This is a genomic window from Chlamydia pneumoniae TW-183 (assembly GCF_000007205.1).
In the GTDB taxonomy this organism is placed as follows: Bacteria; Chlamydiota; Chlamydiia; order Chlamydiales; family Chlamydiaceae; genus Chlamydia; species Chlamydia pneumoniae.
This window is the reverse complement of record NC_005043.1, coordinates 1-922,746: the sequence shown is the minus strand read 5'-3', so window position 1 is coordinate 922,746 and position 922,746 is coordinate 1. Positions and strand designations below refer to the sequence as shown.

Here is a 922,746-nt window from a genome sequence, read left to right as displayed (position 1 = left end):
TTCGGAGTGATAAATACAAACATCTCCGTGAGACTGTCTGATGTGGAACTCATTCCAAATAACTTCCCTATACCAGGAATGTCTCCAAGGAAAGGAATGCCATCATGAGAATCTGACATCTGTTTGCAACGCAAACCTCCAATAATCACAGTCTCTCCGTCAGCAATGCGCACCTTATTAGTAATATTACGCCTTGTAACATCAGGACGATCATCATGATTTTTTCCCGTAGTATCAAAGGTGATGTCTGTCTCTAAAGTAATGTAACTTTTTCCGTCTTCCTCTCCCACATTAATTACGGGGAGCATTTTTATCATGATACCGTACTGCGCACGATTGTATTGCGCTTTATCTTTATCTGAAGACACCGCTATTGACATTTCATCAACAACAGCAATCCGTGCTGGGGTTTGGTTCATAGTAACTACAGAAGGACTCGCATTAATCCGAACGTCCTCTTGAGCCATTAAAAATTGATAGGCGAGATCATAACCAGGAACTATCGAAGATCCCGTACTTCCTTTAAATAAAAATTCTAGTATGCCAGTACCCCCGGCCCAAGACACAGAAGGACTGCACCCTTTTTTACAAACTTCCTCACCAAGACGTAGAAGATTTAACCCAGATTTCTGCTCATGTGCCAATTTTCTTTCAAATAACAGCACCTCGATACGGACCATCTTTTTAGGGACATCTAGTTTCTTAAGTAGCATCTGAATACGTGGAAGAACTTCTTTCTCAACCACCATAATCAGAGTTCCTGTCTTAGAATCCGCGATGAAGTTTCCGTACTTCACTGAGCCATCTTTCGCAGAAGAACTTACTGTAGTATCAATTTGGATCGAGGCATTTAATTGCGACCCACATCCATCTGCAGCTCCGACACTCGCCTTATTCTCGCCAGAGAAGACATCATGGACTTGGGAAAGCAATGCCGCCAACTCTTGGGGATCGGAGTGCTTGACGTTATACCAAAATACTGTTTTATCCGTAGGGTTCTCAATCCCTTCTTCAAGCTCTCGAATGAGAGTCAGCGCTTGCTGCACTAACGCCGCGGTTCCACTTAAAAACAACGAACGCCCTTGATACTGTAAAGGAACTACACGAAGGCCTAAAGATTCTTCACTAACATCTTTAGTCAGATCCTCACGAAATGCTGCGTTGAGAATGGAAATCATCTCCCCTGGATCGATCTTAGTTAAGGGAATCACCCGATACTCTTGACGTATGCTCTCCGACTGCACAAAATTATAAATCTTCAGAAGCTCGCCGACTTCCCCCGCAGAACCAAAAATCCACACACGTCCTGCAATCACATCTACATGCGTTGTTTCAGGGTTAATGAACTTTTTTAAGACATGTTGATTGGTATGCGCATCTACGTTCGAATTCAATACAAAACCAATATAGGCTGTTTCTGGGAGCGCCTCTAAATCTTTTCTGGAGGAAAAAACTCCAGCAACACTGCAGCCCTCCTTACGCATCATATAAAGTTCCTTAATCCAAGAATTGACCTGACGCACGCCAATACCTAAGCGAGATAGGATCTGAGTGAGACAGTCTTCGAAAGACTCTTTAGGAACTACAAATTTCGATAAGGTTGCGATTTTAATCGCTCCGATTTCTTGAGGAATCAAATAAATAGAGTCTTCGGTTCCGTAATCGGTAACAAGATTGTAAATCGTAGTCTCTGGGTGATTCCAGAGGGCGTAGTCCTCGAGATTGCCCCCTTTCTCACGAATTTCTGCAGCCCAAAGCTCCTCGATCTCTCGAAGATAGCCTCGCACCTCACCAATCCGTCGAATTAAGTCCTTCCACAGAGCTTCATCCTCAGTTCCAGAAGCGCGTAGCTTTCGTGCTTCCTCATACAACTTGCTCAGCTGAAGGCTATACTCCCTCATATTGGCATTAAACGAAGCCATCCCCTCATAATCGTCTGCTCCTCTCCCCGAGTGCTCTAAAGAAGCCATCTTCTCGGCTATCGTTAAAGCCACTCCAGAAGAACAACAGAGCATTCCGGATAGGGCAACTAAATGCAGTAAAGAATTACGGAAAAAAACCATCTATGATCCCCCACGATTGGTCGCCCCTGGATGTGCTGCTGCGCTACGTGTGTTTGAAGACACTTCTTGAGAAGCCACAGCAGGCTCAAATCCTTGTTTTAACGGTAAACTGATTGTCTCTACGAGAGTTCGCTGTGCATTAAACATATGCCCTCGCAAGACAAACCCTCGAAGATCCTTTTCTAACTTTTCAAAGACCAAAAGAGGTCCTGTTACCTTTCCTGTAACGTAATCTTGAATCTGGTCTGCCCTTGAAAGTTTCTCCCAACCCTTAGCAGTTCTTAGTATCCAATCGTCGGGAGAAAGAATCAGCCTTTGTCCCCCTACCAAAACGATAGGCTTTGACCATGAGCGCATCCCAGTGAACTCGATTTCACGTATCACTTCGTTAATTTCGATAGGAGAAGGCACCCCTTTCACAAGACTTATCGTCTGACGTTGCGTACCCCCGACATTCCATAGATCCGCAATCATGACCTTATCGTCGATCCTCTTCACCTCAAAAAGAGGCGCTCGCGAGCTCGCTCCTTGAAACTCTCCGCAGGTCTGCCAGCAGTTGCCATCCCAAAGGAGAACATCTCCAACAGCAAGGTACCGACTATAATTCTCCTCATCAGAGGAAACAAAATCGACACGTTCTTTTGTCGCCTTATCCGCGTACTCAGCTCCCCCATGCATCAAGAGAAACTTATCCACACCGATACGACGTATCTTTTGTTTTACAGGAAAGCTTGCATCTACTCTAAATCCCGCAATCTCCCAGCAATCTAGTTTATTAGCTGGAGGGTTTAAAAATAAGGTTTCACAATCTCGCGGCTTCGAAATTAACTCCTTATGTAAACCTTGGAGGCGCACCTTAACTTCTACTCTACCATCCACGCTCACAGAAAAGCACTCAATCCACAACTCTGTGGGTACCCCTTTAGGGCTGAATGAATACACAGGGCCTCGAGAAGAGTTGGTGACGTTCAAATAGACTCTCTCCTTAAGAGCCGCGATGTAGCACTCTTTTGAAGAGGCTAGTTGTAGCGAAAACTTCCCACCACAAGCGTCTGGTCTATCGTTACTGCCCAGAAAAAGCAGCTCTTTCCTTAAATCAGGCAATCTCTCTTCTAGATCTGGAAAATTTAAAGCACAGGCTCCGCCCAGGAGGCTCTCTGCCTGAGGAAACGCTCGAATCCCCCCTAAGCTTTCCTCGGCACTCAAAGAAATCCTATATAAATCTGTTACATAGTTCGGTGAATAACACAGCATCCAAAGCAGAGCGATGAAACTCACAAAACTATAACCTATCGAAAGAAGCTGGTACATAGTGAGGGGCAGGTTAAAAATAAAGTTATAAGATAACTTAAAAAACAAAAAAAATCAATTTATAAAAACAAATTAAATTCAATTTAAATTTAAAAACTAAATCCAATTTAATTTATAAACAAACTAACTCTGAGATTACAGGACGTGCAGTCAAACTAAAATTTTTATTTTTATCTATACATAGGGTGTCCTCGATGCGAATCCCACCAATCCCAGGAAAATAGACCCCTGGCTCCACAGTAATGGTCATGCCAGATTCCAGTTTCACCTGACTTCCCCGCGGAGAACAAGGGTACTCATGAATATGTCTCCCCACCCCGTGTCCTATTCCATGGATAAAATAAGTATCCAGGTGATGCTCTCGCAGTACACGCACAGCTTCTGCATCAATGTCTCCCCAAAGCACTCCTTCTTTGCAAAGAGCCATGGCGCGCTTTTGAGCTTCCACAACCACAGGATAGCTTTCCAAAAGCTTAGGATGCGGAGTTCCCAATGCCGTCATCCGGGTCATATCAGAACAATACCCGTTCAGAAGAACTCCAATATCAATAAGAACAATATCTCCTTTCTTTAAAGGACGGTCTGTAGGGATCGAGTGTGGAAACGCTGAATGCTCTCCAAAAGCAATAATGGGAGGAAAAGAAGGTCCTTCGGCTCCTGCCTCAGCCCAGAAAGCTCGCAGCTGTCTCACGACCTCTTTCTCTGTGATTCCCTCTCGAAGTAACGTCAATACGTAATCATATCCTGCGGATCCCAAAGCTGCAGCTTCTTGCATGCGTCTAATTTCTTCTTCAGATTTTATACTACGAATTTTCTCTGTGAAGCACTCTAAAGGCTCCCAAAGACAGGGAAGTACTTGCCTCTGTGCAAACTTGTGATACACTGTTGAGGCACTATCAAATCCTATTTTCTGATACCTCTGTTTTTGTACGTAGAGCGATAAGTCTGCAACAACATCCTGAGTGAGAAAAGTCAAAGGCACACGTTGGATATGAGAATAGAGGTCCTTATCCATTCTGTAGACAAAGAACATCACTTCTTGCTGCCCTATCAATAAGATCCCTGCAATCGCTTCATCATGCAGGAAATAAGCAAGATCTTCGCTTTTTTCCACAAGAATAGCATCAAGATTATGTTCTGAGAGGGCTCTTTGAGCACGTAAAATACGATCGTGTGACATATGATTATCCTTCCATAAAATCAGAGTCTAAAATTAACCGACGAATTCGTGCACCGTCAAATCCTTTTTCAGGTTTCCCTACACTCCAAAGCAATTTGAGCCAGGAAACATCAAAAACATGCTGATGTTTAGAAAACGTTGCCTGCGTCAAAGTTTCTTTCATCAATGCTGTTAAAGCCTCTGAGTTTATATCAGTAGAGCCCCTTGCTGCCAATAGCAATAACCATTCTTTTAGCTCTTCTTCACCAATGACAGTGGGGGTACTTTCAATAGAGAAAACACAAGGTCCTACCTGTGATATTTCTATTCCTAAGTCGCATAACGTTCTTCCGTGATGAGAGAAGAAAAAAGCCTCCTCAGGAGTCACCTGAAGGCGTAGAGGAATCAGTAATGCTTGTGATTGATACATGCGAGAATTCTCTTGCATCAAAGACAGAAAAAACAGGTGCTTTCGCGCTGCAGCTGTAAAAATAATGTGCACACCCTCAAGATCCTCAGCCAGGACCACACGACCTAAAGAAGTTAAAAAACGAACGTCGCTAGAATATATCCAATCCATTTGGGACTTAGGTCCTCTAGATGTATATTCTTGTTTCTCTAAGGAAACATCTTCTGAACTATATGCAAAAAGATTTTGATCAAACTCTACACTCTCTTCTTCTTGCACATCGCTTGTTTCCAACATACGAAACATGGGTAAGGGCACCGAATCAGATTCTTCTATTTCTTGATGCGTACGACATAAGATGCCAGGAGGACATGCTAGAGTCTCTACGATAGCTTCTTTGATACAATCTCCAACAAGTTCTTCCTTAAGAATTCGAGCCTCTATTTTTTGTGGGTGGACATTAAAATCACACCATGACGAAGGAAGATAGAGCTTCAGCACAAAAACAGGATACCTGTGTAGAGGCAGAAGCAAGGCATAGGCGTCCCCAACCTTCTTAGAAATAAATAAAGACTCTATAGGGCGATCGTTAATAAAGATTTTCTGTCCTTGACGTGTGGGACGGTGGAAGCTGGGAGACCCTAACACCCCTACAATACGGACACCATTTGCCTCTTTATCTATGGTGAGGGCATCCTGCATGAAGTGGTCTCCCATCACATAGGCGACTCTTTCTTGAAATCCTTGCTGCTTAGCAATCTGAATTTCATGATGTCCCTCGCTAATCCAGGACCACCCTATGTTTGCTGTGGATAAAATCCGATTTTCTATCAGCTTGCGAATCCCTAAGCGATCCGATTGCATGCTCTTTTGGAATCCACGACGCACAGGAACATTATAAAACAGGGAGTTCACAATCACTGTGGTTCCTAGTTGCCGAGCACAGGGCTCACAAGAAACGATGTCTCCCCCATGAATTACGGTACGTACACCCTCGTCCCCCTCAATGGAAGATTGTATTTCCATTTTAGAAATCGAGGCAATGGAGGGTAGAGCCTCGCCTCGAAAGCCAAAGCTATTTAAAGAAAAAATATCAGAGAATTCTCTTATTTTTGAAGTGGCGTGACGTTGGAGGGCAATGGGGATGTCTTCGGCTCTGAAGCCACAACCATTATCTCTGATAATGATTGCGCCTTGTCCCCCTCCTAAAGTTTCGATTTCTATTTCATCGGCGCCAGCATCTAAGGAATTCTCAATCAGTTCTTTAACAACAGAAACGGAGTTTTCAATGACCTCACCAGCAGCAATTTGATTGATGGTCAGGGGATCAAGTAACTGAATAGGCCTTCTTGTAGACATAGGTGCCTTCGTTAAATTTCCGAGCCAGCAAATTAAAATACCCTAAAGCTAATGTCAAGAAAGCTTCCGTCTAATTTCCATTTTTCCTTAAAAATGAACGGGTTAGAAAAAGATTAATTAAAATAATAAAAATATTATTATCAATAGGCTTGTTTTTAGAAAAAGATTAATTTTAAAATTGATTCATAAATACAAAATAATTTTATTTTAGGAATTAGATCGATGAGCAAGCCCTCTCCTCGTAATGCCAATCAACCTCAAAAACCTTCAGCCTCTTTCAATAAAAAAACGCGAAGCCGTCTAGCAGAGCTGGCTGCTCAAAAGAAAGCAAAGGCTGATGACTTAGAACAAGTCCATCCCGTACCTACGGAAGAAGAAATTAAAAAAGCTTTAGGCAATATCTTCGAAGGTCTTAGCAATGGACTAGACCTACAACAGATTCTAGGTCTCTCGGACTATCTCTTAGAGGAGATCTATACTGTAGCTTATACATTCTATTCTCAAGGGAAGTACAACGAAGCTGTAGGACTCTTCCAGTTATTGGCAGCAGCACAACCTCAGAACTACAAGTATATGTTAGGGTTAAGCTCCTGCTACCACCAATTGCATTTATATAATGAAGCGGCTTTTGGATTTTTCCTTGCTTTCGATGCTCAACCTGACAACCCAATTCCTCCTTACTACATTGCTGATAGCTTATTGAAGCTACAGCAACCCGAAGAATCTAACAATTTCTTAGACGTCACCATGGATATCTGTGGGAATAACCCAGAATTCAAAATCTTAAAAGAACGTTGCCAAATTATGAAACAGTCTATTGAGAAGCAGATGGCTGGAGAAACTAAGAAAGCACCGACAAAAAAACCTGCGGGAAAAAGCAAAACAACTACAAATAAGAAAAGCGGAAAGAAACGTTAGTAAGATTCTAAGGAGAAATCATGAATAAAAAGCCCAAGAAAACAAAAAAGGCAGTTCAGTCTAAGGCAGCTCCTGTAAAGCGCGTACCAGAAGAATCTCAAGAAGCTGCTATCCAGCAGTTAGAACTTGCGGTATCTGATCTATATAAAGAGCTTCCCTTAGCTCAGACATTTGCCAGTCTTACTGACAAGAATCAGATTAATAGCATCATCGCGGCTCTTTCTGGAACTCTAGAATCTTTACATCTCGAAGAGTTAACTCAAGGATTATTCCCTTCTGCCCAAGAAGATGCCAACTTCGCAAAGGAGTTATCTTCAGTAGTACACGGATTAAAAAACCTAACCACTGTAGTTAATAAACAAATGGTTAAAGGCGCTGAGTAAAGCCCTTTGCAGAATCAAACCCCTTAGGATACAAACATGTCTATTTCATCTTCTTCAGGACCTGACAATCAAAAAAATATCATGTCTCAAGTTCTGACATCGACACCCCAGGGCGTGCCCCAACAAGATAAGCTGTCTGGCAACGAAACGAAGCAAATACAGCAAACACGTCAGGGTAAAAACACTGAGATGGAAAGCGATGCCACTATTGCTGGTGCTTCTGGAAAAGACAAAACTTCCTCGACTACAAAAACAGAAACAGCTCCACAACAGGGAGTTGCTGCTGGGAAAGAATCCTCAGAAAGTCAAAAGGCAGGTGCTGATACTGGAGTATCAGGAGCGGCTGCTACTACAGCATCAAATACTGCAACAAAAATTGCTATGCAGACCTCTATTGAAGAGGCGAGCAAAAGTATGGAGTCTACCTTAGAGTCACTTCAAAGCCTCAGTGCCGCGCAAATGAAAGAAGTCGAAGCGGTTGTTGTTGCTGCCCTCTCAGGGAAAAGTTCGGGTTCCGCAAAATTGGAAACACCTGAGCTCCCCAAGCCCGGGGTGACACCAAGATCAGAGGTTATCGAAATCGGACTCGCGCTTGCTAAAGCAATTCAGACATTGGGAGAAGCCACAAAATCTGCCTTATCTAACTATGCAAGTACACAAGCACAAGCAGACCAAACAAATAAACTAGGTCTAGAAAAGCAAGCGATAAAAATCGATAAAGAACGAGAAGAATACCAAGAGATGAAGGCTGCCGAACAGAAGTCTAAAGATCTCGAAGGAACAATGGATACTGTCAATACTGTGATGATCGCGGTTTCTGTTGCCATTACAGTTATTTCTATTGTTGCTGCTATTTTTACATGCGGAGCTGGACTCGCTGGACTCGCTGCGGGAGCTGCTGTAGGTGCAGCGGCAGCTGGAGGTGCAGCAGGAGCTGCTGCCGCAACCACGGTAGCAACACAAATTACAGTTCAAGCTGTTGTCCAAGCGGTGAAACAAGCTGTTATCACAGCTGTCAGACAAGCGATCACCGCGGCTATAAAAGCGGCTGTCAAATCTGGAATAAAAGCATTTATCAAAACTTTAGTCAAAGCGATTGCCAAAGCCATTTCTAAAGGAATCTCTAAGGTTTTCGCTAAGGGAACTCAAATGATTGCGAAGAACTTCCCCAAGCTCTCGAAAGTCATCTCGTCTCTTACCAGTAAATGGGTCACGGTTGGGGTTGGGGTTGTAGTTGCGGCGCCTGCTCTCGGTAAAGGGATTATGCAAATGCAGCTCTCGGAGATGCAACAAAACGTCGCTCAATTTCAGAAAGAAGTCGGAAAACTGCAGGCTGCGGCTGATATGATTTCTATGTTCACTCAATTTTGGCAACAGGCAAGTAAAATTGCCTCAAAACAAACAGGCGAGTCTAATGAAATGACTCAAAAAGCTACCAAGCTGGGCGCTCAAATCCTTAAAGCGTATGCCGCAATCAGCGGAGCCATCGCTGGCGCAGCATAAAACCAATAATTTTTAAAGGAGCATGTATTGCTATGACATCAGGAGTTAGTGGAAGTTCAAGTCAGGATCCCACATTGGCTGCGCAATTGGCACAATCCTCTCAAAAAGCAGGAAATGCTCAGAGCGGTCACGATACTAAGAATGTAACAAAGCAAGGGGCTCAAGCAGAAGTCGCTGCTGGAGGCTTTGAGGATCTCATTCAAGACGCTTCAGCGCAAAGTACAGGAAAAAAAGAAGCTACATCTTCAACTACTAAAAGTAGTAAGGGAGAAAAAAGCGAAAAATCTGGGAAATCTAAATCCTCAACTTCGGTAGCAAGCGCAAGTGAAACTGCAACGGCACAAGCCGTACAAGGTCCTAAGGGATTAAGACAAAATAATTATGACTCACCCAGCCTTCCTACTCCTGAGGCACAGACCATCAATGGTATTGTACTTAAAAAAGGCATGGGTACGTTAGCACTCCTCGGTTTAGTTATGACCTTGATGGCCAATGCTGCCGGAGAGTCTTGGAAAGCTTCATTCCAATCACAAAACCAAGCGATCCGGTCACAAGTCGAATCCGCTCCTGCTATTGGAGAAGCTATTAAAAGGCAAGCGAACCATCAAGCATCAGCTACAGAAGCACAGGCAAAACAGTCCTTGATTAGTGGTATTGTAAACATTGTAGGATTTACAGTTTCTGTAGGAGCGGGTATTTTCTCTGCTGCAAAAGGAGCTACCTCGGCTTTAAAATCTGCTTCCTTTGCCAAAGAAACAGGTGCCTCAGCTGCTGGAGGTGCTGCTTCCAAAGCTTTAACTTCTGCAAGTTCTTCTGTTCAACAGACTATGGCTTCGACTGCCAAGGCGGCAACAACAGCAGCGAGTTCTGCGGGATCAGCAGCCACCAAAGCTGCAGCGAACCTAACCGATGATATGGCCGCAGCAGCTTCAAAAATGGCCTCTGATGGAGCTTCGAAAGCTTCAGGAGGACTCTTTGGCGAAGTCTTAAATAAACCTAACTGGTCTGAAAAAGTCTCCAGAGGTATGAACGTAGTGAAAACTCAGGGAGCGCGTGTTGCATCATTTGCAGGAAATGCTCTTTCTTCCTCTATGCAAATGAGTCAATTAATGCATGGACTCACAGCGGCTGTTGAAGGTCTTTCTGCGGGGCAGACAGGAATAGAAGTCGCCCATCATCAGCGGTTAGCAGGACAAGCAGAGGCTCAAGCAGAAGTCTTGAAACAAATGTCTTCGGTTTATGGTCAGCAAGCAGGACAAGCAGGACAATTACAAGAGCAAGCTATGCAATCATTTAATACTGCCTTACAAACACTACAAAATATTGCGGACTCTCAAACACAAACAACATCTGCTATCTTTAATTAATCACAATTAGAGATCTGATCAAAAAAAGCTCGGTTTGATACCGAGCTTTTTCATGTAAAGCGGCTTTACTTTAAGAAACAATGTAGCCCTGTCGGAACTCTTCATGGTAGATGAGACGACAGCCCGCCACCATGAAGGCTACAGCTAACACCAAGCCCAAGGAGACTCCCTTCTCCCCAAGCAATATCCAACCATAAAAGCCTGAATAAAGTGGCATGACAAGGCTACAAAATGAAAGGAAAGTGGAAGAATACTTTCTTAATAATTTGGCGTACAGGTTGTAGCAAATCAAATTAGAAATTACCACTAGAGCCAAAGTCGCGTATAGAAACTGCGATATATCTTGCACTGGTAAAGGACGCCAGGGTTCCACGACTGCAGAGTGCATGATTGATAGCATTCCGGCTATTAACATCGCGTATGCATTAATTGCTGTGACCGATAACGTAGACTGCTTTTCGATTTGTCTAAGAAGAGTCCAGCCAAAAGAAGCTAAACTTGCTGCCCCCAAGATTAGAAGCTCAGGAAGACCTATTTGCCAGGTCCAAGGCTGAGAATCGTCTCCTCCCCCACCAAAGGTTAAGTAACAAATATAGCTCACCAAGCCTAGGGATAATCCTAAAACCTTTTTGAGAGTCACTTTCTCTTTCAGCTGAATATAGGAAAAAAGTGCTGACATTAGAGGAGAGAGTCCATAAATAAAGCATGTCTTAGATGAACTTAGACTTTGTAATCCTATGAACTCAAAAATATTGGTAAGATAGAAACCTGTTAAAGCTAACAGGACGATATATAAGAATATTTTCTTCGATATACCAACAAAACCGCCTCGAAACCATGCAGCAAGAGCCAAGATCGCACCAGCGATTACCATGCGAGCTCCTGTAGCAAATATCGGAGCTGAAGCATTCATAACTAGTTTGCTAAGAGCGAAGGAAGAAGACCAAATAAATGCCGTAAGAAAAACTAGAAAAAGCGACATATGCAAACCAGTTTGTAATGTTTATTAAGCAGATAGTATAAAAGATGTTTTTATTAGTTCCAATCTAAATCTCCTGGCGCTTTGGAACTTGTATTAAAAAATAAAAGTTTTTTTATAAAAAAAAGCTTCTTGCTTTGATCAAAAAAAACACTAAAATGCTAACAACGAAAGTCCCCCTAACATGGAGGCGTGGAACAAGATGATTCAAGTAACTTGTGATCAAAAAAATTATGAAGTACTCGAAGGTACTACAGCAGCGGAACTCGCTAAACAATTAAAAAATTCTCATCAATTCATTGGTGTTCTCATTAACGAACGCCCTAGAGATCTTTCCACCCACCTAAACGAAGGCGACACCTTAGTATTTCTGACTTCCGAAGATCCCGAAGGACGAGAAATTTTTCTTCATACTTCTGCCCATCTTCTAGCCCAAGCCGTATTGCGTTTATGGCCTGATGCAATTCCTACAATCGGCCCTGTCATCGACCATGGCTTTTACTATGATTTTGCCAATCTTTCCATTAGCGAAAGTGATTTCCCGTTAATTGAAGATACAGTAAAACAAATTGTTGATGAAAAGCTTGCGATTTCTCGCTTTACTTATGGCGATAAGCAACAAGCTTTAGCACAATTCCCACAGAATCCATTTAAGACAGAGTTGATTCGTGAGCTTCCTGAAAATGAAGAAATTTCTGCCTATAGCCAAGGGGAGTTTTTTGATCTTTGCCGAGGTCCTCACCTTCCCTCTACAGCTCATGTAAAAGCGTTTAAAGTCTTACGCACATCTGCAGCTTATTGGCGAGGGGATCCTTCTCGAGAATCTTTAGTACGTATTTACGGAACTTCGTTTCCTACATCTAAGGAACTTCGAGCACATTTAGAGCAAATTGAGGAAGCAAAAAAACGGGACCACCGTGTTTTGGGGGCCAAGTTAGATCTATTTTCTCAGCAAGAAAGTTCTCCTGGAATGCCCTTCTTCCATCCTCGCGGTATGATTGTTTGGGATGCATTGATTCGTTATTGGAAGCAGCTGCACACAGCTGCGGGTTATAAGGAAATCCTAACGCCACAGTTGATGAATCGTCAGTTATGGGAAGTTTCAGGCCACTGGGACAATTATAAAGCAAACATGTACACACTGCAAATCGACGATGAAGATTATGCCATTAAGCCCATGAACTGCCCAGGATGCATGCTCTATTATAAAACCCGCTTGCATAGTTATAAGGAGTTCCCTCTACGTGTAGCAGAAGTTGGTCATGTCCATCGTCAAGAAGCTTCGGGAGCCCTTTCAGGGTTAATGCGTGTCCGTGCGTTCCACCAAGATGATGCTCATGTATTTCTTACTCCAGAGCAAGTCGAAGAGGAAACTTTGAATATTCTTCAGTTAGTTTCTACACTGTACGGTACATTTGGATTAGAGTATCACCTGGAACTCTCCACACGTCCAGAAAAAGATACGATTGGGGATGATTCTCTATGGGAGCTAGCAACAGATGCCTTAAATCGAGCATTAGTTCAGTCCGGGACACCCTTCATTGTTCGTCCAGGAGAAGGTGCTTTTTACGGTCCTAAAATTGATATCCATGTTAAAGATGCGATTCAAAGAACATGGCAATGTGGAACCATCCAGTTAGACATGTTCCTTCCAGAGCGTTTCGAATTAGAATACACCACAGCTCAAGGAACTAAGAGTGTTCCTGTGATGTTACATCGGGCTCTTTTTGGTTCTATAGAACGCTTTTTAGGAATTCTGATTGAGAACTTCAAAGGAAGATTCCCCTTATGGTTAAGTCCTGAGCAAGTGCGTATCATCACAGTTGCTGATCGCCATATTCCTAGAGCGAAAGAGCTCGAGGAAGCGTGGAAACGTTTAGGCTTAGTCGTCACCTTAGACGATTCTAGTGAGTCTGTAAGTAAAAAGATTCGCAATGCCCAAAACATGCAGGTCAATTACATGATCACTCTTGGAGATCATGAAATTAATGAAAATGTACTCGCAGTACGCACCCGAGATAACCGAGTGATTAATGATGTCTCTGTAGAGAGATTCTTAAACACTATACTTGAAGAAAAGAACTCTTTAAGTTTAACTGCATTATTGTAGTTGCTAAGGATTTTTGAGGATACGCATCAAGAATGAAGACCATCGCTGTAAACAGCTTTAAAGGTGGAACAGCAAAAACATCAACAACCCTTCATCTTGGTGCGGCTCTTGCCCAGTACCATCAAGCCAGGGTATTGCTTATTGATTTTGACGCTCAAGCAAATCTCACCTCTGGATTAGGCTTAGATCCTGATTGCTATGACAGCCTTGCTGTTGTGTTACAAGGCGAAAAAGAAATTCAAGAAGTCATCCGACCCATCCAAGACACTCAGCTGGATTTAATTCCTGCTGACACCTGGTTAGAGCGTATTGAAGTGTCAGGAAATCTTGCTGCGGATCGCTATTCTCATGAAAGACTGAAATATGTACTTGGTTCTGTCCAAGACAAGTACGACTATGTGATTATTGATACTCCTCCTTCACTTTGTTGGCTTACAGAATCTGCCCTAATTGCTGCTGATTATGCGCTTATTTGCGCTACCCCAGAATTTTATAGTGTCAAAGGTCTAGAACGTCTGGCTGGTTTCATCCAAGGAATTTCAGCACGACATCCCCTAACGATTTTAGGAGTTGCCTTATCCTTTTGGAATTGCAGAGGGAAAAACAATTCCGCATTTGCTGAGCTGATTCACAAAACTTTCCCCGGGAAGTTATTGAATACGAAAATACGTAGAGACATCACTGTTTCAGAAGCTGCGATTCATGGCAAACCTGTCTTTGCTACATCTCCCAGTGCACGTGCCTCTGAAGATTATTTCAACCTCACTAAAGAATTGCTAATTTTATTAAGAGATATTTAGCTCTATGGGGAATCTAAAAACGCTCTTAGAAAGTCGCTTCAAAAAGAATACTCCCACTAAAATGGAAGCGCTTGCCCGTAAACGCATGGAAGGAGATCCCTCTCCTCTTGCCGTTCGCCTTTCCAATCCTACGCTTTCCTCTAAAGAAAAAGAGCAACTCCGTCATCTGCTTCAGCACTACAACTTTCGAGAACAGATTGAAGAACCTGATCTTACCCAGCTCTGTACTCTTTCTGCTGAAGTGAAGCAAATCCATCATCAATCTGTCCTTTTACATGGGGAGCGCATCACAAAAGTCCGTGATTTACTGAAAAGCTATCGTGAAGGTGCTTTTTCTTCTTGGCTTCTCTTAACCTATGGGAATAGACAAACCCCCTATAATTTTTTAGTTTACTACGAACTCTTTACCCTTCTTCCTGAACCTTTAAAAATAGAGATGGAAAAGATGCCTAGACAAGCTGTCTATACTTTAGCATCTCGTCAAGGGCCCCAAGAAAAAAAAGAAGAGATTATCCGAAACTACCGAGGGGAAAGAAAAAGCGAGCTTTTAGATCGCATTCGCAAAGAGTTCCCCTTAGTTGAGACAGATTGTAGAAAAACATCACCAGTAAAGCAGGCTCTTGCTATGCTTACCAAAGGCTCTCAAATACTAACTAAGTGTACGAGTCTCTCTTCTGATGAGCAGATCATTTTGGAAAAATTGATAAAAAAACTAGAAAAAGTTAAAAGTAACCTCTTTCCCGATACAAAGGTATGATTTATGGCAGCAAAGACAAAAACATTAGAGCTTGAAGACAACGTTTTTCTCCTTCTTGAAGGAAATTTAAAAAGAATTTTTGCTACTCCTATTGGTTACACAACCTTTCGAGAATTTCAAAATGTCGTTTTCAACTGTGCCAATGGTCAGCAAGAGATTGCAAATTTCTTTTTCGAGATGTTAATTAATGGCAAGTTAACACAAGAACTTGCTCCTCAGCAAAAGCAAGCTGCGCATAGTTTAATTGCCGAATTTATGATGCCTATTCGTGTCGCTAAAGACATCCATGAACGCGGGGAATTTATTAATTTCATCACTTCAGATATGCTTACCCAACAAGAGCGTTGTATTTTCTTAAATCGATTAGCTCGTGTCGATGGTCAAGAGTTCTTATTGATGACTGATGTGCAGAATACCTGCCACTTGATTCGTCATTTACTAGCAAGACTTTTAGAAGCACAAAAGAATCCTGTTGGAGAGAAAAATCTTCAGGAAATTCAAGAAGAAATTACATCATTAAAAAATCACTTTGATGAGCTAACTAAAGCACTTCAATAGCGGACGTCATGAATAAAAAAAAGCGCGTACTTACCGGGGATCGTCCCACAGGGAAACTCCATTTAGGGCATTGGGTTGGTTCTATAAAAAACCGATTAGAACTTCAAAATAGCCCTGAGTACGATTGCTTTTTTATTATTGCCGATCTCCACACCCTAACTACAAAAATCCGCAAGGAAGAGGTTTTAGATGTAGATAACCACATCTATGAAGTTCTTGCTGATTGGCTAAGTGTAGGGATTGATCCAACGAAATCTATAATTTACCTACAATCTGCGATCCCTGAGATCTACGAGTTACATCTCCTATTTTCGATGCTCATCTCAATCAATAGAGTGATGGGCATTCCCAGCCTCAAAGATATGGCCCGAAATGCCTCAATCGAGGAGGGAAGTCTTTCTTATGGTCTTATTGGGTACCCTATTTTACAAAGTGCGGATATTCTTCTAGCGAAAGCACAGTTTGTCCCTGTAGGGAAAGACAATGAAGCGCATGTGGAGCTCACCCGGGATATCGCTAGAAATTTCAACCGTCTGTATGGGCAGGTATTTCCAGAGCCCGAGGTACTACAAGGCGAGCTTACCTCTCTTGTAGGAATTGACGGGCAAGGGAAAATGAGTAAGTCCGCGAACAACGCGATCTATCTTTCCGATAGCGACGCTACAATTACTGAGAAAGTCCGTAAGATGTACACGGATCCCAACCGGATTCGAGCAACCACACCAGGTCGAGTTGAAGGAAATCCCCTCTTTATTTATCATGACATCTTCAATCCCCATAAAGATGAGGTTGAAGAGTTTAAAGCACGCTATCGTCAAGGTTGCATTAAAGACATCGAAGTAAAAGCACGCCTTGCTGAAGAGCTGATTCACTTTTTAAAACCCATAAAAGAAAGACGCTCAGAATTTCTATCCAAGCCTCTGGCATTACAAAACGTCTTAGAGGATGGCACGCATAAAATGCGTGAAGTAGCCAAAGTCACTATGGAAGAAGTTCATGACAAATTTGGGTTTAGCCATAAATGGCGCTCATTGCTTAAATAATTTTTACTATGACATTCCAACTTCATGCTCCTTTTGCTCCTTGCGGCGACCAGCCAGAGGCGATTGCTCGGCTGTCTGCGGGTGTGCGTAATCAGGTAAAATCACAAGTACTTCTTGGAACTACAGGTTCTGGGAAGACATTCACTATTGCGAATGTTGTTGCCAACGTAAATCTCCCTACCCTGGTTTTAGCCCATAACAAAACGCTAGCTGCTCAGCTGTATCAAGAATTTCGTGAATTTTTCCCTAATAATGCCGTTGAGTATTTCATCTCTTACTACGATTACTATCAACCTGAGGCCTATATTGCCCGTAGTGATACCTATATAGAAAAAAGCCTCCTTATCAATGATGAAATCGATAAGTTACGTTTATCAGCAACACGGTCTATTTTAGAGCGCCGAGACACTTTAATCGTTTCCTCAGTATCTTGCATTTATGGTATTGGTTCTCCTGAAAACTATACATCCATGGCGTTAGTCTTAGAGGTAGGGAAAGAGTACCCTAGGAATATCCTGACAGCTCAGCTTGTTAAAATGCACTATCAAGCATCTCCCATCCCACAGAGAAGTGCATTTCGAGAGCGTGGGAGTGTAATCGATATTTTCCCTGCATACGAAAGTGAACTTGCCCTAAGATTAGAATTTCTAAATGACACCCTTACCTCCATAGAATACAGCGATCCCCTCACTATGATTCCCAAGGAAAGTGTCCCTTCGGCTACTTTATATCCTGGATCTCATTACGTCATTCCTGAGGCAATTCGCGAGCAAGCGATCCGAACCATTCAGGAAGAGTTAGAAGAGCGCATGGCCTTTTTTGACGACCGTCCTATAGAAAAGGACCGCATTTTCCATCGTACGACTCATGACATTGAGATGATCAAGGAAATCGGATTCTGCAAGGGCATAGAAAACTATTCACGGCATTTTACAGGGGCGCCCCCAGGAGCACCGCCTACGTGCCTCTTAGATTATTTTCCTGAGGACTTTCTCCTTATTATCGATGAGTCTCATCAAACACTACCTCAAATACGTGCTATGTATCGTGGAGACCAATCTCGGAAGCAATCTTTAGTAGAATATGGATTCCGTCTCCCCTCAGCCTTCGATAACCGCCCGCTAACCTATGAAGAAGCCCAGAAGTACTTTCGTAAAGTCATCTATGTCTCTGCAACACCAGGTGATACGGAAGTCCAAGAGAGCTCAGGTCATATTGTACAACAAATCATCCGCCCGACGGGGATCCCCGATCCTATGCCTGAAATCCGTCCTGCTACAGGACAAGTGGATGATCTTCTTGAAGAAATTCGTTTGCGGCTGTCTCAGAAACATGAAAAAATCCTAGTGATTTCTATAACAAAGAAACTTGCCGAAGATATGGCGGGTTTTCTTTCAGAATTAGAGATCCCTGCGGCATACTTGCATTCTGGAATAGAAACTGCAGAACGCACGCAAATCCTTACAGACCTACGCTCGGGCGTTATTGACGTATTGATTGGAGTCAATCTCCTACGTGAAGGACTCGATCTTCCCGAGGTCTCTTTAGTTGCGATCTTAGATGCTGACAAAGAGGGCTTTTTAAGAAGCACGTCATCTCTGATTCAGTTTTGTGGAAGAGCTGCTAGGAATATCAATGGTAAAGTCATTTTCTATGCTGATCAAAAAACCCGTTCTATAGAGGAGACTCTTCGAGAGACCGAACGCCGGCGTCAGATACAGTTAGATTACAATAAAGAGCACAATATTGTTCCTAAGCCCATTATAAAAGCTATTTTTGCCAATCCTATTCTACAAACCTCTAAAGACTCGGAGTCTCCCAAGGAATCTCAACGCCCCCTATCTAAAGAAGATCTTGAAGAGCAAATTAAGAAATACGAAGCTCTCATGCAACGTGCTGCTAAAGAATTTCGATTCAACGAAGCTGCGAAATACCGCGATGCAATGCAAGCTTGCAAAGAACAGCTTCTCTATTTGTTCTAAGAGAATTTCTGATCTCGATATTCAAGAATATTCCTCCCCAAATTTATCTATTTTTGTCATTATGAGTTTGATGTGAATCCGTAGCTACGTATTTTAGAATACATATCTACAGTTCAAGAAGCAGAGCAGGATCAGTAGGTTCACATGCTATTGAGCTCTTAGCAAAGTCTTAAAGAAAAGAGATAAAAATTATGTTTGAAGCTGTCATTGCCGATATCCAGGCTAGGGAAATCTTGGATTCTCGCGGGTATCCCACTTTACATGTTAAAGTAACCACTAGCACAGGTTCTGTTGGAGAAGCTCGGGTTCCTTCAGGAGCATCCACAGGGAAAAAAGAAGCCTTAGAGTTTCGTGATACAGATTCTCCTCGTTATCAAGGCAAAGGGGTTTTGCAAGCTGTAAAAAACGTAAAAGAAATTCTTTTTCCCCTCGTCAAGGGATGTAGTGTTTATGAGCAATCCTTAATTGATTCTCTGATGATGGATTCTGACGGCTCTCCGAACAAAGAAACTCTAGGGGCCAATGCTATTTTAGGAGTCTCTCTAGCTACAGCACATGCAGCAGCAGCAACACTACGCAGACCTCTGTATCGTTATTTAGGAGGGTGTTTTGCCTGCAGTCTTCCCTGTCCTATGATGAATCTGATCAATGGAGGCATGCATGCCGATAACGGCTTGGAGTTCCAAGAATTTATGATCCGTCCTATTGGAGCCTCTTCCATCAAAGAAGCTGTCAACATGGGTGCTGACGTTTTTCATACTTTGAAAAAATTACTCCATGAAAGAGGCTTATCTACTGGAGTGGGTGACGAAGGAGGCTTCGCCCCGAATCTTGCTTCTAATGAAGAAGCTCTAGAGCTCCTATTGCTGGCTATTGAAAAAGCAGGCTTTACTCCAGGAAAAGATATATCGCTAGCCTTAGACTGCGCAGCATCCTCATTCTATAACGTAAAAACAGGCACGTATGATGGGAGGCACTATGAAGAGCAAATCGCAATCCTTTCTAATTTATGTGATCGCTATCCTATAGACTCCATAGAAGATGGTCTTGCTGAAGAAGACTATGACGGGTGGGCCTTGTTAACTGAAGTTCTTGGAGAAAAAGTACAGATTGTGGGTGATGACCTATTTGTTACAAATCCGGAATTAATATTAGAGGGTATTAGCAATGGATTAGCGAACTCTGTGTTGATTAAACCAAATCAGATAGGGACGCTTACTGAAACAGTGTATGCTATCAAGCTTGCGCAAATGGCTGGCTATACTACAATTATTTCTCATCGCTCAGGAGAAACTACGGACACTACGATTGCAGATCTTGCTGTTGCCTTCAACGCCGGTCAAATCAAAACAGGCTCTTTATCACGTTCTGAGCGTGTTGCAAAATACAATAGACTCATGGAAATTGAAGAAGAGCTTGGATCCGAAGCAATTTTCACAGATTCTAATGTATTTGCTTACGAGGATTCTGAGGAATAGAGGGATTTTCTCTATTTCTATCTTATCTCCAAATCAAGAATACATCGCAGATCTATGGGCCTTATCTTTCTGATCTGCAATGTGTTCTTTATTTCCCTCTTTCAAGACATCTTCATCAGCACGTCTATAAATCCTTTCTTATTCTATTTTCATTAAAAAACCGCTCCTAGGATCTTGCTTGTAGCTCTTTTGATATCTTGGTATAGTTTCTTGGATTAAAAAAAAATTCATTTGCAAACCTTGAAAACGAGAGGAAAATATGGCAGCTATAAAACAAATTTTACGTTCTATGCTATCTCAGAGTAGCTTATGGATGGTCCTATTTTCATTATATTCTCTATCTGGTTATTGCTATGTAATTACAGACAAACCAGAAGATGACTTCCATTCTTCATCCGCAGTAAAATGGGATCATTGGGGAAAGACAACTCTCTCAAGATTATCAAATAAAAAAGCCTCTGCAAAAGCTGTTTCAGGAACTGGTGCTACAACTGTCGGCTTTATAAAAGACACTTGGTCTCGAACATACGCAGTAAGATGGAATTATTGGGGGACCAAAGAACTCCCTACCAGCTCATGGGTAAAAAAATCAAAAGCAACAGGAATCTCCTCTGATGGGTCTATAATCGCGGGGATTGTCGAGAATGAGCTTTCTCAAAGTTTCGCAGTCACATGGAAAAACAATGAAATGTATTTGCTCCCTTCCACATGGGCAGTGCAATCTAAAGCGTATGGAATTTCTTCTGATGGCTCTGTTATTGTAGGGAGTGCTAAGGATGCTTGGTCGCGAACTTTCGCTGTGAAGTGGACGGGACACGAGGCTCAGGTGTTACCAGTAGGCTGGGCTGTCAAATCTGTAGCGAATTCTGTATCTGCCAATGGATCTATAATTGTAGGGTCTGTACAAGACGCCTCTGGAATTCTTTATGCTGTAAAGTGGGAAGGGAACACTATTACACATCTAGGAACTTTAGGAGGCTATTCTGCCATTGCAAAAGCTGTATCCAATAATGGCAAGGTCATTGTAGGGAGATCCGAAACATATTATGGAGAGGTCCATGCTTTCTGTCATAAGAATGGCGTCATGTCAGACCTCGGCACCCTCGGAGGATCTTATTCTGCAGCTAAGGGAGTCTCTGCAACTGGAAAAGTTATTGTCGGTATGTCCACAACAGCAAATGGGAAATTGCATGCCTTTAAATATGTCGGTGGAAGAATGATCGACTTAGGAGAGTATAGCTGGAAAGAAGCCTGTGCAAACGCTGTTTCTATTGATGGAGAAATTATTGTTGGAGTCCAATCAGAATAAGAATCGTCAGTTATCTACATTTATCTACGTTGATGTGTTAGCAATTTTCTGAGTATAGGACGACTTCCATAAGAACCCTAATCATCAAGGTAGATAAAGGCATGACATTCTCCTAGCTCTGTTTCAAATTTTCCTACGATTGTTTTGCCATCGTCAGAAACACCAAAAGCAAAAGATGCTGAACCTCCTAAAGTCCCCAAATCTATCATTCTTCCATCCACATATTTAAATGCACGGTATTCACCATCTGTTCTTGTAGAATGACCCACGATGACCTTACCATCCCTAGAAACTCCAGTTGCTACAGAGTAATCTCCTCCTAAAGTCCCGATATCTTTGATAACACCGTTGTGATAAACAAAGGCATGAACTTCATTTTCTTCACTGATGAACTCGCCTACGATAAAAGATCCATCTTTAGAAACTGCATGTGCTGACGATCTTTTAGCTCCTGGGATATTAGAAAGCAGATGTTGTTCACCGTCCTTCCAGTACACTGCCTTGGCAATTTCCTCGCTACCCATGGCGTCCCCTACAATCACAGAGCCACCTTCAGAGGCATCCCAAGCGCAAGAATGTCGATCTTCTGGTAAGTTAGGGAGAACAACCATTCCTGTTTCATCCCACTTCACAGCAAAGTTTGTCTCTGTATCATCACTATATAGGCACCCTACAATCGTCTTTCCATCACTGGAAACACCCTCTGCAAAAGATTGCATTCCCTCAGAAAATATTCCAAGATCAACAAGTGCACCGTTTACCCACTTCACAGCGCGGCAAGACGGATCTTGATCCGAGATTCCTATAATTACAGAGCCATCATAAGAAGCTTTAAATACCAAGGCCTCGGATCTCGGGACCAAACCTTCTAACAGAAATTTCTCACCATCAACATATTTAAATGCATTGCCACCTTCATAACCTACGACAACGCGGCCATCTCCAGATACACCTCGAGCCCAAGAATATAATCCAGAAGTTCCAATATCAATAAAATGTCCTGCAAACAGCGTCTGTGTTGTAAGAACGAAAAGTACCACAGAGAACACAACGCCTATCGATCTGTAATTTTGGCAACATGTCTTTTTCATAGGGACTCTAACAACAAAAATAATTTCAAAAACCACTTAACTTTATCTACATAGAGAAAAGACAACAAGTATGAAAATTGGAATTATGAATCACTTCATGAATTCCAAGCTTACGATTTACTTCGTTTATCTTTTCTCTACGATGCTTTTATTTATGTATATGGAACAGATAGGCGCGTTCAGCTCCAGCGTCAGTTTTTATAGAGCCAATGATATCGTTTCCTTCGCTAGATATGTCGAACACTCGAGCTTCTTCCCCTCCCAAAGTTGTTAAATCCTCCATTTCTCCTTCTGCATAGTAAAAAGCATGAATTTCTCCGGTCTTCACTGCTGAAAATCCTACGATGGCTCTCCCATCAGCAGAAACTCCAGTTGCGACAGAAAAACCTCCTCCTAGAGTGCCGAGATCGTGCATTGTCTCATCTTTGTGCATAAAGGCATGAGTCTCACCATTATTAGTCGTGGACCATCCTACAATTACTTTCCCATTTGCCGATATAGCCTCTGCTGAAGCGACACTACCTCCGAGAGTCCCCAAACTATACACAGCATTTTTATTCCATTTTACAGCAACGATGTGATTGCGAGAGATTTCCCCTCTCCCGACAATCACCGTACCATCCTCAGAGATTGCATTCGCCTCAGACCAGAGACCTTGAGGCAACAACTTCAATTGTTTGATTTTCCCTTTTTCCCACTTGACACCAACTTGCCATCCGTAATCCTCTCCACGAGCAGTTGCAGAGACTCCTACGATGATACTACCATCTCCAGAAACACCCCTTGCTACAGAATAGGTAGCTCCTAGAGTACCGAGATCTTTCATATCTCTACCGTCGAAGACAAAGGCATGAGTATATCCCTCTCTAGTATCTGACCACCCAACGACCACCTCTCCATCCTTTGAAATTCCCTCTGCAGATGAAGCCTCGCCACCTAAAGTGCCGAGATGTTTTATCAGGTGACTTTCCCATATGACAGCAGTCACACTACCTTGGCCAGCTCCCGAAGCTCCTACAATTCTACTGCCATTTCCAGAAATTGCATGAGCTTCAGACCACCCTTCCTTACTCAGTAACTCAAGATCTGTAAAGGTATACCCTTTCCAGTCTTCTATAGACTTCTGATATGGTGATTCCTGAGAAGTACTCGCATATCCTATGTTGGAAAGGGCCGCTGCACACAGCACTCCTCTAAACAGAGTGCAGAGCGTCAAATGACCTAGAACCTTTATCTTCTTACTCATATTTAAACCTAACTTTGTAAGTACGTTGATCCAAGTTAAAATCAACACTTAGTTAAACGGCTTATAGTTATAAGGATATGGCGGAAGAATTGCCAGAAGAAATTAAAAATATTTTTATTAGTCTCTGAACCTTTAAAGGCACTACACGTTGTATCTGTGTATTTTTAAAACTAAAAAGAAGAGTCCATAGTTGGGTACTTAATCAGCATTTCCAACTATGGACTGCACATGTTCTGATTATTTATTGAACAATAGCTTAGAAGCTAAGATTATAGCTACTTTGGCTTACTAAGCTTAGTGTGCCTGTTAAGGGTTGTTGATTCATAACTACTGACAACGTCACGAGTTGCTGTTGTCTTACGTCATAGTACATAGCAAGAGAAGCAAAAGGTCTTAAAACACTCACTGTAGAATTTTCCAAGACAAAGTTTCCCATAGCAGAGACGGATCCCTTAAATTCATCTATATGTGAATTCAGATCTCTCTCCACACCTAAAGTTGCTGCTGTACTCATTTTAGGGCTTAGGGAGGCAAATACATGCGCACCCATAAAGCTAGTAGCTGCTGAGTAGGCTACAGAATCATAGCTTACAGGAAATCGAACATTCTTCTCAGAATACCCTTCTCTACTTAGGTGGAGAACTTGAATGCCCATAAAGGGTTGCAGAACAACAGTTTCTCCTAAATTAAAGTCATAGCGTCCTTGAACTTGTCCTCCAAAACCTGACAAGACACTGCTTCCTAAGCCTTGTTCTGTGTAAGGAAGAGCTGCACGTTCTACGAGAGCATCTTGAGAGCCATAGTGGAGAGCTACTTTAAAGCCGCATTTAGGAGCTGAAGCGAGTTTCCAGTCCATAAAAGCTCCTGTGAGCAATTGCTGATTCTGCACGTTTCCATGAACTTGGGAACGGTAACTTAAAAACGTCCCTTTCTGTACATCATTTTGCACTGCAGGGCTCTGTTTTGAGATCGCACCTTTCACACTTGTAAAAGATGGTGCTCCTGAGGATACACTTTCAACTTTTGCACTATGCTGGATAAGCAATCTTTGTAGTTGTTGTTGGCTATTTTTCAAAGAGGAGTACGTAGCATTGATATCTACCATTCCACGTGGATTCTGGCTAGTTACGACAGTGCTTCCCCCATGGACAGGAGCAGGGCTCGGAGCTTGGAAAGGACATAGGAACGCATGCCAATCTCCAGATGGTACTTGTGCTCTACCCACAATTACCTTTCCATCTCCAGACACACCTTGAGCATAAGATTCAGGCCCTCCTAAAGTTCCTAAATCTACCATCTGTCCATCAGCATATTGGAATGCATGATATCTATGCTCAGAGTTCGTGGATACTCCTACAATCACAGAACCATCTGAAGATACTGCATGTGCTAAAGAATAAAAACCTCCGAGGGTCCCTATATCGCTCATAACACCGTTTTTATAAGCATAGGCATGAGTCTGAGAATCTGCATTTTCAGAACCTCCTACAATCACAGTGCCATCTGTTGAGATTGCACTAGCAACAGAAGTAGTTCCTCCTAAAGTCCCAATAACAGAGAGCTGATCCCCGATCCATTGTACTGCGGTATTTCTCCATGACACGTCTACCATGGTTCCTACAATTATAGAACCATCTGAAGAAATTCCGTTAACACAAGCATTCATAGCATCAGGAAGAGAAGGAAGTTGTGTAATCACGTCGTCCTCCCATTTCACAGCAACAGAAGCGCCAAGATTTATATTTCTATTCCCTCCAATCACTCTTCCATCTGCAGAAACTGCCGATGCTACAGAATCGAGGGTGTCAGGGAGCATGGGAAGTTCAGAAACCTTGCCATTTACCCATTTCACAGCAACACTACCCATCCCGATGGCATAGTTTGTACCCACAATAACCGTTCCGTCCGGGGTTATACCATTAGGGTATACAGAGCATTGAGGACGTACTGCCTCTAAGGGTTGCAAATGCCCATCAATATATTGAAATCCTACAGTTATAGCAAAAGGATCATCCGGAACTTTCATTCCTATAACAATTTTACCATCTCCAGAAACTCCTGTTGCTTGAGCAGCATGCCGAGGTTCTCCTGCTATATCAACAAGAGTATGTGCAAAAGATCCTGGAATTGCTGTCAGTAAGAATGCTGTTACCCAAAGATCTTTTCGATAAATCCATGGAGTAAGGACTTTCATAAATTTCATATGCGACCTAACTTTTTTAAAGGTTTCGGATCTGCTTAAACACGGAAGTGGCAATGCAGAATTTCTGACTATACTCATATTCAGACATGGCTGCAAGTAAGAAGAATATAGCTCAGATTATATTCTGAGCTATATTTTATCTGTTTATCTCTATCAACTATGGATAGAAATGTTCGCAAGAAAATTAAATTTTCTTCTTTAGAATCCTAAGGCATACCTAAGATCACTGGAAAATCCCATAACCCCTTGTAGAGGCTGTTGATTAACTCGTAGAATAAGATTCAGAGACTGTAGATAGGGAAGCTCATAGTTGACACGCATTTCCGCAAATGCCCTTGTGTGAGTCACATCAAGCTTTTCAAACACAAAGTTTCCAATAGACGCTATAGATCCTGAGAACCTGTCCGTATGGGCTGCAAAGTTTTGCTCCATTCCCATGCGTGTGCCTACATGTAAAGAATCTACAAGTGCAATATGAGATCCAATTCCTAAATACACTACACCTGTAGAATAGTCTATAGGATCATAGTGTACAGGAAATTGCACTGCATTTTCGGTATATTCTTTCCTTGTAATGTGGACAAACTGCAGTCCTAGGAAAGGCTGGACCCTGACATGTCCTCCGAGGCTCTTACCATACCGCCCTTCTATCTGAGCAGCGACCCCTTCAAAATGGCTCTCCCCACTCCCGGCTTCTGTATTCTCTAATTGCTCTCTTGTAATCGTGGCTTTTTGTTTTCCATATCCGAAAGACACCTTGACACTAGATCCTAGAGCATCAGAATCCTGCCATCCAATAAAGGCTCCCATCCAGAGTCTATTGTGGCTTACGTTAAAATTATTAGGAACGTGGGAGCTGAAATTATGGTCCAAAAACACCCCCAAACGATATTTAGGACGTATTTTGTATGCGATTCCAAAATATTGTGCTGCTAAATTGCTAGGGAGATTCTGCAAGGCATTCACATAAAGCCCGGCACCAAGAGCGATGTTACTCCTTCCAAACTCTGTGAACTCATGATCTGAGGCTCTCTGTAACATCATATTTTGTAGGTTGAATATGGAATTTAGCTGACGGCCATTTTCTCTTAGAGTTTTATACGTATTATCGAGATCAAAGAGTACATTATTAGAGGAGAAATCCGTATGACACATAAATGCGTGCCAACTGCCATCAGCAATTTGTGATCTACCCATGATCACTTTACCATCTGGGGACACTGTTTTTGCTGTAGAAGAGGTACCCCCAAGAGTCCCCAAATCTTTCATCTCACCATTATAGTATTGAAAAGCATGCACGGATTTATCGGCTGTCTGCGCCTGACCAACAATCACAGAACCGTCTGAAGAAACTCCAGTTGCTGAAGAATTCGCCCCTCCTAAAGTTCCTCAATCTTTCATTTGGTTATCTTTATACATATAGGCGTGGGATTCCTGATTCCCATTGGTTACAGTTGCTGTATTTGCCGCACCTACAATCACGGTGCCGTCTCCAGAAATATAAAGACCTGTAGAAGCATCTCCTCCTAAGGTTCCCAGATACGTAGGAACATTATTTACCCATTTTACAGCTGTAGTTTTCCTTGTTATCGTGCTCTCCATAGACCCAACAATAATCGTGCCATCATCAGATATAGCATACGCATAAGAGCTTCTAGAGCCTCCTGAAATATCTGCTAATTGTGTTACTGTAGTCGCTCCGCTTGCCCACTGCACAGCCTTGGGTTGCCCTGAAGCATCATATGAGAAACCCTCGATCACCTGAGTATCCTTAGAAATCGCACGCGCTTCCGTATGTGACGTCCCCCCCGTGATTCCAGTTAAGGGTGTTAAAGTGCCATCCGCACTCCATTTTGCGCCGTTATATTTTCCTGCACCTAGGCTACACGTTCCTACAGTGATCGTGCCATCGTAGGAGATTCCGTAAGCATAGCCGCTCTGATTTGCCGTTTCTACGGAAAGGATTGTGAATGTCTTCTTAGATACGTCGTATTTAAACGGCTGATATTCTACGGGAGTCGATCCCGCCTTAGTAAAATACCCAACAGAAAATGCACCATCTCCTGACAGACATTCGACCGAAGGATCTAAACCTAAATTTAAATCTATAAGACTATCTGCAAAGGATTCTTGAGAAGGAATCATAAATATTAGAGCAGCAACAGTCGAATAGCAGAGGCTCTTCTTTAACTGACTGTTCCACCATTTTTGATATAGACTCACTTGATTCCCTCCGCTCTTTTTTAGTAGAAAGCTTCTGTGTTTAGAAGATTTCTACATAAGTATTGTGAGTAAAAAACAAAAGCTTTAACAATTTTTATTGTCTATATTCTCAAACATCCATGTGATTTAAAAGAAGTTAGAGAATAATATTTTCATTCATTAGAAGATCGAGATGAAAAAATAAGATCTTCGTTGCAAGCAATTGATTTACTAAGATATAGCAAGAATAAAAGAAATAGTAGGTGTCTCCTTAAGGAAATTTTTTTATACTGCGTAAGAAACAAAACACTAGAGGAAAGACGTTCCTTCTCAAGGATGACAAGCCTTAAGAATAGAGCGCCGTAATACCCATGATCCCTTTTACTAAAACAATAGGGTTCCGTTTGTGGTTGGCTTGCGCCGTTGCTATCATTGCACCTCTAGGGATCAACATCGTATGGTTAAACCTAGATCAATACCGCACCATAGTCTCTGCTATTTCTACTGCACTGAAAGAAAACGCTGCTTTCAAAGCCAATACTCTCACTCAGATTGTCCCTTTGAATGTCGATGTTCTATCTCTATTTTCTGATGTCTTAGATTTAGATGCTGGTATTCCAGAGACTCCGAACGTTCTCCTTAGCAATGAAATGCAGAAAGTATTCCAAGGGATCTATAATGAAATCTCTTTAATCAAGGTATTCCCAAATGGAGATAAAATTGTTGTTGCTTCTAGCATTCCTGAACACTTAGGGGAAAACTATAATCACAAAATAGACATCCCTAAGAACACTCCATTTTTAGCAGCCCTAAAACAATCTCCTAAAAATCAAGAAGTCTTTTCTGTAATGCAAGCTAATGTTTTTGATGCAAAAACTCAAGAACTCCAAGGGATCTTATACACCACGTTCAGTGCTGAGAGCTTACTCAAAGATCTCCTGATAAACAAGCAATCCTATCTCACTGTAAAAACTGCGATCCTTTCCAAATACGGCGTTATCTTAAAAGCTTCTGATCCTGCTCTCCATCTCCATACTGTCTACCCTGACATGACGAAAGAAAAATTCTGCCAAGTTTTTCTCAATGATGATCCTTGCCCTATAGACTCAGAATTAGGTCCTTTAACTCTCTCCCCTCTGGATATTGGAGAAAATTTCTATTCTTTTAAAATCAAAGATACTGAGATTTGGGGCTGTATTGAAAATGTTCCCAGTATAGATATTGCAGTCCTTTCCTATGCTAAAAAAGAAGAGAGCTTTGCGCCTTTATGGCGCAGAGCTCGCATGTACACTGCCTATTTCTTTTGCATTCTCTTAGGGAGCCTCATAGCCTTTATTGTAGCAAGACGATTGTCGTTACCTATCAGAAAACTTGCCACTGCGATGATAGAATCTAGGAAAAACAAAAACTGCCTCTATACTGACGACTCCTTAGGGTTTGAGATCAACAGACTTGGCCATATTTTTAATGCTATGGTGGAGAATCTCCACAAACAGCAACACCTCGCTAAGACGAACTTTGAGATGAAAGAAAATGCACAGAACGCTCTACATTTAGGAGAGCAGGCTCAGCAGCGACTTCTTCCTAATACTCTCCCCAGCTATCCTCATATAGAACTCGCAAAAGCCTATATCCCTGCCATTACTGTAGGTGGTGATTTCTTTGATGTTTTTGTTGTAGGAGAGGGTTCGAAGGCTCGCCTATTCCTGATTGTTGCTGACGCCTCAGGGAAAGGTGTTAATGCTTGTGGGTATTCGCTATTTCTAAAAAATATGCTCAGAACATTCCTTTCTCGCTCTTCGTCTCTTCAACAGGCAATCCAAGAAACCTCACGCTTATTTTATAACAATACAAAAAACTCAGGGATGTTTGTCACTCTATGTGTGTACTGTTATCATCAAACTTCCAACACCATGGAATATTATTCTTGTGGACATCCTCCTGCCTGCTACCTAGATCCTGATGGCGAGACTTCTTGGCTATTCCATCCTGGAATGGCTTTAGGCTTCCTTCCCGAAGTTGCGAACATCACTTCAAAGCTATTTCATCCTAAGCCAGGGTCTCTCTTTGTCTTGTATTCTGATGGTATTACAGAAGCCCATAATAACAATAACGACATGTTTGGAGAAGAGCGCCTACAAGCTGCAATTCAAGGATTGACAGGGAAAAGTGCTGCTGATGCCGTCCACAGGTTGATGTTAAGTGTAAAAACCTTTGTCGGGAACTCCCATCAACATGACGACATCACCTTATTAATATTAAAGGTATTAGAATCATGAAACATACCTTTACCAAGCGTGTTCTATTTTTTTTCTTTTTAGTGATTCCCATTCCCCTACTCCTCAATCTTATGGTCGTAGGTTTTTTCTCATTTTCTGCCGCTAAAGCAAATTTAGTACAGGTCCTCCATACCCGTGCTACGAACTTAAGTATAGAATTCGAAAAAAAACTGACGATACACAAGCTTTTCCTCGATAGACTTGCCAACACATTAGCCTTAAAATCCTATGCATCTCCTTCTGCAGAGCCCTATGCACAGGCATACAATGAGATGATGGCACTCTCCAATACAGACTTTTCCTTATGCCTTATAGATCCCTTTGATGGATCTGTAAGGACGAAAAATCCTGGAGACCCTTTCATTCGCTATCTAAAACAGCATCCTGAAATGAAGAAAAAGCTATCCGCAGCTGTAGGGAAAGCCTTTTTATTGACCATTCCAGGTAAACCACTTTTACATTATCTTATTCTAGTTGAAGATGTCGCATCTTGGGATTCTACAACGACTTCAGGACTGCTTGTAAGTTTCTATCCCATGTCTTTTTTACAGAAAGATTTATTCCAATCCTTACACATCACCAAAGGAAATATCTGCCTTGTAAATAAGTATGGCGAGGTCCTCTTCTGTGCTCAGGACAGTGAATCTTCTTTTGTATTTTCTCTAGATCTCCCTAATTTACCGCAATTCCAAGCAAGAAGCCCCTCTGCCATAGAAATTGAGAAAGCTTCTGGAATTCTTGGTGGGGAGAACCTAATCACAGTGAGTATCAACAAGAAACGCTACCTAGGATTGGTACTGAATAAAATTCCTATCCAAGGGACCTACACTCTATCTTTAGTTCCAGTTTCTGATCTCATCCAATCCGCCTTGAAAGTTCCTCTCAATATTTGTTTTTTCTATGTACTTGCTTTCCTCCTCATGTGGTGGATTTTCTCTAAGATCAACACCAAACTTAACAAGCCTCTTCAAGAACTGACCTTCTGTATGGAAGCTGCCTGGCGAGGAAACCATAACGTGAGGTTTGAACCCCAGCCTTACGGTTATGAATTCAATGAACTAGGAAATATTTTCAATTGCACTCTCCTACTCTTATTGAATTCCATTGAGAAAGCAGATATCGATTACCATTCAGGCGAAAAATTACAAAAAGAATTAGGGATTTTATCTTCACTACAAAGTGCGTTACTAAGTCCGGATTTCCCTACGTTCCCTAAAGTTACCTTTAGTTCCCAACATCTCCGGAGAAGGCAACTTTCCGGTCATTTTAATGGTTGGACAGTTCAAGATGGTGGCGATACCCTTTTAGGGATCATAGGGCTCGCTGGCGATATTGGTCTTCCTTCCTATCTCTATGCTTTATCCGCACGGAGTCTTTTTCTTGCCTATGCTTCCTCGGACGTTTCGTTACAAAAAATCAGCAAGGATACTGCCGACAGCTTCTCAAAAACAACAGAAGGCAATGAGGCTGTAGTTGCTATGACTTTCATTAAATATGTAGAAAAAGATCGATCTCTAGAGCTCCTCTCGTTAAGCGAGGGAGCTCCTACCATGTTTCTACAACGAGGAGAATCTTTCGTACGTCTCCCCTTAGAGACTCACCAAGCTCTACAGCCTGGAGATCGGTTGATCTGCCTCACTGGAGGAGAAGACATCCTCAAGTACTTTTCTCAGCTTCCTATTGAAGAGCTCTTAAAAGATCCTTTAAACCCTCTAAATACAGAGAATCTTATTGATTCTCTAACCATGATGTTAAACAACGAAACCGAACATTCTGCAGATGGAACTCTGACCATCCTTTCATTTTCATAAACTTGCCTTCGGAGCTCTAGAAAAATAGTAGTGGAGGATATCAGTGACAGAAACATGTATTCGTGTTACAGCAAAGGAATATCCCATAACTATCTTCTACATCCTATGTCACGTTTGGATATTTTTGTTTTCGATTCTCTGATCGCAAACCAGGATCAAAATCTTCTTGAGGAAATTTTCTGTTCTGAAGACACAGTTTTATTTAAAGCCTACCGTACTACGGCTCTACAATCCCCTCTAGCTGCTAAGAACCTAAATATCGCCCGTAAAGTCGCAAATTATATCTTAGCTGACAATGGGGAAATCGATACAGTAAAGCTTGTCGAAGCCATTCACCATCTCTCACAATGTACCTATCCTTTAGGGCCTCATCGCCATAATGAAGCTCAAGATCGCGAACACCTCCTTAAAATGCTAAAAGCTCTAAAGGAAAATCCTAAATTAAAAGAAAGCATCAAAACTCTCTTTGTCCCTTCATACTCTACAATCCAAAACCTAATTCGCCATACACTAGCATTGAATCCACAGACAATTCTCTCTACGATTCATGTGCGTCAAGCAGCACTCACAGCGCTCTTCACCTACCTTCGGCAAGATGTAGGTTCCTGTTTTGCTACGGCTCCTGCCATTCTCATTCACCAAGAATATCCAGAACGATTCCTTAAAGATCTCAATGATCTCATTAGCAGTGGCAAACTCTCTAGAATCGTAAACCAAAGGGAAATTGCGGTTCCTATAAACCTTTCGGGATGCATTGGAGAGCTATTCAAGCCTTTAAGGATTCTAGATCTTTATCCTGATCCTCTGGTTAAGCTCTCCTCATCTCCAGGACTCAAAAAAGCCTTTTCTGCTGCCAATCTTATTGAAACTCTTGGGGATTCTGAAGCACAAATCCAACAGTTGCTCTCGCATCAATATTTGATGCAAAAACTACAAAATGTCCATGAGACCTTAACTGCTAACGACATTATCAAATCGACACTTCTGCACTACTATCAGCTCCAAGAAAGTACTGTACGAGCTATTTTCTTCAAAGAAGGGTTGTTCAGCAAAGAACAAGTGGCATTCTCGACGCAACACCCCAGAGAGCTCTCAGAAATACAACGGGTATACCACTACTTACATGCCTATGAAGAAGCAAAATCTGCTTTTATCCATGACACTCAAAATCCCTTACTGAAAGCCTGGGAGTATACTTTAGCGACTCTTGCGGATGCTAGCCAATCTACCATCTCAAACCATATCCGCCTTGCCTTAGGATGGAAAAGTGAAGACCCTCACAGTCTTGTATCTCTAGTTACACACTTTGTTGAAGAGGAAGTAGAAAACATCCGAATTTTAGTCCAACAATGTGAACAGACCTATCACGAAGCACGCTCCCAACTAGAATATATTGAAGGGCGGATGCGCAACCCACTAAATAATCAAGACAGTCAGATTTTGACGATGGATCACATGCGCTTCCGTCAAGAACTCAATAAAGCTCTTTATGAGTGGGATAGTGCTCAAGAAAAGGCAAAGAAATTTCTACATCTTCCTGAATTCTTACTTTCTTTCTATACAAAGCAAATTCCCTTATACTTTCGTAGTTCTTACGATGCCTTCATTCAAGAATTTGCTCATCTCTATGCTAATGCTCCCGCTGGCTTCCGTATTCTTTTCACGCATGGACGCACCCATCCGAACACATGGTCCCCCATCTATTCGATTAATGAATTTATACGTTTTCTTTCTGAATTCTTCACCTCCACAGAGTCAGAACTTCTGGGGAAACATGCCGTGATCAATTTAGAGAAAGAAACATCTCGGCTCGTCCACAACATCACTGCCATGCTACACACGGATGTTTTCCAAGAAGCTCTCCTTACAAGAATTTTAGAAGCCTATCAGCTTCCTGTGCCTCCCTCCATCTTAAACCACTTAGATCAGCTGTCACAAACTCCCTGGGTTTATGTTTCTGGAGGAACAGTGGACACTCTTCTTTTGGATTATTTTGAAAGCTCAGAACCTCTGACACTTACAGAAAAGCATCCTGAAAATCCTCATGAGCTTGCAGCTTTCTACGCAGACGCCCTTAAAGATCTCCCTACAGGAATTAAAAGTTATCTAGAAGAAGGATCCCACTCTCTACTTAGCTCATCACCCACCCACGTTTTCTCTATAATCGCAGGATCTCCTTTATTTCGGGAAGCTTGGGATAATGATTGGTACAGCTATACCTGGCTTCGTGATGTCTGGGTGAAACAACACCAAGATTTCCTTCAAGATACTATATTACCTCAGCTAAGTATCTATGCTTTCATAGAGAATTTTTGTAACAAATATGCTTTGCAACATGTAGTTCATGACTTTCATGATTTCTGCTCCGACCACTCCTTGACTCTTCCGGAGCTCTATGACAAAGGATCGCGTTTTCTAAGCTCCTTATTCACCAAAGATAAGACCGTAGCTCTTATCTATATACGCCGTCTTCTCTACCTTATGGTCCGTGAAGTCCCTTATGTTTCAGAACAACAGCTTCCAGAAGTCTTAGATAACGTCTCTTCATATCTCGGGATTTCCTCTCGTATTACCTATGAGAAATTCCGCTCCCTGATAGAGGAAACCATCCCTAAAATGACCTTACTCTCCTCAGCAGACCTGAGGCATATCTATAAAGGTCTCCTCATGCAAAGTTATCAAAAGATCTACACCGAAGAAGATACGTACCTCCGCCTCACCACGGCAATGAGGCATCATAATCTTGCCTATCCCGCTCCTTTGCTCTTTGCAGACAGTAACTGGCCTTCTATTTATTTTGGATTCATCCTAAATCCAGGAACCACAGAGATCGATCTTTGGAAATTTAACTATGCAGGGCTGCAAGGACAGCCTCTTGACAATATCCAGGAGCTGTTCGCAACGTCAAGACCCTGGACCCTCTATGCAAATCCTATAGATTATGGCATGCCACCGCCTCCAGGCTACCGCAGCCGCCTCCCTAAAGAATTTTTCTAGATTATTTTTTCTTTTTAAAAAGAGCTGAAAATAAACTTCTTAAAGAGAACTTTGAAATTTCACGTCCCATGGCCGAGATGCTCTCCGTAAGGGGAAGTTTCTTAGGGCAGACACGGACACAGTTATGCGCTTGACCACAACCCTCAATCCCTCCTTTACCCATAAGAGCCCGCCATCTTTTCTTAGACTGCTTATCTCCAGGATACGTATTAAAATAACGCGCTTGGGAAATTGCTGCAGGACCTATGAAATCGCTTTTATTATCAATTTGGGGACATGCTTCTGTACAGCAGCCACACGTCATACACTGCGACAATGCATAGAGAAGCTCTTGCTGTTCCTGAGTGACTTGAGGACCAAACGTCTCTCCTTCAATATCCGCAGCAACCCAACCCTGAATCCTTTCGAGATTATCAAACATAATCGATCTATCTACAATTAAATCTCGGATTAACGGGAACTTAGTAAGAGGAGCAAGGACAATCTCTCGGGATTGCGTTGCATCGATATATTCTTGGATCAGAGCAGTACATGCCTGACGAGGAACTCCATTCACAAGAATAGAACAGGATCCGCAGACCTCTTCTAAGCAACCCTGCTCCCAAACTACAGGATTGACCTTTTCCCCTAAGATATTTACCGGTCGCTTTTCGATTTCCATAAGAGCGCTGATAACATTTTCCCCAGGATGTAAAGGAAGTTCAAAGCTTTCCCAGTATTGCTTCCCTGGAACGCCTCTGTAAATTTTTAAAATAAAAGTCTCTAGATTCTCCATCATCTCTCTTTTTCTATATGGGTAGACGGATATTATCAGGAATATTCGTGAGTTCTATTTTTCCTGTTGAAGATTTTGTGTAATCCCGGAGAGTCGGGGCTACGTGGCGAGTATCCACAGGAAGATAGGAAATCTCAGGTTCTTCAGGAGCATAAACAGCGACTGTAGTCTTCAGCCAATGCTCGTCATCTCTCTCAGGAAATTCTGGTTTGTAATGGGAACCCCGAAACTCATTGCGTAGAAGAGCTCCCTTAGTAATCGCCAGTGCGAGTTCTAACATGGGTCCCATCTGCCGTACAAAATGGAAGGATTTATTCGCAAATGGTGAAGAGTCCAATACAGAGACATTTTTTAATCTCTCACGAAATTCTTTCAATTTATCCATAGTTTCTTGGAGATCACGATTATTTCGTTTTACCGTAACATTTCGCACCATAATCTTTGCGATTTCCTCATGCAAAACAAAAATATTCTCTTTTCCTGATGCAGATAAAAGACGCGCGTTCTCCTCTTTTTCCTGCTGTAGAGCACGATCAAAATCACTAGACGTTGCCTGTGATGCCCCAAAAGCCTCTATAAAACGAGAAGCTTCATCTCCAGAAACCAAACCCGCAAACAAACAGGAAAGTAAAGAATTAGCACCTAAGCGATTGGCTCCATGATATTGGAAATCAGATTCTCCACAATTAAAACATCCAGGAATATTCGTCATCTGACGGAAGCGACTATCACGATCAGGATCATCGGCAGCAGGCCAATCTACCCAAGCACCTCCCATAGAATAGTGCACGGCAGGGAAAATCCTCATAGGAACCGTATTGGGGTCCTCGCCAGTAAATTTCTTATAAATATCTAAAACGACTTCTAACTTATGACGTGTTTTCTCGGGAAGATGAGTGACATCTAAGTACGCTTCCATGCGTCCATCAATTCCTAATCCAGCTTCACATACACGTAAAATAGCACGCGCTCCTACATCTCGGCTGACAAGATTCCCATACGCAGGATACATATCTTCTAAGAAATACCAAGGAGCTCCTGTCTCTCCACAAGGACGTTCCGAACCATCTGGAAATACTATGCGCTTTGAAGAATCCCCAGGCACCCACACACGACCGCCCTCACCACGCACAGACTCTGAAATTAATCGTAGCTTATCCCTTCCAGGAATTGCTGTAGGGTGAATTTGTATAAACTCTGGGTTTGCATAGGCCATGCCTTGTAAAAAGAGTCTTCCGTTCGCGGCTCCCGTACAGAAAGTCGAGTTTGTAGACATCTTAAAGATCACTCCGGGGCCTCCCGTAGCTATAATGACAGCATCGCCTCGTAAAATCTCCAGACGGTTATTAAACAAGTTCATTAATATAATGCCGCAAGCACGTCCGGAATGGTCGGTAACTAAACGTACAAATTCATGATTTTCTCGTTTTATCACCCTACCCGCATGTTCTCGCCGTCGCACTTGCTCATCTAAAGTATACATAAGCTGCTGCCCTGTAGAAGCTCCACAGAATACTGTGCGGTGGTATAACGTACCTCCAAATCTACGAACATCTAAGTTCCCAGAAGGACCACGGTTAAAAGGACAACCAAAGTTATCTAACATTTTAATGATTCTGGGTGCTGCAAGACACATTTCCAAGACAGGAGGCTGATCTGCAAGAAAATCCCCACCTTTAATCGTATCATAGGCATGCACGTAGGGAGAATCCTCTTCCTCAGGCTTCAGATTTAAGGCAGCGTTGATTCCCCCTTGAGCACATACAGAATGGGAGCGCTTGACTTTAGTCAGAGATACGAGCTCTACAATAATCCCAAGGTTGGCTAACTGCATAGCTGCGGATAATCCTGCCAATCCCCCACCAACAACGATTACTTTTCGATTCTCATCCATTTGCTATGCCACACTATACAAATTCCAAACCGCACTCACTCCCATGAAAGTCACAACAGTCATAGCGAGGTAACATACTATCCTCAATACCCCTTGCATCCTCAGAGAAACAACGACACCCCAACGACAACAAAAGGTCCACAACCCATTAAACCCATGAAATGCTGCAGCAATGACCAAAATAGTATAGAGAAGAGCTATGAATAGTGATCCCAAGGCATCACGAACTACATAAAGAAATGCGGTACCTGCACTTGGAGTCAATAAATAGGAGTTCCTCTCCGACAATAACGCAGCATCAGCACCACCTAAATCATGACGAGACACCTCGATACTCGAAGCTTCTGTATTGGGAAGATTCAAAGTTAAAAAGCCTTTAGTCCCTCTAACAATCACGTCATAGCGAGAAGGTTGAATGTCTACAGCATAATAGGTAGTTCCATGGATATCAACATGGACTGGATAACGGATAAAACGCAAATGCACAACGTGGAAAGCAATTCCAAAGAGTAAAATCCAGGCAGTCCACCTTTGCCACGTATAGCTATAATTTTTAGCATAACGCAAATGAGGTCGACTTCCGTCACCAGAATAACAATTACTTTTTCCTTGAAAGAGATATACGATGCCGATAATCGCATGACAGAGAAAAGGAAGGACTAAACCCGCCACTTCAATAATTTTCAGCCCTGGGATCTTATGAAAACCATTGACCATAGCAACGAAACCCTTCCCCTGGGAAAAGTAAGAAGAAGCTAGCATGTTCGTAAATAGGTGTTCACATAGGAAAAAAGTAAACGCTATACCCGCTAAGGAGTGAATACAACGGAAGATAAAGGTGCTATAATACTTGCCTTTCTTGTGTGACACTTCTGGGCAGATTTCATGTCGTGACATTCTAAGACTTTTTACTAAACTTTAAGTTCAACTCAAGATAGAGGCTAGAATAAAATTATGGAAAGTAATTTTTCATAAGAAACAGAAGCTTATATGACAAAATAGAAAGGTTATGGAGTTCTATGAACTCCATCAAATTAACCGTGCAGAAAGCGTAAGACGTTCTTGTAAGCAAGAGCTGCAAGCTCTTGTGGGAACATCCCTTTTACATTGGCAACGGCGTTGATCGTATGGAGCACATGTGCAGGCTCATTTTTCTTTCCCCGATAAGGTACAGGAGCCAGAAAAGGCGCATCCGTCTCTATTAAAAGATGCTCAAGAGGAAGTTCTACAACCAGATCTCGCAAATCTTGAGCATTTTTAAAAGTCACGATCCCACTTATAGAAATAAACCATCCCCGAGAGATCAGTTCCTGAGCTTCTTCCAAGGTTCCTGTAAAGCAATGCAGCATCCCTGGACGTGAACGTGGATCGTTATGGTAGTATTGGTCTAGCATACGGAAAAAATCGTTAAAAGCACCTCGACAATGCACTACAAGTGGGAGTTCGCATTCTAAAGATAAAGCCAAATAGCGTTGGAGAACCTCTTTCTGCCTTGCTATTCCCTCTTCCGTGGCAAAGCAATAATCTAAACCGACCTCTCCGATTGCGGCGAGTTTCTTACTATGTGCTGCAGCATGAAAATTCCTGTAGTCTTCTTCGATATCCTGATCTACATCTTGAGGGGGAGTCCCTCCAACATGGCAAAATCGAATTTTAGGAAAACGTTCGGCATACGCAAACGAGCGATTTAATTCCTTTTCTGTTGTGGTTACATTAACAACTAGTGACACTCCAGAATCTTGAGCGCGCTGTAATACGCTGTTAATATCTTCTTCAAAAGCATCATCAGAAAGATGAACATGAGCATCAGCCAAATCCACGGGTTGTCTCCTAGTTTAAGCAAAGTCGTAGAACATTCAGGGCAAGAATTCCCTATAGAATACATTCTCTTGAAAATATCTTCACTAAAGAAGAATCCTTAAAACACAGCGAACTCCCGAGACTCTGTCCTACTAAGGAAAATTTAAGCTCCCCAGACTCAAGATTCTACACAAGATTGAAGCGGCTCTGCTTTTAAAGGCAGGTGAACTTTGGTATTCTTGTTACAAATAAAAAGGGCAGCATATGCTGCCCTAACAATTTTTAAGGTACCTCGTGGATGATTCCACCTACGAATGCTTGTGTTGGTTCTACACTTAACAGCTACCTTACAAATCGACTTACGACGTCTTCTAAAAGATTTTGTGTAATCTTTTCTGGAAGTACGACAGGTGCAGAGTTATCTCCAGGATAGTAGACATACGAAGGGACACTTGCGCGACCTAACCGAGCAAGCTCCTCTGTAATCCCTGGATCCTTACGGGTCCAATCTGCCTCTAAAGTCACAATTCCATGAGTTTCGAACATCTTTTGCACAGCATCACCATACAAAACAGGCTTGTTCATCTGACAAGTCAAGCACCACTTAGCCGTGAAGTTCACAAAAACAGGACGACCTTGGGCTCGCAATTGGGCAAGCTTCTCTAAGGAAAAAGGCTGCCATAAACTATCTTCGTTCACACTGACTGTCTGCTGAGGTTCAGCAAAGTAATGAGAAGCTAAACCACTTACAGAGATGGCTCCACCTAGGAATGCAAAGAACAATAAAGAAGCACAAACACGTTGTTTTTTAGGAGAGACGGGGGTTCCCCAACGTCCTAAAATCCAAGCTCCTAATCCTGCAAGCCACAGTCCTCCAAGGAGAACAACAACAGAAGTTGTACTTGTTTCAGAACCAAAAATCCATACCAACCAAGTTACCGTTACTAACAACATAAATCCTGTTAGCTGTTTGAAGGTGCTCATCCATCCCCCAGGCTTAGGAAGTACGGACAACATTTTTGGAAATACAGAAAAGACTAGGTAAGGTGAAGCCATCCCCAGGCCTATCGCAGTAAAAATCAAGAGCTGCTGCAGGAAAGATAAAGACATGACTAATCCCAATACGGAACCTAAGAAGGGTCCTGTACAAGGAGTCGTGACTAGCGTAGCTAAAATACCATTAAAAAAGGCCCCTACAGCTTTATTATTAGAGCTCTTCATCTCTGAAGATTGTAACTTCCCTCCTAGGTTTGCAAACATGGTCCCCATTTCAAAAAGCCCTAGAGAACTTAAAGCAAATAAGAAGAATACTATGATCAATGTGGCAACAAACATAGGCTCTTGGAGTTGGAAGCCCCAGCCGATATTGTGACCTAAAACCTTAAGTATAAAGGCAACACCTGCCAATCCCCAGAAACATCCTACAACCCCTAAAGTAAACCATAAGCCATTGGCAATTACAGAAGAGCGGTGCTCTCCAGCAGATTTTATTAAACCGTAGACCTTCAGGGTCACTAAAGGAAGCACACAAGGCATAATATTCAACAAGACCCCGCCGAGAAAGGCCATGATCAAAATTGTGATATATTGTGACAGTCCTGCTACAGCAGATCCTGTTTGACCAAGAACTTCACTATGAATGGTGAGTGATTCTACGGGACGACCTGTGTGGTCGGCTAACAGCAGTATCCCATGAAGCTTCTCATTCTTCTGAACTCCGGAGAGATTTTTTACTTTTAATCTCCATGCAGTTCCTGTTCCCCCGCTATAAGAGGTCTCTGCATAAGCAAAAAGCTTATCGGCTTTTTCAGAAACAAACCATGCTTTCGTAGCGTTGATCTTCTTAGAGATATTTAAAATGATCTCATTTCCTTTTCCTTGCGCCACTTGAACAGAGTGATCATTTTCTAAAACACGAGGTTGCGCATGCAGCGTTTTAGTAAATTCTGCGTGTGTATCAGGATAAAGAGAAGGCTCCTTCTCTTCGTAGGGCAGTGTCAATTTTAGATCGACGTTCCCGGGCAAGCAACTATCTCCACAAGCTAGCCATTCGACCTGAGCTCGTAATTCGACCTCCTGACCAGGAGTGTATCCTTCAGGAGCACGGACATCTGCGACAATAAGAGCGGAATCTTCATATCCAAAAAATGTAGTGCCCTCTTCCTCAAATACTTTGGGGGTAGGCCAATGCTCTTCTTCAACCACGAAACCTTTCGGCAACTGCCAAGAAATTTTGAGAGGACTTCCAATTTCTCCGGGATTCTTCCAGTAGATATGGCTCCCTTTGGAAGCTGTAATCTTGATCCCCAATCGGAATGTCTGTAGTCCAGGGATGTAGCTACCCTCAGAAAGGAGTTCTGCACCTGGATGATTCACTTGTTGTGTAATTTCTTCCGCCTGGATAGAGGAAAAACTTCCAGATAACGCTGGGAAAGAAAAGAAAGGTGCTATCAATGCGGTTTGTAAATATGTTTTGAATTTATTCAAAATAACACCGTGATTTTATAAATCAAGTTACTAATTATACATTAATTTTTATATTCCATTTTATAAATCTTCTTTACAAAACCCGCTTGGCTCTATAACGAAAATTTGTTAGGATCATCTTTACTTTGAGACACTCTCTGTAAATAAAGATTTTTATTCCATGGTACACTTCTCTCATAACCCCATCATTCAGGCCTACACGGAAGCAGATTTTTTTGGTAAAAGTATATTCTTTTGTCTTCTTATTCTTTCTGTGTGTACTTGGACAGTACTACATCAAAAGCTTGCCATTCAAAAAAATTTTTTAAAAGCAGGAAAGTCTCTTAAAGATTTCTTAATTAAAAACCGTCACGCACCTCTGTCTCTGGATATCCATCCAGAGCTCAGCCCCTTTGCGGACTTGTATTTTACTATAAAACGGGGAACTTTGGAGCTCTTAGATAAAAATCGGCAATCGGCTCCAGATCGAGGTCCCATCCTTTCTTCTGAAGATATCCAATCTTTGGAGACGCTCCTGGGAGCCATCATGCCGAAATATAAAGCTCTTTTACATAAAAACAGCTTTATTCCGGCGACAACGATCAGCTTAGCTCCTTTTCTAGGACTTTTAGGTACAGTATGGGGAATTTTAGTCGCTTTTACCCACATTAGCTCGGGAAGCAGTGGAAACTCAGCCATTATGGAAGGACTCGCCACAGCCCTGGGAACGACGATTATAGGACTCTTTGTTGCTATACCCTCACTGATCGCTTTTAACTATCTTAAAGCACATTCTTCGGAATTGATTTCTGAGATAGAGCAGACAGCATATTTACTACTGAATTCTATAGAAGTCAAATACCGCAATACAAACTTATGAAATACCGCTTCACGGAAGAAATAGAAGAAGAGCCCCTGGTGAACTTAACGCCGTTGATTGATATTGTCTTTGTCATTTTAATGGCATTTATCGTTGCTGTTCCCTTAATAAAACTGGATTCTATAGCTCTTGCTCCTGGCACACAAGAGCAAGAAGTGCTGAGCAGCGAAAACGATTCTATAGCGGTAATTAAAGTATTTGCGGACCATTCGTTAACTTTGAACGAGCATCCGATCACACTACAAGAGCTCACTGTTCGCCTTACCCTCCTCCATAAAGCCTATCCTGAAAAGACCCCCCTATTACTACAAGATGGAGAAACCTCCTTTCGGACATATCAAAACGTAAAGAATGCTATAGAAGCTGCGGGGTTTCACGAACTTCACGTAGCCCTACAGAATTGAATTATGATGAAGTATCTTCCCTATATAGCAATCACGGCATGTATTCATGGGGGGATTCTTCTCCTTGTCTTTGCTTCTCCTCTTCCTAAAAAACGTTTACAACCCAAAGCCTTTCAAGAAAAACTCGTCACTATCCAACCGAAACCTCCTGTCCCTACTCCCTCAGTAGTTGTAGATCCAGCTAAAACGATACGCCCCTCTGTAGCTACGCAGCCACAAAAACAAGCTAAATGCAGCCCTCCTCAAGAGAACGTCCAGAAGGCTCTACAAAAACCCATTCCAAAAGTTATAAAAACAGAACCTCCTAAACCATCACCAGCCCCTACTGTAGCAAAAAAAACGACCGCAACTGAGAAACCTCCTCCCTCTACAACTAAAAAAAATACACAGTTATCAAAAACCCAACTACAAACACTCTCCGAAGTTGCCCAAGCCCTTTCCCTACATGTAGATAAAATTGAGAAAAGTGAAACTTCTCTCAAAAATATCTCCTGGCCATCTACAGCCCAATTGACCATGCACTCAGAACTTAAAGCAACTCAAGAAGACGAGCTATGTGAGTTATTTCGCACTCACATAGCTCTCCCCTCTAAAGGGTATGTGCGTATTAAATTAGTCCTTTCTCCGAATGGAGAGATTCAAGAATGCAGTTTTCTCTCTGAGGTGAGTGCTGCTGACAAACAGCTGCTCACTCAGAGGATTCAAGCACTCCCATTTCAAAAATTTCTCGAAAAATACAAAGTCTCGAAAAATATATCTTTTCATATTAAACTGGTCAGTAATGAATCCTAACGCTCTATCCCTAGGGTGAGGAGATATCGGCATGTTACGGCAACTATGCTTCCAAGTTTTTTTCTTTTGCTTCGCATCGCTAGTCTATGCTGAAGAATTAGAAGTTGTTGTCCGTTCCGAACATATCACGCTCCCTATTGAGGTCTCTTGCCAGACCGATACGAAAGATCCAAAAATACAGAAATACCTCAGCTCGCTAACGGAGATATTTTGCAAGGACATTGCCCTAGGAGACTGTCTACAACCCACAGCGGCTTCTAAAGAATCGTCATCTCCTTTAGCAATATCTTTACGGTTGCATGTACCTCAGCTATCTGTAGTGCTTTTACAGTCTTCAAAAACTCCTCAAACCTTATGTTCTTTTACTATTTCTCAAAATCTTTCTGTAGATCGTCAAAAAATCCATCACGCTGCTGATACAGTTCATTACGCCCTCACAGGGATTCCTGGAATCAGTGCTGGGAAAATTGTTTTTGCTCTAAGTTCTTTAGGAAAAGATCAAAAGCTCAAGCAAGGAGAATTATGGACTACAGATTACGATGGGAAAAACCTCGCCCCTTTAACCACAGAATGTTCGCTCTCTATAACTCCAAAATGGGTGGGTGTGGGATCAAATTTTCCCTATCTCTATGTTTCGTATAAGTATGGTGTGCCTAAAATTTTTCTTGGTTCCCTAGAGAACACTGAAGGTAAAAAAGTCCTTCCGTTAAAAGGCAACCAACTCATGCCTACGTTTTCTCCAAGAAAAAAGCTTTTAGCTTTCGTTGCTGATACGTATGGAAATCCTGATTTATTTATTCAACCGTTCTCACTAACTTCAGGACCTATGGGTCGCCCACGTCGCCTCCTTAATGAGAATTTCGGGACTCAAGGGAATCCCTCCTTCAACCCTGAAGGATCCCAGCTTGTCTTTATATCGAACAAAGACGGCCGTCCGCGTCTTTATATTATGTCCCTCGATCCTGAACCCCAAGCACCTCGCTTGCTGACAAAAAAATACAGAAATAGCAGTTGCCCTGCATGGTCTCCAGATGGTAAAAAAATAGCCTTCTGCTCTGTAATTAAAGGGGTGCGACAAATTTGTATTTACGATCTCTCCTCTGGAGAGGATTACCAACTCACTACGTCTCCCACAAATAAAGAGAGTCCTTCTTGGGCTATAGACAGCCGTCATCTTGTCTTTAGTGCGGGGAATGCTGAAGAATCAGAGTTATATTTAATCAGTCTAGTCACCAAAAAAACTAACAAAATTGCTATAGGAGTAGGAGAAAAACGGTTCCCCTCCTGGGGTGCTTTCCCTCAGCAACCGATAAAGAGAACACTATGAATATACATTCCCTATGGAAACTTTGTACTTTATTGGCTTTACTTGCATTGCCAGCATGTAGCCTTTCCCCTAATTATGGCTGGGAGGATTCCTGTAATACATGCCATCATACAAGACGAAAAAAGCCTTCTTCTTTTGGCTTTGTTCCTCTCTATACCGAAGAGGACTTTAACCCTAATTTTACCTTCGGTGAGTATGATTCCAAAGAAGAAAAACAATACAAGTCAAGCCAAGTTGCAGCATTTCGTAATATCACCTTTGCTACAGACAGCTATACAATTAAAGGTGAAGAGAACCTTGCGATTCTCACGAACTTGGTTCACTACATGAAGAAAAACCCGAAAGCTACACTGTACATTGAAGGGCATACTGACGAGCGTGGAGCTGCATCCTATAACCTTGCTTTAGGAGCACGACGAGCCAATGCGATTAAAGAGCATCTCCGAAAGCAGGGAATCTCTGCAGATCGTCTATCTACTATTTCCTACGGAAAAGAACATCCTTTAAATTCGGGACACAACGAACTAGCATGGCAACAAAATCGCCGTACAGAGTTTAAGATTCATGCACGCTAAGCTAAGCTTTTTTATTCTTCTAAGTCTGTTATTTTCAGGAATAGATTGCAGTCGTTTGCATGCTGCTGGAAGGTCTCCTTCTCTACAAGGAGTCCTTGCAGAAATCGAAGATATCTCGGCAAAATTAGCCTCTCACGAAGTGGAGATTGTCATGTTGTCAGAGCGCTTGGATGAACAAGACTCTAAATGCCAAAAATGGACAGCAGCAAAACCAGAAACCCTGGCTCAAAAAATCCGCGAGCTAGAGTCCGATCAAAAGGCGCTTGCGAAAACATTAGCTGTACTAACAACTTCTGTTAAAGACTTACAGACGAACTTACAAAGTAAACTACAAGAAATTCAAAAAGATCACCGAGCTTTAGCTCAGGATTTGCGTCTAGTACGACGTTCTTTACTTGCTTTAGTAGACAGCTCTTCTCCTGGAGCCTATGCTGACTTCTCGGATCCTGTTCCTGAGAATATTTATATAGTACGTGAAGGTGATAGTCTTAGTAAAATTGCTAAAAAATATAAACTTTCAGTAACTGAATTAAAGAAAATTAATAAATTAGATTCCGATGCTATCTATGCTGGGCAACGACTTTGTTTACAAAGAAATAAGCAATAATAACCATCTTAGATTCGCAAATCTTTTCAAAACTAAGTTTCTCTCTGTAGATAATAAACAAACAGTCCTGTACGATCAGAAATAAAGATTCGATCTCATATTTCAAATGAAATTTACAGTTGCTTTATTTGGAGAAGCAGAAAAAGGAAGTTACGATACTGCGTACTTCTGTCGTAGTCTTGTAGATCTACATAATTATCTTGGAGATGTCAGCAGTCCAGGCATCACTTTAGCTATTAAAACATTATTAAGTGATTATAATGTAGTGTACTTCAGAGTTCGAGAAGAAGGCTACTGTGTAGATAGTTACTTTTTTGGTTTGCATTTCTTAAATACACAAACGACGTTAAAAAACATCATTGCTATCGGACTTCCTGGTGTTGGAAATCAACACATCATTGAAGCTTCTCGGTCTTTATGCCAAAAACACAATAGCCTTTTATTGTTCTTTGATCACGATCTTTATGACTTGCTGACTTTCAATCAGCCTTTCTAGTCTATAGTCCCGAAATAATTTTGCAGTCCTTCTTCATTTGGAGCCATCGCTCGCTCTCCTTCATGCCAATTTGCAGGACAGACTAAGCCATTAGTTTCAAAGAAGATTAAAGCATCTAGGGTTCTAAGTTCTTCTTCTATAGAACGGCCTAGAGGAAGATCATTCACTACAAGATGACGGATGATTCCACCTTTATCAATCAGGAAAACTCCTCTGAAAGATAATTCTTCTTCGGGTTTTAACACATGATAACTTCTTGAAATGACTTTATCTTCGTCTGAGAGAAGAGGATAGGTAATACCTTCGATACCACCTTGCTTTTTCTTAGTAGCTAACCACTGTTGATGGGTGGCAATGTCATCCACGGAACAGCCTATGACTTCAGCTCCTCGGGTGTGGAATTCTCCTAAAGCATCTTGAAATGCGTGCAATTCCGTAGGACACACGTAAGTAAAATCTTTAGGATAGAAGAAAAGCACAACATACTTTCCTAAATAATCTTTTAAAGATACGGTACACGTTTCGCCATTAACAACAGCTTGCGCAACAAAATCAGGGGCTTCCTTTCCAACTAGGGAGAGTGTCATAAAAACCTCTTCTTCAACTCTTTTATTGTTCCGCACCAGAGAGGACTCGAACCTCTGACCACCTGGTTCGTAGCCAGGTACTCTATCCGACTGAGCTACTGGTGCCTATTTTCGCTCAACATAGTGTATCCCAGAAAGATCAAATGATCAACATTTTCTCTGTCTATAAGAAAATGCTGTGGAAATTTTTAATGAACTAATCTTACTAAAAATTTTTATTTCTTAGAAATTTCCGTTATACCATCCCAAATCAAGGATGTTTTAGAAGAGAGTCCTCAATCAACAACGCATGTTTTAGGCAGCCTTATTAAGAACTCAACTGATTATGTTTTCGTCCTTGAGCTGATAAAAAAAGAACTCGTTAGCAAGAGGCATGATACCGAAACTGCGCATTTTAATGAAGAGGTTGTTACAATGAGGGGATCGCAGATCCCTGCATCTACAAGATCCTCGAATGTATCTGTCATGCCATTATAGCCAAATCTAGGGTTCTCGTGAGAGAGAATGGTATGAATGACTTCTTCTGAAGATCTACCACAGTTCTGAGCTAAAACCTTCAAGGGAGTTCGTACCGCTTGTAGGAGAGTCTCAAAACCAAAAGTCATACCCGAAGATAGGTTTGCAGGCACCTCGATAGCGTGTGCTGCTCGTAAGAAAGCCACTCCCCCACCAGGAACTATCCCACCTTTCATGGCAGCTTTTGTAGCACGTAAGGCAGATTCTAACTGGAACTGTCGTTCCCTTTGTTCTGTATCCGTATCGGCAGTAATTTGCACTTGCGGGATACTTCCTATAAAGATCGCTAACCGTTCTTCTAATTCCTGACACTCACTCTCTGAGGTACTCCTAGCTATCGCTAAACAGAGCTCCTGTTTCCTAGCTTGTATGATCTCAGCATCTCCCCCTCCCTCAAGGAAGGTAAACGTTTCTTTAGTAATCATGACCTGTTTCACACGCCCCAAAACATCTAAGGAAACTGGTATTTCACAGTTTTCTGATTCTTGTCCTATAAGGGTAGCTCCCGTTAAAATAGCAAGATCTTCCAAAACGACTTGTCGCAGTTCTCTAGATCCTGGAGCCTTCACAGCACAAACAGGAAGACCGTTTCTAAGCTTATTCAAAATCAGAGTTCTTAAAACATTCTGATCAAAATCTTCTGCTATGATCACTAAGGGGTGGGTGTTCTGTTCAGAGATGAGTTCTAAATACCGAATCAGTTCTTCACTTAAAGACACTAGGCTATGGGATAGGATGAGCACTAAAGCTTCTTCCCACACAACATCCATTGTCTCTGGACGCGTAACAAAATAGGGAGAAAGGTATCCACTTTTTACTCTTTTTCCTAAACCACGTGTTTTGGAAATTCCAGAGTCTTTGCTAGAGAAGACGCCTTTAAGATCGGCTTGGGATATGACAGTTGCTACCACGGTACCTAAAGTAACATCATGGTTTGCCGCAACCATAGCGACATGCAAAACGTCTTTTGGAGACTGTAACTCTATAGCTTGCCTTTGTAATTGCTGGTAGACCATCTCCACTGACAAGAGAATGCCTGCTTTGATCTCCTGAGGATCTAGACCTGCAGCAATGCCTTTTAGACCCTGAGTAAAAAGAGCATCGATAACAACAAGGGCTGTTGTTGAGCCATCTCCAGTTTGTTCTACAACTTTTAGCAAGGCTTCCTTTGCAAGCTTTACTCCAAGAGATTCGAATGCGTCTTGAAGTATGATTTCTTTAGCAATCCGAATTCCGTTTTTCGTTAAGACAATAGGAGCTTTTCCTTTTTTGATGACTACGTTATACCCTCGAGGTCCAAATGCTGGGGTTACAGCTTTAGTAAGAGCATGCACTCCTCGTTTTAATGCTGAAAGTCCCTCAAATTGACTTTTAAATACCCAAACCACTCGATCCTCTGATGTCTATTCTTAATGCAGGAAAGGCTTCTGCCATGAAAAGGTCATCTTAGAAACAAGAAATATTCCTGTCAAACCGTAGAGGATCTTAAGTGTTCTTGTTAGGATTCTGCATACTCTGAGAGTAAACATGAACTACGCAGTTGATGAAAGCTCTCTCGAGACTCTTTACATAACCTACGCAATGGCCATACAATATAGCGCTCTTTGTGCGATATGCTGAGAAATTCATCCCCCCCAAATAAATTGCATATGGAAGATCGACGTGCAGGAATGCGCTCTATGGATTTTAACGTTTGCTCAACCTGTTTAGGATATAATGCTTTTAATACACCCCAAATTGTACATTGTGTTTCTACTGGATAGAAAATCTTAGGATCTTGAAGAACAAGAAGAACCCCGGAGCACATCTCCATTTTGTATTTTCCGAAAAAAGGCTCATAGAAAAAAGGAAGAAACAGAACACCGGGAAGCTTCATGCGATTCAGCTCGTCGGCAACTTTTTCCCCGTCCATCCAAGGAGCTCCGAGCACTTTGAAAGGTAAGGTATAACCTACACCGATACTTGCTACAGACAAGGCACCTAAAATCCCTGTGGCAGCATAGAAAAACGGTGATTGTGGATCTGGCATTTGAGGACTTGTGGGCATCCAAATCAATCCTGTTTCATCAAAGGTCATCGAGCGATTCCACCCTTTCATAGGGATCACGACAACATTAGCGTTAGGAGCGTATGTCTTTTTAAAAAACAACGCTAATTCCCCAGGTGTCATGCCATAACAATAAGGAATCGCTAGGGAACCTGAAGTTGTGGGATTAGGAAGAGGTCCATCAACAATCCTTCCTCCCATAGGATTCGGCCGATCTAAAACAATGAGCTGTTTTCCGTACCGTTCAGAAGCCTTTACTATTTGCATCAGCACGGTAACAAAGCTATAAGAACGCACTCCGATATCCTGAACATCATAAACAAATACATCACAATGTTCGGCAACCTCTTTGGGAACCTCTTTCACTCCATACAAGGATACAGAACGTAAATTTGGATATCTGGATGGCTGATTCCCCACCGTTTCTGTAGGTGTGGCTCCATAATAGCCGTGTTCCAACGTACAGAGGATTTCCACGGTACAATCATGCTTACGAGAATAGAATACAGAGAGGGCATCCTGCCCACGACTATTGATAGCTGCGCTATGAGAAATTAGAGCGATTTTCTTGCCTTGAATGCAACGTGTATACTCCCCTTCAGAAAAAATACGATCTAAGCCTACAAAAACTTGAGCACACCCTACGTAAGGGAAAATACAACTTAACAATACAAAAGAGTAAAAAATTTTCTTCATTGTGAAACTCAAAAATTGAAAAAACATCAACAGGCAATCATAAAAGTTCTTCAGAACAAAAATAAACTAGAATGTCTACCTTACTAGCGATTGCGTAGATACAATGTATGTTGTACTTTAACTACAAAGATTTTCATCGGCTAATAATTGCGCATTACGCTTGCTGACTCTATCTTGTTAAAACTTTATAATTTCAAAAGATTAAGAAAGATTCATGAAAATTGTGATTGCTAGTTCTCATGGTTATAAAATACGAGAAACCAAGACTTTTTTAAAGCGTTTAGGTGATTTCGATATTTTTTCTCTTTCTGATTTTCCTGACTATAAACTTCCCCAAGAACAGGAAGATTCTATAACGGCGAACGCCCTTACTAAAGGGATTCACGCTGCCAATCATTTGGGTTGCTGGGTCATTGCGGATGATACGATGTTACGCGTCCCCGCTTTAAATGGTCTTCCGGGTCCTTTATCTGCGAACTTTGCTGGTGTAGGTGCGTATGATAAAGATCATCGAAAAAAGCTGCTTGATCTTATGTCGTCTTTGGAAAGCCTCGTAGACCGTTCTGCGTACTTCGAGTGTTGTGTAGTTTTAGTCTCCCCTAATCAGGAGATTTTTAAAACGTATGGGATATGCGAGGGCTACATCAGCCATCAAGAAAAAGGTTCTTCAGGGTTCGGCTACGACCCTATCTTTGTAAAATATGATTACAAACAAACATTTGCCGAGCTTAGTGAAGATGTGAAAAATCAAGTTTCTCACAGAGCAAAGGCATTGCAAAAACTCGCCCCTCACCTGCAAAGCTTATTTGAAAAACACCTACTCACTAGGGACTAGTGTTCGCAAAGATTGCTCCAAGCAACCACGAATTTCTCGCATTTCTGCTAACAGAGCTTCTGCTCGTAAAAAATCCGCTTCCAAATTAGCAACCGAGGGCATCCCTTCTGCGGAAGGAAGCTGTTGAGTAGTTAAGAGCATCTCCATACTCACTACGGACTTCGCAGTAAGCCGAGGTGTTTTTTGAAAACAGACAGAGTGGATACCTTCATTCATGGGAGCTTCCAATTAATCATTGGTTTATTCAGCTTATTAAGGAGATAGTTAATTTTTGAAAAGTGTGAACAACCAAAAAAACCACGGTGAGCAGCTAACGGAGAGGGGTGAGGAGAGGATAGAACCGCATGTTGATGTTTTGAATTAAATAAAAGCTCGCATTTTTTTCTTGCAGCAGCTCCCCATAAAACAAAGATGATATGGGTTCTCTCTTGAATCAGTTTCGTCACAATGGCATCTGTAAACAGCTCCCAACCTTTACCAGCATGAGAGAAGGGTTCTCCCGCACGCACCGTCAATACTGTGTTCAATAATAAGATCCCTTGGTTTGCCCAAGACTGCAAACACCCCTTATGATTTTCAATCCCCAAATCTGTTTTTAACTCTCGGAAAATATTAATTAAAGAAGGGGGCAAACGCTGACCTTCGGGAACACTAAAGCTCAATCCATGAGCTTGCCCCTTTCCTGGATAAGGATCTTGACCCAAGATAACAACACGCACCTGATCAAAGGGCGTGCTTCTCAAAGCAGAAAATACGCAATTCTCCTCAGGGTAAACAGTATGCTCTTTATACTCCTGTTTTAAAAAAATAAGAAGTTGCTGCATGTAGGGTTTGGACCACTCTTCCTTAAGTTGCTCACGCCAACATAAAGGAAGCTGTTCTTGCCAAGACACAGGGAGCTGATCTATAGTAGCATTCTGCATAAATCACCTTTCTATAATTGTGATGAAAGTATACTCGCTTTTTATTTTAGCTCGACAGAGATTGTCAGTCTCGAGGTGTAAAGCTAAAAATTAGGACTTATTATGACATGTATCTCAGAACTTAACGAAGCACAACGCAAAGCTGTAACAGCTCCTCTCAATCCTGTACTCGTTCTAGCAGGAGCAGGAGCAGGTAAAACTCGTGTGGTTACCTATAGAATCTTACACCTAATTAACCAAGGCATCGCGCCTCGAGAAATTCTGGCTGTAACTTTTACGAATAAAGCAGCGCGAGAACTTAAAGAACGTATTGTCAATCAGTGTGCTTCCACTAATGAATTTGATGTTCCGATGGTGTGTACATTTCATAGTTTAGGAGTTTTTATTCTCCGACGTTCTATAAATCTGCTAAATCGTGAAAATAATTTTACTATTTATGATCAAAGTGACGCGGAAAAGCTCATCAAGCATGCCTTGCAACAACACAACCTCAAACCTAATCTTGCGAGCAAAATACAAGCTCACGTCTCACAAGCAAAGAACCGTTTACTCTTTCCCGAAGATTTGGATCCCAATGACTATATCGATCCTGTAGTCTCGATATACCAAGAATACCAAAAGAAACTTATCGAAGCGAATGCTCTGGATTTCGATGATCTTCTCTTTTTAACCGTAAGACTTCTTAGAGAAAGTCCCGAAGCACAGGAATTATATAACCAATTATGGAAAGCATTGCTCATCGATGAGTATCAAGATACCAACCATGCACAATATACTTTAATGCAGCTCCTCTCAAAGCAACATCGCAATGTCTTTGCTGTTGGGGATCCTGATCAGTCTATCTACTCCTGGCGAGGAGCAAATATTCACAATATCTTAAATTTTGAAAACGATTACCCTAATGCTAAAGTCTTATGCCTCGAAGAAAACTACCGCAGTTATGGCAATATTCTAAATGCCGCTAATGCTCTGATTAAAAATAACGCATCAAGGTTAGAAAAAGAATTGCGTAGCGTCAAAGGACCTGGAGAAAAGATTCGTCTTTTCCTAGGAAGCACAGATCGCGAAGAAGCAGACTTTGTCGCTGCAGAAATTCTTCAATTACATAGAGTCGGGAATATAAAACTACGTGACATCTGTATTTTCTATAGAACGAACTCCCAATCTCGGACATTTGAAGACGCTCTACTTCGCAGGCGCATTCCCTATGAAATTATCGGGGGTCTCTCCTTCTACAAGCGTAAGGAAATCCAAGATATCCTAGCCTTTCTCCGTATCTTTATTTCCAAAAGCGACATCGTTGCTTTTGATAGAACTGTAAATCTACCCAAACGAGGGATCGGTTCAACAACGATATTTGCACTCACGCAATATGCAATTGCTCAAGGTCTCCCTATCCTCAAAGCATGCCAACAAGCCTTGGATACTAAAGACGTCAAATTATCTAAAAAACAACAAGAAGGCCTTCAAGAGTATCTTGCACTTTTCCCTCAAATTGAACATGCCTACAATACTCTTTCCCTTAGAGATTTTATAGAGTCTGTAGTTAGGATCACGGGTTACCTTGAGATCTTAAAAGAAGATGCGGATACCTTCAAAGATCGGAAAAGCAATTTAGAGGAACTCTATCATAAAGCTTTGGAATCCGAACAACAAAATCCAAAGACACATTTGGAACTTTTCCTTGATGATCTTGCCTTAAAAGGCTCTGATGATGATCTAAATTTAACTGCGGATCGCGTGAATTTGATGACCCTTCATAATGGAAAAGGGTTGGAGTTCCGTGTATCATTTCTTGTAGGTCTAGAAGAACAATTGCTTCCACATGCGAACTCTCTGGGCGGCACTTATGAAAATATTGAAGAAGAACGACGGTTATGCTACGTAGGAATTACTCGAGCTCAAGATCTCCTCTATCTTACTACCGCACAAGTTCGCAGCCTCTGGGGAACCGTACGGATGATGAAGCCCAGTAGATTTTTAAAGGAAATTCCAAAAGATTATATGATTCAAGTGCGTTAGACATGTTTCAGCAAAAGCAGAAGTTGTCTCTAAAGTATCTACCCTCACTAAGGATGCAACAAGGCCTGCAGATGCTGCAATCGCCACTTACTGAGTTATCATCGTATGTAGTTCAAGAGATCATTGATAATCCTTTTTTTGATCTCTCTTCACTAGAAGAGGAAGAATGGTCTCCTTGTTATCGACCTACAAACTCTACGTTTTCCTATTTGAATCAGACTCCTGGACCTCAAGAGTCTTTATATACTCGTCTCCTTCCTCAAATCGAGGAGGCTTTTTCTACTGCAGAAGAACGATTCATTGCCCATCAAATTGCCGGGAATCTCTCGGATGAAGGACTCTTTCTAAGAAATCCTGAGGATTTTGCTCAAGAACTTGAGCTTCCCTTAGAAAAAATTCATAAAGTTTGGGACACTATACAAAACCTAAGTCCTGAAGGCATTGCCTCTCCTTCGCTACAAAGCTATTGGATGAAGCTCCTCCGCAACTCCTCCCACCAACAAGCCTATAGCATCGTCCGTGATTGCTATCCCTTGATGACTAACTGTGAGTTTGCGCCTATTATGAAAAAGTTCAGTCTCTCTTTATCCGAACTTCGAAATATTTTAAAAAAAGCATTAGGATCTATACCTTGGTGTCCTGCAGCAGCTTGCACTGTGAAGCCCATGGTATCAACTCCTCTTCCCGATATTTATCTTTTTTATTCCTCAGGATCTTGGAAAATTGAAGTGAGTACTCGAGGCTTGCCATCTATAAAGCTGAATAAAGAAACGTTTCACTTCTATGAACACCTTCCTAAAGAAGAGCAGAAAAACCTCTCTCAACAAATTTTATCAGCAAAGTGGCTAATCAAAAATCTCAGAAAACGAGAACAAACGCTCCTTCAAGTGATGGAGACACTTCTCCCCAAACAAGAAGACTTTTTATTAGGAAAAATTCCAGCCCCCTATCCTTTAGGCATTAAAGATTTGGCTGAAGATCTCTCTTTTCATGAGTCAACAATCTTCCGTGCCATTGAAAACAAAGCGGTTGCAGCTCCTATAGGGATTTTCCCTCTAAAGCACCTCTTCCCCCGAGGAATCCATCAAGATTCCTCGCATTCTAAAGAGAATGTTCTACAATGGATCCGCCAATGGATCGCAACGGAACAAACTCCTCTATCTGATAGTGTGATCAGTGACAGAATCACTGCAAAAGGGATTCCTTGTGCCCGACGTACAGTAGCAAAATACCGTGCACAACTAAAGATCCTGCCTGCTAATAAAAGAAAAAAGCTGTTTTACATAAGATCATCAAACAGTCATTTTAGAGATAGGCAGTTCTAGTTAAAGTTAAACAAAGTAGGATTGATAAATTTGCTTCCAACGGACATTTTCAAGCTTTCGTTTTCTAGCATAGTGTTCCAAAACAGGAATAGGCTCTTTAGCAAACATTTTTATTTCCTTATCCGTCAGCCTTAGCAGCACCCATAAGGGAGGTACTCCGAGCATTTTACGAATCTTTTTCATGGCCCGATACAAATAGCTCTGCGCCATGCACAATCGCATCAAAAAATACATAGGTAAAACCAGCATAATCAGTATACCGGCAGGATACCATAAGGAGATTCCTAAACCTAAAATGGTGAAGAATAATAGCAAGTAGCTCTCTCCTGGAGAGCGAAATAGAGGACCGAAAAACCTTCTCCAACCCCAACGAGAAGTTTGATAAGCTAACACCTCTTCAAAGACAGGCTCATGAAATTTCATTCTCACAGCATGCACGGCTTCGTGAGCGAGTACCTCATCTCTGGAATACATTCCTAGCCATCGCGAAGCTTTCCGGTGATGTTTACGCAGTTGGATGGTCACTTCATTATTTAGAATCCACGTACATCCTGCTTCCCAGACATCTAATCCTTCATTAGAGTAGAGCACTTCAACATACTCAGGGAAAATATCGAATTGTTCCCTTAAAGATTCAGGAAACGACGCGGGGGTTTCGGGTCCTGCATCTAGCATAGCATTGCTACGTACAAGAAACGCTACCTTTTCTTCTTCTGGGCCTGCAATCAATCCCTGTTTATTGAAAGTAATCAAATCATCATCAGGAGAAGAAAGGCTGGTGACAAACTCAAGTTTTTCCACGTTTCGTGTCCTAGGTTTCTATCTATGCTCGGCTCTTTTTCAAACCTTTTTTCTCATTGTTAAAAGAAATTACAATCGTTAACAAGAAAAATTGAAAAGGTTTTAGCATCTTGGCAATAAGAAATCTCGTCTCTTTTAATGTTGTGTTATTTTAAAACTTTTTACTAATCAGAAAAGAATGACAGTTGCAGGTTCAAGATGAAACCTAAATAGTTTCTATCATATTATTCCCTTGAAAAGAATTTGCTTCTTACTCAATAACCATAGGGACATATCAAGAATTCTCTATGCTAGCCTTCATATAGACCAGCGTTCCTGTTATTTAGCGTATGAAAACGCAACAGTATAGGTTGGACGATCCAGTTGATTATTTTTCCATGATCGAGAAACTAAGAGCACCGACTCATGAAAAGCTGCTAGAGTGACTTATTGTAACTGTTAATGAGCTTTGCTATTGGCATGCGTGTTATTATTTCAGCGAAACCTTGAAATAAATAACATATATTTGCATGAAAACAAAGTTTTAGGAATTAGAAAATTAAATTAATAAAAGGGAGTCGCGTTTTCTCTCGGTAAAGTATCCAGGGTCCTCACGCAATTAGATTAATGAAAAAGTCCTTAATTATAGTAGAATCACCTGCAAAAATTAAAACGCTACAAAAATTATTAGGGAGTGAATTTGTTTTTGCCTCATCTATAGGACATATTGTAGATCTCCCTGCTAAGGAATTTGGCATTGATGTGGATCATGATTTCGAACCACAATACCAAGTGCTTCCCGATAAACAAGAGGTCATCAATCACATCCGCAAGCTAGCCGCGAAGTGTGAAAAAGTCTATCTTTCCCCTGACCCTGATAGAGAAGGAGAGGCAATTGCCTGGCACATCGCGAATCAGCTTCCTGACTCTCCTCTGATCCAGAGGGTATCGTTTAATGCCATTACCAAAAATGCGGTTACAGAGGCCTTAAAACACCCTCGAACCATCGATATGGCTTTAGTCAACGCACAACAAGCGCGGAGACTTCTTGACCGCATTGTGGGATATAAAATTTCTCCTATCCTAAGTCGAAAGTTACAACAACGCTCAGGGATATCTGCAGGGCGTGTGCAATCTGTAGCTTTGAAGCTTGTCGTAGATCGAGAAAAGGCTATTGATGCTTTTGTTCCTGTTGAATACTGGAATTTACGCGTTTTAATGCAAGATCCCAAAACGACAAAAACGTTTTGGGCGCATTTATACGCTGTGCAAGGAAAAAAGTGGGAGAAAGAAATCCCTGAAGGGAAAACCGAAAATGATGTCCTTCTTATTAACTCTGAAGAGAAAGCCCGTCACTATGCCGAGCTGTTAGAGAAATCCTCGTATACAATCACTCGTGTAGAAGCTAAGGCAAAACGACGTTTTGCTCCTCCTCCTTTCATTACATCCACTCTCCAGCAGGAAGCAAGCCGGCATTTTCGTTTTTCTGCTTCTAGAACCATGTCTATAGCGCAAACCCTCTATGAGGGCGTCGATTTAGATAGTGAAGATTCTACAGGTTTGATTACCTACATGCGTACGGATTCCGTACGTGTAGATCCCGAAGCATTAACTACAGTTAGAGAGTACATCCAACAGACTTTCGGTAAAGAATATCTCCCTGAGAAAGCAAACGTATATACTACAAAAAAGATGACGCAAGATGCTCACGAAGCCATACGTCCCACTGATATTAATCTGACTCCTGACAAATTAAAGAATAAGCTTTCTGATGATCAATTTAAAGTATACAACTTAATCTGGAAACGCTTCGTAGCCTCACAGATTACCCCTGCAATTTATGATACTTTAGCTGTTCAAATTACTACGGATACAGAAATAGACCTCCGAGCTTCAGGATCCTTACTAAAATTTAAAGGGTTTCTCGCTGTCTATGAAGAGAAGCAAGATGATGAAAATGATCAAGAAGAAGACCATCCTCTCCCCCCCCTACATGCCCAAGATGCCTTAATCAAAGAGGAAGTATCCCAAGAACAGGCATTTACAAAACCCCTTCCTAGATTCACAGAAGCTTCTCTAGTCAAAGAGTTAGAAAAATCTGGGATCGGCCGTCCTTCAACGTATGCCACGATAATGAACAAAATTCAAAGTCGTGAATATACGACTAAAGAAAATCAACGGTTACGTCCTACAGAATTAGGAAAGATTATCTCACAGTTCTTAGAAACAAACTTTCCAAGAATTATGGATATCGGGTTCACAGCTCTCATGGAAGACGAGCTTGAACTCATTGCAGATAATAAAAAACCTTGGAAACTCTTACTTCAAGAATTCTGGACTACATTCCTTCCTGTAGTGATTACAGCAGAAAAAGAAGCTGTCATTCCTAGAATTCTCACAAATATAGAATGTTCTAAGTGCCATAAAGGAAAACTAGTAAAAATCTGGTCTAAAAACAGTTATTTCTATGGCTGCTCAGAATATCCTGAATGCGATTACCGCACTTCTGAAGAAGAGCTCGCTTTCAACAAAGAAGACTATGCTGAAGACACCCCCTGGGACAGTCCTTGTCCTCTTTGTGGAGGCGTTATGAAAGTACGTCACGGCCGCTATGGAACATTTTTAGGGTGTGAGAAGTATCCTGAATGCCGTGGCACTATATCAATCCATAAAAAGGGAGAGGAAATCGAACAGGAAGAGCCTATCCCCTGCCCTGCAATAGGCTGTAATGGGAAAATTTTCAAAAAACGCTCCCGTTACAACAAGATTTTCTATTCCTGTTCAGAGTATCCTGAATGTAGTGTGATTGGAAATTCTATAGATGCTGTAATCACAAAGTACTCAGGAACAGAAAAAATTCCCTATAAGAAAAAAACTCCGACCAAGAAAAAATCTTCAGCAAAAACAACAAAAGCAGCCAAAACACCTTCTAAAAAGGGAAAAGCAAAAAGCTCGGTTAAAAAATCTTCAGAAAAGAAAACAGGTCCTTTATTCCTTCCCTCTCCAGATCTAGCAAAAATGATCGGAAACGAACCCGTATCTCGGGGAGAAGCAACCAAAAAAATCTGGGATTACATCAAGGAACATCAATTACAGGCACCAGAAAATAAAAAACTTTTAGTTCCTGATAACAATTTAGCTACGATCATTGGTCCGAATCCTATCGATATGTTCCAACTTTCGAAACACCTAAGTCAGCATTTAACAAAGGTCTCTAATGACGAGTCGTCGGCTTCTTCGTAATCATTCACAAGCTGGTAGACTTCTTGGTAGGATGTCGCTTTTGCTAGAGACGAACGAAGAAAACGCACCTTAGCCGCGGAAATTAGGTAGTGGCCACATAATTTACGTGTTTCTGAAAGGAACTTCGTTTCGCTTTGATAATAGTCTTCTACTAGGCGCATATGCTCCAGAAACGCAGCTTTCCTTTTGATAAAGGGAATTTTCTCATAGCTTCCTGTAGTGAGATAGTCTTGGATTTGTTTTCCAATCCAAGGGGCTCCCAAGGTTCCTCGAGCTACCAGAACACCATCACATCCTGTAGTTAGCATTGCTTGCGCAGCTTCTGGAGAAAAAATATCTCCGTTACCAAAAACTGGGAATTCTTTTCCTGCAGCAGCCTTGGCTCTAGAAATATACTCTTGCTTGCTAGGACCGTGGTATCCCTGAGCACGAGTTCTCCCGTGAACAAAAACTGCGCTAGCTCCAGCATCACGTATAATACGTACCGTATCCTCTACGTTGATATGTTCCATATCCCAACCCGAGCGAATTTTTACTGTTACAGGAATGGAAACGCTATTGATGATTTTATCTAAAATCCTCCCAATAAGCTCTGGCGTCTTCAAAAGACCTGACCCACTGCCATCTTTGGTGATTTTATCTGTAGGACATCCACAATTTAGGTCTATAAGGTCGAAACCAAGGCCTTCTAAAATTTTAGCGGCCTCCCCACTAGTTTCTGGATTACTACCGCACAACTGCGCTCCTATGGGACGCATGTTCTCATTATAATCTAGAAGCTTCGAAGTACGCTCAGGAGCGTAGAGTATCCCTTCTACTTTCACCATTTCACAAAACATCAACCCTGGTTGATACAATGCGGACATGCAACGGTAGGGATAATCTGAAAATCCCGCTAGAGGAGCATAGACTATAGAGGAACGAAGTAAAATATTTTTTATAAATATTGGAGCAGCCATGGAGAATGAAAAATATTAAGAATAATAAAACGTAGGACTCTTAATATAACAAAAGGAAGGATTCCAAGGCAAAGCAGACCAACAAAAGGACTGGGATCTATAAATCCAATTCTAGGAACAAAGCGACGAAAGAAATTCAAAAAAGGGTCAACACACTTGGAAACCAACTGGTACCAGCGCGCAGACTGGCAATCAGGGACCCAAGAAGCAAAGATATAGGCTAAAATTAGAAAGCTATAAACATTAATAGCCGTTCTTAACAAATAAGATAGCATTATATTTTACTCTCTTAATTATAATTAATATGTGTTTTTCTTGAAAAAGAGCCCTCTATCCATTAAAATAGCTGCCTTTATATTTTAAGAATTCTTGAGCTATGAATTTCAAGCTGCCTGTTTATCATATTGGACTAACCAAAGCTGAAAACAATACTATTAAAATAGCAATTTTACAGAAAACATGTAAAGGATGGATCGTCTGTCACTGTGAACAAATTCCCGAAGGAAAGACCTGGTCTCTCCCAAAAAAATACTTTGCAGCACCAACGACTTTCTCTCTGCAGGGCTCTGACATCTTAGTCAAAAGTTCTTCCTCATCCCTTAAAAATAGAAAAAATATTTTAAAAGTAGCTCTCACAAATCTAGAAGCAAGTCTTGCCCTACCCTGGGAATCTCTGATTGTACAGCCACAACTAGGCAAACCGACGGATAGAGGAGAAACTCCTCTGACCCTATGGATTGCTCAAAAAAATACACTCAAAAAAGAACTTTCTTTTCTGTCCCAGGCTCAGATTTTCCCTGATAAACTCTCTTGTCGTGCTGCCGATATTTTTTTTCTAGCAGAACAGAGCCCTTTAAAGAGCCTGCCCGCATATCTTCTTATCTATGGCGGTTCTGAAGAAGTTACCTGCATTTTTGTAAAAAATCATGCCATTGCTGTAGCTCGTTCTTTTAGCAACCACTCAACGAAAAAAAGCTGCGACGACATCCATGCAACGTTGCAGTATATACAAGAAACATTCCCACAAACTGTGCTTCCTGCTATTCACGTCGCACAGATATCCCCGAATCTACAAAAAATTTTAGAACAAAAACTGTCTCTCCCGCTTGTGGTCTGTCAATCTATGACTTATGGAGTGGAAGACGAGGATTGGGAAATTTATGGAGATACTATTGCTGCTGCCCACCATGGGGCCTCAAGACGACCTCTAACTTTTCCCTATGACGCTACCTCAGTTTCCCCAGCAGCCCAAAAACATTGGCTGCTACGCTCCTCTCTGTTGATAGGGAAGTATGCCCTCATGGCTACGGTAGTCGTAAGTCTGGGATCCGTGTTAAAACTTAAATCTCTTTCTTCCTCAGCTTCGAACCATTTTGCTTTCGCTTGTCCTGAAGAGGGCGTGCTCCCAAGATCTTTAAGGGCCGCAGAAAAAACAGTAAAGGCAATCGGAAAGAAGAACTCGGCTTCCAACTACCCACTCTTGCCTACAATTCCCACAAGTGAGCAAACATTAAAATTTCTTCTTGCCCTTGGGAAAAGCAGCCCCTCAATAAAGTTCTCGTATTTCTCCTATACCATGACAAGTTATCCCTCAAAAGATAACCCCTCTCTCCCCTACAGTGCCTTAGTTGAAGTCAAGGGACAAGGACAACCTGAAGACATCCCTCAATTCTTAAAAAAAATATCGAGTCACCCCAAGCTACAACATGTTTCAGAGTCTCTAGAAGATCAACGATCTTTTAAACTACAATTTACATTAAGCTCTTAGGACGTCTTATGAAAAAATGGATTTCTATTTTAATTCTTAGTTTTCTTTCTCTTTTGAGTATACTTCCCGTCCTAGCGATTACCATAAATCACGTGAAGATCTCTCAGCGTTGGTCTGATCTAAATTCTCAGATTCTCACACTGAAAGTTATAAGAGATCATGAAGATCAGGTGATCAAACACAATGCTCGCATTTCTAAGGATCGCAATAACCTCTCAATAGAAAGTTTAAATGCCTCTTGCAAGCAATTACGCCCTCTATCCAAAGAACGCGAACGTTTAAACAAATTAAACTCAAATTCTTTGCTAGCACAAAGTAAAGAAGTTTGGGAAAGAAAGCGTGCTCTAGAAAAATCAAATCACCAGCTCGTCTGGAACTGCGAACAAATGCACAATGACTTTGCATTTGTGCGTCTAGAGCAAGCTACTGAAATGGATAATGAAGATATCGAGTCCTTGTTTTCTCTTTTCAACCCAGAGAACCCTGTCGCGCCCCTAGTTTTCTTCACCTGTTGGAAAATGACAAAACAAACTACGCCTCTAGGAAATGAGGTCTGGTTAACACATGCTGAGGCTATAAGTCGATGGATATAAAAAAACTCTTTTGCTTATTTCTATGTTCTTCTCTAATTGCCATGAGTCCCATTTATGGGAAAACAGGTGACTATGAGAAACTCACCCTTACAGGGATCAATATCATTGATAGAAACGGCCTGTCAGAAACTATTTGCTCTAAAGAGAAGCTAAAGAAATACACCAAGGTAGACTTTCTTGCTCCCCAGCCCTATCAAAAGGTCATGAGGATGTATAAAAACAAACGCGGAGATAACGTTTCTTGTTTAACAGCCTATCACACTAACGGGCAAATTAAGCAGTACCTGGAGTGTCTCAATAATCGTGCTTATGGAAGATATCGTGAATGGCACGTCAACGGGAATATCAAAATCCAAGCTGAGGTTATCGGAGGTATTGCGGATCTTCATCCCTCAGCAGAGTCTGGCTGGCTATTTGATCAAACTACATTTGCCTATAATGATGAAGGTATCTTAGAAGCCGCTATCGTCTATGAAAAAGGGCTGCTCGAAGGATCTTCGGTGTATTACCATACTAATGGGAATATTTGGAAAGAGTGTCCCTATCATAAGGGAGTTCCTCAAGGTAAATTCCTGACATACACATCTTCGGGGAAACTGCTCAAAGAACAGAATTACCAACAAGGCAAAAGACACGGTCTTTCGATTCGCTACAGCGAAGATTCCGAAGAAGATGTTTTAGCCTGGGAAGAATATCATGAGGGACGACTCCTAAAAGCAGAGTACTTAGATCCTCAAACTCACGAAATCTATGCGACTATACACGAAGGGAACGGCATTCAAGCAATCTACGGCAAGTATGCCGTTATAGAAACTAGGGCATTTTACCGAGGGAAACCTTATGGAAAAGTTACCAGATTCGACAACTCCGGAACACAGATTGTCCAAACGTATAACCTTTTGCAAGGCGCGAAGCACGGAGAAGAATTTTTCTTTTATCCTGAGACAGGGAAACCCAAGCTGCTTCTTAATTGGCATGAAGGAATTTTAAATGGGATAGTAAAAACTTGGTATCCCGGAGGAACCTTAGAAAGTTGTAAAGAACTCGTAAATAACAAAAAATCCGGGTTACTGACCATTTACTACCCTGAAGGACAGATCATGGCGACCGAAGAGTATGATAATGATCTTCTAATTAAAGGAGAGTACTTCCGCCCTGGAGACCGTCATCCCTACTCTAAAATAGATCGTGGTTGTGGGACTGCAGTATTTTTCTCGTCGGCGGGAACTATTACTAAAAAAATCCCCTATCAGGACGGCAAACCTTTGCTCAACTAGAACTTCCCTATGACTGATCCTAAAATAGAGAAATCCGCACTACGTAAACTATTTATCTCTATACGCAGGGATCTCTCTGAAGAACGCAAGCATGAGGCCTCTTCTGCAGTGGCCTCTTTCGTTCGCAGCTTTTCTAAAGAGAGCGTCGTTCTCTCTTTTGTCTCTTTCAATCACGAAATAGACATGCAAGAAGCAAATCGCATACTTATCCAGAAATGTACCCTAGCTCTTCCCAAGATTGATCAGGAAAACCTCTATCCTGTTCTTATCCCCTCGATAGACGATCTTATTTCCGTTGTGCATCCCAAAGATCCCTTCTCGAAACAAACACCGATCTCGAGTGATAAGATTACCCACGTGCTCGTTCCGGGCCTTGCCTTTGATCAGCAGGGCTATCGGCTTGGTTATGGTCACGGTTTCTACGATCGCTGGTTAGCACAACATCCCTATCCCTCTATACGAACCATCGGCATCGGCTACTGCGAACAAAAAATCGATAGACTTCCCCAAGAAAGTCATGACATCCCCCTTTCCCAAATCTATTTATGTTAGAAATAAGAAGAAGTTCTTTTGATTTTTTGAAAATAGTTTCCCTTGTTAAAGGAATCTCGGCATCCAATAGATCTATTTTTTCAGTTTCATAATTTAGATATACTATCTGAAACTAAGGTCCTTGTATTCTAGTGCTTTTCTTAAATTTATTGAGAAATAACAAGCCATCTTGAAGTTACTTTTTGCCTTGACTGCCATGGCAAATTCAAGTATGCATAGAGAGCAAAACAATACAGAATGATACACATCATCTAAAACCTTCCACCCCCAAATCTCTCAACTAACTATGAGAAGAACTTCTCTATTTCTCTCGATTCTCAGAGAAACAGAACTATTCTCTGGGGAATATGGAAACCAAGAGGAGCATTTACATGAATTTACCTGATAGAAAAAAGGCTCTAGAAGCTGCTGTTGCTTATATTGAAAAGCAATTCGGCGCTGGGTCCATCATGAGTTTAGGAAGACACTCTGCCACACATGAAATCTCCACCATCAAAACAGGAGCTTTATCTTTAGACTTAGCTCTTGGAATTCATGGGGTCCCCAAAGGACGGGTGATCGAAATCTTTGGTCCTGAATCCTCAGGGAAAACGACACTAGCTACCCATATTGTCGCGAATGCTCAAAAAATGGGCGGTGTTGCTGCCTATATAGATGCTGAACATGCTTTAGATCCTAGTTATGCATCTCTTATTGGCGTCAATATCGATGATCTTATGATTTCTCAACCCGACTGTGGTGAAGATGCATTAAGCATAGCAGAATTGCTCGCGCGTTCAGGAGCTGTCGATGTTATCGTTATTGACTCTGTAGCCGCTTTAGTTCCTAAAAGCGAACTCGAAGGAGACATCGGTGATGTACACGTAGGCCTACAAGCTCGTATGATGTCTCAAGCATTACGCAAGCTCACCGCTACCCTATCACGTAGCCAAACCTGTGCAGTGTTCATTAACCAAATCCGAGAGAAAATCGGTGTTAGCTTCGGAAACCCAGAAACTACTACGGGAGGACGTGCCTTAAAATTCTACTCTTCAATACGATTAGATATTCGCCGTATAGGTTCAATAAAAGGCAGTGATAACTCTGACATCGGAAATCGAATTAAAGTGAAGGTAGCTAAAAATAAACTTGCTCCTCCATTCAGAATCGCAGAATTTGACATCCTATTCAATGAAGGGATTTCTTCTGCAGGTTGTATCCTAGATCTTGCTGTCGAATATAATATTATTGAGAAAAAAGGTTCTTGGTTCAACTATCAAGAGAAGAAGTTAGGACAGGGAAGAGAATTTGTTCGTGAAGAACTTAAACGTAATAGAAAGCTTTTTAAGGAAATTGAGAAGCGCATCTACGATGTAATTGCAGCGAATAAAACTCCCTCTGTTCATGCTAATGAAACACCTCAGGAAGTTCCTGCTCAAACAGTAGAAGCTTAAATTGTAATTTCTAAATAGAAAACATAGAGATTCTACAAATTACCTTGAGACAAAGAATCCCCCCTTCTAATACTTTAGGAGGGGGGATTCTGTTTACAGATGCATGATCCTATTTTTTAAGCTAATAAGATCCAAAAATTCTAGACCTGCCAAGATACTACTTACAAGAACAAGGCTCCGTTGAATTAATAAAAGAGCTCAAAAAGTTCCATAGAGTATCTAAAACTTCTTGTGATCCTTGCAAAACAGCATCAGGATTCTCTCTGCCTACCAAAGTTTGTAGCATTTCTTTCTCTTCGCTGGCATGTTTAATATCAGCTTCTTGATGTACAGTAAAGTATGCATAGCCTCGAGCAGAAACTCCAAAATATTCTTTCAAACCACGGATTTTCTCTACACAGACTTGAGGAATCTGAATCTCATAAGTATAGAGAGCGCCTAAACCCACGGCAAGTTGTGGCATGTCGCATAAGCGGCGAAATGTCGCTACCATATCTTGAGCAGCCTGACTGAATTCATGATTGGCAAGCTCCTCTTCAGAAACTCCAAGAGATAAAGCAAACTGTCTCCATAAATCTATGTGATTAGGATTTCCAGCTTCTTCATCCATGAGATTCTCAAGAATTTGTCTACGAATCTGCAAGTCATCACAGCGAGCATGCAGCGCTGAAAGGTAACAAGGAAATGCTTTAATATGTAAATAGTAATCTTTGGCATAAGCTTGAAGTTGTTGTTTTTCTAACTTTCCTTCAGACCAACGCTGATAAAATTCGTGCTTTAACATATGTTGATCTTCAATTTGCTTATCAAGTAATTCTATCCAGGATGTCATAATACCTCAGGAGGTTGGTGCGGGAGTTTCCCATGCCATAGATTGTAGCAGAGGACCATATAAATCTTCATCCTCAGCGATTGCTAAAGTGCTCATATCTTGTAATGTAGTTGGAGAAGAATGGAAGGTAATCTTGGGAGCTTCCTCTATAATAGCAATGGGAGTCTGCTCGTCTCCCTCTCCCATACAAAGAACCGCAGCTGCCGATAAACCATCTAATAAATTGCTATAAGTCATCTTCAAAGCACGACCAAAACAATCTGGTTTTCCTACATAATTATATAAAGGGAAAAAACCATTCCAACATAAGCCTAAACCCATAGTTCCCCGACGCAACGGAGTCGTATGACTATCCGATATAATGATTCCGCAATGCTCGAGATGATAGAAATTCCTTAACCAATCCCCTAGAGTATTCACGGAAAGCAAAAAATCCCTAGGATACAACACAAAATAACCTTCAACATTGGACTCGTCAATCCCCGCTGAAGGAATGAGTATCCCCCACTTCTTAGTTAGATATATGCCGTATTTCTCTACAAAAACATAGGCATCTGCTTCTTGCTTTATTAATTCATCTTTAGAAACCTTCTCAAGTTCTACAACAGCACCTTCACATAAAGAGACTATCTTAGACGTAATCACAACAATAGAGCGTTCGTTTAACTTAGGCAATGAAGACTCTAGAATAGAATATAGGTCATCATAAGGATATATTTTTGGTGTTTTGACTGTGGTGATTTTCATAGTAACACGTTGTGATCTTTTGGGTATCTCTAAGCACAGTTTTGGTCCATGTCTCTAGCAAGGACAAAGGGAAAAATGTATCACCAGCATATTCTTTTTTGATATGAGAAATAAAAAAATCTCGAACAATTTGATTTTCTAAGAAAAGAGAATAAAGCTCACCACCACCGATTAAAAATGTCGGCGAAGAAAGATCTAAGAGCAGGAATTCTTCTAAAGAAGTTACCCAGATCTCCCCGTGCACTCCCTGTCGTTTTTCATGAGAAAACACGACGACTGCTCTATCAACAAAATACTTCCTAGGAAGTGTTTCCCAAGTCTTTCTTCCCATAACAATAGGAAATTTTTGTATGGTTTCAGAAAAAAATTGGAGATCTTCAGGGTAATGCCAAGGAAGCTTTCCTTCTAAACCTATCACCCCTCTAGGATCACAAGCCACGATCCCGCGGACCCCTCTATTTTTACACATCTCGACACCTAGAGGATTTTCAAAATTAGATGGGTGCACAGGCTTCACAAGCAGCTACTGATAAAGCTTTTTGATGAGCAGCAACATTATGCACTCGCAAGTAGTCCACACCTTGTTGTTGTAAGAGTATAGATAGACCTACGGTTTCCCAATCACGATCCTTGGGATCATGATTACCAAATAAAGATAAGAACGATTTTCGAGAATGTCCAATAAGGATAGGGCATCCCAAACGCTTAAATTTCGCAATCTCATACAAAGTAGCCAAAGATTGCGCAGCCCCCTTCCCAAAACCTATACCGGGATCAAAAATCACCTGATTTGCGTTCAGACCAACATCAGAAAACATCTTAAGTTGCTTCTCACCCCAGCTCAACAGTTGCTCTCCAATAGGGACAGAAAACGACAAGATATTTTTAGGATCCACAGGAAGCGAAGACGAGTGATTCATAACCAAGGATAGCTCACAATCCCTAGCGACCTCAGCCATAGACTGTGATCCCCCAGAGACATCATTAATCCACTGGATCGGATAAATATCCATAGCCCTAAGAATAATTTCAGGATAAAACGTATCTAAAGAGATGATTGGATATTGTTTTCTATTGGACCAAGTCTCTTTTAACAACCTTAAAACAGGCTCCAGACGCTCCCATTCTTGATCTACAGATAAAAACTGCTTTACTTTAGGGTTTGTTGCTTGAGCTCCAAAATCTATAACTGCAGCGCCCTCTGTAAATAACTTCTCAGCTTGAGCCACTGCTTTTTCTGGATCTAAAAACATGCCCCCATCAGACATAGAGTCGTTAGTCACATTTACCACCCCCATCAACATCGTATCTGGAGATAAACTCCTACGAATCATCCCTGGAGGTGAGGGAAGGTGATGCGCCAACTCTCCAAATGTAAAGTTGTGATAAGGAGAACCTTGAGTGCAAAATCGACGATAAGGACAAAGAGATGCTATTAAAGCAATCAAAAAAGGACGTGATAACAAATTGGACAAAGGAATCGTTATCTCGGTGTGATCACAACAAAAAGACTCGTCACCATAAAGCAAAATATCTACATCTATGGTTCGAGGAGACCATGGGGGCGACTCCTCTGCTCTACCTACCACCTTCTCTATCTGTTTGATAGTAACCAGTAGTTCTCGCAAAGATAGGGTGGTTTCCCCTACAAGTACCGAATTAAAATAAGGAAGGTCCCACTCTGGAGGAGATCCCGGTAATAACAAGGCTTCTGTTTCTAGAATTACCGAACTACGTAGACCTAAAACAGCTTGTTCGCCTAATAAAGTACGAGCAATCTGTAGATTTTTAAAACGATTTCCTAAATTTGATCCTAAACTTAAGCAGACAAAACGGGGCTCGGACATAGCTCTTTACTAATTGTAAATTTTATAGGATTTAATAGGTTGGGAACAGGTGGCCGTTCTTTTTCTACCTCTAGATCTATCTTGGAGGCTTTATCTCCAAAAGATATCACTAAGCTATCAAATAGCTCGTTAGCCAGGTGCTCTATTAAAGCATAAGGCTTTGTATTCGCAATCTCTTCAATAAGAGAGGTGACCTCTAGATAACAACAAGCATCTGAAAGCTTGTCGGATAAACAAGCAGACGGGACTTCGTTATAAGAAAAAGTCACTGAAATAAGAACAGGCTGCTTAAAATGACGCTCTTCAACAGAACACCCTAAAAACAACCACATACGAAACTTGGATATAATTAACTGATAACGTTCTATAGCAATCACCAGAGCAATATTTTTTATACAAGGCTATAAAAAACGAACCTTTTACTCAAAGACTATTTGGATTTCAAACTCTTAACTTTGCTAGTTCCGGTTTTTTCTTCCTCTAATAAGTCTAAGAATGCTCTCAATTGTTTCGATCGAATAGGATGACGCATCTTCCTTAAAGCTTTGGCTTCAATCTGACGAATACGCTCACGAGTAACATTAAAGGCAGAACCCACTTCTTCTAAAGTCTTAGGTTTGCCATCAAGAAGGCCAAAACGATGGATCAAAACAAATCGCTCACGATCCGTAAGCGTCTTTAAGACCTCTTTCATCTTGTCTTTAAGCATAGAATACCCCGTAGCCTCTGCGGGAGACTCTACGGCAGTATCCTCCAAGAAATCCCCAAAGGAACTTTCACTACCCTCTCCAACCTCGGCTTGTAGAGAGATGGGGTGCTGAGCAATCTTATAAATTTCCCGAACACGGTCAGGAGTTAATCCTAACTCTTCTGCTAACTCTTCAGGAGTGGGCTCTTTTCCTGTTTCCATCATTAATTTCTTCGCTCCACGAAGAACTTTATTGATGGTTTCAATCATATGGACTGGAATACGGATCGTTCTTGCCTGATCCGCAATAGCACGAGTCACAGCTTGACGAATCCACCAGGTGGCATACGTCGAGAACTTATAACCACGGCGATACTCAAACTTCTCGACAGCCTTCATCAAGCCCATATTCCCTTCTTGAATTAAATCTAAGAAGGAAAGCCCACGGTTGGTATACTTTTTGGCTATAGAAATCACTAGACGTAAATTGGACTCCACCATTTCTTTTTTGGCTTCTTGGCTCTTATCCATCCACCGCTGTAACATACGTACATCTTTCTTGAACTCTTCTAAAGTCCTTCCAGCAGCAACTTCTCTTTTATACAACTTACGCTTAGCTGCTGCCAACTTTGCAGCAGCAAACTTATTTCTTTCTGCACGAACTTTCAAATCATTAATTTGCTGTTCTAAGTGTAAGAAAGAATCATAAGCCTTGAAAACAACTTCGCCAAAATCTTCAGTGACATTATGACGACAATGGAAACAACGCAAGTAGGCTTGCGTCCGAATACGACACTTCTCTAAACTGTCATTTAATTTAGCTGCTTCTTGCTTGGATAAATCAGGCTGTTTTAAAGACAATAATAAGTTTTCTAAATACGTATCTTCTTCCTTAAGCAAGGTAATTAGCTTGGGAAGTAACTTAAGAAAGTGAGTCTTATCCTCTACTTCTTTCTCGGAAATAATCTTATCAAAACGTTCCTTGCCGCTAATCAAATAGTGGGCTATAGAAATCGCTTCTTTAGCAGAATAACGGAAGCGTAAAATGATTCTTTCAATCTGTACTTGAGCTTTTTCTATTCTCTTAGAAATTTCTACCTCTTCTTCCCTAGTAAGGAGAGGTACTGTACCCATTTCTTTCAAATACATCCGAACAGGATCGTCAGGAGTCCCTTCAGTCCTCCTAGCTAAACCCTCAAGCTCTTTAGCTTCTTTTTTCTTCTCTTTCTGCCTTTCAACATCAATTTGATTCAAAACTTGAATGTCCATTCCAGTTAAGAAAATCAACACTTGGTCAATTTGCTCCGGAGTGTCGAAGGACATAGGAAGAATTTCATTGATTTCTTCGTATGTGATGAAACCCTGTTCCTTAGCAAGAGCAACAAGCTCTTCTAACTTCTTTTGAGATTCTTCTTCTGATGAAACTTCTGTAGCTTGGCTATTCTGTGTATTCATGAACAACTTTCTTACTTGGAATAAAACAAGGGGATTTCTAGCCTTAGAGGACAGTTTAGTCAAAGGAAGATAGGAAATCTAGGGATTTTTATCTTATACGCTGACGAAAATCAATATCTTACCAACAATTTGATACAACTTTCCTCATAGAAGAAGAAATAGTATCAACTCTGAAGCACTTCTTTATGGAGAGGATAAAGAACCCCCAAAACATGATAGCAAAGAGGGCCTTTATTCAAAGCCATTAAACAATAACGGAAAGGAAGATGACCTCGTGATTTCGTTTTAATCACTAATCTACCAGAGCATTCTTCTCTAGAGGAATGAAGATCCTCCATCCACTGTTTGCCCCCAGAAATCACTATGTCACTACCAAATTTTAAAAAATCTTCTGCACAATACCCCGTCCACGTTTTAAATAACGCATTAGCAAAAACCGCACGTTGGGATTGACGAGCATAGACAAAAAGCATCCCGAGATTTTCTTCTCTTAAGCTATCAAATAACTGGCGACACTCTAAAGAGTAGTTATGCACACTCGTATCTGTATGAAGGTAACGTGATGCTGTTAAAGAAGAGGCTGCCTCTATGTTTTCAGCCTTAAAAGCAATTTTTTTTAACTCACTAGACAATTGTAAAGAAATATTTCCCGTAACAGCATTCGATTCTTGAGAAGGAATATTCTCTGCTATGTCTGACTCTAACTGAAGCAAGTTACGGATCTCATACATTAAATCCTGAACCTTGTTTTCCAGCTTTCCAATGTAGATCTGCCGCTTATCCAGCATATTGCGTTGCTCAGAGAAGGTCGCTTGATACTCGTCATTTAAAGCTTGCTGGTAGGCTAAAGTCTCAGCCAACTCTCGATTTAAAGTTTGTACTTCCTCTGTTTTTTCTCCGCATTCCTGAATTAAAGAATCTACTTGCATTTTCAAACATCGATTCTCTTCTGTTCTATGAAGTAACAAAGTTTCTAATTTTTGCCCCTCTCCCTTAGTTTTCACAAGTAAACCCTGAAGATGAAATAGGCTATTTTTAAGCTTCTGACTTTGAATTTGCAGTTGAGCACTCTCTTGCTGATGTTCTTTAAGAGATTCTCGAATTTGTCTTAACCCTTCATTATTTTCTGTTAATTTTCTAATTTTTGTTTGAAGAAGCTGAACAGCTGCTGTTTTTAATTGATTTTCCCTACGTCTCAATGCAAAAAACCAGCCTAAAGAAGAAATTGTAGTAAAAACAAAGTATCCATAAATTTTTTGACTAATCGACAGAAAAGGGTAACACACTAGGGGAAGAAGTAGCGTTACCACCGGAAGAAAGTAAATCCAATATTTGAAACAAGTATGCAACCATTTCCTTACCAATAACATAAAAAATAAATCCTTATATCAACAAAAATAAGAATAAATTGCTCTTCATAGCCATAAGTTCTATTTGATTAGAAAAGTATTTTTTTAAGACCATTCTTATTGTTATGTTGGCATAAAACTTTTTTTATTTCTCATAAATTCTCTTTTTTCTTAATATGTGTATCGAAAATAAGAAAAAGCTTTCCTTTCTCTCTCAATTGATCTGCAATTAATAGCAGTTTATTTTAAATCTTAAAGTTCTTGTCTTGTCTGGAGATATTATGGCACCTAAAAAACCGAATAAAAAAAACGTTATACAAAGAAGACCTTCTGCTGAAAAACGCATTCTAACTGCTCAAAAAAGAGAGTTAATCAATCACAGCTTCAAATCTAAAGTGAAAACAATAGTCAAAAAGTTTGAAGCATCTTTAAAACTCGACGACACTCAAGCCACTCTTAGCAACTTACAATCCGTCTACAGTGTTGTAGATAAGGCTGTAAAGCGAGGTATCTTCAAAGATAATAAGGCAGCACGCATTAAATCTAAAGCAACCTTAAAAGTTAACGCGAGAGCATCGTGACCTTAAAACAATCTAATAATTAGGTAGATTATGGCAACAGCACATCTTGGTAGACAAGCACTTCTGCATTTAAGATCTTGGACTCCGGCAATCAGAGCTTCAGGCAATTTATTCAGACAGCAATCAATGTCTCTACACAATAACGTTTTGTTTGCCGGCGACATCGTCGGAGCAATTAAAAATTCCACAGCAATCTCTAGACATGCTTTAGGAAGCTCCCATTATGCACATGCTGCTTTGCAGAAAACTGAAGGGTTTCTGGGTGCCGCTGACGGAGTGAACACTGCAGTGGCAGGAGCTATGTTGTGGGGCCAACTACTTAATGGTTCTATGATCTTCGAAACTGATGAGGAAACAGGAGAACTCAGACGTTGCAACGAAGCAGATGCTGAGGGTTGTATGACTCAAAAACTACAACGACGATCAGCCCTAACTATCACAGGAAAAGTTGCTCGTTTAGCATCAAAGACTCTTGGAACAGCTACATTCTTACATGAAATGGACGTGGTTTCCTTAGGAGCCAATGCAAACAAAATTGGATGTAAGGTGACTTCCTGCCTAAACTTAGTGGCTACAGGATGCTCTTTAACTGAGAGTTCAATTTCACTTTACAGAATTTTAAGCACCAGGCCTGAAACAATCTCCGACCCCGAAAACAGAAACAAGCCTTCTGCCGAATTCGCAGCACGTTCCAAAGCTATAAGAAACGCCTTCATTGCATGGCTTGGAGATGTAGTTGATTTAGTTTGTGATGCTCTTGGCACTCTTTCTCTATTCCTTCCTGCTATTCTTGGAGTCCATGCTGTTCTAATTATGGCTATTCTTGGATTGATTAGCTGTGTCATAAACTTTGTTAAAGATTATGCTAAAATAGGATAGTTTTTAACGACATTCGCAGCAAAAAAACCCTCTTAGAGTATTCTTTGAGGGTTTTTTTATTTTGATAAGAATCTAGTAATTAGACTTCTTAATTATCTTATGTAACGTCTCGGGATCTCCCCAAACTGAAACTCTATATTTAGCTCGGGTAATTGCAGTATAGAGAATAGACACCCCAAACACTTCGCTTCCCTTGGGAATAATTACAATAACCTCATCGTATTCACTCCCCTGGCTCTTGTGTACAGACATAACGTAATTGTAGACGTATTGTGATAGAGCCCTAGAATCTATGGGTTCATGTTGAGGGAAATGCAATTTCTGAGTTTTTAAACACAGTAATCCTGTGTCTCCATTAAATAGTCCCCAAGTTTCATAACGACTCGTCACCATAATAGGAATACGTAAATCAGGATCGCTTCTCGCCAATCTTTGATGTATCATTGTGTTTAAGTTCAGAACCCCCCAAGGGCCATGGCGCATAGGAGTCAATACACACAAACGTGCTTCTGATTGACGTAACGACTTTACAAAACGATTTTTCAAGACTTCTATAGCTGAGGATATCGATGGGAGAGGAGAAAAAGAAATCATTTCGCCACGCAATACAGATTGAGTCAGCTGATCCACAACTCCAGTCTTTGCCCTATGCGATGTCTTCAGGAAAAACGTATTTTCATGGAAATATCCTATGAGATCTTGAAGGGGATTTCCAACCCCAATGCCAATAGGAGGCAATTGATTGGTATCTCCGAGAATAATTAAACTCGAGGTATAAAGTTTTTTGTCTTTCTCATATCCCTGTAGGGTTTGTACCAAACTATACAACAAGTCAAAAGTTACCATAGAGCCTTCATCTACTAAAAGGACATCTATAGAGTTATAGCGACGGTACGCATACTCCTGAAGAAAGTGGTGCACCGTCTGCATCAACACCATGTCGTCAAATATATTATATTTCATAAGAATCTGACGAATATGAGACGTGGCCTTTCCTGTAGGAGATACTATAGCAATACGTAACTTAGGTTGCTGCTTCACTAAAGAGAGGATGAGTTGTGCAGCTAAAAAAGTTTTTCCTGTTCCTGGGCCTCCAGAAACTATAGAAAAACATCCTTGAGTTATTTTATTAAAAATAAAGTTTTGCTCTTCTGAAAGGATCGAAGAATCTATAGAAGGAGGAAAATAATTCGGGGTTGCTGAACAAAGCAACGAAAGCTTGTCTAAGAGTTTCGATCGTATCGTATACAGAGACCGTAAATACAAACGTCCTGAAACAACGACAAATAATTTATCTCGAACTTCCTTAGGAAGGTTATGAAATCCCCGATACAAATCTGTTTCTGAGATCCCTCCTAGAGAAGGTCTAATGCGATTTTCCTCAAGGGAAAGAAAAGGATGACCATAACGCCAAAGCGCTGAGGAGACCGCGAGAAAAACAAAAGACTCTTCAAAGTCCGAAGAGATGTGCTTAGAAGCAAAAGCGATGTCTAAAGGGGATATCACCTGCTGATGTACTAAGTCTTCTAAAAAAGGAGCAAATTCTGTGTGCAATGCCCATCCCTACTTTGATTCCGTTATAGAGTCTAACATAACATGAATGCATGAAGATTCGAAAATCTTTTCCTAAACACTCGGAGAATAGTTCCTAAGCAAAACTATAAAAAATTTACTACACAAAAACTCTTTACTTTAAGAGTGAAAAGATGGGGGGAGAATGCTAAGAGGCAGCTCGGTCCTTAGATTGATGTTTTTGGCAAAATGCTAATGCCTTCTGCGTCTTATAGTCGTTGATACTATCATTGGGTGAGAGCATACAGAGAAATTCTAAAGCTTCGTCGTAACGCTTATTTTCCATCAGGCATAACCCTGCTAAGCGATAGGATTGAGGGGAGGGGGCCACCTTAGTCAACCACATGCTATACAAATAGCATTTGTCATAGTCTTCATGAGCAAAAAGATATTCAGCATCTGCTAAGAAATTGGCCTTCTCAGCCTCACTAATCACTATAGAGGGAATATTCGCTTCCGATATAAATTTTTCTAACTTTAAAAGACGAGCAATGGCATGGGAAGACAGTGCTTGCTTATACGCCTGTTTTATAAAAAGAAACACAACACTTTCGCATTCTATATCGTAGCTTGTAAACCTCAAGACCAGCTGAAGAAGGTTCAATGCCTTTTCATCATTTCCTCCTTTTTTCCAAAGATCTTTTGCACCATAAACTAAGTGATGAACGAGCTGTTGGCGATCAATATCATAAGACTGTATGGCTTCCCAAAGATCTAGGTAATTGCGGAGTTTTGTATGCTGCTCGTCGTCCCCAGAAACTATATTTTGTAATGTATCCGAAGAAAGAGCTAATTTTTCACTAATGGAAATAGAAGGATCCAAAATATGAAGTAGGGCAACACATTGTTTAGCCTCTTCAGTTTTTATCTGCTGTACTTTATTTGAAAGCAGCTCTTCAAAAGTGGTAATAATTTGCTGATGTAATTCTTCCAATCCAGAGAAAGAAACTAAAGCCTCACAAAACCGAATAGCCCCTTCCATATGTGTAGAAAAGCGGTCTACCAATATCTGAACTACTAAAGAACTATTTGGGTGAACATAATGCTTCTGCCACATCTCTAGGAGCTGAATTAAAGGATATAATTTATCTTTAGGAAGGATAAACACGTGTTCCATAATCAAGGAAACAAGCTCTTCCTCGGGGAGAAGTTCTGCATAAGGACACTGCTCTAAAATATAGATCTTTTTGAGATAGAAAAGCACCATCTCATAATAATCAAAATAAATATCTGCAGACTTAGATTCTACCAACTCTAGAAAATAACTCCGGCTAAGAAGAATCGCAATACGATCGTATGTCTTCGCATTCCACTCACATTCGTGTTTTAATAACCTATTGATATTGCGATTAAGAATTACTCTGCCTTCGGGGAACATTTTCTGTTCTATCAGAGAATGCGCAGAAATATAATCTAACAGAAAATCTGTTAGCAGCTGTTCAATACTTATATTCAATAAAGGAGCAAGCGCTCGAGTTTTCTCTTCTTGCCAGTAGGCTAGTTGCTCTATGACCTCACGGTATAGCTTTTGCTTATAGCATACTAGAGCCTTAAATAAGTGGTAGTAAGGGGAGTTGGGACAGCGCTGATTCAGAAGACAAAGAATGGTCTCCATGACGTCTGTTTTTTCTAAAAAAAAACTGTTGATCAGTCGGGATCCTAAAATTTCCTCCTTAAAAAGAAAAGGACCGTCCTGAGCCTCGTCGTAAACTTTAGAGAAAATCTTTTCTGCTTGAGAAAACTTTTGTTGCTTCTGTAGTAAAAACCCTTGGAAACAAAGAATATGCAAATGCTGATGTTGCGATGGCAGATGATGTAATACGGAATCCGTGAACTCTTTTTCTTCCTCAATCCACACGGATCGTGATTTTTCCTTAGGCCCTATAGAAAAATCATGGGAACAGAATAAGTAATATAACACCCCGCCAGAAGAAAAACACGTGAGTAGGAAAATACCAAACAATATGCAACGAAACATTTACGTCCTGAACGGCCTTCAAAGAAGTTAAAAAACTATGTCGCTTCTAAATTATTAATTTTAAATTATATATATAGTGTTGTGTTTATGCAAAACTATTTTTCAAAAAAGAAAAAAGTAAAAAAGTGTAAGTGACCTTTGAAAAATAACTGATTTTATATTACGTATTCATTCATATAATCTATTTTGTTTTCATATGATCGGTGATAAAATCATATTGTTTGTTACTGAGGATCTCAGTTTATCTTCGCAATTAAAAGACTTGGCATCACAAAGATCTGATTACCAAATACTCGTATCTCCGGTGTTTCCGACATCTTTTGAATCTGTTGCTATATTTTGTGAATACCTATTGCTACCTGAGCAAATTTTCTCTCCTGGGATCTTTCCAGAAGAAGATTTAATTGTTCTATTCGATACATTTCAAGAAGAGGCGATCACAAAGGTGTTAAATCAAGGAGCAACAGGGTATCTTCTCCGTCCTATTACAGCGAAAGTATTAGATGCCGTGATCAGAGCTTTCCTACGCCAACACGAAGTTCTAGAGCATAGCATTCCAGATACAATGACTTTTGGAGATCATACATTCCGAGTCTTGAATCTCGTGATAGAATCTCCAGAAGGAAGCGTATACCTTACCCCTTCTGAAGCAGGTATTCTTAAAAAACTCCTTATCAACCGTGGACACCTATGTCTCCGAAAGAATCTTTTAGCAGAGATTAAAGGAAATACTAAAGAAATCATTGCTCGCAACGTGGATGTCCATATTGCTTCTTTAAGAAAAAAATTAGGTCCCTACGGATCTAAAATTGTAACGATTCGTGGTGTAGGCTATCTATTTTCAGATGATGACAGTATTCCTCTCCAGAATCATGACAATACAGCGCATCCAAACGAAGAGTAAAGTAAGTTCTTTATATCTTGTAAGTAAATCTTCAGAGTATGAAAATACTGAGGCAAATAGCTTGAGTATGCTATATGACTTATCTAGCCTCGTCTATATTTTCTCCTGAGGACTTTCTCTATCCTGAGATAATCTCCAAAGCTCACTATACCTGGGATATTCTTGATTTAATGGATCAGATGCTGGAAAACCACGTGTTTTCTGGGATTCATGGTACTGTAGAGTCTGGTGTAACTTTAAAAAATATAGAAAAGATTGAGATTGCTGAAGATGCCTACGTAGAGTCTGGGGCTTACATTGTAGGACCATGCATTCTTGGCTCACAAACAGAAGTTCGTCATGGGGCCTATCTGCGAGGCAATGTCATCACAGGCAGTCGCTGTGTTGTGGGTCACTGTACTGAAATCAAGAATAGCTATTTAGGTCATCATACGAAAGCCGCTCACTTTGCTTACCTCGGAGATTCTGTGTTAAGTTCAGAAGTCAATCTAGGTGCTGGAGTACGTTGTGCTAATTTCCGTCTAGATGGAAGGAACATCTATGTTCGTTCTACCTCAGATAAATCAAAAAAAATCGATACAGGGCGTCGTAAACTTGGTGCCTTTTTAGGAAAAGGGGTTGCTATAGGATGCAATGTTGTCATCAATCCAGGCCAACATATTCTCCCTCATACTAGAATTCGTCCTGGTCAAGTCATTTAAAAATAGGGGACTCTTGTGTTACATGCTTTAGATACGTATCGACCTTCTATAGAAAGTGCTATAGAAAAGGCTTTGGAAGGATTTGGTCCTATAGGTCACCCGATTCGCTCTCCTGTAGAATACGCTTTACAGGGCGGTGGAAAGCGTTTAAGACCTGGTTTAGTCTGCATGATGGCTCAAGGTTTGGGCTTAAATCATGACGTTATGGACTCAGCTTTAGCTGTAGAGTTTGTCCACACTTCCACCCTAATTGCGGACGATCTTCCTTGCATGGACAACGACGATGAGCGTAGGGGACGCCCGACGGTACATAAAGCTTTCGATGAAGCAACCGCCTTACTCGCATCTTACGCCCTAATTCCTGCTGCTTACTCCCACCTTCGCTTAAACGCAAAGAAGTTAAAAGAACAGGGCTGTGATCCTAGAGAAATAGATATCGCTTACAACATTATCGGAGATATTACAGACAAAAATATTGGATGTTCTGGGGTATTAGGAGGGCAGTATGATGATATGTTCTTTTCTAACCGAGGTCAAGAACACGTACAATCTATTATGATCAAAAAAACGGGTTCTCTATTTGAGATTGCATGTATTTCTGGTTGGTTATTTGGTGGCGGAGACCCACAATTTGCACCTATAATTACAAGTTTCTCAAATAATTTTGGCTTACTTTTTCAAATAAAAGATGATTTTTCAGATTTACAAAAAGACTCCCAACAAATTGGGCTAAATTATGCTTTACTATTTGGAGAAAAGGCCGCTCTAGAGCTATTAGCAAGATCTCAAAACAATTGCTTAGAGCTCTTGGATCGTCTCAGTGCTGGTGGATTAAAGAATAGTTCTGAATTCGAAACGATTATCTCGAGTTTAGGATCTTTTTAAATCTTCAAGGATATTCTAAGGTGCTATTTTAAACTTACAGCCACCTTGGCTTCTATCTTTACTAACAAAATTTCTTATAAAAAAGGGATGAAGATAAAATCTTCATCCCCGAGAGAGATCTGGATGAGAGGATTTGAACCTCCGCCCCCTTGCACCCCATGCAAGTGCGCTACCAGGCTGCGCTACACCCAGGAAACTAGATTTCTACAAACAGGTAATACCCTCAAATTGGAATTCGCATTTTTGGAATTCAGCAACGCCAATCTGAGCACATTTTTCTATAATAACCTCCATAGAATCCTCGGAAGATAAATCCGCAGAGTCTATATCTACAGCTATAGAAGCTGTAAATGAGGCTCCTCCTTTGACACCCTTTACCTTGAAGTTCACAAAAATCCCTTCCTTGGTTTTAGAAATGTTTTTAAACCTAACCAAGTTATTATATATAAGATCTTTCATTTTATGATCTCTTCATGAAAAAAGAATAAAAATACCAGTAGAGAATGTTCCTGTAAATGCAAAGATTATGTTTTTACAATATCTAAAATTACAGATCTAGAGACTTAGGTCGTTGGTTCTTTTCGCATTTCCTGATTTAACCGTCCTAAATCTATGTCAGAATAATCTACAAATTTGAAAAATAATTCGTACATAGGATTGAACTTGACAACCTCTCGCACTAAACCTGTAGCTATAGTGCGGTAATTTTGATGACCTTGAGGCTGTGAGCGTAACTCACAAATCCATTGCAAAGCCCGAGCATTTACATGGAAAAACCAACGTATATTGTAAGCCATGGGAACCATATACTGAGCTTCCTCAGGGAACTCCTGAACAATCTCATTATAGGTTTCATTCGCCCTCTCCATAGCTTCTCGATAAGATTTTTCCATAGGAGTATCTAGAAGCTCCACAGGAAAATTGTATCCATGATGTGTAGAGAGTAACTGTCGTTCTTGAGTCAGCGTCCGATGTCGTTGCAAATCGCGGTATGCACCGAAATCAGCAAGTATATCAAAGCCAAATTCTACGCATTCTAAACCACGAGGAGACTTATGCCGGCGGTTTTCTCTTGCAGAAACACTGCTCTCTAAAATCTGTACAAGATCTTCATGAGGCATTTTTTTACAATAGTCTATGAGATCTGTAAGAGAACGATTTGAATAAGGAAAAAGAAATCCAGCAGCTACTTTATAAATGCCATCAGGGTCTCCGTATACCAACTGAACACTCGGTGAAGAAGACATCTCCTCACTAAATGTTGCTTGTTCAGCAAGTCCCTTGAGCTGCTCTTTTAAAGCTCTTCGATATTGCATCATAGCTTGATGATGGTGATGATGAGGCTCGGCTCTACTTACAAATGAAGGAATAACTTTCATAAGCTCTGTTAGGGATTCATCTCCTAAACGTCGCAACTCTGCAAGGTTATGACCTTGTAACTTGTGAATCAGATTTTGCCAAAACCTACCGTTACCGAAAAATCCTAGATTTGTCAAAGTTGCCGCAGGAAGAAGTCCCCGTATACAATCTAAAACTTTAGCTCGTAATGATGTGGCATAGGCAGATGCGGGTGTTTTAGAATCTTTAGGATACAGTTTTTCAAAATAGGCACGAACTTGAGGGATTAAAGCAGAATAGGTATCGAATAAAAAATCACAAGTACCCAAAAACATGTCTTTAAAGGCCGAAGTCATCAAAATAGGGTCTCGGTAATATAAATACTCCCCCCGTACCTTTTGATCGAAATAGACGTATCTTGTGGACTTTTCTAGCGGGGATCCGCCAATTCGAGCATCCTCTAAAACTTTAGCAGCCAAAATAGAGACATTTTCCATAGCCAGGTGGGCTCCGCCAAGCTCTCCTACAGAATCATCCCCAAAATTATCAAGAACCCTTTGGTAAAAGTCCGCAGCTTTCTGTACATCGGTTTCGAAGTCATAGGCTTCGTCACAAACATCTCCATCCTCTTCATTAGATAGAAATTCTTTTAACAAAAGTGCTCGCAAACCTAAAACTGAACGGGAGTATTTAGAAAATAAAGCTCCCTTAACGACTTCTGGAAGATTTTTTAAAGCAAATACATCGGACGTCAGATTGGTAACAAAATGTGACAAACACTGCTTTTGTTTACACGTAAACTCTTCTTCTTTGCCCAACATGAAAACCTCAAAACTGAACGGACATCTTCCCGAAAACTACTAATATACTCGGATAATATAAACTTGCTTAAGTGGATTCCTGCTTCGACGATTGGCGCGCCTCATCCCTACAGGGGAGTACGACGTATAACGTCGCTTATGACCCCAAGCATACTTTAGCTTATGGTTTTTGTAACCAAGTATCGGTGAAAAAATTTCACCTCAAACCTCCGAAATCACAAGAGAAATTTTTGTAATTCTACAACCTATTGCATACAAAAAACAGAGAGAAAACAGAAATTTTTTATCCAAATCAAAGCCAAAAGATCACAGTTTCTACACAACTAACAAAAATTCCCTCATCCTATTTTTCTTTGAAAAATTGATGTAGAAAAAGGGTTGATCTTGTGTTTATAAACATGCAAAATCCTCACTTATCAACAAAATGAACAATGTTTTAACAAAGTTTTGAACAACAAAACCACATAAACTTCCCTCGAAAAACAAAGTTTTAAACAGTTTCCACACCCCCTAAAGAAGAAGAGAATATTATGTATAAATATAACAATATATATTTAGGACCTGTGGAAACTGTTGAAAGGATCTGAGAAATGAGTTCTTTAACACTAAGTAGACGTCCTAGAAGAAACCGAAAGACAGCAGCTATAAGAGATTTGTTGGCCGAAACTCACTTAAGCCCAAAAGATCTCATAGCACCATTCTTTGTGAAGTATGGAAATAACATAAAGGAAGAGATCCCGAGTCTTCCTGGAGTGTTCCGATGGAGTTTGGATTTGCTATTAAAGGAAATAGAGCGTTTGTGTACCTACGGGTTACGAGCTGTAATGCTGTTTCCCATTATTCCTGATGATCTTAAAGATGCTTACGGTTCTTACTCCTCAAATCCTAAAAACATCTTATGTCATAGCATTCATGAAATAAAAAACGCATTTCCTCACCTATGTCTGATTAGTGATATAGCTTTAGATCCTTATACGACACACGGTCATGATGGGATTTTCCTTAATGGAGAGGTCCTTAATGATGAAAGTGTTAGAATTTTTGGAAATATTGCAACTTTACATGCTGAAATGGGAGCGGATATCGTAGCTCCGAGTGATATGATGGATGGAAGGATTGGCTACATTCGCTCTAAGTTAGACCAGTCTGGCTACTCAAAGACCTCTATAATGTCTTATAGTGTAAAGTACGCTTCTTGTTTGTATTCTCCTTTTCGTGATGCGCTGAGTTCTCACGTAACTTCAGGAGATAAAAAACAGTATCAGATGAACCCTAAAAACGTATTAGAGGCATTGCTTGAATCTTCTTTAGACGAGGAGGAGGGAGCAGATATCTTAATGGTGAAGCCTGCAGGACTCTATCTTGATGTGATCTATCGGATTCGACAAAATACCTGTTTGCCTCTAGCTGCGTATCAGGTCAGTGGGGAATACGCTATGATCTTATCAGCCTTTCAACAAGGTTGGTTAGATAAAGAAACACTATTTCATGAGTCTTTGATAGCAATCAAGAGAGCTGGCGCAGATATGATTATTAGTTACTCCGCTCCTTTTATTTTGGAATTACTGCATCAGGGATTTGAATTTTAAGTTCTTTGAAGAACAAAAAATCAATCTTGATGGGGAGTTAGGATCCCTGATTCCTTGGCGTACTCTATTAAGGATTCCTTGACTATGGTAAGCATTTCTGTTTTAGATGGATCTATAAGAGTGGGTAAGGCGAAATCTTCACCACAAACCTCTAAAAACCCTAGTTCATTAGCTAAATCAAAATTTTTAGTAATTACAGCTTTAATCAGAGGAACTACAGGAATTCTCATCGGCATAACTTTATCATAGATGTCAGTATCAATAATCGGCCGAGTTTCTCCGTGGAGGTTAGTATCTGGATTCGTATAGGTACGCTTTTTCTTGAAAAATCCTGAGAGATAGGTTTTTGTAAATGTCGGTTTGTTAAACCCAATTCTTAAAAAGCTAAACAACTCCCGTTTTGTTGGGTTGTGTAAGACTGAAATTGAATGGTCTCGAAATCCTAAAAAGGGTTCCTCTTCCTTTTTGCATAGCCTTCCTGTTAAGGGATCTCCGCTAATTAATGTATCGTTATCCGAGATGTCATTAAGATTGATTAAACTAGAGAAGCTAGCTCCTTTTGTAGTAATCACATAGCGTCTTAGAGAACTTTTTAGTGCAGTACCAGCAAGTGCTGTGACTTGCTCGTGCAGAATTCTTCCCTTTAAGAAAAGATGGCCAATAGTAAGGACATCTTGAAATGACAGTGTGAATACCACTTCTTTCTCATTGGTAATAGGGGCTACGCTGTGAATATGTATCGATGGAGATCCAGAGGGGAATGGTCCCGAAACGGTATGAAGGTGAGCAATTGTCTTTAGTTCTTGCGTAGGTAGAGTTAAACGATCTCTGAAAACTATATGAGGACGGAGTCCAAAAAGTTTAGCTATAGCTCGAACTCCTACCACAAATACATAAAATCCTTCTTCTCTAGAGGAAAAGAGAGCCAGATGTTTTTCTGGGCTTGGAGTAAAAGGACGATTGTCAGCTAAATTGATGAAAACATCTCTCGGAGTTTGTGTTGGAATTGCGGGAATATCAAAAGGACGTTGTTTGATTAATGCAAAGAGCCCATTTTCCTTAAAGATTTCGGAAAGATCTGAACGTGAGAGAGTTTGGAGATCATACGTATATTCTGTAGATGTAGGACCAGGAGTTTTCTTAATGATGACATCTAAAAGAGAACGTTTATTTCCACGTCGTATAGCGGTAACTACTCCTGAAACGTGAGAGGTAATGTAGGTGTTAGGAAAGTGCTTGTATTCTGCTATAGGAGCTCCTGAACAGACCGCATCTCCTTGCTCTACCTTAAGTTTAAGAGATAAAGGTTGGAATGGCCTTAAGTCTATAGATACGAATTCTGGATCGATTTTGTTATAGAAACCAGATTCTTTGGGAGACCCTTGTAAGGATAAATCTAAACCCCGATTGACTGTAATTTTCATAAAAATTTAAAAGGGAAGTCCCTTGGACTCTGTCCTTGGGTGTTTCATTCAATCGGGATTATAAGTGATTTTATAGAGGAATCCAGTTTTTTTTCTTATTTTTTTTGGTAGATGACAATTTTTGTTTTGGGCGTTTTGATTCTTTTGTGGGATGTAAATCTAGGGTAATTTCGTTGATTAAATTTTCTGTCTCTTTTCGATACTCATCGCAAGAAGAACGGACTTTTTCTAAGGCCAGCCACTCTTCTGGAGAGAAGTTATCTGGATTATTTGCAAAGACTTCCATCTGTTCTTTGGACATTCCTGTCTGTGTTAGAATCTCTTGAGCTCTTTTGTCTAGCTCTTGGATTTTTTCTTGAGTTTTTGTGATTAGATATTCGTAATCTGCATCAGAATCTGAAGATAACGAGGATCCAAAGGAGGGATCGAAGTCTATATTATAAATAGTTAGGATTTGTTTTATAGAATCTATTATTTTTTGCGCAGATTTACTATTCATAACAATCACCATCATTTTAGTTTATTATAAAATAAGTTTGATTATTTTGTATTGTGATATTGCTCTTTTTCATACGTAAGAGTATATTTTTAGGTTAAAAACTGGAGACATCGTGGACTATTTAGAAAAGTTGCAAGTCTTAATAGAAGAAGGCCAATCTGCGAACTTTTTAAGCCTTTGGGAGGAGTATTGTTTTAACGATGTAGTGCGGGGGCGGGAGCTTGTTGAGATCCTAGAAAAAGTAAAGTCTTCCTCTTTAGCATCTTTATTTGGAAAGATTGTGGATACCGTCGTTCCTCTTTGGGAAAAAATACCCGAGGGAAAGGATAAAGATCGAGTTCTTCAATTAATTTTAGATTTGCAAACATCTAACAGCCAGATGTTTTTTGATATAGCCACTGAATATGTGAATAAAAAGTACAGTGGAGAAGAAAACTTTAACGAGGCTTTGCGTGTTGTTGGGCTTCGTGATGGTCGTGATTTTCAGTTTAGCCTCAGCCGTTTTGATTTTTTGATGCATATGCATAAGGGAAACTTTGTCTTCCATCAAGGGGGTTGGGGTGTTGGCGAGGTTATGGGGGTCTCGTTTCTTCAGCAGAAGGTGTTGATAGAGTTTGAAGGAATTATGAGTGCCAAGGATATTTCTTTCGAGACGGCATTTAAAAGTTTAACTCCTTTGAGCGGCGATCACTTCCTTTCACGACGGTTTGGAGATCCCGATGGGTTTGAGGCTTTTGCTAAGGAAAACCCTATTGAAGTTGTTGAGATTCTCCTTAGAGATCTTGGACCAAAGACCGCAAAGGAAATCAAAGACGAGTTAGTTGATCTTGTGATTCCTGAGGCAGATTGGAATCGGTGGTGGCAATCAGCTAAGACTAAGATTAAAAAGGGAACTAGAATTATATCCCCAGACAATCCTAAAGAGCCCTATGTTTTATCTGATGCAGGGTGTTCTCATATGGGACAGTTGGAGCGTAAGTTGGGATTGAGTCTCAATAGCGCAGAAAAGATCTCTCTGATCTATCATTTTATTAGAGATTTGCATAGTGAATTGAAAAATATAGAGATTCGCAAGAGTCTAGTTAAAGCTTTGCAAGATCTTGATGTTGAGGAAGGTAATAAGTCTTTAATTTTGCAGAGAGAACTGCTTCTTTCTGAGTATTTGGGAATTAAGGATGCGAGCATAGACAAAGAGTATATAACATCCTTATCAGAAGATGATACCAGTCGTCTTTTGGAAAACATGCCTATTGTTGCTTTGCAAAAGTCCTTTTTGTCTTTGGTAAGAAAGTACTCTTCCTTCTGGCAACAAGTTTTTATGCAAATTCTTCTTTATACCACCTCTCCAACCATGAGGGATTTTGTATATAAAACCATTAAAAACGATCCATCAAGCGTAGAGGTTTTAAAGAAAAGACTTCTAGATAGTGCCCATCAACCAATGATGTTCCCTGAGCTGTTTGTTTGGTTTTTCTTGAAGCTTGGGAACCATGAAGATGGTCTCTTTGATCCTGAAGACAAGGAAGTCTTAAGATTGTTCTTAGAGTCAGCTTTGAATTTTATGTATCAAGTAGCCTCTACACCTCATAAAGAACTGGGAAAAAAGTTACACCACTACTTGGTGGGGCAAAGGTATCTCGCTGTGCGTCAGATGATAGAAGGCGCATCCCTTCCCTTTTTAAAAGAATTACTATTACTATCCACCAAATGCCCGCAGTTTTCTTCTTCTGATTTGAACGTTTTACAAAGCCTTGCTGAAGTTGTTCAGCCAACGCTAAAAAAGCACAAGTCTAATGTAGAAGAAGAAAATGTTTTATGGTCGACTTCTGAGAGTTTTTCAAGAATGAAAGCCAAGCTACAATCTCTTGTTGGCAAGGAGATGGTTGATAATGCTAAGGAAATTGAAGATGCTCGTTCTTTAGGGGATTTGCGGGAAAATTCTGAGTACAAGTTTGCTTTAGAGAAGAGAGCTCGCTTACAAGAAGAAATTCGCGTGCTATCGGAAGAAATTAATCGGGCGAGAATTCTTACAAAAGACCTTGTCTTTACAGATAAAGTTGGTGTTGGCTGTAAAGTTACTTTAAAAGGGGATGCTGGAGAGGTTGTGGAGTATACAATTTTAGGACCTTGGGATGCCGATCCAGATAGTTGTATACTTTCTTTACAATCCAAGCTTGCGCAGAACATGTTAGGGAAGAAGTTGAATGACGTGGTAATACTGCAAGGAAAGGAGTATAAGATTTCTCGGATACAATCCATTTGGGAAGAACATGGAGCATAGCGGGGTCGAACCGCTGACCTCAACAATGCCATTGTTGCGCTCTACCAACTGAGCTAATACCCCAAAAGATACAAAAAAGTATCATGTTCCAGGGTTTAGAATCAATCTTTGTTATAATTAGGTGTAGTCATATATGAGTTTTTTTAATCACATACCAACATTTTCTCCGGATGCTATTTTAGGTTTGCAGAACGTTTTCTTTGCAGATAAGCGTCCCGAAAAGGTTAACCTTGTGATTGGTGTTTATGAGCATCCGCAAAAGCGTTACGGCGGCTTGTCTTGTATACGTAAGGCACAAACTGTCATTTTGGAAGAAGAACAAAATAAGAGTTATCTTCCTATTTCAGGGTTGCAAATATTTTTAGATGAGATGCGTGAGCTGGTTTTTGGTGCTGTAGATCCGAGTGCTATAGTCGGGTTTCAGTCTTTAGGAGGTACAGGAGCGCTACACTTGGGAGCCCGGCTTCTTTCCGTGGCAAAAGGATCTGGTAAGGTTTATGTTCCCGAGCAGACTTGGAGCAATCATATACGCATTTTCTCTCAAGAGGGTCTTGAGGTAATCCGATATCCTTATTATAGCAAAGAACAAAAACAGCTGTTATTTGAACCCCTGATCGCATTTTTGAAGGAAGTAGAAAAGAATTCCGTTATCTTATTGCATGGTTGTTGTCACAACCCTACAGGTGTAGATTTTACTGAAGATATGTGGAAAGAACTCGCCATCTTAATGAAAGAAAGAGAGTTAATTCCATTTTTTGATACCGCATACCAAGGTTTTGCTCACGGCATAGAGTTGGATAGAAAACCTATAGAAATTTTTATATCAGAGGGAAATACGGTTCTTGTCGCTGCTTCATCAAGCAAAAACTTTGCTCTTTATGGTGAGCGTGTAGGATATTTTGCTGTTCACAGTACTTTTACTGATGAGTTGGTTAAAATTCACAGTTTCTTAGAAGAAAAAATTCGAGGGGAATACTCTTCACCACAACGTTGGGGTGTAGAAATTGTTTCTACAATTTTGAGTAATCCATATTTGAAAGAAGAATGGCAATCAGAACTCAATTTTATAAGAGAGTCTTTGGGTAAAATGAGAACAAGATTTGTTCAAGCTTTGCGTAAGGTTGCCGGTCATACATTTGACTTTTTATTGTCCCAACATGGATTCTTTGCATACCCTGGGTTTTCCGATAAACAGGTGCTCTTTTTAAGAGAACAACACGCTGTTTATACAACAGCGGGAGGAAGAATGAATTTAAATGGAATTACGGAAAAAAATATAGATCATGTAGTGCAAAGTTTTATTCAAGCTTATGAGCTATAGCCTACGCAATAAAAAAACAAAAATCTGCGTCTATATTATTATTGCTTTAGGGATTCTCTCTTTTCGAAGCATCCCTCAAGAGGTCTATGATAAGATCAGAAGCAGTTTTGTCTCTCTACACGTCAAATTTTTCCCTAAAATTAAACAAGCTCCTTCTTCTCATCTTGCTAATTTAGAATTAGAGAACCTCGTTCTTAAGGAGAGGGTGGCTTCTTTAGAAGAGAAACTCAAACTTTATGAGGTCTCTAATCACACTCCTCCTTTATTTCCAGAGATCTTAACTCCCTATTTTCATAAGTTGGTAGAGGGAAAGGTTGTCTATCGAGATTACACACATTGGTCTAGTTCTTGTTGGGTGAATGTAGGAAAAACTCATGGAATCAAGAAAAATTCTCCGGTGCTTTCTGGAAATGTTCTAGTAGGACTTGTCGATTATGTTGGAGAACACCAATCCCGTATACGATTAATCACAGATGTAGGAATGAAGCCCTCTGTAGTTGCTATGCGCGGTGATATTCAGTCTTGGTGGATAAAACACAGTCTTAGAGAACTAATCAGACAAGTAGAGCAGATTTCACACGCCTATATCCTTGAAAAGGATAAGTATGAAAAAATCTCTCAGCTACAAGAGTTAGATTCTTTAATACAGGGAGAAGGAGAAAACCAAGCTCTCCTAAGAGGAATACTTTCTGGAGTGGGTGGGGCTTTATGGAAAGAAGGGTCTTTATGTTTAGAGGGAGAAGGATTCTACTTTAGCGAGGGAAAAACTCTGCTACCTGGAGATATCTTAGTGACAACAGGATTAGATGGGGTATTTCCCCCAGGACTGTTGGTGGCTAGAGTCACCAAGGTAAAAGCTCCTCGTGATGGAGCCTGTACTTTCAAGATAGAAGCTCAGTCTTTGGAAGAAAAGCTTATGGAGCTGGATCAGCTCTTTATTTTACCTCCCCTAGAATTTAATCCTAATGATAGGCCTGACATTTTTGGATTGCTTTGGGATTGAAGTTAGGAATGTCTTCGCTGCTATTTAAAGCGAAAAACCCATTTCCTTGGGTGTCTATGCCACGGATAAAGATAACTCCAAGCTCTACATCATCATCAATTTCAAATTGATTTAAAAACTTCCTGACAGCTTTGACGTAGATCCTGCCTTGGTAATCTAATTTTTCTTGTTTTATGTAGATAGATAGGTTGCTTTTTGAGTAATCGGAGTTTGTCTCTCCTAAAAACGATGTTTTCCAGTCAATAATGTAGTACTTTCCTTCATGCTCAAAAAAAAGATCAATCACCCCTTGCCACAGCTCTTGGTTCTCTAAAAATAAAAAAGAAGTCTCTCGAAATATCTTATTCGGTAGAACTTGAGATAGAGAAAATGTCTGCGATGAAAATGTTAAAGGAGAAAAAAACGTCTTACTAAGTAGTTTAAGAATCGTTTCCTCGAATCCTTCAAGATGAGTGTGTTTTATGAAACGCATGATCGTAGACATCAAGTACTCAGTGTCTTGTAATAGAGAAAATTGAATAGATTCTAAAATTTTGTGTATAAGAATTCCTGTTTTTTCTCCCAGAGGAAGCTGTTGTTTTGAAATCGGGAGTTTGGAATATGGGATCGATTGCGAGTCTTTGTGAGTGTCCAATAGGAATTTTGTAGATGAGAAGGAAAAAATAGTTTTCGGGGGTGTCACTTTTAGAGCGAACGTCTCTAAAAGTGGCAGATTCAACACTGTGGTAGCATGTCCATGGTCCTTAGGTAGCGAATACGAAAATAAATCAGGATGTTCTTGATGTAGGTGGATAGCTAAGTCATAAGCCGAACTCTGCGTACCTTCTAATTTCACGTAATTTGTTAATGCGGAGCTTCTCTGAAGAGAAGGCGGTTGCGTGCTTATAGGTAGGTACAGCTGTTTTTTTGCTCTCGTGCAAGCAACGTACATTTCTCTTAGTAATTCTGAAGAGCTTTTATTTTTTTTACTTTTCTCAATTCCTGGACAAAAGACTATATCGTATTCGAGACCTTTAGAAGAGTGAATGGTAGTGATTTTTAAAGTTTCCAAGTCCTCAGAATAAGAAGATATAGCGAGTTCTTCTTCCCACCGTCCTGTTTCAGAAAAGTTTTTCAGGTGAAGAAGTTGGTGGTAGGGATAAGAAGAAATTGTATCTAGGTAACCACAAAGTTTCTCCATTTCCTGAAAAATAAGATCCCCTCTAGGAGATGAGAACAATACGTTTCCTTGCGTAGTCATCACTCGGTAAAATGTAGCCAGAAGTCCATGATGTGAGATGTAGCTATGTAGTGATTGGAAATAAATCGTAAAGTCTTCTTTTTTTGTTGTGACTTCGTCTAAAGAAAGTCCAAAAAGAGATGAGAACAATATCTTGCTGATTTTTTCATAATTCTCCGGGTGAAGAATGGCTTCTAGTAGAGCTGTAGTCAGTATGTGAGTTTCTGTAAGATGAAATATAGATTTGTTTTTAGAAAAGGAAACAGGAATAGTCGCATAGGAAATTAACTCAAAAGCTTGATTTGAGTCTGAGACCAGGACAACCATATTCCCTAGGGGAATCTTTTGTTCTTTTTGTAGTCTTAGCGCTTCTGAGAATATCCATAATGCCTGGTCTTTAATAGTTTCATAAAAGAAGAAATGAATAGGAGCGTGGGGGGGATTTTCAAATGTCTCACTACTCTGAGGATTTAGCGCATGGTATTCTATAGGTAGGTAGCCAGGGATCTCTAAAAATGGAGAGATTTTCCCGAATATTTGGTTGATGGCTTCCATGAGTTTGGGTGTAGAGCGGTAATTATTGACAAGCTGTAGTTGCTTGTCTTCTGAAAACGAAGATTTGGCTGTAAGATAGGTAGGAAGATCCGCACTTCTCCATTCATAAATAGATTGCTTGGGGTCTCCGATAAGAAATAACGATCCTGTAAATTTCGGAGAAATAAAGAGATTCGAAAAGATGCTCCATTGTTGCTTGTCTGTATCTTGAAATTCATCAATTAATACGAGCTGGTATTGCTCTCTAAGAGCTTGAACTACAGGTTGAGCTTCAGATGAAGAGAGTAGTTTCTCGAGGGCAAAGACGCTTTCATCGGGAGAGAGCCAAGGGGTATAATTTTGTTTAAGATACTCTTGGAGATCGACTAACAAAGTATTGAAGATTCGATCCAAGTTACAAAACTCTAAAGTACGCTCTACCCAAGACATGTTTTCTAAAACAGTAAAGGCAGCACAAGGCTTGTAACGTGCAAGACGGTGTTTGAAGTTGAATGTTTCTGCAATTTTAAAGAATGAAAATAAAGAGCTATGGGTCTCCGAAGTGTAAAGGAGATCCACAAAATGATGGAGATCATCAAGAATGGAAAAGGGCTGCTTTTTAAATCCTGAGATGTGGGCAGTTAGCTGATCTAGAAAAACCTGTTTTGGAATTTCTAAAAGAGAGTTGTATATTTGTTGATGCCAAAGAGAAATTTGCTCAAGTCTTTCAACACGTGAGGAAAAGTAGGAGGAGATTGGTTGGGTATAGCTGGCAAGTAGCTTATCCACCAGAGAAGATGTATGCTTCGAGGTTACATTGTAGCGAACTGCTAATAGATGAAACTGTTCTTGAAAAAGTACATTTTTCCAGAGGTCTTGTTTTAAATAGTTAGTGATGTGATGAAGAACTAATTGAGAGTGGGTCAGAGCAGGGTTTTTGTGAATAAGACGGGTCTTAGGAAAATATTGTTCTAGAACAAAGTTGCAAAAGCCATGAATCGTAAACAAAGACATCTGATCTAGAGTAGCAAGAGCATTGCGAACTTGCATGTAAATCTGCTTTACATTGCAATTGATATCTAAATATGTGGGTAAAGAAGCCGGCTGAGAGTTTAGAACCGCTTTTAATTCTCTTAAAGTTTGAGCAAGATTGTCTTTGATGCGAACCTTAAGCTCATTGGTAGAAGCATTCGTAAATGTAATTGCTAAGGCATGTTCTACATGTGTTAGCGAGCCTTCAATCAAGGCTCGCAACACGATCTGTTCTATAGTAAATGTTTTTCCTGTGCCTGCAGAGGCTTCTAGGAAAAATTTTCCCTGAATCGAAGAGTTTGAGTCAAAAATATTAAACGGCTTCACAGGGACCTCTGAAAAGAGATAAAATTTTCAAACGTTCGGATGCACCCACGTGATTTAAGATCTCCTCGATATTACGATTGTGAAACTGCCAGAAAATAGGAAGAGAAGGATTTTTAGCTTCTTCACTTATAGCAGAAAGTACTGCCTGATGAAATTTTTCTTCATCGTCTAAGGTTTTCCAACATAATGGAGAAAGTAGGGGAATGGGTTGCGAAGACATCAGGTGATAGACTTCTAAAACTTTACGGAGATAACCTTCAGGATCCGAAAAAGGAGGATGGTGGTTTTCTTTAGTATTGAACGATGTAAGCTTTATTAAAGCCGAATCTGAAGAGAGGTGCTGAGACATTTGTAACACCGCCAACGCTACATATCTTTCTAAGAGCTGTTTTTGTTCAGAAGAGGTTTCTGGGAGACTCCCTAGGGTTCTGGTTGTTTTTTTTAGGGAATCTCTAGGATCTATAGAACATAAATAAAGTCCCTCATTGCATACCCCATGAATTGTTCCATGGATTTGGACCGGATTTCCTTGGAAAGATAAAGAAAGAGGCGGGAAAAGGTAACTTTCATGATAGGGTCTCTCTTCGAAAATTGAGGAAGAGAATGTGACTGTATAAGGTGAATGTTTCGGATCTTTGTCCAATCCATTACGCAATAGGATTGTCTTTTCCCTATAGTAAGTAAAAAGCTCTTCAGCATGAGGAGAGATACTAGGGATCAGGTCATGCTCTTTGTCTACAAAACATTCATTCCAAAAGTCTTCGATTTGATGTTTTGTTGGAAAGAGTTTCTGTTGTTTTTTAAGGTGTTCTGGGTAGGAAATTCTGAGATTGTAATTGGTTTTTAAAAAGAGGTCTAAAGGAGAAAAGATTCCTTTGATAATTTCATTGAGAGAGAGATGTTGAGGAAGATTTACCTGCTTTACAGTTGGAATAAACAAGGAAGGGAGGAGAGCTTTTTTAGAATAGAAAGCATGAGCAAGAGAGTAGTTGTATTCTTGAGAGGTGTGTAAACAAGCTTTATTCTTGAAGAAAGCAGAGAGGTAGGGTTGTGTAGGTAACGTTTCTACAGGCAGGTCTAAGGTTTCTTTAATATGGTTTAGAAAGGGACTAGGAAGGTTGAATTGCGCTGCCGATGATATATAACTAATATGAAGTTCATGTTTTGTAGAGACTAAAATTTGTAGGAAGTGGAAATTTTCCTCGTCTTCTGTAGAAGAAAATGCAAGCTCTTCATGTGTTGTTGTCCTATTTAAAAGATCAAAAATGTCAGACGATGTTGTTTTATTAGCTCCTAAAATAAAGACATAGCCTTTAGGAATTAAGCTGAGGCTACTCAAACTACCTATGTAAGGTCCTGGCTTGTCATACAGGGGACTGGGTTTATGGAAATGAAGCAAAAAGTCTAAACAGAAATCAGTGAAAAAAAGAAGAGAACAGGAAGATGTAGCAAAGGTTGGGAAAAGAGAGTTCCTTAACGTTGTAATGAAAGAGGTCTCTTCGGGAGATAAAACAAAAATCTTTTCTAAACAAGAAAACACGTTTTGAAATAGATCTTCATAGCTATGTTGGGAGCTGGAAAGATAAAGGTTGATACGCTCTTGAATGAAATAAATTAAAGGTACTGTTGTTTCCCAAACTTCTACTTGGCTCACACGCCCACCCTCTTGATGGAATGGGTATTCTTCTAATATCAGATCACCTAGAGCTTTCATTTGTTGACCCGAAGCTCGGTCTTTTGAAGAAATTTTTCCCCATTCTGAGGAAAGCTTTTTAATCAGATAGGGAACCTTGTTTTGATCTATAGGTTGTTGTAGTTGTGGGTGCGTAAGGAGTTGAAGAATGTAATGTAAATCCCCTTGTGTTTGTAAAATAGAAGAAAGTAGGAGGATTTTATTTCTGAGATCTTCAGCCCGTGGATCTACTTCATCAGTAAAGTATATAGGCACATGAGGATTGAAAATAGCGTTTAGATGTACCTTGTAGCTCTCTATGTGAGAAGAGAGAATAAAAATCTCCTCAGGTGACACTCCGCGATGCAGAAGTTCTGTAACTTTACAAAATACCTCCTGGACTTCTCTGGGAATATTTAGAGCTCTATAAATACAAATGGTCTGCTTTGTTTGAGAGAAATCTTGAGGAGACGTGGGCTTGAGGTCTAAAATAGAGTTCTGTATTACCCCTAAAGAACTATCGTGTTTTGAAGGGAGAAACATCTCTTGATAGTCTATTTCCCTATCTAGGAAAAAATTTTGCGACGACTGAGATTTATGAGCTAAGTTTGCAAGAAGTGCTTGCCTGTCTGATAATACATAGTGTTCCCAGGCATTTTTTATTGGGGAGTCGGGAAGTTGATTCCAAAAGAAATCAATAGCTCTATCGGAAAGTAAATCACCAAAATATTCTCGACAGGGAGAAAAACAATAGAAATATACAGGGAAATACGTACTTAAATTAATAAAAAATTCCGCAAGATGTTTGGGAAGATGAGCATAACCAAAAATATGAAGGGAGCAGTCCTCCTCTTGCGTTCGATTATTTAAAATAGTGGTGAACATCTCTTCATAAGAAGAAAAATGGCTTTCCAAGATTTGAAATAATTCTTGGTAATGGGAGGCGTTTTTGGTCGGGCGTTGTGAAAACGTATGGAACTGCTTAAACGCAGCAGCAAGTTTTTTTGTTGTTTCGTATGTGGGTGGAGATAAAAACTCCCTTCCATTTTCAAATTTGGAAGCCTTCGAGATTTCTTCTAAAATATTATTTATTAACAAGGGAAGGGTAAGGTAGTCCGGAATATTGGGCTGCGAGCAACCCGAACCCAAGAATAAGTGTTTGACAATGGAATCCGAAGCAGTGAAAATAGTTGATCCCATAAAGATGTGGTCTGACAAGACATGTACAAGTTGGTTTTTTATCCAGTGCCCTGTAGTAGCATTTGCAACAAGAATCCACCTTTTGGTAAAAGGTTTTTGATGTGTGGACGTAATATCCTCCGCAAGCTGAGCTAGGAGGTGACGGGGCGAGTTACTGAAGCTTGCTCGACAATGTTTGGTGGCATTCATGACTGTTTCGGTTAAAAAAAAATCGTTTAGGGCACTAGTAACTACACATTTCCTGACGATTATAAACGATAATTTATATAAATTTCTTTTAGCGTTTTTCCTATTGGAAGGCAAAACTCTAACAGAGAATGCAAAGATTCTCTCCTGTGTAAGTTTCTTTTTTGCCCTTCCCTTTCTTTTACTAGCTCCGCTAGCTGGAAGTTTAGCAGATCGCTTTCAGAAACGGAATATTATCTTAGCAACCAGATTTATAGAGATTTTATGTACAATTCTCGGAACGTACTTTTTCTTTATCCAATCTGTAGTTGGGGGGTATGTAGTCTTAATTTTAATGGCATGTCACACCACAATCTTTGGGCCAGCAAAGCTCGGGATTCTTCCCGAAATGCTACCCTCAGAACAGCTCTCCCAAGCCAACGGGATTATGACAGCAGCCACCTATACAGGAAGTATTTTAGGTTCTTGCCTTGCTCCTCTTCTTGTCGATGTAACTCATCGTTTAGGTGTAAATAGCTATGTCTGGCCTACCTTAATGTGTGTTATTGTTTCTATTATCAGTACTCTTATTTCCTTCTGTATCCGACCTAGCAATGTGAAAAATGTGAAACAGAAAATCACCTTGGTGAGTTTCAAAGATTTATGGAAAGTTTTGAAAGATACCCGGATGATTCATTATTTGACTGTATCGATTTTTTTGGGATCTTTCTTCTTATTGATAGGTGCTTATACTCAGCTAGAGATCATCCCTTTTGTAGAATTTACTTTAAAATATCCTAAGCATTATGGCGCTTACTTGTTTCCTATAGTGGCGTTAGGTGTAGGCACGGGGTCGTACATCACCGGGAAAATCTCAGGAAAAGATATCAAAATAGGATACGTCCCTTTGGCCGCTATCGGCCTAGCTCTCGTATTTATGGGGCTGTATGCCTTTGCTTGTTCGATACTATTCGTGTTGTTTTTTTTACTCGCACTGGGATTTCTTGGTGGGGTGTATCAAGTGCCTCTCCATGCTTATGTACAATATGCAAGCCCGGAACATAAGAGAGGGCAAATTTTGGCTGCCAATAACTTTTTAGATTTCTTTGGAGTGTTAGTCGCTGCAGGAGTGATCCGAGTTTTGGGAAGTAACTTAGGCTTGTCTCCTGAAACAAGTTTTTTCTATATCGGTTGGTTTGTGCTCGCTGTCTCTATCTGGACATTATGGATATGGAGAGAACACGTCTATCGCCTGTTGTTGGGTATCATATTAAGACGGCAGCTAGGTTACTATTTAAAAATCCACCAGTCTTCGAGCCCGAAATGTTATTTTGTTGCCGTACAAAGTTATAGGGAAATCCGACGTGTTTTAGCTGCTCTAACCAAAACAGTGAGAAGCAGAGTCATCATTCTCGACCAAAAATTAGTGCCAGGATGGAGAGCGTGGTTATTGTCTTGGTGTGTTCCCACAGTTGTCTCTAGTGTTAGAGATAACGATTCTGAGGCCCAAGATGCCTGGGCTGTTCTACAAGCAAATCACCTGAAAACATCTTTGAAAAAATTTCCTGATGTCAGTGTTGTATGTTTGGGACTACCCAAGAATGTAGAGAGATTTACATCCATACTACAAGAACAAGGTATCGACTTGCATCCGATACAACTTGTTCAGAAAGAAGGGAAAAAAAGAGTGATTTATACTCTAGTGTTTCCTCATGCATAAGGAGTCTTGTACTCCTTTAGGAAACATCTAAGATACCGTAAATCGTTCTTATAAGGCATTCTGACAGTGTTTTTGCTTTTTTAAATCTATCTATACGTGAATTGGGGTTTTGTATAACATCCCTTGTTTATTGGGGGATGAAATATTTTTTTGGATAGAATTCTATCCTAAACTTCGTGATCAGAAAATGACTATATCTAAAGATTTCAATTTCTGATCACGAAGCTTTTTCTTTTGTCTCCTTTTAAATCAATAAATTCTCAAAGGACCCGCATTTTGTTGTGTGCTGATTACAAGAGAAGTACTAAGGAGAAAAATTTATGTTGATGATGCTTATGATGATTATTGGAATTACAGGAGGTTCTGGAGCTGGGAAAACCACCCTAACCCAAAACATTAAAGAAATTTTCGGTGAGGATGTGAGTGTTATCTGCCAAGATAATTATTACAAAGATAGATCTCATTATACTCCTGAAGAACGTGCCAATTTAATTTGGGATCATCCGGACGCCTTTGATAATGACTTATTAATTTCAGACATAAAACGTCTAAAAAATAATGAGATTGTCCAAGCCCCAGTTTTTGATTTTGTTTTAGGTAATCGATCTAAAACGGAGATAGAAACGATCTATCCATCTAAAGTTATTCTTGTTGAAGGTATTCTGGTCTTTGAAAATCAAGAACTTAGAGATCTTATGGATATTAGGATCTTTGTAGACACCGATGCTGATGAAAGGATACTACGCCGTATGGTTCGAGATGTTCAAGAACAAGGAGATAGCGTGGACTGCATCATGTCTCGTTATCTTTCTATGGTAAAGCCTATGCATGAGAAATTTATAGAGCCGACTCGGAAATATGCTGATATCATTGTACATGGAAATTACCGACAAAACGTAGTAACAAATATTTTGTCACAGAAAATTAAAAATCATTTAGAGAATGCCCTGGAAAGCGATGAGACGTATTATATGGTCAACTCTAAGTAATTTTTTTTAAGAGACATGTGTTCTGGTTTCTTCACTTTTCTAAGTTTTACAACTCCCAGATGAAGAAACCAGAATAGGTATTAAATCAAACAACAACTTGCTGATTCACTGTTTTCGCTGATCTCACACAAATGAGCACGTCGAAAAGGCTTATTTCCTCGTGAACTATCAAATTTACGAACTCTAGGGCTTTGAGAGCACTCTTCACCACAACATCCTTGATGTTGATGAATACATTCATCACAGCAAAGAAATAGAGCATTGCAATCTGTGTTCGCACAATTGTAATAAGCGTCACTAGGAGTTTGACAATGACAACATTCTGCTATAGGGGCCACATCAGGGTCACTCTCATCAATGGGAATAGCTAGGCGATCATCAAAAACAAAGAGCTTTCCTAACCACTTGCCGGTGCCTACTTGTTGTCCATAAGCAATGACACCACCATCAAGTTGATAGACTTCTTTAAAGCCTTTTTCTAATAAAACTGGAGAGTAAAGCTCACAACGAATTCCCCCCGTACAGTACATCATAACGGGAGTGGTTTCGGGATCACATTCTTGAGCAAGCTTCTCAGCATACTCTGGAAACTCTCTGAAAGTTTGAATATCAGGTAGAGTCGCATTATCAAAGTGACCAATTTTCCACTCATAGTTATTTCGGACATCTAGAATAAGGCAACGATTTTCTTGGAGTTTTTCGTGCCATTCTTGAGGAGAAATGTGCTTTGCCTGTTTGGAAAGATCTACCTCACATCCTAAGGCAGCAAGTTCTTTTCGATACTTTACTGTGATCCTAGGAAAGATATTTTCCTTAATATGATGGATTTTAAACTTAATCTTAGAAAAATTAGGACGCTCTTTAAGCCATTGCATATAGAGCTCAGCATGGGGCTCATAACCACTGAATTGTCCATTGATACCCTGCTCTGAAATGTAAATACGACAAGAGACATCGAGGTCTTCTAAGAACTTTTTGTGTAAAGCGATTTCTTCATGTGGATTATCCACACGAGTAATATAATAATAGGCTAGTGCATAATATTTTTTTTCCATGATAAATACTCTAACATAATCTTGGAAATAATTGCATTGTAGAAAATTGCCATTAGAACTAAAATGCTCTTTGGTATTTTGTCAAGTTATGAGTGTGCGTTTTATTTTTATTTTACTCCGCACCTTGAGCTTTGTAAAATAGTGCCAAAATTGCCCCAGGATGAAAATCAAGGGGCATAGATGATTTCCAAGGATTAAATATAAGGACTGAAATACATGGCTCGATATTGTGGCCCTAAAAATAGAGTGGCAAGGCGTTTTGGTGCGAACATCTTTGGCAGAAGCCGAAATCCTTTGTTAAAGAAGCCTCATCCTCCAGGTCAACATGGTATGCAGAGAAAGAAAAAGTCTGACTATGGGCTCCAACTGGAAGAGAAACAGAAGCTTAAAGCTTGCTACGGCATGATTATGGAAAAGCAGCTGGTTAAGGCTTTCAAAGAAGTTATACATAAGCAGGGAAATGTTGCTCAAATGTTCCTTGAAAGATTTGAGTGTCGTCTTGATAACATGGTATACCGTATGGGCTTTGCAAAAACAATTTTTGCTGCTCAGCAGCTTGTTGCTCACGGACATATCTTAGTTAATGGGCGAAGAGTCGATAGACGCTCTTTCTTTTTACGTCCTGGAATGCAGATTTCTCTAAAAGAAAAATCTAAACGACTTCAGTCTGTAAAAGATGCCCTAGAAAGCAAAGACGAAAGTTCTCTGCCTTCTTACATTTCTTTAGATAAGACAGGCTTTAAAGGGGAATTACTTGTATCTCCTGAGCAAGATCAAATCGAGGCTCAATTGCCTCTACCTATCAACATTTCTGTTGTTTGTGAGTTCCTATCTCATAGAACATAAGTGTAGTTGATTTAGAATCTTTTCTAGAAAACGCCAACTGTATATCAGTATGGCGTTTTTTTTGATTTCAGAAGATCTACTGGATTGCTTCGGGATCTAAAAGCACTTAAAAAACTTCCTAACTATCTCTGTTTTTTGAAAACTTCAAAAGTTCCCCAATTTCTTTTTGCCAATTTTCAGGCCCACCAGGGGTTTCTAAATACTTAGGAATTTTTCTAGTTCGTTCATCTGTCATTAAAAATTTAAAAGATTCCTTACCTATATAGCCCTCTCCAAGGGGCGCATGGCGGTCTTTGTTCGCTCCTAATGGAAACATAGAATCATTGAGATGAAAGGCTCGTAGATAAGATAAACCGACATACTCGTCAAATTCATTAAGAACATCTTCCCACCCCTGTGGAGAGGTAATGTCGTACCCCGCAGCAAAAATATGACAAGTATCTACACACACGCCAATGGGAATTTGATTTTTCAAATTCTGAACGAGGTAACCCAATTCTTCAAAGTTACTCCCAATTAACGTTCCCTGACCCGCTGTGGTTTCCAGTAAAACAACAAGAGGAGGAGAACTATCAAATAAAGGGGCCGATTGGCTAAAACTGCTGACAATTTTATTCATGCAGTCTTCTTTAGAGCTTTTGAGAGCTGCTCCAGGGTGAAAATTAACAAAAGAAATGCCTAAAGTGATGCAGTCCAGAATTTCTTGATAAATGCCAATCCGACTTTTTTCTAAAATTACCGGATCAGGGGCTCCTGGATTAATCAGATATCCTGCATGACTCATAATATAAGAAAGGTCAGTTTCTTTGAGCGCTGCTTTGAAATCTTCAATCACTTCTTCTTTTAGAGCCCGTCTTTGCCACTGCCTTTGGTTTGCTGTAAAAATCTGAACTGTAGAAGCCCCTATATCCCGGCCTTCATAAATCGCATTTTTGAGTCCACCAGCAGTTGAAGTGTGAGCCCCTAGTAAGGGAATGGAGGGAGGAGGAAGTACTTTCATAAAATTTCAAGGTCTTTTCTTAACTACCCAGTTTCAGAGGAAACCTAGGTCCTTTGATTGAGCTGCTCATTTCTTGAGGCTTTTTCAATTTTTCAAAAATTTTAATAATAACTTTCGTATGTCTTCCCCCACAGAATTTCATATTCTTGAGTTTTGAACAAAACCGAATGCGCAGTATCGCAATAATACAGAAAAAATATATTTTAAAGAATCATCCATAAAAAGCTCTTTTTATAAGAAGAAAGCATCAGTTTTATATAGAAAAAAGCTGCTGACAGGTATCGTTTACGGTGTTATGAAACAAAGGCTTCTTTCTATGTCGATATCATAGAGATTATGAAATGATACTTATGCTTCTCAAACGCAATGTAGAGCTCTGTAAAGATGCTTTATTTAGCTTGAAATAGCTTCCTCCAATTGTGATTTCTGAAGAAGTATAGGGGGAAATGTCGAAGAGATAGTCTTGTTTTAAAGGAGGAGGGGAAAACGGTTTAATGAGCAGAAAAGACAATGAGGTTTCCTTAGCTCGTTCAATTTTTAATATATTATCCGGAACTTTCTGTAGTCGTATTACAGGGATATTTCGAGAAATTGCAATGGCAACCTATTTTGGAGCTGATCCAATTGTAGCTGCTTTCTGGTTAGGTTTCCGTACTGTTTTTTTCTTAAGAAAAATTTTAGGAGGGCTCATTCTAGAACAAGCCTTCATCCCTCATTTTGAATTTCTCCGTGCTCAAAGTCTCGATCGTGCGGCGTTTTTTTTCCGACGCTTTTCTAGATTGATTAAAGGCAGCACTATTATATTCACTCTGCTTATTGAAGCAGTATTGTGGGTAGTTCTTCAATACGTTGAAGAGGGGACTTACGATATGATTCTCCTTACTATGATACTCTTGCCCTGTGGCATTTTCTTAATGATGTACAATGTAAACGGCGCTTTGCTTCACTGTGAAAATAAGTTTTTCGGGGTGGGATTAGCTCCCGTAGTTGTAAATATCATTTGGATTTTCTTTGTTATAGCGGCTCGTCATTCAGATCCTAGAGAGCGTATTATCGGTTTATCCGTGGCTCTAGTTATCGGGTTTTTCTTCGAATGGTTAATCACGGTTCCTGGAGTATGGAAATTTCTATTAGAAGCGAAGAGCCCACCTCAAGAACACGATAGTGTTCGAGCTTTATTAGCTCCCTTATCTTTGGGTATTTTAACTTCAAGCATCTTCCAGCTGAACCTTCTTTCTGATATCTGCTTGGCTCGCTATGTACATGAAATAGGCCCTCTATATCTTATGTACTCCTTAAAGATTTATCAGCTCCCCATACATCTCTTTGGCTTTGGTGTGTTTACCGTTCTCCTCCCAGCAATTTCTCGTTGTGTACAGCGAGAAGATCATGAGAGGGGATTGAAACTTATGAAGTTCGTTCTCACCCTAACCATGTCCGTAATGATCATTATGACAGCAGGGCTATTGCTCTTAGCTTTACCTGGAGTCCGTGTCCTTTATGAACACGGACTTTTCCCTCAGAGTGCTGTCTACGCTATTGTTCGTGTATTGCGAGGTTATGGTGCCAGTATTATCCCTATGGCCTTGGCTCCTTTAGTCTCTGTTCTTTTTTATGCACAGCGGCAGTATGCTGTTCCGCTCTTTATAGGAATCGGTACGGCTTTGGCCAATATTGTTTTAAGCTTGGTTCTAGGTCGTTGGGTTTTAAAAGACGTCTCGGGCATTTCCTATGCTACATCCATAACTGCTTGGGTGCAGTTATATTTCCTCTGGTATTATTCTTCGAAAAGACTCCCTATGTACTCTAAGTTACTTTGGGAGAGCATCCGGCGTTCCATAAAAGTTATGGGAACCACTATGCTTGCTTGTATGATTACTCTAGGCTTAAATATCCTTACGCAAACTACATATGTAATTTTCTTAAACCCCCTCACACCACTTGCTTGGCCCTTATCCTCCATAACGGCTCAAGCAATTGCTTTTTTATCTGAGAGCTGCATTTTCTTGGCTTTTTTGTTTGGTTTTGCAAAACTGCTTCGAGTAGAAGATCTTATTAATTTGGCTTCTTTTGAATACTGGCGTGGGCAACGGGGTCTTTTGCAAAGACAACACGTGATGCAAGACACTCAAAATTAATCATGTTTGTTTCTTGTAGCTCAGTCGCTTTCTTTTAGCTTTAAGTTTTGATAGCCTGCTTGGTCTTCTGTTTCTACACTTAATATTGATACTAAGGATACTATGAAAAAACAGGTATATCAATGGTTAGCGAGTGTGGTTCTTTTAGCGCTGACAATTTCAGGATACGCTGAACTTCCTCTCTCGGAACAAAAAGTAAAAAGTCACACTTATACAACTTTAGACGAAGTCAAAGACTACTTAAGTAAACGGGGTTTTGTAGAAACGCGAAAGCAAGATGGCGTTTTAAGAATAGCAGGAGATGTTAGAGCCCGGTGGTTGTATTTCAGAGAAGATATCAAAAACCCCTCAGATAAAGATAAATACAATCCCTTACCAGTAAATCGTTATCGTAGTGAATTTTATCTCTATATTGATTATCGCGCTGAGAGGAACTGGCTGTCTTCAAAGATGAATTGGACAGCAATTGCAGGAGGGGAAAACACTGCAGCTGGTGTTGATATCAACAGAGCATTTCTAGGATATCGTTTTTATAAGAATCCCGAAACACGTACAGATTTCTTTATGGAAATCGGACGTTCTGGTTTAGGAGATCTCTTTGAGTCAGAAGTCCAATTCCAAAGAAATTTTGACGGACTACATATATATTGGACTCGAGAACTTTCTAAGGACTATCCTTATCAAGTGATTGTTCATGGAGGTCCTTTCGTCGTGAACATGACAAAAAAACATTATGCTTGGGTTGTAGAAGGGATTCTCAATCGTTTGCCTAAACAGTTTTTTGTGAAATGTAGTGTTGTCGACTGGAACACATTCGTTCCTTCAGAAACCTCCACTACAGAAAAAGCTGCTACAAACGCTATGAAATACAAATACTGTGTTTGGCAGTGGCTCGTCGGAAAGCGTAGTCAGGTTCCTTGGATCAATGGACAGAAAAAGCCTCTATATCTTTATGGAGCTTTCTTAATGAACCCTTTAGCAAAGGCTACGAAGACTACGTTAAATGGAAAAGAAAACCTAGCTTGGTTTATTGGAGGAACTTTAGGGGGACTCAGAAAAGCTGGAGACTGGTCTGCCACAGTACGTTATGAGTATGTCGAAGCCTTGTCGGTTCCAGAAATAGATGTTTCAGGGATTGGCCGTGGTAATTTATTAAAGTTTTGGTTCGCCCAAGCAATTGCTGCTAACTATGATCCTAAAGAGGCTAATGGTTTTACAAATTATAAAGGATTTTCCGCTCTATATATGTATGGCATCACAGATTCTCTATCATTCAGAGCTTATGGGGCTTACTCCAAACCAGCAAACGATAAACTCGGCAGTGATTTTACTTTCCGAAAGTTTGATCTAGGTATAATTTCAGCGTTTTAAGTCAAATTTTAATAAAATCTTTAAAAACAGGCTCGCATTAATTATTAGTGAGAGCTTTTTTTTTATTTTTTATAATAAAACTAAAAGATTTTTATTATTTTTTGAGTTTTTATGGTTAATCCTATTGGTCCAGGTCCTATAGACGAAACAGAACGCACACCTCCCGCAGATCTTTCTGCTCAAGGATTGGAGGCGAGTGCAGCAAATAAGAGTGCGGAAGCTCAAAGAATAGCAGGTGCGGAAGCTAAGCCTAAAGAATCTAAGACCGATTCTGTAGAGCGATGGAGCATCTTGCGTTCTGCAGTGAATGCTCTCATGAGTCTGGCAGATAAGCTGGGTATTGCTTCTAGTAACAGCTCGTCTTCTACTAGCAGATCTGCAGACGTGGACTCAACGACAGCGACCGCACCTACGCCTCCTCCACCCACGTTTGATGATTATAAGACTCAAGCGCAAACAGCTTACGATACTATCTTTACCTCAACATCACTAGCTGACATACAGGCTGCTTTGGTGAGCCTCCAGGATGCTGTCACTAATATAAAGGATACAGCGGCTACTGATGAGGAAACCGCAATCGCTGCGGAGTGGGAAACTAAGAATGCCGATGCAGTTAAAGTTGGCGCGCAAATTACAGAATTAGCGAAATATGCTTCGGATAACCAAGCGATTCTTGACTCTTTAGGTAAACTGACTTCCTTCGACCTCTTACAGGCTGCTCTTCTCCAATCTGTAGCAAACAATAACAAAGCAGCTGAGCTTCTTAAAGAGATGCAAGATAACCCAGTAGTCCCAGGGAAAACGCCTGCAATTGCTCAATCTTTAGTTGATCAGACAGATGCTACAGCGACACAGATAGAGAAAGATGGAAATGCGATTAGGGATGCATATTTTGCAGGACAGAACGCTAGTGGAGCTGTAGAAAATGCTAAATCTAATAACAGTATAAGCAACATAGATTCAGCTAAAGCAGCAATCGCTACTGCTAAGACACAAATAGCTGAAGCTCAGAAAAAGTTCCCCGACTCTCCAATTCTTCAAGAAGCGGAACAAATGGTAATACAGGCTGAGAAAGATCTTAAAAATATCAAACCTGCAGATGGTTCTGATGTTCCAAATCCAGGAACTACAGTTGGAGGCTCCAAGCAACAAGGAAGTAGTATTGGTAGTATTCGTGTTTCCATGCTGTTAGATGATGCTGAAAATGAGACCGCTTCCATTTTGATGTCTGGGTTTCGTCAGATGATTCACATGTTCAATACGGAAAATCCTGATTCTCAAGCTGCCCAACAGGAGCTCGCAGCACAAGCTAGAGCAGCGAAAGCCGCTGGAGATGACAGTGCTGCTGCAGCGCTGGCAGATGCTCAGAAAGCTTTAGAAGCGGCTCTAGGTAAAGCTGGGCAACAACAGGGCATACTCAATGCTTTAGGACAGATCGCTTCTGCTGCTGTTGTGAGCGCAGGAGTTCCTCCCGCTGCAGCAAGTTCTATAGGGTCATCTGTAAAACAGCTTTACAAGACCTCAAAATCTACAGGTTCTGATTATAAAACACAGATATCAGCAGGTTATGATGCTTACAAATCCATCAATGATGCCTATGGTAGGGCACGAAATGATGCGACTCGTGATGTGATAAACAATGTAAGTACCCCCGCTCTCACACGATCCGTTCCTAGAGCACGAACAGAAGCTCGAGGACCAGAAAAAACAGATCAAGCCCTCGCTAGGGTGATTTCTGGCAATAGCAGAACTCTTGGAGATGTCTATAGTCAAGTTTCGGCACTACAATCTGTAATGCAGATCATCCAGTCGAATCCTCAAGCGAATAATGAGGAGATCAGACAAAAGCTTACATCGGCAGTGACAAAGCCTCCACAGTTTGGCTATCCTTATGTGCAACTTTCTAATGACTCTACACAGAAGTTCATAGCTAAATTAGAAAGTTTGTTTGCTGAAGGATCTAGGACAGCAGCTGAAATAAAAGCACTTTCCTTTGAAACGAACTCCTTGTTTATTCAGCAGGTGCTGGTCAATATCGGCTCTCTATATTCTGGTTATCTCCAATAACAACACCTAAGTGTTCGTTTGGAGAGATTATTATGTGCTTTGGTAAGGCCTTTGTTGAGGCCTTACCAACACACTAGAACGATCTTCAATAAATAAAAGACACCAGTTTTAAACTTCTTTTCTAAGCTTTTATTTGATTTTAGAGAATGGTTTGCAAGGTCCTCTATACTTTTTTAGAGTTTCTCTTCCATGATTGATTCCAATCTTGTTAATTGATCAGCAGCTTAGGAGATGTTCTTTCTAAGCTGCAGATGGATAAAGAAAAAGTATAGGGTAAAGGAGAAGAAAAGATCCTTTAGGAGCTCTAAAAACTCCTAAGGATGCAATTAGTTGGAATAGATGGCACCAGCAAGCTGTGATAAAATACCGTTTAATACTTGCATGGATGTGGAAACTAATGTCCACTCCTGTTGGATAGTGGTCATTTGGTTTTGTAGGTTCAACTGCTGTGTCTGGCCTTGAGAAGTATACGTTTGCTGATCGGATTGCACCTGGGTAAATAAAGGACCTAGGCCTCCTGTCGCACTGATATTAGGGAATCCACTAGTTAGAAAACTTTCCAAAGCAGCTAGAGTTGGAATCCAGTCATCAAAACTTTCAATTTTAAACACACTTTTGTCGTATTTGTTATTACTAGTTGTCTGAAGAGTCATTTTGAGACCCGCGAGTAAAGATTCTAATACAGTAAGTTGGTTTAAAGTGACTGATAAGCTGTATTGATAATAGGTAGTTGCGTTAAGCATTTCTTGTTTTTGTGCTGAGGTAGCCCCTGGAAGAGAGTTAATTTTTTGGAGAAGTCCATTGACTAGATTAATCGCTTGTTTACATCTCGCAGTGTCGCGATAAATATACTCCCGTTCTCTAGCTGCAGCTAGAAGTGTTTCATAGTAATCACCAGCAAACAGGTTTTGTCCAGTTTTACTCTGAACTAAATAGGAAGAGAGGCTATAGTAGACAGAAGTCGTAGAAAATTCATTGGTAATCTGTAGCAAGCTGTTTAAGGCATTCGCTGCGAGGTTATTGAAGTTAATTTCTTCGATCAAAGGTTTTAAAAAAGCCTCTTGCTTTGGTAGCTGAGAGTTTAAAATCATAGAAATTAAAGCATCTCCTAAGCTCTCCGATGTGATCCAAGCAGCAACAGCAAATTTACGGTTCTCAGTGAAAGAGGCTTTTCCTGGGTCTAAGTCATCTGCTTTCTTTTGTAACTCAGCTATTTGTAATTGTAATTGTAAAACATGCGCAGTTGCAGCCGTATTAAATTCATTTAGGATCCTCTGAGCATTGCTTACATAATCGGCTTCAACAGTTCCAACATTCGTCATTGCTTCTCTGATAAAACCACCTAAATCGGGCTGTATCGCACCATTTGCTGTTGTAAGACAATTTCCAAAGACAGTCTCATTAGCAAATTGGTACATTTGATCCCCAATATTATGGAAAAAATGACGCGTAGCTTTAAACTCATTCCCTCGTGTTTGTAAATAAGCTTTGATTTGATCTTGACTTGTAACTGCGGTTCCTAAAGAGTATTCCGCGAGTTCTTGATAGGCTGCCATTTTTGCTATCCAGCCATTTACCCATGAACCACCAACAACGATGTGAATCGGTAAATACTCATTCACACTTTTGTCAAAAATTGCTTTTTCATCATCGGCTAACCTTTCGTACATATAAGAAAGGCAAAGGAGACCTCCGTACATCTCCATAGAAGTCGTAAGTACAGCAGAAATATATTTATTAGTGATGGCTATGTTAAGTGCATTGGCTTGACTAATCCAAGTAACAAAGCAATTTTGTGCTTGTTGGAACATGGAGAGTTGTGTTTCTAGCATGCTTCGGTTGTTTTCAACTACACGTTTTGTCTCAGAGAGATTTTGGATAGAATTTTGATATACTTTCGTGATTTTCCCTCGATACTCAGCAATTTGTCTATCCGTAAGGTAGAGTTTTAAAGATGCTGTATTAGGAAGTTGTGTTGCTGTGTAAATAAGATCGAATTCAGCTTTTGTAAACGTGGTCTTATCGACTAGGGGAACCAAAGTTTGTAGTATAGTAATGATTTCCTGATCCCCACCAAGTGCAGGAGCTTGTTTAATAGCATCATCTATAGCTTGTAAAATAGTGCTGAGGGTGTTCATTCCGTTGACTTCATTGACATTGTCAGGAGTGATCGCAGGAGGTGTAGGAAGCAGCTGAATCGCGTTCTCATTCATCTCTTGGATCGGTGCACCGACTTTTGCACGATATGTATGTAAAGGCTCTTCTATAAACTCTTTGAAGAAATCTGCTGCATAGATATCAGGATATTCCTTAAGTATCGCTTCGATCTCTTCAGTAGAGACTCCTTTAGCTTCTAATACTGCTTTTATTTCTTCTTGCTTAGCTTGGATTTCAGCAGCTTTTTCTTGTTTTACATGTTCAAGGAGATTTTTTTCTGAAGGAACATAGGAGCTGGAAAATACAACCTTTTCTTGTTCAGCTGTTAGAGTTGTCAAACCGAGGTAGCTCGCCATTAACTGACGAACTGTGGATATAGTGGATAAAGCTCCGAGATCAATTTCTGTAACGGAGGCCACTAATTCCGCTAGACCTCCGTCAATAACAAGAACTAAAGCAAGAGCTGCTGCTGATACGATATCTGTGGGAGTTTGTGATGAGGGTGCTCTTGGAGAGCTAGCTTGCGGACGCGAATGCTTGTAATCTGTCCAAGATGTTGTGGGGAAGATCGTATTGTTTGGGTTTAATAAAGCAGCAACATTGGTATTTTCTGATTGCAGGGCGTTCATTAAATGCCTTAGAGCATAAATCCCTGAATTTAACTCTTCTAAATTTATCGCAGGCACTGATCTGGGATCAAAACCAGAGTACTTATGGTCCAGCTTGATGATTCGAGTACTTTCACCTGAAATGGTTCTTAGTCGATTTTGGATAGAAAAGGTAGACATAGAAAATAAATAATATTTTTATTTTATTTTCGTACTTTGTTTTGTTTTTTTCTATGAAGCTTTTCAAATAAAAAATAATTTGTTTTCTATAATATTGATAGTTTTCTTTTTAAACATTTGACGAATTTTTTGAATTAAAAAAATAATTTATTAATGTTAATGTTAATTAAAAATAACACTGTTCTTATCTAAGCAGACATTGATATGATTTATAGCACTTCTATTTCAACATTTTATAAAAAACTCTCTCTAGTGTCTTCAATGCATTCTTTTGCACAAAGACACAGGGAATCTTTAGAACATATCGCTAATTATGAGAAGACTACAGCGGAACGTGACATACTAAAACGGTTGATCGAAGTTTTGGATCAGAGGGCGAGCGAGCGCTACCGCTCTGCCGTCGAGAAGCTACACAAATATGAAGTGGAGCGTGCGACAGTAGCGAAGTCTATTCCTGTGGCAGCCATTCATGAGAAACCTCTTTCCTCTACACATGCATCTGTTCAGGTTACAGCAAGTACGCCAGCAGCTACAGGATCTGGAGTCGGGGCCTATTATAACGCAGTAAAACAGAAGTGGGCGCAAGATCTTATCGTTGAGCTTAATACGGTTATGACCACTATCATGGCCTCAGTTAATAGTAAGAATCCTGCAAATAAAGATGTCTTTGATAAATTAAATACTGAACTTCAGGCTTTAGTCGCTGCGGGGAATAATTTAACAGAAGAGAATTTTCAGACTCTCTACAATTTCCCAGAGGAGATCTTCACTGCAATCCAACGAGCAGATACGTTTACTGGGGGAATGAAAACAGACTTTACGAACCAGTTGGCAGGCAAATATGGAAATCAAGCTACTTTAACTCAAACGTTTGCAGACGGTAGAGTCGAAGGGTTCAAAGACATCCTTACAGCGGTACAAGGAGTCCTTACACCAGAGCAGTTTACTATCTTTGCTGAGATTGCGACAGAGCTGCAGGCTTTAGCAGATCATGTAGGTAATTTTGATGAAGCAGGATTACAACGGATTGAGGATGCTGGAGAAAAACTCGCCGCAGTCATTAATTCTTCTGACCTGACTAGAAATGATAAAATTATGTTCTGTCAACATATAACAGACTTATACTCAGATCAAGTTGCGGCTTTAGGATCCTTTGATACGGTACTTGATGCAAGTATCTATGTTAACCAGCATCAAGGAACGATGTTTTCCAATTTGTCTAGCTTTGTTGGCTCTTTAATTGGAACTTTTGCTCCAATTGATCTGAGTTCCTCTCAAGGTGATATTAGTAGTGCGGCTTTAGCTGGAGCTCTACAAACAGCCCGAGGGTTAAATTCTCGTTTCAATGAGTTAACTGCTGAGCAACAGAAACTGATTAATGAGTGTATAAAATCTTTGGTTACCTTTAAGTGTGGTGAGCACCTTGGTGCTATCTGGGCTTATTTTACAGCATCTACTGTAGTTGCTTTAAACCCTACTGCAACCATGGACCACGTTAAAGCTGCTATCCTTGAAGAAGCTAAAGAATTAGATAACTCTAGTTTTCAGTTAGCATCATCTATAAAATCCGCGATGACTTCAATTGTAAATTCAAGCGGTTCCTTTTCCGTAACGGTGAACTCAAGTACCTTACAATATACTATATATTCTGAGAAAAACGGCAAAGTTGAGATTAATCAAATCCTGTTAAATTATGGATCTATAGGATTTTTGCCAGAAATTACGAAACTAGCAAAAACAAACGCCGAATCTACGGCACGAAGTTATTTTCGGTTTAAGGCTCTTGCTGCTGTAGAATCAGAAAATGTACAGAACAAAATCGAAGATCTTCAGAGTCAATTGCAACAATTCACCAATATGAAAACAGAACTGTTTGATGGGCAATTGTTATCACAGGCTAGTGAATTACGGGCTCTCCCCCTACCTTCGGCAGTCGCCTCTGTGTTGATCGATCGTTATATGCCTAAAGAGGTCGATTATCTAAATGAAATCTATAAGAAGCTATATTATAGCAACTTAGGATCTTCTGTCGGAAATTCCATTATTGATGCGATTTCTCAATATGTCAATGGAGCTACGTATTTCAATTTTGCTAGTTATGTGGGACAACAGCCGGCAGTAGGTGCTGGGGGAGCGAATGCCTTCCCAGGATCTCAAGAAAGCGCTCAGGCAAAGTTGGATCAGGAGCGAAAGCAAGCTGCTTTGTATCTCCAAGAAACACGGGGAGCTCTTACAGTTATTGAAGAACAAAGAGCTAGAGTGCTTAAAGATGATAAAATCACGAATGAGCAGCGCTCCACGATTTTAGATTCCTTAAGGAACTACGAGGACAACATCAATTCTATCTCAGGTTCTTTAGTGTTATTGCAAAATTACTTACAGCCTTTGTCTATAGCTGGAGGTTCTGTAGCAGGAACTTTTGAAGTTAAAGAGGGGCAAGAGCAATGGCAAGCGCGATTGCAGATTCTTGAAGAAGCTTTAGTGTCCGGGTTAGTAGGAAATATGATTAATGGGGGTATGTTCCCACTGCAATCTACAATACAGTCAGACCAGCAATCTTTTGCGGATATGGGACAGAACTTCCAGTTAGATTTGCAGATGCACCTGACTTCTATGCAGCAGGAGTGGACTGTAGTCGCGACTTCTCTACAGCTTTTAAATCAAATGTACTTAAGTTTAGCACGAAGCCTGACAGGATAGTTCTTCAATTTCTAAACTTGGATTTCTAAATCTTAAAAAAATTTTAATCTTGCGGAGATGTTGGCATGTTTTTCGCTCCTCTTCTTTATGAATCGTTACGGAGGGGTCTTATGCATCCAACATCTCATATGCAACAGCAACTCGCTCGCTTGGAGTTTATCAACGACCAGCTGACTACAGAGTTAGAACATGTAAATGAATTATTATGTAGTTTAGGTTTCCCTGAAGGTCTCACTACAATCAAGGCAATCGCAGAGGAAGTCCTCTCTGATGACGAACCTCTACTAGATTAGATTATCGTTCAGGCTGTATACTATCTAAAATATTGCCATTCCCTGAGCTATGGAAAATGCTTCTAGGGTTTTTGTGTGACTGCCCCTGTGCTTCGTGGCAGTGTGCGGCCGTTGCTAATTGTTATGATTCCGTATTTATGTCTAGACCAGAGCACAAACCTAATATTCCTTATATTACTAAAGCTACAAGACGGGGTCTGCGTATGAAGACGCTTGCTTATCTGGCCTCTTTAAAAGATGCTAGACAGCTTGCCTATGATTTTCTGAAAGATCCTGGTTCTTTAGCTCGGTTAGCTAAGGCTTTGATAGCTCCTAAGGAGGCCTTACAGGAGGGCAACCTATTTTTTTATGGCTGTAGTAATATTGAGGATATTTTAGAGGAGATGCGTCGTCCTCATAGAATCCTTTTGTTAGGATTTTCTTATTGTCAAAAGCCTAAGGCATGTCCTGAAGGGCGTTTCAATGATGCTTGTCGGTATGATCCTTCACATCCTACATGTGCCTCATGTTCTATAGGGACCATGATGCGGCTGAATGCTCGTAGATACACTACTGTGATCATCCCTACATTTATAGATATCGCAAAACATTTACACACTTTAAAAAAGCGCTACCCTGGATATCAAATTCTCTTTGCAGTTACTGCTTGTGAACTTTCCTTAAAAATGTTTGGAGATTATGCCTCCGTAATGAACTTAAAGGGTGTGGGCATCAGACTCACAGGACGTATTTGCAATACATTTAAGGCATTTAAATTAGCTGAGCGAGGAGTCAAACCAGGAGTCACTATCCTAGAAGAAGATGGCTTTGAGGTATTAGCAAGGATTCTTACAGAATACAGTAGCGCTCCTTTCCCTAGAGACTTTTGTGAGATCCATTAGTATGAGAACGAGTCTCCCAGGTAATGTTGCTTTACCATAGGGTTACTGATCATTTGGCTTGAAGACCCTTCAAAGAAGATCTTCCCATCAATAATCAAATAACACCTATCAGCAATAGAAAGGAGCTCTTTAGCATTGTGATCTGTAATTAGAATGCCGATTCCACGTCCTGCTAGAATTTTAATTAGGTACTTGACGTTTTGAATGACGAGAGGATCTACATTCGCAAAAGGCTCATCTAACAACAATACGCTGGGATTTAAAGCTAATACACAGGCGATCTCCAATCTTCGTCGTTCCCCTCCAGATAGGGTTCCTGCCTTTTTATGGAGGCAGGAACCTAGTTGCAAATCATCAACCAGGGTGTTTAAAAGATGGGATTGTTGTTTACGCGCTTTGTAAATGATCTCTAAAATGCAAATCAGGTTATCTTGAACTGTGAGTTCTTTAAAAATTGTGGGTTCTTGAGCAAGATAACCGATTCCCAGTCGTGCACGATGGTCCATAGTTTTTTTGGTGACATCGACATTTTTAAAGATAATCTTCCCAGAGTCAGGGCGAATTAAGCCTACAGTAAGATAAAATGCTGTTGTTTTTCCTGCTCCGTTAGGGCCGAGTAGGCCGACAATCTCCCCGGGGTTGATTTGGAAAGACACATCATTTGTCACGGGCTTCTTGTTATACTTCTTTACGAGATTACACACAGAAAGTATAGGCATAGAGGCTTAATTCCTGAATAAAGATAAATAGAGGGTTTTCATACCTCCTGAAGAACTGTCCTCCTTATCTGGAGACCCATACCCAGGTACAGGATCTACTTGGAAACGGCAGTCATACACATGTAAGGAACCATCTTGGTAATTTAGTAATCCTGAGTTTCCTCGGAATTGCATTTGCTTTTCAAAATTTTGTGTTAGAATATGCCCTGAGATCCGGGTGAGGTATTCTTTACAGGAATAACTAGACTGAGGAAAATGCAGTTCCATACACGATTTATCAATTTTACAATGGAAGAATCGTTCTTCAGGAGAGCAAATTTGTTTGGAGACATTCACCTTTTTTATTTTTAAAAAAGGGGGGGATTCTTGGAAGTGCTTGTTCATACAGGAAACATCGCAAATCTGGTCCACTTGAATAATGGCTACCATAGTCCCAAAAGCCAAGACAAGTAGTCCTAGAGAATAAAAGAGCCCGCAGTATAGAAATTTTGTCATGCTGAGACCATATCAAAGGAACTGACGCAAGTAAATAATTGATCCCAGGTGGGGAGGAGAGCTGCGAATTCTTCTAAGCTCAACATAGAAGCTGCATCACTTTTAGCGATTTTTGGATTGGTATGGGTCTCTATAAAAAGGCCATGAGCTCCTGCAGCTAAAGCAGCTCGTGAAAGAGTAGGAACGAATTCTGTCAGACCACCACTTTCTGTAGATAGAGCTCCAGGGAGCTGCACGGAGTGCGTGGCATCAAAAATTACAGGAAATCCTGAACGGGATAAAACAGGAATCGAGCGCATATCAGAAACAAGGTTATTGTAACCGAAGCTACACCCTCTTTCTGTAAGTAAGATTTTGTTATTTCCTGTAGAGAGTACTTTATTTATTGGGCCTTCCATATCCCAAGGGGAGAGAAACTGCCCTTTTTTTAAATTTACTATAGCGCCAGTTTCTGCAGTTGCAACGAGGAGGTCGGTTTGTCTGCAGAGGAACGCAGGTACCTGAAGGATATTGCAGACTTCGGCAGCCGCGTAAGCGTCTTGAGGCGTATGGACATCTGTAAGAATGCCCACGCCAAAAGTTTCTTTGACTTTGGCAAGGATGCGCAATCCCTCTGTCAAACCAGGCCCTCGAAATGAGTTTAGGGAAGAGCGATTTGCTTTGTCGTAACTGCTTTTAAAAAACCATTGGATCCGATCCGAATAAGGGGCGAGTATGGACTGTAATTTCCCTGCGATTTCCAATGTAATATCTTCCCCCTCAATAACACAGGGGCCAGCAATTAGGATCATTTTGTTATTGAACATGACCATCCTTTTTTAGAATAAAGCAACTTTTGGTTCTAACTTTCCAGGTTATAAGATCGGAGAATACAATCCAAGTTGCTCCTTAATTTTACCTATAAAATTACAGGTAAGGAGGTGGAATTCGCTTTTTATATAGCTTTGAAAGAAGTTCTTTAGGGAACAAGAAAATCTTGTGTCAGAATTGACTTTTTTCTTGGTAGACCTATACTGATTGAGGGATTTCCTTTGCTCGCTTTCGTGCTCAATACCCCAAGGTTGTACAAGAATAGGGACCGATAGCTCAGTGGATAGAGCATTCGCCTTCTAAGCGAATGGTCGCAGGTTCGAGTCCTGCTCGGTCCGAGTTTATCTTTATGCGTGCAATTATTTTTTATTGAAGTGGTAGCCTTCGGTTTCCCTTAGGCTAGCAATTTCAATGAGAAGTACTTAAGCTAGGCTTAAGGCTACTTTTCTTCCATAATTTCTAAACTGACCCTTACATTGTTCCTGCTTGCTACAGAAACCAGAAGAGTACGAATCGCTTTGATCGTACGGCCTTCTTTGCCAATGATCTTCCCGATATCAGGTTTAGCTACACTTAGTTCATAAATAATCGTGTGAGTCCCCTGAACTTCTTTAATACGGACTTCTTCAGGGCGGTCCACTAGATTCTTAATGATATAGGCTAAAAATTCTTTCATAGTAATCCTTAACTAATTCGCGTTGTCTTTAAAAAGAGATGTTAAAAAATGAAATTCAATTTTAATTAATTTTAATGCGTTTCCTAAAATAAATGAACTTTTTAATGAATTATTGTTCTTTTAAAATCGATTCCAATAAATTTTTATTTAATATAGTTGTTTCATTGCGGAATTCTTTTATTAAGAGGGAACGCATATCCTCGGGTAAACCCGCCTTTAATGAACAAAATTGCCGGGTTTCTGGATGAGTGAAATCAACGCTATAGGCATGCAATTGTTGTTTATCAAGACCGTAACTCGAATTCATAGAGGGGATTCCATACACAGGATCCCCAAGAATAGGAGTCCCTAAATGTTTCATATGAACCCTAAGCTGGTGGGTCCTTCCTGTCTCTGGAGACAAGGCAACAAAACTCAGTTTTCCATTAAAAGCAAGGACTTGGCAGTGGGTAACGGCTTCTTTTCCTTGAGAGCTTACAGTCATTTCTTTACGTTTGTTTTGATGCCGGCTTATATGTGTATGGATCGTAGTACTCCTAGGTTTCCCTATACAAACTGCTAAGTAGCTTTTCTTTAACCGCTTGGTTGAAAAAAGCTCGCTGAAAACCTTCTTGGCCTGCCGCGTTTTTGCAGTAATAATCAATCCCGAGGTATCTTTATCAAGTCGATGTACGATTCCAGGTCTCCAAGGTTCCTCAGGGAATTCTTCCTTCAGTCTCTCTCCTATTTCATGGAGAAGAGCATGAACCAGGGTTCCATGGAAATGACCAGGTGCTGGATGGACCACCATATCCCGAGGTTTATTGATCACTAAGATCATTCCATCCTCATAAACCTTATCTAGAGGGATGGCTTCGGGTAGGAGCTCAAGAAGTTCTTCCTTTTCTTGGATATCTATAGTGACTATATCACCACAATTTAAGCGCGTTGCCACCCTGGTGTTTATTTGCCCATTGATTTGGACAAGACCACTTAAGATATGTTCTTGGTAGAAAGCTCGAGAATATTTGGGATGCACCTCAGTCAGGTACTTGTCTAAACGCCCCGAGTTTTCTTTACATACAGTAAAGGAAGTCACAGTTTTCATTGAAATCTTGATAACTTTCTTTACTAGTTTAATATCGAATCAGTTAAGGATCTAGCGATTTTATTGAAAGAAAGAGTCTCTTTTTGAATCTTAGACACTTAGAATTTTTCAAAAATAATTTAATGAGTCTAAAAAGATAGAAATGCGTTGAATTAAGATAAAATGCTGGAATCAACTGAGGCTAACCTATGTAGCTCAAACATCATCATGACAAACTTCGATGGCAGTTTGACAAGCAAAATTTTTAGTCAAGGGAAAGATGCGAGTGTCTTTGTAAAGCAATTTTTTAGATATTTTGGGCGCAATAAAGGTCGTTCAAAGTCAAGATTTCGAATTTTGTACAGGCCAGCAACCTTAAAGAGGAAAGGTCTGAACATAAAAATATAGACTTCAATAGGCTAGAGACGTGCAGGACCGTTTTTTCCCATTGCTCTACAGGTAAGGGAAACTTATCAAGATTCTTAGCCAAATAAGGAGTATCGTGGTCAGCAATGAGAGTAAGGTATAAAGGCGAATTGATAAAAGGAGCCCAACGTTTGGGAGAACAGAGGAACCGTTCTTGCATAAGCCTATCTACGGGAAGCGCTAGGAAATAGGTAAACGACATTACTGCTCTTTATAGACAGATCTCATACGCTTAGAAGCTTTTTGTGCTCGGTCCATATCCTTATGTACAAGCCCAAATGTTGAAATTAAAATAGACTGAATGAAATTATCATACATTTTTTGCCCTTCCTCAGCTCCTCGTTGCTCGATAAGAGCTCGGCGTAGCTGATCAAGAGTTTTTACAGGACCCTCGAAGGTAGGAGTGTTTGCCATCGTCATGTACTCAGGTACACCAGGCTTTTCTACGTCAGGAGCTTTTGGAGTCTCTGGTTTTCTTATATAAATGTGACGTGGTTCCATACGTACTACAATGGTTATAGTGTCTATAAATTTAATTCTAATTTAAAAAGAAAATATTTTACCATCTCTTATTAATCAGAAGTTTTTTAGATAAACTTAGTTTTTTAAATTAAGGTTTGTTGTTTCAAGATAGATGTCTTTGCCGTCTTAAAGTTTGTGATCTGTGTTTTTCTCTCTCCTAAGTGTCCATGGCGTTCTAAAAGTCCTTTGAGGTACTTGACGGTGACTTCTTTTATTCTTCCAAGATCTTTTTGTATCGCTGCTTGTTTTTTTTCTATGGCTAGCAGTTCCTTAGTGCATGCCTCTTCATTAAAGCAAAGGATTTTCTTAATCGTTAGTGAAGCAAGTTGAGAGGTGTCTTGTTTTGTAACGGGAGTTGCAAGCTCATGAAGCCAGGGCTCCAGAGCATGGAGCACTGCTTGATGTAGGTCATCAGCAGAAATTTTCTTGTTTATGGCTAGGACTTCTCGGACAGAATCATAGAGCTTATGTTTAATAAAGATGTATTCTAAGGTTTTATGATAATGGTCCAAAGTAAGTTGTTCTTGGAGCAACAAAAGTTCTTTTTCAAGATACCCCTGTAGAGCTGTAGTATGCAGTTTGAGAATCTCGGATATCGAACATTCTACAGGCTTATTCTCGTAAATGACTGTGGGCTTAGAATAGAGAATCACCTGGCATTCAGTATGCTCGAATAACAAGGGAAGCATCTCTTTGGCTCGAGAGCCTTTTGGCAGCTTAATTTCAATGTGAGGGACATCTGTAGAGAAGTCTTGGATGGTATCGATTTTAATTGTGCCACGTTTTGCTGCGTTCTCTATAGAACGGATCAAAGTCTCAGTCGTAGATTGAGGACAAATTTGTTTCACTACAAGCGTTTTATCATTAATAATGTCTATAGATGCACGCAGTGTAATCGATCCCAATCCATCTTGATACTCCGAGGGATCCATCAATCCTCCCGAAGGAAAGTCAGGAAACACAGTGAATTTTTTATCATTTAAAATTGCAATTTGCGCTTTCAAAAGTTCTGCAAAATTGTGAGGGAAAATTTTCGTGGTCATCCCCACAGCAATCCCGTCCACACCATGAAGTAAAAGCACGGGGAGCTTTGCAGGTAAAATATCAGGTTCTTTTTCTCTTCCATCATAAGAGTCATGAAAAGCTATCAAGTCGGTATTAAAGAGCGTTTCTCGAGCTAAAGGACTGAGTCGTGCTTCTATATAACGGGCAGCAGCGTGAGGATCTCCCGTAAGGGGATTTCCGAAGTTTCCTTGCGTGTCGATGAGGTAGCCTTTATTTGCTAAGACAACAAGAGCTTCAACAATAGGGGCATCGCCATGGGGATGGAGAGCCATAGTTCTTCCTGCAATATTGGCAACTTTATGCATTTTCCCGTCGTCCATAAGGAATAAAGTCCATAGAAGTCGACGCTGCACCGGTTTTAAGCCATCAAGAATATGAGGAATCGCTCTCTCTAAAATTACGTAAGACGCGTAATGCATAAAATGTGTTCGAAAAAGCTCTGAAACGTCACGCATAAATTAAAAATCAGTAATAAGGTTATCCATAATAAATTGTTTTCTCTCTTTTGTATTTTTCCCCATATAGAATTGTAAGATCGAAGAAATGCTCTCTAAAGAGGTAATCGTAACTGGGGTGAGGCGGATCTCAGGACCTATAAACGCAGCAAATTCCTTAGGAGAAATTTCTCCTAAACCTTTAAACCTTGTGATTTCTAAAGAGGAGTCCTTTTTCCCAAATTGCTGTAACGCCTGCATCTTTTCTTGCTCAGAATAGTAGTAGAGCGTAGTCGTTTTGTTTCTAACTTTAAACAAAGGGGTTTCTAAGATAAAGAGGTGATTATTTTCTACAAGAGGCAAGAGTGTTTTAAGGAAGAAAGTAATCAAAAGATTACGAATATGCATACCGTCTACATCCGCATCAGTAGCCAGGATGACTTTGTTATAACGTAAATGCTGAATCTCGTTTTGCGTGATGCCTAGAGCAGTTGCTAAATAAAATAACTCATCATTTTTATACATTTTGGTTTCTTCTAAGGAAAAGACATTCATAGGCTTTCCTCGAAGTGAAAAGACAGCTTGTGTGAGGGGATTTCTTGAAGCAAGAATTGATGCGGACGCAGACTCCCCTTCGGTAAGGAAAATCGAAGAGGCCTCACCATACAGAGAGCGATCGTTATAATGGAATTTACAGTCCCGAAGTTTGGGAATTTTATAATGGACTTTCTTCTGTTTGCTCTTAAGATCTTGTTTTATAAATTGGATATTCTTTCGAGTTTTCTCATTGAATTTTATTTTTTCTAAAAGAAGCTCAGGAGCCACTTTATCTTTACGTAGGGCCTGTACAATCGCTTCCTTTACATCTTTAATTAAAGAAGACCGAATCTGTGTATTCCCAAGCTTATTTTTCGTTTGCGATTCAAAAATTGGCGAGGCTATTTTTATTGCTATGCAGCCCACAATGCCTTCTCGAATGTCATTGGAAACAAATGTTTTTCCAAAAAACTCGTTGACCCCTTTTACTATGGCTTCCTTAAAGGCAGTCAGGTGTGTTCCTCCGTCAAGAGTCTCTTGTCCATTGACAAAAGAAAAATAACGCTCCGTATTTCCTTCAAGGTGAGAAAAGATAAAAGTTAAATCCTCATTTTGAAAAAAAAGAGGAGAGTATAAAGGGGGCTCAGTGATCTCTGCATCGAAAAGATCTTTGAGACCGTTGTGAGATATGAACACCTCATCATTAAATCGGATCTCTAATCCCGAATGTAGGTAGGTGTATTGGCGGATTTTATCTTTTAGGAAGTCGTGGTTAAAAGTAAACTCAGGGAAGATACTAGGATCAGGAGTAAAGGAAACAAAAGTTCCATCAGGATCTTTGGTAGAACCTTGCTTAGACTCTTGCAGAACTCCTCGATGGAAGGTGGCAAGGTGGTATTTTTTCTTTCTTACAGAACGTACAGAAAATATTTCTGAAAGTGCATTCACAGCTTTGAGTCCCACGCCATTCAGCCCTACAGAGAAATGGAAAACATCTTGGGTATATTTAGCTCCCGTATTGATTTTAGAAACACAATCTATAAGTTTACCTAAAGGAATGCCACGACCTTGATCTTGAATGGAGATCTGCTTGTCACTAGCAGAAATTTTTAAAGATTTACCATGACCCATGATAAATTCATCAATCCCATTATCAACCACTTCTTTAAAAAGAGTGTAAATCCCATCCTCTTTTTGAGAACCATTGCCAAGCCTTCCAATGTACATCCCCGCCCGAAGACGAATGTGATCAAGAGAGGCCAAAGAAAGAATGCTTGCTTCTGTGTATGCCGCCATGTGTGATATTTTGTTGAATTTTTAAGAAGAGCGGATAGGACAATCTTTTGATTGCTTATCTATTTTGCGCCAAGAAAAGGGACAAGCTCAACATATAAGTTTCGTACTAAGACGAAACTTATGGATCTTAGTCTTGGGAATGTATCGCTATCACATGAACTCAGCTTTAAACTGCATATCCATCCGCTAAAGTCTTATCATTTAAGGACAGAATCCTTGGAACTCCCCGAGGAGCTCAAAACGCATCTTACCCGAACCTCTTTTTCCTAATCAAGGAAGAACAAAACACGGGAACTGCAAAACATAGGCCTGCCTTCTTCATTGATTTCTCCTAGAGATCGTAGTCAAAATTACCTTTCAATTTTTAAAGCAACGTAAAGATCCTCTGGTATATGGGATAGGCAACCGCCTTCAAAACGCAATGAGCAGAGAAAATAGATTATTTGATGGCTTCTAATTTTCTCTTCGTCTATACAGCTAAGTTACTTTTCATTTATAAATTTAGTATAAGTTTCCTTCATACTGTTCTGAAATTATCGAATCGTGCTTATGGTGTTAGGAGTTGTTGGAATCAGTTATCGTGAAGCCGCTTTGAAAGAAAGAGAGCGTGCGATTCAATATCTGCAATCTTTTGAAAAAAATCTTTTCCTTGCACAGCGTTTTTTAGGCAAAGGAGGAGCGTTTATCCCGTTACTTACTTGTCATCGAGCCGAACTTTATTATTATTCAGAAAGTCCTGAAATTGCTCAAGCCGCCTTACTTTCAGAATTGACATCCCAGGGAATACGTCCTTACCGTCATAGAGGTTTGTCTTGTTTTACTCATCTGTTTCAGGTCACCAGTGGTATAGATAGTTTGATCTTTGGGGAAACGGAAATTCAAGGACAGGTAAAACGAGCCTATTTAAAAGGAAGCAAAGAGAGAGAGTTGCCTTTTGATCTTCATTTTTTATTTCAAAAAGCTCTAAAGGAAGGGAAGGAGTATCGCTCACGCATCGGGTTTCCCGATCATCAAGTGACCATAGAATCTGTCGTTCAAGAAATTCTACTCAGCTACGACAAGTCGATATATACGAATTTTTTATTCGTAGGATACTCGGATATCAATAGGAAAGTCGCTGCCTACTTATATCAACATGGGTATCATAGGATTACCTTTTGCTCTAGACAACAAGTCACGGCCCCCTATAGAACCTTGTCTCGAGAAACGCTCTCATTTCGACAACCCTATGATGTGATTTTCTTTGGCTCTTCAGAATCAGCTTCACAATTTTCCGATCTTTCCTGTGAGAGTCTTGCTAGCATTCCCAAACGTATTGTCTTTGATTTTAACGTGCCACGAACCTTTTTATGGAAAGAAACCCCTACAGGTTTTGTTTATTTAGATATAGATTTCATCAGTGAATGCGTGCAAAAAAGACTGCAATGCACCAAAGAAGGAGTAAATAAAGCAAAACTTTTGTTAACTTGTGCCGCGAAAAAACAATGGGAAATTTATGAAAAAAAGAGCTCACATATAACCCAGAGGCAAATTTCATCCCCACGTATTCCTTCCGTTCTAAGCTATTGATGCTTTAATGCCTAATTCATCGCTTGACATGTACAGCTTTCGAAAATACTCTAAGCTTTCATTAGAAGTACGAATATCCTCTGATGTCTGTGAGGGAATGGGCGTGCTCGGGTTAATTGATAGATTATAATTATTCTTGTTATGGATTCAGCTCGATTTTTCTTGTGGCCTCTTGTTCTTTATAATGAAAAAGATGAGCAAAGAAAAGCGCTCAATGCTGTTTCTGCAAATAAGAAATCGTTTTTATTTTTAAAGTTCGTATTGGCATAACTCGATTTAAAGGAAGAAAAAGCAGGTTTTAGAAATGAGATTGTTTCCATTCCTCAGGGAACAAAGACAACCATTGCTGCGTTGGAAAACACGAGTATGTTGGAAAAATTAATAAAAAATTTTGCCACGTATATGGGTATAACGTCAACTCTCGAGTTAGATGCTGACGGAGCCTATGTCCTGCCTATAAGTGAGGTAGTTAAAGTGCGTGCTCAGCAAAATGCTGATAACGAAATTGTTTTAAGTGCTTCGTTAGGAGCTTTGCCTCCATCTGCTGATACAGCAAAATTATACTTGCAAATGATGATTGGCAATTTATTCGGTAGAGAAACAGGAGGCAGTGCTTTAGGTTTGGATTCCGAGGGCAATGTTGTCATGGTCCGCAGATTTTCTGGGGATACTACATATGATGATTTTGTACGACATGTTGAGAGTTTTATGAATTTTTCAGAGACATGGCTGTCAGATCTTGGCCTAGGTAAACAGTAACAAGGTGGAATAAATGGCAGTACGATTAATTGTTGATGAAGGCCCCTTGTCTGGTGTAATTTTTGTTCTGGAAGATGGGATAAGCTGGTCTATAGGACGCGACTCTAGTGCTAATGACATTCCTATTGAAGATCCTAAACTCGGTGCATCGCAAGCCATTATCAATAAGACTGACGGAAGCTACTACATCACAAATTTAGATGATACAATTCCTATTGTTGTAAATGGCGTAGCGATCCAAGAAACTACACAGTTAAAAAATGAAGATACTATCTTATTAGGAAGCAATCAGTATTCTTTCTTATCAGATGAATTTGATCCTCAAGATCTTGTTTATGATTTTGATATTCCCGAAGACAATTTTTCTAATGATTCAGGGGATTTGTCCGATAGTAATGAACAGGGAAAAGATCTTGAGCCTCGGCAAACTTCGGAAACAAATCATTCACCGAAGCCTAAGGAAAAGCTGACCAAAGATCAGGGAAGTAGCGATCCAATTACAAGTGGGGATCAGGAGCTTGCTGATGCTTTTTTAGCATCAGCAAAAGCGGAAAAAAATCAACCAAGAGCCAAAGTTGCTAAGAAGGGTTTAAAAGAATCTTCAAACGAGTCTTTGAATCCAAAGGAACAAAATGCAAAGGATTCTCCGAAAGGAGAGGAAAGAACCAACAAACCCCAGAACGCCATTATGGAAGATAACGGAGCTTCGCCTAGGCAAGATCCGCAACCAAAGTCAGCAGAACCCTCTCTTAAAAACACAGCCAGGGATGAGACTCCCTTGAAAGAAAATAAACCTGTAGAAGAGAAGGCTAATAAGAAAGCAACACCGGATTCTCCAGAAAAAAAAGATCAACCTGAGGAAGGCTCTAAAATAGAAGCAACACCTTTGGATTCACAAAAAGAATCCGAGGATAAGGAAGCAGAAGAAGCCTTTGTACAAGAAGAAGAAGAGAACCTTACGGAAGATAATAAAGAAGATTCTGACAGTGCCGCTGATGCAAATGACGACACGGCAAGTGACCATACTGCAGAGGATAACAAAGAAACTCCTAAAAAAGTCGAGAACGAAAAGAGCGCAGTTCTATCCCCATTTCATGTTCAAGACTTATTTCGATTCGATCAAACAATTTTTCCAGCAGAGATTGATGATATTGCGAAAAAAAATATCTCTGTAGACTTGACGCAGCCTTCTCGTTTTTTACTCAAAGTTTTAGCCGGAGCTAATATTGGAGCAGAGTTCCATTTAGACTCAGGAAAAACCTATATTTTAGGTACGGATCCTACAACTTGTGACATAGTATTTAATGACTTAAGTGTTTCTCATCAACATGCTAAAATTACTGTCGGTAATGACGGGGGCATTCTTATCGAGGATCTCGATAGTAAAAACGGTGTCATTGTTGAAGGACGAAAAATTGATAAGACCTCTACATTGAGCTCGAATCAAGTTGTGGCTTTAGGAACGACATTATTTTTACTTATAGATCATCATGCCCCCGCTGATACTATAGTTGCTTCTCTATCCCCAGACGATTACAGTTTGTTTGGGAGACAGCAAGACGCCGAAGCCTTAGAAAGACAAGAGGCCCAAGAAGAAGAAGAAAAACAAAAACGCGCTACACTACCCGCAGGATCTTTCATTCTTACCCTGTTTGTTGGAGGATTGGCTATTCTCTTTGGTATAGGAACAGCTTCTCTTTTCCATACCAAAGAAGTGGTTCCTTTAGAAAATATTGATTATCAAGAAGATCTTGCCCAGGTTATCAATCAGTTCCCTACGGTGCGTTATACGTTTAATAAAACGAACAGCCAACTTTTCTTAATCGGACATGTCAAAAATAGTACGGACAAAAGCGAGCTGCTGTATAAAGTAGACGCCCTTTCCTTTGTGAAATCCGTAGATGATAATGTTATTGATGATGAAGCTGTTTGGCAGGAGATGAACATCCTGTTATCAAAGCGACCCGAGTTTAAAGGCATCAGCATGCATTCCCCAGAACCTGGGAAATTCATCATCACAGGCTATGTCAAGACTGAGGAGCAAGCAGCTTGCCTCGTTGATTATTTAAATATACATTTTAATTACCTCTCGTTACTAGAGAATAAAGTTGTTGTTGAAACCCAGATGTTAAAAGCAATTGCAGGCCATCTTCTTCAAGGAGGTTTTGCAAACATCCATGTGGCCTTTGTGAACGGTGAAGTTATCCTTACTGGTTACGTCAATAACGATGATGCAGAGAAGTTCCGTGCTGTAGTGCAAGAGCTGTCGGGGATTCCTGGTGTGAGGTTGGTCAAGAATTTTGCTGTCTTACTCCCAGCTGAAGAGGGAATCATAGATTTAAACCTACGTTACCCCAATCGCTATCGTGTTACAGGCTATTCTAGATACGGAGAAATAAGTATCAATGTAGTTGTCAATGGCAGAATCCTCACAAGAGGGGACGTGATTGATGGTATGACAGTAACAAGTATACAACCTAACGCGATCTTTTTAGAGAAGGAAGGGTTGAAATATAAAATAGACTACAATAAATAACCAAGTATTGGGGTTTATTAATTATTTATATTTAGGTAGATATTCTATGTTTAATATGGAAAATACAGCGAAAGAAGAAAAAAATTCTCAACCGCTGTTAGATTTAGAACAAGATATGCAAGATCATGACAGAGCTCAAGAACTTAAAGCTAGTGTGCAAGATAAAGTTCATAAGTTACATGCGCTGCTTCGAGAAGGTTCTGACAAAGAATCTTTTGGGCAACAACAGTCGTTGTTAGCAGGCTATGTAGCTCTACAGAAAGTTCTGGGTCGGATCAACCGCAAGATGATATAAAGGTCCAGAGGAGAGAAATCTATGGCTACAAATAAAAGTTGCACAGCATTCGATTTTAATAAGATGCTAGACGGCGTATGTACTTACGTGAAGGGTGTTCAACAGTATTTAACTGAGTTAGAGACATCAACACAAGGCACTGTCGATTTGGGAACCATGTTTAATTTGCAATTCCGTATGCAGATCTTATCACAGTATATGGAATCGGTGTCCAACATCCTAACCGCTGTGAACACAGAGATGATCACAATGGCTAGAGCAGTTAAAGGAAGTTAATAATATAAGAGAGAGATCATGGCAGATTTGGAAGTATTTCAAGCAGACTTTGCTTTGTTATTTGAAGCAGGCCTTTTGGCCATTAAACAGGGAGATGAAGATAGCGCAAGAAAGTTATTTCAATCTCTCCATATTCTAAACCCTAATCATTATGGTCATGATCTAGGACTCGCATTGATTTCTTTGCATAAAATGGATCTTTTCGATGCTGAAGAACGCCTCAGTGCGCTGATAAAAGGCAATGAAGATAATTGGAGTATAAAAGCATTTTTATCTCTTACCCATATGCTCATCGTCTTGCATCAAGGAAGTTCTTTTGAAGTGCGCAGAGAGAGTCTAGAAAGTTGCCTAAAATTTGCTGATCAAGTGATAGCAAATTGTAAAATAGAGTCCACAAGAGCTCTTGCTCAATCTGTCTTAGATTGGCATGACACTTTAGTGGCAAAAAGTGCAGGTCCTTTGGGCTAGGCTTTTAAAACAGTAAAACGGTTTTTTTGCTTTATGATAGACCCTGTAGAATGTTTCCCCAACCTTGATGGAGATGCAGAAGCGCAATCTATAACTCAGAATTCTGGCACCCCCTTAGCAAGTGAATTAAAAAAAGATATTTCTCCATTTGCTTTGGGATCTTATGCTGCTCCTAAAGATACGACCCTTGTTCAAGGATTTAAACCAAATCCGATGGCAATGATGCAGGATCAAAATTCTAATTTAATCGATCCTGAGTTGCAAGAGGCCTTGGAATCAGAAGAGCTCCAAGAGCAAATTAACAACTTGAAAGGGCGCCTCTGGGATTTCCGCTCAACTTTCGAAGATAGTCAGACAACAGCACAGTTTGCAGACGAGCATTTCCAAGCTGTAGGAGTCATCATAGATTTAATTAACGAAGACTTGAATACGATTGCTGAGCACACACAACAAGATGCTCGGAAAGAAGATAAAGAAGAGGGTTCGGTAACTAGGAAAATCATTGATTGGGTCTCCTCCGGAGAAGAGGTCCTCAATCGTGCGTTGCTCTACTTCTCTGATAGAGATGGGAATCGTGAGAGTTTAGCAAACTTCCTTAAAGTACAATATGCTGTGCAGCGAGCTACACAAAGAGCAGAACTGTTTGCGAGTATTGTCGGTACCTCTGTAAGTAGCGTGAAAACGATTATGACAACGCAATTAGGTTAACATGGATCAGTTAACAACGGATTTCGACACTCTCATGTCACAACTTGGTGATGTGAATCTTACGACTGTAGTAGGCCGCATTACAGAAGTGGTCGGCATGTTAATCAAAGCCGTAGTTCCTAATGTGCGTGTTGGAGAAGTATGCTTAGTGAAACGTAACGGCATGGAACCTCTCGTAACAGAAGTCGTTGGTTTTACCCAGAGTTTTGCCTTTCTCTCTCCTTTAGGAGAGTTATCAGGAGTGAGTCCTTCTTCCGAAGTCATCCCTACAGGACTCCCCTTACACATTCGAGCAGGAAACGGCCTCTTAGGTCGTGTTCTCAATGGGTTGGGAGAACCCATAGATGTAGAAACTAAAGGTCCATTACAAAATGTGGATCAAACATTTCCTATTTTTCGTGCACCCCCAGATCCCCTGCATAGGGCGAAATTACGACAGATCCTGTCTACGGGTGTGCGTTGTATAGACGGTATGCTCACGGTCGCTAGGGGGCAGCGTATTGGAATTTTTGCTGGTGCTGGAGTGGGAAAATCTTCGCTCTTAGGTATGATCGCAAGAAACGCTGAAGAAGCCGACGTTAATGTAATCGCGCTTATTGGAGAAAGGGGGCGTGAAGTACGTGAGTTTATAGAGGGGGATTTGGGAGAAGAAGGAATGAAACGTTCCGTAATTGTCGTTTCTACTTCTGACCAATCGTCGCAATTGCGACTTAATGCCGCCTATGTAGGGACTGCAATTGCAGAGTATTTTCGTGATCAAGGGAAAACTGTCGTACTTATGATGGATTCCGTGACACGATTTGCTCGTGCATTGCGGGAAGTGGGGTTAGCCGCTGGAGAGCCTCCTGCTAGAGCAGGATACACTCCATCGGTTTTTTCCACTCTACCCCGTCTATTGGAAAGATCAGGAGCCTCCGATAAAGGAACCATTACAGCATTTTATACCGTCTTGGTAGCAGGAGATGATATGAACGAGCCTGTTGCTGACGAAGTCAAATCGATTCTTGACGGGCATATTGTTCTCTCCAATGCACTAGCTCAAGCATACCATTATCCTGCAATTGACGTACTTGCTTCGATTAGCCGACTCCTGACTGCTATTGTTCCTGAAGAACAACGACGGATCATAGGGAAAGCAAGAGAAGTTTTAGCTAAATATAAAGCCAACGAGATGTTGATCCGTATTGGAGAATACCGACGAGGTTCTGATCGTGAGATAGATTTTGCTATCGACCATATTGACAAATTGAACCGGTTTTTAAAGCAAGATATCCACGAAAAGACAAACTATGAGGAAGCAGCACAACAACTGCGCGCCATTTTCCGGTAAATAAAGAGTAGTATGCTGTGGCAAAATATCCACTAGAGCCTGTTTTAGCGATTAAAAAGGATCGTGTAGATAGAGCAGAAAAAGTTGTTAAAGAAAAACGACGTCTTTTAGAAATAGAACAAGAGAAATTACGAGAGAAAGAAGCTGAACGCGATAAAGTTAAAAATCACTATATGCAAAAAATCCAACAACTCCGCGATTTGTTGGACGAAGGTACAACAAGCGACGCCGTCTTACAGATAAAATCGTACATTAAAGTGGTTGCAGTACAGCTTTCGGAAGAAGAAGAGAAAGTCAACAAACAAAAAGAAGTTGTGCTTGCTGCTTCTAAAGAACTCGAAAAAGCAGAAGTAAATTTAGCGAAGCGTAGAAAAGAAGAAGAGAAAACACGACTCCATAAAGAAGAATGGATGAAAGAAGCTCTCAAAGAAGAAGCTCGCGCTGAAGAAAAAGAACAAGACGAGATGGGGCAGCTGCTTTTCCAACTGCGCCAGAAAAAAAAACGTGAATCAGGGGGAAGCTAGTTCATGGAATTAAAGAAAACAGCAGAATCATTATATAGCGCTAAAACAGACAATCACACTGTATACCAGAACTCTCCTGAACCTAGAGATAGTCGTGATGTAAAAGTATTTTCTTTGGAAGGAAAGCAAACACGACAAGAGAAAACAACCTCAAGTAAAGGAAATACACGTACAGAATCTAGAAAATTTGCTGATGAAGAGAAGCGAGTTGATGATGAGATTGCTGAAGTAGGATCCAAAGAGGAAGAGCAAGAATCTCAAGAATTTTGCCTTGCTGAGAACGCCTTTGCAGGTATGTCTCTTATAGATATCGCAGCAGCTGGATCAGCAGAAGCTGTTGTAGAAGTCGCTCCCATAGCTGTTAGTAGTATCGATACACAGTGGATAGAAAATATCATACTTTCTACTGTAGAATCTATGGTGATTTCAGAAATCAACGGTGAGCAACTTGTAGAGTTGGTATTAGATGCTAGTTCTAGTGTGCCTGAAGCCTTTGTTGGAGCTAATCTTACATTAGTGCAATCTGGACAGGATCTTTCCGTTAAGTTCTCAAGTTTTGTAGATGCTACACAAATGGCAGAAGCTGCAGACCTTGTAACGAATAACCCTAGCCAACTTTCTTCATTGGTAAGTGCTTTAAAAGGTCATCAACTCACATTAAAAGAATTCTCAGTTGGAAATCTTTTAGTACAGCTTCCTAAAATTGAAGAGGTACAAACTCCTCTACATATGATTGCATCTACGATCCGTCATAGAGAAGAGAAAGATCAAAGAGATCAGAATCAAAAACAAAAACAAGACGATAAAGAACAAGATTCTTATAAAATCGAAGAAGCACGTTTATAAAGGTACTTTATGGCAGTAGCAGCCGATTCTAGTGCAAGTTGGCTAAAATCTCGGAATAATTTTTTAAGTTCCCTAGGGAAGACTGAGGAGCAGGTTGCTGCTCCTGAGTTTCCTAAGGAACTGTGCCAACATAAAATTAGAGAGAAATTTCGACTTGAAGATGTCCAGGTTTCTATAAAGTTTCGTGGATCTATAACTGCTGTAGAAGCTACGAAAGAATTCGGCGTGCATCTTCTAATACAACCTATGGTAGTCCAACCTTGGGAAGTAGAAAATCTGTTGTTCCTAACATCAGAAGAAGACCTTCAGGAGCTCATGGTAGCAGTATTTGATGATGCCAGCCTTGCTTCATATTTCTATGAAAAAGATAAGCTCCTAGGGTTCCATTATTATTTTGTCGCCGAAGCCTGTAAATTATTTGAAGAGCTCCAGTGGGTGCCCTCTTTGTCTGCCAAAGTCGGAGGGGATGCTATATTTACAGCTACAAGTCTGCAAGGCTCTTTCCAAGTCGTAGATATTTCTCTGCGCCTAGATGGAAAAAATGTTCGATGTCGTCTGTTATTGCCAGAAGATACCTTCCAAAGTTGTCAGAAGTTTTTCTCAGGTCTCCATGATGAGTCGGATCTTCATAATATAGATCAAACGCAGCAGATCTCTCTTTCTGTAGAAGTCGGGTATTCTCAGCTAACTCAAGAAGAATGGCATCAGGTAGTCCCAGGATCATTCATTATGTTAGATAGCTGTCTTTATGATCCTGAAACCGAAGAAAGCGGCGCTTTACTCACAGTGCAAAAACATCAGTTTTTTGGTGGCCGTTTCTTAACGCCCTCCTCTGGAGAATTTAAAATTACCAGTTACCCTAACCTAACTCATGAAGACCCTCCTCTTCCTGAAAATCCACAAGCTTCCGCAGCTCCCCTCCCTGGATACAGTAGACTCGTAGTCGAAGTTGCAAGATATTCCTTAGCAGTCAGTGAATTTATAAAATTGAACTTGGGAAGTATATTGAGCTTGGGAAACCATCCAGCATACGGTGTGGATATCATTTTAGATGGAGCTAAGGTCGGTAGGGGAGAAATTATCGCTCTAGGAGATGTTTTAGGTATTCGCGTTTTAGAGGTATAAAGAAAGATTGGATTTATGGATTGTCGTGGTGGCATCCCTCTTCCTGAACCTCAGGTGATTGGCGGATATCATGTTAAAAAAATATTGAGTAAAAAATTAAGAAGTAGAGTTGTTCATGGTCTACATCCTGAAACACGCCATTCTACAGTCATAAAAGTTTTTTCTCCTTCCCCCTCGTTCACGAGTCGCTCTGTCTATAATTTTCTTAAGGAAGCACAGAGCCTCCATCAAATTACTCATCCTAATATTGTTAAGTTCCATCGCTATGGCAAATGGCAAGATTGCCTCTACATTGCTATGGAGTATATAGAAGGGATCTCTTTAAGAGAGTATATCCTCGCGCAATTTATCTCTTTGCCACAAGCCATAGATATTATCTTTGATATTGCTCAAGCTTTGGAGCACCTCCATAGTCGGAATATTCTACATAAAGATATCAAGCCTGAAAATATTCTCATCACTCCTCAGGGTAAAATCAAACTCATAGATTTCGGACTCGCTGATTGGGATACGGAAATACAGAGAGCACATCCTAGCGTTATCGGAACTCCTTATTATATGAGTCCAGAACAACGCCAAGGGGAGTCTCATTCTCCCGCTTCGGATATTTATGCTTTAGGTTTGTTAGCTTATGAGTTGATCTTAGGGCACCTTTCTTTAGGACGCGTCTTTCTTTCATTAGTGCCCGAAAGAATAAGTAAAATTTTAGCAAAAGCGTTACAGCCTTCTCCTAATAATCGCTACAGCTCGACCCGAGAGTTTATCCAGGATATACATCACTATCGCATGTCTGGAGACATGCAAGAAGATCTACGTATTAAAGATCACACGGTAGCTCTCTATGAACAGCTGCAAACACAACGATTTTGGTTAGCCCCAGAAACTCTGAGGTTTCCAGATTTTATATCCGGAGTTCTCTATCATCAAGGATATCCCTTGTATCCTCATGCATATGATACGTTGCTTGAAGGAGATGTTTTTAATCTGTGGTTAGGTTACAGTCCTATAAGTAATGCAACTATAGCTTTGTCTGTTGTAAAAAGTTTAGTCTGCCAACAAGATCTACAGCGACCTCTTTTAGATAGAGTATGCGAAATCAATGAGTGCTTGATTCGCATGAAAATACCCATAGATGAAATGGGTATCTCTATACTCTGCCTCGAAATTTCGAAAGAAAATAAGGAACTCTCTTGGGTAGCTTGTGGGAAAACCGTTTTCTGGATAAAAAGACAGGGAAGGGTTGTCCAAGACTTTGAGAGCTTTTCCCCAGGATTAGGGAAAATTACTTCTTTACAAATTCGAGAAACCAAGGTTGCATGGGAAATAGGTGATGAAGCTGTAGTGTGTACGCTGGAATTAGAAGAATCTGTTGCATCCTTAAAAACCCTATCACTCGCAGAGTTGCAAGATAGAAGGCAAAAAGCTATATTCTGTCCCATAGAGAGCATACATGGTGGAATACAAAGTCGTCAGCACGGAAGTAACTCTCCCTCAACGCTCATTAGCTTAAAAAGAATCCGGTGAAAACTGTGATATTGAACATTGGAAGAAAAATCTTGCAAGGCATCAAAAAAAAGAAAAAAAAGATCGGGATTTTAAGTGGTCTCTTTTTTTTAGATTTAGTTTTACTTGGTGTAAGTTCCCAGAGGCCTACAGAGACCTCGGCAAATGTAAAACACAATCTTAGAGATGAAAAGTTAGCTGCTTGTCCTAAAAATTCAGCAGCCTCACTTTCAGCAAAGAAAAGTCATACCAAGAAAACCACTCCAGGTTCTATCCCCAGTAAAGTCTTCTCTAAATTCGACGCAACCCAAGATAAAACTTTCCAAAAGACTTCAGGATCCGCATTCCCAGCAAAACCTACCACCCTGAAAGAACTGGAAGAGAGAAAAAAACCTCGACCAGAGCGTAGAACTACTGCCGATGTAAAAAGATCCCCACGCTTCTTACCAACACAAGAAGTCGAAGAGCCTGTACCTGCCGCCTCTAAAGAACAATTAGATAGTATACAGGTTTGGGAAGAAAAACAAAATTATGCTCGCAGAGCCGTAAATGCTATCAATCTGAGTATAAAAAAACAACTCGAAGAGCAAACCTCCACAGTTACAGAGAAAGACGTCCAACCTAAAACACAAGCAACACCACACGCTTCGAAGAAAAACGTTGCAAGTCCTTCGACCTCTATGCCAGGAATCGAGAAAGCAGCAACAACAGTGGCTGTACCTCAAGACAAATCTGAAGAAGAAAAAGTTAAAGAGCGATTGACAAAGCGGGAACTTACCTGTGAAGACCTTAAAGATAACGGCTATACTGTCAATTTTGAAGACATTTCTATTTTAGAGTTGTTGCAGTTCGTAAGTAAAATTTCTGGAACGAACTTTGTCTTTGATAGCAACGATTTGCAATTCAATGTCACGATCGTTTCCCACGATCCTACTTCTGTAGATGATTTATCTACAATCTTACTACAAGTCTTAAAAATGCATGACTTGAAGGTTGTTGAACAAGGCAATAACGTCCTTATCTATCGTAATCCTCATCTTTCTAAGCTATCCACAGTAGTCACAGACAGCTCCTTAAAAGAAACGTGTGAAGCTGTTGTGGTTACCCGAGTGTTCCGTCTTTACAGCGTCAGCCCCTCTGCAGCAGTAAATATTATTCAACCTTTACTTTCCCATGATGCTATCGTTAGTGCTTCAGAAGCTACTCGTCATGTTATCATCTCGGATATTGCTGGTAATGTCGATAAAGTCAGTGATTTGCTAGCAGCTCTAGATTGCCCAGGCACATCTGTGGACATGACTGAATACGAAGTTAAATATGCCAATCCCGCAGCTCTTGTTAGCTACTGCCAAGATGTTCTTGGTACTCTGGCCGAAGATGATGCTTTCCAAATGTTCATCCAACCTGGAACGAACAAAATTTTCGTCGTCTCTTCACCACGTCTTGCAAATAAGGCAGAGCAGCTCCTGAAGTCCTTAGATGTCCCAGAAATGGCACATACCCTAGATGATCCTGCAAGTACTGCCTTGGCTTTGGGAGGAACAGGAACCACGAGCCCTAAGAGTTTGCGGTTCTTTATGTACAAGCTGAAGTATCAAAATGGAGAAGTGATTGCTAATGCCCTCCAAGATATCGGTTACAATCTATATGTAACCACAGCTATGGACGAAGATTTCATTAACACTCTCAATAGTATCCAGTGGTTAGAGGTCAATAACTCCATAGTTATTATCGGAAACCAAGGGAATGTCGACAGAGTTATTGGCCTCTTAAACGGTTTAGATTTACCTCCTAAACAGGTTTACATCGAAGTTTTAATTCTAGATACCAGCTTAGAGAAATCCTGGGACTTTGGAGTGCAATGGGTAGCCCTAGGTGATGAACAAAGTAAAGTAGCTTATGCTTCTGGACTATTGAATAATACTGGCATAGCCACACCTACAAAAGCAACTGTCCCTCCCGGCACGCCAAATCCTGGTTCGATCCCTCTTCCTACGCCAGGACAATTGACAGGGTTCTCAGATATGCTGAACTCTTCGTCAGCATTCGGTCTAGGAATCATCGGAAATGTCCTAAGTCATAAAGGGAAGTCTTTCCTTACTTTGGGAGGCTTATTAAGTGCCTTAGATCAAGATGGAGATACTGTCATTGTCTTGAATCCTAGAATCATGGCTCAGGATACGCAACAAGCTTCGTTTTTTGTAGGGCAAACGGTCCCTTACCAAACTACAAATACTATTATCCAAGAAACAGGAACTGTAACGCAAAATATCGATTATGAAGATATTGGAGTGAACCTTGTCGTTACCTCTACAGTTGCTCCCAACAATGTAGTTACACTACAAATCGAACAGACGATCTCAGAATTACATTCCGCGTCTGGATCACTAACACCTGTCACAGATAAAACTTATGCAGCCACACGCTTACAAATTCCCGACGGTTGTTTCTTAGTTATGAGTGGGCATATCAGAGATAAAACTACAAAAGTGGTTTCAGGAGTGCCTTTGCTAAACTCCATACCATTAATTCGTGGTTTATTTAGCCGTACCATCGACCAAAGGCAAAAACGCAATATCATGATGTTTATTAAGCCTAAGGTGATTAGTAGCTTTGAAGAAGGCACTCGTGTTACCAATAAGGAAGGATACAGATACAATTGGGAAGCTGATGAAGGATCCATGCAAGTGGCCCCTCGCCATGCTCCTGAATGCCAAGGACCTCCTTCTTTACAGGCTGAAAGTGACTTTAAAATAATAGAAATAGAAGCTCAGTAGTGGTATATAAAAGAGGAAGATGATATTCTCCGCCGTGGAATAGCTTCTGACTCTGTTGCATTCAGGGGGAAAGCCAAGAAGATGTAGAGTCGGCCGTATAACTTTATGTTTTCTTGGCTTTTTTGTTCCCTACTTCCTACGACATGCCTAAATAGCTCAGTTGGTAGAGCAACACATTCGTAACGTGTAGGTCGTCGGTTCGATCCCGGCTTTGGGCATCTCTCTTTAAAAATATATCTTCAGAATTTTATCAGAAACTCTCAGGAGATAATCCTTTAGTTAACTCCTTCAATACGCTAGCTCTTAAATGTGAAATCGTATCTTTTTGCAGATCCCGGGAGTCTTCAGCTTGTTTTTGCAAGGCAAGATGTGCTCGACGTATTTGCCAAAATAATGGATTCCATAGGGGATGATTTTCGGTTACTTTAATCAAGCCTAAATCTATACCCAGTTGTATCCAGCTCAAGGCATCTAGAGTCTCTTTCAGCTCAAGTTGGCAGGAATGGGTAAGTAGACCTAAGGAACGAAGGATAAGATTCTTTAAATCGCCAGAATTCTCCTCAGAAAGCCGTTTTTTTGCTGCAACCTCAGCAACACTGAGCTTGGAAGCAGTAATCCTTAAAGAAGAAAGAAGCAGTTCTTCAGTGAGCCCTAAAGAACAACGATTCGATAATACCACAATATTGCCAGGAAATCCTGTAACCCCTAGTAATAAACTAGAAGTAATTATCTCCACCTCTTCATCAATAAGATTGGTAAATTCTTTAGAATATAGAAGCGCAGGAATATGCAGAAAACATTGGCTTTTTAACCCCGTCCCACAGTTCTTAGGATTGGTTGTTAAAAATCCAAATTCTGAAGAAAAAGCAAAAGATAACTTGCTATGGAGATAACTATCCAATTGTACAAGTTGATCAAGAGTTTTCTCAACATTTCCTTGGAAATCAATTCCATGTAAAACAAGATGATCTTGAAAATTTATAGCTGCTAAGAAGTCTCCAGATCTGCTAACTACTAATGCCTCACCTTCTGGGTTCCCCACCAAATCATAAGGGAGTAAAAAATGCTCAAGTAGAAACTCTTTCTGCCATAGGGGAGTGTCTTTTAGAGGAAGCACTATAAATTCCCCAAAGCCTTCAATATGATTAAAATGAGAGGTGATAAATTGGAGAATCTCTAATTTCTGTTCTTTAGATAAACAGGGAAGGAACTTAGATACAGAGAGATTTCTAGCTAAAGAAAATGTAGTTACAGGCCACACTTTGTTTGCCTGTGGACTTTCTTTTCTCTTTACTAAGGTCTCTAGTAAATCATTAGGAAGGGTCATCTGGATTTTTGGTTTTTAAATGATTAATCTGATCTCGGATTACTGCTGCTTGCTCGTAGTCCTCTCGTTCTAAGGTATCTTGTAAAGCTTCATTTAATGCTATAAGTTTTAAAAGAGGATTTGTATTGGAAGCTTCCCCAGGGGCTCGACCTATATGAAGAGAGCCTTGGCCTTTCTCCATAGTAAAGGATGAAGATACCACTCTCTCACTTTTGAGTTTGCTGGTAATCTGATTTTTGAAATTTGTATAACATTGGTGGCAGCCTAACAGTTGTTCGTCGTCTTGCTTTGAATGCCATACGGTTTTACAGTTGCCGCACTCTAAAGTGAGAACCCCAACCCCTTTAGATAGACTCAGGTGCTCATTATTATAGTAATGGCTAGGACAAGGACATGTTGCGCATACATAAGAGCGTATAACCTTATCCTTATCTATTTCTGTATAGCATATGGTGGCAGGCTGTTGACAATGATAACATTGGTGGGTAGGTGAGTGAACCATGAGTTAAGTTCCATTAAGCTCGGTACTCAGTACATAGCAAAAATAGAACTAAGGGGAAAAAGATTTTTTTTAGAAAAGATAAAGTTAACAAGAATCATTAAATGGGTCTTGAAGGATTTGAACCTTCGACCCCCTCATTAAAAGTGAGGTGCTCTAACCGCTGAGCTAAAGACCCGAAATATCTTGTTAATTTTATACTTTGACCCCAAGGGGATTCGAACCCCTGTTACCGGAATGAAAATCCGATGTCCTGGGCCAGGCTAGACGATGGGGCCAAGACGAATAAATGTTACTAATTTTCTCTCTTTAGAGCAATCTTTTCCCTCTCTATGACTAAAAAAGTCAGAGGGAAAAGAAAAACCCTAAGTATACTTATATTGAAGCTATTTCAGCTTCTTTTTGCTTTGTTAACTCATCAAGCTGCTTGCAAAACTTGTCAGTTAACTCCTGAATTTTTTTCTCGTTACCTTTGACAACATCTTCTGTAAGAGCCGAGTCTTTTTTCAACTTGTCATTAGCTTCTCTGCGGATATTTCTAACGTTGATCTTAGCTTCTTCACACTTGCGGCGAAGTTGCTTAATCATCTCTTGTCGGTAATCAGCAGTAGGCTCAGGGACCTTAATACGAATAATAGACCCTTCGACTTCAGGCTGTAAGTTTAAATTCGCTGCAATAATTCCTTTTGCAATGGCAGAAGCATTGTTCCCGTCATAGGGAGAAATAACCAATTGCCGAAGATCTGCAACAGAAATCGAAGCGATATCAGACAAACGCATTGTAGTGCCATAAACATCGACTACAACAGTTTCTACTAATGCTGGATGAGCTTTTCCTGTTCTAAAGGACTTTACTTCTTTATGAAAAAAATCTAAAGCCGCAGCCATTTTTTTCTCAGTGTCTTGGAGAACAGACATGGTTTACATCCTCGCTAACTAATGTTCCAATCGTAGGGTCAAATAGAGCCTTTTCTAGAGAGTGCTGTAAAAAGCTAAAGACACGAATTGGAATATGAGAATCCATACATAGGGAAATTGCTGATGCATCCATTACCCCTAGTTGATTGCTCAAAAAATCCTTATAGGAAACAAAATCATATTTTACAGCATCTGGAAAGAGCCTAGGATCTTTATCATAGACACCGTCTACATGCATAGTCGCTTTGATTAAAACGTCAACATTAAGCTCACAAGCTCGTAAAGCAGCTCCAGTATCTGTAGTCAGATAAGGAGAACCAGCTCCAGTGGTGCAGATAAGAATCTTTCCCTGGTCTAAAGCTTCTATTGATTTTTGTGGAGTATAAAGATCAGCTAACTGTGGGCACGATAGGGTAGATGTCAAAAGACAAGGGATATCCTCAGCTTTTAAAGCATCTGCTACTGCCATACCATTGATCAAGGTAGCCAGCATTCCCATTTGATCTGCCGATACACGATTAATTTGAAGTTCCTTTTGCTCAGCGAGTCCTCTTAAAATATTGCCACCGCCGATTACAAGGGCGATTTCTATATCATTATTACGAACTGCTCTTAGCTCTGATACCAGTCGGGATAAACGCATTTCATCAATTCTATTGCTAGAATCTTTAGATAATGCTTCCCCAGAAATTTTAAACAAGACTCGTCTAGTTTGCTTAGCCATGTTTTTATTAGGCTCCTATTTTCCATAAAATGAACTGTTCTATTGCAACAGAGCTTCCAGAGGTTTTGGAGAAATCATCTATTAAACTTTGAATAGAAAGGTCGGCGTTCTTAATAAATGGTTGTTCTAATAAACAGGCTTCTTGGAAGAATGTGTTTAATTTTCCTGTAACGATCTTCTCAATAACTTCTTGAGGTTTTCCTTGAATTTGAGAAGCAATCACTTCTTTTTCTTTAGCAATAGCTTCAGCAGGAACGCTTTCTTTACTGAGGAATTGAGGTTGAGCAGCAACAACATGCATTGCAATGTCTTTTGCTAAGCTGTCAGCAGTAGAGGAGCCTGAAAGCATAGTCAGAGCTACTGTCTTGCCGTTGCCATGGGAATAAATTCCTACAGTAGAATTTGTAGCCTTAGGAAAGTATGCCACTCTACTAATACGGATGTTTTCTCCTACAGTCTGCATAGTCACTGCTCTGAGTTCGTCTACAGAAAGAGAGGGATCTTGGGACGAGGCTGCTTGCGATAGGGCTTCAACGGTATCTACTTTGTATTTGAGAATGTCATTAAGTAGATTGGAAACAAATTCTCTAAAGACTGCGTTGTTTGCAACAAAATCTGTCTCTACGTTCACTTCAATTAATGCAGTGCCGTTGGCGTCAGTTTTAGCTGCTATGATGCCTTCTTTAGTTTCTCTGTGTTCTTTTTTCCCAGCAGATGCCAATCCCAACTTACGTAAATAGACAACAGCTTCTTCTAGGTTACCACCGCAAGCTTCTAAAGCTTCCTTACACTTTGTTAACCCTACACCAGTTTGTTGTCTTAATGTTTTTAGGGTCTCCATAGAAAAGTCGCTCATTAGTTTGCCTCGCCATCAAATTTTTTTGCTAATAGATCTTCTTCTCGATTCTCTTCGTCAGATTCGTCATCTTGGCTAGATTCGAAAGCTGAGAGATCGGGCACTTCTAAAGATTTCACTGGAGAAACAATTTCTATACCAAGCTTATGTTTGGCCTCGATAATATTTTCTTTAATCACATTGATGATTAATCGAATGCTTTTAAGAGAGTCATCATTACAGGGGATCACATGGTCGATAGGAGTAGGATCGCAGTTAGTATCGACGAGAGCAAGAACAGGAATTCCGAGTTTTTTTGCTTCTGCAACAGCAATTTTTTCATAGCTAGGGTCAACAACAACTAGAAGACCAGGAGCCTTCTTCATGTAACGAATCCCTTCAAGGTTTCGCAATAATTTTTGATGACGTTTAGCTAAAAGAGCTGCTTCTTTCTTAGTAAGATAGGCCTGATTTCTAGATAAATCTTTTTCAATTTTGTCTAACGTTTTAATGGAATTTCGGATAGTCGTCATGTTGGTTAACATTCCGCCTAGCCAACGTTCAGCAATAAAAAATTCGCCAGCTTCTATTGCAGCTTCTCGAATGACACACTTTGCTTGTTTTTTTGTTCCTACGAATAGGACAGTTTTATTGTCTTGAATTACTTTGCGAATGTGGGGAAGAGCATTGCGTAATTGCTGTAAAGTTTTTGCTAGATTGATGATGTAAAGACCGTTTTTCTCCTCAAAGATGTAAAGTTTCATCTTTGGGTTCCATCTTCGAGTTTGGTGTCCAAAATGAGCACCGGCACTCATAAGGTCTTTAATTGTAAGTTTGCAGGATTGGGATTCCAAGCTTTGTACCTCTATTTCAAAATTAGAATACGTTAACAACGGCATTCTGACATAAAAGCCAGAATTTCAGTCTTGGTTGTGTAAAGAAAGCGCCCGATCAGAATCGAACTGACACCGGTAGCTTGGAAGGCTACAGCTCTACCATTGAGCTACGGGCGCAAACTGGATTAAGGGGTATAGTAGTGTAATAATGCTTTTAACGCAAGCGTGTAATCTACAGGAAGCTATTAGAAAATAGCATAAGTAAATAATTCATTTGTCTTGATGTGATGTGAAGTAGGGGGGGAATAAAAATTGCTCAGAAATTAAGAAGCTCTGAGCATAAATCAGAGCCTAACATGTAGACTCTGATAACAAGGTGAGGAGAAATTCTAAGCAAATCTTTAGAATCTGAACTGACCAGATACGTGAGCAGCTCTCTCGTTAATTAAACGAGCTTCTGCAGTAAGTGACCATTTATCAGCATCAACTAAAGTAGCTCCTACAGTAACTCCACAAGCTTTTCTAGATTTAAACTTGTTGATCTGACAGGAAACAATTTGCATGAAGTCTGAGAACGAATCAGTAGTAGACAATGCTGTGGCATTTCCTAGTAAAGAAGGGTTCCATGCAGTTAAGTTTAAAACAGCTGTAGGTAGTTTTGGCTGAGCAATGCGGATGTTATCAGCATCAAAAGTTGCTCGAGACCATTGTACTCCAATGTATGGCACTAAAGAGTTTAGTCTGTAAGATAGAGAGGCTCCTACTTGCCATTCATGATAATTGATGGTCGCAGACTTTGTTCCAGTAGCTGTTGCTACGCCAGCGTCTGTTGGCAAGGGGAAAGCAACGCCTTTATAGCCCTTGGGTTTGTTTACAGAGAATTGCGATACGTTACAGATCACATTAAGTTCTTCAACTTTAGGTTTGGACTGTGCATATTGGAATTCAGCTCCCAAAGTTGCACAACCGCATTCCCATAAGGCTCCACGAGCGCCTACGCTCCAAGAGAAAGAGGTGTCTGTGTAAAGTTCAACAACTCCGTTACTTAAAGAAACGTTTGGTAGTTCATTTGCATTTACAGTAGTACCTTTAACTCCGAATAAACCAACGAGATTGAACGCTGTAGAGTTTCCTCTAATGTAACCATTAGAAGCTCCTAAAGTACAGAAAACATCAAAGCGATCCCAAATGTTTAAGGCAATGAAGCCTGCATTAGTGAACCACTCTGCATCGTGTAAATGCTTATTGTAGGCCGGGTTAGGTCTATCTACGGCAGTAGTATAGTTTGCAGCAGCGGATCCAGTAGGCTTGGCTCCCATAGAAAATGTTTTAGGTGCATCTACTTTTAAGATACGGTCGAAAACATAGTCTCCGTAAAATCCAGCACGTAAGCTAATAGCGTCGCACCAAGTAGCGCAAGGATCGCAAGGATCTCCTGCAGCACCTTCCCATATTGTACCATCAATTAATAAGCTTGGATCAGAAGGGTTCCCTACAGGCAAGGCTTGTAAGGAGCCGACAGAACCAGCAAATGCGGCGGATAATAACGCCGACTTTAAGAGTTTTTTCATACTCACCTCTAAAGATTATGCTTAGTATCTTTTATTTATGTGCTCGCTATTACTCATATTTTGGCGACACGACGTCCAAATTAAAGCCAGACAAGATATCCTGCAGGCAAATTTAGGAAGCTCTTATCATTGAAAAACGGCCTTAAATATGAACATACAGCTCATTAGTCGAAAACATATCAAACTTTTCTTATTATAGTAAAGACGATAAGAAGATTAAGTGTTTTTAGCCGCACATTTCAACCAAGAACTTCTGTTATGAGCTATAGGAAAGCTATAGCTTTTTTGTATATTCTTTTCATTATATATATAATTTAGTTCCCCTTAAAAATGGCTCCTCACTACCTTCTCAAGTCTTTTTCTCTTGAGAAATTTTTTTTGTTTATTTTTATTATTTAGAACATGATTTTTGGTTTTAATATGTTTTGATTGGACTAAAATTAGTTGTATTTTGCGAACTGTATCTTCTCTAGATTTTGTTCGATTAGATTGACTATTCTTCTTAAATATCGTGCTTCTTTTTATTATTGTATTTAGCAGACTATGATTGGAAATAATGTGAGAGCATAGTTCTCTGTAATTTTCAGACGAGAGTGAAGCTCATAATATCCATAGCATGAAACGACCGAAAAAATTTCCTATTTATCTTTCCATTGCTCAAAAGACCAACAGACTGTTGTCTGGGATTGTTATTGCATTTGCTGTGATTGCATTGCGTTTATGGTATCTTGCTGTTGTTGAACATGAACAAAAGTTAGAAGAGGCATACAAGCCACAGATTCGAGTGCTTCCTCAATATGTGGAAAGAGCAACGATTTGTGATCGTTTTGGAAAGACATTGGCTGTGAATCAGTTGCAATATGATGTGAGCGTTGCTTATGGGGCCATTCGTGATTTGCCTACTCGGGCTTGGCGTGTCGATGAGCATGGGCATAAACAGCTCATTCCTGTGCGTAAGCATTATATAATGTGTTTGTCTGAGCTTTTATCTCAGGAATTGCATTTAGATCGCGAGGCGATCGAAGATGCAATTCATGCAAAAGCTTCTGTATTAGGTTCGGTCCCTTATTTAGTGGCTGCTAATGTTTCTGAGCGCACCTATTTGAAACTCAAAATGTTATCTAAAGATTGGCCTGGATTGCATGTAGAGGCTGTAGTTCGTCGTCATTATCCTCAAGAAAGCGTGGCTTCAGATATTTTAGGTTATGTAGGACCTATCAGTCTTCAAGAGTATAAGAGAGTCACTCAGGAGCTGAGTCAATTGCGTGAGTGTGTGCGTGCTTATGAAGAGGGTGAAGATCCTAAGTTGCCTGAAGGATTAGCAAGTATAGATCAGGTGCGTGCTTTATTAGAGTCTGTGGAGAGCAACGCTTATAGTTTAAATGCTTTAGTAGGAAAAATGGGTGTTGAGGCCTGTTGGGACTCAAAATTACGAGGTAAGATCGGAAAAAAACCGATTTTAGTAGATCGTCGTGGGAACTTCATTCAAGAAATGGAGGGTGCTGTTCCTGAAGCTCCTGGAACTAAATTGCAGTTGACTTTGTCTGCTGAGCTACAAGCGTATGCGGATGCGTTACTTTTAGAATATGAAAAAACGGAGACGTTTCGTAGTGCTAAGTCATTGAAGAAACGAGAGAAGCTTCCTCCTTTGTTCCCTTGGATTAAAGGAGGAGCCATTATTGCGTTAGATCCTAATAACGGAGAGATTTTAGCCATGGCTTCTTCTCCCCGTTATCGTAACAATGATTTTGTGAATGCGAAGGTTGCGGAAGATTCTAAAGCGGTAAGATCGTCTATTTATCGATGGTTAGAAAATAAAGAGCATATTGCAGAAATTTATGATAGGAAAGTCCCTCTAATTCGGGAAAGAAGGAATCCTCTTACTGGATTATGTTATGAAGAGATTTTGCCATTAACCTTTGATTGCTTCCTTGATTTTCTTTTCCCTGAAAACTCTGTGATTAAATTGCAGTTAAAAAGAAACAGCTTTGTAGGACAGGCGATAGAGGTTCAAAACTTGGTGACTCGTTTGCTTTCTTTATTTCCTTATGAAGAGGGGACGTGTCCTTGTTCCGCTATTTTTGATGCAGTTTTCCCTAATGAAGAGGGGCATATCTTAATCCAAGAAGTCATTTCTCTTCGGGAACAAAAATGGATCATGGAATGTCTGAATCAGCATAAAGCAGATATTGAAGAGCTTAAGGAAGCATTAGACCAAGTTTTTAATGAGCTTCCTGCGAATTACGATAAAATCTTGTATACGGATATCCTTAGGCTGATTGTAGATCCAGAGCGTTTTTCTCCTGTACTTCCTTCAGAGGTTCATAGGCTCTCGTTATCTGAATTTACAGAGCTTCAAGGACGTTATGTGGTGCTTCGCTCTGCATTCTCTACTATTTTAGAAGATGCTTTTATTGAGGTGCATTTTAAGTCGTGGCGTAAGAGTGAATTTCTTCAATATCTTGCTGCGAAACGTCAAGAGGAAGCATTAAGGAAACAGAGGTATCCTACACCTTATGTAGATTACTTAGAGGAAGAAAAAACAAGGCAATATAAAATGTTCTGCCAAGAACATTTGGATACATTTCTTGCGTATTTATTTTCTAAAACCCCTTATAAAGAAGGCTTAGAGCCTTACTATGATATTTTAGATTTATGGATAAATGAATTAGATAATGGAGCGCATAGAGCGTTATCTTGGCACGAACATTATCTTTTTCTAAAAGAACGTGTGTCGCATCTTTCAGAACATCTCCCTGCACTTTTTTCTACATTTCGTGAATTCAATGAATTGCAACGTCCTCTATTAGGCAAATATCCCATCTCGATTGTGAGAAATAAGAGGCAGACAGAACAAGATTTAGCTGCTTCTTTTTATCCAGTATATGGATACGGATACCTACGTCCTCATGCCTACGGGCAAGCAGCTACCTTAGGTTCTATTTTTAAGTTAGTATCTGCATATTCTGTGTTATCTCAGAGGATCTTATGGGGACATAATGAGGAGCCTGCGAATCCCTTGGTCATTATTGATAAAAATTCCTTTGGCTATAGGAGTTCTAAGCCTCACGTGGGCTTTTTTAAAGATGGCACACCGATTCCCACGTTTTTCCGTGGGGGGAGTTTGCCGGGAAATGATTTCATGGGAAGAGGCTTTATTGATTTAGTCTCAGCATTAGAGATGTCTAGCAACCCGTACTTTTCATTATTGGTAGGGGAAGGTCTTGGGGATCCTGAAGATTTAGCAGACGCGGCTTCTTTATTTGGTTTTGGCGAGAAAACAGGTTTAGGATTGCCAGGAGAGTATGCGGGTAGGGTGCCTCATGATTTGGCGTATAACCGTTCCGGTTTATACGCAACAGCGATTGGACAGCATACTCTTGTTGTAACTCCTTTGCAGACAGCAGTGATGTTAGCTTCTTTAGTTAATGGCGGTGTGGTTTATGTCCCCAAGTTATTGCTTGGAGAATGGGAGGGGGAGCATGTTTCTTATCTCTCTTCTAAAAAGAAGCGAACGATTTTCATGCCTGATGCTGTAGTAGAGGTGCTTAAGACTGGCATGCGCAATGTTATCTGGGGTCAATACGGAACAGCTCGAGCAATACAAAGTCAATTTCCTCCACAACTTTTGTCTCGTATTATTGGAAAGACAAGTACAGCAGAGTCCATTATGCGTGTGGGACTGGATCGGGAATATGGTACCATGAAAATGAAAGACATCTGGTTTGCTGCGGTGGGTTTTTCTGATCAAGATTTATCTCTTCCTACGATCGTAGTCATAGTCTATTTACGCTTAGGAGAATTTGGTCGAGATGCGGCTCCTATGGCGGTAAAAATGATTGATATGTGGGAAAAAATTCAACAAAGAGAATCTTTTTTAAGGGGATAGTTTTCTTTTGGCATGGTTTTCGCTCCTCATTTAGTTGAGATCAACGAATCATGTGCTGGGAGAAATATCCATGGAAGAAGCTGCGAAACACTTGGCAAAAGAATTTCTGTGTTCAGGAATTAACCTTTTTTTGAGCGGTGAATATGAGCAAGCGGAAAAAAGACTGAAAGAAACCTTAGAATTAGACTCTACAGCAGCACTCGCTTATTGTTATTTAGGGATTATTGCTTTAGAGACTGGAAGAGTCTCCGAGGCTTTGAACTGGTGTTCTAAAGGTTTAGCATCCGAGCCGGGAGACAGCTATCTCCGTTATTGTTATGGTGTAGCGTTAGACCGGGGGAATCAATATGAAGCAGCTATCGAACAGTATAGTGCGTATGTTGCTTTGCATCCCGATGATGTTGAGTGCTGGTTTAGTCTTGGAAGTGTATATCATCGTTTGAAGAGACTTCAAGAGGCTTTAGATTGTTTTGATAAGATCCTTGCACTTGATCCTTGGAATCCACAAAGTTTATATAATAAGGCAGTGATCCTTTCTGAAATGGACGATGAAGCGGAGTCCATTCGTTTGCTTGAAGTTGCTGTAGCGAAGAATCCCTTATATTGGAAAGCTTGGGTAAAGTTAGGTTTTTTGCTTTCTCGAAGCAAACGATGGGACAAGGCTACTGAGGCTTATGAACGTGTTGTTCAGCTGCGACCTGATTTGTCTGATGGTCATTACAATTTAGGTTTATGTTATCTCACTTTAGATAAAACTCGATTAGCTTTGAAGGCTTTTCAAGAAGCGTTGTTTCTCAATGCTGAAGATGCTGATGCACATTTTTATGTCGGACTTGCTCACTTGGATCTTAAGCAAATGCGGGAAGCGTATGAGGCTTTTAATAGCGCGTTGTCTATTAATTTAGAACATGAGCGCGCTCACTATCTTCTGGGCTATTTGCATCATATGCAAGGAGAGACCGATAAGGCAACAAAAGAGCTTTTATTTTTGCAAAAAAAGGATTCTACGTTTGCTCCCTTATTGCAGAAGACTGTGGTGTCAGATCCCTCCTCAATGCAATTTGAAAGGCGTTTAGATACTATTTCTTAAGGCATGTTAAGTAGAAAAAACGTCACAGCAATAAACTAGGGAAATAGTGTTTTCAATTGAAATTAGAAGACAAAAATTTTTTATTTCCCTAGAATGGCTTTGCATGTAAGCGCCTTAGTGTATTCCATGCTGATGGTGTGATCTCCAAGGGAGTTAGGATTTTTAGAAAATTCTTTCTCTTTTCTTCTGGGCTTGAAAGGGGTAGGTTCGTCTTTCAAGCCTTCTTTGTTATACTGAAAAAATAATCTGTGTGCTATCTTAGCTTTGTCCTCGTGTAATTTAATACGATAAATTCAAGAGTTTTGCGCGACGGGATTAAAGGTTATGGGCGAATCAGTAAAGGTTTTTTTAGAAGAGCGTGAGGACTATCCTTACGGTTTTGTGACTCCTATAGAGTCTCAAGGATTGACGCGAGGACTTAGTGAAGAGACAATCGAAGAAATCGCTGCTCTACGTAATGAACCTCAGTTTATTATAGATTTTCGTTTACAAGCATACCGTTATTGGAAGCAGTTGCATGAGCCAGCCTGGGCACGCCTGCATTATGGTCCTATAGCCTATGATGATATAGTCTATTTTTCATCTCCTAAGCAGAAAAAACCTCTTGGACGTTTAGAAGATGCCGATCCAGAAATTTTAGATACGTTCAAAAAATTAGGTATACCTTTAGATGAGCAGAAGCGCTTACTAAATGTCGAGAATGTTGCTGTAGATTTAGTTTTTGACTCGGTCTCTATTGGAACCACATTTAAAGAAGCGTTGGAAAAGGCCGGAGTTATTTTCTGTTCTTTGGGCGAAGCGATTCAAGAACATCCGAATTTGGTAAAAAAATATTTAGGCTCCGTTGTTTCGCATCGGGATAATTTCTTTGCTGCTTTGAATGCGGCTGTTTTTAGTGACGGCTCTTTTGTTTATGTTCCTAAAGGGGTGAAATGTCCTATGGATATTTCTACCTATTTTCGGATTAATAACAAGGAAGCGGGTCAATTTGAGCGTACTCTCATTGTTGTGGAGGATGGCGGCTATGCGAGTTATCTTGAGGGGTGTACGGCGCCGGCATACTCTTCTAATCAGCTACATGCTGCGGTTGTTGAATTGGTGGCTCATGAGCATGCGGTCATAAGGTATTCCACGGTGCAAAATTGGTATGCTGGTGATAAGAAAACAGGGAAAGGCGGCATTTATAATTTTGTAACAAAACGAGGTCTGTGCGCAGGCTATCGTTCTAAGATCTCCTGGTCACAGGTTGAGGTTGGTGCTGCAATTACATGGAAATACCCTAGTTGTATTTTAAAGGGCGACGAGAGTGTTGGAGAATTTTATTCTGTAGCTCTTACTAGTGGGAAAATGCAGGCCGACACAGGCACCAAAATGCTACACGTAGGGAAACGCACCACATCCACGGTGATCTCTAAGGGAATTTCTTCTGACGAGTCTAAGAACACGTTTAGAAGTTTGGTCTCCTTAGGGAAAAAGGCTGAACATAGTAGTAACTATACGCAATGCGACTCCATGTTGATAGGCAAGGCTTCCGGAGCCTATACGGATCCGAAGATTGTAGTAGAAAATTCAACATCTTCAATTGAGCATGAAGCCACGACCTCAAAATTACGTGAGGATCAGTTATTGTATTTACGTAGTCGTGGACTGAGTCCTGAGGAAGCAGTCAGCTTAGTGATCCATGGTTTTTGTCGGGAAATTATAGAACAATTACCTTTAGAATTTGCTCAGGAAGCATCGAAGTTATTGTTAATTAAATTAGAAAATAGCGTGGGTTAGGTTCAATGTTAAAAATAAAGCACTTACATGCTAGCTGTAATGATGTGAAGATTCTGGATGATTTCAATTTGAATATCCAACCTGGAACTATGCATGTCATTATGGGACCTAATGGGGCAGGAAAATCGACTCTTGCTAAAATTTTAGCGGGAGATGAGAGTGTCTTGGTATCTTCGGGTGAGATTGCATTACAGGAGCAAAATTTGCTTTCTATGTTGCCAGAAGAGCGTTCCCGAGCAGGGCTATTTGTTGGTTTTCAAATGCCTCCAGAGATTCCTGGAGTCAATAACAAGATGTTTTTGCGAGACGCCTATAATGCCCGCCGTCGTGCGAATCAAGAGGGAGATATTTCTATTGATGAGTTTAATACTCTGCTTTCGACTGTATTAGAGACGTATGAGTATAACGCGACTACAGATCTATTTTTAGATAGGAATGTCAACGAGGGTTTTTCTGGAGGAGAAAGAAAGCGCAATGAGATTTGCCAGATGCTAGTTTTAGAACCCGAAATGGTCTTACTGGATGAACCTGATTCTGGTTTGGATGTAGATGCATTACGTTTGATTTGTAGAGTCTTGGAGAAATACCGAGAGTTACATCCTACCAGTTCCTTATGCATTGTGACTCACAACCCCAAATTAGGAAACCTCATTCGCCCTGATGTTGTTCATCTTTTATTAGATGGTCGAGTAGCGCTTTCAGGAGACGTTTCTTTGATGCATGAATTAGAAGCAAAAAGCTACCAAGAGGTGACTAAGCGTGTTGCGTGGAGATAAGGTGTTAGTTTCAATAGAGACATTTTCTTCTATTGCTTCGGGTTCTCCTGTGCAAAAAGCTGCGGAAGCTTGCTACACTCAATATAGCAAGCAGCCTTCTTCAAAAGAGGTGCTTAGTAGCTTTTCTTGGATTCAGGAGCTTTCTCTTTTTCCTGATCGCTATAATCTTGCGACTGGAGCTTCAGAACTAATTAAGCAACATTGGCTACACAATAACCATTCTTTAGCCTTTGAGTGTATTTTAATTAATGGAAAATACGAACCTTCGTTATCCCAGTTGCCTGAGGGGGTGATTGTCTGTGGTATAGACGAAGCTAGGGGATCATTGTCTTCATTCATGCAAGGGTTTGATGTAAATAAGCATCCCTTAGCATTTTTAAATGCTGTTTGTTCTGAAGATCGGGGTGTAGTGATTTACATTCCTGAAGAGATGCAGACGAGCGATCCTATTTTTGTACGTCATATTAGTTTTCCTACAGTTTCGGATCATGATGTGATTTTCTCTCCTAGGATCGTCGTTATTTTAGGACAACGGGCGTCCGCTCAAATACAAATATCACATGATGTTGATTTAGAGATGGTGGGTTCTAGTAAAACTATAGTCAATGGGGTTACCGAGCTCTTCGTTGGAGAAGGGGCGGATCTTACAGTGTTTATGGTTCCAGGATATTCTGAAGAGGATACCTTGAGTTGGTCCACTATTGCGACGGTTGAGAAAGATGCTATCTGCAGGATGACTCAGAATTTGCTTGAAAGTTGTCAAGGTTTCGGATGGTTTGACAATACGAGCTACATAGTCGGGAAGAAGGGACACGCAGAATCTCTAGTGTTAGTCCAATCGCCAAGAAAAACTTGGGTCAATAATTTAATGTCTCACGATGCTGAAGAGACGGTATCGCGTCAGAACATTAAATCGATTTTATATTCAGGGCATTTTCTATTTGAAGGGACAATTTCTATTTCTTCTCAAGGAGACTTGTCGGATGCGAATCAAAAGCATGATACGTTGTTATTAAGTTCAGAAGCTCGTGTATCTACATTTCCACGTTTAGAGATAGAAACAGACGAGGTGAAGGCATCCCACGGCGCTACAGTAGGACCTTTAGATCCTCAGCAGATCTTTTACATGCGTTCTCGAGGCATGACAGAGGCAGAGGCTCAGGAAAAACTCATACATGGGTTCCTAAAACAAGGATTAGTTTCCGATACGTTTTTGGGATCTTCTTTTCAGCTAAATCAAACCTCCTAGGTTTAGGATTTAGGGGGGGGGATGATCAGTGAAGAATTTAAAAGAAGATTTTCCGATTTTTGCTGCTAAAGCAAAAGAGAACGAGCCTTTTATTTATTTAGATTCAGCTGCAACGACTCAGAAACCTCAACAGGTGATAGATGCCGTTGCTAACTTTTATACTTCTTCATATGCAACTGTAAATCGTGCGATTTATAGTTCCTCTAGGAACGTCACGGAAGCATACGCAGCTGTTCGCGAAAAAGTGCGTAAGTGGGTATCCGCAGCCTCTGATAGTGAAATCGTATTCACCCGTGGGACAACTGCAGGGTTAAATTTATTAGCCATTTCTGTTAATGACCTCTGGATCCCTAAGGGGGGTGTTGTTCTGGTTTCTGAGGCAGAACACCATGCGAATGTTTTATCTTGGGAGATTGCCTGTCGGCGGCGAGGTTCTTTAGTAAAAAAGATCAGAGTTCATGATTCAGGGCTTATAGATCTTGATGATTTGGAAAAGCTTCTAAATGAAGGTGCTCAATTTGTAAGCATTCCTCATGTGAGTAATGTTACGGGTTGTGTCCAACCTCTCCAACAAGTTGCTGAGCTTGTCCACCGCTATGACGCTTACCTTGCTGTTGATGGTGCTCAGGGAGCTCCTCATCTTCCTATAGACGTTCAGCTTTGGGATGTAGATTTCTATGTGTTTTCGTCACATAAGATTTATGGACCCACGGGCATAGGAGTCTTATATGGGAAAAAAGATCTATTAGATCAGTTGCCTCCAGTAGAAGGAGGTGGTGATATGGTTGCTATCTACGATCATCAGAATCCTGAATATCTTCCTGCACCTATGAAATTTGAAGCTGGGACTCCAAATATTGCTGGAGTTTTAGGCTTAGGGGCTGCTTTAGATTATCTCGATGGCTTGTCAGCTAAGTTTATCTACGACAAAGAGATTGCCCTAACTACATATTTACATAAAGAGCTGCTTGAGATTCCAGGTGTAGAGATTCTCGGACCTTCTATAGAGGAACCCAGGGGAGCTCTTATAGGCATGACAATCGATGGAGCCCATCCTTTGGATCTAGGTTTTTTATTAGATCTTAGAGGAATTGCTGTGCGGACGGGTCATCAATGTGCCCAACCTGCTATGGAGCGATGGAATGTGGGTCATGTGTTGAGAGTGTCCTTAGGAATCTATAATGATGAGGATGATATCGATCAATTCATCCTTGTTTTGCAGGATTCTTTAGATAAGATTCGTAGATGACCCGTCTGCGATGGGATCTTCTATTTTTTTGGACGTGGTAAGGTTATCTTTTTGGAAGTTGTTTTTTGAGATACAGCTGTTTACTTTTCTCTTTAATCCAGTTTTTTAAATACCTAGAGCTCTGAAATAAACTCGGGCAGACGTACTGCATAGGTTTTATGTCTAAGCGGTAGATGTTATGAGTTTTTAATTTTCTGTTAATGGTATTCCCTAACAGGAAAGAATAGGGGTAGTGATCTGCAGCAAGCTTCCGGCTTGTAGGATCTGACTTCCCGAAGGGGAAGAGGAATGCCAAGGGCTTGGCTCCTGTTATTGTTTCTATGTGATGTCGCGAAAGTAAAATTTCTGTAGTGAGATACGGAGGATTATTCATGAGATTCCGAATTGCGAATCCTGAGGATGCTAATTGGATATAGGGAGACTTTGCCATTTCTATCAGTTCATTTTGGCAACAAAAGGGCATGTAGTTAGAGAAGATCTCGTCTTGGAATGCTAGAGTTTCAGAGGGTTTTAAACGATGTGAAGGGTGAAGGTCTTGAGCAGCATTTGATGGAATATATCGGGAAGCTACCCCTACAACAGCAGGAATCTTTTGTTCCTCAAGGAAGGGAAAGATATTTGTATAGAAGTCAAAGGAGGCGAAGTCAAAAGTGAGCATTAGCGAATGTCCTTTTGAGGTTCGTTCTTTGGGGAGGGTAATAGCAAAGTTTTGTTTTAGGAGCCGTAGGTAATTTTTTAGACGGTCTAACTGGGAACGAGAGTGGGAAAAAAAGACCTGTCGGAAAGCAAGAACTATGAGCATAAGGCTTTAAGAAGCAGGGTCAATATCTTCTTGGAAGTATAGGGTTAAGGTCCCTGTGATTACTTTAGGGGGAGAGTCGGGAGTAGAAAGAGACGGCTGCTCAGAAAGCACTTCAGTAAGTTCCGGGATTTCTAGAGATTCTGACATAGAGGTCCTTAAGAGTTTTATCCTTTTTTGCCAAAACGTTTGCTTAATGTCCATTCTCCATCGCTATACATGCGTTCAAATTGGTGAAATAGGGGGGAGCTTTTCAATGCTGCAAAGTCTTGACTTACATCTTGGTGGAGGAGTTCTTTGAGTTCGATCACACGTAGTAGGGTTAAAAAAGATAGAGTAGGATATTCAGGAGAGCTGTTAGCAGTTTGTAAGAGCTGATAGGATTTACTTAAAGCAACATCATACAATTGATCAGCTTGTGCTTCTGAAATTTCCTTGAGGAGTTTTTGAATGGGGTGGGGCAGCTGCAGTGCTTGACTATTGTTATAAGCGAGTCCTGCGTAGTAGGCTCCACGTAAAGGCTCATTATGAATATAGAAGCACGAAGCTAAAAACCCTGCATAGGGCTTCATGGATTCTCCTCCAAGATGATAGGCTTGTTCCAATGACGACAAGGCAGATTTAGATGGAAGGAATCCTTGAGAAACAGCGACTTCAGCTGCTCTCGTAAGTAGAAGAATGCTATTACGTTTGGCTTGGGAATGTTTATACGTGTTAGAAACAATCTTTAGGGATAGGAAGGACGCAAGAACGATACAAATGGCAATTGCCGAAGAAAAAGAATAAAATTTTTTCCAAATATTATGGACTAGCTTTTGCATAAAGGAACGACAGTTTGGCGTTGAAAATCTATAAGCATGCCGAAGATTTTTATGGATCTTCCTCTAACTAGAGTTTGTGCTCTTCCGTTTGGAGTTTTATGGCTTAAACCTATTTTGATTTGAAGCTTTCACTTTATGTTATCGCAATTTAGCATTCGCATTCAATTTTTTTCTCTTTTCCAGAACATAAGCTAAAGACTCGATGATGCGTGGGGGGAGGTTGTTTCGTGTTTATCAAGAGTTATTTTTCTTTTCGTCTGTTTATGTCTGCGAGCAAAGAAGACCTAGGAAGCTCTACCCGTCGTTACAGCACCTAAACTTCCCGATAGAAAAGCCCAGATTTTTACTTAAGGGTTTTAAAAAAGAGCTTCACTTCTACAACCATGTTTGATAGAAAAATTTCAATGCTGTTATGTTTATGCAGCATTTGGATATGCTTACGTTGATCTGTAAGCATTCCCTGTACGTCCAGGATTTCAAATGCTTGCAAATCCAAAATTCTATTAGGAAAAATCAGGAGATATTGTGACTGAGGAAATCAGTAAGGATACAATTATAGAAGTAGCTATAGATGATATTCGTGTGAGTCCTTTTCAGCCTCGTCGAGTATTCTCTAATGAGGAGCTGCAAGAATTAATAGCGTCGATAAAAGCTGTAGGTTTGATTCATCCTCCTGTAGTGCGTGAAATTTGCACTGGAGATCGGGTGTTATATTATGAGCTTATTGCTGGCGAGCGCCGCTGGCGGGCCATGCAGCTCGCAGGAGCAACTACGATACCTGTGATTCTCAAGCATGTCATTGCTGATGGTACTGCTGCAGAAGCTACATTGATTGAGAACATCCAAAGGGTAAATTTAAACCCTATAGAAATGGCTGAGGCCTTTAAAAGATTAATTCATGTCTTTGGACTCACTCAGGACAAAGTTGCTTATAAAGTAGGGAAAAAACGTTCTACAGTAGCAAATTATTTGCGGTTACTTGCTCTTTCTAAGACGATCCAGGAAAGCTTGTTGCAGGGTCAGATTACTCTCGGCCATGCTAAAGTCATCTTGACTCTGGAAGATCCTATACTTAGGGAAAAGCTGAATGAGATCATCATACAAGAGCATTTGGCAGTACGTGAAGCGGAACTGATAGCGAAGCAGCTTATAAGTGAAGAGGGCTCTTCGATAGAGTTGAAGCCCACTCCTTTAGACATGGCAGAGTCGTCAAAGCAGCATGAAGAATTGCAACAACGTCTCAGTGATCTTTGTGGGTATAAGGTCCAGATAAAAACCCGGGGATCAAAGGCTACAGTCTCTTTTCATTTGCAAAATACTCAGGATCTTCAAAAGTTGGAAGCTTGGCTTTCCAGCCATGGGACACTCAGTGAGAGTCTATCTTAATACTAGCGGTACTTGCGAAAGATCCCACGGTGCCTAGGCTAAGAGCGTCTTCTTTTATATTAAGAATGGATGTTGCGTTAGGTCTTAAAGTAGCCATTCCATGGATATGGAATGGCTTTTGTTTTGTATTTACAATTGTGTTTGCAGCTCGGAATGCTCTAGCTAACATAAAGTCAAACATCACTCAGGATATATAGAGCAGACCTCTCCCTTGGGATTCCTTAATGGTAGCTTAAGAATAGCGTAGAGGACGAATCAATGGATACAACGGTATGTATGGTGCGCGTCTCCTTGATTTGGGATGATCTCTGACTTGCAAGCTTCTTGTTTTTGTGGACAACGATTGTAAAAGTAGCATCCTGTAGAGCAAGATTCTTCAGAATCTTTGTGATATTCTTGGAATATAGGTTTAGATTGCCTTTGATCAGGAGTCTCTGGAAGTTGGGCATTTAACAACATGCGCGTATAAGGATGTTGTGGATCAGAAAAAATGCGTTTTGTATTTCCTTTTTCTACAATTTGCCCCTTATACATAATGAATACCTCTGTGCAGAACGAGCGTACAACGGCAAGATCATGCGAAATGAAGAGATATGTGAGGCTGAGTTTTTTTTGCAGCTCGGCAAGCATATTCAGAATTTGTGCTTGAATAGATAAATCTAGAGCAGAAACAATTTCGTCACAAATAATTAACTGAGGGACTCCTAATAGGGCTCTCGCTATAGAGACTCGTTGTTGTTGTCCTCCAGAAAGCTGGTGAGGATAACGATAAAAATACTCCTCAGATAACCCTACCAATTCTAAATATTCCCTTACCGTTGCTAGTACTTTTTCTTTTGGGACGAGTTTATGGTAAAGCAGAGAGTGGCCTAAACTATCTAGGATAGTTTTTCGCGGGTTTAATGAAGCTTGTGGATTTTGAAAGACCAACCGTACTTGAGATCGTAATTGATGGCGTCCGTGTTTAGAATGCAACTTGATTGGGGTGCCGTTAAAAGTTAAGAACCCAGAGGTGAGAGGTAGGAGACCTGCGAGAGCTAACGCCAGGGTACTTTTCCCTGATCCAGATTCTCCAATAAGTCCGACAGCACGTCTGGAGTATAGTGAAAAAGAGACGTCGTCAACAGGACGACTGGCAATTGTCTTTCCCTGAAACCAAAAGGAACGCTTGTAATAGTGCTTTGTTAATGAGGTTGCTTGAATTAAAGGTTGGGGAAAATTAGTCGTCATACAGCCAACACCTTACTTTGTGACCTTCGCGTACCGGATAGATTTCTGGAGCTTCCGCAGAACATCGATTTAAAATTTTTGAGCATCTAGGGTGATAGCGACATCCCGAGGGAAAGGCCGTGTAGTGTGGGGGCTGTCCTGGAATGGGGTTGAAGGAACCTAGTTGTTGCGGTTGTAGAGAGGGTCTGGATGCTAAAAGATCTCGGGTATAGGGATGAGAAGGATTATGGAACATTTGAACCGCAGGGGCACATTCTACCATGCGTCCTGCATAGAGCACGAGCACGTCATCAGCAGTTTCTGCAACGACTCCCATATTATGGGTAATAATAAGAAGGCTCATTCCCGTTTTTTTCTGTAGTGTTTTTAGTAATTGTAGAATCTGATACTGAACAGAAACATCTAAAGCAGTCGTAGGTTCATCAGCAATAAGAAGTTTAGGAGAACAGAGGAGCGCCATGGCAATGCAAATTCTTTGAAGCATCCCTCCAGAGAGTTGGTGGGGGTAGAGATTCAAGCACAGCCTGGGATCATGAAACCCTGTTTCTTCAAGAGCGTATAACATCTTTTCTTTAGCAACTTCTGCAGTTAAGGCTAGGTGGGTATGAATAATTTCTCGAAACTGCTGTTCAATAGTAAACACGGGGTTTAGAGATGCTTGCGGGTTTTGAAAGATCATAGAAATTTCTGTCCCTATAATCTTTTTTTGTATAGAGCGCGAAGCCGTAAGTAAGTTGTGGCCTTGGAAGTTGACCTGGCCAGAAACAGAAAATGGGGGGCAAGGAAGTAATCGAAGGATTGCATGCGCAGAGACAGATTTTCCTGATCCTGATTCTCCAATGATTGCTAAGGTTTGTCCTTCATTGATAGTAAACGATAAAGATTGGACGATGGGGTACTGTTGGCGTTGTTTTGCCAAGGTTATGGATAGATCCTCTATCTGTAAAATGGGATTAGAAGCCATAAGTCGTTTACAAGATCGTTTAGGCAAGTTATTATTGCGAAAAAGGCTATTCTTATGCAAACCCTTGCTCGTCTATTTGGCCAATCTCCATTTGCTCCTTTACAAGCTCATCTGGAAATGGTGGTCTCTTGTGTGGAATACATGCTTCCTATATTCACTGCTCTCCGAGATGGAAGATATGAAGAATTATTAGAAATGGCAAAACTTGTTTCTGATAAAGAGTATCAAGCAGATTGTATAAAAAATGATATGAGGAATCATCTTCCTGCAGGATTATTCATGCCGATATCTCGAGCGGGGATTCTAGAAATTATTTCTATACAAGATAGCATCGCGGATACTGCTGAAGATGTTGCTATCTTATTAACCATCAGACGATTAAACTTTTATCCATCTATGGAAACGCTTTTTTTCCGATTTTTGGAAAAAAATCTAGAAGCTTTTGAGTTAACTATGACATTGCTACATGAATTCAACCAATTGCTTGAAAGTTCATTTGGGGGGAGGAAGGCAGATAAAGCACGCTTGCTTGTAGGGCGTGTGGCTAAATCTGAACATGAATCGGATGTTTTGCAACGAGAACTTATGCAAATATTTTTTTCTGATGATTTTATAATTCCTGAAAAAGAGTTTTATCTTTGGTTACAAGTAATTCGACGCACTGCGGGGATTTCAGATAGTTCTGAAAAGCTCGCACATAGAATTAATATGACCCTAGAAGAAAAGTAATACTCCATGCTTCCATTAATCATTTTTGTCCTTCTATGTGGCTTTTATACTTCTTGGAATATAGGAGCTAATGATGTCGCTAATGCTGTAGGCCCTAGTGTAGGATCTGGGGTATTGACATTGCGACAAGCCGTGGTCATCGCTGCTATCTTTGAGTTTTTTGGTGCTCTCCTTCTTGGAGATCGTGTTGCAGGGACTATAGAAAGTAGTATCGTTTCTGTGACCAATCCTATGATTGCCTCTGGGGACTATATGTACGGCATGACGGCAGCCTTACTAGCAACAGGCGTGTGGTTGCAGCTGGCCTCTTTTTTTGGTTGGCCCGTCTCAACAACGCATTCTATAGTTGGAGCTGTGATTGGCTTTGGATTGGTCCTTGGTAAGGGAACAATCATTTACTGGAATTCCGTAGGCATTATTTTAATTAGCTGGATTCTCTCCCCTTTTATGGGTGGGTGTGTTGCTTACCTGATCTTTTCTTTCATTCGGCGCCATATTTTTTATAAGAATGATCCTGTTCTTGCTATGGTTCGTGTTGCTCCGTTTTTAGCAGCTTTGGTGATCATGACTTTAGGAACCGTGATGATCTCTGGGGGCGTGATCCTTAAGGTTTCTTCAACTCCCTGGGCAGTTAGTGGGGTTCTGGTTTGTGGACTTCTAAGTTATATCATTACGTTTTACTACGTCCATACCAAGCACTGTTCCTACATTTCAGATACACCAAAAAAAGGCAGTCTTACCTATCGTTTGAAAGAACGAGGCGGAAATTATGGAAGAAAGTATCTTGTTGTAGAAAGAATCTTTGCCTACCTACAGATTATCGTAGCTTGCTTTATGGCGTTTGCTCACGGATCTAATGATGTTGCTAATGCCATTGCTCCTGTAGCTGGAGTCTTGCGTCAGGCATATCCTGCTTCCTATACGTCGTATACATTAATTAGGCTCATGGCATTTGGAGGCATAGGCTTGGTCATAGGCCTTGCGATTTGGGGATGGCGTGTTATAGAAACTGTAGGCTGTAAAATTACCGAGTTAACCCCGTCTCGAGGGTTTTCCGTGGGGATGGGCTCAGCATTAACAATTGCTTTAGCTTCTATTTTAGGACTTCCTATATCTACGACACATGTTGTTGTTGGAGCTGTTTTAGGAATAGGTTTAGCACGAGGGATCCGTGCCATTAACTTAAACATTATCAAAGATATTGTACTCTCCTGGTTTATTACGCTTCCTGCAGGAGCTTTATTATCCATACTCTTTTTCTTTGCTTTAAGAGCTTTGTTCCATTAAAAATAAGAAAAATCAAATAGTAGGTTCTTGAGGATATATGGATAAGCTAACAGTACAAGATCTTTCTCCAGAAGAAAAAAAAGTCCTCGTACGTGTAGATTTCAATGTCCCCATGCAAGATGGCAAGATACTCGATGACATTCGTATTCGCAGTGCGATGCCTACAATCAACTATCTACTTAAGAAACATGCTGCAGTGATTTTAATGAGTCATTTAGGGCGACCTAAAGGACAGGGGTTCCAAGAGGAATATTCTCTGCAACCCGTTGTGGATGTTCTCGAAGGATACTTAGGACATCATGTGCCTCTAGCTCCAGATTGTGTGGGTGAGGTTGCACGTCAAGCTGTAGCTCAGCTTTCTCCTGGTCGCGTTTTGCTTCTTGAGAACTTGCGTTTCCATATAGGAGAAGAACATCCAGAAAAAGACCCGACGTTCGCCGCAGAACTCTCTTCCTACGGGGATTTCTATGTCAACGATGCTTTCGGAACTTCGCATAGAAAACATGCTTCAGTCTATGTAGTGCCGCAGGCTTTCCCAGGTAGAGCCGCAGCAGGCCTGCTTATGGAAAAAGAATTGGAATTTTTAGGAAGACATCTATTGACCTCCCCTAAGAGGCCTTTCACTGCCATCCTTGGAGGAGCTAAGATTTCTTCTAAAATTGGAGTTATAGAGGCTCTACTGAATCAAGTAGACTACCTCTTATTAGCTGGAGGTATGGGATTTACTTTCCTACAAGCCTTGGGAAAATCCCTAGGGAACTCTCTTGTGGAGAAATCTGCCTTGGATCTTGCTAGAAATGTATTGAAAATTGCTAAAAGTCGTAATGTTACCATAGTTTTGCCTAGCGATGTGAAAGCAGCCGAAAATCTCCAATCTAAGGAATATTCTGTGATTTCTATAGATCAAGGCATTCCTCCGCATCTTCAAGGCTTTGATATTGGACCTAGAACAACCGAAGAATTTATCCGTATTATAAACCAATCAGCGACTGTGTTTTGGAATGGTCCTGTGGGTGTTTATGAGGTCCCTCCTTTTGACTCTGGATCTATTGCTATAGCGAATGCCTTAGGCAATCACCCTTCAGCTGTTACTGTCGTGGGTGGAGGAGATGCGGCAGCTGTGGTTGCTTTGGCAGGCTGCTCTACAAAAGTTTCCCATGTTTCTACTGGAGGAGGGGCTTCTTTAGAGTTTCTAGAGCAGGGCTTCCTCCCAGGTACAGAAGTTTTATCTCCATCCAAAAGCTAAAGTACTCTTAAATCAACATACTTAAGAATTCGTGTTAAGAGATGTATCTTGTTGTCGTTTAGGTAAACACGATGCATCGCGCTCTTCTTCTCTCTTAACATGGAGAGCTGCGGTGCTTGTCTATGTGTGGGTAACTCTTTCCCCCAGGCTTTGGTCTATCTTTAGGTTGTAATTCTCCAAACCTTAATACATTCCGATTTTTCAAATTTTCACCAGAGGACTCCTCTGGAGATAACTCCCTGAACTTTAGATGTTTTTTATTATAAAAACGTCTTTTTTCTCTTAGAAATAGAATAGTTATATTTTCTAATTGCGAATTAATTTTATTTAAAATGTTTATAGATAAATTAATTTAATTCTTAAAATTAAGTAATAAAGAAAAATAAAAATAGAAAATTATAATGTCTGTTAATCCATCAGGAAATTCCAAGAACGATCTCTGGATTACGGGAGCTCATGATCAGCATCCCGATGTTAAAGAATCCGGGGTTACAAGTGCTAACCTAGGAAGTCATAGAGTGACTGCCTCAGGAGGACGCCAAGGGTTATTAGCACGAATCAAAGAAGCAGTAACCGGGTTTTTTAGTCGGATGAGCTTCTTCAGATCGGGAGCTCCAAGAGGTAGCCAACAACCCTCTGCTCCATCTGCAGATACTGTACGTAGCCCGTTGCCGGGAGGGGATGCTCGCGCTACCGAGGGAGCTGGTAGGAACTTAATTAAAAAAGGGTACCAACCAGGGATGAAAGTCACTATCCCACAGGTTCCTGGAGGAGGGGCCCAACGTTCATCAGGTAGCACGACACTAAAGCCTACGCGTCCGGCACCCCCACCTCCTAAAACGGGTGGAACTAATGCAAAACGTCCGGCAACGCACGGGAAGGGTCCAGCACCCCAGCCTCCTAAAACAGGTGGGACCAATGCTAAGCGCGCAGCAACGCATGGGAAAGGTCCAGCACCTCAACCTCCTAAGGGCATTTTGAAACAGCCCGGGCAGTCTGGGACTTCAGGAAAGAAGCGTGTCAGCTGGTCTGACGAAGATTAAATGTAGCCACTAAGGTTTTCCTTTAAAAGGCGGTGAACAAGAGAACCACTCAGGCCTGTCTCTCTAAGAGATTGGCGGGGTGCTTTCTCTCTATTGGGCTTGGGTATTACGGAACTTACAGAGGTAGTACGCACATTCTACGTCTTAGTAAGCGATCTTTATAGTTTAGTGGTTTTTGTAATAGTTAATTATTAATTAATTTAAAAAAGTTTATACATAATTATTTTCTTTTTAAAATTAATTAAATTTAAAAAAGAAAAATAAATAGAGAATTGCAATGGGAATCAATCCTTCGGGTAATAGATCACCAGATGATGTATGGGTTAGAGGAGCTCAAGGCGATAGCTCCAGTACCCAAGGTACAGGAGCTACAAACTCAAATCTTGGTGCTCACAACGTAACTACATCAACCTCACAGCCGCAAGTTGCTTCTAAAGCAAAGCAGTTATGGCAGACGGTAAGGGAGTTCTTTTTAGGGAAGAAATCACCCGATTCTTCTCAGGGTGCTTCGGGACCTGCAATGCAAAGTCCTTCAGGACCTACAATACGGCCTACGCGTCCGGCACCTCCACCTCCTACAACGGGTGGGGCTAATGCGAAACGTCCCGCAACGCATGGGAAAGGTCGAGCACCTCAACCTCCTACGGCGGGGTCTTCTTCAGGATCAGAGCAACCTACTGCCATGAGTTCTGAAGTCGCTAAACTTGTGAGTGAATTAAAAGATGCAGTCCATAGTCATGCGGAGTCTCAAAAAGTACTTAAAAAGGTATCTCAAGAGCTACAAACAAAGTGGACGGATTGGGAAAATAATAGGGGTCCAGACTATCTTTTGCATGGTTATCGTGTCATTGCTCGAGCTTTGCAGCAAACATACACAGAACAATCTATGCTTATCGAAGGGACTTTATCTACAGGACCAGTTCCGCAAGCAGTGACTGTAGCTAAGGATGCTGTAACTCAGACAGTTAGAGGCGCAATTAAGAATTTAGAAAATCCTAAGCCAGGTAATGATCCTGATGGTGTACTCATGCAAGTGGTTATAAGCTTAGGTATCGAAGGACCTACATTAGACCCAGGAGAATCTATCCAAAACTTTTTAGAAACTAGGGTTTCGGATTTCGGTGGAGATGATAGCGACATAGATTATACAAGTGATATAGCTCGATTAGGGTCAGCTTTAGATCGGGTACGCGAAAATCATCCTAATGAGATGCCTAGAATATGGATAGCATTAGCACGAGAACTCGGTGCGGCTGTACACTCTCATGCTACTTCCGTCCGAATCGCAAATGCAGGAAAGAATCACACTCGTGACGTTGTGCGAATGGCCAATGAGTCGAGTAGACTACTTCAAGGTATGAAAGTGTTATCGGTCGGAGCTTGGGCGAATACAATGACAGTTTTAATCGGGGATCTTTTTGAATAAAAAAGGCAGAAGCATTGTTGTGGAGTAGTTAATCGATGGGAACTCCTATATCTGGCAATGATGGTGACCGTAATACGATATCAGATCCTTTAGAAGAAAGTGCCGCAGAAGAGGGGGATTCAGATTTAGAGGATCGGGTATCGGAAAGTGCTACCCAAGTGATAGAAACCATAGCGGATACGGGGATCCCAGAAGCAACTCCATCTGAAGGTACGAATAGTGATTTAAATAGCGACCTTGTAGATAGAGTAGAATATGAAGCTCGCGGAAGCCTGTTAACTACGATGCTTGCGCGGATTCGTAAAGCAGTATCGCAGATTTGGATGCATGTTAAAACAAAACGCCATCCAAAAGAACAGGGAGTGCGTTCCTTGGGGGACATCCCTTGTGATCTTCTCAAAGCAACGCGACTCCCTAAAGAAACTGCGGAACCTCCATACTTTTATGCTTTAGAAACAGCACTAGCTTCATGCCGAAGCTTTTTCTTTCATGTATTTTTAAGGCTATTCACTCTTTTACGTCGTCAACACCCAGAGGCTCCTTTAGACCTTTGTGGTACAGATCCTATAAGTCCAGAAGCTGCAGTTGCATTTGCTTTAATCTTACGTTCTTGCTGCAAGTGGGTAGCTACGGACGCAGTTCAAGAAGGACTGCCTTTAGAAGTCATCGAAGAGGCAGGAATGTATAATGCGTTTTCTTTAGAAGCTACAACAACAGTAGAAGAAGTCTCCAAAAGGCTCTCCGAACTATTATACTCAGACAAACGTATTGATGGGTTAGCTAACGTCCGTGGGATTACTAAGATAATTACCTCTCCTTATTTAGGAGCTGGGCAATGCGTCAGCGTTGTTGACAACCTAAAAACATATGATCTTGGTCGTAACTATACTCAGGTACTTGCCTGTGCCTCCCAAATTGATGAGTTTGCCGATAAAGGAGAGAACGAAGCTCTCGTTATGAAAGACATCCTCTATTTAGTACGTCAAGATCGTAGCAAAGAGCTCGGAGACTTTTTAATGATGTGGTCAGAAGAGCACGCCTCAGAAGTAAACTATGATGTCGTTCTCGCTATCTTAGAAGTAAATCTCCCTATCTTAGAAGAAGACTATCGCTCGCATCCCCTAGCATATCAGAAGAAATTAAACTATGTGATCTGTCAGTTTTTCTGTAGCGAGCGTCTGACATCAATAGAGCCCAAAGACTAGTATTCAGGACTTTTTAATAAAAGTTCTCATTGTTAACGATTGCCTATAGTAACTTCAGGAAATAAATATGATGAAATAATATTTCTCCTGAAGAATAAAACATAGAAAAGCTCTAAGTACCACTATCTATGATTTTAGATTTTCAATTTTCTATAGGATATTATTTACGGGTTCTTGAACTAGCAATTAGGGATGGCACGCGCATACTCGCATATGACAGAAAACGACTTCTCTTAGATGCATGGCCGGTCAATGACCCCTTACCTACCAACTATGATACAAGCGTATCCACGATTCGTCAGGTAATTCACGAGCTCTTTTCCTGGTCAGCAATTTCTTATTCGATATCGAGTCGACTTTTAGCAATTATTGAATTGCGTTTGCATGAAGAAAAACCCCAAACAGGATGGCTCTACCGGCTGTTCTTCCCCTCCAAGTATCACATCAAAAAAGCCATTGTAGACAAACTATGTATGTTTAAGTCTTTGATTCTTTTTGAGTCCAAGCGTCCTGTCGATAAAATTGTGCAAGCTGCAAATAAGGTGTTCTCTAAAGGGAAAAGTAATTTTTCCTCATGGGAAGATTTTACTCATGAGGTTACGGTATCAGAAGTTCAGACGCCTCTGGCTGGAGAGGTGCAAAGAAGATTGGCAGCAGATGCCTCTCTACAAATGATCATAGAAGCGTTAACCACATTACTTGAAGGGCATACGGCGTATCTTCCCTTAAGTTTAGAATTGCTCAACCAGTTTATAGGAGAAAAAGCGCAACCCCTAAAAACATTATCAGAAAAGAGCTACGTATTGTTACGCGAGCTGATCCAGCTTTTTTCTTTGAGTGCCGAGGATTTCCAAACGATTATTATGAGTATTATCTCAGATTCTCTATCTGAGGTATTGGCAAACTCTCTTATTGGGAACCAGCCTTTAACATTTCATGGGAAGACTTTTGTAGGTCTATGGCAAGAGACTGCCCTAGCCTCCCCTGAAGATTCTAAATTAGCCCTGGGCTTTCTTGCAGAAGTATTGCGGAAAGTCATCGTAGAAAAGAAACTCCATGTATCTAAGTCCGACAATACCACTCCTGAGGAGGTGGGGAATATTTATAGTATTCGAGACCAAAATCCCGCCCTGTGGGATAAAATGATTACCATGTTACTTATGCGTTGGTTGTTAGACTATGATAGAGATATCGGTATAGCCTTAAGAAAAGCAGCGGAATACTATAATCCGCATCCTTCTTTTTGGAGACAATTCTTGAGATTATGGCAACGTCGTCCGTAATGCATATTTTTTACTATACTGATGGCTCTCTTTATTTTGTCTTCTGTAAGATTTTCCAAGCAAAATAGGTGATGACGAGGTATACTCTATGTCACTATGGTTCCTTTTCGTCAGCATCATGCTTATCAGCTGTTAAAACAGCTACACACGTCTGCAATTTCAGAAGCAGATAGAGTTTCGTACTATTTTAAACAAAACCGTTCTTTGGGGTCTAAGGATCGTCAGTGGATTCAAAATATTATTTTTAATATTTTGCGTCATCGCCGTCTTCTTGAAACTTTAATTCTTGATTCGGGAGAACAAGTAACTCCAGAAGCTCTCGTTGCGAAAGTAAACGAAGGGGTTCTAGAGAACTTGGACAGTTACAGCGCTATTCCCTGGCCTGTGCGTTACTCTATATCTGATGATCTTGCGCACTTCTTAGTTCAAGATTATGGAGAAGAACAGGCCGAGGAGATCGCCAAGATTTGGTTAACGGAAGCTCCGATTACGATTCGTGTGAATACAGATAAAATCTCCGTCAAAGAACTCCAAGAGAAGTTAGAATATCCAAGTTCTCCTGGAGAGCTTCCTGAGGCATTGCACTTTTCCAAACGTCATCCCTTACAATCTACAGAAGCATTTCGTCGTGGGTTTTTCGAAATCCAAGATGAAAACTCTCAGAGAATTTCTCAGGGCATTTCCCTAACAGATAAAGATATCGTCTTGGATTTTTGTGCAGGAGCAGGCGGGAAAAGCCTTATCTTTGCGCAGAAAGCAAAACATGTTGTGATCAATGACAGTCGTAAAGCTATTTTGCAAACTGCAAAGCATCGTTTATTACGTGCTGGAGCTAGGAATTTTTCTTTAGCGGATCAATTACGTTTAGGATCCTTTTCTGTAGTTATCGTAGACGCTCCTTGTTCTGGAACGGGAGTTTTCCGACGACATCCCGAACATAAGTGGCAATTTTCTAAGAAATTGTTGTTGAACTATGTGCGAGTGCAAAAGAGCATCTTAAAACAAGCAAGTGCTTATGTGGGACCTCGGGGACGACTTGTCTACATTACCTGTTCTCTTTTAAAAGAAGAAAATGAGGCTCATGTTGCCTACATGCACTCTTTAGGTTGGAAAGAAGTCCACAGAAAAACGCTTCCCTTACAAGTAGGTAAGGGCGACGCATTTTTTACTTCTCATTTTCAAAAAATCTAGAATAGAGGCGCTGTAGAGCGCCCGAATCTTTCAAAAGAAATCAAACATTACCGTTCCCTAAAGTAACGATAAGAAGCTCTATCTTTGGTATGCAGAGTTTTAAACTGCTACTTTAAAGTGGCAATCTTTTCTTGTAAGACTAAAAAAGAGACCCGATCACGGATGGTTGCTTCTAAGAAACTTCCAAAACGATCCTGTTCCCCTGAAAATTGTTGGAATTGCATTAAGATAAACATTAAGTGACGGGGATTATCCCAAACTTCTTCTCGGTTTAAGGCAATAGACACTTGCTTAAGGAAACAGTGGTATGCTTTTCCTTCTGTAGATTTTCCCTAAGAGTTCCAAGACAATAAAAAAGAGAGGAGAGAATCCTTTTTAGGAAAGGATATCTGAGCATAACTTGAAGAAGTACAAGTGAAGACAAGTAAACAGCAAAGTAATGTGCGCACAAGGGATTCTTGTTGGATTGAAAAGCGCAAATCTTACATAAACCTTTGGTTTTTTATAAATTAAAAGAAAAAGTTAGATTTTAGAATAGTGTTTTAAATTTTTATACTTGCGGTGCTTGCGGATGCGAAAATACATGAGCAGCATGGTTATAGACATATAGGTTCTATACGATGTGAAGACACGTTTCATATAGAGTTTCCAAGGCTTGATAGTGCGCTCAAAACGACAAGGGGCATAGAAAGGCTGGGAAGAAATTTTCTTGCCTTCATCGTCATAAAAAACCCAATGACCAAGAAGATCTCCTTGTTCAATAGGGAAGGCGTCCGCATGTGCAATAAAAGATACAGAAAGAGGTTCGCGATCTTCGGAGGCATAGAAGTCATAGTAGAGTCCCTCAGGAAGAGGGCAAGAAAGCTTCCCAAGATTCGCTATTTCTAATTGGAGACAGTCGGAGGGGGGGACGAGCTCTTTTCTTAATAGCGGCTCGTTAAATACCGTTTCACATAGAGCAATGACATCTTGGTAGAGATCACTCACAGGACCCGAATAGCCCGTTGCGATCGTTACCAAGAGGCGGTTATTTTTTTCAGCAGCCATAATTAGATTTTTCCCTGCAGTCTTGGTGGTCCCTGTTTTCCCTCCTAAAGCTGGGGGATAGTGGTAGGTAGACCCAGGAAGAAGCAATTTGTTTGTTGGGGATAGGATCCGTTCGCCATGCAGGTTTGTAGCCCCTATTTTATAGCTTGTCGTGGAGATGACCCCTCGAAATGGAGGTTCTTTCAGAGCGCAACGCATGATGCTAATAAGATCACGGGTTGTAGTATAGTGATTCGGATGATGTAACCCATGGGGATTATTAAAATGGGTATGAGTGCAGCCGATTTCTTCTTTTAAGAAGAAGTTCAGCTTATCCATAAACTTCTCTACAGATCCGCAACATGCCATAGCTAAGACATTCGCAGCATCATTAGCAGAACAGACCAGTAAGGCGTGGAACAGGTCCCACCCTAAAAGCTCTTCTCGAAGATGGAGCTGTATTGTAGATCCATCAGTTTCTAACCAGTGGGGAGGACTACGATATCCTGATTGTTTTTTTGCTTGCGGAGTGATGGAAGCGATCGCATCTTGTTTGACTTTGATGAGAGTATCGAGGACTGTGGGATAGTGCTTTAGGATAAAGAGGGCAGTTGCGATTTTCGTCATGCTGGCAGGATAGATTACAGCATCTATGTCTTTATCATAGAATACCTTCCCAGAGTCGGCATGGACAACAGCAGCCGTAGCTCCACGTACTTCTGGGAAAGAGAGTCCTGCATGTAAAGATAACGATGCACAAGATCCGTAGAAGATGATGCATAGATAGGTAAAAAAAGGTCTTTTCATATGCGGACTTTTGATTGTTTATTACTTACGTTATTAGGAAATTCAACAGAATAGAAAGGACTTGACGGCTCTGAAAATAAAGAATTACCATAAATCAGAGGAAATATACTATGAGTTTAGATTTTTTCGAGGAGTTCTATCATCAGTCAATACTCAATACAGGGACGTCCTTCCCCGAAGGATACTTAAATATTGCAGAAATACTCTCTTATCCTCATTGCACTGATGCTAACACTGACTTTCTCTGTAGCCAGTCTGACAACGATTTTATTATTGCAGAATCTAAAGATAAACTCACATTATTTAACGCTGATTTTGCTATTTGGCTCGTTCCTGAGCTTGTTCAAGGACAGGCAGTCACTCGGGGATATATTGCGGTTTCCCAAGGAGAAGGAAACTATGAACCAGAAATGGCTTTCGAAGCCTCTGGACAATACAATCAGTCGTCGCTGATTCTCGAAGCCCTGCAGTTATATCTTAAGGATATTAAAGATACTGAAAATGCTCTGCGTTCTTTCCGCTTTAATAACGATCACTAGGTTTAGGAATGTTGGCCATTGAGCATTTTTAAATGCACAATATTGCAATGATCTTCACGAGCATAAAGAAACTCGTCCACAGAACTTTTAGCCAGAAAAATCCCTAAGCCCCCGAGTTTACGCTGTTCTAAGGGAAGATCTTCCTGAATGTTGATTGAAACAGCAAGAGGATTGAAAGAAGGTCCATGGTCTTTAATCACAACTTCTAAGTCTCCTCTATGGGAGATGCAAGAAATCGCAATCGTTCCTGGAGAATTTTCGCCCTGATAAGCATAAGAAATGATATTGACGAGAAGCTCCTCACAAGCAAGCTCGAGCTTTAACAACTTCTCTTGGGGGCACTTAGATTGTTTTCCTGCACGTTTGATTAAGTCCAACATGCTATGAAGTTCACTAAGTACTGCAGGAAAAACGGTTTCTCCTTCAAAAAAGGTCATAGTATACCTGTTGAGCAATCGTCTCGGCTAGGCGTATAGATAGTATACGGCGAGCACTTTTTATGGCTTCACTATGCATTTCAAATTGGCCTAAAGCAAATTCATGAGCGTTTGCTGTTCCTAAGTCAGGCTCAAAGTCAAAGTCTACAGACTCTCGAGCAACACATTGGTCTATAAGGACTTCTTGAGTGTCATTATTGATAAGCTGTACTTTTGCAGATAGTGATAGTCTGCCTTCATTAGAGACTATAAAATGCCTGTGAGTCTTATCTCCGAGTTTATTTGGGGCATACGTAAAACCTATATTCTTGTCAATACCATTCAGAAGCTCTACTTTAAGAGTATAGCCTGCGCAAGAACTCCTTCCAGAGATAGCAAAAGAACGCTTACTAAGCTCATAAGTTAGAGCTGAGCAGAGCTGACCATGAGGATCTTCTTTTATGGGAGCAATGAAAATTCTTTCCTGTAATAAAGACTTACCTAAAGACGATAAGTGATACGGGCTGTTTAAAATAGAGTAACCACAGCATGACGAAAGTGCTAGAGAAAAAAAAAGATAAATCGTGCCTAAAGAAAACAATCTCATATTGATTTCTATCTTAGGAAGTATGCTTAGATATTCTATCTAGACGCTTTTGACATTTAGCCACTAATAAAGTGTCTGGGTAGTTTGTAATCGCAGTGCGGTAATAGATATTCGCAGCCTCGGCTTTTTTCTTCTTCTCATAGAAACGACCTGTGGCATACAAACCTCGAGCATAATGTTCCCGCATAGCTCCAACATTAGCAGAAACAACCTCATTCAGAGGATGGTTAGGATGCTGCTTTTTCATTGCCTCTTCATTAAGCTTTGCAAAATGAAGATATTGAAGATTGTGAGGCTCTTTCTTAGCTTGCTGTAAATAGATTTCCGATAAACGTACAAAGGCCTCTGAAGATAAAATATGTAGAGGAAATTGTAACGTGAGTTTTTTTAAGGTTTTGGTGGCTTCTGTAAGATCGTTTTTTACAATAAGTAACGCAGCTTTACTATAGAGGGCCTGAGCTCCTAAGTCTTTACTAGGAAACGCTGTTAGAATCTCGTCATAAATGCGTAGCGCATCTTCATCAGCATTCATTAGTTTTGGGAAGCCCTCTAATCGACAAATCCGTTTACGCTTCCCTTGAGCAAATCTTTGAGCAATCGCATATTTCATCTGGAACAACTCTTCAGAGTACTCCGCATCAGGAAGTTGTAAGTAAGATGCAAATGCCTTGTCTGCTAAATCTGGGTGATCCTGCGTGAAGTAACAGACTCCTATAAGATACTGTGCTTGATTACGCAAGATGTCCCTAGGGAAGTGATGCGTAATGATTCCAAAGCATAGTAAAGCTTTTCTGAAATTTCCTTTTTTTAAGAATTCCTGTCCCTGAGAAAAATATTCTTCAGCAGAGTGCTGAGGCTCAAAACGCTGGGTGGAAAGCTTTCCTGAAAAGGGCTCAAAAGAAACAGGTTTTGCATCGCACCCCGTAGATACGAGAACAAGAAGAAGTGGAACGTATAATAGAAATTTCATAATTAGACGGGGGCTTACAACAACAAAACGCCATCATAAAAAAGAAAAACAGAATTTGTCAAATGCCTTGTTTTTGTTTTATTTATAACTTGTTATTTTTTTATTTGATAAAACATTTCTTTATTGTGTAAAATACAAAAAAGGTACTTTATGAAGAAGTTAATTCTATATTTTGCTGCTTTTGTTGCTTCTCTTTTTTGTGGTGTTTTTTTGTGGGATCGAGTTCCTTGTGCACAAAAAATTATGCGGCTTGCTGCTGACCATAGCTCAGAAGTATTTTCTAAGAGCTGCCGCTTTGTACGAAAAATCTCAGGATTTGAAGAGTTACAAGTTTTTGAACGTCACGTCTCTCCAGAACAGGCGTTGGCATTGTTCCCAGAATATCGTGATGGCAAGTCTTTTGTAGAGCTCGCCTTCATCCCACATACCCTTATGCACGTACGCTTCTCTAAAGAAGAACCTGTCAAAAAGCATATTATCAGCCAAGAGGGAGAAATCCTTTGGAGCTTAGTTAATGGTGAGATGGTATTGCATACAGGGACTTGGACATGCTCTAAGGGATTTCGAGAGTGCCTCCTTTTGCACGCTGGTAAGCAAGATATGCGGGTGATACAAACGCTAGCTACCTTAGGGGGAACCACATCCCGGGAATCCTTAGCCCAAGCCTTAGCCCTAAAGAATATCCGTGCAGAGCGAGTAATTAAGGAATGTCAGAAGAAAAAACTGATCTTTGCCTCCGGGAATCAAATAGGAACGCACTTCCAACAGTTCCAGCCTATCCGAGGGTGTACAACAACACTCAATAACAATCCTGTGTGGTTGCAAAAACCACGTCACGCAGCCGTGTTCCCTGCGCAGTATTCCGAAGATCGTGTGCGTCATTTAGTGAAGATGATCTTTGGAGATAATTTTTTAATTGTACGTAGCTCGATGGTCTATGTACCTGTCTATAAGATCTCCCTAGTTTCTGCAGATAATAGTGTCCGTGTTGAATACATCAACGCAGTCACGGGAAAATCTTTTCAAGATCTATAGATAGATAGGCATGCCCTCATGTCTTTGAGAACTTCAAGCATGCAACCTAGCGTCTAGAAAATCTCAAACAGTAATTACACGCACAGGAAGGTCTGCAGTCACAAGTTCTTGACGGAGTTCTTCAATATCTTCACAAACGAAATACGCGTCGTCAGGAGACATCGAGGCAACTCTTTCGTTATCTTGAGTAAAAACTAAAACTAATGTCCGTGAGCCAGGGTGCTTTTGCACAATCTTCTTTAAGATACATAGATGACTATGACGGAGTTCATTGAGATCTAAAGATAGAGTCACAGGAGCTAAAGCTTGTGTATGCCCATTCTCATTAGGCTTATTCCCTTTAGCTTTAGTTTCTTTGCCAGAGGTTGACATTGTAAATGACATTTTTTGCACCTGATTTTTTATTCTATCAAAAGCTTGATCACACTCATAAATGATGTTTTCATTAACAATAGAAAGATCTTTCATCCAGCGACAAGAAATACGTAGAGAATCACTGCGCTTATCTAAAACAAGAATAGCATAGATAAGACGATCTTCTTCTAGAAGTTCTTGTTGTTCTTCATACATATCTGGCCAGATCGGCAGTTCATAAGAATCGATGCCATCACTAACACGAAGGACAGCAAACTTCTTTTGCGCTTTTGATGAAATTTTAGTCGTTACTTTATCAATAATAAACACGGTGCGGACTACAGAACCATGCGGGAGATTTTCAAATTCTCCAGCAAGAACTACAGAAAGACGAGAAAGATGATCTCGCACGGTATCCATAGGGTGCTCTGTAAGGTAAATCCCTAAGAGCTCTTTTTCTTTTTTTAAAAGTTCTTTCTTAGAGCGAGTCGGAATGTCTTTAGGAAGACAAATGGGGACTTCATTTTTTCGATCCATAGCTCCTAAAGTAAAGAACGTCATCACACCAGATGCAGCCTCTTTCTTGTCTTTGGCAATAGCTTCATAGAGGGGCTCTACAGAGGCTAACAGCAAATCTCGGTTAGAATCAAAGCAATCAAAACAACCCGCATCGATTAAACTTTCTATACTTTTTTTCGAAACTTTTTTTAAATCAGACCTCTGGATAAAGTCGCGGATGCTCTCATAAGGACCATGATGATCTCTCTCTTCTACAATGCTCTCAATTAAACCACGCCCAATCCCTTTAATAGCTCCCATCGCAAAGCGTATGCCTTCATCAGTAGCTACAAAGTGATTGCTAGAGACATTGATATGAGGAGGAAGAATCGGAATGCCCATACTCTGAGCTTCTCGAATCAGTTTTCCTATCTTCTCAATATCGTCAGAATCACAGGTAAGTAAGGCCGCAAGCCACTCTTTAGGATAATTTGCTTTGAGATACGCCGTTGTATAAGTAATCAAGCCATAGGCAGCAGCATGAGATTTGTTAAAGCCGTAGGCAGCAAATTTTTCCATCTTATCAAAGATGACAGTCGCTAACTCAGGATCTATGCCGTTATTGCAGGCGCGTTTACAGAACTTTTCGCGCTCCTGCTCCATCTGTTGGAAGTCTTTCTTCCCCATGGCACGTCGTAATACATCACCTTCTCCAAGAGAATAACTAGCTAATGCACCAGCAATCTGCATGACTTGCTCTTGGTAGACCATAATTCCATAGGTTTCCTTAAGAATGGATTCCATAAGGGGATGGTCGTATTCTATAATTTCTTTGCCATGCTTGCGGTTAATAAAAGAAGGAATCATATCCATAGGGCCTGGGCGGTATAAAGCACCCATAGCAATGATTTCCTCAAAGAGGTCAGGGCGTAGGTTTTTTGCTAATTCTTGCATCCCCTTGGATTCCATTTGAAATATCCCCATAGTCTTTCCCTGATGTAAAAGAGAAAATGTGGTGGCATCATCCAAAGGCAGTGTCGCCATAGCTAGCGATTGTCCTGTTTTCTTTTCAATTGCAGACATTGCAATATTGATACTGGTTAAAGTCTTGAGCCCTAATAAGTCGACTTTAAGCATTCCAACACTCTCCACGGGTTTCATAGAGTATTGTGTTGTAATCATTGTGGAGTCTTTAGAAATACAAATCGGAATGTGATTGGTCAGCTGGTCTCCACAGATAATCACACCAGCAGCATGAACCCCTGTATTCCGTATGGAGCCTTCTAAGCAAAGCGCCATATCAATCACTTGTGCAGATTCGGCATCGTTAATATAGAGCTGATGTAGGTCAGGATCTGTTTCTAAAGCTTTAGACAACGTAGTATTTAAATCTGGAATATGTTTCGCAATGTGGTTCACTTTAGATAAGGCCATGTCTAAAGTTCTTCCCACATCTTTGACAGCCATTTTGGCTTTCATAGTTCCAAAAGTAATGATTTGAGCTACATTATCTTTGCCATGACGCTCAATTGCATAATTAATGACACGTTCACGTCCTGCCATGCAAATATCGATGTCAATATCTGGGTAAGACAAACGCTCAGGATTGATAAATCTCTCAAAGAATAAATCAAATCGTATGGGCTCGATTTCTGTGATCCCTAACAAAAATAGTAATACGGATCCAGCTCCTGAACCTCTTCCAGGGCCTACAGGAATGCCATTTGCTTTGGCCCAATGAATAATGTCCCAAACAATCAAAAGATAGTCACACATTCCTTTAGGAATGATGATGGCCATCTCCATGTCCATCCTTTCTTTGACAATATCGATAGGGTCCCGATGTGGAAATTTCTTAGCAATATGAGCAAGAACTTCAGAAGAGTATTTCTTAGGCAAAGCTTCTTCAGCTAGCTGTTTTAAGAAGACTGCAGAAGCTTGATAACGGTCTTCCTCCGTGTAGCTGTTTAAGGTTTTTAAAGATTCAGGGACATAGATAGGGTAGTGTTTCTTGGAAAAATCAAAAGTAAAATCACACCGTTTGGCAACTTCTAATGTGTTGGAAATGACCTCAGGAATATCTTTAAATAACTCTGCCATTTGCGCAGGGGATTTAAAATAGTACTCGCGACTGCGATAGACCTTTCGTTTAGGATTGGGGATATGAGTATTCTGTTTCGCAATCCGCACAGTCTCCCCAGATTGGACATTCAACAGGATTTCATGAGCTTGCCAATCGTTTGCATTGATGTAATGGATGTCATTCGTAGCTACAGTAGGAATGCCTAAGCGCTTACTTGCTTCTAACACTGCAGTATTGACTTTGATCTGTTTTTCAATGAGAGAGTAATATTCTTGCTTTAACCATTCCTCTTTAAAGCCTGCAATGCTCTCTTCGGACATCTTGTGTAGTTGTACTTCTGTGAAATAATCATCTTTGAATAGGTCTTGAAACCATTGCAATTCAAGAAGCAGAGCTTCCGGAGATTTTAAGGCAGCATCTGAAACAGAACTAGATAAACAACCAGATAAACAGATTAAGCCTTCAGAGTACTGTCTCAAAAGATCCTTGTCTATCCGAGGAAAGTAATAGAAACCCTCAGTAAATGCTAGGGAGGTTAAAATACAAAGGTTGCGGTACCCTTGTTCATTTTTACATAATAAAATGAGATGGTGTGCTGCACGACTACGCTTCTCTTTTTTCTTATCGAAACGTGATCCTGGAGCAATATAACACTCGCAACCAATGATGGGTTGGATCCCTTTTTGAGTGCATTCTTTATAGAAATCAACAGCTCCATAAAGATTCCCATGGTCTGTTAGAGCCAGAGCGGGAATTCCAAATTCCTGACCTTTCGCAACGAAATCTTTGATGGAGCTCATTGCATCAAGAACAGAGTATTGAGAATGACAGTGAAGGGGTATCCAGGTCAAAAAAAATCCTCAAGAACGGCTAGGCTTTACTACGAGTGTTTTTCTCCGTAGCGTTCCAAGTTGGTAAAAAGAGCAATAAAGCTATGGATGCACAGGCTAAGAGAGCAATGAAAAACCCTTTCCACCCCCAAACATCAGTAACCTTTCCTAAAGGATACCCTGCAAAGGTAGCTCCAAAATAAGCGAACCATCCAGTAAATCCGCTAGCAGTACCAGCAGCTTTTTTATGAGAGAGTTCTGCTGCTGCTAGACCGATCATCATTTGAGGGCCGTATAAGAAAAAACCAATAACGAAAAGTAAGGTTCCGTCCACCCACCACTGATTATGACTACGTGAAAACCACATGCCTAAAATAGCAAACAGCAAACCTAAAGAGAAGAGGACGTTCATAGGCCCACGATTGCCCTTAGAAATCTTATCAGATAACCAACCAGCAACTAGCATGCCGAATAAACCACCAATCTCAAATAGAGATACGCAAAAATTGGCTTTCACTGCCGCATAATGTTTTGTCTCAATAAGGAATAAAGCGCTCCAATCGTTGACTGCCATTCGTACTATATAAATAAAGAACGAGGCAGCAGCTAAAAACCAAAGCCACTGATTTGTAAGGACATAGGTAAAAAGAATTTCTCTAGTGGATAGCTCGCGTTCGATTTCCTCAGTTCCTTCTGAGGCTGATTTGCCCTCGTGATGTGCGTGATGGGGATCACGCTTGTACTTCTCTATAGGAGGTAGCCCTAAGGACTGAGGCGTGTCTCGTAAACGATTAATTAAAACTAAACCCATTCCAATACAAAGAATGCCTGGAACATACATGGCTCCCCGCCATCCACTATAATCAATAATGAATCCTGTGAGAATAGGAATAAGTGCTCCCCCAATATTGTGGGAGGTACTCCACACACTCCACCAAGTGCCCCGTTCTGATTTCGCATACCAGTGGGTGAGTAGACGAGCACATGGAGGCCAGCCCCACCCTTGGAACCATCCGTTTAGTCCCCACCAAAGAGCAAATAATACAATAGAGGATGACATCCCGAAAAAGATGTTAGTGAGCCCTGTAATCATCAATCCTATAGCCATGAAATATCTAGGATTGGATTGGTCGGACATGACTCCGCTAACAAACTTACTGATTCCATAAGAAAAATATAAGGTACTTCCTATGATCCCTAATTGCGCTTTATCAAAACCCAAATCAGCAATTAGCGTGGGCATCGCAAAGGTAAAGCTTTTTCTTGTGAAATAATAGAAAATGTAGCCGATGAACATGCTATAGAAAATACGAATACGCCAGTATTTGTATTTTTTCTTGACCACTTCTTGGTCTTCAATTTCTTTAATGTGCTTTGGAGGTTGGAAAAATTTAGTCCAAACGTTCATCTTTCAATTTCCATGTGTAAAATCTTTTTCACTGAGATGAAATGCGAAGAAAAGCCTACTTTACCATATCAAGGATGAAAAAACAAGGAGGGAATCGTTTCAGGTTGCGAGAGTAAAGATGCATTAGTAGAGTGTTTTTCTTGGTTATTTTTAATTAAATAAGAAATACTAAAACAGCGTATTTTTACTGCTCCAGATTTGAAAGTCTCATCGTGACATAATTAACTTTGGGAGGCGCATGCAATGAAAAAATTGATTGCTTTGATAGGGATATTTCTTGTTCCAATAAAAGGAAATACCAATAAGGAACACGACGCTCACGCGACTGTTTTAAAAGCGGCCAGAGCAAAGTATAATTTGTTCTTTGTTCAGGATGTTTTCCCTGTACACGAAGTTATCGAGCCTATTTCTCCCGATTGCCTGGTACATTATGAAGGGTGGGTTTGATTGTTGAATGAAGGGATGTAAACTATAACAAGTTCCAGGTTATAACGATCTAGAAAAAAGCAAAATTATCTTTTGTTTTCGTCTGTAAACATGCTTCTTAATAAAGAATTTTAAGAATAGTTTATAGCATTCATAGGGCGCGGTTTTTCTCCAATACTTAGTTACAAAAACCATAAGCTAGCATATAATTATGGTCGTGCGCGTAGCGCGCTCCTGGATTATCTCTAGCAAGGTCGTGCGAAATGCCCTTCATTAAAAAGAGGGTAGATTCGAGTGTGAATATGACTTAGGCTTAGGCAGGAGTCACTAAGCTCCAGATATTCCATTATCTAAAAAAGTAATCATTTTGAGCGAAGACATCACGTGACTGTAACTCTCCCCAAAGGGGTCTTTGATATATTTCCTTATCTTGCAGATGCTAAACAATTGTGGCGTCACACTTCACTTTGGCATAGTGTTGAGAAGGCAATTCATACCGTTTGCATGCTTTATGGATTTTGTGAAATTCGTACTCCTATTTTTGAAAAATCAGAAGTGTTTTTACATGTAGGGGAAGAAAGTGATGTTGTTAAAAAAGAAGTCTATTCGTTTTTAGATAGAAAAGGTCGTTCCATGACTTTGCGTCCCGAAGGGACTGCCGCTGTTGTCCGTTCTTTTCTTGAACACGGGGCCTCTCATCGAAGTGATAATAAGTTCTATTATATTCTTCCCATGTTTCGCTACGAACGTCAGCAAGCGGGTAGATATCGTCAACACCATCAGTTCGGTGTTGAGGCTATTGGTGTGCGTCACCCTCTAAGAGATGCAGAAGTTCTCGCTTTGCTTTGGGATTTCTACTCTCGTGTCGGTTTGCAACATATGCAAATTCAACTCAATTTCTTAGGAGGAAGTGAGACAAGATTTCGATACGATAAGGTTCTACGCGCTTATTTGAAAGAGTCCATGGGAGAATTATCGGCATTAAGCCAGCAGAGATTTTCAACGAATGTTTTGCGTATTTTGGATTCAAAGGAGCCTGAAGATCAAGAAATTATCCGTCAAGCGCCCCCGATTCTAGACTATGTTTCTGATGAAGATCTTAAGTATTTTAATGAAATTTTAGACGCTTTGAGAGTTTTAGAAATCCCATATGCTATCAATCCTCGTTTAGTGCGTGGTTTGGATTATTATTCAGACTTAGTCTTTGAAGCGACTACCACATTCCAAGAGGTCTCTTATGCCTTAGGGGGAGGCGGGCGCTATGACGGCTTGATTTCAGCTTTTGGAGGAGCTTCTCTTCCTGCCTGTGGTTTCGGTGTTGGCCTTGAAAGAGCGATTCAAACGTTATTAGCTCAAAAGCGTATTGAGCCACAGTTCCCTCATAAACTGCGTTTGATTCCAATGGAACCAGATGCGGATCAGTTTTGTTTGGAATGGTCGCAACATTTGCGACGGTTAGGAATCCCTACGGAAGTCGATTGGTCTCATAAAAAAGTAAAAGGAGCTCTAAAAGCAGCGAGTACAGAACAGGTTTCTTTCGTTTGCTTAATCGGTGAGCGAGAGTTAATTTCTCAACAGTTAGTTATTAAAAATATGTCTCTGCGTAAAGAATTCTTTGGAACAAAAGAAGAAGTAGAGCAAAGGTTGTTATATGAAATACAGAACACACCGTTGTAATGAACTCACAAGTAATCATATAGGTGAGAATGTTCAATTGGCAGGATGGGTGCACCGTTATCGTAATCATGGGGGTGTTGTCTTCATAGATTTGCGAGATCGTTTTGGTATTACTCAAATTGTGTGCCGTGAAGATGAGCAACCAGAACTGCACCAACGTTTGGATGCTGTGCGTTCTGAATGGGTTCTTTCTGTACGAGGGAAAGTATGTCCACGTCTTGCAGGAATGGAAAATCCTAACTTAGCAACAGGACATATTGAAGTTGAAGTTGCAAGCTTTGAAGTGCTATCCAAGTCGCAAAATCTCCCTTTTTCCATTGCCGATGACCACATCAATGTGAATGAGGAGCTGCGTTTAGAGTATCGTTATCTAGATATGCGTCGCGGGGATATTATTGAGAAGTTGCTTTGTCGTCATCAGGTCATGCTTGCTTGCCGCAACTTTATGGATGCTCAAGGATTCACAGAAATCGTGACCCCTGTATTAGGAAAATCCACTCCTGAAGGTGCTAGAGATTATCTTGTTCCCTCTAGAATCTATCCTGGAAAATTTTATGCTCTACCGCAATCACCACAACTTTTTAAGCAGCTTTTAATGGTTGGAGGCTTGGATCGTTATTTCCAAATCGCCACGTGCTTTAGAGACGAAGATTTGCGAGCAGATCGTCAACCTGAATTTGCTCAAATAGATATTGAAATGAGCTTTGGGGATACCCAGGACCTACTTCCCATTATAGAACAATTGGTCGCAACACTGTTTGCTACGCAAGGTATAGAGATTCCTTTGCCTTTGGCTAAAATGACCTATCAAGAAGCTAAGGATTCCTATGGTACAGATAAACCAGATTTAAGATTCGATCTTAAATTAAAAGATTGTCGAGACTATGCAAAACGTTCCTCATTCTCTATTTTCTTAGATCAGTTGGCTCACGGAGGTACGATCAAAGGTTTTTGTGTTCCAGGTGGGGCTACTATGTCCCGCAAGCAACTCGATGGTTATACCGAGTTTGTAAAGCGTTATGGGGCTATGGGGCTTGTCTGGATTAAAAATCAAGAGGGGAAAGTTGCTTCCAATATTGCTAAATTTATGGATGAAGAGGTTTTCCACGAACTCTTTGCTTATTTTGATGCCAAAGATCAGGATATTTTGCTCTTGATAGCAGCTCCTGAATCAGTAGCGAATCAGTCTCTCGATCATCTGCGTAGATTGATCGCAAAAGAGCGCGAATTGTATAGCGACAATCAATATAACTTTGTTTGGATTACAGATTTCCCTCTTTTCTCTTTAGAAGATGGAAAAATTGTGGCGGAACACCATCCGTTTACAGCACCTTTGGAGGAGGATATTCCTCTGTTAGAAACAGATCCTCTAGCAGTGCGTTCGTCAAGCTATGACTTGGTTTTAAATGGATATGAAATTGCTTCGGGATCTCAAAGAATTCATAACCCAGACTTGCAAAGTCAAATATTTACTATTTTAAAAATAAGTCCTGAGAGCATCCAAGAAAAATTTGGATTCTTTATCAAAGCTTTGAGTTTTGGAACCCCACCTCATCTAGGGATTGCCTTAGGGTTAGATCGATTGGTTATGGTTTTAACAGCAGCAGAGAGCATTCGCGAGGTCATCGCGTTTCCTAAAACACAGAAAGCATCGGATCTTATGATGAATGCTCCCTCAGAAATTATGTCTTCCCAATTAAAAGAGCTAAGTATTAAGGTAGCTTTTTGATATAAGTTGTAATTGCTTCGGGCATGTAGCATAGTCGTTGCCTTAAGATCAAAGATAGGAGAAGGAAAATGAACAGACGGTGGAATTTAGTTTTAGCAACAGTAGCTCTGGCACTCTCCGTCGCTTCTTGTGACGTACGGTCTAAGGATAAAGACAAGGATCAGGGGTCGTTAGTGGAATATAAAGATAACAAAGATACCAATGACATAGAATTATCTGATAATCAAAAGTTATCCAGAACATTTGGTCATTTATTAGCACGCCAATTACGCAAGTCAGAAGATATGTTTTTTGATATTGCAGAAGTGGCTAAGGGGTTGCAGGCGGAATTGGTTTGTAAAAGTGCTCCTTTAACAGAAACAGAGTATGAAGAAAAAATGGCTGAAGTACAGAAGTTGGTTTTTGAAAAAAAATCAAAAGAAAATCTTTCATTGGCAGAAAAATTCTTAAAAGAAAATAGCAAGAACGCTGGTGTTGTTGAAGTGCAACCAAGTAAATTGCAATACAAAATTATTAAAGAAGGTGCAGGGAAAGCAATTTCAGGTAAACCTTCAGCTCTATTGCACTACAAGGGTTCCTTCATCAATGGCCAAGTATTTAGCAGTTCAGAAGGCAACAATGAGCCTATCTTGCTTCCTCTAGGCCAAACAATTCCTGGTTTTGCTTTAGGTATGCAGGGCATGAAAGAAGGAGAAACTCGAGTTCTCTACATCCATCCTGATCTTGCTTACGGAACCGCAGGACAACTTCCTCCAAACTCTTTATTAATTTTTGAAATTAACTTGATTCAGGCTTCAGCAGATGAAGTTGCTGCTGTACCCCAAGAAGGAAATCAAGGTGAATGAGAGTAGTTCTTCATTGTCCTGATATTCCACAGAATACTGGAAATATAGGTAGAACTTGTGTAGCCCTAGGCGCCGAACTCATTTTGGTTCGGCCCTTGGGCTTTTCTTTAGCCGATAAATTTGTCAAACGTGCAGGGATGGACTACTGGGACAAACTCCAATTGACAGTAGTGGATTCTATAGAAGAAGCACTACATGATGTCCCTGAAGATCAGATTTTTTGTCTTTCTACCAAAGGTTCAGCATCTTATACTGAATTTTCCTTGCCATCTTCAGGCACCTACGTCTTTGGATCTGAATCCAAAGGTCTTCCAAAAGAGATCTTAAAAAAATATTATAAAAATTGCCTGCGCATTCCCATGCAACAAGACATCCGTTCTCTAAATTTAGCTACCAGTGTAGGGATCGTTTTATATGAAGTGGTAAGGCAGAAAACCGTAGCATTGCAAAAGAATCCTACGGTTTAATATTGCAGCGTCTTTTTAAGCGTGCTTATTGATAAGATTGGTTAGGAATTCTTTATCCTTAAGACCTACGACCCGAGCCACCTCGTTCCCATCCTTAAAAAGAATAAGCGTAGGAATAGAGCTGACTTCGTACGTTTCTGCAGGCTTGCTGTTCTCATCTATATTGATTTTTCCAATAGTGACATGAGGAAGTTCCGCAGCAAGATTTTCTAAGATAGGAGTGAGCATCCGACAGGGGCCACACCATTCTGCAAAGAAATCAACGAGAACGAGCCCCGATGCAATAAAAGAGTCAAAATTTTCACTTGATATGATCTTTACCATAAGTTTCCCTTCTCGAAAAATCGAATTACTGTCCCTGTTATTTTCTTGCAGCTAAGAAGACTTGAACTTCCATGAGCATAAGCTCACTAGAACCTGAATCTAGCGCGTCTACCGATTTCGCCATAGCTGCGTTTCGTAAAATTGTAGACTATAGATAATAAAAAACACAATTAAGAAACTTTTTAAAGAAAAACAGCAGATTTTTTTGGATGAACCTTGTTGTGATACCTTTATGTTCAACATAATTCTCGGCTCTGATAGTATTTCTGATTTAACGTGAGGTAAGACAACCCATATGTGGTTATATTCCTTTTATGGGGAGTTTGCTTAAGAACGTTAAGTCATTAGCTGAAAAAGGGTAGGCATGGATATTTCTGGAGCAGTCAAACAGAAACTTTTGCAGTTTTTGGGAAAACAAAAAAAACCAGAATTGTTGGCAACGTATCTTTTCTATCTGGAACAGGCTCTAAGCCTTCGTCCTGTGGTGTTTGTTCGCGACAAGATAATTTTCAAAACTCCAGAAGATGCGGTCCGTATTCTCGAACAGGATAAAAAGATTTGGAGAGAAACAGAAATCCAAATTTCTTCTGAAAAGCCACAGGTAAACGAAAATACGAAGCGTATCTATATTTGCCCATTTACCGGTAAGGTCTTTGCTGACAACGTCTATGCAAACCCTCAAGACGCAATTTATGACTGGCTGTCTTCTTGCCCTCAAAATATGGAAAAACAGGGTGGGGTGCGAATCAAGCGTTTCCTCGTATCAGAAGATCCTGATGTGATAAAAGAATACGCAGTCCCACCAAAAGAACCTATTATAAAAACAGTGTTTGCTTCGGCAATTACAGGTAAATTGTTCCATAGTTTACCCCCTCTTTTAGAGGATTTTATCTCTAGCTACTTGCGTCCTATGACCCTGGAAGAAGTGCAAAATCAAACTAAGTTTCAATTGGAAAGTTCCTTCCTTTCTCTATTGCAAGATGCGCTGGTAGAAGATAAGATCGCAGCATTTATAGAAAGTTTAGCAGACGATACAGCCTTTCATGTGTACATTAGCCAATGGGTAGATACAGAAGAGTAAGCCATTCTTCTCAAGAAACCCTATTACTAGGAACTGAGTTAGGACAAGTCCTTGTTCCAGGAGCTGTATTGCTCTTATTTGGTGATTATGGGGCTGGTAAGACAGAATTTGTACGTGGCATAGTCTCTGGATATCTCGGAGATACTATCGCGGAAGAAGTTGCTAGTCCCTCGTTCTCTATATTACATGTTTATGGTAATGAACCTAAGCGGTTGTGCCACTATGATCTTTACCGGATTGATCAGAAAAATCAGGAATACATTTTTCAAGATGCAGAAGAAGACGATGTCCTTTGTATTGAATGGGCGGATCGCTTGCCTAAGCCACGATTTTGTGATACAATAAATATCTACATTACCATGCAAACAAACATGGAAAGAGAAATTATTATAGAGAAGCGCTAGTCTTTATTCTCCATAGTATCCTTGCATACTGATAGGCATAAAGAAGAGTGAGCCGCGATGTAATAATAGTATAGGTTCCCTGGAACCCTTTTCTGTTCGCAAGGCATTCTCTGCACAGATGCAAAATATAAAGTTAAACACAGAAATCCTTCTACAGTCAGAAGGATATCAAACAAAGATAGAGGAAGTAGAAGGAAATTATGAGTTTATTAAAAGATACGGTTTTTACTTGCCTAGATTGTGAAATGACAGGTCTAGATGTAAAAAAAGATCGTATTATTGAAATTGCCGCTGTTCGCTTTACTTTCGATAGTGTAATTAGTTCGATAGAATTTTTAATCAATCCAGAACGCGTTGTATCTGCGGAGTCCCAGAGAGTCCACCATATCTCCAACGCTATGTTGAGAGATCAGCCGAAAATCGCCGAAGTTTTTCCTCAAATCAAAGCATTTTTTAAAGAAGGCGACTATATCGTAGGACATAGCGTCGGTTTTGATTTGCAGGTTCTCGCTCAAGAGATGGAAAGAATCGGAGAGACCTTCCTCTCAAAGTATACCATTATTGATACCCTCCGATTAGCAAAAGAATATGGAGATAGTCCTAATAATTCTCTAGAATCCTTAGCCGTACACTTTAATGTTCCCTATGATGGGAATCATCGTGCCATGAAGGATGTAGAAATTAATATCAATATTTTTAAACATCTTTGTAAACGTTTCCGAACGTTAGAACAACTGAAACAGGTGTTAGCAAAACCTATTAAAATGAAATATATGCCCCTAGGGAAACACAAGGGACGATGTTTTTCAGAAATTCCTCTTGCCTATCTTCAATGGGCATCAAAAATGGATTTCGATTCAGACCTTCTTTTTTCTATCCGTCATGAAATCAAGCATAGACAAAAGGGGACCGGATTTTCACAAGTTAACAATCCCTTTATGGAATTGTAAGCACTTCGATTTCTAAAAAATAATCAAAAATTTCAGTAACTTATGAAAGAAAATCATAGATTTTCTTTCAGTTGACCGATACTATCGCAACCAAGAATACCCTATAAAAATCCTTTCGGTAGAGTCAACAATGCTTAAGAAAAAACCCGTCTCGTTTAGCTGTATTGACGGACATATTTATAAAATTTTCCCTAATGATCTTAATGCTAATAATACTGTCTTCGGGGGATTATTAATGAGTTTGCTCGATCGTTTAGCCTTAGTGGTCGCAGAACGACACACAGAATCCGTCTGTGTTACTGCTTTTGTTGATGCCCTCCGCTTCTATGCTCCTGCATATATGGGGGAAAATCTGATTTGTAAAGCTGCAGTAAACAGAACATGGCGTACTTCCCTAGAAGTCGGGGTTAAAGTGTGGGCAGAAAATATTTATAAGCAGGAACGACGTCATATTACCTCCGCATACTTTACATTTGTTGCTGTCAACGAAGACAACCAGCCCATTCCTGTCCATCAGATTGTTCCAGAAACTCCAGAAGAAAAACGTCGGTATAATGAAGCAGATCGACGACGTCAAGCAAGGCTTGAACTGAAATAAGGAGAGCCTGTGCTACGAATCTTTTGCTTTGTTATTTCTTGGTGCCTTATAGCTTTTGCTCAACCAGATTTAAGTGGATTCGTTTCCATATTAGGAGCCGCCTGTGGTTATGGATTCTTTTGGTATAGTCTAGAACCCTTAAAAAAACCCTCATTACCTCTAAGGACTCTTTTTGTATCCTGTTTTTTCTGGATCTTCACAATAGAGGGGATTCATTTTTCTTGGATGCTCTCGGATCAATATATAGGCAAACTCATCTATTTGGTATGGCTTACATTAATCACGATTTTGTCCGTTCTATTTTCAGGATTTTCTTGCCTTCTAGTTGCAATCGTACGTCAGAAACGCACAGCTTTTTTATGGAGCCTTCCTGGCGTATGGGTCGCTATCGAGATGCTTCGATTTTATGGGATCTTTTCTGGGATGTCCTTCGATTATCTTGGTTGGCCTATGACAGCCTCTGCTTATGGACGGCAGTTTGGCGGATTTTTGGGGTGGGCAGGTCAGAGCTTCGCTGTCATAGCTGTAAATATGAGCTTTTATTGTCTACTACTGAAAAAACCTCATGCTAAAATGTTATGGGTGCTCACTCTTCTTTTGCCCTATACTTTTGGAGCAATTCATTATGAGTATCTTAAACACGCGTTTCAACAAGATAAGAGAGCGCTGCGTGTCGCTGTTGTTCAACCCGCGCATCCCCCCATACGACCGAAACTTAAGTCCCCAATAGTCGTCTGGGAACAACTCCTCCAACTCGTATCCCCAATACAACAACCCATAGATTTGCTGATTTTCCCAGAAGTAGTCGTGCCTTTTGGTAAGCATAGGCAAGTCTATCCCTATGAATCCTGCGCACATTTATTGTCTTCTTTTGCTCCACTTCCCGAAGGTAAGGCATTTCTATCGAATAGTGATTGTGCCACAGCTCTGTCACAACACTTTCAGTGTCCAGTAATTATTGGCTTAGAACGGTGGGTGAAAAAAGAGAACGTTTTGTATTGGTATAACTCTGCTGAGGTAATATCACACAAAGGAATTTCCGTAGGATACGATAAGCGTATCCTTGTGCCTGGTGGCGAATATATACCAGGAGGGAAATTCGGATCCCTAATTTGTAGACAACTATTTCCTAAATATGCTCTAGGATGCAAGAGACTTCCAGGTAGACGTTCTGGAGTTGTGCAGGTCCGAGGTTTACCTCGTATCGGGATCACCATTTGCTACGAAGAAACTTTCGGCTATCGGTTGCAATCCTACAAGAGACAAGGAGCCGAACTCCTTGTTAACTTAACAAATGACGGATGGTATCCTGAATCACGACTCCCTAAAGTCCATTTCCTCCATGGGATGTTGAGAAATCAAGAGTTTGGGATGCCTTGCGTGCGAGCTTGCCAAACTGGTGTTACAGCAGCTGTGGATTCTCTAGGTCGAATACTCAAAATTCTTCCTTATGATACTAGAGAAACTAAAGCCCCCTCAGGGGTATTGGAAACCTCTTTGCCTCTATTTAATTATAAAACGCTTTATGGGTATTGTGGAGATTACCCTATGATTTTGATAGCTTTCTGTGCAGTCAGTTATCTAGGAGGAGGATTCTTAGGATATCGCTTGCTTGCTAAAAAAGAAATTCGATAATATACGGAGACTCGTTGTCAGGTTTTTACATGTTAGAACGAACTCAAAGAACGTTAAAGCGAGAGGTTCGCTATTCTGGAGTGGGAATTCACTTAGGGAAGTCCTCAACTCTCCATTTGCAACCTGCACAAACAAATACAGGTATTGTTTTTCAAAGACAGTCTGCCTCAGGTAACTACGAAAATGTCCCTGCTTTACTAGATCATGTCTACACTACAGGAAGAAGTACAACATTATCTAGGGGTAGTGCTGTAATCGCCACTGTCGAACATCTTATGGCAGCATTGCGATCTAACAATATAGATAATCTAATTATCCAATGTAGTGGAGAGGAAATCCCCATAGGGGATGGAAGCTCAAATGTCTTTGTTGAGTTAATCGATCAAGCAGGTATTTGTGAACAAGAAGATAAGGTTTCCATTGCGAGACTAACACGTCCTGTATATTATCAACATCAGGACATTTTTTTAGCAGCCTTTCCCTCTGATGAGCTGAAGATTTCCTATACGTTGCATTATCCTCAAAGTTCAACAATAGGGACTCAATACAAATCTTTGGTGATTAATGAAGAGTCTTTTCGCCAGGAAATTGCTCCTTGTAGAACATTTGCTCTATACAATGAGCTATGTTTCTTAATGGAAAAGGGGCTAATTGGAGGGGGATGTTTGGATAATGCTGTAGTTTTTAAGGACGATGGTATTATTAGTAGAGGACAATTAAGATTTGCCGATGAACCAGTACGACATAAAATACTGGATCTGATTGGAGATCTTTCCTTAGTTGGCAGGCCTTTTGTTGCGCATGTATTAGCTGTCGGCTCCGGCCACTCCTCCAATATTGCTTTTGGTAAAAAAATTTTGGAAGCATTAGAACTATAAAGAAAGAATAAATGAATCAACCCTCTGTCATCAAATTACGCGAATTATTAGATTTACTCCCCCACAGATATCCTTTTTTATTAGTGGATAAAGTTTTATCTTATGACATCGAGGCTCGCAGTATCACGGCACAAAAAAATGTCACAATAAATGAGCCTTTTTTTATGGGGCATTTTCCTAACGCGCCTATTATGCCTGGAGTCTTGATATTAGAAGCTTTGGCCCAAGCTGCTGGTGTATTGATAGGCTTAGTTCTAGAAAATGATAGGAATAAGCGTATCGCATTATTTTTAGGGATACAGAAAGCTAAGTTTCGTCAAGCTGTTCGCCCTGGAGATGTACTTACCCTGCAAGCAGATTTTTCTTTAATATCATCGAAAGGAGGTAAAGCTTGGGCACAGGCGCGTGTAGATTCACAGCTAGTCACTGAAGCAGAGCTGAGCTTTGCTCTGGTAGATAAGGAATCCATATAATCACGGAGAAACATGGCGAGCATTCACCCAACTGCAATTATCGAGCCAGGAGCTAAAATTGGAAAGGATGTTGTTATTGAACCGTACGTTGTTATAAAAGCTACGGTAACCCTTTGTGACAACGTTGTTGTTAAGTCCTACGCATATATCGATGGCAATACAACCATAGGCAAGGGGACAACAATATGGCCCTCTGCAATGATCGGTAATAAACCCCAAGATTTAAAGTATCAAGGGGAAAAAACCTATGTGACTATTGGTGAAAATTGCGAAATTCGAGAGTTCGCTATCATCACGTCTTCAACATTCGAAGGTACAACAGTCTCTATCGGGAATAATTGTTTGATTATGCCCTGGGCTCATGTTGCCCATAACTGTACTATTGGAAATAATGTCGTTCTAAGTAACCATGCACAACTTGCAGGACATGTTCAAGTCGGTGATTACGCTATTCTTGGTGGGATGGTTGGAGTGCACCAGTTTGTTCGCATCGGAGCGCATGCTATGGTAGGAGCCCTCAGTGGGATTCGTCGTGATGTTCCTCCCTATACCATTGGAAGTGGAAACCCTTACCAACTCGCTGGTATTAATAAAGTAGGACTACAACGTAGGCAGGTTCCTTTTGCTACGCGATTAGCCCTCATTAAGGCTTTTAAAAAGATTTATCGTGCTGACGGATGTTTTTTTGAATCTCTAGAAGAAACTCTAGAAGAATATGGAGACATTCCAGAAGTAAAAAACTTCATTGAGTTTTGTCAAAGCCCAAGTAAGCGCGGCATCGAACGAAGCATAGATAAGCAAGCCCTTGAAGAAGAAAGCGCAGACAAAGAAGGAGTTTTGATTGAATCTTAAGGTTGTCTATTTCGGCACACCCACATTTGCAGCCACCGTTTTGCAAGATTTGTTGCATCACAAAATCCAAATTACAGCTGTTGTTACCCGAGTTGATAAGCCCCAAAAAAGATCGGCACAACTCATTCCTTCTCCAGTAAAAACTATAGCTCTAACTCACGGTCTACCTTTACTCCAACCTAGTAAAGCGTCAGACCCCCAATTTATTGAAGAACTTCGGGCTTTTAATGCTGATGTTTTTATTGTGGTTGCCTATGGAGCGATTCTTCGTCAGATAGTCCTCGATATTCCTCGTTATGGTTGTTACAATCTGCATGCAGGGCTCTTGCCAGCCTACCGAGGCGCAGCTCCCATACAACGCTGTATTATGGAAGGAGCTACAGAATCTGGAAATACTGTCATCCGTATGGATGCAGGTATGGATACAGGCGACATGGCAAATATTACGCGTGTCCCCATAGGTCCTGATATGACTTCAGGAGAATTGGCGGATGCTCTTGCATCGCAGGGCGCAGAAGTTCTAATAAAAACTTTACAACAAATTGAGTCAGGTCAACTGCAACTCGTCAGTCAAGACGCTGCTTTGGCGACAATAGCGCCAAAATTGTCTAAGGAAGAAGGACAGGTTCCTTGGGATAAACCTGCTAAAGAGGCTTATGCTCATATACGAGGAGTCACGCCAGCTCCAGGAGCGTGGACCCTATTCTCTTTTTCTGAAAAAGCGCCAAAACGCTTGATGATCCGTAAGGCCTCTCTTTTAGCAGAGGCGGGAAGATATGGAGCCCCCGGGACTGTTGTTGTAACAGATAGGCAAGAGCTTGCTATTGCCTGTTCTGAGGGAGCCATTTGCTTGCACGAAGTGCAGGTAGAAGGCAAGGGTTCTACGAACTCAAAATCCTTTTTAAACGGCTATCCAGCAAAGAAATTAAAAATAGTTTTTACTTTAAATAATTAACTTTACAACGTGTTTTTTATTTAGGGCATTTAAACTAAATTAAGTCGTTTTATGTTATTATAGGCTCTAATTTTTTTTTAAAAAGCCTTGTAAGGAGGTAAAAATGGCGACTAACGCAATTAGATCGACAGGAAGTGCAGCAAGTAAGATGCTGCTGCCAGTTGCCAAAGAACCAGCGGCTGTCAGCTCCTTTGCTCAGAAAGGGATTTATTGTATTCAACAATTTTTTACAAACCCTGGGAATAAGTTAGCAAAGTTTGTAGGGGCAACAAAAAGTTTAGATAAATGCTTTAAGCTAAGTAAGGCGGTTTCTGACTGTGTCGTAGGATCGCTGGAAGAGGCGGGATGCACAGGGGACGCATTGACCTCCGCGAGAAACGCCCAGGGTATGTTAAAAACAACTCGAGAAGTTGTTGCCTTAGCTAATGTGCTCAATGGAGCTGTTCCATCTATCGTTAACTCGACTCAGAGGTGTTACCAATACACACGTCAAGCCTTCGAGTTAGGAAGCAAGACAAAAGAAAGAAAAACGCCTGGGGAGTATAGTAAAATGCTATTAACTCGAGGTGATTACCTATTGGCAGCTTCCAGGGAAGCTTGTACGGCAGTCGGTGCAACGACTTACTCAGCGACATTCGGTGTTTTACGTCCGTTAATGTTAATCAATAAACTCACAGCAAAACCATTCTTAGACAAAGCGACTGTAGGCAATTTTGGCACGGCTGTTGCTGGAATTATGACCATTAATCATATGGCAGGAGTTGCTGGTGCTGTTGGCGGAATCGCATTAGAACAAAAGCTGTTCAAACGTGCGAAGGAATCCCTATACAATGAGAGATGTGCCTTAGAAAACCAACAATCTCAGTTGAGTGGGGACGTGATTCTAAGCGCGGAAAGGGCATTACGTAAAGAACACGTTGCTACTCTAAAAAGAAATGTTTTAACTCTTCTTGAAAAAGCTTTAGAGTTGGTAGTGGATGGAGTCAAACTCATTCCTTTACCGATTACAGTGGCTTGCTCCGCTGCAATTTCTGGAGCCTTGACGGCAGCATCCGCAGGAATTGGCTTATATAGCATATGGCAGAAAACAAAGTCTGGCAAATAAGCTAGTTTTATCTTTATTTTAAAGAAGTCGCTTCTAAAAAATTTTTTGGAAGCGACTTTCTATTTCTATAAATAGGAATTTTCCAAGAATCTTTTATCTTTGAGTTCTTAGTACCTAGAGTACTTTTCCTATTGTAAAAATCTTCCCCCTCTGATAACCTGTCCCTTTATTTTCTTAAGGGAAAATTTCCTTTTCTTTTTAGAGAATTCGATAAGTAAAATACTAAGCAGATTTGTTTCTTTGTTCCTCCAAGAGGAAAGCAAATCATTATTGTTAATGGATAAGTTTATGCGGTCTCATATTAGTGTGATGGGAAAAAAAGAAGGGATGATTCACATCTTTGATAAAGATGGATCCTTGGTTGCTTGCTCAGTAATTCGCGTTGAGCCTAACGTTGTTACCCAGATCAAAACTAAGGAAAGCGACGGATATTTCTCCTTGCAAATAGGAGCGGAAGAAATGAATGCCCCCGCTCATACAATTACAAAACGTGTTAGTAAGCCTAAACTCGGACATTTGCGTAAAGCTGGTGGTCGAGTTTTTCGTTTTCTTAAAGAAGTCCGAGGTTCTGAAGAGGCTCTTAATGGGGTGTCTTTGGGAGATGCTTTTGGATTGGAAGTTTTTGAAGATGTTTCCTCAGTTGATGTTCGTGGAATTTCAAAAGGAAAAGGTTTTCAAGGTGTCATGAAGAAATTTGGTTTTCGTGGCGGTCCAGGAAGCCATGGTTCAGGGTTTCATCGTCATGCAGGTTCTATAGGAATGCGATCGACTCCTGGTCGTTGTTTCCCTGGAAGTAAGCGTCCTAGTCATATGGGCGCAGAGAACGTTACTGTAAAAAATTTAGAAGTAATAAAAGTAGATTTAGAAAAAAAAGTACTGTTAGTTAAAGGTGCCATTCCTGGAGCGCGAGGCTCTATTGTTATAGTGAAACATTCTTCTAGAACTTAGGATACGGACAGGGGTGATACAGAGAGGACCTAATGGTTTTATTATCAAAATTTGATTTTTCAGGAAATAAAATAGGCGAAGTTGAAGTAGCAGACTCTTTGTTTGCAGATGAGGGCGATGGCCTTCAATTGATCAAGGATTATATTGTTGCTATTCGCGCGAATAAAAGACAGTGGTCTGCATGCACTAGAAATCGTTCTGAAGTGAGTCATTCTACAAAAAAACCTTTCAAACAAAAAGGTACGGGTAATGCCCGTCAGGGATGTTTAGCTTCTCCTCAGTTTCGTGGGGGTGGGATTGTTTTTGGGCCTAAGCCTAAATTTAATCAACACGTACGTATAAACCGTAAAGAAAGAAAAGCCGCAATCAGGCTTTTGTTGGCGCAAAAAATTCAAACAAACAAATTGACTGTAGTTGACGATACGGTCTTTGTAGATGCTTTAACAGCTCCTAAAACTCAGTCAGCGTTAAGGTTTTTAAAAGATTGCAATGTTGAGTGTCGTAGCATTCTCTTTATTGATCACTTAGATCATGTAGAGAAGAATGAAAATTTAAGATTAAGTTTGCGTAACCTCACTGCAGTTAAGGGTTTTGTCTATGGAATCAATATCAATGGGTATGACTTAGCTTCTGCTCATAATATTGTTATTTCTAAAAAAGCTTTGCAGGAACTTGTTGAGCGTCTTGTTTCTGAAACGAAAGATTAAGAAGGAATTTTAGGATATGAAAGATCCTTATGATGTAATTAAGCGTCACTACGTAACAGAGAAAGCTAAAATGTTAGAGCATTTAAGCGCTGGAACTGGAGAGGGAAAGAAAAAGGGAAGCTTTTGTAAAGACCCTAAATTTGTTTTTATAGTCTCTCATGATGCAACAAAGCCATTAATCGCCCAAGCTTTAGAGGCAATTTACGTTGATAAAAATGTAAAAGTAAAGAGTGTGAACACCATAAATGTAAAACCTCAACCCGCCCGCATGTTTCGAGGGCGCCGTAAAGGAAAAACCTCAGGATTTAAGAAAGCAATTGTAACTTTCTATCAAGGGCACTCTGTCGGATAATTTATTAGAGAGATAAACAGCATGTTTAAAAAATTTAAACCAGTAACTCCAGGAACTAGACAGCTGGTCCTTCCCGCTTTTGATGAGTTAACAACGCGTGGTGAGTTGCGCGGTACGAAGTCAAAAAGAAGTCTTCGACCAAATAAAAAGCTCTCTTTCTTTAAGAAGAGTTCTGGTGGAAGAGATAATTTAGGCCATATATCCTGCCGTCATCGTGGCGGAGGAGCAAAACAATTGTATAGGGTCGTTGACTTCAAACGTAATAAAGATGGGATTACTGCGAAAGTAGTTACTGTAGAATACGATCCTAATCGTTCTGCATACATTGCTCTCTTAAGCTACGAAGACGGAGAAAAACGTTACATTCTCGCCCCTAAAGGCATCCAAAGGGGAGACGTTGTTGTTTCAGGTGAAGGAAGTCCATTTAAGCCTGGATGTTGTATGACTTTAAAAAGCATACCTTTAGGATTGTCAGTTCATAATATTGAAATGCGTCCTTCTTCAGGTGGAAAGCTTGTAAGATCTGCTGGATTAGCTGCTCAAGTTATAGCTAAGTCTCCAGGATACGTTACTTTAAAGATGCCTTCTGGAGAGTTCCGTATGTTAAATGAGGGATGCAGAGCTACCATTGGTGAAGTTTCCAATGCCGATCACAACCTACGTGTAGATGGCAAAGCTGGAAGAAGACGTTGGATGGGAGTTCGTCCTACAGTCCGTGGTACTGCAATGAACCCTGTAGATCATCCCCACGGTGGTGGAGAAGGTCGCCATAATGGTTATATTCCACGTACACCTTGGGGAAAGGTTACGAAGGGATTAAAAACACGTGACAAGAACAAAAGTAATAAATGGATTGTTAAAGATCGTAGGAAATAAGGATTATGAGTAGATCGTTAAGAAAAGGTCCGTTTGTTGATCACCACCTCCTAAAAAAAGTGCGTGCAATGAACATAGAGGAGAAAAAAACTCCTATCAAAACATGGTCTCGTCGTTCAATGATTACTCCTGAGATGATCGGCCATACGTTTGAAGTTCACAACGGGAAGAAATTTTTAACCGTATTTGTTTCAGAAACTATGGTGGGTCATAAATTAGGAGAATTTTCTCCCACAAGGATATTTAAAAGCCATCCTGTGAAGAAAGGGTAAGTCTAAAGGAGACATAGCATGTTTAAAGCGACCGCCCGATATATTCGGGTACAACCTCGTAAAGCTAGATTAGCTGCTGGGCTTATGAGAAATCTAAGTGTGCAAGAGGCTGAGGAACAGCTGGGATTTTCTCAGTTGAAAGCTGGAAGATGTTTAAAAAAGGTTTTAAATAGCGCTGTAGCTAATGCTGAATTGCATGAAAATATAAAGCGTGAAAATTTAAGCGTTACCGAAGTTCGAGTAGATGCCGGGCCTGTCTACAAGCGATCTAAATCAAAAAGTAGAGGAGGACGCTCTCCTATTTTAAAACGTACCAGTCACTTGACTGTTATTGTTGGTGAGAAGGAACGGTAAAAGGGAAGAAGGATCATGGGTCAGAAAGGTTGTCCAATCGGATTTCGTACAGGGGTTACAAAAAAATGGCGTTCTCTTTGGTACGGAAATAAACAAGAATTTGGTAAATTTCTCATAGAAGATGTAAGAATTCGACAGTTTTTAAGAAAAAAACCTTCATGTCAAGGTGCCGCTGGATTTGTTGTCCGTCGTATGAGTGGTAAAATTGAAGTGACCATCCAAACCGCTCGTCCTGGGTTGGTAATTGGAAAAAAAGGCGCTGAAGTTGATCTGCTTAAAGAAGAGCTCAGAGCTCTTACCGGAAAAGAAGTCTGGTTAGAAATCGCGGAAATTAAACGTCCCGAACTAAATGCAAAATTAGTAGCTGATAACATTGCAAGACAAATTGAACGTCGAGTCTCTTTTAGACGGGCTATGAAAAAGGCAATGCAATCAGTAATGGATGCTGGAGCTGTTGGTGTAAAAATTCAAGTTTCAGGCAGGTTAGCAGGAGCCGAGATTGCTCGTTCTGAATGGTATAAAAATGGCCGTGTGCCGCTTCATACGCTAAGAGCTGACATTGATTATGCTACAGCTTGTGCGGAAACTACCTACGGAATTATCGGTATAAAAGTTTGGATTAATCTTGGAGAGAACTCCTCTTCTACAACTCCTAACAATCCGGCAGCACCCTCTGCAGCTGCTTAAAGTTGTAAATAAGGATGAGTGAATTATTATGTTAATGCCTAAACGAACAAAATTTCGTAAGCAACAAAAAGGACAGTTTGCAGGATTAAGTAAGGGAGCTACATTTGTAGACTTCGGAGAATATGCAATGCAAACTCTTGAGCGTGGCTGGGTCACCAGTCGTCAAATTGAAGCCTGCAGGGTTGCGATTAATAGATATTTAAAACGTCGAGGAAAAGTATGGATTCGTATTTTTCCAGACAAAAGTGTAACAAAAAAGCCTGCAGAAACTCGTATGGGTAAAGGTAAAGGGGCCCCAGATCATTGGGTAGCAGTAGTTCGTCCAGGACGTATATTGTTTGAAGTAGCGAATGTCTCTAAAGAAGATGCTCAAGATGCCCTCCGAAGAGCTGCTGCCAAACTAGGAATAAAAACACGTTTTGTTAAGCGAGTGGAAAGGGTATAAACATGGCTGCTAAAAAGGATTTATTGACCCAGTTAAGGGGCAAAGGCGACGACGATTTAGATGCGTATGTTCATGAAAACAAAAAGGCTTTGTTTGCTTTAAGAGCAGAAAATTTACTGCAAAACAAAGTTGTGAAAGTTCATATGTTTTCTACGCATAAGAAAAATATTGCTCGAGCTCTAACAGTAAAACAAGAAAGAAAAGGTAAAGTCCATGGCTAGTGAACCAAGAGGCTCTAGAAAAGTTAAGATTGGTGTTGTTGTCTCGGCAAAAATGGAAAAAACTGTCGTTGTTCGAGTAGAAAGGATATTTTCTCATCCTCAGTATCTTAAAGTAGTGAGAAGTTCAAAGAAATATTACGCTCACACTGAACTAAAAGTTTCTGAAGGGGATAAAGTTAAAATTCAAGAAACACGACCTTTGTCTAAGCTTAAAAGATGGCGCGTTATAGAACATGTTGGCGTGGTAAGTTAGCAACATTAGGTAGATAGAGATTATGATTCAGCAAGAAAGTCAGTTAAAAGTTGCCGATAATACTGGAGCTAAAAAAGTAAAATGCTTCAAGGTTCTTGGAGGTTCTCGTAGACGTTATGCTACTGTCGGAGATGTCATTGTATGCTCAGTTAGAGATGTCGAACCTAATAGTTCTATAAAAAAGGGAGACGTTATCAAAGCTGTGATCGTGCGCACACGTCGGCATATTACAAGAAAAGATGGGTCTACTTTAAAATTTGATACAAATAGCTGTGTAATTATCGATGATAAAGGAAATCCTAAAGGAACAAGGATTTTTGGCCCCGTAGCTCGAGAAATTCGAGATAGAGGTTTTATAAAAATTAGTTCTTTAGCTCCTGAGGTAATTTAAGGAGAAGGAAGTTATGAAAAAGCAAAACATTCGTGTTGGTGATAAGGTATTTATATTAGCTGGTAATGATAAAGGAAAAGAAGGAAAAGTCCTTTCTCTTACTGAAGATAAAGTAGTTGTCGAAGGTGTAAACGTTCGCATAAAAAATATAAAACGTAGTCAACAAAATCCTAAAGGTAAACGGATTAGTATAGAGGCTCCTATCCATATTTCTAATGTACGTTTAACCATAGCTGGTGAACCTGCCAAACTCTCTGTCAAAGTGACTGAACAGGGGCGGGAGTTGTGGCAAAGACGCCCTGACGGAACATCCCAGCTGTATCGTCTAGTGAGGGGAAAGAAAGGCTAATATGAGTAGATTAAAAAAATTCTATACTGAAGAAATTCGCAAATCTTTGTTTGAAAAGTTTGGCTATGCAAATAAAATGCAGATCCCTGTTCTTAAAAAAATTGTCTTAAGTATGGGACTTGCTGAAGCCGCTAAAGATAAAAATTTATTCCAAGCCCACTTAGAAGAATTGACCATGATCTCTGGGCAAAAACCGTTAGTAACAAAAGCTCGAAATTCTATTGCCGGTTTTAAATTACGAGAAGGTCAAGGAATCGGTGCAAAAGTTACCCTTCGTGGAATTCGTATGTACGATTTTATGGATCGTTTCTGTAATATTGTTTCTCCACGGATTCGCGACTTCCGCGGATTTTCTAATAAAGGAGACGGAAGGGGTTGCTATTCTGTAGGATTAGACGATCAACAAATTTTCCCAGAAATTAATTTAGATCGTGTGAAGCGCACCCAGGGATTGAATATCACATGGGTAACTACCGCGCAAACAGATGATGAGTGCACCACTCTATTAGAGTTGATGGGCTTACGATTTAAGAAAGCTCAATAAAGAGGAAAAGGATCTATATGGGCATGACAAGTGATTCTATAGCAGATTTGTTAACGCGAATTCGTAACGCTTTGATGGCAGAACATCTGTATGTAGACGTAGAGCACAGTAAAATGCGAGAGGCTATTGTAAAAATCCTCAAGCATAAAGGTTTTGTGGCTCATTATTTAGTAAAGGAAGAAAACCGCAAACGCGCTATGCGTGTGTTTTTACAATATTCCGATGATCGTAAACCAGTAATACACCAACTGAAACGGGTATCAAAACCCTCTCGAAGAGTCTATGTATCGGCTGCGAAAATCCCTTACGTCTTTGGAAATATGGGAATTTCAGTCCTCTCCACTTCTCAGGGAGTTATGGAAGGTTCTCTAGCCAGATCTAAGAATATTGGGGGCGAATTGCTCTGTTTGGTGTGGTAACAGGATTAAGTATAGGACGGTAAAGCATGTCTCGTAAGGCTCGAGAACCTATTCTACTTCCTCAAGGAGTAGAAGTTTCGATTCAAGATGATAAAATTATTGTAAAAGGTCCTAAAGGGTCCTTAACACAGAAATCGGTCAAAGAAGTAGAAATCACCTTAAAAGATAACAGTATATTTGTACACGCAGCTCCCCATGTTGTCGATAGACCTAGCTGTATGCAGGGGTTATATTGGGCGCTCATTTCAAATATGGTTCAAGGTGTCCATTTAGGATTTGAAAAACGTTTAGAAATGATTGGAGTGGGTTTCAGAGCCTCTGTTCAAGGTGCATTTTTGGATCTCTCCATTGGGGTTTCTCACCCTACAAAAATTCCTATCCCATCTACTCTTCAGGTATCAGTTGAAAAAAATACTCTGATTTCAGTGAAAGGGCTTGATAAGCAGTTGGTTGGTGAATTTGCTGCAAGTATTCGCGCCAAACGTCCTCCTGAACCTTATAAAGGTAAGGGAATTCGTTATGAAAATGAATATGTCCGTCGTAAAGCTGGTAAAGCTGCGAAAACAGGCAAAAAATAGGTCGAGGGTTATGGAAAGTTCGTTATGTAAAAAGTCATTAATGAAAAGACGAAGAGCTTTGCGAGTGCGTAAAGTATTAAAAGGTTCCCCTACAAAGCCTCGTTTGTCCGTAGTGAAAACAAATAAACATATTTATGTACAGTTGATAGACGATTCTATCGGCAAGACGTTGGCTTCCGTTTCCACTCTATCAAAATTAAATAAGAGTCAAGGTCTGACTAAAAAAAACCAAGAAGTTGCTAAAGTATTAGGAACTCAAATTGCTGAATTGGGAAAAAACCTTCAACTTGATCGAGTTGTTTTCGATCGCGGTCCTTTCAAATATCACGGAATTGTTTCTATGGTAGCTGATGGGGCTAGAGAGGGTGGTTTACAGTTTTAATGAAGGTTTAGGAAGAGATGTCGCTATCAAAGAATTCTCATAAAGAAGATCAATTAGAAGAGAAAGTTCTTGTTGTTAACCGTTGCTCCAAAGTTGTTAAGGGAGGACGAAAGTTCAGTTTTTCTGCTTTAATTTTAGTAGGAGATGGCAAGGGTCGTTTGGGCTATGGTTTTGCTAAAGCCAATGAACTCACAGATGCCATTCGTAAAGGTGGTGAAGCTGCAAAAAAGAATTTAATGAAGATAGAAGCTTTAGAAGATGGTTCTATTCCTCATGAAGTTCTTGTCCATCACGATGGAGCACAGTTGCTGTTAAAACCAGCAAAACCTGGAACTGGAATTGTTGCCGGTTCTCGTATTCGTTTGATCCTAGAAATGGCTGGTATTAAAGATATTGTAGCTAAAAGTTTCGGATCTAATAACCCTATGAACCAAGTGAAAGCGGCGTTTAAAGCTCTTACAGGACTCAGCCCACGTAAGGATTTGTTAAGAAGAGGAGCGGCTATAAATGATTAAGTTAGAATCATTATTTGATATTTCTGAACGTAAACGAAGAAAAAAATTATTAGGTCGTGGTCCTTCTTCCGGTCATGGGAAAACCAGTGGTCGTGGTCATAAAGGAGACGGTAGCCGTTCGGGATACAAACGTCGTTTTGGCTATGAAGGGGGAGGAGTTCCTTTATATAGAAGAGTTCCTACAAGAGGGTTTTCTCATAAACGTTTTGATAAATGCGTTGAAGAAATTACTACAGGACGTTTAGCCGAGCTTTTCCAAGAAGGAGAAGCAATTACTTTAGATGCATTAAAAGCAAAGAAAGCCATTGCGAGACAAGCTGTACGAGTCAAAGTCATTCTCAAAGGAGATTTGGAAAAGACTTTTGTATGGCAAGATACTGCTGTAGTCCTATCGCAAGGAGTACAAAATTTGCTAGGCATTACTTAAAAAATAAGATTGTTTAGGCCGTATATGACCACATTGAGACAATTTTTTCTGATTACCGAATTACGACAAAAGTTATTCTATACTTTTGCTTTGCTTACGGCCTGTAGAGTGGGTGTATTTATTCCTGTTCCAGGAATTAATGGTGAATTAGCTGTAGCTTACTTCAAGCAGTTATTGGGATCAGGTCAGAATTTATTTCAACTAGCTGATATTTTTTCTGGAGGCGCTTTTGCCCAAATGACCGTAATTGCGCTGGGTGTGGTTCCTTACATTTCAGCCTCAATTATCGTTCAGCTGTTCCTAGTCTTTATGCCTGCGCTGCAAAGAGAAATGAGGGAGTCTTCTGATCAAGGGAAACGTAGGATTGGTAGACTCACACGTTTGTTTACCGTTGCTTTAGCTGTAATACAGTCTCTCTTATTTGCTAAGTTTGCTCTTAGAATGAATCTAACTATTCCGGGGATTGTTCTGCCCACTTTATTATCTTCAAAACTATTTGGAGTCCCCTGGATTTTTTATATCACTACAGTTGTAGTCATGACTACAGGAACTCTCTTATTGATGTGGATCGGTGAACAGATCTCCGATAAGGGGATTGGGAACGGGATAAGTTTAATTATCGCCCTTGGAATTCTATCCTCATTTCCTTCTGTATTGGGATCTATTGTTAATAAGTTAAATTTAGGATCTCAAGACTCCTCTGATTTGGGTCTAATTTCAATTTTAATCCTTGCTCTTGTTTTTGTTTTTGTTCTGATTACTACGATTTTGATTATCGAGGGAGTGAGAAAAATCCCTGTGCAATATGCTCGAAGGGTAATTGGAAGAAGAGAAGTCCCCGGTGGAGGGTCCTATCTTCCTTTAAAAGTTAACTATGCTGGCGTCATTCCTGTGATTTTTGCTTCCTCGCTACTGATGTTCCCAGCAACTATAGGACAGTTTATTGCGTCAGAGTCTTCTTGGATGAAGCGTATAGCAGCTTTACTTGCTCCAGGCAGTTTAGTTTATTCTATATGTTATGTGTTGCTCATTATATTTTTTACATACTTTTGGACAGCCACACAATTTCATCCAGAACAAATTGCTTCTGAAATGAAAAAAAATAATGCCTTTATTCCTGGCATACGTCAGGGCAAGCCTACGCAACATTACTTAGAGTATACAATGAATCGTGTGACCCTTTTAGGAGCGTTGTTCTTAGCGGCGATCGCGATATTACCTTCACTTTTAGGTTGTCTGCTTCGTGTGGATTCTAATGTAAGCTATTTCTTAGGCGGTACTGCAATGCTTATCGTCGTAGGGGTCGTTTTAGATACAATGAAGCAGGTTGATGCCTTTTTGTTAATGCGTCGCTACGATAGCGTGCTGAAAACAGATCGGACGAAAGGAAGACATTGAAAAATAACAATTTTTGACCTAAGATGCTTATACTATTTTAAGGGAGGCCCAACGTATGCCACGCATCATTGGAATTGATATTCCTGCAAAGAAAAAGTTAAAAATAAGTCTGACATATATTTATGGAATAGGATCAGCTCGTTCTGATGAAATCATTAAAAAGTTGAAGTTAGATCCTGAGGCAAGAGCCTCTGAATTAACTGAAGAAGAAGTAGGACGACTGAACTCTCTGCTACAATCAGAATATACCGTAGAAGGGGATTTGCGACGTCGTGTTCAATCGGATATCAAAAGATTGATCGCCATCCATTCTTATCGAGGTCAGAGACATAGACTTTCTTTACCAGTAAGAGGACAACGTACAAAAACTAATTCTCGTACTCGAAAAGGTAAAAGAAAAACAGTCGCAGGTAAGAAGAAATAATTTTTAATTAGGAGTCGTGTTTTGGTTAAAAATCAAGCGCAGGCAAAAAAGAGCGTAAAAAGAAAACAACTAAAAAATATTCCTTCAGGTGTTGTGCATGTTAAAGCAACCTTTAACAATACAATAGTATCTATAACAGATCCTGCTGGTAATGTGATTTCTTGGGCATCAGCAGGTAAAGTAGGATATTCTGGTTCAAGAAAATCTTCAGCCTTTGCTGCCACTGTAGCAGCTCAAGACGCTGCTAAAACTGCCATGAACTCTGGTTTAAAGGAAGTAGAGGTTTGTTTGAAGGGTACTGGAGCTGGGAGAGAGTCTGCTGTTCGTGCTTTGATATCTGCTGGTTTGGTAGTTTCTGTAATCCGTGATGAAACTCCTGTTCCTCATAATGGTTGCCGGCCAAGAAAAAGGCGCAGAGTGTAGTTTTAGGGAAGGAGAAAGGGATGTCAGATAACGCACACAATTTACTTTATGATAAGTTTGAACTGCCTGAAGCAGTTAAAATGTTGCCTGTTGAAGGGCTTCCAATAGACAAACATGCTCGCTTCATTGCTGAGCCTCTAGAAAGAGGAATGGGCCACACTTTAGGAAATGCTCTAAGACGTGCTTTGCTTATTGGTTTAGAAGCTCCAGCTATTATCTCGTTTGCTATGACAGGCGTACTTCATGAATATATGGCAATCGAAGGGGTTATTGAGGATGTAACTAACATCATTCTGAATTTAAAAGGTGCCCTATTAAAAAAGTACCCCATGCAGGATAGTTCTTTAGGAAGAACCACTCAGGTCTTAAAAGCTTCAATTTCTATAGATGCTTCCGATTTAGCCGCAGCTAATGGACAAAAAGAAGTGACTCTACAAGATCTATTGCAAGAAGGGGACTTTGAAGCCGTTAACCCAGATCAAGTCATTTTTACTGTTACTCAACCCATACAGTTGGAAGTCGTTCTACGAATTGCTTTTGGTAGGGGATATACACCTTCTGAAAGGATTGTTTTGGAAGATAAGGGTGTTTATGAAATCGTTTTGGATGCAGCCTTTTCTCCAGTCACTTTAGTCAACTACTTTGTAGAAGATACACGGGTGGGTCAGGATACAGATTTTGACCGTTTAGTTTTAATAGTTGAAACAGATGGAAGAGTGACTCCGAAAGAAGCTCTGGCTTTTTCAACTCAAATTTTGACTAAACATTTTTCCATTTTTGAAAATATGGATGAGAAGAAAATCGTATTTGAAGAAGCTATTTCTATTGAGAAAGAAAACAAAGATGATATTCTTCATAAGTTAATTTTAGGAATTAATGAAATAGAACTCTCAGTCAGATCAACAAATTGTTTGTCTAATGCAAATATTGAGACTATTGGCGAACTTGTTATTATGCCTGAACCTCGATTGCTACAATTCAGAAATTTTGGAAAGAAATCACTGTGTGAGATCAAGAATAAATTGAAAGAAATGAAGCTTGAATTAGGAATGGACCTAACGCAATTTGGCGTAGGTTTAGATAACGTAAAAGAAAAAATGAAGTGGTATGCCGAAAAGATTCGGGCTAAAAATACAAAGGGATAGTAAGTAATGCAACACGCTAGAAAAAAATTTAGAGTTGGTCGTACTTCCTCGCATAATCGCTGTATGTTAGCTAACATGTTAAAGTCTCTAATTCATTATGAAAGAATTGAGACTACTTTGCCTAAAGCTAAAGAACTACGCCGACATGCTGATAAAATGATTACCTTAGCTAAAAAAAACTCCTTAGCAGCACGACGTATAGCTATTGGACGGCTTATGGTCAGATACAATAAATTAACAAGCAAAGAAGCTCGACAAGCTAAAGGTGGAGACACCTCTGTATATAATGTCGATCGTTTGGTTGTGAATAAGTTATTCGATGAGTTGGGGAATCGTTTTGTAGAAAGAAAAGGTGGTTACACACGTATTCTAAAACTGCAAAATAGAATTGGTGATAATGCTCAAAAGTGTATTATAGAGTTTTTAGCTAGCTAAAGCTAATCAATTTCCAATTTATTGAACTCTGAGGGTAAGCGATGAAAGTTGTAATTAATGGTTTCGGGCGAATTGGTCGTTTAGTTTTAAGACAAATCTTAAAGAGAAACTCTTCAGTAGAAGTCCTCGCCATTAATGATCTTGTTCCTGGGGATGCGCTTACCTATCTATTTAAATTCGACTCTACACATGGACGTTTTCCTGAGGATGTACGTTGTGAAGCGGACCACCTCATCGTTGGGAAGAGAAAAATTCAATTTTTATCTGAACGCAATGTTCAAAATCTTCCTTGGAAAGATTTAGGGGTTGATCTCGTTATTGAATGTACAGGATTGTTCACAAAAAAAGAAGATGCTGAGAAGCATATTCAAGCTGGAGCGAAACGAGTCTTAATCTCTGCTCCTGGAAAAGGTGATATTCCTACTTTCGTTATGGGAGTGAACCATAAGACTTTCAATCCAGAAAAAGACTTTGTTATATCGAATGCTTCTTGCACTACGAATTGTTTAGCTCCTATTGCTAAAGTTTTACTAGATAATTTCGGAATTACAGAAGGTTTGATGACAACAGTTCATGCTGCTACTGCTACTCAACTAGTTGTTGACGGACCTTCTAAGAAAGATTGGAGAGGAGGTCGTGGATGTTTACAAAATATTATTCCCGCCTCAACCGGAGCTGCAAAAGCTGTAACTCTATGTCTTCCCGAGTTAAAGGGAAAATTAACAGGAATGGCTTTTCGGGTTCCTATCGAAGACGTGTCTGTAGTTGACTTGACCGTCAGGTTAGATAAGTCTACGACATACGATGACATTTGCAAAGCTATGAAACAGGCTTCAGAAACTGATTTAAAAGGCATTTTAGATTATACAGATGAGCAGGTAGTTTCTTCAGATTTTATAGGATCTGAGTACTCCTCGATATTCGATGCTCTAGCTGGTATCGCTTTGAATGATCGGTTCTTCAAGTTAGTTGCGTGGTATGATAACGAAACAGGATATGCCACGCGTATAGTAGACTTATTAGAGTATGTAGAAAAAAACTCTAAATAAAAGGTTATAATTACGTGTATTTTACAAGAGACCCCATCATAGAAACTGTAATTACCTCTCGAGAGGGGTATAAGTTGTCGGTAAGGAATACAAAGCATTTTTCACAAGATCCTTTTATGGTTGAAGCTATAGAAGTGATCTCTTTAGGAAATATTTGTTTTTTCCGTAACTGTGATCATAGTAAACCTTTTTTAGTCCCTGCCGGAGACTATGAGGTTATGGAAGTCCGTGATACTAAAATCAATTTGAAAGCTGTCGGTTTAGATCGTGGAGTGAAAATTGCTGGTGGTAGAGAAGCTCTAATCAAGTTGACCAAATCGACTCCGCTTCCTGTGATTGATGAGAAGCCTCTAGCTGATAGCCCAGAGGAAGGAACCGAGCCTACATCTCCTAGTAAAAAGGAAAAGAAAGAGGCAAGGAAAGATTCCTTTAAAGGGGAGAAGTGGAAGGAAAAGAAAAAGCTCAGCCGTCGTAGAAATCATAAAGAGATTGCTGAAGTAACTGGAGCATCTCAAGAAATCTTGGATACTGTTAAGGAAGAGCTTTGGGAAGAATCTCAAGAAAATGAGATTGTTGAACAGAAGAAGTTTTCTTTACTTCCACCCCCAGCAAAGTTGATCTCCGAAGTTATCTCTCAAACTGTTGTAGATCCAGTAGTTACTTCTGCGGATCTTAACGAGTCGTTACAAGCTTTGGTTCGTGAGAGCAGCGATCTCATCAATGCTTTGCTATCGGCAGATGATGCTATACATTTTCCTGAGACAGAAGAGGAACCTACCTCAGCTTCTTTTGAAGAGTCTTCTGCAATGTTCTTCCCCGAAACATCTTCTGCTACAGAAGAAGAATAGCTATTTTTAAAGGTATGGTTTAAGTTCACTTTAACTTAAGGCATACCTTTCCCTTTTTTGAAAAATCATTGATCTAGAAAAAAAACTGTGATAAGATGTTCTTTAGTTTTCTATCCTTATGGAAAAAGATCATCTTTAAAGAACACGCCTTTTAATTGAAGGCTTCTCTGAACAGACTGTCTTTTCGTGCTCAGATGGTGGAATGGTAGACACTAGGGACTTAAAATCCCTTGGGCGTAGGCCCGTGCAAGTTCGAGTCTTGTTCTGAGCAATTTTCTAAGTTTTTTAATCTGTAGAGTTATCCAAATAAGTTGCCTGTCTTTTTAAAAGTCACTTATGACGAATTAGGACAAGAACTCAGTCGTATGCTATACGATGAATGATTAGGTTAATTTTAGAGGTACTCTGTGCGGCTCTTATCTATACTTAAGCTGCATCTCTTCTCGCTACGATCTTCCAGTTCATTATCCCCTCACTATTATCATTCATGCTCCCGTTCCATGCTTCATTTGCTTTGTCGCTGGAAAGATGCTGATATTATGGAATGGCAGCAGATTTGCAATATTCTTTCAGGAGTCTGTAGCAGAATGAGTGGAAAGTTGGTTTCTTTGCAGAAGGAAACCCAAGACTCTTGTCATCAGGAGCATGAACGTATTCACTTACAGTATCGGGAACAGCTATCTGCTTTGGAAGAAGAATATCGCCGTCGTGAAGAAGCTAAAAATCAAGATTTAGAAAAGTTACAACAAGAAAATACCTGGTTGCAAAATCGCCTTGCTGAGAAATTACAACAAATTCGACACCAAAGTGATATTATCGACGAGATAAAAAAAGAACTGCTTCAAAGTGTACAGCGAACAGAAATTAGTGAAGGGCGTCGTTTATGCTATGAGCATAAAATTAAACAGCTGGAAGAACAACTACAGCGTTATGTTTCGCAACACGGAGCCCCCTCTATAGAGATAGAAGAAGACAAATCTTCAGCCGCATATGCAGAGATCAACCGTTTGAAGAAAAGTCTTATAGATTTGCAACAAGAAAAAGATATTTATATAAAAACATATCATTCAGAGATTGCTAAGTTAAGAGAAAAATTACAGCGACAAGAAGGAGCTCAAACTAGCTCTGAGGTTTGTTCTATTGAGAAGTTAACAGAGGTGCAAACCGATCTAGCTGAAAAAAAGAAAGCCATAGCCTTACTCCAAGATATTGTTGAGGATCAATATTGTCAGCTTCGAGATCTACATAAAGAGAAAGGTATGGCTATGCCTTCAAATACAAAGTTAGATCATTTGAAAGGACTTTTAGGCAAAGAACCTGAGAGTGAAGTAGACGTAGTATTCTCAGAATCTAAATCTTTAGGGAGTTAAGATTCCTACGTAGTAAACAGGACTGTTTTAAATAGCAGGAAATTTTTTTCTAGAAACCGAGAATTCACTACTTGAGAAGTGATTATCTAGGTTAGGATCATCTTTTAAAGACAATAAGTTCAAAGTATTTCAGGAATCGATTGTGTCAGAACTGATTATAGGTGTGGATCCAGGAACGATAGTCGCAGGATATGCCATCATTGCAGTGGAACAGCGCTATCAATTACGTCCTTATAGTTATGGTGCCATTCGTTTATCTTCCGACATGCCACTGCCTATGCGCTATAAGACTTTGTTTGAGCAACTCTCAGGAGTATTAGATGATACGCAACCTAATGCTATGGTCCTAGAAACGCAATTTGTAAATAAGAATCCTCAAAGTACTATGAAATTAGCTATGGCACGAGGAATCGTTTTATTGGCTGCAGCTCAGCGTGATATCCTCATTTTTGAATATGCCCCAAATGTTGCTAAGAAAGCAGTAGTCGGTAAGGGTCATGCAAGTAAAAGACAGGTCCAGGTGATGGTAAGCAAGATTCTAAATGTTCCCGAAGTTTTGCACCCTTCGAATGAAGATATTGCTGATGCCTTTGCACTTGCTATATGTCATACTCATGTAGCGCGTAGCCCTCTTTGTGGAGTGAGATAAGATGTACGACTATATTCGTGGAACACTGACCTATGTGCATACTGGTGCAATTGTTATAGAATGCCAAGGTATTGGCTACCATATTGCTATTACAGAACGTTGGGCAATAGAATGCATCAGGGCTTTACATCAAGACTTTCTCGTCTTCACTCATGTGATATTCCGTGAAACGGAACACTTGCTCTATGGGTTTCATTCTCGAGAAGAGCGAGAGTGTTTCCGTATTTTAATTTCTTTTTCTGGAATAGGACCTAAGCTAGCCCTCGCGATTCTTAATGCGCTACCTTTAAAGGTACTATGTTCTGTAGTCCGATCTGAAGATATTCGTGCTTTAGCTTCCGTATCGGGAATTGGGAAAAAAACTGCTGAAAAACTCATGGTTGAGCTTAAACAAAAATTACCAGATTTACTTCCTCTAGACTCGAGAGTGGAGACCAGCCAAACACATACCACCTCTTCTTGCTTGGAGGAAGGCATTCAGGCTTTAGCAGCTTTGGGTTATTCAAAAATTGCTGCTGAACGTATGATTGCCGAAGCAATCAAAGATCTCCCTGAGGGATCTTCTTTAACAGATATCCTTCCTATCGCTCTGAAAAAGAATTTTTCAGGAGTGAACAAGGACTAGACTTTCCTAAAGATCATGCTATACTCCTCCTAAAATAAAACGATTTTATTTAAAGGAGATATGTATACACCATGGAACAAACGCTATCCATTATTAAACCAGATTCTGTTAGCAAAGCCCATATCGGAGAGATCTTATCTATTTTTGAACAATCTGGATTACGTATAGCTGCTATGAAAATGATGCACCTATCCCAAACTGAAGCCGAAGGGTTTTATTTTGTGCATAGAGAGCGTCCTTTTTTCCAAGAACTTGTTGATTTTATGGTCTCAGGCCCTGTTGTAGTTTTAGTATTGGAAGGGGCAAATGCCGTTTCCCGAAATCGTGAACTTATGGGAGCTACAAATCCTGCAGAAGCTGCTTCAGGAACCATTCGAGCTAAGTTTGGGGAATCTATAGGCGTGAATGCTGTTCATGGATCTGATACTTTAGAAAATGCTGCTGTCGAAATCGCTTACTTCTTCAGTAAGATAGAAGTTGTTAACGCTTCGAAACCTCTCGTTTAGTTTAGTACTGTAGTTGCTTTACGATGAGGTTGAGCAAGAATTTCTTCTAGCTCATTATCAAGAAATTCTTCCCAGGTAAACAACAAACTACCAGATGCCTTGATCCTTTCCAAGAAGTCATCGCGAGAGGGGAACCAAGGACGTAACGTAGTCAAAAATTCTTCGTGAGAGCGTTGATTACGGTAGGTAGGTTGTTGTTGAGGAATTGGCAGGTAGTAGGACAACTTATCTAGGTCGATATCCCACAGAAATGTCGTGTGATGTACCCAGCGATGTCTTTGAATATATTGTGCATTACCTCCTATTTTCTTATGACCAAGAACATAGTCGTTTTCTCGAATAGAAAAGGTATTAGGAAGTAGTGGACTATAGATGCCATAAGTCCATGCTAATAATTCCTGAGGTTGGGCAGAAGCTTCTGAACTGTTCATAATCCAAGATACCATCAGGGTATTGGAATCTATGAATACCGTCCCCCCTCCACTATAGCGGCGTATGATAGGAATATGGTCTGCTTGTGCTCTAGAAATATGAACGTCTTGATTCAAGTTTCGAGAAATTCCTAAAACTATAGAGTCTTTGGCACCTGAATTTATAATGCAAAAATTTTGATTCGCGACTCTTAGTAAAGCCTCTTCAATTTGCAGTTGGTGAAGAATAGAGTGTCCCCGTAAATCTAGGAAAATACAGTTAGTGGTGGGCATGTTTTTTTAAAGCTATCATCAAAACTTGAATGTCAGCAGAAGCTATGCCCGATATTCTCGATGCAGAACCAAGAGTTCGAGGTGTAAATTTCGCTAATTTCTCTTGAGCTTCTAAGCTTAAGGCTGTTATCTGCTTATAATCTAAGTCTTCTGGAATTAGTAAACTCTCGGCTTTTTCTAAACTCTGAATCAGAATTTTCTGGCGATCTATATATCCAGAATATTTGATTTCCATTTCTAAGGAGGCATTGAGAACCGCTCCTAAATCACGGATATCATTTGGGAATGCTTCTCTAAGCATGTCATAAGAAACTTCAGGACGAGATAGTGCTTTTGCTAAAGAGACTACAGACTGGCCGTACTGCCTAAATGTCTTTTGGAGGCGAACCTTTTCTTCTTCTAATAGCTGGTTTTGCTTTTTGACAAGTTCGTAACGTTCCTCTGAGAGTAACCCTAATTCATAACCATAGTGCGATAGTCGAGCACACGCATTATCTTGTCTTAATAAGAGCCGGTGTTCTGCTCTTCCTGTAAACATGCGGTAAGGTTCATCCAAAATCTGTGTGGTGAGATCGTCTAGCATGACGCCGATGTAAGATTCTTGGCGTGAAGGAATAAAAGGAGGCCTGTTGAAAACCTTGTTCACAGCGTTAATGCCGGCAATTAACCCTTGGGCTGCGGCTTCTTCATAACCTGTGGTGCCATTAATCTGCCCACATAAGAAGAGCCCTTCAATAAGTTTACTCTCCAGTGTGGGGTGGATCACATTGCCGTGAATATAATCATATTCTATAGCATAAGCTGGTCGAGTGATAATTGCATTTTCTAACCCCAGTACAGAACGGATCATATCGTATTGTACATCAAAAGGCATAGAAGTAGATAACCCATTAGCATAGATCTCTTGGGTATGCAGCCCTTCTGGCTCTAGAAAGACGTGGTGACGTTCTTTGTCCGAGAACTTTACAATTTTATCTTCTATAGAAGGACAATAGCGAGGACCTACCCCTTCAATGCAGCCCCCATAAAGTGCCGAACGATGTAAGTTTGCTGAAATGATTGCCTTAGTTTTTTCCATGGTGTGGGTAATGAAACAAGAAAGTTGTGGTAAAGGAGGCTGAAAAGGCTCGGTTCTGTGTACAAAACCCACACCTAAATCTCCAGGTTGCTCTTCCATGCAGGAAAAATTTATAGAAGAGGCTAGTAAACGGGGAGGGGTCCCAGTTTTCAATCTGCTTATAGGAAAACCACGTTTTTTAAGATCTTCCGATAAACCTTGTGATGAAGGGTCGCCTAAACGTCCTCCAGAGAAATTACGGTCCCCAATATGAATTAGGCCGCGCATAAAAGTTCCCGAAGAAAGAACTACAGTCTTTCCTGAGAACATCCAGCCTTCTTTAGTAGTGACTCCAGAAATCACACCTTCTTTATCTAATAGAGACTCTACAGTGGCCTGCATAATATGAAGGCCCGGAGTATTCTCCAAAAGACGTTTCATATGAATATGATAAAGTTGCTTATCTACTTGAGCTCGTGGTGCTCGGACAGCAGGTCCCTTGGTTTGGTTCAGAATGCGAAATTGTATGCCAGATTGATCTGTCACTTCCGCCATAATACCACCAAGGGCATCGATCTCTCGAACAATGTGCCCTTTGCCGATACCACCGACAGCAGGATTGCAACTCAACTTGGCAATAGTATCCAAATTGGAGGTGAGCATAAGAACGGAGACACCCATCTTTGCAGAGCAATATGCTGCCTCACAACCTGCATGTCCAGCTCCCACTACAATCACATCATAAGCAATTGGGTGAGTCCACATAAGTTACTAAAAACTACTTGTTTTTATGACGATCTCTACGACGTCTTTTTTTACGCTTGTGCTTGGCGATCTTGAGTCTTCGTTTCTTCTTAACAGATGACATAATATCTTTATGGTTAACGTATCGATTTGACATCCCCTTCGTCATAAGTGACGAAGATTCTTCATATTCAAACCGAAGTTTGAATTTTTCCGGCGGAACTCTGGTTCAATAGGATGCAGACGCTATTTCTTTGCAAATATGGTGCTATCCTCAGCCGACCAAACAACTATACTGATTCTTGGGTTTTAAGACAAATCGGATTGTCCAATCTACTTGACTCTGATTCGCATTGCGAATCAACTAGCTGATACATTCAAAAGCCGAATAATTGCGAAAACGTGCGAGTTCTTTTTCAAAAACTAGAGGGACAGAACCTATAGAACCATGACGGTTTTTTGCTATAATAAGTTCTGCAGTGCCAGGCTTATCATTGGGATCATAATATTCTCTACGAAGTAAGAACATCACTAAATCCGAATCTTGCTCAATACTTCCACTTTCCCGAAGATCACTCATCATCGGACGATGATTTGCCCGATCCTCAACTTTTCGAGAAAGCTGTGAAAGACAAAGAATCGGAATGTTTAACTCACGGGCAAGAGTCTTCAACATTCGGGAAATCTCTGAAATTTCTGTTTGACGACTTTCTGTAGCACGCAAAGTCCCTGAGCCGGAAAGTAATTGTAAATAATCAATAATGAGAAATTGAATATCATAGCTTTCCTTCATTCTACGAGCCCGAGCTCGTAGATCAGAAACTTTTAACCCTGGCTGATCATCAATGAGCAAAGTGTGTTCCTGCATTTCATTGATTACCGAAACAATTCTTTGAAAGTCATGACCGGAAAGGTCGCCTATAGAGATTTTTTTAGAGTCAACTTCGGATCGAGAGCAAATCATACGATGAATCAGCTGATCCACTGTCATCTCTAAAGAAAAAATTCCAATGGGGAGGCGGTTTTGAAAACAAAGATTCTCTGCAATATTCAAAGCGAGTGCTGTTTTCCCCATGGCAGGGCGGGCAGCTAAGATCATCAAATTTGAAGGAGAAAATCCGTGAATCAGCTGGTCTAAATCAATAAAGTGTGTGGGAATGCCAGTGAAGAAAGACTTATTGTCTCCTTGAGCATTCTGTAAAAATAATTCTTGTCTCTCTTGTAATTGTACAAGGTAGGGCTTATCTGTAGTTGTTGTTAACCCGCGTAATTTGTCAGCAACTAAAGTGTACTGACTTACCGATGTTGATTGGCTGATTTTAAAAAAAGAATTCTGAGCTTCATCTAAGGCTTCGGCAACATTTTTCGGCTGCTCTAAAGCTCTTTTTTCGATTTCTTTTGCTGTAGAAATCATCTTCCTTAGAATCGACTTCGATCGGATGATGTCTACGTATTCTTCAAGATAGGCTGCGGTACCTGCAAATTCGGCTAAAGTAATTAGATACGAAGGGCCCCCAATTACAGTAATCTGGTTGTGCCGTTTGAGTTCTTCTCCAGCTAAGTGAACATCGATAGGTTTATCTTGCTTGAAGGCATCTTGGAGGACTCGAAAAATAATTTTATGTTCAAGGTAATAAAAATCTTCTTCGTAGAGTTGGTTGGCTGCAAGATTTAGATAATGTACCCCTGTCAGCATGCAACCTAAAACTATCATTTCCGATTCTTTCGAATGAGGAGGAGAGGGGAGAGGTACACCAGTAGATTTGTCCATTAGAAGCGAACTTTCGTAATTCGTGAGGGTTTAGGATACTTCTAGATAGGTTATGTTATCTAGCATATATCCCTCAAGTGCTAGTTGCTCAGAGAGATTTTCGAGGAACTGCTCAGAACCTTTTATTGCAAGTTTCCAAATCTATAGGGAGTTCAGAGGTGAATTTTAAGAGATTGCCTTCCTTTTTTCTTGTCAGGTTTGCACAAGTTGACATTTTTCATTTTGATAGTTAACCTATCCTAACAATAACAGTGAGATCAAAATTCATTGTTAGGCTGTGATGAATAAATAAGGAAAGATGACTGAGTGGTCGAAAGTACGTCCCTGCTAAGGACGCGTACCCCTAAAGGGTACCGAGGGTTCGAATCCCTCTCTTTCCGAATAACCTCTACCTTGGCTAACGCAAGCTAGTTGTAGTTCGCACCCTTTTTCGTATTCTTTTTAAAGAAAGCCTAATATATGTCAATGTAGAGCCGAACAGTTGCAAGATGAGAAACCGTTTGAGCGAACTCTATGCTTGTTTGTAGATTTAGCATGCTCTATAATGGGGCCGAATTATAAGGTTCCTAAAAGGATCGTACTAGTTAGCCAAAATTATGAGACAATTTTGCAACCTACTTTCTCTATCACGTTTGTGGCTAGCGCTATACTTCTGCCAAGAAAAATTGCATATCCGCTTACTTGCTATTGTTGGAGCTATGCTAAGCGATGTCTTAGATGGCTATCTTGCTCGACGCTATAAAGCGACAAGTCGTCTCGGTTCAATCCTAGACCCTATTACAGATAAAGTCTTTGTGTTCGTTTGTATCACGGTCCTCTATATGGAAGGATCCTTATCAATAGCACACCTCTTTTTCATTTGCGCTCGAGACTTATTCCTTATTATCTTTGTCTGCTACCTTTCTTTAGTTAAAGGTTGGAAAGGCTATGATTATGGCTCTTTATTTTGGGGCAAGATCTTTACAGTAGTTCAATTTATTATTTTACTAGGGGTCACGGCAGGGGGTGAAATTCCTTGGACCGGACTAGTCCCCCTCGTGGCTCTCGGTTTTCTATATTTCCTCGAGAGAATTATGGATTATAAAAAACAGTTTCTCCGCTAACCCGGAAAGAAAAAGTATTGTGAGCAAGGATTATAAGTTTATCCACGAACCGCTTGAACTTTACGGCGCGTTGCAGTAAAATGGAGTCTCTTTTTATCGTGATCGTTAATTTATGCCTTGCCGTTTGCTAAGTAACCAGTATTATAGGAGCTATAAGCATGCGATGTCTTCTGGGTGTAAACTAAATGTCTATAAGTCTTTATACGCCATAAAGTTGGGAAGGAGTTTATGCAGTCATCAGAAGTGAAACCCTTTTCAAGGCTGCGGGCATATCTTTGTCCTATTTATAAATCAGAATTTTCTAAGTTTGTTCCACTATTTCTACTAGCGTTTTTCGTTGGCTTTAACTACTGCCTGCTGAAAAACATGAAAGATACTCTGGTCATTGTCGGTTCAGATGCTGGGGCAGAAGTGATTCCCTTCCTTAAGGTTTGGGGAATTGTCCCGGGAGCTGTTATTGTTACTATGGTCTATGGGTGGTTAGGCAGTCGGTATCCTCGGGATACCGTTTTTTATTGCTTCATGGCCGCATTCCTTGGTTTTTTCTTCCTGTTTGCTGTGATCATTTATCCTGTAGGGGATAGCCTGCATCTCAACTCTCTCGCTGATAAATTACAAGAGCTCCTTCCTCAAGGACTTCGTGGTTTTATTGTGATGGTCCGTTACTGGAGTTACAGTATTTATTACGTAATGTCAGAGCTGTGGAGTTCGGTTGTTCTTTCGATGTTGTTCTGGGGACTAGCCAATCAGATTACTACAATTACTGAAGCGGGCCGTTTTTACGCTCTTATCAATACAGGATTAAATCTCTCCTCAATATGCGCAGGAGAAATCTCCTATTGGATGGGGAAACAAACATTTGTTGCCTACTCCTTTGCATGTGATTCCTGGCACTCTGTAATGCTCAACTTGACCATGCTGATCACTTGTTCTGGTTTAATTATGATCTGGCTATATAGGCGGATTCATCATTTGACTATTGATACTTCGATCCCTCCATCTAGACGTGTCTTGGCAGAAGAGGGAGCAGCTACTGCTAATCTAAAGGAAAAGAAAAAACCTAAAGCCAAAGCTAGAAACCTTTTCTTACACCTCATTCAGTCTCGTTATTTATTAGGGCTCGCTATTATTGTCCTATCCTATAATTTGGTGATCCATCTATTCGAAGTCGTTTGGAAGGATCAAGTTAGCCAGATTTACAGTTCTCACGTAGAATTCAATGGGTATATGAGTAGAATCACTACCCTCATTGGCGTCGTTTCTGTATTAGCAGCTGTACTCCTTACCGGACAGTGTATCCGTAAATGGGGATGGACTGTCGGTGCTTTAGTCACTCCATTGGTAATGTTAGTTTCAGGACTGCTCTTTTTCGGAACTATTTTTGCTGCAAAAAGAGACATCTCTATTTTTGGGGGAGTTCTTGGAATGACACCTCTGGCTCTAGCTGCCTGGACTGGAGGGATGCAAAATGTCCTATCCCGGGGGACGAAATTTACGTTCTTTGATCAAACCAAGGAAATGGCCTTTATCCCACTTTCTCCAGAGGATAAAAATCATGGGAAAGCCGCGATTGATGGTGTCGTTTCAAGGATAGGAAAGTCTGGAGGCTCTTTAATTTACCAAGGGCTGCTTGTTATTTTCTCTTCTGTTGCAGCAAGTTTAAACGTCATCGCCCTAGTTCTTCTCATTATTATGGTCGTTTGGATTGCGGTTGTTGCCTATATCGGTAAAGAATACTACTCTAGAGCTGCTGATGCTGTAGCAACCTTGAAACAACCTAAAGAACCTTCCTCTTCAATCGTACGTGAAGCCCAGGAATCTGTAGAACAAGAAGAAATGGCTGTTCTGTAGGTTGATAGAAAAACTCTGTGTTATTCTCGGTGAGCATGAGAATTTTATAATTTTCATCTTTAAGCTTTTCTGCTCATCCCTTATTTTATCCATTTTAGAATTTACTAGAATTTATAGGTCGTTATGAAAACGTTGTGGCACTTCGTATCCAAAGCCTTTTTATCGATAGTAGGACTGTGTTGCGGAGTTGTTCTTGCTTTTGTCGTTATATTCGCACTCATAGCTTCCTCTTTAGGAAATGGGGATGCTACCTTCGTTAGCTTGCCTGACGCCCAAGGAGAAGTAAAAGATCTAGGGAAAACAGCCCCCATTATTGCTGTTATCGAAATGAAAGATGTAATTGCTTCTTCAAAAAATACGGCCAAAACGATTCAGAATATTTTAGAAGGATTTGAGAAAGCTCCTCTTAAAGATCGTGTCAAAGGTATTGTCATTGATATGGATTGCCCAGGAGGCGAGGTCTTTGAAATAGATAGAATTTACTCTATGCTTCGCTTTTGGAAAGAACGTAAGGGATTCCCTATTTATATTTATGTGAATGGTCTTTGTGCTTCGGGAGGCTATTATGTATCCTGCGCTGCAACTAAAATTTATGCCACCTCCTCCTCTCTTATCGGTTCTATCGGAGTGCGTTCTGGACCATTCTTCAATGTAAAAGAAGGTTTAAATCGCTACGGAGTTGAAAGTGATCTGCTGACAGCTGGAAAAGATAAGGCTCCAATGAATCCTTATACACCGTGGACTTCTCATGATAGAGAAGAACGGCAAGCGACTCTTGATTTTCTCTACGGACAATTTGTTGATATAGTTACACAAAACCGTCCTCTGCTTACTAAAGAGAAGTTAGTTCACACTCTCGGAGCACGTATTTTTTCTCCAGAGAAGGCCAAACAAGAAGGCTATATTGATGTTGTAGGCGCAACTAAAGAACAAGTCCTTCAAGACATAGTTGCTGTTTGTAAGATTGAAGATAACTATAGAGTGATTGGCTCTGGTGGTGATGGTTGGTGGAAGCGGGTGGCTTCAGCTGCAGCTTCAAGTCCATTAGTTACTGGCATGATTAAACACGATATTCTGCCTTTATCCCATGACGCTGCATACATACCTCCCTACTTGGCACTGTAGAGAGACCTAGAAGGGAATATGCAATGAAGAAACTGTTTGTATTAGATGCCTCAGGATTTATTTTTCGTGCCTACTTTGCTTTGCCAGAAATGAAAAATCATCAAGGACAAGCAACACAAGCAGTTTTTGGATTTATTCGTTCTTTAAATAAACTTATCAAAGAATTCTCTCCAGAATACATGATCTCCGTCTTTGACGGTCCTAATAATAAACAAAGCCGTCAGGCGATTTATGCTGATTACAAAAGTAATCGACAGAAAAAATTCGAAGACATCCCTCCACAAATAGCTCTAGTTAAAGAGTACTGCTCTTTAATAGGCCTAGCTTACTTAGAAAAAGAGTCGGTAGAAGCTGACGATGTGATTGCAAGTATTGCTAAGAAGGCTAGAGAAGAGAATTATAAAGTTTACGTATGCACCGCGGATAAAGATCTGTTGCAGCTTGTAAACGATCATGTTGTAGCTTGGAATCCTTGGGCAGATCAAGGTGTTGTAGGGATCTCTGAGGTGATAGAACGTTATGGGATTCCTCCAGGGAATATCCCTGATTATCTAGCGTTAGTTGGAGACTCTTCTGATAACATTCCAGGGCTCCCAGGTTGTGGGCCTAAAAAAGCTGCAGCACTTCTTAAACAATTTGGAAGTGTTGAGGGACTTTTAGAAAATTTAGACGCCGTGAAGGGATTAAGTCAAACTATGCTGAGTGAACGGCAGGAGACTTTAAAGCTTAGTAAACGGCTTGCCCTCTTGGATTCTAATATCCCTATCCCAGTACCAATAGAGTCCCTTACCTTTCCACAACACCCTGTGGATGAAGAGAAACTCATACACTTTTATATACAACAAGGATTTAAAACTCTTGTGCCGTCCAAGCAAACAGAGGCTGCGACAGTCGATGTTCAGATAATCAAAGATGCGGAAAGCCTCACCAACATTTTAAACCTTGTGCAAGGGGGGGACATTGCCTTTGCTGTAGCATATACAGGAAACCATCTTCTCTCTTTGAAGCTTGAAGGTTTAGCTTTGACACAGGGATCAGGGGTATTTTTTATTGCCTTAGAAGAGGAAGGCACGAAGATACTCCCTATATTAAAAGATTTCTTTTTAAGAGAAGATCTTACTTTCTATGGTTATAATCTAAAACGCGATTGCCACGCTCTTCTAAATGCAGGAATTGTAATTCGAGAAATTTCTTATGACCTAGCTTTAGCTGAGCACTTGACAAATGGGGGAGGAAAAATCTCCTTTCAATCTCTTTTAGTAAATCACGGATTTACAGAAACTGCTCACCGGTTTGCTAAGGAATGGGGAAATTCAGGATTGCCTATAGGTCGTCTACCAGAACAACCTGAGCAATATTTTGGTGAATTTGTTGCCTACCTTCCCATAATAAAAGACGCTATTTTAGAAGAAATCAACCGTAAGAATCTCAACCATATCTTAAGTGATATTGAAATGCCCTTGGAGAAGGTTCTTTTCTCTATGGAAAGAGCTGGAGTGCCTTTAGATGTTGAGGAGTTGGCTATTTTAGAAGCCCTCTTTGAAACAGAATTAGCCGTACTGACAGAGGAAATCTATGATCTTTCTGGAGGGCCATTCAATATAAAATCACCAAAACAGTTATCAGATATTTTATATAACGAATTAGGTCTTCGCCCTATAGATAAGGCAAAATCTACACGTGCAGAGGTGTTAGAGGCTTTACGTAGTGAGCACCCAATTATCGAAAAACTTTTAGCTTTCCGGACGATTGAAAAATTATTATCCACATATGTAAAAGCATTACCGAAACAAGTAGATTCCCATACACAGAGAATACACCCCTCTTTTGATCAGACAGGAGCTGTGACAGGAAGATTAGCTTGTCGAGATCCTAATTTACAAAATATTCCTATAAGATCGGAACGAGGAATCTTACTTAGGAAGGCTTTTCGTTTATCTGAGAAAAATAGTTATTTTTTATCTGCCGATTATTCTCAAATTGAGTTAAGATTTTTAGCACATTTAAGCCAAGATAAGTCATTAAAATTTGCTTTTGAGTCAGGAGAAGATATTCATGCTTTTACTGCATCACAAGTGTTTCATGTGCCTTTAGAACAGGTTTCAAAAGAACAAAGAATGCAGGCAAAGACAGTAAATTTTGGTATCGTGTATGGACAACAGGCTTTTGGTTTGGCAAAAGTTTTAAAAATTTCTATTGGCGAAGCTCAAGAGTTAATTCAAGCATATTTCTCTCGTTATCCCGAAATTGCTCATTTTGTTGAAGAAACTATACAACAAGCAGCTAAAGATTTACGGGTGACCACGATGTTAGGTCGAGAAAGAATTATCGATAGTTGGAATGAATTTCCTGGCTCAAGAGCAGCTTCAGGACGTTTTGCTGTAAATACTCGCATTCAGGGAAGTGCTGCTGAATTGATAAAACTTGCAATGCTGGATATTTCACAAGCAATAAAGCAACAGCAAATGAAGAGTCGTATGTTATTACAAATACATGACGAATTATTATTTGAGGTTCCTGAAGAAGAAATAGAAGAGATGCAAAGACTAGTGAGAGAGAAGATGGAATCAGCTATGACTTTATCCGTTCCTATAGTTGTGAATATCTTAATTGGAAAAAATTGGGCAGAATGTTAAAATTATTAAAAGTTTCCATTACAGGGGATCTCTCTTCTGGGAAGACTGAAGCTTGCCAAGTTTTTCAGGAATTGGGAGCCTATGTAGTTAGTGCTGATGAAATTTCGCATAGTTTCCTTATCCCTCATACACGCATAGGTCGTCGTGTTATAGATCTTTTAGGATCGGATGTTGTAGTTGATGGGGCGTTTGATGCGCAAGCCATAGCAGCCAAAGTTTTTTACAATTCCGTTCTATTACAAGGTCTGGAAGCCATTCTACATCCAGAAGTTTGTCGAATTATTGAGGAACAATATCATCAAAGTATTCAAGATGGGAACTATCCGTTATTTGTCGCAGAAGTGCCTTTATTATACGAAATACACTATGCTAAGTGGTTTGATTCAGTGATCCTTGTTATGGCAAACGAAGATATTCGACGCGAGAGATTCATGAAGAAAACAGGGCGTTCCTCTGAAGACTTTGATCAAAGGTGTTCGCGTTTTCTAAATGTCGAAGAAAAGTTAGCACAAGCAGATGTTGTTGTTGAAAACAACGGAACTAAAAAAGAATTACATCAAAAAATTGAAGAATATTTTTACGCTTTAAAGGGAGCATTATGAAAGAAGAGCGTTCTTCAGAAATCTTGCCTAGGGTGAAGGAAACGAAAAAACATGCTTACGTTTCTATGCAGGAAAAATCTTGTGTAGGGGAGTGTGCTGTAGTTGCCAGTGAGTCTGAAGAGGCCGAGTCTGTCACAGTTACAAAAATTGCTAAACTGCAAAGAATGGGAATTGAAGAGCTGAATATATTAGCTCGCCAATACGGTGTGAAAAATATAGGATCTCTAACAAAGTCTCAGGTCGTCTTTGAGATTGTTAAAGCCAAGTCAGAGCGCCCAGATGAATTGCTGATAGGTGAAGGCGTGTTAGAAGTCCTTCCAGACGGATTTGGATTTCTGAGATCCCCAACCTATAATTACCTACCTTCTGCTGAAGATATTTATGTTTCTCCAGCTCAGATTCGTAGATTTGATCTCAAAAAAGGTGATACGATTATCGGTACGATACGCTCACCTAAAGAGAAAGAAAAGTACTTTGCTCTATTGAAAGTAGATAAGATCAACGGATCTACTCCAGATAAAGCTAAAGAACGTGTACTTTTTGAAAACCTGACCCCCCTCTACCCTAATCAAAGAATCGTGATGGAAATGGGGAAAGATCATTTGGCTGAGAGAGTCTTAGATCTTACCGCCCCCATTGGAAAAGGACAGCGGGGATTGATTGTAGCCCCACCAAGATCTGGGAAAACTGTCATTCTCCAAAGCATAGCACACGCGATTGCTGTGAATAATCCTGATATTGTTCTTATTGTCTTGTTAATTGACGAAAGACCCGAAGAAGTTACCGATATGATTCGGCAAGTTCGTGGAGAAGTTGTTGCCTCGACATTTGACGAACAACCAGAAAGGCATATTCAGGTCGCTGAGATGGTTATAGAGAAAGCTCGTCGTTTAGTGGAACATGGAAATGATGTGGTCATTCTACTCGATTCCATAACACGATTAGCACGTGCCTATAATACAGTTCAGCCGCATTCTGGAAAAATTCTTACCGGGGGTGTCGATGCTAGTGCATTGCACAAACCTAAGCGTTTCTTCGGTGCTGCAAGAAATATTGAAGGCGGGGGATCGCTCACAATTCTTGCAACCGCTTTAATTGATACTGGTTCCAGAATGGACGAAGTGATTTTTGAAGAATTCAAAGGCACTGGAAATATGGAACTCGTCTTGGATCGACGTCTGTCAGATCGAAGAACCTACCCCGCTATTGATTTAATTAAGAGTGGAACTAGAAAAGAAGAACTCCTCTATCATCCTAGTGAATTAGAAAGGGTCTACCTTTTCCGTCAGGCCATAGCAGATCTTACTACTATAGACGCCATGCATCTCTTGCTAGGAAGGTTGAAGAAAACCAATAGTAACGCAGAATTCTTGTTGTCACTCAAAGAATAGTCTTGCTTAATCTTTGTTATGCTTTTAGGTAGGACGTCACTCAGTAGATTGTGTTGGCGTGCTTCCTATGAGTACTTCTGGGAAAATAATTAAAGGTATCTCTCTATATATAGATTTATAATTACACGGGACTGCTTTATAAAGTAGTTCTTGAGTATAGTGGTAATTTAGATTCAAATTATCGATATACAAAGGGTTTGTAGCCTCACTATAAGTTCCCACGAATTGAGTTCCTTGAAACGTTGCAAGAACTAGAGGAGGCTCCAAATATAAGGGAAAGCCTTTGGGAAGAGAAATTCCAAGAAACAGGCGTATTAGCATGTTTTCCCTTATAAGTGAGTTTTTTGTATTTTGTCAAAAACGGTCGGAGGCTCTGGAGAATGATGAACTACGAAGATGCAAAATTACGCGGTCAAGCTGTAGCAATTCTATACCAAATCGGAGCTATAAAGTTCGGAAAACATATTCTCGCTAGCGGAGAAGAAACTCCTCTGTATGTAGATATGCGTCTTGTGATCTCCTCTCCAGAAGTTCTCCAGACAGTGGCAACTCTTATTTGGCGCCTCCGCCCCTCATTCAATAGTAGCTTACTCTGCGGAGTCCCTTATACTGCTCTAACCCTAGCAACCTCGATCTCTTTAAAATATAACATCCCTATGGTATTGCGAAGGAAGGAATTACAGAATGTAGACCCCTCGGACGCTATTAAAGTAGAAGGGTTATTTACTCCAGGACAAACTTGTTTAGTCATCAATGATATGGTTTCCTCAGGAAAATCTATAATAGAGACAGCAGTCGCACTGGAAGAAAATGGTCTGGTAGTTCGTGAAGCATTGGTATTCTTAGATCGTAGAAAAGAAGCGTGTCAACCACTTGGTCCACAGGGAATAAAAGTCAGTTCGGTATTTACTGTACCCACTCTGATAAAAGCTTTGATCGCTTATGGGAAGCTAAGCAGTGGTGATCTAACCCTGGCAAACAAAATTTCCGAAATTCTAGAAATTGAATCTTAATTTCTAGAACCTATTTATTAAAAAGAATTTAATTATTTAACAAAATTTATTTGTTTTGTTGTGTTGGCCTTTTTATTTGTTTCTAATTTAAAATTAAATTAGAACAGGCGAATACAAATGATAGAAAACGATTTTCCGGAGGCCTCAAATTTTGAGAGCTCTCATTTTTATCGAGATAAGGTTGGAGTAATTATCTTGTGTGGAGGGGAGGGCAAAAGGTTATCTCCTCTAACTAATTGTCGCTGTAAGCCTACCGTATCTTTTGGAGGACGGTATAAGCTGATCGATATTCCAATATCTCATGCAATTAGTGCAGGTTTTTCAAAAATTTTTGTTATAGGTCAGTACCTTACCTACACTCTACAACAGCATTTATTTAAGACGTATTTTTATCATGGAGTTTTGCAGGATCAGATACATCTTCTTGCTCCTGAAGCACGTCAGGGTGACCAAATCTGGTATCAGGGTACCGCAGATGCAATTCGAAAAAACTTACTTTATTTCGAAGATACAGAAATCGAATACTTTTTAATCTTATCAGGAGACCAGCTCTACAATATGGATTTTAGATCTATTGTAGATACAGCCATACGAACTCATGTAGATATGGTTCTTGTTGCCCAGCCTATCCCAGAAAAAGATGCCTATAGAATGGGAGTCTTAGATATTGATTCTGAAGGAAAACTCATCGATTTCTATGAAAAACCTCAAGAAAAAGAAGTACTCAAGCGTTTTCAGCTTTCTTCTGAAGATCGCCGTATTCATAAGTTAACCGAAGATTCAGGAGACTTTCTTGGATCAATGGGCATCTACTTATTCCGAAGAGACAGTTTGTTTTCTTTGCTTCGCGAAGAAGAAGGAAACGATTTTGGAAAGCATCTCATCCAAGCTCAGATGAAGCGGGGACAAGTACAAACTCTCCTTTATAATGGGTATTGGGCCGACATCGGAACTATAGAATCTTATTATGAAGCAAATATAGCGTTAACTCAAAAGCCTCATGCAGAGAAAAGAGGACTGAATTGTTATGATGATAACGGAATGATCTATAGTAAAAATCATCATCTTCCTGGAGCAATCATTACGGATTCTATGATCTCAAGTTCTTTATTATGTGAGGGTTGTGTTATTAATACGAGTCATGTATCTCGGAGTGTCTTAGGGATTCGTAGTAAGATTGGAGAGAACTCTGTAGTCGATCAGTCTATAATTATGGGCAATGCTCGGTACGGATCTCCATCCATGCCATCTTTAGGAATTGGGAAAGACTGTGAGATTCGTAAAGCGATTATAGATGAGAATTGTTGTATTGGAAACGGTGTCAAACTACAGAATCTCAAGGGCTATATTAAATATGATTCTCCTGATAAAAAGCTATTTGTGAGAGATAATATTATCATTGTTCCTCAAGGCACGCACATTCCTGACAACTATATCTTCTAGGGCAAAGTGTAGCTCCCAAGGTCAGTCGTGACGCTCTAGAGATAGGAACTTCAGAGACATTTGCTTTTTATGGTTAGAGTTCCTACAGTAGACGGCAATTGCGTTTTTACACTGGCTCCCTTCAAATGCATATTTATGGTTTGGCAGATTTGCATCTAGCCTTAGGCGTCCCTGAAAAAACTATGGAAGTTTTTGGAGACCCCTGGATAGGATACCATCAGAAAATTTGCTCTGAATGGCAAGCTGTTGTCCATCCAGAGGATATTGTTCTCCTCCCAGGAGATATTTCTTGGGCTATGAACCTCTCAGAGGCTCATAAAGATTTCGCCTTTATTGGGGATCTCCCAGGAACGAAGTATATGATTCGTGGAAATCATGATTACTGGAGTTCTGCTTCAACAAGTAAAATTCTACAAGCACTTCCTCCCTCTCTATACTATTTGAATCAAGGGTTTGCTCTGTTAACACCCCATCTTGCTGTTGTAGGAGTGCGACTGTGGGATAGTCCTACAATATGTGTGAAGAAGGAGAATTTCCTTACTCCTTCTACTCAGGAACAATCTTATACAGAACAGGATGAAAAGATTTTTCTCCGAGAGTTGGGCCGTTTAAAGAGAGCTTTTGCTGCCCTTCCTAAAGAAGTCACTGAGGTGATTGTGATGACACACTACCCCCCAATCAGCAGTGACGGTACTCCAGGACCTATTTCGGAATTCTTAGAAGCTGATGGAAGAGTCTCTCTATGCCTATTTGGTCATATTCATAAAGTGCAACGCCCTATAGATGGATTCGGTAATATCCGAGGGATCCACTACATACTAGTGGCTGCTGATTACGTAAACTTTGTTCCTCAAGAGGTGATGTGAGAATTTTAGCAGGTAAGTACAAAGGGAAATCCTTAAAAACATTTTCTAATCCACATATCCGACCTACTTCAGGTTTAGTGAAAGAAGCGTTTTTCAGTATCTGTAGGGAAGATATAGAAGGGGCTGCTTTTTTAGATCTTTTTGCCGGGATGGGAGCGATAGGTTTTGAAGCCCTAAGTCGTGGAGCTGCTTCTGTCGTATTCGTGGACATCTCTATAAAAGCAATACAATTAATACACACAAATAGTGCTTTACTCGGAGAACAACTTCCTGTCGTCATCTTTAGACAAGATGCTCAATCGGCAATTCAAAGACTTATCAAACAAAAGAGATCCTTTGATCTAATCTATATAGATCCTCCTTACGAACTTTGTAATTGTTACGTAGAAACCCTTTTACAGAAGATTGTTTCGGGAAACATCCTGAATCCTGAAGGGACTCTATTCCTAGAGAATGCCTCCGATGAAGAGATTGCTTGTGAAGGTTTGACCCTAAGGCGAAGAAGAAAACTTGGGAAAACATATCTTGCTGAGTATATTGTGGAAAAGGACCCTTAAGACTGAGGAAATATCGAATAGTCCTTCTTAATATCAGAAAGTACTGATTTTCAATGTGATAATTTTTTTATATGTTTCTATTTTTTCAGATATTTATACGAATCCCTCTTCTTTAAAATTAGGCTTTATAGCGCGCTGGATAAAAATTTCTTATCTAGAATATGATGCAAAAAGAGGCAGAACAGCGAGGCACAGCTAAACGTGAAGATAAAATTTTCTTGGAAGGTAAATTTTTTAATATGTTTACTGGCTGTGGGACTGATCTTTTTCGGGTGCTCTCGAGTAAAAAGAGAAGTTCTCGTAGGTCGTGATGCCACCTGGTTTCCAAAACAATTCGGCATTTATACATCCGATACCAACGCATTTTTAAACGATCTTGTTTCTGAGATTAACTATAAAGAGAATCTAAATATTAATATTGTAAATCAAGATTGGGTGCATCTCTTTGAGAATTTAGATGATAAAAAGACCCAAGGAGCATTTACATCTGTATTGCCTACTCTTGAGATGCTCGAACACTATCAATTTTCTGATCCCATTTTACTCACAGGTCCTGTCCTTGTCGTCGCTCAAGACTCTCCTTACCAATCTATAGAGGATCTTAAAGGTCGTCTTATTGGAGTGTATAAGTTTGACTCTTCAGTTCTTGTAGCTCAAAATATCCCTGACGCTGTGATTAGCCTCTACCAACATGTTCCAATAGCATTGGAAGCCTTAACATCGAATTGTTACGACGCTCTTCTAGCTCCTGTAATTGAAGTGACCGCGCTAATAGAAACAGCATATAAAGGAAGACTGAAAATTATTTCAAAACCCTTAAACGCAGATGGTTTGCGGCTTGCAATACTGAAAGGGACAAACGGAGATTTGCTTGAAGGGTTTAACGCAGGACTTGTGAAAACACGACGCTCAGGAAAATACGATGCTATAAAACAGCGGTATCGTCTTCCCTAAAATCTTATCGAATCCCTGTGTGTTTTTTCCCGCTCTTTATTAACTCCTCGGCAACTACTGTAGAGTTTTCTTTCACGATATCTACCAAAGTCGATACCCAAAGAGGGGAGCTATAAATCGCTGGGATTCGTAATGCCCGATATCCTCGAGAACGTAGCAGAGGCAGGTAGTCCCTTTCTATTTCATATAAAGTTTCCAAGTGATCAGAAATGAAGCCAAAAGGCACAACAATGACATTAGGCTTATCCGTATCTATGTTTTGACATAGTTGCGCAGTGGACGGGGAGAGCCATTTTCCAGGACCAAACTTCGATTGGAAGCAAAGAAAATTCTCAGATTGCTTGAAGTTTGTCGTAATTGCTGAAAATGATTCATAACATTGCTTGCTATAGGGATCTCCTTGAGAGATATAGCGTACAGGAAGTCCATGTACAGAAAATAAGAAGCAGCACTCTTTTTCTAAGATTCCTAACTTCTGAAGGAAATCCCGAATGTGGCAGGTAATGAGAGAGACAAATTTAGAATCACTCCCAAATTGGGGAATCCAAGAAATGGGGATTTCTGGCACGTGCTTCATAAAGAAACGTACAATGCTTCCCGTAACAGAATAGGTGAAGTGAGGGAATAAAGGGATACCTATCACGTGACGCGTATGTAGAGTACGCAAAGCAAGCAACGTCTTTTCATGTGTGCTGGGTAGATAGCGGTGAAATGGAATTACAGGCGCTCGTAAGATTTCAGAGAGTGTTTTTGCAAGAGTTTCGGTGTCAAAATAAATAGGAGACCAATTTTGCAAAGATTGATATTGAGGGAGAACTTTCGGAACACGTTTTTTAGCGATGAAAGTAAAGAGATGCCTATGCAGTACTCTGGGAAGGAAAGTGCCCGTAACATCTCTATCAGTAAGTAGAGAAATCAGAAATTCTTGAAGGTCTTTAGCATGACGAGGTCCTCCAAAATTAGCTAGTAGATAGGCTGGAGTTGTCACGGTGACTTTCTTTGCTAAAAATAGGGAGACCAAACATTGCATTAAAACAATTAATCTCATAATTTTCCATTAGAATTAACAAAGTAGGACTCAGGATTTATGAAACCTTTAGGTTTTCAGGAGAATTTAGAAGCTTTATGTAATAAAACAAGTCGTCAGTTACTTAAGTATTTAATTAAGCAGATCCTCTTTGTTTGTGGAGCCTCTCTTCTCATCGCTCTTGAGTTCAGTTTTTTTCTATATTTCTTTCTATTCTCAGGGAAAACAGTCATTCCAGCATTCTGTCTTGCGTGTTTTTTTCTTACATTGTTTGTTTGCCTTGTCACACGGCTCTATCTTCTTTCGGGGAAAGGTGATTTTTTTGAGGATCTCGCTTCAGAGTATCTTCAAGGTGCTGTTCCTCCCAATAAACGCTCCCAGAACATTGTAGAAGAGCAATCGCATTTAGCGGCAGCAGCTACTAAATTATCTATAAATCTTCAGAATCAAGAATACTCTCTTCTTTCTGAGATATTCAAATTCTTGCCCAAGCATGATCTCATTAGGAAATTTAGTTGTTTTTGTTTTTGGAAAGATTACTTTCTTTTTCGTGAATGTTTACTCCAAAAAGCGATCGAAGCTTATATCAAAGTGGTTCAAGCCATCCCTGTAGATCTTAGTGCGCATGTCTCTTTAGCAGATGCGTATGTAGCTCTTTCTGGTCTTTACGCAGATCCAAGGAAATACCCAGAGTTTGATGCTAATTATTGGATCCCTTCGGGTAGATATAGCGCTGAGATTCAAGAAAAGTTTTTTGCAACGGCGCGAAGAGCTATTGAAGAGTTCCAAATTTTAAATGAGTATGCTCCAGGTAACGCTTGGGTACACGCACAACTCGCTTATAGCTATCATGACTTGCAAATGCCTATGGAAGAAATCCAAGAGTATGAAATTGTCCTAAAATTAAAACCTAATGATGTAGAAACGATGTCAAAGTTAGGAATACTTTATTTTCAGCAAGGTATGAATGCTAAAGGTCTAAGAATTTACGAAGAGATAAAAAAAAGAGATTATAAAAAATCTCAAAAACTTATTAAATTTTATGGTGTTGAATATAAATACTAATTTTTTAGCAATTTCCTAGAATACATGCCGACGATATCATTAATTCAATGGACGAAATAACACCTAATTATCCTCTTTTAAGGCAAGACAGTCTGTGGAATAGAGTCAGGGTTTCTTGGCGTGCGGATTTGTCTGTAAGTTCTCGTTACGAAATTGCTAGTGCTATAGCAATTCTAGGCTTATTAGTTGCCTTTTGTGCTTCTGCTGCGGTAAGTATTATATTTACTGCGAACCCTCTTGCTCAGGTATTTATAGATGGCTGTTTGGCTTTAGGGCTTTTACCTATCCCATTGGTTATAGGTCTACTAATCATAGGAATTATAGTTTTACTCTATGGTATTTACTTGTTTCCTCAACAACGCGAGTAATAACACTATCCATTTGTTTTTATACTTTTTATTTGCAGATTATTTTTCTTTTTTTATATAGTGCCTGGAAACCTTTACGTCAGCCTTTATTTTGTCATAGGTTACTGATTATTTGGCCAATCTCAGGTTTGAGCTGTCGTATTTTAAATAAGGAGAATAAAAATGAAAAAATTAATGTTAGCCCTTCTTTTAGCTCTTGTGCTTCCTGTTGCAGGTTCTGCTTTTGGATACGAATCTTGTTCAGCACCACAAGACGAAGCTCAAGGTTCTGAAGATGAAGGACGAGACGAATCTTCAGATAGCGACACTCAAACTGAAAAAGATGAAGAAGGCGGTTCTGAAGAGAATACTGCTGAATAGTTTTTAGTTTTTAAAAGACAAACAAGAGGGTGAAAGCCCTCTATTTGTCTTTTTCCCCCATGAGTTGACAAGTTATTTCCATACTCACAACTCTCTTATATTAAAATTTTGGAGATTGTTTTTGTTCTATGTAGCGACAAATAATTTCTAAAAGAGTCTTTGCTCCTTATCCCTCTCTTCTGAAATTTCTTGACCCATTCATAGTCCAAAGCATAACATGGTTACATGAAGATTAAAAAATCTTTTCAATACAGTTTATGCCAAGCAAAGAGATTTCAGAACATGCTGCCAAACCACTTTGATCCATGTTTGCAGCCAGTGAATTTACAACTCAAACAAGACAGATTGGCATACGGGGAGCTCATCATATTGCTATCTAAATATCAACAAAAGACCTTTTCCTCTTTGTTGAAGGAAGAAACATGTTCTCTTAATCGTGCGAAGCAGCACTTATTGTATAAGATTTTGAGAGATTTTAATACTATGCAGCATCTAAGGTCCCTCGGATTAAATGGTTGGGGAGAGATCCCTATGAGTCCTTGCCTCTAAAAGCGGAGGGAGAGTGGTCACATGTATAAAAGATGTGTGCTAGATAAAATTTTAAAGGGGATTGTCGCCGGTTCTTTAATTTTGTTATACTGGTCCTCAGACCTACTTGAAAGAGACATTAAGTCGATAAAAGGTAACGTAAGAGATATTCAAGAAGACATTCGTGAAATCTCACGCGTAGTGAAACAACAGCAGACATCACAAGCTATCCCTGCGGCACCTGGGGTGATGCTCGCTCCTAAGCTCGTCAGAGACGAAGCTTTTGCTCTACTCTTTGGAGATCCTAGTTATCCTAATTTACTTTCCCTAGACCCCTATAAACAGCAGACTCTTCCTGAACTTCTAGGAACAAATTTCCACCCTCATGGTATCCTACGCACTGCCCATGTCGGAAAACCCGAAAATCTGAGCCCTTTTAATGGCTTTGATTATGTCGTGGGCTTTTACGATCTCTGTATTCCTAGTTTAGCTTCTCCCCACGTAGGGAAATACGAAGAATTTTCTCCAGATCTCGCTGTGAAAATAGAAGAACATCTTGTTGAAGATGGTTCTGGGGATAAAGAGTTTCACATCTATCTGAGGCCGAATGTTTTTTGGCGTCCTATAGATCCTAAGGCCCTTCCAAAACACGTTCAGTTAGACGAAGTATTTCAACGTCCTCATCCTGTGACAGCTCATGATATTAAGTTTTTCTACGACGCTGTTATGAACCCTTATGTAGCAACCATGCGAGCAGTGGCTCTGCGCTCTTGTTATGAAGATGTGGTTTCTGTCTCAGTAGAAAACGATTTAAAATTAGTAGTCAGATGGAAAGCACACACGGTAATCAATGAAGAAGGAAAGGAAGAGCGCAAAGTGCTCTACTCTGCATTTTCTAATACCTTAAGCTTGCAGCCCCTCCCTAGATTTGTATATCAGTATTTTGCTAACGGGGAAAAAATCATTGAAGATGAGAATATCGATACCTACCGAACCAATTCCATTTGGGCGCAAAACTTCACTATGCATTGGGCAAACAACTATATTGTAAGTTGTGGAGCCTACTACTTTGCAGGGATGGATGATGAGAAAATCGTGTTTTCTAGAAATCCTGACTTCTATGATCCTCTTGCGGCTCTTATTGACAAGCGTTTCGTCTATTTTAAGGAAAGCACAGACTCCCTATTCCAAGATTTTAAGACAGGGAAAATAGACATCTCTTACCTTCCACCCAACCAAAGAGATAATTTCTATAGTTTTATGAAAAGCTCCGCTTATAACAAACAGGTAGCTAAGGGAGGAGCCGTCCGTGAAACAGTCTCAGCAGATCGAGCATATACGTACATAGGATGGAATTGCTTTTCATTATTTTTCCAAAGCCGACAGGTGCGCTGTGCTATGAACATGGCAATCGATAGAGAGAGGATTATCGAACAGTGCTTGGATGGCCAAGGCTATACGATTAGTGGGCCTTTTGCTTCGAGTTCTCCTTCTTATAATAAACAGATCGAAGGGTGGCATTATTCTCCAGAAGAAGCAGCTCGTCTCCTGGAAGAAGAGGGATGGATAGATACCGATGGCGATGGAATCCGAGAAAAAGTTATCGATGGTGTGACTGTCCCGTTCCGTTTCCGTTTATGCTATTATGTAAAGAGTGTCACCGCTCATACCATTGCAGATTACGTAGCTACTGCTTGTAAGGAAATCGGAATCGAGTGTAGCCTTCTAGGACTAGATATGGCCGATCTTTCGCAAGCTTTTGATGAAAAGAATTTCGATGCTCTTTTAATGGGATGGTGTTTAGGAATTCCTCCTGAGGATCCTAGGGCTTTATGGCATTCTGAAGGGGCTATGGAAAAGGGTTCAGCGAATGTTGTAGGTTTCCATAATGAAGAAGCTGATAAAATCATAGACAGACTCAGCTACGAATACGATCTGAAAGAACGTAATCGCCTGTACCACCGTTTCCATGAAATTATTCATGAGGAAGCTCCTTATGCTTTCTTGTTCTCACGACATTGTTCCTTACTTTATAAGGATTATGTAAAAAATATTTTCGTACCTACACATAGAACAGATTTAATTCCTGAAGCTCAGGATGAGACTGTCAACGTAACTATGGTATGGCTTGAGAAGAAGGAGGATCCGTGCTTAAGTACATCCTAAAACGTCTAGTTTTAATCCCCCTGACTTTATTTGCTATTGTCTCTATAAATTTTGTAATTTTAAATGCGGCTCCTGGAGATGTCTTGGAAGAAAAGTCTAGGGACGCTTTGGGAGAAGCTGGAAAATCCGATAAGATGCGCTCTTACAAGGGCCCGGACCGTTATTTGCAGTTTCGAGAGCATTATGGCCTCACGCTCCCCATTTTTTTTAACACTCGCCCTAAGATCACTCATAAGAAGATTCAGACTGCACTCCAAGAACTTGCAAATGCAAATAATACTACTCCAAGTGCGAAAAATGCTGCTAAGTCCTTAGTCTATTGGGGGGATTGTGCGAAGTTTGTTATGCCCGCATTGTTATTTGAAGCTGACGATGCTTCGCGAGATGATAAATATCGCCATATTGCTGCAGACTTGTTTATTCGTGGTGGCGTCCTCCAAGGATTTGTCGGCCCTAATCTTAGCCCAGAACAAAGAGCTCAAAATAAAGAGATCGCAGAAAGTAATGCTTTTTTAGTAAGACAGCTTAACGAAGAAGATCTCGATACTAAGGTGGAAGCTTTAAAAGGGTGGTTCCAAGATCATGGGGGAACAGAAGTTTTTTGCTATAGCTCTAAGCAGTTCTGGAAGACTTTTTTCTTAGAGACTCGCTTTGCTCGCTATATGTCCCGGGTGTTGCGGTTAGATTTTGGAACTTTACGAAATGACGCACATAAGACTGTAATTTCAGAAGTGATCAAGCGTTTACGTTGTTCTTTGGTCTTGTCAATTTTACCTATGATTGTAGGCTTTGTGTTATGCCAAATCTTTGGTATGATCATGGCATTGAAAAGAAACCGCTGGATAGATCACTCTCTAAATTTCATTTTCCTTATTCTATTTTCTATTCCTGTCTTTGTTGCGGTTCCCTGGATCTTAGATAACTTTGTTATTAATAAAACGATTCCATTTACCACAATTCCTATGCCTTACTCTGGGTTACGTTCGCCCCCAGAGGTTTTTAATGAGCTCAGTACTCTAGGACGTATCTTTGACTTGGTGTCGCATGGGTTTTTACCTTTCTGTGCAGTGAGTTACGGAGCTCTTGCCGCACAGTCACGATTAAGTCGTTCGATATTTTTAGAAGTATTAAGCCAAGATTTTATTTGTGCTGCTAAAGCTCGAGGATTGCGTTGGTTTGATATTCTATATAAGCACGTAGGGAAAAATGCTGCAGTCTCTATAGTGACCTCTCTAGCCTCTTCATTAGGAACGTTACTTGGAGGGGCGTTGGTTGTAGAAACCCTATTCAATATAGATGGCTTTGGGAACTTCTTCTATCAGGCAATTTTAAATCGAGATCACAATGTAGTTCTATTTTCTGTGCTTGTAGGATCGGCTCTATCTTTAGTGGGATATTTGCTCGGAGATATTTGCTACGTACTCTTAGATCCTCGAGTTCAGCTAGAGGGAAGGAGGATATAAATGCAGAAGCATCCTTCCTTTTATCAACGTTTTCTATCTGCTTACTATAAAAATTTATTAGCCTCTTTATCATGGAAATTTTTTATTTCTGTCGCTCTGATTGGCATCTACGCTCCTTTATTTGCGAGTAGTAAACCTTTACTAGTCACCTGGCATGGAGAGATCTTTTTTCCTTTACTGAGGTACTTGTTTTTCCCTGGGTATTACACTAAACCAGTGGATCTCTTTTTCAACGTTTTGATGGTCACGTTTCCCTTTTTCATACTTTCTTTTAAGTTGACTAGGGGGTGGTTACGTCGTTGGTTGTTAGGGCTGTGCATCATTTCTCAATGTATGATTTTTGCTTGGGCCTATAGTGGGAAAGTTCAAGATCCCGCGTTAGCTGAGAATTTAAAAAAAATGCGAGCTGAGAAGGTCCGAGAAAACATCAGTAAGGTGAATTCTGAGATGGTCATGCTGCTCCCCAAAGATACACGTACTTGGGAGATGGAACGGCGGTATATGAGTACGTATGAGCAGTTGGGGATTCTCATTAAGGCAAAGTATCGAAAGAAACAAGAGGCTTCTGTAAAGAAGTATCAGGTCGCTTTTGAAGAAAAACGGCAGTCTCCGATGCCAACATTGCGTCACTTAGAGATGAAAAATGAAGGCATTTGCCTTAAAAGATTACAGCAAAGAGTCGACAAGATGCAGCGTCCCTATGAGATGGCGCAGCAAGCTTGGAATCGTGCTACGGACAACTACCGACCGTTTCTGATGGCCTTGACAAGAATAGAGCATGAGCTCCGCCTCGCGGATTACAACAACTGGGGGCAACCTGAAGACCTTTGTATTGCTTATGCTAATGTAGAGAAACGAGCAGAGCCCTATAAAAAATCTTTGTTGGAGATTCGTCAGGTACTTGAAGACTATGCCAAGCTGCGCAGCGCGATCAGTTTCATTCAAGATAAGCGTTTGTGGATCGAGAAAGAGTCTGAAGATCTTCGCATTTTGATTAACCCCTTTTTCAGTAGTTTCCATTGGGAAGATGATGCTGGGGGATCTCGAGAAATGAACAAGTATGTTCCTTGGTGGCAGCTTAGCAGAGTCACTCGGAAAGATTTACTAGCGGCTTTAGTATTTGGCATTCGCATAGCTTTGGTAGTCGCAGGTATTGGGATTACGATAGCTTTAGCTATCGGGATTATGATCGGGTTGGTTTCTGGATATTTCGGTGGGACCGTGGATATGATTTTATCTCGGTTTACTGAAATTTGGGAGACCATGCCTGTGCTGTTTATCTTAATGCTGGTGATTTCCATAACACAGCAGAAATCTTTGCTATTGAACACAGTTTTGCTAGGCTGTTTTAGTTGGACAGGGTTTAGTAGGTATGTCCGTATTGAGGTGTTGAAACAGCGAGACCGAGGTTATGTTCTTGCTGCTACAAACTTAGGGTATAGCCACTATTATATTATGGTGCATCAGATCCTTCCCAATGCCATTGTCCCTGTGATCTCTTTAGTTCCGTTTGCTATGATGGCTATGATTAGCTGTGAGGCGGGGCTGACCTTTTTAGGTCTGGGGGAAGAGAGTTCCGCGTCTTGGGGAAATCTTATGAGGGAGGGTGTTACAGGATTCCCTGCAGAGAGTGCTGTTCTTTGGCCTCCAGCAATTATATTAACGATGTTGCTGATTGCGATCGCTCTGATAGGAGACGGAGTCCGTGATGCTTTAGATCCCCGTCTGCAAGACTCTTAAATCTATAGCTGGGGATTAGTAGCTATTCTCAAATTTCAATAAGATCTCGTGAATTACAGGCCCTAGGACGTAATTACGCTCTCCATGGCTTCCTACGACGCGATGACAGGGAAAGAACAGCAGAAACGGATTTTGTTTGCATGCGGCTCCTACAGTCCTGGGGTGCGTATCAGTTTTTTTTGCGATTTCAGCGTAGGTTTGCTGCTCTCCAAAGGGAATCTCTGCAACGCAGTTTAGGATTTCGAGATATTGTGAGGGGATGAGGTCTTTAGCAAAATGCGAGGAAAAAGGAGGATGTTCCTTGTTGGCATAGCGAGAACACCATAAAACAATTTCCTGCATGGCTTTGTGAGCTGCTGGTCCTAAAAAAAGACAAGAGAAGACAGGAGCTACTGAAAGATGTGTTTTAACAACTAGGTTATTATCAAAGTGAACGATAACCTGGAGTGGAGGATACTTAGCAATCAGTAAACCCTCAGAACACGCCTGCGAAAGCGAGTTCTTCATAAGTTTAGGAATGAGGGTGTCATCAGCCATTACCGCAAACTATCCTGCAGCATTTAGCCGCTCGAATTTGGCTTTAGATACAGATCTCCCGCGGTAATACCATTCATGCTTTTGGATTCCTCCAGCATAGATCTTACGTTCTCCATGCAGAAAATCATTACGCCAAGAAACTTCTTCAGCTACAATTTCCTGTTCATTGTAGCGCAGTTCTAAACCTTCTTTCACTCCCTTAACATAAGCGATCTCAGATGTCTTACAACCATTTTTAAATACGATGGTCGTTCCGTCTTGAAAGCCATAACGCCACTCCTCTATCGTATTGGGGATGCCACCTTGTAGATATGTTAGCCGTAAGCCGTGAGGCTGTCCATTTTGATAATGAGTAATCGATTCGGGATCGCGATTCGGATAGAATGTGGTATATTTCACCATGACACCTTCATTGAAGGTCTCTTCAGAAAGAAGGATGTTATTGGAGGAGAACACAGAACGAACTCCCTCTCCATTGTGGATGGATGAGGAGTATTTCCCATTAAAGGAAGTATAACTTCCTTCTATGACATGCCCTTGATATGTCGTTTCTATGAAGTAAGGCTTTGTGATGGTATCACTGTCGTTGTTGTCCGGCCATCGTGTGAGGACAAACGTGCCATCTTCATTGAACAGCTCTTCTTGAGATGGAAGACCGTTCACAAAAAAGGTTTTGCGAGAAACGAGTCTACCTTGATCATAGATTTGAACAACGTCCAATGCTGTGGTATGGGGAAACGTTAAGGTAATTTCCCCATGAAGGAGGCCTCCAGAATAAACTTCATGCAGGGTAGCTCCATTTTTGAGTACTTTGGTGATGGTGCCGTCAGAACCACGCTTTACCCATTCTTGACCGGAAACAATAATGCCATAATTATTTCGGAATGTTTCCTTCATAACAGAAGGATCTTGTCGTCGTGGGGATGCGTAAGCAGAACATGACATAGCAAATACGCAAACACAGAAAAGTAATTGTTTCATGAATTGATAGTCCCTTTAGTGTCTGTTAGCAATTCGTTAAGTAAAGCTACCAAACGACAGTATTCTTCTTCAATGTCTTGGTTAGATAATGTTCGCTCATAATCTTGGAATACGAGGCGTAGAGAAACATTTTTATTTCGTGTTTCCAAGCTTTTATCTTGATATATACTGATAATGGTTACACTTTCAAGCCATTTAGAACCTTCGTGTAAAAGTTTTTGTCTCAGTAAATTTGCAGGGATGTCTTCAGGTACTGTCAAGGTGAGATCACGAAAAGATGAAGGATATATGGCGTAAGGTTTATAAAGCTTCGTTGTTTTTTTTAGCATCTTGCATAGAAGGTCTAAGTTGAGTTCTGCAAAGAACACAGGGTGTTTTATCTGTGCTTTTTTTGCTAACTCAGGATGTACCTGACCTAAAGTAGCAAAACTCTGTTTGTGGATGCGCAACACTCCCTGTTGGTAGGGGTGAAATTCGCAGAGCGCGCTGGACTCTAAGGTCAAAGCATCTATAGAAAGATGGTGGTGATAGAGCAGCCTCTCTACCCACCCCTTTAAAGAATAAAAAGAAAGAGAGGGTTTGGGGAGCCAGGACCTGGATTCGCCATCTTCAGTGAGCAGGATCGCCAGAGTTTGAGTTTCTTGATACTGCTCTCCATGTTTTGCATAGACAGTGCCGATCTCAAAAGCTTGAACAGAGGGTGCCTGGCGATTTAGGTTTGTCGCAGCACTTTTTAATAATCCTGGAAGCAGTGAGGATCTCAATACAGTGGTATGTTTGGAGCCCTGAAGAGAGATTTCTTCTTTTTCTTTTCTTGTTAGAGCCACTGTTTCGGGATCTAGCAGGTCAGGAGTGAAGAATTCTTGAAGTCCTGCGTTTGCTAGGAACCCAGCAGTTTCACGTTTTAGTTTGTAGATTGGAGTGTAGCAGGATACTGGATTTTGAGTTTCTATATTCCAAGATTCTGTCCTACAGATCTCTTCTACTAGATCTATTTCTTCATTGATGTCATGGCGGTAGGAAGGGACTTTTACAAGTAAGGAAGTTTCTTGTGGAGTCGTAGAGAACCCTAAGCTCTGTAACTTTTGAGAGAGGATCTCTATTGAGAAAGATTTCCCTAGAATTCTCTGTAGGGTTTTAGGGCGTAGAGCGACCTCCTTTAATTCACGACAAATTTCTCCAGAACTATAGATGGGGGAGATTGTAGCTTCGGGGAAGATCTCTAAAATATAGTGAATTGCAGCTTGTAGTGCTGGTACAACATTTTGTGGATCGATCCCCCGGGTGAATCTATAGGCAGATTCCGATGGAATCGGGAGAAGTTTTTGAGAGGCACGGAGAGCTTCGGGGAGGAAATAGGCAGCTTTGATGACTGTAGTGGTTGTGGTTTCTTGAAATGAGGGTGCTTTCGCTCCCATAACACCTCCAAGACCCAAGAGACTATGATCATCGCGGACTACAGGCACTCCTGAGGGCAAGAGGACGGTTTCTCCGTTCAATAGGGTGAGAGATTCTGGGGTGGAGAGCTTTTCTACTCGCAGAGAGTCTAAAGCGACGTGACTCGCATCGTAAGCGTGCAGAGGTTGCCCTAGAGAAAGCATGATGTAATTTGTAATATCGACAATAGCATTTATGGGCTTTTGTTTGAGGGCTTGTAGAGATTCCTGAAGCTTGATTGGTGAAGGTTGCGCAGAGATTCCCGTAATGACGACATAAGAAAAGAAGGGGCAAATGTCAGGATCATTGCCCATGTCTAGGGCTGTAGTCGGGAGATTTTCGAACGAGAATTCCTTAGGGATGACGAGGTTTGCCTGAGTGACGTGGCAGATTTCTCGGGCCAATCCTAGGAAGGAGGCGCAGTGGCCTAAATTCGGTGTTAGAGAGATCTCTAAAGAAGTATTCCCTAAAACTGTTGCGAGATCTTCACCTAAAGGGGTGGCTTCTGGGAGCTCTAAAAGAGCTCTCTCCTGAATTTGGAGTTCATCAAGGCCCAACTCGTCGGCTCCGCAGCACATCCCTTGAGATTCTACACCACGAAGTTTAGATTTTTTGATTGTGTAGGCTTGTCCTTCGCTATCAAATAATTTGGCTCCAGGTAGAGCAAGAGCTACAATCAATCCTGCTTCGCAGTTGGGGGCTCCGCAAACCACTTGGTGCTCTTTTTCCCCGTCGGTCAGGGTAGCTACCCGGAGTTTATCCGCATTAGGATGGGGAATCGTATGTAAAATTTTTGCTGTAATCACAGAAGCGAAAGAGTATAGGGTAGTATTTTCAATCTCGGCTTCTATGCCAATATGATCACAGGCTTCTAAAATTTCCTTTGTCGAAAGAGGTTCTGAAAAGTATGTTTGCAGTAGAGTTATTGGAATCCGCATGGATGATAAACGCAAGGATGTTTTTACGAGGGATTTTACGATGACCTGTGTATAGTGGCAAGTGTTTTAATCCTAGAGAATGAACTGAGTTTTAGGCGCAAAATGTATGGCTTTCAAAAGAAAAACTAGATGGCTGTGGCAAGTCTTGATCCTGAGTGTGGGATTGAATATGCTTTTTTTGCTCTTATTTTACTCTGCCATATTTCGTAAAGACATCTATAAGCTGCATTTATTTTCCGGACCTTTGATTGCGAAAAGTAGTCGTAAGGTCTACCTTTCTGAAGATTTTTTAAACGAGATATCTCAAGCATCTTTGGACGACTTGATTTCGTTGTTCAAAGATGAGCGCTATATGTATGGTCGGCCGATAAAACTTTGGGCGTTGAGTGTAGCGATAGCTTCCCACCACATAGACATCACTCCTGTGCTTTCGAAGCCTTTGACCTATACAGAGTTGAAAGGATCTTCAGTGCGGTGGCTTTTGCCGAATATTGATCTTAAAGACTTTCCTGTGATTTTGGACTATTTGCGTTGCCACAAGTATCCCTATACTTCTAAGGGCTTGTTTTTGCTGATAGAAAAGATGGTACAAGAAGGCTGGGTAGATGAAGATTGCCTGTATCATTTCTGCTCGACTCCAGAATTTCTTTACTTGCGTACGTTACTTGTAGGTGCAGACGTGCAGGCCTCTTCAGTAGCCTCATTAGCTCGTATGGTGATTCGTTGCGGATCCGAACGTTTCTTTCATTTTTGCAATGAAGAGAGCCGCACTTCCATGATTTCAGCTACACAACGTCAGAAAGTCTTAAAATCTTATTTAGATTGTGAAGAATCTCTGGCAGCCTTGCTTTTGCTTGTCCATGATAGTGATGTTGTTTTGCATGAATTTTGTGATGAAGATCTTGAGAAGGTCATCCGCCTGATGCCTCAAGAGTCTCCCTATAGTCAGAATTTCTTCTCTCGATTACAGCATTCTCCGCGTAGAGAGTTGGCCTGCATGTCGACTCAGAGGGTAGAGGCTCCTCGTGTTCAAGAAGATCAGGATGAAGAGTATGTGGTACAGGACGGGGATTCTTTATGGTTGATAGCTAAGAGGTTTGGCATTCCTATGGATAAGATCATTCAGAAAAATGGCTTGAATCACCACCGTCTATTTCCTGGTAAGGTTCTAAAACTTCCTGCAAAGCAGTCTTAGGGACCATGTCAATGCCTCCAGGATGCCAGGGGCCACACTTTCCGATTCTCTTTATAGAAAGCCAGCAGCCCATCAGGAAGCCGTGAGATTTTAAGGCTTGTTCTGCATAGTGCGAACAGGAAGGAAAAAATCTACAGCACGAGCCTAAGAGAGGGGAGATAAGCCATTGGTAGAGATAGATAATAAGTAGACAGATACGTACAGGGATCTGTTGCAAGAAACGTTTAAATGACATTGAAAACATCTTTGAGTAGAGCTACAGAAAATTCTAACATAATCAGCCATATGATTGTCCACTCTAGAGATGAAGAGTGTTGGTGATTGAGTTGGTCGTTAAGAATTTCTAACACATCTCCAAGAATAGTCAAACGATAAGAACATTGATTCGTGCCTCAATATCTAAACAACTGAGAACGTCACGATAAATCGCCTGTGTTTCTGGATGATCCCAGAAAAAATCAGGTTCATCCAAGATATCGGAATGAAGGTTTACTGAAGCCTTATCTAGGAAGAGCTTGCCAATCTTTTTTGCGATGGCTTTCCGAGACATGGAAATTTTTCCTTTAGTAGCAAGATCTTGGGGAAGCCGTTTAGAATCTTCTATAGTTTTATAGATTGTAGTTTCGAAGGTTGTGAGTTTTACCGATTGCGCCAGACCAAAAGCAATGGCGAGCTTTGTATTTAATGTGGTGTCGGCAAGGGTCAGGCGGTCCCTCCGGATTTGGAGTTTATCTCCGTAATGAAAGTTATAGCAATCGATCTCGGGTTGGGGAAGAATTTCTGGTGATGCTGTAACGATTGTTTGTAAAAGTTTGATTTCTTCGGACTCTTCCCAACCCCAGAATACGGCAACTCCGAAAGGGAAGAAGATCGCTAACTGGTTGCTTGCCTGTGTACTATCTAGGTTTGCGAGAACATATTCTCTAGATAAGATGGTAGGATAGCGGGGTTTAAGTAGGTGGAAAAGGACATGGAGGTTATAAGCAGATGCTGTACAGTAGGCAGTGCAACGCATAATTAGGCTTTACTCCTTCTAGCTATTAGGACAATGTACCTGATTTTTCGTGGTAGGGAAATACTTTTTTTCTTGAGGTAAAGGGTACAGCCTCGGTAAGCTAGTTTCTTCTTGCGGAAGTGGCGGAATTGGTATACGCGCTATCTTGAGGTGGTAGTGGAGCTTTCCTTAGGGGTTCGAGTCCCCTCTTTCGCAATAGCTTCGTGATGTCCCCCTCCTTTATTATTTATTTTTGACTATTTTTGTATGGAGATCATAATTTGGGATTCGCTTGTCGATATTTATTTTTTTTCATTGTTTTGTTTGCTTCGGGTTCCTTTGGGAATCAGCTGCTTTCTGTCCCTTGTTGGCTTTCTGAAGAAGAATCATTTTACACCCACCGTTTTGATTTTTCGAAAAGCTACCCTGATATGGAGAATATGGAAATCCAGGCGCAGAGAAAAAAACGGGTCGAATTCAATCTGACTGGAGAGTTCCCTAAATTAGAGACTTTAAATTATCAAGGTTCTTTCGGTCATCTCCGTGCAAAGTGTAGGGGAGTCTATCCTGTTCTCTATGCTCTAAATTTTTCTTGTAGTTCTTGCAAGATGGATATGGATTTCCGTGGCAAATGGAATAGAAGTAGTACCATTACCATTTCTAATCAGAAAGAATCTATCAATTTAAAACTGCCTAAAGATGTTGGCGTCATTGTAAATACAAAAACTTCTTTAAAAGGAAACGTTTGTCCTGGGAGTACGTTTATAAAACAGGGTTGGGGTGTATGGAATAAAATATACCACAATGATTTAGTTGGATTCTCTGAGGTGACGTTAATATTTAACGTATCTAGTGAGGGCGGTACAATTACCTTCTCTTAGGGAGTTTATTTCTCTCAATTTTTCTTGAATTCTAGGAAAACACACCTTTTTTCAAAGGTTTGGTGCAGCGGTACCTTTGATAATTATAATTTCTAGGGGCCTACACGTCCTTCATCAGTAGGGATGGACTACTTTAGAAAGTCTTAGGATTTCATGATATGGATCTTCCGAAGAATTTCTTTCTGATTTTTTTTCCTCTTGTAGCGAGTCAAACAAATAAAAAATTTTTTCAGCTATAGCAATCGGGAATTCTGCAATAGCTAGAAGTTCAGAAAACTGCTTCGCATGAATGATAGCCTGTAAGATTTGTTCTTCTTCTTTCTCGATGGAGATGGCTTGTTTATGCTGATGTTTCTTACATAGTTTATGGCCTTGGTAGCGATAGCAGGCATAGGGTAGAGATGCTTTGCATAGCGAACATGCTGGAGTCAGGTCTAGGATTCCTTCGTATTGGAGAAGTTTAAGTACAAAGATGGCTGCAAAAAATTCTGGATTGCTGCTTTCAGGAATACGGTGGAGGAAATTCAAGAATAAAGAGAAGAGCTTATGCGAAGGCTTTTCTTTCCACTGAGAAGCCAGAAGAGCTTGAATCATTTTTCCACTAGCTTCTAGGAGAGCGTAGGTTTGTTTGATTGCTTCGAAGGCATTGAGGATATCCCCGTGGGTCAGTTTAGGAAGGCGTGAGCCATTACGATGTAACGTATACTTCCCCAAAGATATGGGGACAAGGGTTTCTCGATAATCACATTGGAGGGTTTGTCCTTGCTTTGCAAAAAAGGTAAAGAGTCCTTCAGGGGTAAATAAAGTGGTGAGTGTATGATTTTTTCCTAAGGGGCGGCTGCGAAGTACAACGCCGGTAACACAGATCTGCATGGATGATTAGCTATAAGTTTAAAGAAATAAAGTAGTTTAGGAGTTGGGAATACTCTGGGAGGCCAGGATAAAAATCAAGAGTTTGTGTTTTTGGATTGAAGAGAGCTGACACTTGAGAGTGTTTCCCTGCCATAGCAATGCAGGTGGCTCCGATAGAGTAGTTATAGCTAAGGAGTTGTTTGAGTGCATTTTGGTTTACGGCTAAGGCCTTACATTCGATAAGTAGCAGGGGTTTTGGGTCGCCTAGGTTGTGAGTGTTTCCCTGTGCGTCTGTGTATGTGGGGGGAGTGATGATGAGAATATCTGGGCGGCGTTTTGGGATTAGGGTTCCTTTACGCATAAGCAGAGGAAAAAGAGTTTTGAGTTCTTTTTCTATGATGATGAGTTTCTTAGGGTAGTTCAGCTTATGCATTAGGAAGGAGAGCAACCTTTGGCGGACTTTTTCTTCGGGAGTAGAAACTAACTCCCGATTTCTAATGGGATCGAAGATTTGAGATTGCGATGTGGAGTCCTCAGATGCAGAATCCTGGCTTGAGGGAAGGTTCAATAAGGACATAGTTGCCGTCATGTTTTTTATAAATGCATTGGATTTTATGCTCTTGCTCGTTCAAGAAGATCAGGAAGTTTTCTGCGGCAGACTCTAGCTGGCGGATAGCCTCGTCTTGAGATAGCATACGAATGCTCATCTTTTTCTTGGAGATCTTCTTTTTCGCTGATGCGGGAACATACCCAAGAGTTTTTAGAGAATCCCAGGCATCGAGGCCTTCGACAGGAAGCCACTCGTTGCTAAGGCGATCTTCTTGTTCTTCCTGTATTGCGATACGTTCTTCTTTTGCTGCAAGACCTAGATCATGTTTTGTCCTGTCTTTACGTTTATTGGAGTGCTTATTTGCCATGGTGCGGATTTTCTTAAAAGCATTGATCACTGCAGTGTATGGGTTTGCGTTATGAACCTTAGTTTGAAGGATTTCTTTGCCATGAGAAGCTACAACATGCACCTCGGTGCCTAGCTTATCTTTATGAGAGGTTAGCACCACACGGATTGTTTCCATAGGGGGGAGGTGGTCGCTTTTCTCTAGGATCAGCTGTTTTAGAGGCATAGAGAGACGAAAGGCTTTTGTTGTGATCTCTACATGAGTTGATGCAGATTGCTTTAAAGCTAAGCTTTTAGATGATACGTGTTTACGATGAGGTCTCATCTTGTCTCCTAGGGTTACGTGATGCTTTAGGAGAGTAGATAAAATAAATAGTTCTCCATAGCTCTATTATAAGGAGAAATACCTATTCAAAAAAAGAATTTAACGCACCGAAGAGGGCTCGAACCTCCAACCACCTGGTCCGAAGCCAGGTACTCTATCCAATTGAGCTATCGGTGCTTAAAAGAATACAGAGATTAAAGCAAATCAGCTTACCAGATGCTATTGAGAAAAACAAGAAAAACCCCTAGAGGAGATCAAGCTAAAGCGAGCATGTCTTCGGTGAGTAGGGAGGTGTTCTCTAGGATAACCACACGTTCCAGAACATTGGAGAGCTCTCGAATATTGCCTGGCCAGGGGTAGTTAAGGAGGAGCTCTTGAGCTTTAGGAGAGAGGGTTTTCAGAGGAGTATTGTTCATGCGGCAGAACTTATTTAGGAAGTAGTTCGCCAGAGGGAGGATGTCGTCCTGTCGGTCTCTTAGAGGGGGGAGGTGTAGAGGGATGACATTCAACCGGTAATACAGATCTTGTCGGAAGCTTTTATCATCGATAGCTTCTTTAAGCTTTCGGTTTGAGGTCGCTAAGATGCGAACATCTACGGAGAGGGTCTTGGTTCCTCCAAGGTGTTCGATTTCTTTTTCTTGGATAGCTCTCAGGAGTTTTGCTTGAAGGTTTACTGGGACTTCGGTGATTTCATCTAATAAGAGGGTTCCTTTATGGGCAAGTTCAAAACGTCCTGCCTTCTTTGTAGTTGCTCCTGTAAATGCTCCCTTTTCATGGCCAAAAAGTTCTGATTCTAAGAGAGTTTCAGGAATTGCTGCGCAGTTAACTTTAATATAGGGGTGGTTGGCTCGAGGAGAGTTGTGGTGGATAAAAAAGGAGAGGACTTCCTTTCCGCATCCCGATTCTCCGTGAATGAATATATTTGCTGAGCTTGAAGCTGCTTTTTTTGCTATGGCAAGAAGATCTTTCATAGCCTTGCTTTCTGCAATCAGAGGGTGTGAATCTGGTGTTGTCTGAGAATGTAGAAAGAGATTCTCATGGACTAGGTTCTTAAGTTCTTCAGCTTTAGAGATAAAGGCAAAAAGTGCTTCAGAAGAAAAAGGTTTTGTTAAGTAGTTGAATGCCCCTTGGTGCATAGCCTCTACGGCGTTCTCTATGCTTCCGTAAGCAGTGACTACAAGGACGGGCGTGTGGGGGGAGCTTTGCTTTATAATTTTGATTAAATCAAGACCAGAGCCGTCAGGCATACTCATGTCTGAGATGACAAGGTCATAGTCTCGACTTCGGATCATTTGGAGAGCATTTCTTAAGTTTTCAGCAGTGTCTGGGATGAATCCCTGTGAGGTAAGAAGTTCCGAGAGGAAATCTCTGAGTAGGGGCTCGTCATCAACAACAAGTATATTTTTAATCGCCATGTTCTCTCCCCTGGATGGATTCATTTTTTCTTTTTACTAAATCTTGAAAAATGAAGCAAAACTTTCAATTTAATAGAAAGAATTTAAAAAATATTATCAAATACTTTTTATAAAATAAGAAATACGATTTAATCGTTGTATTTAAATATCATTAAGACGTAAAATCCTTAGGCCAAATAATTTTTCAATTGGAGATTGTAGTAGCAACATGGCAACACCCGCTCAAAAATCCCCTACATTTCAAGATCCTAGTTTTGTAAGAGAGCTAGGCAGTAACCACCCTGTCTTTTCCCCGCTAACGCTTGAGGAAAGAGGGGAGATGGCAATAGCTCGAGTCCAGCAGTGTGGATGGAATCATACAATTGTTAAGGTAAGTCTTATTATTCTTGCTCTTCTTACTATTTTAGGGGGAGGATTACTCGTAGGATTGCTGCCAGCAGTTCCTATGTTTATTGGAACAGGTCTGATTGCTTTGGGAGCCGTTATATTTGCTTTGGCTTTGATTTTATGTCTTTATGATTCTCAGGGCCTTCCTGAGGAACTCCCTCCGGTTCCTGAACCACAACAAATTCAGATTGAAGATTTAAGAAACGAGACCAGAGAAGTTCTTGAAGGGACTCTTTTAGAGGTTCTCTTAAAGGATAGAGACGCTAAGGACCCTGCGGTGCCCCAGGTGGTTGTAGACTGTGAAAAGCGTCTTGGAATGTTGGATCGTAAGCTGCGACGTGAAGAGGAGATTCTGTATCGCTCGACGGCCCATCTTAAAGACGAGGAAAGGTATGAGTTCTTGCTGGAGCTCTTGGAAATGCGTAGTCTGGTTGCCGATCGGCTAGAATTTAACCGTAGAAGTTATGAGCGATTTGTTCAAGGAATTATGACAGTTAGATCAGAGGAGGGGGAAAAAGAGATTTCTCGTCTACAAGATCTAATCAGTTTGCAGCAGCAGACGGTGCAAGATTTAAGGAGTCGGATCGATGACGAGCAGAAGAGATGCTGGACGGCTTTACAACGTATTAACCAATCTCAGAAGGATATACAACGGGCTCATGATCGCGAGGCTTCGCAGCGTGCCTGTGAGGGCACAGAGATGGATTGTGCAGAACGCCAGCAACTGGAGAAGGATTTAAGGAGACAGCTGAAATCTATGCAGGAGTGGATTGAGATGAGGGGCACAATCCATCAACAAGAGAAGGCTTGGCGTAAGCAGAATGCCAAATTAGAAAGATTACAAGAGGATCTGAGACTTACTGGGATTGCTTTTGACGAACAATCTCTGTTCTATCGCGAATATAAAGAGAAATATCTGAGTCAGAAACTAGATATGCAAAAGATTTTACAGGAAGTCAACGCAGAGAAAAGTGAGAAGGCTTGCTTAGAGAGTCTGGTCCATGACTATGAGAAGCAGCTCGAACAAAAAGATGCTAATCTGAAGAAAGCAGCAGCTGTTTGGGAAGAAGAATTAGGGAAGCAGCAACAGGAAGACTACGAACAAACCCAAGAAATTAGACGTCTGAGTACATTCATTCTTGAGTACCAGGACAGTCTGCGTGAGGCAGAAAAAGTTGAGAAAGATTTCCAAGAGCTACAACAAAGGTATAGCCGTCTTCAAGAGGAGAAACAGGTAAAAGAAAAAATCTTAGAAGAAAGTATGAATCATTTTGCCGATCTCTTTGAGAAGGCTCAAAAGGAAAACATGGCCTACAAGAAGAAGTTAGCGGATTTAGAGGGTGCCGCTGCTCCTACTGAGATCGGTGAGGACGATGACTGGGTACTCACAGATTCTGCTTCTCTCAGCCAGAAGAAGATCCGCGAACTCGTGGAAGAGAATCAAGAACTCCTGAAAGCACTTGCATTTAAATCTAACGAATTGACTCAACTGGTTGCCGATGCTGTAGAAGCTGAAAAAGAAATCAGCAAGCTTCGAGAACACATAGAAGAGCAGAAAGAAGGATTACGAGCTCTTGATAAGATGCATGCACAAGCGATCAAAGATTGCGAAGCTGCTCAGAGAAAATGCTGTGACCTTGAGAGCCTTCTCTCTCCTGTTCGAGAAGATGCTGGAATGAGATTTGAGCTAGAGGTCGAGCTTCAAAGATTGCAAGAAGAAAATGCACAGCTTAGAGCGGAGGTTGAAAGACTAGAGCAAGAGCAATTTCAAGGATAAGAAAACATCGTAGATGATCTTTGAGAACCCTAAGTGGTCTTGAAGATTCAAGAACGCGTTCTAGCTAGCGGCTCTTTCTTTGGGTAGGGCCGCTAGAAGTTCGGGGATGATTATGAAGAAGCTAACGGCGGAGTCGCTTGTTTTTAATTGGATATCTCCTCCATGGAGTCTTATAATTTTTTGAGCTTCAGCAAGTCCCAAACCATTTCCCTCTCTCTTTGTTGTGAAGAATGGAGTGAAGAGCTTGTCCATGATCTCGGAAGGAATCGTTCCGGGGTTCGTTACCGAGATGTCTCCCGATGTATGCAGGGTCAGAGTGATCGGAGAGTTCCCTGTTTCTACAGCATTTTTCACTAGGTTCCAAACGACACTGTTCATCCGATCAGGATCTATAGATCTGAATAGAGGTTGTGCGCCCTCTCTTACAAACTTGCAATTCGGGAAAGAGACGGAGAGCAGAGGGATAAGAGAAGAGAAGAAGTCTTGTAAATTTATAATCTTTAGGTTCAACGGTTGTGATTTTGTATATTCTAACATAGAAGAGACAAGGTTATTTAGAGACCTTGTGCCGGAGATGATTGAGGAGAGCATTCGTTGGTGGCGAGGAGAGGAAATCTCTTTCTTTAGGATAGAGGCAAATCCAACGATTCCACTTAGCGGATTGCGGATTTCGTGAGCTAGGGTAGCCGTCATTTTCCCAAGTTCTGCGATATTTTTATATCTTTCTATAGCGTTTTCTAGTTGTTTATAGTCGGACCGATCGCGGATTTGGATAAACAGGTATCCACTGATCTCGTTTTTACGGATGAAGAGTTCCACTTCTTTTTCTTTAGATTCTTTACAGAGAGAGAGTCTAAGAGTTTTAGGGACTTTTAGAGATTCAAGAGCCTCTTGAATAGAAAATCCAAGACACGTATCGGGGAGAACATCGGTAAAGGATCTATTAAGAATTTCTAGATTTTCATCAATTCCTAGAATTTCACGTGCTTGTGAATTGCAGATAAGAAAGTGTCCTGTTTCAGAAAGTAATAGGATACCATCAGGAATCGCTGTCAGTATAGCACTCGCTTCTTTATAAGATTGTGTGATGCGAGCCTTGATCTCTAGGAGTTCGTATGCAGGAGGATGGAGGTTCTTGGAATCAGGGACGTTCATAAATACCAAATTCCTTTTTTTTCTGTGCATAGTTGCGTTTATCCGTATCTAGAATACGAATAATAACATCACGGATTTCTTCCAGCTCTTCTTGGATATCTTGGGGAAGTTCGGAAGAGAAGGCATGGCGAAACTCTTTGATTTGAAGATCAACTCTATCGATGCAAGAAAGAAAGATTTTTTTTTGCTTTAAGACTTTCTCTAATTCTGGAGTCGTTAGAGAGGATTCTGTTTGCGTAAGATCTAAAATAGCAAGGAAAAGGCCCTTCTTCTTTTTTAACAAGAGCAAGAGGGTTCTTTCATTCATAAGAAATCGGGGTGTTACTTTGGTTTTCCCTAAGAAAAACGACAAAACAATTTATTGGCAACCTGAAAAAAGAAAGAATTATGCCGGTGATCGGACTCGAACCAACACCTTATTGCTAAGAGTAGATTTTGAGTCTACCGCGTCTACCATTCCGCCACACCGGCATAAAGTGAGCCACGAATGTACGGTTTCTGTTCTAATTATCGCAAGAGAAATCTCTTATGCGGAGGAAAGAGTCTCTTTGTTTTGTAGATTATCGAGAATTTCTACAGTAATTTCTGTATGCGAGCCGAGATCTTGTTGCGTGAGTCGCAGTTCTGGATTGGTCAGTGTAGCTTCTGTAACGATAAAATTAGAGAGAGAAGGATCGGAGTTTTTTTTATACAGTTTCTTTATAGTTGCCAAGAGTTTCTCCATGGGGAGGGGAGGATCTAGAGCGAAGGTAGCTGCAGTACCTTGGAGATGGAGTTGAGAGAGTGAGATTCCTGAGGCTTCTAAAAAATGAAAGTGTTTAGGACAACAAAAGGCTTCAATAATAGAGACTTTAGGGTGATCTTGTTGCAAGAGTCGTACTACCTCAATCAATCTAGGATGGATATAACGGAACTCTTCTTTAGTTATGCTGTGATGGAGTCCATCACAATCATAGAGAACCCCTTCGGGAGTTATGATAGAGTTTCCTTGACCTCGGCAGTAGAAAGAATAGGCGGTGATTACCTCTCTATTTGGGGGGATCCAGTCATAGAGAGGGGGAGAAATCGTAGTGCTTTTTGGATGGAGAAGGACGGGGCAGTCTTTTTGTGAGGTAATGCGTTCTGGAGTGACGAAACAGGTACGAGAATTTTTCGAGAAGGAGCAACTTGTAAGAAGGCTTACGGTGGAGATCCGTAAAATCATTTTTAAGACAATGTTGGATTTATAGTATGTTGGTAAGCGACGAGTTTCAGTTGTGTTTGAGGAGTGGTATGTATTTAGAGGATTATGACGTTTTCTTTTTTGATTTAGATGGTTTGCTTGTAGATACAGAACCTTGTTTTTATCGTGCATTTTTACAAGCCTGTGCTGAATTTTCTTTAGAAGTGCATTGGGATTTTTCTACCTATTATAGTCATACTACCTTAGGAACAGAAATTTTTAGCAAAAAGTTTATAGAACAATATCCCCAAGCACAAGAGTACATGGCGGAGATCTTTGCAAAACGACTGCAGATTTACTACAAGTCCTTAGAACACGCAGGTCCTGCTCTGATGCCTGGAGTCGAAGCTTTCATCGAGCTTGTCTTGTCTTTGAATAAAACATTTGGAGTTGTAACTAACTCTCCAAGAGATGCCACGCACACACTACGTACTATGTATCCAATTTTAAATAAATTTTTGTTCTGGGTCACCCGAGAAAATTATGCACGCCCTAAGCCTTACGGAGATAGTTATGACTACGCGTATCGGACGTTTGCTCGTGAAGGAATGAAAGTTATAGGATTTGAAGATTCTGTGAAGGGGCTTCGGGCGCTCTCCAAGATTCCAGCAACTTTAGTATGTATCAATTCGATGGCGGAGATCACCCCTGAAGATTACCCTGAACTTAAAGGCAAAGAATTTTTCTCTTATCCTTCGTTTGACGTGCTAACAGAGCATTGCTCACAACAGAAGTTATTGTAGGGAGAGGAATAGCATACGTGGTGTAAAGAAAGGCCGTAGGCAGGAGCCGCCGAAGGTCCTTCTCTACGATTTTTCTGTTCTAAGATATCTAGGAGATGTTCAGGTGGATACGCTCCTTTCCCCACATCTAAAAGGGCTCCTACAAGATTCCGTACCATCTTATAAAGGAAGCCATTTCCTCTGCATATTATGGAGAGAGAATCTCCTTTATCTACAATATCCAGGGTATAGATCGTTCGTACTGTAGAGTTATAGTCCCTGCCATGATTTGCAAAAGAGGCAAAGTCATGAGTTCCTATAAGCAGGTTCGCACCTTCCTGCATGAGCTCTGTAGAAAAAGGGTGGCGAGGGGTATAACAGAAATGGCGCTGCCAGGGAAGAGGTTTGGCAAGTCTTGATAGGGAATAACGATATTCTTTAGCAATGGCAAGATAGCGTGCATGGAAATTATCATCAAACAAAGCAACATCTCTGATTACAATATCTTTAGGGAGAATCGCATTGAGGGCTTTTTTTGTAAGGTTCGCGTTTGCAAATAGAGGGTGATCAGGAGCTCGGAAATGCGCCACTTGCCCGTAGGCATGGACGCCTGCGTCGGTTCTCCCAGAGGCAATTAGTGGAGTGCGAGTTTTAGTAATTTTCTTTAGGGAACTTTCAATAACCTCCTGAATCGATAGGTCATTCGGTTGTTGTTGCCAGCCTGAATAGGCAGTTCCTTGATAAGCAATAAGAAGAGCTACTTTAGTCATAGGAGGGCTTGGGCAATCGTTAGATCTTCGGGGTAGGAAATTTTGATTTGAGGATGCTTATTGAAAACGAGTTGCGAGGGTTTGCCTATGATTTCAGCAGCTTCGATGTCGTCTACCAGTGTGAGCTGTTTTTCTTTTGCAAGAGCTAGACCCTCTCTGAGGATTTCCGTTTTTATACACTGAGGGGTATGAATTATTGCTAAATTGTCTCGGTCCAGAGTGCGCACAGGATTGCGTTGTTTTATGGTATAGGGAATCGGAGACGCTAGAGCTGTCGCCCCGATCTTTTCTGCTGTTTCTAATAAATCATGAATTTCGTCGGGATAGATAAAAGGACGTGCTCCATCGTGGATGATTACCCAGGGATAGGAGACTTGCTGTAGTCCTGAAAAGACAGAATCTTGGCGACGCTCTCCAGGAATGGCAAAAGAGACAGGATATTCTTGAAAGGTTTCTTGATATGAGGGGTCGCAAACAACAATCACCTCAGCAATTTGTGGCAAAGAAGAGAGTATCTTTAATGAGTGAAGAACTAAGGGAGTTCCATTTAGAGGGAGGTACTGCTTAGGAATTTTAGATCCAAAACGTGTACCTTGTCCTCCACTAAGAAGTATTAGAGAAGACTTAATCATAGGAACATGTGATGTAGCAGATTTCAGGAGGGGAGCAGAAGCGAATTCTTTTTAGTCCGCCGAGACCGCGGTTTACGTAGAGTTGTTTTCCTTCCTTAGTAACGAAATACCCGCGTGCAAGATAGGGATTTTCTAATCCTGACAGCCTTTCAAAGAATTTTCGAGCAAACTTCGGCCAGGACAAAGTAACTTGTGGACCGTGGGAATGTCCTGAAAGTACAAAATCTCCAGGGTATTGTTGCAGCCTAGTTATGCCATCAGGATTATGAGAAAGGAGAAGGCCTGGGAGAGAAGGATCATAGTTTTTGAATGCCTGTTCAGGATGGAATTGTCTAGCGAACAGATCCCCAAGTCCTACAATATTAAGAGTGTTAGGAATGACATGCGTGGTATTGTGAAGGAGAGTTAGGGGAGTATTCTTCAGAAGTTTTAAGAGGTCTGGGTGGGGCTCTTGGGGAGTCAGATTGGGATCATAGCGATAGCTAGGAGAGGAGAATAGCCCTTGCATTACAGCAATGATGGCGCGTTGTATAGGACGACTTTTTTCCTCAGGGATACAGGTAATCTCTCCTTTAGTGTTTCTGGAAATATACGAAGAATAGTCGTGATTGCCTAGAATAGCAAAGACTCCTAGAGGAGCTTCTAATGTATTTAGGAAGGTTTCAAGTCGTTCCTTATCTTCAAGTCGAGCACGGCAAAGGAGGTCACCACAAAATACAATAAGATCGGGAGAGAAATTTTTTATTGATTTGGAAACTTTATTAAGAAATTTCTCAGGAACTCTCTTATGGAAATGGAGATCCGAAATCTGAGCGATGCGAAGACCATGCAAATGCGCATGTTTTTTTGGAAGCCTCCATGGAATAGCAGTTGTTCTTAACCAATTCGGTTCAATGAAGGAAGCCCAAGAAAAGGCAAGAATAGGAAGGGTGGCTAAAGAAATAGAGATAAGCACTATAAAACTATTTGTTGTCTAATTTCCGGTCTTTAAAAACGAGAAACTTGAGACTATTTATGGGGCCCAAGAATTTTCCTATTATAGGTGATACTAAGCTTTTGAAGTATTCCTCTTTTCTTAATAGAAAAAACTCCATTTTAAATTAAAGATCACTTTATATCCCCGCCCTAAAGGGCAGGGTACTTAACATATCAGAATGAGAGCTCATGCTTTCTTAAGCCTAAGTCAACAGCGAACAAATTCCTTATTTTACAATATGTTTGGAAAGGGCTTTGGTCATTTGGAACATGTCGATAGGATCACTAGAGCCAAAGACTTTGGCAAGATTCGCATCGGGAAGGATATTACGTTTATTTTTTTGATCCTGACAGTTGTGTTTTTTAATGTATTCCCAAACTTTCTTTACAATTTCGGTTCTGGGCATAGGTCCCTTGCCAACTATAACTGCTAAATCTGTGGAAATATTCACGGGATGCATAAAAGCAGAGTTTTTATTTTTTTGACTCATTGGTGACTCCTAGTAAAGGTGGTAAGAAGAGACCTGAGCTCTTCATCCCAACTTTTTTATCTCTCAGAGAGGTTTCTCGTCAAAACAAAAAAGTGGAATTCTCTTTACCTTTTCTATTTAGAAAGCGTCAAGGGGAGTCTTTAGAAAAGATATAACAAAGAACTTTCTCTCCAAAAAGAAGAAAAAGTCTTGGTTTTTGTTTAAGTCATAGAAGCTCTAGGAAGTCCTTGCTCTAATTGACTTTATTGGCTTTTGTTTTCTAGAATCTTGATTGGAATCGTAGGTTGGTAAGAGTAATGCAGGAAAATTTAGACAAGCGTTTGGAAGCACTTCGCACGGAAATATCTTTAGCTGCGAGGTCTCTTTGACCTCGATAAAAAACAAAAAGAACTTCAAGTTTTAGAAGAAGAAAGTTCCGAAGAAAATTTTTGGCAAGACAGTGTTCATGCTGGAAAAATTTCTGAACAGATTGTAAGTCTGAGACGACAAATCCAAGAGTATCAGGAATTAAAAAGCAAAATAGATGCTATAGAGTTTTTCCTCGAGGATGCCGATGCTCTTGAAGACCCTGCGATTTGTGAAGACTTAGAGAAAGAATTTCTCTTTTGTGAGAAGAAACTTGCTGTTTGGGAGACGCAACGGTTGCTTTCCGGAGAGGCAGACAAGAACTCTTGTTTCCTTACGATCAATGCTGGGGCAGGTGGGACGGAGTCGTGTGATTGGGTAGAGATGCTGTTTCGTATGTATTCCCGATGGGCGACGAAACATCAATGGGCCTTAGAGGTTGTCGATCGCTTAGATGGTGAAGTTGTTGGAATTAAGCATGTTACTGTAAAGTTTTCAGGAATGTATGCTTATGGGTATGCCAAGGCAGAGCGAGGAGTACATCGTTTGGTGCGTATCTCACCTTTCGATAGTAATGGGAAACGTCACACTAGCTTTGCTTCTGTAGACGTCTTCCCTGAGATTGATGATCAGATTAAGATTGAGATACGACCTAATGATTTACGTATAGATACGTTTCGTTCTTCGGGAGCAGGAGGACAACACGTCAACGTTACGGAATCCGCAGTCAGGATCACGCACCTACCTTCTGGAGTCGTTGTTTCATGTCAAAATGAACGTAGTCAGATACAGAATCGTGAGAGCTGTATGAAAATGCTACAAGCAAAGTTGTATCAGCAGGTTTTACAAGAACGTTTAGAGAAGCAATCTCTTGATCGCAAAGATAAAAAGGAAATTGCTTGGGGATCTCAAATTCGCAACTACGTATTTCAGCCCTATACTCTTGTTAAAGATGTACGTACGGGACATGAAACAGGAAATGTCCAAGCGATGCTCGACGGCGAGCTATTGGATGAATTTATTAAAGCATATTTGGCAGAGTTTGGAGAAGTTTCATGACAGCAGAAAAGCAAAATACAGGAATTCTAGGATTAGAAATACGGTACACTCTTCCTAGCGATGCAACGTATATGCTAAAATGGCTGAATGATCCTAAAATTTTACGTGGATTTCCCATCCAAACGGAGGCAGAAATTCGTGAGACTGTAAATTTCTGGGTAGGATTCTATCGTTATCATTCTAGCTTAACAGCTGTGTACAATGGGAATGTTGCTGGAGTGGCAACTTTGGTTCTTAACCCTTATGTTAAGGTTTCCCATCATGCGCTGATTTCCATTATTGTTGGAGAAGAGTTTCGTAATAAAGGCATAGGGACCGCCTTGCTAAACAATCTTATTCATTTGGCGAAGACGCGATTTAAGCTTGAGGTCCTCTATCTTGAAGTCTATGAGGGCAATCCTGCTCTGCATCTCTACCAACGTTTTGGATTTGTCGAAGTAGGAAGGCAAAACCGTTTTTATAAAGATGAAATCGGCTATCTTGCTAAAACTACTATGGAAAAGGATCTATAGAGCGCAGAAAGAGGTTTTAGACATCCTATCGTTATGGTTGAAACAGTACTTCATAATTTCCAACGTTATCTGAGCAAGTATCTCTATAGGGTATTTCGCTTCCCATGTCGTAAAAAGACGTTCCTATCTTCGCACAGGGTTCTTGCTCGTCCTTCATTCCCAGTAGACTACTGTCCGGGAAAGATCTATGATTTGCAGGAGATCTATGAGGAATTGAATGCGCAGTTATTTCAAGGTGCACTGCGTTTACAGATTGGTTGGTTCGGAAGGAAAGCTACCAGAAAAGGCAAGAGTGTTGTCTTGGGATTGTTTCATGAAAATGAACAGTTAATTCGAATTCATCGTTCTTTAGATCGGCAGGAAATCCCAAGATTTTTTATGGAATATCTTGTGTATCATGAAATGGTTCATAGTGTAGTCCCTAGAGAGTATTCTCTATCGGGGCGTTCGATTTTTCATGGTAAAAAGTTTAAAGAATACGAACAACGTTTCCCCTTGTATGATCGTGCTGTTGCTTGGGAAAAGGCAAACGCTTATTTATTGCGAGGGTATAAAAAAAGAGTAGGTGGAGGATATGGCAGGGCATAGTAAGTGGGCCAATACGAAACATCGCAAGGAAAGAGCAGATCATAAAAAAGGCAAGATTTTTTCTCGTATTATTAAAGAGTTGATTTCAGCTGTTAAATTAGGGGGAGCTGACCCTAAGTCCAATGCGCGATTACGTATGGTGATACAGAAAGCTAAGGAAAATAATATCCCTAATGAGAATATCGAAAGGAATTTGAAGAAAGCAACTTCTGCAGAGCAAAAGAACTTTGAAGAGGTTACCTATGAGCTGTATGGTCATGGGGGAGTGGGAATTATTGTGGAAGCAATGACGGATAACAAGAACCGTACGGCTTCTGATATGCGCATTGCTATAAATAAACGTGGAGGTTCTCTTGTAGAACCTGGAAGCGTACTTTATAATTTTGCAAGGAAAGGGGCGTGTACTGTCGCTAAGAGCTCTATAGATGAAGAAGTAATATTTTCTTATGCTATAGAAGCAGGAGCTGAGGATCTCGATACCGAAGATGAAGAAAACTTCTTAGTGATCTGTGCTCCAAGTGAACTTGCCTCCGTTAAAGAGAAACTTATCAGTCAGGGTGCGACTTGTAGTGAAGACAGGTTGATTTATCTTCCCTTGCGTCTAGTAGATTGTGATGAGAAAGATGGCGAGGCAAACTTAGCTCTTATTGATTGGCTAGAGCAAATCGAAGATGTGGATGACGTCTACCACAACATGTCCTAAGTTTCAGGACCTCGTATTTTAGCTATTCACTTCTACGGACTTGCCTTTCTCAACTAGATTACGAAGAGCTATTTTCTTCGTGGACTTGTTGGGGAAGATCTACGAGAGGAGGGTTGAGAACCTGCTGTAGCTGCTTGATTCACGACCTGGCCTAAAGTGGAAGCAACTTGACTTGCTGCAGCCCACAATTGTGCCCCCATATTCTGTGTTCCAGTCCCTGAGGGAGGGATCGGGAAGCTTTGAGATCGACCCCCTTGTTGTAATACAATAGACCTTCCTGCAGCATTACGCACTAAGGAGATTGTAGCAACATGCCTGGTCCCAGAGGGAAGAGGCGCTTGGGGTGTTTGTGTCGAAGCTGATGATGTTGTGGTTGTCGCCGAAGTTCCTGTAGATCGAGTCGTCGTAGTTGGTGTCCCTACGCCAGTACTTTGTGTGGAGACACTTCCTGTTCCCGTTCCCGTACTTGTTGTAGATGTGCTTTCTGTCCCGGTTCCTATGCTCGTTGTAGATGTACTGGCCGTTCTCGCTTGAGGGGTGATCGTCGTAGCTACTTGTGGTTGTGGTAGCACAGAGCTGGAACTTACATTTGCTTTTCTCAGGGAAGTCACTATCTTTGCTATAGTAGGTTGAGGTGTAGGTGTTGCTCCTTCACTTTGCCCCGTAGATTGTGTATTCCTTTGGATAATATTACGGATATGACCGCCGCCCTCAGTGACTCCTCCGGTTGCTTGACCGGATGGATCTGTATCGCCAGTAGTTTTAGGAAGAATCACAGTAGGGAAGTTCACTCCGTTTTCACTGTTTTTTACTACCTGGCCTAAATCCTGATTGAGATCTGAGACTGAATTACCATTCGAATCATAAGCCGTATTCAGATGTTGTCGGACATTCTGTAAGACTTGGTTCAAGGACGCATTCGAAATAGTCAGCAAGCGAGAACTGCTTAGATTTGGCGGAGGACCTGGAGGAGGAGGTGTGTTTGTGCCGGGAATTGCGTTATCATCCTCTCCCTGACCAGGATCGTCAAATTGTATAGTGTCTTCTTCGATCGTACTTTGAGATCCTGTAGATGTTATTGAGACTTTATCATCAGTAGATGTGGATTTCGTAGATGTTATGTTGGTTCCACCACCTTCTTCTGTAGTGACATTCGTTGTAATTCCACCTAAATTGATGCCACCCAGATCAACCTTAATGCCTCCCAAGTTGACATTCACATTAGGAACCACAGTAGCTCCTACTGGAGTGCCAGGACCTGTATGAGACGTCGAGTGAGCCCCTCCACCTGGAGTTTCATTTATAAAGGAGAAGTCTGGAGCTGGGGTCGTTTTCCAGTTAATGCCTTTCAAGCCCCCAACATCATCCCAAATCGGACCTGTTTCTACTTTTGCTCCACGACGCCATGCAGAGGGTGTATATCCACTACTAGATTCTTTAGCATTCCAAGGACCGTAGACTACAGCAGTTTTAAATTTCATGCTGAGCATCAGATGATTGTAATTTCCTGTGGCTCCCGAGCGCTCTTCCATTGTAGGTTTTACGCGTCCCGTCCAATCCGAGTGGATGGTTTCATATCCCACACAGAATTTAGCGATGCACATTTCTAAGTCCGCAGGCTTAGTAATATTTTCTTTGGTTTTTGCATTAGAAACTTTTATAGACTCAGCAGTTGACCAGTCACCATTGCGGACAAAAATGAAACTACTTCTGGCTTCATCTACATAAACAAAGTGGCCTCCTTTGGTCTGCATTTTCTGCTGAACTGCAGGATTTTTCAAGAAGTTCAAAATAGACGCTTTATCGGTAGGATCATAATGTGGAATCGTACTTTCAGGTAAGCCTCCAGGTCCTTCAGGTCCTTCGGCTCCTTCAGCGCGCTCGCTTCCTGATAAGCTATCCAAGTCGCCTAGATCAGGACTACTTTCAGCTCTGCTTGTTTCTCCAGAAGATGCGTTTGAGCTAGTTCTAGATATCGAACTGCCGTCAGAAGAGGAAGAAATCTCCGAATCTCTTCTTTGTGTACGACCTGATAATGAAAATAGCCCCGCAGATTGAGCGGATTGTGCTGTAGCTCCAACACTTCCAGTCTCTGGAGGGAGGGTAGAAAAAGAGTGCTCAGCAGAAAAGCTTACCGCGGATCCATCTTGACTTGCAATTTCTTGCATTTCGTGATCTGCAATTAGAGTTACTGTCTGAGATGTTTGTGCTGCTGCCCCAGATCCTGTTGTTGTAACAGAATGCTCTCCTAATGATCCTACCGTTGTTGTCGTTGTAGTCTGCCCAGTTTGAGTTATCTGAGTCGTTGTCGATGGTTGGTTGATAGGAGCTGCCATAATCTATTTTGAGAAATAAATAATTTTTAATTCTATTAATTATATTTTAAATAATATTAATTATATTTATCTCTGTTTTTGTTTTTAAAAGATCAAAGTAATATTGTTTTAATATTTTAATCATTTTGAATTAAGGAACTTTGATCTAAGGAAAAAGTTTGAATGGCAATAAACCTTCGAGAAGGTTAACGTTTCTTTTAGTGATTTTGATGCCAAAGGGGAACGGAGAATGCAGATTGCTCAAGTATTTGGTTGTGGTAGACTTAATGGTGAGGTAAAAGTTTCAGGAGCAAAAAATGCTGCAACTAAGCTGCTTGTTGCTTCTTTACTTTCTGATCAGAAGTGCACACTGCGGAATGTCCCCGATATAGGAGATGTTTCCTTAACTGTAGAGTTATGCAAGTCGCTAGGAGCACATGTTTCTTGGGATAAGGAAACAGAGGTTTTGGAAATCTATACTCCCGAAATACAATGCACAAGAGTTCCTCCCACATTTTCAAATGTCAATAGGATCCCCATCCTTTTATTAGGAGCGCTGTTAGGGCGTTGCCCTGAAGGTGTCTATGTTCCCACTGTGGGGGGAGATGCTATAGGAGAAAGGACCTTAAACTTTCATTTTGAAGGGTTAAAACAACTTGGTGTGCAGATTTCCTCTGATAGTTCGGGATACTACGCAAAGGCTCCTCGAGGTCTTAAAGGGAATTATATTCATCTACCCTATCCTTCTGTAGGGGCTACAGAAAATCTCATACTCGCAGCAATTCATGCTAAAGGAAGAACGGTTATAAAAAATGTAGCTCTCGAAGCTGAAATCTTAGATTTGGTGCTCTTTTTGCAAAAGGCAGGGGCGGATATCACTACCGATAATGATCGTACGATAGATATTTTTGGCACTGGAGGTCTCGGCTCTGTAGACCACACCATCCTTCCAGATAAGATTGAAGCAGCCTCTTTTGGAATGGCCGCGGTTGTCTCTGGAGGACGTGTTTTCGTCCGAAATGCTAAACAAGAACTTCTGATTCCCTTCCTCAAGATGTTGCGCTCCATAGGCGGAGGATTTTTGGTCTCCGAGTCGGGAATAGAATTTTTTCAAGAACGCCCCTTGGTGGGAGGTGTTGTCTTGGAAACCGATGTTCATCCAGGGTTCCTGACGGACTGGCAACAACCCTTCGCAGTTCTACTATCACAGGCTCAGGGATCTTCAGTAATCCATGAGACTGTCCATGAAAATCGCCTCGGCTACCTTCATGGTCTTCAGCACATGGGAGCTGAGTGTCAGCTTTTTCATCAGTGCTTAAGTACCAAGGCATGTCGTTATGCTATCGGGAATTTTCCTCACAGCGCTGTGATTCATGGGGCGACGCCTTTATGGGCCTCGCATTTAGTCATTCCAGATTTACGAGCAGGATTTGCCTATGTCATGGCAGCACTGATTGCAGAAGGAGGAGGCTCTATTATTGAGAACACTCATCTTCTAGATCGTGGATATACAAATTGGGTAGGCAAGCTCAGAAGCCTCGGAGCTAAAATTCAGATCTTTGATATGGAACAGGAAGAACTTACAACCTCTCCAAAGTCTTTAGCCCTAAGAGATGCATCCCTGTAGCCAAGACTTGTTCAGCTAGAGCACATAGAAACAGTCTAGACTTAGCATAAGGGGAGTCTTGGATATGGCTGTCACGGAAGAACCCATTGAATTTATGGGTGAGATTATAAAGATAATCTGTAAGAAAATGAGGACACAACTCTTTAATTGTGCTCTCTAAAGCTTCGGGGAAGCGTAGCAAAGTTAATGCAAGCAACTCTTCAGCAGGTTCTTGAATCTCCGGAGGTCCCTCTAATGACAGCTGAGAAATTCCTAAACGACGTTTAATTCCTTGGATTCGCACGTAGGCATACAGTAGAAACATGGCGGTGTTTCCTTCGAAGCGGAGCATCTTTTCAAAAGAAAAGACATAGTCGCTAGTGCGATGGGAAGAGAGATCACTGTATTTTATAGCGTTGATTCCAATGACGGGAGCTCTTTCTTGGATTGCCTCATCCGTAAGTTCGGGTCGATGTTCTCGCAATGCTTCTTCAGCTTTTTCAATAGCAGTATCTAGAAGCTCTCGGAGCTTTACGTTTTCTCCAGAGCGGGTTTTAAGTTTCTTCCCTTGAGGATCTAAGACAAGGCCAAAGCCTACATGAGAAAATATTCCGGGTTGTAGATAGCCCGCAGCAATTGCTGTAGCCTCAAGGAGTTGGAAATGTAGAGACTGACCTAAGTCAGTAACAATGATGATCTTATCGGCATGATCTTCCTCTATGCGATAGCGCATCGCAGCAAGATCTGTGGTGGCGTAGTTGTAGCCCCCATCACTTTTTTGAACCATAAAAGGAATCGAAAAGGCTTCATGAAATACACATTTAGCATCGTTGGAAACAGTGAGAAGGCCTTTCTTCTCTAGATCTTCGATAATTTCAGGAAGGAAAGGGTTATAGAAAGATTCTCCGCGTTTTTCAACCACGATGTCCAAAATATCATAGATTTTCTGGAAGGCTTTTTCCGAAGTCTCACAGATCTTCTCCCAAATAGCAATGGCTTGCGGATCCTTAGCCTGTAATGCTACCACATTCTGTTGGGAGCGTTTTTTAAACTCTTCGTCATTAGTAAAGCAGACATAGGCCTTCTTATAAAGACTCGTAAGATCCTCAAGATCACTATAGTCACAGGGATTTTCTTGCAAATAGGTGATCAACATCCCAAATGCAGTTCCCCAATCTCCGATATGATTGAGTCTAAGTACATCATGACCTACATAGGAGAAGATCCTAGCAAGGCTATCCCCAATAATTGTAGAGCGTAAATGCCCAACATGCATGTCTTTAGCAATATTTGGAGAGGAAAAATCAATGATAATTTTTTTAGGTTGGGAAACTTGAAATCCTAATTTTAGAGCGTCCTTGAAATGTTCTAGCTGTTGATTTAGAAATACTGGAGAGAAGGTAAAGTTTATAAATCCTGCTCCAGCAATTTCAATTAAAGAAAAAGGCTCTTGAGGAAGCTCAGCTACTATGGCCTCAGCAATAGCCCTCGGAGCTTTTTTTAAAACACGAGCCAATTTCATCGCATCGTTACATTGATAATGGCCAAAATGTTCTTTTGTAGACGGGGTAATTTCTGGAGCCCAATCTTCTAGATTAGGAAATGCCTTTGCTATTGCCTGAGAACATATCACAGATAAGATAGAAAGTAATGTCGACATAAGTTTAGGGGACGTCTCCTTTGCACCCCGATTCATACCATGCTTTGAGCTCGGCAATTTTGTTCATAGTTTGATTCGTGATGATCTGATAGGTTTCTTTATTTTTGATCTCGGGATTTTGAATAATATCATCAAAATACATGGGAGTACCGAAAACACACGTGATCGTTTTCCAAACATGAGGAATTTTTTGATGACGGTTAAAAGCTTCAAAAGTTCCCCTAATATAGACAGGGATGATCGGAACTCTAGATTTTGCAGCCATCATACCAATACCGACCTTGCCAGGCTGGAGTTGACCGTCAGGGCTTCGAGCCCCCTCTGGATAGATCACTAACTTCTTTCGTTTATTAAAGAGCCGAGAGGCAATTTTAAATGCCGCAGAGTTTCCTTCGTCTTGACGCACGGGAAAACACCCCCATTGCTTCCATAACCAGGGGATATTAAATAAAGAGGCCCGTGCTAGGTGATAAATACACTCATGGACACACATGTGCAATGCTATGGGGTCTAAAAAAGAATTATGGTTTACTGCAATAATAGCAGGACCTTTAATAAAATTTTTTTTCACTCCATAAACTTTTAGCTTATAGAAAAGAGAAAAAGCTACCCACGTGAAAAATTTACAAATGCGGAAAATCATAGCTCGTTTCGAAATAGTAAAGCTAAAATTTTCTCCAGAACTTGTCTTATTGTCAAATCCGAAGAGTCAATTACAATTCCATTTTCAGGGATGACTAGGGGATCGTGAGCGCGTTGTGCATCTGCAGCATCACGTTTGACAAGCTCTGCTTGCAATTGCTCAGGAGAAAGAGTCCCTTCAGGAAGGTCTTTTAAACGCCGTTGCGCACGAACTTCAGGACTTGAAGTTAGAAAAATTTTTAAATCTGCGTTGGGAAAGACTTTGGATCCCATATCCCTTCCTTCAAATACACAGTTGCCAAGCTGAGCATAGCGTCGTTGCAAATCTTGCATGAATGCACGAACTTCTGGAAGTTGAGAGAGCTCCGATGCTGCGTTCGCAACTTCTTGAGTTGTTAATTCAGAGGTAAGAAGATGACCATTAAAAAACGACTCTAAAGGTTGGCCTGTAGCAAAGGTAAAAGAAAAAGGAGGCTCTTCTAAAAATTTAGTTAAAGGAAGCGTCGCCCAGGGAGATTGTAAACGAGCATAGGCTAAAGTGCGATACATCTTCCCTGTATTACAGTAATTGAAATGAAGATGGTCGGCTAAAGCTTTCGCTGTTGTGCTTTTTCCTGTTCCTGAAGGCCCATCAATAGTGATAATCATCCAATAAACTCTTTAGATTGGGTTATGAGCAAAAATAAGTAAGCAATCGGCGTGGACAGGAGCAGTGAGTCTAAGGTATCCAGCATACCACCCACAGCCTTGAGCTTGTTGCTATTTTTCAAATGAGCATCACGCTTAAATATGGATTCAATAATATCTCCAAAAAATCCTGTGATTCCTAAAGCAAGACCTAAAGGAATTAAAATCGCAGGCATCGGGAAGTAACTCGCAAACCTCGTGGGAATCTGTAGAAAGAAAATAAAACTAATGAGCGTGGCTCCCAAACACCCTGCAACAAAACCTACAACAGTTTTGTTAGGGCTAATTTGTGGGGCGATTTTCTTATTCCCAAAGGCTTTACCGAAGAAATAACCGAAGATATCCGCACCTTTAGTTGTGGCAATAAGAAAAGAAGCCCACCAAATTCCAAGATAGGGTTCTTGGGTATGAATAAAGCTATAAAGGACATGTAAGAATAAACGTATCGGAATCCCTACATACAAAATAGAAAAGAGAGTGACTCCTGATAGCTGTAAAGCGCCGATTGTAGATTTTCGAACTCTAAAGATACTCCACACGACCCAAACAATAAGCAAGGTCCAAGGAAGAGCATCGAAGAATCCTGGGAGACTGTGTCCCCAACGAATGGAAAGAAAACTTAATGCTAAAAATAAAAAAGATCCGATCGCACTAAACGTGCTTAATGGATAGTGCATCTTGGCTTTCGCCATTGAGGAGTACTCATAAGTTCCTACAGCGCCACAAGTCGCGGTAATAAACCCTAGAGCAAAAGAAGTTAAGGGAAATAGGGAACTATAGAGAAGAAGAACCAAAAATGTAAGTACTAACGAATGAACAACAACACGCTGAAATAAATCACCGTATGCACCGGTCTTCGATTTAAACTTATTTGAATTAAGCACCTATTTCCCCCCTCGTCTTGATCTTTGCTGGTATACGTTAATCGCTTCAAACAAATCTTGAGGCGTAAAATCTGGCCACAAGGTATCCGTGATATATAGTTCTGTATATGCTATTTGCCACAATAAGAAATTACTGACACGCATTTCACCCCCTGTACGGATAAGTAAGTCGGGGTCCGTAAGTCCTGAAGTATCTAAGTATGAGCTAATCAAAGATTCTGAAAGGTCGTCAGAAGATATTTTTTTATTTAGAATATCAACATGTAATTTTTTAAATGCACGGACTAACTCATCTTTGCCACCGTAGTTGACAGCTAATACGAGCTCTAAACGCGAGAACGATGCCGTCATGCGACTCACATGGTTGATTTTCGTTTGGATGCCTTTAGGGAGCTTGGAAAGGTCTCCTATACAACGTAAGCAGATTTCATTTTCCATTAGATAAGGAAGTTGCTTGTCTAACTGAGTATAGAAAATATTAAATATTTCTTGAATTTCCTCTTTTGGTCTCCCAAAATTTTCTGTTGAAAACGTATAGAGAGTAAGAACTTTAATTCCTAAATCAAGAACCGCATTTAAAATATTTGGAAGGACTTTAGCGCCATAATAATGACCTGACGTGTGTGTGTGGCCGCACTCCTCCCTATGCTTTTTGTACCATCGGCGATTGCCGTCCATAATGATAGCAACATGGTTGGGAAGGCGCTGTAGAGAGGGGAACTTGGATTCAGCGTTGTTGGTAGCTAAAGACAAGTCTACAGGATCATTTATTAGGGCGTAAGTCACAATTCGTTCTCAGGAACAACGTTTCGAACCTATTTTTAAGAAAGGAGAATTCGTTCACTTACCTAAGACAAAAATCACAAAGGATTTTTCCCCAGCCATCCCAGTAGGGAGAGGCTGTATTCTATTCTCTAAGCAGATCGGTGTCTCAAGAAGAAAATTTTTGAGAGTTCTTACTTCAAATGAATACAAGGGCTTCTTAGGCATCCTCCTAATCTAAGTATACTCGGCTTACTCATGACGAGCAAAGGAGTAGAAAATATTAGGTTGCATAGTAGAAGAAACTAGAATATCTTGACAAGTTGACATTCATTTTTTCAAAGTCGAAACAATTTTAGTGTTCTTTTTATTTTTCAATGAAAATTTTGAAACAAACTCTTTTGTTTTTTAATTTTTTGTTTTGTTAATATTAGTGCAATTCTATTCGATTCTAGTTTTTTATTAAAAATAAAAAGAAATTCTAAAAGGATGCTTCGTAGTATGAAATTTCCTCGCATATCCATTTCAGATTTGATTCCCACTCAAATGGTCATTTGGTGGCGCGGAGGAGGCAATGTCCACTACGTCCCCAATGCACAAAACCTGCCGAAGAAAATACTGGGCGGTGTTTTAGCTTGTTTTGGTTTGGCGTTGTTAGGATGTGCTGCCTTCGCTGCTGGGGTATGTCAAACCATTTTCCCGTGCATAGGTCTTATGATTCTGGGATTGGTTCTTTTAGGGTTTGCGTACTTACAATACTCTAAGGGATGGTCACGATTCGAGCGTCCTCTATTTCGAGAAACTAAGGTCTTTGAAAAACCTATAAATTGGTTAGGATGCCTCTCTCTCTTGCAGTCTTGGAAAAAAATACGACCCGGATGCTACTATCATCCAGGCTGTCCCCAAGTAGAGATCTGCGAAGGCTCCCAGGAGATCGTTACTAAGATATTCCAGAAAAAATCCGATAGAAATACCAGTATCTTTCTGATCCAAGAAATGGATCAGATCGCATTAAGACAGGGGATCGAAAAAAGCTCCTTATCACGCAAAACTTTTGCTATAGATCCTTCTGTAGTGTCTTCGTTGCTCTCTGAAATCCAAAGAGAGGAACAGCAATATTTGGATCCTAAAGTCATTTCCTGGAGCTCAGAAGACCAAGCTAGTGACCGCACGCATCCTAAAAGCGCGATTTATGTAAATATTTCTGACGCAGCCCAGGAACCTCAGGGAAGATGTTATATCGATGCCTATACTAAAGCATTTTTTACTGTGTTAGATCAAATCGGCGATCCTAATATAGTGAAAAAACATACGATCTACGTACTCACTCCTATCCTTGGAGTTCCTGATGCACTCCCTAAAGAGGAACAGGAAAACCTAAAACTGCTCTCACAAGCCGCTTTCCTCTACTCTGCAGAGCAGGTGGCAAAACGAATGAGAGAAGAGAAACAAGATTCCATTCGGATAAAGTTTATTTTCACAGATCCCACAAGCCCAACCTCACTGTATTTTTCCCCTCATCACTCCTCAACCCCGCATAGTGTAACTCCTATTTCGCTTTCTGGTTTTGTTGGCGAACAAGAGAGCTATACTTTTGCCTAGTTTTTATTGAATTTGACCCTTTTGAGATAGAGATTTTAGGAAAATTAAAAATAGTATTTTGTAAAAGATACAGAATAAAGAGCTCTCTTTGAAGGTGGAGGGCTCCTCTTCGTTTGACGATTTTTTTTTCAACTGGTATTTTGGTTTTAATATTTCCTAATAAAAAGTAGAGCGGTGCAATGAAACAGAAGGTTAAGCGAAACTTCGCTATCATTATTTGCGTGTTTGCTTTGGCTTTGTATTACGTTTTGCCTACATGTTTATATTACGCCAAACCTCTGGATAAGAAAATAGATGGAAACGAAGCCGAACATATAATCAAATCTTTTACCAAGCAGGCCCAGCAAGTTCGTAAGGATGTCATTCCTCGCGTCTCAGCGATCCTTTCGTCCCTACATTTACGTGGGCACATACAACAACATCCTGCGATTCCAGATATTGTCAGTGTGCGTTTTAAAAGAGGTGAAGATGCAGAGGACTTTATCGGGAACCTCGTTCATGGAGAGCCTAACGTTCCCATAAAGTCTGCAAGACTCCATGTGGTTGGCTATAGTCGAGAACACGACGACCATGTAATACAAGTAGCAAGCTCTATAAATACTTCCTTAGTAGAAAGTGATTTTTCTTTTGTTTCCTATTCTTCCGAAAATGAACAGGAGATGGCCTCAAGTATTTTGCAACGAGTCTATTCTGCATGTACTTTTCCGAAACAAAAAGACTGTTCTTGTAGTTACCCCTCTATCTGGGAAACGGCACCTAAAGAACAATTGTTACAGTATGCCAAGAACCTTTCTTCAGGATTTGAGGTTTTTTCTTCGCGACTTTCAGCGTTTTGCCAACAGTCCTTTTCTTCCAACCAAGATAGACTTGCGTTTTTATCACGCCTGTCTTCGTTGTCAAACGACGCAGCAATCGATGTTGAAGATCAAAAGCTACTCAAGAGTGTATATGAAACTCTTTCTCAAACTGCATGCATTCGTAGTTTAGATTGCCCTTATATTGAAGGGCTTCGATTAGATTGTAGTGAGTCCTCATTATTTTTTAGTTCCATAGAGTATTGCCCTAAGGAACGTAAAATTTTCCTGACACTACATTCTGATTTGTTAGCACAGCGTACGTCTTTGTCTAAAGAACAACGCTTAGATTTTGACAGTCGTTTGGCTGTTGAAAAACAAAAGCTCTCTAAGAACTTAACTGTTCAAGTAGAAGATTATAACAACGGATTTTCCTTCCAATGGATGGATAAAGATACTCAGGGAAAGATTATTCTCCAGGGAGAGCGTTTGCTCCAAGGAATCGCAGAACATCTCACGGCATTAACTTTGCATAGGCCTGCAGCTGAATCTTGTGACCTGATTCCAGAAAATTTTCCTGTTTTCTGTCGTCAACCTAGAGAAAGCGAAGCTTTTGGCTGTTACATCTTTTCTCCCAATACAGATTGCAAACACTTTTCTAAAGGCTCCGTTTACATCTTATTGAAAGGACTCCGTTCTATCGTCGCGAAATATCAACAGGGAGGGGGTAAAGAACTCCAAAGTTTCGAAAAAGATCTACAAAATCTCTATAACTGTTTTTCTCATACAGAAGCGATTTCCTGGACTCTAGGAGAAGATCAAGTCTTAGAAATCCGGCACCCCTTGCAGCAATTTCTAGATGTATGGGGTGAGGGATTTGTCATAGGGAAAGAGGGCTGTGCCTTTTTAGAAGTTAAAGACATTCAAGATCGCCTTGCAACTGTAAACCAAATCGAGAAGAATCGTCAAAGCGATTTAGTGCGTTGGCATGAGCAATACCGACACGCAAAGTGTTCTATGGATCTTCAGGAACGTTTGAGTGCTCCGATTCCTTATCAAAATCTTTTCTTAGAAAATATGAAACTCAACATGAGAAAATTTTCTCGTGGGGAGAACATACTACGTCTTGGTATTGATTTTGTTGGTGGGCGTCAGCTGCTACTCTCTTTTAAAGATCATCAGGGAAAGCAGCTCACCGATAAGGAAGATATTCTTAAAGTTTCGGATGAGCTCTGTGCTCGATTAAATAAACTTGGAGTATCTGAAATCGAACTTCGCCGTGAGGGAGATTACATTCATCTCAGTGTGCCAGGATCTTCTACGATCTCCTCATCTGAGATCTTGGGGACCTCAAAAATGAGTTTCCATGTGGTGAATGAGAGGTTCTCTTCTTACAGCGCTTCCCGCTACGAAGTGCAAAGATTTTTAGACTATCTTTGGTTTACCTCTCAAGCTCAAGGAAAGACATCTCCCGAAGAAATCAATACCTTCGCTAGCGCCTTATTTAATGAGGAAGTCGATGTGCCTCCAAGTGTCCATGAGGCCATTACTAAGCTTAAAAGTGAGGGGTTGGCGTTCTCTCCTTCAGGATGCGAAACGCCTTCGACAGATTTAGATACGACGTTTTCTATGATTGCTATTGGAAAAGATGCAGAACAAAAAGCAAATCCTTTAGTCATTGTTTTTAGAAATTATGCGTTAGATGGAGCTTCCCTAAAAGACATTCGTCCAGAATTTGCTGCAGGGGAAGGTTATGTTTTAAATTTTTCAGTCAAAGATACAAGCCCTAAGAAAATGGCAGAGAAACTTTCTCCTACAGAGAGTTTCCACACATGGACTTCCGCATATTGTCAGGAGGGGATCAGCGGCACTGCTAATGGACAATATTCTGCAAACCGTGGATGGCGTATGGCTGTAGTGATTGACGGTTATATGGTCAGCAGCCCTATTTTAAACGTCCCATTGAAAAATCATGCCAGTGTCTCAGGGAAATTTACCCACCGTGAAGTGAGCAAACTCGCCTCAGATTTAAAATCTGGAGCGATGTCTTTTGTTCCCGAGGTTCTCAGTGAAGAGACGATCTCTTCTGATCTTGGGAAAAAACAATGTACACAAGGCATTATCTCAGCATGCTGTGGCTTGGCAATGCTTATTGTTTTGATGAGCGTATATTATAGATTTGGAGGCGTCATCGCTTCGGGAGCTGTTCTTCTGAATCTTTTGCTTATCTGGGCAGCTCTACAGTATTTGGATGCGCCACTCACCTTGTCAGGACTCGCTGGGATTGTTCTTGCTATGGGGATGGCCGTAGATGCAAATGTTCTTGTATTCGAAAGAATCCGAGAGGAATTTTTATTGTCTCAAAGTCTTAAAAAATCTGTAGAAAAAGGATATACCAAGGCTTTTGGAGCCATTTTTGATTCTAACTTGACTACAGTATTGGCCTCAGCACTTCTTTTCTTCCTAGATACAGGGCCTATTAAAGGGTTTGCTTTGACATTGATTTTAGGAATTTTCTCTTCAATGTTTACGGCTCTTTTCATGACTAAATTTTTCTTCATGCTGTGGATGAATAAGACCCAACATACACAGTTGCATATGATGAATAAGTTCGTGGGGATAAAGCATGATTTCTTGAGAGGATGCAAAAAACTTTGGGCTGTTTCTGGAAGTGTTTTTCTTTTAGGTTGCGTTGCTCTCGGGTTTGGAGCCTGGAATTCCGTTTTGGGAATGGATTTTAAAGGAGGGTATGCCTTTACCTTTAATCCAAAAGAGCATGGCATCAGCGATGTTGCTCAAATGCGTGGCAAAGTTGTGCATAAACTACAGGAAGCTGGTCTTTCTTCTAGAGACTTCCGTATTCAAACATTTGGATCTTCAGAAAAGATCAAAATCTATTTTAGTGATAAAGCTTTAAGCTATACTAAAGCAGATACGAGCCTCTCTCCTAAAATTAACGATCATGAGCTGGCGTTAGCTGTGGGATTGTTGTCAGAAACAGGCCTAGATTTCTCTACGGAAACTCTAAACGAAACGCAAAATTTTTGGTCAAAGGTAAGCAGCAAACTATCGAAGAAAATGCGTTATCAGGCGACCATCGGGCTTTTAGGAGCTTTGGCAATCATCTTGCTCTATGTGAGTTTGCGCTTTGAATGGCAATATGCTTTCAGTGCCGTATGCGCTTTAATTCATGACCTTTTGGCTACCTGTGCAGTCTTGTTTATAGCACATTTCTTTTTGAAGAAAATTCAAATAGATTTGCAAGCCATTGGTGCTTTAATGACTGTATTGGGGTATTCATTAAACAATACTTTGATCATTTTTGATCGTATTCGTGAAGATCGCCAAGCGAACCTGTTTACCCCTATGCATGTTTTAGTTAATGATGCCCTTCAAAAGACGTTCAGCCGCACGGTAATGACAACAGCTACAACTCTATCAGTTTTGTTAATGCTTTTGTTTATAGGCGGCTCCTCTGTCTTTAATTTTGCATTTATTATGACCATAGGGATTCTTCTAGGAACTTTATCGTCTCTTTATATTGCACCACCTCTGTTGTTGTTTATGGTCCGTAAAGAAAATCGCTCAAAATAAGTACCGTTAAACTTAATCTAACGTGTAGCAATATAAAAATCTCCTTTGGGACTTTAGTCCCAAAGGCCCCTGTGGTATTAAATTTATGACAAATTCAGATAATGCTTCTGCAGCAGGATTGCTCTGGGCTCATCCCAAGGAAGATCCTGCGTTTCTTGGAATGATTATCAAAGAATTTCACTTGCCTCCCACAGTGGCTCAGATTTTTATCTCAAGAGGATTCCAAACGATTCAGGAAATCCATAAGTTCTTATACAGCCATCTGTCGAGCCTTTATGATCCTGGACTCTTCCTAGATATGTCAAAGGCTGTAGAACGCCTGCTCCTGGCTAGAGATCGTAAAGAACACGTCATGATTTATGGAGATAGCGATGTCGATGGCATGACAGGCGTCGCTCTCCTGGTCGAATTTTTAAGAGATATTGATGTCCACGTTAGCTACTTCTTTCTTGGTGCGATACTCAAGCAACATGGAGAGACCTCCACACTCATTGCAAAGTTGAAAGAGGAAGGAATTACACTCCTCATCACCGTAGATTGCGGAATTACTGCAGGAAAAGAGGTGAGTGATATTACAAGACAAGGCATTGATGTGATCATTACAGATCACCACATGCCGACAGGAAAAATTCCCCACTGCGTAGCTACATTAAATCCTAAATTACGGGATCATACCTACCCGAATCGAGAACTCACAGGCGTAGGCGTTGCTTTTAAGCTCGCAAGAGGAGTACTGAACGCACTGATATCCAGAAATCTTGTCCCCAAGAGTCAAGGTAGCCTGAAAAAATTACTCGATTTAGTCACATTAGGAACCATCACGGATGTCGGTGTTTTGCTAGGGGAAAACCGTGTTATGGTGCGCTATGGGATTAAAGAAATTGCCAGAGGCGCGCGACCCGGATTGAATAAACTCTGCGCATTATGTGGAGTAGAAAAAAGCGAAGTCACTTCGACAGATATTGTCTTGAAGATCGCACCAAAACTCAATAGCTTGGGACGGTTGGACGACCCTGCAAAAGGTGTTGAACTTTTACTCACCCAAGATGATGAACGTGTAGATGCTCTAATTATGGAGCTAGATAATATAAATAGAGAAAGGCAAAGAATAGAAGCTGAGGTATTTCAAGATGTCCAAGAGATATTAAATAGTAATCCTGAGATTTTAAAGCAGGCTGCTATAGTTCTTTCATCCACGGCATGGCATGCTCGTGTCATCCCTATTATCTCAGCGCGTCTTGCTAAGACTTATAACAAACCTGTGGTAATCATCGCTATCCAACGAGGAATTGGAAAGGGATCAGCAAGAACTATAGGGTCATTTCCTCTACTCGGAGTCTTAAAGAAATGCTCCTCGCTCCTTTTATCTTACGGCGGACACGACTTTGCAGCAGGCGTGATTATGAAGGAAGATAAAGTCGAAGATTTTAAAAAAAAATTCGTTCATCTCGTGAACTCTTCTCTTAAAAAGGGTGACACACTTCCTCATCTCGAAATTGATGCTTATGCGGATTTTGATGCTATAGATTATGATCTCCTAGCTTCTATGGAACTATTCGAGCCTTTTGGGAAGGGGAATCTGATGCCTATCTTCTATTCAAAAGTGCGCCAGGTACGCTATCCAAAAGTATTGCCTGGAAACCATCTCAAACTCTACTTAAGCCAAAAAGAAAGAAATCTTGAGGGTGTCGCCTTCGGTCTGGGAAGACACGCTGATGCATTAAAAGCAAGTTGGCATTACCCTCTTGAGATTGCTTACACACCCCGCTTGTCCCAAACTTCTGGATCGGGAGTCATCCACCTGCTGGTCCGGGATTTCCGTATTTCCTCAGAACCTAGATTTTCAGACTAAAAAAAGACCGCTAACTTTCATTCGATTGGTTCTTTGTTCATTGCAAGTAAAAGATTTACTTCATTATCATAATAAATGAATGTTCTTTTCTAGATGAAGGTCGTCACCTATCTATCTAATGGTTCGAGGTCGATTCTATTAAAATAATTACTTATATTAATATAAATAAACTCGGCTTTTGTTTTTGGTTTATTCAATAATTTCCACTATAATAGTTTGCTCACTACATTCTGCATGAAATTATAAGGTAATAATGTCAATAGCTATTGCAAGGGAACAATACGCAGCTATATTGGATATGCATCCTAAACCTTCGATCGCCATGTTTTCTTCGGAGCAGGCGAGAACTTCTTGGGAGAAACGACAGGCTCATCCTTACCTTTATCGTCTTCTTGAGATCATATGGGGTGTTGTGAAATTTCTTCTCGGCTTAATCTTCTTTATTCCCTTGGGTCTTTTCTGGGTCCTTCAGAAGATATGTCAGAATTTTATTCTTCTTGGTGCAGGAGGGTGGATTTTTAGACCCATATGCAGGGACTCTAATTTATTGCGACAAGCTTACGCCGCGCGTCTTTTCTCCGCTTCATTCCAAGATCATGTCTCCTCTGTGCGAAGGGTTTGCTTACAGTATGACGAGGTCTTTATTGACGGATTGGAGTTACGTCTTCCCAATGCTAAGCCAGATCGATGGATGTTAATCTCCAATGGAAACTCCGATTGCTTAGAGTATAGGACAGTGCTGCAAGGGGAAAAGGACTGGATATTCCGTATTGCTGAAGAGTCTCAATCCAACATTTTAATCTTCAATTACCCAGGAGTCATGAAGAGCCAAGGGAATATAACAAGAAACAATGTAGTCAAATCTTATCAAGCATGCGTACGCTATCTTAGAGATGAACCCGCAGGACCTCAGGCGCGTCAAATCGTTGCTTATGGCTATTCTTTAGGAGCTAGTGTTCAAGCCGAAGCATTAAGTAAAGAGATCGCAGACGGAAGTGATAGCGTCCGTTGGTTTGTCGTTAAAGATCGAGGAGCTCGCTCTACAGGAGCCGTTGCTAAACAGTTTATTGGAAGTCTAGGAGTTTGGCTGGCGAATCTTACCCATTGGAATATTAATTCTGAAAAGAGAAGCAAGGACTTGCATTGCCCAGAACTCTTTATTTATGGCAAGGATTCCCAAGGTAATCTTATCGGGGATGGATTGTTCAAAAAAGAGACGTGCTTCGCAGCACCATTTTTAGATCCTAAAAACTTGGAAGAGTGTTCAGGGAAGAAAATCCCTGTAGCTCAGACCGGTCTAAGACACGATCATATCCTTTCCGATGATGTGATTAAAGAAGTTGCAGGTCATATTCAAAGACATTTCGATAATTAGAAACTCATCTTTTAAACCAAAAATGAGTTTCCTAAGGTTCATCGCAGATTTAAATCAAAAATCGAGAGCTTTATTTTAAAAGAGTAAAGAAATCTTTGTAGTTTCCTTATCCCTGGCTTCTGTAAACTGCTGACCGATAAGGAAAATTAAAAAAAAATACTTCGTTCAGGAAAAGAAAAAGAGTAGATATTTTGTTGGTTCTTGGTATTTTGTCTTGTCTACTTAAGAAAAACGTTATGATTAGAAAAACGTCCCTGGCGATATTCAGGGCGTGTTTTTTTAAGAATACCTATTTTTTATAACGTAAAGAAATATTAATAATTCATAATCCTGCTTACGATTTATTAAGATTTTAATCTGAAAACATAAACTTTGTATTAACAAAAAAGCTTGATTAATAAAGCTTTTTTTAGGAAAATGCTTCTTTAAAAACTTCTAAAAACAAGGAAGAAACTAACTGTTACGGTTGTTTTAATTGTAAATATGTTGAGGGGGAGGGGATGCTAGCTTATGGCGTGCGAACAACATGAGGGATGCTACGAATTAGAAGAAAGAGAAGAAATTGAGGATATCAAAGACTCAGATACAAAGTGGGTTTCGATCACTCAAGCTGCTAAATTACATAACGTCACTAGGCAAGCAATTTATGTGGCAATTAAGCAGAAAAAACTAAAAGCTTCTAAAGAGACGCGCTGGGAAATAGATATTAAAGATTTGGAAGAGTACAAACGTAACCGTTACTCTCGAAAGAAATCTCTTTATCAAGGAGAGCTTGTTTTCGATAACGGTAAAGGATGCTACTCCATAAATCAGGTTGCTCAGATTTTAGGAATACCTGTGCAGAAGGTCTACTATGCAACTCGTACGGGAACCATACGAGGAGAGCGTAAGGGAGCCGCTTGGGTAATTCACGTATCTGAGATTGAAAGATATAAGAATGAGTATCTGAGTAAGCAAGCAGCTAAAAAACTAAAAGGAGCTGAACCGAAAGAACATCAGGCTCCAAATTTCGAACCTCCTACTGAAATTTTTCCTGAATCTAACTAACTCGCTCTCGATTTTTCGATTTTCTACTTACAACATTGTTGATTAACTACTTCTTTCTGATACTTTAAAGGCGATCCCCGATCTAAGGGTGGCGAAATATCCTTTCGTGATTTTTTTGAGAAACTCCTTAATTTTTTATTAAATTAAGGAGTTTCTTTTATTTTTGGATTTATGCATTTCTGCAGAGAGGATTTCCCTTGAAGAAATAGCCGTTTTCAGGGTATGAAGTCTCTCTGGTCTAAGGATAAAAGAATCATGAATTGGGAAAATGTCCGTGTTAGGGTAGCTCCTTCACCTACAGGAGATCCTCATGTAGGTACCGCCTATATGGCTCTGTTTAATGAAATCTTTGCAAAACGATTTAAAGGGAAAATGATCCTCCGTATCGAAGATACGGATAGAACACGTAGTCGCCAAGATTACGAAGAAAATATTTTCTCAGCTCTTCGTTGGTGCGGGATCCAATGGGATGAGGGCCCTGATGTAGGCGGCCCCTATGGCCCCTATCGTCAGTCAGAACGCACGAAAATCTATCAAGGGTATGTTGAGACACTTTTAAAGACAGATTGCGCTTATAAGTGCTTTGCAACCCCTCAAGAACTCGCAGAAATGCGCGCTGTGGCAAGTACCCTCGGTTATCGTGGGGGATACGATCGCAGGTACAGGTACCTCTCTCCCGAAGAGGTAGCCTCACGAGAGGCAGCAGGTCAGCCCTACACCATTCGTCTTAAAGTTCCCTTATCAGGGGAATGTGTTTTCGAAGATTATAGCAAGGGAAGAGTCGTGTTTCCTTGGGCAGATGTCGATGATCAGGTCCTAGTAAAATCTGACGGATTCCCCACGTACCACTTTGCTAATGTAATTGACGACCACCTCATGGGCATCACTCACGTCCTCAGAGGGGAAGAGTGGCTAAGTTCAACTCCTAAGCATCTCCTACTCTACGAAGCTTTTGGCTGGGAGCCTCCCGTCTTTCTCCATATGCCCCTGCTTCTAAACCCCGATGGAACAAAACTTTCAAAAAGAAAGAACCCTACCTCGATTTTTTATTACCGCGACTCAGGTTATGTCAAAGAAGCCTTTGTGAACTTCCTGACTCTCATGGGTTACAGTATGGAAGGGGATGAAGAAGTCTATTCTCTAGAGCGTATTATAGAAACTTTTAATCCTCGACGTATTGGAAAGTCAGGAGCAGTTTTTGATATTCAAAAGCTCGACTGGATGAATAAGCATTACCTCAACCACGAGGGTTCGCCAGAGTGCTTGTTAAAAGAACTCCAGGGTTGGCTACTTAATGACGAATTTTTCTTAAAAATCCTTCCCCTCTGTCAATCTCGGATTACAACTCTTGCGGAGTTTATCAACCTCACCTCATTCTTTTTCTCAGGATTGTTAGAGTACCGTGTTGAGGAACTCCTACCACAGGCCCTTTCTCCAGAGAAAGCAGCTATCCTTCTCTATAGCTATGTCAAATATCTTGAGAAAACCGATCAATGGACGAAAGAGACGTGTTACCTCGGATCTAAATGGTTAGCTCAAGCATTCAATGTCCACCATAAAAAAGCCATCATCCCACTGCTTTATGTGGCAATTACTGGGAAAAAGCAGGGGCTCCCTCTCTTTGACTCTATAGAGATTTTAGGGAAACCTCGAGCGAGAGCACGTCTTGTGTATGCAGAAAAGCTTTTAGGAGGCGTTCCTAAGAAGCTCGCTGCAACTGTGGATAAGTTCATGCAACGAGAAGACTTCGAAGAGGCTACTTTCGATCTCTAAATATCGGTCGCATGAATGTGCGTGGCTGCTAGCTAAGCGAAACAGCCACCGCGGTTTCTATTCATAACCACACTTCCTGTTTGAGTCGTTGCGAAGACAATCTACAACGCAGCTCTATCCCAGAGTAGTCCTGCGTTCCTCTCTCTTGATCGTGATTTGTGAGGCTATAAGTTCGTATTATAACACGTGTTAAAGACAGATCTTGCTAAAAAGAATTCTAAGGAATGCGCTTTATTGACGAGGGGCGTTCTTCCTTGAGCAAGAATATAACTACGTGGAGGAGGCGTGTGCGTGCAGCTTACAGAAAATAGAGATGTCAGGAAAATAATGTTACAAAAGTAAAATAATTTCATTTCCCCCTCGTTTTTATTTTTTAATGTTACGAAATTATTTTGTTATAATTCAATGATTTGATTGTGCGGATTAACAATCATTCTACTTCAACTCGTTGATTGTGAATCTTATGTGTTTTTAATATAGAAAATAAGTGAAAAAGTCTCGTGAAATAAACCATTAGTTATTAAACAAATTATTCTTTTTATTCTTCAGTTTCCTCAAATTCCTGGTGACGCTTCCTTTTGAAAATTATAGGTTTATCTTTTAGTAAATAGTGTTTTCTAAAAAGAGTTTTAATACCAAAAAGATTTATCTAGAAAAAATAATTGATAAAATTTTTATTTTCATTTGTAATATTGTTCATGGGAACGTGCTTTATTAATTATTAAAAGTTTTGTTGAATTTTCAGTAATAAATAAGACACGTAAGTTTTCTAATTAGAAAGGAGTTAAAAACTTATGAAGAAAGCTGTTTTAATTGCTGCAATGTTTTGTGGAGTAGTTAGCTTAAGTAGCTGCTGCCGCATTGTAGATTGTTGTTTTGAGGATCCTTGCGCACCCTCTTCTTGCAATCCTTGTGAAGTAATAAGAAAAAAAGAAAGATCTTGCGGCGGTAATGCTTGTGGGTCCTACGTTCCTTCTTGTTCTAATCCATGTGGTTCAACAGAGTGTAACTCTCAAAGCCCACAAGTTAAAGGTTGTACATCACCTGATGGCAGATGCAAACAGTAAGGAGAGTTCTCTTAACTGTTTACTTAAATTGATCAGGTAGTTAGGAGATGAATTAATTCCTGACTACCTTAATTCAGATAATAAACCCAAATGTTGAGGGTAAGAGTTTACAAAACATTCTACCCGATGGCAGAAGAAAAAAATAAACATGCGATAGGAGATCCCTATGTCCAAACTCATCAGACGAGTAGTTACGGTCCTTGCGCTAACGAGTATGGCGAGTTGCTTTGCCAGCGGGGGTATAGAGGCCGCTGTAGCAGAGTCTCTGATTACTAAGATCGTCGCTAGTGCGGAAACAAAGCCAGCACCTGTTCCTATGACAGCGAAGAAGGTTAGACTTGTCCGTAGAAATAAACAACCAGTTGAACAAAAAAGCCGTGGTGCTTTTTGTGATAAAGAATTTTATCCCTGTGAAGAGGGACGATGTCAACCTGTAGAGGCTCAGCAAGAGTCTTGCTACGGAAGATTGTATTCTGTAAAAGTAAACGATGATTGCAACGTAGAAATTTGCCAGTCCGTTCCAGAATACGCTACTGTAGGATCTCCTTACCCTATTGAAATCCTTGCTATAGGCAAAAAAGATTGTGTTGATGTTGTGATTACACAACAGCTACCTTGCGAAGCTGAATTCGTAAGCAGTGATCCAGAAACAACTCCTACAAGTGATGGGAAATTAGTCTGGAAAATCGATCGCCTGGGTGCAGGAGATAAATGCAAAATTACTGTATGGGTAAAACCTCTTAAAGAAGGTTGCTGCTTCACAGCTGCTACTGTATGTGCTTGCCCAGAGCTCCGTTCTTATACTAAATGCGGTCAACCAGCCATTTGTATTAAGCAAGAAGGACCTGACTGTGCTTGCCTAAGATGCCCTGTATGCTACAAAATCGAAGTAGTGAACACAGGATCTGCTATTGCCCGTAACGTAACTGTAGATAATCCTGTTCCCGATGGCTATTCTCATGCATCTGGTCAAAGAGTTCTCTCTTTTAACTTAGGAGACATGAGACCTGGCGATAAAAAGGTATTTACAGTTGAGTTCTGCCCTCAAAGAAGAGGTCAAATCACTAACGTTGCTACTGTAACTTACTGCGGTGGACACAAATGTTCTGCAAATGTAACTACAGTTGTTAATGAGCCTTGTGTACAAGTAAATATCTCTGGTGCTGATTGGTCTTACGTATGTAAACCTGTGGAGTACTCTATCTCAGTATCGAATCCTGGAGACTTGGTTCTTCATGATGTCGTGATCCAAGATACACTCCCTTCTGGTGTTACAGTACTCGAAGCTCCTGGTGGAGAGATCTGCTGTAATAAAGTTGTTTGGCGTATTAAAGAAATGTGCCCAGGAGAAACCCTCCAGTTTAAACTTGTAGTGAAAGCTCAAGTTCCTGGAAGATTCATAAATCAAGTTGCAGTAACTAGTGAGTCTAACTGCGGAACATGTACATCTTGCGCAGAAACAACAACACATTGGAAAGGTCTTGCAGCTACCCATATGTGCGTATTAGACACAAATGATCCTATCTGTGTAGGAGAAAATACTGTCTATCGTATCTGTGTAACTAACCGTGGTTCTGCTGAAGATACTAACGTATCTTTAATCTTGAAGTTCTCAAAAGAACTTCAGCCAATAGCTTCTTCAGGTCCAACTAAAGGAACGATTTCAGGTAATACCGTTGTTTTCGACGCTTTACCTAAACTCGGTTCTAAGGAATCTGTAGAGTTTTCTGTTACCTTGAAAGGTATTGCTCCCGGAGATGCTCGCGGCGAAGCTATTCTTTCTTCTGATACACTGACTTCACCAGTATCAGACACAGAAAATACCCACGTGTATTAAATTCTAAGGAATTATCCTAAAGCAGAGCGATATTCCGCTCTGCTTTAGGATAGCTTTCAAAGAAGTACCGCTTTAGTACCTTACGTACTAAAGCGGTTTTTTTGTTTTATAAGCTCTTCAATCCAATCGTAGAGTTTCTTAATCAAAGATATTATTTAAGTTTCTGAAATCCTAAGATTTATTTTAAAAGCCCATCTTTTTAGGTATGTAATTAAAATTTTTAATTAATGTTTTCCTAGTGTAACCTGCTTCTTTAGGAACTACACTAGGAGAACGGTATGTCATCAAATCTACATCCCGTAGGAGGAACAGGAACAGGAGCAGCTGCTCCTGAGTCTGTGCTAAACATAGTAGAGGAAATAGCAGCATCGGGGAGTGTCACCGCTGGTCTACAAGCAATTACGTCCAGTCCAGGAATGGTGAATCTACTCATAGGATGGGCAAAGACAAAATTTATTCAACCTATACGTGAATCAAAGCTCTTTCAATCCAGAGCTTGCCAAATTACCCTGCTCGTTTTAGGAATTCTTTTGGTTGTTGCTGGATTAGCATGTATGTTTATCTTCCATAGCCAGTTAGGGGCAAATGCATTTTGGTTGATTATTCCTGCTGCCATAGGATTGATTAAGTTACTAGTTACATCATTATGTTTTGATGAAGCTTGTACATCTGAAAAACTCATGGTTTTCCAAAAATGGGCAGGTGTTTTAGAAGATCAGCTCGATGATGGGATCCTTAATAACTCAAATAAGATTTTTGGCCATGTGAAAACAGAAGGAAATACCTCTAGGGCTACTACCCCAGTACTTAATGATGGCCGCGGAACTCCTGTACTTTCACCTTTAGTAAGTAAAATAGCTCGCGTTTAGACGTTCATCTCACAAGCATCCTAGAACTTGGGATGCTACTTTCCACGTACGAGATCAGATGTAAAGAGCAACAGTAATTATTTTCTACACTGTTGTAATAAAATCATGTCCTTCAAAATGTTTATCGACTCTTCCAATTGTAAATCATTGGAACCATAGGATAGGTCCGTTTTTTCAGATGATTTTATCTGCGACAAAAATGCCTGAAAATTCGAATTCTCAGAAAGCCTTTGCTCACTGTTTTTCGTAAGCTGAGGTAGCATCTCTCTCCAAAGAGTCTCTTGCTTTTGTAGATTAGGAAGATAGTATTTTTGAAACCAAGGACGTGTTTGAGTATCCAAGTCCGTGAGAGGATCGTGAAGTACATTATCACAGCAATCTGCAGGTAAGGGATGCTCTAGAAAACGCTCTCCTAGACGATCTTCAGCATAGAGAGAAGGAATTAAAATATCGGATTTTACTCCCTGAAGTTGAGTCGATTTCCCAGAAGGGGAATAATATTTCCCTACAGTAACCTTAAAACAATCGTCCTGAGAGGCATCTCCAGTAATTGTTTGATGCTGAATCGTTCCCTTCCCATAGGTCTGCTCATCTCCAACAACTAAAGCAACTCCATAATCTTGGAGAGTTTGTGCTACAATCTCCGCTGCTGATGCGGAACTTTTAGATACTAAAATAGCCAAAGGACCATCATAGAATTTTTTAGGAGATACTGTGCGGTAGCACTTCATGGTACCATCAGCATAGCGAGATACAACCACAACGCCATTGGTCATAAATAAACCAGAAACTTTGATCGCTTGAGATAAAAATCCACCCGTATTTTCTCGGATATCTAGAACTAATCCAAGAAGGTTCTTCTCCTTTAATCCCTGAATCGCTCGACGTAGATCTTGTTCACTAGAAACCTGATTTTCTCCTTCATAAAAAGAATGTAACGTAACTTTCCCAATCACACCATCTCCATAAGGCTCATAGGAAACATCCACACGACGGTCTTCTAAAAGGATTTTCTCCCTTCTCAAGGTGATCGTATGATCGCTCTCCCCACGATGGATATCTAAGACTACAGTAGAGCCATGACCTCCACGTAAACAATCTAAAACACCGCGGAAAGAAAGATGCTCGATATCCTTGCCATCCACCCGATAGATGATATCTCCAAGCTGAAGATCCCCAGATTTAGCCGCAGGTCCCCCAGGAATGATTTCTCTAACAACAACTCCATCAATATCTTCCTTCAGAACAACACCAATTCCACACATGCCTTTTTCTAGTTGGATTCGCATCGCCAACGCTTCGTCCTTACTGAAATACGCCGTATGTGCATCTAAGCTATGAGCTAAAGCTTTAACAACACGGATATGGAATTGGTAGGCTTCTTCATCCCGATCCATAGCAACACCATGATCATTGATACCTAAATATACATTCTCATGGTTCTCGATTTGACGTAGACACAGAGCAGCAAGCTGCTCTTCTTTACCCTCATAACGAGAGGAAGAAGCTCCAGCAAGATGTAAAGAAAGATAGGAAAGGAGTAGAGCGCGTTGTCTCTGCTTCACTTCGTCTAAAGATTTGCTCCATTGCATAGGTTGCTTCGATATCTGATATGAGGATGCCTCCAATACAAGCTCTTTTGGATTCTTAACCCATTCGTTTCTCCACTGCCTGGCACGAAGAATACTCTCATGAATCAATTGATTGATGTTGCGATAAATAGCAAAGTTGCCTGCCTTATAATTCTTTAAGAGACGTTTCTTTGTTTCCGGAGACTGTAGAAAAACTGCAACCTCTTGGTTTGAAAGATAAGATTTATGAGGATCAAAAGATTGAATGTAACTAGATAAAGAACGCGAGAGTATATCCGTAGAAACCTCTTGAGCATCGACATGATACTCGATCAGCTTGTCCATCATCTTTTTGATGCCCTCTTCTCGTAAAAGATCCGAAGAAAATAATACATTCGGAAGTAAAGAAAGAAGAACTACGCATAGACGGACAAGTTTTTTCATTACGAACATCTATTTAATGTTAATGGATATTCGTAACATCGGCACGAAGCCCAAGGGCTTTAGCACAGATTTCTTATAGATGTGAGAAACTAATTTATTACAAACAGCTTAGTCAGGAAAAAACTTTTGTAATAAAAAAAAGAAGCTTTGCGAGGTTGTAAACTAAGACGAGGTAAGGTACTGTTTGAGATCGCAGACGCAATTAATAAGAAGAATCCCTAACGCAATAAAAGCTAAAAAAGAACCGATAATAAAATACGCTCCTGAAAAGGGGAGGAAGACCTGAGGAAGCAGACTCAATCCAGAAAGAATAAGAGCAACAATAAAAAATAACAAAGCTGTAGCAATCATAGCGAGGCTGCGTGAATAGTCATAGGCCTTTGATTCTACTTTTTGCTGTAGATGCAATTGTCCTGGAGTGGGCGATGCCATGCGTGATTTTCCTTCGTACATAAACCGTACATAAACAAGTATTATACAAAGAAGAAGGTAAGAAAACACTTAAAATAAAGTCTTACTTTTAGTTTAGTAATAGGAGTTCTACTTTTACTGAGGTTGTATGTGGCGCGTTGTCCTCAGATTCCTTATAATTTTTATCTTGGGAAGAGTCGTCTTCCCTCTAAGAGCTTCAGAAAGCTTCTCCTGGGAAACATCGACCTGTTTAACAGTGCTAGGGATTCCTTTCATAGATATTATCCTCACAACGAATGAGGACTTTGTTGCCCAGTGCGGCCTGCAAATAGGAACCATTTCTTCGACTAATAACGCAAAAATAAAAGAAATTTTTTTGATATATAAGGAAAAATTTCCAGAAGCCTCTATCAGTTTCAAACGAAAAGAACCTCTAAACCTTTCCCAATCCCATCTCTCCGATTTAGGTATTTTATGTATGCGTAACGGAGAAACTTACGCTGAGGGAATGGCAAATAAAGAAAACGGACCCGCTCTAAAACAACCCAAGGATCTAAGATTAGTTTTACGTTGTCCTAACCAACCAGATACCCTGCTCTACTCGGAAAAAGAAGCAGAAAAGGGCATAGAAACAAATACTTGCCTATGCAATCAGGGATACACACTCCTGGATGGGCAATTGATTCTCTACGGGGATAGTATAGAAAAGTTTCTGAAAGAGACCAAAAGAAAGAATAACCACACGCTTGTTGATCTTTGTGACTCACAAGTCGTGACCACGTTCCTCGGTCGCTTTTGGTCTCTTCTAAACTACGTTCAAGTTCTTTTCCTATCTGAAGACTCCGCTAAAATTCTTGCGGGCATCCCAGACCTAGCTCAAGCTACGCAATTGCTTTCCCACACCGTACCTTTGCTTTTTATTTATACCAACGATTCTATTCACATCATAGAACAAGGCAAAGAAAGTAGTTTTACCTATAACCAAGATTTAACAGAGCCCATTTTAGGATTTCTCTTTGGTTACATAAATCGCGGCTCTATGGAATACTGCTTTAATTGTGCACAGTCTTCATTAGGAGAAACCTAATACGAAATTCTTCTCTCCAAAGAGATAGGTTAGAATAAGTTCGTTACAGCTAAAATTTCTTTTAAAAAGTAAAAAAACGGTTCGTCTAGAAAAAGATAGCATTTTTTTAAATTCAAGCAGGATACGTTCCCTCTTCATCTGAAAATAAGCCCTTGCCAACAAAGAGAGCCTTACTCTATATTTCCATGCTTGTAGTAGTGAGGTTGAAACGAGAAGAATACATGCCCACCATTAATCAATTAATACGTAAAAGACGTAAGTCAAGTCTAGCTAGAAAGAAATCCCCAGCTTTGCAGAAGTGCCCACAAAAGCGGGGAGTTTGCCTTCAAGTAAAAACAAAAACTCCTAAGAAGCCGAACTCGGCTTTAAGGAAAGTTGCTTGGGTGCGACTATCTAACGGGCAGGAAGTCATTGCCTATATTGGTGGTGAAGGACACAATCTTCAAGAGCACAGCATTGTGTTGATCCAAGGCGGTAGAGTCAAAGATTTGCCTGGTGTTCGTTATCATATTGTTCGTGGCACCCTAGATTGTGCAGCAGTAAAAAATAGAAAGCAAAGTCGTTCACGGTACGGCGCAAAGCGGCCTAAGTAATCATACGAAGTTCTTGGTCGAGATTTATAAGATAGAGGTAAATGTATATGTCAAGGCGGCACTCCGCTGAAAAGCGCGATATCCCTGGGGATCCTATCTATGGCAGCGTGATCTTAGAAAAATTTATCAACAAGGTTATGATGCATGGGAAGAAAAGTGTGGCAAGGAAAATTGTCTACTCTGCTCTAGAGCGTTTCGGTAAAAAATTAAATTTAGAGAATGTGCTTGAAGGTTTTGGAGAAGCTTTAGAAAATGCAAAACCTATTTTAGAAGTTCGTTCCCGTCGTGTTGGAGGCGCTACTTATCAAGTGCCTGTTGAAGTTGCTAGCGAACGTAGGAATTGTTTAGCGATGCAATGGATCATCAAACACGCTCGTAGTAAACCTGGAAAGTCTATGGAAGTTGGACTTGCTACCGAACTGATTGACTGCTTCAACAAACAGGGTGCAACAATTAAGAAACGTGAAGACACCCATCGTATGGCGGAAGCAAATAAAGCATTCGCACATTATAAGTGGTAAGATTAGTTAAATTACGGAGAAAATAACAAGTTCATGAGCAATCAAGAATTCGATTTAAGTGCAATTAGAAACATCGGCATCATGGCTCATATTGATGCTGGGAAAACAACGACTACAGAAAGAATTCTTTTCTATGCTGGAAGAACTCACAAAATCGGTGAAGTTCATGAAGGCGGAGCTACCATGGACTGGATGGCCCAGGAGCAAGAAAGAGGAATTACGATTACCTCTGCTGCAACTACTGTCTTCTGGCTAGGCGCAAAAATCAACATTATTGATACTCCTGGACACGTCGACTTTACGATTGAAGTAGAACGTTCTCTTCGGGTTCTTGATGGTGCTGTAGCCGTATTTGACGCCGTATCTGGCGTGGAACCTCAATCAGAAACTGTTTGGAGACAAGCAGATAAATACGGTGTTCCACGGATTGCTTTCGTAAATAAAATGGACCGTATGGGAGCAGACTATTTTGCTGCCGTGGAATCCATGAAAGAGAAATTGGGAGCGAATGCTTTCCCTGTCCACTGTCCTATTGGATCTGAAAGCCAGTTTGTCGGCATGGTCGATCTAATCTCTCAAAAAGCTCTTTATTTTCTAGATGATACCCTAGGAGCAAAATGGGAAGAAAAAGAGATTTCTGAAGATCTCAAAGAGCGTTGTGCAGAATTGCGAGCGAATCTTTTGGAAGAACTCGCTACTATAGATGAAAGTAATGAAGCTTTCATGATGAAAGTTCTTGAAGATCCCGATAGCATTACTGAAGATGAAATCCATCAGGTTATGCGTAAGGGAGTCATTGAGAATAAAATCAATCCTGTACTCTGCGGAACCGCTTTTAAAAATAAAGGTGTGCAACAACTGCTCAATGTGATTGTCAAGTGGTTGCCTTCTCCTTTGGATCGAGGAAATATCCGCGGAATCAATCTTAAAACAGATCAAGAAATTAGTTTAGAGCCAAGACGTGATGGACCTCTAGCAGCTCTAGCTTTCAAAATCATGACAGATCCCTACGTAGGTCGGATTACATTTATCCGAATCTATTCAGGCACTCTTAAAAAAGGGTCTGCCATTTTAAATTCTACAAAAGATAAAAAAGAACGGATTTCTCGCCTTTTAGAAATGCACGCTAATGAGCGTACAGATAGAGATGAGTTTACTGTGGGCGATATTGGAGCTTGCGTGGGTCTGAAGTTTTCTGTCACAGGAGATACCTTGTGTGACGATAACCAAGAAATTGTTCTTGAACGTATAGAATTTCCAGACCCCGTCATCGATATGGCTATTGAGCCAAAGTCTAAAGGGGATAGAGAAAAACTTGCTCAAGCATTAAGTTCTTTATCAGAAGAAGATCCTACATTCCGTGTCTCAACAAATGAAGAGACAGGACAGACCATCATTTCTGGAATGGGGGAACTTCATTTAGATATTCTTCGAGATCGTATGATCCGAGAATTTAAAGTTGAAGCTAACGTAGGAAAACCGCAAGTTTCTTATAAAGAAACCATTACTGTGAGCGGAAATAGTGAAACAAAATACGTGAAGCAGTCTGGTGGTCGAGGGCAATATGCTCACGTTTGCCTCGAAATAGAACCTAACGAACCTGGGAAAGGCAACGAAGTTGTCAGTAAGATTGTCGGAGGTGTCATTCCTAAAGAATATATCCCTGCAGTAATTAAAGGGATAGAAGAGGGATTGAACACAGGAGTCCTGGCTGGCTACGGTCTTGTAGACGTTAAGGTAAGTATTGTTTTCGGTTCGTATCACGAAGTCGATTCTAGTGAAATGGCATTTAAGATCTGTGGGTCTATGGCAGTTAAAGACGCCTGTAGAAAAGCGAAGCCTGTAATCTTAGAGCCAATCATGAAGGTAGCAGTAATTACCCCAGAAGATCATCTTGGCGATGTTATTGGGGACCTCAACCGTCGTCGAGGCAAAATTTTAGGACAAGAATCTTCTCGAGGAATGGCTCAAGTGAATGCTGAGGTACCTCTAAGCGAAATGTTTGGGTACACGACATCTTTAAGATCATTGACCTCAGGACGTGCAACATCAACCATGGAACCAGCATTCTTTGCTAAGGTTCCTCAAAAAATTCAAGAAGAGATTGTTAAGAAGTAAGGGATGTATGAAGCAGCAAAAGCAAAAAATTCGTATTCGTCTGAAAGGATTCGATCAGGGGCAGCTAGATCGTTCCACAGCAGATATTGTTGAAACTGCTAAAAGAACAGGAGCTCGTGTTGTAGGACCAATTCCTCTGCCTACAAAAAGAGAAGTCTATACTGTATTGCGTTCGCCACATGTGGATAAAAAATCAAGAGAGCAGTTTGAAATTCGTACTCACAAACGTCTTGTAGATATTTTAGATCCCACAGGAAAAACTATCGATGCTTTGAAAATGTTAGCACTTCCTGCAGGAGTTGATATTAAAATCAAAGCGGCTTAATTCAAGCTTGTCTATAAAAGATGTACCTACAAGAAAAGTTTAAGGCTCAGCAAGTTCCTCTAGTATTGCGTGAGCTACTTTCTTGTTCCGATTCCATTAACGATAGCGATCCCATCTACCGCATGGTCTTTGATAGCAATGATACGACTATATCCTATAAAGTAGGCGATGCTTTAGGAGTCTTACCAGAGAATTCTAAAGAGGTCTCCGAACACGTTCTCCAGCTTCTAGGCTATTCCCCAACGACCCTTGTCAACGTAAAAAAAACTTCTGAAAAAGTTTCTGCCCAAAAATTTATCCAAGGCTATGTTGATCTTGATAAAATTCCAGCAAAGCTAAATTCCTTTTTCCCAGACAAAGATCCTAAGATTACACTGTATGATGCCATTCAAGAGTACCGCCCTCAGATCCCAATAGAACTCTTCGCTGAGAGTGTGTTTCCTTTATTGCCTCGTTTCTACTCTATAGCCTCCTCACCAGATCTACATCCCAAAAGTATAGAGCTATTGGTAAAACACGTTTCCTATCCTGGAAAATATCAAAAACGCTTCGGAGTTTGCTCGTCCTTTCTATGTAGCGAACTACAGGTCAACGATTCTGCCTACATATTCGTACAACCTACAAAACACTTCACTCTATCTACACAGACTGAAGGGAAACCCTTAGTTATGATCGGAGCTGGAACAGGAATCGCTCCTTATAAAGCCTTCCTAGAGGAACGCCTTTTCAATAAAGACCCAGGAAATAATTTACTATTTTTTGGTGAGCGCAAAGAAAAAGTGAACTTCTATTATCGAGAATTCTGGAACCATGCAGAAGAGGAAGGAAAACTAAAACTCTTTTTAGCCTTCTCAAGAGAGAGAGACCAAAAAGTCTATGTTCAAGATCTTCTTAGGATTCAAAAAGATGAGGTAAGAAAGGCCTATGAAGAGGGAGGGTTTTTCTTTGTCTGTGGACGTAAAGTCTTAGGCATAGAAGTAAAACACGCTTTAGAAGAAATCTTAGGAAAAGATACTCTAGCCTCCCTCAGAAAGGAACATCGTTACGTTGTTGACGTCTATTAGTCACAGTATTCCATCACAGTTAAGACGCAGAAACACTGAACGCCATCTCCACAGCCAAAGTCACTCAAACCCTCTCCAGAAGTCGCAGTAATGCCAATATCCGTAGGTGTTAAGTTCATAACCTGGGCAATATTTTGACGTAATGCAGATAGCTTACAGAGAAATTTAGGTCGACTTCCTTCAATCGTAATAGCGACATGAGAAATCTTTTGATTAGGCTTCAGAGATTTTAAAGCCTCCTCAAGATAAATCCCACTATCTGTAATTCCCCGTGTTTGGAGAAGCTCATCAGCAACCTTTCCTAAAATAATTTTATTAGTTACTGAGGAAATCGCATTACAAATGGCATGAAAGATAATGTCTCCATCGGAATTTGCCTGAAATCCTGGGCAATGATCAAAAATGATACCACCTAAAATGCAGGGCTTCGTGGAACTTTCTGGGAGAAAGCGGTGGCTGTCTTGACCAATACCTGTACGGTAAATCCATTTGGGCTTGGGCAGGGGAACCTCATTGTCTCTATCCATAACTACCTGGTATATGTTTTTTTTAAGAATTTCTTTCACAGAAGATACTACAAAATTTCTAAAATTCACGCATTATTCCAGTAATTTGTCAAACTTTCTCGCTACATCGAAGCACTCTCTTGAGAAATACTCCTTAATAGCAAAAAGAGAGGCGAAGAATTCGAAATCTCATTGATATTAAACTGAATGTTTTCCTATGATAACTGAGTACAAATGGCTAGATAGCTCAGATGGTAGAGCAGAGGATTGAAGATCCTTGTGTCGTCGGTTCGATCCCGGCTCTGGCCATAACCGCTTGAGGATAGCGCTCTCCGAGGGGTTAAAAACTATAATCCAAGACTTTATATTTTGTATAATCCTTAAGTTTGCTAAAGTAACTTAGCAAACAGCGCTTAACTTTAAGCATTGAAAGATTCATAAGGAAAAAATTGATGGAGCCCTACGCAGTAATCCAAACAGGAAGCAAGCAATATCAGGTTCGCTCAGGCGATGTGATTGATGTCGAGTTACTAGGGGAAGTTGCTTCGGATAAAGAAGTCATTTTTCAAGATGTCCTCTTTGTATTCGATGGAACTAAAGCCTCTCTAGGAAGCCCTACGATTGCGAACGCACAAGTAAAAGCCGAATATCTTTCTCATGTTAAAGGAGAAAAAGTAGTCGCCTATAAGTATAAAAAACGCAAAAATTATCATCGTAAACACGGACATCGTCAGAAGTACCTTCGTGTGAAAATCCGTGAGATATTGATATAAACAGAAGCTAGAGAGTTTAGAGTTATGGCACATAAGAAAGGACAAGGGGCAAGCCGAAACGGTAGAGATTCAAAATCGAAGCGCCTTGGGGTTAAAGTGGGCGCTGGGCAAAAAGTTTCTACAGGAAGTATTCTCGTTCGTCAGAGAGGGACCCGATGGAATCCTGCACAAAATGTAGGTCGTGGTCGTGATGATACCCTATTCGCTTTAGTCGATGGTATTGTAGTAATGAAAAAGACGAATCGTACTTATATCTCTGTTGTTCCTGAGCAACTTTAGTTCCTATTTTTCAATTTTTCAGAAACATTAAAAAAGCTCGGTTTTTTGCTCAGGCATCAAATTGAGCTTTTTTTGTTTGAAGAAGGATAAAAACGTAATCATGTTTGTAGATCAAATTACCTTAGAATTGCGTGCTGGAAAGGGCGGAAACGGCGTTGTTGCTTGGAGAAAGGAAAAATACCTTCCTAAAGGAGGGCCTTACGGAGGCAATGGTGGCAATGGCGGCTCCGTAATCATAGAAGCCACCACAAGTGTATATTCTTTCGAAGCTTATAGAAATATCCGCTTTCTCAAGGCTCCCGACGGTCAGTCAGGAGCTACAAATAACCGCACAGGACGCAGTGGTAAAGATCTAATAGTTTCTGTCCCTACAGGCACCCTGCTTCGTGATGCTGAGACTGGTGAAATCCTTCATGACTTTACCGTAGATGGAGAGCGTCTCCTAGTGAGCCAAGGAGGAAAGGGAGGAAAAGGAAATACCTTCTTTAAGACCTCAGTAAACCGAGCCCCTACAAAAGCCACCCCAGGAAAACCCGGAGAAATCCGTCAGGTAGAGTTAGAACTTAAGCTCATTGCTGATATCGGTTTGGTAGGGTTCCCAAATGCAGGAAAGTCCACACTATTTAATACACTCGCACATACCGAAGTGAAAGTCGGAGCCTATCCCTTCACAACTCTGGCCCCCTCTTTGGGCCTAGTCCTTTGTAAAGATCGTTTGTATCAAAAACCCTGGATTATCGCTGACATTCCAGGAATCATTGAAGGAGCTCATCAAAACAAAGGCCTAGGACTCGATTTTCTTCGCCATATTGAGCGCACTCTTTTACTGCTATTTGTTATCGATGTCTCCAAAAGAGAGAGAAACTCTCCCGAAGAAGACTTAGAAACGCTCATCCACGAGCTCCACTCTCATCAGCCAGATTTTGAAAAGAAAGATATGCTGGTAGCTTTAAATAAAATTGATGATCTTCTTCCTGACGAACAGGAAGAATGCCTCCAAAGCTTCCAAAAGCGCTTCCCTAGCTATACATTTGTATTGATTTCAGGACTTACAGGAGAAGGCGTCGACGGATTGTACCGCTTCTTCACACAAAGACTCGCTGTATAACCTAACCCCATCAGCAATGATATCGTAGGACCTACTGGGAAATCTAAACAGTAGGCGATGCAAATTCCAGAAAAAGAACATAAGATATTCAAGAGGACCGAGATGAACATAATTCGTGTCATCTTGTACGAAAATCTACACGCTATAGCAACAGGTAAGACGAGCATGCTAAGCATCAGAATCGTTCCCATCACATAAATCAACATCACAATCGTGATTGCTGTCAGAACAAGAAGTAGGAAATACCACAGCTGTACAGAACAATGGTTTAAAGCCGTGTACCTCTCATCAAAGCAAAGAGCAAGGAACCGGGTGTGGCAAAGGACCACAATTCCTAAAACAAGAAGATCAAAGATTCCTAAGCTATAGAGGTCTGAAGGGGTGACCCAGAGAATGTTCCCAAATAGAAAATTGATGAGCTCTCCATTAAAGGTGGGAAGCCTGGAAATGAATATAATTCCAATTGCCATGCCCACAGACCAAATCATCGCAATCAAAGAGTCTTCCCTTTCTTGGTATTTCAGGTGGATCTTGCCGATGCAAAGAGCTAGAAAAATAGCTCCTACAATAGCTCCATACATAGGGAAAAAAGAGAGATGAAGCTTATATTGTATCCATAGGGTGAGGCCAATTCCTCCTAGAATTGCATGAGATATACTTCCACTAATTGAAACAATACGTTTTACAACGATATAGGTTCCCATAACGCCGCCAGCTACGGAGGCTCCTAATGCCGCTAGGAATGTGGGAAGTAAAATAAGAAGGGGAAATGAATCACGGATTAGTGAGGAGAGCATGAAAATTCCTGATTTTTATAGGGATGACAACAAAATTGGTCTGTTAAGGTCGAAGTGTCTGCCAATGAAGTCAAAGTTTTGTTCATATAAAAAACTTTATTAAAGTAATTCGTCGTATGGTGAAGATCGTGAGTTACCATAAGAATGGTGCACGTACGGTTGAGCTTTTTTAGGATACTTAAAATTCTTTGTTGATTGTCAGGATCAATGTTTGTCGTCGGCTCATCAAGAATTAAAATTTCAGGGTAGGAGGCTAAGGCTCTTGCCAGAAGTACACGCTGGATTTGTCCTCCTGAGAGATGGGCGAAGCAGTGGTGGTGGTGGTCAGAAAGTCCAACAAGATCCAAAGCGTGATCTACAGCTTCAAAATCTTTCTTTTTATATTTTCCATGCCAGGAGAGTTGAGACAATCTTCCTGAGAGGACAACATCTTTTACTGAGATAGGAAAACAAGGATCATAAGAGAAATGTTGGGGAACCCAACCGATCATGGAATGGGTTTGTTTCCCCGCGGAATGCGAAGGGAAAGTCTTCAAGGATCCGAATGTAGGAGTAAGCAAGCCCAAAATTAACATCGTTAAGGTGCTTTTCCCCCCTCCGTTTGGTCCTATGATTCCTATAAAGTCGCCATCATAGACAGAGAAAGAAACATCATGAATGATATTCGGTCCCTTGCTTCCGTAACGGAAAGCTAGGCCTTCAGCAAGAATTCGTATTGTCATAAACTAGAAAAAGTCGTCGCTATGGTTTTTAAGTTTACAAGTACATTTTCCGCATAGGGATCGAGATTCACAGTATGCATGTGGAAACGATCTGCCAGCATAGCACTACTTCGTCTTCCAGAGTATTCGAGAAGAATCACAGAAGAAATTTTGTACTGTTCAATGTCACGAAATACGCGAGCCACATCTTTAGGAGAAGGCTCAACATGACTGCTTTTCTCTATAGTGTGCTGAGAGAAATTGTAATCACGGCAAAAATACCCAAAGGCTCCATGGGAAACTAAAATATGGCGTTGTTTCGCTTTGGAGGTAATCGTAAGAATTTCCTCATTGAGTTGGTCCAAAGCTAACAGAAGTTTCTCTCCATTGCTTTGATATAGAGTCGCGTGTTGAGGATATTTTTTACTTAAAGTGGTAACGATAGTCTCCACTTGGACTTTAAGGTTTTTAGGGCTTAACCAAGTGTGGGTGTCGTAGTTCGTGGTATGTTGATTACAGCAAGGCTTTCCTTGAATCAGCGAGACATTTTGGGAAAGATCGACTTGTTGGCATGTAAGGTTTCTCTCACAAGTTTTTTCAAATGCCTCTCCTATACGGAACCAAAGGTCTCCTTGTCGTAACTCCTTGATTTGCTGAGGAGGAAGTTCATAGGTATGGGGATCATAGTGATTCGTAACTATCGCATAGACAAAACAGGTCTCTTCAGCAATTTGTTCAACTAGGAATTTATAGGGGGCGATACTGACAAGAACATGGGGCTTATCTATTACATCATTCCCATAACTTTTTAACGAATATAGGGTAAGGAAAATGAAAACTATTACTTTATGCATGACAAAAGCAGTTTGATAAGATGATCTATTATTCTATTGGGGCATAATTTTAATAAAGAACGAATATCCTAAGAAGCGGTGATCTTAGGAAAAAATTCTCATAGTAAGACGGATGTTGATAAAAATGGAAAGGTTAAGATATGTTCTCGGCAAGTCTTTTTGCCTGGAAAATCTATAAATATGGAGAGATGTCCGAGTGGCTTAAGGAGCACGCTTGGAAAGCGTGTGTGCGTTAACGCGTACCGTGGGTTCGAATCCCACTCTCTCCGTATCCTCAATTTCATAAAATCTTTAATTGTATACCCTAGAATACAAACCGGATCCCTCCGTTGGCCATTTGCACTAAAGTATTCATTGAAGCATCAATAGTATACGTGCCGTAGAGTGTCCAGTAACTTCCAAGATAAATTTGAGAGCTCACCTCTGCACGAGCTGCGTTTCTTGTAGGGAGAACGTTGACTACGTTGCCCTTTTCTTTTGTAGAGAGAACTTCATAGGTCGCTTTTGGATTATTCCTGAGAATCACAGGGAGGTACGCAGCTGATACTTTATTATATAGAATAATCTCACGCCAAGCTAATGCTCCGTCTACAGAGAATCCAGTAGGAATTGCTAAGTTTCCATAAGAGCATGCAGAGAAAGATCTAGGATCATAGTCTAGCTCTGTGAATTTCTCCTGGCGAATTCTGGTATACTCAGCTTCTGTATAGAAGGTAAGCCTTGCTGTAGAGTGAGGTTGAGGTTCTTTAAGATCCACACTGAAACGCAGATCAAATAACCAAGCAATGCTATCCCAGTTTGCCATATTTTTTTCTTCAATAGAAGGATAGTAGGTTGTGGTGTCATGTTGCATATAACCATAGGTCGCCACACCTTGGAATAGAATAGGCCGAGACCGTATCGCAGGAAAATAGAAGATATTGCCAGCATAAAGAGATGCTTGTGTAGAGTGACCTGAGCCTTTATGCTTATAGTTGTCAAGGTGATATTCAGACTCGGCGTGACCAAAAACCTGACTGAAGGCAGCTCCTAAAATAAATTCTTGGCGAGGTTTGGCATCCACAGCAGCGGTATAGCCTCTGCCATGATAGGTGAATGAGTCAGAATTTCGAGATACTTCTTTCCTAAGGAAAGATCCTATAGCCGAAGCCCAGAAGTTGTTGAAAGCAGGATCTTCAAACCTTGCATTGTTCAACATGTTCCCTAAGATCCCTTGTTTCACAGTCACTAAAGAGTTTTGTGCTCCCCAAATAGAGTTGATGTAGAAGTGGTTGTCTCTAGGGATGTAGGGCCAGCGCAGGTATTTGTCAAAGGTCCATTTTAGAATAATTTTTGAACCCGAGGAATTTGGATCCAAATTCCAGGTTCCTAAATATCCTTTTTTAGCTCCTAAATTCCCTTGAAGGGTGACATTCGTGGCTGTAACTGCCCCACTTGCAGAATTGTCTATATTGAAAAGAGTGATATCGCGGTCTTCACCAAGATAAGAATTTTGATATAAGTTGCCATTAGGATCTAGAAGAGTCACAGTTCCTGTAATATCAATCTTATCTTTACTATCTGCATTAGTTCTCGATACTAATTTAAGAGTGGGTGGAGCTACTGTTGCATTATCTTTAGTAGGAACGATTTCACTAAAATCAATGATGACATTGTTTATAGCGATTCCTCCTGCTTCTTTGCTATGGTTGGAAAGAACCGATCCTGGGCCCATAGTGATTGTGGTGCCTGGAGATTGGGTAAAGGAAACTACGCTAAGTTCTGCATTTTTACCTAGAATGAGATTCCCATGTGCGAAAGTGACTTTCTGTGGAATATAGGATTTATTTTCGTGAAGTTCCCCAGAAAATAGAATCGTTCCTGTACTTGTCGCTTTTTCATTTAATTTTAGCTCTTGAGCATTTGTTTCTTTGGTGGAAACGTTAACTGCATCATAGAAAGATATAGCTTTCCCTGCTGAAGCTTCTATTGCTGTAAATTTTACGTTTCCAGCAATACTGCAGTATTTGTTTGTTGCTGTGCATAGATTGTTTTTAAAGAAAATACTTCCATTCTCAGCTGATAAAGAGATAGTGACGTCACTAGTCTCATTATTTCCATAAATTGCAGCTCCTAAATTATTTATGGAAGCTTTTGTAGTGGCTGTGGTTTCCGTAACCTTATTGTTTTCAAAGATAAGTTGGGAGTTTGGCGCAAGAGTTAGGGCTGTTGAACAGCAAATTGCACTTCCATCATGTTTTGAAGAGTTACCGATGAAAGTCGCACCTGTCCTGGAGATATCGATAGTCTCTCCATAGATAGCGCCTCCGCGATTTAACGCAGAGTTGTCTTGAAAAAGGACAGAACCGTTGTCTGCAATAGAGACTTTACGGGGAGGTGAGCCATTAGTAAGATCAATACAGCCAATCGCTCCTCCAGTTTCTGCATAATTTCCTTTAAAGGTTATTTCAGGGTTATTTGTTAAAGTAACAGAGTTAGCTGCAATGGCTCCTCCACAGCTATCTTTATTTCCTGCAGTTGCTGCTGTAGTTGCTTCCGACTTTGCGGAATTATTTAAGAAAATAATGGGCTGAGAGTTATTCTCGATAGTTACTGCAGCGGAGAAGATAGCCCCACCAGCAATTTGCTTTGTTGTTGATGTTTTTTTAGTGGCAGCAGAGTTGTTGCTAAATAGAATGGGTGTATTACATTGATTTATTGAGAGAGACGTGGTTGCATAAATGCCCCCACCTTGTATATCTGCATCCTGGGATGTCGCTGTATTGATAACAGAGTTTCCTGTAATGCCAAAGGTTCCAGATATATTGGTTAGCGTGACAGCTCCACTGGAATAGATGCCCCCACCATATAAATTAGTGCTAGTAGTAAGACTAGTTTCGACTTTATTATCGGTAATTGTGAAGCTTCCAGGTAGAGCTTGTAGTTGAATATCCTTAGCGTAGATACCCCCACCACTTTCTGTAGCTGTATTTTGTGAGACAGAACCTGTAATAACCTTTTCCAGGATGAGGGCATCTTCAAGATAAACCCCACCACCTTTCTTTGCTTGGTTGCTTTGGACTGTAAGATTATCAATGCGATCAAAATGTGCTTTTCCCCCAGCAATGCCCCCACCATTTCCTGTAGCTGTATTGTTGGTGATATTGACATTTGTAATATAGGTGAAAGAACAGTCCGTTTTATCTGCAGCTTTTTGGGTAAGTAAGGCACCACCATTTTCTGAAGAGGTATTTTGATCAAAAGTTACAGAAGATAAATTTGAGAAGGCCGCATTTTTCGTGTAAATGCCCCCACCACTTTTTGTGGCTGTATTTCCAGTAACAAGAGCTTCTCCATACACGGGCTGCTGCACAGGCGCAGGTTCATTTGGAGTGGGAGTATAGGTGAAGGTGAGTACAATATTTTCAGGGACATTCGCACCGCCTCCGTTTTCCTTTGCTGTATTTGCATTTAAGCAGAAGCTCTCTAACGATGTCATAGTCAGAGATTTTCCTGAGGCGAGAGAGAGCCCACCTCCATGTTTCTCACTGCTATTCTCTTGAAATAGTGTTTTCCCTGTCAGGTTCGTTAGCGTGACATCGTCACCACAATACAGGCCCCCGCCTTCATCTGCTGCTTTATTACTAGTAAACTGGAGGCGATGAGAATCGGAACACTGGAAGGTTTTAGTAACGTAAGCCCCACCTCCTTGATTCTGGCATTCGTTGTTTTCAAACGACAATATCGATGTGATTCCAGATACAGTCAGTCCTTCTGTACTATATAAAGCCCCTCCTTTTGCTGCGTTTGTAACAGGTGCTGCAGCGGCAGCAGGGACCGCAGGAGATGCAGCAGTTGTAGAGCTAGAAACTACAGGAGCTGTGTTGCTAGCCGCTTTGGTAATAGGAGCGGAATAATTTCCGGTCTTATTTTTACTAAAGCGGACTTCTACAAGATCAGAGAGAGTGATGCCACCTACAGCAAAAATAGCCCCACCATTATCTGTCGATGTATTTCCAGAAAATGTAGTGAGAATGGCACCGTTGTTGATAGTTAAAGCCTTTTTAGTGTAGATGGCTCCACCTTCACCTTTACAGGTGTTGTTGGTCATCTTCAGATTCGCTATATCTTCTAGGGTGACTTGTCCTACAGCGTAAATACCCCCACCAGACTTATTGGCAGTATTGCCACTGAATAAGGTGGTTCCCGTGCACTGTTGGATTTGTATAGAGTCTGCTGCAAAGATAGCACCTCCAGATTCTCCAATAGTGCTAGAATCGACAGTAAGGGTGGCATCTACCGATGCAGAGTTAGACTTGAAGGTCAGATCTTTAAACGTGGATATCGAAATACCTTGTTTAGCATAGATAGCGCCTCCATTTCCTGCGGTCTCTTGAGTAGAGATTGGTGTTGGAGTTACGGCAGCAACAGGAGCCACTGCTGGAGTTGCGGATGCTGCTCGGGTTTGGAGAGTCGAGGTATCGATCGTTGTAGAATTTATTAAGCTACTTGGAGCCGGAGAGGTGGGCTCAGGAGCGGGGGCAGGGACAGAAGCTTTATTAGAGATAAATTCAATAGATTTTGTGATGTTCGAGATTGTGAGCGTAGACTCTGTATAGATTCCACCACCAGCTTGCCCAGAAGTGTTTTTTTCAAATTTGAGGCTGTCTAGAGCATTGAATAGGGTAGCTTCTTTAACATAGATAGCGCCTCCTTGCCCTGCCGAGGTGTTGCCAGTAAAAGTTACGGCTTCAACGATTGCTTGTGTTGTGAGTGCGCCTTCAGTATAGGCAGCACCTCCAGATTTCTGAGATTCATTTCCTGTAAAGGTTAGATTTTTTAAACCAGTAAATACTAGAGGACCCTTCGAGTAGATGGCGGCTCCATCTCCGGTCATTTTAAGATTCTGAAGAGTCAGGGAGCCGGGATTTCCAGAGTCTGTAGTGAAGGTTAAAGTTCCGTTAGCCTCGTTACTATAAAAGGCAGCGCCTCCTTTTGGGTCCGCAGCAACAACAGCAGATGCACTTCCAGATGATGAGGAGCTACTGCTGCTCGAGGATCCACCGCTGCTACTGGAAGAAAGGAGTGCAGGATTGAGAGTATTTGAAGCTGAAGGAAAGAAAAGGTGATAGAGGTCTAACACGCTATCTTTTGTAAAATCAAAATCGGAGTGTAGGTTTGAGGATCGGATTAGAGATGTAGCTCCACTACTGCTACTTCCTCCTTTAGAGCTATTGCTGGAACTATCGTTGGCGTCTGGAGTTACTACGGGAACAGGAATATTCGTAAAAGTAGAGAAGGTGATATCACCGACAATGGTATAGGTAGTACCGTCAGTTTCTGTGGAACTTTGTGTAAATCCTGTTAAGGCAGCGTCGCTTGTAGGATCCCCGGATCCTGTATGGCTGGTACTTATTTCAACAGACGCGGGATCTCCGAAGGCTGTTAGTGCGGGGAGTACGGCAGCAAAAACAGCTGTAGCTGGTAGCCACTTCATAGAGGAAAACCTATCAGATATATTCACAAACTCGATAAGTGATAGATAAATCAGATGGATAAATTAGGCAAGGGATAAAAAAGCGCGTGTTTGAATGATAACCACGCGCTTTTTAAGTCTTCTTTTATTTCTATAGTGCTAACTTCTAGAAACTAAGGGAGAGGCCTGCATGAGCATTTGCCGAAAGGTTACTGCCTTCTCGTTGGGTGCTAGAAATCCCCATATAGGCAGTCACAATCTTGTACTTAATCGTGCTATTTAAGGTAATGTTTAGAGCTTCTTTCCCTAGAGGGACTCCTTGGATATCCCACGTGTAGTGATTTAACACCAAGGAAGCTGAAGATTGTGGGTTGACCCGACGTAAGTCTTTAATGTACGAGGTGCTGACTTGGAGAAATAGGGAAGAACGCGAGCCTATAAAGCGCATTTCTAAAGCGATACCTATCGGTAGAGATAGGTTCGTCATCTCCGAGGAAGAAAAATATCTAGGGTCATAACCCGTTTCCACAAAGGGATTTTGTACTAACTTTGTATACTGAAGGTCAACAAAGGGAGTCATCTTTAGATAGCGGATTCCTTTAGGATAGGCGTAAGACATGCCGACAGATCCGGACCATCCGTAGTTTCTCCAAGATCCTCGAGAGGTCCCTTTATAGGGGAATACGTGCTTCATTACCTGAGAGTCTTCCGTATAGCTAAATGAAGATCTAAGAGATAGTGCTTGCCAACTTTTATTAAGAGATACAGTCCCTATCAATATTTGCGCGTGGCTCTTATCAGCAACATTTTGTTGTGATGAAGAAGAGAAGAGTTGAGTAAGTGCAGCACTCAATATGGTATTGAAAGAGAAAGGAATTCTAGCTCCAACATTATGACCCGCATGTTGAACTAAGAGATTGTTAGAGCTCTGTTTAGGATTTTGCTCCATAATCTGATAGACAGGGCCTCCAAAAACACAGAGATGTTGCAGGGGGATGACCTCGGAGTTGTTGAGGTAATTGTTATTCACGATATTCGATGCTATATTCAGCCCAGAGAATGTCGACCATAAGGTTGTGGGAATGAAAGATCCACGGCGCTTCGGATCTAAAGAAAATTCTCCTGTAGGAGTCCAAGAGGCTATAATGGTTTTCTTTTCTTTAGTGTCGTTAGGAGACCAGGAGAATTCCCATGAGCCTTGATAGCCGTAGCCCATATACTCAGATTCAGCGATGATGAGATTTTGGATGTCTTTCTCTGGCCTAGAGGGAGCTGTAACAAGTTTTTTGGCAGATAGAATAATCGAAGTTGTATAAGGTTTGGAGGCATACTCATGATTTTCATAGAAAGATTCTGTGTGACCATAGACTCTAGGAACTCCAGAAATTTCAATAGAGGCTTTTTCTGTAGCTCGGATTTCTGCAGGATCCGAAGAGTCTAGATTTTCTAGGTTGAATCCTAAATTTGTGATGACAATTTTATCTTTTTCAGAATTTTTCCCTTGAGTGGTCAGTTTAGAACCTGGCCCGAGAGCAAGAAGACCTCCTTCTTGATAAAAAGAACGAACAGCAAGAATCGCGCCCCCTTCTATAGAAAGGACTCCAGAACAGAGACGTACGGGCTGGTTTATAATCGAAGTTTTGTTCTTATTTTCTTTTTTATGCTCTGGAGATAGGCGTGCTCCTGAAAAGATCACAGCACCCCCGGCTTCTAAAAGTCTCTGATGGTTGATGTACAGAGAGTTATAGTTTTCTGTTGCAGAAATTATAGGATCATAGAAACAGATGCGATGTCCTTCATTCGCGCTGAGCGAAAATTCTCGAGGCGCTCCTTGGATAGTAATGGCATTATTTGTGAAGTTTGAAGTGGAATTTATATGTGAATGAAACTGCGATCGTACTTTATTTCCACAAAATTCAATATCTCCTTGATTTGCATGTAAGCGCAATATAGATCCAGTAGCCTGCATATAAATAGCACCACCATTTAGTCCTAACGCAGAGTTATTTATAAAGCGAACAGGACCTTGAGCATTAATGTCACAAACTGCATTTACTGCGATTGCCCCTCCAGCTGTTGCTGAGTTCTCCTCAAAGACGATGCTTCCTTTACAGTCTCTTATATGAACATAATCCGCATGGATGGCTCCGCCTACTTTTGCAGCAGCGTTTTTAGTGAATAGGGTATCGCCCCACTGTGAATAGAGATTGCAGTAGCGGCTATAGACAGCTCCTCCGAAACTAGCTTTGTTAGAGAAAAAGCTTGTGGTTTGAAAGTTATTCTCAAAAGTTATGGCACCCTGATCGTTATAAATGGCTCCACCAAGTTCGCCCTCATTCTCTTGGAATAGGATTTCTTGGTTGTCAGCGAAGGTAATCGGGGAGCCAGGACTTATACTACTTACAGCTCCTCCGTACCCAGGATGGGATTCATCTTGATTCACGGCTTTGTTTTTCAGAAATAGAATTGTTCCTCGATTGTCTCTGAAAAAGAGAGCCTTGCTTTTTCTTCCTTGTAAGAGTAGCGCTCCTCCAGGTCCATAGCTAATGTTGTTTTGACAAAGCACACTGGTATTATTTATGAAGGAAAGGTCGCCAGATGTGGTGAGGACGCCTCCCCAACTTTCGTTGTTTTCGAGAACGAGAGAGTGCAGGCCTTTGAAGGTCACATTGGATTCCGAGAAGAGCCCAGCACCGCGAGCTCCTAAGTGAATGTTTTTAAAGGTAAGAGCCGCTAGGGGAGTGCTATTTATAAAAAATAGATCGCCTTTTAAGTTCAGGAATGCAGCTCCAGGCTTGTGAATAGAATTTCCTGCAAAATCACAAACAATAAAATCTTTGCGTAGAGAATACGTAGTTTTTGTTGGGGAGGAACTGCGTAGAGTAAAGAGTTCAAGGTCTTCTCCAGAATGAATCCCTGATAGAGGGAGGAGAACATCGTTTGCTCGTAGATAAGAAACTTGACAGAAGGAAGAGAGAAATAAAAATCCCCAAAGACGCATCTGCTTCATATGTCGGAGTCCTAATAAGTTATAGCCTTATACAGATCTAAACTTACATAGAACAGAAAAATAAATACACGGAAATAAAAAGTTGACTCGAGAATGGCATTTCTCGGAGAGAGCCTCTATTTATGTGCTTTTAAATGAAAAAAAGCCCTGAGAAGATATCTCAATCATACAGAGCTTCTTAATAGCAACTCTAATCTTTGTCGTCGAGGATTCCCTTTTTAAAATCTTGAAGTTCGTGTGAGATATTCTTAGCTAGCAACTTCGCTTGTTTTACGAATGACTTGGTATGTTGCTTGGAATTTTTAAAGAACACTCTACTTTTTTTTGCCCCAGAGTTTTTTACTTTGAGGATTTTCTTCCGCAGTTGGACGCCACTTTTGGGAGTAAACAAGCATGTTAATAACGTAGCTATGAATCCACCGAATAAAACACCCCGTAGCCAGCGAAATCGTTTGCACTTAGTTTTTTTAGGTTTGTGGTTGTTCCTGAACATAACGATATCCCTCAATGTTTTAATCTTTATTACGAAACACTTTCCAAATGAGGACCAGTGCTGCGCACCATTTAATTCCTTGGTCTAAGTTTTTTTTCCAGCTTCTCTGCTTTTTCTCATCTAAGAGTTCGTCAATGTCTTCAGACAGAGAGCCGCGATTTTTTCTTTTCTTTAGCCATCCACAGAGAAGCTTTTTCCCTAACATCAAAGGAGCTAGGATCTTAGCCTCAAAATTTAAAATTGTAGTCACCCGATGGATGTTTTTAAGGATTTTATTGAGTTGGCGTAGAAAGCAGATCGTCATCACGAAAATCGTGCACATCCCTATTGATAGAAGTACACAACAGAAAATCAAGCTTCCGAGGAGATAGTTATCCATAAAAAGTAAAAAAATTAATTACAACTTTTATTCTTTTATTTTACTTTCTATGAAGTGTTTTTTTCTAAAACTAATCTTTTAATTTATTAATAAAAATTAAAACTTCTTATCTCATTGTGTATGAATAAGGTAAATTTTTTATTCTGTAGAAAGAGAAGTTTCTGTGAGAGAAGCAGCCCTTGCAGGGAAGATAACTTCTTTTCTTAAGATGAAGACTCCTAAGAGGTTAAAGCAAAGGAGTAGGGCTCCAGATACAGACATGATCAACAAAGCTGTGTTTTGGCTGAGGAAACAAAATAAGGGAAGAATCAGAAGACCATAGAGAGTATAGATCTTTGCCCCTGTGTTTCCGTAAAGAAACTTTGCACACTTCTTCCCAACCAGGAAGTAGGAGATGATGGTTGTATAGCCTGTAACAAAGAAGAAGGTGGGGAGGAAGAACTTCACCATAGGGAAGTAGCTTGCTAGAGTGTGTTCTACTACTTGGGAAGCATTCTCTAATCCCAGAGACCAGGAGCCCGAAGCAAGCACCATGAGAAGACTCAGAGTACAGATCAGGTTATCTATGGCAATCCCAACAATACTGAGTTGCGCTTGGGTGCTAGGATCTTTAGCAGAACTTTCACTCTGAATGATGGAGTCAAAGCCTATACCGATATCCCCAGAATAGGCTGCTCGTGAAATTCCTTGATGAATCGTAGTGGCTACAGTACAGCCTGCAAATCCTCCAAGGGCACTTTGACCTTTAAATGCAGAAGAAAATACTGTGGAAAGTAGGTGTGGAAGGGTATGAAACTCTTTAACGAGGATGTAGAGGGATAGGGCACAGTATAAGAGCATGAAGAAAGGAAGAACTATAGAACAAATTTTTCCTATACGCTGCAAGCCTCCTCGAATTGCATAGAAAACAAGGAAGAGTAGACCTAACATCGGATAGACTTTAGGTAGGTTCCAACAGTGGGCAAGGCTGTCAGTGATGACTGAAAATTGATAGATTTCCACTCCATAAATGCAGAGAAGAATCGCAACAATAACAGACACGACAGGGGTTTTGAACGCCTTTATAAGAAAATACATAGGCCCGCCCTGATAGACGCCATCACGATCTAACTTACGGAACTTGATTCCGAGATAGACCTCAGAATATTTAACAATAGAACCAAAGATCCCAGCAATCCACACCCAGAAAAGAGCCCCGGGTCCACCGATACATGCTGCTGTGACAATTCCTACGACATTCCCTATGCCGATATTTCCGCCTGCGGAGGCAAAAAATACTTTTAGAGGATGGACACCTTGCTTTGTTTCTCTTTCTTGAGGATTCTGAGAGTAATAACGGAAAAGCTTGCAAAACTGAGAGAACTTCGTGAATTGAAAAAATCGCGACTTCCAGGAAAAACTTACACCTAGAACAATGATTAGAATAAAGGCCACATAGGACCAGAAAAAATCATCAAAGACGGATAAAAGCGATAGAAGACGGTTCATAACAGTTTTAAAAAAATATCTTAGCTTCTCTTGAAGAGATCTATATTATCTCTTTTTTTCAGTTTGTTTTGTAGGAAAATAAAATTTATAAACAAGGAGCAGAGTGCCAAGAGAAATCAATACATCGGCAACGTTAAAGGTGGGGAATGCCCATTGTTTATAATTGAAAGAAATGAAATCGACTATGTGGCCGTAAAAGATAATATCCCCGACGTTTCCTATAGCTCCTGCACAGAGAAGGACTAGAGCAGTCTGCGTTGTAGATTGTATAGATTTTTTTTTAAAAAAAAGATAGGCCAGGAGGCCAAGAATCACAAATATCCGCAGAAGGAATAAGAAATATTTATAATTTGAAAAGAGACCGAAAGCAGCCCCTTCATTAAATACAGGAGCAATTGAAAATGAAAACCGCCCCCAACTATGAGTATATAAGGTGGGGTGCGTTAAAATTTGGAGATCTTTGTATTGTAATAAGACAACAAGCTTGGTGACCCAGTCGATTAAAACAAACAGAGTAATCACTAATAGTGTGCTACGAAAACGAGTTGCCATAGAACTTAATTTCCAGATAGGAGTCCTTTTTCAAACTGCTCTTGAGCTTTGACTGTCATGGTAGCATAGGGAATGGCTATCAACCTAGCGAGAGGAATTTCTTCTCCGCTGACATCACAAATCCCGTAAGAAGACTCATTAATTTTTTCTAGAGCCCTATTAATTTGTCTTAGAAGCTCATATTCTTTTGTAGTGACTTCTAGGCTAATAGTCCGATCAAAGGTGTCGGTACCTTGGTCTGCTTGATGCTGAGAATATCCTGTAGCTTCGTTAGGTTTTTTTACCTCTTGAGCGTTCCCTTCTAGAGTATGCGATAACTTTGCCTTCATCTCCAAAAGTCTTTTTTTAAACTGTTCTATTTCGTCATCTGATAACGGCACAACCTTGCTCCTTATAAAATTCAACTATTTTTCCATATCTGGAGTTGCTGACAATAAAACTTCCATTAATTCACCAACGTCCTTGAATCGACGATAAACGCAGGCAAATCGGATGTAGGCAATCATATCAGCCTTTTTAAGATATTTCATTACTAGTTCGCCAATTTCTTTGGTAGAAATTTCCCTATTTTGTTTACCTAAGAGTTCAGATTTAACATTAGAAGCTATAGCATGAACTTGGTCTTGACCAATCCGTGTGTGGCTAGAAGCTGCGTTCAGACCGTGAATTAATTTAGATTCTTGAAAATTTTCGTAGCGACCATCACGTTTTAGTACTTGTAAAGTAAGTTCAACGGTTTCAAAGGTCGTAAAACGTTGGGAGCACTTTAAGCATTCCCGACGGCGTTTTATTGCATTAGCTTCTGGAGCGTTTCTTGAATCTATAACTTTCAACTCCCCATGATTGCAAAAAGGACACTGCATGGGAGCTACCTCCTAGGTTAAGGTAGTCTAAGAAAAACCGAATTTTTAGATCAGGATAAATATAAGAGACTATAGTTGCAAAGTTTTTTTCTAGGAAATCAAGGGTAGAGGAAATACTTCTCTAAAGAAACGGCTTTAGGGATTCGTATTATCTTAAATTTCTGTGCAAAATTGCTTTGCTTATTGAGACGAAAAAAACATACTCTACTCTAGGAAAGCTTTTGTTGTAAAGATTCTGTTGTTAAATGGGGTGGGATGTTTTCAGGAATTATTCAAGAATTAGGTGAAGTGTGTTTTTTTGAAGCTCAAGGAAATGGTCTGAGTTTAGGAATTAAGAGCACGCCACTATTTGTCACCCCTCTGGTTACAGGGGATAGCGTAGCCGTAGATGGAGTCTGTTTGACTTTAACATCATGCAATGAAAGTAAGATCTTTTTTGATGTGATTCCAGAAACTCTAGCTTGTACGACTTTGGGAGAAAAAAGATGTAGCGATCAAGTGAACTTAGAGGCTGCATTAAAAATGGGAGACTCGATTGGAGGTCACTTACTCTCTGGGCATGTTTTTGGAACAGCAGAGATTTTCTTGATAAAAGAAAATCGTTATTATTTCCGTGGTTCCAAAGAATTATCTCAGTACCTTTTTGAAAAAGGGTTTATTGCAATTGATGGTATCAGCTTAACGCTAGTGTCAGTTGATAGTGATACGTTTTCTGTGGGATTGATTCCTGAGACTCTTCAAAGGACGACTTTAGGAAAGAAAAGGGAAGGAGAAAGAGTCAATATCGAGATCGATATGTCAACAAAGATACAGGTAGACACAGTAAAACGTATTTTAGCCTCATCAGGGAAAGATTAGTTATGGATTATAAATTGCTCGATAGTGGGGACGGGAACAAATTAGAGTGTTTTGGTCCTGTCACTTTAATTCGTCCTTCAAGTATTGCTGTTTGGCCAAAAAGCAGACCTGAACTATGGTCTCAGGCGCAATTGCAGTATGTTCGTGAAGGAGAAAGAGGAGCATGGAAAAATTTTAAGCGTCTTCCTGAAGAATGGGAGGTCGCATTTTCTGATGTGCGTTGTCTATTGAAGAGAACCCCCTTTGGGCATCTAGGCGTATTTCCTGAACATATGGGGTTCTGGCCCGCTTTGAAACAAGCCATTGAGAAGCACAAAGAACGTCAGGTATTGAATCTCTTTGCTTATACAGGGGCGGGTTCTATTTTTGCAGCTAAGTGTGGAGCTCGTGTGACCCATGTAGATGCTTCGCAGGCAGCGGTACGTTGGGCGCAAAGAAATGTAGAGAAAAATGCTTTTCCTGAGAGACGTATTTTTTGGGTTATTGAAGATGTGATTTCTTTTTTAAAAAAAGAAATCCGCAGAAATAAGAAATATCAAGTGATTCTTTTAGATCCCCCAAGCTATGGTCGCGGACCTGATGGGGAAGTATTTAAAATAGATAAAGATCTCTTTCCTTTGCTTTCTTTGTGTTCGAAGCTTCTTGCAGATGACGCTTCTTATTTTCTCTTAACCTCTCATACTCCAGGACATACCCCAGAGTTTTTAAGGGCTATAGCTAGGCGTAGCGTGCCAACCCTTGTTTCTGAAGCGTGGTCTTGTGGGGAAAGTTTTTGTGGAGAAGGTGTGGGAGCCTTGCCTTCTGGGAGTTTTGTTCAATGGATTGCATAGGGAAACATAATCCTCTAGTTAAAGAGGCTCTAGCTTTAAAACGGTCTCGTTGTAGAAAAAGTTCTTGGTTTCTAGTTGAAGGAGCCCGTGAGATTCAGAAAGCATTACGCACAGGCTACCTGTGTCAGCATGTTTTTTGTTCGACACATCTTTCAGAAAAAGAAAAGGAATTTTTATATGAGTTAAAAAGAAATTCTACAAAGATTTTATATTGCTTAGACTCGACTTTGGCTCAACTTTCTTTTAAAGAACATCACGATAGTTTCGTCGCGGTGATACAAAAGAGAGTGTGGAATAAAGAAGATTTTTTGATCCAACGTAAAAATGCTCAGCCTTTCTATCTTATTATTGAGCAGGTGGAAAAACCTGGGAATGTCGGTGCTATTTTAAGAATAGCTGATGGTGCTGGTGTTGACGGTGTGATTTTATGCAATCCTATTGTAGATTTGTACAATCCTAATGTGGTGCGCTCTTCTTTAGGAGCTGTCTTTTCTCTTCCCATCCTCTCTATTTCAAGAGAGGAAGGGAAGGAGTTGTTCAAGCAGGAAGGCTGGACTGTTTTTGTCACATCTCCTCGAGCTGAAACTATGTATTTTTCTAAAAATTATCTTGGTCCCACGGCTTTGGTTTTTGGTTCAGAGAAAGATGGTTTGACTGAGGATTGGTTTTCTGAAGATTTTTCTGAAATCGCTCTTCCTATGTTAGGGGAATCAGATTCTTTGAATCTCGCTACATCTGTAGCTGCTGTAGCTTATGAAGTTGTTCGTCAACGTTGGGTTAATTAGTACACCATTTTTCTTTTTGAGATCAAATTAATTATATTAGTTTTTTGTTTAACACAATTTTTTAATTAAGCTTTGTAAACTTGATTTTTAATCTTTTCTTCTGCAATACTAGCATTCTTTGTAATACGGCGAAGATTGTGATCTTTTAAAAAGCATGATTTTCGTGCAAAGAAATTCGTGCGTTTAAAAGAGGAACAATGAAAAAACGGTTTCCTTCCACACTCTTTCTCTTTTATCGCCGTGTCACCATAGCTATTAGCCTTGAGGGTATTTTGGGATGGGGCTGGTTAGGTTCCCTTCTTTCCAAAGTTTTTGCATTCTTGGTGGCATGTTGGAATCGATTTTCCTGGTCTACTCCTTATCGTGCGCGTTCTACAGTCATTAGTGTAGGCAATATCGTTGTTGGAGGGGCAGGAAAGACTCCAACAGTATTGTGGTTAGCAGAGGCTTTGAGGCTTCGAGGGTATTCTTGCGGTGTACTGTCGCGTGGCTATAAAAGCCAGTCGAGTCGGCAAAAGAAACTGACTGTTGTAGACTCGAAAGTCCATTCTGCGTCCTATGTAGGGGACGAGCCTTTATTAATGGCAGAGAAACTGCCAGAGGGATCCGTATGGGTGCATAAGGACCGGAGGATCTCTGCAGCACGCGCTGCAGAGAAATTTGGTATTCTCCTTTTAGATGATGGTCTTCAGTACCGTAAACTACACAAAGACGTAGAAATTGCTGTAGTGAATGGTCAGGATCCTTTAGGAGGACGTGCCTTCTTCCCTAAAGGAAGGCTTCGGGATTTTCCTCTTCGATTGAAGACTGTGGATGCCATTATTGTAAATGGCGGTGGAAAAGAGGCTGGGACTGTAGTGAAACGTGTTTCGAATGCCCCCCAGATCTTTGTGAAACCTACAATAGCTTCTGTAGTTTGGACCCATAACGGAGAGCGTATTCCTAAAGAGGCTCTTCGAGAATTGCGTGTGGGGGTTTTTTGTGGTTTAGGGTTTCCTCAAGGGTTTTTGAATATGCTTAGAGAAGAAGGAATTCATATTTTAGGAAAGTATTTATTGCCTGATCACGCAGCAATAACAAAAAAAGAATTAAATTACTTTTGTCAGCAAATGGCCATGCGCCAAGGACAAGGGTTGTTATGTACAGAAAAAGATAGTGTAAAGCTTCCTCGATTATCAGGAGAGGTAAGTTTATTGCCGATAGCTAAGGTGGAAATGCGCCTTTCTGTGAATCAAGACGATACACTTTCTCTTCTCAACATGATTGAACAAATACATAAAAACAGGGGTAACTAATGAAATTATGGATGAAGATCTTTATTGGATTGTTTGTCGGGGTTACCTTAGGTTTAGTTTTAGAAGATAAAGCCATCTTTTTTAAACCTATAGGAGACATCTTTTTAAATCTATTGAGCATGGTAGTGTATCCTTTAGTGTTCTGCTCAATGGTTTTAGGAATCGCTTCCATTAGCGATATGAAAAAATTGGGACGCATTGGCATTAAAAGTGTCGGCCTCTATCTAGGGACTACGGCACTAGCTATTGTGATTGGCTTGTGTTTTGCTTGGATTTTCTCTCCAGGAAATGGGTGTGATTTTGCCCAGGCCCAATCTATGGATTCGGCCGTTACTGTCATTGATTCAAACAAAACAGCGGCGTATTTTCTTTCTATAATAGCTCAAGTTTTCCCATCGAATCCTGTACGCTCTTTTGCTGAAGGGAATATATTACAAATTATTATTTTTGCGATTTTCTTAGGAATTGCCCTTCGGCTTTCTGGAGAACGTGGCCGCCCTGTCGAGCGTTTTATTGATGGTTTTTCTGAAATCATGTTGCGCATGGTAAATATGATCATGAGTTTTGCTCCCTATGGTGTGGGAGCTAGCATGGCATGGATTTCGGGAAATCATGGTTTAGGAGTCCTTTGGCAGCTAGGCAAATTTATCATTGCTTACTATCTGGCGTGTTTGTTCCATGCTACGCTTGTTTTTGGGGGACTTGTGCGTTTTGGTTGCAAGATGTCCTTTTCGAAGTTTCTCTCTTCAATGATGGATGCGATTTCTTGCGCGGTATCTACAGCGAGTAGTTCTGCGACTTTACCTGTAACGATGCGTTGTGTTTCTAAAAATTTGGGAGTGTCCGCTGAGGTTTCTGGTTTTGTTTTGCCTCTAGGCGCCACTGTGAATATGAATGGAACTGCAATTTTTCAGGGTATGGCAGCGGTTTTCATTGCTCAAGCATACAATTGTCCGCTATCCTTGAGCAGTCTGTTATTATTGGTAGTTACCGCAACATTCTCTGCCGTGGGTAGTGCCGGTGTTCCTGGAGGAGGTATGATTACTCTGGGTTCCGTATTAGCCTCTGTAGGTTTACCTATCCAGGGTATCGCTATACTTGCTGGGATTGACCGGTTAAGGGATATTGTAGGTACACCCATGAATATTCTTGGGGATGCTGTAGTTGCTACTTATGTAGCTTCTGGAGAAGGAGAGCTTTCTCCTTATGAATCGATAAAACAGGAAAGCGTTGAAACTACATAGAAGGTAACGATACATGATATTTGAGTTCCGATTCCCTAAAATAGGAGAGACGAGTTCCGGAGGATCTATAGTCCGTTGGTTAAAAAATTTGGGTGATCATGTAGCTAGAGATGAGCCTCTGATTGAAGTATCTACGGATAAAATTGCTACAGAATTACCCTCTCCTAAAGCAGGCCGACTGGTGCGTTTCTGCGTCAATGAGGGAGACGAGGTTGCTTCTGGGGATGTTTTAGGATTGATAGAGCTTGAGGAGATTTCCGAAGCTGATGATGAGAGCACCTCATGTCCTCTGACTTCTTGTGAAACAAAGTCGGAGGCGGGTTCCAGCAGTTCTTCGGTATGGTTTTCTCCTGCCGTGCTGAGTTTAGCTCAACGTGAAGGCATTGGTCTTGATAACCTCCAAAAGATTGCCGGCACGGGGAAAGGGGGACGAGTGACTCGTCAGGATTTAGAAGCGTATATTTCAGAATCGCAACAAGTTTCTATTCCCGAAATATTTCAAGGAGAAGTGAATCGCATTCCTATGTCTCCGCTACGTCGGGCAATAGCTTCTTCTCTCTCCAAGTCTTCAGATGAGGTTCCTCACGCATCTTTGGTTGTTGATGTCGATGTCACAGATCTTATGCATCTGATTTCTGGTGAACGCCAACGCTTCTTAGATACGCATGGGGTGAAGCTAACGATTACAAGTTTCATTGTACAGTGTTTAGCTCAGACTTTAAGGCAGTTTCCTTTATTGAATGGTTCCTTAGATGGGACTACCATTGTTATGAAGAAATCTGTGAATGTAGGCGTTGCCGTGAACCTCAATAAGGAAGGGGTTGTTGTTCCTGTCATCCACAATTGTCAAGATCGCGGTTTAGTAAGTATTGCAAAGGCCTTGGCGGATCTATCTTCAAGGGCTCGGTTAAATAAATTGGATCCTAGTGAAGTGCAAGATGGCAGCGTTACTGTCACGAATTTTGGAATGACGGGAGCTTTGATTGGGATGCCCATCATACGTTATCCTGAAGTTGCTATTTTAGGAATTGGCACAATACAAAAACGTGTTGTCGTCCGTGATGACGATTCTTTAGCCGTTCGCAAAATGGTCTATGTGACACTTACCTTTGACCATAGAGTATTGGATGGTATTTACGGCAGTGAGTTTTTAACCTCATTGAAAAATCGTTTGGAGTCTGTTACGATGGGCTAAAGTGTAGCCAATCCAAAGAGAACCGAATGCCTTCCCCGATGATTTCTACTGACGTATGCCAAGACATTCTAGGTAAGCAAAAAGAAGCTGTAGATTTTTTTTTCCAAGCCTTTCAACCCAAAGAGGCAATGCAATTAGCAGAAAAAATACTCGGTCATTCGGGATGGGTATTTTTTTCTGGTGTAGGGAAAAGTGGATGTGTAGCACGAAAATTAGTGGCTACACTCCAATCTTTAAGTGAACGTGCTCTGTTCTTTTCTCCTGTGGATCTTCTGCACGGGGATCTTGGTCTTGTGAGTCCTGGAGACATTGTATGTTTATTTTCTAAAAGTGGTGAAACCCAAGAGTTACTAGATACGGTTCCTCATCTAAAGAGTCGAAGGGCGATTCTTGTCGCGATTACTTCCATGCCTTATTCTAATTTAGCGGCTCTCTCGGACTTAGTCGTTATTTTACCCTCTGTTGCTGAATTAGATCCTTTTAATTTAATCCCTACAAATTCTACGACATGCCAAATGATCTTTGGAGATTTTTTAGCTATGCTCCTTTTTCATAGTCGTGGTGTTTCTTTATCTACGTACGGCAAAAACCATCCTAGTGGGCAGGTTGGGATGAAGGCTAATGGTAAGGTTAAAGATTTTATGTTCCCAAAGACAGAGGTACCTTTCTGTCATCTTGGAGATAAAGTGAGTTTTTCTTTAGAGGTCTTTTCTGCTTACGGTTGTGGTTGTGTTTGTATAGTAGATCCTCAATTCCGACTTATGGGAATTTTTACAGACGGAGATTTACGGCGTTCTTTAGCTTCCTATGGGGGGGAGGTGCTTTCGTTATCTTTGGAGAAGGTGATGACGGCAAATCCTCGATGTATTACTGAAGATTCGGATATTGCCATTGCTTTGCAACTTATGGAATCTAGTAGTCCTGTAGCTGTTCTTCCTGTTTTAGATAACGAGGAGAACCGACATGTGACTGGCTTGTTGCATATGCACACTTTAGCCAAAGCTGGTCTACTTTGAGAATATGAGAAAAATATCGGAAGAGAGGGTAAGCTGGATTCTGTCTATAAGATAGCTCTTGCGAACTATCCTAAGGGCAACCATTCATCTAGGGGAGCTATTACTAGATCCCTCAAGCGATTTCGAAAAAGCCTATGGGAGGAATTCCTCTCACATTTGCAGACACAAAAAGCTTTTTTCTCTTGCTTCAGATAGGGTTTGCATGCCTATTAAGTCACCTTAATGGCTCCTACTCCTAAAGTAGGAATTTTCAGCCTGTCTATAAAATAAATTTTATAGCGGAGTGTTTTCTGTTGCACTTTCCGTAGCCTTACGGCCCCTGGAATTTCTCCAGTATCTTCTCTTATGAAGTCCAGACTTTCCTCTCTTTATATTTTTTGAGAAATATAAACAGCGGTTGCCTTTCTCTTCCGATTAACTTTATACAGCTGCGCGACGACGACGACGTTTTGCTGTGGAATTTTCCTGAGCATTGACTTGGGATTCTTGCCAATAGAGAATTCGAGAGCAATGTTCGCAAAAAATGAGTCGGTCTTTCTTTCTTACAAGATTTTCGTGTTGAGGAGTTAGAACAATATGACAACCACTGCAGACACGATTTTCAATAGGAACAACAACGCGATCTTTTTTATTGTTTAATAGACGCTCATAGATGCTGAGTAGTTCGGGATTCGTCGCATGCTTTAACTCTGTCCGTTGTTCAAGCAAAGCTTTGCCTTCTTCATTAATCTTTTTGATGCTTTCAAAAATTTCTTTTTCAATGACACTGCTACTATTTTCTGTAGAAGCTAAGCTTTCTTTTAGAGAGACAATAAGGTCTTCGCCTCCAGCTTGCTTATCCATGAGATCGCTAAGCTGGTGCTCTAAAGAGCGACGTTCTTTGTTTGCTGTAGTCATTTCTTGGGTAAGAGCGTTAAACTCATCCATTTTTTTTACAGCAGCTTGCTGATTTTCTAATTTATTGATTTGTTCAGAAATCTCTTGGATGCGATTCTCTCCATCTCGAATTTGAGTTTTCAAATTCTCCATTTCGAGTTCTTTTTCCTGAACTTTTCTACGAATATCACTTTTTAAAGATTGGACTTTAGCCAATTCTTTCTGATGTTCTTTCTTTACGCGCATAAGGCGAATCATTTTAATATCAAGCTCTTGAATAGCCAAAATGCTTAGAAGTGCGTCATGCATGAAAATTATTCCTTACTTAAGTTTCCTAAGAAAGCCAAAAATCACTATGGAGTTTAGGAATGCGATACATGTGAAGAAAAATACAGTTTACCTCTTTTTAGGCAAGAAGTAAAGCATGTTTTTTTGTAAGGAAAATTCTTATAAATTTGAGCAAGCGAAATGCCCTTTTCTTAGAACTAATGTCTAGCCATTCATATAATTTTTACTTGTAAATTGTTCCTGTAAGAACACTTCCAAAGCGCATTTAATCATTTTTAGTAAAAAATAAAAATATACTTTTAAATGCTGAGAAAATTTTTAGCTAAACTTTATAAAGGGTTGTTGGTGAAACCCTTTGGGTTACTCCTCAGAACGACTTTGTGATTCTATAGTATTAAAAGGATCTTGGAGTATAACAAGTAAAGATCTTTGAGGATAGCGTAGGGCCGTATTTTGAATAGCGTCCAATAAAGCGCGTTTGCAAAACGCTTGAGTTTGGTTGTCCCAATAGAAAGTGCCTTCTTTAGGAAGAATCTCTTCTGGAGGCACTTCATAGACCGAAGTAAAGAGAGGAAGAGCAACGATTGCTGCATGACTTTCTATAGCTGCTTTAAGGCAGTTCTCGTACGCTAGTAAAGCTTGGCGATAATATTCTTGCTGATTTGGTAACTCTTCAGATTTAGGGCCGCATACGTGGCCTAAAAAGGTCGGAAGAATACTTTTCTTTTCTGCAGAGCTTAAATTTAGATTAAACGTTTGATCTAGAGCTTCGTTTGGAAGTTTTACTACTCTCACTTCGGTAGGGGAAAAGGGGTCTTCTCCTTTTGCGGGATCCCCTTCGCGTTGCTTGCATGTATCCCACACGCTTTTATCTTTTAGGGTGGAGTAAAGGATAGTAGAGAGGTTCGTTGCAGTGTTGTCGATCAGATTCGTTGGGCCTACGGGATTAAAGATGATCCCTGTGGATTGATTTTTTTCGATCACTCTAAGTCCAGTTAAGAAAGTAGGCTGAAATGGTTGAGACGCATCTGTTTGTATCGCTACCTTGAACTTAGGGTTCAGGTGATTATTGTAAAATTGCATCTCGTTTGAGTAGCAGTCTACGTTTTTTTCTTGCCACGCTTTTCCCAAAGGCTTGAAGTTTTGCTCTAGAACTTTCTGCCAGTTAGAAGATACCTTTGAGGTCATTTGGTGGTAGACTAAGAAGGTTACAACTGAGAAGAGGGCCGTGGTAATGAGAAGAGCCAAAAATACAGGGTTCCCTAATACTATCGTTAAAGAGATTCCAGCCACCAAAGCTCCTAAAGCTAAAGAAGCTAGGATTGCAAGAGTGGATATTTTTGCTATGGTAAACTGTTTTTTAGGAGCAATTTCTTTATCCCGAGGCACATAGGATAGTACAGAAACTTGAGAGCTCTCAGTACGTGAGGGTCCTGACATAACATTTTTTTTGTAAAATACTTTCTATAATTTTAACAAATTTTTGTTTATCGATCCGAGAAAATTGGAGAGTGAGAGCGCATGTCTTGCAATTTAGAATGATCGGGGACGACATCTAGAGCTATGTAGACATTGCGTGCGTAGTGGGAGCAAATATAGCGAGATATAAAGTATAAGGGAATTGCTGTTAGGAAGATAAAGGAGCACAAAGGGTGGATACATAGCCCAATAGCTATGGTGGTAGCAATCAGAGCTATCCAGACGAGTGCAATCGCAATAGTAACGAAGAGGGCAAGCTTGAAATTATAGCGAGGACGAGTAGCTAGGGGAAATAGAGAGGGAGCCGTTCCATCAAAACCGGGAGTAGCTGAAGAAGCCATAAACTATTAAAAATTAAGTTTTTTTCGGAGCATAAAGCATTTTAAAGTAGTGGGGTCTTTTTTGTCACGGAGATGTCCTGGACTTCCCAAGCGTTTCTAACAAAGATACCTGCTTTTGAGAGGAGAACTTTTGAAACTCCTGCAAGGTCATCCTTCCTTGGCACCAGTAGGTTTTTTCAGGAAATCGCGGAAAGATTTTGGCGAAAGCTCTTACAGTTGAAGGGCTTGTGAGGATAATTTTTTTGTATTTAGATAAAATATTTTTTTTAAGTTTTCGCGGCTTCACTGTGTAGTGAGGGTAAGAGAAAAAAGTAAATCGATTGTAAAGAAATTCTCTGATCACAGGTCTTGCGAGGGAGGAGTGGGGGTAGAGAATGCGGGCTGAAGAGGGCAGTGCCTGTAGCAATGGGAAGATGCCTTCAGCGATTTCTTGAGTTGCTACTACGTACTTCACTTGTCCAAGGAAAGAGAGAAGTCTTTCTTTGGTGGACTCTCCTATACAGAGGTAGGTCTTTGTTTTTAGAGTGGCCTTAGAAAGAAGAGAAGTCATTCTGGAAAGGAATAGGTGAGTGGATGAGGGACTTGTGAGAATCACATGGGTTGCTTGTGGAAGGAATTGAAGAGCACGCTTATTTTGTGGAGTGCTTTTTGCATAGGGGAAGAGAGTTAGAATAGGCAAATAATGAGCTTGGTATTTACGAGCGGTTTTTTGATTCAATCCTAAGTAGAGGGTCATGAGTCTTTTCGGGTAAAAGGAAGGCTGCCTAAGTTTTTGTACCTTCAAAGGGATATATTGAAAATAATTTTTCTTTTTCCCTTAGTTCTTCTTGATCATGCGTTGATTGACATTTTTCACTTTGAAAGCTAGGCTGGTTTTTTCTGGACTTAGAGGTTCTCTCTATTAAGGCTTCGTCTTTAGAAGTCCTTGCTAAAAGTTTTTGAGAAATTTAAGAAATTCGCAATAGTGGAAATATTTACAAAGGTGGTTGCGGTGGTTTCGTTGTTGCATAAGTTTTTAGAAAATGCTTCGGGGAAAAAGGGACAAAGTTTAGCTTCGACAGCGTATTTAGCAGCTCTTGACCATCTCTTAAATGCGTTTCCTTCCATTGGGGAGAGAATCATTGATGAGTTGAAGAGCCAGCGTTCCCATTTAAAGATGATTGCTTCTGAAAACTATTCTTCACTTTCAGTGCAGTTGGCTATGGGGAACTTGCTCACAGATAAGTATTGTGAAGGAAGTCCCTTTAAGCGTTTCTATTCCTGTTGTGAAAATGTAGATGCTATTGAGTGGGAGTGTGTAGAGACAGCGAAAGAACTTTTTGCTGCGGATTGCGCTTGTGTTCAGCCTCATTCTGGGGCTGATGCTAATTTACTGGCAGTAATGGCCATTCTCACGCACAAAGTCCAAGGCCCAGCTGTCAGTAAGTTAGGTTATAAAACTGTAAACGAATTAACAGAAGAAGAATACACTCTACTTAAGGCTGAAATGTCTTCTTGTGTTTGCTTAGGACCTTCATTAAATTCTGGAGGCCATTTGACCCATGGGAACGTACGTTTAAATGTGATGTCTAAGCTTATGCGTTGCTTCCCCTATGATGTCAATCCGGATACGGAGTGTTTTGATTATGCAGAGATCTCCCGGTTAGCTAAGGAGTATAAACCTAAGGTACTGATCGCAGGATATTCTTCCTATTCTCGAAGATTAAACTTTGCAGTTTTAAAACAGATTGCAGAGGATTGTGGATCTGTCTTGTGGGTAGATATGGCGCATTTTGCAGGCCTAGTTGCTGGGGGAGTGTTTGTTGATGAAGAAAATCCTATTCCTTATGCAGATATAGTGACAACAACAACGCATAAGACATTACGCGGTCCTCGCGGGGGATTAGTTTTGGCAACTCGAGAGTATGAAAGCACTCTCAATAAGGCGTGTCCTTTGATGATGGGAGGTCCTCTACCTCACGTGATAGCTGCTAAAACAGTGGCTTTGAAGGAAGCTCTCTCTGTGGATTTCAAGAAATACGCTCATCAGGTTGTAAATAATGCTCGTCGATTAGCAGAGAGATTTTTAAGTCATGGGCTACGTCTTTTGACGGGAGGAACAGACAACCACATGATGGTGATTGATTTAGGTTCTTTGGGCATTTCTGGAAAAATTGCTGAAGATATCTTGAGTTCCGTAGGAATTGCTGTGAATCGGAATTCATTACCTTCAGATGCTATTGGTAAGTGGGACACTTCAGGTATACGTTTAGGAACCCCTGCACTAACGACTTTGGGTATGGGTATCGATGAAATGGAAGAAGTTGCAGATATTATTGTGAAAGTATTGCGAAATATTCGTTTAAGTTGCCATGTTGAAGGGAGTTCTAAGAAAAATAAAGGGGAACTTCCTGAAGCCATAGCGCAGGAAGCTAGAGATCGTGTTCGCAACTTGTTGCTGCGTTTCCCGCTCTACCCTGAAATTGATTTAGAAGCTTTAGTTTAGTTAGGAGAGACATTATTTTATGGCAGACGGGGAAGTTCATAAATTACGTGATATTATAGAAAAAGAGTTATTGGAAGCGCGCAGAGTATTTTTCTCAGAGCCTGTAACAGAGAAAAGTGCTTCCGATGCAATTAAAAAGCTTTGGTATTTGGAATTAAAAGATCCTGGAAAGCCTATAGTTTTTGTGATCAATAGTCCTGGGGGATCTGTGGACGCAGGTTTTGCTGTTTGGGATCAAATTAAAATGTTAACCTCACCCGTCACTACTGTTGTGACAGGGTTGGCAGCTTCTATGGGCTCGGTATTGAGTTTATGTGCAGCTCCTGGAAGGAGATTTGCAACTCCTCATTCTAGAATTATGATTCATCAACCTTCAATAGGTGGACCGATTACCGGTCAGGCAACCGATTTAGACATTCATGCGAGAGAGATTTTAAAAACAAAAGCTCGCATTATAGATGTCTATGTAGAGGCGACAAATCAACCTCGAGATATCATAGAAAAGGCTATCGATAGAGATATGTGGATGACAGCCAACGAAGCTAAGGATTTTGGTTTATTGGATGGCATTTTATTCTCCTTCAACGATCTCTAAATATTTTATCTATTCTGGAGCAGGAAATCGTTTCCTTCTTGGTGAAACACTTCCTGAGGTTGAAGATGTTCGGTTCTTATGCCAAGAGACGAGGGTTGATGGTTTTTTATATTTAAAGCCCTCTTCTTGTGCTGATGCGCAACTCATTATTTTTAATTCCGATGGATCACGTCCAACGATGTGTGGTAACGGCTTGCGTTGTGCGATTGCTCACTTAGCTTCTCAGAAGGGAAAATCGGACATCTCTGTATCTACGGATAGTGGTCTATATTCAGGATATTTTTATTCTTGGGATCGTGTGCTTGTAGATATGACTCTCGCAGATTGGAGAGCTTCTGTTCATCGATTGGAGTCGCGTCCTGATCCTCTTCCCAAAGAGGTCGTTTGTATCCATACGGGAGTGCCTCATGCTGTCGTAATTCTTCCTGAGATTTCTACTTTAGATCTTTCTATCTTAGGTCCTTTTCTTCGCTATCATCAGACCTTCTCTCCAGATGGGGTGAATGTCAATTTTGTTCAGATACTGGGACATTGCCAGTTGCGCGTTCGTACTTACGAACGTGGAGTCGAAGGGGAAACTGCAGCTTGTGGAACAGGGGCTCTAGCTTCTGCTCTTGTTGTGTCAAACTCCTATGGATGGAAGGAGTCGATCCAAATCCATACTTGGGGTGGAGAGCTTATGACTGTGAGTCAAAATAGGGGACGGGTATATCTTCAGGGCTCTGTAACTAGAGATTTATAATTAGATGTGATTTTTGATTTTGTCATGCAAGGATTTTAAAATCTTGTTTAGGGATAGATCTTGCTCTCTAACTGGGATTTTTCTATAATCGTAATTTATGATGACGTATCCTGTACCACAAAACCCACTTCTTTTAAGAATCCTTCGTCTTATGGATGCATTCTCTAAGTCTGACGATGAGAGGGACTTTTATTTAGATCGTGTTGAAGGGTTTATTCTCTACATAGATTTAGATAAAGACCAAGAGGATCTAAATAAGATTTACCAAGAATTAGAAGAGAATGCCGAGCGGTATTGTTTGATTCCGAAGTTGACGTTTTATGAAGTAAAAAAAATCATGGAAACGTTTATCAATGAAAAGATTTATGATATCGATACCAAAGAAAAGTTCCTTGAGATTTTGCAATCCAAGAATGCCCGTGAGCAGTTTTTAGAGTTTATTTATGATCACGAGGCAGAGTTAGAAAAGTGGCAGCAATTTTATGTAGAGCGTTCTCGAATTCGAATTATAGAATGGCTTCGCAATAATAAGTTCCATTTTGTCTTTGAAGAAGATCTAGATTTCACAAAGAATGTTTTGGAACAGTTGAAAATACATTTGTTTGATGCCAAGGTGGGGAAAGAAATCACTCAAGCGCGTCAGTTGTTGTCGAACAAAGCTAAGATTTACTATTCCAATGAAGCATTAAACCCTCGTCCGAAACGAGGCCGTCCTCCGAAGCAATCTGCTAAGGTAGAAACAGAAACAACAATTTCGAGTGATATTTATACAAAAGTCCCTCAGGCTGCTCGTCGTTTCCTTTTCTTACCCGAGATTACTTCACCCTCTTCAATTACTTTCTCAGAAAAATTTGATACGGAAGAAGAATTTCTTGCTAACTTGCGCGGTTCGACTCGTGTTGAAGACCAGCTGAATCTTACCAATCTTTCAGAGAGGTTTGCTTCTCTTAAAGAGCTTTCGGCTAAGCTTGGTTACGACTCTCTTTCTACTGGAGATTTCTTTGGTGATGATGATGAGAAAGTGGTCACTAAGACGAAGGGGAGCAAGCGAGGCCGCAAAAAATCTTCTTAATCTTCTATTTTGTGAAGTAGTTTATTTTTAGACGCTGTTCTTATTGCTTCTTTACATGATCTTATTACAAATCTTTCTTATTTCTATTTATTGTTTTGTTAAAATTTTAACAATAGCTATTTATTATTAGTCATTTTTTTAATTAAAAAACTGTTAAAATTTTTAAAGCTAATTTAAGAAACAGTGAATAGTTCATCATGTCATCACTACTGAGCTGCGGAAGAATAGAGCCGACTCGGGTTACCTGTAGCTTAAAGACGTATCTTGAGGATACGAGTCAGAATCAGTTGAGCACACGTCTAGTTCGGGCAAGTGTCATCTTTTTATGCGCATTGTTGATCATTTTGGTTTGTGTGGCCCTCTCTAGTTTGATTCCAAGCATTATGGCCTTGCCGACCTCTTTTACGGTAATGGGGTTAATTCTTTTTGTGATGTCACTTCTTGGTGACGTTGCAATTATAAGTTATCTTACTTATAGCACTGTTACGAGTTACCGGCAAAATAAGAGAGCTTTTGAGATTCACAAGCCCGCTCGCTCCGTTTACTACGAGGGGGTCCGCCATTGGGATTTAGGACGATCATCTTTAGGCACAGGCGAGATTCCTATAGTAAGGACGTTATTCTCTCCATTTCAGAACCATGGTCTTAACCATGCCTTAGCTGCTAAAATTTTCCTATTTATGGAGCATTTCAGCCCTGAGCCACCGAACGAGCCTTTGGTGGATTGGGCCTGTTTGATTCGGGATTTTAGGCCTCACGTCAGTTCTTTGTGCTTTGTTATTGAAAAACAAGGGTCATCGCTGAGGACTAAGGAAGGCAATACGATTTGTGAGGCTTTCCGCTCTGATTACGACGCCCATTTTGCTATGGTAGATTGCTACCGGTTGATCCACTCTAAGTTGATTATAGAGAAAATGGGATTGAAGAATATCGATATCATTCCGAGTGTCATGGTTCGTGAAGATTATCCTAGCCGTCCTGGGGAGGGCTATCGCGAAGGCCTATTACGTATGTATGGTGGCAAGGGGGCTCTGTGACTTCCCTACTTTAGTTCCTAATGAGCGCTTGCCTATAGGGCCTTTCTTTGTCCCGCAGCACACTTCCGGTGCGAAGGGTAAGGAGTTTGCTAAAAGGAATTTTTCTATAATTTCGGGATTGGATGACATATTAAAATTATGTATTCTTCAAAGGCGTCCTTTTGCTTTGCAGTGGGATAACCTCTCTGTGAAAAGTGATTATGAGGAGGCTGGGCCCGCTATTGGGATACGTTCTCTTGAGCCACAAGTTTCTCAAATTTCTCCAGCCCACGGCCGGCTATGTAGTACTTTGGTCCAGTGGGCCCCTATCCTTGGTTCTGAGGAGCAGCTAGTTTGGTTAGAAGAAACAATGAAGCGCCTAAAGTTTCCTAAAAGTTTAGGTAGTAAGGACGCTGTTATTGTGGATTCGGAAATGGTTCCTGTGAACGCCAATCCTACTCAAGAGATACCTGCAGCTTCCGAGACTGTAGAGTCTTCACCTGTAGCTCCAGGGAATACAACAGATACCATGCCTGCAGCTTCGGGAACTACAGACACCACATCTGGGGTTTCAGAGGCTGCGGCGGCTGAGGCTACCGTGGATTCTACACCAGGGACAGAGGAGGAGCCGAGTTTTTCTCTGAGGTATGCGCTTGTAGTTCAAAATGTTCCCTATCCAGAGCCGCCTAAAGAACCTGAGGTGATGTTTACAGATGAAGAAAAAAGTCTGATTTTAGAAGCTACTCGTGCGCGTCGTATGGAGTTGGACTTGTATAATGGCTATTTAGCTGATTATGAACTTTCTAAGGATGAAATACAGAAACACGTTCCTGATTTACCTGAGAATTGGCGTACGAATTGGCGTTGGTCGGAGAGGCTCTATAAATTTTTCTTTAAAACAAAGAAAGAAGGATTAGAAGAAATTTTCTTAAACAAAGAGTTAGGGAATATGATTCTTGCCCGAGGGCTGGCGGCAACTCAGTCACAAGCACGTATTAAAGTATTCAATTCTTTAGTGGCATGGCTCTTGCAAAGCTTTAACGTAGGGAGGAGCTGTACAGCTAAACCTCTTCCTACGTCAAAACTAGACCTCTTTAAATCGGAATTCGAGTCTAAGCCTAAAAATAACATCTTAACGGAATTTTTGGTGGCTTCTGATGAGGAGATTCTCTTTAAGGGGCTACGGGTCCTAGAGCCTGGAATCGAAGGTTGGTATGACCATCCTGATCAAGCTGGAGAGATTCGGTCGGTACTCGAGGGTCTGGTGCAGGCTGGACGTATTTCTGGATATTGGGAGAATCAGCCGTTTGGGAGATTTGTCCTTAGAGGAGTTGGTGAAAGACGTACCGAGCTTGTAGAGCTTTTGGAGAGTTTAGTTGCTTCTGGTGAGATTATGCAGTTCTTTGAGTCTTCGGATGAAGAGGGTGCTTTTATTATCGATAACGAACCTAGCAAGACTGCTATGCTAAAACAGCGATTTAAGAGTTGTGTCAGGACGAAGCTTGTCGGGAGTTTTGCTGATGAGAGTCTTCCCAGAGGTAGGTTTACCATTTTAGTTTAGCGTGGGGTAGAGCACTCCACGAATCTTAGGGAGCTCCTTGCGACCAAGCTTGGAGATCCTCCATGTTTTATTGTTTCTCTAGTAGCCAAATCGTAGCCGCTCCTAGGAACAATTTTTTCTTTTTCGCAATATAAAATCCTGATTTAGAGAATAGGTCTTCAAGATCGTGGTCCTTTGGAAGTTGCTGGATACTTTTGCTGAGATAGCTATAGGCGTCGGGATCTTTAGAAACAGACTTTCCAATCCAGGGGACGACAGCACGCAAATAGAGCTTATGGGCACTATAGGTAGGGTGTGTTTTTTTTGGAGGTGTGAGCTCTAGAATGCCCAGTTTTCCAGAAGGCATAAGCACTCGGGAGATTTCTTGTAGGGCTTTATGTGGATCCGAGAGGTTCCTGAGGCCATAGGCCATCGCTGCTAGGGGATAAGAATGATTCTCCAAGGGCAGTTGATTAATATCGCTATGAATAAAAGAGCAAGAGCCCTGGGGAAGGTGTTGTTTTGCAATGTCGAGCATTGCTGAGGAAAAGTCGACGAGAGTTACTGATGCTTGAGGGTGTGCGGCAATATAACGCTTCGCGACTTTTCCTGTTCCTGCGCAGAGATCCAGGAGAGAGTATCCCGACCCTAGGATCTGGATCAAAGAGCGATTCCAGAAATGGTGCATTCCTAAAGAGAGTATTGTATTTGTGCGATCATACTTACTCGCTATGGAATCGAAGATCTTTTTACAGTCGGGCTTGTTGGTAGAGGGTTCCATAATATTCCCGGAATTTTTCAAAGCTTTCGTAGTGTTCTTCTCCTAGACGGTACTGGCATAGGGCATAGTATTCTTGAAGAAGAGAAGGGGGCAGACCTGTATGTTGATGAGCTTCTTTAAGGACTTCTTCGGGTGAAGATTCGAACTGTTGGAGGGCTTCTTCCATCGCAAGGTTGGGTAGGGGATGTTCTTTCCAAGAGGTGCTGTGTAGAAGAAGAGCAAATACAAAAGGTAGCTTTGTAAGATCATACCACCCCGAGGCAAGGTCATAGGTTACAAATCCAGGAAGTACAGGATGTTGTAGCGCTGCATCTCCGATTAGGAGGAGGCCATCATAATTTTCAGGGGTTTGTCTGAGTACTTTTGTAGTTATGAATCTTAGGATATGAGGAGTTGGGATGCGCCAGAGATGACGACAAAGCACTTTTAAGAGTCCTATAGAGGAGCGACTTTCTAAAGTTGCGGCAATCCGAGGTTGCGGTGAGTTAAAGAAAGTGGGAGCTGCATAGAGGTTTACACTGAGGATACGTTGGTTTGCTGCAATTCCAAAGCCGGGGACATACCCCAAGTTATGAGAGATAGCTCCTAGGGATGAGGTCAAAGCAACATCGAGTTTCCCTTCGATTAGCAAGTTGAGGAGGTCTGCAGGGGGAGCAAGAACACAGCGAATATCGTTTCTTTTTATGAGTTGTAGGGACAGCGGAAAGGAATTAATATAACTTACGCAGCCTAAGCTTATACATGGCTGGAGTTGGTTAGACATGGCGTTCTCCCTTGTTGTGTGATGAGGGCCGCCATTCCCTCAGCGTCCATTTTAATAGGTTCTTTAGATGAGGCCATCTGGAAAACCTTTTCCCCCATATGTGTTGAAGAAAGGTCATTAGCACCACAGGAAAGGAGGTCTAGAGCTGCCTCAATACCTAGGTAATTCCATAAGGCTTTCATATTGGAAAAGTTGTCTAAGAAGATTCGGGCTACTGCCATTAAAGATTTTAGAGGGATGGCATGACCCTGGCCTGATTTTCTTAATCTTTTTCCTAGGACATTATTTTCTTGGGCGAATTTTAGAAGTATGAAGTTTTTAAAGCCCTGAGTTTCGTCTTGTAAGTCGCGGACTTTTACCATGTGGGTGACGAGGTCTTCAGGTCCTTCTTTATGATAGCAGAGCATGGTTATATTGCTATGGATTCCCAGTTGATGAGCCATCTTATGGATGTTGAGAAAATCAGAAGAAGAAAGGCGTTTGGGAGCTAAGAAATTACGTATTTTGTCGACGAGGATTTCAGCTCCTCCTCCGGGGATGGAATCAAGACCCGCATCTTTTAATGTGAGAAGAACATCGCGAATAGAAAGGTTATCAAGATCTGAGAGATAGGCATATTCAATGGCAGTAAGAGCTTTGATATGGATCTGAGGATCGTACTCTTTGATTTTAGTAAATAGATCGGAATAGTATTGCAGATTGCAGGAGGGGAAACAGCCTCCCACGATATGTACTTCTGTAATTGGAGTTTTTATATTTTGGATTTGCTGTAGAAGATCATCTGGGGAGTAGAGCCATCCTTTAGGGTCTCCAGGTTTTGCATAGAAAGAGCAAAATTTGCAGCTGAAGTCACAGAAATTTGTAGGATAGAGGTACAAGGTTGAGGAGTAGTATACAGTGTCGCCAACCCGTTGTTTGCGAACTTGGTCTGCAAAATTCCAGAGTGTGCGTTGATCTTCTTTATTCGTGAGGAGGAGGAGATGAAGAGCGTCTTCACTGCTTAATCGTTCTTGGGCATCCAGTTTTTCGAATATGGAGTAGAGGGGGGAAGTTTTAGGGGGCTGTGGGAGGCACGTCGTCATTTGATGAACACTTTGATGTACTATTCTCTCGAGATTTTGTAGCACAGTGCTCTGTTTTGTCACATGTTTTTTTTTGGCAGCAATCTGGTTTTTGACACCCTTTAGAGAGGGGCCTGCCAAGCAAATGGGAACCTACAAGTAGAATACCCATCCCTAGACCTAACAATACTGCGGCACAGCAGATTACGAGAAAAAGTGTCATCATAAGAAATCCTTAGATAGGATAGTTTCTTAATTTAAATCCACCCAGATTGGGGAACTCCAGGCCATAGCATTGTCTGCCTGAGTGACCCTGAGATAGTAGAATACAAAAGGTGCTTTACCGTTTGGATCTTTTAGGGTCACTGAACTTAGGGGTACCATATCATCGTATTCATAGTCCAGGTTATTGCTATCGGGGAAGAAGGTATGGAGAACTTCGCCATTGCGGATGATTTCTACAGTCTTGAGTAGGGCAGTGCCTGCCACATGACCAGAGATGTGACGGTTGACGTTGAGTCCAGGTTTCGACCCTGTGGAGAGTTCGGAGCCCATAGGGGCTGAAGTGATGTTGAAGCTTAAGACGATCCTAGGTCCTGTTGTAGCGTAGCAATGACGTGCGAATAAAGCTTCAACAAGAGACTCTCGGGTATATTTATTACAAATGATAGCCGTCAACCCTGGGGAATATTGCACTTGCGGAGAGTCAAAGTAGTCTTTATAAATTCCTCGATCGTCGAGACCCCCAGCAACAAATCCGAAGCGGAGATTCTTCTTTAATCCTTCAATTACTGTACCTCGAGGATCTTCGCTATCTTTACCTTGGATAGGGAAGGGGTTGTTTAGAGCGGCTGTGGTTTCTGAAGATCCCCAGGCATTATAAATTTCTACAACTCTTTCGAACTCGGGGTAGAAATTCTCAAAGTCAAAACCATGTTCTTTAGAAGCTGTGAACGAAGGAATAGAAATCATGTCGTGGTTGACAGTGCTTTTATAGAGCTTGGCGAGGGGAATATGTTTGTATTCTTTGTGTTTCGAGTGGGACTTTGTTTCCTTGGTATGAAGGATGTGACGCACTCCCTCGAGATGAGGTTCTCCGCTATATTGGAATCCGGATAGTGTGATGAAGCGATCTTCTTCATTAAAGTCGGAGACAGTTTGATTGATGAGCTTCCAAATATCTGGAGAGAGGTTCTCTTGATTTTCGAATGATGAAGAAGCATAGAAATTCAGAGCGCGGTCATCTCGGAAATAACGCATACAAGTTTCAATATTTTCTTCAGAGTCGACGCGTTCGGATTCGCCGTGGAGGAGACCCCACATAAGATTCGGGGCGGAGTCAGCGAAACATTTGATAGGGGCAGAGATGAAAATTTCTTGTGTAGAGAGGTTTTTCAATTGGATGCGATAAATTCCAGGCTCATTGAAATAGAGATTAGGAAGAATAACAAAGCCTGTTTCTGGGATGAAGAGCTGCCAATTTAAATTTTCTCTAAGATGCTCGTAGGAAAGCTCGATTCGGGTCTCTTCAGGAGAGAAGTTGGTGAGGTTCCCGAATTCGTCTTCAAATCGCACGGTGATATCGAAGCGTTTGTTTTTAACGACATAGGAGGGAGTAAAGATCTCTATTTTTTTTAGGACGTTTCCGCGGATATCCATAGAGAAGACATCGGGTTCATCATAGTTTCCTTCTCCTGTAGGATCGATGTAGAGGTAAAAGGGTTTGCGACGTTGTGCGAAAAGTTGGGCTCCGTTCCCAGCATCATCGACTTGAGGATGGTTTGGAGAGGCTCCCATGACAATAGTGAGGGTTTCTCCTACTTGAAGTTCGTAGGGGAGAGTAAACTCGAATTGTGGAACGGGATTGTCTTTTACAGGAATGGCGGTTGCTTCGATGATTTCGCCTTCTGGCATTTCTGCGTAGATTACGTTTCTAGTTTGGGAGAGATCTGTCGCGGGGGCTTCCCAATCTGTGGGTTTCCCACTTCCTGCTAAGTCAAATTTACATTTGGTTCCAGCTGGTAGTGGTGTGGCAAGGGAATAAAGAAATTTCCAAGTAGAAATTTGCCCTGCTCGAGCTATCGAAGGGTTAACGTAACAAACAGATCGTCGCATAGTAAGAGGGAGGCTTTATATGACTTAAAAGCGCCATCATATACTAACAGTGAGGTTTTTCTCAATCCCCGTCTTTGTTTAGTGTTTGTATCGCTTCATCCACAGTATTGAATATTTTAAAGTAAGAAAGGAATCCTGTAACATAGAGAGTTTGTTCTATGGTTTTTGGGACTGTAGTCAGGACAATTTTCCCAGAATGTTGTCCTACTTGATGGTAGCTTTGCAGTAGGACTCGGATACCTGCACTGGACATGTAATCGAGGTGAGCACAGTCGAGAATGATATTTTTGGATCCAGCTGCTAGGGATTGGGAAATATTTTCTTGTACTTCTGGAGAAGAAATTCCATCAAGTTTTCCGTGGAGATGAAAGATTGTTGTTGAGCCGTGTTCTTCTTTTTGGATATCACTCATCTAGATAGTTCTCCTAACTATACGGGAGCTTAAGTTTTCACTCTGATAAATCTTTAGCTTTTTTGCAAAGAGATTTTTATTGGTGATGTTTGAGAATTTCGATTGGGGGGAGGCAGGATGGGATCGTGGAGTGCAAGGAAATCGGTCCTAGGATGTTTACATTCTTAGGAGATATTGAATTTACGTTTTCTTGGTGTGATTTTTAGTTTTCCGACATTTCGTTCTGTGCAGGTAATGATTTCTATATCGAAGTTTTCGTGATGGATACGCATTCCTTTTTGGGGAACAGCACCCACTTTATGGAAGACATGTCCTCCTAGTGTATCGTAGCTATTTTCATGATCGATTTTCAAATTGAAGTACTCTTCAGCGTCGGAGATATTCATTCTTCCATCTACAATCCAAGAGCTTCCGATTTTCTTATAAGGAGTATTTTCTTGTACGTCGTGCTCGTCTGCGATCTCTCCTATAATTTCTTCGATAATATCTTCCATGGTAGCGATGCCTTCTGTGAATCCGTATTCATTGACTATGATGGCTAGATGGCGATGTTTTTGTCGGAACTCTTGGAGAAGAGAGGAGGCTTTTTTTATTTCTGGGGCATAGAATGGGGGTTTTGCTACTGAGGATATGGGTTGGCTGAGGTCGTGGCTGCTTGTATAGAGCAGTAAGAGATCTTTAACAAGAAGGATTCCTGTGATGTTGTCTAAGTTTTTTTTATAAACGGGAACGCGACTGTAGCCTTCTTCGCTTACGAGAACCAGAGCTTCTTGTAGTGTAGTTTCTTCGGGAAGTGCGAAAATATCTACTTTTGGGATCATGACTTCACGGACAATGAGGTTATCAAAAGCGGAGAGGGCTTCGGAGAGCTGGCTTTGAAATGATGTTGAAGATCGTACTTGTTGGTTAGGGCGGCGTCTGTAAAAGAGCAGTTGCAGTGGGAAGAGACCGAGTTGGAATACCGAAGCTAGAAAACGGAGGTGGGCGGTGGTTTCTTTAGGGACTTTTGTAGAGATCCATGGGGGGAGGAATCCGTAAGCTATCAGGGCGCTTAGAGAGTATAGGGGCCAGAATAGGAGATCTTTGTGAGCTGTTTTTGGAGGGAGGAGGGTATAGAGTTTTGTCCCGAGAGCTCCATAGAGGATGCAGAGCAGCGTGGCGAGAATTGTAGGAGCACTGGGGAAGGGGGGATACTCTCTTCCTTTATCTTTGAAGAAGCGTTGGTTTAGGGTTTTTAGGAATTTTGAGGATCCGTGACAGGACGGTTGCGTAAGCCCGAAGGCTAGGAATAGAAGAATACAGAATATGGCTAAAAGAATATGGAGCATGTTAAGCTGTTAGCAAAGCATGTTTTTTTCTTAACATACACAGGATTTGATTTTCTTTAACTCTCATTTTTCTCTTTTCTTCTGATGAGGTGTCGTCGTATCCGAGCATATGGAGAATAGAGTGGACGAGGTATCTCGAGATTTCTTCGTAGATATCCTCTTGGTTTGGGGATGTGTTCTCTAAAAACCTAAGAGCGGCCTGTGGGCTAATGAATGCTTCTCCTAAAACATGAGGATAAGCGGGATCTCCGGGAGCATCAATAGGCAGAGTGATCGTATCTGTTAGAGAAGGATCAGCAAATACCTTATCATGGAGTTCTGCAAGAGCTTTATCTTCTAGGAAGTAGATAAAAATTTCATTAGTTGTTACTTTTAAGTGCTCTAAGAGCGTAAGAACCAGCTTCTCTACAGAAACCAAATGAATAGGAATACATGTTTGCTCATTGGAAACATGTATTTTGATCTTTTCTTGCGTCACGCGAATGAAATTCCCATAGAGAAAAACAAACTTATTTTAAAATAGGGGTCTTAGGTAAACCTGTGACTTTTTTCGCTGTACTATCATTCCAACGGCCCAACTTACGCAAGACTTCTACTCGCTCAAAACGCTTCAAAACATTTCTTTTGGTAACCCCTTTGACAGATTTACCATAACTACGATGTCGAGACATAATTCTACTCTAGAAATTAACCTATTTTCGGGATAAAAATGCTATCACTGGTGCTCAATGCATTCGTATGCAATTTATATACAATTCTTGGAGCTGGCGCTGGATGCACAATGGCATACTTAGGTTTACGTTTTTTAGGACTTTTCGCTCTGCGCCGAGCTTGTTTACTCATTCGTGTCATAAATAACTCGATATTGAATTTTTTAATTTCTCCAGACAACGGAAATTGAGGATACGGAGTACTTTATAAGAAAAAGGATAGTAAAAGAAGAGTTTTTTTTCAAGAAGATGACGTCTTTTAGCTGCCTTGATCTTGGTGTAGCTCGTCAGGGAGGGGAGACGAGGGGCATGCCATGGGGGTTGAGAGGACTCCACAGGAGATAATATATTTGAAAGCATCTTCGATTTTCATATCTAGGAATACGATATCAGATTTTCTAAATAGGGTAAGAAACCCTGAGGTGGGGTTGGGTGTTGTTGGGATGAAGACCGTGACGAGGGGGTCGTCTTCCTTTTCTCCTGTGCAGCATACTGTGGGTGCGTCTCCAGCGACGAGACCGATGCATTGAACATTTGCGTTAGGGAAAGGAACCATAACTACTTGTTTGAAGGATCCTGATTTTGATCCAAATATGGTAGTCATGACTTGTTGCGCAGCTTTATACACTGTTTTAATGATGGGAATTCGGTGTAAGATTTTGTCGTAGATAGAGAGTAGGGATTTAAAAATCATAATTCTCGTGAGGAAACCTAGGAGCACTGTGGCGAAAAAGAGACCGAAGAGTAAAATGATTTGCAATACGAATTTTAGAAGAGCTCTATGTTTAGTATAAAAGCTAAATTTCTCAAAGAATTCCGAAGCCAAGCCTACGAAGGGTTGGGTTAGGAAGTTCATGATCATAGTAACAATAGCAATAGTAATTGCTAGAGGAAGGAGAATAACAAGTCCTGTAATAAAGTATTTTTTCATGATTCTCCTGCAAGATATGAGGAAATGGGCATTTGTTTCCTTACTATACAGCTTAAGATTATTTAAGATAAAACTTTTCCCGAATCTTCTGGGGATAGGAGAAATCTCCATGGGACATCACGATACTCTTGAGCATAATCGATGCCGATCCGGGCAGTTGCTGTTAGAGTCCCAGAGATTTTTTCTTTGCTGATATAGAGAGCTGGGGTATTTAGGCGTTGCCTATTGTTTTCCAAAGAGATTCCTAGAGCTTGGCACACTTTTCCGGGTCCATTGGTGAGAAGGTGTGGGGGTTTATCTCTCCATTGGCGGCGTTGGATCATAAGTTCTTTGCCTTGATCAGGAAGGATGGCCCGGATCAGGACGGCATGGGGAATGTCCTCAGGTCCAGTGACAACATTCAATAGGTGATGCATGCCATAGCAACGGTAGAGGTAAGCAGAGCCTCCTTTCAGGTACATCGCTCTGTTCCTCTGAGTTTTTCTGTAGTTGTAGGCGTGGCATGCTTTGTCATCAGGGCCACGATACGCTTCGGTTTCTACAATGTAACCTGAAGTTATCAGACCCTCATGTGTTGTGATGAGTTTATGTCCTAAAAGCTGTTGCGCTAGTGTAATTACATCTTCCGATAGAAAAAAATGTTCTTGTAGCACGTTACGAGGCTCTTTTTTTCGTTCCTTTTTTCTTAGAAGGCGTTTTCTTTATTTTCTTAGGTTTATCTTCTGTGGTTGTCGCTATAGACCAGACGATTTTTTGCGTAAGGAGATTCACGGAATCAATAGTGACTTTTATAGAAGCTCCAGGTTTCATTTTATCTGGGATAGATTCTGGAAGAGCGTTTTTCTTTAGGGAATATTCTTTAGGGAGTTCTGCTGCTGCAATGAACCCTTCATGGCAGAATTCGGTCACTACAAATGAGAGTCCTTCATGATTTGCAGTGATGATATACGCATGGTATGTAGTTTTAGGTTGCTCTTGCAAAAATTTATTTATGAACCGAGTTTTTTTGAGGTTTTCGAAAGAATTTTCTGCTTTTGCGGATACTCGTTCTTTTGTAGAGCATGCTCTTACGATAATTTCGAGGTGCGTTTGGTCTATAGATAGGGGGTTGAAGAGAAGCCTGTGAACAATAAGATCGATATATCTACGTATGGGACTCGTAAAGTGGGTGTAGTAGTCGAGCTTAAGTCCGTAATGACCTTTATTTTCTGTAGAGTAGGAGGCTGTTTTCATACTTCGGACAAACTGCGAGTGTAGAACTTGCTCTAGGGGATGTCCTGCTGACGTAGTTTGCAAAAGGTATTGGTAATCAGGTTCTTGTGTGGGAGTGAACGTGATATCAAAGCCCATGTTTTTTGCCAATTCTTGGAAGGCGAGTAGGTTTTCATCATTGGGAGGTTCGTGACTACGAAAAGGTAGAGAAACGCCTTGATGGGAGATATGATAGGCGACCACTTCGTTTGCTTTAAGCATAAACTCTTCGATGAGTTTATGGGAGAAGGTCTGGTGGTTTTCTATCAGAGCTACGGGTTCTTGAAGATTATCCAAGGACATAGTGACTGAGGGGAGGACAAAGCGAATGCAACCACGTTCTTCACGGATATCGGAAAACTTTTTACTTAGAGTGGCCATCTCATTGAGGATTTTTGAGAGGGGGTGGGAGTGTTTCTTTTCAATGATGTTATCGACTTCATCGTAGGTCATACGATATTTGCTTCGAATGACGCTACGGAAAATCTGGTAATCTGAAAGATGACCTGATTTTGTAAACGTCATAAATACGGATACAGCGAGTCTATCAACGTTTGGTTTTAAGCTGCAGAGATTATCAGAGAGTGCTGATGGCAACATGGGAATGACTTTCCCTGGGAAATATGTAGAGTTACAGCGTTTAGCAGCTTCTTTGTCTAGGTGAGAATGTGGGGTAACGTAGTGGGAGACGTCTGCGATGTGTACACCAAGAATGTAATTGTTATTATGATCGTAGGTGAGGGAGATGGCATCGTCGAAGTCTCTGGCTGTGGAAGAGTCTATGGTGAAACAGAGGAGATCACGGAGATCTTTGCGAGAGTGGAGAACTTGGGTAATGTGTTTTTGAGAGAAAAGGCTTGCTTCTTCAATGACCTCTGGGGGGAATTCTTCGGCAAGGTTATATTCGGCTTGAATTGCCTGAAAGTCCGCTTTAGCGTTGGTGATGTGGCCAATAAATTCGAGCATTTGTAAGGCTGGAGAGGCTCCTTCTTGGGGTTTATCTACCCAGGGAGGAGTGCTCAGAAGAATGCGATCGCCGATTTTGTAAGTGCGTCCGGGAAGGAGTTCTACTGGAATTAAAGATTGGGATCCCGACATGCTTGTGTAGGCAAGTGCTGATGTGGGACTGACTAGTGAGGTGATCGTTCCTACGAGTGTTGTTTTTCCTCTTGCGAGTACTTCGCTGATAGTGCCTTTGAGTTTTTGTCCGTCTCTTGGATAGGGAAGCACGGAGACAATCACGTGGTCACCATCTAGAGCCCCGCGTAAATCTCGGGCGGGAACAAAAATATCAAATGGGTATTCTTCGGGGTTGTCGGGAGAAACAAAACCGAAACCTTTTCTAGCATGAACAAATAGGGTTCCTGGAATAAAAATCTTCAAGGATTTACCGTATGTTCTTCTCCCTGGTTTTCTTTTTGGTTTTTTCAACAATTGGGCTCCGCCTGTAAGTTTAGGACATTGAACGAGAAATCCCGTAGTTTCACTCGTGAACTGAGTGGCTCAACAAAATTTTCCCTTTTAAGTGGGTTTTGTGATTATGAAAGGAGCAGTCTCAAATTCAAAGCCAATTGTACTAAAGAAGCTCTGTTATTGCAACTCCTTGATCAGAGAATAAGAGAATGGAACTGTTTTCTGTTTATAAGGAAGTTTCCCATCCTCTTATGAGGATGGGAATAGAGAAACTTAAATTGAAAATTTTGATTACTTATCGTCGTTATCAATAATTTCTACATCAGCTTCTTCGATATGGTCTTCTGAAGAACCGTTATTTGAAGGAGGCTTCGTACTGAAACTATGTTTTTTCAAATCTTCTGTATTGATGTTAGGTCCACCTTTAGCATTGGCTGCCGATGATGCTGCTGCTGATGCAGACTGCGATTGCATAGACTCTCCAATTTTTTGCATATGCTTGCTTAGGTCTTCAGTAACCTCTTTAATTTTTTCAATAGGAGCGTCATCTTTGAGTGCGTTGCGCACGTTTTCGATTCGCTCTTCGATTTCTTTAACTAAAGTTTCAGGAATTTGCTCCTTATAATCTTTAATAGCTTTTTCGGCTCTGAAGATCATGCTATCGGCTTCATTTTTAGCATCTGAAGCTTCACGACGTTTTTTATCTTCTTCCTTATTAATTTCGGCATCTCGAACCATTCTTTGGATTTCATCTTCTTGAAGTCCTGAGCTTGCTTCGATACGAATTTTCTGTTCTTTACCGCTGGCAACATCTTTAGCTGAGACATGGAAAATTCCGTTTGCATCGATATCGAAGGAGACTTCGATTTGAGGATGGCCTCGAGGAGCCGGAGGGATATCTGTAAGATCGAATCTTCCGATTTCCTTGTTATCTTTGGCCATGGGACGCTCTCCTTGGAGAACTACGATGGTAACCGCAGGCTGGTTATCAGCAGCTGTGGAGAAGATTTGTTTTTTCTGTGTAGGGATTGTAGTATTTCTCTCTACCAGAGTCGTCATGACGCCTCCTAGAGTTTCGATACCCAGAGATAGGGGGATAACGTCTAGAAGTAGAACATCCTTAACTTCTCCGCCAAGAACACCACCTTGAATTGCGGCTCCAATAGCAACAACTTCGTCGGGGTTGACTCCTTTATTAGGCTCTTTGCCGAAGAGTTCTTTTACAGTTTCTTGCACTGCGGGCATTCTTGACATACCTCCAACTAAGAGAACATCATCGATATCCTTAGCGGAAAGTTTTGCGTCACTGAGTGCTTTGATGCATGGAGATTTTGTTCTTTCGATTAGAGAGGCTGCGAGTTTCTCGAATTGCGCACGTGTGAGTGTCAATGCAAGGTGTTTAGGTCCTTGTGCATCCATTGTGATGAATGGCTGATTGATTTCTGTGGAAGAGACTCCTGAAAGTTCTATTTTTGCTTTCTCAGCAGCATCTTTAAGTCTTTGTAAGGCCATATTATCTTTGCTAAGATCAATGCCTTCTTGTTTTTTGAATTCTTCGATCATCCATTTGATAATGACTTCATCAAAGTCGTCTCCACCGAGGAGAGTATCTCCATTTGTAGATAGAACTTCGAAGACGCCATCACCGATTTCTAGGATGGAGATATCAAAAGTTCCTCCACCAAGGTCGAAGACAGCGATTTTTTTATCACCGACTTTATCGATTCCGTAGGCAAGAGCTGCTGCGGTAGGTTCTGGAATGATACGTTTTACATCTAGACCTGCAATGCGTCCAGCATCTTTTGTGGATGCTCGTTGAGAATCATTGAAGTATGCGGGGACGGTGATCACTGCTTCTGTGACAGTTTCGCCTAGATAAGCTTCTGCTGTCTCTTTCATTTTCATTAAGATTTGTGCGCCAATTTCTTCTGGAGTGTATTGTTTGCCATCAACTTCGAAAACGGCATCACCTTTAGATCCGGAGGTGACTGTATAAGGAACGGTTTGGATTTCCGAAGCTACTTCAGAGTACTTACGGCCAATAAAGCGTTTTGTAGAGCCGAGAGTTTTTTCTGGATTTGTCACTGCTTGACGTTTTGCTGGAATCCCCACTAATTTCTCATTACCTTTGAAGGCAACGATCGATGGCGTGGTTCTTGTTCCTTCGGATGATGTAATTACTTTAGCTTGTCCTCCTTCCATAACAGATACGCAGGAGTTTGTTGTGCCTAAGTCTATACCTATAATTTTGCTTGATTTTTTGTGTTCACTCATGTTTGGTACCTAATCTCTAGGGGTTATTTCTATTCTTTATTTTCTTTGGGAGTAGGAGCTTTAGCGACTTTAACTTTAGCTACCCGAATCGGGCGTTCTCCTATTTTATATCCCTTTGCAAACTCTTCTAAAATCGTCCCCTCAGGAACTTCAGAAGTCTCTTCTGTTTGCACCGCTTCGTGTAGGAAGGGGTTAAACTTTTGGCCTATTGAAGAATATTCAATAATACCTTTTTCCTCGAAGATTTGTTTGAATTGGTTGAGAATCATGTTGAATCCGAGGGCCCAATTTTTTACATCGTCGGACATTTGTGTAGCAAATCCGAGGGCTTTCTCCATGCTTTCTATGGGATTGAGAAAGTCTATTAAAGTATTTTCTAAAGCATACTGCATAAGTTCTTGGCGTTCTTTTTGTAAGCGTTTTCTAGAATTCTCAGATTCTGCTAGAGCCATGAGATACTTATCGTTTTTTTCTTTTAATTCGGTTTTTAGGGTGACGATTTCCTGTTGCAAATGTTCAACTTCATTTTCGTTTTGAACATTGCTTTCGTGTTGTTCCTCATTTTCAGGTGGGGTATCTGTCATAACGTCTCCTTAGAGGGTAATAGTTTTATAGAAGAGTACTCCGTTCTTAAAATAGGCTCATTCGAAAGCTTACAGTTAGAGGTGAGAGGTCTTCTGAAGGATAGTTTAAATTTGTAGAAACTTTGTGTCAGGGTTTCATTTATTTTATTCGCAAATAGTTTGAGCAAAGGAAGAGCTTCCTTATAAGGAAGATTGATCGGGCCTAGGATACCTAAAGCTCCGAGTGGAGAGCGATTCATATAATAGGGAATAGTAATTACAGAACATCCTGGATTCGAGGTCCCTAAAATATCAGAAAGCTCCTTCCCTATGAACGCTGTAGCTCTTCCTTTATGCATTCCTATATTTAGAAGCTCACACATTTGTCTGCGATTTTCAAAAAGAGAGAGTCCTAGAGCTAGAACTTCAGGATCTTTAAACGCTTCGTATTTCAGTAGTTTCGACATTCCTGTTTGATAGAGATCTTCTTCACTAAAGTTGCAGTAGCGTGTTAGATAGCGGACAACCACCTCATTATAGAGGGACATGCTCAGGTGTTCTTCTTTTTTCGAAAGTTCCTCATTTGTGGGGAGCTTTCGGATGTAGTTCTGCAGGAATTTTTCTATACGTTTGATAGAAAGAGTATCGCAAGCTTCAGGCAGCCATAGGGTGTCTGTGAAGATCTGACCAAACTCCGTAGAGAGGATGGTGACAGCTCTTTGCTTATCGACCTGTGTAATTTGAATATTGGTTACGGAATCATTTTCAAAGCGTGGGGAAGAAAAAAACGTAGGCAGGTCTAGGATTTCTCCAAGAAGTTCCGTAGCTTTTTGTAGATCCTTGATAATATTGCGACTTTCGCTAGGAAGCTGACTGATCTTATCAAAAATGGGGGCAGAAATCTCAGCTTCTGGGCATTCTTCTTGGTGATCTACATAGTGACGTAATGCTAGGTCTGTAGGGATTCTTCCTCCGGAAGTATGATTTTTTTTTAAGAATCCTTCAGCTTCAAGTTCTGCAAAGTAATTTCTTATAGTTGCCGTACTCAAATCAGAGCAAAAACTTTCCTTTAAAGTTTTAGACCCTACAGGCTGCCCTGTTTTTAGGTACAACTCTGTTGTAGCAAACAGGATATCAAGGATTTTTGAATCTCGCTTTGAGACTTTGGATCTAGCCATCTCGAGTCCTACTAGAACAATCGTAACTGAGAGCATTATAGGAAAAGAACCCGAGAAGGTCAAGAGAATTTAGCACTCGAATTGAATGAATGCTAACTTTTTTACGAGGAGGGCAGCGATCAAAGAGCTAGGCTAAGTGATTCTGACACCAAGTAGGGAAGGCCTCCGGGGAGACTGTATACTTTTCTCCAGATCGGGATTCAATTTCGAATATTCCCGAAGATTGGTAGGACTTTCCTAAAATAAGCTTATAAGGAATGCCGATAAGGTCACTGTCTTTAAGTTTAAATCCGAGTCTTTCATCTCGATCATCAAGAAGGGGCTCATAGCCTTGACTTTGTAGCTCATGATAAATAGTTTCCGCAAGCTCTTGAGATACAGTGTCTCCTCCGTTAAAGGCGATAGTGATAGAGAAGGGAGCGAGTGCTTTTGGCCAAACAATACCACGGTCGTCGGCAAGCTGTTCTACACAAGCGGCTAATGTTCTTCCGACTCCAATGCCGTAGGTCCCCATCCAGCACTGCTGGGTTTGCCCGTGTTCATCTTGGAAGTTTACCTCAAAACTATCGGTATAGCGTGTCCCGAGATTGAAAATATGAGCAACTTCTATGCCTTGATAAATGCGGTAAGGATGGCCAGGATTTTCAGGACATGTGTCTCCCTCTTCAGCGAGTAGAAAGTCACCGTATTGGGGGGGGAGGAGGTCGCGATCCCAGTTTACATTTACGTAGTGCTTATCTTTAGCATTGCCCGCACAAACAAAGTTCGTCATTGGGGACGTTGTTTCGTCTGCGAAAAAGTCTATGGGACAGTTTAGGGGACCGATGAATCCTTTTTCTGTGCCTAGAACGCGTTCGATTTCTTCATCAGAAGCTAGAGCAATATCATCGGCATTCAGTTTGGAAGCGACCTTCACTAGGTTGACTTGCCGATCTCCTCTCATTCCAATGGCAATGAATTTTTCTTCATTTGAGTAGGAGAGTTTTACGACAAGGGTTTTTAAAATTTTATGTAAGGGGATAGAGAAGAAGTTTGCTAGAGCTTCTATTGTTGTAATCCCAGGGGTGGCCACTTCTTCGACGGGAAGAAACTCGCGATCGTAGGCATGCTGTGGAGGAATGGAGACAGCAGCCTCAATATTAGCTCCATAGGAACCGCTGACGCAGATCGTGTCCTCGCCTAGAGAGCAAAGGACCTGAAATTCCTCAGACTTTCCTTTGCCGATTTTCCCTCCATCAGCTGTAACGATGACATAGGCAAGACCGAGACGATCAAAGATCTTACTATACGCAGAGCGGAGTTTTTCATATTGCTCGTTCATTTGTTCGGGAGAGTCTGAGAAGGTATAGCTGTCTTCCATAAGGAGCTCTCGAGAGCGAATGAGACCGAATCGAGGGCGAATCTCGTCTCGGAATTTTGTAGCAATTTGGTAAAGGTGGAGAGGAAGTTGTCTTTTTGAGGAGAGCCATTGTGCAACAAAAGAGCAGATGACCTCTTCATGTGTAGGAGCTAGGCAATGAGATTTTCCTTCGCGGTCTTTGAGAGTGTAGAGCAGTCCTTCCGAAGTAAATGCCTCCCATCTCCCTGTATGTTGCCAAAGTTCAGCATTGTGGAGAAGTGGGAGTAGAAGTTCTTGACCTCCAATCGCATTAAGTTCCTCTCTAATGATGTTCATCATCTTGGAGACCACGCGCCATAACAGGGGTGTATAGGTATAGACTCCTTTACTTACTTTAAATAGGTATCCTGCCTTTTCTAGGAGCTCGTTTGAGAGCACAGCAGCGCTTTTATTTGCATTTTTTGAAGTCTTATAAAAGAGTTGAGACGTTTTCATAGAGTAGGGCTGTTATCTTCAGTGATTGATCGTCAAGAGTCTATAGAAAAAATTACAGGCTATTGCGATTTTATATCGAGAGTCTTTTAAGCTAGTAGATTTAGTTTAGCTATGAAGGAGGTATCTTAACACAGGGATTTTTCTAGATCAATGTTTTGCGTTGGGTTCTTAACTTAACAATTGGGGTCAGGATTATGTATTATTTTAATTATATTTTTGTTTTTATTTAGAAATTTAATAATCTCAACTTATAATTAAGTGTATACTTATTAATCTTTTATTTTTGTAATTGTAGTACTATGTCGTCAGTAAATCAAAGCTCTGGAACCCCGAATCCAGAAGAGGTAACTTCTCCTGAATCTACGGAAGAAAACAAAAATGTTGTTTCTTCAGATGAGGCGCAAGCCACGCATGCTGTGGCTCTTCCTATAGTCACTCAACTTTCTCTTCCTGAAGGTGTGGGGACCTCATCTGAAGAAACGGCGAGTAATCCGAAGGTAGACGAGATTGTAGCTGAAGTTTCTTCGAGTCGGGCGGTTGCTGATCAGATCTCATCACTTGTAGAGCGTGTTGGAGAGCTTTTAGACGACCTTAAGGGTGCCCAGTCCCTTTTCACTAGCTTTCAGTCAGAGTTGAAAAACTGTCTTCCGGCATGGAAATCTTCAACGAGAAGACTCGAAACTCGAGGTGCTGGGGATAATGCGGATATAGCGAGGCTGGAATTATTTCGTAGCGATTACGAGGCTGTCTTAGGCCATGCGAACCAGTTTCATGGGAAGGCTCATCTCATTTTAAGTAAGTTAACAGATGTACATCACAAGCTACAGGGACTCAGTCGTGAAGATCTTTCCCTGGCGTTTGACAATAATGATAGGGTTCTTGAGCATCTGGGTTCGTTAGGGCTTGATGTAGACGCTGAAGGTAATTGGTCTCTTTCTTGTGAGAGGGGGATTCCGCGACTGGTGCTTACTGCTGACAGTATGCTTGTCCAGATCAAGAAAGTGAATCTACCTACTGTAGAAGAATTGCGGACTCTTCAGGGAACAACGGAATCTTCGTCTGATCCTAGGGTTGAAGAAAGTTTGTCTTGCTGTGAAAGATTGCTCAATGAATTACGTCGTCTTTGGGCGAATTTTGTAGGTTTTATTTCGAGTTGCTATGACAACATCGTGTTTGTTTTGATGTGGATAGTGAGACGGATTAACCTTTTGCCTGGGCTGGGGTGTTTGCCTTTCCATAATCCCGATGCTTCTCAAGAAGACCAGAGGTCTTCTTCCGGAGAGCGTTCTACAAGGAGAGAACGCCTTTCTCGGCGATCTGACTTATCTGAGGAAGAGATGATTGTGAGAGCTGAGGGAGAGTCTATACATCCTGAATCTCCCCATGGAGATGGCCGTAACCAACCTAGTCGAGGTGATAAGCAAGACTCTGATAGTGAGGAAGAGACGGAGTTATAATAAAGAATGATCTCTTCTGAGTAGAAACTATCGAATCAGAATTGCCAGCTTTTACTCTCACCCAGTCCTATTTTTATAGTTCAAATTGCGGTGGTTTGTTTATTGTTTTTTTTGAATTTTTGTTATATGGTGGCGTCTAATATTGCCGATTAAGGAGGGCGCCCTTTATGAATAGAAGAAAAGCAAGATGGGTAGTGGCATTGTTCGCAATGACGGCGCTCATTTCTGTTGGGTGTTGTCCTTGGTCACAAGCGAAATCAAGATGTTCTATTGATAAGTATATTCCTGTAGTCAATCGTTTACTAGAAGTTTGTGGACTTCCTGAAGCTGAGAATGTTGAGGATTTAATCGAGTCCTCGTCTGCTTGGGTACTGACTCCTGAAGAACGTTTTTCTGGAGAGTTAGTCTCTATCTGTCAGGTTAAAGATGAGCATGCTTTCTATAACGATTTGTCTTTATTACATATGACTCAGGCTGTGCCTTCGTATTCTGCAACGTATGATTGTGCTGTAGTTTTTGGCGGGCCTTTGCCAGCGCTACGTCAGCGCTTAGATTTTTTGGTGCGAGAGTGGCAGCGTGGCGTGCGCTTTAAGAAAATCGTTTTTCTATGTGGAGAGCGAGGGCGCTATCAGTCTATTGAAGAACAAGAGCATTTCTTTGATTCTCGGTACAATCCTTTCCCTACTGAAGAGAACTGGGAATCTGGTAACCGAGTTACTCCCTCTTCTGAAGAAGAGATTGCCAAATTTGTTTGGATGCAAATGCTTTTACCTAGAGCATGGCGAGATAGTACTTCAGGAGTCAGAGTGACATTTCTTCTAGCAAAGCCAGAGGAAAATCGTGTGGTTGCGAATCGTAAGGACACCTTACTTTTATTCCGTTCTTATCAAGAAGCGTTTCCGGGACGCGTGTTATTTGTAAGTAGTCAACCCTTTATCGGTTTAGATGCTTGCAGGGTCGGGCAGTTTTTCAAAGGGGAAAGCTATGATCTTGCTGGACCTGGATTTGCTCAAGGAGTCTTGAAGTATCATTGGGCTCCAAGGATTTGTCTACATACTTTAGCGGAATGGTTAAAGGAAACGAACGGCTGCTTAAATATTTCAGAGGGTTGTTTTGGATGATTCATGGATCTTAGAGGTTAAAGTCACTCCAAAAGCCAAAGAGAACAAAATTGTAGGCTTTGATGGACAAGCTTTGAAGGTCCGTGTTACCGAACCCCCAGAAAAGGGTAAGGCCAATGATGCTGTAATTTCTTTATTAGCAAAAGCTTTATCCTTACCGAAGCGTGATGTCACTTTAATTGCAGGAGAAACTTCTCGAAAGAAAAAGTTTCTTCTTCCTAACAGAGTTCAAGACATTATTTTTTCTTTGCATATAGACGTATAGCCTAACTCACAGCTACGTTTTTCCCTTTCTCAGATTTTTCCAATTTTTTGCTTTTAAAAGATAAGAACTGGTTGCGTTCTGTTTTATGAAGCTTGATTCCTAAGTACTTGATGATATCTTCATTAAAGGTGGTTGTAGGTGACAGGCGTTGAGCAATGATTTTACGCAGGCTGTCCACATCGTGATTGTTATAGAGTAGGTGGTGCACAATTTTTGCGATTTGTTTTCCTGATTTTTTGTAATCCACGCTACAGGCAATGCAGGCTCCTTCGGAAATTAAGGAGGTATCGTCGGTAATGATAGGGATTTTCTCTTTGAGGATTTCCTGAAGGAATGCGGTGCCTTCTTTATGAGAAAGTGGGGAGAGGGGAATGAAGATAGCTGAGGGGCGCTTGTCGATAGCCTGGCGTATCCGGGTTTTGAATGTACTGCTTGTAATAGAGATCTCAATGACCTCAATTCCTGAAGCATGGAGTTTCTTAACAATTTCTTTTTGGAGATCTGAGGGGAAAGGTTCGGAGGGTTTTAAATACACGATAGATTGTGCATTGGTAGCTACGGCTTGTATAGCAAAGCAGTATTGATTGATGTCTAGAGTGTCATTCACTCCGTAGATATTCATTGTGTTTTTAGGAAGGGTTAGGCTTTCGCGATCAGGAACAGCGGCATAGATCACAGGTTTCTGTGTTTCAATGTGGCTCATGACCTTCGTAGCAATAGTTCCTAAGGTGACAATCGCCACGACATTTTTATCGGTATGTAAGGAGCGAGCAATTTTCCTAGCCTTTACGATACTGTCTTCAGCATTTAGGACAACAATTTCAGGAAGGTTCTCAAAATCTTTCAAGGTTTCTATACAGCTTTTACTGCAATCTTCTAATAGGGGATGGGGAAAGGATAAGAAAATTGCGATTTTAGGAGAGGAGACGCTATCTGGTTGAGAACCACAAGTGGCTACATAGATGAAAGAGCAAAACAGAGAAAAGAAAAATAAGTACTGAGAGAGTTTACGTAGAATTGTCATGCAAGAACCATCGTTTCTTTTAGTGAAGCGGTACAGAGGCGGTCACAGGCTAAAGCGATATTTTGTGGTTGTGTCAGAGCGGAGAAACGAACAAATCCTTGTCCACAGGAACCAAAACCGTGGCCGGGAGTCACTGCAATATGATACTGATGTAAGAAGAAATCAAACGCTTCTTCATCAGAGATTCCTTCAGGGAGTTCTACCCAAAGGTAAGGGGCATGATCGCCACCATGAACTGAGAATCCTGCAGTTTCTAAGCTTTTTTTAAGTTTCTGAGCATTGGTTAGATATAAAGAGATGGCGGGAGGTGTCGGAAATAAATCTAGGCCGTAATACCCTGCTTCTTGCATGAGGAGAGATGCTCCGTTAAATGTAGTCGCAAAGAGCCGTTTCCAATCGTTGATCATAGGTTCGTTATTGTCATAGGTGAGTTCTTTAGGGATCACGTTCCAGGCAAGGCGCATGCCAGTAAAGCCTAATGATTTAGAGAAAGAGTTGATTTCTATAGCACAATATTTTGCTTCAGGGATTTCGAAGATGCTTTTAGGTAGGCTAGGATCTGAGACAAAGGCGCTATAGGCCGCATCAAAAATAAGAACGGTTCCGTGCTGATTCGCGTAGTTCACAAGTGCTTGGAGTTGTTGAAAGGTTAGAACTGTTCCTGTGGGGTTGTTAGGATAGCATAGACAAAGAATGTCTAGGGATTGTTGGTTCGGAAGTTCTGGAATAAACCCAGTTTCTTTTCTGCATGCTAGGGGGATAATGTCGCGGATTCCTGTAATGTGGGCAATGTCTCTATAAGCTGGATAGACAGGATCCTGTAGACCTAGAGTCTTTTCTGAGCCAAAAAAAGAAAAGAGACGGAAGATATCAGGTTTGGCACCATCCGAAATAAAAATCTCTTCAGGGGAGATTCTATTTTCATAGACTTCAGAGGCAATTTTTGTGCGTAATTTTTCTAATCCGGTTTCTGGGCCGTACCCACGATAGGTCTCTTGTTTCTCTTGAGAAACGCAGAACTCTTTGATTGCCTGAGTAATAGAGCGGCAGAGAGGTTGTGTCGTATCTCCGATAGAAAGATCTATGACAGAGATTTCTGGATTCTCCTTGCGAAACTGAGCAAGCTTTTTACTAATTTCAGAAAATAGATACTGAGGCTTGAGAAGAGAAAAGTGGGGATTTCTACGCATAGCGTGCTCCAGGTAAGGGCGTGATTCACTTGGAAGACATCTTAAGAAAGCCCCAGCTTTTTGGATAGCCATTTTCTGATTTTTCTTTAACCGCCTCTATAAAGGCAAGGAGTGCTCTGTAGTTTCGGTTAATTATTAAGATATATTTATAATTCTGTTTATTAAAAGTTTTTTAAATCTTTTCTAATTTGCTCACTATAATTAAAGGATAAGATTTGAAAAAATTTTTTAGGTAATTATGATAAGGGTCAATCCTTATGGAAGTTATAGGGGTAGGAATCCTTCTCCAGAAGATGGGAAAAAGGATGTACCCCTTTCAGGGAACTCTCGCTTGCATCGTCGTGGTGGGATTCGTAGAAAGCATAAGAGTGCTTCAGTTGGGGTGACCTCGGGTTCTAAGACGGGGAAAGCTTCTTTAGAGAAGAAGGTCAAAGGCATTTCAGAAGCCCATTTCAAATAATCCAAGACAGAAGGTTCTCATTCGAAGACAAGCAAAGGATTCGTTGGCAGATTTGTTCAATGGATTAGAACGTTTACAGGACGTGGAAGCAAGAAGCGTTCTCCCTCAAGTTTTTCTCCAACGCACCCTTACATACGTTTGCGAACTTACACACGCAGTCCAAAACAGAGTGGTGTAGAGAGAAAACAAGAAGATGCTGAGACCTCATTTATAGAGACACCCAAAGGGATCTTGAAAAAGCCTGGAAACAAAGACCCCAAAGGCAAGCACGTCCATTGGAAAGACAGCTAATCCGGATCAGAGCTGAGATCCCTCCTTCTCTTCATTAAGAGGGTTCAGAGTTTTAGGTCTCTGCGGTAGAAGGGAGGGAATCCATAAGGAGAAGACCAGTGGATTTTCAACGGAGATTCTAGAAGGAAACAAGCTGATTCTACATGGAGATGTTTGTAGGTCTGTTGTGAATTCCTCTCTTCACAGATCGGAAAGATCAATGAAAAGAGTTAGGGTCTCTTAGTTTTAAGAATTGCTATACAATATTGCGAAATAAATACTTTCTTCTCTATACACTGTCTTTACGATGAAGACAGCTTTTCACTCTTGCTATTCTTGGTTTTGTTGGCTCTTTAGCTTCTTGGTACTCTTTGTGGGTGGCATCGCTGGGGGAGAGCCTTTGTGCCCCGATTGCAAATACGAAACTAAGTCTGTTTTACGTTCGGATCAGCTGCCGGATCATCTCTGGAACTATGAAAACGACTGTTATCTTACAGGTTATGTGCAGTCTCTTTTGGACATGCATTTTTTAGATAGCCGTACGCAAGTTGTTATTGAGAAGAATAGAGCGTATCTTTTCTCTTTGCCTGTAGATTCGAGTTTATCAGAAGCCATTACCAACTTTGTTAGGGATCTTCCCTTCATATGTGCTGTGGAGATTTGCGAGCGTCCTTATGGTGAATGCATAACGAGATCTTCTGCGGAGCGTCCCTTACTCCCTAAAGAGAAAACTTTAGGAATGCCAATTTTCTGCGGCAAAGAAGGGGTATGGTTACCTCAAAATACCATTTTGTTTTCTCCTTTGATTGCAGATCCTCGTCAGGTTACCAACAGTGCTGGCATTCGTTTTAATGAGAAGGTCGTGGGGAATCGGGTAGGTGCTACCATCTTTGGGGGAGATTTTATTCTCCTGCGTCTTTTTGATGTTTCTCGATTCCATGTAGATTGTGATTTCGGAATTCAAGGAGGAGTCTTCTCAGTTTTTGATTTAGATCATCCTGAATCGTGCATGGTAAATTCAGATTTCTTTGTTGCCGGACTCTGGTCAGGGGCTATAGATAAATGGAGTTTTAGGTTTCGATTGTGGCACCTCTCGTCCCATTTAGGAGATGAGTTTATTCTTACGCATCCAAATTTCCCAAGATTTAATTTGAGTGATGAGGGCGTCGATCTCTTCATTTCGTTTCGTTACACACCACAGATCCGCTTGTATGGCGGCTGCGGTTATATTGTAAGTAGGGATCTTACTTTTCCTGAGCGGCCGTTTTACTGTGAATGGGGTGCGGAACTCAGACCTTTTGGTCTGAGAGAAGGAAATCTCCACGCACAACCGATTTTCGCGATGCATTTCCGTTGTTGGGAAGAACAGAAATTTGGCTTGGATCAAAGCTATATTTTAGGCATGGAGTGGGCCAAATTTCAAGAAATCGGAAGGAAAATCCGTGCTGTTTTAGAATATCATCAGGGATTTTCTAAAGAAGGCCAATTCATTCGTGAACCGTGTAATTACTACGGTTTCCGTCTTACCTATGGATTCTAAACGATAACAAAACCATCTTCAGGGACAGGGTGTTCAGGTCCTATGGGCAGCGTATGATTGAGATATCTGCGGAAGATTGCAATGCCTGCCTTTGCTGAGGATAGGCAGAATAGGCAGTTGTGTACCCATTCAGAACCTCGAATGGTTCCTACAGCATGATTGGAATTATACAAAGCTGTGATCTTGGATTTCCAATAGTCTACAGGTCCGATTAGGAAGACGGGAACAAGAGCTTTTTTCCCTGTTTTGAGACTAATAAGCTCCAGAAGGAGTTCGAAATCGGTTCCCATGCCTCCGATAACAAATACAGCAAGGTCGACATGGAAGTCGGCCTGACGTTCTAAAAGATCAGGAATAGCATAGCTCATTTTAGCTTCTACATAGGCATTCGTGGTATCCAAGCTAATTAGATTCCCACAAGAGAGTATGGAGAGTTCTGTAGCTACACGATTCGCGAGTTCCATAGCTCCAGAACCCCCTCCTGTAAGGATTGCTAACGGTGTCTGTGGTGGAAATTCTGGGATCGTGAATTGCTGAGAAAGAGTATGCATTCCTGTCAGGAGCTCACGGAGAAACTCATCATAATCCCCAGCGATTAGGCAGGAACCATGAATTCCTATAAAGTAGGATTGAGCAAACTGTTCAGCTTGATGTTTAGGGACAAACATGCCCACATCTTTATTTCTGCGTTTGATGTATTGTAAGAGTCGTTTCGATTCTAAGTCTGCCCAAAATACAGAAATTCCTGCAAAATATAGATCGAGAAGGAAAGAGCGATCTCGATTCGAGAAAAACTCTCCAGAAGTGGGAGAGGGAATCTGAAAATAGATATGTTGCAGGTAATAGCGAGAGTAGTTAGAGAGGAACATGCCCTTCAGCGATGCTGAAGGGAAGTAGCGGGAAAATAAAACTCCTTGGCTTGTGATATGATCTGTTTCCATGGCTTTTAAAAAAGGGAAACAAGGTTGGTCTTCAATGTGCTTTTGAATTTCCCTAGCATGTCTTTCATCTGATGGGGAGATTCGAGGTTTGATGATCCAAGAGTCTTGGGAGAGCTCAAGCAGCTCACTACCTTTGGAGATAAACATCGCAGCTTGATCTTCGCCTTCCGGTATGGATTCAAAAACACGAAATACCTCTTGAGGAGATTCTAAGGTTTCCTGGAGCATATCTCTATAGAAGAAAAACGAATGCTCTTTGTAAGGCTCAAGAGTAAAAAATTCTAAAGGTATTCTCTCAATAGGTTCTGAAGTGCTGCCGTAGAATTCATAAATATCTCCAGATTCTTGTGTGGTAGGTTCGAGAATATCCGCTGCGGTGTGACGAAGCCCTTGGGGGAGTAAGTCCTGAACGACTCTTGCAAATACGGTTCGGATGTGCAGAGGCTCTGTCTTTATGAGAAGAATTTTATGATCTTCGGGAACGGGAGGACGATCTGTTACCATTTGATACAAAGGAAGAAACTTACGTATTTTTAAATGGGGACGCGTGAGTGATTTGCTCATTAAGGGAAGGAACCCATAAATTGTCTCTTCGTAACAGATTGTTCCTGGAAGGATCGGAAGGAAGACAACAAGCCGATCATTAATGATCTCTAGAGTGATGAAGTGCTCAAGTTTTTTCCCAAAGCGTAGGAGCGGAGATCCTGTACGGTCTGTGTGCGTAAACATCCTGTTGAGATAACAAGGCGAACGTACGAGTCGGCGATCATCAGCAGCAAAGAGCTTGCAGACAAAACTTCCAGGCTCTAGGAGCTCCAACATAGCAGTGGCTATAGGATCTTGGCTCATGAAGAGAACGTGTAGACGAGCTTCTTTTCGGGCTTTATTTAGCTCCAAGTGGTTTAAAACGGCTTCGACACCTAGTTGGGCTAAGGAACTTTTTAAATTTACTTGTATACACTGTTGAGGCAGATGAAATCCAAGAAAGTACGCAGGAATATTCTCAATGAGGACCTCTCCTTCGTAAATGTGGGGCGAGAGTTTTTTCAAATGGGAAACGAGTCGTCCGTCTGGGGAGGCTGCATCATGATGCGCGTGGAGTAGGTTATACATAATTCATCGTATTTTAAAGTTAAAAGCAATAGGTAAGGTCCCTCTTTGCGCTTCTAAGACTAGCGTTTCCAGAAGAATTTCCTACAAGGACTTCATTCTGCTTGTTGTTATAATTTTGTGCAATTTGTCAAGGAGGGGGTCTTGGAACGAGAAAATTGTGTTGTGGAAGGGAATTTTAGGAAAAAAGTTTCTTAGAAAATAGGGCAGAAACTTTCTCTTGGAGAGATTGAGTAAAATGTAAAGAATAGTCTTTGCAATTGAGAATTATTTCTCTCTGGTTACAATGGAGGATTGGCTAAGGAGGATAGTAGGTATGCAGATTCCAAGAAGCATTGGTACTCACGATGGTTCTTTCCATGCGGATGAGGTCACAGCGTGTGCTCTCCTTATTATTTTCGATCTTGTGGATGAAAATAAAATTATACGCTCTCGAGATCCTGTCGTATTATCGAAATGTGAATATGTTTGTGATGTCGGTGGTGTTTATTCTATAGAAAACAAGCGTTTTGATCATCATCAAGTCTCTTATGATGGATCTTGGAGTAGTGCAGGTATGATTCTGCATTATCTTAAAGAGTTTGGTTATATGGATTGTGAAGAATATCATTTCCTTAACAACACTTTGGTACATGGTGTGGATGAACAAGATAATGGCAGATTCTTCTCTAAGGAGGGATTTTGTTCGTTTTCTGATATTATTAAAATTTATAATCCTCGCGAGGAAGAAGAAACTAATTCGGATGCGGATTTTTCTTGTGCTTTGCATTTTACCATCGACTTTTTGTGTCGGCTAAGGAAGAAGTTTCAGTATGATCGAGTTTGTAGGGGGATTGTCAGAGAAGCCATGGAAACCGAGGATATGTGTTTATATTTTGATCGTCCTTTAGCATGGCAAGAAAATTTCTTTTTTTTAGGGGGAGAGAAGCACCCTGCAGCTTTTGTTTGTTTTCCTTCCTGCGATCAATGGATTTTACGAGGGATTCCTCCGAATTTAGATCGCCGTATGGAAGTTCGTGTTCCTTTCCCTGAGAATTGGGCAGGTTTGTTAGGTAAAGAGTTGTCCAAAGTATCAGGGATTCCTGGGGCTGTGTTCTGCCATAAAGGTCTTTTCCTTTCTGTATGGACAAATAGAGAAAGTTGCCAACGTGCTTTGCGGTTAACGTTACAAGATCGAGGGATCATATGACAGTATTCAAACAAATTATCGATGGATTGATAGATTGTGAAAAGGTATTTGAAAACGAAAATTTCATAGCTATAAAAGATCGTTTTCCTCAAGCTCCTGTTCATCTTCTTATCATTCCTAAAAAACCTATACCACGATTTCAGGATATCCCAGGGGATGAGATGATTTTAATGGCAGAGGCTGGAAAGATCGTGCAAGAGCTTGCTGCAGAATTTGGAATTGCCGATGGGTATCGTGTGGTTATCAACAACGGTGCTGAAGGAGGACAGGCGGTATTTCACTTACATATTCATCTTTTAGGTGGGCGTCCTTTAGGTGCTATAGCCTAATTTTCTTTTGTTTCTGTGGATCCTTGTTCGGCTCGGAGTCCCTCCGTTATCAATTGTTGATCCAAGATTTTGCAAAAGTTTCAGAAGAGGGCATAGGCCTTTTGGAGTCTAAAGAGTATTCTTTACTTCAGGCTAAGCTAGTTTTAAGGGCTCTGGCTCAAAATTCTTCTTTTGATGATTGGTTTAGAAGTTTTAAGAAGTGTCAGATTTCCTATCCAGAGTTAGCTCATGATCGCGATGTCTTAGAAGAATTTGGGATTCAAGTTCTGCGTGAGGGAATCGAAAATCCTTCCGTGACCGTTCGTGCTGTGAGTGTCCTTGCTATTGGGCTTGCTAGAGATTTTCGCTTGGTCCCTCTCCTGCTCCAAAGTTGTAATGATGACAGTGCTATTGTTCGATCTTTGGCTCTTCAGGTTGCTGTGAACTATGGCTCTGAAAGTTTAAAAAAGGCCATTGTAGAGCTTGCCCGTAATGATGATTCTATTCATGTTCGGATTACAGCATATCAGGTGGTCGCTCTTTTACAGATAGAGGAGCTATTGCCATTTTTAAGAGAGCGTGCTGAGAACAAACTTGTAGATAGTGTAGAACGTCGAGAGGCGTGGAAGGCTTGCTTGGAACTCTCTTCTCAATTTCTAGAGACGGGTGTAGCTAAGGACGATATTGATCAAGCGTTGTTCACTTGTGAAGTGTTGCGTAACGGTATGTTGCCAGAGACTACTGAGATTTTTACAGAACTCTTATCTGTAGAGCATCCTGAAGTGCAGGAGTCTCTCTTACTTTCTGCTTTAGCTTGGAGTCATCAGCTACAGAATCACAAAGAGTTTCTTAGTAAAGTGCGCCATGTGATGTGCACTTCTCCATTTGCAAAAGTACGTTTTCAAGCTGCTGCACTTCTCCATCTGCATGGAGACCCTTTGGGCAGAGACTCTCTGGTTGAGGGCTTGCGCTCTCCTCAACCTCTTGTGTGTGAGGCAGCTTCGGCGGCTCTCTGCTCTTTAGGAATCCATGGAGTCCCTTTGGCAAAGGAGCATTTGGAGAGCCTTTCTTCTCGAAAGGCTGCTGCGAACCTCTCCATTTTGCTTCTTGTGAGCCGTGAAGATATTGAAAGAGCTGGAGATGTGATTGCTCGCTACCTCTCCAATCCTGAAATGTGCTGGGCTATAGAGTATTTCTTATGGGATGCACAATGGAATTTACGTGGTGATACCTTCCCTCTATATTCGGATATGATTAAACGTGAGATTGGTAGGAAGCTCATTCGCCTTTTGGCAGTAGCTCGCTATAGCCAAGCCAAGGCTGTAACAGCAACGTTCCTTTCAGGACAGCAAGCTCAGGGATGGAGCTTTTTTTCTGGAATGTTCTGGGAAGAGGGAGATGTGAAAACTTCTGAGGATTTGGTTACAGATGCTTGCTTTGCAGCAAAGTTGGAAGGAGCGTTAGCCTCGCTATGTCAGAAAAAAGATCAAGCTTCCCTACAGAGGGTCTCTCAACTTTATAATGACAGCCGTTGGCAAGATAAATTAGCAATCTTAGAGAGCGTTGCTTTTTCTGAGAATCTTGATGCTGTGCCTTTTCTTCTAGACTGCTGCCATCACGAAGCTCCTTCGCTGCGAAGTGCAGCAGCGGGTGCTCTTTTCTCTATTTTCAAATAAATATTAATAAAATTATTCAAGATATAGAAGAAAAACCACGCAGTTGTAATTTCTATTTCTTAAAAATAATTTTTCAGACTGACTTTATTCTTTCATTTTTAAGTCTTTGGAGATAGAAAACTTTGTTATAGATTTTTATCTGGTAGCTTTTATAATTTATGAAGAGCGTAAGCTCAGAGCCTGTATGTCATGCACAACCTGTATATAAAATCAGATTTGTTTTTTGAATCTCTATTCTCGTTAAGATTTCGTTATTCTGGACGTTATCTCCATCACCACTCCTAATTTTCCTAGCATTTCTATCTTTAAGCTCAGCACCGTAGCTTGCTTAAAGGAAATATTTTTCATTTAGGTTGTGGAGTTCTTTATTTTATGAATTTTTCATTATTTTTATTTTTCCTGATAGCTATTCAGGGAATCTGCTTGTACGTGGGACGTCGTGGTAGCAAAAAGGTAGAAGATCGCGAGAGCTATTTTCTTGCAGGAAGGAGTTTAAAAATCTTTCCTTTGATGATGACATTCATTGCCACCCAAATCGGTGGCGGTGTACTTCTTGGGGCTGCTGAAGAGGCCTTCTGTTATGGTTATGGGGGGATTCTTTATCCTTTAGGAGTCGCTTTAGGGTTGATTTTCTTAGGAATGGGGCCCGGGAAGCGGTTGGCAGAGGGATCGTTAACGACCGTAGTCTCTATCTTTGAAGTGTTTTATGGTTCTAAAAAGCTCCGTAAGATCGCATTTTTATTATCCGCAGGTTCCTTATTTTTCATCCTGGTCGCTCAGGTGATTGCTTTAGATCGGTTGTTTAGCAGCTTCCCTTTTGGCAAGTACGTAACCGTAGCATTTTGGATTGTCTTAGCATCCTATACCTCAACAGGAGGGTTTCGCGGGGTCGTACGTACTGATGTGATCCAAGCAGGATTTCTTCTTATTGCGGTGCTCGTCTGTGGTGTTTCTGTATGGCTCTCTGTCCCTAAATCCTTGTCTGTGTTGGATCCTTTCCAATCACTTCCTTGTGCGAAGCTTTCCAATTGGATATTCATGCCTATGCTCTTTATGCTTGTTGAGCAGGATATGGTGCAAAGGTGTGTGGCTGCCTCCTCTCCAAAACGCTTGCAATGGGCGGCTGTAGGCGCAGGCCTTGTTCTTCTTCTTTTTAACTTTATCCCTTTATTTTTAGGTTCTTTAGGAGCTAAAGCAGGCCTTAAAGCAGGATGCCCTCTGATTGATACCATTGCATATTTTTGCAATCCCTCACTAGCAGCTGTGATGGCTGCTGCCATCGGCGTTGCGATTCTCTCTACCGCGGACTCTCTTATGAATGCTGTAAGCCAGCTAATCGCTGAAGAATACCCTACGTTGAAAGCCCCTTATTATCGTTATTTAGTATTGGGTTTGGCGGTTGCAGCTCCTCTTGTTGCTATTGGTTTTACAAACATCGTAGATGTCTTGATTTTAAGCTATAGCCTGTCAGTGTGTTGTCTTTCAGTCCCTGTGGGTTTCTATCTTCTAGCTCCTAAAGGTCGCCGTGTGAGCGGAGCTGCTGCTTGGGCAGGAGTGCTCGTTGGTGCTCTGGGCTATGGATGGGTTCAGATAGTCTCTTTGGGGATGTTTGGGGAGCTATTGGCTTGGATAGGTTCTCTAGTCGCCTTTTCCTTTGTAGGATTTATTGAGATCACTTGGAAAAACAAAGTCAAAACGCAAACTTAGATAACCACTGCATGAGAAGATATAACTAAAATAGATCCTGAGTTGTTTAGGTTTCTCTTAGATCTGATAGGTTGCGCTTAGTAAGAGATCGTCAGTTTTTTAAGTTGTGTTTAGAATCTGATACCTCTCCTTCTTTTCCAAGAAGAAGAGGGGTTCGTTTTATTTTTTATTATTCATTCGTAGGGGCGGGAAGCTGTTTTAACTGATAGAGCAGGTCGATAAGAGAGGAGAGCAGGGCTTGATAGAGCGTCTCTTCAGAATGGTGAAGAGTGCCCTTAAGAAGCTTTCTGCAATACTTTAATAGCCAATACAGAGCGCAAAGTAAACACTGTAAAAGGTAAAATTTACACGCTTGTTTTATCATAAACCTCCAAAGAAAGACGCGTGTTGGCGTTCTTCCAATTGGCTGTTAGATAGTGAAAATAGTATTTACTATTCAATAAAAATATTTATATTAAATATAATAAAACAAAATTTCTAATAAACTTTTTAAAAGTATTTGGTTAAGTTTAATTTAAGAGTTCTCAAATAAAAGATTTTTTAGTCTCTTTTATTTGAGAATCATCAACCGATTTCAAGAAATCGCATGAGCCCGTGATTCTGATGGGCAGAAGTGCTTTTTAGCAAATAGGTGAAGCTCCTCGGGCGTGATCTGTTGCTTCGCGTCACAAAGAGCCTTTTCAGGGTGTGCATGCACTTCGATCATCAGACCGTCGGCACCTACCGAGAGACCAGCAGAGGCGAGAGGAAGAACTAGAGAACGCTTCCCCGCTGCGTGGGAAGGATCTACAATTACAGGGAGAGAAGAGATCTCTTTAAGGAGAGCCACGGTATTGAGATCTAGCGTGTAGCGCGTAGAGTGCTCAAAGGTACGAATTCCTCGTTCACAAAGGATTACCCCAGGACAGGAGGGAGAAGAAGCAAGGATGTACTCCGCTGCGCATAGCCACTCTTCAAGAGTAGCTGCTGGACTGCGTTTTAGGATAATCGGACGATGTGATTTGCTGACCTCTTGTAAAAGAGGGGTGTTATGCATGTTTTTGGCTCCGATACGGAGGATATCCACATGTTCGGCAGTAATTTCAACATCTCGGACATCTAAAACTTCGGTTTCTGTAGGGAGACCATGGATGCTCTGTGCTTCCTTATGCCAAAGCACACACTCTTTCTCCCATCCTTGAAACGAAAATGGGCTTGTCCGTGGTTTTCTGATTGATCCTCGGAATACCTGAGCTCCTGCTTCTTTAACTGTAAGAGCTGAAGAGACTGTATGCTCGTAACTTTCTAAGGTGCAGGGGCCTGCGATCAGTATTGGCGATCCTTCTCCAAACGATAGATTTGGAGAAATAGGAACGGTATGGACCTCGTCAGGATGCTGTTTGAGGGTGCGCGGTAGGGGATAGGTAAACGTAAGAATAAGTACCTCATGCAAAACTAGGGATTTGAGCTGTCCGGTTTTGAGTTCTGATCTTCAGTTCTAGGGTTTCTAGGCAAGAGACAACCGTAGTGGTTGGGGAAGCGGATTAAGAAGATACGAGCGTCTCTTTCCGGAGAAATTGTATTTAAAAATCCATGCATCGCAACAAAGTTTTCAATATTTTCTTCTGAGACAGTATCTCGATCAGACATGATCAGACAAACAGCAAACGGCTGCAAAGGTACAGTAGTCATAGCAGCGACGTCGTTAGCCTCAGCTTGCTCTTTGACGTCATCCAAGATATCACCGAGTTCATTAGAACTTAGGGAGTGGAGGTAGCCTATCAGTGATTGTCTAAAACCAGAGCGACAGAAACCATCAGATGCTGTGACCGTGTTTTTTAAGAGATTACAAATCAACTGATCTCGAGCTCTAGAGTATTGATTTATAGTCGCTGTAGCTAGAGGGAAACCGTATTTTAACGAAAGTAAAAGCTTATCTTTTACTTGTGTAAATCTATGAGAAGCCTCTCTTTGGAAAGCGTCTAATCGAGCAGCTAGCGGAGTCTTTTTTTGTAGAAGTTTAGGGTAGTTGTTAAGGAAACAAAAGATTAAAAAAGATTTCGAAAACTGATCACTTAAAGCTGTGGGAGAAGAAGGCGAACCCAGTTTTGATCCGAAGAGATTTAACCGTGTTAAAAAAACGTTCCACCCATTCCTAAAGGTACTTTCGATTTCCTTTTCTAAGAGTATGGCCTCGGTTTCCAGTTGATAATTTGGGAAAGTAGCTCGTAGAAACTGCATACAGTTCTTTTCAAGTATGGGATCTAAAACCATCACTTCAGGATGTCGTGACCAGAACTTGCAGAACGTCTCTTTATCTTTATTAGAAGGGGTTGAAGGATAGCGTGCTGGAGGCTTGAGTACTAGAGACCCTAGAATGGAACGTAGAAGTTTTTGGAGTTTCTTTTCGTTTTCTACTTTTTTAAAGGCATATTGTAGAAAAGGAAGTAGAAGCATTTTTAACTCTTTAACGGCATCTTTAGTTTCTGGACGATTATTCACTTGAGGATGCTGTAAAATAAAGAATAAGAGCTGTACTGCCTGTGTATAGAGGAGGTCCTGCTCTTGTGAGAGACCACTGCCTTCATCACGCGTTAAACGTAAACTTCTTGCCGAGCAGACAGTATTGAAGTGCTCTTTTAATTCAAGCTTACTATGAATTGCGACTAATAGCTTGTTTACAAGATTTGAAAGTAAATCCGGCTGATTGCTTAAAGGAGGGGTTTCAAAGGATGTGGATATTACATTCTTTAATAGGTTTGCTATGCGTTTATGTAGTGTTTCGAGTTGAGGCATAGAGCTCTCTAACGTCAAACTCTCATGAGTCGTAAGGATAGTCATGATGTTAGAAGAAATCACCTCTCGTTGCCAAGAAGAATCTAAATCTTCATTAAGGTAGCTGAGGGAGGCGTTACTTATTTGTAAGATCTCTTGTATAGAGCGTTGGGGGGGCGCGGACGCTATGATGATATCCTCTAATGATTTGTAGAAAGTAGCGCAGAGTTTGTGAAATCTTACAGAGGGGCAGGTACATAGAAAAGCAAAGAAAGAAAGAGCTGGAGACCAAGGGAGATCCCCAGATCGTCTGTTTTCTATAGTTGCAAGAAAGCGAGAGTATTGACATCGGATTGCTTCAGGGAGGTGATCTTTGACTATAGCATTGAATCTCTCAGTATCCCACCCTGAATCAGCAATGCGTCGACTCAGCTTAGCAAAAGCCTCTCGTATTTCTCTTTCATATTGCTTTCGAAGTTGTTGATCTTCTGGAGACATCTTTTGAAGCTCTGCATCAGTAAGAAAGAGAGCGGGCAGATGTTCCAAGAGAAGAAAGAGTTTGTCTCTAGATTGCATGTAAGGAAGTGCGGAATGATTAATGAGATTTTGGAACAATTCCGAATAGGGACGATTTGCAGCAAGAAATTCCAGAACACTGGGGAGGAGATCGTCCTGCATATCAGAAATAAATAAGGCTCTCGCTGTTTCTTCATTACTTGAAGCTGCGATTTGTTGGCGAATCGCATATGCAGAGAGTTTTCTTAGAAAGGCTATCAGAGTTGCAGTGTGTTTCTGAGAAAGAATCACCCCGTCATAGAGGTCTATGAAGGAGCAATAAGTACTGCATAACTGAAGGAGTTCAGCCATTTCTGCACAAAGATTCGCATTTGCCGGAGAAGAGGAGGCGAAAGGCAGGTCAAGGAGACGTGTGGCTTCCTGCTCAAAGACAATATCATTTCTGCTGCTCTCTTCGTAGAGAGCAGATAGCCATCCTACAGCATAGGCACGATAAAAGCAGTTCCCATCTCCCGGTACATTCACAAGGTAGTAATTGTCATTTAGATAGAGAGCCTGTTCAAGAGAGAGTTGCGCAAGTCGCCGGTGTTGTTGAGGAAGATCCGGATTTTGTGCGATTTTCTTGAACTGTTTTATTTGGAAATACATCGGTTCGTTATCAATCCGATTGGGATAGGAAGCTACGAAATGAGGGTTAAAGTCGCCAAGTATTGGATCAACTTGCATGGCAGGAAGAGGCAGAGGCGCTCGTCTTAGTACCATGCTCACCATGCGATTTAAGCATTGCCAATAGCCTTGACTAGATGGGCGGAGAGGCATGGGGGTAGCCACCCGTACGGGAGGAGGAGGGGCCTCTGGTGGTGGAGTCGGCTTTTTATCAGCAGGTTGTTTAGGGACTTTTGGGCTCGCTGGTGAAGGAGCTTTGGGGGGAGGCGGGGGTGTGTCCTCTGGGGGCGGCGTGCCCGGCTTGGGAACATCGGGTTTTTTGTCTTCACCATCCTTAGGCGGTTGTTTGGCAATTTCTATAGTTTTTGGCTCTGGTCCTTTGGGAAGAGTGGGAGGCGTTGGCAAGCCTTCTTTTCTGACAACCCGATGATGCTTGTAGTAGTGAATCAGAAGAAGCAAACCAAGAGTAATGATATGGAGCAGAACGTATCCTATGGTACGTAGAATTCTAAGTAACAGAGGGTCTTTAGTATCAGTCGTTAAGTGGTAAAAATTATTCTTGTTATTGGGCGGGCAATGTGGTGGGGGAATTGGAAACATACGTTCAAAAATTGCTCGTTTTTTAATCAAAATTATTCAAAGTTAAAACTTTTTCGAGTTTGATGTATTTATTTTTTTATGTAAACTTTAACACATGATAGAATTTAGCGTATAGAGCGCAAACTTTCATGATAAAACAAATAGGCCGTTTTTTTAGAGCATTTATTTTTATAATGCCTTTATCTTTAACAAGTTGTGAGTCTAAAATCGATCGAAATCGCATCTGGATTGTAGGTACGAATGCTACATATCCTCCTTTTGAGTATGTGGATGCTCAGGGGGAAGTTGTAGGTTTCGATATAGATTTGGCAAAGGCAATTAGTGAAAAACTTGGCAAGCAATTGGAAGTTAGAGAATTCGCTTTCGATGCTTTAATTTTAAATTTAAAAAAACATCGTATCGATGCAATTTTAGCAGGAATGTCCATTACTCCTTCGCGTCAGAAGGAAATCGCCCTGCTTCCCTATTATGGCGATGAGGTTCAAGAGCTGATGGTGGTTTCTAAGCGGTCTTTAGAGACCCCTGTGCTTCCCCTAACACAGTATTCTTCTGTTGCTGTTCAGACAGGAACGTTTCAGGAGCATTATCTTTTATCTCAGCCCGGAATTTGTGTCCGTTCTTTTGATAGCACCTTGGAGGTGATTATGGAAGTTCGTTATGGGAAATCTCCGGTTGCCGTTCTAGAACCCTCGGTAGGACGTGTCGTTCTTAAAGACTTCCCTAATCTTGTTGCAACAAGATTAGAGCTCCCTCCTGAATGTTGGGTGTTGGGCTGTGGTCTCGGCGTAGCTAAAGATCGTCCTGAAGAAATACAAACGATTCAACAAGCGATTACAGATTTAAAGAGCGAAGGGGTGATTCAATCTTTAACCAAGAAATGGCAACTTTCTGAAGTTGCTTACGAATAGAGGGTATTCTTATGGCAACCTCTGTTCCTGTAACTTCATCTACTTCTGTAGGAGAGGCTAACTCCTCCAACGAAAGATTTACTGAACGAACATCGCGAATGTATTACGCAGCTTTAGTCCTAGGGGCTTTGAGCTGTTTAATTTTTATTGCTATGATTGTCATTTTCCCACAGGTCGGATTGTGGGCTGTGGTCCTCGGGTTTGCTCTTGGATGTTTACTTTTAAGCTTAGCTATCGTTTTTGCTGTCTCCGGTCTCGTTTTAGGCAAGACTTTAGAACCTAGTCGAGAAGCGACTCCTCCAGAAATTGTTGCGCAAAAGGAGTGGACTACACAACAAGATGTCTTAGGGAATGAGTATTGGCGTTCCGAGTTGATTTCCTTGTTCTTACGAGGGGATCTCCACGAATCTCTGATTGTTGATTCTAAGGATCGATCTTTAGATATTGATCAGAGTTTACAAAATATATTGAAACTTGAGCCCCTATCTACGACACTTTCGCTGTTAAAGAAAGATTGTGTCCACATCAATATCATTTTACATTTAGTGAGACAGTGGAACTTACTGGGAGTGGATCTTAGTCCTGAAGTCACTGCGCACGCCGAGGAACTTCTACTCTTTTTGATAGAAGAGCAGTATTACTCTCCTGATATTTTGAAATTGATTCGCTACGGAGATGCTTTACAAGCAACGTCTCCTTTGATGGATTGGGCAGATTCAGGTTCCTTTAGTGTAGACGCAGACGGGGTATTTAGCTGTCGCAGAGAAGAATGTTCTCCTGAGGATGCTTTGGCGCAATTCGATCTTCTTTTGGCGTTGGAAAATCCCGACAGACGCTTCTTAAAGGATTCTTTTCTTACCTACATTTGGTCGTCTTCATTTTTTGAGAAGTTTTTACATCGCCATCTAGAGAGCTTGCAAAGAAAGCTCCCAGAGACAGCGATCGATGTCGCCCGCTATGAAGCACAAATACAAACATTTCTCTCTCGCTATTTTCAGAAGCTCGATTTGATAAACGCAATGTCCTTAGATTAGGGATATAACTGTGCTGAGGGAGAAAAATGTTATGAGAGCGCAAATCAAAGATTAGACAACCTATTTATTGCTTTTTCTTCTTCTGTTCCTGCTATGAAGCGGCTCTTTGACAAATATGGTTCTGTGGTACGGGTAGATCGTAGGCAGATTCGTGAGCAGATTCTTTCGAACACTGAAATCTTAGAAAATGAGTCAGGGTTCCTCTGCAGTTTGTATGAATATCCTTTATCCTATTTGATAGATTGGGCTGTTTTGCTAGACTGTGTTCGCGGTACCGAAATCTCTCTAGAAGATCAGGCCGATTACACCGTTTGTTTGCAAGGCTTGGATTCTATGTTATCTCAATTTGCGAGTCGTTTACAGTCTGGACAAAAAGTATTGAATCCTAGAGATGTTTTAAGTGAACAGGCTGCGGTTATGCTTGTTCATGGCTTGGCAGCACAGGGCGTGTCGTTTCAAGGATTGAAAGCTTTGATGTATTTGACAGCCGTTCCCCAAAGAATGTGGTTAGGAGCATTGCCTTTATTTGAATCTTTTCCTGTCTTTAATCGGATGAAAGAATTTCTTGGGGAATCTCTGGGAGACTAGGTGAATTTGTATCAAAGAAGGAACAAGATTGCATGTTAGGTTCTTTGCCATGTTATCCTGGTGCTGGCAATATTGAAGAATACAAAAATAGGTATTTCTATTGTCAGTTATGTGCTGAGGTCGTTAGTCCCTATGTTGTTCCTGTTATTGTAGTTGATGTGCAAGGGGCTCCTCCTACAGGTATCTTGCAGGTCTTGCGTTGTAAGCAACATAAATTTCAAGGCCTACCCGTACATGGCCCCATTACTTCTTTATGGGCTTTGGAGCCCGTGGGTAAGGGAGCTCCGCAGCTGGAGTCTGCAATGTACGAGCTCTGTTCTCAAGTAAGGAATTTTGACATCTGCTCTATTGTGAGTTGGGTCTTTGGTGGGTTGTGTATTTTTGCAGGTCTGATTGTCGGGGTAATGGTTGAAGCCCCTTTGATTGCGGGATTAAGTGCTTGGGTGATTCCCTGTATCATTGGAGGGGTTGGTGCCATTTTATGCTTGTTTGCGATCTTGATGGCGTACTTGGGAAGAGGGAGAGTCCGTGAGTGGCTCAATCTTTCACACGAATATATAACGCAATGTCATTGTCGTCAGATACAGGCACATTCTCAAAACTATTCTGTGATCACAGAGTATCCTGCAACCTGTGCATTATCTCAACCGATTACAAAGTTACCTAATGGATCACGCAGAGATAACTAAGCGTGTTCGTCAGTTATTTCTCACATTTTCTCATGAATCTTTTACTGCGCTGCACGAGATCCCTCTCGAAAATTTTTAAGGATAGATACTTGGAAACTATGGTTTAAAAAGCTATAGAGGATTCTAAATTGGGGTTCTAGCAACTTCTTGACTTTAAGATCCAAAGTTAAGAGACTGACTAATTATTTTTGTTTGCTTGTGTTTCCAGATGAGCAATTGGTATGGTAAGAGATATTCAGAGTGAATCTATAGGGAAATTAGTATTTTTAGGCACAGGAAATCCCGAAGGAATTCCCGTGCCGTTTTGCTCATGTAGAGTGTGTCAAAACACAGGGATTCATCGTTTACGATCTTCGGTACTCATTCAATATCAAAACAAGACTCTAGTGATTGACGCAGGCCCTGATTTTCGTACGCAGATGTTAGTTGCAGGGGTTTCCGAGCTCGATGGGGTATTTCTGACCCATCCCCACTACGATCATATCGGTGGTATTGATGATTTACGTGCGTGGTACATAGTCACGCAGCGTTCGTTGCCTTTGGTCCTTTCTGCAAGCACCTATAGATTTTTAAACAAGGCTAAAGAGTATCTCTTCGCCACTCCGAATGTAGAGTCTTCACTTCCCGCAGTTTTAGAGTTTACAATCTTGAATGAGGACTGTGGGCAGGAGGAATTTCAGGGCATTCCCTATACTTATGTTTCCTATTATCAAAAGTCGTGCCATGTAACGGGTTTTCGTTTTGGAAATCTTGCTTATCTTACAGATCTCTGTAGCTATGATGCAAAAATTTTCAGTTACTTAGATAATGTAGAGACATTGATCTTGTCTGCGGGTCCATCGGAAACTCCTATTCCTTTTCAGGGACACAAATCTTCGCATCTTACTGTAGAAGAAGCCAAAGCTTTTGCGAATCATGCAGGGATAAAGAATTTAATTATTACACATATCAGCCACTGTTTAGAAGCAGAGCGTGACCAGCATCCAGAGGTCACATTTGCTTATGATGGCATGGAGGTCCTTTGGACACTATAGATACGCCCGGGGAACAGGGTTCTCAATCTTTCGGAAATTCGTTAGGGGCCAGGTTCGACTTGCCTCGTAAGGAACAGGATCCCTCTCAAGCTTTAGCTGTGGCTTCCTATCAAAATAAGACAGATTCTCAGGTCGTTGAAGAACATTTAGACGAGTTGATCTCACTTGCGGATTCCTGTGGTATTTCTGTTTTAGAGACCCGTTCTTGGATTTTAAAAACACCCTCAGCTTCCACCTATATCAATGTGGGGAAGTTGGAGGAGATCGAAGAAATCTTGAAAGAGTTTCCCTCTATAGGGACTTTGATCATAGATGAGGAGATCACTCCATCCCAACAACGGAATTTAGAGAAACGCCTTGGCCTTGTCGTTTTGGATAGGACGGAGTTAATTTTGGAAATCTTTTCCAGCCGTGCCCTTACTGCAGAGGCAAATATCCAAGTCCAACTTGCACAAGCACGTTATCTCCTTCCTCGTCTTAAGAGACTTTGGGGGCACCTATCTCGGCAAAAATCTGGGGGAGGTAGCGGAGGCTTTGTTAAGGGGGAAGGAGAAAAACAGATCGAGCTAGACCGTAGAATGGTCCGTGAGCGTATCCATAAGCTGTCAGCACAGCTGAAAGCTGTGATCAAACAGCGTGCGGAACGCCGTAAAGTAAAATCTCGACGAGGAATTCCTACCTTTGCTTTGATAGGGTATACAAATTCAGGGAAGAGCACCCTATTAAATTTGCTGACGGCTGCTGATACGTATGTTGAAGACAAGCTATTTGCAACTTTAGATCCCAAAACGCGCAAATGCGTACTTCCAGGAGGCCGTCATGTCCTTCTTACTGATACTGTAGGCTTCATTCGAAAACTTCCTCATACTTTGGTAGCAGCATTTAAAAGTACTTTAGAAGCAGCTTTCCATGAAGATGTTCTTCTGCATGTTGTCGATGCTTCGCATCCTTTAGCTTTAGAGCATGTACAGACGACCTACGATCTCTTTCAAGAGTTGAAGATTGAAAAGCCTAGGATCATTACTGTGTTGAATAAGGTAGATCGGCTTCCTCAAGGAAGTATCCCTATGAAATTACGTTTGCTCTCTCCTCTTCCTGTATTGATTTCAGCAAAAACTGGGGAGGGGATCCAGAATCTTCTTAGTCTTATGACGGAAATCATTCAGGAGAAAAGTTTGCATGTGACTTTGAATTTTCCTTATACAGAATATGGAAAATTTACGGAACTTTGCGATGCCGGGGTTGTGGCCTCGTCAAGGTATCAAGAAGATTTTTTAGTTGTTGACGCGTATCTTCCTAAGGAGCTGCAAAAGAAATTTCGTCCTTTTATTTCTTATGTTTTCCCTGAAGATTGTGGAGATGACGAGGGTAGAGGGCCCGTCTTGGAGAGTTCTTTCGGGGATTAGGTAGTTTTCTTCTAGGACATCGAATCTTTGTTAGTGAGAAAAAGAGTGATATTTTAAAATAGCCACTCATCGCTAAATCTATTGAAGTCTCTAGAGGTATATGACGGTTGCGGAAGTCAAAGGAACATTTAAGCTGGTCTGTTTAGGCTGTCGGGTGAATCAGTATGAGGTCCAAGCATATCGCGACCAGTTGACTATCTTAGGTTACCAAGAGGTCCTGGATTCTGAAATCCCTGCAGATTTATGCATAATCAATACGTGTGCTGTCACAGCTTCTGCTGAGAGTTCGGGTCGTCATGCTGTGCGTCAGTTATGTCGTCAGAACCCTACAGCACATATTGTTGTCACAGGTTGTTTGGGGGAATCTGACAAAGAGTTTTTTGCTTCTTTGGATCGGCAATGCACGCTTGTTTCCAATAAAGAAAAATCCCGACTTATAGAAAAAATTTTTTCCTATGATACGACCTTCCCTGAGTTCAAGATCCATAGTTTTGAGGGAAAGTCTCGAGCTTTTATTAAAGTTCAAGATGGCTGTAATTCTTTTTGCTCGTACTGCATTATTCCTTATTTGCGGGGGCGTTCGGTTTCTCGTCCTGCTGAGAAGATTTTAGCTGAAATCGCAGGGGTTGTAGACCAAGGATATCGCGAAGTTGTAATTGCAGGAATTAATGTTGGAGATTATTGCGATGGAGAGCGTTCATTAGCCTCTTTGATTGAACAGGTGGACCAGATTCCTGGAATTGAGAGGATTCGAATTTCCTCTATAGATCCTGATGATATCACTGAAGATCTGCACCGTGCCATCACCTCATCGCGTCACACTTGTCCTTCGTCACACCTTGTTCTTCAATCGGGGTCGAATTCAATTTTAAAGAGAATGAACCGGAAGTATTCTCGCGGAGATTTTTTAGATTGTGTAGAGAAGTTCCGTGCTTCTGATCCTCGCTATGCCTTTACTACAGATGTGATTGTCGGATTTCCTGGAGAGAGTGATCAAGATTTTGAAGATACTTTGAGAATTATTGAAGATGTAGGCTTTATTAAAGTGCATAGTTTCCCTTTCAGTGCTCGTCGTCGTACTAAGGCATATACTTTTGATAATCAGATTCCCAATCAGGTGATCTATGAGAGGAAGAAGTATCTTGCTGAGGTTGCTAAGAGGGTAGGCCAGAAAGAGATGATGAAGCGTTTAGGAGAGACTACAGAGGTGCTTGTTGAGAAAGTAACGGGGCAGGTTGCTACGGGTCACTCTCCTTATTTTGAAAAGGTTTCTTTCCCTGTTGTAGGAACGGTAGCTATCAACACTCTAGTTTCTGTGCGTCTTGATAGGGTAGAGGAAGAAGGGCTGATTGGGGAGATTGTATGATAGATATAATGCAACATTTTAAGCCCTATACTATGGTCCCAGGACAAAAACTCCCTATTCCTGGATCTTTGTTATATGCTCAGGTATTTCCTACCCTGTGGCGTCTATTTTCTTCGAAACACGAAATCTTAAATGAGCAGACCTTACAGGTGCAAGGGCCTTTAAAACGCTTTGCTGTTTTCCAAGATTTACATCGTGGGGGGCTTGCAGTGACTTCTGAGCGCTACAAGTATTATCTCCTTCCCTCGGGAGAGTGCACACAATCTATCAAAGGGAAACTGCCTTCGGCAGCGCAAGCAGGGCCCCTGTTATCTCTTGGGGTGCATAAGCATGCAGATTGGCAAAAGGTCCGTTGTCGTCGTGATCTTAAAGAAATTCTTCCCCTATGGTTCCGTTTCGCCGCTATGGCTCCTAAGGGATCCTATCGGGATCTAGAGACGACGGCTATCGGTAGCTTGGTAAAGACTGCCCATCAAAGAGTTTTACATAGGGAAACTACAGAGATTGCTCCTGCGTTACTCTCCATAGCCCTTGCGGGATTTTCAGAGTGCTTTCTTCCTAGGAGCTATGATGAAGAGTTCCAAGGAATCCTCCCCCAAGATGGAGATCCAGAGGGGGGAGTTCCTTTTGAGCTTCTCTCGTATAGCTTTGGTATGATCCAAGATATTTTTCTGAGACACCAGGGACAGCTAGTAGAGATCCTTCCTGCATTACCTCCTGAATTTCCTTGTGGCCGCTTGATTCATGTTGCCCTTCCTAATCTTGGGACTTTGTCTATCGTCTGGACTAAGAAAACTATCCGTCAGGTCGAGCTCCATGCAGAATATAGTGGCGAGGTATTTTTAAAGTTTTGTTCTTCACTATGCAGTGCGCGCCTTCGGGAATGGTCGGAGCGACGTCTCTCTGGATCTAAGAGACTTTCTTTAGGAGAAACTCTGGAGATAAAAGCAGGAACCACATATTTATGGGATTGTTTTCATAAATAGATAGCCTTCCATGGTTGATAAACTGATCCATCCTTGGGATCTTGATCTGCTCGTCTCAGGACGACAGAAAGATCCCCATAAACTCTTAGGGATCCTTGCTTCTGAAGATTCTTCAGATCATATTGTTATTTTTCGTCCAGGGGCGCATACGGTTGCTATTGAACTTCTAGGAGAGCTTCACCACGCTGTAGCTTATCGTTCGGGGCTCTTTTTCTTATCCGTTCCCAAAGGAATCGGACACGGGGATTACCGTGTGTATCATCAGAATGGACTTCTCGCTCATGATCCCTATGCGTTTCCTCCTCTGTGGGGAGAAATTGATTCTTTTTTATTCCATAGAGGAACGCATTACCGCATTTATGAACGCATGGGGGCAATCCCTATGGAAGTTCAAGGAATCTCAGGGGTGCTCTTTGTTCTTTGGGCTCCCCATGCGCAGAGAGTCTCTGTAGTCGGAGATTTTAATTTTTGGCATGGCCTTGTCAATCCTCTACGTAAAATTTCCGATCAGGGGATCTGGGAGCTTTTCGTCCCAGGCTTGGGAGAGGGAATACGGTATAAGTGGGAAATCGTTACCCAATCGGGGAATGTGATTGTAAAAACAGATCCTTATGGGAAGAGCTTTGATCCTCCACCCCAGGGTACAGCTCGTGTTGCGGATTCTGAGAGCTACTCTTGGAGTGATCATCGTTGGATGGAGAGGCGCTCGAAGCAGAGTGAAGGGCCCGTCACGATCTATGAAGTGCACTTAGGCTCTTGGCAATGGCAGGAGGGAAGGCCCTTAAGCTACAGCGAAATGGCGCATCGCCTTGCTAGCTATTGCAAGGAAATGCACTACACTCATGTGGAGCTTCTTCCCATTACGGAGCATCCCCTGAATGAATCTTGGGGCTATCAAGTGACGGGATATTATGCTCCAACATCAAGATACGGGACTCTCCAGGAGTTTCAGTATTTTGTAGACTATCTACATAAAGAAAATATTGGTATTATTTTAGATTGGGTGCCGGGACATTTTCCCGTAGATGCGTTTGCTCTTGCCTCTTTTGATGGGGAGCCTCTCTACGAGTACACGGGGCATAGTCAGGCTCTTCATCCCCACTGGAATACGTTTACCTTTGACTACAGTCGTCATGAAGTGACCAACTTTTTACTAGGGAGTGCTTTATTTTGGCTCGATAAGATGCATATTGATGGCTTACGTGTGGATGCTGTGGCCTCTATGCTGTATCGTGATTATGGCCGTGAAGATGGAGAATGGACGCCTAACATCTATGGAGGTAAGGAGAACTTAGAGTCTATAGAATTTTTGAAACACTTAAATTCTGTAATTCATAAGGAGTTCTCTGGAGTGCTCACCTTTGCAGAGGAATCCACAGCGTTTCCAGGAGTCACTAAGGACGTAGATCAGGGAGGTCTGGGGTTTGATTACAAATGGAACTTAGGTTGGATGCACGATACCTTTCATTACTTTATGAAGGATCCCATGTATCGTAAATACCATCAGAAAGATCTGACATTTAGCCTTTGGTATGCCTTCCAAGAGTCTTTTATTCTTCCTCTCTCGCATGACGAGGTGGTCCACGGTAAGGGCAGCTTAGTGAATAAGCTTCCCGGGGATACCTGGACCCGATTTGCTCAAATGAGAGTGCTCTTGAGCTACCAGATCTGTTTGCCTGGGAAAAAGTTACTGTTCATGGGTGGGGAATTCGGACAATACGGCGAGTGGTCTCCTGATCGTCCCTTAGATTGGGAGCTTTTGAATCATCACTACCACAAAACTTTGCGAAACTGTGTCTCTGCATTGAATGCGTTGTATATTCACCAACCCTATTTATGGATGCAAGAGAGCTCTCAAGAGTGCTTCCATTGGGTAGACTTCCATGATATAGAAAACAATGTCATTGCCTATTATAGATTTGCAGGCAGCAATCGTTCTTCGGCGCTTCTCTGTGTCCATCATTTCAGTGCGAGTACTTTTCCTTCCTATGTTTTAAGGTGTGAAGGTGTAAAGCATTGTGAACTCCTTCTCAACACTGATGATGAGTCTTTTGGAGGCTCAGGGAAGGGAAATCGGGCTCCTGTGGTCTGTCAAGACCAAGGGGTCGCTTGGGGTTTGGATATAGAGCTCCCTCCTTTAGCTACTGTGATCTATTTAGTTACTTTTTTCTAAAAATTTAAATACTTTATTTGTAAATTGTTGTGGGATTGTTCTATTTTGTGGTGTAGTTGATATTAATAATTTATTTTATAATTAAAAATAATTATTAGTATTTCTTTTATGTCTACATCACCAATTAGCAACGATCCCCGATATTTGTCTTTGTCTAATGCAACTGAGAAAACTTCTCTTCTTGCAAATAGCCGGAGTCTCTCGCCAGTACCAAATTCCCTAGTTCCTAGCAATCCTGAAGATACAGGATTGCGAAAAAGTATTTTCACCCATTCCGTGACTTTATTTGCTGGCCTGGTTGTTTTGCTGGTAGCGGTTTCTGTTGTTGTTGTCGCTTTGACCGTCTTAGCTCCCGGAGTTCCTCAGGCTATTCTTCTTGGAATCGCCATTTCAGGCGTGGGTATTGGTGGATTTTCTATAATGAAGAGCTTGGTTTATATGGTCCGAGACTATATGTCCCCCAGGATGCAGGAGTCGAGCAGAATCAAAAGTGCTTTAGCTGTAGGGACTGGATTTACTGTCATGGGTTTGGTCATGAAGGTGGGGGCGAATTTTGTTCCTGGAGGGTATGGGGGTCTCGTGGGTAGCTTGGGATCCAGTGCGTATTCCCGGGGAAGCCAAACCACATTAGCAAGCTTCAGTCATTATATTTATACTAAGTTTTTCCGTTCTGAAAAAGTTGCTAAAGGGGAGAAGCTTACAGAAGCAGAAACTATAAAAGAGGCGAAAAAATTACACTATATCACGTTGTCAATTGCCACTATTGGCGTTGGTCTTGCGGTTTTGGGGATTCTCCTTGCCATTGCAGGAACGGTATTGCTAGGAGGCGCTCCCGCAACGATTGCTATTATTTTAGCTCCCCCTTTAATTTCTATAGGGCTTACGACGGTTTTGCAAACGATACTCCATAGTAGTATCGGAAAGTGGAGAGCCTTTCTGCTTACTCAAGAAAAAAAAGATCTTTTTGTAGACACCTCCCTGAAAGACATTCGCTTAGAAAAATTGCCCCCCAGTGAGGTGGAAGAGAGTGAAACTTCCCAATCTGTGATAGAAGTTCCAGATTCAGAGGGGATTGCAGAGACGAGGATCTCTGCGGAAGAAATCGATACGAGGCTTTCCCTGACGACAAGACAGAAGGTCATCTTTGCTCTTGCGACACTCTTGCTCTTAGCAAGTATTGCTGCCTTCATAGTCACGGGATTTGGTGGATTGACAGTCATGCAAGTTCTCCTTGTTGCTTCTGTAGGATCGGCGGTTGCTTCTGTAACACTCCCTATGGTTTCCTCAGGATTTTCCTACGTCGCCTACCAACTGAAAGCAAGATTGAATATCAGTAAATTACGTTGGAAAGAAGCAAAAAATAAAAAGCGGGTGCGCCAGTTCTTAATTGAGTCTGGAGTGATTGCCTCGGATCGAGAATTTAACCAAATGTGGAAGACAGTCTACAAAAAACAGATTCAGAAGACTGACGCTGCAATTCGTGAAGAGGTTCGCAATTTTGAGAAGGGTGGGGAAGTGAACAGCGCCCTTGTTGGTGGAATCTTACTTGGTGTAGGAACTGGGATCATGCTTCTTGCCCTGGTCCCTGCGTTTGCTCCTATCGTTCCTGGTATTCTTGCTCTTGGAGGATCGACGTTAGGAATCGCGGGATCGATTTTAATGAGGAAGTTTGTCAACTGGCTCTATGATGAGCTTGTGAAGCTCTATGAGCGTCGACGTAATCGCCGTGAGCTTCTCTATGGTCCTGAAAGTAAAATGCGCTCCATTGCTACGGATTTAGTTGTTGAGGCTCTTGCTGCTAGCCACGATCATCTATTTGATCTTGATGGTCCCGTAGATTTTATTGATGTGGATGTAGATATAGATGGAGCTGCTTAGGCCAGGTCCTTGAATGTAAGATCCTCGAGCTTTGGGAGCTTGTCTGCCTTCTCTAATTTTATTTTCTCTTTTACATCTAGTAGTTTACTTAATTATATAATCAGCATTCTTTTTGTTTATTTTAATTTATATTTTGTTTTTAAAATATTTTTTATTTTAACATTTGTTTAATAGTTTTTATTAAATAATTTATCATTTTAAGGTTCAATTATGGCAGTTGGTGGCGTAGGCGGCTCAAGATCTCCTTCCCCCATTCCTCCTAATAGAAGGAATAGTGAGGATGGAAAAGTAAGTCCTAAAGACAACTTAGGGGAACATACAGTTAGCAGTAGTGACAGTAGTCTTGCAAGTCAGGGCCCTACAATAGAAGAGAGAAAAGCCCAGTTAGGCGGGACTGATAAAATTCCTTTGCCATCTGTCAAAGAACCCGGAGATTCTCAAACTTCAGGACGTTCTGGGGTACTTCAGAGAATTTGGAAAGGCGTTAAAGGGGTCTTTAAAAAAACCCCTCAAGCGCGTCCTGAAGTTTCTAGTCCACGTCTTCCATCCCATGTGCAACATGGCCAACGTCTTCCTGGACTCGAGGGCTTTAGAGATCGTATCCAGAAAAGATCTGAAAATCCAGAGGCAGATTTAGGGAAGATGAAACGTTCCTATTCTGATGGTGACCTTGATCGAGTAGGACACGATTCTAATGAAGATTCTACAGAGGATAGCCGTTCTGAAGGAGGAGAGCCTTCTTCAAAGAGTTCTTCTTTTTTATCAGGAGTTCGAGGAGCGACGTCTACAGTTCAGGGAGCCTTAGGTGACGCTAAAGAGAAGGTTTCGGCGTTCGGAGAGCAGGCTGCAGGTGCAATCAGATCAGCACCAGGGAATATCAGAACTAGATTCCAACGTTCTTCATCGGAAGGTGATCTTTCTAATGTGAATAAAGCAGCAAAACATCTGCGTAAGGCTTTAGAAAATTTGGAAAAAGTAGCTCCAGAACAAGTGTCACCAGAGGTGGCTTCTAGGGTGCAATCTCTTCTTGCACGCATGGAGCAATTGACTCATCAGGAACCTCCTACTGTGGAGGATCTTATTACTTTCGTAGAATCCAATGTAGGTAGTGATTCTGTGGAGTATGCATCCATCGTACCTCAAGATGGATCGCAAGCCCCAGCAGAGACTGCGGAAGCTCCCGAAACAGGTGGGGTAGAGGGATCTGCAGCGCAGGGAGCATGGAAAGCGTTACGGGATTTTGTAGTTAGCATATTCCAAGCGGTAGCGAGCTTCTTTAGGGCAATTGCTTCAAGATTAAGTTCAGCACGACGTGAATCAGCTGTAGATGATCTTGCATCAGAAAGTAATACACAATGGTTTGTGGAGCAAGAGGGCGTTTCAAATCCATCGGCTGCACCTAGCTTATCTTTTGCGGAAGAGATCGCTCGTAGAGCTGCAGAAATGAGTAACAGAAATGCCCAGAGTCTTGAAAAATTGGAATCAGGCAATGTGACTGATCCTGTCATTCAACAAGGCTTAGGATTAGCTAGATCATTTGCTCCAGAGGGACAGTAGTCGTTATCTCACTGTTTCTCTATGCGCAAGGGAAACTTGAAGAGTTTTAATTAAAACTCTTCAATATGTTGATTATTTTAATATATTTAAAAGCATTTTTGTTGTTTTTTAATAAAATTAAATTGTTTCAGAAAAAAGATTATTCTTTTTAGGAAGTGTTTATGGCATCAGGAATCGGAGGATCTAGTGGATTAGGAAAGATTCCACCTAAAGATAATGGGGATAGAAGTCGATCGCCCTCTCCTAAGGGAGAACTTGGCAGCCACGAGATTTCCCTGCCTCCTCAAGAACATGGAGAGGAAGGAGCTTCAGGATCTTCGCATATACATAGCAGTTCCTCTTTTCTACCAGAAGATCAGGAGTCTCAGAGCTCTTCTTCGGCAGCTTCTAGCCCGGGATTTTTTTCTCGCGTACGTTCTGGGGTAGACAGGGCCTTAAAATCATTTGGCAACTTTTTTTCCGCAGAGTCTACGAGTCAAGCGCGTGAAACGCGACAAGCTTTTGTTAGATTATCAAAAACCATCACCGCGGATGAGAGACGGGATGTCGATTCATCAAGTGCTGCTGCTACAGAAGCCCGAGTGGCAGAGGACGCGAGTGTTTCAGGCGAAAATCCTTCTCAGGGGGTTCCAGAAACCTCTTCTGGACCAGAACCTCAGCGTTTATTTTCTCTTCCTTCAGTAAAAAAACAGAGCGGTTTGGGTCGGTTGGTACAGACAGTTCGCGATCGCATAGTACTTCCTAGTGGGGCTCCACCTACAGACAGCGAGCCTTTAAGTCTCTACGAGCTAAACCTCCGTTTGAGTAGTTTACGTCAGGAGCTCTCTGACATACAAAGTAATGATCAGTTGACTCCAGAGGAAAAAGCAGAAGCCACAGTTACCATACAACAGCTGATCCAAATTACAGAATTCCAATGCGGCTATATGGAGGCAACACAATCTTCGGTATCTCTAGCAGAAGCTCGTTTTAAGGGGGTAGAAACTAGTGATGAGATCAATTCCCTCTGTTCAGAACTGACAGATCCTGAGCTTCAAGAACTCATGAGTGATGGAGACTCTCTTCAAAACCTATTAGATGAGACTGCCGACGATTTAGAAGCTGCTTTGTCCCATGCTCGATTGAGTTTTTCTTTAGACGATAATCCAACTCCGATAGACAATAATCCAACTCTGATTTCTCAAGAAGAGCCTATTTATGAGGAAATCGGAGGAGCTGCAGATCCTCAAAGAACTCGGGAAAACTGGTCTACAAGATTATGGAATCAGATTCGCGAGGCTCTGGTTTCTCTTTTAGGAATGATTTTAAGCATTCTAGGGTCCATCTTGCACAGGTTGCGTATTGCTCGTCATGCAGCTGCTGAAGCAGTGGGTCGTTGTTGCACGTGCCGAGGAGAAGAGTGTACTTCTTCTGAAGAGGACTCGATGTCGGTGGGGTCTCCTTCAGAAATTGATGAAACTGAAAGAACGGGCTCTCCGCATGACGTTCCACGCAGAAATGGAAGTCCACGTGAAGATTCTCCATTGATGAATGCCTTAGTAGGATGGGCACATAAGCACGGTGCTAAAACCAAGGAGAGTTCAGAATCAAGTACCCCGGAAATTTCGATTTCTGCTCCCATAGTGAGAGGTTGGAGTCAAGACAGTTCCGTCAGTTTTATTGTTATGGAAGATGATCATATTTTCTATGATGTTCCTCGTAGAAAAGATGGAATCTATGACGTTCCTAGTTCCCCTAGATGGAGTCCTGCGCGAGAGTTGGAAGAGGATGTTTTTGGAGATTATGAAGTTCCTATAACCTCTGCTGAACCATCTAAAGACAAGAACATCTACATGACACCTAGATTAGCAACTCCTGCTATCTATGATCTTCCTTCACGTCCAGGATCGTCTGGAAGCTCACGTTCTCCGTCTTCAGATCGCGTACGAAGCAGCTCACCAAATAGACGGGGTGTGCCTCTTCCTCCAGTTCCTTCACCTGCTATGAGTGAGGAGGGGAGCATTTATGAGGATATGAGCGGTGCTTCAGGTGCAGGTGAAAGTGATTATGAAGATATGAGCCGTTCCCCCTCTCCTAGAGGCGACTTGGATGAACCCATATATGCTAATACTCCTGAAGATAATCCATTTACTCAGAGAAATATAGATAGAATTTTACAGGAGAGGTCAGGCGGTGCTTCCGCTTCTCCTGTAGAGCCTATTTATGATGAGATCCCGTGGATTCATGGCAGGCCCCCTGCTACACTTCCAAGACCCGAGAATACATTGACTAATGTTTCGCTTAGAGTGAGCCCAGGGTTTGGACCAGAAGTAAGAGCCGCTTTGCTTAGCGAGAGCGTGAGTGCTGTTATGGTCGAAGCAGAGAGTATTGTTCCTCCAACAGAGCCGGGGGACGGAGAATCAGAATATCTAGAGCCCTTAGGGGGACTTGTAGCTACAACGAAAATCTTACTACAAAAAGGATGGCCTCGTGGAGAGTCGAATGCTTAGGATTTAAGTAGTTCTTTCGAATCTCTAGTGAGGATGTATCGGGTTCTTAATTTTTATGGGGGAAACGTATCTGTGGATTTCCCTTAGCTTCTCCCATAAGATTCATGATGGTAGAGAGTGTTCACTACTCTCTATTTGGTCTTTACAGGTTGCATTGTCTATATAACATGCTTTTAAAACTTAAAGGTCGTTCCTGCGTGAAGGTAATGTGTCGTCGTTGATGAGGATACCGAGCCTTGATAGTCTAAGAACACCGAAAGTTTAGGGAAGATAAAAATTTGGTTTCTTCCTTTAAAAGCAATGGCATTGCGAGCAAGGGTGGTTCCTGATAGGAGCCATGACGATCCACTAGATTCTAGACTCACGTTGACCTCAGGATTTTGTTGGTAGAGGACAGGCTGATAAGCAAGCTCTATGTTCCAATAGGTAGGAAGACGGAACTTGGATTCCCAAGCGCTCTGAATTCCCAGAGGGACTGTCAGGTTATATAAGGGTTTATGAACAGAAAATTTTCTAGCTTTATCTCCACTTTCTTGAAACGCAGTTTGATTAGAACGAACGGCAATTGCTTGGATAAAAGGAGTGAAGTGGAGAGGTCGTGATCGCCATTGTAGAGATAGAGAGCAAGAGAGAGCCGCCCCTAATGTCGTACTATAACATTTGCCTTCCGTTTGTATTTTTCCAGAATATCCAGATGCTTTGATATGGTGGTTGCTGTAGCTGTAGGCTAGAGATGCAGATGTAGAGAATCTCTCTTGCAGCCAAGGATTATTGATCTGGAGCGCTACAGTTGTCGTATGCGAAGCCACGGAATTGTCGGAGTGGCTCTCGTAGAGATTACTGAAAAGTTGGGAGAAGTTTACACCAAAGCTATGATTAGAAGCAGTGTTTGAGGTTGTTCCCAAAGAATAACCCGTAGCTTCCATATGGAATCCTTTCGCATCATTGTTGCTATTTTGATGCACGAAGAGTCGAGTAGCTTCTCCAGAAGCTGTAGGTGCTATTTGGCCTTGCTGTGTTTGATAACGTAGTGTCGCAAATAAGTTATGGAAAGATTGCCAGAAGGCAGATAGGGCAATGTCTCCTTTGTTTTCTGGGTTTACCTTATATCCTGTAGGTGTCCAATCACCATAAAGCTGGCGATGTAAAGTATTCACAGTATCTTCAGAAGAGGTATCAGAAGTTGTGATTGTTTCGATCCAGTAAGGGGACCAAACGCCTTGGTAGCCGTAGTGTTGAGTTGTATTTAGACCCTCAGGGTAGAAATTATCCGTATTAATATGTTTAGCTGTGACGTCTAAGAGATACAGAAGAGGAACTTCTGCGATAGGTTGGGCAAGGTCTGCAGTATCATAGGGATCTAGGTTCTCGTCATCCAGTAGGCTCAAAGGTCCTGAGAGATTGATTATAGGGTTATTATCTTCGCTATAGGGTGCTGATGAACCTGTGGGGCGAATCCATAGCTTGGGAGCAACTCTGTTGCCTAAGATAGAGGGAAGGTTAATTGCAAGATTATTGATGTTAATTACAGAACCCACACTACTGCTACTTTGTTCTTCGTCTGTTGTAGAAAACACAGCTCTACTGCCTAACCGTAGAGTCCCACCAAATTGATCAAATTTATAGACTTTCCACTCTGCTCGATCTTCAAGAGCGAGTGTGCCGTTGTACAGTCCAATGTGGTTTCTGAAATGTGAAATGAAGTCATCACGAGAAGTCGATGTATCCGGAATATATGCTGAGGAGAACAAGATAGTTCCGAGGTGTTCTGGATTAGGATTAAATTTTTGGATAGAGTTTTGTATAGTATATCTTTGTAGTATGGGATCATAGAAGGTAGCAGAATGACCTTGACTTGCTCCAACTGTTAATGAGACATTACGCGTGCAGTTTACAGAAACATGATTGCTGAAAGTATCTTTGAAGTGTCTATTATTATAAAAAATAATATCTCCCTGATCAGCAAATAAAGTGCATGCACCATCTTGACGGAGCATGATAGCGCCGCCCCAAGTTCCCTGATTGTTTGTGAAATAGACGGGACCACTGTCTTGTATAGTTAGAGATTGTGTACAGATAGCACCTCCATCTCGTGCTGCAGTATTATTATCGAAGGCTGCAATTCCTGGGTTGTCTTTTATAGAACAACTAATGCAATAGATAGCCCCTCCAGAGGAATGGTTAGCAGAGATGTCCGCTTCCATGGCAAAATTATTGTTGAAGATCACAGAACCGGTATTCTTTGTAAGAATGCACTCTTGATGTACTCTTATTGCACCACCCAGACCTGATTGGTTATTCAAAAAATAGATAGGCTGAGAATTATTCTCAATTCTACAAGCATTAGCGAACAACGCGCCCCCCGCTGTTCCGCCTGCAGCATTATTAAAAAACAGGCAAGGGCCAGTGTTGTCCTTAATGTTTATGATTGCAGCTTGGATTGCTCCTCCTGAAGATTTTGCCTTGTTGTTAATGAAGTATGCGGTTCCTTGATTTTTTGAGATTGTAACATTTTTCGAACATAAAACAGCTCCCCCTGTACAAGTATCAGCGAAATTACTTGCATTAGGAAAGCTTAAATTCCCAGAGAAAATGATGGAACCATGATTCTCAGAAAGATCGAAATTACCATTCACATACATCGCACCAGCTCTTTTAATAGCAAAGCTATTTAGGAAAAGAATTTGGTTTTTTGTATTCGTTATGGCAAGTGATTTGCAAGAGAGAGCACCGCCGTCTTGAGAGAAGTTTTCGAACCAGCTTTCTATGGAATTCTGGTGATCGAGGACAATGTCTTGGTTAGTGTCATCCCTAACTCCAAAAAGTGTTGCTCTATGAGAGTAGGGAGTCATGTTAGTAAGAGTATCAATTAGAGGGAAGAGTGTTGTGAGTTGATTTGCTTGATTATCAAAATAGTCAGACAACGGAGTCGCATTAAGGAGTATTGTAGTTTTACCTAAAATTAAGGCTCCAACAAAGAAGGAAGATTTACTAAGGGATCTGTTATTTTGCACTGTTTATTCCTTGATGTTTTCTTTGTGGTTAAAATGTGCAATGACTCTCAGCTTTAAGGTATTGACCTACAGTTGACGAGGAGACTTGAGCTGAATAATCTAAGGATAAGGTTACTCTTGAGAAAAGTTGGGAAGTATTTTTTATTTTTGCAGCTACGGAATTATAGGAGACGGGAGTTGCTTGTGTTGTCCATGTTCCATTGCTGATGAGTAGTGTCGTGAACATTTCTGGATTTTTTCTGTATAGGGTAGGTACGTAGGATATTTCCGTAGTCCATAGCATGGGGATATGATGTGAAGTTTTCCATTCAGAACGGAAGCCTATGGGAGAGGAAAGATCTGTAAGGGGATGTTTTGGATGGAATTTTCTTATATGGTCTCCAGTTTCTTGGAACGAGGCCTGGGAACAGCGCAGAGCAATGGCACTGATAAAGGGCTGGAGTTCGAGAGTGCGGGTGATTCTAGCTGGTAAGAATGTGCAGTCTAGAGAGGCTACCAAAGTGTGGTTATTAAAGAAGGCTTTGGACGACCCTTTTAAGATTTCTGTATAGTGGCAAAGCATATGGTGATCTCCGTAGCTATAACCTAGGGATAGCCCTGTAGAGATGAAGTCCCTGAAGAGGAGACTGTCGAAGCGGAGTCCTGCAAAGTAGTTGTGGGAGGAAGTCGTACTTGGAGATTGACGTTCTCTAGTTTTGGAGAACATTTGTGCGAATCCTAAAGAGAAACTATGTCGTGCTGCAGTTTTTGCTGAGGTTGTTGCTGCATAGCCCGTAGTATGGTTTCGGAAGCCTTTGCGTCCCTCGCGATTATGTTGGTTAATTAGAAGCCCGAGTCCTTGCAGAGAGGCTTCAAGGTCATGCTCTTTGAGGTTTTGTGGAGGTAAGATGCGGATTCCTAACAGAGCGTTATAGGCAGACTGCCATAAGGTATTAGCAATAAATTCTCCGTGACGTTCCGGGTTAGGGCGGTATCCTACAGGAGTCCAGTCTACGTAGAGCTGCCTGTGGTTTGTATTGGTCTGTTCCGGTACTGTAGAGCTTGTTGTAGTCGTAGTTTCCATCCAATAGGGAGACCAGATTCCCTGATATCCATAGTGCTCATCTAAGTTCATGGCTTCTACAATGAGATTCGAAGTATCGATTTTTTTTGCAGTCACATCGAGGAGGTAGAGGAGGGGGGATATCCTTTCGAGGTTCAGAGAGATCTAAGCTATCATAGGGGTTTTCATTTTCATCGTTTAGAAAAGTCAAGGGTCCTGAGAGAGTGATAGTAGAAGAAGTGTCTTCAGAATAGGTGGATCCTGTTAATGTAGGATAAATCCAGAACTTTGGAGCTGAGGCTTCTGATTGTAAAATAGAAGGAAGATTGATCGCGATTGCATTAAAATTTATGGAGCTTCCCGGGCCTTTCGTCCTGATTAATGCTGCGTTTCCTAAACGTAGAATGCCCCCAGTTTGCGATAGGGTTTTGCAAGAAATAGCAGCCCGATCTTCAATAGCGAGCACACCCCTTTCAAGTCGTGAAGAGTTAGAAAATTTTGATAGGAAGTTCAATGGATTTGTTGCGTTAGAATCTACATTGATTCCGGAAAACAACACGGTGCCAAGGTGATGGGGTTCATAATTAAATACTATAGGATCTGTTGTCGTCTGATCGTGATCTATAGGATCATAAAAGAGAATTTTATAACCCTGTCTTGCTCCTAGTTTTAAGTTAATCCCCGGAGCAGCATAGAGTGCATTTCTATATCCGGGTTGAGGAGAAGAAGATGTGATTGTATTATTGTTAAATAGAATATCGCCGTAGTCTGCAGAGAGGAAGAAATTTTGAGGAGTACTTCCTATACCAGAAAGATTGATGAGAGCCCCTCCTGAAGTCGCAGAGTTATTAATAAATGCTGTCGGACCGTTATTTTGGAAGATGAAAGATCTCGTGTGTATAGCTCCGCCGCTAAGTGCTGCCGTTTTATTGTTAAAGATAAGACCTTTGGGATTGTTCTCAATGACTAAGGAGGTACACATGATACCGCCACCACCGGGATATAGTTTTCCTGATGCTGTGTTAATTGAGGATGCGGAGTGATTGCTGATCTCTATAATTTCTTTATTTGAAGAGATAATGACTCCTAGGGCAGAAAATATACCACCCCTTGTCCTGAAGCATTATCATTGATTTGGATGTTTTGATAATTCCTTTCTATATTTACGGCTCTGCAGAAGATGCCTCCTCCAAAGCTGGAATCTTCTAATGTTTGATTTTTCTTGATAACGATAGGACCTAAGTTGTCTGTGATTGATAAACTCACCCCAACATAGATAGCTCCTCCTCTATTTTTAGAGACATTATCTAAGAATTGTCCTTCTCCTAAGTTATTTGTAATATAGCTATCTAGTGCATGTATAGCCCCACCAAATCCTGAAGTTGTAGTAGTAGCTAAGGAAGCCGCATTTGAAATAAACGAGTAGTTCTGATTCTTAGAAATCCAGCATTCCCGAACACTGTAGAGAGCCCCTCCAGAACTGTGGGAGCTATTCCTTTCAAAACTTAAGTTTCCTTTATTTTCAGAAATGAACAAATTTTTACATGCAAGAATGCCTCCATCCTCGTAGTGGTAGTTATAATCTATAACAGAATTGATAGAGTTTCCTGTAATTGTGATGTCCTGGGTTATATCGTGACCGAATCCATTAAGAAGATTAGAGGGACGAAAGGAGGAAACCAAGGGCTCTGGAGTTACATTCAGACGGAAGCTTGGAGACGTGTGGAAAGCAGAGATGTCTTTTCTAGACATCTGACAAGAGGCGAGGTTAGGGACTTCATTTCCTGATAAGGAACAACATAGCGCAGTGGATAAAATGCTGAGACAAATGGGTCGCATAAACATCCAAACTTTGATATGAAAATAGAGTTTGTCATAAAAAATCATCAATTTGTTGTCTAGAAGTTTATAAATTTATATTTAAATATGCTTATTAACATGTTGAATATTACAGAGTTAGTAAACTCATATATTTGAATGATTTTCTATATTTAAATTTTGAGGGAGTCCTCTACCGATTGGGCTAACGTAGCTCATCGGATAGTTGTTAATTCTAAAGATTTCAATTTTATCGTTCTTTTATTTTAGAATTTTAAGGTACTTCCTGCTTGGAGATGGTGCGTAGATGTCGAGGAGGAGACCGATCCTTGGTAATCCAAGAATAGATCGAGAGAACGGAAGAGCGCAGTTTGATTGTGGACTTTGTACCCTAAAGCATTGCGAACATAGTTATGGCCTAGGATATCCCAGGAACCTCCGCTCGCAAGTAGCGTGACACCGATTTGGGGATTTTGTTGATAGAGTACCGGTTGGTAAGAAAGTTCTAGAGTCCATTCTGTAGGTACGTGGAATTTTGACTGCCATTTTCCTTGGATTCCTAGAGGTAAGGTCAGATTATAGAAAGGCTTTTGAGAGACAAACTTTCGGGGATTGTCACCAATCTCTTCGAACGCTGTTTGGTGAGAACGTATTGCAATTGCCTGAACGAACGGGCTGAGGTGAAGATAGGATTTCTGTTGCCAAGGGAAAGAACAGCCGATAGCTGCTGCTAATGTATGGCTATAACACGTCCCTTCTGCCTGTTCTTGATGTGAGGGATGTAGGCTGTGGAGGTGATGGTCCCCATAGCCATACGCTAACACTGTGGATGTTGCAAAGGCCTCTTGGAACCACGGAAGCTCAACATAAAGTGAAGAGACTGTATTGTGAGCCGAGACGTTGTTGCTTGATCCGATTTCTTTAGTGCGGGTGAAGAACTGTGCAAAACCTAAGGAGATTTTCTGATGTAAAGAAGTTTCGGAGGATGCTTGTAAGGAATACCCTGTAGATTGGATACGGAATCCTGGAGCCCCGGGGATGCTATTTTGATGAACAAAGAGGCCGTCGGCAATCCCTTGAATTTCTAAGAAAGGCCTCTCGATATCAGAATCACCAGTTCGATTATAACTTCTTAATAGAGAGAACATAGTATGAAAGGATTGCCATAGGGGAGTCGTAGCAAGATCTCCTTGGTATTCAGGATTGACCTTATATCCTAAGGGAGTCCAATTGGCATACAGAGCTCTGTAGAGGGTGTTTGCCGTCTCTATAGAAGCGTTATTTGTTGTTGTTATCGTCTCTACCCAATAAGGAGACCAGATGCCTTGATAACCGTAATGCTCAGTCGCATTTAAGCTTTCAGGATGAAAGTTATCGGTATTGATATGACGTGCTGTTACATCCGATAAAGAAAGAAGATGAATGTTTTGTAAAGGCTCAGAGAGATCTATACTGTCGTAGGGATCGCGGTTTTCCTCATTTAAGAGTGTCAGAGGACCTGATAAAGTAATTGTAGGGTTATTGTCCTCTGTGAAAGGAGCACTAGATTGTAGAGGACGGATCCACAAGGTAGGAGCTTTTCCTTTTGCTAAGATCGAGGGGAGGTTAATCGCAAGGTTATTAATGATGACCTGGGAGCCTACACTAGTTGATGGAGTCTCAGAGTTGGCAGTTGTTGCAATACTCGCCGCATGCCCTAATTTAAGGATACCTCCTTTTTGAGTGAACTTATAGAATTGCCATCCCGCACGATCCTCGATAGAGAGGACACCATTGCGAAGTTCAGAGGTATTTTTCGAGCTGCTAATGAAATTATTTTCGTAGTCAGAAGCTTCTGGGATATAGGCTGAAGAAAATAAGATCGTTCCCTGATGGTTCGCATTGGGATTAAAGATTAGAGGATTTGTAGTTGGATGTTGGTGTTCTATAGGATCAAAAAAAGCAGTCGTATACCCCTTATTAGCTCCAAGTTGTAAGTTGCTATTTGGTGTACAATGTATGGCGTTGTATCTACCAAATGTGGTGAGGAAAACCTCATTATTTTGAAATGCGATATTTCCTTGTTCCGCGAAGAGTAGGCAGGTGCTGTCCTGTAGGAGCATAAGAGCACCTCCCCAGTTTCCTTGATTGTTGGTGAAATATACGTGGCCACTATTTTTGATTGTCAAAAATTGTGTACAGATAGCTCCGCCATCGCGAATGCAGTAGTTATTATTGAAAAGAATAGTTCCAGGGTTATCGTCTATGGATAGGTTTGTTGTATAAATCGCCCCTCCTGAACCATTTCCTGAATTTATCGAACCAGATAACGCTGTGTTGTTATTGAAAATCACCGACCCGGAGTTATTTTTTATCGCAACAGTAACGCTTGTTTGAATGGCCCCGCCATTGTTCCCACAGTTGTTCTTAAAATAAATAGGACGCGTGTTATCAGAGATCGTTGTATTTTCACTACGAAGCGCACCCCCTCCACTAGGGGCTGTATTGTTAAAAAAGAGTAGAGGTGCCCTGTTGCTTTGGATGCGGCAGTGTCCATTGGTGGAGAGGGCTCCTCCCCAGTTGTTGACGGAATTGTTGACAAAGTAGAAAGTCCCTTGATTTTGAGAAATCGTGAAGTCTCCATTACAGGCAATCGCACCCCCACGAGTTTCTCCTCCTGTACTCGCATTGTTAAGACCTCGATTGCTGAAAAAAATAAGGGGTCCTCTATTCTTCGTGATTGTGCAGGCTCCCTGGCAAGCAATCGCGCCTCCAGTCCCAATCGCGAGATTTTTACTGAAGAAGGCATGGTCTTCAACATTTGATAATAAGAAATTATTACAGGACACAGCTCCCCCAGCCGATGTCCAAAGAAGAAGGATGTTATCAATAGACTTGTAGTTAGAAAGTACAATGTCTTGAGAGGAATTATGTCTATTTCCAACAAACGTAGTTATTGGAGAAAATCCTGTAAGAGTGGAGAGAGAGTCTAAGAGAGGAAAGCTCGTACGAAACTCTTCATCCCTCTCTAAAGCAAACTTTTCAAGGGAGTCCGTTTGTAAACTATACACTGCAGGAGTCATCCCGAACATGCAGGCTGTGAAATTCCCGAGATAGAATAAAAACTTAGGAGGAGTCTTTGACACTAGAGGTTCCTTAATCTTTCTGTTTTGGTCACTTATTGTTAAAATCTCATTCTACTCGCCACGTTTAAGTAGTGACTCAGCGTGGAGGAAGAAATATCCGCAGAGTAATCTAAGGAGAGAGTGACTTTAGGAAACACCTGCATGGTATTTTTCACTTTGATCCCTAAAGCATTGTAGGTCACAGGAGTGGCCTGCGTCGTCCACGTACCTTGGCTAATCAGTAATTTCGAGTGGAGTTCAGGATCTTGCCTATAGAGAGTAGAGCGATAGGAAATTTCTGTGAGCCAGACTAGGGGAACTCGGTGGTGGTTCTTCCAAGAAGCGCGGATTCCTACAGGGAGGGAGACGTCCGTTAGGGGGCGGTGTAGGGAAAATTCCCGAGCATGGTCTCCAGATTCTTGAAACGCAGCAAGATTTCCTCGGATGGCTAAGGCAGTAATAAAGGGATAGATCTGCAGGGACTCGCCGTGAGGTTGAGGTAAGAAAACACAGGAGAGAGCCCCTGCTAAGGTATGGTTGTGGAAAGATCCCTGAGAGTTCCCTTCCAGGAGACCCTGATACATTGTATGGGTATGTTCCGAGGTAAACATATAAGCAAGAGACACAGATAGACGTATCCACTCTTTGAAGAGAGTATTTTCTATGCACATTCCAGAGAAATAGTGGTGAGAGGACGTGCTATTTTGAGATTCATGTTCTTTAGCTTTGGAGAAGAACTGAGCAAATCCTAAAGAGAAATTCGGACTTTGAGAAGAGGTTGCTTCGGTGGTAGCACTATAACCTGTCATATGACTACGAAATCCCTTAAAACCGTTTTTGTCTTTTTGATGAACCAGAAGACCAATGCCTTGTAGGGAAGCTGCATGACCCTTCTCTTCATCCCAGGAGGAGAGGGAGTGGAGTCCTGCAAGAGCCGTATATGCCGATTGCCACAAGGCATTCGTAATGAATTCTCCTCGACGTTCGGGATGAGGACGGTAGCCTAGAGGAGACCAGTTTGCATAGAGCAGCTTGTGTTTTGTATTCGCGCCTAGTAGAGATGTAGGGTTCGTGATTGTTGTAGTTTCTACCCAATAGGTCGACCAGATGCCTTGATACCCATAGTGTTCGCCAGAATTTAATGTGGATAGATCCAGTTGCGAAGAGTTAATTTTTTGTGCAGCGACATCGACAATATAAAGAAGGGGAACTTTCTCAAGAGAGTGCGAGAGATCCAGACTATCGTAGGGATCTTCGTTGTTGCTGTTGCGTAAGGTGAGAGTTCCTGAGATTGTGATTGTCGGGTTGGAATCTTCAGTATAGGTAGATCCTGTTTTTGTGGGGTAAATCCAAATTTTTGGAGCCTGAGCTTGAAAAGAAAGAATAGAAGGAAGGTCAATGGCAATGTGATTTAAAGTTATAGTACTTCCTACTGTCGTTGGTGTTGAGGATGGTGTGGGAATCGTTCCTGCTGTCGTGATCACCGCACCTTGACCTAGAAGTAGAGTGCCTCCTCGTTGGAAGAACTTATAGCAGGCCAGCCCCGCACCATCTTCAACAGCAAGGACTCCTTGACGTAGTTCCGAAGTGTTCCTTAAATAGGAAAAGAAATTCATTTCATCGGTAAAGTTCTGGTGTACATGTTCCCCTGAAAATAAAACTGTACCTGTATGACCGGTTTCGAAATTAAAGAGTATGGGGAAGGAGGAAGGGAGCTCATGTTCTATGGGATCATAGAACAGCACTCGATAGCCGGGACGGGCTCCTATTTGCAGATTCATATTAGGAGTCGAGTGAATGGCGTTTCTGTATGGAGGATTGAGGGCATGCTTGGAGGCCGTATTATTGTTAAAGATAATATCTCCATTATCTGCAGATAAGATGAAGCTTCCGTTTCCAGCACCTGCTGATAAGTTGAGGAGAGCCCCTCCCCGAGTTGCAGTGTTATTTAAAAAGTATACAGGACCATTTTCTTTGATAATGATAGATTTCGCATGAATGGCTCCACCGTTGCTCTGGCTTTGGTTATTGTTAAAGAGTACCCCTTCTCGGTTGTTCAATATCGTGCAAAAGGTGGTAGTAAGACCTCCTCCTCCTGGATTGAAGTTCGATCCATAGTTATTTGCGAACGCGGAATTTTCACTGATTTCTATGAGTTTTTTATTCGAGGAGATCGTGAGTGTTTGGGTAGAAAATATGCCTCCCCCAGATCCTGAAGAGTTGCTTGTGATCTGTATAGCTCCAGAATTTCCCTCTATATTTAGAGAGTTCCCACTATAAATCCCTCCTCCTAAACTGTCCGAATTTAGTGCCCGATTCTGCTTGATTATGATCGGGCCTTTATTGTCTTTAATAGATAAGTTCGTCTCAGTATAGAGGGCACCCCCCTTATTTAAAGCGAGATTGTCAACGAAAGTTCCCTGTCCTAGGTTATTAGTAATAGAGCAATTTATGGCAAAGAGAGCTCCACCCAATAGTGATCCCGCAGTGGCTGTAGGATTGTCAGAGACCAAGTTTGTAGTAAATGCATAGTTCTGATTCTTGGAGATCGTGCAATTTTGAGCAGCATAAATTGCCCCGCCAGAATTGGGACAGACATTCTTCTCAAAGAAGACATTCCCTATATTTTCAGAGATCAGAAGATTCTTACAGGTAAGAGCACCTCCATTCGACCGATAGTACTTATAGTCCAAGATGAAATCATTGTGATTCCCGACAATTGCGAGATCTTGATTTTGGTTATGAGTAAACCCTACTTGAGGGGCTGCTTGATATTCAGGACTTAATGTAATATAGGTCTCCAAAGGAAGTTGGAGACCTTCATTAGCCAATACAAAAGTAAAAGGAAGCAACATTCCGAAGCAAAAAAAGCGCATACTCGTTCACAAATAGAAAGAAATATTCTGAATAAATCAATGCTAGATTTTTTGTCTATAATTTGTTTTATAGTGTCTAATTATGAGTAGTTTAAAGTTATCTTATTTAAGACAAGACGATTTTAATTTCCTTTTTTCACAATAAAATGCGAGTCCAAGAGTTTTAGTAAACGTACATCATACTTTGGAAAATGGCAGCAAGTAGTCAGAGGATCAAGCTCTTTGCATACTTTGCTTAGAGCAGTTTTTGGTTCTCAGGGTCGTTTGCCTTTAGGGAGCTTGTGATGTTTGGGATCGGAGAGCCTCCTTATATCCCTAGGGGATGCCCTAGGAACTCTTCCGAAACACCGAGGGTCTGTTAGAGATAAAAACAAAGGACCATCGGGGAGACTTGTACTCATAAGAGCCACTTATCTCTATTCCTATAGATTTTTGCTGATTTTGATTATTAGAAAATAATAGATTTTTTCTGTTTTTTAAAGTAAAGTATTTTTTAAAAGACTCATTTTTAATGAGTTATTACTTTTCTCTTTGGTATCTGAAGGTGCAACAGCACTTTCAAGCAGCATTTGATTTTACTCGCTCCCTGTGTTCACGAATTTCTAATTTTGCTTTGGGAGTGATTGCATTGCTTCCTATTATTGGGCAGTTGTATGTAGGGCTGGACTGGCTCCTCTCTAGGATAAAAAAGCCAGAATTTCCTTCCGATGTGGATCAGATCGTGCGAGTAGAACACGTCGTGGGTCACGACCATAGAAGTCGAGTTGAAGATATTCTAAAGAGACAAAGGCTCTCATTAGAGCCTAGAGACGAGGGGAAGGTTCACGGAGATCTGCCTTCAGCTCCTTTTTTTTGATATCCAAAGTCTCAAGTTCCTACAGTTGTTCTCTGAGGGGACAGCTCTAAATTTATTTCGTATATTTGCTCCACTACGCAACCGTGTGACTACAGAATACAGTCGTGCTAGGCAACCCGACCTACATAGAATTGCCATCGTCTATATAGGAGTTCTCGATTCAGAAAGTTCCAAGATCCTAGAGCGGCTAATCTCTTATATGAGTTGTATCTATTCTGAATCGCAAATGTATTTAAGATTCTTTATGGGCAAGAATGTAAATCAAAGTGCTGTACTCTCAAAATTACATGTAGAAAATCTGCACATCCGTTGTGGGTTTTTCAGCGAGGATGCTGTTCCAGAGAGTGAGCCCTTCGATCTCTCCATCTACGTGCACACAGATCGTAGCTGTCCTCTCCCTACGAAAAAATGGAGCAGCTCCTGGGAACTCCAAACTGTAGAACTCCCAGAGTCAATATATCCACAGTCGGAATTCCTATTGATGAGACCTCGAATGCTTTCGTAGACTCTATGATGAAACAAGGAGTCGGGCAGGATGCTAAAGAGCTATACACATTTCTATCTCGTGGGAATGAGCATTACCAACCGTGTCTATGGTTCAGTCTCGAAGAGGAACTCGGATTCCTTTTCGATGCAAAAATGCTCTGCGCCCCTCTATCTGAGGATCACTATTGCCACTCGTATCTTGTAGATCTAGTGGATCAACATTTAAAGGATTTAATATTATCGATGTTTTTAGATCCTCAGAATATCTCAGCAGGAGAACTCCTCAAGGTCTCTATAAACGTTGGAGATTCTTTTTCTCCTCTACAACAGAAAGATTTCCTCTCGATGGTCTTACGTGATGAAACGGGAAAAAACGTCGTCGTGGTTTTTAAAGGAGTTCTCTCCTTACCCGCAACCCAAGTCTGCAAATTAGTAGAGGAATTGAACTCTAAGGACTACTCCTACCTCAATATATTTTCTTGTCACGGAGATAGTAGTCCTCAGCTTTTATTCCGTAAGGAATTAGAGGGAACTTCAGGGCGTTATTTTACAGTGATTTGCGCTTTATATCTAGGGGATACAGACATGCGTAGTTTACAACTTGCTTCTGAAAGGATCATGGTCTCTAGAGAGTTTGATCTTGTAGATGCCTATGCTGCAAGATGCAAGCTCTTGAAAATCGATCATACAAATTGGAGACCTGGAACTTTCAGTCGCCACGCCGATTTCGCAGATGCTGTAGACGTATCAGCAGGATTTAACTCAAGAGAATTTAAACTGATTACGCAGGCGAATCAAGGGATCCTAGAGTCTGGAGAACTCCCGCTCCCTTCAAAAACCTTCTGGGAAGGATTCTTAGCATTCTGTGATCGAGTGACTGTCACGAGACACTTCATTCCAATGTTAGACGCCGCTATAAAGCAAGCGGTATGGACTCATAAACATCCCAGCTTGATAGATAAAGAGTGTGAAGCCCTAGACTTGAAAACACAGTGCTTGCCATCTATCGTATCGTACCTTGAATATGTCACAAACTCTCACGAAAAAACATCGAAAGGCCCGTTCATACAAAAAGAGATTATCGCAGACTGTTCTCCTCTTAAAGAGGCGCTCTTCCCAGGTTCTGATGAAGATGTTCCCTCTACCTCTGAGGATCCTTCAGATGATCATCCTTCGGATCTTGAAGACTCTTAATTAGTTGCGATAGAATTCAATTTTTTATATAAAAACTATCGTGTTGTTCTTATTAAAAGATAGTTAATTTTCTATCTTTTTTTAAATCTTTATATAGCCTGCGTACGCTTTCATTTTCAATGTTGGTTTGATCCTATGGCATGCTATATTTCTATTTGGATATCTACAGTTAAGCAGCATTTTATTAGGGCTTTTGATTTTACACGTCCTCTTGGTTCTCGGATTACAAATTTTGCTTTGGGGGTCATCAAGGCTATTCCCATTTTAGGATGCGTTGTTATAGGGGTAAGTTGGCTAGTTTCCACATGTTCTGCACGAAGGTTTGGGAAACCGGCATTTACTTCTGACGTTGCTAGTATCGTGAAAATAGAAAAAACTCGAGGTTATAATCCCCTTGCTTGGGTGGAACAGTACTTGAGACAGCTTAGGGTTCGACTTCCTGAAGGAGATTTAGGAAAAATCCATGGGAAGGTCTCCAGAGATTATGTTTGCGACAGGACTCCCCAAGAAAATCTGAATATGGTTCCTCATCAATATCTGGGAGAGCTAGGTCGCGCGTTTTATGGAATCCGCAACCGAGTAACCAAGGCGTATCAACGAGTCACTCCTCTGGAAGTCCCTTGTCTTACGCTCGTCGGTTTTGACATTTTAGATCCCGAAGATCAGGTGAATTTCGTTCGTCTGGCTAACGGCATACAAACTCAGTACCCCCAAACTCAAATAAAACTTTATTTAATCTCTATCCAAAAGATATGGAATCAGTGTGACGGTACGATTTCTCAAGAAAAAGAACAGCAACTCCGCTCTCTAGGTTTGGATGCTAAAATCAAATGTGTGTCGGCCCCCGCTCTCCTGCTCCAGAAATATCTTCAATCCGAGAACTTGCCTTCCTGTGATCTTCTCATTAATTATTACGGGAAACAACAGTCCGTCAGAGACGTGGACTCTATAAAGAGTCTACTCAATCTTTCTTCCGAACATATCCCTGCGATTTCTGTAACCTATAGACCTGACGATCCTTTTTATAGCTACTATTTCTTTCCTGGTTCTCAAGGAGGAACGGCACCCGATCAGAGGATCCCTTGGAGTGAGCAGGAGCATCTTCAAACGTATACCACCCTGTCTAACCCTAGATGTGATAGATATGCTGTTCACTTGGGAATGGAAGATTTTGCCTCTGGAGTATTTTTAGATCCTCTTAGGGTTTCGGCTCCTTTATCTGGAGAGTATTCCTGCCCCTCATACCTCTTAGATTTAAAAAGTGAAGAGCTTCGTTGTTTCTTGTTATCCGCTTTTATAGATCCCAACAATTCTGGTCAGGGAAATCCGCGTCCTATGTCCATAAACTTTGGAAACTCTCCTTTGGGTCAGAGGTGGTCTGAGTTTCTATCTCGTGTTCTACATGATGAAACAGAAAAGCATGTGGCTGTAGTCTGCAATAATCCACAACTTATAAAAAAGAGTTTTCCCTCACATTCTTTATCTCTATTAGAGAACGAACTGGAAGAGTCAGGTTATTCTTATTTGAATATCGTTTCAGTGAGTCAGGAACGCACGTGTGTTAAGGAACGTAGAATTTTAAGTTCTGATCCTTCGGGGAGGTCATTCACTGTAATCCTCACTGATCTTCCTGAAGGGAGTTCGGATATCCGCAACTTGCAGCTAGCGTCAGATAGGATCTTAGTTTCTAGTGCTCTCGATGCTGCTGATGCCTGTGCTTCTGAATGTAAGATCTTAGAATATGAGGATCCCGAGCAAGAGTGGGCGCAACAGTATGCGTCGTTCTATAGAAACATCGACAGGGCAGGCGATCTTCAACGTCAGGGGATTCCAGGAGAGCCTTTAGGGGTCTCAGCATCTACGAGAGTAGTTTTAGAAAAGGACATCGTATTCAATCTCAATGCGGTAATCCAACAGGCCATGTGGAAGTTTAAAAAACGGGATCTTTTTGCTGTAGAAAGTCAGGCTTTAGGAGATGACATGCGACGTGCTTTAGAAGGTTATATCGGCAGCAGTCTCTTAGTTGAGGGGACTATACAGCCTCAAGTCGCATGTAATGTCAATGTGAGTTTTGCTACGTTAGACGAGGCTGTGTGTGCAGCTTGTGACTCAGCTCAAGATGCACCTTCTGAGGAGAACAATACAGATGACTAAAGATCGCAATCTTGTGAACGAAATCGCAGATTGATGGGAACTAATTAGACACACCTTTCTAAGGTGTTTGTTTTGATGAACCTTTTTATTAGTCCAGCAGAGCTCTTTTTTGAAGATTCTTCTTTTTTCTTAGGTCATTCTGGGTTTTTTGAAGGTATCGAGGGTTCTTATTGTCTAGTTGTCTATAGAGGGTATCGAGGTTTTTTCTCTTAGGTATCCCACGATTCTTTTGTATAGAAAAATTTTATGAAAGCTTGAACTCTTTACACTGACTTTTTATTTTTCAAATAAAAACGTTTTTAAAAATATTATTATCATAATTAGATACTTATTTGTTTTAATGTCTTATTTGATTAAAATAACTTTGTTAAAATTTTTATACATAAATTTCTATTGTGGCTTGTCCAAGTATTTCTTCTTGGTTTACTGTCGTTCGACAGCATTTTGTAAACGCCTTTGATTTCACCCATCCCGTTTGTTCTCGGATTACAAATTTTGCTTTGGGGATCATTAAGGCAATTCCCGTATTAGGACACATTGTCATGGGAATCGAGTGGTTGATTTCCTGGATTCCCAGACACACCGTTCGTCATGGAATGTTTACTTCTGATGTCTCTAGTGCTATTAAAGTAGAACAAACACGGGGTCATAATTGTTTAGCTCCCCTAGAAGCCTATTTAAGTAGCTTGAGAGTCCCCATTTCCCAAGAAGATCTAGGCAAAGTACACGGGAGAACCCCAGAAGATCCCTTCGTAGATATCACACCCACAGAAATTGTCCAACTTCTCCCTGATGAAGAACTCTCTACTGTAGATGAGGCACTGCAAGGCGTTCGTAGTAGGTTAACCTATGCCTATAGGTCCGTAGAGAAACCTATGATTCAAGATCTTGCTCTTGTGGGTTTTGGTCTCCGAGATTCTGCGGACCTCATAAATTTCGTGCGTCTTGCTAATGGCGTGCAGAATCACTATCCCCATACTAAAGTGAAGCTCTATTTAGCGAAGAACTTGGCAGATGTCTGGGACTGTGAAATTTCTGAAGAGGAAAAAGGGCAACTCCGAGCTCTAGGTTTAGACCCTAAAATAGAGAGTATATCCCTTACGAGTGCAGGTCTTCCTTCGGTGCCAGAAGTCGCTACTGTCGATTTTATGATTACCTGTTACGGGAAAGATCAGGAAGTCCAAGATCCCTAGGTGATACAACATCTTCTAAACTTTGCTCTAGAAGAGACCCCTTCCATTTCCGTGCAATACCAAGAACAAGAGAAGCTCTCTCCGTGCGATCATTCCCCAGAAATAGGTAAAAAGAAAAGATGGAATAAGCTGGAATCCTTCTCCACGTATTGTTCTCTGTTTATGTCTGTTAAGGATCATTATAAGCTGAATCTAGGAATTCAGAATTCCCTGTCAGGGTGGCTTCTGGATCCCTATAGGGTTTGCGCGCCTTTATCTTCACCGTACTCGTGTCCTTCCTATCTTTTAGATTTGCAAAACAAAGAGCTACGTCGTTCCCTTCTGTCAACGTTTCTAGACCCTAAAAATCTCACTAGCGAAACATTCCGTTCTGTCTCTATAAACTTTGGCAACTCTTCGTTTGGACAGAGATGGTCAGAGTTTCTATCTCGTGTTCTGCACGACGAGAAAGAAAAGCACGTAGCTGTTGTTTGTAATGATGCAAAACTTCTGGAAGAAGGATTGTCCCCAGAGGCATTGTCTCTATTAGAAGAAGACTTAAGAGAATCAGGGTATTCGTATCTAAACATTCTCTCGGTGAGCCCCGAAGGAGTCTCCAAGGTTCAGGAACGTCAGATTCTAAGGCGAGATCTCCAAGGACGGTCCTTTACTGTCATGATTACAGATCTTCCTTTAGGTAGCGAAGATATCCGTAGTTTACAATTAGCCTCGGATAGGATTTTAGTCTCCAGTTCTCTTGATGCCGCGGATGCATGTGCTTCGGGATGTAAAGTCTTAGTCTACGAAAATCCAAATGCATCCTGGGCTCAGGAATTGGAGAACTTCTACAAACAAGTTGAGAGAAGAAGGTAGTGTTTCTTTCAGAGAATATTTCAGAGCCTATATGTGTGATAAAATCGTGGCACAGAAGAACTTCTTATTTACTTTAGACGCTGTAATTAAACAGGCCGGTTGGAGATCACAAGAGAAACTCAATTTATTTTATGTTGAAAGTCAGGCTTTAGGAAGAGAAATCAAAGTCAGCTTAGAGGAATATATTCAGAGTATGGTCGGGATTTTGGGATCTCAGAGAACCAAGAAAAGCTTTAAGTTTTCTGTCGACTTTACCCCTTTAGAGCAGGCTCTACAAGAAAGATGCTCTTCTGATGATGACGAAGATGCAACAGCAACTTCGACCGCTACAGGGGCAACAGCATCTCCGACTGACATGCACGAAGATGAGTAACGTTTGTCTGATACCTTAAAAGTTCCTTGCAAAGGGCTCCCTGAAAACTAAATTCCCTCAGAATCTCGAATTCTCCTGACTCTGAAACAATCTTAGGTTTTCCTGAATAGAATCTGACTGAAATTTCTGCTCGAATCTAAGGGCTGTTTCTTATTTTACCCCTAGATGAGGATATTAAATCCAAGCTAGGACTTCAAAAGTAGTTGGTTATTAGTTTATTAAAGAAAATAATACTAAAAATATTTAAAAGCTGTTTATTCAATTTAATTGATATTTTCTATGTTGTTATTTAAAATTGTTTGTTTCTAATTTTATTTTTTTTGTTGTTATGCCAATTCCCTATATTTCTTCTTGGATTTCTACCGTTCGACAGCATTTTGTTAAGGCGTTTGATTTCTCTCGTCCCTTTTGTTCTAGGGTTACGAATTTTGCTTTAGGGGTCATCAAGGCCATCCCTATTGTAGGACATATTGTCATGGGGATGGAGTGGTTAGTTTCTTCCTGTGTTGCCGGGATTATTACTAGGTCCTCCTTTACCTCAGATGTCGTTCAGATTGTAAAGACTGAGAAGGCGTTAGGTCGAGATCATATATCTCGAGTGGCGGAGATATTGCAAAGAGAAAGGGGGACCATAACTCCTGAGAATCAAGATAAGGTGCATGGGAAGTTTCCTGTCTGTCCTTTTGGTCGTTTAAAATCCGAGGAAACTTTAAAACTTAAGCCGGGAGAAAGAGAGGGAACTTTAGATACTGTATTTTCTCCGATTCGCACGCGCGTGACTCGTGCGTACTTACAGGCCCCCCGACCCGAAATACGTACGATTTCTATTGTGGGTTCGAAACTTAAAACTCCTCAAGATTTCTCGCAATTTGTGAGTCTCGCGAATGAAACGCAGAGACTGCATCCTGAAGCGTTAGTTTGTCTGTATTTGACAGGCTTGAATCGCGAATCTCAGATGTGCGATACAACTACTGCAGAGAAGAAGCAGTACCTACATAACTCAGGTCTCGACTCTAGAATCCAGTGCAAAGACAGTAAAGAAGACGACGCTGGCTCTCCTGAAAATCCCGAACTTTGGATTGGCTATTATTCACGAGAGCAACAGCATAATATAGACGGGCAGTATATTCAGCAGTGTCTAGGGAAGAGTGCAGATCCAATTCCTTGGATTCATGTTACTGAAGACACAAAGGATTTTTATTACCCACCAAACTTTACTTCATACTCACATACAAGACAATCTACAGACCCAACATCGCCACCAAGACTCCCTGAAAGTGAGGGGGATAAGGATTCCTTGTACGGACAACTGAGTCGATCGTATCACCATGAGTATATGCTTGGTTTGGGATTAAAACCAGAGGATGCAGGACTCCTGATGGACCCAGATAGAATCTATGCTCCTCTATCCCAAGGGCATTATTGTCATTCCTACCTTGCGGATATAGAAAATGAGGATCTACGAACTTTAGTCCTTTCGCCTTTCCTAGATCCTGGCAATCTTAGTAGCGAGGATCTTCGTCCTGTAGCATTCAATATCGCTAGATTGCCATTAGAATTGGACTCGTTATTTTTCCGCCTTGTTGCGGGTCAGCAAGAAGGGAGAAACATAGTTACCCTTGCCCACGGAACTCCTCGTCCAGAAGATCTTGATCCTGACTCAATGAACATTCTGACCAGAAGATTACAAATGTCTGGATATAGCTATTTGAACATTTTCTCCTATAAATCACGGAAAATGATTGTAAAAGAACGTCAGTTCTTTGGAGATCGTTCTGAAGGGAAGTCTTTCACATTGATCTTATTTGAGGATCCCATTAGTGCAGCAGATTTCCGTTGTTTGCAGCTAGCTGCAGAAGGTATGGTTGCTAAGGATCTCCCCAGCGTAGCAGATATTTGTGCCTCTGGATGTTCCTGCATTCAGTTTTCTGAGATGCAGAGTCCTCAGGCTATTGAATATAGACAATGGGAGGCACGTGTCGAAGATGAAGCAGGAGAAGAAGCCAGAGAACCAGTAATTTATTCTCAGGATCAATTGAGCAGCATGCTCACTACACAACAGAATTTTGTATTTTCTCTAGATGCTGTGGTAAAACAGGCGATCTGGAGATTCCGTTCGAAAGGTCTTCTTACTATGGAAAGAAAGGCACTAGGCGAGGAGTTCTTAACTGCGATATTTTCCTATTTAGGGAGTCAGGAGCGTAATGAGAATATGGGGAAAAGAACTACCGAAGAACATGAGGTCGTTATCAGCTTCGAAGAGCTAGATCGCATGGTGCAAGTCCTCCCAGCCGAAGTCCCTGCAGATTCAGGCAATGATCCTACGCGTCCCGTTCCTAATCCAGATAGTAACCCTGATTCCTCGCAAAATGAAGGCAGTTAGAAAGTAAAAATACTAGAGAAATTTCTTATCTCCAGATGGAATCCTTGGTCCATGTACCTAGGATTCCAGGAAGGGTTTGCCTAGGAATATCTTAATTTCACAAACCCCAGGAGTGCACAAACTCCTTAGAGGACTCTCTCTATATTTGTTCTTTCTACACTAGTATTCCGTAGATTTCTGATTTCCAGGATAGGATTCTAAATAGTTGTATCTAAGCGCTTTTTACAACCTTTCTCAGGTCTCCTCTTTCTAATTTTAAAAATAGCGAATTTCTTGTGGCTATAGGAGTCGCTAAGTATCTTAGAGATTGCTTTTTTCAAGTTTTTTTTAAATACTTCTTTCCTAAGTATTTCTTCCTAGTCGTGTTATGGCTTCTTGTTTATCTGCCTGGTTTTCTATAGTTCGTGAGCACTTTTATCGAGCCTTTGATTTTTCTTTGCCGTTTTGTGCTCGTATTACGGAATTTGTATTAGGGGTCATCAAGGGGATCCCTGTTGTGGGTCACATTATTGTTGGGATAGAGTGGCTCGTTTCTAGGTATTTAGAGAGTTTCGTGACCAAGCCGACATTTGTCTCTGATGTGGTGAGTCTTCTGAAAACAGAGAAAGTTGCTGGTCGCGATCACATTGCTCGTGTAGTGGAGACTTTGAAGAGGCAGAGAGTCGCTGTGGCTCCTGAAGATGAGGATAAGGTCCATGGGAAGATTCCTGTGCATCCTTTCGGGGGAATCCAACCTGTAGAAGTTCTCACTCTCTATCCCGAAGTTCAAGATGCAACGTTAGGGCTTGCCTTCTCTAAAATTCGTAATCGTGTAAGACAGGCGTATTTGCAAGCTCCACGGCCAAAACTGCAGAAGATTTACATCATAGGAAACGATATGAATCCTTTTGAAGTTGACGACTTCTTGCATCTAGCCCGTCTCTGTAATGAAACTCAAAGACTCTATCCTGACGCTACGATTTCTCTATATCTAACAGCTTCTGGTGGTCGCAATGCTATGGACAAAAAGAATCGGAAGTTACTTAGTGATTGCGAACTAAACCCCAAGATTGCTTGTTTGGACTTTAATCAGGGTGATGTAGTCAAACAAGCAACTTGTGACTGTTGGATGGTGTATCATGGGGAGAATGATCAAGGTACGTTGAATCAGATTCAGGAAGAGTTAGAAAAGTCAGGGGAGGAAACCCCTTGGATTCATGTGGGGCAAAAGCCTCTTTCACAATCCTTGTGGGATTTCTCTCCATTTTCATCTTTGGAGATGAAGGGAGATAAAGAGAAAGCTCTAGAGTACTCTGAATTAGAAAAAGAACAGCTATATTCTCGATTGGTATACGTAGGAGAGCGCTCTTCGGTTCTTAGTTTGGAGTTTGGAGATAGTCGGTCAGGGATCTTGATGGACCCAAAACGGGTGCATGCTCCCTTATCTGAAGGGCATTATTGTCATTCCTACCTTGCAGACTTAGAAAATCCCGGGTTACAAAAAACAATTTTAGCGGCATTTCTGAATCCTAAGGAGTTGAGCAGTACCATACTGCAACCTATATCTCTAAATCTTATCTTAAATAGCAAAACTTACTTAAGGCAGCACTTTGGCTTTTTTGAGAGGATGAGCAGAAGTGATCGCAATGTGGTTGTCGTTGTATGTGATTCTTGGTGGGGTACCGACTGGAAGGAGGAGCCAAGCTTCCAACACTTTATTATGGAGCTAGAGTGTCGAGGGTATTCGCACTTCAATATTTTTGCCTTTAGATCTAATAGCATGTGTGTAGAAGAACGTAGGATCTTAAATGAAAGTTCTCAAGAGAAAGCCTTTACCATGATTTTCTGTGAGGATTCAGTATCTCAAGGAGATATCCGCTGTTTGCATTTGGCGTCTGAAGGAATGCTTTGTGGTAAAGAGTGCTATGCTGTCGATGTCTATACGTCAGGATGCGCGAACTTTATGATGGAAGAAGTCTTAACTTTGGAGCGAGAATCTAATCTGTGGAATAGAAAGCATGGTCTTTGGAAAAGAGAAGTTAGAAAACAGAAACAAGAAGCTGCTTTGGATCAAGACGAGAGCGAGATTTACGTTTGTAATCAGCTGACGGCGCAACAGAACTTCGCTTGTTCTTTAGATGCTGCAATCCGCCAGTCTATATGGAGATCCCGTATGCCAGAACTTCTCTCTATTGAGAGACGGGCGTTAGGGGAACAACTCTTTACTACTGTACATCACTACCTAACAACGCAAAAAAAGATCCTCAGGGGAATCTAGAAACGCAGCAATCCGCGCAATTGTCTATAGATTTCACAGCATTAGATGAAGCTGTTGAATCTCTAGGATCGACTCTTAGCAGAGCTCCTTCAGAAATATCTCCAATTCCAGAGGAGGAAGCTCACTTAGGAGCCAACAAATAGAGACAAAGAAAATTCGACGGTTTGAGGATAACGATACGCAATGTCTAAGCTTTGAATCAGGATACTTTGCTTTACAGGCGTGTCTTTGTGCCTATGGTCTCTCTCTCATAACAGAGTCTCTCAAATCTAATTGTCAGAACCTATTTCCCCTAAGAATCGATAACGTATTTGTTAGGAAAACGTGCTCAACAAGAGCGTTTTATTTTCAGTGTACTTGATGTCTAATACAAATTGTTTATTTTGTATTTTTGGCACATCATTTAAATTCCTTGTACTTTTGAATCTAAACGTAAATTTCTTATGACTCATTGCTTACATGGTTGGTTTTCTGTAGTTCGTCATCACTTTGTGCAGGCGTTTAATTTCTCACGTCCTTTATATTCTCGAATTACCCACTTCGCTTGAGGGGTGATTAAGGCCATCCCCATTGTAGGGCATCTTGTTATGGGAGTCGATTGGTTGATCTCTCATTGCTTCGAGAGGGGAGTCTCACACCCTGGGTTCCCTTCAGATATTGCTCCTATACTGAAAGTAGAAAAGATCGCGGGCCGAGATCATATTTCTAGAATCGAAAATCAGCTAAAGAGCCTTAGGAAAACTATCGAGGTTGAAGATCTAGATAAAGTCCACGGGCAATATCAAGAGAATCCTTATGCAGATATGGCCTCTAGTGAGGTTCTTAAACTCGATAAGGGAGTTCATGTTAGCGAGCTTGGCAAAGCCTTTTCTAGAGTTCGCAATCGCATCACCAGATCCTATAGTTATGCCCCTACTCCTCAGTTGGACTCTATAGCTATTGTTGGTATAGATCTCGTCAGTCCTGAAGAACAAGAGAATTTAGTACGCTTGGCGAATGAGGTCATTCAACTCTATCCCAAATCAAAGACAACTCTATATCTTCTTATCGATTTTAATAAGGAGTGGGTAGGGGATATCTCCTCTGATAAGGAAAAACAGCTCCGTTCTCTAGGTCTACATTCTGAAGTTCAGTGTCTTTCCGTCTTGGAACCTCAGGGTGCCGAGGGCGAAGATACGAAACACTTTGACCTTATGGTCGGCTGTTATGGGAAGGATTCTTACTTAAGGGAGGGTAAAATTTTACAGCAGGCCCTAGGGACTTCGTTAGGTACTGTTCCCTGGGTGAATGTTATGCACACATTGCCATCTAGGTATAGATCTCGGCTTTCCTTACCTATAAATACCGAAAAGGATAAGACAGAGCTTTATAAAGAGATTTCTCGTACACACCATCAGTTGCATACTTTGGGAATGGGACTTGGAGCCCAGGATTCAGGATTGCTCTTAGACCGGCAACGACTCCATGCTCCTTTATCTCAAGGGTCTCACTGCCATTCCTATCTTGCAGATCTCACCCATGAAGAGCTGAAAATTTTGTTATTTTCAGCATTTGTGGATGCTAAGAACATAAGTAAGAAAGAGCTTCGTGAGGTATCTCTAAATTTTGCTAACGATACTTCCGTAGAGTCGTGGCTGCGCTTTTTACTTTTAGTGTCCTATGATGAGAAGGAGAAAGACGTAGTTGTCGTTTGTAATCATTCTGAACCTAATATCCTCGGCCTGCCTCCTGAAGCAGTCTCTCAGCTTATTGAAGAGCTTAGCGATGAAGGCTATAGCTATCTGAATGTAGTGCGTTGTGATCTCTCCGGGGAGACTACAGTTCAACAACGTCTGCTATTGAATGCCGATGAAGGGAGATCTATGACGGTGGTGATCTCAGAGCTTCCTGAAGGGCACCCCGATATTCGGAATTTGCAGTTGGCATCCGAAAGAATTTTTGTTTCTCGTGAAAAAGAAGCTGCTGATGCCTATGCTTCAGGATGTAAAGTGGTCGCTTTCGATGATGAGCATCTCCCTTGGGTCTCCAGTCATATTGCCTACGCGGAGGAGATCAGAGAGAAACAAGAACAAACAATGCAAGGGTCTTTAACTGAAGAGCAGTTAGGAGCACTCCTCTGCAACACAGTCTCCACAGAGAAAAATCTAGCCTTTGCTCTAGACGCCGTGATAAAACAGTCTGTGTGGAGATTCCGCAATCCGGATCTTTTTGCTTATGAGAGAGAAGCTCTAGAGGCTTCAGTAACAGATGCTTTAGTATCTTACGTTTCAAATTTAGACATGATACCGTACACAAGTTCTCAGGGCATAGTCATAGAAGATAGTAGTATCGTCCGTACCTCTCAAGAGCATACACTCATTGTGAACTGTGCAGCATTCGATAAGTTAGCGAGCCAAATAGAGTTCTTATGCCCCAGTGACGTGTTGCCCATTTCTGGTAAAGACCCTTTGATTTCTGATGATGAGGATGAGGAACTGAATCCTAAAGTTTCATCTGCTGCAGACTCTAAAGATAAAACCTAGGGAGTGAATTCTACACGAGAATCGAGAGGAGAGCGAGTCTTTCAAGGATTCATAATCCTTGTTAACGTATGCATAAACAAGTGAAGCCATTGCAACGTGAAGTAATCGCATTGATGAAAGATGCTTTCCCTAGGGATGCAAAGCAGATCGTATTCTCTTCTTTCCAAAACAGACTATAGATTCAAAAGATATTCTTTCTTTTCAAATAGACTTGAGAGAGGGGGGGGGCGTTCTCATAGAGTGAGAATCTTGGCCTTCATTGCTAAGTTCTTCGATGATGGATAGAGGATTCTAAGACGACCGGGGCTACAGAAAACTCTAAGCAGAGCTTAGAGTTTTAAAATGTGGATTTTAGTCCTGTAGACACTCGGTGGTTTGTAAATCCATTTTTCCCGTCAAAGGTATAGTTTAGAAAGGCCTGAGTGTCCTCGGTGAGATCTACTACATCATGGATTTGTACAAACAAACCGTGGCGGCGTAGATTTGCTCCTGAGATCGAAGTGCTCTCTTGGTTTGAGACGACAGTCACAATATTGTGAGGGTTGACACGATAGATATCAGGCTTGTAGGCAAGTTTGATGGTCAGTGTAGAAGGAGCCTTCTTAAATGGTGTGAACCATTGAGAAGAACATCCTATCGGTAGGGAAACATTGTACCCTTTACCTCTACTAAAGCTACGTTGCAGATCTCCAGTTTCTGTGAACTTACTTTGCCAACCACCTAGGAATTCTGCGGAAATAAAACCTGAAAGATCCCAAGCTTGAGCCAGAGGTCTTGTAAGAAGACACCAGTTTAGGAAAGGATGTTCTGCAGAAATAAGAACATAGTAACTATTGTTATGCCATTGCCCTTGAGATTTTGGAGCTTTGTCAGGTCTGAGGTAGGTGGTATTTAGGTGATTTTTGGAATAACCATAAGCTGCTTTCCAGGAAATTAAGGCCTCGCTCTTTTGAGTCACGATAGGGAATTGACCAAAGAACGAGAGTAAATACATTTGTTCTGAGCAACGTGAATCGTAGGGGTTGGCGTTAGTTTTTCCATAAAGCTGCCCGAAAGAAAGTCCTAACGTAGTGTGGTCCGTGTAGTTCATAGATAGCGCAGCTTGGTAGCCTCCATAGCGACCTGAAAAGCCCTCATGTCCTTGTCTTGGTGTGTGTTCGACATAGGCTCCTAAAGCTTTCGCGGTTATGGACAACCCGGGATGATCTATCAAAAGAACATCTTGGAGAATATCAGAGAATGCCTGATTTCCTAAGAAGGAAATCCATAAGCTGTTGCTGACAATTTCTCCGTAACGCTCGGGATCTAAGATATAGGTAGAACGCACGAGAGTGTCTGAATTCCATACAGCATAGAGAGTATTTGCGCTAGGAGAGGGACCTCCAGGAAATCCTCCATCAGGAGCTGGAATTAACAGGGGACGGGACCATGTGTAGGACCACTTTCCTTGGTAGCCGTAGTGGCTTGGAGTCGCAATCTCCCCATCAGGAAATCCTGTCTTAGTAACGGTTGCTCCTTTGAAAACAGCGATAGGAATTGCTACTGGAGATTGTAATGACACCATATCATAAAGATCTGTAACGTCATGTTCATCAAGAACCAGAGCTCCTGTTAAAGTGACGTTTTTTGTGCCTGCATTTACTGATGCTGAAACAAAATCTCTTTTTAGGAAGGAAAAAGGATCGAATGCTAACTTTCCAATCGTAAAGTCTACAGCGGCAGGTGCTCCCGTGGGTGTTGCCAGCCCTAAGGTTCCTCCAGAGCCCAGGGTAAGCTGACCTGAGCCCTGAGTAGCGAAGCCAAGAACATTGACAACCGCATTGTCAGTAATCTTCAGTTCTCCACTAGCGATCTTGACTGTTCCTAGAAGTATAGTTGTCGTGTTGGCAGGCAACAGGAGTTCTGTAGAGGAGAGTCCCTTACTTGTAAAGACTACAGATCCTGAAGCGCCATTAGCGTTGATTGTAATGTCTTTATTAGACGGACTTGTGGTTGGGAGGCTATGTGTAATGGGATCATAAAATACAAGACGTGAGCCTCCTTGTGCAGATAGAGACACAATCTCTCCCCCTGCTTCTACAGTGATGGCATTGCGGATTCCAGGTTTTGTATTGAGCATGTTTCCTTGGAACGCAATATCACCTTCGGAAGCCAAAATCGTAAGTGTCGATGTTTGCTTCGCAGGGTCTCCAACAGAGGGGCCTATGAAAATAGCTCCACCCTTCTCCGCGCGGTTTCTAGAGAATTCAATAGGACCGCGTCCTTGAATATTGAGCACTTTAGCACAGATGGCTCCGCCATTCCTCGCTGCAGTGTTGCTATCTAGGAGCAAGGCACCCTGGTTCCCTACGATGTTGCAGGTTTCGGCGTAGATCGCACCCGCATCATTTGGTGTACCATTATAAGAGAAGGTGCACTTCCCCTGATTGTTTTTTAATTCGAAAGTTCCCGTAGGGATGCAGATGGCTCCGCCACTTCCTAAAGCATAGGTTCCTGATGAAGGGGTGACGCCTTTTAAGCTGTTCACACAGGAGTTGGCGGTGAAGATGATGCATCCAGAATTGTTTTCAAAAAGGAGAGAGCTTCCTCCATAAATCACGCCGCCTCCTGACGAAGTAAAGTTATGGGAGAAGCTCATGGTAGCGGTGTTATTGATGAATTTAACGACTGCCGTGGGAGAACTGCTAATTGCAGAGCCGAAGTTGGCAAGGTTCCCAAAAAACTTGATCGATTGGGATATGTTTTCGACAGTGAGTGAGTCTGTAGGTTGGAGAGCAGAGGCTCCTGTAGTTACTGTAGTGATTGCGGGAGTTGCCGACGTAGTTACAGATGCTGGAGAATAGGCAACACGGTTCGTAGTGAAGATCAAATCTTTGATAGATTGGAAAACAATATCTTTTCCGTAGATGAGGCCGCCAAGTCCTGTCGATTGGTTCCCTGTAAAGTTTATAGAAGAAAAATTCTTGAAGGTCAGAGTCTCTGCGGCAGAAAGTAGCGCATAGTTACTATTTGTAGGAGCTTGACAAGAGGTAAACGTTAAGGAAAGGCCCTTCCCTAATAAGGAGAGATTGCTGGAACTATTGATAAAGGAACTTGAAAAACTCGCCCCCAAGAAGTTTGAACAAACAAAATCTGAAGTGAGTAAGATCTCTTCACCCTGATTCGTAATTGGAGGAACAAAGTTCCCTCCGAGTCTAGTCTCAGCAAACGCGCAACTTGCACTACATAAACAGGCAAGTAGACAAAAAGATGAAGATTTGAAAGAAAGAGGCATGCCTCAACCCTGTCGTTAAATAAGGTTTAAAATCGTAATTTGCTTCCTATATCTAGAGTATATTGACGGGAGGTTCTGCGAATATCACATCCACAGTGCCCGAAGATCTCTAGAACATCATTTACTGAAGTATGGCTGGATGCTTGTACTAGCAAAGTACTTCTGGTTAGATTATTCCCTATAGAGGTCCACGTAGCTCCATTAATAGGTAATGTCGTATCGCAATCAGGATTGTGACGATAGACATCAGGAGCATAGGCTACGATTATAGTGTAAAAATCTGGTCGATTATGAGAATTTTTACCAAAGCGGACGCCTACGGGAACTGCAACGTTGAGTAGATGACCGTGTCCAAAAATCCTCCCCTCAGGGGTATTTTCTTGGATGCCCCCATGAGTCGCGTAAGCAACTTCAGCTTTTACAAAGGGAATGATCTGCTTGAGGTTTAAGATGCGAGAAGAGAGAGTGATGGGAAGGTTCCCTTCGAGTTCTCCTAACCAGCAATTGTTACTCCAAGAGCAGCGCCCTTTAGGCAATTTTGTATATGAAGTCTTTACTTTCTCATTGCTACGGCTATAGGTAACTCGAGAAGTGCCTCCTGAGAAGAATCTCGATGATCCAAACAGAGACTTGGTGATGTTAGAGTATACTGTAGCGAAATAAACGTTAGAATGACCGTGACCTACGAGGTAATCCTTAGATTTTGTAAACAGCTGTCCAAAACCTAGACTTAACGCAGCATCTGGAGTGATGCGTGTGTAGGTATTGATGAGGTAGCCTCCACCCATATGGCGGTAGCTGCGTGCATCACCGGTATGATTCGCATGGAAGAAATTTGTAATTCCTGTGATGCTCAGTTGCTTCCCAGGGACATCTTCGCCATCAGCTGCTGACGCTTGACTTACAGCTCGTAAATCTATGACGTTTGCCCATAGGCTATTAGGAATGAGGGGAGCAAGACGCTCCGGATGAGGAAGATAACCGGTTTTTTTCCAATTTCCTGTGACCGTATGGGTTGTCGTGTCTATGGTAAACTCCCAAGTTCCTTGATACCCATAGGGAGATTGCTGATAGCCGTTTGTGCCGAGACTGAAGTCCGTAGTGGTTACAGTATTTGAAGTCGCTTTGAGTTCTAAAATCGGAACTTGCTGTAAATCTTTATTAAACATCCCGTGGTTGTCACAGCAATCTTGAGAGTTTTTCACAAGTCCTAAAGTTCCGGATATAGTGAGAGCTCCATTGGTACTCTGCACATTAACGACAGCCGCTTTAGTGCCATCCAAAGAATCCAGATTGATTACAAGCTTGTTTAAGGTGATAGCACCGTCAGTATTATTAGCTCCATTTGTAGTTGCTAATGTGGTCCCTGCATCCATGATGACGACGGACTTTTCATCTTGCGTGAAGTTATGAACATTTAAGGTAGCACCGTTTCTTAAAGCGAGAGTACCGCCTTCAAGTTCTAGCTTTTGGTTTAATGTAGATGTAGCATTTGCAGGGGTTGCTGCTTCGGTAGCAGTGAGGGTTTCTCCTGAAAAGACAATAGTCCCTGAATACGCACCATCTGCACTGGCTTTGGGATTGACGACCACAGTAGCGGCTGCGGATGCAGCAGATAAATCATCAGATGTAATCGGATCATAGAAGTATAGGGTATAGCCTTGCGTAGCTCCTAGAGTGGCAAACTTGGCATCTTTTCCGAAGTGAATACTATTGCGAGTAGGTGTCCCACTAGTGATGCTGAGGTTCTTGTTAAAGAGGATATCACCTTGATTTGCGGATAGAGAGAGCTCCCCAGATTCGGGAATAGCAATAGCGCCTCCTTTTCCAGCTGTATTTCCAAGAAATATTGTAGATTTATTAGAATCTATAGAGATCTTTTTGCCATAGAGGGCTCCTCCTTGTTCGGAGGCAATGTTTTCTAGGAATGTAACGCTGTTTTCTCCAGATATAGTCAGGCTAACACCTGTTGGTGGGGGGGTAGCTGGAGGAGTACAGAAGATGGCGCCTCCATATCCTAACAAAGGAGTGACTGCTGGTGGTGTAGGTGGAGGTGTAGGTGCAGGTAAGGAGTTTTGTGGAGATGCTGTATTGTTTTGGAAAGTCAGGTCGCTGTTATTAGAAAATGTGACATTTCCGTTAGCATAGATAGCGCCTCCTGAGCGCGAGCTATTATTAACGAACAAGACTCCTGAGAGGTTCCCAGAGGTGAGCATAGATCCTCCGGTAAGGTAAATAGCCCCACCATAGATCCCTGTAGCATTCGTTGAGAAAATCACAGGAGCGCTATTGTTGATGAGGTTGATCGCTGCAGATCCCGTGAGGGCCCCTCCATTAGAGATGGATCCATTACCATTAAAGAGAAGGCTCTTTTTCGTATTTTCTATTGTGATGCTTGTGCCTCGAATGGCAGCTCCAAATCCTGCAGAACGGTTGTATTGGAATAGTATGGAGTCATTGTTTGTAAAGAGCATGGGCGTTGTAGCGTAAATCGCCGATGCGTGAGGTATGACATTACTCGCTGAGGTATCTGAAGTCAAAGATTCACAGTTATCGAAGATCATCTGACTAAATCCTGAAAAACTCAAGGGACATAGTTCAGGATTTTGGGTGATTACACTACTAATCGCGGCTCCGTCAGCTGAAGAACGGATATTTAAGAAGGAGAAAACCCCACCTTTTCCTAAGATTTGTAGTGCTCCCGCCCTATTGCTAAAGCAACTGGAAGAGGTTCTGGATATGGCATTATCAAGATTCGCAATGTAGAGATCCCCTGAAAAAATACAGAGTGTCCCTCTAGGATCAGAAAGTGTTGTGTAAGGAAAAATCTTCCCACTCGATCCATCAAAGTTCTCGGAAGGCATGATAACTTCTACAGTAAACGCTGTTGAAGCAAAACATGGCGCCAGTGTGGTAGAAATTAAGAACTTACGAATAGACGTTTTCATTTGCACGTAGAGATGAAACCAGATTATCCTACAAATAAGGGAAAGGCTGTAAAAAAACAAGTACAATAAGACACAGTTTTAATCTCTTAATTTTGACAGCTTTAAGATTACAGGATATTTTAAAGGGCATTTTCCCATTTCTTACATTGCTTTCTTAGAAGAATACTTGATAGAAAATGGCGATTCTATTTTTGAAAAATCTCAAGAAATTCTCCCAAACGAAGATGTTTTAGAGAACCTGTAAAGTAGAAAATGGCGCTACGCCCGAGACTCGTGAACATGTGTGCATAGAGGGACCTATCTCTGAATACAGATAGGTCCCAAAATCTTCTTAAAGGGGATTCCCTTAATTATAGTGTAGACTTAGAGATTATGGCGTAGAAGTGATCTCAGGATTCCAAGTGAGGAAAACAGTTTTCTTAGTTGGTGTGATCCTTCTGTCTTTATCCAGAGAAGGGGGGTACTCTTCCCAGCTTAGGGACCAGAAACCTCGAACGGCGTCATTCTCTGTTGTGACTTGGGTTCTCTCCAAAGTGGTCTCCCCTAGGAGAAGACTGTCAAAAGAAGGCCCTAGAAGTTCAAGAAGAGGAATCGTAAAGGCTTCCTTAAATTGAGGAAAGTCATAGACGGACCAATAAGCCTCAAAGGCAACTTTAAGTTTTTCTAATGAGACAAGAGCATCCTTGTCCTCGGCGCGAATCCTTACAGGAACAAAGTTGTCGGTATCTTCAATCAGGATGTGCAGATTCTGAACCCGAGCATCTCCTGAGCAGAGCAGAGTGGTTCCTGGAGACATAGTAAGCGTAGAGCTTGCTTCCTGCTTAAAAGAATGCAGTTGCAAGGTAACCCCATCCGATAGAGAGAGAGTTCCTCCTGCTAATGTGACATCTTGTAGGATTGTGGAAGTAAGATTTTCCGCACAAACTTCATGATCATCCAGGCATAGTCCTGAGAAGCTAATTGTTCCTTCATAAGTTTCCTTTCCTTCAGGAGCATTGATTACAAGATCTGTAATTTTATGCGACTCGCTATGGCTTATAGGATCATAGAAATAAACTCCGGATTCTGAAACAGCACGTAGGTTCTTAAACTGTGCTCCAGATTGCAGATGGATGGAGTTGTGTATTGTATTTCCGTCTTGTGATGCTGTATTTCCTTTGAAGATGAGATCTCCGCTTTTCACGGATATAGAGATCGATCCTCCAGGAGCAATGGCAATGGCTCCTCCATTACTATTCACGTCATGATAAGCATGATTATTTTCAAAACACGAAGGTCCTCGAGTCGTGAGTGTGAGATTGTGGGTAGATATGGCGCCGCCATAACCTTGGCTCACATTGTCTCTAAACACCAGGTAGCGGTTCCCGCTGAGATTTACTGAAGGACGACTCGCCTTAGAACCTAAAAGGTAGGGAGTATAAATCGCAGCTCCACTCCACGAAGAGTAGTTCCCACAGAAAGTCACTTCCTCACTATTTTCGATCATCACGGAACCAAGACTATAAATCGCTCCTTGTCCTTGAGGTAGTAGAGGTGCTGAGGTGAACGCTAAGTAAGAAAAATTAGAGAGAGTGAGAGTGGTGTCTCCAACGCGGTTCGAAATGGCAGCGCCAAAACCCTCGGTCATAAGGTTGTGAAAAGTGAAGTTGCAACGGTTGCCCATGAAAAAAAGATTCCCAGATCGATTTATAAAAACCCCAGCATCTTCTTGATCATGCTTAACGTTGGAAATCCTCACGTCATCTAGAAAGATGTAAGAAGTTCCTTCTGGATAACAGGTAATTTTAGGTTCTAAGCTTTTATTATTGATAGCACCGTTATAACCATCACTTTCATGAAGATATACAACTTGTGCTGCTGCAGGGAGAGCGAGGAATAAAGCCGAGCAGGTAAGAAAATTTCGAAGTATGGTCATGGTTTCCTCGTTAAATCAATAAGGTTGAAGCAACTTTAATAAACAAGAAAAAAAGAAGTCAATAAGAATAGATTATTGTCTATTAATTATTTAACTGTTTTTAAAATAAAATTATAACTAGAAATTATTAAAAGAAATCTTTTTTGAAGAGGGACAAATGTTATTTTTTACAGTTTGCAAGGAAAGCATTCCCTATAGCAAATATTTCCCTAAAAGTATGAGAAAACTCCCTAGAAGAACTAGGGAGTTTTAGCAATCTAGAATCGGAGTTTGGTACCAACATCTACATTGTAGTTCCTTGAAGATCCACGGAGTTCCATAGCGTAATGTCCGAAGAGCTCACAATTGGAGTTGTAGACGTAGTTGTTGCTACCCCTCAGTAAAAATGCCTGTCTTGAAAGATTGCCACCGCGAATTTTCCAAGAGTCTGGGCTCATCACAAGAGTCGCTGTAGATTGGGGATTGTTACGATAGACATCGGAAACAAAGAATCCTGAGAGATCATAGGTGTAGGAATCTCCGATATCCCCCTGCACGAATTTCGCACCCACAGGAATCGAGAGGTTAAGCAGCCTTCCAATACTAAAACCACGGCCATCACTAGAGCTTTCGAAGAAGCTATTTTGTGATACATAAACCATTTCGACTTTCATCTGTGGAATGAAGGTCTTGAAAAGAGGATGTGGGTTGGAAAGAACAAAAGGAAGGTCTAGGCCGATACCACCAGCTATACACTCGTTGCTCCAAGAACCTTCGGATTCTGGCAATGAGGTATAGTGCGTTTCCATACGGTTGTCTGAATGGCTGAACGAAACTTGGACATCCAAGGCTAGGGGAATTTCCCTAGGGAATTTTTCTATAGCTGATTCAGAAAACTTTGCTCTTCCTAATCTCAAATAGTTTTGGGGTTGTAGGGTATGAGAGTGCTTGAAGAATAAAGTTCCACCGTAGGTTCTAGAGTTGTTGTGAGCGATAAAACAATCTTTGTCTCTAGCAAAGAGATGGCAGAACGCAAAGGTAAATAGGTCGTCTTTAGGAGTGTGAGCACTTCCACCGATGACGTAGCCTCCAGAGGTATGACGGAAGCCTTTGCGATTTTCATCTCCAGTCTTATGCAGGAAGTTCGTCATGGAGGAAACCCAGAAACCTTGTTTGTGTTCCATACCAGTTGCGCCGATCTCTACAAGCTGTTGCAGAGAGCGAATGTCAGTAAAGACTCCCCATAGGGTATTGCATACTAACGCAGATTTTCTTTCGGGGCTGGGAACAAATCCTGTTTTGGTCCAAGTTGCCGTGGCCTCTTTTGTATTTGTAGCTGTATCCGTAGTCCAATTAACATTCCATTGTCCTTGGAATCCGTATTCTGAATTAGGATCCTCAGCAGGAACAGGGATAAGGCTGCTGATGTCAACGTTAGTATCAACATCAGCATCAACCGTGATTTTTAATAGAGAGAAGAGCTGGTCATGGCTGAACATATGACTTTCATAAATGTTCCCTTCAATATCAATCAGGTTGAGCTTCCCAGATACGATCACTTTATTTGAAGCACCTTTTGCTGTTAGGCTGACGGGCTGCTTAAGACCTAAGGAGTCAACATTGATTCCTAGGTTCGTGATTGTAATACTCCCAGCTGTAGTTGATAATGTCGTTCCTGAATCCATGCCGAGGAGAGAACCGGCCTCTTGAGAGAAGCTCGTGCTCTCTAAAGTGACTCCCTTTTGTAGCAATAACTTTCCTCCGGATAGGGAGACTGGCTGCGTGAATGAAGATTTTAAATTGTCAGCAACTTTAAGTTCATCTGCTGTTAGGGTTTCTCCAGAAAATAGAATCGTTCCTTGATATGGATTGAGAGCTCCCGCAGAGCCGTTATTTATCTTCAATACGTCTGATGAGGTTCCTTCTGAAGTGATGGGATCATAGAAGAAAATTGTATGATTTTTAGCAGCCCGTAATTCCGTGAACTTCCCGTTACTTCCTATGTTGATCGCATTACGTTTAGGAGTATCGGTACTTCCGGTTGTTGTAAGGGTATTTCTTACAAAGGTAATGTTTCCTGTCTCTGCAGAAAGACTGAGCTCTCCTGAGGCATCGATGCTGATAGCACCCCCCTTAGGAGTTGCTGATGAGACATTATTTCGTAGAAACTCTGTAAAGCCTCCAGAGGAAAGGGCTAGCTTTTTAGCATGGATGGCGCCACCGCTTGTTTCTGCTACGTTTGAAGCAAAGATCAGAGTCTTATTGTTAGAGATTATCAGTTCAGGAGATCCACTCGCCTTGGTGTTGCAGATCGCACCGCCAGTAGTTTTCGCTGCATTCCCTTCAAAATATAGAAATTTGTTGTTCGATAGTATCGACGTGCCTTCATCATCGATAGCGCCTCCTGACGTAGACGCTATGTTAGATAGGAATCTAACATAACCTGTGTTATTTGCTATGCGAGCGCCTGCTGTAGTAGCAATTGCTCCTCCCTTTGTTGATGAAGAGTTGTTACTAAAAAGAGCATCTCCAGAAGTGCCAGTTAAAAGGAAAGACGCTCCTTTGATAGCTCCACCATCTGCAGTAGAAAAATTCCCAGCAACTACAAGTTTACGAATATTTTCTAAATTTACGCCTCCTGCTGAGGAAAGCGTTCCCTGACCTGTAGTAACCGTTGTGCTAGGAGAGGAATCAAAACTCAGTAAGGAAAACCCTGAGAAGGTAAGATTCTTATTTGCTGTTGTAGATGCAGCAGCACCTGCATGAGTGCCAGCATCTATAAAGCCAAACGTTAAGCTATGACCGTTCCCCAAGAAGGTAAGATTGTCCGTGGTTTGCTTAAAACAACTGTCAGATAAGGGAGTGCCTTTTCCAGGCTCGTAAAAGAAGACATCTCCTGTTAGAGAATATGTTGTGGCTGAAGTTTTTGGAGTAAACGTTCCTGAATCGATATTTCCATTAAAGCTATCATCAGGTGATAAAAGTTCCTCGTTAGCTAGTGACTGTAGGTGACATGAGAAAGCTAACACGGAGGAAACTAAAACCCAAGGAATCGAAGTCTTCATGGTAATGCTTTTGTTTTTTAGAGAACTATTCGCATCAATATAGAAACAAAATAAGTAAATCAAGTTAAAGATGACAAAACAGCTGTCAAGAATTTTTATCTTGACTCTCTGAGTTTTCTATTTTATATGACGCAAGTAAGAATTTAATAATAAAGTGGGTTTATGAAATCGCAATTTTCCTGGTTAGTGCTCTCTTCGACATTGGCATGTTTTACTAGTTGTTCCACTGTTTTTGCTGCAACTGCTGAAAATATAGGCCCCTCTGATAGCTTTGACGGAAGTACTAACACAGGCACCTATACTCCTAAAAATACGACTACTGGAATAGACTATACTCTGACAGGAGATATAACTCTGCAAAACCTTGGGGATTCGGCAGCTTTAACGAAGGGTTGTTTTTCTGACACTACGGAATCTTTAAGCTTTGCCGGTAAGGGGTACTCACTTTCTTTTTTAAATATTAAGTCTAGTGCTGAAGGCGCAGCACTTTCTGTTACAACTGATAAAAATCTGTCGCTAACAGGATTTTCGAGTCTTACTTTCTTAGCGGCCCCATCATCGGTAATCACAACCCCCTCAGGAAAAGGTGCAGTTAAATGTGGAGGGGATCTTACATTTGATAACAATGGAACTATTTTATTTAAACAAGATTACTGTGAGGAAAATGGCGGAGCCATTTCTACCAAGAATCTTTCTTTGAAAAACAGCACGGGATCGATTTCTTTTGAAGGGAATAAATCGAGCGCAACAGGGAAAAAAGGTGGGGCTATTTGTGCTACTGGTACTGTAGATATTACAAATAATACGGCTCCTACCCTCTTCTCGAACAATATTGCTGAAGCTGCAGGTGGAGCTATAAATAGCACAGGAAACTGTACAATTACAGGGAATACGTCTCTTGTATTTTCTGAAAATAGTGTGACAGCGACCGCAGGAAATGGAGGAGCTCTTTCTGGAGATGCCGATGTTACCATATCTGGGAATCAGAGTGTAACTTTCTCAGGAAACCAAGCTGTAGCTAATGGCGGAGCCATTTATGCTAAGAAGCTTACACTGGCTTCCGGGGGGGGGGGTATCTCCTTTTCTAACAATATAGTCCAAGGTACCACTGCAGGTAATGGTGGAGCCATTTCTATACTGGCAGCTGGAGAGTGTAGTCTTTCAGCAGAAGCAGGGGACATTACCTTCAATGGGAATGCCATTGTTGCAACTACACCACAAACTACAAAAAGAAATTCTATTGACATAGGATCTACTGCAAAGATCACGAATTTACGTGCAATATCTGGGCATAGCATCTTTTTCTACGATCCGATTACTGCTAATACGGCTGCGGATTCTACAGATACTTTAAATCTCAATAAGGCTGATGCAGGTAATAGTACAGATTATAGTGGGTCGATTGTTTTTTCTGGTGAAAAGCTCTCTGAAGATGAAGCAAAAGTTGCAGACAACCTCACTTCTACGCTGAAGCAGCCTGTAACTCTAACTGCAGGAAATTTAGTACTTAAACGTGGTGTCACTCTCGATACGAAAGGCTTTACTCAGACCGCGGGTTCCTCTGTTATTATGGATGCGGGCACAACGTTAAAAGCAAGTACAGAGGAGGTCACTTTAACAGGTCTTTCCATTCCTGTAGACTCTTTAGGCGAGGGTAAGAAAGTTGTAATTGCTGCTTCTGCAGCAAGTAAAAATGTAGCCCTTAGTGGTCCGATTCTTCTTTTGGATAACCAAGGGAATGCTTATGAAAATCACGACTTAGGAAAAACTCAAGACTTTTCATTTGTGCAGCTCTCTGCTCTGGGTACTGCAACAACTACAGATGTTCCAGCGGTTCCTACAGTAGCAACTCCTACGCACTATGGGTATCAAGGTACTTGGGGAATGACTTGGGTTGATGATACCGCAAGCACTCCAAAGACTAAGACAGCGACATTAGCTTGGACCAATACAGGCTACCTTCCGAATCCTGAGCGTCAAGGACCTTTAGTTCCTAATAGCCTTTGGGGATCTTTTTCAGACATCCAAGCGATTCAAGGTGTCATAGAGAGAAGTGCTTTGACTCTTTGTTCAGATCGAGGCTTCTGGGCTGCGGGAGTCGCCAATTTCTTAGATAAAGATAAGAAAGGGGAAAAACGCAAATACCGTCATAAATCTGGTGGATATGCTATCGGAGGTGCAGCGCAAACTTGTTCTGAAAACTTAATTAGCTTTGCCTTTTGCCAACTCTTTGGTAGCGATAAAGATTTCTTAGTCGCTAAAAATCATACTGATACCTATGCAGGAGCCTTCTATATCCAACACATTACAGAATGTAGTGGGTTCATAGGTTGTCTCTTAGATAAACTTCCTGGCTCTTGGAGTCATAAACCCCTCGTTTTAGAAGGGCAGCTCGCTTATAGCCACGTCAGTAATGATCTGAAGACAAAGTATACTGCGTATCCTGAGGTGAAAGGTTCTTGGGGGAATAATGCTTTTAACATGATGTTGGGAGCTTCTTCTCATTCTTATCCTGAATACCTGCATTGTTTTGATACCTATGCTCCATACATCAAACTGAATCTGACCTATATACGTCAGGACAGCTTCTCGGAGAAAGGTACAGAAGGAAGATCTTTTGATGACAGCAACCTCTTCAATTTATCTTTGCCTATAGGGGTGAAGTTTGAGAAGTTCTCTGATTGTAATGACTTTTCTTATGATCTGACTTTATCCTATGTTCCTGATCTTATCCGCAATGATCCCAAATGCACTACAGCACTTGTAATCAGCGGAGCCTCTTGGGAAACTTATGCCAATAACTTAGCACGACAGGCCTTGCAAGTGCGTGCAGGCAGTCACTACGCCTTCTCTCCTATGTTTGAAGTGCTCGGCCAGTTTGTCTTTGAAGTTCGTGGATCCTCACGGATTTATAATGTAGATCTTGGGGGTAAGTTCCAATTCTAGGAGCGTCTCTCATGTCTCAGAAATTCTGAGAGAGATCGCATTTAGGATTTTCTTAAACACGACTCACCTTGTTTTTGAACCAGGAGAGATCGGGGATTAAAAAGGCAAGAGGGCAGAGTTCGTGAGGTCACGTACTCTGCCTTTCTTGTTACAAACACGTTTTAAAATTAAGGAAATTTTTTAATAGAAACCCGTTCTTTAAAATACGTTTCTTTAATTCTTATTGAATAAGATAATTCACTATTTTTAGATCCTAAATTTTAAGTGGTTTTTGTTATGCTTCTTATAGAGAATAGCTGCAAAGATTAGAGTTGCAGAGACGGTACGTCTCTTTCTTTTTTAAGGGAAGGGGTGTTGTTACACCCATCCTAAGATTTGTGAGATTCCCCTCAGGCAGTAACTTTTACAATCGTACTTTATGTTTTGATCTAGCTGTTTTCTTGTCTTTAATTTATTCAACCATCGAGAAGAGAGATCCATGAGTGGAAATGTATTTTATTAGGATCATCTCTAAGGATGGAAATGATGAGCCCATTCCAACAACCTGAGCAATGTCATTTTGATGTTGTGGGAAGTTTCTTACGTCCTGAAAGTCTTACACGAGCACGCTCTGATTTTGAAGAAGGAAGAATTGTCTATGAGCAGATGCGAGTTGTCGAAGATGCTGCTATTCGTAATCTCATAAAAAAGCAAACAGAAGCAGGTCTTATCTTTTTTACTGATGGGGAATTCCGTAGGTATAGTTGGGATTTCGACTTTATGTGGGGATTCCATGGCGTGGATCGTCGCAGGGACTCTAATGACCCTGAAATTGGAGTGTATCTTAAAGATAAAATCTCCGTATCAAAACATCCGTTTATAGAACATTTCGAGTTTGTCAAAACTTTTGAGAAGGGAAATGCAAAAGCAAAACAAACGATTCCTTCTCCATCACAATTTTTCCATGAGATGATTTTTGCTCCTAATCTGAAAAATACTCGGAAGTTTTATCCTACGAATCAAGAGCTAATTGATGATATTGTCTTTTATTATCGCCAAGTCATCCAAGATCTTTATGCTGCAGGTTGTCGTAATTTGCAGTTGGACGATTGTGCTTGGTGTCGCCTCTTGGATATACGAGCGCCTTCTTGGTATGGTGTTGATTCTCATGACAGGTTGCAGGAAATTTTAGAACAGTTTTTATGGATCCATAATTTAGTGATGAAGGATAGACCCGAGGATCTTTTTGTAAGTCTGCATGTCTGTCGTGGTGATTATCAGGCCGAGTTTTTCTCTAGACGAGCTTATGATTCTATAGAGGAGCCTTTATTTGCTAAGACCGATGTGGATAGTTATCACTATTATTGGGCTCTTGATGATAAGTATTCAGGAGGTGCTGAGCCTTTAGCTTACGTCTCTGGAGAGAAACACGTCTGCTTGGGATTGATCTCCAGCAACCATTCTTGTATTGAAGATCGAGATGCTGTGGTTTCTCGTATTTATGAAGCTGCGAGCTACATTCCCTTAGAGAGACTTTCTTTGAGCCCGCAATGTGGGTTTGCTTCTTGTGAGGGAGACCATAGAATGACTGAAGAAGAACAGTGGAAGAAGATCGCCTTTGTGAAAGAGATTGCTAAAGAGATCTGGGGATAAAGAATCCGGAGTTTTTATCGACTCTAAGAGTTTTCGGATCATAGAAAACATTTAAATATTCAAGAGTCTTTGGCTATTGGATCATAGACAGTCTTAGTATACTAAAAAGTCTTTGGATTCTAAGACGGGCAGAGTTCGTGAGATCACGTACTCTGCCCATTCTTTCTTGTGATCTAGCGACTTCTTTGAATCTTCGACCTCTTGTAATCTGGGATTTTTTCTAGTTCTTAGATTCCTCTGATCTTTCGACTTCTCCTCGTCTAAACAAGGCGCATTGTCTTTGAGAAGTCCCTAGATACACTCAGGATCTCTTAGAATTTCTAAGGGATCAGGAACGCTTTTAGAACTGGAACTTACCTCCAAGATCTGCATTGTAGCTGCGTGAAGATCCACGAATTTCCATAGATAGGTTACTTGTGACCTCAAGATTTGGAGAGAAGGCATAAAAGATCCCTGCTCTTCCGATACCAGCTTGTCTTGAGAGATTCGTTCCTGTAGTTTTCCACGAGGTATTGTTGATTAGGAGAGCTGTCGTGCAGTCAGGATTCTTACGATAGACATCGGCAACGTAGATGACAGTAGCTTCGTAAGACGCACGCTCGTTTCTCGAGAATCTCTCGAAGGTAATTCCAATAGGCACAGAGACGTTAATTAAATCACCGCTATCGAAAGATCGTACCAAGGTAGTATTACGTTCTTTGAAGCTATCTTGGTGTATGTACGAAGCTTCTACTTTGATGAAAGGAAAATACGCGTGGAAGAGACCCTCATGGCTTAAAGCAGTGTGTGGTAGGGAGCTCGCAAGTTCCAGAGCGCAACCGTCATTATACCACGAGCTCTCTCCCTTTGGTGCTTGGGTGTAATAGGTTTTCATAGTATTTTTACTATAGATATAGCTGATCTGAGCATCAAAGAGGACAGGCTGCTCACTTTCAGATCCAGGAAGGTAGCGTAACAAGCTTGGAGAAGACAAGGTCGCTAGATGCTGGAGATGGAGAGAAGCTGCATAGGCAGAAGCTCTATTTTTATTTATAAAGTGATCTCTATCTTTCCCGAATAATTGGCAGAAGGCTGCAGTGATAAGATTATCAGAAGCTAATGTTGTAGTCGCTCCTACAACATAACCTGCACTTATGTGGCGAAAACCTTTATTTATCTTCGTGCTATCTTTATGGAAGAAGTTCGAGATCCCTTCACACCAGATGCCGCGAGTTTCTTGAGATTGGCGTACTTTAGTGGCTACAAGCTGTTGTATGGAGCGCACATCAACAAAGGATCCCCATAGTGTGTTAGCAACTAAGGTTCCACGACGCTCAGGATTCGGATTGTATCCTGTTTTTGTCCAGGTAAGAGTCGCTGCTTTGGATTTAGTCGCAGTATCCTCTTGCCAAGATAATGCCCAATTCCCTTGGTATCCCCAATGGATAGGATTTTTTTCTAGGGGATCAGCAGCTAAGTCTGTGATGTGAATATTCGCGGGGTCGTCAGCAGTAAGAGTGAGACAAGAAAAGACTTGAGGGTTATTCCAAGAGACATCTTCGTAGACATTTCCAGAAGGATCTACAAGAGAGAGCGATCCAGATAAAGTGACTGTCTGACTTGCTTGTGTTGCTTTTAGCGTAGCCTTCTTGGTCTCTTTTAAGGAATCTACATTGAGAACAAGATTATTGATAGTGATCCCATCAGCGGTTTCTAATGTGGTCCCTGCATCCATGAGGAGGGTAGAGCCCGGAGATTGCGAAAAGGACTTAGCAACTAGAGTGACTCCTGATTTAAGAGAGAGTTGCCCTCCCGCAAGAGTTAGAGGTTGCTGAATTGTAGATTTGAGATTATCAGCTTCTGCAGCTTCTGCTTCCGAGAGCTTCTCTCCAGAAAATACGATGGTTCCTTGATATGCAGGATTCCCTGCAAGGTCAGGACCATTTAAGTTTAGAGCATCTGAGAGAGCTGCAGTGATGCTAGTTGTTATAGGATCATAGAAGTAGATAGTATTGCCTTGAGAGGCTCGCAGCTGTACAATCTTAGCATTGGTGTTTCCGATGTTAATAGAATTTCTGGTAGTGGTCTGACTCGAAGAAGCTCCTTTGACTACTGTGTTTCCTTCAAAAGTGATGTCTCCACCAAGAGCCGAAAGACTCAAAGATCCAGAGTCAGCAATCGCAATTGCTCCTCCTAAGGGAGCTGCAGTATCTATAGCAGAGTTGTTTTTAAAAAGCGTAGGTCCTCCAGAAGAAAGAACTAGATTGTCAGTATAAATCGCCCCACCACTAGTAATTGCTGTATTTCCTATAAAGTTCAGTTCCCCGTTGTCTGATAGAGTTAAGACTGGTTTGGGGGCTGATGTACTACTACAGTAAATGGCTCCCCCTGTAGCTGAGGTTGCGGTCACACTATTGTTTATAAAGCTAATTGCTTTGTTGCTGCTAATAAAACTGCTAGCTTCCGTGTAAATGGCTCCGCCATTGTTCGCCGCGGTATTTTCAGAAAATGATGCTGAGTTTAACGTATTGTTAATTGTAATCCCTCCCGTGGAATAGAGGGCACCCCCTTTTTGCGTTGCTTTGTTTTTGGCAAACGTTAGGTTGGGGTTTAGCGATAGACTGATAGAGCTGCCTTGGAGGGCGCCTCCATTGTCATTAGAAAAGTTTTGGCCAAAGTAGCAACTATAGTTCGACTGAATAGAACAAGCTCCTGTGGACTTGATGGCTCCTGTTCCTGTGGTAGCATTCGTGGTTTGTATTAGTGACAAATAGGAGAATCCTGAAAAGGAGAGAAGCTTATTTGCAGCTGTATTGGTAAAGGTACAGTTCGCTCCCGCATCGATATTTTGTAGGAGAAATTGGTAGCCGTGGCCTTGGAAAGAAAGATTCCCAGTAGTTTCTTTAAAGCAGGAAGCGGTTAGAGCTGTCGGAGATCCTGCATTGGTGATTGAGACATCCCCTGTTAGATTATAGATAGTTCCATCTGCATTTGTTGTTTGGGCTGGAGGAGTGTAGGTTCCTGGTCCAGAGAAGCTATTGGTAGGTCCTAGATTGATTTCAACAACAGCAGCAAACGCAGAGAAATTTAGTGACAAGGGAAGTGCTAAAGATGACGAGATTAAAAACCAATGAAGAGAGGATTTCATGTAGAGGGCTATAGGTGGTTTAACAAATTATTTCACCACATACTGCAATAAATTAAAGAAAGCAAGAGGAAAGGAGAGACTAGTAAGTTAAGAATCTACAGGGTTTTTATAAGAATTCCTCCCTAAAAGTTTAGGGAGGAAAGTAGGAACTAGAATGAGTATCTTAGCCCACAATCTACATTGTAGATGTGTGCTGAGCCACGAAGCTCATAAGCAGCTTCCCCAGAGAGTTCTACATGAGGGGAGAGAGTCAGATGGCTTCCAGCACTTGCTAAGAAGGCTTGTCGTGCGAGGTTTTTACATAGCGAAGTCCAAGAGGCTCCACTGACCATTAGAGAAGTACGCGAACGGGGATTTTTACGATACACATCACCAATGTAGGCTAGAGAAATCTCGAAATTATTTTTTTCATCTTCGGAGATTTTTTCTAACCGAATGCCGACAGGGATAGAGCAGTTCACTAGGTCTCCATCATCAAAAGCACGGGCTTCAGCGCCACTCTCTTTAAAGTTTTGTTGGCGGCTGTAGACTGCCTGGAACTTTAAGAAGGGGAAATATCCCTGGAAGAACGGTGCTTCTTTAGGGAGATATAGAGCCAGAGATCCTCCGAGCTCTAGAGCCCCAGAGTTATTGGTCCAAGAGCCTTGAGCTTCAGGATAGGAAGTATAGCGAGTATCCATATCATTTTTAGTGTAGCTGTAGCTTAGCTGGGCATTCAAAATGAGAGGAATATCTTTCAGCATGTCGGTGATACTTCCAAATGAGGGCATGGGAAGTCCTCCTAGGAATGCTCGATGTTGCAGGTATAGCGATGCTAAATAGTTATGAGAGGTATTTTCAACTATAAACAGGTCTTTATCTTTACCGAAGAGCTGGCAGAAAGCTACACTGAAGATATTTTCAGAAAAATCTTCAGCACTTCCTCCAACAATATAGCCGTAGCTTTTATGTCGGAATGCTTGGTTAGTTCCTGATTTATCCTTATGGAAGAAATTCGCAGTTCCTGATGCCCAGAGTCCTCGTTGCTGATAGATACTATTCGCTTGAGATGTCATGATCTGCTGTAGAGTGCGAATGTCAGTAAAGGATGCCCATAATGAATCGGGAACTACGGAAGCTCTACGCTCAGGATTAGGGTTGTAGCCCGTAGTTACCCAAGTCATAGTTCCTGATTTTGCAGTTGATGTGTCTGCCCAAGTGGCTTCCCAATGTCCCTGATACCCGTAATGAGGTTCTGGAGTTTGTACTGGAGAAGTGAGAAGCGCATCGATATAAATATCGCTAGCAGCAGTAGCAGCAGTGAATACCACCAAAGGCTGCGTGAAGGCTTGGTTTATCGTATGGCTTTCATAAAAATTGCCGCTACTATCTTGGAAAACAAGAGGAGAGGTTAGAGTTATAGTTTTGTTGGCTCCTGCTGTTTCAATGGACACACTCTTATTTCCCTCTAAGGCAGAAAGATCAACGACAAGTTTGGTAAGACTGATAGCTTCAGTATCTGCTTTGAGCTTTGTTCCTGGTTGCATGAGGAGTGTAGAGCCTTCAGTCTGTGTGAAACCATTGACATCTAACTCGACATTTCCTTTGAGTGCTAAGGTTCCAGAGGCTAGAGCCAATGGTTGCTTTAATATAGATGTGAAGTTATCAGCAGCTTTCGCTTCATCTGCAGAGAGCTTTTCCCCAGAAAATACAATCGTTCCTGAATAATCTAAAGGCGAGTTGCTATCCGGTTGGTTGATGGTCAGAACGTCTGAAGCTCCTGTGGTGTTAGATGCAATCGGATCATAGAAATAGATAGATTGGCCTTGGGCTGCCCTTAAGTTCGTAATTTTTGCTGACGATCCCAGGTAGATAGCATTCCGTGTCGATGTTGGCGCGGAGGTTGAGGTTAGAGTATTGCCAAGGAACGTGATGTCTCCTTGATTTGCAGAGAGACTTAAAGATCCAGAGTCGGCAATTGCAATAGCGCCGCCCTTGCCTGCAGCTGTGTTCCCGCATCTATTATTTGAAAATAGGGTAGGGCCAGCAGCGGAAAGATCTAGACCATGGGCACAGATTGCTCCGCCTTGAGTTACTGAAGAGTTCTCGGCGAAGGTCAGACTTTTATTTCCAGAGATAGTAAGAGTAGGAGTCTCTCCTGTTTTTTCACAATAAATGGCCCCGCCCTTGCCTGCAGCATCTGTTGCAGTGTTTCCAGAGAAGAAAAGGGAGCTATTTTGAGTAATCGAGGAGCTGGCTTCAAAGCCCAGAGCCCCACCCCCAGTTTCTCCTTTATTATTCATAAAGACTAACTGGCCGGTGTTTCCTGAAATACTTGCAGCCGCAGAGCTATAGATCGCTCCACCTAATTTTTTTGCGCTATTACTAGTGAAGGTTATAGAAGAGGTATTCCCAGAAATAGAAAGAGTTTTTGCGGTGATCGCTCCGCCATTGTTATTAGCTTCATTGGAGACGTTTTGGCTAAAGAGAATCGTTCCATTATCGGTAAGATTTAAGGCTCCTGCAGAACTTAAAGTACTTTTTCCTGAAGCAACTGTAGTTCCAGGAGCTGCAATGAAGGAAAGGTTAGAAAATCCTGTGAATGTTAGGGCTTTATCAGCAGTTGTGCTTGCCGCAGCTCCTGCATTCGAACCCGCATCTACCGTGTTGAATGAAAATGAGTATCCCTTTCCAGTAAATGTCAGATCACCCGTAGTTTCTGTAAAGCAGCAGCCTGTTAATGCTGTGCCTTTCCCAGCATCGTTTATATAGACATTTCCTGATAAGACATAGTTCGTTCCATTGGCATCTGCTGTAGATTTTGGAGTAAATGTAGAGCCGCCCGCTCCATCAAAGCTATCTGTAGGGGATAAAGAAGCATCTGCTCCGTAAGTTGCAATGCTCAATAGAATGGGAGTGACAAGAGTCGAAGAGATCAGGAGTTTGTGCAAGGGTATTTTCATAGAAAGATGCTTGGGTTCAATTAATTAACACGTTTTCGATAATCTAGAAACAAAACTTAGAGCCTAGGTTTGTATTATAATTTCGTGAAGAACTTCGTACTTCAAAAGCGAATTGACCGAAGATTTCCATGTGGGGGTTCACTTGGAAATGGTTCGCAGCACGAACAGAAAAACCTTGTCGTGCGAGGTTGGTACCATAGGCCATCCAGTTAGCATCGCTAGCTATTAGGGAAGTTTGACATTTAGGATTGCGTCGGTAAGCATCGAGTATATACATAAGAGTAAGATCGTAAGTTCCCTTTTCTGATTTTGAGTCTCTTTCGAAGGTGACGCCTATAGGAATCTCTACGTTGATAAGCTCGCTTTTATTGAAAGCGCGTCCTTCAGCATGACGCTCGTAGAAGTCTTGCTGATGCGCATAGATATACTGTACTTTGACAAAAGGTTCGACTTCTTTCAGAAGATACGGAACGGAAATAACAAAAGGCAGGCTAGCTCCAAGATCTGCACAGAAGGCATCGTTTCTCCAAGAACCCTTGATGATAGAGTTATCGGTATAATATGTCTTCATGTGGTTGTCTGTATGGAGATAACTGAATTTAGCATCGAACGATAAAGGAATGATCTGGGAGATCTCAGAGAGCACCCAGGGAGCTCGGGTTGCTTTTCCCCAGAGGAAATTGGCGATGTCGAAGAGCCCTTCTGTATGGTGGAAATACAAAGAGGCACCGTAAGTATCTCCGTGGTTCTTACCTGTAATATGATTGCGATCTCTAGCAAAGAGCTGGCAGAAGGCAAAAGTAAGCTGATCCTCGGCAGGAGTTGTTGCTGTGATCCCTAGTGCATAACCCCCGCTGATATGGCGGAAACCATGGCGGGTGGGCATAGAATCTCTATAGAAGAAATTCGCAATTCCTGAAAGCCATAGCTCACGCTCAAAAGGCTCCCCACTGGACTTGGTTTCTATAAGCTGATTGATCGAGCGTATATCTATAAAGTTTCCCCATAAGCTATTTAGAGGGAGATTACTTTTTCTCTCAGGACTAGGAATGTATCCTGTACGGGTCCAGTTGATGCTTCCTATTTTTGAGGATGTTGCATTTGCCCAAGACAACTGCCAGTTTCCTTGATACCCGTAGTGGGTTTCAGGTTCTTGAAGAGTCAGGGTAGAAAGAGCTCCCAGAGTAATCGTTCCGTTGGCTCCTGCGGTGGTAAGTTCAAGAAGAGGATAGGTACTAGCACTTTTTAAGTTATGATTCTCATAGAATGACCCTTCCGTGTCAATAAGCGCAATCGTTCCCGATAGGCTGATATTTTTATCTGCAGCTTCTGTTTTTAAAGCTGCCTTGTTGGTTCCATCTAAAGAGGAGAGATTTACTGCTAAGCCATTAAGCGAAAGATTTGCCTCTTTAGCACTAAGTGTAGTCCCCCCATCCATTAAGATGCGGGATCCTGGACTTTGAGTCAGATCCTTGAAAGTTACGGTGACTCCATCACGAAGTACAAGATCTCCCCGCGCTAATACTGCAGGTTGTCGGATAGTAGAGGTGACGTTTGCAGCGATTGCTTTTTCTGTAGGGGAAAGCTTTTCTCCAGAAAAGACAATCGCACCCCCATACTCGATCTCACTGTTCGCATCTGCTAAGTTTAAGTTCAATGTGTCGGTAGAAGCTGCGGTTCCTGGATTTGTGATGGGATCATAGAAATAGATAGATTGCCCCGTAGCAGCTCGTATCGATGTGACTTTAGCGGTATCAATGATATTTATTGCGTTTCTTGTACTTGTGCTTCCGTTGGTGACTTGGTTGTTATTGAAGGTAATATCTCCAGAAGTAGCAGAGAGAGCGAGTTCCCCAGCAGATGCTATATTGATCGCTCCTCCTCCTCCCTGACCGGCGCTACTTCCTGAGATATTACTTTGAAATAGAGTAGGACCTCCAGCGGAAATACTGACCTTGAGTCCAGAGATGGCTCCGCCATATGTCAATGCTGTATTATTTGTGAAAGAGAGGTTTTTGTTCCCAGTAAGAGTCACTGTTTTATCTGTCGTAGTGCAACAAATAGCCCCGCCCTGAGCTTGAGCGGCTTCCCAAGCACTATTGCCGTCAAAGATCACTTGAAAGTTATCTGTAATCGAACAGTTGTCAGTGCTGTACAGAGCACCGCCAGATCCTTTCGCTAGGTTTTGAGAGAAGGAAACTATCCCAGGGCTGTTCTCGATAGTTATAGTTCCTGTAGCGTAAACTACACCGCCTTGCTTCCCTGTGAAGGCTTGGTTTCTCGAAAAGCTCGCAAACTGAGATGTCCCTGATAATAAGAAGTTTTTCGTATTGATAACACCGCCGTTATCTGACGAGAAGTTCTGAGTAAATATAATTTGGGAATTGCCAGTTAGAGATAGATTCCCCACAGATTTTAAAGCACATTGTCCAGTAGGAGAGAGAAGAAGAGAGGGACAAGAGATAATAGAGAGTCTAGAAAAATCATTAAAGAGAAGATTCTTATCTGCTGCTGAGGTACTGGCTACAGTTCCAGCGCTAGAGCCCGCATTGATAAATGCAAACTTCAGTGCATGTTGATTTCCTTGGAAAGTAAGATCGCCGCCCGCTTCTAGGAAGCATCCTGAGGCTAAGGGAATTCCTAAAGCCCCTGCATTTTGAAAGGATACGTCGGAAAGTAAGGAATAGGTAGTTCCTGCAGCAGCGTCCGTAGTGGAAAAGACCGTGAAGGTAGTTCCGTTAGATCCATCATAGCTATTATTGCTGCTATCTAAGGTCACCTCTGCCGCGACTATAGAGAGCGATGAAAAGAGCGGGATTGAAGAAAAGAACAACCAAGAGACAGAGGACTTCATTTGTAAGCACTTTTTTGAAACAAGGAAATTAAATTAGCAAATACTGTAAAGAAAAAAAGAAATCAAGGGAAACGCAAGGAATTGATTGATGCGGAGAATCAGAACCCCAAGGATGGCGGATCTTTTACTTCTCTTCATACGGATCCTAAGAATCTCTTTGATGAAGAGGGGATGCCCTCCCCCTCTGATACCCTACAGTGCGATCTCAATAACGTATTCATCTTTATAAAAAGTATGTTTTTCTAAGATTCTCGGAGAATCTTAGAAAGAATAACGAGTTCCACAGTTTGCATTATAGCTTCTTGAGGAGCTGCGCAGTTCACAACTTCCAGAAGCGAAGCAGTCAAGACCATGAAGTAACTTCAGATGTCCAGAAGCCTCAGCAAAGAAAGCTTGTCGTGATAAGTTTGTAGCAAACGTAGACCACGAGGTGCCATTTGTTAAGGAGGTCAGGCAGTGAGGGTGATCCCGGTAAGCATCTACAGCGTAACCTAAAGTAAGAAGCAAAGCACTGGGGGGCTTTGCTGATTCGTGTTTGAAGGTGAGTCCCATAGGGATAGACACGTTGACCAGATGGCTAGCGTCAAAGATACGTGGATCAGCAGCAACCTCTTGGAATCCTTTTTGATTTACACTCACAACTTGGAGTTTCACATAGGGAGAGTAGCTGGTAAGGTATCTGTAGTTTAGATCTACAGGAAGAGAACCACCGACTTCAACAGCGAAGCTATGGCTGTCCCAGTCTGATTTCCCTTGTGTGTTGTTCGCAAGCTTTGTCGTCATATTATGGTGGTTTCTTCCATAGGAAACTTGACCATGGAGAACAAGGGGAGTTTCTCCTGGGAGCTCTGGAAGGACCTTAGAGAGGACGTGGCGACGTAATGAGCTATGCAGGGGAATGACATAAGAGCTCTGAGCACAGAGAGATCCTGCATAGACTTGAGATTTAATATCCGAGACTACGTAATCCTTAGATTTGCCAAAGAGTTGGCTGAATGCAACAGCAAAGGTATATTCTTGAGGGGTGGTCATGCTGCCACCAACAATATAACCTCTGGAAATCAAACGGAATCCTGCATTTTCCTTTTGCTTGTCTTGATGGAAGGCGTTGCCAATACCTCCAATCCAAATCCCTGGATGTGAGGGAGCGTCCGACATCGCAGTGGCGATCTCCTGCTGTATAGAATGGATGTTTACATAAGCATTCCAAAGGCTATTAGGAACTAAAGTCGCACGAAGCTCTGGTTTAGGAGTGTATCCTAACGCTTGCCATTCCGCGACCAAAGTCACCTTCCCTCCAGCTCCTACTTTAGGAACCAGAGTCCAACTCCCTTGATACCCATAATCCGGAGCAGCCATGCTAGAAGGAATCGGATTGAAGTCGTCTAAATTTACAGTTCCTGAAGTAGAAGAAAGATCTAAGAAAGGAAGATTTAAGTTTGCTTTCAACCCAGGATTGTCATAGAAACTTCCTTCATTGTTATGGAATTTCAGATCCCCTGAGATTTTTAATCCCCCACTTGTGCTGTTTACGGCAATCGTTATCATACGCTTGCCATCTAAAGCATCCAGATTTACAGAGAGATTCTTTAGATCGATGCTGCCATCTGTATTGTTAGTTGTCGTGGTCTCTAAGGTCGTTCCTGCATCCATGAATACTGTAGAATCAGGCTGCTGTGTGAAGGAATATACTTGTAGGGTGGCTCCTTCTTTTAAAACGACATTTCCTCCTGCTAAGTTGATCTTCTGGTTCAGTATGGTGGTAGTATTTGCAGGAATCGAGGCATCTTGACTGGGGAGTTTTCCAGAAGAAAATACTATAGTTCCCGTGTTTGGGTTTGCAGGTGCTACAGGGACTACAGGCACTGAAGCTATAGGACCATTTTTTGGTTGGGGAGGAGGAACAATAGCTTTGACAACAGGATTGATGACTAACTCCTCTATTGTTCCTCCAGATGCAGGAGCTTCCATCGTAATAGGATCATAAAAATAAATCGTATGACCAGGAGCTGCTGCAAGCTTAGTGATCTTAGCCCCCGCACCTAAATGGATCGAGTTGGGAGTTGAAGTTCCCTCAGTCGCTCGGTTCCCTGAGAAAGTAATATCCCCATCAATAGCCTCTAAGGAAAGTTCTCCGCTATCGGCTATATAAATGGCGCCTCCCTTGCCTCCAGAATTATTGGTAAAGGAGACAGGACCGTTAGCTGTAATCGAAAGGTTTTTCGAATAAATCGCTCCTCCCGAAGTTTCAGCAGTATTGCCATCAAAGTTTATGGATTCACTGCCTGAGATTACACACTTAGGAGCATAAATACCACCACCACTTCTTTTTGCCGTATTGTTAATGAAACTTAAACTCTCATTTTCAGTAAGAGTTAAGCTTTTTGTAGCTATGTCAGACTCTGAGATATTACAGAGGATCGCTCCACCACAACCTTCTTGATCTGTAGTTGTTGTTGCTGTTGCTGTTGCTGAATTTCCAGAAAATACAAGAGCCTTATTTTTGGTAAAGGAAGTATTTCCTTTAGTATGTAGAGCCCCTGCTGTCTTTGCTGTATTTGTGCTGAAGGTCACGGTTCCCGTACTTCCCGTAAGAGTAAAATCTTCGGTTTCTGTATAGATCGCTCCTCCTGCAGTTTCGGCAGTATTGCCATCAAAGGTAAGAGTCGTGTTTCCATGCAGAGCACACTTGGTCGCATAGATCGCACCGCCACTTACTGTTGCAGTATTACCAGAGAGACTCACGTTTTCGTTATCTTCAATCCAGAGTCCTTTTTTAGTACTTACAGATGCTGACTCAAGAAACGATAGGATTGCCCCACCGCAACCCTCTTGATTTGCTGAAGAATTACTCGGGCCCGTAGCTTTGTTCCCTGAAAAGAGCAGGTTGGTATTACCAGACAGAGAGTTGTTGCCTTTAGAATATAAGGCGCCGCCTGTCTTTGCTGTATTTGTGCTGAAGGTCACGGTTCCTGTACTTCCTGTAAGAGTAAAATCTTCAGTTTCTGTATAGATCGCCCCTCCTGAAGTTCCAGCAGTATTGCCGTCAAAGGTCAGGGAGCCGTTTCCAGTTAGAGTACATTTGGTAGCATAGATCGCACCACCACTTACTGTTGCAGCATTACTAGTGAGGCTGACTTCTTGGTTGTTTGCAATCGATAGTCCTGTTTTATCGCTTACGGATCCTGAATCAATAAAGGCTAGGATTGCCCCACCGCAACCCTCTTGATTTGCTGAAGAATTACTCGGGCCCGTAGCTTTGTTCCCTGAAAAGAGCAGGTTGGTATTTCCAGTCAGCGAGCTGTTTCCTTTAGAATATAAGGCGCCGCCTGTCTTTGCTGTATTTGTGCTGAAGGTCACGGTTCCCGTACTTCCCTTAAGAGAAAAATCTTCAGTTTCTGTATAGATAGCTCCGCCACATCCTGCTGTCGCAGTATTCTGATCGAAGGTAAGAGTTGTGTTTCCATCCAGAGTACATTTAGTAGCGTAGATCGCTCCACCATTCGCAGTTGTTGTATTACTAGTGAAGCTCATTTCTTGATTCTGAGAAATGGCTAATCCAGTTTTGTCTGTTGCTGTAGCAAGATAACAACAGATTGCCCCACCACAACCTTCCGGGTTATTTGCCTGTGCTGCTGAGCCGGTTGTTTTATTTTCCTGAAAAAGTACTTGAGTGTTGCCGGTAAGAGCAAGATTGTCATCAGAGCTCCAAGCACCCCCCGTCTTTGCAGTATTAGATTTGAAGGTAACGACTCCTGTATTGGCATCTAGCGTGCTATCCTTTTCTTTTGAGTAGATCCCCCCACCTTTATCTGTAGCAGTATTTGAGGAGAAGGTCACCGTTCCTGAGTTTCCTTGGACTGTAGTGTTTGCTGTACTACAGAGGGCCCCGCCATTTTTTGTGCTAGTATTTTGATCTAAGAGAGCTGCTGTCGTAGTCTTAGCAAGATCGATGCTGTAGGCAGAAACTGCAGCTCCATCTTTTTCTGAAGTATTTTTTTGGAGGGTGACACTGGCATTGTCAGTAAAAGTCGCAGTACCTCCCTCTGTATTTGTCACACAAATAGCACCCTTGCCGCCCGAAGTTCCTGTTGCTGGAGCTGAGTCGATTAAGAGTGACGAGAATCCTGAGAAAGAAAGAGCTGTGTTGGTATTGTTAATTGCAGCACCATCATGCGTAAGCGCTATGGTTTGCAGAACCAATGAGTGATCAGCTCCAACAAAACTCAATGCTCCTCCTGTGTTTGTAAAACAGCTTTTATCTGCAGGAGTAATTGCAGATACATTCGTAATAGAAACATCGCTAGTGAGAGTGTAGGTAGTTCCTGAAGCATCCGAAGTTTCCTTGGCAGTGAATGCTGCGCTACCACTACTACCATTTTCATAGTTATCGGATGATGAGAGATCCGTGTTAGCAGCCATTAGTGGATGTAGGGAGAAAACTAAAGCCGAAGAGGTAAGTAGCCAAGGTAAAGAATATTTCATGTGTCTTTGGGGAAAAGCTTTTTATCAAAAATACTCCCATAGCATGTGGCTTTAGGAGCATGGTGCACCAATAGAGAATACAGTTAAATAAATCAAGTAAATGCTCTGGAGAAGACTCTCAGTTATAGAAGTTTCAATCTTGGGAGAGAAGCATTTAAGGTATTTTTCTATATTTAAGAGTCCCTTAAAACATAAGGGAAATGCTTAAGGGTAGGGGAGAAGGTGTACAAGCGGTTTTGCTTTTAGACCTTCTTGAATTTTAGAAGGAGAGGGTAAGGAAGATGGTTATCTAAACCACGGATCCTTATTTGTTCTTTCTGTGTTTCCGTTTTTCTCTTTCGTCATAACCGTCAGAGAATGGATTGGAGGGGCTGAGGTTAGCCGTGCTTTTTCCGTCTGGAGGCGGAGTTTTAAGAGATTGATTCGATTTCCCGCTTTTCTTCTTAGATTGCTGTTTCTGTTCTTCATCTTGATTTTGCTGTTGCTGCTGTTTATCTTGGCGATCACGAGGGGAACGGCGGGAAGATGAAGAAACTCGAGGAATTGAGGGTTCTTTTCCTCCCTTAGGGTAGACCGGCTCAGGGTGTAGAACCGTCCCCGTGGAGAAATTAGGAGAGCGGGAACTTGCAGGCATTATGGGTGTAAACGCACTGCTCGCTCCACTACCGAATGAACTGCTTCTTAAATCTTTGAAGTGATAAGGCTGAAAATCGTCCTTAAATGGAGGACTTATAGATGCGGGTCGTGTAGAAGCCGCATCTGAGGGTTTTGTTTTAAAACGTGAGAGGCTGCCGAAGGAGCGTCTATGCTCAGGATTTCGTGACGAATAGAAGAAAGATCCTTGAGCCTCCCGACCGATCCTACGATGACGGGCATCTTGGCGTTGTGAAGCTTCGTGTTCCTCCATGCGGGCAGATGCAGAAAGATCTTTTTTCTTTTCCACTGCGATTTTTTTTGCATCGTCGGCGGATGGAGTCACTAGAATAGGCTCCGCGGTCTCTTGGGTTTTCTTTTCCATCCTCAAGAGGTGTTCCCTACGGAAATAATCTAAGGTGAGCTTATTCAAGGACATGAAGTATAGCCCCACCGTAATCAATCCCATGACAAACATAGGGTTGGCAAAGACTAACATCGTCCCACTAGAGGCAACGAAAGCCCCTGCAATAAGACCCGCAGCAATCGCTAATACAATGATAGGAACGACGATAGCAGTGATTGCCTCACCGATTTTCTTGGCCTTCGGACTGTCCAGAATATCAGAAATAAGTAGAGTAACTCCCAAAGCTCCCAGGGCAAGTGCCGGAGCGAGAGCATAAAGCACAAGGCTGTTTCCTGAAGCAGTCAGGAGAATCGAAAGGATCGCAATTGCCGCAAGGGCAATAATGCCTGTGTCATAGACATAGCGCATTTTAGGATATTTATCAGGAACAGTAATAAATCTTTTGAATAACCCTGTGGATGACGTTTTTAAACGTTTTACCACGCTTGGCTGCCCTGATGGGGATGCTGCTGCAGGAACTTGAGGTTGACCTAAAGGGTTTATAGGGGGTTGGCTCATACTATCAACTTACTGTAATTATCATTAGGCCCATGAATTTTCATTCATAGGATATATTTCATACTATTATAAGATTTAATAGGATTTAGTTAGTTCTCTTTTCTTCTGAGTCTTAACTTTTTTATTAAATAAAGTTTATTTGTTAAAATCTTAACAGATTTTTAACTAAAACTTTAAGTTATTTTTATTTGGAACTTTTAGTCGAAATAAGACTCGCTTATGAGAGGGACATACTCATCAGCAAATGGAGGGGGCGTGTGAGGTCGTGAGGGTGGAGGCTCATACGGGGGGAAAAGATTTTTATGCACTTGGAAGAGGGTAACGCTAGTAGTTACAGACATGAGAAGCCCCAAGGAGATAAAGACAACTGGAGGGGGGATAAAGACCAGACTAAAGACCAGACCGATAATCACAGCAATCGTAAGAATGTGGAGGAGCCAAGCCATAGCATACGAAGCAAGATGTTGGCAGCTTTTTGTTTTTATAGCGTTAAAGAGAGCCCGTAGGGGTAGGGTCAAGGCAGCATATGTAGAAGCGCAAGGGATCAGGATAACCTTAAGAGCTCCTAAGACCGAGGATACCAGTACTTCTATGGTAAGAGCAGTTCTGGGATAGCTCTTCGCACAGTTTTTTAATTTTCGAGCTAGTATTCGTTCCGGAAAAATGCCATTCAGGTATAGCTGAGAGCCTTGTTTGCAGATATTTTTGAATCCCATATCCGTTTGAAAGAGAATATTTTATGAAAAATTATGTAAAAATTCTAAGAGGATAGTGGTTTTTAGACAATCGAAATTCCTGAAAAGGCAGGAAAATGAGAGACACAAGTAGACAAAATCTCCTGAAGTTTTTGTATGGGCCTGTAAAAAAATCTTTCTGGAAACTGGAAATTAGAAGTTCATTACAGCGGAACCACCGAAAAATGCGGAGGTTTTAAAAGTATGGGACGTTTTATTATTGTTGTGATCATCAGCTATCGAGATATCATTCCCAATAGACCAACCGTAAAATCCCTTAATAAAACTTCCCGGCCAAGGGGTGAGCTTCACGTTAGCTTCGATTTCACGTCCTTGATATTCAAAGATGCCGCGAGAAGAAATTAGGTGATTTTTGTGAAGTTTTTTTCGGAATCTTGTAAGGCGGTAAGCAAGCCCTAAGTTACAGACAGATGTCGAGCGGTAATCAATAGAAAAATTCACAGGATAGATGCAATTGAGAGTTAGTTGGTCGGTAGCCTTGTAACTAACACCTACTAAAGGCCAAGCCTTCTCTTGATGGAGGCCTGTTTCATTAATGACGCCAAAAATAGCAGAAAGCTTCTCAGTGGCCTGGTATTTTCCAGAAAGAACTCCTTGATAGAGTCCATAACCCATCTCAATATTTTTAGGATCCACAAGCCCAGAAAGAATGATAGACCACTGCCAATTTTTTAAGGAGAGTGTATAAGCTCCTAAAGAGAGGAGAACATAGTTATAAAAAGAAGTATCTTGGAAAGTCGCCCACCCAAGTCCATTAGGATCTGTCTCCGAAATAGGAAGTGAGCTTTTCCATTGAATATCCGCACCTATATAGCCAGTAGAAAACAGTAGCCCAGAATGCTCTGTAATCGGAAGTGTGCAGAGAAATGTTCCATCGTATTGACGATAGCCTATAGTTTGATGAGGCAGCTTTTTAAATTTAGCATCGTTCACCTTTAGGTATTGTACCTGAGCAGAGAAAGGACGTGGAGGAGGATTTTTACATGCTTCTTCATCAATTCCACAAGCATCTTGAACAATAAAAATAGGAGTCGAGAGTACGTGTCCCGCAAATGCAGCGATGTGGAAGAGCAGTTTGAACATGTTCTGTAAGATTCTCCAACGTTACTAGAGATTGAAATGGAATATACGTAATTTTTAAATTACTATCTAATAATTTTCCTACTCAGGAGGGACTTTCAAGAAGATTTCCCTAGATTTAGGGGGATGAAAGGACTAGAATTTTTCTAATCAGCAATCGAACAAAATTACAGGGTTCTTGGAGAGGTGCTTAATACTACGCATAAATGATTTCTGAGATGATTTCCGTTTCGGCTGTTTCTGTGCTAACTTGTTTTGGCACTCAGTAATTTTAAGCTCAAGATTTTGGATCGATTCCTTTTTCGCTTCAATTTCATTTAAAATTCTTGTTTTTTCTTGATTTTGTGTTGTCAGCTCTGGAAGATGCACGCTTTTAATTGTAGAGAACATCAACCCGTATCTCTGAACAAATCCTGATCCTATAGAGGAAATGTCTTGAGATATCTCATCAATCAGTTTTGTTCCTGTCTGCTTATTTTTAAGAGGGATTGCTAGAAGAAGAGCAAGAATCAGTGTGAGTACGATAATTCCCAAGCCGATGCCACAGATGATCCAGTTTCCAGTATATCCTGCGTAACCTGCTGAGATCGTTCCCCCTAAGGTTAACAGTAGTGTTAAGGCAAAACAGAGCGTATGCTTTGTGGAAAGTTTGGAGCGAAAGGTCTCCCAAGGAGCCGCTGGAATCGGATGAGGCTGCGTAATATAAGCATTAGGAAGATTGAGAACTTCTGTAGCATGAGAGAGAGGGCTGCTCTCGGGGACTGGTGATGGGGCTACGGAAGTTGCCATGTTGTTTCCTCGAATCGTTGCTAACTAGTTTTGATTTGTCTTTTCATTCTTGTGAGAAAGCTCAAAACGTTTTTGATAAAGAGTTGATTGCAGTTTGAACTCTTTTTGTGAGAGGTCGCAGAGTTCTTCGTATAACTTTAGCGTATCTTGAGTGGTTTTTCTCTGTGCATTGGTTACAAGCTGTAGAGAGGATTCAGGTCGAATCTTCTCCCTGATAAATTGTACTGTCGTATGGAGCTGCTGAGGGAGCTGCCGGATGAATTTAATAAATCCTACCAAGGCTTGTAGGCAGAGAAGAGTCAAAATAGTAAGAACAATGCCAACGGCAATCAACAGAATGCTTTGGCTATAGCAACCCAAACAGATAATAGCGATTCCAGCAGGAGCTACAATCACTAAGATCGTAATCGCAGCAATATGCATAGGAATGGAGTGGGTGAGAAAAACATTGCCCTTCTCCCCCAAAGCTACGATCTCCTTATTCGTAATGAATAAATCAGCAGACTCTTCCGGAAGGGATGAGGGAAATACCCCGTTTAAAGTACTAGACACAAAGAGAACTCTATTATTTGAGGAAATAATTTAAGAAAAATGGTATTTTTAGTCAATTAGTAAGCGAGTCATGCCTCTTAGTTATTCAAATTTTTAAAACCTTACCCTTCCTATGAGGAGACAAGTAAGAGAAATTATGCAACAAACTGTAATTGTAGCAATGTCAGGAGGCGTGGATTCTTCTGTCGTTGCCTATTTATTCAAAAAATTTACCAATTATAAGGTTATTGGCCTCTTCATGAAGAATTGGGAAGAGGATAGCGAAGGCGGCCTTTGCTCGTCTACTAAAGATTATGAAGATGTCGAGAGGGTATGTCTTCAGCTCGATATCCCTTATTACACCGTATCTTTTGCTAAAGAATATAGAGAAAGAGTGTTCGCTCGTTTCCTCAAGGAATACTCTTTAGGCTACACTCCTAACCCCGACATTCTTTGTAACCGAGAAATCAAATTTGACCTTCTACAAAAGAAAGTCCAGGAACTTGGCGGAGATTACCTCGCTACAGGGCACTACTGCCGATTAAATACCGAGCTCCAAGAAACCCAACTCCTTAGAGGTTGCGATCCTCAAAAAGATCAGAGCTATTTTTTATCAGGAACTCCTAAAAGTGCTCTTCACAATGTGCTCTTTCCTCTTGGGGAAATGAATAAGACTGAAGTTCGTGCGATTGCAGCTCAAGCAGCTCTTCCCACAGCAGAAAAAAAAGATAGTACAGGCATTTGCTTTATAGGGAAGCGCCCTTTTAAAGAGTTCCTAGAGAAGTTTCTTCCCAATAAAACAGGCAACGTTATCGATTGGGATACCAAGGAAATTGTAGGGCAACATCAGGGAGCTCACTATTATACTATAGGGCAGCGGCGAGGACTTGATCTTGGAGGATCCGAGAAACCCTGTTATGTTGTGGGAAAAAATATAGAGGAAAATAGCATTTATATTGTGAGGGGGGAAGACCATCCCCAGCTCTACCTACGGGAATTAACAGCTAGAGAGCTCAATTGGTTTACCCCTCCTAAATCCGGATGTCACTGTAGCGCTAAAGTCCGCTACCGTTCTCCTGATGAAGCTTGCACGATAGATTATAGCTCAGGTGACGAGGTCAAGGTGCGATTTTCACAACCCGTCAAGGCGGTAACTCCAGGACAAACAATAGCGTTTTATCAAGGAGATACCTGCCTTGGTAGTGGAGTTATCGACGTTCCTATGATTCCAAGTGAGGGCTAGGGAGAGCAGCTTCCTGCTCCTCTTCTTCCCTTTCAAAGGCAACGCGATTTTCAACCAAGGTTGCTCGTAGCTTGCGAGCTTCTTGACGGCAGGACTCTTTAAGCAAGAGCTCCGCTAGAGGATCTTCAAGGTACTGCTCAATGACACGGCGTAGAGGACGTGCTCCCATTTCTGGAGAATGCCCCTTCGTTACTAGGAAGGAAATCACAGAGTCTGGGATGTTCAAAGCCATTTGGTAGTTTTTCAGTCTCGAGTCCAGTTTGTTGATCTCTAAATGGATGATCTCCGATAGAGATTCTTTCTCGAGGGGACGGAAAATCACACTTTCATCCAAACGGTTAATGAACTCAGGCTTTAAGTGTTTCTTCATAGCATGTTCGATTTTCTCTTGGATGACCTTATAGTCCATATGGGACTTCAAGCCAAAACCAATTTCTCCGCTTTTACGAATGAGATCAGCTCCCAAATTGGAGGTCATGATAATAATGGCATGACGGAAATCCACTTTGCGACCAAAAGAATCAGTAAGACGTCCTTGCTCTAAAATTTGCAACATCAGGTCCATAATGTCTGGGTGTGCCTTTTCTATCTCATCAAAGAGAACAACGCAGTAAGGACGGCGACGTACCTGTTCCGTAAGGTGGCCCCCTTCTTCATGACCTACATATCCTGGAGGTGATCCCATCATCTTGGTAGCAGCAAATTTCTCCATGTACTCTGACATGTCTACCTGAATCAGAGCGTCTTCACCACCGAACATCTCTATAGCAATTTGTTGGGCGAGCAGGCTTTTCCCTACACCGGTAGGCCCAAGGAATAGGAAGGAGCCCGTAGGTCGGTTAGGATCTTTGATCCCTGTTCGAGAACGTCGGATGGCACGGCAAATGCTGGTAACGGCATCATTTTGACCAATGACTTTTCTTCTTAACGTGTCTTCTAACTTCAGAAGCTTCTCACTTTCAGCTTCTGTGAGCCTTGCTGAGGGAATTCCTGTTTGTAGAGAAACTACCTGAGCGACTGCTTCTTCATCTACAGGAACTTGGTGCTCTTCTTTATGATTTTCCCATTCCTGTTTCATACTTTGCAGACGTTCGCGAAGTTTTTTCTCTTCATCACGTAAACCTGCAGCTTTTTCGTATTCTTGAGTTCCAATGGCCTGCTCTTTGGCCAATTTTGTATTTTCGATTTCAGCCTCTAGCTTCATTAAATCTGTAGGCTGACCCATTGTATTCACACGGACACGAGCCCCAGCTTCATCTAAAAGATCTATTGCTTTATCAGGGAGGAAACGTCCATGAACATATTGATCAGAAAGAGTCGCAGCTGCTTTTAAAGCTTCTTCAGTAATGAAGACATTGTGATGTTCTTCATACTTTTTCTTGAGGCCACGTAAAATCTCAATAGTCTCATCTACACTAGGAGGGTGAACCACGATTTTTTGGAAACGACGTTCTAAAGCTGCGTCTTTTTCTATGTGCTTGCGATACTCATCTATCGTAGTTGCTCCAATACACTGAATTTCACCTCGCGCTAACGCAGGTTTTAAAATGTTTGAAGCATCGATAGCACCTTCAGCTGCTCCTGCTCCTACAATCGTGTGGAGCTCGTCAATGAAGAGCAAGATGTTTCCATGCTTGCGAACTTCATCCATGACAGCTTTGATCCGTTCCTCAAATTGCCCTCGATATTTTGTTCCAGCAATCATTAATGCTAGATCTAGAGTAATCAGTCGCTTTTTCCGTAAGGCATCAGGAACCTCATTCAGAATGATTTTTTGAGCCAGACCCTCAACAATTGCAGTCTTACCAACTCCAGCTTCTCCAATAAGTACAGGATTGTTTTTTCTTCTTCGGCAAAGAATCAAAATCAACCGTTCGACTTCTGAAGAACGACCAATGACAGGATCGAGCTTAGACTCTCGGACCATCTCCGTTAAATCATAACCATATGCTTTCAGAGCAGAAAGCTTTTCGTTTTTGTCAGAACCTAAGCTATGACCTAAAGGAGATTTTGAAGATGAAGGGTTGCTTCGAGAGGATGAGGAAGAAGACGACGACGAAGGAGGAAGTTGTAGATTGAAGGTCTCTAATTCTTTAAGAATTTCCTTACGAACCTCTCTTGGATCGATATGTAAGTTTTCTAATACCTGAAGAGCGACACTATCTGATTGATGTAGGATCCCTAAGAGTAAATGCTCCGTCCCGACATAATTGTGCTCTAAAAGGCTGGCCTCTTCATTTGCTGATTCAAAAGATTTTTTTACTCTTCCTGTAAGGGCAGGGTCTCCGTAGACTTGAATTTCTGGACCATAACCAATCAGGCGTTCCACCTCTTGCCGTGCCGTATCAAAATCTATACCGAGGTTGCGTAATACATTAACAGCTACCCCTTGACCAAGTTTGAGAAGACCAAGCAGGATGTGCTCAGTACCCAGGTAGTTATGATTTAAACGCTGAGCCTCCTTTTTCGCCAGTTTAATGACTTGTTTTGCTCTATTAGTGAACTTCTCAAACATAAAAACCTAAAAGACAGGGGTAGAACTTTCCTTAAGCATATACGAAATTTAAAATAATGATGCAACTCTTCGCTCTAAACCAGCAAATTTGGTAAAATTCCTCTGAGTTTAAGGGAAAGTTATGCACAAACCTTTTGTATATGATACAATAGTTCAGCTTCTTTTGAAACAGTCTTAATTAGTTTTATGTTTGTTATATGAAAGTTCGTATCGTAGATTCAGGAAAATCTTCAGCGGCCTCCCACATGGCTAAGGACAGAGATTTATTAGAATCTCTGCAAGATGGGGAGCTCATTTTACACCTTTATGAGTGGGAGAATCCTTGTTCTCTGACGTACGGTCACTTTATGCGTCCAGAAAAATTTTTACTTTCCAACTATGCGGATCTAGGATTGGACGCCGCAGTGCGGCCTACGGGAGGGGGATTTGTCTTCCATAAGGGAGATTATGCTTTTTCTGTTCTTATGTCTGCGACACATCCTTCCTATTCTTCTTCGGTACTTGAGAACTACCATACTGTAAACTCTTTTGTAGCGAAGGTTCTAGAGAAAGTATTTCGGATCCAGGGAATGTTAGCTCCAGAAGACGAAAACTCTTCTTCCAGAGATTCAGGAAATTTTTGTATGGCAAAAACTTCGAAGTATGACGTTCTTTTTGGGGACAAGAAGATAGGGGGCGCTGCCCAACGCAAGGTGCAACAGGGATTTTTACATCAAGGATCCTTATTCTTATCGGGAAGTTCTTCTGAGTTTTACCAGAGATTTTTAAAACCCGAGGTTCTTGAAGAAATTATTGAACAAATCCAGATTCACGCGTTTTTCCCTTTAGGTTTGGAAGCTGCTGATGAAGTGCTGCAGGAGGCGCGTCAGCAAGTCAAAGAGGCGTTTATTAAATTGTTTTGTGGTGAGGGGTTATGATGAGTCGGTTGCGTTTTCGCTTGGCAGCTCTTGGAATATTTTTTATTTTGCTGGTTCCTAATTCTGTTTCAGCAAAGACAATCGTAGCTTCAGACAAGGAGAAGGTTGGAGTTCTTGTTTATGACAATAGTGTAGAGGCCTTTCAACAGATATTGGATTGCATAGATCATGCAAATTTTTATGTAGAACTGTGTCCCTGCATGACAGGAGGCCGAACGCTTAAAGAGATGGTAGATCACCTCGAGGCTCGTATGGATCTGGTTCCAGAGCTCTGTAGCTATATCATTATCCAACCCACGTTTACCGATGCTGAAGACCAAAAATTACTCAAAGCTCTCAAAGAACGTCATCCCAACCGGTTTTTCTACGTTTTTACAGGGTGCCCACCCTCAACAAGCATCCTCGCTCCTAATGTCATTGAAATGCATATCAAACTTTCTATCATCGATGGGAAATATTGTATTTTAGGTGGTACCAATTTTGAAGAGTTTATGTGCACTCCAGGGGATGAGGTTCCTGAGAAAGTGGATAACCCACGTTTATTTGTCAGTGGAGTGCGTCGGCCCCTAGCATTTCGTGATCAGGATATCATGTTGCGTTCTACAGCATTCGGTTTGCAGCTCAGAGAAGAATATCATAAGCAATTTGCTATGTGGGACTACTATGCACATCATATGTGGTTCATTGATAATCCTGAACAGTTTGCAGGCGCCTGTCCTCCACTGACTTTAGAACAAGCCGAGGAGACAGTATTTCCTGGATTTGACAAACATGAAGATCTTGTTCTTGTCGACTCTTCCAAGATCAGGATAGTTTTAGGTGGTCCCCACGATAAGCAACCCAATCCTGTGACTCAAGAATATTTGAAACTTATCCAGGGAGCTAGATCTTCTGTGAAGCTTGCTCACATGTATTTCATCCCTAAGGACGAGCTTTTAAATGCTCTTGTCGACGTTTCTCATAATCACGGTGTTCATCTGAGTTTAATTACGAACGGCTGTCATGAATTAAGTCCTGCAATTACAGGACCCTATGCTTGGGGAAACCGTATTAACTATTTCGCCTTGCTCTATGGGAAACGGTATCCTCTTTGGAAAAAATGGTTTTGCGAAAAGCTAAAACCTTATGAGCGGGTTTCTATTTATGAGTTTGCTATTTGGGAAACGCAGTTGCACAAGAAGTGTATGATTATCGATGATGAAATTTTTGTGATCGGAAGTTATAATTTTGGAAAGAAAAGTGATGCCTTTGATTACGAAAGTATTGTAGTTATCGAATCTCCAGAAGTCGCTGCAAAAGCTAACAAAGTCTTCAATAAAGATATCGGATTGTCGATTCCTGTAAGTCATGGCGACATTTTCTCTTGGTATTTCCATTCCGTACACCACACTTTGGGACATTTGCAGCTGACCTATATGCCAGCCTAGCGTCCCTGGGTGCGAATCTACCAACAGGATCTCTTCTGCAGGCTCTGCAGGGATCCTGCCTGGTTTTTTTCTCTGCTATCGTTTACACTACGCTTTTATTGTTTGGGTAGAGGGTGGACCTTGTTATCGTTCTTCTATAAGCATCAAAAAAAATTTATCGGCATTGTCATTGCTGTAGTTTGTGTTTCTGGTACTGGAGTGGGTTGGGGACGATTCTCTAGAAAAGGTTCTGCAGAGTCCACCTCACGTCGGACTGTTTTTACTACCGCTTCAGGGAAGCGGTATGTAGAGAAAGATTTCATGGCTATGAAGAAGTTCTTTGCTCACGAAGCGTATCCATTTACAGGGAACCCTAGAGCTTGGAATTTTATCAATGAGGGGCTACTTACTGATTATTTTCTAACGACAAGGGTGGGAGAAAAACTCTTTTTAAAAGTGTACCATCCGGGAGAGAAAATTTTTAGTAAGGAGAAAGCTTACCAGCCGTATCGTCGTTTTGACGCTCCTTTTATTTCCTCTGAAGAAGTTTGGAAATCTTCAGCTCCCCAGCTTTTAGAGATCCTGAAGGTCTTTCAACAAATCGAGAACCCCATATCAAAAGAAGGATTTCTTGCTAGAGCCAAGCTCTTTTTAGAAGAGAGAAGGTTCCCTCATTATGTGCTTCGACAAATGTTGGAGTACCGCAGGCAAATGTTTGCTCTTCCCCCAGATGAAGCCTTATCTCGCGGGAAAGACTTGCGGTTATTTGGCTACCAGACGATTCAAGACTGGTTTGGGGATGCCTACCTTTCTGCTGCTGTTGAGCTCTTGATCCGCTTTATTGACGAGCAGAAAAAAGTACTTCCCAGGCCCTCAAAACAAGAAGCTCGTGACGACTTTTATGATAAGGCGAAGCATGCCTATACTAAGATCAGTAAGAATAAGGAATTTTCCTTAGGATTTGAAGAATTTGTAAACTCGTATTTTCAGTTTTTAGAGATCTCTGAGTCCGAATTTTTCAATATGTATCGAGACATATTGTTGTGCAAAAGAGCTCTTCTCCTATTGCAGGGAGGCGTTTCTTTTGACTTCCAACCTCTAACTACATTTTTCGTTCAAGGAAAAGATTCCATACAAGTAGAGTTCTTTAGACTCCCTAAGGAGTATAGCTTTAAAACAAAACAAGAGTTAAAAGCTTTCGAAGTCTATTTAAAGTTAGTGAGTTTACCTAAATCGGATAGTTTGGATGTTCCTAATGAGATCCTTCCTATAGCGACCATAAAAGCTAAAGAGCCTCGGTTAGTAGGCAGACGGTTTTCTATAGACTATAAGAGAGTCGCTTTGCAAGACTTAGCAGCTACTGTACCTATGGTTGAAGTGCTGCACTGGCAACAAAATTCTGAGCACTTCCAGGAGATTCTCCAGCAGTTTCCTGACGTTGAGACGTGTCAGTCGTATAAAGACTTCCAACATCTTAAGCCTGCGCTGCGAGATAAAATTTCTCTTTTCACACGCAAGGAAATCTTAAGGGCCCGCCCTGAGAGAATTCTGCAATCGCTACAGCAAGTTCCTAAGCAGAGCCAAGAAGTTCTCTTATCTGCAGGGAAGAATAGTGCTCTACCAGGAATATCCGACGGTCAGCAATTAGCCAAAGTGTTGCTTGAAAACGAGGTTTTAGATTTATATAGCCAGGATGCAGAGACCTATTATACTATTATTGTTAATAGTTCTTTTGAAAAAGAAGAAGTGCTTCCTTATCGTGAGGTTTTAAAGAGAGATTTGGCCTCACAGTTACTTACTTCTCATGGTCATCTTGTTGACATGGAGCGTCTAGAATCTGCGTTGCGTACACGGTATCCAGGAGAAGAAGGCGCTAGCCTATGGCAACGACGTCTTTGGAAGGTAGTGGAAAACCACAGATTGGGAAGGCATCTCGAGGGGTCTTTCTCTTGGAGCTTAGATCGCTCATTGAAGACTTTTTCCCGAGGAGACAAGGAGCTGCCCCAAGAGTTTGATAGGATTTTCTCTATGAAGGTAGGAGACTATTCTTCTGTATTCATGAGTCCTAACGAAGGGCCCTGTTATTATCAATGCCTCTCTCATTTACTGTATGATCGTCCTGCTAGCGTGGATAAACTATTTTTAGCTAAAAGTCAGCTAGATGAAGAACTTTTAGGATCCTATATGGAACGCTTTATAGAACAGGGAGTCGTAAGGTGATGTGGTATTCTGATTATCATGTTTGGATTTTGCCCGTCCATGAGAGGGTGGTGCGCCTCGGGTTAACAGAAAAAATGCAGAAAAACTTAGGAGCCATTCTCCATGTGGATTTACCTTCAGTAGGGAGTCTATGTAAAGAAGGTGAGGTTTTAGTCATTCTGGAATCTTCTAAATCTGCTATAGAGGTGTTAAGTCCTGTATCAGGAGAGGTTATCGATATCAACCTTGATTTAGTGGATAATCCTCAGAAGATTAACGAAGCTCCAGAAGGTGAGGGATGGTTGGCTGTAGTCCGACTAGACCAGGACTGGGATCCTTCTAATCTTTCTTTGATGGATGAAGAGTAAATTTTTTATTAGATATACTCATTTTTTTCAGAAGATAAGAGGTATTTTTTTAAGGCTAAAACATTTAAAATTTATGTCTAAGGTTTAAAAAATACATCAGAATTATTCTATGGATCCAGCTAGTCCGGTAGCCCCTCATGTCCTACAAGATCATGTGCAACTATCTTCTGAAGAATTGTCCGCATTATCTTCCGGGGTATCTCGTGTGAAGAAGCTTACTATAGCCATCATGGTCCTTTCATTGATAGCGATTTCTTTGGTAGCCTGTGGCCTATTTTTAACGGGATCGGCACCTCTACAGCTCTCGATCTGGATTGCTGCGAGTTGCATTACCTTATCTATGTTAGTTTGTGCGTGTTGGCGTTATAAGATTTCCAATGCCTTAGAAAAAACTAAGGTAGCGCATGAAAGCTGAGTTGGACATTTTATTGATTGAAAAATCATGACTACATTACCTAAGTACGTTCCCCGTTCTCGACAAAATCCCGATACTCTGACCTTCCTAAAACGGTATTCTAGTGTCCTTCTCCATTCGGAGAATTCTTTATCTTATCGGATTTTTGCGAAAGTGCTTGCTATTCTCCTCACTTCGTTAGCTGTAGCTTTCGCCGTGACTTTGTTTTCTTGTGAAGGTTCTCAACTGAGACTCTGCGCTCTCTATATAGGTATAGCTCTTGCTATTTGTGTTTTACTGACGATCGTTGTTTATTGTATCGCAAGTAAAATCGCCACAGCTTGCAAAAAGCCGCCTTCCATATCTCGAATTGAAATTGTTTAGAAGCATCTCTGTGTACAAAAGTTCACTAGAAACTCGACTCTAGGAAAGTTCCTAGAGAGAGCGACGCTGCGTTCGTGCTTTAGAAATACTTGGCTGGTGTTTGGACGAAGATTCTTTTAGTGGATTGGTCGTGTTTTCAACAACTTCAGTCTCTAGAGGAGCTCTTTGAATCTTTGCTGAAGGTTTAGAAATATCAATACCTGTTAAGCTCATAAAAGCCATAGCAATGAGGCCTGTTGTAATGAAGGAGATCCCCATTCCCTGGAGGTTTTTGGGAATATCAGAGTAGGCGAGTTTTTCTTTGATAGTGGCTAAAATAACAATAGCGAGCCACCACCCACATCCCGCTCCTAAAGAGAAGATCATCATAGGAATAAAAGGATAACTACGTGTGATTCCGAAGAGCACACCCCCTAGGATCGCGCAGTTCACAGCAATCAAGGGAAGGAAGATCCCTAAGGAGAGATATAGATTCCTGGAGACCTTTTCTAAAAGAAGCTCTAAGATTTGCGTGAATGCCGCAATCACCACGATGAAAATAATCAGCTCCAGAAAACCTAGGTTTACAGAAGCTAAAGATGGAGAGATCCAAGTTAGAGCTTTAGGGCCCGTGATGAAAGCATGGACAAACCAGTTGATGCTCCCTGTTACAGTGAGAACAAGGGCTACGGACATCCCCAAGCCATTGGCTGTAGAAACCCTAGTAGAGCAAGCAAGGTAACTACACATCCCCAAGAAATTCGCAAGAAGGATATTCTGAATAAAGGCTGCTTGTAGAAGAATACCAAAGACATTAAGCCAAGTATACGCACCTAACCACATAAACTACCTTTTTCTCTTTTTAGAGTCTCGAATGTTAACAAGCCAAATCATAATACCAAGTAGGAAAAAAGCCGACGGTGCTAGCACCATAAGACTTAAATTTTGGTATCCATCGGGGTGGGTTTCGGAAGCATAAACAAATTGAGGGATGATGCGAAACCCCATAAGAGTTCCAAAACCAAAGAGTTCTCTGATGACTCCAATGACAAGTAAGACCCAGCCGTATCCTAAGCCAGAGGCAAACCCATCTAAGAACGCTGGAATAGGAGTCACATGCCTAGCTAGACTTTCAGACCTTCCCATCACGATGCAATTGGTGATGATAAGACCCACAAAAACAGAAAGTGTTTTGGAAATATCAAAGAAAAAAGCTTTTAAAAACTGGTCGATAACAATCACAAACAAGCTAATGATAATTAGCTGAGTAATCATTCTCACACTGTCAGGAGTGAACTTACGTAATAAGGAAACAAAGAAAGACGAGCATCCTGTAACAATGCTGACAGCAATTCCCATAGTAATTGCCGTTTGTACTGTTGTTGTCACTGCCAGAGCCGAGCAAATCCCCAAAATCGCAATGAGAATTTGGTTGTTGCTCCATAGAGGATCAAAGAAATAGCTTTTATAGGACTTTTTACTTGTCATTCGCCTGTTTTCTTTTCATGGGTTAAATTAGAAAAATTTATAAGGAGCTGACGATAGCAAGCCAGAGATTGTACATAAGCTTCAGTGACACCGTTGCATGTTAAGGTGGCTCCAGAAATCCCATCAATAGCAGAAAGAGCTTTTGGAGAATCTCCCAAAGTAGTACGCACGGAACCTTTAACTACCTCAAGCCCTAGGTCTGTTGTTGCAAAATTTGTAGTTCCAGAAGAATCTTGTAGGAAGATTTTCTTCCCATAGAATTGCTCTTGCCATTCGGGATTTGTAATATTTGCTCCTAAACCTGGAGTTTCTCCTTGTTGGTACCATGCGGTTCCCAATACAGTGTCACCGTCGTTTTTCACTCCTAGATAGCCATGGATGGGGCCCCAAAGGCCGAATCCTGATATAGGGAAGATCAAAGCTTGAACTGTAGAAAGGTCTTTCGCAACGTCGGCTCCTGACATATTTTCTGTGCGAGAGGTATTCTCTAAAATGACATAAAAGGGGAGGGGGGATTGCTGACACGGAGGGCTTTCTTGATATTTCTCAAAAAATTCAATGGGATTCAGATTTTTTTCTTCAAAAGAAAATACCTTGCCTTGGGCATCTGTAAGTAGAGGACGGACAAAGCGCTCGGCATACAGCTCTAATTCAGGATAGGAAACCTCAGAGACTTTTTTTGTAGCAACTTCAAGAAGTTGTGTTTTTTTATCGAAAGTCGCAGGCACCCACTCTTTTTTTTCCTGAATTTGAAATCTTCCTTTAAAATCTAAAATATGAGCAGCTAAAAGCATTTGCTTATTGCGATCGAAAGTAGCAGCTTGTTCCTGTATTGGGGAGAGCACATAGTAGATTGTGGATAACAGCACTCCTGCAAATAAGCTGAGGCCCAGGATAAAGGAAACGATGTACCAGGTTTGGTTTATGCGGACGGTATGTTTTGAAGAGCCTTTAGACATATTCTAGACTCCCCTTTTTCTATACTTTCTAACAGCAAAATAGTCGATAAGAGGGGCAAATACATTGCCCAGAAGGATCGCTAACATCACTCCCTCAGGATACGCAGGATTGATAAGACGAATCACAATAGTCATAAATCCTATAAAGAATCCGTAAATCCATTTCCCTAATTTCATAGTCGGCGATGATACGGGATCCGTAGCCATAAAGACTAAACCAAAAGCAAGTCCTCCGAGGAAAAGCTGCCGATAGGCGGGAATGAAGAATCGAGCAGGTGCCCAAGCTCCGTTTTGTCCCACGATGAGTACGCTGATAAACTTAAAGAGCCAGCCTGTGAGAAAGGCTCCTATCCCAAAGGCTGCCATGGTTCTCCAAGAGGCAATGCCTGTAACAATAAGGAATATTGCACCCAACAGACAGGCGAAAGTGGAGGTCTCCCCCAGAGAACCTATAATGTTTCCCCAAAAGAGATTCCCAGCTGAGAACTTCCCAATCCCATAGATCACATCGGTAATAGCATAGGCAGAATCGAACTGTGTGGGAAGCAGCCCCAATCCTCCCTCAGCAACAGGAGCTGTAACAAACGTTTGAAGTTGTGTAAGAGTGAGATTATCTAAAACCCAACCAGGATGCGTCTCTGTCCAAAGAGAAAATTGTGAGTGAATGACATCTTGAGTAGGGACGTGAGGAATGTGAAGCATATTTGCAGCAATCGCATCGACATGCAGACGCTTTACAGAGGGGGGTGTCGAATTTAGAGTTTGTAGGCAGGTAGACTGTGAAAATCCATCAATGAGTACTTTTCCTGTCGAGGAGTTCATCTTCATGAGGCTATCTTTAATCACTCCGGGGTTGCTTCCTACCCAAACGTCACCACTCATCTTTGCTGGAAACGTAAAAAATAAGAATGCCCTTCCTGATAGAGCAGGATTGAGGATGTTCATCCCTGTGCCTCCGAAGAGCTCTTTACTGACAACAATACCAAAGGCGATCCCTAAGGCTGCCATCCAGTAAGGAATTGTCGGAGGGAGAGTAAGGGGATAGAGGATTCCGGTTACTAGCAGTCCTTCTGCGATTTTATGCCCACGAACTACAGCAAATAGGACCTCACAAGTACCCCCGACAACATAGCTAATCGTAAGTAGAGGAATAAAGATCTTAAGTCCTTCCCAAAGGATAGGAACTATATGGATCTCTTTGTAAACAAAGGATAAATAACTACCAAATCCAGAAATATGTAAGAATTGCTCCATCAGCACAGGATTGCCTGAGCTATAAACGATAGATTGAAGTCCTGAATTCCAGATCGCAACAAAGGTCGCGGGAAACAAAGCGATAACAACAAGCATCATCCAACGCTTAACATCTACAGAATCGCGGATGAAAGGAGGCTTGGAAGGGGTTTCAATAGGTTCGTAACAAAATGTATCTATCGCATCGACAATGGGAGTAAAGCGCTGATACTTGTCTTGTTGACATAGTTTCCAAAGAGAATTTATGAATTTTTTGAGCATTGTGATTGAGAGAAAAGTTGAAGCTTCTACACGTTCAAAAACGTAGCAAACTGCTTAAAATTTTAGGAATAAAAATTTTCATGATTCAAAAATAGATGGTACTTTTTTCGTTGCTGTTTCCAAAGTTATGTTATGGCTGTCAAGCTCCAGGAGCCTACTTTTGTTCCAACTGCTTGGAAAAACTTCTCGTAGAAGATAGAGAAGGGCGTTGTCTACATTGTTTTCGTTATCTTGGTTCTTCCGAAACACGTCTATGTAGCCAGTGTTCACCCTCTTCACAACTTCAAGCTTTCAGCTTGTACCTTCCTTCGCAAACGGCCCTCTCGGTATATGCTCGTGCTTGTGAAGGTAAGCGACCCGCTCTGCAGTTTTTTTCTAAGAGTATCGCCTTTGAGCTAGCTTCACTGGATGAGACTCCGAGTTGTATTGCCTATATAACATCGACAATTTCTAGGAAAATCGTAGTAGAAGTTGCTAAACTAGAAAAGCTTTTACGCATTCCCTTGTGGCCGTGGCTTCCTAAGAAAAGACAAATAGAAAAACTTCCTAAAGGGGAAGGTATCTGCTTTTTGTCGGCCTATCCTTTATCACAAAAATGGATGCAAACTATCGTTGGAGGGAGTGCATCACCTCTAGTATCTATAAGTCTCTTTCTCTCTCAGAATGATCAGTAATTCCTGCAATTGCAAGGTAACCAAGAATACGTACGCCCTCATCAACACACAACGTGTTCGCTTGGATGTCTCCTTTAATGATTGCGCCTCCACGGAGTTCGACTTTTCCAGATACTGTGATATTTCCTTCTACAACCCCTTCAATAATGGCTTCTTGTAGCTGAATATCTGCCTTTACCACTCCTTTAGGACCGATAATAATTTTTCCTTTTGAGACTAAAATGCCTTCAAAAGTTCCGTCAATACGTAGGAGACGTTCAAAAGCAAGTTCTCCTTTAAAGGTGACGCCTTCTCCTAAGGTAGTTTCAGGTTCTTCAAGAGGGAGTAGAGATTCTGTTCTTGGAGTTGAGGACCATTGAGGAAGAGAAGATTCTTCAGTTAAATTGTGATTCAAAGGGCGAGCTTCCGAAGCTTTAGGGTTGTCAAAAAGACTTGGAGGGGTCTCTGGGCGCTCGGATCTTGAATATGGCGAGTAGCTGGAAGGTGAAGAAGTTTCTTCTTCGTAAAGTGTTTGCACATCTTCAAAAGGACCTTTTCCTGTTCTACGGAACATGGGACACCCCCTAAATTAACCAACAATATGATTTTTACAGAGATTTACTTGACGCTTAAGAGTTTCGTCATTTTGTAATTTATGTTCTATAGTTTTACAGGCATAAAGTACTGTCGAATGAGTTTTACCAAAAGCAGCTCCTATTGCAACTAAAGAATCTGTAATAAGAGTTTTTGCTAAATACATAGCAATTTGCCGAGCTAACACAAGATCTTTAGAGCGTGAGTTTCCCTTAAGATCATTCAGCTTTACTTGGAATACTGTAGCAACACTTTTTAAGATCGTTTCTACAGAAATTTTTTGTTTTGTTGGAGAACGGAAGAGCTCTTTTAGAGTTTCTCGGACTGTAGTTTCTGTAAGAGACTTGCCGAAAAGACGACAATAGGCAGTCAGCTTGTTGATAGCTCCTTCCAATTGACGGACATTGCCATAGATGTGATCCGCAATATAAAATGCCATTTCATTAGGAATGAGCAATCCTTTTTGCTCCGCCTTGTGCTGTAAAATCGCAACCCGAGTTTCTAAATCAGGGATGCCGACGTGAGCAACCAGTCCCCATTCCATTCTAGCAATGATACGCTCGGAAAGTTTGAGCTGACTTGGAGGTTTATCACTGGTAATTACAATTTGCTTACTCAGGTTGATCAAAGTCTCAAAGGTATTGCAAAACTCTTCTTCAAAATTTTGGCGATTCTGTAAAAATTGAATATCATCAACAAGAAGTAAATCTAGGGAACGATAAAAATTTTTCATTTTATCAACAGACTTGGATTTGAGATGGTAGACAAGATCGTTGATAAACGCTTCTGTAGTGATGCAATGGATGCGTAGATTTTTATGATGTTCTCTTACGTAGTGACCTACGGCATGAAGTAAATGCGTTTTGCCTAATCCCACACCCCCATGGATGAATAAAGGGTTGTAGGAGCGGCCAGGTTTCCCAGCAATACCTACAGCTGCAGACTTCACAAATTGATTTGAGGGACCTTCAATGAAATTATCAAAGCGATAGGAGAGATTCAGCTTTAATTCAAAATCTTTAGTTTCTTCAAAGACCTCAGAAATTCCTTCGTTTGATTCTTTTTGAGAAGCCACGGGGGCTGAAGGTTTCTTGTGTTCTGCAACTACAAATTCTAAAGCAGGCTCTCCATGAACATCTAAGGGGACAAAAGAACAGAGGTCTCTTTTGTAGTTATCAAGAAGATAATTTTGTACAAAAATGTTGGGGACTTCTAAGCGAATTTTCTCTTGAGTTTCTTCAAGAACTTGAATAGGAGAAATCCAATTTTCAAAAGCCGTTTTCGAGCAACGTGTCTTAACATAATTTAAAAACTGTTCCCAAGTAGTGCACTCGTTACAGGTTAACATGCCGCTCTCTTTATTTATAAAGCTTTCCCAAATACAATCGACCCATCCCATGAGTGATGGCGAGAAAATCTCATTGCATCTTGACTATTCATTGCACTGAGTGCAATGACTCTTCGCGTTCAGATTGGATCCTGCATTCCCTGGGTGAAGTTCCTGTTAGGAATGGATCCTATACACCCTTCCTCCGCAGGTAAACGCGGTACGCTCTGCCGATAAAATAACTCTACCGATTACTAGGTTTTAAGGCAAATTGGATCGTTGGTTTCGTTAGGCAATAAGGAACCACAAATTCAGGAAAAAATAATTATGAAATTTTGTAATAAAAATGGAAAAAGAACTAAAGAAATCCGGAGTTCTTCAATCACGAAATACGTTTTCTATAGGAGAAAAAATTAACGAACTAACGCAGCATTTTTTTTGGTTGCTTTACTATAACTCATCAATAGAGCTTCAGCATCATTAGCAATTGCTGGTATGGGACAGGATGAAAGGTAGGTGGCAATGGCAGTAGCTTCTTCAATTCGTCCCAAACAGAAGAGAGCTTTTGTTTTATTTAAGAGTGTAGGCAGATGATCTCCTTGCATGCGGAGTGCCTGATCTAAAACAGCAAGCGCCTGACTATTTTCACCAATTTGGAGATAAAGACCTCCAAGAGTTTGATGATCATAGATACTTAAAGGATCTAAGATCACTAGAGCTTCAAAAAAAAGAATCGCTTTTGAATAATGCCCTTGGCGTAGAAAAGAATATCCTGAGATTCTGAGTTCTTCTAACTCATCATCTCCCCAGCCTAAGATTGCTTTCCATTCATTATCCAACATACATTATCCTTGAACAAATTGAAAGATACGAGAGATCACATAGTCTATCATCACATTTGTAGACTTGACTCCAAGATCTAGAGCTTTTAAGAGCACTTTCCCTTGTTGTACTCTAGGATCGTCATCGTCTTCTTCAGGATCTTCGTCTTCCTCTTCTTCTTTATCTTTGTAAGACAAAAAGGGAGTAATTTGACTGCGATAGGAAAACTTCCCTCGAGTGAGAACTTTTAAAAATGAGGAGATTTTTTCTATGTCTTCATCTTGTTGGTCTGGAGATCCTAAAGAAGGTGCCAGGTAGGGTGTGGAAAAACGCTGTTTGTAAAAATTATTTGGAGGGGAAAAACATGCCCAGTGCGACTTTTGATTTGTCTGTAAAAGAGACGTCAAAGCCGAAGGCTTGGGGTTCATATCCAAAATTTGCGCATGCTTGGCAACATCACGAATGGAGATGCCTTCCATCTGGATTTCTTTGCGAAAGTCGCTGACTATCCTATTATTGGAAGCATGTTGCTCATATATAGACGTGCTATAATTAAAAATTTCTACCATGGCGAGGCCTTAAAAAACCGTCTCTATCTCTAGATGATAGTGCGGTCTAGGAAAAAGTCAATAGTCTTGATCAGAAGCCTGAACCTTTTCTCCTTATCGAAGGCACTTAAGAAAAAAGCTCACCCCTATCAAAAAATTTAGAGTGGCGAACTAGCGAGAATTTAAGATAAGGGAAGGCTTTCTTCTTTCTATGGAATCCTGTATCTTTGTCCTTATTTGAAGCCAAGAGCTTAGGAAATTCTTATGTCCGAACGTGCGCATATTCCCGTATTAGTTGAAGAATGTTTAGCTTTATTTGCTCAACGTCCTCCACAGACTTTTCGAGATGTCACCTTAGGAGCTGGAGGACATGCGTATGCTTTTCTTGAGGCGTATCCCTCTCTAACTTGTTATGATGGCTCCGATCGAGATCTTCAGGCTTTGGCAATTGCAGAAAAACGTTTGGAGACCTTTCAAGATAGAGTCTCCTTTTCCCACGCCTCTTTTGAAGATCTTGCGAACCAACCCACTCCACGTCTTTATGACGGAGTTCTTGCAGATTTAGGAGTCTCTTCTATGCAGCTGGATACTCTATCCCGAGGGTTTAGCTTTCAAGGGGAAAAAGAAGAGTTGGATATGCGTATGGATCAAACGCAAGAGCTTTCCGCTAGCGATGTCCTGAACTCCCTAAAAGAAGAAGAACTAGGGAGAATTTTTCGTGAATATGGAGAGGAACCACAATGGAAATCTGCAGCTAAAGCTGTTGTCCATTTTCGTAAGCATAAAAAAATTCTTTCGATCCAGGATGTAAAAGAAGCTCTTCTTGGCGTTTTCCCTCACTATCGTTTTCATAGAAAAATACATCCACTCACCTTGATTTTTCAAGCTCTACGTGTTTATGTGAATGGAGAGGATAGACAATTGAAAAGTTTACTAACATCTGCTATATCTTGGCTGGCTCCTCAGGGACGGCTTGTCATTATTTCTTTTTGTAGCTCTGAGGATCGTCCTGTGAAGTGGTTTTTTAAAGAGGCGGAAGCTTCTGGCCTGGGGAAGGTAATCACAAAGAAAGTGATCCAACCTACCTACCAAGAAGTACGAAGAAATCCTAGATCGAGATCAGCAAAACTACGGTGTTTTGAAAAAGCTTCCCAATGAACAAAAGTCGTTTTTTACGTTTATGCTGCTGTCTATGCTTTTGTGGAAGTCTCTTTTATTTCTATATTAATAAGCAGAACTCGCTGACGAAATTACGCCTCGAAATTCCTTGTTTATCTGTACGCTTGCGTCAGCTTGAGCAGCAAAATATTTCTTTACGTTTTTTAATTGATAAAATAGAAAGACCTGATCATTTGATGGAAATAGCAGCTCTTCCCGAATACCAATATTTGGAATATCCCTCAGAAGAAAGTATCAGTCTTTTATCCTATGAGCTACCGTAAACGTTCGACTCTAATTGTTCTAGGAGTGTTTGCTCTTTATGCTCTTCTAGTATTGCGTTATTATAAAATTCAAATTTGTGAAGGAGACCACTGGGCCGCAGAAGCTCTCGGGCAACACGAATTTTGTGTCCGTGATCCTTTTCGAAGGGGCACCTTTTTTGCTAACACGACAGTACGTAAGGGAGACAAAGACCTTCAGCAGCCTTTCGCTGTCGATATTACAAAATTTCACCTTTGTGCAGATCCTTTAGCTATTCCCGAATGTCATCGTGATGAGATCATCCAAGGGATTCTCCAATTTATTGAGGGGCAGACCTACGACGACCTCTCCCTAAAGTTAGATAAGAAATCTCGGTATTGTAAGCTGTATCCTTTATTAGATGTTTCTGTCCATGACCGGCTATCCCTTTGGTGGAAAGGATATGCAACAAAGCATCGCTTACCAACAAACGCCCTATTTTTTATTACGGACTACCAACGCTCGTATCCTTTTGGGAAGCTCCTTGGACAAGTTCTCCATACCTTAAGAGAAATTAAGGATGAGAAAACAGGAAAAGCCTTTCCCACAGGCGGGATGGAGGCGTACTTTAATCATATTCTGGAAGGGGACGTTGGAGAGAGAAAGCTGTTGCGTTCTCCTTTGAACCGTTTAGATACGAATCGTGTTATCAAACTGCCTAAAGATGGCTCTGATATCTACCTTACGATCAATCCTGTGATCCAGACCATTGCAGAGGAAGAACTCGAACGGGGCGTGCTAGAAGCTAAAGCCCAGGGGGGTAGGCTCATTCTAATGAACTCCCAAACAGGAGAGATTCTTGCACTGGCTCAATATCCGTTTTTCGATCCCACAAATTATAAGGAATACTTCAATAACAAAGAGCGCATCGAACATACGAAGGTATCTTTTGTGAGCGATGTTTTTGAACCCGGGTCGATCATGAAACCTTTGACTGTGGCGATTGCTTTACAAGCTAACGAAGAGGCTAGCTTAAAATCGCAGAAAAAGATTTTTGATCCTGAAGAACCTATCGATGTGACCAGGACACTCTTCCCTGGACGAAAAGGATCTCCGCTTAAGGATATTTCTAGAAACTCTCAATTGAATATGTACATGGCTATCCAGAAATCTTCGAATGTCTATGTAGCTCAGCTGGCTGACCGCATCATACAATCTTTAGGAGTGGCCTGGTACCAACAGAAGTTGCTAGCTCTGGGATTTGGAAGAAAAACAGGGATCGAGCTTCCCAGTGAGGCCTCTGGTTTGGTGCCTTCTCCCCATCGTTTCCATATTAATGGTTCCCTGGAATGGTCCTTATCTACTCCATATTCTTTGGCTATGGGATATAATATTTTGGCAACAGGGATACAAATGGTTCAAGCCTACGCTATCCTTGCAAACGGAGGTTATGCCGTCCGGCCCACTTTAGTAAAAAAGATCGTCTCTGCTTCAGGAGAGGAATATCATCTTCCTACTAAAGAGAAGACACGACTCTTTTCAGAAGAAATTACTAGAGAAGTTGTTCGTGCCATGCGTTTTACAACGTTACCCGGAGGTTCGGGATTTCGAGCCTCTCCTAAGCATCACTCTAGTGCTGGGAAAACAGGAACTACAGAAAAGATGATTCATGGAAAATATGATAAACGCCGTCATATTGCTTCTTTTATAGGTTTTACTCCCGTAGAGAGCTCGGAGGGAAATTTCCCACCTTTAGTGATGCTCGTCTCCATAGATGATCCTGAATATGGTTTGCGAGCCGACGGCACGAAAAATTATATGGGGGGGCGTTGTGCGGCACCCATTTTTTCTAGGGTTGCTGACCGCACACTCCTCTATTTAGGGATTCTTCCAGACAAGAAGCTAAGAAATTGCGACGAAGAAGCTGCTGCATTAAAGCGTCTCTATGAAGAATGGAATCGTTCTCCGAAACAAGGGGGAACGAGGTGAGGATCTCTATTTCCATCTTGCTATAGACTTTTACCGTTGAGCAAAGACTCTCTATCAGAGAGCCCGTTCTCCTCTTTATCCTCTATGAGTAGTTTATGTTATGGCTAGGGTAGGTCCTAAACTATAGAAATAACTTTAGCTTTCTTCCCCTAAATAAGAGACCAAAGTCTTGATGAGACGGTCTATTGAAGTTTATGGAAGGGGGAGGTAAGGCTGTGTGTTTGGGGATTTAGATTTGGGATAAAGGAGGCTTCTGTTCGTAGAAACAGGAGAGCGAAATTTTATATTTCAGAGAAGAGTAAGAACTTTATGGACAGTTTTTTGTGATTGCTTGTATACTATCTTGATTGAATTTTTTGTCGACCTACGAGTAAAGAAATCCTTTAAGCATTTTTTAAAAATCAGAGTGAGAGCATGCCCCTAGAGGGCTTTTTATGAAAAAAGTTGTTTTTCAATAGTCCCTGGAGCGTAAATGGATTTAAAAGAGTTACTCCATGGGGTTCAAGCTAAAATCTACGGGAAAGTTCGCCCTCTTGAAGTGCGCAACTTGACACGTGATTCCCGTTGTGTGAGTGTTGGCGACATTTTTATAGCCCATAAGGGACAGCGCTACGACGGAAATGATTTTGCTGTCGATGCTTTAGCTAATGGAGCAATTGCCATTGCTTCTTCACTATACAATCCGTTTCTTTCCGTTGTTCAGATCATCACTCCTAATCTCGAAGAATTAGAGGCTGAGCTTTCTGCAAAGTATTACGAATACCCTTCAAGTAAGCTCCATACCATTGGGGTGACTGGAACCAATGGGAAAACTACAGTTACATGTTTGATTAAAGCTTTATTGGATAGCTATCAAAAACCTTCAGGGCTTTTAGGAACCATAGAGCATATCTTAGGAGAGGGGGTGATTAAAGATGGGTTTACTACACCTACACCCGCTCTTTTACAGAAGTATTTAGCCACTATGGTACGTCAAAATAGAGACGCTGTTGTTATGGAAGTCTCTTCTATAGGACTTGCCTCTGGAAGAGTAGCCTATACCAATTTTGATACAGCAGTTCTGACTAATATTACCTTAGATCATCTCGATTTTCATGGCACATTTGAAACCTATGTTGCGGCGAAAGCCAAGCTTTTCTCTCTCGTGCCCCCTTCGGGAATGGTTGTTATCAACACAGACTCTCCCTACGCTTCTCAGTGTATTGAGAGTGCAAAGGCACCGGTCATCACTTATGGTATAGAGAGTGCTGCTGACTACCGAGCCACCGATATCCAACTTTCTTCCTCGGGAACAAAGTATACCTTGGTGTACGGGGACCAAAAAATTGCGTGCTCTTCCTCATTTATTGGAAAGTACAACGTCTATAACCTACTTGCTGCGATCTCTACAGTACATGCAAGTTTGCGTTGCGATCTTGAAGATTTGCTAGAAAAGATAGGCTTGTGTCAACCTCCTCCAGGTCGTTTGGATCCTGTACTTATGGGTCCCTGCCCTGTATATATTGATTATGCACACACCCCCGATGCTTTAGACAATGTCTTAACAGGATTGCATGAGTTACTTCCTGAGGGGGGAAGACTGATTGTTGTTTTTGGTTGCGGTGGAGATAGAGATCGCAGTAAACGGAAGTTGATGGCCCAGGTGGTAGAGCGTTATGGTTTTGCTGTTGTAACTTCAGATAACCCTAGGAGCGAGCCTCCTGAAGATATTGTGAATGAAATTTGTGATGGGTTTTATTCAAAAAACTATTTCATCGAAATCGACAGAAAACAAGCAATTACATATGCTCTGTCTATTGCCTCAGATAGAGATATAGTGTTAATAGCGGGAAAAGGGCATGAAGCTTACCAAATATTTAAACACCAAACAGTTGCGTTCGATGATAAGCAGACTGTTTGTGAGGTACTCGCTTCCTATGTCTAAGCAACTGTCGTTTTTTGCTTTATGTGTGTTAGGAAGTCACCCGATTTTTGCTCAAACACCGAATCCTCCTCAGCGTGTACGACGCAGTGAGGTTATATTTATAGATCCTGGACACGGGGGAAAAGATCAAGGCACGGCAAGTAAGGAACTTCATTATGAAGAGAAGTCCCTGACCCTGTCTCTTGCTTTGACGGTTCAAAGTTACTTAAAGCGGATGGGTTATAAACCTCAGCTAACCCGATCTTCTGATGTATACGTTGACTTAGGGAAACGCGTTGCTTTGTCGAACCGTGGGCAGGGGGATGTCTTTATCAGCATCCACTGTAATCATTCTTCAAACGCAGCAGCCTTTGGCACCGAAGTATATTTTTATAATGGTAAGGTCGGATCTCCGACTAGGAATCGCATGTCAGAAGTACTGGGAAAAAACATTTTAGCTGCTATGGAAAAAAATGGCATTTTGAAGTCTCGAGGTTTGAAAACTGCGAACTTTGTTGTGATTAGAGATACTTCTATGCCTGCAGTTTTGGTGGAAACCGGGTTTTTATCCAATAGTCGTGAACGTGCGGCCCTGCAAGATGCTCGCTATCGTATGCATGTAGCGAAAGGCATCGCCGAGGGAGTTCATAATTTTCTTTCCGGACCTAGTTTTCAGAAACCAAAACAGAATATCGCTAAAATACGTAAACCACAGATACAAGCAAATTAGTACTTTAGGAGTTAAAGGCAAAAAATCGTCCTCGATGCGATTCGAACGCATGGCCTGCTGCTTAGGAGGCAACCGCTCTATCCTGCTGAGCTACGAGGACGCAAAGACCAGCACTTTACCAAGTTAGATTAAAGAAGTCACGTGTTAGATGCACGCTAGCAATTTAGGGGAAGTTTTTCTCAAGATGTGGGAATGATTTTTCTAGGTTCTAGAAATATAGTTATTCGCATTAATCGATATGGTTTATAGTGATTGCGCATTTTTTAAAAAATGTCTTGAATCCAAAGGATGAATAGATATGATGAGCTTAGACTTCAAAAGTTTATTATTTACGGTTACTCAACGAGCTACTTTAGGGCACTTTAATAGGAGGCATTGTCTAATATGGCTACCATGACAAAGAAGAAACTAATCAGCACGATCTCACAAGATCACAAAATTCATCCTAATCACGTACGTACCGTGATTCAGAATTTTCTAGATAAAATGACCGACGCCTTGGTTAAAGGTGACAGGCTTGAGTTTAGAGATTTTGGTGTGTTGCAAGTAGTAGAAAGAAAACCAAAGGTAGGACGTAATCCTAAGAATGCAGCAGTCCCCATTCATATTCCTGCTAGACGCGCTGTAAAGTTTACTCCAGGGAAAAGAATGAAGCGCTTGATAGAAACTCCGAATAAGCATTCTTAATTCTTGTAGTCTTCTTTGTCTCAGTTGTTAGAGTCAGACCGGTTTTTTACCGGGCTTGACTCTAATTTTTGTTATTATTATCGTTTGGTGCAATGCTTTTCTGATCAAATTGTGCGTGATAATGGGGCTGCAATCCAGGTTACAACATTGTATAGAAGTGTCCCAGAATTCGAACTTTGATTCACAAGTAAAACAGTTTATCTATGCGTGCCAAGATAAGACATTAAGGCAGTCTGTACTCAAGATTTTCCGCTACCATCCTTTACTAAAAATTCATGATATTGCTCGGGCCGTCTATCTTTTGATGGCCTTAGAAGAAGGCGAGGATTTAGGCTTAAGCTTTTTAAATGTACAGCAGTACCCTTCAGGTGCTGTAGAACTGTTTTCTTGTGGGGGATTTCCTTGGAAAGGATTACCTTATCCTGCAGAACATGCGGAATTTGGCCTACTCCTGTTACAGATCGCAGAGTTTTATGAAGAGAGTCAGGCATACGTCTCTAAAATGAGTCATTTTCAACAGGCACTCTTTGATCACCAAGGGAGCGTCTTTCCCTCTCTCTGGAGCCAGGAGAACTCTCGACTCCTAAAAGAAAAGACAACTCTTAGCCAATCGTTTCTCTTCCAATTAGGAATGCAAATTCACCCAGAATACAGTCTTGAGGATCCTGCACTAGGGTTCTGGATGCAAAGAACGCGTTCTTCATCCGCTTTTGTAGCCGCTTCAGGATGTCAAAGTAGCTTGGGAGCGTATTCCTCAGGGGATGTCGGTGTTATCGCTTATGGACCTTGCTCTGGAGACATTAGTGATTGTTATTATTTTGGATGTTGTGGAATCGCTAAAGAGTTCGTGTGCCAAAAATCTCACCAAACTACAGAGATTTCTTTTCTCACCTCTACAGGAAAGCCTCATCCCAGAAATACGGGATTTTCCTACCTTCGAGATTCCTATGTACATCTGCCGATCCGCTGTAAGATCACTATTTCCGACAAGCAATATCGCGTGCACGCTGCGTTGGCTGAGGCCACCTCTGCCATGACGTTTTCTATTTTCTGTAAGGGGAAGAATTGTCAGGTTGTTGACGGCCCTCGCTTGCGCTCCTGTTCCCTAGATTCTTATAAAGGTCCCGGAAACGACATTATGATTCTTGGGGAAAATGACGCAATCAACATTGTTTCTGCAAGTCCCTATATGGAAATTTTTGCTTTGCAAGGCAAAGAAAAATTTTGGAATGCAGACTTTTTGATTAATATTCCTTACAAAGAAGAGGGCGTCATGTTAATTTTTGAAAAAAAAGTGACCTCTGAGAAAGGAAGATTCTTTACGAAGATGAATTAATTTTGGGTCTGTAATTGTGTTTAAGAATTGTTTGTATTAAAATGATTCTTTTTATACGAGGAGAGCACATTCTAATGGAACTTCTTCCACACGAAAAACAAGTAGTTGAATATGAAAAGGCTATAGCCGAATTTAAAGAAAAAAATAAGAAAAATTCTCTCTTATCTTCTTCAGAGATTCAGAAATTGGAAAAGCGTTTAGATAAATTAAAAGAAAAGATCTATTCGGATTTGACTCCTTGGGAGCGTGTACAAATATGTCGCCACCCTTCGCGTCCCCGTACTGTCAACTATATTGAAGGGATGTGTGAGGAGTTTGTCGAGCTTTGTGGAGATCGCACCTTCCGAGATGATCCCGCAGTTGTTGGTGGCTTTGTAAAAATCCAGGGTCAGCGTTTTGTCCTTATTGGCCAAGAAAAGGGATGCGATACAGCGTCACGCCTTCATAGGAACTTCGGTATGTTATGTCCCGAGGGTTTCAGAAAAGCCCTTCGCTTAGGAAAACTCGCTGAAAAGTTTGGCTTGCCTGTGGTCTTTCTTGTCGATACCCCAGGAGCATATCCTGGATTGACTGCTGAAGAGAGAGGACAAGGATGGGCAATTGCCAAAAATCTTTTTGAGCTCTCAAGACTTGCCACTCCCGTGATTATTGTCGTTATCGGTGAGGGATGTTCAGGTGGAGCTTTGGGCATGGCTGTAGGTGATTCTGTAGCTATGTTAGAGCATTCCTATTATTCTGTAATTTCCCCAGAAGGATGCGCCTCCATTCTTTGGAAAGATCCTAAGAAAAATAGCGAAGCAGCTTCCATGTTGAAAATGCATGGAGAAAACTTAAAACAATTTGGCATTATCGATACTGTTATCAAAGAGCCCATTGGGGGAGCTCACCACGATCCTGCATTGGTATATAGCAATGTTCGAGAGTTTATCATCCAAGAGTGGTTACGATTAAAAGATCTAGCTATAGAAGAGCTGTTGGAGAAACGGTACGAAAAATTTCGCTCTATAGGTCTTTATGAAACTACTTCTGAAAGCGGTCCTGAGGCATAAAAATCATCTCGTTATATTAGGCTGTTCTCTACTCGCAATTTTAGGACTTACCTTTTCATCTCAGATGGAGATTTTTTCTTTAGGGATGATTGCTAAAACAGGCCCCGACGCCTTTTTACTTTTTGGACGTAAGGAATCCGGAAAACTTGTAAAGGTTTCAGAACTAAGTCAGAAAGATATTTTAGAGAATTGGCAGGCAATTAGTAAGGATTCAGAGACACTTACAGTCTCTGATGCCACGACATACATCGCCGAACATGGGAAAAGCACAGCCTCTCTGACGAGCAAGCTCTCTAAGTTTGTCCGTAACTACATCGATGTGAGCCGCTTTCGAGGACTGGCAATCTTCTTAATCTGCGTTGCTATTTTTAAAGCAGTCACCTTATTTTTCCAACGTTTCCTTGGGCAAGTCGTTGCTATACGGGTAAGCCGAGACTTACGTCAGGACTACTTTAAGGCCCTACAACAACTCCCCATGACCTTCTTCCATGATCATGATATCGGTAATTTAAGTAATCGTGTCATGACAGATTCTGCAAGCATTGCCTTAGCAGTAAACTCTTTAATGATTAACTACATTCAAGCCCCAATTACCTTCATATTGACATTGGGAGTCTGTCTGTCGATTTCATGGAAGTTTTCAATTCTTGTTTGTGTTGCCTTTCCTATCTTTATCCTTCCCATTGTCGTGATCGCTAGAAAGATCAAAAATTTAGCAAAACGTATTCAAAAGAGTCAGGATTCATTTTCCTCCGTTCTTTATGATTTTCTTGCTGGGGTTATGACAGTAAAAGTCTTTCGTACAGAAAAATTTGCCTTCACAAAATATTGTGAGCATAACAATAAGATTTCTGCTTTAGAGGAGAAAAGTGCTGCTTACGGTTTGCTTCCACGACCCCTCCTGCATACCATAGCTTCTTTATTTTTTGCTTTTGTCGTCGTTATCGGAATTTATAAATTTGCTATTCCTCCCGAAGAACTTATCGTATTTTGTGGTTTGCTCTACCTAATCTACGACCCTATTAAGAAGTTCGGGGATGAAAATACCTCCATCATGAGGGGATGTGCTGCTGCGGAGAGATTTTATGAAGTCTTGAATCACCCCGATCTTCATAGTCAAAAAGAAAGAGAAATCGAGTTCCTTGGACTTTCTAATACAATCACATTCGAGAATGTTTCCTTCGGCTATCAGGAAGATAAGCACATCCTCAAAAATCTAAGCTTTACCTTACATAAAGGCGAAGCTCTAGGCATTGTAGGACCTACAGGATCTGGAAAAACAACACTTGTTAAATTACTTCCTAGGCTCTACGAAGTCTCCCAAGGAAAGATTCTTATCGACTCTCTTCCTATTACGGAATATAACAAAGGGTCCTTAAGGAATCACATCGCCTGTGTATTACAGAATCCTTTCTTATTCTATGATACTGTATGGAATAACCTTACCTGTGGTAAGGATATGGAGGAGGAGGCTGTTTTAGAAGCTCTAAAACGTGCCTACGCTGATGAGTTTATTTTAAAGCTCCCTAAAGGAGTCCATAGCGTGCTCGAAGAATCTGGGAAGAATCTCTCAGGAGGACAGCAGCAACGTTTGGCAATAGCACGTGCTCTGTTGAAAAACGCCTCCATCTTAATTTTAGATGAGGCAACGTCAGCTCTAGATGCCATTAGTGAAAATTACATTAAGAATATCATTGGAGAGCTTAAAGGACAGTGCACACAAATCATTATTGCCCATAAGCTGACCACTCTTGAACATGTAGATCGCGTGCTCTACATAGAAAATGGTCAAAAAATTGCCGAAGGCACAAAAGAAGAACTCTTACAGACGTGTCCTGAATTTTTAAAAATGTGGGAGCTCTCAGGGACTAAAGAATATAACAGGGTCTTTGTTCCTGATCACAAATTAGTCGCAAATCCTACGGACATGGCAATAACAACTTAGGTGGGATCGCTCTCTCCATGAGCTCAGGCAACAACTCTACAAGTGTCTGAGTTAGCTTTTGTGATACCTCCTCCAATCTGCTGAAGGGACAGTCTCCTGGAACAGTATAATCAGAAGTGATCTTGAGAAAAGAACAGGGGATGTGATGTTCTGCTGCTTGTGAGGCTATAGCATAGCCTTCCATATCTAGAAGTTTAAACGTCTTATGAAACCCATAATGGTACAATACTGGAGAGGTAACCAGAGAGCTTTTAGGTAGAGAATCCGGTAGAGCGTCAAAGATATAAGGGGGATCTTCAGAGAGAACAGGAGGTGTATCCGTAGTGAGGTTTGCAATTTTCTCAATAGTGTAACATTGACCTAAAGGAATCTCGGGAGAACATGCCCCCACAAAACCTGGATTGATCCACAGATCGTAATCTGTATATGCTTGGCAATAGCTTTGAAGAGCATTTAAAACGGCTGTACTTCCCCAAACATGGACAATATAGAGATCTAGATGGTAGTCAGTACAACGATAACTATAGAGATGCTCGTTGATCTGTGTAAAATCAAGTTGTTCAATTAGAGGAGAAATTTCTCTATAGTCTGCAACAATGCAAAGGATTTTTTTAGGTGTATTGACAGCATTCATTGGCCTTCCAGAGCATATGTAAAGCTTTTTTCCCAGTTTTAGATAGTTGAAAGGTTTCTTTGTTGATATAGGTTCCTATGAATCTATGAATCACGGTCACGTTTTTATTTTTAGAGTATTCTACTGCTTTTGCTCCCGCAGTTATAGGATCTTTCAGGGAGCAAATTAAAGACTTTCTTAATGCTGCTGTTAGAGCATCCACTGTAGCCATAGGAACATATTTCGCAATGGCTAAACATCCTAAAGGAAGGGGAAAGATGGTCTTACGGCGCCATAGCTCTCCAAAGTCTGCCCGCAATGTCAATTGGAGATCGTAGCTGAAGCGCTCTTCATGAATCAGAGCGCCTCCATCGACTTTCCCTTGCAGTATCGCGGATAGAATTTTGTCATAAGGCATGGGAATGAGTTTTGCCTTGGGATAGTAAAGTTTACAGAGAGCATGAGCGGTTGTCATCTCTCCAGGAGTTGCCAAGGTATCTAGAGAACATTCAGGATCTAAGGAGAGGACGATAGGACCGCTGTTGTATCCTAAGGTATTTCCTACGTCCATAAGATTATAATAATCAGAAACTAGAGGGAAGAGCGCTGCTGACATTTTCATTAGGGAGAGCCGTCGCTGCAGAGCTAGGGTATTCAAAGTTTCAATATCCGCAATTGTTACCTGGTTAAGAAGAGGCCTGAATTGGGGGTCTTTTAAGAAAGAACGAAAAAGGAAAATATCATTCGGGCAAGGAGAAAAGGCAGCAGTCAGTATCATGTCGGTTGATGTAATAGAGCTATAGCGGCTTTGATGTCTTTATTTTCAGGCTTATCCAAAGCTCCTTGGTTTTCCAGCCATTCGAAGTAAGACTTAGGAATATCCACAAGAGGCTGCCCTTTGTATTTGCCAAAAGGCATTTTGAAGACTTTCGGGTGATAGCTCTGTTGCAGCAAGTCGAGGACTTGCTGGGGCGGTAAATCACCGATTAAAGAAGTAAATACCTTGTGCAATATCACTACGTCATCTAGAGCTCGGTGTGCTTGATTTTCAGCAAAACCGTAAACTTGTCTTAGGTATTGTAAATTATGTTTTGGTAGATCGGGGCGATATTTTTGTGCCCATTTTAGAGAGTCTATTGTACGGTTTGTCAGAGGCTCTAAGGAATGTCTGCGACATTCCTTACCGAGTAGGGGGAAATCAAAACCGTCATTATTATGAGCCACTAAGATGCTGTCCTCTCCGCAAAATTTCCTAAATCCCTCGTAGGCTTCAGGAAATTTGGGAGCAGAAAGTACCGCATCCGTAGTGATTCCATGAATTTTGGATGCCTCATCAGGAATGGGAATTTCCGGATTCACATAAGTAAGAAAGGACTCATCTGTGACACTATTGTAGGCAGCAATTTCTATAATGCGATCTCTTTCTATTTGTGTTCCTGTGGTCTCCGTATCATAGAAAATAAGAACATCCATAGTTTGACTACTCATTACGTTTTTCTTGTTGCTCTTGAAGAGCCTGACGTCTTAGTTCATCCAAATTCATATTCCCAGAAGAGATCAACCCAATAGCATGAGAAAAACTATCACAGACTAGCTTTATTGTATCGATATATATCCGTAATAGTGTGTCATGAATTTCTCCGTTTAGGCAGGGCAACACAAGCCGATAAAATATCAATCCCTGTTCTTCATCCATGCCAAAGCCGGGAATATCAATGTCCCTATTTAAGAGATGGAGTAAACGAGCTGTTGATGCCTTATGAGATTCATGCAATTGGTAGGGAAGGTAACAAATCAACTGCAGTATTTCTCCCTCACTGCGGATTACAAAAAATAAAGGGAGTTCATTGCCATTAGCTTGAATGTTAATGTAAGTAAGACCGCTTTCTCTTTCTAAGAAAGGTTCTTCATCCGAACTTTTAAGAAATTTTGTGAGATTATTTTGATTTAATGTCCATGTCGTCATTTAGGAAATACTCCAAGTTGTTCCTAGAGCCTGCATCATTGCTGGCTGATAATACTAGATCTAATCTTGATTCGTCTGTTGTTTTTTTTGTATCTTTTGTATTGCTTTACTGAGGAAATCAGAGGTTGCAGAGGAAGAAGACTGCTTATTATTTTCTTGAAGTAGATGATTGATATCAGTGTCGGGAGGAAACTCTGTCAGTAGCGTAATTTTTTCTGGTGTTTCTGCAATCACAAGAGTTTTATTCACAACTCGAATGAGGTAAATAGAAGTTTTCGGCGTTAGGGAACGTCGTTCTAGGATTTTGATTTGAGACGAGCCTCCAAAACCGTGACTTCTTGATCTCACAAACTTTTTAAACGCCCAAACTCCAAAGCCAAAAATTGTTAAAAGTAGAATCAAAGATCCTAGCATTTTAAACATTTCTAATTTCATGCTTCCTGGGAACATTTCATGTACAGAAATGGGCTCTTGGATCGTTTCTGCAAGAGCAAGCTCATCAGAAAGCTTAAAAACTAAAGAAAAAAGATTAAAAAACATGTGTAAGACCCGCGATCATCTCTATAAAATTATAGTGGTAGCCCGATTTGTATCCAACTACATACAAGTAATAATGAAGTATAGTTTTAGTCGATGCTATATAAATTATAGTACAATGATTTCCAAGTACAGATTAAACCGTAATCATGTATATTCCTGCAAGTACCGTCTAGAGAGCTCCCCTAGATGATTTGGGTAATTCACAGACTCCTTTATACCCTTCTAGGGTGTGCTCGTTCCACAGAGCCCAAGCTCTTGTCTTTCATAGACAAAACGACAGCAGTCTGTCGGTGGATGCAAAGAATTTTTTCAAGTTGCCTGAGAAATTCCTTGGCAGCGCTTAATAAAACTATGGTGATGCTATGGAAAAGTTACTAGTGACTGATATTGACGGTACAATTACCCATCAATCTCATCATTTAGATAAAAAGGTGTATGAGCGGCTCTATGCGCTGCACCAAGCTGGTTGGAAGTTGTTTTTCTTGACGGGAAGGTATTATAAATATGCTGCACGCTTGTTTTCTGATTTTGATGCTCCATATTTATTAGGATGCCAAAACGGCGCTTCTGTATGGTCTTCAACATCATCAAATCTTCTCTATTCTAAAAGTTTACCCTCAGATTTATTATGTATTTTACAAGATTGTATGGAGGGGGCAACGGCTCTTTTTTCCGTGGAATCAGGAGCTCCTTACGGGGATCACTACTATCGCTTTTCACCGACTCCTATAGCTCAAGATTTACACGAATATGTAGATCCTAGGTACTTTCCTAATGCTAAGGAAAGAGAGATCCTATTTGAAACGCGCTCTTTAAAAGACGACTATGCTTTTCCTAGTTTTGCTGCAGCAAAAGTCTTTGGACTGCGAGATGAGGTCATCAGAATTCAAAAGGAGCTGGAACGCCAAGAAGCACTGACTTCAGTCGCGACGATGACGTTAATGCGCTGGCCCTTTGACTTTCGCTATGCCATCTTGTTTTTAACAGATAAAAGCGTCTCTAAAGGCAAAGCCTTAGATCGTGTTGTCAATATACTTTATGATGGAAAGAAACCCTTTGTCATGGCTTCAGGAGATGATGCTAATGATCTCGATCTTATTGAGAGAGGAGATTTTAAAATTGTGATGAGTTCCGCACCTGAAGAGATGCACGTTCATGCGGACTTTCTAGCTCCCCCAGCAGATAAGAATGGCATTCTTTCAGCTTGGGAAGCTGGTGTCCGCTATTATGACGACCTTATGAGTCTTTAGGGAACATCTCAGGACCAATTCCCATCACATTGGCTCCGTGATCTACGTATAAGGTCTCACCAGTAATTGCTGAAGCTAGAGGTGATGCTAAGAAAGCTGCAACGGCACCCACCTGCTCGGCATTCATAGCCTCGGGAATAGGCGCCCACTCTTGGTAATAGTCTACCATTCTTTCAATAAAACCAATTGCTTTTCCAGCTCGGCTTGCTAAAGGTCCTGCAGAGATGGTATTGACACGTATGCCCCAACGGCGTCCCGCTTCCCAAGCAAGAGTTTTGGTGTCACTTTCCAAAGCTGCTTTTGCCGAACTCATGCCCCCTCCGTATCCAGGAACAGCGCGCATAGAAGCCAAATAGGTGAGCGATATTGTCGATCCACCACGGTTCATGATACTTCCAAAGTGAGAGAGAAGGCTAACAAAAGAATAACTAGAGGCACTGAGAGCCGCTAAGTAACCTTTTCTTGATGTTTCTAATAGAGACTTAGAAATTTCAGGACTATTTGCCAGCGAGTGGACAAGAATGTCAATATGACCAAAATCTTTTTTTACCTGTTCTGCGACTTCTGATATCGTGAATCCCGTAATGCCCTTGTAACGTTTATTTTCAGCAATATCTTCAGGAACATCTTCAGGGCTATCAAAACTTGCGTCCATGGGATAGATCTTAGCAATCTCTAAGAGAGTGCCATTCGATAATTTTCTAGATTCATTGAATTTTCCTAATTCCCAAGACTGAGAGAAAATTTTGTAAATCGGTACCCATGTTCCTACAATAATCGTAGCTCCTGCTTCTGCAAGAAGTTTAGCAATACCCCAGCCATATCCTTGGTCATCACCAATGCCCGCAACAAATGCTACCTTTCCTGTTAGATCAATCTTTAGCATGAATCCGCCTTATACTTTTGAAGCTTATTGGAAGGAGAGTAACAAATCTTTCGATTATTAAGAAAACCTTTTGGTGCCTCAACAGGGGAGATCCTGCCTCCAATGTAAATAGAAACGTAAATTCTTTAAATTTTTTTCTTTACATATTTTATAGAATATCCAAACTTCTCACTCCCGCGTACTGCTAAAAAAATTTTCAAAAGAATTTACGATCCGAACTTATCGTAGTTTGGGTTTCACTGATTACTTAGGAGGTTGTTTGACGAATCCTTTAGGGAAATTCCCCTCACCACAGAATCCACAGGTTGTTACGATAGCGCCTTCTTCCACAACACCACAAGCAGTCTCATCTGCAGTTCAAGGTTTTCTTCAAACCGGAGGAGCTGCCTCCTCTACAGCGACAACTACTACCGCATCCGGAGCCTCTGCATTAGGACTTTCACCTGATCAAGTGCAAGCGTTGCTTACTAATTTATTAAATGTGGGACAACCATCAGTGGGACAACCATCAACTTCAGCAGGAACTTCGGGAGCCTCCTCTTCCAGTGCAAGTATGCAGCAACAGCTTTTGCAACTTATCTTAGACAAGACAACAGGAAGTGGCGGATCGTCCGTGAGTTCAGAGCAATTACAGCAACTCCTTAGCTTGGTGAGCCAGATGACTACGTCTCAAGGAGGAAGTGGTGGAACTCAGGCAGGACAGGCCGCTTCGGTACTGTTGAATTTGTTATCGGCAACAGGATCTGCAGCAGCAAATCCTTTAGGGACAGCTGCATCGTTGGCACAGATCATTTATGCAGCAGTAACAAGTCCTGGAGCAAAGAAAACTAGCGAATTTTGTTATAATTATTGTGGAGAGACCTGCCAAGGCAACTGCGGTTGTCCTACCTGTGGCTGTCCAGACGGACAGTGCGGTTGTGGAGGATTTGGCCGTTTTTTCTGTGGTGTATGGAAAAATTGTTGCGGGATAGGAGAGGGATCCCAAGAACCCGCAATCCCTTTATAAGAACTCGAGGCTTTAGAACAGAAATATGGCAAGGCTGTTCTTTTAATTGCGTTAAGTGAGCTTGGCATTGATACCATGAGCTTATTATCAGGACATCGACTCGAGGGATTTCCTCCAATCGCGGAGGTCATGGCTGCATGTGACCGGTGTTCTATGGACTTTTGTGAGATCTTGAAGTCTCAAAGCATGGATCTGTGGGCGGATGCGGCGAGTTGTGTGGATGGTTTATTACAGGATCCTTTTTGGAGTACAGCAATTGCCTCAGGGATTGCTAAGTCTTCTCTTCAGGAAACGGAATTCGAGTGTGAAAGCAAAGTGATGGTTCTTTCTTCATGGGGAGAGCAAGGAGCACAGGTTTGTAGCCCTTTTAACCTAGAGAGGATATGTATGTCTTTCCCATCACTTAAGGTCTTCTCCCTTAAAAAGAACGGGTGCGAGAACATGGGAATCCAGTTGTCTGCATCCTGCATGAATCTATTAATGTCTATTTTCTTTGTAGCTACCAATGGAGGAAGCACTCCGATTTGGATCACCAAAGAAAATCTGATGGCGTTAGTTGCTTTGGTTTTATCTCACTATCAATGTTATTTTGTCCCAGCCACAGGAGATCCCCAACGTGGCAACATTTTAGGTAATCCAGAAGTCAATGCTATTTTGGCTCGGGGGATGGGCATGCGTGTCGATCTGGAAAGGAAGCGAGGGGGAGAATCTTCCTCGTCACGCTATTTAGAATTAGCTGCACGATGTTTTGAGAATTCTCTTACGAAAACAAGTTTGTTAAGCGATGCTAACAATGTTCAAGAAAGAGATAAGTGCCTACTACAGATGTCAACTTCATTGATGCATACGGCGGGACTAAATTTACAACGCCCCCCTGTACCCACACCTTCTGGAGTCACGGCACATCCGCAACCTCAACCAGATCCTGTGGTTACGTCTCAACCTTCTTTATTAGGTGCTAGAGAGCGTTCCCCTGTGTCTTCTAGAGGGCGTTTTCCTGTAGTTTTACCTTTAAGTGTGATTTCTCCTAGGTCGCACCCCGGAAGGGTAGAAAGGCGGGATTTAGAAGATGAAGAAGAGGAGGTTATGTTTTGAAGCAGTGTAAACGACTCCAATTACAGTTTTATGAATCTCTAATTGTAAAGTTCTAGGGGTTTTTCTTGAAGTAAGTGCCGAGCACATTCTCTAGGATCTTCGGTTGATGACGCACAAATTTTTAGGGGAAGATTTGTGAATGGGGAGATAAATTCTAGGGAGTGAGCATGGAGGAGAGGGCGGAAGATCTGGGGAGGCTGTTCTTTAGGTCCGTAGTCGACATCTCCGACAATAGGATGACCCAGCAATCCCATTTGTAAGCGGATTTGATGGGTTCTCCCTGTGATGGGCCTGCGGCTCCAAAAATCACAGCTCCACACCTCCGGTATACGGGGGCCGTATAAGATTTTACGGTTCCAAATTTTTTTTTAGGATGACCAAAAACGAAAGCTATGTATTGTTTATGGATTTTTCTTTGCTTGAACAATTTCATGAGCTCAGTAGCCGCTTGTTTAGACTTTCCCATGAGAAGACACCCAGAGGTGCCTTTGTCTAACCTATGCACAGTAAAAAACCGTGTCATGTGTGCCATTTGTTCAGTAGTAAGATGGGGAGGTTTTTCGTAGATAATGCTATAGTCATCCTCCCAGAGGATGCTAGGTTGTTGTTTTGTTGAGGGGATCAGAGATAGGGAAACACGGTCGCCAGGTTGTACCTTGTAGGATTCAAATCTTTCTATGAACCCGTTCACTCGACATCGATGTTGGCGAATAGACGCCAAGATTTCTTGCTTGCTATGATTAGGCAGTTGAGATCTAAGAAAAGAAGATAATCTTGAGACTTGTGTGGCAAGCCAGGAAAAATTTTCCATAAAATATTGTAAAGCAGCCCTTTTATCATTTGATAATTGCATAAAATTTTAAGAGATTTTGTATGACAAAGATAGCTTTTTCTGAAAAGGCAAAGAATTTTCCTGTAGAGGCATTAAAAAAATGGTTTGAAAAAAATAAACGATCTCTTCCTTGGAGAGATAACCCGACTCCCTATAGTGTGTGGGTTTCCGAAGTTATGCTACAGCAAACGCGAGCTGAAGTTGTTATAGATTATTTTAATCAGTGGATGGAGAGATTTCCTACCATAGAGTCTTTAGCTGCAGCAAAAGAAGAAGATGTCATTAAGTTATGGGAGGGATTGGGTTATTATTCTCGAGCGCGCCATCTTTTAGAGGGAGCTCGCATGGTTATGGAGGAGTTTCATGGAAAGATCCCTGATGATGCCATTTCCTTAGCTCAAATTCGTGGAGTTGGTCCTTATACGGTTCATGCTATTCTAGCCTTTGCTTTTAAGAGGCGTGCTGCTGCTGTGGATGGCAATGTCTTGCGTGTTCTTAGCCGGATATTTTTGATAGAAACTTCTATAGACTTAGAATCAACTCGTACTTGGGTTTCTAGGATTGCTCAAGCGCTTCTTCCTCATAAGAGTCCCGAGGTTATAGCTGAGGCTCTGATAGAGTTGGGAGCTTGTATCTGTAAAAAAGTTCCTCAATGTCATCGTTGTCCTGTCCGTCAAGCATGTGGAGCTTGGAGGGAGAACAAACAGTTCGTATTGCCGGTACGTCATGCCAGAAAAAAGGTCATCTTTTTGCATCGTTTGGTAGCGATTGTATTGTACGATGGCTCTTTGGTTGTCGAGAAGAGACGTCCTAAAGAAATGATGGCAGGCTTATATGAATTTCCTTATATTGAAGTTGAACCAGAGGAAGGTCTTCAAGATATAGAAGGATTTACTAAGAAGATGGAGCTTTCTTTAGAAAGCCCTTTGGAATTCTTAGGTAACCTTAAAGAACAGCGGCATGCGTTTACTAATCATAAGGTTCATTTGTGTCCTATAATTTTTAAAGCCACTTCTCTGCCTCAGTTCGGGGAATTGCATCTTTTGAGTGATATAGATCACTTAGCTTTTTCTTCAGGACACAAAAAGATTAAAGATGCTTTGCTAATCTACCTCGGGGATGTCAGGTCTAGAGAATCAATAGGAGTATAGATGCGAGATCACGCTTTTTCTAAATTGATAGGGACTGTCCGTGCCATGGTAGTTGAAGGACGTTGTCCTTGGTCACTTCAGCAATCCCTAGTCTCTATGGTAGAGCATATTCTTGGAGAGTGTCAGGAATTTCACGAGGCCGTCTTACAAGGTAAGACGGTACAAGAGGTTGGTTCCGAAGCCGGGGATGTCTTAACTTTAGTTCTAATTTTATGTTTTCTGTTAGAACGAGAGGGCGTACTTGCTTCCGAAGACGTTGCCAATGAGGCTATGGAAAAATTGCGTCGCCGTGCTCCTTATATATTCGCTGAAGATTACAAGCCGGTCTCGATTGAAGAGGCCGATCGCCTTTGGGAGCTTGCTAAGCACCGAGAGAAAAATGAATCTACATAGTTGAAGTTTTGGTCTATTTTTAAGCATATGGTGCTTTTGAAAAAACAGAATATATGCTATCAAAGAAGGGTAAGTTGGGGGCCTTTTAAGAGAAGGAACCTGCGAATCGGGTCAGGACTGGAAGGTAGCAGCCCTAAGGAGAGTTTTCTTTTGCTAAAAGAATGTTCTCCAACTTACTCTTTTTACTTTATTCCCAAAAATAGCAATGAGGTGAGGTTAAACAACCCGTGCAGTGCAATGGGAGAAAGAATGTGCCGATCTTTTTCATATAGAAACCCTGCAGATAAGGAAAAAACAAAGAGCACGGGGACAAAGACCCAACTTCCTAAAGAGTGTTCAATGTGAATGAAAGAGAAAATAATAGAAGAGCATAGTACCGCAGCTATGCGCGTCATTTTGTTTTTCAAGAATGTCTGTAGAATTCCTCTAAAAAATACCTCTTCTCCAAATGGAGTGAGGACGCCTAAATTTAGAATCATGCTAATGTAGTGTCCTGTTATAGGCAGAGAGTTCTGAACTTCTTGAGTGACTTCTTGTGTGTGAATCTCTTGCATAGGAAGAACCAAAGTTAAAAATTTACTCATCATAATCCCAATCAGTTGTGTTACTGGGATGATGATGATCCACATTCTGATGGCAGATCCTAGAGCACGCCATGAAGTTTTAACCGGTCTTTCTCCAGAGAAAAGTATAGCACGTGTGATATCCTTGGGGAGAAAAAGCAGGTAGAACAGAAATGCAAAGGCAAGGCTAATTCCTGTCATGGTGGAAAGTAATTCCGCAGTTTGTGAGCTCACGCTAAGAGCTACAAGGGAAGAAAAAACAAGAAGAGCACCACCAAATAAAACTTGGCGGAGCTTTAAAGGTGTTTTCCCAGAGGGTGCTGGCCAGATAAAGAAGTTTTTGGAAGCTAGAGCAGCGACGCCAAGGGACAAGAGAAGAATAAACTTGGACATTTCCTTAGACTACGAGTAGTTAGCACAAACATAGCCCTCAACTCTGGCAACAACTTCGCGGAAAAGACGGCTATGCATTAAGCCCATGGGCGTTGAATCAAAATGTTTTGAGTTCCAGCCATAGCGATGATAATCATTGACTAGGGTAGTTAAAGGCTGGCTGCATTCGATAATCTCTTGATAAATGAGAGCTATTTTATGATGACGGATATCAAAAACGCGAACACGTACAGACGCTGTTACAGAATCGACACCTGCTTCTTTCCCTGTCTTTTGTTCTAACAGTTCTGTAGCAACAATGAATTCTGCAGGAAGAAATTGCTCAATAATTGTTTCGGGTAGACGATTCGCAATCGGAGCATAGAACTGAGAGACTGTCTGAGGTGAAGCATTGTGCTTGATCAGGAAGACCTTTTCCGAAGCATAAAACCTTTTGCTGATCTCTTCAGTAAATTCTCCTTGGAGGTTCCAAGGTAAAGGTTCAAGACTCTTTCCTGGGCGATGAAATACAGGAAGCATCGCAATCACACCTTTAGTTTTGCTCCCTGAAGTGTATAGCTTAGGATGATAACTTCCTGAAGAGCCTAAGTGAGTGCAGCTGGATAGGGTTGGGGATAGAAGTCCTAAAGATGCCAATAATACCAACATTTTTCGCATAGTCACTGTCCTTAAATTGCTTATTTTGCAAAAGATTCTAGCCCTGGGAAAGTTTTTACTTTTAAGATCAATACTTTCGCAATTGAGAGATTTTCCATTTAAAACTCTCATTAGCTTATATCAAAGAAAAAAATAAAAACAAGCAAAGAGACCGTCTCAGTTTTAGTTTAGAAACTCAAGGTTGAGAAAGGGATTCTGACCAAAGTTGTGAGGGAACTTTGGTAACTTTTTCTTTAGGAATCAATGTGCACCCTGGGAGGAATACAACTGGAGCTGAGATCACAGAAAAAATAAACCACTTCATGACTACCTCTGCAAAAAGAATACTACTATTTTCTATTTGCATAGGCAGTTCTTCGATTTATAGCAATTTTTACTTTATCATCATAAAAACTATGATGAAAAGGTTCTTAGTGAACTTCTAAGGAACACCATGAGTTTGTGATTAAAACTCATGGTGCGTAGTTGAACCCTTATTGAGGAGGGACGCAACCACTAAGAGCTAACAATACTAAACAAGATAATAGTAAAGAGAATGCTTTTTTCATTATTCATCCTTAGGTTAATTGACCCTTCCAGCCTAGCTCTAGGGCGATTATTTATCAAATTTTTCTTTGTAATTAATGATCATGCGACCATTAATTTAGCGATAAATTATGATTTCGTCAGGAAAATTCAATTCTTTATAATAATGATATGAAATTAGAGAATGTCTATAGGGGCGGACTCTATTTGTGATCCAGGATCTCTTTAGGAGCACTTTGTGGATTTTGATTATTTTGGTCTGAGTGATATTGGTAGGGTGCGCGCTAGAAATGAAGATTTTTGGCAGGTAAACCTCATGTCTCAAGTGGTTGCTATTGCTGACGGTGTTGGGGGGCGTCTTGGTGGAGACATTGCTTCTCAAGAGGCAGTGACTAGCCTTATGGAGCTGATTGATGAGCAACAGTCAAAATTGATGGGGTATGAGGATGACCAGTATAAGGAGACTTTAAAAAAGATCCTTTTAGAGGTCAATGGTGTGGTCTATGAACACGGCCAAATGGAAGAGCATCTCCAGGGTATGGGAACCACTCTTAGCTTCATCCAATTCCGGAAGGATAGGGCATGGCTATTTCATGTGGGAGATAGTCGAATTTATCGTATTCGTGAGGGAGAACTGCGCCGCCTTACCGAAGACCATTCTTTAGAAAATCAATTAAAAAATCGTTATGGGCTTCCTAAACAATCAGATAAGGTGTATTCTTATCGCCATATTCTGACTAATGTTTTGGGAAGTCGTCCCTATGTCATGCCTGACATTCGGAATCTTCCTTGTGAAAAGGAAGATTTGTACTGCCTCTGTTCGGATGGATTGACAAACATGGTTCCAGATATCGATATTCGTGATATCTTGAACCAGCCCGCCACCCTAGAAGAACGGGGGAATGCATTAATTTCTCTAGCCAATACTCGTGGAGGCGATGACAACGCTACTGTCGTATTAGTCCGAATACAATAGTTCCTTTGCTAAGGATAGTATTCCATGATCTATTTGGATAACAATGCGATGACACCCCCAGAGAGGGGACTTTTGGAATTTCTCCAAAAAACCTTCCTTATAGAAGGGACGTACGCGAATCCTTCGAGCGTCCATCAATTAGGTAAAAAATCTCGTCAACTGGTTCTAGAAGCTTCACACTGGATGCAAAAGGTCCTTTCGTTTCAGGGCCGTGTCCTCTATACCTCAGGGGCTACTGAGAGTTTAAATTTAGCAATAGCAAGCCTCCCTAAAGACAGTCATGTTATCACCTCAGGTAGCGAACACCCCGCCATCTTAGAGCCTTTAAAACATTCCTCGCTTTCCGTTTCTTATTTAAATCCCGAAGAAGGGAGATGTGTTCTTACTATAGAGCAGATTGAAAGAGCTGTGACTCCTAAAACTTCAGCAATCATCTTAGGTTGGGTCAATAGTGAGACTGGTGCCAAAGCTGATATAGCTGCTATAGCCCACTTCGCGCAAGAACGACAATTGCAATTTATTGTGGATGCGACTGCAAATGTAGGTAAGGAGAGGATAGTTCTTCCCTCTGGTGTCACTATGGCAGCATTCAGTGGACATAAATTTCATGCACTCTCTGGAATCGGAGCTCTTCTGGTCTCTCCAGGAGTCAAACTACATCCTCAGCTGTGGGGAGGAGGTCAGCAAGGAGGGCTGCGCGCAGGCACAGAAAATCTTTGGGGAATCGCCTCTCTGCTTTATATTTTCAAATACCTAGATCTTCATCAAGAGCGTATCTCTCAGGAAATTCTTACCCATAGAAATGGTTTTGAAAAGGCAATCAAAGCACGCATTCCTGATGTCCATATTCATTGTGCGGATCAACCACGGGCAAACAACGTCTCAGCAATTGCTTTCCCTCCGTTGGAAGGTGAGGTATTGCAAATCGCCTTAGATATAGAAGGAGTGGCTTGTGGTTATGGATCCGCATGCTCTTCAGGTGCTACCGCACCCTTTAAATCTCTTGTCAGCATGGGTGTTGATGAAGAGTTGACCCTGGCAACACTCAGGTTTTCTTTTAGCCATCTTCTCTTGCAAGAAGATGTTGAAAGAGCCGTTGGAATTATAGAAAAAGTCGTAGAACGTTTGAAAAATTCCTAAGTCTTAAAAGAGAACATGTTTCTAAGCTGAAAGAACACTCCTGACTCTTATTGCAGAATCTATGAGAGTAAGTTTTTAATCGATACGGTTTTTATCCCAGATAAAGACATCTCTTTAACTTCTAAAAGCAAGTTGTTGATAATTACAGAAGTTCCTACTTCTGCAGGACTGTCTAGCAGTTGCAATACCAATTGGGCTAGGGTTTCTACAGGATATTGCGGAAATTGAATATCGAGTTCTTTTTGCAGATCTTTTATGCGAGAGTTGCCAGGAAACGTTCTTTCAATAACAGAGATGGTCTTGGGTTTTAAATGAGCAATGTTTGTAGTGTTGAATAAGATTTTGAAAATTGCATTTAAACTAAGAATACCTATAGGTTCACCAGAAGCATTGAGGACAACAGCAACACTCGAACGGTTGTCTCGAAACTCTTTGAGGATACGAATAAGTTTTGATTTTGCAGTGATAAACCAAGGCGAGTGTAGATTATTGATTAGGGGTTCATCAAGAGCTTTATTGACAAAGTCTTTAGGATGGGCAATCCCAATAACGTTTTTTCGGGCCTTGTGATAGACAGGAATAAAGTTGATATCTGTATTTTTTATAGTCCGGCAAAAATCTTTAACATTTGCAGAAGAAGGAAGCATGGTAACCTGTTCTAAAGGTTGGCATACCTGATCTGCACAAGTCGCACTTAAAGAGAAAATATTTGTAGCAATTGTATTGAAATCTTGTTCTTCATGGTGAGTCTCTAAAGCTTTTTGGAACTCGTCTCTACTTAATGTAGAGTTCAATTTTTCTTTCCTAATATTTAGAAGATAGTAAAGACCCTCAGTGAGACTTCCTATGAGCTGAATCAGAGGATAGAAAATATAGTGGGAATAATAGAGAATCGGTGCTCCCCAAAGTGCTAATTTTTCAGGAATCTTCCGTGATATTGTTAGAGGTAGAAGTTCTGCAAAAATCACAACTATAAAAATTTGAGTGAAAGGAGCGTAATCTGGAGTGATTCCTAAAGCTCGATAGCAATTTCTTGAGGACTCAGACCCGACTTGTAGAGCGATATTCACTCCTAACATCACCGTTCCAAATAAACGATAGGGGCGGCGAATCAGGAAATTAATGTAGCGAGCTTTCTTATGATCTTTAGTCAGATAGTATTGCAATCGTACACGGTTAAATGACACGCAGGCCATTTCCATCATCGAATAGAATCCTTGTAAGACAATACAGATAATGTTGACTCCTATCCAAAAGAGAGCAGAATTAGTCATACAATTTCCTTATATACACACGGCGAATGCGATTCGGAGCAGCGTCTAATACCTGGAAAAGCAAGTTATTCCAAGAGAGTTTCATTCCTGTTGTCGGAATCGTTCCGATTTGCTCTATTAACCAGCCTCCTATAGTCGCAATATTATTGTTCGTCGGTAGGTTGATATCGAAGATCTCACTAAACTCACGGAGTTCTAAAGTTCCTGAGGCAATAATAACATCAGCTCCTGAGGTGGTATAGAGTATTTTATTATCTCTCTGGTCTACAATTTCTCCAGCAACAATTTCAAAGAGGTCTTCTTGAGTGATCAATCCTTCAATAGATCCGTATTCATCAATGATCATCCCTAGGGTTTCGTCTTCAGCTGCCATCTGACATAAAGCCATTTTTGCAGAGATGGTTTCTGGCATATAATACGGTTTTTTCAGCAAGGGGAGGAGATCATCCGAAGATTGCAGTGGCTTGTCATGTAAAAGAAGAGAGCGCGCTGTGCAAATGCCCAGAAGGTTTTGGAGGTTATCGTTACATATAGGAACTCGTGAGCAATGCTGTTTAGAAAATAAAAGATAGAGGTTCTCTAAAGGGGTTTGGATATCATAAAATAAAATATCCTGGCGTGGCTGCATACGCTCTTTAACACTACAATCACTAAGAGAAAGATAACCATAGAGTAAACGGCTTTCTTCTTGATTGACTACGCCGAAATCCTTACAACTTTGCAATACTTCCTTCAGCTCTTGGGGTTGGATGATATCAATCTGTTGCTTCGATAAAATCCATTGGACCACATAATTAATTCCTACGATACCCCAGTGGAGTAGGGGTTTGAAGATTTTAGTAACACAAAGAATAAGAGGGGCTACGGAACTAGCAATCTGTGTATTAAAAGGAAGAGCTACTGCTTTAGGGAGAATCTCACCTAAGATCAAAGTAATTGCTAAAGGAAGACCTACAGTAAACCACCACGAAGCTGCATCTCCAAATAGAATGGCAAAACAGTTTTGAATAGCAATATTCAGTCCGATATCACAAAAAATTAAGGTGATGAGCAGGTGGTGGGGATGTAGAAGAAGGGTAGCTACTCGCTGCTGTTTCTTAGATTTAGAGCGCTTATAGTGCGAGATCAAACTCGTAGGCAAAGAAAACAAAGCAATTTGAGATAACGAAATGAATCCCGAGCATAAAGTAAAACAGATAATGAAGAACATTAACATGGTAGGAATCATGGTCTCTTTTCAGTCCTTATTTTCTGATTGTTGCTTTGGGGAGACACAGAGTTTCTTATAGCCTTTAGGAATGAGACCCAGACGCTGGATTAAAGCAGCTTCTATAGCAGCGGAGTCTTGCCAGTGTTGCAGATGTAATTGGAGTTGACGCTGCTTTTCTTGAGCAGAAAGAATGTCTTGGCATAAAGAAGAGACCTTGCTTTGTAAGCGTAGCTCTTCTGTACGTAACTCCTGGATAGCACGATCATAAACAAAGCCTCCAATTAAGATGCTAAAGATCACCCACCAGGATTTGATCATCACTTCTTCTAGTAATCTAAAACCCCAGTTTTTTTTTCTTACTGAAACTTTAGACACAAGGTACGGTGATGCCTTGTTGCTTTTGATACTTTCCTTTTCTGTCTGCATAAGAAACCTCGCAGGTCGTACTAGACTCAAAGAATAAGACCTGGGCAATCCCTTCATTAGCGTAAATTTTCGCTGGCAATGGCGTAGTGTTAGAAATTTCTATAGTCACATGCCCTTCCCATTCAGGCTCAAAAGGTGTGACATTTACGATAATTCCACAGCGTGCATATGTAGACTTTCCTATACACATTGTTAAGACATTTCTAGGAATTCGGAAATACTCAACGCTACGAGCTAGAGCAAAAGAATTTGGAGGAACAATACAGACGTCATCAGTAATAGAGATGAAGATATCCTCAGTAAAGCATTTTGGATCAACAACAGAGTTATAGACATTGGTGAACACTTTGAATTCTCGAGATAGGCGGAGGTCGTAACCATAACTCGATAGGCCGTAACTTATAAGTTTTTCGCCTGTCTCCTCATTTACGTTCACTTGGCCATTAACAAAGGGATGGATCATATCGGCATTTAGGGCCATCTCTCGTATCCACTTATCTTCTTTTATGCTCATTTAGAAACCTTAACAGTTTGAAATTGCTTTCTTAATGATATTCTGTTTTTCAATTTACTGGTTTTTGGGGGGAACTTTTCTAAGTATAAGATAGACTTTGATTATCTCTTGAAAAGACCAGTTGTATAAACAAGAAAAGCCTATCCCAAAGGCTACAATTTTATCACGAAACCTAGAGGTAATGTTAGATAATCCTAAGGGAAAAAGGCAAACCTTATTTTTAGGGAGAACTTCAGGTAGGTCTGCTCTTTACTCTTATAGTAGAAGAATCTTGGTTCTCTTGAATGCATTCATGCGAGGACCTTGATAAGAACTTCTTGGATTCATAAAAAGATTAACATCTCCTTATTGATAAGCTAGAGAATTTTTACTACCAACTTCTCAGTGGAAAATGTTTTTAAAAATAGTTCGCCATCTTTAATTTATCTGTTTTAAGACAAAAGAAATCTAGATCACCACAGGAAGTTTAAATCATAAAATGAAAATGATGGAGAGGTTCTAGTGCTCGTACTTTGGCCCTGCTCTCCTTGATAGAAAGAAGAGGTCCATAGTGTACTTCTATATAGTATCTCGTGTACTATGCCGAGTATAACCGATCGGCGTTATCGATGAGAGTTTCAAAAAAATATAAAATCCACCTAAAGAAAAAGCGATAGAGAAGGTTCGTACATGACGCATCAAGTAGCTGTCTTGCATCAGGATAAAAAATTTGATGTTTCGTTAAGACCTAAAGGGTTAGAAGAATTTTATGGACAGCATCATTTAAAAGAACGCCTAGATCTATTTCTTTGCGCAGCATTGCAACGAGGAGAAGTTCCAGGACATTGCTTGTTTTTTGGACCCCCAGGCTTAGGGAAAACCTCACTTGCTCACATCGTTGCCTACACCGTGGGGAAAGGGCTGGTCTTGGCATCGGGGCCTCAGTTAATCAAACCCTCGGACCTGTTAGGACTTTTAACTAGTTTGCAAGAAGGGGACGTGTTTTTCATCGATGAGATCCATCGTATGGGGAAAGTTGCTGAGGAATACCTGTATTCTGCAATGGAAGATTTCAAAGTCGATATTACTATAGATTCAGGACCCGGAGCTCGCTCGGTCCGTGTCGATCTTGCTCCTTTCACTTTAGTGGGAGCAACGACTCGATCAGGAATGCTAAGCGAACCTTTAAGAGCACGCTTTGCTTTTAGTGCGAGACTTTCCTATTACTCGGATCAAGATCTAAAAGAGATTTTAGTCCGCTCCTCACATTTACTCGGAATCGAAGCTGACAGCTCCGCATTACTAGAAATTGCTAAGAGATCCCGAGGGACGCCACGACTGGCAAATCATCTTCTACGTTGGGTCAGAGATTTTGCTCAGATCCGAGAAGGAAACTGTATCAATGGGGACGTAGCAGAAAAAGCTTTGGCTATGCTATTAATAGATGATTGGGGATTGAATGAAATTGATATCAAACTTCTCACTACAATCATCGACTACTACCAAGGTGGTCCCGTTGGAATTAAAACCTTATCGGTAGCTGTGGGAGAAGATATCAAAACTCTTGAAGATGTTTATGAACCGTTTTTAATTTTAAAAGGTTTTATCAAAAAGACTCCCAGAGGCAGAATGGTAACACAACTTGCTTACGACCATTTAAAAAGACATGCAAAGAACTTATTGAGTTTAGGAGAAGGACAGTGAAACTATTGAAAAACGTACTTTTAGGTCTTTTCTTCAGTATGAGTATCTCAGGATTCTCAGAAGTAAAGGTATCCGATACTTTTGTGAAGCAGGATACTGTCGTTGAACCTAAAATTCGTGTCCTTTTATCTAATGAAAGCACCACAGCTCTCATAGAAGCCAAAGGTCCTTATCGCATTTATGGAGATAATGTCTTATTAGACACAGCGATTCAAGGCCAGCGTTGCGTGGTCCACGCTCTATACGAAGGGATCCGTTGGGGAGAATTTTATCCCGGACTCCAGTGTTTAAAGATCGAGCCTGTAGATGACACTGCTTCTCTTTTTTTTAACGGGATTCAGTATCAAGGTTCCCTATACGTTCATCGTAAAGACAACCATTGCATCATGGTTTCTAACGAAGTTACAATCGAAGATTATCTGAAATCTGTACTTTCTATAAAGTACCTTGAAGAGCTAGATAAAGAAGCTCTATCTGCTTGCATCATTCTAGAAAGAACCGCTCTATACGAAAAGCTCCTTGCAAGAAATCCTCAAAACTTTTGGCATGTTAAAGCTGAAGAAGAAGGGTATGCAGGATTTGGTGTGACCAAGCAGTTCTATGGTGTAGAAGAGGCTATAGACTGGACAGCTCGTTTAGTTGTGGATAGCCCTCAAGGATTAATTATAGATGCACAAGGGCTCTTGCAGTCCAACGTAGATCGTCTTGCTATAGAAGGATTCAATGCACGTCAGATTCTTGAGAAGTTCTACAAGGATGTGGATTTTGTAGTTATAGAATCCTGGAATGAAGAACTGGACGGAGAGATCAGGTAACCTCTTTCGCATGGCTGATCGCAATTAGCGTGGTATGGGGCTGTAGCGACACTGTCGGCGTTGCTACATTTTGAGGGACAAACCCTTGCTGACTCTCGGCAACTATTTGATAAGGAAGAAAGTTGCTGGAGGCTTTAGGTAAGGTCGCAAGTTGGTCTTGAGCTCCCACGTGAAAAGCAACATATACATGCGCTTTTGGCGATTTTATTTTAAATGCTAAGAAATTTCCAGGGCGCCATGTCATGGGATTTCCCATAGCATCTACCCAACTGATTTCCTTATTGGAAAGAAAGCCTCGATTAAAAAGTGTTTTATATTTTTTTCGAAACGCAATGAGATCACAGAGAAAGTGCATCAGTGTAGGCTTTGCGGTAAGCTGATCCCAAAGGAAGTAATTCGCATTCGAATCCAAAGCCCAACGGTTGTTATTGCCTTCCGCGGTATGGGCATACTCATCTCCTGATTGAATCATCGGAATGCCTTGCGAGACCATCAAAGTAAGGAAAAAATTTCGTAACTGTCTTTCACGAACTTCAAGAATGCCAGGGTCTTCTGTTTTCCCTTCCGTTCCGAAATTGTAGCTGTAGTTCGCATCTGTGCCGTCACGATTATCCTCTCCGTTAGCCTCATTATGTTTGTGGTTATAAGTCACAGTGTCACATAACGTAAAACCATCATGGCAACTGACATAGTTAATCGAATTTGTAGGCGAGCCGTGAGGATAGATGTCTTGAGATCCTGAAATTCTAGAAGCAAAGGTTCCTATGAGATTTTGATCCCCATTAAGAAATGCTTTCACGTTATCACGATACGGACCGTTCCATTCACTCCATCTTGGAGACAGTGTGGGGAAATAGCCCACCTGATACAAACCGCCAGCATCCCAAGGCTCAGCTATAATCTTTGTGCTCGCAAGTAAAGGATCAAAAGAAATCGCCTCTAAAACAGGAGCGAATTGTAGGGGAGATCCCGAAGGACCACGAGAAAAGACAGAAGCAAGATCAAATCGGAACCCATCGACATGCATTTCTTCTACCCAATAACGTAAGATGTCGAGAATCCATTGGGTCGTGGGGGCGCGGTTTGTATTGAGAGTGTTTCCACAGCCTGAATAATTTGTAAAGTGACCTTGTGCATCTAAAATATAATAGCTCGGAGTGTCTATCCAAGGCAAAGAGCAGGTCGTCCCTTGCAAGCCCGTATGATTAAAAACAACATCAAGAATGACCTCAATACCTTCTTGATGCAAGGTCTTTACTAAAGTTTTAAACTCTCTACTTGGAGCGCAAGGATCAGAGGCATAAGCATAACGTCGGCAAGGAGAAAAGAAATTTAGGGGAGCATAACCCCAATAATTGCACAGATAAGGGAATTTCGAATTTCTAAAAGGATGCGCAGTCTCATCGAACTCAAAGATAGGTAAGAGTTCAACAGCGTTGATTCCCAGCTTATGCAGATGGTCGATCTTTTCAATGATTCCTAGGAAGGTTCCCGGAGCATGAACCCTAGATGAAGAAGATTGCGTGAAGGAACGTACATGCATCTCATAGATGATCATCTCTTCTTTCGGCAAATGCAGAGGCTGATCACCATCCCAAGGAAATGGTTCTTCCTTTAAATAACAAAATGCATAATCCCCCTGTTTCTTTCGCGAACCAAAACTCTGTGGGGAATGAATATTCTTCGCATAGGGATCTGCAAGATATTCTTTAAAAGAGTATTGCATTCCATGCTTTTTAGGCCCATGAACACGAAATGCATAAGACGATTGATCAGAAATACCCTCGATCTCTATATGCCAAATCGCACCCGTGCGGTGTGTATCGGGGTAAAGAGGGACTTCTATGACTTCTGAATTTTCGTCTGTTAAAGCAAGGATGACTTCGGTAGCTTGTGAAGCATATAAAGCAAATCGATAGCGGTTTGGGGAAATTTTAGAAGCCCCAAGAGGTAAAGGAACTGAGGGATAAGAAGAAACTTTTTCCATCGTCGATCAGATATCATAACGGCGCCAGAAATACAAGGGAGTTTTTGATTTTAAGCCTCTGAAATCGTTTACTAACAAATCACTCTTATGGTAACTTGAAACAACAACAATCTATTACAAGGAGATTCCCTCATGTCCAGGCAAAATGCTGAGGAAAATCTAAAAAATTTTGCTAAAGAATTAAAACTGCCGGATGTAGCTTTTGATCAGAATAACACGTGCATTTTATTTGTTGATGGTGAGTTCTCTCTTCACCTTACTTATGAAGAACATTCTGATCGTCTTTATGTCTACGCTCCTCTGTTAGATGGACTCCCTGATAATACTCAGAGGAAATTGGCCTTATATGAGAAATTATTAGAAGGATCTATGCTTGGCGGTCAGATGGCTGGAGGTGGAGTAGGTGTTGCTACTAAGGAACAGCTCATTCTCATGCACTGCGTTTTGGATATGAAATATGCTGAAACGAATTTACTAAAAGCATTTGCTCAATTGTTTATTGAAACTGTTGTTAAGTGGCGTACCGTGTGTGCTGATATTTGTGCTGGTAGAGAACCTTCTGTAGATACAATGCCACAAATGCCTCAAGGCGGTGGTGGAATGCAACCTCCTCCTACAGGTATTCGTGCTTAATTAAGCATATAAGTACTACATCTTTTTTCTAATTTAAAAGATTGATAAAGCTCTTCTTAGAGAAGAAATGACTTTATTGACTTCTCGTTTTTGTCCTGAATCTGTTTTGAGAAGTTCTTAAGATGTATTAATTAAAGAAGTATTAAAAATAGAAATCTAAAGGCTATCTTATGATGTTTGGGCATTTTGCTGGTTACCTTGGAGCAGATCCTGAAGAGCGAATGACTTCCAAAGGAAAACGTGTGATCACTCTGAGACTGGGAGTGAAGACTCGAGTTGGAATGAAAGATGAAACTGTTTGGTGCAAATGCAATATTTGGCACAATCGCTATGATAAGATGCTTCCTTACTTGAAGAAAGGCTCAGGAGTCATTGTTGCTGGCGATATCTCTGTAGAGAGTTACATGAGCAAAGATGGTTCACCGCAATCTTCTTTAGTGATTAGTGTAGATTCTTTGAAATTCAGTCCTTTCGGTCGCAATGAAGGCAGCCGTTCTCCATCTTTAGAAGACAATCATCAGCAAGTGGGATATGAATCTGTATCCGTAGGGTTTGAAGGTGAAGCACTGGACGCAGAAGCTATTAAAGATAAAGATATGTATGCTGGTTATGGTCAAGAACAGCAGTATGTCTGTGAAGATGTTCCTTTTTAATTCCTAGTCATTAAAGGAGAGTTTGTGGTTTTATTTCATGCTCAAGCCTCTGGGCGTAATCGTGTTAAGGCAGATGCTATAGTCCTGCCCTTTTGGCATTTTAAGGATGCAAAAAATGCAGCTTCTTTTGAAGCCGAGTTTGAACCCTCGTATCTCCCCGCTTTAGAAAACTTTCAAGGAAAAACCGGGGAGATTGAACTCCTTTATAGTAGTCCTAAAGCTAAGGAAAAACGCATTGTCCTCTTAGGCTTAGGGAAAAATGAAGAGCTCACCTCTGATGTTGTTTTCCAAACCTATGCGACACTAACTCGTGTCTTACGTAAAGCAAAGTGTTCCACAGTCAATATCATCTTACCTACAATTTCTGAATTGCGGCTTTCTGCCGAAGAATTCTTAGTGGGGTTGTCCTCAGGAATTTTGTCATTAAACTATGACTACCCACGTTATAATAAGGTAGATCGTAATCTTGAAACTCCTCTTTCTAAAGTCACGGTTATCGGTATCGTTCCCAAAATGGCGGATGCTATCTTTAGGAAAGAAGCAGCCATTTTCGAAGGCGTATATCTCACTCGAGATCTTGTGAACAGGAATGCTGATGAAATTACCCCTAAGAAATTGGCAGAGGTTGCTCTGAATCTGGGAAAAGAGTTCCCTAGTATTGATACTAAGGTCTTGGGAAAAGATGCCATCGCCAAAGAGAAAATGGGACTCCTATTGGCTGTTTCCAAGGGTTCTTGTGTGGATCCACACTTTATCGTTGTCCGTTATCAAGGACGTCCTAAGTCTAAAGATCACACCGTCTTGATAGGGAAAGGGGTCACTTTTGACTCTGGAGGTTTAGACCTCAAGCCTGGAAAATCCATGCTTACTATGAAAGAAGACATGGCAGGTGGGGCTACAGTCCTCGGGATTCTCTCGGCGTTAGCAGTTTTAGAGCTTCCTATAAATGTCACGGGGATCATTCCTGCTACAGAGAATGCTATCGATGGCGCCTCCTATAAAATGGGAGATGTCTATGTAGGAATGTCGGGGCTTTCTGTTGAGATTTGTAGTACCGATGCTGAGGGACGTCTTATCCTCGCTGATGCGATTACATATGCTTTAAAATATTGTAAACCGACACGTATTATAGATTTTGCAACTCTAACAGGAGCTATGGTAGTCTCTCTAGGAGAAGAGGTTGCAGGTTTCTTTTCCAATAACGATGTTTTAGCTGAAGATCTTTTAGAGGCGTCAGCCGAAACCTCCGAGCCGTTATGGAGACTTCCTCTAGTTAAGAAGTATGATAAAACATTGCATTCTGATATTGCTGATATGAAAAATCTAGGCAGTAACCGTGCAGGGGCTATTACAGCAGCATTATTCTTGCAGAGATTTTTGGAAGAATCTTCGGTAGCTTGGGCACATCTTGATATTGCAGGTACTGCATATCATGAAAAAGAAGAAGACCGTTATCCAAAATATGCTTCAGGTTTTGGTGTTCGTTCTATTCTTTATTACTTAGAAAATAGTCTTTCTAAGTAGTTGCTTTCTATTTATTTATGTTTTAGTAATGACTTTTATTTTAGTTTTTTTAAAATAAAAGTCATTTTTTTTATTAAAGTTTTCAATCGTCCCTGCCGATAGATCAGGTAAGTAATTACCTGTCTAATTAGGGGAATAAAGATGATTGGAGCGCAAAAAAAGCAAAGCGGTAAAAAGACAGCTTCAAGAGCTGTACGGAAGCCTGCTAAAAAAGTTGCGGCTAAACGTACGGTTAAAAAAGCTACTGTTCGCAAAACCGCTGTAAAAAAACCTGCAGTTCGTAAGACGGCTGCTAAAAAGACAGTAGCAAAGAAGACTACAGCTAAGAGAACAGTTCGTAAGACTGTTGCTAAGAAGCCTGCAGTTAAGAAAGTTGCTGCTAAACGTGTAGTAAAAAAGACAGTAGCAAAGAAGACTACAGCTAAGAGAGCGGTTCGCAAGACTGTTGCTAAGAAGCCTGTAGCTAGAAAAACTACAGTGGCTAAAGGTTCTCCTAAGAAAGCTGCAGCCTGTGCTTTAGCATGCCACAAAAACCATAAGCATACATCTAGTTGTAAACGTGTCTGTTCTTCAACAGCTACGAGAAAGCATGGCTCTAAAAGCCGTGTTCGTACAGCTCATGGCTGGCGTCACCAACTGATCAAAATGATGTCTCGATAATTTGTGATTTTCGCATTATTGCTCATGTTAACGGGAAAGGGAAACATTGGGTTTCCTTCCCGTTTTTCTTTTTAAGGTTAAAAAGCTTTATAGAGCGAGATCTTCAGGCTTCATGCTGTACAGTTGGTAGGAAAATACGTATAGTAGGTTCAGGATACTACTTTTTTGACTCTACCTATGCAAAAATCCTTAACGAGTTTTGATGACTTTTCCCAGGCGTATGCAGAGAAAGTGCCCGCTATAGCTCTTATAGGGAGTGCTTTGGAAGACGATAAAGATGCGCTGATTGAATTATTAGTCTCTGAGAGCTTCAAAGAGCTCGGTGGTCAGGGACTCATGCCAGCAACCCTCATGTCTTGGACCGAGACGTTTGCACTCTTTCAAGAGCATGAAACTTTGGGGATTATTCATGCAGAGAAATTCCCTCTAGCAACTAAGGAATTTCTAAGCCGCTATGCTCGGAATCCTCAACCTCACCTTACGATTTTGATCTTCACCACAAAACAAGAATGCTTTCGAGAACTGTCAAAAGCCTTGCCATCGGCTCTTTCTTTGAGTTTATTTGGTGAGTGGCCCGCAGATCGTCAGAAAAGGATCATACGCCTCCTGTTGCAAAGAGCTGAGCGTGTGGGGATTTCTTGCTCTCAATCATTGGCATCTTTGTTTTTGCGTGCACTTGCTTCAACCTCTCTTCCTGATATTCTCAGTGAATTCGATAAGCTACTGTGCTCTGTTGGCAAGAAAACGTCCTTGGATCACTCTGATATTAAAGAGCTCGTTGTCAAAAAAGAAAAGGCTTCCCTATGGAAATTTCGAGACTCTCTATTGAAGAGGGATCCGGTAGAAGGTCACCAGCAGTTGCATTTTCTACTCGAGGATGGTGAAGATCCCTTGGGGATTATTACTTTCCTTCGTACCCAATGTCTCTATGGTTTACGTAGTATTGAAGAGGGATCGAAAGAAAATAAACACCGAATGTTCGTCCTTTATGGAAAGGAGAGACTACACCAAGCCTTAAATTCTTTATTTTATGCAGAAACCTTAATTAAAAATAATGTCCAAGATCCTATAGTAGCTGTGGAAACTTTAGTGATTAGAATGGTTAACCTGTGACTTTATATCTTCTTCCCAATACTCTCGGTACCCGTGCTGTAGAGACTCTCCCCTCCGTTATAGGAGAATTAGTTCATAGACTAGATGGGCTGATTGTAGAAAGTGATCGTGGGGGTAGGGCATTTCTAAGTTTATGGAAAATTCCCGAAGTTCATAAATTTCCTCTTGCTATTCTTAGTAAACATGCGCGCCTCCCTAAGGCTTGGGATTTTTATCTAGAGCCTATCGTAAAACACGGGGAGAATTGGGGACTGATCTCTGATGCGGGTCTTCCCTGTATTGCAGATCCTGGAGCGAGTTTAGTGCGTCGTGCACGTGCTTTGGGGATTCCTGTGCAGGCTTTTTCAGGTCCCTGTTCGATAACGTTAGCGCTCATGCTTTCAGGCTTGCCTTCCCAGAGCTTTACGTTTTTGGGATACCTCCCGCAAAGTCCTAAGGAACGTGTAAAGTCGATAAAAAAGGCAGCGACCTCCAAAGAGGTATCTACTTCAGTATGTATAGAAACTCCTTATCGTAACGTCTATACTTTTGAGTCTCTTCTAGATACTTTACCTTCCTATGCGGAGCTTTGTGTTGCCTCTGACCTTTCGGGCCCGAGTGAACTTGTTCTCACACGCCAAGTGCAATCATGGAGAACTACTGAGGACTTAGGTTCTGTGAAGCAAAGTATAACCAAAGTCCCAACAATATTTCTTTTCCACATCCCGAATTAATTTTTTCTTAGCTTGTTTTATCCCCGGTATCATTGTCAGGAGTTTCTTAGCATGTAAGCTCTTCGGGGATATTTTTCTTGTGATCATAAGCAAAAATTAAAGGTTGCATGATTCTAAATAGCGCATAATCATAGGTTTGCGTCTTTTTAAAATAATCGTAATCCTCTATTGCGTGTTATCAATACTTATTTTATAATCTTTGCCAAATAAGTTTAGAGCGTTGATGACAGCACCCACAGAATCTCGATCTTCACCACCAACACTACTCGAAGAAACGGAACCTCTATCCCCGAATCCTATTCCCGCCGATATCCAAATCCCGAGAATTACAATATCTCCTCCTTCTCTAGACGTATCAACAGTTGCATCTTCGGCTGAAGATATCTCGGTCTTCATTGCAGGAGGCCCTAGAAGTTCTTCATCTGCTTCTGTGGCTTCGGATGTGTATGAGTTGGTTTGCCTTTGTGGCGGTGATGAGGATCCTGAGCCCCCAGATTCTGAGGTACGTACTCTCTATGTAAATGGAAGTTGGCAAACGCATCAAGAAGCTGTACAGGAATTGCTGTATATTAGTGAAGTACGGGGAGAGGCCGTTCGTCTTCTCTATAACGATGGAAGCGGCATGTCTCCTTGGCCCATCAGTCCTTGTCGTACTCTTCCTACTCTCGATCATCCTTTATGTCAGGCCCTTTTGACGGTTTGGGAACAGTTTTTCTCTGCTCCTGAAAATCAGAATCGTGAGTTTCTAGTGATTTTCTATGGGGATGCATCGCCTTATATACAACAGGCGTTAACGCAATCTAGGCATAGTCCACGTATTGTTGTTGTAGGGATTTCCCCGACGGTCTTTATTCAAGGAGACTTTAGGGTCCATAATTACCGTGTTTCTGGAGACTTCTTTAGTTCTCTGGATTGTCGGGGAACTAGGGCGGAGAACACCACGATACTGCCGTATTCTTCGGGTCTTGAGGGTGTTTTTCTGCCTTCTATCCGTTGTCCTTCTTTTACTTGGGCGGTGCGTTTTGGAGAGCAATGCTTGGTTGCGAATAGGGGTGAGGATGTAGAAGATAGGGGAGGTCTTTCTCAAGATGCCGAAAGATCACAGTTACCACACAGTGAAAGAGATCTAGCTGTTGTCATTGATTCTACGGATCCTAGTTCTATGAGTAGGCTTGTAGAATGGTTGAATCAAGGATCGCCTTCATCAGATATGGAAATCAATCCCTATCCCCAACGGTGTCCTGATGTAGCTCTTTCTGCGCTTTATGCAATTTCTAGAGTTTCAGGACTTGCGCAGGAATGGATCCTAGCCTCTGTTCATGAGGGCTTAGACTTGCAGATCTGTTACTCTTTAATTTTGATGCACACGACGTTTGCGGTCCGGTATTTTTTCTTACTCTTTACAAATTATCCTCAGTCTAGAGAGAGATTCCGTACTGCACGAATCGTAGCACAATCTCTATATTTACCAAGCATCCTTGTTCTTGTTTTTGATTGTGGCAACGTCCTGCGTAAACTATGGATGCCTCAGGAAATCTTACGAGCAATTTTTATTTCTGCGTCTACAATTTCAGGGAGTATTGTCTTTGTAGAGTGCACTCGCTGGATGGGGCGAGGTCTTAGACATCGTGTACAACAATTTGTGCAGCAACGAGTTATAGGAAGTGGCCTGCCTGTAGGAACAGTACGAGCTTCTTATCGCGATCGTGCAGGCTTTATCATAGGCTTTTTACAAACTGTACATGGAGGACTTTATTTGCCGGTATCCATTATGGTGCTTAACCAGATTGCAATACAAGTTCCACGTATCTTAGTACGTCCAAATAACACTGCTGTTTATGATCTACATAATAAAAGTGCTGAAGAAAATTGGAGCAGTGGTGATGTATTAGCTGTTGGCCAAACATTAAACTTCATCTTATGTGCTTTCGTCTTGTTCGTAAATCTATGGTTCTTTGTGAAGTCCGTATTACGCCATTCTAGGCGTCGTCGTCGCTAATGTATCTTTGGAGACATCTTGGTATTTTTAACATAAGAGCACGGCAAAAAAAAGAAAGACCGAGAAAGAAGCTTTACCTTTAAGAGTTCTCTGATGTTTCCCGGAGCATCAGGAGTCCGAAGGGCAGAGTCTAGGTTTTAGCCTTCCGCAGGGATTAGAAGGAATATCCCATAATCTCTTCCGCTATTGTATCGTGGAAGAGACGGCCCTGTCTATTTAGGGCAAGACATTGTCCATGCACACTGAATAGGTTTTGTAATTTTACATCTTGCGTAAGCATGGAGATAAGTGTGGAGGGGAACTCCGCGAGGTCTGCTCCTTCAAGGAGTCGGAGTCGCAGGGCTAAGGCTTCTTTGATTCGTTCTTTTTTTGGGAGAATTTCTGAGGTCTCTTGGGTAGGGAGATTCTTACGTACAGCACGTAGATAGTGAGAAATATGACTATAATTTTTTGACCGCTCTCCGTGAAGGTATTGCGAAGCTGAAACTCCTAAGCCTAAGAAAGGGCGATCTGTCCAGTAATAGAGGTTGTGCTTTGCGGGGTAATCTGGCTTGGCATATGAAGCAAGTTCATAGCGTTGGAACCCTTGGGAGAGTAGGAGATTTTCAGCAAGGAGGCTCATCTCAGCTAGAATTTCTTCTTGGGCAATTGTGGGGACTAGAATTTTGCGGTGTTTATAGAAGGAGGTGTGGGGATCTATAGTGAGGTTGTATAGAGAAATGTGAGTGATAGGGAGAGTCAGAGCTTGATGTAGGTCGCTTAGGAATATCTCCAAAGACTGTGTGGGCAGTCCGTAGATTAGGTCTATAGAAAGATTAGAGAATCCGTGATTCTGGCATTCTTGCAGTGCTGTGATTGCCGCAGATGAAGAATGCGTTCTTCCGAGGAGCTGTAGGATAGAGTCGTCGAAGGTTTGTACGCCAACGCTAATTCTATTTATTGGAGTCTCTTGTAGTTGACGTAGATAGCTTACGGTGAGATTTTCGGGGTTGGCCTCTAAAGTAATTTCCCGGGCATGGGGGGCTAGCTCTTTGAGGATGCGCTTAAGATCAAGAGGAGAAACTAATGAAGGTGTTCCCCCTCCAAAAAACACAGTCTCTATGAAATGCGTCTCTTGGATGGGGGCTAGCTTTCTTAGCCCCTCTTGAATTACAGCATTACAATAGAGCGATACAGATTCACTTTTGTAGGGGATTGTATAAAAACTGCAATAGCGACATTTTTTTGTGCAGAAGGGAATATGAATATAAAGAGCTAGGGGAGCCTTACCATTCATTAGCATCGGGATCAATGATACCACCGCGTCTCCAGCGATTGCGATCGCTGAAAGGGTCTTCATCGTCTTCGTGGGAATAGTCGACTTCTACTGCCCCATCTTCACGTCCTTCATCGGTGAGTTCCAGTTCTACGGTTTCGCCTGGGTCGATATCAATTTCTGTTTCTGTGGGTTCCACAAATTCAATATCAGACATACTAGGACCATCAGGGTAGACAGTCTTTGCGGGACTGCGTCGTGGTGTGACGTACTCTTCAATCTCTCCGTTTTCTTTGAGGAGTTGTAGACGTTCTTTTTCTTCGTAAATTTTATGTTCTAAGATTCGGATTTCTTCTTGGTGCCTGCTAATTTCTTTTTTTGGCACTAAACCCAACTGCATCCATTGCGTAAGGTCATGAAGTTCTGATTCTAATTTTTTAAGACGTTCGCTTTTCATCCAAGGGTTCCCATCCTGTATTCGAGAGCAGGTGCATAGCATTTTTTTGTTTTTTCAACTGCAGAAAAAAAACAAAGATTTTTTTTTTTTTGAAAAATAAAAATTTGCTATGAAGCAGACATTTAGATCGTATTTATTGAGTTTAATTATTTTATGGATTCCGAGTTTGTGGGGCAAGTATATTCTTCGGATATGGATTGGATCGAGTCTATGTATCAGAGATTTATGAATCACGAGACTTTGGATCCTTCTTGGAAGTATTTTTTTGAAGGGTATCAGCTCGGTCAAGCAGCATCTCCATCAGAAGCTAGTACTAAGATTTCTGGGAATGAAACTATTGCTATGCTTCAAGAACAAAAATCTCAGTTTCTATGTACGATTTATCGTTATTATGGATATTTGCAAAGTCAAATTTCAACGCTTGCCCCAACTACAGATTCTCGATTCATTCAGGAAAAGATCGCTAAGATTGATCTGGATGAGCAGGTGCCTTCTGCGGGTCTACTTCCTAAAGCTCAGGTTTCGGTACGAGAGCTGATCGAAGCTTTAAAAAAATGCTATTGCGGAAGTCTTACTTTAGAAACCCTAACATGTACTCCTGAGTTGCAGGAGTTTGTTTGGAATCTTATGGAGAAGCGACAAGTGGAGCGCTTTGCAGAGCAGCTCCTTCGCTCCTATAAAGACTTATGTAAAGCAACGTTTTTTGAAGAGTTCTTACAGATAAAATTTACAGGTCAGAAACGTTTTTCTTTAGAGGGCGGAGAGACCTTGGTCCCCATGTTGGAGCATCTTGTTCATTATGGATCGGCATTAGGAATTTCTAACTACGTTTTAGGAATGGCCCATCGAGGTCGTTTGAATGTATTAACGAATGTTTTGGGAAAGCCTTACCGTTATGTCTTTATGGAGTTTGAAGACGATCCTGCAGCACGTGGTTTAGAGAGTGTTGGGGATGTAAAGTACCATAAAGGGTATGTGCTAAAGTCCCATCAGAAAGATAGGGAAACTACCTTTGTGATGTTGCCAAACGCTAGTCATCTCGAATCTGTAGATCCTATTGTCGAGGGGGTCGTGGCTGCCTTGCAACACCAAGGTCACGCAGGTAAAGAGCAAAGCAGCTTAGCAATTTTAGTTCATGGAGATGCAGCATTTTCTGGTCAGGGAGTGGTTTATGAAACTCTCCAGCTGAGTCGTGTTCCAGGGTATTCTACTGAGGGTACGCTTCACATTGTTGTGAATAATTACATAGGGTTTACCGCAGTGCCACGGGAGTCAAGGTCCACCCCTTATTGTACGGATATTGCTAAAATGCTAGGGATTCCTGTATTTCGAGTGAATAGCGAGGACGTCGTTGCCTGTATAGAAGCTATAGAGTACGCTCTGCAAGTTCGTGAGAGATTTAGTTGTGATGTGATCATAGATCTCTGCTGTTATCGCAAGTATGGACATAATGAAAGTGACGATCCCTCAGTAACAGCTCCCTTACTCTATGATCAGATTAAGAGAAAGAAGAGTATTCGCGAGCTGTTTAGGCAATATCTGTTGGAAGGGCAGTTTGCAGATATTTCTGAAGAAACTTTGGCATCTATTGAAAAAGAGATTCAAGAGAGTCTGAATCGTGAGTTTCAAGTATTGAAAGGGACGGATCCAGAACCCTTTCCTAAAAAAGAATGTCATCACTGCGATCGCTTAAATAACGGCGAGCTTATTTTGCATGATTGTGATGTTTCTTTGGATCGCGAGACTCTTTTTCATATGAGCTCGCGTCTTTGTGGTTTCCCTGACAATTTTCATCCCCATCCTAAAATTAAGACTCTTTTAGAAAAAAGAATGAAAATGGCAGAAGGTGGGGTTGGTTATGATTGGGCGATGGCCGAAGAATTAGCCTTTGCTTCGCTATTAATCGAAGGGTACAACCTGAGACTCTCAGGTCAAGATTCTATTCGCGGGACATTCAGCCAACGACATTTGGTATGGAGTGATACTGTGACTGGAGATACCTACTCTCCATTGTACCATCTTTCTGCAGAGCAGGGCTCTGTAGAAATGTATAATTCTCCTCTTTCCGAATATGCAATTTTAGGGTTTGAGTATGGCTATGCTCAACAGGCATTAAAGACTTTAGTGTTATGGGAAGCGCAGTTTGGGGATTTTGCTAATGGTGCACAAATCATTTTCGATCAGTATATCTCTTCGGGAATTCAGAAGTGGGATTTACACTCTGACATTGTTCTGCTTCTTCCCCATGGGTATGAGGGCCAAGGACCCGAGCATTCTTCATCTCGTATAGAACGTTATTTGCAATTAGCCGCGAACTGGAATTTTCAAGTGGTCTTGCCTTCCACTCCTGTGCAATATTTTCGGATTCTCAGAGAGCATGCTAAGAGAGATCTTTCTTTGCCTTTGGTGATCTTTACTCCTAAGTTGCTGCTGAGATATCCACAATGTGTAAGTAGTATCGAGGAGTTCACAGAACCTGGGGGATTCCGTGCTATTCTCGAAGATGCCGATCCTAATTATGATGCTTCTATTTTGGTATTGTGTTCGGGAAAGATCTATTATGATTATGCAGAAATGCTTCCTCAAGATCGGCGTAAGGACTTTTCTTGCTTGCGTATAGAGAGCTTGTATCCTTTAGCTCTTGAGGATTTAGTGAGCCTTATCGATAAGTATTCTCATTTGAAACATTTTGTTTGGCTACAAGAAGAATCCAAGAATATGGGGGCCTATGACTATATGTTTATGGCGTTGCAAGACATTCTTCCTGAGAAACTGCTATATATAGGACGTCCTCGGAGTAGTTCCACAGCTTCTGGATCAGCGAAGCTCAGTCGTCAAGAGCTGGTCACGTGTATGGAAACCCTCTTTTCTTTAAGGTAAATTATGACTACAGAAGTACGCATTCCTAATATTGCAGAGTCGATTAGCGAGGTGACCGTAGCTTCCTTGTTAGTTACAGAGGGTGCTCTGATTCAAGAAAACCAGGGCTTACTAGAAATTGAAAGTGATAAGGTAAATCAGCTCATTTATGCCCCAGTATCGGGAAGAATTTTCTGGGAGGTTTCAGAAGGCGATGTTGTTCCTGTAGGGGGGGTAGTGGGAAAAATAGAGCCCGCAGGTGAAGGGGAAGAGCTTGGAGATTCTCAGTCTAAAGAGACTATAGAAGCTGAGATCATTTGCTTTCCTCAGTCTGGGGTGCGTCAGTCTCCTCCAGAGAATAAAACGTTTATTCCTCTTCGTGATCAGATGGACCAAGGATCCCAAGGTCTTTCTGCAGGAGATCGAGGAGAAACTCGAGAACGCATGACCTCGATTCGTAAGACAATTTCGCGGCGTCTTTTGTCTGCTTTACATGAGTCTGCGATGCTCACGACATTCAATGAGGTCTATATGACACCTCTTTTTCATTTGCGAAAGGAAAAACAAGAAGAGTTTCTATCTCGATATGGGGTGAAGTTAGGATTTATGTCTTTCTTTGTGAAAGCTGTCTTAGAGGCTTTGAAGGCATATCCACGAGTGAACGCCTATATTGATGGCGAGGAGATTGTTTACCGTCACTATTATGACATTTCTATTGCTGTAGGTATCGATCGAGGACTTGTGGTTCCTGTGATACGCGATTGCGATAAACTTTCTAACGGGGAGATTGAGCAGAAACTCGCAGATCTTGCCCTTCGGGCTCGTGAAGGCCTACTTGCAATAGCGGAGCTTGAGGGAGGAGGTTTCACAATTACCAATGGAGGCGTATATGGATCGCTACTTTCGACTCCCATTATCAATCCCCCGCAAGTGGGGATTTTGGGGATGCATAAGATAGAAAAGCGCCCCGTTGTTCTTGATAATGAAATTGTAATTGCAGATATGATGTATGTCGCTTTAAGCTATGATCATCGTCTTATTGATGGGAAAGAGGCTGTTGGGTTTTTAGTCAAAGTGAAAGAAGGCCTAGAGAATCCTGCCTCATTACTCGACTTGTAATTTCTCTGATTCTCATAAAGGCTCTTTTAGAGCCTTTTCAGATTTTTTAACCTCTTTTCTTATCATGAAAAGGATTGCACTCATCTTGAGTAAGGAACAATGTAAATTGAGTATCCGCACTTACATTGGCTTGTACCGCAGCCTCATTCAAGGCGCCTAACAACTTTCCGGGTAAGTACACATTGTCTCTTTTAAAGTGAGGTTTCCCGGTATGATCAAGAGGAGTGAAAGCTTCTTCTGCGTGAATATGTACTGATGTGAAGCCATTTTCTAAGAGATCTACAAACAGATTTTTCAAGAACTCCTTTGAGTCTTTTTCAGAAAGCGAAGAGCTCATCGGATCTTTTCTTTCTAAGATATCTTGTACATCCTTGTCGTAATAACCCCAAGGAGTCCATGCTAAAACTAAAGTTGAACTGACACCAGGAGTTGGAGAATTGAAAATTGCCCATTGACCTGCTTTTTTTCTAGAGTTCATTTTAGTTTTCATAGCTTCCCACTGTTCCTCTCCTAAGAGATCTTGCAGTTGCTTTAGGGGAGCCGAGACTTCCTTATCCCCTTTCCAATGCGAAGTTTCTGGTGAAAGGAGGAATAGCGAAGGTACGCGAGCCCCGTGATCTCTAATTTCTGTGAGATTAGGAGCTTTAGCTGTGACAACCTTAAATTAAGGACCCTTCTTTAGATGGTGAATTTCACAATTCGTAGCTTCTGTAATTTTGATTTCTTTAGTGAGTTTTTCTTTGGGAGGAAGAGCGTCGTAAGGTAAGGAACAATGATGTTAATAGGGCTAGTTTAGTTAAATAAGAATAGGGGATCTCAGGTTTAGGAGTGATGGGTTGTTGCTCGATTACAATGATGGTTAATGGAAGAAGAGCGTTTCTAGAAAGTGCATCTGCTTCCTCGTCTTCTTTAGGCAACAAGCTCAAGATGAGAAGCACGAGCCCGATGGCTAATCCCACGAGTGTGATAATACCAGCAATGCTATACGCCTGTATTAGAGGGAAGCCTAAAGCTAAGAAGGTAACGAACGTGATTCCAGCTGCTAACATTAGTGCAGCGAAAAGTATGTAAAGAACAGCACGCGCAATTTGAAGAGCAAGACTTTTACTTCTGAGTGTGCCTTCTGTAGCTTGGGTTTTGTTAGCTTCAATCTCAGCGAGTTGCGCTTTTTTTGGCTTCACTGGTTCGTGAACTTTATGATTAGTTGATGCGCCTAATTTCATAGAAAGTCTTTAAGCTTAATTTTTTCCTAAAAATTGTAGTTTACATGTTGTTTTTCATCAAGAAGATTACTGAATTCTGAGTGGGTTGGAACGAAGCATGTTCTTCTAGAAGCTAAGGTCCTTAGGGGAAAGGAAAAGAAGCTTGGCTGGATCTTTTTAATCTCTGGGTAGGAGAAGGACGGCGGTTACATTATTTCTATTTTTTGAATGTTGGCCTGTGAGATTGGGATCGGGATGGTGAGCAAGGTACCTTGAAGAAAAGAAAGCGTCGTGTTCCGTGTAGGTACAGAGGTCTGAGATAAAAATGCGGTCTTTAGAGATTCCTAAATTCGTAAGTTGCTTGCGAGCAATCGCACGCAGGTCAAAATGGTTTTTGGGATTCATAAAGGGAAGAAAGCTACGAGGAAATAACGTAGCGTAATCGGGATAGATAGCATAATCTGGACCGATGGAAGGGCCGATAGCTACGAAGAGATCTTGTGGTTTTGTATGAAATAATTTTTTCATAGTACCTACGGTGACAGCATAGATATTGCCAAGCAATCCTCGCCATCCGCTGTGTACATTTGCGATTGCGTGGTGTTCTCGATCATAAAAGATAGCTGCTTGGCAATCGGAATGGCGGATATGGAGAGAGAGGAGCGGAGACTGCGTGCACAGTCCGTCTGCAGGTTGGTAGGTGGGGGATGTAGGTGTAACACAACGTACGGAAGTGCCGTGGCGTTGATGAAGGTCGCAATACTTCGGAGATTGGAGAGCTGAAGCAATCTCAGGATTCTTGGCTGCGAAGACCGTGCCCTCGGCATCCTTTTGTTTTGAAAAGACTCCGTGGCGTATAGGCAAACCATCGAATTCTTCGAAAGTCCAATAGTTCAGAGGGTGAGTGTGGAAGGATAGAGTCATACTGTCAACTTAGTTTCTTCAGGGTCTTTCCATACCCCATGTTCTTGTAAAAGTCGAATTAATTCTTCTTCAGCATCTTCCATGGGTATGTGAGCTTTTACACAAGTATGTTTTACATAAAGATCGATCATCCCTGTTTTGGAACCTACAAATCCAAAATCTGCATCTGCCATTTCTCCAGGGCCATTCACAATACAACCCATGATAGCGATCTTAAGTCCTGGTAGGTGCTGCGTTCTCTTGCGGATACGTGTGGTGACTTCTTCAAGATCAAAGAGGGTCCGACCACACATAGGACAGGAGATGTACTCTGTTTTTACAAGGCGCACCCCTGCATTTTGTAGAGTGCCAAAGGCAATTTTTAGCACGTCCTGTAGGGGAAGGTTCGGTAAGTCAAGAACCACAGCTTCTCCAAGGCCATCAAGAAGCAGAGCTCCAAACTCTGTTGCTATGGAAATAGCAGCTTCTTCTTTATTGTCAAAGTCCCTTGAAAATACTAGCTTGGTCGGTTTTCCTTGGTGTCCTTGTTTTTCAAAGAAATCTCGGGAGGTATGAATGAAGGGGTCTGAAGCATGAAAATGCACAAATGGAGCTTGATGAACAGCAGGGCTATCCCAAATCTCCTCATTGTGTTCATATAGGCAAGGCACTTGATGGTGGTGGAAAACTAAAAAGTGTTCTCGAAGTACATCTGTAATAGGAGCATCTTTTAACTCAGGGGGAACGACGACCCCTTCAGGAGTTGTGAATGCTTTTTCTTTTGTTACGGGATTTACCCCCAAGTGTTCTAAGAGTTCTTCAGGAGTAAAGTCGGTAAGATGGTGAGGATAGAGTTTTAAAAAGACTCCGTAGACGTCTCCCCAAAGTGTTGTTTTCGCAGGCTTCTCTGCAGCAGAAACAAAGTTTTCGGAGTGTTGTAGGGAAAAGGGATTTTTCTTTTCTGGAAGGTCTAAGTAGATTTTCGTATGGCGTAGCAAGCTATCACAGACAGGAATTTCTGTAGTGGGACACCCTGTGAGAGAGCAGCGTATGGTATCCCCGAGTCCTTCGGCAAGAAGAGTTCCGATTCCTACTGCGGATTTTATGATCCCGTCCACGCCCATTCCAGCTTCAGTAACTCCAAGGTGAAGGGGATAGAGCCAGCCTCTAGCATCTAAGTCTTTAGCAAGTTGGCGGTATGCAGTTACCATGATCTTCGGATTGCTAGATTTCATTGAGAAGACAACATCTCTATAATTCAGCTTTTCACATACAGCGATATATTCAATTGCTGAGGCTACCATTCCTTCGATAGTGTCGCCATATTTTTGCATGATTCTTTCGGAAAGTGACCCGTGGTTCACTCCAATGCGCATAGCCTTGCCTAGTCGCTTACATTTCTCTACTAAAGGAGCAAACTTTTCTTCAAGACGCAGGAGACTTTGGGCATAGCTTGCCTCTGTATAGATCTTCGTCCCCTTGAACATGTTCCTCTTATCTATGTAGTTGCCTGGATTGATGCGAACCTTGTCAGCAAAATCAGCAACTAACATAGCTGCTTGAGGGAAGAAGTGGATATCTGCAACCAAAGGGATATTTAACCCTAGAGCAATCAGACGTTCTTTAATTTTTTCACAGGCTTGTGCTTCCTTGATTCCCTGTACAGTCACTCTGACAATATCACAATTATGTTCCGCTAGAGCGTAGATTTGCTCTACTGTACTGTCAATGTCTGTGGTTAATGTCGTTGTCATTGATTGGGTTTTTATTGAGTGGTCACTGCCTATGTATAAGTTGCCTATTCTTACTGTATGGGTTTTGCGTCGCGAGGAATTGATGGCAGGGGTAATGAGTGTCATAAAAATCTCAAAAATTTCAGAGTTTTATCAATTATAAAAGCCGAGAGAATTTTGTTGAAGCTGATAAAGCTTCTCTAAGGATGCCTACATTTATCAATTTTACAGAACTTCACCTCAATAAGAGGAATTTTCAGAGAGAAACGACGACCTTGGATGGCCGAGTGTTTCAGGCCATCAAGAGAGTATATGGAGAGATTATTGTGAATTAAAATAATTATTTCATACTTATCAAGGGGATAAAGATTTTGCTTTAGAGGACGATTCGTAAGGAACTCGAATCTGTTTTTGTGTTCGTAGAACGAATCCCGAAGTTTGACAAAGAGAAGGAGTTCCCAAGAGGAGTGCTTGGGGCTCGTACTTTGGGAACGCTTTTTTCTAATTTGAAATCGGTGTATTTTGTGATGGATGCGTGATTTTATACATCGAGATTAACATGATAGCCAGAAGGATTAGGGAGAGCAAGAATAAGGGCCCTATAACTGTAAAGTAGGCTCCGACAGATGTTGCTACAAAGATCATGGCTATAGCAACGATTCCAGAAACAAAGGTATTGAGGAGGAGTAAAGCAGTTGAAGCCGCAAAGGCAATTTTTATGCATCGTCCTGATCCCGATAACCTTTCTAGGAATTCTCCAAGCTTTGTTTGTTCAACTGGAGATGCACTTGATGTTCCTGTGACTACTGGAGAAGACATGTGATTTCCTATATTTCTATGACAAGCCCTATAATTTTATAGTTTTCTATTTTAAATGCAATGTAATTAGTGTTTTACAAATTAATCTCCTACTAAAATAGGAGGAGACACTCTCATATTTTCTATGACCTAGGGAATAAAATATTTTATTTATAATGAGTGAAAAACACCGCTGTTTGTCTAAGAAATACTTTTAGAAGAGAGTTTACGTTTTATCTGCTGTTCAGCAGTTGTTCCTTCGGTTTTGTTTACAAGGGCAAGCTTTATAACAAGAAGAAGCACACAGAGTACTGTTGTAAGAATAAGGCCTCCTAGGATAATCAAGCAGATGGGAGGAGTCCCAGGAATAAAGAAAGCTGCAATTATTCCTAAAACTTCTATTACTAGAATGGCAACAAGGATTTTAACTAAAAGTTTAATCGTCTTCGTCGTTTTATCTTGATGCTTTGCTTTTAGAGCTTTGGAATTTGGTTCCATGAGGCCTAGATTTCCAGAGGAAGGGCGGTGGCTTGTGGGTAGGGGGGCTGAGGACACGGGCATCGTCTTTTAGTTAGAATTTTCTTTATTTCGCAAAAGCTTTGTCTTATGGAGAGCAGAGGCGTTTCTATTTGCTTGAGAAAGTATAGCGTGGTTTAGAAAGTTAGAAAAGATTTTTTAAAAAATCTTCTATGTTTTGGATGTTTTAAAGAGAGAAGTCTTACCATTTTTTAAGAAAGGATTTCCTTTTCACAAAAAGGCATCTACTCTCTTTTGCTTAACCAGGGGGAGAGATTAGGGTGTGATGAGGGGATGTCTAGCAAGAGTTGTCAAAATGATAACCCACGGTTGATTTTGATTTTCTGCTTCTGATCCAAATGTCTGCAGAGCATCTATCAAGGCTAACTTCACACCATCAATCCATTGCAGACGTAGACTAGTAGTCTCTTCGTCTTTTGGAGAGCCAGGGAAATGGGAGGAAAGCAAGGGGAGCTGAACTACGGTTGTTTTACGGCGCTTGGCCTCATTCAAACAGTTAAGGTAGGCTTGCCTACAAAAGGTAAACGCATCATTAGGATTGTAGTTATAGTCAGAAGCTTTCGGCCCTAGAAGTTGTCCTAAGAATTGCGGTAGTCCTGCTTTACCTGCATTCGTGGTTCCGTTTAGATTTTCCCATTTTGCTGAGCGGCATTCTCCTAATTGTAGGGGCTGTTTTGAACGGAGAGGATCCGGAGATTTTTTCGAATTTTCCCAACAGCGTACACTAGTTGCTTTCGCAAGTGCGAGACTTGTTCCTTTTACGTTGTTTGCCATGTTTGGGGTGGCTGCATTCACAATCATGACGATGCCTTGAGTTTTATAGCGAGGCTTTTCAATGGGCCCTAACGTAGAGATCAAAGTCAGGTTTGAGTTTTTCAAATGCCAAGCATAACCGGTTTGATTGTCAGCAGCGATGAAAGGCATATCTGTGTTAGCCTGTAGATCAGGTATACGGTCCCAATTTTCTTGTAACAGTGTTTGATGGGTTCTAGGGGAAGGAAGCGGGGGCTCTTCTAGGACAGCTTCCGTAGGCACTGGGGTGAGTGCTAGGGGCGGGACAGGAGGAAGGTCTGTATCTTTTATGATGGGCGTCGGCTGATGCGTTACGCTTATAGGACTTTTAGGTTCTCTTAAGAGAAAATAGAGAAGAATACTAAAAGCCAAGACTGCTAGAGCGGTAAGAATAAATAATAGAGGAATGCCTAAAATTATAGCAGCGGTTCCAGAACTTACAGCAATTCCTATAATTAGAATAAAAGCGACAAGGTCCAGACCTTTGAGCTTATGAGATGCGAGTTGCGTGGGCATGCTTTCGCTGCTGATCAGCATGGTTAGATTTACGTTAGTCAAATTGGGTTCTGTGGTGGACATAAAACTTTTTAAATAAAAAACAAAAAGTTTAAAAAAGATTCTTTTTTATGTGAAGTTATTTATATTTTAAATAGAAGTTGTTTATTTAAAATAATAAATAGACAACATTTTCACTTTAAAAAGTATTGGATGCGGCTTAGAGCCAAGAATCTAGGGGGTGCTTGTGATCAGGATAAATTGGCTGTGTTTTTAGAAAGCTGTTCGATTGGAAGCACGGACGCTTTCCGACATAGACTAGGGAGTCGTTAGATCGAAACGGGGTGGAATGATGGGAGGCTGGTCCTTGTCTGTAAGGATGATAATTTTTTGCTCTTCCTGGTTGTCTTGTTCCCATCCAAAATCTTGAAGAGATGTGATGAGTGCCAATTTTATAGCCTCGATCCATTCTGCTCTTGTTTTCCCGAGGTTTAGAAGTCTTGATGGAGCAAATAGATTACATCCAATGAGGGGGAGTTGAATCACATCAACGCCTATGATTTCAGCTTCTTGGAACAGGTTATGAAACGCTTTCTTGCTTACTTCAAATGCTTGCTTAGGATCGTTGTTACACTTAGCAGCTTCGGGACCAAGCAGTTGTGCTAAGAAGTGTGCTTTGCCTGGGACATGGTCGTTTGAGGTGTGATCACTATTTTCCCATTTTGCTGAGCGGCATTCTCCTGGCTGTAGTTGGGATCCAGAACGAGAGTGCGCTCTAGGGAGCCTAGATGCGTTCCAACACTGTAGACTTGTAGCCAGGGATAGAGCTTTATTCGTTCCCCCTCCTTCTCGGGAGATGTTCTCGTTTGCTGCGTTAACAATCATCACCCTGCCTTGAGTTTTGATTCTTGGAACTGCAATATCTCCTGAGGTAGATATAAAGATAAGCTTCGAGTCTTTAAGCTTCCAAATAAAACAGGGCTGCTGAGGTGTTTCTGTAGTAAACGATGGGTCTACAGCGGCTAAGCTCGGAAGAAGATCCCAGTTTTGTTCAAGAAGAGCCTCATAGCCAGGAGTGACCGTGATAGCGGTAAGTTCTTCTGGGGGTGTGGTTAGATCAGCAAGAGAGACTTCGGGGAGTGATTCGGGATCGGGAAGTGGATCGATCTGCAAAGGGAGGTCCTGTTGCTCAGGAGGCTGGGGAGAGGGAGACAGAGAACTTTGCTCAGATTCGGGTTCGATTTGAGGAAGAATCTCGTATAATTTAGGTTTCTTTAAAAGGGAGTAAAGTGAGACCGCAGCAATTGCTAATGTTATGACAACTACGGCAGAAAAAATAGGCATAGCCAAAATGCCAGCAGCAATGCTAAAGCCCAAAGCGCACGCTAGGGCTAGTGTGAGGGTGACAATTTTCAGTATTTTCTCGATTCTATCTGTACGGTTGAGAGGGAGTCTAATCGGATAGGAATGTTTCGCAGGAGTTCTGTAGAGACTGGCGTCTGTATAAGAGGGTAGGGGATTAGAATCTGTCATAATATTTTATTAATAGATCAATTTTCAACTATTATATTACTAATTTGTATTTTTATTAGATTTTTTTATAAAACAAAATTAGTTTATTAATGCATCCTATTGAAATAGATCTTTTTAGTTAAAAGGGACCATAAGTAGCTGTTTGTGGTCTGTAAGGATTATAGTCATGGGAGTTGAGGGGTGCTGCGCAGCAAAGGAGCGAAGAGCTTCCATAAGACCTTTCTTTATATCATTTACCCACTACGTACGGATGTGGTAAAGCTTATATGCACTGCTATTAGGCTTTGTTTGGTTTACGGGTTCTAGTTCCAGCTTTCCTCCAGGTGAGTATATAGAGGAAGAGATCAGAGGCACTTGGACCACAGTGGCTTGGTTATTGAGAGCTTCATCAAAACAGTTCAAATAGGCTTTCTTAATAACATTGCTTAATTTCTCAGGATGTGCTTTCAATTCTCCTTCATATTTAGGACCAAGAAGTTGTGCTAAGAAATGTGCTTCTCCTGGGTTCGTATCATTTATTCGTCCAGTCTCTATTGATCCAGGGTGCTGAGCGGCATTCACCCACAGATAATCCTTTGCCAGTGTTTATTTTTCCCCCAGATGTTCTCGTATTGTTCCAACAAGTAGGGTGTGTGGCTGCTGAGAGAGCAGCATTGGTTCCGGATCCACCAGATTGCATGTTCGAATTCGCTGCGTTAACAATCATGACTCTTCCTGAGGTTTTCAGGCGTGGTTTAGCGATGTCTCCTGTAGTGGCTACTAAGGTAATTGGGGCTCCTTGATGTTCCCAGACATAGTATCTTTGATTAGGATCTTGGAGAGTCCAGGATATATTGATTTCTGAGAGAGTATTGACTAGGGTCCATTCATTTCTCAGCAGCTTTTGGTAATCCAGAGGGACTGAGGGTTGCACTTGAGCTGCAATATCCTTGGGGACATGTTTTTGGGGCCCAAGGAGCTCTTCTGTCGGTTTGGATGGCTCTCTTCTTCTTAAAAGAAGACAAGAGAGTACGACTGCTGCAAGGAGAGCAGCACCAGTGGCTATAGCCATGAGAGGCATACCAAGAACTCCAGCAACAACTGCAGTCCCTACAGCTATGGCTAAAGCAAGAATAAGAGCTGTGAGTTTTATTATTTTAGCAATCACTTCTTTCTTAGTAAGCACGGGTGATTCTGAGATCAATCTCTCATCTACAGACAAATGTGATTGATTCTCGTGTACATCTGGGATTGAAGTGGTTTTAGTCATAAAATATCTATTTAAAGGAAAAGATTATATCTTAATTTGTTGTTTTTTACAAAAAATCTTTTTCTTTGATAATAAAGATTTTTATAAATTCTTTTTAATTTCATTAATTTTAATGAGTTAAGGCGTAGCAGGCGCACCTTATTGTTTAGTTCATAAGAGAACTCTAAGTGGGTGCCACACAGAGTTTTTTCTCCACTTGGTTCAAAAGGGTGGCGTTTGTGGTTTTATGGGGAACGATTCTACCCCAGCCATGGGATTCAAAGACTTCTTAGATCGACAATACTACTTGAGATTCTAATGGGGGGTGAAGACATGTGTATTTCATGGGCATGGGTAACGGAGGACATCAGGTTTACTTTCGAAGGCCCATATATCATCTTCAGAGGTCAATAAAAGGGGGGGGTAGGGAGAACGATGTTTTACAACAGTGTAGAAATTAACTATTTGTGAAATATTTTCATTTAATAACAATTTAATGAGTTTTAATTTGAAGACACAGGCAGTGGCTTATCTTTTGTCTATAAGTCGGTACAGTCAGACTTATAAGAATTGCCGCTTTTTGGGTCTTCATAATCTCTATCTTAAACAAAAAGGAGGTCAATCACAAACTGGGTGAGTTGTAGAGGTCTCAATAAGAAAGTTTGTAAGGTTAGGAGAGCTATAATTGCGCCTGGGATTCTGCATAGACGATACCTGAAAAGATAGTGCCTAGGGTCGGTGTTTGCTGATGAGAATGCCAAGAAGCATAGTCATCAACCGTCTTAACATATTTATAAGTTTTCTTAGCAGCGAATGGCACAGCTGCTAGAAAGCAAAACAAGATGATAACAGCCACCAATAGAATTGTTCCTGAGACAGCAAGGACTGCAATGGCAGCTGGATGTCCAGTTTCTAGAGTGAATTGCAGAGCAGGGCGGATTGCCAATAAACTAAGAACTATGAGGCAGCATCCGATCACTAGGAGAACTTCCAATATGACAGAAGTGATTGTCCGTGGAGAAGACTCAGCTTGCTGCTTCCCCTTGAGTTCTATGAGTTTCTGATTTTGTGTGTTTGCGCTATTGATTAAGGGAGCGGCTGGACTTTCAAAAAGAACGTCCGTAGCAGATACTGGAAGATATCCCATTTATTTTAATATCCTTTAATTAAAATTTGCGCAGATATTATACCTTAATTTAATTTTTATTAGAGAATAAAATTCTATATTTTCTTTTGTGTAATATTTTTTTATAAAAACATGAGTTTTTAATTTAACTTAGAAGAGAAGTGTTGCAATATCTTTTATTAAAACAAGAGTACCTAAGAATTCGTGCGTAAAATATTACGTATTTGATTTGTATAAGTCGTGAGAGTGTTTTTTCTATTATTGAGGGGCTATTTTGATTTTTCTTGAATTGCGTCATGGAAAGATCTTGGAGGCTTTAGGAGCCTTTTTGTCCCTCATCATCTCGAGATAACCAAACTGAAAAGATGCGTACCAAGAGTTTGTTTTTTCGTTCGCGAATCTACTGTACCCTTGATTTTAGGATAGCCGTTTTGAGTGAGATAGAGATCCTAAGAGAGATCCTCAATACTTTCTTGAGGTAGTTGGGCTAAGGATCTTTCAACACAAGCAATAGTTAGCGGATATTCTGGGTGCAGCTCGGCCATGTATTTTACTGCTGTAATCATAGCCAAAGATTGTTGCATTCTTGATTGCGGGGGCAATTCTCTAGAATAGAGATGCTCCCTCAAGCTGTATAAAGGGATTTGGATAATTTGGGTGTTCGTATTGATCGCAGTCTGGATATAAGTGACATAGAGTGCATAGTAGTATTGGTAGATGGCTTCAGGAGTTGTTGGTATTTGTGGGAGGAAGACGCGGCCTCGGAAATCGGGTTGCCAGTATAAACGTTCTCCTGAATCTCCCGCAGGGAGTTCTGTATTTATTTCTACCCTGGTTTCCTGAATTGCCTCATTGAGCAAGGATTTTGGGGAGGGAGTGGTATCTACGTAGGAGGATATAGGCGCATTTTGCGAGGTTTCTTCAATTAACAGAGTCTTTCCTAAATTTTCGGAAGCTGAAATTAAGAGATGTTCTGGATTGCCTCCCGGTAGGAGGGATACTAGGGAAAACAGTGAATGTTTAGCTTTCCATATCTCGTAAGGGTTATCTGTGAGTAATGCAGAGGGTGCGGGGAGATTCTGTAGGTCCTTGGGTTGGTGTTCCCAGTTTTCTTTAGAACGATTGATTGCGATAGAGATAGAAGAATACTGTAGGTTGGTGGAGACCCTTTTTGGTTTTATTTCTTTGTGTTTGCCACAAGCACGCGGTTTTAAGAGGGTGGTTGCTCGTTTATAAAGGATAAAGTTGCTAAGAACAACAGCAATAAATGAAATTCCTGTGAGGAAATAGATAACAGGAATATTTAAAAGCAAACCAATAAGTAGGGTCCCTATAGTAACTAAGACAGCAAAGATTGCAGTAATCAATAGAATTCGAGACTGAATCTTATCAAAGTTGCTGCAGGATTTTTTTTTAGTGTCTACTAGGGGATGATCTACAGTTAAAGATATGGGTGAGATTGTAGCCATAATTAAGGAATTCACCTGAGTTCCTTTAAATTATATCTCTTTTATTGATATTTAAATAATTAAAAACATTTCTGCATTTAAAAATATTTTTTAATTTGTCATCTTTCTAAGTAAATATAAAAAATAATAAGTTTATTTAGTTAAATTTTTTTTGAAAACAAGAAAGATAGGGGAAAGGCTCGCGAGTAAATCAAGCCTTTCCTGAATGCAAAGAGTCGCATAACTACTTAGAAAAGAGTTCGTCAGAATAGAAGTTGTATTAATATAAAATTTTTATTTTCTAAGATTAGAAAGTAACTTTGACACAGCCACCTTTGATGCGGCACTGACAAGCAAGACGTTCGTTAGAGTCTTCGGGTTCTCCTAGAAAATCGTATTCTGGTTCCGTAAACTCAGAAAGATTCTCACGTCCTTCTAAGACCTCTATCACACAAGTTCCACAGACACCTTCTGTACAAGCAAAGGGAATGCCCATGGATTCACAAGGCTCTGCGATCTCACTATTGTCTTCTAACTCGAACTCTTGTTGTTCATCATCAGAGGTAATGACTAGCTTGGCCATGGAGTTTTCCTTCTACGTATTGTCGGATAGATTAAAATGAAGTTCGGAGTAGAGGGATTCGAACCCCCGACCTATTGCTCCCAAAGCAACCGCGCTAACCAAGCTGCGCTATACTCCGTAAAATAAAATTTTCGAGTAAAAGAGATCAACGTTAGCATAGAAGGAAATAGTCGACAAGATCAAAGATGCTTCATAACGTCTCTTTAGAGTTTTACTTGCAGATATATGGAAGAGGGAAGTATGAGAAAAGGCAGGGATTCTCTAGGAGGCTGTTTTTGTGTCTGGGAAGAAAGATGGTGTAAGGGGAATGATCTTTGTCCCTCTTAGCATCCTAGTACTAATCTTTTTACCTCTTCCTCAGATCCTTCTTGATTTTGGATTGTGTATTAGTTTTGCATTGTCTTTACTAACGGTCTGTTGGGTCTTTACCTTAAATTCAAGCAATTCAGCGAAGCTTTTTCCTCCATTTTTCTTATATCTTTGCCTATTGCGGTTGGGATTGAATCTTGCATCAACACGATGGATTGTCTCTTCAGGAACCGCCTCTTCTCTGATTGTTTCTTTAGGCAGTTTCTTCTCTTTAGGAAGTCTATGGGCAGCAACGTTTGCGTGCCTCCTTCTTTTCTTTGTGAACTTTTTGATGGTTTCAAAGGGTTCGGAAAGAATCGCAGAGGTCCGTTCGCGGTTTTTCTTAGAGGCTCTTCCAGCAAAACAGATGGCTTTGGATTCTGATCTTGTTTCTGGAAGAGCTTCTTATAAGGCTGTCAAAAAACAAAAAAATGCCCTTATAGAAGAAGGGGATTTCTTCTCTGCCATGGAGGGGGTCTTTCGTTTTGTTAAAGGGGATGCAATTATTAGTTGTATCCTTTTACTCGTGAACGTAGTTTCTGTAACTTGTCTTTATTATACTTCGGGTTATGCTCTTGAGCAGATGTGGTTTACAGTTTTAGGAGATGCTTTAGTGAGTCAAGTACCTGCTTTACTTACTTCGTGTGCTGCAGCCACTCTTATTAGTAAAATCGATAAGGAAGAGAGCCTTTTAAATTACCTGTTCGAATACTACAAACAGTTGCGTCAGCATTTCAGGGTGGTGTCGTTATTGATCTTTTCTTTGTGCTGCATTCCCAGTTCTCCAAAATTCCCTATCGTTTTGCTCGCGAGTCTTTTATGGTTGGCGTATCGAAAAGAAGAGCCTGCATCAGAAGATTCTTGTATAGAACGTGCGTTCTCTTATGTTGAGGGGGCCTGCCCTAAGGAACAAGAATCACAGTTCTATCAAGTATATCGTGCAGCATCCGAAGAAGTATTTGAAGATTTAGGAGTTAGATTGCCTGTGCTTACTTCTCTACGTATTGAAGAGCGTCCTTGGCTCCGAGTATTTGGCCAGAATGTATACTTAGATGAAATGACTCCAGAGGCTGTGCTTCCTTTCCTTAGAAACATCGCTCATGAGGCTCTCAATGCCGAGGTAGTTCAAAAGTACCTTGAGGAATCAGAGAGAGTGTTTGGCATCGCTGTTGAAGACATCGTTCCTAAGAAAATCTCTTTAAGCTCTCTTGTAGTTCTTTCTCGCCTCCTTGTTAGAGAAAGGGTATCGCTTAAGCTTTTCCCAAAGATTCTAGAGGCCGTTGCGGTATACCAAAATTCTGGAGACAGCTTGGAGATCCTTGCGGAAAAAGTGCGAAAGTCTCTCGGATATTGGATTGGGAGAAGTCTCTGGGATCAGAAACAAACCCTTGAGGTAATTACCATAGATTTTCATGTTGAAGAATTGATAAACAGCTCATACTCAAAGTCTAATCCTGTAATGCAAGAGAATGTGATCCGTCGAGTAGACAGTCTTTTAGAACGGTCGGTATTTAAAGATTTTCGAGCCATAGTTACGAGCTGTGAAACACGATTTGAGATGAAAAAAATGCTCGACCCACATTTCCCTGATCTTTTGGTTTTATCTCATGATGAGCTTCCTAAAGAAATCCCTATTTCCTTCTTAGGGATCGTTTCAGATGAGGTTTTAGTTCCTTAATTTAATTTAATCTTCTGTAAGCACTATTACTTTCGTATTTTTTTTGTTGGTGTAAATATTGTTTAAAAATTTTTTTTGAATTAATCTAATAAATAACTAGATAAAAAAAAATTTGTGAAAACACAGCAAACTCAAAACATCATAGAGGTTTGGAACTTCTACTGGGAGACTCAGGAAATAGAGTATCGCGATAGCTTAATTGAGTTCTATTTGCCTTTAGTAAAAAGTGTGGTTCATCGTTTGATTTCAGGGATGCCTTCCCATGTAAAGACCGAGGATTTGTATGCTTCGGGTGTTGAAGGTCTCGTCCGTGCGGTGGAACGTTATAATCCTGAGAGAAGTCGTCGTTTTGAAGGTTATGCGGTATTTCTGATTAAGGCTGCCATTATTGATGATCTGCGTAAGCAAGACTGGGTTCCTCGTAGTGTCCATCAAAAAGCGAATAAATTGTCAGGAGCTATGGATTCTCTTCGCCAGTCTTTAGGCAAGGAACCCACGGATCTTGAACTGTGTGAGTATCTCAATATTTCGCAACAAGAGCTTTCGGGATGGTTTGTATCTGCCCGTCCTGCATTAATCGTGTCTCTGAATGAAGAGTGGCCTTCACAAAGTGATGAAGGAGCCGGAATGGCTCTTGAAGAGAGAATCCCCGATGAACGTGCCGAGACAGGGTACGATGTTGTAGATAAACAAGAATTTTCTTTATGTTTAGCCAATGCGATTCAGGAACTTGAGGAAAAGGAACGCAAGGTCATGGCCCTGTACTACTATGAAGAACTTGTCCTTAAGGAAATCGGTAAGGTCCTTGGGGTAAGTGAGTCTCGCGTCTCTCAAATTCACTCTAAAGCATTGCTTAAGCTTCGCGCAGCACTCTCTGCATTTCGATAAATACAGTTCTCAGGTTTTAAGAGCAGTCCTAGAGCTAGGAGAAGCCCTCCTACGACACAGAGTAATCCGTAAAGAATTTGTTTAGTCAACGCCATAACAATGCAGCCAGCAATTGTGAAGATTGCTCCTACAATCAAGAGAAGAATGCGGGGCAGCCATTCTTTAATACGTTCGGCTAGGGTAGAGGTAGGAAGGGGTGCCTTGCTAGTTGTGGCATTTAGACTAGTTGCGGCGTTTAGCATCGACGGAACCCCAATTGGAGATGTAGACATAGCGACCTAATCTTTAGAGAAGATAGAAGTTATGGTATCTCAGCAAAGGAATTATTCTCAGCGTACAATCTTTTCTTTATTGTTAGATAGGTGGTGCCTTGCATATAAGCTTTAGGATCGATAAGATAGAGCTTGGCAATTCTTAATTATGTACGATCACTCATGCAATCCTGGTTACAATCTTTACAAGAGCGAAATATTTTAGAGAATTTTACCGCAGGTTTGGAATCCGTAGAGGGACCTATCGCCGCTTATTTAGGATTTGATCCTACCGCACCTGCTCTACATATTGGTCATTGGATTGGGATTTGTTTCTTGAAGAGACTCGCTGCTCTGGGGATTACCCCCATAGCTTTAGTCGGGGGAGCCACAGGTATGGTTGGAGATCCCTCAGGGAAACAGAGCGAGAGATCGTTACTTCAGACAAGTGAAGTTTTTGATAACAGTCAAAAGATCACGGCGTGTCTCCAGCGCTATCTTCCCGGGGTGACTCTTGTAAATAATGCAGACTGGTTGCAGGAGATCTCCCTGATTGATTTCTTAAGGGATATAGGAAAACACTTTCGTTTAGGCCAAATGCTAGTGAAAGATACAATAAAGCAGCGGGTGCATTCTGATGAAGGAATTAGCTATACCGAGTTTAGCTATTTAATCCTGCAATCCTATGATTTTTATCACTTATTTAAAAATTATGGCACGATCTTGCAGTGCGGTGGTAGCGATCAGTGGGGGAATATTACTTCAGGAATCGATTTTATTCGCCGTAAAGGGTTGGGTCAGGCCTACGGCCTTACCTATCCTTTATTAACGAATGCTCAGGGGAAAAAAATAGGGAAAACAGAGTCGGGAACTGTATGGCTCGATTCAGATTTAACCTCTCCTTTTGAGCTGTACCAATACTTACTCCGTTTGCCCGATGATACCATCCCTAAAATTGCTCGTACGTTAACTTTATTGAGCAATGAAGAAATTCAAGATATTGATAGGCGTGTACAGACGGATCCAGTTGCAGTGAAGGAATTTGTAGCCCAAGATATCTTAAGTGCTATTCATGGAGATCTAGGGCTTGAAGAGGCTCTTTCTGTAACTCGTAGCATGCATCCAGGGAATCTTTCATCCTTATCGGAAAAAGATTTTCATGAATTGTTTGCAGGAGGGATGGGGGCCTCATTGGATAAATCCGAGGTGTTAGGGAAACGTTGGTTAGACCTATTTCTTGTTTTGGGACTATGTAAATCTAAAGGGGAAATTCGAAGGCTAATTGAACAAAAAGGGGTATATATTAATAATGTGCCCATCGCTAATGAGCATAGTGTTTGTGAAGAACAAGACATCTGTTATGGTCACTATGTGTTGTTGGCTCAAGGTAAAAAACGAAAGCTTGTTCTATATTTAAATTAGTTTAAGGAGGCTAGGTAGCTTTGCAAACGAATATTGGTCTTATTGGCTTAGCTGTCATGGGGAAAAATCTTGTCTTAAACATGATAGATCATGGTTTTTCTGTCTCTGTCTATAATCGGACCCCAGAGAAAACGCGGGACTTCTTGAAAGAATACCCTAACCACCGAGAGCTTGTAGGGTTTGAATCTTTAGAAGATTTTGTGAATTCATTGGAGAGACCACGAAAGATCATGTTGATGATTCAAGCAGGGAAACCTGTGGATCAGAGCATTCATGCGTTACTGCCTTTTCTAGAACCCGGCGATGTGATTATCGATGGGGGGAATAGCTATTTTAAAGATTCCGAACGACGATGTAAAGAGTTGCAAGAAAAGGGGATTCTCTTCTTAGGCGTGGGGATTTCTGGAGGAGAAGAAGGTGCACGTCACGGCCCATCAATTATGCCTGGAGGAAATCCTGAGGCGTGGCCATTAGTGGCTCCTATTTTTCAATCAATAGCAGCAAAAGTACAGGGCCGTCCCTGCTGTTCTTGGGTAGGAACTGGCGGTGCAGGCCACTATGTAAAGGCTGTTCACAATGGTATAGAATACGGCGATATCCAGTTGATATGCGAAGCTTACGGTATCTTAAGAGATTTCCTAAAGCTCTCCGCAACTGCCGTTGCTACAATTTTGAAAGAGTGGAATACTCTAGAGTTGGAAAGCTATCTAATTCGTATTGCTTCTGAAGTCCTAGCATTGAAAGATCCGGAAGGAATCCCTGTTATTGATACGATTTTAGATGTCGTGGGCCAAAAAGGTACAGGAAAGTGGACCGCAATCGATGCTTTAAATTCTGGAGTTCCCCTTTCCTTAATCATAGGAGCTGTTCTTGCTCGTTTCCTTTCTTCTTGGAAAGAGATACGCGAGCAAGCTGCCCGTAATTATCCAGGAACCCCCTTAATATTTGAAATGCCCCATGATCCCTCGGTATTCATACAAGATGTCTTTCATGCTTTATACGCTTCCAAGATCATCAGCTATGCTCAGGGATTCATGCTTTTAGGAGAAGCTTCAAAAGAATATAATTGGGGATTAGACCTAGGAGAAATTGCTTTGATGTGGCGCGGGGGATGCATTATTCAAAGTGCATTTTTAGATGTTATACATAAAGGATTTGCTGCCAACCCAGAGAATACCTCGCTCATCTTCCAAGAATATTTCCGTGGAGCATTACGCCATGCGGAGATGGGATGGCGTAGAACAGTAGTGACTGCAATTGGTGCAGGGCTACCTATTCCCTGTTTAGCAGCAGCAATCACGTTTTATGATGGCTATCGTACAGCAAGCTCTTCAATGTCGTTAGCTCAAGGACTGCGAGATTATTTTGGAGCTCATACCTACGAGCGTAACGATCGCCCTCGAGGAGAGTTCTATCATACCGATTGGGTGCACACGAAAACTACAGAAAGAGTGAAGTAAAAATAAAAAATCTCGAGAAGACCCTAGGTAGCTCGAGATTTAGTTCACCACTACCGAATTTTCAATTGTAAGCAGTGTGCTGATTTTAAGCGTCAATGTTAATCTAATTTTAGAACTTCAATGAAAGCTGTATTGGGAATGGAAACTTTTCCAAATTCCTTCATACGTTTTTTTCCTTTCTTTTGCTTTTCCCACAGCTTGCGTTTCCTAGTAATATCTCCGCCATAACACTTTGCGGTCACGTTCTTAGAAAGCGCACGAATCGTTTCTCTGGCAATGACTTTTTTGTTAATGGCAGCTTGGATGGGAATCTTGAAGAGTTGTTGTGGAATCACGTCCACAAGCTTTTCGCAGATACTTCTTCCACGAGATTCTGCTTTATCTCTATGGACTAAACAAGAAAAAGCATCTATGGGCTCCTCGTTAATAAGAACCTCTAATTTGATGATCGATCCCTTACGGTAATCCCCAAGACGGTAGTCAAAGGATCCATAACCTTTAGTTACTGACTTCAGCTTGTCATTGAAATCCGAGACAATCTCATTTAAAGGGAGTTCGTAAGCAAGAACTAGACGGTGCTGATCTAGCATTTCTGTTTTTACGCAGATCCCACGTTTATCTAAACAGAGGTTCATAATGTTGCTCAGATATTCTTGAGGGGTGATAATATTCACATGAACCCAAGGCTCTTCCACATGCTCGATGATCGCAGGATCCGGATATCCTGAGGGGTTATCAATATCTAGAACTTTCCCGTTTTTTAAGACGACTTTATAGATGACACTTGGAGCCGTTGCAATAATATCTAAGTCAAATTCTCGAATGATTCTTTCAAAGATAATCTCAAGATGAAGAAGTCCTAAGAAGCCACAACGAAAACCAAAGCCTAAAGAGTGACTGCTTTCTTGTTCTATAGTTAAAGCAGAATCATTGAGCTGTAGTCTTCCTAAAGCATCTTTCAAAGTATCAAAATCAGAAGAATCTATAGGATAAATTCCAGCAAAAACTACCGGATTGATCTCTTTGAAGCCTTCCAAAGGAGTTTTTGCAGGATGTTTTGTTTTCGTGACTGTATCGCCGATCTTCACATCCTTCACTTTTTTGAGATTGGCAATAAAAAAACCCACCTGACCAGGGCGTAAGGAACCTTCTATAAATGTTGCTTTAGGGAGAAAGGCCCCTATACCTAAGACTTCAAACGAGGAGCCTTTAGCCGCCATAAAAGTAATGCGGTCTCCTTTTTTTAATTCCCCGCTAATAATGCGTACGTAGACCATAATGCCAACGTAAGGGTCATAATGAGAATCAAAGACTAAAGCTTTAAGCTCTGTTTCTGCAGGTGCTTTTGGAGGAGGAACAAGATCGATAATTGCTTTCAGGATTGCAGGGATCCCCTGACCTGTTTTTGCAGAACAGGCAATAATGTTCGTAGTGTCTAGGCCTATATAATCTTCAATCTGTTGAGCAATTCTCACGGGATCAGCGGCAGGTAGATCAATCTTGTTTAATACAGGAATGATCTCTAAATCTCTTTCAAGGGCCAGGTAGACATTAGCAAGACTTTGTGCCTGCACCCCCTGGGCGGCATCTACAATAAGTAAGGCGCCCTCACATGCAGATAGAGATCGAGAGACTTCATACGAAAAGTCCACGTGACCAGGGGTATCAATCAGGTTCAGTTGATACACCTCTCCTTCATATAGATACGTCATGGTGACAGGATGAGCTTTAATTGTAATGCCACGCTCTCTTTCAAGATCCATGGAATCTAAGAGCTGCTCACGCATCTCCCGTTCTTCTACTGTGCTCGTACTTTCTAAAAGGCGATCAGCAATTGTAGACTTCCCGTGATCAATATGCGCTATGATTGAAAAATTGCGAATGTTCTCTATCTTATATTCTTTCAAAATGTACTGTAGTGTTATCTAGGTTTATTCCTGGTTTCATAAAGCTGCATTGAGAAGGCTCCTTCAGACAAAGACCAGCTTCTCAAATACTTTTGCGGACTGCATCTCTTTATTAGCAAAATGATCATGCGGTCATCTTTAGCTTTGGATAGATGAAAGTATAATAGATGAGATGTAGAAACCACAAGGGTTTAAAGTCGAATCTGATTTGAGGTAGAGTTCCAGAGTGGCTAGCAGTAGAAAAAACTAAGTGAGAAGAAGTGCTCTCCGTTAGTATGAAACTGATTCCCACTCAGGATTCTATAGAAAGGGAAACCGATTCTAAAAGAGATAAAAAAATATTTACCATTTACATATGTTCATCTAAAGTCCTTGCGGGTCATTTTTTCAGTCATTTAGACAAGCATAATAAAATTCATGAAAGCATTGGGGTTTGAGATAGTTAAATCGACTCGATCCAAGAGTATAAGAGAGGAATGAGTGTTCTTATGTCCGAGATAGTGCTCTTCAATGTAGTGAAGAACTGGAAAGTCAGGAGATCTATTTGAGTAGGAGTTCAGGTCTTCGCAATCGATTTTTTCAAGCTCTGGAGTCTATGTGAAAGAAATTTATAGAAGTAAAATAATTCCATGAATTCTAAAATGATTAGGAAAATAATATAACACGCTGATACTCAAGTCACAATGGAGCTTCTATGGTTAATATACAGCCTGTGTATAGGAATACCCAAGTCAACTATAGTCAGGCTACCCAATTTTCGGTGTGCCAGCCAGCGCTTAGCCTGATTATCGTTTCTGTTGTTGCTGCTGTACTCGCTATTGTAGCTTTGGTATGCAGTCAATCTCTTTTATCCATAGAGTTAGGAACTGCTCTTGTTCTAGTTTCTCTTATTCTTTTTGCTTCTGCTATGTTTATGATTTATAAGATGAGACAAGAACCTAAGGAGTTGCTGATCCCTAAGAAAATCATGGAACTCATCCAAGAACATTATCCAAGTATTGTTGTTGATTTTATTAGAGATCAGGAGGTTTCCATTTATGAGATACATCACTTGATCTCTATTCTTAATAAGACGAATGTTTTCGACAAAGCACCAGTATATTTACAAGAAAAACTCTTACAGTTTGGCATTGAGAAGTTCAAAGATGTACATCCAAGTAAGCTCCCTAATTTTGAAGAAATTCTTCTACAGCATTGCCCATTGCATTGGTTGGGACGTCTGGTATATCCCATGGTATCGGATGTCACTCCAGGAACCTATGGATACTATTGGTGTGGTCCTTTAGGACTGTACGAGAACGCTCCCTCTCTTTTTGAACGTCGATCTCTTCTATTGTTAAAGAAAATTAGCTTTGGAGAGTTTGCTCTTTTAGAAGATGGTCTCAAGAAAAACACGTGGAGTTCTTCGGAACTCGTTCAAATCAGACAAAACCTTTTTACAAGATATTATGCTGATAAAGAAGAGGTAGATGAAGCAGAGTTAAACGCTGATTACGAACAGTTTGATTCCCTCCTTCACCTTATTTTTTCTCACAAGCTCTCTTGAAAGCAAGTGCAATTATTTCAATATATGAATGAGTCCGGATGGGATTGGCTTTGTGATTTTGATTCTCAAGGCGAGGGATTCCAGTTATCACGTCTGGTTGGGCTGTTACATTCGTCCTGGGCATTATACGAAGCAAAAGAGCAATTTTACCTTCCTGAGGTTTCTCTATTGACCTGGGAAGAACTGATAGAAATGCAGTTGTTAAGCAAACCAACAAAACACGGGGTTGCAAAAGATCTTTGTAATGTATTTGAAAAACACTTTCAAAGGTTTAGACAGTACCTAGGTTCCTTAGATCTAAATCAAAGGTTCGAAAATACCTTCTTGAATTATCCTAAATACCATTTAGATAGGGAGTGAGAAAAAAATCCTAGGTCAGCTTGGCAGAAATTTTTGAAATCCTTAAGTGTTCGATCTGCATTTTTTTCGGGGATTGTAAAAAGTTTGCCTAATCTGAAGGGTAAGAGAGAGCTATTTTTCATGGGATTTTTTATTACAGGAAATTCTTGAATTAGAGATTTTTATTTACACATAATCTATACTGCCTTCAATAGATCTATATCTAAGGAGTTGGCTATGAGCATGACGATCGTTCCACATGCTTTATTTAAAAATCATTGCGAGTGTCATTCTACCTTTCCTTTGAGTTCAAGGACTATTGTAAGAATAGCCATTGCCAGCCTCTTTTGTATAGGTGCATTAGCAGCTTTAGGCTGTTTGGCTCCTCCCGTTTCTTATATTGTTGGGAGTGTTTTAGCTTTTATTGCCTTTGTCATTCTTTCTTTAGTAATTTTAGCTTTGATTTTTGGAGAGAAGAAGCTTCCACCAACACCAAGAATCATTCCTGATAGATTTACTCACGTGATAGATGAAGCTTATGGCCTTTCAATCTCTGCATTTGTAAGAGAACAGCAGGTAACATTAGCCGAGTTTAGACAATTTTCTACTGCCCTGTTGTGTAACATATCTCCTGAAGAGAAAATCAAACAATTGCCTTCTGAATTGCGAAGTAAAGTAGAGAGTTTTGGTATTAGCAGGCTCGCAGGTGATTTAGAAAAGAATAATTGGCCAATATTTGAAGATCTTTTAAGCCAAACCTGCCCGTTATATTGGCTTCAGAAATTTATATCAGCAGGAGATCCACAAGTTTGTAGAGACCTAGGTGTCCCTAGAGAATGTTATGGGTACTATTGGCTAGGGCCTTTGGGATACAGTACAGCTAAGGCTACAATTTTTTGTAAAGAGACGCATCATATTCTTCAACAATTAACGAAAGAGGACGTTCTTTTATTAAAAAACAAGGCTCTTCAAGAGAAATGGGATACTGGTGAAGTCAAAGCAATTGTAGAGCGTATCTACACTACCTATACGGCACGAGGAACTCTAAAGACCGAAGCAGGGGGACTTACAAAAGAGACAATCAGTAAGGAATTGCTATTGTTGAGCTTGCATGGCTATTCTTTTGATCAGCTACAGCTGATCACTCAACTTCCTAGAGATGCTTGGGATTGGCTGTGTTTTGTAGATAACAGTACCGCATACAACCTTCAGCTTTGTGCTCTTGTAGGAGCTTTGTCATCCCAAAATCTTCTTGACGAATCTTCTATCGATTTTGATGTAAACCTAGGCCTGTATGTGATTCAGGATCTAAAAGAAGCTGTTCAAGCATTTTCTGCTTCTGATGAGCCAAAGAAAGAACTAGGTAAATTCTTGTTAAGGCATTTGAGTTCAGTTTCTAAGCGATTAGAGAGTGTATTAAGACAGGGTCTTCACAGAATAGCTCTAGAGCATGGAAATGCCAGAGCTAGGGTTTATGACGTCAATTTTGTAACAGGAGCTAGAATTCATAGGAAGACGAGTATCTTCTTTAAAGACTAAACCAGGTAACTAGCTTTTTAGTCTCGAAAGGGGCTACGAGAGGGAGTAGAATTTTTCTTATTCCAAAATAGAAATCTCTAACCTATCAGCAGGGAGGACTCGTCTTCTTCAGGTTGGGAGAAGACGCTTCTCTTGAGTGGATGGACTGTTATAGGTGGTAAGCTTCTAAAGGTGGAATTATGAGTTGCTAAATTCTCAAGGAACATCGCTATATTGGTTGACTGACGACGGATCGTTTTAAACTGATCTAAACTAAGGAGTGTCAATGAAGAAAGAAATGCTTCGCTTTCTTTATGAATTAGGCCTTGTGTGTAGAGAGTACCAATTAGAGAGGCAAATTCCATGTCTTGGGGTCGTCCTGTATGGTCTAAAGTCAAGCAACAGAGGTTTTCCCATAAATCAGCCGGGACTGTTTTTATTAAGGACATCTGCTTCCACGAGTACCTATGCTTAAAAATACACAAGAGCAGGTTATAGAATTCATCCTCTTGAAGAGAGGGTTGAGATAGATGTTTATAGGATTGATACGCCGCATGATATTTAGCAAAGAGCTGCTGTTTCATAGTATTTAGATCACTATGATTCAGGTTCCACTCGCCATTTAATGCTGCATACTTAAGATGTTGAAAAACATCACGAGTTAAGACTCTAGCTAAAACTAATGTGTGTAGATTTAGAATAGAGGAATTTGTTGGTCTAAAATCTAAAGGAATCAACCAATAGGTAGGAAGCATCTCTGGTTTTATATAATCACTAAGGTCTTCTTCGAGGCTGCCTCCAATTTTCTTAACTCGATGGAGCTCTACAACCTTGCTGCCTGCAGAAATAAACTCTCCTAACCAGAAAAATGGAAATACCTTTTGTAAGATTTTTGGTAAAGAGGGGAAGAGGGGACGGGAAGAAGCAGCGCTTTCAAGTCTTTTAAGAGAAGCAGTACGGACTTCATTTTTTAAGCGTGCGATACCCTCGAACGTATCTATTTTCTGTTGTAGTTCTTCAGATACGTTGTAATTTGTAGATGATCCAACTTCAGAGTGCAATTGATTTAGAAGATCAATAAAACTTATGAGATCTTTAAGATTTGGTTTAGCTTCTGAAACAAAATCAGAGACAAATTTAGGATAGTGCGCCCTGATTCTATTTACGAGTTCTTGGGGGAATACTTGTTCTTTTGATGAAATCATAGGCGTGATTTTTTTTATTCCTAAAATCACACCAATCAAGGCTATTAATAATCCTAATCCTAACAATGCGCCACTTAGAATATAGGAAACAGGAGCTGCTACACACAAGAAAGCTATCAAAGCTCCGCAGAGTAAGATGGCACTGATAACAATATGAATAGTGGTTGAATTCTTTAATTCAAAATAATAATTACAAGAGCGATTATTTTGAATAACTGGCGAGGTTATATTACTCATACATTTCCTAGGCTCATCAATTTGCGTATTATATCGTAAATTTAACAAAAATCCTATTAATAGAAATGTTTTTATTTTTAAAATTTTTATTGAAATTGTTTTGTATTATTGATGAAAAGTTTTCATTGAAGATAGCTTCTAGAAGAAGAATAACGAGAGAGCTTGTTATGCTTTTTTTAAAAAAAGGGCGAGCCCCTTTTTGTTCTTTTCCCGATTGGGAATAACGTATTCTTTTTATAAAAATTAAAGATTTTTTTATATTTCTAAATCTCAATTATAAAAAGTCTTTCAAACGCAATTTGCTTGTAGGTATTGCAAATGATCAGACTCCCCTTATAGGGAAGATCGTATAGGGAGACTGCTTTCTATTTTTTTCTCTAGTTTGTAGGTTTGGGCGTGGAAAGCATACTGAGGTAAGCTTGATGTCCATTGTGAACTCGTATTACGAACAAATTGCCATCGTTTTAACAGATTTTGATGGTGCGTTGTATTTACGCATATCTTCTGAACAAGAGCACTCGCTGGGTGCATAGGACTTTCTTTTACTTTCTCTAGTAAAACCCTCAATTCTTTCCACGTCATGAAGTTCACTGTAGGTTCATAGTTAGAGGATACTGGATCGAACATATTTGTTTCAGTATTCAAAAAGCCTCCAAATGTTGCCATGGAACAGTGGCCTCCTGCTTTATCAAACTGACACAACATTTTCCAATTATCAGGATTTATAAGTTGAATCATCTGAGCCTGTTCCCAAGTGATACCATGAGAAAAGAAAAGAAATAAGAATTGTGAGATTCCTTGAACATCCTTCCGGAAAATCATATTGTGGGGGAGTTCCTTGAATATTTCTTCGCAGGTTTTTTTCACAGAAGGAGAATCCCATTGATTCTTAGACGCTTTACTATATAGGAACTTATACTGTGATTCTGAGATTAATGTTAGTAGAGGGCGTGTATAAGAGTGGAAAATAGTTGTATATCCTTTATGAAACGCTAAGGGCCCAAGTAAACCATAAACTTTTTGTGTTTTATTTAATCCGATTTCCCCAGCAACAGATTCAGTTTTGTCTATAAAATGGGAGAGCCAGTATAACGGGCAGTTTTGAAGAAGAATCTCTTCGAACTCTGGAAACAGGGTTAAATCTATAGATTTTAGAATATCGATCCCGAAAGCCTCTGCTTTTTTATGTAAATTCGGAGGCAGGTCTGTACCGCTTTTCCAGCAATTAATAAATATTTTTAATTCGTTAACAGTCAGGGAGTGTGTTTTCACGAAATAAAAGACTTCTTTAGGATAGCGATTGTAAATAATCTTCTGAAGTTCGTTGGGGATGGGCAGAACCTTTGATTTAGCTAGCAGTGCTACGACTAGCGTTATAATCAAGATTACGATAGCGGCTAAAGCTAAAGTTCCTCCAATAGCATAGCTAATCGGCGCAGCAAGGAAAACAAAAGAAAGTGCGCTAACAAGAGCTAGAACAAGCCCAAGAATGAGTCGGGCAATTGTCCTAATTTTTAAAGAACAAGATCTATGACATTCGCAGTCATTTTTTAAAAATATATGGGGAACTAGTGTTAAAGGACTACACTTCATAGTACAACCAGAATGTCTCACGGTTATTATAACCTTTTGATTGAAAAAAGCGTACGAATTCGTGAAATGGGAGTTAATAAAAAAAATCCCTACCCACTAAAAAGCAGGTAGGGATCAACAAGAGTAAGAGAAGCAACTCTATGAAGAAGCAGGAGCTGAATCTTCTTGAGCCACTTCTTGTTCTTTAAGAGCAGACTGCGCTAAGAATAGTTTGTTTAACTTAGTTGCAGAAACCAACCAAATAGCAATGATGAAAAGAAGAATCACTGCAAGATAAGGGGTCATAGCTCCAATACTTCCACAGATAACGAGCAAACCTTGTTGGATTAAAGCTCCTCCTGATTTTCCGAAGCGGGCAGCAACTACATCAATAGCAGCCTTACCTTTGACTTTTTGCTCTTGGTCAAGAGGGATATAGGCCATTTCTTTAGTTGAGTCAAAGAGAGCGTATTTTGTGGATTTCGAAAGAATATTCTGTATAGCTCCGACAACCACAGCTAGCATGAGAGGAGTTGTACCGAACATAGCGACCAGCCCAGAAGCTTGGTTTCTAAAGATAACAAGAGCGAAGAAAACGATACCTGTTAGGAGAACCATGACAGGAGTGACTAGGGCTCCAGTTAACCATCCAAATTTACGAATGACGTTACCACCAACAAATAGCATGATAAGTACGGATACTACGCCAGTCCAGAAGGAGAAGTTCCCCATGAACTCACTATAGTCATTCATATTAGGATATTGCAGTTTCAGCTGACTTTTCCAAGTCACTTCGATTAAGTTAATGCAAATACCATAGGCAATAACCAAGAGAGCTAATAAAAGAATATAAGGAGATCTAGCAAGATAGAGGAAGCTATCTTTCATATTCATTTTAGGTTTAGCACCTTTTTTCCCCTTTTGCATTTCTTCTGGATTATAGAAGCGAGGATCGGTCAATACGTTCTTATTGATCCACCAGTAACTGGCCATAAGAACAAGTCCAGATACAATAGTCATAGCCATCAAAAGACGTAAAGAAATTCCCCAAGGATCTACACCTTCAGAAACGGAAGCTCTCAACTTTGAAGCCCAAACAATTGCACGACCAGAAGCTAGTAAAGAAATATTAGCTCCGATACCGAAAAGAGCGTAGAAACGCTTTGCTTCGTGGATTTTTGTAATTTCATTAGCAAATCCCCAGAACATTAGAGATAGCATGACGCTTCCCCATAGTTCAGCAAGTACATAAAATGCAGCAAATGTCCAGTTTCTTAAGATGGCAACGAGTCCTAGCAATCCTGGAGGTAGGATGGCCTGTAAACGGTCAGCAAATTCTGTAGGATGTAAAACATCGCGTAGCGGATAAATTACAGTCGGGAACAGGGCAAAGAAAATTAAAAAGGGCGTTCCCACTGCATAAAATAAGGCCTGCTTACTTAAAATATTACTTAGCTTTGCATAAATAAGCATAAAGATAATAGCACAGGGGACAACAAGCCAAAACTTGATGAAAGGTATTGCCTCTGCACCAGAACCAGGAGCTCCCACAATAAGAGTGTCTTTTGTATCGCGTAACACCGTATAGTTAAATGTAATACAGAAGAACATTAGGAACATTGGCAGAACTTTCTTTAGCTCGTGAGTATGTATCGGCCACAAGAAAGAGCGCAATTTTCCAAAAGGTTTTTCTTCGGTTTTTGTCATATTTACCCTCTGAAATACTTTTATTTTCTATTCTGATAGTTTTTTATTTCGTTGTGGACTAACTTGAATTGTTTCCATTTCGAAAGACCTTATAATATACCATCTTTTCTCTCTATTGACAAGAGGAAAGGGATACTCCTAAGGGATAAGAGTTCTTAGGCGACTTTATTGCTAAGTCGCCTGTAAAATTTATTTTTTAATTAAACGAAAGGAGAGGTAACTTCAAGGTTGGGAGAGCTTACAGCCTTCACAGCTTCGACGTAGGCATTCCATAGCTCTACGCTCACGATACCGTTGCGAATCGAACGAATTAACTCCCTTTTTAAAGAAGTTAACGGTTTTTTAGGGCTAAAGCGAGCGAGGAGGTCTTTGTCTCCAACTTGTCTTGCCAGTTCTAAAACGCGTTCAATATCTGTTTTAGTAAAGTTAATAAAGTCACGACGTTTTTTAGAGCCTCTAGGAGCTCTAGGCTTAGGATTAATTGTGCGTGGGGTTTCCGATTCTAAAATAAATGTTTTTAACATTTTTAAAAGTTGTTCGGGAGCAGCGCTTTTCATCTTTTTTAGAGTGAAATGATGCATATAACCGCCGCTAGGGCCTGGAAGATAGCGACATAAATCGTTTTCTTTGTTTCCGCAGACTCTTTTAATAGCTTTTCCGATCAGTTTTTCTATTTCTTCTTTTATATGTGATTGTTCTACGGCCATGAAACCCACCTTTTATAATTGATGCTTACATATTTTACAAGAAAGAATGTGGCATACTTTCAATTTAATGTTTAGAGAAATAAAATTAAAGCGCTGTTTTAATCAATCAGCGAACATAAATTATATTGCAAGTTCTCCTTTTTGCAATATTTTTCCTCTCAGGATCTTTTTGTTTCTTAACAAAATTCAAAACATAAAAATCGTAAAGTAAAGAAGATTTTTTCTATAACATTTTGTTTTCTTATAAAACAAACGGGTTTTCTAATTTTTTTAAAACTATCCTGAACAAAGATATTTCTTTCATTTCTATTAGTTGTATTTCTTGCTGGATAAAATATATTTTGAATAGAACTTGTTTTTCTGGTACTTTGCTTTTTCATTAGTTTCTGGGATCGAAAAATGTAAATAATAAATCTTTTAGATCGGGTTATAGCTTTGATGTTTGGTGGTTCGTTAAGTGGTTTTTAATGGATCTTAAAAAATGCTTCTAGAGAGATGGATGCGAAAATGGGATATATATTTAAAGTGATGCGTTGGATTTTCTGTTTCGTGGCATGTGGTATAACTTTTGGATGTACCAATTCTGGGTTTCAGAATGCAAATTCACGTCCTTGTATACTATCCATGAATCGCATGATTCATGATTGTGTTGAAAGAGTCGTGGGGAATAGGCTTGCTACCGCTGTTTTGATCAAAGGATCCTTAGACCCTCATGCGTATGAGATGGTTAAAGGGGATAAGGACAAGATTGCTGGAAGTGCCGTAATTTTTTGTAACGGCCTGGGTCTTGAGCATACATTAAGTTTGCGGAAGCATTTAGAAAATAATCCCAATAGTGTCAAGTTAGGGGAGCGGTTGATAGCGCGTGGGGCCTTTGTTCCTCTAGAAGAAGACGGTATTTGCGATCCTCATATCTGGATGGATCTTTCTATTTGGAAGGAAGCTGTCATAGAAATTACAGAAGTTCTCATTGAAAAGTTCCCTGAATGGTCTGCTGAATTTAAAGCAAATAGTGAGGAACTTGTTTGTGAAATGTCTATTTTAGATTCTTGGGCGAAACAATGCTTGAGCACAATTCCTGAAAATTTACGGTATCTTGTCTCAGGTCATAATGCGTTCAGTTACTTTACACGTCGCTATTTAGCTACTCCTGAAGAAGTGGCTTCCGGAGCATGGAGGTCTCGTTGTATTTCTCCTGAGGGTCTATCTCCAGAAGCTCAAATCAGTGTTCGTGATATTATGGCGGTTGTAGATTATATTAATGAGCATGATGTCAGTGTGGTTTTCCCTGAGGATACTCTGAACCAAGATGCGTTGAAAAAAATTGTTTCTTCTCTGAAGAAAAGTCATTTAGTTCGTCTAGCTCAAAAACCATTGTATAGTGATAATGTGGACGACAATTATTTTAGCACCTTTAAACATAATGTCTGCCTTATCACAGAAGAATTAGGAGGGGTGGCTCTTGAATGTCAAAGATGAGACTTTTTGGTCTGTACACAACCTTTGTGTAAACTATGAGCATGCAGCCGTTCTTTATCACATATCCTTTTCCTTGGGAAAGGGGTCATTAACTGCTATTTTAGGTCCTAATGGAGCTGGTAAAAGCACTCTCTTAAAGGCTTCCTTAGGCCTGATCAAACCCTCTTCGGGGACTGTTTATTTTTTTAATCAAAAATTTAAGAAGGTGCGTCAGCGCATAGCCTATATGCCTCAGAGAGCTAGCGTGGATTGGGATTTTCCAATGACTGTCTTAGATTTAGCCCTTATGGGGTGTTACAGCTATAAAGGAATGTGGGGGAGAATTTCTTCGGATGATCGAAGGGAGGCCTTTCATATTTTAGAAAGAGTTGGTTTGGAATCCGTAGCAGATAGACAAATAGGACAGCTCTCAGGAGGACAGCAACAAAGAGCATTTTTAGCACGTGCTTTGATGCAAAAAGCAGATCTATATCTTATGGATGAGTTGTTTTCAGCGATTGATATGGCTTCGTTTAAAACATCTGTAGGGGTTTTGCAAGAGCTGCGAGATCAGGGAAAGACTATCGTCGTTGTTCATCATGACTTGAGTCATGTGCGTCAACTATTTGATCATGTGGTTTTATTGAATAAGCGTTTGATTTGTTGTGGCCCTACTGATGAATGTCTGAATGGAGACACTATTTTCCAAACGTATGGTTGTGAAATTGAACTTTTGGAACAAACCCTGAAGCTCTCTCGAGGAAAACAATTTGGATCGTGCTGATTATGCTCAGTTGTGTTTTTTCTGATACGATTTTCTTATCTAGTTTTTTAGCTGTCACTTTGATTTGTATGACCACAGCTTTGTGGGGGACAATTCTCTTGATTAGCAAGCAGCCTCTTTTAAGCGAAAGTTTATCTCACGCGTCGTATCCAGGACTTCTAGTTGGAGCTTTGATGGCGCAATATGTTTTCTCATTGCAAGCTTCTATTTTTTGGATTGTGTTGTTTGGGTGTGCTGCTTCGGTATTTGGTTATGGGATCATTGTTTTCTTAGGGAAAGTATGTAAATTACATAAAGACTCCGCCCTTTGTTTTGTTCTTGTGGTATTCTTTGCTATCGGAGTGATTTTAGCCAGTTATGTCAAGGAAAGTAGCCCTACGCTATACAATCGCATTAACGCCTATCTATATGGGCAAGCAGCCACTTTAGGTTTTCTTGAAGCTACGTTGGCTGCGATCGTCTTTTGTGCTTCGTTATTTGCTTTATGGTGGTGGTATCGACAAATTGTTGTGACTACTTTTGATAAAGATTTTGCTGTTACTTGTGGCTTAAAGACTGTTCTTTATGAAGCACTCAGTCTAATTTTTATATCGTTGGTGATCGTAAGTGGAGTTCGAAGCGTAGGGATTGTTTTAATTTCTGCTATGTTTGTGGCTCCTTCTTTAGGTGCTCGTCAGCTTTCCGATCGTCTAAGTACAATTCTTATCCTTTCTGCATTCTTTGGAGGGATTAGCGGAGCTTTAGGAAGCTATATCTCTGTAGCATTCACATGTCGTGCTATTATAGGGCAACAGGCGGTGCCTGTAACCTTGCCTACGGGACCTTTGGTTGTCATTTGTGCTGGATTATTGGCCGGTCTATGTTTGCTTTTTTCTCCAAAATCTGGGTGGGTCATTCGTTTTGTCCGTAGGAAGCACTTTTCGTTTTCAAAGGATCAAGAACACCTTTTAAAGGTGTTTTGGCATATTTCTCATAATCGTTTAGAGAACATTAGTGTTCGAGATTTTGTCTGTAGTTATAAGTATCAGGAGTATTTTGGGCCTAAGCCTTTCCCTAGATGGAGAGTTCAGATTTTAGAATGGCGGGGTTATGTTAAAAAAGAACAAGATTATTATCGACTCACAAAAAAAGGAAGAAGTGAGGCCTTAAGATTAGTTCGTGCTCACAGATTATGGGAATCGTATCTTGTGAATTCTTTAGATTTTAGCAAGGAAAGTGTTCATGAGTTGGCTGAGGAAATAGAGCATGTTCTTACTGAAGAATTGGATCATACCTTGACAGAGATTCTCAATGATCCTTGTTATGATCCTCATCGACAAATTATCCCAAATAAAAAAAAGGAAGTCTAATGGCTTTGGGACCTTCTCCTTATTATGGAGTATCTTTTTTCCAATTTTTTTCAGTATTTTTTTCGAGACTGTTTTCTGGAAGTCTTTTCACGGGTTCTCTCTATATTGATGATATTCAGATTATAGTATTCCTTGCTATTTCCTGTTCAGGTGCTTTTGCAGGAACTTTTTTAGTCTTGCGAAAGATGGCTATGTATGCGAATGCTGTCTCTCATACTGTCCTTTTTGGTTTGGTCTGTGTTTGTTTGTTTACGCATCAACTGACGACCCTCTCTTTGGGTACCTTGACTCTTGCAGCAATGGCAACAGCTATGCTGACAGGGTTTCTTATTTACTTTATTCGTAATACTTTTAAAGTTTCAGAAGAGAGCAGCACCGCTCTAGTCTTTTCTTTATTATTCTCTCTGAGCCTTGTTTTGTTAGTCTTTATGACAAAGAATGCTCATATAGGAACGGAGCTTGTGTTAGGAAACGCAGATTCTTTAACGAAAGAGGATATTTTCCCTGTCACTATTGTGATTTTGGCTAATGCTGTAATTACTATTTTTGCGTTCCGTAGCTTAGTTTGTTCTTCTTTCGATTCTGTATTTGCCTCTTCTTTAGGAATTCCTATTCGGTTGGTTGATTATTTGATTATTTTTCAACTTTCTGCATGTCTTGTAGGAGCTTTTAAGGCTGTAGGTGTATTAATGGCACTTGCTTTTCTGATCATTCCATCGCTTATTGCTAAGGTTATTGCAAAATCGATAAGGAGTCTTATGGCTTGGTCGTTAGTTTTTAGTATTGGTACAGCATTTTTAGCTCCTGCATCTTCGAGAGCAATTCTTAGTGCTTATGATTTGGGGTTATCGACTTCGGGAATCTCTGTAGTGTTCTTGACGATGATGTACATCGTGGTTAAATTTATAAGCTATTTTCGAGGCTATTTTTCTAAAAATTTTGAAAAAATAAGTGAGAAAAGTTCTCAATATTAGCAGTGATTTAAAAGAATGAAATTTTAGAGTTTAGTCCACTTTAGTTAGAAATAGTATCAATAGAGAATTGACAATTCCTCGACTTGCGGAGTATGATTCTCTTTTTCACCTAGTTAAAGGTAGCATGCTTGAAACATTTAGCCGTTCTTGGGTCAACAGGTAGTATTGGCCGTCAAACATTAGAGATTGTGCGGCGCTATCCTTCAGAATTTAAAATTATTTCTATGGCTTCTTATGGAAATAATCTAAGGTTATTTTTTCAGCAACTAGAGGAGTTTGCTCCGTTAGCCGCAGCGGTCTATAACGAAGAGGTTTATAACGAGGCCTGTCAGCGATTCCCCCATATGCAATTTTTCCTAGGCCAGGAGGGTTTAACCCAACTTTGTATCATGGATACAGTCACTACTGTCGTTGCTGCTTCTTCAGGAATCGAGGCGCTACCCGCGATTCTAGAGTCGATGAAAAAAGGAAAAGCACTAGCTTTAGCAAACAAAGAAATTTTAGTTTGTGCTGGCGAATTGGTTTCTAAGACTGCAAAGGAAAATGGTATAAAAGTTCTTCCTATTGATAGCGAGCATAATGCTTTGTATCAATGTTTAGAAGGCAGGACGATTGAGGGAATCAAGAAACTGATTCTTACAGCTTCTGGAGGGCCTCTGCTCAACAAGTCTTTAGAAGAGCTTTCTTGTGTAACAAAACAAGATGTTTTGAACCATCCTATATGGAATATGGGTTCAAAAGTGACTGTGGACTCATCCACATTGGTCAATAAGGGACTCGAAATTATCGAGGCGTATTGGCTGTTTGGTTTAGAAAATATTGAAATCCTGGCTGTAATTCATCCTCAGAGCTTAATCCATGGTATGGTAGAGTTTTTAGATGGGAGTGTGATTTCTATCATGAATCCGCCTGATATGCTCTTCCCAATACAATACGCTTTAACAGCTCCAGAGCGTTTTGCATCTCCTAGGGATGGTATGGATTTTTCGAAGAAACAAACTTTAGAATTTTTTCCGGTAGATGAGGAGCGATTTCCTAGTATCCGTTTAGCACAACAGGTATTAGAGAAACAGGGGTCTTCTGGAAGCTTTTTTAATGCAGCCAATGAAGTATTAGTGCGGAGGTTCCTTTGCGAAGAGATTTCTTGGTGTGACATTTTACGCAAATTAACGACTCTTATGGAATGTCATAAGGTTTATGCCTGCCACTCTTTAGAAGATATTTTAGAAGTAGATGGTGAGGCTAGAGCTCTTGCTCAAGAAATATAATCGAGTAGGTATATGACAATAATCTATTTTATTCTAGCAGCCCTAGCTTTAGGGATTTTAGTGTTAATTCATGAACTTGGTCATCTGGTAGTAGCAAAAGCTGTAGGAATGGCTGTAGAGAGTTTTAGCATAGGCTTTGGTCCTGCTTTATTTAAAAAGCGTATAGGCGGCATAGAATATCGCATTGGATGCATTCCTTTTGGAGGCTATGTTCGTATCAGAGGTATGGAACGTACCAAAGAAAAAGGGGAGAAGGGGAAGATAGACTCTGTCTATGATATTCCTCAGGGATTTTTTAGTAAGTCTCCTTGGAAACGCATTCTGGTTCTTGTTGCTGGTCCTCTTGCCAATATTTTATTAGCTGTCTTGGCTTTCAGCATTCTTTACATGAATGGGGGAAGAAGTAAAAATTATAGCGACTGTTCTAAAGTGGTAGGTTGGGTCCATCCTGTTTTACAGGCAGAAGGATTGCTCCCTGGAGACGAGATTCTTACGTGTAATGGTAAGCCTTATGTGGGAGATAAGGACATGCTAACAACCTCTTTATTAGAGGGGCATCTCAATCTAGAAATCAAACGTCCTGGCTATTTGACAGTTCCTAGCAAAGAGTTCGCTATTGATGTTGAGTTTGATCCCACAAAATTCGGGGTTCCCTGTTCTGGAGCGAGTTATCTTTTGTATGGCAACCAGGTGCCCCTAACGAAGAACTCTCCTATGGAGAATTCAGAGCTACGTCCGAATGATCGTTTCGTTTGGATGGATGGCACACTTCTTTTCTCAATGGCTCAGATATCTCAGATACTCAATGAGTCTTATGCTTTTGTGAAAGTAGCACGGAATGACAAAATCTTCTTTTCTCGTCAACCTAGGGTATTGGCTTCCGTTTTACATTACACTCCCTACCTTCGTAATGAGCTTATAGATACGCAGTATGAGGCTGGACTTAAAGGCAAGTGGTCTTCGTTATATACATTGCCTTATGTAATCAATAGTTATGGATACATAGAAGGTGAACTTACTGCTATAGATCCAGAGTCTCCTTTGCCACAACCTCAAGAGAGGCTACAGCTTGGGGATCGCATTCTAGCTATTGATGGAACTCCTGTTTCTGGAAGTGTAGATATTTTACGTCTTGTTCAGAACCATCGGGTCTCTATTATTGTTCAGCAGATGAGTCCGCAAGAACTTGAAGAGGTGAATTCTCGAGATGCTGATAAGCGGTTTATCGCCTCTTATCATTCCGAAGATCTGTTACAAATTTTGAACCATTTAGGAGAGTCTCACCCAGTAGAAGTCGCGGGTCCTTATCGTCTTCTTGACCCTGTTCAGCCTCGTCCTTGGATTGATGTTTATTCTTCGGAGAGTTTGGATAAACAGTTGGAAGTAGCTAAGAAGATTAAGAACAAGGATAAACAAAGATACTATTTGGAGCGTCTTGATGCTGAGAAGCAAAAACCATCTTTAGGGATTTCTTTGAAAGATCTTAAGGTGAGGTATAATCCTTCACCTGTGGTTATGTTATCAAATATTACTAAGGAAAGTTTGATCACCTTGAAAGCTTTAGTTACTGGACATCTGAGTCCACAATGGCTTTCAGGACCTGTGGGTATTGTGCAGGTTTTACATACAGGATGGTCGGTAGGGTTTTCTGAAGTGCTCTTTTGGATCGGTCTAATTAGTATGAATTTGGCTGTCTTGAATTTGCTTCCTATTCCTGTTTTGGATGGAGGTTATATCCTTCTATGTTTGTGGGAGATAGTCACAAGAAGACGTTTGAATATGAAGATTGTGGAAAGGATTTTGGTTCCGTTCACTTTTTTATTGATCATCTTCTTTATTTTTCTAACTTTTCAGGATTTATTTCGTTTTTTTGGTTAAGGCTCCATTTTTTTGGAAATCCGTAAAGGTTGTAAGGACGAGAACCAAAGCAGTGTATAACGTAGATGTCTTGGTTAGGGTAAGGCTTAAGTCTTGAGTTCTTTTGTTTGTCTTCCATAACAGTTTGTTCTAAAGCTGCTTCGGGAACGTGCTCGATTATCGGGGTTGTATTTCCTTCTTTTAAAAACTCTTTCATAAGATAGAGCGACTTCCGATTAGTAATGATGTAGGTATGACTCGTGTGGATCACGTAAGCTTTATGTGGAGTATCTAGCTTTGTCTCTATAGTGCATACCTTACCATCGTTTTCATAGGGCAGGCGGAAAGGAAGGAATTTGCTATGTCTGTTCCCACTAAGAATGAGAACGTCTAAAGACGAAGGGAGTTTCCCGACATTTAACATCTTTGTGGGGCAGTAGGTAAGAAGCTGTCGTCCTAATTTTCCTCCAAATACGAACTGTACGAATTTCACACAGCGGTAGCGTCTAGCTAGTGTAGACCCTGCGTTCGGAGGAGCCATGAGAATAGCTTTTCCTTTTTTGGCTTCTTCGGGGCAATCAGGGTGAGCGAGTGCTACACGAACAATGACTCCTCCAATAGAATGAGTTACGAAGTTTATAGGGACTCCAGGCTTAAGTTCAGCTATTTTTTTCAGCAAGCGATTGAGATGTTCAGCATGCTTTTCTAGAGTAAACTTGCGCGTCTCATAATTCCAAATAAAGACATCGTAATGTTCTTTTTCTAGAACGCGAGCAATAGGTTTTAAAGATGTATAAGATCTTAAAAACGCATGCACGCAGACCACGGATTCTTTTTGTTTTGAGGTTTCCTTTAATCCCCCAATTCCAGATGGAAGGGTTTGGATTACCGAGGTTTCCGAGAATAAAGGATTACCCACAGCTAAAAAGAGTATAGTTAATAAAAATTTCTTCATGTGTCACCGATATAATTATTTTAAATAAGTTTTTTATTAAAAAAGAATATGTTTATTAAAACTTATTTATAAAAATAACTAATTCGCTTACTTTTAACGCAAAAGAAAAATGATGTTATTGTTTTAGATAATTTGCTCAGAAACTTGAGCGTTCTCGATACTTAAAACAAGGCTTGTTTTTGGAAGTTCCCCATGCATATGGGTGGAAGTAATCAGAGTCTGACCCAGAGTTGGGGCAGGGTCAAGGAGTTGACCGACACGTTCATTATCTAATCCAGCATGGATATCATCTAGACAGACTAGAGGGGAGACGTGATGAGATTGCTTTAGATATAGGCACTCGGCAAGCCTTAAGATTGCCAAAAGACTGTGTTTCTGCCCTTCACTAGAGAATTGAGACACAGGCATTTGGTTCATAGTGAGTAGAAAGTCTTCGCGATGAGGGCCAACGGAAGTGCTTCCCCATTCGAGATCTCTAGGAAGTGATATAGAGAGCTGTTTATGAAATTCTTCGGCAACAGCAGTTTCAGAAATATCAGAATTTTTAATTAAGGAACTTTTAAATTTTAAGGCCAATTGTTCTTTTAGGTTGTTAGACCAAAGTTCTTTGGATAAATCTGAAAGTTTCTGACTACAGAGAAACCGTTGGATGGATAGGTAGGTGCCGTGTTTGACCAACTGTTCATCCCAGAGACCACGGTTGAGGTTTGCTTGCTTTTTAAGAGAGCATTTCTCTGCTGAAGAGCGCGATGATAGTACGATAAGCAGAGGGTATAGTGGTTATCGCATTGAGATAAAAGCAGATTTAGGAAAAGGCGACGATCCGCAGGAGCTCCTGAAATTAGAAGGCGGTCTTTTGAAGAGAAAAGCACAATAGGTACTTTCCCTATCAGCTGCGATAAGGTTTTTATAGGAAGTTGGTTATAGCAAATTTTTTTTCCTTGCTTGTCTGTATAGATGGAGAGAGCTTGGGGAAGGTGGTCTTTCTCAAACTGTGTTTCTAAGAAGAAATGGGAAGATCCGAAGGTGATGGTATCTGTGAGATGTTGCGTGCGAAAAGACCTTCCCAAGGACAAAACATAAAGCGCTTCTAGGAGGTTTGTTTTTCCTTGGGCATAATTGAGTTTAGGAGCCAGTGAGATTTCTAAATCACTGTGGTTACGAAAATTTTTTAGCTTCAGAGAGCAGATTTTCATAAACATCGGCAGGGTAGTGACCTAAAGGATTCTCCTTAGGGAGTTTATTAATCATCATGTAGCCTCATAGGCATGATGACAAATAATCCTGAGGCAGAATCGGTAATGATTCCAGGATTATAGGAATCCGAGATCCCTAAGCTGACTAATTCATCCTTACTATGCTTCAGGATATCTAAAAAGAAAAAGGGATTAAAGGCAATTTCTAGGAGTTCGCCAGAATAATTTACAGCCATGCTTACCTTTCCTTCACCCACCTTAGTACAGTTGGCTGTTAGAGTGAGCTCTCCGGGTAAGAAAGAAAACTTCACGGAGTGAGAGGACTCATTTGTAAATAAAGCCACTTGTTTGAGCAGAGTAATTAGTTCTTCGCGATGCAGATCGAGTTTTACGTTGCTTTCTGTAGATATGACGGGGGAGAAATCTGGAAATTCTCCAGAAAGAAGTTTTGTGATCAGGAGAGTATTGTCACATTCAACCGCAATCTTATCTTGATCCAAGAAGATCGTAGCTTCACCTTCATCGGAGCACATCTTTATAATTTCTTCTACTGCTTTGATAGGAATAATATATTCCCCAGAAAAACTTTTATCTAAAGTAACTTCAGCATCTATTTTTGCTAAACGCTTTCCGTCAGTCCCTACGATGGTAGCCACGCCATTGGCGATAGCAAGCAGGACTCCAGTAAGAACATAGCGGCTTTCTTCTCTAGATACAGCGAATGAAGTTCTCTGTAGCATGGTTTTTAGCTGCTCTGCAGGCAAGGAAAAACGCAAAGCATTTTGTATATCAGGGAGCATGGGGAAGTCTTCTTTTTCCATGCTGAGTAGGCGAAAGCATGAAGATCCCGAGGTGATTTGTGCCATTTCCCCTGCTGAAGAGGAAATTTCTAAATTTGCCTCTGTTAATTCTTTTACTAATTGAAAAAATCTCTTGGAGGGAATGGAAATAGCGCCTTTCTCATAGACTTTAGCTTTGGTGACGCAACGTGTGCTCACTGTCAGATCCGTAGCAGTGAAAACTAATTCATCATTATAAGTTTCAATCAAAACATGGGTGAGTACTGGAATAGGTGTGTTTTGAGGGACGACACTTTGAATTTTTTTGATAAGGTTTCCTAGCTCATTTCGGGATACAACGAATTTCATATTTTCCTATAACCTGAGTCTAACTTTATATGAAGGGCTACGCCTCTCTAGGAGAGACGGTAGAGGTACGATCGGGATATTACTACAAAGTGATTTTCTGGTCTTCTAGATATTTTACTAATAAAAAAGGCTTTAGATTGAGGAAATCTTCCCTGGAAATCAAGGAAAGAGGATTCTAATCATTGTCTTAAGAAGGAAAAATTGCTTTTTGTTATACTGGTTTTTGTCCCCAATTATGGGGGAGGATCTTATGGCACAAAAAGAAATTGTTTCTAATCGCAAGGCTCTGCGTAACTATGAAGTTATAGAGACTTTAGAAGCAGGCATCGTTTTGACTGGGACTGAGATTAAGTCGTTGCGCGATCATGGGGGAAACCTCGGTGATGCTTATGTCATTGTTTCTAAAGGTGAGGGGTGGTTATTAAACGCGAGTATTGCTCCCTATCGGTTTGGAAATATCTATAACCATGAGGAGCGTCGTAAACGTAAACTCCTTCTTCATAGATATGAACTTCGTAAGTTAGAGGGTAAGATTGCTCAAAAGGGCATGACTTTGATTCCTCTGGGAATGTTGCTGAGTCGCGGCTATGTTAAGGTACGTTTGGGTTGTTGTCGTGGGAAAAAAGCTTATGATAAGCGTCGTACGATCATAGAAAGAGAAAAGGAACGTGAAGTTGCCGCTGCTATGAAGAGGCGCCATCATTGATATAGGTTAGGATATGGTGTTCTTCAGCCCACTGTTTTGCTTCTATTTTAGAATCAAAAGTCATGAGGACTGTGGCAATAGCGTCGGCGTATGCGCAGCTCGGATGGACTACTGAAACACTTTGGATAGGATAGGAGCTTAGCTCTAGGGGTTTCCCTGTACGAGTATCAAGAATATGGGTGTAAATTTTTCCTTCAACACACCATTTTTGAATATGATTTCCACTTGTTGCAATTGCCATATCATCGATATCTAAGATCGTACCTGCTGCTTCAGAAAAAATACGCCAAGGTCTTCCCGAGGGATGATGCCCTGACGTTTTGATCTCTCCTCCCCACTCTACATAGTTGTTCGGACAAAAGGTATTGCAAATTTCATTTAGACAATCTACGGCATAACCTTTGACAACACCACAGAGGTCGATTTGAACATGAGGATTCTTTTTGATTAGAGTTTTTGTGTTTGACTGAAACTCCAAGTGTTGCCAGCCCATGTCTTTATAATGTTGTTCCCAAACGTCTTTAGGGGGGAGGGTTTGACTTTTGAGATGTAGAAGCCATAGGGTTTTTAAAGGTCCTACAGTAGGGTCAAAACGTCCTTCTGAAAGTTTGTAAAGTGTATCTACCTGATCTAGAAACTCGGAAAGTTCTACAGATAAAGTTATGGGGACATCTGCTGGAGCTCGGTTGATTATCGAGAGTTCAGAATAGGGATTCCAGTTGTTATAAATCGAGTCGATCTTATGAAAGCATCTATCAATTTGTTGGGATAAAGATGCTTTTTCTTTTGCGGATAAAGAGGTTCCCAGAACAATGCGATAGAAGATTGTCATCTGCTCTCCTTCGATTGTTGTCGTTTTTTGAGAGCATGAACAGAGTCCAAGACATAAAAGAACTAAGAAAAATTTTGGTAACATCGCCATGTATTGCTCATGAGCATAGCGACAGTCATGGGACCAACGCCTCCAGGAACTGGAGTGATTGCTGCGCATTTTGTCACAACGTTATTAAAATCTACATCTCCAAGAAGAGTATAGCCTTTCGCATTGTCTGCAGGGACTCTTGTTGTTCCTACATCTACGATCACAGCATGTGGGGCTACCATAGTTTCCTTTATAAAAAGCGGTGCTCCTAGAGCAGCAATAATGATATCAGCTGTCTTTAAGATTTCTGGGAGGTTTTCCGACTGGCTATGAAGAACTGTGACTGTACAGTTAGTTTGAGGATGCTTTTGCATCATGAGGGCCGCTAAGGGTTTCCCCACGATGTTGCTTCTCCCTACAATAGCGGCATGGCGGCCTCGAAGAGGAATTTCATAATAGTTCAGGAGTTCAATAATTCCTGCAGGAGTGCAGGGTAGAAGTCCATCAAAATTTCCAAGGAGCAACTTTCCCATGTTCACAGGGTGAAGCCCGTCCACATCTTTGTCTGGGGAGATCGCTTGGAGAATCACTTCGCTGTCCAAGTGTTTGGGCAAGGGAAGTTGCACGAGGATGCCGTGGATGCTAGGATCTTGATTCAATCGTTCTATGAGCTTAAGGACTGAGGAGAGGGTAGAGTCAGAGGGTAACTTGTGCGCTTTGGAGATAATTCCGATTTCTGTAGCTTTTTTGACTTTCATGCCAACGTACACCTCAGATGCGGGGTCATTGCCAATCAGGACCACAGCAAGCCCCGGAGAGGTAGGACTTTGTGAGATTTCCTCTTTGAGTCTCTGAAGGATTTTTTCAGCTGCAGGAATCCCTCTCAGTAACATACCAATCTCCTAAAAAAAGATATCATTTTATGGATTCCTGAGTTTATTGCGCAAGGAAGTATATAGATTACAGAAGTGAAGATGAGATTATCTAAGAAAGAACATTTTAGAGGTATCATTAGCACATCTATTGACCAACGGACTTCATGTCCGAACAAGGCGCACATAGGAATGGTTAGGAGTAAAAAGACTCCATAGAAAATCATATTCACAATGACCAAGGCGGCTTTGCTCTCTTTTGAAAAAATGAGGTGTGCCTTATGGGTGATCAGAGCAGTTAGAGGGTAGAGCAGTAGAAATACACCGCGGCTTCCTAAGGCAAGATCACTTAAGACACCACAGCCTAGAGCGAGTACCAGTCCCTTATCTTTTGAGAAACAATAGAAACAAAGAACAATATAAGGGGAAAAAAGGATCAGATGTGCTTTAGGGAAGAGCGTTGGAAGGGTGAACATGGATAAAATACACAAAATAAAGCATTTGCGCGGTGTTATGTGGACAGACATGGTTTACGCTTTGAATTATGATTATCGATTTCAAAAGGTTTTGCAGACTTGTATATAGCAAAGCATAGGATTCTTAGCTTGATTTTTTATGTTTATCTAAACTGCTTTTAAACAATTATTTATATAATATTTTATTTTTAGATTAAAATTAGTTTATTCTTAATAAGTTTTTTAATTAAAATTAGTTTATTAAGTTGATTTTTTTGTTTTTGTATTTTTTATGGGGAAGCCTAAGAAGAGCAGAACGGATAGGGCTTTGGCTCAGGAGATTCAAAAGAAATCAACGGAAGTGTTGAAGAAGCCTGCGCGGATAAAAGCTAAAAATCGTCGTAAATTTCTTATTGCTAAGGAACAGAAAACTCTTAAACACCGTGCTCAAGAATACGATCAGTTAGTTCGCTCTCTCTTAGATTCTCAGAAGAAGGACACCGATAAAGTTTTGATTTTCAATTATGAGAATGGGTTTGTTTTTACTGACAAGGACCATTTTAGTAAGTACTCTATCCGTCTTTAGGCGGGGTTAAATTAAAAAAAAATCGCAGAACGGGACTATCCCGTGATGGAACGACAGGAAGCCTGGGTAATTAATTTAGAGTTAGGAACTGTCTCGGTATTAAGATCTCCAAAATCTTAATACCTAGACAGTCGGATCCGAGTGATCCCTCTAGCTCGACAGCGATGCACTTTGTTGCATCTACTCGCTGTTCTCTGTCCTCCCATAAGTTTTTTTACGCAAGGTGTTTCACCTTGCGTTTTTTTTTGTTTTTTAGATTTTTAAAATTTGTTTGTAAGTTCTTTTTTTTAAATTAATTATTTTTTGTTTTAAAATTATAAGTAGTTATAAGTTTTATTTTTTAAATTCAGAGAATCATTATGGCAGTTTCAGGTGGCGGAGGGGTTCAGCCTTCTTCGGATCCAGGAAAGTGGAATCCTGCTCTGCAAGGAGAGCAGGCAGAAGGCCCGTCTCCGCTAAAAGAATCTATATTTTCTGAAACCAAGCAGGCCTCCTCTGCTGCGAAGCAGGAAAGCTTAGTGCGTTCAGGATCTACAGGAATGTATGCAACAGAATCTCAGATAAATAAGGCTAAGTATCGTAAAGCTCAAGATCGATCATCAACCTCTCCAAAATCCAAATTGAAAGGTACATTTTCTAAAATGCGCGCTAGTGTGCAAGGATTCATGTCAGGATTCGGATCTCGGGCTTCGAGAGTGTCAGCAAAGCGTGCTTCCGATAGTGGTGAGGGAACATCCTTATTGCCGACAGAGATGGATGTTGCTCTAAAGAAGGGAAACCGTATTTCACCTGAAATGCAGGGATTTTTCTTAGATGCTTCGGGTATGGGAGGGAGTTCCTCTGATATTTCTCAGCTTTCTTTAGAGGCTTTGAAATCTTCAGCATTTTCAGGTGCCAGGAGTTTAAGTTTAAGCTCTTCAGAATCTAGTTCCGTGGCTTCGTTTGGATCTTTCCAAAAGGCCATAGAGCCTATGAGTGAGGAGAAGGTAAATGCTTGGACAGTGGCTCGTTTAGGAGGGGAGATGGTCAGCTCTCTTCTCGATCCCAATGTTGAGACCTCATCATTAGTGCGCAGGGCAATGGCAACAGGCAACGAAGGCATGATAGATCTTTCTGATTTAGGACAGGAAGAGGTCAGTACAGCCATGACATCTCCCAGAGCAGTAGAAGGAAAAGTAAAGGTATCTTCTTCTGATTCTCCAGAAGCGAATCCAACAGGAATTCCAAATTCTAATACTTTAGAAAGGGCGGAAAAGGAAGCAGAGAAACAAGAAAGTCGAGAGCAGTTGAGTGAGGATCAGATGATGCTTGCACGTGCTATGGCTGGGCTTCTTACAGGGGCAGCGCCTCAAGAGGTATTGAGTAATTCTGTTTGGTCTGGTCCTTCTACAGTATTTCCTCCTCCCAAGTTTTCAGGAACTTTACCCACCCAGAGATCGGGAGATAAATCAAAGCATAAATCTCCAGGAATAGAGAAGAGTACGAACCATACGAACTTTTCTCCTCTTCGGGAAGGTACTGTGAAGAGTGCTGAGGTTAAAAGTTTGCCTCATCCAGAAAGTATGTATCGTTTTCCTAAAGATAGCATCGTTTCCAGGGAGGAACCTGAAGCCGTTGTTAAAGAATCTACGGCATTCAAAAATCCAGAGAATAGCAGTCAAAACTTTCTCCCTATTGCTGTGGAGAGTGTTTTCCCTAAGGAAAGTGGTACGGGAGGGGCTTTAGGAAGTGATGCTGTGAGTTCCTCATATCATTTCCTTGCGCAACGTGGAGTGTCTTTACTCGCTCCTCTACCTCGTGCTACTGATGACTATAAAGAGAAGCTCGAAGCTCATAAAGGTCCTGGAGGTCCTCCAGATCCTTTGATTTATCAGTATCGAAATGTTGCTGTTGAGCCGCCAATTGTTCTCCGTTCTCCCCAGCCGTTTTCAGGATCTTCACGTCTATCGGTTCAAGGAAAGCCTGAAGCTGCTTCAGTTCATGACGATGGTGGGGGGGGAAATAGTGGTGGTTTTAGCGGAGATCAAAGAAGAGGATCTTCGGGCCAGAAAGCTTCCCGTCAGGAAAAGAAGGGAAAAAAATTATCTACGGATATTTAGGGTTTTAAGTCGGTTTGATGTGATGCGTATAATTCGTTTTGATCCTTATGGTGCGCTATCTGCACAAAGCATAGCTAAAGATTCCCGTCAAAACTCTCCTTTAGTAGAAAAAATTTCTGAGGAAATTGCTACGAATGAAGCGATTCGGCTTGCCTTGCTAGCTATTGGAGATCGCGAACAAGAGGAGAAGAAACAGAGGCATCGTTATAAGCTACTCGGACAAAAGCAAGCCAAGGTCTTGCTTTCTCAGTTGCGTCATGTGCATTTAGATTTTAAAAAACTATATTGCGATAGTAAGAAAAAAGAAGATCAGGAAAAAGACGAAAAAAACAAACAGAAGCGATCTATTAAAGTTACAAAGAAAAAAAAGGGCATCTCTTTAGGGGCTGCCGCTTCTCAGGCAATTGCAGCAGCAGCAGAAGCTTGGGTAATTGCTAGAAATAAAGGAGTCTTAGAAACTGCCTCCACTCTTTTTTATCAAAAGGATGAAGAGGCCTAGACATACTTGAATCACGAGCTAGGCCTTCTTCTGTGACTATTTTAGATCATCACGCTGCTTCTTGCTCTTCTACTGGAAGACTTTTTTCTATAATTTCTTTTTCTTCATCGTCTACTGTAGGATGTTCTGAATGCTTAGCTAGATCTTTCCAAATCATTCGAAGTTTCTGATTTTGTTGTTTGGTCAGGTTTTCCAGTATGATCAAGCTTTCATCATTTAAGGAGAATCTTCCTTTAGACCAATTTATAGATCCTGCAAGTAGAGTTTTATTATCTATAACTGCAAACTTATGGTGAAGAGTACAGGGTGCGGTATTTATAGAAACAAAGTCTTTATTGATATTTAATTGTCGTAATTGCTTAAAAGTAAGTTTGCTATGACTTCTATCAATGATAATATCTACATGGATTCCTCGTTGTTTTGCTTGATGTAAGGCTTGAATAATCTCCGAGTGGGTCAGAGCAAACATAGCAACTTGGATGGTTTTCTGAGCTGTCTGGATTTTTTCGAGTACAGCTTGTATTGCAATTTTACGATCTTGAGGAAGAACAAAATACTTTCCTGTTTGATCCTTTATAGAAAAGTCTCCAGAGGTATTTGTGATAATGAGATCACAGAGCTCCGAGCTATGCATTCCTAGAATGAGATTATTATCTAAACGTAGAGAAAGATTGGTGTAGTTCGCAGATCCTAGCCAAGCATCTTTCTTATCTATGGAAAGAGCTTTTTGATGCATCAGTTTACGCCCTGCTGGAGGTTGCTCGACTAAAGTTACATTGCTGGCTTGCTTTAAGATTTGGGGAATTTTAAATTTTTGATAGTAGATCGTAACTTTGTTTTTTGCTTGAGCTTGTCGAGTTAAACTCTGTTGGATCTTGGGTTCTGAGAGGTTATAAATACGTAGGAAGATCTCTTCATCAGCGTGTTCTATAGCATCGCATAGAATTTTACGCATGTCCTTATTGCATTGATTTGAGTAGATGATAGCTTCTTCAGACTTTAAAAAAGTCTTAAAAGTGTCACCACGAGGAGCTCTTGCAAAAATTCCTACTAAAATCAACGTGCTAATAATAACACAGATTTTTAATTTATCTTTTTGTCTTTTATTCATTTTTTACTCTTAAAATAGCTTTTTTGTTTTTATATATTTTTAAAAATAAAAATAACTAATTTAATTAAACGTTTAATAGAATAAGATTCTTATTAAATATAAAAAGTTTCTTTATTGGGGAAATATGCGTGCCATCGTTCGGAAACCTTTTGTTTTGTAGATGGGTCGACCTCTACTTCTTTAGGATAGGAAGGCTTCATCAGGGCATCGATAACGAAGGGAAAGTTGTAATTAGGACGGTGAGTAGCAAAATGGCTGTGGAGCGCGTGAAGATCATTTGCTGGGGCACATCGTGTGAAGGTCCTCCAGAGAAAATCTTTTTCACTTTGAATGGTTTCTCTCAGATTATCGGCAAGGATAATCAGAGGCCATGATTTTAGATCTGGATGGTGAAGGAGAGATTTAATACATCGGTCCTCGAGGGATGTTTCCAACACTAGGCAACCACGACAAAAGGGAGCGATGTCTTGAACTCCATGGATTTTTCCTCCCTGATATCCATGGGGAAGGTCTCGGATGGCTTTTCCTATTCCCATGAAGATTCCCTTGGAGCCCTTATTTAAGCTTGGTCCTGTATAGTCTAACGTATCGTTTGCAGTTTCTGAGAAAATAATAAGATCTCGGTCTGGCTGTAGACGCTCTAAAATGGTTTCTAGAACCACGGAGAACCTGTCGAGAGGCACCTCTTGGTCTGTGACCATTAGGAATTTCGTTAGGGAAAGTTGGCCCTCTCCAAGAATTCTAAGAGCTGTGGTTAGAGATTCTCTCCAATAGCGTTCTTTAACGACAGCCGCAGTCAGTGCATGAAACCCTGATTCTCCGTAACTTTTAAGTCTACGCACACCAGGCATAACTAACGGAAATAAAGGGGAGAGGTATTCTTGGAGTTTGTTCCCTATATAAAAATCTTCTTGGTAGGGTTTGCCGACTACTGTAGCAGGATAGATTGCATCTTTTCTGTGATAGATTTTATGACAGTGGAATTCAGGGAAGTCATGTTGGAGACTGTAGTATCCGAAATGATCGCCAAAAGGACCTTCAGGACGACGTTTCCCGGCCGGAGATTCTCCGACCAGGATGAATTCCGCATCGTAGAGTAGAGGGTGGGGATGGTCGTTTGTTTTTTTATAAAGGAGCTTCGCTCCTTGGAGGAAGGTAGCAAAGAGAAGTTCCGAGACATTCTCAGGTAGGGGGGCAATCGCAGAAAGGGTTAAAAAGGGGTTTCCAGACAAAAATACCGAAACAGGAAGGTTTTGCTTTTTTTGCTCTGCTTCATACAGATGCATCCCTCCGCCCTTCTGGATTTGAAAATGGAGGCCCATGGTGTTTTGATTGAACCGTTGCACGCGATACATCCCAAGATTGGGTGTAGTAAGAGTCGGCGATTCCGTATAGACAAGAGGAAGTGTGAGAAAGGCTCCACCATCTTCAGGCCAGCTTGTGAGTAAGGGAAGGTGATCTAAGTTAACTGAGGACATAGAAACAAAAGGAAAGCGACGGAATCGAGCTTTTTTGAGCCCTAAAGAGCTTATTCTTTTTAATAGATCCCGAGATTTCCATAGAGAAGAAAGCTTTGGTGTAGAAGAAATAAGGTGGGCAACTCGAGCGATGAGGTTATCAGGAGCTTGAGAAAAAAGTTGGTCTACACGATGTTTTGTTCCAAAGAGATTGGTCAGGACTGGGAATGACGATCCGATGACATTATGAAAAAGAAGGGCAGGGCCTTGATCTTCAATAACACGACGATGAATCTCAGCTAACTCGAGGTTAGGACTTACGGGAGCAAAAACATCAATAAGTTGTTTTTGTGAACGAAAAAGAGAAATATGACGCCTTAAGAAAGACATAAATATTTCCCTATACTTAAGTTAAATTAAAAATTTTTACTTTTAGCTCTTTCGAGAACTTTCTCTAATCCGAGCTTATCAATGTGACGAAGAGCGCTAGCAGAAATTTTAAGCTTAAGAAAACGGTTTTCTTCTGTAGACCATAGACGCTTGGTCAACATATTAGGGAAAAATCTTCTTTTAGTCTTCCCTGTCACTTTCAAACCAATTCCTTTTTTCTTTTTAGCAATACCTCGAAGTGTATAGCTATAACCACGGCGAGGTCTCTTTCCTGTAAGTGGGCACTTTCTTGACATATTCTTCCTATGAATTCTCTAACATCCGCTCAATAAAGCAACTCTATGAAAAGGAATCTATACTAGAGCTTTTCGAATATATGGGGAAGAGGTTTTCTTAGAAAATGTGATTGTCTGTTGTTGATAATGAAGGAATTCTTTTAAGAAAGACGGTCGTTCCAGGAAATTATTATAAGGTTCTTACTATAAAAAGACTTAAATGTTTTATTGCTATCCTTACAGTCCTGTAAGGATCTTCTCAATGTAACCATTAAATTTTTTATGAATAGCGAGTTCTTCTAAGGAAGGCCGAACTCGATACGACCAATTCTTTTTAGAAATTGTCCCAGGTGTATTAATGCGTTCTCTTTGTAGATTTTTTGATACTAAATCAGGGCAGAGGGCGAGATAATCGTTAAAGAGGTTGATATGAAAGATAGATGCTGATTCATGAGAAAGTTTTAAGATGTCTATTTGAGTTTCTGTAGTCAGGGTTTTTTGAAAAGGAAGATGTAGAAATTTAGCAAATTGCTTAGCTTCCTTAGGTGAATTGAGCCACCATTGGGCAAACGTATCAGAGTCGTGGGTAGAGAGAGTGGTCACAGAAAGTGGATTATAATCTTTTAGGGGAATGAAGGCACTGTCGCTTTCCCAGTTGCGTTCCCATCGTGGAATCCGGGTTCCACAGATTCCTAAGTGTGTTAATGTCGTTTTGACGTCTTGGGGTATAATCCCTAAATCTTCTCCGATAGGTAACATAGAAGAGGCTCCGAGCATAGTAGAAAGGATCTCCGTGCCCTGCTTTATATAGTCTTTAGGATTGTCTGGAATGAACCTTCCTCTTCCTGAAGAATCCCAAATCCACAAACGGAAAAATCCTATAATATGATCTAAGCGATAGACGGAATAGAAGTTTTGAGCATATCGCAGACGCTCTTTCCACCAAATGTAGTCGTCTTTGGCAAGTTGTGAAAAATTATAAATAGGCAGATGCCAGTTTTGTCCTTCAGAATTGTAGAGGTCAGGAGGAGCTCCTACAGACCTTGATGAAGAAAAGTAGTCTCGGAAATACCAAACATCACAGCTATCCTTGCTAATAAGAATAGGGAGGTCTCCTTTAAGCAGGACGTGGTGTTGATCTGCATAGGCTTTCACTTCGCAGAGCTGTTGGTAACAGAGAAACTGTAGATAGGAAAAAAAGAGGACTTCATCATGGAATTTTTTAGTTAAGTCCGGAAAATTCTCCTGATCTGTGAGCGACTTCGGCCAGTTATTAATAGGTTCTCCGTGCATATGATGTTTGATTGCACGAAAGGTCCCATAGGGATAAAGCCAATAGCGCTCGCTTTCTAGAAACTCAGAAAAATTTGAGTTTCCTTCGAGGGAAGACTTGCAACATTTTTGGTAGTACTCTCTTAAGAATGCCCATTTTTTTTCTTTAACTTGAGTATAGCTGACTGATGGAGTCGAGCATAACTCATGCATATCTTGAAGTTTCTTGGCAACTTCAGGGATGGTATCGATATTTGGAAGAGAGGATAGGGAAAGGAATAGGGGATTCAGGGCTACGGAAGAGATGCTGTTATAGGGACTCGTATCTTCACCAGTATCATTTAAAGGGAGAAGCTGAATAACGCTGAAGCCCTGTTTTTGGCACCAAGAGATCAGAGGAATGAGATCTAAAAATTCACCGATTCCACAGCTATTTTTTGTGTGTATTGAAAATAGTGGGAGATAAATCCCGTGTTTAGGAGAGGTTCCTATAAGTTTCCAAGCATGTGCTGAGGGTGAGTGTTTTGTGTATTTTAAAACATTCACGCGACGTAGTAGATTCCCAAAACATGAAGGTCAGGAAGATTCCCTGTTCTTAGGGATTCCATCCAAATCTTAGCATGCAAAGAAAAGAGCTTGAGATACTCGAATAACTTTTCTCCATTTAGGTAGTTCATACTCAGGATATCTGAAAGATAGAGCTGTTGAGTGACCTCACCGTAGCCTAGAATTCCCTTGATGCTGGATTGGAACGAGCCATTTACAGAGAGAGCAGCTTTGAAAATACGCTCGCGAAATACGTTTTCAGGAAGAGTACCTAGTAGTGTCGATACTGCAAGATCTCCGGAATTTCCATCTTCTTCTATTTGCACAGGGACATGGGTATCGCTGAAACGGATTAAACAAGAGTTATTTTTATCTGGAGCAAGTGTCGTATTTAATAGGGGTGCTAAGGATTCTAGTAATTGCTCGTATTGGTTTTGCATGGCAATCCTTTTTTAATCATGACCAAGGATAGGGTTTAGGGAAGTCTGATGCTTTGGGATAATCTTCATTGTTTATATTTACAGCATCTAAAGCATTAGCAATCATAGCTCCTAATTGCTGACGTTTGTCTGCTGAAGAGAAAAGGCGTGACGACGTTTGACGTAAAGCAGAAAAGAATAAGTTCAAGACACCGGTCACAGAATCAACATCGTCTCCTATGAGATTGCGGACTTCTCGTTCTACTTTAGATGCTGTTGGGAACTTATCGTTAATGATTTTATGGTAGGACTCAGCTACCTTCACAAAGTTTAGATCAGAAGGAGTTTGGATTCCCTCAGCTTTTAAGCTATCGAGTAAAATAGGAACGCGACTTTCAAAGTAATCGTACGAGGTAAGAACTGCTTGCAGGTTACGAGTTTCTGTCATGAGAACTTGTAGTTGCGCACTGGGTACGTAGGGACCCTGCCTTTTTAATTCTGTTGCCATTCCTTTCATTAGAAAGGAGCTGACAATAGCCATATCTTGGTAGGTATAGCGGTCTTGAAGCATAGAAAGTAGCTGATCACAGGTATGTGTGTCTCCAGTCACTTCTAAGTACAAAGAGCGAAGCCCTGAAGGAGAAACATTCAGTTGGTCTGCATATTCTTGAGAGGCAAATAAGATGTTTTTCGCACCAATAGCAGTTCGTCCGAATTGCTCCGTATGAGTATTCCTTGCTTGGATAAGCGCTTCTTTTAATTTACCTTGGGAGGGTGGAGTCGTTTGAACCAGGTAGTCCAAAGCTGTGGATTGCAGAGCTGGGTCTTTAATTTTCTCTTGTACAAGAGCAAGAATGTCTTCTGGAGAAGCATCGTCTCCTATTGCATCACGCAGGCCGCGAAGTTCTTGACCAGAGATTTCAGAATTCCCAGAAGCATACTTATCAGCAAGATCTGTGTCAGGCTTCTCTTCTGTAGATTCAGATTTTTTCTCAGCCTTTCCAGCTTCTCCTTTTTTCCGAGATTCTAGAGTTTGAAACTTCTCTTCCTTTTTTTTCGTGCGTGTTGCTGCTGCGGGATTTGTCAGGTCCTGAGATTGTTGAATCATGTTCATCTCAGAACCTTCTTGGCTGGCTACAACTTCTGCTGCATCTGCTTTTGCAGCTGCAGCTTCTACAGCTGCAAGGTTGACACCCTGAGTGCCTCCTAAACCACCTGTGCCTCCTGATGCTGCCATATGCCTCCTATGAGCGACAACGTATCAATTAGAAAATCTGAATTCTTCCTAAAGGCTGGATGCGGATTTCTGGTAGGATTTCTTGATAAGAAATCACAGCAATGTCAGGGAATTCTGTTTCTATTAATTTTCGTACATATCTTCTTACATCAATTGCTGTCAATAATACTGGTGGTTGGCCTCCTGCAGGTGTTGGCGTGATCGTATTCCTCATAGATTTTAAAATTAGGTTCACAGAATCAGGATCTAGAGCAAGGTAAGAACCTGCCGATGTCTGTTTAATTGCTCCACGAATCATCTCTTCAATTTCTGGATCTAAGAGATAAACAGAAATTGCTGATTGTCCTTGAGAGAACTTGAAGCTGATATAAAGCTTTAAAGAAGACCGTACATATTCTGTAAGCAAAACTGTATCTTTCTCAGTTTGCGCCCACTCGCTCAGAGATTCTAAGATTGTACGTAGGTCTTTAATTGAGATTTGCTCTTGAACCAATCTCTTAAAGATTTCCGTAAGCTTTTGCAATGGAATAAGCCTTGTGACTTCCTTCACTAAGTCCGGGAATGAACGTTCCATAAATTCGATCATAGAACGTACCTCTTGAATTCCCAAAAACTCTTGAGAGCTTTTATGGAAAAAGTACGAAAGATGGAGAATGATCACTTCGAGCGGCGTCCAATATTTAATTGCTGCCTTCTCTAGAATAGCTTTTGCATCTTCACTAACCCAAGCTGAAGGAAGACCCGCAGCATTCTTATAGGTAATGAAAGGTAGATTATAACGGCTGAGATTGTCCTCCACCTCATTGGTTAACACATGGTGCGGAGGAATTTTTCCTCGCACATAAGGGACTTCATTAAGCAGAATCATATAATCGTATCCTTCTAAAGAAGGGGAATCTGTGCGAACATGAATGCCAGGGTATCGGATTCCGATATCCTGATAGAGAGCTTGCCGCATTTTAGGAATCATATCATCAACAAAGCTTTGTCCTGATTTTGTCTTGTGTTGGATAAGCTTAGAGAGATCTTTTCCAAGTTCTAGAATTACGGGAAGAGTTAGAGAATAGTCATCGGGATTATCCCCAACAGTAGCAGCGCCATCACCAGCAGCCCCTACGGTTGTTGAAGCTCCTGAGCCACCACCTTTTTTTCCTGCCGCTGATTTCTTAGTCAGTAGGAGAATCCCTAAGGCAACGAAAATTAATGCTAAAATGGAGAAGGACCATAGAGGGAAGCCCTTGAAGAAACCAACCCCTAAAGTTGCAGCACCTGCAAGGAGTAGTGCTCGTGGTTCTTTAACGAGCTGAGTAGAAATCTCTTTACCCAAGTTCGTATTTTTGTCACTCGATACACGAGTCGTGACAATACCCGCTGTCAACGCAATCAAAAGAGAAGGAATTTGAGAGACTAAACCATCTCCAATGGAGAGAAGAGTGTAGACGTGAGCTGCTTGAGCGAGGTCCATGCCGTGCATAGCCACCCCAATCGTCAAACCGCCAACAATGTTAATCAAAGAGATAACGATACCAGCGATAACGTCTCCTTTGATGAACTTCATGGCACCGTCCATGGCTCCGTAGAGTTCACTTTCCTTTTGGATTTGAGCCCTTTTATCACGAGCTTGTGTGGCATCAATCATACCAGCTCGTAAGTCCGCATCAATCGCCATCTGTTTACCTGGCATCGCATCCAATCGGAATCGGGCAGCAACTTCGGCAACACGCTCGGCACCCTTAGTTACTACGATAAACTGAATGATTGTAATAATGAGGAAGATAATGAACCCGACCACATAGTTCCCTCCAACCACGAAGTCTCCGAAGGCCTGAATGACATGACCCGCATACGCTTTAAGGAGAATCTGTCGAGAAGAGGAAATATTAATCCCCAAGCGGAACATCGTAGTGATGAGGAGCAACGAGGGAAAAACAGACAGCTGCAAAGCACTTGGAATATAAAGAGCCACCATCAATAAGAATACAGAGATCGATAAGTTGATGGTGATCATCAAGTCAACGATAGGCGGAGGCAAAGGAATAATGATCATTAAGACAACGCCCATCATCCAAAGAGCAAGGATTAAGTCGCTGGACTTATTGATCATGTTTAAGGCGGTATCGCCACCAAGTGTTCTGCTGACGAAATTGAGTAGCTTATTCATTATAAATGATCAGGTTGGTTAGTATTTTTATTATTAGGATTTTGCGCATTCAGTGAAGTGATATAGAGTAGAATTTCTCCAATAGCTTCGTAAGTAGATTCTGGAATAAATTTTAATTCCTTCCCTTCATCCAAAAGCTGATGTGCTAAAGGTACGTTTCGCATAATGGGAATTCCGTACTTTTCAGCTTCATCAAGTATCCTTTTAGCTCGTAAGTTGATGCCCATGGCAATGATCCAAGGTGCTTTATATTTTTCAGGCATGTAGCCAATAGCAACAGCAATATCTTTGGGATTAGAGACTACGGTGCTTGCATGTTTCACCTGTGATGACGAGTCTTCATAGGCAATTTCTTGAGCAATTTGTCGACGACGGCCTTTAATCTCAGGATTTCCTTCCGTGTCTTTAAACTCCTGCTTAACCTCAAACTTCTCCATCTTTAATTCTTTAGCGAAATTGTGGCGCTGATAGACAAGGTCAAGAATCGCAACAATCAAAAAGAAAATTCCTATCGAGGTTACTGCTTTATAAAAAATTTCTTTGAAGATTTGAGCAGTAATTATAGGAGAGACTCCTGCAGTTTCTATAATTAAAGAGACTTTGCTTTTTAACGTTATGTATAAAATTAAGGCTGCTCCAAAAATTTTTAAAATCGATTTGATTAGCTCTATGAGAGTCTTTATTTTAAACTTTTGTTTGATGTTCTCAATAGGGTTGAACTTCTTGATATCTGGTTTAAAAACTTCGGTAGAAAATGTAGGACCAACGATAAGAAAACCTACAATGACGCCAACAACAGCAACAGCTCCCAGTAAGGGAAGTGATGCTGTTAAAATAAGCATAAGACAGTTCTTAAGATAAAATAAGGTAATTACAGGATCATGGCGAGTGGGAGCTTGTGAGAGCATGGAAACCAGAAAGCCACCTAAATGCTTGAAAAAAAAGGTCGATAGGGAGAAAGCCGTAAACATAGAGACGATAAAGGTAACCGCAGAAGGAAAATCCTGAGATTTTGCTACTTGACCTTTTTTCCGAGCATCTCTAAGTCGCTTCGGCGTGGCCTTTTCTGTTTTTTCACCCATGCTGTTGCCAAGGTTCGATTAAGAGGACTATATTCGGAATTATCTGCAAATTACCTTATGCTCTTGTTTTTCTCAAGAGTGAAGCCCAAACGTTTTGTTCTTAGTAAGATTATAAATGAATCTTAGAGATAAAGAAGAATAGTAGAAAAAAAGAACAATAACGAAAAGTTGTTGAATTTAGCAATACTTTAGGTCACTTCAAGATGGTTCTATATGAAGAAAGTATTAGGTAGGGAAAACTTCAATCGATTATAGTGGTTTTTTATCATTTTCAAAGCACTCTTGATTTTGAAGGTACTATTTTTCTAGCTATTGTGCTTTTTTGAAACAGAAGAGTTGTCTTTCTAATATTCGAAAAAGCATGTCATTATTTTTATTTTTAGATGTCTTATGAGTCATACTGAATGTGGAATTGTAGGGCTTCCTAATGTAGGAAAGTCTGGCTTATTCAATGCTTTAACAGGAGCTCAAGTTGCCTCCTGTAACTATCCGTTTTGTACTATCGATCCTAATGTGGGTATTGTTCCTGTTATCGATGAAAGACTGGAAGCCTTAGCTAAAATTAGCAATAGTCAGAAGATCATCTATGCGGATATGAAATTTGTAGATATTGCAGGTTTAGTTAAGGGAGCTTCCGATGGCGCGGGTCTGGGAAATCGGTTTCTCTCTCATATTCGAGAAACTCATGCTATTGCTCATGTAGTGCGTTGTTTTGATGATCCAGACGTTACACACGTTTCAGGAAAAGTCAACCCTGTTGAGGATATTGAAGTTATCAACTTAGAGCTCATTTTTTCTGACTTCTCCTCAGCAAAAAATATCCATAGCAAATTAGAAAAGCTAGCCAAAGGAAAGCGTGAAGTAGGAGCTCTCTTGCCTCTATTTGATACAATTATTGCTCACTTAGAAAAGGGGCTGCCGCTACGTACTTTAGAATTAACTCCAGAACAAATTGTGGCATTAAAGCCCTATCCGTTTTTGACCATGAAGCCTATGTTTTATATAGCTAATGTTGACGAGAGTTCTCTACCAGATATGGATAATGATTATGTTGCCGCTGTTCGGGAAGTTGCTGCAAAAGAAAATTCTAAAGTGGTTCCTATCTGTGTTCGTATAGAAGAAGAAATCGTTTCCTTACCTATTGAAGAGCGCTTAGAATTTCTTATGAGCTTAGGTCTTGAAAAATCAGGACTTCATAGATTAGTGCGTGCTGCGTATGACACTTTAGGACTGATTTCTTATTTTACTACAGGTCCTCAAGAATCTCGTGCATGGACAGTGGTTCGAGGGTCTTCTGCTTGGGAAGCTGCTGGAGAAATCCATACGGATATTCAAAAGGGCTTTATTCGTGCTGAAGTGATTACTTTTGAAGATATGATAGAGTGTCAAGGTCGTGCAGCTGCTCGAGAATTAGGGAAATTACATATAGAAGGACGTGATTATATCGTCCAGGACGGTGATACTATGCTGTTCCTTCATAATTAAAGGAACCCTTTGCAAACCAATCTTGAGCATCCAAAATGTCTTTTTCAATTGCTCGTATTAGAGTTTCTTTTGATTGAAACTTTTTTTCTTCTCTAAGAAATTTTCTCGGGATAATGCTCACTTCTTTGCCGTATAGATTTTCCGCAAAGGAAAAGATATGCGCCTCTGCATATAAAGACTCTCTTCCAAAAGTAGGGGCAGTTCCTAAATTCATAACACCCTGACAGGTAGTGCTATCATAACGTATTTCACAAGCATAAACTCCTAGGGGAATTAAACTTTCTTCTCTAGGAAGATTTATAGTGGCGAATCCTAGAGAACCTCCTATTCCGGAGCCCTCGGTTATTTTTCCAGAAATGGCATAGGGATGACCCAAAAAACGATGAGCACATTCAAGATTCCCTGCGGACAGAAACTGGCGGATTGCTTTGCTGGAGACAACTATGTTATCCATACGGTAAGGAGGAATCTTGATGACCTCTATACCTAACGGCTTGCCTATAGTATCGAGAGCCTCGGTATTGCTTTGCTGTTCTTTCCCTATGCAAGAATCATAACCTAAGATGAGGCGTTTGCATTTCAAGTTACGATGTAACAAAGTAAGAAATTCTTCTGCCGATTGATTCGCAAAATTTAAATCAAAAGTAAGGACACCTAACCAGTCTATGGGAAACGTTTGCAATAATTGGAGGCGCTCTTCTTTTGTATTGATGAGTTTCGTGTGATTTAAAGAAAGTACCGTTTGAGGATGAGAATCAAAGGTAATAACTCCACTGGATCCAGAATAGGAAGTAAGAATAGATAAAAGATTGCTATGCCCTAGATGACATCCGTCGAAAAAACCTACAGTTACAGAATCTACAGAAAACGAAGACGTTAAACTATAGGCTATTTCCATGGGCATCTCGTAGGTAGGGAGAAATATCGAAATCGGGGTGGTCTAATAGATTCCCATCAATACATTCATCTATAGAAAAACGGCCACTGCGTAAACGGCGTAGCTGCTCAAGATAAGCTCCACAGCCTAACATCGTGCCAAGCTCATGAGCAATGCTGCGAATATAAGTTCCTTTGCTACAAGAGACTACAAAATGCAATAAAGGGTACTCATATTTCGTAATCTGCAAGTGAACTTGAACTGTAGAATGGTGACGTTCTATAGATAAACCTTTTCTAGCATATTCATACAGCTTTTTCCCTTGGACTTTTTTAGCGGAAAACATGGGAGGAAGTTGCTGGATCTCTCCTTGGAAATACTCGGCAGCTGATAATACTTCTTCGAGACTAGGAATCTTCTTAGATCTTCCTACAACTTTGCCGTCGCAATCATAAGAATCGGTAGTTGTCCCTAAATGGGCAATTGCTTCGTATTCCTTGTCTTCAAAAAGTAAAATATCAGAAAGTCTAGTAAATTTACGGCCAATCAACATGACCATAACGCCAGTAGCGAAGGGATCTAAAGTTCCTGCATGACCAATCTTTTTAACGCCTATTAACTTGGTTAGAGCGCGGATAAGGCTAAACGAAGTTCTCCCTTGAGGCTTGTCTACAAGAAGAATGCCCTCTTTTAATTCTACTGCAAGATCCATAGTCATGTCTTTAATAGTATTCAAGTTCCCAAAAAATATAGTTTATTAACTCTTTTCTTTCTCTTGAATCTGCCAAAGCAGGTTTTCTATATAATCTTGAGGTGAGAAAATATCATCGAGATAAAAATGAAGTTCTGGGAAATATTTAAGGACGACATTTTTCGAAGCTCTATGAGCGATAAAACCAGCAGAGACTTTTAAAGCTTCTAAAGCCTCTTCCTTGGTATTCTCATGAGGCATTACAGATACATAAACACGTGCAGAGTGCAAATCCTTAGATAGAGAAACACGAGTTACCGTGATCCAAAGATTAGAAATCTTGGGATGCTTAACATCTTTTAAAATTACCTTTGCAATGGCTTCTTGTAATAAAGCATTTACCCGTTTAATACGTCTATTTTCTGTCATACAGTACTTCAAGTTATAGTTTTTGTGGATGATAGATAACTTCATAACATTGTAGGACATCACCTATTTGAGCTTGCTGGTATCCTTCTAACAAAATTCCACACTCTAAACCTTTGCGAACTTCTTTGACATCTTCTTTAACACGTTTTAATGAAGATAACGTACCTTTCCAAAGGATCTCTTTATTACGTAATACTCGGACTTTATGATTGCGAGTCATAATTCCTTCAGTAACTATGCAACCGTAAATAGATCCTACTTGTGAAGACCTAAAGATTTCTTTAATCTCAGCAGAACCTTCATCTTTTTCTTCAGCAATAGGATCTAATAGAGAAGTCATAATTTCTTTAATTGCATCAATAGCATGATAGATGACGGTAAATAGTTCAACTCGGACTCCTAAGCTCTTAATTAAAGGTTCCGCATGACTTTCTATTCCTGTATGGAAACCGATGAGAACTGCTTTAGAGGCGGCAGCTAAACGAATGTCTGATTCTGAAATTTCTCCTACACTGTTTGTTAAAATTTCAACATCTACTTTTTCTGATTTAATCTTAGATATTGAACTGACCAAAGCTTCTATGGAACCTTGAACATCAGCTTTAATCATAAGCTTAAGAGTCTTTTTATTCTGTAACATAGAATCAAAGTTAGGCCGCTTCTTTTGCTGTAAAGCAAAACGCTGTTGTCCTGCGGATCTAGCTTCAATAATGTCTCTAGCCGTTTTCTCGTTTTTCACGACGAAGAAAGGATCGCCAGCTTTAGGAATGTCCGATAGACCTGTGATCAACACAGGAATAGATGGCCCAGCTTCTTTCATCAATTCATTATGTTCGTTATGCATAGTTTTCACTTTGCCATAACAATCATTGAAGACGAGAGCTTCGCCCAGTTTTAAGCTTCCATTTTGAATCAAAACAGTCGCAACAGGTCCGAGACCCTTGTGCAGTTCTGATTCAATAACAAGTCCTCGAGCACGTGCTGAAGGATCGGCTTTTAGCTCCAAGACTTCAGCTTGTAAAGCTAACATCTCTAAAAGTTCTGAAAGACCTTCTCCTGTTTTTGCGGAGGTATTTACTGTAACAGTCGAGCCTCCCCAAGCTTCTGGCAATAGATTGATTTCAGAAAGTTGTCTATAGATGGTTTCGGAATTAAAATTAGGCTTATCACACTTGTTGATAGCTACAACAATAGCGATATCAGCAGCTTTTGCATGTTCAATAGCCTCTAAAGTTTGTTCTTTAATTCCTTCGTCTCCAGCGACTACAAGCACAACAATATCACAAACTTCAGCTCCACGGGCTCGCATTGCAGAGAAAGCTTCGTGACCAGGAGTATCTAAAATTGTTATGTCTCCCACTGGGGTGGAGCAGCAGAAGGCTCCCATGTGTTGGGTAATCGCTCCAGCTTCTGTTGCAGCGACATTACTTTTCCTTAAGGAGTCAATGAGTGTTGTTTTTCCGTGGTCGACGTGACCCATAAACGCAACAATAGGGGAGCGAATCACAAGCTTGCTGGGATCTGTAGATTGAATTTCGTCTCTTACAGTGTCATTGCTTAGGCACAACTTATCTTGCTCAGAATAGTCGATGTCAATTGTACATCCAAACTCTAAGCCAATAAATTGTACTGCAGTTTCGCTGTCTAGAATATCATTGACTACATAGGTCATTCCATGAATGAATAACTTTTGAATGACTTCTGAAGCCTTGAGCTTCATTTCTGCTGCCAGATCTTTGACGGTAATTGGCAAGGAAATTTTGATATGCGTAGGTCGCTGGATAGAGGCTTCGTCATAGTGTTTTTTAGGCTTATAAACACGTTTTTTTCGCCATCTGTCTTCTTCTCCGCCTTCATTTAATCCGTAACGATCTCTTCCTGTAAAAGCCTTTAGGCTTTCATCAGATTTCTTAGAACGATCACGAAAGTCGGTAAGATTTTTCTTCCCAGCATCTCTTTTTGGACCAGAAGCAGGACTACGGTTAGCAGGATTGAATTGTTTTTCTCGATTATTCTGTTCACCACCTTCAGATGTTCCAGGTTTCCCTGTTTTATCTGAAGCAACGGGCTTTGTGCTTTTCGAGCCAGCTACGACTTTCTCTTCCTTGGCAGGAGCCTTGAATGTTTTTGCTAGGAGATGATTGATATGCTTTCCTGTAGGGCCGAACTTAGATTTAATCATTACGACGCTTTTAGGTTCAGCAGGCTTCACAGGCTTAGGCTCTAATTCTTTTTCTTGAGGTGGGGTTTCGGGCAATACGGGTTGCTCAGGAAGAACTTCAGCAACTGGATGAACCTCAGGACTTTCGTCACAAACCTCATCGACTACTTCTAACTCAGGCTCAGGATCTGCTATGGAGACTGGAGCAGGTTCAGATGTATCCACTGGAATATGAGCAGAAGACTCTTCTTCGGATGATGAGAACGACGAACGATTTTTAGCACGAATGCGACGTGAAGTAGACTCTGGTGAAGCTTGTTCCGCACTTGCCGTAGGGGTAGAAGTTGCGGCAAGAGCTACTTTTACAGACTTTTCTTTCGCAGAAGGTTTTTCTGAAGAAGATTTAGCTTCAGAAGATCCTGCTTGGGCAAGTTTTTGTTTTAGCTTATCCAGCCCCGCGGCTTTCGTTAATTGAGCATTCTTAATCTTCAATTTCAGGTTTTTCGTCAACTTTACTTTCTCCATATTTGCTGACTTGCTCAAGGATCTTATAAGCAAGCTCTAAACTGATCCCAGGAACAGATGCCAGATCATTAGCACTCGCTAATAATACTCTTCTAATTGTGTCATATCCAGCATGTTCTAAATTTTGGATGACTAGCTTACTAATCCCTTCCATTTCTAAGGGTTGATCTAAGTGCGGACTATCGAATTCTGCTAATTGAAGGCGTTGAATTTCTAGCAACTTATTGTACTCACTCATACGTTGTACTTCGAGCTCGTAGTCTAGAATGTGGCTAATTAAACGAGCGTTAATTCCTCGTTTACCAATAACAGTAGCGTAGTCTGCATCATTAACGACAATTGCAATCACTTTGTCGTCTTCTAAAATAGCAATCTTTTGGATTTCTATTGGATAAAGAAGATTCTGTAATAACTCTGTAGAGACGGGGGAGTAATTGACAATGTCAATTTTCTCATCGTTCAATTCTCGAATGATATTTTTTACTCGAGAACCTCGCATACCTACAAAAGCTCCAACAGGATCAGTTTTAGGGTCTGACGATCTTACAGCTAGTTTCGTGCGGTACCCAGCTTCACGAGCTATCTTAACAATCTCCACAGAACCTTCTTCTAGTTCTGGGACTTCTTGAATAAATAATTGTTTAACAAATTCTGCGTGACTACGACTGAGGATAACTTCCGCTCCACCATTTTCAGACTCTTGAACTTCATAGAGTAGGGCGTAAATTTTATCACCGATCTTATGTTTTTCTGTTTTAGGATAAAACCGGGTAGGAAGAATTGCTTCAACTTTTCCTAAGTCAATAATTAAATTAGAACCTTTAGCAAAACGTTTGACAACACCAGATAAAGTTTCATTTACGCGATGGCGATATTCTTCATAAATAACGTCTCTCTCAGCATGTCTTAGCTTTTGACCGATAATTTGTCGTGCTGCGTGAGCAGCTATTCTTCCAAAATTATCAGAAACAAAAGGGACATCCATGTACTGACCAATCTGACAGTCCGGATCGTATTCTCTGGCTTTATCTAAAGGAATTTCTTTGCTAGGATTCTGACAAATTTCTACTATTTCCTTTTCACAAAAGACTTCGATGTCACCAGTACGAGAATTAATGTTTACAGATATGTTCGCGTCATCTCTTAAGGTTTTTTTAGCAGCAATTTTTAAAGCAGATTCGATAGCTCCTATAATAGTAGAGCGCTGAATCCCTTTTTCTTTCTCCATGTAGTCAAAAATAGCTACAAGATTTTTATTCATTATACTCCTCTTGTAAATAAGGAAATCAGTAAATAGCTAAATTAAGGACGTATTATTTAGAACTAAATAATACGATCCTCTGCATTACCAGCATTAGATGCTATTTTCCTTTTTTCTTTCTCTCTTTAGGGCCTTGAGAATCCTTGAAATCTAATTCAGTCCTAGAGTCTTGATCATAAGCATTGTCAGCTAAGTATTCTTTTACAGAAAGAGAAACTTTTTTATGATCTGGATCTAGCTTAATTACTTTTGCAGAAACATTTTCTCCAATGGAGATAATATCTTCAATTTTTGCAAAGGGCTTGTCAGAAAGTTCTGAAACGTGAATCAATCCTTCAATCCCGTTTTGTAGCTCAACAAAGGCTCCAAATGCAGTGATTTTAGTCACAACTCCTGAAATTACTGTGCCAGCAGGGAACATAGCTTCAATTTCATTCCAAGGATTAGAACTTAATTGCTTAACTCCTAAAGTAATTTTTTTACTTTCTTTGTCTACTGATAAAATAACAGCCTCTACAGAATTTCCTTTTTTGAATAGTTCTGAAGGGTGAGAGACTTTTTTAATCCAACTCATGTCAGAAATATGAATCAGACCCTCAATTCCTGGTTCTAATTCAACGAAAGCACCGTAATTGGTTAAGTTCTTGATTTCAGCATTGACATGGAGACCTATAGGATATTTTTCTTCGATATTGTCCCAAGGATTACGTTCTGTTTGCTTTAATCCTAGAGAAATTTTTCCTTCGTCCTTCTGAATAGATAGAACAATGGCTTCAACTTCATCGCCTTTATTTACGACTTCACTAGGATCTACAATATTTTTCACCCAAGACATTTCAGAAATGTGAATTAGACCTTCAATGCCCTCTTCAATTTCAATGAAAGCTCCGTAGGGGAGAAGCTTCACAATTTTACCAAGAACTCGTTTTCCAGGAGGGTATTTCTTCTCAATATCTTCCCAAGGATTATGCTCTTTTTGTTTGAGACCTAGAGCAACTCGTCCTTTTTCTTTATCTACGCTTAAAATAATTACTTCCAACTCTTGATTCAATTCGACCATTTCGGAAGGATGTCGTATGCGCTTCCAGGTCATATCGGTAATGTGGAGAAGACCGTCAATACCATCGAGATCTAAGAATACACCAAAGTCAGTAATGTTTTTAACAACTCCTTTGCGGTATTCTCCGATAGAAATTTGTTCAATAAGTTCGGCTTTCTTAGAGATTCTCTCAGCTTCTAAGAGTTCTCTTCTTGAGACAACAATATTGCGACGTTCAACGTTAATTTTTAAAATTTTGAATTCACAAACTTTTCCGACATAATCATCTAAATTTTTGATTTTCTTGTTGTCAATTTGTGATCCAGGTAGGAAGGCTTCCATTCCAATATCTACAATAAGGCCGCCTTTGACTTTACGTGTAATTTGACCTTTAACAATAGAACCTTCTTCACAATGAGCTAAGATGTATTCCCATTGACGTTGTCGTGTGGCTTTTTCTCTAGAAAGGACAACTTTGCCCTCTTCGTCTTCGGCTTGGTCGAGATAGACTTCTACTTCAGCTCCAAGCACTAAACCTTCTGAAGAGTCTATGAACTCTGACATAGGGATCACTCCCTCAGACTTCAGACCAACATCAACTACGACAAAGTCTTTATTAATATCAACTACGGTACCTTTTAGGATGGCGCCAGGCTGTATTTCGTTATCAGATTCTTCTTCGCTCGAAGTAATTCTGTGTGCCGTATAAAGCAAATCTTTAAATTCGGCAACGTCTTCTGTGAGGCATTCTATATTGTCCAGAATTTTTTTAGATCCCCAAGTATATTCAGCTTGTTTTGGCATTTATTGTTATTCTCCTAAAAACTACAAAGTCAAAAAAGACAGTGTAAATATAAACCTTAAAAAAGGCAAGACCTCCCTTGCAGGAGACGATTAGTTCTATATAATCGAATTAATCGTAAAATCCTATACTTCCGTTCTAGAGATGTATAAGGCCTCTTTTTTAACTTTTCTATATTACCAGATTTTATAAAATACGTGTGGTAATTATCATAAATGTGCCTTGTCATATGTAGAGAAACAGGATTTGGCGCATAGAAAACATATCGTTTTTTTCATAAGCACCCCATAAATTCTCGTCCCAGATGGGCTACATCAGCTTTGTTCTTAAGCCTGATAGATCTTTTTGGTTGCTGCTCAAGAACCAAGTGCATTCAGAAGTAGAACCATACTTATTGAGGGTTAAATAATAGGATGGGTCTTGGTTTCTTAGCTCTAAGAAAATTCTAAAGATTAATCACAGAAATGTAGGTGTTATTACTGGAAGATGAAGATCTTGAGATTTGAAACTTTAGTCTTAAATCCGTATAAATTAAAACTAGACAAAAGCTATTCAAAAGCAAGTTTTTTGCATAGAGAAACTGACGCATAGACGCTAAGTGTTGTTTATTAGATAGGCTAGAATTAAGTGTCTTTTTTCTAGTAGATCAAGAACAGTGTTCTCAATTTCTAAAGTTAGATAAGGAAATTATAAATGATTCATTCCCGGTTAATTATTATTGGTTCAGGTCCATCTGGATATACAGCGGCAATTTATGCATCAAGAGCGCTTTTGCATCCTCTTTTATTTGAGGGGTTTTTCTCTGGGATCTCTGGTGGCCAGCTTATGACTACAACAGAAGTTGAGAATTTTCCAGGGTTTCCTGAAGGGATTCTTGGGCCAAAACTTATGAATAATATGAAGGAGCAGGCTGTGCGGTTTGGGACCAAGACACTAGCTCAAGATATTATTTCCGTAGATTTTTCTGTTCGCCCTTTTATTTTGAAATCAAAAGAAGAAACCTATTCTTGTGATGCCTGTATCATAGCTACAGGAGCTTCTGCTAAACGTTTAGAAATTCCTGGAGCAGGAAACGATGAATTTTGGCAAAAAGGAGTGACTGCTTGTGCCGTTTGCGATGGGGCTTCTCCTATTTTTAAAAATAAAGATCTTTATGTGATTGGGGGAGGGGATTCTGCTTTAGAAGAAGCTCTTTACCTGACTCGTTATGGAAGCCACGTATATGTAGTTCATCGTAGAGATAAACTGCGGGCTTCTAAAGCTATGGAAGCTCGGGCGCAAAACAATGAAAAAATTACATTTTTATGGAATAGCGAGATTGTAAAAATTTCTGGAGATAGCATTGTCCGTTCCGTAGATATTAAGAATGTTCAGACTCAAGAAATTACAACTAGAGAAGCTGCGGGGGTGTTCTTTGCTATAGGCCATAAGCCAAATACGGATTTTCTCGGAGGACAGCTGACGTTAGATGAGTCGGGCTATATTGTGACTGAGAAAGGAACGTCCAAGACTTCTGTCCCTGGAGTATTTGCTGCTGGAGATGTTCAGGATAAGTACTATCGTCAGGCGGTTACTTCTGCAGGAAGTGGTTGTATAGCAGCACTAGATGCTGAAAGATTCTTAGGCTAATGCGATTGCAGTTGCTGTGGCATACTCTTTGCAGTGGCTTATAGAGAGAATGACTTTAGAAATTCCAATTTTTGCATAGACATGCGAAGGGAGGAGAACTTCGGGTCCGTGAGATACTTTAAAGACTTCGATGTCTTTCCAGGCAACAACGCTCCCTATGCCAGTTCCTAAAGCTTTTGCTACAGCTTCTTTTCCAGCAAAGCGACCTGCAAATGAAGGGATGGGATCGGTCTTTTCTAAGCAATATTTCTGTTCTGCTTCTGTAAAGATTCTATTGAGTAGTCGATTGCCGTGAGTTGCAATTGCCTCGCGAATGCGGCTAATTTCAATAATATCGGTTCCTATATGAATGATTTCCATAGAGTTCGCACTAATTTCCTTCAGGATTTTCCATTAGGGCATTCTGTAATTTTGAGAAGTAAGCGATGGCAGTTTTAATGAGAGCATAGCCCACTGTAGCTCGAATCACGAATAAGGCTTGAGGATTGCTGATATAACGACGAAGGACTAAAGAGAAGGCAATCATAATGACCATGATGAGAAACCTTCTAGAGATAAAGGTCTGCTTTATATAGGCAATCCATGTAATTTTTTGTGAAAAGAATTCAGAAGATAGACTCAGCTGTTTCCTTATAGTTTTGCTTAGCAAGTAGCGATGTTTTAGGGATGCTAATCCCCAAGAAACCATAGATAGAAGACAGTAGGTAAAAAAAGAAGAAAGGGGGTCTAGGGCTATTGCGGTAGCTTTTAGCAAGAGTTTCATTCCTGCTGATATCCACAAAATACCAGGAAATAGTATCAGGAAATATTTGATGTTTCTTGCCATAGTGCATTACACTTAATTTCTAAATACTCTATTTTACTTGGAGTATGAATTTTTTGCTAACTGGTATTAAGATATGCGAGCTGAGATGGCTGTGATCTATTGGGATCGCTCAAAAATTGTCTGGTCTTTCGAGCCATGGTCTCTAAGACTTACTTGGTATGGCGTCTTTTTTACTGTAGGGATTTTTCTAGCATGTCTCTCAGCAAGGTATTTGGCTCTTTCCTATTATGGTTTGAAAGATCATTTAAGTTTTTCCAAAAGCCAGCTACGCGTGGCTTTAGAAAACTTTTTTATATACTCTATTTTATTTATTGTCCCTGGAGCTAGACTTGCCTATGTGATTTTTTATGGATGGAGTTTTTACTTACAACATCCTGAAGAGATCATTCAAATATGGCACGGAGGCTTGTCGAGTCATGGAGGCGTTCTTGGCTTTCTTTTGTGGGCGGCCATTTTTTCTTGGATATATAAAAAAAAGATTTCAAAATTGACTTTTCTCTTCCTTACAGACTTGTGTGGATCAGTTTTCGGAATTGCAGCGTTTTTTATTCGTTTGGGTAATTTTTGGAATCAAGAAATTGTAGGAACACCGACTTCTTTGCCTTGGGGGGTGGTTTTTTCTGATCCTATGCAAGGTGTCCAGGGAGTTCCTGTGCATCCTGTGCAGCTTTATGAGGGAATCAGTTACTTGGTCGTCTCTGGAATTTTATATTTTCTTTCCTATAAGCGTTATTTGCATTTAGGTAAGGGATATGTGACTTCTATAGCCTGTATTTCTGTCGCTTTCATTCGTTTTTTTGCGGAGTATGTAAAAAGCCATCAAGGGAAAGTTTTAGCAGAGGATTGTCTACTTACAATTGGTCAAATTTTATCTATACCTTTATTTCTATTTGGTGTGGCCTTACTTATCATTTGCTCATTGAAAGCTCGAAGGCACCGTTCACACATATAGCAGCATCTTTTTGGCATGAGACTTTAGAATTTTACAGTCTATCACAATAAGAGACCTGTATTGAGAGATTCTCCTTTGGGAGATAATGTGGGTTTATGATATTTTGACCTCTTAAGTTTAATTTTTAGAGTTTATCAAATGAATAAACGCACTTTGCTTTTTGTTTCTTTAATTGGGATTGCTTTTGTAGGATGTCAAATATTTTTTGGTTATAATGAATTTCGTTCCTGCAAAAATCTAGCAGAGAAACAAAGAAAGATTTCAGAACAGACGCTAGCTGCAGTAGAATCTGTAGGGTTAAGTGTAGCTTCATGGGACACCGATGTAAACGGAGAAGAACATAAGAATAACTACGCAGTTCGTGTTGGAGACAAGTTATTTTTATTACATAATGGAGAAGCTGCTCAGTCTGTTTATTCTTCTGGGGAATCTTGGAGCTTTGTAGATCACAAGTGTGGTTTCGATAATATTCACTTGGCTTTATATCGTCAGCAGGGTTCTTCTTTCAATCCTACGAATACGGGAAAAGTTTTTCTTCCTACGAATCATGAAGGTTTACCTGTACTAGTTGTTGAGTTTCGTAACAATAAAGAGCCTTTAGTATTTCTAGGTGAGTACGCACAAGGAAGAATTTCCAATAAAGATAGCACGATCTTTGGTACAGCGCTTGTCTTTTGGAGATCAGGAAGCGACTATATTCCTTTAGGTCTCTATGATTCTCGAGAAGAAAAGTTAGTTTCTTTGGATCTTCCTATTACACGAGCTGTAATTTTTGGTAATGACCAAGATTCGGCAAAGTCGTCAGATACTGCGAACCACTATGTTTTATTTAATGATTACATGCAGATTATTGTTTCTGAAGAGAGTGGTTCTATAGAAGGTATCAATTTACCTTTTGCTTCAACAAATAATAAAAGCATTGTGAATGAAATTGGTTTTGATAGGGATTTAGCTTCAGAGAAATCTCCTGAAGCTCTTTTCCCTGGGCTGTCTTCAAAACTTCCTGATGGCCAACAAGCCAAAAACTCGATTGGAGGTTACTACCCTTTATTGCGCAGGGGATTATTAAGTGATTCTAAGAAATTACTTCCTCTAGAGTATCACGCATTAAATGTGGTTTCAGGAAGAGAGCTAGCGACTCCTGTGGCTTTAAGATACCGAGTTCTTTCCTATACCCCCCATTCCATTCAATTGGAAAGCTTAGATAGATCGGTTCAGAAGGTATACAAACTTCCAGAGAATCCGGAAGAAAAGCCCTATGTTTTTGAAACTGCAATTACTTTAACGAAAGAAACCGAAGATGTATGGGTAACTTCAGGAGTTCCTGAAGTGGAGATCATGTCAAATGCTTCAGCCCCAACCATTAAATACAGGGTTATCAAAAAAAATAAGGGGTCTTTAGATAAAGTTAAGCTTCCAAAAGTAAAAGAGCCTTTAGCTGTACGTCGTGGTGTTTATCCTCAATGGATTTTAAATTCGAATGGATATTTCGGTATTATTTTAACTCCGTTGTCTGAAATTGCTTCTGGCTATGGATCTCTCTACATTTCGGGTTCTACGGCTCCGACAAGATTGTCTGCTATTTCTCCTAAAAATCAACTGTATCCAGTATCAAAATATCCTGGATATGAGACCTTGCTTCCTTTGCCAAAAGATGCAGGGACACATCGATTTTTAGTGTATGCAGGTCCCTTGGCAGAGCCTACACTTAAAGTATTAGATAAGACAATTACTCAGGAGAAGGGAGAAAATCCTGAGTATCTTGATAGCATTTCTTTCCGTGGTGTTTTTGCATTTATTACAGCTCCTTTTGCAGCACTCCTATTTATTATTATGAAGTTCTTCAAATTGGTTACGGGTTCTTGGGGAATTTCCATTATTTTACTTACTGTATTTTTGAAATTGCTTCTCTATCCTTTAAATGCATGGTCCATACGATCTATGAGGCGTATGCAGATTTTATCTCCTTATATTCAGCAAATTCAGCAAAAGTATAAGAACGAACCTAAGCGTGCTCAGATGGAAATCATGGGCTTGTATAAGACAAACAAAGTGAATCCTATCACGGGTTGTTTACCTTTATTGATACAGCTTCCTTTCCTAATTGCGATGTTTGATTTATTAAAGTCATCATTCTTATTACGAGGAGCCTCGTTTATTCCTGGGTGGATTGATAACTTAACAGCTCCTGATGTGTTGTTTTCTTGGCAGACATCGATATGGTTTATTGGAAATGAGTTCCACTTACTTCCTATTCTATTAGGTATAGTGATGTTCTTACAACAGAAGGTCACGAGTTTGCATAAGAAAGGACCTGTTACGGATCAGCAGAAACAGCAACAAGTTATGGGGAACATGATGGCGATTTTATTTACCGCTATGTTCTATAACTTCCCTTCAGGATTAAACATCTATTGGCTTTCGTCTATGATTTTAGGAGTCGTCCAGCAGTGGATCACTAATAAGATATTAGATAGCAAACATCTTAAAAATGAAGTGGTTTTAAATAATAAAAAACATCGATAATACTGAAAAAAAAGTCGAATTGTCTTAATACAGGCTTATTGAAACAAGCGATTTATATGAGCTCATAGTTTATGCGAGCATGGGAAGAATTTCTTTTGCTACAAGAGAAAGAAATTGGCACAAATACTGTAGACAAGTGGTTGCGATCTTTAAAGGTCTTATGTTTTGATGCTTGTAATTTGTATCTTGAAGCTCAAGATTCTTTTCAAATTACTTGGTTTGAGGAGCATATAAGACATAAGGTTAAATCTGGTCTTGTAAATAATAACAATAAGCCCATTCGTGTTCACGTTACTTCGGTAGATAAAGCAGCTCCTTTTTATAAGGAGAAGCAGATGCAGCAAGAGAAGACAGCATACTTTACCATGCATTATGGAAGTGTGAATCCTGAGATGACCTTCTCTAATTTTTTAGTTACCCCTGAAAATGATCTTCCTTTTCGTGTTTTACAGGAATTTACTAAGAGTCCTGATGAAAACGGAGGAGTTACTTTTAATCCAATTTATCTGTTTGGACCTGAGGGATCTGGAAAAACTCACTTAATGCAGTCAGCTATCAGTGTTCTTCGTGAATCTGGAGGTAAGATTCTCTATGTTTCTTCGGATTTGTTTACAGAGCACTTAGTCTCTGCTATCCGTTCAGGAGAAATGCAAAAATTCCGTTCTTTTTACCGCAATATTGATGCTCTATTCATTGAGGATATCGAGGTTTTTTCAGGAAAGTCGGCAACTCAAGAAGAGTTCTTCCATACGTTTAATTCTCTTCATTCTGAAGGGAAGTTGATTGTAGTGTCTTCATCCTATGCGCCTGTGGATCTCGTTGCTGTTGAAGATAGATTGATCAGCAGGTTTGAATGGGGAGTTGCAATTCCGATACATCCTTTGGTTCAGGAAGGATTGCGCAGTTTCTTAATGAGACAGGTAGAGCGCTTATCTATTCGCATTCAAGAAACGGCCTTAGATTTTTTAATTTATGCGCTATCTTCCAACGTAAAGACCTTACTGCATGCACTGAATCTTTTAGCAAAGAGGGTAATGTATAAAAAACTCTCTCACCAATTACTATATGAAGATGATGTGAAAACTCTTTTAAAAGATGTTTTAGAAGCAGCAGGAAGCGTTCGTTTAACTCCTTTAAAGATTATTCGTAATGTTGCTCAATATTATGGGGTCTCTCAGGAGAGTATTTTAGGACGTTCTCAGTCCCGAGAATATGTATTGCCACGTCAGGTAGCCATGTACTTTTGTCGTCAGAAGCTTTCACTATCATACGTGAGAATAGGCGATGTCTTTTCAAGAGATCATTCGACGGTAATCTCATCCATACGATTGATTGAACAAAAAATAGAAGAAAATAGCCATGATATTCACATGGCTATTCAAGATATTTCTAAGAATTTAAATTCCTTGCATAAGAGTTTGGAATTTTTCCCTAGCGAAGAGATGATTATTTAGAGGAGTAACGATCCTCTAATTTTTGCTTCTGGACAGTTGCAGCAGCCGGCGCAGATATCATTTTCATTGAGTTCAACTCCGCTGTTCTAGCTTGTTTAAATTGTCTAATATGATTGAAAGCAAGGACAAGAGCAATACCAGCAAGTACTATCTGTATAGCAAGAACAATGCCGATTCCTAAGGATAGGGTGACTCCACTGGCAATAACCAGTCCTAGGGTGGTTAAGGAAGCAAGGAGGAGACCTAGACTAACTAAAATAGGCTTAAAAAATACCCAGGAACAATAACGATGTGTTGCCTTGTGAGATACTGATGGTTGTGGTTGTGTAGTCTGAGGTGTTTGTGCTACTGTAGCCATGTTGTTCTCCTGAGTAAAAAATTAAATAATTTTAATCTGTCTATATAATTGTTGTCAATAATATTTTTATAGATATTATTTTAATTTTATTAAAATTTATCAACTAATTTTATTTATAGTCTTTCTCTAGTTCAGAACTATTAAGCTCTCTTAATAGGCTCTCTTTTATTTACCAAGGCGAAGTTCTTTTTTTTTTTTCAAATTTCGCATATGGAGGGTTCTAGATGGTATTTGAAATGGTTGCATTGTGGAAGATTTTTCGAGTTTTGATAAGAACAAAGTCAGTGTTGACTCTATGAAACGGGCGATTTTAGATCGTCTGTATTTAAGTGTTGTACAATCACCAGAGTCCGCATCTCCTAGAGATATCTTCACAGCTGTTGCAAAAACTGTTATGGAATGGTTGGCCAAGGGGTGGCTGAAAACTCAAAATGGCTACTATAAAAATGATGTAAAAAGAGTTTATTACCTTTCCATGGAATTTCTCTTAGGGAGAAGTCTAAAAAGCAATCTTTTGAATTTAGGAATTCTAGATTTAGTAAGGAAGGCACTAAAAACTTTAAATTATGACTTTGACCACCTTGTAGAAATGGAATCCGATGCAGGATTAGGAAATGGTGGTTTGGGGAGACTGGCAGCTTGTTACTTGGATTCTATGGCTACATTAGCAGTTCCAGCCTACGGCTACGGTATACGCTATGATTATGGTATTTTTGATCAGAGGATCGTCAACGGGTATCAAGAGGAAGCTCCTGACGAGTGGCTACGTTATGGAAATCCTTGGGAAATCTGTAGGGGAGAGTACCTCTATCCCGTACGATTTTATGGAAGGGTCATTCATTATACCGATTCTCGAGGGAAACAGGTGGCAGATCTTGTCGATACCCAAGAGGTATTGGCGATGGCTTATGATATTCCGATTCCTGGGTACGGTAATGATACTGTAAATTCTCTAAGGCTATGGCAAGCACAATCTCCGCGAGGCTTTGAATTCAGCTATTTTAACCACGGGAACTATATCCAGGCTATAGAAGATATCGCCTTGATAGAAAACATCTCTCGCGTCCTCTATCCTAATGATTCTATTACTGAGGGGCAGGAATTGCGTCTCAAACAAGAGTATTTTTTAGTTTCAGCAACCATTCAAGATATTATCCGCAGATATACAAAGACACATATTTGTTTGGATAACCTTGCGGATAAAGTCGTAGTACAATTAAACGATACCCATCCCGCTTTAGGGATTGCTGAAATGATGCATATTTTAGTCGATAGGGAAGAATTACCTTGGGATAAGGCTTGGGAGATGACTACAGTCATCTTTAACTATACCAATCATACAATCCTCCCAGAGGCTTTAGAGAGATGGCCTCTCGATTTATTCTCTAAGTTATTACCTCGGCATTTAGAGATTATTTATGAAATAAATTCCCGTTGGTTAGAAAAAGTTGGCTCTCGCTATCCTAAAAATGATGATAAGCGCCGGTCTTTATCCATTGTTGAAGAAGGGTATCAAAAGCGTATCAATATGGCAAACCTTGCCGTAGTAGGTTCTGCAAAAGTAAATGGAGTTTCGTCATTCCACTCTCAGCTGATTAAAGATACTCTCTTTAAAGAGTTTTATGAGTTTTTCCCTGAGAAGTTTATCAATGTGACCAATGGGGTGACTCCACGACGATGGATTGCTCTCTGTAATCCTCGTTTGAGTAAGCTTCTCAATGAAACTATAGGGGATCGTTATATCATTGATCTTTCTCATCTTTCATTGATCCGTTCCTTTGCCGAAGATAGTGGTTTCCGAGATCATTGGAAAGGGGTAAAATTAAAAAATAAGCAGGATCTAACAAGTAGAATTTATAATGAAGTTGGAGAAATAGTAGACCCTAATTCTCTCTTTGACTGTCATATTAAGCGTATTCATGAGTATAAACGACAACTAATGAATATTCTTAGAGTCATCTATGTTTATAATGACTTGAAAGAAAACCCTAATCAAGATGTCGTCCCTACAACAGTAATTTTTTCTGGTAAGGCGGCTCCTGGCTATGTCATGGCCAAACTCATTATCAAGTTAATCAATAGCGTTGCTGACGTTGTAAATCAAGATTCTCGAGTTAATGATAAGCTTAAGGTTCTTTTTTTACCTAACTATCGAGTTTCTATGGCTGAGCATATCATTCCTGGTACAGATCTTTCAGAACAGATTTCTACAGCTGGAATGGAGGCTTCTGGAACAGGAAATATGAAATTTGCTTTGAATGGAGCTCTGACTATAGGAACTATGGACGGTGCAAATATAGAAATGGCAGAGCATATTGGTAAGGAGAATATGTTTATTTTTGGTCTTTTGGAGGAGCAAATTGTACAACTGCGGAGGGAATACTGTCCTCAGACAATTTGTGATAAGAATCCTAAGATCCGTCAGGTTTTAGATTTGCTAGAACAGGGATTTTTCAATAGCAATGATAAAGATCTGTTTAAACCGATAGTACATCGCCTACTGCATGAAGGAGATCCCTTTTTTGTCTTGGCTGACTTGGAGTCTTATATCGCTGCCCATGAAAATGTGAACAAACTCTTTAAGGAACCAGATTCATGGACTAAGATTTCTATTTATAATACTGCAGGAATGGGCTTTTTCTCTAGTGACAGAGCCATTCAGGATTATGCCAGAGATATTTGGCATGTTCCTACAAAATCTTGCTCTGGAGAAGGAAATTAAGAAATAGACAGGATGGAATCAGGGACTCTTTCCATAGCCAAGGAGCTATAGAAAGAGTCCTTTTTGTTCAAAGATTGCTAGTTTAATAGTAGGACAGCCGGAGCTTCTAAGATCTTTTGTAATCGTTTCATAAACATCGCAGCAGGATAACCATCAATCACTCTATGATCTACAGATAGGGTAAGATTGCAGGTAGATCCTATAGTAATTTCTCCGTCAAGAACAAGAGCTTGTTCTGTAACACTTCCTACGGCAAGAATCGCCGCTTGAGGAGGATTGACAATCGCTGTAAATTCAGTGATTCCTGTCATTCCTAAGTTAGAGACACAGAAGGACCCTCCTTTGTATTCAGTGTCTTGAAGAGATTGATTTCTTGCTTTTAACGCTAAGCTCTTAATTTCTGCTGAAATCATGCCGAGATTTTTACGGTCTGCGCAGCGTATAATTGGCGTAATAATTCCATCTGGAATGGCCACAGCTATCGAGATATCGATAGTATCAAAACGGACGATTTTATTATCGACACTGTTAAATCCTGAATTGATAGAAGGGAACTCTTTGAGCGCCAGAGCACAGGCACGTACAATGCAATCGTTAATAGAGAGTTTGATTCCCTGAGCTTGAAGTTCTTTGAGCAGATTAAGGAGAGGTGAGGCGTAGACCTGCTGCCTTACATAGAAGTGAGGAATAGAGATCTTAGCAGCTTGTAGGCGTGCAGCAATCACTTCCCGAATCGGAGAGAGATTCTCCTCATGATAGGAACCTGGAGGCACTTCGGGAGACTCAGGATAGCCAAAACCAGCAATGCTTTTAGGAGGAGCTTTCTCTAAATCTTTTTTTACTATACGTCCTCCAGGACCACTCCCTTGAATTGATGAGACATCTATGTTTTTCTCTTTTGCTAGTTGTCTAGCTAATGGAGAGAGATTATTCGTAGTGCCTACGTGTTTGAAGACTAAAGGCGAGGAGAGAGGTGGCTCTGGCTTAAAAGTTACTGCTGTGAATGTTGCTGAGGCAGCTTGTGGAGTTGTTGCAGGCGAGACCTCTTCAGAAGAACCTTTTGGAGATGCTTCAAGGTTAGAAGGTTCTGTCTTAGGAAGAAGTTCTTCTAGATTAAAGGGCTCGTTGGCTTCTGTAGAGAGTACCGCAATAGGGGTGCCTATAACGATTTTCTCGCCTTCATGACGTAAGATTTCACGAATCCAGCCATCTTCATTTGCTGTATGTTCTAAAATAGCTTTGTCTGTAGAGATCTCTACAATGACGTCTCCAAAACTGACCTGATCATTACTTTTTTTATGCCATTTCACTATAGTGCCCACTTCCATAGTTGGAGAAAGCTTTGGCATTTTCAATAAGGAGATCACAAACTTACCTCATGACTTTTTCAATGGTATCTAAGATTCGGTTAACATTAGGCAAAGTGGCCTGTTCTAAGATTTTACTATAGGGCATAGGCGTTTCTTTTTGGCATACCCTTAAGGGGGGAGCATCAAGAGAATCAAAAACATGCTCAGTAATCAGGGCAATAATTTCAGAAGAAATCCCAGCGAAGTAGTGGCCCTCTTCAATTACAATACAGCGTGAAGTTTTTCGTACCGATGATAAAATTGTTGATATGTCTAAAGGTTTGATCGTTCTTAGATCAATAATTTCTATAGACAAGCCCCAACGTTTTTTGGCTAGAGAACACGCTTCTTTTGTAATGGAAACCATACGGCTATAAGTAATAATTGTAAGGTCATTTCCTTCTTGAACTCTATGTGCTTTCCCAATAGGAACGAGATATTCTTCGGTGGGGACTTCCCCTTTTAAGTTATATTCTAGCTCGTTTTCTAAAAAAAGAACGGGGTTATTATTTCTGATTGCTGATTTTAATAAGCCTTTAGCGTCGTAAGGGTTCGAAGGGGCTATAATAATAAGACCTGGAATATTAGCATACAACGACTCAACGCAATGAGAATGCTGGCAAGATACCTGGGCTGCAGCACCATTAGGGCCACGAAAAACTATAGGAACGGAAAACTTCCCTCCAGTCATAAAATGCATCTTAGCTGCATGAGAAATGATTTGGTCTAAGGCTACAAAGGAAAAGTTCCAGCTCATAAATTCTATAATAGGGCGCAGGCCTGACAATGCGGCTCCTATTCCAATTCCAGAGAAGGCTGCTTCACTAATAGGAGCATCAATGACTCTCTTAGGGCCCCATTTATCTAATAAGCCTTTGGTGACTTTATAAGCACCATTGTAGTCACCAACCTCTTCACCAAGAATACAGACATTAGGATCGCGAGACATCTCTTCGTCAATTGCTTCTCGGAGAGCTTCTCGAATTTCTAATGTTTTATGTTTAGGCATAGACTCCTTCCTCTAATGTGGTGACGGATGGATCTGATGAGAGTTTTGCGTTAGAGAACGCTTCTAAAACAGCAGTTTTGCATTCTTGGCGTATATTTTGAAATTCCTCTTCAGTCAGAACCTCTAATCGAATTAGCCAATCTTTAGCTAGGACAATAGGATCTTTTTTAAATAAACACTGCATTTCTTCTTTCGATCTATATAAATTAGGATCTGATATAGAATGCCCTCGAAATCGGGAGCAGAGACACTCAACTAAAACCGGAGATTCGGTATCAACCATATAGCGATAAGCCTCTCTAAATCCTAAAAGAGAGTTAAATAGATCAAAACCATTGACTGTGACTGCACGGATATCGTAGGAACTTCCTTGAGACTCTGCTATGGGCTGTTTTGCAACAGCACGATTTAATGACGTTCCCATACTCCAGCCGTTATTTTCAATAATAAGCATTAGAGGGAGTTGGTGAAGAGAAACAAAGTTCAGAGTTTCATGGAATACACCTTGAGCTACCGCACCATCTCCGATAAAGCATAGAGAAACTCTATTTTTTTGTTCTTGATATTTGATGGTAAATGCGGCTCCAGCTGCGAGGGGAATTTGTCCTCCGACAATACCAAATCCTCCAGGGAAATTAGGCCCACACATATGCATGGATCCTCCACGACCTAAAGCGCATCCAGTTTCTTTCCCTAAAAGTTCAGCAGCAATTTCTTGAAGGGGAATGTTGAGAAGAATCGCAAGTGCGTGGCAGCGGTATGAAGAGAACACCCAGGGATCTAGTCCTGTGTTTGCGATTGCAGCAGTTGCTACAGCTTCTTGGCCAGCGTAAGAGTGGTAAAATCCACCCACTAGCCCTTCTAGATAGGCTTCTTCTCCTCGGGCTTCGAATTCACGAATCAGAACCATCTGTTTTAAAAATTTAATACAGGAAGCGGGCCCGTAAAGGTCTAAGATCCTTTCTACTGTGGATTTCTCTGTGCCCTGAGAAGCTATATTATAAGGTGCTGAACTATCCATAACTTTTTTATAAGGGAGACGCTTCGGGAGCGGTTTTTGATCTCATTATAGGAGCCTAGGTTTCAAAAGACAAGGGCTATCCGAAGAAAAAATAATTAAGTTTTTTTAAAAAATCGAAAAAATTTTAATATGTTTCTCGTGGCAATTTAAAGAGAACAAAAAGGATTACATCACATGGACGTTTCTCGTAAAATTAATCGACACACTCAGTTTTACGTGGATTCGATAGACGGTGTCATCAAAAACTTTGATCATAAGCCTAGTGAAGATAAATCTCGAGATCATGAAGAATTAGAGGAAAAGCTTTTAACTATAACAAAACGTATTGTTGCTTCTGCTCAAGAATTTCAGAATCGTAAGACGGACTCTAAAAACTACTACTTAAAAAAAACTCAATGGTTGCCATTCAAAAATGAAGAGTTGGAGCAAACTAAGGAATTGTTTGCCATGTTAACTTCGATGGATAAAAAAATAGCTCAGTTATTTTTTTATTCTCCCGGATGTAGTAGCGACTGGGTAGAATTTACCGAAGTAATTTGTCATTTAAATGATTCTATAGGTTTGGGAGGGGTTTTACTGTGTTGCGGATTATTCGAACAACAGTGTGAGCATGTTGTTACTGTGAATAAAAAGCTAGACCTACCGCTTCTTTTAGGAACTACCGTTGTAAATAGTCTACGTTATTATTTAACCTATAGGAATATCTCTCTTTTGAATTGTCAGAGCATGAGTGAGCTAGGCAAGGAGCTCGGGGATGTTTTAAAGCAACATGGAGTTGCTTTCACTTTAATTTTTAAAGAGATTGTGGATATAGATTTATTAAACTATGTGAAACTAATTCAAGGACTCAAGCGTAGTGGAAATATTCAAGCACGTATTTATGATAATGATGTGCCTACTTTACCTTCAGTTTCATCGAGTCCTATTGCGTTGAGATATAGCTTAGCGAATACAATTCGGGGCCTTGCTTTACATGTAGATTTTTCTTCATTGAAGTTTATAAGCCCGTCTATACTTTCCAATACAGAGCACACTGCAAAAGCTTTAAACTCTGGCGGAGAATGTTTTATCTTTTCTAATCTGGATGAATTCAATCTTGGAATGAAAATAGTCATGCAACTATTGCGGACAGGGAAGATTAGCCCAGAAATTTTAAATAAAAATATCATGAAAATTCTCATGATAAAAAGAAGAGTACGTTCTTTATATATTTAATTATTTGGTCTTTTTTTTGATTTCAAAACTAATAAAATAAATAGAATTTTAGATCTCTGAAGGAATCTCAGCAAGGCTGGGAGTCGATAGATCTCTTACTTGTTTTTCTAACTTACTTAGTCTTTCTTCAGTTTTAGGAAGGTTCCGAATTTTAGCAATCAACCGATGTGTTTCTTGATAAGGTCGTGCTGGAGCGCCTCCATAAATGCCTGGAGAGGTGATAGATTTTGTGACTCCAGTTTGAGCAATCATGATCACATGGTCTGCAATAGAAATATGCCCAGTAATTCCGGTTTGCCCTCCAATGATGACATGTTCACCAATTTTTGTAGAACCTGCAATGCCTGCTTGGGCAACAATAATACTATGCTTTCCAATTTCTACGTGATGAGCTACTTGTACTTGGTTATCTATTTTAGTTCCTTCATGGATCACGGTGTTCTTGAATCGACCACGATCTATCGTAGTGTTGGCTCCGATTTCTACATCATCACCTACAATCACATAGCCTAGATGCTTTAAAGGTTTGTGATGACCAAAAGCATTTGTAATATAACCAAAACCACAGGATCCTAAAACAGCTCCAGGTTGAACAACTACACGGTTTCCCATGAGGACTCTTTCTCGAATCACCACCTTAGGGTGAATCAGACAGTTAGCACCTAGAACGCTGTGAGCTCCAATGACACTTCCAGCTCCGATGTATGTGTCAGAGCCGATATGGGCATGTTGACTAATGACAACGTAAGGTTCTATGGTTACATTTTTCTCAATACGTGCAGTAGGATGAATCACTGCAGTAGGATGAATACCAGGAAACCCTGATGTTACGGGTTCAATAAACAACTCTATGCACTTTTGAAATGTTAGAGAAGGGGATTCATTGGTAATAAGAAAGTTTTTCTTTAGGTGGGCATGTTGCATTGCCTGAGATCTAGATAAAATAATAGCACCAGCTTTGGTGTTTTTTAGAAAGCTAGAGTATTTCTCATTATCTAAAAAAGCAATATGGTGAGGTTGCGCCTGACTAATATCTTCAACACCTGAAATAGGAGTTTCTATATTTCCTTGAACTTCGACTTGTAGTAGCTCAGCTAACTGTTTAAGAGTGTAGACTGGTGCTTCGGACATAGAAAACTCCTTAAACTTGGACTAGTTTTGTTTTTTGAAAGATTCGTTAAGAATAGCAATAATTTCGGTTGTTTTATCAGTCCCAGGTGCTATTGCTAAGACAGCTTCTTCATTAAGGATAGCTTCTAGTTTTTCTTTGGACCGCACTGATTCTGCAGCTATTTTTACTTCTTGAATGAGTTTTTGAATGCGTTTTACATTACTTTGATTGATAGATTGATAGTACTGAGACTGGTACGCATTGTACTCTCCTGAAAGATCTTCGAATTTCTTTCGCAACTCTTCAGAGGCAGAATCCGATAGGCTTTCCATGTAATCTTCATCTTGCAACTTATTATAAATAGAAGTGAGTTCTTCTTCTATTTTCTCAGCATTTTTTACAAACTGCTGTTTCATAGCTTCCAATTCTTCAGTTTCCTTTTTACCTAGATCGGATTCTTCAAGACATCGCTTTAAATTAACATAGCCTAAATTTGCATGAGCTGCGCTTGTTGATCCTAAAACAAGAAGAAATGTAGAAAATAATAATTTTTTCATAATTACCTGTACTAACTTGGGTATAGAAAAAGGGTACCAAAAGCCTTTTCTGAAAACAACAAAGATTTCCTTCGATAAGTCCTTAATTTATATCTTAGAACATGCCCCCTAAAGCAAAGAAGAATCGCTGAGATACATCAATTTTTTCTCCATTCAAAGTCTCGGTTGGACGGAAGGGCCAACCAAATCCTAACATAACAGGAACATTATTCATTACATCGAAGCGCAGACCAAATCCAGCACTACTACGTAGATCTTTTAACGAAATCTTATACTCTTGTAAACCGACAAAACCTGAGTCTAAGAATACAAAGGCACTAATATTAGGTTGTCTGATGAGAGGGTATTGAAACTCTTCTGAAATAAGGAGCGAAGAGAGTCCTCCCTGAGGTTCTGTAGCAGAGTATTTTGGACCGATAATAAAGGATTTATATCCCCGAACTGTAGTCTCTCCACCTAGGAAGAAGCGCTCACTGACAGGAACTCCTTCAGCTGTAGTATTGCTATAGGGTTTAATAAATTGAGCTTCCCCTTTGATTTTCAAAATACCTTTACGCGTAAGTTTTCTATAGATAGAGCTGTTTAAAGAGAGTTTTGTAAAATGATAAGTTCCTCCCAAACCAGAAACCTCAAAAGTCACCCCCCCGCGAATCCCTGTAGTTGGAGTTCTAGGACTATCTACAGAATCGTAATTCAAGTTGACACCTGCAGCAGAGACAAATCCTTTATTGCTGTCTATATTTGGCCCTAGGAGGAACTTACGTTTTTCATGTAAACTCGTTTGACTTCCTCGATAAAATAGACCGTATTTCAGGTGTTCGTTCAAGATATACGTTGTGCTGACGTTCCCGCCATAGGTTTGGACAGCATAATCTTTAGATAATGCTCTGTTAATTGATTTATCTAATTCAATTCCTAAAATCCAAGGAGTGTTTAGAAAATGAGGTTTAGTCCACTTCAAAGTATAGTCTGTGACTTTGTCCCCGAAGTTGGCTTTTAAGAATAGATGTTCTCCACCGCCTCTTAGACAACGAAAACCTTTAGAAAATATATTTCTAGCTCCAAATAGATCAAAATTACTTTCAGATAGTTCAATTCCTCCAAAAAGATTGTCAAGAGAACTAAATCCTAAGAATAAGCCTAAGTTTCCTGTTGTTGTTTCTTTGACTTCTACAAAAATATCTCGGTATTGATCCGCATTGCCCATAGGATCAAGTTGAGAACGAACTGTATAGACACTAACGCTTTGGAAGTAGCCTGTATTTCTTAAACGTTGCTCAGTATCTTCTAGCTTTAAGCGATTGAATGTATCTCCTGGGAAGAGACTGGTTTCGTGTAAAATAACGTCAGATTTTGTATGGGTATTCCCAGTAATTTTAATTAACCCAACTTTATAAGGAGACCCTTCACTTACCTCATAAGTTACATCATAAATAGGGCGGGTTGCGTGAGGGATGAAGAGAACGTCTACATTGGTATTGATGTAGCCATACTTTGCATAAGTTTGTTTGATCTTATGAGCCCCATCCCATATTTTATCGGGGCAATAAAGATCATTGGGGCCGACTTGGGATTGCTTTTCTATAAGGCGTTTTGGCAAAACCTCAAACCCTTGGATATGGACGTGTCCTAAGGTATATCGCGACCCTCGATCAATATCCATGTAAAGAAGAATATTCCCTTTGTCGTCAAGGTCATAGTGAGAGTTGACTATAGCATCAGCGTACCCGTTATTATGTAGGTAATTCGTAATTGCCAAGCTATCTTGTTCAACAATATCTGGGTGATAGAGTCCAGATCCAGTAAACCAACTTGTAGTTGTAGAGTGCTGCTTGGTTTGAATAAATTCTTGGATATCTGATTTTTCTGATCGAGAGATTCCTGAGAACGTAAGCTGTTTAATTTTCCCGCAAGGACCTTCATTGATTTTAATTAAAACATCGATGTGACCTTTTTCTTGATTGTGTTCCAGACTGTAGTCTACACTGGATGCGAAATATCCTCGCTTGAGATAATACGTTCTTAGATCATCAAGACCCTTAAGAAATTTTTCTCGTTCAAAGAGATCATTACGGTAAATTTGTAGGGTTTTAAGAATTTTATGTTCAGGAACGACTTGATTTCCTGAGATATGAATATTTCGAATTGAGGGTTTAGCTATTAGGTGAAGGGCTATGTTAGTTTTCCCTTCAGAAAATTCTACTTTAGGCTCAACAGAGTCGTATTCTTTAGCTAGAATTCTCAAGTCTTCATCAAAATCTAATTGAGAAAAAAGAGCCCCACTTCTGGTCTTTAATTTGGGTAAGGGATGTTTATTTGAAGCATTTTCTCCTTCCGTTATGATTGTGATAGAGTCTACCACCACATGGCCTTCTTTAACTTTTTCAGTAGAAAATAAAGTTAAAGGGGTTTGGATTAACGCTAGAATAGATATTTGCAAGATAACTTTATTTCGCATGATGAGCATTCCCAAGAGTCTTCCCTAGATAGAAAGCTTGTTTATCAGATAATGAGGTAAGCACAAAAATAGGGACAAAGAAGTTTTTTAACAAGACCTTACTACTTAGATTATTTTTGTATTTCTAAAGAAATTTAAATTGTGTTTGATTTTTTCCCGTCCTAACACCGGGATTATTACTGTGCTCAGACTAGAGCCTGAATATTTCGGCGGGTTTTTTGCTTCCTTAAAAAGCTTAATAAACCTTGTCGCTCAAATAACTCTACTGATTACATGGTTTTAAGGCAAATTCGATAATTCACTGTGTCCTAGGGGAAAGTAAGAAAGACTAGCATAGAAGAGAACCTTGTTTACTTTTAGGATAAGAGAGCTGCTAATAGGAGTGTCGTCCAGAAAAAGCTCTTGCCAGTGTCCCTGAATCTACATAATCAAAAGATAAGCCTATAGGAAGACCTAAAGCTAGACGGGAAATATTTACAGAGAAATGTTGTAATTCTTGTTTTAGAAAAAGGGCAGTAGCATCTCCTTCTAAGGTTGCATCAATGGCTAGGATAATTTCTTTTGGGCATAGCGTTTCTATGCGTGATTTTAAAATGGAGAGACGCTCGTTTTCTATATGTTTCCCTGTAATGGGCGATAAGAGTGAACCAAGAACATGATAACGTCCCTTGAATACTTTAGAACGTTCTAGAAAGAAAACATCTTTTGGAGAAGCGACAATACATAGACTTTGGTTATCTCTTTCTTCTCTACAAAAGTGACAGTCTGCCTCTTTAGATTCTTTGAGAGTAAAACATAGGGGACAGTGACTACGCTCACTAGCAACATTATGAAAAGCGTTACCTAATATTTTTAATTGTTCGCTGTCCCAAGAGATGAGTTCAAAAGCAAGTTTTTCTGCTGTTTTAAATCCAATTCCTGGAAGTTTTCGTAAAAAGAAAATTAATTTAGATAAGTAATCTGGATATCTTGTCATAGTGATGTGAATTTTATTTTTACATTCGGGTCTGGGGCCTAAATTAAGGTTAGAGTATAAACTCTCTGAATAGTATACTAGCTTTTTTCTTTACATGTGGTTCTCTGTGAATAAAAACAAAAAAGCAGCAATTTGGGCAACGGGTTCCTATTTGCCTGAGAAAGTTCTTTCAAACGCAGATTTAGAAAAAATGGTAGATACCTCTGATGAGTGGATCGTGACCAGAACGGGGATCAAAGAGCGTCGTATTGCTGGACCTCAGGAGTACACTTCTCTTATGGGAGCCATCGCTGCAGAGAAAGCTATAGCAAATGCGGGTTTAAGCAAGGATCAGATTGACTGTATCATTTTCTCGACAGCAGCACCAGATTATATTTTCCCATCAAGCGGAGCTCTTGCTCAAGCACATTTAGGCATTGAGGATGTCCCTACATTTGATTGCCAGGCGGCTTGTACTGGGTATTTGTATGGTTTGTCTGTAGCTAAGGCTTATGTAGAATCAGGTACATATAACCATGTATTGTTAATTGCTGCTGATAAGTTGTCTTCTTTTGTAGATTATACAGATCGGAATACCTGTGTGTTGTTTGGAGATGGAGGAGCTGCTTGTGTCATAGGGGAGAGTCGGCCAGGATCTTTAGAGATTAATAGGTTGTCTTTAGGCGCAGATGGTAAGCTAGGAGAGTTATTAAGCCTTCCTGCTGGAGGTAGTCGTTGTCCTGCTTCTAAAGAGACTTTACAATCAGGCAAACATTTTATTGCTATGGAGGGAAAAGAAGTTTTTAAGCATGCTGTGAGACGTATGGAAACGGCAGCTAAACATTCGATAGCCCTGGCAGGCATTCAGGAAGAGGATATAGATTGGTTTGTACCTCATCAAGCTAATGAAAGAATAATAGATGCTTTAGCGAAGCGTTTTGAGATTGATGAGTCTAGAGTGTTTAAGAGTGTACATAAGTATGGAAATACTGCGGCCTCGTCTGTGGGCATTGCTTTGGATGAATTAGTTCATACAGAATCCATTAAGCTTGATGATTATTTACTTTTAGTTGCCTTTGGGGGCGGTTTGTCTTGGGGCGCAGTAGTTTTAAAGCAGGTCTAATAAGGACGATAATTTCATGAAAAAACGTTATGCTTTTTTGTTCCCAGGACAAGGGAGCCAATATGTAGGTATGGGACAAGACCTATATATGGAGTATCCTGAGGTTAGAGAGCTTTTTGATTTTGCTAATGAAAGGTTAGGATTTTCTCTGACTTCAATTATGTTTGAAGGTCCTGAGGATCTTTTGATGGAAACAGTACATAGTCAGCTAGCTATTTATCTTCATAGCATGGCTGTGGTAAAGGTTCTATCTCAGCGTTCTTCTATTCAGCCTTCTTTAGTCTCTGGATTAAGTTTAGGGGAGTATACTGCTTTAGTTGCTTCCGATAGAATCTCCGTGCTCGACGGCCTTGAGCTTGTTAGAAAGCGTGGTCAGTTAATGAATGAAGCTTGTAATCAGAGCCCAGGGGCTATGGCGGCTTTATTAGGGCTTCCCTCTGAAGTTATAGAGGAAAATATAACAAGTCTTGGTCAAGGAATTTGGATTGCTAATTATAATGCACCCAAACAGCTTGTAGTGGCTGGAATAGCAGAAAAAGTAGACCAAGCGATTGAGTTATTTCGTGATTTAGGATGTAAAAAAGCAGTTCGTTTAAAGGTGTCTGGAGCATTTCATACTCCTTTAATGCAAGTTGCTCAAGATGGCTTAGCTCCAGACATTTATGCTTTATGCATGAAAGATTCTAGCCTTCCCTTAGTGTCACACGTGGTAGGAAAATCTTTAGTAAATACTGAAGAAATGCGAGAGTGTTTAGCTCGGCAAATGACATCACCTACGTTATGGTATCAGAGTTGTTACCATATCGAATCAGAGGTGGATGAGTTTTTAGAATTAGGTCCAGGAAAAGTTTTGGCTGGTTTAAATCGCTCTATAGGGATTTCTAAACCGATTACAAGTCTTGGTACTTTTGCTCAGATTGAAAAATTCCTATCAGAGGTATGATTTGTATGGATATAACATTAGTAGGCAAAAAAGTTATAGTAACTGGAGGATCTCGAGGAATTGGACTCGGGATAGTTAAGCTTTTTCTTGAGAACGGAGCAGATGTAGAAATTTGGGGATTGAATGAGGAGCGAGGTCAGGCTGTTATAGAAAGTTTAACAGGCTTGGGTGGCGAAGTTTCTTTTGCTCGTGTGGATGTGAGTCATAATGGTGGAGTGAAAGATTGCGTGCAGAAATTTTTAGATAAGCACAACAAAATAGATATTTTGGTAAATAATGCAGGCATTACCAGGGATAATTTGTTGATGCGTATGTCTGAGGACGACTGGCAATCGGTGATTAGCACCAACTTGACTTCCTTGTATTATACATGTTCCTCAGTGATTCGCCATATGATTAAGGCGCGTTCAGGATCTATTATAAATGTGGCTTCTATTGTTGCTAAGATCGGTAGTGCGGGCCAGACCAACTATGCTGCTGCTAAAGCTGGGATTATTGCTTTCACAAAATCTTTAGCTAAGGAAGTAGCTGCAAGAAATATTCGTGTCAACTGCCTTGCTCCAGGCTTTATTGAAACAGACATGACAAGCGTGTTGAATGACAATTTAAAAGCTGAGTGGCTTAAGTCGATCCCTTTAGGTAGGGCTGGCACTCCAGAAGATGTTGCTCGTGTGGCGTTGTTTTTAGCCTCGCAGTTATCGAGCTATATGACCGCGCAGACACTGGTTGTTGATGGGGGATTGACTTACTAAGACAATAGAAGAAAGGGATTTGAAAATTTCTCTTCGAGAACTAATTAAGTAACCGTCGAATAAAAAATGATTTTTTGCGATACTAATTCTCTTTCTCTTTGTCCCTAGGGAATAGTGAAGTATTGTATAGTTTAAATAGTAAAAGGATATAAGCAATGAGTTTAGAAGATGATGTAATAGCAATTATTGTTGAGCAGTTAGGAGTGGATCCAAAAGAAGTTAATGAGAACTCTTCTTTTATTGAAGACTTGAATGCTGATAGTTTAGATTTAACAGAATTGATTATGACTTTAGAAGAAAAATTTGCTTTTGAAATTTCAGAAGAAGATGCTGAGAAGCTTCGTACTGTCGGGGATGTATTTACTTATATTAAGAAACGTCAAGCTGAACAATAAACTTTCTTATATTCTGGGTGCGTCGTAATCTTTTTTAAAGCTATTGTTTTTCAATAGTGATTACGGCGTGCCTTTTTTTCTATAGAGTAGCTCATCTAGAAAGATTTATTTTGTCTTTTTAAGGTTCTCTGAACTTGATTTGTTTAGCATAGAGCTCTAAAAAAGATAAAGCTACGGATGGGCACTCTTCCACAATGTTTAGAATTTGTCCTTTGCTAAGAACTAGCATGCGGACTTGTGTATTTGCAGAAGCATTGTATTCCCTGGGCTTATTATTGAATAAGCTTTCCTCTCCAAAACAATCTAAAGGTTTTAAATTTAGAGGAGACTCTAGTTTTTCTTTAGAGATCGTAATGTATCCTTCTACAATGATATAAAAGCTGAATCCAGGTTGTCCTATAGAGAATACATTGCTGCCAGGCTTAAATATTATCGTTTCAGTTTTATCGGCAATTGTTAAAAGAAGGTCCATGTCTAAAGATTGGAATATAATCGTTTTTTTTAGTAGAAAGGCGCGATCGATCAAATTCATAAAAAAGTTCCTTATTCACACCATAGTTTTAGTTTTTGACAAAAGTAAAGGCACAGAGACGTATCCTTGAGATGGATTGTATTATTTTGGGAAGGATAGAAGCAATAACTACGATGCAGGTAGTTTAAAGAAAAGCCTCCACAATGGTTTAAGAAGAATCAGTGTTGTTAAAATCAAAGATTTTAATATCACCACAGATGTAATACTTGATACGTAGATCTTACCTTTAAGATAGAAGAGTTTCAAGAAGGAACCGTTGAAATTGATTTTTCTTGCAGTCGAAACTTATAAATCAATCTTGGTTTTTTTAAATCTTCAGTTTCCCAAGGTTTTTCTGTGGATATCTAAATTGGAATCATTGAAGTTTAGATAGATAAGAAAGATATTAGGGTTTCTGATTCCTCTGTCCTGAAGTCTTCATGTTCTTGGTTATAGATTGTATTTACAGATTGGAAGTCTGGATCGCAATAGGAAAGTTCTTCTTTGAGTTGCTGTGCTGTTAGTTTGTTTAAAGATGATGGGGAGTTTTCCATCATATTTAAAAGTTCTTTAAGAGTTAGAGGAATCACACCACATTTGAAGTAGTATTTTTCGCTATAGCACATGCCTGGTTGATTAACAAAGGGTTCTAGTAAAGAGAATAAGTGGCTATCGCAGTTTTTTTCTAAAGATTCTAGTGCTTGTGCTTTGATTTTTTGGTTTTTACTAGTTAATGCTCGAATCAGTACACCAGAGTGCTCCATGGAACCAAGAATCCCTAGGAGAGAGAGCATGAAGTTTACTTCTGCATAATAATTAGAATTTAATGTGTTTGCCAGCAAGCTGAGGTTGTATGTGGGGTATTTCTTTTGAATGTAATGGCCGTGATAGGAATAGAACAGAGCCTTACTTGCTTTAGACTTCACAATTTTATACGCGTGTTTTTTCAGCAGCCAATTATCGATTTTACAGAGGGCTTTGGCGGCAAGGATACGACAACGATTGTGTGTTCCCTCATCGGTGAGGACTTGGAGAAATGCTGGGGCGACTTCTTTATCCAACTCTCCAATCATAGCCTCAGCATATTTTCTAGAGGTGTTTTTTAGTTGTGATGTTGTCATCAGTAAGTCTTTTACGAATGAGATATCTAAAGCAATGCTAATTGTTTTTAATAGATATTGACTTGCTTCATCATTATGCGAGCATTGTCGTAGTCTTTTCAGAAGTTCGGGGCAATAAGGTTTATGATTAGCTCTAACAGAAGTGTGTAGGGCTTTGCAGGTGACAATTAAGATATCTTCGTTTTTGGTGTTCAAGAAGTCTAAAAGAATTGGGAAGTTCTGTGGATTCTTTTCTAATTTCAGTATGGTCAACCCCATGACTATATCTTCAGGTTGATCCGAGTTGAGTAGTTCTTTCAGGCGCTTGTCTGCAAGGTCTCGATAGGGCCCATAAGCTTCCTGTCTTCTTACTGTAAGAATTGCGGCAAGAAGTCTATCACCAACAGTATCATAGAGGTCTTCAGCAATATGAGTGATATGTAGGAGATCGTGTTCTGCAAAATAAAGATGTATTGCTGATGCGATGGCAGGATGGGGGAAAATACTTGTCCAACGTTTCAGGAGCTCTAAGGTTAGAAAATCTTTGGCCCATAAGCTAGATTTTACCATTTCTATAGTCTTGAGTTTATTAGGGAGGCTGAGCTTGTTCATATGGGCAAGGAGGCTTGGAAGGACACTGCGGCTTGCTAGATTTAAGAGATGTTGAAAAGCAAAGGTTTGATGACGCTCACTGGGGTGTTTAAGATGAGCAAGTAAGAAGAGTTCGACTTGTCTCTTTTGTTTAACTGTCATAGATTTGATCCAATCTTGCATAGAGCGGGTAAGTTGTAGGGCTTGTGCAGATAGATTTTTGAGAATCGCCTTCGCATAATAAGAGCGTACGAGGCAAACCAGAATAGTGGCGATTAGTGAGATGATTAGGCAGAACACATATTGTTGAGAAGACAAGAAACAGACTAAGGACCAGACCAACATCCCGATAGGTTCTATAAAGGATTCCACTACGATGCGAATTTGGTTTCGGATTTTGTTGGGGACTCCATAGATGAGTAGTTGGAGGTTGTTGTCATCAAGAGCGTAGGTAACGCCTTCACGTACTACCATAGCAAGGACAGCAATGCTTAGGGTTGTTTTAAAGGTCCAAAATAGAAAGAGGCTTAAGAAACATAGCGGAGCAAATAAAATGATATTATTGACTCCAAGACGCTTTACTATTCTACTGTAGGCGAAAAGAGCAAAGCACATATTTCCTAAAGAAATCCACAGGGAACACTTTCCTATGTGTGCGACGAGTTCGAATTCTTCCTTAGAGGCAAATTGAATTTCAAAGATTTTTAAATAGTTAAACTCTGTAGCAATCGCTAGCAATTGCATGAGAAAATAAAAGCAAAGCAGATAAAAAGTATATTTATCATAAAAACAGAGTTTCAATGCTTTTGATAAGGGTGGTGGGTGGCCTGTATCTATGAAAAGGTCATGGTCATCGGAAAGCGACTTTAGAGATTTTGAAACATAGAATACGATAGGGAATGTCAGGACCAGGGCTGCTGTAAATAAAATCAGGATGCCCTGGATTCCTATTGTGTGTACCAGGCTAGCTATGATTCCGCTGCCGATAGCATCTCCTAAGAAGATGATAGCATTAAAAATACAGAAGTGTCGTTTTCCATCTTGTAAATTAAAAAATTGATCTACAAATCCCCAAAAACTCGTGTAAGAGAGAATCGTTAAACTCCAAATTACAATCCGATAGAAAAACAGAGGAGACCGGGGGGGATCGATAGCAAAGATAGAAGAGAGAATAAGATAAAAATTACAAAGGATAGATAAAGAAACAGGAATTAAGAAAAGAGCTGTTGCTGAGATGTGTTTTTTAAAAAGATTGTAAAGAATTAGGGATGAAAGAACGCAAAGGATCAGAGAAGAACCTAAATAAATTTTTGGTAATTCTGCCGATCCTAATTTTTCAATGAATAAGCCTTCAGCTAGAGAGAGAGTGCCGTAACAACCTATCCCCCAGACCAATCCCAAGAGAAAAAAAAGGAAAGCCCTTTTTTCTTCCCCATGATGTAGGTTAAACAGCAGTCGCAAAACTCTCTGCATACTCCATACCTACCCAAGCAAAAGAAGACATTTTATAAGAACAAAGTGATTAATTGCAAGGGAGGTATGAAGAAAATTACTATTACTTATTCTAATTCAATTTATTTTTTTAAGAAGCCGGTAGAGGCGTGTTCTTATTTGTTAAAATTAATCCTAGAGTTCCAATTAGCGCAATAAAGCAAATAATAGAACCGCTCACCATAGCCCAAATCAGATTTGTTTCACCCTGCATCAATAAAGCTACTTGAGGCAAGACGCCCGTAAATCCAAGCACAGCTAGTATTATGATAATAATAGCCAATAAGGAGATCGTCATTAAGATTGCAGTAACCACTAGAACTCCTGTACGAGCTCCTTTTGTGCTTTGTTGTAGAGTAGATCGCATGAGCTGTAACTCGGATCTTATAGTGGTGATTTCTGTTTCTATTTGAGCTGGTACAACAGGCGGCGGTATGGGATGATGATGATCATCTGCCGGTCCTGGTTGAAAAGGCGCACCCGCTCCTCCTGTAGGAGCTCCTCCTACTTGAAGGATAATAGATGCGGTTGGTAATCGATCGCGTTGTTGTTGAAGAACCGTTTCGGATAATGCTTGAGTATGCTTCATCATGGTTAGCAATTGAGTTACTAGCTGAGATTCAGAAGTAGACGGGAGTTGCTGTGGCTGCTCGGCAAGGAAAGAGGCATCGCCACTAGACTGAAAGGGGATCGGTGAGGTCATAAAATCACTATTTTTTGTGTTTTTTACTTATTATCTTGTTGTACGGACAGTAATTACGGGTTTAATTAGAGAGTTTGCTACAAATGTGCACAAGCAAATAAGCGCAACCGAGGTTGAAGCTATAATTGGTAGTGATACGCAAGCACCTATGGTATATAGGTTAAGAGCTGATAGAAGTAGAGGGAAACCTCCGCAAGCAGCAATAATACAAGCTATAAGTACAGCAATTGCAATTAAAGCAATTATCGTTAATACGACTGCTAGTACTTTTTTGAATTTGCATGGAGATTGAACAGTAACAGATCCTTCAGTACTTCCAGAGGGACCGCTTCCAGGTTTTTCGGAAGCAGATAAGATTAGGGCTGCGGCTGTTTGCAATGAGTAGATTTCATCAGCTGAAGGCTGTATGCCAGCATCAGCGGTTAGAGCCGCAGTCAGTGTTTTTAAGCCTTCAATATCTCCTTTGTTTTCTCTTGCTAGTTCGGATACCTGTTGGTATTGGACATTTAAGCAGGTGATTTGGTCTGACAATTCTTGTGGGGTTGGTATAGGTGCTGACATATGTTTTTCCTATCTAAAAATAGATTAATGCCAAACATACTAGGCCAGGAAAAACGTTATTTTCAATCTTTAAATATTTTTTTCTTTCCAAAATGCTGTGATTCTACCCTGAATATTCAGAGTAGAATTATCGATTGGATTTATAGAATTTCGTGATTGTAACGGGAAAATCTTAAATAAAGTTGTTTATTGAACTTCCATAAGATTATGAGTCCTAAAGACCACTGCAGGACTAAACTGCCCAGACTATAGAGAGAAATAGGATTCCACCACTGACCATTTTCAGGGAAGAGTCCTTCATAGAAATACCATCCTAAAAGAAGAATTCCCTCAATTGGGAGTAAATATTTGATTATATAATCAAAGGCTTTGTTGAGTCGGAGATCTCCAGGAGCAGCGTTAATGACTTCTTTCTTTAGTTTAGGGAAGCCATAGACTAAAGCTGCGTAAATAAAGATCAAGCCATTTACAATAAGTGCAACTCCCCAAACGGTATCTTGGTTAGAGAAAAATGTGAGACTAAGTGCAGAAGGGATCCCTAGGACAAAGGCAATGATTGTTGCCAGGGTTTCAGAAATGTAGGGCTTGATTCCAAATTCTGCAAGAGTCTGTGAGAGAAGGAAAAGCATGGAAATCATGGAAGAAAGCGCTGCCATAGAAAATGCTAGGAAGAAAATAGAGCTAAACAGGGTGGTTAGATAAATTCCTCCAGGCAAACGGGTAAATAACTCTGGTAGGTAGATAAAGGTAATCCCTATGCTTGAAGCTCCTGCTCCATCTTGTAGCTGCGTGGTTCCTAAAATGTCTAAAGAAGCACATGTGGAAAAGATAATGATCCCCATGATTAAGGAAACAAGGTTATTACATATAGCTGTTAGAGCTCCATTGCTCACTACTCCCGTTTTTTTTGAGGCAAAGCCCGCATACACAAGCAGTAGGCCCCATCCGGCTCCCGTATCCCAAGCATTTTGCGTAAGAGCTTCTATCCATACTTTGTAGTTTGAAAAGCAACTTTTATCACAACTAAAGAGTTGTTTGATTCCTTGAACGGCTCCTGGAAGAGTCACTGCTCGTAAAAGTAGAGCGATGGTACATAGAAAGAATGCGGGGATCAGGATTTTATTACATTTTTCAATCCCATGGACAATGCCTTTACGAATGACAAGATAGGCTAATCCTAATGAGGTGAGGTGTGCCCAGAGAGGGATAGAACTCTGATAGTGGGATGTCCATAATTTTGCAAAGTCATTTCCCAGGTGAATTTTTCCTGAAACTGCATAATAAAAGTAGCTTAATCCCCAACCTACAATTGTAGAGTAGTAGGCGAGTATACAAGTGGTAACAAGGGTAATGAAGCCCCCAGCCCAAGCAAATTTTTTCCCTGCAGTTTTAATTAAAGCCCCTATAGGAGCTTTCTTGGTTAGTTTCCCAATAGAGAGTTCTATAATAATTAAGGGTATGGACCATAAAAATAAAAAACATAGCCAGAGAATTAGGAATGCACCACCTCCGTTCTGAGCAGCAACTCTCGGGAAGCGCCAGATGTTTCCTGCCCCAACGGCAATCCCTATCATAGAGAATATAAATCCTAGTCGAGATGAAAAACTGGCGTGTTTTTTATTCATGGTTAAAGCACTCCTTTATAGTGAGAGTTTTTTTGAGAGTTGTTAGTTTGCTAAACTGACTACGCAGCAATCAGACCAAACATTAAGAGAAGTTTCTATCATATCTATTACAGTATAAAAAGGTAAGATGAGACCTAATATAGATAAAGGAACATTCATAGATGTGAGAAGAGAAAGAGTAAGAAAGTAGCATCCCATGGGTACGCCCGCATTTCCTATAGCTGCGAGAGTCGCAATAAAAATCCATCCTAAAGACATTAGAGGCGAAATGATCATACCATTGGAAGTCGCAACAAACAAAACAGTAATTAGAATAAAAGCAGCGCACCCGTTCATGTTAATGACAGAGCATAGCGGGAAGCTAAATCGAGAAAGATTCTTATTTATTTTTAAATCATCTTCAGCAAGTTCCATGGTGAGGGGTAATGTTGCTGCCGATGATTTTGAGAAAAAAGCTGTCACTAGTGCAGGAGACATTGCTTTTGCGACTTTTAAAGGAGAGACTTTGTTTATTTTAAGTAGTATGGGGAGAACAATAAAACCTTGGGCGAGGTTCGCTCCTATAACGCAAAGCAGATACTTGGCAAACATTGTAAGGTTGCTTTGATCTTTCAATTCTTTGAACAAGATGACAGAGAACCCGAGCATTGCTATTGGGAGAAGTTTTAGACCGCCTCTAGCCAGGTTGAGAAAGATAGAAAAAAATGAATTAAAAAATTGATTTACGAAATGTTTTTCTTTTTCTTGAAGAAATAGGGACGCGGTTCCTAGCAGGACTGCTAGGCAAGCGGCTGAAATGACATTTCCTTGGAGGAATGGCTTAAAGATATTTTCTGGGAGGGTGTCGCTAAGGACATCCAAGTATCCTAGGGGATTACACTTTGTAGTTGTGGCTAGGGCATCTTGAGTTATCATTTGGGGACGGAGTAAAAAGAACAGCAGAAGTCCAATGGAAGCAGCGATAACTGTTGTCAGCAGGGTATAATATAAAATTCTTTTTCCTAGAGTCACCATAGTATTGAAATTTTGTATAGAAGTAATGGTGGAGCCGAGAGCGCAGAATACCAAAGGAATGCTAAGTAAACGTAAGAATTTTAGAAAAGTATTTGCTATGCATTCGGCAGAATAAACAATCCATGGGGATTGCACACTTCCTAAACCTAGGCCAACCAATATAGAAAGAAGTAATAAAAGATTATTTTTTGTATAATGAGAGCGTTGTTTTTTCATAAGTCGATTAAAATTTTAATTGGTAAATAAGTATAACAATTCGTGAATTTCTTTTCTTTGGGTTTGAATGCCGAGCAAAATTTTATAATGTAATTATGTCTTGTTTTAATCTTACATCTACAAACGAAAGTTTAAGACCAATTAGTCCTAAGGCATCTTTCCCCAAACAAGGATGGCAAAGCTATTTTCGTTCAGCATTGCGAAAGCATAGATCTGATACCCTGTCCGTTTCTGTTTGTAAAGTGAATAAATATGATGCGAACCTTTTTGTGAGGCTCACGGTGATCGCTCTTGCTGTCGTGGGTGTGTTGATTCTATTCAGTATAATGTTAGCGAGCATACAAGGTACACTTGTAATTACTTCCTGGCCTTTGGTTACTGCAGCAATTCTTATCCCAACAATTTTGCTTACTGGAGGCATGTACATTCTGCATCGTCTGGGGAAGAAAGTAGATGTAATTTCAGGGGTGTGTATTCCACCTTTTAGCAGACGGTGTTGGGTTCCTATATCCTCCAGCCATACTTTGGAAAAATTCGATGAAAAGCACGTGAGTGCTTGCTCTTATCTAGATATATCGACGCTGAGTGCTGACGGTTCTGGAATAGCTGCGGTTTATCAATGTCCACCATTATTATTTCGCGCATTCCCTTGTTTTGGAATTCCGTGTGCGATGCCTTTTGTAGCTTTGCTTAGAATGATTTACAATTTGATACGCTTTTTAGTGGTTCCATTTTATATCATTTTCCGAATGATTTACGAGCATTTTTTCTGTAAACATCTTCCCGAAGACGATAGATTTATTTATAAAGATGTTGCTCGAGAGATGGGGCGGTCTCTTGCTGCTTTTTTGAAAGCTCCTTTTTATGCTTCTGCATGTATGATAGGAGCTTTTTATAGTTTGTTGGACCCTCTTGCAGGCCGTGTATTGATGGGGAGTGTAGAAAGAGATTGGAATGATAACGTGATACTTGCGCGATCTGTATCTTTAGCCAATGAGGCTCATTCCTTATTCCGATTTGAAGGAGGTGGGGGGCGTAAAGGTTTAGGACAGCATGCTTTTTATTTGATGTTGTGTTGCCAGCCACAATCTGTCTTCCTTTTTGATAAAGGAGAAATTGTTTCTGGAGCCCATCCCTCAATCCAGCTCCCTGAGAGACGAGGGCTCGACACTAGTGGTAGATATCCACATATAAGTGTGATCCCTGATTCGGGGAATGACAGTGCTAAAAATTTTATTGTTTAAGTATCAAAAGAATTTAACCTAGAGTCTTTTGCGAGTTTTAAACAAGATTTATAGTGACAGGCTCTTTGTTTTAAAGACGATGGGCAGCCTTTTCTAAAGGGGATAACTGTCACTATAGAGATAGAAAATATTTTTAATTGAAAAATGAAATAGGATAGACTGATCTCAGTTTTGAAGCTATGAAATGATGAAGTGCTTTGTCAATAAGAAATAGATGTTCTTGTTTTTGAAAAGATTAAAAGAAGGTTTTTAGAATTCTTTTCAAAAACTAGTTTTTATTAGTGGGTAAGAACACCTTCTAATATGAATTTCAAGGTGATTTAGCTATGATAATTAAAGAAGGTGTATGATTAGATCACCATTACCTTTTATTTCCTCTAAAAGAGCCTTAAATATGTTGGGCTTGCAGGATGAGTTCAGTTGTCCAGAAGATGTGGTTGATTTCCTTTTCTCTGAAATTGAATTATTGGCACAACAAGACGAACCGAGCGAGGGCTACTTAGCTTTGTCTCGGTCTCTATTAATGATGACTCACAATCACCCTAAAGTTGTAAAGAGAGTGATTTTCTATGGGGTCTCTTATGGTTTAAAACATAAAAGTATGTCGATTTTCATTGATGTTTTGACCTATATAGATTTTCTTTTTGAAAAATTAGGAATTAGTGCTTCTGATAGGCTTTCCTTGTGCTCTGCAAGAACCTGTATCAATTTTGAACTTTATTCTCAGACGGGAGAGATGAAATTTCTCTCTGAAGTTGTAGATAATTTCCGTTTAATAGAACAGCTTTTGAAAATGCATCCTCAACTGAAGAATCGTTTAGGATGGGAGCACTTCCGTATAGGAGCTAAGCAAGAAGAGGTTTCTTTAGTAGCAAGTGCTTCTGTGTATCAGGCTGTGGGCCGTAGTTTTATAGAATTATACCACAAGCACTTAGAATTGAGTGATTTGGCCTGCGGCATGAAATGTCTGGCCTTAGCTCTAGATTTATCACCTAATAATGCTCATATCCATGCTGACTATGCTAAGGGCCTGGTAGTTTTAGGAACTAGACAGGGAAAGTCTTTGCTCATAGAAAGAGGGATGGAGCATTTTTCTAAAGCCATTTTTCTGAGTTTCAGCAGGGATGGTGACACCCTTGCCTATCAAAATTATCGTTATAGCTATGCTCTTGCTTCTGTGAAGTTATTCGATCTGACTTATAAAAAAGAGCATTTTGATCAGGCTATGAACATCCTTTACCAAACCGTTCAGGCGTTTCCTAATCTTTCAGGGCTATGGATGGTTTGGGGTGAGCTCCTCATTCGTTCGGGATGGTTGAATAGTAATATGAAGTATATTGAAGTTGGTTTAGAAAAACTGGCTTCTTTACAAAAAAAGACGAATGATCCCATTGCGCTTTCAGGTTTACTAGCTACAGGGATTGCTATTTTAGGGTTATACTTAGAAGAACCAAATTTATTTAAAGATAGTCGGCACAGGCTGATTTCTGCTATGAGGACGTTTCCTGGCAATAGTGCGTTAGTCCATGCTCTTGGTGTTGTGCAGCTTTGCTCCGCACTTTATTTCAATGAGGACTCGCATTTTGCTTCTGCTATTTCTTGTTTTCAGTCTTGTTTAGAATGGGATTTGGATGCGACAGGAATGTGGCAAAAATTATTTGATGCATATTTTTCTTGGGGGATCAAGAAAAAAAGTGCTAGATTGCTACGAAAAGCTGTAGATGTAGCAAGTAGGTTATGTTCTTTGCGTCCAGAGGCTTTTTTATTTTGGAGTGATCGAGGATTAGCATTAAAATGCTTGGCAGAAGCCACAATCGATGAAGCTTATAAAGAAATTTTCTTATCAGAGTCACTGTTACATTATCAGAGAGCGTGGGATTTAAGTGGTCGACTGGAAATCCTAGAACTTTGGGGACAATCTCATTATTTGCTTGCCGAACTGCAACAAAGTTTGTTTCATTATGATGAGGCATACACACTTTTAACTAAGGTAGATCTTACTTTATCCTCCTCTAGGGTTAAATTGATTCTTGCTGCGGTTTTGTTGGGGAAAGGAAGATTACTACAAGATACAGACCCGGCTGAAGAAGCACGGGAGATTTTAGAACCTCTAGTTGAAGTTTATCTTGAAGATGAGAATTTCTTACTACTGTTAGGAAAAGTATACTTATTCCTATTTTGGAAAAATAAGAATGTGTGTTTAGGTAAGCTTGCTAGAACATATTTAGAGAAGGCAACTTCTTTGGGGTGTCCAGAGGCGTATTATACTTTGGGAAAGTTTTATGCAGTGATCAAAGATGTGAACAAGGCGTGGGGAATGGTCATTCGCTCTGCGCAGTATGGCGTTCGTATTACAGAAGCCAAGTGGTTAAACGATCCTTATTTAGCTAACCTCAGGGAAATCCATGCATTTCGTGAAGTTGTAGAGAATCAAAAGGGAAGATTATGGTTGGGGAACAAAACCGAAATGAAGAGAAACTAGATACAGCTTTTAGTTCTGGGAACTTGATGGATTCCAGGACGAGTCATCTAGATGACGAGCTGAGTTTTAAGTTAGAAAAAGCATTTACTTGTCTTTCTACAGATATACATTCTCATGATCTTTCTAAAATTGTGATTGAGTATAACCCGATAGACCTTGCTTATGCTGTTTCCTGTCTTCCCTCGGAATCGCGTGCTATTTTATATAAGAACCTCTCTTGTATTACCGCTAAAGTTGCGTTTATCATCAATACAGATTCTGCTTCGCGGTGGGCGATTTTTCGTAGGTTGTCGGATTCTGAGGTCTGCGCTTTAATTGAACAGATGCCTCCAGATGAAGCGGTATGGGTTTTAGATGATATCCCCGATCGTAGGTATCGGAGAATTCTTGAGCTTATAGATTCTAAAAAAGCACTAAAAATTCGTGATTTGCAGAAACACGGAAGAAATACTGCAGGAAGGCTGATGACCAATGAGTTTTTTGCCTTTTTGATGGAAACAACGGTGAAAGACGTTTCTGCTTGTATTCGAAGTAATCCTGGGATTGATTTAACTCGTTTGGTCTTTGTTTTGGATTTTAAAGGCGAGTTGCAAGGTGTCGTTACCGATAGAAGTTTGATCATTAACCCTCCCGAGATGTCTTTAAAGCAAATTATGAATCAGATTGAACATAAGGTGCTTCCTGATGCTACCCGTGAAGAGGTCGTCGATCTTGTAGAGAGGTATAAAATTGCCGCTCTTCCGGTTGTTGATGAGGAAAATTTCTTGATTGGGGCTATTACTTATGAAGATGTTGTTGAAGCTATCGAGGACATCGCTGATGAGACTATAGCTAGGATGGCAGGTACTACGGAAGATGTGGGTTATCAGACCTGTCATGTTGTGCAAAGATTTTTACTAAGAGCTCCCTGGCTTTTGGTGACTCTATTTGCAGGTTTGATTAGCGCCTCCGTCATGGCATATTTCCAAAAAATTTCCCCCGCCCTTTTAGCTCTGATTATCTTCTTTATTCCTTTGATTAACGGAATGTCAGGAAATGTAGGTGTTCAATGTAGCACTATTTTAGTGCGGAGTATGGCTACAGGGACGCTTTCTTTCGGACGGCGTCGAGAGACCATTTTTAAAGAAATGAGTATCGGGCTGCTTACAGGAGTCGTTTTAGGGATTCTATGTGGTCTTGTTGTCTATTTAATGGGCTTTCTAGGCTTAAATATCTTCTCCGGAGGAGGTATTCAACTAGGCGTTACGGTGGCTACTGGGGTTCTGGGAGCTTCTCTCACAGCTACGACTCTAGGGGTTTTATCCCCATTTTTCTTTGCTAAGCTAGGAGTAGACCCGGCTTTAGCCTCCGGGCCCATTGTCACAGCCCTAAATGATATTATGTCAATGATAATCTTTTTTCTGATAGCCGGAGGTATAAACTTTCTCTTTTTTAATTAGTTTTATATAATGTTTTCGTCGATTTTGCTTAACTAACTTTTTTAAAAAGAATTGTTTAATTTATTTTTTTTCACTGCAAATAAAGAGACCACAGCAAGTCACGAGTTAATTTACAGGAAGAATCAGTCCTTCTCATTGTCTCCTGTGACTATTCTCTGTCTTTTAGCCATTTCGGTTCTTTTATTGCTGGGTGTTGTTTTCGCTTTGGTAGGGTGTCATGTACTTGCCGCTCCTCTAGGTCTTCTTGTTTGGGGGTGTGCCGCTTCAGTATGCTCCATGATGGCCATTGTTTCCCTAATGTGTTTGTATAAGGGAGGAAAACCCTTAATTGAGCCCTCTAACGAAGAAAAGATAGACCCCACCAAAGACCTTGAAATAAAAGACCCTGAAAGTCTTAAGCCTGTTCCGGTTGAAGGTCAAAGTCTTCCCAAAGAGCGTAAGACCGTTTCTTTTAAGGCTAAAATCCCATCAATAGTAGAAGATGATTTTAAGCCCTATGTTATCCAAAGTACATTTTATCATCAGAATAAAGTCTATTCTAAGCCGATAGCAGAGCGAATGCAGTCTCTAGAAAAAGAGATCACAACGTTAATTGTTGACTTCCCTCGCGCTCTGGAGGAAAGCTCTAAGAGTTCTGGTAGCTTGCTCAGGGGAGTCATCTCTGAAATTAAGAATCTTTTTCTTCCTCGTTTCTTGAGTCGCAAGGTAAAGTACTCTTTGACCGCTTGTTTAAGGCGTCTGGGATCTATAGTAGAAGAATATGCAAGCTCTGACCTACTCATTCTTCTTTTAACAAAACCAGAGCCTTTAAATATGGTGACCCAACAGTTGATTGCGCACCTGAATTCTTTAAAAACGGAAAAACGAAAGCTCACTCCTCATATGCAGAAGTTGGTACTTTCTATTAATTTTTGGTTCTATGGATGGTCATTAGAGGAAAAGTGTATTGAAAAAATCGTTGCATACGACCCTAATCTTCTTACTGACGAGTTAAAGGCGCATTTAGAAGCAGGAAATATAGTGCAGTTTCTTTTATCTTTCCAGTCTTCTGAGATGCAAAGGGAGTTTCGAGCTCTTTTCCCAAGCGATGCTCAGGAACTTCCTTCAGCTAAAGATGGGAGCAACTACGTTCCGGCAATCAACTCTTCTGAGTATATGTATGACTTTAAAGATCTAAGCGTTCTTAAAAAGTCTTTGAGTGAGCGCCTAGCATTTTGTGAGAAGATACCGTCACCCTCCAGTTGGAATTTTACTAGTTCTGTAGCTAGCCACTACAAGGACTTCTCCCTTTTATTTACATTCTTCTCAAATCAACAATCTGTTATTTTACAAAACCCATTTTTATTAATAGAATTGCTACACGAGAATCCCAAGTGTCAGACTTTCTTAAAAGGTTTATTAGAGAAAGCAATGCCGATGAGTAATTGGGCTGCGCTTTTTCGTCCTATGCTAATGGGAATGCTTTGTTCTGGCATAGCTAGAAAAAAGGAACTTAAGATTATAGCAGAACATTTAGGAGTTCCTTTCAAAGAGATAACGCAAGCGATAGCGTCTGGAAAAATTCTGGATCTTTTATTACAACACTTATTTGATTTTTAGATATGAACATACCCGCTCCCCAAGTACCAGTCATAGATGAGCCTGTAGTGAACAACACAAGTAGCTATGGTCTTTCATTGAAAAGTAGTTTAAGACCGATTACTTATTTGATTTTAGCTATCTTAGCTATAGCCACACTGATGTCTGTTCTCTACTTTTGTGGCATCATTAGTGTTGGGACGTTTGTTTTGGGCATGCTGATCCCTCTATCGGTCTGCTCTGTTCTTTGCGTTGCCTATTTATTCTATCAGCAATCTTCTATAGAAAAGACTAAGGTCTTTTCTATAACCAGTCCTTCAGTATTTTTCTCTGATGAGGATCTTAATTTACTCTTAGGTCGAGAAGAAGATTCAGTGTCTGCAATTGATGAACTTCTTAAGAACTTTCCAGCTGATGATTTCCGTAGGCCGAAGATGCTTCCTTATTCAAATTTTCTAGATGAGCAGGGAAGGCCTAATGAGAGTAGGGAAGAAGACTCTCATACTTCCAAGATCTTATAAAAAATGCTGTTGCTAAGATTATTAGCTTTCGAAAATCACCCCCTAACCCAGTGAAGCTTCTTATAAAATTTGCGAAGAAAGATTTAAAGAATTCCTCAATTGCTCCTCTTTATGAAGTTTTACTAGAAATTTTAGAAGCTCCAGGAGAAGAGATATTAGAAGTATTATTTTCTTTAGATCCTATGTGGTTGAAAAGTATGCTAGATCCGAAGAAACACTCGACCCTTGGGATCGAAATTTCCAGTGAAACAGCTGAAACCATAGAATCTTGTTCTTTGGGCCTGATAAGCATTAATCTCCTACTTTCAGGGTTGTGTTTACGATCTAGTCATGATAGGTCTCAGGCAGTTAAGATTATTCAGCAATTTTGTCCCCAATTTTCTTCTGAAGAGGTGCAAAATTTTGTAGAACAAAGAAATATATTAACTCCATTTTTACATCATCTGTTTGAAGGGGACGAAGTCGCCTTGCTAAACCAACTGTCATTAAGGTTGGATTTAATAGTACCGAATGCTCTATACCCTGAGCCAGATCCCAGCTGTTGGCAAAGTATTAATAGTGAGGATTGTGCCAAAGATGCCGAGGATCAGCAAGAAGACTTCAATAAGACCAAGGAAGCTTGTAAGGAAGGATTGAAAAAACTTGTTCTTCCTGCGTTGTCTATTACATCGATACCACAGCTTTTGCGAGCTCGACGGTTCAAACAGGGGGCAGAGATTCTAATGGCTATCGATAGAAAGAAGATGAAACAAAACCCATTCATTTTCTTAGAGGCTCTACTGGAATCAGAGGAATTCAGCATATCTGTAGGTAAATACCTAAAGTTATTAATGCCTATACATTTATGGGATAAGCTTTTACACGCGATATATTTAGGATATTTTCAAACAGGACTTATTTGTCAAGGAGAGATTGAAACTTTTTGCAGGAGAGCAAATTTGAATCCAGAAGCTTTCCAGGCTGCCATACAACAAGGAAGGCTTCTTTCTTTTCTTTTCCCAAAAATGCTTTTAGATTAGCTCTTTTTAGATAAGCGTTTATGCGTGAAATAGATTCCGAAAGGAATTAAGCAATTCAAGCTAAATGCTAAAAGCAGGAATGTAGTATATCCTATTTTGCTGCCTTCAGATATCTGAGCAAGTTCTCTAGGAGGCAGGAAGCTCACCCAAAGAGCAAACGCACAGGAGAGAATTCCTAAGATAGACATCGTACAGATTCCCAAAAACTTTCCTGGTACAGAATAGAGGCGTTGAGCCCTTGGTTCTTTGATACGTAAGATCGGTCCTGCAAGAAACAGACAGATGTACATCGCAAGATACATCTGCACGCTCAGTGCAGTTAAAATCCAATACACCAGGTCTGCTGAATCAAGGCATAGAAATAAAAGTGTGAATATTGTCACAACAATACCTTGGAATAACATTAAGTTCGTTGGAACATTTTTGCTATTTACTTTCTTAAAGAGTCGGGGAAGACAGTCATTCTGAGTGGAAATAAAAAGCCCCTTTGTTCCTGCAAACATCCAAGCATTAAGTTCGCCTAGCGATCCTGCAATGGTCATGACTACAACGATTCCAGTCATCCAGGAGAGGTTATATTTATCAAAGAACAAGGTAAACGTTTTTACTAGTCCAGAGACTAAACTAATTTCTTCTTTCGGAATCACTATTGCTATGGATAAAGAACCCAGAACTAAAATAGTGAGTGTTGCTATTGCACCAATGAAGACTGCCTTTGGATAATTTTTTCTAGGATTTACCATATCAGAAGCAAGGTTCGCATTAGCCTCTAGACCACATAACGCAAGTAACATTCCAGCTAGTAGTACAAGTGAAGATACGTTACTGAAATTAGGAAGAAGATTTCCCCAAGAAAGAGAAATAGCAATGGGATTGCCAGAAAAAATCCAAAAGAGAGCCAAACTAACTAAGATGACTCCTGGAATTAATGTTCCTATGATTACACAAATAGAGCTGAATAATGCGGAAGAAGTAATTCCTAAAAAATTAAAAAATGTAAGTATCCAAAAACCAGCAAGGATCACGGTTGCAATGTACACTTTGTTGTGAGCGAGTTCTGGATTGATTTTATAAACAATGGTACTCGCTATAAAAGCTAACACGGCAGGATACCACGTCATGTTGTGAAACCATTGCATCCATATAGCAAAGAATCCCCACCATTTGCCTAGAGCGTCACGTGCCCAAATATAAATTCCCTGAGGCTTGAAAGAAGCAAGCTCAGCAGAAATCAGAGCATACGGAATCATAAAACATATGACTGCTAGTCCATAAAAAAACAGAGTGGAAAGACCATGTTTTGCTGTTAACGGGAGATTACGCAAACTAATCACTACAGCAAGTGATAACATGCCGACCGTGAATGTTCCCAACGGTTTCGTTGGTTTTGAGTGGGAGTGCATAAAGACCTTCTTTGAAAAGTTAAGCGATTGTAATATTAGGATCTAAATAGATATCTTGAACCAGGTTTAATAATTGGATGCCTTCGGATAGGGGACGTTGGAAAGCTTTTCTTCCAAGAATGAGACCCATTCCCCCTGCTCTTTTGTTGATCACTGCTGTTCTAGCCGCTTCTGTAAAATCATTTTTCCCTGAAGGTCCTCCCGAGTTAATTAGGCCTACCTTGCCACAGTAGCTATTTAAGACTTGATAACGGCAAAGATCAATGGGATGATTTGAAGAGAGTTCAGAATACACTCTTTCGTCTGTTTTCCCAAAATTGATGGCCTTAAATCCTCCCTGGCATGTGGGGAGCTTTTGTTTCACAATATCGGCTCCTAGGGTAGCGCCTAAATGATCAGCCTGTCCTGTTAGATCTGCTGCCGTATGATAATCTACTCCATTAGCAACAAAAGCTGGATTGCGTAGATAGCACCAAAGTACTGTTGCAAGACCTAGGGAACGAGCTTTAGCAAATGCATTAGAAACTGCTACAATTTCTTCATTAGAAGTCTCAGAACCGAAATAAACAGTAGCTCCTACGGCAACGGCGCCCATTGAATAAGCTGCTTCTACTTGAGTAAAGAAAATTTGATGATATTTTGTTGGATAGGAGAGGAGTTCGTTGTGGTTTAGCTTTAGCATAAAGGGAATCTTATGAGCATATTTCCTAGAAAGTAAGCTCAGTGTTCCATAGGTAGAGGCCACAGCACTACATCCAGATTCTATGGCAAGCTTCACAATGTTTTCTGGATCAAAATATATAGGATTAATAGCAAAAGAGGCTCCTGCCGAGTGCTCTATGCCTTGGTCTACAGGAAGTATAGATAGATAACCTGAATTTGCTAACCTTCCATGAGAAAACATAGTTTGTAGGGATCTGAGAACACGATTATTCCTATCAGAGAGTCCAAATACCTTGTCTACAAAATCATGAGAGGGAAGAGTTAGTTTGTCTTTTGTAATGTGTTTACATTGATATGACAATAGGTTTTCGTCATCATTTCCTAGAATATCATGAATATTCAACATGAGGGTGTGTCTCCTTAAGCTTATTCAGAGCTCAGTTTGGGGTTAACCCAGGGATTTGTCAAGGAACTTTATCAACGAGTTTATTAAGTTAAGTATTAGTTTTTTAATGTATTATAAAAGACTTAAGGAGTATTTTTTTTATTATGTTAAAATTTCAAGTTGTTCTTAGTTCTATATATTTTTGATGCGTCTGTTTAAAATCGCAGCTATTTATTTTTTGTGATGTATCGTCACCAAGAAGTTCGTCTTGAAAATGCTTTCGATGAAATCTTGTTGTATAGTGGATCAAATGTTGTGTCGTTTGAAATAGAACTTACATCTATTCAACCCTCTTTTTGTTTATATTAGATAGTTTGATAACAAAATTTTAAGAGCAGTAAACTTGCTTGCAGAAATATATAGTATTATAGTTTAATGGTTAACGAATCTTCAAGATTCTTTGTATTCTATTTTATATTCATAAATAAAAGGAGAGGCGTGGCTTGTGTCAGAACAACATTCTCCTATCATTTCCGTTCAAGATGTTAGTAAGAAGTTAGGCGACCATATTCTTCTCTCCAAAGTCTCCTTTTCTGTCTATCCTGGAGAGGTTTTTGGTATAGTTGGTCATAGCGGTTCTGGGAAAACAACGCTTTTGCGTTGTTTAGACTTTCTTGACATGCCGACATCTGGCTCTATAAGTGTAGCTGGGTTTGATAACTCTTTGCCAACACAGAAGTTTTCACGTCGTAATTTTTCTAAAAACGTTGCCTATATTTCTCAAAATTATGGGTTGTTTTCTTCGAAAACCGTATTTGAAAACATAGCCTATCCTTTGCGTATTCATCATTCAGAAATGTCTAAGAGTGAAGTTGAGGAACAGGTATACGATACTCTTAATTTTTTAAACCTCTATCATAGACATGACGCCTATCCAGGAAATTTAAGTGGTGGTCAGAAACAAAAAGTTGCCATTGCCAGGGCAATTGTGTGTCAACCTGAAGTTGTGCTTTGTGATGAGATTACCTCTGCTTTGGATCCTAAATCTACTGAAAATATTATTGAAAGGCTGCTTCAATTGAATCAGGAAAGGGGAATTACTTTAGTTTTAGTGTCGCATGAGATCGATGTAGTAAAAAAAATATGCTCTCATGTTTTGGTAATGCATCAAGGTGCTGTCGAAGAACTAGGAACTACAGAAGAACTTTTTTTAAATTCTGAGAACTCAATTACAAATGAATTGTTCCATGAAGATATAAATATTGCTGCTTTGAGTTCGTGTTATTTTGCAGAAGACAGGGAAGAAGTTCTTAGATTAAATTTTTCCAAAGAACTCGCTATACAAGGGATCATTAGTAAGGTGATTCAGACTGGACTGGTCTCTATCAATATTCTTTCCGGCAACATTAATTTATTTAGAAAATCCCCAATGGGATTTCTAATTATTGTTTTGGAAGGGGAAGTTGAGCAACGTAAAAAAGCAAAAGAGCTTTTAATTGAGCTAGGCGTCGTTATTAAAGAATTTTATTAGAAAAAGATTATGCAATCCGATCTTATTCAGATTTTATTAAAAGAAACAGTCAATACACTTTATATGGTGTCGACTGCTTTTTTCTTCTCTTGTGCTATTGGAGGGATGCTAGGTTTGGGGCTTTTCTGCACGTCGCCTAAGAGTCTTAATCCTAAGAAAAGCCTTTACGCAACAATCTCAATGATTCTAAGTTTTCTTACCGCGATTCCATTTGCGATTCTTATTGTTATTCTTTTTCCGATCACGCGATGGATTGTAGGGACTTCTTTAGGCCCTACGGCTTCTATTGTTCCTCTCACTATCGGAGCCATTCCTTTTGTTGTTACTATAGTGGTTGATGCTTTTCGTAATTCAGCCCTTAACTATCTTGAATCTGCCGTTGCTTTGGGAATTCCTAAAAGGAATATTCTTTTTGGTATACTTCTACCTGAAAGCTATCCACAGCTCATATTTTCTCTTAAGTCTCTTGTTGTTCATCTCATTTCATGTTCGACTCTTGCAGGATTTGTTGGAGGCGGAGGGCTAGGACAGTTATTATTGCAGTATGGTTACTACCGTTTTGAATGGTCTGTCACAACATCAGTACTTGTCATCACTTTAGTTCTTATCGAGTCAGTGCGTATTCTAGGAGATTTCTGGGGGCGTCGTGTATTAAAGTATAGAGGGATTCTATGAAAAAAAAATTATCATTACTTGTAGGTTTAATTTTTGTTTTGAGTTCTTGCCATAAGGAAGATGCTCAGAATAAAATACGTATTGTAGCCAGTCCGACACCTCATGCGGAATTATTGGAAAGTTTACAGGAAGAGGCTAAAGATCTTGGAATCAAGCTGAAAATACTTCCAGTAGATGATTATCGTATTCCTAATCGTTTGCTTTTGGATAAACAAGTAGATGCAAATTACTTTCAACATCAAGCTTTTCTTGATGACGAATGCGAGCGTTATGATTGTAAGGGTGAATTAGTTGTTATCGCTAAAGTTCATTTGGAACCTCAAGCAATTTATTCTAAGAAACATTCTTCTTTAGAGCGCTTAAAAAGCCAGAAGAAACTGACTATAGCGATTCCTGTGGATCGTACGAATGCTCAGCGTGCTCTACACTTGTTAGAAGAGTGCGGACTCATTGTTTGCAAAGGGCCTGCTAATTTAAATATGACAGCTAAAGATGTCTGTGGGAAAGAAAATAGAAGTATCAACATATTAGAGGTGTCAGCTCCTCTTCTTGTCGGATCTCTTCCTGACGTTGATGCTGCTGTCATTCCTGGAAATTTTGCTATAGCAGCAAACCTTTCTCCAAAGAAAGATAGTCTTTGTTTAGAGGATCTTTCGGTATCTAAGTATACAAACCTTGTTGTCATTCGTTCTGAAGACGTAGGTTCTCCTAAAATGATAAAATTACAGAAGCTGTTTCAATCTCCTTCTGTACAACATTTTTTTGATACAAAATATCATGGGAATATTTTGACAATGACTCAAGACAATGGTTAGAGCAATAAGTCGTTGTACTTGTGCGCTCTTTTTGATCTTATTTCCTTCAATAAAATATTTCGATCTTTTACCCGAAATATTTTATTGAAGGAAAAGAAGTTCTCATAAAGAATCTACCCCCCCTAATTTTCTACGGTGTAATTCTAATGATAATTAATGTTAGAGCCCCAGCTTTTGGTATTACTTCTGTTCAGCAGTTTTCAACTAATTTCCAAGCTGCTATTCCTATTTTGAATATAGTTATAGGTTGTTCTAGAATTAGTAGCACTTATGCTGAGGATATAGAGGAAGTTGCGCAGGAAAAATTAGAGAAATCAACACATAGTAAATCCTCAACTTCTGTAAATCTTTGGGCACATCGGGTTCGTGGAGTTGTAGAGATTCTCGGCGGAGGGATCGTTATACTAGCGTTAGAAATCACAGCCTTAGTGCTCCAAGTAATCATTAAATTAATAAAATGCCTCATAGATGTTCTATGCGTTTGCTTGTTTGGCCTTGGAGTTTGTGTAGTCGCTATTATAGGAGCGATTGCATTCTGCGTGGTGGTGGTTGTAAAGTACCTAGGTTTTTGCTCTCAAGGTGAAGAGCTAGAGCCTATAGAGGTGAAGACTCTTATTTCTCCAGATAAGCCTTATCCTACCGTTGTATATGTTTAGCATGTAACGACATGTGTGTTTACTGCTCTCTTAACATCTTTACAGCCCCTAAAAGGGATTTTTATCATAAGAATTCCTCTTCGTCTTATTGACTTTTTTCGTTTCTGTGGATATAAGAAGTTTCTTTTGATGCAGCATGTTATTAAAACTTTATTTAAAAACTGATCATAAAGAAAAACAGAGAAAAGACGAGACATAAAGGTCTCTCAATTTGATAAATCTGTGTTTTTGTGATATGCGCTGTGTTATTCTTCAGGTAGGATATGTTCTTAAAGCGAAAAAAAAGGGGAGGATCTCAAGTTCAAAATAAAAGAACAGCTTCCCCTATAAAACACGCTAAACACTATCTCCATAATTATTTGCAGGAACTTCAAAAAATTATGGCAGCTAGGCCTCATGACGCTATTGACGCTTGGAATCAGGTTTTTAGAGACAAATATAAAGGGATGTCTCAAGCTATAGGGTTCAGAGATCATATTTTGTTAGTAAAAGTTTACAATTCCTCGTTATATGCTTTGTTAAAACAGACGCCTCAAAATGATTTAATTATGAGTTTGTATCAGGTGGCTTCTCACGTGCAGATTAGGGAAATACAGTTTTTGTTAGGATAGTTTATGGACCCAAAAGAAAAAAATTACGATGCATCCGCTATTACTGTTTTAGAAGGGCTACAAGCTGTTCGTGAGCGCCCCGGGATGTACATTGGAGATACGGGAATCACGGGTCTTCATCATCTAGTCTATGAGGTTGTAGACAACAGCATTGACGAAGCCATGGCAGGTTATTGCTCTAGGATTGATGTTCGCATTTTAGAGGACGGGGGTATTGTCATCGTAGATAATGGCCGAGGAATCCCTATAGAAGTTCACGAAAGAGAGTCTGCAAAACAAGGTAGAGAGGTCTCTGCTTTAGAAGTGGTTTTAACAGTCCTTCATGCTGGAGGAAAATTCGATAAGGATAGCTATAAAGTATCCGGAGGCTTGCACGGAGTTGGGGTTTCTTGCGTTAATGCTCTTTCGGAGAAATTAGTTGCCACGGTCTTTAAAGATAAGAAGTGTTATCAAATGGAGTTCTCTAGGGGAATTCCTGTAACTCCATTGCAGTATGTAAGTGTTAGTGATCGGCAGGGAACAGAAATCGTTTTCTACCCTGATCCTAAAATATTTTCGACTTGTACTTTTGATCGCTCTATTTTAATGAAACGCTTGCGAGAGCTTGCTTTCTTAAATCGTGGGATCACAATAGTCTTTGAAGATGATCGAGATGTTAGCTTTGACAAGGTTACCTTCTTTTATGAGGGAGGGATTCAATCTTTTGTAAGTTACCTGAATCAAAATAAAGAAAGCCTTTTCTCTGAACCGATTTATATTTGTGGAACTCGAGTAGGAGATGATGGAGAAATCGAGTTTGAAGCAGCCTTACAATGGAATTCAGGGTATTCTGAACTTGTTTATTCCTATGCCAATAATATTCCTACACGCCAAGGAGGAACGCATCTTACAGGGTTTTCTACCGCGCTTACTAGGGTAATCAATACGTATATTAAAGCTCATAACCTTGCGAAGAATAATAAGCTTGCATTAACCGGAGAAGATATTCGAGAAGGTCTGACAGCTGTGATTTCTGTAAAGGTCCCAAATCCACAATTTGAAGGGCAAACAAAACAGAAATTAGGAAACAGTGATGTTAGCTCAGTGGCTCAACAGGTTGTAGGGGAAGCTCTGACAATCTTTTTTGAAGAGAATCCTCAAATTGCTAGGATGATTGTTGATAAGGTTTTTGTTGCAGCGCAAGCTAGAGAAGCTGCAAAAAAAGCTCGAGAATTGACTTTAAGGAAAAGTGCTTTAGATAGCGCACGCTTACCTGGAAAACTAATTGATTGTTTAGAAAAAGATCCCGAAAAGTGTGAGATGTACATTGTGGAGGGGGATTCTGCTGGAGGATCTGCGAAACAAGGTAGAGATCGAAGATTTCAAGCAATTCTGCCTATTCGAGGTAAAATTCTGAACGTAGAAAAAGCTCGTCTACAGAAAATTTTCCAAAACCAAGAGATAGGAACCATCATAGCAGCTTTAGGCTGTGGCATAGGTGCTGATAATTTTAATCTCAGTAAATTACGCTATAGACGTATCATTATCATGACAGATGCTGACGTGGACGGTTCTCATATTCGTACCCTACTTCTCACATTCTTCTATCGTCATATGACAGCGCTTATTGAAAATGAATGTGTTTATATTGCTCAACCTCCTTTATACAAGGTGAGTAAGAAAAAAGACTTCCGTTATATTCTTTCAGAGAAAGAAATGGACAGCTATTTGCTCATGTTAGGCACGAATGAGAGCTCCATTCTCTTTAAATCTACGGAAAGAGAATTACGTGGAGAGGCTTTAGAGAGTTTTATCAACGTCATTTTAGATGTAGAGAGCTTTATAAACACTCTTGAGAAAAAAGCGATTCCCTTCTCTGAATTTTTAGAGATGTATAAAGAGGGGATAGGCTATCCTTTGTACTATCTTGCTCCGGCAACTGGAATGCAGGGAGGGCGCTATCTTTATTCTGATGAGGAAAAAGAAGAAGCTTTAGCTCAAGAAGAAACTCATAAGTTTAAAATCATAGAGCTTTATAAAGTTGCTGTGTTCGTAGATATTCAAAATCAACTCAAAGAATATGGTTTAGATATTTCTAGCTATCTTATCCCTCAGAAAAACGAGATTGTGATTGGAAATGAAGATTCCCCAAGCTGTAACTATAGCTGCTATACCTTGGAAGAAGTCATTAACTATCTTAAAAATCTTGGAAGAAAAGGCATAGAAATTCAGAGGTATAAAGGTCTTGGAGAGATGAATGCCGACCAGCTTTGGGATACTACTATGAATCCTGAGCAGAGAACACTCATTCATGTGTCATTGAAGGATGCCGTAGAAGCAGACCATATTTTCACTATGTTGATGGGGGAAGAAGTCCCTCCAAGAAGAGAATTCATAGAAAGTCATGCTTTGTCCATTAGGATAAATAATTTAGATATTTAGGAGTCCACAATCCCTATGTTCAATAAAGATGAAATTATAGTCCCTAAAAATCTTGAAGAAGAGATGAAGGAAAGTTACCTTCGTTATTCGATGTCTGTGATTATATCTCGGGCTCTTCCAGATATCCGGGATGGACTCAAGCCTTCACAAAGAAGAGTTCTTTATGCCATGAAGCAGCTAAGTCTTTCTCCAGGAGCTAAGCATCGTAAATGTGCAAAAATTTGTGGGGATACCTCTGGAGACTACCATCCACATGGTGAGAGCGTCATTTATCCTACGCTTGTCCGTATGGCTCAGAACTGGGCGATGCGTTATCCTTTGGTGGACGGACAAGGAAACTTCGGCTCCATAGACGGAGATCCACCCGCTGCTATGCGATACACAGAAGCTCGTCTTACCCATAGTGCTATGTATCTTATGGAAGACTTGGACAAAGATACTGTGGATATTGTTCCAAACTATGATGAAACAAAACACGAGCCTGTAGTTTTTCCTTCTAAATTTCCGAATCTTCTTTGCAATGGTTCTTCAGGAATTGCTGTTGGGATGGCAACGAATATCCCCCCACACAATTTAGGGGAACTTATAGAAGCTACACTTCTTCTGCTTGCAAATCCACAGGCTTCTGTGGATGAGATTTTACAAGTCATGCCAGGCCCTGATTTCCCTACAGGAGGAATTATCTGCGGTTCTGAAGGAATTCGCTCCACGTATACTACAGGACGAGGAAAGATTAAAGTTCGAGCTCGTCTGCATGTAGAAGAGAATGAAGATAAACATCGTGAGAGCATCATCATCACAGAGATGCCTTATAATGTGAATAAATCACGTTTGATTGAGCAAATTGCAAATCTTGTGAATGAAAAGACTCTCGCAGGCATTTCAGATGTTCGCGATGAGTCTGATAAAGATGGAATCCGTGTTGTCCTTGAAATCAAAAAAGGAGAATCTTCGGAAATCATTATCAATAGGCTCTACAAGTTCACCGATGTTCAGGTAACTTTTGGGGCAAATATGCTTGCCCTGGATAAGAACTTACCTAGAACGATGAGTATTCATAGGATGATTTCCGCTTGGATACGCCATCGTAAAGAAGTCATCCGTCGTAGGACTCGTTATGAATTAAATAAAGCAGAAACACGAGCTCATGTTTTAGAAGGATACCTTAAGGCTTTATCTTGCTTAGATGCATTAGTAAAAACGATCCGCGAGAGTGGGAATAAAGAGCATGCTAAAGAACGGATTATTGAATCTTTTGGTTTTACCGAACCTCAAGCTCTTGCGATTTTAGAACTGCGTTTATATCAACTTACTGGTTTAGAAGCTGAAAAGATTCAAAAAGAGTACGAAGAGTTATTAAATAAGATAGCTTATTATAAACAAGTTTTATCGGATGAAGGTTTAGTAAAAGATATCATCAGAAATGAGTTACAAGATCTTTTGAAGCATCATAAGGTAGCTCGACGCACTACTATAGAATTCGATGCTGATGATATTCGTGATATTGAAGACATCATTACCAATGAGTCTGTTATTATCACGATATCCGGAGATGATTACGTAAAGAGAATGCCTGTAAAAGTGTTCAAAGAACAACGTCGTGGCGGGCATGGAGTTACGGGATTTGATATGAAGAAGGGAGCAGGGTTCCTTAAAGCTGTATACTCTGCCTTTACTAAAGACTATCTCTTAATCTTCACCAATTTTGGCCAATGTTATTGGTTGAAGGTATGGCAGCTCCCAGAAGGGGAGCGGAGGGCGAAAGGTAAGCCCATCATCAACTTCCTAGAGGGAATTCGTCCTGGTGAGGAGCTCGCAGCTATATTGAATATTAAGAATTTTGATAATGCCGGCTTCTTATTTTTAGCCACCAAACGTGGTGTTGTGAAAAAAGTTTCCTTAGACGCCTTTAGCAACCCTAGGAAAAAGGGAATACGTGCTTTAGAGATAGATGAGGGAGACGAACTCATAGCAGCTTGTCACATTGTTAGTGATGAAGAGAAGGTAATGTTATTTACTCATCTTGGTATGGCAGTTCGCTTCCCCCATGAAAAAGTTCGTCCTATGGGTAGAACTGCACGTGGGGTTCGCGGTGTCTCTTTGAAAAATGAAGAAGATAAAGTTGTCAGTTGTCAAATTGTGACTGAGAACCAGTCGGTTTTAATTGTATGTGATCAAGGTTTTGGTAAGAGATCTTTAGTTGAAGATTTCCGCGAAACCAATCGTGGAGGCGTGGGCGTACGTTCTATCCTTATCAATGAAAGAAACGGCAATGTCCTAGGAGCTATTCCTGTTACGGATCACGACAGTATTTTATTAATGTCGAGTCAGGGACAGGCAATTCGCATTAACATGCAAGATGTTAGAGTGATGGGAAGATCGACTCAAGGGGTGCGTTTAGTTCACTTGAAAGAAGGGGATGCTCTTGTTTCTATGGAAAAACTCTCTTCTAATGAAAATGATGATGAAGTACTATCAGGGTCCGAAGAAGAATGTTCTGATACAGTAAGCCTAAGGTAGTATTGTGTTTATCGTGATTGAGGGGGGCGAAGGGTCTGGCAAAAGTTCTTTAGCAAAGGCTTTAGGAGATCAGCTAGTAGCTCAAGATCGGAAGGTTTTGTTAACAAGGGAACCTGGAGGGTGCCTTATAGGCGAAAGACTCCGAGATTTAATTTTGGAACCTCCTCACTTAGAACTCTCTCGCTGTTGTGAACTCTTTTTGTTTCTTGGATCACGTGCTCAACATATTCAGGAAGTGATCATTCCCGCATTGCGTGATGGCTATATTGTCATTTGTGAGAGATTCCACGATTCCACGATTGTGTATCAGGGAATAGCCGAAGGTTTGGGTGCTGATTTTGTTGCCGACCTTTGTTCTAAGGTTGTAGGACCTACACCTTTCCTTCCTAATTTTGTTTTACTCTTGGATATTCCTGCAGACATTGGCTTACAAAGGAAGCACCGACAAAAGGTTTTTGACAAGTTTGAAAAAAAGCCTTTGAGCTATCATAACAGGATCCGAGAAGGATTTTTATCTCTTGCTAGTGCCGATCCTAGTCGTTACTTGGTTCTTGATGCTCGTGAATCACTAGCTAGTTTAATAGACAAAGTGATGCTACATACGCAACTTGGGTTATGCACCTAGAAGAAGAGAATCAAGGCTGGGAAGCTTTACTTAGGAAAGTTTATCATCAGGAAGTGCCTCCAGCTATACTGCTGCATGGATTTACCCTTCCTGTTTTACAGGATAAAGCAGAACAGTTAGCATCGGAGATTTTGCTATCGTCATCTCCAGGTTCCGAACATAAAGTTTCTCAAAAGATTCATCCCGATATTTATCAATTCTTTCCAGAAGGAAAGGGAAGACTGCACTCTATAGATCTTCCTAGGGGAATTAAGAAGCAGATTTATATATCTCCTTTTGAAGCAAACTATAAGATCTACATTATTCACGAAGCAGATCGAATGACTTTAGCTGCGATTTCCGCATTTTTAAAAGTCTTCGAAGAACCTCCGAAACATGCTGTTATCATATTGACAACAGCAAAAGTTCAGAGATTGCCAAAGACTATCATTTCTCGGAGTCTCTCTATTTTTATTGAGAGGGGAGAAAAAATCTTATGTTCCAAAGAGACGTTTTCTTATTTATTTCGCTATGCCCAATGTGAAATTCCCGTTACTGAAGTGTCTCAAATTATAAAAGAATCTTCAGAGACAGATAAACAGGTGTTAAGAGACAAGGTGCAACGATTCATGGAAGTGCTCCTAGAGCTATATCGAGATCGTTATACTCTGAATTTAGGATTAAAGGCTTCAGCTTTAAACTATCCTGAGCATGTTAAGGAGATCCTACAATTGCCATTACTGCCTTTAGATAAGGTGCTTTTAATTGTGGAATCTGCCTGTCGGTCATTGAATAACTCCTCATCGGCAGCATCTGTTTTAGAATGGGTAGCTATTCAGTTGGTATCTCTCCAGTATAAAGAAAAGGAACTCGTTTCTGTCAGCCCCGGGCAGGATCTATCCAATTAGGAACTGTAACTTGCATTTTTTGGAATACTACAGAGGGAATTTCATGTCCTCCATGGAAAGAAACAAATTGCCCGTTCAACTTTGTTAATAGAAGATCATTAAGGTGTGCTCCTAAGTGATAAGGAAGAATTTCGTCTTCATAACCGTGGCTTTGTAAAAATGGCACTTGAGCACATTGTTTAAGTCCTTCTTCCCAGCCTTGATTGAACAGTCTTGCGCCAGCAAAGATTAAGGCTCCAGCATAAGGATTCTGAGAAGTTAAGACAAGGTGGGTAGCCAGGATGGCTCCTTGACTAAATCCACCAATGATAATTTCATTATAGGGTCGATTGAGATTGAGGATAAGTTCTTCCAAAGCTTCTTTCGGTGTCTCTAGATCTACATCAAATAGTTCATCATATTTTTCTTGAAGGTTCCCTACTCCATTGGCATAGAGCCTAGAGAGTTCTTGTAATAAAAGAACATTAAGAGGAAAGCATGCACGAGAGCCTCGGAAGTCATTCTCCAAGGGAAGGATTCCATTTGGAAAAATCCATGTGGGGCGTAATTTTGAAAAGGAACATATCGAAGGAAAGAAGGTGAGATTATCAGCAAGTGATCCGTAACCATGACACAGAATAATGATAGGATCTTGAGGATTTCCAGGGCACTCTATGGCTTCAATATTGCCAATTTTGCGACGAAAGAAAGAGTAGTCTGTCATAAGTTTTTATTTTTAATAATAAGAAGTTACCACGTTATATCGAAGGGAATTAGGGATCAATAATTTCTTTTTTGTCTTCAAGTGGCGTAGTCAATATTTTAAGATGTAGTTTTGGATTTTTGAATGTTTAGTTTGTATAAGTTAATAAAAAATCTATTTTCTGAATAAAAATTATGGATTTAGATTAACTTTTTGCGTTAATCTAAGGAATTCTCTTTTTGATAAAGAGCGTACAAATTATATGTATAAGCGGTTTTGTGCGGATTCTAAAAAACATAGACCTTCTTTAATCTATTTTTGGAGTTATTGTGCCTGATAAAAAAGCACAGATTACTTTTTCGCTTCCAGAGGTTATGTCAGCTATACATCAAGGGAAAATTGTCGCTCTTCCTACTGACACTGTCTATGGGTTTGTTCTTAGCTTGTATGCCCCTGAAGCTGAAGAAAGACTCTATGCTTTAAAAGATAGAGAACCTAGTAAAGCTTTTGCCCTTTATGTAAATTCTATTGAAGATATTGAAAACATTTCTGGTTATCCCTTATCTCCTACAGCTAAGAAATTAGCTCAACTTTTCCCAGGAGCAATTACTTTAGTAGTTAAGCACCGCAATCCTAGATTCCCTAAAGAAACACTAGCGTTTCGCATTGTAGATCACTCTGTAGTTCGGGAAATTGTGGATCACTGTGGAACCTTAATCGGAACATCTGCGAATCTTTCAGAGTTTCCTTCAGCTCTTACAGCTCAAGAGATATTCGCAGACTTTGCTGATCATGATCTCTGTATTTTTGATGGCCCTTGTTCCCATGGTTTAGAGTCCACAGTAGTTGCCTCAGATCCTCTTTATATTTATCGTGAGGGGCTGATTTCTCGCAGTGTTATAGAAAACATTGCAGGGACTGAAGCTAAGATTTTTCATAGAACGTCACATGCCTTTTCGAAGCATATCAAGATCTATACAGTGAAAAATCAAGAGCAATTAGTATCTTTTTTGAGCGGATCTTTAGATTTTAAAGGTGTGGTTTGTGAACATCCTAAACCTAAGAATTTTTATACCAGATTACGGGAAGCTTTAAAAAAGAAAACTCCTTCTATAGTCTTTATTTATGATATAAATACATCGGATTATCCCGAACTTTTCCCCTTTCTTTCCCCTTATTATATTGAGTAGCATTTAGGTGTGTTATGACTATCGATATGCATTGTGACTTACTTTCGCATCCGCATTTTTGTCGGAAAGATCCTGCGGTGAGGTGTTCTCCAGAACAACTCCTATCTGGAGGCGTACGTCAGCAGGTGTGTGCTATTTTTGTCCCCCACAGTCGGGGGGAACCTAATTGTGATAAACAAAACTCTCTGTTTTTTTCTCTTCCTAACCAATATCCGGATATTGGGTTATTATCTTATGAAGAAGAAGAGAACGGATCCTCTTCTCAAAAAAAATCACTAAGTCTTATTCGTAGTATAGAAAATGCCTCAGCTTTGGGAGATGATACCGCCCCCCTTGGGACTCTATTAGCAAAGCTTATACATTTAACTAAACAGGGGCCTCTTGCCTATCTAGGAATCGTATGGAAAGGGGATAACCGTTTTGGAGGCGGCACAGAAGCTCCTAAGAGACTTTCTAATGATGGTAAGGTTCTTTTAGATATCATGTACGAACTTGGAGTTCCAATAGATCTTAGCCATTGTAGTGATAAGTTAGCTGAAGATATTTTAGATTATACTGCCGATAAATTGCCCAATCTCGCAGTGATTGCCAGTCATTCTAATTTTCGATCTGTTCTTGATCATCGAAGGAACCTTGTAGATGCCCATGCCAAGGAGATTGTGAGAAGAAAAGGTGTTATTGGTTTGAATCTAGTGAGGTCTTATGTAGGAGATTCCTTGGGTGATTTGGAGAAGCATGTCCTCCATGCGGAGAATCTCGGAATTTTATCAAGTATTGTTCTTGGGTCGGATTTCTTTTATGCAAATGAAGACGAAAATTTCTTTTTTAATGAGTGTAGTTCTGCGGAAGCCCATCCCGTTCTAAATCAGTTGATTCATCGTATTTTTTCTAAAGGGAAAGCAGAGTCCATACTTTCTTCTCGGGCTGAGAAATTTTTAAAGCAAGTCATTGTAGAACAAGTGAATCCAAAGATAACAGACGTGAAATTATAGTATTGCTATAAACTATGAAAGATAGGAGTCATTTCTTGTATCAAAGGAGAAGCAAGAGTCTTTGTCCTTCTTGCTTTAGCTGGACATTTATCTGAATGGCTGCTCTTTCTTAACACAGTATTAAACAGGGCGGAACTCATTCGCACTGTTTTTATCCTATAAGATCCTCATTATTTTGAGATCCTTGTTCTTCTTCTTGGCTGTTCTCTTCAGTTTCAGGGAGTCGTTCGGGGGCGGGTAGAGATGTAGGATTAGATCCAGAAGTTCCTGGATTGTTGGCATTGTTTTGTTCGTTGGGTTGCCCCAGAAGAGGGTTGAGATCATCGATCCCGTTTTCTACATTCGGTGTAGATGTGCCTGGAGGATTAGCTTGTGCGTTTTCTGGATCTGTTTTCGGTAGAACAAATGGCTCGTATGCTAATATAAATTCGTCCTCAGAAGGTATAGGAGATAAGGGGGGAGTTGGATTCTTCCAGTTTGGCACAAAAGATTTCATCCATTCCCAGGTAGATGTACTGCTACTCTGACATTGAGACATGAGAGATAGTGCCCATTGTTTCTATTCCAACAGCGCCTTTTCCCTTTTTTGCTGCCTGCATTCCTCGGTTAAATATGTATTGATTTCGTTACGCTGATCCTTGACTGTTTCGTTTCTTTCTTCCAGAGCCGATGATAGATAGTAAGTCAGGTAAAGATACATGATGCCCTGAGCGATTAAGCTGTGGGTCCGCAACCCTGCCAATCCCCCAACAAAGAGGGCAGTTCCAAGACAAGCGAATCCTACACATAGAGCTAGTTGTAGGTATCCAGTGCAGAAAAATACGGAGACGACAGCACCAATAAGAAGAGTCACTCCTAAAACAATAGCGACTCCTGAACATGCAATGCGTAACTTAGAGACTGGGGTACTTGCTTCTGGAGACGGACTCTCAATATCTAAAGGTGATGGTAAGCACGAAGTGAGTTTGTGTACGTTATCATTTTTAGGAATGCTAAAGGGTTCATATTTCTGTTTTACGACTTCTTGAAAGTATTTCTGATACTGTATCCATGCTAATGATTTTTTAATTAGTTTAACTAAACCAATTATGAAGAGAGCAGTCCCTAAAGTTGTTACAGAGGTTCCTATAATTGTTGATACAAGAACGCTTAATCCAGGAGAGCCCATAGCAAGTAATACGATAACTCCTGTTGTTAGGATCATCAGAGTTGCTATAACAAGTAGGGTAACAGTGCATGCGAAAGTTTTTCGATCTTGGTTGATATATTTAGGGTCCCAAGCATTAAGGCAAACAGCAGGCTCTGGTTGATTGAGAAGGGCATTGGTTTTATTCAATGACATTATTGACACTCATTTCATTTTTAATCCGAATTAGTTTACTAAAAAAATCGTTAAAGTTACATCTTATAGTTCTTTAAATCAGAAAATTTAGGTAGATTATTAAATAGTTTTTCAATTTTCTGTAATTCCTGGATGAATTGCTTTCGATATAGTATAAAAGTTCGGAATTTTTATAGTTTTAAGAGTTTTATAGTGAGTAAGTTTTCTCATTTACCTACTTTAAAACCCTTTTTTGTTCTTAAAATAATAGTTTATTTCTCTGGTGTTAGGCGAATTGCTGTTGGTATACCATCTTCTCCCCTTACCACTGCCATTTTATACCATTTTTGTTCCTGAGCTGCTTTTGGCTCACCTATTCCAACAATATTTGATTGAGAATCGGCGGAGCCGGAGCCTTCTTGGTCTGCTAGGCTACGAGGGGACATCCTTGCTAATCCTGCAACAAATAGGGCGGTTCCAAGACCTACAAGTCCTGCACACAAGCCTAGTTGTAGATATCCTGTGAGAAAAAATACGGAGACGACAGCACCGATAAGAAGAGCCATTCCTAAAACAATACTTGTAGTGGAGCAGGTAACACTAAACTTTGACATTAGGGGGCGTGCTGGGGGAGTTGGGGTCTTAATCTTTAAAAAATTCAAGTCTTCGTTTTTCTGTTCGATTCCTAGGGATTTTCTAACTAGAATAGTTAGACCTGTGATAAAGAGAACAGCTCCTACTGTCACTGCAAAAGTCCCTAGAATTCCAGATAAAGGAACGCTGAGTCCTAGGGAACCTATAGTAAATAGCAAAACAATCCCGGATAGGATCATCAAAGTTGCTACAACAAGTAGGGTAACAGTGCATGCGAAAGTTTTTCGATCTTGGTTGATTTTAGAAGTTTGAGAAGTCGAGGAGGCTATCTGTTGCGATGGGTTGTTCTGATTATTAATTTCATCTAACGCCATTATCTACTCGTTTTATTTTTGAGATCGAATAATTTTATTAGAAAAATCAATTAAATCAAGATTAATCTTTTTAGGTTAAAGGTATTTTTAATTTTATTTCTTGATATAATAACTAAATTTTAAAAACCCTAGTACAGTTCTTTTCATCTGATTCTGCAATTTTGTACTAGAATCATAAGTATAAAGTCTCTTCCTTTTTGTTAATAAAACAGCGCTTTTTTACGAATTTCTTGTCATTATTTTTCTTTAAAGAGCAATATATTTAAAAGGATTTTTGTTTTGACAAGCACTTCATAATCAGCTTGTTGTCTTGGCGTTAGGAGTTTTGTTTAAGGACCATTTCTGATGCACAAGAACTACCCTCTATACGAAAGAACATGGAACTTTTTGGATTTAAGAAAAATGTATCGCACTAATGCCTGAAATGTACACAGTAGAGGCATAAAAAGACGAACCCCCTAACATAGGGGGTTCTAAAAAGATTGGGGGGATCACCCCCGATGAATAGAGAGGAGTATATTTTTTTTATAAATAAAAAAATAATTATATAGAAGATAATAATTGTGAGATTAAATTATTTTTTAAATTTAGTTAATTTTAAGTATTCAATATTTTCAATACTTTTTTTATCAGCATCCACAGTCTTTGCTCTTTCTATAAATGAGATTTCCCAAAATTTATCATTTAAAGAAGGGTTCAAGATTTCAGTTTTTGGAGCCATAGCCTTTGTTTTTGCAAGGACTACGGGAATTGTAGTGAATCAGTGTATCGACCGGTTCATTGATAAAAAAAATACAAGAACATCGAAAAGAGTCCTTCCTGCGAATCTTGTTTCTTTAAATTTTGCTTGGGTACTCTCTCTATTTTGTAGTTTTCTTTTTCTTTTTCTCTGCAAGATTCTCCGTATTTTTAGTTTGGGCATCGCTTCACTGACTCTTATGATCGTCTATCCCTATATGAAAAGGGTGACTTTTTTCTGCCATTGGGGATTAGGGTTGGTGTACACTGTAGCGATTCTTATGAATTTTTGTGCTTTTGCTGAGTCGGGGCTTTCCATGCGTTTATGCTTTCTTGCTCTTTTATGGGGAGGGAGTGTGGGTATGGTAATAGCTGCAAATGATATCATATATGCAATTGAAGATACCGAATTTGATAGGGAAGAAGGATTGCGTAGTGTTCCTGCACATTACGGTGAAAAGAAAGCCGTTGAAATTGCAAAAGTAAACTTATGGGTAAGTTATCTTGCTTATATTTTTTCAGGTTTTGTTGGTTCTTTAGATAAAGAGTTCTATTTCACAGCTATCATTCCTCTAGTTGTGATTCTTAAGGTAGTTAGAATGTATTCTAACTACAGTAAAAAAGATCAAGAAGGAGAGAGCAAATTCTTTTTAGCGAATATTGCGATTGCTCTATCGTTTCTTGTAAGTATGACTTTGTTTTGGAGTTTGAGTAGATGAAGCGTTATGTTGTGGGCATTTCAGGTGCCTCTGGGGTAATACTAGCTGTTAAGCTTATTAAGGAACTCGTAAATGCAAAACATCAAGTTGAAGTAATTATTTCTCCTTCAGGAAGAAAGACGTTGTATTATGAACTAGGGTGTCAGTCTTTTGACGCATTATTTTCAGAAGAAAACTTAGAGTATATTCATACTCATAGCATTCAAGCTATAGAGAGCTCTTTAGCGTCAGGATCTTGTCCTGTAGAAGCTACGATCATTATTCCTTGCAGTATGACTACAGTTGCAGCTATTTCCATAGGTTTAGCAGATAATTTACTGCGACGTGTTGCTGATGTGGCTCTTAAAGAAAGGCGACCCTTGATTCTTGTCCCTAGAGAGACCCCTTTGCATACGATCCATTTAGAAAATCTCTTAAAATTAAGCAAGAGTGGGGCAACGATTTTTCCGCCGATGCCTATGTGGTACTTTAAGCCTCAATCGGTTGAAGATCTTGAAAATGCTTTAGTAGGAAAAATCCTTGCTTATCTAAATATCCCCAGCGACCTAACGAAACAATGGTCGAATCCAGAGTGATTCTTTCAAGGATTAAGTTCGTCTACCATTGATTACCTCATGGAGGTTCTCAATGGCGATAAATGCTGAGGGATCTTCTCTATGAACGATTTCTTTTAGTTGTGAAAGTTGAAGACGTTCGACAACAACATAAAGAAGGTTTCTAGGTTCTCCGGAGTATCCTCCTTCTGCATGAATATAGGTTAAGCCAATCCCTAAGGTTTCCATGAGAATATGGCCTAGCTTTCTTGGAGAAGAGGTAATAATAGTGACAGACTTCGTATCTTCGAGGCCTAAAATCACCATATCCATGACTTTTGTTGCAATTCCATAGGTTAGAAATGAAACGAAAGCAGTGTGCCAATTTTTGTAGACAATACCAGATAAAGCAAAGATAAAGAAGTTTACAAATAAAATGATTTGGCCAACAGTGTAGCCTTTCTTTTTATTGATAATGATTCCTAGAATCTCTGTGCCATCTGTAGACCCTCCGTGGCGGATAATCAATCCACAACCCACGCCAATAATAGCACCGCCTAGCACAACGGTTTCCATTTCTGATCCTTTAAAAACAAAGGGGCTCATGCCGAGCCAAGAGGGGAGTTGATCAATAAGCCAGAGAGAACACGAAAAAATAATCACGGCTGTCAACATTTGAATCACAAAGTATTTCCCAATTTGCTTAAATGCTAGGAATACAAAAGGAAGATTGAAGAGAACTAAGCAAAAAGGAAGGGCTTTGTGACCTAAAAAATGCGAGGCTATAATGGAGAGGCCAACAATACCACCATCGATAAGTTCATTAGGCACTAATACCATCTGAACTCCGCAAGCAGCAAGAAAGCCACCTAAAATAAACCAACTTAATGTTTTGGAGAAATACAGAGGGAAACTGAATTTTGTTGGACGTGGACCGTGAGACATCCTGAAACCTCTGAAAGCATACTTCGCGAGAGACGGGGGTCGAACCCGCAACTTCCGCCTTGACAGGGCGGTGCTCTAACCAATTGAACTACTCCCGCAAATGGACACGACAGGATTTGAACCTATGACCCCCTGTGTGTAAGACAGGTGCTCTAACCGCTGAGCTACGCATCCAATAAGATAGGAGCATAAACTTACCAGAAGAAATAGTTTAATCACAATTATTTTTCTTTCAATTTAAGTGATTAAATCTCGATTAAACAAGAGATCTTTTGTAAAAAAAGACCTCTGATACCAAAGACTAGGGGGCTTTTAGAAAATTTTAGTGGTCAGCTCAGAGCTTAAAAGCGATGCATTGAAATTTTCTTGTGTCTTTTGAAATTCCTCTAGAGTCATTAAGCCGATAGGAGAGTTTTGTGAAAATATAGGAGACACGCTGATATGGTTTTCTAGCATGCAAGCGAGTTCTTCTGATGGATGCTCTCCAATCCGTACTCCAGAAATTTTCCCTACATAATATTGATTTTTGTTTACAGAGCCTAGGTATTGAGGTTCCTCGTAAAAAAATTCATCTCCTGGAGGCACAAGTCGCATACCTTCCCAAGAGGAACCCCCAGGACTGGTAGGAAAGTTAATATTTAACCCAGTTAAACAAGGAAAGGGTTGAGACAAGAGATAAATCACTAATGCTTTTAAAATTTCAGGAGCCTTGTCTTGTTGAAAGAAAGAAATATGGTTATCCTGAGAAAGTGCCATCGATGGAATGCCATCGACCAAGGCTTGTTTTGCAGCGCCTATGGTTCCTGAATACCAAGCATTCTTGCATATGTTGTTCCCACAGTTAATTCCTGAAATCACTAAATCAGGGGAAACCGATTCAAAAAGTGTTCTAAGGCCGAGTCTAACGCAATCTGTAGGAGAGCCTCCTACTGCCCATGCTTCTTTAACGGGTTGCGGGTATGCATACGGAGAGGCGCAGACTACTTGGTTCAGAGAGATTGCCATGCTTTTCCCCGACTGTTCGGCTTGGGGAGCTGCAATATAAATATCACCAATATTTGCTTCCAATAGAGCAGAGACTAGGCAACTCATTCCTTTAGCTGTGATTCCATCATCATTAGTTAGAATTATCTTTAATCTTTTATTCATGAGAACCAAGTAAACTTTTACTTCCTTATTTATATTAAAAATTAATTAATAACAAAGTGTCTCTCAAATTTTTTGTGATTTGGATGACCCATGTTCTTGAATTGCCAAAGCGATATTATGACGTGCTAAAGGGAATACCTCTTCTAATAACTTTAAACTTTGTTCCGCTTTGCTTCTTAATGAAACCACGGGACAACGGCAAGTGACTCTTGCGAAGCCGTTTTCCTTAGCGAACTTGCGAATCCAGAATTCGGGAGTGAAAATTAAGGGGCGCAAAATGGTAACTCCGAAATGGACCATATCCAAAACGGGAAGCATTCCAGCAAACTCTGCTTTATGTAGAAGATTTAATAAGGCGGTTTGGACGAGGTCATCTCGGTGATGACCAAAAGCGATAGCCGAAGCTCCTATTTCTTTAGCGGCTTGGAAAAGTAAACGTCTCCTTGCTTGAGAGCATGGATAACATTCTGGGGTTTCGGGTGCATAAGGAGAGGGAATTGTTCTAAACGGAATGCACAGTTGATCACAGATGCGGGTTAAATAAGGTTTATTAACTTCTGCTCCACAAGAGTATTTTCCTCCGATATTGACCGCGTGGAGATCTAAATCTGGGAATCCTCTTCCAGAAATTGCTTTGAGCATTAAAAGAAGTGTAAGACTATCTTTCCCACCACTGAGAGCAACTACAATTTTACGATGATTTGCTAACATGGTATGGGTATAGAGTGCTTTTCGGACCAAGCTTTCTATACGTTTTCCCGCTTTCATCCACGGAGGATTTAAAAGTAAAGTGGACATGAAAACAATGAATGGATGGTTAAAGGAATATTATTCTTAAGAAATCGCTGTTAAAAATCCAGAAACTTATAGTTCAGGTGAATAGGCTGGCATAAAGTTTGTACCTTTAATTATTCATTAAGTTTTTCTTCTTTTTATTAACGAGTACTAGGTTCCAAGGTTAAAGAAAAAAGCAATAGGTTTTTGCATTTGACTTTGGATTTTATTTTGAGCTTATTTAGACTTTTCTAAAAGATCTTGTGTGGAAGAGGATCACGTGTCAAAAAAAATTAATAGAAATGATTTATGCCCTTGTGGTTCTAATAAAAAGTACAAGCAATGTTGTTTAAAAAAAGAAGAACAAACAGCTCGGTATACAACTGAAGGAAAATTTAAATTTTCTGCTGAAGTTCTCTCTGCATCCGAGCAGGGAGAAGCAGGAGATAATTGTACGAAGTTGTTCCAGCGTTTATCTCAATCTTTAACTTCAGAACAGAAAGCGGCTGTTGGTAAGTTTCATCAGATTACTAAGAACAAAGAAGTAATGAGTAAAAAAGCTCTTAAGAAAGCTCAGGCAAAAGAAGAGAAATTGGTTACAGAGAAACTTCAGCAGCATAATTTTGAGATTCTAAATACTGGAGAGAATCTAGCTCCACCTATGGAGAGTACAGCTACTTTGAATCAAGACACTAATTTTGTTTGTGAGGATTTTATCCCTACACAAGAAGATTTTCGCATATCTGAAAACTCTCAAAAACCTCCAGTTGAGGAAGATTAATTTCAGATAAGTTACTTTCTGATTGAGAATAAAACTTTCTTTTTGAGATAATCGCACTTCTATTTCTGCTGGAGTAGCTCAATTGGCAGAGCATTCGATTTGTAATCGAACGGTTGAGGGTTCAATTCCTTTCTCCAGCATTTTTGGGGGTGTCGCATAGTGGTCAATTGCATCGGACTGTAAATCCGGCTCCTTACGGATACGTTGGTTCAAATCCAGCCACCCCCACTTCTTTTTCTTCAATATCTTGAATTCTCAAGGATCTTATATAAAACTTATAACTATTGGGAATGCATTTCATGAATTGTCATCTCATAGTTTCTATCTAATCAATTCGCTCAGAAAATGTAAAAAATTATTTGGATTCGGGGAGAGAACTTTTGAATTAAAAGTTCCAAATCTCAATCGATAATCAAAGGTTTTTGATTGCGAACAGTTCCTATTTTTTGTGAATTTTATTTATTATCTTGTTTCGTAAGAGAATTATTATTAGTTAATTATTTGACTAAATAGATCTATTTTGTTTTTAAAAGAAAAACTTATAACTATTTTATTGAAATGACAACAACAAATAATCAAGATAACAATGAGTGTTATTTTAAACTCGATTCAACAGTAGATGGAGACTTATTAGCTTCGAATATTCAGACTTTTGATAAGCAAGCTAAAGGAATCTCATCGACTGAAACATTTTCTGTTCAGGGGAACGCGACATTTAAAGAGAAAGTTTCAGCAACAGGTTTGACTTCGGCATCTACCTATAAGTTAAATGCTACAGGCCCGGCGCCTTCCTCAATAACAATCGATATGAAGAATAATCGTCTTAGTAATCCCGCATTACCGAAAAACCCATGCGATCCTGTTCCCGCGAACTATGTCCGTTCTCCCCAATATTTTTTCTGTGCCAAGCCAATAGAAGGGACTTTTATGTTTGATGGAAGTAGTCGATACTTACCTATAACTGGAGATGGATCAAACTATACTTTGTATCAGTCAAGCAAGGCTGGTGATGTTTTTCGTTTTGTAGATTGGGATCAAAATTCGAAAAAATTACACTTGGGGGGAACACAGCCATACAACTTCTTGCTGCAGGAACCTATATCCTAACTTTTACTATTGGTAAGCGCTGGGGATGGAACAATGGTTGGGGAGGATCGATTCGTCTATTTGAAGGGAAATACACTGGCGATGGAACAATGTTGTGCGGGAGCACAGTGTATAGTGGCGGAGGGTATTCAACGATAGGGTATTTAAGTACCGCAGTATATAGAGATCATAGTGATATAGATCCTGACCCGAACAATCCAAGTGACAAATATATGAATAATTTTTTGTTTGTTCGCAATGGAGATCACAGCGCGGTAATAGGGAACTATTCCTTTACACTTCTTTATTTTGCGGGGGATAAGGTGTAGTTATGAAAAGAAGAAACCTACAAAAAATTCTACCTAATGCTTCTACTCCGTCTACAAATGTAGCCGAAAATACTGGAATAAAAGATCAGAACTTATTTCTTGATCAAGCGACTCTTAATGTGGATGGCAATGTCGATATAGAAAACTTTTTAGAGACTCGAGATTTAAAAGTTGCAGATACAATCACTTCTCCATGTGAATTTACTGTCGGGGGCGGATTATCAGCAGAAAGTTCTCAATTTAAAGCGACAACACTTTCTAAAGGTTTGGAGATCACTTCTGAAGATCAGGATGGCCGAGTTCCTAAGTTTACAAATGTTAGCGATCCCCAATCTCCAAGAGATGCTTTAACATATAACTATTATAGGAACACTGGATGCCAGGCCCTTAATCTGTATACCTACTATAGTTCATCTCAGCCTACTACTGTAGGTAAACCAATCGAAACGGTGTGTCAAAACCCGAATCCAGAGACGTATCGCATTAGCGCTTCAGCTAAAATTTATGATGCTGTAACGAGATTCCCCTATATTCAGTTCAAGGCACCTGGAATCTATCAAGTCACAATACAAATACGTCGCGAGAGCGGGCAACATAGTGGACTTGATAATCCTAATTTATATCTGAACTTAATGATTGGGAATAATAAGACGCTGCTTTGTGCTTCAGATACGAGAGGTTACTCAGGAGGACATAGGACTAGTATTGCTGTAACAGGCACGTTTACTTTAACAGAAATTGTTGCTACCCCCCCTCATGATTACCCTTGGTTATTCTTAGAAACTACTATTGGTTTAGATATTAAATCCATGTCAACATGTGTTATTTGGTTTCCATTTCAAGCTAATTTTGCGGAGGTAGATTAATGTCAAATCCTACACCGAAAACAAAAATTTCAATTCCGACTTTTGTTAGATTTAATATTCAATCTATCAATTTGACTGAAGATCAAAAAAAAACGACATTTACTGTTGGGGGAAAAGTAACTACAGAAAATACTGTAGTTAGAGGAGATCTCACCTGTACAGACGGCGGACTGACTTGTCAATCGGATCTTACAATACAAAAAGATATAAATATCAGACCTACAAGCACCAATAGCATGGTTTTTGATGGTCGCTTAAATTTATCTAATTCACCTTTGTCTTATAAAAATTCTCAAGGACAAGACATTACCGACTATGAAAAAATGAGCTCAGGGAAACCTCAAGAATATGTTCCTTTCGGGTATTATAAACGTACGCAAATTATGATGGCACAGCGAGCTGCTCATTCATCAGGGTATGTAGGTGGTGGAAGTGTTCCATCTGGAAGTTATGTCCCTTGGAATAAGTTCGATCAAACGTCAACTCAAAAAACATCAGGAACAGAGATTTATATTGACCCAAATGACTCAACTAAATTGGTTTTCGAAGTAAATAATAAGGTGCCAAAACTTTTTCGTATTAGTGTTATTATGGCTAAACATGGTTCTTGGTTGGATAACGGAACAGGAGCAGATATTCTCTTAGCGGCGAATGAATATGAGCAAGGCGGAGGGAGGATAAATGTCACAGATCTTGCAATGACGACCTCTAGAGGGTCCAGTTATTATGAAACACGTCCTTTACAGGTAGTTTGCGTTACATACTATGCTCAAAATAATGGTTACTTTACTTTCCAGAATAGAGCTGGTGGAGGGTTAAGAGTCTCTTTCTTTTCTTGGAACATAGTTGCCTTGCCTTACGTTGAATAATCATCGAACTCCAAGTATTGTTAGAAACTAACGATGCTTGGAGTTCGATTTCCTTATATCACTTGGCTTCTATTTCTTACGGTTATTCACACTCATTTTTATTGAATCCCTTTTCTTAAGTTTGAATATTTTCTGATTCTTATCTTTTCTATATTTTAAATTTAATAATTTGACTTAATATTATTAATTTGATTTTGAGTTGATAAATTAAACTTTATTAAAAGTTATCATGAAAAACAATATTAATAATAATGAGTGCTATTTTAAATTAGACTCAACTGTAGATGGTGATTTGTTAGCAGCCAATCTCAAGACCTTTGATACACAGGCCCAAGGAATCTCATCGACTGAAACATTTTCTGTTCAGGGGAATGCAACATTTAAAGATCAAGTTTCAGCAACTGGATTAACTTCAGGAACTACTTATAATTTAAATGCACAAAACTTTACTTCCTCCCAAATCTCTATAGATTTTAAAAATAATCGTCTGAGTAATTGTGCATTGCCAAAAGAAGACTGCGATCCGGTGCCAGCGAATTATGTTCGTTCTCCCGAATATTTTTTCTGTTCCAAGCCTCTGATCGGAGATTTTGATTTTAACTCAGGGGAATCTTATTTGCCTCTGACTGGTTCGGAATATACTCTATATCAGTCACGTAATGTAAATAGTATATTTCGTTTTATAGGATGGAAGCAAAGTACACGAGAATTAACTGTAGGGGGAAATACTGCGATACAATTTCTTGCAGCAGGAACCTATATCGTTTCATTTACTGTTGGTAAACGGTGGGGATGGAATAATCGTTGGGGAGGAGCCATTTATATCAATAATGGTTTAGGACAAGTCCAATGTGAAAGCACGATTTATAGTGGTGGAGGGTATGCAACAATAGGTACACTGGGGACCTCAATATATAGAGCCTCTGTAGATGTAGCTCCTAATCCTAATGATCCGAATGCTTCGGATCGCTATAGAGCGGGTATTTTCTATCTCAGTAACGGTGGTTCTAGTGCAGGTATAGGGAATTACTCCTTTTCTCTTCTCTATTATCCGGACGATAGAGGGTAGTTATGAAAAAAATAAAACAACAGGGAAACATATTTGGATCGACGACTCCACCTATAAATCCCAATGAAAACTCTGGGGGTCAAAGATCAGAATTTATTTATAGATCAAGCAACTCTCAGTGTCGAAAGGAATGTAAGAATAGAAAATAATTTAGAGACTCGGGATCTCAAAGTCTTAGATACCACGACTTCTCCATGTGAATTTATTGTGAAGGGTAATGTGTCTGCGGAAGGTTCTCAACTTAATGCTACTACACTCTCTGACGGTTTTAATATCTATTCTAAGACAGACGTATCGCAAACTCCAGTATGCAATAATATTAGTGATCCTCAGTCTGCTCGAGATGCGCTTACATTTAGTTATTATAGAAAAACTGGATGTCAGGCTGCGAATCTCTATACGTATTATCCTGGGAATGGTTATTACGTTGCCCCTAACACTACAATTGAAACTCATGTTGCAGCTATCACCTCTAAAAGTGTGAGTCGTAACGCGACCCCTGACTTCAGCAGATATGCAGATATTGAGCCTGTGGTTAAACTCAAACAAGTCGGGATCTATCAAGTCACTATGCAGCTCACACGGTGGAGCGGACAACATGACGGAGATAATTCTGCCACTCTAATTCTTAATTTTGTCTCTGGAAATAATAAAACGTTGCTTTGTACTTCAGATACTAGAGGAGGTTATTCGAGTGACCGTACGAGTGTCGCTGTAACTGCAATCTTCAGTGTAACAGAGCTGGTTTCTAGTCCTCCTTATGACTATCCTTGGATTAACTTAGAGAGCACGATATGGATGAACCTTATGTCTCTATCCACATGTGTCATTTGGTTTCCATTTCCATCTAATTTTGTGGAGGTAGATTAATGTCGAGTTCGATACCCACAACACAAAAAATAACAATATCGATTCCTACTTTTGTTCGATTTAACATCGAATCAATCAACCTTACTGATGAGCAAAAGAAAACAGCACTTACTATTGGTCAGAATATTGCTACAGAGAATACTCAAGTTTTAGGAAATTTTGTTGATGCAGATGGAGGACTGATATGCCAGAACGATCTTTCCGTTGGAGGAAATATCAATATCACTCCACAAACCTTCAATACTATGGTTTTCAACGGTCGGGTGAATCTATCGAATTCTCCTTTTTCTTATCAAGACTCCTTGGGGAATAAGCGTCAAGACTATGCAAATATTAATACTGAGCAACCTCAACAGTATGTGCCTTATGGATACTACAAACTTACCAGAGTCATGATGATGCAGCGAGCTGCTCTTTCAGGAGGGCATGTAGGTTCGGGAGATATTGGTTGGGGGGAGTCAATGTACCTTGGAATAAGTTCAATCAAACGTCAACACAAAGTACAGTGATCAATTCCGCTATTTATATCGACTCAAGTCAGACTTGGATGATGCGATTTCAAGCAAGTGCTTCTATTCCTAGGCTCTTTCGTATTTCAATTTTTATGACCAAGCATGGAGATTGGATTGATAATGGTACAGGAGGGGAGCTTCTTTTGGTAGCATATGAAGCAAATCAAAACCCGTTATTTCCTGACATAAGAATTGAATTAGCTATGTCGACGTGTTCTGGAACAAGTTATTACCGTGCACGACCAATGCAGTGGCTTTGCTCAACATATTATGCTGTGAGACCTGGATACTTTGTTTTGGAAAATCGAAGTTATAGCTTTAGAGTGCAAAGTTTTTCTTGGAATATAGCGACTTTGCCTTTTGTTAACTAACCACAGGACCCTAAGCTTTGCTAGTTTTTAGCAAAGCTTGGTTCTGAGATTTTTTTACAACACGCCCTACAAGGTCGTAACCAGCAGTCCCTGTGATTTCTATAAAGCATCTTTCTCCAAAATGAGAAACAAGCTTCGCCTCATTTACAATAATACAAGGGTCCACTTCAGGAGCTTGTCCATAGAACCTTGCAGTGAGTAAAAGATTCGTTTCAGGATGATAGTTATCAATAACTGCTTCTATTTTTTCCCCAATGAGCTTCTGATTATGTTTATCCACATTGCGTTTCTGAATTTGAGATAGAATTTTCAACCTCGATTCTTTAACTTTTTCTGGTATCTGGTCAGGGAGTTCTGCTGCCGGGGTATTCGCTTCTTGAGAGTACAAGAAAATTCCGAGATTATCAATCCAACCCTCACCAATAAAATCAGCTAACTCCTGGAATTCTTCCTGAGTTTCACCAGGGAAACCCACAATAACAGAAGAACGGATATAGACCTGAGGAACCTTGGCACGTAATTTTTCTAGGAATCCTAGGATTTGCTCCCTAGAAGTCGTTCTTCGCATTTGCTTTAAAATACGGTCGTTAATGTGCTGTAAGGGAATATCTACATAGGGAAGAAGTTTGGGATTAGATTGCATAAGATCTATAATGCCATCACTCACTTCATCAGGATATAAATACAACATCCGCAGCCAATAATCACCAGGCTCTTTCAGTAACTCATGTAATAGTGATTCTAGCTGCGAACTGCGGTCTGTAGAGAGATCCTTTCCATAATCTCCTAGGTCTTGAGCTATCAATATAATCTCTTTCACACTCTTGTTTACAAGGATGCGGAATTCTTTAAGAATTTGATCCAGAGGTTTGCTGCGGAGCTTTCCTTTAATGGAAGGAATAATACAAAAAGCACAACGTTTTCTACAGCCCTCAGCAACTTTTAAATAGGCATAGTGTTTTGGTGTGGAAAGCTGTCTTGGAACTTCTCCCATCTCAATGTAACTCTTTGCAGAGATTTTTTCTCCAGATTCACGAGACTCAATAGCAGAAAGAATATTCTCAACATCCCCAGAACCTAGTAGGTAATGGATGTGTGACATCCAGGGTTTAAGCTCATCTTTGTGGTTGGAAGTCATGCATCCAGTTACAATAATTTTAGCGTTCTCTTTTTTTACATCAATTAGATGGTCTAGATAATCTTTAGCTTCATCTCTAGCACTTTTTAAAAACGCACAGGTATTTAAAATTAAATAGTCAGCATCTTCAATTTCATTAGTAGACTCGTAACCTGCCTTAAGAAGAATGCCTAGCATGACTTCGCTATCTACAAGGTTCCGAGAGCATCCCAAACTAATAAAATGAATTTTATTTTTGGAAATAACTGAATTGAAAGATCCTAAACTTTTTGTTGTCATCCTAGGTTCTCTAATAATGATTGGGAGAGTTCTTGATTCTTTTTGAAAAGAAATATAGCATAGTAAGCGATTTACTATTTTCTTAAAAGGACTCATCCATGGCAAGCAAGAATCGGGAGATTATTAAATTAAAAAGCTCGGAAAGTTCTGATATGTACTGGACTGTAAAAAACAAAAGAAAAACAACAGGTCGACTAGAACTCAAAAAATATGATAGAAAACTGCGTAGGCACGTAATTTTCAAAGAAGCTAGGTAAAAGGATTTCATCGTACTTAACTACTCGCTTCTAAAATCGTATTCTTAGTTAGAAGTCATGAAGTTCGAATTTTCAGTAGCTTTAAAGTATTTGATTCCAGGAAGGGGAAGGCTATATTCAGCTATAGTCTCCCTATTTTCTGTGGGTATCATTTCTCTTGTTGTCTGGCTTTCTATAGTTTTTATTTCAGTCATTCACGGTTTAGAACAAAGATGGATAGAGGATCTTTCCCAACTCCATTCTCCAATTACTATTCTTCCCTCCGACACATATTATTCTTCGTACTACTATCAAATAGACAAACACTCCAGTCTTTCTAACTACACTACGAAAACTTTAGGAGAAAAAATAGCTTCTCCACAAGTCGACCCTTATGATCCTGAATCAGACTACCTTCTTCCGGAAACATTTCCATTAAAAGACTGTGATCTAGGAGGGCAGCAAAAAGATCCTGTAAAGATGACTCTAGAATCTTTAGGACCCTACCTTCAATCCCAACACGGGAAAGTGATCGAATTTGAGCAGGGAGTGGGTTACCTCGATATCAAAACCTCTCTAAAATTACAAAAACCTCAGCCTAGAAATCTCACGCATTTTTTAACGTATCCCTCTAAGCTTTCCTATGAAGATAAGGTTTTACCCTACGATGAAACAGACTATACCTCTGCGGAATTGAATCCATTTAATAGAAGCCCCTCGGGATGGCAACAAGATTTCCATCATTTAGAAGAACTCTACCGAGGAGCTTCGATCATACTCCCTAGTACTTATAAAGACTCTGGTTATAAAGTAGGGGATACAGGAGTTTTTAGTACCTACTCCATAGAGAATGAAAAAGAAACTCAATATACAGTTCATGTCATCGGATTTTATAATCCCGGGCTCTCTCCGTTAGGGGGAAGAACTGTATTTATAGACCCAGATCTTGCTAGATCCATTCGTTCTCAATCCGAGGGCTTGGGGATGAGTAACGGCTTCCATCTATTTTTCCCCGATACCAAACGCATTGTCTTTGTAAAAAAACAAATAGAAAATATTCTAACTTCCTTAGGTGTCGATGACTATTGGGAGATTTCTTCCCTACACGATTACGATTATTTCCAGCCTATCCTAGATCAACTTCAAAGTGATCAAGTTCTCTTTCTTTTTGTGTGCATACTTATTCTTATTGTTGCTTGCTCCAACATCGTGACTATGTCGATGCTCCTTGTAAATAATAAGAAAAAGGAAATAGGCATTCTTAAAGCTATGGGGACATCATCACGAAGTTTAAAGATCATCTTTGCTTGTTGTGGAGCATTTTCAGGAGCTTGTGGAGTGGTTATAGGAACGATATTCGCTATAATTACATTAAAAAATTTACAATTCATTGTAAAAGCACTGAACTATTTACAGGGAAGAGAAACATTTAATACTGCTTTCTTTGGCCAGAATCTTCCCAATAGCGTTCACCCCCAGGCTATTTATTTTCTAGGGTTAGGTACGCTACTTTTAGCCGCAGTTTCAGGAGCCCTGCCTGCAAGAAAAGTCGCAAAAATGCATGTCTCAGAAATTTTAAAAGCAGATTAGCTATGTCCTTACTTATAGAAGCTAAAAACCTTTCTAAAACTATCCAGCAACAGAACCAAAATATTTCTATTTTGACCGATGTATCGTTATCACTGCATGCAGGAGAAACTATATCGATTACAGGAGCCTCAGGTAATGGTAAAACCACGCTATTGCATCTCTTAGGAACTTTGGATGTTCCTTCTTCTGGAAGCTTACGCTTTTTTGATAAGGATCTAAAAAACCAGGATCTTGCGAATTTTAGAAACCAGCATATCGGCTTTGTCTTCCAAAATTTTTATTTGCTAGAAGACGACACAGTATTAAAAAATGTCTTAATGCCAGCTCTAATTGCTCGAAAAAACATATCTAAAGGATCTCCTGTATATACCAGGGCTCTAGAGCTCTTGGATTTAGTGAATCTTGAAGACAAAGTACGGACTCGCTGCTCTAAATTATCAGGAGGGGAAAAACAGCGAGTCGCTATTGCTAGAGCGTTAATCAACGAACCGGCCATCCTTTTGGCAGACGAGCCTTCGGGGAATCTCGATGAAGAGACTTCAGAACAGATTCATAACCTTCTGTTAGAACAAGCATCCGCATTATGTGGAATTCTTATTGTGACACATAATAAGCACCTCGCCTCTAGGTGTTCTAGGGAAGGAGTCTTATCCAATGGCAAGCTATTTTTTCATAACTCTTAAGAAAACACTCCCTCTGATTTCAAGATAAATCCATATTTTTGAGATCTAGCTTTAGACGGTGTCTGAATGCTTTTATATCAGCAGCCGTTAAGAAAAAACTGCTAATTGTACGAAAAGAAATTTATGGAAATATTTTTAAACTAAGAGACTTGTTATTTTCGGCTGTTTTTGTTTGGAAAAAAATTTGAACAGACTTATAATCGCCCTCTCTAGTAAGACAGTTACATTATTATGGAAAAAAGAAAAGACACAAAAACAACTATAGTAAAGTCCAGTGAAACTACGAAGTCATGGTATGTTGTTGATGCTGCTGGGAAAACCTTAGGAAGGCTTTCTTCAGAAGTGGCAAAAATTTTAAGAGGCAAGCATAAAGTCACCTATACTCCTCATGTGGCTATGGGAGACGGTGTTATTGTTATTAATGCAGAGAAGGTTCGCCTAACTGGAGCTAAGAAAGGCCAAAAAATCTATCGCTACTACACAGGATATATCTCTGGAATGCGAGAAATTCCTTTTGAAAATATGATGGCGAGAAAACCTAATTACATTATTGAGCATGCGATCAAGGGAATGATGCCCAGAACTCGCTTAGGAAAGAAACAATTGAAGTCCTTAAGGATTGTAAAAGGGGATTCATACGAAACTTTTGAATCTCAAAAGCCAATTTTATTAGATATTTAATTTAGGATGAGTTGTGGCAAAAAGTACAATACAAGAATCTGTAGCTACAGGTAGAAGAAAACAGGCTGTCTCTAGCGTCCGTTTACGACCTGGAAGTGGTAAAATTGATGTAAACGGTAAGTCTTTTGAAGATTATTTTCCTTTGGAAATTCAAAGAACTACAATTCTTTCTCCTTTGAAAAAAATTACAGAAGACCAAAGTCAATACGATTTAATTATTCGTGTGAGCGGTGGAGGGATTCAAGGGCAGGTAATTGCTACAAGATTAGGCCTTGCACGAGCTCTCTTAAAAGAAAATGAAGAGAATAGACAAGACCTAAAGAGTTGCGGGTTTCTTACTAGAGATCCTAGAAAGAAAGAACGTAAAAAATACGGACATAAAAAAGCTCGTAAAAGCTTCCAATTCTCTAAGCGTTAAGATATTTACCGTTTTTCGAATCGTTTTTGGAAAAAGCCTTTCTTATTACAGAAAGGCTTTTCTTTTTCTAGGGATCCCAAAAAATGCCCGTCCCCTCTGATTATTTCTAAAAAATAGATAAGTCGAATCTAAAAACTTCCCATCTTGTTCTAAAATGAAATACTCCACTTTTTTCCCTCCACCAGAAGCATGAATGAGGGTGGAACTATCCTGTTTCAACATAACATGAGAAATACGCTTTTCTTCTTTAGGGTAAAGAAATATTAACCCACCAGAAGGAAGGTTCTCAAAGCTAGAGATCCAATGACAATCCGCATATTGATCTGCAGCGTTTCTAGGGACGTTGTATCCCTGTGCCTGGTAAAGGATATTGATAAATCCCGAACAATCAACACCCGGCTTTTCCAGACTTTCGTGTACAGACCGTCCTCCCCATACATAGGGAAAGTTCAGTAAAAGGTCTGCGTCTTTAATTAAAAGTTCAGCAAAGAAGTTATAATTTAGACGACGTAGATGTCTAGGATCGCATTGAGGTGTGCCGGAGCCCCAGATGGTGTTCATATGATTGAGAATATCCTTAGGGAAAATAACGGTATTTTGAGAATTCACATGGAGTAAAGTTCCAAAAGGAAGAGGGATCCCCCAAGGATCTAAAAATGCATCCACAGAAACCACAGAAACATTTGGATGGATATGAAATTCAGGAGTGCAGGGGACTAGGGTAGAACGAAAGCTATGACCTGGATAGGGCTTCCATAACAGCTCATTGTGGAATAATTGGGAATATGCATAGCAGGTGCTCCCTTTGACTAAGACGCGCTCTCCAAAAAGGACTTGAGTTTCAATAGCACCTTGTTTAGAGAAAAAATCAGCAGAAGGAGAAAATGATAGGTAGTGTTTCATAATTTCCTTCTGACAAGTTTAAGACAAGGTTCTGAGTGAATTTTTTTCGGGTGAATTCGGTACTTTTCTTTGGAAGGAAGAAAAACTATTTATAAATGCATTTCAAAATGTCTTCAAAAACAAGATCCTCTTTGTTTTCAGAAGAAACCCTACATAGCTTCCCTAAGCTGTCATAATAGGCAATAACAGGAGCTGTGCGTTCTTGATATTTTGTTAATCTTTCTTTAATGATTTCCGGGGTATCGTCAGAACGCCGTATCAAAGGCACATGACAGTCTGGACATTCGGTATGTCCCTGACTTGTGTTGTAGATACGCGAACAGGAGGGGCAAAGAAATCTTGAACACACTCTTTTTAAGATCTCGTCTTCAGAAATCTCTAGGAAAATCACCGTGTAGTTAGAATGGACGTCCATAAGAAAACTATCCAGAAGATGCGCCTGATCTAAGGTTCTCGGGAACCCATCGATAATGCATCCTTTAGAGCAGGCTTGGCTTTGCAGTTTTTCTTTCAGTATTTCCCATACAAAATCACTAGGAACAAAAGCACCCTTATCTAGGTAGGCTTTAGCCTTCAATCCATTAGGAGTTCCTTCTCGAATAATCGCTCTTAATAAATCCCCAGTACTGATGTGGGGTAAGCCTATTCTATTGGCAAGATATTGAGATTGGGTTCCTTTGCCTGAGCCTGGAGGCCCCATAATAATAAAAACAGAGCCCTTAGTCACTTCGAATGCTCCTTAAATTGACGTCACCATTACCCCTAAAATCAGGGAAACTTAACAATACTTTTCGTACGACATGGGGTAAAACAGAGAGACTTTTCCTAGAATGCAAAGCACTATAGCGCTCCGAAGACATTCCACCTAGATTCTGATAGAATTGGATCGTTATGAGTCCCAAGATTTTCCCTAGGACTACTATATATCTTTTCAAAATACTGTAAATATAGAAAAACAAGAAAATTAAAAGAAAAGAGGTCTCTTTGGCTTGAACGGGGAAATAGTAAAGAATATAACTTTATTTTTTTTAATAAATAAACTATAATTATTTAGTTTTTTTATTAAAATTTGTTAAAGGGAGGATAATAATGGCTTGTTCTATTGGTTATCATCTGTGTAATGCAAACGAGCCCGACAGATTCGTTGCGTCGAAAGTAGCTCTAGTTGCAGATATTCTTCTCTACCCTTTTATGGCGGTCATTTGTGCAGTTGTTTTTGCCGTCTTGATGGTAGTAAAACTACTGTTTTTAGCTATAAAATTCCTTGTTAATACCTGTATTGCAGCTTGTAAATCAAGGCCTCTGCCCTCGTGTAAAGAGAATTTTCAATGCTTGTTTGGACCAAAGGATAAACCAGGTCCATCAGATTGGTTAGGATGCCTAGTACTTATTCCGATCATAGGGACCCTAATTTATAGCACGATTATTACAGTACAATCGGATACTAATCGTTTAAGATACTTTATTATATCTCCTGCTTATCAAGTGGGATCAACTGCTATTATAAATTGGTAATAACTATAGATAGGGGTTTTTCTAAGCTAGAAAGACCTCTATTTTTATATTCATGGACCAATAACAAGTAGTTTCTAATAATTAAAAATATTTTAAACAACTACATCGTAATTAGAGGGGGAAGGGTTAGAATTTTTATTCCAGTTAAAACTAAAAATCTTTAAAATATTGTTCTTTATATCAATTTTCTCAGAAACCAACGGTTATTCTTATGGCTTGTTCTATTTTTTTTAGAATGTCTCAAGGAGATTATGATGATGAACCCTTGAGTAAGAAAACGGCTTGTTTAGTTGTAGATACTATGTTGTATCCTGTAATTGCTGTAGTTTGTGCAGTTGTAAGTGTAGTTTTGTTGATTTTAAAGGTTCTATTTCTACTTCTCTCATTTCCGTTTAAGTTATGTAGTGCATCGAGTGCTTTACCTGGGGAAAGAGTAAGTCTGGGATCACATTTTAAATGCCTCTATGGTGGTGGCCTTCCTTATCTACTTGCGTGCTTGTTAATCGTCCCAGTCATAGGAACCGCAATTCACGGATTTATAATTTCACATAGGACTAGTGAGGACGCTAGACTCTCATCCGCAATAGTCTTTATGCAAGCCCCGATTCTTCAATTGGCAGGAATGTCTGGATTAATCAAACCTTAAGGAAATGAGCTCGCTTCGTTAGAAAGAGAAGTCTTTTTAAATAGACCAAGGAAACTCTTCTTCCTTGCATTAAATAAAAAATGACTATTTTTAAACAAAGAGGCGTGATAAATTTTTCTGGTAAAATTTATGTCTGCCATGATTTCTCTTTCTTCTTCACATGAGGCAAGCATTGCTTCTAATACACAGGTCCGCGACGTCCTAGTATCTTTAGCTATGGACGAATTTGTTGAACATAACACAGAGATTCTTCCGATTAAAGTATTCCTAGCCCGAGGAACACTTTCGTCAACTGCTATTATAGATGATTTGAAAGATGTAGTAGAGACAGAAGGCGAACATCACTTTCAAGTGTATTCTAATATCAGCTTGAAAATGATTTATCAGAGATTTTTTGAAAAAATATTTGGAATAGGGTGTTGTCCCCTGTTGTTAGTGACAGATTCTCATCACACTGATCCCTGTGGAGCACTCATAACCGGTATTTTCGCAGCTGTCCTCTTTACAGTCTTAGCTATTGTGTTCGGGCCTACACTAGGCATTTTGTGCTACTCTGCATATAAAATTTATCAACTTACCAAGAAAATATCCTCTTTATCAAGAACCCACACTGAGGTCATAAATTCCGTACAGAAATCAGATCCTTTTATACATCGTTCAGGGGCTGTAGCCGCCGCTGCCGCCTCACAATCTACAATCAAGGCTTGTAAAGTATTTAGACAATCCACATTAATTTTCTTTGTGCTTGGCTTAATTATTACGATATCTTTAGCAGCTTTAATTGTAGGCCTTGTTTTTGCTCTATTTTTTTTAGATCCTGGAGCTCCTGCTGTAATGACCGCAGCAATGATAGGATGCTGTGCTGCAGGAGGAACAGGAATCCTCCTCTCTGTAATAGGCTTTTTACTTGCTTCTGTGTATAGCGTGCAGAAAAGCCAAGAAGGTGTTCATCATATGCATACCGCACTATTGCGTTGTATAGTGAGTAACACAATTATTCAGATGCCCTACCTTCCTATCACTCCAGGAACTAAAAAAGTGCTTACTCAGTCTATACGAAGATACCAACAGTTCTTCAGTGATGACGAGTATAGAGATATCGAGAGCGAAGTCCCCTTGAACCGTCAGACGACGCCACCTCCAAGTTACGAGACTCTGTTTCATGAGGAGGGGAGCGATGGTAGCAGCAACGTGATTCCTAGAGAATCTCCACCGGCCTATTCTACGATAGACTCGTCGAATTCTCCTTTTCCCTCTTCTTCTCCTCCTCCTTATTATCGCTAATTTTTATAATCACCGTTTTAAGACTAGATTGCATGTGCTTTTTATAACGAAGTTTCGCATTGTGTTTATGAATTATTTATTTTAGCAATAGGCAAGCTGTAGTTTTTAATTTTTATCTAAATTATAAATTTAAATTTTTAAGTTTTTAAGTTTTTCGTTCAAACAATCGGTTATTAAAATTCTTAAATTATTTTAAATACGATTCTAAAATCAGTCTCGAGAGTTGAAGTTTTTAAATCATTAAGATAAAATACTTCTGTTAATAAACAAAGAACTTACTTAAGGCTGAGAGCCCTTAGCTAAATACTTATCGTTAGTAAGTAATGTATTGTTAGTAATTGGTTTATTTTATGGTGTTTTCCCCTTCCTCAGAATCTGTTGTTAAAGCTAATTCAGTGGTGCGCAGTAACTTCTGTTATTTTCTAGAAAACAAATTTGTATCTCCTTCCGAGAGTACAGAAGTAATGTTTAGTGAGATCATGAAGGGACGAGTTCCTGATATTGAATCTCTATTTGATAGACCAACCGACATGATGATGACAGGGTTTAAAGCTGCGCAGAATTTGGGGAATTTGTTCAATAGCTTCGGAATATTGATTATGTGCTTTTCGCAATGTAAGAGCTGTCAAACTCCAGAAAAAGAGACATCAGCGATCGTTTTAGGAGCTACACTACTTTTCTTCGTAATTGCTCTTATCCTAGGACCGACATTAGGTGCCCTGGTTTATTGTGCTTATAAAGTTTATACGCTTGGGAAGATGATTTACTCTCTGAATAAGGCGAAGGCAAAAGTATTACGTCATCCTGCTCAAAATGTCTTCCATCGAGCTGCAGGTGTTGCAACCATAAGGTCATCAGAAGAGGCTGTAAAAGCGTGTAAGTTGTATAAGAGTGCTATGATAGGGTCCTTAGTCGTTAGCTTAATAGCTTCTTTAGCTTTAATAGCCTTAACAGCTGGCATTGTCTTAGTATTATTTTTTGTAGCTCCTGGAGCTGCTCCCGTAATTACTGCGGCAATGATGGGGTGCTGCGCTGCAGGTGGAGGCGCTCTGTTAATTTCTCTGCTAGGACTATGGATTGCTATAGTTCGTAAGGCAAAGCACCAAGAGGCATGCGTGGGTCACCTAACGAATGTTGTTTTGCATACTGCCGTTAGTGAGGCTCTGCTACATGATCCCTCTCATTTCCAAACAAATGCATTGGCAAGAGACCTATTTCTCACAGACTGTCTGTCTCATTATGGACACCTCTTCTCTAACGAAGAAGTTGCTCAGTTAGTTCAAGGAGGAGCTCCTGGTGGAGGTTCTCGACCATCTCAGCATTATGGAGGCTCCTCTGATTATCAGAATAGAAGAGGAGGAAACGGTAATTTTGGAGGAAGTCACTTTGGTGGGGGAGGGGGCTTTGCAGGATCCCATTTTGGAGCAGGATACCCTACGGCTCCTACCATGCCTAGTGCTCCTCCTCCTTTTCCACCGCCGGCTTACGATACTATCTACGGCTAAATCGCAACGCCTATCTTTTTTAGAGGATGTCCATTTTATATATCGAAGAGATATTATCGAAGTCTGCTATATCATAAGATTCTGGAGAAATAATCCAAAATAGAGGTGAGCGGTCCCTACCTACACGCTCTATAGGATAGAGTTTTTCTTCTCTACCTTCAGAAAAGAAGACACTTTTAAGGATAGGCTTTTTATTTTCCCCCTGAACATAAACAACAACATGCTTGCCTTTATGTACGCAAGGAAAGGTTAAGGTCATTCTTTCTGTTTCTAGATGTGGAACAGAATTAAAGACCACAAGGTCATTTTCCTCCTCCAAAGCCGAGGTATTGGAAAAAAGAGAAAGGGTGTGACCATCTTCTCCTAGTCCTAACATAATCATATCAAAGCTAGCATCAGGAATTTTATTTTCTATAAGTTCTTGGTATTTTTTCGCTCCATCGGGATTTTCTGTTTCCATTCGAAAGATCTGCTCATCAGGAATATTCAAATCACGGAGAATGCTCATAGCCTGGCCGTAATTACTTTCTGACGATGTTATCGGAGCTAGTCTTTCATCTCCCCAAAATAGAAAAATCTTACTAGGATCTATAAGTTTGTCTTTATTGATAACGATATCTTTATAGATTTCTAAAGGAGTTTTGCCTCCAGATAATGCTACATAAAATGCTCCCCGTTGCTTAATTGCCTGGTTCGCAGAAGCTATCCAATCTTTACTAGCTAGATCTATAAATAGAGAAGGTTGCTTTGTAAGCAAAAGTTTGTTCGTATCATTGAAATTTATCAGTGTTGCCATAGTCTCAATCCCTATGTTTGTCATGCTTATCGATTTCTAGATGCTGTATAAGATTGTCTATAAAGGTCTCCAGCTTCTTCCGTCTCTTTCAATGAGAGCATCAGCTTCTTTAGGACCTGAAGATCCTGCAGGATAGTTTGGAAACGAGGGTGAGGAATCTTGGTCCCACTCCTCTAATACAGGAGTAAAAAGCTTCCAAGAAGCCATAACTTCATCTCCACCAGTAAATAACGTACGATCCCCTATAATGCAATCACATAATAAACGCTCGTATGCTTCTGGAGTTGTAGTTTGGAAATAGCTGTCGTAACGGAAGTCCATCTTAACAGGACGGACAATATTATTAGTTCCTGGAACCTTACAGTTGAATTTCAAAGCGACACCTTCGTCCGGTTGAATTCTGATGATTAGCAAATCATTTTCTATCGGACAACGTGAACATTCTTCGGCTGCAAATAAATTGTAGGGTGATTTTTTAAAAATAATAGAAATGTCTGTAGATTTTTTGGCGAGTCGTTTTCCTGCACGTAAATAGAAAGGAACTCCAAGCCAACGGGGATTATTAATGACTGTTTTTAAAGCTACGTAGGTCTCTACTCGGGAATCTTTGTCAACATTCTCTTCTTCACGATAGCCAAGGACCGAGACTCCTTGAACCGTTCCTGGACCATATTGTCCTCGGACAATCGAAGAACCTTCTGAAAATGGTGAGATACGTTGAAGAATTTTGATTTTTTCTTTTCTGATTTCATCAGCATCAAAAGTTGTAGGAGGCTCCATAGTGAGTAAACAGAGTAGCTGCATCATATGGTTCTGTACCATATCCCGAAGCATCCCAGATTTCTCAAAGAAATTGCCGCGAGATCCTATGCCAATCGTTTCACTCAAACTGATTTGGACATGATCGATATATTGTGAATTCCAACACGATTCGAAAATCGTATTGGCGAAACGTGTTGTTAAGATGTTTTGAACCGTTTCTTTCCCTAAATAGTGATCTATATGATAGACCGAATTTTCATTAAGATTCTCATTGATACATTGCTGAAGTTGCTTAGCACTATCTAAGTCTCTTCCAAAAGGTTTTTCTATAATGACACGGGACCAGGGTTTCCCTTGGTCTTGATTTTTATAGAAAAGCTTATGTTTATTTAAATTTTCAATGATTCTAGAAAAATATTGGGGGGGAGTAGAAAGATAAAAAAGACGATTTCCACGTGTTCCGTACGTTTTATCTAAATCTTCTAAGGAGTCCTTGAGAGATGTATATCCCATATTGTTATCGAATTCTGAGCGATGATAAAAGAGGCGCTGTTGGAAATCTTCCCATACCTTAATATCTAATTCGGAAGGAGAAAATTGTATGACAGCTTGTTTCATCTCTTGGCGGAACAGTTCATTCGATTTCTCTCGACGTGCAAATCCTACGCAAACAAACTGGTCTGAAAGGCGTCCTTCTTTAGTGAGGTGATATAGAGCGGGTAAAAGTTTCCTTGCCGTCAGATCTCCAGTCGCTCCAAAGATAACTAAAATACAAGGAGGGCACGTTCGTGGGGAATTCAATCCACCTATAGTTTCCTGAACAACATTCGTCATTTTTATCTCCTTTTTTGTCCCCGCACTTGCGAAAATAACAAAAAGTAAAAAGTTTCTAAAATTAAAATCCCGTAGTTTTTGATGATTACAAGGTTAGTTTTTTAGGTAAGCTATCTAGAAAACTTGTTAAGATTAATGTTGCAGCCAGGGAATCTGTTTTTCCTTTCCGATCTTTTCTGCTTAGTCCACAATCTTGCTTTAACATACGTTCCGCTTGTACTGAAGAAAGCCGTTCATCCCATAGGATGATTTCTACCGTAGAAAGCTTCTTAAGCTCCTCAGCAAGTAAGGAAACTTCCTCTTGCAGAGATGAGTAAAGACCTTTTTGCATAGGAAGGGGATTCCCTAGAACTACACAAGTTATATTTCTACTTAAAATAATCTTATGAAGAGCTTCTGCTGACAACTTAAGATTTTTACCTGCTTCTATATTTCCAATCGGTAGTGTCAATAGGAGGGGTTCGGCTGCATAGGCAAGGCCGATCCGTTTTTTCCCGTAGTCTATGCCAAGGTATGCTTTGCAACTAGATGGCTTAGACATGGCTTGCATCCTTAGAATAGACTAGAGCTGCTTCTATAAATGCGATAAATAGAGGATGGGGAGAGATGAGTTTAGATACAAATTCTGGATGGAATTGCACACCAATCATCCAAGGATGATCCGAAACTTCAATAATTTCACAAAGCCCTTGTGGAGGACAAGTCCCAACGATCCGTAAGCCGTGGTCTTCTAAACTCTGTATGTAATCCGGATTTACTTCATAGCGATGGCGGTGGCGCTCCTGAATCAGAGAAGATTCGTTATATGCTTTATGGGCTTTGCTCCCTGGCTTTAATAGACAAGGATACGCTCCTAAGCGCATGGTGCCTCCCGTAGCTACTAAGGGATCTTGCCCCTCCATGACATATACAATAGGATGAGGGGTGTTGGGGTCCATTTCTAGGGAATTTGCCTGATCCAGATTTAAGACATTGCGAGCATACTCTACAACAAGCACTTGCATTCCTAGGCAAATACCAAAATAAGGAATGCCTTGTTCTCGACAGAATTTAGCTGCAGCGATTTTTCCTTCCCAACCACGAACGCCGAAGCCTCCAGGAACTAAACATGCGTCGCATTGAGAGAGTTCCATAGTAAGATTTTCATCTTCAGCATCAATAGGGATAATTTCAGCAGCATGACCTAATCTTAAAGCTGCATGAGTGAGTGCTTCGAATATGGACTTATAGGCATCTCGGTGTTGAACATACTTCCCAACGACTCCAATTTTTACCTTCGGAAGATCTTGAGATAGCTGATTTACCAGTACCTTCCAGTCATCAAGATTTTCTGGAACCGTAGCTAACTTTAACTTTTCCCCTATGAAATTGGCAATTTTCTCTTGAGCAAGCATCAAAGGCATTTCATAAATGGTATGTTTTACATCTATAACGTTAAACACTGCCCGGTTGGGAACATTGCAAAAGAGACTGATTTTAGATTTAACTTCTTGAGTTAAAGGTTTTTCAGAACGACATAGAATCGCGTCGGGAATGATGCCAATACCACGTAGAGTTTGTACGGAGTGTTGCGTTGGCTTACTTTTAACTTCGTCAGCAGCCTGTAAATAGGGGACATAAGTCATATGAATATTTAGACAATCTTCGGAATGGTCATACCGAAATTGTCGAATTGCTTCTAGGAAGGGAAGAGATTCAATATCTCCTATGGTCCCTCCAATCTCGACAATAAGAACATCTGGAGAGTGCTCTTTAGCTGCGTCTAAAATGACTTGAATGATTTCATTGGTAATGTGTGGGATGACTTGTACCGTGCTTCCTAGATAATCACCCTCACGCTCTCTTTTAATGACACGAGCATAAATTTGACCTGAAGTGGCACTTGAATGTCTAGAAAGTGCAGCAGAAGAGAATCTATGATAGTGACCGAGATCAAGATCTGTCTCAACCCCATCATCTGTAACATAGATTTCTCCATGCTCAAAGGGATTCATAGTTCCTGGATCTACATTTAGATATGGATCCAATTTTAACATAGCAACGTTAAGCCGTTGACGTTCTAAAATTAGGGCTAGGGATGCTGCTGTTAACCCTTTTCCTAAAGAGGAGACAACTCCTCCTGTTAAAAATATGCATTTGAAAGGCATGTGATATATTGTTCTACTTTAGCTATGTCTTCTGGATAATCAACAGAGGGACTTTTTGCATCTACGATACACACATGGATCTTGCCTCCATGTTCTAGGAAACGTAATTGCTCAAGATCTTCGGCATCGCTTAGAGGAGTTGAGCTATGCTGTAGGTAGCGGAAAAGAGCCTCTCTTTTAAAAGCATATACTCCAATATGGAGATATACTGGGGTTGCTTTTTTAAGAATAAAAGGAATAGGACTGCGACTAAAATACAGAGCCCTTCCCTCAGAGTCAAAAACACATTTTACTTTTTTTTCTGTTAAGATCTCTTCACGATCTGTCGTGAGTGCCACAGGAGTCACCAGTTCTGCTTCAGGAGAACTTCTCAACTTCTGAACCAAAGCGTCGACAACCTCAGAATTTAGACAAGGCTCATCACCTTGAATATTTACAATAATCTCAGCTTTAGGGAAGTACTTTCTAGCTACTTCACCTGTGCGTTCTGTACCATTGGAACATGTAGGAGAAGTCATCACTGCATAACCACCAAAATCAGTCACGTGGTCGATAATATGCTGATCGTCAGTAGCAACAACAATTTTATCTAATAGAGAACTTTGGGAAGCATTCTCATAAGTTCTTTGTATTAAGCTTTTTCCATGAATTTTAGCCAAAGGCTTTCCTGGATAGCGACTGCTATTCCAGCGTGCGGGCAAAACTCCAATACACAGACACTCAGACTCTTCCGGCTTCATAAGGAGATACCTAACAAAAACTTATGTGTTTAAGACTACCAGGATTATTGTGATGCATTTTATAAAACGCAATATTTTTTTTATTTTTCTGAAAAAAAAGTATTTTATTTTACAAAATAAAAATCTCGAAGGGATATTATTAAGTTAGTTATCTTGTTTTGTTTTTTAGTTTATTATGTTGCAGAGTTGCAAAAAGGCCTTATTATCCATAGTAGTATCGATTTTAGCTTTTCACCCTATCCCTGGTATGGGAGTCGAAGCTAAATCTGGTTTTTTAGGGAAAGTCAAAGGATGGTTCTCAAAAAAAGAGATTCAGGAAGAGGCTAGAATTTTACCAGTTAAAGACAGTCTTTCATGGAAACGCTATGACTATACATCAAGTTCTGGGTTTTCTGTGGAATTTCCTGGGGAGCCTGATCATTCGGGGCAAATTGTAGAAGTCCCTCAATCAGAGATTACCATACGTTATGATACCTATGTAACAGAGACTCATCCAGACAACACTGTGTATGTAGTCTCTGTTTGGGAGTATCCTGAAAAAGTAGATATAAGTCGTCCAGAGCTCAATCTGCAAGAGGGGTTTTCAGGCATGATGCAGGCTCTCCCTGAATCCCAGGTTCTTTTCATGCAAGCAAGGCAGATTCAAGGCCATAAGGCTTTGGAATTTTGGATTGTTTGCGAAGATGTTTATTTCAGAGGGATGTTGATTTCCGTAAATCACACTCTTTATCAAGTCTTTATGGTTTATAAGAATAAGAATCCTCAGGCCTTGGATAAAGAATACGAGGCGTTTTCTCAGTCTTTTAAAATTACTAAAATACGAGAACCAAGAACGATTCCTTCTTCAGTGAAAAAGAAAGTGAGTCTGTAAGATTCTATATTTTGGATTTGTGTTTTAAGAACCATTGCCGGGTTGGCAATGGTTTTTTTATTTATATTCTCAATATACTAGGCATCTGAAAGCTCTAATTCTTGAGAAAAAGCAAGGACTATGTTTTTGGGCAAAGTTCTTCTCTTTTTGCTAAGAATTTCTCGAAGGTCTTACGTTCAAGAGATTGGGATCTTCTTTCATCTTGAGACTCCCGATTTGAAAATCGTACTCTGTGCTTTTGTCAGTACTTTTATAGTAGTAGAAATGGATGTGTCATTAAAGAACAAAGGACAGAGTTAAGAAGAGTTTAAGGGAGTATCTAGAGCTTAAAAAGAAGCGTACTTTCGTTTTTTAATTCTATTTAACAGATCTTTTTCTTATACAATGCGAAAACAGTATCTTTAACTTAGAAGAAATTTCTTATGCGTCGTTTTCTGTTTCTTATTCTTAGCTCTCTTCCTTTGGTCGCATTCTCTGCTGATAATTTCACTATTCTAGAAGAAAAACAGAGTCCTTTAAGTCGTGTAAGTATTATTTTTGCTTTACCTGGGGTTACTCCCGTTTCTTTTGATGGTAATTGTCCTATTCCTTGGTTTTCTCATAGTAAAAAGACTCTAGAGGGACAGAGAATTTATTACTCTGGCGACTCCTTTGGGAAATACTTTGTAGTTTCTGCTCTTTGGCCTAATAAAGTTTCTTCAGCTGTTGTGGCTTGTAATATGATTCTTAAACATCGAGTGGATCTTATTCTAATTATAGGCTCGTGTTACTCTAGGTCTCAAGATAGCCGTTTTGGCAGCGTCTTAGTTTCTAAAGGCTACATTAATTATGATGCAGATGTGAGGCCTTTCTTTGAAAGATTTGAGATTCCAGACATTAAAAAGAGTGTTTTTGCAACCAGTGAGGTTCATCGGGAGGCAATTCTTCGTGGAGGCGAAGAGTTTATTTCTACCCATAAACAAGAAATCGAAGAGCTTTTGAAGACTCATGGGTATTTGAAATCAACAACCAAAACGGAGCACACCTTAATGGAAGGTTTGGTTGCTACAGGCGAGTCTTTCGCGATGTCGCGAAACTATTTTCTTTCCTTACAAAAATTGTATCCAGAGATTCATGGTTTTGATAGTGTCAGCGGCGCTGTTTCTCAGGTATGCTATGAATATAGCATTCCTTGTTTAGGTGTGAATATCCTTCTCCCTCATCCTTTAGAATCACGGAGTAACGAGGATTGGAAGCATCTTCAAAGTGAGGCAAGTAAAATTTATATGGATACCTTGCTCAAGAGTGTATTAAAAGAACTCTGTTCTTCTCATTAAGGTGAGATTTTCCTATACTTTCTTTGTTGAGCTTAAATCTCTTGATAGGTAAGATGATTCTTTACTTTTCCCTTATTGGGATGGCCGGGGACTTAGCTTAGTTGGTAGAGCGTCTGATTTGCATTCAGAAGGTCAGGAGTTCGAATCTCCTAGTCTCCAAATCGCGGTTATAGCTCAGTTGGTTAGAGCGCGACACTGATAATGTCGAGGTCCCAAGTTCAAGTCTTGGTAACCGCAAGCCTTCGTTTCTATTCAAGATAGAGGCTTTTCCATGTTACAAGCTCATCGTCTATGCTATTCTTGTGACAATCAAGTCATTTTAAAGGATGCTTCTTTCCAAGCGTCTCCAGGGACAATTACGATTATTTTAGGAAGTTCTGGAGTTGGAAAGACAACTTTGTTTCGTTTGCTTGCGGGTTTCCTACCTTTGCAAGAAGGCGAACTTCTATGGAATGGGAGCCCTCTAAATCGCAAAGACGTTGCCTATATGCAGCAAAAAGAAGCCCTGCTTCCTTGGCGTACGGCTTTAAAAAACATGACGTTGTCAACGGAGCTTGGCATCAATACAAGTCACAACGCCTTATCCAATGAACGCCTTGAAGAGATTATACACAATTTTGATCTCGGACAGCTTCTTGATCGTTATCCAGACGAACTTTCTGGAGGGCAAAGGCAGCGCATCGCTCTTGCAGCTCAGTGCTTGTCTTTAAAGCCTATTCTCCTTTTAGATGAACCTTTTTCGTCTTTGGACGTATTGCTTAAAGAACAGCTCTACCAAGATATTGTTGCTTTAGCAAAGAAGGAAAATAAGACGGTGCTTCTTGTCACTCACGACTTTCATGACGTTTCCTGTTTAGGGGATGTCTTGTACGTTATTAAGAACAAAACACTCACTCCTGTTCCTCTGGATCCTTCAATGAGACCTTTAAATAATGGGCTATGTTTCATTAAAGATTTAAAAAAGCACTTATATACATGAGTTCACAGCCTCTGGTCACCACTTCCTCTTCTTTAAGCCGTTATGTTGTACTTACTGGGGAGGAGAAAGTAGCTTGCTACAAGAAAGCCTTTAATCATATTTGGCATGGGGCTCCTGCTATAATTTTAGCAGCAGCACTTCTCATGTTTTGTATTTTTGGTTTTGTTTTAGGATCTATACTTTTGGGTGCTCCTCTGGAAGGTGCATCTATTCTTTATGATGTGATTCTTCCCTGGCTATTACCCTCGATTCTCGTTTTTGTTCTTCTTGTTTTGCCTTTGAATATCTATGCTTATTCCCACCATAAGCAAGTGTTGGCTCTCCATGAGAGGATTACACAGAGCAATTACAAAGAAATCTATGACCACTGTGAAAAAGAAAAGAAAACTCCTAATAAGAAAGCTCTTTCTCTCTACATAGAATCTCAGGTGCTAGTACCTGAGTATAGCAAAAGATTCTCTTCTATGATCTTAGGTAAGACGCTTAAAATCATTCCAAAAAAGGATTCTCCTGAATCTTTAAAACATGATGAGCTGATACAAAAAGCTTTAGAGCGTGCTAAGGAGAATATCTACATGAACAAGAACCAAAGAGAAAAGCGTGACGAACGCGAAGCTAAGAAAGAAGCAAAAAACGCCTCAAAAACCAATCCCTTATGGGAGGGGTTAGGCACGTAAGCTTCTCTTTTAGAGTTTGCGTTTAGTTCTTCGTCTCTTTCCTATAGATAGAATAATTAGAATGAGTCCTGTAACGATGATCGGCAAGAACATGGGAGATTCTACGGGAATATGAAAGAGTACTGGAGAGAATAAAATCGCTGCAGAGAAGATCAGATTCATCCAACGCAAATGACGAAGGCTTTCTGCAAAAGCTAAGATGAACAGGACGATAATAAACCAACAACATATATTGAGGAAATTCCTAGGAAAGGTAGGAAGGCCCATACTGCTATTGACTTTTACAAAAACAGTAGCAACTAGGATAGCCAATAACTGGTTGATTGGGAAGGAGATCCCCTCAAATGCCTGTTTATATGCCTTTCGTAGAGGAAGTACTGTTCTTTCTTCCCAAGACAGAGTGTGTTTATAGTATTCTGATCCAAAGAACGAGGCTCTAGTAAGAGCTCGTTTATCTCCTAAAAATTGAGAAATATAGCGCAAAGTGGCCCTGGTTTCATCGTAAGCAAAGACCACGGCAAGAGCAGGTTCTATAGTTAGGCAAAGGCATAGCCAGCAATCATAGCGCAGTTGGTGTAGGATGATAGGGAGAAGAGTTAAAATAATGACGCCTGTTAAAGCTAAGGCTGTCGCTATTACGATTTTTGGTCTTGTGTGCCAGCGGCGCTCACTTCCTGCTAGAGAGAGAACCACGAGCAGAGAGTATACAGTCATTATAGATGAGTACAATAGTAAGAAGTTCGAAGACTGACTCGATGTAATTCCCAAGCTGGAAGCAGTAAGATACCGAGCTTCTAGCCACCCCAGTAAGCTTAGGAATAGTACTGCAGCTCTGCGTCCTCCTGCAGAAGGATTGTAAGAAAAACCTTCAGGTAATGTCGGGCCTACTTCAAGGGCTTCGGGTCGTGTAGGGGAAATACACACTACGGCAAGAATTGCGAATCCAATTAGAGTATCATTTGCAAAAATAGTAGGAGATCGTCCTGCAACGCAGGCGAAAAGGGTAACCCAGATGCCTAGTGGGGCTCCTAACCAGAGAAGAGAACGTTTGGTTAGGGAAGCAATAGCTAAGAAAATAAGTAAACAACTACAAAGACGATCAGAGAAGATGACATCGACTTGTGTATAATTTAGGGTATTTGGAGAACATAGAAGAAGGAGACCAAGAAATGCAGGGAGGATATTGAGTTTTAAAAAACGGTATCGAAAATGTCGATAGATATTTTCTAGTGTTTCTTTATCCATAAATCTTAGGCCCTGATCTTTTTTCCTTAATAAAAGCAGTAGAATAAAAGTGAAAGTACTTTTAGTGAGATTTGCGGTGTTATAGGTAAAAGATAGAGCGGATTTCTTAAACTTAAAGGAAAAGTTTTCCTGTTCAATTCTCAAAAAAGAAAACGCTTTTGAATTTTATGTTTTTTGTTCTATTAAGCAATTAACAAATTCATCTTTACGAGGTCCTTTGAATAAAAAGATCCTAGTTCTGTGCACTGCGATGTTTTTTATCGTTTGCTTTGGCTTTCTAATACATAAAAAACATACGATTCTACCCCCTAAAGCTCATATTCCTACAAATGCAAAACACTTTCCTACCATAGGGAATCCTTATGCTCCTATAAACATAACAGTATTTGAGGAGCCTTCTTGTTCTGCTTGTGCAGAATTCACTACTGAAGTGTTCCCCTTGTTAAAGAAGCACTATATTGATACTGGAGAGATTTCTTTTACTTTGATTCCTGTCTGCTTTATTCGCGGGTCTAAACCTGCAGCTCAAGCATTGCTATGTATTTATCATCACGATCCACGTCAGGCAGATATAGACGCTTATATGGAATATTTCCATCGTATTTTGACTTATCCTAAAGAGGAAGGCTCACACTGGGCAACTCCTGAGGTTCTTACAAAGTTGGCTGAGGGTTTAAAAATAAATTCTGGACGTAGTGTTAATCCTAAAGGCTTGGAACAGTGTATCGCTTCAGGACAGTATAACGAGCAGATTAAGAAGAATAATCTATACGGGTCTCAGGTTTTAGGAGGACAGTTAGCAACACCAACGGCTGTAGTCGGAGACTACTTAATCGAAGATCCTACGTTTCATGAAATAGAAAGAGCGATTCAACATATTCGTCAGCTGCAAGCTGTTGAAGGAGATCATGATGATTAATTTTATCCGTAGCTATGCTTTATATTTTGCTTGGGCTATTTCTTGTGCTGGCACTTTGATTAGCATTTTTTATAGCTATATTCTTAACGTAGAGCCTTGTATTCTTTGCTACTATCAGAGAATCTGTCTGTTCCCACTCACTGTAATTTTAGGAATTTCAGCTTATCGCGAGGACTCTTCAATCAAACTGTATATCCTTCCTCAGGCAGTCCTAGGCTTAGGGATTTCTATCTACCAAGTTTTCTTGCAAGAAATTCCAGGGATGCAATTGGATATCTGCGGTAGAGTCTCCTGCTCAACAAAGATCTTTCTTTTTAGCTACGTGACGATCCCTATGGCGTCTGTTGTTGCTTTCGGCGCCATTGTATGTCTCTTAGTTCTTACAAAAAAATATAGAGGATAGGGTAGACGATTCTAGGCCTAAAGAATTTGTAACTCTTAAGAATAAAATAGGAAAGTTGCAACTCTCTTTAAACCTGGCATTGCCATAATAAAGGTTGCTAAGATCTTTAGAATAAGAGCTACAATCCCGAGTCCTAAAATTTCTAGGACAGCACATAGAGTGTGCCAGAATATAGACTTGTATTCTTGAGAGTCCTGGGGTTCTCTAATGGACCAGATGCTAAAGAGTCTTCCTAGACCTATGACGGATCCTAGAATAGGAATTGCAGCAAGGAGAGTGCGTTTCCATGTAGAAGGGGGTTCTAAGAAATCCCAGTCGTGAGAAGCATCTTCGATTTCTAGTTGTCCTTTATAATGGTGTCTTACAAACCCATATTTGAATAAAGGACATAGACTTTGAGTTCCCTGGATGAACTCCAGGGTGTTTGCATAGTATGGCATTCTTTTTCTATTAAAAATAGCTTACTTTCTTTTAGCTACTTCTTCTTTTCGTTTTCTTAACGCTTCTTGGTCGGCTGCCATTTGCTGTTGAATACGTTTTCTAGATGCTTCAGCCTCCTCCGCCACGATTTTTTTCCTAGCCTCTCGTCGGCTCTCCTCTTGTTTTCTAGCATCGATTAATTTCTCTGTAGATTCTAGAACAGCTTGTTTAATTGAAGAAGCTGCTTCGGCTCCTTCTTTCATAACTTTTGCTGATAACTCTTCATCTTTGTTCTTGGGAAGGAGTATAGGGGTTGCAGATACTTGTACTTTTTCTAAAAATTCTCCAGCTTGCCATGGGAGTGCGGTGGGAGTGCTTCCCTCGGAAGGCTGTTTAGAGCTTTCAGAGGGCAATGTATCGGGTTTTTGGGGAACCTGCTTGCATCTAAGTAATAAACATAGGAAACCTATGTTGGCTAAAGCAATTCCTAAGATTAAACTTACTATTCCGAGGCCGAGAGCAACTTGTGCAGCAAGTCCAGGAATAGGTATGGAAATAAGAATTATCCCCAGACAGAGTAGGAGCATTCCCAGAGCAAACAAACTAATGATTACCGCTATTGATTTACATTGCGCACGGCTAGCGATAGGTTCTGCGTCTGTTAAATTGGGTTGTGGGGTTGTTGTTTGTGAATTTATAGCATTTTTAGTCATAAGTAAAAATTTTATTGTGAAAGAGTTTTAAACAAGTACTGGATAATTAGGGACCAGTGCGGAAAAGATCTCTATAAGCATAAAGGAAACGTTCCAGAGGCCTCGTAGCAAGTAATAAATGGTGGTTAGGAGAATCTTTAATGCTAAAGCAAGAATCCCAAGGCCAAGAACTTCTAGGATTCCAAATATCGTGTGTCAAACCACTTGTTTTTTCCAATCTTCGTCACTTGTATACCAAACGCTATAGAGTCGTCCGGCTCCAAGAATATTTCCTAAAATAGGGATAGCTCCCAGAATGGAGCGAATGATCGTAATTTCCGTAGAAAGTAACCAATCCGAGGCTTCCATTAGTCCATGACGATCACGAACAAATCCTTCTCGAAAGATGTCGGGATAATGCTTAGTATTTTCTAAAAAAATAATACTATTTGGCTTCATTTTCTTATTTTTTTTAGGATTTTTAAATGTATATTATACGCTTGTCTTTTTCTAAAAAGATACAATTTAATTACGCCGTAGGCGTGGATTAATTGTTGTTATTTGCAGAACCCAATAACTAGATGAAATATGCAGTGTAATATAACAAAAATAATTTTAAATAAGAGGATGAGAATCCCTAAGCCTAAGGTTTCTAAGGCTCCAAATATAGTGTGCCAAATCTTTTCTTGAGTTTCGTCAAGAGGATCATTTGTAGAGAGTGTGCTGTAAAGTCGGGCGCATCCTAAAATGGACCCTAAAATAGGAAGAGAGCGAAGAACGGAATCTTTAATAGAAGAGGAGGTTTCCGAGACGATTTCAGAGATAGGGTTCGTTAATCCCTCGAGATTATCTCTAACAAAACCTAGCTTAATTATGGTTGGGGTGTTTTTTGTTGCTTCAGTGAATTGGTCATCACTACTGTATCTGCCTATTAGCATCGTACTTTAACTTTTTAGCCGAACATTTTAATGAAACTCGTAATAAAAATTCCATATAATTAACAGTCCTTAGGTCATTTCTTTTTAAGATTTTTAAAAAAATCTTTATGTCATGATAAAAGTAGATGATAATGAGGTCTTTGTAATTTGGTTCCATACGCACCACATTCAAAATAACGAATTTTATGAGGAGAAATCATCTTTCTTAATCTCTTAAGAAACAGCTGTAAATGCAGCTTTACCAACGAACCATACTGAGGTAAATGCTTATCATCATAAGTCAAAGTAAGAAAACAATTTTTCTCATACAAAGAAGCTTCATGGACACAACGATAAGACCAGACTTTTGCATGTTGCGTTCTACAAAAACGACACTTAAGACAAGGCATCAAAACCCAACGGTTTCGATACTCTTCAGGTTGAGTTAATTCAAAAGCATTTAATTCTCGCAACTTCTCCCAAGGTTTTAAAAACTTTTCACCTTACAGAATTGGCTCGATAAAACAGCTAGAATCATGAATTCTGAAACGACTTGTTTCCATGCGAGAGAGAAGCTTTCTATGCCAGGATGTTTCAGACCCTAATGCTAGTATGCCGAGTTTTACAAGTTGTCCGAAGGATCGTGTGTGAGATTGGAGCCTACGGTAGCCAAAGCTCCTATACCCCACTTCTTACTGGTAGAGAGCTTGGAGAACTGCTTGTGCCATATGAGAATCATTCATGATTAAGATGGATTCGCAACACAAACGTTCTACGTCTTAGTTTCCTCTAAAACTGAGATGTAACCTGAAGAAAAACTCGTGATTCTCCGAAGGAAACTTTAGGTTGCTCGTCTACTTGTCAAGGAACATTCAAAGCCTTTTTTAAATAGAGAATGTTAGAACCTAACTAAATAGGATGAAAATCACTATAAGCAGCAGAATACATGAAATAACAGAGAAGACATGGAGTAAATAGAATAAGGAGAATAGTAATCGTTATTTTAATAAGGAGAACAATGATTCCTAGACCTAGGGTTTCTAGAATTCCAAGTGCAGTATGGAAAATTATAGAGATTTTACTATCTTTAGGGTCCTGTGTAGACCAAACACTATGAAGTCTGCCTAAGCCAAGTATCGATCCCATAATTGGTATAGACGCCATGACAGATTCGAGTAGGTTATTCTCCTCAAAAAGACAGACTTCATTCTCCACAGGAGCTAGTCCTCTTAAGTTTCTTTTATACCCCATCCGAACCAGGTTGTCATCATAGTAATGATCAGCGGAAAATTCTGCAGAGCTCTTGTATCTGTTTACCATTTGGATGCCTATTTCATACTTGTAACGTAGTGCATCCTAATCTAATTTTAGATAAAATAAAATGTTTATATAAAGCGGATTATGAAGATAGCGCTTATTTTATAAAATGCTAAGATCTTTGAAATAGTACGAGTTTTTCAATCATTTATTTAAAATTCTTCATAATTAAGACTTTTATAATTTTCGGATTCTGTGCGCTATTGTGGGAGGGAAGACAATGCTATGGGGTTAGGCGGTCTACGTTATTAAATTACGTCTTTTATAATAATAGCAGCTACTAAGAGAAGTGGGGATTCCTTTTTTCTTAGTAGCTGCTACGTATAGGTACTTCGTTTCTTTATTGAAGTATGAGAAAGTTTTCTTGCGATTTTATAGGCGTATATCCTTGTTTAAGAATACATAGAAAACTATGAGATTATACAATGATCTCTCTTACTGTTTGGTTTTCAGATGCACCTTCCTCTACCACTCTATTTCGAAGCCTGAAACATCTTGTAAAGCAAGATGTAAGATCAACGGAACAGAACTCTTTTATTGATTGTACCGTATCTTTGGCTGCTAGGTTGCGCGCTTTCTCTCGCCATTTCATTTGTTTTATCTTCGAGGAGGCTTTAGAGAATAAAAACTTTAGAGCGGTGGCGAGTACTTTACACGCTAGAACAACAACCCCGAGTCCCAATAACTCAAGCCCACCGACTAGGTAGTGATACACTCTAGTTGTGCAGGGGGCATCTTTTGCAGACCAGGCACTATGGATTCTTTTAGCACCTAAGAATGATCCGTAAAATGGAATGGATCTTAATAGAGCTCCTTTTAGAGATACTCTATTCCTGAGTATGCAGTCTTTAGCTGGTGATCTAAGCTGAAGTTTATATGCCACGCCTTCTTTCGAGGGCGTTTCTCTGAATATCGGCGTTGGAGTAGAAATTTCAGAATAACTTCTAATGCTTTCCTTCGACATATAAAAAATTCCCTTTTTTTTTAAAAAACTATAGAATCAATTTTATAAAAAGTTGGTTTAAAATCCGATAAATTAATTATTTTTTAATAAAAATTAATTTTTTTTATTCTTATAAATAAGAGAGTGTTTTGTGATCTAAATAAAGAAATCTTTACAGATTTTTTTGAAAATAAATGGAAAAATTAGAGTTTTTTAGACGTGGAATCTTTAGAAAGGAGACTTAGATTTCATCTTTTAAGATGGCTTCACGAATCTCTTTCATCACTTGTTGCATGTGATGTAGATTATGTATAGAAGCCCAGATAGCAGCGTTAGGTTCTCTTACTTTAAAAAGATGTCTCAGGTATGCCCTAGAGATTCCTGACAAGCAGGTCAAACAAGAGCACGAGGGGTCTATAGTGGAAGAGTCCTGACTATATTTTTGCTGACCGATTTTGATGGGTCCTGCTTTTGATAAGATAAGACCATGACGGGCAGCTTTAGTCGGGTAAGAACTGTCGAAAGAGTCTATGCCAAAGCCGACCATAGCGTATATGGAGGGAAGATCGCCGATTCCTAATAGGTGTACGGGACGTTCTTTTGATAGAAATGAAGTGGTGATTTTAACCACTTCAGACATTTCTTGAAGGTTTCTTCCTAGGCTGCCTCCGATAGCAGAGCCATCGAATGGCTCATCCTCAACAAAACGAACGCCAATACGACGTTGTTCTGGATCGAGGCCTCCGTGGATTACCCCATACATGGATTGGTGTCTAGGATCCTTTCGATGATATTCTAAAGAACGTTTTTCCCAGACATACGTACGGGAACACGAAGTTAAGAAGTATTCTTGGTCTGTATGGAAGGGGAGAAGCTCGTCTAGAGGGATAATAATATCAGCTCCGAGATCTTTTTGGGCTTGTACTGAGAGTTCTGGAGAGAGGAATAGCTTTCTCCCGTCTCTATAGGATTTGAACCATGCGCCTTCATCAGTAATTTTAACTAGAGAGGACATGCCTTTTTTTTTGCCACAACTTTTGATTTCTTCAGCTACAGAACCATAGGCTAGGCTAAAAATTTGAAATCCCCCGGAATCTGTAATGATTGGTGCTTGACGTCCCATAAACTGGTGCAGCCCCCCAAGTTTAGCTACTGCTTCTGGGCCTGGATGAAGAAGAAGGTGGTAGGTATTACAGAAGAGCAGAGGAATATCGCTGTGATCAATCACTCCTTTTAAAGCTCCGTGAGTTGCTACGGGGACAAATGCGGGTGTATCGATCACTCCATGGCTGGTCTCTATTTGTCCGACCCTAGCTTGGGATTTCTTAGATTGATGGATGAGATGGAATTTGAGTGCCAAACTAGATCCTTAACTATAAAGAACAAGGTGGATGTGTCTTTTAGGGAAGAGGAAGTTTACAATGACAAAATTTTTAAGTAAATAGGGTTTGTTTTATCTGACCCTAGCTTGGGATTTCTTAGATTTAAAGTAGGGTCTTTTACTCCAAAGGAGCTTTCTGAATTCCTGGGTCTTAATACGGATAGGCGCTGGTAGGTACAATATTTTATTGGGGATATTTTGTTTTAAGAAAATTAATCTTTTTAAAACTTTTATTTTAATGAATAATAATGTATATTTGTTTTGTTTTTTAATTTTTTTGTCTAAAAAAGTGTTTTTCGAATCTTATGAAGATTTTGCAAATGTAGCTTCCTCCTGGCCTAAGTCTTTAAGAGCTTTGGTCCAGGGAAGGTATTTTGTTGATTCAGAACTTAAAGAGACTCCTTATCGTATTCATGACTTTAAGAAGACTCCAATACACCATAGGCTATATCGTAGCCTTCCTATCATTTCTACCATTGGTGGAATCATTCGATTGATAGAAGCGCATTCAGGGCCGATCCATCCTAGAGATAAAATGAAGTACAGATTCGAGGTGCTTCAAGCTGTTATTGAGATTTTAGGTTTAGGGGTTCTGATTCTTGTCTTTGATATTATAGGGTGCTTCCTTGCTTTCCTTGTCGCAATAATTCTAAGCCTACTTCTCTATTGTAATTCAACCTTTACTTGTGTGCAGAACCTCTCCTTTACCGAAAGGATGTTAGAGGGTATAGGTGAAGCTGTTAATTTCTTAGCTTAAGAGGAACGACGATCTAAAACGGCTTTAGTTACTGTTAGAGTCGGTATAGCTAGTGTAATTACAATGCCTTTGACTAGCATTGCAAAGATCATAACGTCACAAAGATTGCTGACCAATCCATACAATCCTAAAAATGAAAATATTATGGTATCAATGAGTTGAGAAAAGAGCAGGGAAATTGTTGAGCGCATTGCAAAATATTTCTTTGAAAAAACTCGTTGAAGGAAGGTAAAGAGTTTTATATCCACGATCTGAACGAAAATTAAAGTGACCAGAGAGGCTACTACGATTCTTGGAGTAGAAGAAAAAAGAGCTAAGAAATGCTCTTGAGAAGAGTCGTTAGGTGAGGGGATTAAAAATAGGTGTAGCTGGGTGAGAACCAAAAACGCTATGGAGATGACCCAGGAGCATAGCATAGCATCATTGATATCGTTTTTTTCGTAGTGCTCTCGGGCATAATTTAGACAAGTAAGCAAACCAATCACATAGACATCAGCAGACGTAACTTCAAAACCCCAGAGATGGATTTGTTTTAGAACAAAGACATTCATGATGCTTGAGAGCAGCGATAGCCATCCTGTAAGCCAAGCCTTTCCTCTAGAGGCAAAGAAAACTCCTAAAACTACAACAGAGAAAGTCTGGAATCCAAAAATTAATTCATTCACAGATAAAAATCCTTTCAATTTGCAGCATTTTGGTTAGTGAAATCATAGATCAGATACATTTCGTTTTAGTTTAAGATATGTAGGATTTTATTTGTAGATGATGCTTGGAAATCCTTCCCAGTCATAGATGTCTCGAGGTGTAAATCGCACAACGCTATATGAAGCTTGTGCGTGCATGGTTAAAGAGTTTCGTGGATATGTCTTAGGGGATAGCATCAAATCAAAATTGTATTATTTTGCATGCTATTTAAAATAAATAATTGATAACATCTTTGGTGCGAAAAATCTAGAACAAGGCACGCACCATGAATCCTGTGACATTTGATCGTATTCAAGTTGATTTTATTCCTGAAGACACTTCTTTGAGAATCAACTCCTATATAGTGGCGGGGGGCTTACTTATTCTTGGAGTTGTCTTATCCATTTTATCTGTCATTTGTTTGGATATAGGTCTGGTTGGACTTTCTGCGGGGGCTGCTTTTACTCTAGGACTCGGCTGCTTGATTTTTGCTCTTTTTCTTTTCTCTTTTAGCCTGATTTTGCTCTTATCTCAAGAGAAACGTGTTCCTGATGTACTTTCTCTCTATCTTGAAAAAGAGGTTCCTCAATATGAAACTCCCTTATATAAAGAGGATCTTGAATCTGAGAGAGACATGAGTGCGATTTCTGAGCGTCTAGGAATTATTGAAGAAAAGCTGAGGATAGCGGAGAAATTTCGTTATAGCGATAGTGTCTTTGTTTAATAAACGGGGCTATTGTTCATTGATTTATTTGGTTTTAATACAAATATTATAAATTTTTATTAAAATGTTTGTATTACTGGTTTGTTGACAAAAAGAAACTTCATTCATATAAGTGTATGGAAATTAAGTAGTTAACTTCAAGTAAAAAGCAAGTTATGTCTAGCGCTATTGCCCGTGATTGTTTCCCGTCTCCGTCCCCCCAACCCTCTTCAACTTTAGGAGTTCATCCACCTAAATATAAGTCTCTGATCCTTTCTGTATCTTTGATTGTCTTGGGTGTTCTCCTGTTATGTGTGGGGATGCTCTTGCTTGTAAATGCTATTTTTAGTTTTTCTGTCTTGACTGTAGGACTCGGGGGCGCAGGTGTTTTCTTAGGAAGTTTACTCTTGATTTTGGGGCTGATTTTCTTTGTCTCTTATCACCGGAAACTTTCAGAAGCCACGAGATCATTAGAACAAAAAATTACTTTAGAATATCAACCGTGGGCAGATCTTAGAAAAGAGCTTAATGAAGTTCAGGAATGGAGCAATTTTCTATTAGATGAGTGGGAGGACTTTAAAGAGGTTGTCGCTCAACATAAGAGTCAGTTCGCTACATTTGAGGGGGATCTTCTTCTGTTTGGACGTGAAGTCGAAAAATACGAGACGATTTGGAAGGAACTAGACGGAAGGGATGTAGCGTTACTTACTGAGTTAAAGAATATCTGGGGGCCTCTTGAATTTTTAAGGAAAAAAGGAGATCGCCTTCAATGTGAAATAGATAAGCTTCGAAAAGAAGTCATGAAAGTAGGGAAATCTGGATTGAAGCTTGCTTGTGAGTTGACTAAGTTTAAATCTGCTTTAAAAGACGTAAAGATAGAACAGGAATGTTATCGAGACAAAAGGAAAGTAGAGAAACTGGAGGTGTTTCCCGAAGGTTATAGGAGGGAACTATTAGAAGTCCTAAAAACAAGGCTTTCCGTTGAAAAAGAGATTCAACTTTTCGAAGAAGTTGTGAGTGCATTTGAAGAAAAATTAGCATCTTTACACAGAACCGTCTTTTCTGAAGAAGAGCTGCAAGAAGCACTAGATAAAGCTAAAGCAGAACTTCTTGATATTCAAGTCAGGAAATCGGTAGTAGAAGATCTGAGTTGTGAACCAACTCTTATTCAGTATCATTTATTGCGCCTTTATGAAGTTCAATGTCGTATTGTTGAGCAGTTTTTAACTCAAACTTTCTCTTCGGAACAAGAGAAAGTCTTAGAGGAGTATGAGGCCTTAAAAGCACGTATTCGCAAGACTCTTAGAGTTAAATTGGATCAAGTCAGAGCAAATGTGGCATTTGTTGCATCTACGACGGATTTGTTGAGTGAGAGCGAATCATTAGATGGTAATGATAGTGTGTTTGAAGATGCTCACGATGATTTCTTGGATTAAAGGAAGACTATGAGCGTCCCACCTATTGTAACATACCTCCTGCTCCACATCCTCAACGTGTAGATTCTAAAGGATGTATTGCTTCGCACGTTTCTACTGTGGTGGTTGTCGCTTTATTTATCCTTGGGATTTTCTTTTTATCTGGTTCTCTTGCATTCCTTGTTCATACGTCTTGCGGAGTTCTTTTAGGAGCGGCGCTTCCCATACTTTGCATAGGTCTTGTTTTATTGGCTGTAGCTCTTATTGTTTTCTTATGTCACAAACACAAGACTCGTCAAGATTTAGATTATTATGATCAAGATTTAGATTCTTTGGTGATTCATAAGAAAGAGATCCCCAATGACATCTCTGAGTTGCGGGTAACATTTGAAAAGTTGCAAAATCTGTTTCAGTTCCATACGAAAGATTTCTCTGATCTAAGCCAAGAGCTTCAGGGTAAATTTATCAATTGCATGGAGAAATGGCTAACTTTAGAAGACGAAGTGACTAAATTTCTTATTGTTCGAGATAGATTTTTAGAAACCAGAAGAAATTTTACCACTTTTGGAGAACAGGTTAAAGGGATCCAAAGCAATATTTTTGATTTGCATGAGGAAAAGTCTTCATTATATTTAGAATTGTATAGGCTTAGGAAAGACCTCCAAGTTCTATTAAATTTTTTTCTGCTCCCCCCAGGTATACTCAAGGTAGATTATGATGAAATTGAGGCTATCAAAGGTCTGTTTATAAGATTAACCTCTAGATTAGATAAGCTTGATGTGAAAGCTCAGGAACGTAAGAAGTTCATTAATGAAATGAGTAGGGAATTTAAAGAAGTAGAGAAAGCTTTTGATATTGTCGATAGGGCAACAAAAAAGCTTATGGATAGAGCCAAGAAAGAAAGTCCGGCACGTCTTTTCATGGGTAGAACTGAGTCTCTCTTAGAAATGAAAAAAAATGAAGAAGCCCTTAAAAATCAGGGGCTAGATCCTGAAAATCTTTCCCATCCTGAACTTTTTAGTCCGTATCAACAGCTTTTAATTTTGAATTATTTAAATAGCGAAATAGTTCTGCATCATTATGAGTTCCTTATTTCTGGAACAGTAACTTCTGGCCTAACTCTTGAAGAATGTGAAAATCGAATGAGGGCGGCTTCTACTGGGTTGAACGCCCTTCTGGTGCGTAAGCTCCAGTTCAGAGGTGCTATAAAATCTGCGTATTTTGAAAAACTCACAGAGATTGAAAAAGAGTTACGATCACTTCAAGACGTAATAAAGTCATTGGAACTAGAACTGATCCATAAGATAAAAGATATAGTGACAGAAGAAACTTAGTTTACAGATCTCCTACTAAAGCACAGAAGAGAGCGTTTCTAAACTATGATGACCATAGTTGCCTCTCTTAGCAGTTCTACACATTCAAGGTTTATAGATTTTGGTAGTTTTCTCTAGGGTAATTTTTTCTAATACCAATCAGATAGGAATTCCCAGATTAGAGCTTATCCTTCCTTTGTGGAAGAAAGAGAACGATCCTTTCTGTTTTCTGTTTTCTGTTTTCGAGAGTTGAGGGTACGTTTATCATCCTTAATATCAAATAGTATTACAACATACTTCAAGAGGCGAATTTCAAGAATTATTGAATTAGAAGAACGGTTTGTAAAAAAATATTAAAACTGAGAAATTATTTTATAAAATCTCTCTGAGAGCTGTCGTATGGAGTGGTTGTGTCTATTTATTCGGAGATATTAAGTTTTTCAGAACTTACTTCTTGTAAACACAGTCTTTTCCCTTTTGGGCCTATAGAAACGGCGAGTATTCGCATTCACCACGTCTTTAATGTCGTGATCGTTTGTCTTATTATTTTAGGGACTCTTTTCGTATGCCTGGGGATGGTATTCTTGGGAGTTTTCTCTACGTACCTTTTAGGGATGAGCAGCATGATTTTAGGGCTGCTCTTAATAAGTATAGGATTGGCGCTTCTTAAATTTAAGGAGCGCTATGGATTAGAGCCTAAAGAGCTATTTGGTGTTGAGGGAGGGTTCGATAAGAAGCTTCCTAGTGAGATTATACAGATGCAGGATCAGATTGCTGATTTAGCAAGGGAGTTGGACTTAGAGCAGAAAAAGGATACATTGATTCGTGGGTTTTCTGCACGACTCGATGTTTTGGAAGGTTCTAAAACAGAGAAAAAACAGATTCTAAAGATAGGTGTTCCTCGAAATCTAAGTGAAATTCAGGAGAGAGCCCAAGAGCAAAACTCTATTTTAGAGCAGTGTAAAGAGGCACTATTATTTCGAAGAAAATCTGCTCAGGAGATCTTCAAGAAGCTCTATGATAGGAAAGCTGCTTTTTGGAGATCCTACAGAGAAGACCTTTGGTGCTATTCAGAAATTCATGTTTCAAAGAAAGCACTGAGTAATCTTTATATTGGTGATGTTTTTGAGGGAACTGCTCCCCATTTTCTTATGGAAGCATATGCTATGTGCCGCACAGCAAAAAATTTGCGTAATTATGTAAAAGTCTGTGTGGAAGATATGAGAGTGAATGAAGAAAAGAAAAGAGCAAAACAGCTATCGGTTTCAGAACTTCTGTGTTGTTGTACTGAGATTGAAACAGACTTAGAAAATGAAACGAATCTTTTTACGAGTGATTCTGAGGATGTTTTGGAAGAATACCAAATCCACTGTATACGTGTGACTATGTTACATGCTTTATGGGCGATATACAACGATGAGGTAGTATCTAGGAAACCAATAGATACTCTTGACAGGGTAAGGGCTCGGATGGCTGTGGAGGATTGTATTGAGACCTTTGAAGAGCTACAAATGTGCGTAGTACATACAAAGACTTTAGAACTCGAGATTGCTCAACTTTATGTGGATATCCTTCTAGAGGCATAAACAAATAAATATTTTATTTTTTAAGCCATTCAAAGTTATAACATTTCTTTTTATAAGGCATTGCTTAAAAATAAAATGCCTTAAAGAAGATTTTATTCTTTTCCCATAAGTTTTGTTGAGAATGTGTTATGTCTTATCCTGATATTTCCAATGTACAGGCCTCTTCTATTCAATCTGCTTTGCTTCATAAGACTTCTGACCAGATACAACAGAAGAGGTGCTTTAAACAAAGTACTTTTGTGATCTTAGCTGTGAGCTTAGTTATTATAGGTTCTCTTTTTCTTCTTGCTGGGGTTGCCATACTCACAGTATTTTCTCATGGAGTCCTTTCATTAGTTTTTGGGGTTCTTGGGATTGTTCTGGGACTTCTTTTATTAGCTGGAGGAGTCGGACTTTTAGTTGAGGAGGCAAAATCTTTATTATAGTACCAGAAACTTTGGGAAAGAGAAAGAGAGTATTTCAAGACAATTAGAGAGAAAGAGCATGCTACTATTAGCACTATGCTAGTAGAGTTAGAGGCTCTTAAAAGAGAGTTTGCGCATTTAAAAGACCAGAAGCCGACAAGTGACCAAGAGATCACTTCACTTTATCAATGTTTGGATCATCTTGAATTCGTTTTACTCGGGCTGGGCCAGGACAAATTTTTAAAGGCTACGGAAGATGAAGATGTGCTTTTTGAGTCTCAAAAAGCAATCGATGCGTGGAATGCTTTATTGACAAAAGCCAGAGATGTTTTAGGTCTTGGGGACATAGGTGCTATCTATCAGACTATAGAATTCTTGGGTGCCTATTTATCAAAAGTGAATCGGAGGGCTTTTTGTATTGCTTCGGAGATACATTTTCTAAAAACAGCAATCCGAGATTTGAATGCATATTACCTGTTAGATTTTAGATGGCCTCTTTGCAAGATAGAAGAGTTTGTGGATTGGGGGAATGATTGTGTTGAAATAGCAAAGAGGAAGCTATGCACTTTTGAAAAAGAAACCAAGGAGCTCAATGAGAGCCTTCTTAGAGAGGAGCATGCGATGGAGAAATGCTCGATTCAAGATCTGCAAAGGAAACTTAGCGACATTATTATTGAATTGCATGATGTTTCTCTTTTTTGTTTTTCTAAGACTCCCAGTCAAGAGGAGTATCAAAAGGATTGTTTGTATCAATCACGATTGAGGTACTTATTGTTGCTGTATGAGTATACATTGTTATGTAAGACATCCACAGATTTTCAAGAGCAGGCTAGGGCTAAAGAGGAGTTCATTAGGGAGAAATTCAGCCTTCTAGAGCTCGAAAAGGGAATAAAACAAACTAAAGAGCTTGAGTTTGCAATTGCTAAAAGTAAGTTAGAACGGGGCTGTTTAGTTATGAGGAAGTATGAAGCTGCCGCTAAACATAGTTTAGATTCTATGTTCGAAGAAGAAACTGTGAAGTCGCCGCGGAAAGACACAGAATAAGCAGGAATGATTACAAAATCTTCGATACGATGTCTATGAAACTTTATTAGATCTCGGTATAGGAGAAGAAGGCATTTTGGAGTTCTATATAGACAAAATGTTGGTTGGGAGAGTCTTTGAGTTCTTCGGATAGTTGTTTTTGTTTATCGATATTCGTATTATCAAGGGCGATACCACAAACTAGTTGTCCTGAGGAGAGACCGTGGAAAGGAGAGGACTTTTAATATTTTCACGGTCATAGAGAGGTGGATATTCTGCTCGTAGGCGATGGCTAAACCTGCAGGGGTTATTGCAATTACCCGTGTGCGTTTGCCTTGAAAGGAAAAATAGGAATCTAACTTTTCCATGATATAGAGAGAAGTATTTTTCTGTAGTTCTGTAGAAAAGCTATAAGTTTCCATCTTCAACCTAATGTTGTTCGATGAATTTTAATATAATAATTGTTTTCTCTCTATAGTTGATTCTAAGTTGCTTATTTTTAAATAGTAACGATTGAATTATCTCTTATTAATAAGAATGAAAGTTTCTTTATAAAAAACTTTGTTAAGTGGGGAGAGGATTCTATAGGCAGGTAGCTTATCAAAAGTCCTTGGTTGATCGACGCTCTCTTTTCTTATTGCCACGTTTGTATCTAGTTTCCCTTTGATTCGTCATGGCGTGGCATTCGTACCGAGTTGCATGGCATGTACAGGATTCAGTGAACCAGTTGTGGCTTGTAACAGTCTTACTGTATCCGAATCAGATCCATTACTTCTGCTAAGTTTAGTATGCGGATAAGCTTGCGTGGAAGCATCTTAGATTTTCAGGAATTAAGAACGTATTAGAACGTAATTAATACGTAGTATCAGGGATTTCTATGCAACCCTGGTGACGTTGCCAAAAGTTATGATTAAGCAAAAGGGTAAGAGGAGGGAAATTATCAGAGTGCATTTCTGGAGGAGTTTCTATTTGTAGAGGCCCTAGGAATCGGTAGGAGTCTTCGAGGGCCCAAATTTTCCTATAGAGCTTAAATTTACGAAATGCCGTGCTTCCTATATCTACGAGGTATTTTTTAATTTTAGGTTGTAGAGTTCCATCTGCCTGTTGTTTTACTGTGAACATTTTCACTACGGGAATTGCCCGTAATTTCCATTTCATGAAAGGGCATGCTAGGGATTCTATAGTAGAGAGATAGCCGTTGCAGTGATTGCGGACGAGAATACCGGCGCCGTATCCGAGGCTATAGCCGTAGGTATTATCGAATTTTGTAGGCAATCCCGAGCGTCCTTCATATCCTAGAAAATGTGAGATCGCATTGAAAGGGACGTTAGGGAAATATTGTTGGAGATGATTGCTGACCAGGTGGATGAGTAGTTTATCGACACTAATTTTAGAAACATAGACATTACCGTGAGCATCGCGGTCATTGAGGATTTGCTCGATGATAGGTGCTGGGAAGCTTTTCAGTAGGCGTTGGGATTCTGGAGAGAGCCTGGAGATTTTATCTTCGTATTCTGATAGGCTTTCGATTTCTGTAATTAAGTTGATGATTTCTGGGATGAACTCGATAATGCCTTCTGGGATGAGGATGACGCCATAGTATTTTTCCATAGCGGCTCTATCTGCAATTACGGAGCAGATTTTATGGATGATGGTTTTTAGTGGTAGATTTTTTTCGGCAATTTCTTCGCCGATAAGGGCAATATTTGGATGAGTTTGGAGAGCACATTCCAAAGCAATATGGGATGCTGAGCGTCCCATAAGTTTAATGAAGTGGTAATGAGCTTTACAGGAAAGAGCATCTCTTGAAATATTGCTAATGATTGAAGAGTAGAATTTTGTTGCAGTATCAAATCCGAAGGTCAGATCCAAGAAGGTGTGTTGTAGATCCCCATCTATAGTTTTAGGAACTCCGACAATAGAGGTTTTTGGGCGTCGTTTTGCAAAATACTCTGCAAGAATAGCGGTTGCTGTATTGGAGCCATCACCGCCAATAATGACTAGTCCGTCGAGATCCAGAGCCTCTGCGGTCTTTAGACAAGCCTCTTTAGCTTCTGGAGTTACAATTTTTTTCCTTCCTGTTCCTATACAGTTGAAGCCTCCGGAATTTCGGAATTTGGAGAGAAACTCTTCAGTAATGTCTATGCTTTTATTGTTTGTAAGACCGTCTCCATTATTTACGAACCCCACGAGGGAGGAATCGGGATGGAAATCTTTTAGACTATTGAAGAGTCCTTGGATGACATTATGTCCTCCTGGAGCAGGTCCTCCTGAGAACATTACGCCTACTTTTAGAGGAGTGTGAACGACATTTTCTCCTTGGACAAACTTTAGATAGGGAAGGTGGTAGGTTTGTGGAAAGAGGGTTTTCACTCCTGGAACGACAGGCTTAGAATGTGAAGTATCTGGAACAGCAATTAAAGAGGCTGCTTCTTGAAATTCTTTAGGTAAGGGAGGAGAGTAGGAGCTGATAATAGTATCAAGATCAACGTATAAAGGATGCATAAGGATAACGGCTACACTCTAATTTTGCTTTTTGCATCATCCCAAGGCTAAAGTCAATGGGATTCTTTTTGTGCATAAGAACATCAGGTTTTTTTAAAAAGGTCTTATTTTAAGGAATGATTCTACTTTGAGAATGAACTTTAGTGTATTTCGTTGTAACTCGTTGGAAGAATACAACAAGACCTTTTACGGCTAAGCTTTCTTCAACTTTAGGCTATAAAAAGAGAGCTTATGACAGAAGGCTAAATCACAGGTGGTCCTATGATTTAGCTTTCATATTTCACAAAATATAAACTTGCTAAAGAATATTTTCTATATAAAAGACTTGGTTTCTAAATGAGTCCGAGGGCTTTCCACCACAAGCTTCCGATTCCTATCCAGATAACAATATTGACAATGCTAAGAGCGAATCCTGACCGCCACCACTCTTGGACAGTAACGAGATGTGACCCGAAGTAGAGGGGTGCGGGTCCGGATCCGTAATGAGTGAGTCCTCCAAAAAGGTTGCTTGCGAATGCTAGGGTGAGTGCTGCGAATATAGGATTAGTCCCTAACGATATGGAGACTGCGAGGAATATGGGATACATGGCTCCGATATGCGCGGTATTGCTAGCAAAAAGGTAGTGGGAGTAGAAGTAGATCAGGAAGAGTAGAGGGAAGCCAATTTTCCAAGAGAGGCCACTGACCAGTGCTGCTGCTGAGTCTCCTACGAGTGGGATAAACCCGAGTTGGTTTAAGAAGGAAGCCATCATGATTAAGGCTCCGAACCAGATGAATGTTTCCCATGCTGTTGTATTTGCTATGACATCTTTTTGCCAATCTAGAATATTAGTGAGGATGAGGAGAGACAGTCCTATAAGGGCTGCTGTTGTTGCTGAGATTCCTAAGAGATCTCCAAAAGTCCAGAGGACTACAAGGAGGAAAAAGATCATCAATATTGTTTTTTCTTCTTTTTTTAGCGGCCCCATTTCTTTGAGTCGAAGTTTTGCCGATCGGATAGCCTCTTCACAAGATGTGATTTTTGGTGGGTAGAGTTTGTAGAGTATGATCGGCATGAGGAATAGACTGAGGAGTCCTGGAATGATTGCGGCTTTTGCCCATAGAACCCAAGATAAAGAAACCCCGACGTGGCCTGCTAGAGCTGCCACCAGAGGGTTTCCTGCCATAGCAGTGAGGAACATAGCGCTGGTGATCACTGAGCTTTGATAGGCAACTTTAATGAGGAAGGATCCGATAAGATCTTGAGTTCCTTTTTCTGCGGAACTTCCAAAGGAATCTGATAAGCTCGTGACTACGGGATAGAGAATCCCTCCAGCTCGAGCAGTCACGCTGGGGATTGCAGGTGCAAGGAAAAAATCTGTGATTACCAGTCCATAGCTGAGTCCTAGAGGACTTTTCCCCAAAGCACTGACAAAGAAGTATGCGATTCGTTCACCGAGTCCTGTTTTTATGATTCCTTTTGCTATTGAGAAGGAGAGGAAGACTAACCACGCTATAGGATTATGGAATCCTGACAATCCTTGTTCTAGAGTTAACGTTTGTGTGAGTAGTAGTGTGGAGATTCCAATAATGGCAATAGCTCCCATGGGGACGGGCTGGAAAATGATTCCCATGATAGTAGTTGTGAATATAGCGAAGAGTTGCCAAGCATTAGAATTTATAGATGCGGGATGGGGAGAGAACCAAATGCCTAAAAGTACTGCAGTCAGAAAGAGGAGAGATAAGAAACGTTTTTTTTTGTTCACTTAGGACCTCGGTGTAGTGGTTAGAAATATTGATTGATCGATGTCACGGTTCTATGGGGAAGTCTTCTAACCATTTTTCCATTTCTTCTAGAGTGTCATTAATGAGTTCTGTAGAAGAACAGAGGGTATGGATACAAGATTCCACGGTTTCTTCGTGGATAATATTTTCGACATCTTCCATGCTGATGAAAGATGTATCAACAAGTCCTCCGTCAAAGGCTTTGCTTATTGGATAGAAGAGCTCTCCGGGGTAAAGAGTACAGATCCCTGCGATTAGGTTATCCCAAGCGAACGAGGGCTGTTTTTCTAATCTATAGTTTAGAAGTTCTGCAAAATAACGGATAACTTTATCCCTAGGAATTTTCCCGGCTCCTACAAGAGTTACAAGACCAGAGATTGCGGCTGCCTTCACATAAGGATTGATTTTTGGAGTTTCTATGAGCTCTTTAATTAGCGAGTCATCATTGCAGACGCTAGCTAGGATCCTAGGCAGATCTTCGGTTAGGACATCACCTGCTATTGCGTGTGGAGTATCATCTTCAAATGCAAAGAGTTTAATGATGAGAGGGAGTGCGCGACTTTCTCTGAATTGTGCGAGGAGATACATGGCATAGAGGTGACCTTGATAACTCCCATCATTTACAATCTCAGGGACGCGCTGAGTAGCGTCGTGTAAAATATGCAGTAAATAAGGCGTAATTTGCATTTGTTTAACAATAGCCGCTTCTATAGCTTCCCTTGGAAGGATCCCTTCGTCATAGGCAAGATCTTCCAGGATATGGGAAATATCCATTAGCAAAGATACTCCAATTGCATCACTGTTAATTGAGTCGTAGCATGCAGGGCTTCTTCTGTCAACGATTTACAGATAGAGAAATTAAGAACATAACGGTGATGTATTAAGGATAGTAAATCCTTTATAGTTATGTAGTTGTAGTATGTCTTTCGCCCTGTAGACATATTTTGTCTTAAGTTCTTTAAAAAATGATAGAGCTAAAGGAGTTTCTAAGAGAGCTCTATGTGTAGCAACAGTAAGTATACATAACTCTTCACATACTAGAAAGAACTTTAGCAATAGCTGAGGGGGATTTCTAAAGGCACTAGCGGAACCATAGCCTTTTATAGAGTCTTCTATTTAGGAAATATTTAAGGGTTTTTTTATAGGTTTGGAGTTCTCTTAGACAGACTTCTTAGAAATGTATTTAAGTATTTCTATAGAATGTTTCTGTCTGTTTCTGGAGAATCCCGTGATCTTGCAGTGCGGATTTAAATTGGGATTCCCAGTAGACAAAACAGCCTTCATCGAAGAAGTAAGGATTAGGATTAATGGAATTATAAGAGGAGAATGAGATTCCAAGTTTTTTAAGTCTTGTGAAGATTTGGTAGCCCATGCCTTTTATTTTTATATTTCCTTCATGATGGGTCCCGAAGAACGGATTGGCCCATATCGACCGTGCTGATGAAAATGGATCTTTGCTGTACTTATTTCTGAAAAATACCCACGCCCATTCTCTGGGTTAAAGCCTGGATTTAGTTGTTCGATTCCAGAGACAAAGAGATACTTTAGGAAGTGCGTGATTAAAAGTTTTTTACTTTCCAAGCTCATCCATTCTTGATCTTTTTCTATAGAACATATCGAGTCGAATAATGCTTTTTCTTCTGGATGACCTAAGAAATCCATTTCTCTTTTAAGGAAAAGATTAGATTGCTTGAGTGTATCAATACATAAATCTTTGAGAATGATCTCTATGCCTATAGGGAAAAGGATTGAGGGAGCGTCATCTTTAGGAGTGTCGATTCTAATAAGTTGGTATTTTCTTGGTATAGAGAAGAAGGCTGGAGATATTTCTCGAACTGCTTTTTCAACTGCTTGTGGTCTAGATCCAAGAAGAGCTTCGTCTTCGTTAGAAATGACTTTTGGGATACACAAGAACTGTTTATCGAATTTCTTATGTAAGAAATAGCGAAGTATAAAGGCAATGATAACTAGGGGCAGCAGGATAAAAGAGAGGATCTTGATTATCTTTTCTATAGTAGAAACCTTACACCCTCTTTTTTTAGCTGCTAATCTAATATTGGTTGGTGTGATGACTAAGATTTGTGTACGAGTCCCTCCAAAGAAAAAGTAAGAGTCTAATTTTTCTAAAAGAAATAGGCTGAAGCTTTTCTGAAGTGTAGGAGAGAAGGTATAGGTATTCATACAACTGGTCTCTTTATTGTTTTTTTGGGGGAGGGGGACGATTTATAGGAATAACTTAAGGTTCCTAAGCGCCCAGCTCTTAATAGAACTACAGTTTTCGGATGCTTTATATTTCAATAAATTAAGGTACACGTCGCAATAGAGAAGGCGAGGGTTCTTTTAGAATGGTTGCGTTTGTTGAAGCAAGAACATTATGGGGATTCAAAGTGTTTAATTCAAATAGGAATGATTGTAATACAATAGTTTAGAAATAATTGGCGTCTGATTCTAGTGTTAAGTTTTTTTGATCTAACCCTAGATTGGACGGCCGTAGGAGGCGTTGACTCTATTTTATAACTAGATAGCGAGTTTTTAGTGGAGTCAAGGAACTTTCTGAGAAAAAACAATTCAAAAATCAAATTAACTATTGGTTTTTTTGATTCATCATATCAGACTTTCATTTTTCTATTGAGAGACGTCAAAAATCCTAATTTTTCTATAAGAATTCGTTATTTCTAAATCTATTTACTTTGAGGCGACTTGTAATTCGTATTCTTCCGAGGGTTCCATTTCTGTGGAGATCAAGGAAAATATGGGGATGGCGTCGAGAAGATCTTGTGTAGTTGTATGCTTGGGAGTTGAGAAAATTTTTTCTCTACAAGCATGTTCGACAAGACTTCCTTGATCCATGACGGCGATAGTGTCTGCAATATAATACGCTGCGGACATATCGTGGGTGATAAAGAGAAGGGTATTTTGGTATTCTTTTTTTATTGTTTGAAAAAGGTCTAAGATTAGGGATTGGTTGAGCGTGTCTAGTGAGGAGAGGGGTTCATCACAGATAAGGAGCTCGGGTTTTGAGACTAGAGCTTTTGCAATGGCTATGCGTTGTTTTTGTCCTCCACTGAGTTTATAAGGCTTAAGGTGGAGAACAGACTTGGGGAGGTTCACAAGATCAAGAACGTTATAAATCTCTTTATTTTGTTCGGCTTTAGAATAGGTTCCGATGATATTTAGGGGTTCGGAAATAATTCCTTTTATAGACATGCAGGGATTTAGACTCGAGTCGATATCCTGCCAGATCACTTGGACCTTACGTGCTCTGGGGATCTTGGGGTCCATATGAAACGTGATTGTTCCTGTGGTAGGTTTTAGGAGATCCAGAATAGTAAGTGCTAAGGAAGATTTTCCTGAGCCACTGGGTCCTACGATTGTTAAGTAGCTTCCTTTGATTAGGTTGAGGTTAATATGATTAAGAATTTTCTTTCCTCTGATGGTTAGGGAAAGGTCCTTTATACTTAGTAGAGTTGTCATAAACCACCTTGCATACTCATTAGAGGTTGGAACTTATTTTTAAGGATGGGAGAGCTGGTTTTTTTAATAGGGATTTTAGAGACAGCATTGAGGAGCTTGAGAGTATAGGGGTGTTTCGGAGAGAGGAAAATCTCTTCAACGGTTCCTGTTTCTATGAGTTTGCCGTCTTTGATAATACAGATATCATTACAGAGCTCTTTGACTAGAGAGAGGTTATGGGTAACAAGAAGGATTGTAGCTTGTTTCTGTTGTTGGATATTACGAAGAATCCTAAGGACTTGAGCTTGTGACATAGAGTCTAGGGCTGTTGTAGGTTCATCGGCAAGAATGAGCTTAGGTTGGCTTGCGAGTGCTATGGCGATTACAACACGTTGGCGCATGCCACCACTCAATTCAAAGGGGTATTGTGAGAAGCTATATTTTGGATTAGGAATGCAAACATCGGTAAGGAGTTGCATAGCTTTATTATAGGCTTCCTCTTTATTCATTTTGTGGTGTTGTCTTAAGGTTTCTATGATTTGCATTCCTATGCGCATGGATGGGGTTAGAGAACCCATAGCATTTTGTAGTATTGTGGCGATCTTTTGACCGCGGATCTTATGGAGCTCTTTTGGTGAGAGCTTGGTAATATCTATATCTTCAAATAAAATACTTCCGGTTTTGATCAGACAATTTTCGGGGAGGAAGCCTAGGATGGCTTTGGTAATTGTAGTTTTCCCTGAGCCGCTCTCTCCGACTAGAGCAAGATTTCGATTTTCTTTGAGCTGTAGTGATAAATTTTCAATTAGAGTTCTCTTAGGGTTTGTAGAGGTTATTGTGAGATCCTTGATATTTAGTAAGTAGTTATCCATGAGATCCCTCTTCGAGACATAGTGTTTTAGCCCCCTCGCCGATGAGATTGAAGCTTATAGAGAGGGCAATCATAATTAGAGAGGGGAAGAAAAATAGCCATGGGTAGTAATCTATAGCATTGATTCCCTCTTTAACTAAGGTGCCGAGGCTTGCTTGAGGAGGCTGTATTCCTAGACCCAGGAAGCTAATGAAGGCTTCGGTATAGATAGCGTTAGGAATAGTAAAAATCAATGTAGATATGATGGGAGCTAGGGTATTGGGAAGAAGATGCTTCTTTAGAATATGAAACGTGGAGGCATGCATGGCTTTTGCAGAAAGGACAAAGGGCTTATTTTTCAGGAGTAGAAACTGACCGTAGATAATTCGAGATATAGGAATCCATCCTGTAATTGTCATTGCAAGGATTAGCGGGAGCAGTCCGTGATGGAAGATGACTAAAAGAAGAATAATGATGGGGATTCTCGGTAGAGAAAAGAGAATCTCTGTGGTTCGCATCATTAAGAAATCTATTTTTTTCCCTCCAGATATAGCAACAGTGGCCCACAAAAGTCCCACACACACATCAATAAGTGTAGCGATCGTCGCTATGAGTAAGGAGAGTCGTAGACCTCGTAGAGTTCGGGCAAACATGCACCTGCCTAGAGTGTCTGTGCCAAAGGGAAAGCGCGAGCATGGAGAGACAAGAATGTCTTTTAATGAAGTCTGTTCATAATCTTGATAGAACCATGGCAAAAGGAGGGCTCCAAGCATTAGAATTATGAGGGTCGTGAGGCCTAGAACAAGCATTTTATTCTGGATTATAGATTTCCAAATGCTACGTGATGGAGCTGAGGATAGGTTTTCCATAAGTTTATGCTTCTTTTTTTCTTATGACTTTTATTTTCTTTTTTTTTCCTTTCCGTGCGCATAACGGATTTGCGGATCTATAATGGATTGAATCAGGTCAGAAAGTAAAGAAGAGAGCATAAATAAGGTTCCATAAAATACGGATAAGCCAAGGGCTACTGGGTAGTCTCGTTGTTTGATACTACAAATAAACCATTTACCTAATCCAGGAATACAGAAGATATTTTCGATAGCAAAGGTTCCTGTAATCACTGTAGTAGTTAGGAATGCGGAATAAGAAATGGTTGGGAATATGGCGTAGGGTAAAATATGTTTTATAACGACTTTAAGTGGGGAGAGTCCTTTTGCATAGGCTAGTAGGACATAGTCTTTGTTTAATGCTGCGGATACTGAAGAGTAGGTAAGCTGTATGATGAAGGCCATGGGAGTTACAGCAAGTGCGAGAGTCGGGAGTATAGTATGAGTAAAGCTTCCCCAACAGGCGATAGGAAGAAGAGGAATTTTTACAGCAAAGACATATTGTAAGAGTGTTGCGAATATAAAAGCAGGAATCGAGATTTGGAGTATAGAGGCGCCTAGAATATAGCGTCTTTGTTTCTTTTTTTTTAATGCTGCTATGGTGCCGAGAGCGATCCCCCCTCCTATGGAGAGAAAAAGACTTTGCAATCCTAGGATTGCTGATATAGGAAAGGCAGTCGAAATGATGTTCGTTACTTTGCGATCTTTATAAACTAACGAGTTCCCAAAATCTAGTTTTGCGATGGAGTGGAGGTATTGTGTGTATTGTTGATAGAGAGGTTTATCTAAACCGTATCGAGACTTTAGGGTTTGTAAGACCTCTTCGGAAAGAACATTGCAGCCTTCGTCATTGAAAGGATCTCCTGGGATGGTTTTCATAACTAGGAACGTGAGTGTCAAAACAATCCATAGAGAAAGCAAATTAAAAAGAATTCGGTTTTTTATGTATGAGAACACGAGAGACAACCCTATTAAGCATTTCTACCTTGAAGTAGACCTCAGCTCTAAAATGTTTAAGTCATTATACTTTCATTTTTAGTCATCTTCAATACAAAAAATGCGTTGGGAAGGAAGACTTTTATTTTTCTATAAATCTCTTATTTTTTTAACAATTGCATTTCACGTAGATTCAGTAGTTAGGGGCCCCGATTCTTAGGGGCGTTTTCAATTGCAACTATAATTTAAATTAAAAATTTTTAATTCTCTTTTCAAGATTGTCTATAAAATTTTTAATTTTTCCATTTCGGATCTAACTTAAGATATCGATATTTTTGAGATCTGTGTGGCCTAGAAGAGATCCGAATGTATTCTGGATTTTAGGATGTATAGCGTAAATATATTTGCCGTGATACAGGGGGATAATCGGGGTTTCTTCTTCTATTATCATTTCTGCGCGTTTTAAATTCTCTTTGTAGGCATGAGGGAGATAGAGTTTCTCTAAAGTCTTTTCGTAATCACTGTTTCTCCATTGTGTGAGGTCTCTGGGGTTGCCTAGAATAGATAGGAAGGCTACGGGGCTTACGTATTCCGCAATCCATCCTCCTGTCGCTATGAAGAAATCTCCTTGACGACGTTTCTTTAAAAAGCAGTGGTACTCCATGCCTTGGATTTTGATTTTCAATCCTAAGGTATCTTTAAGTTGTCTTTGGATTTCTTGAGCTATGATGGAGGAATTCGAGGAATCTATAGGATAGAGGATGCTGAGTTCTGCGAGTTCTTTTTCAGAAAGTGTTTCTTTAGCTTCTTGAAAATATGCTCTGGCTTTTGTTTGTCGTTCTTCTGTTGAGATCTCTTTTTGAAGATTGAGTTGTGAAAGATTTGGGGGAACTAGAGTTACAGCTTCTTGTCCTGAAGGCACGAGTCTTAAGATAGATTTTCTATCAATAGCATGAGCAATGGCTTTCCTGAGGGCTTTATTTTGTATTAGAGGTTTTTGCAGGTTATAGATAAGAAGGGTGGTGCTTGAAACAGAATAGGTAAGAATCTTTTCTTGGGAGAGAACTTTTTGGTCTTCGTTAGATATCGGAGCGCTCCAAGGTGAGCCAATCCAATCTATAGATTTACTTTTGAAAAGTTTCGTGGCTGTGGAGGCGTCTGGGATAATTTTTAAGGTGACTCGGTCTAACTTTACTGATTCATGATCATAGTAGTGAGGATTTTTTTCTAAAATTAAGTAGTTTTGGTGTTCATGTTTTTTTAAGACAAAGGGCCCATTGGAGATGTATGTGGATGGGGGTGTTCCTTTCTTATAGGATTCCCTAAGGGTGTGATGAACAGGGGAGAATACGGGGCGAGCGATAAGTGTGAGAAAGTATGGGAAAGGTTGCTCTAGGGTAATCACCAAAGTAAGATCATCTTTTGCCTGTATCCCAAGAGTTTCCAGAGATTTTTGAGCATTGTGGATTGCCGAAGAATTTTTAATCACGCCGAGTAAAGTATGTATGGAAGGTGAAAATTCTTCGAAGTACAGTTGTTTTATAGATTTTTCAAAGTCATAAGCAGTGAGTGGAGTGCCATCGCTCCACACAGAAGGTCTGAGTTTAAAGGTATAGACCTTATGATCTTTTGACAGGGTATAACTTTCTGCAAGAGCCAGTGCGATTCCTTGATCAGTTTCTCTTGTCAGTCCTTCATAGAGGGCTTTTGCTAGGGAAGCATCTCTGCTTAAATAGGCATTGCGAGGATCTAGGTCGGCGAGATCATGGCTCATCGCAATAACGAGATGTTTTCCTAAGGGTTCTTGTTTTTGCTTTGAGCAGCTTGAAAGAGTGAGCAATAAGAAAAGAAGATTAGGGATCAGACTTTTTAAGGTAGGTTTAAGCCTATGCATCTTCATTATATAGTACTCAATTTGCTACTTAATATTACGTTCATATGGATTGAAGACATGGGAGGTCGGAGTCCGTGGTGGATTTAGTCGATGGGGGAATGAGATTATTGTGTCTTTCAGGATAGAAATACCTTAAGGAGGCGTATCCTAATGCTCCTATTACTTACTGTTTCTTCATATAGCAATTTATATACAGAAGAAACTTCTTATAAAGATACAATAGTATACTGGTGAAGAAAGGTCTCTTCAATAAAAAAAACCCCTTACCAAAGACTTCTTTTGTCTAGGGGAAATAGGTATATTTGAGATCTACAGCTCCAGAAGCATTATAGATTACTCCCTCTATAAAATCTTGAGTGAGATAGTCATAGCTCAGATAGTAGATCGGGATAATCTCAAAGTTTTGCAGGAGCTTGTCTTCTTCAGAAATTAGATTTGCTCCTGGGTAATAAGCAACTCCAGTCTGTGTTGCTATGGCGTAGTCTTGGACTTTTCGTTTGTTAACAAACAGATGGTATTCGAGTCCTTCAAGGATTAAATCTATTCCAGCAGCTTTCCATTGTTCCTTTAAGATTTCTGCTATGCGTTGGCATCTTAGAATATCTGAGGGATAGGTAAGCACGAGTTTTTCTTGTGGAGTTAGAGGCTTTTGTTTTTTATATTGATTTGGTTGTGGAGCTCCTCGGGACAGTGTTTCCGCTGGTTGTTGGGTTCCTTGAAGAGCTTCTTCAATGATAGAACGTTTATCAATACAAGTAGCGAGTCTATGTCTGTTTTGAAGATCATTTAAGTGTGGGGATTTTGTATTTAGACAAAGCCAGAAGGCACCTTCTACAGGATAGGTGTAGTAGTGATATTGCGATTGTTTATGGAGCTCCCAAGGAATCCCTTGATGCCAGGGTTGTCCTACCCAGTCCACCTTGCCTCTGTTTAGGAGGTGGATGGCTGTATATATATCAGGAATAATGAGCAGTTTGATGGAGTTGATGGAGACGCAGTGGTAGTCGTAATAGTTAGGGTTTTTCTTTAAATGAATGTTATGCCCTGGGAAATACTCTACAAGAGTATACGGACCGCTAAAGAGCTTCGGGTTTTCTGGTTTAAAGATAGCAAATGCAGGAAAGGCAAGAAGCTTAGGAAAATCGGGGTTGGGCGAGTCGAGATGAATCGTAATTGCATTTGATGAAGGAGTTGAGAAGTTAAGTCCTTGGAAGATCTGTATGTGGGGAGAGTTCTCCTGTGCATACTCCCAAGCGTTACGGATATCTTCGGAGGTGATTGGTGTTCCGTCGCTCCATAAAGCGCTGTCTTTGATAAAGAACGTATAAGAGCAAAAGTCTTCAGAGACTGTATAGCGACTGGCAATCGCTAATTCCAAATCATTGGATTCGCGATGAGTTTCTCTAGTCAGACCATCAAAAAGAAGTTGGGCAATAGAAAGGTCCATGGCCCGTTTTGCTTGTTCAGGAGAAAAAGCTACAGGGTCGTCATGTATGGGAATAATTAAAGATTGTTTATGTTTTGAAGAGTAGGAGGAGCATCCAGTAAGGCTAATGAATAATAAAAAGAGGGTGATCCATCGTGAAAACATTTTAAAAATTACTTTAATAAATTTACTATCGAATTTTAAGTCTAAACTTTTTCTCCTATAGTTTTTCTATAAAACGAAAGTCTGAAGTTCGTCGAACAAAAAGATTAAAGTTTTTAATGTTTTTGTTCAAAGCAATTCGAAGATTTGGATGACATAGTGGTTCGAGAATGTGACAGTGTTCTAAATAGTCAAGGGCTTCAATAATAAGCTGATTTCGTAGGTGTTTTTTATGTTCTTGAGTGATCTTTATGAGAAGAGTTTGAAAGTGTGAATCTTGGAGGTGATAGGGGGAAATTCCTCCAGGATTGGCAAAGATCATGAGATAAGACATCGGATCAATAAATGCTGCGGTCCATTGGTTCACGGTTAGGGAATAGTTCCCCTCTAGGAAGTTTTTTTGTATTGTGAAAAACTCTTGGCCTACTATAGGGATAGTAAATTTTAAGACTTTCTTCCATTGTTCTCTTAGCATTTGGCAAATCCTTCCGTAAGAAAAAGAAAAGGTTGAGAAAGTCAAAGTTTCCTTTTCTAGATCTTCGCGTGTCATTTGAAGTTCGTCTAGAGCTTCTTCAAAGAGTTGTTGAGCCTCAAGAATTCTTTCGTTTTGTCTTTTCCGTTCGGGATAGGTCCCTGGATAAAGTCTTGGATGTAGGATATGATCTGTAGGTTCTGCAAGACCTTGGTATACCACTTTGGTTAACATATCTTTGTCTATTGCAAGGCTCAATGCCTTGCGTAATTTAGCATTGTTCCAAGGTTTTTTTTGTATATTAAAGAGTAACCATGTAGTCGAAGCGCCCGGAAGAGAAAAGAGCTGGTCATCTTGATGTAGAGAAGCTGAGATTTCTGGAGGGATAGGTTCTCCCCAAGGAGGTCCTTGCCAATCTAATTTCTTATGTTTGAATAGAATGGCTGCAGTGTTAGCGTTTGAGATAAACTGTACAATAATTTTATGTAGTTTCACACGGCTTTTATTATGGTACATAGGGTTTTTCTCTAGATGGAGTCTCAGGCCTTTTTCTAGAGACACAGGGCGGAAAGCACCGCAGGTAATGGGCATCTCTTCAAAAGAGGTGCTATAGTTTCGCAGAGTTTCATGAACAGGGAAAAAAATAGGAAGAGTCAAGAAATGTAGGAAATGCGCGCAGGGAGTTTCTAACTGAATTTCGAGATGACGCTTATCTAAAGCTCGGACTCCTAGATTTTCTGGAGACTCAGTATCATCAAAGATTGCCCGAGCATTTTTGATAGGTAAAAACGCATAGAGATATACGGAGGACGCATCTTCCTTTAGGATTTCCTTCCAAGAGGAGACAAAGTCTTGAGCTGTCAGAGGGTCTCCGTTACTCCAAAGGATGTTTTTGATTTTAAATGTGTACCGAGTCCCGTCTTCGGAGATGGTGTAGCTTTCTGCAAGGGCTGGTTTAATCTCTCCATTTTGGGAATGTTCTTCGACGAGTCCTTCATATAGATGACGCATTAGAGTTTGGTCTGCAATGAGACGAGTTTTTCCAGGATCCAAGGAGCGTGGCATTTCCTTCATATTTACCACAAAAATTCCTTTAGAGGATTGGGATGGGGAACATCCTGAGGTAATGAGCCAAAGAGTTGATATAAATACAGCGAAGAAACGGAGCATAAAAGACCTTTCTTTAGAATAAGATTTCAACTTTTAGGGATGCGGTTGAGTAGAGAGAGAAGAGCAGTCAGAAGGAAACGAGGTGCCACAAAGGCACCCAGTTTAGTATAAGATTCAGTTCTTGACAAGTTTGCGAGATTAAAAGAGGTGCTAATTTTCCTTAGCATAACGGAAGTCCACAACTCCTGTTGGTGAGACTCCTAGATTAGAAAGTTTTTTATTCATAGCAAATTGAAATGCGTCGTGGTAGATCGGCTCAATAATATGAAAGGTCTCTAGGTAAAGAGAAGCTTGCGACACTAATTCCGAGCGTTTTTGGTGATCTTGCTCTTGTTCTATGTTTTGTAGAATTTCTAGGAAGTCCTTATGGTTGATTGCATAAGGAGGAACTCCTGATGGATAAGCAAAGATCGTTAGAAATGCCATAGGATCAGCAAAGTCTGCGAACCATCCTCCTGTAGCTAAAGAGAAGTTCCCTGAAGATAGGTCTGCTTGGAGAAGAGCAAATTCCTTTCCGACAATAGGGATAGCGAACCCTAAACTTTCTTTCCACTGTTCTCGTATAAGTTGGACTAGTAAAGAACTTGCTGACGAGGAAACGGGAAAGATAAGATTAAGATGTTCGAGATCTTTAGCGGTGATTTGGAGTTCTTCTAAAGCTTCTTTAAAGAGTTTTTTAGCGTAAGCTTGGCGTTGTGCCATCTCTTGTTTTTGATGTTCGGGATAGCTATGAATATTTGTAGGTAGGAGATGATCGGCAGTTTTTGCACGGCCTAAGAATATAGTTGAGACAAGAGCTTCCTTATCTAAGGCTGATGCTAAGGCTTCTCTAAGCTTCATATTGTTGAGGGGGAATTTATTGATATTGAAGGTGAGCCATGAGGTTCCTGCGACATCAAAAGAGTGTAAGTGCCCCTTAGACTGTAAATTGGATAGGGTTTCTTGAGGAATGCGTTCTCCCCAAGGAGGTCCTTGCCAATTGAGTTTTCCCTGATTAAATAGTTTTGCTGCTGTGTTTGCATCGGGAATGAAGTGAATCGTAATCGTTTTAGTTTCCACCTGACTTTGATTATAGTAGTGAGGGTTTTTTGAGAGTTTTATCCATTGTTTTTGTTTGATATTTTTAGGATAGAAAGCTCCGCTTGCTATAGGTAGAGATTTGGATTGCAGGGTTCTTTGAGATTTATGAACGGGGAAAAAGACTGGAAGAGCTAAAAGTTTTAAGAAATGCGAGGTTGGGGATTCCAGGGTAACAACAAGTGTAGATTCATTAGGAGAGTGCACTCCAAAATGGTCTATGGAGAGGTGTCCCTCTTGGATCTTTCGTACATTTTTAATTGGATTCAAGGCAAAAGCATAGATTCCTGAGACTTCTTGAGTAGCTACTTGTTTCCAAGATTCTATAAAGTCTTCAGCTGTTAAGGGGTCGCCATTACTCCAAAAAGCTGATTTCAGTTTAAAAGTATAAGTGAGTCCGTCCGAGGAAAGAGAGTAGTCTTCTGCAAGAGCAGGCTCTATATTTCCTGAAAGATTATTTTCTTGAACTAATCCCTCATAGATATGTTTGACAAGGCTGATTTCTGAAAGAAGTCGCACTTGTCTTGGATCTAAAGAACGGGGTTCATCTCTTATATTAATAGCGAGTTCTCCCCGAGATGTAGAGGAGTGACTGGACTCCTTGCAGCCTTGGAGGACTACGGAGAGGCTAAGGAGAATGGTGATACAGATTCCCACTGATATCTTGCGCATATACGAATTTCCGGAATACTAGAGTTTTTTTGAAAATTTTCTCCCCCTAGACCTGCAATCATAGCAGCATTATCTGAGCATAGTTTAGCAGGGGGGAAGTATACAGGTAGATTACACGCAGTTTGTATTGCGGATCTAAAGTATTCATTAATGGCTACGCCACCTCCAATAAGTATAGATCGGCACGAAAATTCTTTTATAATAGTGGGAAGTTTTTGTGCAATAGTAGTGCAGGCCGCTTTTTGAAATGAAGCAGCGATATCTCTTTGTTTTTCTAAAGATATCTCTGGAGCAGGAGAGCGGGGGCTACTATTATTTCCTTTGATTGCGTAGAGAACAGCTGTTTTAAGACCGCTGAATGAAAAGTCATAGTTTGGGACTTTAGCTGGACTAAAAGGATAACTGTCCTCAGAGCCTTCTAAAGCGAGTTTTTCAATTAATGGGCCTGCAGGGTATGGTAATCCTAGAAAGCGTCCTACTTTATCAAAAGTTTCTCCTATAGCATCATCTCGAGTTTTTCCTATGAGTTTATAGGATGTAGGATTTTCTATAAAAAACGCTGCGGTATGAGCTCCAGAGACCACAAGACCTAAAGCAGGGAATTGCACGTTTTGCGCTGCCATATAGGCAGCATAGAGATGAGCTTCGACGTGATTGACTCCAATCAAGGATTTTTTTGCTCCTATGGCAATGCCTTTACCAAAATGCACTCCTACTGATAGAGAACCTATCAACCCTGGAGTTTGCGTTACTGCAATCAGATCCATATCTTCGATCAATAAGTTGGCCTGTTGTAGAGCTTTATTTATCACTTGTGGGAAGATATGGAGATGTGCTCTTGAAGCAAGTTCAGGAACGACTCCGCCATAGGATGCATGGATATCTTGAGAGGCAATAATATTTGCTAATATCTGCTTATCCTCATTAACTATAGCGCAGGCAGTCTCATCGCAAGAACTTTCCAAGCCTAGGGTGAGCATAAAAAACCAAGAAAAGAAAACGTTGCCTTTTATAGTATGGGGGACTTCTCAATATGAGCAAGTAAAAGTTACATGGGGTTTTTATGAAAAAAAAAGTAACTATAGATGAGGCTTTAAAAGAAATTTTACGTCTTGAAGGAGCGGCAACTCAGGAGGAATTATGTGCAAAACTCTTAGCTCAAGGTTTTGCTACAACCCAGTCGTCTGTATCTCGTTGGCTACGAAAGATTCAGGCTGTAAAGGTTGCTGGAGAGCGTGGTGCTCGTTATTCTTTACCCTCTTCAACAGAGAAGACCACGACCCGTCATTTGGTGCTCTCTATTCGCCATAACGCCTCTCTTATTGTAATTCGTACGGTTCCTGGTTCAGCTTCTTGGATCGCTGCTTTGTTAGATCAAGGGCTCAAAGATGAAATTCTTGGAACTTTGGCAGGAGATGACACGATTTTTGTCACTCCTATAGATGAAGGGAGGCTCCCATTGTTGATGGTTTCGATTGCAAATTTACTGCAAGTTTTCTTGGATTAATTGCATAAATATGATTTCATTATAAATAAATATGCATAAGAGGTCGGAGTGGATCATTGGCTAGCTATAGCAAGACTGTTGTTAAGAGGATGCGGATACACCTTATGTGTGAGCGGAATCGGCATTCTATGTGGTTCTATTTTAGGTCTTTTGATTGGAACGGTGACTTCTCTATACTTCCCTTCTAAGTTAACGAAACTTTTAGCTAATAGTTATGTGACTGTTATCCGCGGGACTCCTTTATTTATTCAAATTTTGATTATATATTTTGGATTGCCTGAAGTTCTCCCCATAGAACCCACACCTCTAGTTGCTGGAATTATTGCTTTAAGTATGAATTCTGCAGCATATCTTGCAGAAAATATCCGTGGAGGTATCAATTCTCTTTCTATAGGGCAGTGGGAATCCGCAATGGTTTTGGGATATAAGAAGTATCAAATTTTCGTTTATATTATTTATCCTCAAGTTTTTAAAAATATTTTACCATCCTTAACCAATGAATTTGTTTCTTTGATCAAGGAAAGTAGTATTTTAATGGTTGTCGGTGTCCCTGAGTTAACTAAAGTAACTAAGGATATTGTCTCGAGAGAGTTGAACCCTATGGAAATGTATCTTATTTGTGCTGGGCTATATTTCTTAATGACAACATCATTTTCCTGTATTTCTAGGTTATCAGAAAAGAGAAGGAGTTATGACAATTAGAGTCCGAAACCTTGCCTACTCTGTAAATAAGAAAAAGATTCTAGATGGTGTAACTTTTTCTTTAGAGCGAGGGCACATTACACTGTTTGTTGGGAAGAGTGGTTCAGGAAAAACAATGATTTTACGTGCTTTGGCGGGCTTAGTCCAGCCCACTCAAGGAGATATTTGGATTGAAGGGGAGGCTCCAGCTCTAGTTTTCCAACAACCCGAGTTATTTTCCCATATGACAGTATTAGGAAATTGCACCCATCCACAAATCCATATCAAGGGTCGTAGTACCGAAGAAGCTCGAGAAAAGGCGTTCGAGCTTTTACATTTGTTGGATATTGAAGAGGTTGCTAAGAATTATCCTGACCAGCTCTCTGGGGGACAAAAACAACGTGTGGCTATTGTACGTTCTTTATGTATGGATAAACATACATTACTTTTTGATGAACCTACATCGGCTTTAGATCCTTTTGCTACGGCATCGTTCCGACATCTTTTAGAAACACTTCGAGACCAGGAACTGACTGTAGGGTTAACTACTCATGACATGCAATTTGTTCATAGTTGTTTGGATCGTATCTATCTTATAGATCAAGGAACTGTTGCGGGGGTCTATGACAAGCGTGACGGAGAGCTCGATTCTGGTCATCCATTATCGAAATATATCCACTCTGCTCAATAGGACTACAGCTGCTAGAGCAGCTGTAGTGATACTTTAGAATCCTGACCAGTGGCAGGAATGAGCGGCATGGACAATATAGAAATCGACAGGGGAGTTTTCAAACTGATTAGTTTGTTTTAATTGTAGAGAGAATCGAGAACAGTTCGGGCTAATCATTAGAGTTTGGTTTGTTTGATGTGCGGCGAGCTCTAGGATATCATATTTTTGTCCTGCAAGCATTGTTTGTCCTAGGAGAGCTAGTGGTATGGTCCTAGGCTGAGACATATTGAAGATATTATCGATAGGAAGCCAGTCTTCATAAGAGTAGACAAGAGAGAGCTGGACTTCTGGTTTTTCGATTTGGAAGATTGAAGGCACCAACACTTTTAAAGATAAGGACCAGGTGTAGGTTCCTGCTTGATTTCCTGAGAGCGTTGTGGAAGTAATCTGGAAGCAATCTGTATCCGACTCTGTTTCCTTGTGTCTTAAAGCACTAAAAGGGAAGCTTCCATCGTTAGATTTGCTTGCACTTTTCCAAGTAAATCCTGAGATTCCAGATGTCAGAAGCCCTAAAGGTAAGGGACTTTCAAGTTTAGGACTCGTCCCTTGGGAATAGAGTAATTTTCCCTTATTTGGCTTTGTAATGGGCTTGTCTTCAACTTTGTCTATAGTGAGCTGCGAGCTTACGTAACGTTCTAAATAATCCTTAGAGACAGCATCTTCTCCATTTTTAGGCTCTCCCAATCCTAAAACGCGATAGCCATTCATATCAATATGACCACGGAACCTACCTCCTGCCACTGACATCATATGAAATTGCAAGGAGGAGATATTCACATCATGAGTAGCGACCTTCTTATGAGTCTCGCCGATCCTTTTACTTAGAGGCTCTAGTAGAGTCTGTACATATCCTACAGAAGCTGCTTCAGATTTTTCAGGGTTTTCTTTGATTAGGAGTCCTTGAATTACGTTCTGGTTCATATCAAGATTTCCAGAAAGAGTCTCCCCTATAGAGGAAAGAAACTTATCAGAGATCTCAATAAGTACAGATTGGATGAGTTGGTCTTGTTGCCCTAAGGATTCTTCAATACTTTCCTCTACAAGTTGTTTGAGAGAAGCGAGTTCTTCTATGACACTGCCTATGGAAAGCTTGAGTGATGCGTTAGTGTTTTCAAGATTAGAGAGGGTTTCTTGAGAACAGTATTTTTCTAAAAGACCGAGGTCTTCTGCTTGTTTCGATAACTTTTGTTTAATTTCTTTGATTTCTTGGAGAATGCTTTCGATTTCTGCATTGGGGGTTTCTACATTTAAAGAAGGGTCTGTTGTTTCCATAATCTTGATGATTTTTTGGATAGCTTTACTGACGGCTTCTTTTTTTGTAGAGGTTGAGTCGAAAGAGTGACGTTTTCTCATGAGTTTTATTCCTAATAATTAATTTAATTTTATTTTTAAGATTTATAAAAATAATTAATTAAAAAGAACTGTTAAGTTTTTATATTGATTCTATTTATTTTCTATAGAATCAAAATTAGATTTTTCCCAAGGGAAGGGGTGTACTGTTGGTGGGGGGGTAGAGTCGCCAAGAGAAGAGAATAGCTTATCGGCAAGACTACTAAACGGGTTCCCAAGACTGTAGCTTTTTAATAGAGCGATTCTAGCGTAAGCTGAAGACCAGTCCACTTCAGGAGACGAGATGGATCCTCGGATTTTTATAAGGAAGAAGTTTTTAGTTTTTAAAGAGGTGTTATGAAAGTATTTCTTAATAACTTCAGGATCGATACCCAAGGTCATAAACAGACGATCATGAGCGATATCAGTTTTCCCCCATAGAGCAAGGCGGATTCTACGATCGATAAGGGCGTCGAAGCGCTTACAAATGATAGAGCCTTTTTGTACAGAAAAGAAAATTGGAGTGAACCAAGATTCTACAAATTGCTTTTGATCCGTAATATCAAGGAATTGGAAAAGAGCATACATAGTTCCTGTATTTGCTATTGAGATTTTCCCCATATCCAATGTTGCGGATTGGATGCGGAATTCTTCAAAAGAATACGGGCGTATAGGGAGATAGAAGTTTTGTTTATCGATCTCTAAGGTTACTGGGTATTGTGAGTAGGCTCCCCCTGCTAAGAGGGGATTAAACTCTTGTAGGAAAGCCTTATTTACATCTTCATTTATACTAAGGTGCGCTGTTAGATTCTCTCTCAGTAAGATGGACTTTTCGTTTAAGATCAGTGGAATCTGAGCTTGAAGGTTTTCAGAGTCGACCATAATGTCGACAGGGCCTTCTCCAAATCGGAACGCATTTTTAATTGATACGTTGATTCTAGGGCCTGCAAGCGAGGATATCTGAGCTTTCAATCCTGGAGACATGGGAATGATTCCAGCAATGAACGAAGAGGGTATGTGAATCCAATTTGCAGTTTGTTTAAATTCTCGAGACTCTGGAGAGAACAGATGATCTACCTGTCCTTCTAATGAAAATTCTGCAAGAGTTTTAGAGTCTTGCCTAGGAGCTAGACACGAGCCTTTAAGATCATATTCTATTTTAGCGTCTAAATTGTTGGCTCGCAAAGAACCTTTAAAGTCATTAATAATAAAAGTCTCTTTAGACACATTATCATAGAAGATCAACGGTGTTGCTTCTAATGAACCTTCAAGTCCTCCTGCGGCAAGAAGCGTGAGACAAGATAAACCTTTGGTTTCCTCTGGACAAGAGAGTTTTGAGATGTCTAAGCGTACATTTGCAGTTCTATGAAGCAAACAGGTGGGAGAGCATGATGCGTTTTTAAAGAAACTTGCATAACGTTCTGGGCTCACTTCCCACTGGAGAGTTCCCTGAGTTCCTGAAGATAGCTTCATAGAAAAGTCCATGACTAACTTCAGTTCTCCTAGGAGAGCTTCTGACTTAAAGTTAGATAGTAGTGTGAGCTTATTCTGATCTTTAGGATTGTAGTTTACTACAAAGTTCAAGTCTCCAGAGGAACCAAAATAAGGAGAGAGACGCACTTGTTTCCCATAGGTCTTAGTAATAGAATCCAGAGGCAAAGAAAATATCTCTCCAGAACCTTGGATTTTCAAGTCTTTTGAAGAAGGTGAAGTTGAGGATTCATCAAGAGAAAGAAGAAGATCAGGGATTAGGATACGCGTATTATTTAGGTCGGGATAGTCTGGATTCTCAATAAGAGCTTGGAGGTTTCCTTTGGTTACAAACTTACCTCCATCCGTATGGAAGGAAAATGTCAATTTCTTCAAATGGAAGGGGGCTAGGTGATTAGAAACTAGGCTGAGTGGCAGAGAACAAAATTGTCCGTGGATGAGTATAGAGGTAGTTTCAGGTTTTATAGGTTCATTAGGGGAACCAAATTTTGCATGGATGAGCAGCTCATTTTCTCTTGCAGTAATTTTTCCAGAAAATTTAGGGAAAAAGAGATTCGTATCGGTAATTTGTGCTTTTCCTGAGAATCTAGCTTCAGCGTAAGAGAAGTGGGGAGAGAGAATCTCCTGCCATTTTTTATTAAAGTGGTACGTTCCTTGCCCTTTAAAAAGAAAATTTTTCCATGCTCCAGACATGGAGCATGACAATTTCAATAGCGGGTTATCTAGGATAGCATCTGCCTCTAAGTGAGCATTTTTGTACGTCCCTTCGATATTTAATGAATAATAAGCAACATCCAGGGGAACATTGATCACGAAAGGTTGAGGGAAAATGGCTCTTAGATAGGTGTGGGGGAGTTGTGCTTGTTGTAGACGAAATTTAGTAAGATGTTTTTTGTTATCTATACTGATTAAACCATTAAGGTGAGAGGGAGAAGCTCCTCCTAAGACTGTAGATGAGGAGTAACGGATGTCTGAGAATTTCTCCGTCTTTTTAATTCCTAGCTTTGTGTCGCGCAGCTGTAATGCAAGATTAGGGTCTTTCGGATGTATTGCGACTTCAGGGAGCTGTGCTTGAGAGGTAATTTCAATATGTTTCCATTTCGTAATATCCAAGGGAATTTTAGCATAAGAGACCGTAGCATGGATTTGCTTACTAGTAATGGGTGTGGACAGCGGAATGATCTGGTTGCAAAGAGCTGAGGCGAGCTCAGGTTTAAGTTCTATGAACGAAGAACTCCCTTCTACAATATAAAATGTGGATTTATGAATATGGCCTTGAAGCTTCATTTGAATTTGATTTCCCTCGCCAGAGGCTGTCATAGAAATCTTACCATCATTGGTATGTGTTGCCTCTGCTGATAGATTGATTATGTCTTCATAAGAGAGAAGATGGTCCCAGAAAGGGGAAGCTATAAAAATTTTAAAAAATGCAACGGGAACTGAAGAAAACTGAGCGGAAATACTGACATCAGGAGAAAGTACACTCTCTATAAAGATGTTCCCGGATTGCTGATCTTCAGAGACCACGCATTTCGTCATGAACTTTTCTGAGGATTTCTCTAGATAAAACCCTGATACAGATAATGAAGATCCTGATACTGTCTTCATAGTGATAAATCCGTGCTCAGAAATAATCTTGCAGTCATTTAGGTAGGTAAGTAAAGATCCTGGATCTAAGTGACTCACAGAAGGATGGTCTATAGAGGCAGGCTCATTAATTTTTAAAGACCATCCTGATAGAGTAATCCCTTTAGGCTTTTTATAAATCAGAAGACGTAATAGAGATCCGTCGAGTTCGAATTTCTCAGCAGAAAAGACCTCATCTTTAGCTTCTCCAGTGAGTTTTATTTTTCTAGCTGTTTGCCGTCCAAACCATGAAATCTTAAGTTCTTCAGCAGAACACGAGAGTCCGGATTCTTTATGAATCAGGGAAAACACAAGGTATTTCCCTGATTCTGTTGAAAGTAGTTGGGGCAAGAATATAAGGAATCCCAAGACAATGCTGCTGCCTAAACAGATTCCCAAAATTTTAAGCCATGATCTTCGTTTCATTTGATTCGCCTAGCAATCTCGCTAAGAGTAAGATTCTCTTTATTTTTAGAAGCTTGGTTAAATATGTTCTGGAAGCTGTTTTCTATGAAAGTAATCCCAAGGTCGGGATTGAATTTCTTGAAAATTTCCCGATGCAGGAGTTTGTCAGCAATATCTTTGATTGTAAGTTCAGAGAAATTGAAGACAGGCTGGTACCCATTGTTATAAGGAAAAAGAAAACCTTCTTTTTCTAATACATCTAGACATTGAGAGACCTCACCAATAGGTACTTTCGATTGTTTGGCGATGAATTGAGCAGTTAAAGGGGAGAGGCCTTCATTGAACTGACGTGTTGTCAAAGCTAGAATATATGTTGAGGTAATGAGTTGTAAATAACAGCTGGGCAGGATTTTGTCCCCAAGAAATATGAAAGTGCACCCTCGATTCTGGATAATAAATGTCAGTGCTCCTCCGAATAGGTAGATCATTGTATAGATATATAGCAGGAGAAGGAATGAAGGCAGGGCTACGAGGGCGCCATAAGTGAAGCTATAGTTAAAAATAGAGACTTGAAGGCTAAAGAATGCCTTTTGAAAGACTATCCATACAGATCCTATGATTAGCGTAGAGATAAGAGCTGATGTTTTTTGGATTGCAACGCGAGGAAGAAAAGCATAACAGCAAAATAGAGCTAGGTAGAGCAGCAGGTAGGGGACAAACCTAGAAATAAAGTACAATGCTGTCATGGAATGGCTGAGAGAAAACAACTTAGCGTATTGGATAGGCATGATCTGTGTAATATAAATCCAGGAACCACAGACGATAATAAAAATCATGGGACTCACTAAGGTAATCACAAAATAAGAGACTAACCTCTTTAAAGATATTGGAGTCCAGCTGGTGCGGAAGATCTTATTTAGGCCATCTTCTAGAGATAAGAGCATTAAAATGCCAGCCCAACAGAAAACAAAAAAGCTTCCAACTAGGACTAATCCTATATTGCTTTCTGTAGCATGATATGCGGCTTCCACAATAGCTACGATTGGCTTTTTATAATCTGGGAATTTGATAATCAACCATTCTTTCCAATTCAGATTAGTGAATAAGTGTTGGGAAAGCCTTAGAAAGAATACTAAAATAGGAACACAAGTAAGCAAACCATAGTAGCTTAACACGCAGGCTTCCTTGGAAGCTTCGTTATGTAGTAAGACTTTTATTGATTGAATGATCGCTTGCAGAAGTCCATTGTTTCGAAGACGTTGCTTCTGACCTGTTTTTTTTTTAGAAAACGGGAAAAGTTTTCGAAACATAATGCAAGAATTTAGTGTTTTTTATTTATTCTAATAAAAAACCTAATTAAATAATTAAAAATTTATTTTATCTTAATGCATGAAATCATAAGGAATAATGGAAATTCCTTTCGACAAAGGTTTTCTGCCTTAGCTCGTTTTCCTGTTGAGGTTTTTGAAGATGTCCATTCCTCAAGACCTGAAACTAAGAATCCATGAGAAGACAGTTCTTTAAACCAATAGCTTAGAGGAAAGTGAAAGGAGAGGGTAGAAGGCGAATCTTTTTGTCCTGGGTGAGCCATGATTGGGATTTTCATTGGGGAGAGATAACGATCTATATGACGAGAGATAGCTTTTTTATTTTCATCATAGTGCCAGGATGATGCCCTAGGAATACGAAAACAAGGATGGTTTAAAACTATAAAAAATTGCCCGAGTGGTTCGAGGAGCGTAGCTGTATTACGTATAGCCTCTCCGGGGAATTCCATATTTTGAAGGGAGAGGATTGCTACTGCATGAGAGAATAATGTCGGTTCTACGAACTCTAGGCGTTTGCTAAGATCTGCAACCTTAAACTGATGAGAGTTTACCGATCGCATTTTCTTTGCTAGAGCAATCAATCTAGAAGAGATATCTATGCCTAGATAACGACATTCCTTAGGAAGGGCCCTTTCTAAAAAACCTTGACCGCAGCCAATATCCAATACAGAACTTTTTGAACCTAAGGTGAGTGAAGGCAGGAGTTGGGGAAGGATAGTTTCTCTATGATAGTAGTGCCCTTTATCTTGGACTATCTTATTGTAACTTGAGGCTATACAATCCCAAGAGGTTTCCTCCTTATGAGAACTATTTTTTTTTCTTCGAGAAAGAAATTTTGAATGCATAGGTAGGGTTCTAGTGTAAGTGAGAAAAACTCAATCCTAAAAGAACAAGCATAAGACGCAGGAAAATTTGTTGCAAATATCTTTAATGAGTGAGTTCATTTCAAAAAAAAATAAGCAGTAAAGTTAAAACTTTACTGCTTATTTTCTAAGGAAGTCTTTGAAGACTTTACGGCAGATTACTGACCATCTCCTGTTGCTCTATCTACGGGTGAAGATGGTTGTGATACTGGGGGAGTACCTCCTTCGTCTTCTTCTTGACTTTCATCACCTTCAACTACAGGTGTTGTTGGTGGAGGTGTTTCACGACGTCCGAAAGTTCGATCACGTACACAAGCAATGAACTCGGACTCAGCCTTCTGAGCTTCTTGTTTCATTTTTTCAAGGGCTGTGACCTGCTCTGCCAAATTTTGCTCTTGGGCTAGCATCGCATCAATACGTTGTTGCAAAGATGTTTCATGTTGGGCCAACTTTTCTATTTCTTGACGTAGCGCAGAACAAGCTTGGCTTAGCTTGTTCTCAGACTCTAACAACTCACCTACTACTCTTGTTAGAGCTTGATCTTGTACTAATAGATTCTCAACTGACTTTTGCAATGCTGTAGATTGATTGTGCATTCCTAGAATTTCAGCTTGCAATGCTTGAATTTGCTCTTGCATTGCTTTAACGTGTGTTTGAGCCTCTTGCACCCACTCTTGACCCAATAACACTTTCAATGCTTGAATAGAAGTATTTATCTGTTCAACAACTTTGGAATCCCAACCGCTTATTAATTTCTTTAGTTCAGACGAAATTTCTTGAGCATCTCCAGCGTTTGCTTGGATAAGTTGATTAATTCGCTCTAGTGCTTCTAATTGTTCGCTAAGTTTAGAAACCTGCTCTTCTAAGTCCTCAGCAGTTGTTTTTAAATTACCGTTTTCATTTCTAAATGCTTCGATTTCAAGTGTAAGTTGATCTTTAGCTGCTTTTAAATCCTTTACTTCAGTCTCAAGTGTTGTGGTTATGACTGTCAACCGTTGATTCTCACTTGTAAATCGAGAGACCTCTTCTCTGAGCCTGCGTTCTTCTCCTCCACTTATAGAATCTTTAAGGATTAAACCTAAAAGCACCATAGAAACAAAGAAGATAACAAGAAGGGCAATACCTATTCCTGGGGTTAGCGCTCCAGATAGACCTAGAATTGTTCCGAGTGCTCCTGATGTGGCTGCAATTGCAAATAGTATGTACTTAGCTACAATGATAACCTTTTCAATGAAACTAGAACGAGGTTTTGTTGTAGGAATACCTGGAGTCGTGGGCGCTGGTATTGGAATGTTTGGTGCTGAGGGTGTGTTATTTACAGGAGATGACATAAGAATTTTATCCTTAATAGGTTAACTTGGATAAGAATTGTTGTTTTTCTCGATCTAAAAATCAAGAAATTTATACCTTTCTTGCTGAGGATCCAAAATATATTTAATCATCTTTATTTCACTAATTTGATGTTTGATGAAGGTATAGGAGGTTAGAATCACAATATATTTGCTATATCATAATCCTTATCTCCAAATGCATTTTCATTAGTGAAACAGAAAGATTAATCTTGGGATTTTTGTATAAAAAGAAAAGAATTTTTAATAAGAAATGTTCAATGGTTCTTTGAAATATATTCGTTCTGTATTATGGTAGTAGTCCGTATTCATTTTCTATTCATACAATGAGTAGGAGTTCATGAATACATCAACCAGTAAATATAAATAGTAGAAAGTTAAAGCTCACTCTACTTTAAATTTAGCGTAGTGAAGTTGAGATAGGCTGAGGTGAAGAAACAGGAATCCGTATTAGTTGGCCCTTCGATTATGGGGGCAGATCTTACCTGTTTGGGTGTAGAAGCAAAAAAACTAGAGCAGGCGGGAAGTGATTTTATACACATAGATATCATGGATGGCCACTTTGTTCCGAACCTTACTTTTGGTCCAGGGATCATTGCTGCCATTAATAGATCTACGGATCTATTTTTAGAAGTCCACGCTATGATTTACAATCCTTTTGAATTTATAGAAAGTTTCGTTCGTTCTGGTGCGGATAGAATTATAGTACACTTTGAAGCTTCAGAGGATATAAAAGAGCTTCTATCTTATATAAAAAAATGTGGGGTTCAAGCGGGTCTAGCTTTTTCTCCCGATACTTCAATCGAATTTCTTCCTTCTTTCCTTCCGTTTTGTGATGTCGTTGTGCTAATGTCAGTTTATCCGGGATTTACAGGACAGAGCTTTTTACCAAATACAATAGAAAAGATTGCTTTTGCACGTCATGCGATAAAGACTTTAGGTTTAAAGGATTCTTGTTTAATAGAAGTAGATGGAGGCATAGATCAGCAATCTGCGCCGTTATGTCGAGATGCAGGAGCAGATATTTTAGTCACAGCTTCTTACTTATTCGAAGCAGATTCATTAGCAATGGAAGATAAAATTTTGTTGCTGCGAGGAGAAAATTATGGTGTTAAGTAGCCAATTATCCGTAGGGATGTTTATTTCTACAAAGGACGGTCTTTATAAAGTAACCTCAGTGTCTAAGGTGGCAGGGCCCAAAGGCGAATCCTTCATTAAAGTCGCTTTGCAGGCTGCGGATTCTGATGTTGTTATTGAGAGAAATTTCAAAGCAACTCAAGAGGTAAAAGAGGCTCAATTTGAAACCCGCACTTTAGAATATTTATATCTTGAAGATGAAAGTTATCTTTTTTTAGATTTAGGAAATTATGAAAAGTTATTCATTCCACAAGAAATCATGAAGGATAACTTTTTGTTTTTAAAGGCAGGTGTGACTGTCTCTGCAATGGTCTATGACAATGTGGTTTTTTCTGTAGAGCTGCCTCATTTTCTAGAGCTTATGGTATCAAAAACAGACTTTCCTGGAGATTCTCTCTCTCTTTCCGGAGGAGTTAAGAAAGCTTTGCTGGAAACAGGAATTGAAGTTATGGTCCCACCTTTTGTAGAAATTGGTGATGTTATAAAAATAGATACGCGGACTTGTGAGTATATTCAACGCGTCTAATTTCAATTAAAGAAGACTTGGTATGGACTTAAAACAAATAGAAAAGCTCATGATTGCTATGGGACGCAATGGTATGAAGCGTTTTGCTATAAAACGTGAAGGGCTTGAATTGGAGTTGGAAAGAGATACTAGGGAGGGGAATAGACAAGAGCCTGTGTTTTATGACAGCAGGTTATTTAGTGGATTTTCTCAAGAACGACCTATCCCAACGGACCCTAAAAAAGATACAATTAAAGAGACTACTACAGAAAATTCAGAAACTTCTACTACAACAAGTTCCGGAGACTTTATAAGTTCTCCTTTAGTGGGAACTTTCTATGGTTCTCCAGCCCCAGATTCTCCTTCTTTTGTAAAACCTGGCGATATTGTTTCGGAAGATACTATTGTTTGTATCGTTGAGGCTATGAAAGTAATGAATGAAGTGAAAGCAGGAATGAGTGGGCGTGTTCTTGAAGTATTGATTACCAATGGGGATCCTGTCCAATTTGGGTCTAAGTTGTTTCGTATAGCTAAAGATGCATCATGAAAAAAGTCTTAATCGCTAATAGAGGGGAAATTGCTGTTAGAATTATACGTGCCTGTCATGATTTAGGATTGTCGACAGTGGCTGTATATTCTTTAGCAGATCAAGAGGCTCTCCACGTACTTCTTGCTGACGAGGCTATTTGTATTGGAGAGCCTCAAGCAGCAAAGTCTTATTTAAAGATATCCAATATCTTGGCTGCCTGTGAGATCACAGGAGCTGATGCTGTGCATCCTGGATATGGGTTTTTAAGTGAAAACGCAAACTTTGCTTCAATATGCGAGAGCTGTGGCTTAACCTTTATAGGGCCGAGTTCAGAGTCTATTGCTATGATGGGGGATAAGATTGCTGCGAAGTCCCTGGCAAAGAAAATCAAATGTCCTGTTATTCCAGGTTCTGAAGGCATTATTGAAGACGAGAGCGAAGGTTTAAAAATAGCTGAAAAAATAGGTTTCCCTATTGTTATTAAAGCCGTTGCTGGAGGTGGGGGAAGAGGAATTCGTATTGTTAAAGAAAAGGACGAATTCTATAGAGCGTTTTCTGCCGCACGTGCAGAAGCCGAAGCCGGTTTTAATAACCCCAATGTTTATATTGAAAAGTTTATAGAAAATCCAAGGCATTTAGAAATCCAAGTCATTGGGGATACCCATGGAAATTATGTGCATTTAGGAGAAAGAGACTGCACCATTCAACGGCGACGTCAAAAGTTGATTGAAGAGACTCCTAGTCCCATTCTCAATGCGGAAATCCGAGTCAAAGTAGGAAAAGTTGCTGTAGATCTAGCAAGAAGCGCCGGATATTTTTCTGTTGGAACAGTCGAATTCTTATTAGATAAAGACAAAAAATTCTACTTTATGGAAATGAATACCCGAATTCAGGTAGAGCATACCATTACTGAAGAAGTCACAGGTATAGATCTTGTAAAAGAACAGATTCATGTAGCCATGGGAAATAAGCTGCCTTGGAAACAAAAGAACATTGAGTTCTCGGGTCATATCATCCAATGTCGCATTAACGCTGAGGATCCTACCAATAATTTCTCACCATCTCCAGGTCGTTTAGATTATTATCTTCCTCCTGCAGGTCCTTCAATTCGTGTAGATGGAGCTTGTTATAGCGGCTATGCAATCCCTCCTTATTATGATTCTATGATAGCAAAGGTAATTGCTAAGGGCAAAAACCGAGAAGAAGCTATAGCTATCATGAAACGAGCTTTGAAAGAGTTTCATATCGGTGGTGTGCAGTCTACAATACCTTTCCACCAGTTTATGTTGGATAATCCGAAGTTTCTAGAATCTAATTACGATATTAACTATATCGATAACCTACTTGCTCAAGGAAATTCTTTTTTTAAAGAATTCTAAATAATTTAAGAATCTTCCTTAGGGCTCTTGAAGCTCGGAGGCTTTTCTAATTAAATTTACAATGGTCTAAGAATTATTTTTATATAAATATTTCTTTATAAAAAGATGATTTTTAAATTTATTAAGCTGTTGTTGAATTAATAGCTTCTTAATAAGTGCATGAATTGTTTAAAATAGACGGCGTTTATTATTTTTTTAAAAAATTTATGAAGCTATTTTATAATAATTATTCTTTAAATTCTCATCATGAAAAACCTAGCAGTTTAGAAAAAGCTGTGCAAGCCCTCGACTCTTATTTCTATTGGGGAGGGGATACAACAGATGTTCTAGCTAGAGACGATATTTCTAGGGAGATTTATTGTGTTAGACGTCTTTACATAAGATTCTGGATTGTAAGTATAAGCCAGTCTTTATCCAGAATACCGTGGCGTCTGAAACGTATCCTTCTCAGATATTGCACGCTCAGAGGGAAGTACGTGATGCCTATTTTAATCAAGCGGATTGCCATCCTGCTCGGGCTAATCAGATTCTCGAGGCTAAGAAAATCTGTTTATTAGATGTTTATCATACTAATCATTATTCCGTATTTACTTTTTGTGTAGATAATTATCCAAATCTCCGCTTTACATTTGTATCTTCAAAAAACAATGAGATGAATGGCTTATCTAATCCTCTAGATAATGTTCTTGTAGAGGCTATGGTACGTAGAACACATGCAAGAAACCTACTTGCAGCGTGTAAAATTCGAAATATTGAGGTTCCAAGGGTTGTTGGGCTTGACCTAAGATCTGGGATACTCATTTCGAAACTAGAATTGAAGCAACCTCAGTTCCAAAGTTTAACAGAAGACTTCGTAAATCATTCCACAAATCAGGAAGAAGCTCGCGTCCATCAAAAGCATGTGTTGCTAATTTCTTTAATTTTACTTTGCAAGCAGGCCGTTCTGGAATCATTCCAGGAAAAAAAGCGATCCTCTTAAATGTAAATGACGCAAAAACTCCTAACTATTCCTGTATTTTTGAATCTATAGGGTTCTTTAATGAACAAGACCTTGAAGCACAACACAACCAGCAAGCCGCGTTAGTGCGAAAGATTTTAAAGGTAGTACCTCATCACTTCTTAAAGGGATTGATCGCTAAGTTGCCAAGATCTCTTAAGAAAGACAGAAAGTTCATGTCCTCCTTAATTTTCACTAAGTTGAGTTATGCTTTAGATCTCTCCGCTCCTATGCATCTTGAAGGCAAACCTAACCTTTCTTATGAGGAGAAGTTAGATTGAGTGAAAGAATACTTAGATTTTCTAGTGCAACGGAATGTTGAAAGAGATCCTCAAACAAAACGTCACTGTACGGTCTCTCAGAAATTTGGAGGAGAATCTATAGATGCTAAAACAACTACAGGTCAGCTTTTCCATATAGCTGGTAAGACCGAACCTGGGCACGGTAAGCTTTGTTTAGGTGAGAGCATTTTAAAACAACTGCTCGCGCTAGGCATTATCACAGGTTATGAAAACAGAGAAAGAGAAGTGTGGGTGTACTTGGACTAAACTGTTCAAGGCATGCACTAACAAAAGTTCTCTCCCGAATCTCGGGGAGCTTTCATTATAGACTTCCTAAGATAGAGAATTCTTAGTTCTGGATACTATACGTTCAGAATTAAGAATTCCTTAGATAGGGTGGGTTTCGTATTCCTTTTTTCATATATTTCCTTTACAATTTTCAAATTATGCTAGAGAAGCTGGGACAAGCTAGGGTAACGGCAGGGTCTTGTTTAGCAAAATTTCAGACCGAAACGTTGTTGAAAAGCTCCTTTAAGTAGGACAAAAGAGAGCAAACGAAATCAAAATTCATTTTCTTAATCTCCGAGGAATCCATGAAACAGCCCATGTCTCTTATCTTTTCAAGTGTATGTTTAGGATTAGGTCTTGGATCTCTTTCCTCCTGTAATCAAAAGCCCTCTTGGAATTATCACAACACTTCAACGAGCGAAGAATTCTTTGTTCATGGAAATAAGAGTGTTTCGCAACTGCCTCATTATCCTTCTGCATTTCGTACGACTCAAATCTTTTCTGAAGAGCACAATGATCCTTATGTCGTAGCTAAGACTGATGAAGAGTCTCGTAAAATTTGGAGAGAAATCCATAAAAATCTCAAAATCAAAGGTTCTTACATTCCCATATCGACTTATGGAAGTCTGATGCACCCAAAATCAGCAGCTCTTACATTAAAAACGTATCGTCCACATCCTATTTGGATAAATGGATACGAGCGTTCTTTTAATATAGACACAGGAAAGTACTTAAAAAACGGAAGTCGCCGTAGAACTTCTCACGATGGTCCGAAAAATCGAGCTGTACTGAATCTCATTAAATCTTCGGGACGACGCTGTAATGCTATAGGCCTTGAGATGACAGAAGAAGACTTTGTAATAGCTAGAAGGCGAGAAGGTGTTTATAGCCTGTATCCCGTTGAAGTGTGCTCGTATCCTCAGGGGAATCCTTTTGTCATTGCTTATGCCTGGATTGCAGATGAGAGTGCTTGCTCAAAAGAGGTCCTACCTGTAAAAGGGTACTATTCTTTAGTCTGGGAAAGCGTTTCTTCCTCTGATTCTCTGAATGCTTTTGGAGATTCCTTTGCAGAGGACTACCTCAGAAGCACGTTTTTAGCAAACGGAACTTCTATACTCTGTGTTCATGAAAGCTATAAGAAAGTTCCTCCTCAGCCCTAAGAAAAGAAGTTTACTTAGAGATGAGTTCTCTAGAAAGCAAATAAGACATCCCCTTAAAACTTAAGGGGATGTCTTAACTCTATTTATACAGTAATTATAAAGACAGAATCACTCGTCTGTGTCGTACAAGTTAATGTCTGATAGCCATCAGACATGCTCGTTGTAGCAAGATATTTCCCAGAGGTATTGTGTTTTAAACGTATCTCGTCTCCAGAACGGATGAAAAGATCTCCAGTTGTATTGAGTTTTTCTAAGGTCCAAGTACACCTATCTTTATAGCCTGCCCAGTCAAAATATGCTTGAGGCCAACTACCATAGAAAGATAGAGCATCATAATCTCTATATGAATCTCCGAAATATCCTAACCTCACCGAGGTTGAAGCTAAAATATATGAAGTATTATGGACTAAATTTTGTTGCTCAAAGATGTCATCAAACCTCAAGTAGAACGAGAGAGGTTGAGCACCTGAAGTTTCTTTAAGAGTGGGGAAAAGATAGGGAATTGTAGACCAATAATCTATATAGGGGAAAGACACAGTCTTAGGAGCTTTTGCTGCTTGAAGCGTAAATACCGAAGACGATGAATTGAATCCAGAAGTAATTTGGACTGGTTTTGGGCCTTCTTCTTTAGGCTTGTGACTCTCTAGATAATTAAGAATAACTTGTCCTAGAGCTGATTTCTTCTGGGATAAGACTTGAGCATCTTCAGAAGGGAAAAGTTCTGGAATTATGAGATCTGTAATTGAAGATACACTAATAGCTAGAGGAATGGGCTCATTAGGAATGCTTTCAGACCAATCTTTGAAATCCAACTTGTCTTGCTGGAGATCAGGTAATACTGTTCCACCAAGAAATACTGTTTGAGCTGATGATTCCGACTGATACGAAGAATAACCTTTCTCTGTCGCGTTCGATGTTTTACTTTTTAATAAAGAACTTGCTGCAGCTACAGATATCGAGATTTTTTCTTTCTCTAACTCCTCGACTTGGAGATAAGACATCTTTAGCACTTGAAAACCAATGCCACCGTAAGTCACTGACGCGACATAATGAGTTCCTACCTCTTTAACGAACGCATTTAATGAATCTGGATTCTTGGCGTCCAACCTTTTTTCTACCCAATAACGAAATTCATCATCTACTTTGAGAGCTCTTGGATCATAAGAACAATCCTGCCTTAAAATATATAATGTACGAGACGCTGTTGAGTGTGTGACTGTATTTTTAGATTCTCGAGTACTTGATTTTACAAACTCATAGGAAAAACTAGCTGAAAATGCAGAATCTTTTGAAGCTTCTTCTCCATCAGATTCATCCATAGGATCATCATCGTTTCAGAGCTTCCTTAACTTCGCTGAGAAGCTCCGGGCTCATAGAATCAGTTAAGAAGGAGTTCTCTATAATACAAGCAGCGACTGTCTTTAAAAATACGCCATCTAAAACTTCATAGTGGACACCTTGATCGTCCCTATCTATGAAAGATAAATAAAACTTAGGGTGATAACCTGGCAGGATGGGAATGGCAACTTCCTCTAAAGGAAAGCTATTTGTATCCAAACCTTCAATAAATTCTCCAAGAGCATTTTCTGCTTCAAGAGGTGATTGCTTCCCAAGTCTGTGAGTGTCATCACTAAGTCTAGGATCAAAGCTATTTAAGGCATACAAAACAGTTGTAGTATCCTGAATCACACAATTGGGTTGCTCCATATCGCGTCTCCTTAATAAAAATTGGAAACAGGCTAATAGAAGCTAGAATGTTCTACAAGACGTTTTTCACCCTTTTGTCGTAAGGAATTTAAATACAAGAATTAAAAAGTATTCTTATAAAAGAAAAACTGCTGACAAATTTTAGAAAATAAGAACTTCATACCTGTAAATCATAACCAGGTACTAGGAGACTCGGTGGGAGATTCTGCTCTAGGAGCTCCTCTTAAAGCTTCGATTTCCTGGATATACTCTTCTTCTCTTTCTTCGGCTTGAGAGAGTTCCTTTTGCAGAAGGCCTACAAGCCCCTGATCCAAACTCGAGATCATGAAATATAACCCCATAATCAAAAAAAGCAATCCAACAATGATTAAACATGACGAAGAGATAATAGATGGGGTCGAGAGCAAGTTCAGCCCATTTAAAAAGAAAATAACAATAAAGGTAGAAATGATCGTAGCTAAACCAAGAATGATAATGAATATATCTAATATAATACGTAGGGTGGATCTTCGTCCTTGTGCGGGGATCGTATAAGCTAGAGATGTTTGCGTACCTGAAGATACAAGTGTTGGTGGAGGAATAAGGGAAAGTTCGGGATTCAATGCAGGGGAGGGTGAGTTAGATATAGTAGTCATAATCATTGATAGTATAACAATTTTCTCCACAAACCATATAAAAATTTTTTAAAAAACGCAAGAACTGGCACCTATTGTGCATCACCCCTTCAAATTTCTCCGAAGCCCTCAATCAAGTATTTTCGTGATTTGCAATAGATTGCGCCACACAACGACATCGAAGAGGTTGAGGGTTTTATGATTCCAGGCAAATAAAGTATTGAGAAGAATCAGATCGTTAGACGATTTTCGATCTCATCTACAAAATAGATTCTTACAAACATCAACAAGGTTTTATGGACTTTAGCGTATTTCCGGATAGATTCGTTGAATCAACGAGCCCCTCCCCAATCGAGGATATAGATGCAAAAACTTTGGTATCGAATTGTTGTCATTACTGTTCCCGATGTCTCTTTATCTTTTTATCCCTACTTAGCATCATCATTTGTTTTTCTGTTTATGGAACTTCTGGAGAAACAGCTTCACTTGTATTTGGGATCTTATCTCTTATAGTATTGGTTCTACTTATTATCGAGTGTAGGAATAGGGAGTGCTGTCGTCGTATATCTTAAGACAAGAGAATCAATATAGTCTTATCTTTCCTTCCTTCAATCTTTTCTAAGCTATAAGTTCAATAAGAAGCCTAAACACGGAAGAAGAAACTTCTGTTCCAAAGAAATTTCTTCTTAAGATTCGAAGGAATGTCACGAATCATGAAAAAAGCATTGACAGTATAGCAGGGGATCATTGACTATCCTTTAAAGTGTCCTATTGTAGCATACATGGAAGAAGCCTTAACTTTTGATGATGTTCTTTTAATCCCCCAATATTCTGAAATACTTCCTTCTGAAGTGTCCTTGAAAACGGCCATTTCAAAAACCCTCTCTCTAAATATACCGATTCTTTCAGCTGCTATGGATTCTGTCACAGAAACAGCCATGGCACTAGCTTTAGCTCAAGAAGGTGGTTTGGGAATCTTACATAAAAATATGAGCGAAGTAGAACAAAGCTCATCTGTGAGAAAAATTAAAGAAGCCTATCCTTAAGCTCCCATAGGAGCCGCTATAGGCATTGGTCCTTTAGGAATTTCAAGAGCGCATCATCTTGTGGAAGCTGGAGCAAATGTTCTAGTCATTGACACAGCTCATGCACACTCTAAAGGAGTATTCCAAACAGTTTTAGAAATAAAATCCCAGTTCCCACAAATTTCTTTAGTTGTAGGGAATCTTGTTACAGCTGAAGCCGCAGTTTCCTTAGCTGAGATTGGAGTTGACGCTGTAAAGGTAGGTATTGGCCCAGGATCTATCTGTACAACTAGAATCGTTTCAGGGGTCGGTTATCCACAAATTACTGCCATTACAAACGTAGCAAAAGCTCTTAAAAACTCTGCCGTGACTGTAATTGCTGATGGGAGAATCCGCTATTCTGGAGATGTGGTAAAAGCATTAGCAGCAGGAGCAGACTGTGTCATGCTAGGAAGTTTGCTTGCAGGGACTGATGAAGCTCCTGGGGATATCGTTTCTATCGATGAGAAGCTTTTTAAAAGGTACCGCGGCATGGGATCTTTAGGCGCTATGAAACAAGGAAGTGCTGACCGGTATTTTCAAACACAGGGACAGAAAAAGCTGGTTCCTGGGGGAGTTGAAGGACTAGTCGCTTATAAAGGCTCTGTCCACGATGTCCTCTATCAAATTTTAGGAGGAATACGCTCAGGTATGGGGTATGTTGGAGCTGAAACTCTCAAAGATTTAAAAACTAAGGCTTCCTTTGTTCGAATTACTGAATCTGGAAGAGCTGAAAGTCATATTCATAATATTTACAAAGTTCAACCAACCTTAAATTATTAAGTTGCAGAGTGCAAGGAGACATTTGAACACCATATTTATTCTAGATTTTGGATCTCAATATACTTATGTATTAGCAAAGCAAGTGCGGAAGTTATTTGTATATTGCGAAGTTCTTCCCTGGAATATCTCTGTGCAATGTTTAAAAGAAAGAGCGCCTTTGGGGATCATTCTCTCAGGAGGTCCTCACTCTGTCTATGAAAACAAGGCTCCACATTTAGATCCTGAAATCTATAAACTTGGCATTCCAATTCTAGCTATTTGCTATGGCATGCAGCTTATGGCTAGAGATTTTGGAGGGACTGTAAGCCCTGGTGTAGGAGAATTTGGATATACGCCCATCCATCTGTATCCTTGTGAGCTCTTCAAACACATCGTCGACTGCGAATCTCTAGACACAGAGATTCGGATGAGCCATCGGGATCATGTTACGACAATTCCTGAAGGATTTAATGTAATCGCATCCACCTCACAATGCTCGATCTCAGGAATAGAAAATACCAAACAACGGTTGTACGGGCTGCAATTTCATCCCGAGGTTTCTGACTCCACTCCAACGGGAAATAAGATTCTAGAAACTTTTGTTCAAGAGATCTGTTCTGCTCCCACACTATGGAATCCCTTGTATATTCAGCAAGACCTTGTAAGTAAAATTCAAGATACCGTTATTGAAGTATTTGATGAAGTCGCTCAGTCATTAGACGTACAATGGTTAGCTCAAGGAACCATCTACTCAGATGTTATTGAGTCCTCACGCTCTGGACATGCCTCCGAAGTAATAAAATCACATCATAATGTAGGGGGGCTTCCAAAAAATCTTAAGCTGAAGTTAGTCGAGCCCTTACGTTATTTATTTAAAGATGAAGTTCGAATTTTAGGAGAAGCCCTAGGACTTTCTAGCTATCTCTTGGACAGGCATCCTTTTCCTGGACCTGGCTTGACAATTCGTGTGATTGGAGAGATCCTTCCTGAATATCTAGCCATTTTACGACGGGCGGACCTCATCTTTATAGAAGAGCTTAGGAAAGCAAAACTCTACGATAAAATAAGCCAAGCCTTTGCTCTATTTCTTCCTATAAAATCAGTATCTGTAAAAGGAGATTGTAGAAGCTATGGTTATACCATAGCATTACGTGCTGTAGAATCTACAGATTTCATGACAGGACGATGGGCCTACCTTCCATGCGATGTTCTCAGTTCTTGCTCATCGCGAATTATTAATGAAATACCCGAGGTAAGCCGAGTGGTCTATGATATTTCTGACAAGCCACCAGCAACTATAGAATGGGAATAGCCACCATAGGGGTAAATCAAAGACTCGTTATTTAGTAACATCATTAGAATGTTCGTAAAAATCATATCATTAGAGGAGAAAAGTATAACACTTGCACAGTTATAGCGTTCGTTCTTTCTATGTCTTATGATACGTTATTCAAGAATCTTGAAAAGGAAGATTCTGTACATAAGATATGCAATGAGATCTTTGCATTAGTACCACGACTCAATACAATCGCTTGCACCGAAGCTATCATCAAAAACCTCCCCAAAGCAGATATCCATGTACACCTTCCTGGGACCATAACACCTCAATTAGCTTGGATTTTAGGTGTGAAAAATGGGTTCTTAAAATGGTCTTATAATTCTTGGACCAATCATCGATTACTTTCTCCTAAGAATCCTCATAAACAATACTCCAATATTTTCCGAAACTTTCAAGATATCTGTCACGAAAAGGATCCGGATTTAAGTGTATTACAATATAATATCTTAAATTACGATTTTAATAGCTTTGATAGAGTGATGGCTACAGTACAAGGACATCGCTTTCCTCCTGGAGGAATCCAAAATGAAGAAGACCTTCTTCTCATTTTCAATAACTATCTCCAGCAATGTCTGGACGATACTATCGTGTATACTGAAGTACAACAAAATATCCGCCTTGCCCATGTTTTGTATCCTTCATTACCTGAAAAGCACGCGCGTATGAAGTTTTATCAAATCTTGTATCGTGCTTCGCAAACGTTTTCAAAACACGGGATTACTTTACGATTTTTAAACTGCTTCAATAAAACATTTGCTCCACAAATAAACACACAAGAACCTGCCCAAGAAGCTGTTCAATGGCTCCAAGAGGTTGATTCTACATTTCCTGGTCTATTTGTAGGGATACAATCCGCAGGATCAGAATCTGCGCCCGGAGCCTGTCCTAAGCGATTAGCTTCTGGATATAGAAATGCTTATGACTCAGGGTTTGGTTGTGAAGCTCATGCTGGAGAAGGCATAGAGACCCGGACTATTTTTTCGTCAGCTAAGGTAAATCCAGAGGGATTGATCGAGATAACCCGAGTGACTTTCTCGTCTCTTAAACGAAAACAGCCATCTAGTTTACCCATAAGAGTTACTTGCCAGTTAGGATAAGTTCCAGGAGAAAAACTATAGATACGACCCACTAAATTTCCTTTTTATTTTTTATAAGTTCCTAAGACTTATAGCTTTTCTTCTTACTTTATTTCTATTCTAAAGCAGTAATGTTAAAAAAAAGCGTCTCCAGAGAAGAAGCTTTCAAGAGAGTCGATGGGAAGAAAAGAGAGCTCGAAGGGGAGGGTGTCTCATTAAATTTTTGATATGATGATTTAAGATTGCCTTTTAACGTAGCTTAAATATAAAATAACTCGACTTTTTGTTGGAAACAAGAGGAAAGACCTGTCTAGCTTAGATAAGAAAATCACAGAAAAGAATTTCTTATAAAACATGCTATGACAAATATCTCTTTTTGATCTGTGACTCATACCGATACTTTTTCTTAGTTATTTTACAAGATTCACGAAACGAAATAATTAGTTTATATTTGTATAAATATTAAACTTAATCTTTTAAAAATTATTTGAAAGTACAGTGTTAATCTTTTCATATAGAATTCACTATCGGAGAAAATAACATGAAAAATGTTGGTTCAGAGTGTTCACAACCATTAGTTATGGAATTAAATACCCAGCCATTAAGAAATCTGTGTGAAAGTAGATTAGTGAAGATAACTTCTTTTGTTATCGCTTTGTTAGCTTTAGTTGGGGGAATTACTCTCACGGCTTTAGCTGGAGCAGGCATTCTTTCTTTTCTTCCTTGGTTAGTCTTGGGAATTGTGCTTGTTGTGCTTTGTGCTTTATTCTTACTTTTTTCATATAAATTCTGCCCTATAAAAGAGCTAGGGGTTGTCTACAATACCGACTCTCAAATCCACCAATGGTTTCAAAAGCAACGAAATAAAGATCTTGAAAAGGCTACGGAAAATCCTGAGCTCTTTGGAGAAAATAGGGCGGAAGACAATAATCGCTCTGCAAGAAGTCAAGTAAAAGAGACTTTACGCGATTGTGATGGAAATGTTTTGAAAAAGATCTATGAGAGGAATCTAGATGTACTTTTATTTATGAACTGGGTTCCAAAAACAATGGACGATGTAGATCCAGTATCAGAAGACTCTATACGTACAGTCATCTCCTGTTATAAGTTAATTAAAGCATGTAAACCTGAATTTCGATCTCTTATAAGTGAATTACTAAGAGCGATGCAGAGTGGCTTAGGGTTATTAAGCCGTTGTTCTAGGTATCAAGAGCGAGCTAAAACTGTATCCCATAAAGATGCACCTCTTTTCTGCCCGACTCATTCTTATTATCGAGATGGCTATCTTACACCACTACGAGCAGGACCGCGTTATATTATAAATAGAGCTATATAAACTTACGTCGGCGTGAGAATCCTGAGCATTTTTTTAATCCTGGGCATCCATGTTACTATGCTCGATTGGCCTTTAATGAGTCAGTGCGTATCTATCGAAAACTCTTTAACACAGCGGAACTTAAACAAATGTATGGCGCGGGTGATTATGAGCAGCAAAACGAAGACAACCTAAAGTCGATTCTTAGTTTTGTGCAAATTTTAGATGAGAAGGACGGCTTTGACGACTTTCTTGCTACACATAAAGACACCACTTTTATTGGGAGAGGTGGCGCCGATATATTTTGTTCTTAAGCCTTACGATAGTCTACTAGGATCTCCATATAAAGTCTGATAATTGTTATTATGTTGCATGAATTCGTAAAATAGAAATAGCATTAATAGAACAGATGATGTAAAATTTGTGGTCGCATTTCCCAAGAGGATTTTTTATGCTCCCTTTTTGCCCTACCATCCTTCTTGCTAAACCTTTTTTAAATAGCGAGAATTACGGCTTAGAACGTTTAGCTGCAACCGTAGATTCTTATTTTGATCTGGGACAGTCTCAAATAGTCTTCCTAAGCAAACAGGATCAAGGAATCACTGTGGAAGAATTGAGTGCTAAAGATAGGAAATTCAAGCCAGGCTCTATGAACTGTACACTGTACACTGAAGATCCTATCTTACCTGCTCATAATTCCTTTAGTAATTGCTCTGATATTCAAATGCGTACCCCGATTAGCCCCATACATTAAATATAATTTTAAAGAGTACTGTCCGTTTCTACTACAGATAGCTCGTCTACTTTAGGTAGTTCCTTTATTTTACTAGGTTTTTCTATTAAATAAGGTTCCAATACCAAACAAAAAAGCAAGACAAGGACGGTTATTAAAATAATTTCTAAGATGAGTACAGGAAGTAAAGGAAGGATCCCAGCTACAAATAAAACCACAAGAGTGACTCCCGCACCCACTAAAGCTAATAGAGAAATAACAAGAGAAGTGATCTTAACTAATCTACTTTCACAGAGATTCGTTAATTTTATAAAAAATGGTGTAGAGGCTTCTAAATGAATGCTTCTGTTAATACTTTCAGACATAATAGAATCGCTTTTATTATATTGTTTGAGACAATTTCATTGATTTAAGTGCAGAACACATCAGTAAAACCTCTCCCAATGAGATCGGTATCTTTATGTTCAATAAGAAAGTCCTTTCCTTCATCTAGAGTTTTCACAAAACTAAGAATAGCCTGTAGGTTTTTCTCTTGTTCTTTAGAATAATCACCCTCGACATACATTTTTGTAAGTCGCTCTATATCAAAGAGTTCTCTATAGACACACACTGACTCATTAAAAGCCAATCGAGCATAATAACATGGATGCTTAGGACTGAAAAAATGCTTAGGATTCTCTCGGCGACGCAAGTGTATATAGTGATTTATAAGATCACGAGGTCCTGCTCTTAATGGCGTGAGATAACCATCTTGATAATAAGAACGAGTCAGGCAGAAAAGAGGTGCATCTTCATCAGATACAGTTCTAGCCTGTTCTTTATACTTAGAACGTTTTAATAGTCTTAAGCCACACCGAATCACTCCTAGTAATTCACTTATAAGAGATCGAAATTCAGGTTGACATTCTTTTATCAACTTATAGCAGGAGACGACTTTACGTATATCTATCTCTGATTCTGGATCTACATGGTCTATTGTTTTTGGAACCCAATTCATAAATAAAAGTACATTTTAGCTCCTTTCATATATCTTTTCAAAATAATTCCGTCAGTCTCGTGTAAGATCATTTCTAGTTGATTTCTTGCCGAACGATTTCCAACATTTCTCTTATTTTCTCCAAAGAGATCTGGATTCTCTAATGCCTTTTCGATGTCTTTGTTTCGTTGCTTTTCAAACCATATATTGATTTTAGATTTGACACTACAGGTCATTGTCATCTCTTTTAAAGTAAAAAATTTACAACAAGAGACTAAATAGATAGAAGAAAACAAAACGAGTACGCTTCCTAAGATTAGCCCAAGAGGGAAAGAAAGAACCCCCCCTCCTGCTAAAGCTATAAGAGCACCCCCCACAATTAGAGTTAGGAAAGCAATCACAAGAGAAGTGATCTTCATTAATCTACTTTCACAGAGATTTTTTAATGTCTGGACACTTAATTTTTGAGAAAAAGACCTTGAGCATAGCGAATCACTGCTTTCAATAGTACTTCTAGTCATAAGCTGTTTTAAAAAAGAAAAAATTATTTTAATATAAATACATTTAAAACACAATTAAGCGATAAATTTTTAATTTATATTATTTATTTCACTTAATAAATTACTTGTTAGTACAAAGCAAAGGATCTTGAGCTAAGGTCGAGGGAAGAGCAAATCCATGATCTTTTAAAAATGATATGACTGCTTGAACAGGATCGTCAATAGATCCAAACCAAATCCCCCATGTATCATCGGAGGGAGAATTGGCTTGGTAGCTTCTTAAAGAGAGAATATAGGCGGAAAAATCGGCGAACGTGATGATATAGGTGGCTCCGATCAAATCTTGAGGGATTGCACCACAATCAAGTTCAATCGCATGTAGGTGATTTGGATAGCTTTGCACTAAATCATCCAGAACTCTTAACTGTTCTGGGGAGCGCAATCTCTGACCTTCCTTAGGGTATGTTGTAACAAGACTACCTCCTGCTCGCAAATACTCCCGGATGATATCAGGTCTTTTCTTTACTGTGAGTAATCTCTCGAGATCATTCTGAATTGCAGAATCTACAAGACCTGGAAAAATTTCCCCCTCCGTGCAAAGAGGTGTCGCTGGTGTAGGGGTATGAATGATCGATATACATTTTATAATTTGTTTACACTTTATACAATATACAATCGCCTTTTCGAATTATGAAACTTTATAGCATCTCTTCAGATGTAGATACACCTTGGATATTTCAGCTTATGTCAAAGGTAGATTCTTATCTTTTCTTAGGCGGGAATAGAATCAAGGTTGTATCTATAGTTATGCAAGAACCTAACTTAATTATTGGAAAAGTAGAAAACGTTCGGATCTCCACAATAGTGAAAATATTAAAGATTTTATCCTTCTTAATCTTCCCTCTGATTTTAATCGCTTTAGCCCTACACTATTTTCTACATGCTAAATATGCTAATCACTTACTTGTATCTAAGATTTTAGAAAGAGCTCCTCAGTATGTGCCTATTCCTGGTCGTTCAGGAGACACGGCGTCTCATTATAAATTAACAACATTGGTTCCAGTATCCCAAAAAAATCTACAAGCTATGGGATCAAATCCTCTAGAAGTTGAAGCGGCTCTTCGAACTACAAAACCCTCTTTTTTCTGTGTACCTGCAAAATACCGTCAGATTATAATTTCAAGTCACGGCATTCGCTTTTCTTTAGATCTTGAACAACTTGCTGATGACATTAATTTAGATTCGGTTTCCTGGCCTACGGAGTATCTTAACTCTACTATGGATTTTTGCAGCAAGGCAGATAAACGTGTTATACAGAATGTACAAAATCTGCGGACAGGAACTTACATAAATTCTGTAGGAAAGCGTAGCCTTTTAAAATTCATGTTACAGCACCTATTTATTGATGGGATCACACAAGAAAACCCTGAAGCCCTTCCTAACAATACATCTGGAAGACTGACTCTATTCCCTAGTGTTCGTTATATCTATTCTCATTTTACTCCACAAAATCCTACAATATGGCCGCAAGTCTTTTTCAGACAAGGTCCTCTAGATGAAGATCGAGGAGGAGGATTTGAGATCTTAGAGCAATTACAAGAGTTAGGAGTTAGGTTTCCAATTTGCCCCTCTCAAGGACCAGACAATCCTAATTTTCAAGGTTTTCAAGGGATTCGTATCTATTGGGAAGATTCCTATCAACCCAATAAGGAGGTTTAAATCATTCCTGTAAACTATTCATCCAGGGATTGTTCTGATACTATTTTACACGATTTTTGATGGCTGTTTTTGAGAACTTTAGTTAGAGGCATTCCATGCAACGAATTTTCTCGACTAATTTTTCTTTAGAAACTACATTGACATAGGTCAAGCACATCCAGAAAGCAGGAGCCTCTTTTGATTACAGGCGTGGTATTGGAAAAGCATGAGCAGCGCACCATGTTTTCACTGACCCTACTGAATAATTTTACAACTTTTGGCCTTCTACATACTCCTCTCCATTATAATCCTCCCTATCCTATAGTGATCCTTCTCCATGGTTTAGCTTCAGATAAAACCGGTTCGAAACGCTCTCATGTCAGGCTAGCTCAGGAACTCACTCGGTTAGGTATCGCAGCTCTAAGAGTAGATCTCCTTGGTCATGGAGACTGTGAGGGTGAGCTTATGGATTTTTCTCTTGAAAATTATAAGCAAAACATTCGTGAAATCATTGAATATACGCATTCCCTACTTCATATAGACCAAGAAAGGCTCGCTATTTTTGGTTCATCACTCGGAGGAACTCTTGCTCTTCAGACTCTTCCTTTTTTTAATAAAATCAAAGCCTTAGCTGTATGGGCGCCTACAATTTCAGGAGAATTAATGGCTGCGGAAGCACAAAAAAATGCTCCTGAAGTGATCACAATGAGTCAAAAGGGCGCCATTACTTATGCTGGGATGACTTTAAATCCTGATTTTTATACGCAATTCTTAAAAATAGATATTGTGAAAGAGCTTATGCCTAGTGCTCGCAATCTCCCTCCAATTCTTTATATGCAAGGTGAACAAGATCTTCTGGTTTCTATCAACCACAGAACACTGTTTACCGAAGCATTTGCAAATCAAGACAAACCAATTACTATTCTTACTTATCCCGATGTCGATCACGCGTTTCCTTTTGCCGAATCTTCGGCTCTTTCGGATCTCACGCAATGGTTAAAAAGAGAATTAACTTCTGGGGAATAAACTGTGGAACTTCTCTCGTTAAATAAAAGTTATTTTGAAATCCAACGCCTTCGCTACCGCCCTGAGATTCTTACTTTATTAGAAACGATACGTTCGAAACATATCCAAGAAACTTCGTCTCCCCCTTCTCCCCCTCCAGAGTTGCAAAAACACATTCCCAATCTATGTCGGATCCCTGAAGTTTCTATTTATACTGAACAGGAAACGTCATCAAAACCATTAAAGATTGGGGTTTTACTATCAGGAGGACAAGCTCCTGGGGGGCATAATGTCGTTATTGGTCTTTTTGATGCTTTACGAGTATTCAATCCCAAGACTCGCTTATTTGGATTCATCAAAGGACCTTTAGGGCTTACTCGTGGGCTCTATAAAGATCTGGATATCTCCGTAATCTATGATTATTACAACATGGGAGGGTTCGACATGCTCTCCTCAAGCCGAGAAAAAATTAAAACTGAAGAGCAGAAAAAAAACATCCTCAACACAGTCAAGCAACTAAAGTTAGACGGACTACTCATTATAGGAGGAAATAATTCCAATACGGACACTGCGATGCTTGCAGAATATTTCCTTGCTCACAACTGCAAAACATCCGTGATTGGAGTCCCTAAAACTATAGATGGTGATCTTAAGAACTGTTGGATTGAAACCTCGTTAGGTTTTCATACTTCTTGTCGCACGTACTCAGAAATGATTGGGAATCTTGCTAAAGATGCTCTTTCTGCAAAAAAATACCACCATTTCATCCGCCTTATGGGGCAGCAGGCCTCTTATACTACTTTAGAATGCGGATTGCAGACCCTCCCTAATATAGCTTTAATTAGCGAACTTATTGCCACTAGGAAAATCTCTTTAAAGCAACTGAGTGAACAGCTTGCTTTAGGTTTGGTACGCCGCTATAAATCTGGAAAAAACTATAGTACTGTGTTAATCCCAGAGGGACTGATTGAGCATATTTTCGATACACGCAAGCTTATAGATGAACTCAATGTTTTACTCGCCAATGGAGATTCTTCTATTGAAAAAATTCTTTCCAAGCTCTCTCCAGAGACATTAAAAACATTTCACTTGTTTCCTAAGGATATTGCGAACCAACTTCTTCTAGCTCGAGATTCTCATGGAAATGTTAGAGTTTCAAAAATTGCTACAGAAGAGCTGCTTGCAGTAATGGTAAAGAAGGAAATCGAAAAGATAAAACCCCATATGGAATTCCATTCTGTATCGCATTTTTTTGGTTATGAAGCACGAGCAGGATTCCCTTCCAACTTTGATTGTAATTATGGAATCGCTTTAGGGATCATTTCTGCGTTATTTCTGGTCCGACAAAAGACTGGTTATATGATTACAATCAATAATCTTGCTCAATCTTATACTGAATGGCAAGGGGGAGCCACTCCATTATATAAGATGATGCACTTAGAAAATCGTTGTGGGACAGAGACTCCTGTTATTAAAACAGATTCTGTAGACCCAAAATCCCCTGCTGTTCAACATTTACTTCAACAAAGTGATTCTTGTTTGGTTGAAGATTTATACCGTTTTCCAGGCCCTTTACAGTACTTCGGGAAAGAGGAGCTTATAGATCAACGACCTTTGACCCTGCTTTGGGAAAATCAAACGCATTCGCCTCTACTCTGACAACCTGTCCATTCCTATAAGAATATTCTAAGCTAGATGCAAAGGAACGGCTCTTTTGTGTTAAGATTTCTTAAGCTTTAAAAAAACATCTATATTAAAAATTAAAATTCTCAACTAAGACTTATAGAATCAGAAAATTTATAAAATAAGATGGCTAATTCTTTAAAAGGGATTGTTTATGAGCAACATATACTCTTTTTCTCCAGGCATCTGCCCGAACTGGCAAGCTGGGCTTATGAGTAAACTCGACTCTTAGTGTTGTTTTGGAGGAGAAACTGCAACTCGGATTTTCTCCATGACTCCCTCTGGGTTTTCTTTAGCTACTGAAGAAAAAGTACAGGTCTCAACAGCAGAAAAAGTTATAAAGATCCTTGCTCTGATCTTCTTCCCGATCATTTTAATCGCTCTGGCTATCCGCTACTTCTTACATAGAAAATTCGATAGAAAATGCTTCGTTATCCCTCAAGACACGCCTAAAGAACTGGAGCTAATTCTTGCAGCAAATCCTCAATTAGTTGAAAAAGCAGCTCGAGAGGTCCACCCAGGTTTCTTTGCCCTACCTACAAAATACCAAAGTATGTACATCCAAACTTCTAAAGGGTAGCCTCCTAAAATTACCCTCTCTATAAATATAGATTTGCTCTTAGAGGACTTAGATACAGATTCTATACCATGGCCTAAACTCTATTTGAGTGAGGATTTTGATTTTGCCTATTATCCTGAAAGCAAGGCTATAATTGATACAGTTGCTAAACTTGAAAAGAATAATCCTGGCGAGGAGTTTTGTTTAGAAAGCAAGAAAATCTTGGCACGTTATCTCTTAGAACAACTCTTTAAGCTCGAAACCGGATTGAACTTTCCTACATCCACTATTGATGGAGGTAGAGAATCTTTCTTAATCGAGTTCAGTCATGAAACTAAAAAACCCACTGTATGGGCCTTCATTTATTTTTATTACTACCATTCTAACGGCCCCAAACTAGAAAAGGATTTTAAACAAGCAGGCTGCGAAGTCCATAATAGGCTCTTAAACCTTGGATTAAAATATAGACCACAAGCAGGCGCTCAAAATGACGGGCGTAATGGAGGTCCATATGGACCTATAGGATTCCTTATAGTTTGGGAAGAAAACTATGGATCTGTGTTGAAGGATCATGGATTTATCAAAGACAATTAAAAAGGGCATGGCTCTCTATTCTAGACTTCCTAAAAAGTTTAGAGTTCGGATGGTGCTCAGGCGGATAAATCTAATCTAAATTGTACTGTTTTCCCTTGAGATTTCTGTTTTTAATCTTAATACAAAAATGATTATAATTTAGCTTTGTCACTTATAAAGAAGCCCTTATGAACATATACCAATTTTCTCCTGGAGCTTCCCCTAATTGGCAAGCTTCGTTGATGGCTCAGCTGAACTCCTATTTTTGTTTAGGAGGAGAGACTGTGACGCGCATTATTTCTCTTCGACCCTCCGGACTTATCTTGGCTAAAAAAGAGAAGGCTGTTGTTTCTACAGCAGAAAAAATTTTAAAAATCCTTTCCTTTATCCTGTTTCCTCTAGTCTTGATAGCTCTAGCGATACGCTACCTCTTATATAACAAGTTTAATAAAGATTTGGATCGAGCAGTATTTTTTATCCCCACAGAAATTACTAAAGCCGAAGAACTGATCATTGCCAAAAATCCTGCGCTAGTGAAAGAAGCGGCTCTAACTGTTTCTCCGCTCTTCTATTCTCTTCCTAAGAAATATCAACTTATGAAAGTTGAAACTCCTTAAGGCAAGTTTTATAAAATTACTTTTAACGTTAGATTGGCCTACAGAACTCCTCTTGAAAAATCGACCTTTTGACTTTACAGGTCATCCTGAAGAAGAAAAACTGATAAAAGATATTCTTCTGAAAGAAGAAGGCAACAAATATTTTAGCTTGGAAAGCAAAAAGCTTCTGGCTAGACATATGATGCACAATATTGTTGTTCTTAGTGAGGAACCTGGACGAAGCGCTTTTCTTGGTAGGACGGCATTTTTCCCTAATAAGTATCCAATAGCTCAGGGTGGTGTTGGAATACCATCTACAATAGGCAATCTCTTTACTATATGGTACTGTTTCTATTTTTATAGAGCTGCAACTCCACAATCTGATCATCCTGACGGATGTGGCTTTATTCTACTAGAAAGGCTTAAGGAGCTCGGTGCAGGGTTCTTTTATTGTGATCTTCGTGAGTCCAATACCACTGGCTTTACTCTTTTTTTTGAAGGCTCCAATAAAGGTGTGTTAAAGAATCACTTGTTTATTAGAGATGAGTAAGCAAGAGCTATTCAAAAATACAGTATTATCTGCTATATTTTATTTTCCTTATCTTTTTTAGTTAGTTAAAACTCCTTGAGTTTTGGAGTGCCTTTCTTAGAAAAATTAAAAATTTCTCTAATTCCTATTGAAGAAATGCGGCATGAATTGTTTATGAAAACACACAATTCGAGTTCTAACGGATTCTCTAATCAAGAAAAAGGCATCAGGACGTACTTTAAGTCTGATTTACTTGGTTATGAAGATCTTTATTTTCTTCGAGAAAACATAAATCCAAATTGAAAAACAAAGTGTTATGTAAAAAATATAGGTAGGAAATTTTGGCTAAGAAGATTTTTTTAAATTTTATTAAAAAATGAATGTCTTCTAGCATGGATAGCGGTAGTCGGATTTGAACCAACGACACGCAGATTATGATTCTGCTGCTCTAACCACCTGAGCTATACCGCCATGCAAAATGGTAATTAGCGGGAGAAGGATTCGAACCTCCGACCTTTGGGTTATGAGCCCAACGAGATGACCACTACTCTATCCCGCGATATGCCGATGAATTTATCAAACTTAACTATTTTTGTACAAGGGAATATAACTTTTTAATGCTCTCCATGTACGGTCAAAGGAAGCTGTTTCTGCTTTTACGAACACTTTTCCCTTCTGTACATAAGCCTCACGCACTTCTTGATTATTTAGTAAGAAAGAAACTGTATCGATTATAGGCTCTATTTCGTCTAAACAAAGTCCTGCACCAGAAAGCAACAGGCGTTGCGCAAGCTCTGATTGCGATGTAATATGTGGACCAAAAATTAAAGGGACTTCACATTGGAGAGGTTCTAATAAATTATGTCCTCCGATCTTAGGATCGAAAGTACCTCCAACAAATGCTAAATCACCAGCAACATAAAGTTGTTTCAATAAGCCAATTTCATCAACAACGACAACTGGTACATAAGAAAAATTGGCGCCGCGGCTCCACAACCCATAAGGAATGTGCAACCGATGCAAAGATTCTTCAACATCCTTGGTCTTTTCAACGTGTCTTGGCACCCATAAAACTGAGACCCCCTCTTTTATTAATTTCTGCACTACAGGAAGCCATTTTCCTGCATCACTTCTATGCATAGAACCTAGGATTACTAATTTCGAGTCCGTTGGCAATCTCAAACGATCTCTCCAAGTTTCCCTTTCTAAGTGCAGTGCTGTCTGTGCTGCTACATAGGTCTTAATATTCCCTGTAACCTGCAATTTATGTTCAGGTATCCCTAAAGAAAGAAAACGCTGTTTTTGGACTTCGTCCTGTAATAAAAATCCATCTACTGGAGAGAAATAGTTTTTACCTAGGCGCTTTAAAAATTTAAAACGCTTTGAAGAATCTATGGAAATTCTACCATTAATGACGAGAGTAGTTGCTCCTATACGTTTTGCTTCCTCAATAAAATTTAGCCAGCAGTCCCCTTCAGAAAAGACTACAAGGGAGGGACGCAGTTTAGCGACTACCGATTTGATAATTATGCTAAAATCCAAAGGCAGTATTGAAACAGTGGCTCCCATAGGAATAAACACTTGGCTTGCCACCTGCACTCCAAGTTCTGTACATGAAGTCACTAGACAACGCCAACCTGGAAATTCTTCACAAAATTTTTCAAGTACAGGTAGAAGCAAACGAACTTCCCCTACAGATGCTCCATGAAACCACACCAAAGGCCCTTCTCCAGGGACATGCGGCTTTTTCAGACCAAAACGAACTGCTAGAGATTTCTTATACTTACCATAAACTAACATCTTATAAAGAAGCTTAGGTAAGGCAATTACAAATGCACAAACTAAAACAACATCGTAGAAACACTTAAAAATACGATGGACACCTCGTAGCATCATAGGACAAAATTCACTAGTTTATTAGGAACATAAATTTCTTTTCGTATTTGAGCGTTCTCTAGATACTTTGCAACTACACTTCGAGACAAAGATAAAACTTCTTCTTTAGGAGCTTCTTTGGCTACCTCGAGACGTCCTCGTAACTTCCCATTAACCTGAACAACAAAAGTCACAGTTTGAGCAACTAGGTAACTCTCGTCTATTTGAGGCCATGCTGCTTGATCAATCCCTGGTGGGTTTCCCAATATAACCCATAACTCTTCGCTGATATGCGGAGCTATAGGCTCCAATACACGAACAGCCATAGACAAGGCACGTTTAGAATAGACTGGAAGCTTTGAAAAATCGTTCAGAAATTCCATAAATGAAGACGGTATGGTATTCAAAGACATTTTTTCAATATGTTCTGTAATCCTAAACACCAATTTGTGAGCGAGAACCAGCCCGTCACGGTCTTCTATATCTTGAACCTCTGACGAAGTCACCAAATCATAAAAACGATTTAGGAAACGACGGCACCCCCCAACACCTTCATTGGACCAGGTTTTATTTTTATCCAAGGGTCCCGAAAACATAGCGTACATACGTAAGGCATCTGCACCATACTCTTCAATCAAAACCTGAGGATCCACACCATTGAGTTTCGATTTAGACATTTTCTCTTGTCTAACTTCCACAATCTCTCCACAAGTTGAGATCCACGTTCCATTTTCTTCCCTAACGTCTTCTATGCTTACGTATCCCTTACCAGGAATTCGGTATGAAGAGGCTAACACAAGTCCCTGGTTGATCAGTTTCTTAAAAGGTTCTGGTGTTGAGACAAGACCCGCGTCATAGAAGACTCGATGCCAAAATCTCGAGTAAAGAAGATGAAGAACAGCGTGTTCTGCACCTCCAATGTAAAGATCTACAGGCATCCAATAGCTTTCTTTTTCTTTACTCCAAGGCAACTGAGAGTTGTGTGCATCACAGAAACGAAGATAATACCAGCAAGAGCCTGCCCACTGTGGCATAGTATAAGTCTCTCTACATCCTGGTCTACCTGTCTTCTCGTCGTAGATATGCACCCAATCTTGAGCCTTCGCTAAAGGACCCTGACCGAATCCTTCGGGACGATAGTCATCAATATTCGGAGGGAGAAGAGGCAGCTCATCATCTTCTAAAGGACGGTGCGTTCCATCTTCAAAATGAATGATGGGGATAGGCTCTCCCCAATATCTCTGTCTAGAGAAGAGCCAGTCTCGCAGCCTGTACATAGTCTTAGCTCTTCCGAGAGAACGCATCTCCAGGTAGTTGATTACATAATCTTTAGCTTCTTGCCCAGACAAGCCATTAAGACAAAAGTCGTTGTAATTGCTATGAATACAAACCCCGTTATCATCAATCACCTCATGAATCGGAAGAGAAAACATTTCAGCAAACTCTCGATCTCTCTCGTCATGCGCTGGGACTCCCATAACTACGCCTGTGCCATAGCCTAAGACGACATAATCTGAAATCCAAACAGGTAAAAGGTTCCCTGTAATGGGGTGCTTGGCATAGTTTCCTGTAAAGACCCCTGTTTTTGTCTTAACAGAGCTAATGCGATCTCGTTCACTTTTCCTGAGACTCTCTTGTACATAGGCTGTGACTTCGTCTCTTTGCTCTTCACTCACTATAGAATCTAAATCTGGGTGCTCAGGAGCAATCACTAAGAAACTCACCCCTAATAAAGTGTCTAGGCGGGTAGTGAAGGCTTCTAGACTGCCCTCTTGCGTCAAATGAAATGTTACGAGAGCCCCTTCAGATTTCCCTATCCAATTTTTCTGTAACTGCTTTACATTTTCGGGCCAATCTAGGGCATCGAGACCTTCTAATAACTTATCGGCATATGCTGTGATTTTGAGAATCCACTGACGAAGCATTTTCCGCTCTACAGGATATCCCCCTTCTATTGAGAATCCATTTTCAACTTCTTCATTCGATAATACGGTACCAAGTTCTGGACAGTAGTTCACTGCCATGTCGGCCATATAGGCGAGTCCTTGATCATAAAGAAAAAGGAAAAGTTTCTGAGTCCAATGATAATAGTCGGGATCACTCGTAGCAAATTCTCGTCCTTCATCATACGAAAATCCCATAGCGGAGAGCTGTTTTTTAAAATTAGCGATATTCTTCTGGGTCGTGACTTTAGGATGGGTTCCTGTCCGAATCGCATATTGTTCTGCGGGCAAACCAAAGCTATCCCAGCCCATAGGATGAAGAACTGAGAATCCCCGTGCTCTTTTATATCTCGCAACAATATCTGTCGCTGTATAGCCAATAAGGTGGCCTACATGTAGACCTGCTCCTGAAGGATAAGGGAACATGTCTAAAACATAATATTTTACTTTATCCTCGTCTTCATTTGCTTGAAAGCTTCGATGTTCTTTCCAAAATTGTTGCCATTTTTTTTCTATTAAGTTGGGGTCATATCGCATATTCTAAACTTTTATATATATAAAAATTAAAAAGGCTTAGTGTACGTCTCCCCAGAGGAAAAAACAAGAGTCTTGTCCGTTTTTCCTTCAAAAACTTCCATGACATTGACAAAAACAGGAGCGCCCCCCTACTCTATATGTGTTCCTTTTTTAATTAGTTAATCAAGATGCGTAAAGTTGCTTTTTTAGTTTCTTGCCTATTTTCAGTAGCTATAGGGGCTTCGGCAGCTCCAGTCCGTGTTCCGGGATTTCCTCAAATTCCAGAAGATCTCGTTCAAATCAAGACAGAAGTATGTCCGAAGCAAGAAGTATGTTTAGCAGTTACTATCAAATGTGACGATCACAATCTTATTGGTGTTTTACATCTTCCTAACACTCCCACACCGGAAGGAGGGTTCCCTACAGTCGTGTTGTTTCACGGCTTCCGAGGAACAAAATTCGGAGGTTTAACTGGAGCCTATCGAAAATTAGGAAGAAAATTCGCTGCAGCTGGAATTGCCACTTTACGTGTCGACATGGCCGGATGTGGAGATAGTGAAGGAGTTGCTGAAGAAGTTCCTATAGAGACCTATTTACGTGATGCACAAACCATACTTGAAACTGTCCAAGAACACCCAGATCTCAATGCATATCGTCTAGGAATTTCAGGTTTTTCTTTAGGATGCCACATAGCTTTCGAGTTGGCTAAAATCTATAACCCAAGAGACTTAAATATCAAAGCCCTGAGTGTATGGGCTCCAATTGCAGATGGGGGCATCTTATTAAAAGAGCTCTATGAGAATTTCTCTAAACACGGCGAAGGAGATATTATCTCTGTTGGGAAGGACTTTGGATTTGGTCCTCCTCCTATAATTGTTTGCTCTGGCGATGTTGATCTCCTCATACGCATCCAAGATCACGTTACAGCAAATTCCCTACCCACAAAACCCTATATTTTGCATCAACAAGGCATTGATGACACTCTTGTTTCTAGGACACAACAGACACTATTTAAAAACACAGCTCCCGGAAGAATGACTTTCATCTCTTACCCTAACACAGGACACAACTTAGCCACAGCTCCTGATTTAGATATGATCTTAGATCAAATTGTGAGCCACTTCCAACGAACACTTTAAATTTCAGTTGTACCTTAATTCAAGGTACAACGGTTCTAGAACACTACAATTTTAAATACAACTTCTAGATGGAAGCACCTATATTCATAGCTCTTGGAATTCGTTTCTTGATTCCTCCTAGGATTTTATCCTATAATGTTATGAAAATCTTTTTCACTATCCGAGGGCAAGTATGGCAGACATTTTAGTCATAGGTGCTAATCCTACAGGTCTCATTTTGGCAAATATGCTAATACAACATGGGATCTCTGTAAAAGTTATCGACCACAGAGCTTCTCCTGAGGATCCTAGCTTCTTAGATTGTCGTAAGCTCCCTGTAATCTTGTCTTGCTCTTCCTTGGAGCTTCTTCACAATAGTGAAATGCTAGGCGATTTTATCCAAGCCAACCATAAGATCTTTGGTGCGCGTTACCATTGGAAAAAGAGAACCTTATTATTTAAGTTCAGCCAAGCAACGGACTCTCCAGTTCCTTTTTCTCTATCAACAACATATCAAAGTTTAGAACAGCACCTAATTGACGAGTTTCTAAAACGCGGAGGCGTCATAGATTGGTCGACACGCCCCGTAACTCTAGTTGATAACAGTATCTTTATTGAAAGTACTAAAGTATCACAAAATTTTGAAAATCGTGAGATCTACAATCCAAAGTGGATTATAGCCTGTGAGGCTGACAACAACCTAGACATCAGGGATCTTGTCAAAAGCCAGCTGAGAGCACGTAGAATAAATCGAGAAGTTATTTTTATCAATTGCGATGAGGGCGAGCCCTTTGAAGAAGATCATATCCATCTTCTTCCCATCACAAAGAACTTCTTAAATTTCGTTTTCTATAATCCCCAGGAAAAAACGAAACAGCTCTGTCTACCCCAAGGAACGCATTCCATATCACCGAAACTTAAACAGAAGCTACTTTATACTTACAATCTCGTCATCTCTGATGAAAATTTCCATATAAAAACAAGTCACCACGCATTCCCTCCTGAACATGGAAATGTATTATTTTTAGGTAGCCTCTCTAATACTCTGCTTCTTTCTTATCTCAACGGTATTAATACCAATATTCACGCAGCCTTTAATCTCGCTTGGAAGCTACTTCCTGTATTGAAAAAAGCTGCATTAAAACATTTGGTGATTACAAAAGAACAGGAAGATGGCAATATCCTACCTTATATTAGTCCTACTACGGAAAAGCGCGCGAAGAAACTCCCATTTTCTCGCTTCTATACACCTGCTTTGATGTACTACTTTTTAAAGGGATGTCGAAAGTTTAATACTACAGGAGAAGAGTATTACTACCCCCCTCACCAAGCACTGAAATACCGTTCTAGCGATATTATCAAAATGTCTCCTCAAGATAAGGAAATCCATGGTCCTGGTCCAGGAATGAGAGCTATAGATGCTCGCCTAGAAAACGGTTCTTTCCTCTTAGATCCTTTAAAAAGTAGTAAGCACCTTCTTATCTTTTTTAAAGATATCCCCGACTTAAAGGAAGCTCTACAAGAAGAATATGGCGAATGGATAGAGATTTGCAATGTTAAGGAACCTCGAATCCTTAACCTCTATCACGCAAATCCAAATTCGCTATTTATTATCCGCCCCGATCGTTATATCGGATATAGAACACATACCTTTAAGCTGCACGAGCTGATCTCATATCTACTTAGAATTTTTGCCAGCGAAAAGACCAGCTAACTCCTTTTTAGGACGCTATCCTATTGGAAGGTCTACCTATCGTTTGTGGGCATTTAGTGGAAATTGTGAAAAAAAACCATAGAGAGCCTTTCCTAGTCCTCTATGGTTTTCATTGCAGTTGATGAGAAAAAGAATCTCTGACCATCAATGAGATCTGCAAACGCAATGATTTCTCTAAGCAGCCTCTTCTCTACCCAAGAGACCCAACAGTTCTTTCTGCTTGTCTACAGAGGAATCTATCCTTCGACCTATTTGCAACAATCTTTCTTCTAGAGCTTCAAGTTTCTTTTGCAAATCTTCGAATTTTTGTTTTAACTCTAGATCTTCAATCCCCTGCATCTCTGCATATTGCTCTTGTATTCCTTGGATTTCTTCTTCTAAAGCTGCTTTTTCTACTGAAACCTTCTCTCTTAAATTTAAGTCACTAAAGATACTTATCTTTAAATTCGCCAAACGAATTTCTTGTTCCAATAGAGTCTCTTGATTCCTTAAGTCGTCCAACTCAGCAGCAATTGCTTCCAATCGTTGCTTAGCCTCCTCCCAATAAGTCTCAAAACCTCTACCTTTCTCTTCAACATACCTTTTAGCTTCTTCCTCAGCAGCTTTTGTTGAATTAGCAATATTCAATTCCGTGAAATTAAGTAAAAATTCGTTTTTGAAACTTTTAAATGCACCATACAATAGACTGACTGGTGCATCTAAAAGTATCTGCATATACTTTTGGCATTCGGGATCATTAGGATTGTTCCCGTTATTGTTCAGAAGCTCAAACAATTTCTTAACTACATCAATAATTCCATTTCCTGAAGAATCGCTATCTCGCAGATGGCTGTGTAAAACAGAATGCACGCGATGCAGAATCTGATCGCTGCGATTCAATCGATACGTTTCGACACCCATCTCAACAAGCTCTTCTACAGCATGCAAATCTCGCATTAAAGTGGTCACTTTAGAACTCGTTTGTCCTTCTTGAGCACCCAATCCATAAGTAGAAACTATAAGAGATTCATGCTTGCGGACATAAGCTGCTAAAGCAGCTTGTACAGCCGCATAGTCCTCGGGACTCACAGTCTCCTGATTCTGAAGCCTCTGCTCAATATCGAAGAGCTGCTCACGGACTTTCAGAATTTGGTTATATCCAGACTGCGTACTTTCTGGAGAAGAAAATCTTACAAAAGGCGTCAAATAAGAAAGCCCTAGAGTTTTCAACATTTCTTCCCTAGAAGCAAGCGTCCTCTCGGCTTCTCCATGTTTTGCTCCATCGGGATTTAGCAAGATTCTTTCTCTAAATGAAGCCTGCATTTGATGGCGACAGAGCCCTTGAGAAGCTGTCACATTCAAGTAAGCCTCTAAAAGTTCTAATTGACCCTTCCCTGCTATGTGTAAAACATTCTCTTTAAACTGCTTTTTTGCTCTTTGCTTCTGAGATTTCCCACTGGTATTGCCGTAAATGATTGCTGCTAATTCGTGTAATTCCTTAGCCTCTTTGACTACGTCTATCTCTTGGACTGTGTCACGCCCTAATTTCTCTTGAATCAAAGTTCTAAAAAAATTCTGAATCCTTACATACGTTTCATTATTTTTTTGAAGCCTATCTATGTTTTGTAATTTTCCAACCTTCTTAGTCATAGCGGCAGCATGAGCCTTTTCATTGTCGTACTTAGACTTTTCTAAGCACAGACCCATGCGCTCTTGAACCAGAGCATCTCCCCGAATACTAATCTCTTCTTTTTGCTTTTGAAGGTGCTCTAACTCGCGATGTAACTCTGCAAAAACCTCAGCTCCACGAATATCTTGGGGGATAGTAGGACGAACCACAGGCGCTTCTTGTCCTAACCCCTCCTTGAAACGTCTTTTTATACGCTTATTTAAGTTTTTAGAATCCTTACGGAACTCTTTAGTAAGATCCTTCAAGCTCTTTTCTTTAGTCGGAATGCCCTCTAGATCACTCACAATATTGCGCGCCCATGTAGGACCAAAACCCTCAAGATTTAAATTATCCTGGAGCTTAGCTAAACGATTAAGATCCTTATTATTGAATTCTGAGGGAAGAATCTTAGTGGCAGGAATCAAGGACTGCGCTGTCTCAAGCACTTGCTTCTCAAACTCCTTGCTCTTAGATATACGATCAAAGATTAAAGGACATACCTGAGTCAAAAGTAACCCTACACAAGAGAGAATGAGTAAGGATAAAATGTTCTGACCAATAAAAATAGCACTAAGAACACAGAAGAGCACCGCAACAATTCCCAGGACAATGGCCTTAGCCATTCCCCATTTGTTTATCGACTTCTGCAATTGACTGATCATATTTTTTAAGTCAGCACAGCGTCTCTTTAACACCTGGTGATGTAGCCTGTGAGTCCCAGAAACATCTTCAGCAACCGCATCCTGGACCTCTTCAGGAAGAGCTCCAGGAAGGTCAGGATTCTCCATAGGGGCAGGAGCTGGTTTGCTTTGGATTTCTAAAACATCAAGCAAATTCGTATAGATATTCCAGTCGAAGGTATGCATCGCAGAAAACATATTAGAGGAAGTTGCCACTAACGTTTCCGTATCTAGAGCATGGATATTACGTATACTGCCGTTAAACAAATACATATTCTGGAGAATGTTGTCCAGGCTAGCTCTATTCCTTTGGATCAAAGGAGCCAATCCCTGACTGTCTATATTTCTCGCATCGCTACGTGCTTGTTTCGCGATAGCTACTAAGTTTTTCCTACTGCTTTCTATGTTTTTATTTATTTTTTCATCTCTATTCAATAAAGAGTTCAACAACATCAATCCTTGAGAAACCCCTTCACTAGAGATTGCTTCTTGGAGCCGATTCCCCTCTTGAACGATCAGAGGAAGTTCATTCATGAGTCCCTGATATTCCCGAGCTAACAAAGAGAGCTCTTCAGGAGTTACCTGAAATAAATTGCCGTCAATCTCCTCGATTGTTTTCTTCAGATCTTCCGACATTCTATCGACATGTAATACCAAATCATCCGTGGAGCTCTCGGCATGGAGTACCTCCAAACGATTTAGAAGGTTAGAATAGGATTTTGTGAAGTCGTAAACTAAAACTTTGGAAAGCTTGTTTTTCTTAAATTCCTGATATTTTCCTTCCCAGGTACCTACAAGGTCCTTAAATCCTTGAAGCTGAGCTTCCATTGTACTCTTCAATGCAAGGACTTCGTCTTCGTTTTTTTGTAGGATTGCTCCCCAATCCTCTCGACGCAACATCCCTTCGAGTCTCTCTATAGAACACCGAAGCATCATAATTTGCTTTTCAGGATGTTGTGAAATGACTCCTTCCACTTTTCCTTGAATAGCTTTTCCGGTGGCTATCGCCTTATGCATTCCAGTAAGGAAAGGTTCTCTATCCCCAATCTGCAGCAAATAATCTGCGAGTTTTTTTTCAGACTTTGTTGCATATTCTGCGTTGGTTCGACAATTTCCAAGAATGCTGCATTTACTTTTTTCTAACTTACCTCGAAGCCTTTGTATTCTAGATACTACCTCATTTTGTTCTAGCTTACCTTCAGTGAATTCTTTAATAGTAATTGAAAACACGTGGTATAGATTCGACCATTTCTTTAAATGTTCCTGATCGCAGGAATCTTGCATTGCTAAGTCGAGATGCTTCTGGTGAATCGATGCTATTATCTTTTCACCGACACCTTTAGATTCAATTAACTGATCATAATAACAAAGCAAACTATCTAAATCTTCAAGAGCCTGCCCTGTACCATGGGCTGTCGTCAATGCGGAAAGATCTTGGAAAATCTTAGCAGCATAATCTAGATGTCGTTGTTGTTCTAGTAAATAGGACTGGGCAATAGCAGGAAGCTGCGGATTCCAAGCAATAAATGTACTACTATTGAGATACCACTTCTTATACTGGTCTATAGCTTTCTTCGCCTCAACACCTACATTCATACCGTAGCCACAGATCGCTAGAATATCTCTGGAAATATCTAAAATACCTCCAGGCTGAATCTCCCCTCCAATATCCTTACCACTGACTACTAAAGCAGACCTTTGCGCTTTATCAATGGGCTCTCTGCTTCCCACATCATTTAAAATGTCGTTCTTAACACTCATAATCAGAGAGGCAAGACGTTGCCATTCTACACTATTAACACCTGAAACTCCAAGTAGAGCATCCGTCTGATAATGCTTTACTCCATATCCCGCAAAATCTAATCTGGAGTCTGCAGCAGCACCCCCATCGTCCTTATTTTTATGCAAATCAGGGCGCAAATTTTCTACGAGTTTACCAACAAATCCCTTTTTCGGTTTGACATGGGTAATACTATATTTATAGAGAGTAGACTTTCTCAAGTCAGGGTACTGACTCAACAGCTGCTGGCGATAAATCTGGTACGCTCGGTATCTTAAATGGATCTCCTTGCACTTAGATTGAAGACGATGAGAAAGAAAAGCCGAAGAAAGACCCGCTCCAAATAAAATAAGACAGGGCACCCACATCGGGATACCAAACACCATAGAGATAGGAACGATACAGGTAATCGCAACAGTGACCAGCGTGGCAATCAGGATAATCGTCTTATATCTAGAGTATTTCTTAAGGTCATTGTTCTCCATCTCCTCTAGACTAACGTCTAAGACTTCAAGAAAATGCTTGCGATCGGAAAACCAGCTACGTGAAGTTTGAGCCTCTGGAGTTAGAGAATTCGCTTCTTGATCACCCACCTGGGACGCTCGATTCCACTGGACATTTGGGTTTACCCAAGATGGTATGCCGTCCTGTTTAGTCGAATTGTTTGAAGAAGAAGCCATGTTTACTCCCAAAAGAACAAAAAAACTTATAAAATACGGACAATTATAGCTGTAAAAGAATTTATAATAAATAATTTAAATAAAACTTTTACAAATAAGAATTAATGTATTAAGAAAATTTTAAAATAAATTATTCTAAATGAATTAGATTTGTAAAGGCTTCTTGATCTAAGATAGAGACTCCCAATTTCCTAGCCTTCTCTAATTTAGATCCTGGGTTATTCCCCATAACTACGTAATCGGTCTGTTTCGAGACAGAGGAGCCTACCTTACCCCCACAATTCCGGATAGCAGTTTCTGCATCTAACCGAGACATTCCCTCTAACGTCCCTGTGATCACAAAAGCCTTGCCAAAACACGTAGATCCTGATTTATGATAAGGAGATATACACACTCCTAAATCCTGCATTTTCTTGATTTCGTTAAGATGCGTAGAGTCTGAGAAATACTCAGCAATAGCATGAGCCACCTTCTCTCCAATACCCTCTAGTGAAAGAAGTTCTTCAAAAGTCGCGGAAATTACCCGATCTAAAGTCTCGAAGTGGCCAGCTAGTACAGTAGCAACACCAATTCCAATGAGAGGAATCCCCAGAGCAACAAGAAAACGATCTAGATCCACATGTTTAGCTTGCTCGATACTCTCTAGAATATTTCTTGCAGAGCGTTCCCGTATCCCGGGAATTTGCATTAAATCTTCAGTAGTCAGCTGAAATAGGTCCGCACACGTGTGCACTAACCCTAATTCAAACAGCTTTGTGATTACCTTCACCCCTAAATGATCGATATTTAAAGCTCCCCGACCAACAAAAAAACGAATTTTTTCAATAGCTCCTGCAACACACTCAGGATTGACACAACGCACAGAAACTCTATCTTCTTCCCGAACTACGTGACTATGGCAGACAGGGCAGAATTCAGGCATATTCCAAACTTCAGAACCTTCAGGACGTTTTTCTCTGCATACCCGAACTACTTTTGGAATCACCTCTCCACCTTTAGCAACACAAACGGTATCACCAATACGGATGTCTTTTCTATGAATCTCATCTTCATTGTATAGAGACGCTCTAGATACTAAAGACCCTGACAACAGTACAGGAGTGAGTTTAGCTACAGGAGTCAGAACTCCCGTTCTTCCTACTTGAACTAGAATATCCTCAAGAAGGGTCTCTGCTTCCTCTGGGGCATATTTATAAGCTAAGGCCCATCTATAGTGTTTCCCTGTGGCTCCAAGAACTCTCTGACTTGCCAAACTGTCTACCTTGATGACAGCACCATCGATTTCCATAGGCAAGGAAGCTCTCTCAGTTTCTATAGTCTTTAAAACTGAGATCACTTCCTCTGGGGTAGAGCACAATCTTGGTTTACCAGATACAGGAAATCCCCATTCAAGGCAGCGCTGAAGATTTTCATAATGAGAATCGTTATCTCCTGGAGCAATGAGATTATAGATAGAAATTTCTAATTTACGTTTTGCGACTTCTTGAGGAGAAAGTAACTTTAAGGTACCTCCTGCAGCATTTCTCGGGTTGGCAAAAATAGTTTTCTCTAATTGTTGCTGCTTCTCATTGATAATTTGAAACGTAGAATAAGAGAAGAAGACCTCGCCACGTACTTCAATAAACTCTGGAGCATCTTCTGGAAGTCTTAAAGGCAAGGAGCGTATTGTTCGAATATTCGATGTGATATCCTCTCCCTGCTTTCCATTTCCTCGGCTGAGTGCTTGAACCAACACACGATCTTCATAACGTATTGCTACTGCAATCCCATCGATTTTAAGTTCTACTGTATAACGTGGACTTGTACCTAGGGATTTTTCTACCCTAGAAAAAAACTCACTTAGTTCTTCTTTAGAATAGCTATTGGCAATGGAAAGCATCGGTTCCTTATGGGAAACCACAGAAAAAGTTCCAGAGGGACGATCTCCGAGACGTGTTGAGGGAGACCATAAGACTTTCCATTCGGGATGACTTCTCTCTATTTCAAGAAGCTTCCGTAATTTCATGTCATATTCATAATCAGAGATTCTAGGACGATGCAACACATAATAAGAATAATCATGGTCTTCTAATTCACGACATAAAGCTAAGTAGTGTGCTTGTGAATTCTCTTCCTTCATGAACCTCTCTTAATTGATATTTTTAGCGCACCTAAAACCATACGTACTATTTACAGCCCCAGGATTATTACGATGGCGATGAGCACAGCGAAGATCATCTTTTAAGCTCTTCCAACATCCCCCTCTTAGCACCCGATAGACTCCTTGAGCAGGACCTTGAGGACTCTCTGGCTCTTGAGCAGAAATTTCATAAAAATCATACCCATACCAATCTTGGCACCACTCGTAGACATTCCCTGCCATATCATAGAGGCCATAAGGATTGGGTGGATAACTCATGACTGTTGTCGTATCCGCAGTGAAAAAATTTGCCCGGCTTTTTTCGACTTCCTCCCCACAGGGATAGCGTAGCGCAGCCACCCCGCCAGAAGCAGCTATTTCCCATTCAGCTTCTGTAGGCAGGCGTTTTCCTATCCATTCTGCATACCCTGAGGCTCCATACCAAGTAACCCCAACGACAGGGTGCTTAGCATAACCTGGCTCTATAACAAGCCTACCCGAACGACGCTGTATACGAGAATCTCGCAATCGGATTAACTCATTATAATACTTATCCTGTTCACTACCACAACATTCTAAATAACGAATAAACTGTTCGTTCGTCACAGGATGAACATCTAAGAAAAAGCTATGTAAAATTACCTTATGTACAGGAAGCTCATCACGTTGCCCTTCGACACTTCCTCGGGAGAATTCTCCTCCCTCTATTAAAACCATTTCTGTAAGTATGGGTTGCGGTTTGGGTTCTTCTTTCTCAGCTTCTACATAACGACTCACTACTGGTTCCCGAACTAATAAAGACTGTAGAGCTAGGGAATACCCTTCCTCCTCAACTCCAGAACTACTTTCGGATTCTATAGCGGTATCCATGGCTTCATCTATGGAGCATGCTTCCACTAACACAAATTCTAAATGTTCCGCAGATTCCTTCTGCTGGTGACTTACCTTCGTTTCCCCTACTTTAAGGACCGCTTGAGGAAGATTCTGAGAAGATTCCAAAGGATCTGGCACTTCCCTTAAAGAGCTTTCTATACAGTTAGTGACAACATTTTGCAGCTCTTCTCCTAAAGTTTTTTTTCTTATTAAGGGGAAAAGTTCTTTTGCCCTTTCTTCCATAAAACAACTTAAACAAGAGCTAATTAAAAAATCCCAATCATAGATAAAATCAGAAAAAACTTTCGAAGGCATAGGGAAAATGCCTTGAGGAAGAAAACCAAAAAGTAAATAATAGGTGATAGCACCAAAAGCATACGTATCTTCTCTACCTTGTTTTCCTTCTGAAGTGTGAAGTAGTACCCTTTCTTTTATTTTAGATTCTCGATTCTCCTCATCTGAAATAAACCCGTCCAAAATACGTTCTTTTATCAATGAAGCAAACCCCAGATCAGGGAGTATGACTTTAGGAACACCATTCAAAATATGAATATAGACAGAATCAAGATTCCACTCTTCTTGAGCCAGTCCTTCTGAATGCACATAATCTAAAAGAGAAGCGAGTTGGCTTACAATATCTACAATTTCTAGCTCTGTAAGTTTGCGGGGAATACTTTTTAAATATTGCGTTAGTGAAAGGATGGGGATGTCTTGCTCTTGTGTTACCAAGAAACATCTTCCCTCAGATTCAGAAACATTTTCTATACTGAGGATGCCTGGATGGTTTAATTTTGCTAGTTTAACAACAACATCATGAAAAGCTTCCATGAATGGTTGAGAACTTCCTAGATCAGGAAGAAGTAATCGAATAAGGTAACGTTTTTTTATAAATCGATGTTCGGCTAAAAGATCTTCGCTCCATAGGCTCTGCCCCTTGCGATAGAGAATCCTATAGTCACCTAAAAACTTAGCTCCTATATCTTTCTCACTTTCCATAGAGCTAACTCTCCACCATTTGCCTTATATTTATATAAGTTAACTATAGATAGCAAAAACGAAGATTGCAATAAACAAACAAGAACCTCTAGTTATTCTTGAGGTTCTTTTAAAACAACGGAAGGAAAAACCTACAGTTAAAATACTAACTTAGTAGGTTAGATAAAAAATCTAACTTCCCGCCCCTGAATTGAGATCAAGTTGGGTTAAAGGTGACCCCCCGCCGCGACCGGCTTCTCCTGCAACACCACCCTCTAGAGGAGGAGTTGCTGAATTTCTTTCATTAGGCTCACCGTTGTTCCCTGGACTCGGTATTTCAGCCTTAGGTATATTAAGCAGTCTCAAAGTAATCAGTATTGCCCAAGCTAATAATGCTACACCCAGCAGCATTGTTATAGCACCCGCAGCCATTCCTAAAGGACAGCAACCAGCAAGAACTACAAGACCTAGTCCGAGTAAGGAGATAGCTACAACAGCAATGATAGCTGCTATAACAGATCTAGCAATACTCGTTGCTCTCTCCTCTGTATTAAATGCTGGTATAGCCTCTCTAGAACAGTTTACACATCCTACTGATGTTGCGGCTGATGTTACGGCTTCTTTTATAGATTGAACAGCCATTGGTCCCCCATGCTATTTTGTTTTTATTCATTATCTTTTTAAGTTATTCAACTTAGATCTTACTTGTATTAAAGTTTCTTTACTGATTAGCAAAGCCTCTCCCTTAAGTACCTCTACGCTTTAGAGTCAATCATCTGACATCTGATCGATAGCTTGAGTAACTGCCTGTATCTCTGCTTGAAGTTCCTCTAGGCAAGATGGCGTTGACGCTCTTGGAGATCCATCACCCGGAAGTCCCATTCCTGAAGGTGCCGCTCTTGAAAATCCACCATCTAAAAGCTTATCCCGTAGCAATCCCTCACCCGGTAAAACTCTCTTAGAACCACAACAATTAGAAAATAAACCCCACAACCAAAATAGACTTAAAGCTAAAGAAATTGCACCTAAAACTATAGCGCAAATTCCCCCCATTAAAATAACTCCCGGGACACACCAACAAGTAATGGCAATACCACAAACAAGCGCTCCCAACCCCAGAGTCAAAACTAAAATCGAGCACACAACACGGGGCGCATCCGAAAGACTTTTCTTAAAAGGGACAACACTTTTTGAAGACAATCCACCAAAGCCAAGGCCATGAACTGTCTGGAAAACAACTTCCGAACTGCTCATACTAATTCCAACAATAATTTAAAAAATGCGAATTCATCTCAAACACTTTAATCCTACCAAAGCTTGGAAAGCAAGACTTACTTTGATTCAAATCTTTCATGACATCTGCAATATGAGGCTAAAAAATAGCTCAATTCTTATTTAAAAAAATATTGCAACAAATAAAGATCTGTTAAAAATTAACACTTGCAATGTTATAACATGTTATAAATAAGAGCAATACAGAAAGAACTGATCAAGTTATCTTTCAGACTCCATTAAAAGCAAGGTGTTAGCTTTTTGAGGAGCCACTTTGGATATGATTTTTTTCACCTCATAAAATAAAGCGAACGAACGATTGTCTTTTTTAAGAAATCCCTGATCCTCCATAAGTCTTTCCGCAATTATGAAGTATTTCAAAGCCTTTGTATACTCATGTCGATCACATAGGATTTTACATAACCTTAAATGAAGAGAAAGATCATTAGGGATATCCTCAACGCATTTTTCTAAAAGAGCAACCGCCTCCGCTGTCTTCCCCAAATGAAATGCTACTGAAGCAAGACGACGCTGTCCTTCACAACATGGCATCGAGCTTTTCATAGCCTTTTTGAGTTCTTCTTCATAAGAAGCTATCTCTTCATAATTGGATCCTGGATAAGAAAATAAAAGAGCTAGTGTTGGAATGTTGATTCTACCTTTAAGGTAGTCATAAGCCACCGATCCTTTCTGGGAAGCGCGAGGACTTTTACCAATCAAAGATTTCCCCTCTTTTTTCTTTCCTCCTAGGATTTGAACAAACCCCAAAAGCTCTTGTAGTTCCTCGTCTCCCAAATACTCTTGAGCCTTTTTATAAGCCTCTTCCGCTTCCTTATACTTTTTCTTCTGCAGAGCAAAAGAGCCCTGGTTCATAAAAGTAAGCCCTATCATTTCTTCAGGAGTACGCACCTGAAGGTCTTCTAAATCTAGACAATCACAGTAACTTGCTGTAGGAAGATGGCGCCCTCCAGCTGTAGTCTCAATGTTCACCTCACCACCCTGATAACGTAAGTAGATATGCCCAGGAGGCGTCACAGCCTCTAAAGGTAAATCTAAGCGCTGTGACAAAGAGAAATAAAGAGAAGAGACCCCTAAACATACGCCGAATTTTCTATCTGTAACTGAAGAAAGAAAAGAAAATTCATCAGAAAACATTTCTTTCTTCGAAGGATAACGAACTGCTTCTTCATAGAAGAGTATCGTATTAATAGCTTCTATAGTTGCCTTATGAAACTCGGAGGTTCCAGGAACACAAGGAGACTGATCTAAATACCTTTGACGTTCTGCATGAATACGCAACGCCAAAATATCAAGGCAATTGCTATAGTAGTCAGCTCGGTTCTTCCCTAAATCTCCAGAAAACTCCGACACTACTAAAGCACGAGCCAAATCTGTATTCGGGTCTATTTCTGTAGACCCTCTCAAAGAAGCCAATGAGAGGCCTGGGTAAGAAAGTTTTTGGATCAATGAAATTTCTTCAGGAGAAAAGCCACGGTCTACTTTCCCTAAAGTAAGAATCATTGTTGCAAATATGGGGACTTCGTCTTTTTGGATTTGAGGAAAAAGCTCTCGTATTCTCTTGGAACTATAGTCATCATGGTAAAGCACTTGATAAGCACAAAGACTTTCTAGTTTATACGGATCAAGATTCCAAAACTTCTGGCAGTCTTCCTGTAGCTTAAGATCTCTGGATATAACAGAAGCTTTCTTATCATAAGTTTTTGTTACATTATTCGCACATTCCAAGTCGGGGATAGGAAGCAAGAATGAAACAAGGCCACCTACAAACATATACCTTACTATAAAGCTCTTAAACATAGGACTTCTTAAATTTCTGTGACTGCTCTTGTTTAGCCAAATGAAGCTTGCCGCACAATTCTAATCCTACACACACTTTATCGTCCTAGTTTTTTTATGATCCCGGGAAACAAGAAAGCGTAGCAAGAAGACATAGAATCTAAAAACCTATCCATTCTCTTAACAAAGAGGGCTTTTCCTAGTATCTAAAATTCCGCACCCATAGAAAACTCTCTAAGAAGGAGTTTCCACTTTTTTAAATACGAGCACCTCTTTTGCCATCGTCAACTCAATCGATGTATCAGGTTTAATATCTCCTTTAAGCAAAGCCTTAGAAAGCAAGATCACAACTTTTTGTTGGATCAAACGTTTTAAAGGGCGGGCTCCGAAAGCACTGTCATAACCCTGTTCACTAAGAAATAATATTACAGAATCATCCCAAGATAAATTGATCCGCCGTGCCTTTAATCTCTGGGCAATCCTTCGCATTTGAATGCCAACTATTTTCACGATATCTTCTTTCGTTAATGGAACAAAAGGAAGTATCTCATCAATTCGGTTCATAAATTCAGGGCTCAAGTATCTTTTCAATACTGGAGAGACTACAGAAAGAATCGCTTCTTTCGTAAGCTCACTTCCTTTTTTTGAACAATAATCTGCAAGTTCTGGAGAACCTATATTTGATGTCATGATAAACAAGGCATTTTTACAATTTACTTTGCGTTTTTTCCCATCCGTAAGAATCCCATCATCAAAAACCTGTAAAAGGATATTTAGAACTTCCTTATCTGCTTTCTCTATCTCATCAAAGAGAACTACTGAATAGGGACGTCGTCGAAGAGCCTCAGAAAGACTCCCACCTTCCTCATAACCCACATACCCTGGAGAAGATCCTATAAGCTTGGAAATGGAATGCTTTTCCATATACTCTGACATATCGAAGCGGACCATAGCTTCCTCTTTATTGAAAAGAAGATCTGCAAGAGCTTTTGCAAGCTCGGTTTTTCCTACCCCTGTTGGCCCTAAAAATAAAAAGACTCCTAAGGGACGTTGAGGATCATTTAAACCTACACGTGCAGCACGAATAGAATCACTAACCGCAGAGACTGCAAAAGGCTGTCCTACCACACGTTCTTCTAAGGATTCTTCAAGAATTAACAGTTTCTCAGCTTCCCCTTCTAGCATTTTTTGCACAGGAATCCCTGTCCAATTAGCTACCACTTGCGCAATCAATCGCTCGTCAACTTCTTCTTGAAGGAGACGGTTATCTCTTTGATTTAAAGAGGCTTCATCCTGTTTGATTTCTTCTTCAAGTTGGGGAATTAAACTATACCGAAGCTCAGCTACACGATTATAGTCTGCAACACGCTCCGCCTCCTCTTCAGAAAATTTCATACTTTCCAAGGAATTCTTTTTTTCCTTGAGCCCCGAAATCAACTTCTTCTCTTCATCCCAACCCAAACGTAGAGATGCTAATTCCTCTCTCAAAGCATCTATAGACTTCTGCATAGCATCCGCCTCTTCTTGATAGGAAGGAGATTGCTCGCGTTTTATAGCCTCTTGCTTAACGATCAAAGCAGCAAGCTCTCTCTCCTTTTCATCAATAGGAAGAGGAAGACTACCAATTTGCATGCGAATTAAACTTGCCGCTTCATCTATCAAATCGATAGCCTTATCTGGAAGAAAGCGATCTGGGATATAACGATAGGAAAGTAGGACTGCGGCATTCAAAGCCCCCTCTGTAATCCTGACTCCATGGAAAATTTCATATTTTTCTCTTAGTCCACGAAGAATAAAGACAGCATCCTCCAAAGAAGGCTCTGTCACAAAAATAGGCTGAAATCGACGTTCCAAAGCAGCATCTTTTTCAATATACTTCTGATACTCATTCAAAGTCGTCGCGCCAATACAGTGTAGCGTCCCTCTTGCTAATGCAGGCTTTAAAAGATTCGCAGCATCCATAGCTCCATCAGTAGCTCCTGCTCCAACAAGAGTATGCACCTCATCAATAAAGATAATGTGCTCGCCATCTCCAGATTCTACATCTTTTAAAACACTCTTTAGTCTTTCTTCAAACTCACCTCGATACTTAGCTCCTGCAATCAAAGCTCCCATATCTAAGACATAAAGCTGTTTACCTTTGAGAGATTCAGGAACATCACCCTGGATAAGCCTAAGAGCTAATCCTTCTGCTATAGCAGTTTTCCCTACACCCGGCTCACCAATAAGCATAGGGTTATTTTTAGTTCTACGGGAAAGCACTTGGATGGTTCTACGAATTTCTTCATCTCTACCGATCACAGGATCCAGTTTACCTTCACGAGCTAATGCTGTTAAATTTTTACAATACTTTTCTAAACCCTGAAAATTACTTTCAGCGCTTGGCGAATCCATACGATTTCCTCGTCGTATTTTAGTAATCAGATTCTTAAGATCTTTAAAACTAACTTTTGTTGTTTGCTTCCAAGAATTAAAAGGCTCTTTGTTTGAACTCCAAAAAGCAAGCAGCAGATGATCTCCAGAAATGTATTCATCTCCTAATGTCTTTGCCTCTTGTTTGGCATCCCTAAGAAGGGTTTGTAAACCCGGAGAAGGTTTAGGATCCACCTCTCCTTCAACTACAGTCGGCTCTCGTGAGAGCGCATCTTTAACTGCCGTATTGAGCAAACCAGGGTTCCCATGAATGTCCTTAATTACCAAATAAAAGAGAGACTCTGTATTTTCTAATAAAGCCAGTAATAGGTGATTTTCTGTGACATAGGTATGTTTCGAAGATTTAGCAAGTTCGAAAGCCTTCTCTAAAGCTTCAGAGACAGCATCGGAAAATTTCTCCATAAAATTCACCCCAAGCACTTTTTAAAAAGGTTTTTCTTATTACATAGGAATAATAAAAAATCTATAAACTTTCCTCTGAGAATGTAGAAGAGGCAACTTTATCAAACCCTATCGAAATACTACCAAACCTAAACGTCTAACCTAAGAGGATCTCTTTCCCCTTTCTAAAAATACATTAGGAAGTGATCTCTTGAACTGTCTGAAGAAAGCGGCAACTCCTAAGGACCAATTTCTTCACAAATCAAGGACTTAAAGATCGTGACTATAGAGTGGCATCCACCTTGTGCTTGTCAAACATAAACAGAAAAAACAATTAAAAGATTTTTAATTACCTGAGAAATTATCAAATTATTCGCATCTAAAAACTAAGAAAAGAAAAACAGTTTGCTTAATGCTAATGATTTTATATATTCCAACTAAATTACAAATATTTTTAAATGATCTAGTTATAGTTGGACAAAATATATCCTATGTTCTTAAATGCTAGAACATTGTGGAAAGTATTAAGTAACGATTCTGTCTTTCAGAAACGCCTATAACTTGTTTATTCTTATTTTTAATCCTATAGAAAATTCGACGTTTTTCTACTTAGCTCTTTCCATTTCACTAGTCTGAAGGAGGACAATCATGAATACTTCACTAAAAAGACCTCTGAAATCTCATTTTGATGTTGTCGGTAGTTTTTTGCGTCCTGAGCATTTAAAAAAAACTAGAGAAAGCCTTAAAGAAGGCTCTATTTCTCTAGATCAACTCATGCAAATTGAGGATATCGCTATCCAAGATTTGATCAAAAAACAAAAAGCAGCAGGTCTTTCTTTTATTACTGATGGAGAATTCCGCAGAGCTACGTGGCATTACGACTTCATGTGGGGTTTTCATGGCGTAGGTCACCACAGAGCTACAGAAGGAGTTTTCTTTGATGGAGAACGCGCTATGATCGATGATACCTATCTGACAGACAAGATCTCTGTATCTCACCACCCATTTGTGGATCACTTTAAATTTGTAAAAGCTCTAGAAGATGAATTTACGACTGCAAAGCAAACTCTTCCTGCACCGGCACAGTTTTTAAAGCAGATGATCTTCCCTAATAATATAGAGGTCACACGTAAATTCTATCCTACAAATCAGGAGCTAATTGAAGATATTGTTGCAGGTTATCGTAAAGTCATTCGCGATCTTTATGATGCTGGCTGCCGCTATCTCCAATTAGATGACTGTACTCGGGGAGGTTTAGTAGACCCTCGAGTCTGTTCGTGGTATGGTATCGATGAAAAAGGTCTTCAAGATCTGATTCAACAATATCTTCTGATTAATAATCTTGTAATTGCAGATCGTCCCGATGATCTAGTCGTTAATTTACATGTATGCCGTGGGAACTACCACTCAAAATTCTTTGCTAGTGGTAGTTATGACTTTATTGCAAAGCCCCTATTCGAACAAACAAATGTAGACGGCTACTATTTAGAGTTTGATCATGAGCGTTCTGGAGACTTCTCTCCTCTCACCTTCATTTCTGGAGAAAAAACTGTCTGCTTAGGTCTTGTTACCAGCAAAACCCCTACACTTGAAAATAAGGATGAGGTCATTGCTCGCATACATCAAGCAGCAGACTACCTGCCCTTGGAAAGACTCTCTCTAAGTCCACAGTGTGGTTTTGCTTCATGTGAAATAGGAAATAAATTAACAGAAGAAGAGCAATGGGCTAAAGTTGCTCTAGTAAAAGAAATTTCCGAAGAAGTTTGGAAATAATGAAACCAGAGCTGGTTGGAACCTCTATAGATCCAACCAGCTCTTCCCTTTATGTACGTTATCTAGTTCGTTTTCTATCTTAATTTTAAAGTCACTCCTATTCTAAATCGAAGGGGACTTTGGAAAAATTTCACTTCAAAATACTCCAACTATTGTCTACTAAGAATTCCATTCTTAATTTTTGTTCGCACTTCGAGATTTCTAGAGTATCCCATGACAATGCAATACAAAAGATCCGTTCCTACCCACTAAAACCTATAGCAGAAAATAGGATCAATACGCTTTCATTTAAAGATCTGAAAATCGATTACCCTAAAGACTCGTCCAAAAGGTTTCGATTTTTGTATAGTATTGGAAGAATCCCTTTGCATAAGCTGTGGGAATATTTTGTAACATAGTAGTAGCGCTGTGGAAAAAGATCTTCATCTTCATGAGAAAAAATGCCTGGCCCATGAGGCTGCTACACAAGTAACTTCAGGCATGATTCTTGGCTTAGGCAGTGGATCTACAGCTAAGGAATTTATCTTTGCACTCGCCCATAGAATTCAAACAGAGTCCTTAGCAGTTCATGCTATAGCTTCTTCTCAAAATTCTTATGCTCTAGCAAAGCAGCTTGCCATCCCCCTCTTAAATCCAGAAAAATTCTCTTCCCTAGATCTTACGGTAGACGGTGCTGATGAAGTCGACCCTCAATTGCGGATGATCAAAGGTGGTGGCGGAGCCATTTTCAGAGAAAAGATTCTTTTAAGAGCAGCAAAACGCAGCATTATCCTTGTTGATGAAAGTAAACTGGTTCCAGTCCTAGGAAAATTTCGTGTTCCTTTAGAAATCAGTCGATTCGGTCGCTCAGCAATTATTGAAGAAATCCGCCATCTTGGATATGAAGGAGAATGGCGCCTACAAGATACTGGTGACCTATTTATTACAGACAGCAGCAACTACATTTACGATATTTTTTCCCCCAACTCCTACCCAAATCCTGAAAAGGATTTATTAAAGTTAATACAAATTCATGGTGTTATTGAAGTCGGGTTTGTTATAGAGAAAGTCGAAGTGTGGTCTAGCAATAGCCAAGGTCTAATCAGCAAAAAATATTCTGTATGAGCTTAGAAAAAGAACTCCTAGAAGAAACCCCCTTAGTACTTCTCAATTTTTACAAACTTGTCAGTTTTTGTAATTATGCAGGCATGATCTTAGGTACTGAAGAAAAAAAGTTCGCTATATATGGGCACGTTTCCATGGGGCAAGCATTTCAAGGTGCTGATACTGAAGGACACTCTCCTCAAAGACCTTTTGCTCATGATCTACTGAACTTTGTCTTTTCAGGTTTCGATATCCAAGTGTTACGTGTAGTAATTAATGACTATAAAGATAACGTTTTCTACACAAGACTCTTTTTAGAACAAAAAGATCGCGAATTTCTATACGTCGTTGATGTCGATGCCCGTCCTAGCGATAGCATCCCTCTCGCCTTAACTCATAAAATCCCCATCTTGTGTGTTAAATCAGTATTTGATGCTGTAGTCCCCTACGAAGAATAAACTCAGAGATATTATGAAAATTCCTTATGCACGCCTAGAAAAAGGATCTTTGTTAGTCGCTTCTCCTGATATAAACCAAGGAGTCTTTGCTCGTAGTGTCATCCTACTTTGTGAACATAGCCTCAATGGTTCTTTCGGTCTCATCTTAAATAAAACCCTGGGATTTGAAATCTCAGATGACATCTTTACCTTTGAAAAAGTCTCCAATCATAATATCCGCTTTTGTATGGGAGGCCCCCTACAAGCAAACCAAATGATGTTACTTCATTCATGCTCCGAAATTCCTGAACAAACGTTAGAAATTTGTCCATCAGTCTACTTAGGAGGAGATCTTCCCTTCCTCCAAGAAATCGCCTCTAGCGAATCTGGGCCAGAAATCAACCTATGTTTTGGCTATAGCGGATGGCAAGCAGGACAACTTGAAAAAGAATTCCTAAGCAATGACTGGTTTCTAGCTCCAGGGAACAAAGACTACGTCTTTTACTCAGAACCAGAAGATCTCTGGGCTTTAGTTCTTAAAGATCTTGGAGGAAAATATGCCTCGCTTTCTACAGTCCCTGACAATCTATTGCTAAACTAACTCACGGCTTTTTCTAGCCATTAAAGATCAGCTTCTCCAAAATATGTGGAAACTCACTAAAAGAAATTCCATGTTGAACTGCTCAAATCAAAAGCATACCGTTACTTTTGAAGAGGCATGCCAAGTCTTCCCAGGAGGCGTGAACTCTCCCGTTCGGGCCTGCCGTTCTGTAGGAGTCACACCCCCTATAGTGAGCTCAGCACAAGGAGATATTTTCCTAGATACTCACGGACGAGAGTTTATTGATTTTTGTGGAGGCTGGGGAGCTTTAATTCACGGCCACAGTCATCCCAAAATTGTCAAGGCTATCCAAAAAACAGCTCTAAAAGGAACCTCCTATGGCTTAACCTCTGAAGAGGAAATTCTATTTGCAACAATGCTCCTCTCCTCGCTCAAACTCAAAGAACATAAAATCCGTTTTGTATCCTCGGGAACGGAAGCAACAATGACTGCAGTACGTCTCGCTCGAGGAATCACAAACCGCTCTATTATTATCAAATTTATAGGGGGATATCACGGTCATGCAGATACTCTTCTTGGAGGCATCTCAACAACTGAAGAAACTATAGACAACCTAACTTCATTGATACACACGCCCTCTCCACATTCTTTATTGATATCCCTGCCTTATAACAATAGCCAAATCCTACACCATGTCATGGAAGCTCTAGGACCTCAAGTAGCAGGAATTATCTTTGAACCTATATGTGCAAATATGGGTATCGTCCTTCCCAAAGCCGAATTTCTAGACGATATCATAGAACTCTGCAAACGCTTCGGAAGTCTTTCTATTATGGATGAAGTCGTCACAGGATTTCGAGTGGCATTCCAAGGAGCTCAAGATATTTTCAATCTCTCCCCCGATATTACCATCTATGGAAAAATCTTAGGAGGAGGCCTACCTGCTGCAGCCCTTGTAGGACACCGCTCAATTCTCGATCACCTCATGCCCGAAGGCACCATATTCCAAGCAGGTACCATGTCTGGGAACTTCCTCGCTATGGCTACAGGACACGCCGCCATTCAATTATGCCAATCCGAAGGATTCTATGACCATCTCAGCCAATTAGAGGCTCTCTTTTATTCTCCAATTGAAGAGGAAATCCGATCTCAAGGATTCCCAGTATCTCTAGTACATCAGGGAACGATGTTCAGCCTCTTTTTTACAGAATCTGCACCCACAAATTTTGATGAAGCAAAAAATTCCGATGTAGAGAAATTTCAAACCTTCTACTCTGAAGTATTTGATAATGGAGTCTACCTTTCTCCATCTCCCCTCGAAGCAAACTTCATTAGCTCCGCACATACCGAAGAAAACCTAACTTACGCACAGAACATCATTATCGATAGCCTGATTAAAATCTTTGACTCTTCGGCTCAAAGATTTTTCTAATAGTCTCTGCTTTTCACATGCCAGGGCTCATCTTCATACTCTTTCTGAAAATTAGATAGAGATGATAAAACTTAATACGTTGGAAAAAATCTCATCTGCGGATGGTTTCCCCTAAGAAACTAAAACATTCCAAATACTAACACTCTAAAATACTGCCGAAGTTTATAGAATATGAAATGTAATCCTCTCTACCACAGATAGATACGCCGAATTACAACCCCCATTTTTTTGGAAGATTTCTAAAGGAAAACATCAAGCCATGTAAAATTCTAAAAGTACAGAAAGACTCTAAATGCATTTATAATTACTAAACATGGAACTAGCTAATATCTTACATATAGAATAGTTTGATGAGCTAAGAATACTTACTTGTTTTTATAACAAAACCTTTACAATAATGGGCACTTGTGTACTAATGCTATTTTTTAAATAAGTCTGTTCTATGAATGTTGCGGATCTCCTTTCTCATCTTGAGACTCTTCTCTCATCAAAAATATTTCAGGATTATGGACCCAACGGACTTCAAGTTGGAGATCCCCAAACTCCGGTAAAGAAAATCGCTGTTGCAGTTACCGCAGATCTAGAAACCATAAAACAAGCTGTTGCGGCCGAAGCAAACGTTCTCATTGTACACCACGGAATTTTTTGGAAAGGTATGCCCTATCCTATTACCGGCATGATCCATAAGCGCATCCAATTACTAATAGAACACAATATCCAACTCATTGCCTACCACCTTCCTTTGGATGCTCACCCTACCTTAGGAAATAACTGGAGAGTTGCCCTGGATCTAAATTGGCATGACTTGAAGCCCTTTGGTTCTTCCCTCCCTTATTTAGGAGTGCAAGGCTCTTTCTCTCCTATCGATATAGATTCTTTCATTGACCTGTTATCTCAATATTACCAAGCTCCCCTAAAAGGATCTGCCTTGGGCGGCCCCTCTAGAGTCTCCTCAGCAGCTCTGATCTCAGGAGGAGCTTATAGAGAACTCTCTTCGGCAGCCACGTCCCAAGTCGATTGCTTCATCACAGGAAATTTTGATGAACCTGCATGGTCGACAGCTCTAGAAAGCAATATCAACTTCCTAGCATTTGGACATACAGCCACAGAAAAAGTAGGTCCAAAATCTCTTGCAGAGCATCTAAAAAGCGAATTTCCTATTTCCACAACCTTTATAGATACGGCCAACCCCTTCTAATCTTTAAACCAAGATTTGTTCTTGGCTTTTTCTTAAAGATTGTCTTATAATGAGCTTTCTCATTCATCCTGACTCTTAAAAAGGAGTTCCTTCCCTCATGACTACTGAACTGAAAACCGAAGCACTCCCAACAAGAACTCAAGTAGATCCAAAGCATTGTTGGGACACAACTCTCATGTACGCAAATAGAGAGGAGTGGAAAAAAGATTTCGATCTTTGTAGCTCTGGAAAAGATCGTTCTCCCATATGGCCCGAATTCTCTCCCTCTCATTATCAAATCGATAACCCCGAATCTTTACTCGAACTTTTATCAAAAAAATTCTCTGTAGAACGAAAATTAGACCAACTCTACATATACGCTCACCTCATCCACGATCAAGATATTACAAATCCCGAAGGGGAAAGCGACTACCAATCCATTGTCTATCTCTACACTCTCTTTTCTCAGGAAATTTCTTGGATCCAACCAGCTTTAATTGCTCTTTCTGAAGAAAAAGTCGCTGCCTTGCTATCCAGCTCAGTGCTCGCTCCCTATAGATTTTACCTAGAAAAAATTTTCCGTCTTTCTCCCCACACAGGAACAGCAAACGAAGAAAAGATCTTAGCCTCCTCGTTTGCAGCCCTTAATGTCTCAAATAAAGCTTTCTCTTCCTTAAGCGATGCAGAAATTCCTTTTGGTATAGCTAAAGATTCAAACGGAGAAGAACATCCGCTATCCCATGCCCTGGCTTCGCTGTATATGCAATCCCCAGATCAGGAATTGCGCCGTACTGCCTACTTAGCTCAATTCCAACGTTACTATGATTACCGTAACACCTTCGCGAATCTTCTCAATGGGAAAGTCCAAGCGCATCTCTTTGAAGCCAAAGCAAGAAATTACCCTTCGTGCCTAGAGGCATCCCTATTCCAACATAACATCCCTACAACTGTTTATATCAATCTTATAAACGAAACAAAGAAACACACTTCTCTTATCAATCGGTATTTTAACCTAAAAAAAGAAGCTCTAAATCTAAAAGAATTCCACTTTTATGATGTTTATGCTCCTATTTCCCAAACTACAAGTAAGAATTATAGTTATGAAGAAGGCGTTGACCTAGTTTGCAAAAGCCTCCTTCCCTTAGGGACTCATTATGTTGAAATTCTAAGAAATGGTCTTCTTTCAAATCGTTGGGTAGACAGATACGAAAATAAGCACAAGCGTTCGGGAGCCTACTCCTCAGGATGCTATGATAGCGCTCCTTATATTCTTCTAAACTACACGAATACACTCTATGACGTTTCCGTCATTGCCCATGAAGCTGGACATAGCATGCACTCCTACTTCAGTAGAGAAGCACAGCCCTATCATGATGCCCAATACCCTCTGTTTCTTGCTGAAATTGCCTCAACATTCAATGAGATGCTCCTCATGGAAGCTCTCAGCAAATCAGATCAAAGTAAAGAAGACAAAATCGTAATTATCACTAAAACTCTAGACACCATATTTGCGACTCTGTTCCGTCAAACCTTTTTCGCTGCCTTCGAATACGAAATTCATTCTGCAGCAGAACAAGGAACTCCTCTTACTGAAGAGTTCCTCTCCGCAACTTACGGTAATTTACAAAAAGAATTCTACGGAGGTGTTGTAACCTCGGATTCCCTATCTGCATTAGAATGGGCTAGAATCCCTCACTTCTACTATAATTTCTATGTTTATCAATATGCGACAGGTATCATAGCTGCCCTCTCCTTTGCTGAAAAAATTCTTACACAAGAACCAGGGGCTCTCGAACTTTATTTAAAATTTTTGAAAAGCGGAAGGTCTGACTTCCCACTCAATATATTAAAGAAATCGGGATTGGATATGACCACCTCTGCTCCATTAGATAAAGCCTTTGCATTCATTACGAAAAAGATAGACCTACTCTCTTCCTTGCTTTCAGAAGATTGAGTTTTTAGCACTTAAAATTATTGAGTGCTAAAATTATTGCACAAAAAAAAACGCTTTGTTATCGTGATTGCAGAAATAGCAAAGTCTCTTAGAACGTAAAACATAAGGAGCATATAAATGTCTGATCAAGCAACGACCCTCCGAATTAAACCTTTGGGCGATAGAATCTTGGTAAAAAGGGAAGAAGAAGAAGCCACTGCTCGTGGAGGAATCATCTTACCCGATACAGCAAAAAAGAAACAAGATCGTGCTGAGGTCCTTGTTTTAGGCACAGGCAAACGAACTGATGACGGTACTCTACTTCCTTTCGAAGTTCAAGTTGGCGATATCATTTTAATGGATAAGTATGCAGGTCAAGAAATCACAATCGATGACGAAGAGTATGTCATTCTACAGTCCAGTGAAATCATGGCCGTCCTAAAATAAAATACTAGTTTGCAGATTATAGAAAGTTAAGGAGAACAACGATGGCAGCGAAAAATATTAAATATAATGAAGAAGCCAGAAAAAAAATACATAAAGGGGTAAAAACTCTTGCAGAAGCAGTAAAAGTTACTCTAGGTCCTAAAGGACGTCACGTAGTTATAGATAAGAGCTTTGGCTCTCCCCAAGTGACTAAAGATGGTGTTACTGTAGCTAAAGAAATCGAGCTCGAAGACAAACATGAAAACATGGGCGCTCAGATGGTAAAAGAAGTCGCCAGCAAAACTGCTGACAAAGCAGGCGACGGAACTACAACAGCAACTGTTCTTGCAGAAGCAATCTATAGCGAAGGTCTAAGAAATGTCACTGCCGGTGCCAATCCTATGGACCTAAAAAGAGGTATCGACAAAGCCGTAAAAGTTGTTGTTGATGAACTCAAAAAAATTAGTAAACCTGTACAACATCACAAAGAAATCGCTCAAGTAGCTACTATCTCAGCAAATAATGATTCCGAAATCGGAAATCTTATTGCAGAAGCTATGGAAAAAGTTGGTAAAAACGGATCCATTACTGTTGAAGAAGCTAAAGGCTTCGAAACTGTTCTCGACGTTGTAGAAGGAATGAACTTCAACCGTGGATACCTCTCCAGCTACTTCTCCACAAATCCAGAAACTCAAGAATGCGTTTTAGAAGACGCTCTGATTCTAATCTACGATAAAAAAATCTCTGGAATTAAAGACTTCCTTCCAGTTTTACAACAAGTAGCAGAATCTGGACGCCCTCTTTTAATCATTGCAGAAGAAATTGAAGGAGAAGCTTTAGCAACTCTAGTAGTCAATAGACTCCGTGCAGGATTCAGAGTCTGTGCAGTGAAAGCTCCTGGTTTCGGTGACAGAAGAAAAGCTATGTTAGAAGACATCGCTATCCTTACTGGTGGCCAACTAGTTAGCGAAGAACTTGGCATGAAACTAGAGAATACAACTCTAGCAATGTTAGGAAAAGCTAAGAAAGTTATCGTAACTAAAGAAGATACCACAATCGTCGAAGGCTTAGGAAACAAACCTGATATCCAAGCTCGATGCGACAATATTAAAAAACAAATCGAAGATAGCACTTCAGATTACGACAAAGAAAAACTCCAAGAGCGTTTAGCTAAACTCTCCGGTGGTGTCGCCGTAATCCGCGTAGGAGCTGCTACCGAAATAGAGATGAAAGAGAAAAAAGACAGAGTAGATGATGCACAACACGCAACCATTGCAGCTGTCGAAGAAGGAATCCTCCCTGGTGGTGGAACTGCCTTAGTTCGCTGTATCCCTACACTAGAAGCTTTCCTTCCTATGCTAGCAAACGAAGACGAAGCTATTGGTACTCGTATTATTCTAAAAGCATTAACAGCTCCATTAAAGCAAATTGCAAGTAACGCAGGTAAAGAAGGCGCTATCATTTGTCAGCAAGTTCTAGCAAGATCTGCAAATGAAGGCTATGATGCTTTACGTGACGCTTATACAGATATGATTGACGCAGGAATTTTAGATCCAACTAAAGTGACTCGCTCAGCTCTAGAAAGCGCAGCTTCTATCGCAGGATTACTCCTCACAACAGAAGCCTTAATCGCTGATATCCCAGAAGAGAAATCTTCTTCAGCTCCAGCGATGCCAAGCGCAGGAATGGACTACTAGTCTCTTAAGCTAGTATTAACAATTTTCCATGAGGTCTCTTTTCTAACTAAAGAAAAGAGACCTTTTTCTTTGGGAATATTCATTTCTTAATCTATCTTAATTATTAAGATATAAAACTCCTCTGCCTATATGTTTAAACTGCTAAAAAATCTATTTCTTATAGGGTGCTGCATCGTTGGATATTTCTGGATGCGCAAAGAAAGTATCGTTGAGCAATGGCTATCTAACCGCCTCCACACCCAAGTCACTGTAGGAAGAGTCTCCATAAGAACTTCTGGAATTAAAATCCGTCATATCTGCATTCATAACCCTCTAGCTTCTGAACGCTTTCCTTACGCCGCCGAAATCGAGTACGCAGATGTACGATTTTCTTCCATATCTATGCTACTAACGAAACAGTTGGAAATCTCCGAGCTCATTATCCATGGGGCAAACTTCACCATATTCCCCTACGACAGTCACGGCACAAAAACAAACTGGTCTTTAGTATGGAAAAACTTCCATCCACAAAAAGAAACCCCCTCAAACTTATGGATAGACCGTGCTCCCGTGCTCATCCGAAGATGCCTATTTCTAAACACACGGTTGTACGGACTCAGAGCTAACCATAAAGACATTCCCCATCTTTCTGTGCCATCCTTGGAATTCCATAGCCATACTAGCTCAGCTAAAGAATTACCAAAACTCTCAGAGGCTCTCCCTTCCTTGCTCTACCTAGCTCTAGAAGAAAGCCTCTACCACCTGAACCTCCCTGGAGATATTATTAAACCCCTATCCCAACAAGCTCATAAACACTTCTACTCATCGTATCCACAATTCCAAGACCGTCTTAACGATATCAATACCCCTGGAACACCTACAGAAGAAATCATAGGCTTCATCCGAGGACTCTTCTTTCATTAAAGAGAGGCTACGTCTTCCAAGGAGATTTTCCAATGCCCCTCTCTTTTGCTTTGCAGAAGAACAGGCATATTTTCCATAAACATCTCCCAGGTAAGATCCTTGGGAACCTTAGGGAGTCCTAACACCATAGGCACTTCACTTCCCAAACCTAAAACCATGGCAGGAAACTCCCCAGAGAAATAACAGACCTTATGTAATAACCTCTGATATTGCACATCATTCTCAGCAAGTAATAAAAACTTACAACACCCCTTATAGATAGACTTATCTAAACAATGCTTCTTCGGTAATCTAATTTCTGGATAGGCCTTCCGTATCCAAGTGGCGATCCTCTTCTTAAAGTCCTTTAAATCGAAATGGTCTTTTAATAGCTTCCAGAAATCATCAGGAGTGATATTAGGATCTTTCAACCATGGCAAAATTTTTGTTTCACAATCCTTCCAAGTAATCTCACCTAATAAAATCAAAAAAGCCTCTCGAGACAAACGATCCGCTTCCTTCATCGAATGATTCACTATCAAAGAGTTAAAATAAGGAAATTCTAAGAAAAAAGCTTCGGGATCTAAAAGAGAAGAAAGGGTAGACAACTGCATCGTATCTTTTATAACGTCATTGATAGCGTCCTGAGAAATGTATTCATAGGAACGCAATGCAGAAACCACAGCTGGTATAGGCAAAAAACGAAACTCCTGCGAAGAAGCACACTTAAATTCCTCAGAAGAAAAATAAAAGAAATAAAGAAAGAAAACACATGCTACCAAAGCAAGCACAGAAAAAATAATTCCTACAACAAATGCATAGGTCCCAACCGTTCCAGAAATGCATAAAATCCCAATCATAATACAAACTGAACTGATCAATACACAAAGACTTGTAATTGCTAAAGTAGACAACTTGTTCATGCGACAGGCCATGCGATCCTCAATCCGATCCGCTGTCACGGAGGTATGAGGAACAAAAGCAAACTCGATCATAGATTACCTCACTAAAAATTGTTTTAGATCCTTAATGGAAATTCCTTGCGGATTCTTTAAAAGAGCCTTCTCACATGCCGAAATAAACTCACCCCATTCCACGTTCTTACAAGCTTCTAAAAAGTCAGAATCTGCTAAATCTTTAGGGTTTTCAAATGAAGCTAAACAATGAACCACATCCCCTTTAAAACAACTTAAGAGGTGAAAACATCTTAATTCTGAAGTCGTTAAATCCCTTTGTCTCAAGTAGCGATATACAGAAAACATCGCTTGTGAAACTTGAAAACTCATTGAGGGGTCTAATGGCACTCCTGTTTTCTCTAACGAAGACATAATCTCGTGTTTTAAATCCTGAATCCCATGCTCACGCGCTTTCTTATTTATAAAAAATAAAAATTCCTCATTATTCATCAAAGGATTGACTCCCTGTTCGTTTAAGTCATCCAAAGTAAATGCACTCAAAAACACTAAAAGTGAGACTCTCTCTATCCTAGACAACTTAGGCAGCACAGGATCTATATACTTACCCTCCTTTTCTTGAGGACTCGGTAATAAAGCCTCTACATCCACGGATGAAAAGAAAGTCCAAGGAGAAAGTAATAGAACCGCAGCTTGTGAAGGATCCTCAGGGATATCTCCAGACGGCCATAAAGCCCGAACTTTAATATAGGGTGATCTTAGAAGAATTTGCTGTACACGCTTCACATCCAAAAAAGGCCCGTTCTCATGTTGATGAAGAGCATATCCTTTTTCAGAACACCACAAACGATCTACCATTGAAGAGCGTACAGAACGTATTAAGAGAAACAATACCAAGCTTATAGCGAGCATAAGCAAAGCTATAGTCAAAACAAAAACAATCAGATATTGAGGAAATATAAAGGCACAGACTCCAAGACCTATAAAAAGCATCACTGAAGTACTTAAGAGAACCTGAATCCCCTTACCGTGCTTTTTAAATACCTCCTGAGCTACTGACGTTTTTAAAATCCACGAAGGCCCATTATACACAAACGATGATGACATAGCATTCTCCATAAACAACTCCAGAAAGCATATCGATGGAAAAACATACGCACTAGTGAAGAAAAATATAAGGAAAATTGCAAGACTTAAAGAAAATCTTTCTTTTTTCAGAGACGAAAATCATTGACTTTTTACCCTTTGGTCATAGAATATGTAGGGAGTAAAAGCTGTTCCGGAGTAGCTCAGCGGTAGAGCAGTGGACTGTTAATCCATTGGTCGTTGGTTCGAACCCATCCTCCGGAGTATTTTTTCTCTTCGACTCCTTCTTTCAACGATTTTTCAATTTATTATTTGCATTTTCTTTGATAGTCTTCTATGGTCAAGTGTTCTTCAATTATACACGAAAATAAAAAACCCGCTCAACTGCTGCCAGAATCCAAATTCGCTGCTATAACGAAACTTTCTCTCGCCATACTTTCCCTATTCTTGGGGATTGCAGCATGCATACTCATAGCCCTCTCCGGACTTCTCCCAAATACTCTTTTGATAATAGCATTGTCCCTAATCAGTATAATCGTCCTAAGTACAGGAATCTCCCTGCTCATTGGAACACAGTGCTCGAAAAGTGTTCAAAAGGACGAACAAAAACCAAAATCTATTTTTCCTAAAGAAACACCTTCTTTAGACCCCTGGCTCCTAAATCCTCTCAAAAATAAAATACAATCCTCCGAAACACTACTCCTAGATCCAACATCCATAAACCTAAAAAATGAGCTCTTTTTTCCATCCTTCGAAGAATGGAAAAAAATCTTTCTTAAAGATCCAGATTTCCTAATTAAAAGTGCTCTCGCCAATTGGAAAATATTAGAACAAGATGAACAGTATATCCTTTCTCATATCCATATGGATCCGAGAATCTTTGTCACCTCCGAACCTTTACAAAAAACCTATCAAAAATTACAAGAAAAACATGTAAACAACTTAGGGATAGCCTCTCAAGTTTCATTGACCGACTTGCAGAACAAAACGCAGTATGAAAATAACCTCATCGAAACCACAACAAATGAAATCACCTACTACTTCCCTGTAGTACATAATCCTGACATTCTAAGATCTGAATGGGATCCTATCTCGAACCAACTCTATCTAATTTTCAAAAAATTCTTTATCCACTACCATAACCTATTTTCAACAGCATTAGAAAGAAATCAAATACTACTCATAGATAGCCTTAACACAGGAAGCTCAAATCCCATAGCAAGACAAATGGAACTACTCGCTTTTCTGTGTGTATTCGAGCAATTAGACTATAATGAAGATGAGTACACTATAGAACCTAGAGACTATTTCAATCGCTTTGTATATAAAAACAGCCAAACAGCTCCACAAATTCAATCGTTTGGACTACTCCACGGCTATGAAGAGATGTCTTATGCCTCCAATAACATCCGAAATGTCCTAACGCACTCCATAGTTCTTTGCAGCCCAATCCTATATCAGCTTATCACCGAGTTCGATACGACAAAAATACACGCTGATGATTTCGATTGCCTAATTTAGATCTTCAGCAGTCCGCTTTCGAAAATGCAGGCTGACGCAAACGCTGTACAAGATTCTGACAATAGCGGTCCAAAGTTGTACGCTCCCTTTGGAGGAATTCACGTGTTTTCTGGACGTTCTCCTTAACCATACGACAGTAATGAGGAAGATACTCTATATGAGGTCCTGAAAGAACCGCTAAGCCCTTACTGACAATCCTAGACACTATGCTCGCAGGCTTCCCTGGAAGATCGTCATACCGAGATTCGATATTCACCCCAGGATATCCTTCCGAGCCCTCGAAAAAACACCCCCCATTAAACATCGCATACCCCAAGCCAAAATCTGAAAATAACTGAGGTGAAACCCTTACACCAGAAGGACTCACATAAGAAAAATTCCCCCTATAAGCAGGACCTTTGGCAGTCCCCGGGAAAAACCCTAGATCTCGAGCCCCTTGCAACGGCGCTCCCTCAGGCTCATAAAAATAAATCATCTTAGAACCAAAATATGCCCCAGCACAAATCCCTAGAAAATTCCCTCCCTCAGAAACATATTGGAAAATACGGGCAGTGCCTAAACCATGAAGTACACGATGATAGGGGCGGTCCGCACCCCCTGGGAATACCAATAAGCGCGTCGTTTCTTCCCAAAAAGGATTCTTAATCAAAAAATTCCCGTCGACCCTAAGAATATCGAAAGCACCTTCTTGAGTGCTATAGTACTTGAGAAAACGTATCGTATGCCGTAAATAATAAGGAGAAACACCCTCACTACAGTAAACAAGTACCTGATTCCTTAACATTCTTCCCCTATCTTCTTATTTTCCTCTCGAACAGAAAAGCAATTCGTATTATTTAAAGTCTCAATACCAACAAAAATCCCTACCATGTTAAAATTGTAGGCAATTCTATTGCTCATACCCTTAAGAGAGCTTTATGTTCCCCAGCGCAAATCAAGAATCCAGAACCCGTAATGTACCCCTAGGCATCTTCCATGGGCTCGTTGCCTGCCTATACTGGGGAATCGTCTTTGTCATACCAAACTTCCTCGGTTCGTTTGGCGATCTTGATATTGTACTTACCCGTTATACCATTTTTGGTATTTTCTCCCTGATTGCTTGCGCTATAAAAAATCCCTCCGTAATTAAAAAAACTCCTTTATATATTTGGAGAAAAAGCCTCCTCTGGACACTGCTGATTAACCCCGTGTATTACTTCGGAATCACCCTTGGCATCCGCTATGTTGGATCCGCAATCACTGTAGTCATCGCCAGCCTGGCTCCAACCGCCGTACTCTACCACTCCAATACAAAGCAAAAAGAACTCCCCTATTCTCTACTCTTTGCTATCAGCAGTGTGATCATCACAGGAGTGATTCTGACACACCTCTCCGCACTCAACTTGCCAACAGCCGCCTCTCCTCTCTACTCTATCTTGGGAGTCATTGCAGTCATACTCTCAACAAGTCTTTGGGTAATCTATGTGATCCGCAATCAATCGCTACTCGAAAAACACCCTAACCTAACTCCAGATACCTGGAGCTACCTCATCGGAATCAGCGCTTTGATCATCTGCCTCCCTATGATTATTATTCTCGATCTCTGTGGAATTACCCACGTAACACACAATCTTATCTCGCATACACCGGGATCCGAGCGACTGCTCTTCTTGTTGCTATGTAGTGCTATGGGAATATTTTCCTCAGCAAAAGCTTTAATAGCCTGGAATAAAGCTAGTTTGAATCTCTCACCAGCATTGCTAGGGGCGATATTAATCTTTGAACCAATTTTTGGCCTTGTGCTTACCTATCTCTACTCACAAAGTCTTCCTTCTCTACAAGAAGGTATAGGAATCTTTCTAATGTTAGGAGGAAGCCTCCTCTGCCTAGTTCTCTTCGGAAGAAAAGTACAGAAAAGTTTGGAAAACTCTCAAGTATCGTCTTCTAACGAATAATCCATCAAAAACACTGCGCAAAGAACTCAACTTTTTTACTATCTCCTAGACAGCCCTGACTCTAATTCAGAAAGACGATCTTGAGCCACTTTTAATTTCTTACAAGACAAAGTTGTTTCTTGTAGCTCCCGTTCCTTTAGCCTGGTCTCATGACCTTCAGGTTGATAGACCGGATCCCGTAAAAGAACGTCACCATTAAATTGTATGGAATTCAAACTCCTTTTAAAATTTTGATACCTCTCCGTCATATTTAAAAGGCGGTTTCGCACTACAGCTTCATTATCTTCGTAATAACTATAATATAACTGCATACAAGGCACATCAACTGGTATAGACTCCTTAACAACCGCCTTTATATAAAGGTTACAAGCAATACTAAGAAGCTCACTCTTTAAAAACCCAACTCCCGCTAGATCAAAACTCCGCACTTGCTCTTTAATAAGGCTTTTCTGCTCCTGAATATGCTTTTCAAATATTGCGAACTTTTGGGCCCTCTCTTGACATTTTCCCTGTACTTGTTTTAACTGGGCACCCACCTCTCTTAGATTCGCTTCCGAAACTAGCAATTGCTCGTCTTCCGGAAAGAAGAACTTTGCCTTGGATAAAATTTCAGAACACTTATTATATTGGAGGTATGCCCTTTCTAAATTTTCCCTAATAGGAAGAATACAACGCTCTTCATAGGACAACAACTCTTCTATATCCGCAACTTTAGGAGACATATCCATCAGCTCTTCTTCTAGAACCTCGAGCCTCGCCCGAACACTGCACAATTCGCTCTTGCTTACTTCATGCTCAAAATCCATAGTTGCATCTTCAAGGTGGGCTTCCACATCGCGGAGATTTTTCTTCCACTGACGCAACAAACCTTTTAAACGCCCAGCATCATATCCAGCCCTATACCCTTTTCTCCGATTTTGTAAACGAAGCGACTCCCCAATCTCTTCCCTAAGCTCTTGCTCATTGCGATCTATTGTTTCCCAATAGAGCCTTTGCTCTTTTTGATATCGCACACGCTCTTTATCTATCTTCTCGAAACTCTCCTTTAAATCATTCGCATTTTCAGAATTTGTAAACCTAACTTGCCTTACGTTCGTCGCCTCCCTAAGATCCGAGAAGCACTGTTGAAGTGCTTCTAGTCTCACCTTTGTTTCCGTATGCTCTAGTGTATAAAACTCCTGACTTTGACGCTCAAAGGCTCTTTGAGCGTCTTGCAAATCTATTTTACCCTCTGTAGTCGGATTCTCTTCTAAAAGAACCTTAGCATAAGTGCGGGCTCTATCCTTTAATGCAATTTTCTTCGTGGATATATAATCTCGATCTACTCTGGACTTCTTATTCTGAATAGACTCATTTAGAAAATCCCAACAGTCCATGTAAGAAATAGCACACTCCTCATCCAACCAGAAGAACGTCTTTTCAAACTCCTCTAAACACCGCGCAATCTCTCCAAATTCATTCTTAGCATGAGCATACTTCTGCTGATCTTGCACCCAAGGGAAGAGAGGATTGTCGTGAATGATTCTCATCTTTTCACTTAAGCATCCTAATTCTCGATAACTTCTCTTTAAACTCTTATAAATAAATGTTTCCAGTAACTCTTGAACACTTTCTAACTTCTTCTTCATCCGAGAATGTTCGTTGTTCTTAAAAAGAATCTGAGCTTTCTTAAAAGCAGACGTTACATTTATGAAATGACTCACTACTTCCCAAGATTCTTCGGTAATTTCTAATAATCTAGGATCATTTACAGCTAAGTACGGACGCACTTCAGATAGATGGCTCAAATTTAAAAAAGATTCCATGTCCAGAAAGGTAGAAAATAGACTCTTACCTATCCATTCTAGAGATTCCTGAGCCAAAATTAGATGATGCTCCTCTTCCTCAAGAATCTCACTAATCTCGCAGAGTTCAGAAATCATATAGTTTTGAGCAGCTGCCAGACGCTCTAATTTTCGTGACACGGTCTCGACGAGTCTTTGATCTTTATGCGGCCAAGTCTTAATTGTATTTAGATCATTAGCTGCAGAACGAATGTAGCTCTCTAGCTGACTGATTTCCTTCGGGAGGCTTGCTAAAGAACGGCTAGCCTTTACTCTAAGCCGTTCACTTGCATCTTCTAAATCTAATAGATCAGGAGCCTTAGGCACCTCTCGAAGCATACTTTGGATCTTAAAAAGCAAAAGACCTGCTAAGAGAAGTAAAAGTACTCCTAAAACACTAAGTCCTAAACCAACTCCTAGAGACACTAAAAGACCACAACTAGAAATAGCTCCAGAGAAAAAAAATAATCCCATGCAATAGTATGAGAATACCAATAACTAATAATCCTATAGCAAAAGTTTGTACCTTAGACTCAGCTTCAGAAAGCGATCTTAAAGCGGGGGAGGGCTCAAACTTTAAAGCTAGTGTAATGTCTAAATTTAAAACCACAAAACAACACTGTTATCTTGAATAGGCGACAGAAAAAATTCTAGAACTCCCCTCCCCCTACGGGAAAAGCTGTAGAAAAATAGACCTAGTCCTGTTCTTTCTTTCTGTTATCCACCTTTTGTTCTTCTTTTTCTTCTTCAAAGTAGCTGTCATCGACAACGACTCTAGAAGATATCATATCTTTTTGCTCCACCTGGACAGCCTCCAAGACTTGTTTACAGTCCCTATAGCGCTCAGCCATCTTTTGAAGCCTTTCTTGCCTTTGCCTTTGTTCCTCCTGATGAATACTATAATAAAAACCAATACAAGGACATTCAATGAGCATAGAAGTCTCTGCTTTTGCTTTATCATGGAAATCACGCGTCAAAGATGCAAGCTCTTCTTTTAGCACCCCCAGTCCTCTGGCTTCAAAGTCCTCTATGCATCTTTTCACAAAGTCCTTTTGCTCCTTAATCTCATTCTGAACCCTAGCATTCTTTTCTTCATACTCGTTATATATCTCGGCTTGCTCTTGTAGCATGTTAATTAGATTCTGGAATCTCTGAGTTGCCAAATCAAAAGAGTCATTCTTTAAAAACAAAGGCTTCACTTCTGACATAATCTCTGCACAGCTGCTTATCTTCTAACTATTCTCTAAACTCATCCTAGCAGCAACCAACGGAAGCTCTTCCTTCTCTAAAAGCTCTTGTATAAAGTCAACTCTAGGTAGAGTAGCTTTTACAGCATCTTCAATAAGCTCCAGTCCCTGTTGTATATTCTTAAGCATTTCTCTATTTCCATGTTCCTGCACATCTGTAACCTCTATCAAAGCATCTTCTGCAGCAGATAACTGATTCGCCCAAACCGATAAATGGTCGTCCAAATCCCGAATATAACTATCAATCTGTGACTGCTTTTCAAAATCATCTTCCCGTGGCAGGGACCTAAACTTTGCTTCGCTTGTCTCGATCTCTTTCCAATAACGATCCTGATCTTTTAAGACTGAAGTAGCCTCTTGTTCAACCTGATCCATTAACCTGTCTAAAGGATCTTCCTCTTGAGGTGTCATATGCTCAAGAGACGTAGTGCGATCCCAATCTCCGACTTGTTCATCTGCAAAGGTTCTTTTAAACCTCAGTTTCTTCTTGCCACCATCAAGCGGGACCTCTTTCCGAGGCAGTTTGGAACAATCCCAACCAGACGCTCCAGTAAAGTCAATAACGTCTTCCTCTGATAATCCAAGAAATAGTGTTCTAAACTTCTTGAAATTCTCAAGACGACTTGCACACTCGTTCTTAATATTAAGATGCTTATCTTCGTCCTTTTCCCAATGCAAAAGAGAACTCGTATGAATAATTCTTGTCTTTTCACTCAACAAAGCGGCTCTATTGTAGCCCTTTTGAAAACTCTGATACAAGACCTCTTCTATTGTTTTGTAATTGTTCAGTAGCATCTTCCTAAGTTGTCCGAAGTCACTTTTTTCAAAATTAGATTTTATTTGTTTATACATTGTAGAGACATAGATAAACCGAACCACAGTGCCTTTAACTTTCTTTGTAATCATAGACCATCTCGGATCATTGATATCCAAATGCTGACGTATTTCGGATAGATGAGCCAAATTAATAAACTCATCTATACTAGCATCCTGAAATAAGCTTTCTCCGACTTGGGCTAAACACTGTTTCGCATGAGTCATAAAAAACTCTTCGTTATCAAGAGCATTTCTAATATCTCGCAACGTCAAGAAAATTTCTTCAATGTCTTGCTCTAAATTTGTAACCTCCTCTTGCGCCTGTCTCACAAAACCTAAATCTCGATACGACCAACGCTTCAAATTATCTAAAACATTTTCTGTGTAGAAAACATACTGACTGAGTTGATCTAACTCATTATTCACCCTGGTCCTAGCTTGCTTTATTTCTACTTGTTCTAGAGCGAGCTTCTCACTCCTGATCAGCAAGACAAGTCCTGTAATCAACAAAACAGTTCCTAAAGCAGTCATACCACAGCCCAATCCTAAGGCAACTGCTGAACTCAATCCAGGAATAGCGACAGCTAGAAAAATAATCCCAGAAGCAATCAAAAGAATGCCAAGCACAAGGAGCGTAATTGCAACTGTACGTTGTTTACTTCTGATTTAAGGTTGAGTCACTTGGATGAGTGATGAGGTTTTTACTGCACTAGTCATTGTTCAATACCAAAATCTATAATCAAAAATTTTCAAGGCAAGAATATGGCAATAAACCTTTTAATTAAAGTGCCTTAGGAATTTCTTCTCTATATAGTCGGAAAGCCGGAATCAAAATCTTCTTAGGTATTTGTCCAACACGGATAGAGGCAATCCCTATCCCAGTTTGTATAAAATCGTACTCAAGCTCTCCTCATGGAGCTGAATGCAATAGCAAAAGAAAAAAGAATTAAAAAAGAAACTCGTGTTCTGATAAAACATGAACCTATTGCACAAGGGAACATCGATCTTTCCTAATCAATCTATTGTTATAAAAATTGTTGTAATAACAAAGGTTCTTCGGTAGGATAGATTTTGCGTCCTAGGGCAAAAAACAATATACGAGGAAATAATTACTATATAAAATAATTCTTTGATAAGTTTATCCCAAAATTAAAAGCCTTGGGATGTCTCGTTTTTATCTCAAAAAGTTTATAATCCATACTTTTTAGAAGCTTTTTATAAAGATTCCTTAAGCTACTTCATCTTCCAGGAAAACAAGATTTTAGAATTCTATGGAGAAAATCTGCGGATACTTAGAGCAAATACTTGTTGAAAACAAAGACTCTGGGGACATTACTGCTTATATCAAAATACCCAATAAAACGACTCCTATCCTAATTAAAGGCAAACTTCCCCAACCTTTGGAACTAGGATCCCCAATCCAAATCTATGGTGTCTGGAGCCATTCCCCTTCAAATACTAAGTATTTCCAAATCCATAGTTACGACTCTCCTCTTCTTTATGAATATCGTGGCGTATTCCATTACCTCACCTCAAAACTCATCAAAGGAATCGGCCCTAAAATCGCAGAAAAGATCATCGAGAAATTTCAAGAGAAAACATGTTATGTCCTCGATATCACTCCAGAACGCTTAAGTGAGGTTTCTGGAATTAGCGAAACACGATGTGTCTCTATTTGCAAACAACTCTGCGAGCAAAAAATCTTAAGGAAAACTCTTCTCTTTCTCCAAGAATACAATATCCCGATTCATTATGGAGTGAGAATTTTTAAAAAATACCAAGAGAAATCCATAGAAAAAATTTGCGAAGATCCCTTCCTTCTAGCCAGAGAAATGGAGGGCATCGGATTCAAAACTGCTGATTTCATAGCTATGAAACTAGGCGTCCCCAGAAATTCTGAAAGTCGCCTATGTGCTGGTATCCAGCACTCCTTAGAAGAACTTCAAGAAGAAGGTCATACTTGCTATCCGATAGAGCTCCTGATAGATGTCGTCGCCAAACTATTAAATCAAGATGTCTTTGATACTCCTATTACTCTCGAAGAAATCGATACGCAAATCCTCAATATGCAAAAGCGTAAGCTTTTACATATTCAAGACATTTCTGGGACACTCCATGTCTGGACACGTTATCTCCATCTCGCAGAGAAAACTATTGTTTCTGATCTCAAGCGCATTTTATTTTCTTCGAGGAGAATCCGTTCTATAGACGGAGAAAAAGCAATTGCTTGGGTAGAGGAAAACCTAAGTATAGATCTCGCAGAACAACAACGAGAAGCAATTAAAGCCTGTTTTTCTGAAAAACTTCTCATCATTACTGGGGGCCCTGGAACTGGAAAAAGTACCATTACCCAAGCAATACTGAAAATTTTTGAACAGGTGACTCATAAAATCATCCTCGCAGCTCCTACAGGAAAAGCCGCTAAACGGATGACCGAAATTACACAAAAACACTCCGTCACCATTCATGCTCTGCTACAGTATGATTTTAAAACGAAATCTTTCCGCAAGAACCATGACAATCCTATAGACTGTGATCTGATCATTGTTGACGAATCCGGAATGATGGACACGCACTTGCTGCACCACTTCCTGAAAGCACTTCCTGACTACACAACTCTTGTCTTTATTGGAGACATTCACCAGCTACCCAGCGTGGGCCCAGGAAATATCCTTAAAGACTTGATTACTTCGAATAAAATGACAGTCATCAGATTAAATAAGATCTTCCGCCAAGTTCATGATTCGGGAATCGTTACGAATGCCCATAGGGTAAATGAAGGGGAACTCCCCATATTATATTCAGAAACAGGGCGTCGTGATTTCTTATTTTTCCAAAAGGATGATCAAGAAGAGGCTCTCAATCATATCATTCATCTTGTGACAAAATTCGTCCCACAAAAATACCATATCTATCCTCAAGATATCCAAGTACTAGCTCCCATGAAAAAAGGAACCCTAGGAATCTATAATCTAAATAAAGCACTCAAACATGCATTAAACCCTAAAAAAGCAAATCTTCACGGTAGATTTCAATCCTATGCCGTTGGCGATAAGGTAATGCAAATCCGCAACAACTATAATAAAGAAGTCTTTAACGGCGATATAGGCTATGTCTCTACAATCAACTTCGAAGATAAAGCTGTTGTTGTCCGTATGGAAGGAAAGCATGTCGGCTATTCTTTCTCAGAGCTTGACGATCTAGTCTTAGCCTATGCTACCTCAGTACATAAGTACCAGGGAAGTGAAAGCCCCTGCATTATCATTCCTATTCATACCTCGCACTTTATGATGCTCTATAGAAATCTTCTCTATACTGCTATTACGCGGGGGAAAAAATTGGTGATTCTAGTTGGGACAAAAAAAGCCATTGCTATTGCAACAAGAAATAATCGAGTGCAACACCGATGTACAGGACTAGCAGAAGTTCTTAAAGAGCTCGATACTAAGAAAAATTATGCAGATCTGTAATTACACCTACAGATCAGGATTCTAAAAAGAAAAGACCTCGAGCTCTACTCTACAGTAGTAAATAATAACCTGGGGGACTTCAAATGAAATTCTTCGTTTATAACATCAAGAATTTCTTCTTTCCATAGATCCCTAGCATACATCGTATCCAAATTGCAATTTTCTAAAGATTTTGGTGAGATCATCTCCCAAATAGCTACAGCGCTTTCGGGAATAATAGGATAAGAAATTAAAGCTAACAACTTCTGACAATAACATGCGCAGAATAAAATGGCCTCAACACGCTCACGAGTCCCTTCTTTCAATAGCTTCCAAGGTGCTTGTTGGTTAAAATAGACATTCCCTAAAGCTGCCAGTGACATAATCACACTCGTAGCCTTACGTAAACTATACTCTCTGTAGCACTTCTCAGCATCTCGAACAAGTTGACGCGCTTCTTCAAGAAATGCCCTGTCACTATCTTCTAAAACCACAGAATGATAAGAAAGCTTGTCATAGTGATTCTTTTCTGCAAAAGCAAGAACTCGGTTTATAAAATTCCCAAACTTTCCTACCAACTCAGAATTACAACGAGTCTTAAAATCAAGGAAAGTAAACTCACTATCCGAAGTTTCAGGAGCTGTAGCCGCCAATACATAGCGCAATTTGTCTAAGGAATAGGAACTCAAAAACTTGTCCATATCCACATAATTGCCCTCGGATTTACTGAATTGCCGTCCTTCTAAAAGATAAAACTCTGAAACTACGAGGGCATCAACTTTTTTATAGTCAAGTTTCTGACCCAATTCCATAGCTGGGAAAACTACAGAATGGAAAGGAAGATTATCTTTACCTATAAACTGGACATACTCTACACCGTCTTCAAGCCAGAAACGCTTCCATTCGTCAGGGTTTCCTTGAGAAGCTGCCCATTCCATAGTTCCACTGATATATCCTATAGGAGCGTCAAACCATACATAAAACACCTTTCCAGGAAAGTCTGGAACAGGAATCCCCCAAGATAAATCTCGAGTAATGGCTCGAGACCTGACATGTTCTATGTAATCAACAACAAATTTACGGACATGATCAGGTAAATAGCATCCCTGAATAAAAGAAAGTAGAGCGTCTTTCATACGGTCCAAAAGAAAATATGAGTGCTCAGTCTCTTTTTTTACTAACTCAACCCCAGAAATCTTAGACTTAGGGTCGATTAAATCTATAGCCTCATAATCCGCACCACAGCTCTGACACTCGTCTCCTCGAGCATGATCAAAACCGCACCGAGGACACGTCCCTTCTACATAACGATCCGCAAGAAAACGTTGTTCTTGTTCTGAATACAGTTGTTCAGATATGCGATTTTCAATCAATCCAGACGCTTTAAGTTGGGAATAAAAATCTTGGACAAGCTCAGCATGAAAAGGGTTCGTCGTCCTAGAAAAGAAATCCAAAGCAAACCCTAACTTCTCAAAAGTATCTTTATGTAACTTATGGTACATATCCACGTACTCTTGATACCCCAACCCCTCACGATCCGCATTTAAGGTGATCGCTATGCCAAATTCATCGGAACCACAAATATAAAGGACATCGTCTCCTAACAATCTACGGAATCTTGCATACACATCTGCAGGAAGATAGACTCCTGCAATATGTCCAAAATGTAGCGGACCATTAGCATAGGGTAAAGCTGAAGTAATCAGGACTTTTTGTGGCATTACTTTACATCACTCCAAGTATATGCTGAGGGATCTTTTTTTCTAGAATTTGTATGTTCTGATCTCTTTCTTTCCACAGTAGGGCTAGCAGTTACTACAATCTCTTCAGTAAACTCAGGCTGTATCCCTTCTCTATCTAACAAGACGAGTGTTTCGATCGCAACATTAGAGGAGCGAACATCGCCTTTGGCAATTTTGATCTTTGCTTGTTTAATCGCGTAGTTCACTAGGCTAAAAGGACTATCGAAAAGCTTATTTAACTTTTCATTAGTGAAACGATCTTTTTTAATCATAATATGTTCCTATGTTCTTCAGCTATAAAAATGCTTTTTAAAACCCTGTACGCTTGATTTAAGTCGTCGTTAATAATGACATAATCAAACTGATTTGCAGCTGCTAGCTCAATAAGACTGTGCTCCAGCCGTTCTTTTCTTTGAGAGCCCTCTTCAGATCCCCGTGAAGCTAACCTTCTTTCTAACTCCTCCTGTGAAGGTGGAGCAATAAAAATAGATACACTAGGCATCCGAGAGCGAATAAACAAGGCTCCTTGGATATCAATAACAGCAACAGCGTGCTTCCCTAGGCTCCAAATTCTTTCAATCTCTAACATACTTGTTCCGTAACACTCTCCGAATAAGAACACCCATTCTAAGAGAGCCTGACGATCCAAAAGTCTTTGAAATTCTTCGTGGGAAACAAAATGATAATCTTTACCTGGGACTTCACCCTCTCGAGGTTTCCTTGTTGTTACCGATATAGTCTCAGCAAAAGCAGAAGAAAACTCTTGCTCTAACATACGGACAAGTGTTGTCTTTCCAACTCCAGCAGGAGCACTAATTGTAAAAAGCTTAGGACAGCACTTCTGGTGATCTGGAGAAAAAGGAGAGTCAACTAGGATCTTATTCATACAATAGCACACATTTGCTTTATTGGAGAAAAGCTCTTCCTATGGCAGGGACTGGGACCATAACGTCGTATTGCTTCTACATGCAAGGAAGTTCCGTATCCCTTATGTCTATCAAATCCATATTCAGGATAGAGCCTGTGTAGTTGTAACATCAAATCATCACGATGTTCTTTTGCTAAAATAGAAGCCGCCGCTATGGATGCAGATTTAGCATCTCCTTGAATGATTTTCTTACAAGGAATGTCATGGGGTAAATAAAGACCATCCACAAGAAGAATATCTGGAGATATCGGTAAAGAAGATATTGCTTGAAGCATAGCCTCTTTAGTGGCTTCTAAAATGTTAACTTGATCTATCCTCTCTACAGAAATTACGCCTATACCAAAACAGACCTCAGGATCTTGCATCAAAGCATCCCGAACTTGGGCTCGTTGTTTAGGAGATAGCTTCTTACTATCATTTACTCCAGGAAATACCTTTCCCTTAGGTAAAATACAGGCACTAGCAACTACGGGACCTGCCAGTGGCCCTCTTCCAGCTTCATCTATTCCAGCGACGACACTAAAATCTTCTGAGACGAGCTCTTTCTCAAAAGCAATCATAGAAAGAAAACGCTGAATTTCAGAAATAGAAGTATTCATAAGCTACTATAGATTATAAAAATCAAAATAAGACAATATGAAGTCTTGCTACAGACTATTTCTTTGAAGATCTAGGTCCTACAAACTCTTTAACTTTAGCAGCCTTACCAGTTTTTCCTCTCAGATAATACAGACGAGCTCGAGCAACTTTACCGCGCTTAACAATTTCAATACTTACAATCCTAGGACTATTAAGCAAGAAACTCTTTTCCATGCCTTCACCATAAGCAACACGATGCAAGGATACAGTCTCTCCAGAGCCGCCGCCTCGACGAGCCATCACAGTACCTTGAAATACCTGAACTCGTTCTTTACCACCTTCTGAAATCTTTGTAGCTAACCGAATTGTATCGCCAACATGAAACTCGGGAAGATCATTCCTACACTGTTCTTGTTCTAATTCTTTGAGTAAATTCACCATAATATACCACCTAAAATTCTCTTTCTTCTATTTCATCCTATGCCACGAGAATATCCATGCATGCCCATCTAAATCTTGTGCTAGGGCCCATACAGCATGCTCATCAGCTTGCTTTTCTAACAACTTTCCACCAAATAACTCCCATCTTCTAAGAAGATAACAAAAGTCCTCTTCGCATGCACAATCTAAGGAAAGGGAGAGAGTCACTATGTTTTTTTTCTCAGCTTGAACTTCTCGTAACCAGAATATGGTTTTGCCTTCATGAGGAAGACAAAATTTATTCTCGCAGCTCATGGCATCCAGACCGAATACCTTACAGTAAAAATTTTTTGCGCGCTTTAACTTATTTACCTCTAGTACTACAGAAATCTTGTCACACTTGAAATGATCCCTATTTGTTGTAGTCTCCTCATCAAATTTGTGATCAATCGAGCGTTTATAGAGATAGTTCAGATACAAATCAGGACGTCTCTCATAAGTTCTACGCTCACTTTGCTCCAATCTCCACTGAGAAATGGCTTTGTGATCCCCTTGCAACAATACTTCTGGAACTTCTTTCCCTTCAAACTCTCTAGGGCGTGTATACTGAGGTCCTTCTAGCAAACCATTTTCTAAAGAATCTCTCTCAGCACTCTCTTGATTCCCCAATACACCGGGAATAAAACGAGAAACTGCATCGATAAGGACCAGAGCAGCAATTCCACCATTAGTCAGGACATAGTCCCCTATACTAATCTCTTCATCCACTTCGCTCTCTATAGCACGCTCATCAATACCTTCGTAGTGACCGCAAAGTAATATCAAATGCGAAGCAGCAGCCAATTCTCGACTCTTTTCAGCTGTCAACAAAGCTCCTTGAGGAGAGAGGTAAATTACCTTAGAATTCTCCTTTCTTACACTCCTAATAGCTGAAGTGACAGGCTCTGCCATTAAAAGCATCCCACCACCACTAAACGGAGTATCATCAACTTGTTTCCACTTTCCGAGTCCAAAGTCACGAAGATTTGTAAGCTGGACATCTAAGAGTCTCTGCTTTATGGCCCTACCAAGAATACTCGTTTGCAATGGACCATCAAAATAACCTGGGAATAAAGAAAGTATATCGATCTTCATCCCAGTTCACTACCTACTTAGTTGCATCTTTTGCAGCCTCTTCTCTTTGTGTAGACCGACGCTGTCTATAAGCACGTCGCTTCTTACGAACAACTAACTTACGAGCTTCTTGTTTAGACAATAGCGCACTATACACTCCTGGAGCTCCCTGCTTTACTAAAGCTTCAGCTTTCGAAGAAAGTTGGGCTCCCCTCTCTAACCAATAAAAAATTCGTTCACTTTTCAGCTGATAATTTATAGAGCTATGTGGATCGTACCAACCTAATAATTCTATGTATTTACCATCACGAGGAGACTCGACATCTGCGAGCACTAATCTATAAACAACATGATTTCTACGCCCTTGCTGTCTTAAACGAATTTTTAACGCCACTGATTTCCTCCTGACATTTTTTTCCTAACTTGTTCCATCTTGCCTTTAGACATTCCTTTAAAAAATTTTTTCGATTGCGACATCTGTTTTCGAAACTGGTTCACGTCGCCTAAAGTTAAACCACAACCAGAAGCAATCCTCTTCATACGGCTCATATCCAATTCCACCAACTCCTTTCTCTCTTCAGGAGTCATGGACAGGATAATCGCCTCCGTTCTTTTCATCTGTTGTTCAGAATCCTCGATTTCCTTTTGGCTAGGTTTCGCATTATTAAAACCAGGCATCATTCCCAAAAGTTTTCTTAGAGGTCCCATGCGACGAAATGCTTTCATCTGTTTATAATAGTCTTCATAAGTAAAAGCCGCAGTAACTAGTTTTTTACCTAGCTCAGCGTCTTCTTCCTCAGAAATATACTCGCGCATTTCTTTAACAAAATTTATGGTATCCCCCATTCCAAGAATGCGTTCCGCCATAGATTGAGGATCGAATGAACGAAGATCTTGAATGCGTTCTCCGCATCCTTCAAATTTAATGGGCTTACCAAGGACGTGCTTAATTGAGAAAACAGCGCCTGCTCGAGCATCTCCATCAGTCATGGAAAGAATCACGCCTGTAAGATCTAAAGACTGATCAAAAGCTTGCACTGTTGCTAAAACATCTTGCCCCATAGCTACATTCATCACAAAAAGACGCTCATTAGCTTGAGAAACTTTTTGTATCGCCGTCAGCTCTTCCATAAGCTCGTTATCTATATTGAGACGCCCTGCAGTATCCAGAATCACAAAATCATGACCATTTTCTTTAGCATATGCAAGCGCTTTAACAACAACATCAATAGGCTTGTTCTCTTGACTTTGGTAAAATTCAGCTTTCGTTTGAGCAACCAAAATTTTTAATTGATCTACAGCAGCGAATCTTTTGAGATCACAAGGAACCACAAGGACTTTTTTTGCTTTCTTATTCTTAATTACATAATCAGCAAGCTTAGCAGCTGTTGTTGTTTTTCCTGCCCCCTGGAGTCCGCAAAGAAGGATGATCGAAGGCGTCTTCTGAATAGTAAACTCTTCTCTTCCATCGCTTAAAAATGCTACTAATTCCTCATGCAAACAACGTATAAACTGTTGCCCTGGGGAAACATGCTTCCAGATCTCTTCTCCAAGGATTTTTTCTTTAACTTTAGAAATAAAATCCTTAACTACATGATAATTTACATCGGCATCCAAGAGAGCCAGACGAACTTCTCTAATAGATTCGGAAATATTTTCTTCATTAATTCTACGAGAAGAAACCAAAAAAGAAAAAATAGAAGATAGCTTTTGCGATAAAGAATTAATCATTTATCCAGAAAAAATCAAGAATAAGCCCCCGAGGATACAGGATCTCTCCCATCCATTTCAAGAAAAAAAATTCTATCGCGTCCAGACAAATCTTGATGGAGACGGCCATAAATTCCGTGCTTCGAAAAAATATTCTTTATACTTTCTCCTTGACTGGATCCAATCTCCAACCAACCGACTCCTGTAGAAGTTACAATCTTAGGCAATTCTTGGGCGATACGCTGATAAAACTCCAAACCCGTAGAACCTCCAACAAGAGCCTTCCAAGGCTCGTAACAACGCACTTCGGGATCTATATGAATAATTTCATTAAAAGACAAATAGGGGGGATTACAAACAAAAGCATCTGCAGGACGAGTGTAGGGGGCTGACAAATCGCCTAGAAGAATCTTTACATCCAAACCATTACTTTTAGCATTTTCATTTGCGACGGCAACTGCTTGCGGACAAACATCTGAAAGCACCACTTCCACATGAGGACAGGATTTCTTGATAGCTAGCCCTAAACACCCACTACCACAACAAATATCATAAAAAGTTTGAATCTCAGAATGAGATAAAAGATAGTTGATAATATACTCAGCAAGCAGCTCAGTCTCTGTCCTGGGAATTAAAACCCTAGAATCCACTCTCAATCTTAATCCCAAAAAACTCACGGCACCATTGAGATATGCAGTAGGACACCGTTGCCCCCTTAAAGCTAGCCTCTTTCGATACTCCATAAGCATCGTTTCGCTAATTCCAACAAGATCGAATAACTTTGCCCTTGAACTGACTTCTAATAAATCCATGAGAATATACAGGGCTTCGCAATCAGAAAGAGGCACCCCATAATAATCTAGGTAAGCGGTTCCCTCTTGAATCGCCTTTTTAATTTCCATGTTCGAGTAACTGGTGGTAGGCATGACTCACCATTGCAGTCGTAATTGGATCTAGGTCTCCTTCCATAACTTTATCTAAGTTATATAAAGTTAATCCGATTCTATGATCAGTCACGCGATTTTGAGAAAAATTATAGGTGCGAATTCTCTCGGAACGATCCCCACTTCCTACCTGAGCAGAACGCATAGCAGACGCCTCGTTATGGCGTTTTTGCATTTCTGCATCACGAATCCGGGCTTTAAGAATCCGCATGGCCTTATCTTTATTTTTATGTTGACTGCGCTCATCCTGGCATGTAACTACAACACCTGTAGGCAGGTGTGTGATTCTCACCGCAGAATCAGTAACGTTTACGTGCTGTCCTCCAGCACCAGAGGCTCTGAATGTATCAATTTTTAAATCCTTCTCATTAATAAGAAGCTCTGTATCTTCTTCTGAAGGTTCTGGAAGGACAGCGATTGTAATTGCAGATGTATGTACACGTCCTTGAGTTTCTGTTTCAGGAACTCTCTGAACTCGATGTGTACCAGCCTCATACTGAAGTAAACGCTTCACCCCAGTTCCTGAGATCCCCATGACGTATTCCTTATATCCCTTAAGATCGGATTCTGACGCAGAGAGTACCTCGTATTTCCATCCCTTAGAGGAGGCGTACAGGTGATACATGCGGACACAATCTCCAACAAAGAGAGCGGCTTCCTCGCCTCCTGTACCGGCTCGTAGTTCCATAATGACATTTAGATCATCATCAGGATCTGGGGGGACTAATAAGCTTTCTAATATTTTATTTAATTTCTCTAGCTCTACTTTATTTTCGTTAATCCCCTCTTCAAGCATAACGACCATCTCTGGATCTTTCTCAATAGCTAAAGCTTGCTTATCATCAGCAAGGACTTTTTCTAAATTTAAGATTTTATCGTAGGCGTTTTTCAATTCTAGAAGATAAGAATGTTCCTTGCTAAGAGCGCTATATTCTTTAGAATTAGAAAAAATTTCAGGATTTGAAATTTTTATTTCGACTTCTGCTAAACGGTTTAAATACTCGGCAACTTTTTTCTTCATGAATCCCTAAAAAGTGGTGAAAAATCAGTATCAAATGGAATCAGATAAAAAATTCTCTAAAACACCTTGGTATACTGATACAGGCATCTAACGTTATCTATTTCAAAATTATCGTGACCTAGGAAAGCATAACGTATTATACAAGCTATTGCAAGAGAGAAAGCCCTCACAAAAAAACCCATTCTCGGGCTTGAGAGCCTGAGAATGGGTTTTATAAATGGGAAATCTAAAAGAAGTTTTATTTCTTTTTCTTAGTTACAACTTTTTTCTTTCCTTTAGCAGCAGGTAGTGCGTCTTCTTCAGGCTGAGGTTGCTGTGCAGGCTGTCTTACATTACTATAACGTTTTAAGAACTTATCTACCCTACCTTCAGCATCAACAAACTTCTTACTTCCAGTGAAAAAAGGATGAGAAGAAGAGGATACGCTGACATAACATACAGGATACTCTTTACCTTCAAAAACTTCAGTTTTTTCACTTTGATAGGTAGATCCACAAACAAATTTATACCCTGTTGAAGAATCTACAAATAAAACCTGTCTATATTCAGGGTGGGTATTTTTTTTCATATTGACAACTCCAAAATCGCTATCCTATTATGCCAAATGATAGCTCGACATACTTCGAGAGGATTCTACAGAAATATCTTATGAAAAAGCAAGGAAAAACACTCTTCTTATTCCTCTTTCTATCTTTCCTCTTCTCGACGGCTTTTTCTGGTCTTTTTGCCTCTCAAACTAGTTCTTTACGAACAATTCAAGAAAATATTTTTCTTGCTAAGACTGGAGACTATACTGTTTTAAGTCGAGGGTCTCAAAGAACGTTTGTTTTAGTCAAATCAACAACCCCTAAAACCGTTTGGATAGAGATCATCCATTTTCCCTGTATCGCCCATAAAGAACGCCCTTCTTTAGAACAAGCTTCTTGGAAAACGGTCATTCATCAACTGGAATCACCTTCACAAGTCTTTGTTGTTTCGCTCTCTTCTGAAGGTTCTCAGTTTTTCTCTTTAAACACTCGAACCAAGAGCCTAGAGCCTGTAGGAAAATCCACTACAGTTCCTGCCTTCTTGCAAATCTTTGATCTTCCTTTATCTCCAGCTCCCGCAAACGTAATCAAGACTAAAGGAAAAGAAAACAAGCCCTGGTCTCCCAAAGTTTCTTTTGAAGGGGCTCCACTCACGTCAATCTCTGTGAATGCATGGCAGGGGCTCTGGCCTAAAGATCGAGGCCCCTTATCAGAAACAGGAATCCTTATGTATTTCACCCAACCTGACATTTCTGTGTTTCCTTTATGGGTGAGTATCGAGACTCCTAAAGGGACTTCTATAGTAAGAGCTGTGGATATAGGACACGGGGCAACTTCTCCCTATGTCTATTCTCTTCCTGACTCTAAGACACAATGAAAAGATCTAACAATATAGCAAAATAATTTTGGATCGAAAAATCTAATACGCTAGAATGTACTTACGAATTTAGCTCGAGGATTGTTTTGATTTTTCATTTAGGTCTTCAGTCTCCATTAGCTCTAAAGTATCCAATGCAGCCGTTCTATAATCAATCTAAAGAGATAGAATCTGACTTTCTTACCCCAGTATCTTTATGAAACAACACTATTCTCTAAATAAAAGTCGTCATATCCTCCGCAGTACTTATAAGCTTTTAAAAAGTAAAAAACTCGCCCATTCCCCTGCAGATAAAAAGCAACTGCAAGAACTACTAGAACAACTAGAAGAGGCTATCTTTGAACATGATCAAGAAACTGCAAGCGACTTAGCTCAGCAAGCATTAGCATTTTCCAACCGTTATCCTAATTCCTTCGGACGCAAAACCTATGAGCTTATCAAGGCCCTTCTTTTTGCTGGTGTTGTAGCCTTCTTAGTTCGGCAATTTTGGTTTGAACTTTATGAAGTGCCTACAGGATCCATGAGGCCTACAATTTTAGAACAGGATCGGATTCTTGTATCCAAAACAACATTTGGTCTCCATTGCCCTTTTGCTAAGAAACCACTTGCCTTCAATCCTGAATCCGTAACTCGCGGGGGTCTTGTTGTTTTCACTGTAGGCGACCTCCCTATCCCAGATGCTGATACAAAGTACTTCGGATTGATTCCAGGAAAAAAGCGTTACATTAAACGTTGCATGGGAAGACCTGGGGACTTCTTATATTTCTATGGAGGAAAAATTTATGGTCTTGATGATGCAGGTAAACGCATAGAGTTTCCTTCTGTCCATGGTTTAGAAAACTTATATCACGTCCCCTATATATCCTTTGATGGCACTACCAGCAGCCATACAGAGGGGCAGAAAACAATTATAGATTTTAAGCAGTTCAATCAAAGTTATGGTCGGCTGATTTTCCCTCAAACCTCCATGTATGGACAATTCTTTGACCATAAAGAATGGCATCAAGACGAGCCTAATAAATTAAAAGATCCTCATCTTTCGCCAGTCAGCTATGCCGATCTTTTTGGTATGGGTAACTATGCTATGGTGCGCATCTTAACAGAACATCAGGCACGAACATCCCATCTACTTCCGAATCCAGGAAGTCCAACTAAAGTCTACTTAGAAATTTGCCATACAGCGAACCTTTCCTACCCAAAGCCTCTGTTGCGTCACTATGAGCATCAGCTCTCGCCTGCGATTCAACCTATGAAGACTTTACTTCCTTTGCGTAAGGAACATTTGCACTTAATTCGGAACAATCTTACTACCTCTCGTTTTATTGTTGCTCAAGGATGTGCGTATAAATACCATCAATTCAAGATTAACACTTCAGGAATTGCCAAAGCCTATGCAATTCTCCTGCCCAAGGTCCCTGATGGTTGTTATGAATATTCTAAAGGCGAAGCGTATCAAATTGGCTTTGGAGAGATTCGTTATAAGCTAAAATCTTCTCACCCCCTTACTCAGCTCAATGATAAGCAAGTGATTGAACTTTTTAACTGCGGGATCAACTTTAGTTCTATTTATAATCCTGTGAATCCGCTGCAAGCACCTTTACCTAACCGTTATGCATTCTTTAACCAAGGGAATCTTTATATCATGGATTCTCCTGTATTTATAAAGAATGATCCAACTCTGCAAAAATTTGTGACTTCTGAAACGGAAAAGCAAGAGGGGTCTTCAGAGACACAACCCTATATAGCTTTTGTTGACAAGGGACTCCCTCCAGAAGATTTTAAAGAATTCGTGGAGTTTATACATAATTTTGGTATTCAAGTTCCTAAAGGTCATGTTCTCGTCTTGGGAGATAACTACCCTATGAGTGCGGATAGTCGAGAATTTGGCTTTGTTCCTATGGAAAATCTCTTAGGATCTCCTCTATGTACATTCTGGCCTATTGGACGCATGGGACGGTTAACTGGAGTTTCTGCTCCAACAACACTCTCAGGTTATCTTGTTAGTGGGATAGCATTAGCGACGGGTCTCTCTCTCATTGGATATGTCTACTATCAAAAACGACGCAGACTCTTTCCTAAGAAAGAGGAGAAAAACCACAAGAAATAACCATTCTTATGGTTTTTCAGTTGTTTCTAGAAAATCTCTAAGAATCTATAGAACTAACTGTAATTTCAATTTGCGTTGCATGTCCATTAATATCCCAGTTTTCCCCTTGGAAATCAGAATCCTGAGTAAAATCATAGGCTATAATTAACGTTTCTTCGCAAATATAGTTTTCATAATCCAAGAAAGCGCGATGAACAGCCTCTGTGGTTTTTATTCTTAATGCGATGCGGTCAGAAACATGAAGTTGTTGATTTCGACGCATAGTATTAATCTTATTGACTAGCTCTCTTGCTATACCTTCGACTATAAGAGGTTCTCTTAACTGGCAATCTAAAATCACACTAAATAGAGCGGAACTACGGGCAATATATCCAGGATCTGTGTGACGACAAATCACGACGTCATCACCATCCAAAGCTATTTCTCTATCATCAATGGTTAAAACCCATGTTTCTTCCTGAATCAGCTTATCTATAGCATTGTTTGGCAGTTCACTGAGAGCTTTTTGGACCTCTTTCATCTTAGATCCAACTTTTTTCCCAAGCATACGAAAATTAGGTTTGACGGTAGTATAAATGAAACTCGGAGCTTCTTCATAGAAAATCACATTTTTCACATTCAGCTCTTCAGCAATCAACCCTTCAAATGTTTTTAGAAGCGACAATCTATCTTTAGACCCGACAACATAAAAGTTTGCTAAAGGCTGACGAACTTTTAACTTGTGTTCTTTTCTTAAAGAATGGCCTAAACCTACGATTTCCCGAATATCGTGCATATGCTTTTCTAGATCAGGGAGAATTTTATCCATCTCGACTTGAGGAAAATCACAGAGATGAACAGATTCAGGTTCCTTTTCTAACTTCAACTTCTGATAGATATCTTCGGCAAGAAAAGGAACGAAGGGAGCAATTACCTTACAAAAAACTGTGAGAACTTCATATAAAGTAGAAAATGCAGCTCTACGGTCAGGAGTATCTTCAGCTTCCCAAAAACGTCTACGACAGCGACGTATATACCAGTTAGTCAGATCATCAATAAAGGTCACAAAGGGTTCTACAGCAAAGTTTAAATGATACTGACTCATGCTCTCACGAACTTTACCTACAACACTATACAAATTGGATAAAATCCATTGATCAATCTCTGTATAAGCTGGTTCTATATCTTGTGATTTCGGATCAAAACCATACAGCTCGGCATAGGTATTAAAAAAGGAAAGTACGTTCGTTAGAGGAAGAAGGATTTGCTTCAAAACACCCTCGATTCCTTTATCAGAAAAGCGAAGATCTTCAGCCTTTACGACAACACTATGAAGCAAATATAGACGAAGCGCGTCAGCTCCATAAGTATCTAAAACGTATTTAGGACTAGGGTAATTATTTAGACGTTTTGACATTTTATTGCCGTCTTCTGCAAGAATAATCCCATTCACAATGGCATTACGAAATGCAGGACGATCAAATAAAATTGCAGAAATCACTGTGAGAGTATAAAACCATCCTCGCGTCTGATCCAACCCTTCAGCAATAAAGTCTGCAGGAAATGCCTCTTCGGTTTCCTTTTGATTTTCAAAAGGATAATGATTTTGGGCATAAGGCATCGCTCCAGAGTCGAACCAGCAATCAAAAACGTAGGGAATTCGATGAAAGGGCTTGCCATCTTTGACAATGTTCAAATCATCAATAAAATGCCTATGAATATCTGTGATCTGAGTTCCTGTAAGTTCTTCTAGCTCTCGGATAGATCCTACAACAAGAATCTCGCCATCAGCACTTTTCCAAATCGGAATTGGCGTTCCCCAATAACGATTTCTACTGATAGCCCAATCACGAGCGCCTTCCAACCATTTTCCAAAACGCCCTTCTTGGATATGTTCAGGAACCCAATGGATCGAGCTGTTAGCACGAAGCATCTTATCTTTAATCTTTTCTACAGCGACGAACCAAGAATTCACGGCTTTATAAATCAAAGGAGTATCCGTTCTCCAACAGAAAGGATACCGGTGTTTTACTGTTCCGTGGTAAAAAATCCTTCCTTCTTTCTTCAAGAACTTGATGATTTCCTTGTCAGCATGTTTAATGTATTGCCCTTGATATTGAGGTATTTCTTCTGTAAAACTTCCGTGAGCATCTACAGGACAGACTAAAGGAACATGGTTCTCCTTACAAACTAAAAAGTCTCCTTCACCAAACGCTGGAGCCATATGTACGACTCCTGTTCCTTCACTTTCCTCAACAAACGAAGCTGCAATGACACGAAAAGCTCCTTCCTCTCGCTTAGATTGGAAAAAAGTAAAAGGGGGCTCATAAGTCCTACCAACAAGATCTTTCCCAGAAAAACTCTCTAAAATTACAAATTCTTCTGGATTTGAAAACCAACGAGAAACACATCCCTGACTTAGGATCCACTGCTCTCCACTTTTTTTATCTTGAATACGGACATAAACCAGAGTTTCCCCTACAGCTATAGCCATATTAGAAGGCAATGTCCATGGAGTCGTTGTCCATACAAGCAAGGATGCGGAATCATTCTGAAGAGGCATTCTTACAACAAGAGACGGGTCATCGACTTCTTTATAATTTTGGCTTGCTTCAAAATTAGAGAGAGGTGTTCCTAATGCTGTTGAAAAAGGGACAACTTTTGTACCTTCGTACACTAATCCTTGGTTATATAGAGATTGGAAAACCCACCAGACACTTTCCATAAAAGAAGCGTCCATAGTTTTCCAAGTAGAAGAAAAATCTACCCAACGTCCTATACGATTGATATAGTATTCCCACTCGTGAACGTATCTAAATACGATTTTACGACACTCTTCGTTAAAGGATGCTATACCAAAATCTTCGATGGCTCCGGGTGCTGTTAAACTCAGAGACTTTTCCACCTCATATTCCACAGGAACCCCATGGCAATCCCAGCCAAAACGTCGCGGCACATAGTACCCGTCCATGGTAGCATAGCGTCCAACAACATCCTTAATGGTACTTGCTAATAAGTGACCGTAATGTGGAAGACCTGTAGCAAAAGGAGGGCCGTCATAGAAAGAATATAGGGTTTTTCCCTGACGATTTTGCAAAGACTTTTCAAAAATTTGATTGTCTTTCCAAAACTTCAAAACCTGTTCTTCTTTTTTTGCAAAGCTATTTTTCCCTACCTCATCTGCTGTCATCTTTTGCCTTTAGGAACATTTTGATATGAAAACATATTTACAATAGAGGTTTTTTAGGTTTTCGTCCATAGCCCACCTCTCTAGAGATCTCTAAGAAGTTCTTAGAACTTGACCAAAATACGATGATTGAATAAAAGCTAACCAGCTTCTAAAATTGTTGTGGGGGTGTATAGGTTTCGACTTGAAAATGAAGTGTTAATTGCATGCGGAGGGCGTTGGCTGGCCTCCTAAAAAGCCAACAAAACAATAAATGCCGAACCTAAGGCTGAATGCGAAATTATTAGCTTGTTTGACTCAGTAGAGGAAAGACTAGCTGCTTAATTAGCAAAAGTTGTTAGCTAGATAATCTCTAGGTAACCCGGTATCTGCGAGCTCCACCAGAGGCTTGCAAAATACCGTCATTTATCTGGTTGGAACTTACTTTCTCTAATTCTCAAGGAAGTTCGTTCGAGATTTTTGAGAGTCATTGGCTGCTATAGAGGCTTCTAGCTAAGGGAGTCCAATGTAAACAATTCTAGAAGATAAGCATGTAGAGGTTAGCAGGGAGTTTGTCAAGGACGAGAGTTCGAGTCTCTCCACCTCCATTATTTAAAAAAATTATTTTAAAATGCTACTCATCCCCTCTTAACGAGGAGAATCTGTCTTTTTTACCAAATTTAGACAATGTCTTCCTAAAGTCTTTAAAGAAATCAAATATCCATTAAAAAACCCTTCTAGATTTCATAGAAATAGAAAAGAAAGATAAGTTGTTTTATAATTCTTAATGAAAAAATTTATTTCATTATAAGGCGATTCTTATGAGCATTTTTAATGAAGAAGTCTTTATAATTAGCCATCGGCACACGCCTCTGGGTCAAACCTCAACCGCACTAAGAAATACTCCTTTAGTGAATCCCTTACACCGCACAAATTTACAACGTATTGCAAGCTATATTCCGATATTTAGTACATTTATAGGTATCAAAACCTTAAAAGGAATTAGTTCTCTTCAATATTCTATGGTTCTAATGACAGGGAACTTCTCTTCAGTGTGTAAAACATTACCCTGTCCTGAGATCTATGAGGAACTTCCTAAAGTTAGAAAAGAAGCTTGGCTAGAAATTTTCGGCATTAAAGCTCTGTATTACCTGGTCTTAGGAGTCATTAAGATTATAAAGTTGATCGTTCGGTATCTTTGTCCTTGCTGCCGTCCTCCAGAGCCAAGAGAACCTCAAAACCCCTTAACACCTACTCCCCTTGACATGGGGCAGCAAATAGACGCCATATTTTCTACTCCTACCTCTCCAACAGGATTCAAAGATCCGTTCCTGGATGATCTGTTACAAGAAGATAAAAAAAAAGCCCCCCACCTGTAACACCTAAAGAAATACCGACACAACCTAAGCCACCCATACCTCAGAGACCAGAGGTCTCCCCTACACCTACAGATCACATTGTACCTGGAAGTATAGAAGCTTCCCCCATCCTAGGCAAGAAACCGTCACCAGACTCTATGGTTTCTCCTCTATCTCTGTTTCATAAGATGCTCTTGGAGAATTGGACTCCTGTAGAGGAGCCGTTCCCATGGCCACCAGCAGAAAAAAACCAGAAAATCTTTGCCTGGGCACTAAATCAATCAAAGCTGATTTTTGTCTCGACGTCAGGAAATATTGCACAACCTCGTCTTGTCACTGATAGTATGTCTATGATGATTGTAAACGCAGCCAATAGAACAATGAGTCGAGATGGGGCGGGTACAAATCAAGTTCTATCGGCAGCAGTCAGTGTCGATTCTTGGGGGCTGTCGCAACGACCTCTAAATCCTGAACGCCAGGGGACTCCTCTTAATGAGGGTGAATGTCGGGCAGGCATGTGGAGAAATGCCGATGGATCCAACCACACAGGAAAACAAGGTAAACCACACTACCTAGCACAACTTCTTGGGCCTAAAGCAGTGGATCATCATAACAAGTCTCAAGCAGCCTTTGATCGCTGCAAAAACGCCTACCTAAACTGCTTCAGCTTAGCTCAAACTTTAGGTGTAACCTTCCTACAAATCCCTCTAATTTCTTCTGGGATCTACGCGCCTCCTGAAAATAGAAAAAAGCCTAATAGTGAAGAGAATAAAGTCCGCATGAGATGGATACACGCTGTAAAATGCGCTCTTGTTGCCGCTATGCAAGAATTTGGAAATGAACCCGGAAATACAGACAGAAGAATGTTGATTGTCCTTACAGACTTGAAAACTCCTGCTATTACAGATCCGAAGAAGAAAAGTCACTTATAACATCGAAGGTTCTATAGGATAGTTGCGGCCGCAGCTGCAAGTTCGGAACGTTCTGTACGTGTCATAAACATGTGTCCATATAAGGCCAAGTGATGGAACTTCCCAACTAGATAGGTGAGTCCGTTAGAATTTTCATCAAAATACAAACTATCGATTTGTGTAGGATCTCCTGTAAGAACAATTTTCGTTCCTTTCCCAGCTCTTGAGATAATTGTCTTGATTTCATGGGGAGTGAGGTTTTGAGCTTCATCAATAATAATAAAAGCTTTGGGTAGAGAGCGCCCTCGGATATAGGTAAGAGCTTCCATTTCCAATTTTTTAGCATCCATAAGAGCTTGGAGAGCCTCTGAAGAATTCCCCATCTGGTTAATGCTAAATAACACTTCCATATTATCATATATAGGTTGCATCCAATGCATCAGTTTATCTTCCTTTAATCCTGGAAGAAACCCTATATCTCTTCCCATAGGGACTATGGGACGGCTTACCAAAACTTTATTATAGGTTTCCTTATCAAAAACTTTATGCATAGCAGCTGCTAAAGCCAAAATGGTCTTTCCAGATCCTGCTTGCCCGATTAGGGTGACTAACTTGACATCATCCCTAAGCAACAAATCCAAGGCACATCGCTGTTCTGTATTTAAAGGCTTGATTCCCCAAACACTCTTATCCATTGCCTTTAATGCGATAATCTTTCCTTCGCTTACGTAGTATCTACCCAAAGCAAAATGGTTTTCTCCTGCGGACATGAAAAAATACTCGTTTGGCGAAGGGACCACGTCTAGAGGAAGATCTAAGTAGCCATTCTTATAGAAGTTTTCAATATCCTCCTGAGAAACTTGCAGTTCTCTAAATCCACGGTATAAGGAACGAAAAGAAAAGCGTTTACTTTCATAGTCTCGAGACTCAATTTGTAGTGCTTCAGCACGCACCCTGCGTCCCAAGCTCTTAGTCACAAAAACCATGGGTTCTCGTTTAGCAATAATCTTGAGCAACTCCAAGGTAAGAAGTTTCCCTCGCCTATCATCATTAGAAAGGGGCGCCACCTCGATACGCAACTCACTACCACTAGGTAAGAGCACACCATCTGTAACTTTAGTTTTTGCATTCTCTAAAAGCAAACGAATATTACTTAATGCTCGAGACGCGTTTTTAGCAGACTCATCTCTAAATTTTCCGAAGGCTTCTAGCTCTTCAATGACTGGGAAAGGAATGATAATTCGAGTATTTTCAAAAGAAAAAAGGGCTTCTGGATCATAGATGAACACACTTGTATCAATGACCATTGTTTTCTTCATTTGCGTCCTCACCTTCTCTTACTGAACCTTTTATTCTTTATCAGATACAAATTTTTGCCTAAAACAACTCTAACATAACTTCCAAAGAAAACCCTTCTTTTCATTAAAAGACGTATTGTGTTGTTAAGGTCCAACTACCATACTTTCGTTTTTCTATCAGGAACTATTGCAAAAAATATATTCATAATAAAAAATCCATTTACATGATACGTGCCTTTTAGAAAATTTAGCAATCAAAACCCTATGCTGCTAATTTATTGTAAAAAAAAAGAGATACATTTACAATGGCCTCAAACTGCTAAGATTAGATTCACCCCCAAGATCGCTATGAAAGTCAAAATTAATGATCAACTGATTTGTATTCCCCCATTCATCTCTGCAAGATGGAGCCAAATTGCATTTATTGAATCCCAGGAAGGAGAAAACAAAGACCAAGGAACACTAAGGCTCCACCTTATTGATGGCAAAATCATTTCTATTCCTAATTTAGATCAGTCGATTATTGACATTGCTTTTCAAGAGCACCTTCTCTACCTAGAAACTTCTCAATCGGGGAAAGAGGATTCTCGTGATGATGATAAACTAGGTGTAGGGGTCCTTATGAATGTATTGCAGCAGATAACTAAGGGAAACGACATTCAAGTATTACCTAAAAATCTAATTTCCCCTCTCTTTTCTGGAACAAATCCCATCGAAGCAATACTACAACATACTCCAGAACATAAAGATCATCCTGATGCTCCTACCGACGTCTTAGAGAAAATGGCTGATGTCATTCGGGTACTTTCAGGGAATAATGCAACGCTTTTACCCAGACCAGAACCCCATTGCAATTGTATGCACTGCCAAATTGGAAGGGTCATGAATGAAGAAGATACCCTGGCGGTTTCTGATAAAGATCTGACTTTCCGCACTTGGGACATTATGCAAAGTGGGGATAAGTTGTATATTGTAACGAATCCCTTAAATCCTAGTGATCAGTTTAGCGTCTACTTGGGACCCCCCATAGGCTGTACTTGTGGCGAACCCAACTGTGAACATATAAAAGCTGTTTTATATACTTAGTAGAACTGCATTCATAATTAAGCTTTTGGTAAGCCGATTGACTTTTTCCTTGAAGTCAATATAATTCTTTTTCTAGGGGTTAATCTCCTTTTTGCTGTAAGCGATGTTTTCAACCAACGGTTAGACGAAATATATTTGTAGGAGAAAAGCATGAGAATGCTCCAGATTTCTATGCTTCTTTTAGCTTTAGGAACTGCAATCAACTCACCAGCAATCTATGCTGCCGATTCCCAATCCGTATCCTTTCCAGAACAACTTCCCTCTTCATTTACTGGAGAAATTAAGGGAAACCACGTACGGATGCGTCTAGCACCTCATACTGATGGGACCATCATTAGGGAATTTTCTAAAGGAGATCTTGTTGCTGTTATCGGAGAAAGCAAAGACTACTACGTAATTTCTGCGCCTCCAGGAATTACAGGTTATGTGTTCCGCTCATTTGTTTTAGATAATGTCGTTGAAGGTGAACAAGTCAATGTTCGTTTAGAACCCTCAACATCAGCTCCAGTACTTGTGAGACTCTCCCGAGGCACACAAATACAGCCAGCTTCTCAAGAGCCACATGGGAAATGGTTAGAGGTGGTCTTGCCCTCACAATGCGTATTCTATGTTGCAAAAAACTTTGTTGCTAACAAAGGACCCATCGAGCTGTATACGCAACGCGAGGGACAAAAAAAGATTGCCATGGACCTTATCAATTCTGCTTTAAACTTTGCTCATATAGAGCTTGAGAAAAGCCTCAATGAGATTGATCTGGAAGCAATTTATAAAAAGATCAACCTTGTACAATCCGAAGAGTTTAAAGATGTTCCAGGAATTCAAGGGCTTATACAAAAAGCTTTAGAAGAAATCCAAGATGCCTATCTTTCTAAATCTCTAGAATCTCAAAATACTTCGATTGCAAGCTCACAATGTTCCACTCCTAAGGTTTCTTCTTCTGAAGTTACAACTTCATTACTTTCACGTCATATTCGTAAGCAAACTGCATTAAAAACAGCTCCTCTTACCCAAGGAAGAGAAAACCTAGAGTATTCTCTCTTCAGAATCTGGGCCAGTATGCAGCAAGGCAATGACCACTCTGAAGCACTAACACAAGAAGCGTTTTATCGCGCTGAACAGAAGAAAAAACAAGTGCTTGCGGGTGTATTAGAAGTGTATCCTCATGTAGTAAAGAACAATCCCGGGGATTACCTACTAAAAGCTCAGGAAAACACGATTGCTTTTCTTTACGGTACAAGTATCAACTTAGAGCAATGGTTAGGAAAGCGTGTCACTGTGGAATGTCTCCCACGTCCTAACAACCATTTTGCTTTTCCTGCTTATTATGTAGTTGGAATTAAAGAAGCTTCATAACGAAGTATAATGATAGCTTCCAAAGGATTCCAATGGAAGCTCTTCATTTTCTAGATCCTCTGTTCTTCGATTCATTCTTGGATCTATACGCAATCACAGTCTCTTTAATCTAAATCCGACCCTCATGGAATGAAGGCTTCGGACTCTTTAAATGAAACTCAATATATAGAGGGAAAATTAGTTTTTCCTCTAAACACACGATAAATATAACACGTATAAGTAATGATGAAAGGAAGGCCTATAAGCACTATAATCAAAAGGCTTTTTAACGTTTTAGTTTCAACAGCGCTATTGTAGATAGTATAACTATACTGTGGATCTACAGTAGAGAGAAGAATATTAGGGAAGGTTAGGGTAGCTGCCGACAGAATGAGAGACAACAAGTTCAGTGTAGAATAAATAAATGCGTAGCCATAACGTTTCTTAGACACGCTCGTCTTAGCAGCAACACAGCAGCAGCTCGTTAAAGCAATGAGCAAAATCAAGAGTGGATACGTAGGGAAAGCATCAAAACGCTTGGGAATAGAGATTAAACTTGCTCCTAAGAAGAGAACATAGAAGACAAGGAAGGACGAAAGAATATAAGGAAATTGCTGAGCAATCCTAGCATTTAAAGAATCCGAAGTCTTCATTAATGCGAAGCAAGAACCGTGAATAGCAAACGCACTGGCAACTACAGCGCCACATAAGGCTGCATAAGGACGGAAAAATAAAATCCAGGATAAAGAAGCATAAGAGGTGTCTGGAGACAAAGGCAATCCAAGGATCAGATTCCCAACAATCGTGCCTAAGAAAAAGCTGATGGCAGTCCCAGAACAAATAAAGATAATATCCCAAAATATTTTCCAAGACACTGATTCCGATTTACTTCGGAATTCTAAAGAACATCCCCTAAAAATATAAAGGAGTACCAAAGTCCAGATAGGCATATAGAAAATCGAGAGAAGTGTGGCATAGCATGCAGGAAATCCTGCAAATAACCCACCGACAATGATCACTAACCAGACCTCATTGCCGTCCCATACAGGTCCTATGGAATTAAGAAGAATCCGACGTTCTTTATCCTCCTTAGCTTTAAGATAAACAGCTCCGAGCCCAAGATCAAAACCGTCGCCAAAAGAATACGCAAAGACAGCAACTCCAAGAATTACATACCACGCAAGTGGTAAAAGGCTTGTTAGAGAAAGTTCCATAAAAATACCTCTATTTCACTTCAAATTCTGTAAGATCATTTTCCTCTTCAGGACCATGCTTTATTTTTTTACAAAGTACAGTAATAAAGAGAGTCAGAAGAGCAATGAATACTAAGCTAAATATTACCAAAGATTGTACAATTTGATTCGCCTGCACTATAGGAGACACCGCATCTTTGGTTTTTAATAATCCTTGAACTACCCAAGGTTGTCTTCCCATTTCAGCAGCGCACCAACCACACTCGTTACAAATTTCTGGTAATAAGACAGAAAAAGTTAAAATGACTAAGAAAAAGGGTTTTAACGCCCATCGCCATCCCTTATATGCAGACCAGGAAATCAAAGTTAAAGCGACCATAACCCCCCACAACATGATCATCAGGTGATACAGCTGAAAGACAGCCTGTACATTAGGCCATTCATCTCTAGGAATTTGATCTAAACCAGTGACTGGGGTTTTTATATTTCTATGAACAAGAAAAGAAAGTGCTCCTGGAATAGGCAGCCCTATAACCCGTTCTTTTTCCATGTCTACATAACCAAAAGCCCATATAGGAGTATATTCTTCGGTTTTGAAGATACCTTCAAAAGCTGCTAACTTCGCAGGCTGATTTTTAGCAACTCCCCTAGCCGTTACATCTGCAGACCACAATTGTAAAACTAAGACTATAACTGCACAAATCGTCCCTATCTTCATTCCTTGTTTAGCAAACTCATGATGACGTTTTTTCCATAAATAATATGCTGATACACTTATAACAAGAAAAACTCCTGACAGCCAAGTTCCTAAGACTGCATGAATAAAGCGATCTATAGTTGTTGGAGAGAAGACCACTCCCCAGAAGGAGGTTAAAGCAGGGATGAGTTTTCCTTTATGCATCACCATCTCGTAACCTGAAGGAGTCTGCATCCAAGAATTCGCACAAATAATCCAAAAGGCACTCATATGAGCTCCTAAAGCTACCATGCACGTAGAAAAGAAATGCATTTTCTTAGAGACCTTGTGGCGACCAAATAACAAAATTCCTAAAAATCCTGATTCCAAGAAAAAAGCAAAAACACCTTCACTACCTAATAAGGTGCCGAAAATATTTCCTGTATATTCTGAGAAATTTGCCCAGTTAGAACCGAAAGAAAATATCTGCATGATTCCAGTAACGACTCCAAGAACAAATGTTAGGGCAAAAATCCCAACCCAAAACCATGTCATTTGCTTATAAATTTGCTTTTTTGTAACCAAGTAGAGGCCTTCCATGATCACAAGCATCATGCTCAAACCCATACTCAGAGGCACAAAAAGGTAATGAAAAGTTATAAACAATCCAAATTGTATTCTAGATAAGATAAGCGCATCCATAAACTTCCAGAATTGTATATAAAATTAGAAACTGTAATGTGAACGATGAAACAAAGTATTGCAACTACAAAATACTTTGCTGTTAACCTTTTTGTTCGTATGCTAAGATAATAGGTTACCTTTCCTAGGACAATAGCCGAGCACTTTGTGCAACTTTTCTCAGTATACTACCCAAGGACCTAGTAAAACTATGCCCTTTGATATTACTTATTATACAACACCTTTGCTAGAAATCATTTTAATTTGGGTAATGTTAAACTACCTATTAAAATTTTTCTGGGGCACCCGAGCTATGGATGTTGTCTTTGGCTTGCTTGCGTTTCTCTTTCTATTTGTCCTAGCCGATAAACTCCACCTCCCTATCATCCGTAGATTGATGCTCCACGTAGTCAATATCGCTGCCATCGTGGTCTTTATTATTTTCCAACCAGAAATTCGTTTGGCTCTCTCTCGTATACGATTTCATGGGAAAAAATTCTTCATAGATACTCAAGAGCAGTTCGTAGAGCAATTAGCTGCCAGTATTTATCAGCTATCAGAACGCCAAATCGGGGCTCTTGTTGTTTTAGAAAACAAAGATTCTTTCGATGAATACCTAAGTTTTTCTTCGGTGAAAATCAATGCAACTTTCTCTGAAGAACTTTTAGAGACGATTTTCGAACCTTCATCTCCATTGCACGATGGTGCCGTCATTCTAAGAGGAGACATTCTAGCCTATGCTCGCGTCGTTCTCCCACTAGCTCATGATACGACGCAGCTTTCCCGATCCATGGGGACAAGGCATCGCGCAGCTCTAGGAGCTAGCCAACGATCTGATGCTCTAATTATCACAGTATCTGAAGAAAATGGAAGTGTCTCTTTGTCTAGAGACGGCCTTCTAACACGCGGAGTAAAAATAGATAGATTCAAAGCGGTACTCCGCAGTATTCTTTCCCCTAAAGAACACAAAAGAAAACCTTTATTCTCTTGGATTTGGAAACGATGATAAAATTTTTATCTCAACTCTTTATTCGGCATTGGCCTAGAAAAGTTGTTTCCTTAGGTTTTGCCATCATCATTTGGATCCTCGTAGGACAAAGTGTTACCATCACGCGAACACTCACAAATGTCCCTGTGCGCATCGTAGACCTACATCCAGACCAAACCGTTCTTGGACTACAAAAAAGCGGATTCCTGAATAAAAAAGTCTCTTTAACAATCACTGGGAATAAAAATACCGTTCAAGACCTCCGTCCTTCAAATTTAGAGGTAGTGATCAGTGCAGCAAACCATACGGAAAGTTGGATTGCCACTATAGATAAGCATAACCTTGTCTCTGTAGATCATGAGATCAACATACGCAAAGACATCCATAGCGTTGACGCTAACGATATTTTTGTCCGACTTACACAATATGTAACCGAAGACATTTTATTAACTATAACGAAACCTATAGGGAGTCCCCCGAAAGGATATGAGTATTTGGATGTCTGGCCGAAGTACTTGAATCAAAAAGTCAGTGGCCCCAAAGAATATATCAATGCTTTGAAAGAGCAAGGTCTTGAGCTAACCTTTAATTTGAATAAAATTTCGTTCGAAGAGTTAGAAAGAAATCGCATTGCTCAGGGAAGTCATGACGAAATTATTTTCCCCATTCCTAAAGAATGGAAGAAAATTTTGATTCCCTTTGAAAATACCTTCATGGATCTCAATGACCCTCAAGCAGATTTTCTTCGCCTTTTATTTTTAAAAAGGGAATGCATTCCCCTAAATTTAAATTTACCGGTCTTTCTATTCTTTCCTGTAACCTTCATTCAAACGATGAATCCTCTAGAGTACAGCTTAGATCCTGTCCCTCCCATTATTCTGAATCATGGAATTCATCAAATAAATATTCCTTTATATGTTAAGGATGTAAGTAGACAGTTTTTAGATGTCGTAAAGAACAACATGGTCTTAACAATTGTGATGCCCTCACCACAAGACCCTTCTTCGATCAACTGGGCTATAGAATTTTTAGATGAAAAAACTTTAGAAAATACTTTTCTTCAGACTATTATAGCCCAAGAACATGGAATTTTACACGATATAGCCCTTATTGATGAGGCTGGAATTCGTCATAGATTCCGAGAATATTTAAGAAAGCTTGCACTTTTTACAGCAGACGGTGAACCTTTAAATCTTATTGCAGAAATCAAAAATAATAAAGTTGTGATCCAGACAAAAACAAAGGAAACAACTAAATTATATAAAAAAGAGTGGTAGTGCAGACCCACTAAAATTTAGTTAGGGGAAACTTTATGTGCTTAATAGATTGCTTGGGCCAGGGCTTTGAAGCTGCAATCAACACAGTTTGTTGTTGTTCTGATAGCTCAGAATCCAAAGCAAATGTAGCGACAGTGTCTGCAGGACTTTTAGCTCTTACTGCTATTGTTTCTTTTATACTGATCATTTTGATTTGTACTGGAGTGCTTGGAGCTTCTGGGATGACTTTCGGAATGAGTAATGTTGCTGCTGTCCTAGTTCTCGTAGTTACGATACTGTTAAGCATGTTCCTTTCTGGAGCGTGCTTCGCTGCAAAACGAGAAATCTTGAGATAGTAAGAAGCACAATAGTATTATTTAAAGTGATTTGCGAAAGTCAAATTAGCTTGTGGGCAAAAAATTCCATCAGATCAAGAGAACAATCCTAGAAGCCCCTCTGTATTACCTAGTCTCTGGTATTATTGCTTTATGCAGGCATACCCCAAGATCTTTTTTAACAGGATTAGGAAAAGGTTTTGGATTTCTAGCCTTTTATATCATCAGCGATTATCGAAAAACAGCCCTCACAAACTTAGCATTAGCGTTTCCAGAAAAAACATTTGATGAGCGTTATAAAATAGCTCGTCAATCTTTGCAGCATCTTATAATTACACTCTTAGAATTACTCGCAATCGAGCAACTTGTCGGAAATATAGACAAACTCATTACAATCGTGACATCCTCACGAAACCCCAAAGGTTTTTCTTCTGAAGAGGTCATTTCCAATGAAGATTTAGAGGAAACTTTTAAGAATCTACAAGAGAAGCAGGGCCTTATTTTATTTTGTGGCCACCAGGCAAACTGGGAACTTCCTTTTCTTTATATCACTAAAAACTATCCTGGAATCGCCTTTGCTAAGGCTATAAAAAATCAAAGGCTCAGCAAGAAAATCTTTGCTCTTAGAGAAGTTTTCAAAGGTAAGATTGTACCCCCAAAAAACGGAATCCAACAGGGCATAGAAGCTCTGAATCAAGGGAAACTCGTGGGGATTGTTGGAGATCAAGCCTTGTTGATGTCTTCATACACGTATCCTCTCTTTGGCTCTCCAGCATTCACAACGACATCTCCAGCACTATTAGCTTATAAAACAGGTTTTCCTGTGATTGCTGTTAATGTTTCTCGCCAAGCTAAAGGCTTCGAAGTGATTCCGAGTGCCAAGCTGTATGCTAATAAAAGCCTCCCTATGAAAGAATCCGTGGCTATCCTTATGGATCAGATGATGGGATTTTTAGAAAAAGGGATCGCCAGTCAGCCTGAACAATGGATGTGGATTCATAAAAGGTGGAAGAGAAAGATCTCTAACGTAATAAAAAAGAAGTACCGCTATAGCCATATTCTAGTTTTTGTAGATCAAGTCTCCTCACACTTTTCTTTTCTGAAAGCTCTAGCAGAATGCTTTTCAGGAACCACTCTTCATCTAGCACTAGGAAATGCGGATCATCTTGAAGAACTTCAAGAACAATTCCCAGAGTACTCCTTGATCCAACTCCGAAATGATCAAGACATTCTAGCTCTACCGAATTGCTATCCTGCTATTTTTGATCTCACTAACAATCTACAGCATTTATACAAGCATTTTAGAAAAACAGGTTCTTGTGCTGTGTACTCTAAAAGATTCCTAGAAAAATCTCTAGACCACCCCCAAGCTCCTCTAAAAAACTCTTTGAGGATCTTCTATTCTAAAAATCTTAAAGATAAAGAGAGAAAAAACTTCAAGGTGAAGTCGAAGGGGCCCTGACTTACAGTGGAGTAAAAGCCCTAATTCATATTTACGAAAACATCTGTATATTCTCGAAAAATTTGCGAAGTCCTGGATTTTAAAGCAAAAATTCTAGGTTTCAGGAAATTCCGACCCAGTCAAAATATCATTCACTATTGTCAGGGTAAGATTATTTGTTTCTTCCATACAGGCTCCTCTGCTAAGCACAAGAATCCGATCATAATTAGAGAGAATGCCCTGTTCTATGCCATAAATACAGGCCTGATGTCTCCATACAGCGCGATCACTTTCCTGGGTAAGCATAGGATAGACCCCCCATTCCAAAGCTAGGCGATAGTAAACAGAAGTGCTTGGAGTCACGGCAATGATAGGGAATTTCGGACGATATTTAGAGAGAAACATCGGAGAACTTCCTGATTCTGTATAAACAATAAGAGCTTTGGCGTCTGCCCTTTCTGCAATCTGAATGCCTGCCAATCCAATGGCTGAGAGATAGGGGGACACCTGAAGAGCGCTATTGCTATCGTCTAATTTTAAGAATGAATCATGGGAGAGATTCTTTTCTGTTTCTAAAATCACAGAACGCATGATTTTCACGGCAGCCACGGGATGGGCTCCAGATGCAGTTTCCCCTGACAACATCACTGCTGAAGAACCATCATAAATTGCATTGGCAATATCAGAGACTTCAGCTCGTGTAGGTAAGACATTGCGAATCATAGATTCTAGCATCTGCGTTGCAGTCACACAGAAGTGACCTGTTTCTCTAGAAACCTTAGCCATCATCTTTTGCAAATTTGGGACTTCAACGACAGAAAGCTCGATTCCTAAATCTCCTCTAGCAATCATAATTCCATCCGCAAGCTTGGCAATCTTAGAGAAATTTTCTACCCCTAAACGATTTTCTATTTTTGCAATGATGGGCATCTTAGGATTGCCTAAGTCTGCTAAACACTTGCGCATAGTTTCAATATCTTCACCGTAGCGCACAAAAGATGCAGCAACCACATCCATATTCTGCTCTACCCCAAACTTAAGATCCGCAATATCTTTCTCTGTCATAAAGGGAAGAGCAACATCAACACCTCGGATACTCAAAGATTTATGAGACTTGAGAAGGCCACTGTTCATAAACTCTAATTCTAAAGAATCAGCCTCTGAAGAGACAACAACAGCATGAATGTAGCCATCATCTATTAAAACATCAGCACCCTCAGGAACAAAGGGAAATATCCCCTTAGGATAGAGAGACACTCCCCCTTCAGCACTCCCATCGATATCACTACTTACCAGACGAAGCTTTTGTCCCTGAGAAACCGAAATTGGCTGAGGAATATTCCCTAAACGAATTTCAGGCCCCTTAGTATCTAGCATAATTGCTAAAGGAACCCGCTTCTGCTCCCTTAACTCCTTGAGAAATCCAATAGCCTGTCCATGAGTTTCGTGACTCCCATGACTGAAATTTAATCTTGCTACGTTCATCCCAGCATCTAGAAGTTTTGCTAACATCTCTGGACTATTCGTTGCTGGCCCTATAGTGCAAATAATTTTAGTGCGTGTGATCATACTGTCCTATTGTCTATTCAATGAAAAACTCATGGTATAATGAAATATTTTATATTCTTTTTTGAAAAAATATTAAAAAATTCTCTTTATTAACTCAAACTCTTGAGAGGGAGGATACTTGCAGGAATATACAATATTGCGGTTTAATTTGTACTTGAAATCCCAAGATATCAGTGCGGATATGACTCTTTTCTCAAGGTTAGGTAAGAGACCTTTCTAAGTATATTACGAGAATTCTTTATGAAATCACTTCCTGTATATGTTTCTGGGATCAAAGTTAGAAATCTAAAAAACGTTTCTATCCATTTTAACTCCGAGGAAATCGTTCTACTCACAGGAGTTTCGGGATCAGGAAAATCCTCGATAGCCTTTGATACCCTATATGCTGCTGGAAGAAAACGCTATATTTCAACACTTCCGACATTCTTCGCTACTACGATAACGACGCTGCCCAATCCTAAAGTAGAAGAAATTCATGGTCTCTCACCAACAATAGCAATAAAACAGAACCACTTTTCACACTATAGTCATGCGACTGTCGGGAGCACTACTGAACTTTTTTCGCACCTTGCTCTTCTCTTCACGCTAGAAGGACAGGCTCGAGATCCTAAGACTAAAGAAGTCTTAGATCTCTACAGCAAGGAGAAAGTTCTTAGTACCATTATGGAGCTCTCTGAAGGTGTACAGATCTCTATTTTAGCTCCTCTGCTACGTAAAGATATTGCTGCAATCCATGAGTATGCACAACAGGGATTTACAAAAGTACGTTGTAACGGCACGATCCACCCCATTTACTCCTTCCTAACTTCAGGGATTCCTGAAGACTGCTCTGTTGATATTGTTATTGATACTCTAATCAAAAGTGAAAATAATATTGCAAGGCTCAAAGTTAGCCTATTCACAGCTTTGGAATTCGGAGAGGGTCATTGCTCAGTTCTTAGTGACGAAGAGCTCATGACATTCTCCACAAAGCAACAGATCGATGACGTCACCTATACCCCTCTAACTCAACAATTATTTTCTCCTCATGCCCTGGAGAGCCGTTGCTCTCTTTGTCAAGGATCCGGGATCTTTATTTCCATAGATAATCCCCTTCTTATCGATGAAAATCTTTCGATTAAAGAGAATTGCTGTAGCTTTGCTGGAAATTGTTCTTCCTATCTCTATCATACTATATACCAAGCTCTTGCTGATGCCTTAAATTTCAATCTAGAAACTCCATGGAAAGATCTTTCCCCAGAAATCCAAAATATTTTTCTTAGGGGAAAAAATAACTTGGTTCTTCCTGTACGACTCTTCGATCAAACTTTAGGAAAAAAGAATCTCACCTATAAAGTATGGAGAGGTGTACTTAACGATATAGGAGATAAAGTTCGTTATACCACGAAGCCCTCACGTTATCTCTCCAAAGGCATGTCAGCACATTCCTGTTCCCTATGTAAAGGTACAGGCCTAGGAGACTACGCTTCCGTAGCTACTTGGGAAGGAAAAACATTCACTGAATTCCAACAGATGTCTCTAAATAACTGGCACGTATTTTTTTCTAAGGTAAAATCTCCTTCTCTCTCTATTCAAGAAATCCTGCAGGGACTAAAGCAAAGGCTCTCTTTTCTTATTGACTTAGGGCTAGGCTACCTCACTCCAAATCGCGCATTAGCTACCCTTTCTGGAGGAGAACAAGAACGTACAGCAATAGCAAAACACCTAGGAGGAGAACTTTTTGGAATTACCTATATCCTAGATGAGCCCTCCATAGGCTTGCATCCACAAGACACTGAAAAGCTCATCGGTGTCATTAAAAAGCTACGAGATCAAGGCAATACGGTGATTCTTGTTGAGCATGAAGAACGGATGATTTCTCTTGCGGATAGGATTATTGACATCGGCCCTGGAGCAGGAATTTTCGGAGGCGAGGTCCTCTTTAATGGAAAGCCTGAGGACTTCCTCATGAACTCCTCATCTCTGACAGCAAAATACTTGCGTCAAGAGCTTACCATTCCCATTCCAGAATCCCGGGAAGCTCCCACATCTTGGCTCTTGCTAACAGAAGCAACGATCCACAACCTTAAAAATCTTTCTATTCGTCTGCCGTTAGCTCGGCTAATCGGAGTTACAGGAGTCTCTGGATCGGGGAAATCCTCTTTAATTAATAATACGTTAGTGCCTGCTATAGAAAGCTTCTTGAAACAAGAGAACCCTAAAAATCTGCATTTTGAGTGGGGATGCATAGGCCGCTTGATTCACATTACCCGAGATCTTCCAGGACGCTCACAGCGTTCGATACCTTTGACCTATATTAAAGCCTTTGATGATATCCGGGAACTCTTCGCCTCTCAACCTCGCAGCCTACGTCAAGGACTGACAAAAGCTCATTTTAGCTTCAACCAACCTCAAGGAGCTTGTATTCAGTGTCAGGGGTTAGGAACGATGACCATCTCCGATGATGATACACCCATCCCCTGTTCTGAATGCCAAGGGAAGCGTTATCACTCAGAAGTATTGGAAATCCTCTATGAAGGGAAGAACATCGCTGATATTTTAGATATGACAGCGTACGAAGCAGAAAAATTTTTCATTTCACATCCTAAAATTCATGAAAAAATCCATGCTCTATGTTCCCTACGCCTAGATTACCTGCCCTTAGGAAGACCTCTTTCCACATTATCCGGAGGGGAAATTCAAAGGCTAAAACTCGCTCACGAGCTTCTCTTTGCTTCTCCTAAGCAAACACTCTATGTCCTAGATGAACCTACGACAGGCCTTCATACTCATGATATCCAAGCACTGATCGAGGTCCTTCTATCCCTCACATATCTAGGGCACACAGTCCTTGTTATCGAACATAACATGCACGTTGTCAAAGTTTGTGATTATGTTTTGGAATTAGGTCCTGAAGGAGGAGATCTCGGAGGATACCTCCTGGCATCCTGCACCCCTAAGGATCTTATCCAACTAAATACTCCAACAGCAAAAGCGTTGGCCCCCTATATTGAAGGTTCTCTAGACATACCGGTAGTAAAATCTGAACCGCCATCCTCTCCTAAATCTTGTGATATCCTTATCAAGGATGCCTATCAAAATAATCTCAAACACATAGATCTTGCTCTTCCGAGAAACTCCCTAATAGCAATTGCGGGTCCTGGAGCCTCAGGGAAACATTCTTTAGTCTTTGATATACTCTATGCATCAGGAAATATCGCTTATGCCGAGCTCTTCCCTCCCTACATTAGACAGGGTCTGCTTAAGGAGACTCCTCTACCCTCTGTAGGAGAGGTAAAAGGACTCTCTCCAGTCATTTCGGTAAGAAAATGTAGCTCCTCCAATCGCTCGTACCATACAATAGCCTCGGCTCTCGGATTAAGCAATGGTCTGGAAAAGCTCTTTGCCATCTTAGGAGAACCTTTTTCTCCCCTTACAGAAGAAAAACTCTCTAAAACTACACCTCAGACCATCATCGATAGCCTACTCAAAAGCTATAAAGACGATTACGTCACTATAACCTCTCCGATTCCTCTTGGTTCTGATCTGGAAATCTTCCTTCAAGAAAAACAAAAAGAGGGATTCATAAAGTTATATTCTGAGGGGAACCTCTATGATTTAGATGAGAGGCTGCCTCTAAATCTCATAGAACCTGCTATAGTCATACAACATACAAAAGTATCCCCGAAAAATAGTTCCTCTTTATTATCCGCAATCTCGGTAGCTTTTTCTCTATCCTCAGAAATCTGGATCTATATCTCTCAGAAAAAGCAACGAAAACTCTCGTATTCCTTAGGGTGGAAAGATAAGAAAGGGAGACTCTATCCCGAGATTACACATCAACTACTTTCTTCTGACCATCCCGAGGGTCGTTGCCTTACATGTGGAGGTCGTGGCGAAATCCTAAAAATCTCCCTAGAAGAGCATAAAGAAAAAATTGCTCACTACACTCCTTTAGAGTTTTTTAGTTTATTCTTTCCAAAGAGCTATATGAAGCCTGTACAAAAGCTGCTTAAAGATGAGAATGCCTCTCAACCACTAAAGTTGCTAACTACGAAAGAGTTCCTAAATTTTTGCCGAGGTTCCTCAGAGTTTCCAGGAATGAACGCACTACTTATGGAGCAGCTAGATACTGAATCTGACTCTCCCCTGATAAAACCTCTGCTTGCTCTTACCTCCTGTCCTGCCTGCAAAGGCTCAGGACTAAACGATTATGCCAACTATGTGCGAATCAACAATACCTCGCTTTTGGATATTTATCAGGAAGATGCCACATTCTTAGAATCTTTCCTAAACACTATAGGAACCGATGATACAAGAAGCATAATCCAAGATTTGATGAATCGCCTTACCTTCATTAGTAAAGTAGGCCTGAGCTATATTACCCTTGGGCAAAGGCAAGACACTCTCAGTGATGGTGAGAACTACCGTTTACACCTTGCCAAAAAGATCTCTATAAATCTTACCAACATCGTCTACTTATTCGAAGAGCCTCTTTCTGGACTGCACCCCCAGGATCTTCCTACCATAGTTCAGCTACTTAAAGAGCTCGTAGCAAATAACAACACAGTAATTGCTACCGATCGGTCCTGTTCTTTAATCCCCCATGCCGATCACGCGATCTTCTTGGGTCCAGGATCTGGACCTCAAGGAGGATTTCTCATGGATTCTGATACTGAGGTTTGCCCATCTGTAGACCTACACGCTAACGTTCCCCAAACTGAGGTTTGTCCCAAGGCTCCACTTTCTATAAGTAAGGCAAACCATACCCGAGGATCCGATCGTACATTAAAGGTAAATCTATCGATACACCATATTCAGAATTTGAAAGTATCGGCTCCTCTCCATGCTTTGGTTGCCATTGGAGGAGTTTCAGGATCTGGGAAAACCTCTCTACTTTTAGAAGGATTTAAAAAACAAGCTGAGCTCCTGATAGCAAAAGGAACTACAACATTTTCCGACCTTGTAGTGATCGACTCTCATCCAATAGCTTCATCGCAACGCTCTGATATCAGCACCTATTTCGATATTGCTCCTTCCTTGAGAGCTTTTTATGCTTCGCTAACACAAGCCAAAGCCCTGAATATTTCATCTACGATGTTCAGTACAAATACAAAACAAGGACAATGCTCGGATTGCCAAGGACTCGGGTACCAATGGATAGATCGGGCTTTTTACGCTTTAGAAAAGCGTCCCTGCCCTACCTGCTCAGGATTTCGTATCCAACCTCTTGCTCAGGAAGTCCTTTATGAAGGCAAGCATTTCGGAGAACTTTTGCATACTCCGATTGAAACTGTAGCCCTCCGATTTCCCTTTATTAAAAAGATACAAAAACCTCTAAAAGCACTTCTTGACATAGGACTCGGCTATCTTCCTATCGGCCAAAAACTCTCTTCCTTATCTGTAAGTGAAAAAACAGCACTGAAAACTGCTTATTTTCTCTATCAAACTCCAGAGACTCCCACCCTATTTCTCATTGATGAGCTCTTTTCTTCTCTAGATCCAATCAAAAAACAACATCTTCCAGAAAAACTTCGCTCCCTCATAAATAGCGGCCACTCGGTAATCTACATAGATCACGATGTGAAGTTGTTAAAATCTGCGGACTACCTCATAGAGATAGGCCCGGGATCTGGGAAACAAGGAGGAAAGCTTCTTTTTTCAGGATCTCCCAAAGATATCTATGCAAGTAAGGACTCGTTGCTGAAAAAGTATATCTGCAATGAAGAACTCGATTCTTAAGAACTTAGAATCTAAGATCCTGAGACCATACACAAATCATTTAAAGCTGAAATTCTTCGGTTAAGAGGTGATACATAGTCTGGCATAAGTCACGCTCGTCGTGGTTACCAAGACAATGGAAATAGAGAAACTTTTGTCGCAATAACAAACGCCGCTCTTGATAGCTAAGAGCATCTTTGGGAAGACCTAAACGATTGTAATTTCTAGCTAATAATGAAGCAGGGAAAATGCGATCTTCACGACATACATCAAAATGCTGCTTTGCCGCCTCAGCACCTTGTATAAGAGCAAGGTAACATCCATAGAGAACGAACAGTTCATGTTGCTCATCCTTTAGCTGTTTCTCTGTATAGTTTTCAAAAATCGTGCTTAGAGCCTTCTCATTGCGGCACCAAAGATGCGCTCGGATTTCATGATTCCGCAAGTAATCATGATAAAAATTTTCAGGAACTTTACTTCGGATGAGATCCAAAGCCTGAAAAATAGCCTCTCCTTGAGATTCCAGAAGAGCACGATTTGCAAAAAGATCGAATATATAAACAAGAAGGATTGGCGATAATTGATCATTAGAAACAAAGATCTTCTCTGCATCTTCCTTGTTAAAGATGCTCTGAATAGCAAAAAGAAATGCCCCTAAATCCTCGAAAGAGAACTCAACAATCTCTTCTGTGGCTTTCTGATCCTCAAGAGACTCTTTAAATATGTCGATACAAGAAGAGAGAAACTGCCATTTATGAAGATCACAAGCAACATAGAAAATCTCGATCAAAGCTCGCACATCGCTTTGATCCCAAGCTCTATGAAATAGACTATTGAGATGGGGAATAAACCCAGACCAATAACTTAAAAATAATTCCATTTTAGAAGAGCGCAGCTCTAAGACCGTGGGATCCAGGAGGCAAAATAAGGTAGCCCGAGATTTGTCCTTTAACCAAACCAGGATTTTTTCTTCCTGCCCTGGAGTGATTGCCTGGGGAGCTATTTCCAATACTAAAATCATGAACACCAGAGCAAGGCGATCCCGTTTATAAAAGCTCTCATGGAGTCGGTAAACCACATGGTCTTTAAGCCTAAAGATTTCAGGATGCTGCGAATAACGTTTCAATGCTAATAGCAAACTCTTAATTTCTTCATTATACTCTTGGAGTCTCTGATATACTAAAGCCTTACCAAGGTATTCTAAGGGAGCAGCAACCCCGTCATGTAATTTTGAGAATTCTTCAATGGCTAGAGCAAATTCCTGTTCATTATTATCTGTAGAGGCCTTCTCTAAAACTGTAATTCCTGCTCTGAACCTTGCTTCATAACCTTCTTTACGTCCTGGGAAAGATTCTGCGATCCTTCGGTAAAGCACTAAAGCGCGATCATATAACTTCTCAGCAAGAAAAGCGTCAGGAACAGCAAGACAACTGACCCTCAAAGAGCCACTACTTTCAAAAATGCCTATATCTTCCAGGATATCTTCCATATCGCGAACTATGATAGCGACTCGCCCACTACGACTTGGCAGATAATTCATATGGATAAGCCAAGTCGTACCATCGACAAACAAAGATAAACTATGATTATGCTGCTCTAAAGCTATCAAGAAGGTCTCTTTATCAGATTCCAAATCTTGAGAGCACCTCTGGATTTCTAGGCTATTTTTCACCAGAGACACGGATAAGGTTCTCTCCTTAATATGCAGCCAAAAGCCATACCCCTGGTAAAAATCTCCCCCTAAAGCATTTTCTGACGTGGGAAGTAAAATACCAAAGCCTTCGTTCAAGCCTTTTTTAGAAAGAGTATACTCCAAGCGCATCTCAGAAAAACTCTCAATATTAGAGATTGCTAAACTGTACCATGACGCTGGAGAGACCTCCAACATTGGAAAATACTTAGAAAGTAAAATAGGTTCGTTTAGCTTCCAACTAGAAGATTTTTTAGGTGGCAGGGCTGTGGTTAAAGTCCATTTAGGACTCCCTTTCAGATGACTCTCGATATCTTCCTTAAGCTCTGTTACCGAAGAATAGCGCTCTTGAGGATCTACAGCCAACATTCTCATCACTACAGCGGAAAGAAACGGAGGGATTTCTCGATAAGGAGCTACCTCTTGAGGACTTGGAATTCTCTGACCGTCAAGAACTATTTTCTTTCCTTTTTTTCTTCTATAAGGAAAAGAGAGAGTGAGCATCTGATAAAGAACCACTCCTAAAGCATAAATGTCTGTACTTTTAGAAGCTGGATGGCCCAGGAGCCTCTCAGGAGCCATATAATCTGGAGTCCCTACTATTCTTCCTGGAATTGTCATTCTTGAAGAGAGCACCTCCTCTTTGCTGACATCTATATCAAGAAGATCCTCTTCTTCTCCACAGGCAACTGCTGCTCCCCAATCTAAGATTACAGCCTCACTAAAAAGACCTAATAAGATGTTATCGGGTTTAAGGTCGCGATGAAGAATGCCCCGAGAATGGACATATTCTATAGTGCAGCAGATCTTATGAAAGATAGAAAGAAATGCCCCTACAGAAGTTTTCTCTGCTAATTCCTTAGACAGGGATTCCTTTTGCCATACACTCTTCAGTAAGGTTTTTAGTGTATATCCCTCTATGTAGGGCATCGTGTAGTATACAGGATCTTTCTCGCTGTAAATAGTATAGACAGGAACAACACCAGGATGAATAAGGTCAGCGGCAATTCTTGCCTCTCGTAAAAACCTCCTTTTCAAAAGAGGATTTTCTGCAAGATCTTCACGAATTTTTTTAAGAGCTACTTTACGAGAACATACAGGATCGTAGGCAAGATAGACTTCACCCATGCCTCCCTTTCCAATAATTCTAACAATATCATAGCGCTCCAAAGATCGTTGGTCCTCTCTGTCTAAGCAAACGATGCAAGCTTATCAAGAATGCCTTGTAATTCTATACGATTATTCTTTAAAGCTTCTTGCTTCGCAACTACAAGATTCGGGTTTGCCTTTTGGCAAAAACTCTCATCTCCTAATAAGCGCTCTAAGTTCTCCACAGCTCGTTCTAACCTAACTCTTTCTTTTTCTAAACGCCCTTTCTCTTTAAGAAGATGCTCTTCAGGGACAAAAATCCCCAGGCGTATAGTATCAACAACACCAAAGCTATAGAGGCCCTTTTCAGGCTCTTTATCTAGGAGCTGTATAGATTCTAACCCTCCTAATGCCTGAAGTATGGGGATACAGCTCTGAATCTCGGTAGTATCAGAACAAACAACAAAAGCTTTCAGATGTAAACGCGGATCCAGTTGCATCTCCCCACGGATATTCCTAATAGTATAAACGAGCCTTTGAGCTAAAGTAAAAGATTCTCTAAGATCTTGGGGTATCTTAACATCAAAAGCTTTTGGATAGGGAGCTTCCATACAAGCACGAGAACGTAGCATACGTAAAGCATGACCTGTAAATGCATCCCCATCTCCTTCAGGAAGGGCTCCTAAGGTATCCTGAATTCTTAAAAATAAAGATTCTGTAATGAAAGGAGCTACAGGATGAAGAACTCCTAATACATTAATAAGAAGAACAGCAAGTAAGGTCCGCTTCGTAGATTGCGAAGCCTCGTTTCCCTGCTTACCAAAGAGTGTGGGTTTAATAATCTCAATATACGTGGAACAGAGATCATTACGGAAAAATTCATAAGCTAAAGTTGCCACTTTATCAAAAGCATAGGTAGCATAAGCCTCCTCAAGCTGATGAATCAGTTGGTTAAAACCATCTAAAATATAAAAATCTTCAAGCCCTAAAGAGTCTTCATCAATACCTGCAAGCAAATCCTTGCCCTGAAGATCTGAGATATGACCAAAGATAAACCTAGCTCCGTTCCAAACCTTATTTGCAAAGTGCTTGTATTCTTCAAATAGCCTGTAATCAAGATCTATCTGCTCTCCGCGATTTGCACAAGAACACAAAGTCAAGCGTACCGCATCGGTACCATAAGTAGCGATCATCTCTAAAGGATCGATAACGTTCCCTTTGGATTTAGAGAGCTTTTCCCATTTGGCAACAACACCATCGGGAAGCGCTTCTCCCATATCATAAGCTAGCTTCTCTTTCCCAGAAATATAGGACCATTCACCAAAGTCGTTATAACGCTTATAAGACTTCCCAAATATCAATCCATGAAGGAAAACTTCTGAAAAAGGCTTTTCCCCTGACATTGAAGAACATAGTAACACCATCCGAGTTACCCAGAAAAACAAGATGTCGTGCCCTGTAACTAATAGAGCGGTGGGGTAAAATTTCTTCAAATCTGGAGAATTTTCATCAGGCCACCCCAAGCAGGTCAGTGGCCATAAGCCTGAAGAGAACCAGGTATCTAGAACATCGGGATCCTGGTACCAAGAATCAGGATCTTGAGCGACTTCTTCAGGAATGCCCTCTCCATCATAACAAAGGACCCGTTCGTCATCATTTTTATGATACCAAACAGGAATACGATGTCCCCACCACAGCTGCCTACTAATACACCAATCTCTAAGGTGGTTGACCCAGGACAAGTAATTTTTGACAAAGTCTTTAGGGAAAATCTTAATATCTTGACTTTCTACAAACTCTCGCAAAGCTCCACGGAACTCTGACACAGAGACAAACCACTGTTTAGAAAGATAAGGCTCAATTACAGCTCCAGATCGATAAGAAACACCGACACGAAGCTTATAAGGCTCTTTCCTTACAAATAACCCCTGTTCTTCTAGTGCAATGAGGATCTCCTCGCGTGCTTTCTCTTTAGCCATCCCAGCAAAAGGTCCACCATTCTCATTGATTCCTCCTGAGGGGGTGAGAATGTTAATCATAGGAAGATGATGGTTGGTCCCCATAAGATAATCGTCCTTATCATGAGCAGGAGTCACTTTTACAGCTCCTGTTCCGAAAGTAGGATCTACAGAAGCATCTCCAATGATAGGAATCTGACGATTTACAAAAGGCACTTCAACGCTCGCACCAATCCATGATGCATAGCGCTCGTCGTTAGGAGACACTGCGATCCCAGTGTCTCCTAATGAAGTTTCGGGTCTTGTTGTTGCTACAACAATAGACTCTTGAGAACCTACCATACGATAGCGAATATAATAGAGCCATCCATCTTTCTCTTCGTATTCCACCTCATCATCCGCCAGGGCGGTTTGGAGAACAGGATCCCAGTTTACAAGGTAGTACCCACGATAAATATACCCATTTTCAAATAGGGTTTTGAAAGCTTTTTTGACCGCACGATTCGCAAGCGGCTCCATAGTAAAGCGTTTCCTATCCCAATCACAGGAACACCCCAGCTGTCGCAGTTGGGAGAGAACGACTTTTTCGCTCTTTTCTTTCCATGCCCAAATATGCTTCAAAAAGTCTTCTCGGCTATAGTCCGTACGACGCTTGCCTTCAGAAGCTTGGAGATGCCTTTCCACTACAGCCTGGGTAGCAATTCCTGCATGGTCAGTTCCTGGAATCCAACAAACTTCAAATCCTGACATGCGTTTGTAACGAACAAGAACATCTTGAAGGGTATTGACCAAAGCATGGCCCATATGCAAAACCCCAGTAACATTTGGGGGCGGCATGATTACAGAATATGGAGGCTTATCACTCGAAGCTTCAGCCTTAAACATCCCATTCTTTTCCCAAAACACATACAACTCGGGTTCTGTATCCTGAAAGTTATATGCTTTTGGAAAATCTTCTGTTGTCATAATTCTTAATCCAAATTTGTGATCTCTACTAAGAAATACCCTGTAAACTTAGAGCAAGTAGCATAGTTCTATTTTATTATCTTTATGCTGCTTTTTCTAAAAATAGGGCATGTTTATGATTTGATATTTTTTATTAAGGAGAATCCAAAGAGATAACCTCCATCCAAAGATGGTGACGCCTACTCACAATCTCTTGATTCCCGCTACATAACGCAACGCGATAGGAGATAATGCCCTGGAGTTCTTTGTATTCTAGTCCCTTGAGGCAATACACTCGATACCCCGCACTTTGATTGACCTCATAGGTCAATTTCTCTACCTTGCCATTACCATAATATACCCAGAGATACAAAGTCACGGGAAGGCATTTCCTCATACGTGAGGGAAGACTCCAGGTCACTACAACCTGCTGTCCATACACCTCATCATGACAACTCTGCTCGATACTGAGTTGGGCTGCTGCACTATACTCTGGACCTACGTATTCTGTAAAAGAAGATAATGAAGGTTCTGAACAACCCAATAAGCAAATCACACTTATTGCGGCTAACAGAACTGTAAGCCCAAATACAAGTTTAGAGTAGTAGTAGCGCAAAAACAACAGCAAACAATGAAAAAGATTCGACAATCCCAATCGCTGCATAACACTTCCCATATATTGACGAAGATCGAGCATAAGCTTGAATTCCGCTGACACAACACTTGCCTTGCATCACGGAAGATACTAAAAGGGCGGCTCCCACAGATAAACCTATAGCGATCCCTCCTACTGGCGATAGGGTTCCATTTTTTATTGCTGCTTGCATCAGCAACATCAAAATAAACCCATAGATAGACTGAGATGAGGGCATCGCTGACATTCCTATCAACTTCCCATGTCCTTCATCTATCCGAGACATTACTGCATGTGAAGCGACTCCAGCCATGCCACATCCTATAGCACTTCCAATCATAGCTAAGCCTAAAACCAAAGCAGGCCCAACAACAGACATATCAATCATACTTACCTCATGTGCTCCCTTCAAATACCTTTAAATAATTACGAACTTGACAAGATTTCTTTCATGTTCCTCTCTTAAAGGCAAGGGAAGTTTATCAAACTATTGAATTATTATCTAAGTGAATCCCCGAAGCCTCAGCATCTTCGCTACAGACAATCTTTCTCAGAGGACGTAAGGGACGACCTCCCCCATCAAAACTGTAGTGGTACCACTCTATAAAATTTAACCTAAGTCCATGAATCACTCCTCCCATAATAGAAAGAATGATATTCACGGAGTGACCAAGAAGAATAACTATAGAACCAAGAAGCATAGGCAATCTTGCTCCCATTTGATTAAACGTGGCTCCCATCATAGCACCAGCAAGTCCTAAAGCATATATACGGAGATACGAGAGAACATCAGAGAACACTTGGATCACAGAAATGATTTCCTCAACTCCACGCCAACTCCTCTGTATCATTGCCAGTACAACAGCAAGCCCAATTCCACCAAACATGCCATAATATCCTATTTGTCCTCCTAATTCATAGGGAACATGGAAAAGATAATGAATCAAAGATACAGTACCAAGATAAATAGGCACATAAAGATAGGCGCTAACCATAAAGAGAATCCACCCAATGCCAGAATAACGATAACGAAGATAGCGCAACATACCTAAGGAAAGGTGTACGACTCCAATAAACAGCGCTAATTCCATAAGGATATTATCGATAAACTTATCGTAGACTACATAACGAGATTCTATACCTGCACTTCCTATTTCAGTTGCTAGCAAGAAGGCCTTGGGATCACGAATCGCTTTTAACGAGGGGTACTCATTCGTGAGTTCCTTATAGGCTTTAGGACGCATTTGCAGGTAGTATTCGGCCTTTTTCAAAGCCAAGACATGCGTCATAGAGTATTCTCTAAACACACTCGTTTTACTAAAACTCATTCCAAAAAATGAAGTTGTTGTCGTTCCCCAACATATACAACCAAGACCTAAAATAGCGGTCATCTTCAGCATGCGTGAGAGATGTTTAGAGAACTTCATCTTACGACGGAATTTCCAAGAGAATAGAAGCGAAGACATTAGAAATAGCAGGCCGTAGCCAGCATCATTGACAATCATAGAGAAGAAGAGCACAAAAGCAAAAAATACCCAAGTGGAAGGATCTTTATCGGAATATGCTGGAGTATCATAAATCTGTACAAGATCCTCTCCCATCATACCTACACCTTTATTCTCAAGGTAGGTAGGGATCGTCTCATCAGGATCAACAGGAACCCTTTCCATATAAATTTGATAACGATTGCAAAGACTTTGTAATTCTTTGATTCTATCGACGATGACCCAACCCGCAACAGCAAAGACTTTCCCATCGAACAAGTCCTCGCAACACTCTTTTGCTTGATGAAGCCTTTGTTCATTGTCATAATTACAAAGCCCTCGCAGGACTTCTCTACGATAGGCATAGAGATCACAAAGACGGTCGGATCTGTTTCTAATCTCGCGCTGAAGATTTGCAAGGTCTACTTGCAACTCATTTACAGAACGTGGAGCTTCAATCTCTGTGTAGCGATCTCTAGGAAGATCCACAACTCCAAGAACTAGATAATAATCAAAATTATACGCTGTAGAAAGATAAAAAACGTTAGGAGAGTCCTCCTCTAAATCCTCATTATCTTTATGCGTCCTATAGAAAAATCGTAGAGATATTCCTGTCTTTCTAGACAGCTCTGCAATCTCTGAAGAAGAAAATGCCCCTAGGGGCTTGACTCTAACAATCTCTTTCCTTAATGCCTTTACAGTTTCTAAAAGTCCCTTGATTTCCTTATTTAAAGTAAGGACCTCGGAGACAATATCTTCGACTGAAACACTCTCATCTTTAACAAACTCTAAAGCTTCTAAGGAGTATTCGGCTTCTAAATGATCAAAAACTTTTAAGCATTCTACAAAACGATGGCCCTGTTCTGTGGTAATGAAACACTTTTTAGAAATAAACTCTACAACACCAAGCTCTCTACTTGCAGAAAAAAAATCCGCCTTATTGCGTCCTATAAAGAGATACTTATGTATATTTAAACGCACTCATCCCCCCTTGCTTTCCGGAGTTCTATCTTCTTTTTTGCCATTTTAACTTGACCTACATCGGTGATGCTACGATCACTTAAGAAAACCGCAATCTTCTTGAGTATCTTCGTAGTTTCAGGAATGAGCTTCTTCTCAAATAAATTGACTCGAATTGAAACGGCTCGTAATTCTTCTTCTAAGATCTTTAGACGTTCTTTCGAGACTTCGGCCATGACTTTTTTGACCACAAGTTCTTTTGATGCTGAGAGCATCGTATCTAACCATATCGGGGTCCCTAAAAGAGAATACGAAGCTGGAAATAGTGTTACCTCACGGACTATAGGGACCTCAACACCAGCTATGTTTTCAAAGTCGTTATCTATACTCTGAATCTCAAAACTCTTCTCTACACAATCTGTACAGAGAGGAATACTAAACAATTCCGCAAAAGCATAAATCCGCTCATAAGCCTGTACATAGTCCTTGTCACACTCTGCAGCATCTTTAACAGCGTTTTGTACCTCAGCCTGCAATAAAGCTTTCTTAAGTTTTAATGTCGGAAGGTACGTTTGTAATCGTGCTAGTTTTTGTTTTTCTAGTCGAAAGGAGTTCTTTGTTAGCTTTACTTGGACAGACATGCTTTTGGCCAATACTTATTTATTAACTGGGCTTTAATTCCCACTTCTTCAGAAGTGAAACTTTGAGCTAGAATTTTCCAACCAATATCTAAAGCTTCTTCTAAAGGAATATTTACCTCTAAACTCATCAAACGAGTTTCAAAAAGCTCGGAAAACGCAAGTAATTTCTTATCCCAATTCGATAACTTGAATCCCATAGCCATTCTTTCTGTAGCTTTACGGGAATCCGCATAAAGACGAATTAAAGCATTCGCAAGATCTCCATGATCCTCTCGAGTCACCTTACCAATGACCAGCTGCTTCAATCTTGAAAGAGAACCAAACGGATCTATACGATTATTCCTCAAGTAGAATTGTCCCTCTGTAATGTATCCTGTGTTATCAGGAACAGGATGTGTAATGTCGTCACTAGGCATCGTAGTTACAGTAATTAAGGTGATCGACCCCCCATCGGCAATTTCTACAGCTTTTTCATAGCGTAAAGCTAGATCAGAATATAGGGAACCGGGGTACCCACGATTGGCAGGAATTTGATCCATAGTGATAGAAATTTCCTTAAGAGCATCAGCAAACGCTGTCATGTCTGTAAGCAAAACCAAGACGTTCTTTTTCTCTTCTACAGCAAATTTTTCAGCACAAGCTAGGGCCATATCAGGAACCAAAACACATTCTACAGGAGCATCTACAGCTTTATGAATAAACATCACACACTTATCTGCAAATCCTAGCTTCTTAGACTCTTCAACAAAAAAGCTGTAATCTACGAATGTAAGCCCCATCCCACCAATCACAACTATATCCGCGTCTGTCTGTGCAGCAATCCGCATTAACAAAGCATTATGATGTTCTCCAGAAGAAGAAAAAATAGGAATTTTCTGAGATTTCACTAAACAGTTGAAAACATCAATCATAGGAATATTTGTCCGTACCATACTCCTAGGAACAATACGACAGACAGGGTTAAATGTTGGAGTAGCAATCTCTATAGGTTCTCCAAAACACTCCCCCTCATTATCAATGGGTTTCCCTATACCATTCAATCGTCTGCCTAATAATGAGCTCCCAAATGTGACCTCCATGGGTCTCCCTAAGAACGTGACATGATCTCCAGTGGATAAGCCCGATGTGCCACCAAAAACCTGGAGAGTTACTTTCTTAAGGTCAAAACGCAATACCGAAGCATACGAAGATCTTCCGTCGGATCTTGTGATTGTAGCAAGCTCCCCTAAACGAGCTCCCTCTGCTTCTACAGTGATTAAATTGCCTTTAATATCAGTTATTTTTGTGTAGATTGTTTGCATATCCTTACGCCATTTGTACCATTGTTTTTTCCAACAGTCTAACTATGACCTCTTTACTCTCATGATATTCCTCTGAAAGAAATTTCAGGCCATTTAATGTCTTAATCTTGCTCTGCAGCTCAAGGAAAAAGCTTCTTGCATCATCAGGACTATCAAAAACAAATTTAGCATCAAAAATACGACTGATTAATGAAAATAACTCTATCTGTCTCTCAAAAGGACAATAACAGTCCACAGGATCGAATGCGTTCTGCTGGAGATAACAAAAATCATAAAGTTCTGCCTTTAAGTAGATTTCCATGTCTTCCATAGAAACCCCTTCTTCACCGACAACTTCCATACGCTTGCCGATTTCTGAACCTTTCTCTAGAAACTGTGCTGCTTTTTTCACAGCACCACCCCAGCCTGAAACCTTCTCTTCTAAAATTTGTCCTACCTGGTTCAAATATTTTGACCAAGAAATCAAAGGGTCTATTGAAGGATACCTACGTGCGTCAGCTCGTGCTTTTGAAAGACCACAGAACGCTCCGACTACAGCTAATGTAGATTGAGTGACTGGTTCTTCAAAGTTTCCTCCTGCAGGAGACACCGCACCACATATAGTTAAAGATCCTTCAGAACCATCTTTCGTGGTGATAGCTCCTCCTCGCTCATAAAAAGCAGCTATTCTAGAAGACAGGTATGCAGGAAATGCTTCCTCTCCAGGGATTTCTTCAAGACGTCCCGAAATCTCTCTAAGGGCTTGTGCCCATCGGGATGTAGAATCAGCTAAAAGCAGAATATCTAGTCCCATCTGGCGATAGTATTCTGCAATCGTCACTCCTAAATAGATCGAAGACTCTCGGGCAGCCACAGGCATGGATGATGTGTTACAAATAATACATGTTCTGTGCATTAAAGACTTTCCGGTATGGGGGTCGATAAGATGAGGGAACTCTTGTAATACCTCAACAACTTCACCAGCACGCTCTCCGCACGCACACAAAATCACAATATCTACAGCAGCGTACTTAGAAAGATGGTGTTGTAAGACTGTTTTCCCTGCACCAAAAGGTCCTGGGGTACAGAAAGTTCCCCCCTTCAATACTGGAATTTGCGTATCTAAGATTCGCAAACCCACATCCATAATCTTATGCGCAGGGATCTTCTCTCCTTCAATAAAAGCTTGTTTGATCGGCCATCTTTGCACCATAGTAAAGGCACATTCTTTACCCTGAGCATCTCGAGCTTTTGCGACCACAGTATGAGCATTATAGGTTCCTTCAGAAATTACCCAAGTCAGGGTAACCTCTTGAAAGCAAGAAAAAGGAACCATAATCTTATGAGTAAATCGTCCTTCAGGTACTGTTCCTAGAAGATCTCCTCGTCTTAAAGTATCCCCAACAGAAGCTACGGGAGTATAATTCCATAAATTATGATCAGAAATAGCATTAACATGCTTGCCTCTCTGCAAGAAAGAACTATCTTCAGCTAGCACCTCAAGACGATTTTGAAGTCCATCGAAAATGCCCTGAAGCAAGCCAGGCCCTAACTCGGCTTCTAAAAGATGTCCTGAAAACGTAACAAGAGCTCCTCGACACGCGCCTTGTGTATCTTCAAATACCTGAACCTTGACTTCTTGATCAGCAACTTCAATCACTTCTGCTTTTAACCAGGTATTATCTACGTTGACATATGCAACTTCACCTTGTCTAACATATCCGTCAAAGCGTACACGTAACAAGTTTCCATAAGCTTCTATAACATGTCCCTGAGCAGTTTGTTCTGAAACTGTTACCATTTGATTGCCTTTTCTATATGATTAATAATTTCTCTTCCTTTTTCAACACTTGCTAAGCTGTTACGAATAGCAAACATATATGTAGCACATCTTGCTAAAATGACATTCCCATCAAAGTAGGAGTCAGAACAAAATCCCTCGAGTTTATGAAATTGGTATAGGGCAAGCGCACGATTCAGTGTATGAGGCAAGAGGCCGTAGTCATCCAAAACGCCCTGTAAATCCGAAAACTCTTCAGGAAGCTCATAATTAGGAGAATCTTTCTGCATGAGCACCTCGAGCACAACTGGATCGGAACTATCTTCGTCGCGCAAAACATAGGAAACATCCATATTCAAGACTCTTGCACGGAATCCCGCGAGTACAACACGAAGTTGTTGTTGAAATCTGAAATAATCTTGAAGAAACTTTGAAGAATTCGTTTGATGATAGGAAAGAAACTCTCTAAATAAATCTGAAAAGTGATTCAAACGATCTTGAGAAGACTTATGATTCATTAAAAAATCCTTAAAGAAATCTTCAAAATCATTGTCATCAGACCACTGCTGAGAGGAAAGCATTCTTTCTATATTTTCCTGAGTCACCTCCCCAAAAGAGAAGGGAATCGGTTTACCAGCCCAAAAGAAAGCGAAATTTTCGAAATCAAAAAAACGTTTAAGAAGTCCGTAATTGCAAAGATCGTTTTCTGATAGGTTTAAATAAAGTAGATCGTCTAAGTCCGAAATAGAAAATAGAGGTACGGATTCTGGTAGCTGAGTAGGTAAAAATGAAGATAAAAAATAATATTGAGTCATGACGACAACTTTAAATATTGAGAAGATCTTTTCATGACTTTATTAAAGTCAAGATCCTTGAAAAATCATTTCACGAAAATCTTTCTGCAAATAACGTGTGAAAATCTCAAGAAGAGCTGAGGAACTAAGATCCAGAACCCAGTTCTTTTCTTCAACTTTTAATTGAACACCACCAACAAAACTTCCAACAACTACACTTTTCTTTCGTAGTTTTGTTGTTACAGCCTTTCCTAGGAGCTCATTAACAGCTCTAGGACTCACATGTTTTCCTATATAGGCGGTCAGATTTCCTGAAACCCCTTGAGCTTCCAAAGCCTGCACTAAAGCTTGAATTAACTTTGTAGAAACCTCAGGATCGGTGGTTACATGCTCCAGCCACTCTACTAAAGACTCTCTAAATATTTTGTTTTCTACAGCCTGTTTTAAGGCTTCCAAAGCGCGCTTCCCTGCTTGGCTTAGAGCAACTTCGCCTTGTTTTATCTTTTGATGAGCTCTCTCTTCTGCCGTCTCTAAGATTTTTCTGGCTTCTTCTTGAGCTTCTTGAATAATTCTTTTCGCTTGTTCTTTAGCATTATGCAATAACGCCGCAGCCTCGTCTTCTGCAGGCTTTAGAGTGTCTAAACGCAAAGCATCGCAGATTTGCTTAAGCTTACCATCGGCATTAAGATTCGCCATAATATTTTACCGCTTATTCTTTTAGAAAAGAATTTTCTTTAAAAAAGATGTTATTATGATTCCACTAATCTAACAGTTTATGTCATTCTAGCATTTAATTCAACTGATCCACAAATAAGAAACGGGTTGCAGAGATGTTCTAGAAGAAAATTGCTTTGATATCTTCAAGATAAATCCCATGCTCTCCTCTAACTCTCTAAGAAAAAATTCCTATAAACATAGAATTCAAAAAAGAAGAATTGCCTTTCTATGTTTGTTTGAAAGTAGGCCTTCTTCTAGATCCAAAGATTCCCTATTGGGAATATTTTTCTGAAAACGATACAATCTTGTATAAGGTAGAGAGCTATGCTATGTGCTTTGAATCTATCTTAATGTACAACTAACTACATAATTTTCTATGAAATTTTTTATTCTTTTTATTTTGATTGTAGCTCAATTCCCTGCTTTCTCTGCTCAGCCAAGAACTCAAGTCTCTGCATCTCACTCAAAGCAAGCAAAAGCAAGAAGGACCTCTAGGATACGATCTTCGGCAGCAACGAATGCGAGTGTTTCTCGCTATAAAACAAGAGCAGCTGCGCGGAAAAAAATAGGAAAATTTGAGAAAAAACCCTCGCTCTCCCCCGTCCAATGGGTTCGCTATTCAGGGAAAAACTATAGCATACAGACACCCTCTCTTTGGCAGTGTATTGACGATAAAACACAGCTCCCAGAAAAATTAGATGTTCTCCTTATAGGCAAGGGGAAAGGAAATCTCACTCCTACCATCAACATTGCTCAGGAAATCACTTCCAAATCTTCAAAAGAGTATATTGAGGAAATCTTAGCCTATCATAAAGCCAATGAGATGACTTTAGAATCTGGAATATTTACCCAAATTCAATCTCCTAGCGGAGAGTTTACTATTATCAAAACAGAGAAAAACTCTTCATGGGGACGTGTATTTTGTTTACAAGCGACAACAGTCATTGACCATACTGCTTATATTTTTACAAGCACTGCAACTTTGGATGACTATGCAGAACTTTCATTTACCTTTTTAAAAGTAGTCTCTTCTTTCCAAATTCGCGGTGGTAAAGAGGCTACTTCAGGAGATGCAATCCTTGAAAAAGCTTTGGAAGCTCTGCAAAACGAAAACAAATAAACTTAGGATTAAGAAATAAGATCGCTTTCTTGGTGTAAGATACTTGTATTTAAAGCATCAAAGAGGAAACGAATAGCTATTTTCTTTCCATCTAAAGAGAGATTTAATACTACAGGGAAACGAGAAAACAGCAATTGAAAGGGAATATCCATTTGGTTGTCTTCTACCGATACCGACACAGTAGCATTTCCAAGTATAGAATTAGCATCATGTATCCTTTTACATAGTGCTACAAACTGACGAATCTCATTACGTATGACAGAATCGAATGTATAAGTAGATGAGCAAACGTTACATGTTAAAATAACGTCTAAGTTAAAAACTGAGAAACAAACATTGCCTTTGCAACAACAAGGGCAAGAAAATACTAGTTGCGATTTATAGTCCATCTTATTTTTCATTTCGCTTTAAGGTGGTATCCCCAAATCGGCTTAATTTAGTAAGCAATTACGCACCTTCTGCAGCAATTTGCTTTATAAACTCTGTAATTGCAGTCTCAAGAATTTGAGTATCTCCTGCAAATATCCGAATTCCTTCAGCAAGTTTTTCTGTAGCCATAGCATCCTCATTCATTAAAAAGCGAAAAAAGCTTTCTGTGAGTTCTATTGGCTGCACATCTAACTTTTTAGCTTCTGCAGGATCTAATTCTTTTTTTACTGGGTGTTGAGATTTCTTTAGCTCATCCAGCAGCTTTGGAGATATCGTTAAAAGATCGCAACCAGCTAATGCTAGTACCTGCTCTTTTGTACGAAAAGATGCTGCCATAATTTGCGTAGGAATACCGAATTTTTTGTAATACGCGTAAATATTTGATACTGAAGCGACACCTGGATCTGCATCTATAGAGTAACCTTCATCACCATAAGCCGCGATCCACCAATCATAAATACGGCCAACAAAAGGAGAAATTAAAGTTGCTTTAGCTTTAGCAGCTGCAATCGCTTGAACTAAATTAAAAATCAAAGTGACATTACATGCTATGCCCTTTGCTTCTAAAAATTCAACAGCTCGAATACCTTCCCAAGTTCCAGGAATCTTTACTAACAGGCGCTTTTTATCTCCTCCCATAGCTTCGAAAAGCTGCGAAAGGAATACGGCACGCTGTACCATAGCTTCAACGTTGAAAGAAAGCCTAGCGTCAATTTCAAGAGAAATTCTACCAGGGATATTTTTGATAATTTCTAGAGCAAAGTTAACCTGAATTTTGTCTAAAATAAAAGAAAGAGTCTGAAGATCATCACCGTTCTGTCGGATTCCCCAAACTACAGCTTCGTTTAATAGCTCTTGAAATTTGGGTTCTTGGGCCACTTTTAAGATCAAAGAAGGGTTTGTTGTAGCGTCTTGAGATCCCGAGGCTTTAACTAGCTCTGGGTCTCCGCTATCACAAACGATAGTGCTCAACTTCTTTAATTGATCAAATTGGTTAGACATAGGCACCTTGGCATCACTGTTGATCTCTAGGCAACGTTAACAAAAAAAAACATTCCTATCAAGGAGGTTGTAAACATAACCTCCTTGATAAAAGACTGTGTCACCTAGTTAACAAACACACTCTGTTTCACTAACAAAATCAAAAACGAGATCTTCTTGTTCTTTTTCTAGATACTGCTTAATACGCTTATGCGTTTCAAAGCCTGTACCACCAGGAATCATATGACCCATGATCACATTTTCCTTAAATCCAAGAAGGTAGTCGGTTTTGCTACAACAAGCTGCATCTGTTAAGACTCGAGTTGTGTCTTGGAAAGAAGCTGCTGATATAAACGATTCCGTACCCAAAGAAGCTTTCGTAATTCCCAATAAGACGGGAACAGCTTGAGCTGGCTTACCACCGTCTTCTTCGGTACGACGATTTTCTTCATAAAACTCTTTCTTATTCACGTCTTCGCCAAAGAGCAGAGTCGTATCACCTGGGTCAGTAATTCGTACTTTTTGTAACATCTGACGAACAATAATTTCAATATGCTTATCGTTAATGTCAACGCCCTGCAGACGGTAAACTTCCTGCACCTCATTTACCAGGTACTTCTGAAGTTCACGAACTCCGCAAATTTCTAGGATTTCATGAGGAACAACTAAACCATCGGTAAGCTGCTGCCCTTTAATCACACTATCTCCACGTTGTACAATCAAATGTTTGGTTAATGGAATCAGATGTTCTTCTTCCATACCTGTCATTTCATCACAGACAACAAGAATACGTTTGTTCTTTTGAATTCCTTTGAAGTCAACAACACCATCAATTTTGGCGATGTCAGCAGCATCTTCAGGTTTACGAGCTTCTACTAATTCAGCAACACGAGGCAAACCGCCAGTAATATCTTTTGTTTTGATAGCTCCGCGAGGAAGTCTAGCTAACAACATACCTGGATCAACCCGTTGTCCTTCTTCTACAGAGATAATCGCTCCTGAAGGAATCGCATAGGTTCCGACAAGTTCTGACAAGTCAGCATCATCATAGATAGCAATCTGAGGATGTAACTCCCCTCGGTGCTGTTTCACAATAAGTTCAACAAGTCCTGTGTTCTTGTTCACAACTTTCTCTGTAGAGATTCCCTCAACCAAATCTTCATATTTAATAAAGCCAGGCTTATCGCAAATGATAGGAATATTGTGTAGTTCAACTTCTGCGATTCTTTGTCCTTGAGAAACAGGAGTTCCGTCAGCAACAAGAATTTTCACTCCTAGTTCTACAGGAAATACCTCTAGGCTTTCTATAGACTTGGTTGAAAGCAGCTTTTTATACTCATTGAGAGTACGACCTTCATCACCTACAACATGTAAAGCTCCCTTCTTATTCAAGACAAGATTGTGACCTTCTTGCCCCAGAACAACACGGAGATCCATGTAGACTAAGATACCATCACTATTCGTAATAATCTCAGGAGTTGAAGACGTAGCAGCAATACCCCCTAGGTGGAACGTTCTCATTGTTAACTGAGTTCCAGGTTCCCCAATCGACTGAGCAGCAATAATACCAACAGCTTCACCCATGCCAATGAGTCTACCATTAGCTAAATTGAGGCCGTAACACTTTGCACAAACTCCGCGAGGACTTTCGCACGTTAATGTAGAACGAATCTTAATTGTCTCAATACCGGCATCATCAATTGCTTCTGCTTGTACGGAGTTGAGTACATCACCCGATTGAGCAAGTAGTCGACTTTTATCACCTGGTTGATAGACATCTTCAGCTACAGTACGTCCATAGATACGATCTTTAAGAGGCAAGAGTTCTTCAGAACCTTGACCTATTGCAGAAATCTCAATGTGATTTAACGTACCGCAATCTTTTTCGGTAATGATCACGTCTTGGGCTACGTCTACAAGTCTACGTGTTAAGTATCCGGAGTCGGCAGTTTTTAGAGCTGTATCGGCTAAACCTTTTCTCGCACCGTGTGAGGAGATGGAGTACTCTAAAACTGTCAATCCTTCTCTAAAGTTCGAAGTAATTGGAGATTCAATAATTGCTCCGTTTGGCTTCGCCATTAATCCTCGTAACGCTCCCAACTGTTTCAACTGGGATTTATTACCTCGGGCTCCAGAATCAATCATCAGGAACAAGGGGTTATGCTTGCTACGTGTTTGTTTGCTAATTTCAACATAGAGGGCATCTGAAAGCTGTTCGGAAACTTCAGTCCAAATACTAATAGTTTTGGAATGACGCTCCCCTTCAGTAATGATCCCATCATCATATTGTTTTTTGACGATAGCAACCTTATCGTAGGCATCTTTGAGGATATGACTCTTGATATCAGGAATACGAACATCCTTCAATCCCATAGAGATTGCGGCTTTTGTAGCTTGAATAAATCCAAGATCTTTAAGGTCATCTAAGAAACGTACAGTAGCTTCTAAACCGACTTTCTTATAGCACTGTAAAATAAGCTCACTTATACGCTTACTTGGCATGCTGTAATTTTGGAAGCCGAGTTCTTTAGGAACAATTCTGTTGAACAATACCCTTCCTGGGGTTGTCTCAATAATTTGTCCATCAATACGCACTTTAATCTTTTCATGAATATGGATACCGCGTCCTGTTTCATCACGACGATCTCCGAAAACATCATCAATGAATCCACCGTTATTTAAAGCACGCAATACTTCGATTTCATCTTTAAATATCTTAGTTTTTCCTCCATGTTCTTCAGGAAAATAGGTAGGATCTGCCATCAGATAATATAATCCTAAAGTCATATCTTTCGAAGGAATAGCCACAGGCTTTCCTGAGGAAGGAAGGAAGATGTTGTCTGGAGCCATCATTAAAACTTTAGCTTCCAGTTGTGCCTCTACAGATAGAGGAACGTGCACGGCCATTTGGTCTCCGTCGAAGTCAGCGTTAAACGCTGCGCAAACTAGGGGGTGTATACGAATCGCTTTACCTTCTATCAATACAGGTTCGAAAGCTTGAATTCCTAAACGGTGCAATGTAGGTGCTCGGTTAAGAAGTACTGGATGTCCCTTAATGATCTCTTCGAGAACGTCCCAAACTTCTGGGGCTCCTCGTTGAATCATTTTCTTAGCAGAACGAATGGTATAAACGCTGCCTTGATCTTTTAGTCTTTTAATAATAAAGGGTTCGAATAGCTCTAAAGCCATTTCCTTAGGCAATCCGCATTGATTAAACTTCAATTCAGGACCAACAATAATTACAGAACGTCCAGAGTAGTCAACACGTTTTCCTAAAAGATTTTGACGGAAGCGTCCATTTTTTCCCTTTAACATTTCTGACAAGGATTTCAATGGTCGGTTTCCAGCTCCCATGACCGGATGACCATGTCGACCGTTATCAAAAAGAGCATCAACAGCTTCTTGAAGCATACGCTTTTCATTACGAACAATAACCTCTGGTGTTTTTAAACGTAAGATCGCTTTAAGACGATTGTTACGATTAATTACACGGCGGTAGAGATCGTTTAAATCAGAAGTCGCAAAACGACCGCCATCTAAAGGAACAAGAGGACGGAGATCAGGTGGAACTACTGGGATATTTTTTAATACCATCCACTCCGGGTGGTTGGATGAAGAAACAAATCCCTCAATGATTTTAAGACGTTTGGCTAACTTCATTCTCGCTTGCTGAGATTTTGTTTTGCGTAAACGCTCTTTAAGATCTTTAAGCAAGCTTTGGAGATCTTCGGATTTAAGCAAATCATAGATAGCTTCGCCACCCATTTTAGCAACGAAAGCGTCCTTACCCCACTTCTCAACAACTTCACGATATTGCGCATCATTAAGAAGTTGTTTTTTAGTTAGGTCTGTCTTACCTGGGTCAATAACTACATATTCTTCATAATAAATGACACGTTCCAGATCCGAAGCTGTCATTCCAAGAACATTACCAATGCGTGATGGAGTTGTTTTGAAAAACCAAATATGGACAATAGGAACTGCTAACTCGATATGAGCCATACGTTCACGACGGACTTTTGAAAGAGTAACTTCAACTCCGCATCGATCGCAGACAATTCCTTTATGTTTTATTTTTTTATATTTTCCGCAGCAACATTCCCAATCTTTAGTAGGACCAAAGATTTTTTCACAAAATAGACCGCCCTTTTCAGGTTTAAACGTACGGTAATTTATAGTTTCTGGCTTTTTGATTTCTCCACAAGACCATTTATCACGAATTGTAATATCTGAAGCTATGCCTATCTCTAATTTATCAAATAGTCCTTCTTTAGAAAGAACTCCAATGTCTCGAGAATTTTCTCCGAACATTATTTTCTCCAAAACGTCATTTTTTAAGCGTCTACGACCATAGGACGAACATCAAGTCCTAGACCCTGCATCTCTTTAATTAGCACATTGAACGACTCAGGCGTTCCTGATCGCAAGAGGTTTTCCCCCTTAACGATAGATTCGTAAATCCTTGTTCTTCCTGAGACATCATCAGATTTCACGGTTAGAATTTCTTGGAGCATATGAGCAACCCCATATGCTTCTAGAGCCCAAACTTCCATTTCCCCGAATCTTTGTCCTCCCATCTGAGCTTTACCACCGAGAGGTTGTTGCGTGACTAAAGAATATGGCCCTATAGATCTTGCGTGAATCTTATCAGCGATCAAGTGACTGAGCTTTAGCATATAGATATAGCCTATCACTACCTTGTTATCAAAGCGTTCACCTGTCTTCCCATCATATAAGAAGGACTTCCCATCTTCTGGTAATCCCTGTTCTATCATCATATCCCAGATACGTTGTTCAGGGAATCCTTCAAAAACAGGGGTTTTCACGTAAATGCCTGCAGTTTTTGCTGCATAACCTAGGTGTGTTTCTAATACCTGTCCAAGGTTCATCCTTGAAGGCACCCCGAGGGGGTTCAGGATCATTTGTACAGTTTCTCCGTTAGAGAGATATGGCATATCCGCTTCGGGAACGATTTTGGAAACAACACCTTTATTTCCGTGTCGTCCAGCCATTTTATCTCCAACTTGAAGTTTTCTCTTAGAGGCAACGTAGACTTTAACTTGGCGAATGACACCATGATCTAAATCTGCATCTCCCTCACGAATATGCTCAACTTCAGTCTTATAATTGATTTCTAGCCGTTGTAATGCCGTTTCGTAATCTGATAGAAGTCCTTTCAACACTTCATACATTTCACAGTTAGGCATTAAAAGATCCACTAAATCTTCTTGTTCTATCCGTTCTATTGTCTCTTGATCAAAGAGTAGGCCTTCATGAACAACGATTTCTGCTGTACGACGGTGAATAATGGCTGCAGGTGCTTTCTCATTTAATAAGAGAGCTCCTAATTTCTCACGATATTCTGTTTTTAAAGTTGCAACTTGGTTTTTATATCCTTTTTGCAAATCTTTAAGATGAACAGCTTCTTCTACAAGTTCGTCATCACTCTTTGACAATCTATCCTTTCTACTGAAGACTTTAACATCCATAACGACGCCTTCAGTTCCTGGAGGCACTGTTAAAGATGCATCTTTAACGTCAGCAGCTTTTTCACCAAAAATAGCACGGAGCAGACGCTCTTCTGGAGCTAATTCTGTTTCTGATTTTGGTGTGATCTTACCAACAAGAATATCCCCAGGTTTAACCTCAGCACCGATACGAATGATCCCATCCTCACCGAGATTGGCCAATACTTCATCAGATACGTTAGGAATGTCACGAGTGATCTCTTCTTTTCCTAATTTTGTATCTCGGGCTGTTAGTTCGAATTCCTCAATATAAATAGAGGTATAGGCATCTTCTCTGATCAATTTTTCAGAGATAATGATCGCATCCTCAAAGTTGTATCCATACCAAGGCATAAAGGCAACGAGTACATTTTTACCTAAAGCAAGTTCTCCACGATCAGTTGCGGGTCCATCAGCAATCACATCACCCTTAGTTATGACATCACCGACTGCACACAAGGGCTGTTGGTTAATGCAAGTTCCTGAATTAGATCTAAGGAACTTTTTCAGATGATAGGTACGTTTAATTGTAGGATTATGTTTTGCAGCAACAACTACTTTGTAACCATCAACAAAATCAACAACACCATCTTCTTCTGCAACAACAATAGCTCCAGAATCTTTAGCAGCACGACATTCTAATCCAGTGCCAACAACAGGAGCTTCGGTTTTAAGTAAGGGAACCGCTTGACGTTGCATATTGGAGCCCATCAAGGCGCGGTTCGCATCGTCGTGCTCTAAGAAAGGAATCAATCCTGTAACAATAGAAACGAGCTGTTTCGGAGAAACATCCATATGGGTTACGGTGCTTGTATCTGCTTCGAAAGCTTCTCCAGCATAACGTACCCAACAGACGGGTTCCGTAAACATATTGTACTCATCTAGGCTTGCTGAAGCCTGTGCAATCACACATTCTTCTTCAACATCGGCTGTCATGTATTCGATTTCATCTGTTACGATTCCATCTCTTACAATTCTATAAGGAGTTTCAATGAATCCAAATTCGTTAATTTTAGCAAAAGAGGAAAGAGAGGTGATCAGACCAATATTTGGACCTTCAGGAGTTTCAATAGGACAAATACGTCCATAATGACTTGCGTGCACGTCACGAACTTCAAATCCTGCGCGTTCTCTATTTAGTCCTCCTGGACCTAATGCAGAAAGACGTCGTTTGTGAGTTAACTCAGCTACAGGGTTGGTTTGGTCCATAAACTGCGAAAGCTGGGAGCGGCCAAAGAAATCTTTTAACACGCTAGCGAGACCTTTAGCAGAGACAACTTTTCCTGGAGTCAACGTATCTGAGGAGAAATCGAATAAATTCATTCTCTCTCTAACAATTTTCTCCATTCTAGCAAGTCCTGAACGACATTGATTTTGAATGAGTTCTCCGACAGAGCGGACACGTCGATTAGCAAGATGATCAATATCGTCTACACAAGCTTTTTCATCTCCCATTTTCAAACGAATCAGATACTTTAAGGCTCCGATCACATCTTCTTTTCTCAAAGTAACTTGAGACAGAGCTTCATCATCTATAGAGAAGCCTAGTTTGCGATTGAGCTTATAACGCCCTACACGTCCTAGATTATAACGTTTGGGGTCAAAGAAGAGCCTCATGATAGTAGAACGTGCATTAGCTAGAGTTGCAGGTTCTCCTGGACGTAGTCTACGATAAAAATCTTTTAAAGCGGCTTCGTATGAATCTGTAGGATCCTTAGCGAGCATTTTGATAATAGGATGATTTTCATCAGCATCTACAGCAATCTTAACAGAAGCGATTCCAGCATCGAGCATCCGTTTTAACATTGCTGTACTTAACTTTTCTCCGGCTTTTCCATAAACTAGAGAGGAGGCTTCATCAATAATATTGTCTGCTAAAATCCTTCCAACAAGAAGAGCAAAGTCTTTCTCACTTCTAAGAGAACTTTCTCCTATTGTGAAGAATTCTTCGATGATATCTGCATCTGAAGAGTATCCAAGAGCTCGGATAAAGGTGATTGCTAGAATTTTTCTTCTACGTTTTTTTCTATCAATATGGATATAAATTAAGTCATTAATATCGAAAATAGCTTCGAGCCAACTTCCACGATAAGGAATGATTCTGAAGGAGAATAAAATATTACCTTTGGAATGTTTTTCTTGTTCAAAGTTAATTCCTGGAGAACGATGAACTTGGGAAACAACGACTCTTTCAGCTCCATTAATGATAAATGTCCCTTTATCAGTCATTAGAGGGATCGTTCCCATATAGACTTCTTCTTCTTTGATTCCCGTTTCATCGGTTAAACGAAAACGGACTTTCAAAGTGACGCTATAGGTAATTCCTCTACGGATACATTCTTCTGGAGAATATTTTGGCACACCCAAATTATATGAAAGGTACTCAAGAACGGTAGCTTCGTTATAGGATTTAATGGGAAAAATTTCCCTGAAAACCTCTTCTAAACCGATATTTTCTCTTTCTTCTGCTAATTTTCCAATTTGAAGAAACTGCTTATAAGACTTAATTTGGATTTCGATAAGATTTGGAAGGTCTGGGATATCTTCCTTTTTTTTAACACTGACCCGTTCAGGGCACTTCAACATGCGAGTTCTCCTGCTATTTTGATGCGACAAAATTTCCCTAAATTAAGCCTACGTATGCTTCTAAAGGGAGCATTCGGTTTTTTATACATGAAAAGAAAAAGAAAAGAAAAATCTTTCGATTTTTCTTTTCTACAAATTACAGTCCCTTAAATGAGGCTTTTGCGCCAGCATCTTGTAACTTCTTAACAGTATCTTCAGCATCACTTTTAGAAGTTTTTTCTTTAACAGTTTTAGGTAAACCTTCTGTCATTTCTTTAGCTTCTTTTAAAGCTAATCCAGTTACTTCCCTAACGACTTTTAAGACGCCGATTTTTTTATCTGCAGGAACATCTTCGAGGGTTACTGCAAATTCTGTAGGTTCGGCAGCAACAGGAGCTTCTCCGCCACCACCAGCAGCAACAGCAACTACGGGAGCAGAAGCAGTAACATCCCACTTCTCTTCTAATAATTTTTTCAATTGAGAGAGTTCTAGTACAGTTAAATTACTTAACTTCTCTACTAAAGTTTCCAAACTTTCTGTTGTCACTTTTGTCACCCTTACTTATTTTGAGAGTTTTAATTTTAATTCTTTAGTTCTTTCCTGCCTTTTGATCCACACAGGAGATCACTCCAGAAAGGACAGAATTCATAATTCCTACAACTTGGGACATTGGAGCAGCGAATAAACCAACAACCTGCTGTCTAAGTTCTTTAAGAGATGGCAATTTGGCGACAGCTTCTACCTCTGCACCAGACAGAGACGCATTGTCCATCCTTCCAGCGAGGAAAACTAAAGAGTCTTTATGTTGTTTATTAAAGTCCAGTACCTGCTTTGCGGCAGAAACAGGATCTCCACAGGAAAAGACTACACCGAGATGCCCATCTGTATCACTACAATCTACCTCTAAACCTGCAGCTTCTATAGCTTTAAAGAAGATTCTCTTCTTTAAAACTTCAAATTCTGCAGAAACTCCAGAAAGTGAGTTTCTGAATTCTCTAGAATACGCGGCGGTAAATCTAAGGTATCTTAATAAAATGAATCCCTGTGCTGCGGAAATTTTGTCTTCTACCTCTTGAAGAAGTAATGTTTTTTCTTGTTTCATTTTCCCTCTTTAAGATTAAGATGCCATTAATTCTCTAGTATCTATAGAAATACCAGGCCCCATAGTGGAAGAAATAGTGAATGAGACTAAATATTGACCTTTAGCTGCAGGAGGTTTGGCCTTAATTAAAGCAGAACTTAGAGCTTCAATATTTTCTTTGATTTGACTGCTTTCAAAAGACAACTTACCTACGCCTACATTACATACGCCTGCGCGGTCTGCTTTAAATTCAATTTTTCCTTTACGCAATTCGGAGATTGCTTTAGCAACGTCTGTGGTTACCGTTCCTGTTTTAGGTGTAGGCATTAGATTTCTAGGTCCTAAGACTTTTCCTAATTTTCCTACTTCACGCATCATATCTGGGGTAGCGACAGCAACATCGAATTCCAGCCACCCGGATTTAATTTTTTCAACAAGATCGTCGCTTCCCATAAAGTCTGCGCCCGCTTCAACAGCTTCTTTGACTTTGTTCCCTGAAGCAAAAACCAAAATTCTTAAAGTTTTTCCTGTACCATTAGGTAAAAAAACGGCTCCACGAATTTGTTGGTCGCTCTTTTTAGGATCTATCCCTAACTTGATAGATACATCTACAGTTTGATCGAAGCGTACTGGAGGACATTGTTTTAAAATATCTATAGCCTCCCGCAAAGAATATGATTTTGAGAAATCATAGTTCTTTAAGATGCCTCGTATACGTTTTCCATGTTTTGTCATAATTCTACAGCTCTACAAGTAACAATTTATTCTACGTCTATACCCATACTACGGGCAGTTCCTTCCACCATACGTTTCGCAGATTCTAGAAGGACAATATCCATATCTTTCATTTTTTGTTCAGCAATTGCTTCAACTTGAGCCTGAGTAAGTTTTCCTACTTTATTACGATTAGGAATTTTAGATCCTGATTCCAGATTCAAAGTTTTCTTTATTAAAGAGGAGACTGGAGGCTGTTTGGTTATAAAAGTAAAAGTTTTATCAGCATAAACAGTGATGACTACTGGAAGTAAGTCTCCAGGCTTATCTTGAGTTGCAGCATTAAACTCCTTACAGAAGCCCATAATATTGACTCCAGCAGCACCTAAAGCTGGTCCTATGGGTGGCGCAGGATTTGCTTTACCCCCAGGGATTTGCAACTTAATTATTTTGATTACCTTTTTTACCGACATACTAAACCTTACTTTGCACTGAGACACCTCTACAAACAGAGGGTAAGAAACGAAAAACTAAAATTATAAGAAGATAAGGAATAAGAATACACTGATTTTAACCTATCTACTCACTTTCTTGCCCTGGGGCTACCTCTTCCACTTGCCAAAATTCTAAATCATCTACCCTAGTTTCTCTTCCAAAGATAGAAACCATAACACTCAGGCGTCCTTTATCATGGAAAACTTCGGAAACCATGCCGATAAAATTGACAAAGACTCCGTCATTAATTTTCACTCTAGAACCAACCTCGAACTGATGTTTTTGCACCACTCCCGATTTCTTCTCTTCTATATCTGTTAAGATACTTCTTACTTCATCTTCAGAAAGAGCTACAGGGACTCCGCCTCCAAGAAACTCGACTATACCTGCTGTACTTTTAACATAGAGCCAAGACTCGTCAGTCAGATGCATTTTAACTAAGAGGTATCCAGGCCAGATGTATTTTTCAACGACCTTATGTTCTCCTTTTTTCACTTCCATGACATTTTCAATAGGCAAGATAATTTCCTGTATAAAATCAGTCATTCCTGAAGACTCTTTAAAATCTTCTAAAGCCTTTTTTACTTTCTTTTCTTGAGCTGTAAAAACTTGAACGACATACCATTTATACATGCAATTAACCGAACAAAAAGGTTGTTATACCATCTAAACATGTGATTGACTTACGCAACACAAGATCTACGAAATAAATAGCAAATCCAAAACCAAAAATACTGATAAGAACTACTTTTATGTATTTCTTAAGATCGTGCTTGCTTACCCATTCAATTTTTTTAATCTCATCTAAAAAGCTTCCTGCAAATTTGGCTTGTTTTTTCACTGTGCCAATCTTGCGAGATAAAGCCTTACGATTGTGTTGTTGTTTCATAAACCAACTTCTAGATTAAAAATTAAATCTACGGGTGCGAAGGGAATCGAACCCCCGACCGGCGGCTTTGGAGGCCACTGCTCTACCAGCTAAGCTACACACCCAGAAAATCGCGATGATGAAAATCATCGCGAAATTCATTTTTAAGCATTGATCTTTGAAATCGTTCCAGCGCCGATAGTACGACCACCTTCACGAATTGCAAATCTCATTCCTTCTTCAAGAGCAACTGTTCCAATGAGCTCAACATCAAGCTCAACGTTATCTCCAGGCATTACCATTTCAGTTCCTTCAGGAAGAGTTACGACTCCTGTCACGTCTGTAGTACGGAAGAAGAACTGAGGTCTGTATCCGCTGAAGAAAGGCTTATGACGTCCGCCTTCTTCTTTCTGAAGAACGTAAACAGCTGACTTAAATTTCGTATGAGGCTTCACGCTGTTAGGCTGACAAACCACCATACCTCTTTCAACATCGTTCTTTCCAATACCTCTGAGGAGTAAACCAACGTTTTCTCCTGCACGACCTTCAGGAAGTTCTTTCCTGAACATTTCGACTCCAGTAACGATTGTTTCTTTAGTCTCTCCTAATCCCACGAGCTGAACTTTATCAGAAACTTTAACGATTCCACGCTCGATTCTTCCTGTAACCACAGTACCACGACCAGAGATTGAGAATACGTCTTCGATAGGCATTAAGAAAGGCTTATCAATTTCTCTTTCTGGTGTAGGGATGTTGTCATCCACAGCTTGCATAAGTTCTCGAACTTTTTCGATATAATTTGCATCACCTTCAAGAGCTTTCAAAGCAGAACCACGGATAATAGGGCATCCTTTGTAGCCTTTTTCTTCAAGAAGCTCACTAAGTTCCATCTCAACAAGGTCAATAAGTTCAGCATCTTCTTGAGAGATCATATCTACTTTATTCAAGAAAACAACGATATAAGGAACTCCAACCTGGCGAGCTAGCAAGATATGTTCTTTAGTTTGTGGCATAGCTCCGTCTGTAGCTGAAACGACTAGGATAGCTCCGTCCATTTGAGCGGCGCCTGTAATCATATTTTTAACATAGTCAGCGTGACCAGGGCAGTCTACGTGAGCGTAGTGACGATTTGGGGTTTCGTATTCAACGTGAGAAGCGTTGATAGTAATTCCACGAGCCTTTTCTTCTGGAGTATTGTCAATTGAACTATAGTCACGGAAAGACGCCAATCCATCCCCTGATAGCGCGCGTGTAATTGCCGCTGTTAGCGTAGTTTTACCATGGTCAACGTGCCCGATCGTCCCAATATTGATATGGGGCTTATTACGTTGAAAAGTTTCTTTTGACATCTCAAAATCCTCTTAAAAATTATTGATTACTCCAACCATTCTTTCTGCCCAGAATAGGAATTGAACCTACGACCGCTTGCTTACCATGCAAGTGCTCTACCACTGAGCTATCTGGGCTTACTTATGCATTGCTTCCCGGTCTTGAAAAACCGCCTAGTCTATGTCACTTATTTTAAAACATCAATAGAAAATATAATTAACGATGTCTGTAGACAACCCTAGCTTTTGTTAAGTCATAGGCGGACATCTCGACAGTAACGCGGTCTCCAACAAGCAATCGAATATTACTCATACGCATTTTTCCGCACAAATGGGCGGTAACTGGCATACCGTTTTCTAGTATTACACGAAAATGCATTCCTGGAAGGAGCTCTTCTACCTTACCTTCGAGTACAAGAGTATCTTCTTTTTTCGCCATTGATCAATTATCCTTAACAAAATCTTTTAAGCCTAAGCCTGTGACTGGCTGGCCTAGTGGGTAGATTCAGCCCTAAAAATAGAACGGTGCTCTTCATTTCCCCTATTCTATAAACGCATTAGGATTATATTTGTTATTTAGAAAAAGTCAAATCCCTTTCACAAAACCTTGCGAATACTACCAATAAAATATTGAGTAAACTAGAGGGGCTATAGAAGCACAAAAACCTCTGTTTACAAAGAAAAAGTCCTTATTTTAATATACTGCTTATTGTTTTATTTTTTTCACTATCGAATGTCTACTCCACTATCTTCTGGAGGAATTTCGCCTTCTGACCAATACGTTCCTCAAGAACTATTTTGTGACAGACTGAGCTCTTCTAGATCGAACTCTCCTGATTCAAATGCTTCAGGGGACTCTCCTATAGTCAGCCCTCCTATTTCAGCGTTAGTTGCATTAACTGATCTGAAATTAGTTCCTTATAATCAAAATTCATTTTCTTGGACAACTCGTTTAAAAAACGCGGTTGAAAAAATTGGTTTATTCCTCCAAAGGAATTGGAAATATATATTACTTTATATTTTAGCTTGGGCATTAATTTTAGTATGTCATCATACGGTTGCTTTAACTCTAACAATTTGGTTAGGGGTGGGTCTAGGGATTGGCGTTGTTTTTGGCATTTTTACAGCGACATGTTTAGATAAAGAGAACAAGCATAGGCATGTAAACAGTCTATGGAATTTGATAAACCATGGAATTTTGCAATTAGATCCGAACGGAACACGACAAATTCTTTTAGCCACGATGATAGCCTCTATTTCAGCGTTGATTTATGCGGTTCCTCAGGCTGTTGGTCTTGTTATAGGTTTTTCCATTGGAAATCAATTAAGTATTAATACTGTTTATGGGGCGCGCTTAGGAGATGAGGCTACTTATGCTATTGATCGCAAGGCCCACAAAAAACGAATAGAGAACATTGAGCAAGCGATCAACCAGCATCAAATCATCAAGCACCAAATGATCAATCAAAAGCAGTTGAATGCGCTTATAGAGATAAATCGCAACAACCAAACGGATCCTGCCACAGCGAATCTTTTAGCTTCTTTGAAACTAAACTTAAATCAGCCTATGCCCTATTGTTTTTCGATGCCAGAATGTGGTGTAACTAGCTCATACCTTGACTTGAATAACAACAGTCCTGATGATATTATTGCAAGAGCTGACCAATGTATTATGACCTTATCTCAGACTTTGCAACAAATCAAAAAAGAGCCTGATCGTATCATTGAATCAAATCATTGAGAAGTATTTTGGAATTTATCTGTCCTCTGCAACACGCTAGGTGTTTAAAAAAACAGCATAAAATTATTGAGGAGCTATTTCCAGAACCTTTTCAAAAAGATCATCTGTATCTTAAGTTGATGGAAAATAGTTCTTCAAGGGATGCTTTTGACAAGAAGCGCATGTTGAAGGAGAACTTGGTTGTAGGTTGTCAGAGTGATTTATATCTTTACGAGGTATATCAAGATGGAATTTTATTTTTTTTCACTTATACGAAAGCTTTAATGTCTTCAGGAATCGCCTCTTTATTTACTGAGGTATATTCTGGAGAAACTCCTTCTACAATTTTGACATGCAAGCCAATTTTTTTTCAGCGCCTGACTCCCTATCTTTCTTTTGGTAGGTTGAATGGTGGAGAATCTCTGTACATGCGTATGAAGCAAATAGCGGTACAATACTTAAAGCCGCCTCAAACATAACTACATTCCGTTCAGGCGTGGATATCCCTTGATCATTAGAAAATTATGTGTTAGCATTGCTCTCTTACCTTGGGGGGCGGTAGCTCAGTGGTTAGAGCTGCGGACTCATAACCCGTAGGTCACAGGTTCAAATCCTGTCCGCCCCAAGTTTTTCTTATCATATATTTCTTAGGAAAGTTTATGAATCAGCCTCTAATACAAAGTAGGCTTATTTCATTTGAAAAATCAAAACTTTTTTTCTAATCAGTCACGCACCTACGAACAGAGATTCCCAAAGGTGTCCCCTCATTTCGAGTCTATTCTTCGGTTGCAATCTGTAGGGTTTTCTTCACAAGGAACCCTTTGATTTCATTTAGAGATACGGAACTAAAAAGAGATCTTTATATCTAAAAAACTGTAATAAAAAATAAACACAGTTTTTTAGGGTTCTATTCGCTCTTAATCAATGTTTTCTTATCTTGCATTGCCGAAGAATAGATAGTACGAAACTTAAGGCAAGCTACTCTTAGCGGCGGGATCTATGGTATCTTCGTACAGAGTACACCATGAAAATTAGGTTTGCGAATAAAATTAACATGTAGATACACGTGTTTATAACTAAGCCGATAGAGTAAGCATCCCAAGGATTATCTGCTTGTTGCATTTCATCATCATTAAATGCGGGACGTCTTAAATCTCCAGATTCGATCAATCTATAAGGGTCCAAGGCAAGTATGTTAGTATTTGCATGAGCAAGAGCAGTTAACAAGCATGAACTTACTATAGATGGAAACACTATTGCGTATCGCATACTTGCTAGGGTTAAATCAGTAATTCTTGCTCCCAACGTATGTCCTATTATACTTCTATGAACAAACAATTGGATTCCATGGCGTAGACATCGGAAAGGCCAGTGGAGGATCAAGTTCCATGCAAAAAATACAACTCTAGTAGTGCACATATATCCAAGAATGAATCTAACATTGAAAGGTACCCCCTCTACTGATCGAGGGTATGACAAAATAAGTAGCTCTAGTAGAGTTGTGGGTAACGCCAGGTTACGTAACCCTGTACAAACTAGCCGTGGGACACGCAGGTACCGACGCCCACAAGTTGAGTCAGTTACAGTCAGGAATATGTAGCTTACTGTCTCTACAGCAGCACTGCTTATAAAGATAAGGCATACAATGTCGTTGCTTTGGAAAGAATAATAAGGAGACATCAGGTAGATCTGAGCAAGTGTATTCAGCCGTACGAGAACATACATACTTGTCATGAAAGGATTACTAGAACGTCCAGGCATATAGTTAGATTCTAATCTCCCACCTCTTTCTTCATGCATCAATCTAGAGGCAATACTTAGAGCCTCTGGGTTCTGCTGGGGATTGAGAACTAGAGCTACCTCATGTCCCCCTTCTAGTGAAGTTAAAGGAGATGTTTGTTGTTGCGTTTCTGGAAGCATTCCCATGCCCTCAGAACAAACCAACAGGCATCTCTCACCATACCGTATCGCGTTATCAAATGTGTGGCTGAATAGAGAGGGGTAAAAGATTCCGTCACTCGATTCCCCGTAGGGAAGTACTGATGTATTTTCCGCACAGGCCGCTAGAGAATCCAGGCAAGAGGGCCAAAATCCTCGAACACGGTAGTGCTGTACGTGATAGTTCCCTCTAATATAGACAGTCGGAGAGAGCCCTAGAACATAGATATCCTGAGTATGCATGGATGAATCGAGGGCTGCCTGAACATAGGCGCCTCCGTTTCCCTGGTAAAATACTAGGAAACGTCGCCCCACGTTCCAGTGGCGACTAAAAAATCGGTCCCAAAAGTACGTCATAGCTCTAACTGTATGGCTAACTTCTAAACGGGAATGACATGTATTTTCTCTAGCAAATGCGTATAAGTGACCCGTCTCATAAAGAACTCTTACGGGTTCACCACGTAACTCAGTGATATGCATCCCACCTTGAACAGCTTCAAGTTGAGTGTCACTGGTACTAGCAATATAAATACAATTTACCTCGTGATCTTCCCAATCCCTTTCCGAGTTGGCAGGACAACACAAGGTAGAGACCAAGGTACCAAACATCTCTTCACTCGTTCTGCTAGTTATGCTTGCTGTTTCATCAAAATATCCTGGTGGCGGCTGCCTAGAATATTCTGGAAGAGATAAAAGTTGCTGTGGAGAAGGCAGACTAGGAGCGCCCCGCTCTATTACAACAAAGTTGCTAGCTGAAAAATACGGGGGCAGCTCACCGCCTACTTCGGGGGGGGGGGGGTAGCTCGACTGCTATTGTTATTCGTATTCCCCAGATCTTGAAGTTCTATCCAATCATAGGGAGGAGGAGAGGAGGATCGGGATGGTGGGGGTGTTGTCATTATACCAAGATTAAATATGAGTAGATAAACATAAAGAAAATTTAATTATAAATCAATAACACATAAATAATTTATATTATTTTAATTAACCTAATATAGGTAAGACCATTTTGTAGTTAATAAGGATATCTCAAAAAAATCGTAATCTCCTTTCACAACCTATTGTTAACAGGTTTGTATTTAATAAATAATATTTTTTAAAATTCACAAATCATGAACAAAAAATAATTTGCTATTCTTTTTTTTATTCACAAATTTCTTTTGTATTTTGATTTTTATATTTCTATAATACCATTAAAATCGATTTATTAAATTAATTACTTTAAAGTTTTATGATTAAGAAATTTTTTATTTATAGTTTAATTTTCTCCTGCAGTTTCTCCGCTCCCCTAAAAGGCATTTGCAATGAGGATGTCTCTTCTCAGTCCAGAATTGAGGAGGATCCTGAAGTTTTAATAACACAACTCAATGAGCTGATTGAAACCCCAATCGAAGAGGGCAAAGAGATACGTAATGAACTACAAGCAATTTCCGACGGGCAAAAAAGTTCGGAAGAGATTGAGGAAAGTTGTGGTACTTCTGACTCAGAAGGTCTTTCTGAAAAGACTGATAAAGAGTCTTCTAATGAATATGTCTTAGATTTTTTCGATAGCATGGTTCAAAGATTAGAGGGCATTTCTAAGATGTGTCAATCTGGACAAGTTGCCCAAATTATCGATTGTTTTAATCGTGAATTTGACATTCGGAACCGCGAATTGGAGTTGAAAAATCGCGAATTAGAGCTCCGAGAGAAGGATTTAGAGTTTAAAAAGTCCATTTTAGATTGGAATAAAGAAAAAGTAAGCCGCGAGCTAGCATTTCAACGTGAACAAGATATTAAACAAACTCTTATGCTATTAAAAAAATAAACTAGAGAGAAAATGTTCCATAACATCTTGGAACATTTTCTTTTGATCTCTCCTCATGAAATTTAGATAATCTAGAGTATCTAAGAACGGAGAGTCTATTTCCAAAGATGTATCTAGAGCCTCTTCTAGATATTTTTATTCGGTATATTTCCTTTGGGGTGTAAGAATACTCCCCTGCCTCACAAGCAGTAGGTCTAAGCTTTCTGAAGAAAAATAGTAATCCTGAATTACAATTTAGAATCCGTGTTTTAAAAAACTGATCCTTTAAACATTAGCCCCAAAATTGATCTTGAGCAGCTCTACTTGGATATTCCCGATCTTCTTGTTGTTCTAGAAAACCATCTCCATGGTCCTCTGTTTTCAATAAATCATAGATAGGAATGAAAGCCCATGGGTGACATAGAGGGTCTTTATCCATGTTCGCATAGATACTACGAAGCTTTTCTACATTGAATAATTGATGATAGAGTCGTTGGGTTTGGTTAAAGGCTAGACGAGCATAGTAACAAGAATGTCCTGGAGTAAAAAAGTCGTTCTGATTGTGTTGACGTCTTAACCTAACGTAATGTATTAAGATCCATTTTGCTCCTGCTCGAAACGGTGCTAAATGACCATCATTCACCCGCGTATAAGCAAGAAAGAATGTTGCGAGATCTTTCTGAGTGAAAAGAAAACTAGCTTTTCGCTGCAATGTTTTTTTATCTATAAAGAGGCACTCTCTTTCGGAAGGAGATTTAAGCTTATTATGGAGTTCGTCGATAAGCATGGATACTTTTGGAACGCACGCCTCCATTAATAAATAGCTACCAACCACACTGCGTATTAAGACTTCTTCTTCTGAGGTTACATCAGGCAACGTAACAGGACACCAGTCCTTAAAGAGGAGAACATCTTGATGGCTTCTATAAGTTTCTGTTAACGCGGGGCTCTCGTGAATATGGTGACAAGAGTGGTTAAACTGATCTAATGCAGATCTCATTGGGATATCCGTAGCGGTTCTTCCAAAATGCTCCGGATCTTCTTTTTCCTTTTCCATATCAATATTTTTTCTTTCTTCGAACCAGGCAATGATCTCCTCTTTATGTGAAATAGGAGTCGGGGGAACCTTTTTTATTTTCTCAGAGCAAAGAGCAAATATTATACATCCCAGAGTGACAATCAGTAAAAACACTCCTAACGCTAAGTAGGGAACAGAAGTTAAAATAGAGGCTAATGTTAAAGCTATCAACACAACCCCGGCGATAAAGGTGATAACAGCTACTACTATAGATAGAATTCTGCACCTTAGGAGGCCTTTCGATTGTTTATTTGCTAAGACTTCTTGACAATCTTGATTTAAGGCTTGAGAACTATTTACTCTTCCTTCTACTGCCATAGGGGGACCTCTATAAGAATACCCTGAACCTTTTCAATGACACTTTAGGATCAGAGTTAAAAAAAACCTATCTATTTTAACAGAATAGACCAAATAAAAACATGTTTTTATTTGGTTTTAATGTCAACGAGATGCGTTTAAAGACAGTAAACTCCTTATTCCTAGTCATGATTTCAGATATAAAGGAAAGAGGCCGATCTCTTTAGATTTCTAAGGAACAATGGCACCTATAGTACAGGGGCATTTCGGTATCAGTTATTTTTGAAATCTAAAGAGTAGGGTTCTGCACAGTTGCTATCGATGAGGTCTACGATGCAAATTCCTTCGTACGGATCTCACGAAGAAAAAGGTATTGATGACCAATAGAATCATGCAAAGCAAGAAGTTTATGGTCTGTCCTATAGCTAATACGTCTCCAGAGTCCCACGCTTCCTGTGAGGTCTGGTTGAGATCATAAACGGCAGTGGTATTTGGTCTGATGACAACTCGAGGAACCTGAATGACCAGCTGATTAAAAAAACCTATTATGAGAGGCATAAAAAGTCCCCCATGAAAGGTTATCAAAGCATTTTGAGAAAATCTCAAAGAGTCTAGGTGATTTACAAAAACCCTTCTCAGTGGTAGACCTCTTCCTGTTAATCTTCTTTGAACAAACAATTGCAAGCGCGAACGTAAGCTCGTGAAAAACATGCGTGTTAAGTCTACATAAATGAAACTTCCTGTGGCAAAACTAGCAGTACAGAAGATTACTGATATTAAGGGGGGGCGGCGATTGACTCTCCGTGTTACATTGATATGATCAAGCAATACAGTCAAAAATCCTAAGGACTGCAACCCTAAAGCCGCTAATCTTAAAACACGAAAATGCCGCCGGCAGCCTGGACGATTTGTTAATAATAGAATAAAATAGCGCAAGGTCATTATAGAGTATCCTGTAACGATAGCATAGGTGACGAAAACCTCTGGAGCATAAGTCACAGAAATCATTAGGCACTCTTGAAGTAAAGAAGAAATCCTTGTTGTAGCGTATAGTGCAGTCAATGCAATATCACGACAATGACTCGGTTGAGGATTCAATTCTAGAACAGCCTGAGAATCCCCCCGATCTATCCATTCAATCAGACGAGTCCAGGTGCTGTGGTCCTGATTTAAATTTACTACTAAGGCGATTTCTGAAGAGGAATCTTGGGGGCGAAACCCAACTTGTTGGTTGTTATCCATGATCAGGCACTGTTCTCCACAACGCAATGCCCATTGGTATGAGGGACAGCGTACTGAGGGTAAAAAGAGTCCTTCAGCAGAATCTGCATAAGGCAACGTTGTAGTATTTACTGCTGTTGCCCCCCGACGATCCAGGAGGGTCGTCCAATCCCCTGTCACACGGTAGTTGTGAACACGATAATTTCCTTGGATATAATAACTGCTTCCAATGCCAACACAAAGAATATGATGTGAGTATATGGAGTTATCTAAAGCGACTTGAAGATAGAGACCTCCATTACCAGAGAAAAGAACGATGTAATCTCGATTTGCATTTTCTGCGAAAATAAAAAACTCATTCCATCGTGCTTGTATTGCTTGGCTAATAACATTATCTCTAGGAGGAATACGATTTCGAATCCCTAAGAAGCAGCTCCCTAAACCATACCCACTATTGTGTATGAACCTGACGGGTTCTCCTCTGAGATCACAGATGTTCATAGCATCAAGAATACCCTCATGTTGTGTTCGACCGCTGCCGTTAATGTACATAACTCTGACTTCGTGATCTCTAACCTCAGGATCTCCTTGGTTTGTTATACAGACAACATCGTACACCTCACAAGATCCTAGAGGTCCCTCCTCATCTTCTGAGTTTCTACGGCCTCCCTCAATAAAAAGAGATACTTCTTCGGCAGTAGCAGCGCATGACGGGGGAGGTGTATTAGAAATAGTCTCAGTATTCGAGGATCCTGCAAGTTCTTGAAGCTCTAGTTCTTCTATACTTATCTCCGGACTCGGTGGTCGCGATTGTGTGGGATTTGCCATATAAACTCCTTAGTTTATTCATTTTAGGGAAATAAATTTGTAAATAAGAAAATAGATTTCAAGAAATAAAATTTCTGTTTGCAGCCTGTGGGCTAGCCCAACTTGTAGAAAAAGCAACTGAGAGTACGTACTTATAGAATCCGGATGCAGCCTAGGTCGTAGGCAAGGATGATAATGGAAAACATGAATTTAGGACCTTAGAGATCCTGTCTAGAAAGAGCTGTAAGAGAAAAAAACAGCTCTTAGTTTGTTGTTATTTATATGAGAATCCTATTCCTGAGGCTCTTCTTCTGTTCTTGAATCTGAGTCCCCTTCAACTATGATCCCTAAAATACGGTTTTGAATGTCAACAAGGTCTCCGAGAGACTGGGTGATTTCCTCTTGAGCTTCCCTGAGGTGATTATAAAATGCGCCTTCTAGCATCTGAATACGATCGAGTTCTGTATCTGAATAGATAACATTCCCGTAATGTTCCCCTCGAGGGTGTCTCCATTTTCGGACACTTGATAGTTGTTGTTGTAGAAGTGCAATTCTCATATTGAGTTCTCTTAAGGTTGGGTTGACCCCCTCTACCAACAACAACTCTTCTCTTGAACCGGGTTCCAACTTTGTAACAGGTTCTAAGCTATGGTCTATTTCTTCTTCTTTTTTAGGCACCCAGGGTAAGGAAAATTCGGGATCAATATTTTCATTGTCCGGACCATAAATCGTGGATATATTCTGAGAGGTTTGGCGACGTAACTTTGCAAACTCCTTACCTTGAGTAAAAATAGGAGTTTCACTTGGATCTTCCGACGGGGACGCTACAGACAGTCTCCCGGAACGCACCTCATTTTCTAAGAACTCCAAGTCTGTCTTCATTTTTTTGGTCTGAGCATCGATCTCTTTGTAGGTAACTCTGATCTCTTCGATCAATCTTTTTTCTATGGGTGCATTGGTTATGTATTGTGTATACCAATCTTGACCTTCTAAGGAGACTTCTTCTTCTTCTTTCAGAACACCTTTGAGCATTTCAAAGAGGAATCGCTGTAAAGTTACCGTTTGGTTAAGAAGCTCTATATCTACATTTTTTACAAAATCTTTATAAAAATCCTGACGATTACGCTTGGTGTTACTTAAAATCTGACGAACTAGATAGGAAAGTCCGGTGACAATCACTCCTGCAGAAATAGCAACAGCCAAAAGTATAGGTAGTGCTAAAATGCCACCTGGAATTAGAGCTGCTACGACCATGACAGAAACAACGGCACTTAAAGCCAGAATCACAGTGGTGGTGGTATGAATTCGTGACATCCGCGAGCTTAGCGTGGAAAATTTCAAAGAAAAGACCCCGCCCGCTTTAGAAATATTGTCCGTGATCCTTGAGAGGATGGAGAGCAAAACTTTATTTCTATGAGTGAGGTTCTGATTGAATCGTGTCTCTTGGTATTGGGTTTGTTCTTTCAGGAGCTCCTCACGATACGCGAGCATCTTTAAGCATGCGTCGTAGTTTTCTGAAATCATAGCGGCGCATTCCCCTAGGGAGGGTCCCTCATCATCAATTTTGATTTGATTTAGAACTTCCCTTTGGGTTTCGGAAAGATTCAGGTCTAATTTTTTAAGATGTTTGACAACAGAATGATGTAGGTCCCATACCTCTTTCAGATCTAGGGAATAATCTAAGGCTTTCAATTCGGGGCGTTCCATCAAAGGCTCTGAGAGTTTCTTTTGGTTCACGGCCTTCTTATAACTATTTCTAGCTTGCAATATCGTAGCAATCGTACCACCAACAAATAAGGCGCCTCCAGAAGCTAAAAGACATCCGCCGAGGATCATACTTATAGGAGCTCCGAGAGGGGTGCCTATAATGAGTACTATACCGGATAAGAGGGCAATGATTCCTAAGACTACGGCTGTAATTTGCAGTACCCTTGCGACTTTAGGATTCCTCTCAAAAAAGTTTGGATTTACTTTAATGGGGTTAAGTTTGGGTCCTTTGAAGTGAGTAGGAAAATCTGTCATATAATTTTTTTTGAAAAACATATTATATTTATAATAATCGTATTAGAGATCTAATCAAAAGATATATTTTTAAATAAAAATCTTAATAATTAAAAAACTCTTAGAAAATAAAACTTTTATCTTTAAACACGAATACCTTAGGTCTACGACTCCTGAGTCGAATAGTTCCTCTACAGGATCCACCTATGAAGAGGTTGGTCTAAGATAAGGATAAAACTAAATCGTAGAAGAATTACAAAGATACGAACGGACTCGCCCAAACAAAGAGAAGCTCCGATCGATAAAAACATGCCTTTGAAATAGCTACAGGCACCCAAAACACAAGTTTTTAGGTGAAGAATACCTTAAAAAGCAAGTAAATACGACCCAGCGGCTAGAGGAAGAAGCATAACAAAGAGAAACAGTAGAGCGAGAACCACCCAAGCAACGAGTAATAAGACACGACAACATGCACTGAATCTAGGATGTCTCTCCCAAAAATCCGCGCGATCCCTAGCAAGGAAAGGTTGCGGAGGAGTTTGGGCCCTCTCGGCCGGTCGAGATCTATAATACTGAGCACTACATTGAATTTTAGTCATAACTAATTATACATTATACTTTTATTAAATGTAAATATTCATGAAGTTAATAAGAAATTATAATCATTTTTAAAATTATAATAAAACAATATTAGACGTAGAAAGGCATCTTCCTAAGAAGATTCCCAAAGTAAAACTATAAGGAGGGGTAAAAGTAAGAGGGAGCCCAGGAGGAGAACGATGTCTGCTAAAATCATAAAGACAGAGACAATTGTGCTTACAATTCGCATACATAGGTCAAGTGTAGGGTGTTTTTTCAAAAATCTGTTGGTAGGATGGGCATCACAGATCTCACTATGAGTCTGGGTCGGTGTTCCCCTAGAATGAACACGCAAATCTGACACGATGCAATATAATAATGCTATACAACACAAATCACTATAGATTAGATAGTTTTATCATTTTACTTAAAGGCAAATTGATTATATTAACGAGCTTATAATTATTTCTTAAACAAAAGAAAAACTAAGCTTTCTCTATCTAAAATAAGAAGGTACTCCCGAAAAAGATAGAAAGAGAGATAAAGTGTAATTACAAAGAGAAAATTGAAAAGAAGACGAGTCGGGAGGGAAAGCTCTACCCACTAAAATCATAGATAAGAAGGCTATCTAAGATTTTGGGTAGAGCTACACGTCCAGCAAGGGCTATACAACTATGGAGTAGGAGTTGGAGGAGTTGGATCTGATGTTGTTTGAGATTCTGTAGCATTAGCTATAATCAAAGCCCCTACGATCATCGCAATGACAGTAACTACCATGGTACATACAGATATACTGTTGTGAGTTCTGCGTTTAGAGACGCAGGAAGAACATGGCCAATCTGTTTCTTCAGAACTACAGCTGTATTGGTTAGCTGTAAGATAGCTATCTATGTTTGTATTTTTAGAATTTCGGTAGAAGTTCTGAGCATTACTTGCAACCTGAGATTTAGGAGTCTTGCGTACGAGTCCTGCCCCAGTTTGTTGTTCTTCTTGAGAAGCATCTTCACTAGGAGTTGTCTTGTCTTGTTTCCCATTAGCGCGAGCATCTCTTTTGCAAGATGAATATTTTTGTTCACGTGCTTCAGGACTTACTTTGCAATTGCGTCTACTTTTGATTTCCGCCGCTTTTTCTGGATCGTATCGTAAAGTCGAGGTCACAGAACCGCCTCTAGCAACTTTCTTAGTTAAAGAACGAGCTTCAAGAGCTTGTCTTACAGACTTTCTTTTACATTGTCTACGTTCAGCTACGAGTTCTTTTAATAACTCTTCTTTTTGTCTTTGTACAGACACTTCAGGATTAGAGCGCACTAAGACAGGTAGGCTAGCACCTTGGGCGAGCTCTCGCAATGATTGCTCGGTTCCTTCAGATTGTTGAATCGAGGCTTGGGATGCCAACTGTTTAGTTGTCTTTGTATTTTGTTCTTTGGGGTTCGTTTGGACTTGCACTACAGGAATATGAATTTCATTATCTTGAAGTTCTTTAGTTCTTTCTACAGGAGCTCGAACGATTTCTGTTTCTAAAAATAGGGAAGGAGCGGCTGAAGATGGTGTGCAGTAGCGTTTTCGTGCGGAACTAAGCTGAGACTCATTAACAAATCTTGAGGTTGCTTTTTCTCTCTCGTGAATTGAAGTTTTTTGTTTTGAAGGAAGTTTAGGAAGTAGGCTTTTCAAAGTTAGGTTAGAAAAAGCTGAAAATCCTTGTTTAGCTGCCTTTTGTTCTGCACGTTTGTTTCTTCGTAATTTTACAGATCTGGGTGTAGAATTTGCAGAAATTTCGTTACAACCACCTGAAGACTCTTTACGAGAGGAGTTTTTCATCTTTTGGGCTCGAGCTGAAAGAGTCCTTGAAGAAGGGACTAAGTATCCTTTACGAGCACGAGGTTCTTTTTTGGCTTGTTTCCTTTCTGATCCTTTCTGAGGCTTCTTTACAACCTCGGATGTAATGTAGACCGTGCCAAGACCTACGGACGAATTCGCATTTGCGAACCCTATAGAGTGAGTAAATGTTAATAAAATTGAAAGCACCGCTATTTTCGAGGTACGCTTAGAGCTCATCATGCGACTACAATCTCCTGGAAGCCTATGAGGATCACCATAGCAACAAAAGGATTTTTTTCACAACTTGGACTTAAAAATCTTTTTAAACTCTAGCTATTAATGAGTTTGGGACTCCCATTCCTTAACGTACGCTAAAAGTTGATCTTTGTTAGGATAATTTTTAAAAAAGCTTCGGGCATTTAAAGACATCCCGAGGTGGACTATTTTATTTACTAAGTTTAAGTGACTTTTATCCTGGCAAGCAAAAAGGAAGAAAAGAATGCCTACAGGTTTTCCATCTAGAGCCCCGTATTCTATGGGCTCTGCAAGAAACATAGGAACCACAATGTCATAGTAGGCATTAATTAAAAAGTCTTTGGCATGGGGCAGGGCAATTCCTTCTCCTATACCTGTGGACATAAGATTTTCTCTGTGGGAGAGCATTTCAAAAAGTACGCTTTCGTCTAATTGAAACTTTTGGGCGATGTATTTAGAGGCGTATTGGAGAGCTTCTTCTTTACTATGAACCACAACATCGCAAAGCACGCCGCCACGATGAATTGCTTTGTAGAGACTATATTTCAAAGAAAGATCTTTAAGTGCTTCTTTATCTTCGCCGCGTTCTTGGATCATGAGTGCTTGGTTATGCAATAGCCAGTCTTCGATTTCTTCACGACTAAAGCGGTATTCATTATTCATACTATAGCTTGGAATGGCTCCTTCTTTAAGCCATTGCAGAACTGTATGTTCGGAAACATCTAACAAAGAGGCGACTTCATCTAACTTTAAATCCATTTTTACATCCCCACAAATACATTCATGACTTCTTCAATCGTATTCACCTGTAACAACTGTTGACGACGAGACTCTTCTCTCAAAGATAAAGTCAAAGTAGATAATAACTTGAGATATTCGGCTTGAGCATTTTCTGGACCTCCGATCAAGAAGACGAGGCGTACGAGGGCTCCGTCAATAGCGTCCCATAAAATGCCTTGCGTATGGATGCCTATAGCAATAAAAAAATTAGAGCAGCTTTCGAGTTTTCCGTGAGGAATAGCCACGCCCATTCCGATTCCTGTGGACATGATGTTTTCACGACGGACAAGAGCATCAAAAAAGGCTTGTTTGTCTTCAAGTAGGCCTGCAGCATCCACAAGATCTGTAAGATCTTGGAGGATTTCATCTCGGGAGTGTTTGCCTAAAAACATTACAAGTCTAGGAGACAAAAGAGAGAATAAAGAAAAATCTTGTTGATTTTGACAATAGGATGGCATCTTAGCTTGCTCCAGTATGACCAAAACCTCCACTTCCTCGGGCAGTTTCCGCTAAACTTTCTTGCTTAACAACAAACGTTGCCTGTACTACAGGAGATAAAACAACTTGAGCTATCCGCATCTTAGGTTCAATAATGAATGTACTATCACCGAAGTTGATTAAGATTACACGAATCTCTCCCCTATAATCTGAATCGATAGTCCCTGGGGAATTTAAAACAGTAATGCCGTGCTTTAAAGCCAAACCGCTCCGAGGACGGACCTGTAGCTCGTACCCTTCGGGAATTTCTGCTTTGATTCCGGTAGGGATCAAAGCACGTTGTCCAGGCAGCAGAGCGATGGGTTCTTCGATGTTTGCCCTAAGATCCGCACCAGCGGCTCCTGGCGTAGTATATTCAGGAAGTTCTCCTCCTGAATCCAATTCACAAAATACAGTCATAAGGATAGCGTTACAGATAATGTTATCATTGCAAGATGCGGTATGATGTTTTATTCACTGTCATCTGTCAACAAAAAAATCTCTTTAAGCCTTTTCGAAAGATCTCTAGGAGCTTTACTTTTCCCGCCAGTGTATTCTTGGGCTAAAAAGTAATCAAGTAAAGTCTGAAGGGTGGTTTTCAATTCTTTACGCTCAACGATTTTATCAATCATGCCATGTTCTAGTAGGAATTCAGATTTTTGAGCCCCCTCGGGGAGATCTTCTCCTATCACCTGAGCGACGACTCGAGGTCCTGCGAAACAAATCAGTGCTTTAGGTTCTGCTATTATAATATCACCGAGGGCAGCGAAAGAGGCTGTCACTCCACCTGAAGTTGGGTTGGTGAGGACTGAAATATAGGGTAGACCTGCTTCATGAAGCTTAGCAAGAGCTGCTGAGGTCTTCACCATCTGCATTAAAGAAAATACAGATTCCTGCATACGTGCGCCTCCAGAAGCGCTGACAATAATTACAGGGAGCCTGGTTTCAATGGCTTCCTCTATAAGTCTGGTCAGTTTCTCCCCTACAACAGCACCCATAGATCCTGCCATAAAATTGAAATCCATAACGGCGAGGGCTACGGGGTGGAGGCCTATAGTACATATACCTACAATGACGCCTTCGCTTTCTGTAGTATTCTTTCGAGCTTTTTCTAGGCGATTTGCGTAGGTATCGGTATCTATAAATTCCAAGGGATCTTGGGATTTCAGATCCGTATAAAGAGGACGCCAAGAATCTTTGTCTGCAAGCAGCTTGACTCTTTCGATCGCAGTAATACGGTAATGATAGGAGCACTTAGGACAACAATTATAATTTTGTCCTAGCTCATTTGCGTGAATCATCTCGTGACAATGATTACACTTGAGCCAACCACTAAAACCATCTGCCTTGATTTTTTGCACTTTAATCTTGGGTTTGTCGTAAGAAAATAGACGCACAAGCCACCTAATCTAGGTTCTGTTAGGAAGCAATTTTAAATTAATGTTATTAACACTGCAATTAAAATCACCAAATTCAAATTATTTAGATGATATTATTTCAGAAAATCTATTTTCTATATGTCCCCAATTAATTATTTGAGGAAAGGCTTTTAAATAATCCATACGAACATTTTTATATTGCAGGTAATAGGCGTGCTCCCAAACATCCACGCCAAGCAGAGGGAGTTTCCCTGTGAGAGGCTCTAGAGGATCCTGATTTGCTGTTGCTTGTAAGACAAGTTCTTGTTTTGCGGGACAAAATCCTAGCCAGGCCCAACCGGAGCCTTGAACTCCTGCAGCAACTTCGATTAATTTTTTTAAAAAGTTGTCCATCGTACCCCAAAATCTTTCAATAAGAGAAAGGAGCTCATGTTTTGGAGGCTGTCCTCCCCCTTGATCGATAGGAGCAAGAGTTTCCCAGAATAGAGAGTGGTTGATGTGTCCTCCCCCGTTAAAGCGGAGAGCGGGTTCTAAAGCAATGAGTTCATTAAGGTTTTGTTGTGTTTCTGCAGCATCTAATCTCTTCAAAGCCGCGTTAAGATTATTAATGTAGATCTGATGATGCTTTTGGTGGTGTAAAATCATAATTTCAGAAGAAATTACAGGCTCCAAAGCGTCATAATCATAGGGTAACTCTGGTAAAGAATAAGGAACAAAACTCATAACAACATACCTTTTTAGTATTTAACCTCCTTGATTTAAGTTCAGAAAGTTTTGCTAGGAAAGCAAGTACTCTACTCAACCTTGTTTCGGATACAACAATGGCCTTGAAAGAAGGCCTTATTCTGAAGGAGATTTAGCCCAAGTGTAAATAGCTTTAGGATATTCTCCAAGATGATTTTTCCACTCACAAATTGGAAAATTTCTCTTTAAAATCAAAAATAAAATCGTCTAAATGTTGAAAACTCTCTGCTTCACGTTGTTTTTGTATTTCTTTATCGGTAACGCGCTCTGGATAATGAGTTGACATTTCGAAGTAGAACTTGATTTTAGGTTCTGTTCCTGAGGGTCGTATGATTACCCGACCTCCCCCACTAAAATAATAACAGAGCATAGATGTTTTAGGCAGGGTGAGGGCGTAGGAATCCTTCGATAGAAGATTGAAACCTATCCCTTGCTTATAGTTTTCAAATTTCTCTACTTGGTATTTCCCTGAGAAAAAATTCGCAGAACTGATTTCCTCAAGGTGTGAAAGTTTTTTTCTTATTTCTTGTTCGTCAGTTTTTGCGGAAAAAACCACAGACTCCGTTTTGTTAGCAAAGTATCCGTATGTTTCGTAAAGAGAAAGGAGTGCGTCGCATAGAGTTTTTCCTTGTAATTTTTGTTGTAGTGCGGCTTCTGCAATCAACGCTGACGCAATAATAGCGTCTTTATCTTCTACGTGAGTGCCGTAGAGACAACCGTAAGATTCCTCGGCTCCAAATACGAATTTGTTTGTGGAATTGCGCCAGGATTCAATTTTCTCTCCGATGTATTTAAATCCTGTTCCGACATTAATAAGATCCACATGATAGTGCTTTGCGATAGCAGAGAGCATTTCTGTAGTCACCAAGCTCTTGACCAATTTATCATGTTCTCCTAAGTGTCTTGTTTTGCTCCAAGCTCCTAAGATGTGGTCTGCTAAAAGGCTCGCCATTTGATTTCCGTTAAATCGGTAGGGTTGGCCGTCTTCTAGACAAACCACGCCCACGCGATCGGCATCTGGGTCGGTAGCTATAAAAAGATCATCGTCATTAGCGAGCATTTGCTCAATGCCCAGAGTCAGAGCCTCTGGATCCTCAGGATTTGGCAGCTGCACGGTTGGGAAATCGCCGTCACCTATGGCCTGTTTTTCCACAAGATGTACGGATAAAAATCCCCAGTCTTTGAGAACATGAGGAACGAGAGAAATTCCTGTTCCATGCAATGGCGAATAGGAAATAGATAAAGACCTTCCTGAAATCCGGTTTGCTTCGGGATAGAGTTGCAGTTGCTTCAAAGTGTCTCTGTAAAGGGCTTCGTATTCTTTTCCAATGAGGTGAATATTGGGATGATCTATCGAGGGCACTGATAAAATTTCGTTCACTGCACTACAGGCGGCAACAATCTCTTGATCTAAGGGAGGGAGAACTTGGCCTCCCGAAGCCATATAAACTTTATACCCATTGTAATTGGGAGGATTATGAGAGGCGGTGATCATCACTCCGCCGATGGCCCTTTCGTATCTCACCGTAAAGGAGACTAAAGCCAAAGGTTCGGGATACTGAAACAAGAAAACTTCGCAGCCATTACCTGCGAGGACTTTTGCAGTTTCTTGAGCAAATTCTATAGAGTTATGGCGGGTATCACAACCGACAACTACACGCATAGGATCTCCGGGATGGGGAAGATGAGCGCGGAGCACCTGAACCAGCCCTTGCGTCGTTCGACGTATAGTAAACAGGTTGATCCTATTTGTTCCGATACCCATAAGACTACGGAGTCCTCCGGTACCAAAGGTAAGAGTCGCTCCGAATAGATCTTCAAGCTGTGCAGGATCTGTATCTAACCATCCTAGGATAGTCTTTGCATCTTGTTGGGTACAATCATTGGACAACCATCTACAAATATTTTCAGCTGTTACTGCATCGTATAATGACCGGATACGTTGTTCTACTTCTTTCATTAAAGAAATCCTATGTAAGGATAGTTTCAGGAACTCTTAACACCCTTTTTGCATAAAGTCCAGGGATTCTTCAAGCTTGGTCTGGTATAATCCATTGTTTGAGAAAGGTTTTCTTAATTAAGAATCCACCCTTCAAAATAAATCCTATAGAATACACTTGATCACTCAAAGCCGTTATACTTCGGCCTGTGGTTTTTGTAATTAAGTATTGAAAGCAAGCGGGGAACTAAAACATGAGAAGCTCTTTGTAAAGAATATGGTGATTTTTCCTTCAGAAAGATGCTGAATCAAAACATGGAGGCAATAAGAACTGTAAGTCCCTGTCTCTTATTTCTGTTTCTAGAGCGAGAGAAGAAAGATTAAATTACTGGAATCCCTACAGAAGAGAAAGCTAAAAGCAACCCCGTAGTTCCCTTCTCCAATTCATAAAGATCTGAAGGATAGGGTCCTGTAAAGAATATACCGCTTCCTGCACGATCTCCTGAAAGTAAAAGGAAAAGCATGCAATCTTCTTCTCCTTCAAGGATCTCTTCTCCTGGGAAGACCCAGAGATCTCGAACGAGGGAAAGCTTGGGGCGGTGCACCAATTCCGCTGCAAAGAAATCCAAACGCCGTTTACGAACGACTGTATAAATCTCTGGCATTGAGCGAAATATATTCTCTCTCCACCGCACAGTGTCTATAGTTTTTGATGCTTTGGCAATAAAATTTTGTAATTTTGTTTCTAATAAAAAACAATCTTTTATAGTCAGAAGATTTTCAAATAAAATAGAGCCGTGGTTATGGAAATGGCGCAAGTGTTGGAGGTGTAGAGCAGACCTCATACGTATCCGAATAAGATAACAAATCCAAAAGCACTATAGACTTTAAGCTTTTTTCCGCCTATAAAAATTCCCAACTCTAAGTTTAAGGACGGCGCCCTCCTATCTATGCATCCCCCTATAGACATCACGGCTATTGAAGCTAAGTTAAATTTTACATTTACACAACCTAAGCTCTTAGAAATAGCGCTGACTCACCCCTCATATAAAAACGAGTCGGCGGTGCAAATTGAAGATAGTGAGCGTTTAGAATTTTTAGGAGATGCTGTCCTTGGTCTCATTGTTACTGAGCATCTTTTTCTTCTCTTTCCTTCGATGGATGAGGGAACTCTATCCACGGCACGGGCTTCTTTAGTGAATGCAAAAGCGTGCTGTCGTTATACAACCGTGCTAGGGATTGGGGATTATCTTCTTATAGGAAAAGGGGAAAAAATCCAGAGTGAGCGAGGACGTCTTTCTGCCTATGCCAATCTATTTGAATCTATTTTAGGTGCTGTGTATTTGGATGGGGGTCTTTCTCCAGCTAGGAAACTTACGGTTCCCCTCCTTCCTCCTAGAGAAGAAATTCTTCCTTTAATGTCTGGCAATCCTAAGAACCTTCTTCAGCAGTTCACACAAAAGCAGTTTCGCGTTCTTCCGGTATATCAATCCACGGCAGTTACGGATGCTCAAGGAAATGTCAGTTACCAGATCCAGGTTCTTGTGAATCAAGAGGTTTGGGGAGAGGGAAATGCGTCATCCAAAAAGGAAGCAGAAAAAATTGCAGCACAACAGGCACTAGATACGTATGGCAACAAAAACCAAAACACAATGGACGTGTAATCAATGTGGAGCTACTGCTCCTAAATGGTTAGGGCAATGTCCAGGCTGCCACAACTGGAACTCTTTGGTTGAAGAATATGTCCCCCAGGCTCGATCTGGGACTTCGTCGCGATCTTCTACGAGTGCGATTGCATTAAGCTCTATCGAATTAGAGAATGAATCTCGGATATTTATTGATCATGCGGGGTGGGATCGCATCCTTGGAGGAGGGGTTGTTCGTGGAAGCCTCACTCTTCTTGGTGGGGATCCCGGCATTGGAAAGTCGACACTCCTTCTTCAAACTGCGGAGAGATTGGCATCGCAAAAGTATAAAGTTCTTTATGTTTGTGGTGAAGAATCTGTAACGCAGACGTCTTTGAGAGCGAAGCGTCTCAATATCTCATCACCTTTGATTTATTTATTTCCTGAAACAAACTTGGACAATATCAAGCAGCAAATAGCGACTTTGGAACCTGATATTTTAATTATTGATTCCATTCAGATTATATTTAACCCCACGCTAAACTCTGCACCAGGATCGGTAGCTCAGGTCCGAGAAGTTACTTATGAACTAATGCAGATTGCTAAAAGTGCGCAGATCACGACATTTATTATCGGCCACGTGACAAAATCTGGAGAGATCGCAGGTCCTAGGGTATTGGAACATCTTGTAGATACTGTACTTTACTTTGAGGGGAATTCCCATGCGAATTACCGTATGATTCGCTCTGTGAAAAATCGCTTTGGCCCTACAAATGAACTATTGATTCTCTCGATGCATGCAGATGGTCTCAAAGAGGTTAGCAACCCTTCAGGACTTTTCCTTCAGGAAAAGACGGGGCCAACGACAGGGTCTATGATCATTCCTATTATAGAAGGCTCTGGGGCTCTTCTTATCGAGCTGCAGGCTTTGGTCTCTTCGTCTCCCTTTGCTAATCCAGTAAGGAAGACTGCGGGATTCGATCCGAATCGCTTTTCTTTACTTTTAGCTGTATTAGAAAAAAGGGCTCAAGTCAAACTATTTACCATGGATGTCTTCCTATCCATTACGGGGGGTTTAAAGATTATAGAGCCTGCTGCGGACTTGGGGGCTCTACTTGCCGTTGCTTCCTCGCTATACAACCGCCTGTTACCTAACAATTCCATTGTAATTGGAGAGGTAGGTCTTGGAGGAGAAATCCGTCATGTGGCTCATTTAGAGAGACGCATTAAAGAGGGAAAACTCATGGGATTTGAAGGTGCAATTCTTCCTGAGGGTCAAATTTCATCTCTTCCCAAGGAAATTCGAGAAAACTTTCGTTTACAAGGAGTGAAAACAATAAAAGATGCTATCCGTCTGTTACTCTGACCCCTGTTTAAGTGATTTCTGTCAGGGCAAGCGCCCCCTTCGTATTGCTTCTAGAAATTCAAATTTAGCGAAAGCTCAAGTACATGAGTGTATTTCTTTGCTGCGCTCGTGGTATCCCAAACTTTGGTTCCAGTTAAGCACTACAGAGACTACTGGGGATCGTGAGAAGAAAATCCCCTTACATCTTGTAGAAAACTCTTATTTTTTCACTGATGGCGTCGATGCCTTAGTCCATAAAGGAGTCTGCGATCTGGCGATACACTCTGCTAAGGATCTTCCTGAGACTCCCTCTCTTCCTGTAGTTGCCATAACACGATGTCTACATCCTGCAGACCTGTTAGTGTATGCTGACCACTATGTTCATGAGCCCCTACCCTTGAGTCCCCGGCTAGGGAGTTCTTCTCTACGTCGAAGTGCAGTACTAAAACAACTGTTTCCTCAAGGACAGATCTTGGATATTCGAGGCACTATTGAAGAGAGGCTGGATCAGCTCCACCGTGGTCATTATGATGCTATTGTTCTTGCGAAAGCTGCGAGTTTAAGACTTCACCTGCATCATGCTTATAGTATAGAACTTCCTCCTCCATACCATGCCCTACAAGGATCCTTAGCAATTACAGCCAAGGATCACGCAGGTAAATGGAAACAGTTATTTACCCCTATACACTGCCACTCCTCATAACTCTCCCCTCGCTTTTCATAGAATCGCAGGAGAGACTACCTGAATCTGGAGACACTATGTGGATAGAGGGTCCTCCTATATAGCTCTCATAAACCATCAAGTATTTCTATGATGCTGCTAAAATACAAACTGGTCTTCCTTAGATTTTGTTGTACTTTAATCTGTATGGTGAGTTTGGTTTTCTTCTCAAAACCCCCTTTCTCCATTGTAAAAAATGGAGAGCCAAGAAAATCTATTGACATTTAAAATAGATATAGTAGGATGATGCTTCCCAAAAAATATAAGAGGTATGCGATGACCATCCATTAACTGCTCGGAGCTCTTCGAGGGAACACGATTGAAATTCCAGCCCATGAGCATACGTCTCATGATAAAACTTCGACTGGGGTAAACTGTAGATCTGCTAACATCCTGAGCATGACTACTCGGGAGCACTCCTGGATGTATATAGGTCTCATGGTTTCCCATTCTCGGAATATTTCTTGCAATGAGATATGCAAAGCATCAAACAAACTGGAATGACGAGAATGTCAAGGCTAACTTAGGCTATCTCCCCTCTACTAACTGCAAAAATGCGCTATGTAGGATGTCATCTAGACTGACAAGCTCTATAAAGACCGCTGGAATTCTTGGTGGATGTGGAATCCTTCTCCCTATATTTCTTCTGCTCCTAGCTATCCTACTTATTTCTGTGCTTTTTCAGTTAATCATGTTGCCATTTCGCCTTTGTTGCTTTGCTTTGCGTCAATCAGTGTCCTCTGATACTGTTACAAATTTATTGTTGCTAAATAACACCTTGGCGTAATTGCATGTCTCATTTGTAGTCTTTTACTACATTTCTTCCCCTTTAGACACTGTAGAAGTTAAAAATAAGCAAAGCGAAGCTAGACCATCTTTATGAGTTTTTATTCTTAGTGACTTATAAAAAATACCATTGACTGAAAGAGAAAAGAAGGAATATCGTTTACCTGCTAGTTATCTATCAAGAAATTTTTTGGCTTACTATGCTACATCAACCTTACTATGACAAAATATTGACAGGAAACACGATATATATCCCAGGTCACACTCACAAGGACTCAAACAAACTATTCCAGAAAAAAAGCCGTGCTATTTGGGTGGATGAAAAACCCTTTAGTTTAGACTGCTTTTCGAACGTGTTTTTGATATTTGTGAGTCTAGTACCAATTGCGGGTTTGGTCCGTGCTTATCAAATAAAAAAATCCCTAGATCGGACTACAGTTCAGATCGGGTACTCGCCTTCGCTTTCTTGCGAACAGAAAGAGTGTGTCGAGGCCTTCGTAAACGGATACGGCCTAATTTGCATTTCCATCCTAGGAGGACTGGGAATTTTAGTCCCTATTCTCATTTTGGTCGTTTTGTCGCTACTGCTTCTTGGCATTCTAATGCTTTTTTCTCTTTCTACATATGAGAGCATAAAAAATTATATTTCAAAGCACATTTGCTGGAAATCAAACGCCACGTAATCTAGAGAACTAAGTTCCTCCTATAGAGGGTTTGGGGCAGGAATCCATAGAAATTTGATACGATATTTCAGGGTATTTCATCCGAGAATGTAGAGCTCCGTAGAGGGTTTGCACCATGCTCTTGCTAATCAAAGCGAGTTCATCTAACGTAACTGGAGAACAAGAAAACTGACCGTCTTGTAACTTCCCTTGGATAATCTGATCGATGAGTCTTTGGAGATCTGGAAGACTGGCATTTTTTAGAGATCGCGAGGCTGCTTCAAAAGAATCCGCGATCATAATGATTGTAGTTTCTTTAGAGGAGGGTTTATTTCCAGAATATCGGAATAATTCCTCATCAAAGCTCCCTGTAGAAGGGTTCTCTACCATATGGCTGTAGTATGCTGAGCGGATCACAGAGGTTCCGTGATGCTCTTCTATCACCTGGATAAAAGACTCAGGAAGCCCTGCCTGCCTAGCAAGATTCACCCCTTCAGGAATATGGCGCATAATCATCTTAGCGCACTCTAATGGGGATAGCGAATGACCAGATTGTTGTAAGATTTTTTGATTTTCACTGAAAAATCCTGGATTAATCAGTTTCCCGATATCATGGTAATGAGCTGCAACCAAGCAATAGAGGCTATCTGCACCTATAGCTTGAGCTGCAGCTTCTGCTAAGCTTCCAACTAATACGGAATGCTGGTAGGTACCTGGAGCTTCTTTGAAAAGACGCTTCAGCAATGCGTTTTCGGGAGATAAATAGGTGAGGAGCGAAAAGTTTGTAGAAGCTCCGAAAGAAGCCTCGAAGACAGGGATCAAAGCAACAACGCTGATTGCGGTGATCAGACTATAAACGAAGCTTTCGATCCCATCAGCATATAGGGCTTCTCTTGATATTGTATTTGTAAATATCCGAAACATGAGCAGGCTTCCCATAGCTACGCCTCCAAGTTTCATACACGCCCAAAACACCGAAGAAAGGCGACTGACGCGATGTAAGCTCACTAAGATTCTCCAAGAACAAAGTAGGTTTATAGATAGAAACCAACTATTATTCCAAAGATCGGATCCCAAGGTGTAGAGAAGGGCAAGAAACGTACAGGAAAATCCTGCTATGGGAAGACCTAGAAAATATCCCAGGAGTACAGCTGTAAATGGTAAAATCGGTGGGTAAGATAGATAGGAAACCCAATAGGCGCAAAAGATTTCTGTCCCTCTGCACCACAGCAACGAAAGAGTTAGAATCGCAATATAGAGCATAAAGCGCTGGGGAGATTTCAACATCTCAGGACACAGGGCTTTCAAAGCACCGTAGCCCCATAGAAGTATGAGTAAAACTACAAAAATAGCCCCCCATAAGGATCTACAGGAAAATAAGGTATGCACTGAAAGGAGTTGCGCTCGAAGCTGCTTTAGAATTTTAGCATCCCGATCATCGATTCTCTGATACTTTTCTAATATAGGTGTGCCCTTGGTAATTTTCTCAATGCAACGTTTTCCGAGAAGCTCTCCTTTCACACAACCTGACATTTCCTTATCCACGGCCACTTCGAAGTTGGCGATCTTCAAAATATCCATGATTGCATCAAAACAGGGCTGGGGACAATTTTCTTGTATAAGAAAAATTTTTAAGTGGCAGAAGCACTGAGCAATAACATTCCCTTTATTCGAGTTGATATTGATTTCTAAGGTTTTCTTTTCTTTCCCCAATAAAGGAGGATATATACACAAGTCCTTAAGACATTTTTGAGTTGAACTATCGACAAAGTTGGTAGACAACAAAAAATCAGCTGCTTTTTTAAACCAATAGTCAGTGTTTTCATCGGCGTTCCCCTCTTTGCTGAGGAGACTACCGGGAGAGAGTGTAAGATGATAGACCTTCCCAAAGGCTTCTGAAATGTGGGCAGTACGTTTATAAAATTTATGAGCGCTCCAACTTAAAGAAAAATCCATAGGAGCTGTCAGAGAAATACGTGAGATCTCACCAGCCTTATATTCGGGAACATAGAGGACCTTTAACCATGCAAAAGTAAATATGGCGACTATGAAGGAACACGATACGAAAGTATAGAGAAAGTAGCGAACCCATTGATGGCTTAGCTTATGTAATGCACGGTTATAGGATTCATGTCTAAGTTCTTTCATCTATCTAACCACACACTTAGAAAACTTCGTCTCACAACCATTTATGAGAGGAAGTCTGTAGTTTTACCTTAGATTCTGGACATGATCCATAGACAAACCACAGTTCATAATCCTTCCTTAAAGATTTATTAAGAACAAATCCCTGAGTTGTAAGTGTCATGCGAATCTTTTGAAAATGATACATCGTTAAAATGCCTTCTAAAACAAATCTAAAAAATCCCACTATAGTCACTTTAAGATGAAAGTGTTCTTATTTTTTCTAAAGGTATTTTTCTGATTTTTCTATAAAATGTCTACAAATGAAAGCCTTCAGCTGCGACCTTCCTCTCTAAAATTTAGACAAAATAGAGCACTAGGCGAAAAACATTGCTTGAGACTCCTGAAATATCAGAGGGAGAAGAGCCGATATGTCATTTTTCATTATGAATCCGAGGGTCCAAATTCTTGGACTCGCTGCTGAGCTGCTTCTATCTTATTGCAAATCAAAAGCTTCTCCTTATTCATTCTCTTCTCTCGAAGTAATCTATACTCTGCTTTTTTCAAAGCCTGATCTTCTTTGAATAGGCCTTCCTTCAGCATCTCTTGGAATCCCTTCTTCGCCTTTCTATACCTCTCAGACTTCTCCAGCCATCGGGATTGAACTCTCGCTTTATCAATGCCATCATAATACTCCTCATAAAACTTCATACAGGGAATGTCTGCTATTAATGGATCATAGCTCAATTTACTTTTGAGAGTACTACTCACAAAAAGAAGTTCTTCTTTTATCACGTCCAGCCCTTGAGTTTCAAACTCTGTGATCTGCTCTCTAAGATGATCTCTATATGCACTCACTTCCGATTCTAAACCTGTAGCCTTCTGGCACTCTTGGTATACATTTTGTAAATCCTGATTCAAACTCTGAAACCGCTCTTTGTTTCTTCTATAGTCCACGCTCTCCTGACAGTAGGGCTCCACCTTTGCTAACTTATCTTTACAGCTGTTATATTGTAAAAAGGCCTTAGTAAATGCTTGCTTTATAGGAAGGAATGGAAGCTCTGCTATACGTAGCATGATTTCTATTTCTTCGACTCGAGGCAGGATGTCCTCAATATCTTCACATAAAACCTTAAGACGATTCGCTGCACCAGAGAGTATGGTATACTCGAACTCTGCTGTAGCTTCCAGCTCTACACCTAAGACAACCACTTCCGCTATAGTTAATTGCTTAGAACAGTCTTCCAACAGATTTTCTAAGATCTGAAGATACTCTACCACCTCCTCTGGAGAGCGAACCTTTGTTCCTTTTTCCCTAAACTCTGCTTCCTTGTTTTCTTCTTCTTTCCAGTAGTCCTCCTGATCTCGCACAACGCTCTGATAGCGCTCTTCGAGATTCCCATAAGCAGTCTCTAATTTAAATTTTGTCTCTCTCTCCGTCTCTACTACAGAGACTGAAACCTCAGGATACAAAGCTTCAAGTTCTGCCAATCTCTCCCGTGCACGATGACACTCCTGATCATGCAAATCCTTTAAACATCGCAACCACTCTTTTGTCTTTTCTTGGAATTTCTTCTGATTCTTTCTAGATCCATCCTTTTCAAAGGCGACTCTTGCTACACTATACGTTCCTTCTGCTCCCTTCATTCGCATAGTCGCCTCCCATAATTTATGGCTCATTACCTTATTCCTTCTTTTTTCAGGAATAAGATGCTCTGGACCACGATCCGGCCACCCACCCACTGCAGTGAGCACTTCTAGGTCAATACAACCGTTTTCTTTTACCCAAAAGACCGTTTCCTTTAAGTCCTCCCAACGATCCTTGACTTCCCTAAATCTCTGCTCAGCACGTGCGCTCTTATTCTTATCCTGCAGCCATTCTACATCTTCATTCCTAAGGATCTTCGCCTTCTCATATTCATAAAATGCCTCTCTATAACTCTCTGTCAGACTCTTATACACACACTCTTCTAATGCCCCAAAAGCCTTATCAAAGGCATTTTTTGCCACTCCACAGGCATTCTCGTCAAAAGCCATTGCCACCTTCCGCGTGTCACAAGTCACCCTCATAAAGCGATCTACAACCTGACGAGCAGATCTCTTTAAACGCTCCACTCGAACATCACCAGAAGGTAAATACCCACACAACTCCGCTAAATGAGCTCCAATATTTACATCAGGTACAAAAAGTTTGTGTGATATGCTTTGCACCTGATTGATTAGGTAATCTAGAAATTGTCCTTCTTGAGCCACAACCTGCTGTAGCTCTAAAAACTCTGTCACCATGTCTTTCCTGACAAAGTCAAAAACTCGAAGTTTCTCCTGTACCTCTGTTAAAAGCCCTTGATCTTCGTACTTAAGATCTTTCAGTTTCCCTAAACATGAGACTACTTCCTGAATAGACGTATCTAACTGATCCAGTTCCTGAGGTAGCTGACATAAAATCTTCTGGGCTTCATGGGAAGGAGTCACAGGAATCTCTTCTGGACGAACTTTCGAAACCCCTCGTCTTATGAGAAAGAATAGAAGTCCTGAAACAACCAGTACGCCTCCTAATGCGGAGAGACCGATGCCTAATCCAAAAGAGAGCCCTGCAGCAAGTCCTGGAACTCCCAACGTTAGAAAGAGAGCTCCTGAAATCAGTAAAAGCACACCAAGAACTAAAAAAGTGATTGCTAAAACACGAAATTTAGACAGACAAAAAGAAGCCCCTACAGAGTGGTCTGGGGGGGGGTAGCTGTGGTGATAGAGGTACTTGCATTATGAATCTGTGGTGCTATCGGAATCAAACACATAAGTTAAACTAACTCAGCCACTAATATATAGTATTTTATTCAAAGAATTTAAAAAAACAGGGCCTAGAGACTCCTAGAGTGGTTCTAAGAACGATCTTCTCGGGTAAATAAAGAACGCGCTTTATCCAGCAAACTCGGTTTCTCTTCTGGGGCCTCAGGAATCTCAGGAACTTCTATGGATTCAAATGCTGCAACTCGCTGCTGCGCTGCTGTTAGCTTAGCGCAAATCAATGTTTCTTTTTACTCTTTCTCTCCTCTCGATATAACCAGTACTCGGTTTCTCTAAGAGCCTGAGCTTCTTCAACTAGGCCTTCCTTCAACATCTCCTGGAATGCCTGAAAAGCATCTCTATACCTCTCAGACATCGCCATCCATCGAGCTCGAGTTCTCTCTAGATCAATGTCATCATAATACTCCTCATACAACCTCATGCAAGGAACATGTAATCGAAATGAATGATAGCTAAATTTAGTTCTAAAGGTACTAGTCACAAAGAGAATCTCTTCTTTTATCAAGCTCACTCCTTGAGTTTCAAACTGTCTTACTTGATCTTTAAGCTGCTCTCGACAGGCTCTCACTTCCGATTCTAAACCTGAAACCTTTTGGGACTCTTTGTACGCACGTTGTAAAGTCTGATTCAAACTCTGCAATCGCTCTTCACTAGTTAGATATGCAGGGCTCTCTTTAAAGTAAGGCTCTACCTTGGTTAACTTCTCTTTACAGCTGTTATGTTGTACAAAAGCCTTGGTAAGCGCTTCTTTTATAGGAAGTAGAGGAAGCTCCGCCATACGTAACATCCGCTCTATCTCCTCGACTCGAGATAGCATATCTTCAATATCTCTACATAAAACCTCAAAACGGTTCACTACATCAGAAAGTATGATAGACTCTATCTCTTCTTTAGCTTCCAACCTCACACCTAAGGCAAAAGTTTCCATCTTGGTTAATCGCTTGGAACAGGATTCCAACTGATTTTCTACTTGCTGAAGATACTCAGACACCTCCTCCATAGAGCGAATCTTTGTGCCGTTCTCCCTAAACTCCGCTTCCTGTTTCTCTTCTTCTTCTCAGTAGAGCTCTTGCTCTCGAACACAGCTTTGATAGTGCTTGTCAATACTCTCATGAGCTTTCTCTAAATCAGAGGCTACCTCTCTCCTGGCCTCTACAACAGAGACTGCAATTTCAGGATACAAAGCTTGCAGCTCTCTCAACCTCTCCTGTGCTCTCGGAAGCTCCTGATCATGCAATTCCTTTAAATCTCGCAACCTCTTTTCTTTCTTTTTTTGGACTTGCCTCTGATTCTCCTTAGATCTCTCCTTCTCAAAAGCGACTCTTGCTTCATTATGCTCTCGTAACGAATCTTTCACTCTCATAGTCGCATTAAACAACTGATGCTCCGCGACCTTATACCATCTTGCTCGAGTAATCCTGTGCTCTTCATAACGCTCACTCCATTTACAACTGTTTCCAATTGCATCATCAATTTCAATCTTCCCATCTTCTTTTACCCAAAAGAATGCATCCTTTACATCCTCCCAACGGTTCTTTATATCCTGAAACCTTTGCTCGGCATGTGCACTCTTCTCCTCATCCCCAAGCAGCTTCGCCTTCTCATACTCACAAAATGCCTCTCTATAACTCTCTCTCATACTCTCATACACACACGTCTCCAAGGCTCCAAATGCCTTTTCAAAGGCCGTCTTCGCCACACTATAAACATGCCTATCAAAAGTCATGGCTATCTTCCGTATGTTACAAGTCGTTCTCATAAAGCGATCCACAACCTCACGAGCAGATTTCTTTAACCGCTCCCCTCGAACATCCCCAGAAGGTAAATACCCAAGCCATTCCCATAATTTATATAAACTATCCTCTCTTTTAAAAAGATCTCTTCCTATATATCGTGTCTGATTGATTACGAACTCTAGCAACCTCCCTTCTTGACATAGAATCTGCTGTAGCTCTACAAACTCCGCAATCATATCTTTTTGAACAAAGTCAAAAACTTGAAACTCCTCCTTGACGTCTTGTAAAAAACCTTGATCTTCGTACTTAAGATCTTTCAGCGGTCCTAAACATGCGAACACTTCCTGAATATACCTATCTAACTGATCCAATTCTTGAGGCAGCTGATCTAAAATTTTCTGAGTCTTCTGCTCCTTCTGGGCTTCATCTAGAGCTGGCTTCTCAAATGGAGTCACAGGAACCCCTTCAGGAGTCTCTTCTGGTTGTACTGCCGGAATCTCCTCGGGACATACTTTCGAAACCTCTCGTTTTACTAGAAGGCATAGTAGTCCTGAGACAACAAGCACTCCTCCTAACGCAGAGAGACCTATACCTAATCCAAAAGAGACCCCTGCAGTGAGTCCTGGTATCCCCAACGTCAAAAAGAGAGCTCCTGAAATCAGTAAAAGCACACCAAGAACTAAAAAAGTAATCGCTAAAACGCGAAGTTTATATCGAGAAGAAATCGACCCTACAGAGTGTTGGGGAGGGGGGTAGCTGTGGTGATAGAGGTACTTGCATTATGAATCTGTGGTGCCATCGCGATCAAACACATAAGTTAAACCCACTAAGCTACTAATATATAGTATTTTATTCAAAGAGATTCATTTTCCTTCTAAAGAAGAATTCACAAATTCTATTTTAGAAGGAAAATCATTCCATCTCTGCGAAAAGAATTTTCTTATGAAAATCAGAAAAGGTCTTCAAGAAAAAATCTCTTAAATGAGAAAATGAGCTTTCTATACACATTCTCTTGGTTATACAATGACTCTACAACCCTACCAAGCATCCTCTAGAAAGTACCGTCCACAAATCTTTCGAGAAATTCTAGGTCAGAGCTCTGTTGTCGCTGTATTAAAAAATGCCTTGGTCTTCAACCGAGCCGCCCACGCCTATCTATTTTCTGGAATTCGTGGTACAGGGAAAACCACACTAGCTCGCATTTTAGCAAAAGCTCTGAACTGCGTGCATCTTAGCGAGGATGGCGAGCCCTGCAACCAGTGTTTTTCTTGTAAAGAGATTGCTTCAGGATCCTCTTTAGACGTTTTAGAAATTGACGGAGCCTCCCACCGTGGTATCGAAGATATCCGTCAAATTAATGAAACTGTATTATTCACTCCTGTAAAAGCAAAGTTTAAAATTTATATCATAGATGAAGTTCATATGCTCACTAAGGAAGCCTTCAATGCTTTATTGAAGACTTTAGAAGAGCCTCCACAACATGTAAAATTTTTCTTTGCAACTACAGAAATCCATAAAATTCCCGGAACTATTTTAAGTCGTTGTCAAAAAATGCATCTTCAAAGGATTCCTGAAAAAACGATCCTGGAGAAGCTATCGCTTATGGCTCAAGATGACCATATTGAGGCGTCGCAAGAAGCATTGGCGCCGATCGCCCGTGCAGCACAAGGAAGCTTGCGTGATGCAGAATCTCTTTATGACTACGTAATATCTTTATTTCCTAAATCTCTCTCTCCCGACACGGTTGCCCAAGCTTTAGGCTTTGCTTCCCAAGATTCTCTCCGGACTTTAGACAATGCGATTCTTCAAAGGGACTATGCGACAGCCTTAGGGATCGTAACGGACTTCTTAAATTCTGGGGTAGCACCTGTCACATTTCTCCATGACCTTACATTATTTTATCGTAATCTTCTTCTTACGAATTCTACAACAAGCAAGTTCAGCTCTCAGTATAAGACGGAGCAGCTTCTAGAAATCATAGATTTCCTTGGAGAATCTGCTAAGCACCTACAAAATACCATCTTCGAACAGACATTTTTAGAAACCGTCATCATTCATATCATTCGCATTTATCAAAGGCCTGTTTTATCAGAGTTGATCTCTTCTATTAAGAGTCGGCAGTTTGAAGGGCTTCGCAATATTAAGGAGCCCACCTTGACGCAGCAAGTATCAGCTCCTCAACCTCAGCCCACCTACAAAGAACAGAGTTTTTTAGAGAAAAAAAATCAACCTGCTGCGGAAGGTAAAATTATATCTGTAGAAGTTAAAAGCTCAGCTTCAATAAAATCTGCAGCTGTAGACACATTATTACAGTTTGCTGTTGTAGAATTTTCAGGAATTTTAAGACAATAAGCAAGAACCTCTTAGAAAATTTCATGAGAGGAAAGATCAATATTTCACCTAAGGATAGATAAGCATGGGCAGCGGATACGCTAAGAAAAAAAAAGAAGCTAAAATTATGGAACAGCAATTCCTAGAAATGGAGGCCTCACTATTAGAAAAGCGTTACGAAGGGCAAGCTGGCAACGGTCTTGTCTCTGTTGTCATCAACGGAAAGTGTGACTTAATTTCAGTAAAAGTACAACCTACGTGCTTAGACCCTGAAGATCCAGAAGTCATTGAAGACTTGTTCCGTGCTGCATTCAAACTTGCAAAAGAGCAGATGGATCAAGAAATGTCTCTTATGCGTTCCACAATGCCTTTCTAGAACTAGAGATCCGCCGTGGAGTTGGTATTTTTTCCTATTGCACATTGGCACGACTAGAAAACACAGTTTTTACAAACTTTATACATCATAAAAGATCTTTATATAAAAAAAGTATAATGGAATTTTTATGATGTGATTTTGTTGTTTCTATTTAAAAGTTCTTCAACTTCAGAGCATGTTTTAGCTTGTAAAAGGGCTTCTGTAATTTCAAGGCAGGAGTTCAACTCTAGCAGGGCGATATGATTGCGAAGTCTATTGATTACAGGCATAGCTACTGAGAGCTCTTGAACTCCTAGGCCTATAAATAAAGGAGTCAGACTGAGCTGCCCTGCGGCCTCTCCACAAATGCTAACAGGAACCTGATTTTGCTTCGCAGCTTGAAGTACATGGTGAATCATGCGGATCACTGCTGGGGGCAAAGTTACATTTAGATGTTTAGGAAGAGCGGATTCCCTGGAAATTCCCAAAGTATATTGGACAAGGTCATTCGTCCCTATAGAGAGAAAATCACATTCAGGAAGGATCTCTTCAATCATCCAAACTGCAGAAGGAAATTCTATCATAGTCCCCCAAGAAACCTTATGGCCTTTAGGGAACCTCGTCTGGATGGTCTCCCATTTCTTTTTGACTTCTATAATCTCAGAAACGTCAGACACTCCTGGAATGAGAACCTTTATGGAGCCTTGCAAAGAGGCTTTAGCAATTGCTTGGAGCTGATCCTCAAGAATCACACTATAGTCTAGCAACCATCGTATAGAACGTTCTTTCTTATTTTTTATTCCAGGACAAGGTTTGTCTTCACCAAAATCAAAGAGGCGCAGTACTGAGGGCGAATCTCCAGGAAAACGTGCGAGCTTCTCGTAAAGATCTACTTGCTCTCTTAGTGTAGGTAGGCGTCCTAAAATTACAGCTAAAAACTCAGAACGAAAGAGGCCTATGGAGGTTTGAGGGAAGTTCTCTAATAGATCTTCTACGTCCTTATCACTGCCTGCATGCGAAGAAACAATCGGGTGTAGGGACTTTCTTACTAATCTCTGAGAGGTATGGGCAACCACGGAAAGCTCTTTTTTATAGCAGCTTTGTAGAGTCGCTGGTTTAGGATTAAAGATTAGCTCTCCACGATAACCGTCGATTAAGACTAACTTGCCATTATATCGCTTTGCGATGTTCCAAAGCTCCTCGGAGATATTAGCAAGATAGGGAATGCTCTTTGCTCGCGAGACGATAGCTGTATGTGATGTGGCTGCTCCCACTAATGAGACAAACCCTCGGATATAGGCAGAGTTAGCACTGGCGACTTCTGAGGGGGTCAATTCCTCAGAGAATATGATCAAATTCTGATCAGATTCTCCTAAAGAACTCTTATGTTGGCAACACAGATGGCCGATAACTCTATTGGAGATATCATGGATATCTTGAACACGATCTACAACAGAAGGCATCCCGCGGACTGCTGTTAACGACTCTTCTATTTTACCCATGACTGAAGAAAAGACATATTCTGCATTTTTACGATCCTTACGGATAGTATTGACCACCTCCTCCGTAAGGAGAGGGTCTTTCATAATCTCCAAGTGTGCTTGTAGGATAGAGGAAACCTCTTGAAGGCCTTGCTGTCCCGTAACTTCCTGTTCTAAAGCTACGATATCAGACTTCGAGCGATTCAAAGCTTTATAATAACGATGTATTTCATGTTCGACTTCTTCTTGAGGTAGAGTCAGCTCACGAACATGCAAGGGGGATGTTCCCAAAAAAAATACTTTACCTAAGGCCATCCCAGAAACTATAGAGGTTCCTGCAATACGCCATTCTTCGTTACCTATAGAGGACTGTGTATCCATTTATAGTTCTCCAAAACCGGAACTAAACGCATCTTGTATCTTTTGTAAGATACGATGAGCTTCTTTGCTTCTAATAGTCACAAGAATCTCTCCTCCTTGTGGAGCTCCCAACATAAGAATACTCATGATACTCTTTGCATTTATCGTTTTACCTGCGTAGGTGAAATGCACATCACAAGGCTCTCCATCAAAGAGTCGAACAATAACACCTGCAGGACGCACATGGATTCCTGCTGCATTCTTAACTATACAAGTTGCCTGGAGCTCTTCGATCTGATCTTGTGTATCTTTCTCACTTTCTAGATAAGTGCGAGTAGGCTCATTCATTATACACCTCCTCACTATGTAGATAGTTCTCCAACCACGAGAGGAAAGAAGGATAATAGCTCTTAGACAGATGCAACAACTCAATAGTTTCTAAGCTTCGATGCTCCAAGCTCTCTTCATTTAACAACACATTCGGAGAAGGAAGGTCTCTGCGTATTTCAGGATCAAAAAAGAAACTCTGATAAGCAAAAGGCTCTTCATAGCCATAAAAAGGAAAGATACCTAAAGAATAACAATTATCTTCCGCCTGCATCTTATTCATTACAACGAGCTGCTGACGTAATTTTTGTTGTACCTTTGCTAAAGACCTCATGGGGAAAATCCCCTCATCCTCCCATTTCCCGAATCCATTATGAATAGAGAAAAATTTCTCGTAATGGCGGTCCCCTAAAGGAGGCAGCCTATGATGCCCTAAAAAATCTAGAAGAGGAGGCTCTCCTTGAAACCCACAACGACCATCACGGAATACATAAAACATCTTTAGTTGATAAGGTTCTTTTTCCAAGCGATAGATGTAAACTTCAATGGTCTCTAGTAAAGAAAAAAAACGACAAATACTTGGAGATTCTTTATGCTCAATCCCTAGTACGGAACACCAGAAGTCTAAGCAAAAATCTATACGATCTTCTTTTGATAGTCCCATGAGCTCGTACCACCCTCGAGGAAGACGCGGGATCTTCGCTGAAACCACTTCCCAAGACATTTCCTTGCGCAACTGCTCTATACATAACACATCGAAGGGAAAGAAAGAGCGAACATCAAATGTGGAATCGTTGTCAGGTTTTTTCATCTTTTTTCTTTCGCTATCCCATAAGCTCTTGGCTCATTCGATTACGCGCCTCTTGTGAGTGCTTCCAACAAAGACATCCTATTTTCTTATGTGGGCTCTATTGGCTTGCTGGCATCACATCCCGTGGCCACCCAGAATGTAGTGCTCTGATTCTTATTTTCTTAGGAATGTTCCTTCCTCGCAACCCTAAACAATGGCTCCCTTTAGCAAGTGCTTGGATCATTTCTTTGATGTTAACTCCTGCGCCATTCCTCCATGACGGCCCTATATCAGGGACTTTTGTGATTCACCACGCAGGGGGGCAAGGAACCTACTACGGAGAAGCTCTTTGTATTCAGACGCCCTGTGGGAAAAGAGCCCACCACCTCTCGTGTCAAATTCTATCAGAATCCCGTTTAGAGCTTAAAAAGGTTTACGAGCTCGAAGGGACACTACATCATACATCTCAAATTGTTTTTAAGTCTAATGCTTGCTACAAAGAAATTCCTAGGTCTAGGTTCTATATCATGAAAGAGAAATGCCGAGAATCTAGCTGCCATTTCCTGAACCATAGGTTTCCCTCTTCTGAGGTAGGCCCCTTTGCTTCGAGTCTTCTGCTAGGAACTCCCCTTCCTCAAAATCTCAGAGACCTCTTCAGACAAAAAGGGTTATCTCATCTCTTTGCTATCTCGGGCTGGCATTTCTCTCTGTGTGCTACTACTCTCTGGATGCTCTGTGCTCTTCTTCCTTTAAAAATCAAAAAAATCTTAAGCTTCATTGTTCTGACTTCTCTAGCCTGTATTTTCCCTATGTCTCTCTCGGTATGGCGCTCTTGGATCTCCGTAACCCTACTTTGTTTTTCATGGTGTTTTTCTGGGTCCTGTTCGGGGCTAAATCGTCTAGGCGCAGGCTTTATTTTATGTTCTATCTTTTTTTCGCCCTTCTCTCCTACCTTTGTTTTAAGCTTCTTAGCGACGTTGGGGATTCTACTCTTTTTCCCGAAGATCTTTTCCTTTCTCTACACCCCTTGGACTCAGTTTCTCTCTCCATTTTGGTTGTATCCTATCCGCTATCTTGCCATGACTTTGGCAATTTCACTATCGGCACAACTCTTTATTGTTCTGCCAATCATGCAGTACTTTGGGAGCTTACCCCTTGAGGGTCTCCTCTATAATCTCATTGTTCCTTTTACCATTCTCCCCATCATTGTTTTCCTCATTGCAACAATCATCTTGCCATGTTGCTCCCCTATCACCGAAGCGCTTATCCAGGGATTCCTCTCACATCCTTGGCTACACAACCCCAATATCCTAAAGACTCTTTCCTTTGCTCCTGTCCCTCCTTGGATGCTTACCTTAGCTTCTCTTATTTTATTCTTCATTGGAATTTTACGCACAAACGTCTCCCCCTATGCATCAATTTCTGCGACTTCTTATCGCTTCATCGAAACCCTATAAAACAACAATATTCTAATGACAAATCAAAATAATCTTTGTTTTTCTGATTTGTTTTTATATTAAAATTAAGTAAATTTTTTATTGCCAACAACTTGTAGGGGAATTCTTATGGCGGAAATATCGACTCCATCTTTACCCGACTCCTCTATTGTATCCCAGAAGACACCGCCTGTTCCGGATCCAGATTCTTCTCCTGACCATATCCCTACAATCCCCACGCAGGCACCTTTTAAACCTCAACGCAAGAAAGAAACTCCATCTTCAATAGTCAACGCAATTGCTTTTGCCATTTTAGCATTCCTATCTTGCCTAGGGGGAGTTTTTGCCATTTGCCTAGGGTGTTCCCTAGAGATCACCGTGCCTCTATTCATACTTACCGCAGTCTTTATTGCTTTTACGTTGTTGTATTTTATACACTACCTAGAAAAACCTAAGATTCCTGAGCCACTCCCCACTCCTCCACCCTCACCAACTCTAAGAGCACCCACACTAACTCCAGAAATACCCGCGCCAGCTCCAGGAATACCCTTACCTCCAACTCTACCTAAAGTCGATAGAACAAAACTGACCTGCAATCCTGATATACATTATCCCTCTACGTATGATCCTAAGGCTTGTTTTTCGTTACTCAAGCAGCTATTCTCTCTAGATCCAGAAACCAGACCCGAAGATCGTAAGTATTCCAACAAGCTAGCAAGTATTCTCCTGAGATCTAAAGAAAAATCTGGATTCCGTTTTCACTGCTTTAAAGGACATTTTTCTCATGATAAAATTCTAAATAAAAAATCAGGGGCTGTTGTTATCTCTTCACATTCTAGCATGGATTTCTCCACAACATTAGGAAGAGCGTTTGCTGTTACAACATGTTTACAAAGGAGCTGCTGGGAAAAGATCAAAAACAACATTCCCACTCCAGAAAAACACTTGCCTATAGGTTCATGCGTTTCTGGCCCTTGGGATGTAGAAGAGGGCGCGCAACTGTACACCTCTCATCTGATTGTTATCAATCCCCCTACATTAGAAACTCTCATTAAGGAAAAAATGCGCCGCGCAATTACATTGAAAGATTTTAGTATGAAAGAGGCATTTACTAATTTAGTACTGGCTTATTTGCAATGCTTTGATATCTGTATTGAGCACAATCTTGAAAGTGTACAGTTAGAAGTTTTTGGATTAAATAACCTCAGCGCAGATCAAGAGGAATTTACTACATGGGAGAGTTGTTGCCATCTTGCTCTTTTAGAATCCGTGCGCATTTTATTAGCATCCAAAGAAGAGTACGCACTCTCTAATGTTTCAGTAAATAGCATCTCCCAAGTACCTCTACAAACAGCGTGTCGGGCTCTCTTTTTGAATTAAAATCCCGGCCTAGAAAGAAGCTGGAGAATCGCCTAGAATTCTGCGAGACTTTTCGCGGCTTGTAAAATAGACTCCTTATGAGGAAGCACTTCGTTTTCAAGAACCTTAGAGTAGGGAACGGGAGCATGAAGCCCACCAAGACGACGGATAGGAGCATCTAAATAAGCGTATCCTTGTTCCGACATAGTAGCGACAAGCTCACTGCCAAAGCCACAAAACTCTGAAGCCTCGTGAATCACCAACAACCTTCCGGTTTTCTCTAAGGATTTTAGAACCGTAGCGAAGTCACAAGGCACCATAGTACGCAAATCTATAACTTCTATGGAAATCCCCCGAGAGGCTAATTCCTGAGCAACCTCTAAACTCAATACCAGAGGCATTCCCCAAGAAACTATCGTGAGATCTTTCCCGGGATGAACAATAGCGGCCTTGCCGAAAGGCAGAACATAGTCATGAGAAAAAACTGGGCAGGCACTAAAAATACGCCTTTGATAGAGGGCCTTATGCTCCAAAAACACTACTGGATTCGGGTCTCGAATCGCTGCCTTTAGCAAAGCTTTAGCATCAGCAGCATTAGAAGGATAGGCAACTTTAATTCCAGGACAGTGTGCTAGGAACCCTTCTATACTTTGCGAATGGTACGGTCCTCCCTGGATATAGCCTCCTGAAGGGGCTCGTATTACCAGAGGAACTTCCCATTCGCCAGCTGAACGATAGTAGATGCTAGAGGCCTCAGAAAATAGCTGATTGATCCCCGGCCAAATATAATCTGCGAACTGAATCTCAACGACAGGCTTATGAATCCCGTCTAAGGCCATGCCTATGGCGGTTCCTATAATGGTTGCTTCAGCTAAGGGAGAATTGAAACACCGTTGTGGTCCGAATTTTTCTGTCAAATTCCTGGTGACACCGAAGACTCCTCCTTTATCTCCAGCGACATCCTCACCAAAGACAATGACTCCAGAATCTCGAGTCATCTCTTCTACAAGGGCTTCGGAGATAGCATCACGCATCACTTTAGGTTCAGAGTTACGCAAATTCTGAGCGCTTTCAGAATTCTCATAATCAATGAGAGTCTCGGTATAAGGAGAGAAGACTTCATGGCTTGTAGATCCCTTAGAGGGAAAAGGAAGAGCTTCAGCAATCTCACAAGATTTTCGAACTTCTTCTTGAGCTTCAGCCTTGATCTCCTCGATTTCAAAGGGAGACAGACCAAAAACATTGATAGCCTCTTTCTCTAGAAGGATTAAGGGATCCTTATCCATGGATAGTTTCAGGTCTAAAGCGGAGCGGTATTTTTCCTGATTATCGGAATTGCTATGAGAGCTCAAGCGAACCACATCGATTAAAATCAATGCAGGCACCGAATGTTGACGCGCTTGATCTACGGCATGAGAAAAAGTTTCTGTAAGAGAAGTATAGTTGCCTCCATCTACCTCATAGACAGCTAATCCTTGATGGCAACGACCCAAGCTGGCAAGGTCGGCTCCACATTGGTCTTCAAAAGGAACAGAAATTGCCCAATGATTATTTTGGATTACAGTGATTAAAGGCAGTTGGTGTAGTGCTACAAAGTTCAACATTTCATGGAATTCACCCTGAGATGTAGCTCCATCGCCTCCAGAAACATAGACAACTTCATCAGCTGACGAGTGCTTGACAGCCCAAGCACGACCTGCGGCTTGTAAAAACTGTGTTCCTACAACACTGGACTGACAGCAAATACGCAATTTTTTATGAGAATAGTGATAAGGCATCATCCTCGCAGAGGAATGATTTGGAGTTGTACGAGCTAGAAACGAAGCAAAGATCTCAGAGAGATCACAACCCAAGCCTATAGGGAACCCTTGATCTCTATAATAAGGGAAGGACCAGTCTTTACCAGGAATGAGACTTTTACCAGCAAGAACGCCGGCAAGCTCATGACCTGCACAAGACAACTGAAATGTGCCGCCCGAGCCGCTCTGCCTAGAGAGGAGAAGCATCTTATGCTCTGCGAACCGCAATTCCCAGACTAGCTTTAAAACATCTCTTATAGAAGAAATAACTTGATTTTGTACTACTCCCATGGATCTCTCTCAGCTAAAGTCGGTCTTTTCTCCTTCTTATACTGTGAAGTCAGAAAAAAAACCTTTGATTTTATCTAAAAAGCTACGCTTCTTAGGAAAGTTCTCTGCTTTTTCTGTAGAAGCAAAAGTACGTAAAAGTTCTTTTTGCTCTTCTGATAAATTTTGAGGAGTTTCTACAGAAATGCGAACTAAAAGATCTCCACGACCTTTCCCATGAACATTAGGAAAGCCCTGATTTCTTACTTTTAAAATGGTTCCACTTTGAATTCCTTCAGGAACCGTAAGACGACACGATCCTTCTGTCTTCAATAACGTAGGAATTTCTTTCTTCATACCGAGAGCAGCATCTACAAAACCAATGGGAAGCTCTAGGATCAAGTCATCTCCACGACGCTCAAATACGGGATGAGACTCTACATCAATAAAGACATAGAGATCTCCGGAGGGAGCTCCATTTTGGCCTGCATCTCCATAGCCTTCCATCTTCAAGCGCATTCCAGAATCCACACCTGCGGGGATATGCACATGGACACTACGTTTATCTTTAACTCTTCCTTGGCCGCGACATGAAGAACAAGGGTCTGTGATAATACGGCCTTCGCCACCGCATTCTGGACATGTAGAGGCCATGGAGAAAAATCCACGACTCTGTACCACTTGTCCCGAACCTTTGCAACGTTCGCAGGATTTAATCCCTTGAGGGTTTACAGCTCCTTGACCAGAACAGGTTTCACAAGATTTATATCCAGAAACTACAAGTTCCTTCTCAACACCATGAGCTGCTTCTTCAAAAGTCAAATTAATATGAACTTTCTTACTGGCTCCTTGACGAGCGCCTGCAGGATCTGAGCGCATTCCAAAAGCTTCACCAAGCCCACCAAAAAGACCATCAAAGAAGCTTCCACCTCCGAACTCTCCGCCAAAGGCTCCCATGAAAGTGCGCAAGGCATCTTCCATGTTCCCCATGCCTCCAGCGCCACCAAAGCCACCGGCTCCAGCAAAAGGACCGTCCTTACCGAAACGATCGTAAGAGTCGCGCTTCTGAGGATCACTGAGAACTTCATAAGCTTCGGAAACTTCTTTGAAGCGTTTTTCCGCTGCAGCATCCCCAGGATTTTTATCCGGATGATATTTAACAGCTAATTTGCGATAGGCTTTTTTAATTTCTTCTGCGGAAGCAGTTTTAGAAATGCCTAAAATTGAATAATAATCCATACCTGAAACACTACCAACGAATACGACATTGCCAATTAACGACTACGATACTTAGCCGCAGCCTTAGATTTAGCTCGTTTCTTGACAGAAGGCTTGTCATAAAAGCGATGGGATTTAGCAGCTTTTAAAATCCCTTCTTTATCTATTTTCTTTTTTAAGATGCGCAGAGCACGATCTACAGGCTCTCCAACTCGAACTTTAACACTGGGCATGCATTACCTTATTATTACGCAATAAATAACAAATCTCTGGCCTTCTATAAACACAATAATAATCTTTTTACTATGTCTTTTAGAAGAGCCTCGATTGTACCACTACTTCTATTAGGCTTCAAGGGATAGTTGAATCGATTCGGAAGCAACAATGTAAAAAATATTTAGAAAATACAAATCAAAAAATACATGAATAGCTACGGTAATCAGGAGAGAGCTGCTTGTCATATTCTACAAACATGAATTGAGAAATCACGTGCCTGCGGATCTGTTCTACCGAAGGAGCAACTTCTTCTACGGTGATCTTATCAGAAAAACTGCTCGCAAAGAGCTGCGGATTAGGAGAAATCACATGATAATATCCATGAGCAACGCAGTAATCAGAGGCCTCTTCATAAGAGAGCAAAGCTCCCGGCCCCACCCCTCTCCTTTTTTCATTCAAGCCCTCTTCAGGAATCTCAGAGCTTAAAGTCAGGACGCCTCCACGTTTCCCCAAAGGAAGCATTAAAGCCTTTTTTTCATCTTTAGATAATAAGTATCCTTCCAAAGAGCTATATCCTAGCAAAGGCACATTCTTTGCCATTGCCAATCCTTGAGCGAAAGAAATCCCTATCCGTGTTGCAGAAAAGTTTCCTGGACCTAGAGCCACAGCAACTCCCTGAAAAGAGAGATTTTTACTTTTAAAAAGAAACTCTAAAACAATTCCAAGATCTGGACCGACTGGCAAAGACCAATGCTCCAGCACTTGTTGATTATCCACACAAGCTAAGAATGGATAGTATCCAGAAGTATCTATGATAACATACTTATAGAAGTACATGCGTCGATTTTTGATATAAAAAAATAAACTATACCAACAAACCCCTTTTAATCAAATAAAAATGAAAGAAATGAAAACATTTATTGTTTTAATTTATTCAGATACATTAGATTCTTCGCCGCTCTAAATATAAGGATGAACGATGGGTTGCGATTTTGTTACTCCTATATACTTTTACGCCCAATGCTACTCGATTCTTCCTTGCTTAGGAAAGGGGGTCAGGAACTCTTGAAAAAATTTCAAATCAAATTGAGAACTACTTCTATTAAGAGTAGTTTAATAAGCTTACGCCAACAACTAGGCAAACGAGAAGCTACCCAATCCGATATTCTCTATGGGACGTCCCGTTTTCAATATCTGAATTCATTTGAGATTGAAGATCCAAGAATCCCCCCAACTATGGCCGCACAATTACAAGAGATTATTTGGAGTCGTTCTGTTATGGAACTGAAGATCAAATTTTATGTTTATCTAAATTCTGAGAGAAACAAGACTAAGCCATAAAGAATAGTTACTTTTTGAAGGCTAGTACGTTATAATATAAAAAAAATAAAAATTCTAACGTATGTTTCTTCAGTTTTTTCATCCTATAGTCTTCTCGGATCAGTCCTTATCTTTTCTTCCTTACTTAGGAAAAAGCTCTGGCATTATTGAAAAATGTTCCAATATCGTTGAACACTATTTACATTTGGGAGGAGACACTTCTGTTATCATCACAGGAGTTTCTGGAGCTACCTTTCTATCTGTTGATCATGCCCTCCCAATCTCGAAATCTGAAAAAATAATAAAAATTCTCTCCTATATTTTAATTCTTCCTCTGATTCTAGCTCTCTTTATTAAGATCGTTTTACGCATTATCTTATTCTTCAAGTATCGTGGTCTAATCCTAGATGTTAAGAAGGAGGATTTGAAAAAAACACTTACACCTGACCAAGAAAACCTCAGTCTTCCTTTACCATCTCCTACAACATTAAAGAAAATTCATGCGCTACACATTTTAGTGCGTTCTGGAAAAACCTATAACGAGCTTATACAAGAAGGGTTTTCTTTCACTAAAATCACAGATCTTGGTCAAGCTCCTTCACCAAAGCAAGATATTGGCTTCTCTTATAATTCCCTTCTCCCTAACTTCTATTTTCATTCCTTGGTATCTGTTCCAAATATTTCAGGCGAGGAACGGGCTCTTAATTATCATAAAGAACAACAAGAGGAAATGGCTGTTAAATTAAAAACAATGCAAGCGTGTTCTTTTGTCTTCCGATCCCTGCATTTACCTTCAATGCAAACGAAGGACAAAAAGGCTGGATTTGGACTACTGACGTTTTTCCCTTGGAAAATCTACCCCCTATAAAAGTAAAAAACTCAAAAACAATGGAGTTTTTCTTAATCCCTTATCTCTGAGCAATTTTAAACAGTAGATACAAACTATTTTTTTTGAAAAAATAAAAAAAGACGATTTGCCTTAAACACGAGTCTTTCCTAATCTTTAATCCCTTCTAGATATTTTTTAGAAGTTGTATATATGCGCTAATTGCATCTATTTTGTAGTATAGCGAAATATGCAATCTTTTAAAATCGCTCCCTCTTTTTACCCTAGAGAAAAAGAGCCGTATTTACTGGAGCGACAGACAAATATAGCCGAGCATAAGGACAATTGTGGACTCTACAACCAATAGCGACTCCCCCATCTTAGATCCAAATCCAGAAGATGTTGAAAAGCTTTTAGATGAATCTGAAGAGGAATCCGAAGATCAGTCTACGGAGCGTTTGCTGCCTTCTGAGTTATTTATCCTGCCATTAAATAAACGACCTTTTTTCCCCGGAATGGCGGCTCCCATTCTTATTGAGTCAGGTCCTTATTATGAAGTATTAAAGGTTTTAGCGAAGTCGTCTCAAAAATATATTGGTCTTGTCTTAACCAAAAAAGAGAACGCCGATATTTTAAAAGTGAGCTTCAACCAGCTGCATAAAACTGGAGTTGCCGCAAGAATCCTCCGTATCATGCCAATCGAGGGTGGCAGTGCTCAAGTTCTTTTAAGCATTGAAGAGCGTATTCGGATTATAGAACCCATTAAAGACAAATATCTTAAAGCTCGAGTTTCCTATCATGCGGACAATAAAGAGCTTACAGAAGAGCTAAAAGCGTACTCTATTAGTATTGTCTCTGTCATCAAAGACCTTTTAAAACTAAATCCTCTCTTTAAAGAAGAACTACAAATTTTTCTTGGTCATTCGGATTTTACTGAACCAGGCAAGCTTGCGGATTTCTCTGTTGCTTTAACAACAGCAACTCGGGAAGAGCTCCAAGAGGTCTTAGAGACCACCAACATGCATGATCGCATTGATAAGGCACTGATCTTACTAAAAAAGGAATTAGACTTAAGCCGCCTCCAGAGCAGCATTAATCAAAAAATTGAAGCTACGATTACAAAAAGCCAAAAGGAATTCTTCTTAAAAGAGCAGTTAAAAACGATTAAAAAAGAACTGGGGTTAGAGAAAGAAGACCGCGCTATTGATATAGAGAAGTTTTCGGAAAGGCTAAGAAAACGCCATGTTCCTGATTATGCTATGGAAGTGATTCAAGATGAAATTGAAAAACTTCAGACTTTAGAAACTTCTTCGGCGGAATATACCGTATGCCGCAATTACCTGGATTGGCTGACAATCATTCCTTGGGGCATACAAAGTAAAGAATACCATGACTTAAAGAAAGCAGAAATCGTCCTGAACAAGGATCACTATGGCCTTGATGAGATTAAACAACGCATTCTCGAGTTAATCAGTGTAGGTAAGCTTTCCAAAGGATTAAAAGGAAGTATCATCTGTCTTGTAGGCCCTCCAGGAGTTGGGAAAACAAGCATAGGGCGCAGCATTGCTAAAGTCCTGCATAGAAAGTTCTTCCGTTTCTCAGTAGGAGGCATGCGTGATGAGGCCGAGATCAAGGGGCATCGCCGCACCTATATTGGGGCAATGCCAGGAAAAATGGTCCAGGCGCTCAAGCAAAGCCAAGCTATGAATCCTGTGATTATGATTGATGAGGTAGATAAAATTGGTGCGAGTTATCATGGAGATCCTGCCTCTGCCTTATTAGAGGTTTTAGATCCTGAGCAAAACAAAGATTTTCTTGATCATTATTTAGACGTACGTGTTGATCTATCCAATGTACTATTCATTTTAACTGCCAATGTTCTAGATACCATTCCGGATCCTCTTTTAGATCGCATGGAGATTCTCCGACTTTCTGGCTACATTTTAGAAGAGAAACTTCAAATTGCTAAAAAGTATCTAGTTCCCAAAGCTCGCAAAGAAATCGGTTTAACAGCAAGCGAAGTGAATTTCCAACCTGAAGCTTTAAAGTACATGATCAATAACTATGCACGAGAAGCTGGGGTACGTACTCTTAATGGGAATATCAAAAAAGTATTGAGGAAAGTTGCTTTAAAGATTGTTCAAAATCAAGAAAAACCCAAATCTAAGAAGATTACTTTTAAAATCTCTTCGAAAAATCTGCAGACCTACTTAGGGAAACCGATATTTTCTAGCGATCGCTTCTATGAATCCACTCCTGTAGGAGTGGCCACAGGACTTGCCTGGACCTCTTTAGGTGGAGCAACGTTATATATAGAAAGTGTACAGGTGTCCTCACTCAAAACAGACATGCACCTTACAGGTCAGGCTGGGGAAGTAATGAAGGAGTCTTCTCAGATTGCTTGGACCTACCTTCACAGTGCTCTCCATCGGTATGCCCCAGGCTATACGTTCTTTCCAAAGTCTCAAGTACATATCCACATTCCTGAGGGAGCCACCCCTAAAGACGGTCCTTCTGCAGGAATTACTATGGTGACCTCTCTCCTTTCGTTGCTGTTGGAAACTCCGGTAGTGAATAATTTGGGAATGACTGGAGAAATTACTCTTACAGGTCGTGTTTTAGGTGTAGGAGGCATTCGAGAGAAACTGATTGCAGCTCGAAGATCACGATTGAACATCTTGATTTTCCCTGAAGACAACCGTAGAGACTATGAAGAGCTTCCTGCATATCTGAAAACAGGGTTGAAAATACATTTTGTTTCACACTATGATGATGTTCTCAAAGTTGCTTTTCCCAAGCTAAAATAGAAAGCCAAGTTGAACCCTTGTTCTCTTGAGAATCACTATTTTTATACGCATTAAGGTAGATTTAATGCGTATAAAAAAGTCTGTATATTTACAAACAGACCTTGAATACATAAGCTGTTCTTTTCAGAGAGCTTTAATCTAACTTTGCTATGTCCCATCTTATTCCTAGCCTGCGCAACTCAGTGACTTCGTATTTCCATAAACCTCAACCGATCAAACAAGCGGCTCCTTCCAAATCGATTCGAGACATTTGCAACATTGCTTACCTAATCATTATATGCGTTCTCGTCGTCGTAGTTCTTGTTGGAGCTATGCTATGCATGTTTATTCCCTCTGTAGGAATTCCTCTTTGTTTAAGCTCATTGGCACTTCTAGTGCTCTTGAGTATTTTCAATCCGTGTCTCATTAATTGGATATCCACAAAAAAAACAAAAGAAATTGCCCCAAAAGATGCCTCTGAATCACAACCTACAAAATCTGCGTCTAGAAAAGGGAGCCCGCAACTCTCCCCACATCATGACCACGAACCAAAAAACTTCATAAGAACGCAATTAGAAAAAGGCGTCAACTATGTAACAAACAAATTCAAAAGTGGTGAAGAGAGTCCTCACATCTCTGATGAACACCATTCACCTAGGCAAAGCAAGCGTTCTTCTGAAATTGAATCCTCTGATGAATCTTCCCCTGAACTCCATCGCAAAGCCAAGGGAAAAGCACCTCATACGGCAACTACAAAAGAGTCTAAAACTTCAACAACAGAAAGCTCAAAGAAGAAGAAGAAAACTAAACACTCCTTACATAGAACGACAAGTAGCATACATAAGAGATCAGCACCAAAACCCATGGTTCCGTCGAAAAAAAGAAAACCTGTGCTATTGAAAAAAACCGTCCCCCTCCCTATAGAAGATCTAGAACATCAATCATCAGGCAATGAGAGTTCTGATTCTTCATCTCCTCCACCCGTACAACGGAAAGCGATACTCCCTTGGTTCTGCAAGCAACCGACAGACCCATAACTATCTTGCGATTCCTATAAATATGAAGACAACAATGCAGGAGTTATAAGAAAAACAAAATTTTAAATGATAAAAAAGTTGTCATTCAAAAGTTGTAGTGGCGTATATAATTTCACTTAGTTTATTCTGTGACTTTTTCTTAAAGTAAATCCTTATGAGTTCTAGAGAGTTAATTATTTTAGGGTGCTCGAGCCAACAGCCTACACGAACACGCAATCAAGGAGCCTACCTATTTCGCTGGAATGGTGAGGGTCTACTTTTTGATCCTGGTGAAGGCACTCAAAGGCAATTCATCTTTGCAAATATTGCTCCTACAACAGTCAATAGAATTTTTGTGAGTCATTTCCATGGAGATCATTGTTTGGGTCTAGGCTCCATGTTGATGCGTCTTAACTTGGACAAGGTTTCGCACCCTATCCATTGCTACTATCCTGCTTCAGGGAAAAAATACTTTGACCGCTTACGTTATGGAACAATTTATCACGAAACCATCCAGGTGGTGGAGCATCCAATCTCTGAGGAAGGAATTGTCGAAGATTTTGGTAGTTTTCGTATTGAAGCACAGCGACTCCAACACCAAGTAGACACTTTAGGATGGAGAATCACGGAACCAGACACTATAAAATTTCTTCCTAAAGAGCTGGAATCTCGAGGCATTCGTGGTCTGATTATCCAAGATCTTATTCGTGACCAAGAAATTTCGATAGGCGGTTCTACGGTATATCTTAGTGATGTTAGCTACGTCCGCAAGGGGGATAGCATTGCGATTATTGCGGATACTTTGCCTTGCCAAGCTGCTATAGATCTCGCAAAAAATAGCTGCATGATGTTGTGTGAAAGCACCTACCTCGAACAGCACCGCCATCTTGCTGAGAGCCATTTTCATATGACTGCAAAACAAGCGGCGACTCTTGCGAAACGTGCCGCAACACAAAAGCTTATTCTCACACACTTCTCGGCACGTTACTTAAATCTGGATGATTTTTATAAAGAAGCCTCGGCAGTATTTCCTAATGTGTCCGTAGCACAAGAATATCGCAGCTACCCCTTTCCGAAAAATCCTCTTCTAAATAAATAGCTCGGAAAGAATAGTAAGAAGCTAGCCTTCCTAAAGCTAAGAGGAAGTCTTTTTACGATCTTTATTGTAAGGTAAAGAGAAGTTATGATTGCCTCTATCTATTCGTTCTTAGACTATTTGAAAATGGTAAAAAGTGCCTCTCCGCATACATTAAGAAATTATTGTCTAGATCTTAATGGATTGAAAATTTTTTTAGAGGAACGTGGTAACCTCGCTCCTTCTTCTCCTTTACAGTTAGCCACAGAGAAGCGCAAAGTCTCTGAACTTCCTTTTTCCTTATTCACCAAAGAGCATGTACGCATGTACATCGCGAAACTGATAGAAAATGGCAAAGCTAAGAGAACAATTAAGCGTTGCCTCTCTTCCATTAAAAGCTTTGCCCATTACTGTGTTATTCAAAAGATTCTTTTGGAAAATCCTGCGGAAACTATCCACGGACCTCGTCTTCCTAAGGAGCTGCCTTCCCCGATGACCTATGCGCAAGTTGAAGTGCTGATGGCGACTCCTGACATTTCTAAATATCACGGACTTCGTGATCGCTGTCTCATGGAGCTGTTCTATAGTTCGGGTTTGAGGATTAGTGAGATTGTCGCTGTTAATAAACAGGACTTTGATTTGAGTACTCATCTGATTCGCATCCGTGGGAAAGGGAAAAAAGAAAGGATTATTCCCGTGACATCGAATGCCATACAATGGATCCAAATCTACCTGAACCATCCGGATAGAAAGCGTTTGGAAAAGGATCCTCAAGCCATCTTTCTCAATCGCTTTGGGAGGCGCATTTCAACACGATCTATTGACAGAAGTTTTCAAGAATATCTTCGACGTTCTGGACTTTCAGGGCACATCACCCCCCATACAATCCGTCACACTATAGCCACCCATTGGCTAGAGAGTGGTATGGATTTAAAAACAATCCAAGCACTTCTTGGTCATAGTTCTTTAGAGACAACAACGGTCTATACGCAAGTCTCTGTAAAGTTAAAAAAACAGACCCACCAAGAAGCCCATCCCCATGCCTAAGAGAACAGGGCAAAGCTCTTGTACTCTAAGCAGCACTTTGTTATGCTGTCTGCTATGAGCATAGTATTAGATAAAATTGGCAAATCTTTAGGCACTCGAATTTTATTCGATGATGTTTCCGTCGTTTTCAACCCCGGGAACTGCTACGGTCTTACTGGTCCTAACGGCGCAGGAAAGTCCACCCTTTTAAAAATCATTATGGGAATGATAGAACCTACAAGAGGTTCGATTTCCTTACCTAAAAAAGTGGGGATCCTGCGTCAAAATATCGATAGCTTTCACGACACAACAGTCTTAGATTGTGTCATTATGGGAAATACTCGTCTTTGGGAAGCTTTACAACGCCGTGATAATCTCTATCTACAAGAATTTACTGACGCCATTGGAATGGAGCTTGGTGAAATTGAAGAGATCATCGGCGAGGAAAATGGGTACCGAGCAGATTCAGAAGCCGAAGAACTCCTCACAGGCATTGGCATCCCCAATGAGATGTTTGATAAGAAAATGGCTATGATTCCCATAGACCTACAATTTCGAGTTCTTCTTTGCCAGGCTCTCTTTGGTCACCCCGAAGCACTTCTTCTTGATGAGCCAACAAACCACTTGGACCTCTATTCCATTAATTGGCTGGGAAACTTTTTAAAAGATTATGAAGGCACTGTCATTGTAGTCAGTCACGACCGTCATTTCTTAAATACAATTACGACTCACATTGCTGACATTGATTACGACACGATCATTATCTACCCTGGAAACTATGACGATATGGTAGAGATGAAAACCGCGTCTCGCGAGCAAGAAAAGGCCGACATCAAATCTAAGGAAAAGAAAATTTCTCAGCTTAAGGAATTTGTTGCTAAATTTGGTGCGGGATCACGAGCGAGTCAAGTGCAGTCTCGATTAAGAGAGATTAAGAAGCTTCAGCCACAAGAATTAAAAAAATCCAATATCCAACGTCCTTACATTCGTTTCCCCCTATCTGACAAATCCTCAGGGAAAGTCGTTTTGTCTTTAGAAGCGATTACAAAGGATTATGGGGATCATCAGGTAATCCATCCTTTTTCTTTAGAGATTTATCAAGGAGACAAGCTTGGTATTATCGGGAACAATGGATTGGGTAAAACTACATTAATGAAGTTACTTGCAGGTGTTGAGGCTCCTTCTTCAGGAAGTATCAAGTTAGGCCATCAAGCTATCTGTTCATATTTTCCTCAAAACCACAGCGATGTTCTAGCTGATTGTGGTCAAGAAACGCTATTTGAGTGGCTACGCAATCGCAAAACCGGAATTAACGATCAAGAAATCCGCAGTGTGTTAGGGAAAATGCTTTTTGGAGGCGATGATGCTTTCAAGCAAATCCAAGCATTATCTGGAGGAGAAACAGCTCGTCTTCTCATGGCGGGGATGATGCTAGAAAACCATAATGTCCTTATCCTTGATGAAGCGAACAACCACTTAGACTTAGAGTCTGTGTCTGCTCTTTCTTGGGCTATCAATGACTATAAGGGCACAGCGATTTTTGTCTCTCACGACAGAGGACTGATTCAAGATTGTGCTACGAAGTTATTGATCTTTGATAAAGATAAGATTACATTCTTCGATGGAACTATGGTAGACTATACTGCAGGTCATAAGCAATTGTTGTAATGTATCTAACACGAGGAGCTTTTATTCTATGTCCCTTCCTTTAGTTTTAGGGTCTTCTTCGCCAAGAAGAAAATTTATTTTAGAAAAATTTCGTGTTCCCTTTACTGTCATTCCTTCAAATTTTGATGAGAGTAAAGTCAGCTACTCTGGGGATCCTATAGCCTATACACAAGAACTTGCCGCACAAAAGGCCTATGCAGTTTCTGAGCTACATTCGCCTTGTGACTGTATTATCCTCACTGGCGATACTATTGTTTCTTACGATGGCCGTATTTTCACAAAACCTCAAGACAAAGCAGACGCTATCCAGATGTTAAAGACCTTGAGGAATCAGACGCATGATGTGGTCACGAGTATTGCCGTATTACATAAGGGAAAACTCCTCACAGGGTCAGAGACTTCTCAGATTTCACTTACTATGATTCCTGATCACCGCATAGAGTCTTATATCGACACTGTAGGAACATTAAATAATTGTGGCGCTTATGACGTTTGCCATGGTGGCTTGATTTTGAAAAAGGTCCATGGATGTGTTTATAATGTTCAAGGTCTCCCTATCCAAACATTGAAATACTTGCTAGAGGAGTTGAACATCGATCTATGGGACTATTCCATCTAACTCTCTTTGGACTTTTATTGTGTAGTCTTCCCATTTCTCTTGTTGCTAAATTCCCTGAGTCTGTAGGTCATAAGATCCTTTATATAAGTACGCAATCTACACAGCAGGCCTTAGCAACATATCTGGAAGCTCTAGATGCCTACGGTGATCATGACTTCTTCGTTTTAAGAAAAATCGGAGAAGACTATCTCAAGCAAAGCATCCACTCCTCAGATCCGCAAACTAGAAAAAGCACCGTCATTGGAGCAGGCCTGGCGGGATCTTCAGAAGCCTTGGACGTGCTCTCCCAAGCTATGGAAACTGCAGACCCCCTGCAGCAGCTACTGGTTTTATCGGCAGTCTCAGGACATCTTGGGAAAACTTCTGACGACTTACTGTTTAAAGCTTTAGCATCTCCCTATCCTGTCATCCGCTTAGAAGCCGCCTATAGACTTGCTAATTTGAAGAACACTAAAGTCATTGATCATCTACATTCTTTCATTCATAAGCTTCCCGAAGAAATCCAATGCCTATCTGCGGCAATATTCCTACGCTTGGAGACTGAAGAATCTGATGCTTATATTCGGGATCTCTTAGCTGCCAAGAAAAGCGCGATTCGGAGTGCCACAGCTTTGCAGATCGGAGAATACCAACAAAAACGCTTTCTTCCGACACTTAGGAATTTGCTAACGAGTGCGTCTCCTCAAGATCAAGAAGCTATTCTTTATGCTTTAGGGAAGCTTAAGGATGGTCAGAGCTACTACAATATAAAAAAGCAATTGCAGAAGCCTGATGTGGATGTCACTTTAGCAGCAGCTCAAGCTTTAATTGCTTTGGGGAAAGAAGAGGACGCTCTTCCCGTGATAAAAAAGCAAGCACTTGAGGAGCGGCCTCGAGCCCTGTATGCCTTACGGCATCTACCCTCTGAGATAGGGATTCCGATTGCCCTGCCGATATTCCTAAAAACTAAGAACAGCGAAGCCAAGTTGAATGTAGCTTTAGCTCTCTTAGAGTTAGGGTGTGACACCCCTAAACTACTGGAATACATTACCGAAAGGCTTGTCCAACCACATTATAATGAGACTCTAGCCTTGAGTTTCTCTAAGGGGCGTACTTTACAAAATTGGAAGCGGGTGAACATCATAGTCCCTCAAGATCCCCAGGAGAGGGAAAGGTTGCTCTCCACAACCCGAGGTCTTGAAGAGCAGATCCTTACGTTTCTCTTCCGCCTACCTAAAGAAGCTTACCTCCCCTGTATTTATAAGCTTTTGGCGAGTCAGAAAACTCAGCTTGCCACTACTGCGATTTCTTTTTTAAGTCACACCTCACATCAGGAAGCCTTAGATCTACTTTTCCAAGCTGCGAAGCTTCCTGGAGAACCTATCATCCGCGCCTATGCAGATCTTGCTATTTATAATCTCACCAAAGATCCTGAAAAAAAACGTTCTCTCCATGATTATGCAAAAAAGCTAATTCAGGAAACCTTGTTATTTGTGGACACGGAAAACCAAAGACCCCATCCCAGCATGCCCTATCTACGTTATCAGGTCACCCCAGAAAGCCGTACGAAGCTCATGTTGGATATTCTAGAGACACTAGCCACCTCGAAGTCTTCCGAAGATATCCGTTTATTGATACAACTGATGACGGAAGGAGATGCAAAAAATTTCCCAGTCCTTGCAGGCTTACTCATAAAAATTGTGGAGTAACCCCAACCTACGTCTTATGAAACGTTGCTTCTTATTTCTAGCTTCCTTTGTTCTTATGGGTTCCTCAGCTGATGCTTTGACTCATCAAGAGGCTGTGAAAAAGAAAAACTCCTATCTTAGTCACTTTAAGAGTGTTTCTGGGATTGTGACCATCGAAGATGGGGTATTGAATATCCATAACAACCTGCGGATACAAGCCAATAAAGTGTATGTAGAAAATACTGTGGGTCAAAGCCTGAAGCTTGTCGCACATGGCAATGTTATGGTGAACTATAGGGCAAAAACCCTAGTTTGTGATTACCTAGAGTATTACGAAGATACAGACTCTTGTCTTCTTACTAATGGAAGATTCGCGATGTATCCTTGGTTTCTAGGGGGGTCTATGATCACTCTAACCCCAGAAACCATAGTCATTCGGAAGGGATATATCTCTACCTCCGAGGGTCCCAAAAAAGACCTGTGCCTCTCCGGAGATTACCTGGAATATTCTTCAGATAGTCTTCTTTCTATAGGGAAGACAACATTAAGGGTGTGTCGCATTCCGATACTTTTCTTACCTCCATTTTCTATCATGCCTATGGAGATCCCTAAGCCTCCGATAAACTTTCGAGGAGGAACAGGAGGATTTCTGGGATCCTATTTGGGGATGAGCTACTCGCCGATTTCTAGGAAGCATTTCTCCTCGACATTTTTCTTGGATAGCTTTTTCAAGCATGGCGTCGGCATGGGATTCAACCTCCATTGTTCTCAGAAGCAGGTTCCTGAGAATGTCTTCAATATGAAAAGCTATTATGCCCACCGCCTTGCTATCGATATGGCAGAAGCTCATGATCGCTATCGCCTACACGGAGATTTCTGCTTCACGCATAAGCATGTAAATTTTTCTGGAGAATACCATCTCAGCGATAGTTGGGAAACTGTTGCTGACATTTTCCCCAACAACTTCATGTTGAAAAATACAGGCCCCACACGTGTCGATTGCACTTGGAATGACAACTATTTTGAAGGGTATCTCACCTCTTCTGTTAAGGTAAACTCTTTCCAAAATGCCAACCAAGAGCTCCCTTATTTAACATTAAGGCAGTACCCGATTTCTATTTATAATACGGGAGTGTACCTTGAAAACATCGTAGAATGTGGGTATTTAAACTTTGCTTTTAGCGATCATATCGTTGGCGAGAATTTCTCTTCACTACGTCTTGCTGCGCGCCCTAAGCTCCATAAAACTGTGCCTCTACCTATAGGAACGCTCTCCTCCACCCTAGGGAGTTCTCTGATTTACTATAGCGATGTTCCTGAGATCTCCTCGCGCCATAGTCAGCTTTCCGCGAAGCTACAACTTGATTATCGCTTTCTATTACATAAGTCCTACATTCAAAGACGCCATATTATAGAGCCGTTCGTTACCTTCATTACAGAGACTCGTCCTCTAGCTAAGAATGAAGATCATTATATCTTTTCTATTCAAGATGCCTTTCACTCCTTAAACCTTCTGAAAGCGGGTATAGATACCTCGGTACTGAGTAAGACTAACCCTCGATTCCCGAGAATCCATGCGAAGCTGTGGACTACCCACATCTTGAGCAATACAGAAAGCAAACCCACGTTTCCCAAAACTGCATGCGAGCTATCTCTACCTTTTGGAAAGAAAAATACAGTCTCCTTAGATGCTGAATGGATTTGGAAAAAGCACTGTTGGGATCACATGAACATACGTTGGGAGTGGATCGGAAATGACAATGTGGCTATGACTCTAGAATCCCTGCATAGAAGCAAATACAGCCTGATTAAGTGTGACAGGGAGAACTTCATTTTAGATGTCAGCCGTCCCATTGACCAGCTTTTAGACTCCCCTCTCTCTGATCATAGGAATCTCATTTTAGGGAAATTATTTGTACGACCTCATCCCTGTTGGAATTACCGCTTATCCTTACGCTATGGCTGGCATCGCCAGGACACTCCGAACTACCTAGAATACCAGATGATTCTAGGGACGAAGATCTTCGAACATTGGCAGCTCTATGGGGTGTATGAACGCCGAGAAGCAGATAGTCGATTTTTCTTCTTCTTAAAGCTCGACAAACCTAAAAAACCTCCCTTCTAACCTCTGACTTAGACATGAGAATGAACCTCCTGTGTCAAGTCATGGATCCCTTACCATAGAGAATGCAATAGATCCAGGTGAGGTCTCGTCAGACATGGGGTTTCTTCTTTATAAAAAAAGAAACCCCATGAACTATAGAAATTGAACTAGACCCTGTGGAGAGATACCTACAACAAGAAATCTCTTTCGTCTCAAAATCCTTGTAAATACTCTCTACAATAAGGAACTCTCAGTTCCCTATTAAAATCGGTATTTACCCCCGAGATTGATGTTATAATTACGAGAGGATCCCCGCAATTCAATAGCTCCGTGACTGAACACCTCAATTCCAGGATTTATGAGACAGTGGTTCCCTAAACGCAGTTGTAATCCTTGTCTGGAGAGATTGTTTCCGTGGGTGCTCCACGTAGCTCCACTAGCCAATGTTGCCGTGCTCTTGGGATCTTTGCGAATCACATCAGGAACATAAGCAAAGGTAAGTTCATAAGATCCCCTTTTACAGTCTGAAAATCTCTCAAACTTCACGCCAATAGGAACTGCTAAATTGAAAAGATCTCCGCTAGTAAAGTGACGAACCTCACCTCCTGTCTCTTTGAAGTCTTCCTGGTGAGCATAGATGCACTGCAGCCTGAGAAACGGAGAGTAGTAATCAAATAAAAAAGTACTGTTAGGGTAGTAGTATGTAGTCGCTCCAAACTCAAGACCAAAAACATCATTTGCCCAAGATCCCTGAGCTTCTGGATATGTCGTGTATTTGGTTTTCATATCATTATTTCTATGGCTGTAAGACAACTGCATATCTATAGTGACGACTTGGTTACAGCAAGCTTCTGAGGAGCTATCAGTATAGAATCCCTGTGGACTTCTAAACTCTAGGGTATCCTCAAGAAATACGACCCCTGAGTAGCTAGTTCCATGATTTTTGGATACTACGTAGTCTTTATCTCTACTGAAGAGCTGGCAAAAAGCCGCATTTATCGTAGCATCAGAAAAAGCATGAGTGCCAACTCCCACAAGATAACCGACACCGCTATGGCGATAGCCGTGCTCATTAATTTTATCTCTATGTAGGAAATTAGCAATTCCAGCTCCCCAGACTCCCCGTTCCTGACATAAGATTTGGCTACTATTTACCATGATTTCTTGGATAGCACGCTGATCAACAAAAGAACCCCACAGGCTATTGGGAACTAAAGATCCTTGCCGTTCGGGATTCGGAAGGTATCCTGTCCGCACCCATTCTAAATTTGCCTGGCTCGGTTGAGTTCCCGTTCCTGGGATGACTTGCACATTCCAATGTCCTTGATAGCCATAATGTGGTCTAGAAGGAGCTACTTCAAGAGGCTTCTGAGAAGCATCTTGAGTAATTATAGTCCCTCCCGCTCCTGGAGATAACTTTACAAAGCTATAGTCTTGAGAGTCTTGCAAGGTATGGTTCTCATAGAAAGCTCCATCTGCATTTACAAGTGCTAAGGTTCCTGTTAGGGTAATGTTCTTATTCGCTGCTGAAGCTACAATATTGATAGGATTCTTTCCGTAAATGGTATCGGCATTTATAGATAAATTTGTGATGACAATATCTTCTGTAGAAGCTTATAATGAGGTCCCCAGATCCAAAAGAAGCGTGGATTCTGGCTCCTGCGAGAATCCCTGTGTGATCAAGGTCACTCCCTGTTTAAGTACTAAGCTCCCCTCTACTAAAGTGACAGGCTGGTTGATCCTCGAAGTAAGATTTTCAGCTATAGCTTCTGCTGTCGACAATCTCTCTCCAGAAAATACTATAGATCCCGAGAGCTTTTGATTTGCACTGACCTCATTGATACGTAAGTTATCGCTTGCTCCCGTATCGTTGGTGGTAATGGGATCATAGAAATAGATAGCGTTACCTTGACTTGCAGCAAGTCCCGTCCACTTCGCGGTGCTCTCGAGGTGAATTACATTTCTCTTAGTGGTAGCATTTGGAGCTGTTGTAGTGACCTGATTCCCCTCGAATACGATATCCCCTCCTTGAGTGAAGAGCTGCAAGGATCCTCCTGTGTTGATAAAAATGGCACCTCCTAGAGGGGTGGCATGAGTCACTACGTTATTAGAAAAGAGAGCGCCTCCCTGCCCTCCCAAAATCTTGAGAGAAGCTGCAGAAATCGCTCCTCCTTTTTGTCCTGAAGTATTTCCTATCACATTGATAGAATCACTACCGGTAATGCTTATGGTTCCTGTGCTACACAAAGCTCCACCATCCTGCATTGTGCTATTTTCTTGAAGTAACAAAGAAGTGTTATCAGTAAATGTAAGGTCCCCTGAGCAATTTATGGCTCCGCCATTTGCAGCATTCCCAGAAGTCTTATTTTGTGAAAATATCAACTCATGGTTCGCAGTGAATGTAGACGCGGCTCCTAAATCTAAGGCGCCTCCTGAGGTCACTGCTTTGTTTTCATTGAACTTTAGCGTCCCTAAGTTATTCTCTATGGTAAGTCCTTGAGTCGTGGAGATCGCCCCTCCTTTTTTCGAAGATGTATTTTGTCCAAAAATCGCACTATTTTTGATTCCCTGAATCAAGCAGGAGTTTCCTTTAATCACGCCACCATCTTCGACAGAGGCATTGCTTGTAAGAACTAGAGTGTTTATATCTTGCAGTTGGACTGCACCTAAACTGACTAGGCTACCTTTTCCTGTAGTAACAGCGGATTTTGGAGATTCTGTGATCACCAGAGAAAGGAAATCTGTGAAGCTTAAATTCTTACTTCCTTGTACATGAGCAACCGCGATATTAGCACCTGCATCTACCGACAGGAACTTTAGGGTATTTCCATTACCTAAAAATGTAAGATCGCCAGCAGTTTCTACAAAGCAAGTTCCTGTAATTGAACCACCTTTCCCCGGATCTATATACAGAACCTCTCCTGTGAGAGAGTAGGTAGTTCCTGCAGCATCCGTTGTAGATTTCGGAGAAAAAGTATTTGTATTGCCCTCCCCAATAAACCCATCTTCAGGATTTAGTGGAGTGGTTGCGGCATGGAGTACAATAGAGCTAGCCCCCGAGCAAAGCAGGGCCAACAACATAGAAACTGAAGTCTTCATATTATATTCTCATATTTAGCGTGCGATCTCCCTATGGAGTTCTAGACAAGACACTCCCTTCGTAGAAATAGAAAAAAGTTCCCCTAGACTAGAAGCATTTGCATCAAGAGATTGTATATTTCTGCCTTGCATTTCTTCCTGAAAGCCAAAAAATGAGGCACATGCAGCTATAAAAAGCATAGGACAAGACAACAGCAATCTCATCTAGGATACCTTTCGAACATTGGAACAACGGATTCACGAAATATAAAAATAAAATACAAAAAGCAAGACAAAGAGAGGGCTCTATGAAATCTCTTACATAGAGCCCTGGCTTACCCTGATGCTATCTCGTTGGAAAACTTAGGATTAAAATCCGAATCTTCCTCCAAGATCGATAGCATAGCTACGAGAAGAACCTCGCAACTCGACTTCAAACTGACTGAAAACTTCAAAGTTTGAAGCAAAGGCATGATGATTTCCAGCACGTACAAGAAGAGCTTGTCTAGACAAGCTTGTACCACATGTCGACCAAGAATCCCCAGAAACCATAAGAGTTGTCGTGCAGCCTGGATCATTACGAATCACATCGGGAACGTAAGCTATGGAGAGATCATACGTAGGCTTATCGGAGAATTTCTCAAATTTTATCCCTACAGGAACCGCTAGATTGAAGAGGTCTTCACTTTGGAAAGAACGGCCTTCTGTGCCGTTTTCCTTAAAGTCATTCTGATGTGCATAGATCATCTCTAGGTTTAGAAATGGCGTGTGGGTATCCACCCAAGACCGACGTCCTGAAGCAACTACCGGGATAGCTCCTCCACATTCTATACCGAAGGCATCATTTCCCCAGCTTCCCTTAACAGGAGAATAGCCAGTGTACTTTGTGGTCATGTTATTGTCGGTATGGCCATAAGCAAACCGAGCATTGAAGACAAAAGGTAGGGAGTCAGAATTTCCTGACAAAATCTTAGCGAGGGTCTTAGACTCTCCGAGGTGTCGGTAACTCATTGCCCCTGCATATACATGGGTATGGTTCTTAGCCACAAGATGGTCCTTGTCGTAGCCAAAAAGCTGACAAAAAGCAAAATTAAAGAAATTTTCAGAAGCCGTGAAGAATCCTCCTCCTAATGCATAACCCGCGCTAGAATGACGATAACTACGTTGGTTTCCTTTCTGATCTTCATGCAAAAAGTCCGCGATTCCTGATACCCACAAATTTGTTGACGAAGATAACGAACTTGTGCTCCGGTCCATAAGGCTCTGAATGGAGCGGACATCGACAAAAGAACCCCACAGGCTATTAGGAACCAAAGGTCCCTGACGTTCTGGATTCGGCTTGTATCCTGTTTTAGTCCAAGTTAAGGTAGCATTTTTTGTTTTTGCAGTTGCATCGTCGACCCAAACAATTATTCCAGTTCCCTTGATACCCATAGTGATTCGTAGTATTTAGAATTGGGGTATCGGGGATATCTGTAGTAGTCATCGTTCCTTGTGCAGAAAGCTCTATTAAAGGAAAGACCTGCTGTTGACTGAGATTATGATGCTCATAATAGTTCCCCTGAGCATCTACAAGCATGATAGGCCCTGATAAGGCAACATCCTTACTTGCTGCCGTCGCCTTAATGATAGCTTTATTTGTCCCATCTAAGGAATCTATATTAATGGCTAGGCCATTGAGAGTGACCCCCTCAGCGCTTGCCTCAAAAGTAGTCCCTCCATCCATAACGACTTTCGATCCCTCGACCTGCGTTATAGTATTTGCAACTACAGTCACTCCATCTTTCAATACTAAGGCACCTGCAGCAAGCTCTACAGCCTGTGTAAATGTAGACTTCAGATTGTCAGGTTTCTTAAGTTCCTCTTCTGAGAGTTTCTCTCCAGAGAAAACGATGTAGCCTTCATAGGTATTTCCAGATCCTGCGTCAGCTTTATTCAAAGAGAGCTTATCAGTAGCTCCTGAGCTCGTGATAGGATCATAGAAAATAACTTTATTTCCCCGAGTCGCTCGGAGATTTAAAAATTTTGCATTCGATGCAAGATCTATAGCATTTCTGGTCACACTCGCAGGACTTCCTGTAGTGCTCGTAGTATTGCCCTCGAAAATGATATTGCCGAGATCTGCAGAAATGCTAATCTCTCCAGAATCTAGAATCGCAATTGCCCCTCCTTTAGGAGTAGCATTCGCAGCTTTGTTGTTAGAAAATAACACTCCTCCTCGTCCTGAGGATAACACCAATTTTTTGGTATAAATCGCACCTCCACTATTTCCTGCTGTGTTATTCAGAAAATGCAGGCTCTCATTTCCTGAAAGAGTCAAGATAGGGTCTGGGTTCGCCCCTGCTTTGTTACAATCAATAGCTCCGCCATTTGTAGTTGCTTTGCAGCCATCGAAAAAGATATTTTGGTTATTGGAGATCACAAGGTTCCCTTCAGCAGAGATCGCGCCTCCTGATGTTGTCGCACTGTTGTTTCCGAAGCTCAAGATTCCTGCATTCTCAGAAATCACAGAGTCACCAGAAGCATAGATCGCTCCCCCTTGTTGCGACGAGCTATTGCCAAGGAACGCTACAAACCGCGTACTCCCAGTCAAAGACAAAGTCTTCGTATTGATGGCTCCCCCATTTTCACTAGAGGCATTTTCATTAAGATCAAGATTCCCTATACTCTCAAACACCAGACCATCGGTAATTTTAATGGCTCCTTTACCTGTGGTCCTAGGAGCTGCAAGCATCCGAAGAGTTGAAAATCCTGAGAATTTCGTAATCCCAGAAGCTGCTGTATTGCTAACAACAACACCTGCAACAGTAGACGAAATAATATTGTCAAAATGAAGAGAAAATCCGTTCCCTAAGAAGGTAAGATTTCCTGCAGTGTTAGAAAAACAACTTGTGGTTAAGCTCGTTTGTTTCCCTGCTTGGCTTATCGAGACATCCCCATCGAGAATATAGGTCGTGCCACTAGCATCAGAAGTTGCCGCTTTAGGAGTAAATTCTGTGGTGCTTGTATCACCATTATAACTGTCACGACTCCCTAATGTGAGATCGGCAGCATCTGCAGAAACACTCATTAAGAGAGGAAAGGCTAGAGATGAAGATATTAATAACAAGGAAAAAGACGATCTCATATGACACCCTCGTTTTAGTGCAAAGTCTGAACGCTACATAAATGGAACAAAGGGAGCAATATTAAAAACTTTACAGCTGCCGTAACTCTCTTTTTTTCAATGTAGAAAACAAAAGAAAAAAATTAGAAAGTGTTTTAGCAAAACACTAAAATGGAAATCGAAATCGAAAAGAGCCTTCAAGAAATCTTAAAAGCTCTTTTCCCTTCGATGTATGGAGCTCTTTACCAAAGCTAACGCATTAGAATTGGTATTTTGCTCCTAAGTCTACATTGTAATTGCGAGATGACCCACGCAATTCAAAAGAAAATTGGCTAAAGGCTTCAAAATTTGAGTTAAAGCAAAAATGGTTCCCTGCACGAAGGACTAAAGCTTGTCTTGCCAAATTCGTACCGAAAGTTTTCCAAGAATCACCGCTAATTCGCAGTGTTGTCGTACAGTCGGGGTTACTACGAACAAGATCCACAGTATAACCAAGAGTTAGATTGTACGTTGCATCTTGGCAGTCTGATTCCTTATCAAATCGGATCCCGATAGGTAAGGCAAGATTCACAAGACGGCTACTTCCAAATTCACGAGCTTCTGTTCCCTGTTCTTTAAAACCTTCCTGATGTGCATAGACAAACTGCAATTTCATGAAGGGCATGTACTGCTCAAATAGAGCACTTTCATCTAAGCAAATCGGAGCTCTTCCACCGAATTCTAAAGCGAAACTATCATTCCCCCAGCTTCCTTTAACAGTAGGATATGTTGTATACTTGGTTTTCAGATCGTTATCCGTATGGGTGTAGCTAAGGTTTCCTGAAAAGAGAACAGGAATCTCTGTAGGAACATAAGACAACGAACAAGGCCGTAGTTTGCAAGGAAGAGAGATATAGGTTTCGTTGTGCTGGTAATAGAGAGTTCCTCCGTAGACTGTACCTTGATTCTTAGCTACAAAGTAGTCTCTATCTCTTCCAAAGAGCTGACAAAATGCAGCACTAAGAATCTTATCTGAACAAGTATGTAGGTTTCCTCCTATGACATAACCGCCACTCAAATGGCGAAACCCGCGTCGTGTTTTTGTACTATCCTTATGGAAGAAGTTAGATAATCCAGCACACCAAAAAGCACGGTCTCCCTGCAACCCTTCGTTTGCAGTCTCCATAAGATAATGGAGAGAGCTAATATCTATAAATGCATTCCATAAGCTATTAGGGACTAAAGAGCCGATACGCTCGGGATTAGGAATATAGCCAGTTTTAGTCCAGTTGAAGGTTGCAGTCGTAGAAGCCCCTGTCCCCCAAACAATTGGGCCCCAAGTTCCCTGATAGCCGTAATGGAATTTCTCACCCATTATAGGATCTGGAGTCACTGCGGTGCTTGTTACAGTTCCAGAAGCTTTGAGCTCTAAGATGTCGTAGGACTGAGGATTTCTTAAACTATGATTTTCATAAAACGTGCCCGTCGGGTCCAATAAAGTGATGGTTCCAGATAAAGTCAGATTTTTTGACGTAGCTTTGGTTTCTATTTTTGCCTTCTTTGCACCGTCTATAGAACTGATGTTAATGACCAAATTGTTTATGGTGCTAGTATCAGCAGGTTCTAGAGTAGTTCCTACGTCCATTTCGAGACGAGAATCTGCCTGTTGAGTGAATGCCTGAGTCTGCAGAGTCACTCCATGTTTTAAAGATAGAGTACCTCCTGAAAGAGTTACAGGCTGTAGTAGCTTCGAAGTAAGATTTTTAGAATCTGCGGCCTCTGTCTCTGATAACTTTTCTCCTGTGAAGATGATGTTCCCTGTATATTGTAGTGCAGAATCTGCCGGAGTCTCATTAACTTTTAAGACATCTGTAACTGTTGTGGATGATCCTGTAGTTATGGGATCATAGAAGTAGATGGCTCTACCAGCAGCAGAACGCAAAGCTGTCATCTTTGCACTCGTTCCTAAGTCGATACTACTTCTATTCGTCCCAGGAGTAGTAGAAGTGACTGTATTCCCTAAAAAGACAATGTCACCACTATCGGCGGATAAACTCAATTCCCCACTATCTTCGATAGCTATGGCTCCACCTTTAGGAGCTGTACCTCCATTGACACTATTTCTACTGAATAGGGTAAGTCCTCCGGAAGCCAGTTCGAGCTTTTTCACATAGATAGCTCCTCCCGCTGTTGTCGATGTATTGTTGCTGAAGAGTAACATCTGATTTCCAGTGAGGGTGACCTTAGTATCTGTACTAGTTTTATAAGCACAGATAGCACCTCCTGACATATCCCCCGTTGTTGAGGAGCTCGCTCCTGTGACCTTATTGTCAATAAAGGAAACTTTAGCATTATTAGAAATAGTCACCGAGGCTTCTGTAAAAATTGCAGCTCCAGAATCCGAAGAAGTATTGTCAGAAAAAGAGACTTCCCCTTGGTTTCCAGTAATGGTAAGGGCATCGGAAGTCTGAATGGCTCCGCCTTTCTTTGAGGAGGTATTTTCAGAAAACAGAGCTGACATTGTAGTCCCTGTTAATGAAAGAGTTTTTGCGGTGATAGCACCGCCATTATCCGTTGAAAAGTTTTTGCTGAAGAGCAAACTGACATTTTTGTCAAACTCAAGCTACCCGTAGAGCAGCTAACGGCTCCTTTGCCGGTAGTTATCGAACTTCCAGGAGACGCAATAAAAGATAGCGAAGAAAACCCTATAAACGTGGTAGATTTATCTACCACGCTGCTGTTAACAGCAGCCCCTGCTACAGTCCCTGCATCCACCGTTTGGAACAATAGAGAGTTCCCGTTACCTGTGAAAGTCAAATCGCCCTTAGTGTTGTTAAAACAGCTTTTTGTGATTGCTGTGCCTGTTCCAGGAATATTTTCTAGAGTGACATTTCCCTTAAATAGGTAGGTAGTTCCAGCATCTTCCTGACTCTCACGAACTGAAAAATTACCATTTTTATTCCCATCGAAACTCGCACTTGAATCCAAAACTGTCTCGGTAGCAATCATAGACAAAGGGAAAATAGCAAATGTAGAAAATACAAACTTGGGGAAAGAAGACTTCATTGTAAAATATATACTTTGATTTTGAATTTAATATTTTAAGAGATACACCAATAGGAGAAACAAGTCAAGAAATTCACGCAACCTCTACTAGGTAAGAGCGCCTTTCTCTTAAGATGCGTGGTATCCTGCAATCTTAGCAATCAGATACCAAAATGTGATTTTGAGGGATCAGAGAGCGTATCTAATGCAACAGTGTCTTCTTTGAAATAAGGACTACGTATCTATAACCATGGCTATCATTTTAAAAATAGCCATGGAAAAATAGCATCGAAAGAGAAATCGCTAAAATTTGATTTTGCTACCCGCATCTACATTATAGCTACGAGAAGATCCCCGCCATTCAAAGCCAAAGTTCCCGAAAAGCTCTGCTGCAGCTCCCAAAGATCGAAAACCTGAGGCCTGAACAATACCAGCCTGTCTTGCTAAGTTCGAACCTTTGGTCTTCCAACTCCCTTGGTTGGAAAGTAGGGTAGTCGTACATTTGGGGTTACTACGACAAACATCTGGAGAATACATCGCTACAACATGATAATATTGCTCTGCAAACCGTTTCTCTAACTTGATTCCAAGAGGAATCGCAAGGTTATAAAGATGCGAATCACTAAAATCACGACTGATAGCTCCTAGTTCTACAAAGCTATCTTGGCGAGCGTAAACAGCTTGGACTTTTACAAATGGAGTGTACTCTTGGAAAAATCCTCTGCCGCTGGTATTTTCAACAGCAACTCGAGTTCCCAGCTCTCCAGCCCAGACATATCCTCCCCAAGAAGTATGATCCGTCGAGAGCGTCGGGGGGGGGGGGGTAGAGACTCGGTCTTCATGCGATGATCCGTATGGCCGTAGCTAAGCTGCCCATAGAAAGAGCACGGCAGAGTCTTGGAAACATAAGGCAACAGGATCTCGCGGAGTCCTCCCTCTCCTAAAAGGATACTCACCACAGAGTATAGGGAAGCATCGTGCTGCAAACGTAAAGATCCTGCGTAGGTCTTTGCGAAATTGGTATTCATAAAGTAGTCTTTGTCACGCGCAAAGAGCTGAGCAAAACCCAGAGACAAGGTATCACCACCCGGCATCCTCGTGCTAGCACCTACTACAGCACCTCCACTCACATGACGGAATTTCCTTTGATTTTCACGACCGCTCCTATGCAAAACATTGGAAATGCCTGCAACCCAAAATCTCTTTTCGTAAGGAGCACCTTCAGTACCTAGCTCTATAAAATTCTGGAAGGAACGAACATCTATAAAAGAACCCCAAAGAAGATTAGGAACTAACGGAGCCTCCTGCTCAGCAGTGGGATTAAAACTCTGCTTCGCCCAAGAAACCGTAGCTTTCTTATCATCAGTAGACCAATTGATCGTCCACTTTCCCTGATAGCCATACGGAGATTGTACAGCATCTATACTGCGAGAATCTGCAGAAATCACGATGTCTTTCCCAGCATCTAACTCAAGAATCCCATCATAGGAATGGTCCTCATTCAAAAAGCCATTTTGATAAAAACTCTCATCGCTAATTGCCAGTACAACAGGACGATCTATACGAATATCTTTCTGAGCTGTGGCAGCACTGAGTTTTATCTTTTTCCCGTTCCTGAGAGAGTCTATATTAATTTCCAAATTCGTTAACTCGATACTTTCGGTGTTTGCAACCAACGACGTCCCTAAATCCATAATCAACTTAGAGTTTGCATCCTGAGAGAAACCGTTCGCACTTAAAACGACATCACCTTTTAAAACTACAGTCCCATTTTTAAAAGCAACATTTTGAAGTAATTTAGAAGTGCGGTTCTTCTCATCTTTAGCTTCTGCCTCCGTGAGCTTCTCTCCAGAAAAGACTATGGTTCCCGTATACTCTTTGTTATCTCCAGTATCAGGGCTATTAATATTGAGAGCATCAGCAACAGATGTCGATCCTGTTACAGTAATCGGATCATAAAAGTATATCGTATGTCCTTGCGCAGCACGTAACGCAGTTATCTTAGCGCTAGTTCCTAAATCAATAGCACTATGAGAGACGGTTCCTGTAGCTCCTATCGTATTGCCTTCAAAGATAATGTCGCCACTGTCTCCAGAAATGGATAGGGTGCCAGAGTCTGCAATCGCGATAGCACCTCCTTTACCAGCAGCCGTAGGCGCTGTATTCCCCTGAAATAGAGTTTCCCCACCAGAAGATAGTGTGAGGTTTTTGGTATGAATCGCTCCGCCACGTGTTGAAGAACTATTTCCAATAAAAGAAAGGGACTTATTGTTTGCGATCTTCAAGGAGCCTGCACAATTAATTGCTCCGCCATCTCCTGTTGAGAAATTGTCCTGAATCAATACCTTATCATTATCCAATAGGCTTAAATTCCCTTTAACATTGATAGCTCCCAATCCATTAGTCACTGTACTTGCTGGGGATTTAAGAAAAGAAAGTGCCGAAAATCCTGATAACGTGACTGTCTTATTAGCTGCTTCACTTCCAATAGCAGCTCCAGAAGCCGTGGTTGCATCGATATTGCTAAATGTGAAAGAAAATCCCCCTCCTAAGAAATTTAGATCTCCAGCTGCAGCGTCATTTTTAAAACAACTAGTAGACTGAGTTTCCCCTGTTTTGGGTACATTTTCTATAACTACAGAATCTTTAAAAACATAATTGGTGCCATCTGTAGCCGATGATGTTTTACTAGAAAAGCTTGTTGTTGATGTAGTTCCATCGAAGCTATTGCTAGCCGATAACTCTTCGGTAGTAGCAGCTCCTAATAAATTCGACATAGAAAGCGTAGGTACTAATGATATCAATAAAAAGCGGAGTGGAATCTTCATAACAACCTTTTTTTCCCTCAAGGGGCTTTCTTTCCAATACAGAAGATAGATAAAGAAAGCAAGTCTATCTCTTAGTCACAAATGATACGCACGTTAAAATAGAACACTTTTGTTGTAACAAAAGTAGCAAGAAAGGCTCGCTTTCCAAGCCAAAATCTTGGGAGTTTTTTATGATATTTTCTGAAAAGTTCCCTTAGCAACTGATGTATCTTTTCAAAAACGAAGGTGGATCGTTGCTATTGGCAACTCACAATAGCACCTCTTTTCGAATCAAAAGAGGTACAAAGAAGATCCTCAGCTAAGAGGATCCCTAGAGAAATGGAAACACAGGGCCCAATTCAAAAGAACCCTTAACTAGGCTTTAGTGATTAGATTTTCTTCTTCAGCTCAAGAGCAAGCTCTTCAGCAATTCGTAGCTTTTGATACGTAGTATGACGTGATCTATCTGCATGCCTTTGTTGTTTCTTTTGATAAAATTCCTCTTTCTTGATTTCTTTTTGTAATAACTCTTTTTCATCAAGACGTAGAGAGCAAAGCTTTTTCTTAGCATCTCTATAACTGTCTGCACAATTGTACATCAACTCAAGAAGCGGCTTGTTGACCTCCTCATGATACCTACGGAAGAGCTCCATGCAAGGCACATCAAAGTTCATCTTTTGTTCAGCTGTACTTCTTATATAAAGATCTTTAGCGGCTGCCTTAAAATCTTCTTTCATGAAATTGAATCCTTGTATTTCAAAATTCTGAGTGAGCTCTCTGAGTCGTTTCTTTTGCAAAGCAACCTGTTCCTCTAGATTCGCAAAATCGTCTTGTTTCTTTCCGAATCTCTGAGATATACCTTGTAACTTAAACCCTAGATTTTGCAGCTGAACCTCGTACTCCTGAACATAGATATTGTTCTCAAACACAGAAGTCATTTTTAATAGTGTTTCTGAACAAATCTTAAACTTTAGGTAGGACTTAGTTAAGAGTTCCCTGGTCGTAAGCAAAGGAAGCTCCTCTAAGCTTAAACACGTTTCAATCTCATCTATTTCAGGTAGAACACTTGTTATATCTTCTTTTAAGATCTTCAGTCTTGCTTTCATATCCTTCATTTCTATCTGACTAGTCCACCAGGTAATACTGTCCTCAGCATTTTCAATATGCCATTTAGCCCTATCTAACATAGTTTTTGACTTCTTTAAACGCTCATTAAGACTTCTTAGGTCTTCGGCAGCTTCTTCCCTCTTCGCTTCAATATCTTGTTCCTCGAGCTCTTGCGTACGTGCTAGATCTTTGACATCCTGTTCTTTCCAATATATATCTTGATCTTCTAAACACTGTACTAGCTCTGATTCGATGGAATCTAAAAAGGTTTCTAAGCTAGCCTCCAATTCGACTTTCTTCTTAGCTTCCGTATCCTGCTTAGGATCTACTGTGCCTCCATATCGAGCTCTAAGATCCTTAACGCGAGTCTCCACCTCCTCCTGTTTCTTCAGGAAAAATTTTGTCTTAGCATCTTCAAGACGATCTACTAAGTCAGATAAAAGCTTCTTATTTGCTTCAGTAGACTCTTTTGAACTTTCCTCTAGAAGTTTCTCATAATCGTCCTCGAGTTTTTGAATGAGTACCTTATGATTCCAACGTTCACTGTCGTCAACCTCTTGGAATACTTTCCTAGTCCTCACCGTATTAAGACCCCAACTCCAAGGATCGTTTAAATTGATCTCATCGTTCTCATTCAGCCAAAAGATAGATTTTCCATAATCTAGGAGAATCTTCTGTTGCTCTAAGAAAGCTTTCTCAGCTTCAGCACATTTTTCCTTATCCTCTTCCCAAGGAATCAGCGGAGTATCGTGCACCATCTTTGTCTTTTCATAGGAAAACAGCCGATCCGCATAGCTCTTTTGAACACTATTATAAAGAAGCCTTTCCAACAATCTTAGATTCTCCTGGTACATCCCCTTTAATAAACCATATTTATTTTTTAGAAAAAAAACTCTAATTCCCTAGCCATTGTAGTCAGAACTATAAACTCATGCACAACTGCTTTAGCTTTTTCTATGACCATCGCAACTTTATAATTGTTGGGCCCCATGTACGCACGAATGTCTGCTAAATTCCCTAAATTTAAATAGACATCTCTTCCTTGTTTAAATAAATTCGCTGCAATAAATTCTAAAAGCCTTTCTCCAGAAAGTAACTCTATTTTTTCTTCATCAAAGAGTTGCCTAAGATCACGAAACTCAGAAGTAATAGAGCTCAATGAAGATTCTAAATCTAAGATTTTTTGGGTGGCACGATTCAGAAAACCTTGGTCACTATAACGGGACCCTTCTATCTTCTCTAAGCTTTTCTCTGTCGACTGAATGTACATTTCTAGTTCTTTCAGTTCATCAGCAAAGGTCTCCGCAATTTGCTTAGCCTCGATCTGTTCTAAGGTAAGTTCCCGCTTTCTAAGTAATAATATCAATCCTAAAACAAATAGGACAACTCCTAGAGAAATCGTACTAATACCCAATCCACAAACAATGAGTGCACTCAATCCAGAAATCACTCCACTGAGTACAATCGCACCACAAACTACCAGAAGGATGCCTACGACTAATAAAGTAATCCCAAGAGCGCGAGATTTACTATCTTTAGGAATAACGAATTTTGTTTCTTCAGGGGGTGTCGGGGATACGTGTAGAATAGCTGGTGCTGCAGTCATGATCGAATACCAAAATCATAAGAGGAATATTGATTAGAGCAACTAGGATATAATAATATCCCATTTAATCAAAGTCTCTCAGACATACCCACGGAATAATAAACCTCTTAAAAAATAGTGCACATAGACTCCTAGAATAGTTCTAGGAATGGTCCTCACGATTAAATAAAAATCGCGCTTTGTCCATAAGGCTCACTTTCTCATTTGAAGACTCAACGATATCAGATGGTTGAAATTCTTGGATCCGCTGCTGCGTTGCTACTATCTTAGTACCAACCAAACGTTTCTCTTTATTCTTTCTCTCCTCTCGATACAACCAATACTCTTCTTCTTTAAGAACCTTATCTTCTTCGCTTAGGCCTGCCTTCAACATCTTGTTGCATGCTTGAACTCCCTCTCTCAATCTCTCAGACATCGTCATCCATCGGGATTGAACTCTAACTCGATAAATCTCATCATAATACTGGGCATAAAACTTCTTACCAGGAGGTGCTTCTTTCTTAACACCAGATACACAATCGCACTCTGTATTTCTTAATCTACTACTCACACAAAGCAACTCTTTTTCCACCAAGTCCAGCCCTTGAGTTTCAAACTCTTGGATCCGCTCTCGCAGTTGCTCTCGACAGGCTCTTACTTCCGACTCCAAACCCGAATCCCCCTGGAATCTCTTCTGACACTCTGTGTAGGCTCGTCGTAAATCTTCATCCAAGCTCACTAAACGCTCTTTGCTAGTCACATAGGCGAGGCTCTCCTTGCAGTAAGGCTTCACCTTCTCCAACATCTCTGCGCAGCTATTATATTGTGAGCAGGCCTTCTCAAACGCCTTCTTCGTAGGAAGTAGGGGCAGCTCCGCCATACGCAGCGTCTTCTCTATCTCCTCAATTCGACAGGGCATCTCCTTGACATCTTCAAATACAATCTCAAGGCGGCTCTCTGCATCTGAAAGTATTTTATTCTCCACCTCTGCTGTGGCTTCTTTCTGAAGTTTTAAGATATGCCCTTCCAATTCCATTAATTTCTCAGAAAAATTTTTCAAACCATGGTCGAATTGCTCCAAAGAACTTTCCAGCTCCTCAGGAGAAAGAATCTTGTTTCCCCTCTCCCTAAACTCCGCTTCCCTTTTCTCTTCTTCTTTCCAGTAGTCCTCTTGCTCTCGGACACAGCAACGATAGTTCTCTTCGATAGCCTCATAGGCTTTCTCTAAATTAGAGCGCGTCTCTTGTATTTTGTTCTCTCTTATAGAGACTGAAACCTCAGGATACAAAGCATGCAGTTTCTCTAATCTCTCCCCTGCTTTCTGAAACTCCTGATCATACCAATCCCTTACATATTTCAACCTACGTGCATTCGCCTCCTCGACTGCCTGCAAATTCTTTTTAGATCTCTTCTTTTCAAAGGTTGTTTTCGCTAACGCACACTTTCTGTGCAGTCTTTTCAAAAACGTAGTTTTTTCATACAACTCATGGAACGTTATCTCGTCCATTCTCTCTTGTCTATAAGGATCAAGCACTGTCCCCCAGTCTCCAAGGAGATTATTGATGTCAAAGCCCCCGTCTTCTTCTACCCAAAAGACTGCTTTCCTAAATTTCTTCCAACGTTCCTCGGCATCCCGAAGCTTCTTTTCAGCACACCCACTCTTCGCATCATCTCTTAACCAGGTTATATGCCCATTCCATGGGATCTTCGCCCTCTCACTCTCCAAAAATTTATCTCTATAACTCTGCGTCAGACTCCGATACACACTCTCTTCTAAAGCTCCCAACGCTTTCGCAAACGCCTTTTCTGCCATCGCATAGGAATTCCTATCAAACGCTACCGCCACCTTGTGAATCTCGCAATGCAAGCTCATCAAACGAGCGACTATCTCCTTCGCAGATTTCTTTAACCCCTCCCCTCGAACATCCCCAGAAGGTAAATACCCTAGCCGCTTCGATACATGAAACAAATCAAGCGATTCAGATTCTGCAGTCATCATGAGGCTTCGTCCCCCATTGATCAAAAAGTTTAAATCCCATCCCTCTTGAGCCACAATCTGCCGCAACTCGAAAATCTCCGAGAGGGTATCCTCAACCACAAAGTCAAAAACTCGAAGCTCCTTCTTAGCATCGTTTAAAAAACTTCGACTTTCATACTTAGAATCTTTCAGCTTTCTTAAACATGCGAACACTTCCTGAATATCTGTATCTAACTGATCCAATTCCTTAGGCAGCTGAGCTAAAGTCTTCTGAGCTGCCTGTAGAGCTGGCTCCTCAGAAGGAGCCAGCGAAACCCCTTCAGGAATTTCTTCTGGTCATACTGTCGGAATCTCTCGTTTGACTAAAAGACATAGTAGTCCCGAAATCATCAGCACTCCTCCTAATGCGGAGAGACCGATGCCTAATCCAAAAGAAATTGCTGCACTCAATCCTGGAATCCCTAACGTCAGAAAGAGAGCTCCTGAAATCAGTAAGAGCATACCAAAAACTAAAAAAGTAATCGCTAAAACGCGAAGTTTAGATGGAGAAGAAATCGACCCTACAGAGTGTTGGGGGGGGGGGGGTAGCTGCGGAGATAGAAGTACTTGCATTATGAATCTGTGGTGCCATCGCGATCAAACACATAAATTAAACCCACTAAGCTACTAATATATAGTATTTTATTCAAAGAATTTTAAAGAAACACAGCTCCTGGAGTTTTATGCTAGGTATGGTCCTCGCGAGTAAATAAAGAACGCACTCTAGCCACAAGAGGTGTTTTCTCTTTCAGGATCTTTTAAATCTCTTCAGGTTAGAAGCCTTTGACTCGCTGTTGCGCTGCTGCTATCTTATTACAGATTAAACGTCTTTGTCTATTCTTCCTCTCATCACGCAGCAACCAATCATCGCGAAGCAGCCAATAATCTTCTTCTTTCAAGATCGTATCTTCTGCTAACAAATCTTCCTTCATCACCCCTTGAAATGCCTGCCGAATCTCTCTATACCTCTCGGTCTTCGCCATCCATTGGGATCGAACTTTTTCTCTTTTAATATTATGGTACTGCAAATAGAACTCCATATACGGAACTGTTGCTACTAGATCCAATCTGGCTTGTGTAAAGAGCTCTGCCCCGACCCATAAAAGCTCTTCGTTTATAAAATTCAGTCCTTGAACTTCGAAATGTTTCATCTGCTCTCTAAGATGATCTCTACATGTACGTACTTTTGATTCCAAATCTGAAAAACCCTGGAGTCTCTCCTGGCAATTTGTATATGCTGTTTGTAAATCCTGATTCAACCTTTCTAAGCGCTCTTGGCTACTTCTATAGGTTGGGCTTTCCTTACATTGGGGCTCTACTTTGGCTAACATCTCTTTGCAGCTGTTGTATTGTAGAGAGGCTTTCTCAAAAGTATTTTTCATAAAAAGTAGTGGAAGCTCTACCATACGCAGAGTCATCTCTATCTCTTCGATTCGAAAAATCATCTCCTCAGCATCTTCACATAAAATCTCAAGACGGTTCGTTACATCAGAAAGTACTTTATTCCCTAGTTTTTCTGTCGCATCAAACTTCATCTCAAAGACACTCTCTTCCGCTTTTGTTAATTTCTTAGACCACGTCTCTAAACAATCTTCCAACCTCTGAAGACACTCTGACACCTCCTCGGCAGAGAGAACCTTTTCTCCGTTCTCCCTATACTCTGCTTCCTTGTTCTCTACCTCTTTCCAGTAATGCTCTTGCTCTCGAACACAGTGGTGATACTTCTTTTCTATATCTGCATACAAGTTCTCCAGATTAACTTTTTTAGTCCTTTGTCTCTCTAACACTCTCTCTTCTACAGAAACCTCAGGATACAAAGTTTGCAGCTCTCTCAGCCTCTCCCGAGCTCTGCGAGACTCTTGATTACGAAACTCCGCTAAACCTTTAGATAACCATTTTTCAACATCCTTGACTTTCCTCTGATTCTCATTAGATCTCTCCTTTTCAAAGGCTGCTTTAGCTTTAGCATACGCGTGCCCAGATGCTTTTCGGACCATAGTCGCATGAAAGAGCTCATGACGCTCCATCTTTTCCTCTTTTTCCCTCAAAATAAATTTATCTGCATAACGATCCAGCCACATACAGCTTTTACGTACGGTCTCTATGTCCGTACAATCATGTTCTCCTACCCAAAAGATCGTTTGCTTTAAGTCCTCCCAACAACCATTGATATCCCTAAACCTTTGTTCCGCATGAGCACTCGTATCCTATAACCATTTGAAACGCCCATCCCTCTGGATCTTTGCCTTCTCACATTCATAAAACGCATCTCTATAGCTCTTAAACAGAATTTTATAGACACTCTCCTCTAGTACTCCTACTGCCTTCTTGAATAACTCTCGCGCTACCCCATAGCTATGATCCAACATGACTGATGCCTCCCAAGATTTCCAGGTCACCCTCATAAAGCGATCCATTACCTCCTTAACTGATCTCTTTAATCGATCCGCTCGAGCATCCCCAGAAGGCAAATACCCACACACCCCTGCACAGTAGTAATCACGAAGCTCTTGGGAAGAGAAAATCTCGTAGGCTATATTCTCTAGGGGATCTTGACAATGTTCTACATAATATGCTTCCTCATTCAACACTCGTTGTATGTCTAAAAACTCTGACATCATATCTTTCTCAACAACGTCAAAAACTCGAAGTTTCTCCTTCGCCTCTGTTAAAAGACCTCGATCTTCGTACTTAGGATCCTTCAGCCTCTCTAAACATGCAAACACTTCCTGAATATACGTATCTAACTGATCCAATTCCTTCGGCAACCGATCTAAAATTTTCTTTGTCTCCGGTTCTTTTTGAGCCTTCTCTAGAGCAGGCTCTTCAGAAGGGGTCACAGAAACCCCTCTGGGAATTTCCTCTGAACGTACTGTCGGAACCTCTCGTCTTACTAGAAGGAATAGAAGTCCCGAAATCACGAGCACTCCTCCTAAAGCAGAAAATCCCAAACCGGCTCCAAAAGAGATCCCTGCAGTGAGTCCCGGAATCCCCAAGGTCAACAAAAGCACACCAAGAACTAAAAGAGTGATCGATAAACTACGAAGTTTAGAACAAGAAACCCCTAGAGAGCGTCGGGGGGGGGGGGGGTAGTTGAGGAGATAAGAATACTTGCATTATGAATCTGTGATGTCATCATGCTCAAAAACATAAGTTAAAGCAACTAAGCTACTCATATCAATTATTTTATTCCAAGGTCTTTTTCTCATTTCAAAACCCTGGAAGCATGGACGAAATTTTCTATTTCTTAGAAGAAGGTTGAGACCGTCGTTTCTTGAACAAATCTTTGATTGTTTTACGTTTCTGGATGACTCCAGCTTCTAAATCAGCCAAACGAGATTGGGCAACTCGTAGCCTATAGCGAGCGACATGCCGAGCTCTTGCCTCGGATTCTTGTTATTCACTGGGAGCTTGAATAGAGAGTTCCTCTTGCAAAAGGGCTTCTTCATTAAACTGCATAGCTTCCAAGGCCATTTTAAAATCTCTATACCTCTGTGTCATTTCAACCAATCTTGTTTTAGCCCTACGTTTCTCTTCGTTGTAATAATTAAGATACATGCTAAAATAGACCTTCTCACTCTCTGGGGTCCCTTCCCATGTATTTGTTAAGGAACGCAAATCATAAGTAGACTCGACTGCAATTTCTCGGAGAACCCCTAAACCTGCTCTTTCGAACGTCTGCTTGCTCTCTTTAAGAAGGCGTCTTTCCTCTGCAATATCGTTCTCAAGATTTGAAAATCTCTTTATCTCTTCTTCCAGGCTTGCCTTAGCCTCCTGTAACCTTAGAGTCAGAGCTCGCAATTGCGTATCAGAATCTTGGAATCTGGGATCCTCTTCAAAATAGGGTTTTGCTTTGCTTGCTAGCGCGCAACATAGACTCCCTTTGAAAACAGCTTTCTCTAAGGCTCCCCGAGTTGCAAGAATCGGAAGTTCTTCTTGAGTTAACAGACTCTCAGCACTCTCAGTCTGAGCTAGAATCCCTTCTAAATCTGACTCTAAAACCTTCAACCTAAACTTCGCATATTGAACCTCTTTCTTATTGTTTACTTTTTTAAAATAAGACAAGTGTTTAGAGTAGTCCTTCTGTAATACTTCTAACTCTTCAATATGCTCTGTAAAAAACCTCTCTAAAGAACCCATTTGATCCTGAAATTCTTTTTTCTTAGGGCCATACTCTTGTTTGACTTCCCAGCTCATTTCTACCTCATGACTTCTTAAGACTTTTACACAAGACTCTTGATTCTGATTATCCTCCCTACTGGAGACCTCTATTCTTCCTAAAATATCTGTTAAATCGGATGAAGCCGTCGTCCCTTGAACAGTTGGAGTCACAGTCTCCTGACCTGTGGTTTCTTCTTCTCTCTCGAGGATATTAGGATAAAGCTTTTGAATTGCCTGTATCCTCTCCTGTACTCTCTCAATCTCAAATTTTTTAACCCGTTCCCAAGAAGATATGTACTCTTGTTCAGCTTTCTCTAACTCTTTCTGATTTTCTTTAGAGCTCTGGTCTGTTAAACGATCCCTAGCTTGCGTATAGAGGGACTCTTGATGCTTTAGATGTGCTTTCTTCTGCCACTGTTCATCACGAGAAATCTCAGACAACGCGTCCCTACAGGGGATTCCTGACAAATCCCATTTCTTTGGATCGCTAGGTGTATCTACAACGTTCTCATCAGATAGAGCTAAAAATACCTTCCTATAGCTACTGAGACTTTCAAGCATCTCTGCGTGTTCTTTCATTATCGTCTTTTTATTATCTTCCAAAGAGAAAAAAGGGTTGCCGTGCAAGATTTTCATCTTTGCAGATGACATGCCTATATCTCTATAGCTTTTTTGCAAACTCCTATAGATTACCTTCTCCAGTAACACTGCATTCTTGTGTAACAGGCTCTTTGCTACACCATGTTCATGATTTTCAAAAATAATTGTAAATCGACAAATTGATTTACTCAAAATCATAAATTTCCATGCTAACTTCTCGAAGTTATCAATAATTTTTTTAAAAATTGAGTCCTGATATAAATAAGAAAACGCTTTCCTTAAATTATTGCGCTCAAGTTGCTCTGTTAAAATTTTTCTCTCTACTAAAGTAGTAGCTAAATCTATAAGTCGTTTGCGAGCTGAGAGAAAAAAGAACTCTTCTTCTTCAAAAATTCTTCTGATATCTAAAAATTCTGGAACCATAGCCTTCAAAGAAGATCTGACGACTCTTATCTGATGTTTCGTTTTCTCTTCTAGCCCATGACCATCATAAGGCAGGCTTTTCATGTTCTCCAAATGACTCTCGACAACTTTTATGTAACCTTCAAATGCACTCATCTCCTCAGGAAGTCTTGCTAAAGCGGCTTCAGCTTCCTGCTGCAGCCGTATACTCTCTTCATCTATATCATCTATGACGACTTCTTCAGGAATAGGTGCGGGAACTACTATAGGGACTTCTCGTTTCTTCAGAAGAACGTCGATCCCCAAAGCAAGCATCACACATCCCAAAGCACAAGCACCCATCTCCGCTGGGGAAGAAATGATCGAGCTTAATCCAGGGATCGCTACAGTAAGCAATACCACACCACTTGCAATCAAAATAATGCTAAAAACTATGAGAACGATCGCAAGAATACGAAGTTTCCTCATGGATTGTGGATGTCCCTCGTCCAAGGGATACGTAGGAAGAGAACGTATGGTGCTATCAGCTCCTGAAATAGAAATACCACTTCTAGGGCTGCCAGTTCCTGGTGTCGTAGTTACAGATGCGAGAACTATAGGGACTTCTCGTTTCTTCAGAAGAACATCGATCCCTAAAGCAAGCATCACACATCCCAAAGCACAGGCACCCATCCCTGCCGGGGAAGAAATGACTGAACTTAATCCAGGGATCGCTACAGTAAGCAATACCACACCACTTGCAATCAAAATAATGCTAAAAACTATGAGAACGATCGCAAGAATACGAAGTTTCCTCATGGATTGTGGATGTCCCTCGTCCAAGAGATACGTAGGAAGAGAACGTATGGTGCTATCAGCTCCTGAAATAGAAATACCACTTCTAGGGCTGCCAGTTCCTGGTGTCGTAGTTACAGATGCGAGAACTATAGGGACTTCTCGTTTCTTCAGAAGAACATCGATCCCTAAAGCAAGCATCACACATCCCAAAGCACAGGCACCCATCCCTGCCGGGGAAGAAATGACTGAACTTAATCCAGGGATCGCTACAGTAAGCAATACCACACCACCTGCAATCAAAATAATGCTCAAAGCTATGAGAACGATCGCAAGAATACGAAGTTTCCTCATGGATTGTGGGTTTCCTTCATCTAAGAGAGACGTTGAAAGAGAGCTTGTAGTGCTATCAGTTAGCGGTATCACGACAAGAAAGGAAAAAATGAGCGAAAGGTTATAGCGAAAACTCTTTTAATAAAAGTTCATTTAAATACTTATAGAAAGCACATCATAAGGTGAGAAGACAAAAAGCTCATTGCGAGGATTTTACAGAAATCATGCTCATGGACTCTTAAAATTCGGCTAGCAATGAGTGTCTGGTTTCAAAAAAGAAGTCAATGTATCGAAAAAACTAGACTTCTCTTTAGATTTTTACTTAGAAGCAGTTGCAGGAACCTCTTCGAAGCGCTCTCCTAGAGAGGCTATCAGAATGGCTCGTCTTACTAGGAGTCCCAAGCCCTGAAACCACACGCTCTACTCCTGAGAAAGACGCAAATCAGCTGCCAAAGGACTCAAGGAACAGAACCCTGGAATCCCTATGATTCGTTAGAGAACTCCTCGGAGACAAGCAAACCAAGAACGTAAAGGATTCTCGATAAAATACGAAGTTTAGACAAATAAAGAACCCCTAAAGAATGTCTCTAGGGGCTGAGGTGATACGAGTATTCCGTTATGCATATAAAATGTCGTTATTCTCCACACAAGTTCGAGAAACCCAATGCCTATGATCCATAGTCCAGGATTTATAGTTAAGATCCGGAACCACACAGGCAATGGAAACCTTCTAAAAACGAAATTTGCTTCCACAGTTTATATTATAATTCCTAGCATGGGGGCGGCATTCTATACTTCCTCGACATAAGAGCTCAGTATAGTCGTTAAAGTGATACCGACCCGTTCCACTCCCTACAAAAGCATGTCTTGATACGTGTGCTGCCGGAACAAGCCAAGAGTCTCCGCTAATCACCAGAGCAGCTTCACATGAGGGATCCTTACGGAAAATATCAGGAATATAGGAGAAACTAAAGTCATAGAGTACATCCTGAGGAAGTGCCAGCTTCTCAAAGCGTATGCCTAGAGGTACAGAAATCGATGTTAAACTCCCATTACTAAATCTACGGCCATCTGCAGTCGTCTCTTTGAAATCTCCCTGATAAGCATAAACTAATTGTAGTTTCATAAATGGGATGGCACCTTGGAAAAGTCTTCCGTTCTCAAATACCAATAGAGGCATGCTCCCTCCGCACTCTATAGCCCAACAATTGTTTCTCCAGCTGTTTTTCACCATAGGGAAATTTGCGTAGTCTGTTTTCATATCATTGGTGGCATGACCATAAGCACACAAAAAATGAAAAATCATAAGAGGATTTTGAAGAAACCTTCTTGAGAGAATCCCGACGTTTACATTAGGGTTACGCGAAGCATAACGGAAAATATTCCCTAGGGAGGTTGTATATTGATAGAGATACGATCCTAAATACATTCTGTATTCGTTGTTGGAAACCGCATAGTCCTTGTCTCTACTAAAGAGTTGGGAAAATGCCATCGAGGTATAGTGCTTAGGTGTGATCTCATTATTTACAGATAGAACATATCCACCGCTATTATGACGGTACCTTATATTGTCTTCGGAGGCAGATACATGGAAGAAATTCCCAATTCCATCGATCCACAGCCCTCGATCTGTCTGTAAGCTCGATGCATGGGTCTCTTGAACCTGCATTAAGGATCTGACATCTACAGCATTCCCCCACAAGATATTAGGAACTAAATTTCCTTCTTTTTCAGGTCTAGGCTTATAATTTATTTTATCCCAGAAGAATTCTCCAACTTTGTTTCCAGTTCCTGTCCAAGCTAATTTCCAATTGCCTTGAAAACCATAATGGGGACTTACCGGTAGGAAATCTCCAGCAGTTACAGTCACACTACCCCCGGCTCCAGGCTCTAAAGAGAGCAGAGGGAACGTCTGTGAATTTCTCATTCTGAGATCTTCATAGGCATTGCCAGTAGGCGAGATAAGTTCTATAGAGTCCGTCACGGATATCTGTTTATTTGCGGTGTTTGCTTTAATAACAGCTGCTGTTGAGGATGAGCTTAAGCTATCTATATCTATCGCGAGGCCTGTGATGGCAATGTCTTCCTTAGAGGCTATCAGTTTGGTTCCTAAATCTAAAACTAAATGCGATCCTGGAGACTGCGTGAATTTTGAAACTGTGACTTCGGCCCCCTCTTTAATAACTAAGTATCCTGCAGACAGGTTGACGTTCTGAGGGATTGTAGATTTAAAATCCCTAGGATCGTTTGCTAGACTCTTTTCTCCAGAAAAGAGTATGGTCCCTGTGTACTCTTTATTTTTAGGATCTCCGTTGATATTCAATTGGGTAGACCCATCTGCTTCAGAAGTAATAGGATCATAAAATTCTATAGAGTATCCATTTCTCGCCTGTAATTTCAGGAATTTAGCATTTTGTAAAAGATGGATGCCATTCAAAAACGGTAAGCTCGTCCGGTTTCCTTGGAATGTAATTGTTCCTTTCTCTGCTGATAAACTGATCTCCCCTCCAGTATCAATGGCAATAGCTCCACCTAAATTTTGCGAATTTGCATATGATATATTATTGATAAATAGAGTAGGACCTCCTGAAGAGATGCTAAGTTTCCTAGCATAAATGGCTCCGCCACCCATTATGGAATGGTTTCTTTCAAAGACTAACTGTTTATTGTCAGAGAAAGTCACAATAGGAACTGGAGTACTACTTCCTGAAGTGGGAAGACAACAGACAGCCCCTCCCTTACCTATAGGAGTAGTCAATGCCTCATTTTCTCGAAATAGAACATAAGCATTCTGATCAATATCAATATCACCATCGGAGTACAAAGCCCCTCCAGAACCATTCTTGGCAGTATTTTGTGCAAATCTTATCTCTGCCTGATTTACTGCAATCTGTAGGGGACCTGAAGAATGGATAGCACCTCCAAAAGTGGCTGCATTCTGATAGAAAGAGACGGAATCGTAGTTGCCTACTATAGTAACATTCGCCCCACTAATAGCTCCGCCTTTAGTCTTACTTTGGTTTTGTTCAAAACGCACTACATAATTGTTTAAGAGCATAAGTGCATTTTTTGAATAGAGACATCCCTGTTCTTTAATATCTCCGGGGCTCTGAATAAAAGAGAGCGTGGAGAACCCAGAAAAACGTGCCGTTGCTTGAGGATCTTGGCAACAAAGTACAGCCCCTTCCTTTGTAGTTCCTGAGGAAATATTATTAAAATATAACCCATGATGATTTCCTGCGAACGTCACACTTCCTGAGGTCACATTGAAGCAGGCTTTATTTAATGCAGAGTTATCGACGTTAGATATTGAGACATCACCAGTAAGGCTATAGACATCCCCAGCTTGAACATTATAAGAACGTTCTGCATTCTGACTATCTCCATGAAAACTATCTTCTGGGGTTAAAGAAATCGTAGTAGCACTCAAAGAAGTGTCGAAGACTGAGAGCAATGTAAAAGAAAAAACTAGAGGAAATCCGCAGAGCGAAAATCGCATTTTAGTACCTAAATCAAAATGAATATCTGATCAAGCAATACGTCAATAAGAATAAGAAAGCAAGCCGAGCACAAGAATTTCTTGTCACTTAAAAAGAATTATCTCCCGCGTAGACATGGCTTTGCAAAATTTAATTCTGATGGATCCATAAAGTGTAGGTAGAAAGGCAAATCGAAATTTTCTGCTTTCGTTTTTGCAACTTAGAAATGTGTATTTAGATAAAAAAAGCATGTTAGAAAGATCTCTAACATGCTTTTATGATTTTTTAAGACAGACTGTGACAGAAAATTCTAGCCCTTATCTAATTCTAAAAGTAAAAGTTCGTTCACTCGCTTGGGAGGAGCTTTTCCTGCTGTACGCTTCATAATCTGCCCGACTAGGAATCCTAGAGCCTTAGTCTTTCCATTTTTATAGTCTACGATAGATTCAGGATTTGCAAGAACCACCTCTGCGATAATTTTCTGCAATTCCCCTTCATCTGACATGGGAAGCAGCTCTGGCTTCTCTTTTAAAATCTCCTCAGGATTCTTTCCTGGGGATTCCATCATAAGATCTGCGATTTCCTTAGCAATTTTCCCTGTGATCACACCTTGGTCGATTGCGTTGACCAGCTGAGCGACTCCCTCGGGGAAAATTCCTGAAGATGGCAACTTCACTCCTAGGGTTTTGCAGCGGCCTCCAAATTCAACGGTTACCCAGTTAGATAAAGACCTAAAGTTTTTACAATCTTTACAAGCGACCTCAAAAAACGTTGCGATATTCTTATCGCTGATCAGAATACTTGCGATATCTTCGGATAGACCGTACTCCTGAATATAGCGATGGTACTTGTCATAAGGAAGTTCTGGCAAGGTCTTGCGAATCCTTTCTATATAGGACTCTGTCAATTGTAGTGTCGGCAGATCAGGCTCGGGAAAATATTTATAATCTTCGGCACTCTCTTTGAGACGCATCAGCACAGTTTTTTTCTTTTCGGGATCCCAGCGGTAGGTAGCGGCTGGAATCACCAGCTTGGGATCTTTATTTGGCTGATTAAGATACTCATCGATCTGACGTTGTTTTTCAGCTTCTAAAGCTTGTGCCATAAAAGCGAAGGAGTTCATATTCTTGATTTCTACCTTATTGCGAAGTTCTGGGGATCCCTTAGGGCGTACGGAGACATTGACATCAAAACGGATGGAGCCTTCTTCCATATTGCAATCGGAAATTCCAATATAGTCTAACAAGGAAACCAAAGAAGTTGCGTAAGCAACAGCATCTTCAGGACAAAACATACAGGGTTTTGAAACAATTTCGATTAGGGGGACTCCGGCACGATTGTAGTCTACACCGGCAAACTCTCCGAAGTGCTTCAGCATTCCGGCATCATCTTCTATATGGGTTTGGGCTAATTCAAAATAACGCTCTTCCCCTTGGACAATCGCCTTAATGCGTCCTCCTCGGATAATAGGATGTTCGAATTGTGTAATTTGAAAATTCCTGGGACTATCGGGATAGAAGTAAGACTTCCTATCGAAACGACTCAATAGAGAGATTTCACCTTCGACAGCGCAGCCAAAAAGCACAGCTTTCTCCACGGCACTCTGATTCAATACAGGCAATGATCCTGGCAATCCTGTACATACTGTAGAAATATTAGTGTTTGGTTCATCTCCAAAGCGATTTAAAGCAGAGCTAAATAACTTGGATGCTGTGTTCAATTCTACGTGAACTTCAAGTCCTATGACTGATTCCCAATCTGCATAAACAGCACTCATGATTGACCTCCTAGAACAACACTTTTGGCATATCTCTTAGAAAACAATTGCTTAATTTGCGCATGCTCTTGGAAACTGTAACCCACTTGGCACACTTGTTGGTCTTGTCCTTGCTGTCCGATAATCTGTAGGCCTAAGGGCAGGCCCTCCTTAGAAAATCCAGAGGGTACGGCAATGGCAGGAAGATACGCTAAATTCATAGCTACAGTATAGATATCCTGTAGATATAAAGTCACAGGATCTAGAATTTCTCCTATTTCAAACGCGGGGCTAGAACAGACGGGCACGGCTAAGATTTCACACTTTTCAAATGCAGTTCTAAATGCTTTTACAATCTTAGCACGCACTGCCGTAGCTTTCTTATAATAAACATTCTGTCTCTCCGCAGACAAGACATAGTTCCCTAAGAGGATTCTGCGCATGACCTCTTTGCCAAATCCTTCTCCACGTGAGAGATCGTAGAGTTGGCTGATGGTATGCGCTTGAGGAGAACGATATCCATAACGCACCCCATCGAACCTTGCTAAATTCGTGGCAGCTTCAGCAGATGCTAAAATGTAATATATAGATACAGCGTGGCTGAGAATATCCAACTCCACATCCACAAGATGGGTTCCTTCTCCTTCAAAAATGGCTAATGAAGAGAAGAAATTCTCCCTAATATCATCACGGAGTCCCTCTAAAAATGTTCTAGGCACCCCAATCACTTTAGGAACCTCCGTAGACAACTTGCTCATAAAAGAATCACGGAAAAACTCTCTTGAGGTTGCATCTTTAGGATCTCTACCAGAAAACACATCCATCATTAGGGCGACGTCTTCTACAGTATTGGCTAAAGGACCGATTTGATCTAGCGAAGAGGCAAAGGCTACAAGCCCGTAACGCGAAACGGCTCCGTAGGAAGGCTTAAAACCTACAACACCACAAAATGCTGCGGGCTGACGGATGGATCCTCCGGTATCTGATCCTAGGGCTACGGGACAAAATCTAGCAGAAACTGCGGCCGCAGATCCCCCTGAAGAACCTCCAGGAACACGAGATAAATCCCAGGGGTTGTGGGTAGGATGAAAAGCAGAATATAGCGTTGTTGATCCCATAGCAAACTCATCCATATTGAGTTTGCCTAAGATAATCCCATCTTCTTTTTTGATTCTTTCTACAACAGTAGCATCAAACGGTGGTTGATAATTCTCGAGCACACGAGAGGCGCATGTTGTCTTCAGGCCTGTAACGTGAATATTATCTTTAATTCCTACAGGAACACCTGCGAGTTTTCCTAAAGGTTCTCCACGCGAACGCTTTTTATCTATGAGCTCTGCCTGTTCTAAAGCTTGTTCCTTACACAAGGAAATAAAGGCACCTACCTGCCCCTCAGCTTCTTCTATTCTATGAAAAAAATGTTGAGTCACCCCTGTGGCTGTCAGTTCCCCTAAAGTCACAGCTTTTGCTAATTCTAAAGCACTATATCGATACATAATTTTTCAGACTCCCTTACTTGATTACCGCAGGAACTTTCACTAATCCCCCTAAAGACTCTGGAACATTACGCAAAAATTCCTCTCGATTGAAATCAGAGGTCACCGAATCTTCTCTCAAATCTTCAACATTTACTACATGCATAAAAAGAGATTCGCATGAATCCGCATCATCAATCTCTATGGCAAGAGCTTCTTTCATAGAAGTAATCACAGCGCTTAAAGAAGTTTGATACTCCTGGATAAGCTCTTCAGAAAGTTGTAGTGCTGAGGCCTTTGCCAAAAGTAAAATTTCTTCCCTATCCAAATGAAATTGCTCCATATGTTATCCTAAATTGCGGCTTATAAAAATATGCTCTTTTCTCAATGCAAGTAAAGAAAGATTATCTAAACTTAAAAAATTGAAGTTTTTATTCTGAACTGTCTCTCTAATCATAAAAACTGGAAGTTGTTTACAGTTCAAAAACTTCTTGAACAACTTAAACCTTTGTATTCAAAAAGTCAACGAGACTGAGAGACTTTAGCAAAGAAGTCTTTTGAAAAAAACTGTTTATTAAATTATAAAAAAGATTAAAAGATGAAATTAAGTATACATCACTTAGGAGAAAAGCGATGCTAGGCAAAATTATTCGAGGATTATCCTCTCTTATTGTTATTCTTTGTGCATTGAACGTGGGACTTATAGGAATCACTCACAATAAATTAAATATTATTGCTAAGTTGTGTGGAGGCGTTTCTACTCCTGCCACCCAAATTACCTATATTATCATTGGAATTGCTGGTGTCATTTGCTTGCTAAGCTTTTGTCCTTTCTGCAGCAAGAAGTCCCGTCATTCACACGGAGACAGCTGCTCTTCAGGAGGCTGCCACTCTCATCATTCTGACAAAAATTAG

785 protein-coding genes, 30 tRNA genes, 3 other RNA genes and 6 pseudogenes (1 of these 824 only partly in view) are annotated in these 922,746 nt (G+C 40.5%); 414 read left to right on the top strand and 410 right to left on the bottom strand.

Annotated elements, in window-relative coordinates:
* The 4 genes from CPB_RS04205 to mutL all read right to left on the bottom strand — a co-directional run.
* A protein-coding gene (locus CPB_RS04205; protein WP_010883452.1) for a secretin N-terminal domain-containing protein crosses the window boundary here: on the bottom strand, positions 1 to 2,063 show its 5' portion. Its footprint begins 202 nt before the window's first position; 2,063 of the gene's 2,265 nt are visible here — the first part of the coding sequence; it begins with the start codon at positions 2,061 to 2,063; its stop codon lies beyond the left edge, outside the window.
* Positions 2,064 to 3,317 carry a hypothetical protein gene (locus CPB_RS04200; protein ID WP_010892257.1) on the bottom strand — a complete coding sequence of 418 codons (1,254 nt, stop codon included), beginning with the start codon at positions 3,315 to 3,317 and terminating at the stop codon, positions 2,064 to 2,066.
* Positions 3,318 to 3,486: 169 nt separating this feature from the next.
* Positions 3,487 to 4,554, bottom strand: coding sequence for a M24 family metallopeptidase (locus CPB_RS04195; RefSeq protein WP_010883450.1), 1,068 nt, complete (start codon positions 4,552 to 4,554; stop codon positions 3,487 to 3,489).
* A 4-nt stretch (positions 4,555 to 4,558) separates the two neighbouring features.
* On the bottom strand, positions 4,559 to 6,301 hold the full coding sequence (gene mutL / locus CPB_RS04190) for a DNA mismatch repair endonuclease MutL (RefSeq protein ID WP_010883449.1): 1,743 nt from the start codon (positions 6,299 to 6,301) through the stop codon (positions 4,559 to 4,561).
* Positions 6,302 to 6,523: 222 nt separating this feature from the next.
* Between mutL and CPB_RS04185 the strand changes: the two genes are divergently transcribed.
* The 4 genes from CPB_RS04185 to copD are packed head-to-tail and all read left to right on the top strand — an operon-like array spanning position 6,524 to position 10,472.
* A complete protein-coding gene (locus CPB_RS04185; protein ID WP_010883448.1) occupies positions 6,524 to 7,219 on the top strand; it encodes a SycD/LcrH family type III secretion system chaperone in 696 nt (231 codons plus the stop codon).
* Between the two features lie 20 nt (positions 7,220 to 7,239).
* Positions 7,240 to 7,602 (top strand): hypothetical protein, encoded by a 363-nt coding sequence (locus CPB_RS04180; RefSeq protein WP_010883447.1) that lies wholly within the window; start codon positions 7,240 to 7,242, stop codon positions 7,600 to 7,602.
* A gap of 36 nt (positions 7,603 to 7,638) precedes the next feature.
* The gene (copB, locus tag CPB_RS04175; protein WP_010892258.1) at positions 7,639 to 9,105 is read left to right on the top strand and encodes a type III secretion system translocon subunit CopB; all 1,467 of its coding nucleotides are present in this window, start codon (positions 7,639 to 7,641) and stop codon (positions 9,103 to 9,105) included.
* A gap of 32 nt (positions 9,106 to 9,137) precedes the next feature.
* Complete coding sequence (gene copD, locus CPB_RS04170; protein WP_010883445.1) at positions 9,138 to 10,472, top strand: type III secretion system translocon subunit CopD; 1,335 nt, start codon at positions 9,138 to 9,140, stop codon at positions 10,470 to 10,472.
* A 70-nt stretch (positions 10,473 to 10,542) separates the two neighbouring features.
* Here copD and CPB_RS04165 read toward each other — a convergent pair whose 3' ends face one another.
* Positions 10,543 to 11,454 carry a DMT family transporter gene (locus tag CPB_RS04165; RefSeq protein WP_041466969.1) on the bottom strand — a complete coding sequence of 304 codons (912 nt, stop codon included), beginning with the start codon at positions 11,452 to 11,454 and terminating at the stop codon, positions 10,543 to 10,545.
* A gap of 199 nt (positions 11,455 to 11,653) precedes the next feature.
* Between CPB_RS04165 and thrS the strand changes: the two genes are divergently transcribed.
* The 8 genes from thrS to CPB_RS04125 all read left to right on the top strand — a co-directional run bounded on the left by thrS (position 11,654) and on the right by CPB_RS04125 (position 21,488).
* Complete coding sequence (gene thrS / locus CPB_RS04160; protein ID WP_010883443.1) at positions 11,654 to 13,561, top strand: threonine--tRNA ligase; 1,908 nt, start codon at positions 11,654 to 11,656, stop codon at positions 13,559 to 13,561.
* 32 nt (positions 13,562 to 13,593) lie between these two features.
* Positions 13,594 to 14,361, top strand: a complete 768-nt coding sequence (locus CPB_RS04155) for a ParA family protein (protein ID WP_010883442.1) — start codon at positions 13,594 to 13,596, stop codon at positions 14,359 to 14,361.
* 4 nt (positions 14,362 to 14,365) lie between these two features.
* Positions 14,366 to 15,118, top strand: coding sequence for a pGP6-D family virulence protein (locus tag CPB_RS04150; RefSeq protein ID WP_010883441.1), 753 nt, complete (start codon positions 14,366 to 14,368; stop codon positions 15,116 to 15,118).
* Between the two features lie 3 nt (positions 15,119 to 15,121).
* Positions 15,122 to 15,676: a CT584/Cpn0803 family type III secretion system protein gene (locus CPB_RS04145; protein WP_010883440.1), complete on the top strand. Its 555-nt coding sequence runs from the start codon at positions 15,122 to 15,124 to the stop codon at positions 15,674 to 15,676.
* A gap of 8 nt (positions 15,677 to 15,684) precedes the next feature.
* Positions 15,685 to 16,719, top strand: a complete 1,035-nt coding sequence (trpS, locus tag CPB_RS04140; protein ID WP_010883439.1) for a tryptophan--tRNA ligase — start codon at positions 15,685 to 15,687, stop codon at positions 16,717 to 16,719.
* Between the two features lie 8 nt (positions 16,720 to 16,727).
* Positions 16,728 to 18,701 (top strand): excinuclease ABC subunit UvrB, encoded by a 1,974-nt coding sequence (uvrB, locus tag CPB_RS04135; RefSeq protein ID WP_010883438.1) that lies wholly within the window; start codon positions 16,728 to 16,730, stop codon positions 18,699 to 18,701.
* Positions 18,702 to 18,892: 191 nt separating this feature from the next.
* Positions 18,893 to 20,179 carry a phosphopyruvate hydratase gene (gene eno, locus CPB_RS04130; RefSeq protein ID WP_011126231.1) on the top strand — a complete coding sequence of 429 codons (1,287 nt, stop codon included), beginning with the start codon at positions 18,893 to 18,895 and terminating at the stop codon, positions 20,177 to 20,179.
* Between the two features lie 259 nt (positions 20,180 to 20,438).
* Complete coding sequence (locus CPB_RS04125; RefSeq protein WP_010883436.1) at positions 20,439 to 21,488, top strand: HAF repeat-containing protein; 1,050 nt, start codon at positions 20,439 to 20,441, stop codon at positions 21,486 to 21,488.
* 77 nt (positions 21,489 to 21,565) lie between these two features.
* Here CPB_RS04125 and CPB_RS04120 read toward each other — a convergent pair whose 3' ends face one another.
* The 6 genes and pseudogenes from CPB_RS04120 to CPB_RS04100 form a co-directional block, all read right to left on the bottom strand.
* Entirely contained in the window at positions 21,566 to 22,579 is a 1,014-nt protein-coding gene (locus CPB_RS04120; protein WP_011126230.1) for an HAF repeat-containing protein, read from the bottom strand.
* Between the two features lie 148 nt (positions 22,580 to 22,727).
* Positions 22,728 to 23,825, bottom strand: a complete 1,098-nt coding sequence (locus CPB_RS04115; RefSeq protein ID WP_010892261.1) for an HAF repeat-containing protein — start codon at positions 23,823 to 23,825, stop codon at positions 22,728 to 22,730.
* A 256-nt stretch (positions 23,826 to 24,081) separates the two neighbouring features.
* Positions 24,082 to 26,028, bottom strand: a complete 1,947-nt coding sequence (locus CPB_RS04110; protein ID WP_226989979.1) for an autotransporter domain-containing protein — start codon at positions 26,026 to 26,028, stop codon at positions 24,082 to 24,084.
* A 198-nt stretch (positions 26,029 to 26,226) separates the two neighbouring features.
* Positions 26,227 to 27,069 carry an autotransporter outer membrane beta-barrel domain-containing protein gene (locus tag CPB_RS04105; RefSeq protein WP_264370740.1) on the bottom strand — a complete coding sequence of 281 codons (843 nt, stop codon included), beginning with the start codon at positions 27,067 to 27,069 and terminating at the stop codon, positions 26,227 to 26,229.
* Between the two features lie 213 nt (positions 27,070 to 27,282).
* Positions 27,283 to 27,378: pseudogene (locus CPB_RS05845) on the bottom strand (hypothetical protein); the annotation flags it as partial.
* A 39-nt stretch (positions 27,379 to 27,417) separates the two neighbouring features.
* The gene (locus tag CPB_RS04100) at positions 27,418 to 28,251 is read right to left on the bottom strand and encodes a hypothetical protein (protein WP_010883431.1); all 834 of its coding nucleotides are present in this window, start codon (positions 28,249 to 28,251) and stop codon (positions 27,418 to 27,420) included.
* 350 nt (positions 28,252 to 28,601) lie between these two features.
* Here CPB_RS04100 and CPB_RS04095 point away from each other — a divergent pair, with 350 nt between their 5' ends.
* The 3 genes from CPB_RS04095 (at position 28,602) to CPB_RS04085 (ending at position 35,317) form a co-directional block, all read left to right on the top strand.
* The gene (locus CPB_RS04095; protein ID WP_010883430.1) at positions 28,602 to 30,509 is read left to right on the top strand and encodes a SpoIIE family protein phosphatase; all 1,908 of its coding nucleotides are present in this window, start codon (positions 28,602 to 28,604) and stop codon (positions 30,507 to 30,509) included.
* A complete protein-coding gene (locus tag CPB_RS04090) occupies positions 30,506 to 32,320 on the top strand; it encodes a hypothetical protein (protein WP_010883429.1) in 1,815 nt (604 codons plus the stop codon). Before CPB_RS04095 ends, CPB_RS04090 begins: the two co-directional genes overlap by 4 nt.
* Before the next feature lie 105 nt (positions 32,321 to 32,425).
* Complete coding sequence (locus CPB_RS04085; protein ID WP_041466968.1) at positions 32,426 to 35,317, top strand: hypothetical protein; 2,892 nt, start codon at positions 32,426 to 32,428, stop codon at positions 35,315 to 35,317.
* 1 nt (position 35,318) lies between these two features.
* Here the strand turns inward: CPB_RS04085 and sdhB are convergent, their stop codons facing one another.
* From sdhB to CPB_RS04060, 5 genes are all read right to left on the bottom strand, one after another.
* Positions 35,319 to 36,092, bottom strand: coding sequence for a succinate dehydrogenase iron-sulfur subunit (sdhB, locus tag CPB_RS04080; RefSeq protein ID WP_011126226.1), 774 nt, complete (start codon positions 36,090 to 36,092; stop codon positions 35,319 to 35,321).
* A 13-nt stretch (positions 36,093 to 36,105) separates the two neighbouring features.
* The gene (gene sdhA / locus CPB_RS04075; protein WP_010883426.1) at positions 36,106 to 37,986 is read right to left on the bottom strand and encodes a succinate dehydrogenase flavoprotein subunit; all 1,881 of its coding nucleotides are present in this window, start codon (positions 37,984 to 37,986) and stop codon (positions 36,106 to 36,108) included.
* 3 nt (positions 37,987 to 37,989) lie between these two features.
* Positions 37,990 to 38,883 carry a succinate dehydrogenase cytochrome b558 subunit gene (locus CPB_RS04070; protein ID WP_011126225.1) on the bottom strand — a complete coding sequence of 298 codons (894 nt, stop codon included), beginning with the start codon at positions 38,881 to 38,883 and terminating at the stop codon, positions 37,990 to 37,992.
* A 137-nt stretch (positions 38,884 to 39,020) separates the two neighbouring features.
* Positions 39,021 to 39,806, bottom strand: a complete 786-nt coding sequence (locus tag CPB_RS04065) for a TatD family hydrolase (protein ID WP_010883424.1) — start codon at positions 39,804 to 39,806, stop codon at positions 39,021 to 39,023.
* 322 nt (positions 39,807 to 40,128) lie between these two features.
* A complete protein-coding gene (locus CPB_RS04060) occupies positions 40,129 to 42,273 on the bottom strand; it encodes a protein-disulfide reductase DsbD family protein (protein WP_010892265.1) in 2,145 nt (714 codons plus the stop codon).
* A gap of 160 nt (positions 42,274 to 42,433) precedes the next feature.
* Here CPB_RS04060 and CPB_RS04055 point away from each other — a divergent pair, with 160 nt between their 5' ends.
* From CPB_RS04055 to CPB_RS04025, 7 genes are all read left to right on the top strand, one after another.
* The gene (locus tag CPB_RS04055; RefSeq protein ID WP_010883422.1) at positions 42,434 to 43,132 is read left to right on the top strand and encodes a MotA/TolQ/ExbB proton channel family protein; all 699 of its coding nucleotides are present in this window, start codon (positions 42,434 to 42,436) and stop codon (positions 43,130 to 43,132) included.
* Entirely contained in the window at positions 43,129 to 43,536 is a 408-nt protein-coding gene (locus CPB_RS04050; RefSeq protein ID WP_010883421.1) for an ExbD/TolR family protein, read from the top strand. The genes CPB_RS04055 and CPB_RS04050 overlap by 4 nt, the downstream gene beginning before the upstream one ends.
* Positions 43,537 to 43,539: 3 nt before the next feature.
* On the top strand, positions 43,540 to 44,328 hold the full coding sequence (locus CPB_RS05735; RefSeq protein WP_010883420.1) for an inclusion-associated protein: 789 nt from the start codon (positions 43,540 to 43,542) through the stop codon (positions 44,326 to 44,328).
* Between the two features lie 31 nt (positions 44,329 to 44,359).
* Positions 44,360 to 45,655 (top strand): Tol-Pal system protein TolB, encoded by a 1,296-nt coding sequence (gene tolB, locus CPB_RS04040; RefSeq protein WP_010883419.1) that lies wholly within the window; start codon positions 44,360 to 44,362, stop codon positions 45,653 to 45,655.
* Positions 45,652 to 46,230 carry an OmpA family protein gene (locus CPB_RS04035; protein WP_010883418.1) on the top strand — a complete coding sequence of 193 codons (579 nt, stop codon included), beginning with the start codon at positions 45,652 to 45,654 and terminating at the stop codon, positions 46,228 to 46,230. The genes tolB and CPB_RS04035 overlap by 4 nt, the downstream gene beginning before the upstream one ends.
* On the top strand, positions 46,220 to 46,837 hold the full coding sequence (locus CPB_RS04030; protein ID WP_010883417.1) for a LysM peptidoglycan-binding domain-containing protein: 618 nt from the start codon (positions 46,220 to 46,222) through the stop codon (positions 46,835 to 46,837). Before CPB_RS04035 ends, CPB_RS04030 begins: the two co-directional genes overlap by 11 nt.
* Positions 46,838 to 46,943: 106 nt before the next feature.
* Positions 46,944 to 47,333, top strand: coding sequence for a hypothetical protein (locus tag CPB_RS04025; RefSeq protein ID WP_010883416.1), 390 nt, complete (start codon positions 46,944 to 46,946; stop codon positions 47,331 to 47,333).
* Here CPB_RS04025 and CPB_RS04020 read toward each other — a convergent pair.
* From CPB_RS04020 to CPB_RS04005, 4 genes are all read right to left on the bottom strand, one after another.
* The gene (locus CPB_RS04020) at positions 47,330 to 47,920 is read right to left on the bottom strand and encodes a peroxiredoxin (protein WP_010883415.1); all 591 of its coding nucleotides are present in this window, start codon (positions 47,918 to 47,920) and stop codon (positions 47,330 to 47,332) included. The two genes, CPB_RS04025 and CPB_RS04020, sit on opposite strands and share 4 nt — an antisense overlap.
* Positions 47,921 to 47,951: 31 nt before the next feature.
* Positions 47,952 to 48,025: transfer RNA gene (locus tag CPB_RS04015), tRNA-Arg, on the bottom strand.
* Between the two features lie 218 nt (positions 48,026 to 48,243).
* Positions 48,244 to 49,824 (bottom strand): molecular chaperone GroEL, encoded by a 1,581-nt coding sequence (locus CPB_RS04010; RefSeq protein ID WP_010883414.1) that lies wholly within the window; start codon positions 49,822 to 49,824, stop codon positions 48,244 to 48,246.
* 110 nt (positions 49,825 to 49,934) lie between these two features.
* Positions 49,935 to 51,179: a DUF1343 domain-containing protein gene (locus CPB_RS04005; RefSeq protein WP_010883413.1), complete on the bottom strand. Its 1,245-nt coding sequence runs from the start codon at positions 51,177 to 51,179 to the stop codon at positions 49,935 to 49,937.
* 214 nt (positions 51,180 to 51,393) lie between these two features.
* On the opposite strand from CPB_RS04005, the gene rdgB reads away from it, so the two are divergent.
* Positions 51,394 to 52,014: an RdgB/HAM1 family non-canonical purine NTP pyrophosphatase gene (gene rdgB, locus CPB_RS04000; RefSeq protein WP_010892269.1), complete on the top strand. Its 621-nt coding sequence runs from the start codon at positions 51,394 to 51,396 to the stop codon at positions 52,012 to 52,014.
* Here rdgB and CPB_RS03995 read toward each other — a convergent pair.
* Both CPB_RS03995 and ung read right to left on the bottom strand, forming a co-directional pair.
* Positions 51,997 to 52,230 (bottom strand): hypothetical protein, encoded by a 234-nt coding sequence (locus CPB_RS03995; protein WP_010883411.1) that lies wholly within the window; start codon positions 52,228 to 52,230, stop codon positions 51,997 to 51,999. The two genes, rdgB and CPB_RS03995, sit on opposite strands and share 18 nt — an antisense overlap.
* A complete protein-coding gene (gene ung / locus CPB_RS03990) occupies positions 52,227 to 52,937 on the bottom strand; it encodes a uracil-DNA glycosylase (RefSeq protein WP_010883410.1) in 711 nt (236 codons plus the stop codon). The genes CPB_RS03995 and ung overlap by 4 nt, the downstream gene beginning before the upstream one ends.
* A 102-nt stretch (positions 52,938 to 53,039) precedes the next feature.
* Here ung and CPB_RS03985 point away from each other — a divergent pair, with 102 nt between their 5' ends.
* Both CPB_RS03985 and rpoN read left to right on the top strand, forming a co-directional pair.
* A complete protein-coding gene (locus CPB_RS03985; RefSeq protein ID WP_011126222.1) occupies positions 53,040 to 54,959 on the top strand; it encodes an ATP-dependent helicase in 1,920 nt (639 codons plus the stop codon).
* A 2-nt stretch (positions 54,960 to 54,961) separates the two neighbouring features.
* Entirely contained in the window at positions 54,962 to 56,284 is a 1,323-nt protein-coding gene (gene rpoN / locus CPB_RS03980) for an RNA polymerase factor sigma-54 (RefSeq protein ID WP_010883408.1), read from the top strand.
* Between the two features lie 6 nt (positions 56,285 to 56,290).
* Here rpoN and CPB_RS03975 read toward each other — a convergent pair whose 3' ends face one another.
* On the bottom strand, positions 56,291 to 57,085 hold the full coding sequence (locus CPB_RS03975; protein ID WP_010883407.1) for a hypothetical protein: 795 nt from the start codon (positions 57,083 to 57,085) through the stop codon (positions 56,291 to 56,293).
* Positions 57,086 to 57,691: 606 nt separating this feature from the next.
* Between CPB_RS03975 and topA the strand changes: the two genes are divergently transcribed.
* Positions 57,692 to 60,307 (top strand): type I DNA topoisomerase, encoded by a 2,616-nt coding sequence (gene topA / locus CPB_RS03970; protein WP_010883406.1) that lies wholly within the window; start codon positions 57,692 to 57,694, stop codon positions 60,305 to 60,307.
* Here the strand turns inward: topA and dusB are convergent.
* Both dusB and CPB_RS03960 read right to left on the bottom strand, forming a co-directional pair.
* On the bottom strand, positions 60,259 to 61,266 hold the full coding sequence (dusB, locus tag CPB_RS03965) for a tRNA dihydrouridine synthase DusB (protein WP_010883405.1): 1,008 nt from the start codon (positions 61,264 to 61,266) through the stop codon (positions 60,259 to 60,261). The genes topA and dusB overlap by 49 nt on opposite strands.
* Positions 61,245 to 61,541, bottom strand: coding sequence for a YggT family protein (locus CPB_RS03960; protein WP_010883404.1), 297 nt, complete (start codon positions 61,539 to 61,541; stop codon positions 61,245 to 61,247). The genes dusB and CPB_RS03960 overlap by 22 nt, the downstream gene beginning before the upstream one ends.
* A 101-nt stretch (positions 61,542 to 61,642) precedes the next feature.
* Here CPB_RS03960 and CPB_RS03955 point away from each other — a divergent pair, with 101 nt between their 5' ends.
* From CPB_RS03955 to recA, 5 genes are all read left to right on the top strand, one after another.
* The gene (locus CPB_RS03955; protein ID WP_011126221.1) at positions 61,643 to 63,034 is read left to right on the top strand and encodes a hypothetical protein; all 1,392 of its coding nucleotides are present in this window, start codon (positions 61,643 to 61,645) and stop codon (positions 63,032 to 63,034) included.
* An 8-nt stretch (positions 63,035 to 63,042) separates the two neighbouring features.
* Positions 63,043 to 63,627, top strand: coding sequence for a hypothetical protein (locus CPB_RS03950; protein WP_010883402.1), 585 nt, complete (start codon positions 63,043 to 63,045; stop codon positions 63,625 to 63,627).
* Positions 63,618 to 64,904: a toxin-antitoxin system YwqK family antitoxin gene (locus CPB_RS03945; protein WP_011126220.1), complete on the top strand. Its 1,287-nt coding sequence runs from the start codon at positions 63,618 to 63,620 to the stop codon at positions 64,902 to 64,904. Before CPB_RS03950 ends, CPB_RS03945 begins: the two co-directional genes overlap by 10 nt.
* Before the next feature lie 9 nt (positions 64,905 to 64,913).
* On the top strand, positions 64,914 to 65,456 hold the full coding sequence (locus CPB_RS03940; RefSeq protein WP_010883400.1) for a 5-formyltetrahydrofolate cyclo-ligase: 543 nt from the start codon (positions 64,914 to 64,916) through the stop codon (positions 65,454 to 65,456).
* A 371-nt stretch (positions 65,457 to 65,827) separates the two neighbouring features.
* Positions 65,828 to 66,889 carry a recombinase RecA gene (gene recA / locus CPB_RS03935; protein ID WP_011126219.1) on the top strand — a complete coding sequence of 354 codons (1,062 nt, stop codon included), beginning with the start codon at positions 65,828 to 65,830 and terminating at the stop codon, positions 66,887 to 66,889.
* 157 nt (positions 66,890 to 67,046) lie between these two features.
* On the opposite strand, the gene CPB_RS03930 is transcribed toward recA, so the two are convergent.
* From CPB_RS03930 to CPB_RS03900, 7 genes are all read right to left on the bottom strand, one after another.
* A complete protein-coding gene (locus CPB_RS03930; RefSeq protein WP_010883398.1) occupies positions 67,047 to 67,721 on the bottom strand; it encodes a CADD family putative folate metabolism protein in 675 nt (224 codons plus the stop codon).
* 6 nt (positions 67,722 to 67,727) lie between these two features.
* On the bottom strand, positions 67,728 to 68,468 hold the full coding sequence (locus CPB_RS03925; RefSeq protein ID WP_010883397.1) for a putative folate metabolism gamma-glutamate ligase: 741 nt from the start codon (positions 68,466 to 68,468) through the stop codon (positions 67,728 to 67,730).
* Positions 68,425 to 68,937, bottom strand: a complete 513-nt coding sequence (locus CPB_RS03920) for a dihydrofolate reductase (protein WP_010883396.1) — start codon at positions 68,935 to 68,937, stop codon at positions 68,425 to 68,427. Before CPB_RS03920 ends, CPB_RS03925 begins: the two co-directional genes overlap by 44 nt.
* A 25-nt stretch (positions 68,938 to 68,962) precedes the next feature.
* Positions 68,963 to 70,315 (bottom strand): dihydropteroate synthase, encoded by a 1,353-nt coding sequence (gene folP, locus CPB_RS03915; RefSeq protein ID WP_010883395.1) that lies wholly within the window; start codon positions 70,313 to 70,315, stop codon positions 68,963 to 68,965.
* Complete coding sequence (gene folB / locus CPB_RS03910; protein WP_010883394.1) at positions 70,288 to 70,692, bottom strand: dihydroneopterin aldolase; 405 nt, start codon at positions 70,690 to 70,692, stop codon at positions 70,288 to 70,290. The genes folP and folB overlap by 28 nt, the downstream gene beginning before the upstream one ends.
* 53 nt (positions 70,693 to 70,745) lie before the next feature.
* The gene (locus tag CPB_RS03905) at positions 70,746 to 72,458 is read right to left on the bottom strand and encodes an RNA polymerase sigma factor (RefSeq protein ID WP_404987420.1); all 1,713 of its coding nucleotides are present in this window, start codon (positions 72,456 to 72,458) and stop codon (positions 70,746 to 70,748) included.
* A gap of 164 nt (positions 72,459 to 72,622) precedes the next feature.
* The gene (locus CPB_RS03900; RefSeq protein ID WP_010883392.1) at positions 72,623 to 73,828 is read right to left on the bottom strand and encodes a hypothetical protein; all 1,206 of its coding nucleotides are present in this window, start codon (positions 73,826 to 73,828) and stop codon (positions 72,623 to 72,625) included.
* Positions 73,829 to 74,088: 260 nt separating this feature from the next.
* Between CPB_RS03900 and rpsT the strand changes: the two genes are divergently transcribed.
* Together rpsT and CPB_RS03890 are read left to right on the top strand one after the other, a co-directional pair.
* A complete protein-coding gene (gene rpsT / locus CPB_RS03895) occupies positions 74,089 to 74,388 on the top strand; it encodes a 30S ribosomal protein S20 (protein WP_010883391.1) in 300 nt (99 codons plus the stop codon).
* 30 nt (positions 74,389 to 74,418) lie between these two features.
* Complete coding sequence (locus CPB_RS03890) at positions 74,419 to 75,267, top strand: hypothetical protein (RefSeq protein WP_010883390.1); 849 nt, start codon at positions 74,419 to 74,421, stop codon at positions 75,265 to 75,267.
* A 72-nt stretch (positions 75,268 to 75,339) separates the two neighbouring features.
* On the opposite strand, the gene recD is transcribed toward CPB_RS03890, so the two are convergent.
* Positions 75,340 to 76,821 (bottom strand): exodeoxyribonuclease V subunit alpha, encoded by a 1,482-nt coding sequence (gene recD, locus CPB_RS03885; RefSeq protein ID WP_010892272.1) that lies wholly within the window; start codon positions 76,819 to 76,821, stop codon positions 75,340 to 75,342.
* Positions 76,822 to 76,987: 166 nt separating this feature from the next.
* Positions 76,988 to 78,817 (bottom strand): DUF1347 family protein, encoded by a 1,830-nt coding sequence (locus CPB_RS03880; protein ID WP_010883388.1) that lies wholly within the window; start codon positions 78,815 to 78,817, stop codon positions 76,988 to 76,990.
* 196 nt (positions 78,818 to 79,013) lie between these two features.
* Here CPB_RS03880 and CPB_RS03875 point away from each other — a divergent pair, with 196 nt between their 5' ends.
* The 3 genes from CPB_RS03875 (at position 79,014) to CPB_RS03865 (ending at position 81,307) form a co-directional block, all read left to right on the top strand.
* A complete protein-coding gene (locus CPB_RS03875; protein WP_010883387.1) occupies positions 79,014 to 79,721 on the top strand; it encodes a winged helix-turn-helix transcriptional regulator in 708 nt (235 codons plus the stop codon).
* Between the two features lie 74 nt (positions 79,722 to 79,795).
* Positions 79,796 to 80,422, top strand: a complete 627-nt coding sequence (locus tag CPB_RS03870) for a UDP-GlcNAc pyrophosphorylase (protein ID WP_010883386.1) — start codon at positions 79,796 to 79,798, stop codon at positions 80,420 to 80,422.
* A gap of 15 nt (positions 80,423 to 80,437) precedes the next feature.
* Positions 80,438 to 81,307 (top strand): polyprenyl synthetase family protein, encoded by an 870-nt coding sequence (locus CPB_RS03865; protein WP_010883385.1) that lies wholly within the window; start codon positions 80,438 to 80,440, stop codon positions 81,305 to 81,307.
* 118 nt (positions 81,308 to 81,425) lie between these two features.
* Here the strand turns inward: CPB_RS03865 and CPB_RS03860 are convergent.
* The 3 genes from CPB_RS03860 to CPB_RS03850 all read right to left on the bottom strand — a co-directional run bounded on the left by CPB_RS03860 (position 81,426) and on the right by CPB_RS03850 (position 83,466).
* Positions 81,426 to 81,499 (bottom strand) — tRNA-Pro (locus CPB_RS03860).
* Between the two features lie 12 nt (positions 81,500 to 81,511).
* A complete protein-coding gene (locus tag CPB_RS03855; RefSeq protein ID WP_011126217.1) occupies positions 81,512 to 81,766 on the bottom strand; it encodes a hypothetical protein in 255 nt (84 codons plus the stop codon).
* 104 nt (positions 81,767 to 81,870) lie between these two features.
* Entirely contained in the window at positions 81,871 to 83,466 is a 1,596-nt protein-coding gene (locus CPB_RS03850) for an FAD-dependent thymidylate synthase (protein ID WP_010883384.1), read from the bottom strand.
* Positions 83,467 to 84,056: 590 nt separating this feature from the next.
* Between CPB_RS03850 and hemB the strand changes: the two genes are divergently transcribed.
* A complete protein-coding gene (gene hemB / locus CPB_RS03840) occupies positions 84,057 to 85,055 on the top strand; it encodes a porphobilinogen synthase (protein WP_010883382.1) in 999 nt (332 codons plus the stop codon).
* 20 nt (positions 85,056 to 85,075) lie between these two features.
* Here hemB and CPB_RS03835 read toward each other — a convergent pair whose 3' ends face one another.
* Positions 85,076 to 86,479 carry a Na(+)-translocating NADH-quinone reductase subunit A gene (locus CPB_RS03835; protein WP_010883381.1) on the bottom strand — a complete coding sequence of 468 codons (1,404 nt, stop codon included), beginning with the start codon at positions 86,477 to 86,479 and terminating at the stop codon, positions 85,076 to 85,078.
* Between the two features lie 70 nt (positions 86,480 to 86,549).
* Entirely contained in the window at positions 86,550 to 86,978 is a 429-nt protein-coding gene (locus CPB_RS03830; RefSeq protein ID WP_010883380.1) for a hypothetical protein, read from the bottom strand.
* Positions 86,979 to 87,090: 112 nt separating this feature from the next.
* On the opposite strand from CPB_RS03830, the gene greA reads away from it, so the two are divergent.
* The gene (greA, locus tag CPB_RS05615; protein ID WP_010883379.1) at positions 87,091 to 89,259 is read left to right on the top strand and encodes a transcription elongation factor GreA; all 2,169 of its coding nucleotides are present in this window, start codon (positions 87,091 to 87,093) and stop codon (positions 89,257 to 89,259) included.
* Here greA and CPB_RS03820 read toward each other — a convergent pair.
* Positions 89,250 to 89,322: transfer RNA gene (locus CPB_RS03820), tRNA-Ala, on the bottom strand. The two genes, greA and CPB_RS03820, sit on opposite strands and share 10 nt — an antisense overlap.
* 70 nt (positions 89,323 to 89,392) lie before the next feature.
* On the opposite strand from CPB_RS03820, the gene CPB_RS03815 reads away from it, so the two are divergent.
* Both CPB_RS03815 and CPB_RS03810 read left to right on the top strand, forming a co-directional pair.
* On the top strand, positions 89,393 to 90,580 hold the full coding sequence (locus CPB_RS03815) for an amino acid aminotransferase (RefSeq protein WP_010883378.1): 1,188 nt from the start codon (positions 89,393 to 89,395) through the stop codon (positions 90,578 to 90,580).
* Complete coding sequence (locus CPB_RS03810; RefSeq protein ID WP_010883377.1) at positions 90,570 to 91,583, top strand: rod shape-determining protein MreC; 1,014 nt, start codon at positions 90,570 to 90,572, stop codon at positions 91,581 to 91,583. Before CPB_RS03815 ends, CPB_RS03810 begins: the two co-directional genes overlap by 11 nt.
* On the opposite strand, the gene recB is transcribed toward CPB_RS03810, so the two are convergent.
* Both recB and CPB_RS03800 read right to left on the bottom strand, forming a co-directional pair.
* Positions 91,543 to 94,695, bottom strand: coding sequence for an exodeoxyribonuclease V subunit beta (gene recB / locus CPB_RS03805; RefSeq protein ID WP_010895365.1), 3,153 nt, complete (start codon positions 94,693 to 94,695; stop codon positions 91,543 to 91,545). The two genes, CPB_RS03810 and recB, sit on opposite strands and share 41 nt — an antisense overlap.
* Positions 94,682 to 97,756, bottom strand: coding sequence for an exodeoxyribonuclease V subunit gamma (locus CPB_RS03800; RefSeq protein WP_010883375.1), 3,075 nt, complete (start codon positions 97,754 to 97,756; stop codon positions 94,682 to 94,684). The genes recB and CPB_RS03800 overlap by 14 nt, the downstream gene beginning before the upstream one ends.
* On the opposite strand from CPB_RS03800, the gene CPB_RS03795 reads away from it, so the two are divergent.
* Together CPB_RS03795 and udk are read left to right on the top strand one after the other, a co-directional pair.
* Complete coding sequence (locus CPB_RS03795) at positions 97,755 to 99,452, top strand: MFS transporter (RefSeq protein WP_010883374.1); 1,698 nt, start codon at positions 97,755 to 97,757, stop codon at positions 99,450 to 99,452. The genes CPB_RS03800 and CPB_RS03795 overlap by 2 nt on opposite strands.
* Positions 99,453 to 99,772: 320 nt before the next feature.
* Entirely contained in the window at positions 99,773 to 100,441 is a 669-nt protein-coding gene (gene udk, locus CPB_RS03790; RefSeq protein WP_010883373.1) for a uridine kinase, read from the top strand.
* Between the two features lie 80 nt (positions 100,442 to 100,521).
* Here the strand turns inward: udk and CPB_RS03785 are convergent, their stop codons facing one another.
* Entirely contained in the window at positions 100,522 to 101,496 is a 975-nt protein-coding gene (locus CPB_RS03785) for a rhodanese-related sulfurtransferase (RefSeq protein ID WP_010883372.1), read from the bottom strand.
* 216 nt (positions 101,497 to 101,712) lie between these two features.
* On the opposite strand from CPB_RS03785, the gene rpsD reads away from it, so the two are divergent.
* On the top strand, positions 101,713 to 102,342 hold the full coding sequence (gene rpsD, locus CPB_RS03780) for a 30S ribosomal protein S4 (protein WP_010883371.1): 630 nt from the start codon (positions 101,713 to 101,715) through the stop codon (positions 102,340 to 102,342).
* A 118-nt stretch (positions 102,343 to 102,460) separates the two neighbouring features.
* On the opposite strand, the gene CPB_RS03775 is transcribed toward rpsD, so the two are convergent.
* Positions 102,461 to 103,342 (bottom strand): deoxyribonuclease IV, encoded by an 882-nt coding sequence (locus tag CPB_RS03775; protein WP_010883370.1) that lies wholly within the window; start codon positions 103,340 to 103,342, stop codon positions 102,461 to 102,463.
* A gap of 494 nt (positions 103,343 to 103,836) precedes the next feature.
* Between CPB_RS03775 and CPB_RS03765 the strand changes: the two genes are divergently transcribed.
* From CPB_RS03765 to CPB_RS03755, 3 genes are all read left to right on the top strand, one after another.
* Complete coding sequence (locus CPB_RS03765; protein ID WP_010883368.1) at positions 103,837 to 105,480, top strand: lipid II flippase MurJ; 1,644 nt, start codon at positions 103,837 to 103,839, stop codon at positions 105,478 to 105,480.
* A gap of 102 nt (positions 105,481 to 105,582) precedes the next feature.
* The gene (locus tag CPB_RS03760; protein WP_011126215.1) at positions 105,583 to 106,851 is read left to right on the top strand and encodes a hypothetical protein; all 1,269 of its coding nucleotides are present in this window, start codon (positions 105,583 to 105,585) and stop codon (positions 106,849 to 106,851) included.
* Positions 106,852 to 106,962: 111 nt separating this feature from the next.
* A complete protein-coding gene (locus CPB_RS03755) occupies positions 106,963 to 108,918 on the top strand; it encodes a hypothetical protein (RefSeq protein WP_010883366.1) in 1,956 nt (651 codons plus the stop codon).
* 326 nt (positions 108,919 to 109,244) lie between these two features.
* Here the strand turns inward: CPB_RS03755 and CPB_RS03750 are convergent, their stop codons facing one another.
* Complete coding sequence (locus tag CPB_RS03750) at positions 109,245 to 111,863, bottom strand: CT620/CT621 family type III secretion system effector (protein ID WP_010883365.1); 2,619 nt, start codon at positions 111,861 to 111,863, stop codon at positions 109,245 to 109,247.
* Positions 111,864 to 112,067: 204 nt separating this feature from the next.
* On the opposite strand from CPB_RS03750, the gene CPB_RS03745 reads away from it, so the two are divergent.
* The 3 genes from CPB_RS03745 to CPB_RS03735 all read left to right on the top strand — a co-directional run bounded on the left by CPB_RS03745 (position 112,068) and on the right by CPB_RS03735 (position 115,737).
* Positions 112,068 to 114,563, top strand: coding sequence for a CT620/CT621 family type III secretion system effector (locus CPB_RS03745; RefSeq protein ID WP_011126214.1), 2,496 nt, complete (start codon positions 112,068 to 112,070; stop codon positions 114,561 to 114,563).
* A 110-nt stretch (positions 114,564 to 114,673) separates the two neighbouring features.
* On the top strand, positions 114,674 to 114,856 hold the full coding sequence (locus CPB_RS03740) for a hypothetical protein (protein WP_226989978.1): 183 nt from the start codon (positions 114,674 to 114,676) through the stop codon (positions 114,854 to 114,856).
* Positions 114,857 to 114,912: 56 nt separating this feature from the next.
* Positions 114,913 to 115,737 carry a hypothetical protein gene (locus tag CPB_RS03735; protein WP_010883362.1) on the top strand — a complete coding sequence of 275 codons (825 nt, stop codon included), beginning with the start codon at positions 114,913 to 114,915 and terminating at the stop codon, positions 115,735 to 115,737.
* Here the strand turns inward: CPB_RS03735 and lptB are convergent.
* The 3 genes from lptB to kdsA are packed head-to-tail and all read right to left on the bottom strand — an operon-like array spanning position 115,734 to position 117,757.
* Positions 115,734 to 116,456 (bottom strand): LPS export ABC transporter ATP-binding protein, encoded by a 723-nt coding sequence (gene lptB / locus CPB_RS03730; RefSeq protein WP_010883361.1) that lies wholly within the window; start codon positions 116,454 to 116,456, stop codon positions 115,734 to 115,736. The genes CPB_RS03735 and lptB overlap by 4 nt on opposite strands.
* A 6-nt stretch (positions 116,457 to 116,462) precedes the next feature.
* The gene (locus CPB_RS03725) at positions 116,463 to 116,951 is read right to left on the bottom strand and encodes a DUF1137 domain-containing protein (protein WP_010883360.1); all 489 of its coding nucleotides are present in this window, start codon (positions 116,949 to 116,951) and stop codon (positions 116,463 to 116,465) included.
* Entirely contained in the window at positions 116,948 to 117,757 is an 810-nt protein-coding gene (gene kdsA, locus CPB_RS03720) for a 3-deoxy-8-phosphooctulonate synthase (protein WP_010883359.1), read from the bottom strand. The genes CPB_RS03725 and kdsA overlap by 4 nt, the downstream gene beginning before the upstream one ends.
* Positions 117,758 to 118,026: 269 nt before the next feature.
* Between kdsA and CPB_RS03710 the strand changes: the two genes are divergently transcribed.
* Positions 118,027 to 118,099: transfer RNA gene (locus tag CPB_RS03710), tRNA-Arg, on the top strand.
* A 101-nt stretch (positions 118,100 to 118,200) separates the two neighbouring features.
* Here CPB_RS03710 and CPB_RS03705 read toward each other — a convergent pair.
* From CPB_RS03705 to CPB_RS03680, 6 genes are all read right to left on the bottom strand, one after another.
* Positions 118,201 to 118,437, bottom strand: a complete 237-nt coding sequence (locus CPB_RS03705; RefSeq protein WP_010883358.1) for a KH domain-containing protein — start codon at positions 118,435 to 118,437, stop codon at positions 118,201 to 118,203.
* A 109-nt stretch (positions 118,438 to 118,546) separates the two neighbouring features.
* On the bottom strand, positions 118,547 to 119,524 hold the full coding sequence (locus tag CPB_RS03700) for an RluA family pseudouridine synthase (RefSeq protein WP_010883357.1): 978 nt from the start codon (positions 119,522 to 119,524) through the stop codon (positions 118,547 to 118,549).
* Positions 119,525 to 119,810: 286 nt separating this feature from the next.
* The gene (locus CPB_RS03695; RefSeq protein ID WP_404987419.1) at positions 119,811 to 120,089 is read right to left on the bottom strand and encodes a hypothetical protein; all 279 of its coding nucleotides are present in this window, start codon (positions 120,087 to 120,089) and stop codon (positions 119,811 to 119,813) included.
* A 41-nt stretch (positions 120,090 to 120,130) separates the two neighbouring features.
* Complete coding sequence (locus CPB_RS03690) at positions 120,131 to 120,430, bottom strand: hypothetical protein (protein WP_010883355.1); 300 nt, start codon at positions 120,428 to 120,430, stop codon at positions 120,131 to 120,133.
* Between the two features lie 104 nt (positions 120,431 to 120,534).
* Complete coding sequence (locus CPB_RS03685; protein WP_010883354.1) at positions 120,535 to 121,971, bottom strand: DNA gyrase subunit A; 1,437 nt, start codon at positions 121,969 to 121,971, stop codon at positions 120,535 to 120,537.
* Between the two features lie 3 nt (positions 121,972 to 121,974).
* Complete coding sequence (locus CPB_RS03680) at positions 121,975 to 123,783, bottom strand: DNA topoisomerase IV subunit B (RefSeq protein ID WP_010883353.1); 1,809 nt, start codon at positions 123,781 to 123,783, stop codon at positions 121,975 to 121,977.
* Between the two features lie 549 nt (positions 123,784 to 124,332).
* On the opposite strand from CPB_RS03680, the gene CPB_RS03675 reads away from it, so the two are divergent.
* The 14 genes from CPB_RS03675 (at position 124,333) to CPB_RS03610 (ending at position 138,717) form a co-directional block, all read left to right on the top strand.
* The gene (locus CPB_RS03675) at positions 124,333 to 125,352 is read left to right on the top strand and encodes a glutamyl-tRNA reductase (protein ID WP_010883352.1); all 1,020 of its coding nucleotides are present in this window, start codon (positions 124,333 to 124,335) and stop codon (positions 125,350 to 125,352) included.
* 366 nt (positions 125,353 to 125,718) lie between these two features.
* Positions 125,719 to 126,111, top strand: a complete 393-nt coding sequence (locus tag CPB_RS03670; RefSeq protein ID WP_010883351.1) for a type III secretion system chaperone — start codon at positions 125,719 to 125,721, stop codon at positions 126,109 to 126,111.
* A 13-nt stretch (positions 126,112 to 126,124) separates the two neighbouring features.
* Positions 126,125 to 128,647 carry a type III secretion system inner membrane ring subunit SctD gene (gene sctD, locus CPB_RS03665; RefSeq protein ID WP_011126211.1) on the top strand — a complete coding sequence of 841 codons (2,523 nt, stop codon included), beginning with the start codon at positions 126,125 to 126,127 and terminating at the stop codon, positions 128,645 to 128,647.
* A gap of 46 nt (positions 128,648 to 128,693) precedes the next feature.
* Positions 128,694 to 128,942, top strand: coding sequence for a DUF5398 family protein (locus CPB_RS03660; RefSeq protein ID WP_010883349.1), 249 nt, complete (start codon positions 128,694 to 128,696; stop codon positions 128,940 to 128,942).
* Between the two features lie 21 nt (positions 128,943 to 128,963).
* Positions 128,964 to 129,218, top strand: coding sequence for a DUF5407 family protein (locus tag CPB_RS03655; RefSeq protein ID WP_010883348.1), 255 nt, complete (start codon positions 128,964 to 128,966; stop codon positions 129,216 to 129,218).
* 18 nt (positions 129,219 to 129,236) lie between these two features.
* Positions 129,237 to 129,686 carry a hypothetical protein gene (locus tag CPB_RS03650; RefSeq protein WP_010883347.1) on the top strand — a complete coding sequence of 150 codons (450 nt, stop codon included), beginning with the start codon at positions 129,237 to 129,239 and terminating at the stop codon, positions 129,684 to 129,686.
* Positions 129,687 to 129,719: 33 nt separating this feature from the next.
* Entirely contained in the window at positions 129,720 to 130,394 is a 675-nt protein-coding gene (locus CPB_RS03645; RefSeq protein ID WP_010883346.1) for a hypothetical protein, read from the top strand.
* A gap of 1 nt (position 130,395) precedes the next feature.
* Positions 130,396 to 131,724 carry a type III secretion system ATPase SctN gene (sctN, locus tag CPB_RS03640; RefSeq protein ID WP_010883345.1) on the top strand — a complete coding sequence of 443 codons (1,329 nt, stop codon included), beginning with the start codon at positions 130,396 to 130,398 and terminating at the stop codon, positions 131,722 to 131,724.
* 17 nt (positions 131,725 to 131,741) lie between these two features.
* Positions 131,742 to 132,248 (top strand): hypothetical protein, encoded by a 507-nt coding sequence (locus tag CPB_RS03635; protein WP_010883344.1) that lies wholly within the window; start codon positions 131,742 to 131,744, stop codon positions 132,246 to 132,248.
* Between the two features lie 3 nt (positions 132,249 to 132,251).
* Positions 132,252 to 133,094, top strand: a complete 843-nt coding sequence (locus CPB_RS03630; protein WP_010883343.1) for a DUF5421 family protein — start codon at positions 132,252 to 132,254, stop codon at positions 133,092 to 133,094.
* Between the two features lie 9 nt (positions 133,095 to 133,103).
* A complete protein-coding gene (gene sctQ / locus CPB_RS03625; protein WP_010883342.1) occupies positions 133,104 to 134,219 on the top strand; it encodes a type III secretion system cytoplasmic ring protein SctQ in 1,116 nt (371 codons plus the stop codon).
* A 15-nt stretch (positions 134,220 to 134,234) separates the two neighbouring features.
* Positions 134,235 to 135,743 (top strand): serine/threonine protein kinase, encoded by a 1,509-nt coding sequence (locus CPB_RS03620; RefSeq protein ID WP_011126209.1) that lies wholly within the window; start codon positions 134,235 to 134,237, stop codon positions 135,741 to 135,743.
* On the top strand, positions 135,740 to 138,499 hold the full coding sequence (locus CPB_RS03615) for a secretin N-terminal domain-containing protein (protein ID WP_010883340.1): 2,760 nt from the start codon (positions 135,740 to 135,742) through the stop codon (positions 138,497 to 138,499). Before CPB_RS03620 ends, CPB_RS03615 begins: the two co-directional genes overlap by 4 nt.
* A 145-nt stretch (positions 138,500 to 138,644) precedes the next feature.
* Positions 138,645 to 138,717, top strand: a tRNA-Thr gene (locus CPB_RS03610).
* Between the two features lie 32 nt (positions 138,718 to 138,749).
* On the opposite strand, the gene CPB_RS03605 is transcribed toward CPB_RS03610, so the two are convergent.
* From CPB_RS03605 to CPB_RS03560, 10 genes are all read right to left on the bottom strand, one after another.
* Positions 138,750 to 139,826 (bottom strand): protein arginine kinase, encoded by a 1,077-nt coding sequence (locus CPB_RS03605; protein WP_010883339.1) that lies wholly within the window; start codon positions 139,824 to 139,826, stop codon positions 138,750 to 138,752.
* Complete coding sequence (locus CPB_RS03600) at positions 139,813 to 140,328, bottom strand: UvrB/UvrC motif-containing protein (RefSeq protein ID WP_010883338.1); 516 nt, start codon at positions 140,326 to 140,328, stop codon at positions 139,813 to 139,815. The genes CPB_RS03605 and CPB_RS03600 overlap by 14 nt, the downstream gene beginning before the upstream one ends.
* Positions 140,329 to 140,430: 102 nt before the next feature.
* Positions 140,431 to 140,503, bottom strand: a tRNA-Lys gene (locus tag CPB_RS03595).
* Positions 140,504 to 140,528: 25 nt separating this feature from the next.
* Positions 140,529 to 140,603, bottom strand: a tRNA-Glu gene (locus CPB_RS03590).
* Positions 140,604 to 140,700: 97 nt separating this feature from the next.
* Positions 140,701 to 141,243 (bottom strand): ribosome recycling factor, encoded by a 543-nt coding sequence (gene frr / locus CPB_RS03585; protein WP_010883337.1) that lies wholly within the window; start codon positions 141,241 to 141,243, stop codon positions 140,701 to 140,703.
* A complete protein-coding gene (gene pyrH / locus CPB_RS03580) occupies positions 141,221 to 141,967 on the bottom strand; it encodes a UMP kinase (RefSeq protein WP_010883336.1) in 747 nt (248 codons plus the stop codon). The genes frr and pyrH overlap by 23 nt, the downstream gene beginning before the upstream one ends.
* A 7-nt stretch (positions 141,968 to 141,974) precedes the next feature.
* Entirely contained in the window at positions 141,975 to 142,823 is an 849-nt protein-coding gene (gene tsf, locus CPB_RS03575) for a translation elongation factor Ts (protein WP_010883335.1), read from the bottom strand.
* On the bottom strand, positions 142,823 to 143,656 hold the full coding sequence (gene rpsB, locus CPB_RS03570) for a 30S ribosomal protein S2 (RefSeq protein ID WP_010883334.1): 834 nt from the start codon (positions 143,654 to 143,656) through the stop codon (positions 142,823 to 142,825). Before rpsB ends, tsf begins: the two co-directional genes overlap by 1 nt.
* A gap of 88 nt (positions 143,657 to 143,744) precedes the next feature.
* Positions 143,745 to 143,815, bottom strand: a tRNA-Gly gene (locus tag CPB_RS03565).
* A 224-nt stretch (positions 143,816 to 144,039) separates the two neighbouring features.
* Positions 144,040 to 145,209, bottom strand: coding sequence for a porin (locus CPB_RS03560; RefSeq protein ID WP_010883333.1), 1,170 nt, complete (start codon positions 145,207 to 145,209; stop codon positions 144,040 to 144,042).
* Positions 145,210 to 145,825: 616 nt separating this feature from the next.
* Between CPB_RS03560 and CPB_RS03555 the strand changes: the two genes are divergently transcribed.
* From CPB_RS03555 to CPB_RS03530, 6 genes are all read left to right on the top strand, one after another.
* Positions 145,826 to 149,098 (top strand): PBP2-transglycosylase/transpeptidase, encoded by a 3,273-nt coding sequence (locus CPB_RS03555; protein ID WP_011126208.1) that lies wholly within the window; start codon positions 145,826 to 145,828, stop codon positions 149,096 to 149,098.
* A gap of 70 nt (positions 149,099 to 149,168) precedes the next feature.
* Complete coding sequence (locus CPB_RS03550) at positions 149,169 to 150,188, top strand: tetratricopeptide repeat protein (RefSeq protein WP_010883331.1); 1,020 nt, start codon at positions 149,169 to 149,171, stop codon at positions 150,186 to 150,188.
* Positions 150,189 to 150,512: 324 nt separating this feature from the next.
* Positions 150,513 to 151,967 carry a Fe-S cluster assembly protein SufB gene (gene sufB, locus CPB_RS03545; RefSeq protein ID WP_010883330.1) on the top strand — a complete coding sequence of 485 codons (1,455 nt, stop codon included), beginning with the start codon at positions 150,513 to 150,515 and terminating at the stop codon, positions 151,965 to 151,967.
* A gap of 5 nt (positions 151,968 to 151,972) precedes the next feature.
* Positions 151,973 to 152,743 (top strand): Fe-S cluster assembly ATPase SufC, encoded by a 771-nt coding sequence (sufC, locus tag CPB_RS03540; RefSeq protein WP_010883329.1) that lies wholly within the window; start codon positions 151,973 to 151,975, stop codon positions 152,741 to 152,743.
* Position 152,744: 1 nt separating this feature from the next.
* The gene (gene sufD / locus CPB_RS03535) at positions 152,745 to 153,992 is read left to right on the top strand and encodes a Fe-S cluster assembly protein SufD (protein WP_010883328.1); all 1,248 of its coding nucleotides are present in this window, start codon (positions 152,745 to 152,747) and stop codon (positions 153,990 to 153,992) included.
* A gap of 28 nt (positions 153,993 to 154,020) precedes the next feature.
* Entirely contained in the window at positions 154,021 to 155,241 is a 1,221-nt protein-coding gene (locus CPB_RS03530) for a cysteine desulfurase (protein WP_010883327.1), read from the top strand.
* A gap of 43 nt (positions 155,242 to 155,284) precedes the next feature.
* Here CPB_RS03530 and CPB_RS03525 read toward each other — a convergent pair whose 3' ends face one another.
* Genes CPB_RS03525 through CPB_RS03520 form a run of 3 tightly spaced genes read right to left on the bottom strand, consistent with a single transcriptional unit; the run spans position 155,285 to position 156,861 of the window.
* The gene (locus CPB_RS03525; protein WP_010883326.1) at positions 155,285 to 156,043 is read right to left on the bottom strand and encodes a polysaccharide deacetylase family protein; all 759 of its coding nucleotides are present in this window, start codon (positions 156,041 to 156,043) and stop codon (positions 155,285 to 155,287) included.
* A 6-nt stretch (positions 156,044 to 156,049) separates the two neighbouring features.
* Positions 156,050 to 156,190 carry a hypothetical protein gene (locus CPB_RS05680; protein WP_014517516.1) on the bottom strand — a complete coding sequence of 47 codons (141 nt, stop codon included), beginning with the start codon at positions 156,188 to 156,190 and terminating at the stop codon, positions 156,050 to 156,052.
* A 17-nt stretch (positions 156,191 to 156,207) separates the two neighbouring features.
* A complete protein-coding gene (locus CPB_RS03520) occupies positions 156,208 to 156,861 on the bottom strand; it encodes a hypothetical protein (RefSeq protein ID WP_010883325.1) in 654 nt (217 codons plus the stop codon).
* 525 nt (positions 156,862 to 157,386) lie between these two features.
* Here CPB_RS03520 and CPB_RS03505 point away from each other — a divergent pair.
* Positions 157,387 to 158,247, top strand: coding sequence for a ParB/RepB/Spo0J family partition protein (locus CPB_RS03505; RefSeq protein WP_010883322.1), 861 nt, complete (start codon positions 157,387 to 157,389; stop codon positions 158,245 to 158,247).
* Here the strand turns inward: CPB_RS03505 and CPB_RS03500 are convergent.
* The 3 genes from CPB_RS03500 to CPB_RS03490 form a co-directional block, all read right to left on the bottom strand.
* Positions 158,228 to 158,416: a hypothetical protein gene (locus tag CPB_RS03500; protein WP_014517517.1), complete on the bottom strand. Its 189-nt coding sequence runs from the start codon at positions 158,414 to 158,416 to the stop codon at positions 158,228 to 158,230. The genes CPB_RS03505 and CPB_RS03500 overlap by 20 nt on opposite strands.
* 86 nt (positions 158,417 to 158,502) lie before the next feature.
* The gene (locus tag CPB_RS03495; RefSeq protein ID WP_010883321.1) at positions 158,503 to 159,477 is read right to left on the bottom strand and encodes an oligopeptide/dipeptide ABC transporter ATP-binding protein; all 975 of its coding nucleotides are present in this window, start codon (positions 159,475 to 159,477) and stop codon (positions 158,503 to 158,505) included.
* Positions 159,467 to 160,441: an ABC transporter ATP-binding protein gene (locus CPB_RS03490; protein WP_010883320.1), complete on the bottom strand. Its 975-nt coding sequence runs from the start codon at positions 160,439 to 160,441 to the stop codon at positions 159,467 to 159,469. The genes CPB_RS03495 and CPB_RS03490 overlap by 11 nt, the downstream gene beginning before the upstream one ends.
* Positions 160,442 to 160,495: 54 nt before the next feature.
* Here CPB_RS03490 and CPB_RS03485 point away from each other — a divergent pair, with 54 nt between their 5' ends.
* From CPB_RS03485 to CPB_RS03450, 8 genes are all read left to right on the top strand, one after another.
* On the top strand, positions 160,496 to 161,170 hold the full coding sequence (locus CPB_RS03485) for a TIGR00153 family protein (protein WP_010883319.1): 675 nt from the start codon (positions 160,496 to 160,498) through the stop codon (positions 161,168 to 161,170).
* Positions 161,171 to 161,176: 6 nt separating this feature from the next.
* Positions 161,177 to 162,457 carry an inorganic phosphate transporter gene (locus tag CPB_RS03480; protein ID WP_010883318.1) on the top strand — a complete coding sequence of 427 codons (1,281 nt, stop codon included), beginning with the start codon at positions 161,177 to 161,179 and terminating at the stop codon, positions 162,455 to 162,457.
* Positions 162,458 to 162,494: 37 nt separating this feature from the next.
* On the top strand, positions 162,495 to 163,703 hold the full coding sequence (locus tag CPB_RS03475; protein ID WP_010883317.1) for a phosphoglycerate kinase: 1,209 nt from the start codon (positions 162,495 to 162,497) through the stop codon (positions 163,701 to 163,703).
* Positions 163,704 to 164,104: 401 nt separating this feature from the next.
* Positions 164,105 to 164,746 carry a hypothetical protein gene (locus CPB_RS03470; RefSeq protein ID WP_010883316.1) on the top strand — a complete coding sequence of 214 codons (642 nt, stop codon included), beginning with the start codon at positions 164,105 to 164,107 and terminating at the stop codon, positions 164,744 to 164,746.
* A gap of 277 nt (positions 164,747 to 165,023) precedes the next feature.
* Entirely contained in the window at positions 165,024 to 166,172 is a 1,149-nt protein-coding gene (gene semD, locus CPB_RS03465; protein ID WP_011126204.1) for a SemD/SinC family type III secretion system effector, read from the top strand.
* A 35-nt stretch (positions 166,173 to 166,207) separates the two neighbouring features.
* On the top strand, positions 166,208 to 167,377 hold the full coding sequence (locus CPB_RS03460) for a TmeB family type III secretion system effector (protein ID WP_010883314.1): 1,170 nt from the start codon (positions 166,208 to 166,210) through the stop codon (positions 167,375 to 167,377).
* 128 nt (positions 167,378 to 167,505) lie between these two features.
* Positions 167,506 to 168,660 (top strand): hypothetical protein, encoded by a 1,155-nt coding sequence (locus CPB_RS03455; RefSeq protein ID WP_010883313.1) that lies wholly within the window; start codon positions 167,506 to 167,508, stop codon positions 168,658 to 168,660.
* Positions 168,661 to 168,756: 96 nt separating this feature from the next.
* A complete protein-coding gene (locus CPB_RS03450; RefSeq protein WP_010883312.1) occupies positions 168,757 to 169,851 on the top strand; it encodes an RsmB/NOP family class I SAM-dependent RNA methyltransferase in 1,095 nt (364 codons plus the stop codon).
* A gap of 107 nt (positions 169,852 to 169,958) precedes the next feature.
* Here the strand turns inward: CPB_RS03450 and CPB_RS03445 are convergent, their stop codons facing one another.
* On the bottom strand, positions 169,959 to 170,138 hold the full coding sequence (locus CPB_RS03445; protein WP_011126203.1) for a hypothetical protein: 180 nt from the start codon (positions 170,136 to 170,138) through the stop codon (positions 169,959 to 169,961).
* Positions 170,139 to 170,373: 235 nt separating this feature from the next.
* Complete coding sequence (locus CPB_RS03440; protein ID WP_010883310.1) at positions 170,374 to 171,684, bottom strand: D-alanyl-D-alanine carboxypeptidase family protein; 1,311 nt, start codon at positions 171,682 to 171,684, stop codon at positions 170,374 to 170,376.
* Positions 171,685 to 171,794: 110 nt separating this feature from the next.
* Here CPB_RS03440 and CPB_RS03435 point away from each other — a divergent pair, with 110 nt between their 5' ends.
* On the top strand, positions 171,795 to 172,223 hold the full coding sequence (locus tag CPB_RS03435; RefSeq protein ID WP_010883309.1) for a hypothetical protein: 429 nt from the start codon (positions 171,795 to 171,797) through the stop codon (positions 172,221 to 172,223).
* 2 nt (positions 172,224 to 172,225) lie between these two features.
* On the opposite strand, the gene CPB_RS03430 is transcribed toward CPB_RS03435, so the two are convergent.
* From CPB_RS03430 to CPB_RS03420, 3 genes are read right to left on the bottom strand one after another with little or no spacing between them, the layout of a single operon-like run.
* Positions 172,226 to 172,660, bottom strand: a complete 435-nt coding sequence (locus CPB_RS03430; protein WP_010883308.1) for an ATP-binding protein — start codon at positions 172,658 to 172,660, stop codon at positions 172,226 to 172,228.
* Positions 172,647 to 173,246 carry an LPS assembly lipoprotein LptE gene (locus tag CPB_RS03425; RefSeq protein ID WP_010883307.1) on the bottom strand — a complete coding sequence of 200 codons (600 nt, stop codon included), beginning with the start codon at positions 173,244 to 173,246 and terminating at the stop codon, positions 172,647 to 172,649. Before CPB_RS03425 ends, CPB_RS03430 begins: the two co-directional genes overlap by 14 nt.
* A gap of 13 nt (positions 173,247 to 173,259) precedes the next feature.
* Complete coding sequence (locus tag CPB_RS03420; protein WP_010883306.1) at positions 173,260 to 174,216, bottom strand: tetratricopeptide repeat protein; 957 nt, start codon at positions 174,214 to 174,216, stop codon at positions 173,260 to 173,262.
* Between the two features lie 150 nt (positions 174,217 to 174,366).
* Here CPB_RS03420 and CPB_RS03415 point away from each other — a divergent pair, with 150 nt between their 5' ends.
* Positions 174,367 to 175,251, top strand: a complete 885-nt coding sequence (locus tag CPB_RS03415) for a hypothetical protein (RefSeq protein ID WP_010883305.1) — start codon at positions 174,367 to 174,369, stop codon at positions 175,249 to 175,251.
* A 63-nt stretch (positions 175,252 to 175,314) separates the two neighbouring features.
* Here the strand turns inward: CPB_RS03415 and dnaE are convergent, their stop codons facing one another.
* Together dnaE and CPB_RS03405 are read right to left on the bottom strand one after the other, a co-directional pair.
* On the bottom strand, positions 175,315 to 179,037 hold the full coding sequence (gene dnaE, locus CPB_RS03410; RefSeq protein WP_010883304.1) for a DNA polymerase III subunit alpha: 3,723 nt from the start codon (positions 179,035 to 179,037) through the stop codon (positions 175,315 to 175,317).
* A 19-nt stretch (positions 179,038 to 179,056) separates the two neighbouring features.
* Positions 179,057 to 180,424, bottom strand: coding sequence for an MFS transporter (locus CPB_RS03405; protein ID WP_010883303.1), 1,368 nt, complete (start codon positions 180,422 to 180,424; stop codon positions 179,057 to 179,059).
* A 243-nt stretch (positions 180,425 to 180,667) separates the two neighbouring features.
* Between CPB_RS03405 and CPB_RS03400 the strand changes: the two genes are divergently transcribed.
* The 5 genes from CPB_RS03400 (at position 180,668) to CPB_RS03380 (ending at position 185,568) form a co-directional block, all read left to right on the top strand.
* Positions 180,668 to 180,871, top strand: coding sequence for a hypothetical protein (locus CPB_RS03400; RefSeq protein ID WP_010883302.1), 204 nt, complete (start codon positions 180,668 to 180,670; stop codon positions 180,869 to 180,871).
* A gap of 363 nt (positions 180,872 to 181,234) precedes the next feature.
* Complete coding sequence (gene hisS, locus CPB_RS03395) at positions 181,235 to 182,527, top strand: histidine--tRNA ligase (RefSeq protein WP_010883301.1); 1,293 nt, start codon at positions 181,235 to 181,237, stop codon at positions 182,525 to 182,527.
* Positions 182,502 to 184,256, top strand: a complete 1,755-nt coding sequence (gene aspS / locus CPB_RS03390; RefSeq protein WP_010883300.1) for an aspartate--tRNA ligase — start codon at positions 182,502 to 182,504, stop codon at positions 184,254 to 184,256. The genes hisS and aspS overlap by 26 nt, the downstream gene beginning before the upstream one ends.
* Before the next feature lie 68 nt (positions 184,257 to 184,324).
* The gene (locus CPB_RS03385) at positions 184,325 to 185,101 is read left to right on the top strand and encodes an FKBP-type peptidyl-prolyl cis-trans isomerase (RefSeq protein WP_010883299.1); all 777 of its coding nucleotides are present in this window, start codon (positions 184,325 to 184,327) and stop codon (positions 185,099 to 185,101) included.
* Positions 185,098 to 185,568: a tRNA (cytidine(34)-2'-O)-methyltransferase gene (locus tag CPB_RS03380; protein WP_010883298.1), complete on the top strand. Its 471-nt coding sequence runs from the start codon at positions 185,098 to 185,100 to the stop codon at positions 185,566 to 185,568. The genes CPB_RS03385 and CPB_RS03380 overlap by 4 nt, the downstream gene beginning before the upstream one ends.
* 15 nt (positions 185,569 to 185,583) lie before the next feature.
* Here the strand turns inward: CPB_RS03380 and trxA are convergent, their stop codons facing one another.
* Together trxA and CPB_RS03370 are read right to left on the bottom strand one after the other, a co-directional pair.
* Positions 185,584 to 185,892, bottom strand: coding sequence for a thioredoxin (trxA, locus tag CPB_RS03375; protein WP_010883297.1), 309 nt, complete (start codon positions 185,890 to 185,892; stop codon positions 185,584 to 185,586).
* Positions 185,893 to 185,938: 46 nt separating this feature from the next.
* A tRNA-Leu gene (locus CPB_RS03370) sits at positions 185,939 to 186,022 on the bottom strand.
* A 234-nt stretch (positions 186,023 to 186,256) separates the two neighbouring features.
* Between CPB_RS03370 and CPB_RS03365 the strand changes: the two genes are divergently transcribed.
* The 40 genes from CPB_RS03365 to ndk all read left to right on the top strand — a co-directional run bounded on the left by CPB_RS03365 (position 186,257) and on the right by ndk (position 212,415).
* A complete protein-coding gene (locus CPB_RS03365; protein WP_010883296.1) occupies positions 186,257 to 186,973 on the top strand; it encodes a DUF2709 domain-containing protein in 717 nt (238 codons plus the stop codon).
* On the top strand, positions 186,952 to 187,377 hold the full coding sequence (tsaE, locus tag CPB_RS03360) for a tRNA (adenosine(37)-N6)-threonylcarbamoyltransferase complex ATPase subunit type 1 TsaE (protein ID WP_010883295.1): 426 nt from the start codon (positions 186,952 to 186,954) through the stop codon (positions 187,375 to 187,377). Before CPB_RS03365 ends, tsaE begins: the two co-directional genes overlap by 22 nt.
* Before the next feature lie 200 nt (positions 187,378 to 187,577).
* Positions 187,578 to 188,327, top strand: a complete 750-nt coding sequence (locus tag CPB_RS03350) for a putative quorum-sensing-regulated virulence factor (protein ID WP_010883293.1) — start codon at positions 187,578 to 187,580, stop codon at positions 188,325 to 188,327.
* A 130-nt stretch (positions 188,328 to 188,457) separates the two neighbouring features.
* Positions 188,458 to 188,925: an acyl-CoA thioesterase gene (locus CPB_RS03345; protein ID WP_010883292.1), complete on the top strand. Its 468-nt coding sequence runs from the start codon at positions 188,458 to 188,460 to the stop codon at positions 188,923 to 188,925.
* 9 nt (positions 188,926 to 188,934) lie between these two features.
* Positions 188,935 to 190,560: an apolipoprotein N-acyltransferase gene (gene lnt / locus CPB_RS03340; protein ID WP_010883291.1), complete on the top strand. Its 1,626-nt coding sequence runs from the start codon at positions 188,935 to 188,937 to the stop codon at positions 190,558 to 190,560.
* Positions 190,561 to 190,589: 29 nt separating this feature from the next.
* A complete protein-coding gene (lpxC, locus tag CPB_RS03335) occupies positions 190,590 to 191,438 on the top strand; it encodes a UDP-3-O-acyl-N-acetylglucosamine deacetylase (RefSeq protein ID WP_010883290.1) in 849 nt (282 codons plus the stop codon).
* 11 nt (positions 191,439 to 191,449) lie between these two features.
* Positions 191,450 to 191,911: a 3-hydroxyacyl-ACP dehydratase FabZ gene (gene fabZ, locus CPB_RS03330; RefSeq protein WP_010883289.1), complete on the top strand. Its 462-nt coding sequence runs from the start codon at positions 191,450 to 191,452 to the stop codon at positions 191,909 to 191,911.
* A gap of 12 nt (positions 191,912 to 191,923) precedes the next feature.
* Positions 191,924 to 192,763: an acyl-ACP--UDP-N-acetylglucosamine O-acyltransferase gene (gene lpxA / locus CPB_RS03325; RefSeq protein WP_010883288.1), complete on the top strand. Its 840-nt coding sequence runs from the start codon at positions 191,924 to 191,926 to the stop codon at positions 192,761 to 192,763.
* The gene (gene fmt / locus CPB_RS03320) at positions 192,753 to 193,718 is read left to right on the top strand and encodes a methionyl-tRNA formyltransferase (protein WP_010883287.1); all 966 of its coding nucleotides are present in this window, start codon (positions 192,753 to 192,755) and stop codon (positions 193,716 to 193,718) included. Before lpxA ends, fmt begins: the two co-directional genes overlap by 11 nt.
* Before the next feature lie 103 nt (positions 193,719 to 193,821).
* Complete coding sequence (locus CPB_RS03315) at positions 193,822 to 194,823, top strand: hypothetical protein (protein WP_011126200.1); 1,002 nt, start codon at positions 193,822 to 193,824, stop codon at positions 194,821 to 194,823.
* A 288-nt stretch (positions 194,824 to 195,111) separates the two neighbouring features.
* Positions 195,112 to 195,771, top strand: coding sequence for a 50S ribosomal protein L3 (gene rplC / locus CPB_RS03310; protein WP_010883285.1), 660 nt, complete (start codon positions 195,112 to 195,114; stop codon positions 195,769 to 195,771).
* 32 nt (positions 195,772 to 195,803) lie between these two features.
* Complete coding sequence (rplD, locus tag CPB_RS03305; protein ID WP_010883284.1) at positions 195,804 to 196,478, top strand: 50S ribosomal protein L4; 675 nt, start codon at positions 195,804 to 195,806, stop codon at positions 196,476 to 196,478.
* Positions 196,479 to 196,494: 16 nt separating this feature from the next.
* Positions 196,495 to 196,830 (top strand): 50S ribosomal protein L23, encoded by a 336-nt coding sequence (locus CPB_RS03300; protein ID WP_010883283.1) that lies wholly within the window; start codon positions 196,495 to 196,497, stop codon positions 196,828 to 196,830.
* A gap of 21 nt (positions 196,831 to 196,851) precedes the next feature.
* Positions 196,852 to 197,706: a 50S ribosomal protein L2 gene (gene rplB, locus CPB_RS03295; protein WP_010883282.1), complete on the top strand. Its 855-nt coding sequence runs from the start codon at positions 196,852 to 196,854 to the stop codon at positions 197,704 to 197,706.
* A 5-nt stretch (positions 197,707 to 197,711) separates the two neighbouring features.
* Complete coding sequence (gene rpsS, locus CPB_RS03290) at positions 197,712 to 197,978, top strand: 30S ribosomal protein S19 (protein ID WP_010891970.1); 267 nt, start codon at positions 197,712 to 197,714, stop codon at positions 197,976 to 197,978.
* Positions 197,979 to 197,996: 18 nt separating this feature from the next.
* Complete coding sequence (gene rplV, locus CPB_RS03285; RefSeq protein ID WP_010883280.1) at positions 197,997 to 198,332, top strand: 50S ribosomal protein L22; 336 nt, start codon at positions 197,997 to 197,999, stop codon at positions 198,330 to 198,332.
* Between the two features lie 15 nt (positions 198,333 to 198,347).
* Positions 198,348 to 199,019: a 30S ribosomal protein S3 gene (gene rpsC, locus CPB_RS03280; RefSeq protein ID WP_010891971.1), complete on the top strand. Its 672-nt coding sequence runs from the start codon at positions 198,348 to 198,350 to the stop codon at positions 199,017 to 199,019.
* Between the two features lie 28 nt (positions 199,020 to 199,047).
* Entirely contained in the window at positions 199,048 to 199,464 is a 417-nt protein-coding gene (gene rplP, locus CPB_RS03275; protein ID WP_010883278.1) for a 50S ribosomal protein L16, read from the top strand.
* A gap of 2 nt (positions 199,465 to 199,466) precedes the next feature.
* Positions 199,467 to 199,685 carry a 50S ribosomal protein L29 gene (gene rpmC / locus CPB_RS03270; RefSeq protein ID WP_011126199.1) on the top strand — a complete coding sequence of 73 codons (219 nt, stop codon included), beginning with the start codon at positions 199,467 to 199,469 and terminating at the stop codon, positions 199,683 to 199,685.
* Positions 199,678 to 199,938, top strand: a complete 261-nt coding sequence (gene rpsQ, locus CPB_RS03265; RefSeq protein WP_010883276.1) for a 30S ribosomal protein S17 — start codon at positions 199,678 to 199,680, stop codon at positions 199,936 to 199,938. The genes rpmC and rpsQ overlap by 8 nt, the downstream gene beginning before the upstream one ends.
* A gap of 22 nt (positions 199,939 to 199,960) precedes the next feature.
* Positions 199,961 to 200,329 carry a 50S ribosomal protein L14 gene (rplN, locus tag CPB_RS03260; RefSeq protein WP_010883275.1) on the top strand — a complete coding sequence of 123 codons (369 nt, stop codon included), beginning with the start codon at positions 199,961 to 199,963 and terminating at the stop codon, positions 200,327 to 200,329.
* 13 nt (positions 200,330 to 200,342) lie between these two features.
* Positions 200,343 to 200,678 carry a 50S ribosomal protein L24 gene (rplX, locus tag CPB_RS03255; protein WP_010883274.1) on the top strand — a complete coding sequence of 112 codons (336 nt, stop codon included), beginning with the start codon at positions 200,343 to 200,345 and terminating at the stop codon, positions 200,676 to 200,678.
* A 1-nt stretch (position 200,679) separates the two neighbouring features.
* Positions 200,680 to 201,222: a 50S ribosomal protein L5 gene (rplE, locus tag CPB_RS03250; RefSeq protein WP_010883273.1), complete on the top strand. Its 543-nt coding sequence runs from the start codon at positions 200,680 to 200,682 to the stop codon at positions 201,220 to 201,222.
* Between the two features lie 17 nt (positions 201,223 to 201,239).
* Positions 201,240 to 201,641 carry a 30S ribosomal protein S8 gene (gene rpsH / locus CPB_RS03245; protein WP_010883272.1) on the top strand — a complete coding sequence of 134 codons (402 nt, stop codon included), beginning with the start codon at positions 201,240 to 201,242 and terminating at the stop codon, positions 201,639 to 201,641.
* A gap of 26 nt (positions 201,642 to 201,667) precedes the next feature.
* Positions 201,668 to 202,219 carry a 50S ribosomal protein L6 gene (rplF, locus tag CPB_RS03240; protein WP_010883271.1) on the top strand — a complete coding sequence of 184 codons (552 nt, stop codon included), beginning with the start codon at positions 201,668 to 201,670 and terminating at the stop codon, positions 202,217 to 202,219.
* 10 nt (positions 202,220 to 202,229) lie between these two features.
* Complete coding sequence (rplR, locus tag CPB_RS03235) at positions 202,230 to 202,601, top strand: 50S ribosomal protein L18 (RefSeq protein ID WP_010883270.1); 372 nt, start codon at positions 202,230 to 202,232, stop codon at positions 202,599 to 202,601.
* A gap of 17 nt (positions 202,602 to 202,618) precedes the next feature.
* The gene (gene rpsE / locus CPB_RS03230; protein ID WP_010883269.1) at positions 202,619 to 203,116 is read left to right on the top strand and encodes a 30S ribosomal protein S5; all 498 of its coding nucleotides are present in this window, start codon (positions 202,619 to 202,621) and stop codon (positions 203,114 to 203,116) included.
* Positions 203,109 to 203,543 carry a 50S ribosomal protein L15 gene (rplO, locus tag CPB_RS03225; RefSeq protein ID WP_010883268.1) on the top strand — a complete coding sequence of 145 codons (435 nt, stop codon included), beginning with the start codon at positions 203,109 to 203,111 and terminating at the stop codon, positions 203,541 to 203,543. The genes rpsE and rplO overlap by 8 nt, the downstream gene beginning before the upstream one ends.
* Before the next feature lie 24 nt (positions 203,544 to 203,567).
* Positions 203,568 to 204,941 (top strand): preprotein translocase subunit SecY, encoded by a 1,374-nt coding sequence (secY, locus tag CPB_RS03220; protein ID WP_010883267.1) that lies wholly within the window; start codon positions 203,568 to 203,570, stop codon positions 204,939 to 204,941.
* A 55-nt stretch (positions 204,942 to 204,996) separates the two neighbouring features.
* Positions 204,997 to 205,365, top strand: a complete 369-nt coding sequence (gene rpsM / locus CPB_RS03215; protein WP_010883266.1) for a 30S ribosomal protein S13 — start codon at positions 204,997 to 204,999, stop codon at positions 205,363 to 205,365.
* Positions 205,366 to 205,386: 21 nt separating this feature from the next.
* Positions 205,387 to 205,788 (top strand): 30S ribosomal protein S11, encoded by a 402-nt coding sequence (gene rpsK / locus CPB_RS03210; protein WP_010883265.1) that lies wholly within the window; start codon positions 205,387 to 205,389, stop codon positions 205,786 to 205,788.
* Positions 205,789 to 205,808: 20 nt separating this feature from the next.
* Positions 205,809 to 206,933: a DNA-directed RNA polymerase subunit alpha gene (locus CPB_RS03205; protein ID WP_010883264.1), complete on the top strand. Its 1,125-nt coding sequence runs from the start codon at positions 205,809 to 205,811 to the stop codon at positions 206,931 to 206,933.
* A gap of 6 nt (positions 206,934 to 206,939) precedes the next feature.
* Positions 206,940 to 207,368, top strand: coding sequence for a 50S ribosomal protein L17 (rplQ, locus tag CPB_RS03200; protein WP_010883263.1), 429 nt, complete (start codon positions 206,940 to 206,942; stop codon positions 207,366 to 207,368).
* Positions 207,369 to 207,409: 41 nt separating this feature from the next.
* Positions 207,410 to 208,417, top strand: coding sequence for a type I glyceraldehyde-3-phosphate dehydrogenase (gene gap, locus CPB_RS03195; RefSeq protein ID WP_010883262.1), 1,008 nt, complete (start codon positions 207,410 to 207,412; stop codon positions 208,415 to 208,417).
* A gap of 14 nt (positions 208,418 to 208,431) precedes the next feature.
* Positions 208,432 to 209,265, top strand: coding sequence for a GrgA family transcription factor (grgA, locus tag CPB_RS03190; RefSeq protein ID WP_011126198.1), 834 nt, complete (start codon positions 208,432 to 208,434; stop codon positions 209,263 to 209,265).
* A 188-nt stretch (positions 209,266 to 209,453) separates the two neighbouring features.
* Positions 209,454 to 209,536: transfer RNA gene (locus CPB_RS03185), tRNA-Leu, on the top strand.
* Positions 209,537 to 209,765: 229 nt separating this feature from the next.
* A complete protein-coding gene (locus CPB_RS03180; protein ID WP_226989977.1) occupies positions 209,766 to 210,635 on the top strand; it encodes a hypothetical protein in 870 nt (289 codons plus the stop codon).
* A gap of 142 nt (positions 210,636 to 210,777) precedes the next feature.
* On the top strand, positions 210,778 to 211,284 hold the full coding sequence (gene ruvC / locus CPB_RS03175; RefSeq protein WP_010883259.1) for a crossover junction endodeoxyribonuclease RuvC: 507 nt from the start codon (positions 210,778 to 210,780) through the stop codon (positions 211,282 to 211,284).
* A 1-nt stretch (position 211,285) separates the two neighbouring features.
* Positions 211,286 to 211,909, top strand: a complete 624-nt coding sequence (ruvA, locus tag CPB_RS03170; RefSeq protein ID WP_010883258.1) for a Holliday junction branch migration protein RuvA — start codon at positions 211,286 to 211,288, stop codon at positions 211,907 to 211,909.
* 71 nt (positions 211,910 to 211,980) lie between these two features.
* Entirely contained in the window at positions 211,981 to 212,415 is a 435-nt protein-coding gene (gene ndk / locus CPB_RS03165; protein ID WP_010883257.1) for a nucleoside-diphosphate kinase, read from the top strand.
* Here the strand turns inward: ndk and CPB_RS03160 are convergent.
* The 4 genes from CPB_RS03160 to dnaB form a co-directional block, all read right to left on the bottom strand.
* A complete protein-coding gene (locus tag CPB_RS03160; protein ID WP_010883256.1) occupies positions 212,412 to 213,119 on the bottom strand; it encodes a lipoate--protein ligase family protein in 708 nt (235 codons plus the stop codon). The genes ndk and CPB_RS03160 overlap by 4 nt on opposite strands.
* Positions 213,106 to 214,941 carry a tRNA uridine-5-carboxymethylaminomethyl(34) synthesis enzyme MnmG gene (mnmG, locus tag CPB_RS03155; RefSeq protein WP_010883255.1) on the bottom strand — a complete coding sequence of 612 codons (1,836 nt, stop codon included), beginning with the start codon at positions 214,939 to 214,941 and terminating at the stop codon, positions 213,106 to 213,108. The genes CPB_RS03160 and mnmG overlap by 14 nt, the downstream gene beginning before the upstream one ends.
* A 13-nt stretch (positions 214,942 to 214,954) precedes the next feature.
* Positions 214,955 to 215,044 carry an AURKAIP1/COX24 domain-containing protein gene (locus CPB_RS05865; RefSeq protein WP_072054076.1) on the bottom strand — a complete coding sequence of 30 codons (90 nt, stop codon included), beginning with the start codon at positions 215,042 to 215,044 and terminating at the stop codon, positions 214,955 to 214,957.
* 240 nt (positions 215,045 to 215,284) lie between these two features.
* Entirely contained in the window at positions 215,285 to 216,691 is a 1,407-nt protein-coding gene (dnaB, locus tag CPB_RS03150) for a replicative DNA helicase (protein WP_010891973.1), read from the bottom strand.
* A gap of 292 nt (positions 216,692 to 216,983) precedes the next feature.
* Between dnaB and CPB_RS03145 the strand changes: the two genes are divergently transcribed.
* From CPB_RS03145 to rho, 7 genes are all read left to right on the top strand, one after another.
* Positions 216,984 to 217,071, top strand: a tRNA-Ser gene (locus tag CPB_RS03145).
* A gap of 216 nt (positions 217,072 to 217,287) precedes the next feature.
* Positions 217,288 to 217,794: a CDP-alcohol phosphatidyltransferase family protein gene (locus tag CPB_RS03140; protein WP_010883253.1), complete on the top strand. Its 507-nt coding sequence runs from the start codon at positions 217,288 to 217,290 to the stop codon at positions 217,792 to 217,794.
* A gap of 228 nt (positions 217,795 to 218,022) precedes the next feature.
* Positions 218,023 to 219,645, top strand: a complete 1,623-nt coding sequence (gene npt2 / locus CPB_RS03135; protein ID WP_010883252.1) for an NTP/H+ exchange transporter Npt2 — start codon at positions 218,023 to 218,025, stop codon at positions 219,643 to 219,645.
* Between the two features lie 123 nt (positions 219,646 to 219,768).
* Complete coding sequence (locus tag CPB_RS03130; protein WP_010883251.1) at positions 219,769 to 220,770, top strand: S49 family peptidase; 1,002 nt, start codon at positions 219,769 to 219,771, stop codon at positions 220,768 to 220,770.
* A gap of 23 nt (positions 220,771 to 220,793) precedes the next feature.
* Positions 220,794 to 223,406, top strand: a complete 2,613-nt coding sequence (gene polA / locus CPB_RS03125) for a DNA polymerase I (protein WP_011126194.1) — start codon at positions 220,794 to 220,796, stop codon at positions 223,404 to 223,406.
* Complete coding sequence (gene coaE / locus CPB_RS03120; RefSeq protein ID WP_010883249.1) at positions 223,400 to 224,008, top strand: dephospho-CoA kinase; 609 nt, start codon at positions 223,400 to 223,402, stop codon at positions 224,006 to 224,008. The genes polA and coaE overlap by 7 nt, the downstream gene beginning before the upstream one ends.
* A gap of 164 nt (positions 224,009 to 224,172) precedes the next feature.
* On the top strand, positions 224,173 to 225,399 hold the full coding sequence (gene rho, locus CPB_RS03115) for a transcription termination factor Rho (protein ID WP_404987435.1): 1,227 nt from the start codon (positions 224,173 to 224,175) through the stop codon (positions 225,397 to 225,399).
* Positions 225,400 to 225,435: 36 nt separating this feature from the next.
* On the opposite strand, the gene CPB_RS03110 is transcribed toward rho, so the two are convergent.
* Positions 225,436 to 225,720, bottom strand: coding sequence for a hypothetical protein (locus tag CPB_RS03110; protein ID WP_010883247.1), 285 nt, complete (start codon positions 225,718 to 225,720; stop codon positions 225,436 to 225,438).
* A 59-nt stretch (positions 225,721 to 225,779) separates the two neighbouring features.
* On the opposite strand from CPB_RS03110, the gene CPB_RS03105 reads away from it, so the two are divergent.
* The 5 genes from CPB_RS03105 (at position 225,780) to CPB_RS03085 (ending at position 230,232) form a co-directional block, all read left to right on the top strand.
* A complete protein-coding gene (locus CPB_RS03105) occupies positions 225,780 to 226,412 on the top strand; it encodes an orotate phosphoribosyltransferase (protein ID WP_010883246.1) in 633 nt (210 codons plus the stop codon).
* A 117-nt stretch (positions 226,413 to 226,529) separates the two neighbouring features.
* Positions 226,530 to 227,855, top strand: a complete 1,326-nt coding sequence (gene glgC, locus CPB_RS03100) for a glucose-1-phosphate adenylyltransferase (RefSeq protein ID WP_010883245.1) — start codon at positions 226,530 to 226,532, stop codon at positions 227,853 to 227,855.
* A gap of 125 nt (positions 227,856 to 227,980) precedes the next feature.
* A complete protein-coding gene (locus CPB_RS03095; RefSeq protein ID WP_010883244.1) occupies positions 227,981 to 228,721 on the top strand; it encodes a metallophosphoesterase in 741 nt (246 codons plus the stop codon).
* Complete coding sequence (gene rsmD / locus CPB_RS03090; RefSeq protein ID WP_010883243.1) at positions 228,718 to 229,278, top strand: 16S rRNA (guanine(966)-N(2))-methyltransferase RsmD; 561 nt, start codon at positions 228,718 to 228,720, stop codon at positions 229,276 to 229,278. The genes CPB_RS03095 and rsmD overlap by 4 nt, the downstream gene beginning before the upstream one ends.
* Positions 229,279 to 229,485: 207 nt before the next feature.
* Positions 229,486 to 230,232, top strand: a complete 747-nt coding sequence (locus CPB_RS03085; protein WP_404987434.1) for a transporter substrate-binding domain-containing protein — start codon at positions 229,486 to 229,488, stop codon at positions 230,230 to 230,232.
* A 4-nt stretch (positions 230,233 to 230,236) separates the two neighbouring features.
* On the opposite strand, the gene hemH is transcribed toward CPB_RS03085, so the two are convergent.
* On the bottom strand, positions 230,237 to 231,220 hold the full coding sequence (gene hemH, locus CPB_RS03080) for a ferrochelatase (RefSeq protein ID WP_010883241.1): 984 nt from the start codon (positions 231,218 to 231,220) through the stop codon (positions 230,237 to 230,239).
* A gap of 99 nt (positions 231,221 to 231,319) precedes the next feature.
* On the opposite strand from hemH, the gene CPB_RS03075 reads away from it, so the two are divergent.
* The 6 genes from CPB_RS03075 to CPB_RS03045 all read left to right on the top strand — a co-directional run bounded on the left by CPB_RS03075 (position 231,320) and on the right by CPB_RS03045 (position 238,949).
* Entirely contained in the window at positions 231,320 to 232,324 is a 1,005-nt protein-coding gene (locus CPB_RS03075) for a tetratricopeptide repeat protein (protein WP_010883240.1), read from the top strand.
* Between the two features lie 47 nt (positions 232,325 to 232,371).
* Positions 232,372 to 232,692, top strand: coding sequence for a hypothetical protein (locus CPB_RS03070; RefSeq protein WP_010883239.1), 321 nt, complete (start codon positions 232,372 to 232,374; stop codon positions 232,690 to 232,692).
* Between the two features lie 162 nt (positions 232,693 to 232,854).
* Positions 232,855 to 233,052 (top strand): hypothetical protein, encoded by a 198-nt coding sequence (locus CPB_RS03065; protein ID WP_010891974.1) that lies wholly within the window; start codon positions 232,855 to 232,857, stop codon positions 233,050 to 233,052.
* A 585-nt stretch (positions 233,053 to 233,637) separates the two neighbouring features.
* Positions 233,638 to 235,746 (top strand): peptide-binding protein, encoded by a 2,109-nt coding sequence (locus tag CPB_RS03055; protein WP_011126190.1) that lies wholly within the window; start codon positions 233,638 to 233,640, stop codon positions 235,744 to 235,746.
* Positions 235,728 to 237,209 carry an ABC transporter permease gene (locus CPB_RS03050; protein ID WP_010883236.1) on the top strand — a complete coding sequence of 494 codons (1,482 nt, stop codon included), beginning with the start codon at positions 235,728 to 235,730 and terminating at the stop codon, positions 237,207 to 237,209. Before CPB_RS03055 ends, CPB_RS03050 begins: the two co-directional genes overlap by 19 nt.
* Positions 237,210 to 238,949 carry an ABC transporter permease subunit gene (locus CPB_RS03045; protein ID WP_010883235.1) on the top strand — a complete coding sequence of 580 codons (1,740 nt, stop codon included), beginning with the start codon at positions 237,210 to 237,212 and terminating at the stop codon, positions 238,947 to 238,949.
* A 15-nt stretch (positions 238,950 to 238,964) separates the two neighbouring features.
* Here CPB_RS03045 and CPB_RS03040 read toward each other — a convergent pair whose 3' ends face one another.
* The 3 genes from CPB_RS03040 to pheT are packed head-to-tail and all read right to left on the bottom strand — an operon-like array spanning position 238,965 to position 242,842.
* Positions 238,965 to 239,486 carry an MGMT family protein gene (locus CPB_RS03040; RefSeq protein ID WP_010883234.1) on the bottom strand — a complete coding sequence of 174 codons (522 nt, stop codon included), beginning with the start codon at positions 239,484 to 239,486 and terminating at the stop codon, positions 238,965 to 238,967.
* 9 nt (positions 239,487 to 239,495) lie between these two features.
* Positions 239,496 to 240,467: a toxin-antitoxin system YwqK family antitoxin gene (locus CPB_RS03035; protein ID WP_010883233.1), complete on the bottom strand. Its 972-nt coding sequence runs from the start codon at positions 240,465 to 240,467 to the stop codon at positions 239,496 to 239,498.
* Positions 240,464 to 242,842 carry a phenylalanine--tRNA ligase subunit beta gene (gene pheT / locus CPB_RS03030; RefSeq protein WP_010883232.1) on the bottom strand — a complete coding sequence of 793 codons (2,379 nt, stop codon included), beginning with the start codon at positions 242,840 to 242,842 and terminating at the stop codon, positions 240,464 to 240,466. Before pheT ends, CPB_RS03035 begins: the two co-directional genes overlap by 4 nt.
* A 106-nt stretch (positions 242,843 to 242,948) precedes the next feature.
* Between pheT and CPB_RS03025 the strand changes: the two genes are divergently transcribed.
* Entirely contained in the window at positions 242,949 to 244,037 is a 1,089-nt protein-coding gene (locus tag CPB_RS03025) for a LysM peptidoglycan-binding domain-containing protein (RefSeq protein ID WP_010883231.1), read from the top strand.
* On the opposite strand, the gene yidD is transcribed toward CPB_RS03025, so the two are convergent.
* Both yidD and CPB_RS03015 read right to left on the bottom strand, forming a co-directional pair.
* The gene (gene yidD / locus CPB_RS03020; RefSeq protein WP_010883230.1) at positions 243,961 to 244,272 is read right to left on the bottom strand and encodes a membrane protein insertion efficiency factor YidD; all 312 of its coding nucleotides are present in this window, start codon (positions 244,270 to 244,272) and stop codon (positions 243,961 to 243,963) included. The two genes, CPB_RS03025 and yidD, sit on opposite strands and share 77 nt — an antisense overlap.
* Positions 244,262 to 245,052: pseudogene (locus tag CPB_RS03015) on the bottom strand (RMD1 family protein). The gene yidD and the pseudogene CPB_RS03015 overlap by 11 nt, the downstream one beginning before the upstream one ends.
* A 113-nt stretch (positions 245,053 to 245,165) precedes the next feature.
* On the opposite strand from CPB_RS03015, the gene CPB_RS03010 reads away from it, so the two are divergent.
* Both CPB_RS03010 and CPB_RS03005 read left to right on the top strand, forming a co-directional pair.
* A tRNA-Leu gene (locus tag CPB_RS03010) sits at positions 245,166 to 245,247 on the top strand.
* A 65-nt stretch (positions 245,248 to 245,312) separates the two neighbouring features.
* Positions 245,313 to 245,912: a hypothetical protein gene (locus CPB_RS03005; protein WP_010883228.1), complete on the top strand. Its 600-nt coding sequence runs from the start codon at positions 245,313 to 245,315 to the stop codon at positions 245,910 to 245,912.
* 114 nt (positions 245,913 to 246,026) lie between these two features.
* Here the strand turns inward: CPB_RS03005 and recO are convergent, their stop codons facing one another.
* The 5 genes from recO to CPB_RS02980 form a co-directional block, all read right to left on the bottom strand.
* A complete protein-coding gene (recO, locus tag CPB_RS03000; protein ID WP_010883227.1) occupies positions 246,027 to 246,785 on the bottom strand; it encodes a DNA repair protein RecO in 759 nt (252 codons plus the stop codon).
* Between the two features lie 10 nt (positions 246,786 to 246,795).
* Positions 246,796 to 247,341 carry a type I restriction enzyme HsdR N-terminal domain-containing protein gene (locus CPB_RS02995; protein ID WP_010883226.1) on the bottom strand — a complete coding sequence of 182 codons (546 nt, stop codon included), beginning with the start codon at positions 247,339 to 247,341 and terminating at the stop codon, positions 246,796 to 246,798.
* Positions 247,298 to 247,984, bottom strand: coding sequence for an HPF/RaiA family ribosome-associated protein (locus tag CPB_RS02990; protein ID WP_010883225.1), 687 nt, complete (start codon positions 247,982 to 247,984; stop codon positions 247,298 to 247,300). The genes CPB_RS02995 and CPB_RS02990 overlap by 44 nt, the downstream gene beginning before the upstream one ends.
* A 103-nt stretch (positions 247,985 to 248,087) precedes the next feature.
* A tRNA-Arg gene (locus CPB_RS02985) sits at positions 248,088 to 248,161 on the bottom strand.
* Between the two features lie 77 nt (positions 248,162 to 248,238).
* A complete protein-coding gene (locus tag CPB_RS02980) occupies positions 248,239 to 249,399 on the bottom strand; it encodes a sigma-54-dependent transcriptional regulator (protein ID WP_010883224.1) in 1,161 nt (386 codons plus the stop codon).
* 208 nt (positions 249,400 to 249,607) lie between these two features.
* Between CPB_RS02980 and CPB_RS02975 the strand changes: the two genes are divergently transcribed.
* The gene (locus CPB_RS02975) at positions 249,608 to 251,563 is read left to right on the top strand and encodes an IncA family protein (RefSeq protein WP_010883223.1); all 1,956 of its coding nucleotides are present in this window, start codon (positions 249,608 to 249,610) and stop codon (positions 251,561 to 251,563) included.
* A 60-nt stretch (positions 251,564 to 251,623) separates the two neighbouring features.
* Here CPB_RS02975 and CPB_RS02970 read toward each other — a convergent pair whose 3' ends face one another.
* From CPB_RS02970 to CPB_RS02955, 4 genes are all read right to left on the bottom strand, one after another.
* The gene (locus CPB_RS02970) at positions 251,624 to 252,718 is read right to left on the bottom strand and encodes a two-component system sensor histidine kinase NtrB (protein ID WP_010883222.1); all 1,095 of its coding nucleotides are present in this window, start codon (positions 252,716 to 252,718) and stop codon (positions 251,624 to 251,626) included.
* Complete coding sequence (locus tag CPB_RS02965) at positions 252,705 to 253,025, bottom strand: hypothetical protein (RefSeq protein ID WP_010883221.1); 321 nt, start codon at positions 253,023 to 253,025, stop codon at positions 252,705 to 252,707. Before CPB_RS02965 ends, CPB_RS02970 begins: the two co-directional genes overlap by 14 nt.
* 81 nt (positions 253,026 to 253,106) lie before the next feature.
* Positions 253,107 to 253,189: transfer RNA gene (locus CPB_RS02960), tRNA-Leu, on the bottom strand.
* 55 nt (positions 253,190 to 253,244) lie between these two features.
* Positions 253,245 to 253,922, bottom strand: a complete 678-nt coding sequence (locus CPB_RS02955) for a hypothetical protein (protein ID WP_011126186.1) — start codon at positions 253,920 to 253,922, stop codon at positions 253,245 to 253,247.
* A gap of 68 nt (positions 253,923 to 253,990) precedes the next feature.
* On the opposite strand from CPB_RS02955, the gene CPB_RS02950 reads away from it, so the two are divergent.
* A complete protein-coding gene (locus CPB_RS02950) occupies positions 253,991 to 254,683 on the top strand; it encodes an HAD family hydrolase (RefSeq protein WP_010883219.1) in 693 nt (230 codons plus the stop codon).
* Here CPB_RS02950 and truA read toward each other — a convergent pair.
* The 4 genes from truA to CPB_RS02930 form a co-directional block, all read right to left on the bottom strand.
* Positions 254,629 to 255,432 (bottom strand): tRNA pseudouridine(38-40) synthase TruA, encoded by an 804-nt coding sequence (gene truA, locus CPB_RS02945; RefSeq protein WP_010883218.1) that lies wholly within the window; start codon positions 255,430 to 255,432, stop codon positions 254,629 to 254,631. The two genes, CPB_RS02950 and truA, sit on opposite strands and share 55 nt — an antisense overlap.
* Positions 255,429 to 256,064 carry a 2-C-methyl-D-erythritol 4-phosphate cytidylyltransferase gene (ispD, locus tag CPB_RS02940; protein WP_010883217.1) on the bottom strand — a complete coding sequence of 212 codons (636 nt, stop codon included), beginning with the start codon at positions 256,062 to 256,064 and terminating at the stop codon, positions 255,429 to 255,431. Before ispD ends, truA begins: the two co-directional genes overlap by 4 nt.
* Positions 256,057 to 257,019 (bottom strand): UDP-2,3-diacylglucosamine diphosphatase LpxG, encoded by a 963-nt coding sequence (gene lpxG / locus CPB_RS02935; RefSeq protein ID WP_010883216.1) that lies wholly within the window; start codon positions 257,017 to 257,019, stop codon positions 256,057 to 256,059. The genes ispD and lpxG overlap by 8 nt, the downstream gene beginning before the upstream one ends.
* A 247-nt stretch (positions 257,020 to 257,266) precedes the next feature.
* Entirely contained in the window at positions 257,267 to 257,530 is a 264-nt protein-coding gene (locus CPB_RS02930; protein ID WP_010883215.1) for an SWIB complex protein, read from the bottom strand.
* Positions 257,531 to 257,826: 296 nt separating this feature from the next.
* Between CPB_RS02930 and prfB the strand changes: the two genes are divergently transcribed.
* From prfB to CPB_RS02910, 4 genes are all read left to right on the top strand, one after another.
* Positions 257,827 to 258,934, top strand: a protein-coding gene (gene prfB, locus CPB_RS02925) for a peptide chain release factor 2 (RefSeq protein WP_010883214.1) whose coding sequence is annotated in 2 segments (ribosomal slippage) — positions 257,827 to 257,891 and positions 257,890 to 258,934 — 1,110 coding nt in all. Because the reading frame shifts where the segments join, the coding sequence is not laid out codon by codon here.
* Positions 258,931 to 259,446, top strand: coding sequence for a GNAT family N-acetyltransferase (locus CPB_RS02920; protein WP_010883213.1), 516 nt, complete (start codon positions 258,931 to 258,933; stop codon positions 259,444 to 259,446). Before prfB ends, CPB_RS02920 begins: the two co-directional genes overlap by 4 nt.
* Before the next feature lie 33 nt (positions 259,447 to 259,479).
* The gene (locus CPB_RS02915; protein ID WP_010883212.1) at positions 259,480 to 260,034 is read left to right on the top strand and encodes a SprT-like domain-containing protein; all 555 of its coding nucleotides are present in this window, start codon (positions 259,480 to 259,482) and stop codon (positions 260,032 to 260,034) included.
* Positions 260,021 to 260,737: a YebC/PmpR family DNA-binding transcriptional regulator gene (locus CPB_RS02910; protein ID WP_010883211.1), complete on the top strand. Its 717-nt coding sequence runs from the start codon at positions 260,021 to 260,023 to the stop codon at positions 260,735 to 260,737. Before CPB_RS02915 ends, CPB_RS02910 begins: the two co-directional genes overlap by 14 nt.
* A 68-nt stretch (positions 260,738 to 260,805) precedes the next feature.
* Here the strand turns inward: CPB_RS02910 and tarP are convergent, their stop codons facing one another.
* Positions 260,806 to 263,073: a type III secretion system actin-recruiting effector Tarp gene (gene tarP / locus CPB_RS02905; RefSeq protein ID WP_010883210.1), complete on the bottom strand. Its 2,268-nt coding sequence runs from the start codon at positions 263,071 to 263,073 to the stop codon at positions 260,806 to 260,808.
* A gap of 229 nt (positions 263,074 to 263,302) precedes the next feature.
* On the opposite strand from tarP, the gene murA reads away from it, so the two are divergent.
* Positions 263,303 to 264,679: a UDP-N-acetylglucosamine 1-carboxyvinyltransferase gene (gene murA / locus CPB_RS02900; protein WP_010883209.1), complete on the top strand. Its 1,377-nt coding sequence runs from the start codon at positions 263,303 to 263,305 to the stop codon at positions 264,677 to 264,679.
* Here the strand turns inward: murA and argS are convergent.
* From argS to CPB_RS02875, 5 genes are read right to left on the bottom strand one after another with little or no spacing between them, the layout of a single operon-like run.
* Positions 264,633 to 266,318, bottom strand: coding sequence for an arginine--tRNA ligase (gene argS, locus CPB_RS02895; RefSeq protein ID WP_010883208.1), 1,686 nt, complete (start codon positions 266,316 to 266,318; stop codon positions 264,633 to 264,635). The two genes, murA and argS, sit on opposite strands and share 47 nt — an antisense overlap.
* Before the next feature lie 4 nt (positions 266,319 to 266,322).
* Entirely contained in the window at positions 266,323 to 266,961 is a 639-nt protein-coding gene (locus CPB_RS02890; protein ID WP_010883207.1) for a lysophospholipid acyltransferase family protein, read from the bottom strand.
* Positions 266,958 to 267,608, bottom strand: a complete 651-nt coding sequence (gene cmk / locus CPB_RS02885; protein ID WP_010883206.1) for a (d)CMP kinase — start codon at positions 267,606 to 267,608, stop codon at positions 266,958 to 266,960. The genes CPB_RS02890 and cmk overlap by 4 nt, the downstream gene beginning before the upstream one ends.
* A complete protein-coding gene (locus tag CPB_RS02880) occupies positions 267,605 to 268,531 on the bottom strand; it encodes a phosphatidate cytidylyltransferase (protein ID WP_010883205.1) in 927 nt (308 codons plus the stop codon). The genes cmk and CPB_RS02880 overlap by 4 nt, the downstream gene beginning before the upstream one ends.
* Positions 268,532 to 269,284, bottom strand: coding sequence for an isoprenyl transferase (locus CPB_RS02875; protein WP_010883204.1), 753 nt, complete (start codon positions 269,282 to 269,284; stop codon positions 268,532 to 268,534). It lies immediately after the preceding gene.
* 510 nt (positions 269,285 to 269,794) lie between these two features.
* Here CPB_RS02875 and CPB_RS02870 point away from each other — a divergent pair.
* The 6 genes from CPB_RS02870 to gltX all read left to right on the top strand — a co-directional run bounded on the left by CPB_RS02870 (position 269,795) and on the right by gltX (position 281,330).
* On the top strand, positions 269,795 to 270,895 hold the full coding sequence (locus CPB_RS02870) for a phage holin family protein (protein WP_010883203.1): 1,101 nt from the start codon (positions 269,795 to 269,797) through the stop codon (positions 270,893 to 270,895).
* Positions 270,896 to 271,074: 179 nt separating this feature from the next.
* Entirely contained in the window at positions 271,075 to 275,283 is a 4,209-nt protein-coding gene (locus tag CPB_RS02865; protein WP_010883202.1) for a protein translocase subunit SecDF, read from the top strand.
* Positions 275,284 to 275,368: 85 nt separating this feature from the next.
* Entirely contained in the window at positions 275,369 to 277,135 is a 1,767-nt protein-coding gene (gene recJ / locus CPB_RS02860; RefSeq protein WP_010883201.1) for a single-stranded-DNA-specific exonuclease RecJ, read from the top strand.
* A gap of 253 nt (positions 277,136 to 277,388) precedes the next feature.
* Complete coding sequence (locus tag CPB_RS02855) at positions 277,389 to 278,510, top strand: CPn0927/CPn0928 family alpha/beta hydrolase fold protein (RefSeq protein WP_010883200.1); 1,122 nt, start codon at positions 277,389 to 277,391, stop codon at positions 278,508 to 278,510.
* A 510-nt stretch (positions 278,511 to 279,020) separates the two neighbouring features.
* Positions 279,021 to 279,557 carry a helix-turn-helix domain-containing protein gene (locus CPB_RS02850; RefSeq protein WP_010883199.1) on the top strand — a complete coding sequence of 179 codons (537 nt, stop codon included), beginning with the start codon at positions 279,021 to 279,023 and terminating at the stop codon, positions 279,555 to 279,557.
* 255 nt (positions 279,558 to 279,812) lie between these two features.
* On the top strand, positions 279,813 to 281,330 hold the full coding sequence (gene gltX / locus CPB_RS02845) for a glutamate--tRNA ligase (RefSeq protein ID WP_010883198.1): 1,518 nt from the start codon (positions 279,813 to 279,815) through the stop codon (positions 281,328 to 281,330).
* 164 nt (positions 281,331 to 281,494) lie between these two features.
* On the opposite strand, the gene CPB_RS02840 is transcribed toward gltX, so the two are convergent.
* Positions 281,495 to 281,683: a hypothetical protein gene (locus CPB_RS02840; RefSeq protein ID WP_010883197.1), complete on the bottom strand. Its 189-nt coding sequence runs from the start codon at positions 281,681 to 281,683 to the stop codon at positions 281,495 to 281,497.
* Between the two features lie 441 nt (positions 281,684 to 282,124).
* Here CPB_RS02840 and CPB_RS02835 point away from each other — a divergent pair, with 441 nt between their 5' ends.
* From CPB_RS02835 to CPB_RS02825, 3 genes are all read left to right on the top strand, one after another.
* Positions 282,125 to 282,397, top strand: coding sequence for a small cysteine-rich outer membrane protein (locus CPB_RS02835; RefSeq protein ID WP_010883196.1), 273 nt, complete (start codon positions 282,125 to 282,127; stop codon positions 282,395 to 282,397).
* Positions 282,398 to 282,563: 166 nt separating this feature from the next.
* A complete protein-coding gene (omcB, locus tag CPB_RS02830; protein ID WP_011126183.1) occupies positions 282,564 to 284,234 on the top strand; it encodes an outer membrane complex protein OmcB in 1,671 nt (556 codons plus the stop codon).
* A gap of 278 nt (positions 284,235 to 284,512) precedes the next feature.
* Positions 284,513 to 285,103, top strand: a complete 591-nt coding sequence (locus tag CPB_RS02825) for a sulfur-rich protein (protein ID WP_010883194.1) — start codon at positions 284,513 to 284,515, stop codon at positions 285,101 to 285,103.
* A gap of 77 nt (positions 285,104 to 285,180) precedes the next feature.
* On the opposite strand, the gene CPB_RS02820 is transcribed toward CPB_RS02825, so the two are convergent.
* Positions 285,181 to 287,118 (bottom strand): carboxy terminal-processing peptidase, encoded by a 1,938-nt coding sequence (locus tag CPB_RS02820; protein WP_011126182.1) that lies wholly within the window; start codon positions 287,116 to 287,118, stop codon positions 285,181 to 285,183.
* Between the two features lie 162 nt (positions 287,119 to 287,280).
* On the bottom strand, positions 287,281 to 287,550 hold the full coding sequence (locus tag CPB_RS02815; protein WP_226989976.1) for a hypothetical protein: 270 nt from the start codon (positions 287,548 to 287,550) through the stop codon (positions 287,281 to 287,283).
* 127 nt (positions 287,551 to 287,677) lie between these two features.
* On the opposite strand from CPB_RS02815, the gene CPB_RS02810 reads away from it, so the two are divergent.
* The 6 genes from CPB_RS02810 (at position 287,678) to CPB_RS02785 (ending at position 293,237) form a co-directional block, all read left to right on the top strand.
* A complete protein-coding gene (locus CPB_RS02810) occupies positions 287,678 to 288,616 on the top strand; it encodes a hypothetical protein (RefSeq protein ID WP_011126180.1) in 939 nt (312 codons plus the stop codon).
* Positions 288,617 to 288,837: 221 nt separating this feature from the next.
* Positions 288,838 to 289,209, top strand: coding sequence for a 30S ribosomal protein S12 (gene rpsL / locus CPB_RS02805; protein ID WP_010883190.1), 372 nt, complete (start codon positions 288,838 to 288,840; stop codon positions 289,207 to 289,209).
* A gap of 47 nt (positions 289,210 to 289,256) precedes the next feature.
* On the top strand, positions 289,257 to 289,730 hold the full coding sequence (gene rpsG, locus CPB_RS02800; RefSeq protein WP_010883189.1) for a 30S ribosomal protein S7: 474 nt from the start codon (positions 289,257 to 289,259) through the stop codon (positions 289,728 to 289,730).
* 33 nt (positions 289,731 to 289,763) lie between these two features.
* Positions 289,764 to 291,848 (top strand): elongation factor G, encoded by a 2,085-nt coding sequence (fusA, locus tag CPB_RS02795; RefSeq protein ID WP_010883188.1) that lies wholly within the window; start codon positions 289,764 to 289,766, stop codon positions 291,846 to 291,848.
* A 7-nt stretch (positions 291,849 to 291,855) separates the two neighbouring features.
* Entirely contained in the window at positions 291,856 to 292,173 is a 318-nt protein-coding gene (gene rpsJ, locus CPB_RS02790) for a 30S ribosomal protein S10 (protein WP_010883187.1), read from the top strand.
* A 20-nt stretch (positions 292,174 to 292,193) separates the two neighbouring features.
* A complete protein-coding gene (locus CPB_RS02785) occupies positions 292,194 to 293,237 on the top strand; it encodes a sulfite reductase flavoprotein subunit alpha (RefSeq protein WP_010883186.1) in 1,044 nt (347 codons plus the stop codon).
* On the opposite strand, the gene ispF is transcribed toward CPB_RS02785, so the two are convergent.
* The gene (ispF, locus tag CPB_RS02780; RefSeq protein WP_010883185.1) at positions 293,234 to 293,764 is read right to left on the bottom strand and encodes a 2-C-methyl-D-erythritol 2,4-cyclodiphosphate synthase; all 531 of its coding nucleotides are present in this window, start codon (positions 293,762 to 293,764) and stop codon (positions 293,234 to 293,236) included. The two genes, CPB_RS02785 and ispF, sit on opposite strands and share 4 nt — an antisense overlap.
* A gap of 215 nt (positions 293,765 to 293,979) precedes the next feature.
* Here ispF and CPB_RS02775 point away from each other — a divergent pair.
* From CPB_RS02775 to cgtA, 4 genes are all read left to right on the top strand, one after another.
* A tRNA-Phe gene (locus CPB_RS02775) sits at positions 293,980 to 294,052 on the top strand.
* Positions 294,053 to 294,195: 143 nt separating this feature from the next.
* A complete protein-coding gene (gene rplU, locus CPB_RS02770) occupies positions 294,196 to 294,516 on the top strand; it encodes a 50S ribosomal protein L21 (protein WP_010883184.1) in 321 nt (106 codons plus the stop codon).
* A gap of 24 nt (positions 294,517 to 294,540) precedes the next feature.
* Positions 294,541 to 294,795: a 50S ribosomal protein L27 gene (rpmA, locus tag CPB_RS02765; RefSeq protein WP_010883183.1), complete on the top strand. Its 255-nt coding sequence runs from the start codon at positions 294,541 to 294,543 to the stop codon at positions 294,793 to 294,795.
* Positions 294,796 to 294,895: 100 nt separating this feature from the next.
* A complete protein-coding gene (cgtA, locus tag CPB_RS02760) occupies positions 294,896 to 295,903 on the top strand; it encodes an Obg family GTPase CgtA (RefSeq protein WP_010883182.1) in 1,008 nt (335 codons plus the stop codon).
* Here the strand turns inward: cgtA and CPB_RS02755 are convergent.
* Genes CPB_RS02755 through CPB_RS02745 form a run of 3 tightly spaced genes read right to left on the bottom strand, consistent with a single transcriptional unit; the run spans position 295,819 to position 298,255 of the window.
* A complete protein-coding gene (locus CPB_RS02755) occupies positions 295,819 to 296,700 on the bottom strand; it encodes a metal ABC transporter permease (protein ID WP_010883181.1) in 882 nt (293 codons plus the stop codon). The two genes, cgtA and CPB_RS02755, sit on opposite strands and share 85 nt — an antisense overlap.
* Complete coding sequence (locus CPB_RS02750) at positions 296,685 to 297,422, bottom strand: ABC transporter ATP-binding protein (protein ID WP_010883180.1); 738 nt, start codon at positions 297,420 to 297,422, stop codon at positions 296,685 to 296,687. Before CPB_RS02750 ends, CPB_RS02755 begins: the two co-directional genes overlap by 16 nt.
* On the bottom strand, positions 297,419 to 298,255 hold the full coding sequence (locus CPB_RS02745) for a metal ABC transporter solute-binding protein, Zn/Mn family (RefSeq protein ID WP_010883179.1): 837 nt from the start codon (positions 298,253 to 298,255) through the stop codon (positions 297,419 to 297,421). Before CPB_RS02745 ends, CPB_RS02750 begins: the two co-directional genes overlap by 4 nt.
* A gap of 182 nt (positions 298,256 to 298,437) precedes the next feature.
* Here CPB_RS02745 and CPB_RS02740 point away from each other — a divergent pair.
* Positions 298,438 to 298,524: transfer RNA gene (locus CPB_RS02740), tRNA-Ser, on the top strand.
* Positions 298,525 to 298,559: 35 nt separating this feature from the next.
* On the opposite strand, the gene CPB_RS02735 is transcribed toward CPB_RS02740, so the two are convergent.
* From CPB_RS02735 to nrdR, 8 genes are all read right to left on the bottom strand, one after another.
* A complete protein-coding gene (locus CPB_RS02735; protein ID WP_010883178.1) occupies positions 298,560 to 303,731 on the bottom strand; it encodes an autotransporter domain-containing protein in 5,172 nt (1,723 codons plus the stop codon).
* A 145-nt stretch (positions 303,732 to 303,876) separates the two neighbouring features.
* Positions 303,877 to 306,720 carry a polymorphic outer membrane protein middle domain-containing protein gene (locus CPB_RS02730; RefSeq protein ID WP_010883177.1) on the bottom strand — a complete coding sequence of 948 codons (2,844 nt, stop codon included), beginning with the start codon at positions 306,718 to 306,720 and terminating at the stop codon, positions 303,877 to 303,879.
* Between the two features lie 190 nt (positions 306,721 to 306,910).
* Positions 306,911 to 307,213, bottom strand: a complete 303-nt coding sequence (locus CPB_RS02725) for a YtxH domain-containing protein (RefSeq protein WP_010883176.1) — start codon at positions 307,211 to 307,213, stop codon at positions 306,911 to 306,913.
* 19 nt (positions 307,214 to 307,232) lie between these two features.
* Complete coding sequence (locus tag CPB_RS02720) at positions 307,233 to 307,592, bottom strand: hypothetical protein (RefSeq protein WP_010883175.1); 360 nt, start codon at positions 307,590 to 307,592, stop codon at positions 307,233 to 307,235.
* A gap of 138 nt (positions 307,593 to 307,730) precedes the next feature.
* The gene (locus tag CPB_RS02715) at positions 307,731 to 309,080 is read right to left on the bottom strand and encodes an amino acid carrier protein (RefSeq protein ID WP_010883174.1); all 1,350 of its coding nucleotides are present in this window, start codon (positions 309,078 to 309,080) and stop codon (positions 307,731 to 307,733) included.
* A 45-nt stretch (positions 309,081 to 309,125) separates the two neighbouring features.
* A complete protein-coding gene (gene lspA, locus CPB_RS02710; protein ID WP_010883173.1) occupies positions 309,126 to 309,632 on the bottom strand; it encodes a signal peptidase II in 507 nt (168 codons plus the stop codon).
* Between the two features lie 5 nt (positions 309,633 to 309,637).
* Entirely contained in the window at positions 309,638 to 310,012 is a 375-nt protein-coding gene (locus CPB_RS02705; RefSeq protein ID WP_010883172.1) for a TraR/DksA family transcriptional regulator, read from the bottom strand.
* Positions 310,013 to 310,036: 24 nt separating this feature from the next.
* Positions 310,037 to 310,495, bottom strand: a complete 459-nt coding sequence (gene nrdR, locus CPB_RS02700) for a transcriptional regulator NrdR (RefSeq protein WP_010883171.1) — start codon at positions 310,493 to 310,495, stop codon at positions 310,037 to 310,039.
* A gap of 255 nt (positions 310,496 to 310,750) precedes the next feature.
* Here nrdR and CPB_RS02695 point away from each other — a divergent pair, with 255 nt between their 5' ends.
* The 7 genes from CPB_RS02695 to CPB_RS02665 all read left to right on the top strand — a co-directional run bounded on the left by CPB_RS02695 (position 310,751) and on the right by CPB_RS02665 (position 317,718).
* On the top strand, positions 310,751 to 311,353 hold the full coding sequence (locus CPB_RS02695) for a riboflavin synthase subunit alpha (RefSeq protein WP_010883170.1): 603 nt from the start codon (positions 310,751 to 310,753) through the stop codon (positions 311,351 to 311,353).
* Between the two features lie 2 nt (positions 311,354 to 311,355).
* Positions 311,356 to 312,183 (top strand): class I SAM-dependent methyltransferase, encoded by an 828-nt coding sequence (locus CPB_RS02690; RefSeq protein ID WP_010883169.1) that lies wholly within the window; start codon positions 311,356 to 311,358, stop codon positions 312,181 to 312,183.
* Positions 312,171 to 312,968 (top strand): TrmH family RNA methyltransferase, encoded by a 798-nt coding sequence (locus CPB_RS02685; RefSeq protein WP_010883168.1) that lies wholly within the window; start codon positions 312,171 to 312,173, stop codon positions 312,966 to 312,968. The genes CPB_RS02690 and CPB_RS02685 overlap by 13 nt, the downstream gene beginning before the upstream one ends.
* 197 nt (positions 312,969 to 313,165) lie before the next feature.
* Positions 313,166 to 314,263 (top strand): tetraacyldisaccharide 4'-kinase, encoded by a 1,098-nt coding sequence (gene lpxK / locus CPB_RS02680; protein ID WP_010883167.1) that lies wholly within the window; start codon positions 313,166 to 313,168, stop codon positions 314,261 to 314,263.
* Positions 314,263 to 315,507, top strand: a complete 1,245-nt coding sequence (locus tag CPB_RS02675) for a dicarboxylate/amino acid:cation symporter (RefSeq protein ID WP_010883166.1) — start codon at positions 314,263 to 314,265, stop codon at positions 315,505 to 315,507. Before lpxK ends, CPB_RS02675 begins: the two co-directional genes overlap by 1 nt.
* Before the next feature lie 16 nt (positions 315,508 to 315,523).
* Entirely contained in the window at positions 315,524 to 316,702 is a 1,179-nt protein-coding gene (locus tag CPB_RS02670; protein WP_041466979.1) for a dihydrolipoamide acetyltransferase family protein, read from the top strand.
* A gap of 26 nt (positions 316,703 to 316,728) precedes the next feature.
* On the top strand, positions 316,729 to 317,718 hold the full coding sequence (locus CPB_RS02665; protein ID WP_010883164.1) for a KpsF/GutQ family sugar-phosphate isomerase: 990 nt from the start codon (positions 316,729 to 316,731) through the stop codon (positions 317,716 to 317,718).
* A gap of 13 nt (positions 317,719 to 317,731) precedes the next feature.
* Here the strand turns inward: CPB_RS02665 and rnpB are convergent.
* The 5 genes from rnpB to CPB_RS02645 all read right to left on the bottom strand — a co-directional run bounded on the left by rnpB (position 317,732) and on the right by CPB_RS02645 (position 321,438).
* Positions 317,732 to 318,131: RNase P RNA component class A (rnpB, locus tag CPB_RS05570), an RNA gene on the bottom strand.
* A gap of 7 nt (positions 318,132 to 318,138) precedes the next feature.
* Positions 318,139 to 318,903: a zinc ribbon domain regulatory protein CdsZ gene (gene cdsZ, locus CPB_RS02660; protein WP_010883163.1), complete on the bottom strand. Its 765-nt coding sequence runs from the start codon at positions 318,901 to 318,903 to the stop codon at positions 318,139 to 318,141.
* Positions 318,904 to 319,242: 339 nt separating this feature from the next.
* A complete protein-coding gene (locus CPB_RS02655; RefSeq protein ID WP_011126173.1) occupies positions 319,243 to 320,322 on the bottom strand; it encodes a hypothetical protein in 1,080 nt (359 codons plus the stop codon).
* A 47-nt stretch (positions 320,323 to 320,369) separates the two neighbouring features.
* A complete protein-coding gene (locus CPB_RS02650) occupies positions 320,370 to 320,702 on the bottom strand; it encodes a hypothetical protein (protein ID WP_011126172.1) in 333 nt (110 codons plus the stop codon).
* Between the two features lie 64 nt (positions 320,703 to 320,766).
* Positions 320,767 to 321,438, bottom strand: a complete 672-nt coding sequence (locus CPB_RS02645) for a uroporphyrinogen-III synthase (protein WP_011126171.1) — start codon at positions 321,436 to 321,438, stop codon at positions 320,767 to 320,769.
* 255 nt (positions 321,439 to 321,693) lie between these two features.
* On the opposite strand from CPB_RS02645, the gene CPB_RS02640 reads away from it, so the two are divergent.
* The 6 genes from CPB_RS02640 (at position 321,694) to CPB_RS02615 (ending at position 328,173) form a co-directional block, all read left to right on the top strand.
* Positions 321,694 to 323,187: a glycine hydroxymethyltransferase gene (locus CPB_RS02640; RefSeq protein ID WP_010891994.1), complete on the top strand. Its 1,494-nt coding sequence runs from the start codon at positions 321,694 to 321,696 to the stop codon at positions 323,185 to 323,187.
* Positions 323,188 to 323,206: 19 nt separating this feature from the next.
* A complete protein-coding gene (locus tag CPB_RS02635) occupies positions 323,207 to 323,782 on the top strand; it encodes an ATP-dependent Clp protease proteolytic subunit (protein ID WP_010883158.1) in 576 nt (191 codons plus the stop codon).
* Complete coding sequence (gene dapF / locus CPB_RS02630; RefSeq protein WP_010883157.1) at positions 323,751 to 324,524, top strand: bifunctional diaminopimelate epimerase/glutamate racemase; 774 nt, start codon at positions 323,751 to 323,753, stop codon at positions 324,522 to 324,524. The genes CPB_RS02635 and dapF overlap by 32 nt, the downstream gene beginning before the upstream one ends.
* Positions 324,525 to 324,621: 97 nt before the next feature.
* Positions 324,622 to 325,596 (top strand): UPF0158 family protein, encoded by a 975-nt coding sequence (locus CPB_RS02625; RefSeq protein ID WP_010883156.1) that lies wholly within the window; start codon positions 324,622 to 324,624, stop codon positions 325,594 to 325,596.
* Between the two features lie 197 nt (positions 325,597 to 325,793).
* Positions 325,794 to 326,633, top strand: coding sequence for a hypothetical protein (locus tag CPB_RS02620; protein ID WP_011126169.1), 840 nt, complete (start codon positions 325,794 to 325,796; stop codon positions 326,631 to 326,633).
* Positions 326,611 to 328,173: a hypothetical protein gene (locus CPB_RS02615; RefSeq protein ID WP_041466964.1), complete on the top strand. Its 1,563-nt coding sequence runs from the start codon at positions 326,611 to 326,613 to the stop codon at positions 328,171 to 328,173. Before CPB_RS02620 ends, CPB_RS02615 begins: the two co-directional genes overlap by 23 nt.
* A 67-nt stretch (positions 328,174 to 328,240) precedes the next feature.
* Here CPB_RS02615 and ubiE read toward each other — a convergent pair whose 3' ends face one another.
* The 17 genes from ubiE to CPB_RS02535 all read right to left on the bottom strand — a co-directional run bounded on the left by ubiE (position 328,241) and on the right by CPB_RS02535 (position 344,766).
* Positions 328,241 to 328,933, bottom strand: coding sequence for a bifunctional demethylmenaquinone methyltransferase/2-methoxy-6-polyprenyl-1,4-benzoquinol methylase UbiE (gene ubiE, locus CPB_RS02610; protein ID WP_041466963.1), 693 nt, complete (start codon positions 328,931 to 328,933; stop codon positions 328,241 to 328,243).
* Positions 328,902 to 329,696, bottom strand: coding sequence for a menaquinone biosynthesis protein (locus tag CPB_RS02605; protein WP_010883152.1), 795 nt, complete (start codon positions 329,694 to 329,696; stop codon positions 328,902 to 328,904). The genes ubiE and CPB_RS02605 overlap by 32 nt, the downstream gene beginning before the upstream one ends.
* Positions 329,669 to 330,778, bottom strand: coding sequence for a CofH family radical SAM protein (locus CPB_RS02600; RefSeq protein WP_010883151.1), 1,110 nt, complete (start codon positions 330,776 to 330,778; stop codon positions 329,669 to 329,671). The genes CPB_RS02605 and CPB_RS02600 overlap by 28 nt, the downstream gene beginning before the upstream one ends.
* Positions 330,750 to 330,983: a hypothetical protein gene (locus CPB_RS05600; protein WP_080502216.1), complete on the bottom strand. Its 234-nt coding sequence runs from the start codon at positions 330,981 to 330,983 to the stop codon at positions 330,750 to 330,752. Before CPB_RS05600 ends, CPB_RS02600 begins: the two co-directional genes overlap by 29 nt.
* Positions 330,984 to 331,009: 26 nt before the next feature.
* Positions 331,010 to 332,872, bottom strand: a complete 1,863-nt coding sequence (locus tag CPB_RS02595; protein WP_010883150.1) for a DUF3604 domain-containing protein — start codon at positions 332,870 to 332,872, stop codon at positions 331,010 to 331,012.
* Positions 332,873 to 332,933: 61 nt separating this feature from the next.
* Positions 332,934 to 333,284 (bottom strand): anti-sigma factor antagonist, encoded by a 351-nt coding sequence (locus CPB_RS02590; protein ID WP_010883149.1) that lies wholly within the window; start codon positions 333,282 to 333,284, stop codon positions 332,934 to 332,936.
* 164 nt (positions 333,285 to 333,448) lie between these two features.
* Positions 333,449 to 334,612, bottom strand: coding sequence for a transporter associated domain-containing protein (locus CPB_RS02585; protein WP_010883148.1), 1,164 nt, complete (start codon positions 334,610 to 334,612; stop codon positions 333,449 to 333,451).
* A 1-nt stretch (position 334,613) separates the two neighbouring features.
* Positions 334,614 to 335,090 (bottom strand): rRNA maturation RNase YbeY, encoded by a 477-nt coding sequence (ybeY, locus tag CPB_RS02580; RefSeq protein ID WP_010883147.1) that lies wholly within the window; start codon positions 335,088 to 335,090, stop codon positions 334,614 to 334,616.
* 31 nt (positions 335,091 to 335,121) lie between these two features.
* The gene (locus CPB_RS02575) at positions 335,122 to 335,283 is read right to left on the bottom strand and encodes a small basic protein (protein WP_010883146.1); all 162 of its coding nucleotides are present in this window, start codon (positions 335,281 to 335,283) and stop codon (positions 335,122 to 335,124) included.
* A gap of 16 nt (positions 335,284 to 335,299) precedes the next feature.
* Positions 335,300 to 335,464 (bottom strand): hypothetical protein, encoded by a 165-nt coding sequence (locus tag CPB_RS05815; protein ID WP_010883145.1) that lies wholly within the window; start codon positions 335,462 to 335,464, stop codon positions 335,300 to 335,302.
* 117 nt (positions 335,465 to 335,581) lie between these two features.
* Positions 335,582 to 336,253 (bottom strand): DUF502 domain-containing protein, encoded by a 672-nt coding sequence (locus CPB_RS02565; RefSeq protein WP_010883144.1) that lies wholly within the window; start codon positions 336,251 to 336,253, stop codon positions 335,582 to 335,584.
* A 62-nt stretch (positions 336,254 to 336,315) separates the two neighbouring features.
* On the bottom strand, positions 336,316 to 336,906 hold the full coding sequence (locus tag CPB_RS02560) for a DNA-3-methyladenine glycosylase (protein ID WP_010883143.1): 591 nt from the start codon (positions 336,904 to 336,906) through the stop codon (positions 336,316 to 336,318).
* 1 nt (position 336,907) lies between these two features.
* Positions 336,908 to 338,935 (bottom strand): ribonuclease R family protein, encoded by a 2,028-nt coding sequence (locus CPB_RS02555; protein WP_404987433.1) that lies wholly within the window; start codon positions 338,933 to 338,935, stop codon positions 336,908 to 336,910.
* A 273-nt stretch (positions 338,936 to 339,208) separates the two neighbouring features.
* Positions 339,209 to 341,191 carry a molecular chaperone DnaK gene (gene dnaK, locus CPB_RS02550; RefSeq protein WP_010883141.1) on the bottom strand — a complete coding sequence of 661 codons (1,983 nt, stop codon included), beginning with the start codon at positions 341,189 to 341,191 and terminating at the stop codon, positions 339,209 to 339,211.
* Positions 341,192 to 341,220: 29 nt separating this feature from the next.
* Complete coding sequence (locus tag CPB_RS02545) at positions 341,221 to 341,775, bottom strand: nucleotide exchange factor GrpE (protein ID WP_010883140.1); 555 nt, start codon at positions 341,773 to 341,775, stop codon at positions 341,221 to 341,223.
* Positions 341,772 to 342,968, bottom strand: coding sequence for a heat-inducible transcriptional repressor HrcA (gene hrcA, locus CPB_RS02540; protein ID WP_010883139.1), 1,197 nt, complete (start codon positions 342,966 to 342,968; stop codon positions 341,772 to 341,774). Before hrcA ends, CPB_RS02545 begins: the two co-directional genes overlap by 4 nt.
* Positions 342,969 to 343,059: 91 nt before the next feature.
* The gene (locus tag CPB_RS02535) at positions 343,060 to 344,766 is read right to left on the bottom strand and encodes a proline--tRNA ligase (protein WP_010883138.1); all 1,707 of its coding nucleotides are present in this window, start codon (positions 344,764 to 344,766) and stop codon (positions 343,060 to 343,062) included.
* A gap of 299 nt (positions 344,767 to 345,065) precedes the next feature.
* Between CPB_RS02535 and CPB_RS02530 the strand changes: the two genes are divergently transcribed.
* From CPB_RS02530 to CPB_RS02520, 3 genes are all read left to right on the top strand, one after another.
* Entirely contained in the window at positions 345,066 to 346,223 is a 1,158-nt protein-coding gene (locus tag CPB_RS02530) for a CT392 family protein (protein ID WP_010892002.1), read from the top strand.
* 167 nt (positions 346,224 to 346,390) lie between these two features.
* On the top strand, positions 346,391 to 347,344 hold the full coding sequence (locus CPB_RS02525) for a hypothetical protein (protein WP_010883136.1): 954 nt from the start codon (positions 346,391 to 346,393) through the stop codon (positions 347,342 to 347,344).
* Entirely contained in the window at positions 347,337 to 347,609 is a 273-nt protein-coding gene (locus CPB_RS02520; protein WP_010883135.1) for a DUF167 domain-containing protein, read from the top strand. Before CPB_RS02525 ends, CPB_RS02520 begins: the two co-directional genes overlap by 8 nt.
* 1 nt (position 347,610) lies before the next feature.
* Here CPB_RS02520 and CPB_RS02515 read toward each other — a convergent pair whose 3' ends face one another.
* Positions 347,611 to 348,633, bottom strand: coding sequence for an ABC transporter substrate-binding protein (locus CPB_RS02515; protein WP_010883134.1), 1,023 nt, complete (start codon positions 348,631 to 348,633; stop codon positions 347,611 to 347,613).
* Positions 348,630 to 349,823, bottom strand: a complete 1,194-nt coding sequence (locus tag CPB_RS02510) for an LL-diaminopimelate aminotransferase (protein WP_010883133.1) — start codon at positions 349,821 to 349,823, stop codon at positions 348,630 to 348,632. Before CPB_RS02510 ends, CPB_RS02515 begins: the two co-directional genes overlap by 4 nt.
* A 238-nt stretch (positions 349,824 to 350,061) precedes the next feature.
* Between CPB_RS02510 and CPB_RS02505 the strand changes: the two genes are divergently transcribed.
* From CPB_RS02505 to CPB_RS02490, 3 genes are all read left to right on the top strand, one after another.
* Positions 350,062 to 350,283, top strand: a complete 222-nt coding sequence (locus CPB_RS02505) for a hypothetical protein (RefSeq protein WP_010883132.1) — start codon at positions 350,062 to 350,064, stop codon at positions 350,281 to 350,283.
* Positions 350,284 to 350,421: 138 nt separating this feature from the next.
* Positions 350,422 to 350,574, top strand: a complete 153-nt coding sequence (locus CPB_RS05725) for a hypothetical protein (protein WP_010883131.1) — start codon at positions 350,422 to 350,424, stop codon at positions 350,572 to 350,574.
* A 286-nt stretch (positions 350,575 to 350,860) separates the two neighbouring features.
* Positions 350,861 to 352,093, top strand: a complete 1,233-nt coding sequence (locus tag CPB_RS02490; protein ID WP_010892004.1) for a DUF1207 domain-containing protein — start codon at positions 350,861 to 350,863, stop codon at positions 352,091 to 352,093.
* On the opposite strand, the gene CPB_RS02485 is transcribed toward CPB_RS02490, so the two are convergent.
* The gene (locus tag CPB_RS02485; RefSeq protein WP_010883128.1) at positions 352,090 to 354,147 is read right to left on the bottom strand and encodes an LOG family protein; all 2,058 of its coding nucleotides are present in this window, start codon (positions 354,145 to 354,147) and stop codon (positions 352,090 to 352,092) included. The two genes, CPB_RS02490 and CPB_RS02485, sit on opposite strands and share 4 nt — an antisense overlap.
* A 313-nt stretch (positions 354,148 to 354,460) precedes the next feature.
* Between CPB_RS02485 and CPB_RS02480 the strand changes: the two genes are divergently transcribed.
* From CPB_RS02480 to CPB_RS02465, 4 genes are all read left to right on the top strand, one after another.
* The gene (locus CPB_RS02480; RefSeq protein ID WP_010895332.1) at positions 354,461 to 355,333 is read left to right on the top strand and encodes an MYG1 family protein; all 873 of its coding nucleotides are present in this window, start codon (positions 354,461 to 354,463) and stop codon (positions 355,331 to 355,333) included.
* Entirely contained in the window at positions 355,330 to 355,662 is a 333-nt protein-coding gene (locus CPB_RS02475) for a histidine triad nucleotide-binding protein (RefSeq protein WP_010883126.1), read from the top strand. Before CPB_RS02480 ends, CPB_RS02475 begins: the two co-directional genes overlap by 4 nt.
* A gap of 23 nt (positions 355,663 to 355,685) precedes the next feature.
* On the top strand, positions 355,686 to 357,317 hold the full coding sequence (locus CPB_RS02470; RefSeq protein ID WP_010883125.1) for a HEAT repeat domain-containing protein: 1,632 nt from the start codon (positions 355,686 to 355,688) through the stop codon (positions 357,315 to 357,317).
* Between the two features lie 372 nt (positions 357,318 to 357,689).
* Positions 357,690 to 359,024 carry a sodium:solute symporter family protein gene (locus CPB_RS02465; RefSeq protein WP_011126162.1) on the top strand — a complete coding sequence of 445 codons (1,335 nt, stop codon included), beginning with the start codon at positions 357,690 to 357,692 and terminating at the stop codon, positions 359,022 to 359,024.
* Positions 359,025 to 359,193: 169 nt separating this feature from the next.
* On the opposite strand, the gene CPB_RS02460 is transcribed toward CPB_RS02465, so the two are convergent.
* The 3 genes from CPB_RS02460 to CPB_RS02450 all read right to left on the bottom strand — a co-directional run bounded on the left by CPB_RS02460 (position 359,194) and on the right by CPB_RS02450 (position 363,590).
* On the bottom strand, positions 359,194 to 359,388 hold the full coding sequence (locus tag CPB_RS02460; RefSeq protein ID WP_010883123.1) for a hypothetical protein: 195 nt from the start codon (positions 359,386 to 359,388) through the stop codon (positions 359,194 to 359,196).
* A gap of 210 nt (positions 359,389 to 359,598) precedes the next feature.
* Positions 359,599 to 360,456, bottom strand: a complete 858-nt coding sequence (gene aroF / locus CPB_RS02455) for a 3-deoxy-7-phosphoheptulonate synthase (protein WP_010883122.1) — start codon at positions 360,454 to 360,456, stop codon at positions 359,599 to 359,601.
* Between the two features lie 2 nt (positions 360,457 to 360,458).
* Positions 360,459 to 363,590 (bottom strand): hypothetical protein, encoded by a 3,132-nt coding sequence (locus tag CPB_RS02450; protein ID WP_041466962.1) that lies wholly within the window; start codon positions 363,588 to 363,590, stop codon positions 360,459 to 360,461.
* A gap of 98 nt (positions 363,591 to 363,688) precedes the next feature.
* Between CPB_RS02450 and CPB_RS02445 the strand changes: the two genes are divergently transcribed.
* The 12 genes from CPB_RS02445 (at position 363,689) to CPB_RS02395 (ending at position 379,668) form a co-directional block, all read left to right on the top strand.
* Complete coding sequence (locus CPB_RS02445; RefSeq protein WP_010883120.1) at positions 363,689 to 364,468, top strand: transporter substrate-binding domain-containing protein; 780 nt, start codon at positions 363,689 to 363,691, stop codon at positions 364,466 to 364,468.
* Between the two features lie 11 nt (positions 364,469 to 364,479).
* Positions 364,480 to 365,502 (top strand): hypothetical protein, encoded by a 1,023-nt coding sequence (locus CPB_RS05810; protein WP_233417560.1) that lies wholly within the window; start codon positions 364,480 to 364,482, stop codon positions 365,500 to 365,502.
* A 93-nt stretch (positions 365,503 to 365,595) separates the two neighbouring features.
* Entirely contained in the window at positions 365,596 to 366,090 is a 495-nt protein-coding gene (locus CPB_RS05805; protein WP_233417559.1) for a hypothetical protein, read from the top strand.
* 32 nt (positions 366,091 to 366,122) lie between these two features.
* Positions 366,123 to 366,779 carry a hypothetical protein gene (locus tag CPB_RS02435; protein ID WP_010883118.1) on the top strand — a complete coding sequence of 219 codons (657 nt, stop codon included), beginning with the start codon at positions 366,123 to 366,125 and terminating at the stop codon, positions 366,777 to 366,779.
* Positions 366,780 to 367,000: 221 nt separating this feature from the next.
* Entirely contained in the window at positions 367,001 to 367,813 is an 813-nt protein-coding gene (locus CPB_RS02430) for an MBL fold metallo-hydrolase (protein ID WP_010883117.1), read from the top strand.
* Positions 367,801 to 369,219: a GTPase HflX gene (gene hflX / locus CPB_RS02425; RefSeq protein WP_011126159.1), complete on the top strand. Its 1,419-nt coding sequence runs from the start codon at positions 367,801 to 367,803 to the stop codon at positions 369,217 to 369,219. Before CPB_RS02430 ends, hflX begins: the two co-directional genes overlap by 13 nt.
* A gap of 100 nt (positions 369,220 to 369,319) precedes the next feature.
* Entirely contained in the window at positions 369,320 to 370,585 is a 1,266-nt protein-coding gene (gene mtaB / locus CPB_RS02420; protein ID WP_010892011.1) for a tRNA (N(6)-L-threonylcarbamoyladenosine(37)-C(2))-methylthiotransferase MtaB, read from the top strand.
* Positions 370,582 to 371,571: a hypothetical protein gene (locus CPB_RS02415; RefSeq protein ID WP_010883114.1), complete on the top strand. Its 990-nt coding sequence runs from the start codon at positions 370,582 to 370,584 to the stop codon at positions 371,569 to 371,571. Before mtaB ends, CPB_RS02415 begins: the two co-directional genes overlap by 4 nt.
* Positions 371,572 to 371,581: 10 nt before the next feature.
* Entirely contained in the window at positions 371,582 to 373,744 is a 2,163-nt protein-coding gene (gene glgB, locus CPB_RS02410; RefSeq protein ID WP_010883113.1) for a 1,4-alpha-glucan branching protein GlgB, read from the top strand.
* 108 nt (positions 373,745 to 373,852) lie between these two features.
* Positions 373,853 to 375,622 carry a hypothetical protein gene (locus CPB_RS02405; RefSeq protein WP_010883112.1) on the top strand — a complete coding sequence of 590 codons (1,770 nt, stop codon included), beginning with the start codon at positions 373,853 to 373,855 and terminating at the stop codon, positions 375,620 to 375,622.
* A gap of 210 nt (positions 375,623 to 375,832) precedes the next feature.
* Complete coding sequence (locus tag CPB_RS02400) at positions 375,833 to 377,179, top strand: hypothetical protein (RefSeq protein ID WP_011126156.1); 1,347 nt, start codon at positions 375,833 to 375,835, stop codon at positions 377,177 to 377,179.
* 161 nt (positions 377,180 to 377,340) lie between these two features.
* Entirely contained in the window at positions 377,341 to 379,668 is a 2,328-nt protein-coding gene (locus CPB_RS02395; protein WP_010892013.1) for a FlxA-like family protein, read from the top strand.
* 173 nt (positions 379,669 to 379,841) lie between these two features.
* On the opposite strand, the gene CPB_RS02390 is transcribed toward CPB_RS02395, so the two are convergent.
* From CPB_RS02390 to CPB_RS05670, 7 genes are all read right to left on the bottom strand, one after another.
* Entirely contained in the window at positions 379,842 to 382,682 is a 2,841-nt protein-coding gene (locus tag CPB_RS02390) for a polymorphic outer membrane protein middle domain-containing protein (protein ID WP_010892014.1), read from the bottom strand.
* 28 nt (positions 382,683 to 382,710) lie between these two features.
* Positions 382,711 to 383,841 (bottom strand): autotransporter outer membrane beta-barrel domain-containing protein, encoded by a 1,131-nt coding sequence (locus tag CPB_RS02385; protein WP_226989999.1) that lies wholly within the window; start codon positions 383,839 to 383,841, stop codon positions 382,711 to 382,713.
* Positions 383,783 to 384,706: a polymorphic outer membrane protein middle domain-containing protein gene (locus tag CPB_RS02380; protein WP_011126155.1), complete on the bottom strand. Its 924-nt coding sequence runs from the start codon at positions 384,704 to 384,706 to the stop codon at positions 383,783 to 383,785. Before CPB_RS02380 ends, CPB_RS02385 begins: the two co-directional genes overlap by 59 nt.
* A gap of 104 nt (positions 384,707 to 384,810) precedes the next feature.
* Positions 384,811 to 385,563 (bottom strand): hypothetical protein, encoded by a 753-nt coding sequence (locus tag CPB_RS02375; RefSeq protein ID WP_011126154.1) that lies wholly within the window; start codon positions 385,561 to 385,563, stop codon positions 384,811 to 384,813.
* Positions 385,564 to 385,808: 245 nt separating this feature from the next.
* On the bottom strand, positions 385,809 to 388,667 hold the full coding sequence (locus CPB_RS02370; RefSeq protein WP_010892015.1) for a polymorphic outer membrane protein middle domain-containing protein: 2,859 nt from the start codon (positions 388,665 to 388,667) through the stop codon (positions 385,809 to 385,811).
* A 38-nt stretch (positions 388,668 to 388,705) separates the two neighbouring features.
* Positions 388,706 to 391,522: a polymorphic outer membrane protein middle domain-containing protein gene (locus CPB_RS02365; protein WP_041466960.1), complete on the bottom strand. Its 2,817-nt coding sequence runs from the start codon at positions 391,520 to 391,522 to the stop codon at positions 388,706 to 388,708.
* Positions 391,523 to 391,776: 254 nt separating this feature from the next.
* The gene (locus CPB_RS05670; protein ID WP_155395535.1) at positions 391,777 to 391,923 is read right to left on the bottom strand and encodes a hypothetical protein; all 147 of its coding nucleotides are present in this window, start codon (positions 391,921 to 391,923) and stop codon (positions 391,777 to 391,779) included.
* Between the two features lie 143 nt (positions 391,924 to 392,066).
* Between CPB_RS05670 and CPB_RS02360 the strand changes: the two genes are divergently transcribed.
* The 11 genes from CPB_RS02360 (at position 392,067) to CPB_RS02315 (ending at position 405,792) form a co-directional block, all read left to right on the top strand.
* Complete coding sequence (locus CPB_RS02360; RefSeq protein WP_226989998.1) at positions 392,067 to 392,378, top strand: DUF575 domain-containing protein; 312 nt, start codon at positions 392,067 to 392,069, stop codon at positions 392,376 to 392,378.
* Positions 392,379 to 392,463: 85 nt separating this feature from the next.
* Positions 392,464 to 392,883: a hypothetical protein gene (locus CPB_RS02355; protein ID WP_233417558.1), complete on the top strand. Its 420-nt coding sequence runs from the start codon at positions 392,464 to 392,466 to the stop codon at positions 392,881 to 392,883.
* Between the two features lie 5 nt (positions 392,884 to 392,888).
* On the top strand, positions 392,889 to 394,058 hold the full coding sequence (locus CPB_RS02350) for a DUF562 domain-containing protein (protein ID WP_041466959.1): 1,170 nt from the start codon (positions 392,889 to 392,891) through the stop codon (positions 394,056 to 394,058).
* Between the two features lie 135 nt (positions 394,059 to 394,193).
* Positions 394,194 to 396,212: a DUF562 domain-containing protein gene (locus tag CPB_RS02345; protein WP_010882880.1), complete on the top strand. Its 2,019-nt coding sequence runs from the start codon at positions 394,194 to 394,196 to the stop codon at positions 396,210 to 396,212.
* A gap of 395 nt (positions 396,213 to 396,607) precedes the next feature.
* Positions 396,608 to 397,405, top strand: a complete 798-nt coding sequence (locus tag CPB_RS02340) for a DUF575 domain-containing protein (RefSeq protein ID WP_010883102.1) — start codon at positions 396,608 to 396,610, stop codon at positions 397,403 to 397,405.
* Positions 397,406 to 398,257 (top strand): DUF562 domain-containing protein, encoded by an 852-nt coding sequence (locus CPB_RS02335; protein ID WP_010883101.1) that lies wholly within the window; start codon positions 397,406 to 397,408, stop codon positions 398,255 to 398,257.
* 31 nt (positions 398,258 to 398,288) lie between these two features.
* Entirely contained in the window at positions 398,289 to 398,630 is a 342-nt protein-coding gene (locus CPB_RS02330) for a hypothetical protein (RefSeq protein WP_226989996.1), read from the top strand.
* Between the two features lie 328 nt (positions 398,631 to 398,958).
* Positions 398,959 to 401,013 (top strand): DUF562 domain-containing protein, encoded by a 2,055-nt coding sequence (locus CPB_RS02325; protein ID WP_226989995.1) that lies wholly within the window; start codon positions 398,959 to 398,961, stop codon positions 401,011 to 401,013.
* Between the two features lie 367 nt (positions 401,014 to 401,380).
* Positions 401,381 to 403,270, top strand: a complete 1,890-nt coding sequence (locus CPB_RS02320; protein ID WP_011126147.1) for a DUF562 domain-containing protein — start codon at positions 401,381 to 401,383, stop codon at positions 403,268 to 403,270.
* Between the two features lie 20 nt (positions 403,271 to 403,290).
* Positions 403,291 to 403,413, top strand: a complete 123-nt coding sequence (locus CPB_RS05840) for a hypothetical protein (protein ID WP_010892020.1) — start codon at positions 403,291 to 403,293, stop codon at positions 403,411 to 403,413.
* Between the two features lie 408 nt (positions 403,414 to 403,821).
* Positions 403,822 to 405,792 (top strand): DUF562 domain-containing protein, encoded by a 1,971-nt coding sequence (locus CPB_RS02315; RefSeq protein ID WP_233417557.1) that lies wholly within the window; start codon positions 403,822 to 403,824, stop codon positions 405,790 to 405,792.
* A gap of 337 nt (positions 405,793 to 406,129) precedes the next feature.
* On the opposite strand, the gene CPB_RS02310 is transcribed toward CPB_RS02315, so the two are convergent.
* The 4 genes from CPB_RS02310 to CPB_RS02295 form a co-directional block, all read right to left on the bottom strand.
* The gene (locus tag CPB_RS02310; protein WP_010883095.1) at positions 406,130 to 409,066 is read right to left on the bottom strand and encodes an autotransporter domain-containing protein; all 2,937 of its coding nucleotides are present in this window, start codon (positions 409,064 to 409,066) and stop codon (positions 406,130 to 406,132) included.
* 26 nt (positions 409,067 to 409,092) lie between these two features.
* Positions 409,093 to 412,014 (bottom strand): polymorphic outer membrane protein middle domain-containing protein, encoded by a 2,922-nt coding sequence (locus CPB_RS02305; RefSeq protein ID WP_010883094.1) that lies wholly within the window; start codon positions 412,012 to 412,014, stop codon positions 409,093 to 409,095.
* Between the two features lie 370 nt (positions 412,015 to 412,384).
* Positions 412,385 to 413,929 (bottom strand): polymorphic outer membrane protein middle domain-containing protein, encoded by a 1,545-nt coding sequence (locus CPB_RS02300; RefSeq protein WP_010883093.1) that lies wholly within the window; start codon positions 413,927 to 413,929, stop codon positions 412,385 to 412,387.
* 257 nt (positions 413,930 to 414,186) lie between these two features.
* Complete coding sequence (locus CPB_RS02295; RefSeq protein WP_010883092.1) at positions 414,187 to 416,973, bottom strand: polymorphic outer membrane protein middle domain-containing protein; 2,787 nt, start codon at positions 416,971 to 416,973, stop codon at positions 414,187 to 414,189.
* A gap of 162 nt (positions 416,974 to 417,135) precedes the next feature.
* Between CPB_RS02295 and CPB_RS02290 the strand changes: the two genes are divergently transcribed.
* Together CPB_RS02290 and CPB_RS02285 are read left to right on the top strand one after the other, a co-directional pair.
* Positions 417,136 to 419,919: a polymorphic outer membrane protein middle domain-containing protein gene (locus CPB_RS02290; protein WP_011126144.1), complete on the top strand. Its 2,784-nt coding sequence runs from the start codon at positions 417,136 to 417,138 to the stop codon at positions 419,917 to 419,919.
* 522 nt (positions 419,920 to 420,441) lie between these two features.
* The gene (locus tag CPB_RS02285) at positions 420,442 to 421,551 is read left to right on the top strand and encodes a 5-methyltetrahydropteroyltriglutamate--homocysteine methyltransferase (protein WP_011126142.1); all 1,110 of its coding nucleotides are present in this window, start codon (positions 420,442 to 420,444) and stop codon (positions 421,549 to 421,551) included.
* 340 nt (positions 421,552 to 421,891) lie between these two features.
* On the opposite strand, the gene CPB_RS02280 is transcribed toward CPB_RS02285, so the two are convergent.
* The 3 genes from CPB_RS02280 to CPB_RS02270 form a co-directional block, all read right to left on the bottom strand.
* The gene (locus CPB_RS02280) at positions 421,892 to 424,678 is read right to left on the bottom strand and encodes a polymorphic outer membrane protein middle domain-containing protein (protein WP_010883090.1); all 2,787 of its coding nucleotides are present in this window, start codon (positions 424,676 to 424,678) and stop codon (positions 421,892 to 421,894) included.
* A 149-nt stretch (positions 424,679 to 424,827) separates the two neighbouring features.
* The gene (locus CPB_RS02275; protein ID WP_010892028.1) at positions 424,828 to 427,620 is read right to left on the bottom strand and encodes a polymorphic outer membrane protein middle domain-containing protein; all 2,793 of its coding nucleotides are present in this window, start codon (positions 427,618 to 427,620) and stop codon (positions 424,828 to 424,830) included.
* Between the two features lie 43 nt (positions 427,621 to 427,663).
* Positions 427,664 to 430,474 carry a polymorphic outer membrane protein middle domain-containing protein gene (locus CPB_RS02270; protein ID WP_010883088.1) on the bottom strand — a complete coding sequence of 937 codons (2,811 nt, stop codon included), beginning with the start codon at positions 430,472 to 430,474 and terminating at the stop codon, positions 427,664 to 427,666.
* Between the two features lie 81 nt (positions 430,475 to 430,555).
* On the opposite strand from CPB_RS02270, the gene CPB_RS05665 reads away from it, so the two are divergent.
* On the top strand, positions 430,556 to 430,720 hold the full coding sequence (locus tag CPB_RS05665) for a hypothetical protein (RefSeq protein ID WP_011126141.1): 165 nt from the start codon (positions 430,556 to 430,558) through the stop codon (positions 430,718 to 430,720).
* 15 nt (positions 430,721 to 430,735) lie between these two features.
* Here CPB_RS05665 and CPB_RS02265 read toward each other — a convergent pair whose 3' ends face one another.
* The 6 genes from CPB_RS02265 to CPB_RS02240 form a co-directional block, all read right to left on the bottom strand.
* Positions 430,736 to 434,959 (bottom strand): polymorphic outer membrane protein middle domain-containing protein, encoded by a 4,224-nt coding sequence (locus tag CPB_RS02265; RefSeq protein WP_010883087.1) that lies wholly within the window; start codon positions 434,957 to 434,959, stop codon positions 430,736 to 430,738.
* A 304-nt stretch (positions 434,960 to 435,263) separates the two neighbouring features.
* Positions 435,264 to 436,517: an IncV family inclusion membrane protein gene (locus tag CPB_RS02260; RefSeq protein WP_011126140.1), complete on the bottom strand. Its 1,254-nt coding sequence runs from the start codon at positions 436,515 to 436,517 to the stop codon at positions 435,264 to 435,266.
* A 197-nt stretch (positions 436,518 to 436,714) separates the two neighbouring features.
* The gene (locus tag CPB_RS02255) at positions 436,715 to 437,233 is read right to left on the bottom strand and encodes a DUF5422 family protein (protein WP_010883085.1); all 519 of its coding nucleotides are present in this window, start codon (positions 437,231 to 437,233) and stop codon (positions 436,715 to 436,717) included.
* A gap of 171 nt (positions 437,234 to 437,404) precedes the next feature.
* Positions 437,405 to 438,355 (bottom strand): hypothetical protein, encoded by a 951-nt coding sequence (locus CPB_RS02250; protein WP_010883084.1) that lies wholly within the window; start codon positions 438,353 to 438,355, stop codon positions 437,405 to 437,407.
* Between the two features lie 147 nt (positions 438,356 to 438,502).
* Positions 438,503 to 439,141 (bottom strand): hypothetical protein, encoded by a 639-nt coding sequence (locus CPB_RS02245; RefSeq protein ID WP_010883083.1) that lies wholly within the window; start codon positions 439,139 to 439,141, stop codon positions 438,503 to 438,505.
* 24 nt (positions 439,142 to 439,165) lie between these two features.
* Positions 439,166 to 439,693 carry a cell division protein ZapA gene (locus tag CPB_RS02240; RefSeq protein ID WP_041466958.1) on the bottom strand — a complete coding sequence of 176 codons (528 nt, stop codon included), beginning with the start codon at positions 439,691 to 439,693 and terminating at the stop codon, positions 439,166 to 439,168.
* 112 nt (positions 439,694 to 439,805) lie between these two features.
* Between CPB_RS02240 and mnmA the strand changes: the two genes are divergently transcribed.
* Positions 439,806 to 440,915: a tRNA 2-thiouridine(34) synthase MnmA gene (gene mnmA, locus CPB_RS02235; protein ID WP_072054069.1), complete on the top strand. Its 1,110-nt coding sequence runs from the start codon at positions 439,806 to 439,808 to the stop codon at positions 440,913 to 440,915.
* Here the strand turns inward: mnmA and CPB_RS02230 are convergent.
* A complete protein-coding gene (locus CPB_RS02230; protein ID WP_010892034.1) occupies positions 440,893 to 443,430 on the bottom strand; it encodes an ATP-dependent Clp protease ATP-binding subunit in 2,538 nt (845 codons plus the stop codon). The two genes, mnmA and CPB_RS02230, sit on opposite strands and share 23 nt — an antisense overlap.
* A gap of 197 nt (positions 443,431 to 443,627) precedes the next feature.
* On the opposite strand from CPB_RS02230, the gene CPB_RS02225 reads away from it, so the two are divergent.
* From CPB_RS02225 to CPB_RS02200, 6 genes are all read left to right on the top strand, one after another.
* Positions 443,628 to 444,347, top strand: a complete 720-nt coding sequence (locus CPB_RS02225) for a lipoate--protein ligase family protein (protein ID WP_010883079.1) — start codon at positions 443,628 to 443,630, stop codon at positions 444,345 to 444,347.
* Positions 444,344 to 445,774 (top strand): phospholipase D-like domain-containing protein, encoded by a 1,431-nt coding sequence (locus CPB_RS02220; RefSeq protein ID WP_010883078.1) that lies wholly within the window; start codon positions 444,344 to 444,346, stop codon positions 445,772 to 445,774. The genes CPB_RS02225 and CPB_RS02220 overlap by 4 nt, the downstream gene beginning before the upstream one ends.
* Positions 445,775 to 445,894: 120 nt before the next feature.
* The gene (locus tag CPB_RS02215; RefSeq protein ID WP_011126138.1) at positions 445,895 to 447,973 is read left to right on the top strand and encodes a hypothetical protein; all 2,079 of its coding nucleotides are present in this window, start codon (positions 445,895 to 445,897) and stop codon (positions 447,971 to 447,973) included.
* The gene (locus CPB_RS02210; RefSeq protein WP_010883076.1) at positions 447,973 to 448,320 is read left to right on the top strand and encodes a glycine cleavage protein H-like protein; all 348 of its coding nucleotides are present in this window, start codon (positions 447,973 to 447,975) and stop codon (positions 448,318 to 448,320) included. The genes CPB_RS02215 and CPB_RS02210 overlap by 1 nt, the downstream gene beginning before the upstream one ends.
* A gap of 109 nt (positions 448,321 to 448,429) precedes the next feature.
* Positions 448,430 to 448,735 carry a hypothetical protein gene (locus CPB_RS02205; RefSeq protein WP_010883075.1) on the top strand — a complete coding sequence of 102 codons (306 nt, stop codon included), beginning with the start codon at positions 448,430 to 448,432 and terminating at the stop codon, positions 448,733 to 448,735.
* Positions 448,736 to 448,762: 27 nt separating this feature from the next.
* Positions 448,763 to 449,098, top strand: a complete 336-nt coding sequence (locus CPB_RS02200) for a hypothetical protein (protein WP_010883074.1) — start codon at positions 448,763 to 448,765, stop codon at positions 449,096 to 449,098.
* Positions 449,099 to 449,149: 51 nt separating this feature from the next.
* On the opposite strand, the gene nqrE is transcribed toward CPB_RS02200, so the two are convergent.
* Genes nqrE through CPB_RS02180 form a run of 4 tightly spaced genes read right to left on the bottom strand, consistent with a single transcriptional unit; the run spans position 449,150 to position 453,039 of the window.
* Positions 449,150 to 449,920: an NADH:ubiquinone reductase (Na(+)-transporting) subunit E gene (gene nqrE / locus CPB_RS02195; protein WP_010883073.1), complete on the bottom strand. Its 771-nt coding sequence runs from the start codon at positions 449,918 to 449,920 to the stop codon at positions 449,150 to 449,152.
* Positions 449,921 to 449,923: 3 nt separating this feature from the next.
* The gene (gene nqrD / locus CPB_RS02190; protein ID WP_010883072.1) at positions 449,924 to 450,565 is read right to left on the bottom strand and encodes an NADH:ubiquinone reductase (Na(+)-transporting) subunit D; all 642 of its coding nucleotides are present in this window, start codon (positions 450,563 to 450,565) and stop codon (positions 449,924 to 449,926) included.
* Complete coding sequence (locus tag CPB_RS02185; protein ID WP_010883071.1) at positions 450,562 to 451,524, bottom strand: Na(+)-translocating NADH-quinone reductase subunit C; 963 nt, start codon at positions 451,522 to 451,524, stop codon at positions 450,562 to 450,564. The genes nqrD and CPB_RS02185 overlap by 4 nt, the downstream gene beginning before the upstream one ends.
* Positions 451,525 to 451,527: 3 nt before the next feature.
* Entirely contained in the window at positions 451,528 to 453,039 is a 1,512-nt protein-coding gene (locus tag CPB_RS02180; RefSeq protein WP_010883070.1) for a Na(+)-transporting NADH-quinone reductase subunit B, read from the bottom strand.
* 95 nt (positions 453,040 to 453,134) lie between these two features.
* Here CPB_RS02180 and CPB_RS02175 point away from each other — a divergent pair, with 95 nt between their 5' ends.
* Entirely contained in the window at positions 453,135 to 453,713 is a 579-nt protein-coding gene (locus tag CPB_RS02175) for a hypothetical protein (protein ID WP_010883069.1), read from the top strand.
* Here CPB_RS02175 and CPB_RS02170 read toward each other — a convergent pair.
* From CPB_RS02170 to CPB_RS02155, 4 genes are all read right to left on the bottom strand, one after another.
* Positions 453,679 to 454,266, bottom strand: a complete 588-nt coding sequence (locus CPB_RS02170; RefSeq protein ID WP_010883068.1) for a bactofilin family protein — start codon at positions 454,264 to 454,266, stop codon at positions 453,679 to 453,681. The genes CPB_RS02175 and CPB_RS02170 overlap by 35 nt on opposite strands.
* 15 nt (positions 454,267 to 454,281) lie before the next feature.
* Positions 454,282 to 455,634 carry a chromosomal replication initiator protein DnaA gene (dnaA, locus tag CPB_RS02165; RefSeq protein ID WP_010883067.1) on the bottom strand — a complete coding sequence of 451 codons (1,353 nt, stop codon included), beginning with the start codon at positions 455,632 to 455,634 and terminating at the stop codon, positions 454,282 to 454,284.
* Positions 455,635 to 456,026: 392 nt separating this feature from the next.
* Positions 456,027 to 456,455: a hypothetical protein gene (locus CPB_RS02160; protein ID WP_010883066.1), complete on the bottom strand. Its 429-nt coding sequence runs from the start codon at positions 456,453 to 456,455 to the stop codon at positions 456,027 to 456,029.
* A 3-nt stretch (positions 456,456 to 456,458) separates the two neighbouring features.
* Positions 456,459 to 457,004 (bottom strand): DUF5399 family protein, encoded by a 546-nt coding sequence (locus CPB_RS02155; protein WP_010883065.1) that lies wholly within the window; start codon positions 457,002 to 457,004, stop codon positions 456,459 to 456,461.
* Positions 457,005 to 457,247: 243 nt separating this feature from the next.
* Here CPB_RS02155 and rsmH point away from each other — a divergent pair, with 243 nt between their 5' ends.
* From rsmH to CPB_RS02130, 5 genes are all read left to right on the top strand, one after another.
* Positions 457,248 to 458,141, top strand: coding sequence for a 16S rRNA (cytosine(1402)-N(4))-methyltransferase RsmH (rsmH, locus tag CPB_RS02150; protein WP_010883064.1), 894 nt, complete (start codon positions 457,248 to 457,250; stop codon positions 458,139 to 458,141).
* Positions 458,138 to 458,425 (top strand): hypothetical protein, encoded by a 288-nt coding sequence (locus CPB_RS02145; protein ID WP_010883063.1) that lies wholly within the window; start codon positions 458,138 to 458,140, stop codon positions 458,423 to 458,425. Before rsmH ends, CPB_RS02145 begins: the two co-directional genes overlap by 4 nt.
* The gene (locus CPB_RS02140) at positions 458,412 to 460,373 is read left to right on the top strand and encodes a peptidoglycan D,D-transpeptidase FtsI family protein (protein WP_010883062.1); all 1,962 of its coding nucleotides are present in this window, start codon (positions 458,412 to 458,414) and stop codon (positions 460,371 to 460,373) included. The genes CPB_RS02145 and CPB_RS02140 overlap by 14 nt, the downstream gene beginning before the upstream one ends.
* Before the next feature lie 472 nt (positions 460,374 to 460,845).
* Positions 460,846 to 462,297, top strand: a complete 1,452-nt coding sequence (locus CPB_RS02135; protein WP_010883061.1) for a UDP-N-acetylmuramoyl-L-alanyl-D-glutamate--2,6-diaminopimelate ligase — start codon at positions 460,846 to 460,848, stop codon at positions 462,295 to 462,297.
* Entirely contained in the window at positions 462,212 to 463,006 is a 795-nt protein-coding gene (locus tag CPB_RS02130) for an N-acetylmuramoyl-L-alanine amidase family protein (protein ID WP_010883060.1), read from the top strand. Before CPB_RS02135 ends, CPB_RS02130 begins: the two co-directional genes overlap by 86 nt.
* A gap of 26 nt (positions 463,007 to 463,032) precedes the next feature.
* Here CPB_RS02130 and CPB_RS02125 read toward each other — a convergent pair.
* A tRNA-Arg gene (locus CPB_RS02125) sits at positions 463,033 to 463,106 on the bottom strand.
* A gap of 284 nt (positions 463,107 to 463,390) precedes the next feature.
* Between CPB_RS02125 and CPB_RS02120 the strand changes: the two genes are divergently transcribed.
* From CPB_RS02120 to CPB_RS02105, 4 genes are all read left to right on the top strand, one after another.
* On the top strand, positions 463,391 to 463,693 hold the full coding sequence (locus CPB_RS02120) for an HU family DNA-binding protein (RefSeq protein ID WP_010883059.1): 303 nt from the start codon (positions 463,391 to 463,393) through the stop codon (positions 463,691 to 463,693).
* A gap of 121 nt (positions 463,694 to 463,814) precedes the next feature.
* Positions 463,815 to 465,029: a hypothetical protein gene (locus tag CPB_RS02115; protein WP_010892037.1), complete on the top strand. Its 1,215-nt coding sequence runs from the start codon at positions 463,815 to 463,817 to the stop codon at positions 465,027 to 465,029.
* Positions 465,030 to 465,103: 74 nt separating this feature from the next.
* Positions 465,104 to 466,078 (top strand): acetyl-CoA carboxylase carboxyltransferase subunit alpha, encoded by a 975-nt coding sequence (locus CPB_RS02110; RefSeq protein WP_010883057.1) that lies wholly within the window; start codon positions 465,104 to 465,106, stop codon positions 466,076 to 466,078.
* Positions 466,044 to 468,023, top strand: a complete 1,980-nt coding sequence (locus tag CPB_RS02105; RefSeq protein WP_011126136.1) for an ABC transporter ATP-binding protein — start codon at positions 466,044 to 466,046, stop codon at positions 468,021 to 468,023. Before CPB_RS02110 ends, CPB_RS02105 begins: the two co-directional genes overlap by 35 nt.
* On the opposite strand, the gene CPB_RS02100 is transcribed toward CPB_RS02105, so the two are convergent.
* From CPB_RS02100 to fliO, 5 genes are read right to left on the bottom strand one after another with little or no spacing between them, the layout of a single operon-like run.
* Positions 467,998 to 468,657 (bottom strand): hypothetical protein, encoded by a 660-nt coding sequence (locus CPB_RS02100; protein WP_010883055.1) that lies wholly within the window; start codon positions 468,655 to 468,657, stop codon positions 467,998 to 468,000. The two genes, CPB_RS02105 and CPB_RS02100, sit on opposite strands and share 26 nt — an antisense overlap.
* Positions 468,635 to 469,414, bottom strand: coding sequence for a 1,4-dihydroxy-6-naphthoate synthase (locus CPB_RS02095; protein WP_010883054.1), 780 nt, complete (start codon positions 469,412 to 469,414; stop codon positions 468,635 to 468,637). Before CPB_RS02095 ends, CPB_RS02100 begins: the two co-directional genes overlap by 23 nt.
* The gene (locus CPB_RS02090; protein WP_011126135.1) at positions 469,411 to 470,109 is read right to left on the bottom strand and encodes a putative quorum-sensing-regulated virulence factor; all 699 of its coding nucleotides are present in this window, start codon (positions 470,107 to 470,109) and stop codon (positions 469,411 to 469,413) included. The genes CPB_RS02095 and CPB_RS02090 overlap by 4 nt, the downstream gene beginning before the upstream one ends.
* A 7-nt stretch (positions 470,110 to 470,116) precedes the next feature.
* The gene (locus CPB_RS02085) at positions 470,117 to 470,602 is read right to left on the bottom strand and encodes a YbjN domain-containing protein (protein WP_010883052.1); all 486 of its coding nucleotides are present in this window, start codon (positions 470,600 to 470,602) and stop codon (positions 470,117 to 470,119) included.
* A 60-nt stretch (positions 470,603 to 470,662) separates the two neighbouring features.
* Positions 470,663 to 471,142 carry a flagellar biosynthetic protein FliO gene (gene fliO / locus CPB_RS02080; RefSeq protein ID WP_010883051.1) on the bottom strand — a complete coding sequence of 160 codons (480 nt, stop codon included), beginning with the start codon at positions 471,140 to 471,142 and terminating at the stop codon, positions 470,663 to 470,665.
* A 362-nt stretch (positions 471,143 to 471,504) separates the two neighbouring features.
* On the opposite strand from fliO, the gene CPB_RS02075 reads away from it, so the two are divergent.
* Entirely contained in the window at positions 471,505 to 472,392 is an 888-nt protein-coding gene (locus CPB_RS02075; protein WP_010883050.1) for an HAD-IIB family hydrolase, read from the top strand.
* Here CPB_RS02075 and CPB_RS02070 read toward each other — a convergent pair.
* Complete coding sequence (locus CPB_RS02070) at positions 472,379 to 473,278, bottom strand: enoyl-[acyl-carrier-protein] reductase (protein ID WP_010883049.1); 900 nt, start codon at positions 473,276 to 473,278, stop codon at positions 472,379 to 472,381. The genes CPB_RS02075 and CPB_RS02070 overlap by 14 nt on opposite strands.
* A gap of 259 nt (positions 473,279 to 473,537) precedes the next feature.
* Between CPB_RS02070 and CPB_RS02065 the strand changes: the two genes are divergently transcribed.
* Complete coding sequence (locus CPB_RS02065; protein ID WP_011126131.1) at positions 473,538 to 474,284, top strand: hypothetical protein; 747 nt, start codon at positions 473,538 to 473,540, stop codon at positions 474,282 to 474,284.
* A gap of 75 nt (positions 474,285 to 474,359) precedes the next feature.
* A complete protein-coding gene (locus tag CPB_RS02060) occupies positions 474,360 to 475,379 on the top strand; it encodes a hypothetical protein (protein WP_010883047.1) in 1,020 nt (339 codons plus the stop codon).
* A gap of 154 nt (positions 475,380 to 475,533) precedes the next feature.
* Here the strand turns inward: CPB_RS02060 and CPB_RS02055 are convergent, their stop codons facing one another.
* Positions 475,534 to 476,232: an RluA family pseudouridine synthase gene (locus tag CPB_RS02055; protein WP_010883046.1), complete on the bottom strand. Its 699-nt coding sequence runs from the start codon at positions 476,230 to 476,232 to the stop codon at positions 475,534 to 475,536.
* Between the two features lie 20 nt (positions 476,233 to 476,252).
* On the opposite strand from CPB_RS02055, the gene mutY reads away from it, so the two are divergent.
* The 3 genes from mutY to ffs all read left to right on the top strand — a co-directional run bounded on the left by mutY (position 476,253) and on the right by ffs (position 477,929).
* A complete protein-coding gene (gene mutY / locus CPB_RS02050; protein ID WP_010883045.1) occupies positions 476,253 to 477,362 on the top strand; it encodes an A/G-specific adenine glycosylase in 1,110 nt (369 codons plus the stop codon).
* A complete protein-coding gene (locus tag CPB_RS02045) occupies positions 477,363 to 477,755 on the top strand; it encodes a MazG nucleotide pyrophosphohydrolase domain-containing protein (RefSeq protein ID WP_010883044.1) in 393 nt (130 codons plus the stop codon).
* A gap of 74 nt (positions 477,756 to 477,829) precedes the next feature.
* An RNA gene (gene ffs, locus CPB_RS05590) (signal recognition particle sRNA small type) lies at positions 477,830 to 477,929 on the top strand.
* Between the two features lie 8 nt (positions 477,930 to 477,937).
* On the opposite strand, the gene CPB_RS02040 is transcribed toward ffs, so the two are convergent.
* The 3 genes from CPB_RS02040 to CPB_RS05720 form a co-directional block, all read right to left on the bottom strand.
* Entirely contained in the window at positions 477,938 to 478,711 is a 774-nt protein-coding gene (locus tag CPB_RS02040) for a CPBP family intramembrane glutamic endopeptidase (protein WP_011126129.1), read from the bottom strand.
* Positions 478,712 to 478,720: 9 nt separating this feature from the next.
* Positions 478,721 to 479,368: a CT253 family lipoprotein gene (locus CPB_RS02035; RefSeq protein ID WP_010883042.1), complete on the bottom strand. Its 648-nt coding sequence runs from the start codon at positions 479,366 to 479,368 to the stop codon at positions 478,721 to 478,723.
* A gap of 175 nt (positions 479,369 to 479,543) precedes the next feature.
* Positions 479,544 to 479,714 (bottom strand): hypothetical protein, encoded by a 171-nt coding sequence (locus CPB_RS05720; protein WP_010883041.1) that lies wholly within the window; start codon positions 479,712 to 479,714, stop codon positions 479,544 to 479,546.
* Positions 479,715 to 480,131: 417 nt separating this feature from the next.
* On the opposite strand from CPB_RS05720, the gene CPB_RS02025 reads away from it, so the two are divergent.
* Both CPB_RS02025 and CPB_RS02020 read left to right on the top strand, forming a co-directional pair.
* On the top strand, positions 480,132 to 480,869 hold the full coding sequence (locus CPB_RS02025; RefSeq protein WP_010892040.1) for a PP2C family protein-serine/threonine phosphatase: 738 nt from the start codon (positions 480,132 to 480,134) through the stop codon (positions 480,867 to 480,869).
* A gap of 24 nt (positions 480,870 to 480,893) precedes the next feature.
* Positions 480,894 to 482,009 (top strand): cysteine desulfurase family protein, encoded by a 1,116-nt coding sequence (locus CPB_RS02020; RefSeq protein ID WP_010883039.1) that lies wholly within the window; start codon positions 480,894 to 480,896, stop codon positions 482,007 to 482,009.
* Positions 482,010 to 482,068: 59 nt separating this feature from the next.
* Here the strand turns inward: CPB_RS02020 and CPB_RS02015 are convergent, their stop codons facing one another.
* The 4 genes from CPB_RS02015 to dcd are packed head-to-tail and all read right to left on the bottom strand — an operon-like array spanning position 482,069 to position 485,433.
* The gene (locus CPB_RS02015) at positions 482,069 to 483,283 is read right to left on the bottom strand and encodes a CNNM domain-containing protein (protein ID WP_010883038.1); all 1,215 of its coding nucleotides are present in this window, start codon (positions 483,281 to 483,283) and stop codon (positions 482,069 to 482,071) included.
* Positions 483,276 to 484,511: a hemolysin family protein gene (locus CPB_RS02010; protein ID WP_010883037.1), complete on the bottom strand. Its 1,236-nt coding sequence runs from the start codon at positions 484,509 to 484,511 to the stop codon at positions 483,276 to 483,278. Before CPB_RS02010 ends, CPB_RS02015 begins: the two co-directional genes overlap by 8 nt.
* A gap of 9 nt (positions 484,512 to 484,520) precedes the next feature.
* The gene (locus tag CPB_RS02005; protein ID WP_010883036.1) at positions 484,521 to 484,868 is read right to left on the bottom strand and encodes a hypothetical protein; all 348 of its coding nucleotides are present in this window, start codon (positions 484,866 to 484,868) and stop codon (positions 484,521 to 484,523) included.
* Positions 484,861 to 485,433, bottom strand: a complete 573-nt coding sequence (dcd, locus tag CPB_RS02000; RefSeq protein ID WP_010883035.1) for a dCTP deaminase — start codon at positions 485,431 to 485,433, stop codon at positions 484,861 to 484,863. Before dcd ends, CPB_RS02005 begins: the two co-directional genes overlap by 8 nt.
* 669 nt (positions 485,434 to 486,102) lie before the next feature.
* Between dcd and ruvB the strand changes: the two genes are divergently transcribed.
* Both ruvB and CPB_RS01985 read left to right on the top strand, forming a co-directional pair.
* A complete protein-coding gene (ruvB, locus tag CPB_RS01990) occupies positions 486,103 to 487,116 on the top strand; it encodes a Holliday junction branch migration DNA helicase RuvB (protein ID WP_010883033.1) in 1,014 nt (337 codons plus the stop codon).
* Positions 487,117 to 487,154: 38 nt separating this feature from the next.
* A complete protein-coding gene (locus CPB_RS01985; RefSeq protein WP_226990002.1) occupies positions 487,155 to 487,931 on the top strand; it encodes a SpoIID/LytB domain-containing protein in 777 nt (258 codons plus the stop codon).
* Here the strand turns inward: CPB_RS01985 and CPB_RS01980 are convergent.
* Positions 487,924 to 489,918 carry a glycogen debranching protein gene (locus tag CPB_RS01980; protein WP_010883031.1) on the bottom strand — a complete coding sequence of 665 codons (1,995 nt, stop codon included), beginning with the start codon at positions 489,916 to 489,918 and terminating at the stop codon, positions 487,924 to 487,926. The genes CPB_RS01985 and CPB_RS01980 overlap by 8 nt on opposite strands.
* 132 nt (positions 489,919 to 490,050) lie before the next feature.
* On the opposite strand from CPB_RS01980, the gene CPB_RS01975 reads away from it, so the two are divergent.
* The 7 genes from CPB_RS01975 (at position 490,051) to CPB_RS01945 (ending at position 497,213) form a co-directional block, all read left to right on the top strand.
* Positions 490,051 to 490,551 carry a type III secretion chaperone Slc1 gene (locus tag CPB_RS01975; protein WP_010883030.1) on the top strand — a complete coding sequence of 167 codons (501 nt, stop codon included), beginning with the start codon at positions 490,051 to 490,053 and terminating at the stop codon, positions 490,549 to 490,551.
* A gap of 170 nt (positions 490,552 to 490,721) precedes the next feature.
* Entirely contained in the window at positions 490,722 to 491,204 is a 483-nt protein-coding gene (locus tag CPB_RS01970) for a single-stranded DNA-binding protein (RefSeq protein WP_010883029.1), read from the top strand.
* 24 nt (positions 491,205 to 491,228) lie between these two features.
* Positions 491,229 to 492,728, top strand: a complete 1,500-nt coding sequence (locus CPB_RS01965) for a leucyl aminopeptidase (RefSeq protein ID WP_010883028.1) — start codon at positions 491,229 to 491,231, stop codon at positions 492,726 to 492,728.
* Positions 492,729 to 492,869: 141 nt separating this feature from the next.
* Positions 492,870 to 493,388 (top strand): histone H1-like repetitive region-containing protein, encoded by a 519-nt coding sequence (locus tag CPB_RS01960; RefSeq protein WP_010883027.1) that lies wholly within the window; start codon positions 492,870 to 492,872, stop codon positions 493,386 to 493,388.
* A gap of 165 nt (positions 493,389 to 493,553) precedes the next feature.
* Complete coding sequence (locus CPB_RS01955; RefSeq protein ID WP_010883026.1) at positions 493,554 to 494,501, top strand: DNA polymerase III subunit delta; 948 nt, start codon at positions 493,554 to 493,556, stop codon at positions 494,499 to 494,501.
* Positions 494,498 to 495,214, top strand: a complete 717-nt coding sequence (locus tag CPB_RS01950) for an SAM-dependent methyltransferase (RefSeq protein ID WP_010892042.1) — start codon at positions 494,498 to 494,500, stop codon at positions 495,212 to 495,214. The genes CPB_RS01955 and CPB_RS01950 overlap by 4 nt, the downstream gene beginning before the upstream one ends.
* A gap of 223 nt (positions 495,215 to 495,437) precedes the next feature.
* Entirely contained in the window at positions 495,438 to 497,213 is a 1,776-nt protein-coding gene (locus CPB_RS01945) for a DUF687 domain-containing protein (RefSeq protein ID WP_010883024.1), read from the top strand.
* Between the two features lie 154 nt (positions 497,214 to 497,367).
* Here CPB_RS01945 and hemW read toward each other — a convergent pair whose 3' ends face one another.
* Together hemW and CPB_RS01935 are read right to left on the bottom strand one after the other, a co-directional pair.
* A complete protein-coding gene (hemW, locus tag CPB_RS01940; protein WP_010883023.1) occupies positions 497,368 to 498,489 on the bottom strand; it encodes a radical SAM family heme chaperone HemW in 1,122 nt (373 codons plus the stop codon).
* The gene (locus tag CPB_RS01935) at positions 498,479 to 498,925 is read right to left on the bottom strand and encodes a hypothetical protein (RefSeq protein WP_010883022.1); all 447 of its coding nucleotides are present in this window, start codon (positions 498,923 to 498,925) and stop codon (positions 498,479 to 498,481) included. The genes hemW and CPB_RS01935 overlap by 11 nt, the downstream gene beginning before the upstream one ends.
* Positions 498,926 to 499,078: 153 nt before the next feature.
* Between CPB_RS01935 and CPB_RS01930 the strand changes: the two genes are divergently transcribed.
* Positions 499,079 to 501,805, top strand: coding sequence for a 2-oxoglutarate dehydrogenase E1 component (locus CPB_RS01930; RefSeq protein WP_010883021.1), 2,727 nt, complete (start codon positions 499,079 to 499,081; stop codon positions 501,803 to 501,805).
* 3 nt (positions 501,806 to 501,808) lie between these two features.
* Positions 501,809 to 502,903: a dihydrolipoyllysine-residue succinyltransferase gene (gene sucB, locus CPB_RS01925; protein WP_010883020.1), complete on the top strand. Its 1,095-nt coding sequence runs from the start codon at positions 501,809 to 501,811 to the stop codon at positions 502,901 to 502,903.
* Between the two features lie 46 nt (positions 502,904 to 502,949).
* Here sucB and CPB_RS01920 read toward each other — a convergent pair whose 3' ends face one another.
* The 14 genes from CPB_RS01920 to CPB_RS01855 form a co-directional block, all read right to left on the bottom strand.
* On the bottom strand, positions 502,950 to 503,393 hold the full coding sequence (locus CPB_RS01920) for a hypothetical protein (RefSeq protein ID WP_010883019.1): 444 nt from the start codon (positions 503,391 to 503,393) through the stop codon (positions 502,950 to 502,952).
* A gap of 235 nt (positions 503,394 to 503,628) precedes the next feature.
* The gene (locus CPB_RS01915; protein WP_010883018.1) at positions 503,629 to 504,126 is read right to left on the bottom strand and encodes a hypothetical protein; all 498 of its coding nucleotides are present in this window, start codon (positions 504,124 to 504,126) and stop codon (positions 503,629 to 503,631) included.
* Between the two features lie 156 nt (positions 504,127 to 504,282).
* A complete protein-coding gene (gene pgeF / locus CPB_RS01910; RefSeq protein WP_010883017.1) occupies positions 504,283 to 505,029 on the bottom strand; it encodes a peptidoglycan editing factor PgeF in 747 nt (248 codons plus the stop codon).
* On the bottom strand, positions 505,026 to 506,867 hold the full coding sequence (locus CPB_RS01905; protein ID WP_010883016.1) for a 4-hydroxy-3-methylbut-2-en-1-yl diphosphate synthase: 1,842 nt from the start codon (positions 506,865 to 506,867) through the stop codon (positions 505,026 to 505,028). Before CPB_RS01905 ends, pgeF begins: the two co-directional genes overlap by 4 nt.
* A 375-nt stretch (positions 506,868 to 507,242) precedes the next feature.
* Positions 507,243 to 507,560, bottom strand: a complete 318-nt coding sequence (locus tag CPB_RS01900) for a hypothetical protein (RefSeq protein WP_010883015.1) — start codon at positions 507,558 to 507,560, stop codon at positions 507,243 to 507,245.
* 180 nt (positions 507,561 to 507,740) lie between these two features.
* Complete coding sequence (locus CPB_RS01895) at positions 507,741 to 508,100, bottom strand: hypothetical protein (protein WP_010883014.1); 360 nt, start codon at positions 508,098 to 508,100, stop codon at positions 507,741 to 507,743.
* A 231-nt stretch (positions 508,101 to 508,331) separates the two neighbouring features.
* Entirely contained in the window at positions 508,332 to 509,447 is a 1,116-nt protein-coding gene (locus tag CPB_RS01890; protein WP_010883013.1) for a hypothetical protein, read from the bottom strand.
* 234 nt (positions 509,448 to 509,681) lie between these two features.
* On the bottom strand, positions 509,682 to 510,896 hold the full coding sequence (locus CPB_RS01885; protein WP_010883012.1) for a macro domain-containing protein: 1,215 nt from the start codon (positions 510,894 to 510,896) through the stop codon (positions 509,682 to 509,684).
* A gap of 240 nt (positions 510,897 to 511,136) precedes the next feature.
* Complete coding sequence (locus CPB_RS01880) at positions 511,137 to 511,457, bottom strand: hypothetical protein (RefSeq protein ID WP_010883011.1); 321 nt, start codon at positions 511,455 to 511,457, stop codon at positions 511,137 to 511,139.
* Positions 511,408 to 512,145 (bottom strand): hypothetical protein, encoded by a 738-nt coding sequence (locus tag CPB_RS01875; RefSeq protein WP_011126120.1) that lies wholly within the window; start codon positions 512,143 to 512,145, stop codon positions 511,408 to 511,410. Before CPB_RS01875 ends, CPB_RS01880 begins: the two co-directional genes overlap by 50 nt.
* 658 nt (positions 512,146 to 512,803) lie before the next feature.
* Positions 512,804 to 513,271 (bottom strand): hypothetical protein, encoded by a 468-nt coding sequence (locus tag CPB_RS01870; RefSeq protein WP_010883009.1) that lies wholly within the window; start codon positions 513,269 to 513,271, stop codon positions 512,804 to 512,806.
* A gap of 428 nt (positions 513,272 to 513,699) precedes the next feature.
* Positions 513,700 to 514,719 (bottom strand): hypothetical protein, encoded by a 1,020-nt coding sequence (locus CPB_RS01865; RefSeq protein WP_010883008.1) that lies wholly within the window; start codon positions 514,717 to 514,719, stop codon positions 513,700 to 513,702.
* A gap of 286 nt (positions 514,720 to 515,005) precedes the next feature.
* Entirely contained in the window at positions 515,006 to 515,281 is a 276-nt protein-coding gene (locus tag CPB_RS01860; RefSeq protein WP_010883007.1) for a 2Fe-2S iron-sulfur cluster-binding protein, read from the bottom strand.
* Positions 515,282 to 515,324: 43 nt separating this feature from the next.
* Positions 515,325 to 515,399, bottom strand: a tRNA-Pro gene (locus tag CPB_RS01855).
* A 159-nt stretch (positions 515,400 to 515,558) separates the two neighbouring features.
* Here CPB_RS01855 and CPB_RS01850 point away from each other — a divergent pair.
* Positions 515,559 to 517,307, top strand: a complete 1,749-nt coding sequence (locus CPB_RS01850) for an EscV/YscV/HrcV family type III secretion system export apparatus protein (RefSeq protein ID WP_010883006.1) — start codon at positions 515,559 to 515,561, stop codon at positions 517,305 to 517,307.
* Positions 517,308 to 517,421: 114 nt separating this feature from the next.
* On the top strand, positions 517,422 to 518,195 hold the full coding sequence (locus CPB_RS01845; RefSeq protein WP_010883005.1) for a FliA/WhiG family RNA polymerase sigma factor: 774 nt from the start codon (positions 517,422 to 517,424) through the stop codon (positions 518,193 to 518,195).
* Here CPB_RS01845 and CPB_RS01840 read toward each other — a convergent pair.
* Positions 518,144 to 518,467 (bottom strand): hypothetical protein, encoded by a 324-nt coding sequence (locus CPB_RS01840; RefSeq protein WP_010892050.1) that lies wholly within the window; start codon positions 518,465 to 518,467, stop codon positions 518,144 to 518,146. The genes CPB_RS01845 and CPB_RS01840 overlap by 52 nt on opposite strands.
* Positions 518,468 to 518,629: 162 nt before the next feature.
* On the opposite strand from CPB_RS01840, the gene tyrS reads away from it, so the two are divergent.
* Positions 518,630 to 519,868: a tyrosine--tRNA ligase gene (gene tyrS / locus CPB_RS01835; protein ID WP_010892051.1), complete on the top strand. Its 1,239-nt coding sequence runs from the start codon at positions 518,630 to 518,632 to the stop codon at positions 519,866 to 519,868.
* A 20-nt stretch (positions 519,869 to 519,888) separates the two neighbouring features.
* Positions 519,889 to 521,328 (top strand): decarboxylating NADP(+)-dependent phosphogluconate dehydrogenase, encoded by a 1,440-nt coding sequence (gnd, locus tag CPB_RS01830; protein ID WP_010883003.1) that lies wholly within the window; start codon positions 519,889 to 519,891, stop codon positions 521,326 to 521,328.
* A gap of 98 nt (positions 521,329 to 521,426) precedes the next feature.
* On the opposite strand, the gene lepA is transcribed toward gnd, so the two are convergent.
* Positions 521,427 to 523,235 (bottom strand): translation elongation factor 4, encoded by a 1,809-nt coding sequence (gene lepA, locus CPB_RS01825; RefSeq protein ID WP_010883002.1) that lies wholly within the window; start codon positions 523,233 to 523,235, stop codon positions 521,427 to 521,429.
* Between the two features lie 694 nt (positions 523,236 to 523,929).
* On the opposite strand from lepA, the pseudogene CPB_RS05800 reads away from it, so the two are divergent.
* A pseudogene (locus tag CPB_RS05800) lies at positions 523,930 to 525,141 on the top strand (DUF1389 domain-containing protein).
* Between the two features lie 222 nt (positions 525,142 to 525,363).
* Entirely contained in the window at positions 525,364 to 526,659 is a 1,296-nt protein-coding gene (locus tag CPB_RS01805) for a DUF1389 domain-containing protein (protein ID WP_233417556.1), read from the top strand.
* 77 nt (positions 526,660 to 526,736) lie between these two features.
* Here the strand turns inward: CPB_RS01805 and CPB_RS01800 are convergent, their stop codons facing one another.
* The 4 genes from CPB_RS01800 to CPB_RS01780 form a co-directional block, all read right to left on the bottom strand.
* Positions 526,737 to 528,080 carry a DUF1389 domain-containing protein gene (locus tag CPB_RS01800; protein WP_010882997.1) on the bottom strand — a complete coding sequence of 448 codons (1,344 nt, stop codon included), beginning with the start codon at positions 528,078 to 528,080 and terminating at the stop codon, positions 526,737 to 526,739.
* A 333-nt stretch (positions 528,081 to 528,413) separates the two neighbouring features.
* The gene (locus tag CPB_RS01790; protein WP_011126113.1) at positions 528,414 to 529,694 is read right to left on the bottom strand and encodes a DUF1389 domain-containing protein; all 1,281 of its coding nucleotides are present in this window, start codon (positions 529,692 to 529,694) and stop codon (positions 528,414 to 528,416) included.
* 117 nt (positions 529,695 to 529,811) lie between these two features.
* A complete protein-coding gene (gene npt1, locus CPB_RS01785) occupies positions 529,812 to 531,359 on the bottom strand; it encodes an NTP/NDP exchange transporter Npt1 (protein WP_010882994.1) in 1,548 nt (515 codons plus the stop codon).
* Between the two features lie 200 nt (positions 531,360 to 531,559).
* Entirely contained in the window at positions 531,560 to 532,066 is a 507-nt protein-coding gene (locus CPB_RS01780) for a DNA binding protein DdbA (RefSeq protein WP_010882993.1), read from the bottom strand.
* A gap of 495 nt (positions 532,067 to 532,561) precedes the next feature.
* On the opposite strand from CPB_RS01780, the gene CPB_RS01770 reads away from it, so the two are divergent.
* From CPB_RS01770 to CPB_RS01745, 6 genes are all read left to right on the top strand, one after another.
* Entirely contained in the window at positions 532,562 to 533,545 is a 984-nt protein-coding gene (locus tag CPB_RS01770; RefSeq protein ID WP_010882992.1) for a metal ABC transporter solute-binding protein, Zn/Mn family, read from the top strand.
* Positions 533,529 to 534,308, top strand: a complete 780-nt coding sequence (locus tag CPB_RS01765) for a metal ABC transporter ATP-binding protein (protein ID WP_010882991.1) — start codon at positions 533,529 to 533,531, stop codon at positions 534,306 to 534,308. Before CPB_RS01770 ends, CPB_RS01765 begins: the two co-directional genes overlap by 17 nt.
* Positions 534,309 to 534,310: 2 nt before the next feature.
* Positions 534,311 to 535,657, top strand: a complete 1,347-nt coding sequence (locus tag CPB_RS01760; protein WP_010882990.1) for an iron chelate uptake ABC transporter family permease subunit — start codon at positions 534,311 to 534,313, stop codon at positions 535,655 to 535,657.
* A complete protein-coding gene (locus CPB_RS01755) occupies positions 535,657 to 536,631 on the top strand; it encodes a metal ABC transporter permease (RefSeq protein WP_010882989.1) in 975 nt (324 codons plus the stop codon). Before CPB_RS01760 ends, CPB_RS01755 begins: the two co-directional genes overlap by 1 nt.
* A gap of 128 nt (positions 536,632 to 536,759) precedes the next feature.
* Positions 536,760 to 537,899, top strand: a complete 1,140-nt coding sequence (dxr, locus tag CPB_RS01750) for a 1-deoxy-D-xylulose-5-phosphate reductoisomerase (protein ID WP_011126111.1) — start codon at positions 536,760 to 536,762, stop codon at positions 537,897 to 537,899.
* Between the two features lie 12 nt (positions 537,900 to 537,911).
* A complete protein-coding gene (locus CPB_RS01745; RefSeq protein WP_010892060.1) occupies positions 537,912 to 539,777 on the top strand; it encodes a M50 family metallopeptidase in 1,866 nt (621 codons plus the stop codon).
* Here CPB_RS01745 and CPB_RS01740 read toward each other — a convergent pair.
* The 3 genes and pseudogenes from CPB_RS01740 to dnaN all read right to left on the bottom strand — a co-directional run bounded on the left by CPB_RS01740 (position 539,734) and on the right by dnaN (position 543,055).
* Entirely contained in the window at positions 539,734 to 540,711 is a 978-nt protein-coding gene (locus tag CPB_RS01740) for an esterase/lipase family protein (protein ID WP_010892061.1), read from the bottom strand. The two genes, CPB_RS01745 and CPB_RS01740, sit on opposite strands and share 44 nt — an antisense overlap.
* A gap of 123 nt (positions 540,712 to 540,834) precedes the next feature.
* Positions 540,835 to 541,907: pseudogene (gene recF, locus CPB_RS01735) on the bottom strand (DNA replication/repair protein RecF).
* Between the two features lie 47 nt (positions 541,908 to 541,954).
* Complete coding sequence (gene dnaN, locus CPB_RS01730; protein WP_010895312.1) at positions 541,955 to 543,055, bottom strand: DNA polymerase III subunit beta; 1,101 nt, start codon at positions 543,053 to 543,055, stop codon at positions 541,955 to 541,957.
* Between the two features lie 250 nt (positions 543,056 to 543,305).
* Between dnaN and smpB the strand changes: the two genes are divergently transcribed.
* The gene (smpB, locus tag CPB_RS01725) at positions 543,306 to 543,761 is read left to right on the top strand and encodes an SsrA-binding protein SmpB (protein ID WP_041466954.1); all 456 of its coding nucleotides are present in this window, start codon (positions 543,306 to 543,308) and stop codon (positions 543,759 to 543,761) included.
* Here smpB and CPB_RS01720 read toward each other — a convergent pair.
* The 3 genes from CPB_RS01720 to CPB_RS01710 are packed head-to-tail and all read right to left on the bottom strand — an operon-like array spanning position 543,739 to position 545,971.
* Entirely contained in the window at positions 543,739 to 544,683 is a 945-nt protein-coding gene (locus tag CPB_RS01720; protein WP_010882984.1) for an FAD:protein FMN transferase, read from the bottom strand. The two genes, smpB and CPB_RS01720, sit on opposite strands and share 23 nt — an antisense overlap.
* The gene (folD, locus tag CPB_RS01715; protein WP_010882983.1) at positions 544,656 to 545,516 is read right to left on the bottom strand and encodes a bifunctional methylenetetrahydrofolate dehydrogenase/methenyltetrahydrofolate cyclohydrolase FolD; all 861 of its coding nucleotides are present in this window, start codon (positions 545,514 to 545,516) and stop codon (positions 544,656 to 544,658) included. Before folD ends, CPB_RS01720 begins: the two co-directional genes overlap by 28 nt.
* Positions 545,507 to 545,971 carry a hypothetical protein gene (locus CPB_RS01710; RefSeq protein WP_010892065.1) on the bottom strand — a complete coding sequence of 155 codons (465 nt, stop codon included), beginning with the start codon at positions 545,969 to 545,971 and terminating at the stop codon, positions 545,507 to 545,509. Before CPB_RS01710 ends, folD begins: the two co-directional genes overlap by 10 nt.
* Positions 545,972 to 546,242: 271 nt before the next feature.
* On the opposite strand from CPB_RS01710, the gene ltuB reads away from it, so the two are divergent.
* From ltuB to CPB_RS01690, 3 genes are all read left to right on the top strand, one after another.
* On the top strand, positions 546,243 to 546,536 hold the full coding sequence (gene ltuB, locus CPB_RS01705; RefSeq protein WP_010882981.1) for a late transcription unit protein LtuB: 294 nt from the start codon (positions 546,243 to 546,245) through the stop codon (positions 546,534 to 546,536).
* 359 nt (positions 546,537 to 546,895) lie between these two features.
* On the top strand, positions 546,896 to 548,635 hold the full coding sequence (locus CPB_RS01695) for a hypothetical protein (protein ID WP_010882979.1): 1,740 nt from the start codon (positions 546,896 to 546,898) through the stop codon (positions 548,633 to 548,635).
* A 22-nt stretch (positions 548,636 to 548,657) separates the two neighbouring features.
* Entirely contained in the window at positions 548,658 to 549,134 is a 477-nt protein-coding gene (locus CPB_RS01690) for a hypothetical protein (protein WP_010882978.1), read from the top strand.
* A 49-nt stretch (positions 549,135 to 549,183) separates the two neighbouring features.
* Here the strand turns inward: CPB_RS01690 and CPB_RS01685 are convergent, their stop codons facing one another.
* From CPB_RS01685 to sctU, 8 genes are all read right to left on the bottom strand, one after another.
* Positions 549,184 to 550,245, bottom strand: a complete 1,062-nt coding sequence (locus CPB_RS01685) for a phospholipase D-like domain-containing protein (RefSeq protein WP_011126109.1) — start codon at positions 550,243 to 550,245, stop codon at positions 549,184 to 549,186.
* Positions 550,246 to 550,337: 92 nt separating this feature from the next.
* Positions 550,338 to 552,092, bottom strand: coding sequence for a menaquinone biosynthesis decarboxylase (locus tag CPB_RS01680; protein WP_010882976.1), 1,755 nt, complete (start codon positions 552,090 to 552,092; stop codon positions 550,338 to 550,340).
* Positions 552,093 to 552,118: 26 nt separating this feature from the next.
* Positions 552,119 to 552,388, bottom strand: coding sequence for a 50S ribosomal protein L28 (gene rpmB, locus CPB_RS01675; RefSeq protein ID WP_010882975.1), 270 nt, complete (start codon positions 552,386 to 552,388; stop codon positions 552,119 to 552,121).
* A gap of 216 nt (positions 552,389 to 552,604) precedes the next feature.
* Positions 552,605 to 554,185 carry a 4-alpha-glucanotransferase gene (locus CPB_RS01670; protein ID WP_010882974.1) on the bottom strand — a complete coding sequence of 527 codons (1,581 nt, stop codon included), beginning with the start codon at positions 554,183 to 554,185 and terminating at the stop codon, positions 552,605 to 552,607.
* Positions 554,182 to 554,625, bottom strand: coding sequence for a CesT family type III secretion system chaperone (locus CPB_RS01665; RefSeq protein WP_010882973.1), 444 nt, complete (start codon positions 554,623 to 554,625; stop codon positions 554,182 to 554,184). Before CPB_RS01665 ends, CPB_RS01670 begins: the two co-directional genes overlap by 4 nt.
* A 16-nt stretch (positions 554,626 to 554,641) precedes the next feature.
* Positions 554,642 to 555,841 (bottom strand): type III secretion system gatekeeper subunit SctW, encoded by a 1,200-nt coding sequence (sctW, locus tag CPB_RS01660; RefSeq protein WP_010882972.1) that lies wholly within the window; start codon positions 555,839 to 555,841, stop codon positions 554,642 to 554,644.
* A gap of 28 nt (positions 555,842 to 555,869) precedes the next feature.
* Complete coding sequence (gene sctV / locus CPB_RS01655) at positions 555,870 to 558,002, bottom strand: type III secretion system export apparatus subunit SctV (RefSeq protein ID WP_010882971.1); 2,133 nt, start codon at positions 558,000 to 558,002, stop codon at positions 555,870 to 555,872.
* Positions 558,002 to 559,084 carry a type III secretion system export apparatus subunit SctU gene (gene sctU / locus CPB_RS01650; protein ID WP_010882970.1) on the bottom strand — a complete coding sequence of 361 codons (1,083 nt, stop codon included), beginning with the start codon at positions 559,082 to 559,084 and terminating at the stop codon, positions 558,002 to 558,004. The genes sctV and sctU overlap by 1 nt, the downstream gene beginning before the upstream one ends.
* Before the next feature lie 390 nt (positions 559,085 to 559,474).
* On the opposite strand from sctU, the gene ychF reads away from it, so the two are divergent.
* A complete protein-coding gene (gene ychF / locus CPB_RS01645) occupies positions 559,475 to 560,569 on the top strand; it encodes a redox-regulated ATPase YchF (protein WP_010882969.1) in 1,095 nt (364 codons plus the stop codon).
* Here ychF and CPB_RS01640 read toward each other — a convergent pair.
* The 6 genes from CPB_RS01640 to rpsA form a co-directional block, all read right to left on the bottom strand.
* Entirely contained in the window at positions 560,547 to 561,467 is a 921-nt protein-coding gene (locus CPB_RS01640) for a bifunctional riboflavin kinase/FAD synthetase (RefSeq protein ID WP_011126108.1), read from the bottom strand. The two genes, ychF and CPB_RS01640, sit on opposite strands and share 23 nt — an antisense overlap.
* The gene (truB, locus tag CPB_RS01635) at positions 561,451 to 562,158 is read right to left on the bottom strand and encodes a tRNA pseudouridine(55) synthase TruB (RefSeq protein ID WP_010882967.1); all 708 of its coding nucleotides are present in this window, start codon (positions 562,156 to 562,158) and stop codon (positions 561,451 to 561,453) included. The genes CPB_RS01640 and truB overlap by 17 nt, the downstream gene beginning before the upstream one ends.
* A gap of 45 nt (positions 562,159 to 562,203) precedes the next feature.
* On the bottom strand, positions 562,204 to 562,566 hold the full coding sequence (rbfA, locus tag CPB_RS01630) for a 30S ribosome-binding factor RbfA (RefSeq protein ID WP_010882966.1): 363 nt from the start codon (positions 562,564 to 562,566) through the stop codon (positions 562,204 to 562,206).
* Positions 562,567 to 562,579: 13 nt separating this feature from the next.
* Positions 562,580 to 565,252 carry a translation initiation factor IF-2 gene (infB, locus tag CPB_RS01625; RefSeq protein WP_010882965.1) on the bottom strand — a complete coding sequence of 891 codons (2,673 nt, stop codon included), beginning with the start codon at positions 565,250 to 565,252 and terminating at the stop codon, positions 562,580 to 562,582.
* On the bottom strand, positions 565,209 to 566,513 hold the full coding sequence (nusA, locus tag CPB_RS01620; protein WP_010882964.1) for a transcription termination factor NusA: 1,305 nt from the start codon (positions 566,511 to 566,513) through the stop codon (positions 565,209 to 565,211). The genes infB and nusA overlap by 44 nt, the downstream gene beginning before the upstream one ends.
* 100 nt (positions 566,514 to 566,613) lie before the next feature.
* Positions 566,614 to 568,356, bottom strand: coding sequence for a 30S ribosomal protein S1 (gene rpsA, locus CPB_RS01615; protein WP_010882963.1), 1,743 nt, complete (start codon positions 568,354 to 568,356; stop codon positions 566,614 to 566,616).
* Between the two features lie 691 nt (positions 568,357 to 569,047).
* Between rpsA and trxB the strand changes: the two genes are divergently transcribed.
* Positions 569,048 to 569,983 carry a thioredoxin-disulfide reductase gene (gene trxB, locus CPB_RS01610; protein ID WP_010882962.1) on the top strand — a complete coding sequence of 312 codons (936 nt, stop codon included), beginning with the start codon at positions 569,048 to 569,050 and terminating at the stop codon, positions 569,981 to 569,983.
* On the opposite strand, the gene acpS is transcribed toward trxB, so the two are convergent.
* Together acpS and CPB_RS01600 are read right to left on the bottom strand one after the other, a co-directional pair.
* Positions 569,975 to 570,343, bottom strand: coding sequence for a holo-ACP synthase (acpS, locus tag CPB_RS01605; RefSeq protein ID WP_010882961.1), 369 nt, complete (start codon positions 570,341 to 570,343; stop codon positions 569,975 to 569,977). The two genes, trxB and acpS, sit on opposite strands and share 9 nt — an antisense overlap.
* A 10-nt stretch (positions 570,344 to 570,353) precedes the next feature.
* The gene (locus CPB_RS01600) at positions 570,354 to 570,809 is read right to left on the bottom strand and encodes a hypothetical protein (RefSeq protein WP_010882960.1); all 456 of its coding nucleotides are present in this window, start codon (positions 570,807 to 570,809) and stop codon (positions 570,354 to 570,356) included.
* A gap of 85 nt (positions 570,810 to 570,894) precedes the next feature.
* Here CPB_RS01600 and CPB_RS01595 point away from each other — a divergent pair, with 85 nt between their 5' ends.
* The 3 genes from CPB_RS01595 to dnaA (CPB_RS01585) all read left to right on the top strand — a co-directional run bounded on the left by CPB_RS01595 (position 570,895) and on the right by dnaA (CPB_RS01585) (position 575,741).
* The gene (locus CPB_RS01595; protein ID WP_010882959.1) at positions 570,895 to 571,761 is read left to right on the top strand and encodes a prolipoprotein diacylglyceryl transferase; all 867 of its coding nucleotides are present in this window, start codon (positions 570,895 to 570,897) and stop codon (positions 571,759 to 571,761) included.
* A 138-nt stretch (positions 571,762 to 571,899) separates the two neighbouring features.
* Entirely contained in the window at positions 571,900 to 574,287 is a 2,388-nt protein-coding gene (yidC, locus tag CPB_RS01590; RefSeq protein WP_010892072.1) for a membrane protein insertase YidC, read from the top strand.
* 71 nt (positions 574,288 to 574,358) lie between these two features.
* Positions 574,359 to 575,741 carry a chromosomal replication initiator protein DnaA gene (gene dnaA / locus CPB_RS01585; protein ID WP_010882957.1) on the top strand — a complete coding sequence of 461 codons (1,383 nt, stop codon included), beginning with the start codon at positions 574,359 to 574,361 and terminating at the stop codon, positions 575,739 to 575,741.
* Here the strand turns inward: dnaA (CPB_RS01585) and CPB_RS01580 are convergent.
* Positions 575,734 to 576,099 carry a hypothetical protein gene (locus CPB_RS01580; protein ID WP_010882956.1) on the bottom strand — a complete coding sequence of 122 codons (366 nt, stop codon included), beginning with the start codon at positions 576,097 to 576,099 and terminating at the stop codon, positions 575,734 to 575,736. The genes dnaA (CPB_RS01585) and CPB_RS01580 overlap by 8 nt on opposite strands.
* A gap of 295 nt (positions 576,100 to 576,394) precedes the next feature.
* Here CPB_RS01580 and CPB_RS01575 point away from each other — a divergent pair, with 295 nt between their 5' ends.
* Entirely contained in the window at positions 576,395 to 578,821 is a 2,427-nt protein-coding gene (locus CPB_RS01575; RefSeq protein WP_162008450.1) for a glycogen/starch/alpha-glucan phosphorylase, read from the top strand.
* Between the two features lie 77 nt (positions 578,822 to 578,898).
* Here the strand turns inward: CPB_RS01575 and CPB_RS01570 are convergent, their stop codons facing one another.
* Genes CPB_RS01570 through CPB_RS01560 form a run of 3 tightly spaced genes read right to left on the bottom strand, consistent with a single transcriptional unit; the run spans position 578,899 to position 582,200 of the window.
* Positions 578,899 to 580,188, bottom strand: a complete 1,290-nt coding sequence (locus CPB_RS01570; RefSeq protein ID WP_010882954.1) for a pyruvate dehydrogenase complex dihydrolipoamide acetyltransferase — start codon at positions 580,186 to 580,188, stop codon at positions 578,899 to 578,901.
* Positions 580,189 to 580,192: 4 nt separating this feature from the next.
* A complete protein-coding gene (locus CPB_RS01565; RefSeq protein ID WP_010882953.1) occupies positions 580,193 to 581,179 on the bottom strand; it encodes an alpha-ketoacid dehydrogenase subunit beta in 987 nt (328 codons plus the stop codon).
* Positions 581,172 to 582,200: a thiamine pyrophosphate-dependent enzyme gene (locus CPB_RS01560; RefSeq protein ID WP_010882952.1), complete on the bottom strand. Its 1,029-nt coding sequence runs from the start codon at positions 582,198 to 582,200 to the stop codon at positions 581,172 to 581,174. The genes CPB_RS01565 and CPB_RS01560 overlap by 8 nt, the downstream gene beginning before the upstream one ends.
* 174 nt (positions 582,201 to 582,374) lie before the next feature.
* Here CPB_RS01560 and CPB_RS01555 point away from each other — a divergent pair, with 174 nt between their 5' ends.
* The gene (locus CPB_RS01555; RefSeq protein ID WP_010882951.1) at positions 582,375 to 583,415 is read left to right on the top strand and encodes a hypothetical protein; all 1,041 of its coding nucleotides are present in this window, start codon (positions 582,375 to 582,377) and stop codon (positions 583,413 to 583,415) included.
* A gap of 48 nt (positions 583,416 to 583,463) precedes the next feature.
* Here CPB_RS01555 and lpxD read toward each other — a convergent pair whose 3' ends face one another.
* The 4 genes from lpxD to recR form a co-directional block, all read right to left on the bottom strand.
* Positions 583,464 to 584,546, bottom strand: a complete 1,083-nt coding sequence (lpxD, locus tag CPB_RS01550; RefSeq protein WP_010882950.1) for a UDP-3-O-(3-hydroxymyristoyl)glucosamine N-acyltransferase — start codon at positions 584,544 to 584,546, stop codon at positions 583,464 to 583,466.
* Between the two features lie 21 nt (positions 584,547 to 584,567).
* Positions 584,568 to 585,083 carry an OmpH family outer membrane protein gene (locus CPB_RS01545; protein WP_010882949.1) on the bottom strand — a complete coding sequence of 172 codons (516 nt, stop codon included), beginning with the start codon at positions 585,081 to 585,083 and terminating at the stop codon, positions 584,568 to 584,570.
* Positions 585,084 to 585,177: 94 nt separating this feature from the next.
* The gene (gene bamA, locus CPB_RS01540; RefSeq protein WP_041466953.1) at positions 585,178 to 587,550 is read right to left on the bottom strand and encodes an outer membrane protein assembly factor BamA; all 2,373 of its coding nucleotides are present in this window, start codon (positions 587,548 to 587,550) and stop codon (positions 585,178 to 585,180) included.
* A 364-nt stretch (positions 587,551 to 587,914) separates the two neighbouring features.
* The gene (gene recR / locus CPB_RS01535; RefSeq protein ID WP_010882947.1) at positions 587,915 to 588,517 is read right to left on the bottom strand and encodes a recombination mediator RecR; all 603 of its coding nucleotides are present in this window, start codon (positions 588,515 to 588,517) and stop codon (positions 587,915 to 587,917) included.
* Positions 588,518 to 588,611: 94 nt separating this feature from the next.
* Between recR and CPB_RS01530 the strand changes: the two genes are divergently transcribed.
* The 4 genes from CPB_RS01530 to acpP all read left to right on the top strand — a co-directional run bounded on the left by CPB_RS01530 (position 588,612) and on the right by acpP (position 591,709).
* On the top strand, positions 588,612 to 589,619 hold the full coding sequence (locus tag CPB_RS01530; RefSeq protein WP_010882946.1) for a ketoacyl-ACP synthase III: 1,008 nt from the start codon (positions 588,612 to 588,614) through the stop codon (positions 589,617 to 589,619).
* Between the two features lie 16 nt (positions 589,620 to 589,635).
* Positions 589,636 to 590,562, top strand: a complete 927-nt coding sequence (gene fabD, locus CPB_RS01525; RefSeq protein ID WP_010882945.1) for an ACP S-malonyltransferase — start codon at positions 589,636 to 589,638, stop codon at positions 590,560 to 590,562.
* A 5-nt stretch (positions 590,563 to 590,567) separates the two neighbouring features.
* On the top strand, positions 590,568 to 591,314 hold the full coding sequence (gene fabG, locus CPB_RS01520; protein WP_010882944.1) for a 3-oxoacyl-ACP reductase FabG: 747 nt from the start codon (positions 590,568 to 590,570) through the stop codon (positions 591,312 to 591,314).
* 155 nt (positions 591,315 to 591,469) lie between these two features.
* Positions 591,470 to 591,709, top strand: a complete 240-nt coding sequence (gene acpP, locus CPB_RS01515) for an acyl carrier protein (protein WP_010882943.1) — start codon at positions 591,470 to 591,472, stop codon at positions 591,707 to 591,709.
* Between the two features lie 118 nt (positions 591,710 to 591,827).
* Here acpP and CPB_RS01510 read toward each other — a convergent pair whose 3' ends face one another.
* From CPB_RS01510 to CPB_RS01485, 6 genes are all read right to left on the bottom strand, one after another.
* Positions 591,828 to 592,241 (bottom strand): cyclic nucleotide-binding domain-containing protein, encoded by a 414-nt coding sequence (locus tag CPB_RS01510; protein ID WP_010882942.1) that lies wholly within the window; start codon positions 592,239 to 592,241, stop codon positions 591,828 to 591,830.
* Between the two features lie 365 nt (positions 592,242 to 592,606).
* Complete coding sequence (locus CPB_RS01505) at positions 592,607 to 595,384, bottom strand: MFS transporter (protein ID WP_010892075.1); 2,778 nt, start codon at positions 595,382 to 595,384, stop codon at positions 592,607 to 592,609.
* Between the two features lie 109 nt (positions 595,385 to 595,493).
* Complete coding sequence (locus CPB_RS01500) at positions 595,494 to 596,105, bottom strand: inclusion membrane protein IncC (RefSeq protein WP_010882940.1); 612 nt, start codon at positions 596,103 to 596,105, stop codon at positions 595,494 to 595,496.
* Between the two features lie 30 nt (positions 596,106 to 596,135).
* The gene (gene incB, locus CPB_RS01495; protein ID WP_010882939.1) at positions 596,136 to 596,666 is read right to left on the bottom strand and encodes an inclusion membrane protein IncB; all 531 of its coding nucleotides are present in this window, start codon (positions 596,664 to 596,666) and stop codon (positions 596,136 to 596,138) included.
* Positions 596,667 to 596,806: 140 nt separating this feature from the next.
* Entirely contained in the window at positions 596,807 to 598,291 is a 1,485-nt protein-coding gene (locus CPB_RS01490; protein WP_010882938.1) for a sodium-dependent transporter, read from the bottom strand.
* A gap of 42 nt (positions 598,292 to 598,333) precedes the next feature.
* Positions 598,334 to 599,521: a dicarboxylate/amino acid:cation symporter gene (locus tag CPB_RS01485; RefSeq protein ID WP_011126102.1), complete on the bottom strand. Its 1,188-nt coding sequence runs from the start codon at positions 599,519 to 599,521 to the stop codon at positions 598,334 to 598,336.
* Between the two features lie 95 nt (positions 599,522 to 599,616).
* On the opposite strand from CPB_RS01485, the gene CPB_RS01480 reads away from it, so the two are divergent.
* From CPB_RS01480 to CPB_RS01455, 6 genes are all read left to right on the top strand, one after another.
* The gene (locus CPB_RS01480) at positions 599,617 to 600,765 is read left to right on the top strand and encodes a hypothetical protein (RefSeq protein WP_010882936.1); all 1,149 of its coding nucleotides are present in this window, start codon (positions 599,617 to 599,619) and stop codon (positions 600,763 to 600,765) included.
* Positions 600,766 to 601,111: 346 nt separating this feature from the next.
* Positions 601,112 to 603,247, top strand: a complete 2,136-nt coding sequence (locus CPB_RS01475; protein ID WP_010882935.1) for a tetratricopeptide repeat protein — start codon at positions 601,112 to 601,114, stop codon at positions 603,245 to 603,247.
* Between the two features lie 26 nt (positions 603,248 to 603,273).
* A complete protein-coding gene (mgtE, locus tag CPB_RS01470; protein WP_010882934.1) occupies positions 603,274 to 604,686 on the top strand; it encodes a magnesium transporter in 1,413 nt (470 codons plus the stop codon).
* A gap of 144 nt (positions 604,687 to 604,830) precedes the next feature.
* On the top strand, positions 604,831 to 606,285 hold the full coding sequence (locus CPB_RS01465; RefSeq protein ID WP_231853732.1) for a CT214 family putative inclusion membrane protein: 1,455 nt from the start codon (positions 604,831 to 604,833) through the stop codon (positions 606,283 to 606,285).
* A 2-nt stretch (positions 606,286 to 606,287) separates the two neighbouring features.
* On the top strand, positions 606,288 to 606,785 hold the full coding sequence (locus CPB_RS01460) for a hypothetical protein (RefSeq protein WP_010882932.1): 498 nt from the start codon (positions 606,288 to 606,290) through the stop codon (positions 606,783 to 606,785).
* Between the two features lie 50 nt (positions 606,786 to 606,835).
* A complete protein-coding gene (locus CPB_RS01455) occupies positions 606,836 to 607,804 on the top strand; it encodes a hypothetical protein (RefSeq protein WP_010882931.1) in 969 nt (322 codons plus the stop codon).
* On the opposite strand, the gene CPB_RS01450 is transcribed toward CPB_RS01455, so the two are convergent.
* Together CPB_RS01450 and CPB_RS01445 are read right to left on the bottom strand one after the other, a co-directional pair.
* The gene (locus tag CPB_RS01450; RefSeq protein ID WP_010882930.1) at positions 607,801 to 609,207 is read right to left on the bottom strand and encodes an amino acid permease; all 1,407 of its coding nucleotides are present in this window, start codon (positions 609,205 to 609,207) and stop codon (positions 607,801 to 607,803) included. The two genes, CPB_RS01455 and CPB_RS01450, sit on opposite strands and share 4 nt — an antisense overlap.
* Before the next feature lie 19 nt (positions 609,208 to 609,226).
* Positions 609,227 to 610,276, bottom strand: a complete 1,050-nt coding sequence (locus CPB_RS01445) for a class I fructose-bisphosphate aldolase (protein WP_010882929.1) — start codon at positions 610,274 to 610,276, stop codon at positions 609,227 to 609,229.
* Between the two features lie 484 nt (positions 610,277 to 610,760).
* Between CPB_RS01445 and CPB_RS01440 the strand changes: the two genes are divergently transcribed.
* The 9 genes from CPB_RS01440 to CPB_RS01400 all read left to right on the top strand — a co-directional run bounded on the left by CPB_RS01440 (position 610,761) and on the right by CPB_RS01400 (position 620,996).
* Positions 610,761 to 611,786 carry a methionine ABC transporter ATP-binding protein gene (locus CPB_RS01440; protein ID WP_011126100.1) on the top strand — a complete coding sequence of 342 codons (1,026 nt, stop codon included), beginning with the start codon at positions 610,761 to 610,763 and terminating at the stop codon, positions 611,784 to 611,786.
* A gap of 9 nt (positions 611,787 to 611,795) precedes the next feature.
* Positions 611,796 to 612,461 carry a methionine ABC transporter permease gene (locus CPB_RS01435; RefSeq protein WP_010882927.1) on the top strand — a complete coding sequence of 222 codons (666 nt, stop codon included), beginning with the start codon at positions 611,796 to 611,798 and terminating at the stop codon, positions 612,459 to 612,461.
* Positions 612,458 to 613,276 carry a MetQ/NlpA family ABC transporter substrate-binding protein gene (locus CPB_RS01430; RefSeq protein WP_010882926.1) on the top strand — a complete coding sequence of 273 codons (819 nt, stop codon included), beginning with the start codon at positions 612,458 to 612,460 and terminating at the stop codon, positions 613,274 to 613,276. Before CPB_RS01435 ends, CPB_RS01430 begins: the two co-directional genes overlap by 4 nt.
* Positions 613,277 to 613,422: 146 nt before the next feature.
* Positions 613,423 to 613,932 carry a hypothetical protein gene (locus CPB_RS01425; protein ID WP_010882925.1) on the top strand — a complete coding sequence of 170 codons (510 nt, stop codon included), beginning with the start codon at positions 613,423 to 613,425 and terminating at the stop codon, positions 613,930 to 613,932.
* A 263-nt stretch (positions 613,933 to 614,195) separates the two neighbouring features.
* Positions 614,196 to 614,543 carry a hypothetical protein gene (locus tag CPB_RS01420; RefSeq protein WP_010882924.1) on the top strand — a complete coding sequence of 116 codons (348 nt, stop codon included), beginning with the start codon at positions 614,196 to 614,198 and terminating at the stop codon, positions 614,541 to 614,543.
* Positions 614,544 to 614,546: 3 nt separating this feature from the next.
* Positions 614,547 to 616,964 carry a DNA topoisomerase (ATP-hydrolyzing) subunit B gene (gene gyrB, locus CPB_RS01415; RefSeq protein ID WP_010882923.1) on the top strand — a complete coding sequence of 806 codons (2,418 nt, stop codon included), beginning with the start codon at positions 614,547 to 614,549 and terminating at the stop codon, positions 616,962 to 616,964.
* A 15-nt stretch (positions 616,965 to 616,979) separates the two neighbouring features.
* A complete protein-coding gene (gyrA, locus tag CPB_RS01410; protein ID WP_010892079.1) occupies positions 616,980 to 619,484 on the top strand; it encodes a DNA topoisomerase (ATP-hydrolyzing) subunit A in 2,505 nt (834 codons plus the stop codon).
* 4 nt (positions 619,485 to 619,488) lie between these two features.
* Positions 619,489 to 620,109, top strand: a complete 621-nt coding sequence (tmk, locus tag CPB_RS01405; RefSeq protein WP_010882921.1) for a dTMP kinase — start codon at positions 619,489 to 619,491, stop codon at positions 620,107 to 620,109.
* Positions 620,100 to 620,996, top strand: a complete 897-nt coding sequence (locus CPB_RS01400) for a DNA polymerase III subunit delta' (RefSeq protein WP_010882920.1) — start codon at positions 620,100 to 620,102, stop codon at positions 620,994 to 620,996. The genes tmk and CPB_RS01400 overlap by 10 nt, the downstream gene beginning before the upstream one ends.
* Here CPB_RS01400 and CPB_RS01395 read toward each other — a convergent pair.
* Entirely contained in the window at positions 620,968 to 621,699 is a 732-nt protein-coding gene (locus tag CPB_RS01395) for an alpha/beta hydrolase (protein ID WP_010882919.1), read from the bottom strand. The genes CPB_RS01400 and CPB_RS01395 overlap by 29 nt on opposite strands.
* Positions 621,700 to 622,007: 308 nt before the next feature.
* Here CPB_RS01395 and CPB_RS01390 point away from each other — a divergent pair, with 308 nt between their 5' ends.
* Positions 622,008 to 622,868, top strand: coding sequence for an L-threonylcarbamoyladenylate synthase (locus CPB_RS01390; protein ID WP_011126097.1), 861 nt, complete (start codon positions 622,008 to 622,010; stop codon positions 622,866 to 622,868).
* A 14-nt stretch (positions 622,869 to 622,882) separates the two neighbouring features.
* Entirely contained in the window at positions 622,883 to 623,860 is a 978-nt protein-coding gene (locus tag CPB_RS01385; RefSeq protein WP_010882917.1) for a dipeptidase, read from the top strand.
* A 151-nt stretch (positions 623,861 to 624,011) separates the two neighbouring features.
* Here the strand turns inward: CPB_RS01385 and CPB_RS01380 are convergent, their stop codons facing one another.
* The 3 genes from CPB_RS01380 to CPB_RS01370 form a co-directional block, all read right to left on the bottom strand.
* Positions 624,012 to 624,356, bottom strand: a complete 345-nt coding sequence (locus tag CPB_RS01380) for a hypothetical protein (RefSeq protein WP_011126096.1) — start codon at positions 624,354 to 624,356, stop codon at positions 624,012 to 624,014.
* 63 nt (positions 624,357 to 624,419) lie between these two features.
* Positions 624,420 to 625,202, bottom strand: a complete 783-nt coding sequence (locus CPB_RS01375; RefSeq protein WP_011126095.1) for a hypothetical protein — start codon at positions 625,200 to 625,202, stop codon at positions 624,420 to 624,422.
* Between the two features lie 251 nt (positions 625,203 to 625,453).
* Positions 625,454 to 626,149, bottom strand: coding sequence for a hypothetical protein (locus CPB_RS01370; protein WP_010882914.1), 696 nt, complete (start codon positions 626,147 to 626,149; stop codon positions 625,454 to 625,456).
* 563 nt (positions 626,150 to 626,712) lie between these two features.
* Between CPB_RS01370 and CPB_RS01365 the strand changes: the two genes are divergently transcribed.
* The gene (locus CPB_RS01365) at positions 626,713 to 627,606 is read left to right on the top strand and encodes a 4-hydroxybenzoate octaprenyltransferase (RefSeq protein ID WP_010882913.1); all 894 of its coding nucleotides are present in this window, start codon (positions 626,713 to 626,715) and stop codon (positions 627,604 to 627,606) included.
* Positions 627,603 to 628,181 (top strand): flavin prenyltransferase UbiX, encoded by a 579-nt coding sequence (locus CPB_RS01360; RefSeq protein ID WP_010882912.1) that lies wholly within the window; start codon positions 627,603 to 627,605, stop codon positions 628,179 to 628,181. Before CPB_RS01365 ends, CPB_RS01360 begins: the two co-directional genes overlap by 4 nt.
* Positions 628,182 to 628,193: 12 nt before the next feature.
* On the opposite strand, the gene CPB_RS01355 is transcribed toward CPB_RS01360, so the two are convergent.
* The 5 genes from CPB_RS01355 to CPB_RS01335 all read right to left on the bottom strand — a co-directional run bounded on the left by CPB_RS01355 (position 628,194) and on the right by CPB_RS01335 (position 631,031).
* Complete coding sequence (locus CPB_RS01355) at positions 628,194 to 629,084, bottom strand: YitT family protein (RefSeq protein ID WP_010882911.1); 891 nt, start codon at positions 629,082 to 629,084, stop codon at positions 628,194 to 628,196.
* 24 nt (positions 629,085 to 629,108) lie between these two features.
* Positions 629,109 to 629,182: transfer RNA gene (locus CPB_RS01350), tRNA-Asp, on the bottom strand.
* A gap of 3 nt (positions 629,183 to 629,185) precedes the next feature.
* Positions 629,186 to 629,258: transfer RNA gene (locus tag CPB_RS01345), tRNA-Val, on the bottom strand.
* A 138-nt stretch (positions 629,259 to 629,396) separates the two neighbouring features.
* Positions 629,397 to 630,242: a 5'/3'-nucleotidase SurE gene (surE, locus tag CPB_RS01340; protein ID WP_010882910.1), complete on the bottom strand. Its 846-nt coding sequence runs from the start codon at positions 630,240 to 630,242 to the stop codon at positions 629,397 to 629,399.
* 54 nt (positions 630,243 to 630,296) lie between these two features.
* Positions 630,297 to 631,031, bottom strand: a complete 735-nt coding sequence (locus tag CPB_RS01335; RefSeq protein ID WP_010882909.1) for a tRNA 2-thiocytidine biosynthesis TtcA family protein — start codon at positions 631,029 to 631,031, stop codon at positions 630,297 to 630,299.
* Positions 631,032 to 631,287: 256 nt separating this feature from the next.
* Between CPB_RS01335 and CPB_RS01330 the strand changes: the two genes are divergently transcribed.
* The 11 genes from CPB_RS01330 to CPB_RS01280 all read left to right on the top strand — a co-directional run bounded on the left by CPB_RS01330 (position 631,288) and on the right by CPB_RS01280 (position 637,760).
* Positions 631,288 to 631,788, top strand: coding sequence for a YecA family protein (locus CPB_RS01330; RefSeq protein ID WP_010882908.1), 501 nt, complete (start codon positions 631,288 to 631,290; stop codon positions 631,786 to 631,788).
* Between the two features lie 67 nt (positions 631,789 to 631,855).
* Positions 631,856 to 631,928 (top strand) — tRNA-Thr (locus CPB_RS01325).
* Positions 631,929 to 631,933: 5 nt separating this feature from the next.
* A tRNA-Tyr gene (locus CPB_RS01320) sits at positions 631,934 to 632,016 on the top strand.
* Positions 632,017 to 632,346: 330 nt separating this feature from the next.
* Entirely contained in the window at positions 632,347 to 632,895 is a 549-nt protein-coding gene (locus CPB_RS05795) for a hypothetical protein (RefSeq protein ID WP_011126093.1), read from the top strand.
* The gene (locus CPB_RS05790) at positions 632,817 to 633,203 is read left to right on the top strand and encodes a hypothetical protein (RefSeq protein ID WP_010895307.1); all 387 of its coding nucleotides are present in this window, start codon (positions 632,817 to 632,819) and stop codon (positions 633,201 to 633,203) included. The genes CPB_RS05795 and CPB_RS05790 overlap by 79 nt, the downstream gene beginning before the upstream one ends.
* A 2-nt stretch (positions 633,204 to 633,205) precedes the next feature.
* Entirely contained in the window at positions 633,206 to 634,069 is an 864-nt protein-coding gene (locus tag CPB_RS01305) for a hypothetical protein (protein ID WP_010882907.1), read from the top strand.
* Positions 634,069 to 634,938 carry a hypothetical protein gene (locus CPB_RS01300; protein ID WP_010882906.1) on the top strand — a complete coding sequence of 290 codons (870 nt, stop codon included), beginning with the start codon at positions 634,069 to 634,071 and terminating at the stop codon, positions 634,936 to 634,938. Before CPB_RS01305 ends, CPB_RS01300 begins: the two co-directional genes overlap by 1 nt.
* Before the next feature lie 229 nt (positions 634,939 to 635,167).
* A complete protein-coding gene (locus CPB_RS01295; protein ID WP_011126092.1) occupies positions 635,168 to 636,007 on the top strand; it encodes a hypothetical protein in 840 nt (279 codons plus the stop codon).
* 63 nt (positions 636,008 to 636,070) lie between these two features.
* Positions 636,071 to 636,877: a hypothetical protein gene (locus tag CPB_RS01290; RefSeq protein WP_010882904.1), complete on the top strand. Its 807-nt coding sequence runs from the start codon at positions 636,071 to 636,073 to the stop codon at positions 636,875 to 636,877.
* Complete coding sequence (locus CPB_RS01285; RefSeq protein ID WP_010895306.1) at positions 636,877 to 637,386, top strand: hypothetical protein; 510 nt, start codon at positions 636,877 to 636,879, stop codon at positions 637,384 to 637,386. Before CPB_RS01290 ends, CPB_RS01285 begins: the two co-directional genes overlap by 1 nt.
* Positions 637,387 to 637,424: 38 nt before the next feature.
* Entirely contained in the window at positions 637,425 to 637,760 is a 336-nt protein-coding gene (locus CPB_RS01280; protein WP_123838457.1) for a hypothetical protein, read from the top strand.
* Positions 637,761 to 637,770: 10 nt separating this feature from the next.
* On the opposite strand, the gene rimO is transcribed toward CPB_RS01280, so the two are convergent.
* The gene (gene rimO / locus CPB_RS01275) at positions 637,771 to 639,177 is read right to left on the bottom strand and encodes a 30S ribosomal protein S12 methylthiotransferase RimO (RefSeq protein ID WP_041466977.1); all 1,407 of its coding nucleotides are present in this window, start codon (positions 639,175 to 639,177) and stop codon (positions 637,771 to 637,773) included.
* Between the two features lie 98 nt (positions 639,178 to 639,275).
* On the opposite strand from rimO, the gene rpmG reads away from it, so the two are divergent.
* From rpmG to rpsI, 5 genes are all read left to right on the top strand, one after another.
* On the top strand, positions 639,276 to 639,434 hold the full coding sequence (gene rpmG / locus CPB_RS01270; RefSeq protein WP_010882902.1) for a 50S ribosomal protein L33: 159 nt from the start codon (positions 639,276 to 639,278) through the stop codon (positions 639,432 to 639,434).
* A gap of 57 nt (positions 639,435 to 639,491) precedes the next feature.
* Positions 639,492 to 641,003 (top strand): ABC transporter permease, encoded by a 1,512-nt coding sequence (locus CPB_RS01265; protein WP_011126090.1) that lies wholly within the window; start codon positions 639,492 to 639,494, stop codon positions 641,001 to 641,003.
* 2 nt (positions 641,004 to 641,005) lie between these two features.
* On the top strand, positions 641,006 to 641,686 hold the full coding sequence (locus CPB_RS01260) for an ABC transporter ATP-binding protein (RefSeq protein ID WP_010882900.1): 681 nt from the start codon (positions 641,006 to 641,008) through the stop codon (positions 641,684 to 641,686).
* A gap of 231 nt (positions 641,687 to 641,917) precedes the next feature.
* Positions 641,918 to 642,367, top strand: a complete 450-nt coding sequence (gene rplM / locus CPB_RS01255) for a 50S ribosomal protein L13 (RefSeq protein WP_010882899.1) — start codon at positions 641,918 to 641,920, stop codon at positions 642,365 to 642,367.
* A gap of 13 nt (positions 642,368 to 642,380) precedes the next feature.
* A complete protein-coding gene (gene rpsI / locus CPB_RS01250; RefSeq protein WP_010882898.1) occupies positions 642,381 to 642,785 on the top strand; it encodes a 30S ribosomal protein S9 in 405 nt (134 codons plus the stop codon).
* Positions 642,786 to 642,830: 45 nt separating this feature from the next.
* Here the strand turns inward: rpsI and CPB_RS01245 are convergent, their stop codons facing one another.
* Together CPB_RS01245 and CPB_RS01240 are read right to left on the bottom strand one after the other, a co-directional pair.
* Positions 642,831 to 643,688, bottom strand: coding sequence for a C40 family peptidase (locus tag CPB_RS01245; RefSeq protein WP_010882897.1), 858 nt, complete (start codon positions 643,686 to 643,688; stop codon positions 642,831 to 642,833).
* An 85-nt stretch (positions 643,689 to 643,773) separates the two neighbouring features.
* Positions 643,774 to 644,415 carry an adenylate kinase gene (locus tag CPB_RS01240; protein WP_010882896.1) on the bottom strand — a complete coding sequence of 214 codons (642 nt, stop codon included), beginning with the start codon at positions 644,413 to 644,415 and terminating at the stop codon, positions 643,774 to 643,776.
* 999 nt (positions 644,416 to 645,414) lie between these two features.
* Here CPB_RS01240 and CPB_RS01230 point away from each other — a divergent pair.
* From CPB_RS01230 to garD (CPB_RS01220), 3 genes are all read left to right on the top strand, one after another.
* Positions 645,415 to 645,849 carry a hypothetical protein gene (locus CPB_RS01230; protein ID WP_010882894.1) on the top strand — a complete coding sequence of 145 codons (435 nt, stop codon included), beginning with the start codon at positions 645,415 to 645,417 and terminating at the stop codon, positions 645,847 to 645,849.
* A 129-nt stretch (positions 645,850 to 645,978) separates the two neighbouring features.
* A complete protein-coding gene (gene garD, locus CPB_RS01225; RefSeq protein WP_010882893.1) occupies positions 645,979 to 647,133 on the top strand; it encodes an inclusion membrane protein GarD in 1,155 nt (384 codons plus the stop codon).
* Positions 647,134 to 647,483: 350 nt separating this feature from the next.
* Complete coding sequence (gene garD / locus CPB_RS01220; protein ID WP_231854636.1) at positions 647,484 to 648,638, top strand: inclusion membrane protein GarD; 1,155 nt, start codon at positions 647,484 to 647,486, stop codon at positions 648,636 to 648,638.
* Between the two features lie 19 nt (positions 648,639 to 648,657).
* On the opposite strand, the gene pgl is transcribed toward garD (CPB_RS01220), so the two are convergent.
* The 5 genes from pgl to kdsB all read right to left on the bottom strand — a co-directional run bounded on the left by pgl (position 648,658) and on the right by kdsB (position 653,917).
* Entirely contained in the window at positions 648,658 to 649,434 is a 777-nt protein-coding gene (pgl, locus tag CPB_RS01215) for a 6-phosphogluconolactonase (RefSeq protein WP_010882891.1), read from the bottom strand.
* Between the two features lie 57 nt (positions 649,435 to 649,491).
* Positions 649,492 to 651,030, bottom strand: coding sequence for a glucose-6-phosphate dehydrogenase (zwf, locus tag CPB_RS01210; protein WP_010882890.1), 1,539 nt, complete (start codon positions 651,028 to 651,030; stop codon positions 649,492 to 649,494).
* A gap of 85 nt (positions 651,031 to 651,115) precedes the next feature.
* Positions 651,116 to 651,571, bottom strand: a complete 456-nt coding sequence (ruvX, locus tag CPB_RS01205; protein ID WP_010882889.1) for a Holliday junction resolvase RuvX — start codon at positions 651,569 to 651,571, stop codon at positions 651,116 to 651,118.
* On the bottom strand, positions 651,564 to 653,177 hold the full coding sequence (locus tag CPB_RS01200; protein ID WP_010882888.1) for a CTP synthase: 1,614 nt from the start codon (positions 653,175 to 653,177) through the stop codon (positions 651,564 to 651,566). The genes ruvX and CPB_RS01200 overlap by 8 nt, the downstream gene beginning before the upstream one ends.
* Entirely contained in the window at positions 653,153 to 653,917 is a 765-nt protein-coding gene (kdsB, locus tag CPB_RS01195) for a 3-deoxy-manno-octulosonate cytidylyltransferase (RefSeq protein ID WP_010882887.1), read from the bottom strand. The genes CPB_RS01200 and kdsB overlap by 25 nt, the downstream gene beginning before the upstream one ends.
* A 175-nt stretch (positions 653,918 to 654,092) precedes the next feature.
* Here kdsB and CPB_RS01190 point away from each other — a divergent pair, with 175 nt between their 5' ends.
* The 6 genes from CPB_RS01190 to CPB_RS01160 all read left to right on the top strand — a co-directional run bounded on the left by CPB_RS01190 (position 654,093) and on the right by CPB_RS01160 (position 657,760).
* A complete protein-coding gene (locus CPB_RS01190) occupies positions 654,093 to 654,788 on the top strand; it encodes a hypothetical protein (RefSeq protein ID WP_010882886.1) in 696 nt (231 codons plus the stop codon).
* A gap of 422 nt (positions 654,789 to 655,210) precedes the next feature.
* Complete coding sequence (locus tag CPB_RS01180) at positions 655,211 to 656,104, top strand: 5'-methylthioadenosine nucleosidase (RefSeq protein WP_010882884.1); 894 nt, start codon at positions 655,211 to 655,213, stop codon at positions 656,102 to 656,104.
* Positions 656,105 to 656,190: 86 nt separating this feature from the next.
* Positions 656,191 to 656,263 (top strand) — tRNA-Ala (locus CPB_RS01175).
* Positions 656,264 to 656,267: 4 nt separating this feature from the next.
* Positions 656,268 to 656,341: transfer RNA gene (locus CPB_RS01170), tRNA-Ile, on the top strand.
* A gap of 34 nt (positions 656,342 to 656,375) precedes the next feature.
* Positions 656,376 to 657,083, top strand: a complete 708-nt coding sequence (locus CPB_RS01165; protein ID WP_010882883.1) for an ABC transporter ATP-binding protein — start codon at positions 656,376 to 656,378, stop codon at positions 657,081 to 657,083.
* Positions 657,080 to 657,760: a hypothetical protein gene (locus tag CPB_RS01160; protein WP_010882882.1), complete on the top strand. Its 681-nt coding sequence runs from the start codon at positions 657,080 to 657,082 to the stop codon at positions 657,758 to 657,760. Before CPB_RS01165 ends, CPB_RS01160 begins: the two co-directional genes overlap by 4 nt.
* 9 nt (positions 657,761 to 657,769) lie before the next feature.
* Here CPB_RS01160 and CPB_RS01155 read toward each other — a convergent pair whose 3' ends face one another.
* Positions 657,770 to 659,005 (bottom strand): hypothetical protein, encoded by a 1,236-nt coding sequence (locus tag CPB_RS01155; protein ID WP_010882881.1) that lies wholly within the window; start codon positions 659,003 to 659,005, stop codon positions 657,770 to 657,772.
* A gap of 250 nt (positions 659,006 to 659,255) precedes the next feature.
* Between CPB_RS01155 and CPB_RS01150 the strand changes: the two genes are divergently transcribed.
* The gene (locus tag CPB_RS01150; protein WP_172643917.1) at positions 659,256 to 659,924 is read left to right on the top strand and encodes a thioredoxin domain-containing protein; all 669 of its coding nucleotides are present in this window, start codon (positions 659,256 to 659,258) and stop codon (positions 659,922 to 659,924) included.
* Positions 659,917 to 660,327, top strand: coding sequence for a disulfide bond formation protein B (locus CPB_RS01145; protein WP_010882878.1), 411 nt, complete (start codon positions 659,917 to 659,919; stop codon positions 660,325 to 660,327). Before CPB_RS01150 ends, CPB_RS01145 begins: the two co-directional genes overlap by 8 nt.
* Positions 660,328 to 660,362: 35 nt before the next feature.
* Here CPB_RS01145 and CPB_RS01140 read toward each other — a convergent pair whose 3' ends face one another.
* The 8 genes from CPB_RS01140 to tgt form a co-directional block, all read right to left on the bottom strand.
* Positions 660,363 to 660,767, bottom strand: a complete 405-nt coding sequence (locus CPB_RS01140; RefSeq protein ID WP_010882877.1) for a hypothetical protein — start codon at positions 660,765 to 660,767, stop codon at positions 660,363 to 660,365.
* A gap of 21 nt (positions 660,768 to 660,788) precedes the next feature.
* Positions 660,789 to 661,460, bottom strand: coding sequence for an IncA family protein (locus CPB_RS01135; protein WP_010882876.1), 672 nt, complete (start codon positions 661,458 to 661,460; stop codon positions 660,789 to 660,791).
* 195 nt (positions 661,461 to 661,655) lie between these two features.
* Positions 661,656 to 661,898: a hypothetical protein gene (locus CPB_RS01130; RefSeq protein WP_010882875.1), complete on the bottom strand. Its 243-nt coding sequence runs from the start codon at positions 661,896 to 661,898 to the stop codon at positions 661,656 to 661,658.
* Positions 661,899 to 661,996: 98 nt separating this feature from the next.
* Complete coding sequence (locus CPB_RS01125) at positions 661,997 to 662,377, bottom strand: hypothetical protein (protein WP_010882874.1); 381 nt, start codon at positions 662,375 to 662,377, stop codon at positions 661,997 to 661,999.
* Between the two features lie 110 nt (positions 662,378 to 662,487).
* Entirely contained in the window at positions 662,488 to 662,829 is a 342-nt protein-coding gene (locus CPB_RS01120; protein WP_010882873.1) for a rolling circle replication-associated protein, read from the bottom strand.
* Positions 662,830 to 663,265: 436 nt separating this feature from the next.
* Entirely contained in the window at positions 663,266 to 663,676 is a 411-nt protein-coding gene (locus CPB_RS01115; RefSeq protein WP_010882872.1) for a hypothetical protein, read from the bottom strand.
* A gap of 415 nt (positions 663,677 to 664,091) precedes the next feature.
* Positions 664,092 to 664,556, bottom strand: a complete 465-nt coding sequence (locus CPB_RS01110) for a hypothetical protein (RefSeq protein WP_226989991.1) — start codon at positions 664,554 to 664,556, stop codon at positions 664,092 to 664,094.
* A 301-nt stretch (positions 664,557 to 664,857) separates the two neighbouring features.
* The gene (tgt, locus tag CPB_RS01105; protein ID WP_010882870.1) at positions 664,858 to 665,976 is read right to left on the bottom strand and encodes a tRNA guanosine(34) transglycosylase Tgt; all 1,119 of its coding nucleotides are present in this window, start codon (positions 665,974 to 665,976) and stop codon (positions 664,858 to 664,860) included.
* A gap of 310 nt (positions 665,977 to 666,286) precedes the next feature.
* Here tgt and CPB_RS01100 point away from each other — a divergent pair, with 310 nt between their 5' ends.
* The gene (locus CPB_RS01100) at positions 666,287 to 666,754 is read left to right on the top strand and encodes a hypothetical protein (protein ID WP_231853728.1); all 468 of its coding nucleotides are present in this window, start codon (positions 666,287 to 666,289) and stop codon (positions 666,752 to 666,754) included.
* Here the strand turns inward: CPB_RS01100 and CPB_RS01095 are convergent.
* Complete coding sequence (locus CPB_RS01095) at positions 666,751 to 667,437, bottom strand: queuosine precursor transporter (RefSeq protein ID WP_010882868.1); 687 nt, start codon at positions 667,435 to 667,437, stop codon at positions 666,751 to 666,753. The genes CPB_RS01100 and CPB_RS01095 overlap by 4 nt on opposite strands.
* A gap of 287 nt (positions 667,438 to 667,724) precedes the next feature.
* On the opposite strand from CPB_RS01095, the gene CPB_RS01090 reads away from it, so the two are divergent.
* The 6 genes from CPB_RS01090 (at position 667,725) to CPB_RS01065 (ending at position 673,903) form a co-directional block, all read left to right on the top strand.
* Complete coding sequence (locus tag CPB_RS01090; protein ID WP_010882867.1) at positions 667,725 to 668,162, top strand: hypothetical protein; 438 nt, start codon at positions 667,725 to 667,727, stop codon at positions 668,160 to 668,162.
* A gap of 155 nt (positions 668,163 to 668,317) precedes the next feature.
* Positions 668,318 to 669,577: an IncA family protein gene (locus CPB_RS01085; protein WP_010882866.1), complete on the top strand. Its 1,260-nt coding sequence runs from the start codon at positions 668,318 to 668,320 to the stop codon at positions 669,575 to 669,577.
* 98 nt (positions 669,578 to 669,675) lie between these two features.
* On the top strand, positions 669,676 to 670,890 hold the full coding sequence (locus CPB_RS01080) for a hypothetical protein (protein ID WP_010882865.1): 1,215 nt from the start codon (positions 669,676 to 669,678) through the stop codon (positions 670,888 to 670,890).
* 389 nt (positions 670,891 to 671,279) lie between these two features.
* Positions 671,280 to 672,455: an IncA family protein gene (locus tag CPB_RS01075; RefSeq protein WP_226989990.1), complete on the top strand. Its 1,176-nt coding sequence runs from the start codon at positions 671,280 to 671,282 to the stop codon at positions 672,453 to 672,455.
* Positions 672,456 to 672,583: 128 nt separating this feature from the next.
* Positions 672,584 to 672,880, top strand: a complete 297-nt coding sequence (locus CPB_RS01070) for a hypothetical protein (protein WP_010882862.1) — start codon at positions 672,584 to 672,586, stop codon at positions 672,878 to 672,880.
* Between the two features lie 75 nt (positions 672,881 to 672,955).
* Positions 672,956 to 673,903 (top strand): hypothetical protein, encoded by a 948-nt coding sequence (locus CPB_RS01065; protein ID WP_010882861.1) that lies wholly within the window; start codon positions 672,956 to 672,958, stop codon positions 673,901 to 673,903.
* Between the two features lie 161 nt (positions 673,904 to 674,064).
* On the opposite strand, the gene CPB_RS01060 is transcribed toward CPB_RS01065, so the two are convergent.
* From CPB_RS01060 to tsaD, 14 genes are all read right to left on the bottom strand, one after another.
* A complete protein-coding gene (locus CPB_RS01060; RefSeq protein WP_010882860.1) occupies positions 674,065 to 674,304 on the bottom strand; it encodes a DUF648 domain-containing protein in 240 nt (79 codons plus the stop codon).
* Between the two features lie 430 nt (positions 674,305 to 674,734).
* Positions 674,735 to 676,387 (bottom strand): diphosphate--fructose-6-phosphate 1-phosphotransferase, encoded by a 1,653-nt coding sequence (locus tag CPB_RS01055; protein ID WP_010882859.1) that lies wholly within the window; start codon positions 676,385 to 676,387, stop codon positions 674,735 to 674,737.
* 332 nt (positions 676,388 to 676,719) lie between these two features.
* On the bottom strand, positions 676,720 to 678,132 hold the full coding sequence (locus tag CPB_RS01050; RefSeq protein ID WP_010892100.1) for an anion permease: 1,413 nt from the start codon (positions 678,130 to 678,132) through the stop codon (positions 676,720 to 676,722).
* A 43-nt stretch (positions 678,133 to 678,175) separates the two neighbouring features.
* The gene (locus tag CPB_RS01045; protein ID WP_010882857.1) at positions 678,176 to 678,931 is read right to left on the bottom strand and encodes a DUF1186 domain-containing protein; all 756 of its coding nucleotides are present in this window, start codon (positions 678,929 to 678,931) and stop codon (positions 678,176 to 678,178) included.
* 603 nt (positions 678,932 to 679,534) lie between these two features.
* Positions 679,535 to 680,332, bottom strand: a complete 798-nt coding sequence (locus CPB_RS01030; RefSeq protein WP_010882854.1) for a DUF648 domain-containing protein — start codon at positions 680,330 to 680,332, stop codon at positions 679,535 to 679,537.
* A gap of 504 nt (positions 680,333 to 680,836) precedes the next feature.
* Positions 680,837 to 681,625, bottom strand: coding sequence for an ABC transporter ATP-binding protein (locus tag CPB_RS01025; protein WP_010882853.1), 789 nt, complete (start codon positions 681,623 to 681,625; stop codon positions 680,837 to 680,839).
* Positions 681,622 to 682,476 carry an ABC transporter ATP-binding protein gene (locus tag CPB_RS01020; RefSeq protein WP_010882852.1) on the bottom strand — a complete coding sequence of 285 codons (855 nt, stop codon included), beginning with the start codon at positions 682,474 to 682,476 and terminating at the stop codon, positions 681,622 to 681,624. The genes CPB_RS01025 and CPB_RS01020 overlap by 4 nt, the downstream gene beginning before the upstream one ends.
* The gene (locus CPB_RS01015) at positions 682,469 to 683,323 is read right to left on the bottom strand and encodes an ABC transporter permease (RefSeq protein WP_010882851.1); all 855 of its coding nucleotides are present in this window, start codon (positions 683,321 to 683,323) and stop codon (positions 682,469 to 682,471) included. The genes CPB_RS01020 and CPB_RS01015 overlap by 8 nt, the downstream gene beginning before the upstream one ends.
* 30 nt (positions 683,324 to 683,353) lie before the next feature.
* Positions 683,354 to 684,298, bottom strand: a complete 945-nt coding sequence (locus CPB_RS01010) for an ABC transporter permease (RefSeq protein ID WP_010882850.1) — start codon at positions 684,296 to 684,298, stop codon at positions 683,354 to 683,356.
* A 292-nt stretch (positions 684,299 to 684,590) separates the two neighbouring features.
* Positions 684,591 to 686,171, bottom strand: a complete 1,581-nt coding sequence (locus tag CPB_RS01005) for a peptide ABC transporter substrate-binding protein (protein WP_010882849.1) — start codon at positions 686,169 to 686,171, stop codon at positions 684,591 to 684,593.
* 283 nt (positions 686,172 to 686,454) lie between these two features.
* Entirely contained in the window at positions 686,455 to 687,762 is a 1,308-nt protein-coding gene (locus tag CPB_RS01000; RefSeq protein ID WP_010882848.1) for an ABC transporter substrate-binding protein, read from the bottom strand.
* Positions 687,763 to 687,817: 55 nt separating this feature from the next.
* On the bottom strand, positions 687,818 to 689,401 hold the full coding sequence (locus tag CPB_RS00995) for a peptide ABC transporter substrate-binding protein (protein ID WP_010882847.1): 1,584 nt from the start codon (positions 689,399 to 689,401) through the stop codon (positions 687,818 to 687,820).
* A 150-nt stretch (positions 689,402 to 689,551) separates the two neighbouring features.
* The gene (locus tag CPB_RS00990) at positions 689,552 to 691,150 is read right to left on the bottom strand and encodes a peptide ABC transporter substrate-binding protein (protein WP_010882846.1); all 1,599 of its coding nucleotides are present in this window, start codon (positions 691,148 to 691,150) and stop codon (positions 689,552 to 689,554) included.
* A complete protein-coding gene (gene tsaD / locus CPB_RS00985) occupies positions 691,096 to 692,130 on the bottom strand; it encodes a tRNA (adenosine(37)-N6)-threonylcarbamoyltransferase complex transferase subunit TsaD (RefSeq protein ID WP_010882845.1) in 1,035 nt (344 codons plus the stop codon). Before tsaD ends, CPB_RS00990 begins: the two co-directional genes overlap by 55 nt.
* An 83-nt stretch (positions 692,131 to 692,213) precedes the next feature.
* Here tsaD and argR point away from each other — a divergent pair, with 83 nt between their 5' ends.
* Genes argR through CPB_RS00970 form a run of 3 tightly spaced genes read left to right on the top strand, consistent with a single transcriptional unit; the run spans position 692,214 to position 694,029 of the window.
* A complete protein-coding gene (argR, locus tag CPB_RS00980; protein ID WP_010882844.1) occupies positions 692,214 to 692,657 on the top strand; it encodes an arginine repressor in 444 nt (147 codons plus the stop codon).
* A gap of 48 nt (positions 692,658 to 692,705) precedes the next feature.
* Complete coding sequence (locus tag CPB_RS00975) at positions 692,706 to 693,359, top strand: amino acid ABC transporter permease (protein ID WP_010882843.1); 654 nt, start codon at positions 692,706 to 692,708, stop codon at positions 693,357 to 693,359.
* Positions 693,349 to 694,029 carry an ATP-binding cassette domain-containing protein gene (locus tag CPB_RS00970; RefSeq protein WP_010882842.1) on the top strand — a complete coding sequence of 227 codons (681 nt, stop codon included), beginning with the start codon at positions 693,349 to 693,351 and terminating at the stop codon, positions 694,027 to 694,029. The genes CPB_RS00975 and CPB_RS00970 overlap by 11 nt, the downstream gene beginning before the upstream one ends.
* Before the next feature lie 33 nt (positions 694,030 to 694,062).
* Here the strand turns inward: CPB_RS00970 and CPB_RS00965 are convergent, their stop codons facing one another.
* From CPB_RS00965 to CPB_RS00945, 5 genes are all read right to left on the bottom strand, one after another.
* Entirely contained in the window at positions 694,063 to 695,421 is a 1,359-nt protein-coding gene (locus CPB_RS00965; protein ID WP_010882841.1) for a hypothetical protein, read from the bottom strand.
* A gap of 90 nt (positions 695,422 to 695,511) precedes the next feature.
* The gene (locus tag CPB_RS00960; RefSeq protein WP_011126080.1) at positions 695,512 to 698,940 is read right to left on the bottom strand and encodes a hypothetical protein; all 3,429 of its coding nucleotides are present in this window, start codon (positions 698,938 to 698,940) and stop codon (positions 695,512 to 695,514) included.
* Complete coding sequence (locus CPB_RS00955) at positions 698,937 to 700,229, bottom strand: YihY/virulence factor BrkB family protein (RefSeq protein ID WP_010882839.1); 1,293 nt, start codon at positions 700,227 to 700,229, stop codon at positions 698,937 to 698,939. Before CPB_RS00955 ends, CPB_RS00960 begins: the two co-directional genes overlap by 4 nt.
* A gap of 62 nt (positions 700,230 to 700,291) precedes the next feature.
* Positions 700,292 to 701,092: a class I SAM-dependent methyltransferase gene (locus tag CPB_RS00950; protein WP_010882838.1), complete on the bottom strand. Its 801-nt coding sequence runs from the start codon at positions 701,090 to 701,092 to the stop codon at positions 700,292 to 700,294.
* Positions 701,093 to 701,268: 176 nt separating this feature from the next.
* On the bottom strand, positions 701,269 to 702,441 hold the full coding sequence (locus CPB_RS00945; RefSeq protein ID WP_010882837.1) for an inclusion membrane protein IncA: 1,173 nt from the start codon (positions 702,439 to 702,441) through the stop codon (positions 701,269 to 701,271).
* Between the two features lie 447 nt (positions 702,442 to 702,888).
* On the opposite strand from CPB_RS00945, the gene rpe reads away from it, so the two are divergent.
* The 8 genes from rpe to CPB_RS00900 all read left to right on the top strand — a co-directional run bounded on the left by rpe (position 702,889) and on the right by CPB_RS00900 (position 708,735).
* Complete coding sequence (gene rpe / locus CPB_RS00940) at positions 702,889 to 703,578, top strand: ribulose-phosphate 3-epimerase (RefSeq protein WP_010882836.1); 690 nt, start codon at positions 702,889 to 702,891, stop codon at positions 703,576 to 703,578.
* On the top strand, positions 703,565 to 704,122 hold the full coding sequence (locus tag CPB_RS00935; RefSeq protein WP_010882835.1) for an elongation factor P: 558 nt from the start codon (positions 703,565 to 703,567) through the stop codon (positions 704,120 to 704,122). Before rpe ends, CPB_RS00935 begins: the two co-directional genes overlap by 14 nt.
* Positions 704,123 to 704,144: 22 nt before the next feature.
* Positions 704,145 to 704,648, top strand: coding sequence for an acetyl-CoA carboxylase biotin carboxyl carrier protein (accB, locus tag CPB_RS00930; protein ID WP_010882834.1), 504 nt, complete (start codon positions 704,145 to 704,147; stop codon positions 704,646 to 704,648).
* A complete protein-coding gene (gene accC, locus CPB_RS00925; protein ID WP_010882833.1) occupies positions 704,645 to 706,009 on the top strand; it encodes an acetyl-CoA carboxylase biotin carboxylase subunit in 1,365 nt (454 codons plus the stop codon). Before accB ends, accC begins: the two co-directional genes overlap by 4 nt.
* Before the next feature lie 424 nt (positions 706,010 to 706,433).
* Complete coding sequence (locus tag CPB_RS05755; protein WP_010882831.1) at positions 706,434 to 706,988, top strand: hypothetical protein; 555 nt, start codon at positions 706,434 to 706,436, stop codon at positions 706,986 to 706,988.
* A complete protein-coding gene (locus CPB_RS00910) occupies positions 706,937 to 707,287 on the top strand; it encodes a hypothetical protein (RefSeq protein WP_010882830.1) in 351 nt (116 codons plus the stop codon). The genes CPB_RS05755 and CPB_RS00910 overlap by 52 nt, the downstream gene beginning before the upstream one ends.
* Entirely contained in the window at positions 707,288 to 707,554 is a 267-nt protein-coding gene (locus tag CPB_RS00905; RefSeq protein ID WP_010882829.1) for a hypothetical protein, read from the top strand.
* A gap of 326 nt (positions 707,555 to 707,880) precedes the next feature.
* The gene (locus tag CPB_RS00900; RefSeq protein ID WP_010882828.1) at positions 707,881 to 708,735 is read left to right on the top strand and encodes a gamma-glutamylcyclotransferase family protein; all 855 of its coding nucleotides are present in this window, start codon (positions 707,881 to 707,883) and stop codon (positions 708,733 to 708,735) included.
* Positions 708,736 to 708,818: 83 nt separating this feature from the next.
* Here CPB_RS00900 and CPB_RS00895 read toward each other — a convergent pair whose 3' ends face one another.
* The 3 genes from CPB_RS00895 to CPB_RS00885 all read right to left on the bottom strand — a co-directional run bounded on the left by CPB_RS00895 (position 708,819) and on the right by CPB_RS00885 (position 711,077).
* Positions 708,819 to 710,054: an MAC/perforin domain-containing protein gene (locus tag CPB_RS00895; RefSeq protein WP_010892110.1), complete on the bottom strand. Its 1,236-nt coding sequence runs from the start codon at positions 710,052 to 710,054 to the stop codon at positions 708,819 to 708,821.
* Positions 710,055 to 710,061: 7 nt separating this feature from the next.
* Positions 710,062 to 710,442: a hypothetical protein gene (locus CPB_RS00890; RefSeq protein ID WP_010882826.1), complete on the bottom strand. Its 381-nt coding sequence runs from the start codon at positions 710,440 to 710,442 to the stop codon at positions 710,062 to 710,064.
* 170 nt (positions 710,443 to 710,612) lie between these two features.
* Complete coding sequence (locus CPB_RS00885) at positions 710,613 to 711,077, bottom strand: hypothetical protein (protein WP_226989989.1); 465 nt, start codon at positions 711,075 to 711,077, stop codon at positions 710,613 to 710,615.
* A 342-nt stretch (positions 711,078 to 711,419) separates the two neighbouring features.
* On the opposite strand from CPB_RS00885, the gene CPB_RS05750 reads away from it, so the two are divergent.
* The 7 genes and pseudogenes from CPB_RS05750 (at position 711,420) to CPB_RS00850 (ending at position 717,366) form a co-directional block, all read left to right on the top strand.
* Positions 711,420 to 711,569, top strand: a complete 150-nt coding sequence (locus CPB_RS05750; protein WP_172643915.1) for a hypothetical protein — start codon at positions 711,420 to 711,422, stop codon at positions 711,567 to 711,569.
* A gap of 269 nt (positions 711,570 to 711,838) precedes the next feature.
* A pseudogene (guaB, locus tag CPB_RS00875) lies at positions 711,839 to 712,903 on the top strand (IMP dehydrogenase).
* A gap of 1 nt (position 712,904) precedes the next feature.
* Positions 712,905 to 714,194 (top strand): glutamine-hydrolyzing GMP synthase, encoded by a 1,290-nt coding sequence (gene guaA / locus CPB_RS00870; protein ID WP_010882821.1) that lies wholly within the window; start codon positions 712,905 to 712,907, stop codon positions 714,192 to 714,194.
* 119 nt (positions 714,195 to 714,313) lie between these two features.
* A complete protein-coding gene (locus CPB_RS00865) occupies positions 714,314 to 715,318 on the top strand; it encodes a hypothetical protein (protein WP_010882820.1) in 1,005 nt (334 codons plus the stop codon).
* Positions 715,319 to 715,838: 520 nt separating this feature from the next.
* Positions 715,839 to 716,633 (top strand): hypothetical protein, encoded by a 795-nt coding sequence (locus CPB_RS00860; RefSeq protein WP_010882819.1) that lies wholly within the window; start codon positions 715,839 to 715,841, stop codon positions 716,631 to 716,633.
* An 83-nt stretch (positions 716,634 to 716,716) separates the two neighbouring features.
* Positions 716,717 to 716,926 (top strand): hypothetical protein, encoded by a 210-nt coding sequence (locus tag CPB_RS00855; RefSeq protein ID WP_231853507.1) that lies wholly within the window; start codon positions 716,717 to 716,719, stop codon positions 716,924 to 716,926.
* A gap of 137 nt (positions 716,927 to 717,063) precedes the next feature.
* Entirely contained in the window at positions 717,064 to 717,366 is a 303-nt protein-coding gene (locus CPB_RS00850) for a hypothetical protein (protein WP_226989987.1), read from the top strand.
* A gap of 8 nt (positions 717,367 to 717,374) precedes the next feature.
* On the opposite strand, the gene CPB_RS00845 is transcribed toward CPB_RS00850, so the two are convergent.
* The 4 genes from CPB_RS00845 to CPB_RS00830 form a co-directional block, all read right to left on the bottom strand.
* Complete coding sequence (locus CPB_RS00845) at positions 717,375 to 717,710, bottom strand: hypothetical protein (protein ID WP_010882816.1); 336 nt, start codon at positions 717,708 to 717,710, stop codon at positions 717,375 to 717,377.
* Between the two features lie 44 nt (positions 717,711 to 717,754).
* Entirely contained in the window at positions 717,755 to 718,342 is a 588-nt protein-coding gene (locus CPB_RS00840) for a hypothetical protein (protein ID WP_011126078.1), read from the bottom strand.
* A complete protein-coding gene (locus CPB_RS00835; RefSeq protein ID WP_010882814.1) occupies positions 718,339 to 718,842 on the bottom strand; it encodes a hypothetical protein in 504 nt (167 codons plus the stop codon). Before CPB_RS00835 ends, CPB_RS00840 begins: the two co-directional genes overlap by 4 nt.
* A gap of 100 nt (positions 718,843 to 718,942) precedes the next feature.
* A complete protein-coding gene (locus CPB_RS00830; RefSeq protein WP_011126077.1) occupies positions 718,943 to 719,314 on the bottom strand; it encodes a hypothetical protein in 372 nt (123 codons plus the stop codon).
* 197 nt (positions 719,315 to 719,511) lie between these two features.
* Between CPB_RS00830 and CPB_RS00825 the strand changes: the two genes are divergently transcribed.
* The 7 genes from CPB_RS00825 (at position 719,512) to CPB_RS00795 (ending at position 725,485) form a co-directional block, all read left to right on the top strand.
* Positions 719,512 to 720,540 carry a DUF648 domain-containing protein gene (locus tag CPB_RS00825; protein ID WP_010882812.1) on the top strand — a complete coding sequence of 343 codons (1,029 nt, stop codon included), beginning with the start codon at positions 719,512 to 719,514 and terminating at the stop codon, positions 720,538 to 720,540.
* Positions 720,541 to 720,717: 177 nt separating this feature from the next.
* Positions 720,718 to 721,545 carry an alpha/beta hydrolase gene (locus CPB_RS00820; protein ID WP_010882811.1) on the top strand — a complete coding sequence of 276 codons (828 nt, stop codon included), beginning with the start codon at positions 720,718 to 720,720 and terminating at the stop codon, positions 721,543 to 721,545.
* Positions 721,546 to 721,548: 3 nt separating this feature from the next.
* Complete coding sequence (locus CPB_RS00815) at positions 721,549 to 723,183, top strand: diphosphate--fructose-6-phosphate 1-phosphotransferase (protein ID WP_010892116.1); 1,635 nt, start codon at positions 721,549 to 721,551, stop codon at positions 723,181 to 723,183.
* Positions 723,184 to 723,469: 286 nt separating this feature from the next.
* Entirely contained in the window at positions 723,470 to 723,787 is a 318-nt protein-coding gene (locus CPB_RS00810; protein ID WP_226990000.1) for a DUF648 domain-containing protein, read from the top strand.
* A 33-nt stretch (positions 723,788 to 723,820) separates the two neighbouring features.
* Positions 723,821 to 724,360, top strand: a complete 540-nt coding sequence (locus tag CPB_RS00805) for a hypothetical protein (RefSeq protein WP_010882808.1) — start codon at positions 723,821 to 723,823, stop codon at positions 724,358 to 724,360.
* Between the two features lie 167 nt (positions 724,361 to 724,527).
* Positions 724,528 to 724,956, top strand: a complete 429-nt coding sequence (locus tag CPB_RS00800; protein WP_010882807.1) for a DUF648 domain-containing protein — start codon at positions 724,528 to 724,530, stop codon at positions 724,954 to 724,956.
* A gap of 52 nt (positions 724,957 to 725,008) precedes the next feature.
* Positions 725,009 to 725,485, top strand: a complete 477-nt coding sequence (locus CPB_RS00795; RefSeq protein WP_231854635.1) for a KDO-transferase 2 — start codon at positions 725,009 to 725,011, stop codon at positions 725,483 to 725,485.
* A 376-nt stretch (positions 725,486 to 725,861) separates the two neighbouring features.
* On the opposite strand, the gene CPB_RS00785 is transcribed toward CPB_RS00795, so the two are convergent.
* From CPB_RS00785 to leuS, 4 genes are all read right to left on the bottom strand, one after another.
* Positions 725,862 to 725,935: transfer RNA gene (locus CPB_RS00785), tRNA-Met, on the bottom strand.
* Between the two features lie 15 nt (positions 725,936 to 725,950).
* A tRNA-Met gene (locus CPB_RS00780) sits at positions 725,951 to 726,023 on the bottom strand.
* Positions 726,024 to 726,046: 23 nt separating this feature from the next.
* Complete coding sequence (waaA, locus tag CPB_RS00775; protein WP_010882804.1) at positions 726,047 to 727,360, bottom strand: lipid IV(A) 3-deoxy-D-manno-octulosonic acid transferase; 1,314 nt, start codon at positions 727,358 to 727,360, stop codon at positions 726,047 to 726,049.
* Positions 727,357 to 729,819, bottom strand: coding sequence for a leucine--tRNA ligase (leuS, locus tag CPB_RS00770; RefSeq protein WP_010882803.1), 2,463 nt, complete (start codon positions 729,817 to 729,819; stop codon positions 727,357 to 727,359). The genes waaA and leuS overlap by 4 nt, the downstream gene beginning before the upstream one ends.
* 167 nt (positions 729,820 to 729,986) lie before the next feature.
* Between leuS and CPB_RS00765 the strand changes: the two genes are divergently transcribed.
* Positions 729,987 to 730,937 carry an alpha/beta hydrolase gene (locus CPB_RS00765; RefSeq protein WP_010892120.1) on the top strand — a complete coding sequence of 317 codons (951 nt, stop codon included), beginning with the start codon at positions 729,987 to 729,989 and terminating at the stop codon, positions 730,935 to 730,937.
* 172 nt (positions 730,938 to 731,109) lie between these two features.
* Positions 731,110 to 732,630: an FAD-dependent oxidoreductase gene (locus CPB_RS00760; protein WP_010882801.1), complete on the top strand. Its 1,521-nt coding sequence runs from the start codon at positions 731,110 to 731,112 to the stop codon at positions 732,628 to 732,630.
* Positions 732,631 to 732,804: 174 nt separating this feature from the next.
* On the opposite strand, the gene CPB_RS00755 is transcribed toward CPB_RS00760, so the two are convergent.
* The 7 genes from CPB_RS00755 to CPB_RS00725 all read right to left on the bottom strand — a co-directional run bounded on the left by CPB_RS00755 (position 732,805) and on the right by CPB_RS00725 (position 747,289).
* Positions 732,805 to 737,418: a hypothetical protein gene (locus CPB_RS00755; RefSeq protein ID WP_010895288.1), complete on the bottom strand. Its 4,614-nt coding sequence runs from the start codon at positions 737,416 to 737,418 to the stop codon at positions 732,805 to 732,807.
* Positions 737,419 to 737,548: 130 nt separating this feature from the next.
* The gene (gene ligA / locus CPB_RS00750) at positions 737,549 to 739,537 is read right to left on the bottom strand and encodes an NAD-dependent DNA ligase LigA (RefSeq protein WP_010882799.1); all 1,989 of its coding nucleotides are present in this window, start codon (positions 739,535 to 739,537) and stop codon (positions 737,549 to 737,551) included.
* A 9-nt stretch (positions 739,538 to 739,546) separates the two neighbouring features.
* A complete protein-coding gene (locus tag CPB_RS00745) occupies positions 739,547 to 741,406 on the bottom strand; it encodes an SUMF1/EgtB/PvdO family nonheme iron enzyme (protein ID WP_011126076.1) in 1,860 nt (619 codons plus the stop codon).
* A gap of 171 nt (positions 741,407 to 741,577) precedes the next feature.
* Positions 741,578 to 742,027: a hypothetical protein gene (locus CPB_RS00740; RefSeq protein ID WP_010882797.1), complete on the bottom strand. Its 450-nt coding sequence runs from the start codon at positions 742,025 to 742,027 to the stop codon at positions 741,578 to 741,580.
* A 126-nt stretch (positions 742,028 to 742,153) separates the two neighbouring features.
* Positions 742,154 to 742,639, bottom strand: a complete 486-nt coding sequence (locus tag CPB_RS00735) for a hypothetical protein (protein WP_010882796.1) — start codon at positions 742,637 to 742,639, stop codon at positions 742,154 to 742,156.
* Between the two features lie 240 nt (positions 742,640 to 742,879).
* Positions 742,880 to 744,448, bottom strand: a complete 1,569-nt coding sequence (locus CPB_RS00730) for a transglutaminase family protein (protein ID WP_010892125.1) — start codon at positions 744,446 to 744,448, stop codon at positions 742,880 to 742,882.
* Positions 744,449 to 744,688: 240 nt separating this feature from the next.
* Positions 744,689 to 747,289 carry an ATP-dependent Clp protease ATP-binding subunit gene (locus CPB_RS00725; RefSeq protein ID WP_010882794.1) on the bottom strand — a complete coding sequence of 867 codons (2,601 nt, stop codon included), beginning with the start codon at positions 747,287 to 747,289 and terminating at the stop codon, positions 744,689 to 744,691.
* Between the two features lie 627 nt (positions 747,290 to 747,916).
* On the opposite strand from CPB_RS00725, the gene CPB_RS00720 reads away from it, so the two are divergent.
* The 10 genes from CPB_RS00720 to CPB_RS00670 all read left to right on the top strand — a co-directional run bounded on the left by CPB_RS00720 (position 747,917) and on the right by CPB_RS00670 (position 758,691).
* Positions 747,917 to 749,041, top strand: coding sequence for a 5-methyltetrahydropteroyltriglutamate--homocysteine S-methyltransferase (locus tag CPB_RS00720; RefSeq protein ID WP_010882793.1), 1,125 nt, complete (start codon positions 747,917 to 747,919; stop codon positions 749,039 to 749,041).
* 408 nt (positions 749,042 to 749,449) lie between these two features.
* On the top strand, positions 749,450 to 750,145 hold the full coding sequence (rpiA, locus tag CPB_RS00710) for a ribose-5-phosphate isomerase RpiA (RefSeq protein ID WP_010882791.1): 696 nt from the start codon (positions 749,450 to 749,452) through the stop codon (positions 750,143 to 750,145).
* Positions 750,142 to 750,582: a bifunctional nuclease family protein gene (locus CPB_RS00705; protein ID WP_010882790.1), complete on the top strand. Its 441-nt coding sequence runs from the start codon at positions 750,142 to 750,144 to the stop codon at positions 750,580 to 750,582. The genes rpiA and CPB_RS00705 overlap by 4 nt, the downstream gene beginning before the upstream one ends.
* A gap of 10 nt (positions 750,583 to 750,592) precedes the next feature.
* Positions 750,593 to 751,162 carry a YqgE/AlgH family protein gene (locus CPB_RS00700; protein ID WP_041466948.1) on the top strand — a complete coding sequence of 190 codons (570 nt, stop codon included), beginning with the start codon at positions 750,593 to 750,595 and terminating at the stop codon, positions 751,160 to 751,162.
* Between the two features lie 70 nt (positions 751,163 to 751,232).
* Positions 751,233 to 752,555 (top strand): glutamate-1-semialdehyde 2,1-aminomutase, encoded by a 1,323-nt coding sequence (hemL, locus tag CPB_RS00695; protein ID WP_010882788.1) that lies wholly within the window; start codon positions 751,233 to 751,235, stop codon positions 752,553 to 752,555.
* A 442-nt stretch (positions 752,556 to 752,997) separates the two neighbouring features.
* Positions 752,998 to 753,753, top strand: coding sequence for a Nif3-like dinuclear metal center hexameric protein (locus CPB_RS00690; protein ID WP_010882787.1), 756 nt, complete (start codon positions 752,998 to 753,000; stop codon positions 753,751 to 753,753).
* Positions 753,754 to 753,850: 97 nt separating this feature from the next.
* Positions 753,851 to 755,686 carry an oligoendopeptidase F gene (gene pepF / locus CPB_RS00685; protein ID WP_010882786.1) on the top strand — a complete coding sequence of 612 codons (1,836 nt, stop codon included), beginning with the start codon at positions 753,851 to 753,853 and terminating at the stop codon, positions 755,684 to 755,686.
* A gap of 117 nt (positions 755,687 to 755,803) precedes the next feature.
* Positions 755,804 to 756,112 (top strand): co-chaperone GroES, encoded by a 309-nt coding sequence (locus CPB_RS00680; protein ID WP_010882785.1) that lies wholly within the window; start codon positions 755,804 to 755,806, stop codon positions 756,110 to 756,112.
* Positions 756,113 to 756,153: 41 nt separating this feature from the next.
* Positions 756,154 to 757,788 carry a chaperonin GroEL gene (gene groL, locus CPB_RS00675; protein ID WP_010882784.1) on the top strand — a complete coding sequence of 545 codons (1,635 nt, stop codon included), beginning with the start codon at positions 756,154 to 756,156 and terminating at the stop codon, positions 757,786 to 757,788.
* A gap of 129 nt (positions 757,789 to 757,917) precedes the next feature.
* Positions 757,918 to 758,691 carry a hypothetical protein gene (locus CPB_RS00670; protein WP_010882783.1) on the top strand — a complete coding sequence of 258 codons (774 nt, stop codon included), beginning with the start codon at positions 757,918 to 757,920 and terminating at the stop codon, positions 758,689 to 758,691.
* Here CPB_RS00670 and CPB_RS00665 read toward each other — a convergent pair.
* Both CPB_RS00665 and CPB_RS00660 read right to left on the bottom strand, forming a co-directional pair.
* Complete coding sequence (locus CPB_RS00665; protein WP_010892128.1) at positions 758,688 to 759,665, bottom strand: hypothetical protein; 978 nt, start codon at positions 759,663 to 759,665, stop codon at positions 758,688 to 758,690. The genes CPB_RS00670 and CPB_RS00665 overlap by 4 nt on opposite strands.
* Positions 759,666 to 759,668: 3 nt before the next feature.
* On the bottom strand, positions 759,669 to 760,691 hold the full coding sequence (locus CPB_RS00660) for a hypothetical protein (RefSeq protein WP_011126074.1): 1,023 nt from the start codon (positions 760,689 to 760,691) through the stop codon (positions 759,669 to 759,671).
* 171 nt (positions 760,692 to 760,862) lie between these two features.
* Here CPB_RS00660 and CPB_RS00655 point away from each other — a divergent pair.
* Positions 760,863 to 760,934 (top strand) — tRNA-Asn (locus CPB_RS00655).
* A 72-nt stretch (positions 760,935 to 761,006) separates the two neighbouring features.
* Positions 761,007 to 762,191 (top strand): hypothetical protein, encoded by a 1,185-nt coding sequence (locus CPB_RS00650; RefSeq protein WP_010892130.1) that lies wholly within the window; start codon positions 761,007 to 761,009, stop codon positions 762,189 to 762,191.
* Positions 762,192 to 762,195: 4 nt separating this feature from the next.
* Here CPB_RS00650 and CPB_RS00645 read toward each other — a convergent pair whose 3' ends face one another.
* Positions 762,196 to 762,975 carry a BPL-N domain-containing protein gene (locus CPB_RS00645; protein WP_010882778.1) on the bottom strand — a complete coding sequence of 260 codons (780 nt, stop codon included), beginning with the start codon at positions 762,973 to 762,975 and terminating at the stop codon, positions 762,196 to 762,198.
* Positions 762,976 to 763,108: 133 nt separating this feature from the next.
* Between CPB_RS00645 and CPB_RS00640 the strand changes: the two genes are divergently transcribed.
* Positions 763,109 to 764,125, top strand: coding sequence for a DMT family transporter (locus CPB_RS00640; protein ID WP_010882777.1), 1,017 nt, complete (start codon positions 763,109 to 763,111; stop codon positions 764,123 to 764,125).
* 38 nt (positions 764,126 to 764,163) lie between these two features.
* Here the strand turns inward: CPB_RS00640 and CPB_RS00635 are convergent, their stop codons facing one another.
* From CPB_RS00635 to CPB_RS00625, 3 genes are all read right to left on the bottom strand, one after another.
* A complete protein-coding gene (locus CPB_RS00635) occupies positions 764,164 to 766,422 on the bottom strand; it encodes a DUF1978 domain-containing protein (protein WP_233417555.1) in 2,259 nt (752 codons plus the stop codon).
* Positions 766,423 to 766,643: 221 nt separating this feature from the next.
* A complete protein-coding gene (locus CPB_RS00630) occupies positions 766,644 to 767,156 on the bottom strand; it encodes a hypothetical protein (protein WP_010882775.1) in 513 nt (170 codons plus the stop codon).
* A 24-nt stretch (positions 767,157 to 767,180) separates the two neighbouring features.
* Positions 767,181 to 768,638: a DUF1978 domain-containing protein gene (locus tag CPB_RS00625; protein WP_010882774.1), complete on the bottom strand. Its 1,458-nt coding sequence runs from the start codon at positions 768,636 to 768,638 to the stop codon at positions 767,181 to 767,183.
* 644 nt (positions 768,639 to 769,282) lie between these two features.
* Here CPB_RS00625 and CPB_RS00620 point away from each other — a divergent pair.
* Positions 769,283 to 771,481 (top strand): SF1B family DNA helicase RecD2, encoded by a 2,199-nt coding sequence (locus CPB_RS00620; protein ID WP_010882773.1) that lies wholly within the window; start codon positions 769,283 to 769,285, stop codon positions 771,479 to 771,481.
* 44 nt (positions 771,482 to 771,525) lie between these two features.
* On the opposite strand, the gene metG is transcribed toward CPB_RS00620, so the two are convergent.
* The 11 genes from metG to CPB_RS00565 all read right to left on the bottom strand — a co-directional run bounded on the left by metG (position 771,526) and on the right by CPB_RS00565 (position 780,485).
* Positions 771,526 to 773,181, bottom strand: a complete 1,656-nt coding sequence (gene metG, locus CPB_RS00615; RefSeq protein WP_011126070.1) for a methionine--tRNA ligase — start codon at positions 773,179 to 773,181, stop codon at positions 771,526 to 771,528.
* The gene (locus CPB_RS00610) at positions 773,181 to 773,474 is read right to left on the bottom strand and encodes a hypothetical protein (protein ID WP_010882771.1); all 294 of its coding nucleotides are present in this window, start codon (positions 773,472 to 773,474) and stop codon (positions 773,181 to 773,183) included. Before CPB_RS00610 ends, metG begins: the two co-directional genes overlap by 1 nt.
* A complete protein-coding gene (gene gmk / locus CPB_RS00605) occupies positions 773,471 to 774,088 on the bottom strand; it encodes a guanylate kinase (protein ID WP_010882770.1) in 618 nt (205 codons plus the stop codon). Before gmk ends, CPB_RS00610 begins: the two co-directional genes overlap by 4 nt.
* Entirely contained in the window at positions 774,085 to 774,729 is a 645-nt protein-coding gene (locus CPB_RS00600) for a ribonuclease HII (RefSeq protein WP_010882769.1), read from the bottom strand. The genes gmk and CPB_RS00600 overlap by 4 nt, the downstream gene beginning before the upstream one ends.
* A gap of 55 nt (positions 774,730 to 774,784) precedes the next feature.
* Complete coding sequence (gene rplS, locus CPB_RS00595) at positions 774,785 to 775,150, bottom strand: 50S ribosomal protein L19 (RefSeq protein ID WP_010882768.1); 366 nt, start codon at positions 775,148 to 775,150, stop codon at positions 774,785 to 774,787.
* Between the two features lie 27 nt (positions 775,151 to 775,177).
* The gene (gene trmD / locus CPB_RS00590) at positions 775,178 to 776,263 is read right to left on the bottom strand and encodes a tRNA (guanosine(37)-N1)-methyltransferase TrmD (protein ID WP_010882767.1); all 1,086 of its coding nucleotides are present in this window, start codon (positions 776,261 to 776,263) and stop codon (positions 775,178 to 775,180) included.
* Positions 776,264 to 776,276: 13 nt separating this feature from the next.
* Complete coding sequence (locus tag CPB_RS00585; protein ID WP_010882766.1) at positions 776,277 to 776,636, bottom strand: 30S ribosomal protein S16; 360 nt, start codon at positions 776,634 to 776,636, stop codon at positions 776,277 to 776,279.
* Entirely contained in the window at positions 776,627 to 777,973 is a 1,347-nt protein-coding gene (gene ffh / locus CPB_RS00580) for a signal recognition particle protein (protein WP_010892135.1), read from the bottom strand. The genes CPB_RS00585 and ffh overlap by 10 nt, the downstream gene beginning before the upstream one ends.
* Positions 777,974 to 777,987: 14 nt before the next feature.
* Complete coding sequence (gene prmC, locus CPB_RS00575; protein WP_010882764.1) at positions 777,988 to 778,854, bottom strand: peptide chain release factor N(5)-glutamine methyltransferase; 867 nt, start codon at positions 778,852 to 778,854, stop codon at positions 777,988 to 777,990.
* Positions 778,844 to 779,917 (bottom strand): peptide chain release factor 1, encoded by a 1,074-nt coding sequence (gene prfA / locus CPB_RS00570; RefSeq protein ID WP_010882763.1) that lies wholly within the window; start codon positions 779,915 to 779,917, stop codon positions 778,844 to 778,846. Before prfA ends, prmC begins: the two co-directional genes overlap by 11 nt.
* Positions 779,918 to 780,155: 238 nt before the next feature.
* Complete coding sequence (locus CPB_RS00565) at positions 780,156 to 780,485, bottom strand: type B 50S ribosomal protein L31 (RefSeq protein ID WP_010882762.1); 330 nt, start codon at positions 780,483 to 780,485, stop codon at positions 780,156 to 780,158.
* A gap of 80 nt (positions 780,486 to 780,565) precedes the next feature.
* On the opposite strand from CPB_RS00565, the gene CPB_RS00560 reads away from it, so the two are divergent.
* Both CPB_RS00560 and lepB read left to right on the top strand, forming a co-directional pair.
* A complete protein-coding gene (locus CPB_RS00560; protein WP_010882761.1) occupies positions 780,566 to 781,321 on the top strand; it encodes a hypothetical protein in 756 nt (251 codons plus the stop codon).
* A 196-nt stretch (positions 781,322 to 781,517) separates the two neighbouring features.
* Complete coding sequence (lepB, locus tag CPB_RS00555) at positions 781,518 to 783,428, top strand: signal peptidase I (RefSeq protein WP_010882760.1); 1,911 nt, start codon at positions 781,518 to 781,520, stop codon at positions 783,426 to 783,428.
* Between the two features lie 37 nt (positions 783,429 to 783,465).
* Here the strand turns inward: lepB and ileS are convergent, their stop codons facing one another.
* Positions 783,466 to 786,597: an isoleucine--tRNA ligase gene (gene ileS, locus CPB_RS00550; protein WP_011126067.1), complete on the bottom strand. Its 3,132-nt coding sequence runs from the start codon at positions 786,595 to 786,597 to the stop codon at positions 783,466 to 783,468.
* A 161-nt stretch (positions 786,598 to 786,758) separates the two neighbouring features.
* On the opposite strand from ileS, the gene ssrA reads away from it, so the two are divergent.
* The 3 genes from ssrA (at position 786,759) to CPB_RS00540 (ending at position 788,863) form a co-directional block, all read left to right on the top strand.
* Positions 786,759 to 787,184: a transfer-messenger RNA gene (ssrA, locus tag CPB_RS05580) on the top strand.
* A gap of 210 nt (positions 787,185 to 787,394) precedes the next feature.
* Positions 787,395 to 787,952 (top strand): hypothetical protein, encoded by a 558-nt coding sequence (locus CPB_RS00545; RefSeq protein ID WP_010882758.1) that lies wholly within the window; start codon positions 787,395 to 787,397, stop codon positions 787,950 to 787,952.
* Between the two features lie 137 nt (positions 787,953 to 788,089).
* A complete protein-coding gene (locus CPB_RS00540) occupies positions 788,090 to 788,863 on the top strand; it encodes a macro domain-containing protein (RefSeq protein WP_010882757.1) in 774 nt (257 codons plus the stop codon).
* Between the two features lie 11 nt (positions 788,864 to 788,874).
* Here CPB_RS00540 and CPB_RS00535 read toward each other — a convergent pair whose 3' ends face one another.
* Positions 788,875 to 790,161 (bottom strand): PhoH family protein, encoded by a 1,287-nt coding sequence (locus CPB_RS00535; RefSeq protein ID WP_011126064.1) that lies wholly within the window; start codon positions 790,159 to 790,161, stop codon positions 788,875 to 788,877.
* Positions 790,162 to 790,488: 327 nt separating this feature from the next.
* Here CPB_RS00535 and CPB_RS00530 point away from each other — a divergent pair, with 327 nt between their 5' ends.
* Both CPB_RS00530 and CPB_RS00525 read left to right on the top strand, forming a co-directional pair.
* Entirely contained in the window at positions 790,489 to 791,226 is a 738-nt protein-coding gene (locus tag CPB_RS00530; RefSeq protein ID WP_041466976.1) for a hypothetical protein, read from the top strand.
* A gap of 150 nt (positions 791,227 to 791,376) precedes the next feature.
* Positions 791,377 to 792,579: an SH3 domain-containing protein gene (locus CPB_RS00525; RefSeq protein ID WP_010882754.1), complete on the top strand. Its 1,203-nt coding sequence runs from the start codon at positions 791,377 to 791,379 to the stop codon at positions 792,577 to 792,579.
* 158 nt (positions 792,580 to 792,737) lie between these two features.
* Here CPB_RS00525 and cydB read toward each other — a convergent pair whose 3' ends face one another.
* Together cydB and CPB_RS00515 are read right to left on the bottom strand one after the other, a co-directional pair.
* Positions 792,738 to 793,772: a cytochrome d ubiquinol oxidase subunit II gene (gene cydB, locus CPB_RS00520; protein WP_010882753.1), complete on the bottom strand. Its 1,035-nt coding sequence runs from the start codon at positions 793,770 to 793,772 to the stop codon at positions 792,738 to 792,740.
* A gap of 10 nt (positions 793,773 to 793,782) precedes the next feature.
* Positions 793,783 to 795,129, bottom strand: coding sequence for a cytochrome ubiquinol oxidase subunit I (locus CPB_RS00515; protein WP_010882752.1), 1,347 nt, complete (start codon positions 795,127 to 795,129; stop codon positions 793,783 to 793,785).
* Between the two features lie 190 nt (positions 795,130 to 795,319).
* Here CPB_RS00515 and cdaA point away from each other — a divergent pair, with 190 nt between their 5' ends.
* Genes cdaA through CPB_RS00495 form a run of 4 tightly spaced genes read left to right on the top strand, consistent with a single transcriptional unit; the run spans position 795,320 to position 799,149 of the window.
* Positions 795,320 to 796,114 carry a diadenylate cyclase CdaA gene (gene cdaA / locus CPB_RS00510; RefSeq protein ID WP_010882751.1) on the top strand — a complete coding sequence of 265 codons (795 nt, stop codon included), beginning with the start codon at positions 795,320 to 795,322 and terminating at the stop codon, positions 796,112 to 796,114.
* The gene (locus CPB_RS00505; protein WP_010882750.1) at positions 796,111 to 797,373 is read left to right on the top strand and encodes a CdaR family protein; all 1,263 of its coding nucleotides are present in this window, start codon (positions 796,111 to 796,113) and stop codon (positions 797,371 to 797,373) included. The genes cdaA and CPB_RS00505 overlap by 4 nt, the downstream gene beginning before the upstream one ends.
* A 35-nt stretch (positions 797,374 to 797,408) precedes the next feature.
* Positions 797,409 to 797,708: a hypothetical protein gene (locus CPB_RS00500; protein WP_011126061.1), complete on the top strand. Its 300-nt coding sequence runs from the start codon at positions 797,409 to 797,411 to the stop codon at positions 797,706 to 797,708.
* Positions 797,709 to 797,760: 52 nt separating this feature from the next.
* A complete protein-coding gene (locus tag CPB_RS00495; RefSeq protein ID WP_011126060.1) occupies positions 797,761 to 799,149 on the top strand; it encodes a lipid A biosynthesis lauroyl acyltransferase in 1,389 nt (462 codons plus the stop codon).
* Positions 799,150 to 799,242: 93 nt separating this feature from the next.
* Here CPB_RS00495 and pyk read toward each other — a convergent pair whose 3' ends face one another.
* Positions 799,243 to 800,697: a pyruvate kinase gene (gene pyk, locus CPB_RS00490; protein ID WP_010882747.1), complete on the bottom strand. Its 1,455-nt coding sequence runs from the start codon at positions 800,695 to 800,697 to the stop codon at positions 799,243 to 799,245.
* 240 nt (positions 800,698 to 800,937) lie between these two features.
* Here pyk and uvrA point away from each other — a divergent pair, with 240 nt between their 5' ends.
* Positions 800,938 to 806,418, top strand: coding sequence for an excinuclease ABC subunit UvrA (gene uvrA, locus CPB_RS00485; RefSeq protein ID WP_010882746.1), 5,481 nt, complete (start codon positions 800,938 to 800,940; stop codon positions 806,416 to 806,418).
* A 40-nt stretch (positions 806,419 to 806,458) separates the two neighbouring features.
* Here the strand turns inward: uvrA and pknD are convergent, their stop codons facing one another.
* From pknD to CPB_RS00435, 10 genes are all read right to left on the bottom strand, one after another.
* Complete coding sequence (gene pknD, locus CPB_RS00480) at positions 806,459 to 809,257, bottom strand: serine/threonine-protein kinase PknD (RefSeq protein WP_010882745.1); 2,799 nt, start codon at positions 809,255 to 809,257, stop codon at positions 806,459 to 806,461.
* Between the two features lie 20 nt (positions 809,258 to 809,277).
* The gene (locus CPB_RS00475; protein ID WP_010882744.1) at positions 809,278 to 812,100 is read right to left on the bottom strand and encodes a valine--tRNA ligase; all 2,823 of its coding nucleotides are present in this window, start codon (positions 812,098 to 812,100) and stop codon (positions 809,278 to 809,280) included.
* Between the two features lie 133 nt (positions 812,101 to 812,233).
* On the bottom strand, positions 812,234 to 812,743 hold the full coding sequence (locus CPB_RS00470; RefSeq protein WP_010882743.1) for a hypothetical protein: 510 nt from the start codon (positions 812,741 to 812,743) through the stop codon (positions 812,234 to 812,236).
* Positions 812,676 to 813,101, bottom strand: coding sequence for an ATP synthase subunit C (locus tag CPB_RS00465; protein ID WP_010882742.1), 426 nt, complete (start codon positions 813,099 to 813,101; stop codon positions 812,676 to 812,678). The genes CPB_RS00470 and CPB_RS00465 overlap by 68 nt, the downstream gene beginning before the upstream one ends.
* 94 nt (positions 813,102 to 813,195) lie before the next feature.
* The gene (locus CPB_RS00460; RefSeq protein ID WP_010882741.1) at positions 813,196 to 815,178 is read right to left on the bottom strand and encodes a V-type ATP synthase subunit I; all 1,983 of its coding nucleotides are present in this window, start codon (positions 815,176 to 815,178) and stop codon (positions 813,196 to 813,198) included.
* Positions 815,169 to 815,798, bottom strand: coding sequence for a V-type ATP synthase subunit D (locus CPB_RS00455; protein WP_010882740.1), 630 nt, complete (start codon positions 815,796 to 815,798; stop codon positions 815,169 to 815,171). The genes CPB_RS00460 and CPB_RS00455 overlap by 10 nt, the downstream gene beginning before the upstream one ends.
* Positions 815,783 to 817,099 carry a V-type ATP synthase subunit B gene (locus CPB_RS00450; protein WP_010882739.1) on the bottom strand — a complete coding sequence of 439 codons (1,317 nt, stop codon included), beginning with the start codon at positions 817,097 to 817,099 and terminating at the stop codon, positions 815,783 to 815,785. Before CPB_RS00450 ends, CPB_RS00455 begins: the two co-directional genes overlap by 16 nt.
* Before the next feature lie 4 nt (positions 817,100 to 817,103).
* Entirely contained in the window at positions 817,104 to 818,879 is a 1,776-nt protein-coding gene (locus CPB_RS00445; protein ID WP_010882738.1) for a V-type ATP synthase subunit A, read from the bottom strand.
* Positions 818,873 to 819,673 carry a DUF2764 family protein gene (locus CPB_RS00440; RefSeq protein ID WP_011126058.1) on the bottom strand — a complete coding sequence of 267 codons (801 nt, stop codon included), beginning with the start codon at positions 819,671 to 819,673 and terminating at the stop codon, positions 818,873 to 818,875. Before CPB_RS00440 ends, CPB_RS00445 begins: the two co-directional genes overlap by 7 nt.
* A gap of 48 nt (positions 819,674 to 819,721) precedes the next feature.
* Positions 819,722 to 820,348: a V-type ATP synthase subunit E gene (locus tag CPB_RS00435; protein ID WP_010882736.1), complete on the bottom strand. Its 627-nt coding sequence runs from the start codon at positions 820,346 to 820,348 to the stop codon at positions 819,722 to 819,724.
* A gap of 397 nt (positions 820,349 to 820,745) precedes the next feature.
* On the opposite strand from CPB_RS00435, the gene CPB_RS00430 reads away from it, so the two are divergent.
* Positions 820,746 to 821,489, top strand: coding sequence for a hypothetical protein (locus CPB_RS00430; protein WP_010882735.1), 744 nt, complete (start codon positions 820,746 to 820,748; stop codon positions 821,487 to 821,489).
* 8 nt (positions 821,490 to 821,497) lie between these two features.
* On the opposite strand, the gene CPB_RS00425 is transcribed toward CPB_RS00430, so the two are convergent.
* The 14 genes from CPB_RS00425 to infA all read right to left on the bottom strand — a co-directional run bounded on the left by CPB_RS00425 (position 821,498) and on the right by infA (position 835,897).
* Positions 821,498 to 821,878 carry a hypothetical protein gene (locus CPB_RS00425; protein ID WP_011126057.1) on the bottom strand — a complete coding sequence of 127 codons (381 nt, stop codon included), beginning with the start codon at positions 821,876 to 821,878 and terminating at the stop codon, positions 821,498 to 821,500.
* Between the two features lie 58 nt (positions 821,879 to 821,936).
* A complete protein-coding gene (gene tal / locus CPB_RS00420; protein WP_010882733.1) occupies positions 821,937 to 822,920 on the bottom strand; it encodes a transaldolase in 984 nt (327 codons plus the stop codon).
* Positions 822,921 to 823,028: 108 nt separating this feature from the next.
* Positions 823,029 to 827,210: a DNA-directed RNA polymerase subunit beta' gene (gene rpoC / locus CPB_RS00415; RefSeq protein WP_010895278.1), complete on the bottom strand. Its 4,182-nt coding sequence runs from the start codon at positions 827,208 to 827,210 to the stop codon at positions 823,029 to 823,031.
* Positions 827,211 to 827,233: 23 nt separating this feature from the next.
* Positions 827,234 to 830,992, bottom strand: a complete 3,759-nt coding sequence (rpoB, locus tag CPB_RS00410) for a DNA-directed RNA polymerase subunit beta (protein WP_010882731.1) — start codon at positions 830,990 to 830,992, stop codon at positions 827,234 to 827,236.
* A gap of 136 nt (positions 830,993 to 831,128) precedes the next feature.
* Positions 831,129 to 831,518 carry a 50S ribosomal protein L7/L12 gene (gene rplL, locus CPB_RS00405; protein ID WP_010882730.1) on the bottom strand — a complete coding sequence of 130 codons (390 nt, stop codon included), beginning with the start codon at positions 831,516 to 831,518 and terminating at the stop codon, positions 831,129 to 831,131.
* A 43-nt stretch (positions 831,519 to 831,561) separates the two neighbouring features.
* Positions 831,562 to 832,074: a 50S ribosomal protein L10 gene (rplJ, locus tag CPB_RS00400; RefSeq protein WP_010882729.1), complete on the bottom strand. Its 513-nt coding sequence runs from the start codon at positions 832,072 to 832,074 to the stop codon at positions 831,562 to 831,564.
* 15 nt (positions 832,075 to 832,089) lie between these two features.
* Positions 832,090 to 832,788 carry a 50S ribosomal protein L1 gene (rplA, locus tag CPB_RS00395; protein WP_010882728.1) on the bottom strand — a complete coding sequence of 233 codons (699 nt, stop codon included), beginning with the start codon at positions 832,786 to 832,788 and terminating at the stop codon, positions 832,090 to 832,092.
* Between the two features lie 26 nt (positions 832,789 to 832,814).
* Entirely contained in the window at positions 832,815 to 833,240 is a 426-nt protein-coding gene (rplK, locus tag CPB_RS00390) for a 50S ribosomal protein L11 (RefSeq protein WP_010882727.1), read from the bottom strand.
* A 106-nt stretch (positions 833,241 to 833,346) separates the two neighbouring features.
* Complete coding sequence (gene nusG / locus CPB_RS00385) at positions 833,347 to 833,895, bottom strand: transcription termination/antitermination protein NusG (protein WP_010882726.1); 549 nt, start codon at positions 833,893 to 833,895, stop codon at positions 833,347 to 833,349.
* 4 nt (positions 833,896 to 833,899) lie between these two features.
* On the bottom strand, positions 833,900 to 834,151 hold the full coding sequence (secE, locus tag CPB_RS00380; RefSeq protein WP_010882725.1) for a preprotein translocase subunit SecE: 252 nt from the start codon (positions 834,149 to 834,151) through the stop codon (positions 833,900 to 833,902).
* Positions 834,152 to 834,182: 31 nt separating this feature from the next.
* Positions 834,183 to 834,255: transfer RNA gene (locus tag CPB_RS00375), tRNA-Trp, on the bottom strand.
* 39 nt (positions 834,256 to 834,294) lie between these two features.
* Positions 834,295 to 835,479, bottom strand: a complete 1,185-nt coding sequence (gene tuf, locus CPB_RS00370) for an elongation factor Tu (RefSeq protein ID WP_010882724.1) — start codon at positions 835,477 to 835,479, stop codon at positions 834,295 to 834,297.
* Positions 835,480 to 835,524: 45 nt separating this feature from the next.
* Positions 835,525 to 835,596 (bottom strand) — tRNA-Thr (locus CPB_RS00365).
* Between the two features lie 79 nt (positions 835,597 to 835,675).
* Positions 835,676 to 835,897, bottom strand: a complete 222-nt coding sequence (gene infA, locus CPB_RS00360) for a translation initiation factor IF-1 (RefSeq protein ID WP_010882723.1) — start codon at positions 835,895 to 835,897, stop codon at positions 835,676 to 835,678.
* Between the two features lie 294 nt (positions 835,898 to 836,191).
* Here infA and CPB_RS00355 point away from each other — a divergent pair, with 294 nt between their 5' ends.
* The 3 genes from CPB_RS00355 (at position 836,192) to CPB_RS00345 (ending at position 837,803) form a co-directional block, all read left to right on the top strand.
* Entirely contained in the window at positions 836,192 to 837,199 is a 1,008-nt protein-coding gene (locus CPB_RS00355) for a hypothetical protein (protein WP_010882722.1), read from the top strand.
* Between the two features lie 8 nt (positions 837,200 to 837,207).
* On the top strand, positions 837,208 to 837,657 hold the full coding sequence (locus CPB_RS00350; RefSeq protein WP_010882721.1) for a SufE family protein: 450 nt from the start codon (positions 837,208 to 837,210) through the stop codon (positions 837,655 to 837,657).
* Positions 837,658 to 837,730: 73 nt separating this feature from the next.
* Positions 837,731 to 837,803, top strand: a tRNA-Ile gene (locus CPB_RS00345).
* A gap of 359 nt (positions 837,804 to 838,162) precedes the next feature.
* On the opposite strand, the gene CPB_RS00340 is transcribed toward CPB_RS00345, so the two are convergent.
* Complete coding sequence (locus CPB_RS00340) at positions 838,163 to 839,725, bottom strand: DUF687 family protein (RefSeq protein ID WP_010892151.1); 1,563 nt, start codon at positions 839,723 to 839,725, stop codon at positions 838,163 to 838,165.
* 622 nt (positions 839,726 to 840,347) lie between these two features.
* Here CPB_RS00340 and CPB_RS00335 point away from each other — a divergent pair.
* Entirely contained in the window at positions 840,348 to 840,923 is a 576-nt protein-coding gene (locus CPB_RS00335) for a hypothetical protein (protein ID WP_010882718.1), read from the top strand.
* A 271-nt stretch (positions 840,924 to 841,194) separates the two neighbouring features.
* Here the strand turns inward: CPB_RS00335 and CPB_RS00330 are convergent, their stop codons facing one another.
* The 12 genes from CPB_RS00330 to CPB_RS00270 all read right to left on the bottom strand — a co-directional run bounded on the left by CPB_RS00330 (position 841,195) and on the right by CPB_RS00270 (position 855,122).
* Entirely contained in the window at positions 841,195 to 842,298 is a 1,104-nt protein-coding gene (locus CPB_RS00330; protein ID WP_010882717.1) for a hypothetical protein, read from the bottom strand.
* 294 nt (positions 842,299 to 842,592) lie between these two features.
* Positions 842,593 to 844,326, bottom strand: coding sequence for a DUF687 domain-containing protein (locus CPB_RS00325; protein WP_010882716.1), 1,734 nt, complete (start codon positions 844,324 to 844,326; stop codon positions 842,593 to 842,595).
* A gap of 270 nt (positions 844,327 to 844,596) precedes the next feature.
* Positions 844,597 to 846,327: an IncA family protein gene (locus CPB_RS00320; RefSeq protein ID WP_041466947.1), complete on the bottom strand. Its 1,731-nt coding sequence runs from the start codon at positions 846,325 to 846,327 to the stop codon at positions 844,597 to 844,599.
* Positions 846,328 to 846,671: 344 nt separating this feature from the next.
* Positions 846,672 to 846,905: a hypothetical protein gene (locus tag CPB_RS00315; protein ID WP_010882714.1), complete on the bottom strand. Its 234-nt coding sequence runs from the start codon at positions 846,903 to 846,905 to the stop codon at positions 846,672 to 846,674.
* Between the two features lie 652 nt (positions 846,906 to 847,557).
* Complete coding sequence (locus CPB_RS00305) at positions 847,558 to 848,943, bottom strand: hypothetical protein (RefSeq protein ID WP_010882712.1); 1,386 nt, start codon at positions 848,941 to 848,943, stop codon at positions 847,558 to 847,560.
* 96 nt (positions 848,944 to 849,039) lie between these two features.
* Complete coding sequence (locus tag CPB_RS00300) at positions 849,040 to 849,717, bottom strand: PTS sugar transporter subunit IIA (RefSeq protein ID WP_010892154.1); 678 nt, start codon at positions 849,715 to 849,717, stop codon at positions 849,040 to 849,042.
* A 2-nt stretch (positions 849,718 to 849,719) separates the two neighbouring features.
* Positions 849,720 to 850,196, bottom strand: a complete 477-nt coding sequence (locus CPB_RS00295) for a PTS sugar transporter subunit IIA (RefSeq protein WP_010882710.1) — start codon at positions 850,194 to 850,196, stop codon at positions 849,720 to 849,722.
* A gap of 1 nt (position 850,197) precedes the next feature.
* Complete coding sequence (dut, locus tag CPB_RS00290; RefSeq protein ID WP_010882709.1) at positions 850,198 to 850,635, bottom strand: dUTP diphosphatase; 438 nt, start codon at positions 850,633 to 850,635, stop codon at positions 850,198 to 850,200.
* A gap of 50 nt (positions 850,636 to 850,685) precedes the next feature.
* Positions 850,686 to 851,612 (bottom strand): acetyl-CoA carboxylase, carboxyltransferase subunit beta, encoded by a 927-nt coding sequence (gene accD / locus CPB_RS00285; protein WP_010882708.1) that lies wholly within the window; start codon positions 851,610 to 851,612, stop codon positions 850,686 to 850,688.
* Positions 851,613 to 851,693: 81 nt separating this feature from the next.
* Positions 851,694 to 852,317, bottom strand: a complete 624-nt coding sequence (locus CPB_RS00280; protein ID WP_010882707.1) for a superoxide dismutase — start codon at positions 852,315 to 852,317, stop codon at positions 851,694 to 851,696.
* 184 nt (positions 852,318 to 852,501) lie between these two features.
* The gene (locus CPB_RS00275; protein ID WP_010882706.1) at positions 852,502 to 854,298 is read right to left on the bottom strand and encodes a phospho-sugar mutase; all 1,797 of its coding nucleotides are present in this window, start codon (positions 854,296 to 854,298) and stop codon (positions 852,502 to 852,504) included.
* A 359-nt stretch (positions 854,299 to 854,657) separates the two neighbouring features.
* Positions 854,658 to 855,122: a DUF5070 domain-containing protein gene (locus CPB_RS00270; protein WP_010882705.1), complete on the bottom strand. Its 465-nt coding sequence runs from the start codon at positions 855,120 to 855,122 to the stop codon at positions 854,658 to 854,660.
* Positions 855,123 to 855,227: 105 nt separating this feature from the next.
* Between CPB_RS00270 and rnc the strand changes: the two genes are divergently transcribed.
* Genes rnc through CPB_RS00255 form a run of 3 tightly spaced genes read left to right on the top strand, consistent with a single transcriptional unit; the run spans position 855,228 to position 857,950 of the window.
* A complete protein-coding gene (rnc, locus tag CPB_RS00265; protein ID WP_011126053.1) occupies positions 855,228 to 855,941 on the top strand; it encodes a ribonuclease III in 714 nt (237 codons plus the stop codon).
* The gene (radA, locus tag CPB_RS00260; RefSeq protein WP_010882703.1) at positions 855,907 to 857,268 is read left to right on the top strand and encodes a DNA repair protein RadA; all 1,362 of its coding nucleotides are present in this window, start codon (positions 855,907 to 855,909) and stop codon (positions 857,266 to 857,268) included. Before rnc ends, radA begins: the two co-directional genes overlap by 35 nt.
* Entirely contained in the window at positions 857,246 to 857,950 is a 705-nt protein-coding gene (locus CPB_RS00255; RefSeq protein WP_010882702.1) for a hydroxymethylbilane synthase, read from the top strand. Before radA ends, CPB_RS00255 begins: the two co-directional genes overlap by 23 nt.
* A gap of 1,496 nt (positions 857,951 to 859,446) precedes the next feature.
* Here the strand turns inward: CPB_RS00255 and CPB_RS00235 are convergent.
* The 4 genes and pseudogenes from CPB_RS00235 to CPB_RS05785 all read right to left on the bottom strand — a co-directional run bounded on the left by CPB_RS00235 (position 859,447) and on the right by CPB_RS05785 (position 866,317).
* Positions 859,447 to 861,564: an HD family phosphohydrolase gene (locus CPB_RS00235; protein WP_011126052.1), complete on the bottom strand. Its 2,118-nt coding sequence runs from the start codon at positions 861,562 to 861,564 to the stop codon at positions 859,447 to 859,449.
* A gap of 420 nt (positions 861,565 to 861,984) precedes the next feature.
* Positions 861,985 to 864,192 (bottom strand): DUF1978 domain-containing protein, encoded by a 2,208-nt coding sequence (locus CPB_RS00225; RefSeq protein ID WP_011126051.1) that lies wholly within the window; start codon positions 864,190 to 864,192, stop codon positions 861,985 to 861,987.
* 227 nt (positions 864,193 to 864,419) lie between these two features.
* Positions 864,420 to 864,566 (bottom strand): hypothetical protein, encoded by a 147-nt coding sequence (locus tag CPB_RS05655; RefSeq protein ID WP_010892160.1) that lies wholly within the window; start codon positions 864,564 to 864,566, stop codon positions 864,420 to 864,422.
* Positions 864,563 to 866,317 (bottom strand): annotated as a pseudogene (locus tag CPB_RS05785) (DUF1978 domain-containing protein). Before CPB_RS05785 ends, CPB_RS05655 begins: the two are co-directional and overlap by 4 nt.
* A 787-nt stretch (positions 866,318 to 867,104) precedes the next feature.
* Between CPB_RS05785 and dnaX the strand changes: the two are divergent.
* Both dnaX and CPB_RS00205 read left to right on the top strand, forming a co-directional pair.
* The gene (gene dnaX / locus CPB_RS00210) at positions 867,105 to 868,433 is read left to right on the top strand and encodes a DNA polymerase III subunit gamma/tau (protein WP_010882690.1); all 1,329 of its coding nucleotides are present in this window, start codon (positions 867,105 to 867,107) and stop codon (positions 868,431 to 868,433) included.
* 64 nt (positions 868,434 to 868,497) lie between these two features.
* Positions 868,498 to 868,788, top strand: a complete 291-nt coding sequence (locus tag CPB_RS00205; RefSeq protein WP_010882689.1) for a YbaB/EbfC family nucleoid-associated protein — start codon at positions 868,498 to 868,500, stop codon at positions 868,786 to 868,788.
* A 125-nt stretch (positions 868,789 to 868,913) separates the two neighbouring features.
* Here the strand turns inward: CPB_RS00205 and ptsP are convergent, their stop codons facing one another.
* The 3 genes from ptsP to CPB_RS00190 are packed head-to-tail and all read right to left on the bottom strand — an operon-like array spanning position 868,914 to position 871,746.
* Entirely contained in the window at positions 868,914 to 870,629 is a 1,716-nt protein-coding gene (gene ptsP / locus CPB_RS00200) for a phosphoenolpyruvate--protein phosphotransferase (protein WP_011126050.1), read from the bottom strand.
* Positions 870,630 to 870,956, bottom strand: a complete 327-nt coding sequence (locus CPB_RS00195) for an HPr family phosphocarrier protein (RefSeq protein WP_010882687.1) — start codon at positions 870,954 to 870,956, stop codon at positions 870,630 to 870,632. It abuts the gene before it with no gap.
* Positions 870,949 to 871,746 carry a hypothetical protein gene (locus CPB_RS00190; protein WP_010882686.1) on the bottom strand — a complete coding sequence of 266 codons (798 nt, stop codon included), beginning with the start codon at positions 871,744 to 871,746 and terminating at the stop codon, positions 870,949 to 870,951. Before CPB_RS00190 ends, CPB_RS00195 begins: the two co-directional genes overlap by 8 nt.
* Here CPB_RS00190 and CPB_RS00185 point away from each other — a divergent pair.
* Positions 871,719 to 873,182, top strand: a complete 1,464-nt coding sequence (locus CPB_RS00185) for a ComEC/Rec2 family competence protein (protein WP_010882685.1) — start codon at positions 871,719 to 871,721, stop codon at positions 873,180 to 873,182. The genes CPB_RS00190 and CPB_RS00185 overlap by 28 nt on opposite strands.
* A gap of 108 nt (positions 873,183 to 873,290) precedes the next feature.
* Positions 873,291 to 874,541 (top strand): hypothetical protein, encoded by a 1,251-nt coding sequence (locus CPB_RS00180; protein WP_011126049.1) that lies wholly within the window; start codon positions 873,291 to 873,293, stop codon positions 874,539 to 874,541.
* A gap of 32 nt (positions 874,542 to 874,573) precedes the next feature.
* On the opposite strand, the gene CPB_RS00175 is transcribed toward CPB_RS00180, so the two are convergent.
* The 4 genes from CPB_RS00175 to CPB_RS00160 all read right to left on the bottom strand — a co-directional run bounded on the left by CPB_RS00175 (position 874,574) and on the right by CPB_RS00160 (position 878,857).
* The gene (locus tag CPB_RS00175) at positions 874,574 to 876,610 is read right to left on the bottom strand and encodes a dehydrogenase E1 component subunit alpha/beta (protein WP_010882683.1); all 2,037 of its coding nucleotides are present in this window, start codon (positions 876,608 to 876,610) and stop codon (positions 874,574 to 874,576) included.
* Between the two features lie 36 nt (positions 876,611 to 876,646).
* Positions 876,647 to 877,825 carry a molecular chaperone DnaJ gene (dnaJ, locus tag CPB_RS00170; RefSeq protein ID WP_010882682.1) on the bottom strand — a complete coding sequence of 393 codons (1,179 nt, stop codon included), beginning with the start codon at positions 877,823 to 877,825 and terminating at the stop codon, positions 876,647 to 876,649.
* Between the two features lie 35 nt (positions 877,826 to 877,860).
* Entirely contained in the window at positions 877,861 to 878,037 is a 177-nt protein-coding gene (gene rpsU / locus CPB_RS00165; protein WP_010882681.1) for a 30S ribosomal protein S21, read from the bottom strand.
* Positions 878,038 to 878,215: 178 nt separating this feature from the next.
* Positions 878,216 to 878,857 carry a tRNA threonylcarbamoyladenosine biosynthesis protein TsaB gene (locus CPB_RS00160; RefSeq protein WP_010882680.1) on the bottom strand — a complete coding sequence of 214 codons (642 nt, stop codon included), beginning with the start codon at positions 878,855 to 878,857 and terminating at the stop codon, positions 878,216 to 878,218.
* A gap of 565 nt (positions 878,858 to 879,422) precedes the next feature.
* Between CPB_RS00160 and CPB_RS00150 the strand changes: the two genes are divergently transcribed.
* The 9 genes from CPB_RS00150 to CPB_RS00110 all read left to right on the top strand — a co-directional run bounded on the left by CPB_RS00150 (position 879,423) and on the right by CPB_RS00110 (position 892,148).
* Positions 879,423 to 880,208: a DUF648 domain-containing protein gene (locus CPB_RS00150; protein WP_010882678.1), complete on the top strand. Its 786-nt coding sequence runs from the start codon at positions 879,423 to 879,425 to the stop codon at positions 880,206 to 880,208.
* A 305-nt stretch (positions 880,209 to 880,513) separates the two neighbouring features.
* On the top strand, positions 880,514 to 882,973 hold the full coding sequence (gene lon, locus CPB_RS00145) for an endopeptidase La (RefSeq protein ID WP_010882677.1): 2,460 nt from the start codon (positions 880,514 to 880,516) through the stop codon (positions 882,971 to 882,973).
* A gap of 149 nt (positions 882,974 to 883,122) precedes the next feature.
* Positions 883,123 to 883,989 (top strand): hypothetical protein, encoded by an 867-nt coding sequence (locus CPB_RS00140; RefSeq protein WP_010882676.1) that lies wholly within the window; start codon positions 883,123 to 883,125, stop codon positions 883,987 to 883,989.
* A gap of 154 nt (positions 883,990 to 884,143) precedes the next feature.
* Positions 884,144 to 885,067: a ribonuclease Z gene (locus CPB_RS00135; protein WP_010882675.1), complete on the top strand. Its 924-nt coding sequence runs from the start codon at positions 884,144 to 884,146 to the stop codon at positions 885,065 to 885,067.
* Positions 885,068 to 885,151: 84 nt separating this feature from the next.
* Positions 885,152 to 886,090 (top strand): tyrosine recombinase XerC, encoded by a 939-nt coding sequence (locus tag CPB_RS00130; RefSeq protein WP_010882674.1) that lies wholly within the window; start codon positions 885,152 to 885,154, stop codon positions 886,088 to 886,090.
* A 54-nt stretch (positions 886,091 to 886,144) separates the two neighbouring features.
* Positions 886,145 to 887,737 carry an ABC-F family ATP-binding cassette domain-containing protein gene (locus CPB_RS00125; RefSeq protein ID WP_010882673.1) on the top strand — a complete coding sequence of 531 codons (1,593 nt, stop codon included), beginning with the start codon at positions 886,145 to 886,147 and terminating at the stop codon, positions 887,735 to 887,737.
* A 28-nt stretch (positions 887,738 to 887,765) separates the two neighbouring features.
* Positions 887,766 to 888,356 (top strand): Maf-like protein, encoded by a 591-nt coding sequence (locus CPB_RS00120; RefSeq protein WP_010882672.1) that lies wholly within the window; start codon positions 887,766 to 887,768, stop codon positions 888,354 to 888,356.
* Complete coding sequence (locus CPB_RS00115) at positions 888,338 to 890,044, top strand: HEAT repeat domain-containing protein (RefSeq protein ID WP_011126047.1); 1,707 nt, start codon at positions 888,338 to 888,340, stop codon at positions 890,042 to 890,044. The genes CPB_RS00120 and CPB_RS00115 overlap by 19 nt, the downstream gene beginning before the upstream one ends.
* Before the next feature lie 16 nt (positions 890,045 to 890,060).
* A complete protein-coding gene (locus tag CPB_RS00110; protein WP_010882670.1) occupies positions 890,061 to 892,148 on the top strand; it encodes a hypothetical protein in 2,088 nt (695 codons plus the stop codon).
* A 240-nt stretch (positions 892,149 to 892,388) separates the two neighbouring features.
* Here CPB_RS00110 and CPB_RS00105 read toward each other — a convergent pair whose 3' ends face one another.
* The 19 genes from CPB_RS00105 to gatC all read right to left on the bottom strand — a co-directional run bounded on the left by CPB_RS00105 (position 892,389) and on the right by gatC (position 922,174).
* Positions 892,389 to 893,726: an autotransporter domain-containing protein gene (locus tag CPB_RS00105; RefSeq protein WP_011126046.1), complete on the bottom strand. Its 1,338-nt coding sequence runs from the start codon at positions 893,724 to 893,726 to the stop codon at positions 892,389 to 892,391.
* Positions 893,727 to 893,741: 15 nt separating this feature from the next.
* The gene (locus CPB_RS00100) at positions 893,742 to 895,226 is read right to left on the bottom strand and encodes a hypothetical protein (RefSeq protein ID WP_010895268.1); all 1,485 of its coding nucleotides are present in this window, start codon (positions 895,224 to 895,226) and stop codon (positions 893,742 to 893,744) included.
* A 348-nt stretch (positions 895,227 to 895,574) separates the two neighbouring features.
* On the bottom strand, positions 895,575 to 896,639 hold the full coding sequence (locus CPB_RS05780; RefSeq protein WP_011126045.1) for an autotransporter outer membrane beta-barrel domain-containing protein: 1,065 nt from the start codon (positions 896,637 to 896,639) through the stop codon (positions 895,575 to 895,577).
* Positions 896,557 to 898,332, bottom strand: a complete 1,776-nt coding sequence (locus CPB_RS05775; protein ID WP_011126044.1) for a Pmp family polymorphic membrane protein autotransporter adhesin — start codon at positions 898,330 to 898,332, stop codon at positions 896,557 to 896,559. Before CPB_RS05775 ends, CPB_RS05780 begins: the two co-directional genes overlap by 83 nt.
* Before the next feature lie 238 nt (positions 898,333 to 898,570).
* On the bottom strand, positions 898,571 to 900,889 hold the full coding sequence (locus CPB_RS00080; RefSeq protein ID WP_010895264.1) for a polymorphic outer membrane protein middle domain-containing protein: 2,319 nt from the start codon (positions 900,887 to 900,889) through the stop codon (positions 898,571 to 898,573).
* Complete coding sequence (locus CPB_RS00075; RefSeq protein WP_011126043.1) at positions 900,823 to 901,356, bottom strand: hypothetical protein; 534 nt, start codon at positions 901,354 to 901,356, stop codon at positions 900,823 to 900,825. Before CPB_RS00075 ends, CPB_RS00080 begins: the two co-directional genes overlap by 67 nt.
* Positions 901,357 to 901,638: 282 nt before the next feature.
* On the bottom strand, positions 901,639 to 902,094 hold the full coding sequence (locus CPB_RS05575; RefSeq protein ID WP_011126042.1) for an autotransporter outer membrane beta-barrel domain-containing protein: 456 nt from the start codon (positions 902,092 to 902,094) through the stop codon (positions 901,639 to 901,641).
* The gene (locus tag CPB_RS00065; protein WP_010895261.1) at positions 902,025 to 904,163 is read right to left on the bottom strand and encodes a polymorphic outer membrane protein middle domain-containing protein; all 2,139 of its coding nucleotides are present in this window, start codon (positions 904,161 to 904,163) and stop codon (positions 902,025 to 902,027) included. Before CPB_RS00065 ends, CPB_RS05575 begins: the two co-directional genes overlap by 70 nt.
* A gap of 368 nt (positions 904,164 to 904,531) precedes the next feature.
* Positions 904,532 to 906,079: a DUF1978 domain-containing protein gene (locus tag CPB_RS00060; protein ID WP_231853495.1), complete on the bottom strand. Its 1,548-nt coding sequence runs from the start codon at positions 906,077 to 906,079 to the stop codon at positions 904,532 to 904,534.
* Between the two features lie 50 nt (positions 906,080 to 906,129).
* Positions 906,130 to 906,855, bottom strand: coding sequence for an IncA family protein (locus CPB_RS00055; RefSeq protein ID WP_010882667.1), 726 nt, complete (start codon positions 906,853 to 906,855; stop codon positions 906,130 to 906,132).
* Between the two features lie 142 nt (positions 906,856 to 906,997).
* On the bottom strand, positions 906,998 to 909,055 hold the full coding sequence (locus tag CPB_RS00050) for a DUF1978 domain-containing protein (protein WP_011126040.1): 2,058 nt from the start codon (positions 909,053 to 909,055) through the stop codon (positions 906,998 to 907,000).
* Between the two features lie 93 nt (positions 909,056 to 909,148).
* On the bottom strand, positions 909,149 to 909,424 hold the full coding sequence (locus CPB_RS05770) for an IncA family protein (protein WP_011126039.1): 276 nt from the start codon (positions 909,422 to 909,424) through the stop codon (positions 909,149 to 909,151).
* A 200-nt stretch (positions 909,425 to 909,624) separates the two neighbouring features.
* Positions 909,625 to 911,022, bottom strand: a complete 1,398-nt coding sequence (locus tag CPB_RS00045) for a DUF1978 domain-containing protein (RefSeq protein ID WP_072054065.1) — start codon at positions 911,020 to 911,022, stop codon at positions 909,625 to 909,627.
* Between the two features lie 36 nt (positions 911,023 to 911,058).
* The gene (locus CPB_RS00040; RefSeq protein WP_010892173.1) at positions 911,059 to 911,862 is read right to left on the bottom strand and encodes an IncA family protein; all 804 of its coding nucleotides are present in this window, start codon (positions 911,860 to 911,862) and stop codon (positions 911,059 to 911,061) included.
* Positions 911,863 to 912,247: 385 nt separating this feature from the next.
* Positions 912,248 to 915,142 carry a DUF1978 domain-containing protein gene (locus CPB_RS00035; RefSeq protein WP_011126037.1) on the bottom strand — a complete coding sequence of 965 codons (2,895 nt, stop codon included), beginning with the start codon at positions 915,140 to 915,142 and terminating at the stop codon, positions 912,248 to 912,250.
* Between the two features lie 709 nt (positions 915,143 to 915,851).
* Positions 915,852 to 918,620, bottom strand: coding sequence for a polymorphic outer membrane protein middle domain-containing protein (locus tag CPB_RS00025; protein ID WP_011126036.1), 2,769 nt, complete (start codon positions 918,618 to 918,620; stop codon positions 915,852 to 915,854).
* A gap of 290 nt (positions 918,621 to 918,910) precedes the next feature.
* Positions 918,911 to 920,377, bottom strand: coding sequence for an Asp-tRNA(Asn)/Glu-tRNA(Gln) amidotransferase subunit GatB (gene gatB / locus CPB_RS00020; RefSeq protein WP_010882659.1), 1,467 nt, complete (start codon positions 920,375 to 920,377; stop codon positions 918,911 to 918,913).
* Complete coding sequence (gene gatA, locus CPB_RS00015; RefSeq protein ID WP_011126035.1) at positions 920,374 to 921,852, bottom strand: Asp-tRNA(Asn)/Glu-tRNA(Gln) amidotransferase subunit GatA; 1,479 nt, start codon at positions 921,850 to 921,852, stop codon at positions 920,374 to 920,376. Before gatA ends, gatB begins: the two co-directional genes overlap by 4 nt.
* 16 nt (positions 921,853 to 921,868) lie before the next feature.
* Positions 921,869 to 922,174, bottom strand: a complete 306-nt coding sequence (gene gatC / locus CPB_RS00010; RefSeq protein ID WP_010882657.1) for an Asp-tRNA(Asn)/Glu-tRNA(Gln) amidotransferase subunit GatC — start codon at positions 922,172 to 922,174, stop codon at positions 921,869 to 921,871.
* A 290-nt stretch (positions 922,175 to 922,464) separates the two neighbouring features.
* On the opposite strand from gatC, the gene CPB_RS00005 reads away from it, so the two are divergent.
* Positions 922,465 to 922,746: a DUF378 domain-containing protein gene (locus CPB_RS00005; RefSeq protein ID WP_010882656.1), complete on the top strand. Its 282-nt coding sequence runs from the start codon at positions 922,465 to 922,467 to the stop codon at positions 922,744 to 922,746.

What these genes read in the sequence shown, in the direction of transcription:
- nrdR (WP_010883171.1), bottom strand. Translation starts at nt 310,495, where the DNA reads ATGCAGTGTCCTTTTTGCAATCATGGGGAGTTGAAAGTTATAGATTCA.
- gmk (WP_010882770.1), bottom strand. Translation starts at nt 774,088, where the DNA reads ATGAATAAGATCCTAGTTGACTCTCCTTTTTCTCCAGATCACCAGAAG.
- CPB_RS02785 (WP_010883186.1), top strand. Translation starts at nt 292,194, where the DNA reads ATGTACCTACAAGAAAAGTTTAAGGCTCAGCAAGTTCCTCTAGTATTG.
- ispF (WP_010883185.1), bottom strand. Translation starts at nt 293,764, where the DNA reads ATGGATAGAGACAATGAGGTTCCCCTGCCCAAGCCCAAATGGATTTAC.
- CPB_RS01665 (WP_010882973.1), bottom strand. Translation starts at nt 554,625, where the DNA reads ATGCAAAACCAATACGAGCAATTACTAGAATCCTTAGCACCCCTATTA.
- yidD (WP_010883230.1), bottom strand. Translation starts at nt 244,272, where the DNA reads ATGTCATTTAAACGTTTCTTGCAACAGATCCCTGTACGTATCTGTCTA.
- CPB_RS00950 (WP_010882838.1), bottom strand. Translation starts at nt 701,092, where the DNA reads ATGCATTCAAAATTTCTTTCTCGAAGAAAAAAAAATAGTTCTCATAAG.
- CPB_RS00825 (WP_010882812.1), top strand. Translation starts at nt 719,512, where the DNA reads ATGAAACTTTATAGCATCTCTTCAGATGTAGATACACCTTGGATATTT.
- CPB_RS00435 (WP_010882736.1), bottom strand. Translation starts at nt 820,348, where the DNA reads ATGGCGAATCTTAATGCCGATGGTAAGCTTAAGCAAATCTGCGATGCT.
- CPB_RS03740 (WP_226989978.1), top strand. Translation starts at nt 114,674, where the DNA reads ATGCATCCAACATCTCATATGCAACAGCAACTCGCTCGCTTGGAGTTT.
- CPB_RS00300 (WP_010892154.1), bottom strand. Translation starts at nt 849,717, where the DNA reads ATGGATTTAAAGTTAGATGAAGTCGCCTCTTTGTTAGATGTTTCCGAA.
- CPB_RS03985 (WP_011126222.1), top strand. Translation starts at nt 53,040, where the DNA reads ATGACATGTATCTCAGAACTTAACGAAGCACAACGCAAAGCTGTAACA.
- dnaK (WP_010883141.1), bottom strand. Translation starts at nt 341,191, where the DNA reads ATGAGTGAACACAAAAAATCAAGCAAAATTATAGGTATAGACTTAGGC.
- yidC (WP_010892072.1), top strand. Translation starts at nt 571,900, where the DNA reads ATGAATAAACGCACTTTGCTTTTTGTTTCTTTAATTGGGATTGCTTTT.
- CPB_RS02045 (WP_010883044.1), top strand. Translation starts at nt 477,363, where the DNA reads ATGCGAGATCACGCTTTTTCTAAATTGATAGGGACTGTCCGTGCCATG.
- rplE (WP_010883273.1), top strand. Translation starts at nt 200,680, where the DNA reads ATGAGTAGATTAAAAAAATTCTATACTGAAGAAATTCGCAAATCTTTG.
- hemL (WP_010882788.1), top strand. Translation starts at nt 751,233, where the DNA reads ATGTTGAACTGCTCAAATCAAAAGCATACCGTTACTTTTGAAGAGGCA.
- CPB_RS03800 (WP_010883375.1), bottom strand. Translation starts at nt 97,756, where the DNA reads ATGAATGCCACCAAACATTGTCGAGCAAGCTTCAGTAACTCGCCCCGT.
- nusA (WP_010882964.1), bottom strand. Translation starts at nt 566,513, where the DNA reads ATGAATAAAAATCTTGTAGCTATTTTTGACTACATGGAGAAAGAAAAA.
- tsaE (WP_010883295.1), top strand. Translation starts at nt 186,952, where the DNA reads ATGGGTAGATACAGAAGAGTAAGCCATTCTTCTCAAGAAACCCTATTA.
- CPB_RS03815 (WP_010883378.1), top strand. Translation starts at nt 89,393, where the DNA reads ATGAGTTTTTTTAATCACATACCAACATTTTCTCCGGATGCTATTTTA.
- CPB_RS02160 (WP_010883066.1), bottom strand. Translation starts at nt 456,455, where the DNA reads ATGTTGGATAATGAATGGAAAGCAATCTTAGGCTGGGGAGATGATGAG.
- CPB_RS01895 (WP_010883014.1), bottom strand. Translation starts at nt 508,100, where the DNA reads ATGCCCGTGTCCTCAGCCCCCCTACCCACAAGCCACCGCCCTTCCTCT.
- CPB_RS01870 (WP_010883009.1), bottom strand. Translation starts at nt 513,271, where the DNA reads ATGGGATATCTTCCAGTATCTGCTACGGACGTTCTTTTTGAAAGTCCA.
- trxB (WP_010882962.1), top strand. Translation starts at nt 569,048, where the DNA reads ATGATTCATTCCCGGTTAATTATTATTGGTTCAGGTCCATCTGGATAT.
- CPB_RS02910 (WP_010883211.1), top strand. Translation starts at nt 260,021, where the DNA reads ATGGCAGGGCATAGTAAGTGGGCCAATACGAAACATCGCAAGGAAAGA.
- mutL (WP_010883449.1), bottom strand. Translation starts at nt 6,301, where the DNA reads ATGTCTACAAGAAGGCCTATTCAGTTACTTGATCCCCTGACCATCAAT.
- CPB_RS01425 (WP_010882925.1), top strand. Translation starts at nt 613,423, where the DNA reads ATGATAATTAATGTTAGAGCCCCAGCTTTTGGTATTACTTCTGTTCAG.
- CPB_RS02285 (WP_011126142.1), top strand. Translation starts at nt 420,442, where the DNA reads ATGATGAGCCCATTCCAACAACCTGAGCAATGTCATTTTGATGTTGTG.
- rpsG (WP_010883189.1), top strand. Translation starts at nt 289,257, where the DNA reads ATGTCAAGGCGGCACTCCGCTGAAAAGCGCGATATCCCTGGGGATCCT.
- recA (WP_011126219.1), top strand. Translation starts at nt 65,828, where the DNA reads ATGAATTTACCTGATAGAAAAAAGGCTCTAGAAGCTGCTGTTGCTTAT.
- CPB_RS02400 (WP_011126156.1), top strand. Translation starts at nt 375,833, where the DNA reads ATGGCAGTTGGTGGCGTAGGCGGCTCAAGATCTCCTTCCCCCATTCCT.
- truA (WP_010883218.1), bottom strand. Translation starts at nt 255,432, where the DNA reads ATGACTAAAGTAGCTCTTCTTATTGCTTATCAAGGAACTGCCTATTCA.
- CPB_RS01760 (WP_010882990.1), top strand. Translation starts at nt 534,311, where the DNA reads ATGCTCAGTTGTGTTTTTTCTGATACGATTTTCTTATCTAGTTTTTTA.
- CPB_RS02430 (WP_010883117.1), top strand. Translation starts at nt 367,001, where the DNA reads ATGGTAAGAGATATTCAGAGTGAATCTATAGGGAAATTAGTATTTTTA.
- CPB_RS03700 (WP_010883357.1), bottom strand. Translation starts at nt 119,524, where the DNA reads ATGAAAACTGTGACTTCCTTTACTGTATGTAAAGAAAACTCGGGGCGT.
- CPB_RS04055 (WP_010883422.1), top strand. Translation starts at nt 42,434, where the DNA reads ATGGTACACTTCTCTCATAACCCCATCATTCAGGCCTACACGGAAGCA.
- CPB_RS02130 (WP_010883060.1), top strand. Translation starts at nt 462,212, where the DNA reads ATGAAGCTTACCAAATATTTAAACACCAAACAGTTGCGTTCGATGATA.
- sufB (WP_010883330.1), top strand. Translation starts at nt 150,513, where the DNA reads ATGGGCGAATCAGTAAAGGTTTTTTTAGAAGAGCGTGAGGACTATCCT.
- acpP (WP_010882943.1), top strand. Translation starts at nt 591,470, where the DNA reads ATGAGTTTAGAAGATGATGTAATAGCAATTATTGTTGAGCAGTTAGGA.
- CPB_RS02415 (WP_010883114.1), top strand. Translation starts at nt 370,582, where the DNA reads ATGATAGATATAATGCAACATTTTAAGCCCTATACTATGGTCCCAGGA.
- secY (WP_010883267.1), top strand. Translation starts at nt 203,568, where the DNA reads ATGACCACATTGAGACAATTTTTTCTGATTACCGAATTACGACAAAAG.
- CPB_RS03495 (WP_010883321.1), bottom strand. Translation starts at nt 159,477, where the DNA reads ATGACGACTAATTTTCCCCAACCTTTAATTCAAGCAACCTCATTAACA.
- CPB_RS01575 (WP_162008450.1), top strand. Translation starts at nt 576,395, where the DNA reads ATGAAACGGGCGATTTTAGATCGTCTGTATTTAAGTGTTGTACAATCA.
- CPB_RS02305 (WP_010883094.1), bottom strand. Translation starts at nt 412,014, where the DNA reads ATGAAAACGTCTATTCGTAAGTTCTTAATTTCTACCACACTGGCGCCA.
- CPB_RS02280 (WP_010883090.1), bottom strand. Translation starts at nt 424,678, where the DNA reads ATGAAATCCTCTCTTCATTGGTTTTTAATCTCGTCATCTTTAGCACTT.
- CPB_RS00120 (WP_010882672.1), top strand. Translation starts at nt 887,766, where the DNA reads ATGTCCCTTCCTTTAGTTTTAGGGTCTTCTTCGCCAAGAAGAAAATTT.
- CPB_RS00335 (WP_010882718.1), top strand. Translation starts at nt 840,348, where the DNA reads ATGATTAAGAAATTTTTTATTTATAGTTTAATTTTCTCCTGCAGTTTC.
- CPB_RS04095 (WP_010883430.1), top strand. Translation starts at nt 28,602, where the DNA reads ATGATCCCTTTTACTAAAACAATAGGGTTCCGTTTGTGGTTGGCTTGC.
- CPB_RS02480 (WP_010895332.1), top strand. Translation starts at nt 354,461, where the DNA reads ATGCAGATTCCAAGAAGCATTGGTACTCACGATGGTTCTTTCCATGCG.
- CPB_RS00800 (WP_010882807.1), top strand. Translation starts at nt 724,528, where the DNA reads ATGAACATATACCAATTTTCTCCTGGAGCTTCCCCTAATTGGCAAGCT.
- rplM (WP_010882899.1), top strand. Translation starts at nt 641,918, where the DNA reads ATGGAAAAAAGAAAAGACACAAAAACAACTATAGTAAAGTCCAGTGAA.
- CPB_RS01545 (WP_010882949.1), bottom strand. Translation starts at nt 585,083, where the DNA reads ATGAAAAAATTATTATTTTCTACATTTCTTCTTGTTTTAGGATCAACA.
- CPB_RS01280 (WP_123838457.1), top strand. Translation starts at nt 637,425, where the DNA reads ATGATGCGATTTCAAGCAAGTGCTTCTATTCCTAGGCTCTTTCGTATT.
- ileS (WP_011126067.1), bottom strand. Translation starts at nt 786,597, where the DNA reads ATGACAGCAGATGAGGTAGGGAAAAATAGCTTTGCAAAAAAAGAAGAA.
- CPB_RS01265 (WP_011126090.1), top strand. Translation starts at nt 639,492, where the DNA reads ATGAAGTTCGAATTTTCAGTAGCTTTAAAGTATTTGATTCCAGGAAGG.
- CPB_RS00450 (WP_010882739.1), bottom strand. Translation starts at nt 817,099, where the DNA reads ATGCAAACAATCTACACAAAAATAACTGATATTAAAGGCAATTTAATC.
- CPB_RS05775 (WP_011126044.1), bottom strand. Translation starts at nt 898,332, where the DNA reads ATGAGATCGTCTTTTTCCTTGTTATTAATATCTTCATCTCTAGCCTTT.
- CPB_RS03455 (WP_010883313.1), top strand. Translation starts at nt 167,506, where the DNA reads ATGATTTTAGATTTTCAATTTTCTATAGGATATTATTTACGGGTTCTT.
- CPB_RS03890 (WP_010883390.1), top strand. Translation starts at nt 74,419, where the DNA reads ATGGCAACAGCACATCTTGGTAGACAAGCACTTCTGCATTTAAGATCT.
- CPB_RS01755 (WP_010882989.1), top strand. Translation starts at nt 535,657, where the DNA reads ATGGCTTTGGGACCTTCTCCTTATTATGGAGTATCTTTTTTCCAATTT.
- CPB_RS02120 (WP_010883059.1), top strand. Translation starts at nt 463,391, where the DNA reads ATGGCTACCATGACAAAGAAGAAACTAATCAGCACGATCTCACAAGAT.
- rplS (WP_010882768.1), bottom strand. Translation starts at nt 775,150, where the DNA reads ATGGTGAATTTACTCAAAGAATTAGAACAAGAACAGTGTAGGAATGAT.
- gatB (WP_010882659.1), bottom strand. Translation starts at nt 920,377, where the DNA reads ATGAGTGCTGTTTATGCAGATTGGGAATCAGTCATAGGACTTGAAGTT.
- CPB_RS02685 (WP_010883168.1), top strand. Translation starts at nt 312,171, where the DNA reads ATGGATTGCATAGGGAAACATAATCCTCTAGTTAAAGAGGCTCTAGCT.
- CPB_RS05770 (WP_011126039.1), bottom strand. Translation starts at nt 909,424, where the DNA reads ATGCAAGTACTTCTATCTCCGCAGCTACCCCCCCCCCCCCAACACTCT.
- CPB_RS03995 (WP_010883411.1), bottom strand. Translation starts at nt 52,230, where the DNA reads ATGAATGAAGGTATCCACTCTGTCTGTTTTCAAAAAACACCTCGGCTT.
- CPB_RS02260 (WP_011126140.1), bottom strand. Translation starts at nt 436,517, where the DNA reads ATGAGCCAACCCCCTATAAACCCTTTAGGTCAACCTCAAGTTCCTGCA.
- CPB_RS02145 (WP_010883063.1), top strand. Translation starts at nt 458,138, where the DNA reads ATGAACAAAAGTCGTTTTTTACGTTTATGCTGCTGTCTATGCTTTTGT.
- CPB_RS01285 (WP_010895306.1), top strand. Translation starts at nt 636,877, where the DNA reads ATGTCGAGTTCGATACCCACAACACAAAAAATAACAATATCGATTCCT.
- CPB_RS01580 (WP_010882956.1), bottom strand. Translation starts at nt 576,099, where the DNA reads ATGGCTACAGTAGCACAAACACCTCAGACTACACAACCACAACCATCA.
- rpoC (WP_010895278.1), bottom strand. Translation starts at nt 827,210, where the DNA reads ATGTTCGGAGAAAATTCTCGAGACATTGGAGTTCTTTCTAAAGAAGGA.
- CPB_RS01640 (WP_011126108.1), bottom strand. Translation starts at nt 561,467, where the DNA reads ATGGAAATAGCCTATAGTTTAACGTCTTCGTTTTCTGTAGATTCTGTA.
- tsf (WP_010883335.1), bottom strand. Translation starts at nt 142,823, where the DNA reads ATGAGCGACTTTTCTATGGAGACCCTAAAAACATTAAGACAACAAACT.
- CPB_RS01510 (WP_010882942.1), bottom strand. Translation starts at nt 592,241, where the DNA reads ATGAATTTGATCGATCGCGCCTTTCTACTAAAAAAAACGATTATATTC.
- rpsQ (WP_010883276.1), top strand. Translation starts at nt 199,678, where the DNA reads ATGGCTAGTGAACCAAGAGGCTCTAGAAAAGTTAAGATTGGTGTTGTT.
- CPB_RS02200 (WP_010883074.1), top strand. Translation starts at nt 448,763, where the DNA reads ATGACTACATTACCTAAGTACGTTCCCCGTTCTCGACAAAATCCCGAT.
- CPB_RS03130 (WP_010883251.1), top strand. Translation starts at nt 219,769, where the DNA reads ATGAAAACGTTGTGGCACTTCGTATCCAAAGCCTTTTTATCGATAGTA.
- CPB_RS00130 (WP_010882674.1), top strand. Translation starts at nt 885,152, where the DNA reads ATGATTGCCTCTATCTATTCGTTCTTAGACTATTTGAAAATGGTAAAA.
- rho (WP_404987435.1), top strand. Translation starts at nt 224,173, where the DNA reads ATGGGAATTGAAGAGCTGAATATATTAGCTCGCCAATACGGTGTGAAA.
- CPB_RS02375 (WP_011126154.1), bottom strand. Translation starts at nt 385,563, where the DNA reads ATGCGACCCATTTGTCTCAGCATTTTATCCACTGCGCTATGTTGTTCC.
- CPB_RS02920 (WP_010883213.1), top strand. Translation starts at nt 258,931, where the DNA reads ATGACAGCAGAAAAGCAAAATACAGGAATTCTAGGATTAGAAATACGG.
- CPB_RS00340 (WP_010892151.1), bottom strand. Translation starts at nt 839,725, where the DNA reads ATGTTTGGTACCTTGGTCTCTACCTTGTGTTGTCCTGCCAACTCGGAA.
- mnmG (WP_010883255.1), bottom strand. Translation starts at nt 214,941, where the DNA reads ATGTGGACTCACCCAATTGCTTATGATGTGATTGTAGTGGGAGCTGGA.
- CPB_RS03765 (WP_010883368.1), top strand. Translation starts at nt 103,837, where the DNA reads ATGAGCAGAAAAGACAATGAGGTTTCCTTAGCTCGTTCAATTTTTAAT.
- CPB_RS02930 (WP_010883215.1), bottom strand. Translation starts at nt 257,530, where the DNA reads ATGAGTCAAAAAAATAAAAACTCTGCTTTTATGCATCCCGTGAATATT.
- CPB_RS04050 (WP_010883421.1), top strand. Translation starts at nt 43,129, where the DNA reads ATGAAATACCGCTTCACGGAAGAAATAGAAGAAGAGCCCCTGGTGAAC.
- npt1 (WP_010882994.1), bottom strand. Translation starts at nt 531,359, where the DNA reads ATGACAAAAACCGAAGAAAAACCTTTTGGAAAATTGCGCTCTTTCTTG.
- CPB_RS00235 (WP_011126052.1), bottom strand. Translation starts at nt 861,564, where the DNA reads ATGAAAGAACTTAGACATGAATCCTATAACCGTGCATTACATAAGCTA.
- CPB_RS01490 (WP_010882938.1), bottom strand. Translation starts at nt 598,291, where the DNA reads ATGAATAAAAAACACGCCAGTTTTTCATCTCGACTAGGATTTATATTC.
- CPB_RS00205 (WP_010882689.1), top strand. Translation starts at nt 868,498, where the DNA reads ATGGGCAGCGGATACGCTAAGAAAAAAAAAGAAGCTAAAATTATGGAA.
- CPB_RS03830 (WP_010883380.1), bottom strand. Translation starts at nt 86,978, where the DNA reads ATGAATAGTAAATCTGCGCAAAAAATAATAGATTCTATAAAACAAATC.
- lepB (WP_010882760.1), top strand. Translation starts at nt 781,518, where the DNA reads ATGAAACAACACTATTCTCTAAATAAAAGTCGTCATATCCTCCGCAGT.
- CPB_RS03045 (WP_010883235.1), top strand. Translation starts at nt 237,210, where the DNA reads ATGCAGAAGCATCCTTCCTTTTATCAACGTTTTCTATCTGCTTACTAT.
- CPB_RS02590 (WP_010883149.1), bottom strand. Translation starts at nt 333,284, where the DNA reads ATGAGTGATATCCAAAAAGAAGAACACGGCTCAACAACAATCTTTCAT.
- CPB_RS01000 (WP_010882848.1), bottom strand. Translation starts at nt 687,762, where the DNA reads ATGTTTTCACGATGGATCACCCTCTTTTTATTATTCATTAGCCTTACT.
- sctD (WP_011126211.1), top strand. Translation starts at nt 126,125, where the DNA reads ATGGCAGTACGATTAATTGTTGATGAAGGCCCCTTGTCTGGTGTAATT.
- CPB_RS00190 (WP_010882686.1), bottom strand. Translation starts at nt 871,746, where the DNA reads ATGAAAAAACCTGACAACGATTCCACATTTGATGTTCGCTCTTTCTTT.
- kdsA (WP_010883359.1), bottom strand. Translation starts at nt 117,757, where the DNA reads ATGTTCAATAACAAAATGATCCTAATTGCTGGCCCCTGTGTTATTGAG.
- CPB_RS03810 (WP_010883377.1), top strand. Translation starts at nt 90,570, where the DNA reads ATGAGCTATAGCCTACGCAATAAAAAAACAAAAATCTGCGTCTATATT.
- CPB_RS02475 (WP_010883126.1), top strand. Translation starts at nt 355,330, where the DNA reads ATGACAGTATTCAAACAAATTATCGATGGATTGATAGATTGTGAAAAG.
- CPB_RS02695 (WP_010883170.1), top strand. Translation starts at nt 310,751, where the DNA reads ATGTTTTCAGGAATTATTCAAGAATTAGGTGAAGTGTGTTTTTTTGAA.
- CPB_RS02515 (WP_010883134.1), bottom strand. Translation starts at nt 348,633, where the DNA reads ATGACAATTCTACGTAAACTCTCTCAGTACTTATTTTTCTTTTCTCTG.
- tuf (WP_010882724.1), bottom strand. Translation starts at nt 835,479, where the DNA reads ATGTCAAAAGAAACTTTTCAACGTAATAAGCCCCATATCAATATTGGG.
- rpsD (WP_010883371.1), top strand. Translation starts at nt 101,713, where the DNA reads ATGGCTCGATATTGTGGCCCTAAAAATAGAGTGGCAAGGCGTTTTGGT.
- rplP (WP_010883278.1), top strand. Translation starts at nt 199,048, where the DNA reads ATGTTAATGCCTAAACGAACAAAATTTCGTAAGCAACAAAAAGGACAG.
- CPB_RS04150 (WP_010883441.1), top strand. Translation starts at nt 14,366, where the DNA reads ATGGGGAATCTAAAAACGCTCTTAGAAAGTCGCTTCAAAAAGAATACT.
- CPB_RS01135 (WP_010882876.1), bottom strand. Translation starts at nt 661,460, where the DNA reads ATGACTAAAAATGCTATAAATTCACAAACAACAACCCCACAACCCAAT.
- CPB_RS04115 (WP_010892261.1), bottom strand. Translation starts at nt 23,825, where the DNA reads ATGAGTAAGAAGATAAAGGTTCTAGGTCATTTGACGCTCTGCACTCTG.
- CPB_RS02635 (WP_010883158.1), top strand. Translation starts at nt 323,207, where the DNA reads ATGGCAGACGGGGAAGTTCATAAATTACGTGATATTATAGAAAAAGAG.
- CPB_RS00135 (WP_010882675.1), top strand. Translation starts at nt 884,144, where the DNA reads ATGAGTTCTAGAGAGTTAATTATTTTAGGGTGCTCGAGCCAACAGCCT.
- CPB_RS00055 (WP_010882667.1), bottom strand. Translation starts at nt 906,855, where the DNA reads ATGACTGCAGCACCAGCTATTCTACACGTATCCCCGACACCCCCTGAA.
- CPB_RS01505 (WP_010892075.1), bottom strand. Translation starts at nt 595,384, where the DNA reads ATGCAGAGAGTTTTGCGACTGCTGTTTAACCTACATCATGGGGAAGAA.
- CPB_RS03035 (WP_010883233.1), bottom strand. Translation starts at nt 240,467, where the DNA reads ATGAAACAATTACTTTTCTGTGTTTGCGTATTTGCTATGTCATGTTCT.
- CPB_RS01485 (WP_011126102.1), bottom strand. Translation starts at nt 599,521, where the DNA reads ATGAAAAAACAACGCTCTCATTATACAAAAAATAATCTTTTATTACTT.
- CPB_RS00355 (WP_010882722.1), top strand. Translation starts at nt 836,192, where the DNA reads ATGTCTACTCCACTATCTTCTGGAGGAATTTCGCCTTCTGACCAATAC.
- garD (WP_010882893.1), top strand. Translation starts at nt 645,979, where the DNA reads ATGTCTGCCATGATTTCTCTTTCTTCTTCACATGAGGCAAGCATTGCT.
- rpsL (WP_010883190.1), top strand. Translation starts at nt 288,838, where the DNA reads ATGCCCACCATTAATCAATTAATACGTAAAAGACGTAAGTCAAGTCTA.
- CPB_RS00650 (WP_010892130.1), top strand. Translation starts at nt 761,007, where the DNA reads ATGGTCAAGTGTTCTTCAATTATACACGAAAATAAAAAACCCGCTCAA.
- CPB_RS02010 (WP_010883037.1), bottom strand. Translation starts at nt 484,511, where the DNA reads ATGATTCCTACCATGTTAATGTTCTTCATTATCTGTTTTACTTTATGC.
- CPB_RS00035 (WP_011126037.1), bottom strand. Translation starts at nt 915,142, where the DNA reads ATGAGGAAACTTCGTATTCTTGCGATCGTTCTCATAGCTTTGAGCATT.
- CPB_RS00660 (WP_011126074.1), bottom strand. Translation starts at nt 760,691, where the DNA reads ATGTCATCATCGTTTGTGTATAATGGGCCTTCGTGGATTTTAAAAACG.
- CPB_RS02055 (WP_010883046.1), bottom strand. Translation starts at nt 476,232, where the DNA reads ATGCAATTATCAAATGATAAAAGGGCTGCTTTACAATATTTTATGGAA.
- gyrA (WP_010892079.1), top strand. Translation starts at nt 616,980, where the DNA reads ATGTTCAATAAAGATGAAATTATAGTCCCTAAAAATCTTGAAGAAGAG.
- dnaJ (WP_010882682.1), bottom strand. Translation starts at nt 877,825, where the DNA reads ATGGATTATTATTCAATTTTAGGCATTTCTAAAACTGCTTCCGCAGAA.
- CPB_RS03785 (WP_010883372.1), bottom strand. Translation starts at nt 101,496, where the DNA reads ATGGAAAAAAAATATTATGCACTAGCCTATTATTATATTACTCGTGTG.
- CPB_RS02265 (WP_010883087.1), bottom strand. Translation starts at nt 434,959, where the DNA reads ATGAAATATTCTTTACCTTGGCTACTTACCTCTTCGGCTTTAGTTTTC.
- CPB_RS02720 (WP_010883175.1), bottom strand. Translation starts at nt 307,592, where the DNA reads ATGGATAACTATCTCCTCGGAAGCTTGATTTTCTGTTGTGTACTTCTA.
- CPB_RS02180 (WP_010883070.1), bottom strand. Translation starts at nt 453,039, where the DNA reads ATGCTCAAAAAATTCATAAATTCTCTTTGGAAACTATGTCAACAAGAC.
- rplR (WP_010883270.1), top strand. Translation starts at nt 202,230, where the DNA reads ATGGAAAGTTCGTTATGTAAAAAGTCATTAATGAAAAGACGAAGAGCT.
- CPB_RS03475 (WP_010883317.1), top strand. Translation starts at nt 162,495, where the DNA reads ATGGATAAGCTAACAGTACAAGATCTTTCTCCAGAAGAAAAAAAAGTC.
- CPB_RS03420 (WP_010883306.1), bottom strand. Translation starts at nt 174,216, where the DNA reads ATGAAATTTCTATTATACGTTCCACTTCTTCTTGTTCTCGTATCTACG.
- accB (WP_010882834.1), top strand. Translation starts at nt 704,145, where the DNA reads ATGGACTTAAAACAAATAGAAAAGCTCATGATTGCTATGGGACGCAAT.
- incB (WP_010882939.1), bottom strand. Translation starts at nt 596,666, where the DNA reads ATGTCAGCACCTATACCAACCCCACAAGAATTGTCAGACCAAATCACC.
- ung (WP_010883410.1), bottom strand. Translation starts at nt 52,937, where the DNA reads ATGCAGAATGCTACTATAGATCAGCTCCCTGTGTCTTGGCAAGAACAG.
- kdsB (WP_010882887.1), bottom strand. Translation starts at nt 653,917, where the DNA reads ATGAAGCCGGAAGAGTCTGAGTGTCTGTGTATTGGAGTTTTGCCCGCA.
- CPB_RS00865 (WP_010882820.1), top strand. Translation starts at nt 714,314, where the DNA reads ATGTCTTATGATACGTTATTCAAGAATCTTGAAAAGGAAGATTCTGTA.
- rpmA (WP_010883183.1), top strand. Translation starts at nt 294,541, where the DNA reads ATGGCACATAAGAAAGGACAAGGGGCAAGCCGAAACGGTAGAGATTCA.
- CPB_RS02535 (WP_010883138.1), bottom strand. Translation starts at nt 344,766, where the DNA reads ATGAAAACGTCTCAACTCTTTTATAAGACTTCAAAAAATGCAAATAAA.
- CPB_RS04200 (WP_010892257.1), bottom strand. Translation starts at nt 3,317, where the DNA reads ATGCTGTGTTATTCACCGAACTATGTAACAGATTTATATAGGATTTCT.
- glgB (WP_010883113.1), top strand. Translation starts at nt 371,582, where the DNA reads ATGGTTGATAAACTGATCCATCCTTGGGATCTTGATCTGCTCGTCTCA.
- CPB_RS03105 (WP_010883246.1), top strand. Translation starts at nt 225,780, where the DNA reads ATGATGAACTACGAAGATGCAAAATTACGCGGTCAAGCTGTAGCAATT.
- rplQ (WP_010883263.1), top strand. Translation starts at nt 206,940, where the DNA reads ATGCAACACGCTAGAAAAAAATTTAGAGTTGGTCGTACTTCCTCGCAT.
- dusB (WP_010883405.1), bottom strand. Translation starts at nt 61,266, where the DNA reads ATGGCTGCTCCAATATTTATAAAAAATATTTTACTTCGTTCCTCTATA.
- CPB_RS02225 (WP_010883079.1), top strand. Translation starts at nt 443,628, where the DNA reads ATGAAAGTTCGTATCGTAGATTCAGGAAAATCTTCAGCGGCCTCCCAC.
- CPB_RS01400 (WP_010882920.1), top strand. Translation starts at nt 620,100, where the DNA reads ATGCACCTAGAAGAAGAGAATCAAGGCTGGGAAGCTTTACTTAGGAAA.
- CPB_RS02735 (WP_010883178.1), bottom strand. Translation starts at nt 303,731, where the DNA reads ATGAAGTGGCTACCAGCTACAGCTGTTTTTGCTGCCGTACTCCCCGCA.
- ruvB (WP_010883033.1), top strand. Translation starts at nt 486,103, where the DNA reads ATGACGCATCAAGTAGCTGTCTTGCATCAGGATAAAAAATTTGATGTT.
- CPB_RS02060 (WP_010883047.1), top strand. Translation starts at nt 474,360, where the DNA reads ATGAGCTTATTATCAGGACATCGACTCGAGGGATTTCCTCCAATCGCG.
- CPB_RS02325 (WP_226989995.1), top strand. Translation starts at nt 398,959, where the DNA reads ATGCCAATTCCCTATATTTCTTCTTGGATTTCTACCGTTCGACAGCAT.
- CPB_RS04105 (WP_264370740.1), bottom strand. Translation starts at nt 27,069, where the DNA reads ATGTTACAGAGAGCCTCAGATCATGAGTTCACAGAGTTTGGAAGGAGT.
- CPB_RS02250 (WP_010883084.1), bottom strand. Translation starts at nt 438,355, where the DNA reads ATGTTCAAACTGCTCTTCCACATCGCTGCATTTGCGGGACACGTACTC.
- CPB_RS02585 (WP_010883148.1), bottom strand. Translation starts at nt 334,612, where the DNA reads ATGCTCCATATTCTTTTAGCCATATTCTGTATTCTTCTATTCCTAGCC.
- CPB_RS00325 (WP_010882716.1), bottom strand. Translation starts at nt 844,326, where the DNA reads ATGGCAAATCCCACACAATCGCGACCACCGAGTCCGGAGATAAGTATA.
- CPB_RS02505 (WP_010883132.1), top strand. Translation starts at nt 350,062, where the DNA reads ATGATAAGGGTCAATCCTTATGGAAGTTATAGGGGTAGGAATCCTTCT.
- rpsS (WP_010891970.1), top strand. Translation starts at nt 197,712, where the DNA reads ATGAGTAGATCGTTAAGAAAAGGTCCGTTTGTTGATCACCACCTCCTA.
- CPB_RS05670 (WP_155395535.1), bottom strand. Translation starts at nt 391,923, where the DNA reads ATGAGTACAAGTCTCCCCGATGGTCCTTTGTTTTTATCTCTAACAGAC.
- CPB_RS00990 (WP_010882846.1), bottom strand. Translation starts at nt 691,150, where the DNA reads ATGCGCAAGATATCAGTGGGAATCTGTATCACCATTCTCCTTAGCCTC.
- tsaD (WP_010882845.1), bottom strand. Translation starts at nt 692,130, where the DNA reads ATGCTCACCCTAGGCTTGGAAAGTTCTTGCGATGAGACTGCCTGCGCT.
- CPB_RS00500 (WP_011126061.1), top strand. Translation starts at nt 797,409, where the DNA reads ATGTGCTTAATAGATTGCTTGGGCCAGGGCTTTGAAGCTGCAATCAAC.
- CPB_RS02715 (WP_010883174.1), bottom strand. Translation starts at nt 309,080, where the DNA reads ATGAACCGTCTTCTATCGCTTTTATCCGTCTTTGATGATTTTTTCTGG.
- CPB_RS03960 (WP_010883404.1), bottom strand. Translation starts at nt 61,541, where the DNA reads ATGCTATCTTATTTGTTAAGAACGGCTATTAATGTTTATAGCTTTCTA.
- CPB_RS05720 (WP_010883041.1), bottom strand. Translation starts at nt 479,714, where the DNA reads ATGCAAATAGAAAATAGTAGTATTCTTTTTGCAGAGGTAGTCATGAAG.
- coaE (WP_010883249.1), top strand. Translation starts at nt 223,400, where the DNA reads ATGTTAAAATTATTAAAAGTTTCCATTACAGGGGATCTCTCTTCTGGG.
- frr (WP_010883337.1), bottom strand. Translation starts at nt 141,243, where the DNA reads ATGTCTGTTCTCCAAGACACTGAGAAAAAAATGGCTGCGGCTTTAGAT.
- CPB_RS00900 (WP_010882828.1), top strand. Translation starts at nt 707,881, where the DNA reads ATGAAACAGCCCATGTCTCTTATCTTTTCAAGTGTATGTTTAGGATTA.
- CPB_RS01005 (WP_010882849.1), bottom strand. Translation starts at nt 686,171, where the DNA reads ATGCATAGGCTTAAACCTACCTTAAAAAGTCTGATCCCTAATCTTCTT.
- lpxD (WP_010882950.1), bottom strand. Translation starts at nt 584,546, where the DNA reads ATGTCCGAAGCACCAGTCTACACTCTTAAACAGTTAGCTGAGCTACTA.
- CPB_RS03140 (WP_010883253.1), top strand. Translation starts at nt 217,288, where the DNA reads ATGAGACAATTTTGCAACCTACTTTCTCTATCACGTTTGTGGCTAGCG.
- CPB_RS01915 (WP_010883018.1), bottom strand. Translation starts at nt 504,126, where the DNA reads ATGAAATTAGGCGCATCAACTAATCATAAAGTTCACGAACCAGTGAAG.
- ispD (WP_010883217.1), bottom strand. Translation starts at nt 256,064, where the DNA reads ATGATTAAGTCTTCTCTAATACTTCTTAGTGGAGGACAAGGTACACGT.
- CPB_RS01430 (WP_010882926.1), top strand. Translation starts at nt 612,458, where the DNA reads ATGAAAAAAAAATTATCATTACTTGTAGGTTTAATTTTTGTTTTGAGT.
- CPB_RS04125 (WP_010883436.1), top strand. Translation starts at nt 20,439, where the DNA reads ATGGCAGCTATAAAACAAATTTTACGTTCTATGCTATCTCAGAGTAGC.
- CPB_RS03070 (WP_010883239.1), top strand. Translation starts at nt 232,372, where the DNA reads ATGGACGAAATAACACCTAATTATCCTCTTTTAAGGCAAGACAGTCTG.
- sdhA (WP_010883426.1), bottom strand. Translation starts at nt 37,986, where the DNA reads ATGGATGAGAATCGAAAAGTAATCGTTGTTGGTGGGGGATTGGCAGGA.
- CPB_RS03470 (WP_010883316.1), top strand. Translation starts at nt 164,105, where the DNA reads ATGTCTGTTAATCCATCAGGAAATTCCAAGAACGATCTCTGGATTACG.
- CPB_RS02365 (WP_041466960.1), bottom strand. Translation starts at nt 391,522, where the DNA reads ATGCGCTTTTTTTGCTTCGGAATGTTGCTTCCTTTTACTTTTGTATTG.
- CPB_RS00150 (WP_010882678.1), top strand. Translation starts at nt 879,423, where the DNA reads ATGTTTCTTCAGTTTTTTCATCCTATAGTCTTCTCGGATCAGTCCTTA.
- CPB_RS01145 (WP_010882878.1), top strand. Translation starts at nt 659,917, where the DNA reads ATGATTAATTTTATCCGTAGCTATGCTTTATATTTTGCTTGGGCTATT.
- CPB_RS03450 (WP_010883312.1), top strand. Translation starts at nt 168,757, where the DNA reads ATGGTTCCTTTTCGTCAGCATCATGCTTATCAGCTGTTAAAACAGCTA.
- CPB_RS01085 (WP_010882866.1), top strand. Translation starts at nt 668,318, where the DNA reads ATGTCTAGCGCTATTGCCCGTGATTGTTTCCCGTCTCCGTCCCCCCAA.
- CPB_RS00505 (WP_010882750.1), top strand. Translation starts at nt 796,111, where the DNA reads ATGATAAAATTTTTATCTCAACTCTTTATTCGGCATTGGCCTAGAAAA.
- CPB_RS03205 (WP_010883264.1), top strand. Translation starts at nt 205,809, where the DNA reads ATGTCAGATAACGCACACAATTTACTTTATGATAAGTTTGAACTGCCT.
- CPB_RS03435 (WP_010883309.1), top strand. Translation starts at nt 171,795, where the DNA reads ATGAGTTTAGATTTTTTCGAGGAGTTCTATCATCAGTCAATACTCAAT.
- CPB_RS03875 (WP_010883387.1), top strand. Translation starts at nt 79,014, where the DNA reads ATGATCGGTGATAAAATCATATTGTTTGTTACTGAGGATCTCAGTTTA.
- CPB_RS05680 (WP_014517516.1), bottom strand. Translation starts at nt 156,190, where the DNA reads ATGTCAGAATCTCTAGAAATCCCGGAACTTACTGAAGTGCTTTCTGAG.
- CPB_RS00545 (WP_010882758.1), top strand. Translation starts at nt 787,395, where the DNA reads ATGAGCATTTTTAATGAAGAAGTCTTTATAATTAGCCATCGGCACACG.
- CPB_RS01475 (WP_010882935.1), top strand. Translation starts at nt 601,112, where the DNA reads ATGATTAGATCACCATTACCTTTTATTTCCTCTAAAAGAGCCTTAAAT.
- CPB_RS02115 (WP_010892037.1), top strand. Translation starts at nt 463,815, where the DNA reads ATGGGGCTGCAATCCAGGTTACAACATTGTATAGAAGTGTCCCAGAAT.
- rplC (WP_010883285.1), top strand. Translation starts at nt 195,112, where the DNA reads ATGCGGTCTCATATTAGTGTGATGGGAAAAAAAGAAGGGATGATTCAC.
- CPB_RS00690 (WP_010882787.1), top strand. Translation starts at nt 752,998, where the DNA reads ATGAATGTTGCGGATCTCCTTTCTCATCTTGAGACTCTTCTCTCATCA.
- CPB_RS01985 (WP_226990002.1), top strand. Translation starts at nt 487,155, where the DNA reads ATGAGTATCTCAGGATTCTCAGAAGTAAAGGTATCCGATACTTTTGTG.
- rbfA (WP_010882966.1), bottom strand. Translation starts at nt 562,566, where the DNA reads ATGACAGAAAATAGACGTATTAAACGGGTAAATGCTTTATTACAAGAA.
- lspA (WP_010883173.1), bottom strand. Translation starts at nt 309,632, where the DNA reads ATGGCAACTCGTTTTCGTAGCACACTATTAGTGATTACTCTGTTTGTT.
- infB (WP_010882965.1), bottom strand. Translation starts at nt 565,252, where the DNA reads ATGGAGAAAGTAAAGTTGACGAAAAACCTGAAATTGAAGATTAAGAAT.
- truB (WP_010882967.1), bottom strand. Translation starts at nt 562,158, where the DNA reads ATGGATCTTGCAGTAGAATTAAAAGAGGGCATTCTTCTTGTAGACAAG.
- CPB_RS02810 (WP_011126180.1), top strand. Translation starts at nt 287,678, where the DNA reads ATGTGGCGCGTTGTCCTCAGATTCCTTATAATTTTTATCTTGGGAAGA.
- CPB_RS01130 (WP_010882875.1), bottom strand. Translation starts at nt 661,898, where the DNA reads ATGAAGCCAAATAGTATTATTTTTTTAGAAAATACTAAGCATTATCCC.
- CPB_RS00560 (WP_010882761.1), top strand. Translation starts at nt 780,566, where the DNA reads ATGAAAAAGCAAGGAAAAACACTCTTCTTATTCCTCTTTCTATCTTTC.
- CPB_RS02255 (WP_010883085.1), bottom strand. Translation starts at nt 437,233, where the DNA reads ATGGGATTCAAAAATATCTGCAAACAAGGCTCTCAGCTATACCTGAAT.
- topA (WP_010883406.1), top strand. Translation starts at nt 57,692, where the DNA reads ATGAAAAAGTCCTTAATTATAGTAGAATCACCTGCAAAAATTAAAACG.
- rpsM (WP_010883266.1), top strand. Translation starts at nt 204,997, where the DNA reads ATGCCACGCATCATTGGAATTGATATTCCTGCAAAGAAAAAGTTAAAA.
- CPB_RS03680 (WP_010883353.1), bottom strand. Translation starts at nt 123,783, where the DNA reads ATGGCGGCATACACAGAAGCAAGCATTCTTTCTTTGGCCTCTCTTGAT.
- CPB_RS01695 (WP_010882979.1), top strand. Translation starts at nt 546,896, where the DNA reads ATGGCAGTTTCAGGTGGCGGAGGGGTTCAGCCTTCTTCGGATCCAGGA.
- CPB_RS02275 (WP_010892028.1), bottom strand. Translation starts at nt 427,620, where the DNA reads ATGAAAATACCCTTGCACAAACTCCTGATCTCTTCGACTCTTGTCACT.
- rplK (WP_010882727.1), bottom strand. Translation starts at nt 833,240, where the DNA reads ATGTCGGTAAAAAAGGTAATCAAAATAATTAAGTTGCAAATCCCTGGG.
- CPB_RS00680 (WP_010882785.1), top strand. Translation starts at nt 755,804, where the DNA reads ATGTCTGATCAAGCAACGACCCTCCGAATTAAACCTTTGGGCGATAGA.
- CPB_RS02310 (WP_010883095.1), bottom strand. Translation starts at nt 409,066, where the DNA reads ATGCCTCTTTCTTTCAAATCTTCATCTTTTTGTCTACTTGCCTGTTTA.
- CPB_RS03460 (WP_010883314.1), top strand. Translation starts at nt 166,208, where the DNA reads ATGGGAACTCCTATATCTGGCAATGATGGTGACCGTAATACGATATCA.
- omcB (WP_011126183.1), top strand. Translation starts at nt 282,564, where the DNA reads ATGTCCAAACTCATCAGACGAGTAGTTACGGTCCTTGCGCTAACGAGT.
- CPB_RS02020 (WP_010883039.1), top strand. Translation starts at nt 480,894, where the DNA reads ATGATCTATTTGGATAACAATGCGATGACACCCCCAGAGAGGGGACTT.
- CPB_RS03735 (WP_010883362.1), top strand. Translation starts at nt 114,913, where the DNA reads ATGCTTCTAGGGTTTTTGTGTGACTGCCCCTGTGCTTCGTGGCAGTGT.
- CPB_RS01975 (WP_010883030.1), top strand. Translation starts at nt 490,051, where the DNA reads ATGTCCAGGCAAAATGCTGAGGAAAATCTAAAAAATTTTGCTAAAGAA.
- CPB_RS02675 (WP_010883166.1), top strand. Translation starts at nt 314,263, where the DNA reads ATGAAATTATGGATGAAGATCTTTATTGGATTGTTTGTCGGGGTTACC.
- CPB_RS00955 (WP_010882839.1), bottom strand. Translation starts at nt 700,229, where the DNA reads ATGTTTCGAAAACTTTTCCCGTTTTCTAAAAAAAAAACAGGTCAGAAG.
- CPB_RS01055 (WP_010882859.1), bottom strand. Translation starts at nt 676,387, where the DNA reads ATGCATCCTTTATACGTTGATCTTGATACTATTATCAGCTCCTACTCT.
- CPB_RS03705 (WP_010883358.1), bottom strand. Translation starts at nt 118,437, where the DNA reads ATGAAAGAATTTTTAGCCTATATCATTAAGAATCTAGTGGACCGCCCT.
- CPB_RS02530 (WP_010892002.1), top strand. Translation starts at nt 345,066, where the DNA reads ATGTCGTCAGTAAATCAAAGCTCTGGAACCCCGAATCCAGAAGAGGTA.
- CPB_RS03095 (WP_010883244.1), top strand. Translation starts at nt 227,981, where the DNA reads ATGCATATTTATGGTTTGGCAGATTTGCATCTAGCCTTAGGCGTCCCT.
- CPB_RS03365 (WP_010883296.1), top strand. Translation starts at nt 186,257, where the DNA reads ATGGATATTTCTGGAGCAGTCAAACAGAAACTTTTGCAGTTTTTGGGA.
- CPB_RS02650 (WP_011126172.1), bottom strand. Translation starts at nt 320,702, where the DNA reads ATGGCTTCTTCAGCTACTCCCGGTTTTGATGGAACGGCTCCCTCTCTA.
- CPB_RS00720 (WP_010882793.1), top strand. Translation starts at nt 747,917, where the DNA reads ATGAATACTTCACTAAAAAGACCTCTGAAATCTCATTTTGATGTTGTC.
- CPB_RS04165 (WP_041466969.1), bottom strand. Translation starts at nt 11,454, where the DNA reads ATGTCGCTTTTTCTAGTTTTTCTTACGGCATTTATTTGGTCTTCTTCC.
- CPB_RS02890 (WP_010883207.1), bottom strand. Translation starts at nt 266,961, where the DNA reads ATGATTTTCCGCATTTGTAAATTTTTCACGTGGGTAGCTTTTTCTCTT.
- prmC (WP_010882764.1), bottom strand. Translation starts at nt 778,854, where the DNA reads ATGGAAATTAAAAAGGCGATTCAAGAGGGAACCGCTTACCTAGATTAT.
- rpsA (WP_010882963.1), bottom strand. Translation starts at nt 568,356, where the DNA reads ATGCCAAAACAAGCTGAATATACTTGGGGATCTAAAAAAATTCTGGAC.
- ligA (WP_010882799.1), bottom strand. Translation starts at nt 739,537, where the DNA reads ATGAAGGAAGAGAATTCACAAGCACACTACTTAGCTTTATGTCGTGAA.
- CPB_RS00840 (WP_011126078.1), bottom strand. Translation starts at nt 718,342, where the DNA reads ATGAATTGGGTTCCAAAAACAATAGACCATGTAGATCCAGAATCAGAG.
- CPB_RS03405 (WP_010883303.1), bottom strand. Translation starts at nt 180,424, where the DNA reads ATGAACGTTTGGACTAAATTTTTCCAACCTCCAAAGCACATTAAAGAA.
- CPB_RS01680 (WP_010882976.1), bottom strand. Translation starts at nt 552,092, where the DNA reads ATGTCTTTCTTAAGGCGTCATATTTCTCTTTTTCGTTCACAAAAACAA.
- tolB (WP_010883419.1), top strand. Translation starts at nt 44,360, where the DNA reads ATGTTACGGCAACTATGCTTCCAAGTTTTTTTCTTTTGCTTCGCATCG.
- CPB_RS03930 (WP_010883398.1), bottom strand. Translation starts at nt 67,721, where the DNA reads ATGACATCCTGGATAGAATTACTTGATAAGCAAATTGAAGATCAACAT.
- CPB_RS03380 (WP_010883298.1), top strand. Translation starts at nt 185,098, where the DNA reads ATGAGAGTAGTTCTTCATTGTCCTGATATTCCACAGAATACTGGAAAT.
- CPB_RS04035 (WP_010883418.1), top strand. Translation starts at nt 45,652, where the DNA reads ATGAATATACATTCCCTATGGAAACTTTGTACTTTATTGGCTTTACTT.
- CPB_RS01740 (WP_010892061.1), bottom strand. Translation starts at nt 540,711, where the DNA reads ATGAAGAAATTTTTATTAACTATACTCTTTTTAGCTGTGGGTAATCCT.
- CPB_RS02100 (WP_010883055.1), bottom strand. Translation starts at nt 468,657, where the DNA reads ATGAATGCTGTCAATACACCTAAAAAAATCCTTTGCATTGTTGCAGAC.
- CPB_RS01930 (WP_010883021.1), top strand. Translation starts at nt 499,079, where the DNA reads ATGGATTCCGAGTTTGTGGGGCAAGTATATTCTTCGGATATGGATTGG.
- CPB_RS01335 (WP_010882909.1), bottom strand. Translation starts at nt 631,031, where the DNA reads ATGTCCACTTTACTTTTAAATCCTCCGTGGATGAAAGCGGGAAAACGT.
- CPB_RS00970 (WP_010882842.1), top strand. Translation starts at nt 693,349, where the DNA reads ATGACAATTAGAGTCCGAAACCTTGCCTACTCTGTAAATAAGAAAAAG.
- CPB_RS01770 (WP_010882992.1), top strand. Translation starts at nt 532,562, where the DNA reads ATGGATGCGAAAATGGGATATATATTTAAAGTGATGCGTTGGATTTTC.
- CPB_RS01245 (WP_010882897.1), bottom strand. Translation starts at nt 643,688, where the DNA reads ATGAAACACTACCTATCATTTTCTCCTTCTGCTGATTTTTTCTCTAAA.
- CPB_RS03850 (WP_010883384.1), bottom strand. Translation starts at nt 83,466, where the DNA reads ATGTTGGGCAAAGAAGAAGAGTTTACGTGTAAACAAAAGCAGTGTTTG.
- cdaA (WP_010882751.1), top strand. Translation starts at nt 795,320, where the DNA reads ATGCCCTTTGATATTACTTATTATACAACACCTTTGCTAGAAATCATT.
- groL (WP_010882784.1), top strand. Translation starts at nt 756,154, where the DNA reads ATGGCAGCGAAAAATATTAAATATAATGAAGAAGCCAGAAAAAAAATA.
- CPB_RS02210 (WP_010883076.1), top strand. Translation starts at nt 447,973, where the DNA reads ATGTGGTATTCTGATTATCATGTTTGGATTTTGCCCGTCCATGAGAGG.
- CPB_RS02175 (WP_010883069.1), top strand. Translation starts at nt 453,135, where the DNA reads ATGGTACTTTTTTCGTTGCTGTTTCCAAAGTTATGTTATGGCTGTCAA.
- glgC (WP_010883245.1), top strand. Translation starts at nt 226,530, where the DNA reads ATGATAGAAAACGATTTTCCGGAGGCCTCAAATTTTGAGAGCTCTCAT.
- CPB_RS01305 (WP_010882907.1), top strand. Translation starts at nt 633,206, where the DNA reads ATGAAAAGAAGAAACCTACAAAAAATTCTACCTAATGCTTCTACTCCG.
- rplN (WP_010883275.1), top strand. Translation starts at nt 199,961, where the DNA reads ATGATTCAGCAAGAAAGTCAGTTAAAAGTTGCCGATAATACTGGAGCT.
- udk (WP_010883373.1), top strand. Translation starts at nt 99,773, where the DNA reads ATGTTGATGATGCTTATGATGATTATTGGAATTACAGGAGGTTCTGGA.
- CPB_RS01450 (WP_010882930.1), bottom strand. Translation starts at nt 609,207, where the DNA reads ATGCACTCCCACTCAAAACCAACGAAACCGTTGGGAACATTCACGGTC.
- rpsH (WP_010883272.1), top strand. Translation starts at nt 201,240, where the DNA reads ATGGGCATGACAAGTGATTCTATAGCAGATTTGTTAACGCGAATTCGT.
- CPB_RS01935 (WP_010883022.1), bottom strand. Translation starts at nt 498,925, where the DNA reads ATGAAAAGCGAACGTCTTAAAAAATTAGAATCAGAACTTCATGACCTT.
- CPB_RS01900 (WP_010883015.1), bottom strand. Translation starts at nt 507,560, where the DNA reads ATGTCTTCTCCAGTAGTCACAGGAACATCAAGTGCATCTCCAGTTGAA.
- CPB_RS00965 (WP_010882841.1), bottom strand. Translation starts at nt 695,421, where the DNA reads ATGAGAAAACGTCACTCTTTCGACTCAACCTCTACAAAAAAAGAAGCC.
- polA (WP_011126194.1), top strand. Translation starts at nt 220,794, where the DNA reads ATGAAGAAACTGTTTGTATTAGATGCCTCAGGATTTATTTTTCGTGCC.
- CPB_RS01200 (WP_010882888.1), bottom strand. Translation starts at nt 653,177, where the DNA reads ATGCCTTTCAAATGCATATTTTTAACAGGAGGAGTTGTCTCCTCTTTA.
- rpsC (WP_010891971.1), top strand. Translation starts at nt 198,348, where the DNA reads ATGGGTCAGAAAGGTTGTCCAATCGGATTTCGTACAGGGGTTACAAAA.
- CPB_RS00535 (WP_011126064.1), bottom strand. Translation starts at nt 790,161, where the DNA reads ATGAAGAAAACAATGGTCATTGATACAAGTGTGTTCATCTATGATCCA.
- CPB_RS05810 (WP_233417560.1), top strand. Translation starts at nt 364,480, where the DNA reads ATGGCAACCTCTGTTCCTGTAACTTCATCTACTTCTGTAGGAGAGGCT.
- CPB_RS01920 (WP_010883019.1), bottom strand. Translation starts at nt 503,393, where the DNA reads ATGAAAACTAAAATGAACTCTAGAAAAAAAGCAGGTCAATGGGCAATT.
- smpB (WP_041466954.1), top strand. Translation starts at nt 543,306, where the DNA reads ATGGCACAAAAAGAAATTGTTTCTAATCGCAAGGCTCTGCGTAACTAT.
- CPB_RS01150 (WP_172643917.1), top strand. Translation starts at nt 659,256, where the DNA reads ATGTTTTTTATCGTTTGCTTTGGCTTTCTAATACATAAAAAACATACG.
- CPB_RS01375 (WP_011126095.1), bottom strand. Translation starts at nt 625,202, where the DNA reads ATGTCATTGAATAAAACCAATGCCCTTCTCAATCAACCAGAGCCTGCT.
- hrcA (WP_010883139.1), bottom strand. Translation starts at nt 342,968, where the DNA reads ATGCTCTCAGTTACGATTGTTCTAGTAGGACTCGAGATGGCTAGATCC.
- ubiE (WP_041466963.1), bottom strand. Translation starts at nt 328,933, where the DNA reads ATGGAACCCTCTACCAACAAGCCCGACTGTAAAAAGATCTTCGATTCC.
- CPB_RS00725 (WP_010882794.1), bottom strand. Translation starts at nt 747,289, where the DNA reads ATGGAGAAATTTTCCGATGCTGTCTCTGAAGCTTTAGAGAAGGCTTTC.
- CPB_RS00895 (WP_010892110.1), bottom strand. Translation starts at nt 710,054, where the DNA reads ATGGATGAATCTGATGGAGAAGAAGCTTCAAAAGATTCTGCATTTTCA.
- CPB_RS02435 (WP_010883118.1), top strand. Translation starts at nt 366,123, where the DNA reads ATGTTAGGTTCTTTGCCATGTTATCCTGGTGCTGGCAATATTGAAGAA.
- mgtE (WP_010882934.1), top strand. Translation starts at nt 603,274, where the DNA reads ATGGATTCCAGGACGAGTCATCTAGATGACGAGCTGAGTTTTAAGTTA.
- rplO (WP_010883268.1), top strand. Translation starts at nt 203,109, where the DNA reads ATGATTAAGTTAGAATCATTATTTGATATTTCTGAACGTAAACGAAGA.
- CPB_RS03520 (WP_010883325.1), bottom strand. Translation starts at nt 156,861, where the DNA reads ATGCAAAAGCTAGTCCATAATATTTGGAAAAAATTTTATTCTTTTTCT.
- CPB_RS03750 (WP_010883365.1), bottom strand. Translation starts at nt 111,863, where the DNA reads ATGTCTACCTTTTCTATCCAAAATCGACTAAGAACCATTTCAGGTGAA.
- CPB_RS00005 (WP_010882656.1), top strand. Translation starts at nt 922,465, where the DNA reads ATGCTAGGCAAAATTATTCGAGGATTATCCTCTCTTATTGTTATTCTT.
- CPB_RS00860 (WP_010882819.1), top strand. Translation starts at nt 715,839, where the DNA reads ATGAAAAATGTTGGTTCAGAGTGTTCACAACCATTAGTTATGGAATTA.
- CPB_RS00665 (WP_010892128.1), bottom strand. Translation starts at nt 759,665, where the DNA reads ATGATCGAGTTTGCTTTTGTTCCTCATACCTCCGTGACAGCGGATCGG.
- lptB (WP_010883361.1), bottom strand. Translation starts at nt 116,456, where the DNA reads ATGCCTATACTTTCTGTGTGTAATCTCGTAAAGAAGTATAACAAGAAG.
- CPB_RS00125 (WP_010882673.1), top strand. Translation starts at nt 886,145, where the DNA reads ATGAGCATAGTATTAGATAAAATTGGCAAATCTTTAGGCACTCGAATT.
- CPB_RS01380 (WP_011126096.1), bottom strand. Translation starts at nt 624,356, where the DNA reads ATGAAATCTTTTGTGCCAAACTGGAAGAATCCAACTCCCCCCTTATCT.
- CPB_RS02170 (WP_010883068.1), bottom strand. Translation starts at nt 454,266, where the DNA reads ATGTTCCGTAGAACAGGAAAAGGTCCTTTTGAAGATGTGCAAACACTT.
- CPB_RS01805 (WP_233417556.1), top strand. Translation starts at nt 525,364, where the DNA reads ATGACGATCGTTCCACATGCTTTATTTAAAAATCATTGCGAGTGTCAT.
- CPB_RS01890 (WP_010883013.1), bottom strand. Translation starts at nt 509,447, where the DNA reads ATGTCCACCACAGAACCCAATTTGACTAACGTAAATCTAACCATGCTG.
- aspS (WP_010883300.1), top strand. Translation starts at nt 182,502, where the DNA reads ATGAAATACAGAACACACCGTTGTAATGAACTCACAAGTAATCATATA.
- CPB_RS00850 (WP_226989987.1), top strand. Translation starts at nt 717,064, where the DNA reads ATGCTCCCTTTTTGCCCTACCATCCTTCTTGCTAAACCTTTTTTAAAT.
- CPB_RS04005 (WP_010883413.1), bottom strand. Translation starts at nt 51,179, where the DNA reads ATGAAGAAAATTTTTTACTCTTTTGTATTGTTAAGTTGTATTTTCCCT.
- CPB_RS02725 (WP_010883176.1), bottom strand. Translation starts at nt 307,213, where the DNA reads ATGTTCAGGAACAACCACAAACCTAAAAAAACTAAGTGCAAACGATTT.
- sctN (WP_010883345.1), top strand. Translation starts at nt 130,396, where the DNA reads ATGGATCAGTTAACAACGGATTTCGACACTCTCATGTCACAACTTGGT.
- CPB_RS03855 (WP_011126217.1), bottom strand. Translation starts at nt 81,766, where the DNA reads ATGAAAGATCTTATATATAATAACTTGGTTAGGTTTAAAAACATTTCT.
- rnc (WP_011126053.1), top strand. Translation starts at nt 855,228, where the DNA reads ATGCATCCCCCTATAGACATCACGGCTATTGAAGCTAAGTTAAATTTT.
- rpmG (WP_010882902.1), top strand. Translation starts at nt 639,276, where the DNA reads ATGGCAAGCAAGAATCGGGAGATTATTAAATTAAAAAGCTCGGAAAGT.
- bamA (WP_041466953.1), bottom strand. Translation starts at nt 587,550, where the DNA reads ATGCTCATCATGCGAAATAAAGTTATCTTGCAAATATCTATTCTAGCG.
- CPB_RS00630 (WP_010882775.1), bottom strand. Translation starts at nt 767,156, where the DNA reads ATGTCAGAAGTGAAGCCTTTGTTTTTAAAGAATGACTCTTTTGATTTG.
- CPB_RS01565 (WP_010882953.1), bottom strand. Translation starts at nt 581,179, where the DNA reads ATGCCTAAACATAAAACATTAGAAATTCGAGAAGCTCTCCGAGAAGCA.
- nqrD (WP_010883072.1), bottom strand. Translation starts at nt 450,565, where the DNA reads ATGACAAGTAAAAAGTCCTATAAAAGCTATTTCTTTGATCCTCTATGG.
- CPB_RS04025 (WP_010883416.1), top strand. Translation starts at nt 46,944, where the DNA reads ATGAAATTTACAGTTGCTTTATTTGGAGAAGCAGAAAAAGGAAGTTAC.
- CPB_RS00945 (WP_010882837.1), bottom strand. Translation starts at nt 702,441, where the DNA reads ATGTCATCTCCTGTAAATAACACACCCTCAGCACCAAACATTCCAATA.
- CPB_RS04070 (WP_011126225.1), bottom strand. Translation starts at nt 38,883, where the DNA reads ATGTCACGACATGAAATCTGCCCAGAAGTGTCACACAAGAAAGGCAAG.
- lpxK (WP_010883167.1), top strand. Translation starts at nt 313,166, where the DNA reads ATGAAAAAACGGTTTCCTTCCACACTCTTTCTCTTTTATCGCCGTGTC.
- folP (WP_010883395.1), bottom strand. Translation starts at nt 70,315, where the DNA reads ATGTCCGAGCCCCGTTTTGTCTGCTTAAGTTTAGGATCAAATTTAGGA.
- CPB_RS01460 (WP_010882932.1), top strand. Translation starts at nt 606,288, where the DNA reads ATGAACATACCCGCTCCCCAAGTACCAGTCATAGATGAGCCTGTAGTG.
- CPB_RS01745 (WP_010892060.1), top strand. Translation starts at nt 537,912, where the DNA reads ATGACAATAATCTATTTTATTCTAGCAGCCCTAGCTTTAGGGATTTTA.
- uvrA (WP_010882746.1), top strand. Translation starts at nt 800,938, where the DNA reads ATGAAATCACTTCCTGTATATGTTTCTGGGATCAAAGTTAGAAATCTA.
- CPB_RS03650 (WP_010883347.1), top strand. Translation starts at nt 129,237, where the DNA reads ATGGCAGATTTGGAAGTATTTCAAGCAGACTTTGCTTTGTTATTTGAA.
- CPB_RS02605 (WP_010883152.1), bottom strand. Translation starts at nt 329,696, where the DNA reads ATGTCTAACCAACTCCAGCCATGTATAAGCTTAGGCTGCGTAAGTTAT.
- CPB_RS00195 (WP_010882687.1), bottom strand. Translation starts at nt 870,956, where the DNA reads ATGAATGAGCCTACTCGCACTTATCTAGAAAGTGAGAAAGATACACAA.
- CPB_RS01140 (WP_010882877.1), bottom strand. Translation starts at nt 660,767, where the DNA reads ATGCCATACTATGCAAACACCCTGGAGTTCATCCAGGGAACTCAAAGT.
- CPB_RS00280 (WP_010882707.1), bottom strand. Translation starts at nt 852,317, where the DNA reads ATGAGTTTTGTTCCTTATTCTTTACCAGAGTTACCCTATGATTATGAC.
- CPB_RS03180 (WP_226989977.1), top strand. Translation starts at nt 209,766, where the DNA reads ATGCTTCATTTGCTTTGTCGCTGGAAAGATGCTGATATTATGGAATGG.
- sdhB (WP_011126226.1), bottom strand. Translation starts at nt 36,092, where the DNA reads ATGGAGAATCTAGAGACTTTTATTTTAAAAATTTACAGAGGCGTTCCA.
- CPB_RS01555 (WP_010882951.1), top strand. Translation starts at nt 582,375, where the DNA reads ATGGACGTTTCTCGTAAAATTAATCGACACACTCAGTTTTACGTGGAT.
- CPB_RS00670 (WP_010882783.1), top strand. Translation starts at nt 757,918, where the DNA reads ATGTTTAAACTGCTAAAAAATCTATTTCTTATAGGGTGCTGCATCGTT.
- CPB_RS00445 (WP_010882738.1), bottom strand. Translation starts at nt 818,879, where the DNA reads ATGGTAACAGTTTCAGAACAAACTGCTCAGGGACATGTTATAGAAGCT.
- CPB_RS02085 (WP_010883052.1), bottom strand. Translation starts at nt 470,602, where the DNA reads ATGACGACATGGACATTAAATCAAAATAATCTCACAAAATTTCTTAAA.
- CPB_RS00765 (WP_010892120.1), top strand. Translation starts at nt 729,987, where the DNA reads ATGCGTAAAGTTGCTTTTTTAGTTTCTTGCCTATTTTCAGTAGCTATA.
- CPB_RS03795 (WP_010883374.1), top strand. Translation starts at nt 97,755, where the DNA reads ATGACTGTTTCGGTTAAAAAAAAATCGTTTAGGGCACTAGTAACTACA.
- fusA (WP_010883188.1), top strand. Translation starts at nt 289,764, where the DNA reads ATGAGCAATCAAGAATTCGATTTAAGTGCAATTAGAAACATCGGCATC.
- CPB_RS05815 (WP_010883145.1), bottom strand. Translation starts at nt 335,464, where the DNA reads ATGACACGAATGAGTAAACAAGCTCGGCGCAGAGCGAAAAGTCCTAAA.
- CPB_RS00620 (WP_010882773.1), top strand. Translation starts at nt 769,283, where the DNA reads ATGGAGAAAATCTGCGGATACTTAGAGCAAATACTTGTTGAAAACAAA.
- CPB_RS02600 (WP_010883151.1), bottom strand. Translation starts at nt 330,778, where the DNA reads ATGACGACGTGCCTCCCACAGCCCCCTAAAACTTCCCCCCTCTACTCC.
- CPB_RS02980 (WP_010883224.1), bottom strand. Translation starts at nt 249,399, where the DNA reads ATGGCGATTAAAAATATACTTGTTGTTGATGACGAGCCCCTACTCAGA.
- CPB_RS01260 (WP_010882900.1), top strand. Translation starts at nt 641,006, where the DNA reads ATGTCCTTACTTATAGAAGCTAAAAACCTTTCTAAAACTATCCAGCAA.
- CPB_RS00735 (WP_010882796.1), bottom strand. Translation starts at nt 742,639, where the DNA reads ATGAGCAGTTCGGAAGTTGTTTTCCAGACAGTTCATGGCCTTGGCTTT.
- CPB_RS03945 (WP_011126220.1), top strand. Translation starts at nt 63,618, where the DNA reads ATGGATATAAAAAAACTCTTTTGCTTATTTCTATGTTCTTCTCTAATT.
- CPB_RS03870 (WP_010883386.1), top strand. Translation starts at nt 79,796, where the DNA reads ATGACTTATCTAGCCTCGTCTATATTTTCTCCTGAGGACTTTCTCTAT.
- CPB_RS00025 (WP_011126036.1), bottom strand. Translation starts at nt 918,620, where the DNA reads ATGCGATTTTCGCTCTGCGGATTTCCTCTAGTTTTTTCTTTTACATTG.
- CPB_RS02645 (WP_011126171.1), bottom strand. Translation starts at nt 321,438, where the DNA reads ATGACCCTCTACTTAGGATTGAATCAAAAAACCGCTCGTAAATACCAA.
- CPB_RS00320 (WP_041466947.1), bottom strand. Translation starts at nt 846,327, where the DNA reads ATGACAGATTTTCCTACTCACTTCAAAGGACCCAAACTTAACCCCATT.
- CPB_RS00115 (WP_011126047.1), top strand. Translation starts at nt 888,338, where the DNA reads ATGGGACTATTCCATCTAACTCTCTTTGGACTTTTATTGTGTAGTCTT.
- CPB_RS03955 (WP_011126221.1), top strand. Translation starts at nt 61,643, where the DNA reads ATGAATTTCAAGCTGCCTGTTTATCATATTGGACTAACCAAAGCTGAA.
- hemW (WP_010883023.1), bottom strand. Translation starts at nt 498,489, where the DNA reads ATGAATGGTAAGGCTCCCCTAGCTCTTTATATTCATATTCCCTTCTGC.
- mnmA (WP_072054069.1), top strand. Translation starts at nt 439,806, where the DNA reads ATGAGGAGACAAGTAAGAGAAATTATGCAACAAACTGTAATTGTAGCA.
- pyk (WP_010882747.1), bottom strand. Translation starts at nt 800,697, where the DNA reads ATGATCACACGCACTAAAATTATTTGCACTATAGGGCCAGCAACGAAT.
- sctU (WP_010882970.1), bottom strand. Translation starts at nt 559,084, where the DNA reads ATGGGTGAAAAAACAGAAAAGGCCACGCCGAAGCGACTTAGAGATGCT.
- CPB_RS00645 (WP_010882778.1), bottom strand. Translation starts at nt 762,975, where the DNA reads ATGTTAAGGAATCAGGTACTTGTTTACTGTAGTGAGGGTGTTTCTCCT.
- CPB_RS02975 (WP_010883223.1), top strand. Translation starts at nt 249,608, where the DNA reads ATGGCAACACCCGCTCAAAAATCCCCTACATTTCAAGATCCTAGTTTT.
- pyrH (WP_010883336.1), bottom strand. Translation starts at nt 141,967, where the DNA reads ATGGCTAAGCAAACTAGACGAGTCTTGTTTAAAATTTCTGGGGAAGCA.
- sctV (WP_010882971.1), bottom strand. Translation starts at nt 558,002, where the DNA reads ATGAATAAGCTACTCAATTTCGTCAGCAGAACACTTGGTGGCGATACC.
- CPB_RS02955 (WP_011126186.1), bottom strand. Translation starts at nt 253,922, where the DNA reads ATGATTTTACGGATCTCCACCGTAAGCCTTCTTACAAGTTGCTCCTTC.
- CPB_RS01190 (WP_010882886.1), top strand. Translation starts at nt 654,093, where the DNA reads ATGTTGCAGAGTTGCAAAAAGGCCTTATTATCCATAGTAGTATCGATT.
- CPB_RS02620 (WP_011126169.1), top strand. Translation starts at nt 325,794, where the DNA reads ATGTCATCACTACTGAGCTGCGGAAGAATAGAGCCGACTCGGGTTACC.
- CPB_RS03655 (WP_010883348.1), top strand. Translation starts at nt 128,964, where the DNA reads ATGGCTACAAATAAAAGTTGCACAGCATTCGATTTTAATAAGATGCTA.
- CPB_RS02110 (WP_010883057.1), top strand. Translation starts at nt 465,104, where the DNA reads ATGGAACTTCTTCCACACGAAAAACAAGTAGTTGAATATGAAAAGGCT.
- CPB_RS01155 (WP_010882881.1), bottom strand. Translation starts at nt 659,005, where the DNA reads ATGGATAAAGAAACACTAGAAAATATCTATCGACATTTTCGATACCGT.
- nqrE (WP_010883073.1), bottom strand. Translation starts at nt 449,920, where the DNA reads ATGTGGTTAGGTGCGTATACTTGGCTTAATGTCTTTGGTATTCTTCTA.
- CPB_RS00730 (WP_010892125.1), bottom strand. Translation starts at nt 744,448, where the DNA reads ATGTTTGTAGGTGGCCTTGTTTCATTCTTGCTTCCTATCCCCGACTTG.
- CPB_RS02380 (WP_011126155.1), bottom strand. Translation starts at nt 384,706, where the DNA reads ATGTGTACCTCCTTAGTCATTGAGAACAATCCCAAAGGTCTTATCTTT.
- CPB_RS00995 (WP_010882847.1), bottom strand. Translation starts at nt 689,401, where the DNA reads ATGCTCCGTTTCTTCGCTGTATTTATATCAACTCTTTGGCTCATTACC.
- CPB_RS01015 (WP_010882851.1), bottom strand. Translation starts at nt 683,323, where the DNA reads ATGGAAAACCTATCCTCAGCTCCATCACGTAGCATTTGGAAATCTATA.
- rplA (WP_010882728.1), bottom strand. Translation starts at nt 832,788, where the DNA reads ATGACAAAACATGGAAAACGTATACGAGGCATCTTAAAGAACTATGAT.
- recJ (WP_010883201.1), top strand. Translation starts at nt 275,369, where the DNA reads ATGACAAATTCAGATAATGCTTCTGCAGCAGGATTGCTCTGGGCTCAT.
- CPB_RS02525 (WP_010883136.1), top strand. Translation starts at nt 346,391, where the DNA reads ATGAATAGAAGAAAAGCAAGATGGGTAGTGGCATTGTTCGCAATGACG.
- rpsT (WP_010883391.1), top strand. Translation starts at nt 74,089, where the DNA reads ATGGCACCTAAAAAACCGAATAAAAAAAACGTTATACAAAGAAGACCT.
- CPB_RS01905 (WP_010883016.1), bottom strand. Translation starts at nt 506,867, where the DNA reads ATGACACTCATTACCCCTGCCATCAATTCCTCGCGACGCAAAACCCAT.
- ltuB (WP_010882981.1), top strand. Translation starts at nt 546,243, where the DNA reads ATGGGGAAGCCTAAGAAGAGCAGAACGGATAGGGCTTTGGCTCAGGAG.
- CPB_RS01385 (WP_010882917.1), top strand. Translation starts at nt 622,883, where the DNA reads ATGACTATCGATATGCATTGTGACTTACTTTCGCATCCGCATTTTTGT.
- CPB_RS00845 (WP_010882816.1), bottom strand. Translation starts at nt 717,710, where the DNA reads ATGTCTGAAAGTATTAACAGAAGCATTCATTTAGAAGCCTCTACACCA.
- CPB_RS03920 (WP_010883396.1), bottom strand. Translation starts at nt 68,937, where the DNA reads ATGTGTAAAAATAGAGGGGTCCGCGGGATCGTGGCTTGTGATCCTAGA.
- CPB_RS01420 (WP_010882924.1), top strand. Translation starts at nt 614,196, where the DNA reads ATGTTCTTAAAGCGAAAAAAAAGGGGAGGATCTCAAGTTCAAAATAAA.
- argR (WP_010882844.1), top strand. Translation starts at nt 692,214, where the DNA reads ATGAAAAAAAAAGTAACTATAGATGAGGCTTTAAAAGAAATTTTACGT.
- CPB_RS03775 (WP_010883370.1), bottom strand. Translation starts at nt 103,342, where the DNA reads ATGAAAGTACTTCCTCCTCCCTCCATTCCCTTACTAGGGGCTCACACT.
- CPB_RS00705 (WP_010882790.1), top strand. Translation starts at nt 750,142, where the DNA reads ATGAGCTTAGAAAAAGAACTCCTAGAAGAAACCCCCTTAGTACTTCTC.
- CPB_RS03025 (WP_010883231.1), top strand. Translation starts at nt 242,949, where the DNA reads ATGGCTTTCAAAAGAAAAACTAGATGGCTGTGGCAAGTCTTGATCCTG.
- CPB_RS03605 (WP_010883339.1), bottom strand. Translation starts at nt 139,826, where the DNA reads ATGACCCTTCCTAATGATTTACTAGAGACCTTAGTAAAGAGAAAAGAA.
- CPB_RS04085 (WP_041466968.1), top strand. Translation starts at nt 32,426, where the DNA reads ATGTCACGTTTGGATATTTTTGTTTTCGATTCTCTGATCGCAAACCAG.
- dnaA (WP_010883067.1), bottom strand. Translation starts at nt 455,634, where the DNA reads ATGTTAACCTGTAACGAGTGCACTACTTGGGAACAGTTTTTAAATTAT.
- CPB_RS00330 (WP_010882717.1), bottom strand. Translation starts at nt 842,298, where the DNA reads ATGGCAGTAGAAGGAAGAGTAAATAGTTCTCAAGCCTTAAATCAAGAT.
- cgtA (WP_010883182.1), top strand. Translation starts at nt 294,896, where the DNA reads ATGTTTGTAGATCAAATTACCTTAGAATTGCGTGCTGGAAAGGGCGGA.
- CPB_RS03550 (WP_010883331.1), top strand. Translation starts at nt 149,169, where the DNA reads ATGGAAGAAGCTGCGAAACACTTGGCAAAAGAATTTCTGTGTTCAGGA.
- CPB_RS01600 (WP_010882960.1), bottom strand. Translation starts at nt 570,809, where the DNA reads ATGGCAAGAAACATCAAATATTTCCTGATACTATTTCCTGGTATTTTG.
- CPB_RS04110 (WP_226989979.1), bottom strand. Translation starts at nt 26,028, where the DNA reads ATGAAATTTATGAAAGTCCTTACTCCATGGATTTATCGAAAAGATCTT.
- CPB_RS00760 (WP_010882801.1), top strand. Translation starts at nt 731,110, where the DNA reads ATGGCAGACATTTTAGTCATAGGTGCTAATCCTACAGGTCTCATTTTG.
- CPB_RS01295 (WP_011126092.1), top strand. Translation starts at nt 635,168, where the DNA reads ATGAAAAACAATATTAATAATAATGAGTGCTATTTTAAATTAGACTCA.
- CPB_RS03525 (WP_010883326.1), bottom strand. Translation starts at nt 156,043, where the DNA reads ATGCTCATAGTTCTTGCTTTCCGACAGGTCTTTTTTTCCCACTCTCGT.
- CPB_RS04030 (WP_010883417.1), top strand. Translation starts at nt 46,220, where the DNA reads ATGCACGCTAAGCTAAGCTTTTTTATTCTTCTAAGTCTGTTATTTTCA.
- CPB_RS01065 (WP_010882861.1), top strand. Translation starts at nt 672,956, where the DNA reads ATGCTAGTAGAGTTAGAGGCTCTTAAAAGAGAGTTTGCGCATTTAAAA.
- CPB_RS03300 (WP_010883283.1), top strand. Translation starts at nt 196,495, where the DNA reads ATGAAAGATCCTTATGATGTAATTAAGCGTCACTACGTAACAGAGAAA.
- CPB_RS02320 (WP_011126147.1), top strand. Translation starts at nt 401,381, where the DNA reads ATGGCTTCTTGTTTATCTGCCTGGTTTTCTATAGTTCGTGAGCACTTT.
- CPB_RS03630 (WP_010883343.1), top strand. Translation starts at nt 132,252, where the DNA reads ATGGAATTAAAGAAAACAGCAGAATCATTATATAGCGCTAAAACAGAC.
- CPB_RS02035 (WP_010883042.1), bottom strand. Translation starts at nt 479,368, where the DNA reads ATGCGAAAAATGTTGGTATTATTGGCATCTTTAGGACTTCTATCCCCA.
- CPB_RS03670 (WP_010883351.1), top strand. Translation starts at nt 125,719, where the DNA reads ATGTTGGAAAAATTAATAAAAAATTTTGCCACGTATATGGGTATAACG.
- sctW (WP_010882972.1), bottom strand. Translation starts at nt 555,841, where the DNA reads ATGGCAGCATCAGGAGGCACAGGTGGTTTAGGAGGCACTCAGGGTGTC.
- CPB_RS01685 (WP_011126109.1), bottom strand. Translation starts at nt 550,245, where the DNA reads ATGAATAAAAGACAAAAAGATAAATTAAAAATCTGTGTTATTATTAGC.
- CPB_RS01800 (WP_010882997.1), bottom strand. Translation starts at nt 528,080, where the DNA reads ATGAGTAATATAACCTCGCCAGTTATTCAAAATAATCGCTCTTGTAAT.
- CPB_RS01595 (WP_010882959.1), top strand. Translation starts at nt 570,895, where the DNA reads ATGGCTGTGATCTATTGGGATCGCTCAAAAATTGTCTGGTCTTTCGAG.
- CPB_RS02575 (WP_010883146.1), bottom strand. Translation starts at nt 335,283, where the DNA reads ATGTCTCGACATCGTAGTTATGGTAAATCTGTCAAAGGGGTTACCAAA.
- CPB_RS02485 (WP_010883128.1), bottom strand. Translation starts at nt 354,147, where the DNA reads ATGTATAACCTACTCCACGCGCATCATGATGCAGCCTCCCCAGACGGA.
- recO (WP_010883227.1), bottom strand. Translation starts at nt 246,785, where the DNA reads ATGCAGATCTGTGTTACCGGCGTTGTACTTCGCAGCCGCCCCTTAGGA.
- CPB_RS03480 (WP_010883318.1), top strand. Translation starts at nt 161,177, where the DNA reads ATGCTTCCATTAATCATTTTTGTCCTTCTATGTGGCTTTTATACTTCT.
- dnaB (WP_010891973.1), bottom strand. Translation starts at nt 216,691, where the DNA reads ATGGACAAATCTACTGGTGTACCTCTCCCCTCTCCTCCTCATTCGAAA.
- CPB_RS00470 (WP_010882743.1), bottom strand. Translation starts at nt 812,743, where the DNA reads ATGCAGCGATTGGGATTGTCGAATCTTTTTCATTGTTTGCTGTTGTTT.
- rplD (WP_010883284.1), top strand. Translation starts at nt 195,804, where the DNA reads ATGGTTTTATTATCAAAATTTGATTTTTCAGGAAATAAAATAGGCGAA.
- CPB_RS00305 (WP_010882712.1), bottom strand. Translation starts at nt 848,943, where the DNA reads ATGATGAGCTCTAAGCGTACCTCGAAAATAGCGGTGCTTTCAATTTTA.
- rpmC (WP_011126199.1), top strand. Translation starts at nt 199,467, where the DNA reads ATGGCTGCTAAAAAGGATTTATTGACCCAGTTAAGGGGCAAAGGCGAC.
- CPB_RS02220 (WP_010883078.1), top strand. Translation starts at nt 444,344, where the DNA reads ATGATGAGTCGGTTGCGTTTTCGCTTGGCAGCTCTTGGAATATTTTTT.
- CPB_RS02595 (WP_010883150.1), bottom strand. Translation starts at nt 332,872, where the DNA reads ATGCGACGATCTGTTTGTTACGTTAACCCTTCGATAGCTCGAGCAGGG.
- gltX (WP_010883198.1), top strand. Translation starts at nt 279,813, where the DNA reads ATGAATTGGGAAAATGTCCGTGTTAGGGTAGCTCCTTCACCTACAGGA.
- CPB_RS01865 (WP_010883008.1), bottom strand. Translation starts at nt 514,719, where the DNA reads ATGGCTACAATCTCACCCATATCTTTAACTGTAGATCATCCCCTAGTA.
- CPB_RS00270 (WP_010882705.1), bottom strand. Translation starts at nt 855,122, where the DNA reads ATGAGGTCTGCTCTACACCTCCAACACTTGCGCCATTTCCATAACCAC.
- fabD (WP_010882945.1), top strand. Translation starts at nt 589,636, where the DNA reads ATGAAAAAACGTTATGCTTTTTTGTTCCCAGGACAAGGGAGCCAATAT.
- sufC (WP_010883329.1), top strand. Translation starts at nt 151,973, where the DNA reads ATGTTAAAAATAAAGCACTTACATGCTAGCTGTAATGATGTGAAGATT.
- CPB_RS00140 (WP_010882676.1), top strand. Translation starts at nt 883,123, where the DNA reads ATGTCCCATCTTATTCCTAGCCTGCGCAACTCAGTGACTTCGTATTTC.
- metG (WP_011126070.1), bottom strand. Translation starts at nt 773,181, where the DNA reads ATGCCACAAAAAGTCCTGATTACTTCAGCTTTACCCTATGCTAATGGT.
- CPB_RS00515 (WP_010882752.1), bottom strand. Translation starts at nt 795,129, where the DNA reads ATGGATGCGCTTATCTTATCTAGAATACAATTTGGATTGTTTATAACT.
- CPB_RS00110 (WP_010882670.1), top strand. Translation starts at nt 890,061, where the DNA reads ATGAAACGTTGCTTCTTATTTCTAGCTTCCTTTGTTCTTATGGGTTCC.
- CPB_RS02295 (WP_010883092.1), bottom strand. Translation starts at nt 416,973, where the DNA reads ATGAAGACTTCGATTCCTTGGGTTTTAGTTTCCTCCGTGTTAGCTTTC.
- CPB_RS02245 (WP_010883083.1), bottom strand. Translation starts at nt 439,141, where the DNA reads ATGGCAACTTCCGTAGCCCCATCACCAGTCCCCGAGAGCAGCCCTCTC.
- CPB_RS01290 (WP_010882904.1), top strand. Translation starts at nt 636,071, where the DNA reads ATGAAAACTCTGGGGGTCAAAGATCAGAATTTATTTATAGATCAAGCA.
- mutY (WP_010883045.1), top strand. Translation starts at nt 476,253, where the DNA reads ATGACAAAGATAGCTTTTTCTGAAAAGGCAAAGAATTTTCCTGTAGAG.
- CPB_RS03725 (WP_010883360.1), bottom strand. Translation starts at nt 116,951, where the DNA reads ATGACAAAATTTCTATACTGCGGGCTCTTTTATTCTCTAGGACTACTT.
- cydB (WP_010882753.1), bottom strand. Translation starts at nt 793,772, where the DNA reads ATGGAACTTTCTCTAACAAGCCTTTTACCACTTGCGTGGTATGTAATT.
- sctQ (WP_010883342.1), top strand. Translation starts at nt 133,104, where the DNA reads ATGGCAGTAGCAGCCGATTCTAGTGCAAGTTGGCTAAAATCTCGGAAT.
- CPB_RS03675 (WP_010883352.1), top strand. Translation starts at nt 124,333, where the DNA reads ATGGTGTTAGGAGTTGTTGGAATCAGTTATCGTGAAGCCGCTTTGAAA.
- CPB_RS01030 (WP_010882854.1), bottom strand. Translation starts at nt 680,332, where the DNA reads ATGAATACCTATACCTTCTCTCCTACACTTCAGAAAAGCTTCAGCCTA.
- CPB_RS01160 (WP_010882882.1), top strand. Translation starts at nt 657,080, where the DNA reads ATGAGTTCACAGCCTCTGGTCACCACTTCCTCTTCTTTAAGCCGTTAT.
- CPB_RS03880 (WP_010883388.1), bottom strand. Translation starts at nt 78,817, where the DNA reads ATGTTTCGTTGCATATTGTTTGGTATTTTCCTACTCACGTGTTTTTCT.
- CPB_RS00565 (WP_010882762.1), bottom strand. Translation starts at nt 780,485, where the DNA reads ATGAAAAAAAATACCCACCCTGAATATAGACAGGTTTTATTTGTAGAT.
- CPB_RS03755 (WP_010883366.1), top strand. Translation starts at nt 106,963, where the DNA reads ATGGTTAATCCTATTGGTCCAGGTCCTATAGACGAAACAGAACGCACA.
- CPB_RS02070 (WP_010883049.1), bottom strand. Translation starts at nt 473,278, where the DNA reads ATGCTAAAGATTGATCTAACAGGAAAGGTAGCATTTGTTGCGGGCATT.
- CPB_RS02105 (WP_011126136.1), top strand. Translation starts at nt 466,044, where the DNA reads ATGAAACTACTTCTGAAAGCGGTCCTGAGGCATAAAAATCATCTCGTT.
- CPB_RS05865 (WP_072054076.1), bottom strand. Translation starts at nt 215,044, where the DNA reads ATGTCATCTGTTAAGAAGAAACGAAGACTCAAGATCGCCAAGCACAAG.
- zwf (WP_010882890.1), bottom strand. Translation starts at nt 651,030, where the DNA reads ATGACGAATGTTGTTCAGGAAACTATAGGTGGATTGAATTCCCCACGA.
- CPB_RS02345 (WP_010882880.1), top strand. Translation starts at nt 394,194, where the DNA reads ATGGCATGCTATATTTCTATTTGGATATCTACAGTTAAGCAGCATTTT.
- lpxC (WP_010883290.1), top strand. Translation starts at nt 190,590, where the DNA reads ATGTTAGAACGAACTCAAAGAACGTTAAAGCGAGAGGTTCGCTATTCT.
- CPB_RS00465 (WP_010882742.1), bottom strand. Translation starts at nt 813,101, where the DNA reads ATGATTGATATGTCTGTTGTTGGGCCTGCTTTGGTTTTAGGCTTAGCT.
- CPB_RS03075 (WP_010883240.1), top strand. Translation starts at nt 231,320, where the DNA reads ATGAAACCTTTAGGTTTTCAGGAGAATTTAGAAGCTTTATGTAATAAA.
- CPB_RS05795 (WP_011126093.1), top strand. Translation starts at nt 632,347, where the DNA reads ATGACAACAACAAATAATCAAGATAACAATGAGTGTTATTTTAAACTC.
- CPB_RS03415 (WP_010883305.1), top strand. Translation starts at nt 174,367, where the DNA reads ATGAAGAAGTTAATTCTATATTTTGCTGCTTTTGTTGCTTCTCTTTTT.
- CPB_RS03315 (WP_011126200.1), top strand. Translation starts at nt 193,822, where the DNA reads ATGGCGACTAACGCAATTAGATCGACAGGAAGTGCAGCAAGTAAGATG.
- CPB_RS00635 (WP_233417555.1), bottom strand. Translation starts at nt 766,422, where the DNA reads ATGGGATTATTTTTTTTCTCTGGAGCTATTTCTAGTTGTGGTCTTTTA.
- thrS (WP_010883443.1), top strand. Translation starts at nt 11,654, where the DNA reads ATGATTCAAGTAACTTGTGATCAAAAAAATTATGAAGTACTCGAAGGT.
- CPB_RS03560 (WP_010883333.1), bottom strand. Translation starts at nt 145,209, where the DNA reads ATGAAAAAACTCTTAAAGTCGGCGTTATTATCCGCCGCATTTGCTGGT.
- CPB_RS02270 (WP_010883088.1), bottom strand. Translation starts at nt 430,474, where the DNA reads ATGAAGTCCTCTGTCTCTTGGTTGTTCTTTTCTTCAATCCCGCTCTTT.
- CPB_RS00540 (WP_010882757.1), top strand. Translation starts at nt 788,090, where the DNA reads ATGGTTTCTCCTCTATCTCTGTTTCATAAGATGCTCTTGGAGAATTGG.
- CPB_RS01960 (WP_010883027.1), top strand. Translation starts at nt 492,870, where the DNA reads ATGATTGGAGCGCAAAAAAAGCAAAGCGGTAAAAAGACAGCTTCAAGA.
- CPB_RS03900 (WP_010883392.1), bottom strand. Translation starts at nt 73,828, where the DNA reads ATGTTATTGGTAAGGAAATGGTTGCATACTTGTTTCAAATATTGGATT.
- CPB_RS03425 (WP_010883307.1), bottom strand. Translation starts at nt 173,246, where the DNA reads ATGAGATTGTTTTCTTTAGGCACGATTTATCTTTTTTTTTCTCTAGCA.
- CPB_RS00430 (WP_010882735.1), top strand. Translation starts at nt 820,746, where the DNA reads ATGAAATTTTTTATTCTTTTTATTTTGATTGTAGCTCAATTCCCTGCT.
- gyrB (WP_010882923.1), top strand. Translation starts at nt 614,547, where the DNA reads ATGGACCCAAAAGAAAAAAATTACGATGCATCCGCTATTACTGTTTTA.
- CPB_RS02095 (WP_010883054.1), bottom strand. Translation starts at nt 469,414, where the DNA reads ATGATACTGACTGCTGCCTTTTCTCCTTGCCCGAATGATATTTTCCTT.
- CPB_RS03065 (WP_010891974.1), top strand. Translation starts at nt 232,855, where the DNA reads ATGAAAAAATTAATGTTAGCCCTTCTTTTAGCTCTTGTGCTTCCTGTT.
- CPB_RS03835 (WP_010883381.1), bottom strand. Translation starts at nt 86,479, where the DNA reads ATGAAAATTACAGTCAATCGGGGTTTAGATTTATCCTTACAAGGGTCT.
- CPB_RS00640 (WP_010882777.1), top strand. Translation starts at nt 763,109, where the DNA reads ATGTTCCCCAGCGCAAATCAAGAATCCAGAACCCGTAATGTACCCCTA.
- CPB_RS03690 (WP_010883355.1), bottom strand. Translation starts at nt 120,430, where the DNA reads ATGGAACCACGTCACATTTATATAAGAAAACCAGAGACTCCAAAAGCT.
- CPB_RS02350 (WP_041466959.1), top strand. Translation starts at nt 392,889, where the DNA reads ATGATGAAACAAGGAGTCGGGCAGGATGCTAAAGAGCTATACACATTT.
- CPB_RS02075 (WP_010883050.1), top strand. Translation starts at nt 471,505, where the DNA reads ATGGAAAAGTTACTAGTGACTGATATTGACGGTACAATTACCCATCAA.
- CPB_RS02460 (WP_010883123.1), bottom strand. Translation starts at nt 359,388, where the DNA reads ATGATAAAACAAGCGTGTAAATTTTACCTTTTACAGTGTTTACTTTGC.
- tarP (WP_010883210.1), bottom strand. Translation starts at nt 263,073, where the DNA reads ATGGCAGCTCCTATCAACCAACCATCGACAACGACTCAGATAACTCAA.
- dapF (WP_010883157.1), top strand. Translation starts at nt 323,751, where the DNA reads ATGGCATTTTATTCTCCTTCAACGATCTCTAAATATTTTATCTATTCT.
- CPB_RS00255 (WP_010882702.1), top strand. Translation starts at nt 857,246, where the DNA reads ATGCTATCCGTCTGTTACTCTGACCCCTGTTTAAGTGATTTCTGTCAG.
- CPB_RS00475 (WP_010882744.1), bottom strand. Translation starts at nt 812,100, where the DNA reads ATGACAACAGAAGATTTTCCAAAAGCATATAACTTTCAGGATACAGAA.
- cdsZ (WP_010883163.1), bottom strand. Translation starts at nt 318,903, where the DNA reads ATGCATGACGCACTTCTAAGCATTTTGGCTATTCAAGAGCTTGATATT.
- CPB_RS00160 (WP_010882680.1), bottom strand. Translation starts at nt 878,857, where the DNA reads ATGTACTTCTATAAGTATGTTATCATAGATACTTCTGGATACTATCCA.
- cmk (WP_010883206.1), bottom strand. Translation starts at nt 267,608, where the DNA reads ATGATTATCACTATTGATGGGCCTTCAGGAACAGGAAAAAGCACAACA.
- CPB_RS03660 (WP_010883349.1), top strand. Translation starts at nt 128,694, where the DNA reads ATGTTTAATATGGAAAATACAGCGAAAGAAGAAAAAAATTCTCAACCG.
- CPB_RS00065 (WP_010895261.1), bottom strand. Translation starts at nt 904,163, where the DNA reads ATGAAGATTCCACTCCGCTTTTTATTGATATCATTAGTACCTACGCTT.
- accC (WP_010882833.1), top strand. Translation starts at nt 704,645, where the DNA reads ATGAAAAAAGTCTTAATCGCTAATAGAGGGGAAATTGCTGTTAGAATT.
- trxA (WP_010883297.1), bottom strand. Translation starts at nt 185,892, where the DNA reads ATGGTAAAGATCATATCAAGTGAAAATTTTGACTCTTTTATTGCATCG.
- fabZ (WP_010883289.1), top strand. Translation starts at nt 191,450, where the DNA reads ATGAATCAACCCTCTGTCATCAAATTACGCGAATTATTAGATTTACTC.
- CPB_RS01885 (WP_010883012.1), bottom strand. Translation starts at nt 510,896, where the DNA reads ATGACAGATTCTAATCCCCTACCCTCTTATACAGACGCCAGTCTCTAC.
- CPB_RS00100 (WP_010895268.1), bottom strand. Translation starts at nt 895,226, where the DNA reads ATGAAGACTTCAGTTTCTATGTTGTTGGCCCTGCTTTGCTCGGGGGCT.
- ruvX (WP_010882889.1), bottom strand. Translation starts at nt 651,571, where the DNA reads ATGTCTAAGCCATCTAGTTGCAAAGCATACCTTGGCATAGACTACGGG.
- CPB_RS03600 (WP_010883338.1), bottom strand. Translation starts at nt 140,328, where the DNA reads ATGGTTCACTCACCTACCCACCAATGTTATCATTGTCAACAGCCTGCC.
- CPB_RS02290 (WP_011126144.1), top strand. Translation starts at nt 417,136, where the DNA reads ATGAAATCGCAATTTTCCTGGTTAGTGCTCTCTTCGACATTGGCATGT.
- CPB_RS02300 (WP_010883093.1), bottom strand. Translation starts at nt 413,929, where the DNA reads ATGACCATACTTCGAAATTTTCTTACCTGCTCGGCTTTATTCCTCGCT.
- gap (WP_010883262.1), top strand. Translation starts at nt 207,410, where the DNA reads ATGAAAGTTGTAATTAATGGTTTCGGGCGAATTGGTCGTTTAGTTTTA.
- rpoN (WP_010883408.1), top strand. Translation starts at nt 54,962, where the DNA reads ATGTTTCAGCAAAAGCAGAAGTTGTCTCTAAAGTATCTACCCTCACTA.
- CPB_RS01180 (WP_010882884.1), top strand. Translation starts at nt 655,211, where the DNA reads ATGCGTCGTTTTCTGTTTCTTATTCTTAGCTCTCTTCCTTTGGTCGCA.
- CPB_RS01945 (WP_010883024.1), top strand. Translation starts at nt 495,438, where the DNA reads ATGACAGCACCCACAGAATCTCGATCTTCACCACCAACACTACTCGAA.
- ffh (WP_010892135.1), bottom strand. Translation starts at nt 777,973, where the DNA reads ATGATTAATTCTTTATCGCAAAAGCTATCTTCTATTTTTTCTTTTTTG.
- eno (WP_011126231.1), top strand. Translation starts at nt 18,893, where the DNA reads ATGTTTGAAGCTGTCATTGCCGATATCCAGGCTAGGGAAATCTTGGAT.
- CPB_RS01395 (WP_010882919.1), bottom strand. Translation starts at nt 621,699, where the DNA reads ATGACAGACTACTCTTTCTTTCGTCGCAAAATTGGCAATATTGAAGCC.
- CPB_RS02615 (WP_041466964.1), top strand. Translation starts at nt 326,611, where the DNA reads ATGGTGGCAAGGGGGCTCTGTGACTTCCCTACTTTAGTTCCTAATGAG.
- CPB_RS02665 (WP_010883164.1), top strand. Translation starts at nt 316,729, where the DNA reads ATGCCTTCCCCGATGATTTCTACTGACGTATGCCAAGACATTCTAGGT.
- CPB_RS00740 (WP_010882797.1), bottom strand. Translation starts at nt 742,027, where the DNA reads ATGGCTGTTCAATCTATAAAAGAAGCCGTAACATCAGCCGCAACATCA.
- copD (WP_010883445.1), top strand. Translation starts at nt 9,138, where the DNA reads ATGACATCAGGAGTTAGTGGAAGTTCAAGTCAGGATCCCACATTGGCT.
- dnaA (WP_010882957.1), top strand. Translation starts at nt 574,359, where the DNA reads ATGCGAGCATGGGAAGAATTTCTTTTGCTACAAGAGAAAGAAATTGGC.
- CPB_RS04180 (WP_010883447.1), top strand. Translation starts at nt 7,240, where the DNA reads ATGAATAAAAAGCCCAAGAAAACAAAAAAGGCAGTTCAGTCTAAGGCA.
- CPB_RS02815 (WP_226989976.1), bottom strand. Translation starts at nt 287,550, where the DNA reads ATGGCATCGCCCACTCCAGGACAATTGCATCTACAGCAAAAAGTAGAA.
- CPB_RS00755 (WP_010895288.1), bottom strand. Translation starts at nt 737,418, where the DNA reads ATGGCTTCTTCTTCAAACAATTCGACTAAACAGGACGGCATACCATCT.
- CPB_RS02545 (WP_010883140.1), bottom strand. Translation starts at nt 341,775, where the DNA reads ATGACAGATACCCCACCTGAAAATGAGGAACAACACGAAAGCAATGTT.
- CPB_RS01070 (WP_010882862.1), top strand. Translation starts at nt 672,584, where the DNA reads ATGTCTTATCCTGATATTTCCAATGTACAGGCCTCTTCTATTCAATCT.
- CPB_RS00425 (WP_011126057.1), bottom strand. Translation starts at nt 821,878, where the DNA reads ATGGACTATAAATCGCAACTAGTATTTTCTTGCCCTTGTTGTTGCAAA.
- CPB_RS05600 (WP_080502216.1), bottom strand. Translation starts at nt 330,983, where the DNA reads ATGATGACACTTTTTCTCGTAATCTGCTGTGCCGCAGTATTGTTAGGT.
- rplB (WP_010883282.1), top strand. Translation starts at nt 196,852, where the DNA reads ATGTTTAAAAAATTTAAACCAGTAACTCCAGGAACTAGACAGCTGGTC.
- CPB_RS00275 (WP_010882706.1), bottom strand. Translation starts at nt 854,298, where the DNA reads ATGAAAGAAGTAGAACAACGTATCCGGTCATTATACGATGCAGTAACA.
- CPB_RS01355 (WP_010882911.1), bottom strand. Translation starts at nt 629,084, where the DNA reads ATGTCTCACGGTCCACGTCCAACAAAATTCAGTTTCCCTCTGTATTTC.
- CPB_RS02090 (WP_011126135.1), bottom strand. Translation starts at nt 470,109, where the DNA reads ATGGATGTTCTTATTTTCTATGATACGGAGACCACAGGAACACAAATA.
- CPB_RS04155 (WP_010883442.1), top strand. Translation starts at nt 13,594, where the DNA reads ATGAAGACCATCGCTGTAAACAGCTTTAAAGGTGGAACAGCAAAAACA.
- CPB_RS00455 (WP_010882740.1), bottom strand. Translation starts at nt 815,798, where the DNA reads ATGTCTGTCCAAGTAAAGCTAACAAAGAACTCCTTTCGACTAGAAAAA.
- CPB_RS03905 (WP_404987420.1), bottom strand. Translation starts at nt 72,458, where the DNA reads ATGAATACACAGAATAGCCAAGCTACAGAAGTTTCATCAGAAGAAGAA.
- CPB_RS03040 (WP_010883234.1), bottom strand. Translation starts at nt 239,486, where the DNA reads ATGGCTGATGACACCCTCATTCCTAAACTTATGAAGAACTCGCTTTCG.
- CPB_RS00440 (WP_011126058.1), bottom strand. Translation starts at nt 819,673, where the DNA reads ATGACTCAATATTATTTTTTATCTTCATTTTTACCTACTCAGCTACCA.
- CPB_RS03925 (WP_010883397.1), bottom strand. Translation starts at nt 68,468, where the DNA reads ATGAAAATCACCACAGTCAAAACACCAAAAATATATCCTTATGATGAC.
- npt2 (WP_010883252.1), top strand. Translation starts at nt 218,023, where the DNA reads ATGCAGTCATCAGAAGTGAAACCCTTTTCAAGGCTGCGGGCATATCTT.
- rplF (WP_010883271.1), top strand. Translation starts at nt 201,668, where the DNA reads ATGTCTCGTAAGGCTCGAGAACCTATTCTACTTCCTCAAGGAGTAGAA.
- CPB_RS02655 (WP_011126173.1), bottom strand. Translation starts at nt 320,322, where the DNA reads ATGTCAGGACCCTCACGTACTGAGAGCTCTCAAGTTTCTGTACTATCC.
- pgl (WP_010882891.1), bottom strand. Translation starts at nt 649,434, where the DNA reads ATGGCAACACTGATAAATTTCAATGATACGAACAAACTTTTGCTTACA.
- CPB_RS02140 (WP_010883062.1), top strand. Translation starts at nt 458,412, where the DNA reads ATGAGCTACCGTAAACGTTCGACTCTAATTGTTCTAGGAGTGTTTGCT.
- gatC (WP_010882657.1), bottom strand. Translation starts at nt 922,174, where the DNA reads ATGGAGCAATTTCATTTGGATAGGGAAGAAATTTTACTTTTGGCAAAG.
- CPB_RS04020 (WP_010883415.1), bottom strand. Translation starts at nt 47,920, where the DNA reads ATGACACTCTCCCTAGTTGGAAAGGAAGCCCCTGATTTTGTTGCGCAA.
- CPB_RS00185 (WP_010882685.1), top strand. Translation starts at nt 871,719, where the DNA reads ATGTGGAATCGTTGTCAGGTTTTTTCATCTTTTTTCTTTCGCTATCCC.
- CPB_RS03160 (WP_010883256.1), bottom strand. Translation starts at nt 213,119, where the DNA reads ATGCCCACCACTAACTGTATTTTCCTAGATTTACGGGGACACTCTATT.
- CPB_RS02205 (WP_010883075.1), top strand. Translation starts at nt 448,430, where the DNA reads ATGGATCCAGCTAGTCCGGTAGCCCCTCATGTCCTACAAGATCATGTG.
- trpS (WP_010883439.1), top strand. Translation starts at nt 15,685, where the DNA reads ATGAATAAAAAAAAGCGCGTACTTACCGGGGATCGTCCCACAGGGAAA.
- CPB_RS00075 (WP_011126043.1), bottom strand. Translation starts at nt 901,356, where the DNA reads ATGAAGTCTTCTTTCCCCAAGTTTGTATTTTCTACATTTGCTATTTTC.
- prfA (WP_010882763.1), bottom strand. Translation starts at nt 779,917, where the DNA reads ATGAAGAAAAAAGTTGCCGAGTATTTAAACCGTTTAGCAGAAGTCGAA.
- CPB_RS03400 (WP_010883302.1), top strand. Translation starts at nt 180,668, where the DNA reads ATGAAAAAATTGATTGCTTTGATAGGGATATTTCTTGTTCCAATAAAA.
- uvrB (WP_010883438.1), top strand. Translation starts at nt 16,728, where the DNA reads ATGACATTCCAACTTCATGCTCCTTTTGCTCCTTGCGGCGACCAGCCA.
- CPB_RS01230 (WP_010882894.1), top strand. Translation starts at nt 645,415, where the DNA reads ATGGCTTGTTCTATTTTTTTTAGAATGTCTCAAGGAGATTATGATGAT.
- CPB_RS01370 (WP_010882914.1), bottom strand. Translation starts at nt 626,149, where the DNA reads ATGGCGTTAGATGAAATTAATAATCAGAACAACCCATCGCAACAGATA.
- CPB_RS00610 (WP_010882771.1), bottom strand. Translation starts at nt 773,474, where the DNA reads ATGATTAAAAAAGATCGTTTCACTAATGAAAAGTTAAATAAGCTTTTC.
- CPB_RS01690 (WP_010882978.1), top strand. Translation starts at nt 548,658, where the DNA reads ATGCGTATAATTCGTTTTGATCCTTATGGTGCGCTATCTGCACAAAGC.
- rplX (WP_010883274.1), top strand. Translation starts at nt 200,343, where the DNA reads ATGAAAAAGCAAAACATTCGTGTTGGTGATAAGGTATTTATATTAGCT.
- CPB_RS04090 (WP_010883429.1), top strand. Translation starts at nt 30,506, where the DNA reads ATGAAACATACCTTTACCAAGCGTGTTCTATTTTTTTTCTTTTTAGTG.
- dnaN (WP_010895312.1), bottom strand. Translation starts at nt 543,055, where the DNA reads ATGAAATTCGTTGTATCCCGAAATGAGCTAGGAAACCTTATCAAAAAA.
- rdgB (WP_010892269.1), top strand. Translation starts at nt 51,394, where the DNA reads ATGAAAATTGTGATTGCTAGTTCTCATGGTTATAAAATACGAGAAACC.
- CPB_RS02855 (WP_010883200.1), top strand. Translation starts at nt 277,389, where the DNA reads ATGTCAATAGCTATTGCAAGGGAACAATACGCAGCTATATTGGATATG.
- CPB_RS01480 (WP_010882936.1), top strand. Translation starts at nt 599,617, where the DNA reads ATGTCTTGTTTTAATCTTACATCTACAAACGAAAGTTTAAGACCAATT.
- CPB_RS03110 (WP_010883247.1), bottom strand. Translation starts at nt 225,720, where the DNA reads ATGCTAATACGCCTGTTTCTTGGAATTTCTCTTCCCAAAGGCTTTCCC.
- CPB_RS00960 (WP_011126080.1), bottom strand. Translation starts at nt 698,940, where the DNA reads ATGAAACGAAGATCATGGCTTAAAATTTTGGGAATCTGTTTAGGCAGC.
- rpsE (WP_010883269.1), top strand. Translation starts at nt 202,619, where the DNA reads ATGTCGCTATCAAAGAATTCTCATAAAGAAGATCAATTAGAAGAGAAA.
- rplV (WP_010883280.1), top strand. Translation starts at nt 197,997, where the DNA reads ATGTTTAAAGCGACCGCCCGATATATTCGGGTACAACCTCGTAAAGCT.
- CPB_RS01530 (WP_010882946.1), top strand. Translation starts at nt 588,612, where the DNA reads ATGTGGTTCTCTGTGAATAAAAACAAAAAAGCAGCAATTTGGGCAACG.
- CPB_RS01560 (WP_010882952.1), bottom strand. Translation starts at nt 582,200, where the DNA reads ATGGATAGTTCAGCACCTTATAATATAGCTTCTCAGGGCACAGAGAAA.
- infA (WP_010882723.1), bottom strand. Translation starts at nt 835,897, where the DNA reads ATGGCGAAAAAAGAAGATACTCTTGTACTCGAAGGTAAGGTAGAAGAG.
- CPB_RS01970 (WP_010883029.1), top strand. Translation starts at nt 490,722, where the DNA reads ATGATGTTTGGGCATTTTGCTGGTTACCTTGGAGCAGATCCTGAAGAG.
- CPB_RS04195 (WP_010883450.1), bottom strand. Translation starts at nt 4,554, where the DNA reads ATGTCACACGATCGTATTTTACGTGCTCAAAGAGCCCTCTCAGAACAT.
- CPB_RS01445 (WP_010882929.1), bottom strand. Translation starts at nt 610,276, where the DNA reads ATGTTGAATATTCATGATATTCTAGGAAATGATGACGAAAACCTATTG.
- CPB_RS00315 (WP_010882714.1), bottom strand. Translation starts at nt 846,905, where the DNA reads ATGACTAAAATTCAATGTAGTGCTCAGTATTATAGATCTCGACCGGCC.
- rpsU (WP_010882681.1), bottom strand. Translation starts at nt 878,037, where the DNA reads ATGCCCAGTGTTAAAGTTCGAGTTGGAGAGCCTGTAGATCGTGCTCTG.
- CPB_RS02870 (WP_010883203.1), top strand. Translation starts at nt 269,795, where the DNA reads ATGAAATTTCCTCGCATATCCATTTCAGATTTGATTCCCACTCAAATG.
- CPB_RS03950 (WP_010883402.1), top strand. Translation starts at nt 63,043, where the DNA reads ATGAAAAAATGGATTTCTATTTTAATTCTTAGTTTTCTTTCTCTTTTG.
- CPB_RS03620 (WP_011126209.1), top strand. Translation starts at nt 134,235, where the DNA reads ATGGATTGTCGTGGTGGCATCCCTCTTCCTGAACCTCAGGTGATTGGC.
- mtaB (WP_010892011.1), top strand. Translation starts at nt 369,320, where the DNA reads ATGACGGTTGCGGAAGTCAAAGGAACATTTAAGCTGGTCTGTTTAGGC.
- CPB_RS02465 (WP_011126162.1), top strand. Translation starts at nt 357,690, where the DNA reads ATGAATTTTTCATTATTTTTATTTTTCCTGATAGCTATTCAGGGAATC.
- dnaX (WP_010882690.1), top strand. Translation starts at nt 867,105, where the DNA reads ATGACTCTACAACCCTACCAAGCATCCTCTAGAAAGTACCGTCCACAA.
- CPB_RS02965 (WP_010883221.1), bottom strand. Translation starts at nt 253,025, where the DNA reads ATGAATGAAAGAACCCTCTTGCTCTTGTTAAAAAAGAAGAAGGGCCTT.
- CPB_RS02865 (WP_010883202.1), top strand. Translation starts at nt 271,075, where the DNA reads ATGAAACAGAAGGTTAAGCGAAACTTCGCTATCATTATTTGCGTGTTT.
- CPB_RS05735 (WP_010883420.1), top strand. Translation starts at nt 43,540, where the DNA reads ATGATGAAGTATCTTCCCTATATAGCAATCACGGCATGTATTCATGGG.
- CPB_RS01875 (WP_011126120.1), bottom strand. Translation starts at nt 512,145, where the DNA reads ATGACTAAAACCACTTCAATCCCAGATGTACACGAGAATCAATCACAT.
- CPB_RS05750 (WP_172643915.1), top strand. Translation starts at nt 711,420, where the DNA reads ATGCAAAAACTTTGGTATCGAATTGTTGTCATTACTGTTCCCGATGTC.
- CPB_RS00935 (WP_010882835.1), top strand. Translation starts at nt 703,565, where the DNA reads ATGGTGTTAAGTAGCCAATTATCCGTAGGGATGTTTATTTCTACAAAG.
- ptsP (WP_011126050.1), bottom strand. Translation starts at nt 870,629, where the DNA reads ATGGATACACAGTCCTCTATAGGTAACGAAGAATGGCGTATTGCAGGA.
- CPB_RS05805 (WP_233417559.1), top strand. Translation starts at nt 365,596, where the DNA reads ATGAAGCGGCTCTTTGACAAATATGGTTCTGTGGTACGGGTAGATCGT.
- CPB_RS03500 (WP_014517517.1), bottom strand. Translation starts at nt 158,416, where the DNA reads ATGTTAGCTAGAGCATTCCGAGCTGCAAACACAATTGTAAATACAAAA.
- CPB_RS00295 (WP_010882710.1), bottom strand. Translation starts at nt 850,196, where the DNA reads ATGCCATCCTATTGTCAAAATCAACAAGATTTTTCTTTATTCTCTCTT.
- CPB_RS00525 (WP_010882754.1), top strand. Translation starts at nt 791,377, where the DNA reads ATGAGAATGCTCCAGATTTCTATGCTTCTTTTAGCTTTAGGAACTGCA.
- CPB_RS03645 (WP_010883346.1), top strand. Translation starts at nt 129,720, where the DNA reads ATGATAGACCCTGTAGAATGTTTCCCCAACCTTGATGGAGATGCAGAA.
- CPB_RS02970 (WP_010883222.1), bottom strand. Translation starts at nt 252,718, where the DNA reads ATGAACGTCCCTGATTCCAAGAACCTCCATCCTCCTGCATACGAACTC.
- CPB_RS02040 (WP_011126129.1), bottom strand. Translation starts at nt 478,711, where the DNA reads ATGTCCAAGTTTATTCTTCTCTTGTCCCTTGGCGTCGCTGCTCTAGCT.
- CPB_RS00745 (WP_011126076.1), bottom strand. Translation starts at nt 741,406, where the DNA reads ATGGAAAGTGAGAAAGATATAGGAGCTAAGTTTTTAGGTGACTATAGG.
- CPB_RS03350 (WP_010883293.1), top strand. Translation starts at nt 187,578, where the DNA reads ATGAGTTTATTAAAAGATACGGTTTTTACTTGCCTAGATTGTGAAATG.
- CPB_RS01840 (WP_010892050.1), bottom strand. Translation starts at nt 518,467, where the DNA reads ATGTCTACATCTCCAATTGGGGTTCCGTCGATGCTAAACGCCGCAACT.
- CPB_RS00600 (WP_010882769.1), bottom strand. Translation starts at nt 774,729, where the DNA reads ATGAATACTTCTATTTCTGAAATTCAGCGTTTTCTTTCTATGATTGCT.
- hemB (WP_010883382.1), top strand. Translation starts at nt 84,057, where the DNA reads ATGAGTTCTTTAACACTAAGTAGACGTCCTAGAAGAAACCGAAAGACA.
- lpxA (WP_010883288.1), top strand. Translation starts at nt 191,924, where the DNA reads ATGGCGAGCATTCACCCAACTGCAATTATCGAGCCAGGAGCTAAAATT.
- CPB_RS04185 (WP_010883448.1), top strand. Translation starts at nt 6,524, where the DNA reads ATGAGCAAGCCCTCTCCTCGTAATGCCAATCAACCTCAAAAACCTTCA.
- CPB_RS01500 (WP_010882940.1), bottom strand. Translation starts at nt 596,105, where the DNA reads ATGACCTCACCGATCCCCTTTCAGTCTAGTGGCGATGCCTCTTTCCTT.
- CPB_RS02445 (WP_010883120.1), top strand. Translation starts at nt 363,689, where the DNA reads ATGATAAAACAAATAGGCCGTTTTTTTAGAGCATTTATTTTTATAATG.
- CPB_RS02950 (WP_010883219.1), top strand. Translation starts at nt 253,991, where the DNA reads ATGTATTTAGAGGATTATGACGTTTTCTTTTTTGATTTAGATGGTTTG.
- CPB_RS01060 (WP_010882860.1), bottom strand. Translation starts at nt 674,304, where the DNA reads ATGGAAACTTATAGCTTTTCTACAGAACTACAGAAAAATACTTCTCTC.
- CPB_RS03430 (WP_010883308.1), bottom strand. Translation starts at nt 172,660, where the DNA reads ATGACCTTTTTTGAAGGAGAAACCGTTTTTCCTGCAGTACTTAGTGAA.
- CPB_RS01020 (WP_010882852.1), bottom strand. Translation starts at nt 682,476, where the DNA reads ATGGATAACTACTTACTAAATATCAAGGATCTCACAATAACCTCTACA.
- CPB_RS02990 (WP_010883225.1), bottom strand. Translation starts at nt 247,984, where the DNA reads ATGAGACCTCATCGTAAACACGTATCATCTAAAAGCTTAGCTTTAAAG.
- CPB_RS02510 (WP_010883133.1), bottom strand. Translation starts at nt 349,823, where the DNA reads ATGCGTAGAAATCCCCACTTTTCTCTTCTCAAGCCTCAGTATCTATTT.
- CPB_RS02840 (WP_010883197.1), bottom strand. Translation starts at nt 281,683, where the DNA reads ATGAAATTATTTTACTTTTGTAACATTATTTTCCTGACATCTCTATTT.
- CPB_RS02565 (WP_010883144.1), bottom strand. Translation starts at nt 336,253, where the DNA reads ATGAAAAAATACTTTATTACAGGACTTGTTATTCTCCTTCCTCTAGCA.
- recR (WP_010882947.1), bottom strand. Translation starts at nt 588,517, where the DNA reads ATGACAAGATATCCAGATTACTTATCTAAATTAATTTTCTTTTTACGA.
- CPB_RS02825 (WP_010883194.1), top strand. Translation starts at nt 284,513, where the DNA reads ATGTCATCAAATCTACATCCCGTAGGAGGAACAGGAACAGGAGCAGCT.
- trmD (WP_010882767.1), bottom strand. Translation starts at nt 776,263, where the DNA reads ATGAAGATCGATATACTTTCTTTATTCCCAGGTTATTTTGATGGTCCA.
- CPB_RS02185 (WP_010883071.1), bottom strand. Translation starts at nt 451,524, where the DNA reads ATGTCTAAAGGCTCTTCAAAACATACCGTCCGCATAAACCAAACCTGG.
- CPB_RS02820 (WP_011126182.1), bottom strand. Translation starts at nt 287,118, where the DNA reads ATGAAAAAACTTGTCCGTCTATGCGTAGTTCTTCTTTCTTTACTTCCG.
- CPB_RS02395 (WP_010892013.1), top strand. Translation starts at nt 377,341, where the DNA reads ATGGCATCAGGAATCGGAGGATCTAGTGGATTAGGAAAGATTCCACCT.
- rimO (WP_041466977.1), bottom strand. Translation starts at nt 639,177, where the DNA reads ATGACAACAAAAAGTTTAGGATCTTTCAATTCAGTTATTTCCAAAAAT.
- CPB_RS01125 (WP_010882874.1), bottom strand. Translation starts at nt 662,377, where the DNA reads ATGCTAATAGGCAGATACAGTAGTGATGACCAATTCACTGAAGCAACA.
- CPB_RS03345 (WP_010883292.1), top strand. Translation starts at nt 188,458, where the DNA reads ATGCTTAAGAAAAAACCCGTCTCGTTTAGCTGTATTGACGGACATATT.
- CPB_RS03695 (WP_404987419.1), bottom strand. Translation starts at nt 120,089, where the DNA reads ATGCAAGAACGGTTCCTCTGTTCTCCCAAACGTTGGGCTCCTTTTATC.
- CPB_RS02405 (WP_010883112.1), top strand. Translation starts at nt 373,853, where the DNA reads ATGTCTACATCACCAATTAGCAACGATCCCCGATATTTGTCTTTGTCT.
- tal (WP_010882733.1), bottom strand. Translation starts at nt 822,920, where the DNA reads ATGTCTAACCAATTTGATCAATTAAAGAAGTTGAGCACTATCGTTTGT.
- CPB_RS02755 (WP_010883181.1), bottom strand. Translation starts at nt 296,700, where the DNA reads ATGCTCTCCTCACTAATCCGTGATTCATTTCCCCTTCTTATTTTACTT.
- pgeF (WP_010883017.1), bottom strand. Translation starts at nt 505,029, where the DNA reads ATGACTCTATCCTTCCACACTCACCCTCTGAACTATTGGACTTTCGAA.
- CPB_RS02750 (WP_010883180.1), bottom strand. Translation starts at nt 297,422, where the DNA reads ATGACAATACGAATTCTTGCTGAAGGCCTAGCTTTCCGTTACGGAAGC.
- radA (WP_010882703.1), top strand. Translation starts at nt 855,907, where the DNA reads ATGGCAACAAAAACCAAAACACAATGGACGTGTAATCAATGTGGAGCT.
- CPB_RS02330 (WP_226989996.1), top strand. Translation starts at nt 398,289, where the DNA reads ATGTGTGATAAAATCGTGGCACAGAAGAACTTCTTATTTACTTTAGAC.
- folD (WP_010882983.1), bottom strand. Translation starts at nt 545,516, where the DNA reads ATGTTACTGAGAGGGATTCCTGCAGCTGAAAAAATCCTTCAGAGACTC.
- CPB_RS05780 (WP_011126045.1), bottom strand. Translation starts at nt 896,639, where the DNA reads ATGGGTATCAAGGGAACTGGAATAATTGTTTGGGTCGACGATGCAACT.
- CPB_RS02850 (WP_010883199.1), top strand. Translation starts at nt 279,021, where the DNA reads ATGGCGTGCGAACAACATGAGGGATGCTACGAATTAGAAGAAAGAGAA.
- CPB_RS02135 (WP_010883061.1), top strand. Translation starts at nt 460,846, where the DNA reads ATGGATTTAAAAGAGTTACTCCATGGGGTTCAAGCTAAAATCTACGGG.
- secE (WP_010882725.1), bottom strand. Translation starts at nt 834,151, where the DNA reads ATGAAACAACAACACAATCGTAAGGCTTTATCTCGCAAGATTGGCACA.
- CPB_RS01710 (WP_010892065.1), bottom strand. Translation starts at nt 545,971, where the DNA reads ATGTTCACCCTTCCAACGCTCTTCCCTAAAGCACATCTGATCCTTTTT.
- acpS (WP_010882961.1), bottom strand. Translation starts at nt 570,343, where the DNA reads ATGGAAATCATTCATATAGGAACCGATATTATTGAAATTAGCCGCATT.
- rsmH (WP_010883064.1), top strand. Translation starts at nt 457,248, where the DNA reads ATGTCCGAACGTGCGCATATTCCCGTATTAGTTGAAGAATGTTTAGCT.
- rplJ (WP_010882729.1), bottom strand. Translation starts at nt 832,074, where the DNA reads ATGAAACAAGAAAAAACATTACTTCTTCAAGAGGTAGAAGACAAAATT.
- CPB_RS01980 (WP_010883031.1), bottom strand. Translation starts at nt 489,918, where the DNA reads ATGGAAAAAGTTTCTTCTTATCCCTCAGTTCCTTTACCTCTTGGGGCT.
- CPB_RS02995 (WP_010883226.1), bottom strand. Translation starts at nt 247,341, where the DNA reads ATGTCCTTATTGAACCTTCCCTCAAGCCAGGATTCTGCATCTGAGGAC.
- CPB_RS00530 (WP_041466976.1), top strand. Translation starts at nt 790,489, where the DNA reads ATGAAAGTCAAAATTAATGATCAACTGATTTGTATTCCCCCATTCATC.
- CPB_RS01360 (WP_010882912.1), top strand. Translation starts at nt 627,603, where the DNA reads ATGAAGCGTTATGTTGTGGGCATTTCAGGTGCCTCTGGGGTAATACTA.
- CPB_RS01115 (WP_010882872.1), bottom strand. Translation starts at nt 663,676, where the DNA reads ATGGTAAACAGATACAAGAGCTCTGCAGAATTTTCCGCTGATCATTAC.
- gatA (WP_011126035.1), bottom strand. Translation starts at nt 921,852, where the DNA reads ATGTATCGATATAGTGCTTTAGAATTAGCAAAAGCTGTGACTTTAGGG.
- CPB_RS03485 (WP_010883319.1), top strand. Translation starts at nt 160,496, where the DNA reads ATGCAAACCCTTGCTCGTCTATTTGGCCAATCTCCATTTGCTCCTTTA.
- CPB_RS00885 (WP_226989989.1), bottom strand. Translation starts at nt 711,077, where the DNA reads ATGACTACTATATCTAACTCACCCTCCCCTGCATTGAATCCCGAACTT.
- sucB (WP_010883020.1), top strand. Translation starts at nt 501,809, where the DNA reads ATGACTACAGAAGTACGCATTCCTAATATTGCAGAGTCGATTAGCGAG.
- CPB_RS01300 (WP_010882906.1), top strand. Translation starts at nt 634,069, where the DNA reads ATGTCAAATCCTACACCGAAAACAAAAATTTCAATTCCGACTTTTGTT.
- CPB_RS00175 (WP_010882683.1), bottom strand. Translation starts at nt 876,610, where the DNA reads ATGGGAGTAGTACAAAATCAAGTTATTTCTTCTATAAGAGATGTTTTA.
- CPB_RS03745 (WP_011126214.1), top strand. Translation starts at nt 112,068, where the DNA reads ATGATTTATAGCACTTCTATTTCAACATTTTATAAAAAACTCTCTCTA.
- CPB_RS01860 (WP_010883007.1), bottom strand. Translation starts at nt 515,281, where the DNA reads ATGGCCAAGCTAGTCATTACCTCTGATGATGAACAACAAGAGTTCGAG.
- copB (WP_010892258.1), top strand. Translation starts at nt 7,639, where the DNA reads ATGTCTATTTCATCTTCTTCAGGACCTGACAATCAAAAAAATATCATG.
- waaA (WP_010882804.1), bottom strand. Translation starts at nt 727,360, where the DNA reads ATGATGCTACGAGGTGTCCATCGTATTTTTAAGTGTTTCTACGATGTT.
- CPB_RS02015 (WP_010883038.1), bottom strand. Translation starts at nt 483,283, where the DNA reads ATGACTAATTCTGCTCTCTTTTGGATAGGAGTCAACATTATCTGTATT.
- CPB_RS00835 (WP_010882814.1), bottom strand. Translation starts at nt 718,842, where the DNA reads ATGACTAGAAGTACTATTGAAAGCAGTGATTCGCTATGCTCAAGGTCT.
- CPB_RS01720 (WP_010882984.1), bottom strand. Translation starts at nt 544,683, where the DNA reads ATGGCGATGTTACCAAAATTTTTCTTAGTTCTTTTATGTCTTGGACTC.
- CPB_RS03760 (WP_011126215.1), top strand. Translation starts at nt 105,583, where the DNA reads ATGAAAAAACAGGTATATCAATGGTTAGCGAGTGTGGTTCTTTTAGCG.
- CPB_RS00890 (WP_010882826.1), bottom strand. Translation starts at nt 710,442, where the DNA reads ATGGAGCAACCCAATTGTGTGATTCAGGATACTACAACTGTTTTGTAT.
- CPB_RS02490 (WP_010892004.1), top strand. Translation starts at nt 350,861, where the DNA reads ATGAAGACAGCTTTTCACTCTTGCTATTCTTGGTTTTGTTGGCTCTTT.
- CPB_RS04145 (WP_010883440.1), top strand. Translation starts at nt 15,122, where the DNA reads ATGGCAGCAAAGACAAAAACATTAGAGCTTGAAGACAACGTTTTTCTC.
- rpmB (WP_010882975.1), bottom strand. Translation starts at nt 552,388, where the DNA reads ATGTCAAGAAAGTGCCCACTTACAGGAAAGAGACCTCGCCGTGGTTAT.
- argS (WP_010883208.1), bottom strand. Translation starts at nt 266,318, where the DNA reads ATGTCGACATTACTTTCTATCTTATCTGTGATATGTTCTCAGGCAATA.
- rpsJ (WP_010883187.1), top strand. Translation starts at nt 291,856, where the DNA reads ATGAAGCAGCAAAAGCAAAAAATTCGTATTCGTCTGAAAGGATTCGAT.
- CPB_RS02745 (WP_010883179.1), bottom strand. Translation starts at nt 298,255, where the DNA reads ATGCATAAAGTAATAGTTTTCATTTTCCTTACCCTATATTCGTTAAAA.
- pepF (WP_010882786.1), top strand. Translation starts at nt 753,851, where the DNA reads ATGACTACTGAACTGAAAACCGAAGCACTCCCAACAAGAACTCAAGTA.
- CPB_RS01090 (WP_010882867.1), top strand. Translation starts at nt 667,725, where the DNA reads ATGAATCCTGTGACATTTGATCGTATTCAAGTTGATTTTATTCCTGAA.
- fliO (WP_010883051.1), bottom strand. Translation starts at nt 471,142, where the DNA reads ATGTTTTTTAATCTTTTTTCTTTAGTTTTTAAGCTTTCTGATGAGCTT.
- CPB_RS02730 (WP_010883177.1), bottom strand. Translation starts at nt 306,720, where the DNA reads ATGAAGCAGATGCGTCTTTGGGGATTTTTATTTCTCTCTTCCTTCTGT.
- CPB_RS03685 (WP_010883354.1), bottom strand. Translation starts at nt 121,971, where the DNA reads ATGCGTGACGTTTCAGAGCTTTTTCGAACACATTTTATGCATTACGCG.
- pheT (WP_010883232.1), bottom strand. Translation starts at nt 242,842, where the DNA reads ATGCGGATTCCAATAACTCTACTGCAAACATACTTTTCAGAACCTCTT.
- rpoB (WP_010882731.1), bottom strand. Translation starts at nt 830,992, where the DNA reads ATGTTGAAGTGCCCTGAACGGGTCAGTGTTAAAAAAAAGGAAGATATC.
- tyrS (WP_010892051.1), top strand. Translation starts at nt 518,630, where the DNA reads ATGCAATCCTGGTTACAATCTTTACAAGAGCGAAATATTTTAGAGAAT.
- semD (WP_011126204.1), top strand. Translation starts at nt 165,024, where the DNA reads ATGGGAATCAATCCTTCGGGTAATAGATCACCAGATGATGTATGGGTT.
- dcd (WP_010883035.1), bottom strand. Translation starts at nt 485,433, where the DNA reads ATGAGCATAAAAGAAGATAAGTGGATACGAGAGATGGCCCTAAATGCC.
- CPB_RS01780 (WP_010882993.1), bottom strand. Translation starts at nt 532,066, where the DNA reads ATGGCCGTAGAACAATCACATATAAAAGAAGAAATAGAAAAACTGATC.
- CPB_RS02690 (WP_010883169.1), top strand. Translation starts at nt 311,356, where the DNA reads ATGGATTATAAATTGCTCGATAGTGGGGACGGGAACAAATTAGAGTGT.
- CPB_RS02625 (WP_010883156.1), top strand. Translation starts at nt 324,622, where the DNA reads ATGATGACGTATCCTGTACCACAAAACCCACTTCTTTTAAGAATCCTT.
- CPB_RS01165 (WP_010882883.1), top strand. Translation starts at nt 656,376, where the DNA reads ATGTTACAAGCTCATCGTCTATGCTATTCTTGTGACAATCAAGTCATT.
- CPB_RS03385 (WP_010883299.1), top strand. Translation starts at nt 184,325, where the DNA reads ATGAACAGACGGTGGAATTTAGTTTTAGCAACAGTAGCTCTGGCACTC.
- ychF (WP_010882969.1), top strand. Translation starts at nt 559,475, where the DNA reads ATGAGTCATACTGAATGTGGAATTGTAGGGCTTCCTAATGTAGGAAAG.
- CPB_RS03940 (WP_010883400.1), top strand. Translation starts at nt 64,914, where the DNA reads ATGACTGATCCTAAAATAGAGAAATCCGCACTACGTAAACTATTTATC.
- dut (WP_010882709.1), bottom strand. Translation starts at nt 850,635, where the DNA reads ATGACTGTATTTTGTGAATTGGATTCAGGAGGAGAACTTCCTGAATAT.
- nusG (WP_010882726.1), bottom strand. Translation starts at nt 833,895, where the DNA reads ATGTATAAATGGTATGTCGTTCAAGTTTTTACAGCTCAAGAAAAGAAA.
- CPB_RS02915 (WP_010883212.1), top strand. Translation starts at nt 259,480, where the DNA reads ATGGTTGAAACAGTACTTCATAATTTCCAACGTTATCTGAGCAAGTAT.
- CPB_RS01025 (WP_010882853.1), bottom strand. Translation starts at nt 681,625, where the DNA reads ATGACAACTCTACTAAGTATAAAGGACCTTTCCCTAACCATCAGAGGA.
- CPB_RS02835 (WP_010883196.1), top strand. Translation starts at nt 282,125, where the DNA reads ATGAAGAAAGCTGTTTTAATTGCTGCAATGTTTTGTGGAGTAGTTAGC.
- CPB_RS03490 (WP_010883320.1), bottom strand. Translation starts at nt 160,441, where the DNA reads ATGGCTTCTAATCCCATTTTACAGATAGAGGATCTATCCATAACCTTG.
- CPB_RS03440 (WP_010883310.1), bottom strand. Translation starts at nt 171,684, where the DNA reads ATGAAAAGACCTTTTTTTACCTATCTATGCATCATCTTCTACGGATCT.
- garD (WP_231854636.1), top strand. Translation starts at nt 647,484, where the DNA reads ATGGTGTTTTCCCCTTCCTCAGAATCTGTTGTTAAAGCTAATTCAGTG.
- CPB_RS03555 (WP_011126208.1), top strand. Translation starts at nt 145,826, where the DNA reads ATGAAACGACCGAAAAAATTTCCTATTTATCTTTCCATTGCTCAAAAG.
- fabG (WP_010882944.1), top strand. Translation starts at nt 590,568, where the DNA reads ATGGATATAACATTAGTAGGCAAAAAAGTTATAGTAACTGGAGGATCT.
- CPB_RS02230 (WP_010892034.1), bottom strand. Translation starts at nt 443,430, where the DNA reads ATGTTTGAGAAGTTCACTAATAGAGCAAAACAAGTCATTAAACTGGCG.
- ndk (WP_010883257.1), top strand. Translation starts at nt 211,981, where the DNA reads ATGGAACAAACGCTATCCATTATTAAACCAGATTCTGTTAGCAAAGCC.
- leuS (WP_010882803.1), bottom strand. Translation starts at nt 729,819, where the DNA reads ATGCGATATGACCCCAACTTAATAGAAAAAAAATGGCAACAATTTTGG.
- murA (WP_010883209.1), top strand. Translation starts at nt 263,303, where the DNA reads ATGCAGATTGCTCAAGTATTTGGTTGTGGTAGACTTAATGGTGAGGTA.
- CPB_RS01435 (WP_010882927.1), top strand. Translation starts at nt 611,796, where the DNA reads ATGCAATCCGATCTTATTCAGATTTTATTAAAAGAAACAGTCAATACA.
- CPB_RS04120 (WP_011126230.1), bottom strand. Translation starts at nt 22,579, where the DNA reads ATGAAAAAGACATGTTGCCAAAATTACAGATCGATAGGCGTTGTGTTC.
- CPB_RS02155 (WP_010883065.1), bottom strand. Translation starts at nt 457,004, where the DNA reads ATGGTAGAAATTTTTAATTATAGCACGTCTATATATGAGCAACATGCT.
- ruvA (WP_010883258.1), top strand. Translation starts at nt 211,286, where the DNA reads ATGTACGACTATATTCGTGGAACACTGACCTATGTGCATACTGGTGCA.
- rplU (WP_010883184.1), top strand. Translation starts at nt 294,196, where the DNA reads ATGGAGCCCTACGCAGTAATCCAAACAGGAAGCAAGCAATATCAGGTT.
- CPB_RS00180 (WP_011126049.1), top strand. Translation starts at nt 873,291, where the DNA reads ATGGCGGAAATATCGACTCCATCTTTACCCGACTCCTCTATTGTATCC.